At 35.0% G+C, this 922,746-nt stretch carries 834 protein-coding genes, 24 tRNA genes, 2 rRNA genes, 4 other RNA genes and 68 pseudogenes (2 of these 932 cut by a window edge); 455 read left to right on the plus strand and 477 right to left on the minus strand.

Going from position 1 to position 922,746, the window contains the following annotated elements; genetic code table 11:
* Nucleotides 1–473 carry the beginning of an ATP-dependent DNA helicase RecG gene (gene recG, locus OPR48_RS00710; RefSeq protein WP_406830971.1) on the minus strand. Its footprint begins 1,549 nt before the window's first position, so only the first 473 of its 2,022 coding nucleotides appear in the window; its start codon is at nt 471–473; its stop codon lies beyond the left edge, outside the window.
* 303 nt (nt 474–776) lie between these two features.
* On the opposite strand from recG, the gene OPR48_RS00715 reads away from it, so the two are divergent.
* Entirely contained in the window at nt 777–1,604 is an 828-nt protein-coding gene (locus OPR48_RS00715; protein ID WP_265026151.1) for a hypothetical protein, read from the plus strand.
* Here the strand turns inward: OPR48_RS00715 and miaA are convergent.
* Nucleotides 1,601–2,485: a tRNA (adenosine(37)-N6)-dimethylallyltransferase MiaA gene (miaA, locus tag OPR48_RS00720; RefSeq protein ID WP_265026152.1), complete on the minus strand. Its 885-nt coding sequence runs from the start codon at nt 2,483–2,485 to the stop codon at nt 1,601–1,603. The genes OPR48_RS00715 and miaA overlap by 4 nt on opposite strands.
* Nucleotides 2,486–2,560: 75 nt before the next feature.
* Here miaA and OPR48_RS00725 point away from each other — a divergent pair, with 75 nt between their 5' ends.
* Complete coding sequence (locus OPR48_RS00725; protein ID WP_265026153.1) at nt 2,561–3,031, plus strand: hypothetical protein; 471 nt, start codon at nt 2,561–2,563, stop codon at nt 3,029–3,031.
* A gap of 327 nt (nt 3,032–3,358) precedes the next feature.
* Here OPR48_RS00725 and OPR48_RS00730 read toward each other — a convergent pair whose 3' ends face one another.
* The 4 genes from OPR48_RS00730 to OPR48_RS00745 form a co-directional block, all read right to left on the minus strand.
* Entirely contained in the window at nt 3,359–4,315 is a 957-nt protein-coding gene (locus OPR48_RS00730; protein WP_265026154.1) for an IS5 family transposase, read from the minus strand.
* Nucleotides 4,300–4,485 carry a hypothetical protein gene (locus OPR48_RS00735; protein WP_265026155.1) on the minus strand — a complete coding sequence of 62 codons (186 nt, stop codon included), beginning with the start codon at nt 4,483–4,485 and terminating at the stop codon, nt 4,300–4,302. Before OPR48_RS00735 ends, OPR48_RS00730 begins: the two co-directional genes overlap by 16 nt.
* A 101-nt stretch (nt 4,486–4,586) precedes the next feature.
* Nucleotides 4,587–5,351 (minus strand): SDR family oxidoreductase, encoded by a 765-nt coding sequence (locus tag OPR48_RS00740; RefSeq protein ID WP_265026156.1) that lies wholly within the window; start codon nt 5,349–5,351, stop codon nt 4,587–4,589.
* Nucleotides 5,338–6,153, minus strand: coding sequence for a YihY/virulence factor BrkB family protein (locus OPR48_RS00745; RefSeq protein WP_265026157.1), 816 nt, complete (start codon nt 6,151–6,153; stop codon nt 5,338–5,340). Before OPR48_RS00745 ends, OPR48_RS00740 begins: the two co-directional genes overlap by 14 nt.
* A 134-nt stretch (nt 6,154–6,287) precedes the next feature.
* On the opposite strand from OPR48_RS00745, the gene OPR48_RS00750 reads away from it, so the two are divergent.
* Complete coding sequence (locus OPR48_RS00750; RefSeq protein WP_265026158.1) at nt 6,288–6,629, plus strand: TrbC/VirB2 family protein; 342 nt, start codon at nt 6,288–6,290, stop codon at nt 6,627–6,629.
* Nucleotides 6,630–6,803: 174 nt separating this feature from the next.
* Here OPR48_RS00750 and OPR48_RS00755 read toward each other — a convergent pair whose 3' ends face one another.
* The 4 genes from OPR48_RS00755 to OPR48_RS00770 form a co-directional block, all read right to left on the minus strand.
* Nucleotides 6,804–7,760, minus strand: a complete 957-nt coding sequence (locus OPR48_RS00755; RefSeq protein WP_265025790.1) for an IS5 family transposase — start codon at nt 7,758–7,760, stop codon at nt 6,804–6,806.
* A gap of 765 nt (nt 7,761–8,525) precedes the next feature.
* On the minus strand, nt 8,526–9,623 hold the full coding sequence (gene recF, locus OPR48_RS00760) for a DNA replication/repair protein RecF (protein WP_265026159.1): 1,098 nt from the start codon (nt 9,621–9,623) through the stop codon (nt 8,526–8,528).
* Nucleotides 9,624–9,639: 16 nt separating this feature from the next.
* The gene (gene bcp, locus OPR48_RS00765) at nt 9,640–10,107 is read right to left on the minus strand and encodes a thioredoxin-dependent thiol peroxidase (protein ID WP_265026160.1); all 468 of its coding nucleotides are present in this window, start codon (nt 10,105–10,107) and stop codon (nt 9,640–9,642) included.
* Between the two features lie 174 nt (nt 10,108–10,281).
* The gene (locus tag OPR48_RS00770; RefSeq protein WP_265026161.1) at nt 10,282–11,709 is read right to left on the minus strand and encodes a sensor histidine kinase; all 1,428 of its coding nucleotides are present in this window, start codon (nt 11,707–11,709) and stop codon (nt 10,282–10,284) included.
* Nucleotides 11,710–11,774: 65 nt separating this feature from the next.
* On the opposite strand from OPR48_RS00770, the gene OPR48_RS00775 reads away from it, so the two are divergent.
* From OPR48_RS00775 to OPR48_RS00790, 4 genes are all read left to right on the plus strand, one after another.
* Entirely contained in the window at nt 11,775–12,950 is a 1,176-nt protein-coding gene (locus tag OPR48_RS00775) for an aspartate aminotransferase family protein (RefSeq protein WP_265026162.1), read from the plus strand.
* 15 nt (nt 12,951–12,965) lie between these two features.
* A complete protein-coding gene (rimM, locus tag OPR48_RS00780; protein ID WP_265026163.1) occupies nt 12,966–13,472 on the plus strand; it encodes a ribosome maturation factor RimM in 507 nt (168 codons plus the stop codon).
* 62 nt (nt 13,473–13,534) lie between these two features.
* Nucleotides 13,535–14,101, plus strand: a complete 567-nt coding sequence (efp, locus tag OPR48_RS00785) for an elongation factor P (protein ID WP_265026164.1) — start codon at nt 13,535–13,537, stop codon at nt 14,099–14,101.
* Nucleotides 14,102–14,800, plus strand: coding sequence for an inositol monophosphatase family protein (locus OPR48_RS00790; protein WP_265026165.1), 699 nt, complete (start codon nt 14,102–14,104; stop codon nt 14,798–14,800).
* On the opposite strand, the gene hemA is transcribed toward OPR48_RS00790, so the two are convergent.
* The 6 genes from hemA to OPR48_RS00820 form a co-directional block, all read right to left on the minus strand.
* On the minus strand, nt 14,792–15,994 hold the full coding sequence (gene hemA, locus OPR48_RS00795) for a 5-aminolevulinate synthase (protein WP_265026166.1): 1,203 nt from the start codon (nt 15,992–15,994) through the stop codon (nt 14,792–14,794). The genes OPR48_RS00790 and hemA overlap by 9 nt on opposite strands.
* Before the next feature lie 68 nt (nt 15,995–16,062).
* On the minus strand, nt 16,063–18,810 hold the full coding sequence (locus tag OPR48_RS00800) for a host RNA manipulator TomO (RefSeq protein ID WP_265026167.1): 2,748 nt from the start codon (nt 18,808–18,810) through the stop codon (nt 16,063–16,065).
* Nucleotides 18,811–18,858: 48 nt separating this feature from the next.
* A complete protein-coding gene (gene htpG / locus OPR48_RS00805) occupies nt 18,859–20,763 on the minus strand; it encodes a molecular chaperone HtpG (RefSeq protein ID WP_265026673.1) in 1,905 nt (634 codons plus the stop codon).
* Nucleotides 20,764–20,994: 231 nt separating this feature from the next.
* Nucleotides 20,995–21,846 (minus strand): ParB/RepB/Spo0J family partition protein, encoded by an 852-nt coding sequence (locus tag OPR48_RS00810; protein WP_265026168.1) that lies wholly within the window; start codon nt 21,844–21,846, stop codon nt 20,995–20,997.
* Entirely contained in the window at nt 21,843–22,685 is an 843-nt protein-coding gene (locus OPR48_RS00815) for a ParA family protein (RefSeq protein WP_006280226.1), read from the minus strand. Before OPR48_RS00815 ends, OPR48_RS00810 begins: the two co-directional genes overlap by 4 nt.
* A gap of 90 nt (nt 22,686–22,775) precedes the next feature.
* Nucleotides 22,776–25,256, minus strand: a complete 2,481-nt coding sequence (locus tag OPR48_RS00820) for an ATP-binding protein (RefSeq protein ID WP_265026169.1) — start codon at nt 25,254–25,256, stop codon at nt 22,776–22,778.
* A 160-nt stretch (nt 25,257–25,416) separates the two neighbouring features.
* Between OPR48_RS00820 and hemF the strand changes: the two genes are divergently transcribed.
* From hemF to OPR48_RS00870, 8 genes and pseudogenes are all read left to right on the plus strand, one after another.
* On the plus strand, nt 25,417–26,241 hold the full coding sequence (gene hemF / locus OPR48_RS00825) for an oxygen-dependent coproporphyrinogen oxidase (protein ID WP_265026170.1): 825 nt from the start codon (nt 25,417–25,419) through the stop codon (nt 26,239–26,241).
* 103 nt (nt 26,242–26,344) lie between these two features.
* Nucleotides 26,345–26,416, plus strand: a tRNA-Glu gene (locus OPR48_RS00830).
* Nucleotides 26,417–26,444: 28 nt separating this feature from the next.
* Complete coding sequence (locus OPR48_RS00835) at nt 26,445–27,131, plus strand: 16S rRNA (uracil(1498)-N(3))-methyltransferase (protein WP_265026171.1); 687 nt, start codon at nt 26,445–26,447, stop codon at nt 27,129–27,131.
* A 236-nt stretch (nt 27,132–27,367) separates the two neighbouring features.
* Nucleotides 27,368–27,487, plus strand: a complete 120-nt coding sequence (locus OPR48_RS00840; RefSeq protein WP_264688089.1) for a WPE palindromic element domain-containing protein — start codon at nt 27,368–27,370, stop codon at nt 27,485–27,487.
* A gap of 155 nt (nt 27,488–27,642) precedes the next feature.
* A pseudogene (locus OPR48_RS07455) lies at nt 27,643–28,544 on the plus strand (transposase).
* A gap of 27 nt (nt 28,545–28,571) precedes the next feature.
* Nucleotides 28,572–28,724 (plus strand): hypothetical protein, encoded by a 153-nt coding sequence (locus OPR48_RS00860; protein WP_265026175.1) that lies wholly within the window; start codon nt 28,572–28,574, stop codon nt 28,722–28,724.
* A gap of 25 nt (nt 28,725–28,749) precedes the next feature.
* Nucleotides 28,750–29,985 carry a tRNA (N(6)-L-threonylcarbamoyladenosine(37)-C(2))-methylthiotransferase MtaB gene (gene mtaB, locus OPR48_RS00865; RefSeq protein ID WP_265026176.1) on the plus strand — a complete coding sequence of 412 codons (1,236 nt, stop codon included), beginning with the start codon at nt 28,750–28,752 and terminating at the stop codon, nt 29,983–29,985.
* 67 nt (nt 29,986–30,052) lie between these two features.
* Nucleotides 30,053–31,021: a P44/Msp2 family outer membrane protein gene (locus tag OPR48_RS00870; RefSeq protein WP_265026177.1), complete on the plus strand. Its 969-nt coding sequence runs from the start codon at nt 30,053–30,055 to the stop codon at nt 31,019–31,021.
* A gap of 7 nt (nt 31,022–31,028) precedes the next feature.
* Here the strand turns inward: OPR48_RS00870 and OPR48_RS00875 are convergent, their stop codons facing one another.
* The 7 genes from OPR48_RS00875 to OPR48_RS00905 all read right to left on the minus strand — a co-directional run bounded on the left by OPR48_RS00875 (nt 31,029) and on the right by OPR48_RS00905 (nt 40,706).
* Nucleotides 31,029–32,534, minus strand: coding sequence for a secretion system protein (locus OPR48_RS00875; RefSeq protein ID WP_265026178.1), 1,506 nt, complete (start codon nt 32,532–32,534; stop codon nt 31,029–31,031).
* Nucleotides 32,535–32,677: 143 nt separating this feature from the next.
* Nucleotides 32,678–34,042, minus strand: a complete 1,365-nt coding sequence (locus OPR48_RS00880; protein WP_265026179.1) for an ankyrin repeat domain-containing protein — start codon at nt 34,040–34,042, stop codon at nt 32,678–32,680.
* A 1,174-nt stretch (nt 34,043–35,216) separates the two neighbouring features.
* On the minus strand, nt 35,217–37,028 hold the full coding sequence (locus tag OPR48_RS00885; RefSeq protein ID WP_265026180.1) for a collagen-like protein: 1,812 nt from the start codon (nt 37,026–37,028) through the stop codon (nt 35,217–35,219).
* Nucleotides 36,994–37,152, minus strand: coding sequence for a hypothetical protein (locus OPR48_RS00890; protein ID WP_265026181.1), 159 nt, complete (start codon nt 37,150–37,152; stop codon nt 36,994–36,996). The genes OPR48_RS00885 and OPR48_RS00890 overlap by 35 nt, the downstream gene beginning before the upstream one ends.
* 238 nt (nt 37,153–37,390) lie before the next feature.
* Nucleotides 37,391–38,365, minus strand: a complete 975-nt coding sequence (locus tag OPR48_RS00895; protein ID WP_265026182.1) for a hypothetical protein — start codon at nt 38,363–38,365, stop codon at nt 37,391–37,393.
* A 6-nt stretch (nt 38,366–38,371) separates the two neighbouring features.
* Nucleotides 38,372–40,465, minus strand: coding sequence for a hypothetical protein (locus OPR48_RS00900; protein ID WP_265026183.1), 2,094 nt, complete (start codon nt 40,463–40,465; stop codon nt 38,372–38,374).
* Nucleotides 40,407–40,706, minus strand: a complete 300-nt coding sequence (locus OPR48_RS00905) for a hypothetical protein (RefSeq protein ID WP_265026184.1) — start codon at nt 40,704–40,706, stop codon at nt 40,407–40,409. Before OPR48_RS00905 ends, OPR48_RS00900 begins: the two co-directional genes overlap by 59 nt.
* 646 nt (nt 40,707–41,352) lie before the next feature.
* Here OPR48_RS00905 and OPR48_RS00910 point away from each other — a divergent pair.
* From OPR48_RS00910 to OPR48_RS00920, 3 genes are all read left to right on the plus strand, one after another.
* Nucleotides 41,353–41,425, plus strand: a tRNA-Val gene (locus tag OPR48_RS00910).
* An 11-nt stretch (nt 41,426–41,436) separates the two neighbouring features.
* Nucleotides 41,437–42,348: a cation diffusion facilitator family transporter gene (locus OPR48_RS00915; protein ID WP_265026185.1), complete on the plus strand. Its 912-nt coding sequence runs from the start codon at nt 41,437–41,439 to the stop codon at nt 42,346–42,348.
* Nucleotides 42,349–42,400: 52 nt separating this feature from the next.
* Nucleotides 42,401–43,645: a hypothetical protein gene (locus OPR48_RS00920; protein ID WP_265026186.1), complete on the plus strand. Its 1,245-nt coding sequence runs from the start codon at nt 42,401–42,403 to the stop codon at nt 43,643–43,645.
* On the opposite strand, the gene plsY is transcribed toward OPR48_RS00920, so the two are convergent.
* From plsY to recA, 6 genes are all read right to left on the minus strand, one after another.
* Complete coding sequence (gene plsY, locus OPR48_RS00925) at nt 43,640–44,203, minus strand: glycerol-3-phosphate 1-O-acyltransferase PlsY (RefSeq protein WP_265026187.1); 564 nt, start codon at nt 44,201–44,203, stop codon at nt 43,640–43,642. The genes OPR48_RS00920 and plsY overlap by 6 nt on opposite strands.
* Before the next feature lie 124 nt (nt 44,204–44,327).
* Nucleotides 44,328–45,794, minus strand: coding sequence for an alanine/glycine:cation symporter family protein (locus OPR48_RS00930; RefSeq protein WP_320109924.1), 1,467 nt, complete (start codon nt 45,792–45,794; stop codon nt 44,328–44,330).
* Nucleotides 45,795–45,796: 2 nt separating this feature from the next.
* Nucleotides 45,797–47,140 (minus strand): alanine/glycine:cation symporter family protein, encoded by a 1,344-nt coding sequence (locus OPR48_RS00935; RefSeq protein ID WP_265026189.1) that lies wholly within the window; start codon nt 47,138–47,140, stop codon nt 45,797–45,799.
* A gap of 31 nt (nt 47,141–47,171) precedes the next feature.
* Nucleotides 47,172–47,942, minus strand: coding sequence for a CDP-alcohol phosphatidyltransferase family protein (locus tag OPR48_RS00940; protein WP_265026190.1), 771 nt, complete (start codon nt 47,940–47,942; stop codon nt 47,172–47,174).
* Nucleotides 47,939–48,631, minus strand: a complete 693-nt coding sequence (locus OPR48_RS00945; RefSeq protein WP_265026674.1) for a phosphatidylserine decarboxylase — start codon at nt 48,629–48,631, stop codon at nt 47,939–47,941. The genes OPR48_RS00940 and OPR48_RS00945 overlap by 4 nt, the downstream gene beginning before the upstream one ends.
* A 181-nt stretch (nt 48,632–48,812) precedes the next feature.
* Nucleotides 48,813–49,880, minus strand: coding sequence for a recombinase RecA (gene recA, locus OPR48_RS00950; protein WP_265026191.1), 1,068 nt, complete (start codon nt 49,878–49,880; stop codon nt 48,813–48,815).
* Between the two features lie 142 nt (nt 49,881–50,022).
* On the opposite strand from recA, the gene truA reads away from it, so the two are divergent.
* Complete coding sequence (gene truA / locus OPR48_RS00955; protein WP_265026193.1) at nt 50,023–50,760, plus strand: tRNA pseudouridine(38-40) synthase TruA; 738 nt, start codon at nt 50,023–50,025, stop codon at nt 50,758–50,760.
* An 86-nt stretch (nt 50,761–50,846) separates the two neighbouring features.
* Here the strand turns inward: truA and dnaN are convergent, their stop codons facing one another.
* The 5 genes from dnaN to OPR48_RS00980 all read right to left on the minus strand — a co-directional run bounded on the left by dnaN (nt 50,847) and on the right by OPR48_RS00980 (nt 54,537).
* Complete coding sequence (gene dnaN / locus OPR48_RS00960) at nt 50,847–52,004, minus strand: DNA polymerase III subunit beta (RefSeq protein ID WP_265026194.1); 1,158 nt, start codon at nt 52,002–52,004, stop codon at nt 50,847–50,849.
* Nucleotides 52,005–52,133: 129 nt separating this feature from the next.
* Nucleotides 52,134–52,631 (minus strand): invasion associated locus B family protein, encoded by a 498-nt coding sequence (locus OPR48_RS00965; protein WP_265026195.1) that lies wholly within the window; start codon nt 52,629–52,631, stop codon nt 52,134–52,136.
* Nucleotides 52,624–53,517, minus strand: coding sequence for an RNA polymerase factor sigma-32 (locus OPR48_RS00970; RefSeq protein WP_265026196.1), 894 nt, complete (start codon nt 53,515–53,517; stop codon nt 52,624–52,626). The genes OPR48_RS00965 and OPR48_RS00970 overlap by 8 nt, the downstream gene beginning before the upstream one ends.
* 138 nt (nt 53,518–53,655) lie before the next feature.
* Nucleotides 53,656–53,784, minus strand: coding sequence for a hypothetical protein (locus tag OPR48_RS00975; RefSeq protein ID WP_265026197.1), 129 nt, complete (start codon nt 53,782–53,784; stop codon nt 53,656–53,658).
* 51 nt (nt 53,785–53,835) lie between these two features.
* Nucleotides 53,836–54,537, minus strand: a complete 702-nt coding sequence (locus OPR48_RS00980) for a P44/Msp2 family outer membrane protein (protein ID WP_265026198.1) — start codon at nt 54,535–54,537, stop codon at nt 53,836–53,838.
* 384 nt (nt 54,538–54,921) lie between these two features.
* Between OPR48_RS00980 and OPR48_RS00985 the strand changes: the two genes are divergently transcribed.
* The 3 genes from OPR48_RS00985 to OPR48_RS00995 are packed head-to-tail and all read left to right on the plus strand — an operon-like array spanning nt 54,922 to nt 56,184.
* Entirely contained in the window at nt 54,922–55,050 is a 129-nt protein-coding gene (locus OPR48_RS00985; RefSeq protein ID WP_264735964.1) for a hypothetical protein, read from the plus strand.
* Nucleotides 55,035–55,991, plus strand: a complete 957-nt coding sequence (locus OPR48_RS00990; protein ID WP_265025454.1) for an IS5 family transposase — start codon at nt 55,035–55,037, stop codon at nt 55,989–55,991. Before OPR48_RS00985 ends, OPR48_RS00990 begins: the two co-directional genes overlap by 16 nt.
* 34 nt (nt 55,992–56,025) lie before the next feature.
* Nucleotides 56,026–56,184: a hypothetical protein gene (locus OPR48_RS00995; RefSeq protein WP_265026199.1), complete on the plus strand. Its 159-nt coding sequence runs from the start codon at nt 56,026–56,028 to the stop codon at nt 56,182–56,184.
* Between the two features lie 257 nt (nt 56,185–56,441).
* Here the strand turns inward: OPR48_RS00995 and OPR48_RS01000 are convergent, their stop codons facing one another.
* The 3 genes from OPR48_RS01000 to ffs form a co-directional block, all read right to left on the minus strand.
* On the minus strand, nt 56,442–56,756 hold the full coding sequence (locus OPR48_RS01000; RefSeq protein ID WP_320109942.1) for a YbaB/EbfC family nucleoid-associated protein: 315 nt from the start codon (nt 56,754–56,756) through the stop codon (nt 56,442–56,444).
* A gap of 21 nt (nt 56,757–56,777) precedes the next feature.
* The gene (gene dnaX, locus OPR48_RS01005; protein WP_265026201.1) at nt 56,778–58,379 is read right to left on the minus strand and encodes a DNA polymerase III subunit gamma/tau; all 1,602 of its coding nucleotides are present in this window, start codon (nt 58,377–58,379) and stop codon (nt 56,778–56,780) included.
* 15 nt (nt 58,380–58,394) lie between these two features.
* An RNA gene (gene ffs / locus OPR48_RS01010) (signal recognition particle sRNA small type) lies at nt 58,395–58,494 on the minus strand.
* Between the two features lie 58 nt (nt 58,495–58,552).
* Here ffs and OPR48_RS01015 point away from each other — a divergent pair.
* The 4 genes from OPR48_RS01015 (at nt 58,553) to OPR48_RS01030 (ending at nt 60,681) form a co-directional block, all read left to right on the plus strand.
* Nucleotides 58,553–58,819, plus strand: coding sequence for a WPE palindromic element domain-containing protein (locus tag OPR48_RS01015; RefSeq protein ID WP_265026202.1), 267 nt, complete (start codon nt 58,553–58,555; stop codon nt 58,817–58,819).
* Between the two features lie 70 nt (nt 58,820–58,889).
* Complete coding sequence (locus OPR48_RS01020) at nt 58,890–59,846, plus strand: IS5 family transposase (RefSeq protein WP_265025454.1); 957 nt, start codon at nt 58,890–58,892, stop codon at nt 59,844–59,846.
* On the plus strand, nt 59,843–60,031 hold the full coding sequence (locus OPR48_RS01025; RefSeq protein WP_265026203.1) for a hypothetical protein: 189 nt from the start codon (nt 59,843–59,845) through the stop codon (nt 60,029–60,031). Before OPR48_RS01020 ends, OPR48_RS01025 begins: the two co-directional genes overlap by 4 nt.
* Nucleotides 60,028–60,681, plus strand: coding sequence for a glutathione S-transferase family protein (locus OPR48_RS01030; protein ID WP_265026204.1), 654 nt, complete (start codon nt 60,028–60,030; stop codon nt 60,679–60,681). The genes OPR48_RS01025 and OPR48_RS01030 overlap by 4 nt, the downstream gene beginning before the upstream one ends.
* A 1-nt stretch (nt 60,682) precedes the next feature.
* Here the strand turns inward: OPR48_RS01030 and OPR48_RS01035 are convergent.
* Nucleotides 60,683–61,329, minus strand: a pseudogene (locus OPR48_RS01035) (O-methyltransferase).
* Nucleotides 61,330–61,587: 258 nt separating this feature from the next.
* Here OPR48_RS01035 and OPR48_RS01040 point away from each other — a divergent pair.
* The gene (locus tag OPR48_RS01040) at nt 61,588–61,866 is read left to right on the plus strand and encodes a DUF2671 domain-containing protein (protein ID WP_250295262.1); all 279 of its coding nucleotides are present in this window, start codon (nt 61,588–61,590) and stop codon (nt 61,864–61,866) included.
* 29 nt (nt 61,867–61,895) lie between these two features.
* Here OPR48_RS01040 and OPR48_RS01045 read toward each other — a convergent pair whose 3' ends face one another.
* The 3 genes from OPR48_RS01045 to ssrS all read right to left on the minus strand — a co-directional run bounded on the left by OPR48_RS01045 (nt 61,896) and on the right by ssrS (nt 63,278).
* A complete protein-coding gene (locus OPR48_RS01045) occupies nt 61,896–62,582 on the minus strand; it encodes a DsbA family protein (protein ID WP_265026205.1) in 687 nt (228 codons plus the stop codon).
* Between the two features lie 53 nt (nt 62,583–62,635).
* Complete coding sequence (locus tag OPR48_RS01050; RefSeq protein ID WP_265026206.1) at nt 62,636–63,097, minus strand: type II toxin-antitoxin system RatA family toxin; 462 nt, start codon at nt 63,095–63,097, stop codon at nt 62,636–62,638.
* Between the two features lie 19 nt (nt 63,098–63,116).
* Nucleotides 63,117–63,278, minus strand: a non-coding RNA gene (ssrS, locus tag OPR48_RS01055) — 6S RNA.
* A gap of 109 nt (nt 63,279–63,387) precedes the next feature.
* Between ssrS and OPR48_RS01060 the strand changes: the two genes are divergently transcribed.
* From OPR48_RS01060 to OPR48_RS01070, 3 genes and pseudogenes are all read left to right on the plus strand, one after another.
* The gene (locus OPR48_RS01060; protein ID WP_265026207.1) at nt 63,388–63,978 is read left to right on the plus strand and encodes an MlaC/ttg2D family ABC transporter substrate-binding protein; all 591 of its coding nucleotides are present in this window, start codon (nt 63,388–63,390) and stop codon (nt 63,976–63,978) included.
* Nucleotides 63,975–64,448 (plus strand): annotated as a pseudogene (locus tag OPR48_RS01065) (bifunctional folylpolyglutamate synthase/dihydrofolate synthase); the annotation flags it as partial. The gene OPR48_RS01060 and the pseudogene OPR48_RS01065, both read left to right, overlap by 4 nt.
* Before the next feature lie 272 nt (nt 64,449–64,720).
* Nucleotides 64,721–65,599 (plus strand): annotated as a pseudogene (locus OPR48_RS01070) (bifunctional folylpolyglutamate synthase/dihydrofolate synthase); the annotation flags it as partial.
* Nucleotides 65,600–66,411: 812 nt separating this feature from the next.
* Here the strand turns inward: OPR48_RS01070 and OPR48_RS07320 are convergent.
* The 4 genes and pseudogenes from OPR48_RS07320 to OPR48_RS01090 all read right to left on the minus strand — a co-directional run.
* Nucleotides 66,412–66,561: pseudogene (locus OPR48_RS07320) on the minus strand (DnaJ domain-containing protein); the annotation flags it as partial.
* Between the two features lie 593 nt (nt 66,562–67,154).
* Nucleotides 67,155–67,277, minus strand: a complete 123-nt coding sequence (locus OPR48_RS01080; RefSeq protein ID WP_265026209.1) for a hypothetical protein — start codon at nt 67,275–67,277, stop codon at nt 67,155–67,157.
* Entirely contained in the window at nt 67,274–68,230 is a 957-nt protein-coding gene (locus OPR48_RS01085) for an IS5 family transposase (protein ID WP_265025723.1), read from the minus strand. Before OPR48_RS01085 ends, OPR48_RS01080 begins: the two co-directional genes overlap by 4 nt.
* Nucleotides 68,231–68,254: 24 nt before the next feature.
* Nucleotides 68,255–68,416 carry a hypothetical protein gene (locus OPR48_RS01090; RefSeq protein WP_265026210.1) on the minus strand — a complete coding sequence of 54 codons (162 nt, stop codon included), beginning with the start codon at nt 68,414–68,416 and terminating at the stop codon, nt 68,255–68,257.
* A gap of 51 nt (nt 68,417–68,467) precedes the next feature.
* Between OPR48_RS01090 and OPR48_RS01095 the strand changes: the two genes are divergently transcribed.
* Nucleotides 68,468–69,487: an IS4 family transposase gene (locus OPR48_RS01095; protein ID WP_265026211.1), complete on the plus strand. Its 1,020-nt coding sequence runs from the start codon at nt 68,468–68,470 to the stop codon at nt 69,485–69,487.
* A gap of 805 nt (nt 69,488–70,292) precedes the next feature.
* Here OPR48_RS01095 and OPR48_RS01100 read toward each other — a convergent pair.
* Both OPR48_RS01100 and grxC read right to left on the minus strand, forming a co-directional pair.
* Nucleotides 70,293–71,165 carry a hypothetical protein gene (locus OPR48_RS01100; protein ID WP_265026212.1) on the minus strand — a complete coding sequence of 291 codons (873 nt, stop codon included), beginning with the start codon at nt 71,163–71,165 and terminating at the stop codon, nt 70,293–70,295.
* 119 nt (nt 71,166–71,284) lie between these two features.
* The gene (grxC, locus tag OPR48_RS01105) at nt 71,285–71,635 is read right to left on the minus strand and encodes a glutaredoxin 3 (protein ID WP_265026213.1); all 351 of its coding nucleotides are present in this window, start codon (nt 71,633–71,635) and stop codon (nt 71,285–71,287) included.
* Nucleotides 71,636–71,703: 68 nt separating this feature from the next.
* Here grxC and ribF point away from each other — a divergent pair, with 68 nt between their 5' ends.
* The 4 genes from ribF (at nt 71,704) to OPR48_RS01125 (ending at nt 75,870) form a co-directional block, all read left to right on the plus strand.
* The gene (ribF, locus tag OPR48_RS01110; protein ID WP_265026214.1) at nt 71,704–72,636 is read left to right on the plus strand and encodes a riboflavin biosynthesis protein RibF; all 933 of its coding nucleotides are present in this window, start codon (nt 71,704–71,706) and stop codon (nt 72,634–72,636) included.
* Entirely contained in the window at nt 72,633–73,109 is a 477-nt protein-coding gene (lspA, locus tag OPR48_RS01115; RefSeq protein ID WP_265026215.1) for a signal peptidase II, read from the plus strand. The genes ribF and lspA overlap by 4 nt, the downstream gene beginning before the upstream one ends.
* 114 nt (nt 73,110–73,223) lie before the next feature.
* Complete coding sequence (locus OPR48_RS01120; protein ID WP_265026216.1) at nt 73,224–74,564, plus strand: M16 family metallopeptidase; 1,341 nt, start codon at nt 73,224–73,226, stop codon at nt 74,562–74,564.
* Nucleotides 74,551–75,870 carry a M16 family metallopeptidase gene (locus tag OPR48_RS01125; RefSeq protein ID WP_265026217.1) on the plus strand — a complete coding sequence of 440 codons (1,320 nt, stop codon included), beginning with the start codon at nt 74,551–74,553 and terminating at the stop codon, nt 75,868–75,870. The genes OPR48_RS01120 and OPR48_RS01125 overlap by 14 nt, the downstream gene beginning before the upstream one ends.
* Here the strand turns inward: OPR48_RS01125 and purN are convergent.
* Nucleotides 75,864–76,430 carry a phosphoribosylglycinamide formyltransferase gene (gene purN / locus OPR48_RS01130; RefSeq protein ID WP_265026218.1) on the minus strand — a complete coding sequence of 189 codons (567 nt, stop codon included), beginning with the start codon at nt 76,428–76,430 and terminating at the stop codon, nt 75,864–75,866. The two genes, OPR48_RS01125 and purN, sit on opposite strands and share 7 nt — an antisense overlap.
* A gap of 305 nt (nt 76,431–76,735) precedes the next feature.
* Between purN and OPR48_RS01135 the strand changes: the two genes are divergently transcribed.
* Nucleotides 76,736–77,152 carry a hypothetical protein gene (locus OPR48_RS01135; protein WP_006279382.1) on the plus strand — a complete coding sequence of 139 codons (417 nt, stop codon included), beginning with the start codon at nt 76,736–76,738 and terminating at the stop codon, nt 77,150–77,152.
* On the opposite strand, the gene OPR48_RS01140 is transcribed toward OPR48_RS01135, so the two are convergent.
* Nucleotides 77,145–77,675 carry a Na+/H+ antiporter subunit E gene (locus OPR48_RS01140; RefSeq protein ID WP_265026219.1) on the minus strand — a complete coding sequence of 177 codons (531 nt, stop codon included), beginning with the start codon at nt 77,673–77,675 and terminating at the stop codon, nt 77,145–77,147. The genes OPR48_RS01135 and OPR48_RS01140 overlap by 8 nt on opposite strands.
* 59 nt (nt 77,676–77,734) lie before the next feature.
* Between OPR48_RS01140 and OPR48_RS01145 the strand changes: the two genes are divergently transcribed.
* The 4 genes from OPR48_RS01145 (at nt 77,735) to lgt (ending at nt 81,450) form a co-directional block, all read left to right on the plus strand.
* Nucleotides 77,735–77,959 carry a hypothetical protein gene (locus OPR48_RS01145; RefSeq protein ID WP_265026220.1) on the plus strand — a complete coding sequence of 75 codons (225 nt, stop codon included), beginning with the start codon at nt 77,735–77,737 and terminating at the stop codon, nt 77,957–77,959.
* Nucleotides 77,960–78,006: 47 nt separating this feature from the next.
* Nucleotides 78,007–80,082, plus strand: coding sequence for an ankyrin repeat domain-containing protein (locus OPR48_RS01150; RefSeq protein WP_265026221.1), 2,076 nt, complete (start codon nt 78,007–78,009; stop codon nt 80,080–80,082).
* Nucleotides 80,083–80,202: 120 nt separating this feature from the next.
* Nucleotides 80,203–80,652 (plus strand): SsrA-binding protein SmpB, encoded by a 450-nt coding sequence (smpB, locus tag OPR48_RS01155; RefSeq protein WP_265026222.1) that lies wholly within the window; start codon nt 80,203–80,205, stop codon nt 80,650–80,652.
* 6 nt (nt 80,653–80,658) lie between these two features.
* Nucleotides 80,659–81,450, plus strand: coding sequence for a prolipoprotein diacylglyceryl transferase (lgt, locus tag OPR48_RS01160; RefSeq protein ID WP_265026223.1), 792 nt, complete (start codon nt 80,659–80,661; stop codon nt 81,448–81,450).
* 148 nt (nt 81,451–81,598) lie between these two features.
* On the opposite strand, the gene OPR48_RS01165 is transcribed toward lgt, so the two are convergent.
* Nucleotides 81,599–82,555 (minus strand): IS5 family transposase, encoded by a 957-nt coding sequence (locus OPR48_RS01165; protein WP_265025723.1) that lies wholly within the window; start codon nt 82,553–82,555, stop codon nt 81,599–81,601.
* Nucleotides 82,540–82,692 carry a hypothetical protein gene (locus tag OPR48_RS01170; RefSeq protein ID WP_265026224.1) on the minus strand — a complete coding sequence of 51 codons (153 nt, stop codon included), beginning with the start codon at nt 82,690–82,692 and terminating at the stop codon, nt 82,540–82,542. The genes OPR48_RS01165 and OPR48_RS01170 overlap by 16 nt, the downstream gene beginning before the upstream one ends.
* A 429-nt stretch (nt 82,693–83,121) precedes the next feature.
* On the opposite strand from OPR48_RS01170, the gene OPR48_RS01175 reads away from it, so the two are divergent.
* From OPR48_RS01175 to OPR48_RS01205, 7 genes are all read left to right on the plus strand, one after another.
* Nucleotides 83,122–83,289, plus strand: a complete 168-nt coding sequence (locus OPR48_RS01175) for a hypothetical protein (protein ID WP_265026225.1) — start codon at nt 83,122–83,124, stop codon at nt 83,287–83,289.
* Nucleotides 83,274–84,230, plus strand: a complete 957-nt coding sequence (locus OPR48_RS01180; RefSeq protein WP_265025539.1) for an IS5 family transposase — start codon at nt 83,274–83,276, stop codon at nt 84,228–84,230. Before OPR48_RS01175 ends, OPR48_RS01180 begins: the two co-directional genes overlap by 16 nt.
* Complete coding sequence (locus tag OPR48_RS01185; protein ID WP_265026226.1) at nt 84,227–84,493, plus strand: hypothetical protein; 267 nt, start codon at nt 84,227–84,229, stop codon at nt 84,491–84,493. The genes OPR48_RS01180 and OPR48_RS01185 overlap by 4 nt, the downstream gene beginning before the upstream one ends.
* Before the next feature lie 83 nt (nt 84,494–84,576).
* A complete protein-coding gene (ruvA, locus tag OPR48_RS01190; protein WP_265026227.1) occupies nt 84,577–85,158 on the plus strand; it encodes a Holliday junction branch migration protein RuvA in 582 nt (193 codons plus the stop codon).
* A complete protein-coding gene (gene ruvB, locus OPR48_RS01195; RefSeq protein ID WP_265026228.1) occupies nt 85,155–86,135 on the plus strand; it encodes a Holliday junction branch migration DNA helicase RuvB in 981 nt (326 codons plus the stop codon). The genes ruvA and ruvB overlap by 4 nt, the downstream gene beginning before the upstream one ends.
* Nucleotides 86,136–86,200: 65 nt before the next feature.
* Nucleotides 86,201–87,112 carry a hypothetical protein gene (locus OPR48_RS01200; protein WP_265026229.1) on the plus strand — a complete coding sequence of 304 codons (912 nt, stop codon included), beginning with the start codon at nt 86,201–86,203 and terminating at the stop codon, nt 87,110–87,112.
* 100 nt (nt 87,113–87,212) lie between these two features.
* Nucleotides 87,213–87,722: a DNA-3-methyladenine glycosylase gene (locus OPR48_RS01205; RefSeq protein WP_265026230.1), complete on the plus strand. Its 510-nt coding sequence runs from the start codon at nt 87,213–87,215 to the stop codon at nt 87,720–87,722.
* Nucleotides 87,723–88,078: 356 nt separating this feature from the next.
* Here OPR48_RS01205 and ndk read toward each other — a convergent pair whose 3' ends face one another.
* A complete protein-coding gene (gene ndk / locus OPR48_RS01210; protein WP_265026231.1) occupies nt 88,079–88,498 on the minus strand; it encodes a nucleoside-diphosphate kinase in 420 nt (139 codons plus the stop codon).
* Nucleotides 88,499–88,611: 113 nt separating this feature from the next.
* Between ndk and OPR48_RS01215 the strand changes: the two genes are divergently transcribed.
* Nucleotides 88,612–89,469: a hypothetical protein gene (locus tag OPR48_RS01215; protein WP_265026232.1), complete on the plus strand. Its 858-nt coding sequence runs from the start codon at nt 88,612–88,614 to the stop codon at nt 89,467–89,469.
* 65 nt (nt 89,470–89,534) lie between these two features.
* On the opposite strand, the gene OPR48_RS01220 is transcribed toward OPR48_RS01215, so the two are convergent.
* Nucleotides 89,535–89,732 carry a hypothetical protein gene (locus OPR48_RS01220; protein WP_265026233.1) on the minus strand — a complete coding sequence of 66 codons (198 nt, stop codon included), beginning with the start codon at nt 89,730–89,732 and terminating at the stop codon, nt 89,535–89,537.
* Between the two features lie 8 nt (nt 89,733–89,740).
* On the opposite strand from OPR48_RS01220, the gene hemH reads away from it, so the two are divergent.
* Nucleotides 89,741–90,688, plus strand: a complete 948-nt coding sequence (gene hemH / locus OPR48_RS01225; RefSeq protein WP_265026234.1) for a ferrochelatase — start codon at nt 89,741–89,743, stop codon at nt 90,686–90,688.
* Nucleotides 90,689–90,766: 78 nt separating this feature from the next.
* Nucleotides 90,767–91,588 carry a hypothetical protein gene (locus OPR48_RS01230; RefSeq protein WP_265026235.1) on the plus strand — a complete coding sequence of 274 codons (822 nt, stop codon included), beginning with the start codon at nt 90,767–90,769 and terminating at the stop codon, nt 91,586–91,588.
* A gap of 3 nt (nt 91,589–91,591) precedes the next feature.
* Here the strand turns inward: OPR48_RS01230 and gshA are convergent.
* Nucleotides 91,592–92,752 (minus strand): annotated as a pseudogene (gshA, locus tag OPR48_RS01235) (glutamate--cysteine ligase).
* Nucleotides 92,753–92,867: 115 nt separating this feature from the next.
* Between gshA and hslV the strand changes: the two are divergent.
* Nucleotides 92,868–93,422: an ATP-dependent protease subunit HslV gene (gene hslV / locus OPR48_RS01240; protein ID WP_265026236.1), complete on the plus strand. Its 555-nt coding sequence runs from the start codon at nt 92,868–92,870 to the stop codon at nt 93,420–93,422.
* A gap of 1 nt (nt 93,423) precedes the next feature.
* On the plus strand, nt 93,424–94,914 hold the full coding sequence (gene hslU, locus OPR48_RS01245; protein ID WP_265026237.1) for an ATP-dependent protease ATPase subunit HslU: 1,491 nt from the start codon (nt 93,424–93,426) through the stop codon (nt 94,912–94,914).
* A gap of 65 nt (nt 94,915–94,979) precedes the next feature.
* On the opposite strand, the gene OPR48_RS01250 is transcribed toward hslU, so the two are convergent.
* A complete protein-coding gene (locus tag OPR48_RS01250; protein WP_265026238.1) occupies nt 94,980–95,921 on the minus strand; it encodes an FKBP-type peptidyl-prolyl cis-trans isomerase in 942 nt (313 codons plus the stop codon).
* Nucleotides 95,914–96,921, minus strand: a complete 1,008-nt coding sequence (locus tag OPR48_RS07405) for a polyprenyl synthetase family protein (RefSeq protein ID WP_265026239.1) — start codon at nt 96,919–96,921, stop codon at nt 95,914–95,916. Before OPR48_RS07405 ends, OPR48_RS01250 begins: the two co-directional genes overlap by 8 nt.
* Nucleotides 96,922–97,066: 145 nt before the next feature.
* Between OPR48_RS07405 and acpP the strand changes: the two genes are divergently transcribed.
* The 4 genes from acpP (at nt 97,067) to thyX (ending at nt 100,934) form a co-directional block, all read left to right on the plus strand.
* Entirely contained in the window at nt 97,067–97,327 is a 261-nt protein-coding gene (gene acpP, locus OPR48_RS01260; RefSeq protein WP_341811841.1) for an acyl carrier protein, read from the plus strand.
* 13 nt (nt 97,328–97,340) lie between these two features.
* Nucleotides 97,341–98,615 (plus strand): beta-ketoacyl-ACP synthase II, encoded by a 1,275-nt coding sequence (gene fabF / locus OPR48_RS01265; protein ID WP_265026240.1) that lies wholly within the window; start codon nt 97,341–97,343, stop codon nt 98,613–98,615.
* Between the two features lie 177 nt (nt 98,616–98,792).
* Entirely contained in the window at nt 98,793–100,070 is a 1,278-nt protein-coding gene (gene murA, locus OPR48_RS01270; RefSeq protein WP_265026241.1) for a UDP-N-acetylglucosamine 1-carboxyvinyltransferase, read from the plus strand.
* Between the two features lie 9 nt (nt 100,071–100,079).
* Nucleotides 100,080–100,934 carry an FAD-dependent thymidylate synthase gene (gene thyX / locus OPR48_RS01275; RefSeq protein WP_265026242.1) on the plus strand — a complete coding sequence of 285 codons (855 nt, stop codon included), beginning with the start codon at nt 100,080–100,082 and terminating at the stop codon, nt 100,932–100,934.
* A gap of 43 nt (nt 100,935–100,977) precedes the next feature.
* Here thyX and OPR48_RS01280 read toward each other — a convergent pair whose 3' ends face one another.
* The 3 genes from OPR48_RS01280 to OPR48_RS01290 form a co-directional block, all read right to left on the minus strand.
* The gene (locus OPR48_RS01280; protein WP_265026243.1) at nt 100,978–102,162 is read right to left on the minus strand and encodes a hypothetical protein; all 1,185 of its coding nucleotides are present in this window, start codon (nt 102,160–102,162) and stop codon (nt 100,978–100,980) included.
* 115 nt (nt 102,163–102,277) lie between these two features.
* Entirely contained in the window at nt 102,278–105,073 is a 2,796-nt protein-coding gene (locus tag OPR48_RS01285) for an ankyrin repeat domain-containing protein (protein WP_265026244.1), read from the minus strand.
* A 442-nt stretch (nt 105,074–105,515) separates the two neighbouring features.
* On the minus strand, nt 105,516–107,081 hold the full coding sequence (locus OPR48_RS01290; RefSeq protein WP_265026245.1) for a hypothetical protein: 1,566 nt from the start codon (nt 107,079–107,081) through the stop codon (nt 105,516–105,518).
* A 134-nt stretch (nt 107,082–107,215) separates the two neighbouring features.
* On the opposite strand from OPR48_RS01290, the gene priA reads away from it, so the two are divergent.
* On the plus strand, nt 107,216–109,558 hold the full coding sequence (gene priA, locus OPR48_RS01295; protein WP_265026246.1) for a replication restart helicase PriA: 2,343 nt from the start codon (nt 107,216–107,218) through the stop codon (nt 109,556–109,558).
* A 9-nt stretch (nt 109,559–109,567) separates the two neighbouring features.
* Here the strand turns inward: priA and petA are convergent, their stop codons facing one another.
* From petA to OPR48_RS01310, 3 genes are all read right to left on the minus strand, one after another.
* The gene (gene petA / locus OPR48_RS01300; RefSeq protein ID WP_265026247.1) at nt 109,568–110,167 is read right to left on the minus strand and encodes a ubiquinol-cytochrome c reductase iron-sulfur subunit; all 600 of its coding nucleotides are present in this window, start codon (nt 110,165–110,167) and stop codon (nt 109,568–109,570) included.
* An 86-nt stretch (nt 110,168–110,253) separates the two neighbouring features.
* Nucleotides 110,254–112,962: a DNA topoisomerase (ATP-hydrolyzing) subunit A gene (gene gyrA, locus OPR48_RS01305; RefSeq protein ID WP_265026248.1), complete on the minus strand. Its 2,709-nt coding sequence runs from the start codon at nt 112,960–112,962 to the stop codon at nt 110,254–110,256.
* Nucleotides 112,963–113,014: 52 nt separating this feature from the next.
* Nucleotides 113,015–113,087: transfer RNA gene (locus OPR48_RS01310), tRNA-Val, on the minus strand.
* A 193-nt stretch (nt 113,088–113,280) separates the two neighbouring features.
* Here OPR48_RS01310 and OPR48_RS01315 point away from each other — a divergent pair.
* Both OPR48_RS01315 and OPR48_RS01320 read left to right on the plus strand, forming a co-directional pair.
* Nucleotides 113,281–113,604 (plus strand): GIY-YIG nuclease family protein, encoded by a 324-nt coding sequence (locus OPR48_RS01315; protein WP_265026250.1) that lies wholly within the window; start codon nt 113,281–113,283, stop codon nt 113,602–113,604.
* Between the two features lie 38 nt (nt 113,605–113,642).
* Nucleotides 113,643–113,807, plus strand: coding sequence for a hypothetical protein (locus OPR48_RS01320; protein WP_265026251.1), 165 nt, complete (start codon nt 113,643–113,645; stop codon nt 113,805–113,807).
* A gap of 176 nt (nt 113,808–113,983) precedes the next feature.
* Here OPR48_RS01320 and OPR48_RS01325 read toward each other — a convergent pair whose 3' ends face one another.
* The 4 genes from OPR48_RS01325 to OPR48_RS01340 form a co-directional block, all read right to left on the minus strand.
* Complete coding sequence (locus tag OPR48_RS01325; RefSeq protein WP_265026252.1) at nt 113,984–114,859, minus strand: tetratricopeptide repeat protein; 876 nt, start codon at nt 114,857–114,859, stop codon at nt 113,984–113,986.
* Between the two features lie 597 nt (nt 114,860–115,456).
* Nucleotides 115,457–115,657, minus strand: coding sequence for a hypothetical protein (locus OPR48_RS01330; RefSeq protein ID WP_265025499.1), 201 nt, complete (start codon nt 115,655–115,657; stop codon nt 115,457–115,459).
* A gap of 529 nt (nt 115,658–116,186) precedes the next feature.
* Nucleotides 116,187–116,597, minus strand: a complete 411-nt coding sequence (locus tag OPR48_RS01335; RefSeq protein WP_265026253.1) for a DUF1284 domain-containing protein — start codon at nt 116,595–116,597, stop codon at nt 116,187–116,189.
* On the minus strand, nt 116,594–117,121 hold the full coding sequence (locus OPR48_RS01340; protein WP_265026254.1) for a biotin transporter BioY: 528 nt from the start codon (nt 117,119–117,121) through the stop codon (nt 116,594–116,596). Before OPR48_RS01340 ends, OPR48_RS01335 begins: the two co-directional genes overlap by 4 nt.
* Nucleotides 117,122–117,202: 81 nt before the next feature.
* Between OPR48_RS01340 and OPR48_RS01345 the strand changes: the two genes are divergently transcribed.
* The 3 genes from OPR48_RS01345 to OPR48_RS01355 all read left to right on the plus strand — a co-directional run bounded on the left by OPR48_RS01345 (nt 117,203) and on the right by OPR48_RS01355 (nt 119,190).
* The gene (locus OPR48_RS01345) at nt 117,203–117,790 is read left to right on the plus strand and encodes a nitroreductase family protein (protein ID WP_265026255.1); all 588 of its coding nucleotides are present in this window, start codon (nt 117,203–117,205) and stop codon (nt 117,788–117,790) included.
* A complete protein-coding gene (gene dapF / locus OPR48_RS01350; RefSeq protein ID WP_265026256.1) occupies nt 117,771–118,559 on the plus strand; it encodes a diaminopimelate epimerase in 789 nt (262 codons plus the stop codon). The genes OPR48_RS01345 and dapF overlap by 20 nt, the downstream gene beginning before the upstream one ends.
* Nucleotides 118,560–119,040: 481 nt before the next feature.
* Nucleotides 119,041–119,190, plus strand: coding sequence for a hypothetical protein (locus OPR48_RS01355; protein WP_265026257.1), 150 nt, complete (start codon nt 119,041–119,043; stop codon nt 119,188–119,190).
* A gap of 465 nt (nt 119,191–119,655) precedes the next feature.
* Here OPR48_RS01355 and sucD read toward each other — a convergent pair whose 3' ends face one another.
* From sucD to OPR48_RS01375, 4 genes are all read right to left on the minus strand, one after another.
* Nucleotides 119,656–120,540, minus strand: a complete 885-nt coding sequence (sucD, locus tag OPR48_RS01360; RefSeq protein WP_265026258.1) for a succinate--CoA ligase subunit alpha — start codon at nt 120,538–120,540, stop codon at nt 119,656–119,658.
* A 3-nt stretch (nt 120,541–120,543) separates the two neighbouring features.
* On the minus strand, nt 120,544–121,695 hold the full coding sequence (gene sucC / locus OPR48_RS01365) for an ADP-forming succinate--CoA ligase subunit beta (RefSeq protein WP_265026259.1): 1,152 nt from the start codon (nt 121,693–121,695) through the stop codon (nt 120,544–120,546).
* A 37-nt stretch (nt 121,696–121,732) separates the two neighbouring features.
* Nucleotides 121,733–121,933 (minus strand): 30S ribosomal protein S21, encoded by a 201-nt coding sequence (gene rpsU, locus OPR48_RS01370; protein WP_006279819.1) that lies wholly within the window; start codon nt 121,931–121,933, stop codon nt 121,733–121,735.
* Nucleotides 121,934–122,132: 199 nt separating this feature from the next.
* A tRNA-Pro gene (locus OPR48_RS01375) sits at nt 122,133–122,206 on the minus strand.
* A gap of 243 nt (nt 122,207–122,449) precedes the next feature.
* On the opposite strand from OPR48_RS01375, the gene OPR48_RS01380 reads away from it, so the two are divergent.
* The 3 genes and pseudogenes from OPR48_RS01380 (at nt 122,450) to ubiG (ending at nt 125,595) form a co-directional block, all read left to right on the plus strand.
* Complete coding sequence (locus tag OPR48_RS01380; protein ID WP_265026260.1) at nt 122,450–123,637, plus strand: phosphoglycerate kinase; 1,188 nt, start codon at nt 122,450–122,452, stop codon at nt 123,635–123,637.
* A 58-nt stretch (nt 123,638–123,695) separates the two neighbouring features.
* A pseudogene (locus OPR48_RS07460) lies at nt 123,696–124,273 on the plus strand (EndoU domain-containing protein); the annotation flags it as partial.
* 152 nt (nt 124,274–124,425) lie between these two features.
* Nucleotides 124,426–125,595 (plus strand): bifunctional 2-polyprenyl-6-hydroxyphenol methylase/3-demethylubiquinol 3-O-methyltransferase UbiG, encoded by a 1,170-nt coding sequence (ubiG, locus tag OPR48_RS01390; protein WP_265026262.1) that lies wholly within the window; start codon nt 124,426–124,428, stop codon nt 125,593–125,595.
* A 339-nt stretch (nt 125,596–125,934) separates the two neighbouring features.
* Here ubiG and OPR48_RS01395 read toward each other — a convergent pair whose 3' ends face one another.
* Genes OPR48_RS01395 through OPR48_RS01405 form a run of 3 tightly spaced genes read right to left on the minus strand, consistent with a single transcriptional unit; the run spans nt 125,935 to nt 127,698 of the window.
* Nucleotides 125,935–126,312, minus strand: a complete 378-nt coding sequence (locus tag OPR48_RS01395; RefSeq protein WP_265026263.1) for a cytochrome c-type biogenesis protein — start codon at nt 126,310–126,312, stop codon at nt 125,935–125,937.
* Nucleotides 126,296–127,336 (minus strand): hypothetical protein, encoded by a 1,041-nt coding sequence (locus OPR48_RS01400; protein ID WP_265026264.1) that lies wholly within the window; start codon nt 127,334–127,336, stop codon nt 126,296–126,298. Before OPR48_RS01400 ends, OPR48_RS01395 begins: the two co-directional genes overlap by 17 nt.
* 2 nt (nt 127,337–127,338) lie before the next feature.
* Nucleotides 127,339–127,698 carry a ferredoxin family 2Fe-2S iron-sulfur cluster binding protein gene (locus OPR48_RS01405; protein ID WP_265026265.1) on the minus strand — a complete coding sequence of 120 codons (360 nt, stop codon included), beginning with the start codon at nt 127,696–127,698 and terminating at the stop codon, nt 127,339–127,341.
* Between the two features lie 141 nt (nt 127,699–127,839).
* On the opposite strand from OPR48_RS01405, the gene OPR48_RS01410 reads away from it, so the two are divergent.
* Nucleotides 127,840–127,986 (plus strand): hypothetical protein, encoded by a 147-nt coding sequence (locus OPR48_RS01410; RefSeq protein ID WP_265026266.1) that lies wholly within the window; start codon nt 127,840–127,842, stop codon nt 127,984–127,986.
* 3 nt (nt 127,987–127,989) lie between these two features.
* Here the strand turns inward: OPR48_RS01410 and OPR48_RS01415 are convergent, their stop codons facing one another.
* Entirely contained in the window at nt 127,990–128,946 is a 957-nt protein-coding gene (locus OPR48_RS01415; RefSeq protein ID WP_265026000.1) for an IS5 family transposase, read from the minus strand.
* Nucleotides 128,947–129,031: 85 nt separating this feature from the next.
* Between OPR48_RS01415 and OPR48_RS07465 the strand changes: the two are divergent.
* The 4 genes and pseudogenes from OPR48_RS07465 to OPR48_RS01440 form a co-directional block, all read left to right on the plus strand.
* Nucleotides 129,032–129,112: pseudogene (locus OPR48_RS07465) on the plus strand (WPE palindromic element domain-containing protein); the annotation flags it as partial.
* Between the two features lie 802 nt (nt 129,113–129,914).
* Complete coding sequence (gene murD, locus OPR48_RS01430) at nt 129,915–131,318, plus strand: UDP-N-acetylmuramoyl-L-alanine--D-glutamate ligase (protein WP_265026268.1); 1,404 nt, start codon at nt 129,915–129,917, stop codon at nt 131,316–131,318.
* 7 nt (nt 131,319–131,325) lie between these two features.
* Nucleotides 131,326–131,916, plus strand: coding sequence for a COQ9 family protein (locus tag OPR48_RS01435; protein ID WP_265026269.1), 591 nt, complete (start codon nt 131,326–131,328; stop codon nt 131,914–131,916).
* 89 nt (nt 131,917–132,005) lie between these two features.
* Nucleotides 132,006–132,611 (plus strand): annotated as a pseudogene (locus OPR48_RS01440) (fungal specific transcription factor domain-containing protein); the annotation flags it as partial.
* Nucleotides 132,612–132,793: 182 nt separating this feature from the next.
* Here OPR48_RS01440 and OPR48_RS01445 read toward each other — a convergent pair.
* Nucleotides 132,794–133,765, minus strand: coding sequence for an IS110 family RNA-guided transposase (locus OPR48_RS01445; protein WP_265026271.1), 972 nt, complete (start codon nt 133,763–133,765; stop codon nt 132,794–132,796).
* Between the two features lie 215 nt (nt 133,766–133,980).
* Between OPR48_RS01445 and OPR48_RS01450 the strand changes: the two are divergent.
* Nucleotides 133,981–134,739, plus strand: a pseudogene (locus OPR48_RS01450) (alpha/beta hydrolase family protein); the annotation flags it as partial.
* On the opposite strand, the gene rsmD reads toward OPR48_RS01450, so the two are convergent.
* The 8 genes from rsmD to OPR48_RS01490 all read right to left on the minus strand — a co-directional run bounded on the left by rsmD (nt 134,736) and on the right by OPR48_RS01490 (nt 150,105).
* Nucleotides 134,736–135,284 carry a 16S rRNA (guanine(966)-N(2))-methyltransferase RsmD gene (gene rsmD, locus OPR48_RS01455; protein WP_265026273.1) on the minus strand — a complete coding sequence of 183 codons (549 nt, stop codon included), beginning with the start codon at nt 135,282–135,284 and terminating at the stop codon, nt 134,736–134,738. The pseudogene OPR48_RS01450 and the gene rsmD overlap by 4 nt on opposite strands.
* A gap of 113 nt (nt 135,285–135,397) precedes the next feature.
* Nucleotides 135,398–136,030, minus strand: coding sequence for a WD_0853 family protein (locus tag OPR48_RS01460; RefSeq protein WP_265026274.1), 633 nt, complete (start codon nt 136,028–136,030; stop codon nt 135,398–135,400).
* A gap of 2 nt (nt 136,031–136,032) precedes the next feature.
* A complete protein-coding gene (locus tag OPR48_RS01465) occupies nt 136,033–139,269 on the minus strand; it encodes a TrbL/VirB6 family protein (RefSeq protein WP_265026275.1) in 3,237 nt (1,078 codons plus the stop codon).
* A gap of 90 nt (nt 139,270–139,359) precedes the next feature.
* The gene (locus OPR48_RS01470) at nt 139,360–142,404 is read right to left on the minus strand and encodes a TrbL/VirB6 family protein (RefSeq protein ID WP_265026276.1); all 3,045 of its coding nucleotides are present in this window, start codon (nt 142,402–142,404) and stop codon (nt 139,360–139,362) included.
* Nucleotides 142,401–144,812 (minus strand): TrbL/VirB6 family protein, encoded by a 2,412-nt coding sequence (locus OPR48_RS01475; RefSeq protein ID WP_265026277.1) that lies wholly within the window; start codon nt 144,810–144,812, stop codon nt 142,401–142,403. Before OPR48_RS01475 ends, OPR48_RS01470 begins: the two co-directional genes overlap by 4 nt.
* A 33-nt stretch (nt 144,813–144,845) precedes the next feature.
* Nucleotides 144,846–147,401, minus strand: a complete 2,556-nt coding sequence (locus OPR48_RS01480; protein ID WP_265026278.1) for a TrbL/VirB6 family protein — start codon at nt 147,399–147,401, stop codon at nt 144,846–144,848.
* Nucleotides 147,394–149,799 (minus strand): VirB4 family type IV secretion/conjugal transfer ATPase, encoded by a 2,406-nt coding sequence (locus OPR48_RS01485; protein WP_265026279.1) that lies wholly within the window; start codon nt 149,797–149,799, stop codon nt 147,394–147,396. The genes OPR48_RS01480 and OPR48_RS01485 overlap by 8 nt, the downstream gene beginning before the upstream one ends.
* 9 nt (nt 149,800–149,808) lie before the next feature.
* Complete coding sequence (locus OPR48_RS01490; RefSeq protein ID WP_253307377.1) at nt 149,809–150,105, minus strand: type IV secretion system protein VirB3; 297 nt, start codon at nt 150,103–150,105, stop codon at nt 149,809–149,811.
* 108 nt (nt 150,106–150,213) lie between these two features.
* Here OPR48_RS01490 and lysS point away from each other — a divergent pair, with 108 nt between their 5' ends.
* From lysS to OPR48_RS01505, 3 genes are all read left to right on the plus strand, one after another.
* The gene (gene lysS, locus OPR48_RS01495; RefSeq protein WP_265026280.1) at nt 150,214–151,944 is read left to right on the plus strand and encodes a lysine--tRNA ligase; all 1,731 of its coding nucleotides are present in this window, start codon (nt 150,214–150,216) and stop codon (nt 151,942–151,944) included.
* Nucleotides 151,945–152,152: 208 nt separating this feature from the next.
* Nucleotides 152,153–152,458, plus strand: a complete 306-nt coding sequence (locus tag OPR48_RS01500) for a hypothetical protein (RefSeq protein ID WP_265026281.1) — start codon at nt 152,153–152,155, stop codon at nt 152,456–152,458.
* A 130-nt stretch (nt 152,459–152,588) separates the two neighbouring features.
* Nucleotides 152,589–153,347, plus strand: a complete 759-nt coding sequence (locus OPR48_RS01505; RefSeq protein ID WP_265026282.1) for a recombinase family protein — start codon at nt 152,589–152,591, stop codon at nt 153,345–153,347.
* Here the strand turns inward: OPR48_RS01505 and OPR48_RS01510 are convergent.
* Nucleotides 153,330–153,791 (minus strand): annotated as a pseudogene (locus OPR48_RS01510) (transposase); the annotation flags it as partial. The gene OPR48_RS01505 and the pseudogene OPR48_RS01510 overlap by 18 nt on opposite strands.
* A 289-nt stretch (nt 153,792–154,080) precedes the next feature.
* On the opposite strand from OPR48_RS01510, the gene OPR48_RS01515 reads away from it, so the two are divergent.
* On the plus strand, nt 154,081–155,052 hold the full coding sequence (locus OPR48_RS01515; protein ID WP_265026283.1) for an IS110 family RNA-guided transposase: 972 nt from the start codon (nt 154,081–154,083) through the stop codon (nt 155,050–155,052).
* A gap of 183 nt (nt 155,053–155,235) precedes the next feature.
* Here OPR48_RS01515 and OPR48_RS01520 read toward each other — a convergent pair.
* Nucleotides 155,236–155,457, minus strand: a pseudogene (locus OPR48_RS01520) (transposase); the annotation flags it as partial.
* A gap of 522 nt (nt 155,458–155,979) precedes the next feature.
* Here OPR48_RS01520 and OPR48_RS01525 point away from each other — a divergent pair.
* The 6 genes and pseudogenes from OPR48_RS01525 (at nt 155,980) to OPR48_RS01550 (ending at nt 160,628) form a co-directional block, all read left to right on the plus strand.
* Entirely contained in the window at nt 155,980–156,423 is a 444-nt protein-coding gene (locus OPR48_RS01525; RefSeq protein ID WP_320109932.1) for a PAS domain-containing protein, read from the plus strand.
* Nucleotides 156,424–156,521: 98 nt separating this feature from the next.
* Complete coding sequence (gene rpmI, locus OPR48_RS01530) at nt 156,522–156,728, plus strand: 50S ribosomal protein L35 (protein WP_015589253.1); 207 nt, start codon at nt 156,522–156,524, stop codon at nt 156,726–156,728.
* 20 nt (nt 156,729–156,748) lie between these two features.
* On the plus strand, nt 156,749–157,114 hold the full coding sequence (gene rplT, locus OPR48_RS01535; RefSeq protein ID WP_265026285.1) for a 50S ribosomal protein L20: 366 nt from the start codon (nt 156,749–156,751) through the stop codon (nt 157,112–157,114).
* Between the two features lie 19 nt (nt 157,115–157,133).
* Complete coding sequence (gene fmt / locus OPR48_RS01540; RefSeq protein WP_265026286.1) at nt 157,134–158,033, plus strand: methionyl-tRNA formyltransferase; 900 nt, start codon at nt 157,134–157,136, stop codon at nt 158,031–158,033.
* 87 nt (nt 158,034–158,120) lie between these two features.
* Nucleotides 158,121–159,641, plus strand: a complete 1,521-nt coding sequence (purH, locus tag OPR48_RS01545; protein WP_265026287.1) for a bifunctional phosphoribosylaminoimidazolecarboxamide formyltransferase/IMP cyclohydrolase — start codon at nt 158,121–158,123, stop codon at nt 159,639–159,641.
* Between the two features lie 145 nt (nt 159,642–159,786).
* Nucleotides 159,787–160,628 (plus strand): annotated as a pseudogene (locus OPR48_RS01550) (IS982 family transposase).
* 333 nt (nt 160,629–160,961) lie between these two features.
* On the opposite strand, the gene OPR48_RS01555 reads toward OPR48_RS01550, so the two are convergent.
* The 3 genes and pseudogenes from OPR48_RS01555 to OPR48_RS01565 form a co-directional block, all read right to left on the minus strand.
* Nucleotides 160,962–161,129: a hypothetical protein gene (locus OPR48_RS01555; protein ID WP_265026288.1), complete on the minus strand. Its 168-nt coding sequence runs from the start codon at nt 161,127–161,129 to the stop codon at nt 160,962–160,964.
* A 49-nt stretch (nt 161,130–161,178) separates the two neighbouring features.
* A pseudogene (locus OPR48_RS01560) lies at nt 161,179–162,081 on the minus strand (transposase).
* Between the two features lie 482 nt (nt 162,082–162,563).
* Complete coding sequence (locus OPR48_RS01565) at nt 162,564–163,058, minus strand: RDD family protein (protein ID WP_265026289.1); 495 nt, start codon at nt 163,056–163,058, stop codon at nt 162,564–162,566.
* 143 nt (nt 163,059–163,201) lie between these two features.
* Here OPR48_RS01565 and icd point away from each other — a divergent pair, with 143 nt between their 5' ends.
* From icd to metG, 3 genes are all read left to right on the plus strand, one after another.
* Nucleotides 163,202–164,629, plus strand: coding sequence for an isocitrate dehydrogenase (gene icd / locus OPR48_RS01570; protein ID WP_265026290.1), 1,428 nt, complete (start codon nt 163,202–163,204; stop codon nt 164,627–164,629).
* 27 nt (nt 164,630–164,656) lie between these two features.
* Nucleotides 164,657–165,295, plus strand: a complete 639-nt coding sequence (gene nth / locus OPR48_RS01575) for an endonuclease III (protein WP_265026603.1) — start codon at nt 164,657–164,659, stop codon at nt 165,293–165,295.
* Nucleotides 165,296–165,503: 208 nt separating this feature from the next.
* A complete protein-coding gene (gene metG, locus OPR48_RS01580; protein WP_265026291.1) occupies nt 165,504–167,039 on the plus strand; it encodes a methionine--tRNA ligase in 1,536 nt (511 codons plus the stop codon).
* A gap of 36 nt (nt 167,040–167,075) precedes the next feature.
* On the opposite strand, the gene OPR48_RS01585 is transcribed toward metG, so the two are convergent.
* Entirely contained in the window at nt 167,076–167,765 is a 690-nt protein-coding gene (locus tag OPR48_RS01585) for a hypothetical protein (protein WP_265026292.1), read from the minus strand.
* Between the two features lie 204 nt (nt 167,766–167,969).
* Nucleotides 167,970–169,421 (minus strand): replicative DNA helicase, encoded by a 1,452-nt coding sequence (locus OPR48_RS01590; RefSeq protein ID WP_265026293.1) that lies wholly within the window; start codon nt 169,419–169,421, stop codon nt 167,970–167,972.
* A 107-nt stretch (nt 169,422–169,528) separates the two neighbouring features.
* Between OPR48_RS01590 and OPR48_RS01595 the strand changes: the two genes are divergently transcribed.
* From OPR48_RS01595 to OPR48_RS01605, 3 genes are all read left to right on the plus strand, one after another.
* Nucleotides 169,529–169,611: transfer RNA gene (locus OPR48_RS01595), tRNA-Leu, on the plus strand.
* 24 nt (nt 169,612–169,635) lie between these two features.
* Nucleotides 169,636–170,232: an RDD family protein gene (locus OPR48_RS01600; RefSeq protein WP_265026294.1), complete on the plus strand. Its 597-nt coding sequence runs from the start codon at nt 169,636–169,638 to the stop codon at nt 170,230–170,232.
* Nucleotides 170,233–170,629: 397 nt separating this feature from the next.
* Entirely contained in the window at nt 170,630–170,755 is a 126-nt protein-coding gene (locus OPR48_RS01605) for a hypothetical protein (RefSeq protein WP_265026295.1), read from the plus strand.
* 449 nt (nt 170,756–171,204) lie between these two features.
* Here OPR48_RS01605 and OPR48_RS01610 read toward each other — a convergent pair whose 3' ends face one another.
* Nucleotides 171,205–172,161, minus strand: coding sequence for an IS5 family transposase (locus OPR48_RS01610; protein WP_265025723.1), 957 nt, complete (start codon nt 172,159–172,161; stop codon nt 171,205–171,207).
* A gap of 91 nt (nt 172,162–172,252) precedes the next feature.
* Here OPR48_RS01610 and OPR48_RS01615 point away from each other — a divergent pair, with 91 nt between their 5' ends.
* Nucleotides 172,253–172,393: a hypothetical protein gene (locus OPR48_RS01615; RefSeq protein ID WP_265026296.1), complete on the plus strand. Its 141-nt coding sequence runs from the start codon at nt 172,253–172,255 to the stop codon at nt 172,391–172,393.
* 67 nt (nt 172,394–172,460) lie between these two features.
* Here OPR48_RS01615 and OPR48_RS01620 read toward each other — a convergent pair whose 3' ends face one another.
* The 3 genes from OPR48_RS01620 to rpmE all read right to left on the minus strand — a co-directional run bounded on the left by OPR48_RS01620 (nt 172,461) and on the right by rpmE (nt 174,945).
* The gene (locus OPR48_RS01620; RefSeq protein WP_265026297.1) at nt 172,461–173,825 is read right to left on the minus strand and encodes a hypothetical protein; all 1,365 of its coding nucleotides are present in this window, start codon (nt 173,823–173,825) and stop codon (nt 172,461–172,463) included.
* Nucleotides 173,826–173,908: 83 nt separating this feature from the next.
* Nucleotides 173,909–174,703, minus strand: a complete 795-nt coding sequence (locus OPR48_RS01625; protein ID WP_265026298.1) for an NAD kinase — start codon at nt 174,701–174,703, stop codon at nt 173,909–173,911.
* A 38-nt stretch (nt 174,704–174,741) separates the two neighbouring features.
* On the minus strand, nt 174,742–174,945 hold the full coding sequence (gene rpmE, locus OPR48_RS01630) for a 50S ribosomal protein L31 (RefSeq protein ID WP_250294634.1): 204 nt from the start codon (nt 174,943–174,945) through the stop codon (nt 174,742–174,744).
* Nucleotides 174,946–175,073: 128 nt separating this feature from the next.
* Between rpmE and fabD the strand changes: the two genes are divergently transcribed.
* Complete coding sequence (gene fabD / locus OPR48_RS01635) at nt 175,074–176,048, plus strand: ACP S-malonyltransferase (protein WP_265026299.1); 975 nt, start codon at nt 175,074–175,076, stop codon at nt 176,046–176,048.
* Here fabD and OPR48_RS01640 read toward each other — a convergent pair.
* The 5 genes from OPR48_RS01640 to hemJ all read right to left on the minus strand — a co-directional run bounded on the left by OPR48_RS01640 (nt 176,045) and on the right by hemJ (nt 178,382).
* Nucleotides 176,045–176,176, minus strand: coding sequence for a hypothetical protein (locus tag OPR48_RS01640; protein WP_265026300.1), 132 nt, complete (start codon nt 176,174–176,176; stop codon nt 176,045–176,047). The genes fabD and OPR48_RS01640 overlap by 4 nt on opposite strands.
* A 130-nt stretch (nt 176,177–176,306) precedes the next feature.
* Nucleotides 176,307–177,263, minus strand: coding sequence for an IS5 family transposase (locus OPR48_RS01645; protein ID WP_265025790.1), 957 nt, complete (start codon nt 177,261–177,263; stop codon nt 176,307–176,309).
* Nucleotides 177,248–177,379: a hypothetical protein gene (locus OPR48_RS01650; protein ID WP_265025910.1), complete on the minus strand. Its 132-nt coding sequence runs from the start codon at nt 177,377–177,379 to the stop codon at nt 177,248–177,250. The genes OPR48_RS01645 and OPR48_RS01650 overlap by 16 nt, the downstream gene beginning before the upstream one ends.
* Before the next feature lie 323 nt (nt 177,380–177,702).
* The gene (locus tag OPR48_RS01655; RefSeq protein WP_265026301.1) at nt 177,703–177,900 is read right to left on the minus strand and encodes a hypothetical protein; all 198 of its coding nucleotides are present in this window, start codon (nt 177,898–177,900) and stop codon (nt 177,703–177,705) included.
* Between the two features lie 53 nt (nt 177,901–177,953).
* Nucleotides 177,954–178,382, minus strand: a complete 429-nt coding sequence (hemJ, locus tag OPR48_RS01660) for a protoporphyrinogen oxidase HemJ (protein WP_265026302.1) — start codon at nt 178,380–178,382, stop codon at nt 177,954–177,956.
* A gap of 65 nt (nt 178,383–178,447) precedes the next feature.
* Between hemJ and pdhA the strand changes: the two genes are divergently transcribed.
* Nucleotides 178,448–179,428: a pyruvate dehydrogenase (acetyl-transferring) E1 component subunit alpha gene (gene pdhA / locus OPR48_RS01665; RefSeq protein ID WP_265026303.1), complete on the plus strand. Its 981-nt coding sequence runs from the start codon at nt 178,448–178,450 to the stop codon at nt 179,426–179,428.
* Here the strand turns inward: pdhA and OPR48_RS01670 are convergent.
* Together OPR48_RS01670 and dapE are read right to left on the minus strand one after the other, a co-directional pair.
* Entirely contained in the window at nt 179,421–179,609 is a 189-nt protein-coding gene (locus OPR48_RS01670; RefSeq protein WP_265026304.1) for a hypothetical protein, read from the minus strand. The genes pdhA and OPR48_RS01670 overlap by 8 nt on opposite strands.
* Nucleotides 179,610–180,981: 1,372 nt before the next feature.
* Nucleotides 180,982–182,178 carry a succinyl-diaminopimelate desuccinylase gene (gene dapE / locus OPR48_RS01675; protein ID WP_265026305.1) on the minus strand — a complete coding sequence of 399 codons (1,197 nt, stop codon included), beginning with the start codon at nt 182,176–182,178 and terminating at the stop codon, nt 180,982–180,984.
* A 42-nt stretch (nt 182,179–182,220) separates the two neighbouring features.
* Between dapE and OPR48_RS01680 the strand changes: the two genes are divergently transcribed.
* Entirely contained in the window at nt 182,221–183,468 is a 1,248-nt protein-coding gene (locus tag OPR48_RS01680; RefSeq protein ID WP_265026306.1) for an iron-containing alcohol dehydrogenase, read from the plus strand.
* A 195-nt stretch (nt 183,469–183,663) separates the two neighbouring features.
* Here the strand turns inward: OPR48_RS01680 and OPR48_RS01685 are convergent.
* The 9 genes and pseudogenes from OPR48_RS01685 to OPR48_RS01725 all read right to left on the minus strand — a co-directional run.
* A tRNA-Met gene (locus OPR48_RS01685) sits at nt 183,664–183,736 on the minus strand.
* Entirely contained in the window at nt 183,736–185,028 is a 1,293-nt protein-coding gene (purB, locus tag OPR48_RS01690) for an adenylosuccinate lyase (RefSeq protein WP_265026307.1), read from the minus strand. The genes OPR48_RS01685 and purB overlap by 1 nt, the downstream gene beginning before the upstream one ends.
* 241 nt (nt 185,029–185,269) lie before the next feature.
* The gene (gene rplI, locus OPR48_RS01695; protein WP_265026308.1) at nt 185,270–185,815 is read right to left on the minus strand and encodes a 50S ribosomal protein L9; all 546 of its coding nucleotides are present in this window, start codon (nt 185,813–185,815) and stop codon (nt 185,270–185,272) included.
* 7 nt (nt 185,816–185,822) lie between these two features.
* Nucleotides 185,823–186,098, minus strand: coding sequence for a 30S ribosomal protein S18 (gene rpsR / locus OPR48_RS01700; RefSeq protein WP_250294995.1), 276 nt, complete (start codon nt 186,096–186,098; stop codon nt 185,823–185,825).
* The gene (gene rpsF, locus OPR48_RS01705; RefSeq protein WP_265026309.1) at nt 186,098–186,880 is read right to left on the minus strand and encodes a 30S ribosomal protein S6; all 783 of its coding nucleotides are present in this window, start codon (nt 186,878–186,880) and stop codon (nt 186,098–186,100) included. Before rpsF ends, rpsR begins: the two co-directional genes overlap by 1 nt.
* A 48-nt stretch (nt 186,881–186,928) precedes the next feature.
* Complete coding sequence (dnaE, locus tag OPR48_RS01710) at nt 186,929–190,369, minus strand: DNA polymerase III subunit alpha (RefSeq protein WP_265026310.1); 3,441 nt, start codon at nt 190,367–190,369, stop codon at nt 186,929–186,931.
* A gap of 664 nt (nt 190,370–191,033) precedes the next feature.
* A complete protein-coding gene (locus OPR48_RS01715) occupies nt 191,034–191,990 on the minus strand; it encodes an IS5 family transposase (protein WP_265025723.1) in 957 nt (318 codons plus the stop codon).
* On the minus strand, nt 191,975–192,097 hold the full coding sequence (locus OPR48_RS01720; RefSeq protein ID WP_265026311.1) for a hypothetical protein: 123 nt from the start codon (nt 192,095–192,097) through the stop codon (nt 191,975–191,977). Before OPR48_RS01720 ends, OPR48_RS01715 begins: the two co-directional genes overlap by 16 nt.
* Nucleotides 192,076–192,663 (minus strand): annotated as a pseudogene (locus OPR48_RS01725) (WD_0702 family putative metalloprotease); the annotation flags it as partial. The gene OPR48_RS01720 and the pseudogene OPR48_RS01725, both read right to left, overlap by 22 nt.
* A 228-nt stretch (nt 192,664–192,891) precedes the next feature.
* Between OPR48_RS01725 and OPR48_RS01730 the strand changes: the two are divergent.
* Nucleotides 192,892–193,023, plus strand: a complete 132-nt coding sequence (locus OPR48_RS01730) for a hypothetical protein (protein WP_265026313.1) — start codon at nt 192,892–192,894, stop codon at nt 193,021–193,023.
* The gene (locus OPR48_RS01735) at nt 193,008–193,964 is read left to right on the plus strand and encodes an IS5 family transposase (RefSeq protein WP_265025723.1); all 957 of its coding nucleotides are present in this window, start codon (nt 193,008–193,010) and stop codon (nt 193,962–193,964) included. Before OPR48_RS01730 ends, OPR48_RS01735 begins: the two co-directional genes overlap by 16 nt.
* Before the next feature lie 115 nt (nt 193,965–194,079).
* Here the strand turns inward: OPR48_RS01735 and OPR48_RS01740 are convergent, their stop codons facing one another.
* The gene (locus OPR48_RS01740) at nt 194,080–194,673 is read right to left on the minus strand and encodes a hypothetical protein (protein ID WP_265026314.1); all 594 of its coding nucleotides are present in this window, start codon (nt 194,671–194,673) and stop codon (nt 194,080–194,082) included.
* 175 nt (nt 194,674–194,848) lie between these two features.
* Between OPR48_RS01740 and OPR48_RS01745 the strand changes: the two genes are divergently transcribed.
* Both OPR48_RS01745 and OPR48_RS01750 read left to right on the plus strand, forming a co-directional pair.
* Entirely contained in the window at nt 194,849–195,457 is a 609-nt protein-coding gene (locus OPR48_RS01745) for a superoxide dismutase (protein ID WP_265026315.1), read from the plus strand.
* Nucleotide 195,458: 1 nt separating this feature from the next.
* The gene (locus OPR48_RS01750) at nt 195,459–196,733 is read left to right on the plus strand and encodes a M16 family metallopeptidase (protein WP_265026316.1); all 1,275 of its coding nucleotides are present in this window, start codon (nt 195,459–195,461) and stop codon (nt 196,731–196,733) included.
* Nucleotides 196,734–197,032: 299 nt separating this feature from the next.
* On the opposite strand, the gene OPR48_RS01755 is transcribed toward OPR48_RS01750, so the two are convergent.
* From OPR48_RS01755 to nuoE, 4 genes are all read right to left on the minus strand, one after another.
* A complete protein-coding gene (locus OPR48_RS01755; RefSeq protein WP_265026317.1) occupies nt 197,033–198,310 on the minus strand; it encodes a hypothetical protein in 1,278 nt (425 codons plus the stop codon).
* A gap of 8 nt (nt 198,311–198,318) precedes the next feature.
* A complete protein-coding gene (locus tag OPR48_RS01760; protein ID WP_265026318.1) occupies nt 198,319–198,609 on the minus strand; it encodes a hypothetical protein in 291 nt (96 codons plus the stop codon).
* A gap of 143 nt (nt 198,610–198,752) precedes the next feature.
* Nucleotides 198,753–199,970: a tRNA guanosine(34) transglycosylase Tgt gene (tgt, locus tag OPR48_RS01765; protein WP_265026319.1), complete on the minus strand. Its 1,218-nt coding sequence runs from the start codon at nt 199,968–199,970 to the stop codon at nt 198,753–198,755.
* Nucleotides 199,971–200,471 (minus strand): NADH-quinone oxidoreductase subunit NuoE, encoded by a 501-nt coding sequence (nuoE, locus tag OPR48_RS01770; protein ID WP_265026320.1) that lies wholly within the window; start codon nt 200,469–200,471, stop codon nt 199,971–199,973. It lies immediately after the preceding gene.
* 275 nt (nt 200,472–200,746) lie between these two features.
* Here nuoE and OPR48_RS01775 point away from each other — a divergent pair, with 275 nt between their 5' ends.
* Both OPR48_RS01775 and rnpB read left to right on the plus strand, forming a co-directional pair.
* Complete coding sequence (locus tag OPR48_RS01775; RefSeq protein ID WP_265026321.1) at nt 200,747–202,963, plus strand: hypothetical protein; 2,217 nt, start codon at nt 200,747–200,749, stop codon at nt 202,961–202,963.
* 158 nt (nt 202,964–203,121) lie between these two features.
* Nucleotides 203,122–203,469, plus strand: an RNA gene (gene rnpB / locus OPR48_RS01780) — RNase P RNA component class A.
* A gap of 51 nt (nt 203,470–203,520) precedes the next feature.
* On the opposite strand, the gene OPR48_RS01785 is transcribed toward rnpB, so the two are convergent.
* Entirely contained in the window at nt 203,521–204,291 is a 771-nt protein-coding gene (locus OPR48_RS01785; protein WP_096616586.1) for a response regulator transcription factor, read from the minus strand.
* A 325-nt stretch (nt 204,292–204,616) separates the two neighbouring features.
* On the opposite strand from OPR48_RS01785, the gene OPR48_RS01790 reads away from it, so the two are divergent.
* From OPR48_RS01790 to OPR48_RS01805, 4 genes are read left to right on the plus strand one after another with little or no spacing between them, the layout of a single operon-like run.
* On the plus strand, nt 204,617–205,600 hold the full coding sequence (locus tag OPR48_RS01790) for an NAD(P)H-dependent glycerol-3-phosphate dehydrogenase (RefSeq protein ID WP_265026322.1): 984 nt from the start codon (nt 204,617–204,619) through the stop codon (nt 205,598–205,600).
* Nucleotides 205,601–205,619: 19 nt separating this feature from the next.
* Entirely contained in the window at nt 205,620–206,102 is a 483-nt protein-coding gene (locus OPR48_RS01795; protein WP_265026323.1) for a phosphatidylglycerophosphatase A family protein, read from the plus strand.
* Nucleotides 206,092–206,871, plus strand: a complete 780-nt coding sequence (locus OPR48_RS01800) for a GNAT family N-acetyltransferase (RefSeq protein WP_265026324.1) — start codon at nt 206,092–206,094, stop codon at nt 206,869–206,871. Before OPR48_RS01795 ends, OPR48_RS01800 begins: the two co-directional genes overlap by 11 nt.
* A gap of 42 nt (nt 206,872–206,913) precedes the next feature.
* Nucleotides 206,914–208,050 (plus strand): hypothetical protein, encoded by a 1,137-nt coding sequence (locus OPR48_RS01805; RefSeq protein WP_265026325.1) that lies wholly within the window; start codon nt 206,914–206,916, stop codon nt 208,048–208,050.
* Nucleotides 208,051–208,053: 3 nt separating this feature from the next.
* On the opposite strand, the gene OPR48_RS01810 is transcribed toward OPR48_RS01805, so the two are convergent.
* The 6 genes from OPR48_RS01810 to OPR48_RS01835 all read right to left on the minus strand — a co-directional run bounded on the left by OPR48_RS01810 (nt 208,054) and on the right by OPR48_RS01835 (nt 213,254).
* Complete coding sequence (locus OPR48_RS01810; RefSeq protein WP_265026326.1) at nt 208,054–208,842, minus strand: succinate dehydrogenase iron-sulfur subunit; 789 nt, start codon at nt 208,840–208,842, stop codon at nt 208,054–208,056.
* 86 nt (nt 208,843–208,928) lie between these two features.
* Nucleotides 208,929–209,381, minus strand: a complete 453-nt coding sequence (ybeY, locus tag OPR48_RS01815) for an rRNA maturation RNase YbeY (RefSeq protein ID WP_265026327.1) — start codon at nt 209,379–209,381, stop codon at nt 208,929–208,931.
* Nucleotides 209,375–209,773, minus strand: coding sequence for an EVE domain-containing protein (locus OPR48_RS01820; RefSeq protein ID WP_265026328.1), 399 nt, complete (start codon nt 209,771–209,773; stop codon nt 209,375–209,377). The genes ybeY and OPR48_RS01820 overlap by 7 nt, the downstream gene beginning before the upstream one ends.
* A complete protein-coding gene (gene ftsZ, locus OPR48_RS01825; RefSeq protein WP_265026329.1) occupies nt 209,773–210,969 on the minus strand; it encodes a cell division protein FtsZ in 1,197 nt (398 codons plus the stop codon). The genes OPR48_RS01820 and ftsZ overlap by 1 nt, the downstream gene beginning before the upstream one ends.
* Before the next feature lie 239 nt (nt 210,970–211,208).
* Nucleotides 211,209–211,661: a hypothetical protein gene (locus OPR48_RS01830; protein WP_265026330.1), complete on the minus strand. Its 453-nt coding sequence runs from the start codon at nt 211,659–211,661 to the stop codon at nt 211,209–211,211.
* 84 nt (nt 211,662–211,745) lie between these two features.
* The gene (locus OPR48_RS01835) at nt 211,746–213,254 is read right to left on the minus strand and encodes a YifB family Mg chelatase-like AAA ATPase (RefSeq protein WP_265026331.1); all 1,509 of its coding nucleotides are present in this window, start codon (nt 213,252–213,254) and stop codon (nt 211,746–211,748) included.
* Nucleotides 213,255–213,379: 125 nt separating this feature from the next.
* Between OPR48_RS01835 and OPR48_RS01840 the strand changes: the two genes are divergently transcribed.
* From OPR48_RS01840 to OPR48_RS01850, 3 genes are all read left to right on the plus strand, one after another.
* Nucleotides 213,380–214,219 carry a polysaccharide deacetylase family protein gene (locus tag OPR48_RS01840; RefSeq protein WP_320109925.1) on the plus strand — a complete coding sequence of 280 codons (840 nt, stop codon included), beginning with the start codon at nt 213,380–213,382 and terminating at the stop codon, nt 214,217–214,219.
* The gene (locus tag OPR48_RS01845) at nt 214,174–215,751 is read left to right on the plus strand and encodes a penicillin-binding transpeptidase domain-containing protein (protein ID WP_320109926.1); all 1,578 of its coding nucleotides are present in this window, start codon (nt 214,174–214,176) and stop codon (nt 215,749–215,751) included. The genes OPR48_RS01840 and OPR48_RS01845 overlap by 46 nt, the downstream gene beginning before the upstream one ends.
* Nucleotides 215,752–216,531: 780 nt before the next feature.
* Entirely contained in the window at nt 216,532–216,663 is a 132-nt protein-coding gene (locus tag OPR48_RS01850) for a hypothetical protein (protein ID WP_265026334.1), read from the plus strand.
* 41 nt (nt 216,664–216,704) lie between these two features.
* Here OPR48_RS01850 and OPR48_RS07470 read toward each other — a convergent pair.
* Nucleotides 216,705–217,801 (minus strand): annotated as a pseudogene (locus OPR48_RS07470) (IS3 family transposase).
* A gap of 66 nt (nt 217,802–217,867) precedes the next feature.
* Between OPR48_RS07470 and OPR48_RS01870 the strand changes: the two are divergent.
* The gene (locus OPR48_RS01870; RefSeq protein ID WP_265026604.1) at nt 217,868–218,650 is read left to right on the plus strand and encodes an Rpn family recombination-promoting nuclease/putative transposase; all 783 of its coding nucleotides are present in this window, start codon (nt 217,868–217,870) and stop codon (nt 218,648–218,650) included.
* On the opposite strand, the gene OPR48_RS01875 is transcribed toward OPR48_RS01870, so the two are convergent.
* The 9 genes from OPR48_RS01875 to tldD form a co-directional block, all read right to left on the minus strand.
* Nucleotides 218,642–219,871 (minus strand): hypothetical protein, encoded by a 1,230-nt coding sequence (locus OPR48_RS01875; protein WP_265026337.1) that lies wholly within the window; start codon nt 219,869–219,871, stop codon nt 218,642–218,644. The two genes, OPR48_RS01870 and OPR48_RS01875, sit on opposite strands and share 9 nt — an antisense overlap.
* Nucleotides 219,872–219,874: 3 nt before the next feature.
* Nucleotides 219,875–220,387, minus strand: a complete 513-nt coding sequence (locus OPR48_RS01880; protein WP_320109933.1) for an ankyrin repeat domain-containing protein — start codon at nt 220,385–220,387, stop codon at nt 219,875–219,877.
* Nucleotides 220,388–220,665: 278 nt separating this feature from the next.
* Complete coding sequence (locus OPR48_RS01885) at nt 220,666–221,136, minus strand: hypothetical protein (protein WP_265026338.1); 471 nt, start codon at nt 221,134–221,136, stop codon at nt 220,666–220,668.
* A 755-nt stretch (nt 221,137–221,891) separates the two neighbouring features.
* Nucleotides 221,892–223,022: a hypothetical protein gene (locus OPR48_RS01890; RefSeq protein ID WP_265026339.1), complete on the minus strand. Its 1,131-nt coding sequence runs from the start codon at nt 223,020–223,022 to the stop codon at nt 221,892–221,894.
* A gap of 52 nt (nt 223,023–223,074) precedes the next feature.
* Nucleotides 223,075–224,280: a hypothetical protein gene (locus OPR48_RS01895; protein ID WP_265026340.1), complete on the minus strand. Its 1,206-nt coding sequence runs from the start codon at nt 224,278–224,280 to the stop codon at nt 223,075–223,077.
* Nucleotides 224,268–225,623 (minus strand): hypothetical protein, encoded by a 1,356-nt coding sequence (locus OPR48_RS01900; RefSeq protein ID WP_265026341.1) that lies wholly within the window; start codon nt 225,621–225,623, stop codon nt 224,268–224,270. The genes OPR48_RS01895 and OPR48_RS01900 overlap by 13 nt, the downstream gene beginning before the upstream one ends.
* A gap of 107 nt (nt 225,624–225,730) precedes the next feature.
* A complete protein-coding gene (locus OPR48_RS01905) occupies nt 225,731–226,552 on the minus strand; it encodes a hypothetical protein (RefSeq protein ID WP_265026342.1) in 822 nt (273 codons plus the stop codon).
* Nucleotides 226,553–226,712: 160 nt separating this feature from the next.
* The gene (locus OPR48_RS01910) at nt 226,713–227,300 is read right to left on the minus strand and encodes a hypothetical protein (protein WP_265026343.1); all 588 of its coding nucleotides are present in this window, start codon (nt 227,298–227,300) and stop codon (nt 226,713–226,715) included.
* Between the two features lie 500 nt (nt 227,301–227,800).
* On the minus strand, nt 227,801–229,219 hold the full coding sequence (gene tldD, locus OPR48_RS01915; RefSeq protein ID WP_265026344.1) for a metalloprotease TldD: 1,419 nt from the start codon (nt 229,217–229,219) through the stop codon (nt 227,801–227,803).
* A 62-nt stretch (nt 229,220–229,281) separates the two neighbouring features.
* Here tldD and OPR48_RS01920 point away from each other — a divergent pair.
* The 5 genes from OPR48_RS01920 to OPR48_RS01940 all read left to right on the plus strand — a co-directional run bounded on the left by OPR48_RS01920 (nt 229,282) and on the right by OPR48_RS01940 (nt 232,031).
* Nucleotides 229,282–229,366: transfer RNA gene (locus OPR48_RS01920), tRNA-Leu, on the plus strand.
* A gap of 69 nt (nt 229,367–229,435) precedes the next feature.
* On the plus strand, nt 229,436–229,927 hold the full coding sequence (locus OPR48_RS01925) for a hypothetical protein (protein ID WP_265026606.1): 492 nt from the start codon (nt 229,436–229,438) through the stop codon (nt 229,925–229,927).
* Between the two features lie 81 nt (nt 229,928–230,008).
* Nucleotides 230,009–230,392, plus strand: coding sequence for a hypothetical protein (locus OPR48_RS01930; protein ID WP_265026345.1), 384 nt, complete (start codon nt 230,009–230,011; stop codon nt 230,390–230,392).
* A 152-nt stretch (nt 230,393–230,544) separates the two neighbouring features.
* Nucleotides 230,545–231,252: a uroporphyrinogen-III synthase gene (locus OPR48_RS01935; protein ID WP_265026346.1), complete on the plus strand. Its 708-nt coding sequence runs from the start codon at nt 230,545–230,547 to the stop codon at nt 231,250–231,252.
* Nucleotides 231,252–232,031, plus strand: coding sequence for an exodeoxyribonuclease III (locus OPR48_RS01940; protein ID WP_265026347.1), 780 nt, complete (start codon nt 231,252–231,254; stop codon nt 232,029–232,031). Before OPR48_RS01935 ends, OPR48_RS01940 begins: the two co-directional genes overlap by 1 nt.
* Nucleotides 232,032–232,067: 36 nt before the next feature.
* Here the strand turns inward: OPR48_RS01940 and OPR48_RS01945 are convergent, their stop codons facing one another.
* The 6 genes from OPR48_RS01945 to rsfS form a co-directional block, all read right to left on the minus strand.
* A complete protein-coding gene (locus tag OPR48_RS01945; protein WP_265026348.1) occupies nt 232,068–233,192 on the minus strand; it encodes a hypothetical protein in 1,125 nt (374 codons plus the stop codon).
* A 51-nt stretch (nt 233,193–233,243) separates the two neighbouring features.
* Nucleotides 233,244–235,817 (minus strand): DNA polymerase I, encoded by a 2,574-nt coding sequence (polA, locus tag OPR48_RS01950; protein ID WP_265026349.1) that lies wholly within the window; start codon nt 235,815–235,817, stop codon nt 233,244–233,246.
* An 813-nt stretch (nt 235,818–236,630) separates the two neighbouring features.
* A complete protein-coding gene (locus OPR48_RS01955; protein WP_265026350.1) occupies nt 236,631–237,107 on the minus strand; it encodes an SWIM zinc finger family protein in 477 nt (158 codons plus the stop codon).
* Nucleotides 237,108–237,175: 68 nt separating this feature from the next.
* The gene (gene tyrS / locus OPR48_RS01960) at nt 237,176–238,426 is read right to left on the minus strand and encodes a tyrosine--tRNA ligase (protein ID WP_265026351.1); all 1,251 of its coding nucleotides are present in this window, start codon (nt 238,424–238,426) and stop codon (nt 237,176–237,178) included.
* 20 nt (nt 238,427–238,446) lie between these two features.
* Nucleotides 238,447–238,680: a hypothetical protein gene (locus OPR48_RS01965; protein ID WP_265026352.1), complete on the minus strand. Its 234-nt coding sequence runs from the start codon at nt 238,678–238,680 to the stop codon at nt 238,447–238,449.
* Nucleotides 238,671–238,997 (minus strand): ribosome silencing factor, encoded by a 327-nt coding sequence (rsfS, locus tag OPR48_RS01970; RefSeq protein WP_265026353.1) that lies wholly within the window; start codon nt 238,995–238,997, stop codon nt 238,671–238,673. Before rsfS ends, OPR48_RS01965 begins: the two co-directional genes overlap by 10 nt.
* A gap of 257 nt (nt 238,998–239,254) precedes the next feature.
* Between rsfS and OPR48_RS01975 the strand changes: the two are divergent.
* From OPR48_RS01975 to radA, 3 genes and pseudogenes are all read left to right on the plus strand, one after another.
* Nucleotides 239,255–239,577 (plus strand): annotated as a pseudogene (locus tag OPR48_RS01975) (IS110 family transposase); the annotation flags it as partial.
* A 113-nt stretch (nt 239,578–239,690) separates the two neighbouring features.
* Nucleotides 239,691–239,825 (plus strand): hypothetical protein, encoded by a 135-nt coding sequence (locus tag OPR48_RS01985; RefSeq protein ID WP_265026355.1) that lies wholly within the window; start codon nt 239,691–239,693, stop codon nt 239,823–239,825.
* 125 nt (nt 239,826–239,950) lie between these two features.
* On the plus strand, nt 239,951–241,294 hold the full coding sequence (gene radA, locus OPR48_RS01990) for a DNA repair protein RadA (protein WP_265026356.1): 1,344 nt from the start codon (nt 239,951–239,953) through the stop codon (nt 241,292–241,294).
* Here radA and ftsY read toward each other — a convergent pair.
* Nucleotides 241,281–242,192 (minus strand): signal recognition particle-docking protein FtsY, encoded by a 912-nt coding sequence (gene ftsY / locus OPR48_RS01995; protein WP_265026357.1) that lies wholly within the window; start codon nt 242,190–242,192, stop codon nt 241,281–241,283. The two genes, radA and ftsY, sit on opposite strands and share 14 nt — an antisense overlap.
* 190 nt (nt 242,193–242,382) lie before the next feature.
* On the opposite strand from ftsY, the gene iscU reads away from it, so the two are divergent.
* Genes iscU through hscA form a run of 4 tightly spaced genes read left to right on the plus strand, consistent with a single transcriptional unit; the run spans nt 242,383 to nt 245,378 of the window.
* On the plus strand, nt 242,383–242,766 hold the full coding sequence (iscU, locus tag OPR48_RS02000) for a Fe-S cluster assembly scaffold IscU (RefSeq protein ID WP_151808025.1): 384 nt from the start codon (nt 242,383–242,385) through the stop codon (nt 242,764–242,766).
* Between the two features lie 12 nt (nt 242,767–242,778).
* Entirely contained in the window at nt 242,779–243,192 is a 414-nt protein-coding gene (locus OPR48_RS02005; RefSeq protein ID WP_265026358.1) for a HesB/IscA family protein, read from the plus strand.
* A complete protein-coding gene (locus tag OPR48_RS02010; RefSeq protein WP_320109934.1) occupies nt 243,185–243,643 on the plus strand; it encodes an iron-sulfur cluster co-chaperone HscB C-terminal domain-containing protein in 459 nt (152 codons plus the stop codon). The genes OPR48_RS02005 and OPR48_RS02010 overlap by 8 nt, the downstream gene beginning before the upstream one ends.
* A complete protein-coding gene (hscA, locus tag OPR48_RS02015; RefSeq protein ID WP_265026360.1) occupies nt 243,621–245,378 on the plus strand; it encodes a Fe-S protein assembly chaperone HscA in 1,758 nt (585 codons plus the stop codon). The genes OPR48_RS02010 and hscA overlap by 23 nt, the downstream gene beginning before the upstream one ends.
* Nucleotides 245,379–245,385: 7 nt before the next feature.
* Here the strand turns inward: hscA and lepB are convergent, their stop codons facing one another.
* Nucleotides 245,386–246,132 carry a signal peptidase I gene (gene lepB / locus OPR48_RS02020; protein ID WP_320109927.1) on the minus strand — a complete coding sequence of 249 codons (747 nt, stop codon included), beginning with the start codon at nt 246,130–246,132 and terminating at the stop codon, nt 245,386–245,388.
* A 547-nt stretch (nt 246,133–246,679) separates the two neighbouring features.
* Between lepB and OPR48_RS02025 the strand changes: the two are divergent.
* Nucleotides 246,680–247,166, plus strand: a pseudogene (locus OPR48_RS02025) (transposase); the annotation flags it as partial.
* Between the two features lie 414 nt (nt 247,167–247,580).
* Here the strand turns inward: OPR48_RS02025 and OPR48_RS02030 are convergent.
* From OPR48_RS02030 to tsaD, 11 genes and pseudogenes are all read right to left on the minus strand, one after another.
* The gene (locus tag OPR48_RS02030; RefSeq protein ID WP_265026362.1) at nt 247,581–248,138 is read right to left on the minus strand and encodes a CvpA family protein; all 558 of its coding nucleotides are present in this window, start codon (nt 248,136–248,138) and stop codon (nt 247,581–247,583) included.
* 57 nt (nt 248,139–248,195) lie between these two features.
* A complete protein-coding gene (locus OPR48_RS02035; protein ID WP_265026363.1) occupies nt 248,196–248,792 on the minus strand; it encodes a riboflavin synthase in 597 nt (198 codons plus the stop codon).
* Nucleotides 248,793–249,122: 330 nt separating this feature from the next.
* Nucleotides 249,123–250,219: pseudogene (locus OPR48_RS07475) on the minus strand (IS3 family transposase).
* Nucleotides 250,220–250,276: 57 nt separating this feature from the next.
* The gene (dapA, locus tag OPR48_RS02055) at nt 250,277–251,221 is read right to left on the minus strand and encodes a 4-hydroxy-tetrahydrodipicolinate synthase (RefSeq protein WP_265026364.1); all 945 of its coding nucleotides are present in this window, start codon (nt 251,219–251,221) and stop codon (nt 250,277–250,279) included.
* A 9-nt stretch (nt 251,222–251,230) separates the two neighbouring features.
* Entirely contained in the window at nt 251,231–251,704 is a 474-nt protein-coding gene (gene ssb / locus OPR48_RS02060; protein WP_265026365.1) for a single-stranded DNA-binding protein, read from the minus strand.
* A 67-nt stretch (nt 251,705–251,771) separates the two neighbouring features.
* Nucleotides 251,772–251,845: transfer RNA gene (locus OPR48_RS02065), tRNA-Arg, on the minus strand.
* A 96-nt stretch (nt 251,846–251,941) separates the two neighbouring features.
* A complete protein-coding gene (locus OPR48_RS02070; protein WP_265026366.1) occupies nt 251,942–252,757 on the minus strand; it encodes a hypothetical protein in 816 nt (271 codons plus the stop codon).
* A 4-nt stretch (nt 252,758–252,761) separates the two neighbouring features.
* Nucleotides 252,762–253,370, minus strand: a complete 609-nt coding sequence (locus OPR48_RS02075; RefSeq protein WP_320109928.1) for a hypothetical protein — start codon at nt 253,368–253,370, stop codon at nt 252,762–252,764.
* A 4-nt stretch (nt 253,371–253,374) separates the two neighbouring features.
* On the minus strand, nt 253,375–254,814 hold the full coding sequence (locus OPR48_RS02080; RefSeq protein ID WP_265026368.1) for a hypothetical protein: 1,440 nt from the start codon (nt 254,812–254,814) through the stop codon (nt 253,375–253,377).
* Nucleotides 254,815–255,485: 671 nt separating this feature from the next.
* Nucleotides 255,486–257,231, minus strand: coding sequence for a type I secretion system permease/ATPase (locus tag OPR48_RS02085; protein WP_265026369.1), 1,746 nt, complete (start codon nt 257,229–257,231; stop codon nt 255,486–255,488).
* Nucleotides 257,232–257,405: 174 nt separating this feature from the next.
* Nucleotides 257,406–258,413, minus strand: coding sequence for a tRNA (adenosine(37)-N6)-threonylcarbamoyltransferase complex transferase subunit TsaD (tsaD, locus tag OPR48_RS02090; protein ID WP_265026370.1), 1,008 nt, complete (start codon nt 258,411–258,413; stop codon nt 257,406–257,408).
* 159 nt (nt 258,414–258,572) lie between these two features.
* Between tsaD and OPR48_RS07480 the strand changes: the two are divergent.
* Nucleotides 258,573–259,664: pseudogene (locus OPR48_RS07480) on the plus strand (IS3 family transposase).
* A gap of 94 nt (nt 259,665–259,758) precedes the next feature.
* On the opposite strand, the gene OPR48_RS02110 reads toward OPR48_RS07480, so the two are convergent.
* The 3 genes from OPR48_RS02110 to OPR48_RS02120 form a co-directional block, all read right to left on the minus strand.
* Entirely contained in the window at nt 259,759–260,511 is a 753-nt protein-coding gene (locus OPR48_RS02110) for an alpha/beta hydrolase (RefSeq protein ID WP_265026373.1), read from the minus strand.
* Nucleotide 260,512: 1 nt separating this feature from the next.
* Complete coding sequence (locus tag OPR48_RS02115; protein ID WP_265026374.1) at nt 260,513–261,040, minus strand: c-type cytochrome; 528 nt, start codon at nt 261,038–261,040, stop codon at nt 260,513–260,515.
* A 665-nt stretch (nt 261,041–261,705) separates the two neighbouring features.
* Nucleotides 261,706–262,206, minus strand: a complete 501-nt coding sequence (locus OPR48_RS02120; RefSeq protein WP_265026375.1) for a Smr/MutS family protein — start codon at nt 262,204–262,206, stop codon at nt 261,706–261,708.
* Between the two features lie 92 nt (nt 262,207–262,298).
* Between OPR48_RS02120 and rlmB the strand changes: the two genes are divergently transcribed.
* The 3 genes from rlmB to OPR48_RS02135 all read left to right on the plus strand — a co-directional run bounded on the left by rlmB (nt 262,299) and on the right by OPR48_RS02135 (nt 264,402).
* Nucleotides 262,299–263,063: a 23S rRNA (guanosine(2251)-2'-O)-methyltransferase RlmB gene (rlmB, locus tag OPR48_RS02125; RefSeq protein WP_265026376.1), complete on the plus strand. Its 765-nt coding sequence runs from the start codon at nt 262,299–262,301 to the stop codon at nt 263,061–263,063.
* Nucleotides 263,064–263,142: 79 nt separating this feature from the next.
* Complete coding sequence (locus tag OPR48_RS02130; protein WP_265026377.1) at nt 263,143–263,865, plus strand: Bax inhibitor-1/YccA family protein; 723 nt, start codon at nt 263,143–263,145, stop codon at nt 263,863–263,865.
* Nucleotides 263,866–264,402 (plus strand): cytochrome c oxidase assembly protein, encoded by a 537-nt coding sequence (locus tag OPR48_RS02135; protein ID WP_265026378.1) that lies wholly within the window; start codon nt 263,866–263,868, stop codon nt 264,400–264,402.
* 45 nt (nt 264,403–264,447) lie between these two features.
* Here OPR48_RS02135 and OPR48_RS02140 read toward each other — a convergent pair whose 3' ends face one another.
* Both OPR48_RS02140 and OPR48_RS02145 read right to left on the minus strand, forming a co-directional pair.
* On the minus strand, nt 264,448–264,582 hold the full coding sequence (locus OPR48_RS02140) for a hypothetical protein (RefSeq protein WP_265026379.1): 135 nt from the start codon (nt 264,580–264,582) through the stop codon (nt 264,448–264,450).
* Complete coding sequence (locus OPR48_RS02145; RefSeq protein WP_265025515.1) at nt 264,579–265,535, minus strand: IS5 family transposase; 957 nt, start codon at nt 265,533–265,535, stop codon at nt 264,579–264,581. The genes OPR48_RS02140 and OPR48_RS02145 overlap by 4 nt, the downstream gene beginning before the upstream one ends.
* 108 nt (nt 265,536–265,643) lie before the next feature.
* Here OPR48_RS02145 and OPR48_RS02150 point away from each other — a divergent pair, with 108 nt between their 5' ends.
* Together OPR48_RS02150 and OPR48_RS02155 are read left to right on the plus strand one after the other, a co-directional pair.
* Entirely contained in the window at nt 265,644–265,958 is a 315-nt protein-coding gene (locus OPR48_RS02150; RefSeq protein WP_265026607.1) for a GIY-YIG nuclease family protein, read from the plus strand.
* Between the two features lie 99 nt (nt 265,959–266,057).
* Nucleotides 266,058–267,035, plus strand: a complete 978-nt coding sequence (locus OPR48_RS02155) for a quinone oxidoreductase family protein (RefSeq protein WP_265026380.1) — start codon at nt 266,058–266,060, stop codon at nt 267,033–267,035.
* A 130-nt stretch (nt 267,036–267,165) separates the two neighbouring features.
* Here OPR48_RS02155 and OPR48_RS02160 read toward each other — a convergent pair whose 3' ends face one another.
* Genes OPR48_RS02160 through OPR48_RS02170 form a run of 3 tightly spaced genes read right to left on the minus strand, consistent with a single transcriptional unit; the run spans nt 267,166 to nt 268,465 of the window.
* The gene (locus OPR48_RS02160; RefSeq protein WP_265026381.1) at nt 267,166–267,372 is read right to left on the minus strand and encodes a hypothetical protein; all 207 of its coding nucleotides are present in this window, start codon (nt 267,370–267,372) and stop codon (nt 267,166–267,168) included.
* Complete coding sequence (locus OPR48_RS02165; RefSeq protein WP_265025723.1) at nt 267,369–268,325, minus strand: IS5 family transposase; 957 nt, start codon at nt 268,323–268,325, stop codon at nt 267,369–267,371. Before OPR48_RS02165 ends, OPR48_RS02160 begins: the two co-directional genes overlap by 4 nt.
* Nucleotides 268,310–268,465, minus strand: a complete 156-nt coding sequence (locus OPR48_RS02170) for a hypothetical protein (RefSeq protein ID WP_265026382.1) — start codon at nt 268,463–268,465, stop codon at nt 268,310–268,312. Before OPR48_RS02170 ends, OPR48_RS02165 begins: the two co-directional genes overlap by 16 nt.
* A gap of 427 nt (nt 268,466–268,892) precedes the next feature.
* On the opposite strand from OPR48_RS02170, the gene OPR48_RS02175 reads away from it, so the two are divergent.
* The 3 genes from OPR48_RS02175 (at nt 268,893) to secD (ending at nt 272,284) form a co-directional block, all read left to right on the plus strand.
* Entirely contained in the window at nt 268,893–269,057 is a 165-nt protein-coding gene (locus tag OPR48_RS02175) for a hypothetical protein (protein WP_265026383.1), read from the plus strand.
* Nucleotides 269,042–269,998 carry an IS5 family transposase gene (locus OPR48_RS02180; protein WP_265026384.1) on the plus strand — a complete coding sequence of 319 codons (957 nt, stop codon included), beginning with the start codon at nt 269,042–269,044 and terminating at the stop codon, nt 269,996–269,998. The genes OPR48_RS02175 and OPR48_RS02180 overlap by 16 nt, the downstream gene beginning before the upstream one ends.
* Before the next feature lie 777 nt (nt 269,999–270,775).
* Nucleotides 270,776–272,284 carry a protein translocase subunit SecD gene (gene secD / locus OPR48_RS02185; protein ID WP_265026608.1) on the plus strand — a complete coding sequence of 503 codons (1,509 nt, stop codon included), beginning with the start codon at nt 270,776–270,778 and terminating at the stop codon, nt 272,282–272,284.
* On the opposite strand, the gene OPR48_RS02190 is transcribed toward secD, so the two are convergent.
* On the minus strand, nt 272,281–273,066 hold the full coding sequence (locus OPR48_RS02190) for an enoyl-ACP reductase FabI (RefSeq protein ID WP_265026385.1): 786 nt from the start codon (nt 273,064–273,066) through the stop codon (nt 272,281–272,283). The genes secD and OPR48_RS02190 overlap by 4 nt on opposite strands.
* A 273-nt stretch (nt 273,067–273,339) precedes the next feature.
* Here OPR48_RS02190 and OPR48_RS02195 point away from each other — a divergent pair, with 273 nt between their 5' ends.
* From OPR48_RS02195 to OPR48_RS02225, 7 genes are all read left to right on the plus strand, one after another.
* Entirely contained in the window at nt 273,340–274,596 is a 1,257-nt protein-coding gene (locus tag OPR48_RS02195) for a hypothetical protein (RefSeq protein ID WP_265026386.1), read from the plus strand.
* 238 nt (nt 274,597–274,834) lie between these two features.
* The gene (locus OPR48_RS02200; RefSeq protein ID WP_265026387.1) at nt 274,835–275,638 is read left to right on the plus strand and encodes a hypothetical protein; all 804 of its coding nucleotides are present in this window, start codon (nt 274,835–274,837) and stop codon (nt 275,636–275,638) included.
* A gap of 427 nt (nt 275,639–276,065) precedes the next feature.
* Nucleotides 276,066–277,238, plus strand: coding sequence for a porin (locus OPR48_RS02205; RefSeq protein WP_265026388.1), 1,173 nt, complete (start codon nt 276,066–276,068; stop codon nt 277,236–277,238).
* Nucleotides 277,239–277,294: 56 nt separating this feature from the next.
* Nucleotides 277,295–277,435, plus strand: a complete 141-nt coding sequence (locus OPR48_RS02210) for a hypothetical protein (protein ID WP_265026389.1) — start codon at nt 277,295–277,297, stop codon at nt 277,433–277,435.
* Between the two features lie 103 nt (nt 277,436–277,538).
* The gene (locus OPR48_RS02215) at nt 277,539–278,648 is read left to right on the plus strand and encodes an outer membrane protein assembly factor BamB family protein (RefSeq protein WP_265026390.1); all 1,110 of its coding nucleotides are present in this window, start codon (nt 277,539–277,541) and stop codon (nt 278,646–278,648) included.
* Nucleotides 278,641–280,029: a dihydrolipoyl dehydrogenase gene (gene lpdA, locus OPR48_RS02220; RefSeq protein WP_265026391.1), complete on the plus strand. Its 1,389-nt coding sequence runs from the start codon at nt 278,641–278,643 to the stop codon at nt 280,027–280,029. Before OPR48_RS02215 ends, lpdA (OPR48_RS02220) begins: the two co-directional genes overlap by 8 nt.
* A gap of 2 nt (nt 280,030–280,031) precedes the next feature.
* Complete coding sequence (locus OPR48_RS02225; protein ID WP_265026392.1) at nt 280,032–281,093, plus strand: tyrosine-type recombinase/integrase; 1,062 nt, start codon at nt 280,032–280,034, stop codon at nt 281,091–281,093.
* On the opposite strand, the gene OPR48_RS02230 is transcribed toward OPR48_RS02225, so the two are convergent.
* The 4 genes from OPR48_RS02230 to OPR48_RS02245 form a co-directional block, all read right to left on the minus strand.
* Complete coding sequence (locus tag OPR48_RS02230; RefSeq protein WP_265026393.1) at nt 281,038–282,600, minus strand: ankyrin repeat domain-containing protein; 1,563 nt, start codon at nt 282,598–282,600, stop codon at nt 281,038–281,040. The genes OPR48_RS02225 and OPR48_RS02230 overlap by 56 nt on opposite strands.
* Before the next feature lie 216 nt (nt 282,601–282,816).
* Complete coding sequence (trxB, locus tag OPR48_RS02235; protein ID WP_265026394.1) at nt 282,817–283,755, minus strand: thioredoxin-disulfide reductase; 939 nt, start codon at nt 283,753–283,755, stop codon at nt 282,817–282,819.
* On the minus strand, nt 283,742–284,341 hold the full coding sequence (locus OPR48_RS02240) for a peroxiredoxin (protein ID WP_265026395.1): 600 nt from the start codon (nt 284,339–284,341) through the stop codon (nt 283,742–283,744). The genes trxB and OPR48_RS02240 overlap by 14 nt, the downstream gene beginning before the upstream one ends.
* A 245-nt stretch (nt 284,342–284,586) precedes the next feature.
* Nucleotides 284,587–284,817: a hypothetical protein gene (locus tag OPR48_RS02245; protein ID WP_265026396.1), complete on the minus strand. Its 231-nt coding sequence runs from the start codon at nt 284,815–284,817 to the stop codon at nt 284,587–284,589.
* Nucleotides 284,818–284,857: 40 nt separating this feature from the next.
* Between OPR48_RS02245 and OPR48_RS02250 the strand changes: the two genes are divergently transcribed.
* Nucleotides 284,858–285,814, plus strand: coding sequence for an IS5 family transposase (locus OPR48_RS02250; RefSeq protein WP_265026397.1), 957 nt, complete (start codon nt 284,858–284,860; stop codon nt 285,812–285,814).
* Nucleotides 285,815–285,817: 3 nt separating this feature from the next.
* On the opposite strand, the gene OPR48_RS02255 is transcribed toward OPR48_RS02250, so the two are convergent.
* Nucleotides 285,818–286,045, minus strand: coding sequence for a hypothetical protein (locus OPR48_RS02255; protein WP_265026398.1), 228 nt, complete (start codon nt 286,043–286,045; stop codon nt 285,818–285,820).
* 566 nt (nt 286,046–286,611) lie between these two features.
* Between OPR48_RS02255 and OPR48_RS02260 the strand changes: the two genes are divergently transcribed.
* A tRNA-Arg gene (locus tag OPR48_RS02260) sits at nt 286,612–286,685 on the plus strand.
* 8 nt (nt 286,686–286,693) lie between these two features.
* Here OPR48_RS02260 and OPR48_RS02265 read toward each other — a convergent pair.
* Together OPR48_RS02265 and OPR48_RS02270 are read right to left on the minus strand one after the other, a co-directional pair.
* Nucleotides 286,694–287,122 (minus strand): annotated as a pseudogene (locus OPR48_RS02265) (complex I NDUFA9 subunit family protein); the annotation flags it as partial.
* A 181-nt stretch (nt 287,123–287,303) separates the two neighbouring features.
* Entirely contained in the window at nt 287,304–288,275 is a 972-nt protein-coding gene (locus tag OPR48_RS02270; RefSeq protein ID WP_265026400.1) for an IS110 family RNA-guided transposase, read from the minus strand.
* Between the two features lie 257 nt (nt 288,276–288,532).
* On the opposite strand from OPR48_RS02270, the gene OPR48_RS02275 reads away from it, so the two are divergent.
* The gene (locus OPR48_RS02275; RefSeq protein ID WP_265026401.1) at nt 288,533–288,673 is read left to right on the plus strand and encodes a BRCT domain-containing protein; all 141 of its coding nucleotides are present in this window, start codon (nt 288,533–288,535) and stop codon (nt 288,671–288,673) included.
* Between the two features lie 50 nt (nt 288,674–288,723).
* Here the strand turns inward: OPR48_RS02275 and wmk (OPR48_RS02280) are convergent, their stop codons facing one another.
* The 6 genes from wmk (OPR48_RS02280) to OPR48_RS02305 form a co-directional block, all read right to left on the minus strand.
* Nucleotides 288,724–289,698: a WO male-killing family protein Wmk gene (gene wmk, locus OPR48_RS02280; protein WP_265026402.1), complete on the minus strand. Its 975-nt coding sequence runs from the start codon at nt 289,696–289,698 to the stop codon at nt 288,724–288,726.
* 86 nt (nt 289,699–289,784) lie between these two features.
* On the minus strand, nt 289,785–290,687 hold the full coding sequence (gene wmk, locus OPR48_RS02285; protein WP_265026403.1) for a WO male-killing family protein Wmk: 903 nt from the start codon (nt 290,685–290,687) through the stop codon (nt 289,785–289,787).
* A 169-nt stretch (nt 290,688–290,856) separates the two neighbouring features.
* A complete protein-coding gene (locus OPR48_RS02290) occupies nt 290,857–292,035 on the minus strand; it encodes a hypothetical protein (RefSeq protein WP_265026404.1) in 1,179 nt (392 codons plus the stop codon).
* Nucleotides 292,036–292,217: 182 nt separating this feature from the next.
* Entirely contained in the window at nt 292,218–292,892 is a 675-nt protein-coding gene (locus tag OPR48_RS02295; RefSeq protein ID WP_265026405.1) for a JAB domain-containing protein, read from the minus strand.
* 163 nt (nt 292,893–293,055) lie between these two features.
* Nucleotides 293,056–293,973: a WO male-killing family protein Wmk gene (gene wmk / locus OPR48_RS02300; protein ID WP_265026406.1), complete on the minus strand. Its 918-nt coding sequence runs from the start codon at nt 293,971–293,973 to the stop codon at nt 293,056–293,058.
* Nucleotides 293,974–294,012: 39 nt separating this feature from the next.
* Nucleotides 294,013–294,924, minus strand: a complete 912-nt coding sequence (locus tag OPR48_RS02305) for a hypothetical protein (protein ID WP_265026407.1) — start codon at nt 294,922–294,924, stop codon at nt 294,013–294,015.
* Between the two features lie 318 nt (nt 294,925–295,242).
* Here OPR48_RS02305 and OPR48_RS02310 point away from each other — a divergent pair, with 318 nt between their 5' ends.
* The 9 genes and pseudogenes from OPR48_RS02310 to OPR48_RS02345 form a co-directional block, all read left to right on the plus strand.
* Nucleotides 295,243–296,139, plus strand: a complete 897-nt coding sequence (locus OPR48_RS02310) for an Rpn family recombination-promoting nuclease/putative transposase (protein WP_265026408.1) — start codon at nt 295,243–295,245, stop codon at nt 296,137–296,139.
* A gap of 17 nt (nt 296,140–296,156) precedes the next feature.
* A complete protein-coding gene (locus tag OPR48_RS02315) occupies nt 296,157–296,690 on the plus strand; it encodes a pyrimidine dimer DNA glycosylase/endonuclease V (RefSeq protein WP_265026409.1) in 534 nt (177 codons plus the stop codon).
* Nucleotides 296,691–296,699: 9 nt separating this feature from the next.
* A pseudogene (locus OPR48_RS07485) lies at nt 296,700–296,870 on the plus strand (pyrimidine dimer DNA glycosylase/endonuclease V); the annotation flags it as partial.
* A gap of 109 nt (nt 296,871–296,979) precedes the next feature.
* Nucleotides 296,980–298,455: a cytoplasmic incompatibility factor CifA gene (locus OPR48_RS02320; RefSeq protein ID WP_265026410.1), complete on the plus strand. Its 1,476-nt coding sequence runs from the start codon at nt 296,980–296,982 to the stop codon at nt 298,453–298,455.
* A 53-nt stretch (nt 298,456–298,508) separates the two neighbouring features.
* The gene (locus OPR48_RS02325) at nt 298,509–301,946 is read left to right on the plus strand and encodes a cytoplasmic incompatibility factor CifB (RefSeq protein ID WP_320109929.1); all 3,438 of its coding nucleotides are present in this window, start codon (nt 298,509–298,511) and stop codon (nt 301,944–301,946) included.
* A gap of 712 nt (nt 301,947–302,658) precedes the next feature.
* Nucleotides 302,659–303,270 (plus strand): annotated as a pseudogene (locus OPR48_RS02330) (hypothetical protein); the annotation flags it as partial.
* Between the two features lie 613 nt (nt 303,271–303,883).
* Nucleotides 303,884–304,939, plus strand: coding sequence for an ankyrin repeat domain-containing protein (locus tag OPR48_RS02335; RefSeq protein WP_265026411.1), 1,056 nt, complete (start codon nt 303,884–303,886; stop codon nt 304,937–304,939).
* A gap of 39 nt (nt 304,940–304,978) precedes the next feature.
* Nucleotides 304,979–306,148: a hypothetical protein gene (locus tag OPR48_RS02340; RefSeq protein ID WP_265026412.1), complete on the plus strand. Its 1,170-nt coding sequence runs from the start codon at nt 304,979–304,981 to the stop codon at nt 306,146–306,148.
* Nucleotides 306,149–306,232: 84 nt separating this feature from the next.
* Nucleotides 306,233–306,545: pseudogene (locus tag OPR48_RS02345) on the plus strand (hypothetical protein); the annotation flags it as partial.
* Between the two features lie 11 nt (nt 306,546–306,556).
* Here OPR48_RS02345 and OPR48_RS02350 read toward each other — a convergent pair.
* The 6 genes from OPR48_RS02350 to ispH form a co-directional block, all read right to left on the minus strand.
* A complete protein-coding gene (locus OPR48_RS02350) occupies nt 306,557–309,568 on the minus strand; it encodes a hypothetical protein (RefSeq protein ID WP_265026414.1) in 3,012 nt (1,003 codons plus the stop codon).
* A 34-nt stretch (nt 309,569–309,602) separates the two neighbouring features.
* Nucleotides 309,603–309,785 carry a hypothetical protein gene (locus OPR48_RS02355; protein WP_265026415.1) on the minus strand — a complete coding sequence of 61 codons (183 nt, stop codon included), beginning with the start codon at nt 309,783–309,785 and terminating at the stop codon, nt 309,603–309,605.
* A 296-nt stretch (nt 309,786–310,081) separates the two neighbouring features.
* Nucleotides 310,082–311,038, minus strand: coding sequence for an IS5 family transposase (locus OPR48_RS02360; RefSeq protein ID WP_265025723.1), 957 nt, complete (start codon nt 311,036–311,038; stop codon nt 310,082–310,084).
* On the minus strand, nt 311,023–311,151 hold the full coding sequence (locus OPR48_RS02365) for a hypothetical protein (protein WP_264735793.1): 129 nt from the start codon (nt 311,149–311,151) through the stop codon (nt 311,023–311,025). The genes OPR48_RS02360 and OPR48_RS02365 overlap by 16 nt, the downstream gene beginning before the upstream one ends.
* A gap of 313 nt (nt 311,152–311,464) precedes the next feature.
* Entirely contained in the window at nt 311,465–311,593 is a 129-nt protein-coding gene (locus OPR48_RS02370; RefSeq protein WP_265026416.1) for a hypothetical protein, read from the minus strand.
* Between the two features lie 712 nt (nt 311,594–312,305).
* The gene (ispH, locus tag OPR48_RS02375) at nt 312,306–313,235 is read right to left on the minus strand and encodes a 4-hydroxy-3-methylbut-2-enyl diphosphate reductase (protein WP_265026610.1); all 930 of its coding nucleotides are present in this window, start codon (nt 313,233–313,235) and stop codon (nt 312,306–312,308) included.
* Between the two features lie 20 nt (nt 313,236–313,255).
* Here ispH and OPR48_RS02380 point away from each other — a divergent pair, with 20 nt between their 5' ends.
* Complete coding sequence (locus tag OPR48_RS02380) at nt 313,256–315,118, plus strand: peptidoglycan D,D-transpeptidase FtsI family protein (protein WP_265026417.1); 1,863 nt, start codon at nt 313,256–313,258, stop codon at nt 315,116–315,118.
* A gap of 2 nt (nt 315,119–315,120) precedes the next feature.
* Here the strand turns inward: OPR48_RS02380 and OPR48_RS07265 are convergent, their stop codons facing one another.
* Both OPR48_RS07265 and elbB read right to left on the minus strand, forming a co-directional pair.
* On the minus strand, nt 315,121–315,429 hold the full coding sequence (locus OPR48_RS07265; RefSeq protein WP_320109930.1) for a hypothetical protein: 309 nt from the start codon (nt 315,427–315,429) through the stop codon (nt 315,121–315,123).
* Between the two features lie 179 nt (nt 315,430–315,608).
* Nucleotides 315,609–316,316 carry an isoprenoid biosynthesis glyoxalase ElbB gene (elbB, locus tag OPR48_RS02390; protein WP_265026419.1) on the minus strand — a complete coding sequence of 236 codons (708 nt, stop codon included), beginning with the start codon at nt 316,314–316,316 and terminating at the stop codon, nt 315,609–315,611.
* A gap of 136 nt (nt 316,317–316,452) precedes the next feature.
* On the opposite strand from elbB, the gene OPR48_RS02395 reads away from it, so the two are divergent.
* On the plus strand, nt 316,453–317,466 hold the full coding sequence (locus OPR48_RS02395; protein WP_265026420.1) for a hypothetical protein: 1,014 nt from the start codon (nt 316,453–316,455) through the stop codon (nt 317,464–317,466).
* Between the two features lie 544 nt (nt 317,467–318,010).
* Here OPR48_RS02395 and murB read toward each other — a convergent pair.
* From murB to OPR48_RS02410, 3 genes are read right to left on the minus strand one after another with little or no spacing between them, the layout of a single operon-like run.
* The gene (gene murB, locus OPR48_RS02400) at nt 318,011–318,898 is read right to left on the minus strand and encodes a UDP-N-acetylmuramate dehydrogenase (protein WP_265026421.1); all 888 of its coding nucleotides are present in this window, start codon (nt 318,896–318,898) and stop codon (nt 318,011–318,013) included.
* Nucleotides 318,889–319,767 carry a hydroxymethylbilane synthase gene (gene hemC, locus OPR48_RS02405; RefSeq protein ID WP_265026422.1) on the minus strand — a complete coding sequence of 293 codons (879 nt, stop codon included), beginning with the start codon at nt 319,765–319,767 and terminating at the stop codon, nt 318,889–318,891. Before hemC ends, murB begins: the two co-directional genes overlap by 10 nt.
* Complete coding sequence (locus OPR48_RS02410; RefSeq protein WP_265026423.1) at nt 319,761–319,958, minus strand: hypothetical protein; 198 nt, start codon at nt 319,956–319,958, stop codon at nt 319,761–319,763. The genes hemC and OPR48_RS02410 overlap by 7 nt, the downstream gene beginning before the upstream one ends.
* Before the next feature lie 72 nt (nt 319,959–320,030).
* On the opposite strand from OPR48_RS02410, the gene OPR48_RS02415 reads away from it, so the two are divergent.
* On the plus strand, nt 320,031–320,987 hold the full coding sequence (locus OPR48_RS02415) for an IS5 family transposase (RefSeq protein WP_265025723.1): 957 nt from the start codon (nt 320,031–320,033) through the stop codon (nt 320,985–320,987).
* Between the two features lie 211 nt (nt 320,988–321,198).
* Here the strand turns inward: OPR48_RS02415 and OPR48_RS02420 are convergent, their stop codons facing one another.
* Complete coding sequence (locus OPR48_RS02420) at nt 321,199–321,846, minus strand: heme exporter protein CcmB (RefSeq protein ID WP_265026424.1); 648 nt, start codon at nt 321,844–321,846, stop codon at nt 321,199–321,201.
* Nucleotides 321,847–321,952: 106 nt separating this feature from the next.
* On the opposite strand from OPR48_RS02420, the gene OPR48_RS02425 reads away from it, so the two are divergent.
* Entirely contained in the window at nt 321,953–322,345 is a 393-nt protein-coding gene (locus OPR48_RS02425) for a TraR/DksA family transcriptional regulator (RefSeq protein ID WP_064124828.1), read from the plus strand.
* A 157-nt stretch (nt 322,346–322,502) separates the two neighbouring features.
* Here the strand turns inward: OPR48_RS02425 and ubiB are convergent, their stop codons facing one another.
* Both ubiB and OPR48_RS02435 read right to left on the minus strand, forming a co-directional pair.
* A complete protein-coding gene (gene ubiB / locus OPR48_RS02430; protein WP_265026425.1) occupies nt 322,503–323,933 on the minus strand; it encodes a 2-polyprenylphenol 6-hydroxylase in 1,431 nt (476 codons plus the stop codon).
* Nucleotides 323,930–324,670: a metal ABC transporter ATP-binding protein gene (locus OPR48_RS02435; protein ID WP_265026426.1), complete on the minus strand. Its 741-nt coding sequence runs from the start codon at nt 324,668–324,670 to the stop codon at nt 323,930–323,932. The genes ubiB and OPR48_RS02435 overlap by 4 nt, the downstream gene beginning before the upstream one ends.
* Between OPR48_RS02435 and OPR48_RS02440 the strand changes: the two genes are divergently transcribed.
* The gene (locus tag OPR48_RS02440) at nt 324,662–325,543 is read left to right on the plus strand and encodes a zinc ABC transporter substrate-binding protein (RefSeq protein ID WP_265026427.1); all 882 of its coding nucleotides are present in this window, start codon (nt 324,662–324,664) and stop codon (nt 325,541–325,543) included. The genes OPR48_RS02435 and OPR48_RS02440 overlap by 9 nt on opposite strands.
* 65 nt (nt 325,544–325,608) lie before the next feature.
* Here OPR48_RS02440 and OPR48_RS02445 read toward each other — a convergent pair whose 3' ends face one another.
* Nucleotides 325,609–325,884 (minus strand): helix-turn-helix domain-containing protein, encoded by a 276-nt coding sequence (locus OPR48_RS02445; RefSeq protein ID WP_265026428.1) that lies wholly within the window; start codon nt 325,882–325,884, stop codon nt 325,609–325,611.
* Nucleotides 325,885–325,909: 25 nt separating this feature from the next.
* Entirely contained in the window at nt 325,910–326,110 is a 201-nt protein-coding gene (rpmG, locus tag OPR48_RS02450) for a 50S ribosomal protein L33 (protein ID WP_265026429.1), read from the minus strand.
* Nucleotides 326,111–326,259: 149 nt separating this feature from the next.
* Here rpmG and OPR48_RS02455 point away from each other — a divergent pair, with 149 nt between their 5' ends.
* From OPR48_RS02455 to OPR48_RS02475, 5 genes are all read left to right on the plus strand, one after another.
* Nucleotides 326,260–328,023: an Rne/Rng family ribonuclease gene (locus tag OPR48_RS02455; protein WP_265026430.1), complete on the plus strand. Its 1,764-nt coding sequence runs from the start codon at nt 326,260–326,262 to the stop codon at nt 328,021–328,023.
* Nucleotides 328,024–328,110: 87 nt separating this feature from the next.
* Nucleotides 328,111–330,033 (plus strand): molecular chaperone DnaK, encoded by a 1,923-nt coding sequence (dnaK, locus tag OPR48_RS02460; protein WP_265026431.1) that lies wholly within the window; start codon nt 328,111–328,113, stop codon nt 330,031–330,033.
* Between the two features lie 78 nt (nt 330,034–330,111).
* Nucleotides 330,112–330,399: a BolA family protein gene (locus OPR48_RS02465; protein ID WP_265026432.1), complete on the plus strand. Its 288-nt coding sequence runs from the start codon at nt 330,112–330,114 to the stop codon at nt 330,397–330,399.
* A 4-nt stretch (nt 330,400–330,403) separates the two neighbouring features.
* A complete protein-coding gene (gene metC / locus OPR48_RS02470; RefSeq protein WP_265026433.1) occupies nt 330,404–331,645 on the plus strand; it encodes a cystathionine beta-lyase in 1,242 nt (413 codons plus the stop codon).
* Nucleotides 331,620–333,056 carry a Mur ligase family protein gene (locus OPR48_RS02475; RefSeq protein ID WP_265026434.1) on the plus strand — a complete coding sequence of 479 codons (1,437 nt, stop codon included), beginning with the start codon at nt 331,620–331,622 and terminating at the stop codon, nt 333,054–333,056. The genes metC and OPR48_RS02475 overlap by 26 nt, the downstream gene beginning before the upstream one ends.
* Here OPR48_RS02475 and OPR48_RS02480 read toward each other — a convergent pair.
* The 3 genes from OPR48_RS02480 to uvrA all read right to left on the minus strand — a co-directional run bounded on the left by OPR48_RS02480 (nt 333,038) and on the right by uvrA (nt 337,387).
* A complete protein-coding gene (locus OPR48_RS02480; protein ID WP_265026435.1) occupies nt 333,038–333,772 on the minus strand; it encodes a ComF family protein in 735 nt (244 codons plus the stop codon). The genes OPR48_RS02475 and OPR48_RS02480 overlap by 19 nt on opposite strands.
* A 120-nt stretch (nt 333,773–333,892) precedes the next feature.
* Nucleotides 333,893–334,537: a hypothetical protein gene (locus OPR48_RS02485; protein WP_265026436.1), complete on the minus strand. Its 645-nt coding sequence runs from the start codon at nt 334,535–334,537 to the stop codon at nt 333,893–333,895.
* A gap of 54 nt (nt 334,538–334,591) precedes the next feature.
* A complete protein-coding gene (uvrA, locus tag OPR48_RS02490) occupies nt 334,592–337,387 on the minus strand; it encodes an excinuclease ABC subunit UvrA (protein ID WP_265026437.1) in 2,796 nt (931 codons plus the stop codon).
* Between the two features lie 537 nt (nt 337,388–337,924).
* Here uvrA and OPR48_RS02495 point away from each other — a divergent pair.
* The 6 genes and pseudogenes from OPR48_RS02495 (at nt 337,925) to OPR48_RS02535 (ending at nt 344,524) form a co-directional block, all read left to right on the plus strand.
* Nucleotides 337,925–338,701, plus strand: a pseudogene (locus OPR48_RS02495) (IS5 family transposase).
* A gap of 163 nt (nt 338,702–338,864) precedes the next feature.
* Nucleotides 338,865–339,923, plus strand: a pseudogene (locus OPR48_RS07490) (IS3 family transposase).
* Nucleotides 339,924–340,162: 239 nt separating this feature from the next.
* Nucleotides 340,163–340,240, plus strand: a tRNA-Arg gene (locus tag OPR48_RS02520).
* Between the two features lie 82 nt (nt 340,241–340,322).
* A complete protein-coding gene (gene dnaJ / locus OPR48_RS02525) occupies nt 340,323–341,441 on the plus strand; it encodes a molecular chaperone DnaJ (RefSeq protein ID WP_265026442.1) in 1,119 nt (372 codons plus the stop codon).
* A 208-nt stretch (nt 341,442–341,649) separates the two neighbouring features.
* Nucleotides 341,650–343,284 (plus strand): ribonuclease J, encoded by a 1,635-nt coding sequence (locus OPR48_RS02530; protein ID WP_265026443.1) that lies wholly within the window; start codon nt 341,650–341,652, stop codon nt 343,282–343,284.
* Nucleotides 343,285–343,504: 220 nt separating this feature from the next.
* Nucleotides 343,505–344,524, plus strand: coding sequence for an IS4 family transposase (locus OPR48_RS02535; protein ID WP_265026211.1), 1,020 nt, complete (start codon nt 343,505–343,507; stop codon nt 344,522–344,524).
* A gap of 147 nt (nt 344,525–344,671) precedes the next feature.
* Here OPR48_RS02535 and OPR48_RS02540 read toward each other — a convergent pair whose 3' ends face one another.
* Together OPR48_RS02540 and OPR48_RS07495 are read right to left on the minus strand one after the other, a co-directional pair.
* Nucleotides 344,672–344,812, minus strand: a complete 141-nt coding sequence (locus OPR48_RS02540; protein ID WP_265026444.1) for a hypothetical protein — start codon at nt 344,810–344,812, stop codon at nt 344,672–344,674.
* A gap of 32 nt (nt 344,813–344,844) precedes the next feature.
* Nucleotides 344,845–345,800: pseudogene (locus OPR48_RS07495) on the minus strand (IS5 family transposase).
* 72 nt (nt 345,801–345,872) lie between these two features.
* Here OPR48_RS07495 and OPR48_RS02555 point away from each other — a divergent pair.
* Together OPR48_RS02555 and OPR48_RS02560 are read left to right on the plus strand one after the other, a co-directional pair.
* A complete protein-coding gene (locus OPR48_RS02555) occupies nt 345,873–346,103 on the plus strand; it encodes a hypothetical protein (protein WP_265026447.1) in 231 nt (76 codons plus the stop codon).
* Nucleotides 346,104–346,126: 23 nt separating this feature from the next.
* Nucleotides 346,127–347,389 carry a Tol-Pal system protein TolB gene (locus tag OPR48_RS02560; protein WP_265026448.1) on the plus strand — a complete coding sequence of 421 codons (1,263 nt, stop codon included), beginning with the start codon at nt 346,127–346,129 and terminating at the stop codon, nt 347,387–347,389.
* 1 nt (nt 347,390) lies between these two features.
* Here the strand turns inward: OPR48_RS02560 and OPR48_RS02565 are convergent, their stop codons facing one another.
* From OPR48_RS02565 to OPR48_RS02595, 7 genes are all read right to left on the minus strand, one after another.
* The gene (locus tag OPR48_RS02565) at nt 347,391–348,617 is read right to left on the minus strand and encodes an ankyrin repeat domain-containing protein (protein WP_265026449.1); all 1,227 of its coding nucleotides are present in this window, start codon (nt 348,615–348,617) and stop codon (nt 347,391–347,393) included.
* A 201-nt stretch (nt 348,618–348,818) separates the two neighbouring features.
* Complete coding sequence (locus tag OPR48_RS02570; protein WP_265026450.1) at nt 348,819–348,923, minus strand: J domain-containing protein; 105 nt, start codon at nt 348,921–348,923, stop codon at nt 348,819–348,821.
* A gap of 300 nt (nt 348,924–349,223) precedes the next feature.
* Nucleotides 349,224–350,228 carry a tryptophan--tRNA ligase gene (gene trpS / locus OPR48_RS02575; RefSeq protein ID WP_265026451.1) on the minus strand — a complete coding sequence of 335 codons (1,005 nt, stop codon included), beginning with the start codon at nt 350,226–350,228 and terminating at the stop codon, nt 349,224–349,226.
* 40 nt (nt 350,229–350,268) lie between these two features.
* Nucleotides 350,269–350,814: a nucleotide exchange factor GrpE gene (locus tag OPR48_RS02580; RefSeq protein ID WP_320109931.1), complete on the minus strand. Its 546-nt coding sequence runs from the start codon at nt 350,812–350,814 to the stop codon at nt 350,269–350,271.
* 61 nt (nt 350,815–350,875) lie between these two features.
* Nucleotides 350,876–351,862, minus strand: coding sequence for a polyprenyl synthetase family protein (locus OPR48_RS02585; protein WP_265026452.1), 987 nt, complete (start codon nt 351,860–351,862; stop codon nt 350,876–350,878).
* A gap of 11 nt (nt 351,863–351,873) precedes the next feature.
* Nucleotides 351,874–352,179, minus strand: coding sequence for a 30S ribosomal protein S16 (rpsP, locus tag OPR48_RS02590; protein ID WP_265026453.1), 306 nt, complete (start codon nt 352,177–352,179; stop codon nt 351,874–351,876).
* Between the two features lie 241 nt (nt 352,180–352,420).
* Nucleotides 352,421–354,229: a peptidylprolyl isomerase gene (locus OPR48_RS02595; RefSeq protein ID WP_265026454.1), complete on the minus strand. Its 1,809-nt coding sequence runs from the start codon at nt 354,227–354,229 to the stop codon at nt 352,421–352,423.
* A gap of 331 nt (nt 354,230–354,560) precedes the next feature.
* Between OPR48_RS02595 and OPR48_RS02600 the strand changes: the two genes are divergently transcribed.
* Together OPR48_RS02600 and rho are read left to right on the plus strand one after the other, a co-directional pair.
* Nucleotides 354,561–355,169, plus strand: coding sequence for a cell cycle transcriptional regulator TrcR (locus OPR48_RS02600; RefSeq protein WP_265026455.1), 609 nt, complete (start codon nt 354,561–354,563; stop codon nt 355,167–355,169).
* A 192-nt stretch (nt 355,170–355,361) separates the two neighbouring features.
* Nucleotides 355,362–356,765 (plus strand): transcription termination factor Rho, encoded by a 1,404-nt coding sequence (gene rho, locus OPR48_RS02605; protein ID WP_265026456.1) that lies wholly within the window; start codon nt 355,362–355,364, stop codon nt 356,763–356,765.
* A gap of 113 nt (nt 356,766–356,878) precedes the next feature.
* On the opposite strand, the pseudogene OPR48_RS02610 reads toward rho, so the two are convergent.
* Nucleotides 356,879–357,031, minus strand: a pseudogene (locus tag OPR48_RS02610) (IS4 family transposase); the annotation flags it as partial.
* A 165-nt stretch (nt 357,032–357,196) separates the two neighbouring features.
* Between OPR48_RS02610 and tnpC the strand changes: the two are divergent.
* Nucleotides 357,197–358,495, plus strand: a pseudogene (gene tnpC, locus OPR48_RS02615) (IS66 family transposase).
* Between the two features lie 74 nt (nt 358,496–358,569).
* Here tnpC and OPR48_RS02620 read toward each other — a convergent pair.
* The 3 genes from OPR48_RS02620 to OPR48_RS02630 form a co-directional block, all read right to left on the minus strand.
* Entirely contained in the window at nt 358,570–360,048 is a 1,479-nt protein-coding gene (locus OPR48_RS02620; RefSeq protein WP_265026457.1) for a UbiD family decarboxylase, read from the minus strand.
* 95 nt (nt 360,049–360,143) lie between these two features.
* On the minus strand, nt 360,144–360,776 hold the full coding sequence (locus OPR48_RS02625; protein ID WP_265026458.1) for a Fic family protein: 633 nt from the start codon (nt 360,774–360,776) through the stop codon (nt 360,144–360,146).
* 5 nt (nt 360,777–360,781) lie between these two features.
* The gene (locus OPR48_RS02630; RefSeq protein WP_265026459.1) at nt 360,782–361,156 is read right to left on the minus strand and encodes a Fic family protein; all 375 of its coding nucleotides are present in this window, start codon (nt 361,154–361,156) and stop codon (nt 360,782–360,784) included.
* Between the two features lie 481 nt (nt 361,157–361,637).
* Here OPR48_RS02630 and OPR48_RS02635 point away from each other — a divergent pair, with 481 nt between their 5' ends.
* A complete protein-coding gene (locus OPR48_RS02635; protein ID WP_265026460.1) occupies nt 361,638–362,396 on the plus strand; it encodes a DsbA family protein in 759 nt (252 codons plus the stop codon).
* A 190-nt stretch (nt 362,397–362,586) separates the two neighbouring features.
* Nucleotides 362,587–363,183 (plus strand): TIGR02217 family protein, encoded by a 597-nt coding sequence (locus OPR48_RS02640; protein WP_265026461.1) that lies wholly within the window; start codon nt 362,587–362,589, stop codon nt 363,181–363,183.
* Between the two features lie 23 nt (nt 363,184–363,206).
* Here the strand turns inward: OPR48_RS02640 and OPR48_RS02645 are convergent, their stop codons facing one another.
* The 5 genes from OPR48_RS02645 to OPR48_RS02665 all read right to left on the minus strand — a co-directional run bounded on the left by OPR48_RS02645 (nt 363,207) and on the right by OPR48_RS02665 (nt 365,770).
* Nucleotides 363,207–363,344, minus strand: a complete 138-nt coding sequence (locus tag OPR48_RS02645) for a hypothetical protein (RefSeq protein ID WP_265026462.1) — start codon at nt 363,342–363,344, stop codon at nt 363,207–363,209.
* Nucleotides 363,341–364,297, minus strand: a complete 957-nt coding sequence (locus tag OPR48_RS02650; RefSeq protein ID WP_265025515.1) for an IS5 family transposase — start codon at nt 364,295–364,297, stop codon at nt 363,341–363,343. Before OPR48_RS02650 ends, OPR48_RS02645 begins: the two co-directional genes overlap by 4 nt.
* On the minus strand, nt 364,282–364,509 hold the full coding sequence (locus OPR48_RS02655; protein ID WP_265026463.1) for a hypothetical protein: 228 nt from the start codon (nt 364,507–364,509) through the stop codon (nt 364,282–364,284). The genes OPR48_RS02650 and OPR48_RS02655 overlap by 16 nt, the downstream gene beginning before the upstream one ends.
* 294 nt (nt 364,510–364,803) lie before the next feature.
* Nucleotides 364,804–365,541: a hypothetical protein gene (locus OPR48_RS02660; RefSeq protein ID WP_265026464.1), complete on the minus strand. Its 738-nt coding sequence runs from the start codon at nt 365,539–365,541 to the stop codon at nt 364,804–364,806.
* Nucleotides 365,542–365,569: 28 nt separating this feature from the next.
* On the minus strand, nt 365,570–365,770 hold the full coding sequence (locus OPR48_RS02665) for a hypothetical protein (protein ID WP_265026465.1): 201 nt from the start codon (nt 365,768–365,770) through the stop codon (nt 365,570–365,572).
* 127 nt (nt 365,771–365,897) lie between these two features.
* Between OPR48_RS02665 and OPR48_RS02670 the strand changes: the two genes are divergently transcribed.
* Nucleotides 365,898–366,869: an IS110 family RNA-guided transposase gene (locus OPR48_RS02670; protein WP_265026400.1), complete on the plus strand. Its 972-nt coding sequence runs from the start codon at nt 365,898–365,900 to the stop codon at nt 366,867–366,869.
* A gap of 185 nt (nt 366,870–367,054) precedes the next feature.
* Here the strand turns inward: OPR48_RS02670 and ligA (OPR48_RS02675) are convergent.
* From ligA (OPR48_RS02675) to OPR48_RS02700, 6 genes and pseudogenes are all read right to left on the minus strand, one after another.
* Nucleotides 367,055–368,791, minus strand: a pseudogene (gene ligA, locus OPR48_RS02675) (NAD-dependent DNA ligase LigA); the annotation flags it as partial.
* 316 nt (nt 368,792–369,107) lie between these two features.
* A complete protein-coding gene (locus OPR48_RS02680; RefSeq protein ID WP_265026466.1) occupies nt 369,108–369,887 on the minus strand; it encodes a DNA adenine methylase in 780 nt (259 codons plus the stop codon).
* A gap of 71 nt (nt 369,888–369,958) precedes the next feature.
* Nucleotides 369,959–370,510, minus strand: a complete 552-nt coding sequence (locus OPR48_RS02685; RefSeq protein WP_265026467.1) for a hypothetical protein — start codon at nt 370,508–370,510, stop codon at nt 369,959–369,961.
* Between the two features lie 76 nt (nt 370,511–370,586).
* A pseudogene (locus tag OPR48_RS02690) lies at nt 370,587–371,173 on the minus strand (patatin-like phospholipase family protein); the annotation flags it as partial.
* A gap of 90 nt (nt 371,174–371,263) precedes the next feature.
* Nucleotides 371,264–371,875, minus strand: a complete 612-nt coding sequence (locus tag OPR48_RS02695; protein ID WP_265026468.1) for a TomO hydrophobic C-terminal domain-containing protein — start codon at nt 371,873–371,875, stop codon at nt 371,264–371,266.
* A 195-nt stretch (nt 371,876–372,070) separates the two neighbouring features.
* Nucleotides 372,071–375,589, minus strand: a complete 3,519-nt coding sequence (locus OPR48_RS02700) for a host RNA manipulator TomO (RefSeq protein WP_265026469.1) — start codon at nt 375,587–375,589, stop codon at nt 372,071–372,073.
* A gap of 415 nt (nt 375,590–376,004) precedes the next feature.
* Here OPR48_RS02700 and OPR48_RS02705 point away from each other — a divergent pair, with 415 nt between their 5' ends.
* From OPR48_RS02705 to OPR48_RS02715, 3 genes and pseudogenes are all read left to right on the plus strand, one after another.
* On the plus strand, nt 376,005–376,718 hold the full coding sequence (locus OPR48_RS02705; RefSeq protein ID WP_265026470.1) for an SWIM zinc finger family protein: 714 nt from the start codon (nt 376,005–376,007) through the stop codon (nt 376,716–376,718).
* Between the two features lie 45 nt (nt 376,719–376,763).
* Entirely contained in the window at nt 376,764–379,520 is a 2,757-nt protein-coding gene (locus OPR48_RS02710; RefSeq protein WP_265026471.1) for a DEAD/DEAH box helicase, read from the plus strand.
* A 768-nt stretch (nt 379,521–380,288) separates the two neighbouring features.
* Nucleotides 380,289–382,484: pseudogene (locus OPR48_RS02715) on the plus strand (AAA family ATPase).
* An 823-nt stretch (nt 382,485–383,307) separates the two neighbouring features.
* On the opposite strand, the gene OPR48_RS02720 reads toward OPR48_RS02715, so the two are convergent.
* Entirely contained in the window at nt 383,308–384,339 is a 1,032-nt protein-coding gene (locus OPR48_RS02720; RefSeq protein WP_265026472.1) for a virulence RhuM family protein, read from the minus strand.
* Between the two features lie 1,301 nt (nt 384,340–385,640).
* Here OPR48_RS02720 and OPR48_RS02725 point away from each other — a divergent pair.
* Nucleotides 385,641–385,934 (plus strand): BRO-N domain-containing protein, encoded by a 294-nt coding sequence (locus OPR48_RS02725; protein ID WP_265026473.1) that lies wholly within the window; start codon nt 385,641–385,643, stop codon nt 385,932–385,934.
* Here the strand turns inward: OPR48_RS02725 and OPR48_RS02740 are convergent.
* Nucleotides 385,912–386,922: pseudogene (locus OPR48_RS02740) on the minus strand (virulence RhuM family protein). The gene OPR48_RS02725 and the pseudogene OPR48_RS02740 overlap by 23 nt on opposite strands.
* Nucleotides 386,923–387,790: 868 nt before the next feature.
* On the opposite strand from OPR48_RS02740, the gene OPR48_RS02745 reads away from it, so the two are divergent.
* The 29 genes and pseudogenes from OPR48_RS02745 (at nt 387,791) to OPR48_RS02885 (ending at nt 410,145) form a co-directional block, all read left to right on the plus strand.
* Nucleotides 387,791–388,426 carry a hypothetical protein gene (locus OPR48_RS02745; protein WP_265026477.1) on the plus strand — a complete coding sequence of 212 codons (636 nt, stop codon included), beginning with the start codon at nt 387,791–387,793 and terminating at the stop codon, nt 388,424–388,426.
* A 604-nt stretch (nt 388,427–389,030) separates the two neighbouring features.
* The gene (locus OPR48_RS02750; RefSeq protein WP_265026478.1) at nt 389,031–389,288 is read left to right on the plus strand and encodes an AAA family ATPase; all 258 of its coding nucleotides are present in this window, start codon (nt 389,031–389,033) and stop codon (nt 389,286–389,288) included.
* Nucleotides 389,254–389,724 carry an AAA family ATPase gene (locus tag OPR48_RS02755; protein WP_265026479.1) on the plus strand — a complete coding sequence of 157 codons (471 nt, stop codon included), beginning with the start codon at nt 389,254–389,256 and terminating at the stop codon, nt 389,722–389,724. The genes OPR48_RS02750 and OPR48_RS02755 overlap by 35 nt, the downstream gene beginning before the upstream one ends.
* A gap of 1 nt (nt 389,725) precedes the next feature.
* Nucleotides 389,726–390,202 carry a crossover junction endodeoxyribonuclease RuvC gene (locus OPR48_RS02760; RefSeq protein WP_265026480.1) on the plus strand — a complete coding sequence of 159 codons (477 nt, stop codon included), beginning with the start codon at nt 389,726–389,728 and terminating at the stop codon, nt 390,200–390,202.
* A gap of 142 nt (nt 390,203–390,344) precedes the next feature.
* Nucleotides 390,345–391,587: pseudogene (locus tag OPR48_RS02765) on the plus strand (DNA modification methylase).
* A 23-nt stretch (nt 391,588–391,610) separates the two neighbouring features.
* Nucleotides 391,611–392,096 (plus strand): hypothetical protein, encoded by a 486-nt coding sequence (locus OPR48_RS02770; protein WP_265026481.1) that lies wholly within the window; start codon nt 391,611–391,613, stop codon nt 392,094–392,096.
* Nucleotides 392,096–392,329 carry a hypothetical protein gene (locus tag OPR48_RS02775; RefSeq protein WP_265026482.1) on the plus strand — a complete coding sequence of 78 codons (234 nt, stop codon included), beginning with the start codon at nt 392,096–392,098 and terminating at the stop codon, nt 392,327–392,329. Before OPR48_RS02770 ends, OPR48_RS02775 begins: the two co-directional genes overlap by 1 nt.
* Nucleotides 392,326–394,149, plus strand: a complete 1,824-nt coding sequence (locus OPR48_RS02780) for a phage terminase large subunit family protein (RefSeq protein WP_265026483.1) — start codon at nt 392,326–392,328, stop codon at nt 394,147–394,149. The genes OPR48_RS02775 and OPR48_RS02780 overlap by 4 nt, the downstream gene beginning before the upstream one ends.
* Nucleotides 394,142–394,366: a gpW family protein gene (locus OPR48_RS02785; protein WP_265026484.1), complete on the plus strand. Its 225-nt coding sequence runs from the start codon at nt 394,142–394,144 to the stop codon at nt 394,364–394,366. Before OPR48_RS02780 ends, OPR48_RS02785 begins: the two co-directional genes overlap by 8 nt.
* Nucleotides 394,363–395,055 carry a glycoside hydrolase family 25 protein gene (locus OPR48_RS02790; RefSeq protein WP_265026485.1) on the plus strand — a complete coding sequence of 231 codons (693 nt, stop codon included), beginning with the start codon at nt 394,363–394,365 and terminating at the stop codon, nt 395,053–395,055. The genes OPR48_RS02785 and OPR48_RS02790 overlap by 4 nt, the downstream gene beginning before the upstream one ends.
* Nucleotides 395,055–396,473: a phage portal protein gene (locus OPR48_RS02795; RefSeq protein WP_265026611.1), complete on the plus strand. Its 1,419-nt coding sequence runs from the start codon at nt 395,055–395,057 to the stop codon at nt 396,471–396,473. Before OPR48_RS02790 ends, OPR48_RS02795 begins: the two co-directional genes overlap by 1 nt.
* Nucleotides 396,470–397,558 (plus strand): S49 family peptidase, encoded by a 1,089-nt coding sequence (locus OPR48_RS02800; protein WP_265026486.1) that lies wholly within the window; start codon nt 396,470–396,472, stop codon nt 397,556–397,558. Before OPR48_RS02795 ends, OPR48_RS02800 begins: the two co-directional genes overlap by 4 nt.
* A 153-nt stretch (nt 397,559–397,711) precedes the next feature.
* Nucleotides 397,712–398,080 carry a head decoration protein gene (locus OPR48_RS02805; protein ID WP_265026487.1) on the plus strand — a complete coding sequence of 123 codons (369 nt, stop codon included), beginning with the start codon at nt 397,712–397,714 and terminating at the stop codon, nt 398,078–398,080.
* Nucleotides 398,081–398,245: 165 nt separating this feature from the next.
* The gene (locus tag OPR48_RS02810) at nt 398,246–399,250 is read left to right on the plus strand and encodes a major capsid protein (protein ID WP_265026488.1); all 1,005 of its coding nucleotides are present in this window, start codon (nt 398,246–398,248) and stop codon (nt 399,248–399,250) included.
* A gap of 96 nt (nt 399,251–399,346) precedes the next feature.
* Entirely contained in the window at nt 399,347–399,652 is a 306-nt protein-coding gene (locus OPR48_RS02815; protein ID WP_265026489.1) for a head-tail joining protein, read from the plus strand.
* Nucleotides 399,653–400,171 (plus strand): phage tail protein, encoded by a 519-nt coding sequence (locus OPR48_RS02820; RefSeq protein ID WP_265026490.1) that lies wholly within the window; start codon nt 399,653–399,655, stop codon nt 400,169–400,171.
* A 3-nt stretch (nt 400,172–400,174) separates the two neighbouring features.
* Nucleotides 400,175–400,651: pseudogene (locus tag OPR48_RS02825) on the plus strand (hypothetical protein).
* Entirely contained in the window at nt 400,638–401,102 is a 465-nt protein-coding gene (locus OPR48_RS02830; RefSeq protein ID WP_265026491.1) for a phage baseplate assembly protein V, read from the plus strand. Before OPR48_RS02825 ends, OPR48_RS02830 begins: the two are co-directional and overlap by 14 nt.
* Before the next feature lie 3 nt (nt 401,103–401,105).
* Nucleotides 401,106–401,360 (plus strand): PAAR domain-containing protein, encoded by a 255-nt coding sequence (locus tag OPR48_RS02835; RefSeq protein ID WP_265026492.1) that lies wholly within the window; start codon nt 401,106–401,108, stop codon nt 401,358–401,360.
* A 2-nt stretch (nt 401,361–401,362) separates the two neighbouring features.
* Nucleotides 401,363–401,698: a GPW/gp25 family protein gene (locus OPR48_RS02840; protein WP_265026493.1), complete on the plus strand. Its 336-nt coding sequence runs from the start codon at nt 401,363–401,365 to the stop codon at nt 401,696–401,698.
* A gap of 2 nt (nt 401,699–401,700) precedes the next feature.
* Nucleotides 401,701–402,492 carry a baseplate assembly protein gene (locus tag OPR48_RS02845; RefSeq protein WP_265026494.1) on the plus strand — a complete coding sequence of 264 codons (792 nt, stop codon included), beginning with the start codon at nt 401,701–401,703 and terminating at the stop codon, nt 402,490–402,492.
* Complete coding sequence (locus tag OPR48_RS02850) at nt 402,492–403,652, plus strand: phage tail protein (protein WP_265026612.1); 1,161 nt, start codon at nt 402,492–402,494, stop codon at nt 403,650–403,652. The genes OPR48_RS02845 and OPR48_RS02850 overlap by 1 nt, the downstream gene beginning before the upstream one ends.
* Before the next feature lie 174 nt (nt 403,653–403,826).
* Entirely contained in the window at nt 403,827–404,429 is a 603-nt protein-coding gene (locus OPR48_RS02855) for an ankyrin repeat domain-containing protein (RefSeq protein WP_265026495.1), read from the plus strand.
* A 259-nt stretch (nt 404,430–404,688) separates the two neighbouring features.
* Nucleotides 404,689–405,258, plus strand: coding sequence for an ankyrin repeat domain-containing protein (locus OPR48_RS02860; RefSeq protein ID WP_265026496.1), 570 nt, complete (start codon nt 404,689–404,691; stop codon nt 405,256–405,258).
* A gap of 7 nt (nt 405,259–405,265) precedes the next feature.
* Entirely contained in the window at nt 405,266–405,397 is a 132-nt protein-coding gene (locus tag OPR48_RS02865) for a hypothetical protein (protein WP_265026497.1), read from the plus strand.
* A 203-nt stretch (nt 405,398–405,600) separates the two neighbouring features.
* Complete coding sequence (locus tag OPR48_RS02870; RefSeq protein ID WP_265026498.1) at nt 405,601–405,828, plus strand: hypothetical protein; 228 nt, start codon at nt 405,601–405,603, stop codon at nt 405,826–405,828.
* A complete protein-coding gene (locus tag OPR48_RS02875) occupies nt 405,737–407,392 on the plus strand; it encodes a recombinase family protein (RefSeq protein ID WP_265026500.1) in 1,656 nt (551 codons plus the stop codon). Before OPR48_RS02870 ends, OPR48_RS02875 begins: the two co-directional genes overlap by 92 nt.
* A gap of 175 nt (nt 407,393–407,567) precedes the next feature.
* A complete protein-coding gene (locus OPR48_RS02880) occupies nt 407,568–409,247 on the plus strand; it encodes a recombinase family protein (RefSeq protein WP_265026501.1) in 1,680 nt (559 codons plus the stop codon).
* On the plus strand, nt 409,222–410,145 hold the full coding sequence (locus OPR48_RS02885; RefSeq protein WP_265026502.1) for a hypothetical protein: 924 nt from the start codon (nt 409,222–409,224) through the stop codon (nt 410,143–410,145). Before OPR48_RS02880 ends, OPR48_RS02885 begins: the two co-directional genes overlap by 26 nt.
* 151 nt (nt 410,146–410,296) lie before the next feature.
* Here the strand turns inward: OPR48_RS02885 and OPR48_RS02890 are convergent, their stop codons facing one another.
* The 5 genes from OPR48_RS02890 to ligA (OPR48_RS02910) all read right to left on the minus strand — a co-directional run bounded on the left by OPR48_RS02890 (nt 410,297) and on the right by ligA (OPR48_RS02910) (nt 418,837).
* Nucleotides 410,297–411,253 (minus strand): IS5 family transposase, encoded by a 957-nt coding sequence (locus OPR48_RS02890; protein ID WP_265025454.1) that lies wholly within the window; start codon nt 411,251–411,253, stop codon nt 410,297–410,299.
* On the minus strand, nt 411,238–411,522 hold the full coding sequence (locus tag OPR48_RS02895) for a hypothetical protein (RefSeq protein ID WP_265026017.1): 285 nt from the start codon (nt 411,520–411,522) through the stop codon (nt 411,238–411,240). Before OPR48_RS02895 ends, OPR48_RS02890 begins: the two co-directional genes overlap by 16 nt.
* A gap of 445 nt (nt 411,523–411,967) precedes the next feature.
* Nucleotides 411,968–413,464, minus strand: coding sequence for an Asp-tRNA(Asn)/Glu-tRNA(Gln) amidotransferase subunit GatA (gene gatA / locus OPR48_RS02900; protein WP_265026503.1), 1,497 nt, complete (start codon nt 413,462–413,464; stop codon nt 411,968–411,970).
* Nucleotides 413,465–413,870: 406 nt separating this feature from the next.
* A complete protein-coding gene (gene alaS / locus OPR48_RS02905) occupies nt 413,871–416,453 on the minus strand; it encodes an alanine--tRNA ligase (protein ID WP_265026504.1) in 2,583 nt (860 codons plus the stop codon).
* A 386-nt stretch (nt 416,454–416,839) separates the two neighbouring features.
* Nucleotides 416,840–418,837, minus strand: a complete 1,998-nt coding sequence (gene ligA / locus OPR48_RS02910) for an NAD-dependent DNA ligase LigA (RefSeq protein WP_265026505.1) — start codon at nt 418,835–418,837, stop codon at nt 416,840–416,842.
* Nucleotides 418,838–419,126: 289 nt separating this feature from the next.
* On the opposite strand from ligA (OPR48_RS02910), the gene gltX (OPR48_RS02915) reads away from it, so the two are divergent.
* Together gltX (OPR48_RS02915) and OPR48_RS02920 are read left to right on the plus strand one after the other, a co-directional pair.
* Nucleotides 419,127–420,449, plus strand: coding sequence for a glutamate--tRNA ligase (gene gltX / locus OPR48_RS02915; protein WP_265026506.1), 1,323 nt, complete (start codon nt 419,127–419,129; stop codon nt 420,447–420,449).
* Between the two features lie 736 nt (nt 420,450–421,185).
* Nucleotides 421,186–421,407, plus strand: a pseudogene (locus OPR48_RS02920) (transposase); the annotation flags it as partial.
* A 183-nt stretch (nt 421,408–421,590) separates the two neighbouring features.
* On the opposite strand, the gene OPR48_RS02925 reads toward OPR48_RS02920, so the two are convergent.
* A complete protein-coding gene (locus OPR48_RS02925; RefSeq protein ID WP_265026507.1) occupies nt 421,591–422,562 on the minus strand; it encodes an IS110 family RNA-guided transposase in 972 nt (323 codons plus the stop codon).
* 718 nt (nt 422,563–423,280) lie between these two features.
* Complete coding sequence (locus tag OPR48_RS02935; RefSeq protein WP_265026508.1) at nt 423,281–425,197, minus strand: ATP-dependent helicase; 1,917 nt, start codon at nt 425,195–425,197, stop codon at nt 423,281–423,283.
* Between the two features lie 392 nt (nt 425,198–425,589).
* On the opposite strand from OPR48_RS02935, the gene OPR48_RS02940 reads away from it, so the two are divergent.
* Genes OPR48_RS02940 through ccmE form a run of 8 tightly spaced genes read left to right on the plus strand, consistent with a single transcriptional unit; the run spans nt 425,590 to nt 432,455 of the window.
* Nucleotides 425,590–426,177, plus strand: a complete 588-nt coding sequence (locus tag OPR48_RS02940; protein ID WP_265026509.1) for an NADH-quinone oxidoreductase subunit J — start codon at nt 425,590–425,592, stop codon at nt 426,175–426,177.
* Nucleotides 426,168–426,476: an NADH-quinone oxidoreductase subunit NuoK gene (gene nuoK / locus OPR48_RS02945; protein WP_265026510.1), complete on the plus strand. Its 309-nt coding sequence runs from the start codon at nt 426,168–426,170 to the stop codon at nt 426,474–426,476. The genes OPR48_RS02940 and nuoK overlap by 10 nt, the downstream gene beginning before the upstream one ends.
* 4 nt (nt 426,477–426,480) lie before the next feature.
* Nucleotides 426,481–428,325 (plus strand): NADH-quinone oxidoreductase subunit L, encoded by a 1,845-nt coding sequence (nuoL, locus tag OPR48_RS02950; protein WP_265026511.1) that lies wholly within the window; start codon nt 426,481–426,483, stop codon nt 428,323–428,325.
* Between the two features lie 7 nt (nt 428,326–428,332).
* Nucleotides 428,333–429,775: a complex I subunit 4 family protein gene (locus OPR48_RS02955; protein WP_265026512.1), complete on the plus strand. Its 1,443-nt coding sequence runs from the start codon at nt 428,333–428,335 to the stop codon at nt 429,773–429,775.
* Complete coding sequence (locus OPR48_RS02960) at nt 429,772–431,136, plus strand: NADH-quinone oxidoreductase subunit N (protein WP_265026513.1); 1,365 nt, start codon at nt 429,772–429,774, stop codon at nt 431,134–431,136. Before OPR48_RS02955 ends, OPR48_RS02960 begins: the two co-directional genes overlap by 4 nt.
* 17 nt (nt 431,137–431,153) lie before the next feature.
* Nucleotides 431,154–431,936 (plus strand): biotin--[acetyl-CoA-carboxylase] ligase, encoded by a 783-nt coding sequence (locus OPR48_RS02965; protein ID WP_265026514.1) that lies wholly within the window; start codon nt 431,154–431,156, stop codon nt 431,934–431,936.
* Nucleotides 431,933–432,070 carry a CcmD-like small membrane protein gene (locus OPR48_RS02970; protein WP_182158513.1) on the plus strand — a complete coding sequence of 46 codons (138 nt, stop codon included), beginning with the start codon at nt 431,933–431,935 and terminating at the stop codon, nt 432,068–432,070. Before OPR48_RS02965 ends, OPR48_RS02970 begins: the two co-directional genes overlap by 4 nt.
* A complete protein-coding gene (ccmE, locus tag OPR48_RS02975) occupies nt 432,054–432,455 on the plus strand; it encodes a cytochrome c maturation protein CcmE (protein WP_265026515.1) in 402 nt (133 codons plus the stop codon). The genes OPR48_RS02970 and ccmE overlap by 17 nt, the downstream gene beginning before the upstream one ends.
* 69 nt (nt 432,456–432,524) lie before the next feature.
* On the opposite strand, the gene OPR48_RS02980 is transcribed toward ccmE, so the two are convergent.
* From OPR48_RS02980 to OPR48_RS03000, 4 genes and pseudogenes are all read right to left on the minus strand, one after another.
* Nucleotides 432,525–432,953 carry a hypothetical protein gene (locus tag OPR48_RS02980; protein WP_265026516.1) on the minus strand — a complete coding sequence of 143 codons (429 nt, stop codon included), beginning with the start codon at nt 432,951–432,953 and terminating at the stop codon, nt 432,525–432,527.
* 101 nt (nt 432,954–433,054) lie between these two features.
* Nucleotides 433,055–433,498: a hypothetical protein gene (locus OPR48_RS02985; protein WP_265026517.1), complete on the minus strand. Its 444-nt coding sequence runs from the start codon at nt 433,496–433,498 to the stop codon at nt 433,055–433,057.
* Nucleotides 433,499–433,544: 46 nt separating this feature from the next.
* Nucleotides 433,545–435,077: pseudogene (locus OPR48_RS07350) on the minus strand (magnesium transporter MgtE N-terminal domain-containing protein).
* Nucleotides 435,078–435,279: 202 nt separating this feature from the next.
* Nucleotides 435,280–435,355 (minus strand) — tRNA-Ala (locus OPR48_RS03000).
* Nucleotides 435,356–435,703: 348 nt separating this feature from the next.
* Here OPR48_RS03000 and OPR48_RS03005 point away from each other — a divergent pair.
* A tRNA-Lys gene (locus OPR48_RS03005) sits at nt 435,704–435,776 on the plus strand.
* Nucleotides 435,777–435,794: 18 nt separating this feature from the next.
* Nucleotides 435,795–437,048, plus strand: a complete 1,254-nt coding sequence (nuoF, locus tag OPR48_RS03010) for an NADH-quinone oxidoreductase subunit NuoF (RefSeq protein ID WP_265026520.1) — start codon at nt 435,795–435,797, stop codon at nt 437,046–437,048.
* Nucleotides 437,049–437,076: 28 nt separating this feature from the next.
* Here nuoF and infC read toward each other — a convergent pair whose 3' ends face one another.
* Both infC and thrS read right to left on the minus strand, forming a co-directional pair.
* Nucleotides 437,077–437,595: a translation initiation factor IF-3 gene (gene infC, locus OPR48_RS03015; RefSeq protein WP_265026521.1), complete on the minus strand. Its 519-nt coding sequence runs from the start codon at nt 437,593–437,595 to the stop codon at nt 437,077–437,079.
* Between the two features lie 12 nt (nt 437,596–437,607).
* On the minus strand, nt 437,608–439,509 hold the full coding sequence (thrS, locus tag OPR48_RS03020; RefSeq protein WP_265026522.1) for a threonine--tRNA ligase: 1,902 nt from the start codon (nt 439,507–439,509) through the stop codon (nt 437,608–437,610).
* A gap of 290 nt (nt 439,510–439,799) precedes the next feature.
* Between thrS and OPR48_RS07500 the strand changes: the two are divergent.
* Together OPR48_RS07500 and coaE are read left to right on the plus strand one after the other, a co-directional pair.
* Nucleotides 439,800–440,041: pseudogene (locus OPR48_RS07500) on the plus strand (IS5 family transposase); the annotation flags it as partial.
* Nucleotides 440,042–440,273: 232 nt separating this feature from the next.
* Complete coding sequence (coaE, locus tag OPR48_RS03035; RefSeq protein WP_265026525.1) at nt 440,274–440,861, plus strand: dephospho-CoA kinase; 588 nt, start codon at nt 440,274–440,276, stop codon at nt 440,859–440,861.
* Here coaE and OPR48_RS03040 read toward each other — a convergent pair.
* The 3 genes and pseudogenes from OPR48_RS03040 to OPR48_RS03050 all read right to left on the minus strand — a co-directional run.
* Complete coding sequence (locus OPR48_RS03040; protein WP_265026613.1) at nt 440,844–442,043, minus strand: ribonuclease D; 1,200 nt, start codon at nt 442,041–442,043, stop codon at nt 440,844–440,846. The genes coaE and OPR48_RS03040 overlap by 18 nt on opposite strands.
* Nucleotides 442,044–442,418: 375 nt before the next feature.
* Nucleotides 442,419–443,075 (minus strand): annotated as a pseudogene (locus OPR48_RS03045) (Rpn family recombination-promoting nuclease/putative transposase); the annotation flags it as partial.
* A gap of 48 nt (nt 443,076–443,123) precedes the next feature.
* Nucleotides 443,124–443,615, minus strand: a pseudogene (locus OPR48_RS03050) (IS5 family transposase); the annotation flags it as partial.
* 259 nt (nt 443,616–443,874) lie between these two features.
* Between OPR48_RS03050 and OPR48_RS03055 the strand changes: the two are divergent.
* Nucleotides 443,875–444,846: an IS110 family RNA-guided transposase gene (locus tag OPR48_RS03055; protein ID WP_265025994.1), complete on the plus strand. Its 972-nt coding sequence runs from the start codon at nt 443,875–443,877 to the stop codon at nt 444,844–444,846.
* A 158-nt stretch (nt 444,847–445,004) separates the two neighbouring features.
* On the opposite strand, the gene OPR48_RS03060 is transcribed toward OPR48_RS03055, so the two are convergent.
* The 4 genes from OPR48_RS03060 to OPR48_RS03075 form a co-directional block, all read right to left on the minus strand.
* The gene (locus tag OPR48_RS03060) at nt 445,005–445,568 is read right to left on the minus strand and encodes a 5-formyltetrahydrofolate cyclo-ligase (RefSeq protein ID WP_265026526.1); all 564 of its coding nucleotides are present in this window, start codon (nt 445,566–445,568) and stop codon (nt 445,005–445,007) included.
* Entirely contained in the window at nt 445,552–446,172 is a 621-nt protein-coding gene (locus tag OPR48_RS03065) for a ferredoxin reductase domain-containing protein (protein ID WP_265026527.1), read from the minus strand. The genes OPR48_RS03060 and OPR48_RS03065 overlap by 17 nt, the downstream gene beginning before the upstream one ends.
* A 95-nt stretch (nt 446,173–446,267) precedes the next feature.
* Nucleotides 446,268–447,422, minus strand: coding sequence for a SurA N-terminal domain-containing protein (locus tag OPR48_RS03070; protein ID WP_265026614.1), 1,155 nt, complete (start codon nt 447,420–447,422; stop codon nt 446,268–446,270).
* Nucleotides 447,423–447,598: 176 nt separating this feature from the next.
* Nucleotides 447,599–447,689: transfer RNA gene (locus OPR48_RS03075), tRNA-Ser, on the minus strand.
* 184 nt (nt 447,690–447,873) lie between these two features.
* On the opposite strand from OPR48_RS03075, the gene OPR48_RS03080 reads away from it, so the two are divergent.
* The 3 genes from OPR48_RS03080 (at nt 447,874) to OPR48_RS03090 (ending at nt 449,223) form a co-directional block, all read left to right on the plus strand.
* On the plus strand, nt 447,874–448,020 hold the full coding sequence (locus OPR48_RS03080) for a hypothetical protein (RefSeq protein WP_265026528.1): 147 nt from the start codon (nt 447,874–447,876) through the stop codon (nt 448,018–448,020).
* On the plus strand, nt 448,005–448,961 hold the full coding sequence (locus OPR48_RS03085; RefSeq protein WP_265025454.1) for an IS5 family transposase: 957 nt from the start codon (nt 448,005–448,007) through the stop codon (nt 448,959–448,961). The genes OPR48_RS03080 and OPR48_RS03085 overlap by 16 nt, the downstream gene beginning before the upstream one ends.
* Before the next feature lie 130 nt (nt 448,962–449,091).
* Nucleotides 449,092–449,223, plus strand: coding sequence for a hypothetical protein (locus OPR48_RS03090; RefSeq protein ID WP_264688037.1), 132 nt, complete (start codon nt 449,092–449,094; stop codon nt 449,221–449,223).
* A 71-nt stretch (nt 449,224–449,294) separates the two neighbouring features.
* On the opposite strand, the gene ppa is transcribed toward OPR48_RS03090, so the two are convergent.
* From ppa to OPR48_RS03105, 3 genes are all read right to left on the minus strand, one after another.
* Nucleotides 449,295–449,801, minus strand: a complete 507-nt coding sequence (ppa, locus tag OPR48_RS03095; RefSeq protein ID WP_265026529.1) for an inorganic diphosphatase — start codon at nt 449,799–449,801, stop codon at nt 449,295–449,297.
* Nucleotides 449,802–449,846: 45 nt separating this feature from the next.
* Entirely contained in the window at nt 449,847–451,085 is a 1,239-nt protein-coding gene (locus OPR48_RS03100) for a WD1261 family protein (RefSeq protein ID WP_265026530.1), read from the minus strand.
* Nucleotides 451,086–451,291: 206 nt separating this feature from the next.
* Nucleotides 451,292–451,444 carry a hypothetical protein gene (locus OPR48_RS03105; protein ID WP_265026531.1) on the minus strand — a complete coding sequence of 51 codons (153 nt, stop codon included), beginning with the start codon at nt 451,442–451,444 and terminating at the stop codon, nt 451,292–451,294.
* Between the two features lie 24 nt (nt 451,445–451,468).
* Here OPR48_RS03105 and OPR48_RS03110 point away from each other — a divergent pair, with 24 nt between their 5' ends.
* Together OPR48_RS03110 and OPR48_RS03115 are read left to right on the plus strand one after the other, a co-directional pair.
* Nucleotides 451,469–451,597 (plus strand): hypothetical protein, encoded by a 129-nt coding sequence (locus tag OPR48_RS03110; protein WP_265026532.1) that lies wholly within the window; start codon nt 451,469–451,471, stop codon nt 451,595–451,597.
* On the plus strand, nt 451,582–452,538 hold the full coding sequence (locus OPR48_RS03115) for an IS5 family transposase (protein WP_265025723.1): 957 nt from the start codon (nt 451,582–451,584) through the stop codon (nt 452,536–452,538). The genes OPR48_RS03110 and OPR48_RS03115 overlap by 16 nt, the downstream gene beginning before the upstream one ends.
* A 504-nt stretch (nt 452,539–453,042) precedes the next feature.
* Here OPR48_RS03115 and OPR48_RS03120 read toward each other — a convergent pair.
* From OPR48_RS03120 to OPR48_RS03140, 3 genes and pseudogenes are all read right to left on the minus strand, one after another.
* Nucleotides 453,043–453,594, minus strand: coding sequence for a hypothetical protein (locus tag OPR48_RS03120; protein ID WP_265026533.1), 552 nt, complete (start codon nt 453,592–453,594; stop codon nt 453,043–453,045).
* Between the two features lie 69 nt (nt 453,595–453,663).
* Nucleotides 453,664–454,760, minus strand: a pseudogene (locus OPR48_RS07505) (IS3 family transposase).
* 326 nt (nt 454,761–455,086) lie between these two features.
* Nucleotides 455,087–456,358: a hypothetical protein gene (locus OPR48_RS03140; protein ID WP_265026534.1), complete on the minus strand. Its 1,272-nt coding sequence runs from the start codon at nt 456,356–456,358 to the stop codon at nt 455,087–455,089.
* A 166-nt stretch (nt 456,359–456,524) separates the two neighbouring features.
* On the opposite strand from OPR48_RS03140, the gene OPR48_RS03145 reads away from it, so the two are divergent.
* Genes OPR48_RS03145 through OPR48_RS03160 form a run of 4 tightly spaced genes read left to right on the plus strand, consistent with a single transcriptional unit; the run spans nt 456,525 to nt 458,803 of the window.
* Nucleotides 456,525–457,163 (plus strand): HAD family hydrolase, encoded by a 639-nt coding sequence (locus tag OPR48_RS03145; RefSeq protein ID WP_265026535.1) that lies wholly within the window; start codon nt 456,525–456,527, stop codon nt 457,161–457,163.
* Nucleotides 457,163–457,648: an RDD family protein gene (locus tag OPR48_RS03150; RefSeq protein ID WP_265026536.1), complete on the plus strand. Its 486-nt coding sequence runs from the start codon at nt 457,163–457,165 to the stop codon at nt 457,646–457,648. The genes OPR48_RS03145 and OPR48_RS03150 overlap by 1 nt, the downstream gene beginning before the upstream one ends.
* A 59-nt stretch (nt 457,649–457,707) precedes the next feature.
* Nucleotides 457,708–458,184: a bacterioferritin gene (gene bfr, locus OPR48_RS03155; protein ID WP_155969303.1), complete on the plus strand. Its 477-nt coding sequence runs from the start codon at nt 457,708–457,710 to the stop codon at nt 458,182–458,184.
* Nucleotide 458,185: 1 nt separating this feature from the next.
* The gene (locus tag OPR48_RS03160) at nt 458,186–458,803 is read left to right on the plus strand and encodes an SURF1 family protein (protein WP_265026537.1); all 618 of its coding nucleotides are present in this window, start codon (nt 458,186–458,188) and stop codon (nt 458,801–458,803) included.
* A gap of 30 nt (nt 458,804–458,833) precedes the next feature.
* Here OPR48_RS03160 and OPR48_RS03165 read toward each other — a convergent pair whose 3' ends face one another.
* Together OPR48_RS03165 and OPR48_RS03170 are read right to left on the minus strand one after the other, a co-directional pair.
* Complete coding sequence (locus tag OPR48_RS03165; RefSeq protein ID WP_265026538.1) at nt 458,834–460,552, minus strand: monovalent cation:proton antiporter-2 (CPA2) family protein; 1,719 nt, start codon at nt 460,550–460,552, stop codon at nt 458,834–458,836.
* Between the two features lie 5 nt (nt 460,553–460,557).
* Entirely contained in the window at nt 460,558–461,130 is a 573-nt protein-coding gene (locus OPR48_RS03170; RefSeq protein WP_265026539.1) for a thioredoxin family protein, read from the minus strand.
* A 108-nt stretch (nt 461,131–461,238) separates the two neighbouring features.
* On the opposite strand from OPR48_RS03170, the gene tmk reads away from it, so the two are divergent.
* Nucleotides 461,239–461,829 carry a dTMP kinase gene (gene tmk / locus OPR48_RS03175; RefSeq protein WP_265026540.1) on the plus strand — a complete coding sequence of 197 codons (591 nt, stop codon included), beginning with the start codon at nt 461,239–461,241 and terminating at the stop codon, nt 461,827–461,829.
* A gap of 310 nt (nt 461,830–462,139) precedes the next feature.
* The gene (locus tag OPR48_RS03180) at nt 462,140–462,292 is read left to right on the plus strand and encodes a hypothetical protein (RefSeq protein ID WP_265026541.1); all 153 of its coding nucleotides are present in this window, start codon (nt 462,140–462,142) and stop codon (nt 462,290–462,292) included.
* A gap of 640 nt (nt 462,293–462,932) precedes the next feature.
* Here OPR48_RS03180 and ftsH read toward each other — a convergent pair.
* From ftsH to OPR48_RS03195, 3 genes are all read right to left on the minus strand, one after another.
* Nucleotides 462,933–464,765, minus strand: a complete 1,833-nt coding sequence (gene ftsH / locus OPR48_RS03185) for an ATP-dependent zinc metalloprotease FtsH (RefSeq protein ID WP_265026542.1) — start codon at nt 464,763–464,765, stop codon at nt 462,933–462,935.
* 12 nt (nt 464,766–464,777) lie between these two features.
* On the minus strand, nt 464,778–466,070 hold the full coding sequence (tilS, locus tag OPR48_RS03190) for a tRNA lysidine(34) synthetase TilS (RefSeq protein WP_265026543.1): 1,293 nt from the start codon (nt 466,068–466,070) through the stop codon (nt 464,778–464,780).
* A gap of 169 nt (nt 466,071–466,239) precedes the next feature.
* Complete coding sequence (locus OPR48_RS03195; RefSeq protein WP_265026544.1) at nt 466,240–466,719, minus strand: OmpA family protein; 480 nt, start codon at nt 466,717–466,719, stop codon at nt 466,240–466,242.
* Between the two features lie 277 nt (nt 466,720–466,996).
* Between OPR48_RS03195 and OPR48_RS03200 the strand changes: the two genes are divergently transcribed.
* The 13 genes and pseudogenes from OPR48_RS03200 (at nt 466,997) to wmk (OPR48_RS03260) (ending at nt 495,087) form a co-directional block, all read left to right on the plus strand.
* Nucleotides 466,997–468,415, plus strand: a complete 1,419-nt coding sequence (locus OPR48_RS03200; protein ID WP_265026545.1) for a gluzincin family metallopeptidase — start codon at nt 466,997–466,999, stop codon at nt 468,413–468,415.
* 21 nt (nt 468,416–468,436) lie between these two features.
* The gene (locus tag OPR48_RS03205; protein ID WP_265026546.1) at nt 468,437–469,513 is read left to right on the plus strand and encodes a rod shape-determining protein; all 1,077 of its coding nucleotides are present in this window, start codon (nt 468,437–468,439) and stop codon (nt 469,511–469,513) included.
* A 245-nt stretch (nt 469,514–469,758) separates the two neighbouring features.
* Complete coding sequence (gene mnmA / locus OPR48_RS03210; RefSeq protein WP_265026547.1) at nt 469,759–470,862, plus strand: tRNA 2-thiouridine(34) synthase MnmA; 1,104 nt, start codon at nt 469,759–469,761, stop codon at nt 470,860–470,862.
* A 456-nt stretch (nt 470,863–471,318) separates the two neighbouring features.
* On the plus strand, nt 471,319–475,161 hold the full coding sequence (locus OPR48_RS03215) for a hypothetical protein (RefSeq protein ID WP_265026548.1): 3,843 nt from the start codon (nt 471,319–471,321) through the stop codon (nt 475,159–475,161).
* Nucleotides 475,158–475,847 (plus strand): helicase-related protein, encoded by a 690-nt coding sequence (locus tag OPR48_RS03220; RefSeq protein WP_265026549.1) that lies wholly within the window; start codon nt 475,158–475,160, stop codon nt 475,845–475,847. Before OPR48_RS03215 ends, OPR48_RS03220 begins: the two co-directional genes overlap by 4 nt.
* 9 nt (nt 475,848–475,856) lie before the next feature.
* Nucleotides 475,857–482,594: a DEAD/DEAH box helicase gene (locus OPR48_RS03225; protein WP_265026550.1), complete on the plus strand. Its 6,738-nt coding sequence runs from the start codon at nt 475,857–475,859 to the stop codon at nt 482,592–482,594.
* A 332-nt stretch (nt 482,595–482,926) separates the two neighbouring features.
* Nucleotides 482,927–487,915: a hypothetical protein gene (locus tag OPR48_RS03230; RefSeq protein WP_265026551.1), complete on the plus strand. Its 4,989-nt coding sequence runs from the start codon at nt 482,927–482,929 to the stop codon at nt 487,913–487,915.
* A 118-nt stretch (nt 487,916–488,033) separates the two neighbouring features.
* Nucleotides 488,034–489,851, plus strand: coding sequence for a DNA mismatch repair endonuclease MutL (gene mutL, locus OPR48_RS03235; RefSeq protein WP_265026552.1), 1,818 nt, complete (start codon nt 488,034–488,036; stop codon nt 489,849–489,851).
* Nucleotides 489,852–489,918: 67 nt separating this feature from the next.
* On the plus strand, nt 489,919–490,857 hold the full coding sequence (wmk, locus tag OPR48_RS03240; RefSeq protein WP_265026553.1) for a WO male-killing family protein Wmk: 939 nt from the start codon (nt 489,919–489,921) through the stop codon (nt 490,855–490,857).
* Between the two features lie 170 nt (nt 490,858–491,027).
* The gene (locus OPR48_RS03245) at nt 491,028–491,693 is read left to right on the plus strand and encodes a JAB domain-containing protein (protein WP_265017289.1); all 666 of its coding nucleotides are present in this window, start codon (nt 491,028–491,030) and stop codon (nt 491,691–491,693) included.
* A gap of 170 nt (nt 491,694–491,863) precedes the next feature.
* A pseudogene (locus OPR48_RS03250) lies at nt 491,864–493,059 on the plus strand (hypothetical protein).
* Nucleotides 493,060–493,145: 86 nt separating this feature from the next.
* Nucleotides 493,146–494,054, plus strand: coding sequence for a WO male-killing family protein Wmk (gene wmk, locus OPR48_RS03255; RefSeq protein WP_265026554.1), 909 nt, complete (start codon nt 493,146–493,148; stop codon nt 494,052–494,054).
* Nucleotides 494,055–494,100: 46 nt separating this feature from the next.
* A complete protein-coding gene (gene wmk, locus OPR48_RS03260; RefSeq protein ID WP_265026615.1) occupies nt 494,101–495,087 on the plus strand; it encodes a WO male-killing family protein Wmk in 987 nt (328 codons plus the stop codon).
* A gap of 95 nt (nt 495,088–495,182) precedes the next feature.
* Here the strand turns inward: wmk (OPR48_RS03260) and OPR48_RS03265 are convergent.
* From OPR48_RS03265 to OPR48_RS03385, 24 genes and pseudogenes are all read right to left on the minus strand, one after another.
* Nucleotides 495,183–496,024: pseudogene (locus tag OPR48_RS03265) on the minus strand (patatin-like phospholipase family protein).
* Nucleotides 496,025–496,104: 80 nt separating this feature from the next.
* Nucleotides 496,105–496,326: a hypothetical protein gene (locus OPR48_RS03270; RefSeq protein WP_265026555.1), complete on the minus strand. Its 222-nt coding sequence runs from the start codon at nt 496,324–496,326 to the stop codon at nt 496,105–496,107.
* A 67-nt stretch (nt 496,327–496,393) separates the two neighbouring features.
* Entirely contained in the window at nt 496,394–496,927 is a 534-nt protein-coding gene (locus OPR48_RS03275; protein WP_264686996.1) for an ankyrin repeat domain-containing protein, read from the minus strand.
* Nucleotides 496,928–496,979: 52 nt separating this feature from the next.
* On the minus strand, nt 496,980–497,924 hold the full coding sequence (locus OPR48_RS03280; protein WP_265026556.1) for a contractile injection system protein, VgrG/Pvc8 family: 945 nt from the start codon (nt 497,922–497,924) through the stop codon (nt 496,980–496,982).
* The gene (locus OPR48_RS03285) at nt 497,925–498,134 is read right to left on the minus strand and encodes a tail protein X (RefSeq protein ID WP_010081876.1); all 210 of its coding nucleotides are present in this window, start codon (nt 498,132–498,134) and stop codon (nt 497,925–497,927) included.
* Nucleotides 498,131–498,478: a phage tail protein gene (locus OPR48_RS03290; protein WP_265026557.1), complete on the minus strand. Its 348-nt coding sequence runs from the start codon at nt 498,476–498,478 to the stop codon at nt 498,131–498,133. The genes OPR48_RS03285 and OPR48_RS03290 overlap by 4 nt, the downstream gene beginning before the upstream one ends.
* A pseudogene (locus tag OPR48_RS03295) lies at nt 498,478–500,760 on the minus strand (phage tail tape measure protein). The gene OPR48_RS03290 and the pseudogene OPR48_RS03295 overlap by 1 nt, the downstream one beginning before the upstream one ends.
* Before the next feature lie 109 nt (nt 500,761–500,869).
* Nucleotides 500,870–501,127: a phage tail assembly protein gene (locus tag OPR48_RS03300; RefSeq protein ID WP_010405430.1), complete on the minus strand. Its 258-nt coding sequence runs from the start codon at nt 501,125–501,127 to the stop codon at nt 500,870–500,872.
* 83 nt (nt 501,128–501,210) lie between these two features.
* Nucleotides 501,211–501,492 (minus strand): type II toxin-antitoxin system RelE family toxin, encoded by a 282-nt coding sequence (locus OPR48_RS03305; protein ID WP_010082215.1) that lies wholly within the window; start codon nt 501,490–501,492, stop codon nt 501,211–501,213.
* Nucleotides 501,476–501,676 carry a hypothetical protein gene (locus OPR48_RS03310; protein ID WP_007303020.1) on the minus strand — a complete coding sequence of 67 codons (201 nt, stop codon included), beginning with the start codon at nt 501,674–501,676 and terminating at the stop codon, nt 501,476–501,478. Before OPR48_RS03310 ends, OPR48_RS03305 begins: the two co-directional genes overlap by 17 nt.
* A gap of 61 nt (nt 501,677–501,737) precedes the next feature.
* Complete coding sequence (locus tag OPR48_RS03315) at nt 501,738–502,244, minus strand: phage major tail tube protein (protein ID WP_253309024.1); 507 nt, start codon at nt 502,242–502,244, stop codon at nt 501,738–501,740.
* Between the two features lie 11 nt (nt 502,245–502,255).
* Entirely contained in the window at nt 502,256–503,431 is a 1,176-nt protein-coding gene (locus tag OPR48_RS03320) for a phage tail sheath subtilisin-like domain-containing protein (RefSeq protein WP_265017285.1), read from the minus strand.
* A 320-nt stretch (nt 503,432–503,751) separates the two neighbouring features.
* Nucleotides 503,752–505,242, minus strand: coding sequence for a hypothetical protein (locus tag OPR48_RS03325; RefSeq protein WP_265017284.1), 1,491 nt, complete (start codon nt 505,240–505,242; stop codon nt 503,752–503,754).
* The gene (locus tag OPR48_RS03330; protein ID WP_265026558.1) at nt 505,239–505,433 is read right to left on the minus strand and encodes a hypothetical protein; all 195 of its coding nucleotides are present in this window, start codon (nt 505,431–505,433) and stop codon (nt 505,239–505,241) included. The genes OPR48_RS03325 and OPR48_RS03330 overlap by 4 nt, the downstream gene beginning before the upstream one ends.
* 4 nt (nt 505,434–505,437) lie before the next feature.
* The gene (locus tag OPR48_RS03335) at nt 505,438–506,625 is read right to left on the minus strand and encodes a hypothetical protein (protein ID WP_265026559.1); all 1,188 of its coding nucleotides are present in this window, start codon (nt 506,623–506,625) and stop codon (nt 505,438–505,440) included.
* Between the two features lie 16 nt (nt 506,626–506,641).
* Nucleotides 506,642–508,561, minus strand: a complete 1,920-nt coding sequence (locus OPR48_RS03340; RefSeq protein WP_265026560.1) for a DUF4815 domain-containing protein — start codon at nt 508,559–508,561, stop codon at nt 506,642–506,644.
* Nucleotides 508,562–508,567: 6 nt separating this feature from the next.
* Nucleotides 508,568–509,250 (minus strand): annotated as a pseudogene (locus OPR48_RS07270) (hypothetical protein).
* Between the two features lie 86 nt (nt 509,251–509,336).
* Nucleotides 509,337–511,385 carry an AAA family ATPase gene (locus OPR48_RS03355; protein WP_265026563.1) on the minus strand — a complete coding sequence of 683 codons (2,049 nt, stop codon included), beginning with the start codon at nt 511,383–511,385 and terminating at the stop codon, nt 509,337–509,339.
* Nucleotides 511,386–511,407: 22 nt separating this feature from the next.
* The gene (locus tag OPR48_RS03360; protein ID WP_265026564.1) at nt 511,408–512,646 is read right to left on the minus strand and encodes a helicase RepA family protein; all 1,239 of its coding nucleotides are present in this window, start codon (nt 512,644–512,646) and stop codon (nt 511,408–511,410) included.
* On the minus strand, nt 512,643–513,143 hold the full coding sequence (locus tag OPR48_RS03365; RefSeq protein WP_265026565.1) for a hypothetical protein: 501 nt from the start codon (nt 513,141–513,143) through the stop codon (nt 512,643–512,645). Before OPR48_RS03365 ends, OPR48_RS03360 begins: the two co-directional genes overlap by 4 nt.
* A gap of 38 nt (nt 513,144–513,181) precedes the next feature.
* The gene (locus OPR48_RS03370) at nt 513,182–513,970 is read right to left on the minus strand and encodes an AAA family ATPase (RefSeq protein ID WP_265026566.1); all 789 of its coding nucleotides are present in this window, start codon (nt 513,968–513,970) and stop codon (nt 513,182–513,184) included.
* 11 nt (nt 513,971–513,981) lie between these two features.
* A complete protein-coding gene (locus tag OPR48_RS03375; protein ID WP_265026567.1) occupies nt 513,982–514,803 on the minus strand; it encodes an ATP-binding protein in 822 nt (273 codons plus the stop codon).
* A gap of 210 nt (nt 514,804–515,013) precedes the next feature.
* Entirely contained in the window at nt 515,014–515,172 is a 159-nt protein-coding gene (locus OPR48_RS03380) for a hypothetical protein (protein ID WP_265026676.1), read from the minus strand.
* Nucleotides 515,173–515,217: 45 nt separating this feature from the next.
* Nucleotides 515,218–515,391 (minus strand): annotated as a pseudogene (locus tag OPR48_RS03385) (sigma-70 family RNA polymerase sigma factor); the annotation flags it as partial.
* A 582-nt stretch (nt 515,392–515,973) separates the two neighbouring features.
* Here OPR48_RS03385 and OPR48_RS03390 point away from each other — a divergent pair.
* The 30 genes and pseudogenes from OPR48_RS03390 to OPR48_RS03535 all read left to right on the plus strand — a co-directional run bounded on the left by OPR48_RS03390 (nt 515,974) and on the right by OPR48_RS03535 (nt 544,830).
* A complete protein-coding gene (locus OPR48_RS03390) occupies nt 515,974–516,435 on the plus strand; it encodes a crossover junction endodeoxyribonuclease RuvC (protein WP_265026616.1) in 462 nt (153 codons plus the stop codon).
* Between the two features lie 103 nt (nt 516,436–516,538).
* Nucleotides 516,539–517,759: a DNA modification methylase gene (locus tag OPR48_RS03395; protein WP_265026568.1), complete on the plus strand. Its 1,221-nt coding sequence runs from the start codon at nt 516,539–516,541 to the stop codon at nt 517,757–517,759.
* Between the two features lie 16 nt (nt 517,760–517,775).
* Complete coding sequence (locus OPR48_RS03400) at nt 517,776–518,261, plus strand: hypothetical protein (protein ID WP_077188119.1); 486 nt, start codon at nt 517,776–517,778, stop codon at nt 518,259–518,261.
* A gap of 19 nt (nt 518,262–518,280) precedes the next feature.
* Nucleotides 518,281–519,765 (plus strand): ankyrin repeat domain-containing protein, encoded by a 1,485-nt coding sequence (locus tag OPR48_RS03405; protein WP_265026569.1) that lies wholly within the window; start codon nt 518,281–518,283, stop codon nt 519,763–519,765.
* A complete protein-coding gene (locus OPR48_RS03410) occupies nt 519,762–521,585 on the plus strand; it encodes a phage terminase large subunit family protein (protein WP_265026570.1) in 1,824 nt (607 codons plus the stop codon). The genes OPR48_RS03405 and OPR48_RS03410 overlap by 4 nt, the downstream gene beginning before the upstream one ends.
* Before the next feature lie 3 nt (nt 521,586–521,588).
* Entirely contained in the window at nt 521,589–521,813 is a 225-nt protein-coding gene (locus OPR48_RS03415) for a gpW family head-tail joining protein (protein ID WP_114517459.1), read from the plus strand.
* On the plus strand, nt 521,810–522,514 hold the full coding sequence (locus OPR48_RS03420; RefSeq protein ID WP_265026571.1) for a glycoside hydrolase family 25 protein: 705 nt from the start codon (nt 521,810–521,812) through the stop codon (nt 522,512–522,514). The genes OPR48_RS03415 and OPR48_RS03420 overlap by 4 nt, the downstream gene beginning before the upstream one ends.
* Nucleotides 522,511–523,929 (plus strand): annotated as a pseudogene (locus OPR48_RS03425) (phage portal protein). The gene OPR48_RS03420 and the pseudogene OPR48_RS03425 overlap by 4 nt, the downstream one beginning before the upstream one ends.
* Nucleotides 523,926–524,972, plus strand: coding sequence for a S49 family peptidase (locus tag OPR48_RS03430; protein WP_265026572.1), 1,047 nt, complete (start codon nt 523,926–523,928; stop codon nt 524,970–524,972). The pseudogene OPR48_RS03425 and the gene OPR48_RS03430 overlap by 4 nt, the downstream one beginning before the upstream one ends.
* Nucleotides 524,973–525,049: 77 nt before the next feature.
* On the plus strand, nt 525,050–525,418 hold the full coding sequence (locus OPR48_RS03435; protein WP_077188124.1) for a head decoration protein: 369 nt from the start codon (nt 525,050–525,052) through the stop codon (nt 525,416–525,418).
* Between the two features lie 25 nt (nt 525,419–525,443).
* A complete protein-coding gene (locus OPR48_RS03440) occupies nt 525,444–526,448 on the plus strand; it encodes a major capsid protein (RefSeq protein WP_265026573.1) in 1,005 nt (334 codons plus the stop codon).
* Nucleotides 526,449–526,465: 17 nt separating this feature from the next.
* Entirely contained in the window at nt 526,466–526,759 is a 294-nt protein-coding gene (locus tag OPR48_RS03445) for a head-tail joining protein (RefSeq protein WP_265026574.1), read from the plus strand.
* Between the two features lie 19 nt (nt 526,760–526,778).
* On the plus strand, nt 526,779–527,264 hold the full coding sequence (locus OPR48_RS03450; RefSeq protein ID WP_370274078.1) for a phage tail protein: 486 nt from the start codon (nt 526,779–526,781) through the stop codon (nt 527,262–527,264).
* Nucleotides 527,261–527,734 carry a hypothetical protein gene (locus tag OPR48_RS03455; RefSeq protein WP_265026575.1) on the plus strand — a complete coding sequence of 158 codons (474 nt, stop codon included), beginning with the start codon at nt 527,261–527,263 and terminating at the stop codon, nt 527,732–527,734. Before OPR48_RS03450 ends, OPR48_RS03455 begins: the two co-directional genes overlap by 4 nt.
* The gene (locus OPR48_RS03460) at nt 527,721–528,185 is read left to right on the plus strand and encodes a phage baseplate assembly protein V (protein WP_208571542.1); all 465 of its coding nucleotides are present in this window, start codon (nt 527,721–527,723) and stop codon (nt 528,183–528,185) included. The genes OPR48_RS03455 and OPR48_RS03460 overlap by 14 nt, the downstream gene beginning before the upstream one ends.
* Nucleotides 528,186–528,440, plus strand: a complete 255-nt coding sequence (locus OPR48_RS03465; protein WP_213863528.1) for a PAAR domain-containing protein — start codon at nt 528,186–528,188, stop codon at nt 528,438–528,440.
* Nucleotides 528,441–528,442: 2 nt separating this feature from the next.
* Nucleotides 528,443–528,778, plus strand: coding sequence for a GPW/gp25 family protein (locus tag OPR48_RS03470; RefSeq protein WP_065095147.1), 336 nt, complete (start codon nt 528,443–528,445; stop codon nt 528,776–528,778).
* Nucleotides 528,779–528,780: 2 nt separating this feature from the next.
* Nucleotides 528,781–529,581: a baseplate assembly protein gene (locus OPR48_RS03475; RefSeq protein ID WP_265017595.1), complete on the plus strand. Its 801-nt coding sequence runs from the start codon at nt 528,781–528,783 to the stop codon at nt 529,579–529,581.
* Nucleotides 529,581–530,741 carry a phage tail protein gene (locus tag OPR48_RS03480; RefSeq protein WP_265026576.1) on the plus strand — a complete coding sequence of 387 codons (1,161 nt, stop codon included), beginning with the start codon at nt 529,581–529,583 and terminating at the stop codon, nt 530,739–530,741. Before OPR48_RS03475 ends, OPR48_RS03480 begins: the two co-directional genes overlap by 1 nt.
* Nucleotides 530,742–530,909: 168 nt before the next feature.
* Nucleotides 530,910–531,620: an ankyrin repeat domain-containing protein gene (locus OPR48_RS03485; RefSeq protein ID WP_065095389.1), complete on the plus strand. Its 711-nt coding sequence runs from the start codon at nt 530,910–530,912 to the stop codon at nt 531,618–531,620.
* Between the two features lie 25 nt (nt 531,621–531,645).
* Entirely contained in the window at nt 531,646–532,107 is a 462-nt protein-coding gene (locus OPR48_RS03490) for an ankyrin repeat domain-containing protein (RefSeq protein ID WP_236514967.1), read from the plus strand.
* Nucleotides 532,108–532,397: 290 nt separating this feature from the next.
* Nucleotides 532,398–534,026, plus strand: coding sequence for a recombinase family protein (locus tag OPR48_RS03495; RefSeq protein ID WP_265026577.1), 1,629 nt, complete (start codon nt 532,398–532,400; stop codon nt 534,024–534,026).
* Between the two features lie 93 nt (nt 534,027–534,119).
* Nucleotides 534,120–534,191 (plus strand) — tRNA-Asn (locus OPR48_RS03500).
* A gap of 33 nt (nt 534,192–534,224) precedes the next feature.
* Nucleotides 534,225–535,721, plus strand: a complete 1,497-nt coding sequence (gene gpmI, locus OPR48_RS03505; protein ID WP_265026578.1) for a 2,3-bisphosphoglycerate-independent phosphoglycerate mutase — start codon at nt 534,225–534,227, stop codon at nt 535,719–535,721.
* A gap of 131 nt (nt 535,722–535,852) precedes the next feature.
* Nucleotides 535,853–535,999 (plus strand): hypothetical protein, encoded by a 147-nt coding sequence (locus OPR48_RS03510; RefSeq protein ID WP_265026579.1) that lies wholly within the window; start codon nt 535,853–535,855, stop codon nt 535,997–535,999.
* Nucleotides 535,984–536,940, plus strand: coding sequence for an IS5 family transposase (locus tag OPR48_RS03515; RefSeq protein WP_265025515.1), 957 nt, complete (start codon nt 535,984–535,986; stop codon nt 536,938–536,940). Before OPR48_RS03510 ends, OPR48_RS03515 begins: the two co-directional genes overlap by 16 nt.
* Entirely contained in the window at nt 536,937–537,092 is a 156-nt protein-coding gene (locus tag OPR48_RS03520) for a hypothetical protein (RefSeq protein ID WP_265026581.1), read from the plus strand. The genes OPR48_RS03515 and OPR48_RS03520 overlap by 4 nt, the downstream gene beginning before the upstream one ends.
* Nucleotides 537,093–537,131: 39 nt before the next feature.
* Nucleotides 537,132–538,451, plus strand: coding sequence for a tRNA (N6-isopentenyl adenosine(37)-C2)-methylthiotransferase MiaB (gene miaB / locus OPR48_RS03525; protein WP_265026582.1), 1,320 nt, complete (start codon nt 537,132–537,134; stop codon nt 538,449–538,451).
* A 328-nt stretch (nt 538,452–538,779) separates the two neighbouring features.
* Nucleotides 538,780–542,052 carry an isoleucine--tRNA ligase gene (gene ileS / locus OPR48_RS03530; protein ID WP_265026583.1) on the plus strand — a complete coding sequence of 1,091 codons (3,273 nt, stop codon included), beginning with the start codon at nt 538,780–538,782 and terminating at the stop codon, nt 542,050–542,052.
* 54 nt (nt 542,053–542,106) lie between these two features.
* Nucleotides 542,107–544,830 carry a hypothetical protein gene (locus OPR48_RS03535; RefSeq protein ID WP_265026584.1) on the plus strand — a complete coding sequence of 908 codons (2,724 nt, stop codon included), beginning with the start codon at nt 542,107–542,109 and terminating at the stop codon, nt 544,828–544,830.
* Here the strand turns inward: OPR48_RS03535 and pheT are convergent.
* Nucleotides 544,824–547,163 (minus strand): phenylalanine--tRNA ligase subunit beta, encoded by a 2,340-nt coding sequence (gene pheT / locus OPR48_RS03540; protein WP_265026585.1) that lies wholly within the window; start codon nt 547,161–547,163, stop codon nt 544,824–544,826. The two genes, OPR48_RS03535 and pheT, sit on opposite strands and share 7 nt — an antisense overlap.
* A 114-nt stretch (nt 547,164–547,277) precedes the next feature.
* The gene (locus OPR48_RS03545; protein WP_265026586.1) at nt 547,278–547,565 is read right to left on the minus strand and encodes a hypothetical protein; all 288 of its coding nucleotides are present in this window, start codon (nt 547,563–547,565) and stop codon (nt 547,278–547,280) included.
* A gap of 235 nt (nt 547,566–547,800) precedes the next feature.
* Between OPR48_RS03545 and OPR48_RS03550 the strand changes: the two genes are divergently transcribed.
* The 6 genes from OPR48_RS03550 to OPR48_RS03575 are packed head-to-tail and all read left to right on the plus strand — an operon-like array spanning nt 547,801 to nt 552,450.
* Nucleotides 547,801–548,526: a F0F1 ATP synthase subunit A gene (locus OPR48_RS03550; protein WP_265026587.1), complete on the plus strand. Its 726-nt coding sequence runs from the start codon at nt 547,801–547,803 to the stop codon at nt 548,524–548,526.
* A gap of 60 nt (nt 548,527–548,586) precedes the next feature.
* Nucleotides 548,587–548,814 carry a F0F1 ATP synthase subunit C gene (locus OPR48_RS03555; protein ID WP_265026588.1) on the plus strand — a complete coding sequence of 76 codons (228 nt, stop codon included), beginning with the start codon at nt 548,587–548,589 and terminating at the stop codon, nt 548,812–548,814.
* Between the two features lie 3 nt (nt 548,815–548,817).
* Nucleotides 548,818–549,297: a F0F1 ATP synthase subunit B family protein gene (locus OPR48_RS03560; RefSeq protein WP_265026589.1), complete on the plus strand. Its 480-nt coding sequence runs from the start codon at nt 548,818–548,820 to the stop codon at nt 549,295–549,297.
* An 8-nt stretch (nt 549,298–549,305) separates the two neighbouring features.
* Complete coding sequence (locus OPR48_RS03565; protein WP_265026590.1) at nt 549,306–549,782, plus strand: F0F1 ATP synthase subunit B family protein; 477 nt, start codon at nt 549,306–549,308, stop codon at nt 549,780–549,782.
* A 14-nt stretch (nt 549,783–549,796) separates the two neighbouring features.
* The gene (locus OPR48_RS03570) at nt 549,797–551,395 is read left to right on the plus strand and encodes a glycosyltransferase family 2 protein (protein ID WP_320109935.1); all 1,599 of its coding nucleotides are present in this window, start codon (nt 549,797–549,799) and stop codon (nt 551,393–551,395) included.
* Nucleotides 551,377–552,450 (plus strand): COX15/CtaA family protein, encoded by a 1,074-nt coding sequence (locus OPR48_RS03575; protein ID WP_265026617.1) that lies wholly within the window; start codon nt 551,377–551,379, stop codon nt 552,448–552,450. Before OPR48_RS03570 ends, OPR48_RS03575 begins: the two co-directional genes overlap by 19 nt.
* Here the strand turns inward: OPR48_RS03575 and OPR48_RS03580 are convergent.
* Entirely contained in the window at nt 552,433–554,412 is a 1,980-nt protein-coding gene (locus tag OPR48_RS03580; RefSeq protein WP_265026592.1) for an acetyl-CoA carboxylase biotin carboxylase subunit, read from the minus strand. The two genes, OPR48_RS03575 and OPR48_RS03580, sit on opposite strands and share 18 nt — an antisense overlap.
* Before the next feature lie 121 nt (nt 554,413–554,533).
* The gene (locus OPR48_RS03585) at nt 554,534–555,241 is read right to left on the minus strand and encodes a hypothetical protein (RefSeq protein ID WP_265026593.1); all 708 of its coding nucleotides are present in this window, start codon (nt 555,239–555,241) and stop codon (nt 554,534–554,536) included.
* Nucleotides 555,242–555,400: 159 nt separating this feature from the next.
* Here OPR48_RS03585 and gltX (OPR48_RS03590) point away from each other — a divergent pair, with 159 nt between their 5' ends.
* Both gltX (OPR48_RS03590) and OPR48_RS03595 read left to right on the plus strand, forming a co-directional pair.
* Nucleotides 555,401–556,762 (plus strand): glutamate--tRNA ligase, encoded by a 1,362-nt coding sequence (gene gltX, locus OPR48_RS03590; protein WP_265026594.1) that lies wholly within the window; start codon nt 555,401–555,403, stop codon nt 556,760–556,762.
* A gap of 517 nt (nt 556,763–557,279) precedes the next feature.
* The gene (locus OPR48_RS03595; protein WP_265026595.1) at nt 557,280–557,417 is read left to right on the plus strand and encodes a hypothetical protein; all 138 of its coding nucleotides are present in this window, start codon (nt 557,280–557,282) and stop codon (nt 557,415–557,417) included.
* 142 nt (nt 557,418–557,559) lie between these two features.
* On the opposite strand, the gene OPR48_RS03600 is transcribed toward OPR48_RS03595, so the two are convergent.
* The gene (locus OPR48_RS03600) at nt 557,560–557,697 is read right to left on the minus strand and encodes a hypothetical protein (protein WP_265026596.1); all 138 of its coding nucleotides are present in this window, start codon (nt 557,695–557,697) and stop codon (nt 557,560–557,562) included.
* On the opposite strand from OPR48_RS03600, the gene OPR48_RS03605 reads away from it, so the two are divergent.
* A complete protein-coding gene (locus tag OPR48_RS03605; RefSeq protein WP_265026597.1) occupies nt 557,686–557,841 on the plus strand; it encodes a hypothetical protein in 156 nt (51 codons plus the stop codon). The two genes, OPR48_RS03600 and OPR48_RS03605, sit on opposite strands and share 12 nt — an antisense overlap.
* Nucleotides 557,842–557,983: 142 nt before the next feature.
* Here the strand turns inward: OPR48_RS03605 and OPR48_RS03610 are convergent, their stop codons facing one another.
* From OPR48_RS03610 to OPR48_RS03620, 3 genes are all read right to left on the minus strand, one after another.
* Nucleotides 557,984–558,115, minus strand: a complete 132-nt coding sequence (locus OPR48_RS03610; RefSeq protein ID WP_265026598.1) for a hypothetical protein — start codon at nt 558,113–558,115, stop codon at nt 557,984–557,986.
* 103 nt (nt 558,116–558,218) lie between these two features.
* Complete coding sequence (locus tag OPR48_RS03615; protein ID WP_265026599.1) at nt 558,219–558,344, minus strand: hypothetical protein; 126 nt, start codon at nt 558,342–558,344, stop codon at nt 558,219–558,221.
* Nucleotides 558,345–558,376: 32 nt separating this feature from the next.
* The gene (locus OPR48_RS03620) at nt 558,377–559,333 is read right to left on the minus strand and encodes an IS5 family transposase (protein WP_264735368.1); all 957 of its coding nucleotides are present in this window, start codon (nt 559,331–559,333) and stop codon (nt 558,377–558,379) included.
* A gap of 85 nt (nt 559,334–559,418) precedes the next feature.
* Here OPR48_RS03620 and OPR48_RS07510 point away from each other — a divergent pair.
* Nucleotides 559,419–559,514, plus strand: a pseudogene (locus OPR48_RS07510) (WPE palindromic element domain-containing protein); the annotation flags it as partial.
* 262 nt (nt 559,515–559,776) lie between these two features.
* Complete coding sequence (sdhA, locus tag OPR48_RS03630) at nt 559,777–561,576, plus strand: succinate dehydrogenase flavoprotein subunit (RefSeq protein ID WP_265026600.1); 1,800 nt, start codon at nt 559,777–559,779, stop codon at nt 561,574–561,576.
* Here the strand turns inward: sdhA and OPR48_RS03635 are convergent.
* The 4 genes from OPR48_RS03635 to OPR48_RS03650 all read right to left on the minus strand — a co-directional run bounded on the left by OPR48_RS03635 (nt 561,548) and on the right by OPR48_RS03650 (nt 568,027).
* Nucleotides 561,548–564,142: an ankyrin repeat domain-containing protein gene (locus tag OPR48_RS03635; RefSeq protein ID WP_265026601.1), complete on the minus strand. Its 2,595-nt coding sequence runs from the start codon at nt 564,140–564,142 to the stop codon at nt 561,548–561,550. The genes sdhA and OPR48_RS03635 overlap by 29 nt on opposite strands.
* 295 nt (nt 564,143–564,437) lie before the next feature.
* A complete protein-coding gene (gene gmk / locus OPR48_RS03640; RefSeq protein WP_265026619.1) occupies nt 564,438–565,043 on the minus strand; it encodes a guanylate kinase in 606 nt (201 codons plus the stop codon).
* On the minus strand, nt 565,027–566,832 hold the full coding sequence (locus OPR48_RS03645; protein ID WP_265025445.1) for a pentapeptide repeat-containing protein: 1,806 nt from the start codon (nt 566,830–566,832) through the stop codon (nt 565,027–565,029). The genes gmk and OPR48_RS03645 overlap by 17 nt, the downstream gene beginning before the upstream one ends.
* Entirely contained in the window at nt 566,825–568,027 is a 1,203-nt protein-coding gene (locus OPR48_RS03650) for an ankyrin repeat domain-containing protein (RefSeq protein ID WP_265025446.1), read from the minus strand. The genes OPR48_RS03645 and OPR48_RS03650 overlap by 8 nt, the downstream gene beginning before the upstream one ends.
* Nucleotides 568,028–568,247: 220 nt before the next feature.
* On the opposite strand from OPR48_RS03650, the gene gatB reads away from it, so the two are divergent.
* Both gatB and OPR48_RS03660 read left to right on the plus strand, forming a co-directional pair.
* Nucleotides 568,248–569,672 (plus strand): Asp-tRNA(Asn)/Glu-tRNA(Gln) amidotransferase subunit GatB, encoded by a 1,425-nt coding sequence (gene gatB, locus OPR48_RS03655; RefSeq protein WP_265025447.1) that lies wholly within the window; start codon nt 568,248–568,250, stop codon nt 569,670–569,672.
* A gap of 131 nt (nt 569,673–569,803) precedes the next feature.
* The gene (locus OPR48_RS03660; RefSeq protein WP_265025448.1) at nt 569,804–570,649 is read left to right on the plus strand and encodes a DUF4297 domain-containing protein; all 846 of its coding nucleotides are present in this window, start codon (nt 569,804–569,806) and stop codon (nt 570,647–570,649) included.
* A gap of 158 nt (nt 570,650–570,807) precedes the next feature.
* On the opposite strand, the gene OPR48_RS03665 is transcribed toward OPR48_RS03660, so the two are convergent.
* On the minus strand, nt 570,808–571,779 hold the full coding sequence (locus OPR48_RS03665) for an IS110 family RNA-guided transposase (RefSeq protein ID WP_265025449.1): 972 nt from the start codon (nt 571,777–571,779) through the stop codon (nt 570,808–570,810).
* A gap of 300 nt (nt 571,780–572,079) precedes the next feature.
* Here OPR48_RS03665 and OPR48_RS03670 point away from each other — a divergent pair, with 300 nt between their 5' ends.
* Both OPR48_RS03670 and OPR48_RS03675 read left to right on the plus strand, forming a co-directional pair.
* Nucleotides 572,080–573,471 carry an ankyrin repeat domain-containing protein gene (locus OPR48_RS03670; RefSeq protein ID WP_265025450.1) on the plus strand — a complete coding sequence of 464 codons (1,392 nt, stop codon included), beginning with the start codon at nt 572,080–572,082 and terminating at the stop codon, nt 573,469–573,471.
* Entirely contained in the window at nt 573,468–573,767 is a 300-nt protein-coding gene (locus tag OPR48_RS03675; protein ID WP_265026620.1) for an ankyrin repeat domain-containing protein, read from the plus strand. The genes OPR48_RS03670 and OPR48_RS03675 overlap by 4 nt, the downstream gene beginning before the upstream one ends.
* A gap of 85 nt (nt 573,768–573,852) precedes the next feature.
* Here the strand turns inward: OPR48_RS03675 and OPR48_RS07275 are convergent, their stop codons facing one another.
* The 7 genes from OPR48_RS07275 to OPR48_RS03705 form a co-directional block, all read right to left on the minus strand.
* Nucleotides 573,853–574,272: a DedA family protein gene (locus tag OPR48_RS07275; protein ID WP_320109918.1), complete on the minus strand. Its 420-nt coding sequence runs from the start codon at nt 574,270–574,272 to the stop codon at nt 573,853–573,855.
* Nucleotides 574,273–574,278: 6 nt separating this feature from the next.
* The gene (gene cysS / locus OPR48_RS03680; protein ID WP_265025451.1) at nt 574,279–575,652 is read right to left on the minus strand and encodes a cysteine--tRNA ligase; all 1,374 of its coding nucleotides are present in this window, start codon (nt 575,650–575,652) and stop codon (nt 574,279–574,281) included.
* Nucleotides 575,645–576,301, minus strand: a complete 657-nt coding sequence (locus tag OPR48_RS03685) for an exopolysaccharide biosynthesis protein (RefSeq protein WP_265025452.1) — start codon at nt 576,299–576,301, stop codon at nt 575,645–575,647. The genes cysS and OPR48_RS03685 overlap by 8 nt, the downstream gene beginning before the upstream one ends.
* A gap of 166 nt (nt 576,302–576,467) precedes the next feature.
* Nucleotides 576,468–576,635, minus strand: coding sequence for a twin-arginine translocase TatA (tatA, locus tag OPR48_RS03690; protein ID WP_265025453.1), 168 nt, complete (start codon nt 576,633–576,635; stop codon nt 576,468–576,470).
* A gap of 245 nt (nt 576,636–576,880) precedes the next feature.
* Nucleotides 576,881–577,837, minus strand: a complete 957-nt coding sequence (locus OPR48_RS03695) for an IS5 family transposase (RefSeq protein WP_265025454.1) — start codon at nt 577,835–577,837, stop codon at nt 576,881–576,883.
* The gene (locus OPR48_RS03700) at nt 577,822–577,953 is read right to left on the minus strand and encodes a hypothetical protein (RefSeq protein WP_265025455.1); all 132 of its coding nucleotides are present in this window, start codon (nt 577,951–577,953) and stop codon (nt 577,822–577,824) included. Before OPR48_RS03700 ends, OPR48_RS03695 begins: the two co-directional genes overlap by 16 nt.
* Nucleotides 577,954–578,015: 62 nt before the next feature.
* Nucleotides 578,016–578,789, minus strand: a complete 774-nt coding sequence (locus OPR48_RS03705; RefSeq protein WP_265025456.1) for an ABC transporter ATP-binding protein — start codon at nt 578,787–578,789, stop codon at nt 578,016–578,018.
* A 147-nt stretch (nt 578,790–578,936) separates the two neighbouring features.
* Here OPR48_RS03705 and OPR48_RS03710 point away from each other — a divergent pair.
* Nucleotides 578,937–579,013, plus strand: a tRNA-Arg gene (locus OPR48_RS03710).
* Nucleotides 579,014–579,266: 253 nt separating this feature from the next.
* Here the strand turns inward: OPR48_RS03710 and radC are convergent.
* Nucleotides 579,267–579,941, minus strand: a complete 675-nt coding sequence (radC, locus tag OPR48_RS03715; RefSeq protein WP_265025457.1) for a RadC family protein — start codon at nt 579,939–579,941, stop codon at nt 579,267–579,269.
* Nucleotides 579,916–580,062, minus strand: coding sequence for a hypothetical protein (locus OPR48_RS03720; protein WP_265025458.1), 147 nt, complete (start codon nt 580,060–580,062; stop codon nt 579,916–579,918). Before OPR48_RS03720 ends, radC begins: the two co-directional genes overlap by 26 nt.
* 945 nt (nt 580,063–581,007) lie before the next feature.
* On the opposite strand from OPR48_RS03720, the gene rpsL reads away from it, so the two are divergent.
* The 14 genes from rpsL (at nt 581,008) to OPR48_RS03790 (ending at nt 598,238) form a co-directional block, all read left to right on the plus strand.
* Nucleotides 581,008–581,382 carry a 30S ribosomal protein S12 gene (rpsL, locus tag OPR48_RS03725; RefSeq protein ID WP_006279787.1) on the plus strand — a complete coding sequence of 125 codons (375 nt, stop codon included), beginning with the start codon at nt 581,008–581,010 and terminating at the stop codon, nt 581,380–581,382.
* Between the two features lie 5 nt (nt 581,383–581,387).
* Complete coding sequence (gene rpsG / locus OPR48_RS03730; protein ID WP_007549313.1) at nt 581,388–581,867, plus strand: 30S ribosomal protein S7; 480 nt, start codon at nt 581,388–581,390, stop codon at nt 581,865–581,867.
* A gap of 21 nt (nt 581,868–581,888) precedes the next feature.
* The gene (fusA, locus tag OPR48_RS03735; protein WP_265025459.1) at nt 581,889–583,961 is read left to right on the plus strand and encodes an elongation factor G; all 2,073 of its coding nucleotides are present in this window, start codon (nt 581,889–581,891) and stop codon (nt 583,959–583,961) included.
* 11 nt (nt 583,962–583,972) lie between these two features.
* Nucleotides 583,973–585,145 carry an elongation factor Tu gene (tuf, locus tag OPR48_RS03740; protein ID WP_265025460.1) on the plus strand — a complete coding sequence of 391 codons (1,173 nt, stop codon included), beginning with the start codon at nt 583,973–583,975 and terminating at the stop codon, nt 585,143–585,145.
* Nucleotides 585,146–585,158: 13 nt separating this feature from the next.
* Nucleotides 585,159–585,231, plus strand: a tRNA-Trp gene (locus OPR48_RS03745).
* Between the two features lie 19 nt (nt 585,232–585,250).
* Nucleotides 585,251–585,451: a preprotein translocase subunit SecE gene (gene secE / locus OPR48_RS03750; protein ID WP_265026621.1), complete on the plus strand. Its 201-nt coding sequence runs from the start codon at nt 585,251–585,253 to the stop codon at nt 585,449–585,451.
* Nucleotides 585,441–586,277 (plus strand): transcription termination/antitermination protein NusG, encoded by an 837-nt coding sequence (gene nusG, locus OPR48_RS03755; protein WP_320109936.1) that lies wholly within the window; start codon nt 585,441–585,443, stop codon nt 586,275–586,277. The genes secE and nusG overlap by 11 nt, the downstream gene beginning before the upstream one ends.
* Before the next feature lie 2 nt (nt 586,278–586,279).
* Nucleotides 586,280–586,720 (plus strand): 50S ribosomal protein L11, encoded by a 441-nt coding sequence (locus OPR48_RS03760; RefSeq protein ID WP_265025462.1) that lies wholly within the window; start codon nt 586,280–586,282, stop codon nt 586,718–586,720.
* A 4-nt stretch (nt 586,721–586,724) separates the two neighbouring features.
* Complete coding sequence (rplA, locus tag OPR48_RS03765; RefSeq protein ID WP_265025463.1) at nt 586,725–587,378, plus strand: 50S ribosomal protein L1; 654 nt, start codon at nt 586,725–586,727, stop codon at nt 587,376–587,378.
* Between the two features lie 12 nt (nt 587,379–587,390).
* A complete protein-coding gene (gene rplJ / locus OPR48_RS03770) occupies nt 587,391–587,909 on the plus strand; it encodes a 50S ribosomal protein L10 (RefSeq protein WP_265025464.1) in 519 nt (172 codons plus the stop codon).
* A gap of 26 nt (nt 587,910–587,935) precedes the next feature.
* Nucleotides 587,936–588,337: a 50S ribosomal protein L7/L12 gene (gene rplL / locus OPR48_RS03775; protein ID WP_253307301.1), complete on the plus strand. Its 402-nt coding sequence runs from the start codon at nt 587,936–587,938 to the stop codon at nt 588,335–588,337.
* A gap of 58 nt (nt 588,338–588,395) precedes the next feature.
* Entirely contained in the window at nt 588,396–596,909 is an 8,514-nt protein-coding gene (locus OPR48_RS03780; protein ID WP_265025465.1) for a DNA-directed RNA polymerase subunit beta/beta', read from the plus strand.
* A 232-nt stretch (nt 596,910–597,141) separates the two neighbouring features.
* Nucleotides 597,142–597,297, plus strand: a complete 156-nt coding sequence (locus OPR48_RS03785) for a hypothetical protein (protein WP_265025466.1) — start codon at nt 597,142–597,144, stop codon at nt 597,295–597,297.
* Nucleotides 597,282–598,238, plus strand: coding sequence for an IS5 family transposase (locus tag OPR48_RS03790; RefSeq protein ID WP_265025467.1), 957 nt, complete (start codon nt 597,282–597,284; stop codon nt 598,236–598,238). Before OPR48_RS03785 ends, OPR48_RS03790 begins: the two co-directional genes overlap by 16 nt.
* Nucleotides 598,239–598,890: 652 nt before the next feature.
* Here the strand turns inward: OPR48_RS03790 and dusB are convergent.
* Together dusB and OPR48_RS03800 are read right to left on the minus strand one after the other, a co-directional pair.
* Nucleotides 598,891–599,862 carry a tRNA dihydrouridine synthase DusB gene (dusB, locus tag OPR48_RS03795; RefSeq protein WP_265025468.1) on the minus strand — a complete coding sequence of 324 codons (972 nt, stop codon included), beginning with the start codon at nt 599,860–599,862 and terminating at the stop codon, nt 598,891–598,893.
* Between the two features lie 28 nt (nt 599,863–599,890).
* Entirely contained in the window at nt 599,891–601,213 is a 1,323-nt protein-coding gene (locus OPR48_RS03800) for a Ulp1 family isopeptidase (protein ID WP_265025469.1), read from the minus strand.
* A 143-nt stretch (nt 601,214–601,356) separates the two neighbouring features.
* On the opposite strand from OPR48_RS03800, the gene serS reads away from it, so the two are divergent.
* Both serS and purD read left to right on the plus strand, forming a co-directional pair.
* The gene (gene serS, locus OPR48_RS03805) at nt 601,357–602,634 is read left to right on the plus strand and encodes a serine--tRNA ligase (protein WP_265026622.1); all 1,278 of its coding nucleotides are present in this window, start codon (nt 601,357–601,359) and stop codon (nt 602,632–602,634) included.
* Nucleotides 602,635–602,668: 34 nt separating this feature from the next.
* Entirely contained in the window at nt 602,669–603,940 is a 1,272-nt protein-coding gene (gene purD / locus OPR48_RS03810) for a phosphoribosylamine--glycine ligase (protein WP_265025470.1), read from the plus strand.
* A 710-nt stretch (nt 603,941–604,650) separates the two neighbouring features.
* On the opposite strand, the gene OPR48_RS03815 is transcribed toward purD, so the two are convergent.
* The 4 genes from OPR48_RS03815 to gap all read right to left on the minus strand — a co-directional run bounded on the left by OPR48_RS03815 (nt 604,651) and on the right by gap (nt 608,474).
* Entirely contained in the window at nt 604,651–605,970 is a 1,320-nt protein-coding gene (locus OPR48_RS03815; RefSeq protein ID WP_265025471.1) for a hypothetical protein, read from the minus strand.
* Nucleotides 605,971–606,417: 447 nt separating this feature from the next.
* On the minus strand, nt 606,418–606,564 hold the full coding sequence (locus OPR48_RS03820) for a hypothetical protein (protein WP_265025472.1): 147 nt from the start codon (nt 606,562–606,564) through the stop codon (nt 606,418–606,420).
* Nucleotides 606,565–606,732: 168 nt separating this feature from the next.
* Nucleotides 606,733–607,491 carry a twin-arginine translocase subunit TatC gene (gene tatC, locus OPR48_RS03825; protein ID WP_265025473.1) on the minus strand — a complete coding sequence of 253 codons (759 nt, stop codon included), beginning with the start codon at nt 607,489–607,491 and terminating at the stop codon, nt 606,733–606,735.
* Nucleotides 607,488–608,474, minus strand: coding sequence for a type I glyceraldehyde-3-phosphate dehydrogenase (gene gap / locus OPR48_RS03830; RefSeq protein WP_265025474.1), 987 nt, complete (start codon nt 608,472–608,474; stop codon nt 607,488–607,490). Before gap ends, tatC begins: the two co-directional genes overlap by 4 nt.
* A 157-nt stretch (nt 608,475–608,631) precedes the next feature.
* Here gap and OPR48_RS03835 point away from each other — a divergent pair, with 157 nt between their 5' ends.
* From OPR48_RS03835 to OPR48_RS03860, 6 genes are all read left to right on the plus strand, one after another.
* Nucleotides 608,632–609,003, plus strand: a complete 372-nt coding sequence (locus OPR48_RS03835; protein WP_265025475.1) for a hypothetical protein — start codon at nt 608,632–608,634, stop codon at nt 609,001–609,003.
* A 12-nt stretch (nt 609,004–609,015) separates the two neighbouring features.
* A complete protein-coding gene (locus tag OPR48_RS03840) occupies nt 609,016–609,504 on the plus strand; it encodes a hypothetical protein (protein WP_265025476.1) in 489 nt (162 codons plus the stop codon).
* A gap of 191 nt (nt 609,505–609,695) precedes the next feature.
* Nucleotides 609,696–609,818, plus strand: coding sequence for a hypothetical protein (locus OPR48_RS03845; protein ID WP_265025477.1), 123 nt, complete (start codon nt 609,696–609,698; stop codon nt 609,816–609,818).
* A gap of 62 nt (nt 609,819–609,880) precedes the next feature.
* Nucleotides 609,881–610,603 carry a hypothetical protein gene (locus OPR48_RS03850; RefSeq protein WP_265025478.1) on the plus strand — a complete coding sequence of 241 codons (723 nt, stop codon included), beginning with the start codon at nt 609,881–609,883 and terminating at the stop codon, nt 610,601–610,603.
* 164 nt (nt 610,604–610,767) lie between these two features.
* On the plus strand, nt 610,768–611,301 hold the full coding sequence (locus OPR48_RS03855) for an HK97 family phage prohead protease (protein ID WP_265025479.1): 534 nt from the start codon (nt 610,768–610,770) through the stop codon (nt 611,299–611,301).
* Between the two features lie 135 nt (nt 611,302–611,436).
* Nucleotides 611,437–613,896, plus strand: a complete 2,460-nt coding sequence (locus tag OPR48_RS03860; RefSeq protein ID WP_265025480.1) for a coiled-coil domain-containing protein — start codon at nt 611,437–611,439, stop codon at nt 613,894–613,896.
* Here the strand turns inward: OPR48_RS03860 and OPR48_RS03865 are convergent.
* Nucleotides 613,880–615,055, minus strand: coding sequence for a CCA tRNA nucleotidyltransferase (locus tag OPR48_RS03865; protein WP_265025481.1), 1,176 nt, complete (start codon nt 615,053–615,055; stop codon nt 613,880–613,882). The genes OPR48_RS03860 and OPR48_RS03865 overlap by 17 nt on opposite strands.
* Nucleotides 615,056–615,139: 84 nt before the next feature.
* Entirely contained in the window at nt 615,140–616,054 is a 915-nt protein-coding gene (locus OPR48_RS03870) for an OTU domain-containing protein (protein ID WP_265025482.1), read from the minus strand.
* Nucleotides 616,055–616,161: 107 nt separating this feature from the next.
* Between OPR48_RS03870 and ychF the strand changes: the two genes are divergently transcribed.
* From ychF to ruvX, 4 genes and pseudogenes are all read left to right on the plus strand, one after another.
* A complete protein-coding gene (ychF, locus tag OPR48_RS03875; RefSeq protein WP_265025483.1) occupies nt 616,162–617,256 on the plus strand; it encodes a redox-regulated ATPase YchF in 1,095 nt (364 codons plus the stop codon).
* 298 nt (nt 617,257–617,554) lie between these two features.
* Nucleotides 617,555–618,496 (plus strand): annotated as a pseudogene (locus OPR48_RS03880) (transposase).
* Nucleotides 618,438–618,617 (plus strand): hypothetical protein, encoded by a 180-nt coding sequence (locus OPR48_RS03885; RefSeq protein ID WP_265026675.1) that lies wholly within the window; start codon nt 618,438–618,440, stop codon nt 618,615–618,617. The pseudogene OPR48_RS03880 and the gene OPR48_RS03885 overlap by 59 nt, the downstream one beginning before the upstream one ends.
* Nucleotides 618,618–618,747: 130 nt before the next feature.
* Entirely contained in the window at nt 618,748–619,215 is a 468-nt protein-coding gene (gene ruvX / locus OPR48_RS03890) for a Holliday junction resolvase RuvX (protein WP_265025484.1), read from the plus strand.
* Nucleotides 619,216–619,259: 44 nt separating this feature from the next.
* Here ruvX and ruvC read toward each other — a convergent pair whose 3' ends face one another.
* The 12 genes from ruvC to pheS form a co-directional block, all read right to left on the minus strand.
* Nucleotides 619,260–619,748 carry a crossover junction endodeoxyribonuclease RuvC gene (gene ruvC / locus OPR48_RS03895; RefSeq protein WP_253309367.1) on the minus strand — a complete coding sequence of 163 codons (489 nt, stop codon included), beginning with the start codon at nt 619,746–619,748 and terminating at the stop codon, nt 619,260–619,262.
* Nucleotides 619,749–620,576, minus strand: coding sequence for a cytochrome c oxidase subunit 3 (locus tag OPR48_RS03900; protein WP_265025485.1), 828 nt, complete (start codon nt 620,574–620,576; stop codon nt 619,749–619,751).
* A 47-nt stretch (nt 620,577–620,623) separates the two neighbouring features.
* Nucleotides 620,624–621,205 carry a TenA family protein gene (locus OPR48_RS03905; RefSeq protein ID WP_265025486.1) on the minus strand — a complete coding sequence of 194 codons (582 nt, stop codon included), beginning with the start codon at nt 621,203–621,205 and terminating at the stop codon, nt 620,624–620,626.
* 121 nt (nt 621,206–621,326) lie between these two features.
* Nucleotides 621,327–621,782: a thiaminase II/PqqC family protein gene (locus OPR48_RS03910; RefSeq protein WP_265025487.1), complete on the minus strand. Its 456-nt coding sequence runs from the start codon at nt 621,780–621,782 to the stop codon at nt 621,327–621,329.
* Nucleotides 621,770–622,000 carry a thiaminase II/PqqC family protein gene (locus tag OPR48_RS03915; protein WP_265025488.1) on the minus strand — a complete coding sequence of 77 codons (231 nt, stop codon included), beginning with the start codon at nt 621,998–622,000 and terminating at the stop codon, nt 621,770–621,772. The genes OPR48_RS03910 and OPR48_RS03915 overlap by 13 nt, the downstream gene beginning before the upstream one ends.
* A gap of 125 nt (nt 622,001–622,125) precedes the next feature.
* Nucleotides 622,126–623,298, minus strand: coding sequence for a methionine adenosyltransferase (metK, locus tag OPR48_RS03920; RefSeq protein WP_265025489.1), 1,173 nt, complete (start codon nt 623,296–623,298; stop codon nt 622,126–622,128).
* A gap of 64 nt (nt 623,299–623,362) precedes the next feature.
* Nucleotides 623,363–623,439: transfer RNA gene (locus OPR48_RS03925), tRNA-Ile, on the minus strand.
* A 9-nt stretch (nt 623,440–623,448) separates the two neighbouring features.
* Nucleotides 623,449–623,718 (minus strand): 50S ribosomal protein L27, encoded by a 270-nt coding sequence (gene rpmA, locus OPR48_RS03930; RefSeq protein ID WP_010082252.1) that lies wholly within the window; start codon nt 623,716–623,718, stop codon nt 623,449–623,451.
* Nucleotides 623,719–623,728: 10 nt separating this feature from the next.
* Nucleotides 623,729–624,031, minus strand: a complete 303-nt coding sequence (gene rplU, locus OPR48_RS03935; protein ID WP_182366585.1) for a 50S ribosomal protein L21 — start codon at nt 624,029–624,031, stop codon at nt 623,729–623,731.
* Between the two features lie 330 nt (nt 624,032–624,361).
* Entirely contained in the window at nt 624,362–624,829 is a 468-nt protein-coding gene (locus OPR48_RS03940; protein ID WP_265025490.1) for a P44/Msp2 family outer membrane protein, read from the minus strand.
* Between the two features lie 70 nt (nt 624,830–624,899).
* Entirely contained in the window at nt 624,900–626,192 is a 1,293-nt protein-coding gene (glmU, locus tag OPR48_RS03945) for a bifunctional UDP-N-acetylglucosamine diphosphorylase/glucosamine-1-phosphate N-acetyltransferase GlmU (protein WP_265025491.1), read from the minus strand.
* Nucleotides 626,193–627,236, minus strand: coding sequence for a phenylalanine--tRNA ligase subunit alpha (gene pheS, locus OPR48_RS03950; protein WP_265025492.1), 1,044 nt, complete (start codon nt 627,234–627,236; stop codon nt 626,193–626,195).
* Between the two features lie 145 nt (nt 627,237–627,381).
* Here pheS and OPR48_RS03955 point away from each other — a divergent pair, with 145 nt between their 5' ends.
* Nucleotides 627,382–629,109, plus strand: coding sequence for a hypothetical protein (locus OPR48_RS03955; protein ID WP_265025493.1), 1,728 nt, complete (start codon nt 627,382–627,384; stop codon nt 629,107–629,109).
* Between the two features lie 570 nt (nt 629,110–629,679).
* On the opposite strand, the gene ccmA is transcribed toward OPR48_RS03955, so the two are convergent.
* Together ccmA and OPR48_RS03965 are read right to left on the minus strand one after the other, a co-directional pair.
* Complete coding sequence (gene ccmA, locus OPR48_RS03960; protein WP_265025494.1) at nt 629,680–630,303, minus strand: heme ABC exporter ATP-binding protein CcmA; 624 nt, start codon at nt 630,301–630,303, stop codon at nt 629,680–629,682.
* Between the two features lie 3 nt (nt 630,304–630,306).
* On the minus strand, nt 630,307–630,738 hold the full coding sequence (locus tag OPR48_RS03965) for a hypothetical protein (RefSeq protein WP_265025495.1): 432 nt from the start codon (nt 630,736–630,738) through the stop codon (nt 630,307–630,309).
* A 308-nt stretch (nt 630,739–631,046) separates the two neighbouring features.
* On the opposite strand from OPR48_RS03965, the gene aspS reads away from it, so the two are divergent.
* Both aspS and OPR48_RS03975 read left to right on the plus strand, forming a co-directional pair.
* Nucleotides 631,047–632,849, plus strand: coding sequence for an aspartate--tRNA ligase (aspS, locus tag OPR48_RS03970; RefSeq protein ID WP_265025496.1), 1,803 nt, complete (start codon nt 631,047–631,049; stop codon nt 632,847–632,849).
* A 52-nt stretch (nt 632,850–632,901) separates the two neighbouring features.
* Nucleotides 632,902–634,164 carry an MFS transporter gene (locus OPR48_RS03975; RefSeq protein ID WP_265026623.1) on the plus strand — a complete coding sequence of 421 codons (1,263 nt, stop codon included), beginning with the start codon at nt 632,902–632,904 and terminating at the stop codon, nt 634,162–634,164.
* Nucleotides 634,165–634,171: 7 nt separating this feature from the next.
* Here OPR48_RS03975 and OPR48_RS03980 read toward each other — a convergent pair whose 3' ends face one another.
* Nucleotides 634,172–635,131, minus strand: coding sequence for an RluA family pseudouridine synthase (locus OPR48_RS03980; RefSeq protein WP_265025497.1), 960 nt, complete (start codon nt 635,129–635,131; stop codon nt 634,172–634,174).
* Nucleotides 635,132–635,306: 175 nt separating this feature from the next.
* Here OPR48_RS03980 and OPR48_RS03985 point away from each other — a divergent pair, with 175 nt between their 5' ends.
* The 3 genes from OPR48_RS03985 to OPR48_RS03995 all read left to right on the plus strand — a co-directional run bounded on the left by OPR48_RS03985 (nt 635,307) and on the right by OPR48_RS03995 (nt 639,155).
* Nucleotides 635,307–636,602 (plus strand): Na+/H+ antiporter NhaC family protein, encoded by a 1,296-nt coding sequence (locus tag OPR48_RS03985; RefSeq protein ID WP_265025498.1) that lies wholly within the window; start codon nt 635,307–635,309, stop codon nt 636,600–636,602.
* A gap of 442 nt (nt 636,603–637,044) precedes the next feature.
* Complete coding sequence (locus tag OPR48_RS03990; RefSeq protein WP_265025499.1) at nt 637,045–637,245, plus strand: hypothetical protein; 201 nt, start codon at nt 637,045–637,047, stop codon at nt 637,243–637,245.
* A gap of 203 nt (nt 637,246–637,448) precedes the next feature.
* Nucleotides 637,449–639,155 (plus strand): ABC transporter ATP-binding protein, encoded by a 1,707-nt coding sequence (locus tag OPR48_RS03995; RefSeq protein ID WP_265025500.1) that lies wholly within the window; start codon nt 637,449–637,451, stop codon nt 639,153–639,155.
* Between the two features lie 392 nt (nt 639,156–639,547).
* Here the strand turns inward: OPR48_RS03995 and OPR48_RS04000 are convergent, their stop codons facing one another.
* Nucleotides 639,548–639,691, minus strand: a complete 144-nt coding sequence (locus OPR48_RS04000; protein ID WP_265025501.1) for a hypothetical protein — start codon at nt 639,689–639,691, stop codon at nt 639,548–639,550.
* Nucleotides 639,692–639,863: 172 nt separating this feature from the next.
* On the opposite strand from OPR48_RS04000, the gene OPR48_RS04005 reads away from it, so the two are divergent.
* From OPR48_RS04005 to OPR48_RS04035, 7 genes are all read left to right on the plus strand, one after another.
* Nucleotides 639,864–640,376, plus strand: a complete 513-nt coding sequence (locus tag OPR48_RS04005; RefSeq protein WP_265025502.1) for a hypothetical protein — start codon at nt 639,864–639,866, stop codon at nt 640,374–640,376.
* A gap of 83 nt (nt 640,377–640,459) precedes the next feature.
* On the plus strand, nt 640,460–640,774 hold the full coding sequence (locus OPR48_RS04010; RefSeq protein WP_265025503.1) for a hypothetical protein: 315 nt from the start codon (nt 640,460–640,462) through the stop codon (nt 640,772–640,774).
* 207 nt (nt 640,775–640,981) lie between these two features.
* Nucleotides 640,982–642,040 carry a hypothetical protein gene (locus OPR48_RS04015; RefSeq protein ID WP_265025504.1) on the plus strand — a complete coding sequence of 353 codons (1,059 nt, stop codon included), beginning with the start codon at nt 640,982–640,984 and terminating at the stop codon, nt 642,038–642,040.
* A 133-nt stretch (nt 642,041–642,173) separates the two neighbouring features.
* Nucleotides 642,174–643,880 carry an arginine--tRNA ligase gene (argS, locus tag OPR48_RS04020; protein WP_265025505.1) on the plus strand — a complete coding sequence of 569 codons (1,707 nt, stop codon included), beginning with the start codon at nt 642,174–642,176 and terminating at the stop codon, nt 643,878–643,880.
* 95 nt (nt 643,881–643,975) lie between these two features.
* A complete protein-coding gene (locus tag OPR48_RS04025; protein ID WP_265025506.1) occupies nt 643,976–644,200 on the plus strand; it encodes a hypothetical protein in 225 nt (74 codons plus the stop codon).
* Nucleotides 644,181–644,480, plus strand: a complete 300-nt coding sequence (locus tag OPR48_RS04030; protein WP_265025507.1) for a type II toxin-antitoxin system RelE family toxin — start codon at nt 644,181–644,183, stop codon at nt 644,478–644,480. Before OPR48_RS04025 ends, OPR48_RS04030 begins: the two co-directional genes overlap by 20 nt.
* 160 nt (nt 644,481–644,640) lie before the next feature.
* Complete coding sequence (locus tag OPR48_RS04035; RefSeq protein WP_265025508.1) at nt 644,641–646,407, plus strand: ankyrin repeat domain-containing protein; 1,767 nt, start codon at nt 644,641–644,643, stop codon at nt 646,405–646,407.
* A 64-nt stretch (nt 646,408–646,471) separates the two neighbouring features.
* On the opposite strand, the pseudogene OPR48_RS04040 reads toward OPR48_RS04035, so the two are convergent.
* The 11 genes and pseudogenes from OPR48_RS04040 to rpsD all read right to left on the minus strand — a co-directional run bounded on the left by OPR48_RS04040 (nt 646,472) and on the right by rpsD (nt 653,539).
* A pseudogene (locus OPR48_RS04040) lies at nt 646,472–647,428 on the minus strand (IS5 family transposase).
* A 186-nt stretch (nt 647,429–647,614) separates the two neighbouring features.
* Nucleotides 647,615–648,730, minus strand: a complete 1,116-nt coding sequence (locus OPR48_RS04045) for an FtsW/RodA/SpoVE family cell cycle protein (RefSeq protein ID WP_265025510.1) — start codon at nt 648,728–648,730, stop codon at nt 647,615–647,617.
* A complete protein-coding gene (gene ubiE / locus OPR48_RS04050) occupies nt 648,727–649,443 on the minus strand; it encodes a bifunctional demethylmenaquinone methyltransferase/2-methoxy-6-polyprenyl-1,4-benzoquinol methylase UbiE (protein WP_265025511.1) in 717 nt (238 codons plus the stop codon). The genes OPR48_RS04045 and ubiE overlap by 4 nt, the downstream gene beginning before the upstream one ends.
* A 60-nt stretch (nt 649,444–649,503) precedes the next feature.
* Nucleotides 649,504–650,367 (minus strand): lipoyl synthase, encoded by an 864-nt coding sequence (lipA, locus tag OPR48_RS04055; RefSeq protein ID WP_265025512.1) that lies wholly within the window; start codon nt 650,365–650,367, stop codon nt 649,504–649,506.
* Nucleotides 650,360–650,674, minus strand: a complete 315-nt coding sequence (gene rpmB / locus OPR48_RS04060) for a 50S ribosomal protein L28 (RefSeq protein ID WP_265025513.1) — start codon at nt 650,672–650,674, stop codon at nt 650,360–650,362. The genes lipA and rpmB overlap by 8 nt, the downstream gene beginning before the upstream one ends.
* Nucleotides 650,675–650,711: 37 nt before the next feature.
* The gene (locus OPR48_RS04065; protein WP_010082513.1) at nt 650,712–651,053 is read right to left on the minus strand and encodes a DUF721 domain-containing protein; all 342 of its coding nucleotides are present in this window, start codon (nt 651,051–651,053) and stop codon (nt 650,712–650,714) included.
* A gap of 294 nt (nt 651,054–651,347) precedes the next feature.
* Nucleotides 651,348–651,515 (minus strand): hypothetical protein, encoded by a 168-nt coding sequence (locus OPR48_RS04070; protein WP_265025514.1) that lies wholly within the window; start codon nt 651,513–651,515, stop codon nt 651,348–651,350.
* Nucleotides 651,512–652,468, minus strand: a complete 957-nt coding sequence (locus OPR48_RS04075) for an IS5 family transposase (RefSeq protein ID WP_265025515.1) — start codon at nt 652,466–652,468, stop codon at nt 651,512–651,514. Before OPR48_RS04075 ends, OPR48_RS04070 begins: the two co-directional genes overlap by 4 nt.
* A 135-nt stretch (nt 652,469–652,603) precedes the next feature.
* Nucleotides 652,604–652,798, minus strand: a complete 195-nt coding sequence (gene iscX, locus OPR48_RS04080) for a Fe-S cluster assembly protein IscX (protein ID WP_265025516.1) — start codon at nt 652,796–652,798, stop codon at nt 652,604–652,606.
* Between the two features lie 30 nt (nt 652,799–652,828).
* A tRNA-Leu gene (locus OPR48_RS04085) sits at nt 652,829–652,915 on the minus strand.
* A 9-nt stretch (nt 652,916–652,924) separates the two neighbouring features.
* Entirely contained in the window at nt 652,925–653,539 is a 615-nt protein-coding gene (rpsD, locus tag OPR48_RS04090) for a 30S ribosomal protein S4 (protein ID WP_265025517.1), read from the minus strand.
* A 105-nt stretch (nt 653,540–653,644) separates the two neighbouring features.
* On the opposite strand from rpsD, the gene tkt reads away from it, so the two are divergent.
* The 4 genes from tkt (at nt 653,645) to OPR48_RS04110 (ending at nt 657,093) form a co-directional block, all read left to right on the plus strand.
* Nucleotides 653,645–655,687: a transketolase gene (gene tkt / locus OPR48_RS04095; RefSeq protein ID WP_265025518.1), complete on the plus strand. Its 2,043-nt coding sequence runs from the start codon at nt 653,645–653,647 to the stop codon at nt 655,685–655,687.
* Nucleotides 655,688–655,852: 165 nt separating this feature from the next.
* The gene (locus OPR48_RS04100) at nt 655,853–655,990 is read left to right on the plus strand and encodes a hypothetical protein (RefSeq protein WP_265025519.1); all 138 of its coding nucleotides are present in this window, start codon (nt 655,853–655,855) and stop codon (nt 655,988–655,990) included.
* Entirely contained in the window at nt 655,975–656,931 is a 957-nt protein-coding gene (locus OPR48_RS04105) for an IS5 family transposase (protein WP_265025520.1), read from the plus strand. The genes OPR48_RS04100 and OPR48_RS04105 overlap by 16 nt, the downstream gene beginning before the upstream one ends.
* A 27-nt stretch (nt 656,932–656,958) precedes the next feature.
* On the plus strand, nt 656,959–657,093 hold the full coding sequence (locus OPR48_RS04110; protein WP_265025521.1) for a hypothetical protein: 135 nt from the start codon (nt 656,959–656,961) through the stop codon (nt 657,091–657,093).
* An 11-nt stretch (nt 657,094–657,104) separates the two neighbouring features.
* Here OPR48_RS04110 and OPR48_RS04115 read toward each other — a convergent pair whose 3' ends face one another.
* The 5 genes from OPR48_RS04115 to OPR48_RS04135 all read right to left on the minus strand — a co-directional run bounded on the left by OPR48_RS04115 (nt 657,105) and on the right by OPR48_RS04135 (nt 666,878).
* The gene (locus OPR48_RS04115; protein WP_320109937.1) at nt 657,105–659,375 is read right to left on the minus strand and encodes an ankyrin repeat domain-containing protein; all 2,271 of its coding nucleotides are present in this window, start codon (nt 659,373–659,375) and stop codon (nt 657,105–657,107) included.
* 41 nt (nt 659,376–659,416) lie between these two features.
* A complete protein-coding gene (locus OPR48_RS04120; RefSeq protein WP_265025522.1) occupies nt 659,417–660,658 on the minus strand; it encodes an ankyrin repeat domain-containing protein in 1,242 nt (413 codons plus the stop codon).
* 132 nt (nt 660,659–660,790) lie between these two features.
* On the minus strand, nt 660,791–661,954 hold the full coding sequence (locus OPR48_RS04125; protein WP_265025523.1) for a multidrug effflux MFS transporter: 1,164 nt from the start codon (nt 661,952–661,954) through the stop codon (nt 660,791–660,793).
* Nucleotides 661,955–662,095: 141 nt separating this feature from the next.
* Nucleotides 662,096–663,433: an ankyrin repeat domain-containing protein gene (locus OPR48_RS04130; protein WP_265025524.1), complete on the minus strand. Its 1,338-nt coding sequence runs from the start codon at nt 663,431–663,433 to the stop codon at nt 662,096–662,098.
* A 238-nt stretch (nt 663,434–663,671) separates the two neighbouring features.
* Nucleotides 663,672–666,878, minus strand: coding sequence for a glycoside hydrolase/phage tail family protein (locus OPR48_RS04135; protein ID WP_265025525.1), 3,207 nt, complete (start codon nt 666,876–666,878; stop codon nt 663,672–663,674).
* 405 nt (nt 666,879–667,283) lie between these two features.
* On the opposite strand from OPR48_RS04135, the gene OPR48_RS04140 reads away from it, so the two are divergent.
* A complete protein-coding gene (locus OPR48_RS04140; RefSeq protein WP_265025526.1) occupies nt 667,284–668,186 on the plus strand; it encodes a hypothetical protein in 903 nt (300 codons plus the stop codon).
* Here OPR48_RS04140 and dcd read toward each other — a convergent pair whose 3' ends face one another.
* Nucleotides 668,187–668,744 carry a dCTP deaminase gene (dcd, locus tag OPR48_RS04145; protein WP_265025527.1) on the minus strand — a complete coding sequence of 186 codons (558 nt, stop codon included), beginning with the start codon at nt 668,742–668,744 and terminating at the stop codon, nt 668,187–668,189.
* A gap of 141 nt (nt 668,745–668,885) precedes the next feature.
* Here dcd and OPR48_RS04150 point away from each other — a divergent pair, with 141 nt between their 5' ends.
* Nucleotides 668,886–669,902 carry a substrate-binding domain-containing protein gene (locus tag OPR48_RS04150; protein WP_265025528.1) on the plus strand — a complete coding sequence of 339 codons (1,017 nt, stop codon included), beginning with the start codon at nt 668,886–668,888 and terminating at the stop codon, nt 669,900–669,902.
* Between the two features lie 128 nt (nt 669,903–670,030).
* On the opposite strand, the gene OPR48_RS04155 is transcribed toward OPR48_RS04150, so the two are convergent.
* The 4 genes and pseudogenes from OPR48_RS04155 to OPR48_RS04170 all read right to left on the minus strand — a co-directional run bounded on the left by OPR48_RS04155 (nt 670,031) and on the right by OPR48_RS04170 (nt 671,929).
* Entirely contained in the window at nt 670,031–670,153 is a 123-nt protein-coding gene (locus tag OPR48_RS04155) for a hypothetical protein (protein ID WP_265025529.1), read from the minus strand.
* A pseudogene (locus OPR48_RS04160) lies at nt 670,150–671,106 on the minus strand (IS5 family transposase). Before OPR48_RS04160 ends, OPR48_RS04155 begins: the two are co-directional and overlap by 4 nt.
* Nucleotides 671,091–671,234, minus strand: coding sequence for a hypothetical protein (locus tag OPR48_RS04165; RefSeq protein ID WP_265025530.1), 144 nt, complete (start codon nt 671,232–671,234; stop codon nt 671,091–671,093). The pseudogene OPR48_RS04160 and the gene OPR48_RS04165 overlap by 16 nt, the downstream one beginning before the upstream one ends.
* Before the next feature lie 56 nt (nt 671,235–671,290).
* Nucleotides 671,291–671,929, minus strand: a complete 639-nt coding sequence (locus OPR48_RS04170; protein ID WP_265025531.1) for a DUF2157 domain-containing protein — start codon at nt 671,927–671,929, stop codon at nt 671,291–671,293.
* Between the two features lie 126 nt (nt 671,930–672,055).
* Between OPR48_RS04170 and OPR48_RS04175 the strand changes: the two genes are divergently transcribed.
* A complete protein-coding gene (locus OPR48_RS04175; protein WP_265025532.1) occupies nt 672,056–673,516 on the plus strand; it encodes a TrkH family potassium uptake protein in 1,461 nt (486 codons plus the stop codon).
* A 369-nt stretch (nt 673,517–673,885) separates the two neighbouring features.
* On the opposite strand, the gene mgtE is transcribed toward OPR48_RS04175, so the two are convergent.
* Nucleotides 673,886–675,256, minus strand: a complete 1,371-nt coding sequence (mgtE, locus tag OPR48_RS04180; protein WP_265025533.1) for a magnesium transporter — start codon at nt 675,254–675,256, stop codon at nt 673,886–673,888.
* A 145-nt stretch (nt 675,257–675,401) separates the two neighbouring features.
* On the opposite strand from mgtE, the gene prfB reads away from it, so the two are divergent.
* Nucleotides 675,402–676,506 (plus strand): peptide chain release factor 2 gene (prfB, locus tag OPR48_RS04185; protein WP_265025534.1). Its coding sequence is split into 2 segments (ribosomal slippage): nt 675,402–675,476 and nt 675,478–676,506, totalling 1,104 coding nucleotides; the frame shifts between segments, so codons are not numbered across the junction.
* Nucleotides 676,507–677,095: 589 nt separating this feature from the next.
* On the opposite strand, the gene OPR48_RS04190 is transcribed toward prfB, so the two are convergent.
* From OPR48_RS04190 to OPR48_RS04205, 4 genes are all read right to left on the minus strand, one after another.
* Nucleotides 677,096–677,242: a hypothetical protein gene (locus OPR48_RS04190; RefSeq protein ID WP_265025535.1), complete on the minus strand. Its 147-nt coding sequence runs from the start codon at nt 677,240–677,242 to the stop codon at nt 677,096–677,098.
* Nucleotides 677,243–677,814: 572 nt separating this feature from the next.
* Nucleotides 677,815–678,159: a DMT family transporter gene (locus tag OPR48_RS04195; protein ID WP_265025536.1), complete on the minus strand. Its 345-nt coding sequence runs from the start codon at nt 678,157–678,159 to the stop codon at nt 677,815–677,817.
* A gap of 16 nt (nt 678,160–678,175) precedes the next feature.
* Nucleotides 678,176–678,475: a DMT family transporter gene (locus tag OPR48_RS04200; RefSeq protein WP_244262397.1), complete on the minus strand. Its 300-nt coding sequence runs from the start codon at nt 678,473–678,475 to the stop codon at nt 678,176–678,178.
* A gap of 114 nt (nt 678,476–678,589) precedes the next feature.
* Complete coding sequence (locus OPR48_RS04205) at nt 678,590–679,696, minus strand: D-alanyl-D-alanine carboxypeptidase family protein (RefSeq protein ID WP_265025537.1); 1,107 nt, start codon at nt 679,694–679,696, stop codon at nt 678,590–678,592.
* A 501-nt stretch (nt 679,697–680,197) separates the two neighbouring features.
* On the opposite strand from OPR48_RS04205, the gene OPR48_RS04210 reads away from it, so the two are divergent.
* Genes OPR48_RS04210 through OPR48_RS04220 form a run of 3 tightly spaced genes read left to right on the plus strand, consistent with a single transcriptional unit; the run spans nt 680,198 to nt 681,575 of the window.
* Nucleotides 680,198–680,482 carry a hypothetical protein gene (locus OPR48_RS04210; protein ID WP_265025538.1) on the plus strand — a complete coding sequence of 95 codons (285 nt, stop codon included), beginning with the start codon at nt 680,198–680,200 and terminating at the stop codon, nt 680,480–680,482.
* On the plus strand, nt 680,467–681,423 hold the full coding sequence (locus OPR48_RS04215; RefSeq protein WP_265025539.1) for an IS5 family transposase: 957 nt from the start codon (nt 680,467–680,469) through the stop codon (nt 681,421–681,423). Before OPR48_RS04210 ends, OPR48_RS04215 begins: the two co-directional genes overlap by 16 nt.
* A complete protein-coding gene (locus tag OPR48_RS04220) occupies nt 681,420–681,575 on the plus strand; it encodes a hypothetical protein (RefSeq protein WP_265025540.1) in 156 nt (51 codons plus the stop codon). The genes OPR48_RS04215 and OPR48_RS04220 overlap by 4 nt, the downstream gene beginning before the upstream one ends.
* 309 nt (nt 681,576–681,884) lie before the next feature.
* On the opposite strand, the gene OPR48_RS04225 is transcribed toward OPR48_RS04220, so the two are convergent.
* Complete coding sequence (locus OPR48_RS04225) at nt 681,885–685,466, minus strand: UvrD-helicase domain-containing protein (protein ID WP_265025541.1); 3,582 nt, start codon at nt 685,464–685,466, stop codon at nt 681,885–681,887.
* An 81-nt stretch (nt 685,467–685,547) separates the two neighbouring features.
* Between OPR48_RS04225 and OPR48_RS04230 the strand changes: the two genes are divergently transcribed.
* The 8 genes from OPR48_RS04230 to pstB all read left to right on the plus strand — a co-directional run bounded on the left by OPR48_RS04230 (nt 685,548) and on the right by pstB (nt 692,163).
* A complete protein-coding gene (locus tag OPR48_RS04230; RefSeq protein ID WP_265025542.1) occupies nt 685,548–686,414 on the plus strand; it encodes a 4-(cytidine 5'-diphospho)-2-C-methyl-D-erythritol kinase in 867 nt (288 codons plus the stop codon).
* A 4-nt stretch (nt 686,415–686,418) separates the two neighbouring features.
* Nucleotides 686,419–686,784, plus strand: a complete 366-nt coding sequence (locus OPR48_RS04235; RefSeq protein ID WP_265025543.1) for an Mth938-like domain-containing protein — start codon at nt 686,419–686,421, stop codon at nt 686,782–686,784.
* Between the two features lies 1 nt (nt 686,785).
* Nucleotides 686,786–687,595 carry a metal ABC transporter permease gene (locus OPR48_RS04240; RefSeq protein ID WP_265025544.1) on the plus strand — a complete coding sequence of 270 codons (810 nt, stop codon included), beginning with the start codon at nt 686,786–686,788 and terminating at the stop codon, nt 687,593–687,595.
* Nucleotides 687,596–687,726: 131 nt separating this feature from the next.
* The gene (locus tag OPR48_RS04245) at nt 687,727–687,915 is read left to right on the plus strand and encodes a hypothetical protein (protein ID WP_265025545.1); all 189 of its coding nucleotides are present in this window, start codon (nt 687,727–687,729) and stop codon (nt 687,913–687,915) included.
* Nucleotides 687,916–687,920: 5 nt separating this feature from the next.
* Nucleotides 687,921–688,937 (plus strand): DNA polymerase III subunit delta, encoded by a 1,017-nt coding sequence (gene holA, locus OPR48_RS04250; protein ID WP_265025546.1) that lies wholly within the window; start codon nt 687,921–687,923, stop codon nt 688,935–688,937.
* A 320-nt stretch (nt 688,938–689,257) separates the two neighbouring features.
* Nucleotides 689,258–690,151 carry an Rpn family recombination-promoting nuclease/putative transposase gene (locus OPR48_RS04255; protein WP_265025547.1) on the plus strand — a complete coding sequence of 298 codons (894 nt, stop codon included), beginning with the start codon at nt 689,258–689,260 and terminating at the stop codon, nt 690,149–690,151.
* Nucleotides 690,152–690,613: 462 nt separating this feature from the next.
* Nucleotides 690,614–691,408 (plus strand): 4-hydroxy-tetrahydrodipicolinate reductase, encoded by a 795-nt coding sequence (gene dapB / locus OPR48_RS04260; RefSeq protein WP_265025548.1) that lies wholly within the window; start codon nt 690,614–690,616, stop codon nt 691,406–691,408.
* Nucleotides 691,405–692,163, plus strand: coding sequence for a phosphate ABC transporter ATP-binding protein PstB (gene pstB / locus OPR48_RS04265; protein ID WP_265025549.1), 759 nt, complete (start codon nt 691,405–691,407; stop codon nt 692,161–692,163). Before dapB ends, pstB begins: the two co-directional genes overlap by 4 nt.
* Nucleotides 692,164–692,508: 345 nt before the next feature.
* On the opposite strand, the gene OPR48_RS04270 is transcribed toward pstB, so the two are convergent.
* The 8 genes from OPR48_RS04270 to OPR48_RS04305 form a co-directional block, all read right to left on the minus strand.
* Nucleotides 692,509–693,840: a DNA recombination protein RmuC gene (locus OPR48_RS04270; RefSeq protein ID WP_265025550.1), complete on the minus strand. Its 1,332-nt coding sequence runs from the start codon at nt 693,838–693,840 to the stop codon at nt 692,509–692,511.
* Nucleotides 693,841–693,953: 113 nt separating this feature from the next.
* Nucleotides 693,954–694,289 (minus strand): hypothetical protein, encoded by a 336-nt coding sequence (locus tag OPR48_RS04275; RefSeq protein WP_265025551.1) that lies wholly within the window; start codon nt 694,287–694,289, stop codon nt 693,954–693,956.
* Between the two features lie 369 nt (nt 694,290–694,658).
* Nucleotides 694,659–695,858 (minus strand): phage major capsid protein, encoded by a 1,200-nt coding sequence (locus tag OPR48_RS04280; protein ID WP_265025552.1) that lies wholly within the window; start codon nt 695,856–695,858, stop codon nt 694,659–694,661.
* Nucleotides 695,859–696,347: 489 nt separating this feature from the next.
* On the minus strand, nt 696,348–697,016 hold the full coding sequence (pyrF, locus tag OPR48_RS04285) for an orotidine-5'-phosphate decarboxylase (protein WP_265025553.1): 669 nt from the start codon (nt 697,014–697,016) through the stop codon (nt 696,348–696,350).
* Between the two features lie 36 nt (nt 697,017–697,052).
* A complete protein-coding gene (locus tag OPR48_RS04290) occupies nt 697,053–698,450 on the minus strand; it encodes a coiled-coil domain-containing protein (protein WP_265025554.1) in 1,398 nt (465 codons plus the stop codon).
* Between the two features lie 73 nt (nt 698,451–698,523).
* Nucleotides 698,524–699,600, minus strand: coding sequence for a hypothetical protein (locus OPR48_RS04295; RefSeq protein WP_265025555.1), 1,077 nt, complete (start codon nt 699,598–699,600; stop codon nt 698,524–698,526).
* A gap of 147 nt (nt 699,601–699,747) precedes the next feature.
* On the minus strand, nt 699,748–700,014 hold the full coding sequence (locus OPR48_RS04300; protein ID WP_265025556.1) for a hypothetical protein: 267 nt from the start codon (nt 700,012–700,014) through the stop codon (nt 699,748–699,750).
* A gap of 68 nt (nt 700,015–700,082) precedes the next feature.
* Complete coding sequence (locus OPR48_RS04305; RefSeq protein ID WP_265025557.1) at nt 700,083–702,731, minus strand: valine--tRNA ligase; 2,649 nt, start codon at nt 702,729–702,731, stop codon at nt 700,083–700,085.
* Between the two features lie 329 nt (nt 702,732–703,060).
* Between OPR48_RS04305 and OPR48_RS04310 the strand changes: the two genes are divergently transcribed.
* Nucleotides 703,061–705,418, plus strand: a complete 2,358-nt coding sequence (locus OPR48_RS04310; protein ID WP_265025558.1) for a hypothetical protein — start codon at nt 703,061–703,063, stop codon at nt 705,416–705,418.
* Nucleotides 705,419–705,463: 45 nt separating this feature from the next.
* On the opposite strand, the gene OPR48_RS04315 is transcribed toward OPR48_RS04310, so the two are convergent.
* Complete coding sequence (locus OPR48_RS04315) at nt 705,464–705,979, minus strand: gamma carbonic anhydrase family protein (RefSeq protein ID WP_265025559.1); 516 nt, start codon at nt 705,977–705,979, stop codon at nt 705,464–705,466.
* Nucleotides 705,980–706,123: 144 nt separating this feature from the next.
* Here OPR48_RS04315 and secG point away from each other — a divergent pair, with 144 nt between their 5' ends.
* The 5 genes and pseudogenes from secG to OPR48_RS07515 form a co-directional block, all read left to right on the plus strand.
* Nucleotides 706,124–706,444, plus strand: coding sequence for a preprotein translocase subunit SecG (secG, locus tag OPR48_RS04320; protein WP_265025560.1), 321 nt, complete (start codon nt 706,124–706,126; stop codon nt 706,442–706,444).
* The gene (locus tag OPR48_RS04325; protein ID WP_265025561.1) at nt 706,444–708,048 is read left to right on the plus strand and encodes a CTP synthase; all 1,605 of its coding nucleotides are present in this window, start codon (nt 706,444–706,446) and stop codon (nt 708,046–708,048) included. The genes secG and OPR48_RS04325 overlap by 1 nt, the downstream gene beginning before the upstream one ends.
* 41 nt (nt 708,049–708,089) lie before the next feature.
* Nucleotides 708,090–708,509, plus strand: a complete 420-nt coding sequence (locus OPR48_RS04330) for a nucleoside deaminase (RefSeq protein WP_265025562.1) — start codon at nt 708,090–708,092, stop codon at nt 708,507–708,509.
* A 163-nt stretch (nt 708,510–708,672) separates the two neighbouring features.
* Nucleotides 708,673–708,810 carry a hypothetical protein gene (locus tag OPR48_RS04335; protein WP_265025563.1) on the plus strand — a complete coding sequence of 46 codons (138 nt, stop codon included), beginning with the start codon at nt 708,673–708,675 and terminating at the stop codon, nt 708,808–708,810.
* A 578-nt stretch (nt 708,811–709,388) separates the two neighbouring features.
* Nucleotides 709,389–709,469, plus strand: a pseudogene (locus tag OPR48_RS07515) (WPE palindromic element domain-containing protein); the annotation flags it as partial.
* 194 nt (nt 709,470–709,663) lie between these two features.
* Here OPR48_RS07515 and OPR48_RS04350 read toward each other — a convergent pair.
* Nucleotides 709,664–710,869 carry an MFS transporter gene (locus OPR48_RS04350; protein WP_265026626.1) on the minus strand — a complete coding sequence of 402 codons (1,206 nt, stop codon included), beginning with the start codon at nt 710,867–710,869 and terminating at the stop codon, nt 709,664–709,666.
* Between the two features lie 378 nt (nt 710,870–711,247).
* Here OPR48_RS04350 and OPR48_RS07360 point away from each other — a divergent pair, with 378 nt between their 5' ends.
* The 6 genes from OPR48_RS07360 (at nt 711,248) to OPR48_RS04375 (ending at nt 713,010) form a co-directional block, all read left to right on the plus strand.
* Nucleotides 711,248–711,529: an ankyrin repeat domain-containing protein gene (locus tag OPR48_RS07360; protein WP_406831117.1), complete on the plus strand. Its 282-nt coding sequence runs from the start codon at nt 711,248–711,250 to the stop codon at nt 711,527–711,529.
* Nucleotides 711,526–711,795 carry a hypothetical protein gene (locus tag OPR48_RS04355; protein ID WP_265025565.1) on the plus strand — a complete coding sequence of 90 codons (270 nt, stop codon included), beginning with the start codon at nt 711,526–711,528 and terminating at the stop codon, nt 711,793–711,795. Before OPR48_RS07360 ends, OPR48_RS04355 begins: the two co-directional genes overlap by 4 nt.
* Before the next feature lie 71 nt (nt 711,796–711,866).
* Nucleotides 711,867–712,085 carry a hypothetical protein gene (locus tag OPR48_RS04360; protein WP_265025566.1) on the plus strand — a complete coding sequence of 73 codons (219 nt, stop codon included), beginning with the start codon at nt 711,867–711,869 and terminating at the stop codon, nt 712,083–712,085.
* On the plus strand, nt 712,076–712,354 hold the full coding sequence (locus OPR48_RS04365; RefSeq protein ID WP_265025567.1) for a type II toxin-antitoxin system RelE family toxin: 279 nt from the start codon (nt 712,076–712,078) through the stop codon (nt 712,352–712,354). The genes OPR48_RS04360 and OPR48_RS04365 overlap by 10 nt, the downstream gene beginning before the upstream one ends.
* Nucleotides 712,355–712,461: 107 nt before the next feature.
* Nucleotides 712,462–712,698, plus strand: coding sequence for a hypothetical protein (locus tag OPR48_RS04370; protein ID WP_265025568.1), 237 nt, complete (start codon nt 712,462–712,464; stop codon nt 712,696–712,698).
* Between the two features lie 69 nt (nt 712,699–712,767).
* Nucleotides 712,768–713,010, plus strand: coding sequence for a type II toxin-antitoxin system RelE family toxin (locus tag OPR48_RS04375; RefSeq protein WP_265025569.1), 243 nt, complete (start codon nt 712,768–712,770; stop codon nt 713,008–713,010).
* A 592-nt stretch (nt 713,011–713,602) separates the two neighbouring features.
* Here OPR48_RS04375 and ygfZ read toward each other — a convergent pair.
* On the minus strand, nt 713,603–714,409 hold the full coding sequence (ygfZ, locus tag OPR48_RS04380) for a CAF17-like 4Fe-4S cluster assembly/insertion protein YgfZ (RefSeq protein WP_265025570.1): 807 nt from the start codon (nt 714,407–714,409) through the stop codon (nt 713,603–713,605).
* Nucleotides 714,410–714,583: 174 nt separating this feature from the next.
* Here ygfZ and OPR48_RS04385 point away from each other — a divergent pair, with 174 nt between their 5' ends.
* From OPR48_RS04385 to OPR48_RS04400, 4 genes are all read left to right on the plus strand, one after another.
* A complete protein-coding gene (locus tag OPR48_RS04385) occupies nt 714,584–714,874 on the plus strand; it encodes a co-chaperone GroES (protein WP_406830801.1) in 291 nt (96 codons plus the stop codon).
* A gap of 100 nt (nt 714,875–714,974) precedes the next feature.
* Nucleotides 714,975–716,624 (plus strand): chaperonin GroEL, encoded by a 1,650-nt coding sequence (groL, locus tag OPR48_RS04390; protein ID WP_265025571.1) that lies wholly within the window; start codon nt 714,975–714,977, stop codon nt 716,622–716,624.
* A 415-nt stretch (nt 716,625–717,039) separates the two neighbouring features.
* Nucleotides 717,040–717,267 (plus strand): hypothetical protein, encoded by a 228-nt coding sequence (locus tag OPR48_RS04395; protein WP_265025572.1) that lies wholly within the window; start codon nt 717,040–717,042, stop codon nt 717,265–717,267.
* Nucleotides 717,268–717,350: 83 nt separating this feature from the next.
* A complete protein-coding gene (locus OPR48_RS04400; RefSeq protein ID WP_265025573.1) occupies nt 717,351–717,542 on the plus strand; it encodes a hypothetical protein in 192 nt (63 codons plus the stop codon).
* A 24-nt stretch (nt 717,543–717,566) separates the two neighbouring features.
* On the opposite strand, the gene OPR48_RS04405 is transcribed toward OPR48_RS04400, so the two are convergent.
* Nucleotides 717,567–717,857 (minus strand): type II toxin-antitoxin system RelE family toxin, encoded by a 291-nt coding sequence (locus OPR48_RS04405; protein WP_265025574.1) that lies wholly within the window; start codon nt 717,855–717,857, stop codon nt 717,567–717,569.
* A 410-nt stretch (nt 717,858–718,267) separates the two neighbouring features.
* Here OPR48_RS04405 and OPR48_RS04410 point away from each other — a divergent pair, with 410 nt between their 5' ends.
* The 3 genes from OPR48_RS04410 (at nt 718,268) to OPR48_RS04420 (ending at nt 723,774) form a co-directional block, all read left to right on the plus strand.
* Nucleotides 718,268–718,525, plus strand: coding sequence for a hypothetical protein (locus tag OPR48_RS04410; RefSeq protein WP_265025575.1), 258 nt, complete (start codon nt 718,268–718,270; stop codon nt 718,523–718,525).
* A gap of 924 nt (nt 718,526–719,449) precedes the next feature.
* The gene (locus OPR48_RS04415) at nt 719,450–720,784 is read left to right on the plus strand and encodes an alanine:cation symporter family protein (RefSeq protein WP_265025576.1); all 1,335 of its coding nucleotides are present in this window, start codon (nt 719,450–719,452) and stop codon (nt 720,782–720,784) included.
* A 119-nt stretch (nt 720,785–720,903) separates the two neighbouring features.
* Nucleotides 720,904–723,774, plus strand: a complete 2,871-nt coding sequence (locus tag OPR48_RS04420; protein ID WP_265025577.1) for a hypothetical protein — start codon at nt 720,904–720,906, stop codon at nt 723,772–723,774.
* Here the strand turns inward: OPR48_RS04420 and OPR48_RS04425 are convergent.
* The 5 genes from OPR48_RS04425 to OPR48_RS04445 form a co-directional block, all read right to left on the minus strand.
* A complete protein-coding gene (locus OPR48_RS04425; RefSeq protein WP_265025578.1) occupies nt 723,766–724,362 on the minus strand; it encodes a Maf family nucleotide pyrophosphatase in 597 nt (198 codons plus the stop codon). The two genes, OPR48_RS04420 and OPR48_RS04425, sit on opposite strands and share 9 nt — an antisense overlap.
* Complete coding sequence (gene infA, locus OPR48_RS04430) at nt 724,340–724,603, minus strand: translation initiation factor IF-1 (protein WP_265025579.1); 264 nt, start codon at nt 724,601–724,603, stop codon at nt 724,340–724,342. The genes OPR48_RS04425 and infA overlap by 23 nt, the downstream gene beginning before the upstream one ends.
* A gap of 28 nt (nt 724,604–724,631) precedes the next feature.
* The gene (locus OPR48_RS04435; protein ID WP_264732335.1) at nt 724,632–724,763 is read right to left on the minus strand and encodes a hypothetical protein; all 132 of its coding nucleotides are present in this window, start codon (nt 724,761–724,763) and stop codon (nt 724,632–724,634) included.
* A gap of 10 nt (nt 724,764–724,773) precedes the next feature.
* Nucleotides 724,774–727,677, minus strand: coding sequence for a coiled-coil domain-containing protein (locus tag OPR48_RS04440; RefSeq protein WP_265025580.1), 2,904 nt, complete (start codon nt 727,675–727,677; stop codon nt 724,774–724,776).
* A 244-nt stretch (nt 727,678–727,921) separates the two neighbouring features.
* Nucleotides 727,922–729,199 (minus strand): adenylosuccinate synthase, encoded by a 1,278-nt coding sequence (locus OPR48_RS04445; RefSeq protein ID WP_265025581.1) that lies wholly within the window; start codon nt 729,197–729,199, stop codon nt 727,922–727,924.
* A 180-nt stretch (nt 729,200–729,379) separates the two neighbouring features.
* Here OPR48_RS04445 and OPR48_RS04450 point away from each other — a divergent pair, with 180 nt between their 5' ends.
* On the plus strand, nt 729,380–731,044 hold the full coding sequence (locus tag OPR48_RS04450) for a hypothetical protein (RefSeq protein ID WP_265025582.1): 1,665 nt from the start codon (nt 729,380–729,382) through the stop codon (nt 731,042–731,044).
* Between the two features lie 306 nt (nt 731,045–731,350).
* Here the strand turns inward: OPR48_RS04450 and ccmC are convergent, their stop codons facing one another.
* Nucleotides 731,351–732,061, minus strand: a complete 711-nt coding sequence (gene ccmC, locus OPR48_RS04455) for a heme ABC transporter permease CcmC (RefSeq protein ID WP_265025583.1) — start codon at nt 732,059–732,061, stop codon at nt 731,351–731,353.
* A gap of 135 nt (nt 732,062–732,196) precedes the next feature.
* Between ccmC and OPR48_RS04460 the strand changes: the two genes are divergently transcribed.
* The 3 genes from OPR48_RS04460 to OPR48_RS04470 all read left to right on the plus strand — a co-directional run bounded on the left by OPR48_RS04460 (nt 732,197) and on the right by OPR48_RS04470 (nt 733,577).
* On the plus strand, nt 732,197–733,015 hold the full coding sequence (locus OPR48_RS04460; protein WP_265025584.1) for a pyruvate, water dikinase regulatory protein: 819 nt from the start codon (nt 732,197–732,199) through the stop codon (nt 733,013–733,015).
* Nucleotides 733,016–733,084: 69 nt separating this feature from the next.
* A complete protein-coding gene (gene ykgO / locus OPR48_RS04465) occupies nt 733,085–733,213 on the plus strand; it encodes a type B 50S ribosomal protein L36 (RefSeq protein WP_250296744.1) in 129 nt (42 codons plus the stop codon).
* A 49-nt stretch (nt 733,214–733,262) separates the two neighbouring features.
* A complete protein-coding gene (locus OPR48_RS04470) occupies nt 733,263–733,577 on the plus strand; it encodes an FtsB family cell division protein (protein ID WP_265025585.1) in 315 nt (104 codons plus the stop codon).
* A gap of 117 nt (nt 733,578–733,694) precedes the next feature.
* Here OPR48_RS04470 and OPR48_RS04475 read toward each other — a convergent pair whose 3' ends face one another.
* Both OPR48_RS04475 and OPR48_RS04480 read right to left on the minus strand, forming a co-directional pair.
* A complete protein-coding gene (locus OPR48_RS04475; protein ID WP_265025586.1) occupies nt 733,695–734,624 on the minus strand; it encodes an Rpn family recombination-promoting nuclease/putative transposase in 930 nt (309 codons plus the stop codon).
* A 217-nt stretch (nt 734,625–734,841) separates the two neighbouring features.
* On the minus strand, nt 734,842–735,771 hold the full coding sequence (locus tag OPR48_RS04480) for an AEC family transporter (RefSeq protein ID WP_265025587.1): 930 nt from the start codon (nt 735,769–735,771) through the stop codon (nt 734,842–734,844).
* A 332-nt stretch (nt 735,772–736,103) separates the two neighbouring features.
* On the opposite strand from OPR48_RS04480, the gene OPR48_RS04485 reads away from it, so the two are divergent.
* Nucleotides 736,104–737,303 (plus strand): multidrug effflux MFS transporter, encoded by a 1,200-nt coding sequence (locus OPR48_RS04485; protein WP_265025588.1) that lies wholly within the window; start codon nt 736,104–736,106, stop codon nt 737,301–737,303.
* Here OPR48_RS04485 and OPR48_RS04490 read toward each other — a convergent pair.
* Nucleotides 737,300–737,853 (minus strand): annotated as a pseudogene (locus OPR48_RS04490) (integrase core domain-containing protein); the annotation flags it as partial. The gene OPR48_RS04485 and the pseudogene OPR48_RS04490 sit on opposite strands and share 4 nt — an antisense overlap.
* Before the next feature lie 22 nt (nt 737,854–737,875).
* Nucleotides 737,876–738,663, minus strand: a pseudogene (locus tag OPR48_RS04495) (IS5 family transposase).
* A 417-nt stretch (nt 738,664–739,080) separates the two neighbouring features.
* On the opposite strand from OPR48_RS04495, the gene OPR48_RS04500 reads away from it, so the two are divergent.
* From OPR48_RS04500 to guaA, 7 genes are all read left to right on the plus strand, one after another.
* Nucleotides 739,081–739,947: an ankyrin repeat domain-containing protein gene (locus OPR48_RS04500; RefSeq protein ID WP_265025589.1), complete on the plus strand. Its 867-nt coding sequence runs from the start codon at nt 739,081–739,083 to the stop codon at nt 739,945–739,947.
* A gap of 116 nt (nt 739,948–740,063) precedes the next feature.
* The gene (locus OPR48_RS04505; protein WP_265025590.1) at nt 740,064–740,477 is read left to right on the plus strand and encodes a hypothetical protein; all 414 of its coding nucleotides are present in this window, start codon (nt 740,064–740,066) and stop codon (nt 740,475–740,477) included.
* Between the two features lie 158 nt (nt 740,478–740,635).
* A complete protein-coding gene (locus OPR48_RS04510) occupies nt 740,636–741,229 on the plus strand; it encodes a hypothetical protein (RefSeq protein ID WP_265025591.1) in 594 nt (197 codons plus the stop codon).
* A gap of 211 nt (nt 741,230–741,440) precedes the next feature.
* Complete coding sequence (locus OPR48_RS04515; protein WP_265025592.1) at nt 741,441–742,367, plus strand: ribose-phosphate diphosphokinase; 927 nt, start codon at nt 741,441–741,443, stop codon at nt 742,365–742,367.
* A complete protein-coding gene (gene gatC, locus OPR48_RS04520) occupies nt 742,357–742,710 on the plus strand; it encodes an Asp-tRNA(Asn)/Glu-tRNA(Gln) amidotransferase subunit GatC (RefSeq protein WP_265025593.1) in 354 nt (117 codons plus the stop codon). The genes OPR48_RS04515 and gatC overlap by 11 nt, the downstream gene beginning before the upstream one ends.
* Nucleotides 742,711–743,329: 619 nt before the next feature.
* Nucleotides 743,330–743,875, plus strand: coding sequence for a hypothetical protein (locus OPR48_RS04525; protein WP_265025594.1), 546 nt, complete (start codon nt 743,330–743,332; stop codon nt 743,873–743,875).
* Nucleotides 743,876–743,977: 102 nt separating this feature from the next.
* Nucleotides 743,978–745,540, plus strand: coding sequence for a glutamine-hydrolyzing GMP synthase (gene guaA / locus OPR48_RS04530; RefSeq protein ID WP_265025595.1), 1,563 nt, complete (start codon nt 743,978–743,980; stop codon nt 745,538–745,540).
* A gap of 363 nt (nt 745,541–745,903) precedes the next feature.
* On the opposite strand, the gene OPR48_RS04535 is transcribed toward guaA, so the two are convergent.
* The 3 genes from OPR48_RS04535 to OPR48_RS04545 form a co-directional block, all read right to left on the minus strand.
* Nucleotides 745,904–746,860, minus strand: a complete 957-nt coding sequence (locus OPR48_RS04535; protein ID WP_265025454.1) for an IS5 family transposase — start codon at nt 746,858–746,860, stop codon at nt 745,904–745,906.
* Nucleotides 746,845–746,988 (minus strand): hypothetical protein, encoded by a 144-nt coding sequence (locus OPR48_RS04540; protein WP_265025596.1) that lies wholly within the window; start codon nt 746,986–746,988, stop codon nt 746,845–746,847. The genes OPR48_RS04535 and OPR48_RS04540 overlap by 16 nt, the downstream gene beginning before the upstream one ends.
* 162 nt (nt 746,989–747,150) lie before the next feature.
* The gene (locus OPR48_RS04545) at nt 747,151–747,876 is read right to left on the minus strand and encodes a TerC family protein (RefSeq protein WP_265025597.1); all 726 of its coding nucleotides are present in this window, start codon (nt 747,874–747,876) and stop codon (nt 747,151–747,153) included.
* Between the two features lie 245 nt (nt 747,877–748,121).
* Here OPR48_RS04545 and OPR48_RS04550 point away from each other — a divergent pair, with 245 nt between their 5' ends.
* The 4 genes and pseudogenes from OPR48_RS04550 to OPR48_RS07280 all read left to right on the plus strand — a co-directional run.
* A complete protein-coding gene (locus OPR48_RS04550; RefSeq protein WP_265025598.1) occupies nt 748,122–749,279 on the plus strand; it encodes a Fic family protein in 1,158 nt (385 codons plus the stop codon).
* Nucleotides 749,280–749,464: 185 nt separating this feature from the next.
* Entirely contained in the window at nt 749,465–750,298 is an 834-nt protein-coding gene (locus tag OPR48_RS04555) for an ankyrin repeat domain-containing protein (RefSeq protein WP_265025599.1), read from the plus strand.
* Nucleotides 750,299–750,680: 382 nt separating this feature from the next.
* Nucleotides 750,681–753,191, plus strand: a complete 2,511-nt coding sequence (gene mutS / locus OPR48_RS04560) for a DNA mismatch repair protein MutS (RefSeq protein ID WP_265025600.1) — start codon at nt 750,681–750,683, stop codon at nt 753,189–753,191.
* A 146-nt stretch (nt 753,192–753,337) separates the two neighbouring features.
* Nucleotides 753,338–753,583: pseudogene (locus OPR48_RS07280) on the plus strand (PD-(D/E)XK nuclease family transposase); the annotation flags it as partial.
* Between the two features lie 588 nt (nt 753,584–754,171).
* On the opposite strand, the pseudogene OPR48_RS04570 reads toward OPR48_RS07280, so the two are convergent.
* Nucleotides 754,172–755,012: pseudogene (locus OPR48_RS04570) on the minus strand (IS982 family transposase).
* A gap of 212 nt (nt 755,013–755,224) precedes the next feature.
* Here OPR48_RS04570 and OPR48_RS04575 point away from each other — a divergent pair.
* The gene (locus OPR48_RS04575) at nt 755,225–757,489 is read left to right on the plus strand and encodes a WD_0033/WD_0034 family tandem repeat-containing protein (RefSeq protein WP_265025602.1); all 2,265 of its coding nucleotides are present in this window, start codon (nt 755,225–755,227) and stop codon (nt 757,487–757,489) included.
* 991 nt (nt 757,490–758,480) lie between these two features.
* Here the strand turns inward: OPR48_RS04575 and OPR48_RS04580 are convergent.
* Nucleotides 758,481–759,293 carry a hypothetical protein gene (locus tag OPR48_RS04580; RefSeq protein ID WP_265025603.1) on the minus strand — a complete coding sequence of 271 codons (813 nt, stop codon included), beginning with the start codon at nt 759,291–759,293 and terminating at the stop codon, nt 758,481–758,483.
* 201 nt (nt 759,294–759,494) lie between these two features.
* Nucleotides 759,495–760,574: a peptide chain release factor 1 gene (gene prfA / locus OPR48_RS04585; protein ID WP_265025604.1), complete on the minus strand. Its 1,080-nt coding sequence runs from the start codon at nt 760,572–760,574 to the stop codon at nt 759,495–759,497.
* 98 nt (nt 760,575–760,672) lie between these two features.
* Between prfA and yihA the strand changes: the two genes are divergently transcribed.
* The 4 genes from yihA (at nt 760,673) to OPR48_RS04605 (ending at nt 764,182) form a co-directional block, all read left to right on the plus strand.
* Nucleotides 760,673–761,266 (plus strand): ribosome biogenesis GTP-binding protein YihA/YsxC, encoded by a 594-nt coding sequence (yihA, locus tag OPR48_RS04590; RefSeq protein WP_406830813.1) that lies wholly within the window; start codon nt 760,673–760,675, stop codon nt 761,264–761,266.
* 4 nt (nt 761,267–761,270) lie between these two features.
* On the plus strand, nt 761,271–762,182 hold the full coding sequence (gene argB / locus OPR48_RS04595; RefSeq protein ID WP_320109938.1) for an acetylglutamate kinase: 912 nt from the start codon (nt 761,271–761,273) through the stop codon (nt 762,180–762,182).
* 812 nt (nt 762,183–762,994) lie between these two features.
* Complete coding sequence (dut, locus tag OPR48_RS04600) at nt 762,995–763,456, plus strand: dUTP diphosphatase (protein WP_265025606.1); 462 nt, start codon at nt 762,995–762,997, stop codon at nt 763,454–763,456.
* Between the two features lie 78 nt (nt 763,457–763,534).
* A complete protein-coding gene (locus OPR48_RS04605) occupies nt 763,535–764,182 on the plus strand; it encodes a hypothetical protein (RefSeq protein ID WP_265025607.1) in 648 nt (215 codons plus the stop codon).
* A 181-nt stretch (nt 764,183–764,363) separates the two neighbouring features.
* Here OPR48_RS04605 and nusB read toward each other — a convergent pair whose 3' ends face one another.
* The 3 genes from nusB to yidC are packed head-to-tail and all read right to left on the minus strand — an operon-like array spanning nt 764,364 to nt 766,961.
* A complete protein-coding gene (gene nusB, locus OPR48_RS04610; RefSeq protein ID WP_265025608.1) occupies nt 764,364–764,846 on the minus strand; it encodes a transcription antitermination factor NusB in 483 nt (160 codons plus the stop codon).
* A complete protein-coding gene (locus tag OPR48_RS04615; RefSeq protein WP_265025609.1) occupies nt 764,846–765,274 on the minus strand; it encodes a 6,7-dimethyl-8-ribityllumazine synthase in 429 nt (142 codons plus the stop codon). The genes nusB and OPR48_RS04615 overlap by 1 nt, the downstream gene beginning before the upstream one ends.
* Entirely contained in the window at nt 765,252–766,961 is a 1,710-nt protein-coding gene (yidC, locus tag OPR48_RS04620) for a membrane protein insertase YidC (protein ID WP_265025610.1), read from the minus strand. The genes OPR48_RS04615 and yidC overlap by 23 nt, the downstream gene beginning before the upstream one ends.
* 134 nt (nt 766,962–767,095) lie before the next feature.
* Between yidC and OPR48_RS04625 the strand changes: the two genes are divergently transcribed.
* Complete coding sequence (locus tag OPR48_RS04625) at nt 767,096–767,611, plus strand: TIGR02281 family clan AA aspartic protease (RefSeq protein ID WP_265025611.1); 516 nt, start codon at nt 767,096–767,098, stop codon at nt 767,609–767,611.
* 6 nt (nt 767,612–767,617) lie between these two features.
* Here the strand turns inward: OPR48_RS04625 and secF are convergent, their stop codons facing one another.
* Complete coding sequence (gene secF / locus OPR48_RS04630; protein WP_265025612.1) at nt 767,618–768,493, minus strand: protein translocase subunit SecF; 876 nt, start codon at nt 768,491–768,493, stop codon at nt 767,618–767,620.
* 57 nt (nt 768,494–768,550) lie between these two features.
* Complete coding sequence (locus tag OPR48_RS04635) at nt 768,551–770,497, minus strand: heme lyase CcmF/NrfE family subunit (protein ID WP_458694380.1); 1,947 nt, start codon at nt 770,495–770,497, stop codon at nt 768,551–768,553.
* On the opposite strand from OPR48_RS04635, the gene OPR48_RS04640 reads away from it, so the two are divergent.
* The 3 genes from OPR48_RS04640 (at nt 770,418) to OPR48_RS04650 (ending at nt 773,403) form a co-directional block, all read left to right on the plus strand.
* Nucleotides 770,418–770,606 (plus strand): hypothetical protein, encoded by a 189-nt coding sequence (locus tag OPR48_RS04640; RefSeq protein WP_265025614.1) that lies wholly within the window; start codon nt 770,418–770,420, stop codon nt 770,604–770,606. The two genes, OPR48_RS04635 and OPR48_RS04640, sit on opposite strands and share 80 nt — an antisense overlap.
* A gap of 89 nt (nt 770,607–770,695) precedes the next feature.
* A complete protein-coding gene (locus OPR48_RS04645; protein WP_265025615.1) occupies nt 770,696–771,955 on the plus strand; it encodes a hypothetical protein in 1,260 nt (419 codons plus the stop codon).
* A gap of 122 nt (nt 771,956–772,077) precedes the next feature.
* Nucleotides 772,078–773,403, plus strand: coding sequence for a dihydroorotase (locus tag OPR48_RS04650; RefSeq protein WP_265025616.1), 1,326 nt, complete (start codon nt 772,078–772,080; stop codon nt 773,401–773,403).
* Nucleotides 773,404–773,522: 119 nt separating this feature from the next.
* Here the strand turns inward: OPR48_RS04650 and OPR48_RS04655 are convergent, their stop codons facing one another.
* Nucleotides 773,523–773,780 carry a hypothetical protein gene (locus OPR48_RS04655; RefSeq protein WP_265025617.1) on the minus strand — a complete coding sequence of 86 codons (258 nt, stop codon included), beginning with the start codon at nt 773,778–773,780 and terminating at the stop codon, nt 773,523–773,525.
* A gap of 124 nt (nt 773,781–773,904) precedes the next feature.
* Between OPR48_RS04655 and OPR48_RS04660 the strand changes: the two genes are divergently transcribed.
* The 7 genes from OPR48_RS04660 to ubiH all read left to right on the plus strand — a co-directional run bounded on the left by OPR48_RS04660 (nt 773,905) and on the right by ubiH (nt 781,092).
* A complete protein-coding gene (locus OPR48_RS04660) occupies nt 773,905–775,089 on the plus strand; it encodes a dicarboxylate/amino acid:cation symporter (RefSeq protein ID WP_265025618.1) in 1,185 nt (394 codons plus the stop codon).
* Between the two features lie 3 nt (nt 775,090–775,092).
* Nucleotides 775,093–775,689 (plus strand): orotate phosphoribosyltransferase, encoded by a 597-nt coding sequence (pyrE, locus tag OPR48_RS04665; RefSeq protein WP_265025619.1) that lies wholly within the window; start codon nt 775,093–775,095, stop codon nt 775,687–775,689.
* 105 nt (nt 775,690–775,794) lie between these two features.
* Complete coding sequence (typA, locus tag OPR48_RS04670; RefSeq protein WP_265025620.1) at nt 775,795–777,624, plus strand: translational GTPase TypA; 1,830 nt, start codon at nt 775,795–775,797, stop codon at nt 777,622–777,624.
* 62 nt (nt 777,625–777,686) lie between these two features.
* Complete coding sequence (locus OPR48_RS04675) at nt 777,687–778,547, plus strand: Rpn family recombination-promoting nuclease/putative transposase (RefSeq protein ID WP_265025621.1); 861 nt, start codon at nt 777,687–777,689, stop codon at nt 778,545–778,547.
* A 7-nt stretch (nt 778,548–778,554) separates the two neighbouring features.
* Nucleotides 778,555–779,559, plus strand: a complete 1,005-nt coding sequence (locus OPR48_RS04680) for an Mrp/NBP35 family ATP-binding protein (RefSeq protein WP_265025622.1) — start codon at nt 778,555–778,557, stop codon at nt 779,557–779,559.
* 59 nt (nt 779,560–779,618) lie between these two features.
* Nucleotides 779,619–779,819, plus strand: a complete 201-nt coding sequence (locus tag OPR48_RS04685; protein WP_265025623.1) for a hypothetical protein — start codon at nt 779,619–779,621, stop codon at nt 779,817–779,819.
* 124 nt (nt 779,820–779,943) lie between these two features.
* On the plus strand, nt 779,944–781,092 hold the full coding sequence (gene ubiH / locus OPR48_RS04690; protein WP_265025624.1) for a 2-octaprenyl-6-methoxyphenyl hydroxylase: 1,149 nt from the start codon (nt 779,944–779,946) through the stop codon (nt 781,090–781,092).
* A 239-nt stretch (nt 781,093–781,331) separates the two neighbouring features.
* Here the strand turns inward: ubiH and OPR48_RS04695 are convergent, their stop codons facing one another.
* Together OPR48_RS04695 and OPR48_RS04700 are read right to left on the minus strand one after the other, a co-directional pair.
* Complete coding sequence (locus OPR48_RS04695; protein ID WP_406831119.1) at nt 781,332–782,186, minus strand: glutamine amidotransferase-related protein; 855 nt, start codon at nt 782,184–782,186, stop codon at nt 781,332–781,334.
* 228 nt (nt 782,187–782,414) lie between these two features.
* Nucleotides 782,415–782,487: transfer RNA gene (locus OPR48_RS04700), tRNA-Phe, on the minus strand.
* Nucleotides 782,488–782,568: 81 nt separating this feature from the next.
* On the opposite strand from OPR48_RS04700, the gene coaD reads away from it, so the two are divergent.
* On the plus strand, nt 782,569–783,075 hold the full coding sequence (gene coaD, locus OPR48_RS04705; RefSeq protein WP_265025626.1) for a pantetheine-phosphate adenylyltransferase: 507 nt from the start codon (nt 782,569–782,571) through the stop codon (nt 783,073–783,075).
* 68 nt (nt 783,076–783,143) lie between these two features.
* On the plus strand, nt 783,144–783,335 hold the full coding sequence (locus tag OPR48_RS04710; protein ID WP_265025627.1) for a zinc-finger domain-containing protein: 192 nt from the start codon (nt 783,144–783,146) through the stop codon (nt 783,333–783,335).
* 24 nt (nt 783,336–783,359) lie between these two features.
* Here OPR48_RS04710 and OPR48_RS04715 read toward each other — a convergent pair whose 3' ends face one another.
* Nucleotides 783,360–783,986 (minus strand): phosphatidate cytidylyltransferase, encoded by a 627-nt coding sequence (locus OPR48_RS04715; RefSeq protein ID WP_265025628.1) that lies wholly within the window; start codon nt 783,984–783,986, stop codon nt 783,360–783,362.
* Nucleotides 783,976–784,671 carry a polyprenyl diphosphate synthase gene (uppS, locus tag OPR48_RS04720; protein WP_174515980.1) on the minus strand — a complete coding sequence of 232 codons (696 nt, stop codon included), beginning with the start codon at nt 784,669–784,671 and terminating at the stop codon, nt 783,976–783,978. Before uppS ends, OPR48_RS04715 begins: the two co-directional genes overlap by 11 nt.
* Before the next feature lie 154 nt (nt 784,672–784,825).
* Here uppS and OPR48_RS04725 point away from each other — a divergent pair, with 154 nt between their 5' ends.
* Together OPR48_RS04725 and OPR48_RS04730 are read left to right on the plus strand one after the other, a co-directional pair.
* The gene (locus tag OPR48_RS04725) at nt 784,826–784,978 is read left to right on the plus strand and encodes a hypothetical protein (protein WP_265025629.1); all 153 of its coding nucleotides are present in this window, start codon (nt 784,826–784,828) and stop codon (nt 784,976–784,978) included.
* Nucleotides 784,963–785,919, plus strand: a complete 957-nt coding sequence (locus tag OPR48_RS04730; RefSeq protein WP_265025520.1) for an IS5 family transposase — start codon at nt 784,963–784,965, stop codon at nt 785,917–785,919. Before OPR48_RS04725 ends, OPR48_RS04730 begins: the two co-directional genes overlap by 16 nt.
* Nucleotides 785,920–785,941: 22 nt before the next feature.
* Here OPR48_RS04730 and OPR48_RS04735 read toward each other — a convergent pair whose 3' ends face one another.
* The 5 genes from OPR48_RS04735 to rpsB are packed head-to-tail and all read right to left on the minus strand — an operon-like array spanning nt 785,942 to nt 789,169.
* Entirely contained in the window at nt 785,942–786,154 is a 213-nt protein-coding gene (locus tag OPR48_RS04735) for a hypothetical protein (protein WP_265025630.1), read from the minus strand.
* 6 nt (nt 786,155–786,160) lie between these two features.
* On the minus strand, nt 786,161–786,718 hold the full coding sequence (gene frr / locus OPR48_RS04740; protein ID WP_265025631.1) for a ribosome recycling factor: 558 nt from the start codon (nt 786,716–786,718) through the stop codon (nt 786,161–786,163).
* A gap of 7 nt (nt 786,719–786,725) precedes the next feature.
* Nucleotides 786,726–787,469 (minus strand): UMP kinase, encoded by a 744-nt coding sequence (pyrH, locus tag OPR48_RS04745; RefSeq protein ID WP_265025632.1) that lies wholly within the window; start codon nt 787,467–787,469, stop codon nt 786,726–786,728.
* Between the two features lie 10 nt (nt 787,470–787,479).
* A complete protein-coding gene (gene tsf / locus OPR48_RS04750; RefSeq protein WP_265025633.1) occupies nt 787,480–788,340 on the minus strand; it encodes a translation elongation factor Ts in 861 nt (286 codons plus the stop codon).
* Nucleotides 788,321–789,169 carry a 30S ribosomal protein S2 gene (gene rpsB / locus OPR48_RS04755; RefSeq protein ID WP_265025634.1) on the minus strand — a complete coding sequence of 283 codons (849 nt, stop codon included), beginning with the start codon at nt 789,167–789,169 and terminating at the stop codon, nt 788,321–788,323. Before rpsB ends, tsf begins: the two co-directional genes overlap by 20 nt.
* Before the next feature lie 191 nt (nt 789,170–789,360).
* Between rpsB and OPR48_RS04760 the strand changes: the two genes are divergently transcribed.
* The 5 genes from OPR48_RS04760 (at nt 789,361) to OPR48_RS04780 (ending at nt 794,092) form a co-directional block, all read left to right on the plus strand.
* Nucleotides 789,361–789,437: transfer RNA gene (locus tag OPR48_RS04760), tRNA-Asp, on the plus strand.
* A gap of 129 nt (nt 789,438–789,566) precedes the next feature.
* Nucleotides 789,567–790,013 (plus strand): preprotein translocase subunit YajC, encoded by a 447-nt coding sequence (gene yajC / locus OPR48_RS04765; protein ID WP_265025635.1) that lies wholly within the window; start codon nt 789,567–789,569, stop codon nt 790,011–790,013.
* A 32-nt stretch (nt 790,014–790,045) separates the two neighbouring features.
* Nucleotides 790,046–791,857 carry a glutamine--fructose-6-phosphate transaminase (isomerizing) gene (gene glmS / locus OPR48_RS04770; protein ID WP_265025636.1) on the plus strand — a complete coding sequence of 604 codons (1,812 nt, stop codon included), beginning with the start codon at nt 790,046–790,048 and terminating at the stop codon, nt 791,855–791,857.
* 594 nt (nt 791,858–792,451) lie between these two features.
* Nucleotides 792,452–793,405: a hypothetical protein gene (locus OPR48_RS04775; protein ID WP_265025637.1), complete on the plus strand. Its 954-nt coding sequence runs from the start codon at nt 792,452–792,454 to the stop codon at nt 793,403–793,405.
* 183 nt (nt 793,406–793,588) lie between these two features.
* Complete coding sequence (locus OPR48_RS04780; RefSeq protein WP_265025638.1) at nt 793,589–794,092, plus strand: hypothetical protein; 504 nt, start codon at nt 793,589–793,591, stop codon at nt 794,090–794,092.
* 10 nt (nt 794,093–794,102) lie between these two features.
* On the opposite strand, the gene OPR48_RS04785 is transcribed toward OPR48_RS04780, so the two are convergent.
* The 6 genes from OPR48_RS04785 to coxB all read right to left on the minus strand — a co-directional run bounded on the left by OPR48_RS04785 (nt 794,103) and on the right by coxB (nt 801,288).
* Nucleotides 794,103–794,225 (minus strand): hypothetical protein, encoded by a 123-nt coding sequence (locus tag OPR48_RS04785; protein ID WP_265025639.1) that lies wholly within the window; start codon nt 794,223–794,225, stop codon nt 794,103–794,105.
* A 171-nt stretch (nt 794,226–794,396) separates the two neighbouring features.
* Nucleotides 794,397–797,462, minus strand: coding sequence for a YhdP family protein (locus tag OPR48_RS04790; protein WP_406830824.1), 3,066 nt, complete (start codon nt 797,460–797,462; stop codon nt 794,397–794,399).
* Entirely contained in the window at nt 797,455–797,892 is a 438-nt protein-coding gene (gene rnhA / locus OPR48_RS04795; protein ID WP_265025640.1) for a ribonuclease HI, read from the minus strand. Before rnhA ends, OPR48_RS04790 begins: the two co-directional genes overlap by 8 nt.
* Before the next feature lie 176 nt (nt 797,893–798,068).
* Nucleotides 798,069–798,956, minus strand: a complete 888-nt coding sequence (locus OPR48_RS04800; protein WP_265025641.1) for a heme o synthase — start codon at nt 798,954–798,956, stop codon at nt 798,069–798,071.
* 1 nt (nt 798,957) lies between these two features.
* Complete coding sequence (gene ctaD, locus OPR48_RS04805; protein ID WP_265025642.1) at nt 798,958–800,508, minus strand: cytochrome c oxidase subunit I; 1,551 nt, start codon at nt 800,506–800,508, stop codon at nt 798,958–798,960.
* Nucleotides 800,509–800,523: 15 nt separating this feature from the next.
* Nucleotides 800,524–801,288 carry a cytochrome c oxidase subunit II gene (coxB, locus tag OPR48_RS04810; protein ID WP_265025643.1) on the minus strand — a complete coding sequence of 255 codons (765 nt, stop codon included), beginning with the start codon at nt 801,286–801,288 and terminating at the stop codon, nt 800,524–800,526.
* Nucleotides 801,289–802,174: 886 nt separating this feature from the next.
* On the opposite strand from coxB, the pseudogene OPR48_RS07365 reads away from it, so the two are divergent.
* The 3 genes and pseudogenes from OPR48_RS07365 to OPR48_RS04820 all read left to right on the plus strand — a co-directional run.
* A pseudogene (locus OPR48_RS07365) lies at nt 802,175–802,318 on the plus strand (transposase); the annotation flags it as partial.
* 62 nt (nt 802,319–802,380) lie between these two features.
* Nucleotides 802,381–803,253 (plus strand): DNA adenine methylase, encoded by an 873-nt coding sequence (locus OPR48_RS04815; RefSeq protein ID WP_265025645.1) that lies wholly within the window; start codon nt 802,381–802,383, stop codon nt 803,251–803,253.
* Nucleotides 803,250–804,146, plus strand: a pseudogene (locus OPR48_RS04820) (HaeIII family restriction endonuclease). The gene OPR48_RS04815 and the pseudogene OPR48_RS04820 overlap by 4 nt, the downstream one beginning before the upstream one ends.
* Nucleotides 804,147–804,198: 52 nt before the next feature.
* Here the strand turns inward: OPR48_RS04820 and OPR48_RS04825 are convergent.
* Nucleotides 804,199–805,719: an HlyD family type I secretion periplasmic adaptor subunit gene (locus OPR48_RS04825; RefSeq protein ID WP_265025646.1), complete on the minus strand. Its 1,521-nt coding sequence runs from the start codon at nt 805,717–805,719 to the stop codon at nt 804,199–804,201.
* 263 nt (nt 805,720–805,982) lie between these two features.
* On the opposite strand from OPR48_RS04825, the gene fabG reads away from it, so the two are divergent.
* The gene (fabG, locus tag OPR48_RS04830; protein ID WP_265025648.1) at nt 805,983–806,717 is read left to right on the plus strand and encodes a 3-oxoacyl-[acyl-carrier-protein] reductase; all 735 of its coding nucleotides are present in this window, start codon (nt 805,983–805,985) and stop codon (nt 806,715–806,717) included.
* 95 nt (nt 806,718–806,812) lie between these two features.
* A complete protein-coding gene (locus OPR48_RS04835; protein ID WP_265025649.1) occupies nt 806,813–807,148 on the plus strand; it encodes a TrbC/VirB2 family protein in 336 nt (111 codons plus the stop codon).
* A gap of 28 nt (nt 807,149–807,176) precedes the next feature.
* On the opposite strand, the gene OPR48_RS04840 is transcribed toward OPR48_RS04835, so the two are convergent.
* The 36 genes from OPR48_RS04840 to carA form a co-directional block, all read right to left on the minus strand.
* A complete protein-coding gene (locus OPR48_RS04840; RefSeq protein ID WP_265025650.1) occupies nt 807,177–808,457 on the minus strand; it encodes a M48 family metalloprotease in 1,281 nt (426 codons plus the stop codon).
* Nucleotides 808,458–808,528: 71 nt separating this feature from the next.
* Nucleotides 808,529–809,182 carry a 3,4-dihydroxy-2-butanone-4-phosphate synthase gene (ribB, locus tag OPR48_RS04845; RefSeq protein WP_265025651.1) on the minus strand — a complete coding sequence of 218 codons (654 nt, stop codon included), beginning with the start codon at nt 809,180–809,182 and terminating at the stop codon, nt 808,529–808,531.
* A gap of 6 nt (nt 809,183–809,188) precedes the next feature.
* Complete coding sequence (gene greA, locus OPR48_RS04850; RefSeq protein ID WP_265025652.1) at nt 809,189–809,683, minus strand: transcription elongation factor GreA; 495 nt, start codon at nt 809,681–809,683, stop codon at nt 809,189–809,191.
* A 9-nt stretch (nt 809,684–809,692) separates the two neighbouring features.
* Nucleotides 809,693–811,234 carry a F0F1 ATP synthase subunit alpha gene (atpA, locus tag OPR48_RS04855; protein WP_265025654.1) on the minus strand — a complete coding sequence of 514 codons (1,542 nt, stop codon included), beginning with the start codon at nt 811,232–811,234 and terminating at the stop codon, nt 809,693–809,695.
* On the minus strand, nt 811,231–811,791 hold the full coding sequence (gene atpH / locus OPR48_RS04860) for an ATP synthase F1 subunit delta (RefSeq protein WP_265025655.1): 561 nt from the start codon (nt 811,789–811,791) through the stop codon (nt 811,231–811,233). The genes atpA and atpH overlap by 4 nt, the downstream gene beginning before the upstream one ends.
* Nucleotides 811,792–811,832: 41 nt before the next feature.
* On the minus strand, nt 811,833–812,183 hold the full coding sequence (locus OPR48_RS04865) for a YraN family protein (RefSeq protein WP_265025656.1): 351 nt from the start codon (nt 812,181–812,183) through the stop codon (nt 811,833–811,835).
* 23 nt (nt 812,184–812,206) lie between these two features.
* Entirely contained in the window at nt 812,207–812,635 is a 429-nt protein-coding gene (gene rplQ, locus OPR48_RS04870) for a 50S ribosomal protein L17 (RefSeq protein ID WP_007550873.1), read from the minus strand.
* Nucleotides 812,636–812,642: 7 nt separating this feature from the next.
* Nucleotides 812,643–813,710, minus strand: a complete 1,068-nt coding sequence (locus OPR48_RS04875) for a DNA-directed RNA polymerase subunit alpha (RefSeq protein ID WP_265025657.1) — start codon at nt 813,708–813,710, stop codon at nt 812,643–812,645.
* 21 nt (nt 813,711–813,731) lie between these two features.
* Nucleotides 813,732–814,118 carry a 30S ribosomal protein S11 gene (gene rpsK / locus OPR48_RS04880; RefSeq protein ID WP_265025658.1) on the minus strand — a complete coding sequence of 129 codons (387 nt, stop codon included), beginning with the start codon at nt 814,116–814,118 and terminating at the stop codon, nt 813,732–813,734.
* Nucleotides 814,119–814,142: 24 nt separating this feature from the next.
* Nucleotides 814,143–814,511 (minus strand): 30S ribosomal protein S13, encoded by a 369-nt coding sequence (gene rpsM / locus OPR48_RS04885; RefSeq protein ID WP_007550179.1) that lies wholly within the window; start codon nt 814,509–814,511, stop codon nt 814,143–814,145.
* Between the two features lie 59 nt (nt 814,512–814,570).
* Nucleotides 814,571–815,212 (minus strand): adenylate kinase family protein, encoded by a 642-nt coding sequence (locus OPR48_RS04890; protein WP_265025659.1) that lies wholly within the window; start codon nt 815,210–815,212, stop codon nt 814,571–814,573.
* Nucleotides 815,209–816,537 (minus strand): preprotein translocase subunit SecY, encoded by a 1,329-nt coding sequence (gene secY / locus OPR48_RS04895; RefSeq protein ID WP_265025660.1) that lies wholly within the window; start codon nt 816,535–816,537, stop codon nt 815,209–815,211. The genes OPR48_RS04890 and secY overlap by 4 nt, the downstream gene beginning before the upstream one ends.
* A 3-nt stretch (nt 816,538–816,540) precedes the next feature.
* Nucleotides 816,541–817,011, minus strand: a complete 471-nt coding sequence (gene rplO / locus OPR48_RS04900) for a 50S ribosomal protein L15 (RefSeq protein WP_265025661.1) — start codon at nt 817,009–817,011, stop codon at nt 816,541–816,543.
* Between the two features lie 3 nt (nt 817,012–817,014).
* Complete coding sequence (gene rpsE / locus OPR48_RS04905; protein WP_265025662.1) at nt 817,015–817,527, minus strand: 30S ribosomal protein S5; 513 nt, start codon at nt 817,525–817,527, stop codon at nt 817,015–817,017.
* 12 nt (nt 817,528–817,539) lie between these two features.
* A complete protein-coding gene (rplR, locus tag OPR48_RS04910) occupies nt 817,540–817,911 on the minus strand; it encodes a 50S ribosomal protein L18 (protein WP_265025663.1) in 372 nt (123 codons plus the stop codon).
* A gap of 5 nt (nt 817,912–817,916) precedes the next feature.
* Complete coding sequence (rplF, locus tag OPR48_RS04915) at nt 817,917–818,462, minus strand: 50S ribosomal protein L6 (RefSeq protein ID WP_265025664.1); 546 nt, start codon at nt 818,460–818,462, stop codon at nt 817,917–817,919.
* 16 nt (nt 818,463–818,478) lie between these two features.
* Nucleotides 818,479–818,874, minus strand: a complete 396-nt coding sequence (gene rpsH, locus OPR48_RS04920; RefSeq protein ID WP_265025665.1) for a 30S ribosomal protein S8 — start codon at nt 818,872–818,874, stop codon at nt 818,479–818,481.
* Nucleotides 818,875–818,895: 21 nt separating this feature from the next.
* Nucleotides 818,896–819,204, minus strand: a complete 309-nt coding sequence (rpsN, locus tag OPR48_RS04925) for a 30S ribosomal protein S14 (protein WP_265025667.1) — start codon at nt 819,202–819,204, stop codon at nt 818,896–818,898.
* Between the two features lie 16 nt (nt 819,205–819,220).
* Entirely contained in the window at nt 819,221–819,754 is a 534-nt protein-coding gene (gene rplE / locus OPR48_RS04930) for a 50S ribosomal protein L5 (protein WP_265025668.1), read from the minus strand.
* A gap of 6 nt (nt 819,755–819,760) precedes the next feature.
* Nucleotides 819,761–820,078 (minus strand): 50S ribosomal protein L24, encoded by a 318-nt coding sequence (gene rplX / locus OPR48_RS04935; protein WP_406830834.1) that lies wholly within the window; start codon nt 820,076–820,078, stop codon nt 819,761–819,763.
* Complete coding sequence (gene rplN, locus OPR48_RS04940; RefSeq protein WP_265025669.1) at nt 820,078–820,437, minus strand: 50S ribosomal protein L14; 360 nt, start codon at nt 820,435–820,437, stop codon at nt 820,078–820,080. The genes rplX and rplN overlap by 1 nt, the downstream gene beginning before the upstream one ends.
* A gap of 13 nt (nt 820,438–820,450) precedes the next feature.
* On the minus strand, nt 820,451–820,687 hold the full coding sequence (gene rpsQ, locus OPR48_RS04945; protein ID WP_265025670.1) for a 30S ribosomal protein S17: 237 nt from the start codon (nt 820,685–820,687) through the stop codon (nt 820,451–820,453).
* The gene (rpmC, locus tag OPR48_RS04950) at nt 820,680–820,883 is read right to left on the minus strand and encodes a 50S ribosomal protein L29 (protein WP_264329102.1); all 204 of its coding nucleotides are present in this window, start codon (nt 820,881–820,883) and stop codon (nt 820,680–820,682) included. The genes rpsQ and rpmC overlap by 8 nt, the downstream gene beginning before the upstream one ends.
* 11 nt (nt 820,884–820,894) lie before the next feature.
* On the minus strand, nt 820,895–821,308 hold the full coding sequence (gene rplP, locus OPR48_RS04955; RefSeq protein ID WP_265025671.1) for a 50S ribosomal protein L16: 414 nt from the start codon (nt 821,306–821,308) through the stop codon (nt 820,895–820,897).
* Nucleotides 821,309–821,322: 14 nt separating this feature from the next.
* The gene (rpsC, locus tag OPR48_RS04960) at nt 821,323–821,937 is read right to left on the minus strand and encodes a 30S ribosomal protein S3 (RefSeq protein ID WP_265025672.1); all 615 of its coding nucleotides are present in this window, start codon (nt 821,935–821,937) and stop codon (nt 821,323–821,325) included.
* A 39-nt stretch (nt 821,938–821,976) separates the two neighbouring features.
* Complete coding sequence (rplV, locus tag OPR48_RS04965) at nt 821,977–822,327, minus strand: 50S ribosomal protein L22 (RefSeq protein WP_265025673.1); 351 nt, start codon at nt 822,325–822,327, stop codon at nt 821,977–821,979.
* Between the two features lie 5 nt (nt 822,328–822,332).
* Nucleotides 822,333–822,617 (minus strand): 30S ribosomal protein S19, encoded by a 285-nt coding sequence (rpsS, locus tag OPR48_RS04970; RefSeq protein WP_006279181.1) that lies wholly within the window; start codon nt 822,615–822,617, stop codon nt 822,333–822,335.
* Nucleotides 822,618–822,620: 3 nt separating this feature from the next.
* Nucleotides 822,621–823,445, minus strand: a complete 825-nt coding sequence (rplB, locus tag OPR48_RS04975) for a 50S ribosomal protein L2 (RefSeq protein ID WP_265025674.1) — start codon at nt 823,443–823,445, stop codon at nt 822,621–822,623.
* A gap of 1 nt (nt 823,446) precedes the next feature.
* The gene (locus OPR48_RS04980; protein WP_265025675.1) at nt 823,447–823,734 is read right to left on the minus strand and encodes a 50S ribosomal protein L23; all 288 of its coding nucleotides are present in this window, start codon (nt 823,732–823,734) and stop codon (nt 823,447–823,449) included.
* Entirely contained in the window at nt 823,731–824,345 is a 615-nt protein-coding gene (gene rplD / locus OPR48_RS04985; protein WP_265025676.1) for a 50S ribosomal protein L4, read from the minus strand. Before rplD ends, OPR48_RS04980 begins: the two co-directional genes overlap by 4 nt.
* A 2-nt stretch (nt 824,346–824,347) precedes the next feature.
* Nucleotides 824,348–825,070, minus strand: a complete 723-nt coding sequence (gene rplC / locus OPR48_RS04990) for a 50S ribosomal protein L3 (RefSeq protein WP_265025678.1) — start codon at nt 825,068–825,070, stop codon at nt 824,348–824,350.
* A gap of 9 nt (nt 825,071–825,079) precedes the next feature.
* Nucleotides 825,080–825,400 (minus strand): 30S ribosomal protein S10, encoded by a 321-nt coding sequence (gene rpsJ, locus OPR48_RS04995; protein ID WP_065094535.1) that lies wholly within the window; start codon nt 825,398–825,400, stop codon nt 825,080–825,082.
* Between the two features lie 14 nt (nt 825,401–825,414).
* Nucleotides 825,415–826,587 carry an elongation factor Tu gene (gene tuf, locus OPR48_RS05000; RefSeq protein ID WP_265025679.1) on the minus strand — a complete coding sequence of 391 codons (1,173 nt, stop codon included), beginning with the start codon at nt 826,585–826,587 and terminating at the stop codon, nt 825,415–825,417.
* 78 nt (nt 826,588–826,665) lie between these two features.
* Nucleotides 826,666–826,736 (minus strand) — tRNA-Gly (locus OPR48_RS05005).
* A gap of 4 nt (nt 826,737–826,740) precedes the next feature.
* Nucleotides 826,741–826,822, minus strand: a tRNA-Tyr gene (locus OPR48_RS05010).
* A gap of 114 nt (nt 826,823–826,936) precedes the next feature.
* Entirely contained in the window at nt 826,937–828,028 is a 1,092-nt protein-coding gene (gene carA / locus OPR48_RS05015; protein WP_265025680.1) for a glutamine-hydrolyzing carbamoyl-phosphate synthase small subunit, read from the minus strand.
* A gap of 201 nt (nt 828,029–828,229) precedes the next feature.
* Between carA and OPR48_RS05020 the strand changes: the two genes are divergently transcribed.
* A complete protein-coding gene (locus tag OPR48_RS05020) occupies nt 828,230–828,712 on the plus strand; it encodes a hypothetical protein (RefSeq protein ID WP_265025681.1) in 483 nt (160 codons plus the stop codon).
* A 176-nt stretch (nt 828,713–828,888) separates the two neighbouring features.
* Here OPR48_RS05020 and glpX read toward each other — a convergent pair whose 3' ends face one another.
* Nucleotides 828,889–829,806 (minus strand): class II fructose-bisphosphatase, encoded by a 918-nt coding sequence (gene glpX / locus OPR48_RS05025; RefSeq protein WP_265026633.1) that lies wholly within the window; start codon nt 829,804–829,806, stop codon nt 828,889–828,891.
* A 124-nt stretch (nt 829,807–829,930) separates the two neighbouring features.
* Here glpX and OPR48_RS05030 point away from each other — a divergent pair, with 124 nt between their 5' ends.
* Entirely contained in the window at nt 829,931–831,193 is a 1,263-nt protein-coding gene (locus OPR48_RS05030; protein WP_265025682.1) for an ankyrin repeat domain-containing protein, read from the plus strand.
* A gap of 172 nt (nt 831,194–831,365) precedes the next feature.
* On the opposite strand, the gene ppdK is transcribed toward OPR48_RS05030, so the two are convergent.
* Nucleotides 831,366–834,047: a pyruvate, phosphate dikinase gene (gene ppdK / locus OPR48_RS05035; protein ID WP_265026634.1), complete on the minus strand. Its 2,682-nt coding sequence runs from the start codon at nt 834,045–834,047 to the stop codon at nt 831,366–831,368.
* Between the two features lie 236 nt (nt 834,048–834,283).
* Nucleotides 834,284–835,633, minus strand: a complete 1,350-nt coding sequence (locus OPR48_RS05040; protein ID WP_265025683.1) for a phosphomannomutase/phosphoglucomutase — start codon at nt 835,631–835,633, stop codon at nt 834,284–834,286.
* 138 nt (nt 835,634–835,771) lie between these two features.
* Here OPR48_RS05040 and OPR48_RS05045 point away from each other — a divergent pair, with 138 nt between their 5' ends.
* The 3 genes and pseudogenes from OPR48_RS05045 (at nt 835,772) to OPR48_RS05055 (ending at nt 838,511) form a co-directional block, all read left to right on the plus strand.
* Nucleotides 835,772–835,966, plus strand: coding sequence for a hypothetical protein (locus tag OPR48_RS05045; protein ID WP_265025684.1), 195 nt, complete (start codon nt 835,772–835,774; stop codon nt 835,964–835,966).
* A gap of 99 nt (nt 835,967–836,065) precedes the next feature.
* Nucleotides 836,066–837,430 (plus strand): coiled-coil domain-containing protein, encoded by a 1,365-nt coding sequence (locus OPR48_RS05050; RefSeq protein ID WP_265025685.1) that lies wholly within the window; start codon nt 836,066–836,068, stop codon nt 837,428–837,430.
* Between the two features lie 237 nt (nt 837,431–837,667).
* Nucleotides 837,668–838,511 (plus strand): annotated as a pseudogene (locus OPR48_RS05055) (IS630 family transposase).
* A 28-nt stretch (nt 838,512–838,539) separates the two neighbouring features.
* On the opposite strand, the pseudogene OPR48_RS05060 reads toward OPR48_RS05055, so the two are convergent.
* The 14 genes and pseudogenes from OPR48_RS05060 to secB all read right to left on the minus strand — a co-directional run.
* Nucleotides 838,540–838,678, minus strand: a pseudogene (locus OPR48_RS05060) (IS4-like element ISWosp8 family transposase); the annotation flags it as partial.
* 240 nt (nt 838,679–838,918) lie between these two features.
* Entirely contained in the window at nt 838,919–840,736 is a 1,818-nt protein-coding gene (gene uvrC, locus OPR48_RS05065) for an excinuclease ABC subunit UvrC (protein WP_265025686.1), read from the minus strand.
* Nucleotides 840,720–842,837: a glycine--tRNA ligase subunit beta gene (gene glyS / locus OPR48_RS05070; RefSeq protein WP_265025687.1), complete on the minus strand. Its 2,118-nt coding sequence runs from the start codon at nt 842,835–842,837 to the stop codon at nt 840,720–840,722. The genes uvrC and glyS overlap by 17 nt, the downstream gene beginning before the upstream one ends.
* Nucleotides 842,838–842,840: 3 nt before the next feature.
* The gene (locus OPR48_RS05075) at nt 842,841–843,680 is read right to left on the minus strand and encodes a glycine--tRNA ligase subunit alpha (protein ID WP_265025688.1); all 840 of its coding nucleotides are present in this window, start codon (nt 843,678–843,680) and stop codon (nt 842,841–842,843) included.
* Between the two features lie 44 nt (nt 843,681–843,724).
* Complete coding sequence (locus OPR48_RS05080; protein ID WP_265025689.1) at nt 843,725–844,483, minus strand: phosphatidylglycerophosphatase; 759 nt, start codon at nt 844,481–844,483, stop codon at nt 843,725–843,727.
* A gap of 137 nt (nt 844,484–844,620) precedes the next feature.
* Nucleotides 844,621–845,625: a porphobilinogen synthase gene (hemB, locus tag OPR48_RS05085; RefSeq protein WP_265025690.1), complete on the minus strand. Its 1,005-nt coding sequence runs from the start codon at nt 845,623–845,625 to the stop codon at nt 844,621–844,623.
* Nucleotides 845,618–846,643 (minus strand): NADH-quinone oxidoreductase subunit NuoH, encoded by a 1,026-nt coding sequence (gene nuoH, locus OPR48_RS05090; RefSeq protein ID WP_265025691.1) that lies wholly within the window; start codon nt 846,641–846,643, stop codon nt 845,618–845,620. Before nuoH ends, hemB begins: the two co-directional genes overlap by 8 nt.
* On the minus strand, nt 846,627–848,675 hold the full coding sequence (gene nuoG / locus OPR48_RS05095; RefSeq protein ID WP_265025692.1) for an NADH-quinone oxidoreductase subunit NuoG: 2,049 nt from the start codon (nt 848,673–848,675) through the stop codon (nt 846,627–846,629). The genes nuoH and nuoG overlap by 17 nt, the downstream gene beginning before the upstream one ends.
* Nucleotides 848,676–848,677: 2 nt before the next feature.
* The gene (locus tag OPR48_RS05100) at nt 848,678–848,893 is read right to left on the minus strand and encodes a hypothetical protein (protein WP_265025693.1); all 216 of its coding nucleotides are present in this window, start codon (nt 848,891–848,893) and stop codon (nt 848,678–848,680) included.
* A gap of 245 nt (nt 848,894–849,138) precedes the next feature.
* On the minus strand, nt 849,139–850,641 hold the full coding sequence (locus OPR48_RS05105) for a leucyl aminopeptidase (RefSeq protein ID WP_265026635.1): 1,503 nt from the start codon (nt 850,639–850,641) through the stop codon (nt 849,139–849,141).
* A 96-nt stretch (nt 850,642–850,737) separates the two neighbouring features.
* Nucleotides 850,738–851,388 (minus strand): protocatechuate 3,4-dioxygenase, encoded by a 651-nt coding sequence (locus OPR48_RS05110; RefSeq protein WP_265026636.1) that lies wholly within the window; start codon nt 851,386–851,388, stop codon nt 850,738–850,740.
* 882 nt (nt 851,389–852,270) lie between these two features.
* Entirely contained in the window at nt 852,271–855,411 is a 3,141-nt protein-coding gene (putA, locus tag OPR48_RS05115; protein WP_265025694.1) for a bifunctional proline dehydrogenase/L-glutamate gamma-semialdehyde dehydrogenase PutA, read from the minus strand.
* A 118-nt stretch (nt 855,412–855,529) separates the two neighbouring features.
* Complete coding sequence (acnA, locus tag OPR48_RS05120) at nt 855,530–858,115, minus strand: aconitate hydratase AcnA (protein WP_265025695.1); 2,586 nt, start codon at nt 858,113–858,115, stop codon at nt 855,530–855,532.
* A 14-nt stretch (nt 858,116–858,129) separates the two neighbouring features.
* Complete coding sequence (gene secB / locus OPR48_RS05125) at nt 858,130–858,633, minus strand: protein-export chaperone SecB (protein ID WP_265025696.1); 504 nt, start codon at nt 858,631–858,633, stop codon at nt 858,130–858,132.
* A gap of 164 nt (nt 858,634–858,797) precedes the next feature.
* On the opposite strand from secB, the gene OPR48_RS05130 reads away from it, so the two are divergent.
* From OPR48_RS05130 to OPR48_RS05140, 3 genes are read left to right on the plus strand one after another with little or no spacing between them, the layout of a single operon-like run.
* Complete coding sequence (locus OPR48_RS05130; RefSeq protein ID WP_265025697.1) at nt 858,798–859,427, plus strand: Tim44/TimA family putative adaptor protein; 630 nt, start codon at nt 858,798–858,800, stop codon at nt 859,425–859,427.
* A gap of 46 nt (nt 859,428–859,473) precedes the next feature.
* A complete protein-coding gene (gene dnaQ / locus OPR48_RS05135) occupies nt 859,474–860,169 on the plus strand; it encodes a DNA polymerase III subunit epsilon (RefSeq protein ID WP_265025699.1) in 696 nt (231 codons plus the stop codon).
* 44 nt (nt 860,170–860,213) lie between these two features.
* Complete coding sequence (locus OPR48_RS05140) at nt 860,214–860,822, plus strand: SCO family protein (protein WP_265025700.1); 609 nt, start codon at nt 860,214–860,216, stop codon at nt 860,820–860,822.
* Nucleotides 860,823–860,838: 16 nt separating this feature from the next.
* Here the strand turns inward: OPR48_RS05140 and OPR48_RS05145 are convergent, their stop codons facing one another.
* Nucleotides 860,839–861,006, minus strand: coding sequence for a hypothetical protein (locus OPR48_RS05145; RefSeq protein WP_265025701.1), 168 nt, complete (start codon nt 861,004–861,006; stop codon nt 860,839–860,841).
* 494 nt (nt 861,007–861,500) lie between these two features.
* Between OPR48_RS05145 and gyrB the strand changes: the two genes are divergently transcribed.
* Complete coding sequence (gyrB, locus tag OPR48_RS05150; protein WP_265025702.1) at nt 861,501–863,888, plus strand: DNA topoisomerase (ATP-hydrolyzing) subunit B; 2,388 nt, start codon at nt 861,501–861,503, stop codon at nt 863,886–863,888.
* A gap of 90 nt (nt 863,889–863,978) precedes the next feature.
* Here gyrB and OPR48_RS05155 read toward each other — a convergent pair whose 3' ends face one another.
* Nucleotides 863,979–864,134, minus strand: coding sequence for a WPE palindromic element domain-containing protein (locus OPR48_RS05155; protein WP_265025703.1), 156 nt, complete (start codon nt 864,132–864,134; stop codon nt 863,979–863,981).
* 40 nt (nt 864,135–864,174) lie between these two features.
* On the opposite strand from OPR48_RS05155, the gene OPR48_RS05160 reads away from it, so the two are divergent.
* A complete protein-coding gene (locus OPR48_RS05160) occupies nt 864,175–865,131 on the plus strand; it encodes an IS5 family transposase (RefSeq protein WP_265025704.1) in 957 nt (318 codons plus the stop codon).
* A gap of 110 nt (nt 865,132–865,241) precedes the next feature.
* Here the strand turns inward: OPR48_RS05160 and OPR48_RS05165 are convergent, their stop codons facing one another.
* Nucleotides 865,242–865,376: a hypothetical protein gene (locus OPR48_RS05165; protein ID WP_265025705.1), complete on the minus strand. Its 135-nt coding sequence runs from the start codon at nt 865,374–865,376 to the stop codon at nt 865,242–865,244.
* Nucleotides 865,377–865,887: 511 nt separating this feature from the next.
* On the opposite strand from OPR48_RS05165, the gene lpdA (OPR48_RS05170) reads away from it, so the two are divergent.
* A complete protein-coding gene (lpdA, locus tag OPR48_RS05170; RefSeq protein WP_265025706.1) occupies nt 865,888–867,273 on the plus strand; it encodes a dihydrolipoyl dehydrogenase in 1,386 nt (461 codons plus the stop codon).
* A gap of 1 nt (nt 867,274) precedes the next feature.
* Here the strand turns inward: lpdA (OPR48_RS05170) and OPR48_RS05175 are convergent, their stop codons facing one another.
* Nucleotides 867,275–867,670, minus strand: a complete 396-nt coding sequence (locus OPR48_RS05175; protein WP_265025707.1) for a hypothetical protein — start codon at nt 867,668–867,670, stop codon at nt 867,275–867,277.
* Between the two features lie 69 nt (nt 867,671–867,739).
* Here OPR48_RS05175 and murG point away from each other — a divergent pair, with 69 nt between their 5' ends.
* A complete protein-coding gene (murG, locus tag OPR48_RS05180) occupies nt 867,740–868,771 on the plus strand; it encodes an undecaprenyldiphospho-muramoylpentapeptide beta-N-acetylglucosaminyltransferase (RefSeq protein WP_265025708.1) in 1,032 nt (343 codons plus the stop codon).
* On the opposite strand, the gene gshB is transcribed toward murG, so the two are convergent.
* Nucleotides 868,756–869,685, minus strand: coding sequence for a glutathione synthase (gshB, locus tag OPR48_RS05185; RefSeq protein ID WP_265025709.1), 930 nt, complete (start codon nt 869,683–869,685; stop codon nt 868,756–868,758). The genes murG and gshB overlap by 16 nt on opposite strands.
* A gap of 60 nt (nt 869,686–869,745) precedes the next feature.
* Nucleotides 869,746–870,342, minus strand: a complete 597-nt coding sequence (locus OPR48_RS05190) for a BON domain-containing protein (RefSeq protein WP_006279461.1) — start codon at nt 870,340–870,342, stop codon at nt 869,746–869,748.
* 140 nt (nt 870,343–870,482) lie between these two features.
* On the opposite strand from OPR48_RS05190, the gene OPR48_RS05195 reads away from it, so the two are divergent.
* The 5 genes from OPR48_RS05195 (at nt 870,483) to lon (ending at nt 876,441) form a co-directional block, all read left to right on the plus strand.
* Nucleotides 870,483–870,564, plus strand: a tRNA-Leu gene (locus OPR48_RS05195).
* A gap of 158 nt (nt 870,565–870,722) precedes the next feature.
* Nucleotides 870,723–872,057: a trigger factor gene (tig, locus tag OPR48_RS05200; protein ID WP_265026637.1), complete on the plus strand. Its 1,335-nt coding sequence runs from the start codon at nt 870,723–870,725 to the stop codon at nt 872,055–872,057.
* Nucleotides 872,058–872,068: 11 nt separating this feature from the next.
* The gene (gene clpP / locus OPR48_RS05205) at nt 872,069–872,695 is read left to right on the plus strand and encodes an ATP-dependent Clp endopeptidase proteolytic subunit ClpP (protein ID WP_265025710.1); all 627 of its coding nucleotides are present in this window, start codon (nt 872,069–872,071) and stop codon (nt 872,693–872,695) included.
* Nucleotides 872,695–873,972: an ATP-dependent Clp protease ATP-binding subunit ClpX gene (clpX, locus tag OPR48_RS05210; RefSeq protein WP_265025712.1), complete on the plus strand. Its 1,278-nt coding sequence runs from the start codon at nt 872,695–872,697 to the stop codon at nt 873,970–873,972. Before clpP ends, clpX begins: the two co-directional genes overlap by 1 nt.
* A gap of 15 nt (nt 873,973–873,987) precedes the next feature.
* Nucleotides 873,988–876,441: an endopeptidase La gene (lon, locus tag OPR48_RS05215; protein WP_265025713.1), complete on the plus strand. Its 2,454-nt coding sequence runs from the start codon at nt 873,988–873,990 to the stop codon at nt 876,439–876,441.
* Nucleotides 876,442–876,453: 12 nt separating this feature from the next.
* On the opposite strand, the gene OPR48_RS05220 is transcribed toward lon, so the two are convergent.
* Nucleotides 876,454–877,959 carry an ABC transporter ATP-binding protein gene (locus tag OPR48_RS05220; protein WP_265025714.1) on the minus strand — a complete coding sequence of 502 codons (1,506 nt, stop codon included), beginning with the start codon at nt 877,957–877,959 and terminating at the stop codon, nt 876,454–876,456.
* A gap of 421 nt (nt 877,960–878,380) precedes the next feature.
* Here OPR48_RS05220 and OPR48_RS05225 point away from each other — a divergent pair, with 421 nt between their 5' ends.
* The 3 genes from OPR48_RS05225 (at nt 878,381) to OPR48_RS05235 (ending at nt 881,011) form a co-directional block, all read left to right on the plus strand.
* A complete protein-coding gene (locus OPR48_RS05225; protein ID WP_265025715.1) occupies nt 878,381–878,959 on the plus strand; it encodes a Na+/H+ antiporter NhaC family protein in 579 nt (192 codons plus the stop codon).
* A complete protein-coding gene (locus OPR48_RS05230) occupies nt 878,959–879,558 on the plus strand; it encodes a hypothetical protein (protein ID WP_265025716.1) in 600 nt (199 codons plus the stop codon). The genes OPR48_RS05225 and OPR48_RS05230 overlap by 1 nt, the downstream gene beginning before the upstream one ends.
* A gap of 151 nt (nt 879,559–879,709) precedes the next feature.
* Nucleotides 879,710–881,011: a cbb3-type cytochrome c oxidase subunit I gene (locus tag OPR48_RS05235; RefSeq protein WP_265025717.1), complete on the plus strand. Its 1,302-nt coding sequence runs from the start codon at nt 879,710–879,712 to the stop codon at nt 881,009–881,011.
* Between the two features lie 763 nt (nt 881,012–881,774).
* On the opposite strand, the pseudogene OPR48_RS05240 reads toward OPR48_RS05235, so the two are convergent.
* Together OPR48_RS05240 and rsmA are read right to left on the minus strand one after the other, a co-directional pair.
* Nucleotides 881,775–883,024, minus strand: a pseudogene (locus OPR48_RS05240) (IS4 family transposase).
* A gap of 223 nt (nt 883,025–883,247) precedes the next feature.
* Nucleotides 883,248–884,060, minus strand: a complete 813-nt coding sequence (gene rsmA, locus OPR48_RS05245; RefSeq protein WP_265025718.1) for a 16S rRNA (adenine(1518)-N(6)/adenine(1519)-N(6))-dimethyltransferase RsmA — start codon at nt 884,058–884,060, stop codon at nt 883,248–883,250.
* A 78-nt stretch (nt 884,061–884,138) separates the two neighbouring features.
* Between rsmA and OPR48_RS05250 the strand changes: the two genes are divergently transcribed.
* Nucleotides 884,139–884,211 (plus strand) — tRNA-Thr (locus tag OPR48_RS05250).
* A gap of 24 nt (nt 884,212–884,235) precedes the next feature.
* The gene (locus OPR48_RS05255; protein ID WP_265025719.1) at nt 884,236–884,961 is read left to right on the plus strand and encodes a triosephosphate isomerase; all 726 of its coding nucleotides are present in this window, start codon (nt 884,236–884,238) and stop codon (nt 884,959–884,961) included.
* Nucleotides 884,962–885,312: 351 nt separating this feature from the next.
* Here the strand turns inward: OPR48_RS05255 and dprA are convergent, their stop codons facing one another.
* Nucleotides 885,313–886,401, minus strand: a complete 1,089-nt coding sequence (gene dprA, locus OPR48_RS05265) for a DNA-processing protein DprA (RefSeq protein WP_265025720.1) — start codon at nt 886,399–886,401, stop codon at nt 885,313–885,315.
* 61 nt (nt 886,402–886,462) lie between these two features.
* On the opposite strand from dprA, the gene OPR48_RS05270 reads away from it, so the two are divergent.
* Entirely contained in the window at nt 886,463–886,837 is a 375-nt protein-coding gene (locus OPR48_RS05270) for a ferredoxin family protein (RefSeq protein ID WP_265025721.1), read from the plus strand.
* A gap of 176 nt (nt 886,838–887,013) precedes the next feature.
* Nucleotides 887,014–887,403, plus strand: a complete 390-nt coding sequence (locus tag OPR48_RS05275) for a hypothetical protein (RefSeq protein WP_265025722.1) — start codon at nt 887,014–887,016, stop codon at nt 887,401–887,403.
* Here OPR48_RS05275 and OPR48_RS05280 read toward each other — a convergent pair.
* Together OPR48_RS05280 and OPR48_RS05285 are read right to left on the minus strand one after the other, a co-directional pair.
* Entirely contained in the window at nt 887,358–888,314 is a 957-nt protein-coding gene (locus OPR48_RS05280) for an IS5 family transposase (RefSeq protein ID WP_265025723.1), read from the minus strand. The genes OPR48_RS05275 and OPR48_RS05280 overlap by 46 nt on opposite strands.
* On the minus strand, nt 888,299–888,448 hold the full coding sequence (locus OPR48_RS05285; protein WP_265025724.1) for a hypothetical protein: 150 nt from the start codon (nt 888,446–888,448) through the stop codon (nt 888,299–888,301). Before OPR48_RS05285 ends, OPR48_RS05280 begins: the two co-directional genes overlap by 16 nt.
* On the opposite strand from OPR48_RS05285, the gene OPR48_RS05290 reads away from it, so the two are divergent.
* The 4 genes and pseudogenes from OPR48_RS05290 (at nt 888,418) to guaB (ending at nt 892,730) form a co-directional block, all read left to right on the plus strand.
* On the plus strand, nt 888,418–889,167 hold the full coding sequence (locus OPR48_RS05290) for an RDD family protein (RefSeq protein WP_265025725.1): 750 nt from the start codon (nt 888,418–888,420) through the stop codon (nt 889,165–889,167). The two genes, OPR48_RS05285 and OPR48_RS05290, sit on opposite strands and share 31 nt — an antisense overlap.
* Nucleotides 889,168–889,227: 60 nt before the next feature.
* Nucleotides 889,228–890,203, plus strand: a pseudogene (locus OPR48_RS05295) (D-alanine--D-alanine ligase).
* Nucleotides 890,204–890,207: 4 nt separating this feature from the next.
* On the plus strand, nt 890,208–890,966 hold the full coding sequence (locus tag OPR48_RS05300; protein ID WP_265025726.1) for a cell division protein FtsQ/DivIB: 759 nt from the start codon (nt 890,208–890,210) through the stop codon (nt 890,964–890,966).
* Nucleotides 890,967–891,236: 270 nt separating this feature from the next.
* On the plus strand, nt 891,237–892,730 hold the full coding sequence (gene guaB / locus OPR48_RS05305) for an IMP dehydrogenase (RefSeq protein ID WP_265025727.1): 1,494 nt from the start codon (nt 891,237–891,239) through the stop codon (nt 892,728–892,730).
* 10 nt (nt 892,731–892,740) lie between these two features.
* On the opposite strand, the gene fsa is transcribed toward guaB, so the two are convergent.
* The 5 genes from fsa to pstC all read right to left on the minus strand — a co-directional run bounded on the left by fsa (nt 892,741) and on the right by pstC (nt 896,742).
* Complete coding sequence (gene fsa, locus OPR48_RS05310) at nt 892,741–893,382, minus strand: fructose-6-phosphate aldolase (protein ID WP_265025728.1); 642 nt, start codon at nt 893,380–893,382, stop codon at nt 892,741–892,743.
* A gap of 39 nt (nt 893,383–893,421) precedes the next feature.
* On the minus strand, nt 893,422–893,787 hold the full coding sequence (locus OPR48_RS05315; protein ID WP_265025729.1) for a hypothetical protein: 366 nt from the start codon (nt 893,785–893,787) through the stop codon (nt 893,422–893,424).
* Nucleotides 893,768–894,112, minus strand: coding sequence for a F0F1 ATP synthase subunit epsilon (locus OPR48_RS05320; protein WP_265025730.1), 345 nt, complete (start codon nt 894,110–894,112; stop codon nt 893,768–893,770). Before OPR48_RS05320 ends, OPR48_RS05315 begins: the two co-directional genes overlap by 20 nt.
* 12 nt (nt 894,113–894,124) lie before the next feature.
* Nucleotides 894,125–895,552: a F0F1 ATP synthase subunit beta gene (gene atpD / locus OPR48_RS05325; RefSeq protein ID WP_265026639.1), complete on the minus strand. Its 1,428-nt coding sequence runs from the start codon at nt 895,550–895,552 to the stop codon at nt 894,125–894,127.
* 101 nt (nt 895,553–895,653) lie between these two features.
* The gene (gene pstC / locus OPR48_RS05330) at nt 895,654–896,742 is read right to left on the minus strand and encodes a phosphate ABC transporter permease subunit PstC (protein ID WP_265026640.1); all 1,089 of its coding nucleotides are present in this window, start codon (nt 896,740–896,742) and stop codon (nt 895,654–895,656) included.
* 107 nt (nt 896,743–896,849) lie between these two features.
* On the opposite strand from pstC, the gene rpmH reads away from it, so the two are divergent.
* The 3 genes and pseudogenes from rpmH (at nt 896,850) to OPR48_RS05345 (ending at nt 897,642) form a co-directional block, all read left to right on the plus strand.
* On the plus strand, nt 896,850–896,984 hold the full coding sequence (gene rpmH, locus OPR48_RS05335) for a 50S ribosomal protein L34 (protein WP_006279898.1): 135 nt from the start codon (nt 896,850–896,852) through the stop codon (nt 896,982–896,984).
* 67 nt (nt 896,985–897,051) lie between these two features.
* Nucleotides 897,052–897,327 (plus strand): annotated as a pseudogene (gene rnpA, locus OPR48_RS05340) (ribonuclease P protein component); the annotation flags it as partial.
* Nucleotides 897,328–897,417: 90 nt separating this feature from the next.
* Nucleotides 897,418–897,642: a hypothetical protein gene (locus OPR48_RS05345; protein WP_064125319.1), complete on the plus strand. Its 225-nt coding sequence runs from the start codon at nt 897,418–897,420 to the stop codon at nt 897,640–897,642.
* 16 nt (nt 897,643–897,658) lie between these two features.
* Here OPR48_RS05345 and rrf read toward each other — a convergent pair.
* Together rrf and OPR48_RS05355 are read right to left on the minus strand one after the other, a co-directional pair.
* Nucleotides 897,659–897,765 (minus strand): 5S ribosomal RNA (gene rrf / locus OPR48_RS05350).
* 66 nt (nt 897,766–897,831) lie between these two features.
* A 23S ribosomal RNA gene (locus OPR48_RS05355) occupies nt 897,832–900,597 on the minus strand.
* A 335-nt stretch (nt 900,598–900,932) separates the two neighbouring features.
* On the opposite strand from OPR48_RS05355, the gene OPR48_RS05360 reads away from it, so the two are divergent.
* From OPR48_RS05360 to OPR48_RS07415, 3 genes are all read left to right on the plus strand, one after another.
* A complete protein-coding gene (locus OPR48_RS05360) occupies nt 900,933–902,009 on the plus strand; it encodes a methyltransferase domain-containing protein (protein WP_265025731.1) in 1,077 nt (358 codons plus the stop codon).
* Between the two features lie 58 nt (nt 902,010–902,067).
* On the plus strand, nt 902,068–903,852 hold the full coding sequence (locus OPR48_RS05365) for a ribonucleoside-diphosphate reductase subunit alpha (protein WP_265025732.1): 1,785 nt from the start codon (nt 902,068–902,070) through the stop codon (nt 903,850–903,852).
* A 511-nt stretch (nt 903,853–904,363) separates the two neighbouring features.
* Nucleotides 904,364–904,591: a hypothetical protein gene (locus tag OPR48_RS07415; RefSeq protein WP_265025733.1), complete on the plus strand. Its 228-nt coding sequence runs from the start codon at nt 904,364–904,366 to the stop codon at nt 904,589–904,591.
* Nucleotides 904,592–904,594: 3 nt separating this feature from the next.
* Here the strand turns inward: OPR48_RS07415 and OPR48_RS05375 are convergent, their stop codons facing one another.
* The 3 genes from OPR48_RS05375 to OPR48_RS05385 are packed head-to-tail and all read right to left on the minus strand — an operon-like array spanning nt 904,595 to nt 908,550.
* Entirely contained in the window at nt 904,595–905,551 is a 957-nt protein-coding gene (locus OPR48_RS05375; protein ID WP_265025454.1) for an IS5 family transposase, read from the minus strand.
* Complete coding sequence (locus OPR48_RS05380) at nt 905,536–905,712, minus strand: hypothetical protein (RefSeq protein WP_265025734.1); 177 nt, start codon at nt 905,710–905,712, stop codon at nt 905,536–905,538. Before OPR48_RS05380 ends, OPR48_RS05375 begins: the two co-directional genes overlap by 16 nt.
* 39 nt (nt 905,713–905,751) lie before the next feature.
* The gene (locus OPR48_RS05385; RefSeq protein WP_265025735.1) at nt 905,752–908,550 is read right to left on the minus strand and encodes a WPE palindromic element domain-containing protein; all 2,799 of its coding nucleotides are present in this window, start codon (nt 908,548–908,550) and stop codon (nt 905,752–905,754) included.
* 99 nt (nt 908,551–908,649) lie between these two features.
* On the opposite strand from OPR48_RS05385, the gene OPR48_RS05390 reads away from it, so the two are divergent.
* Together OPR48_RS05390 and OPR48_RS05395 are read left to right on the plus strand one after the other, a co-directional pair.
* Nucleotides 908,650–911,685 (plus strand): AIR synthase-related protein, encoded by a 3,036-nt coding sequence (locus tag OPR48_RS05390; protein ID WP_265025737.1) that lies wholly within the window; start codon nt 908,650–908,652, stop codon nt 911,683–911,685.
* 215 nt (nt 911,686–911,900) lie between these two features.
* On the plus strand, nt 911,901–912,413 hold the full coding sequence (locus OPR48_RS05395; RefSeq protein ID WP_265025738.1) for a hypothetical protein: 513 nt from the start codon (nt 911,901–911,903) through the stop codon (nt 912,411–912,413).
* Nucleotides 912,414–912,687: 274 nt separating this feature from the next.
* Here OPR48_RS05395 and OPR48_RS05400 read toward each other — a convergent pair.
* Together OPR48_RS05400 and OPR48_RS05405 are read right to left on the minus strand one after the other, a co-directional pair.
* A pseudogene (locus OPR48_RS05400) lies at nt 912,688–913,221 on the minus strand (transposase); the annotation flags it as partial.
* A gap of 489 nt (nt 913,222–913,710) precedes the next feature.
* Nucleotides 913,711–914,667, minus strand: coding sequence for an IS5 family transposase (locus tag OPR48_RS05405; protein WP_265025515.1), 957 nt, complete (start codon nt 914,665–914,667; stop codon nt 913,711–913,713).
* A gap of 40 nt (nt 914,668–914,707) precedes the next feature.
* Here OPR48_RS05405 and OPR48_RS05410 point away from each other — a divergent pair, with 40 nt between their 5' ends.
* Complete coding sequence (locus tag OPR48_RS05410) at nt 914,708–914,842, plus strand: hypothetical protein (protein WP_265025741.1); 135 nt, start codon at nt 914,708–914,710, stop codon at nt 914,840–914,842.
* On the opposite strand, the pseudogene OPR48_RS07285 reads toward OPR48_RS05410, so the two are convergent.
* A pseudogene (locus OPR48_RS07285) lies at nt 914,839–915,628 on the minus strand (IS982 family transposase). The gene OPR48_RS05410 and the pseudogene OPR48_RS07285 overlap by 4 nt on opposite strands.
* 139 nt (nt 915,629–915,767) lie before the next feature.
* Between OPR48_RS07285 and OPR48_RS07520 the strand changes: the two are divergent.
* A pseudogene (locus OPR48_RS07520) lies at nt 915,768–916,354 on the plus strand (transposase family protein); the annotation flags it as partial.
* A 33-nt stretch (nt 916,355–916,387) separates the two neighbouring features.
* Here OPR48_RS07520 and OPR48_RS07375 read toward each other — a convergent pair.
* Nucleotides 916,388–916,531: pseudogene (locus OPR48_RS07375) on the minus strand (IS110 family transposase); the annotation flags it as partial.
* Nucleotides 916,532–916,600: 69 nt separating this feature from the next.
* Nucleotides 916,601–917,329: pseudogene (locus OPR48_RS05440) on the minus strand (transposase); the annotation flags it as partial.
* Nucleotides 917,330–917,621: 292 nt separating this feature from the next.
* On the opposite strand from OPR48_RS05440, the gene ssrA reads away from it, so the two are divergent.
* The 4 genes from ssrA (at nt 917,622) to OPR48_RS07380 (ending at nt 919,685) form a co-directional block, all read left to right on the plus strand.
* Nucleotides 917,622–917,958: a transfer-messenger RNA gene (gene ssrA, locus OPR48_RS05445) on the plus strand.
* Nucleotides 917,959–917,980: 22 nt separating this feature from the next.
* Nucleotides 917,981–918,418 (plus strand): ClpXP protease specificity-enhancing factor SspB, encoded by a 438-nt coding sequence (locus OPR48_RS05450; protein ID WP_265025749.1) that lies wholly within the window; start codon nt 917,981–917,983, stop codon nt 918,416–918,418.
* Nucleotides 918,419–918,874: 456 nt separating this feature from the next.
* Complete coding sequence (locus OPR48_RS05455; protein WP_265025750.1) at nt 918,875–919,147, plus strand: transposase; 273 nt, start codon at nt 918,875–918,877, stop codon at nt 919,145–919,147.
* A gap of 319 nt (nt 919,148–919,466) precedes the next feature.
* On the plus strand, nt 919,467–919,685 hold the full coding sequence (locus OPR48_RS07380) for a transposase (RefSeq protein WP_406831124.1): 219 nt from the start codon (nt 919,467–919,469) through the stop codon (nt 919,683–919,685).
* A 163-nt stretch (nt 919,686–919,848) separates the two neighbouring features.
* Here the strand turns inward: OPR48_RS07380 and OPR48_RS05460 are convergent, their stop codons facing one another.
* Entirely contained in the window at nt 919,849–921,573 is a 1,725-nt protein-coding gene (locus tag OPR48_RS05460; protein WP_320109919.1) for an actin-bundling T4SS effector WalE1 family protein, read from the minus strand.
* A gap of 217 nt (nt 921,574–921,790) precedes the next feature.
* On the opposite strand from OPR48_RS05460, the gene OPR48_RS05465 reads away from it, so the two are divergent.
* On the plus strand, nt 921,791–921,952 hold the full coding sequence (locus OPR48_RS05465) for a hypothetical protein (protein WP_265025751.1): 162 nt from the start codon (nt 921,791–921,793) through the stop codon (nt 921,950–921,952).
* A 74-nt stretch (nt 921,953–922,026) separates the two neighbouring features.
* Nucleotides 922,027–922,746, plus strand: the 5' portion of a protein-coding gene (gene hflK, locus OPR48_RS05470) for an FtsH protease activity modulator HflK (RefSeq protein ID WP_265026642.1). It continues 318 nt past the right edge of the window; 720 of the gene's 1,038 nt are visible here — the first part of the coding sequence; the start codon lies at nt 922,027–922,029; its stop codon lies off the right edge, out of view.

A 922,746-nucleotide genomic window follows, 5' to 3' on the forward strand; every position in this document is an offset into this window, starting at 1 on the left:
CTCTTATTAGTAATGCCACGGCATAATTGGTAGACTGGCTCTATGCGAGCTATTTCTTTAAATTGGTTGATGTCAAGCGACACGTAATCTGGGTGAGTAATCTGCCAATGCTCAGCAAATTTTTCGAGTTTGCCACTGATGATTACAGAAGCTCCAATTGGAAATAGTTTATATAAATACTTAACTGAGTAATTAAAAAAGACTATGAACATATACTGACTCTCACTTTCAACAACTATTTTATATGGTCTACCTCTCAAAGTGGGAGGCTGATGTTCATAAACTTTTGCCATGAAAGTTGTAAATTCTCCAACTTGAGCATCGGGCAGTGACTTACTTCTATCCACATAACTAAGTGGCCTATAAAATAGCAGGTCCACCACTTTGTCCCCACTACAAAGTTTAGGCAATATTGTGGAATGAAATTTAGGTATATTCTCCAGCCTGCTATTTAGAAAAATCTGATTGCTCATTGAGATTCATACATGTGTAAAACTGTTTATCAATAATAGAGTCTTTTTAAAATCCTGTCACCTTATGGTCAGGTATGCACTATAGCTAGCACAGCTCTCTAACGTCATACCGCCACGGTATCTTAGAATAGATTCCGCTAACACGTAGCGGAATGACGATTTGTCGTTTTTAAAATCATCGGTAAGCCTAAGTTACCCCTAACTATATTTGCTATCATAGGGCTTATAGCAGGTATTTTATTGACTTATTAATCATTTTTATGTATTATTATACTATCAGCAGTCTATATCAAGGCACTAATAATGAGTAGCTCTACACCAGAAGAAAAGGAAAATCCAATAGTTACACTAAGAGCTCAAGCAGAAAAGTTTGATTATAGTAAGTTAAGAGCTGGTAAAGATAATGCTGAAGCGAACTCTGGTAATACAGCGTTCTGCGATCTTCGCAGAATGGATTTTGTTATTAATAAGAAAAGCACAAGTAGGGATTTTATTGCCAAGCTATACAAAGAACATGACAGTTTACTGCCAAAAAGTGAAGGTAAAAATGAAGACTACCGCCCATTTGCAAGAAAAGTTTTTAAGGAGATGTTCGAACATGCTGGAGCTAAAGTTCCAAGTGATCCTATTTTGGAAGAACTGGTTATCAATTGTAATCAAGCAGGGTACGTAGGTGCATTATACGATGAAGATAAACCTCTTTTCCATGTAATGAAGACACATGAGTTAGTTTTCAGTTCTAGTCATACAACACATATTAATTGTAGTGATCCAAGTCATGCAACAATCAGAATTGAAGAAAAAATTGCAGTTTGCACTTTAGCAAAACCAGAAGAAGAATTATGTAAATTGGATAGCTCACTAGAACTCACGCTTAAGTCTCAAGATGATAAAAATGTAACATACGAAAATGGTAGATTGTCTCTTACTATTCCTGACAGATTAAAGAATTATAGTGTAGACGATAAAAGCTTATTTGGCATTATAAAAGAGTGTTTTCAGAAATTTTGTGAGAGGCTTGGATTTTTTAAAATAAAAATAGAGCATGATTTAGGTAATCCACTAGAAGTAAGCGACCATCTGGAAAATATGGAACCCCCTATTCATAGTAATGAGCACGGCCTGAATTAAAATATCTTGAGCTCATTTGCACAATCAATCACTTCAGCATTTGGAAATTGGTTTTTAAACCAGGTATACTGACGTTTCGCGTAGTGTCTTGTGTTTGTTTGAGCAATTTGTATTGCTTCGTCTAAAGTAATCTCACCTTTCAAGTACTTTATAATTTCTGGCACTCCATGTGCTTTCATAGCTGGCAAATGTGGGGCTAGGTTCATGCTAAGTAGCTTTTTTACTTCATCAATTGCTCCATTTTCAATCATTGTAATGAAACGAAAATTTATTTTTCGGTATACATCTTCACGTTTAGGCAGAATTGTATATATCTTAAAATTATTGAATAAAGGAGGCTGTCTATTTTCTTGCCATACAAAGATTGTCTTACCAGTTTCAGTGATAACTTCAAGTGCCCTTGAAAGGCGGTGCGAGTCATTCATGAACACTTTACCTTGAATCCTTGGATCTTTGCTTAGCGCTAATTTGTAAAACTCCTCTTTACTTAAATTTTTTCTTAATTCACTTACATTTCTCCTCACTTCCTGACTTATTTGTGGCATTGATGATAAGCCTTTGATTAAACTGCTGATGTAAAGCCCGCTTCCTCCAGTGATGATAGGTATTTGAGCATTTTCTAATGCGTGATTAACTTCTTTTTCTAAATCCTCTAACCATAGACCCACGGAATAATTTTCTTTTGCTGAGACATAACCATATAGTTTATAAAATACTTCTTGCTTTGGTGGTTGAGCAGTAATTATGGGAATTTCTTTGTATACCTGCTTTGAATCACAATTTATTATGCTGATATTATTATATTTTTTTATCAGGTTATCACACAATTCTGATTTACCTGAGGCCGTAATTCCTGTAATAATTACTATATTATTTTTCATTTATATTAATTTAATTAACATATGATAGAGTGTAGTAAAAATTTGGGTCCTACAATCTAAAGTTAGGAGATTTTTATGGCAGAAAACAACGACAATAATTCATTTATTAAGCGTTTCACAAACAGGACTCCTGGCGGTACAGGGGAAGGTTTTTCCAGCAAGTATTCGTCTCAAAACACCAAAGAACGTGCATTAGGGGAAAAAGGGAAAATTTCTGAATTAGCAGGCAAAAAAACCGAATCCAAGGAAGCTTTTTCTGAAAGTGGCGGCATAAAAAGTAAAAGCAGAACTGTCAATGAAAGATCTTTTGCTGATGCAACAAAAAGAAGTAGATCAGATCTCGTATATTTAGTGCGTGGTAAAGATCGTGGAAAATCAGCGTGGCATTATGTATTAGTTGATAAAGAGAGAAGAGAAATGTTTCTAGCAAAAAGCAGAACTGGCTCTATAGATGTTGCAGACTATGGAGAGATTTTATATTCAGGATGGGGAGAAGATCCACCACAGAAAATAGTTGACAAAGTCAATGAAGAGTTTGGGCTGTAGCAAATCTGTATAACAAATGGTAAGCTGCGTTGTATTATATTCACAAAAACTAGCGTATCTGTTTAGAGGAGTGGCTAATGTGCAAATATTGAAGCAAAGTGCGTGACACACAGCTGTACGAACATTGCAATATGGTACATAGTAAACGATGTCATTCCAGTGCTTGACACTGGAATCCAGCTTCTATGCAACCTCATCAAAAACATTCATTTAGTGTAAGATCAGCTACTTTCCATGCTAGTTTGCTTGTTCACAAGCAAACTATTTCTGGATCCCAGTGGGCTTTGTTGCATCGCACCTTATACTGGTAGTAATTTACGATAAATATCATGTAGCCATTTCAAATTTAGCCATACCAATTTCAGTAAATTGATTAAGCAAATAGCACTTAATCAGCAATTCTTTTTCGCGATTTACTTCGGATTTATTCCTAAAGCTGAATCCAAATATTTGCTTTAATCTTGAGAAAAACCCTTCAATATAAGATCTTTTCCCATAATTTACTTCTTTTTTCCATTCTTTCACGCCATCTTTACCGTATAATTTTATTAACCTAATAGCAGCATTTCTGTCAGACATATAATCTATTTCTGGATGTTCTGCCGCATTGTTTATTGGTGGAATTTTTGCCTTTATATCATATTCGTGACACAATTTGTAAAACTTGTGCCTATCATATGCCCTATCTGCATATAGTGCTTTTATGATATGCTGAAAATTAACTTCTTTAAGCAAATCGCAAGCTCCATAGTGATCAGAGTAGACACCGTTACTGTATTTTACAGCTATGGCTTTTTTGCTGTTTATATTCAACATTACATGCAATTTTCTTGTCTGTTCATAGCCACGATATTTTCTGTTAGCGCTATTTTCCTTGCTGTGACCAGGGGTATTGTTGTAAATGCTGATACCTGTACTATCTATAGCAATTTCGATGTCTTCCATATTATTTTTATCAATTCTGCAATCATTGATCTTAATATTAAGTTTCTTAAACCTTCTTGATGCTTGTGAATAGCTGATAACTGCTAAATCTCTTCCTATTTGTTGCATATATCCTTTTATAAACCCCACCGTTTGTCTTAAACCAATTCTAAAAAGATTGACAATTATATGCACCAAAATCACAACTTTATCACTGTAAATATAGTTGCCGCCTTGCATTTTTGGACTATTTTCATACCAATTTTTTATGGCTTCATTGATATAATGAAAAATATTTCCTCTTTCCTGGAGAAATTTGTTATATTCATTTTGGTTACTGACTTTCATTTTCTGTGGCATATTTTTTCTTCAACAGTTAAATGGTTATTTATAATGAATTTTGTCAGTAGCCACCAGATTTTTTCGGTTGCTATGCAACAAAGCCCACTGGGATCCAGAAAACTTAACTTTAAATAAGTGGCTGCATAATAAAGACTAGATTCCAGTGTCAAGCACTGGAATGACACCATAAAGGCACTGGGATGACATCCTACCTTGTGGAAATTGCTCTCAAATCACAATGTTCATACAGTTGTGGGCTTAACGGTATCTTTGCAGATACTATGGTAATTTATTCAAAAGATTTACTGAGTGGTAAGATTTTTCCTGATACGCTGCAGTCTTCAGAAGCTAATTCCACAAATTTATCTGTTAGTTTATCAGGTGACACCAATTCAGATGTATCTTTTCCAAGAAATGCCTGCTCACTACCCACAGGTCCTTCCGTGTATACAGCATTTACACATAATTTTGTATGTTTTGTCTCAGATGCATATATCTGCACCATTATTTCTAGTGCAACTTTACTTGCAGCATACGGCATCCAATATGGATAAGAGGAAGGAGAAAGTGTCACCTCTGAGGTCATGAATATCGCTCTTCCAGCATTAGACTTTTTTAGCATTGGATCTAAGTTTTTTAGTAAGTACCAATTAGCAGTAAAATTTGTATTCATTACGTTCTGTAGCTCTTCAAGCTCGCAATCATGAACAGGGTTCAATTTGCCTAAAATTCCAGTACACGCAACTAACATATCAAGCGCTCCAGATTCTGATAATTTCAGGCTTTCTATCATGTTTGTCAGTATCTTTACATTCTCAAAGTCTAAAAGATCAAGCTGAATTAGTTTCACAGAGCCTTCTTTAAATTCTTCAAGCTCTTCAATTTCATTATATAGTGGCTTGAGATTATCAAGAGATCTTGAAATCAGAATCACACATGCACCTTCTCTTACAAACCTTTTTGCAACAGCAGAGCCTATTTCACCTGAAGCCCCGGTAATTAAAGCTACTTTACCTTCTAACTTACCCATTTCTTTTTCCTTAGCGAGATTCATTGAAGTATTTTAGCTGAAAATTAAATTTTGCTCCATATATAAAAATCAAACTTAGCATATAAAAAAATAGTAATGACACTACCATACCACCTAAACTTCCATATATCAAATTCAGTTGATCAAAGGAAGCTTTTAAGTATTGCTTGAAAGCTGAAGCGGAAATCGTCCAAAGAATAACAGCCACACAAGATCCGGGAAATACGTCTGATAAGTTTTGTTTTATGTTTGGCAACATAAAATATAGCCAAGAGACTACTGTGAAAAGTACAAATTCAATGAGCAGGTATTTAGTATAACTTAGCCCCTGATAGGAAAAATCAATTAGCATTGGCACTAATGTAGAGAACGCTATAGTTAGAGTTATAATAAGCGTGATCACTAAAAATTGTAATATACTGAGTACCCTTCTCCATATATAAGGCGGCGAAACCGGAATTTTATAAGCTTTGTTCAATACTGTTCTTAGCCCTTCAATTGTTGACGAGGCGGTCCAAACAGCACCTACAATTGCCAAAGTTAGTAAGCTTTGCGGCGGGCCTGATATTATCTCTCTGATACGCGGCATCAAAGATGCCAAAATATCCTGTGGCATGTTATCAATGATAAATACCCAGCCAATGTTATACTGGTCTAAGAAACTTGCGAATGTTGACGCCACAGCCATTAAAACGATGAGAAAAGGAAATATTGATAACAGAATTAAAAATGATAAATACCCTGCGTGCTCCACCCCATCGTTATGAATTGTGTCAATCAAAGCACGATAAAGGCAATAAACGATGCTGTAAAATTTCTGTAGCATGTAATATAAACGAACCAAGAAAAGTATTCTAAATGAAATAAAGGATACTTTTAAGCAAAAAATCCTCACCGTTTACTTAAATTTAATCAAAGTGATAGATAATCAAATATGAAACAGAAATTATCGGAGGCGTAATGAAAAATTTTCTTCTACTTGTAGCTTTAATTCTCTCCTTTGCGTTTGATGCAAATGCTGCGAATCCGCCGGCTACGGGTAATAAATTTGTTGATACAAGTGATACAACATCATCAGTGATATGCAAGATAATAGGCTATACTCATGGCATAGGTGGACCAATGATCACAATAGTGATAATTGGTGCAGCGTTGCTTGCAATATTCGGCAGGATGCCGTGGCCAGCGCTTTTTGCACTCGGTGCATTTACTGCTGTGTTTTTTGGCGCTCCTGTAGTCGTTTCAAAAATAACACCAGGAGGTGTGATTTGTAAAGACGGTGCAGTAGAGAATAATCCATAGAAATTATAGGAGGCGTAAACGTAGTTTTCTTTACTTGAAAGTGGTAAGTTTCACCACTTTCAGTGTCTATAACTACCTAATAAATTCTCTTTCTGTAATCATATCAGTTAAAGTCTGGATTCCAGCGGGCTTTGTTGCATCGCACCTTATACTGGTAGTAATTTACGATAAATATCATGTAGCCATTTCAAATTTAGCCATACCAATTTCAGTAAATTGATTAAGCAAATAGCACTTAATCAGCAATTCTTTTTCGCGATTTACTTCGGATTTATTCCTAAAGCTGAATCCAAATATTTGCTTTAATCTTGAGAAAAACCCTTCAATATAAGATCTTTTCCCATAATTTACTTCTTTTTTCCATTCTTTCACGCCATCTTCACCGTATAATTTTATTAACCTAATAGCAGCATTTCTGTCAGACATATAATCTATTTCTGGATGTTCTGCCGCATTGTTTATTGGTGGAATTTTTGCCTTTATATCATATTCGTGACACAATTTGTAAAACTTGTGCCTATCATATGCCCTATCTGCATATAGTGCTTTTATGATATGCTGAAAATTAACTTCTTTAAGCAAATCGCAAGCTCCATAGTGATCAGAGTAGACACCGTTACTGTATTTTACAGCTATAGCTTTTTTGCTGTTTATATTCAACATTACATGCAATTTTCTTGTCTGTTCATAGCCATGATATTTTCTGTTAGCGCTATTTTCCTTGCTGTGACCAGGGGTATTGTTGTAAATGCTGATACCTGTACTATCTATAGCAATTTCGATGTCTTCCATATTATTTTTATCAATTCTGCAATCATTGATCTTAATATTAAGTTTCTTAAACCTTCTTGATGCTTGTGAATAGCTGATAACTGCTAAATCTCTTCCTATTTGTTGCATATATCCTTTTATAAACCCCACCGTTTGTCTTAAACCAATTCTAAAAAGATTGACAATTATATGCACCAAAATCACAACTTTATCACTGTAAATATAGTTGCCGCCTTGCATTTTTGGACTATTTTCATACCAATTTTCTATGGCTTCATTGATATAATGAAAAATATTTCCTCTTTCCTGGAGAAATTTGTTATATTCATTTTGGTTACTGACTTTCATTTTCTGTGGCATATTTTTTCTTCAACAGTTAAATGGTTATTTATAATGAATTTTGTCAGTAGCCACCAGATTTTTTCGGTTGCTATGCAACAAAGCCATTCCAGCGTCACGCGCCGGAATGACAGCAGTCCTACGTCATACCGCGATTCATTCGCGGTATCTCATCCGCTAACATAGTAGCAACTGTTCTCCCTTGTCATACCGTCACGGTATCTCTAGATCCCGCTAACAAGCAGCGGGATGACGAGCTTATCGTCATGCCACCACGAACCGTCATACCACGATTCATTCGCGGTATCCCTTAGCATAGATCCCGCTAACAAGCAGCGGGATGACGGTTGTCGTTTAGCCATAAATGTTTAAGAAATTTACCAAACGAAAAAAAAGGCAAAAGAAACCCTAGTCACTGTCTATTTTCAGTATTGGCGTTTTTTAAGTCTTAAACACTGCAATTTAGCTGCTTTTAAATGCAACTCACCTTAGTTTAAATGTTTAAGAAATTTACTAAGCAGAAAAAAAGGCAAAAGAAATCCCGTGTTAGCTAGTTATCACTCTCTAATCCTGCAAATTGGCGTACTATACTGTCTTAAACGACTTATAAGCGCGTTTCAGCTTATATAGGTAAAAACCCAGAAATGTTGTGAAGACATAAGGTGCACATAGTGCGAAAAATTAAAAATAAGACGCCAAGTACGTTGTTTTTTTTGCTGTTTAATCTGCACAGATGAAGATAACTGAATACCTTCAGTACCATGATAAGGGCGCTGGCGGAGTTTGTCAAGTAGGTTTTGCATTTAATTCATTTGATAATTCAAAAAACTTGAAAGAATAAAGATAGCTATTGAAATTGTCTTGATTTACATCAGTTATCCAAGTTTGACATTGAATACTTAACACTTCCTCTATTAACGCCTTTCTGTAATGTTTATCCAGATGAGACATTATATCATCAAGTAGAAGAAGTGGTGCCTTATTGTAATGAATACACCTTGCTTTTACACTGGATAAAATAATAGAAAGCAGTAATAACTTTTGTTCTCCAGTGGAGCACAGATTTATTGGTACGTTTCTTTTTTGACAAAAAACCCGAAAATTATCGTTATGCACACCAAAGGTTACTCTACCAGTCAATGAATCTTTTTCTCTGTTTTCCTTTAGACGATTCTGAAAATATTCTGCAGTATCGTTCAAAGTTAGTTGGCTGCTGAATTTCAAACTTGCCTTCGGAAAAAGCTCACTGGAATGGTTATCAATTGTGTCTTGTAATATTTTTAAAACAGACGATCGCATACGTAAAATACTAACTGCATTAACAGCCATTATGTTTTCAAGACTAGAGAGCCAATTTTCGTCCAAGGTGTTCTCTCTCAACAGTTTACTTCGCTCATGTTTAGCTTTCCTATATTTCATGTAGCAGCAAGTGTAATTTTCCTCAAACAGTGAGACTATACGGTCTAAAAATTTTAATCTGTCACTTGGAGAATTAAGAAGAACATAGTCCATTTGTGGAATCAGCCATATTACATTGGATATCTTATACAGAGATGAATAACTCGATTGCGTTTTTCCATCAATTTGTATTAGTTTCTTATCAAAACTCTTTGCGATACCAATTGAGTTAAAATCTGTTCCATTAAAAAAATCATAGTGCACTACCCAATCTTCATTACTGAATCTATTTTGTATCTCACTGGCTTTTGCTTTTTTCATTCCGTTGCTTTTAGCAAGCAACGAGATTGCTTCAAGTATATTAGTTTTACCAATACCGTTTTTGCCAGTTATTACAACTGAGCTATCATCTGAATCCAGTTCAAAGTTTGAGTGGCTACGAAAATTATGTAATTTCAGCTTTTTTATGTAGCAATGGGTAGCCATTAACCTATTCTTTAGTTTATATTCTCTTTACTTCTTCCAGAACCTCATCAACATGTCCACTAACTTTTACATTTTTCCAGATCTTCACTACTTTACCTTTTTTATCTATTAAAAAAGTAGTGCGTTCTATTCCCATATACTTTTTGCCAAACATACTTTTCTCTACCCAAACACCATATTTTCCCAACATTTCAGCATTCTCATCAGAAACTAAAGAAAATGGCAGAGAATATTTTGCTTTGAAGATAGCGTGGCACTTAACGCTATCTTTTGATACACCAATTATCACTGTATCAAGGGAAGAGAAGTCATCTATTTTATCTCTAAAGCCTTTTGCCTCCATTGTACAACCCGGAGTATCATCTTTAGGATAAAAATAAAGAACTACATTTTTTTTATCAAAGAATTCACTCAATGATAAATTTTCACCAGAATCTGTTGGTAAGCTAAAATCAGGTGCATTATTTCCTACTGCTAATTCCATACCTTGCTCCATTAATAACACTTTTATCTATAGTAGTATATTGTAGTCAGAGTATCAAATTTTATATATAGCTAACACAGATAAGATTCTTGATAGGGGGCTTATTGATAACTGCCTTCTCGGCTTGCCGCTTTTGATAAAGTGTGATTCTCAAGACCATATCAATAGATCCTATTAAAAATCAATCGAATCTTCACATGTTTGCTCTTCATAAAAGAAGTTCAATGTTATCGTAGTACCAAGTTTTGCTTCACTTTTAATGTCGAAAGTTCCACCCATTAACTCTACTAATTTCTTGCTTAGCGGCAATCCGATGCCCGTACCTTCATTTCTATATCCCGAATTTGCTTGGCCAAAAACAGACATAACTTTATATATATCCTGCTGCATTATTCCTATTCCATTGTCATGAAACTCAATAGTTAATAAGTTTTTTTCTATATTTTCTTTTACCACCATTCTTATTAAACCACCCTTTGGGGTAAATTTGATTGAGTTTGATAATAAATTTATTATAACTTGTTTCATTCTCTTAGGATCTGCAATAACTAATAATTGCTTATTAGGTATCTCTTTTTTTAAATTAATCTCAGTTTCTCTTAATTTAGGTAATAGCATATTTATGCATGAATCCACTATTTTGTTCAAGTTAAACTTCACTTTTTCTACTGTTAAACTACTTGATTCAGCTTTTGAAAAATCTAACACATCATTAATTAAGGTAAGTAAGTGTGTTCCTGCATTATATATATCGTCTGCATACTCCTTGTATTGAGAATTATCCATTGAACCTAAAGTTTTATTTTTGATCAACTCCGCAAATCCAATAATAGCATTAAGAGGTGTGCGTAATTCATGTGTAACGCTTGCAAAAAACTTTAGCTTGTTTGCATTTTCTTGCTCTAATGTCTCTTTTATCTGCTGTAATTCAATGTTAGTTTTATGTTGCTTGGCTAGCATTTGGGTATTAGAAAAGTGCAAATAGAACATTATTAATATTAAAATTATTAATAATAAGCCTAAAAATGTTAAAAATAGGCCATATGCTATAATATAAGAATTATTGTAGTTTCGAAGAATCTTCAAAAAAAACGACGGTTTAACGCTATTTTCATGGAATATAGGGAAAATAGAAGTTAATGTATTTCCTGTAGTATAAAATATTTCTTGGTTACTTAATAGTTTATCAATTTCATCGTTTGTAAGTAACTGTTCATAATCATAATCTTGAGTGTTAAAATTACTGAATATTATTCTGCCGTTTTGATCATACAGTGTTAAGCTGAAATCCTTTACTTTGCTCACTGATTGTAATAATTCAGCACGCAGCTTTACCAGTTGGTTTATGTAATCAAAACTTTTGTATTTAATGTGATGCTTTTCTATTAGTAAATAATGGTATTTTTTTATTATGCCATTTTCCAGTACACTTTTTAAGTTTACACTTGAATCACGGTAAGAAGAAAGGAAATTACTCCTTAGTAAATAATTACAATATATCACACTGAATAAAATCATAAAGATCGATGAGAGTAATACAATAACTTTTGTGTATTTGTTTTTCTCCAGTGCAGAAAACATTAATTTACCTAGCTTATACATATCCTTCTTATTGTGAAACAACGGTTTTTATGTTATTAATAATAAAATTTAGCATATAATATTTTATGACAATTTCTCCTATCTTGCCAGTTTATTCTCCTGTTAATATAAATTTTTCTCATGGCAAAGGTATCTACCTATATGATGTTGATGGTGAGCGCTACGTAGATTTTCACTCCGGAATAGCCGTTAGTAGCTTAGGTCACACTAATTCGCGATTAATTAGTGCTCTTAAATTGCAAGGAGAAAAATTATGGCATATATCAAATACCTATAATATACCTGCCGCCAATAATTTTGCAGAAAAATTAATAAACAACAGTTTCGCTGACACTGTATTTTTCTCAAATTCTGGATCAGAGGCAGTAGAATGTGGGCTTAAGATTGCTAGGGTCTATCAAAACGGAAAAGGCAATAAAAACCGTCACAGAATTTTAACATTCCATGGTGCATTTCATGGAAGAACCTTCCTAACTTGTGCTGCAAACGATAAACAGAAATTTTCTGAATTACTGAGTCCCTGTATTGATTGGTGTGATAATATCGAGCCCAATATTGAGAGTGTAAAGAAAGCAATTTCAAGTGATATAGGCGTTATATTAATAGAACCAATACAAGGGCAAGGTGGTATCAAAGTAATGAATGAAGTCTTTATGAAAGAACTAAGAAAGCTGTGTGATGAAAATGACATATTGTTATTTTTTGATTGCGTGCAATGCGGTGCCGGTAGGACAGGAAAATTATTCGCATACGAACATATAGGAGTGGAACCTGATATATGTGCTCTTGCAAAGGGAATAGGCGGGGGGTTTCCGCTAGGGGCTTGTCTTGCAACTGAAAATGCTGCTAAATACATGGCAGTTGGTATGCACGGTTCCACTTTTGGTGGCAATCCGCTTGCAACCTCAGTAGGTAATGCTGTGCTCGAAGAATTGCTCAGCCCCGGCTTTTTGAAAAATGTTGAAATTAGAGGTAAATACCTAAAAAATAAACTAGAAGACTTAGCAAGTAAATTTCCAATAATAGAAGAAGTGAGAGGGGAGGGGCTAATGCTTGGAATAAAAGTAAAAGCAGACAATCAAAAATTTGCAGAAGAGTTAAGTCATCGTGGTTTACTCACTGTTGGGGTAACATCAGATAACGTTGTGAGAATTTTGCCTCCATTAATCATCGCTGAAAAAGGGATTGATGAAGGAATTGAGATTCTTAGACAATATTTATCTGAGAAATCTTCTGGTTAGATAATCCATATTAATATGAACGACAATCTGGTATGCTTAGGAATTATTACCTCTCCTCGCGGAATTAAAGGAGCTGTTAAAGTAAAAACCTTTACTGAAAAGCCCGAAAATATCTCCTTATATGGTGAGCTAATAAGTGGTGATGAGAATTATGAAATAGACTCAGTATCCGTCATAGGTGATAATTTAGTAATAGCTACAATAAGCGGAGTAAATTCCCGTAATGAAGCAGAGCTTTTAAGGAATAAGAAGCTATATATAGAAAGAAGCAAGTTACCAGAGCTAAATGATGAGGATGAATTTTACCAAAGTGACCTTGTAGATATGGAAGTAAGGCTGAAAAGTAATGAATTATATGGCCATGTAAAATCTGTGTATAATTTTGGCTCAGGGGATATATTAGAAATTTTAGTTATCAGCACAAAAAAACGCATTATGCTATCTTTCACTAAAGAGATATTTCCACATATAAATATAAAGGGGAGGTATATAGTATTAAATATGCCAGAATTTATTGACTAATAAAGACTTTGATATTTATATAAAGCTACTTATAATTGTAAGATCAAACTGAAAATGTAATTATGGCAGAAAGAGCTAACGATATCAGACCAGGCCAGGTGTTGGAACATAACGGCGGATTATTTTTGGTTGTAGGTATTATGCATACTCAACCTGGTAAAGGTGGTGCATACATACAAGCCGAAATGAAAAACATCAAAACCGGAGCAAAACACTATGAAAGATTTCGCTCTGATGCAACAATCAGAAGGGCAATTTTAGATGAAGAGGAGTATGTTTACCTTTTCACTGAAGGAAACATTGTAAATCTTATGCATCCAAGTAATTACGAACAAATCACTATAAATTTAGAATTATTGGGAGAAAAAAAGATTTATTTGCAAGATAATATGAAAATTAAAGTAGTAACTTATCAAGACAAAATAATTTCTGCGCATGTGCCTGATTATGTTACACTTGCTGTGAAAGAAACAGAGTCTGTTATTAAAGGACAAACTGCTACTGCTTCTTATAAGCCTGCAATTTTAGAAAACGGAATGCGTGTTAACGTGCCTCAGTTTATAAAAGAAGAGGATAAAATTATAGTACACACTACTGATGACAGCTATTACGAAAGAGTAAAAGAGTAAATGTCCATTTCCTCACCACGAATCAATGTGATGCTTGATTCTGTACGCAGTGCTTCCAAGCAGCTTATGCGCGATTTTAATGAATTGCAAATCTCCAGTGTTAAGTCAGCGGACTTTATCAATAAAACTTATTCAAAATCCAAGCAAACCATATACGATTGCTTGCACGACTACAAACGAGACTATGGGTTTATTTCCGAAGATGATACTGATCAAGAAGTAAAAGATGACACTTATACCTGGTTTATTATGCCTATAGAAGGCAGGGAGAATTTTTCTAGTTGTATGGTTTATTTTGCAGTATCAGTCTGCCTCATTCATAAAAACAAAGTTGTAGCAGCTGTAATTGATGCTCCGGCTCTTAGAGAAATTTTTTGGGCAGAAGAAAAGAAAGGTGCTTTTCTTGAGGATTTTAGATCTCGTCATATAAAAATGCGGGTGAAAAGCCGTGAAGGGGGTCTAATAGATGTAAGTGGTAATTTGTTAAATAAATTGCTGCCTGGCAATAGTAATGTACGCTCCATCGGTTCAACAGTTCTGGGTTTTGCATATCTTGCTGCAGGAAGATACAGTGGAATAGTTTACTCTGGAATTAACAAATACAAAACTTCGCTCGGTAGGCTTTTTCTGCAAGAAAGCGGTGGAAGGCTAACGGAAGACAACGGATTAATTATTGCTGGCGATATTAAATTAGGATAAACAGGCTACAGAGATAGACAACTTTTCGAAAACTTTTACAAGAGATTCTGTTAAATGTTCTATCATTTCATCAGTATGATAAGGTGTAGGGGTAATGCGGAAACGCTCAGTTCCTCTTGGAACTGTCGGGTAATTTATATGTTGAACGTATATTCCATACTCATCAAATAATAATTTTGATGCTCCTTTGGATAACTCTGGGTCGCCAATTATTATTGGAATTATATGAGTTTCTGTTGGAATGAAGTTAATTCCTGCATTTCTCAGTGAGTTTTTTACTTTTTCAACGACTTGCTTTTGCTTTTCCCTTTCAATGTTGCTCGATTTTAGGTGCTCAACGCTTGCCTTTGCTGCCGCTGCTAAAACAGGCGACATAGCAGTGGTGAAAATAAATCCTGGAGCGGAACTTCTTATTACATCTACCAAGCTCTTTGAAGACGCTATATACCCACCCATCACTCCAAAAGCCTTCGATAGTGTACCTTGAATAACGGTTATTCTATCCATCAAGCCTTCTCTTTCTGCAATTCCGCCACCATGTGAACCATACATGCCAACTGCGTGCACCTCATCCAAATAGGTGATTGCATTATGTTGATCTGCAAGATCACATATCGCTTCAAGCGGCGCTATATCGCCATCCATTGAATATACGGATTCAAGTGCTATTATCTTTGGTGTTTTTGTGTCTACGGACTTTAACAACTGCTCTAAGTGATCAACATCATTATGTCTAAATATATGTTTTGGTCTTTTTCCTGATTTTATGCCTTCTATCATCGAAGAATGGTTTTTCTCATCTGAGAAAATTACTACGTCAGGAATAACAGACGATAAAGTGCTAAGTGTTGTCTGGTTAGCGAGGTAGCCACAAGCAAAAGTTAAAGCAGCCTCTTTTTTATGCAAACAAGCTAAGGATTTTTCAAGTTCGACAACCTCTTTTGTTGTGCCAGATATATTTCTTGTTCCTCCAGCGCCAACAGATGAATTTTGAATAGCGGCAATAACTTTCTCATTTTGTGACATTCCTAAATAGTTATTACTGCACCAGACTATTACTTCCCTATTTCTTTCATAGTCCATAATGTGGGGGAGCCTACCTGGCAATGACGCAAAGTTCGTAAATTCACGGTAGCGCCCCTCATCTTTTATATCTTTGATTTTGTTCAAGAATATTTCTTCGTAGTTTACCAAGTTTTCATTCGCTAATAATTAATATAATTATAATAAATTATTAAATGGTAAACTACAATATTTATTCCTTATTGTGCTGTTAGTTCAGCTGTTTTAACAGTTTCAACATTGCTGTTTTCAACTGAGCTTTTAGGTGTGCAGCAGTATATAACTGCTGCAGCAACCAGACAACAAGCTCCAACTGCTATCCCTGCAGCTAGCATTTCCAAGTAAACTGCAATAGCTACCCCTGAAACAACTCCAGCTACTGCTAATGCAGAAGCAGCTATAACAGGCAGCTTACTACTTTTTATATTTTGTGAACCATTGTTTGGATTAGTAGACTGTTTGCTGTTGGTTGGAATACCATTTTGTTCAAGTTTTTTGTTACCTACTAAAGGTACTTCTGCTGAACTTGATTTCGATTGTGTATCTTGTCTATCATTACCTTCATGTGCAGAACTATCCTCACCATTTGCTGCACCTAACACAGGTCCTTTTTCTACAATTACTGATGTATCACTGTTATCAGGTTGAACTGAAGTATTACCAAGACCATATTGTGGTACATGTTCAGCAGGTTGAACAGGAGTTTGCTCTTTCTTACCAATATCAACTAATGGTGCGGTAGCATCGTTCTTATCATCCTCTTCAGTAGTTACCTGTGAACTATTATTGTTACCAATATATGTTTCCCTAAATTGCTCTTCTTTTTCTTGTTCATTTTTCTTTTTTTCTTCTTTAAATTGTTTTATGCTCTCTTTACGTTTTTTAGCACTATTTTTACCCATTTCACCCTCCTCAAAACTATTGCTAATGAGCTCCTCTGTCGAGCCCTCTCTATTATTCATAATATTTTCTCGTCTGTCCACATTTTCTTGTGGCTGTTGACTGTCAGTACTTTTGGATTTTTGACTACTTAATTGACTATTATTTTTTCCATCCACTGCTTGGCTTGAGGTTGCAGTTTCGCCTATCATAGCTGAGGTATCCTCTACATTCACAATAGGTGATACTGCATTATCACTGCTTCTTTTATTAACTTGTGTATTCGCTTGTGTCTGTATATTTGCTTTACTGGAAGTATTGATTAATTTACTACTTTTTAACAAATTTCTAATTAGATATAGATTATTCAAAGTATCCCTATTTTTTTGATACTCATTACGAGTCATACTTGGAGAAAGCTCCATACTTATTTTTTCAAGCTGTTCTGCAACTACTGGTAAAGCTTTCTCAAATTCTTCCTTGCATATTGCCTGAAGAGCTGCGAATTTTAGGTCAACATGCTGACATAAGGGTACAACAACTCCATAACTAGCTTCTTTTATCGCATTGCTCAGTATATTTTGTATGGTTTGCCTGACTACTTGCTGTTTATTATTGAGTATGCTTTGATAAATTTGAACATGAGCTAGAGTACTGATTATAATGTCTTGACTTCCAGTATTAGACAATGCAACTAGAATTGATTCATATATTTCATCAAATTCGTTATTTTTAGATTTATGATCAAGATAATTAATCACATCGTTGCTGCACTCAGCACATTCTTTGCATAGGTGGTCAATAAATGCAATATTGCCAGCATCCAATGCAGTTTTCAGAATTAAATCATAAATTTCTTTTCTGCCACGAGCTCCTATATTTTTCAGGATTTGTTGCCTTAGTATTGTAATAACTTTATCATCTGCAAATGCTTGTTTATATACATCGTAAATGGCATGATCTGCACTATTAGTGTATCGTTTGCACAAGTATTCAATGATAGATATGCGTTCTTGACTTATCGCAGTTTCTAACAAGGTAGCAAAGCTCTTTTTTAATAACTCTTCTGTTGAGGCTTTTTTAGTTGGCTCATTAACATATCTTTCAAATGCACTTAGCACTACCGTGATGAATTCTTCATTTTTGATCAGAGACGCTGTTTCAAGCACACCATACAAAGGATCAGGTTTACTTGTTTTTAACACTTGTTCAAGATCCCTTAAGACGTATTCGACAAAAACTGCATTTAATAATTCTTGCTCTTTTCTTAGTGCTATAACTGAGAAAAAGTCAATCTTATTAGGTTCGACAAGTTGTATAGCTTGATCTTTTAATCTTCCATAAACTCCATCGGTACCATGGAATTTTTCTATAAAAGCTTCAATATATTTTTGACCACCAACAAGTAAAGGTAAAAGACTTAAATTTCCTTCAGCAAAAAGTATGTCCTGATATCGTTCTGTCAACTTGACATTAGCCGCAATTGCTAGCAATACCAACTCTTTTACTGAATAATCATACTTGAAACCCTCTTGATCAAATTTATACTGTGATAGTACATTTGAATATATATGTTGATGGTTGCTTCTGTTTTGTAACTCCAAATTAAGTTGATTTGAGCAGAAATCTTTGAGATTTTCATTATCCAGCATAATAGACCTGCCTTCATAATCTTCAATATTTTGTACAACCTCGTCTAATTCTTCACAATCATCTTCCCTTACAGCTTGATTTAAGATATTTATTATCTCAGCAAAAGTTAAGTTTTTAGGAATGATACCATATGAATCTTCATCTTTTAACTCTACAGTAAACGACCTATCACAACCATCAGGAAAGTTTGCAAGTATTGCATTCTCTAAACTTAGATCTTCAGGGGGTGTGCTACATGGAGTAGCTGGTATCTCTTGACTTTCGCTATCTAAAACTTCAAACTCTTCTTCAATACCTGAATCTTCAGAATCTGGTTTTTCAAAACCATGCCAACTTTTGATTAATCTTTCCGAACTTGATTGATCTTGCAAAGCTGCATCCTGTGATACAAAGTCTCTAAAATTGGAACCAAACATGTTTTACCTCCTAACTAGCAGCTAAGCTAAGCTAAGCTAAGTGTAGCATTAAACAGAAATCTTGCCAAGCAAATTATTCAGTCTCTTAGCAAAGCTGCTCGCGTCATCCATCTCTTCGCCTTCCACGATGCAAGCTTGGTAAAACAATAAGTGAACCATGTCCTCCAATGTTGGGTTTTCACCACTTTCAGCATAAGATTTCATTATACTCTTTATTACAGGATGCTTAGTGTTAATTTCCAGCACCTTTGGCGTGCGGTAATTTAGCTGCTTTTGTTCGCGTAAAAAACGCTCCATGCGAAGATCCATAGCACCTTCATCAACCGCTAGGCATACAGGGCTGTCAGTCAATTTTTTGGAAATTTTTACGCTTTTCACTGAATTGCCAAGAACTTTGGTGAAATATTGCAGTATAGAATCTGCATTTTCCTCAGTTTTTTCTTCATTCGATTTATTTTCTTGATCTTTCTTATCTTCTTCTGAAGAGAATTTTTCCAGATCAACATCAGCGCGAGTCACAGACTTGAATTTTTGATCTTTATATTCATGAATTACACTGGTCCAGAAATCATCAACTGGATCAACAAATAGGAGCACTTCTAGTCCTTTACTGACGAATCCCTCAAGTTGCGGACTGTTTTTCACTGAATCGAGGCTATTTCCGGTGAGATAATAGATATGCTCCTGCTCAGGCTTCATTCTGCTTATATAGTCATCAATGCTGACTAATTTCTCATCACCAGTGCTATGAAATCTGCAAATCGAGAGCAGTGCCTCTCTCTCATCAGTTGGCATAGCTTCGCAAAGACCTTCCTTTAAAATTGCACCAAAATTGGTCCAGAATTTTGTGTATTCTTCTAAATTCTCTTTTGCCTTTTTACCAAGCTCTGATATCGCGCGTTTAGTGAGGGATTTCCTGATTTGCTCAACAACACGATTGTTCTGCAGTGTTTCTCTGCTGATATTAAGAGGCAAGTCCGGTGAATCAACAATACCTTTCAAGAAACGTAAATACTGCGGTATGATCTGTACATTATCTTCAGTGATAAATACTTTATTTACATATAACTTAACAGAGCAACGTCTATCTGGATGAAATAAATCAAAAGGTTTAATAGAGGGAACATAAAGCAAATTCGTATATTCTATTGCACCTTCATTTTTATTATGCAATATCATCCAAGGTTCACCACCAACATGCGCAACACTGCGGAAAAAATCATTGTGCTCCTCTTGAGTAACGTCATTTTTTGGCTTAGTCCAAATTGCAGCCTTACTGTTTAACTTTTCACTTTTTCCTTCTTCGTCTATAAATTCAACAGGAAAGTTTATGTGATCTGAATAAGTAGTGACAATGTTTTCAACACGAAACTTGTCTAAAAACTCATTCTCTTCAGGGCGCATAATGAGCGTAATTTTGGTTCCGCGAGGGACTTGATTATCTGATTTACTTATTGAATATTCCCCATTTCCTTTGGATTGCCAGACCCAAGATTCTTCTTCTTCAGCTTTTCTTGATTCTACTATTACCTCCGATGCAACCATAAAGCTTGAGTAAAAACCAACACCAAACTTCCCAATCAGCTCCACAGCTTGGCTTGAATCTTTGCTATTTTTAATCGCATCTAAGAACTTTTGCGTACCAGAGCTTGCAATTGTACCAAGGTTGTCTATTAAATCTTGTCTGTTCATTCCGATACCATTATCAGTGATATATAGCTCGTTCTTATCTTTATTGGAGCTGATAGTGATTTTTAATTCGTCACTCAAATCTAGCAAATTAGGATTTAGTTGAGATTCATAACGCAACTTATCACATGCATCCGATGCATTTGATATTAACTCACGCAGAAAAATGTCCTTGTTAGTATAAAGTGAATGAATCACTATATTCAGTACTTTTCCTACTTCAGCGTCAAATTTTAAATTTTCAGTTTCTTGTACGTTATGCATTTTGAGCTCCATGATTAGCCTACTATCCTAATAATTTAAGTATTGAATTACGATCTTTCAAGGTCACGTACATCAAAATTAATGTGGGTGTAGTTATTATGACACCCAATTTATGGGATCTCTTGCATAACAAACTTTTGGCAGCGTGTCAAGCAGCTTTTTCGCTTCTGTGAGCTACTTGGGTGACACCAACAGTTGATATTGGTTTGTTGCTTTGCTGGCAGCTACTAGCTATGCCTCAAGTTTCCTATTCAAAACTTTCAATATTAAATCTAATTCATTTGGATTATTATACCGTATCATAACTTTACCCTTAGAATTGTTGTCATTAATTTTGATCTTTAAACCAAGTTGAGAGGATATAGCGCCTTCTATTACCGTCATATCTTGATTTCTAGTATATCTCTGCTCTTTTTGGTTGTTGCCTTGATGCAAATCTTTTATCAATTTTTCAGTTTGTCTGACGCTTAAGCCTTGAGAAACTATTCTTTCTGCAATATCTTCTGCATTTTTAACATTAATCAGTGTTCTTGCATGACCCATAGACAATTTTTTTTCATTGATCATCATTTTCACACTATAGGGAAGTGATAACATCCGAGTCATATTGGTTATGTGGCTGCGGCTTTTGCCTATAGCTGAAGCTAATTCTTCATGTGTATAGAAAAACTCATCTATCAGTTTTCTGTAAGCTTCACCTTCTTCTATTGGATTAATATCTTGTCTTTGTATGTTTTCAATTATGGATACTTCCAAGCATTCCTTGTCGTTCAAATCTTTTATGATAACCGGTGCACTATTAAGATTTGCAATCTTGCTTGCTCGCCAACGACGTTCCCCAGCTATTATTTCGTAACCATCATCATTTGAATCTTTGCGTACCACGATAGGCTGTATAATGCCGTTTTTCTCTATTGAACTTGCAAGTTCTCTTAATGATTCCTCGTCAAAATGTTTCCTCGGTTGAAATTTGCTTGGGTGCAGTAATGAAATAGGCAAATACTCTTGTCGATCTTCTTTATTATCATAATTATCGCCTATGAGTCCGGCAAGACCTCTGCCGAGGCGTCTATCATCCTTCATACCACGCCCTCACTCACTAGCTTCTTTTCCTTACAACTGCTCGCGTGCTTTTTTAAAATTTCCCTTGCCAAACTTATATATGCTTGTGCACCAGGACACTTAAGATCATACACAATAGCGGGTTTTCCATGAGAAGGCGCTTCTGATAACCGTACGTTACGTGGAATAACAGTCTCATATAATGGGATGATAGTTTTGTATACTTTATCATTTAAATACTGGCAAATATCGTTTTTAATCTGTTCACTGAGTTTGTTACGCCTGTCATACATTGTTAACACTATCCCTTCTATTGCCAAAAAAGGGTTTAGGTTATTCCTTTTTATCAGTTCTACAGTTTTAACTAAATGGCTTAATCCTTCCAGAGCAAAAAATTCACACTGAAGAGGAACAATAATAGAATTAGCAGCAGTCAAAGCATTTATGGTTAGAAGCCCAAGTGATGGAGGGCAATCGATGATTATATACTCATAATTATCGCGTATCTTCTCTAATGCGCTTTTTAGCACAAATTTTCCTCGCTCAAGTTGCGATAATTCAATTTCTGCAGCTGATAAATCAACTACTGACGAAATTAGTGATAAATTTGGAATTTCCTTTATATTGAAAATTGCCGATTCTATCAATTTATTTTCGCTGCTCAGTAGTATTTTGTATATATTTTTTTCTTCCCTACTACGATAAGAAATCCCGAGCCCTGTACTAGCATTTCCTTGAGGATCAAGATCTACCAATAAAGTGCTTTTTCCCACAGCAGCAAAGGCTGTCGATAAATTTATACTAGTTGTGGTTTTGCCAACTCCACCCTTTTGATTTACTATTGCAATAATCTTGCTCACGCCTTTTATCTTATGTATAAAATAATTCTATTGTATATATGCAAGAAACTTTTGCATTAGAAAATTTTTTTGTTGCTAATCGTACTAAAATTAGACTATTTTTTTTGCTTCGTGTAATACACTTTGAACTTTGTCTCCTAATTCATTCAGAGTGAATGGTTTTGGCAAAAAGTGAAAATCTTCTATATTGATGTCATCACTCTTTAAAAAAGCATCTTCTGCATACCCAGAAATAAAAATAACGTTGATATTTGGCCTATGGATCAATGCTTCTTTAACTATTTCTGGGCCGCTCACCTCTGGCATGATTACATCAGTGATTATAAGATCTATGTGTTGACTTTTTTTACTGATTATTTCTAGCGCCTCGCTGCCTATGCTCGCTTCTATTACATCAAATCCTTTTCTTTTGAGTGCTTTAGAGATGAATTCCCTTACTGAACCTTCATCTTCGATCAATAAAATTATACCATTACCTTTAATTTCACTTACTACCGGTCTTTCTATTTCTTCACTATCTTCCTCTCTCAAATTTTCATCTGATATGTAAACCATGGGCAAAAATATGCTAAATTTAGTTCCATGATTTACTTTGCTAGCAACATAGATGTATCCTTCAGTTTGTTTAATAATGCCATATACAGTAGAGAGGCCAAGACCTGTACCGGAAGCAATATCTTTAGTAGAAAAAAATGGATCAAAGATCTTTTCAGTTGTATCACTCGTCATTCCACATCCTGTATCAATTACTTCAATCACAACATAATTTCCATGTTCAATCGCTTCCTTGTCTGGAGAAAACATATCCTGAGGTGTAGAATTTAATGAGTCAATCTTTTGATTAAAGGTTCGTATAGTTAATTCTCCACCCTTTTCCATAGCAGCACTAGCATTGACTGCTAAGTTAAGTATAACTTGCTCTAATTGCCCTTGATCAGCCCTAACAGCACCCAAGTCTCTACCATAATAAATATTAAATTTTATATTTTCACCTATTAATCTTTTTATCATTTCATAAAGATTAGCTATAGTACTATTTACATCAATAATTTTTGGCTGCAAGGTCTGTCTTCTTGAAAAAGCAAGCAATTGTCTTACTAAATTTGATCCACGCTTTGCATTTTGCTGTATCTGTATTATATCTCCAAAAGATGGATCACCAGCTGAATGTTGGAGTAAAAGCAAATCGCAAAATCCTATTATCCCAGTCAATATATTGTTGAAATCGTGCGCAATACCACCTGCTAACTGCCCTATAGCTTGCATCTTTTGATAATGCTCAAGCTTTATCTCTAGGTTTTTGTGTTCAGTATTGTCAATAAAATAACAAAGTATGAAGATCATTTTGTTATGAAGAAACTTATTGAAATATATTTTTATGTTATTACCGCCGTTGAGCTGTACATCAAAGGATGCATTATTTATTCTATTACTCGAAAAATATTCACGTATTTTCACATGATAACTATCCAATATCAATGTAAAGATTGAATTATTATCTGACCCTGCAAGCTTTATTAGTGCCGTATTTTTCTTTACAAAGTTGCCATTTATGTCACATTGTGCAATAGCAATTGATGAATTTGCAAAACAAGGGTGTAATTGATAATCAACAATATTTGATTCGGTTGGTGTTATAAAGCCATATATATAGCTATGGTTGTATTTATCACAAAATATAGCAGTGCTCATATAAGCCTTGAATGGAATACCACTTATAGTAAAAAACAAAATTTCATTATCGGTTGTTGTATTGTTATATTTAGATTGAGATATAAAATCACTGATTGAGCTACCTTTTTCCAGTTTTTTCAGTTCAAATATGTCTAAAAATCTTTTATTTACAGATAAAATCACCCCTTTGGCATTTGCAATGTAAGTTCCTATACTGTGTTTTTCTATTAACTCTTCATATATCTGCTCCTTGTTTGTCTGTGTTGCTTTTAACACAAAATACCCATCTGGCCTTGCTATTGGCACTAATGATAAATTTAAAATCTTATTACTATTTATAGTAATTTGGGGATTATCTGGTATCGGCTCAAAGAGCAAAAGAAAGTTAGATACTCTATTCTTCTTGTTTAAGGAAATGCATACCTGTACAGAAGAGTTATTTTTTAGTGCATGATAGAGTACTTTTTTGTCTTCTTCTGAAACATCTCCTATTTCAAGAATCTTGCCCAACGTAATGTCATCATCTATATGATCTTGAAACCTTTCGTAGAACCTTGCATCAGCATAAATAATACCCTCATCTTTGTGTAAAATAAGGCAAAATTCTGTATTATGATTTAGTGCATTTGCAAATATTGCATTTTGAAATTCTATAGTATTAAGTAGGTATCTGTAGCGTTTTACATTATATATCATAAAGAGAGTTGTTAGAATGCTAATTAATAAATTAATCTCTATATTAATATGCTGACTATATATATCAAAAAAGTAGAGTATCGATATTGCTACTGGAGGTAAGAGCATAATAACTGCCATCACAACAATTGACATTCCATAATTTCTTAGTATGAAGTCAACCCTGTTCTCTTTTTTGTTATCTATGTATCTTTTACTCATTATTGTTACTTGGCATCGTTGTACATACGAAAATGTTTTATTATATTGATTTAATTATTATAGATTTATTAACGTCTTTGATAGATAATTATCATCCAAATCTAATTAAGTTCCTTAAATATCAGATATAACAATGTTAATAAGCTAGCGAGAGGATATTATGGAAAAACAAAGAACACAAGCATTTAAGTGGTTCTGTGCACTAAGAGATAAGATTATAGAATCTTTCTTATTAATTGAAAAACAATCATCCGCAGAGCCAAAGATCGAAAAGAGAAAGTGGGATCGCCCAGGTGGTGGAGGTGGTGAATCTACAATTATTTTTGGTAATGTTTTTGAAAAAGTTGGAGTAAACGTTTCAAAAGTACACGGAAAATTTGCAGATTCAGCCATTAATGAGATTCCTGGTGCAAGTGAAAGTAACGGAGAGTTTTGGGCAAGCGGTATATCTTTAGTGTCTCATATGCAATCGCCCCTTATCCCTGCAGCGCATATGAACACAAGGCTGATATATACTTCAAAACAATGGTTTGGTGGAGGAATGGATTTTACGCCGATATATAAAAATGAAGAAGATTGCAAGTATATTCATGAATTAATCAAAATGACATGTGATAGATTTGACACCGGATATTATCCAAAATTTAAAGAGCAATGTGACAACTATTTTTTCTTACAACACAGAAAAGAGCCGCGTGGCATTGGTGGTATTTTCTATGATAATCTGAGTTCTGGCAATTGGGAGAATGATTTTGAGTTCACAAAAGCAGTAGGTGAAGCCTTTTTGGAAATTTATTTGCACATCATACGTAAACATATACAAAAGTCTTGGACAAAAGAACAACGAGAAAATCAATTAATAAAACGTGGTAGATATGTAGAATTCAATCTGTTATACGATCGTGGCACAAGGTTTGGTTTAATGACTGACGGCAATCCAGATGCAATTATGATGTCAATGCCACCACTTGTTAAGTGGGTGTAAATCACTCTTATTACAAATTGGGATTTCACAAAAACTGCTTGTGTCGTAAAACAATTGAATTGACTTTATGTGCATAATCAATATAACTTGAGTTATTAACATTGACTCTTTCGTCTAGTGGTTAGGACACCACCCTTTCACGGTGGTAACACGGGTTCAAATCCCGTAAGAGTCACTCAAATAGAATATAATTAAAGTTTTAAATGGGAAAAATTAGGCTTTATGTTGAAGAAGCTTTATCACAAGGCGTGAGTTTAGCACTTAATCCACAACAAAGTCACTATATTTGCAATGTAATGCGGCTTAAGAAGTATGATAATCTCTCTCTTTTTAATGGAAAAGATGGAAAATGGTTAGGAGAAGTAGTTAATATATCGCGTAAATTGACAAAAGTTACACTCAAAGAATGTACTAAACAACAGCAATATGAGGAAAATTTATACCTGTATTGTGCCATGGTAAAAAGTGCTGCTTTGAACAACATAGTAAGACAGGCAACTGAAATGGGAGTAACCTGCATTCAATTTATTTCAACGGAACGTACAGTAGTAAAAAACATTAACCTAAGTAGAGCAAAATTACAGGCAATCGAAGCTGCGGAACAATCCGGTAGGATGAGTATACCAGAGATTTTGCCTCCTATTAACTTTTGTGAGTTACCTGATTCCCAGAGTAAAAATTTTGTTTTATGTGATGAAACAGGTAAAGCTGATAAAGTGCTGAAAGGCAAAAAAAATGTTGCTATTATTGTTGGCCCTGAAGGTGGTTTTTCATCTTATGAACTTGATCTTGCCGATAAGTTTTGTCAAAAATTGAGTCTAGGAAAAAGAATTTTAAGGGTCGATACTGCTGTAGTTGCTGCATTAACTTTCACCAATTGGTGTAGCTAGATTTTTAAATATGGCTAAGATAAAGAAATCTGGTTCAGTGTTGCGCGCACAAAAACTCTGTAGACTCTCTACGAAGCAGTCCTGTCATCCGAGTAGCTGACTACTTGGATCCAGATTGGATACTGAGTTGGTGAGTATAAAAGTATGGCTAACGCTGACTAAGTTTCCCTACGTCATACCGCGATTCATTCGCGGTATCTTAGCATAGATCCCGCTAACACGTAGCGGGATGACGGTTGTCAGGGTGTCATCCAAGTAGCCTCTTTCTTGTCATCCCAGTGCCCAGACACTGGGATCCAGGAAACTTAATTGCAAGTAATGCATTGGGTTTGGTGAGTATGGGTTTTGCGTTATAGAATAAAGCACTTTTGGTGAATTTGTAAAGAAAGCTGGATTCCAGACTGGAATAACACCGTCATAAGGTGAAACTGGATCGGCTTTGTTGCATAGCAGCAGAAAAACTAGTGATTACTGACTAAATTCATTATAAAATAGCGATTTAAGGATAAATATGCCACAAAAAATGAGAGTCAGTAACCATAGCGAATATAACAAATTTCTAGAAAAAAGAGGAAATATTTTTCGTTACATCGATAAAGCTATCGAAAATTGGTATGAAATTGGGCCAAAATGCAGGGTGGCAACAATATTTACAGCAATAAAGTGGTGATTTTGATACATATAATAACCCATCTATTCAGAATAGGTTTGAGTGGGATTTTTAGAGGGATACATTGAACAAATAGGAAAAAATTTGCAGGTCTATCAGCTATTCACAAGCATCAAAAGAAACTTGATATTAAGATCAATGATTGCAGAAAATAACATGGAAGATATCGAAATTGCTATAGACAGTACAGGAATTAGTATATACAACAACACACAGCAAAGAAAATAGCAAAGATAGAGAGTACCACGGCTATAAACAAGTAAGAACAATTGCACATAATGTTGAGCAAACAAGTCATAGCTACAAAATACAGTAATGGTCTGATCACTATGGAGCATTGGGGAAATTTGATGTTAAATATGCTATAAAAGCACTATATGCAGATAGGGCCTATGATAGAAAAAAAGCTCTATAAGCTGTGTAATCAATATGGCATAAAAACGAAAATTCCTCCGAAAAACAACGCAGCAGAGCATCCAAAATTGGATTATATGCTTGATAGAAATGCCGCTATTCAGTTAATGAAATTACATGGTGAGAATGGTATAAAAAGATGGAAAGAAGAAGTAAATTACGGAAAAAGATCGTATATTGAAGGATTTTTCTCAAGGTTGAAGCGAATATTTGGGTTTAGTTTTAAGAATAAATCTGAGACAAATAGAGAGAAGGAACTACTTATTAAATGCTACTTAATGAACAAATTTACTGCAATTGGTATGCCTAAATTTGAAATAGTCGCATAAAATTATTTACTCTGGAAAAAACTTACGTTGCTATGCAACAAAGCCATCCCAGTGTCGGCTACTTGGATGACACCCTCTTGGATGAAAACCAGTGTCCGCTGCTTGCATAGCATTTATCTACCAAAACAATGGTCATGCAAGAGGCTTAATGACTTTGCTTGGATGTTTGATATAATTTAAATTGTAAGGTCTAAAGAATACTAGCATGAATGAAGTGATAACATTTGGTTGTCGTCTAAATTTTTACGAGAGTGAGTTAATCAAAGAAGCATTAAAAAAAGCAAAGAGAGAAAATGTTGTTGTGGTGCACAGCTGTGCAGTGACAAACGAAGCAGAACGTCAAGTAAAGCAAAAAATACGTAAGATCTATAAAAATGACCCAAGTAAAGAAATTATCGTAGTTGGCTGTGCTGTTCAGTTGGATCCTGAATCGTATAGTGATATTCCTGGTGTAAGTAAAGTGCTCGGTAATCAAGATAAGCTAAAAGCTGAAAATTACTTACTAAATGATGATAAAATCTTAGTCAGTGATAACCAAGCAAACAAGTCAGAACCTGTTCTAATTAATGGATTTGAAGATAAATCAAGGGCATTTATTGAAATTCAAAATGGTTGTAATCATAGCTGCACATTTTGCTCAATTACTGAGGCAAGAGGGAATAATCGATCTGTGCCAATAAACAGTATTATAGAGCAAATCAGGATCTTTATAGAAAATGGATATCAAGAAGTAGTGTTTACAGGTGTTGATATTACTGACTTTGGTACAGATTTGTTGGGTAAGCCATCACTTGGTTCAATGATTAGGAGAGTTTTAAAAGATATACCAGAGTTGAAGAGACTAAGACTTTCCTCTATCGATGTTGCTGAAGTTGACGACGAATTAATGGATTTAATAGCTAATGAGTCAAGACTTATGCCTCATTTACATTTGAGTCTACAATCTGGTAATAATTTAATACTAAAGAGAATGAAGCGTCGTCACAACAGAGAACAAGTGATAGAATTTTGTCATAAAATGAAGAGCTTGAGGCCTAATATAGCATTTGGCGCTGATATTATTGCTGGATTTCCAACAGAAACTGATGAAATGTTTCAGGATACAGTTGATTTACTGAGAAAAACAAATATAGTTTACCTACATGCTTTTCCATATTCAGAGCGGAAGAATACACCTGCTGCACGAATGCCACAAGTACCAGAGAATGTGCGTAAAGAACGAGTAAAAAATTTAAGAGAAATGAATAGAGAAATGATGAGTAGCTTTTATCAATCTTTGATAGGCACTGAACAAAGTGTTCTGGTTGAGCAAAATCATATCGGTAGAACAGAAAATTTTGCATTAGTAAAGCTTGAATCAAAAGCTCAAGCCAAGAGTATTGTGAAAGTTAATGTTAAAAGAGTGGAAAATAATTATCTAATCGGAAGTATCTTACCTTAATTTTTTGTACATTAAAGAAATATATGATATAGTAGTTATACTATAAATGATAATTATGGGTTCATTTGTGATAACTAAAATATCTATTGCTTTATTTTTAATTTTCATTCCATGTGTCTATTTTTTTATTACTTATATTAGTAATAGTACACACATTGAGCAAGTACAACCCTTAAAATTAGAAACAGACAATAATGAAAGTGTAATACGTTCTGAAGAGATTACTGAAAAAGAAATACTAATAAATGATTTAAAATATCAAGAACTTGAAAGTAGTCCTATTGAACAACCTTCTATTCTCCAAGTAGCTAATCAGAAAAATATGTGGTCACTTATTGCAGATCAAGCTGATAATGAGCAGATTACAAAAGAAAAATCAAAAAAACTTGATTTTTATGTTAGCGCTAACGGTGGTAAGGTATACCATGATAATTCAGAAACATTTGTAAAGGGTATAAAAGCAATAGGAGAAAGATTTATTAGTTTAATCAATGCAGATGATCCTAATAGTTCTTGGATAGAAAATGCAATATCAGGGTTAATAAAAAAGGGATTAGTAGATGAAATTGAGAGTATACGGCAGTTTAACGGTAAAATTAATTTCCAATGGCTTAACAGCATATCTTTAGGTTACTATGCTGGAGAAAATGGCCGAGTTGATTTTGAAACCATGTATTCTAGAGCCAATATTGAAGATAGTAATTCTCCTCCGGTATTTGATAAATCAGCAAGTGTATTTGCGTTTTTGTTAAACTTCTATTATAATCCCAGCATTCAGGGTACACAATTTGCTCCGTACATCGGTCTTGGTATAGGGCCAACAGTTTTTAGATTAAAAAGGATTAGTGGGTCACCCCAAAATTCAATGCCACTTAATCTTCCTTGCTTTGCTTATCAAATAAAACTTGGTGTTAATTATTCAATAATCCCAGAAGTCAAAACCTTTCTCGGCTATCGTTATTTTAGCATTCCGACACCTATTGCAGATGAAATATCTACTCACAATATTGAAATTGGTTTGATATTTAATTTTTAGTAATGATTTAATATATATATAAATTCTTATCTTTTCTATCTAACAAACCAAATGTTGGTACGATTGTTGCTTTTAAAAAAATGACAGTTTCTACTGTTCTAATATTATTCGCTAGCCTTTTTGACTTCTGATGTAATAAGCTTTGCTTATCTTCTCTATGTTCTATAAGCCCGCCGATTACCATAATTTCACCGCTCTTAATTTTTAACATAGAGTTCATTTCTCTGATTTCAACAATTGGAATGTCGCTATTTAATTTCATTTTACTCTGCTGTGCGACGTACTCTATATCTGGATCTTTAACGTAGCCGTTAATTCTTGATAAAGTTGGATGTATATCCATGAATATTTCACTAGTATCAATGTTAATGCTTGGGTGGATTATTAGCACAACACCTATTGGGACGCTATTCATCTTGGTAATTAAGGTCTGATTAGAATCTCTAGTATCTTTTTGTATGTCGGAAGTAAAATAAATATGGTTTTTAGTAAATGAAATCATCGCTTGCTGATTATTTATAGCATGTACTCTGGGGCTTGAAATTACACTTGAAGTGCCAAATTTGTCTAAATTTCTTACTAAATCTCCTAGATCACTCGCACCAAAGTTCATTACTAGGTTAATAATGGAGTTATCTTGACTTATTATAGACTGAGTTCCATCGCGTAAGTCATTTAAGTTTATACCAGAAAGATATTTGTCATCTAACACAACTTCAACTATTTTTGCCTCTATCATTACTTGAGAAGACGCTAACTTCTTAACCTTATTAATATACTCTTCAACAGCTTTGTGAATATCCTTTCTAGCATTCAAAATAATAACACCAGCTTCTCTGTTGGATGAAAGGAATTCGCCATCATCCACCCCGTTAACATCCATTATTGCATTCAAACCTTTTTCTAATGAATTCCATAAGTCACTACTATATTGAGACTTCATAACATTATTATAGTCCCTATCAGCGTTATTTCCATCACTGTTGGTAATATTGTTACTAATGACAAAACTGCTTTGAGCAGAGTGTTGAATATTGATGAAGTCTACGTAATAATTTTGTGCGTATGGCAAGTCCTGCTCAATTCTAATTACATCATTATTTGTTGAGTAACACAATTTGGCGCTGTTGGCTATACTCTGCATTACTTCGTTTATATTCTTATCTTTTAGCTTTAAAATAATATTACCTGATATTTTGGGATCTATGTCCAAGTTAACGTCAGAAAGTTTTCCTATCTCAATCAGCAAATCCTTTACTGATACTTCTTCACTAACATTAATAGAAATAAGCTGATTACTGGTTGTAAGATCGGGAAACTCTACTGGTAAAGGTATAATTTCCGGTATTGCCGGTTCATTACTTTCCAAAGAGGTGTTATATTGTTGCAACGAATAATCGTGCTCACCTATATTATGATGATCTTCGTTGTCTATATTAGTAAGATGTTGCTTAGTAGGCAGGTGTGTGCAAGAAATAATGAAGAGGAGTATTAAGCATTTAAAAATAGCCATTAGAACAGCATACAAAATCTATACTAATAGATTTCTATAAAAATATTAAAAATGTATTTAATTTCGTTCTCATCGAGCAGATAATTGTCATATATTAGCTTGACCTGCACTGGCTATGTGTTTTTTGTACACTCCTCTTGTACTTAAATGTAGACCAGCATAGCCTTAGTTTTTTTATATATTTTACTTCTTTCTCTGTATTTAATAATAGGCTTGAAAATAAATGGTAAGCCTATAATTGTTAAGCTTAGAGCTAGGGTTGAAAGTATACAACAGGCTTTGTGTTTACTATGTAGCTCTTTCAGATAAAGCATCAAAAATCTACAAAATTTTTTGTAATTTTCTTCGATGTTTTTTTTGCTATGAGCCTTGCTAATGAACATATCTATTGCGGTATGACCGTTATTACACTTAATGTTAAGGTCTGCACCTTTTTCTGTTAACAGCTGAGCTATATCAAAATAATCCTTTTGAACAGCAAGATGTAGAGGTGCAAAACCTTGTTGCTCACAAATGTTCATATTGGCTCTAACTTCCAATAACATTTTCACAACTTTTGTATGGCCTTTTTTAACTGCTAGTAGCAAGGGAGTTCTGTTACATTTAGTAACAGCATTAATGTTTACCTTAAGCTTCAATAAGAGCTTAACTGTTTTAGTGTTACCATTATAGCTAGCTTTATGCAGCCTGGCGTTGCCATTAAAATCTTGATCATTTGCATCTATTCCTTTTGATACAAGAAATGTTACCATTTTTCTATTATTATGTTCAATAGCGCAATCTAATGCATCAAAACCATGGTTATTTTTTGTGCAAATAAACTCTTTAGGTTTAATTTTATCGTTACTTGCTTGCTGTTTTTTTGCAATAAGCTTTACTATTTGCATTTTGTTGTTATACGCTGCTAGGAAAAGCGTAGTGTTATTTTCTGCATCTTTTGCTTCTATATTTGCACCTTTCTTTATCAGATATTCTATAATTTCTGCTCTGCTGTCATAATGTGCGGTGCATTGATAAATGGTTAAAAACAAAGGAGTACGAAAATTGTTATCTTCACATTCGAGATTTGCTCCGCTATCAATTAAAATTTGGACGCTTTTTTTAGAACCGTATAGTGAAGCTATATGAAGAGGAGTATAGCCCTCTTTGGCATCTTTTTCATTAACTTTTGCGCCTTTTGTTATCAAAAAATCTATTAATTCCGTGTCATCTTGTAGTGCAGCAAGGTGCAGTGGAGTGAATCCATTTTTATCCTTGGAATTAATTGTCAGTTGATTAATAAAAAGTTTAGCAACTTTCTTGTGTCCATGCATAATGGCGTAATGCAGAGGGTTTCTATTTTCATTGTCTACGACATTGAAATCAGCTTCGTGCTCTAGTAATGACTTTACTCCAACTAAATCACCTTCTTTTGTGAACTTGTGCAAGAGAGTGATTCCACTTGCATCTTTTGAGTTAATATCAAATCCATTTTCTACTAATTGGTTTATATCTTCCTCACGCGCCATATTACTTCAATCTCTAATCAAACCTTTTACGTTTCAATAATACTTCTACTTAATTAAGTTTAAATGAATCTGTGAGAAATGGCTAGGATACTATGCATTCTTGCATAACAAACTTTTGGCAGCGCGTTGAGAAACGAAAAACTTACTTGACACCCTTCGCCAGCCCCCTTATTATGAAACTGAAGGTATTCAGTTATCTTCATCTGTGCAGATTAAACAGCAAAAAAACAACGTACTTGGCGTCTTATTTTTAATTTTTCGCACTATGTGCACCTTATGTCTTCACAATATTTCTGGGTTTTTACCCATATAAGCTGAAACGCGCTTATAAGTCGTTTAAGACAGTATAGTACGCCAATTTGAAGGATTAGAGAGTGAACACTAATTACCACGGGATTTCTTTGCCTTTTTTTCTGCTTAGTAAATTTCTTAAACATTTAAGCTAAGGTGAGTTGCATTTAAAAGCAGCTAAATTGCAGTGTTTAAGACTTAAAAAACGCCAATACTGAAAATAGATAGTAATCGGGGCTTCTTTTGCCTTTTTTTCGTTTGGTAAATTTCTTAATGTTTATGGCTAAACGACAACCGTCATTCCCCTACGTGTTAGCGGCTGAGATACCGCGAATGAATCGCGGTATGACGGTTCGCGGCGGGATGACGATAAAGCCTCGTCACCCCGCTATGTGTTAGCGGGATCTAGAGATACCGCGGCGGTATGACGGTTCGCGGTGGCATGACGATAAAGCCTCGTCACCCCGCTACGTGTTAGCGCCGTGGCGGTATGACGGTTCGTGGTGGCATGACGATAACTTCGTCATCCCGCTGCTTGTTAGCGGGATCTATGCTAAGAGATACCGTGAATAAATCACGGTATGACGGTTTGTGGTGGAATGGCGATAAGCTCGTCATCCCGCTACGTGTTAGCGGCTAAGAGATACCGCGGCGGTATGACGTAGAAGCTATACTTTTATACTCACCAACTCAGCTGGATCCAAGTAGTCAAAGCACTGGAATGACAATGTGGAGTGTCTGCTTCTGTCATCCTATGATAGCTAAAAAGACCTAGATTCCAGCGTCACGCGCTGGAATGACATTGTAGGGTGTTATCCGAGTCCTTTTTTCCGTCATCCGAGGACCGTATGACGTCATCCAAGTAGCGTGACTACTTGCTGGATTACCAATCCGCAGAAATTGGGGCATTTGGATCACTTGGAATATCAAAGATTTGTGTTTGTGATATTTCCTTTTGCACAAAATTTTTAACCTGTTCCTCTGTTACACCAATTGCAAAATTTGGGTGAGCAATTACTTCAGCAGCTGATGGACTTGTTCCATTTGCTCCTTGCTCCCCTTTCTCTCCTTGTGGGCCTTGAGCTCCATCTTTACCATCTTTACCATTTGCTCCTTGCTCCCCTTTCTCTCCTTTTAGCCCTTTACCTTCTAAGAATACCTTTGCTGTTTGGTTATTTTTACCATCATACTTTGCTTCGTCTGAGCTACCAAGAAATTCTCCTAATTTTTCCACTAGAACTGATTTTTTATTGTTATCTTGTGCAGCAAGTATTGCATCTGCTAAAGCTTTTCCTTTATCTGCTTGAGTTGCAATATTGGAACCATCAGTTTTAACAAATGCAGTATCTGCAGCTGTTTTAGTATAGACTTCATCACCTTTAGCAGCTTTAATATATACCTTGTTTGTAAAATCAGGAGAAGCAGTTAAAGCATCCACAACAGGCTGTTTTACTACTTCTGTTTTTAGCGTATCTGTAAGTCCTAAAATTTTAACAAATGCATCATCCATACCTTTTTTGGTATAGATACCTTTATCATCATCACCTTTTGCTAATTCTGGTATTAAAGCATCCACAACAGGCTGTTTTACTACTTCTGTTTTTAGCGTATCTGTAAGTCCTAAAGTTTTAACAAATGCATCATCCACACCTTTTTTGGTATAGATACCTTTATCATCATCACCTTTTGCTAATTCTGGTATTAAAGCATCCACAACAGCTTTTTCTGCAACTTTTGCTGAAAGTTCTGAAGTTTTAACAACTTTGTCTGTAAGCTTGTCTAAAATAACAGTAACTTTAGCATCATCTAAATTGGTACCATCAATATTAGCTTTATTATCTAGGTCAGTTTTCTTAGCAAAAGTAGCACCTATTTTGGTTTCAGAGATTTTGTCATTGCCATCTTTTGCATCGAATATAGCTTCTACAACATCTTTCGCTGCAGCTTTTGTTTTAAGCTCTGTAGCTTTAACAAATGCAGTATCTGCAGCAGTTTTAGTATAAACTTCATCGGCTGGAGCAGCTTTAATATATACCTTATTTGTAAAATCAGAAGAAGCAGTTACAGCATCCACAACAGCTTTTTTTGCAACTTTTGTTGCAAGATCTGCAGTTTTAACAAATGCAGTATCTGCAGCAGTTTTAGTGTATACTTTACCGGTAAAATCAGAAGAAGCAGTTATAGCATCCACAACAGCTTTTTTTGCAACTTTTGTTCCAAGATCTGCAGTTTTAACAAATGTAGTATCTGCATCATTTTTAGTGTATACTTTATCGGTAAAATCAGAGGAAGCAGTTATAGCATCCACGACATCTTTCGCTGCAGCTTTTGCTGTAAGCTCTGTAGCTTTAACAAATGCAGTATCTGCAGCAGTTTTACTGTATACTTTACCGGTAAAATCAGAAGAAGCAGTTATAGCATCCACAACAGCTTTTTTTGCAACTTTTGTTGCAAGATCTGCAGTTTTAACAAACGCAGTATCTGCAGCAGTTTTAGTGTATACTTTATCGGTAAAATCATGAGAAGCAGTTATAGCATCCACAACAGGCTTTTGTGCTACTTCTTCTGCAAGAACTGATTTACCAACATTACTACCATCTATAGTAAGTAATTTTCCTAAAGCTGTTGCTAAACCATTTACTGTATGACTTACTTTAGCACTACCGTGTTGGTTTGTATTCCAATTTAAGATCATTTGTGGTTATATCCAAAGTATATTTATTACCCGCCTTATCTTCCAAAGCTATAAGTTTAACTTCACTCAAAGCTGTTGCATCAGTTGTTTTATCTTGTTTTTTAAAACTTAAACCAGCCACCATATCACACTCTCCGTTAATTATAAAAACCATAGCATGCATGAAAAAAGTATAATTTTCGTTAATGCTAGATTTTACATAAGATTTCCTTGAAGCTTGTTGTTTCAGAATTCTTCTCTTGTCATTCCAGTGTCAGCTACTTGGATGACAGCTAGCCTGACAACCGTCATCCCGCTACTTGTTAGCGGCTAAGAGATACCGCGAATGAATCGCGGTATGACGTAAGAAAACCTTTCTTGGGTTAGCTATAGATGTAGGCCGAGTTGTGGTCGTGATAAATGTGGTCGCTTGTGTAATCAAACATTTTCACAAAGCCATTCTCTAGATAAAGATTATATTCGTGATGTTGATCTGATAATACAATATTATCTTGCTCCCCTAAATTGAAATGACTTGAATCTGACAGCAATTCGTAATTTGGATTATCTATTTTACTAATGCTGCTTATTACTTTGCCATTACCACTTGATATAGCTAAACTATAACTATCACCATCCTTCATTATCTTGATGGACACCTTATCTTCAGGTAACACTATAAGCTTTTTCGTATCACTATCGTGGATTACGAATTTGCCTTTTTCAAAATAGTATTTGTCTTCCGGCAAAGCACCAACCTTGTATTCTGATGTGTGCAGTTTGTTCCAAAAATCTAACACAGATTGCTTTTCTGTTCCTTCCGCTCTATCATACAAGGCTTTCACATCATTATAATCTATGGTTACATTTGCCTTGTGCTTCCCTTCTGAGTCCTGCTCGCGACTCTTTTTTATTTTGAGAATTGTGTCTTTTAATACTACCTGTTCTTGCTCTTTCTCCTCCACTGAAGCTGTTCTTTTCGTTCTTGTTAAACTTTGTGATGGAATTGGCTGATCAGACTGCATTTCACTATTGTCGTTTGATACAGTTTTCTCTTCAGCAACTTGTGCAACAACATTAGTAGTACTATGAACTTCTGTCTTAGTTTCACTTACCTGCCCTTTTGGACTTTCAGTTTGTTTCTCTTTTGTGAATATTCTCTGATAGTCCGTGTAGCCTCTATTAGTATCACCGATATCGCCATCACCTTGATCGAAAGTTATTTTTTTACTTCCATTTTCCATGCTCTCAATTTCAACTTGAGGAGAAACAGATGCTAGGAAATCGTTATAACTGTAGTTGTAGTCAGCAGAAAAGAATATTTTCCCTTTGAAATTATGGAAGTTATTAGATAACATTCCAATTTATTCGTCGCCATCAAACAATTTTACCTTAGTGAAATATGTTTGATCTTTTATTCTAACTATTTCACCGCTAGAGTTTTTTTGTATGTGGTAATCATTTGGGTCGTACTTTATAGCAAAAAGTTTGCCAGAGCCATATTTCTCTAAGTTTATAAGGCCCACATTTACATATTTATGGGAATAATCTCTCTTTTCATATTCATGTGCAAATATTGGATCTATATATCTATATTCATCTGGTATATCATCACCTCGAACATCATACCTGTATTCAGTACCATATTTATCAGATGGTGCTAGTTTATATGCTCCGTCTTTTTCCACTAATTTTAGATGAGTGATACTAGTTGGTAATTGAAACCTTACATTTGCTCCGTGATCATGAATAAATAGATCACCTTTCTCGGTAATATAAAAGCCCATATTTTTGAACTCATGTAAGCGCTCGTCTCCTTGCTTTACGACAGCTTCATATACATCATCGTCTGTCCTATCTGTTCCCTTATTATCCAGTAATTTTCCTTTTTCCACGATTACTCCATTTGCCTTTTGCTCATCAGAATATTGTGCATGCTCTGAATCCTGATGATTCAAAATTTTGGTACCTCTAAGGAGCAGAGAATCTAAATCTTTTTGAATATGTCCAGTGCTAGGATGCAACAACTCATTCTCATGTAAATGTGCTTCATCAAAGTATTCATCGCGTTCAACTGTTCTGCCGTCTATTAAAGAAGCTTTATACTGACCATTTTCTTTTGTGACCGCCATATAAGCACCACCATCATATTGAGTATTTAAGTTGTGCAATATATCCTCAAAAACAAAAGTTTCTTTAGTTTGACCTTCAACTTGCTTAAAAAATCCTGATTCACTCGATAATTCTCCAAGCTTTGTATTTCCGTCATATATAGACAGTGCACCCATATCTCCTTGACCATGAGCTTGCATAGAAAAAATCTTACCTTCTTGTAGATCAATATGATTTGTACCTCTTATCAAGTTTGAATCGATATTGATCATCTCTTCTAACATCTTTTCTACATCGATGTTCTTAGTCGCTTTTACTTGTTCTAAGCCAGTGTTTATGGTTTTATCAAGTAAGGTACTTTTTAAATTTTCATACTTACCTAGTATTGCATCTTTCAGTTGTGTATATTTGTCTTGTGTAGCACTATATAATCTCTTATCTTCATTACAATAATTAGTGCTGGCTGAATTGCATTTTTCTACAAATTTCTCATAAGAGACCTCTCCTCTTTTGTATTGCTCGTATGCATCATGACGCTGTGTTTCTTCCTGTTCACGCAGGCCTTTCAACACATCATCATATTCTATATCCTTCTGCTTATCTAAGTCTTCTAGCTCGCTCGCACGTATTTTTTCTAAGTCTTCTTTCCCATTATAGTAAGATTTTCTTAGATCTTCACCATATTTTGATAGCATCCTTAAAGCCTGATCTTTATACTCTTGACTATTTTGATATTCATTACCTTGTTGGTCAGAGTAAGTTAGTTTATCCTGTCCATCGGAAGTTTTTACTACCTTAAGGAAATGATATTCCTTTGATATATCAAGTGTATCATTTGTTGCCCTATTTATAGCACGAGCAACATCATAAAATGCAACGTGTTCTACAGGAGAAAAACTTCCAACGTTTTCTCCATCCATTTTTTCTATATTTGCTTTATAATAGGATACATTTTTAATTTCTCCGCCCACTATTTCTTGACCAGTTGCTATAAAATCTCCTTTTGTAACTTGCAAAGCGTTAAGATGTTCCATTGCAGTTTCTGTATCATTCTCAGCAAGCCAACTTTTGAAGTCAGTATCGTGTCCTTTTATGTCTTTCAAGAAACTTTTTGACTCATCTGAGTTACCTTGACGTAAAGCATCTAGGTAGTCTCTTAATAAACTAGGATCTTTTTCCTGTAAGTACATTATCAACGCATGACCTGTTTTATAAACCAGGCTATTTGCTTCGCTGTCCTTTGAATATTCTAAACTTAAAATTTTATCTAAATCCAAATTTGCAGCTTCAGTTTTGTCGATACTTGATTCCTTGAGAATTGAATTTATGATCTGAATGATGCTCAAAGTAATCTGCAATTTCTTCCATTAATACTGTAGGTAGGTGCTTACCTCCTGTAGCCAAGTAAGTTAAACCATGTGCAAATTCATGCTGAAGGTTATGAACGCCACCTTGCTGATAGACATACATTTCAGCAAAAACATCAGCTTCCCCTTTGTAGTAACATTTACCACCCTCATCTCCAAGGTAAGAACCGAAATGCTCGCTTCTGCCAAGGTGAGTGTAATCATCCTTGTCATCAAACATATAAATTTTAAATGTTTGTTCTGAGTTGCTGTGTTCTAACTTGAATGTATCTTTAAAACTAGTAGCTGTTTCTCTTATCTCACTTTCAATTGTTGCAATTTTACTTGCTCTTAAATTATGAGAATAAACTTCTACTTTAATATTTAAATCTTTAACTTCTACAACATGTGGCGAATTAAACCCTTTGCCGTTATTGTTAAAGTATTATTCTTTAGTTATATTTTTATTTATTTGTTGATTGATTGTCATAATTCTAACCTCTAATTTATTAACTCTTCAAATATAAGGTGATCTCTACTAAAAAAGTGTGAATTTTCATATTGGTATACTCTATATCTTAGTGAAAAAATATAAGTAATTAATTTAATATGAACAATATAAGATATAGCTATAACTAAAGCAATTTAGATTTACCGATAATTTGGTAAGCTATGAACTCGTCATTCCGCTACGTGTTAGCGGAATCTATGCTGAGATACCGCGAATGAATCGCGGTATGACGTAGGAAAACCTGACCTGCACTAGCTATAGGCTCTATAGCTTGACCACAAAAAAAATCTAGGTTCTAACGTTACATTAGGATAGGGTAAGAATTTAAAAGCAAATTGACTTTCATTCCACCAAAGCACTATACTAAAACCACGATGGGTAATTAGCTCAGTTGGTAGAGCACTTGCTTGACGTGCAAGCGGTCGCTGGTTCGAATCCAGTGTTACCCACGTTTTTGTTTATGAAAAAATTTTATATGACAGCAGTGCATAACGGTAAACACTCAGCAGCGCAGTCCAAGCGCTTAATCTATTCCATAATAATAGTTGCGATAACAATGTTTATGGAAATAGTAGGTGGAATAATTTCACATTCGCTTGCTCTATTATCAGATGCAGGGCATATGCTCACTGACCTCTTTGCCTTAGTTTTAAGCTGGTTAGCACACAAATTTTCAGCTAAGAAATCTGATTTGCAGAGATCATACGGGTATCATCGGTTGCAAATAATTGCAGCATTTGTTAATGGTTTAACTTTATTCTTCATTGCAGTAATTATTATAATTGAATCAATAAAGAGGTTTATTTTTCCAGTCAATGTTGAGTGGAAAGTAATGTTAATAATTGCTACACTCGGTCTTATCTCTAACATAATAGTCTTTTTTATATTACATAGTAAATGCGAGAGCAATATAAACATAAAAAGTGCTGTATTGCATGTTATTGGAGATATTTTAGGTTCTGTAGCTGCTATACTTGCATCCATAATTATCATGCTTACTGGATGGCAAGTAGTAGATCCTATTCTGTCAGTATTTGTCAGTGTAATCATCCTAAACAGTGGCTATAAAATTCTAAAGAATTCTTGCCACATACTCCTTGAAGGTACGCCTGAGGGTATATCAACTGAAGAAATAAAAAGTAAAATTGTATCTAAGCTACCTGAAGTGATAGATGTGCACCACATACATGCATGGTCGCTGTCTGATAATTACTTTATCATAACGATGCATGCCAAAGTAAAGCAAGATGCACAACACACTGATATTTTGTATGAGATAAAAAAAATACTACTAAATAGGTTCGAGATAGCACACTCTACAGTTGAAATTGAATACGATGAGTGTGCGGATAATAAGATACTTAAACATTGACGTTTAAAATTATTATGGTATTACTAGAGTGTAATGATGTTGAAGGTAAGCTATGATAGGTATTTCTCAAGTACAATTTCCTCGTGGTGGTTCCAGTAAAGTTAGAACTGCTCTCTATTTATCTTTTTATTATGCGTTAACTGTAGTAACCATGCCTACTTCGATAATAGTTAGCTTGGTATTTACTCTATATGATGCAGAAATTAAAACGTTTCTTGGATATAAAAAAATAAAAGGTGATGAGAAAATAAGTCAAAAAGAATATTGGAAAATATTTGGTCAAGGTAACATAATCAAGTCGATCTTAATTTCATGTATTGCAGGACTAACAATTCATTATTTTTTTTCTAAGCTTTTAATATTAACTTGGCTGTTAGCACCGATACCATTGGCAGTTGGAATAATCCTGCTACAATCTGAAACAAGGCCAGCAACACTTAACCCTATAGCCTTACTTAAAGCTTCATTAAAGCTCCTTTCCAATGGTTTGTATGAGAATTTAGTTGGTATGAAAAATGTAATAAATGCTATGATGGAACATATGATGCCTCATATGGCAAATGATAGCATTATTGATAGTATTAATACACTAAAAGGTAAATATGGTGAGAAGATACCAGAACCTAATGGTGTTATACATAATGATGGATTTGTTAAGTTTATTAAGTATATAGAAGGAGAAAAAGAGTTTAGAAGTAATAATAAAAAAGAGTTGATCAATTTTTTTAATGAATGGTGTAATGATGATAAACAAATTCATGTTTCTGGACTCACGGGAGGGCAAATTTTATATTTGGTTCTAAAGGCCTGTAATAGTGGAGATAGTGAATCAGTTACAACAAAAAGACGGGAATTGGTAGGGTCTTTAATGTATGCCGTAAACTATGCTAAAGGAACAGTTGTTCCCGAAACCTGCTTTACTGGTATTATTGGTGCAATGTTAAAGTCATTAGAAGGAATATACCCTGGTATTAGAGTAGAATACCTTATGGAAAACAGAATTGGAACGTATGCAGAAGGTGAGGCGTGTGAATTTATTAAGAAAGAGCTGAAAAAAAAGAAGAATCATAAAGAAATCCTCAATGCTTGGGATAAGTCAGATGATAGCAGTAACCAAATAACTTCTAATTTTATTCAAGAGATCAGGATACCTTTAATGAGAAATTTGTTTAGCTTGGATTGTAGTGAACAGAATGTAATTTCTACAATAGAAAATCTTGAATATATTAATCCAGGAAGATTAACCGACCCAAACATCGATAATATAAGAAGAACAGGGTCAGCACATGAATTATAAAAACTTATGTTCCTTGCCTTGCAGAAGATTTGTGATATTTTTATAGTGCTTTAAGAAAATTAATATTGCTACAGTGAGTAGTGCAAGAAATAAGTCTTTTTGAAAAAAGAGAGATGCTAATACAGCTGCTGTAGTAGAAGTCAAAGAAGCAAGAGAAGAGTATCTAAAGATAAAAAATACCACTATCCAGGCAAATATAAATATCAAAGCAATTGGCATATTAAGTGCTATCAGAACTCCCAAAGTTGTTGAAACTCCTTTGCCTCCTTTAAATTTTAGCCAAATAGGAAACATGTGCCCTAAAATTGCAGATACATATATATAAAAATCGTTATTATCACAAAATTGTTGTGCTATATAAACGGCGATGAATCCTTTCAAGGAATCCAGAAGTAATGCCAGAGCAGCAAGAAATTTATTCCCTGTTCTTGCAACGTTTGTAGCACCGATATTACCTGAACCTATTTCTCTTAAGTTTATCCCTTTTATTCTTGTAATAATTAAGCTAAACGGTATTGAACCGAGTATATAGGATAGTATAAGGACTATAACTAACACAGGTAAAATTTACTATCGAAAGACCTCGTCATCCCGCTGCTTGTTAGCGGCTGAGATACCGCGGCGGTATGACGTAGGGAAGTCTTACTTATTATAGCTATACCTCTCCGCATATATCGAAGATTCAATTAATTTTATTATTTTTCAGCCTTTTTAGGTAGCACTGAACTTCATCGTTAATCTGATTACTAAACAGTATAAGCGCTGTCATATTGATGAGAGCTAAACAAGAGAATAAAGTTCCACCAATATTGGCAATAGCCATTATATCTTTAGAAAGACCAGAAAAAAACGCCACAATTATTACCGCTATGCGATATATCACTATACTTTTTGCACCGAATAAATATAGCCACCCCATTTCACAACAATATACAAACGAAATTACTGAAGAAAATGCAAACAAAGGTGCAGCTATTGTTAGAAGTATAGGAAACCACGGAGAAAGTGTCTCAAATGCTTTTTGAGTGACTAATATCCCTTCACCAACACTAGTCTGGTATGCACCTGTTATTACTATCGTTATTCCAGTTAAACAGCAAATGAGCATTGTATCAAAACACGGTTCTATCATAGCAACAAGCCCAGTTCTTACTGGTTCTTCATCTTTAGTTGTTGCATGAGTAATTGCAGCAGAACCAACACCCGCTTCGCTGGCAAAAATTGCTCTTTGAATTCCAGCAACAAATGCTCCTACCATCCCTCCGCCAACAGCATTAAAATCTATCATGCTGGAAAATAATATCTTAAATGTGTGACCAAGATTGTGGATATTAAATCCAATAATAACAAGGCAGCTACATATATATATGAGTGACATAATAGGCACTAGTGCAGAAGATACTCTAGCTATCCTTTTAATTCCGCCAATAATCACTAGAGCAAGCAGCGCAGAGATTATGGAAGAAAGAAACCAAGAGTGACCATCTACCCAACTTGAATAGCCAGATAATATTGAAACCATTTGGTTAGTTTGAAACGCTACACTTCCACCAAGGCCTGATAATACAAAGAATACTGCATACATGGCAGCCAGCACAATACCAAGTTTTTTAAATCCAAATTCCTCCAGACCATTCCTTATATACTGAAAGGGGCCACTAAACAATTGGTCCTGATCTTCTGTTCTATGTCTAAATGCTAAAGTCACTTCGGCAAATTTTGCTGACATACCAAAAAAACCTGTAATCATCATCCAAGGCACCGCTCCTGGCCCTCCCATTGAAACTGCAATTGCGACTCCAGCAACAGTTCCAAGGCCTACTGTGCTTGAAAGTGCAGTCATAAATGCCTGAAAATGTGTAATATGACCATTATGGTGATTCGTGTCATATTTTCCACATAAAATAGCAAACGCATGCTTAAACATTCTTATGTTGAGAAATCCAAAACGTAATGTTAGAAACACATAACCAAAAACTAGTAGAAGAAGTATGAACGGTATATAAAAGATTTTGAAAAACAGCGCTTCATTCATGAAGTTATTTATTCCATTCAACACAGCGTCATAACTTTCGTAAAAACCTGAAGCAGCATACGCATCATTAAACAATAGACAAAATAACACCATACAAAGCAATCTATAAGTCATGTTTAATACCTTTTAGAATTGTAATAAGAATCTATTGTATTCAAAACTTCCCTTCTCAGTAGATATATTGCAACAGCATTTGGAACCATAAGGCACATGAACAAACTGTCACCTAGATAAGATATAAATTCTATATCCTTTGACATACAACTGATATACACTGAAACCACTATAAGAATTTGGAACGGTATCAGTATTTTTTTATTACCAAATAAATACAGCAAAGCAACTTCACAGTAGTAACAATAAGCTATTATTGTAGAAAATGCAAAGGAAAACATCATTAGCGGAAAAACTAACTTGCTGAACAAGGGCAAAGCTGTTGAGAATACCGAACTAATTAGTGTAATATCACCCACGTTATCAGTGCTATGCATACCAGTGATAATTATCACAATACCAGTCAAAAATGAGATTAATATTGTGTCTATAAGTGGTGCAATCATTGCAACACACCCAACTTTAATTGGATCTTCTTCTTTTACAGCTGAATGTGCTATAGCTGCTGTTCCGGTACCTGCTTCGTTGGCAAACACTGATCTTCTCACTCCGGCTATTAATCCGCTCAATACTCCGCCTCCTATAGCCGATTTATTGAAAATATCTTGAAATATTATAGATAAAGCATTCAGCAAATTACTTCTGTTTACATAAATTAAATATATACACATACCCACATATAGCACTATCATAATTGGTGCTAAGCTCGTTGAAACGAAAGCAATGCGCTTTATTCCTCCCAATATTACAATAAAGACAAGCAGAGATATAATAATGGACGCGTTGTATTCAAAGAGGTTATTTGACAATGCTGCTATCTGATTCGCTTGAAATGGTATACCGCCCAAAATCATTGCAATAAGTAGCATAATTGCATAAGTAAAGGCAAGAAATCTACCAGTTTTTGCAAATCCAATCTTTGCAAGCCCGTATTTCATGTAATAAAAAGCACCACCAGTTGTATTTTCAGAGCGATAAGTGAATGCAAGCACCACCTCGGCAAACTTTATCGACATACCAAGTATTCCGGTAATTACCATCCAAAAAACTGCACTTGGGCCCCCTATTGTGATAGCTATTGCAACTCCTGATATTGTTCCAAGGCCAACTGTTCCTGAAATTACTGTTGCAAACGCTTGAATATGAGTGATTATGCCATTGTTATTGTTATTACACTTTAGATTGAATAGCGTCTGTATTCCATGCTTGAACAATCTAAAGTTAGTGAATTTGAATTGGATGGTACAAAAAACCCCAGTTGCAATTACCCAAATAATTATAAATGGAATGTTGAATATCTTTATGTACAGAAATGAATTTAACAGTTCATTTATTTTTACAATCATGCTGCTCACTACTTTTTATTACAACTTATAGCTAACGAGCTTTATACGAGTAATATATATAAAGCCCAGTGCTTACTGGAATAGTAAGTACATACACTACACCTAAAATTGGTAGCGTTATCCAGGGCTTACTGATGAAAAATATAATAAGTACTCCAAAAAATGACACAAATATATAAGATAGGCTTTTGGGAATATAAATATATTTTGCAGAGAAAGTTGGAATGTGACTTATCGAAAAAAATGAAATGGCCAGAAAGTAACAAGCTACGTTTCTTGTGTTAAAAAATCGCTCTATGAGAAGTAAGTATTCACTCTCATGAGATTGAAAGGTAATAATTATTGGCAACAAAGAAAGTAAAGCACACACTGGAGCTGGAACACCAGAAAAGAAAAATTTTTCCCAGTATGATTGTTCTGAGTGTAGCGAAACATTAAATCTTGCAAGTCTTATTGATATGCAGATTACGTATATCATTACTAAAATCCAACCTATGACTTTGATTTCATTTAGCTTCCAAAAATACAAAAGAAATGCAGGCGCTGCACCAAAATTTAGAAAATCTGCAAAAGAATCAAGCTGGGCTCCAAAATCGCTAGTTGATTTTAGAATTCTAGCTATTCTGCCATCCATTCCATCTATTATTGCTGCAATGATGATAAAAATTACTGAGAATTCCCATTGTTCATTAAATGTAAATTTAAGTGAAGTGAGACCAGAACATAAACCCAATAAAGTTATAAAGTTTGGGAATAATTTAGTAATAGGTAAGAATCTACTGTTACTTCCATCGTTATTCATATAACGTCAAAAGTAAGCTTCTCTTGAACGTTTTCCTTATTTAAGTTTACTATAATTGTTTCACCACCAATAACAGTTTGCCCTTCTGAAACTCTTACTTCTATATCAGCAGGAACATAAATATTTACTCTACTGCCAAATCTTATAATTCCAAACCTTTCACCTGCTTTTACGTTCTGGGATACTCCTAAATTACAAACGATACGACGTGCAATTAATCCAGCTATTTGCTCCACAATAATTTCTTTTCCCTTTTCGTATTCAATCACAATAACCTGCTTTTCATTTTCATTACTAGACCTATTGCTCATTGCGGATACAAACTTGCCTTTTTTATAACTCATTTCCTTTATCGCACCAGATATTGGTATACGATTCACATGGACGTTCAAAACACTTAAAAATATGCTAACAAGCGTGAACTTCTTCTCTTCTCCATTTTCTGCCAATAAAGGATAATTAACTTCTTCAATTTTTGAAATCACACCATCAGCAGGACTTAATATAAGATCCTTATTGTTTGGCACAACTCTTGCTGGATCACGAAAGAAATAAGTACACAATAATGTCGGAAACAAGCACGTAACACCAAACCCCCAAGATATAGAGAATGCTATACACGTTACTATAAAGGAAACTACTATAAATGAATAACCTTCCCTATTTATATTAGGTAAACCAAAACACATAATCTTATTCACAATAACCTATTGTTAACAATTTATCATTTATAATTTCTCATGAAAAGCTTTTTTTAACTGCTTCAGCAAAGTCTTTTTGATACAAGGTAACATTACAGATTGTTATATTAGCACACACCGTCATACTGTAACAACCCGTCCAACACAAAATCTAATGTCTAAGTTTAGATCAGAACACTGATTCTTCTAAAAGTTGCTCACTGTCCTCGTCTATTATGATAGAATTATCATGATTTCTGAGTAAATCTCTGATTTTCGTTTCTATTTCATTTGCGACTTCTTTGTTTGTTTTTAAGTAAGTTTTTACATTCTCTCTTCCTTGTCCAAGACGTGTGTTGTTATATGAATAGTAAGCACCTGCTTTTTCAAGCACACCAAGCTTTGCTCCCATATCTATTATTTCTCCGAGTTTTGATATACCTTCATTGTACATTATATCAAATTTCGCTTCTCTAAATGGAGGAGCAACTTTATTTTTTACAACTTTAACTCTTGTTTCATTACCTGTAATATTTTCTTTGTCTTTTATTACACCAACTTTTCTTATATCAAGCCTTACAGAAGTATAGAATTTTAATGCATTTCCACCCGTGGTAGTTTCAGGATTTCCATACACTACTCCTATTTTCATACGAATTTGATTAATAAATATCAATATACAGTTCGCTTTTGAAACGGCAGAGGTTAGTTTCCGTAGCCCATGACTTAAAAGCCTTGCTTGCAGCCCCATGTGCTGATCACCCATATCACCCTCAATTTCAGCTCTTGGAGTTAACGCTGCAACAGAGTCAATAACTATCACGTCAACCGCGCCAGAACACACTAAATACTCAACAATATGCAACGCCTGCTCTCCAGTGTCTGGTTGCGAAATTACTAAATCATCAGTGCTCACCCCAAGTTTGCGAGCATATAAGACATCCAATGCATGTTCTGCATCGATAAATGCGCATGATCCTCCTTTTTTTTGTGCTTCAGCAATCACGTGCAAGGCAAGAGTGGTTTTACCAGAACTCTCGGGACCAAATATTTCAATTATACGCCCTTTTGGCAGACCTCCAACACCTAGAGCCGAATCAAGCGCAATTGATCCTGTGGATATTGTGTCTATTTTCTCTAAAGGATTTTGCTTCAGCTTCATTATTGCACCTTTACCGAATGCTTTTTCAATCTGGCTTATTGCGTTATCTAGCGCTTTTTGTTTATCACTATTTCTTTCTTCTGGGTTACTTGCCATAGATCATTTATTAATTTATATAATTCTCTATGATAATCGAACGCAAGTAACCTGCCAAGGGTTTTTTAATGATGAAGAACGTTATCGTAGAAAAATTAGCTACCTAAATTATATTAAGATAGAAAGTTAGATAGACTCTGCAGTGCGATACAAAATAACAATAGAATATAATGGCAGTAGTTTCTCTGGCTGGCAAAAGCAGCAACACTCTGCTAACTCAATCCAGGAGAAGATAGAAAATGCTATATTTAATTTTAGTGGTGAGAAAGTTACCTTGTACTGTGGTGGCAGGACTGATGCAGGGGTTCATGCTTTAGGACAAGTTGCTCATTTTGATATGGAAAAGGAATTTGAGCTTTATAGAATAAGAAACGCAATAAATTATCATTTAAAATCAATTCCTATAGTCGTGCTCAATGTAGAAGTTGTAGATGATGCGTTTCACGCACGGTTTTCAGCAAAAAAAAGATATTACGAATACAGAATAGTTAATCGCTATGCTCCTGCCGCTCTGGAGACGGGTTATGTATGGCAAGTGTTTAGCCCACTTGATGTAAATATTATGCGTGAAGCTGCTAAACATCTACTTGGAAAACATGACCTTTCAAGTTTCTATTCAAAAGATTGTCAAGCTGCGAATCCGATAAGAACAATTGATGATATCGATATAATACAAAACGGGAGCCATATACACATCAAAATATCTGCTATTTCCTTTTTACATAACCAAGTGAGGATTATTGTGGGTACTTTAGTTGAATTTGGAAAAAATAGAACCAATCCGCAAGAAATGCTACATATATTAAGCCAATGCAAAAGAAGTGCCGCTGGGGTTACTGCACCACCTTTTGGCTTATATTTGGTAAAGATAGATTACTAATTAATAAAAAATAACATTCTTAGTGAAATAAGTGTCATACCGCCACGGTATCTCCAGATCCCGCTAACAAGCAGCGGATGACGTGTTTAAGTTCTCATTGGCATCACTACATATAATACACTTGAATCGTCTTCATCAGTGATAATTGTAGCACTATTACCATCGGCTAAGCTAAACTTACATTTATTTTTTATACAGGATAGAACATCAAGCAAATAACGCGAGTTGAACCCTATTTCTATAGGGGCTTTATTGTAGTCCGCTTCTATGGATTCAGTTGCATCACTGCACTCTTGAGAGTTTGAATGCAAAGTTAGCAGCTTTTCTTGTAGTGAGAATTTAATGGATTTTACTTTATCAGATACAACAACGGAAACTCGATCTATAACATCTAAAAGTTTTTTACTTTCAATAATCATATGCTTATCTTGAGATGCTGGAATAACTGCTTTATAATTTGGAAAAGTCCCATCTATTAATTTTGATATTAGAATATATTCACCGCATGTAAACTTGATTTTTCTGTCTGAAAGTTTTATATTAACTTCATTACAATCGTCCAATATTTTTAACAGCTCCATAACAGTTTTACGTGGAATGATCACACCAAATTCATCATTGATGTTCCCAGGCTTTGGCCTCTTTATACATGATAAACGATGGCCATCAGTTGCAACGCAGTACAAAAACTGCTTATCCGTATGCAGATATATTCCATTTAAATTATACCTTGTATCATCTAGTGATACAGCAAATTTTGTTTTAGTTAATAAGTCTATCAGGTCCGTATTTAGTAGAATAAAATCATGTTTATAATTGTCTTCTTCAAGAGCAGGAAAGCTGCTTGAAACTACATTCGGTAAAGAAAAGTTTGCATTTCCACAAGACATCAATAATTTTCCTTGGTTGTTTACTTCAAAATTGACATCCAAATCAGCGGGTAACTTCTTCACTATGTCATGTAAAGTATGCGCTGAAATTTTTACTTCTCCTTCTGTTAATACGGTTGCAGCAAGTGAGGCAAACATTGAAATGTCAAGATCAGTTGCCATTAGTTTTATGCTGCCGTGTTGTGCTTTGATATTTATACATGCCAAAACATCTATTGCATTACGCCTTTCAACTACTCCACTTACTCTGGATAATGTATTTAAAAGACTTGTGCGGCTCACGCTAAAACGCATCTGCTCACACACAGAATTTTGCTTTTTGATTTCTGTATCTACACCTGCAACCTCTGACATTGCTAATTCTCAAAAATATATTTTAAATGATATCCACATCCCATATAAAGTAAAGTGCTATTTATCGAAAGGACAGTCTGTTTTATACTACAACTGGAAAATTACCTATTCTGTTTCTGTTACAATAATTTACTTTGTATGGCATAAATCATGCATTTTTTGATACGCTTTTTGAAACCCAAGTAGGGAATAAGTATCATCAATGGTCACTGTTTTTGTTTTCCCATTCACTACCATTGATAATCCCTGCTTCATTTTTAGAATGAGATCTTGATCTATTTTTGTATGCTCTGCCCACGCAAGACTTCCCTGTATTATAGGCAATGTGTATTTAATTTTTTTGTCGATATTGAGAGCTACAGGCTCTTTATCATATTGAAAACCAGAGGTAACGCTTACCTCATCTGCTTTTTTATCAACATAACTAACCATTACATATGGCTTGCGGTTGGTTGTATAATGTTCGCTTTTTTTTTTAGGATAGGATACAACATAACATACTTTTTCTCCATCTTCCAATGCAGTATACACGAGCCAATCTTTATATTTTTCCTTCAATTGTACATCACTAACTGATGCAAAAGTGCCTATTGAAAAAAATATTAGAAATATAAAAAAACTATGCATGCAAACCAAATTTCAAACTTTCAGATTGTATATATTGTTTTACCTTAGCCATCGCCTGCTCAGCCAACTGCCTTATTCTTTCTCTTGAAACACAATACTTTTTACTAAGTTCATCTAGAGTTTGAGTGTTTTCAGACAAATATCTACTGATAAAAATGTCTCTTGCCCTTTCGTTGAGGCTCGCTAGTGCATTGTTTAAAATTGTTTCTTTTAATTCTTTTTCTTCATGATTCTGATAGGTTACTTCTTGACTAACCAAGTTACATGGGATCATATCTTGCAACTCCCTTTTAGAGTCATCACCTATTTTTATGCAATCGTTTAGCGACTGATCCTTACAAGCCAAACGGTAATTCATCTGCAGAACGTCTCCTTCGGATACAGAAAGCTCATTAGATATTGCTTTTATTTCTTCATTATTTAAAATTTCCCTGTTTGTATACTGTAAAATTCTTTTTTTTATTTTACGTAAACTAAAAAATAATCTTCTTTGTGCTTGCGTTGTGCCTATCTTCACAAATGACCAAGATTTCAATATAAAGTCTTTTATTGAAGCTTCAATCCACCACACTGCATAAGTTGAAAAACGAAACCCTAAATCAGGATTAAACTTTTTCACTGCATGCATTAAACCAAGATTCCCTTCCATGACCAGGTCCATCAACAATAGTCCATAATTTTTGAATTTCATTGCAATTTTCACTACCAAATTCAAATGGCTGGTAATCAATTTATGAGCAGAAGAAATATCCTTATATTGGTTCCAATTTTTTGCTAGTTGTACTTCTTCCTCTTGAGACAGCATGGGAAATTTTCGCACCCTAGCAATATATTGCATGAGATTGGTTCTGCTATCAACACATAAGCTTGCCATTGGGGTCAACATAACAACTTAAATTAAAACTTCATGCATATAATATATTGATTTTCTAGCAAAAATTCAAGCTTTGATTTGAAAAAAGCACAAATTTTCCATCTAATTTCTTGGAGACAGTAGGCCGCAGTGTTAGCTAATTGGACAACATTATGTAACTTTAGATAATATTCTACCAGTACAATGGTGAACATTATAGCTTAAACACATAGCAAGTAGTGTTATTCCAGTGCCTTGGCACTGGAATCCACATTTCTTTTTTCTAGATCCCAGTGTCATGCTACTTGGATGACAAGAAAAAACCCACTGGGATAACAAGACTGAGATAGACTAGAAATTAAACGCTACTCCAGCTTCTGCACCAACAGTGCTGTAAAGAACTTTGATTCCGGCATCGTCTTTAGCTGTCTTACCAAAGTTAGCACCATAAGAACCGAAATAACGAGCTCCAGCATAAAGTTTGACTTCTGGAGTTACATCATAACTAACACCAGCTTTTGCTTGATAAGCAACACCAAATCCAGAGGCTTTACCATCAGTAACTTTTGTTGCTAAAGGATTGCTTACATATGCTGCACCAACACCAACACCAACATATGGAGTGATAGGCATATCTTCAATTGCTATATCGTAATAAACATTAACTAGCCCTGAAATTGCTGTTAAGTTCTTTGCAATTCCTCCTGCTGGGACAGAAGTTCCAGTTACCGTAGTATCTTGATTTAGCTGTGAATAAATCCCTTCAACATCAACTCTGATATCGTCCATTTTGTAACCAAATGCACCACCACCAGCCATAAAAGAAGCTGTGTACAGATCAGTAGTGTCGGTTTTATCGTTAGCGCTCTTTTTAAGACCTGTAACACCATCAATTTTTGTGAAAAGAGGTAAAATTTCACCGTTGTATTGCAAACGAACGTAGTAGCTAGTTTCTTCATCACTTATTGGACCAACAGGATCTGAGAAAGCAGAGTTTGATAAACTTAGCAACGTTGCTAAAGCGGCTGCTGAAAAAAACTTTTTATAATGCATAATTGTCCTCGTAAAAAAAAATTAAAATTCCACTTTAGCAGTCTAAGTAACAACTAAAGTTAAGTCAAGTGCTAACTTAATAACACAAAATATTCTACATTTTAACTAATTTTTAGGAGAAGATAAAGATTTTATTAATGAATAAATAGAGTTACACGACTTTTGATTTTTTGGTATAGCTAACACAGGTAAGATTTACTATCGAAAGACCTCGTCATCCCGCTGCTTGTTAGCGGGATCTAGAGATACCGTGACGGTATGACGTAGGACTTGCTGTCATTCCGCTACGTGTTAGCGGATGAGATACCGCGAATGAATCGCGGTATGACGGTTAATTATTCCGCGCGGGATGACAAGAAAGGAGCAGCAGGATGACGCCTCACCATGTCATTTCAGTGCTTGACACTGGAATGGCTTTGTTGCATAGCAACCGAAAAAATCTGGTGGCTACTGACAAAATTCATTATAAATAACCATTTAACTGTTGAAGAAAAAATATGCCACAGAAAATGAAAGTCAGTAACCAAAATGAATATAACAAATTTCTCCAGGAAAGAGGAAATATTTTTCATTATATCAATGAAGCCATAGAAAATTGGTATGAAAATAGTCCAAAAATGCAAGGCGGCAACTATATTTACAGTGATAAAGTTGTGATTTTGGTGCATATAATTGTCAATCTTTTTAGAATTGGTTTAAGACAAACGGTGGGGTTTATAAAAGGATATATGCAACAAATAGGAAGAGATTTAGCAGTTATCAGCTATTCACAAGCATCAAGAAGGTTTAAGAAACTTAATATTAAGATCAATGATTGCAGAATTGATAAAAATAATATGGAAGACATCGAAATTGCTATAGATAGTACAGGTATCAGCATTTACAACAATACCCCTGGTCACAGCAAGGAAAATAGCGCTGACAGAAAATATCGTGGCTATGAACAGACAAGAAAATTGCATGTAATGTTGAATATAAACAGCAAAAAAGCCATAGCTGTAAAATACAGTAACGGTGTCTACTCTGATCACTATGGAGCTTGCGATTTGCTTAAAGAAGTTAATTTTCAGCATGTCATAAAAGCACTATATGCAGATAGGGCATATGATAGGCACAAGTTTTACAAATTGTGTCACGAATATGATATAAAGGCAAAAATTCCACCAATAAACAATGCGGCAGAACATCCAGAAATAGATTATATGTCTGACAGAAATGCTGCTATTAGGTTAATAAAATTATACGGTGAAGATGGCGTGAAAGAATGGAAAAAAGAAGTAAATTATGGGAAAAGATCTTATATTGAAGGGTTTTTCTCAAGATTAAAGCAAATATTTGGATTCAGCTTTAGGAATAAATCCGAAGTAAATCGCGAAAAAGAATTGCTGATTAAGTGCTATTTGCTTAATCAATTTACTGAAATTGGTATGGCTAAATTTGAAATGGCTACATGATATTTATCGTAAATTACTACCAGTATAAGGTGCGATGCAACAAAGCCCACTGGAATCTAGTCCTTATTATGCAGCCTACTTGACACGTTCATTAAAGTTAAGTTTCCTGGATCCAAGTAGTCAGGGCACTGGGATGACAGGGGAAGGTACTAGCCTGACAACCGTCATCCCGCTACGTGTTAGCGGGATCTAGAGATACCGTGACGGTATGACGTAGGACTGCTGTCATTCCGCCACGTGTTAGCGGATGAGATACCGCGAATGAATCGCGGTATGACGGTTCGTGGCAGCAGACGATAACCTCGTCATTCCGCTACTTGTTAGCGGCTGAGATACCGCGGCGGTATGACATAGGGCTGTGCTAGCTATAGGTGCATTATATGAAGAAGTACTGGCGTTAGAAATATTAAAAAAGAAATACTTACACTAAAAGAAACTTCAGTAGTAAATTCAAAAAGGAAGTTTAAATCCAGGTGGTAAACCCATCATACCTGCAAGATCAGAAGTTGCATTTGCCATATCTTCTTCTGCTTTTTTAACGGCATCATTAAACGCTGCTGTCACTAAATCCTCTACTATATCTTTTTCCTCATTTCTCATAAGTTCTAAGTCTATGTTCACCTTCTTAGCTTTATAGCTACCTATTTTTATGACTTCCACTAATACAGAAACTTTGCCGCCACCAGAAATACCTTGAAACTCTTTTCCAATATATTTTTCTTGAGCTTCTGCAAACTTTTTTTGCATCTCTTGCGCTTGTTTCATTATTTGACTAAGATCCACAACTTACTCCTTATTTTCTATATTAACTACTTTTGCACCTTTAAACGTGTCAAGTACATCCTTAACTGCAGGTGCATAATTTAAATTACTCACTTCCCTGTTTATATAACCCGTATCAACTGTAATAACCCACTCCTGCTGAGTCACCTGGTTTAAGTAATTTTTTAAATCATTGCAAAAATTACTATCCAACTTAGATACAGCTTTTAATTTTAAATACCCAGGTTTACAATCTATTAATTGTAGATTATTACACAGTTGTTTGTAAAGATAAATTTGGTTACTCCGCCGTAATAGTTGCAAAACTTTGTCAAAATCGTAATTTTGTTGTTTATTTTCTACATGGATCCCAGTGTCACGCACTGGGATGACAGAGTGGGGTTGTTGTTTACTTTCCACATATTTTTTTGGATCCGAGTAGTCAGCTACTTGGATGACAGAGGGGGAAGGTGCAACAGGTCTGCCCTGTCTATTTCCTTGCTCTGCATTCTGCGAAAGAATTTTTTTGACCACCTGTTCCGGAGAAGGCAGATCAGAAAGATAACAGAGGCTAATTAACATCATTTCAGCAGCAACATCGTTGCATGTTGAAGTTTTTATATCTTGAATACCTTTAAGCAACACCTTCCACAATCTCGAAAAAAATATTAAAGATCTCTTTATACTTAAATCTTTTATCCTATTCTTTTCATGCTCTGTAACTGCACTATCAATCTCTTTCGTAATTAAAAAACGGCATACTAACTGAATTGTTTGCAATAGACCTTCAAAAATACTAAGTGGGTTTGCTGTTTTTATCGCCTTGTCAAACACTGATAGAGCTTTCTGTAAATCACCTTCTAATATTGCTCCTAATAGATCGAATATAATATCTTTATCCACTAGGCCAAGTATGTCTGTCACGTTTTTAGTGGATATTGCACCATCTTTGCTATATAGCACTGCTTGATTCATCAAAAACAAGGCGTTACGCATTGAATTTCCAGAGTGTCGTGCAATTAATTCTAATGCTCCCTTTTCAATGGAATAACTCTCTTTTTGTGCAACATCATTTAAACGTTCCACTATTTTAGCTACAGGAATGTTGTGTAAATCAAATCTTTGACAACGTGCAATAATAGTTATCGGTATCTTTTTTATTTCCGTAGTTGCTAAAATGAATTTTACACTAGATGGTGGCTCTTCTAGGGTTTTAAGTAATGCGTTAAATGCGCTGCTGGATAACATATGTACTTCATCTATAATGTAGACTTTGAATTTAGAGCTTATAGGTGAATAGCAAATATCTCCCAGGATTACTTTAATATCGTCAATGCTAGTGTGACTTGCTGCATCGATTTCAATTACATCTGGATGGCTTGAATTTTTTATTGCTAGACAGTTTTCACATGATCCGCAAGGTTCAAAAATTGGCCCCAGAGAACAATTCAAACATAAAGCTATTATCCTTGCAGTGGTAGTTTTACCAACTCCACTACTACCAGAGAGCAGTATAGATTGTGGGATTTTGTTTAAAGTAAAAGCATTTTCTAATACACGCACTAATATATCTTGACCTACTAGATCTTTAAAGCTACTAGGACGATGTTTTAATGCTATATTCATAGCCTCGGATAAAACAAATAATGAAATAGGTATGCAACCCAAAAAGGTTCTGATATGGCTGCTTCATTTCTGATCTGACCAAATTACAGAGTTTTTGCCTGCATACCTTATAAAATATTATACTTTTTTTTTTATTTAGCAAGGTATATCCTATATTAGCTCTATAATTTGATATGTTAAATTTTTTACAGTGCTATTTTGAAGTAAACAAAAAGTTAGTTGCCATGCAAGTCACTACAAGATTGTCACTCCAATGTTTATTTATGTCATCCCAGTGCCTAGGCATACAGCTGTATGAATGTTGTGATATAAGAGCAATTTTTACCGAAAAGGATGTCATCCCAGTGCTTGACTACTTGGATCCAGAAAACTTAACTGTAAATGAGCGCACTAGGCAATTGTATAACAAGAACTGGATTCCAGTGGGCTTTGTTGCATAGCAACCGAAAAAATCTGGTGGCTACTGACAAAATTCATTATAAATAACCATTTAACTGTTGAAGAAAAAATATGCCACAGAAAATGAAAGTCAGTAACCAAAATGAATATAACAAATTTCTCCAGGAAAGAGGAAATATTTTTCATTATATCAATGAAGCCATAGAAAATTGGTATGAAAATAGTCCAAAAATGCAAGGCGGCAACTATATTTACAGTGATAAAGTTGTGATTTTGGTGCATATAATTGTCAATCTTTTTAGAATTGGTTTAAGACAAACGGTGGGGTTTATAAAAGGATATATGCAACAAATAGGAAGAGATTTAGCAGTTATCAGCTATTCACAAGCATCAAGAAGGTTTAAGAAACTTAATATTAAGATCAATGATTGCAGAATTGATAAAAATAATATGGAAGACATCGAAATTGCTATAGATAGTACAGGTATCAGCATTTACAACAATACCCCTGGTCACAGCAAGGAAAATAGCGCTGACAGAAAATATCGTGGCTATGAACAGACAAGAAAATTGCATGTAATGTTGAATATAAACAGCAAAAAAGCCATAGCTGTAAAATACAGTAACGGTGTCTACTCTGATCACTATGGAGCTTGCGATTTGCTTAAAGAAGTTAATTTTCAGCATGTCATAAAAGCACTATATGCAGATAGGGCATATGATAGGCACAAGTTTTACAAATTGTGTCACGAATATGATATAAAGGCAAAAATTCCACCAATAAACAATGCGGCAGAACATCCAGAAATAGATTATATGTCTGACAGAAATGCTGCTATTAGGTTAATAAAATTATACGGTGAAGATGGCGTGAAAGAATGGAAAAAAGAAGTAAATTATGGGAAAAGATCTTATATTGAAGGGTTTTTCTCAAGATTAAAGCAAATATTTGGATTCAGCTTTAGGAATAAATCCGAAGTAAATCGCGAAAAAGAATTGCTGATTAAGTGCTATTTGCTTAATCAATTTACTGAAATTGGTATGGCTAAATTTGAAATGGCTACATGATATTTATCGTAAATTACTACCAGTATAAGGTGCGATGCAACAAAGCCATTCCAGTGTCAGCTACTTGCATCACACCACCTGCTACGCAAACTTCTGTGGACTACAAAGAAAGTTCGTACAGTTGTAGGTCAAGCCATAGAGTAACAAAAAAAGGATATTGGGATAACAAAAGAGGAATATTATGATTTTATATCATTTTCCTCTTTGTCCGTTTTCACGAAAAGTTAGAGTGCTTTTGAAAGAAAAAAAATTGAACTGTGATTTAGTACATGAAAATCCATGGGAAAAGCGGAATGAATTTATGGAGATCAATCCAACCGGGCAAGTACCAGTATTAATAGATAATAACTTTGTAATAGTGGATAGTAATGCCATTTGTGAATATATAGAAGAGACTTACAATAGCGACGTCAAATTACTTGGTTCATCCACTATTATTAAGTCTAAAATACGCGCTCTAATCAATTGGTTCGATAACAAATTTTACAATGAAGTTACTAAGTATATTATGAATGAAAAAGTAATTACTAACCGCAGCCCTGACTCTAGATTTCTTCATGCAGCTCAGCATAACCTGCCTTGCCATATGGAATACATCGAACACTTAATTAACAAGAACGTTTGGCTTGCAACTGATAAGTTCACTTTAGCTGATATTGCTTTAGCATCGCATATTTCCGTAATGGATTATGTAAGTAGTTTTCCATGGGAAAAAAGTAAAATTTTAAAAGAATGGTACTCCATTGTTAAATCAAGGCCTTGTTTTCGCGAAATATTATTAGAGAGAGTTTCCGGGTTAACCCCTCCTAAACATTATGCTGACCTTGATTTTTAACTTATGTTAGCTTTAAAGCTACAGTCATTCCTTCATCAGTTGGAATCAATATAGAGAAATATTTCTTTTCATCTGATAATCTATTATTAAACTCCCTCATAGCATGCCATGATTTTTCTGATACTTCTTTTGGAGGCGATTCTAAAAATACTGTGTTAAACAGTAGAGTGTTATCTGCAACGATTAGCCCATCTCGTTTAATGTATGACTCTGCCCAATCTAAATACTTAGGATAACTGCTTTTGTCAGCATCGATAAATATCATGTCAAATGGTGCCTTTGCTGATAATTCATTAATTTTTTCCAGTGCATCGCCTTCTATTAGAGTAATTTTATCACTTAGATTAAAAGCACTAAAATTTTTTTTGCTATTCTTGAGTGTTGAGGATTATTTTCTATTGTATATATATGACCGTCTTTCAGTAGAGCTTTTGCCATACAAATTGACGAATAACCGTATAACGTGCCAATCTCAACAATACTTTTGATTTTATGGATTTTTATAAATAAACTTAATAGCTTTCCTTCTTCAGGGCCAATCTGAATATGTTGCTTTTTTTCAAGAATACAATACTCTTCTATTGTTTTATATTCTTTTGCAAATAGATTTCTTATGTATGACAATTTTGTACTAAGATTATTACGCATTACGTTTTATATTATAAATTAGGGAGGCTTAATTCATACACAATTTATAAATATAATAATATAGTTTAAAATAATAAAAACATTTATTTTAAGTTATTATTTCATAGTATAAAATTTTAAGTGACAAGAATTATTATATATTGTACTATAGTTAATTAGTATAATAAACAATCGATTATTATGCTAGAATTAAAGGGATTGTTTATGTGCATTTCTCTTTTTAAAATATAATTTTTATAATCAATTAGAGGGGGTTATATGTCTTATACTATTGCTGGTGAAGTTGAAACGTTAAACAAAAAATCTAACAAGAATGAAGGGGTTATGTTACTACATAATCCAGCTTATCGTGAAAAGTATAAAGAACGTTTTAATGAAGCTCAGAAAAAAGTTATGGATATGGTTCAGTTTTATGATGGGACAATAATATTAATAGAGAATAAAATCGCTATGTATTACTACACTTGGCACAGTAAAAAAAGAGAGTTTGAGCGTAAAAAACAACAAACAGTAGTGAAAAACAATGACTCAGCATAGAGTCTTTTATATGGTAAGCTACAGTGGTATTACTTCACTATAGCTTTTCCATATAATTCATCTATTACGTTAGTGAAGTATTTCAGCTCTTTATACCCTTCATGTTTAACTTTATTATGCTCTATATATGACTTACCATCGTTGAGCTTGATGAAAAATATTGGAGTGGCTGTGATACCAAGTTTATTAATTGCCAGTGGTTTATCATTTATGATTTTATCCATCATTTTCTTATCATTAATGCATTGGTTAAATGCATCTTGCTTTAAGTTGCTTAGTGCAGCAATTCTTTGTAGTAAAGTCAAATCACTCAAATTGGAGTAATTCCACGAATCTATTGAGTTAAAAACAGCTTTGTTAAAATTAAAGTAGTCTTCTTGTTTTTCGTAGCAATGACTTAGCATTGCAGCCTTTAGCCCTCTGTAATCCAAAGGAAAATGACGAAATATATATAACATCTTACCTGTATCTATATATTTCTCTTTAATTTTAGGAAAAACATTCTTATGAAAAAGAGAGCAGTGATAGCAAGTTAATGAAGCATATTCTATCATTAGAATTGGTGCTTTTGGATCTCCTAATAATTTATCATCAGGTAATAGTGATAGTAACTCTTTTGATGTTATTTCATTAGTTTCTTTTTGAATATGTTGGTTAACAACTGCATAAGAATCAACACTCATAAGAATTAGTAAAAACAATAGTCTAAAAATCATTACAATACAAACACTTAACTTACTAAAAAAATTACATATTTATATTAATAATGTCAAGATAACTTTTGTTTAGCAAGGCTTTCAGCCCTATCTTTAAATGCAGCAATTATTTTACTTTGTGTATATTTATATACTGAGTTTAATAAAGTGGAAAATGAGTTGGACTTAAACTTAAACTCTATATAAAACTTTACCATAGTTTTATTTTCATCTATGGGAATGAATTGCCATTCATTGTATAGATGTTTAAATATTCCATTTGATGATACAGCTTTTATCCAACCTTCATTTGTTCCACTTGGAGAAAGAAAGGTTACTTCTGATGTGTACCTTCCTTTAATTCCATGAAAAGCTGCGAGGAGATCCACAACCATTTGGTTGTTAATTTTTTCTTTTATATAAACGGCTTTGCACCAAGGAACAAAATCAGGATACCTTTCAACATCAATTACAATTTTGAATACTTCATTAGGCGAACATAGGAAGGTACCTTGTTCTCTGTATTGATAAAGCATAAATTTAGTACCAACCAAAAAAGGATCCGTATCTACCGTCAGCCTTAGTAGATTCCTGAGACCTGAAGTTAAGGTGGGCATCGCATATTAGTTTCAACGAAACCAGCAGAGGCAATTCCCTTCTCTAGAAATTATCGCTCGGGAAATTTAACTTAACTCATAACGCATAGCACAGACCCCTACTTGAATTATAGATGATTTACACAGGGCATGTCTATAGGTATATTAAAGTCAGCGATTATTATTTAATCTTTATTAAATTTTGCATTTTAAGTATTATAGTTTATCTTATGAATATTACTAAAGTTTTAATCATTATTGTTTTTATTGTAATTTCTTCAAGTGCTTATACTAATTGTACAGATCACAAAATTTTTGTGCATACTATGAAGCAACAAGTGGATGGTATATCTACAAAAGGAAATAGAAAAAACCTAGAGCATGTACACGAAAAGCTTCAGGAGGTCATTCAGAATAATGTTAACCTCAAAGGAATATCGCAATTCGTTATAGGGAAACATTGGGCTTTAGTTAAACAAAAAGAAAAAGAAGATTTTTTAAGAGAGTATGAAGTGTATCTTACGCGTTTGTGCGTTAAAATTTTATATAAATACATGCATGATAGTGAAATGATCATAATGAGTGCAAAAGCAGTTGACGATGAAACTTGCTTAATTGGTACAAGGTTCTCTTATGGTGATGAAGAATTTACAAATATTGATTTTAAAGTTACTAAAAATAACAGTTCTTTCTTGATAAGTGATGTTGTAATGAGTGGAATAAGTATTGCTATTAATCAACGTTCTCAATTTAGTGAAAAAATCGACACACATGGCATAGCAAGTGTGATAGATGAATTAAAATGTAATAACAATCTATGATATATATGCCTCATTGGCCTAAGCCACTTGGTAGCAGGCCGAATGATTTTTCTCTTGATCGCATAAAAGGCTTTCTTAGCAAACTAGATAACCCCGAGAAAAAAATGCCTCCCGTAATTCATATAGCTGGAACTAATGGGAAAGGCTCAACACTAGCATTTATAAGATATATAATGCAAGCAGCAGGGTATAAGGTACACGCATACACTTCTCCACATTTGGTGAATTTTAATGAAAGAATAGTTATTGCAGGCAGTTATATCGACGATAATGAATTATATAGCTTGTTAGAAGAATGCCGTGCCGTAATTGCAGAACAACCTATCACTCTGTTTGAAGCTGCAACTATTGCAGCTTTTTTAGCTTTTTCTCGCCATAAAGCCGATATAACTTTAGTTGAAGTGGGTATGGGTGGGCTTTGTTGCATCGCTACTTATGAAAGGCTAACTATAGCTAAGATTATAAGCAACCTATTGAAAATCTTGTTTTTTTGCAATCAATCTGATCAAATTTAAGAATAGTAATTTATTATTTATATTAATAAACTTAATTCTATTGAAAATAGCTAAAGCATTGAAATTCTTGAATTTTAGCCGGATTAGTGAGTGGTAGTGAAATTTCTTTTACTCAAATTTAGGTATTCACTGACCGTTCTTGTTATAAATACCAGAATAATAAGCTACTGATATTCTCCATCTTTTTTATCTTTAATCCATCATAGCTAGCGATGCAACAAAGCCGTATGGGTGGAAGGCTTGATGCAACAAATGTTATAGATAATCCGATTTTAACAATCATTACTTCCATTGCACTTGATCATACAGAATATCTTGGCCCTACTGTAGAAACCATAGCAGGTGAAAAAGCTGGAATAATGAAACCTAATATTCCTTGTGTAATAGCACCACAAAAAAAGTCTATAATGAATACACTAGAATTCCATGCAATAAATAAGAAATCTCCTTTATATAGAGGAGGCTTTGAATGGAATTGCAAAAAAAAGAACAACAAAATGGTTTTTCAATCAGCTATTCAATCAATAGAATTTCCTTTGCCGTCTTTAAAGGGTGATCACCAAATAATCAATGCAGGAAACGCCATTGCAGCATGTAGCATTTTGAGTGGAAAATATGGATTTGACATTGGAGAAGAGGATATCACTTCAGGTTTACAGCATACCTATTGGCCTGCACGACTGGAGCGTATAAAAGAGGGCAATTTAATTTCTTTATTACCAAAAGATTGGCAATTATTTTTAGATGGTGCGCACAATAATGATGGTGCTAGAGTGCTATCTCAGTGGGTAAGAGATAACTTTGCTGAAGGTATCTATATAATTTTTGGTGTTACTCGTAACAGAAATGTAGAAGAGTTCTTAGAACACTTAAAACCATATATCAAACTACTATGTGCGGTTTGTGTTAAGTCTGAACCTAAAGCAACAAATACAAATTTGATTAGGGAAAAAGCCAATAACATAGAAATAAAGGCAGTTGAATGTAAATCAATTGGCGATGCAATATTAAGTCACATATTAAAAGCCTCTATCCAAAACGTCAAAACCATACTAATCTGTGGCTCATTGTTCCTAGCTAGAGACTTCGCTATGGAGAATAGCTAACTTTGATGATATGTGAGCATTAACTGACCGATGGGGAAATAACTTTGATTGCTCATAGTACTGCTTGGTTGTTCGTCATCAACTTCTACAAGTGGACCATCACCTTTAAATTGCTCCTCAATTGAATTTATAGTCGTCTTTTTGAGAATATAATTACTTGCAGCATTTAAAACAGGTAAAGTAACAATTAAAAGCGTGAATGGTAATGAAAGTAATAAGCCGGATAACATCATAGAGTTAGTTATACCAAAACCATTGGCAACTAAATCTAATCCCACACCGAAAAACATTAAAGGTGTACAGATTATGTTGCTCAAAATCAATGAATTTTTTAGCCACTTTAATTTAGTCCTATCACTCTTTGAAAAATTTTCGCATTCTTGGTCAAAGTTAAACAACGATAAAATATCAGTCTGACTATTAAACTCTTTTCCATTTCTAGTATAAATGCTCTTGATAGCTGAACTCAAAATAAATCCTGCTAACAAGGGAGCAAGAAAACCTACTGCTATTGGTACATTACAAGAAATATCATTAATGATTAAAAATGCAATTGATGTGAAGAATACTAAAAGCCTTCCTAAGAGATATGAATAAAAAGAATATTTTGAATAAGCAGTTACATTATTGTCAATTGACTGCTGCTTATTATAGAGTTTATTTCTGTGCTTATCATCTAAGTATTTTTGCAATTCTTCATAACTGCGACTCCACAACTTACCGAGTAATTCTTTTATTAAATTATTTCTTTTATTGAGACCTTTCTCCAACGGCTCTATTATAAATTCTTCAAAAAATGGCTTATTTAATGCAATAACCTTAAATTTCTCCTCCGCTTCTTTATTGTTTGGGTTTTTATCTGGGTGATATTTTAACGATAATTTACGATATTGTTCACTAAACTTTTTATTAATATTCTCAATGCCAGAATTTACCACATCCTTCTTCTGAATACCAAACATTAAAAACAACCGCTTAAAAGCGTGATACTCATTTTCATTCAAAATCTTTCTAGCCATATTACACCTACAAATTAACTAACTATTAATGTTCTATAATATACATATTTCCAAACTATGTCAATAATTTCATAAATATCTCTGGTAAAAATTATTTCTGTTATGACTAGCATGATAAGTGTATGAAGCGACTAAAATTGTCATTACAGCGCTTAGTGTACGACAGTGCTCCAACATTTAGGGTTGCAGTTTACTTGTAAGCAAGCAAACTGAGTTGGTGAGTATAAAAGTATAGCTTCTACGTCATAACGCCGCGGCGCTAACACGTAGCGGGATACTTAACCCATCATCTACACCGTCATACCGCCGCGGTATCTCTTAGCCGCTAACAAGCAGCAGGATGACGAGTTACTATACCGCCGCAAACCGTCATACCGTCACGGTATCTCTAGATACCGGCTAACAAGCAGCGGGATGAAGGTTGTCAGGGTAGCTGTCATCCCAGTGCCCCTTTTTTTGTCATCCGAGTAGCTGACACTGGTTCACTCTATAATGGCAGTGCTCCTTTCTTGTCATCCCAGCGCCTCCTTCTCCTGTCATTCCAGTGCTCCTTTTTTTGTCATCCGAGTAGCCCCTTTTTTGTCATCCCAGTGCCCAGACACTGGGATGGCTTTGTTGCATCGCACCTTATACTGGTAGTAATTTACGATAAATATCATGTAGCCATTTCAAATTTAGCCATACCAATTTCAGTAAATTGATTAAGCAAATAGCACTTAATCAGCAATTCTTTTTCGCGATTTACTTCGGATTTATTCCTAAAGCTGAATCCAAATATTTGCTTTAATCTTGAGAAAAACCCTTCAATATAAGATCTTTTCCCATAATTTACTTCTTTTTTCCATTCTTTCACGCCATCTTCACCGTATAATTTTATTAACCTAATAGCAGCATTTCTGTCAGACATATAATCTATTTCTGGATGTTCTGCCGCATTGTTTATTGGTGGAATTTTTGCCTTTATATCATATTCGTGACACAATTTGTAAAACTTGTGCCTATCATATGCCCTATCTGCATATAGTGCTTTTATGACATGCTGAAAATTAACTTCTTTAAGCAAATCGCAAGCTCCATAGTGATCAGAGTAGACACCGTTACTGTATTTTACAGCTATGGCTTTTTTGCTGTTTATATTCAACATTACATGCAATTTTCTTGTCTGTTCATAGCCACGATATTTTCTGTTAGCGCTATTTTCCTTGCTGTGACCAGGGGTATTGTTGTAAATGCTGATACCTGTACTATCTATAGCAATTTCGATGTCTTCCATATTATTTTTATCAATTCTGCAATCATTGATCTTAATATTAAGTTTCTTAAACCTTCTTGATGCTTGTGAATAGCTGATAACTGCTAAATCTCTTCCTATTTGTTGCATATATCCTTTTATAAACCCCACCGTTTGTCTTAAACCAATTCTAAAAAGATTGACAATTATATGCACCAAAATCACAACTTTATCACTGTAAATATAGTTGCCGCCTTGCATTTTTGGACTATTTTCATACCAATTTTCTATGGCTTCATTGATATAATGAAAAATATTTCCTCTTTCCTGGAGAAATTTGTTATATTCATTTTGGTTACTGACTTTCATTTTCTGTGGCATATTTTTTCTTCAACAGTTAAATGGTTATTTATAATGAATTTTGTCAGTAGCCACCAGATTTTTTCGGTTGCTATGCAACAAAGCCCACTGGGATCCAGGAAACTTAACTCTACACCAAGTAAATGTACAATAAGAACTAGATTCCAGCGTCACGCGCTGGAATGACATCATAGGGGCACTGGGCATAAGTGTTGAAAGTAACACAAAAAAGACATAAAGAACTATTATTGCAAGAAAATGGAGGCAATAATGGATCAAATAGAAAGAGTACTAAATTTAATAAAAGATGAGGATTTAGAAAGGCTAGGAAAATTAAGTGAAGTAGATAAATGTAATACTAAATTGTTGGGCAAGATTATATTTAAAGGTCTAATGAAATTAATATTAATGGGGCAAAAAACAAGCCTAAGAGCGCTAGAAATGGTAATAAACAGGTGTATAATGGATAAGAATAGCGATAAAAGTACAGTAACATACAGTGGTTTGTCAAAAAGGTTAAAAGTTATAAATCCAGAATATTTTAAGGGAGTATATATTGATTTGATGAGCAAGATTAAAAAGCTATTACCCCAAAAAACATCAAATAACTTACATAAATTTGATTCGACGATCATAAATTTATCGGGATATCTCATAAAAGATGGGCTAAAAATAGGCGGTAAAAGTAACGACAGTCAAGTTAAAGTGAGTGTAGGATTAAAGGATCAATTGCCGACAAGTATAAGATTTTGTAAAGGACAAGAAGAAAGTAGTGAAGATATAGCATTAGTGAGAGCAATTAATGAAGCTAAAGTTGAAAAAGAGGATATTTTATTATTTGATAGAGGAATCAGAAAAGTTGGAACTTTTGCCGAATTTGATGAAAAGGAGTACAAATTTATCACAAGAGTTAAAGTAGGAAGAAAACATGATGTTATAAGCAGGAACAAAGTTATAAGAGAACAAAAATCGGATGGATCAGAGATTTTAGAAGATATAATAGTTAATCTTTATCGTGCACGAGGTAAAGTGGCAGAAAAGCATGATCTACGGCTAATAAAAATCAGAAATAAAATTGGAGATGAAATATGGTTTTTGACAAACTTGTTTGAAATGCCAGCTTATGAAGTAACAGAGCTATATAGGCGCAGATGGGATATAGAAGTGTTCTTTAAATTTATAAAGCAAAATCTTGGATATAAGCACTTTTTAAGCCATACTATGAATGGCATGAAGGTGTATATTTACATGATCGGCTTTGTTATTTCTTGTTTATAAAATCAAAAATAATCTACATGGGTTCAAAATAGCATTACTGCAATTCACATTGGATCTAAATGACTCTTTTATACGTTCGATTGTTTTACTGTCGGGAGGTAATTTACATGCCGTTGATCATCTCATATCACGTTATTTTTGATACTTTCAACACTTATGGGGCACTGGGATGACACCTTCCTGCCCAGTTCATGTTAGCTATAAATACTAAGAAATTTACCAAATGAAAAAAAAGGCAAAAGAAGCCCCGTGGTTATTATCCGCTTTAAAATATTGGCGTTTTTTATGTTTTAAACGCTTGACAAGCGAGATTAAGCTGCTTTTAATTGCAACTAACCTACGCTGCAAATGTTTAAGAAATTTACCAAGCAGAAAAAAAGGCAAAGAAACCCCGAGTTAGCTAGTCCTTTACTATCTTTGTCGAGTATTGGCATTTTTTGATGTCTTGTAACGCTTTATAAGCGCGTTCAGCTTATTTAGATAAAAATCTAGATGTAGATGAAGTTTTGTAAAGACATACAGTATCTATATACTGCAAAAAATTGAACATAAGACGCCGATACATTAAGTAATCCTTACCTTTTAATCTGCAGATTGGCGAAAGCAAATACAATAGCTTCACTGTTATGATAAGGGGGCTAGCGGAGTTTGTCAAGTAAGTTTTTCGTTTCTGCGGGCTACTGAATAACGGCTACAATGTTTGTACAGCTATGTACATAGTGCTGGAACCCAAAAAAAGAACCAAGTAGCTTGGCTACTTGGATGACAAAAGGTAATGCAAGAAATCTATTGGCTCTCGTATACCTTAGTGAAACTTAATAAGTTTATCTATAGTTTTAGTGATGATTCTTGGAGTATCCGGAGAAACTGCTGAGCTCAGCCTATTTAACCGCTCTATAGCAAATTCGCTGTTCTCATTTGTTATGAAATCACATAAAATATTTTCTATATCCTTAGTAACACTTTCATGCTTCCTCAGAGGATGATTATGTGGATACCTATTGATGGTTCTGACGCTAGAATACTCAACAAAAGCTTGATCCTTAAAAGCAAGTTGTCTCAATTTCTCTTTGAATTTTCCTTCTTCCTCTTTTGCTAAAAGGCGGGACTTTATCAGTGATTTTATAATCAAATTTATAGCTTGATGTATTTCAGAATGCACTATAACTTTAATAGTATTTTCCTCTACTATACAATCATAAATACTTTTTTCGCTCTTTAATGACTCTATAAGCGTTCTGCTATTTTGTGAATTCAATTCCAAATTCTCTTCACTCATAGGAGTTATTATAAAGGTATTCTTATTTACTCTGATGTTAAATTGTGAAAATCCTTCAGAAAAGGAAAATGCTACATCCTTAGATTCAAGTGCGTGATTGCATGCAGAAAAAAGGGTATGTGCTATAACATTGCTGGGCACCTTCATTCCATGTTTACTCAGGTGGTTCAATACATTTTCAACCTCATGATATGTAAAGTCTGTATCTTTTAGCAATTCAACAACTTCTATGCCGTTGTGCTGCTTATACTCTATTCTCACTTCTTCTGTAAAAAGTGTTTTAGCTGCTATATGTTTATCAAGCACTGTGAAAATCTTGATGAAATTCTCTAAATCTTGTTTGTTAACTAATTCGATACTAATTAAGTTTCTGCTAATAATTGAAATATTTTTTGTCATTTTTTCCCACTAAAAAAACTCACTAAATGAATTGTATTTTTAATTCATTAAGAATTGTTTAAAGTGAGCATACTAGCTTTTCACTCGTGCATTACATGACAATGAAAGCGAGATAAAAATTATATAAAATCATCGCGTAGTACAACGCCTTCTTCATATTCGTCATTGCTACTTGTGTAGGTTGTGACATCAATGTGATTGTCATTATTATTTAGCATATCATCCAACTTTCCTTCTTTTTCAAGATCCATCAATTTGTCACACCCCCCAATGTGCTTATCGTTGATAAAAATCTGTGGAACTGTTCTAACGTTATACTTTGATTTTATGTCGTTAAATAGATCTGAGTTTTTGAGCACATCGATTTCTTCATATTTCACACCTTTTTTATCCAGCAACTCTTTTGCTTTTTTGCAGAATGGGCAGTGCTGCTTTACATATATTATAACTTTTCCTTTAGTATTTTTCACAATTTATCTCCGTAGCTTACTAAAATATAGTTATTATATATAAGAAACATGTAAAAACATCAAATTGTATGAAAATTATTTATAATTGTGAGCAAGGGATAGAAAATAATATAGCACTGACCTTCGGAAATTTCGATGGCATTCATTTAGGACATAAATTTGCAATTTCCACTCTAAAGAAGGTAGCACAAGAAAGAGGATTACCCTCCGCAGTTTTAACTTTTGAGCCTCACCCATCAACTGTTTTATTTGGTAGAAACAATTTTAGGTTAATAGACCAAGAACAAAAAAAGGAACTGATCAGCAGCTATGGTATAGATTACTTGTATATTATTAATTTTAATAGAGGTTTTTCTGAGGTTAGCTGCGATGACTTTATCAGTAAGATTTTAATAGATAAATATGGCGCTAAACACATAATTGTCGGAGAAAATTGCACTTTTGGTCATAAACGATTGGGTGATATATTAACTCTAGAGAAATATTCTGAAACATATGGATACTCTTTGACTAAATTAGAGCCATTAATAATTGACGGCAAAATTTGCTCTTCTTCTTCAATAAGGGAGTATGTACAGAGGGGCGAAACAGAAATTGCTAATAAATTGCTCGGCAGACCTTATCAAGTTTCTGGTGTTGTGACAAAAGGTGCATGTAGAGGTAGAGAAATAGGATTTCCAACCATAAATATTCCTATAGAAGATTGCATGATAAAACCAAAATTTGGTACATATTACGCTAAAGTGATGTTTTCTGATAATAACCCAAATTGGTTATATGGAGTAGTCAATATTGGTATGAGACCTACATTTAAGGATCTGAAAAAGCCCATAATAGAAATGCACATATTCGATTTTGATGAAGACGTATATAATCATAAAGTCAACATACAACTTTTAAAATTCATAAGGTCAGAAAAAAAATTCCATAGTATTGAGGAGTTAACAAAACAGATAAATTATGATATACTTAAAGTTTGTAGGTTAAAGGCAAATTTATGAAAAAGTTATGCTTAATTGTTATATTAATTATAGTATTGATTGACCAAACGAGCAAATCGTACATAAACTCATTGATTGATGAAGGAGAATCAATTGAGATCACTAGCTTTATAAAGCTAGTTGAAGTTTGGAATTCAGGTATTAGTTTTGGAATGTGTAGCGCTTTACCACATGGCGGTTTCTTTTTTTCAGCAGTTTCAATACTAATAATTGGTATACTTGCATACTTGATATACAAGTCTGATGATCAGTCAACTTACCTTGGTTTTTCTCTGATGATTGGTGGAGCAATCGGAAACGTAGTTGACAGGATCTACTGGGGAGCTGTATATGATTTCATATATTTTCATATTGATGATTGGTATTGGCCAGCCTTTAATTTAGCAGATTTATCTATAGTTTGTGGAATGTTTACATTGCTATATAAGTGTTATATATACGATATGCTTATTTCTAAACAAAATGAGGAATAAAATAATTATGTTTACATAATGTTGACATCGCTATATAAGTGGTATACATATGATATGTTTATTTTCAAACAACAATGAGGAATAAAATAATTGTTTTTATATTAGGTCGAAATAATGCTTCATAAGCTTTTTAGTTTTCTTATACTACCTGCACTTTTTTTTACTTATCCAATTTCTTTGAAGGCTTTAAGCATAGAGCACGACATAAAACATGCTAAACTCAGTAACGGACTAGATGTCTATGTTGTTCCTAATCATCGGATTCCAGCCGTTTTACATGCAGTGATATATAAAGTTGGGGGAATGGATGATCCAATCGGCAAAGCAGGATTGGCTCACTACTTTGAACATTTAATGTTTGAAACTACAGGGAAGTTCACAGATATAGAAGCCACTATGAGTAGCATTGGGGCTCAATTTAACGCATTTACCACTAAAGAATATACTTGTTATTTTGAGTTGGTCCCAAAAAAAGATTTACCACTTGCAATGGAAGTTGAAGCAGATAGAATGGGCAGCTTTAATGTTACTCAAGACAAAATAGATAGAGAAAAAAACATTGTACTGGAAGAAAGAAAAATGATATTTGATAATCATCCTAACAACTTGTTATGGGAAGAAATGAATAGTGCATTTTACCGTACTGGCTATGGTAGATCTGTTATCGGCTGGGAGAGCGATATCAAAACTTACAATCAAGATGACATAACGAGGTTTCATGATAACTATTATCACCCCGGCAATGCAATATTACTGATTGTTGGTGATGTGGAATTTGATGAAGTAGTGAAGCTAGCAGAAGAAAAATATGGTGACATTAAGTCTAAGGCAGTAATTAGGCATTACCCAAATCAAGATCCAGTGCATAATGCAGGTTTATTGGTGATTTTAGAGAGCACTGAAGTAAAAGAACCAGTTTTATATTTTCGTTATCGTGTTCCCTTATTTGAGCACATAAATGAAGCCTCTGCTGCTCATTTAGCGATTGACATTTTAGGTGGCGGCAAATCCAGCAAACTGTATAAAGATTTGGTTTTAGATAAAGATGTGGCAGTATCAGTATCTGCTTATTACAATAGTTTAACTTTTAGTGATGGCTACATTGATATTGAAATAATTCCAAAAAGCGGAGTTAATTTAGATATTGTTGAAAGAGAGTTAGATAATGCTATTAATAACTTCATGTCTAAAGGAATAACGGATGAGGAGTTGCAAAGCTCGAAATATAGATACAAAGTAGCACAATTTGATAATCTATCTGACTTAACTCATATAGCAATGTTTTATGTGCCACGCCTCGCACTTGGTATTCCACTTGATGAAATAGATATTTCATATAGCAAAATCAATGATGTTAATTTAGAGGATGTAAATAACAAAATTCGTACTATCTTTTCTGCTAATAAGTTAATTGGCCGTTTATTACCAAAAGGAGATGATAATGAGAATAAGTAAATTTGTACTTCTATTTTTTTTCTGCCTAAGCTTTAATTTACAAGCAAGTGGTAACTTAAATATAGAAGAGGTTACTACCCGTAAAGGGTTTAAGTTTCTATTCGTTGAAAGCCACGATTTACCAAAAGTTTCACTTAATATATCGTTTAAAGATGCAGGTTATGCACATGAAAATGCAGAAAAACAGGGACTTACTTGGTTTACTTCTCTTGTAATTCAAGAAGGGGCAGGAAAAAATGATGCCAAAGGTTTTGTGAAAAAGCTTGAAGATAAAGGGATTAGTCTACGTTTTAGTGCTGGTTTAGAAACGTTTGGAGTTTCGTTGAACACTCTGTCTGAGAATTTAGAAGAAGGTGTTTCACTACTTAGCGACGCTATAACGCGTCCTAAAGTTGACTCTGAAGGGTTGAATAGAGTTTTCGAGAAAGCCAAAGTTGATTTTAATAATCTTGAAAAAAATCCTTTTTTTGTTGCTAAAAAAGAATTGGGAACGTTGTTATTTAAAAAGCACCCTTACTCAAAAAGTGAATATGGAACTCTTGATACTATAACAAATATTACTAGAGACGATGTTTTAACATACATAAAGCGCAATTTTGCTAAAGATAACATAGTTATCAGTGTTGTTGGTTGCATAAAAAAAGAAGAAACTATTACATTATTAGATAAATATTTATCTAAATTACCATCAAAAAGATCGAAAGTTAGAAAAATACCTGTAAAAAATAATTTTGGTTCTGCAGAAAGTAAAAATATTTTTATGGATATACCACAGAGTGTGATACTTTTTGCTCAAAAAGGTATAGCTTATGAAGATCCTAATTATTATAACGCTAGTGTCTTGATTAATGCACTTGGTAGCATGGGATTGAATTCAATATTAATGAAAGAACTGAGGCAGAACTTAGGTATTACTTATGGTGTTAATGCACGTATTCTTACCAATAAACATGGGAACGTTATAGCTGGAAGTATTAATACTGATAGTTCTACTGCCAGTCAATCAGTATCAGCAATAAAAGATACGCTGAGCAAGGTTCAAAAAGAAGGAATTGACGAACAATTGTTCAAGGATGCAAAAATTGGCTTGGTAAATAATCTTGTCCTTCTCCTGTCCAATAACACAAATACAGCAATGCTGCTCGATAATATGCAGATAAATGATCGTGATGTTAACCTTATAAATAATTATGCGAATATCATTAATGATGTTAAATTAGAGGAAGTAAACGAACTGGCAAGTTCTTTACTGGAACCCGAAAATTTATTTTTTGTTGAAGTTGGAAAAAACACTCAAAGTCAATAATGAATACTTTCTGCTATTGATCTTACTGCTTCTACATAACACTTATGCTCCTCAGCTAGAATGCGTTCTGAAAGGCTTTGAATATCATCAGCTGGTAACACTGGCACAGCAGCTTGAGCAATTATGGCTCCAGCATCAACTTCAGGAGTGACATAATGTACAGTACAACCTGTAATTTTTACACCTGCTTTTAGAGCTTGCTCTTGAGCGTTTAGACCTTTAAAAGACGGAAGTAAAGAGGGATGAATATTTATAACCTTGTTATGCCATTTACTCAGAAAATCAGCTTTGAGAATTCTCATAAACCCTGCAAGGCAAATTAAATCAACCTTATGTTGAACAAGTATTTTGTGAATTTTATCAGCATCAAGTGGTTTATTATTAACAACAAACGCTGGGATTCCTGCTTGCTCTGCTGTTTTCAGACCAGCAGCTTCGCTATTATTTGTGATAACACATGCAACTTCTGCGGGAAAATTCTGATCTTGACATGCTTCTATCAAGGCCTGCATATTTGATCCCCTGCCTGAAATTAGTATTCCGAGTTTTATCTTTTTCATTGTAGCACAGTTAATTTAAAATTTAGTTAATACTAACAAAACAGCTCAAAAGGAAAACTTATTTTATAGCAAAGAAGGCAGACTAAACTCTTTATATAAGTGGACCTCTAATTTTGGACCTCACTGGACAACACAAAAATAACGAATAGCCCCATGTACCCAGCTAAAACTAGCTTTAATGCTTAGATATTGTGCTATTTTTGTATAATATACCACTATAAGTATATATTTTTGTAATCGCGTTATTATTTATTTAACAAAGTATTAGTATAATTTATTACACTGGATTAAATGGAGAAAGTTCAATGAGTAAATTACCGAACAATGCAAAAATAGGTAAATCTCAGGTTACTCAGTGGGAGGTAATAAAAAATTGTGAATATGCTGATAATTGCTTGTCAAAAATAGTAACTTTGTACGTTATTAGAATAACTCAGCTATCAGATTTTTATACGAGTGACGAACCTGAAATTAACACTGTTTTAGCAAGAATAAGCGTGACAAGTGAAAATGTATTTTTAAACAAGGCTACTACTATTGAAGTTATGGAAGGTATTTTTCCGTATAAATTTAACAGCAAGAAGAGAAATAACATATTAAGGTTAGAAGATTTATATAATTATTTATGTTCTATTGTTAATAATAGCCTCCCAAAAGAAATGCTTGAAAGTCTTGTAAGGGAATATAAGGATGCTGTTAACTTATTTAAAGCAATTACTTAACTGAACGTAGTATTTTTAAGATTCTACTTTCTATTTCAGAAATGCCACTTTCAAGATCTTTATCTATCAAATACATGGTAGACAAATACGTTTTTTGCTTGCTTTCAACATTGATAGTTAAAGTTCCGGGAGTGATTGTAACTGAACTAGCAAATAATGCAATGCTTTCATCATTATGCCCTTTGCATCTTCTTAGGATAATGATCGGTTCAAGCTTAGATTTGAGTTGTAGCACCTTTTTTGTTACATAAACACTTGATAAAATGATTTGGTAAATTAACCATGGTATATAACTCACGAGCTTATAAAACGACAGTCTACTCGTACCATTTAAAATCTGACTCAGAGCGCTTTCAGCGTTTATCAACCGTCTAAAGATAAACAATGTGAATATAGAGGAAAACACTCCACAAAAAATAAAGAACGGCTCAAAATAACCAGACAGTATAATCCATAGAACAAATAAAGTTATAAACGACAGAGAAAAAAATTTGATTTCCTTCCTAAAGTTGAGGTTTTTCATAGTCTGTAATATAACTTAAATGACTCTTTAAGGAAAGATAATAACGAATATTTAGGTTCTTGACTTCTATGTTAAAAGATATAACAACTAAGTTATGCATTTTAAGTGAGGAAGTTATGAAATATGACGAATTTATGGAAATATTAAAAGAAATAGATAGCCTTTTAGATTTGAGCAAGGACAATATAGTTAAAAAAATAAAAGCTGAGTTACAAAAAAAGATTCAGGTTTATGTCAAGAGTGGGAAAAGAGTAACCCTGACAACGATAGTAGACCTAACATAGATCACAAATTCACTATATCTCGTGATCAAAATTATGGGGAAGTCACATTGTTGCATCTTGCTTCTTATGGGAACTGTGCAAAGGTAGCAAAAGCTCTGATTGAAAACGGGGCAGATGTTAATACAGAATATGATAATAAAATTACTTCTTTACATATTGCTGTTCACTATGGCCACAAAGATACAGTAGACATTCTAATCGCAGAAGGAGCAAAGGTTAATGCAGAAGATGATAAAGGATGTACTCCTTTACATATTGCTGCTACACATGGCTACGAAAAGATAGTACAAGCTCTATCAAAAGCAAAAGGAATCAACGTTGATGCAAAAAATAGTAATGGATGGGCTCCTTTACATATTGCTGCTACAAATGGCTACGAAGGTGTAGTAAAAATTCTAATCGAAGAAGAAGCAAAGGTTGATGTACAAGGTAGTAGTGAGTATACTCCTTTGCATTATGCTGCTAAAAATGGCCACGAAGATGTAGTAAAAACTCTAATTGCAAACAAAGCAAATGTTAATGCAGAAGATGATAAAGGATGGGCCCCTTTACATATTGCTGCTGAAAAGGGCCACGAAAAGATAGTACAAGCTCTATTAAAAGCAGAAAGAATCAACGTTGATGCAAAAAATAGTGATGGATGGACTCCTTTACATATTGCTGCAAATAACCACGAAAAGATAGTACAAGCTCTATTAAAAGCAGAAGGAATCAACGTTGATGCAAAAAATAGTGATGGATGGACTCCTTTACATATTGCTGCTACATATGGCCACGAAAAGATAGTACAAGCTCTATCAAAAGCAGAAGGAATCAACGTTGATGCAAAAAATAGTAATGGATGGGCTCCTTTACATATTGCTGCTACAAATGGCTACGAAGGTGTAGTAAAAATTCTAATCGCAGAAGAAGCAAAGGTTGATGTACAAGGTAGTGGTGTGTGTACTCCTTTGCATTTTGCTGCTGAAAAGGGCCACGAAGATGTAGTAAAAATTCTAATTGAAAACAAAGCAAATGTTAATGCAAAAGATAATTATGAACGTACTCCTTTGCATATTGCTGCTTACTATGGCTATGCGAATGTAGTAAGCATTCTAATCGCAAAAGGAGCAGAGGTTAAGGCAAAAAGTAATAATGGATGTACTTCTTTGCATTATGCTGCTGAAGAGAACCACATAAAGGTAGTAAAAATTCTAGTTGAGAAAGCAGATGTTAATGCAGAAGGTATTGAGGACAAGACTCCTTTACATATTGCTGCTGCAAAGGGCTGCAAAGATGTAGTAGAAACTCTAATTGCAAAAGGAGCAAAGGTTAATGCAGAAGATAATTATGAACGTACTCCTTTGCATATTGCTGCTTACTATGGCCATACAAATATAGTAAGCATTCTAATCGCAGAAGGAGCAGAGGTTAATGCAAAAAGTAATGATGGATATACTTCTTTGCATGTTGCTGCTGAAAAGGGCCACGAAGATGTAGTAGAAACTCTAATTGCAAAAGGAGCAAAGGTTAATGCAGAAGATAATGATAGATGTACTCCTTTACATCATGCTGCTGAAAAGGGCCACGAAGATGTAGTAAACATTCTAATCGCAAAAAGAGCAGAGGTTAATGCAAACAATGGTGATGGACGTACTCCTTTACATCTTGCTGCTAAAAATGGCAAGATAAAAGTGGTGGAAGCTCTGCTAGAAGCTGGAGCAGACCCTTCATTAAAAGATGTTGATGAAAAAACGCCAAGAGACCTTACTAAAGATCAAGGTATAATTCAGCTTGTAGAGGAAGCGGAAAAAAAACAAACGTTAAAAAATGAGAATAAAAAAACGCCAAAGGATCTTACTGAAAATAAAGATGCAATACAGCTTCCAGAGAAAAAGGAAGAAAAACAGGTTGGAAAAAATGCAATTGTAAAAGGTGTTATTGTGTGTTTTGTAACTGCGGTGATAGTTGGTGCTACACTTGCACTTACTACCGCCCTATCTGTGCTAGCAATAATTGGGCTAGTTGCAGGATCTGCGCTCATAGTTGGTGCTGGTCAATATATAATGTCAAAGCCTAAAACTGAAATGAAAGGAGTAAAGCAGGAACTTGTACCTGGAAAGGCAAAAAAAGCACTTACTTGATTTTTGTTATCCTGTTGCTATCAGACTAGCCTGGCACCTTATATTTATTGGAATAATTGTTTTGTTATGAATTAAGTCAAAAATTCTGTAATATATTGAAGCTTAAAGATATCTTTAGATATGGAAGTTATTGCAGAAAATAGGAAAGCAAGGTTTGAATATTTCATCTTAGAAGAATTTGAAGCAGGTATGGTCTTATTAAGCAGTGAAGTTAAATCGCTAAGAGAGAGAAAAGTAAATATTTCCGACGCTTACGTTATCGAAAGAAATAGTGAAATATGGCTGCATAATATGCACATTGCAGAATATAAAGCTGCAAACCGAAAAAATCATAAGCCAAAAAGGGAACGTAAATTACTCTTGCATAAAAAGGAGATAAACAAACTAATTGGTCAAATCAAGACTGCTGGGATAACTGTTGTGCCGCTTTCGATCTATTTTAATGATAAAGGATTTGCAAAAACTAAAATTGCCATTGTAAAAGGAAAAAAACTCTACGATAAGAGAGCAACCATAAAACAGAGAGAGTGGGATCGTGAAAAAAGTAGATTGTCTAAGAATAATTTGTAGCAAAATATGTCTTTAAATCCAGTAATTTTCAGCATCGGTCCTGTTTCTATATATTGGTATTCCTTAGCCTACGTTTTGGGTATAGTGTTTGCATATTGGTATTTACATAAGCTAGACGACCAAAAAATATTTACTAAGAATTTTTACGATTCGTTATTAATAGCCACTATTGTAGGTATTATCCTTGGAGGCAGACTTGGCTACGTATTGATATATGATCCAGTTCTTTATATAAGCAACCCTATCGAGATATTGAAAACCTGGGAAGGAGGGATGTCATTTCATGGTGGTGCTATAGGAGTTTTGCTTGCAGTAATAATTTCGTGTAAAAGACATAATATCCCTACATTTTATGCACTGGACCTAATTTCTTGCGGAGTTCCCATAGGTTTATTTTTAGGTCGCATAGGCAATTTTATAAACGGAGAGTTATTTGGCAGAGTTACAACTATGCCATGGGGTATGGTATTTCCAGAGAGTGGTGATAATTTGCTGCGTCATCCAAGCCAGCTTTATGAGGCATTTTTTGAAGGACCGCTACTTTTCGCAGTTGTAAATTCACTGTTTTTCTTGACTAGAATAAGACTGTATCACGGTGCGTTAACTGGTATTGCAGTTATGTGGTATGGAATAGCACGTTTTTTCGTTGAGTTTTTTCGCGAACCAGACTATCAAATTGGCTATTTGTGGCTTGATTTAACTATGGGGCAGTTGCTTTCTATACCTATGGTTTTGCTGGGAATGCTTGTATATCTAGGCGCATTAAATTTAAAATTTAATACGAAATCTGTTACATAGAGGAAAGGTGAGTTTAATAGAAAAATGTAGCCAGAAACCCTACATCATGCACAATTGTACGAATTTTCTGCGTTGTAGTAGAATAAATGTGAGATCCGGTGGGCTTTGTTGCATCGCACCTTATACTGGTAGTAATTTACGATAAATATCATGTAGCCATTTCAAATTTAGCCATACCAATTTCAGTAAATTGATTAAGCAAATAGCACTTAATCAGCAATTCTTTTTCGCGATTTACTTCGGATTTATTCCTAAAGCTGAATCCAAATATTTGCTTTAATCTTGAGAAAAACCCTTCAATATAAGATCTTTTCCCATAATTTACTTCTTTTTTCCATTCTTTCACGCCATCTTCACCGTATAATTTTATTAACCTAATAGCAGCATTTCTGTCAGACATATAATCTATTTCTGGATGTTCTGCCGCATTGTTTATTGGTGGAATTTTTGCCTTTATATCATATTCGTGACACAATTTGTAAAACTTGTGCCTATCATATGCCCTATCTGCATATAGTGCTTTTATGACATGCTGAAAATTAACTTCTTTAAGCAAATCGCAAGCTCCATAGTGATCAGAGTAGACACCGTTACTGTATTTTACAGCTATGGCTTTTTTGCTGTTTATATTCAACATTACATGCAATTTTCTTGTCTGTTCATAGCCACGATATTTTCTGTTAGCGCTATTTTCCTTGCTGTGACCAGGGGTATTGTTGTAAATGCTGATACCTGTACTATCTATAGCAATTTCGATGTCTTCCATATTATTTTTATCAATTCTGCAATCATTGATCTTAATATTAAGTTTCTTAAACCTTCTTGATGCTTGTGAATAGCTGATAACTGCTAAATCTCTTCCTATTTGTTGCATATATCCTTTTATAAACCCCACCGTTTGTCTTAAACCAATTCTAAAAAGATTGACAATTATATGCACCAAAATCACAACTTTATCACTGTAAATATAGTTGCCGCCTTGCATTTTTGGACTATTTTCATACCAATTTTCTATGGCTTCATTGATATAATGAAAAATATTTCCTCTTTCCTGGAGAAATTTGTTATATTCATTTTGGTTACTGACTTTCATTTTCTGTGGCATATTTTTTCTTCAACAGTTAAATGGTTATTTATAATGAATTTTGTCAGTAGCCACCAGATTTTTTCGGTTGCTATGCAACAAAGCCGATCCGGTGTCATTCCAGCGCGTAACGCTAGGCCATAAAAATTCCTTGACAAACTTCGCCAGCCCTCTTATCATGGGACTGAAGGTATTCAGTTATCTTCATCTGTGCAGATTAAACAGCAAAAAAACAACGTAGTTGGCGTCTTATTTTTAATTTTTTGCACTATGTGCACCTTATGTCTTCACAACATTTCTAGGTTTTTACCTATATAAGCTGAAACGCGCTTATAAGTCGTTTAAGACAGTATAGTACGCCGATTTGCAGGATTAGAGAGTGAACACTAATTACCACGGGGTTTCTTTTGCCTTTTTTTCTGCTTAGTAAATTTCTTAAACATTTAAACTAAGGTGAGTTGCATTTAAAAGCAGCTAAATTGCAGTGTTTAAGACTTAAAAAACGCCAATACTGAAAATAGACAATGACTAGGGCTTCTTTTGCCTTTTTTTTCGTTTGGTAAATTTCTTAAATATTTATAGCTAACATGAAGCTAAGTACGAACTTTGTTAAACACAACAAATGGTGTCATTCCAGTTCTCCGACACTGGGATGGCTTTGTTGCATAGCAACCGAAAAAATCTGGTGGCTACTGACAAAATTCATTATAAATAACCATTTAACTGTTGAAGAAAAAATATGCCACAGAAAATGAAAGTCAGTAACCAAAATGAATATAACAAATTTCTCCAGGAAAGAGGAAATATTTTTCATTATATCAATGAAGCCATAGAAAATTGGTATGAAAATAGTCCAAAAATGCAAGGCGGCAACTATATTTACAGTGATAAAGTTGTGATTTTGGTGCATATAATTGTCAATCTTTTTAGAATTGGTTTAAGACAAACGGTGGGGTTTATAAAAGGATATATGCAACAAATAGGAAGAGATTTAGCAGTTATCAGCTATTCACAAGCATCAAGAAGGTTTAAGAAACTTAATATTAAGATCAATGATTGCAGAATTGATAAAAATAATATGGAAGACATCGAAATTGCTATAGATAGTACAGGTATCAGCATTTACAACAATACCCCTGGTCACAGCAAGGAAAATAGCGCTAACAGAAAATATCATGGCTATGAACAGACAAGAAAATTGCATGTAATGTTGAATGTAAACAGCAAAAAAGCTATAGCTGTAAAATACAGTAACGGTGTCTACTCTGATCACTATGGAGCTTGCGATTTGCTTAAAGAAGTTAATTTTCAGCATATCATAAAAGCACTATATGCAGATAGGGCATATGATAGGCACAAGTTTTACAAATTGTGTCACGAATATGATATAAAGGCAAAAATTCCACCAATAAACAATGCGGCAGAACATCCAGAAATAGATTATATGTCTGACAGAAATGCTGCTATTAGGTTAATAAAATTATACGGTGAAGATGGCGTAAAAGAATGGAAAAAAGAAGTAAATTATGGGAAAAGATCTTATATTGAAGGGTTTTTCTCAAGATTAAAGCAAATATTTGGATTCAGCTTTAGGAATAAATCCGAAGTAAATCGCGAAAAAGAATTGCTGATTAAGTGCTATTTGCTTAATCAATTTACTGAAATTGGTATGGCTAAATTTGAAATGGCTACATGATATTTATCGTAAATTACTACCAGTATAAGGTGCGATGCAACAAAGCCATCCCAGTGCCAAGCACTGGGATGACAAGAAGAGGGCACTGGGATGACATCTTTCAACATTATATCATGAACTTTCTAAAATTCATTGAACTGTGCTTTCAAACGGTAGTGCCGGGGTGTGAGTATAATGATTATCAGTATATAAAAGTCATAGCAGACAGACTTGAAGCGGCAAATGTTGGCAAAATGTGTCAAGGAAGTTTTTCGTTTCTATGAGCTACTTGGCTCTCTGTTATAATGTTCGTTTGCTTGACCTAAGATCCAGGAGTATTTAAACTGAACTCTATATAGTGTTAAAAATGATAGGAAATCTAAGCGGAATAGTTGATGAAGTGCGCAGCGATCACATAATCCTGAATGTGAATGATGTTGGCTATATGGTGTATCTTTCAGCCAAAACTTTAAGTGCTTGTGCAATTGGAAGTAGAATCAAATTACTTATCGAAACCTATGCAAATAGCAGAGAAAGTGTCGCTCAGCTATATGGTTTTATAAGCAAAGAAGAACAGCAGTGCTTGAGGTTGCTTGTTAAAGTAAGCGGCGTTAGCTATAAAACTGCAATGTCAATTTTGAGTAAATTAACTCCAGAACAGCTATTTTTGGCAATTATGAATGAGGATAAAGTAGCACTCAAGATGAGTGGACTTGGCCTGAAACTCATAAATCGAATCATCACTGAATTAAGTGGCAAAGTGAGTAAATTAGAAATAAATAACAATAACTTTAATCCAATTAATGAAGATGCCCTTTCAGCATTGATCAATCTTGGGTATGAAAAAATGAAAGCTTATGATACGATAAAAAAAATACAAGACGAATCGCCAAATCTGGATACTAAGGATATTATTCGCATAGCGCTTAAGGAGCTCTCAACATTATGAAATCAATATCGTGCGATAAAGAATATACTGAAGATGCACGCAATATCAACATCAGACCTGAACAACTTGATGATTTTGTCGGGCAAAAAGACTTAATACAAAATTTAAAAGTGTTTATAAACGCTGCAAAGACGAGAACTGAAGCTTTAGATCACGTCTTATTGTACGGTCCTCCAGGGCTTGGCAAAACAACTTTAGCACAAATTGTCTCTAAAGAGTTAAGGGTCAGCTTTCGCGCAACTTCTGGTCCTTTACTTAGTAAAGCTGGGGACTTGGCTGCAGTGCTTACCACTTTAAATGCAAAAGATGTTCTATTTATCGACGAAATCCATAGATTAAATCGCAGCATCGAAGAAGTTTTATATACTGCTATGGAAGATTTTTGCTTGGACATATTAGTAGGTGAAGGTCCATCTACTCGCACTTTAAGGATAGATCTACCACCATTTACGCTAATCGGAGCAACCACACGGCTTGGATTACTTTCTGCGCCACTCAGAGATCGCTTTGGCATTCCTTTGCATCTTGAGTTTTATTCTTTTGAGGAGCTAGTCGATATTATAAAAAGAGGCGCAAGAGTTCTTTCTGCTGAAATTGAAGAGGGTGCCGCGCGGGAAATTGCCTGCCGTGCGCGCGGCACTCCAAGAATTGCTTTGAGGTTACTCAGAAGAATAAGGGATTTTGTTGAAGTGAAAGATGATAAAAAAATCACTTATGAAGTCGCTGATTCTGTATTGCTAAAATTGGGTGTAGATAAAATGGGACTTAATAAACTTGATATGCATTATCTAAGATTTTTATTCAACACCTCAGGACCTGTTGGAATTGACACTATATCTATTGCACTATCTGAGGATGTTGGCAATATTGAAGAAACAGTAGAACCTTATTTAATCAAAATTAGTTTTGTAAAGCGCACACCAAGAGGACGCGTTCTAACCGACCAAGCAAAGGAGTATTTGAGCTTTCAACATTAAACATCATAATTTATATTGATTAATCGGCATGATATCTATATTCTAACATTTATATATTAAGAATAATGGAAACATATATGTTAACTAATAGCACTGAAACTGTATCTTTGATTGGAACTTCTTCTAATTTAAATATCAGTCCTTCTGATAATAATCCAATTTCGGATACTAAAAATGTACCTAAATCAACAATTGAAACTTCTCCTGATCAAAGTGTAAGTGATGATTCTTATGCAGTGGAAAAAGGACTTCCTGATAATGCGCCCAAACTTGCACCAGGCGAGAGGCCGTTTACAGGTACCAAAGATACACGTGACTGTAGTAAAGTTATAGATCTTGATGATGAAGAAACAAGACGTAAATTCTTTTTTGCTGCTGAAACTGACAAAGAAGGACAAAATGAGCATAGGGGTAAGTATGTTGTAGGCAAAGTTCTTGACGAAGTTATTAGTGAAGTAAAGAAACATTTTCCTCACTATAAAGCAGTAAATCTTAGAACAGGTAGAAAGCCAGGTAAGCCTGAACTTACTGCAAGAGTTATGCTAGACAATATACAAGAAGGGATAAATATAGCTAAATTTTTAAATAGTGATGTGTGCAAACAATATAACATAAAAGCATTTACATTGTTACTACCTCCAAGCGAAAAAAGAGGGATACGTCTCCGAATTGACGAACATGGAACAAAAATTTACGAAGTGGCAAATGGGTCATATGAGATGACTCTGAAGTGGCATGTTGAAGGAAAGGAATGTAATATTAAAATTAACATTTATGATAATGGCTCCGTAGAACTTATTGAGAGTAACGGTGTTACTAAAGAGCAATTGGCTGCAAATAATCTAAAAATAAGAAGGCAATATGAAGCAAAGCCTTTACATGAAGCGTTAGTATCACAATTGCCACAAACACAATTACAACAAGGCTCTGAAGTAGTAAAAGTTTTGCCACAATCTTCACAAGTGCAACAGATGTGAGCATAACGCGAAAACATCAAGCTTCTGCTGCTCACAATAGGTAAAGTAGTGAAAATTCAGTATAAGTTGCTTGCATCTGCAAGTAACTTATACTCTTATAATGAGCAATGTAATACTGCCAAGAAATTTCTACGAGCGGCCGACCTTAACTGTAGCTGGAGAGTTATTGGGAAAAGTCCTCAAATTTTCTAACTTTAGTGGAATAATAACCGAAGTTGAAGCCTATATAGGAATGAGTGACCCAGCTTGTCATGCAGCAAGAGGCTATACTAATCGAACCTCAGTAATGTTTGGTATGCCGGGGTTTTCGTACGTATATTTTATATATGGGATGTACTATTGTCTAAATATTGTAACAGAAGCAGAAGGGTTCCCAGCAGCAGTGTTAATACGGGGATTAAAGCTCATTGAACCGCTTGAGGCAAATTTAGGTGGGCCAGGAATATTGTGTAAAAGATTAAATATTACAAAAGAACACAACAAACTAGACCTTACTATAAGCCACAAATTTTGTGTTTACGAATCTCACCTCAACCCGGATTATGTGTGCACTCCGAGAATCGGAATTAGTAAAGGCCAAGAGAAATTTTGGCGGTTTAAGATTTTCTAAATTGAGCATAACCGTTCAGCCAATGGCGTCAACTTAAGAGCCTTCATTAGCAAACCCTCCTATGGATTTTCTGAAAAGTTTTTGAGTATATTGTATTTTTAATTTGTAAAATAAGATTTTTTCCTTTCTGCACGTCTCGTCTAAAAAGGACACATTTTAAACTTTTTTGTTGAAATAAAATAGAAACAAAAGTGCTGTTTCTTGCACTCTTTGGATAATTTAATGATAAAAAATTTAGAGAGAAATTTTACACACAATCACTGATATTTTCCCTTAAGTTGACGCCATTGTCTGAACGGTCACGACATAGGATCCAGAAAATTTAGTTATATATAGAAAAATCTGAGTTGAATTAACTACACCAACTCACATTCAGCAAAAAAGAAAGCTATTTCCTTACGAGCATTTTCTAGACTATCCGAACCGTGTACTCTATTTTCACTAATATCATCAGCAAAATCACCTCTGATTGTACCTTTATCTGCCTGCTTTGGATCGGTAGCTCCCATGATTTGTCTGTATTTACTTACTGCATTTTCACCAACTAAAACTTGAATTATCACAGGACCAGAAGTCATAAACTCTACCAATTCCCCAAAAAAAGGCCTATCTTTATGAATTTCATAAAATAGCTCTGCTTGTTTTTTTGTCAGCAACATCATTTTTTGTGCTATAATTTCTAGTCCAGATTTTTCGATGTAAGAATTTATCTTGCCTGTAATATTATTTTTTACTGCATCAGGTTTTAATATCGAAAGTGTCTTCTCAATTGTCATATTATTTCCTTATATAAGATTGTATATTTATAGATTCATTTTATTGCAAATTTTTGTTTCATCAAAGAGGTTTTTTATTTATAGTCAAGAATAAATCATCAAGGGAGTATTGTATGCATACTTGTTGTAAAAAAACTAATGAAAAACCTGAATCTACTACCAAACAACTGGTTGAAACTGAATCTACTGCTAAAAAATTGGTCAATAACTTGAAATCGTCAATTTTTTGTGGAGCAAAAGGATTTTTAACTTTTAATTTGGCTTTTTTAAGTTATTTAGAATATGGTATGTGTGACCATATTCTACAAAAGCAAGGAAAAAGTAATAATCAATACACGGAGCTAAAAAAAGGCGCTGCCTTTGCAATGAAAAGAAACACTATTCCATTTCTTGAAATGGCTATCATAGTGCCATTTGTTTGTTTTGCGCTGCCAGCTATGGTAGGTAGTATAAGTCTTATGCAGTGTGCGCTTATATGTGCTGCATTGATGGTTACAACATGCTTTTTTGTAAGAACTTTTCACGTGCGTGAGTGGTCACTAGAAAAATGGACCAAACATAGTACACAAGAAATAGATGGGCAATTTAAGAAAGATACTATAAAATTTCCTATCTTTGATCAAAATAGAAAGCATATTGAGTATAATTCGCCTAACTCAGGGCGACTACTGGATGAAACAAGTAGCACCTCTCTTTTAGTTAAAGTTTCACTTTTTCCCCTAAAGGTTCTTTTGAAGGTTCTTCAAAGTTGTATAATGCTATCTTTAGCTGCTGTTGAACTTCTTGAAGCAGTGCCAAGTTTTTGTGTTGACGCGGTTTTTGATAAAAGCTTTGCATCTACCAAGAGTAATGTGCGAAGATCTGGTCATTTATTGTATGCAAGTGTGAGAAATTTAGTGCCTATAACTAAATTTGATGAGCCTATAGCTGAGTTTATAGGCACCCCAAAAGCAACTTGTTGCGGAGCCTGAATGTGCCTCTTTTCTGTTATTTAAGTGTATTCTATTTTGTCATTCCAGTCTGGAATACAGCACTTTCACACAATTTCATCGAGGACGTTGTTTTCACATAACACTTTTATACTTACCAATTTAGTAAAATCCTGGATCCCAGTGTCGGAGCACTGGGATGACACCATCTTAGTAGAAATAGCCCTCAAATCACAATGTTGTTGTGCATCATGCGCTGGAACGACGGCAAAAAGTAATCTTGCAGTTTTAACAATTATTTGCAAAAGACCAAATGAAAAAGGCAGTTATCTTATTTAATCTTGGTGGACCTGATTCACTGAATGCGGTCCGTCCTTTTTTATTCAATCTTTTTTATGACAGGAGAATAATCAGTCTACCAAACCCTTTTCGGTTTCTTTTAGCAAAGTTTATATCTGCGAAACGAGAAAATACTGCACGAAAAATATACGAGGAAATTGGAGGTAAATCGCCGATTTTGGATAATACGAAAGCGCAAGCTGATGCTTTAGAACTAAAATTAAATGAAGATAGAAACCATGTACACAAGGTATTCATTTGCATGCGCTATTGGCATCCATTTGCTGACGAAGTTGTTAAAAGTGTAAAACAGTTTGATCCTGATGAAGTAATTTTGCTGCCACTATACCCTCAATATTCAACTACCACAACTTTGTCATCCATCGAAAATTGGCAAAAAAATGCTAAAAACCATGGTCTAAAGTGCAATATAAAAATAATTCACCATTATTATAATAACGAAGACTTTATTGAAGCTCACGCTAATTTAATAGCTAAGCATTACAAATTAGCCAGCAGAATCGATAAGCCAAGAGTCCTATTTTCAGCCCATAGCTTACCTCTTAGTATTATTAAAAAAGGCGACCCTTACGCTTCACAGGTAGAAAGAAGCGTAGAGTTAATAGTAGAAAAGTTAGCTATCAATAACTTAGATTGGTCAATATGTTATCAGAGTAAGATTGGTCCTGTAAAATGGCTAGAGCCAAGCACTGAAAGTGAGCTATCACGTGCAAAAGCTGATGGTGTACCTGTAGTTTTATCACCTATATCTTTTGTTTCTGAGCATTCAGAAACACTTGTGGAACTTGATGTAGAATATAAAGCAATTATCAAGGATGGATATTACTTTCGCGTGCCAACTCTCAGTATCGATCCCTTGTTTATTAAATGCTTGGCTGATTTGTGCATAAATCACCCTTAAAGTCCTGATTTATAGGACTTTTCTTTAAGGCTTTTATGTGATAGAATAAAAGAAAGTTATTGTTTTATTAACTATTTTATGCCAAGCAAGCTAAAAAAGAAATCGAGCACGTTCACACAAAGGGTACATGATGCTTATAATCATGATTTCAGGAAGGTAATCTGCATCACAACAGGTTTAACAGCCCTATTGTGTAAGATTTCACTGCAATTTTGCTGCGAGTTCATTGACAATAATAGATCCAATATCTTTCTTATACGGGATGTTGCTCGACTAATGAAGTTTCCGACATCTATTCTATATATTGCCCATTCTGCATTTACTCTACAGGATCTAATTAAGGATTACAGAAACCCTGAGAGTAAAAAAGAGCTGGCAAAAGTTGTGGGTAAATCGGCTAGTCTTGCAAGCAGCATCATAGAAGCATTGATGATGTTGAAAGTCATCCATTTTTTTACTAGGGGTAATGCAGACGTAATAAGTCACATTCACTTAACATCAACGATCCTATTTCTGTTTATTTCGGAACCTATAAGTTACTATTATTCATGGAGAAAATACCTAGATAATAAGGATCCTGAAAAATCTGCTGAGTGTAAGAAGGGCCTTATTATCAGCACATTAACTTTGTCATTAGGTTTGTTAAACTTCATATTAAAAAGAATGGAGACTGCAACCATACCAATAAACTTAGGTAATGGTATAATCTATAATTTCAACTTAAGCGTAACAGTTAGCATAATATATAGCGCAGTATTCCTAGTACTTCAGCTTGACAAACTATTTAGCCAACCTATCAACGATGACCCTTCTACTGAACTTAATAATGCTGGCCATAACCATATTCAGCCCGGTAATGATGGTAATGATCTGCCCGATGGCAACGCTGTGGGAATGTAAGGGTTAGAGGTGAAAAGATTTTATTTCTACTGCCAATGCTAGCACTGCTAATTTACTAACTATGTTCCAAAGTGCTAGAGGTTTTTCTTCCACTATTTTGCTAACGTCATGAAATTCGCAATCAATGGAGTTTAAGCTGGAATATACATCTTTCCTGCTATTACATCAGTATAAGTAACATGTTGGAGTATCTCCTATATAGTATATTAGCGGTTCTGCAGAACTGCTTTTAAATACGTCAATGGTTGGTACACCTTCTTGTATAATAACGCTATTGATTGCTATTCCTTCTTTTATCTTTTTCATTTTATGACGCTTTTTTTTATTGAGGTTTAATATTTCTTCACCACTTGTTGCTGTTATAATACCCATCCCATATGTGCCATTGCTTGCTTTGATAAAAACGTAAGGTTGTGTTTTTATTTCATATTCCTCATATTTCTTTTGCACTAGAGACAATATTTGGTCAACTTTAGCCGCTACTGTTTTTAGTGATGAATCATCATCAAAATCAACTCCATCACAGCTCTCTGTAAGCACAGAAATTAGCCATGGGTCCATTTTAAATTCGCTACAAAACTCGGACGCTAATTCTTGATAGATTTCAAAATACTTAAATTTCTGCCTTCTATGCCAACCGTATAGTGGGCTTGGTACTATATCTTGCTTTACGTCTTTTAGCGTGTCTGGAATGTGGCTCGTCATATCACGGTTCAGTATAATAACATCAGGCACAAATCCTGAAGTTGTCTTCAGCAGAGAGTTTTCTTTCACAACAGTTTCATACTGTTCTATTAAATTGTATACTTCACTATGTAAAAGGCCAATTCTAGTCTCAAAACCTGCGAGTTGCAGTACTTTCTCTATAACAAATACGTTTTCTATATACATTTTATTGCGTGTATAATTTTCCGGTATTATAAGAACCTTTTTGTATTGATGCCTTTTAAAGTAGCTTTCTATCAATCTTGCTGCCATCGTTCTTGATTCTTCACTTAAGTTATTGAACCCCGCAGGAAATAAATTAGCGTCCACTGGGGCAATTTTGTAACCAGAGTTTCTAAGATCTATAGAGCTATAAAATGGTAATGTAAGGCCGTTAAGTTTTGCTTCGAACCAATTATTTATACTTTTTTCCAAATCTGGGTGAATTATGTTTTGCATCTGCACTTTAAATGTTATAAGGAAGGTATTATATTATAAGCTATAATTAAACATATTTAGCAAATTTGACTAAAGATTAAAGTATAATGAGATTCTTATTTAAAGTGATAGAAAAATGATTCAACACGATAACAATAAAATGTATGGAACTACTATACTGTCAATTAGAAAAGATAAAAGCGTAGTAGTAATAGGTGATGGACAGGTTTCAATGTGCCACACTGTTATAAAATCCGGAGCAAAAAAAGTTAGGCGTCTCTCTGGTGATTCTGTAATTGCTGGGTTTGCTGGAGCAACAGCTGATGCATTTACTCTCTTTGAAAGACTAGAATCTAAACTTGACAAGCACCCAGGGCAATTAATGAGAGCATGTGTTGAACTTGCAAAAGACTGGAGAATGGATAAATATCTGAGAAAATTAGAAGCTATGATGATCGTTGCAGATAAATCTATTTCATTAGTAATTACGGGAACAGGTGATGTTCTTGAACCTGAAGATGGAATCGCAGCTATTGGCTCTGGGGGAAATTTTGCTCTATCTGCAGCAAGAGCTTTAATTGACATTAAAGGAATATCAATAGAGGAAATTGCGAAAAAGGCTATGAAGATAGCTGCTGATATATGTGTTTATACAAATCATAATGTAATTATTGAAAAAATAGAGGAGTGATATGTCTTCTGAACAAGAAACTTTGTGCACTAATTTTTCCAATCAGCCTATAACCCTTTCAGAAGGGCGGTCTTGTAGTAGTGACACCTACGATGAAAAAGATGGCCTCTATAAAGATACTAAGAGTGGTTTTGATTCAAATGACAGCGATGTTCAAGTTAATGACAGTACTCAAGTTTTGTTAGATGACCTGCCACCACAGAAGATAGTTAAAGAATTGGACAGATTCATAATCGGACAGGATGATGCAAAGCGTGCTGTTGCTATTGCGCTCAGAAATCGTTGGCGTCGCAATCAGGTTCCATTTCCATTGCGTGATGAAATCATACCTAAGAATATATTGATGATCGGTCATACAGGGGTTGGTAAAACTGAAATAGCTCGTCGCTTAGCAAAACTTGCCGGTGCACCATTCATAAAAATTGAGGCAACGAAGTTTACTGAAATAGGGTACGTTGGACGTGACGTTGATTCGATAATACGCGATTTAGTTGATGCAGCAATAGTTTTAGTTAAAGAGAAAGCCTGTAAAGCCTTAGCTGAAAAGGCTTTAGATTTAGCTGAGAAAATAATAGTAAACTCTATGGTAGGCGAAGATGCAACCGGAGAGAGTAAAAGAATCTTTAGAGAAAGATTAAGAAATAAAGAGTTTGAGAACGGAGAAGTTTCCATTAACGTCAGAGAGAGCAAGAGTATGTTGCCTACTTTCGATATACCAGGCATGCCAGGTGGGCAAGTTGGTGTGATGAATGTAACAGAAATAATGGGCAAGATGTTTAACGGGAGCAAAAAAACAAAAACTATTACGGTGAAGGTAAAAGAAGCGCGTGAAATATTAATTAATGAAGAAAGTGAAAAGCTAATGGATGAAGATAAGATAATCAAAGAAGCCATTGATCTTGTTAGTAACGATGGTATAGTATTTTTGGATGAAATAGACAAAATTGCAGCGCGTACAGAAATAAAAGGTGAAGTAAACAGAGAAGGAGTGCAACGCGATCTGTTACCACTACTTGAAGGAACAACTGTTACAACTAAGTATGGCCATGTAAAAACAGACTATATATTATTTATTGCATCTGGTGCTTTTCATCAGTCTAAACCATCTGACCTCTTACCGGAATTGCAGGGCAGATTACCGATCAGGGTAGAACTTAAGGCACTTACTCAAGAGGATTTAATAAGAATATTAAAGGAACCAGAATCTAGTTTGTTAAAGCAGTACATAGCTTTAATGAAAACAGAAAATGTGACGCTTGAGTTCACTGATGATGGTATAAAAACCATAGCTGAAATAGCGTTTACAGTTAATAGGCAAGTGGAAAATATAGGCGCAAGAAGGCTTCACACTGTCATGGAGAAGCTTTTAGACGAAATAAGTTTCATTGCTTCTGAGAAAAATAGCGAAAAATTCATTATAGACAGCAAGTATGCAAAAGATAAACTTGAGTCGATTTCGAAGCAGCTTGATTTATCTAAGTTCATACTTTAGGAAAAACGAGAAGCCTATTTTAAGCAGTTAGAGAGTGTTCAGAAGATCAGCCAGTAGACCTAAAATCAGCTATATTCTTTAGGCTGTTTTTCAACAGTAGAATGGTGTGTTGCGACCTCTTGCTTAACATCTAATCTTAAGTCAATTATTGAGATATTTTCTTCATCATAATCTATGTCTTTTATTAACATATCGTCAGTAATAGTCAAAAGGTCAGGCGGAGAAAGAATAGTTCTTTTATTACCAGCTCTCATTCCCACAACACCAAACTCTATAGCAAGTGGTATTTCTTTGTTACCAACTTTGAATTGCACTGTTTGATCTTTGACTATATATTCTCCATTATGCTCCTTTACGCTATATTTAACCGATATCTCATCACCGCACCTTACTTGTTTTCCAGTCTTGTTAATTAAGTCATTAAAAACCATCAGATTATTTACTGAGTCGGGATATTTATCCTTTACTTCGATCAGTTTGACGTAATAAGAATTAAAATTCATTTTGTTATCATTAGCAATAGTAACTACACGCTCTCCGCCTTCTTTCATACCTATCACCCCTAAACCCACTTCTTTTAGGTCATCTTGACCTATTTTCAAAGTAACATCAGAAACTTTGCTAGGGAGTGTTGCTAAGTTATTATTAGAAATTTTATATATTTGCAGTAGGACTTCCAGGCCACAGAAAGCCTTACTGCCATTACCTTCAGTAATTTCATAAAAATTTATTGAATCTTCTTCCTTTTGCTGCGTTATTTCTTCTAAATATTCTGTTAGCCCATGCTTTTCAATATAGCGGTCAAGTGCTGATTCAAGTATTGGCTTCACTAGGTAATGTGCTATCGTCTGTATCAAACCACCATGCGTGGCATTTATCTCATAAAGCTTGTCCTTTTTTTCCGGTTTACCTTTGTTTATATAGACAATAGTAAACACAAAAGCAGAAGTTAAAGTGAGAATCATTACTACGGAAATAAGCATTTGTAATATAATTTTTCTAACCATCTTTCTTTACTTGATTCAATAAATCATATAAATAATTAGTATCCCCTGAAAGCGCACTCAAATTATCCAAGCCTTGTTTAAAGAGGCCGTCTATATAGTCCTCTACTTCACTTTTACCAAGCACAGACATTAGATTATTTGTTTTATCTTGTTCGTAGTCTTCAATATCATCCTTAGCTTGAAAGATAAGCCCTAGGTTTATCCCGTAGTTATATAACGCTTTACGTTGCTTGTCTGTAGCATTCCCTATTATAGCGCCTATTTCGCATGAAGCTGCAAATAATTTTGCGGTTTTCATCAAATGAATTTCTTTTATTTTATCAGCTTGGCCCGACGTCATTCCAGCGTTATGCATACAGCTGTACGAATGTTGTGGTTTTAAGGTAGAAAGGGTGTCATGCAAGTAGCTGACACTGGAATCCATTTCATGTTCAGCTCCACCATCGCATGGCTTTTTGCACGAAATGCTTGTAGGCAAAGCCTTCTGGATCCCAGTGTCCGCTACTTGAATGACAGAGGGTTGGGGTCTAAAATCTATATGCTCACTGTTAATATCTAAAGCCTGTCCTCCCACCATTCCCCTAATTCCTATTGCTTGAGAGAGCACTTTTATGATCTCACAGCGTTTCTCATTTAACGAAGATAATACCTCAAAAGCCAGAGTAAGTAGTGCATCTCCGGCAAGCACTGCTGTTGCTTCATCAAATTTTTTATGGCAGCTTAGCTGGCTTCTGCGAGTATCACTGTTGTCCATGCACGGTAAATCATCGTGAATTAGAGAATAAGCATGAACAAATTCAATTGCTGCAGCAACTGATATTACTTTTTTAGCTTCCGCGTTAAACACTCGCGATGAAGCTACGACTAAAAAGGAGCGTATATGTTTTGCAGGAGCAAGGAGTATATAACGCATAGCTGATATAAGCTTATTCTCGCTATTTTCTGGTAAAAGTTTATTTACTTCTACAATAAGCAAATTTTTTGTTGTTTCGTCTAGCATTTTTGAATTGTTAATTGTTTAGCACGTAACGCTAGCCAGCTAGGGCAGTAGAAAACTTTACTGTAGTTTATCAGTTATAAAAGATATTGCAAACATAAAAATTTTTTATAACATCAAAGAATAGGTTATTTTTTTGGTAAGAAATGTGAATAGCGAACTAGCAAAGAGCACTAGAGAAGACATAGAAGAGAAAGTGAAAAAGATTATACTAGAGCACATTAGTAAGGATGTAGAGAAATTCAACAGCTCTTCAAAGCTTTCGGAGCATGGTGCAGACAGTTTAGATGCAGTTGAAATCATCATGGCGGCAGAAGAAGAGTTCGGGATAGAAATCCCAGATGAAGACGCACAAAAAATGGAAACTATGGAGCAAATAGTTGAGTACATTAATAGTAAAAAAGGCTAATAGTTAGTGTTAAATGAGCAGAAGAGTAGTAGTCACTGGTGTTGGTTTAATCACTCCACTAGCGGCAGATGTTGACAACACTTGGTCAAGGCTGATAAAAGGCGAGTCTGGCATAAAAGCAATCAATACAGATAGATTTGACTCTTCTGATCTTGCTTGCAAGGTTGCAGGGCAGGTGCCTGTGCAATCCGATAACATTGAGAATTACTTTAATCCTGTAGGTTATATTTTTGAAAAAGATCTAAAAAGAACGGATCGTTTTATTCATTACGGCATTGCAGCAGCGATTCAAGCTGTGGAAGATTCATCTTTAGAAGATTCAAAAGTAGATAGGGAACGTGTTGGCGTAACTATTGGCTCTGGTATAGGTGGTCTTCCGTCAATTCAGGAAAATGTTATTACCATGCAGGAAAAAGGGCCCAGACGTGTCAGTCCATTTTTTGTCCCTGCAAGTCTAATAAATTTGATATCTGGCCATATTTCTATTAAATACGAATTTACAGGTCCAAACGATTCAGCAGTAACCGCATGTGCAACAGGTGCGCATGCAATCATAAACTCAGCAAGAACTATAAAACTTGGTGAAGCGGATGTTATGATTGCAGGTGGAGCAGAAAGTGCACTGTGTAGAGTTGGAATTGCAGGTTTTGCATCTATGAAAGCGTTATCAACTAAATTCAATGATAAACCCAAAGAAGCTTCAAGACCATGGGATGCAGAACGCGATGGTTTTGTTATGGGTGAAGGAGCAGGTATATTGGTGCTGGAGGAATACGAACATGCAAAAAAAAGGGGGGCAAAAATACATGCTGAACTGGTTGGGTACGGACTGACAGGGGATGCACACCACATTACAGCACCACATCCAGAAGGAAGAGGCGCATTTAAGGCAATGCAGCTTGCTTTAAAGAGCGCACAAATTAATCCCAATCAAGTAGGGTATATTAATGCACATGGAACTTCAACACCACTTGGAGATAAAATTGAAGTAATAGCAATGAAACAGTTATTCGGTGACTACGTTTATAAAATACCTGTTTCTTCAACTAAATCTTCTATAGGACATTTACTTGGTGCTGCAGGGAGCGTTGAAGCAATATTTAGTATTCTTGCGTTAAATAATGGAATTATTCCGCCAACCTTAAATTTACATAAACCTTCAGAAGGATGTGATTTAAATTTTGTACCACTTAAAGCTCAAGAGCATAAAATTCAATATGCACTTTCTAATTCGTTTGGTTTTGGTGGCACTAATGCATCGCTCATCTTTGGAAAAAATTATAATTAAACCTCTTAAGGATAAAATAAACGTAAGGTATCAATAATTGGCTAAGAAAGAAAACAATGGTGTCACGCTACTTGGATGACGGAGGGAGAAAAAGCAAATTTTTGCCTTTTACGGTCAATCTATTATACTTAGTAAGACTTCAATAAATTAATGAATATATACTTTATATCTAATTAAATGCACAAGATATTAATAAGAAATAACTACAAATCCCTGGTCGGAAAAATCAAGATTAATGGTTCAAAGAATGCTATTTTACCGATAATGGCAGCAAGTCTATTGAGTACCTTCTCGGTGATTTTGCATAATGTACCTGATTTAATTGATGTGCATCTAATGTCTAAGCTGCTTGAGAGTCTTGGAGCGAAAGTGAACTTTACATGTAATAAAGATTATAAAGCAAATCATACTTTGGAAATTGACTGCGGTAATATCAACCATCACGTAATGTCACATGAAACTGCAAGTAAGCTGCGAGCATCTTTTTTAATGCTAGGTCCAATTCTCAGTAGATTTGGTAAAATCACAACAGTCTTTCCTGGTGGATGCAATATCGGAAAGCGTCCCGTTGATATGCATATCAAAGCATTAGAAGAAATGGGAGCTAAAATTAAAGTTGAAGGCTGTAATATAATTGCAACAGTGAAAGGAAAGCTACAAGGAAAAGAAATCACATTTGAGAAAATAAGTGTTGGCGCAACAGAAAACATAATAATGGCAGCAACACTTGCAGAAGGAGTGACAATAATAAACAATGCTGCAACGGAGCCGGAAGTTCTTGATTTAATAGAGTTCCTAAAGAAAATGGGTGCTAATATTGAGATTAGTGATACAAGGATCACAATAACAGGAGTTGAAGCATTAAATGGATGTATTCATAAAATAATACCAGATCGCATAGAAGCAGGCACCTATGCACTAGCTGCTATAATAACCGGTGGTAAATTGGAGTTAGAAGGAATAAGTCTATCTGATATAAGATGTATTGTGAATGAATTGAAAGCTATAGGGGCTAATGTTGAACTATGTAATGAGGGGGTTATGATTTCCAGAAAAAATTGCTCTATTAGGTCTGCTAACATTGCAACAGATCCATACCCCAACTTTCCCAGTGATATGCAACCACAACTGATGTCTGCAATGTGCATCGCTGATGGGATATCAGTAATTGAAGAGAACGTTTTTGAAAACAGATTTGCACATGCAGATGAATTGAGAAAGTTAGGTGCTAATATCAGCATCGAGAAAAGCAAAGCTACTATAAGTGGAATAAAAAGCTTATCTGGAGCTAATCTATATGCTACTGACTTAAGATCAACAGCAGCTTTGGTGCTTGCTTCTTTGGTAGCCGGTGGAGAAACTATAATAAACAATTCACATCATTTATGGAGAGGATATGAAGCAATGCATGAAAAACTCAATTCATGTGGAGCTGATATCTCCATTTCATCTTGAGGATATTTTATGAATGAAGCAACCAAACGAACTACAGTAAAAGAAATAGATGGAATCTTATATGAAGAACATAAGGTATTAGACCATGGATTTATTCGAGTAGTGGATTATATGGGCTCTGACAGTAGCATAGTTCAAGCTGCTCGTGTTTCTTATGGCAAGGGAACAAAACAGATAAGTCAGGATGAAGCACTTATAAAGTATTTAATGAGACATCATCATACAACTCCATTTGAAATGTGTGAAATTAAGTTTCACGTGAAACTTCCAATTTTTGTTGCAAGGCAATGGATAAGGCATAGAACTGCAAATGTGAATGAATATTCAGCAAGGTATTCAATACTTGATAATGAATTTTATACACCTAAACCAGAACAAGTTGCAAAACAATCTGACAATAATAAACAAGGTAGTGGGGAAGCTTTTGATCCAGATACCTCAAAGGAAATAATAGATTCTCTAACAAATGACTCTAATTTAGTATATTTTCATTATGAAAAATTTATTGAGCAGGGGCTTGCAAGAGAAATTGCCCGAACTAACCTAACGCTTAATTACTACACGCAATTTTATTGGAAAATAGATCTACATAACCTTTTTCATTTTTTGAAGCTTAGAGCTGATAAGCACGCCCAATATGAAATCAGAGTTTATGCAGAAGTTATGTTGGATATAATAAAAAAATGGGTCCCATTGGCCTACAATGCCTTTGTTGAATATTGCCTAGAATCAGCCTGTATTTCAAGAACTGGTTTAGACATAATTCGTAAATTAATTAAAGGGGAAACCGTTACTAGAGAAGAAAGTAATATTGGTAAAAGAGAATGGGACGAGCTGATGTCTATACTTGATAAACGATCTTAAAGATAAAGGCATATACATAAATCTTTATGGCAATTGTATATCTCTATAGATTTATAGGTGTAAGCAACAATTTACCAGTATTGTTATCAGCTGATATATCAACTATTTTTGAATTTGTTCTCTCTCTTGTTTCATAAAGTTCCTCAGCTTTCCTTAACATTAATGTTGCGTTTCTAAGCGTAACGTAAATTTCACAATAATCTGGAGAATTTTCAATATACATATTATATGAATAAAAATTTACAGCCAGTTCCACTGCCCTACAAACCTCCTCTGATGTAAAATTAGCAACTCCTGTATTAGGACAAAAGCCAACTGCTCCTCTATTAGGGTCAAAAAATATGTATTTACCATTCTCTGCTTTATATACCAACATAGAATGTGCAATATTCTCGTCATCATCATCACTATCTCCTTCATTACAAGTATAACAGGAGAAATTAAATTCTAAGCAGCATTCTATCTCTACATTATCCAAAGCACACTTAACTTTTTCTTGATTAATATGGATCCATACTTCTGTTGACGATAAATCATTACACTCTTGTTCATATATTGTCTTGTCATAAAATTGATCTCCCTCACGTCTCTCAATGCTCTGAATATGAAGAATAGGTAAGAATTGTAGCAAGATCTGCGTTGCTAATAATCCGGTCGTTTGTTCTTTTCTTCCATCAACATAAGCTATAAAATCTTGTTCAGACACAACATCACCAGACTTGAGAAGTTTAGCAAAGTCTTCCCTACTCTTTAATCCTAAAAGAGTAATAAAATAAATTAATGGCTGACATAGGCCTTCTTCGGGATCAAAACCCAAAATTCCTTCAAATCTACTTCTTAAGTGTACAATTTTTGATATGCTATCTGACATAAAGTCATTCAAATTAAATTTTATAGCTTGCCTGCTATCAAATAGCTCTCTGTACTGTTCTTCAGCTAATAAATCCGATTTATATACATATCTACCATTCTCTCTATGTATACCTTCTACATCTCTAATGATGCCTTGTTCCACATTTTTACTAATGGCAGATTTGTTTTCATGATCTCTTATATTGGTAGTTTGATTTAAAAATTTCACTACTTCTTGCCCTGAAAAAATTCTATCAATTTCTTCATTTGCAATTTTGAAAAATACTTTAATTTGAGAGTTATCTTCGGAAGTATAAACTTTTAATATATTAGACTCAGTAATACTATTAATATATTTCTTAACGTATCTTGGCATATTAATTTTTTTAAAATATTAACTATATTAGCTAATATTACAATAATTTACACCATTGGACAATTAATATTTTAATAAAAATCTCACTAAAATTAATTTATTGCGCTAATATTGATCAAATCAATTCATCACTTTTATAGAACATCTCATTGAAATCATGTAGAGTTCCAAAATCCTGACCCTTGATAAATAGGTGATCATTAGCAACAACCATTACTTGCTCACGGTTATATCCACTGCCGTCATGGTACTTGCCACGTACGGTATCATAAAAATTCTTTATATCATCATATATCACTTGCAGCTCCACCTTATACTTTCCCACTTCAAGAGGACTTCCTGTCCTTATTTTTAAGGGATATTGTGAATTTGCAACACTGTTAGAAATTTCTGCTTCAATATCAGAATTTTTATCCATATTTTCTATCACACTTGCCATAACAGTTTCTTGTTCGTCTTCTATTGGTTTTGCTTGTTTTTCAATTTTATTATTGCTACTTTCAGTTTCCACAGTGACTTTTCTTGTTTCCATATCTTTTTGAGCTTTCTCATTACTTTGCTTGCGTATTTCATCTCCATGCAATTTCTCCTGCAGGGCTTTTTCCATGTCAGCATAACCGTCACGATTGCTTTGCGAAGCTGGTTGATCTTCAACATAACTGCTGCTATCATCCGCTTGCATTTGATCTATATAGTTAGATTCTTCTTCCTGTATAGTATTTTTTGTGACTCCCTTAAGGTAATCAAGCATATCTTTTCCAGTCTTTTCCCAACTTGCAGCATCTGCATATTTTCTATCACTATTGATTACATCCTTTAATATTCTTCTATCATCTATCCATTGTTCAGCATGCTCAAATAGCGTCCATCCTTCATTACCATGAATATCAACATCAGCTCCATTCTTTATCAGGTACTTTACTTTGTCCAATTGCCCATGCCTTACTGCATGAATAAGTGGTGTCCAGCCTTCACTATCTCGAACATCAATATTTGCATTATTCTTTATTAAATATTCTAATATCTCTTGATTTCCTAAATTAACAGCAAAGTGTAAAGGTGCTAAACCGTAACTATCTTTAACATTAACATCTGCACCATGCTCTATTAGGTAATTTGCTACCTCTGTATTTTTTATGCTCATGGCAAAATGTAGTGGAGGTTTGCCAGAGCTAATATCACGAGTATTAATGTCTACATTGTGATCTATTAAGTATTTAGCTATCTCTGTATGTTTTAGTTCAATAGCATAATGTAGTAGTGTTTGAGCAGAGGTGTTTTTGACATTAAGATCTGCACCATGTTCAACTAAATTCTTAACTATTTCTGTATGTCCTAGCTTAACAGCAGTAAACAATAGAGGAGTATAACCTTTACTATTAGGATCTGCATTATGATCTAACAGATATTCCACTATTTCTGTATTATCTGAATAAATAGCACTTTGTAGTGGCGTTCTGGAATAAGCATCCTGAATATTAGGATTTGCACCATGATCTACTAAGTATTTAGCTATCTCTGTATCTCCAGATTCAACAGCATAGTGTAAAGGTGTTTTGTAATAAACATATTGAGTATTAGTTTTCTGATAATAATTGTCCTGAATATTAAGGTTCGCACCATTATCAATAAGGTATTTTGCTACTTCCGTATTTCCTGACTGAATAGCATAATGTAGTGGCGTTTGTCCGTTATGGTCTCTTGCATCAATATACGCATTGTGTTCTATAAGCGTTACTATCTTACTTAAATCTCCCAATGAAGCAGCAGAGTGCAAAAGTGTTGCACCGTTTTCATCTGCCTTATTTACATCTTCTATAACGTTTTTCTTACTATCCTCATCAACTACCCTTTTCTTCCTAGATTTAATTTCATTTCCTACCACAACTTCTTCGTCTATTTGTTCATCATCAATTGTAAATTCAGTACCTATCTGATTACTATCTTCCTCCAACTCATTAGATAATTTTTCAGATAGCTGATCACCACTCAAATATGGTTCTTTTGAATATTTAGCGTAATTATAGGGATCAGTGCTGTCTGCTGAATAAAACCCACTTTCAAAGTCTGAGTAGAAGCTTTTATTGAGCACAAAGAATAAATTTTCATAATCAAGTAGCATGTCATAATCAGAACTAACACAATGCAAGAATTCACTATCTTCATAATCTGCTATATAGAATTTTTCGGAATCAAGGGTAATTTCATTTGTCCCCTTACCTTCTGCAGTAAACTGTAAAACTACTGCTGAACGCCCGTTACCTACGTCATTACCTTTTACCACTTTAAACAAGGTAATTTCACCTTTTTCTATGAACTCCTTTAATTCCTCATTCTTTTGATCTAATTCTTCCTCTGCTTGTCTTTTCTCTCTTATCAATTTCTCCTCTTTTTCAGTAGCTTTATTTTGCAACTGTAAAAACATCTCTTGTGTGGTTAAGCTATTTGTGTTGCTTAAAAAATTATCTAACACATTTGATGCAATTGGTGACAATTCACCGTGATCATCAAATACTTTTTCCTTTGCTTTATCATAGTGATTTGGGTTATAGATTGCATACAGAGGATAAAAACCATGATCTGCTATTGACGCCCCATCAGATGATAGTTCCATTGAGAATCCATAGTGATTAAGTGGAAGATTGGAAGTTAAATATCTACCGTTATCATCCCTAACGTATAGCTCGCTTCTACCATTGTGCTCACTATATTTATTGTAGTAGATATAAAAATTCTCATGGTTAAGATTGAAGTGATCATCTAGATTATCGAATTGAATTGTACTGCCAAGTTTCTCACGCAAAAGATTTTTGCTTTCATCTGTAAGCTTTATACGTGCAGAAAAGTAGTATCGATCTATAGGTTCGCCTTTTTCTATCTCAAAGTTCAAAGTAATCTTATCGTTGACCATTGGTAGCTCCAAATATTGTATTAATTATTTTAATATTTATCAATCATACGGTCTGTACTATGAAAAATGTGTTAAATGTTAAGATTTTTTTGTGCACCTAGGTAAGGTAATTGCAATCTGTCATTTCAGTGCATAATGTACAACTGTATGAACATTTGCTTTTGTTAAGGTAATTCACACAGCAAATGGTGTCATTCCAGCGCGTGACGCTGGAATCCAGCTTTCTATGCAACCTCATCAAAGACATTTATTTAGTACAGATTAGCTACTTTTTACGCTCACCAAATCAGTTTGCTTGCTCACAACCTGGATGCCAGTGCCTATGACACCCTTCCTAGTGAAAGTTGCTCTCAAATCGCAATGTTCATGCAGTTGTGCACACAATACTAGAACCCAGAAAAAACATGTTTAGATTGGCTATTCGAACGACATTAGTTGTTAGTTACGCAGCTTTCATAACAGCTTCACTATTACAACATTTGTTTACTGCTATGTCCGTAAGGTATCCTACTGCACCACCCACTGCAGCACCTACAATTCCTGATAATACAGCAGTTGCAATTACTCCAATAGCAATAATCTCAGGTATAATTCCTATTGCAACTAATGTAGCTCCTACAGCACTAAATAATAATGCTAAACCTATTGTCCATCCTCTTGCAGAAATTCCTAAAGGCTGTTTTTGTGGAGAATTACGTTTTGGGTTGCCTACTATAGGTGGCTGATTAATTTGCTTTTTCTGCTGAAAATTATTGTTAGTTCCATTACTGACAGGTGTTTGTTGCAATGGAGCTGCACTGCCTGTAACCGTTTGTAGGCCACCATTTACTGGTTGCTTCTGTTGTGCAGAAGTTGGGGTAAATGGTTGTGTAGTGACATTGCTTGCAGTCGGTTGTTCTAAAATTTGCTCATTATCACAGTTAATAGCCACATTGCTACCCACTTTTGATTGAAATGATTCGGTAAACACTACACTGTAATCTACATCATCAATTATTGTTTCTGAAGTTAGATCTGGATTTTGATAGTAAGTTATAGTGGCATTAGATATTTCGGGTCTACCTTTTATCGTTCTTTTTACTAGCTTTTTCTTTTCTATTTTGCACACATTAAACTGATCAGAAAAACTAAAAGTTAATTTATCTTTGAATGTTTCTGCAAAATCGTCCACAAAACTATCTTTAAAAGCAATTGGAAGAAAAATATGCTTTCCACCTAGAAAGATCTCTCGGCCAAAGCGCTTATTAGGTGCTTTATTAATACGCTTATCCTCAAGCTCTCCAACCTCTTCGGTATCTAGATACATTATACCTTCAGCTATTTTTGGATTGATTTTATTAATCAAATTTCTGATATACTCTTTGTCTTCTTCATCCACTATAATAACTCTAATGTTAAATCTTTCACATCCGTATTCATTATCTATACTAGAATCTATCACCGATCCTCCAATTCTATTGCCTAAAACAACCACTCGAATAGTAGATAATCTTTCATATGCTTCTTGCATGTTCTTGTCATTTAAAAGTGCTGTTGCTTTTTCTACAATGCTTTTATCTACACTACTTTTCTGATATTTTTTTAGGTATCTCTCCCTAAAGTTATCATAACCATCCCTATGGTGTTGTATTGCCTTATCTGCATAATTAAGTGCGGCAAGCAAATGCGAACTTTCATTATTAAGCCCAACTGTTGACACACTATTTTGACTCACCGTATTTGGGTAGAGGTAATGTCCGTTAGCCTTGTTTCTCACTTTCTCAAATATTAACTCACCTGCAACAACAGGTATTCCCCTTACTTTCATTTCATTTTTTGGTAGTAATTGGCCATTTGTAAAAGTAAATGCTGAAAAAAGTGCCCAAGCATTGGTACCGTGTGAAGCAAAAGTTCTCTTATCAATCACATTACTGCGTACATTCAATCTAATTTCAGGGTGTTCCCTTTTAAATTCCTCACTTATCTCAAATAATTGTTTTCCCGACTCGCTTGGTCTTCTGTTCTGCATAAAGTTCTTATGAAGTTCAGAAAATTCTATTAGTTTCTGTATATGAGCCTCTTGCATATTCACCATCCTAGCCAAATAAACTTACATAATACCAGTTTAACCCACAAAAATCAAGCAAACAAATCCTTAAAACAATGCTAAACTCAATCACTATGGCAAGAACAGTTGACGTATTACTACCACTTCCAATTGATCAGTTATTTTCATATGCAATTGAGGAAAATACTGAGATTTTACTTGGAGATTACGTAGTGGTGCCATTCGGCAAAAAACGCTTAATCGGAATAGTTTGGAAATACAGTGATAAAAGTAACCGAGAATTAAAATTTATTGAGCAAAAAATCGATTTACCAAATATTAGACCAAAATTGATCGCATTTGCAGAGTGGGTTGCGCAGTATAACTTAATACCTATTGGTATGCTTGCCAAAGTGATAATGGGAGGAGTGTTAAAAGTAAATCACATAGATAAATTAGTTTGTGCTAAGCAGAAGCAGGAAATAAGTGAAATAAGTTGCCAATTGAGCCCTGAACAGCAAGAAGCAAGTAGTAGAATAATAAGTAATCTAAATAAGTATTCAGTGACTTTGCTTGACGGCGAGACAGGATCTGGAAAAACGGAAGTTTATCTCTCTGTGATTGCACAATTGATTAAGAATTACACTGCCGTTCCAAATGCTGCTCAAACTTTACCATCCCAGTGCCCAGAGACACAACTGTACGAACATTGTGATTTAGGTCCACCAAGAGGGTGTCATCCGAGTAGCCTGACACTGGGATCCAGTTTTTCATATAACCTCATTACAAATGTTTATTTTAACTTAAGACCAATACCTAATTTACAATCAAAATTCCTGGATTCCAGTGTCAAGCACTGGAATGACACCTTTGTACTCAAGGCAAAACCCACTGTAACATTTAGCATACCGTCTTTGCCACGTACTAGTATGACACCAGAACGTGTTGAAATGACATCAGGAGAAGGTAATGCACAAGTTTTAATCCTCCTACCTGAAATTGTTTTAACTTCACAATTGGTAAATCGTGTTCGCGGTCAGATATCAAAAAACTTAGTTGAATGGCACTCAGGACTCACTCCAAAAACTCGCCGGAATAATTGGCTTAATATAGCAAATGGAAATGCGCAGATAATTATTGGTGCACGATCAGCACTTTTTTTGCCTTATAAAAACCTAAAATTGATTATCGTTGATGAAGAGCACGACTCATCTTTTAAACAAGAACAGGGAATTATATATAATGCTCGAGATATGGCGATAATCTTAGCCAAATTTGAAAATATTCCGATTATTTTATCATCAGCTACTCCACTGCTTGAAACAATTCATCATGTTAAAAGCGGGAATTACAATCATGTAAAGCTAACTAAGCGATTCGGTGGTGCAGAATTGCCACTCATTAAAGTAGTGGATATGAGAAGCAACAAGCAATGGATCTCCGATGAGCTTTTTGAAAGCATAAAACAAACCATAGAGAAAAAACAGCAGGTTATGCTTTTTCTAAACCGCAGAGGGTATGCACAACTGGCAGTTTGTAAAAAGTGTGGATATAAAATTTCCTGCTTAAATTGTGCTGTTTGGCTTACATATCACAAGAAAAAAAATGCTCTTTTGTGCCATCATTGCTCTTATCAATTGAAACTTCCAGAAAAATGCTCTAATTGCCAAAGTGAACAGCCATTGTCCCTCTACGGCATAGGAATTGAAAGGTTACTTGAAGAAATGGTGAAATTAATACCAAACGCAAAAACTGCGATGATAAGCAGCGATCAGAAATCGGTTAGTAACGTAATTGACTTGGTACTGAAAGAAGAGGTGAACATTATAATCGGCACACAAATAATTGCTAAGGGGCACAATTTTCCCAAATTAACTTTGGTTGGAGTAATAAATGCAGATTTGAGTCTCGAAAATTCTGATTTAAGAGCAGCGGAAAAGACGTATCAATTATTACACCAAGTTGCAGGCAGATCAGGAAGGTTTAATGAAAAAGGAATGGTAATAGTGCAAACCAATAACCCTGAAAGTTCAATAATAAAAGCATTGCTGCATCAAAAAAGGGACTCATTTTATGAAATTGAACTTAAGTCAAGACGTGAAGCCAAAATGCCACCATTTAGCAGATTAATAGCGCTTATAATTTGTGGTAAGAATCAGATTGCGACACAAAAAGCAGCGAATGAAATAGTAAAATCTCTTCTCCGTCATCCAAGTAGCTCAACTACTTGTATCCAGGAAGAAAATGTAGGTGCAGACAAAAAGGAATTTGAAATTCTTGGCCCATCACCAGCAGCGATAAATTTTTTAAATAATAAGTATCGGTATAGGGTATTATTAAAAATACACAATAAGCACAGTCTATCCATACAAAAAAAGCTGAAATGTTGGATTAAAAATTGTAACTTGAATTCGAGTATTGCAGTGATAATAGATGTTGATCCTGTGAGTTTTTTTTAACGAGTTCCGTTAAGCCTTCTTGCCAATTACCACAACATTCTCACTGGGAAAAAAATAATCAGGTACAGTCATATTTTTTGGTGCGGGCCCCCCAATTACTCGGCCTGATGTATCATAATATGAACCGTGGCAAGGACAGAACCAACCATTACCATCTCTTGTAGCATGGTCAACCGGTACACACCCAAGATGTGTACATATTCCGATCATGATTAACCATTCATCTTTTCCTTCGCATACTCTTTGCTCGTCTGACTGAGGATCCCTCAGGTTCTTCACATTCACAGCTCTTGCAACCTCAATTTCTTGCTTTGTGCGTCTACGAATGAATACTGGTTTACCTTGCCACTTTATTTTTACTCCGTGTCCTTCCTGAATTCCAGACAAATTCACCTCCTCTGTGGAAGTTGCTAGAACTTCAGCAGAAGGATTCATAGACTTAACCAGTGGCCAAAGTCCACTTGCAGCTCCTATACCCGCCATAGCGCATGTAGTTAATGTTATAAAATCTCTCCTACCCTTATTTTTAGTAAGATCTTTAACAGGAGGTGTTTTTTTATCCTCTTTGTCTACCAGTGGTTTTTTATTTTTAGTTAATTTTTTGTCCATTGATCTTTACTTAGCCATAAGTATATATTTTAATTTAAATACTGCGTATTAATCAACAAAAACTTGCGCTTTTTGTTTAACCTGTACTACGGTTGAGAAGAGATAGAGTTTTCAACTTCAAAAATACTATCTTCAGTGGAATCAGGATCTTCAATTTTCGCTACTGACACCACTTTTTCTCTACTCTCTGTTTTAAACAGAGTGACTCCTTGAGTGCTGCGTCCTGCAATTCTAATCTCATTGACCGAAATGCGAATTAACTTTCCTTTATCTGTAATAAGCATTATATTATCACCCTGCTCAACCGGAAAACTAGCAACAACATTACCGTTTCTGTTGGTAGTAAGAATATTGGTGATACCAACACCACCCCTGTTAGTTATTCTGTACTCATATGCAGAAGTTCTTTTACCAAAGCCATTTTCGGTAATAGTTAATATAAACTCCTCATTCACTGCAAGTTTTAAGAATAATTCGTTATCTATTCCTAAATCATTCAAAGTCTTTTCCAATTTAGAATCAATGGAGTTATTAATTGCAGTCCCCAGTCTTTTTGCAAGTGGAACTTTTAAGTAAAGTTCTTTTGTTTCTGTTGCTACACCTATCCCATTTAATATGGTCATGGATATCACGCTGTCATTCTTTACAAGTTTGATACCTCTTACGCCATCTGAATTGCGACTCTTAAATTGACGCACATCACTTACAACAAATCTGATACTTTTTCCAAGCGTTGTTGAAAGTAAAACATGATCAATTTCATTGCATACTTTAACCGATATTAATTTGTCTCCTTCATCGAGCTTTATTGCTATTTTTCCATTGCTTGGAATATAGTGAAAGTCCGCTAAAGAGTTACGCCTTATGTTTCCATAGGCAGTAGCAAAAACTATGTTTTGATTTTCGTCATTTTCACTTGGCAACGGCATTATATTAGTTATAGTTTCACCATCGCTAAGCGGAAATATGTTAACAAGCGCTCTTCCACGTGCAGTTGGTTCTGCAAGAGGCAACTTATAAACCTTTAATCTATAAACTCGGCCAATATTAGAAAAGAATAAAAGGCTAGTGTGGGTATTTTCAACAAATAATTTTGTGATCACATCCTCTTCTTTTAACCCCTGTCCTAGCTTTCCTTTTCCACCACGATGCTGAGTTTTGTAGTGAGAAAGCTTCACACGCTTGACATAACCATTCATAGTTACGGTTATCACCATATCCTCTTGTGGAATTAGATCTTCAGCTTCAATGTCCGTATCTGATTCCTCTATTGAAGTTTTTCGCGGCACAGCAAATCTGTTCTTTATTTCTTGTAAATTGTTTTTTATTTCCTTCATCAACTTCTCTTCTGAGCCAAGAAAAGCGATATATTCTTTTATCAGGTTGATCATTGAACTTAGCTCAGCTTCTAATTTGTCTTTTTCAAGGCCTGTTAAACGCTGCAGTTTCATATCAAGGATAGCCTTAATTTGTAGCTCAGTTAATCTATACACTCCATCTTTCAAAAAGCTTGCGCTATCTGAAATCAACTCAATAATAGTGTTGATTTCATTCGAAGTTTTCCATTCTTTATTTAAAAGTTCTCTACTTGCTTCCGCAGGATCTTTTGCACCGCGGATGATTTTTATCACTTCATCTATGCTGAGGACCGCAATGTAGAGCCCTATATATATATGAGCTTTTTCTCTCGTTTTTCTTAGACGAAATTCTGTTCTCCTGATTAATACTTCTTTTCTAAAATCAACAAAAGCAGCTATGATTTCTTTTAATGACATCAAAGCAGGCTTGTTGTTGTTGAGGACTAAAGTGTTAACACTAAAACTACTTTTTAGTGGAGTTAGTCCCAATATTTGATTAAGTATAAAACTTGCTTCAGCATTTCTTCTGAGGTCAATTACTACTCTAATACCAGACTTATCGGACTCATCCCTAATTTCTGTTATGCCATCAATTCTTTTTTCTTTTACAAGTTCACCTATCTTCTCAATTAATTTTACTTTATTTACCTGGTAAGGTATTTCATCAATCACTATTGCTTGCCTATCTTGTGGCAGGTCTTCCATGTGAGTCTTGCCTTGCACAACAATTGATCCACGACCCGTTGCAAATGCTGATCTTATTCCAGACCTTCCAAGAATCGTTCCCCCAGTTGGGAAATCCGGCCCTGGCATCACTTCAAGTAACTCATCCAAAGTAACTTCAGGATTATCTACATATAATATACAAGCATCTATTATTTCTCCAAGATTATGAGAAGGAATATTGGTTGCCATACCAACTGCAACACCACTTGCACCGTTTACCAGTAGATTCGGAAACTCTGCAGGCAGCACAACAGGCTCTGTTTCATTTCCATCGTAGTTTGGCCTAAAATTAACAGTATCTTCGTCAATATCATTTAGTAAAAAGTGTGACACCTTCTGAAGCCTTGCTTCTGTGTATCGCATTGAAGCTGGTGGATCTCCGTCTATTGAACCAAAGTTACCTTGCCCATCAATAAGTGGTAAAAGAAGAGAGAAATCTTGAGCCATTCTAACCAAGGAATCGTAAATAGCTGCATCACCATGTGGGTGATATTTCCCCATTACATCCCCTACTATACGAGCTGCTTTTTTATATGGCTTACCGGCATCGAATCCAGCTCTCGACATTGCATATAATATGCGCCTATGAACAGGTTTAAATCCATCTCGCACGTCAGGTATAGCCCGGCTTATGATAACGCTCATTGCGTAGGAGAGATAAGAATCTTCCAGCTCTTTTACTATTGAGATTGGTACTATATTATCCTGCATTTTCTATACTTTGATCGAAGTAATTAATAATACTAACATTTAGTTAAGCAAATGGGCAATGACAGACTTGAACTGCCGACCTCCTCGGTGTAAACGAGATGCTCTACCAGCTGAGCTAATTGCCCCTTTAGATGTAATTCTATAGTTCAATATTATTATTGTAAACAAAAATAGCGATAAATTGTATCCGTTCAGCAGAGTGGCAAAATAGGTAGACAAGGTGATCTAAAAAGGTAATCATAGGGTAAATGTGAGGTAAGTCCTTACAATAAATGGTGTCATCCCAGTGCCCAGACACTGGGATCCAGGTTACTATATATGAAAAGTTATTATGTCTATATACTTGCAAGTGAACGAAATGGAACCCTGTATATAGGTATAACATCAAATTTAATTAAACGAATTTGGGAGCATAAAAGCAAAGCCATTTCCGGTTTCACGTCAAAGTACAATGTTAGTAAATTAGTCTACTCTGAGGAGTTTCAAGACATAAATTTAGCAATTAGTAAAGAAAAGCTTCTAAAAAGCTGGCAGAGAAAATGGAAAATAAACTTAATTGAAAAAACAAATCAAGAATGGAAAGATTTATATGATGAAATCGTATCTGGATTCCAGACTGGAATGACACCATTTGTTGCATAACTGTACGAACATTGTGATTTGGGCCTACCAGAAGGGCAATGCCTCTTATTCAAGTACCCTCTTCTTGTCATTCCAGTCTGGAATCCAGTTTTCCATATAATCTCATCAAAAATGTTTATTTTCTAGCTACTTTTATACTTATCAACTCAGTATGCTTACTTACAATTAAAATTCCTGGATCCCAGTGTCAAGCACTGGGATGACACCCTCCTGATGGGCCAAAATCACAATGTTCGTACAGTTATGCATTTGTTGTGCAAATTACCTTTGCAAACAAATGTTCGTACAGCTGTGCGTCACGCACTTTGCTTCAATATTTGCACATTAGCCACTCCCCTGAACAGATACGATAAATTAGATTTAGGTAAGCTATAAGCTTTTATGAAATCTTTGGGTGCATACTGTGGAGTTTTATAAATTTTAGTCTTGCTGTCACTTTGTATAAAGGTATTTTTTCACTCACATCTTTCGAAGTTGTAGCCATGTTCAACAACTTTAAGTAGAATATTGTAGCATTTTTAAAATCTGAAAGTTTATCTAGAATAACAGCTAAATTATAGGTATAAAAAATATTGTTTTCATCAAGGGAAATAGCAGTTATCATATACTCCTTACCTTTTACATAATCCTCCTTTTTCATATAAATCAGACCTAAATTTGCTAATAAAGGAGCATAATTTTTATGTATATCATACAATTTTAACATTTCACTCAACGCCAGATCAGGATCATGTTGTGAGATTATCGTCAGAAAATTTTTTAATATGTAAGGGTTACTAGGGTGTTCTTTTAACAGTCTTGTGTAAATCTCTACAGCTTTTTTGTATTCTTTATTAACGTAATAAATGTTCCCCAATCCAATTAAAGCATTTTTATGATAAGGAAACTTTGCGATAGTCTGATTAAGGAGAGAAATAGCTATCTCATTATCTCCTAACTCAAAAGAATCTTTTGCTTTTTTTAAAGTAGAGTATATGTCAAAACTCTTGCCAGAATTCTGCGCAATTTTGATATTAAATTTATCACTTTTTCTCTCAATAACATCAAGATCTTTATATTTTTTATCAGCTTTTATATGCTTGACAACACTATCAAAGGCCTTCTGTATCTCCAAATTTTCACTAGCATAGGTAACAGAAGACCTACATAAAATCACAATGCAAATTAACATGCAGACAAACATAGATCCTAGTGTTGTGGCATTGGCTGCAGCGTGTAACCAGTAAACCTTATTTTTTTGAGCTATGCGCAACACATTACAAATTTATAAATGCTAAATTACCTATCTCATACAATAATAAAGATATTATTAATTAGCGGGACGAACATGCTGTGTTGCCTTTTAGAACGCACTTATCTTTTGTCTTCTATATTTTGCTTTATTAGACTTCTTGCATAACCCAAACTTAAGTAGAAAAAAGGCAAATAGTTAATATAGCTCTAAGTTTACCGATGATAAGAACCGTCATTCAAGTAGCCCCTCCCTGCCATCTAAGTAGCCTTCTTCTCCTGTCATCCCAGCACCTTCTTCCTGTTATCTAAGTAGCTGACTACTTGGATCCAGAAAACTTAACTTTAAATAAGTGGCTGCATCTAGATTCCAGACTGGAATGACAAGGCTATAAGCGTCAACACTGGGTTAGCCCAAGCGAGACGTCATACCGCCACGAACCGTCATACCGCCGCGGTATCTCTAGATCCCGCTAACAAGCAGCGGGATGACGAGCTTATCGTCATTCCACCACAAACCGTCATACCGCCGCGGTATCTCTAGATCCCGCTAACACGTAGCGGAATGACGATTGTCAGGCTAGCTGTCATCCCAGTTTGGAATCCAGGAAAAAGAATGGTGTCATCCCAGTGCCCAGACACTGGGATCCAGGAAAGTTTGCTTGTTTACAAGCAAACTAGCATAGAAAGTGGTTACAACGTTTTCGATGAGATTATATGGAAAACTGGATTCCAGTGTCAAGCACTGGAATGACATCACAGGGGCACTGGAATGACACCTCTCTTGGGCTCTTTTAGCTATAAACATTAAGAAATTTACCAAATAAAAAAAAGGCAAAAGAAGCCCTGGGGTTATTATCCGCTTTAAAATATTGGCGTTTTTTATGTTTTAAACGCTTGACAAGCGAGATTCAGCCGCTTTTAATTGCAACTAACCTACGCTGCAAATGTTTAAGAAATTTACTAAGCAGAAAAAAAGACAAAGAATCCCCGAGTTAGCTAGTCCTTTACTATCTCTGTCGAGTATTGGCATTTTTTGATGTCTTGTAACGCTTTATAAGCGCGTTCAGCTTATTTAGATAAAAATCTAGATGTAGATGAAGTTTTGTAAAGACATACAGTATCTATATACTGCAAAAAATTGAACATAAGACGCCGATACATTAAGTAATCCTTACCTTTTAATCTGCAGATTGGCGAAAGCAAATACAATAGCTTCAGTTTCATGATAAGAGGGCTGGCAAGGCTTGTCAAGGAAGTTTTTTCGTTTCTACTGAATGACAATTGTGGTTTGGGAGGTGATGCAAGAAGTCTATTTCCACAAAAATGCTTCAATTTATCTTAACATTTTGTCAACTACCTTTGTAGGAATGACAATTTAAAAGGGCATCTTTACATATTCCATATGGCTGCCAGTTGCACCCTTCACATGCGTAATCAAATTTCTTTAAAGACATTTTCTCTCTAATCTTTTTTACTGCCTCATTCCAAGTTAAAGCCTCGCCAATTTTTATTCCTAAAATTTCCATATGCCTTCTATCTAGCTGTAAAACTTTAGCTTGTGTGGTGCATTCACCTTGTTTAGTCTGATTTGGACAAGCACTACAGATACTATCAAGGTTACCAACTACTTCGATTTGAGTGTTAGGATCACTAATTACTTTGCTTGCTATCTTTTTATAATTTTCTACAAAACCCTGAGAATACCCATATCCCCGAAACGCGAGGGTGCACATAAAATGATGAGGGCGAAATTTTATCATTTTTTCAAATATTGCAAAGCTGCTACAAGTAGAAAAATTTTTACCAAACCAGGAAGGATAAATGGTAAAACACCCACCATTATTGCTTGTTCCAGACCCAAGTAAACAGCAAGCCAACTGGTACCACATATAAAAATCATAGCTGTGCCAACTATACAACTAAAAGAATTGCGCGCGAGTAATTCACATTTAAGGCTTAAGAGTTCATTTACTTCGCCCATCACTATGACAGCAGCTAAACAGCCAATTAAATATCCACCTGTTGGTCTGAGAAAAATGTGATAACCACCAGAAAAATTCGCAAGAACAGGCAATCCTGCTGCACCAAGTGATAGATATGTAAGCACAGAATAGAATGCTGTTCTGCGGTTAAATTTAAGCCCAATAAGCATTACTCCTAAAGTTTGCAATGTGATAGGCACAGGCTGCAATGGTATGCTTATTTGAGCCATCAAGAATAAAAGTAAAACGCAAGACAATATTTCAGCCAGTGTTGATCTACTGCTAGATTGTGTTATAAACATACCTTCCCAATAAAAATAACTTATAAAATGTAATATATATAAGAGGTTTTGCAATTTAAATTTTGCTTATATTGTGCTACAATGAATTATTTATGCACTATTAAATTAAAAATGATAAGTAAACAAGATCTATTATCGTTGATGAAAGCAAGACACAGCGGACGTTCATACGATCCTACAAGAGCAATATCTCAGGAAGACATGGATATTTTAATGGAAGCTGTAAGGCTGACTCCCTCATGTTTTGGTGATGAACCTTGGAGATATGTGATATGCAACAAACAGAACAATCAAAGCGCATGGGAAAAGCTGCTAAATTGTCTTGATGAATCTAATCAAAAATGGGCAAAAGATGCACAAGTGTTAATCATATCTTTCAGTGCTAAAAATTTCCGCAAATCTGGTAAAGGAGAAAATCTTTGGGCTAATCACGACACTGGTGCAGCGAATTATGGACTTATGTTACAAGCTGCAGCTATGAACTTAATGGCCCATCAAATGGGTGGATTTGATAGAGATAAAATAGTGAAAGAGTTCAATATACCCAATGACTTTAACGTAATGTCAGTGATAGCGGTTGGTTACGAAGAAGAGGGTGCTGAAATCAAAGAGAAAAAAAGAAGGTCAGTAGAAGAAATATTTTTCTACGATGAGTGGCCAAAATTCTGAAAATTTTATCAAAATGCACGGTACTGGCAATAATTTTGTTATCATAGACTCACGTTCAGCAAATGATTTAAATTGGAACTATAAAAAAATTGCTAACCAAAACGGTTGCGATCAAGTCATAGTGATAACAAACTCCAGTTTAGCCGATTGCTTTATGCATATCTATAATGCTGATGGTAGCAAAGCTGAAATGTGCGGAAATGCAGCACGTTGCGTTGGATATTTGCTAATGTCAGAAAAAGGTGCTGAATACTCCATTATTGAGCTAACAAGCAAACGCATTTTAGAGTGTTTTAAAGTGGGTGATAAATCCATAAAGGTTAACATGGGTAAACCTTTGCTAAAATGGCATGAAATTCCCTTGTCTACTGAGTGTGACACTCTTCACTTACCTATAGAGCTTGAAATGCTAAAAGATCCTGTTGCAGTAAATATTGGCAATCCTCACATAGTTTTTTTTGTTGATAACATAAGTGAAATACCATTGCGAAATTTAGGACCAAAGCTAGAAAATCACGCATTATTTCCTCAGAAAATTAATGTTAGTATTGCACAAGTTGAAAAGTCTGGAGAAATAGCTTTAAGAGTTTGGGAAAGAGGTACAGGCATTACTGCATCGTGCGGTAGTGCAGCCTGTGCAGCACTTGTTGCATCCACACTACGTGGATATCTGGCTGCCCAACAGACTTCAGTAGATTTACCAGGAGGTAAGTTATTAATCGAATGGGCAAATAACGTATTCATGACCGGTGATATAGGATTTTTGTGATAATTGTTTTCACAATGCAAAAACCACTTAACAAACTTCGCCAGCCCCCTTATCATGATGCTGAAGGTATTCAGTTATCTTCATCTGTGCAGATTAAACAGCAAAAAAACAACGTAGTTGGCGTCTTATTTTTAATTTTTTGCACTATGTGCACCTTATGTCTTCACAATATTTCTGGGTTTTTACTTATATAAGCTGAAACGCGCTTATAAGTCGTTTAAGACAGTATAGTACGCCAATTTGAAGGATTAGAGAGTGAACACTAATTACCACGGGATTTCTTTTGCCTTTTTTTCTGCTTAGTAAATTTCTTAAACATTTTAGCTAAGGTTAGTTGCACTTAAAAGCAGCTAAATTGCAGTGTTTAAGACTTAAAAAACGCCAATACTGAAAATAGACAGTGACCAGGGTTTCTTTTGCCTTTTTTTTCGTTTGGTAAATTTCTTAACGTTTATAGCTAACATGAAGCTAAGTACGAACTTTGTTAAACACAACAAATGGTGTCATGCCAGTGCTTGACACTGGCATCCAGCCTTCCTGCAATCTCATCGAAAACGTTGTATTTCAACGTAAAACATCTATTTTTATGCTTATCAACTTAGCTGGATCCCAGTGTCAAGCACTGGGATGACATTATAGGGGCGCTGGCCTGACAATCGTCATCCCGCTACGTGTTAGCGGAATCTATGCTAAGAGATACCGCGAATGAATCGCGGTATGACGGTTCGCGGCGGTATAGTAATTCGTCATCCCGCTATGTGTTAGCGGGATCTAGAGATACCGCGGCGGTATGACGGTTCGCGGTGGCATGACGATAACCTCGTCATCCCGCTGCTTGTTAGAGGATGAGATACCGCGAATGAATCGCGGTGTGACGGTTCGCGGCGGTATAGTGATTCGTCATCCCGCTACGTGTTAGAGGATGAGATACCGCGGCGGTATGACGTAGAGTCAGCGTTAGCTATAACACAACACTTTTATACTCACCAAATCAGTTTGCTTGCTTACAAGCAAACTTTCCTGGATCCAAGTAGTCAAGGCACTGGGATGACATCATTCTTGGTCCCTTATATCACAACGTTCGTACAGTTGCGTTTTAGGTTAGGCACTGATGCATTACTTCCAAAACTTTTTTACCAATCACCGCAGGAGTCTCTGCAATTGCAATTCCAGCGCTCCGCATAACTTCTAGTTTTGCACCAGCACTTCCACCACTGGAAGAGATGATTGCTCCAGCGTGTCCCATACGTCTTCCTGGAGGTGCTGTTTGACCTGCTACAAAACCAACGATTGGCTTTTTAGTTTTTTCTGTTTTCACAAAATGTGATACATCTTCTTCTTCGTTTCCACCTATTTCACCAATAACTACAATACCATGAGTATCGTCATCTTTTAAAAAGAGCTCCATACAGTCGACAAATGTCATACCATGAATTGGATCTCCCCCAATTCCGATACACGTGGATTGACCAAGACCAACAGCGGTTGTTTGTGCTACTGCCTCGTAAGTCAAAGTTCCAGAGCGAGACATAATTCCTATGTGTCCACGCTTATGGATATGGCCAGGCATAATTCCTATTTTGCACTCTTCAGGCGTAATAATTCCCGGACAGTTGGGACCAACCAATCGACTTTTTGAATCAACAAGCGCGCGCTTAACTTTCACCATATCAAGTATAGGAATGCCCTCTGTAATACAAACTATCAATTCTATTTTTGCATCTATTGCTTCAAGTATTGCAGCAGCAGCAAATTTAGCAGGTACATATATTACCGTGGCATTCGCATCAGTTTTTTCTCTAGCTTCTGCTACAGTATTAAAAACCGGTAAATTAAGGTGAGTGCTACCACCCTTTCCAGGAGTTACACCGCCAACCATTTTCGTCCCGTAGTCAATAGCTTGCTCTGAATGAAACGTACCTTGTGCACCAGTAAAACCCTGGCATATTAATCTTGTATCTTTATTTACTAAAACGGACATGCTTTATTTTACCTCTTTTACTATCTTTTGCGCAGCTTCATCTAGCTCATCTGCAGCAATAATATTTAATCCTGACTCTTCTAAAATTTTTTTTCCTTCTTCAAAATTAGTACCTGATAATCTAACCACTAGAGGAACTTTAATGCTCATTTCTTTTGCAGCCGCAACAATTCCACTTGCGATAATATCGCAACGCATTATACCACCAAATATGTTAACCAAAATTCCTCTTACGTTGCTATCAGACAATATGATTTTAAATGCTTCAGTTACAGTTTCTTTACTCGCTCCACCACCAACATCCAAAAAGTTAGCAGGCTCTGCTCCGTAGTATTTTATTATATCCATTGTTGCCATAGCAAGACCTGCACCGTTTACCATGCAACCAATACTGCCATCCATTTTGATGTAACTGAGCCCATACTTTGAAGCCTCTATCTCTTCTTTCACTTCTTCATCATAATCACGAAGTTCCATAATTTCTGGGTGACGATATAAAGCATTATCATCGAAATTAATTTTCGCATCGAGCGCAATAAAATCTCCAGAACTTGTTTCAACCAGTGGATTAATTTCAATTTGGCTCGCATCAGTTGCAATAAACGCATCATATATATTTTTTGCAACATTTGTTATTTTTTCTATTTGTTCTGAACTCAAATTAAAGCTGCTGCTTAACTTGCTGCTATCAAAACTTGTAGCAAGATCAATATCAAATTTCACAATTTTTGCGGGAGAATTTTTCGCCACTTCTTCGATGTCCATTCCACCTTCTGAGGAAAATATGAATATTGGCCTACTGAGCTTCGGGTCAATTACCAGGCTTAGGTAATACTCTTTCTTAATGCTTGAGCCTTCTTCAATGTATACTCTTCTTACTTGCTGCCCGCTTGGCCCTGTTTGATGAGTAACTAAAGTCATACCAATCATGTCCTTTACAAACTGTTGAGCTTCTTCAGCTGACTTTGCTAGCTTTACGCCACCGGCTTTACCCCTACCACCTGCATGAATTTGAGCTTTAACTACAAACACGTCAGATTTTAATTGACTTACTTGAGTCTTTACTTCTTCCGCAGATGTAGCAACAAAACCTTTTGGCACTGGGACATTAAATTTATGCAAAACTTCTTTCGCTTGATATTCGTGAATATTCATAAAATAACCAATGATAAACTATTAACTTGAGTACAAACTACCAACCATAACGCTGCCTTCTGCACTCTTGTTGGTACCTCTTTTTTTTAGCTTCAGCTTTCTTTTTGGCTCTTTTTTCTGATTTTTTTTCATGATATTGTTTTTTCATTTTCAACCCTCTTCCTTCCTTTTGAATTGTTTTTTTCAATACTGGAAGAGCTCTGTCTACATCACCATAATGGACTGATACTTCTATCAAACTCTATACCTCCTTCGGTAATCATTTCAAAATCTATTTATAAATTAGAAAATTAACATTGTCAATTATTTTATAAACTTGAGCATTAAAATATAATATGCCATAATTTACATGATAAATGATGTCATTCCAGTGTCAGCTACTTGCTTACTGATGGAGATTGCTCTTATGTTACAGCGTTTTTACAATTATACTAACATCGGGGCGGAGAGATTTGAACTCCCGACCCTTTGGTCCCAAACCAAATGCGCTACCAGGCTGCGCTACGCCCCGACTTCTTTACTCAGAGTATCAATAACTCAGGCAAAATGCAAGATTCATTTGTTTACTTTAGAAAAAATATAATACGAGATTTAATATTATCTTAGAATATGTTTTTTATTAGCTCCTCTTTAACAACAGAGAAGGTACTAGGATGACACCATCTGGATGCAAATTTCCTTAAACGTTCGTATAACTCAAAACTTTACTTTAGATCAAACTGCTGTATAGTGACTTTATAGCTTCAATTTTGTAATGAACATACCTAGTATAGGAAATTGTGATCTTCACAATAAAACCGTCTTACTCAGAGTTGATTTCAATGTTCCTATAAAAGATGGAGAAATTCGTGACGTCACTCGTATTTTGAGAGCATTGCCTACTATTCAGTATTTAGTAAATGCGAGTGCAAAGATTATTATTATATCGCATTTCGGACGCCCAAAGGCCAGAGACAATAATCTGTCGCTAAAAAATGTAATTGACACTTTATCGCAGTTACTAAATAAAAAAGTGAAATTCATTGATGATTGCGTTGGTGAAAAAGTGCAAAAAGCAGTGAGTGCTATGGATGCAAGAGATATAATATTACTAGAGAATCTAAGATTTTATAAAGAGGAAGAGCAAAGTGACTCAAATTTTGCCAAACAACTAGCATCTCTAGCGGATATATATGTAAATGATGCATTTTCTTGCTCTCACAGAGCTCACGCTTCTATTTCACGCATTACAGAATTTTTACCCTCCTATGCAGGATTTTGCTTACAAGATGAGCTAAAGTATCTTGAAAAAGCTGTATCGTTTAAAGCTAAACCTATTACTGCGATAGTTGGGGGAGCTAAAATATCAACTAAGATAAAAATGCTTATAAAGCTAACAGAAAAGGTTGATTACCTAGTTCTAGGTGGTGCAATTGCTAATAATTTTTTGTCATTTAGCAAAGTAAATATAGGGAAATCTTTCTTTCAAAATGGTGTTGACAACCTTCTACATAATATTGTTGAAACAGCAAATAAAAACAATTGCAAAATAGTTGTGCCAGAAGACGTTCTGGTTGCAGTAAACTCTGATTACAGCACTAGTATTTCAAGAAAAACTGAGTCCATTTTGGACGGTGATATAATTTTGGATATCGGACCACAAACTTTGAGTACAATAAGCAGTATAATAGCAAGCAGTAAGACTCTGCTGTGGAATGGACCTATTGGTGTTTTTGAACATTCAGCTTTTGCAAGTGGTACAATAGGGGTAATGAAAGTCGTAAGTGACTTAACGCACAAAGGAAAGTTAACCAGCATAATAGGGGGAGGCGATAGTCTATCTGCAATAAGCGCTGCAGGCCTTACCGATAAGGATTTTACATGTGTTTCCACTGGTGGAGGAGCGTTTTTAAGTTGGCTGGGTGGCGATGAAATGCCGGGAGTTGCTGCTCTGCAAAAATGATTAGATTAAAACTTTTTTTAATTGTTTCTTATAAGATAGCTTTTTTGTGAACGTGATTATGTCGAAGACAGTTAAACTAATTTTGTGTTTAATAATACCAATAATAGGATTTATTTTTTATATTAAGGATCATTATTTTCACACCGGCTATGTAGAAGAAAATGTTAAGGTCAATTTTGAACCATTTTTTAGTTCACAACCAGCCACCGTTTCCAGAATTAACTGACTTCGATAGAGGAGTGTTGAAAGTTTGTGGAGATTGAGGAGCACATCCAGATAAAGAAGATTTCAAAATTTTACTTAGTTGTCCGCAGCATCAAGAAGTAGTGAAAGGAATATATGATGAGCTTGATCATCAAGTGATTACGCCAGATGCGGATTTGGAGTTATTTAAAGATGAACTGGCTAACATTTGGTTTACAAATAGTGGAAGTGAAAAAGAAACTATAGGGTTTGGACATATTTTTTGTGGTGAGCCAAACGATAAATTAGGTGGTATGCATTTTGTAGGTAAATATGTTGAAGCTCAAGAAGATAAATGGGCAGGTGCAATTTGGAATCCTATGCAATAAATCAGATATTAAGCCACCAGTTTATACATTTGGAATGAAATATTTAGGTAAGAATGGGGAAGTCATTCCGCTACGTGTTAGCGCCGCGGCGGTATGATGTAGGAAAACCTTAGCTATAGCTTTAGAACTCCCAAAAGGTCAGGAACATTGAATGACTTGACAGAAAGTTCAAAATAAATTACCCATATAAAATGTCCTTGAGTCATAATTTTTTATATGTTAGATGTGGTATCAATTGCTTCAGATCATGCTGGTTATGAATTAAAATCAGAAATAAAATCCTATCTGGAAACCCTAGGTTATAGAATGGTAGATCAAGGCTGTACTGCTAAGCAAAAGTGTGTAGATTACCCAGACTATGCTGTTAAAGTTGTAGAAGATATAACAAACAAAAAAGCAAATTATGGGATATTAATTTGTGGTACAGGTTTGGGCATGAGTACTGTGGCAAATCGTTTTGAAGGAATCTACGCTGCTTTATGTAACAGTGTTGAGATCGCAAAATTAGCTCGCGAGCATGGCAACGCAAATGTACTGTGTCTTGGTGCAGGATTTACTGCGAGTGGATTAGAAAAAGACATAGTCAAACAATTCCTCGAAACAGAATTTTCAAAAGAAAGCAGACATAAAAAACGCCTTGATAAACTCAGCAATATAACCTCTAAGAAAAAAAAAACAAAAACTTATAACGAAGATGAAATATCAAAATTCGCTAAAATAGCAGGCCAGTGGTGGGATGAGAACGGCAAATTCAAACCATTGCACATGATGAATCCTGTTAGAGTATCTTACATTATTGAGAAAATAAAAGAGTTAAAAAAATGCGATTTAAAAGAATTATCATTGCTTGATGTTGGATGCGGTGGTGGCATTTTGTCAGAGTCAATGGCACGCGTTGGCATTAACGTTGTGGGAATAGATGTATGTGAAGAAAACATCAAAGTAGCGCATTCACATGCGAAAAAAGTAGGGTTAAATATAGAATACACGCACACCAGCATTGAAGAGTTAAGCAATGACAAGAAGTACGACGTGGTTCTGCTGATGGAAGTAGTTGAGCATGTAGATAATTTAGAATTCTTTATGAGAAGAGCAATAGAACTGCTAAAACCGGAGGGGTTAATCTTTATATCCTCAATAAATAGAACTATCAAATCCTTCTGCCTTGCAATAATTGGTGCAGAGTACATATTAAATTGGCTGCCAAAAGGTACACATAACTGGAATAAATTTCTCAAGCCGTCAGAAATTGCAAATCACTTAAGAGAAAATAATGTAACGCTGCAAAACATGGCTGGCATGGAGTACAACGTGATAAAGCGTGAGTGGAATCTAACTAAAGGCGTGGATGTTAATTATATACTTTATGGAAACATTGTAGTTTGAGAAGGTTCTAATGTCATCCGAGTAGCTTGACTACTTGGATCCAGAAAAAAGAATGGTGTCATGAAAGTAGCTAACACTGGTTCCTTTATGACGATGTTATCCCATTTGGTGTCATTCCAGTCTGGAATCCAGCCTTTCCATAATCATCAAAACGTTGTATTTTAACGTAAAACAGCTATTTTTATGCTCACCAACTTAATAAAATTCCTGGATTCCAGCGTTACGCGCTGGAATGACAGCAGTCCTACGTCATACCGCCGCGGTATCTCTTAGCCGCTAACACGTAGCGGGATGACGATTGTTGGTGAACCTAAGTTACTTTAGCTATATATAAAAGGTTTAAGTGGTTGTATTGATGTATCTTTGTATTAGAAAACACCCAACAAGCAGAGTTGTAAGTGGGATAAACCACAAAATGTAAGTGCTAGGTGGTACGATTATAATTGAATTGCCGTAAGAATTTTTTAACTCTGAGATTATCTCTTCATCAGTGTATCCATCATTGATTTTTTTACGAATTGCTTCTCGCATATCATACGCAATCTGAGATCCAGATTCAGACAATGATTCGCCAGAACATATTGGACACCTTATTATTTCAAATAAACTGGTTGCTCGTTTTTCCATGCTTTTATCTCTGAGTTTATTATCCAGAGTAAAAGCGTTTACGCCTGAGTGGAATATCAATATGAAAAGTAAACTAACTACTGCTCTCATCCTTGGTTAATTGGGTTATTTTACCAAGTTGGTTCATAAAATCAGTAGTGGATAACTTTCCAATAAAGCTTGACCCTACATCATCATCGTACTTTATTGAAAATTGAATGCCATCATCAGTTGTTTTTTCTGATAAGGAAGACATTAATTTTTCAAACACATCTGAAGTTTTTGAGTCACCAATCATAAACGAGATTAATTCTTTATAATTTGATATGGCCACGTTGATTTTGTCTTTAAATGAAGACGTAACCAAATTATAATTTTGCACTCCACCATCTGCAGCAAGAGAAAAATTATTACTTTGAATTAAAAGTTTCTCTATGTTGAAATTAATTCTGGAAGCTGAGATGTGGTTTACAAATTCGTAATCAAATTTAGTGTCGATACTAAGGTAACTTTCAGGACTTGCAGTATTTTTATACCGATAAGTATAAGAATCAAATCCTAGTTTAGTATTTCCACTTGGTTCTTTATCGAGGTGAAATTGAATGTAATTGCTTTTATCATTCACTTCAGTTATAACACTTTGCTGATTTTCTAAAACATCACATTTTAATCCATAATCTTCGTAACGAAGTGTATCTATATAGTCTATCACGGTACTATTTTTGTTGAATTGCAGTGAAGATGGTAAATCGTTTAGTCTAACAACAAAGTGGCTGCTATCGTTTGTGTGGCATTTTATATTCTTTTTCTCATCACTATGAACAGTAATATCAACTTCATTACTTGGTGTATAAATATATACTGATTTATCAAATAATCTGTTTTTCACCAGTAGAGCTTTAGATGAAATACTCAATTGCTCATTGGAAAATTTTGGGTTTGTCACGTGGAAGATTAGATTAAAAGGAAATCCGCTAAAATCATATGAGATGTCAAATTTTTCGTCATTGATGTAGGATATTGTTTCAGCTAAAAGATTTTTTGTCTTCCATGCAGAAAGATACCAGAAACCGCTATATGCTGTTGGAACAAACAAGCATAAAGAGACGATAATATAGATAAAAACCTTACGCATAGCTAATCACTCCCTTGTTTATCCAGCGATATATTTCTTGTACCTCTTGGTATATTAACACACAAACCATCAATATCTTTTGTTATTTTAATTTGGCACCCTAGTCTTGATGTCTCTGTTAAGCCAAAAGCCAGATCTAACATATCGTTTTCCTCATCAGATATGGGGTTATGTGTTTCTACAGCATCATAGAATTTTGGGTCAACAATTACATGGCATGTAGAACAAGCAAGAGAGCCTTCACATGCACCTTCAAGCAGATCTGGATCACTTCTGTGGGCTAAATTAAGCAAAGTTTCTCCCTCTGCAGCTTCATAGCTTTTCTTACTCCCATCAGGTAAAATAAAAGTAACAGATGGCATATTATTCCTATTAAAATCCTTACTAATTTCTCTATATCCTACAGGTAATAACTAATATTTGCAAACTCTTTACAATTCCAGTACCTATTTCTTGTTATCCAAGTATCTCCTTTAGCATAGATCCCGCTAACAAGCAGCGGGATGACGATTGTCAGGGTGTCATCCCAGCGCCCCTATGATGTCATTCAAGTAGCTGACACTGGTTCCTTTATGATGATGTCATGCCAGTGCTTGACACTGGGATGGCTTTGTTGCATCGCACCTTATACTGGTAGTAATTTACGATAAATATCATGTAGCCATTTCAAATTTAGCCATACCAATTTCAGTAAATTGATTAAGCAAATAGCACTTAATCAGCAATTCTTTTTCGCGATTTACTTCGGATTTATTCCTAAAGCTGAATCCAAATATTTGCTTTAATCTTGAGAAAAACCCTTCAATATAAGATCTTTTCCCATAATTTACTTCTTTTTTCCATTCTTTCACGCCATCTTCACCGTATAATTTTATTAACCTAATAGCAGCATTTCTGTCAGACATATAATCTATTTCTGGATGTTCTGCCGCATTGTTTATTGGTGGAATTTTTGCCTTTATATCATATTCGTGACACAATTTGTAAAACTTGTGCCTATCATATGCCCTATCTGCATATAGTGCTTTTATGATATGCTGAAAATTAACTTCTTTAAGCAAATCGCAAGCTCCATAGTGATTAGAGTAGACACCGTTACTGTATTTTACAGCTATGGCTTTTTTGCTGTTTATATTCAACATTACATGCAATTTTCTTGTCTGTTCATAGCCACGATATTTTCTGTTAGCGCTATTTTCCTTGCTGTGACCAGGGGTATTGTTGTAAATGCTGATACCTGTACTATCTATAGCAATTTCGATGTCTTCCATATTATTTTTATCAATTCTGCAATCATTGATCTTAATATTAAGTTTCTTAAACCTTCTTGATGCTTGTGAATAGCTGATAACTGCTAAATCTCTTCCTATTTGTTGCATATATCCTTTTATAAACCCCACCGTTTGTCTTAAACCAATTCTAAAAAGATTGACAATTATATGCACCAAAATCACAACTTTATCACTGTAAATATAGTTGCCGCCTTGCATTTTTGGACTATTTTCATACCAATTTTCTATGGCTTCATTGATATAATGAAAAATATTTCCTCTTTCCTGGAGAAATTTGTTATATTCATTTTGGTTACTGACTTTCATTTTCTGTGGCATATTTTTTCTTCAACAGTTAAATGGTTATTTATAATGAATTTTGTCAGTAGCCACCAGATTTTTTCGGTTGCTATGCAACAAAGCCCACTGGGATCCAGAAGACTTAATTTCAACCAAGTGGCTGCATAATAAAGGCTGGATTCCAGTGTCAAGCACTGGCATGACAGCAGTCCTACGTCATACCGCCGCGGTATCTCTTAGCCGCTAACACGTAGCGGGATACTTAACCATCATCTACACCGTCATACCGCGATTCATTCGCGGTATCTCAAAGCATAGATCCCGCTAACAAGCAGCGGGATGACGATTGTCAGGGTGTCATCCCAGTGCTCCGACACTGATTTCCATCCAAGACGGTGTCATCCCAGTGCCCAGACACTGGGATGACATCATTTGTTGTGTTTAACAAAGTTTGCACTTAGCTTCATGTTAGTTATAAATATTAAGAAATTTACCAAATAGAAAAAAAGGCAAAAGAAGCCTCGTGGTTATTATCCGCTTTAAAATATTGGCGTTTTTTATGTTTTAAACGCTTGACAAGCGAGATTCAGCCGCTTTTAATTGCAACTAACCTATGCTGCAAATGTTTAAGAAATTTACTAAGCAGAAAAAAAGACAAAGAATCCCCGAGTTAGCTAGTCTTTTACTATCTCTGTCGAGTATTGGCATTTTTTGATGTCTTGTAACGCTTTATAAGCGCGTTCAGCTTATTTAGATAAAAATCTAGATGTAGATGAAGTTTTGTAAAGACATACAGTATCTATATACTGCAAAAAATTGAACATAAGACGCCGATACATTAAGTAATCCTTACCTTTTAATCTGCAGATTGGCGAAAGCAAATACAATAGCTTCAGTTTTATGATAAGGGGGCTGGCGGAGGGTGTTAAGCAAGTTTTTGTTTCTATTGAATGACAGTTGTAACCTATGCAAGAAGTCTGTTGTAGTTTGTACAATATCTTTATAAAATGGTTCGCATAAGTTATCTAGCAGTGCAACTAAACAAATATAAAAATCAAAACGTCGCGGTTTTTGGTCTTGGTAAAACTGGTTTATCCGCCATTAATGCTCTAATAAAGAGTGGTGCAAGAATATATGCATGGGATGATCATGAAGAGCAAATAGCAAATGCAAAAATGATGTATAAAAAATGTAATTTTATTCATCCCAAAGAATATAATTGGCAGGAGATCAGTGCATTGGTTTTAAGCCCTGGAGTGCCAATAGAGCCACATTGGATAGTAAAACTTGCAAGAAGTTTTGATTGCAAAATAAAATCAGACATTGAGCTATTTCTTGAAGCTAAAACTACAAACCAGAAGGTAATAGGCGTCACAGGAACAAATGGTAAATCAACCACTACATCACTAATAGGGCACATATTAAAATCTGCAGGGAAAAAAGTAGCTATTGGTGGAAATTTAGGCGTTCCTGTTTTGGATCTAGAAAGAGATGCAGAAATTTATGTAATTGAATTTTCCTCTTTTCAATTGGAGTTGATGAATGAAATTAACGTGGACATTTCAGTACTGCTTAATATTACACCAGACCACATAGATAGGCATGGAAGTATGGAGAATTACATAGCAGCTAAATTAAAACTGATAAACGGTAGTGAGATTGCTGTGATAGGATGTGACAATGAGATTACCGCTGATATATTCAACAAATTCACTGGAAACAAAATTCCAATCTCAGTAACATATTCCCCGATATCATTCCAGCCACCCTCTTTGTCATCCCAGTGCTTGACTACTCGGATCCAGAAGATCTCGTTAAAACTAGAGAGTCATAGCTTATCAGTAAGCGACGTGAAAATAAACCTAATATCCAACGCAGAAAACATAGCAGCCGCATATGCCGTATGTAAGCTACTTGGAGTAGATAGCAACACTATTATCAATGGAATCAAGTCCTTTTCAGGACTGAGGCATAGGAATGAACTGCTTGGCAAAATAAGAAATGTGTTTTTCGTGAACGATAGCAAAGCAACTAATGCAAAGTCGAGCGAAAAGGCGATCTTATCTTATGAAAACATAAATTGGATCGCTGGTGGAAGAAGCAAAAAAGGTGGAATAGAATCATTAAGCAAGCATTTCACAAGGATTGGAAAAGCTTTTCTTATTGGGGAATCAACCGAAGCCTTTGCAAATGTTATGGAGAATAAAGTAGATTTTGTAAAATGTTGCAATTTGAAAAACGCACTTAAACTAGCTTTTGAAGAGGCCTTAAATAGTGCAGAAGAAGTAACAATATTACTTTCTCCCGCGTGTGCTTCTTTTGATCAATGGAAAAATTTCGAGGAACGCGGCGAAGCATTTTGTAGAATGTTTGAAAATCTCAGGTACAATCACACATGCTGTTTAGTATAATGCTACTGTGGAACAAAAGTTAATAATAGATAAGCTAATTAGGGTTATTCCATTTGAAGGGATAAGCGATGAAACCCTATTAAAGGTGTGCACTGACCTTAATCTAGCTAATAGCTTTTGCAAATTTCAGAATGGAATATATAGCGCTTTGGAGCGCATAGCAGAGGACTTAAATAGCTCAATGGAAGCTGAACTAAGAAATTCTAATTTAGAAGATATGAAAGTGCGAGAGCGAGTAAAGTTAGCTATTCAAATACGCCTTTCAAACTACGCTAAGCTACCGAATTATAGAGAACTTTTAAAAAATGTTTTATCATTCTCCGTATCACCAAAAAATACATATTTTTCTAGTAAACTTTTATACAGAACTATTAGCGCGATTTGGTATGGCATTCATGACCAATCAACAGATTTTAACTACTATACAAAAAGAGCAATATTAGCTGGAGTGTACTTAAGTACGATACTTTTTTTTATCAATGATTATTCAGAAGATTTTGCGGATACTTTATCGTTTCTTGATAAACGTATCAACAATGTCATGACATTTCAAAAATTCAAAACTCGCTTAAAAGGAATCATAGGAAATTTTTTATAAGCTTTTCATCATACTGGTTATTCATATTTATATTCTCTTGTTTTTTTTGATCTTTATGTTAAAATAGCTTAATATTTATTAACGATAAAATGAAAGTTATTTATCATACCAATGGTAATATCAAGCCAGAAGAAAATACAAAACACGTGATAAACTTTTTTGGAGTACTTGGATGTATTAAGGTTAATGCTCGTAGTAAAAATCCACCTAAGGAGCAAGAAAGTAAGTTAGTTAAGCATTATTTTGACTATCCTTATTTTTCTAGAATTGTTAATCCAGAATTCTTTAAAAAAGAATTGAATAATGAAGAAAGAAAATTCAATAGGAGAATAGTATCACTATGGTTATGTTCTGCTATATTTTCTACTGCTTCTATTGTATCGTTATACTTGGCATACCAGAATCAAAAATCAAAAAAGGTACTTACAGGGTTAGCTTTTGCATCAGTAGTGCTATCAATTTTGGCTACCATATGTTTTATCGTATTTTGCCTATGGATGCTTTTTGACTTTGTTAAGAAAAGGTTCGTTGTACATAGAATCAAAAGCTTTTTGGAAAATGAAGTTAGCCCTGAGTGGATAAAGCGTTACAAAAAAGAACTTGTAGGTGACGATAAGGAAGTGGATGCAGAAGCTCACGATCAAGAGTTAGGAGAAAATAAAGATATAGAAGATATCGTGGAGTTTCTCTTGGAAAGCAGTTGTGTTAAAAATCAATAAAAAAAATGAAAAATATCGAAAAATTTTCAATTTAGTAGATTTATAAAAAATCAATATATTATGACTCTTAATTTAAATATTCTTAATCTAGTGTAGCTGTGGATAAGTACTTACAGTTTGTATAGCGTACTTATCCACAAGCTCTGCCATAAATTAGCTTAGATAGAAACAGACTGAGGACTATATTCCTCAGTAAAGACTCTATCGTCTCTGACCAAAGAGTTAGCAAGAATAAGCAGTTTTCTCATGGCAGCAGTGGAAGCAATTTTATATGGCTTTTTATATTGATTATATAATCTAGTAAAGAAAGGGTTGATATAAGAATTAACTTTTTGTGCACTGAGAATACACATGTGTAAAACCGTTCTAACTTGTGATCTACCGCCCTGAATACATCTCTTTCCTTTACTGAAACCACTGTCTCGATTAAAAGGTGCAAGTCCTGCAAGGCTAGATATTTGCTTTTCTTGAAGGGTTCCAAGTTCGGGCAAATAGCAAATCAAAGTAATGGCTGTGATTTTACTTACACCTGGTATGCTAGTTATTGATATATATTTTCTTTTAAGCTCTTGGTTTTGATCGATAAATGTAATCATTTCATCTTCTAAAGTTTTAATTTGATTACGTAAAATCGCGAGAAGCTCCTCTATTTGTTTGATTATAGATGTATCAGTTACCTGTTGGATTTGGGTTTTTTGTATTTTTGCTATTTCTACAAGTTGGTTTCTACGAGATAATTTTTGTTTCAAGCAATCAATATTACCATTATCAACTGTTAAAGGAGTAACACGCATATCTGTATTATTGATATAACGTGAAATGATACTGCAGTCTATTTTATCAGTTTTTGTAGTAATACTAAGGCTTTTAGCATAGTCTCTAACCCATCTAGGTTGAATGACGTACACCTCAAAACCATTGCTTAGTAAAGTATAGGCACATAATTTTTCGTATCCACCAGTTGCCTCAAGACCAACTTTGGTTACATTATGCAAACGTAAAAAGTCCAGCATTTCATCAATGGATTGTACATTGTTTTCAAATATTTTATAATGCTCAAGTGGGTGAATGTGGATATCTAATTTACTTTTGCTAACATCAATGCCAGCAATAATATTTGATGAATTCATAATTCCTCCATAATAATAACATATACTGCATTTTCCAGTCTTATATACGAGCCTAAAAGCTCAATCAGTTGTTCGGAACTTTCAGTATAAATTTAAGAGAAGAGAACCTTGCTTTCCAACGGTCCCTATGACCAAGAAAGGAAACGGTTCCTCTTCTCTATACATCTTTATATTACTGCTTTGTCACACTTACAAAGACTTAATTTCAACATATAAGAAAGAAAATTGTAGCGCTATATGAATTTCTAACAAACGGTGAAAAGTTAGTTCAAGCTGGAATGGCAATGGTAAACATGTTGCTTGTAAAAGGTGTGCATCCGAACGATATAATTTTGGATACTAACTCTCTTGGAGGAGGAATTGCAGCAGAAGTTTTAAAAAAGTTTGAAAAGCAAGGGATTTATTTAACGCTAATTCATAGTAATTCTTATAGCTCACTTAAGGATGCAACTAATAACTTTCCTCATGGGATAGGGAATTTTTTCATGAGACGGCTTCCTGCAAAATTCTTGAATTTTTGGTTTAATCGTTGCGGATTGGAATTTAATTCACGAGAGATTATAGAGAATACAAAATGCCCTGTATTAATTGCTGGCAGGAAAGGCGATACTGTAATTCCACAGGAAGCACAACTCGTTGGTAAACTTCCAGATTCATCCACATCTGACACATCTGAATGGTTTAGATGGAATATAGTACTTGAACACGATCCTCAAAACACGGAGTGTAAGAGCAAAAATATTCATGCTGATCATAAAGAACATTTAGTTTATCGTGAGGATAATGATGATATAACAAAATACACCAGTTACGAAGAAAAAGAAAATAAATTTATTGAAAAAGCACATAAATATTTGTTGAAAGGTGAATTTAATAGAAATTTTAAGCTAAAAGACTACTGTAAAAGTAGTATCTTTGGAAGCTTGACGAAAATAGAACTGAAACCCATCAATGAAAAGCATATACAAGTTTAAGTTGATAGAGAAAGAAAAATTATTCTTGCTATACCGTAGGTACGTTCCAAGATTATACTAAAGTTTTTATTGCACTCAAAACCTTCGTTTTTCCTAATCTCTAGAATTATCAATGCATCATCACTTAACCAGCCTGAGTGAGCTAGTCCATTCAACGTTGATTCAACTAGATTGCTATTGTAAGGTGGGTCTATAAAAACTACATCGCACTTTGAAATAGGTTGTGGCAATTTGTTAGCACTGCAACAAATTAGCGTGACATTGTCCGTAATTCCAAAATCTTCTGCTGTTTTTTTAGGCAGTTGCAAATTGTAATAGTCTGAATCTACCATGAATGCATGTTTAGCACCGCGAGAAAGTGCTTCAAATGAAAAAGAGCCACTTCCGCAAAATAAATCAAGTACATTCAAGTTATAAATAGGTTTTCTCGAAGAAAGTATACTAAATATTGCTTCTCGGACAATGCTCATAGTTGGCCGTGCAGCCAAATGCTTACCTGTAGTTATTTTTCTTCCGCGATATTTGCCTGCAATGATGCGTAGCATATTAAATAAGCTCCAAAATAATTAATTATTTATACTATATGATTAATGTCAATATGGCTTTAGCAGTTTAATAGAGAGAAGCTATCGAGCCGCTTGTAAGAAAAACACAAGACTCATCCGTTATCTTTTTCTGATTTGTCTGCTGCATTAATTGCTTGACCAATCTCATCTTGTAAATCACCATAACTATTTCCTTCATCGTGATTGATCCCTTCAATTCTGCTTTCTAATTCTAACTTAATTATGGTGTTGATTTTATCTATATCATCTAGGAAGCCTTGACATTCTTCATTACTATATTCCTCACCAGATGCCTTTTTTTCGATAAATAGACTTTTAAACTCTGCAAGATCAGAATTCTGATCGGTATTTAGTACAACATTTCTCTCTATGAAGCTAAGATCCGACAGCAGTAAGCTAACCTCCAACAGATCTTCACTTTTCACGCTTTTAAGGTCTTCAAGGCTTTCTAAAATACTAAACACCTTAAACCTTTCTTGTGCAATCTCTTTGTCTTCCTTATCAAATTCAGACAATAAACTATGATTATCTACAAATTTCTCACTCAAAGCTTTATTTAACCTAGTGAGGTCGATATTGTTGTCCGGTGTGTTATCTAATAGTAGATCTACTCTCGCCCTACGCGCATTTAAAATGTCGTCGTAGTCATTTAACTTTATGTTGCCATCATCGTCTTGCTGCAATTTATAATAATCAAGGCCTTTGAAATTTTTATTAGTCTTCATCTTCAATCCTCTTCTCCTTTTGCATCTGGTTTCCTCATTGGTTCCGGTAATTTCCTTTTGACCGGTTGATCAAGCTTGTCTTTTTCTGGTTCTCTCTTGCGTCCTATGGTGTAATCATGAAGCTTATTCAAGAAATCTTGCCTATGCGATTTTGCTCTACAGAGCAGATTACCTTGGTAACCATCTTTTTCTCCTGTACGGTGGCTAACTCCTATAGAATCAAGGCCATGCTCCCAAGTAAATTTCATAGCATCTTCTATTGTATAGCCCAAATGTGATCCTACATACCCTTTGTAATATTCTAAATATCTATCAATTCTTCTATGCGCAATATCTTCTTTATCAACTCCAAATGCCCTGTAGATCTTTTCCTCAAGCTTATCGACGTCATTTTTAGGTGATGTTGCAAACTTTGTTGCTTCAATAGTAGCACCTACAAATTTACGTGGCACATCAATAACGTGTTTCAGCACACCTCCGACTCTTGGTATCCTGCCTAGTAGATTAGCTGTACCTCCAGCTAGTTGATTAGGGAGCCCAGTAGCAAATTTACCTAGAGACTCAAGTCCTCCACCAATAGCACCTTGCAACATATGCTTAGGTAGAGAAATTAACCCCATTAAATTAGTTACTCCAGCCTTTTCAAAAAATTTAAGTAACGGTATCTGAGATAATATACCACCTCCCTGATACATACTAGATATATTGTAAACGCTGAATCCACCACCAGCTATACTTGAGCCCATTTGTTGTACGAACTCGCGTAAAGAGAACATTAAAAATGAAAGCAGGAATAATACAAAGATTTCCCCTGCATTGATTAAATAACCTCTCTGTATGTCTTGCACCCTTTGGTAATCGCTATTTTCTTGATAATTTTTGCAATCCTCACAATCTTTACATTTCTGACAGTATTCACTGTTGGGATCCCTATATAATTTGTGCAAATCCTGTAATTGGCAATGTGGCTCTCGTCTAATAACATCCTGCACCAAAGACTTTATCTCTCTTTTGAGATCTGGTCTTATGGTACCTTTTCTGTAGTCATCCACTATTTCCCTATAATTTTTACATTTTTCTTCATCTTGCTGAGATTGACAGTAAAGCTCTGTTATTTTACTATTCATACCACCTATCTTTTTGTCTATATTATTGATCAGTAATATAATGTCAGCCCTCTCTGATGCATGAGATAAACTATTTGTTAAGCGCACTAGATCTTTCTCACTACAGCCATTACTAACTACCATATCACTTTCCGCAATATAGTGGTCTGCTGGATTCTTTTTAGTACCAGGAATTGGGTTAAAGAAAGGATAATCTATATAACGAAACCCTTTTTCAATGTAATTCGGTGGAAGAGGGATATACCCAGCACCGCCAGTAAATTTTATTGTACCACCTTCTCTGCTTATCTTTTCTATACCTTCTATGTTCTTATCTACGTTCAGCGGAGAAGCTTCTCCAAGAGTGTAAGGTACGAAAATTTGCCCTGGGGTCCAACCAAAGTACTGCTTATCAACGATACAAAAACCACCAAACACCCATTTTGGAGCACATAACCTTACCTCAAACCATTTATTGTAGCATACAGTAAAACCTAACTGCCTATAAAAGGTATTCATTATAATGGAAGCCAGTAATGACAAGAGAGTAAATATCATAATCGACTGTAAACAAAAACTGATGCAGAATTTTATCCAACCTTCAAATAGACTTTTCAACGGTGAAAATAAAATAGAAATTAGAAACAGTGGCATGATGGCTATAAGAAAAGCTATACCCATAAAACCAGAGAGGAATATTATGTAAGCATATAAGCACAGCAAGAAATATAAAACTATCCCTATGAAAATTGCCGGTATCATAAGAAGGCTTGCCCACATTTGGTAATGTAAAAACGCTGCAAACTTTTTCCAAACAGAGTAAGCAAAAAACTTGTTGAACATGTTCTCCATAAAACCAAACAACTCATCAGTATTTGAATTAGGAGCAAAGTTAGTAATTATACTTATCAATTGTTCAAGACCTTTGATGAATAAAACGAGAAAATGATCATAGAAAAACCTAAAACTTCCAGGAGATATAAGCACTATTACTAGAGTGATTTTCATCATTCTGATGAGCATATCATGCTTAGTTTCTCGTATCATGCCAAAAAGATAAAGAAGCGATGAAATCATTACAAATAGAACAAGCAAGGAAAGAACAAAATTGTGAAAGCTCGTATTTTTTTCAGCTATATTTTCGAACATAGCTTGTGCAACTGCAGGATCATTGCTATTAAAATGTTTTTTGCAATTTTCGTTAATCAATAATACACATTTTAGATAGTTATAAATGTAATCAAAAAACCCAAAACTACTTGGCTGCTGCACTCCACTTAAGAACTCAAAAGAGTAGCCACCTACATTATCTAAGTAATATCTATCTAATATTTTTACATATATTTTCCATCCCTTTTCTAACTTCATCGTCTTACAATTCCTATCTTTTAATTTAGTGCTATCTCTGTCTAAAGTAAAAAGTCCATTGTCGCCCTCAGCTGTGGAATTATAACCTAGATGTACAGTAGGATATTGAGGATCGCGCATTAATTTTAGATTTTCGTTAGGATCATCTTTCCCCGTTTGAAACAAAAGATAAGCACCATGACCATTGGTAAACCAACATGGAGCACCACGTGATACTGTATTTGCGCTATCATCTTCATTAATGCACTTGCAATTTACAGTGCAACTTGCATTAGGATTACTTGAAAATTTTTCTATGCTAGGTTTATAATCATTACAAACTAAGTGAAAGTCAGGTAGACTATTATCGCCTGACTTGCCTTCAAATTTAGTTGCATATTTTAACTGCTCCAAGCTCTGCAAGTTATAACTGCCTTTAGATTCCTTCTTGTTATTATTACTCCAAGATGTCCATGCACCATTAACTCGCACTTTTAAACTATCTCCATTAGTTTCAAGTCCGGTATCTTCCCACTTCACCACTTGGTTATGGTGAAAACCATAATTAATTTCGCCAGTTTCAGGATCAACAACTTCTCCATTTCCTGGAATAAACGCATCTTGGTCGCTTGAAAAATGAGCGCTTACTGCAATAGGTTTAGGACCAAAATAGTCAGCAGATATGCACCTTGGAAAAGGCATATCATTCTTACTACAACCTGTGATCAGCATATAAGCTGCAAGAAGTAATACCCTAAACCAACATTTGCCTAAGCGTGATTGCATATCTAAACTTTTTCCAAATACAGAAATAAATTTCTAAAACTTTACTTAAAATATCTTTTTAATTAGTTACTCCATAACATCATTCATATCTTACTCCTCTCCATTCTTGTTTTTAGCTTCATGATCACTAGAATTACTTCTTATTATTTCATCAGGAATTTCTTGCTTGCCTGATTGTTTTTTAGGTCTATCAGAATCATCACCCGTTGTTCTATCAGAACTTCCTTTAGAATCTTCTTTTTTGTTTGATTGATTTGGTGTATCAGGCAATCTAGCCTCAATTTTTCCCCGATCTTTACTCATTTTCTGCTTGATACTCTGTATCATACTTTGGGTCTTATCATCAAGGCCAACGGTTGACAGTATAGCTTGTGATGCGCTACCGGCAACTTTGCTAACACTTTGAGCAACCCCAAAACCAGAGCCGAATAGTGCTTGTGCCATAGTTTCTGATATAGAAACAAAAGCTTCCATTGCATTAGCAATAATTAAGTACATAAATGCTTGGATCAGATCTATGGGCAACGCTGCAAAGTGCCCACCAGCCCTTTCTCCGGTACTTAATGCAACATCAACATTAGTGCCAGGACTGTATCCAAGAGGCAGTATTGATTTCATCAAGCACAGATCATACGATAAGAAATTTACGCTAATTAAACATTGATAGCATGCAGAAAAATTTGTGAGATTGTATAGAACTGAATACATCAACTGATTTAAAAGAGATAAAGATGAAAATAAAATAACTGGTTGTACTGCAACGTGAGCCAGCGTTTTTATCCAGTTATCAAACAAGGGTTTAGTCTGTTGAAATAAAATAAACACGATAAACAAAGGTGTTAATGACAGTAAAAACGCTACTAGAACAGTAGATATTACATATTTAAACGTAGCGCTAATAATGCATTTTAAAAACGCAAAAGTAGCGTAGAGTATTGCCAAAAATGCAATAAAGCCAAAAGGACCAGAGAGCATCAACGATAAAAACTTGAACCAAGTTTCTGCTGTGAATAATACTCCTGCTGTTAAGTCTAAGAATGCAAATTTCTCCTCCCCTTCCCCTATATAGCCAGAAAAGCTATTAACTAAATAAGTGCTACCATCTACAAAAAGTCTGGATAAAGTTGTACCAAAAAGTTCCCAGCTTCTATCGCTAAAGGCAAAAGCTATAAATGCTATCTTGAACATTCTTACAATGAAATCAAATTTACTTAGCTGTATTGTTCCAAGCATATAGCCAACGACAGTAAATATAACGTATAGAGTAAGCAAAGCTCTTACTCCTTGAAGAAGACCTCTTGCATATCCTTTGTATGAATCTTTAACGCTGTCACCAATTACTTCTTTTTTCATAAAACCAAATATCTCGTTTATATTTGATGAAATAAAATCATTAATTTTTCTTTTGACAAATAAAGTTACACTATACTTATTGTTTTCGTAATATTTGCCATTTTTGTCTGTAATGTCATCTTTCTCTACGTTGCTTACATCAATACCAAAATATATCTTCTTAGATTCTCCGTTCTGAAAGTGTTCTCCGCTTATTACATCTAATATGGTGTACTTACCTTTTCCGTCTACTCTTTCTCCTACCACTTTGAAATCATCAGTTCCCACACCATGCAAATCTTTAGGTGGGTTATCACCCAAATACACATACAGTTTTTCGCCATTAATATATTCACATGATCTAGTCACTTTAACATGGTACCCACCCCTATTAGCTCCATAATTACCATAATCTGCAATGGCAAGTATCACACTATTACCAGGTGTTATACCTTCTCCATCTATTAGATAATCATAATTTAATTTCAGAGAAAAATCCTCGAAATTATCACTAATTTGCGAACACACATTATCCTTTTTCTCTGGAAGACATTGAATACCTTTAGCGGTATTTTGATTGCCAAGATCACCAATTTTTGCAACAAGAGCCTCAGCCCATGAGATATCTTTTTCAGTGTTTGATGTAAAATCAACGTTAATCTGCATGGGACCCCCTTTATTTTCTTCTATCCTCTTAAGCTTATCTTCAACTTCTTTAAGGTGAGAATACATGTCACATTTATTTCCTTTATCATATTTGCTATACCTTATAGAAGAGACGCAATTCTTCTCTTCAGGAAAAGTAGCATTCCATATACCTTCTTTGTTGTAACATATATTCTGATAGTAACAGTTAAGCTCATAAGAGCTGTACTTTTTTATCTCGTTAAAATCGCAATTTTTTCCGTTGCATAGTCGTTCCAACCCTATTTTAGTAGAGTCGTACTTTCTTACCTTGTTAAAATCACAGTCTTTTCCATCACATAACTCATTCAATCCTATTTTAGCGCGGCGTAAATCGAGCAGTGAACCATATACCCATGGTTCGTTGTCTTTAATATGATATTGATTAAAATGCACCTTATTATCATATGGGGTATACCCATTGCCAACTAGCACTTTGCTTTCCTTTGCTTTTGTTTTATCAAGAGGTAAAAATTTTATTTTATTTCTCTTTCCATCCTTGCCCTCACAAAAAAATTCTTTTTTCTCGCTAACATTCAATATTTCCCTTGCTGGCACTTTTTCACCTCCTTCTTCAGCTCTATAACAATTGTCATCAAAACTGATGCCTTTCCCTCCTGGATTGTCATAATCAATTGTTATTTTTCTGGGAACTAAGCTAAAGCTTAACTTATCACCAGGACTTACTTTTATTCCAGTGTCTACATAACGTCTATTGCTGCCAAATCCTTTACCGCCGCACAATTCGTTTTCATTTACGCCTTTTTCATCAACGCCATAATTATTAGGCACATCGTTAATATTTGCAGCTTTACTATAATTTGGTTCTGAGCCATCAGCACAAAAGCTAGCTGGCACAAGTACTTTCCTTGGATTTTTACCTTCTTTAAGAGGGCAAAAATTTACTGATCCATCGAGGGTGAATTTGATTTCCTCACCCTTACTAATTACTTGACCAGAATCAACCCAATGAATTTTAACTTCTTCACCAGCTTTATGAACTGGAACATCCACGTTAACACTAGTGTTTCTGCTCTGCAACCCAGGTTCGACACAATCCATGTTACAACCAGTGATTGCAAGACACAGTATCAACAATAGTGATCTTTTACTTATCATTGCTGTCTTCCTTGTGGTATCTGAGGCGTTGACCTTTGAGTCCCTTGTGGTATTTGAGGTCTTGACGCACCTGACTGTTGAGAAGTACCTCCTCCTCTTCTTTGAACGCTTTGTTCGTCTAACCCTACTGTTCCCATTAAGCTTTGTTGATACTGTCTTCCAGGTTCGCTTATTACATAAACACTAAACAACGAGTCAGATATTGTCGAAGAAGCTTCAACTAAAGCTTTCATAGCGTGTCCCAAAATAACAAAAGCCATCATAGCGGTAATATTAGGTGTATATTTGGAAGCATAACCATAGAAGATACAAGGGTTGAAAATCTTTAGGTTAATACTAAGTATACACGTAGAGCAGACTTCAAAATCGAATACTGAATATATGATATAATCCATAACCTGACTTATCAGTGATATAAAAATTAAAAGGACCACTGGATGAATCGCAAATCTTGCTAAATTGCTAACCCAGCTGTGAAACATCTTCCTAGTATACGCAAATAAAAGACAAATAATAAAAATAGGTGCTAAAGAAAGCAATAACGCAACTATTGCTATAGATGTAATAAAAGAAAACAAGGCATTAAAAATAGATAAGCTCACTGTGATTAAACCCCAAATCACCAAGCAAAAAGATACAATGCCCAAAGGGCCAGAAAATATAAGAGACACTATTAACAATACTGAATGCGATGACAAGAACCTATTGAGCGGCAAATCAAGAAACTCAAAAACATTTGAAGTAGTGCCTCTAAAATTTGCTATTTCTATTAGTTGTTTTGGAGTGTTAATAAGCATAGAGAATGCATTGTTATAAAAAAAGTCCCAGCTATTATCCTGCAACAGCTGGACGATGATTCCTATCTTTACGCATACAATTAAAAATTCATATATAGAAATATGAGTTAATCCAAAAAAGTAGTAAAGGGTATATAAGGTTATGTATAATACTAACAGCGATATTATCGTGGATCTAATGGTGTTTGTTCTGCTTGATTTTATAAAACTTTCGTAAAGAGACTTTACAGGACTAGTATCAGGATGAATTGCGTTAGAGTCTTTATAACTAGAACCAAAAAATGCAGTTTTCACTTTTTCATCAAAGAAATTATATATTGCACTAAAAGTTCTTGTAGGTGGCTCTTTAGTTGTGAGGTTAATGCTAAACTGACCTTCATTTTTGTGATCGCAGCCATGGTCTCTTATTCCGTAATATATGGTACCTGTTTTGTCTCTTAACTTTTCTTTTAAGCTTTCCATGTATTGAACGTCATGAACTTTGCTAATATCCACAGATATATCCCCCTGATTTTCATCACCAGGCTGATGCTCAGGGAATTTATCAGAAACGCGTATGTATAAGTTGTTTTCCAGATTAGGAATCCTTGTTACTCTTATATTGAAACCACCTTTGTCATTTTTATCGTAGCAGTACTTGTCATTTCTACTACATAAACTGAAAGTTAATCTTGGTATTCGATAGTTATCTCTTATCTTGTGATCACAATTAGTGCATAAACCACCTCCTGGAATGTGTTCAAAATCTTCACCATCCATGTGAATTTTCAAAAGTGTAATGCCAGTTTTTATCTGTTTTTCTTTTAGTATTTTACTAATAGCTTCAACATCAGACCGGGATATCTCACCTTCTACACTATTGTATTCAATATATGCGCAACCTTTGTTTCCGCTGCCGGAAGGAAATTTACATATACGTCCACAGAGTAAATTTAAAATGTGCGTATCTATATTACTTGCACTGCTCTCTGAAAGCTTGCTGCAATCTATATTTTCTCCTTGTTTTATAGATTTGGCAATCTTTTCAATCTTTTCTCTACTATTCTCTTTAACTAATTTTGATGGGTCTGAACTCCAATACTCTTTTCCATTCAACCATTCTGGGGTACCCACAATATACTTATTAGGGCATATACCATCTTGAATACTACCTTGACATTCTTCACGATTTAAAACGTGTGCAAAATACTCCTCTTCTTGTTCGCTGCACTTTTCATCAATTTTCACATACCTGATTTTTGTCTCACTCTCTTTATCTTTACACACTTTACTTCCAATAACACTAAAGCTTATCGTATCGTCAGCTTTAAGTGCAAATGGTAATGTTACGTCATTTCTCCCAGGTCGAATTGCAAAATCTGCATACTGCTTAGGACAAAAATTAATCTTGCTAGGCACTATATTAATCTCTGTTACTCTTATTCTATCTGAGATATTAACACCGGAATCAACCCACTTCTGCTCTGTTGACACTATATCTAGTTTTTCACGCAAACCTGATAAATTTTCTGGCTTAATACAGTGATCCTCCCCGCATCCAGATAATAAAAAAAGCACCACAAAACTTATGCATAGCTTACCCAAGTTTTGGTTACTTAAACGTTTAAGCATCTGTTACTTACCTTAACTAGCATCACCGCCACCTTAGTTAATCTTTTCGCTGGAACCTTTACCACTATCTCCACCTCCTCCACCAGTACCTCTTGCCTTCTTGACAGCCGCAGCAGCAGCTTGACCAACACCTCCAGCAGCAGCTCTGGCAGCAGATAAAGCTTTGCCCACCATTTGTCCAGGTGTATGACCTGAGCCAAGTGCTGCTCTATGGTTACCAGCAAGTTCAGCAGCCATGCCAGGAAGAATGTTTAAAAAGTGGTAAAAGAGGAATAATACTAAACACAATTTTAATAATTCTCCGATGAGAGAGCTGCCAAACTCCATGTATGTAAAGTCGAATAGACCAAGTATGCTGCTCTTTTTAAAGCTATAATTTTGCATCATACATGCAAGAGTAGTTTCATTTTTATCACATTCCCCATCTTTCAATTTAAACCACTGTTTTTTCTTACTATATGAGATTTCTGCTTGTTTCTTTTCATATGACTTGTCCGGTTGTTCATTTTTATATGACTCGTCCAGTTCAAAATTTAAATTTTTAAAATAGATTTTATCACATGCTATGAACATAAAGGACAAAAACGCAAAAAGGATAACCGGGTATAAGCTATAGGTAATCAACTCTTTCACCCAGCCGTCAAAATATCCTTTGGTGTGTTGGAATAAAACCATAGGAATAAACAAAGGTGATAGAATAACAATTACACTTAAAGCAACTAGAGATAAAATAAATACATAGCACAGCCACAAAATAACCATCATCATCAGAACGGCCATAAATATACAGACAAGAGCTACTAAAATTTGTCCACCAGCGAAAATAATACCAATCACCGAACCTGCAACTAACAAGACAGGAGCAGCGCCAAGCAAGACCGCTAACGTTGCAACACCTCCAGTACCAATTTTGCCACCAATTCCATCTAAAGGGGCACCTAAATAAAATAAAATTCTGCAATCAAGCCTATCCCAAGGTGCAAGGTAGCTGTAAGATATTTTCTTCCCATGACGCATGTATTCATAATCCCTACCTGCTTCATAATTACATATACCTTTACTTTCAGATGATGCCTTCAATACTATTTCTGACAACCCATTAGAAAGTTTTGTCAAATACTCATAGCCCTGTTGCATGCCACTACCTGTTGCAAAGTAAATCACTAAAGCGAATTTAATGATCAACATGTACATTTCTTGTGGACTACGCACTCCGCCAGACATGGCTTTTATAGAAAACAGTATTAAAGCTAGAACCAAAACAGCAGTTACAGTGTTTTTCAACCTCTTTTGTGCTACAGATGAGAAACTGCCCTTGTTATGTCCATCTTTATCCTTAAGTGGGCTGCCACTTAAATCAATACCTGCAACTAAATTATCTAACGATTCCTTAATGCATTGCACTATCATAGAAGTCACGGGAATAGGAGCTAATGATTTACTCCCTGCCTGGTTATAACAAGCTTCAGAGACATACGAGCTAAAACAGCCAGCATTATCATAACCTACAAAAACTTTTCCTTCTTTTTCCTTATTTCTTATAGTAGTTTTATAGTCATCATTATTACCAATAGGAGCTTCTTCCTTTCCTATACCATCTTTATTTTTGAATATCATCACAGATTTTTCACACATAGGAGCAAGTGGGTCAGGTGGCAATTTCGTGCACCCCATATCAACCCCTTGCGGCCAAGGAGTCATTTCGATACCAAGCATTCTCACACTTGCTAACTCCACACACAATCTGCCCATTTTTCTCACTGCTTTGAATGTAGCTCCATGTATGGGTTTGCTCTGTCCTGCTTTGAGAACTCTACATTCCAGACCACCATCAACCTTCGAGGACCATGACCCATCTACGTATCCAGTGTCTTTCTCCCTGACATCAAAGTCTATGTATCCAGGTTTTCCTCTGGAATTAAAGTCTACCTTATTAAAAAGATTACCAAAAGTTAAAGGGTTTCGATGACATACTTCTATATATTCACTGTATTGCACACCATTTTTTGGCCAAAAATAATTCTTATATTCGTTATTCATAGTATCCGAGTTGTTAAAGTCTAAAATCTCTTTTTCTGTTTGTTTTCCATCTTTTCCTGATTTTCCTTGTAATGCAGAAAAATATTCGTCTTCTTTTTGATAATTTTTATCTGTGTAGACACTATAACCTGTATCTTTTAATTTAAAGTTTTTATATTTTCCATCATGGTCACGTGCAACTGGGTGTCTAACAAAACTATGTTCACAAACAACAAGTCCTCCTATAGCTTTCCAGACTCCAACAATTGCAGCTATCATTCCAACAATAACAAGAGCGGTAAACAAACCAGCAGAAGAAACGATCAAAACAATGCTAGTAAATATTGCACCAACAGCAATCGCTATTCCAGCAAGTGCTGCAGCTGTTTTAAAAGCTCCACAATCAGGATTAGAGGCACGACTAAAGCTGCCAGTAGAGTTAAATCTACTAACAAATTTCGTCTTGTCAGTACCACTTACTCCATCTGCAAGTACTGGATATGAGAGTAAGAAATCTATATTTAGTAAAAATATCGCAATTAATAGCAATGACAGCTTAGTCTTAAACATTTTTTACCTTCTGATAAAATATAGGCAACCATACTTTTGGGTTGTCCCCAACTTCATTTAATATATCGTGTAACAATAGAACACTTTCTGCACGTCCGGATAATACGTTGATTATATCATCCAGGTCTTTTAAGTCTATTCTAGCTACTACAGCATTAACTCCTTGTTTCACCAAAAAGAATCTAGTGCTTGGATCTGTATGCTTAATTAATATATATTCACGTTCAGTTAACATAAAAACATCCCGATAGACACTAGTAGCTTTCAGATTTGGTAAAAAAATCTGTGTCGCTGTTTGTTGTACAAGCGTATCGCTAATAGCACTTTTACTTGCATCCTCAACACTCTGAGTAGCAAAAATCACAAAAGCATTTAGTTTTCTCAGTACCTTCAACCAGTCTTTTATCTTGGGTGCAAAAACTGGATTATCTATTAATGCCCATGCCTCATCAAGAACGATAATAGATGGAGTGCCATCAAGAGATATACTAATCCTATGAAATAAATAAATCAATACTGGTCCAAGGGCAACAGGATCTTTGAGCAAGCTAGCCATCTCAAAACCAAATACTCTTGCTCGTGAAAAATCTAGCAAATCTTCTTTATTGTCAAATATTGCAGCATGAGAACCATTATCATGCCACATAGATATTGCCCCAGCTAGAGTATCAGGACCTGCAAGCCCTAAAAACGGTACGAGGTTTCTCAAGAACCTGTCTTCTTTTCTTAATTTAAAATTCCCTTCAATTGCATCATTAATTCGTGCAATATCTTCTGAAGTAAATTTATCATTATATACCGAAATTAAAGACTTTATCCACTCCATTAAAAATGTTCTATTATCAGAGGTGTCATCAAGTTGCAAAGGATTAAAATTTGTTTTAGTTCTTGGTTCTATTACAGTATAGATACCACTAAGTGCTCTCAAAAAAATCTCTGCACCGCGATCTTTATCAAAAAAGAATATCCTTGGAGAAAACTTCATCGCTTGGGCACACAAGAAATTCATTAAAACAGTTTTACCAGCACCAGTTGGGCCAATTATCATAGTGTGTCCAACATCCCTTATATGAAAGTTGAAAAAAAATGGAGTACCAGATGTTGTGTCAAAAATTGTAACGGCATCTCCCCAGTGGTTATTGAATTTATTACCAGTAGGATAATTATGTTGAGATGCAAATCCAGCCAAATTAAGGCTACTTATTGTAGCTTTTCTCACTATATAATCGAAATTACCAGGAATTTGCGCCCAAAATGCTGGTTCAAGGTTAACTCTCTCACGGATAGGGTAAACACCGCAATTAGAAAGCTCTGATTCTACCAACGACAGAGCGTTATCCAATGATTTAGGACTTTTTTCTATACATAAAATAGTCAGGTGATGTTGACCAAAGGCAATCTTACCACTCATTGCGTCATCAAGCGCTTGAGAAATTTCTGCTATTTGAGAAATAGCTTTATCTGCAGACTGTATCATTCGATTTTGCTGTATCTGCATTTTTCCAATTGCTATTTGCCTGTTTGTAAATTGAAAAGATTGCGTAATTATAAATTCGTAAGGAAGTTGTAAAAAAGAATCAAGCATTCCTGCAGAAGTATTATTTCCATACTCTTTTATACTAACTATTCCAGCATATTTACTCTCATTATGAGTCACAACCTGTATCATCTTACGGCCAAAGAATAATCTATGTACTGGTAAGTATCTTGATATTTCAGTTCTTAGCGGAAAAAGCGTATTTGTAACGAAGCCACAATTTACAATTCTAGATAGAAACTCCATTATTTCACAGAACAAACCACCTGGAGTTTCTTTTACTCCAAGGATTTTAGGCGAATAATTCCTAAGGCTTGTCACTACACGATTTGTCGTTTCCTCTAAATCTTCATATGTGGCACGCATATCACTTTCCCAAGCATGTTTTGAAGTTACATGCCCGAATTTTTTTAGTAGATGTGACAAAAATTCTACTCCTTTCGTGTCCGCTCTACGGATAATCGTAATGTATAGGTCATTAATAAATGATTGCCTTGTTGCGTGTTTTTCTCTCCATTTTAGATTTACGTGATTAGCGAAAAAATTCGGCAAACCTTGACTTGCAAATTCATCAGAAAAAATATTTTTCTTACGTCTGATAGTATGAAAATACAAACTAAATGCCGGAGATGAAATGCTTCTTAGCATCTGATTCCTGATGTTGTTCTGTATGACTAAATCCTCGTCATCAGCGGTTTCAAATGCAAAACCACTTAATTTTATAACCTTAACCAACCAATTTTCTTTTGTCATCAAGGTTGTGCTATTCCAATAGCAAGAATAAGGAATAAATTCAGCAGCGTGAACTTCCCTGTTCAGAGTAGATTTATTCTTCGATTGAATAGCCCTAAACCTCAGCATCACACAACGTTAAGCAATATCATAAGAATTGGCTCCATGATAAAAACGATTTAAACATTTCGAGCACTTTCCTAATTTTACCATAAATAATTCAATAAACAACGGTTCTTTTGCAGAAGCTATATAGCCAAGTCCATGTATACCTGGTAACATTAAGAGAATCACTCTCAAATCATTTGAATTAATGAAAATTAGCAGGCAAATCAGAACGTTTAATATTGCAAACATATAACTCACACCAAAGAGCATTGCAGGTCTTGTAAGACCTTTAAATAATTGATCTGTTTGTATACTACCTGTGGACATATCTTTAACCTTCTAATAATAGCTCTAACACTAATACTATATCATTATATTAAAAATCCATTGAAACTAGTAGCACTTTAAGTTAAGGTACATTATTTAACCCAGATAATGACAAGTTGGCCATTTCAAGAAGCAAAAAAAATATTGCAAGAGTTTCCTAATAAAAAAGAAATAATATTTGAAACTGGTTATGGACCCTCTGGTTTACCCCACATAGGAACCTTTGGAGAGGTTTTTCGCACTACAGTTGTTGTAAATGCATTAAAAAAAATAGCTCCTGGTATAAAAACCAAAATCATTGCAGTTTCAGATGATATGGATGGTTTACGAAAAATACCAGATAATGTGCCAAATCAAGAGATGCTAAGAGAGCACTTAAATAAACCATTGACTATGATACCTGATCCATTTGGCACTCATCAGAGTTATGGTCATCATATGAATTCATTGTTGTGTAAATTTCTTGATTTGTTTGAATTTGAATACGAATTTAGGAGTGCAACAGAGTGTTATAAATCTGGCGTTTACGATGAAAAACTTTTACTCTTGCTGAAAAATTATGATAAAGTGATGGACGTAATGCTTCCATCATTTCGGGAAGAAAGACAGCAGACTTATAGTCCATTCTTGCCAATATGCCCAAAAACTTCTCAAGTTTTACAAGTTCCAGTAATTGAAACAAATACAGATAAAGGAACAATCACGTATGAAGACCCAAACGGGGAAAAAATAGAAGTTCCGGTGACAAAAGGAAAATGTAAACTGCAATGGAAACCTGATTGGGGAATGAGGTGGGCCGCATTTGGAGTAAATTATGAAGCTCACGGAAAAGATTTAACTCCATCTGCTGTGCTTTCAAGTCAAATATGTGAAATACTTGGAAAAAAGCCACCACTTCTGTTTTGCTACGAGCTTTTCCTTGATAAAGAAGGAAAGAAAATATCAAAATCAAAAGGAAATGGCATTTCAATTGAAGAGTGGTTAACTTACGCACCAACAGAGAGCTTAGCATTGTACATTTTTCAGAGTCCTAAAAAAGCTAAACGTTTATATTTTGATGTGATACCAAAATCAACTGATGAGTATCTAGAGTTTGTTAAGCGTTATAATGAGAATAAAGAAAAGGATACAGACAGTAGACTTACTGCAGAATCGCCTATAATTTCAGAACCATTTGTTACCTCAGAGGCTTCTGTTATCCCAGACCCCTCTACTGTCATCCGAGTAGCGGACACTGGGATCCAGGAAGAAAAAATATGGATTCCAGTGTCAAGCACTGGAATGACACCTGACCGAGGTGCTAATTTTTCACTAGAACAACGATTAGACAATCCTGCATGGCATATCCACCAGGGCAAAGTTCCAAATATAGATACTTCAGGCATAAATTTCTCGCTACTTTTAAACCTAGCAGCAGCTTGTAACGCCGAAAACAAAGAGATCCTATGGGGTTTTATATCCTCTTATGCACCAAACGTTACACCAGAAAATAATAAAATGCTTGATAGACTTTCAGACTTTGCAGTAAAGTATTACCACGATTTTATCAAACCAACAAAATCATATAAAACTCCAAATGCAAAAGAGAAAGAAGCGTTACTAGATTTGAAGGACACTTTAGATTCTCTATCTATAACTGCTACTGCTGAAGAAATTCAATCTCAGGTATTTTCTATTGGAAAAAAATATGATTACACCAACTTACGTGATTGGTTTCAGCTATTATATGAAACGTTACTTGGCCAAAAAACCGGCCCAAGAATGGGATCCTTCATAAAGCTTTATGGAATAGATAATACGATTTCTCTCATAGGAAGCGCTACTAAATGTATACTTTAGAGTTTACCTTCTTTCATTTGAGCTCTTTAGTTTTAATAAGAATTCCTTGACACATTTTGCCAGCCCCCTTATCACTACTCCGCCAACAATGTTGCAAAAAACATAAAACTAGAGAAAACTATTTCTCGAAAACTTCTGTGTCCAAAAACAAAAGTGCCATTTATTTATAGCGCTAATAATCGATTAACCATCAGCTTCAATGAATGATATGAACATATTATTTCAAGGAAAGATAATGGGAAATAAGAGATTAGCTATACGGATTAGTTGTAGCTATGAGCCTAACCGGTTGGCAGAAAAGTATTTATCAGATGCTTATGAAAAGTCAGCATCAAAGGGAGAAAGTCAAAAAAACTTAAAGGATAAAAATGGGATTCAAGGAGGATCAAATGGTAACAGTGAGTTTATATGCAAGGGTTTCTTCAGGGAAACAAGCACAAGAAAATACAATAGCAAGTCAAGTTGCAGCTTTAGAGAAGCAAATTGGTATGGATGGGTACAAATTATTGAGTGAGTATAAATTTATTGATAACGGCTACAGTGTTAGTCCGTCCTAATCTAGAAAAATTACGTGATAAAGTAACAGAAGGTAAAATTAATAGATTCACTCTCCTGATCGTTTATCTAGAAAATATGCATATCAAATGGTATTACTTGAAGAATTTGAGAAAGCAGGAGCAGAAGCGGTTTTTTTAAATTATGAGATTAACGATAACCCAGAATCTCAATTGCTGTTACAAATGCAAGGTATGATAGCAGAATATGAACGAGCGAAAATTATGGAACGAAGTCGTCGTGGAAAGATTTATGCAGCTAATAAAGATTGTGTAAGCGTAATGGGAGGAGCTCCTTATGGCTATCGTTATATAGATAAACATATGGGAGGAGGACAAGCTTTATTTGAGATTAACGAAGAAGAAGCTGATATTGTTCGCAAAGTATTTTTGTGGGCAAGCAGGGAAAGAGCAAGTATTGGGGAAGTATGCCGTCGGCTAAATACTATGTCTATTATAACACGAACAGGAAAAAAGTGCTGGGATAGAAGTGTAATTTGGGGTATGTTAAAAAACCCTGCTTACAAAGGACAAGCAGCTTTTGGTAAAACAAAAGTAGGTGTAAAGTTACAACATATAAGACCACAAAAACATTCTTGTGAACAACCGAAAGATAATTACTCTACTTATTCTGTTGAAAAAGCAAATTGGATTTATGTTGAAGTGCCAAATATAGTGGACGAAGATGTGTTTGATATAGTTCAAGAACAATTAGCTGAGAATAGAAAAATAGCAAGGACAAGAGAAAGAGGAGCAAAGTATTTACTACAAGGTTTAATCGTATGTAAGCATTGTCGTTATGCATATTACGGAAGTTCTGTAAGAACCTGTTTAAAATCTCCTCAATAGAAGAGAAATGAAGGAAAGAACAACCATTTGTAAACTTGTGTTGAGTTTACGCTCGCAATTTTTCCATAACCGTCTACATTTTTCCAACCAAGCAAAAGACCGCTTGACAACCCATCTTTTTGGCAATACAGCAAAGGTATGTAATTCGCTTCGTTTTACTACCTCAACAGTTGCACCAATAGTTGCTTTTATTTGTGTTGCAAAATTTTCTCCTGTACAGCTAGCATCAACGAGTATATTTTTGACTTCAGAGAGGTTTTCTTTAGCATTTTCCACCATTTTCACAGCACTGCTACGATCAGTTGCTTCTGCCGTTGTTATATGAATTGCATGTGTTGTGTATCAACTGCGATATGACCCTGAAATCTTTTTACCTGCATCATAGCCCTTTCTTTCAGCAGTATCTGCGTTTTTGACGCTTTGAGCATCAATTATGCAGAAACTGGCTTTCTCTTTCCGACCACTGTTTTGTCGCAACCAATTTTTTTTAACCAACAAGCTTGGCTCCTTTCCTTTCTTATATGTTGAAATTAAGTCTTTATAAGTGTGACAAAGCAGTAATATAAAGATGTATAGAGAAGAGGAACCGTTTCCTTTCTTGGTCATAGGGACCGTTGGAAAGCAAGGTTCTCTTCTCTTAAATTTATACTGAAAGTTCCGAACAACTGATTGAGCTTTTAGGCTCGTATATAAGACTGGAAAATGCAGTATATGTTATTATTATGGAGGAATTATGAATTCATCAAATATTATTGCTGGCATTGATGTTAGCAAAAGTAAATTAGATATCCACATTCACCCACTTGAGCATTATAAAATATTTGAAAACAATGTACAATCCATTGATGAAATGCTGGACTTTTTACGTTTGCATAATGTAACCAAAGTTGGTCTTGAGGCAACTGGTGGATACGAAAAATTATGTGCCTATACTTTACTAAGCAATGGTTTTGAGGTGTACGTCATTCAACCTAGATGGGTTAGAGACTATGCTAAAAGCCTTAGTATTACTACAAAAACTGATAAAATAGACTGCAGTATCATTTCACGTTATATCAATAATACAGATATGCGTGTTACTCCTTTAACAGTTGATAATGGTAATATTGATTGCTTGAAACAAAAATTATCTCGTAGAAACCAACTTGTAGAAATAGCAAAAATACAAAAAACCCAAATCCAACAGGTAACTGATACATCTATAATCAAACAAATAGAGGAGCTTCTCGCGATTTTACGTAATCAAATTAAAACTTTAGAAGATGAAATGATTACATTTATCGATCAAAACCAAGAGCTTAAAAGAAAATATATATCAATAACTAGCATACCAGGTGTAAGTAAAATCACAGCCATTACTTTGATTTGCTATTTGCCCGAACTTGGAACCCTTCAAGAAAAGCAAATATCTAGCCTTGCAGGACTTGCACCTTTTAATCGAGACAGTGGTTTCAGTAAAGGAAAGAGATGTATTCAGGGCGGTAGATCACAAGTTAGAACGGTTTTACACATGTGTATTCTCAGTGCACAAAAAGTTAATTCTTATATCAACCCTTTCTTTACTAGATTATATAATCAATATAAAAAGCCATATAAAATTGCTTCCACTGCTGCCATGAGAAAACTGCTTATTTTTGCTAACTCTTTGGTCAGAGACGATAGAGTCTTTACTGAGGAATATAGTCCTCAGTCTGTTTCTATCTAAGCTAATTTATGGCAGAACTTGTGGATAAGTACGCTATACAAACTATAAGTACTTATCCACAGCTACACTAGATTAAGAATATTTAAATTAAGAGTCATAATATATTGATTTTTTATAAATCTACTAAATTGAAAATTTTTCGATATTTTTCATTTTTTTTATTGACTTTTAACACAACTGCTTTTTACTCCACATTTGAAAATAGTAATATATGTTTTCCCACCTTGGAAACTCTTTTGGCAACATTCTCCACTGACAACCACTTTTTAGCACGTATAACACTCCACAAAATACTTTGTATATATCAATTAATCTTGGTCTCGTTTTCTTTTTCCTACTTTCTAAAATTGGTTTGATTTTTTCAAATTGCTCACGACTTATGTCGCTTGGATACCTTTGACTCATTTATATACCTCATTATTTACCTGTTCCTACTTTAGCTCATCTCTTTGAGATTTTAAACAGGTTCTGAGAACAGTGATCAAACTCAACTTGAGCATTCCAGAGCTACACCGAAAACAGAGGAAAGAGGATCTTTGTCCAGCAGAGTAAGCAATGCCACATCAGTAGCGCATCTATCTTCTCAAATTAGCACCGAATATTAGCACTTGTCCAAACTAGGGGATGTTTTTTAAACATCCCCTAAATTCACATACAGGATTCTTTAATAAATCAATAGAATTGTATATCCTGTTTTAATATTTCCTTTACTAAATCCACAACTTTTTCATTTAATAATTTTGGTGTTAATGCTACCCTAAACCAACTAGCTATATTTACCTTGTATAATCTTGTTTCCCATATTGTTTATTCTATAAACAGGAATCGGTACAAAAACTTCTAGTGATATGCACCTTGTGGTAAGAAAAAATCAATACATTCACGATAAATTTACCTCATATCTGTGTTTTATATGTGGAAATTGGAATGGAAATTTATGTAGGCAAAGAAAAAAGAATAGCAAATGTGGTGACTCAACACTGGAGTGACATAAAAGGATCAGACAGAGATTGGCCAGAAAGGCACGAAATAGACACTGCAGAAATAATGGAGTCATGGCAGCATTGTTTTATCATTGAAGTCAAGGATCAAGGTTATATTTGTGAAAATGCAGGAGAAAAGGCTGTTGAATTCTATGGTTTTGAGAAAAAGATGCGCATTGATAATAAGTATGCAATTGATGCACCATTTCTGCGACTATATAAAATAGATGCAGTTATTGATAAACTTGATACTGTAATAGAGAGTAAATGCCCAATCAATGAAGAGGAAGAAAGTGAAAGTGTTAAAATGAGGCAAGTATTGTTGCCACTTGGGAATAAAGAAGGTATAACACATATATTGGGCGTAATTACATTTAAGCTCCTTTAATATACAATTTTAATTTGATTCTTTAATAAAATTATTTATACTACTACTTAATTACTATTAAAGAACTCAATAGTAGTATTTGTAAATTTATTTGGAATATGAAGAAAATAAAATTAAAAACCAAATCTTCTGTTAAAAAGCGCTTTCACCTTACAGCTAAGGGTAAAGTCATTTCTACTCAGTCAGGCAAAAGGCATGGCATGGTAAAGAGAAGTAAATCTAATATTCGTAATCAGCGCGGTACAACGATTCTTGGTAAATCTGATTCGCGTATAGTTAAGCTTTATATGCCTTATGGTATTTAACAAAATGGAGGTAAAATAAAATGGCTCGGGTAAAACGTGGAGTCACTACTCACGCTCGTCATAAAAAAATATTGAAACTGGCAAAGGGTTATAGAGGACGCGCAAAAAGTTGTTATAGAATTGCATTACAAAGAGTTGAAAAAGCACTGCAATATGCTTACAGAGACAGAAGAACCCGTAAACGTGATTTCCGTAGCTTATGGATAATACGTATTAATGCAGCAGCAAGAGAGCATGGGCTTACTTATGGTAGGTTTATGCATGGTCTTACACTTGCTGAAATTGATTTAAATAGAAAAATTCTTGCTGAGATGGCCGTTAATTATAAGGATGATTTTGCCAAATTAGTAGAAGCTGTAAGTGGTAAATTAGCGGAGAATTCTTAAAGCAAAAACACTTGAAAGCGTGAGAATTATTTTCATGGGGTCACCGGAATTCGCTGTTAGTACGCTAAACTTACTATTGAAATCACAGAATGAAATAGTAGCAGTATACACCAAGGCTCCAAAACCTTCAGGGCGTGGACAGAAGCCAACGAAATCTCCAGTACATGTTATCGCTGAAGAAAGTAACATAGAGGTATGTACTCCTATCTCTCTAAAGTTTTCGGCAGAGCAGGAAAAATTTAGAAATTTCAAACCAGACGTTGCAGTTGTAGCTGCGTATGGATTGATACTCCCAAGAGAAATTTTGAATATTCCAAAATATGGTTGTATTAATATTCATCCTTCATTATTACCAAGGTGGCGTGGTGCAGCTCCGATACAGCACACAATTTTAGCAGGAGATCAAGAAACCGGGGTTAGCATTATGCAATTGGGTGAAGGATTAGATTCCGGCCCTATTTTAAAACAGGAAAAATTTCTTATCGAAAAGAACGATAATTACAAGACATTGCACGATAAATTGTCTGAATTAGGCAGTGATTTACTGCTGGAAGTGCTAAACGAAATTGAAAAACAGGTTCCCTTAAAACAGAATAATAATGATGCATGTTACGCTGACAAAGTGGAAGACTATAAAATTTATGCAAGTGATGCTTGTGAAGTTGCTTATAGAAAGGTTAAAGCATTTTACCCAAAAGCGTTCATCAAGATAGAGAATAAACGTATCAGGATACTTGATGCTGACTTTGAAGCTCTCGCTTCAGAACAAGGTAAGATCGTTAATGATAATATGCACATAAGTTTAAAAGGTGGCACTTTAATTCCTAAAGTTGTACAAATGGAAGGGAGAAATCCTTGCAGTATTGAAGATTTTATTCGTGGCTTGAAATCAAGCATGGTAAAAAAATTTATAGAATAGACTACTTCAAAGAAGAGCTTAGTGTAGAAATGTAATAGCTAAATTTCCTTTTCTTAGATATAATCCTATAAAACTTTCTGTACAAAAATGAAAATACAAAGAGCTTTAATATCAGTATACGATAAAACGAATATAATTGATCTTGCATCGTTTTTAACGCAGCAACAAATAGAAATTCTTTCAACGGGAAATACTTATAAAGTGCTATCTAGTGCAGGAATAAAAACACAAGAGGTCTCAGATTACACACAATTTCCAGAGATACTGGGTGGTAGAGTGAAAACTTTACACCCTAAAATTCATGGAGGAATACTTTGTGATCGAGAAAAGCACAAAATGGAAATGCAAAATCTAGGTGTTGAGCCAATAGACCTGCTTATAACTAACCTATACCCATTTTGGGAGACAGTAAGTAGCGGCTCAAATGAAGAGCAAATCATAGAACAAATTGATATTGGTGGAGTGGCGTTAATCAGAGCTGCAGCAAAAAATTTTCATTTTACTTCAGTCATTTCCAGCATTCAAGACTATGAAGCACTGAAAGCTGAGATGATAGAAAATAACAATAAAACAACATTGGAATATAGAAAACATTTAGCAACCAAAGCATTTGCTCTCACTGCACACTACGATTCTAATATTCACAGTTGGTTTTTATCCCAGAGTAAAAATAATGAATTACCAGAGTTTTGTGCTCTATACGGGCATAAAGCACAAGTATTAAGGTATGGTGAAAATCCCCATCAAAAAGCTGCATTTTATAGTAATCAATTTACAAAATATCCGTTGGAAAAAATACATGGAAAAGAGCTGAGTTATAATAACATAGTAGATATAGAATCCGCACTTAACATAATTTCTGAGTTTAAAGAGCCTGCAGCAGTGATAATCAAGCACAATAACCCATGTGGCGTTGCTGTTGGTGATAATGCTTTGGAGGCATATGAAAAAGCTCTATCGTGTGATGAAGTAAGCAGTTTTGGCGGAATAGTCGCCTTAAATCGGGAGATAGATTTAAAGCTAGCAGAAAAATTAAACGAGATATTTTTGGAAGTAGTGATAACACCGTCAGTCAGCAATGAGGCACTAAAAATTTTACAAAGAAAGAAAAATTTAAGAGTGATTATTCATAAATCTTTCCAACAAAATGTGAAATACCAAATTAAAAATGTTGTTGGTGGGTTTTTGGTGCAAGAAAATAATAACCACACAATAAAAGCAGAAGAAATGAGCCAAGTAACAGAGCACACTGCAACAGACAAAGAAAAAAAAGATCTTATTTTTGCCTGGAAAATATGTAAACATGTAAAATCCAACGCAATAGTTATAGCAAAAGACGGTTGTGCTATTGGCATCGGTGCAGGACAAACAAGCAGAATAGATAGTGTTAACATTGCAGTGAAAAAAGCAGGTGAAAAATGTAAAGGTGCGGTGCTTGCTTCAGATGCATTTTTCCCATTCCCAGATAGCATAGTAGAAAGTACAAAACATGGGATTACAGCTATAATTCAGCCAGGTGGCTCGCTAAAAGATCAAGATGTGATAAAAGCTGCAAATGAAAATAAAATTGCTATGTTTTTCACTGGCGTTCGCAGTTTTTTCCATTAGGCTTTGTGTCTTATCCAAACTACACTGCTACAACTATACGAACATCGTCTACCATGCACGCTAACTATGGATTAGAAAAATAGTAAGAGAGGAGGGAAAAAGAGGGTAAACTCCAGTATTTTAGCAAGAAATAGGAGGTTACCCAATGAATAAGAATATAACAGAATTGTTCTGTTTTGTAGATGATTATTGTAAAATAATAGATGAAAATTTTGCCAACAGACTGTTGTCTAATGGTAAAAAACCTACCAGAGTGCCAGAAATAACGTATTCTGAAATTATCACAATAATTCTACTATACCAGCAATCTAGATACGAAAATTTTAAATCATTTTATCTATATTACTTAAAGTTGTTACATAAGTCGGACTTTCCAACACTACCTTCATATGATAGGTTTATTGCGTTAAAACCACGAGTTTTGTGGTATTTAGCAATGTTGCTACAGTGGTTAAGCAAAAACCACAGGCATTTCCTATATTGATTCAACTTCAATTGCAGTATGTCATAAAAAAAGAATCTAAAAACACAAAGTCTTTGCTAGAATTGCAAAAATAGGGAAAAACACTACTGGCTGGTTTTATGGCTTTAAATTACATATGGTAATCAATGAAATAGGTAAGGGGTTATTTTGACAAAGGGTAACGTTGACGATAGGAAACCAGTTCCAGACCTGACTAAAAAGTTAGCAGGTTTATTATTTGGAGATAAAGGTTATATTAAAAAAGATCTATTTTTTTGATAGAAATCTAAAGCTTGTTACCAAGGTGAAAAAAGGTATGAAAAATGCATTAATTCCTCTGAAAGAGAAGATTTTGTTACGGAAGAGATCGATTATCGAAACGGTCTTTGGTTACCTAAAAAATAGATTGGAAATTGAACATACTCGCCATAGATCTCCTGTTAGTTCACATTTTTTCCACGCTTATTTCATATTCCCTAAAACGGAAAAAACCTTCTATTTCCAGCACTTTCTTTACCGGCTAATCCATAGTTAGCGTTAGAGATACCGTGAATAAATCACGGTATGACGTAGAGCTCGCGTTAGCTATACTTTTATACTCACCAACTCAGTGTCTAATCTGGATCACAGTAGGCTTTGTTGCATCGCTAGCTATGATGGATTAAAGATAAAAAAGATGGAGAATATCAGTAGCTTATTATTCTGGTATTTATAACAAGAACGGTCAGTGAATACCTAAATTTGAGTAAAAGAAATTTCACTACCACTCACTAATCCGGCTAAAATTCAAGAATTTCAATGCTTTAGCTATTTTCAATAGAATTAAGTTTATTAATATAAATAATAAATTACTATTCTTAAATTTGATCAGATTGATTGCAAAAAAACAAGATTTTCAATAGGTTGCTTATAATCCTAGCTATAGTTAGCCTTTCATAAGTAGCGATGCAACAAAGCCATCCCAGTATCAAGCACTGGGATGACAGGAGAAGGAGGCTACTTGGATGACACCACTTTTGCTTCAATATTTGCGATGCCCCTGAACAGACAATGGCGTCAACTTAAGAACTTTCATTAGCAAACTCTCCTAAAGACATGATGGCGTTTGGGCTTATCTACCTTATTGCGGCTGTCCTGGTCGGATTTTAACTTTAGCGCGTATACTTGCTCTATCAAAAAGGGCTTGAAAGTTTTTTGGCGCAATAAGTACCTGATAGAGTTTCTGCCTCATTACACCAAATAAAACTGAAAAATTTATCAGCAATTTTATCTGGATTCCAAGGCCCTTGTGATATGAAGCGACAATATATTACACATGACTAAGTTTGCCCAAAATTCTTGTAATACAGCCTCTAAATTTACGCCAGAAAAATTCTCTAACTCTGCACCTATTTTGAGTCGTTTATAGCACTCTTCTATATGCCACCTTAACACATAAGCTTTGCTCCAAAGTCTCGGTCAAAAACTCTGTTTCCCCATTGGCTAATGTAAGCACTATTACTCTTACTTTTTGGCTTTTCGTTTTATTTTCTAGCACAAAATCTAATTCACCAGATGAACCATAGCTTGCTATAATTTCTTTTTTGCAAGCGAAAAATAAAGTCTACTTTCAATTCATAATGCTGCTGAATAAATTTTAATGAAGACGGTCGTAGATAAATAATTTGATTTAATGAACGCATTTGAGTAACGACTTCAGGTTTCTGCTAACGTTTGCTCAATAGGCTGTTTGGATGCTTAAATTCTTTAAAACCTGTATTTATATCTTGCTTTAGAAAAAGCTTGCTTTGAGGGTGGAACTTAATGAGCTCACATTCTATTCCTAAACTTTTCTTAATTAACTTTAAAATCATAGAAAATACTGTTGTAAAAGGAAGTTTTCTTGTTCGTGTAAAACTCAACACAATGGATTCTCTGAAAAGCTTTCGAGTATATTATATTTTTAATTTGTAGAATAAGATTTTTTCCTTTTTGCATGTTTCACCTAAAAAGGACATATTTTAGACTTCTTTGTTGAAATAAAACAGAAACAAAAGTGCTGTTTATTGCAGCTTTTGGGTAATTTAATGGTAAAAAATTTAGAGAGAAGTTTTATACACAATCACTGATATTTTCCCTTAAGTTGACGCCATTGGCTGAACGGATACCTTTAAATTGGCGCTGTAATAATTTGCTGACGCTTAGTTTAAGCGCGATTTGGCTGAATGTAGAAAAAATAAAAAAGACATGCAGCCGCTATAATTTTATGTAATCCGCCAATAAATACCCTGAGTTTTTTACTGAATTTTGTCATTGAGCCTGCAGGTCAAAAACAATGAGTCATAAATACCCTTAATACTACAATAAGGGGGCTGGCGGAGTTTGTCAAGTAAGTTTTTGTAGCTCTCATGGTTTTTGGATTCTAACTAACGTCATGCGCTGGAATAACACCATTGGTGGCAGACAGCTAAAGAAAAATATCAACTAGGTTTATAGTCTATTACTACTGTTTTTGCAATTTTGTCGTGAAGAAATTGTTTACGCTGGTCAAGGATTGCAAATAATATGATTAAGATTGATACAACTATGAATAGACTAGAAATATTGAATAGTGTGTAGCAGATTATAAAATATAATACTCCAAAAACTGCTGTTCTGCTTATTGCTTGTATTAGAGTGATTTTTTCAAGTGTATTTTCGTCTTTTACACGCATGCGAAGTAACAATTGTCCTGGAGTACCACCAAATTCTATTATCGTAAATACATAAAATATTAATTCCAATATCAACCCTATTACTTGTATAGTTACTGCTTTATCTAAAATCATTTCAGTTACATTGAGTGATAGAGAATATGCTAAAGTAAATCCAATGATAAATCCGATAACAAACCCCATTCCCTGTGCTAAAACATAATCGATTGCAAATGCAAAAATACGTCTTGTAATCCCTGCATAACTTACTTTAGTATCCATACTCTGCCCATGTTCTACTGTGACGTAACTAGTATAAAAATACGTTATTAAATAACCGTAAATATACTAATATGGGTAATATTAGCTGCTTGTGTCACTCTATCATTTGAATTAACATTAAATCATTTGTAGTTAGGAAAGTTATGTCAACACCAATCACAGTTGCGTATGGCGACGGTATCGGACCAGAGATTATGGAAGCGGTGCTGTCGATATTGCGCGAAGCAGAAGCAAAAATCTCAATAGATGTCATTGAAATAGGAGAGCGTGTTTATAGTAAGGAATGGTTTCATGGAATTTCTCCAAGTGGTTGGGAATCAATTGAAAGGACAAAAATATTATTAAAATCTCCAACAACAACTCCTCAAGGTAAAGGCCACAAGAGCTTAAATGTTGCACTCAGAAAAAATCTAGGGTTGTATACAAATATCAGACCATGCGTTTCATATCATCCTGTTATAGAAAATAAATTCGATAAGTTTGATATCGTAGTAATACGTGAAAATGAAGAGGACGTTTACACTGGAATAGAGCATAGGCTCACTGGTGACTTTTACCAATGCACTAAAATTATTACTAGATCTGGCTCAGAGAAGATATGCAGGTACGCTTTTGAATACGCGAAAAAACACAATAGAAAAAAAGTAACTTGCCTGACTAAAGATAACATCATGAAAATGACTGACGGAACTTTCCATGCAGCGTTTGATCGCATTGCAAAGGAATACCAGGACATAAAGGCAGAACATTATATAGTTGATATTGGAATGGCACGTGTTGCCACAGAACCGGAGAATTTCGATGTTATAGTAACTGAAAATCTATATGGTGATATATTATCGGACATTGTGGCACAAACTTCAGGGTCTGTAGGGCTTGCCGGAAGTAGTAACATTGGCAACGAATATGCGATGTTCGAAGCAGTGCACGGTTCTGCTCCTGATATTGCAGGAAAAAACATAGCCAATCCTTCTGGTCTTTTAAATGCTGCAGTGTATATGCTAATTTACATAGGTCAAGTGAGTACTGCAAAACTGGTTTACGATGCATGGCTCAAGACTTTGGAGGATGGAATACACACTGCCGATTTATATAAGGAGAGAAGGAGTAAACAGAAAGTTGGTACAAAAGAATTTGCAGAAGCTGTTATAGATAATCTAGGAAAGAAACCTGGAATATTACCTGAGCTTATAATCAGCAGTGGTTCGGATAGTAAAGTGAATAAAGTACAAGACAATTACGAGCAAGATTATAAAGTTAAAAAGCTAGTGGGTAGTGATATAACTCTCGCTTGGGACAAATCCAGTAATGTTGATCAAATAGTAGGATTATTTGAATCGAGTAATCCGCAAATTATAGCAATATACTCAAAAGGACTTGCGATCTGGCCAGGAAGTTCAAAATCTTCAAGTGACCAAATAACCTGTAGGTTTATCGCAAATAATGAAAAGCAAGCTATTACAAATAGTGATGTAAATAACTTGCTAATCAAACTCGAAGAAAATAGCTTTGATGTGGTGAGAATGGACAAATTGTATTTGTATGATGGGAAAGAGGGGTTCTTCGTTTAAATATTTAAAAGAGGTGTGGTAAATGAAATGGACTCAAAAAAAGTAGAATTGATATTTGAAAAATTTCAGCAATCAAATCCTACGCCAAAAATAGAGCTAAATTATACCAATCATTTTACGTTACTGATTGCGATAGTTTTATCAGCACGGACAACCGATGTAAGCGTTAATAAAATTACAAGAGAACTATTTAATATCGCTAATACGCCAGAAAAAATGCTGAGCTTGGGACAAAATGAGCTGAAAAAATGCATAAGCAGTATTGGTTTATATAATTCCAAAGCAAAAAACATAATCGGGCTCAGCAAAATATTGATTGAGCGGTACAATAGCAAAGTGCCTACTGATTTCGATGATTTGGTGTCTTTACCAGGGGTTGGGAGAAAGAGCGCTAATGTGTTCTTAAATTCGGGGCTTGGTATTCCAACATTGGCGGTTGATACTCATGTTTTTAGGGTGAGCAATAGAGTTGGACTTGTGAAAGAAAAAGATGTGTTTAAAACAGAGCAATCTCTTTTAAATGTAGTTCCAAAAGAATACCTGCTTTATGCTCATCACTGGCTAGTTTTGCATGGTAGATATGTTTGCAAAGCACAGAAACCTTCGTGTGAAACGTGTATAATTCATGATTTATGTGAATTTGAGTGCAAAAGGTATAAGGTCTAGTATTTCTTCTTTTGTCATCTAAGTAGCTCATAGAAATGCAAAAATTCCTTGACACCCTTTTGGATGGAAATCAGTGTCAGCTACTTTCATGACACCATCTGCTGTGCGGATTGCTTTCTAAAACAAACGTTTGTATAGTTATACATAGTGTACTACATATTGATTTTTATTATTAGCACAGATACGATAAAGCTTTAAGCACTGGATAATGAAGCAATTCGAGAACTTTTACATCACCACGCCAATATATTACGTAAACGATAAGCCGCATATCGGTCATGCATACACTTCTCTTTTGTGTGATGTTGTGGCAAGGTTCATGAAACTAGCTGGAAAAAATGTCAAATTTACCACCGGTACAGATGAACATGGACAAAAAATAGAAAAAGCAGCTAAAGCAAAGGAAATGCAGCCAAAAGAATTTACAGATGAAGTGAGCGTTTCATTTAAAGAATTGGCTATGTTTATGAATTTTGAGTATGACGATTTTATTCGCACTACGGAGGAGCGTCACAAAAAAGCAGTTATAGCTTTATGGAATAGACTTGAAGAGAGAGGACAAATATATTTGGATTCCTATTCGGGTTGGTATTCAGTTCGTGATGAAGCATTTTATCAGGAATCAGAACTGATAGATGGCAAAGCACCAACAGGTGCTGAGGTTGAGTGGGTAAAAGAAGAGAGCTACTTTTTTCGCTTGTCAAACTGGCAAAACAAATTACTGGAACTCTATAAAAATCAGCCAAATTTTATCTTTCCTGAGAGCAGAAAAAATGAAGTGGTATCGTTTGTAAGATCAGGACTCACTGATCTTTCAATCTCTCGTACTAGTTTTAACTGGGGAATAAAAGTACCAGGTAATGACAAGCACGTAATCTATGTCTGGATAGATGCATTAACCAATTATCTTACATCAATAGGTTTCCCTAGCACAGAAGATGAAGGATATAAGAAGTTTTGGGCAAGTGACAGCTCTTCCAACGTTCATGTAATCGGCAAAGACATATTACGCTTTCACGCTGTATATTGGCCAGCGATTCTCCTTGCAGCAGATTTGCCACTGCCAAAACAAATTGCAGTTCATGGTTGGTGGTTGAACGAGGGAGAAAAAATATCCAAGTCCCTTGGTAATGTCATAGATCCAATCGGCCTCGCTCAAGAGTTTGGTGTTGATCAACTACGCTATTTTCTCCTCAGGGAAGCAAGTTTTGGCCAGGATGGCAACTTTAGTAAGAAAAACATGATCAGCCGAATAAACTCAGAACTGGCAAACAACATAGGCAATTTAGTACAAAGAACAATTTCATTTTTACACAAGCAATGTTCTGGAATTGTACCGACAATCGATCAAAGCCTACTTAAAGGTGAAGAAAGTCTTCCAGGTTGCAAAGCTATACTCGATCAAGTGATGAGTCACCTATCAAAGTATGAATTTAACCAGATTATACTTCTAATTATCAATATCTCTTCTGAAGCCAACGCTTATATAGACAAAAGTGCACCCTGGATATTAAGCAAAACCGATAGAGTGCGTATGAACTTAGTAATCTACAAACTACTGGAATATATCAGGATAATTGGCACTTTATTGCAGCCAATTGTTCCCAAATCAGCAGAAACGATACTCGATCAACTGCAAATTCCAAAAGAGCAACGTGATTTAAAATCTCTGTGCGACGCGTGCGTAAGTTCAGGCATAACATTGCCTAAACCTACGCCGGTTTTTTTGAGGGTTGACATTTGAGTAGAGAGCATATAATATGCCCTCTACTATTTTGTTTTAAAGTGCCGGGCTGGTTGCAACAAACGATTGAGTTACGTTAACATCATCAAACGATGCTGACACAGGAGTGGTAGCATAATTATAAAAAACATAAGGCAAATAACTCGCAGCTACAACAGGTGTAATTTTTTTTGCTTGACCAACAAGCCAATTAACTGCACCTACCGCCTGATTTACATAACCATTAACTTTAGTTTCCTCTTTATATTGACCATCTTCAGTTTTAGTATTAGGATTCCCGATAGCTACACTATCTAAAACCTTTCCCTGCTTTTCCTCTTTAAATAGACTCCTGAGATCTGCATAATCTAAAACTTTTTGTTCTTTCTCTCTACGCTTCAGTTCATGATCTTTATTAGGATTAACAATAATTTTATTCTTAGCCTCTATTGCTTTCTCTTTCTTAGCCAACTGGTTTTCCAGGCTAGAAATCTTAATATCTTTCTCAGCCAGTTGAGTATCTTTCTCAGAAATGGTCTTGTTTTTGTTAATTGCTACAGCTGAAAGTGCAATAGTCGCAGCAGAAAATATGGCAAGGCCTACAAGGCCTGCAATAAGTGGAAGACTTGCATTAAAAACTGCAACTGCAATTAAGACACCAACTACTCCAGATGATACCAGAGCTAAAGTAGCCAAAGTACCAGCTACAAGATAAGGTGCGTTAGTTTTATTAAATATATTTTTCATTGTATACCTCACTAAAATAATTAATTTATTACTAAAGATTGTAGCACAAATAAAAAGATATGTCAATTTTATTAACAAATTAATGAATCGCAATGAGGTAAACCTTACCGTCATACCGCGATTCATTCGCGTTATCCCAGCCATAGATCCCGCTAACAAGTAGCGGGATGACAAGGGTAGATATTGACAAAAGATTACTGAAGGCTACAAACTATGCCTCTCCGTGTAATCTTTAAATGAACCTCTGTTAGAGTCAAAATATAGCTTCACACTGCCAATTGGTCCATTTCTCTGCTTTGCAATAATGAGCTCTGCAATGTTTCTAATTTTTTCCATTTTCTCTTGCCATTCCCGATGTTTATTATTCCCTTCATTCGGCTGTTTTCTTAGTTCATAATACTCTTCTCTATAGAGAAACATTACTATATCTGCGTCTTGCTCTATGCTTCCTGAATCACGTAAATCAGAAAGTTGTGGTTTTTTATCATCCCTCTGCTCAACAGAACGAGAGAGCTGAGATAGTGCAACAATGGGAATATTTAGCTCCTTTGCAATTGCTTTCAAACCCTGCGTCACTTCCGAGATTTCTTGCACTCTATTTTCATGACTCCTTTTTGTTGTTCCTCTGATTAGCTGCAAATAATCAATGAATACCACTTCTACATTATATAATTGATACAGCAAGCGTATTCTGGTGCGAAGGGCACTAATTGATAGCGCAGGGGTGTCATCTATGATAAAAGGCAGTTCAGATAATTCTGTACTAGCATTGATAAATTCATGCAATTCAAAATCACTAATTCTCCCGGTTAATGCCTTATAATAACTAATCCCTGAATCTATAGTGATCAGCCTTGCAGTTAATTGCTCTGCTGACATTTCAAGCGAGAAAAACGCTACATAGTGTTGTTTATCTGCTCTTTTTTGCAACATCTTACAAGCATTAAGTGCGATGTTTAGCGCCAATGCTGTTTTACCCATAGAAGGCCTTGCAGCTAGAATTAATAGGTCAGATTTCTGCAAACCACCAAGAAGCTGATTTAGATCTTGAAGTCCGGTTGTAACGCCCAGCGCTTCAGGATTATTTTTCAGCGTGCTGATCTTCTCAACTACGTCTTTAATTGAACTTGCAAGTTTTATATATGTTTTCTCACCTTGTTTTTTTATTGCTAAGTTGAACAATTTTGTCATTGCTTGTTCAATTTGCGCTTGTGCAGGATTTTCAATATCGTAGTTGTAGCTATCACCAACTATTTCTTGCCCGAGCTTAATTAAACATCTCCTTAAGTAAGTGTCACGGATTATTCTAGTCAAACTATAGATATCAAGTGCAATACTTGCTTTAGCTGCAAGCTTTGCTAAGTACTCTACCCCACCACATTCGGTAAATGCTTGGTCGTTCTCAAAAAACATTTTTAGGCTGAGTTCATTGGCAATTATGCCGTGTTTTCTGGTTTTGGATATTTGCGTAAAAATACTTTGATGTAATGGATCATAGAAATTTTCTGCTGTTATTGTGTCTTCAACTGCATCACAGATTCTATTATCACGGATCATTGCACCAATAAGCATTTGCTCGGCTTCTAAATTATGCGGTAATTTGCATATTTCCTTGTCTACACCTCTTGAACTGAGGAGACTAGCTAATTCATTCATTTTAAGTTTTGAGAGTAACTGTTGATTATTGTAGAATATTTAGTTTTGATTTGAAAGACATATAAAATTTGACTAATTTTGTGCTACCTATAGCATTAAAACTTAATGCCCCTGTGGTGGAATGGTAGACACGGCAGACTCAAAATCTGTTGCTTGCAAAAGCATGCTGGTTCAAGTCCGGCCAGGGGCACGTTAAATATTGGAAAGTGTATATATGTTACATAAATTTTTTGATCGTTTATTTTCTATTTTTTCTTCTATAAATGTTATTCAAAAGGTAAAGAAAGATGAAAATGGAATATGTTATGTAACGGGCCTCAGGCGCTATATATCAGTATTGCTTGATTTGATTATTATTGTCTTGTTCTTGCAGTTTTGCAGCCAAGCCTTAAATCAGCTCTTTATGAACTCAGAGGATAGCAAAATATTAAGTCAAATTGCTGCAAAATCCCAAATGCAAGCACCACTGTCTGCGGAAGAAAAGGCAATGCAGAGTAGACTTGGTAAACTGTGGATCCTAAATCAAATAGTCCAATGCATTATGCTCTTTTGCTATGTAACATATATGTGGGTAAGGTTTGCTGCCACACCTGGAAAACTATTACTTGGGCTTAGAGTTGTGGATGCACAAACTTTCGAAAAGATGACTCTAAGACAAGCAACAAAGAGATTTTTTTCCTTTATATTGTCAGTTGCACCATTATTCTTGGGCTTTTTATGGTCAAATTTCAACAAACGCTGTCAAACTTGGCACGACAAGATCGCAGGCACAGTAGTTGTCACGAGTAAAAGCCTTAGAAGGCAGAGCTAAAAACTACTTGACACCCTCCGCCAGCCCCCTTATCATAAAACTGAAGGTATTCAGTTATCTTCATCTGTGCAGATTAAACAGCAAAAAAACAACGTAGTTGGCGTCTTATTTTTAATTTTTTGCACTATGTGCACCTTATGTCTTCACAACATTTCTAGGTTTTTACCTATATAAGCTGAAACGCGCTTATAAGTCGTTTAAGACAGTATAGTACGCCAATTTGAAGGATTAGAGAGTGAACACTAATTACCACGGGGTTTCTTTTGCCTTTTTTTCTGCTTAGTAAATTTCTTAAACATTTTAGCTAAAGTTAGTTGCACTTAAAAGCAGCTAAATTGCAGCGTTTAAGGCTTAAAAAACGCCAAATACTGAAAATAGACAATGACCAGGGCTTCTTTTGCCTTTTTTTTGTTTAGTAAATTTCTTAACGTTTGTAGCTGAACGACAACCGTCATCCCAGTACCTTCTCTTGTCATCCCAGTGCCCAGACACTGGGATGGCTTTGTTGCATCGCTACTTATGAAAGGCTAACTATAGCTAGGATTATAAGCAACCTATTGAAAATCTTGTTTTTTTGCAATCAATCTGATCAAATTTAAGAATAGTAATTTATTATTTATATTAATAAACTTAATTCTATTGAAAATAGCTAAAGCATTGAAATTCTTGAATTTTAGCCAGATTAGTGAGTGGTAGTGAAATTTCTTTTACTCAAATTTAGGTATTCACTGACCGTTCTTGTTATAAATACCAGAATAATAAGCTACTGATATTCTCCATCTTTTTTATCTTTAATCCATCATAGCTAGCGATGCAACAAAGCCCACTGGGATCCAGGAATTTTATTAAGTTGGTAAGCATAAAAGTAGCCGTTTTATGCTAAAGTACAACGTTTTGATGATTATGAAAAAGCTGGATTCCAGTGGGCTTTGTTGCATCGCACCTTATACTGGTAGTAATTTACGATAAATATCATGTAGCCATTTCAAATTTAGCCATACCAATTTCAGTAAATTGATTAAGCAAATAGCACTTAATCAGCAATTCTTTTTCGCGATTTACTTCGGATTTATTCCTAAAGCTGAATCCAAATATTTGCTTTAATCTTGAGAAAAACCCTTCAATATAAGATCTTTTCCCATAATTTACTTCTTTTTTCCATTCTTTCACGCCATCTTCACCGTATAATTTTATTAACCTAATAGCAGCATTTCTGTCAGACATATAATCTATTTCTGGATGTTCTGCCGCATTGTTTATTGGTGGAATTTTTGCCTTTATATCATATTCGTGACACAATTTGTAAAACTTGTGCCTATCATATGCCCTATCTGCATATAGTGCTTTTATGACATGCTGAAAATTAACTTCTTTAAGCAAATCGCAAGCTCCATAGTGATCAGAGTAGACACCGTTACTGTATTTTACAGCTATGGCTTTTTTGCTGTTTATATTCAACATTACATGCAATTTTCTTGTCTGTTCATAGCCACGATATTTTCTGTTAGCGCTATTTTCCTTGCTGTGACCAGGGGTATTGTTGTAAATGCTGATACCTGTACTATCTATAGCAATTTCGATGTCTTCCATATTATTTTTATCAATTCTGCAATCATTGATCTTAATATTAAGTTTCTTAAACCTTCTTGATGCTTGTGAATAGCTGATAACTGCTAAATCTCTTCCTATTTGTTGCATATATCCTTTTATAAACCCCACCGTTTGTCTTAAACCAATTCTAAAAAGATTGACAATTATATGCACCAAAATCACAACTTTATCACTGTAAATATAGTTGCCGCCTTGCATTTTTGGACTATTTTCATACCAATTTTCTATGGCTTCATTGATATAATGAAAAATATTTCCTCTTTCCTGGAGAAATTTGTTATATTCATTTTGGTTACTGACTTTCATTTTCTGTGGCATATTTTTTCTTCAACAGTTAAATGGTTATTTATAATGAATTTTGTCAGTAGCCACCAGATTTTTTCGGTTGCTATGCAACAAAGCCATTCCAGTGTCAAGCACTGGAATGACACCCTCTTGGATGGAAATCAGCGTCAGCTACTGGGATGACACCTTTGGGCACTGCCGTCATAAAGGAACCAGTGCCTGCTACTCGGATGACAGATGGAATGGCACTGTCATTATAAAGTGAACCAGCGTCGCGCGCCGGGATGACGAAGAAAGAGCATAAGGCATTGTGTTTTACGTTGTGCATTTTATTAACCGACACTATAAACAACATCCTTACAATTATGAGATTGGACTACAACTTGCTCAAGCGTTAAGCTGCTGCGTTTAGCGTCTTTACTGTGGTTTTCTCCAAGAACCTCTGTTCTTTCTTGTTTTATTTCTTCAATGAATTTCTTGTTAACGCTTTCAGGATCAATCTTTTCCTGAGAATATATAAGGTTAGTGCAATTTGTTTTTCTATAATAATGCACGCCAGAACATATAATTAATAATGCAAATACACCTGAACCTATAAGTAATGATAATCCTATGTTATTAGTCAAAGGGTTTTGGTAAAATTTTTGTACGTTATTAACACCGCCTTCCGCATATAGCCATAAAGGAAACGCTATATTTGCAGCAACTACACCGGTCAGTAATGCAGTAAATAGTGGCCTATTGTTAATTACTGATTCTATTTTACTAGTTTTACTAATTACTTTTTTGTCAATGTTCATGAAGTCGTTTTCAGATTCCAAAGCATTAAATACAAAATTTGAATGAGTGTTATTGCTATATTCCAGTCTTACAGATTTTATAGCTTTATTTTTTGGCTGATGCTCCAACACATCAGCTAAAATTTCATTCGCATCTTCTTTTTGAATGTGATGTTCTTCAGTATTTCTAAACTGTTTTATTGCAAAAAATATTGGACTAATTGCAAGCAATGAAGCAAGTGCAATGACCGGTATAGTAATATAGTTTGGGCCGTTTGTAAAAAATGCAATAAATTTTTCTTTATCTTGTAAATATAATAAAGCTGCAGATGTGCTGAGTATAATAGCAGTTGCACCAAAAATTATAACGCTCTTCTGCTGCATGACATACTTTGCTCTTGGCAAGATTCTGTTTGTTTTTTTATTTGTTGTGCTACCTGTATCAGATTCATTATCTAGTGGCAAAGACTTTTCAGAGCCATCTGCGCTTGTGTATGATGGTGGTGAGCCAGTTGGAGGTATACTTGAGCTGTTAGTTCTTTGTAAATCTTCTAATGTTTCACTATTCCAAGGTAGACTAAATACTGTCTCTTTAGAAGGTGATCTTTGCATTCCTGAGCTTTGATCACCTACTCCACTGTCTAAACTCTTTTTCGAAGATTTTGTATCTGGGTCTATAGTTGCATAAATAGGTTCTTCTGATCCATTACCAACTGATCCTTCCATATTTAAGTTTGCTGTTTCTTTATCATCAGACTCGCCATCAAACGGACTTGTAGAGTGTGAAATTTCATTTTTATCGTTTGTTCGTGGCACTGTGCTTCTAGGTGCTGGTGTCGGCAGTACTTTCTTGCCATCTTCATCCTTTTTTGTATAAGAAGTTGGTGTGACATTATCTCCGTTTTCTAATCCATGCATATCTGCTCCAAAATTAATTACTATGCTGCATTGATTACGCTATAGTTATTAAGATGTAGTAAATACCAATTTACGGATAATTATTAATATAGAAATTGTCTATCAAAGATCCTTTCATTCAGAGGGTAATCTTTGTCAAAGAGCAAAGTTATTGTGTTTTCATGGTCTTTTTGTATTTTTATCTGTGATATATTATGAAACTCCTTGTAATCTGATACTACAAGTGCTGGACGGTTTTTTGTGTCGTTAATGTCAATTTGTACGATTGTATCGTTTGATATTAACGCTCCACTCCAATGCCTTGGGTAATAGCTATTGATAGAAGTGAGTGCAAGTAAGTTTGAATTTAGTGGTAAAATTGGGCCACCGGCAGAGAAGTTATATGCAGTGCTGCCTGTGGGGGTAGATAATATTACTCCGTCCCCTCTAAATTTTTCTACTTTTAACTTATCATTAATAGTAATATTCATCTCTACTATTTGATTCGCTTTTCTAAAAACGTATACTTCGTTTACTGCTATGTAATGATATCTCTTGCCACTTGTGTCTGTTGCTTCCATTTTTAGCAAAGTTAACTGAGTTGAAGTTGCATGCTCTATATGATCAATTAAATCTTCACTGCAACTAAAGCATTTATTCATCAAAAACCCAACATTGCCAGTGTTTACTCCGTATACGTGTGTGTTTTTGTTTTCTATAACGTAATTATGCAAGGTGCGTAGCATAAAGCCATCACCGCCAACAACTATCAGTAGATCAATTTCGGACTTATTTTCTTCTGTTATATTGATAAAATTAAGTTCCTTTAATAGTTTAGATACTTCCTGCGATTTTGGTGATTGAGAAGCAACATAGCCTATATTTTTGTATTTATGCATACTTCAGTAAACTCTCTAAAACTTAAAGAGGAGGAAAATTAGAAAATGCTTCCATATTTATCGTTAAACTTAGCTAATTTGCTAGTTTTACTTGCTGACCCGCTTGTCAAACTTCCAGTCCATGCAGGGTGAGTAAGAGGATCTCTATCAAGCTTTACCCTGTCTCCCTCCTTTCCATAAGTGGAACGAGTTTCAAACTCTTGACCGTCTGTCATAACTATAATAATTTTATGATAATTCATTGTTGCTTATAAACTTTTAGTCAGTTAATATTCTAGTGAACTTAATTCACTAAGTCAATCATTATTCTAAAATATTGACAAAAAATAGATAAAATGTTATACTTAATAGGGAATAAATAATAATTATCATGATTTTCGCTTTCCCTGGTCAGGGCTCTCAGTTTGTAGGAATGGGAAAGAGCTTATATAGTGAGTTTTCCGTTGCAAGACAAGTATTTAATGAAGTAGATAGCATATTGGGTAGAAAGCTGTCTCATTTAATCTTCAACCGTCCTATTGAAGAATTAACCATTACAGAAAACGCTCAGCCAGCTATAATGGCAGTGTCAATTGCAATGCTACGCGTTATCGAGCATGTGTTTGGCAAATCTCTTTTTGCTAATCACAATGTTAAATATGTTTGTGGGCATTCAGTTGGCGAGTATACAGCGCTGTGTGCTGCAGGAGCGTTAACGCTTGAGTCTGCAGTCAAGCTGCTAAAAGTTCGCAGCGAAGCAATGCATGAAGCTTCACTGAAATGTAAAGGCGGAATGGTTGCGTTGCTTGGAGCAGAGATAAATGAAGTGGAAGACATATTAAGATCAGCCAAAATTGACGGAATTTGTGAAATTGCAAACGATAATGGCGGTGGGCAGGTAGTGGTAAGTGGTACTGCAGAAGTCCTTGAGATATTACCTGATTTATTCAAAAACTCGAGTGTGAGGAAATTGATTAAATTACAGGTTAGTGGACCTTTTCATTCATCTCTTATGAAACCTGCTGATGAAAAAGTTTTGGAATTTTTGAAGGGTATTAAAATGACTCGCCCTATAGTTCCTTTGATATCAAATGTTACAGCTAAAGAGGAGAGTGATCCCAAAGTTATAAAAACTTTGCTTGCTAAGCAAATTATAAGCAGAGTGAGATGGAGAGAAATGGTTTTACATATGGCGCGTTGTGGTATTAACAAGTTCGTTGAAATTGGCCCTAATAAAGTTTTATCTAATTTAGTCAAAAGGATTGACCAATCTATCAGTACAAAAAGTATAGATAGTATTGGTGATATTGACAGCTTCTTTAATGAATCATTAGTACTAACAGCGAAAAATTTAAAGTTGGGTTAAGTTAAACACATCTGTTTGCCAGCGCGTGACGCACAACTGTACGAACATTCATTCTTGAAGGTAAACTGCACAGCAAATGGTGTCATTCCAGTGCTTGACACTGGAATCCAGCCTTGCCGTAATCTCATCAAGAACGTTGTGTTTTAACATAAGATCAGCCACTTTTATGCTTACCAACTTAGTGCCCAATCAAAATTCCTGGATCCCAGTGGGCTTTGTTGCATCGCACCTTATACTGGTAGTAATTTACGATAAATATCATGTAGCCATTTCAAATTTAGCCATACCAATTTCAGTAAATTGATTAAGCAAATAGCACTTAATCAGCAATTCTTTTTCGCGATTTACTTCGGATTTATTCCTAAAGCTGAATCCAAATATTTGCTTTAATCTTGAGAAAAACCCTTCAATATAAGATCTTTTCCCATAATTTACTTCTTTTTTCCATTCTTTCACGCCATCTTCACCGTATAATTTTATTAACCTAATAGCAGCATTTCTGTCAGACATATAATCTATTTCTGGATGTTCTGCCGCATTGTTTATTGGTGGAATTTTTGCCTTTATATCATATTCGTGACACAATTTGTAAAACTTGTGCCTATCATATGCCCTATCTGCATATAGTGCTTTTATGATATGCTGAAAATTAACTTCTTTAAGCAAATCGCAAGCTCCATAGTGATCAGAGTAGACACCGTTACTGTATTTTACAGCTATAGCTTTTTTGCTGTTTATATTCAACATTACATGCAATTTTCTTGTCTGTTCATAGCCATGATATTTTCTGTTAGCGCTATTTTCCTTGCTGTGACCAGGGGTATTGTTGTAAATGCTGATACCTGTACTATCTATAGCAATTTCGATGTCTTCCATATTATTTTTATCAATTCTGCAATCATTGATCTTAATATTAAGTTTCTTAAACCTTCTTGATGCTTGTGAATAGCTGATAACTGCTAAATCTCTTCCTATTTGTTGCATATATCCTTTTATAAACCCCACCGTTTGTCTTAAACCAATTCTAAAAAGATTGACAATTATATGCACCAAAATCACAACTTTATCACTGTAAATATAGTTGCCGCCTTGCATTTTTGGACTATTTTCATACCAATTTTCTATGGCTTCATTGATATAATGAAAAATATTTCCTCTTTCCTGGAGAAATTTGTTATATTCATTTTGGTTACTGACTTTCATTTTCTGTGGCATATTTTTTCTTCAACAGTTAAATGGTTATTTATAATGAATTTTGTCAGTAGCCACCAGATTTTTTCGGTTGCTATGCAACAAAGCCCACTGGGATCCAGGAAAAAGAATGGTGTCATCCGAGTAGCTTGACACTGGCATGGCTTTGTTGCATCGCTAGCTATGATGGATTAAAGATAAAAAAGATGGAGAATATCAGTAGCTTATTATTCTGGTATTTATAACAAGAACGGTCAGTGAATACCTAAATTTAAGTAAAAGAAATTTCACTACCACTCACTAATCCGGCTAAAATTCAAGAATTTCAATGCTTTAGCTATTTTCAATAGAATTAAATTTATTAATGTAAATAATAAATTACTATTCTTAAATTTGATCAGATTGATTGCAAAAAAACAAGATTTTCAATAGGTTGCTTATAATCCTAACTATAGTTAGCCTTTCATAAGTAGCGATGCAACAAAGCCCACTGGCATCCAGGAAACTTAATTGCAAGTAATGCATTGAGTTTGGTGAGTATGGGTTTTGCGTTATAGAATGAAGCACTTTTGGTGAATTTGTAAAGAAAGCTGGATCCCAGTGTCAAGCACTGGGATGACAAGAAAGGGAGCACTGGAATTTTTATTTCAGTATTGTACATTAGCCATGCATCTGAACAGATACGAGCTTTCTGCTTTTTTTGGGTAAGGTCAGTCAAAAAGGTTTTACAACAACCATAATAACTATAACTATTATCAATACTGTAACTGCTTCATTTAAAACACGAAAATAAACGTGTTTTTTTTCATTTGAACCCATTGCAAAATCTTTTCTGTATTTTGCAAGCAGTCCATGAATAGCAAACATAAAAAATAATGCTAGTGCTTTCACATGAAACCACCCTTCACGATATGCTTCTCTTATAATCATTAATGTCATTCCCAAACCAAGTGAGAAAAGCATTGCAGGGTTTATGATATATCTAAGTAGCCTCTTTTCCATTGTTTGAAGCAAGCTATCATTTTCCGATCCCGGTTTTACAGTTGCGTGGTAGACATAAAGCCTGGGTAAATAAAGCATACCTGCCATCCACATAATGACGGAGATAATGTGAAAAGCTTCAAGCCAGTGGTAGTAATCCATTGAGATTTATTACAAAATGTTAAAAATTTCTGATATTATTTTAGTTTAATGAAAAAGAAATCGATATGAAAGCAGAAAATTTCACTAAAGAACAGATAATTGGATTCTACAGGAAAATGCTACTCATACGCAGATTTGAGGAAAAAGCAGGACAATTATATGGGATGGGATTAATAGGCGGGTTCTGTCACCTATCAATAGGACAGGAAGCAGTTGCAGTTGGAACTCAAGCTGCATCAAAATTAGGTGACGCTTTTATCACAAGTTATAGAGACCATGGCTTAATGCTCGCATGTGATTCTGATCCAAATGTTGTAATGGCAGAACTCACTGGCAAAGAAACAGGATGCTCGAAAGGTAAAGGTGGTTCGATGCACGTATTTGACGTTGAAAAAAAATTCTTCGGTGGACATGGAATAGTGGGAGCACAAGTTCCAATTGGCACAGGAATAGCATTTGCTAATAAATATAAGAAAAAAGATAACGTGGTATTCACGTATTTTGGTGACGGTGCTGCAAATCAAGGACAAGTATATGAATCATTTAATATGGCAGCTTTGTGGAAGTTGCCTGTGGTTTACATCATAGAAAATAATGAATACGCAATGGGAACCTCCGTGCAAAGATCAACTTTAGTAACAGAGTTATATAAAAGAGGAGAAAGTTTTGGTATTTCTGGAAAACAAGTTGATGGAATGGATTTTTTCTCTGTTTATGCGGCTACAAGCGAAGCAGCGGAACACACATGCAGCGGAAAAGGGCCTATCCTGCTTGAAATGAAGACATATCGATATCGCGGCCATTCGATGTCAGATCCTGCTACTTATCGCTTAAAAGAAGAAGTTGAAGATATGAAGCAAAATCATGACCCTATAGGCACTTTAAAGAAATACATGATAGATAATAAAATTGCTTCAGAAGAAGAATGCAAAGTAATTGATAAGGAAATACGTGACTTAGTGAAAAAATCAGAGGATTTTGCCAAAAATAGTAAAGAACCAAGCGTTGATGAGTTATATACTGATGTTTATAAATTTGTTAGCTAATTTTTTTATCCAGAACTGTACGAACATTGTAATAGTAAACGATGTCATCCAAGTAGCTCCTTCTCCCATCATCCAAGTGCCCTCCTTTTTTTGTCATCCCAGTGCCCAGACTACTTGGATCCAGGAAAAAGAATGGTGTCATCCAAGTAGCCTCCCCCCCTGTCATCCCAGTGCTTGACACTGGGATGGCTTTGTTGCATCGCTAGCTATGATGGATTAAAGATAAAAAAGATGGAGAATATCAGTAGCTTATTATTCTGGTATTTATAACAAGAACGGTCAGTGAATACCTAAATTTGAGTAAAAGAAATTTCACTACCACTCACTAATCCGGCTAAAATTCAAGAATTTCAATGCTTTAGCTATTTTCAATAGAATTAAGTTTATTAATATAAATAATAAATTACTATTCTTAAATTTGATCAGATTGATTGCAAAAAAACAAGATTTTCAATAGGTTGCTTATAATCCTAGCTATAGTTAGCCTTTCATAAGTAGCGATGCAACAAAGCCCACTGGGATCCAGAAGACTTAATTTTAACCAAGTGACTGCATAATAAAGGCTAGATCCCAGTGTCTGGGCACTGGGATGACAAAAAAAGGAGCACTGAAATGACAGCAGTCCTACGTCATACCGCGATTCATTCGCGGTATCTCTTAGCCGCTAACAAGTAGCGGGATGACGGTTGTCAGGCTAGCCTGTCATCCCAGTGCCCTGACTACTTGGATCCAGGAAAAAGAATGATGTCATCCAAGTAGCCTCCCTCCCCTATCATCCCAGTGTCCCTATGATGTCATCCCAGTGCTTGACACTGGGATCTAGCAAGCTTTGCTTGCAAACAAGTCTAATACGCGTCGCGTTTTATGCCAAAACACAATTGGAGTTACATGCAAAATAGATCCCAGACTGGGATGACAAAAAAAGGAGCACTGGAATGACAGCAGTCCTACGTCATACCTCGATTCATTCGCGGTATCTCTTAGCCGCTAACAAGCAGCAGGATGACGGTTGTCGTTTAGCTATAAATGTTTAAGAAATTTACCAAACGAAAAAAAAGGCAAAAGAAGCCCCGTGGTTATTATCCGCTTTAAAATATTGGCGTTTTTTATGTTTTAAACGCTTGACAAGCAAGATTTAGCTGCTTTTAATTGCAACTAACTTACGCTGCAAATGTTTAAGAAATTTACCAAGTAGAAAAAAAGACAAAGAATCCCCGAGTTAGCTAGTCTTTTACTATCTCTGTCGAGTATTGGCATTTTTTGATGTCTTGTAACGCTTTATAAGCGCGTTCAGCTTATTTAGATAAAAATCTAGATGTAGATGAAGTTTTGTAAAGACATACAGTATCTATATACTGCAAAAAATTGAACATAAGACGCCGATACATTAAGTAATCCTTACCTTTTAATCTGCAGATTGGCGAAAGCAAATACAATAGCTTCAGTTTCATGATAAGGGGGCTGGCGAAGGGTGTCAAGCAAGTTTTTATAGCTCTCATGGTTTTTGCTGGAATGATACTAGTTGTTACTCAAACAACAGTTATGCAAGAGATCTAAGCTAACAATGGACCACTAGATATATTACTAACTACGTTGACCTGATTCAATATTTTATTAGTGGGATTGAAATAATTTTCTATAAATTCCTTATATATAGCTGTTAACTTGTGTATATCGTCTACTAATACGCATTCATTTGTCTGATGTGCGGTTTTGTTGATTATACCAAATTCAATCACTGGACAAACATCTTTGATAAACGCAGCATCAGATGTGCCACCACTTGTGCTCAGCACAGCATCAATACTGGTAACTTTATTTATCGCATCAAGCATAATATCAGTATTTCTATCGGGAGTAGAGAGGAAAACATCCCTGCTGCTATGCATAGAAAGTTTATAATCGTTAGTTACACTGGAGCATATTTCATCAATCAGCTTATATAAGCTGTCAGGTGTTTGTGTATTGTTATATCGAATGTTAAAACGTGTAGTTGCTGAACCAGGTATTAGATTGCTAGTATTACTTCCAACATCGATAGTAGTAACTTCGCAATGTGAAGGCTGAAAATATTTATTACCATGATCAAAAGTAGTATTTTTTACCTTACTCAATATCGATATTACCTTATATATTGGATTATCTGCTAGGTCTGGGTAGGCAACGTGCCCTTGTTTTCCATGGCAAATTAATTCAAATGTTACAGAACCTCTTCTGCCTATTTTTATGGTATCACCTAATTTCTCACTACTGGTTGGTTCGCCAACCACACAAAAATCTATCTTTTTCTGCTTACTTTTCATCCATTCCAAAACTGCCTTTGTTCCATATTCTTCCGTGCTTTCTTCAGCACTGGTAATCAATGCACTTATCGAACCATTAAATTGAAACTTCTCTGCAATCAAATTTACCATAGCAGCAATAAATGCAGCTACTCCGCTTTTCATATCAGCAGCCCCTCTTCCATATAACATTCCATCTCTAACTTCTGGATTAAATGGACCAAATGCCCAATCTTTTAATTGACCTGGTGGCACAACATCAACATGCCCAGCAAAGCACAAATTTGGTACTCCATTTATATATTTCGCATAAAGATTTTTAACTTTATCACCAAACTCTAAAATTTCACAGTCAAAGCCACTTTTCTTGAAGATTGTTGCTATATGCTCTATTGCCCCGCCGTCCCTTGGTGTTATACTCTCAAAAGAGATCAATTTCTTAGTTAGCTCTACAGGGTCAATTTTCATGTCAACCTTAAAATAATTATATTGCTATATTGTAAACACTCTATGCACTATTTAAAACAAATATTACATCAAACCGAACAAACTTTTCTAAGAGAAGTAATAACAGATTACCACCTTGCTGATGATATCTATGAAATATGCACACGACACGGAAATGACATCTTTCTAGTTGTAGATGAAAATACAGCAAAACTTTTAAACAAAAACGTATTTAATAAAATTCCTAACTTAATTATTCCGGGTAACTCCACTCCACCTGTCATCCCAATGTCAGCTACTCGGATGACACCAAGCAGAGCTGCCTCTCTTGAAACCGTAAATCTAGTTAGAAACAAAGCAAAAGATAATGACTTAATAGTTGCATTTGGTAGCGGCACCGTTAACGATATCTGCAAATATGCAAGCTACCTCGAGAAAAAAGATTATATATCGTTCCCAACAGCCGCTTCCATGAATGGATATACATCCGCAAATGCTTCAATATTAGTAAATGGATATAAAAAATCGTTCAAAGCACATCTTCCAAGAGCGATATATATAGATATAGACATACTTACCAATGCACCACTGCGCCTCACATTAAGCGGATTTGCAGATTTCATTTGCCGTTCAACAGTTCAGGCTGACTGGCTACTATCTCATTTGTTGCTTGGCACAGAATACAATGAATTACCTTTTACACTTGTTCGCGATTTGGAGCAAATTTTGCTAAGAGAGTATACGGCGCTTACTAAAAGAAGTAGAAAAGTGGTCCTATTACTTATGAAAGTTCTATTAATTTCAGGACTTGGAATGGTAATATCAAAAGGCAGCTATTCTGCAAGCCAAGGAGAGCATATGATAGCTCACGCAATGGAAATGGTAACAAGAGATCATTCCTCACTACATGGCGAAAAAATTGCTGTTACGACGATTACCATGGCTAATTTGCAGGAAAAGATATTATCAATACAAAACCCGATTATCAAACCGACCACTTTAGATGTAAAACATATAACTCAGTGCTTTGATAATATCGAATTTGTAAGAACTTTTGAACAGAAGCAAATTATGCAGCAAAAAATCCAAGAGATTATTTGTAAAGAATGGCATAATATTTCCAGTTTAATTAAGCAAAATTTACTACCTGCAAAACACCTGCAAAAAATATTTGAAGATCTATCAATTCCACACTTACCAGAGCACCTCAGTTGGAATAAAGAACAATATTGTAAAGTGGTCGATCTTGCGTTTGCAACAAGGGATAGATTCACCTTTCTTGACTTAGCTAACTGCATAGAAGAAAGTTAAGTTTTGTAGTGAAATTCTGTCATTTAAAGAGATCATAGGCCAAAAGCTAAACCCTTTTCACAATCTCTTATCCATTGTCCTCTAAACTGTACACCTGAGTGGATACACAACTGAACGTAACCATTCCAAGTAGCTGACACTGGGTCGCACTACTTCACCAATAGCACTATCTTGCTAAACATAGTTTAGTTCGAGTGGCTGAGGAGGGACTTGAACCCCCGACCAAGAGATTATGATCCTCCTGCTCTACCAACTGAGCTACTCAGCCTAATTGAAAACCTTGCTATATATGTGACCTACATGTTTTGTATAATATTTCAAATCAAACAAAGATTCAAGTTTTTCCGAGTGAATAACCTTAAGTAAGGATTTATCTTGTTTCAATTCGGCCAGAAAATCACTGTTGTTTTGTTTCACTTTCATTGCATTGCTCTGAACAATTTTATACGCCTCTTCCCTCGCCAAACCACTATTTACTAACTCAAGCAATACATGCTGTGAGAAAACTAAACCTTTTGAAGAATTTAAGTTCTTCTCAATGTTTTCCTTATTGATCACCAATTTATCTATCAAATCTGTTAATCGCACTAAAGCAAAATCCATTGTTATACAAGCATCAGGAGCAATGCATCTTTCCACAGACGAGTGTGATATATCACGTTCGTGCCACAATGCAACATTTTCTAACGCAGGAAAAACATAACTGCGTATTAAACGTGAGAGTCCAGTCAGATTTTCACTTAAAATAGGATTGCATTTGTGTGGCATAGCAGAGCTTCCCTTCTGCCCAATGGAAAAATGCTCAGAAATTTCGCCGATTTCAGTTCTTTGCAAATGACGAATTTCAATTGCAATATTTTCTATTGAGCTTGCAATCACTCCCAAAACTGAAAAGAACATGGCATGTCTATCACGAGGAATGACTTGAGACGATATGGTTTCAGGTATGAGTCCCATTTCTTTCGCTACATACTCTTCAACAAACGGATCAACATTTGCAAAATTACCTACTGCACCTGATATTTTACAAATTGAGATCTCTTTTTGCGCGCTAATTAATCTCTGATAATTGCGTTTAAATTCAGCATAAAATCTAGCAAATTTTAATCCAAGAGTTGTTGGTTCTGCATGCATTCCATGACTACGCCCAACACAAACAATATCTTTATAGTCCTCAGCTTTTTTTTTCAATACTGCAAGTATATTTTTTAAATTCTCGAGTAAAATATCACATGACTCTTTCAACTGCACCGCAAGGCATGTATCCAAAACATCAGAACTTGTCATTCCATAATGAAGATAACGAACATCAATTCCCGCTTTTTCAGCAACATACGTCAGAAAAGCTATAACATCGTGTTTTACAATGGATTCAATTTCGTTGATACGTTCAATATCAAATTCAATAGCATCAGAGAGCTTCTGAGCAATATCCTTAGGGACAATTCCTAGCTTTGCTTGAGCTTCGCACGCTAATTTTTCTATTTTGAGCCATATATTAAATTTGTTATTTTCTTCCCAAATCGCAGACATCTCTTTATGACTATAACGAGGGATCATTAAATGACCCCCGTCTTATCTTTGAACATGCTAGATCCCAGTGTCACGCACTGGGGTGACACCAGCTTAGCCATGGCAGACATTTCTTTACGGCTATAGTGTAGGATCATTTTTGATTTCTTCCAATCATTGTATAATCACTGTAATTCTGAAAGCAGTTTACATAGCAAATGGTGTCCAGTGTCAGCTACTTGGATGACACGAGGGAAACAGTGGGATAGTTGACATATTTTATTCACTGCTATTCGTTATTTGTATCTTCTTGCTCAACTGCTTCATCTTCTTGTTGCTCAGACTTCTGATTTTGCAATTTTACTTGCCTTAGCTCATTTGCATCTGTTTCGGATTTCACGACGTATATAGTAATTGGTACTACTACTTCACTATGTAATTCTACGTTTACTTGGTATTCACCCAAGTTTTTGATGCTTATTCCACCAAAAGATAAACTACGATGATCTATCGCACGTCCTTCTTGTAGTAAAACTTTCGCAATTTCACGTGTTGTTACAGAACCAAAAATTTTACCATCCTCTGAAGCTTGCTTTGTCAATACCACAAACTTATCATGTAGTGACAATACAAGCTCTTTTGCTACATTTAATCTTTTTATATTCTCTTCTTCCAGTAATAAACGTTGCTCCTCTAGCTTTGTTAAATTTTCCTTGGTAGCTTTCACCGCTTTTCTTTGTGGAAAAAGAAAATTACGTGCATAACCTGGTTTAACTTTTACAACTTCACCAAGCTTACCTAAAGTCCTTATATTTTCCTTTAAAATTATCAACATAAATTACCTAAACTTTTTTAGTACAGTAAGGAACAAGAGCCAAAAAACGTGCCCTTATGACCGCTAAGCGTAACTTCCTTTGTTTTTTTGCACATACGCCTGTTAATCTTCTAGGTAATATCCTACCATAGTCAGAGGTAAACTTGGATAATAAATCTGTATTCTTATAATCTATGTCTTCATCTTTAGACGCAGCAAGAGGGCAAACTTTAGAACGCCTAAAGCCAGTCCTATTATTTACAGATACGTAAGAATTATTAAAACTATTTCGTCTTTTCATCATTATGCGTTTTGCTCCTCAATTTGTTTATTCATCATATAAGATTTACCTTCAAAAAATTTATCAACCTGCACAGACAAGTGGCGAATAACGTTCTCATTAAGTTTCATTCTACGCACAAATTCATCCAGAATGCTTGCAGTAGAACTTATACACATTATACAATAATGACCGCTCTTCATCTTATTTATTGGATATGCAAAATCCAAAAGACCCCAATGTTCATACTTGATTAATCCTGATGCTTCAATGTTTTCCAAAAGCATTTCCAATGCTTTGCTCGATTGAGTTGGACCGTTTATTCTAAAATCTTTCAAAATATCTTGAAAAATCTTTATTAGATGTTCTGAAATATTTCTCTTCAAAGCATTTACTGCATTATGGATAAACGCACTTTTAGTAATTTGCTCACTGCCTCCTAGAAATTTTATAAAATCTTGCGTTATTCCTAAATCTTTTAGGTCATCTTTCAACTCTTTATCGATTTTTGACTTCACTTCTTTCAAATTTGAAAGATCTTTTTCCAATTCAACCCATAAAATTTTTGTAAGATCTTCCAAGAAATCAGAGTAAGCAACTAGACCTTCTTTAATGTTTTCAGCACGCGTTTCTAACTCTTGTTTTGTAAGCGTGCTATTTTGCCTTTCCATAAGACTCTTAATCTTCTGGAAAATAACATCTGCTTTAATATTCTTCAATGAAACAGCTAGCTCTTGGACCATCTCCTCTACTTCTTGCTGTAATAATCCTTGTTGTGCTATAAAAATAAATTCATAAAGATTCACTATATCTTCCTTTAATACCGATTAAATATTTCATTATATAAAGCTTTTTTATATAAGCAAGTTATTTGTATTAATTTCTACGCCTTTAATCCAGCTTAAGTTAGATATTTCATAAACAACTTGAGGAGCAATTGAGTATGCACCTGGTAATAAGATGCTCACTTTATGTTTTTCGAGAAGAAGTTTTAGCATTATTTTGGTTCTGCCTTCATCTTTTAATATTGTGTTTAATTCCATAGCGGCTTTTTGCGAATCCGTGCACTCAGTGGTGAGAACTAATTCTTTTATTGTAGAAGTGATTCTTTTTGTAAACTCAGATATATCCTTGCCTGCTAATCTTGTCGTATTTTCCGAAGCTTCAAGATCAATTATCACAAATGTTCCTGGTGAAAATAAATCTCTTTTTTCTTCTATTATTTCATTATTATAGAATGCTATTTCAGAAACGTTATGGGGATCAGAAAGTGTGAGTATAACAAACCTTCCACGCTCTGAGGTTCTCATACGTGCATTTAATATTACCCCAGCAGTTTTTGCTGTTCTATTTTCTCCGATAAACCCAATATTTAACTTTTCCAGAAGAGTTCTAAATTTTTCAAGTGGATGATTAGTTAAATAAAATCCTAGTGAAAATAACTCATGCTCTAATTTTTCCTCTTCATCAAAATCTTCCACATTCTCAAATTTCGGTTTGAGGACATCAAGACTACCAAACAAAGCAGCTTGACTTGATTCTCTATCCTGTTTGTTTTTATTTGCAAAGTAAATCAGTGTGTCCATTGACTCATATAGCTGCTTTTTGTTCTTATGCACGCTATCGAATGCTCCGGATTTAATCAGGCTTTCTAGTGCTCTCTTATTTATTATATGACCTGAATTTTGAATGAATTCCCATATGTCCTTACAAGCGCTTGAACGTACGTTCACTATTCCCTCCGCTATAGAAAAACCAACATTCCTCAAGGCAGCAATACCATAACGTATGCGTTCGTTCTCTATTGAGAATTCAGCTTTAGATTTGTTTATATCAGGTGGAAGAACGGTAACGCCACTAAACTTTGCTGCATGATAAAATAAATTCAGTTTATCTCTATCATCAATATTCAGATTCATTAGTGCTGTAAAAAATTCTAATGGATAATTAGCTTTAAGGTAAGCCGTTTGATAAGATATCACCGCATATGCTGCAGCATGAGATTTATTGAACCCATAACCAGCAAATTTTGCAACAAGGTCAAAGATATAACTTGCCCTGTCGTAATCAACGCCATTCTTCGTTGCTCCTTGGATGAAAAGTTCACGTTGTTTATCCATCTCTTCCTTGATTTTCTTACCCATAGCACGTCTCAGCAAATCTGCTTCCGCTAAGCTATACCCGGAAAGAATACGGGCTATTTCCATCACTTGTTCTTGGTAAATTATTACCCCAAATGTCTCTTTTAATACTTCCTCAAGTAACGGATGAATATAATCTGGCTTTTCAAGTCCATGTTTTCTTGCAACATAAGTTGGAATGTTATCCATAGGTCCTGGACGATAAAGAGAGATTAAAGCGATGATGTCCTCGATGCAGTCTGGTTTTAACTTGATTAAAGCTTCTCTCATTCCCGAACTTTCAAGCTGGAACACTCCAATTGAATCACCGCTAGAGAGCATCTCATAGGTTTCTTGATCATTCAAAGAAACTGAAGAAATATCGATCTTTTTTTCATCATGATTAATTAAACGACACACATGATCTATTAGCGTTAGCGTACCAAGTCCAAGAAAATCAAATTTTATTAGCCCAGCTTTCTCCACATATTTCATGCTGTATTGAGTGATTGGCAGAGCCGAATTTGGATCATAATACACGGGAACAAAATTTTCTAATTTTTGATCGCATATTACAATTCCAGCAGCATGAGTTGAAACGTGACGATATATTCCTTCAAGCTTAAGAGATATATCAAGAAGCTTTGCAATTACCTCATCACTATCCCGTTCTTTCTGCAGGTTTTGATCAAACTCTATCGCTTGTGATAAAGTTACAGGATTTACTGGATTAAATGGAACCATTTTAGATATTTTATCCACTTGAGAGTAAGGCATTTGTAATACTCTACCAACATCACGTAATACTGCCCTTGCCTGCAATTTACCAAAAGTGATTATTTGAGCAACATAACCGTATTTTTTCTGAACATAATCAATAACCAGGTCTCTTTTCTCTTGGCAGAAATCGATATCAAAGTCAGGCATTGATACACGATCGGGATTTAAAAATCTTTCAAATATTAGGCCAAACTTTATTGGATCAAGGTCTGTAATCTGTAAGCTCCAAGCAACAATTGATCCAGCACCAGAGCCTCTTCCTGGACCAACTGGAATGCCATTTACTTTGCTCCAGCGGATAAAGTCAGAAACTATTAGAAAGTAACCAGCATAGTTCATTGAAGTGATTACACTTAGTTCATAATCTAACCTGTCGTAGTATTGCTTGAAATCGATATCATGTTGTGTGTCATCATCTGGTTTGGTGTCATTCCAGCGCGTGACGCTGGAATCTCTCTGGATCCCAGTATCAAGTACTGGGATGACAGTGGAGGGTGTTCTGGTGACAGAAGAGGATTTTGCAATACGCAGCTTCAATCCTGCAACTGCCTGCTCCCTCAGTTCTTCATTCTCAGTTTTATTTTCTCGACAAGGAAATTTAGGCAAGATAGGCTGCCTGCTTCTTGGCATGTAAGAGCACCGCTTAGCTATCACTAAAGTGTTATGAATTGCTTCGGGAATGTCGCTAAACAGCTCCTCCATTTCTGCCACAGATTTGAAGTAATGCTCGGTAGTTAACTTCTTTCTGTTATTCTCCAGGGCATAACTCCCCTCCGATATGCACGTTAATATGTCATAAGCTTCATAGTCAGACCTATTTGGAAAAAACACATCGTTCGTTGCAACCAGTGGTATATTGCGCTGATAAGCAAAGTCTATCAAAGCTTCTTCAAGCTCTAGCTCTTTATTCAATCCATGACGCTGCAATTCAACATATAAATGACCATTGAATGCTGAAAGCAGTTTTTCAACCGTTTCTTTATCTTGCCCCAACAATAGTTGAGCCAAACATCCACCGGTTAAAGCGATCAGACCCGTACTTAAATTCAATAGCTCATCAAAATCAACGTAAGGAATATCGCTGTTATTCTTGCGCTTTTTAAAAGACTCACTCACCAAAGTGACTAAATTAGTGTACCCTTGCTCATTTTTTGCAAGCAATAATATAGGTAAATTTTGTTCTGAATGTTTAACTATAATATTGCATCCTATTATTAGCTGTATTTCCCTACTTGCTGCATATTCTGAAAACTCAAGCGAGCCAAACAAGTTACCTGAATCAGTAATTGCAACCGCTGGCATTTTATTTCGCAAACAAAGGCCGATCAGCTCCTCAATTTTAACCGAGCTTTCAAGCAGCGAATAAACACTATGAACACGTAAGTGTATGAACATAAAAAACTTTAGATCAACAAAAAAGGATAACATTAATTTACCCATGAGAACATAATTTTCATGAGAACAAAAGCCTATAAGATTTCTCAAATCTAAGGTTAAAATACAAAAAACTTACTTGACAAACTCCGCCAGCTCCCTTATCATGAAACTGAAGGTATTCAGTTATCTTCATCTGTGCAGATTAAACAGTAAAAAAACAACGTAGTTGGCGTCTTATTTTTAATTTTTTGCACTATGTGCACCTTATGTCTTCACAATATTTCTGGGTTTTTACCCATATAAGCTGAAACGCGCTTATAAGTCGTTTAAGACAGTATAGTACGCCAATTTGAAGGATTAGAGAGTGAACACTAATTACCACGGGGTTTCTTTTGCCTTTTTTTCTACTTAGTAAATTTCTTAAACATTTTAGCTAAGGTTAGTTGCACTTAAAAGCAGCTAAATTGCAGTGTTTAAGACTTAAAAAACGCCAATACTGAAAATAGACAATGACCAGGGTTTCTTTTGCCTTTTTTTTCATTTGGTAAATTTCTTAATGTTTATAGCTAAAAGAGCCCAAGAGAGGTGTCATTCCAGTGCCCCTGTGATGTCATTCCAGTGCTTGACACTGGAATGGCTTTGTTGCATCGCACCTTATACTGGTAGTAATTTACGATAAATATCATGTAGCCATTTCAAATTTAGCCATACCAATTTCAGTAAATTGATTAAGCAAATAGCACTTAATCAGCAATTCTTTTTCGCGATTTACTTCGGATTTATTCCTAAAGCTGAATCCAAATATTTGCTTTAATCTTGAGAAAAACCCTTCAATATAAGATCTTTTCCCATAATTTACTTCTTTTTTCCATTCTTTCACGCCATCTTCACCGTATAACTTTATTAACCTAATAGCAGCATTTCTGTCAGACATATAATCTATTTCTGGATGTTCTGCCGCATTGTTTATTGGTGGAATTTTTGCCTTTATATCATATTCGTGACACAATTTGTAAAACTTGTGCCTATCATATGCCCTATCTGCATATAGTGCTTTTATGACATGCTGAAAATTAACTTCTTTAAGCAAATCGCAAGCTCCATAGTGATCAGAGTAGACACCGTTACTGTATTTTACAGCTATGGCTTTTTTGCTGTTTATATTCAACATTACATGCAATTTTCTTGTCTGTTCATAGCCACGATATTTTCTGTTAGCGCTATTTTCCTTGCTGTGACCAGGGGTATTGTTGTAAATGCTGATACCTGTACTATCTATAGCAATTTCGATGTCTTCCATATTATTTTTATCAATTCTGCAATCATTGATCTTAATATTAAGTTTCTTAAACCTTCTTGATGCTTGTGAATAGCTGATAACTGCTAAATCTCTTCCTATTTGTTGCATATATCCTTTTATAAACCCCACCGTTTGTCTTAAACCAATTCTAAAAAGATTGACAATTATATGCACCAAAATCACAACTTTATCACTGTAAATATAGTTGCCGCCTTGCATTTTTGGACTATTTTCATACCAATTTTCTATGGCTTCATTGATATAATGAAAAATATTTCCTCTTTCCTGGAGAAATTTGTTATATTCATTTTGGTTACTGACTTTCATTTTCTGTGGCATATTTTTTCTTCAACAGTTAAATGGTTATTTATAATGAATTTTGTCAGTAGCCACCAGATTTTTTCGATTGCTATGCAACAAAGCCATCCAGGTAGCTCTTTTTCCATTGGTCAGTAGCAAGGAACACTTTGTTTAGGTCTTGAGTGCGGATTAAGTATTCTTTGTCTTTAGGGTAAACCTCCTGCGCCCAAGCAAATAACTCAAAATAGCGTGCAAATAATTCAGATGCACGTGATTTTGCAGTTTGATAAGCCTGTATCTCCTTAAATATAATTTGGCCGATAATTTTCTGCACAAGAATATTTGCTTGCTTTAGGTTCTGCTCGACATCTTGATAAACTTTATGGAGAAATTCCTGTTCCAAGCTTAAGTTCAGTTCATTTTCAACCATATGTGAAAGTTCATGCACTATAATGTATGGGTTTGACTTCCTCAGTACAATAACATATTTATTTACACCGGAAGACCTGATTGTCTTACACACTCCCTCTTCCATATCCACTAATCCCTCTTGGTATATTTCAAATGAGAGCCTATTTTGCTTTATTAGTGATAAAGTGAGGTTTAATGTGTTTCTAAACTTTTCAAATTGATAGAGATATTCGACATACCGTATTGCATTTTCACTGCTTCCTACTTTAGTCGCTTGTTTTATTAAATTCCTGATTAGCATATCTATTATTTAAAGGAATTTTTTTTATACTCAAGAGCTATAAAGTGTTTTTAGGAAGCCTGATTGCAGACATAACTAATGAAGATCACATAACTGCATGAACATTTGTTTTTAACGAAACGAATGGTGTCATTCCAGCGCGTGACGCTGGAATCCAGAAATTCCTACTGTACGCTGGGTTGGTGAGCATAGAAAATAGCTAATCTTATGCTCAAATAAACGTTTTTGATGGGATTGCATGGAAGGCTGGATCCCAGTAGGCTTTGTTGCATAGCAACCGAAAAAATCTGGTGGCTACTGACAAAATTCATTATAAATAACCATTTAACTGTTGAAGAAAAAATATGCCACAGAAAATGAAAGTCAGTAACCAAAATGAATATAACAAATTTCTCCAGGAAAGAGGAAATATTTTTCATTATATCAATGAAGCCATAGAAAATTGGTATGAAAATAGTCCAAAAATGCAAGGCGGCAACTATATTTACAGTGATAAAGTTGTGATTTTGGTGCATATAATTGTCAATCTTTTTAGAATTGGTTTAAGACAAACGGTGGGGTTTATAAAAGGATATATGCAACAAATAGGAAGAGATTTAGCAGTTATCAGCTATTCACAAGCATCAAGAAGGTTTAAGAAACTTAATATTAAGATCAATGATTGCAGAATTGATAAAAATAATATGGAAGACATCGAAATTGCTATAGATAGTACAGGTATCAGCATTTACAACAATACCCCTGGTCACAGCAAGGAAAATAGCGCTAACAGAAAATATCGTGGCTATGAACAGACAAGAAAATTGCATGTAATGTTGAATATAAACAGCAAAAAAGCCATAGCTGTAAAATACAGTAACGGTGTCTACTCTGATCACTATGGAGCTTGCGATTTGCTTAAAGAAGTTAATTTTCAGCATGTCATAAAAGCACTATATGCAGATAGGGCATATGATAGGCACAAGTTTTACAAATTGTGTCACGAATATGATATAAAGGCAAAAATTCCACCAATAAACAATGCGGCAGAACATCCAGAAATAGATTATATGTCTGACAGAAATGCTGCTATTAGGTTAATAAAATTATACGGTGAAGATGGCGTGAAAGAATGGAAAAAAGAAGTAAATTATGGGAAAAGATCTTATATTGAAGGGTTTTTCTCAAGATTAAAGCAAATATTTGGATTCAGCTTTAGGAATAAATCCGAAGTAAATCGCGAAAAAGAATTGCTGATTAAGTGCTATTTGCTTAATCAATTTACTGAAATTGGTATGGCTAAATTTGAAATGGCTACATGATATTTATCGTAAATTACTACCAGTATAAGGTGCGATGCAACAAAGCCATCCCAGTACCGAAGCACTGGGATGACACCCTTTCCGGTGGCTAAGTGTTAAAGCCATGTTGTGCAGATTAGCTTAGTAGAGGAGCTTTCCCATTAGAGTCAGCAGCTTCAGACTTTGCGTCACTAAACTTACTTGCCACTTTATCAACAGCCCAAGTCAGTGGTGTAATAATAAGTGCTGCAGCCCAGATGACGGCTGAAATAATGTAAGACAAGACTAAACTTAAGAACTTAGCGCAGGTTTCACCATGTTGTTCTGCTTTGTTCTGCAAATTATTGGTATACCCTAAAAGAGATTTTGGACCATCTGTTCCCTTTAAATGTGAAATTAATTTTACTGGCAAATACGTTAAATATGCAACCCCTGTATAAAGTACAAGTAATAAATTTGCAAAGCCATGATAAAGTCCATTATGTTTCGTACCGCAGACTTTTTTCTCTCTTTTTCCCAAAGTTGTTGTTGAAGTATCGGCATCTTTATTTACCCCTACGAGCATATCCTTCACTGGTCCCACAACACTATCGATATGATGAACAGACTTATAGAAACAGTTTTGTGGAACTTGACTGTTATTTTTTTCTACAGCAGGAACAGTTCCGTGTTGAGCATATTGCTTAAAATTCTCATATGAATACTTAAGGTTTTCACATAAACTTGACATATTAGCCTCCTAAAAAAACTATATAATAAAAAATGTAATTATTATTAACATTACTGTACTAGTATAACTTATTTTAGAACAATTGCAATAATATGAATATTTTAACCAAATTATATGTTGCACAAAAGCATATATTGCTCTAACATCGCAGTAGGTTAGAAATTGAGGAGGTTGAATGAATTTTACTTTACCTGAATTACCATACGGTAAAACAGCTTTGGAGCCTTACATATCTGCAAAAACCTTAGATTTTCATTATGATAAGCACCATAAAGGATATTTAAATAAACTCAACGAGCTGGTTGAAAATACGGATTATCAACATGTGAAAATTGAGGAATTAATAACAAAAGTGCATGGTAATAGCGACAACTTGCCTATATTTAATAACGCAGCACAAGTTTGGAATCACACTTTTTATTGGAACTCAATGAAAAAAAATGGTGGTGGTAAGCCTAAAGATAGTAGTCTTTTAGCAAAAAAAATTCAGGACGATATCGGTGGCTTTGATAAATTTTATGAAGAATTCTCCAATTATGGAGTAAGCCAGTTTGGTAGTGGATGGGTGTGGTTAGTGCTTGAAAAAGGAAAGCTCAAAATCACCAAAACTCCAAATGCAGATTTGCCATTAACTTATGGTCAAGTGCCATTACTCACTATGGATGTGTGGGAGCACGCATACTATTTAGATTGTCAAAATCGTAGAATTGACTACATAAAAGTTTTCCTTGACCATTTGATTAATTGGGATTTTGCAGAAGAAAATTTAAAAAAGAATACATAAGATGAATACACCTCAGGTAACGAAATTAGATAATGGTCTGCGCATAATAACTGAGCAAGTGCGTGATGTTGACTCTGTAGCTTTAAGTATACGAGTTGGTGTTGGCAGTAGAGCGGAAAGTGCAAATCAAAATGGAATATCCCATTTTCTAGAACACATGGCTTTCAAAGGAACGAAGACAAGAACTGCGTTTGAAATTGCAAAAGCTTTTGACGACATAGGTGGGGTTTTCAACGCCAGCACTGGTAGGGAAAGCACCACCTATTATGCAAAAGTCCTCAAGAAAGACATAAAAACTGGTATTGATATATTAATAGATATATTGATGAATTCTACGTTTCCAGAAGATGAATTGGAACGTGAGAAGGGTGTTGTAATACAAGAGATTTTTCAAACTAATGATTCACCAAGTGACATTGTTTTCGATAAATATTTTGAGGCAGCTTATAAAGATCAACCATTTGGTAAGTCAATCTTAGGTACGCAAGATACGGTAAAGTCATTTACTAGGGAAAATCTAAATAACTACATAAACGAACATTACTTTGGCGAGAATATGCTATTTGCCGTTGCAGGAAATGTTGAACATGAAGAAGTTGTTGGATTAACCAAAGATTTTCTCTCAAAGATTCATTCTAAAAAGCTGAAAAAAAGCCAAAATGCGACGAGCTACACTGGTGGTGAGTATTTAGAACATCGTAAATTAGATCAGGTGCACTTGCTAATTGGTCTACCTAGCGTTTCTCGTTATGACGATAAATATCACACGTTTCAAGTGCTTGATTCTATATTAGGGAGCGGAATGTCATCACGTCTGTTCCAGGAAGTAAGGGAAAAGCAGGGATTAGCTTACTCTGTTTATTCATTTAATTCCAGCTACACTGATACAGGGATGTTTTCCATTTTTGCTGGTACAGACAGTAGTAACTTAGATAAGCTTTTAAAATCTATAATGACAGAGTTGAAGAAGTTGTCTACAGATGATCTGAAGGAAGAAGAAGTAAATAGAGTGAAAGAGCGAGTAAAATCCCAAATTTTAATGTCGCGCGAAGGTGTTAGCTCACGTGCTGAAACATTGGGACACTACTACGGTAACTATAATAGGTACATCAGTAAAAATGAATTAATAGAAAAAATTAGTGCAGTTACCACTGCTAACGTAAAAAAAGCAGCAGAAGAATTGTTATCTCAGCATGAAAAAACCACTCTAGCTGCAATTGGAGAAATTAAGTCACTGCCAAGTTACGATAAAGTGGTTTCTATGCTTAAAGCTTAGTGTATTCTGTTATATTGATTTGGCTGCTTTACAATAGATCTTCATAATTTATAGCTAAAGTGACTTAAGTTTACCGATAATTTGAAAAACAAAAATTCGTCATTCCGCTACTTGTTAGCGCCGCGGCGGTATGACGTAGGAAAACCTTTCTTGGGTTAGCTATAGCACAGTGATTAAAGAAGCGTAAAGTTGAAACAATGTGCTATGAACTACACATATAAGCAATTATATGTATTAAACAAGAGCCTGACATTAGTTTTAATTCTTCTGTCAGTTAACTCTTGTCTTTTATACATGAATCACTTACCTATTTCAGTCCTACCTGCATTTCTGCTTTGTATAACCTTTTCCATATGATTTTTAGGAGGTAATGGTGGTGTTCTGCTTGCAGGATTCAAGTTTGTATTTTTCTTTTGCCGATCAGCGTTCAATGCCTCTTCACGAGTCTGAAATATAGGCTCCCCATCATTATAGTTCGAGTTTATGTCTTTCTTTTGCGGAGGATAGTTCAATGCCTCTTTACGAGTCTGGAATATAGGCTCTCCATCATTATAGTTTGAGTTTATATTTTCCTTTTGCGAACCAGCGTTCAATAATTTCGATATCTCTCGCCCTAGCTGATCACCTTTATAATTATTGTTAAGATCTTTGATTTTCTCCTCACCCAATTCCATTATTCGAATTAGAGAGGTATCAATAAAATCCGTTTTTATTTTGTCAATATCTATCGATTTATTACCATAAATCGTAATTTCACTTTTACCTTTTTCACTATTCACATCATAGCCTTGCTCTTTAACTCCTGTTATTACTTCCTTCTTTAGTAATCTATGAATAGTATTTATTATTTTTTGACCACAATCTTGAAAAAAATCTCTGATTGTATCAAATGCCTTTGATAAGGAGATGGTTTCAGTATGTGCGTATTTTTTACCTAGTGGTGGCTCTTCAGCATTCTGGTGTATAGATTCTATTTGCTGAGGGTCAAGCATCATTGCATGACGTTTTGAGCGTGTTGGGTTTGCTTGTGTTTCAGATGACAACATGCCCTTAATATCTTGTTTTTTATTCTCACCATCAGCAACCATACCATCACTTGATTTCCTTTTTTTAGGAAGTAATTGTGGTGGCTCCTCATTATTCTGGGATACTGCATTTAAATTCTTAAGTTTAGGAGGTAATTGTGGTGACTCTTCTTTCCTAGGACTGATAAACTCTTGTACTCTTTCTAGATAACCAACATTTTTGTCCTCTTTAGGCACTCGCGCACCTTCAAATTTGATTTTTTGTATCTCTTCAATACTCAGCCCATTTTCTTTAAGCCATCCCCTTCTTTTACTCATTGATGCAACAAACTCATTAATCTTCTGAATATTTTTTACATCATCATCAACTAACATTACATTTTTTGGCAACTCACCATGTTTATCCTTGTACTCCACAATTGCCTTACAGATATGCAAATTCTTTCCAACTTTACTTTGTTGTTCTTTATCACCTTTTAACTCATTATCATAATTTTCTGGAAATCTACCAAATACAGAAATACTGTCTGCTTGTTCTTTAGATAAGCCCAAATGATTTTCTACAACCCTTTTACAGCATCCGGATATTTTGTATATGATGCAATATTAACTTCTATTCCACCTGAAAGTGCAGATTGTAATGTAGATTTCAACCTCTCTTCATTTTTCATTCCACCTGTATTTTTTAGAAAATCTTTTATATTGTGATCAGTCACTGCATTTTTCGCAGCAGAATTATAATCACTTTTTTCAATTCCGGAGTGTCTACCAGAGAAAACAGCATGCATGTGTCCATTAGTGATAGTGTTATCAAAATCAAATATTAATAGGGTATTATTTCCTTTAGCCATATCTTCACCTCTAATCCTTACAAATCATATGGGTAGAGACTAACATTAATAGATTAATTATTTATTATAACCTTTCTAATTAATAGTGTGATAAATAAAGTAAATATAACAAGAAGTAAAAATCAACAGCATAAAGAAAAGACTTAAAGAGAGGCCAAATCAAAGTGCAATGGTATTTCACTAATCCAATTATTTTTCTCTTGATCTAGCCTATCATCTAATATTGCCTGTCTTATTGATTCCATTAACTTATTCATGAAGAAAACGTTATGAATGGTAACGAGCGTGTAAGCCAGGAGCTCTTTAGCTTTCAGTAAATGGTGTATATAAGCTCTTGAATGTTTTCTGCAGGTAAAACATAAACAGTCACTTTCAATTGGGTTATTGTCCAGCTCAAATTGTTGATTCCGCAAATTAATATGCTCTTTGCACTTTGAAGAAATAGAATCTCTATTTTTTACTTTAATAAGCGCACCACCATGCCTTGCCAAACGAGTTGGATGCACACAATCAAACGTGTCAATTCCAAGACTTACTCCATGAAAGATGTCCACAATTCCACCAATACCAAGCAAATGAGTAGGCCTGTCTTTTTTTAGGTGGTCCATAGTGAAAGAAACTACATCGTACATCTGCTCTTTACTTTGACCAAGTGATCCACCTATTGCTTGACCAAAAAATGGCAAATCGTTGATAAAATCACAACTTTCTCTACGTAAATCTTGATACACTCCGCCTTGACTAATTCCATACAGTGCCTGCTTGCCATTATTGTTTTTTTCAAATTCATTTAAAGAACGTTCAGCCCATCTGTGACTCATGAGCATTGATTTTGCTGTGTATTCTTTGCTGACGTGGAATGGAGTGCATTCATCTAAAACTAGGATTAAATCTGCACCTAATTTCTGTTGAATTTGTATAGATTTTTCAGGAGTTAAGCAATAAGTTTTACCATTAATGTAAGAACGGAAAATTGCCCCATCCTCATTAATTTTGATCAAAGTTTTTTGTTTTTTTCTTATTCCTTTTATCTCTTCCGAAACTGATCCGTGGCCTAAGCTAAATATCTGATATCCACCTGAGTCAGTTAGCATTGGCCCATTCCATCCCATCATCTTGTGCAAACCACCAAGTTTTGCAACAGTATTCTCTCCTGGTTGAAGCATTAGGTGATAGGTGTTGGAAAGTATTATCTGAGTACCTGCTTCACTAATTCTTTCAATATCTGCAGCTTTAATTGCAGCTTTTGTTGCACAGAATATAAAAGCGGGGGTTTCTACGCTTCCATTTGGAGTTTTAATTGTTCCAACTCTTGCAGAACCTGATTGCTTGATTATCTTAAATGCAAACTCTTCTTTCATCTATTTGCCTGAAAGTTCTGTTATGATGTTTTCTACTTTCTCAGGAGTAAGATTTTCATAGAAGTCATTATTGATCTGCATAACAGGAGCATTAACGCATGCACCAAGACATTCAACCTCTTTTAAAGTGAACAAATTATCTTTAGTAGTCTCACCGATATTGATTCCAAGTTTCTCTTTAAAGGTATTTAAAACTTTTTCGCTACTGCATAACCAGCAAGGGGTTGTTCTACAAATTTGTATTAGATATTTACCTACTGGTTTTAAATTATACATGGTGTAGAAATTTGCCACTTCATATACACGAATATGTGGCATATGGAGCATATCAGCAACATAACGCATAGCAGATTCAGGAACCCATCCACATTGCTCTTGAACCAGATATAGTAAAGGCATAACAGCACTACCTTCTCTACCTTTGGGATACATCTCTATAAACTTTTCCGCTTTCTTAAGGTTTTCTGATGTAAAACTAAACTGCTTTTCTTTTTCTGTCATTCGTGAGACTCATGTGAATTTCAACAGATTATATCTGAAGGGCTAATAATTGCAATTGTTGGTTTTTTAAGAGATAGCGTTCTACAGTATCATGCTATCTATAGAGTGGTATTGCTTATCCACCCAGTTTGCGAATTCTTTACTGCTACTCATTTTTCATATTTCGCTCTGCGGATTATAAAGACGTTAATTTTTTAATTTTAGTTAAAATTTTCATTGACATTAACACACAGGGGTAATCATAATAGCATTTTATTAATATTTTAAATAAAATTATGTCTATATTAAGAAGATTACTCGGGATCAACTCAAATACACCGGAAGTTAAAGAAGCGATAGGTTTTAACCCAGCAAACGTAGGGTTAATTGAAGGAGATGGAATCGCTTATGGACTCAGCTATCAAGATAATGGTAATGGGAGCAGTAAAGTAAAATTACTTATTAGTCCATCATATCAATCAAAAACATACGAATGGGATACTGGTATCAGTGTAGCAAATGAATTCAAAGATCAATTATCTCTCACATTAATAGAAGATTCAGCTGAAATAGATAAAGTTGGAGTTATCTTTCCTGAAGAGGGAATTGGCGAAGAAGGAGAAAAATACGTTAAAGGTTTGTCTTTTAACACTTACGGAATCAAGCAATCAATCAACGTACCTTCAGTTGAACATTTAGATAAAAGGAAATTACAAAAGAATATTAATAATGATAATCCTGCAAATGAAGGCAATAGTTACTTTCAACCAAAAGCAGTGAAAGTTGGTAATGGTGATGTAATTGTAATCGCTCATAACTTAAAGGATCAAACTTTAGTTTCTTGGTATTTAAAATCAGATGGAAGTGGAAAATTTAAAGCATTAGCTGGAAAAAACCGTATCACAGAAAGAAAATTATTGGAATTTGGTAACCCAGGGCAACTGGCATTAGATGGAAACACGATGCTTTATTCGCAAGTGAGGAAAAACATTGTTGGGAATCAAGAAGTAAGAACAAATATTTTTAAGTTCGATATGGCTAAAGTGGTTGAGGATCTGAAGAATAGAAAGGGAATCGACGAATGTTTGCTTGGTAAGAAAAAATGTCAAATAGATACAGTGTCATCTATTACTTCTAATGCAGGTGAAATAAATTTTCTACAGTATGTGAAGCGAATCAAAGGCAATGATCTAGTTGCCTTTCTTGCAGAAGACCGGTTGTCTGATAAACAAACGTTACATTTAATAAGTCTTGTTAAGAATGGATCAAAATCGAACTTTACTGTTTGCGAATTTGCAGATTCTATAGAGCAATTGTACGTTAAAGACAATGGTCAAGACAGTTTTATTGTAACTGCAGTAAGTGGAGAAAACATCGCAATTTTCAATCATCAAAGATTTGAAAAACCTTCTAAGGTAACAATAATACCGGCAAGTAGCATCAAAACTCTCAGCGATTTTGTTAATATCATTAACGGTCGATTAACACCTGATATCATTTCTAGTAGTACCGTGGCTCCTATAACTGTTACAGAGACGGTTGTGACTTCTAAGAAAACGCCGACTGCTGCAATTACTAGCACAACAGAAACCGACACTGTAAAGACTACCAAATTAACAACAGAAGCATCAACTACCGTTGCACCTACTTCTACAATAAGTAAACCTTCAACAGAGTCAACAACTCAAACAAGTACAGTAACAGTGGAGCCAACAACAGAAGCCGTTGCACCTACTTCTACAATGAATAAACCTTCAGCGGAGTCAACGACTCAAACAAGTACAGTAACAGTGAAGCCAACAACAGTAGCAAAAACAACTACTACTTCACAAACGACCATGGTTGCTACAACGTCAACTAGTGCGCCGATAGTAACTTCGGAAACTGGGACAAGTACTGTAAAACCTACAGCAGCGACTGTTGCGTCGACTTCTACAGCAAGCAGTACTACGATGAGTAAGCCTTTAACAGAGTTAACAACTAAAATAAGCACGGCATCTACGTCATCAGAGCCAACAACAGTAGCTGAAACTATTGCCACCTCACAAGTGACTGTGATTACTACAATGCCAACTAATGCGCCAACAACAAACTCAGAGAGAACTACACAAACAGTGTCTACTATGCCGAGTACTAGAACAAGGGAGTTGACAACTCCTATGTTCACTACAACTTTATTTTCTCAAACTACTTCTTCACCACAGCCTACTCAACTTGCTATAGGGTCTAATAGGGCAGGAATGATAGGGGGATCTTTGGTTGGAGCAATAGGTATTGTTGGAATTATAGGATTTATAGCATATAGATATGTTAAGGGTCGTAATGCTGCTCCTGTGTTAGAACTAACTGATTTGGGTTATAGAAGGCGATCATCTTCAAGTAGCGATGAAGAAATTTTTACCACTGGTGACAGAATGCGAACTATGGATCGATCTGAAACAGTGCTAGACAGTATATCAGTAGAAAATAGTAGTCGATCAAGAAGTAGCTCATCGTCTTCAGCAAGCTCTTGACTGACTGAAGCGGAGTCTAAGAGTGAAAGAAGCTTATCTTGGGATAGCGATGATGTGCCGGAATATCACCTTTAGCTATTTGTCTGAATGTTTTTAATATGTAAACTGTTAGGAAATTGTCTTTTGCTTTTGTGATTTTCATGTTAAAGTATAATTCCTGGGTGAAATAAGTAGCTGCTGTTATGTGATAAACATAGCAGAGGAAAGTCCGGGCTCCAAGGAAAAATAGTGACGGGTAATGCCCGCCGGAGGTAACTCCAGTTATAGGGCTACAGAAAATTACCGCCTAAAATATTCTTAGGTAAGGGTGAAAAGGTGTGGTAAGAGCACACCATGGCAATGGTAACATTGGTAGTCGAGTAACCAACACTAGGAGCAAGATTAAATAGAAGTAGATTTTATGTTTTCCTCATATCTACTCGGGTAAATCGCATGAGGTAAATGGTAACATTTACTCCAGATAAATAGCTACATAAACAGAACTTGGCTTATATTTCACCTAGGCGTCACATGATACGTGCGATATAAGCCATGCTATATTTAAATGTGTAGGCATTTCATGCGTTGTCCTTCACTTGTTCTGCTTGATAGCCATCACTACTTTCGCCTACATTAACATTAGAATATTCTTCATCATCAATATACTCTTTCAGAACATACCCTCTGCCCCAAACGGTTTCTATGTGGCTTTTTCCATCATTTGCACTTTCAAGTTTCTTACGTAATTTGCACATAAAAACATCAACTATCTTGTTATCTGAAGGTTCATCCAAGCCATTGTAAAGATGATTTAAGAACATTTCTTTTGTTAGTACTGTTCCTTTACGCAGTGCTAGCAATTCTATCATAGAATACTCTTTATTAGTAAGGTGAACCGTTTTACCTTTCACCTCAACAATCCTGTGATCAAAATTGATATTTATATTACCAATCTTTATCACCGATTCAGGATGGCCTTTAGTACGACGCACTATGGCCTTAATTCGAGCTAATAACTCGCTTTTATGAAATGGCTTGGTTAAGTAATCATCGGCACCATACCCGAGTCCTTTAGCTTTGTGATTGACAGCGGATATACATGAAAGTATTAAGACAGGAACTTTGATTTTTGCACTTCTTAGTCTTAACAATATATCATATCCGTCAATATCACCAGGCAAGTGTATATCTAAAATAACTAGGTCATAGTAATCTCCGTTTGAGGAAACCATGTTATTGTTATAATCTTGTGCAGAAGTAACAACATCACAGAAGTGTCCATCAGAAGTTAAGGCGTTAACCACAGTCTTTGCACTTACTTGATCATCTTCAATTAATAATATACGCATATTTTACACCCCATAAATAATTTATAATTTTAGTAATATATATAACTAAGGAAAGTAATAAATCAAATTTTTATTAACAAATGATTAAAATTACACTTATTAATTAATAGTAAATATATTGTTCCAAAGTTATATAAATAGATCTAAAATATAATAGACATACCATGATAGTAATAGTATTTTTAGTAAATATTGAATTAAAGTTACTATTATTAAAAGAATACTTCGGTTAATAAATATTTAACTATTCTATATGCCTGTGTTATATTTTTAATTTACTTATCCTACTATTTTAAAGTATAAGTAATACTTTCAGGAATATTGTGTGGCAATATCAATTTTAGGTGCTGGTGCATGGGGTACAGCAATCGCAATTTCATTAGGTAGTAAGAAAGATGTGATTTTGTGGACTCGCAATGAAACTACATTTGAATCAATCAACGGGAAAAGAGAAAGTGACAAGCTACCCGGTTGTCGAATTTCTGATAATGTGTCAGTAAAACTGGCTATTGAAGACACAATTAATGCTTCAGTAACAATCCTCGCTGTTCCCACTCAGTCTCTGAGGGAGGTATGTCAGCAATTGCATAATTGTAATCTGAAAAAAGATGTAGCAATAATTTTAGCTTGTAAGGGAATAGAAAAGTCTACATTAAAATTACCTAGTGAAATAGTAAATGAAGTTTTACCTAACAATCCTATTGCTATTTTTTCAGGCCCTAGTTTTGCTATAGAAGTTGCAAAAAAATTGCCCTATTCAATGGTTCTTGCGTGCCGAAATAACATATTGGGTTCAAAGCTAATATCAGAACTACAGCAAGAAAATGTTAAATTACGCCTTAGTAGTGATGTTATAGGGATACAGGTTTGTGCAGCGTTAAAGAACGTTTTTGCTATAGCGTGTGGGATTGTTCTAGGTAGTAAACTTGGGTTTAATGCTCATGCAGCATTGATTACGAAAAATATGAGCGAAATTAAGGCTTTATACTCAGCAAAAGTTGGTAACGGTAATGTGGATATAAATACACTACTTGGGCCGGCATGTCTGGGTGATCTAATTATGACATGCACATCCTTGAATTCAAGAAACCTATCTTTTGGGTTTAAAATAGGTAATAGTGACAATGGCTTTAATGTTCAGCAGATTTTGTCAGAAGACAAGTCAGTGATTGAAGGTTTTAGCACTGCTGAGCCCATATTTAATTTAGCAGGAAAGCTAAAGATAAAAATGCCTATATGTGAAGCGGTCTATAGATTATTGTATGAAAGCGCCTCTATAGAGGATACTATTTCTGTTCTTGTAAATTAGTTTTGTACTTTGGTGTATTGTGAAATTTTTATATAAATTGATATCAACATGGTGGCTGTCTGGCACAGTAAAAAAAATGCCAGGTACCGTAGGCAGCTTAGCTTCTTATCCAATTGTTCCTGTAATACTGAGTGACAGAATTTTAGGTGCAGCAATTATTTTTTTTTTATTTTTGATTGGACTATGGTCTATAGGCAATTATATAAAACACTACGAGACTTCATGTGATCCAAAAGAGGTAGTAATTGACGAAGTAGTTGGTCAATTGCTGACAATACTTTTAGTTTCGATATTGTTAAGCCAAGAGATGAATTGCTCTTCATTGTTGTTGTGCTTTTTTTCTTTTAGGTTTTTTGATATAATAAAAACGTGGCCTATAAATTTGATCGATAAAAATACCAAAGGTCCTTTAGGTGTTATGCTAGATGACATTATAGCTGCAATTTTAGCCTGTGTTCTTATAGGAGCCTTTTATTGTTTATTGTTGATGTATGCAGGATAAAAAAATTTATTATTCAAGCTTAATTGTTCAAAATCTAAAGGATTATATACTGTACACAGCGAATTTATCTGAGTGGGAAGTACACGATGAATTTGATAACGTTACATTTACAATAAATGGTACCAGGGAGTCATTATTTAATTTTGTGTTCTGTGGAGATCAATGTACCGAGCTTTCTATACAAAAAACTCTAGATTATCTCAGAACAAGAGATATAGAAGCAACATGGGTAATAAATTCACATATGAAAGTAAGAGATATTTTAGAAAAGTGTGAAATAAAACACGTTAGCACACCAAAAAAAGCTTTACTTAATATGAAAAATTACTTTTTACCTGCTGATGTTATTCCAAACTTGAGGTTAAATGCTGTAAATGGTAGCGACCTCTTAGAACAGTTAGATTTACACACTTCTAAAATTTTTTATCATGGCGTTGGAATTGTCAGCACATTTTTTCGCGGATTATCAAATTATGATGATAAAAACTCAAGATTAAGATTTTTTCTTGTAACACTAAATAGTGAAATTATTGGGACATGCGGTCTTTATGTTCAAGACAGCGTAGCTGGTTTTTATAGTGATGGAGTTTTACCAATTTACAGGAATCGTGGAATAGGTACCCAAATGGTTTTAGAAAGAATAAAGATAGCTAAGCAGCTTGAATGCAAATATATAGTAGCACATTGTATGAAATCTTCTGTGAACCTTTATAAGAGATTGGGCTTTCAAATGTTAGGCAATCTTTACTTATATACCTCTTCAGCATAATTCTGAGCGGTTACAAATTTTTACATTTGTTTTAAAAGTGCTATGTTTTTTTTGTATGAAGTGGTTTTAATATTGATTCTAATATTATTCTTTCTCTCTTATTCTAAATTAAAAATTAGTAATAAGATTAAGAACTTACAGCATCAAAATGTTATCATAAATAATTTAATTGATACTGTGAATGATGGGTTTTATATTTGGGATGCAAAAAAGCGTATAGAAAAGTTCTCTCCCAACTTACTAATTTTGCTTAATACTGTTTTTTACTCGTTTAATGAGTTTGTGAATTTTTTTGAGCAATCAGAAAGCTTAATTAAAAATTTTGTTGAGGCAAAGGAAATAAATAAATCTTTTACTCTAGATTTAAAGTCAAAGGACAGTGAGGTTTATTGCATATGTTACGGCAGAAGCATAATAGATGATTCTACCAATGTGATAGGTGTGCTGTTATGGATAAGGAATGTCTCAGACTATAAGATAAAAGCTAACGGACTTGAGTTAGAAAATAGTAAGCTTACACAAGAAGTGGAGAGCTATAAAAATGTTTTCAACTCTTTACCATTTCCAATACTAAAATATAACAAGAATAGAAAGGTGGAATTTTATAATTTGTTTTATGATAAGTATGTAGATGGTTCTAAGAAATTTGCTATTACCAGTAGCGCTCATAGCACAAAACCAGGAAGGCATGTCGTAACTTACAAGAACGAACCTAAGGTTTTCGATTTTGTTAAAATTCCAATACAAGGTTCTGGTAGCATAGTAATGTATGGGAAAGATGTTAGTGATGCAGAGAAATTATATACTGAATTAAACAGTTATTTAGCTACACAGAAAAATTTGCTTGAGAGGTTGTCGGTTGCTATAGTAATATATAGTAAGAATCAAAAGCTAAAATTTTATAATAATGCTTTCATAAAAACCTTTCAATTTGACCCAAAATTTTTGGCATCTTACCCAACTTATCATGAAGTTATGCTTTACCTCTTCGAATCTAAAAAGCTTTTAGAAAAAGAGGATTTTCAAACTATTAGTAACCAAAGACATGAGTTATTCAAAAAATTATTTGAATCGTATGATGATACGATGCATTTCACGAATGGAAAAGCGTTCAGGGTATTAACAATACCCTACACTTCGGAAGGTTTGCTGTTCTCTTACGAAGAATGCAAAAGATAATACTTAAACTCCTTCTCTCTCTACCATGAGCTGTTTTACTTTCGCTATTGCTCTTGCTGGATTAAGTCCTTTAGGACAAGTTTTTGTGCAATTCATTATTGTATGACAACGATACAACTTGAATGGGTCGTTTAAAACATCAAGTCTTTCACCTGTCTTATTATCACGGCTGTCAGCAATCCATCTGTAGGCTTGTAATAGTATTGCTGGTCCTAAAAATTTATCACTATTCCACCAGTAGCTTGGGCAACCAGTCGAACAGCAAGCACATAATATACAGTCGGACAAGCCATCTAATTTTTTTCTATCTTCAGAAGATTGAGAGTATTCTTTATTTGGTAGGGCAGGCTTATCTGCTTGTAACCAAGGTTTAATTGATTTGTATTGCTCATAAAATTGGCTCAAGTCTGAGACTAGGTCCTTTATCACATACATGTGAGGTAATGGATATATTTTTACGTCACCTTTTATATCGTGTATAGATCTAGTACATGCAAGAGTATTGGTTCCGTCAATATTCATGGCACAAGATCCACATATGCCTTCTCTACAAGAACGTCTGAAAGTTAAAGTCGAATCTATTTCATCCTTTATTTTTATTAATGCGTCAAGTACCATAGGGCCACAACTATCCATATCAATAAAAAATATGTCTATTCTAGGGTTTTTCTCGTCATCAGCAGACCAACGGTAAATTTGAAATCTTCTGATGTTTTTTGCTCTAGCAGGAATAGGATAAATTTTGCCCTTTTGATTAATTTTAGAATTCTTTGGCAAAGAAAACTGAACCATATCACTTACCTTTTATTGTTTATAGCTAAAACCCTTTGTAGATAACATATTTTATTATCATCTACTATATTTTTATTAAATTCCTTTTAAATCGTGCACATATTGTAGTCAAGCGAAGCTAAAATCTCTCTTTCTAGATTTTTCATTATAATTTCTTCATCTTTTTTTTGGTGATCATAACCAAGTAAATGCAGTAATCCATGCACTAACATGTGTGTAATGTGAGCAAGAGTGGGTATACAATACTCATGCGATTCTCTTTTTATTGTGTCTATTGAAATTGCTATGTCTCCTAAATCGCACTCATTAGACAATTGTTCATACGGAAATGATAGTACGTTAGTTGGTTTATCCATTTCTCTAAATTTTAAATTAAGTTGATGTAGCAAGTCATCATCAGCCAGAGCTATTGATATATTTGGTTTATAGTGGTCTATTTTTAATTCTTTTAGAGAAGTATTGATGACACCTAATACAAAATCTTTAGGATTTTCTATGATGCTGCACCATTTCTTGTCAAGAATATTTACTTCTAACATTCACTCATTCTTATTATTTCATTCCATTCAATTTCCGAAACTGGAGAAACTGATAAACGTGGTTGTTTTAATATAGCCATATTTTTCAAAAGTGGGTTTTGTTTTATATTATTTAACGTTACTTGGTTATTTAAAGGGTTCAAAAACTTTACATTCACTAATCCGAACTTGGGATCATTAACATGATAATACTCTTTAAATACTTCAACGATTCCAAGTATTGCTTTCTCTTTACCTGTATGATAAAAAAACGCAAGATCGCTTACTTTCATAATTTTCATGTAATTTTGAGCTTGATAATTGTGCACACCATCCCACTCAACTACCTGCTCCTTTTCCATTTTTTGCCATGAATATTCACTTGGCTCTGACTTGAGTAGCCAAAGTTGCATTATTTTTTTCTTCTTAAGTAAGCTGGTATATCATAGATATTGCTGCCCCACTTAGCTCCTTCGCTTACCTGTTCAGTTAGTTTTGTTTCCAGTGTTTTGTCTTGCGTACTTTCACTGTGACTATAGGGCCACTTAAATTTCTCTTTCTCTGAGTCTTCGCTCTGACTTATAGGTGAAGTTTCTGATTTATTATTGCGACCATCAATGCCAGTTGCAAGAACAGAAACTCTAACTCTTCCCTCCATCGCTTGATCAAAAGTAGCACCAAATATTATATTTGCATTTTCATCTACTTCTTCACGCACTCTATTGGCTGCAGCATCAACTTCAAACAGAGTCATATCTCCGCCACCAGTAATGTTAATTAATATTCCTTGCGCACCTTTCATTGATACATTATCAAGTAATGGATTGGATATTGCAGCTTCCGCAGCACTAATTGCTCTATCTTCTCCTTCTGCCTCTCCGGTGCCGATCATCGCTTTGCCCATCTCGCTCATTATTGTTTCTATATCAGCGAAGTCAAGATTAATAAGCCCTGGCATGACCATCAAGTCAGTTACTCCTCTGATGCCAATGTGCAGAACATTATCAGCAAGTTTAAATGCATCAGAAAATGTAGTTTTTTCATTTGCAATTCTAAATAAATTCTGATTTGGAATGACAATAAGTGTATCCACGTATTGTTGCAATTCTTCAAGTCCAAACTCTGCAGTGCGCATACGGCGCACACCTTCAAAACCGAACGGTTTAGTTACAACTCCAACAGTCAATATCTTTTTTTCTTTTGGCGCTCTATCCTTAACTGCGGCTCTTGCTTCTCTGGCTGCTTTTGCAATTACCGGTGCTGCACCGGTTCCAGTACCACCGCCCATTCCTGCTGTGATGAAAAGCATATGACTATCTTTTATATGCTCCATAATCTCATCAATTGATTCTTCTGCTGCACCTTTGCCAACATCAGGCAAAGCACCAGCACCAAGACCCTTGGTTAAGTTAATACCCAGTTGAATTTTTTTATCACACAAAGACTTTTCTAGTGCTTGAGCATCGGTATTTGCGACAACAAAATTCACTCCTTGCAAATTGGATTGGATCATGTTATTCACAGCATTTCCACCAGCACCACCCACTCCCACAACGGTAATCCTTGGGTGTAATATAGGTAACTCTGGTAAACTAAGGTCAATTGACATTTAAATTACTCAAATATTAGCGAATTCACTTGATAATAAGTTACCGCTTTTTTAATAATATGCAAATACTTTTCACTTCTATAGGCGTAAACAGTAAACGGGATTTACTTATTCTTAATATTTATACTAATAAGTGCTATTTTATAATTACTAGATTTTTGGATGATATTACTTCAAAAAAATAGAAAGTGTTTATAAAAAGGGACAGAAACCTATCCCTTTTTGTTTTGTTGAAGTTATTATGCAGTTTTTCCTTCTCCTTTCCATGCTTCAACCACAACATCTTTTAATTTTGAGGCAACTTGATATGTTCCATAAAGAACAGCAACTGCAGCAATTGCCATTATGGCACCTGCAACTATCTGATCAGCAACACATGTTCCGATAAATCCAGGTAATGAAGCAGCTATTGCTTGATTTGTCCCAACAAAGTAGCTGGCAGTCTTAGCAAGAAACCCAGAAGCTTCTGCTGCACTAACAAAGCCTGCTTTCATATGCATTGCTGTAAAGACAACACTTGCAACTGCAAGCGAAAATAATGCTGTTCTTAACTTATTATCCTTAATATACTGACCAAGCCCACCAGCAGCACCTGTAACTCCCCAGTGTTCCTTATCAGGTTGTTTATATCCCTCTGAAATAGCGTGAAAAACACTATGTTCTTGTTCGTAATTATATTCTGTTAATGCCATAACTCTACTCCTTAAATAGAATGTTAAAATTTCATTAAGAGCAGTATATAATGAAACAAATTGTCTGTCAAGTAAACTAATTTTTTAATATACCCTTATTCTGTAATTCAACGCTTCAGCAATGTGTGCTCTTTTTACTTTTTCAGTTTTTGCAAGATCTGCAATGGTTCTTGCAACTTTTAATACGCGTGTGTAGCCTCGATTGGAAATGTAATTTTCTTTCAGTACGTATTTTAGCAATTCTAACCCTGCCTGATCTGGTTCAGTAAATTTATTAAATGCTTCACCGCTTACTTCTGCGTTACAACGAACATTCAATTTACTATAACGCTCAGTTTGAATTTTTCTCGCTGCTATCACTCTTTCTCTCATGATCTTAGTACTTTCTCCCTCCACAGAGATTTCAGGAGAGAGTATGCTAACGTTTGGCATTTCAATGCATATGTCTATTCTATCAAGCAATGGTCCTGATATTTTGTTTTTGTAATCTGTGCCACACTTTGGAGCTTTGTTGCACGATCTGCTTGCATCACCTAAATAACCGCACCTGCAAGGGTTCATTGCAGCTATCAGTTGAAAATTGGCTGGATAAGTAATGTGAGCATTTGCCCTTGCAACGGTAACTTTTCTATCTTCAAGTGGTTGGCGCAGAGAATCAAGCACAAGTCTTGGAAATTCTGGCAACTCATCAAGGAATAACACGCCATTATGAGCCATGGTAATTTCTCCGGGTTTTGCATTCTTTCCTCCCCCTATCATTGCTGGCATAGAGCATGAATGATGAGGCTCACGAAAGGGACGCGCTACTTTGAATATTTCATTACCAGTTTTTGTTATGCTGGAAATAATATTAACATCAATCATCTCCTGTTCGGTCAAATCAGGCAGCAATCCTATAAAGCGCTTAGCAAGCATTGACTTTCCAGTACCAGGAGGGCCAACAAGAAGCATATTGTGTCCACCTGCTGCTGCAATTTCAGCTGCTCTTTTTGCAACAACTTGGCCTTTGATATCCTTCATATCGGGAATCAATCTTTTTTCTTTGGGTGCATCACTATAATTAAAAATTACTAGCTGAATTAATTGTTTACCCTTAAAGTGTCTGATAATATCAGTTAATTTCTCTATAGCTAGAATTGAAACATTCTTTACCCATAAAGCCTCTACTCCATTTCCCCTTGGGCAAATTACTCCTTTATTTGTCTGTTTTGCATTGATTACTGTTGGCAGCACACCTGAAACTGGAATAACTCTGCCATCAAGGGCAAGCTCACCCATAATGATATAAGACTGAACTTTTTCAACTGGTATCACATTCATTACAACAAGTAGTCCAATAGCAATAGCCAAGTTATAATGACTGCCTTCTTTCAGCAAATCCGCAGGGGAGAGATTAACTGTAATTCTTTTTGGAGGTAGTAGTAGATTGATTGAATTTAACGCTGCTCTGATGCGCTCTTTGGATTCTGCAACAGTTTTATCCGGTAATCCAACAATATTAAAAGCTGGAATACCATTTGCCATATGAATTTGTGCATTGACATTTACTGTGCTAATTCCCTGAAGCGCAACGGTATTTATATTTGCAATCATAATATATTATATAAAATTGTTAATATAATATATTAAAGAAGTGATGAAGTAAAGGCTACAGCAATTAAAGATGGCTTAACTTAGCAAAAAAGTGCATAGTATCCTATCGCTTTGCTGATTACAAAATGTTTATAAGGATAATAACTTTTCTTTTGCTATACTCAAGCGCGGTTTTCTGTGGTGATTGTAATTTTAATTTACCATACTGTGGGCTTAGTTGTAATCTGGATCTATCATATAGAAATTTAAGTAATATAAAAAAATTGTTGAATAACGACGATAAGTTTGTTGTGCTTACGTTTGATGATGGACCGTCTAACAATAGAGTAAACGATATTATTAATGTTCTGGAAAGCTATGAAGCAAAAGCAACATTTTTTGTGCTTGGTGAACGTATAAATGAAAAAACGTCTGAAATAGTAAAGAAAATTCATGAATCAGGTCATGAGTTAGGCAATCACTCTTGGTCGCATAGGAAGTTGACATCACTTTCAAGTGAGGAACAATTGCAAGAATTGGAAAAGACAAATACAGCAATTAAAAATGTAATAAAACAAGATGTAAAATGGTTTCGTCCGCCATATGGATGTCATGACGATAATCTAATTGAAAATACTGATCAATTAAATATGTATTCAATATTATGGACAGTTGATTCGCTAGATTGGCAAGGTGATAAACCAGAAGCTTTAGTTGAAAGAGTTTTAAGTAATGTACATAATGGAGCAGTTATACTGTTTCATGATCACAATAACAGATCAAACACAATTGAAGCTTTACCTCATATTATTAAAATACTAAAAAAATCAGGTTACAAATTTGTTACCTTAAGTGAGTGGGAAAAAAGGGTTTGTAATACGGTAAAAGCCAGAAGTGTAACAATAAAAGAGGGGGGAAAAGTGCGTTTTGAAGGAATGTTATGTGGACAAAAAACAAAGTCTTTAACCGCAGAGCATTCATATTAGGCGGTATTCAGCTTACCATTTCCGCTGTTTTTAGCTATAGGTTATATAATTTACAAGTACGAAACAGACAAAAATACGAAACGCTGTCTAATAACAATAGGGTACGAATCACCACTATTATGCCTCAGCGAGGCAAAATTTTAGATAGGAATAGCATTGAACTTGCGATAAACAAAATTTCGTATGTTGTTTTGTTTGATGGTTCTGGTAAGGAAGTTGATTTGCAAACATTATCAGAAGTCGAGTCTAAAATAGCAAAATCGTCAGAAACAAAAGTAACTGCTCTTTATAAACGTTATTACCCGTTTGGTTCAATATGTTCTCATGTAATTGGATATACAAAAAGACAGCAAGGTATAAACGAAGTAGGAATCAGCGGTATTGAATATACATATGATCATATATTGAAAGGCAAGCCAGGAAAATCTGAGCAGGAAATAAATTCTAAAAAACGCGTCATAAAAGAATTATCAAGCATACCACAACAAGACGGACAAGATGTACAACTGACAATTGATATTAATCTGCAAGAGAAAATCGCAGAGGTATTTAAAGATCACCAGGGCTCCGCAGTGGTAATTAATGTAAATAATGGAGAAATTTTAGCATTATATAATTCACCTTCTTACGATAATAATCTTTTTGCTAGCAGATTATCAAATGAGACTTGGGAAAGCTTGAATACTCCTTCATTACCACTTGTGAATCGTGCATTGTCGTATAAAATTCCACCTGGTTCAATATTTAAAGTAATAGTTGCGCTTGCGGGTTTAAAAGACGGGATAATCACACCAGAAGAGAAATTCTCGTGTAAGGGCTATATGAAAATAGGTGAGCGGAAATTTCGTTGCCTGAAAAGCAAAGTCCATGGATATGTATCTTTAAATGAGGCAATGGCATTATCATGCAACACTTACTTTTATAACATAGGAAAAAAAATAAGTGTAGACTCTCTAGTAGAAATGGCCAGAAAATTTGGTATTGGAAGTGGGCCAATGATTGGAACGTTTAAAGAAGAAGCTCCAGGATTGTTGCCCGATAGAGATTGGCGCGCACGAAAGCTATATTCGCAGTGGTATTTAGGTGACACTATCAACCTAGTTATAGGACAAGGGTATATACTTACAACACCACTGCAGCTTGCAGTTCTTTCGGCAAGGCTTGCAACAGGAAAAGAGGTAATTCCCCGCATTGAGATGAGTAAACCCATACAAGATTTTTCCGATATTGATGTGAATCGTGAGCATCTTAGCATAGTTCGAAAAGCTATGTTTGACGTGGTGAATTCTAAAACTGGAACCTATAAAAAAGGGCTAAGCGGTATACAAATTGCCGGCAAAACCGGTACACCAGAAATAAACTCTAAGGGCGAAAGTCATAAGTTATTTATCGCTTATGGCCCTTACCATAACCCGCGCTACGCAATCTCTGTATTTATAGAACACGGCAAAGCCCCACGCCAAGATGTTGCTATAGCTAATGAGATATTTCAGTATATGCTTGAAACTATGAGTATTAGACTTCCTGCATAACCATATAACAAACTTTTATTGGGAATAGAAACGAAAAAACTTACTTGACACCCTTTGCCAGCCCCCTTATCATGAAACTGAAGGTATTCAGTTATCTTCATCTGTGCAGATTAAACAGCAAGAAAACAACGTAGTTGGCGTCTTATTTTTAATTTTTTGCACTATGTGCACCTTATGTCTTCACAACATTTCTAGGTTTTTACCTATATAAGCTGAAACGCGCTTATAAGTCGTTTAAGACAGTATAGTACGCCAATTTGAAGGATTAGAGAGTGAACACTAATTACCACGGGGTTTCTTTTGCCTTTTTTTCTGCTTAGTAAATTTCTTAAACATTTTAGCTAAGGTTAGTTGCATTTAAAAGCAGCTAAATTGCAGTATTTAAGACTTAAAAAACGCCAATACTGAAAATAGACAATGACCAGGGTTTCTTTTGCCTTTTTTTTTGTTTGGTAAATTTCTTAAACATTTATGGCTAAACGACAACCGTCATCCCGCTGCTTGTTAGCGGGATCTCTTGTTAGCGGCTGAGATACCGCGAATGAATCGCGGTATGACGGTTAAGTAGGGTGTCATTCCAGTCTGGGCACTGGGATGACAAAAAAGAGGCTACTTGGATGACACCCTGACAATCGTCATCCCGCTACGTGTTAGCGGAATCTATGCTAAGAGATACCGCAAATAAATCGCGGTATGACGATTCGTGGCGGGATGACGGTTCGCGGTGGCATGACGTAGGACTGCTGTCATTCCAGTCTGGAATCCAGCTTTTGATCGAAAATGTTGTATAGTGCACAATCAATTTTTCTGGATTCCAATGTCTGGGCACTGCCGTCTTGGATAGAAACCAGTGTCAGCTACTTGAATGACGAGAAAGGAGCTACTTGGATGACAAGAAAGTGGGCACTGTGACCTTACCCAGAAAAAGTAGAGAGAAAGTTAAGACGATTTTGTCATGAGAATGATGCATCAAATTGTGCAGGAATGTAATAGTTAATAGTAGAATGTCTACGTTGTTTGTTGTAAAAGATTTCTATGTATTCAAATATGGCAGTTCTAGTTTGTTGAGCAGAATGTTGAGAAGTATCAATAAGCAGCTCCCTTTTGAGTGAACTGAAGAAGCTTTCTGCAACAGAATTATCGTAACAACAGCCCTTATGGCTCATGCTGGAAATGATGTTTTTTGTATTCAATAGAAATTGGTAATTTTGAGAGGTATACTGTGACCCTTGATCGCTATGTAACAGTAGGTTTTCAGGGGGTTTGCGTTTGTTAACAGCCATAAGCAAAGAATCCACAATTAATTGTTTTGTCATTGTATGACTCATTAACTACCATGCGTGAGAATTATTGCTGCCAACAACCTTCCTTGGTTTTTATATAAGTAATCCCATACTTTATTTGGTTGCTCAGTGATAAAATTTTGATCTAATATATTAGGAGCAATAACCATATTATTTGGTTGTTTTTTAGTTTTAAATCTTCGTCTAAGTTTGGCTATAATGTCATTTTCCTGCATAACATTTTGCACTGTTTTGATGTTATAATTTTTGCCTAAAGCTTTTATGGATTTTAGGGGCTCCATATCTGCATTTAGATGCTTTTTTTGAATCTCTGCTAGAAGTCCTTCCCTTGCTAATTCTTTATTGCTTTTTTCTTTAGCAATCCATTTATAATAACCACCAGCACAAAACCCTGCATAGTTCCTGTATTTTATAGCAATTTCTATGCTCTTTTATAAAAGAATATTTTACTCTTTTTCTTTGGCAAAATATCCCAGGGCTTTTTTTAAAATGTCTCTTTCTCTTCTTACTCTTGCTAACTCTTTTTTTAGATCAAATCTTTCTTTGTCATAAGGAGCTAGTTTTCCTTTGCCTGGAAATGCGTATGCTCCAGACATTTTTCCATCATATTTTCTTACCCATTTACTTAACATACTGCCATCTATACCTAGATCTTTTGCTATTTTTGTACTTGTTTGACCTGTTTCTTTAACCAGCTTAACAGCTTCCAATTTAAATTCTGCTGTATATTCTCTTCTATTTGTCATATTACACCTCTTTGAAAAAACGTTTTATTTTACTCCAAAAACGTCTTAACTTTCTCTCTACTTTTTCTGGGTAAGGTCACTATTCAAGACCCTGATATTGCTGCTAAAAAGCAAAGTATTGTTGACGTTCTCTGTAGAGATGAAAATGGGGTGCAAGTGATCGTCGAGATGCAAGTTGCTAAAACTAAAGGATTTGAAAAACGTGCTCAATACTATGCTGCTAAAGCTTACTCAAGGCAAGCTGATAAAGGTGACCAGTATCATAACCTTAAGGAAATTATCTTCATTGCTATAGCAGATTGTGTACTGTTTCCTAATAAATCTGAGTACAAATCAAAGCATACTATTCGAGATGAAGACACTAATGAGCATGATCTAAAAGATTTCTATTTTATATTTATTGAGTTGCCAAAATTTCCAAAGAATAAGGAAGATCAGTTGGAAAATATAGTTAAAAAATGGGTTTATTTTTTTCGATATGCAGATGAGACTAGTGAAGAAGAGCTGGAAAAAATAATAGGTAGTGATGTAATAATTAAAAAGGCCTATGAAGAGCTAAATAGATTTAACTGGTCAGAAAAAGAATTTATTGCCTATGAACAGAAAATAAAACGTATTCTTGATGAACAGGCTGTCCTTGCTCAAAAGCTTGATGATGCTACTGAAAAAGGTAGAGAAGAAGGCATCCTAATCGGACGTGAAAAAGGCAGAGAAGAGGGCGAAAAACAGGCTAAAATAGCAGTGGCTAAAAACCTACTTAAAGCTGGCGTATCTATCAACTTGATAGCTGAATCTACTGGTCTTCCTCAAGCTGAAATTGCACAACTCAAGGAAGAAATATCACAGTGATCTTTGTAGCTGCTTGTCTGCTGTTGGATCATTTAAACAGGTTCTAGGTTTATCATCTGCTTTTCCTGGCAACTGACTCTCTGACCGGCTAATATTAACAAGGGAAACAGCAGCAAGTATAGAATTAATTGTTCCTTTAACCAACTGTTCTAATAAAGGCTTGCGTGTTTGCTCTGCTTTTTCAACTTCACGTTTTGAACCTATAAAAGGAATTACTTTGGTTGCTTGTACCACTTCTTCTACATTCTTGCCATTTTTCAAGTTATCGAGATATTCCCTAGCTGTCATACTTATTTCTTTTTTATCTATTAGATCCTGAAACTTTTTGCTACTTAAATTCATATCAGCATTGATAAGTAACGATACACCACCTTTTACATCAATTTTAGTTCCAAAGTCATATAGCTGAATTCTAGATAATTCTTGACCATTAATCTTAATAAGACCAAGCTTCTTATCCTGCTCTGCTAGAAGTTGACGCTCTGTTTTTATTTCTTTTGTCAGAACTTGCTTATCTTCATCAGGTAGTTGATTATTAGCTCTAGCAACATCAAAGTGTTCAACAAGTAAGCCCTTTTCTTCTACTTTATAGCCAGCAAATTCCACTGCTTTTTCTGCAACTTCCATAAGCTGATCAACACTTTTTAACCCAGAAACAAATGCTACATTGCTATCAAAATAAGCATAATTACTACCAGTTCTATAAATAGCAACAACATGATTGCTTGTTACTAAATGAATAGCAAAATTACCTTTAATTTCAGCTATATCACTTGATAAATCACTGAATGTTTTGTAGACCTTATTATGCATTAAGTTTGAAGGTAGACTATTTGCAGCAGAATCTAACTGCCTTTCAAAATTGTTAAGCAATTTACTAAAAGCAAAAACTTCTCTTTCTTCCCTTTTAGATATTTGTTTACCCTGCACTATACGCTCATAAATTTCAGCCGAAGTTTCTAAATTACTTAAAAATGATTTGTTATTCTGTAAGGATAAAGCTTGAGATAAGCTACGTGTAATTGCAGTACACTTACCATTAATTTTAACATTCCTTGCTTCAAAAGAAGGCAAATAAAGACCTTGTTTTATTGATTTAATTAATGCACTTTGGAAATTATGTGATACAAATTGTGATAAATGTAAATATGCTTTTTGTTGTTCTTGACAAAATTGTATTGAACACCCAGGACTATCATCGTAACCGTACTCCCTTCTCACATGTTACGTTCTCTGGTAGTAGTGAAGAGATCCGGGTTGTGCCCCTCCTGCCGCTGCTTCCAATCTTCTCCGTCGCTCTCCGTCATATACTGGCGCTGGAGCATTTGCCGCAGCTACCACTCCTCCTACTACCAACCCTGTTACAGCTAGTGGCACTACTCCTATTGCACACACTCCCGCAATTAGTCCTCCTACTATCACTCCCCCTACCGTCATTTGTGCTGCTACTGCTAAACGAGACTCACCTCCTAAAAGTTCTCCAACTCCCGGATTAATTTCTATTTCAGCCCAACGTAATGCTGTTCTACCATTATTATCTACAGCATTAGTAGCAGCTCCATTATCAATCAAAAGCTTTGCAACTTCTCGTTGACCCTTTTTAGCAGTCCAATGTAATGCTGTCATACCATTATTATCTACAGCATTAATATTAGCTCCCCTATTAAGGCATTTTTTGACCTCACTAAGATTACCTTGACCTGCAGCATCAAGTAATTTCTGATCAATTTCTCTGATAAACCCTCCAAATAATACTAGCCTTTACTTTACACAACAAAGTTGTCACTAAATCATGTAAACTTGTTACCTGTAGCACAAATATTTTTGATTGCAACAAGTTTTTTTTGGAATCGTTATATCAGCTACTAACACGAATTCTGGATTAAAGGGGAATAGAAAAGGCAGGAAAGTAGGGTAAACTCAACAATTACAAAGAAAATAGATGAAGTTATGCCTGGAAGATATAACTTAGAAAGATAACAGAAAAGAAACCTTATTTAGTTATCTTAAACTAGTTATCCTTTCTCTTTTGAAGAAAAGCATTCACTAACTTTTTCAACTATAGGTGATATAATATGCTTATTCACTTTTTCAACTATTGGGTCAATAACATAATTTGTTACAAAAGCTCCTGCAATAAATGCAGAGACCCCTATCACTGCACCTGTTAAAGCTGTGGATCCAGCTCCAATCATTGCACCTGGAAAAATAGCAGCTGCAGCTGCAGCAAGACCAACTCCGATTGTAACGCTTGCAAGTGCTATAGTACCGAGACAAATAGGAGAGATTTTAAGATCTTTCTCCTCAATAGGATCTTTTTTACAACAAATAAGACAAATTGCAAGCAGCGCTGGAGCTATGGAGCCAATAATTCCTCCTATTACTAAAGGTGATAAAGCTGTAAAACTCAATCCCAAACCTACAAGCGCTCCCATTGCTGATGCTACACCACAAAATTTTAAAAGTGCTTCAATGTTTTCATTCATACGACCTCCTGAAATTTAATTGATAACAATAACTTTTTTGAGGATTAAAGGTTCCTCTATTGATATAATATAAATTAATTAGATAATCAAGCTAATTAATTCTCAAATGATTTTGGAAACAAGAGCGGGAAAATGGGTTCGCACTGCTATTAAGTTAAGGAAAAAGTGATAAACTGACCTTGTTAGGAAAAATAGCAAAAAAGTTAAGAATATTTTTTACAAAAAGGACAGTATCAATAAAAAGGATCTCATTCTGTTTGAAGTATAAAATTATCATAAATTTTTCTGTTATTTCCAAATAAATTACTGTTGATTTCTTAAAAGTATTAATAAAAACTTAAATAATCCGACCACTCTCAGCAACCAAAACCAAATTTCGTGAGAAGTGTTTTTTTTGGAATCAGTTGGTCTACCGCTTGTTCTGTGCGAACTTTACTATATAATAATTTTATCATACCACAAAACCAGCCATTTTAGCCTACTTTTGTCTTATTTACATATGAATTAAGTTGCTTAGCTTTGTTGCAACAATTTTATGTTTTTATTTTCATAACCCTATTTTTACGCAACGCGTTCTCACAAATATACGTACTATTTTCACGTTTTTGAAGAAAGTAAATATTTAATTTTTTTGCGACGCTAATAAACTTGTGTTTTTATAAAAAGTAATTTTTTGATATTTTCTATGGTAGAAAGGATATATAAAATAATATTTACAAATTTAAACCTTTCACACTATAGAAACTCCAAAACTCTTATTTCCTCCAAGAAGGTCCTGCAACTGGAGATTCAATCTCTATATCCTTCAACGCACTGAGAGGTAATTCTCCATTTTTTAGCTGCAATAGTAAGCGTTCATAAGCTTCATTTTTTGCTTCTGCATCTTGAGCTTTTGCTTCTGCATCTTGAGCTTTTATTTCTGCTTTCTTTCTTTCCTTTATTACTACCAATAATTCCTTTTTATCTACCTTTTTCTTGTTTTTTTGTAACTCTTCATATTTTTCTTCTTCAGTTTTAAACCTATTCTTTAAATCTTCATATTGTACATTTAAATTCTCAATATCTTCTCGTTGCTTAGCTGACTTACACTCGCTTTTTAAGTGTTTATATTCATGACATATGTTTATATATTCACCTGCTAAACCTTTTTGACTATCAGTATTGTAATCCAAGACAAGACACAATTTAGTTCCTAACTTAACCATTCCTGACACTAATTCATCCTTTCCTTTCATAAAATAGTATCTTGATACTTCCTTATAACTTGCAGGTTTTTCTGTTTCCTTAGATAGGTAAACCAGTAGATTTTCCATTATTTCTTTCTCTTCTTTTAATTCTAACAACTTTTCTTGATATAACCTTAGCCTTCTTTCATCTACAAAAGTATTAAGTTTCTCTTGCTTTATTTTCCTTTTGCACCTATCTATATGATCTTGATTCCACTCATAGCGAACTTTCCATTTTTCTGCAAAATCTACCTTGCCTGCACATACATCCTTTAAATAGCTAATTTCTCTCTCATATCTCTCTATCATTGGATCATACAATGGTACAAAATACTCTACTAATGATTTCATTCTTTCCTTTTTTTCTTTCAGACACTTTTCTCTTTCTTTAATTCCCCTCTCATCATTTTCTATCTCATTATCCAGATCCTCTATTTCCTCTTCTTTTATTCTCCTGTAGTTTTCTTCTATGTCTTCCAGCTGCTTCTTTTTCTCTCCATGCAACAGTTTATTTTGTCTTAACACAATGTATTCTCTTGCTAACTCCCTATATTCAACTAATATTTTATCTTTTTCATTCAAAATACCTGCTTTTTCGCTTCTATAATTTTCCATTTTAAATGAACATGGTGACCTTTGCCAATTAAACCTTTCATCCAAAAGGCTATATCCAAAATCAGCACCCTCTGGCCCAATTTTAGAGAGAAGATGATTATAAACTGCTAGCGCTTTTTTTCCTCTGTCTTCTAAGATGTGGTGTAAATTCCTCTCTTATCTCTTTTATTTTTCCTATTCGCCAAGTTAGGAATTCATCTAACTGACACGAAGTGTAGAAACAATCAGTATATTTTTCAAAATCCTCAAGTATTATAAATATCGGATTGTTAATATTCTCATTAATCAATGTAAAAATCTCTTTGGCTTTTTCGTGCTTATTCCTATCTGGGTGATATTGAAATAGCATTTTCTTTAGCACATACACTAACTCAATATTATAATCACCCACCAACTCTAATAAACCGAGCGATTTTAAAACTTCTCCTAAAGTTGCCTTTTCGTAATCTATTCCGCTTAATATTCTGTACAAATTTTCAACGCTTTCGTCTTCAGATATTGCTCTATTTTCATAATCAGAAGGAACAACTTTCCAAAAAAACTTCTTCGTTTCATTAAATAGAATACTATACCTATACTGTTCTTCTTCATCGATCTTTATGCTAGTATATTCTCTAAGACGAGATACATGTACTTCAAATTCATCATTAGCTATCTCCCCACTACGTAATGCCTCTACATATTCCAAAAATCTTTTTCTTATCTCTTTATGATTCACAAGTGTTGTTGCAAGAAGGTGCTCTTTATACTCTTTAAAGGCTTCGCTACTGATACCATGTAAATATGTTACATGCATCTCAAACTCTGAAACATCTACTAACCCTCTTATTGACTTAACATAACCTGAATACCCTTCATTCCTTGGATGACTCAACATAACTTTCTCACTATACATTTCAACATATTCTTTAATTCTATTTGCAAAACATAAGTCAAGTAAACCTGGCCACCAAGAATACCCAGCATACCAAGAAATGGCAGACAATACTGCCCAACCCGATAGAGCTAATAATTTCTTTTGCCCATTGAGCTGAATACATAAAACCAGCGACCCTAACCAAAAAGAAAAAATTAATGCTCCTGCTTGCCAAGCAATAATCCTCCTTCTGCTTGCATAATAGGATACATCACCATGTAGGAAAGGTGCTATCTTTTGCTTGCCAAACTCATCAAATAACTTACCTACTTCTACGTAACTACTTGGAACATAATCACTTTGCCACTCAAGTTTTTTGTATAGAACATCTTTTAGCTTTTTACGTTCTAAAAACTTTATAAACTCCTTTGTTCTCATACCTGCCAAGAAGGACCTGCAACTGGAGATTCAATCTCTATATCCTTCAACGCACTGAGAGGTAATTCTCCATTTTTTAGCTGCAATAGTAAGCGTTCATAAGCTTCATTTTTTGCTTCTGCATCTTGAGCTTTTGCTTCTGCTTTCTTCCTTTCCCCCTTCTCTTCTTCTGCTGTATTACCTTTATCCTTAGCTACTACAGTTTGACCAGTGCTTTTACATGGTTGATCTGGCTGACTAAGTTCATCCATATATCTCATTCTATTACATATGATATCTCCAGCAAGTTCACTAAATTTAATAGATTTTGTATTGAAACAAGATGCACTCTCACTACTAACCTTCTGTGCATTTTCAAACGCTGACAAAACACTTGATAAATTAACCCACTTTTCCTTATTCTTTTTTATATTTGCTATTTCTGCCTCTATCTCCTTACACCTTTCCTTAAATATGTCACTTCCTGCTACTACAGAGTGTTGTAAACACTCTAAAAAAACTTCAAACATTTTTGTTGCTCTGCCTAAGTCTTCTTGTGCTATCTCTAACTCATTCTGAGCATTTCGTCTTGCATTCCATGGTCTACCTACATCAACTGCAGTATAAGCTAAACAAGCACCAACATACAAAGCAGCATATACTAAACTATACCATGGTATAACAACCATAGGAACTAGTGCAGCCCATTTCCATGAAGGTTTTGTGTATTCTTCTTTCTTAGAGTTGAACTTCTCTTGTAATTCATATAGAACTTTTTGTTTTTGCATGACTTGCTCTTTGATAATCAACTTACCTTTATCACATTCTACTAAAGAATCTGCAGCTTTTTTGGTTACAGTATTGTCAGGTGAGGCGTCACTAATTTCCGCAAGAGTAAATATATCTTCCACTTTAAACTCTTTAAAGTTTTCTACTGACTGTGAAGATCCTTCTACAACAAACTCATTCAATGTTTGAATATCTAGGTTTAAGCGTAAACTTGCTTTAATTGATGGCATATCGCTATATAACTTTCTGATCACTAAAAAACCTGGTTTCTTTAGGATCTTCTCATCTAATCTTTCCCTCACTTTAATTTTTGTTTTATCTTTGTTTTCTTTTTCTAAATTAATATTAGCGCCATTGCATATCAATAACAGTGCACTATCTTGTTTTCCTTGGCTAACTGCTTCTAAAAGCATGTCATTTAGAACATCTTGTTCTGCTTTCATAACTTTATCTGGCTTAATTTTGTTAATTATTAGCTCAAGTATTTCTTTAAACTTGTTGTCACATTTGTTGATTTCTTCCTTTAATCTTGCATTTACTTCTTCTACAAGGGACTGGTAGTCTAACTTACAGCTGTCTACCAATTGATCCATCATTATATCTTGTAGATAATCAAATTGCTCTTTGCTGCATCTATCGCTAATAATCTCTTTTAAAAGACGTGATATAACTTCCAGAGTAAACCGATCTCTTAGTTTTCCATAAAAAAAGATGCTCTTCTTATATCCTTAGGAAAACCTTCATGTAATACGTGACCTTTTTTCTCTTGAGCTTCTTTTCCCACCACACTTATCAGTTCATTATACCACTCTCTCAAAAAAGAACGATCTTTTACTTTTCCTAAAGAGTTCTTATATTTAATAATTTCTCCTTCTTGCTCTATAATTCTTCTTCTAAGAACACTTAATTCTTCACTAATTTCCTTTTTTTGCTCCAAACTTCCAAAAGAATTTCTCTCTATAATCCTTTTCACAAGGTTTTTTGATTTATGAACAAATGTGTCATACATTTCAATTATTTGCCTTGTATCCATAGAGCATAGGCTACTTATTTCAGTATTACGTATATAACTAATAAGGTCCTGATCTGAAATTGATGAGCACATATAATCAGTATTACAAATAGAATCATAACTTTTATCCCCTTTATTAGTTATAGGAAGTAACATATTCATTAATAATTCCTTTCTTACATCTTTACTGATATCTGAAACTAACTTAGAATGTAAATTTGAATTTGTATTATCACTAATGCATAATGCTCTACTTTGCTCTTCTATATCCTCCATTATCATATTATCTTTATACTGCTTTAAACACCTTTCTTGTACTTTGTACTCACCATGAAGTCTTGTATTCATGATATTAATTTTAGTAATTATGAAACTCGAGTAGTATTGTAAAAGCCCAATCGGATTGCGAATACCAATGAATGCTTGTAGTAGTTTTAGATCTTCTGTTCTAATTATACTCTCTACTTGTTCTTCAAATGACTTATCAAAAAAACTTGGCATATTACCTCTCTAGTGATAAATTAAGCATACCTTAACTATCATCAGATTACAAGTCAATAACTTTTTTTTTGCATAAATTTTTAATTAATTTTGAGTTAAAACTTGACCATTTGTTGAAGGCATTCACCATTGTGGTTCCGTATAGAAGAAATTATCTTGTTTATATTGCCTTCAAAGGAGGATGAGCAGTAATCGATTGTTCCTCTACTTTCTCGAGCTTGGTGTTGGGATTTATGATATTGTACAGCGCAAAACCTATACACGCTAATCCAACTATCCACCCAATCACCGCTATAGCATACATTTTCAATATATAAGCTACAACACTACTGACTAGTAATGCTGCACCAACACTACCAGCCAGAATTGCTTGCGTTATTAATGGTTTTTCTCTTTTATCTGTAGCATTATCATCAAAACGAGGTTTGGGAGATAGGTCATTGGAAGCATTTGACTCTTGTTCATCAGTCTTCACTGAAGTTTGCTGAACTTTTTCGCTGTTTTCACATATAGGCTGAAAACCTTCACTACTTTTATTGACATCTTCGCATAATCTGGTGTCAGTATCAATTACAGGTTTATGCTTCACATCAAAACTACATACTTCAGTTACCATTTCACATGCGTTAGCCGGTGTCTCGATATTACCGATTATAGAAGCAGTATCCTGGATCAGACTCACACTTTCAGCTTTGCCTGTTACAACCTGCTGCTCTATGGTTGTTTTCTCATTAAGAACATCTTCCAAAGGTTTCTTGGCTTCTGCTAAATCTGCACTGCTAAAAACGTTTGGCTCTTGTATAGCAGCTTCTTTTGCGGCAGTGCTATTTTGAATTTTTTAGCAATACTTTTCCATATTTTTTTCGGTGTTTTCACGATGTTTCTCCTTACTGTTAAAATTTGTTGACTTAATTGTGGTAGTTAAAATAACAACCCGGCTCAGTTGCCTACCACATAAACTTGGTTCAATCAAAGGTGTCTTGCTATTTTTTCCTCGTAAAAATTTAGCTTATCTTTTACATCTAAACAGCATTAACACGATTTGGCTTTTTGTAGATGAGTAATTCTCTAGGGATTATCCTATTGAATTCTATGATATTATTTTTTGTAACATTGTTATACACGTCATGATAAGGGGGCTGGCAAAGGGTGTCAAGTAAGTTTTTTCGTTTCTGCAGGCTACTTGGATAACGGCTACAATGTTTGTACAATTGTACGTCATGCGCTGGAATCCGTTTTAGCCCTTATCTATATCTCAGTTCCACCAACAGTTATTGCGTCGACTTTGAGTGTCGGCTGACCAACTCCAACGGGTACATTTTGTCCATCTTTTGAGCATGTGCCAACACCAGGATCCAACTTTAGATCATTACCAACCATAGATACTTTTTTCAACACTGTTGGACCGTCACCAATTAGTGTTGCTCCTTTGACTGGCTGTGTAATTTTACCATTTTCTATTAGGTAAGCTTCCGAAGATGAAAAAACAAATTTTCCTGACGTTATATCAACTTGCCCACCACCGAAATTTACTGCATATAGACCTTTCTTTACGCTAGATATTATTTCCTCCGGTGTATGTTTTCCAGGCAGCATATAGGTGTTTGTCATGCGCGGCATAATAACTTCTTTATAACTTTCTCTTCTACCATTACCGGTTGGATTTACACCCATGAGTTTAGCGTTCATATGATCCTGCATGTATCCTTTGAGGATCCCATTCTCTATCAATATATTATAACTGGGTGGAGTGCCTTCATCGTCTACGCTGATAGAGCCACGCAAATTAGGCAGAGTTCCGTCATCAACTACTGTGATGTCACTAGCCGCTACTTGTTTACCCACAGAATTTGAAAATGCTGAAACTTTTTTACGATTGAAGTCGCCCTCAAGTCCATGACCCACGGCTTCGTGTAACAATATTCCTGGCCAGCCTGGACCTAAAACGACTGTCATTTCTCCGGCTGGAGTTGGAATTGCTTCAAGATTTACCAGTGCTTGTTCTAACGCTTGGTTTGCAACTTCTTTCCACTTTTTCTCAGAAATAAACTTACTATAAGAGTCCCTTCCACCATGCCCTGCAGAACCTCTTTCGGTACGACCATCTTTTTCTACAATGACTAGCACATTGAAACGTACCAGAGGCCTGATATCGCTTAATCTGTGATCACCTTTTATTATTTGTACGACTTGCCATTCTCCACTTAAAGTTATTTTTACTTGCTTCACGCAGTTATTTTTGGACCTTACATACTCATTAACCTCATTGAGTAGTTTAATCTTTGAATTCAGATCCATTTCATTTATGGGGTTAATCCTCGAATATAGGCTTGTCGTCTCTTCGTTTAAATTTATTGAGTTTGTCTTGTTTAAAGACACTGAGCTTTTTACCATAGAAGCAGCATTACTAATTTCTTTTTCGCTAATCTCAGAAGAACAAACGAAAGATGTACTATCCTCACAAAAAGACCTTAAACCAAATCCCCTTCTAGTATTCAAGTCCATGTGTTTTAATATGTTATCCTCAAAAAGCAGGGACTCCGACTGGCAAAATTCTAGAAACAGCTCACCACCATCGCTATTGCTCAAAGCGCTATTGACTATTTTATATACGTTATTAATATTAACATTGTTTTGAGCGAAAAATATTTGATCTAGATTTGGCATTACCTTTGAACTAAAAATTATTTAAGTATATTATTTAACTTTAACATAGTAAACTATAAAAAGCCCGGGTGGCGGAATTGGTAGACGCGCTAGCTTCAGGTGCTAGTAACTTTTTAAGTTGTGGAAGTTCAAGTCTTCTCTCGGGCACTCTTAGCTTCCATATTGCTTGTTGAATTAATTAATGCTACAATATACGTATTAGGTAATATTTATGCTATGTATGGTGAAAAAGATAAGTTAGCCTACAGAAAGAAGGTACGAACTTACTCGAAACGCTTAGTTACTGCGCTATCTACTGTCCTTTTTATTGGATATATAGCAATATTAGTCTTTAATATTTCTGGGCTAAGTGTACATTTTGCCGCTCTTAGTATCACACTAAGTGCAATTTCACTTGGCTTAAATTTATGGTCACGTACTGATCACTTTCGAAAATGTGAGCTTAATAAGCAGCTTGGTGTAGAAAACTCTCCTGGACAAGAAAAATTAACGAAGATCTATCTTGATATAGTATCCAGTGTTTCATTTCTAATAGGAGGTATTGCATCTATGTCGCTTTTTGAGTCTTCTGTTATCTATTTTGTTTCTACACCTTTTTTTATTTTAGGTTGTGCTATTATGGCAACTAATATCATTCGGACTTTGATCAGCAAACCACAGGCAGAAAAACCTACTGATAACCTCTCTCCAACCGCAAAAGCAGTTTAAGTGTTAACAAGTTAACTTATTTGACTTGTATAGGAATATTAGCTATAATACTAATAGTTTAATAATAAAAGAGGTTAGTATATGGATTTTTCAAACAGTCACCCAGATTTTTTTGAGGATAATGCTCATTATGTAATATCTGAATATAATAAGGATAATCCAGATCTGATAGATCGTAGTGCATATGTAGTAGAACGTGATGAATATGAGAATTTGGTATTCAAAAACTTATATACATATATATGTTCCGATGGAAACGTACATAAAGATATAATGCTTAATCCAAAATCTTTACAAATAGAAGAGAGGATAGAAGATAGCAGAATCAAAAAGTGTTATACAAATAACTATAAGATAGATAATGGAACTTTATCTTTAGATGAGAGAGAATTAGTATTCAATATAACTCCAGGTGAATGGAATGATTCAACAGAGTTCAGTGTAATTAGCATTAAAAAAGTATAAGTGAATTTAAAGCTTAGTGGTAAATAGGGGACTGAGTATCCTTATTTCAACATCAATTACTTGAATAGTTGCTCAAGCCATCAAAATAAAAATTTTTATTCAGTAATTTGTGTATAAAGGGTACTATTTTACTAGTAGTGAAATAAATCAGAATGAAGTCTATTTTATTAACGAGGCCTTTATTGGATTCGTTCAATACAAGAAATATATTGAGAAAGTATGGATACAAAGTTTTTATAGAACCAGTATTCACAATAAAGTACTTAAATCCTGATATATCTGCGTACGAATTTGACGTTGTGATATCTACAAGTAAAAACAGTGTAAAGGCTTTTAGTCAAATATGCAAAGTGGATGACTTTCCGATTATTACAGTTGGTAATTCAACCATGCAGGCTGCAAAAAATTTGGGATTTTCTGATATAATCTCAGCAGACAGCAACGTTGATGGTCTGATATCATTCATAAAAGCTCACTATTCAAGTGCAATAAAGTTCTTATATATAAGAGGACAAGAAGTATCATGTGACCTAAAAAAGAGATTATCTGAAGAAGATTTTAACGTAAGAGAAGTTGTACTCTATAAAACAATTATTAAAAGGAGTCTAACTAATAGGTGTAAAAATTTACTGTTGGATAGTAAAATTGATAGTGTTGCTTTTTTTTCCTCACAGACAGCAAGGGTATTTTGTTCATTAGTTCTAAAAAGTGGGCTATCTCATGTGATGAATAATACAGTTGCATATACCATGAGTAAAAACATTGCTGATAGTTTAAAGTTAATCAAATGGAAAAAAATTATAACATCGAGGTTGCCTACTGGGGAGAGTTTAATTGATATAATTAATAAGGACTGTTGATGCTAAAGATTGCAACTTGGAATGTAAACTCCATACGTAAAAGAGTTAACCAACTTTGTAGTTTTATAGTTGATAGTCAGATAGATATAGTTTTGCTGCAAGAGATAAAATGTACAGAAGAGCAATTTCCTTATGCAGAGATAGAAAAGTTAGGATATGAATATGCTATCTATGGACAAGTTGCAAGAAACGGCGTTTGTGTTTTATCTAAATATCCGATACTGGAAAAATTAAAAATTGATGTTGTAGAGAGTCATCAAGAAGCACGTTATATAGAGTGTGTGATAAAGCATACCAATAGTAAGATAAGGGTAGGAAGTGTATACGTTCCAAACGGTCAAAGCCCGGACTCTCACGCATTTGAATATAAACTCAAGTTTTTTGATAACCTATATGAAAGGATGAGCACTTTGTTAAAGAATGAAGAGTTAACTATTATAGCTGGCGATTATAATGTTGCACCGGATGAAATTGATGTCTTTGATTCAAATTTATTGAATGGCCAAGTGTGCTTTCATATAAAAGAACGTGAGAAGTTAAGAGCAGTCTTGAATCTTGGGTTTAAAGACGCGTTTAGAATATCTCACCCAAATTTGCAACAATTTACTTGGTGGCATTATCAAGGCAATTCACTCAGAAATAATCAAGGAATGCGAATAGATTATATGCTGTTATCACCACAAGCTGTAGATAAATTGGAAACATGCTACATAGATGATAGATTGCGTAAGCTAGAAAATCCGTCTGACCATACTCCTGTTGTATGTGCTATAGAATAATAGTAGACCTCTTACACAACTCACTTTTTGGCAAACCTAGGTCTTACTTGATTGCTGCTCTATGGTCTCTTCCCTTCGTTTGTTTTCCTTTCCTGCCCAAGATCGATCTTGCTGCTCACTCTTTTCGTTTCCCCTGTTGTTTTCCTGGGAAATTTGCTCAGGAACAGGTTGTTGTTCACTCTTTTCTTTTTCTTGGGAAATTTGTTCAGAAACAGAGGTGCCTTTCTCAACTCCTGTAACTGGGGTTTTTAAAATATCATCAATGCCCTCGAGAATTTTTCCATTCAGTTTTGCTCTCTTTTCTGTATCATCTTTATCTTGTGAGCTAGGGTCATACAAAGTACCTTTTTTGTTATTTGAAAAAAGAACTCCCACTCCTCCTTTTATAGCAAATATTGCACCAATAGCAGCAACAACTACCGCAAGTGTAGTAGGACCAAAAATTGATATTGAAGCAATGGAAAAAAGAATAGGAAGAAAGATCTTACGTAAGAACGTTGTTACCATCTCTTCATCACTGAGTGGTGGTTCATCTTCCTCTTTTTTGTCTTTACCGAAAAATGGCACCTTCTCTAATAATCCGTCTTTAATAGAGCCAAGAGCGTTTTTAGGATCTACCTTTACTCCAAGCGGCCACCCGAGAAGCTTTATTAGTGAATCTTTAGCTTCTGTACCCCGTATATCAGCTACACACTTGGTTATTATTTGTTGTATTTTATCATTATTGAATTTCTCTTCTCTAGCTAAGCCTTGCTCTCTAATTTCTTTAAATACAGAAAGTAAAAACTGACAGAAATTCTCTTCACTTAGTAACTTTATATCTTCTTGATTAATATTATTGAATATACCTTCATGATTTTTTGATATAAAAGTAAAAATTTTCTTTTCATTTCCATTCTGTAATCGCTCTAATCGTTTATTTAATGACTCCAGATCACTCTGTAATTTTTGTTTTTCTTGATCTGAAAGTTCTTCTTTCAATTTTTGTTTCTTCTTTTCTATTTCCTGTTTCGTTTGCTTTTCTAGATTTTCTAAAGTATCTAGGAAAGCACGATAGATTAACTGATGTTCCTCTTTTTCAAAAGTTTTCTCATCTTTGTTAGTTACCTGAGTAAATAGCCTTTGTTTTTTTTCTGGTAAAGTTCGTTTTATATCTGGCATAACTGACCTATTTGCATTTACCTATGTCTTAATTGTAGCATATTTTTCATATTAATTCAAATAATCTATACTCTTAGAATTCACGATGTTTAAGTCATAATTAAGAGAATTTAGACCCCAGTTGTCGCCAATTTTTACCTCCACTTCAAGTGGTATAGAAATTTCTATTGCATTTTCCATTACGTCTTTCATAAGTTTTGCTGTTTCTTGCACCTTTTCGTCTTCTACTTCAACCAGTAGTTCATCGTGAACCTGGAGGATTATTTTACCTACTTTCAATTGGTCAAAAAGCTGAATCATCGCACGTTTTATTATATCAGCAGCGGTGCCTTGCAGTGGTGCATTTATTGCTGCCCTTTCTGCAAATTGTCTTACATAAGGAATTGTATTGTTTATGTCTCTTACAAAGCATCTCCTGCCAAACAAAGTTTCTACATAACCATGCAATCTCGCGATAGACACTGCTTTTTCCATATAGACTTTTATTTCTGGGTAACAGGAAAAATAGTAATTAATGTATTCAGCAGCTTCCGCAATGGTAATTCCAAGCCGTTTTGCAAGGCCAAACGGACTAATGCCATATATAATTCCAAAATTAATGGATTTTGCTTTGCGTCTTAATTGCTCATCTATTTCTTGCACTCCAAAAACTTGCCTTGCGGTGATATCGTGAATATCTTGTCCGTTTGCAAAAGCTTCTTTAAATGCTGCAACGTTTGCAACGTGTGCCAAGAGTCTCAATTCTATTTGTGAATAGTCGGCAGAAATTATCTTATGTCCTTTTGGCGCAATAAATGCTTGTCTAATGAGATTTCCTTCTTCGCTTCTGATAGGAATGTTCTGTAAATTAGGATTGCTGGAGCTCAGCCTTCCAGTTGCAGTTGCAGTCGTTGAAAAGCTTGTGTGTATTCTACCATCAATGGGATCAACTTGCTTTATTAACGCATCAGTGTAGGTGCCTTTTAATTTACTTAAATGTCGCCAATTTAAGATTTTACTTGCGATTTCCGCTCCTTCTGCTTCAAGCGCCTCTAGAACCTCAGAATTGGTGCTATACGACCCATATTTTGACTTTTTCTTTTTATTAAGCCCCATTTTATTAAATAAGACATCACTTAATTGTTTTGGCGAAGCAATATTAAATCTTTCCTCTGCTAAGTTATATATCTCACTTTCAAGTACAGCAATTACCTGCTGAAATTTATCGGACAATTCCTGTAATTTTTGTATGTTCAGTAATATTCCATTTTTCTCCATATTAAATATCACTTTCATAAGTGGCTTATCGAAGCGCTCGTAAATTGTGAACAATTTTTCCTGAAATAACCTTTGCTTTAGCTTTTCATGAATTGCTATTAAAGTTTTTGCCGAGAAAATTTCTGCATTTTCACTCAAATTATGTGCAACTATGTTTGGAATACCGTGATCATGCTTTCCTGTATCCAAGCTATACGACATTATCATCAAATCATCAACTGATTCTAGCACTTTCTCTACTGCAGGGAAGATTTTCCTGATCTCTTTAATGTTATGTATTATTTTAAGCACCCCATTTGAGAGTAAAGTTGAGTTAATTGTAATGAGTGCATCTTGTATGCTGTCTTGCTCTATATAAAAAATATTACTTTCGCTATAAGATAGACTTAATACATTGTTTTCAAGGTGGTAATGAATTACAATTTTGCCTTCATATCTACAATGCTCCAAAAATTTCTCTAACTCTTCACTACTATATTCTGTTTTCTTTTCTGTGCTAGATCCATTGTAAGAAAAAAGCTTTTCCATTTTACCTATTAAGGAATTGAATTCATACTTCTTTAAAAAGGATAATAGTTTCTCCATATTTGGAGAATGGACTTCATATTTTGCAATATCATGTTGAATGTCTACTTTTTCGCATAGTGATAAAAGTTCTCTTGAAATTAGTGCTTTTTCCTTATGTTCGGTAAGAATATTACGAATCCTCGTTTGCTCAATGTTATCAATGTTCTCTATAATATTATTCAATGAATCAAATTCATCTAGTAATTTAGCTGCAGTCTTCGGCCCTATTCCTGGAACGCCTGGAATGTTATCGGATGCATCACCAGTTAGAGAAAATAAATCAAGAAGCTTGTTTGAATTTACACCAAATTTTTCTATTACTTGTTTTTCATCTATGTATATATTGTTAATGGGATCGAATATTAAAATATTGTGATTCAAGAGTTGAAACAAATCTTTATCTGACGAAACGACTACCACCTTAAAGTCTTGATGGTTGGCATACTTTGCAGCCAGTGTTGCAATTATGTCATCTGCTTCATAACCTTCAATTTCTTCATAGCTGAGGTTAAAAGCTTCTACCGCTTCCCTCAGTATGGTGAACTGTGGAATTAGATCCTCAGGAGGCGTTACTCTGTTTGCTTTGTACTCAGGATATAAATCGTGCCTAAAATTCTTTTTTCCTGCATCAAGTGCTATAATTAAGTAGTCTGAATGGGCAATGTACTTAAGAACCATATTCAGAAAGCCATATACACCACCTATTGGCATTCCTGTTGTGGTAATTAAGTGAGGTAGTACATAGTAAGCTCTGAAAAGAAAACCATAGCCATCGATGATTGTGAAAGTTTTTTCTTTCATTGTAGATATTTATGCGTGCTTTTGATGGTCCACTATTTAGCTGCGAAAATCAAGTTTTTGTTTTTCTGCTTTTGAGCGTTGTAAGAAATTTTACCGAAAATAGCATTTATGTATGGTTATACCAATTAGACTTCTTGCATAACCATATAACATTGGGAATAGAAACGAAAAACTTCCTTGACAAACTCCGCCAGCCCTCTTATCATGAGACTGAAGGTATTCAGTTATCTTCATCTGTGCAGATTAAACAGCAAAAAAACAACATAGTTGGCGTCTTATTTTTAATTTTTTGCACTATGTGCACCTTATGTCTTCACAACATTTTTAGGTTTTTACCTATATAAGCTGAAACGCGCTTATAAAGCGTTTAAGACAGTATAGAACGCCGATTTGCAGGATTAGAGAGTGACAACTAGCTAACACGGGATTTCTTTTGCCTTTTTTTCTGCTTAGTAAGTTTCTTAACGTTTATAATTTAGGTTAGTTGCATTTAAAAGCAGCTGAGTCGCGGTTATTAAACGTTTAAAACATAAAAAAACGCCAATACTGAAAATAGACAATGACCAGGGCTTCTTTTGCCTTTTTTTTCGTTTGGTAAATTTCTTAATATTTATAACTAAACGACAACCGTCATCCCGCTGCTTGTTAGCTGATGAGATACCGCGGCGGTATGACGGTTCGCGGCGGCATGACATAGGACTGCTGTCGTCCCGCTACGTGTTAGCGGCTAAGAGATATCGCGGCGGTATGACATAGGGAAACCTTGCTTGGGCCAGCTATAGATTACCTGATCTCACCATCTTTCCAATCACTTTATACATAATTCTCGGATTTTGAAAACTTACTTTGAGTGAATTGCTCATATTCTTCATCCTCTAGTTCTTCAAAAATCTCTGGATGTTGGTCACCTAGACGAACAATTATTGAAATGAGCTCTTTGTTTGTTTTTTTAAGTAAAAACCTTTCAAGGAGAGTTTGTTTATCAACATATCCCAGGCACATAGATGATCGATACTCCTTTCTGTCAAGATCAATCAAAGTAAAACCCGTTGCAGCCATATGCTTACATGGACCAAAGTAACAGAATGCAGGGCAGGAACATGTTCCACTGAAAAGAGGACCATCGTGCTTTAGTGTTACCTGATATTTACTTGACCCAACCACCTTTGATTTAGCGTGAGATTCATCAACAGATATGATCTGCACCTTTCCTTTGTTAAAATAATCTCTTCCGCTAGAGAGGTAGGGTTCTTTGATAAGACCTGTGATATCTTTATAATACAGTCTCATTTTTGCCTCCTTATTTCATATATAAAGCCCTCAATTTTCTAATATATCCTTTCTTCCATAAAAATTTATTAACCCACCACGACTTTTATATGGCGTTTCTTTCCTGCAGACAGTTTTATAAATGACCGACCTTTGAAGCTCTCGGAATTTATTATGTAGTTAACGTCGGTTATAATATTATCATTAACTTTGCACCCATTGCCCTGTATTAAACGCTTTGCAGCACCTTTGGACAATTCAAAACCAGCATCGTGTAACAGGTCTACTAAGGATGTGCCGCTTGCAACTTGTTCTTTTTTTATGATGTAATCAGGAAGTAGTGAGCTATCTTCATTTTCAAAAGCAGAAACTGCAGCAGATCGTGCAAGTTCTGCTTCTTTATTACCATGACATATTTTTGTCACTTCTGTTGCCAAAACTTTTTTTGCTTCATTTATTTCTTGATCCTTTAAAGATTCTAGTTTTCTAATCTCATCAATTGGCACATCAGTGAGCAATCTTAAAAAACGTCCAACATCTTGATCATCAACGTTGCGAAAATATTGCCAGTAGTCGTAAGGTTTTAGCATATCGCCATCGAGCCATATTGCTCCACTTTCAGTTTTGCCCATTTTTTTTCCTTGTGCATTTAATAAAAGAGGCGTAGTAAGGCCAAACAGCTCAGGTAAATTCAACTTTTTTCCAAGCTCAATTCCGTTTACTATATTTCCCCACTGGTCTGACCCTCCAATCTGCAGACGACAATCATATTTTTTGTTTAATTCAGTAAAGTCGTAAGCTTGCAATAGCATGTAATTGAATTCCAGAAAGCTTAAGGTTTGCTCTCTATCTAGCCTGGTTTTCACACTATCAAAACTTAGCATACGATTTACAGAAAAATAAGCTCCTATATCACGCAAAAAATCTATGTATTTTATGTTATCCAACCAATCTGCGTTATTTACTATCATTGCACCAGTCTTGCTGTCATTAAAAGACACCATTTTCTCTAATATTCTCCTTATATTGGATGTATTTTGATTGATGTTCTCTACGGGCAAGATGCTTCTTGCTTTATCTTTGAAGGATGGGTCACCAATTTTTGTTGTGCCGCCTCCAAGTAAGACTATCGGCTTATAACCAAATTTTTGCAGGTGGCGGAACATCATAATATGCATTAGATGACCAATATGAAGACTTGGTGCTGTGCAATCAAACCCAATGTATGCGACTATATGATTATTTTCGGATAATAGCTGATCTAACCCTTCAATATTTGTACATTGGTATAGGTATCCTCTTTCTTGGATAAAATTTAAAAACTCGGACTTGTGTTTCATAATCTTTTTAGTATGTTATTTTATATGTGAACATTGTCATTGAAGATATCGATGATGATGTCATTCCAGCGCGTGACGCTGGAATCCAGTTTTTCATGCAATTTCATCAAAAGCGTTGTATAGTGTGCTCGTTTATAATTAAGTTTTCTGGATCCCAGTGTCAAGCACTGGGATGACACCTTTTCTTGGGGAGCTATCCTAAAGGTGCGATACTTATACAGTTGTACTTGAATGGCCCAGGCAATCAATTCCACAGTTCTTCTATTTTATAATACTCCCTTACTTCTGACCTGAATATGTGAACCATTATGCCTTGAAAATTCAAGACCACCCAATTGCCTTCATCCATACCTTCTACATCTATTTTATCATGTCGCTCGAGACTTTTTATTACGTGTTCAGCTAACGCTTTCACATGGCGACTTGAATCACCAGATGCAATAATCATATATTTTGCAATAATGGTTCTATTCTGCACATCGAAAGTAACTATATCGTGACCTTTATTTTGATCTATTATACTTACAATCATGCTTTTTATTGATTCTGTATCACTGGATACATTAGTCATCATCTTAAATTATTTAATTTGCTTATAATTATACACTCAAAATCTCTAAATATGAACTTGTATCTTTATGATGTAAGGTATTAGAGCTAAAATATCTTGCAGGGAAGGGTGAAGCCGGATGTGAACTAACGCCAATAAGGCCGAAATTAGATTTTGCTCTCCTTCCAATAGAGTTAAAAGACTGAACAGTATCTTTGAAATTATATCCCGTATTTACAAGAACTCTCAATTTTGTTTATAGTCTTGGAGGCGGTTTTATGCAAACAAATGCTATTTTAGTTATAGATATTGCTAAACAAAAATTTGATGCTTGTTTGTTGGTAGGCAGCAAAAAACGACATAAAGTTTTTCATAATAACCAAGATGGTTTTGAAAAGCTTGTGACTTGGTGCAATAATCATGGAGCAGAGCTTATTCATCTGTGTCTTGAAGCAACAGGTTGTTATAGTGAAAAATTTTATGTATGACCTGGGACATAATGTAAGTGCCAGCCCAAATCAAAGCTTTTGGCAAAAGTGAGCTACTTAGAAATAAAACAGATAGATCAGATGCTGCTATGATCGCTAGGTTTTGTATTGCTTTTCCTTGTAAAAATTTGGCTTATCTTTATATCAGCTCATTCAAACAGCATTAACATGACTTATGCCTTTTTTTGGATATAGAAATTTTCTAGGAATTGTCTTCTTGAATTCTATGGTATTTTGTTTAACATTGAAACAAGATTCCAGTGTCAAGCACTGGAATGACAGGAGAAGGGGCTACTTAGATGACAGGAGAAGAGGCTACTTAGATCCTGGAGGGAAGCGTGCGTGCAATTATTGTGCATGAATTTAAATGGCACAACTTATGACAATTATCTTCGCACCACAACGTTTGTGAGACTCAGTGTTTAGATTTACTTCGCCTATTCAGCTAATTTTTATTACAATTATAACAAAATAATTTTGATTTTAATGAAAACTGTATATGTATGTCAATCCTGTGGTCACAGCACTGGTAGGTGGGTAGGGAAGTGTATTGCATGTGACAATTGGGATACAGTTGTTGAGGAAATAGCAGTAAAAACGAGCAAAAGAAGTATATCTGCGCCAATTTTAATAAAGACGTTATCGGGTAGCGAAATTATCATTCCAAGTCGTTTTCTAACAGGAGTAGAAGAATTAGACAGAGTTTTTGGTGGAGGTATCGTTCAAGGTGCTAGCATTTTAATTGGTGGCGAACCTGGTATTGGAAAATCCACCCTTTTGCTTAGAATTGCAGCTAATGTTGTGCAACTTTCCTCTTTTGAATGTCTTTATGTATCTGGCGAGGAATCTTTAGAGCAAGTGAGTCTCAGAGCAAAGCGTCTTAAGATAAATGAACCTAAAATTAAGCTTTTATCTACAGTGTCTTTAACTGATGTAGTAGCAACAATAAAGGAAAATAAAAGTATTAAGTTCCTAGTAATTGACTCTATACAAACAATGTATGATAGCAGAATTACATCAGCACCAGGAACTGTAACTCAGGTTCGCACTTGCGCTCATGAATTAACTATTCTTGCGAAACAATATGGTGTTTCTCTTTTAATAGTTGGTCATATAACTAAGGATGGACAAATAGCTGGACCTAAAACTTTGGAGCATATGGTGGATACGGTATTATATTTTGAAGGTGAAAATAGCAATCAATACCGCATTTTGCGTACTATTAAAAATAGATTTGGCCCTGCAAATGAAATTGGTGTTTTTGAGATGTCTGAAGCTGGACTTGTGCCTGTTGATAACCCATCATCATTGTTTCTGATGGCCCATGACAGAGAAGTAGTTGGCAGCGCCGTATTTGCAGGAATTGAAGGTTCAAGACCAATTTTAATGGAAGTTCAAGCGTTGATAGCAGGGACTAATATGGCAACCCCAAGAAGGGCAGTAGTTGGGTGGGATATTAATAGATTGGCTATGATCATCGCGGTGCTAAATGCTCGTTGCAAAATGTTTTTGCATGATAAAGAAGTGTACCTAAACATCGCGGGAGGATTGAAAATACAGGAACCATCGGCTGATCTTGCTGTTGCTGCTTCCCTTATTTCAAGTGTAGTAAATTTACCGCTGCCAACTTCTTCAATAATCTGCGGTGAAGTTGCACTTTCAGGAGAAATTAGGAATGTCTCGCATGCTGACTTGAGGCTGAAAGAAGCACAAAAGTTAGGATTCAAAAAAGCAATTATGCCTAAAAATGGCAATTATTCTTCTCATGATATTGAGATAATCAAGCTTGGTCACGTAAGGGAATTAAGAGAAGTCTTTAATTACAATTAAATAACGCTTCAGCAAATTCTTTACTAGTAAACTCCTTTAAGTCCTCTATACTTTCACCAATTCCTATAGCATGTAACTTTACCTTATAAGCTTCTGCAAGTCCAATTACTACTCCGCCCTTAGCAGTGCCATCTAGCTTTGTTATGATTAACCCTGTAACACTAACCATCTTACTAAATGCCTCTAATTGGCTATAAGCATTTTGGCCGGTAGTTGCATCAAGAACTAAAATAACGTCATGAGGGGCAGTGTCATCCAATTTCTTTATCGTTCTATATATTTTTGATAACTCCTCCATAAGGTTCACATTATTTTGTAGCCTGCCTGCTGTGTCAATTAGAACAACATCAACGTTATCTTTTATAGCTTGACTCACAGCTCTATATGCCACACTTGCAGAGTCGCTACCGTACTCTCCAGTAACAATAGAACAATCAGAACGTTCTGCCCAAATATTTAATTGCTCACTAGCAGCCGCTCTAAATGTGTCGCATGCAACAAGCATAACGGACTTTCCCATCTCCTTATATTTATATGCGAGCTTACCTATAGTTGTGGTTTTACCATTACCATTTACTCCACATACCATTATTATATGTGGTTTTCTGTTTAAAATTAACGGTTGCACGACAGGGTTTAATATAGCTTCTATTTCGTTCATTAACTGCTGTGTGATAACGTTATGCTCAACTTCTGATTCGAATTTGATACTTGCGAGCTTATCAATAAGCAGTCTAGAAGTTTTATGACCAATATCCATGCTAATTAGCAATTCTTCTAGCTCGTCTAAAAGCGACTGATCTAATTTTTTTTTGCCAGAAAAAATACTTTTCACCCCGTCGCTAAAGCGAGAAGAAGTTTTTAACAGGCCTTTATAAAGGTTACCAAATAAACTCAAGAGAATACTCCTTTTAAATTACAAACTTAATTACAATATAGAGAATGACATGCACTACGTGAATTTGTAAAGTAAATATACTCATTTTCGTAATATTTTGTAAGTAAAATATACACAAAACTAGTGTATTTCACTTTAGTTTTTAACCTAAATATGTTATAATGTAGAATAGCGGTTCACAGGTAATTTTATGAGTTATAATGAGAAAATATTAGATCATTACGAAAATCCAAGGAATGTTGGCTCTCTGGATAAAAATGATCCAAGTGTTGGTACTGGTTTAGTTGGTGCACCATCGTGCGGTGATGTAATGAAATTGCAGATAAAGGTCAATGACAAAGGTGTTATTGAAGATGCAAAATTTAAAACTTTTGGTTGTGGTTCTGCCATTGCTTCAAGTTCCTTGTTAACAGAGATGATAAAGGGAAGAACCATCAGTGACGTTACACAGATAAAGAATACTCAAATAGTGGAAGAGTTGTCTTTACCTCCAGTGAAGATACACTGTTCGGTACTTGCTGAAGATGCTATAAAGGCTGCTATTCATGACTATCAAAGTAAACAAAAGAATTAAGAAGCTACGAACATGGGTGAATATCAAGAAGTAGGCGGAGGTGAAACTGTAAAAAAGAATAAAAAACTTATCACTATAACTGCGGAAGCAGTAGAAAGGATAAGGTATTTATTGGATCAAAAAAAGCATGCTAACCTTGAGAAATCAGAAGAAGCAATAGGAATAAGAGTGCTAATTAAACAAAAAGGATGTTCTGGTTTAAAATATGATATTGAATATGCATATGATACTCGTCCTTTAGAGTCGATAATTGAGGAAACCTGTAGTGATGACCAAAAAGTTAAAGTGTTGATCGATCCAAAATCCGTCATGTTTATTCTTGGTTCTGAAATGGATTATGTAGAGGAAAAATTCTCATCTGGTTTTGTTTTCAAAAATCCCAATGAAAAAGGAAAATGTGGTTGTGGAGGGAGTTTTCATGTCTAGCAGCTATTTTGCATTGTTTAAAATTGAACCAACTTTCAATATCAGCTTTGATGAGTTAGAGAAAAAATATATTGAGCTAAGCAAGACTGATATAAATGAAAAGCAGTCCAAAAATATGGAAAATATCAACAAAGCTTATCAAGTGCTAAAGTCACCACTAGAACGTGCCGAGCATTTATTGAATCTTTTTAATGTAAAAAATCAAAAGGATCATCTGAATTCTGAAATATTAAATGAATCAATGGAGGTAAGAGAGTACTTACTAGACTGCAACGACCTGCAATTTGCAAGTAGGATGGTTGATGAAAAAATAAAAGGTTGCATTAAAAACCTAATTAACACTTTTGCTGTAAAGAATTTTGATGGAGCTGCTACACAAGTCTTAAGATTGAAATATTTATATAAGTCATTTGAGGAGGTGAAAAAGAATGCAACCAATTCAAATTTCTGAACCAAATTCAAGTGAAGTAGTTTTTGGTATAGATCTTGGTACTACCAATTCTTTAATTGCCATGGTAAATAAAGCTGGCAATGCAGAAATATTTAAAGATGAGCAAGGAAGAGAGCTACTGCCTTCTGTTATTTCATATGAAGATAATACATTGAAAACTGGCTGTAACGTCGGTCGAAATGCAATCTACTCAATAAAGCGTTTAATGGGTAAAAGTGTTGAAGAATTAAATAAAGAAGGCCTCAATTTTGAAATAGATAACGAAAGTGAAAAAGTTATTAGAGTAAAATGCGCAGAGGAAAAGTATCTTACTCCTGTTGAGATTTCTGCTGAGATATTAAAAGCTTTATGTGAGAGGGTAAAAAAGTCTAAGGGGCTGGAAGTAAAAAAAGCAGTGATTACTGTGCCAGCTTACTTTGACGATTCAGCACGTAACGCAACTAAATATGCAGCAAAATTAGCTGGAATAGAAGTTCTTCGCCTCGTTAACGAGCCAACCGCTGCAGCGCTTTCTTACTCTATTGAAAAGAACAATAACAGTGGAATATATGCAGTTTATGACCTTGGTGGTGGAACATTTGATATTTCGATATTGAAATTGCATCAAAGAGTGTTTCAAGTTCTTGCGGTTGGTGGTGACACCAAACTCGGCGGTGATGATTTTGATCATCTTCTGAGTTCAATTGTGCTTAATAAGTATAGAGAAAAGACTGGAGAAACCCCTAAGCAACTAAATTCCTTACTTATCGAATCACGCTCTGTGAAAGAGTACCTAAGCAATCACACTATGGGTATCTTCGAATTTAATGTTAACGGCAAGTCATTTAAATGCGAAATTACTAGAGAAGAATTCGAGCCGGCAATAAGTCCTTTAGTTAATAGGACTATCAATATAGTCACTCGTACTATAAGTGATATAGATCTTAAAATTGATGATATAAAAGGAGTAATTTTAGTTGGTGGTGCAACTAGAACACCATTGGTTCAAAATTCACTAGTCAAACTCTTTGGAAATAAAGTACTGAATGACGTGGATCCAGATAAAGCAGTTGCCATTGGGGCAGCCCTGCAGGCTCACGATTTAACTTCGAGCTCAAAAGATAGGAATATTCTCCTGGATGTTCTACCTTTATCACTTGGCATAGAAACTATGGGAGGCATAGTTGAAAAAATCATACCAAGAAATACGCCACTACCAGTTTCAGAAACAAAAGAGTTTACAACTTATGTTGATGGGCAAACAGCAATGAAAATTCACGTTTGTCAGGGAGAACGTGAAATGATAGAGGATAACAAATCTCTAGCGCAGTTTGAACTAAAAGGTATACCGCCACTGCCTGCAGGTTCTGCAAGAATTGAAATAGAATTCACAGTTAACGTTGACGGAATCTTGACTGTTACTGCAAGAGAAAAAGCTACTGGAATTGAGCAGACAGTTGAAGTAAATTCAAGTTTTGGCTTGAGTGAAGCTGATATTCAAAATATGGTTGACCAGTCAATAAACAGCTTTGATGAAGATATGAAGGCTCGTTCCCTTGCAGGCGCTAAAATTAATGGAAATAAACTCATACACTTGGTTGAAAACAATAATAACTTTTCCACTGATCAAAAGTTGAAAAACCTATTACAAAACGCAAAAGACGCTTTACAAGGCAATGACTTGAATGAAATTAACAACGCTATCGCCGAGTTAGAAAATTCCTCTTTAGAGTTGTGTGAATTAACAAATAGGTAGAAAAAGCTTACACAACCTTGTGCAATACCCTATTTAATCTCAGAGCAACAGGTAACCTGAAATTAAATGGTAACCAATCGATCTTTCCCAATTTAAACGATAAACCAACTATGCTTACACGCCCAATGATATTTTCCATTGGTACAAAACCAACTTCAGGAAACCTACTATCTAAAGAATTATTTCTATTGTCTCCCATAACAAAAAATTGATCGTTAGGTACATAATAAACCGGAGTGTTATATGATAGCTTATTAGAAATGTTATCTATCAAAATCTCATGCTCCTTGCCACTTAAAAGCGTTTCTATATATCTTGGTATGTTACGATTTGACTCATAATCAAAAAAACTTTCAATTTGCCTTCGCTCTACTTTCTGATCATTTAGGTATAATTCTCCCTCTATCATTTGCACTTTGTCGCCCGGTGTTCCTATTACCCGCTTAACAAATCGGATACTGTCGTTTTTTGTGGGTTTGAAAACTACTATGTCGCCACGCTTTGGAGGGGTGTAAAAAATCCTGCCGCTAAAAATGTTTGGAGAAAATGGAAAGGAGTGTTTACTGTAACCATATGAGTATTTACTAGTAAAAATGTAATCCCCTTCAAGTAGGGTGCTTTTCATTGAACCAGAAGGTATATGAAATGGCTCGAATAAAAAACTACGTATTGATAGCGCAATTAGTAGTAAAAAAAACAATGAAGATAAAAATCTTCCCGTTCTTATCACCCAGTTTTTGCTTAGTCCTTCCAACTTTGTTTTTCTTATAAATTAAGCTTATTATAATACATAAATTAAAAAATGGTAATATGAAATTTTACTTGTGAATGTTATTCCTCTATTCAAAACAATTTTGAAAAGGCGGTTCATTTCTTTCAACGGTGTCATCCAAGTAGCGTGACACATAACTGTACGAACATTGCAATTTGCAGGTAGGCAGATGAAAGTAGCTGACACTAGAATCCAGCCTTCCTGCAATCTCATCGAAAACGTTGTTTTTTAACAACCACTTTTTATGCTAGTTTGCTTGTAAGCAAGCAAACTGATTTGGCGAGTATAAAAGTATAGCTAACGCGAGCTCTACGTCATACCGCCACGGTATCTCTTAGCATAGATCTCGCTAACAAGTAGCAACTGTTCAGCCAATGGCGTCAACTTAAGGGAAAATATCAGTGATTGTGTATAAAACTTCTCTCTAAATTTTTTACCATTAAATTACCCAAAAGCTGCAATAAACAGCACTTTTGTTTCTGTTTTATTTCAACAAAGAAGTCTAAAATATGTCCTTTTTAGGTGAAACATGCAAAAAGGAAAAAATCTTATTCTACAAATTAAAAATATAATATACTCGAAAGCTTTTCAGAGAATCCATTGTGTTGAGTTTTACACGAACAAGAAAACTTCCTTTTACGACAGTATTTTCTATGATTTTAAAGTTAATTAAGAAAAGTTTAGGAATAGAATGTGAGCTCATTAAGTTCCACCCTCAAAGCAAGCTTTTTCTAAAGCAAGATATAAATACAGGTTTTAAAGAATTTAAGCATCCAAACAGCCTATCAAGATGAGCCTGAGCTGGAGAGGCTATAGGTTTATTGCAGCAGATGGTTCTGGTATTCAACTCTGAAGAAATCGTATCCGAGTTTGAACCAAATGGAACAACAAGCACCGCTAGCAATTTGTTCGTTGATTTGTGTACTTTGCTAATTTGTAGTGCTCGTCTTGCAGCTTGGGAGCAAACGTTGGCAGAGGAGAACGACTCACTCCCCCTTTCGATGTTCACTTCCCTTTTCGACACGTTCATCAGTGGTTCACTCACGTTCGTCTTTCTGATCCACACCTTCCAGCTTATATGCTGATTTTTCCTTAACACTTATGACCCTATCTCTTGAATAGAGCCACTTAAGGTGGCTGCTCCTGAAAACCGATTTCGAAGGACCTTCCTTCATCTTCAATAAAACAAACATTACTTTGTTTGTTACTGCAGCACACCATCATTCTTAGGGTCGAGAAATTTAGAAAGAGCCATTGCTAAAATGCTTAGAAAAGATTAATAATTATACACACAGTTATTCAACCATATTTTTGACTTACAATTTTGAATATTTGCTCTTAACCTGACACATATGGCTTTTTGAATACTCCCAATGAACATATTTATAAATAAATATTTACTCTTCTTTTTTATTGTTTTTAGGTTTTTCTTAATCAACCATTTCTCCACCGATCTCTTTTATTTTTAGTATCAACGACTCTGGTACATACATGTCAATTACTTCTTCTGCTGTCACAAATAAAGTCTGATAAGAGTGTGAATTTATTATCCAATTAGGCAATATGTCTTCTGCTTTTATTTCAGAATGTTCCTCTTTTTTGTCATATACTGTGTAGCAATATAAGTGCACAGCAAAAAATAATATATAAGAGAGCAATATTCCTTTAAGCACTCCGAGAAAGATTCCAGTAACTCTATCGATAAACCCCAACCTTATGGGCGATAATATGTACATTAGCCAGTTATTTATTATCATCAATATAAGATTAAGTATAATAAATACAGAAATTGTAGAGAGTATGTTTAACGTAACTTTAGAATCAAAATATTTACTATAATTTAGAGTGAAAAAATCATAGTGATTAGCTGTCAGAAAAACTGATAAAAATAGAAACATTAGTGCGCATAGCTCTTTTATAAAGCCTCTAGTTATCGAGATTATTACACATAGAACAACAATGAAGATAATTAGACTATCGAAAAGCATATTTTATATCTATATGGTTTTCAAGATATAATAGTTATAAATAACGAGGTTGTAAAATTAATTGTATTTATGCTGCATCAGTTGATCTAAATACCTAGCGATCATGTCAATTTCTAAATTCAGATAATCATTTACTTTGTTGTACTGAAAAGTTGTATTTTCCCATGTATAGGGAGTGATATTTACTGTAAATTCCTGATTAATAACTGAGTTCACTGTGAGAGAAACCCCATCTAGTGTAACAGAGCCTTTTTTTGCAACAAATTTAATTAATTCTTGTGGGCATGATAGCTTGATTTCATGAGAATCTAAATTTCGCTCAATTGTTAAAATTTTTACTATCCCGTCAACATGACCCTGAACTAGGTGGCCATCGATCTTATCACTTAATCTCATTGCTTGTTCGAGATTTATTTTTTTGCCTATCTTCCACGTATTTAAGTTAGAAACCTTCATAGTTTCTTGAGACGTTTGGACTGTAAATGTATCGCTCATTATATCAACAACAGTTAAACACACACCAGAGCAAGCTATTGAGTCTCCTTTATTTATAGAGGGTAAGTTTTGTGTTTTGATATGGAAAATTTGATCAGAGTTGGAGTGAGTGGTAGTATCAGTTATAGTCCCGATATCCGTGATAATTCCTTTAAACATGTGGTGAAAATAAATAATTTTACCATGAAAAATTTTTTACAACAACTTATTTCTATTTTGTTATAGCTAAAGTAATTCTGGTTTACCGACGATTTAAAAAACGACAAATTCGTCATTCCGCTACTTGTTAGCGGCTAAGAGATACCGCGGCGGTTGTAAGTTAAAAATATGTTATAAAAGAAACACCTTGGTTACACTTTGTCAACGTCGTTACGCAAATGAGAGCTCAAGAAAAATGCAGACTAGAAGCACCGGCATGTAAAGGAAAGTTGTCAAAAAACTGGCCTGACCTTACCCAGAAAAAGTAGAGAGAAAGTTAAGACGATTTTGTCATGAGAATGATGCATCAAATTGTGCAGGAATGTAATAGTTAATAGTAGAATGTCTACGTTGTTTGTTATAAAAGATTTCTATGTATTCAAATATGGCAGTTCTAGTTTGTTGAGCAGAATGTTGAGAAGTATCAATAAGCAGCTCCCTTTTGAGTGAACTGAAGAAGCTTTCTGCAACAGAATTATCGTAACAACAGCCCTTATGGCTCATGCTGGAAATGATGTTTTTTGTATTCAATAGAAATTGGTAATTTTGAGAGGTATACTGTGACCCTTGATCGCTATGTAACAGTAGGTTTTCAGGGGGTTTGCGTTTGTTAACAGCCATAAGCAAAGAATCCACAATTAATTGTTTTGTCATTGTATGACTCATTAACTACCATGCGTGAGAATTATTGCTGCCAACAACCTTCCTTGGTTTTTATATAAGTAATCCCATACTTTATTTGGTTGCTCAGTGATAAAATTTTGATCTAATATATTAGGAGCAATAACCATATTATTTGGTTGTTTTTTAGTTTTAAATCTTCGTCTAAGTTTGGCTATAATGTCATTTTCCTGCATAACATTTTGCACTGTTTTGATGTTATAATTTTTGCCTAAAGCTTTTATGGATTTTAGGGGCTCCATATCTGCATTTAGATGCTTTTTTTGAATCTCTGCTAGAAGTCCTTCCCTTGCTAATTCTTTATTGCTTTTTTCTTTAGCAATCCATTTATAATAACCACCAGCACAAAACCCTGCATAGTTCCTGTATTTTATAGCAATTTCTATGCTCTTTTATAAAAGAATATTTTACTCTTTTTCTTTGGCAAAATATCCCAGGGCTTTTTTTAAAATGTCTCTTTCTCTTCTTACTCTTGCTAACTCTTTTTTTAGATCAAATCTTTCTTTGTCATAAGGAGCTAGTTTTCCTTTGCCTGGAAATGCGTATGCTCCAGACATTTTTCCATCATATTTTCTTACCCATTTACTTAACATACTGCCATCTATACCTAGATCTTTTGCTATTTTTGTACTTGTTTGACCTGTTTCTTTAACCAGCTTAACAGCTTCCAATTTAAATTCTGCTGTATATTCTCTTCTATTTGTCATATTACACCTCTTTGAAAAAACGTTTTATTTTACTCCAAAAACGTCTTAACTTTCTCTCTACTTTTTCTGGGTAAGGTCAGTCAGTTCTTTCCATCCAAGAATCATTTTATTGGCTTGCCTTAATATCTCAACAGAAGGCAAGTCTTCTGTGCTGAGTGGTAGGCGGACAGTTTGATGTTCTATAAGACCAATATCATGCAAAAGTGCTTTAGTGGGTATTGGGTTGCTGGCAATAAATAGAGCTTTGCAAGCTTGTTGCCAGATATCTGTTGAACTTTTTATGTCATTTCCTGTCATTTGAGGAGTTGTTTTTTTTCTAGTTACGTGCTGGAATGACAGTAGGCATTGCTTAACATATTCATGTGCTACATGTGGCCAAACATTGGAAGCAACGGAAACCAGACCAGCTGCACCATAAGCGGCCATATCGGATATCATATTATCATCTCCGCAAAAGACCTCAATATTTGGAGCAACTTTCTTATACTGAGCTAAAGTATCAACGGTGCCACTTGAATCTTTGATAGCCCAAAATTTTTCGTGGCTGGATAAGTTGCGTACAGTTTCAGCGTGAAGACTCACTCCTGCTCTCGATGGAATATTGTAAAACATAGCCGGCACATGTGCTTTCTCAAGCAGCTTTTCAAACCATAAAGTCTGCCCCATAATTCCGGGCTTTGCATAAATGGGAGTTGTCATTAGATAGCCGTGAATAGGCATACCCTTGCAAAAATCAAGCCATTCAAGAGTCTGATATAGATTCACTCCTGGTACACCAATTATAATTTTCGTATTTAATTTTAGCTTACATACAAATTCAACTAATGTATGCTTTTCAGAATCAGTGAGCGATAGGCTTTCACCGGTGCTACCCAGCAACACTACACCATTTTCAGCTTTAACTTGCATTGTCAGTAAACGCTGCAAACTGCTATAATCTATGCTATCCCCATTGCAATTAAATGGAGTAACACAAGCAGTCCATAAAAATGTAGATTTCAATTTAAATTGTTAAAATGGTATTTCATCGTCGATTAGTTCATCTTTTATATCGTTGTCAAAACTTTCGTGCTTATTTTTTTGTTCTGTTTCATTTTGCTTGTATTCACTCGGCTTGTAATCGGAATTTGGTCGCGAATCCAAGAGAGTAAGAGCACTATTAAAATTATATAAAACCACCTCTGTTGTGTATCTTTCACTACCGTTTTGGTCAGTCCATTTTCTAGTTCTCAAAGAACCTTCAACATAAACTTTACTGCCTTTACGTGCAAAATCTTTGACGACTTTTACTAATCCTTCACTAAAAATTACGATATTATGCCATTCTGTCTTTTCAGAGCGCATACCGGAAAGTTTGTCAGTCCAACTTTCGGATGTGGCTATTGAAAAATTTGCCATCTCTTTTCCATTTTGTGTAGTCCTAATTTCAGGATCTTTTCCTAAATTACCAACTAGTATGACTTTGTTTATGGTACCACCAGACATAATTATGCTCTAAATAAATCCCTTTATTATCTTATATGAAAGTACTATTGTCAAATTTAATTAAAAGTGCGCTTGGAGGGATTCGAACCCACGGCCTTTGCCTCCGGAGGGCAACGCTCTATCCAACTGAGCTACAAGCGCATGTATAGACCCGCGGTATCTCATCAGCTAACAAGCAGCGGGATGACGGTTCTTCAAATTGTCGGTAAACCTAAGTCACTTTGGCTATATACTAAATTATTTAATAGATAAGCTATCCAAGTCAAATTTTTGTTTTGGATAAAGCGTAAACATAATACTCTCATGTCCAAGATATACATTTTGAGAATCATTCGCATGCTTTTTTATTGCTTTTTGATCTACGGCCCATATAAAAGTCACACAATTTTCAGTGACTGAGTGCACTTTTAAATCCTTAGTATTTATAAACAGCTTTCCATTTACCCATATTTTCCATGTATCGGGAGAAAGATATAAAATTGAGTCTAAACTCACTACCTTACAGTTGAAATTATCTGATACCTCCTCTTTTGCAGCTCTTGAAGACCGTAAATTGAACTTTTCCATTTCATTGACCATTCTATTAACTGGCTCTTCATCAAAAAAAATGCTTTTTACGTTACTATATTGTGACAAAACGTCAAAGTCACTTTCCACTGCTTCTCTTATTATATCGTCCCGATCTGTATAGCTTAGTTTTTGATTGTTAATAAAGAAACACTCTTTTGCACGCAAATTTGCTATATCAATAAAATCATCGATTTCTTGATTGCCAACTTTAAGAACACTTTCAAAATATCTTTTTTCTATCATCATTCCATACTGAGAATGATGACAAACCATTTCATCATTACCTTGTTTTTCTATATATACGCATAAATTTCCACTATTTAATCCTAATATTTTATGCTCAATAAAATCTTCATTGCCAATATATTGTCGGCAAGAATACTCCTTACAAATTTCTATGCTTTCTATGATATCTTCACAACTGCAATATGCATTAACATTGGAAATGAGTAGCGTAAAAATAAAAAACAGCTTTATATTCATTATCTTATCTACTTAATATAGTATACCAATCAAAGACTATATTAGCTCTCACTATCTCTATCATATTACCATTCAAAATCTGATTCATAGTTGCAGCATCAATATTTCTCTGCTTGTTTAAAATAAGAGATTTGATCATAACATAACCAGGCAGATTTGGAATAGACTGTAGAAATAAAAAAATATGCTTATCGCTGATTGAGCTTAAATTTAGGGCCACTTCACTTTTTATTACTTTTGTGCGTTCACTTTTGTTGTGGAGCTCAACTTCTTCGGGTATAGAAATTGATATTTCAGGTTCTAATATATAGTACTTTTTATATAATTTGCTAAGCTCGAAATTTAAATTTGCAATGTATCTGCTACTGTGTAAATTTGAAGAAGAAATTTTTTTCCATAAATCTAGGTTTTTATTTAGAACAACTTCCTTTTTTTGAATTCCAGTAATCTGTAAATTAATAGAACGTATTTTATCAATCGCAATTTGGTTTTTATTATAAACCTTTTCGTTATAGATAACAACATATGTTAATAACCCTATTAATCCAACAGATAATAACAAATACGATATAAACTGAATTGTAGCTTTTCTTTTTAATTGAGAGATAGTCATTAATCTACATTGCCTCTCCTATTTCAACATCAATAGATAGATTTTGCCCTTTAGCAGCAGGTAAGTTAGAAATATTAATGTCATAGGTACGAAAATTATCGTTTAAATTTTTTCGTAGTTTCTCGTATTGATAGGAAATATTTTCACCGGATCGAAAATTAAACCTTAAAGTTGTAGTAATATAACTTTTTGCCTCATTATAATTCCATTCAAATGATCGAAGTTCTATACCTGGTACTTTTAACTTTTCTACATACTTAACTTGTGTAAGAGGAGAGTATTCTATTTTTGATAAAATATTATTGATATTAATAAAATCATAAATTTCATCTATTTTTTTTACATTATAGCTTTGGCTAAGTTTTGTTAATTGGTTATTTAAGGTGCTCTGCTTTGCGGATAAATTATCAGCGACATTGAAATTTGAATACAAATTTAGCAAACAAAGGATGTTAATTACAACTAAAACCAAAGCAAAGTATAGAAAAATTTGAGGAGAGTTTAAATAAAGGTAATTGAATAGATAAAATTCTTTAGTTTCCTTTGTATTAAAAATAGCTGTTGGCTTATTCTTAAAGCTATGAAACAAAATTATAGTATCGCAAAAGTTATCTTTTTCACTTATAGCTAGTTCTGCTCCTAATAATTTGCCTAACTCATATGGAGTTAATATGTTCACACTGTTCTCTGAAAAATTTATGACTGATAAACTAGCTTTAATATCTTCTGACACTATGATGCAAAGGTCGATAGGGTTATTTTTTTCAAACCCAAACTTAGTTAAGGATCGAATAGTATCTTGCACTTCCTGATATATTCCACCAGCAATAATTCCTGGTAAATTATCATTAGTAAATGATGTTAAACGCGTAAATACCATTTTATTCTCTTTAAGAACCACTTGTCTATAGCCTCCCGTTTTAGTTGCAGCAACTATAATTTTCCAATTATTAGGATCTTTATGTAGAATCTTTTTTGTTATATTACTTATTTCTATAGGAAACATTAATATTCCCTTAAAGTTGGAGCCTATCTCAATAAACACATTCAACCAATATTCTACTAAATGCTTTGCTTTTGATGAAACAAGAAGATAGCACCAGTTTTGATTGAATTTGTTTGGCTTCTCAACCAAAAAAACTGAACTTATGTCATTATTACGAGAAAAATGCTCCATCTTTGTTTTTGCTGATAGATAGGCACTAATCTTGTTTGCCCTTGTAATAAACTGTAGCGAGTAATTTTGATCTGCATGATTAAGCACCAGGTATAAAGGTGCTTTTTTGTCTGATGAAAGACATGAAATTAAATCGGAAACTGCTTTATCGTTTTTGCCCTTAACAAAATACCTTTTATTTAAAGTATTATTTTTAAAATATAGTAACATTATGCCTTCTTCTCCAATAGAAAGCATAAACTTACTTTTGGATTTTGAACTAAACATATTAACAAAGCATATACTTATCTAGAATTAAAAAGGCAATTTATTGAAATTCATTAAACGTTAGAGGGAAATATTGTTATAAATTTTCGCAGCAACATTATTTATATTATAATTTTTTTATAAAACCACTACTAATATTAAGTTATTTAAACAATAGATTAAGAAAGTTCATTAATTAGAAATATACACTATAGCTAACCCAAGAAAGGTTTCTCTACGTCATACCGCCGCGGCGCATAAGTGTTAAAAGTGCTATAAGTGGCATTATATAAGGTGGTTAACGGCATAAATTTCAATGGTAATAAAATAAATTAAAAAAGCGCCTTTTTGCCTGTGGTTAGAAGGTTTAAGCGAATTTTCGACGTGGTTTATCTGCTTTCCCAACAACGAAGGTTGATATCAAGAGGAGATTTACATACCATTAATCACCTTGTGTGATTGCACTTTCAACACTTATGCGCCGCGGCGCTAACGAGTAGCGGAATGACGAATTTGTTGTTTTTCAAATTGTAGGTAAACCTAAGCCACTTTAGCTATATCTGCCGATTAACTTTAATTAATAGGAGTTATTAATCTATTTACTATTCTTGTAATATTATTTCTAATGGTAAAGAAATATATATTTCTCTGGAACAGTTGTTATTTCAGATACAGAATTTAGTGTAAGTAAGCTAACCATTTGCTGAAGAGCGCTCATCTTCTGTGGTATTTGATGATGGAGCAACTAATTTGCTCAAAATCTCATCTTTTGGTCCCATAGCGTAAATGACACCATCTGACATGAGGATCACCTTATCAACTACGGACAATAACGGTAGCTTGTGAGTGATGATAACAGTAGTAGTATTTTGTTTTCTTGCAATGCCAATTGCATTAATTAAGCATGCCTCTCCATTGCTATCTAAGTTAGCGTTTGGTTCATCAAGTACTAAAAGTTTTATGTGACCATAAAAAGCTCTGGCAAGTCCAAGAAGCTGTTTTTGGCCGCCAGAGAGCGTTACTCCTCCAGGACCTCCTATTGTTGTATCATATCCATTTGGTAAGCTTAGTATTAGTTCATGTATTCCTGCAATTTTTGCTGCTTTGATTATTTCTTCAGGATTTGGATCTGGCCTCATGCGAGCAATATTAGCTTTGACACTAGTGTTAAATAACTCAATATCCTGAGGTAAGTAGCCAACATAATTACCAAAATTTTCTCGATTCCAAGTATATACATCAGCGCCATCTAGTCTGACTACACCAGATATTGGCTTCCATACACCAACAGTTAATTTTGCGATAGTGGATTTACCAGAAGCACTTGCACCAATAACACCAACTACATCTCCAGGATCTATAATGAATGATATTCCTTTTACTGTCGGCTTATTGCTTCCATAAGGAGTAAAAAATACTCTATCAAATTCCAATTTTCCTTCAGGTTCTGGTAGAGCCATCGTTTGCTCTCTTTTTGGCGATGTTAATATAAGTCTTTGTAGCCTTCCATATGACATTCTAGCCTGATTTAAAAACTTCCAAGTATGAACCGCAGCGTCAAATGGTGCTAATACTCTACCCATTAAAATTGAAGCAGCGATGATGCTACCAGCAGTCTTATGAGCTGTGATTGCAAGTAATGCACCTGTTCCAATTACTGATATTTGCAGAGTTGAGCGCAAAAACTTAGTGATTCCAGTAATTACATTAGAGCGATTTTGTGCTTTAATTTGCATTGCTCGATTCTGATCATTTCGTTTACACCAATCAGAGACTATGAATTCTGACATGCCCATAGCTTCAACCACTTCTGCATTTCTTGTTGCAACATCTATAGCATTGATATTCCGTATAGTTTCTTCGTTGGTTTCTTGTAATATTCGTTTAGTGGCAAGTTCATTCCATATTGCCATAGAGACTAATATAATAATTCCAGTAATAGCTATAAACCCCGTGGAGGTATGTATCATGAAAATCACAACAAGGTAAATTAACGACCATGGAGTATCAAACAGTGAGAATATACCATTTCCTGTAATGAAATTTTTTATCACTCCGAGATCTCGTATTGCTTCACCACTTGAAGTTGAGCTCTGCACTGACGTTAGCCTGATTGACCTTACTATCAGATCTGGTGTTGCAGTTTTATCGATCCAATCACCTATTTTTGCCATGGCTAAATATCGACAAGTTTCAAGCATTGCAGAACATGCAAATGCAGATAAAGTGATAATTGTCAGCATAGTTAGTGTTGATACACTTTCGCTCGATATCACCCGATCAAGCACTTGAGAGGTATAAAGTGGTAGGAATAACATTAATAAATTGATTCCCGCACTAAACCAAAAGATAAACCAAAATGCACTTTTGCATTTTTCTAGGCAAACATATAGAGTACTTTGCTTCAATTCTTTTTTTATTGATGGCGTAATTTCCACAATCTTCCTCTTAATTTGATTACATGCACCATATACAATTTTTATTACAAGAATATTAATAATGGCAGTTAGCTTACTTTAAGTGAGTAAAATATTAATATATGTGAATAGGAAATATAAACAAAGAAGTATAGTTAATATTTCCTTCATTACCTAATTCAAAATTGAGAGTTTTTAATAACTCTCCAACTCCCACTTTGGCCTTGGTGCAAAATTGAGAGAATCGATATAGTTTTTCCTTAACATTTCAATTCCTGCCCATCCAACCATCACTGCATTATCTGTACATAGGTTATTAGGGGGAAAAAATATATTTAAGTTTGTGTGTTTTTTCAATTTTTCTCTCAAGAAATTATTTGCTGCAACTCCGCCGGTAATCACAAAGTCATTGATTTTGATATTTAAAGATTCGGCCATAATAATCGCATTACTAACCCTGTCCAGCAGTATGTCACTAATACACTCTTGAAATGAAGCACATACATCACACACATTTTGCTCGCTTATTTCGAGTTTCTGCACTAAGTTTTTTACTGCTGTCTTGATTCCAGAAAACGAAAAATTACATCCAGAACGTTTTATCATTGCCCTTGGCAGTTTAAATCTTGCACCATTGCCTTTTTTAGCTAACTTTTCAATTAATGGTCCTCCGGGATAGCTTAAACCCAGCATCTTAGCAACTTTATCAAATGCTTCTCCTAACGAGTCATCGAGTGTCTTCCCGAGTTTAATATATTTACCTACATCCTGTGCAATTAAAAATTGACAGTGACCACCTGATATTAGTAGGACTAAAAATGGAAATTTTACCTCATGCAGTAACCTAATAACCAATGCATGCGCTTCTAAGTGATTCACTGCAATAAACGGTTTTTGTGCTACATGCGCAATTGCTTTAGCCATCATTGTACCAACTATTAGTCCACCTATGAGTCCTGGTCCTGATGTTGCTGCAATCGCGTCCAAATCGCGAAAATTGAGGTTAGATTTTTCTACAGCGCTTTTTATTAGACCACTTAAATGCTCCATATGAGCACGTGACGCTATCTCAGGGATTACGCCACCGCGTTTTTTGTGTTCTGCTTGGGAGAGAATTTCGTGAGCAAGGACTTGCTTGTCACTATTTACAATCGCTACTGCAGTTTCGTCGCAGCTTGTTTCAACAGCTAAAATGGTTTTCATGTATATTCGAACACTTTATTATAAAAACTATACCTTGAAACGCTGTAAAAGTTAACTGCAAAGTTAACTGCTATAGCTAAAGTGACCTTACCCAGAAAAAGTGGAGAGAAAGTTGGTACGTTTTTATAATAAAAAAATGTTTTTATAGAGAGGTACAATATTTCAAATGGAAGAGAATATACAGCAGAGTTGAAAGAAGAAGCTGTAAAGCTTTTTAAAGAAAGAGGAGAAACAATTTCGAAAGTAGCAAAAGATCTAGGTATAAGCTCTAACGTATTAGGTAAGTGGATAAAAAAATATAACGAAAAGAAGTCAGTAGCAAATGCTTTTCCAGGTAGGGGTAATGTAGCTCCTTACGACAAAGAAAGATTTGATTTAAAGAAAGAGTTAGCAAGAGTAACAAGAGAGAGAGACATTTTAAAAAAAGCCCTGGGCAGTCAAAAAGAGTAAAATATTTTTTTATAAAAGAACATAGCAACTGCTATAAAGTACGGGAATTATGTAGGATTTTGAATGTATCTGCTAGTGGCTACTATAAGCGGGCTGCGAGGGAAATAAGCAATAGAGAATTAGCAAATAAAAGCAGATATTCAAAAAAAGCTTCTAAATGTAGATATGGAGCTCGTAAAATTCATGCTGAATTAAAGGCTTTGGGTAAAAGTTGCAACTTGAAAACAGTGCAAAGTATTATGCAGAAAAATGGTATTCAGGCTATATTGAGAAGAAAATTTAAAATTAAGAAACAACAAACGGACAGTAGAGTCGTAATATTAGACCAAAACTTTATTGTCGATCAACCAAATAAAGTATGGGATTACTTATATAAAAACCAAAGAAGGATGGCTATATTTGGCAGCAGTAATCGACCTATACTCACGTATGGTGATTGGCTGGTCAATGAGTAGTTCAATGAATAAATAATTGGTCATGGACTCTGTATTAATGGCCGTTAATAAACGTAAACCTGCCAAAAACCTACTGTTACATAGTGATCAAGGTTCACAATATACTTCACAAGGTTATCAATATCTCTTAGCCATAAAGAATATAGATGAGCCATAAAGGTTGTTGTTACGACAATTCTGTTGTAGAAAAGTTCTCTAAAAAGGGAGTTACCAATAGACACTTCTAAGCACTCTAAACAGCATATTAAAACTGCTATATTTGAATATATAGAAATTTTTTATAACAAACAACGTCACTATTAACTATTGCATCCCTGAACATTTTGATTCATCATTCTTTTTATAAAAAAACATTCTCAACTTTCTCTCCACTTTTTCTGGGTAAGGTCAGTTTAGCTATAGGCAGCAATTTTCTGTATTTACTTTAAATTGAAGAAAGCTCAAATAAGTGAACGGTTACAAAATTCCCTAATGGTCTTAAATAAAACTTCCAGTGAATGATTGTCAGACATGTTATGCTCTGCTGATTTTATTAAGTGTACTTCAACATCAGTTGACTTGATTTTTTCAGCTAAATTCAATGAAGTTTGATAAGGAACATCTTTATCATTAATGCTATGCAATAAGCGCACAGGACAGTTTATATCTATTGTCTCTTTGTTTAAAAGAAGGTTCTTTCTGCCATCTTCGATCAAATTTTTAGTTATTTTGTATGTACAATGCTCTGAAGTAAAATCTATTACACCTTTAGAATCTAGTTCTTCTTTTTGCTTGCCTGACAATTGCTTGAATATCAAATCTTCAGTGAAATCGGGAGCAGACGATATGCCGATTAATGCTGCAATTTTTTCTGAAAACTGAAGGGCAGTGAGCAGCATCAGCCATCCTCCCATACTTGAACCTATAACTATTTGTTTACCACTAGTTAATTCACTTATCACTTTAGCACAATTTTTTTGCCAATCACTTATTGTATAATCGGCAAAATTACCACTTGAGTTACCGTGACCAAAGTAATCAAATAGCACAAGTGCTACGTCATTTTCTTGGCAAAATTTGTAAATAGCAGTTGCTTTAGTTCCATTCATATTTGATGCAAATCCACCGAAAAAAACTACAGAAGCTTTCTTTCCTTGTAGCTTTCGATATGCTATGTGACCATTATTTCCATCAAACAATTTACAATAATCCATACTACTTTGGCAAAGCAACCGGACTATCGCTCATCGAACGCAAATAGCTGACTAGATCTGCAATTTCTTGTGGATTGGAAATACCTGCAAATGCCATACGTGTACCTTTTATATAGGCTTTTGGGTTCTTTAAAAAGGCAAATAGCTCCTCATACCCCCATTTTCCACCTTTTTCAAGCACTGCTTTTGAGTAATTGAATGAGTTGCCAAGATGGGCCTTTTTGTTTCCAATTACGTTCCATAAATTTGGTCCTACTTTATTCATTCCACTTTTCTCAAAACTATGGCAAGCTATACATTTTTTCGCTGCTGATTTACCTTTCTCAAAGCTAGCATTCTGCATGAGCGCTCCAATATCAAGCGCCACTTGCTCGATTTTTTGCTGAGATTCATTGCTGCCAGCAGCTACTATCGTTTGGTGTTCAATCTTATATTCCTCTGGACTATACAGCATATCAACTACGTTGCTGACTATCATAATGATTAGCCCAGAAAGTAAAATCGATGCTGCAATCTTATTAAGCTCCATAGTTAATTTTTATCAATTAATGTTGCTTAAATTATGCAAATATTTTCGCAAATAGCAACCAATTACCTTGAAGCTCGCTAAAGATGAGAGTCTCTAGCTACAAATATTAAGAAATTTACCAAACGAAAAAAAAGGCAAAAGAAACCCCAGCTAATATCTATTTAAAAACATTGGCGTTTTTTTATGTTTTAAACGTCTAATAACCGCGACTCAGTTGCTTTTTAATGCAACTAACCTTTAGTCATAAATGTTTAGGAAATTTACTAAGCAGAAAAAAAGGCAAAAGATATTCCGTGTTAGCTAGTTGTCACTCTCTAATCCTGCAAATTGGCGTTCTATACTGTCTTAAACGCTATATAAGCGCGTTTCAGCTTATATAGCTAGAAATGTTGTGAAGACATAAGGTGCGCATAGTGCAAGAAATTAAAAATAAGACGCCAATTACGTAATACTGTTGTCGTTTAATCTGCACAGATTGAAGATAAATGAATACCTTCAGTACCATGATAGGGGGGCTGGCGAAATGTGTCAAGTAAGTTTTTCGTTTCTGCGGGCTACTTGAATAACGGCTACAATGTTTGTACAATTGTGCGTCACGCGCTGCCGAACACTGATTTTTATATGGTTATACAAGAAAAATTAAGGCTTAAAAGGAATTTTAAGTATCAGGACTCAAGGTTTTTATTCCTTCTTAATAAAACATAAAAAGCTCCTTTACCATCATGTTTTTTCGTAGCTTGCTGGTAGTATAGAACCATATGCTGGATTTTAGTATCATTTAACCACTTATTTAAGTTACTCTTTATAGTGTCTGTTTTATTTGTTGCACTGCCGTATCCCGTAATTACCAATAAACATCTATTTCCTGCTCGATAATTTTTGATAATAAAATCTATCAATTTACAGTAAGCATCTTCTATATTATAGCCATGCAAATCGAGCTTATCGCTTATAAAATATTTACCCCTATCAATCTTTGATTTTGTGTTGTAGTCAAGACAAAATGATGAATTACCATTATTGGTATTAAGAAAATTCCCTTGTAAGTCGGAGGTACCTTTATCAACCATAGACTTTATATTTACTTTATGATCAACTTTCAAAGTAACTTTTCTACATTCTATTGGCTTAACATTTTTTTGCCAATCCAACTCATCGTCCGACATAAACGCATTAATCGAATTGTATAATTTTACAACAATATCTAAACATAGTAAAATGTTGCTTATTCTATAAAAACCCGATTTTCAATAATACGATGAAATCGTCAAAAACTAATGAGAATTTTTGGCTGTATGGAAAGCACACCTGCATGTCAGCACTGAAGAATAAAAATAGGCGGTGTATAGAACTGTTAGCAACAGAAAATTTCTATAGAGAACACGAAAAAGAAATTAGGCAATGTGTAGACAGTAAGGGCATTAAAGTTCGATTAGTAGAAAACAAAATACTTAATGACGTTTTACCCAAAGGTGCTAACCATCAAGGAATTGCTTTAAATGTTGCCCCTATTCTTTATAACTTAAGCATTGAAGAAATAGCTGAAAGCTCGAACGATAGCTCTACCATAGTCATTTTAGATCAAGTCACTGACACGCACAATATTGGGTCGATTTTAAGAACTTCAGCTTGTTTTAATGTCAACGCATTGGTTTTACCACATAACCATTCACCGAGTGAAAATGCATCTATTGCAAAAGCAGCAAGTGGGGCATTAGATATTGTCCCGCTAATATACGTTACAAATATAGTAAAAACTATGCAGTATTTAAAAGAGGTCGGCTACTGGTGTTACGGGTTTGATTGCAATGCTAAAGAAAATATAGATGAAATAAAGAGCTTTGAGAAAAAAAGAGTAATTATTTTTGGTTCCGAAGAGAAAGGAATGCGGAGGTTAGTTAAAGAAAATTGTGATTATCTTTTAAAAATCCCACTGTCAAACGTAATTGACAGCTTAAATGTTTCAAATGCAGCAGCAATAGGCCTATATTCTATTTATATTAAAACAAATGCCAGCGCATAGCTGTTTATAATAAAAATACTTGATAAAAATGTGGTTTTATATTATAATGTGTTAAATAATAGACAAAAGGAGTTATATTATGTCTTACATGAGAAATGAACAGGATATTCGCTCTCAAGGCGCTTATTATAGTGCTGGGCTTAGAAGTTACCTAACTAAAGTATATAACTACATGGCTTTAGCTTTAGGCGTTACAGGGCTTGTTGCGTTTCTAACGGTATTTTCTGGTCTTTTTCAGGTAATTCATTCTAACCCTGTTCTGTCGCTTGTGATAATATTCTCTCCAGCTGCATTGGTGATCTATATGCGGTATAGAATTCAACACCTAAGTGCTCAGTCTGCCGTTACTATATTTTTCTCGTTCTCAGTGTTAATGGGGCTTTCCTTATCTTATATTTTTATAGTTTATACTGCAGAAAATATAGCAAGAGCATTTTTCATTACATCAATTATGTTTGGCTCTATGGCTTTATATGGTAATACCACAAAAAGAGATCTTACAAGTATGGGCTCTTTCTTGATTATGGGAGTCTTGGGGATAATTATAGCATCCGTAGTAAATTTATTCCTTGGAAGTAGTCCTCTCTACTTTGCAATATCGTTCATATCAGTAATAGTCTTTACCTTAATGACTGCGTATGATGCTCAAAGAATCAAGGACGTTTATTATAAATATAACGACGGATCAGAAGTCGCTACTACTAAATTGGCAATACTGGGTGCAACTGATCTTTATTTTAACTTTATTAACATATTTCTCAATCTACTCAGGTTACTTAACTTGTTCAATAATAGGGACTAGATGTTTTCCTTTTTAAGGAAAGGTAGTAAGAATTCTATAGTTTTCTTTTTAATATCTTTAGTCGTGTTGATGCTATGTCTTACATATGCATCGGTGCCACTATATAGCATTTTCTGTAAAGCTACCGGGTATGGTGGCACAACAAGAAAAGTAACTAATGCAACAATAAGTGCAACTGACCAAAAAATCAGGGTTCACTTCAATGCTGATATAATGTCCGATCTACCTTGGGAATTTAAATCAGAAACTAACTACGTTGATGTAAACATAGGAGAACAAAGTTTAGCGTTTTATTACGCAAAAAATCTATCTGATCAGTCTTCATTTGGTATGGCAGTATATAACGTTACGCCTTTCAAAGCAGGTAAGTATTTCAATAAAGTTGCATGCTTTTGTTTTGAAGAGCAAATGTTGCTACCAAAACAAAAAGCTGCTATGCCCGTATCTTTCTATATAGATCCTGAGATAATGCTTGATAGTAATACAAAAGATTTGAGCGAAATAACACTATCATACACGTTTTTTAAGCTTAAGTAACAAACTTTTTCCTATTGTCATCCAAAGCTGAAAGAAGGTATCCGTTCAGGATAGCGGCAAGGTAGTATAACCATAGAGTAAAAGTGAGTTTACAACAAATGGTGTCATCCCAGTGCTTGACACTGGGATGGCTTTGTTGCATCGCACCTTATACTGGTAGTAATTTACGATAAATATCATGTAGCCATTTCAAATTTAGCCATACCAATTTCAGTAAATTGATTAAGCAAATAGCACTTAATCAGCAATTCTTTTTCGCGATTTACTTCGGATTTATTCCTAAAGCTGAATCCAAATATTTGCTTTAATCTTGAGAAAAACCCTTCAATATAAGATCTTTTCCCATAATTTACTTCTTTTTTCCATTCTTTCACGCCATCTTCACCGTATAACTTTATTAACCTAATAGCAGCATTTCTGTCAGACATATAATCTATTTCTGGATGTTCTGCCGCATTGTTTATTGGTGGAATTTTTGCCTTTATATCATATTCGTGACACAATTTGTAAAACTTGTGCCTATCATATGCCCTATCTGCATATAGTGCTTTTATGATATGCTGAAAATTAACTTCTTTAAGCAAATCGCAAGCTCCATAGTGATCAGAGTAGACACCGTTACTGTATTTTACAGCTATGGCTTTTTTGCTGTTTATATTCAACATTACATGCAATTTTCTTGTCTGTTCATAGCCACGATATTTTCTGTTAGCGCTATTTTCCTTGCTGTGACCAGGGGTATTGTTGTAAATGCTGATACCTGTACTATCTATAGCAATTTCGATGTCTTCCATATTATTTTTATCAATTCTGCAATCATTGATCTTAATATTAAGTTTCTTAAACCTTCTTGATGCTTGTGAATAGCTGATAACTGCTAAATCTCTTCCTATTTGTTGCATATATCCTTTTATAAACCCCACCGTTTGTCTTAAACCAATTCTAAAAAGATTGACAATTATATGCACCAAAATCACAACTTTATCACTGTAAATATAGTTGCCGCCTTGCATTTTTGGACTATTTTCATACCAATTTTCTATGGCTTCATTGATATAATGAAAAATATTTCCTCTTTCCTGGAGAAATTTGTTATATTCATTTTGGTTACTGACTTTCATTTTCTGTGGCATATTTTTTCTTCAACAGTTAAATGGTTATTTATAATGAATTTTGTCAGTAGCCACCAGATTTTTTCGATTGCTATGCAACAAAGCCCACTGGGATCCAGGTTACTATATATGAAAAGTTATTATGTTTATATACTTGCAAGCGAACGAAATGGAACCCTGTATATAGGTATAACATCAAATTTAATTAAACGAATTTGGGAGCATAAAAGCAAAGCCATTTCCGGTTTCACGTCAAAGTACAATGTTAGTAATTTAGTCTACTTTGAGGAGTTTCAAGACATAAATTTAGCAATTAGTAAAGAAAAGCTTCTAAAAAGCTGGCAGAGAAAATGGAAAATAAACTTAATTGAAAAAACAAATCAAGAATGGAAAGATTTATATGATGAAATCGTATCTGGATTCCAGCGTCACGCGCTGGAATGACAGGAGGTAACGCAAGAAGTCTATTGATTGTGGAAACAATAACTTTGCAAAATATTAATTGTTAGATAACATAATGAAAGTTTTTATCTTACATTCATCATGGTTAGAGCTATACAAATTAAAAAAACTGGGGGACCAGAAGTATTAGAATTTGTAGATAAGAATATAGGTGAGCCAAAAGGCGAGGAAGTTTTAGTACGTCACACAACTATTGGCTTAAATCGTTATGATTTAGAGCACAGAAAAGGTACGCGCAAAATTAAAAATTTACCATCAGTGCTTGGGGTAGAAGCAGTGGGAGTTATTGAAAAGCTTGGTAAAAAAATCAGTGATGGATTGAAGGTTGGAGATAGAGTTGGATATTGCACAGCTCCTCCAGGGGCATATTGTGAAAAGCGCGTTATACACCAGAAATATCTGATAAAAATTCCAGATGACATATCTGATGAAGTTGCTGCTGCAGTGCTGTTTAAAGGTATGACAGCTCACTATTTAGTTAATCAATCTTATAAAATTAGGCCTGGTGCTTTCGTGCTAGTTCATGGGGCTAATGGTGGTTTAGGACAAATAATATGCCAATGGGCAAAGGATAAAAAAGGTGTAGTGATAGGCTCTGTAAGCTCTGATGAAAAAATGAAGACAGCTTTACAAAGTGGCTGCACATACGCAATAAACTACAATGATAAAGACTTCGTTTCTAAAATTATGGAGATTACGCAAAACAGAGGAGTAGGTGCAGTGTATGACCCCATAGGTTACGCTACAAGCAAGCTCTCTTTTGAATCTTTAGGCAGGTTCGGCATATACGTTTCCTATGGGCAGATATCAGGTAACGCTCCTATTAGTTTTTCTTTACTTAGTTCACGTTCGTTATTTGCAACTGGAACCTCAATATACCATTATAAGCATGATAGATTCACATTAGTGCTTACCACAATGGAAATCTTCGAGATGATAAGAAAAAAACTTTTAACTGTACGGATCAATAAAAAATATAAATTTGATGAAATAATTCAAGCCCATCGCGATATGGAAAATAGAAAAGCGAGTGGATTAAATATTATCAAAATTTCTTAAGTAATTAGTAATTTAAACTAACCATTCATTAAATTATATCAACTAGAATCTCATATATTTAATTCTCCTTTTGGGGAAATTAAAAGCATATAGCTAAACTGACTTAGGCTTACCGACAACCGTCATCCCGCTACGTGTTAGCGGAATCTATGCTGAGATACCGCGAATAGACTTCTTGCATAACCCAAATTAAGTAGAAAAAGGTATCATCCGAGTAGCTGACACTGGTTCCTTTATGACGGCAGTAGCCCCTTCTCCTGTCATCCCAGTGCCCAGACACTGGGATGGCTTTGTTGCATCGCACCTTATACTGGTAGTAATTTACGATAAATATCATGTAGCCATTTCAAATTTAGCCATACCAATTTCAGTAAATTGATTAAGCAAATAGCACTTAATCAGCAATTCTTTTTCGCGATTTACTTCGGATTTATTCCTAAAGCTGAATCCAAATATTTGCTTTAATCTTGAGAAAAACCCTTCAATATAAGATCTTTTCCCATAATTTACTTCTTTTTTCCATTCTTTCACGCCATCTTCACCGTATAATTTTATTAACCTAATAGCAGCATTTCTGTCAGACATATAATCTATTTCTGGATGTTCTGCCGCATTGTTTATTGGTGGAATTTTTGCCTTTATATCATATTCGTGACACAATTTGTAAAACTTGTGCCTATCATATGCCCTATCTGCATATAGTGCTTTTATGACATGCTGAAAATTAACTTCTTTAAGCAAATCGCAAGCTCCATAGTGATCAGAGTAGACACCGTTACTGTATTTTACAGCTATGGCTTTTTTGCTGTTTATATTCAACATTACATGCAATTTTCTTGTCTGTTCATAGCCACGATATTTTCTGTTAGCGCTATTTTCCTTGCTGTGACCAGGGGTATTGTTGTAAATGCTGATACCTGTACTATCTATAGCAATTTCGATGTCTTCCATATTATTTTTATCAATTCTGCAATCATTGATCTTAATATTAAGTTTCTTAAACCTTCTTGATGCTTGTGAATAGCTGATAACTGCTAAATCTCTTCCTATTTGTTGCATATATCCTTTTATAAACCCCACCGTTTGTCTTAAACCAATTCTAAAAAGATTGACAATTATATGCACCAAAATCACAACTTTATCACTGTAAATATAGTTGCCGCCTTGCATTTTTGGACTATTTTCATACCAATTTTCTATGGCTTCATTGATATAATGAAAAATATTTCCTCTTTCCTGGAGAAATTTGTTATATTCATTTTGGTTACTGACTTTCATTTTCTGTGGCATATTTTTTCTTCAACAGTTAAATGGTTATTTATAATGAATTTTGTCAGTAGCCACCAGATTTTTTCGGTTGCTATGCAACAAAGCCATTCCAGACTGGAATTACACCGTCTTGGATGGAAACCAGTGTCAGCTACTTGCATGACACCATCATAAGGTGAAACTGGATCCCAGTGGGCTTTGTTGCATCGCTAGCTATGATGGATTAAAGATAAAAAAGATGGAGAATATCAGTAGCTTATTATTCTGGTATTTATAACAAGAACGGTCAGTGAATACCTAAATTTGAGTAAAAGAAATTTCACTACCACTCACTAATCCGGCTAAAATTCAAGAATTTCAATGCTTTAGCTATTTTCAATAGAATTAAGTTTATTAATATAAATAATAAATTACTATTCTTAAATTTGATCAGATTGATTGCAAAAAAACAAGATTTTCAATAGGTTGCTTATAATCCTAACTATAGTTAGCCTTTCATAAGTAGCGATGCAACAAAGCCCACTGGGATCCAGTTTCACCTTATGATGGTGTCATGCAAGTAGCTGACACTTATTTCCATCCAAAAGGGTGTCATTCCAGTCTGGAATCCAGAAAAAAGAATGGTGTCATCCCAGTGCCCAGACACTGGGATGGCTTTGTTGCATAGCAACCGAAAAAATCTGGTGGCTACTGACAAAATTCATTATAAATAACCATTTAACTGTTGAAGAAAAAATATGCCACAGAAAATGAAAGTCAGTAACCAAAACGAATATAACAAATTCCTTGAAAAAAGGGGAAATATTTTTCGTTACATCGATGAAGCTATCGAAAATTGGTATGAAAATAGTCCAAAAATGCAGGGCGGCAACTATATTTACAGTGATAAAGTCGTAATTTTGGTACATATAATTGTCAATCTTTTTAGAATTGGTTTAAGACAAACGGTGGGGTTTATAAAAGGATATCTGCAACAAATAGGAAAAAATTTGGCAGTTATCAGCTATTCACAAGCATCAAGAAGGTTTAAAAAACTTAATATTAAGATAAATGATTGCAGGGTTGATAAAAGCAACATGGAAAATATTGAAATTATCATAGATAGCACAAATATCAGCATTTACAGTAACACTCCTGGCCACAGTAAGGAAAACAGTGCAGATAGAAAGTACCGAAGCTACGAGCAAGTAAGAAAGTTACATGTTATGTTAAGTGTGAATAGTAAAAAAGCTATAGCTGCAAGATACAGTAATGGCGTCTACTCTGACCACTATGGAGCTTGCGATTTGCTTGAAGAAGTTAATTTTCAGCACAAAATAAAAGCATTATATGCAGATAGGGCATACGATAGGCACAAACTTTATAAATTGTGTAAGAAATACGATATAAAGACAAAAGTTCTACCAAAAAAGGATGCAGCAGAACATTCAAAAATAGATTATATGTCTGACAGAAATGCTGCTATTAGGTTAATAAAATTATATGGACAAGATGGTGTAAAAGAGTGGAAAAAGGAAGCAATTTATGGAAAGAGATCTTACATAGAAGGATTTTTCTCAAGGTTGAAGCAAGTATTTGGATTTAGCTTTAGGAATAAATCTGAAGTAAATCGTGAAAAAGAATTACTAATTAAGTGCTATTTGCTCAACAAATTCACTGATATTGGTATGGCTAAATTTGAAATCATTACATAAATTTGTCGTAAACCATCACTGCTTAAGGTGCTATGCAACAAAGCCCACTGGGATCCAGGAATTTTATTAAGTTGGTAAGCATAAAAATAGATGTTTTACGTTAAAATACAACGTTTTCGATGAGATTATATGGAAAATTGGATCCCAGTGTCAAGCACTGGGATGACAAAAAAAGGAGCACTGGAATGACATTCTCCTAGTAGAGATCGCTTTTGTAATTGCAACATTCGTGCAATCTTTAGCCATAAACATTAAGAAATTTACCAAACAAAAAAAAAGGCAAAAGAAGCCCTAGTCATTGTCTACTTTCAGTATTGGCGTTTTTTAAGTCTTAAACACTGCAATTTAGCTGCTTTTAAATGCAACTCACCTTTGTTTAAATGTTTAAGAAATTTACTAAGCAGAAAAAAAGGCAAAAGAAACTCCGTGGTAATTAGTGTTCACTCCCTAATCCTGCAAATTGGCGTACTATACTGTCTTAAACGACTTATAAGCGCGTTTCAGCTTATATAGGTAAAAACCTAGAAATGTTGTGAAGACATAAGGTGCACATAGTGCAAAAAATTAAAAATAAGACGCCAACTACGTTATTTTCTTGCTGTTTAATCTGCACAAATGAAGATAACTGAATACCTTCAGTTTCATGATAAAGGGGCTGGCGAAGGGTGGCAAGCAAGTTTTTTCGTTTCTATAGCTACTTGGATAGGTTATTTGGACAATAGAGAATTTTACAAAAATCTATTTTTAACTTACACTGCAATTTTAAACCTACAACTTATGTACAACAGGCTTATAGTCAAATCTTTTTCAGTATTATGCATCTGTTTATTTGCTTTATACATAACACTGCCAAATTTCTTTGATAATAAGCTTTTTATTTCGAAAAAAAGAATAAACTTAGGCCTTGACCTGAAAGGAGGGGCATCTTTGCTTCTAAACATAGACTTAGACTTCTATTTTAAGGAAAAGCTAGGCATGCTAGCTGATGAGATAAAAGAGACGTTGCTAACAAAAAATATTGAATCTAACGTACAAAATAGCGTTGTAACTTTAAATAATATTGATGACTATAAAAAAGCATCTGTGTTGATTAATGCGATAAATCCAAATTTAGAGCTAAATAGAAAAGATTCTTCAATTCTCATTTCGTATAAACCCCATTATAAAAATTCTTTGATCAGTGAAGTAGCTGCAGAATCAATAAACAATGTCCAGCGGCGTTTGGACAAACTTGGCACAAAGGAAGTCAGCGTTCAAAAACAAGGGCAGAATAAAATATTAGTGCAGGTGCCTGGAGTAGAAGACACCGAACAGATAAAATCTCTGCTTGGCAAAACTGCTAAGCTAGCTTTTCATTTGGCAAACACTAACATAGCCAAGGTGCAGGATATAGATTACGAAACTACTGTCATGCTCAAGGATTCCTTAGGCAATTCTTATCCAATATTCCGCAAAACTGAAATAGGTGGTGATGCACTGATTAATGCATCAGTTAGATTTGGTCACTTAGGTAAACCAACAGTGCATTTTAAATTTGACAGCATAGCGAGTAAAAGATTCGCGAAAATCACTAAAGAAAATGTGGGAAAACCTTTTGCAATTGTTCTGGATAACACAGTTTTAACAGTACCTACAATACGTGAGCCAATTTTAAATGGAGAGGGAGAAATTAGCGGTAATTTTACTGAAAAACAAGCAAGCGAACTTGCAATACTTTTAAAATCTGGAGCACTGCCAGCGCCACTTAAAATAATTGAAGAAAAAAACATTGGCCCAAGCCTTGGAGAAGAATCAATAAAGGCAGGGGAAATGGCAGCAACAATCTCTATTATAGCCGTGGCTTTATTTATAATTATCACTCACGGCAAATTAGGTGTATTGGCCTCTATTGCGCTTTTTTCTAATGTAATTCTTATATTATCAATTCTCACTCTGCTTGAAGCAACTCTAACTTTACCTGGAATTGCCGGTATTGCACTCACTGTCGGTATGGCGGTGGATGCAAATGTTTTAATATTTGAGCGAATTCGTGAGGAAATCAAATCTGGCAAGAGAGTGGAACGTGCTATTGAAGAAGGGTTTAAAAACGCTATAAAGACAATACTGGATTCAAATATCACTACATTAATTGCTGCAGGAATAATGTTCATTATTGGCAGCGGAGCAATTAGAGGCTTTTCTGTCACTTTATCAATAGGAATTTTATGTTCGATGTTTTCTGCAATCACAGTCACAAAACTCCTGATAGAGTTGTGTATGAACCCGAAGGAACTAGCGCTTTGTTAGTCAACCACCTTCATTCCCACAACGTTATATCCTGAATCGACGTGCAAAATTTCTCCAGTAGTGCCACTACTTAAGTCGCTTAATAAGTATAACGCTGCCTTGCCAACATCCTCTATTGTAACATTGCGTCTGAGCGGAGAATTATTTCTATTCCATTCTGATATGAAGTGAAAATCGCTTATTCCAGAAGATGCTAAAGTTCTGATTGGACCAGCGGAAATTGCATTTACTCTGATATTTTGTGGCCCGAGATCACATGCTATATATTTTACACTTGCTTCAAGTGCTGCTTTACATAAACCCATAACGTTATAATTTGGCATAACTTTTTCAGCGCCATAATAAGATAAAGTAAGTAAACTACCACCACCTGACATCATTTTTTCAGCCCTTTGCGCTAAAGCAGTAAAAGAATAGCACGATATATGCATTGCATTGAGGAAGTTATTCAGTGAAGTATTGACATATTTGCCATTTAACTCATTTTTATCGGAAAACGCTATTGCATGCACCAAAAAGTCAAGAGTACCCCATTTTTTCTCTATTATTTCAAAAGCGTTATCTATGATTTTTTCATTTGAAACGTCACAGTGTAATATTAGCTCCACATTTAATTCATCTGCTATTGGTGATAGTTTTTCTTTTATTATTTCATTCTGGTAGGTGATTGCAAGTTCTGCTCCGTGCTCTGAGAGAGTTTTTGCTATACCGCATGCTATCGATCTCTTATTTATTATTCCGGTTATTAATCCCTTTTTGCCTTGTAATAGATTTGTTGTCATAGAACTATCTGTTTTTTTATAATTTGGAATATTAACTAGGCAAAGTCAAGATATCACTATGTTTTAAAACATTTTTTGCAGTAACTTGAAGTCTAATACCACTGTTAACAAAAGGGCAGCGATGAGAGTTTCTAGCAGCCGTCTATCTTAGACTGCTCCTTATTAAAAAAATAAAGTTTTATTAATTAAATAATATAGTTAATACTTTCATTGATTTAACACATTATTAAAATAGTGTTAAGCTATGTGCATTAAATAATTAGTGAGGCTTCAATGCTAAGTGACATTATAAAACAATCTAGTGGCTGGGATACGAAAGCACTAGCTGAGATATTTAGTAACAAAAAATTTCTTAGGTCAGTTGATGGTGATAAAGAAAAGTACCTAGCAGATCTGATTTCAAAGGATTATGAAAAAAGAAATATAACTCTGCCAAGAGAAATAATACCTGATAGTGTTACTCTGGATGCTTTGTATTTTACTCATAAAAAAGATCCTTTAACTCTACCTATTTTATTAAGATATTTCACTCATAAAAATTTACTTCAAGAAGCCAAAGATGACTTGGATAAACTAAATCAAAAGTTGCAAGGTGCAATGGATAAAGATTTAAAAGATCTGCAAGATAAGAAAGCGAAATTACAAGCAAATGAAACTGATTTAAATGATAAAAAAATACAAGGTAAAGAGGCTAAAGCACTTGCTTATGATATACAGAAAATAAATGCAGAAATAACAGAAGCTTCATCTGAGATCGAGAAAATCAAGTCATATAAAAAGGATATTGAAACCCTTTTTAAGGGTGGCAAGGTAGAATTAAGCTCTTATCCACAAAAATACTCTTTCATACTAGAAAGGGAGCTTACAAAAGTGATGGAAGAGAAGTTAGCGCATTATATTAAGGATAACACTAATATTGAGAAAACATATTCAAGCCTTAATAGTAAAAGAAAAAAGATTATAATGTTAAAAAATATACAAGACTTCTCTGCACTTATCTCTTTTGTCCCTCTATTTGTGTCACTTATGGCAGAATTAATGATTGATCCAGCCACCATTTCATTAACCAGTTGTTGTATATACTTCTTGGTAATTCCGCTCTCAATCTCTGCTACATTCCTTGCAATAGCAGGTGCGGCTTACTTAATGCTGAGACACTATGAGCAAAGTTTTGTAAAAGAAATGCAAGACTTCATAGAAGGACCAAAGTATGTAGATAAAGCAACTAATACTGAAGATGTGAAGAAGTTAGAACAAGAAGAAACAGGAGTAGGCGATTATGGTAAAAAACCTTCAGCACCACCATACGATGGACCTAAGCAGCCAGGATTGTACCCAGATCTTTCAGAAGCACAACCACCATCATACGAAGAAGCTTGCGGCACTATTGTGCAATTGGAAGATTCAGGACCAAGCAGTAATCTTGATTCTGCTGAGCAGCTAAAACCTGGTACAGATCTTTTAGGGAGTCTTTCAGAACAACAAAACGCAAAATTGGGTCCTGTTCTACTTCCATCTAATACAATGTAATAAAGGGGTATAACTCAGAGCTAGAGGTTATGATTGTAATAAAGACATAAAAAAAACGGACAAGTCAAGCAAAGTTACAAATGTAATTTTGCTTGACTATCCATTTATTACCACCTAAAGCAGCTAACAAAGCCATCCCATATGACATTTTACTTATATCTAATCAAGCATATTAATAAGTAAGTAAATTTTAATGTAATTTTATTATACTTATAGATGTATCATATAAAATGAAAATATGGATGATTTCATAACTGCAAGAAGGAAAGATGATGCTGTGGTATCTATTTGTCAGGATAATAAGAAAAAAACCGTGTTAATTTCGGGGCTCAATCAAGTTGCAAGGGATTTGCTAAAATATGAAGAGGAGAATTTGCTTAACAAGCCATTAATTAATATCTTAAGCACAAGAGCAGCCGGCAACGTGAAGAATTATTTAGAGTATACCGAAAATGGACACGATTTACTTGATATATTACCTAAAGTGATAGATTTTTCCTTAATTGATGCTAAAGGAGAAGATATCAGGACAAAAGTAAAAGTTTTCCGCACTGCACAATTTGCCAGTAATAAAATAAATTATGAGCTATTAATACGTGATATCAGTTTGTCCCATAAATTAGGAATCTTTAGAGATGAATACCTAATGGGTAAAAAATATAAAAACCATGACTTATTCGATATACCGGGCAATGAGTCCACTATTCTAGAGTTATACGTTATATTGAATTTCGCCTTTCAACATCAAATTAATGCAGCTATAGGAATAATTGGCTTAAATAGTAGCTGTAGCGAGACAAATGATGCACTGAAAGTTGTCATAGAACATTTTTATAAAAATTGCCGTAGTGATGATTTTCTAGGGTATATTGATGAGAATAAAATGCTTTTTGTTTTGATTAACTGCGATGTAAAAAGTACATCTAAAATAATTAATCGTATACATTTTGCCATTAATAAGCAGTTATTAAAGCGAAAATTACCAAGTGTATCAATAATTTATGGGAATATAGCTCAAAAACAGGCAGCAAAATCTACGTAAAAACCAGCGGCGCCTTCTGGTCTTTTTAAAAAATATGTAAGCTAATGATATAGCTAGCACAGCTCTACGTCATACCGCGATTTATTCCACAACTGTACGAACGTTATGATATAAAAGTAATTTTTCTAAGAGAGGTATTATTCCAGTCTGGAATCCAGCTTTCCATCCAAGAGCCAGTGCCTCTTTCTTCTCATCCCAGTGTCAGCTACTTGGATAACACCCTCCTGGTAGCACAACGTTCGTACAGTTATGGATTTATTCGCGGTATCTCAGCATAGATTCTGCTAACACGTAGCGGAATGACGAGGTTGTAGGTGTTATCCAAGTAGCTGACACTGGGTCTAGAAAGCTTAGTTAATATATGTGAAGTTGTTTTTTATTTATATTGAGTTTAAACTTAAATTTTTACAAAAATTTAAGTTTATTTATGAAGTTAAGGTACTACCTGATAGCACTGCTTTCGTTATTATTTTCACAGAATAGTGCTAGCTCTAGAACAATTCTGGATAAGGAAATATTTTATGCAGAACTAGATGGAAAAGTAGATCTGAGATCCGGCTACGCTTTCAACAGAGATTCTTTCAATGCTAAGGCTAAGGATAAAACTTCAAGTTATTCATACTTGCGCTTTCTTTATTTACAGCAAGTTTATCAAAATACTCAAATGGGGTTTAATGTTAAGGCAGGAGTTTCTGGTATTGCAAACCTAAAAGCGTTAGACATAGAAAAGTTAGACATGGAGGAAGGGTATTTCATCATTAAAAATCAGGGACTTGGATCAATTGAATATGGTAAAAGAAGTTTAGTTAGTCAGGGCATGTTAATTAACACTTCAAAAATTTATACAGCTGCTGGAGGAGTAAATGGTCATTGGACAAACTATGCAAATTTGCGTGGTGATCATAAAAAAGATGGTGACCCTGGATATGATAAAGACAAGGTATTTTGGGTAAAACCCAACATTTACAGTAATTATAATGGACTCGAACTAGGGTTAAAACAATCATCAATTAACTACATCTCCCCTGAAATCTATAACTTTCAACTCGGATTCAGCTATGTTCCAGGAAAAAATAACTTACAGTACAGCAATTTAATTGCTGCTGGCCTTTCCTATAAAAACAGCTTGTCAGATGATATAGGTTTTACTACTGCTTTGACTGGTGAATTTGCAAGAGAAAATTTAACTGATTGCTCAGATGGAACTTCTAAAAATTATGAATGCCGTAATCAATTACTAAACTGGAATTTTGGTTTAAAGCTAAAATTGTTCGATCTTGATTGCATTTTTTCGTATGGTAATGGTGGTGAATCTGGTGAGAGGCGTAATCCTGAAATAAATAATACGTATTATATGAATGCAGGTATCGCTTACTATTCTGATTCTTACAAATCGAGCTTAACATATTTCAATAGTGGCAGGGATATTGCAGGCAAAGGCACAAACGAGTTAACATCATATGCTTTAAGCCTTGAAAATTCTCTTTTTTTAGGTACTTCATACTATTTCGATATTGTAAAATTTAGTACCAAAGAACCTACAATAGAAAATAACAACTCTGGTTATGTGCTCTTGGCTGGGTTGAAATTAAGTTTTTAATGAGGTTGCATTGCCTCCTGTCATCCCAGCACTCTTTTCTGTCATCCAAGTAGCGGATGACCTTATCCAGAAGGTATGAATTAGGTATTGCTTGGTTGGAAGCAAGAGAAGATAATCACTTTTCAGAGTGGATAGGTGGCAGGTTGGCACTTTTTCTGGGTAAGATCAAGTATGCATTATCTCACATAATAATATAATATTTCGTTCATAAATCAACGTTTTTAACATGCAGCAAGAACATTTCCGTTGTAATTAAGGTTCTTAAGATGTATATTAATTAAGTCTTGTTTTCAATAAGTAATGAAAGTAATAATTGTCATGATAATGTTATTGTGTAGCAGTTACACAATGGCAAGCGAGCGAATAAGTCTAGTGGATAAAAAACTATCTCAAGGGTATGTAGCTCCAGTGCTTACAGAAGATAGCGTTATTTTATCAGACAAGCACGGCGCTTTATATTCCTTTGATATTGATAACTCAAAGGCTATGAATTGGAAATTACACCTCTCACACAGAAAAAAAATTAGTAACATGAGCCTATTGCGTCACAGAGGAAACGTTTTCTTTATAGTGGATAACGTTCTACACACAATAGATGCAAAAACCGGCGAGATTCAGTGGGAAAAAGAATTGAGAGCTCCAGTAAGAGGAAAAGCAGCAGTAATAAATAATAAATTGGTAGTATTGACTATTGATAATTATCTGTACGTGTTTGATATAAAAGATGGCAGCTCCGTTTGGACTTATCAAAACGGTATCAATGAGGTTCGAGGTTTGTATTCCATATCGCCAACAATTTTTAACGATAAAATAATAGCACCATTTTCAAATGGTGAGTTAATAGCTTTCAATGAAGACGGTAAAAAATTGTGGAGCCAAAAATTGGCTACAAACCTTTTGGATACACAGCTCACAGATGTAACTACTACACCGAGAGTGTTTGGCGATACTTTAATAGCTACAAACAATTCCTATATTTATGGTATTGACGTGAGATCAGGAAATATTTTATGGTCAAAGTCACTGCAAGTAAAAAGTGTATCAGACATTGAGTCATATTACAGTCCTCTTATTCCTCCAAAGAAGCAAAAAGAAGGCGGAAGAATTTTTATAGTTACTAAAGACGATAAAATAATTGGCCTGGATATAAAAAATGGAGAAACGGTCTGGACATCTGATTTAATAGAAAATATGCAATTGTTTGCTCCAATTATGCATGCCCATACACTGTGGGTGACAAGCAATAAAGGTTCAATGTTTGCTTTTCCGGGATCTGAAAGTGCAGGAAAGGTAGTCAAAGTACCTGGTAATGTGTTTCACACTCCAGTGTTTACTCGCAATAAGATATATGTAACAACTGAGAAGAATGGTGTTTATTCTTTAGAAAATAGGTTTGTTCTTTATGATTGATTATGATTTAATTGTTATAGGTGGTGGTCCAGGTGGTTATAAGTGTGCTATCACTGCTGCAAAACTTGGATTGAAAGTTGCCTGCATAGATAAAAATAGCATTTTTGGTGGTACGTGCTTGCGAGTTGGGTGCATACCCTCCAAAGCACTACTTCATTCTTCCTATCAGTATGCTCACACGAAAAATGATCTGTCGAAGCTTGGCATAAAAATTAAGGACGCAAGTTTCGATTTAAAAGAAATGCTAGGCTATAAGGACGCCAGAGTTCAGGAACTTGGAAAAGGTATAGAATATCTGTTTAACCTTCACAAAATCACTAAAATCAATGGGCTTGGGAAAATTACTTCTTTTGACCAAGGTAATCCTGAAGTTTTAGCTGAAGGTAAGGTGCTGAAGACAAAAAATATAGTAATTGCAACCGGTTCTGACGTTATTTCTTTGCCAGGAATTAATATCGATGAGAAAGACATTATTTCGTCTACTGGTGCATTATCTTTAACTGAAGTACCAAAAAAACTTGTCGTAATCGGAGCCGGGGCAATAGGGCTTGAAATGTCTTCTGTATGGAGGAGGCTAGGGTCTGAAGTCACTGTAGTAGAATTTTTTGATAGAATCGCTGCAGCAATGGATGGAGAATTAAGTAAGTCTCTACTTTCTAGTCTACAAAAACAAGGAATAAAATTTTTACTTAGCACTAAAGTCGAGGAGATAAAACAAAGTAGCAACTCTTTGAGTGTGAAAGTTTGCTCTGTAAAAGATAATCAAACAAACACTATAGAGGCGGATAAGGTATTGGTGGCAGCAGGACGCAAACCATGCACTGAGAATCTTGGTATTGATGAAAAAATAGAAAAAGATAATCGCGGTTTCGTTCAAGTTAACAACAGATATGAAACTAATGTGAAAGGAATATTTGCTATTGGTGATGTGATCGGTGGAGCAATGCTTGCTCATAAGGCAGAAGAAGAAGGAGTGGCAGTTGCAGAGATAATAGCAGGACAGTCACCTCACGTTGATTATGAAATTATACCATCTGTCATTTACACTCACCCTGCGGTTTCTTCAATCGGTAAAACTGAAGAGGAGTTGAAAAGTGTTGGCCGTAAGTACAAAATTGGTAAATGTCAATTTGCTGCAAACGGCAGAGCAAAAATCACTGATGATGCTGAAGGATTCGTGAAAGTGCTGACTTGTAGCAGAGCAGATACAATACTAGGTGTGCATATCATAGGAGCATACGCTGACACGCTAATAAACGAAGCAGCGGTTGCAATGGCATATGGCGCAGCAGCAGAGGATATATACAGAATTTGTCACTCTCATCCTGATATAAATGAAGCCTTTCGAGATGCGTGCATCGATGCTTTCTTTAAAAAATAATTGTGGACCTCGGTTCAATCATTGAAAAATGGTATGAGTGGCTGAGGTGCAACAGATCTTATTCACCAAACACTTTGGAGTCATACATGAGGGACTTGAAGGATCTTATAAGTTTCCTAAATACTCACATTGGCGGAGAAGTAAATGTTGGTACTCTGAAAAATTTAAGCATACCTGAGTTAAGAAGTTGGCTTACCTCTCGTTACGCAAGAGGTGTGAATGCAAGATCTAACGCTCGTGCATTGTCAGTAATCAGAAATTTTTTCAAGTACATAAAAAACAACTACAATATAGACAATGAAGCTATATTTTCCTTATCAAGGCCAATTCAGAGAAGAACTCTGCCCAAAGCATTATCAATACCTAATATAAAAGCTTTAATAGATTTCTTCTTGCATAACCATTATTTACATGGGATTCACTCTCCTTTGTCATTCCAGCGCGTGACGCTGGAATCCAGAAAAAAAGAAGAACCAGTGTCACGTACTGGGATGACAGGAGGCAACGCAAAAACTTTGGTGAAAGAAATGAAACTATCTGACTTGGGCGAATCTTGGGTGGTAAAAAGAGAAATTGCGATTATCGTCCTGCTATATGGTACAGGCTTAAGAATCAGTGAAGCGTTGAACCTTAGGGTTAGTGATATTAACAATGAAAGTTTAATAGTAACAGGTAAGGGAGATAAACAAAGGCAGGTATTCATTCTCCCAGTAGTAAAAAAATGTATACAAGAATATGTAAAAGCCTGTCCTTACCTTGATGAAGCACAACATCTTTTTGTGGGAGTAAGAGGAAAAAAATTGGGAAGAACTTATGTGGCTAATCGTTTGCAGAAAATAAGGAGAATGTTAAATTTACCAGAAATTTTATCTCCACATGCATTTCGTCATAGTTTTGCTACTCATTTGCTTCAGGAAGATATTGACATAAGATCAATACAACAACTGCTTGGTCATTCGAGTCTTGAGACCACTCAAGTTTACACTCACCTCAATTATCAAGATGTTTTTAATATGTATAAGAATTTTCAGCAGAGTTTGGAGAAAAAGTCAAAACCCTTGTAACTTGAGGATTGTCTGTGGCACTACCAGGTCCTATATCTCGTTCATCCGCTTTACATAAATAATATCCTACTAAAAAAAGAACCAGTGCAACTGCTGTAAGACAAGCACCTATTACTGGATAATCGTATAAAACTGCTAAACATGTACCAACAGCAAACGCTCCAGACAACATAAAAGAAGCAGAAGCGTAGTTGCTTTGTTTTCTACCAGGAGAAATTGCTTGCGAGGGTTTTTCGTTTTTATTACTACGGAGCAGTCTATTTTCTGATGAAAGCCTATCTCTTTCTTCCCTTACTTGTTTCAAATCTCTTCTTAATTGTAAAATTTCGACAGTGTCGTCTGCTCTTCCATGTACAATTCTTTTAAATTCAATTAATTCACTTTGCTGAGCCGATTTTTCCCGCTTTACTTGTATTAAATTTTCTTCTAATTGTGAAATTTTGCTAGTTTTATTCGCTAGCTCTTGCTCTTTCTCTACAAGTTGAGCTTCTTTTCTTTCAAGTTCATCTCTAAAGTTTTCGAGCTGCTGCAACTCTCGAGCAATGAATTCGTCGTTTATTACTGGTTGAACATTATGTGTACTTGCTACAGGTTGCTCTGCACTTGCAGGAAATTTTTCATTTAGACAATTTTTAACGGACTCAGTTGGCTCACTAGCATCTCTCAATGCAGCAGTAACAATTGCACGATTTATGAAACAATTATCTTCTATTAATTTTTTTACATCATCTAAATCTTTTCTATTAATAGTATCGGTTAATCGCTCTTTAATAGCTTGTTCAATTATTTGCTTCACCCATCGATTTTGCTCTATAGCTTGTATTGGCTTTATTTGACTAAAATCTAGGTCTTTATGTTTTAAAAGTTTAGTCAATACTTCTTCGTTATCTTGTGTTATTCCTTGTAAACATATTAATCTCAGGGGTGTTTCTATTTCTCCATTTTGGTTTCTTTTCCAGCAATTAGGGTTAAGCTCTTGACCCAACAGTGTTTTTGCTCGGCTAATATCTTCCTTAAAAAGAGCATCTAATAATTGTCTTCCTCTTTGTGCTTTTTGTATTTCTATTACCAAATGTTCAGCACGATTTTGCCTAGCATACTCACTAGGACTTTGATATTTCTTATTGGTTATATTAGTGTTTATGTTTGGGTGACTAAGCAAAAGTTGTAACGTTTTCTTTTGTTGAAAGCACATTGCTAGGTGTAAAGCTGTATCGTCATTACTTTTTTCACAAATATTAACATCTATTCTCTGGTGCAGTAGAAGTAACCTAATCATATTCTGATATTCTTTTTTAAAGCCTGCAGACAAATTAGTAACTATGGACACCAAAGGTGTCATGCCTTCTTTATCAAACGCATTAACATCCGCACCCTCTGCCAGAGCTTGTTTAAAACCTTCTAGGTTTTCATCATCAATAGCCTCAAATAACTTTTGTGTTGGTTCATCTAGAGTTCTCTGATATCTGTAACCATTAGTATTTGTCCTATTCTCTCCATAAAGCATATTAAACCTACCTAATAATTTACTAATATAATTATGAAAAAGAAAAGGAAAATTGCAAGCGATTTATCTATAGCTAACCCAAGAAAGGTGTCATACCGCCGCGGTATCTCAGCATAGATTCCGCTAACAAGTAGCGGAATGACGAATTTTTATTTTTAAAATTATCGGTGAACTTAAGTCACTTTAGCTATAAAATCCTAATTCTGAGTTAATTAATTACGACTCTAAAAACTTCTCTGCATCAAGTGCAGCCATGCACCCTGTTCCTGCGGCAACTACTGCCTGGCGATACACCTTATCTTGAACATCACCTGCAGCAAACACCCCTGCCCTACTAGTTAAAGTTGTTCCAGGTTTCGTAATTATATAACCCTGCTCATCCATTTCAACAAAGCCTTTAAAAATACCCGTATTTGGTGCATGCCCAATTGCAATAAACACTCCATCCACTTCTAACTCTTGAGCTTCCGTTGATTTAACTATAATACCAGTAACTTTTTTCGGATTTTCTTCTCCAAGAATCTGCTCTACGGTATGGTTCCACATTACTTTTATTTTATCATTTTTAAAGAGCCTATCTTGCATTACTTTTTCCGCTCTCAATTTATCACGCCTGTGTATTAATATCACTTCTTTGGCAAATCGAGTTAAAAATATTGCTTCTTCAACAGCAGTATTTCCACCACCAATCACGGCTACAACTTTATTCCTAAAAAATGCACCATCACAAGTTGCACAAGCTGAAACTCCGTAACCTTGAAATTCCTTTTCACTCTCCAAACCAAGCCATTTTGCTTGCGCACCGGATGCAATTATAATTGCATCCGAGTAGTAGTCATTGATATTACCAGAAGATCTAAATCTATACTCATTAGAATCCTCAAGTTGTTCAACGCTTTTTATCTCATCATCTATTATTTTTGCTCCAACCTTCTCTGCATGCAACCTCATCTGCTCCATTAGTTCTGGACCCTGTATTGAAACAAAACCAGGATAGTTTTCAACATCTGTAGTAATTGTAAGCTGACCACCAGGCTGCATTCCCGTTACTACAATTGGCTCTAAGTTTGCACGTGCTGCATATATAGCAGCAGCATAACCCGCTGCCCCGGATCCAATAATAAGAACTTTTGTACTAAATCTATAATTCTTCACTGTATGAGTTTAGATAATCAGCTACTCCTTCATCGCTTGCCTGCATTGCTGGCTTACCTTTCTTCCACCCTGCTGGACATACTTCACCATGCTCCTCATTATGTTTAATTGCATCAACGATTCTAACGAATTCATCGATATTACGCCCTAAAGGCAAATCATTTATCGATTGATGACGTACAATAAATTTATCATCAATAACGAAAGTTGCTCTCAGCGCAATTGAGTCATCATATAAGACCCCATAGTCTCTTGATATAGACTTTTTGATATCAGACACTAAAGTGTAGCTAACCTCTCCAATACCACCATCATTAACTGGAGTGTTTCGCCATTTATAATGTGAGAACTTTGAATCTACACTTACCCCTATAACTTCAACACCACGTTTTGAAAAATCCTCTATTTTATTACTAAATGATATCAACTCAGTTGGACAGACAAAGGTAAAATCAAGTGGATAGAAAAAAAGGACAGCATACTTATTTTTTATGCGCTTACTCAGACAGAAATCATCAACAATTTCTCCGCCGGAGAGAACGGCTGGAGCAGTAAAATCGATAGCAGACTTTGTTACAAGATTCATAATTGACCTATTCTTTTAAAACAACTCTAATTTTACACCTTGATGAACCTATATGCAAGTTTTCTTTGGTTTTAGTCCTATAAAAACTTCCTAAAATAGCTCTTCTTTTTTACCGATAAGATACAATCTAGTTTCACTTTATGATGGTGTCATCCTGCTGCTCCTTTCTTGTCATCCCGCTAACAAGCAGCGGGATGACGAGCTTATCGTCATTCCACCACAAACCGTCATACCGCCGCGGTATCTCATCCGCTAACAAAGCGGGATGACGAGCTTATCGCCATTCCACCACAAACCGTCATACCGCCGCAGTATCTTTTAGCATAGATCCCGCTAACAAGCAGCGGGATGACGATTGTCAGGCTAGCTGTCATCCCAGTTTGGAATCCAGGAAAAAGAATGGTGTCATCCCAGTGCCCAGACACTGGGATGGCTTTGTTGCATAGCAACCGAAAAAATCTGGTGGCTACTGACAAAATTCATTATAAATAACCATTTAACTGTTGAAGAAAAAATATGCCACAGAAAATGAAAGTCAGTAACCAAAATGAATATAACAAATTTCTCCAGGAAAGAGGAAATATTTTTCATTATATCAATGAAGTCATAGAAAATTGGTATGAAAATAGTCCAAAAATGCAAGGCGGCAACTATATTTACAGTGATAAAATTGTGATTTTGGTGCATATAATTGTCAATCTTTTTAGAATTGGTTTAAGACAAACGGTGGGGTTTATAAAAGGATATATGCAACAAATAGGAAGAGATTTAGCAGTTATCAGCTATTCACAAGCATCAAGAAGGTTTAAGAAACTTAATATTAAGATCAATGATTGCAGAATTGATAAAAATAATATGGAAGACATCGAAATTGCTATAGATAGTACAGGTATCAGCATTTACAACAATACCCCTGGTCACAGCAAGGAAAATAGCGCTAACAGAAAATATCGTGGCTATGAACAGACAAGAAAATTGCATGTAATGTTGAATATAAACAGCAAAAAAGCCATAGCTGTAAAATACAGTAACGGTGTCTACTCTGATCACTATGGAGCTTGCGATTTGCTTAAAGAAGTTAATTTTCAGCATATCATAAAAGCACTATATGCAGATAGGGCATATGATAGGCACAAGTTTTACAAATTGTGTCACGAATATGATATAAAGGCAAAAATTCCACCAATAAACAATGCGGCAGAACATCCAGAAATAGATTATATGTCTGACAGAAATGCTGCTATTAGGTTAATAAAATTATACGGTGAAGATGGCGTGAAAGAATGGAAAAAAGAAGTAAATTATGGGAAAAGATCTTATATTGAAGGGTTTTTCTCAAGATTAAAGCAAATATTTGGATTCAGCTTTAGGAATAAATCCGAAGTAAATCGCGAAAAAGAATTGCTGATTAAGTGCTATTTGCTTAATCAATTTACTGAAATTGGTATGGCTAAATTTGAAATGGCTACATGATATTTATCGTAAATTACTACCAGTATAAGGTGCGATGCAACAAAGCCCACTGGGATCCAGGAAAGTTTGCTTGTTTACAAGCAAACTAGCATAGAAAGTGGTTACAACGTTTTCGATGAGATTATATGGAAAACTGGATTCCAGTGTCAAGCACTGGAATGACATCACAGGGGCACTGGAATGACACCTCTCTTGGGCTCTTTTAGCTATAAACATTAAGAAATTTACCAAGTAAAAAAAAGGCAAAAGAAACCCTGGTCATTGTCTATTTTCAGTATTGGCGTTTTTTAAGCCTTAAACACTGCAATTTAGCTGCTTTTAAATGCAACTCACCTTAGTTTAAATATTTAAGAAATTTACTAAGCAGAAAAAAAGGCAAAAGAAATCCCGTGTTAGCTAGTTGTCACTCTCTAATCCTGCAAATTGGCGTACTATACTGTCTTAAATGACTTATAAGCGCGTTTCAGCTTATATAGGTAAAAACCCAGAAATGTTGTGAAGACATAAGGTGCACATAGTGCAAAAAATTAAAAATAAGACGCCAACTACGTTGTTTTCTTGCTGTTTAATCTGCACAGATGAAGATAACTGAATACCTTCAGTTTCATGATAAGGGGGGTGGCGAGGTTTGTCAAGGAAGTTTCTATATAACATTTTCTAAAATAAATAGACTTCTCGCATCCAATTTCGGCAGCGCGTGACACACAACTGCAATGACAAGGTGTTGCAAGATAAACATCATATTCACACGAAATACTTGACTTCACTTGTACTAAGAAGCATTTTATATATGTTGTGTGCCCGTAGCTCAGCTGGATAGAGCAACAGCCTTCTAAGCTGTGGGTCGTAGGTTCGAATCCCACCGGGCACACTCTTCTATCAATACTTTCTATAAATCTTCAAGTATTCTGGCACCACATTTTCAATTGCTAATGGTCGAACCTTCATTGTTTCAAGGTCAGCTGACTTTTCGATTGAGCTATTCATCATAACTTTCACCTGATCTTGAGTAAGCACAGGGTTCGTATCTCCGGTTATTGGTTTTAGCAGCATAGAAATAATTTTATTTTCTAAAAAGAAAGCTATTAACTTTGCCATTGGAAAAGATACATTGATCAACAAACACTTTCTGTTAGTAACATTCAGAATAAACTTCAATAAGCTTTTGAAAGAGTAAACCTTTGGTCCACCCATGTTATAAATTTTCTTGTCTTGCTTATTAAAACTGATAATACGATATACCACTTCAGCTAAGTCTGTTACACATATGGGCTGAAATTTAGTCGTTCCATTGCCAATTAGTGGTAAGCAGTTGTGTTAAAAGTCAATAAAAAAAATGAAAAATATCGAAAAATTTTCAATTTAGTAGATTTATAAAAAATCAATATATTATGACTCTTAATTTAAATATTCTTAATCTAGTGTAGCTGTGGATAAGTACTTATAGTTTGTATAGCGTACTTATCCACAAGCTCTGCCATAAATTAGCTTAGATAGAAACAGACTGAGGACTATATTCCTCAGTAAAGACTCTATCGTCTCTGACCAAAGAGTTAGCAAGAATAAGCAGTTTTCTCATGGCAGCAGTGGAAGCAATTTTATATGGCTTTTTATATTGATTATATAATCTAGTAAAGAAAGGGTTGATATAAGAATTAACTTTTTGTGCACTGAGAATACACATGTGTAAAACCGTTCTAACTTGTGATCTACTGCCCTGAATACATCTCTTTCCTTTACTGAAACCACTGTCTCGATTAAAAGGTGCAAGTCCTGCAAGGCTAGATATTTGCTTTTCTTGAAGGGTTCCAAGTTCGGGCAAATAGCAAATCAAAGTAATGGCTGTGATTTTACTTACACCTGGTATGCTAGTTATTGATATATATTTTCTTTTAAGCTCTTGGTTTTGATCGATAAATGTAATCATTTCATCTTCTAAAGTTTTAATTTGATTACGTAAAATCGCGAGAAGCTCCTCTATTTGTTTAATTATAGATGTATCAGTTACCTGTTGGATTTGGGTTTTTTGTATTTTTGCTATTTCTACAAGTTGGTTTCTACGAGATAATTTTTGTTTCAAGCAATCAATATTACCATTATCAACTGTTAAAGGAGTAACACGCATATCTGTATTATTGATATAACGTGAAATGATACTGCAGTCTATTTTATCAGTTTTTGTAGTAATACCAAGGCTTTTAGCATAGTCTCTAACCCATCTAGGTTGAATGACGTATACCTCAAAACCATTGCTTAGTAAAGTATAGGCACATAATTTTTCGTATCCACCAGTTGCCTCAAGGCCAACTTTGGTTACATTATGCAAACGTAAAAAGTCCAGCATTTCATCAATGGATTGTACATTGTTTTCAAATATTTTATAATGCTCAAGTGGGTGAATGTGGATATCTAATTTACTTTTGCTAACATCAATGCCAGCAATAATATTTGATGAATTCATAATTCCTCCATAATAATAACATATACTGCATTTTCCAGTCTTATATACGAGCCTAAAAGCTCAATCAGTTGTTCGGAACTTTCAGTATAAATTTAAGAGAAGAGAACCTTGCTTTCCAACGGTCCCTATGACCAAGAAAGGAAACGGTTCCTCTTCTCTATACATCTTTATATTACTGCTTTGTCACACTTATAAAGACTTAATTTCAACATATAAGAATGGAAGCGCAAGCAGAGGCAGAATCTTTAGGCGGAATTGTGAGTTCAAGTGTATCAAATAAAACGGACTTCTTGGTTGTCGGCGAAAAACCTGGGTCAAAGTATCACAAAGCTGTGGAACTAGGTGTTAAAATTTTAACTGAGAAAGAATGGCTTTTTCATCATAAAAGAAACACTTAGACCAGTCCAGAATGGACTTTATATTTATTTGTGTATAACTTCAACTTTATTTACCTAGGAACTTCATCAGAAGATAAACTAGTTGTTCGCAATATAATATCAATAAGAACACCTGCCTTAACTAGATCCTTTGCAACCCTGATTTTTTCTGTTTTTTTAACTTTTTCTTTGCCAGTCTGCATTCCTTCAGATAAAAATTTTACTAATTCATCTAATATACTCTCTTGATCTTCAGTTTTTCTGTACTCACTTAGGAAACCCAGTAGTTTATTTTCTTCTTTACTATCCTCATCTTTTCTTGTTTTAGGCAGCAGAGCTTTTATGTTAACTGATAATGCCTCTGCTATTTCATACAATTTGTCAAATGAAACAGCAGTGTATCCTCTTTCGTATTCGTGCATTTCCTTAGGTGTTAAACCAACTTTATCCGCTAAATCTTTCTGAGTATATATCCTTATCAACCTCCATTCTTTTATTCTCTGCCCTATTTTGTAGTATATAGAATCAGTACAAATTTCTTTTTCTGCATTATCATATTCGTAAGTAGATAAACCAGATACTTGGTAGATAATCTCAACAGATATTCCTTCTTTAACTAGATTCTTTGCTACTTCTATCCTTGCTTCTTCTTGATTAATTTTTTCACTAAGACAGGCAGATTTAATCAATGGACGTGCTATTCTGCGTAATCCCTGGTCCTGAATTCTTCCATATATTCCTGTTAGATAGAGTATTTCTTCATCCTCATCTTCACAATAACTGTCTTTCCTTACTACTACTGGTTCAGGTAGTAGATCTGTAACACTAACTGATAATTCCTTTGCTATTGCATATGATATATCAATTGGAATAAGAATATATCCTAGTTCATAGTTGTTTATTTCTTGGTGTGTTAACCCGATCTTGCTTGCTAACTCTGCCTGAGTATATTCTTGCATTAACCTGCAATTTTCTACTTTTTGTCCTATCTCGTAGCTTATAGAACTAACTGAGTTAAAGTCGCTTTTTCTTACAGAAACAAACATACATTTACAGAAACAAAACTTATACCATAGAGCTTTATCAAAAGCTAGCATTTTCTATCCCAATCTTTTGCTGCCCATCAAAACTTTCACGCAATTTGATCAGCAGATAAACCTATTGTTTGCAAAATAGTATCAATAGAAATTCCCCCTTTAACTAAATCCTTTGCAACTTTGATCCTCTCTGCTTTTCTAACTTTTTCTTCGCAAATCCGTATGCCTTCAAACAAAGTTTTCATTAGCGCATAACGTAATTCTTGATTCTCAATTTTTTTGTATTCTTCAATTAAACTCGGTAGCTCATTTTCTACCTCGCCTCCTGTTGATTCAGGTAGTAGATCTATAATACTAATTGATAATGCTTCTGCTATGTCATATAATTTGTCAAGTGGAATAGTAGTTCGTCCTTGCTCATATTTGCCTATTTTATGACGTGTTATGCCGATTTTCTTTGCTAAATCTTCCTGAGAGTACTCTCGTACCAGCCTCCATTCTTTTATCTTTTTCCCTATTTTGTAGTGTATAGAACCATTGGTACATTCATTAGCGGATAAGCCGATTGTTTTTGAGACGATATCAACAGAAATTCCTGCTTTGACTAGATTCTTTGCTATTTCCATTCTCTCTGCTTTTCTACTACTTTTTTCACTAAGCTGGGCAGATTTAGTTAATAAATAAAATATCTTGCGTAATTCTTGATCATTAATCGTTTTATAATTTCTTACTAAATTTAATATTTCTTCTCCCTCGTCTTCAAGACAACTTTTTGATACTCTTTGTATAGGAATGAGATCTGTAATACTGACTGATAATGCCTCTGTTATGGCATATAGTTTTTCAATCGAAATTCTACGAGTTCCTTTTTCATATTGTAGTACTACCTGACGTGTTGTACCGATTTTCTTCGCCAAATCCTCCTGAGTATACCCTCGCTCCAACCTCCACCTTTTTACTTTTTGTCCTACTTTATAGTCTAGTATGCTAGCGGTCACTCTCTTTACACAGAAATAACCATATATATAAGATTTTTTACTATAGCTCAATTTTATTAAGATCCATGGCAGGAGAAAAACATGAAAGAAACACTCTGGATCTTAGTAAAATTTTGTTGTAAAGTTGGCTGTAAATGAAGAAGGGAAGAAAACCTCCCTTCCTCGTTGTTTAACGTTGCTTAAAGGTTTCTTGACTACCTCCACGTATCCTATCTGTCCACAAAGACGAAGACAATGCTTCACTAACTGCCTCTCTTTCTTCTATGGCCTTATTTTCACCCAAGATGCCACGCCCCGGGAAATTTCCTCTCTTTACCGCCTCTTCAACTGTCATTCCACCAAAGAGGCAATCTTTCCCTACTACTTCTCCTCTTCTTTGTAGCTCATCCCACATTTCCCTATCTGCTACTCTCACTTGTACTTGACCGTAATTTTTTGCATCGTGGTATACTACAACTCCTAGCCCACCAATGCTTGTAGAAAATGTTATCTCAAAGGTGCCTGACACACCTATATAGTCTCTTTTACCTCCTTTCTCGCTTTCGACTTCTATTGTGCTATCGCCCATTTTTATGATACTACTTCTGTTTAAGCCCTCTAGTACTTTTGCCACCTCTACTGTGCTACCCTCAGAAAATTCCGTAATACATGTTTTGTTGTCTATCTCTACACCTATTACGTTTCCTCCTCGAACAGCATTTTCACCAATTTTTCTCTGTTCCCCAAGTTGCTTATCTATCTGTGGCTGAACCTCTGGTTGCAGTTCTTTATAAATTTCATCTACCAGTTTATTCTGCAACAGATTGTCATGAAACTCTGCTCCTCTCAGTATTAATTTACTCATTATCTTTTTCTGATCACCTTTTTTGAACTTGTGAAAATGCATACCCAGTATTACATACTCAGCAAAGCTCCTTTCTCCTTCATGACATGCATTTATTCTTATGCCAGCAGATAGAGCTTGATCCACAACCTTATGCATCTCTTTTGGGCTGCCTGCTTTTACCACTGCACTTTTAAACCAGCTCAACTTTTTATTTTCGCTTGCACCTGGCTTTATTTTTTGCAATAAGACAAATGGATTTGCTTGATCACCCAAAGGTTTTGTGCCATAAATAAGATCAAGTCCTTTCCCAAAGTTGATTGACTTTTCACGAGCATCTCTACTAGGGGAAGGCATCGCTCCTCCAGGCTTCTTAGCCTTATTAATTTTGCTCACAAAGTTAGACTGTTGTATATCATTACAACTTACACCCTCAAGAGCACTTAATATTTCGTCCGGTAATTTGCTAAGATCAATGTTGAACTTACGAGTATTACCAACCACTGTAATTTTTTTATTAGTCATATTAGCCTCCGCTATTGAAAATACTTTCTAAGTGTACAACGAGCTTTATTACTTTATTATTAACTCAATGTAAACTCTTCTGCTCATTGTAGATGATAATGAGCAGATTTGTCAACGTTTGTATTCAACTAAAAGCTCTCTAGAGGAAAAGTTTAGAGCAGCCTCACTATTCTCTCCTTGGGCTATAACAGTCCTTTTTCCTTAAAACTACAATAGTCCGCACTTGCAACGATAATGTGATCAAACAATCTAATTCCTATAGTACTACACGCTGAAGCTAATTTTTTAATTGCTGCTTCGTCTTCATTAGATGGCTCTGCACTCCCTTCTATGTGGTTGTGCGACATTACTATTAATGTTGCATTTTTTAGCAATGCTTTTTTTGTTATTTCCTTTATGTACACTGGTGCCTTATCCACTGTACCAGTAAACACTTCCTCTCCTTTTAAACAGTACTTTTGATCCAAATATAGTATTTTTACCTTTTCCTTCTCTGAACAGCCAATACTCACCCTTAAATATTTTACGATGGTTTCCAGGTTATCCATTACAGGGCCTTCCTTTAACTCTTCTCTTGGTGCCCTCTTCGACGCTTCCCTAAGGCATAATATTACTGCTACTGTAGAGTCGGTTACTCCTTCTATAACTCTCAAGTCATCTACTTCCTGACCTAAAATTCCTCTTATTCCAAAACTATCTGTTAGTCTTTTAGCAATAATGCGAGCCTCGGCACTGTCATGCACTGAACTTAGAAACGTTTCTACTATTTCATGATTTAGCAAAGCACGTCCTTCGCTTTCCAATGCTCTAAACTCTATTTCTTCTCTACGATCTTTACTTTTATTGTTATTATTCATATAATATACCCTTCACTAATAATAAATTTTTTTTAAATATTTACTGCTGTTTTCTTAGCAGTATTGGCATAAAACCATCCATTTTGGCGGGAGTCAAGTCAATTTTTTCGATTTTTTTATTTATTTTTTATGGAAAGATAGAAAATATTAATAGTTAATTTCTTTATTTTAAACTTGCTCCGGAAGAGATGCCTATTGTTTGCAAAATAACATCAATAGAAATTCCTTCCTTCACCAGATCTTTTGCAACTTTGATCCTTTCTGCTTTTCTAACTTTTTCTTCGCAAATCCGTATGCCTTCAAACAAAGTGTTTATCAGCGCATGGCGTAATTCTCGATTCTCAATTTTTTTGTATTCTTCTATTAAACTCGGTAGCTCATTTTCTACCTCATCTTCTGTTGATCCAGGTAGTAGATCTACAATACTAATTGATAATGCTTCTGCTATGTCATATAATTTGTAAAGTGGAATAGTAGTTCGTCCTTGCTCATATTTGCCTATTTTATGACGTGTTATGCCGATTTTCTTTGCTAAATCTTCCTGAGAGTACTCTCGTACCAGCCTCCATTCTTTTATCTTTTTCCCTATTTTGTAGTGTATAGAACCATTGGTACATTCATTAGCGGATAAGCCGATTGTTTTTGAGACGATATCAACAGAAATTCCTGCTTTGACTAGATTCTTTGCTATTTCCATTCTCTCTGCTTTTCTACTACTTTTTTCACTAAGCTGGGCAGATTTAGTTAATAAATAAAATATCTTGCGTAATTCTTGATCATTAATTGTTTTATAATTTCTTACTAAATTTAATATTTCTTCTCCCTCGTCTTCAAGACAACTTTTTGATACTCTTTGTATAGGAATGAGATCTGTAATACTGACTGATAATGCCTCTGTTATGGCATATAGTTTTTCAATCGAAATTCTACGAGTTCCTTTTTCATATTGTAGTACTACCTGACGTGTTGTACCGATTTTCTTCGCCAAATCCTCCTGAGTATACTCTCGCTCCAACCTCCAACTTTTTACTTTTTGTCCTACTTTGTAGTCTAAAGAATTGGGGTTGCTACTCTTTTTCACAGCCTGCCACTTTGCCCATTCGTATACTAATGTCTTCTACTAGAATTGTTGCTTAAATAATTTCTCCCTTTCGCTTATTATTTGGTCGCTTTTGTCCTCAACCCCTCTCATCTCTCTTTCTCGTTCCTCTATAATAAACTTCATAACCTCATCTGAATATTTGCTCTTTCCACTTGCTAGTTCTGATTTTAACCTTCTTACTTTATATTCCAATTCTACAAACCTTTCTTGTCTCATTAGTAGTTCTATCATCTGATTTACTTGTAAGCGTAATTCCCCTTCTTCTAGAGCTCCTGCTATTTTGATCAGTAATAACTCATCTATTTTATAATTTACTTCAGATTGGGCTATAAATAAGTTAATCATTGCTCGTACATCAACAGGCTCGGCTACTAATATGTTAACATTGCTACACACAAAACGTTTTAAACTTATATTTTTTTCTAGATAATTTTTCATATCCTGCGATAATTTTTCCTTTAATTCTTCATATGTTCCTGACAGCAACATCTCTAATTCTTTAAAAAATTCAATCTCAATATCACCCGACACAAGAATCATTAGCAGATGTTTTACTAACTCTCTATCATCTGATTTGATTGCCTGATAAATTGCTTTTTCTCTATTCTCTTTCAAATCATAAAGTTCTGATGAATCACTAAGGCTAAATAAATAGTTTGTAGCTTCTCCAGAAGCATAGGCAATATTAATTTCTCTTAGTGGATGACCATCATTAAACTTTTCTAGTAACTTACTATCAATAGTTTCTTCTATCGCAACAGCCACTTTACTCAACTTCTTTAGCTGATCTATACCGTCTCTTGAATCTCTAGGTGTATTTTTAACTTCATTTAGCACCTTGCTATAAAGACTTTGCTTTTCCTCACTGCTTAATAATGCACAATGCTCCTTTAGCTGCTTGGAAGCTTTAGATAGAAGTTGTACTAACATATCTGCCTACGTTTTGTTGAAAATGCTCATGCTATATTATAGAATTTTTAATTGAAAGTAAACTTGTAGACTCGTATCTAAAATAGGTATCTTTGAGACTGCTAAACTCATTATATTCATTTGCTGGGCTTTAAAGGCACTTTATAGAAAAGTTGATAAAAAGATGAAAACTACATTTAAAGTATGAAATGCGATTCTAAGCCCACCTCTGAAGGTCATTTTTTCTCGAAGCTTAAAAAAACAAGATTTCAATATAAAAACGTTGAATATTTCTTCAGAATTGTGTATAATTATTAATGCTTTTTAGGTTAATTTCTCATGGCTCTTTCAAAATTTCTCAATGTGCGAAATGATTATGCATTTAAGAGAATATTTGGTACTGAAAAGAACAAAGACATTCTTATTCACTTTCTTAATGATATATTAGATCTTACTGATGACAACCAGATTAAAGATGTCTCCTTTCTCAGTCCCATTCAAGACCCTGTTATTGCCTCTCAAAAGCAAAGTATTGTTGATGTTCTCTGTGTTGATTCTACAGGGGTCAAAACCATCATTGAGATGCAAGTCGCTAAAACAAGGGGCTTTGAAAAACGTGCCCAATACTACGCTGCCAAAGCTTATTCAAGTCAAGCTGATGTAGGTGACCAGTATCATGATCTTAAAGGGGTTATCTTTATTGCTATTGCTGATTTTATCCTATTTCCTAATAAGCTGGCTTATAAGTCTGATCACGTTACTTTTGATAAGATGACCTTTGAACATGATCTCAAAGACTTTAGTTTCACTTTCGTAGAGCTACCAAAGTTTAATAAGACAAAAGAAGATCCATTAGAAAATATTGTTGAAAAATGGATCTATTTTTTTAAGCACGCAGATGAAACGAGCGAAGAGGATCTAAAAAAAATAATAGGTAGTGATGTAATTATTGGTAGGGCTTATGATGAGTTAAATCAATATAATTGGAGTAAAGAAGAACGTTTTGCATATGATCAAGCTAAGAAACGTACCGATGATTATTTATCTACCCTTGAAGAAAAACTTCATGAAGGCATCCTCATAGGCAAAGAAAAAGGCATCCTAATCGGACATGAAAAAGGCAGAAAAGCAGAGAAAATTGAGGTCGCAAAGAATCTACTAAAAGCAGGTGTTTCTATTGATATTATAGCTCAAACTACTGGTCTTACAGTTAACGAAGTCAAAGACTTAAGCTAATTCTATCTTTGGGTGTGATGAACATCTTTGTACTAGATGAAAACCCAGCAATTGCGGCGCAAATGTTATGTGATAAGCATATAGTAAAAATGCCATTAGAAACTGCTCAGTTATTAAGTAATGTTTTTTCAATAGCATTAAAAGTGCCAAATCCTTTTGTCAATATCATAAATCAAAATATAGAAGTTCCATATAAACTTACTCACAACCACCACCCTTGTTCTCTGTGGGCTAGACACTCAAAAGGAAACTTTAATTGGTTGATAAAGCATGGAAAAGAATTGTGCATAGAGTATAGCTTGCGATACAAAAGAACGCATAAATCCGAAGAAATAGTAGATTGGTGTGATAGTAATAAGGATTTGCTAATTTTTCAATCAGCAGATATACAAACTTTTATACAAGCACTGCCTGATCGCTATAAATGTAGTAGTCCCATAAAAGCCTATAGAGAATATTACCTAAAAGAAAAGATGAGGTTTGCTAAGTGGGAAAAAGGTAGAGAAGCACCAGGTTGGATAATCTGCTACACAATACCACAGCTAATATAGCTCATAAATAAAGAAGCCATCCAAATCGGACATGAAAAAAGCAGGGAAGAGGGCGAAAAACAGGCTAAAATAGCTGTGGCTAAAAATTCACTTAAGGCGGATGTTTTTATTGATGTTATTGCTGAAATAACAGGGTTTTCTGTTGATTATATTGAGAAAATTCAAGAAAAGAAGTTTTAGCCATAACGTTTTTTTTATTAAACCCTCTATTCTAGTAATTTTAATATTGCAATCCATTCTAATGTCTGCATAATGCCTTTTTTATATAAATACTTAATAGGAGGGGTTAATGCCAACACAGAAAGAGCTTCGGGCTACGATGTCCAAAAAATTACAGGAAGCTATTAAACATCCAGATCCAACAGTTGCTGCCGGGAGGAAGTCAGCTATCAAGAGATGGGTGGGAGTCCTTCAAGATAACTTTATGGAGCACATAAAATACTTTAAGGGTGATAAGTTGAAGTTTTTGCACAATGTATTCCAAGATGAAGGTTGCTGGTCAGGTGTAAGGTTGGATAATGCTGCTTTAGGTCAAAGGTTTACTGAAGAGAAAATAGGTGGAATAGATAATCCACTTCGCAAATATGAGATGGCTTGTAGTTACTGTGTAGTAGATAAAATTCATCCACTCTTTCAAAAAAGATTTGAATCTTATAGGAACAATTTTCCTCCTGGTGCATTTGATGGTAAAACTGAAACTGAAATTGGCAAATACGTACGAAACTCGTTACTAGATAGCATAAAGAGGAAAGGTCCTGTGTTTGATTTCTGGATCGATAGAGAATCTGGGGGATTAAAGCAACCAAGTAACGCGTCAGAAGGTTTTGACAGTGCTGTAAAACTTAAGTGGAGCGAAGGAGTAGAGTATTTTTATAATCATTTAAAAGAAGAAGATAAGGAAAAGAAACTTACAGAAGCTGTTATTGCTCTGTCTCGCGTTCAATCTGTTGAGAAAGACGCTCCTATTTTAGATTTTTGTGTAAGGAATATAGCTGACAAAGATACTCTTTTACAGAAATTATTGCAGAAGGATAGAGGGGTATATTTCCTTTTTAGTAGATTAATACGTTCATGTTTTTTTGATACGGTTCATGATTTGGTACAGTATTGGTGCTATAAAGGAATTTCAGCACGTGGAGATCATTCAGAGAAAATATTCTCACAGCAAAACTATGAGATTCTTCTTTCTTCACTTTCAGATACAATGTTGAACAATCCTGAATCAAATGTTCAAGCTAGATCTCTCATTATGGAGATTTGGCAGTGTGGTAGTTTTAGTGAATATAAAAAGGCTGCTATTATTGATACTTCAAATGATAGAATTCCTATAAAGGGTGTACTTGCAGAATTGATAATTAACTGGAAACGAGAAGACATTTATAAGTCTGATGAGGAAAAAGAAATAGAGAAAAAAGAAATACTAGATATGATGTTATTTGCTAAAAATAGCTTTCCTGAAAGGTTTGAGTTCTTTAAGGGAAGGATAATAAAAAGTCTTAGATTATGTGGTAGAGAAGGTAAAAGAGTAAATGTAGATTACGGTCTGTTTGCGGAAGAATTATTCTCTGAGTTAGAGAAAACAATTTTACCACCTGTAGGTGATGGTCCTTGGAATAATTTACGGTCACGATCTAAAGCTCATGGTAGTAAGGAAACAACTTTGCCAGTTGATGATGGTCCACAGTCTGAGCTTGGAACTCCTAGTGTAAGTGGTGTTTCTTCTTATAAGAAAAAAAGCGTCTTTACGCTTAGTGGTAATAAGTAATCCACTTATGAACTCTTGGTGTTTCTGGTCGTAGTAAATAAGGGGTATTTTGTATGAGTAATGGTGATGGATTTATTAGGAGTTTGGTGGATGGAGATCTTGAAGGATTCAGACAAGGATTTGAATCTTTTTTAGATCAATGTCCATCTTTTTTGTATCATGTGAGTGCAGGTCGTTTCCTTCCTGTATTCTTTTTTAGTATGTTTGCTACTGCACATGATGCTGGTATCTTAACTGCAAATGAGAGAGTCTATTTTCGTTTTGATAATCATGGTATTGATACAGGTGGTAGGAATAGAAATACAGGAAACTTAAAGGTTGCTGTTTCAACTCGTAGTCGTGACGGACAGCGAGTTGTCAAGTGTTACAGCATTTCTGATCGCCCTAACAGTAATGGGTTAAGGTTTAGTACAAGGGAGAGAAATGCTCTAGTGCAAGAGATTAGACGGCAAAATCCGAATTTACGGGAAGAAGACCTAAATTTTGAGCAGTACAAAGTATGCATGCATGGAAAGGGCAAGAGTCAGGGAGAGGCAATTGCAACAGTATTCGAGGCGATTCGTGAAAAGGATTTTAGAGGTAGAGATAAATTTGCCAAATATTCAGCATCTGAGGTTCATTTCTTGAGGCAATTCTTTAGAAATCGCAGATTAACAATTAAGGAAATAGAAGGAAGACAACTTAATCAAAATCAGCTCAGACAGCTTGATAGATCAGTCAATTTTGCACAGGTAGCACAAGGTCAACAAAGGATTGACAACTTTATGGAAATACTAACAAGTGATGACGAAGAAAATGTAAGAGATCCTCTCCGAGAAGATATTTTAGAATATATAACTGATACCTATAATAATTATAGAGCGCAGATAGAAAATAATATTGAAAATCGCAGTCAAAAATTTGAGAGTCACGGGTTTTTATTAGGTTTCTTAGCAAATTTTAGTCATCGCTACACAATAGGCATCGATCTTGACTTATCTCCTAGAAACTCACATGTTGCTTTTCTTGTACGTCACCAAGCAGAAAGAGAAAATATTCCTATTGTTGTTAATCTTGCTACAAGGGCACCGTCCAATATCGCATTAAACCGCGCCAGAAGTCACGCTGAAAGATTGCATGTTTTTTCATTTATACCTATCCATACTGAATCAAGAAATACTGTCTGTGTTGGATTAAATTTTAATTTAAATCTAGATCCTTTTAGTGTTGATACAGTAGGGCTTCAACAGGATAGATTTCCTTTAGTACAAAGATTGTTTGAGTATATAGAAGATGAAGAGGTTGGAGAGAATATTAGAGATTTCTTGCTTCAACATCTTCCTGGTGAAATACCAAGAAATGCAGATAATTATAACAGAGTATTTAATTGTATAACTGGTTTTACTTTTGGAAGTAGTGCTTTTGATAGGCACCCTTTAGAACTAGAAGAGGAAGACGAAGCACCTATAACAAAATACATATTTAGACATGGTGATGAGGGTTTAAGATGTTTAACTATGGTCTTTCATGCTGAAGGTTCTGATATAGTTATACTTCATATTAGAGCTCACGATGCGCAACAACAAGGAGCAATCAATTTAGAAAATCTTAATATTAATGGAAATAATGTTCATGTATGGGAAGTTTCATGCACACTTAATGACCAATTTGAGCTAGATATTGATCAACCAAATGACCTTGGTTTATATCACGATTACCAAAATAATAATGCAAATAATTTTCTTGATGGTGATCTTATACAAGTGCCTAATGTTGAAAATGTACATGGTATTTCAGAAAGAGTTATGGATGATGGCTGGCAAGATGTAGGTCAGCATGGAGAGCTGTTTCAAGAGATCTCTGGAATATTGATGCCACTTAGGGACGCAATAAATGTTAATAGTGAGGATAAGTTTCGTTCTATACTACATGGTACATTTTATGCTAGTGATAATCCTTATAAAGTGCTTGCTATGTATAAAGTTGGTCAAACATATAGTTTGAAAAGGGGTCAGGAAGAAGAAGGAGAAAGGGCAATACTCACAAGAACTACAGAACAGAGATTAGACCTTTTATTATTAAGACAATCTACGGAGAATGCTCCAGATACTCATCCGATTGTATATGTATTAGGATTTGCTAATAATGCAGAAGAAGTAGCACAAAAGGAGAATAACGCAAAAGATCGAATAAAAGAACTTATGAACAAGCAAAGAGGATATTTGCTTATTACTTCTGGAAATGAGGTGGTTTTATTTCCTCTTATATTTAATGCAGGTGCAGGGAAAGTAGAAGGTCTTATATCTATTCCAGAAGGAATAGGAAGAGAAGAGTATGTACATAGACTTGATCGTGGTGGTCGTGACTCAAGACCAGGAGTATTAGTGGGACCTGAAAGTGTTATTGATGAAAATCCACCAGAGGGTCTATTATCAGATCAGACTCGTGAAAATTTAATAAATTATATTCGAGAAAATCCCGGACGGAACCGGATTTTACCGTTTGATCTAGGTGATAATCGATGTGTTAGTATTATTACCTTCGAAGGTAGTATACAACAACTCCTAGAAATACTAAGGTCAAGAATAAGGGGAGGTGATAATTCCATTCCTACAGCACAAGAGATAAGAAGACAAATAAGAGATATTCTTAGAAATCAAGGGATAGAAGTAAATGATCTACTTACACTAGAATTTGCGACGAGAAATGGACATTATGATTACTGGCTTCAACAAATTGATATAGCTCACGCTGGAAGATTGCGATATCAGCTTCGTACTGAAGGTAATCACACTTTTGAAGTAGCTAATTTGGCAAGGAATGACGGTAACGAGCACATTGTTAGAGTATTAAATCAATTTAGGGAAAATGAAGAACAACAGCGTTTAACTTTAATCATTACTTTAAATAATACTCATTGGGTTACACTAGTGATTGAACGTCAAAATGGGAACTATGTTGGGTACTATGCTGATTCAACTGCTACTGCTGTTCCAGGTGGTATTACTGATATCATTCAAAATAACTTAGGAAATAATATCAGGATTAATAATGTTTCTGTTAGTCAGCAAACAGATGGTTGGAATTGTGGTTTATGGGCATTAGAAAATGCTAGTGATATTAATCGAGTTCTAAACGAAAATCCTGTTGGGCAAGTGCAGAATATCATAAATATAATACGCGATTTTCTTGGAAGAGGCCACCCAAACAGAGATAGAAATTACTTTCAGAACATAAGAGTGGGCATTTCACAATTATTCAGGAATGATCCGGGATTTCAAGATGTGCAATTGCAAGCATACATTCAAAATAGAGAACAAATTGATCCATTACTACGTACTTATCTAGAATTAGGATATCACAGAGTGGGAGGAGGGTGTGGACCAGTAGAAGCACCTATATCGCTTGGTGTTAGTGATTCCAGTAATTTTGGTGACCTGCCACAGTCGAGTTTAGAAGGTCCTGAAGCTAGTCGTGTTTCTGACCTTAGCAAAGGTAAAGGCGGTAAGTAGAGGTAATCGGTAGATGAAAGGAGTGTAACAAAAACCTTATGCATCAAGTAAAGATTGTGAGCAAATTTAAAGAAGTTAAGGTGGGTAACCTGTTTTTTTCTACTTGCAGCAATGTTTCAAAAAGTATATGTTTCGAGTTGGGTAAGGTTGAAGGAGGTTCTTAAATGAGCAACTATTAATTTGGTAGTGTATAACATTAATAAATTTAAATGATGCAGCCATTTCCAGCAACAAAAATCAGCTAGCGTGAGAAGATTTTTTCTTGGAATCGCGTGGTCTAGAGTTAAGATCTTGGATGTTTTGGAGCATCTTTAGTGAATAAGCATTTCCTCCATTTTCAAGTTTTCGGATCGAGGTTTAGAGAGTTTTTTACTATTTGTATTGCTCTGCCTCTGTTGCTCTGATAGTTTCTCCTTCTGAATATAGTATGTTGAAAATATTATGCCAGAGAGTATAATAAAATCTATATCAAATACTTTACAAGAAAAAGTGGTGGTAGAGGCAAAAGTGAACACTAATAAGAACCAATTTAAGGAAAGCGCATGCTAGAGTTTGAAAAAGCAGCAAGAATATTATTGAAAGGTTAAATGGCGTATGATATAATATATATAGTGTAAAGATGTCAATAATTTTATTGACATCTTTACATTAATAGTTCTTAAATGTTTAGTGCTGTAAAATTAAATTATTAAGTTTTGTGAAGGGAGTAAAAATGGTAGAAAGCTTTCTAAGTAAGAACAAAGGCAGTAATTTTATTGAGGGGACAAAAATAATGAAAAATTTTTCAGATAATAACAAAAACGGTAGCTCAATTTTCCAAGGAAAAATCAGGGAGCAAGATTTCTCTGCGGAGCAGAAGTTAAATGAACTAAAAGCAGCCGTAGAGAAGCTTTCCAGACAAGATTTACTTAGAAGGCTCGAGTGTGAGCGTCAGGCCTCTAGTTGTATCGATGAAATATCATCTCAAGCAGAGCTACATATCGGAGAAGATGATGATGAGGGTTACTTCAATTGTGAAAAACCATTGGGAGATTTCTGGAGTTTCTTTGAACCTCTCTTCAACCTTTTTGAAGTAAATGTAGATGATCCGAAAATCTACCAAATGCTCAAGGAGAAGAAAGAAAAAAATTGGCTTCTTTCGATAATTAAATTTATGCGTGACAAGCTTAAGGAGTTAATCAAGAAGATTTTTGCACGCGATTTAAGTTTCGATCAGAGGTTGGACAAAGAGATAAAAGAATTGCAGGAGAAATTAGGCAGTGGTGAGTTATCAGAAGAAGAGTTTGCAAGGGCGTTAGAAAGATTAACTGCATTGCAAGATCTAACGCCTACGACAATGTTACAAAAAATAATATAGAGTTCAAAAGCGTGATTTCTAGGGAGTTTCTGCGCTCAAAGGCAAATTGAAAGCTTGAACCTAGAAGCTATACGAAAAGTCTGGTTGGTAGAAGTCATAGTCCTCGCGATTGAGTGTCATTCTATAACTTCCCCCTTACTATTACCCACAAATATGAACGTTTGTTGCATAGCTCTTAATGGCATAATTTTTGCTTGAAATAACTGTTTATATGGTATAACTTACAGCTTTTAGTTGCTAAAATTATAACTCTTAATTTAATAATTTTAATCTAATAATCTTTCAAGTTAATAAAATTATTTGAGTAAATACAATACCATGTCTTTATTTGTGGGTAATAGTAAGATTTTTAATATTGACATAAAATTAGTTGCCAAGAATACTATAATAGAGTAGATGTGAGTTTTAAAATTTTGCAAAAATTTACAGCAAAAAAGTTGGAAGCAGAACCCTTTTTAACTCATCTTTTTGAGATTTTTGACAATTTCTTAGAACTGAAGAAGGAAAGGTGTATTTTTTTATTGACTTACCCATATATTACGGTAATCACTGAAGAATTAGTGAGTAATGGTTATAAAATATGAGTGGTGGGGTATCAAGCAAGGAATTAAATGAAAGTTCACTTAACATTTTAGGTCAGCCAGAAAACGATAGTAATATTCAAAATATAACGTCTTTTTCAGGAGCAGAAGCTGATCCAAATATACAGAACCAAGATGAAAAATTAGGTGACATTTTAGATCAGTTAGAAAGCAATAGAGGTCTATTAGATAATCCCAATGATATTCAACGTATAATGTCTCTTCTACAAGCAGGAGCTGATCCAAATATACGGAGCCCAGATGGAAAAACTCTGTCATGTTACTTAGATGAAAAATTACGTGATATTTTAGATCAGTTAGAAAGCGATAGAGGTCTATTATATTATTATGCTAAACATATAAGTCTTCTTCTACAAGCAGGAGCTGATCGAAATACACAAAACCAATATGAAAAAACTCTGTCACATTACTCAAATGAACCATTACTTAACATTTTAAATGCGTTAGAAAGCAATGGAGATATATTAAATAATATTCAACATATAATTCTTCTTCTAGAAGCAGGAGCTAATCCAAATGTACAAAACCAAGAAGATGGAAAAACTCTGTTACATTACGTTGCTGAATGTAACGATACTGGCGGTATAAGGTTTCTTTTAGAAGTAATAAAAGCTAATCCAAATGTGCGAGATCAAAGTGGAAAGACTCCGTTAGATTATGCTGCTAAAAATAACTGCCTTCAAGCTAGAGAACTTCTTTTAGGAGCGGGTGCTAATCCAAATGTGCAAGATCAAAGTGGAAAGACTCCATCTGAATATGCTACTGAAGATGAGTGCCGTCAAGCTATTGAGGATTCGAGCCATAGTTCAGATGATTCTCATGAAAATAAAGGTAATCCGGCAACACCTGATAGTTCGGTAGGTGAAAGAAACGATTGTTCAAATAGCTCTGGTGATGATAGTCAGGCAAAGCCTGCTGAATTGAGTAATTGTAACACAGAAGAGGATTCGGACTATTATTCAGATAATTCTCGTGAAAATGAAGGTAATCCGACAACACCTGATGGTTCGGTAGATGAAAGTAATGATTGTTAAAATAACTCTGGTGATGATAGTCAGGTAAAGTCTGTTAAATTGAGTGATTGTGACTCAGAAGACGAGGATTCGAGCTGTAGTTCAAGTGATGATCTTTTTCTAGAAGACTCACTTTTGATGAAGTTAGAAATACCATTAACTACAAGTGAAGAGGGGCTAATTAAAGGTTTTTATAAGGAGATAATAGATATAACAAAAAACAAACAAGAACCTGAAGAAAGTATTCTAAAAAGTATTAAGAAAATAGTAAATGAGTACTTGGAGAAAGGAATAAGGTTAAATTCAAGTTGTAGTAATGATAATAAAAATGGCAGTGAAAAAGGTGATAAAGAAACTGTAACAAATTTAATATTTAAAGAAATAGAAGATGTTCTTATTAGTCGTGTGAAACCATGCGATGAAACCAGAGAGTATAGAGGAAGGGTTAATGATATTCCCGAACAAGAAGATAAAGGTAAAGATAAAGATGAAGCTTCAGACATCATGGAAAGCATCATGGATGATTTATTGTTAAAAGGTGGGAAAGCAAAAGAATCTTTCTCCACCGGTACTGAGCTAGCACAAAATTATAACTATTCTTATATGAATGCTCGCAATAAAAAATATAAAGAAATTGAAAGCAAGCTAATAAGTATAGCATATGAAGGTATCGTAAACAGAGATAGGCAAGCTCAAAAGGAGGAGCTAGAGACAGTGGAGATAGATAATCAATATTTTTATATGAAATATTCACAAGATAGTATTATTGAACCTGTAAAAATCTTAAACAATGAAAAAGCTAAAGAGTTAAAATTAAAAGTCGGCATACTTCAAATTGGGGAAAGTATAGTGAGAGTTAAAGGCACAAAAGATGGAAAAAGAAATTATACAGATATCTTAAAAGGTAGCATTGAAATGTCTTTTACCACTGAGGTAGGAGAGATTAGTATTTATCTAAGTCCTAGTAAGGAAGATAGTGATAAAATAGAGGTAAAGATTTGTGAGGAGAGCAGAACAAGGTTTGACGAGTTAAAAGCTAAGAAGAAAAGTTTAGGAGAAAATTGTCTTTTGGGAGGAGAAAACGTTCTGAAAGCTATAGAAGATAAAGGTTTTAAGAAAAATGGTAGTGTGTCTACAGAGTCAATCGAGACTACTAAGGATGTTCCATCTACTGATCTCACGCAAGCTTGTTTGCAGCAAAAGAAAACAGCAATGGCTCCACCAGGTTAAGTTAATGTATTTTTCAGGATAAGATTTTAAAAAATTAATCATGAATGTTCATACGTGTTAAATTAGAGCAGATGGTATAAAAAGCAACAATTAACACAAGAGCTAAAGGCAAATAGCGATCTACCGATTATTGAAATAGTGCCACACAATGACAAACTCACTCAAAATTGTTCCGGTGATAGAGTCTGGCAGGGTTTTTCTGCCACAGCAAGCAATATGGCTCAATGATTTTGAGTATGAGATTTTAATGCTCCCAGAAGCCCGTTATGATGATCAGGTGGACAGTACGGTACAATATTTACAATGGATGAGAAAAACTAACACCAGTGCTTTCAGGGTCAGGGACTTTGGCCCCAACCCTAATAAAACACTTGGGTGGCTTAGGACGGTGGATTAGGTACAAACCGCTTATACAAAAATTTCTTCTTGCAAGAGTTTCTTGATCTTAGGAAAATCTATCTTAGAACTTAGAAGACAGTTATCACTAATTTTTTGATTACTAAAGAACTTGTGAAGTAAGCGTACTATCTCCTCAGGAGAACCTGATTGTACTTGCTCCTTCTCCTCAGGAGGAAGAACTGAGCACACTTGCTCTTTTGCTTCAGGAGAAGAAAGAAGTGAACACAGCCCCTCACTATCAACATAAAGTAAGTGTAGTAACTTCTCGTACCCAGGAGGAAAAAAGTTGGCGTCTAGCTTCTTCCTCATCTCAGGAGAAAGAACTTTGCGTAGTTCCTGCCTCTGGCTAGAGGTAAGAGATGCTTGCCTCTTTGGTCCACCTGGCACACCTCTATGCGTAGAAGAAGCCGGGTTTTTGAGTAGATTTTGAGCAGAATTTAATAATTCACTAAGCATATTTCCAAGTTTAACACCTATTGACAGGTCCTGCTGAGATGAATCACTAAACTCTTCAGTAAGCGGCGTTGACTGTCCCCGCTCAAGCGACCCTAAACCACTATCTACAGAAATTTTAGAACTACGGTCCCCGGGCATGTTTAGTTTGCCTACGGTACCTTGTGACGGGAGTTCTGTAATACTATCATTTAATTCAGTAGGCTTGTTTTCGGTATGTACTTCAGTAACAGGAGTCACTTTTAAGGATCGACTTTTTACTATTTCAATTGGGAGTGAAGGAGATCGTGTAGACAAAGGTAGTTCTTCAGTTACAGGAGTTACAGGAGCACTTACACTTGAAGATATCGAACACACCGAACTACGTTCTCTGTTATTTCGCCCAAGAGAAGGTAGCACATTGCCTTTTAGTTTTGACCACATACTACCTATAGACGAATTACTACACAAAGGACCACCCCCATGTTTCTTCGGAGATTCACTCTCTTGTGACTGTGCTTCAGAATACTCATCACTACTTTTTCGATCACTTTCATCAGTAACTTGCTGTTTTTCTTTCATGCTACAAATGTTCTCCGTATCTTCTGGAGGATCTGCAAAAATCCCAAGATTTGAGGATATTGAATCATTCCTTGTCGTAAGAGAAGAAGTCGATGGTGGCAAACACCAAGAACTACTCCCTGTTAGCATATTTTTACCAGCGCCTCTCGATGATGAAGCTCCACTCTGTGACAATGACCATAATCCTGCACTTGAAGCCGGTGATGACCAATGGTTCATTGGCTGACTAGTCCATGTTGACATACCTTTATTAGCATCTTTCGATGATGAAGCTCCACTCTGTGACCATGATAAACCACTAGGTCCTGGTTTAGTAAATTGCATTGACGATATCCATTTATTTTCGGACGTGCCTTGTGATAAACAAGGGTTCGTTTGCTGAGCCCAAGGGTTAGTCCCTACTGGATTAGCACCTTTCGATGATGAAGCTCCACTCTGTGACCATAACGAGGATCCTGGGATACTACCACTAGCTGCTGCAGCACCTAGATTTCCCCCTTTAGATGGCCCTGGAACACCCTGACTAACTGTAGGAAAACTCAATTGTGTCGATGACCAAGATCCTTTACTCGTTCCAGCTGAATTTACATGATTGTGCAGCAGCCGTCCTTCTTTTTCCGTTTCTGATCCTTGCTCTGACCCTCGCCTGGGAGAATCCTCTAATGCTCCATCCTGACTCCGCGTGGGAGACTCCCATTCCATATCTGACAGTTCAGTCGATGGCCCTGGACCACCACTTGAAGAACCAGAATCCTTAGGTTTCGGAGGTGAATTACTATCATAACCACTATCTGTGTCTGCTTTCCTTTGTTTGGGCGGTGTTCTTGGTGGTTCTGCATGCGTAGGAGAATTGAATGGAGAAGTCACTGTTGAGGAGAATTGACTCGAGCCACGTCTCTTAAAATTCTCAAGATCAACTGCAAATTCAAAACGTCCGTTTATTTGATTATATGAAATTGGAGACTCCATAATTTCAGGAAATAAAAGAGCAATTCCTTTATTAGAGATAGCGTAAACTGGGTTTTCACAACTGGCAACATCTGGTTTTGCAGTCATACCTCTAATATCACTTACAAAATCTTTATGTATTATATTAACTTTGTATGCATCCTTATGCTTTAAAGATTCAAGCTGACCACTATATCTTTTTGTTAAAGGTATAAGGACAAAATTATTACCTTTCTCTATTGTCTTTTTATCCGTAAAAATATCATACTCATAGGCATTAATTGATTTCCCTGTCCATTTAAAAATAAAATCGCCAAGAACATCTTTAAAATTTTCGACTTTAGAATCTTCTGTGCCTGGAGTTCTAAAATCAAATGCTACTTCCTTTTTAACATATTCTGTTACACTCTTGATTACCTTATCGCTAACGTTTTTGACGTATAACATATCATCTTTATATTTGTAAAAGTCCGAGCTCTTCAGGCCACAGTTTTCTAACCTTGAGTTAAATTCTTTAATATATGCCTGCTTAAAAAATTCAAAAGTCTCTAAATCATATTCCCTCTCAAGGTATTCGTTGCTAAAAGCTATACAGTACAAATCAGGCCTACCTATTGCTCCTGTTCCAACAGTTTCGTTTATCCATTCATATGCTTCTTCCTCAGTTATCCCTACTTCTTTTTGTAGACATGCAACCACTTTTGCTTCCACAGCCCTCTTAAACTCATTAGCAAAATGAACCTTCAAGTTACAAATTACTTCATTATTTGTAGAATCTGTAAGCTTCACTTTCTTTACATTTTCGTCTATATATTTTTCCTTCCAACTATTTACAAACGGAAAATAGTTTAAGTTATAATATTTACGTGCTACCTCACTTCCGCCAAGATATTGCCGCTTTATTATCTCCTCTCCTATTCCTCGTAGATATTCTTTTGTATCAGTATTACTAGCGAATAAACCAACAATCTTTTTACTTTCTACAGTAAAATTAGTATTGATCTTATCAGAAAAATAATTATTTAAATTAAACGCATTAACCAGCTCTTTTATATCCATAACTACCTCTATTAAAAATTGTTAAGAAACAACACTACTTGCTTTTTCCTTTATCTTTACTACTACCGGCACTAGTAGCACTACTACCCAGTTGTGTGTTAGGCTTACTGCTTTCACGTAGCCGCTCGTAGTTTTTATACTTATCAGGACCAATCCACTCAACATTTTTATCTGAAATCCACTTATTACCACCACCATTATCATTACTACCATGCATATTAACCTCCAGTAAAAATATTATGTAACTAATGTACTAAAAATAAATTATAGTGCAAGCACTTTTTTTATATTTTTTAGTATAAATTTTATTCATCATTTTTATACTCCTAGATTCCAGCGTCACGCGCTGGAATAACAAAAAAAGACGCTGAATGACGCCTGTGTTTCTTTTTGCCATCAACTCCTACTCTTTTAATGTCATACCAGCACCTCTTTTTCTTGTCATCCAAGTAGCCAACACTGGGATGGCTTTGTTGCATCGCACCTTATACTGGTAGTAATTTACGATAAATATCATGTAGCCATTTCAAATTTAGCCATACCAATTTCAGTAAATTGATTAAGCAAATAGCACTTAATCAGCAATTCTTTTTCGCGATTTACTTCGGATTTATTCCTAAAGCTGAATCCAAATATTTGCTTTAATCTTGAGAAAAACCCTTCAATATAAGATCTTTTCCCATAATTTACTTCTTTTTTCCATTCTTTCACGCCATCTTCACCGTATAATTTTATTAACCTAATAGCAGCATTTCTGTCAGACATATAATCTATTTCTGGATGTTCTGCCGCATTGTTTATTGGTGGAATTTTTGCCTTTATATCATATTCGTGACACAATTTGTAAAACTTGTGCCTATCATATGCCCTATCTGCATATAGTGCTTTTATGACATGCTGAAAATTAACTTCTTTAAGCAAATCGCAAGCTCCATAGTGATCAGAGTAGACACCGTTACTGTATTTTACAGCTATGGCTTTTTTGCTGTTTATATTCAACATTACATGCAATTTTCTTGTCTGTTCATAGCCACGATATTTTCTGTTAGCGCTATTTTCCTTGCTGTGACCAGGGGTATTGTTGTAAATGCTGATACCTGTACTATCTATAGCAATTTCGATGTCTTCCATATTATTTTTATCAATTCTGCAATCATTGATCTTAATATTAAGTTTCTTAAACCTTCTTGATGCTTGTGAATAGCTGATAACTGCTAAATCTCTTCCTATTTGTTGCATATATCCTTTTATAAACCCCACCGTTTGTCTTAAACCAATTCTAAAAAGATTGACAATTATATGCACCAAAATCACAACTTTATCACTGTAAATATAGTTGCCGCCTTGCATTTTTGGACTATTTTCATACCAATTTTCTATGGCTTCATTGATATAATGAAAAATATTTCCTCTTTCCTGGAGAAATTTGTTATATTCATTTTGGTTACTGACTTTCATTTTCTGTGGCATATTTTTTCTTCAACAGTTAAATGGTTATTTATAATGAATTTTGTCAGTAGCCACCAGATTTTTTCGGTTGCTATGCAACAAAGCCATTCCAGCGTCACGCGCTGGAATGACACCTGTATTTCTCTTTGCCATCAATCCCTACTCTTTAATGTCATACCAGTACCTCTTTTTCTTGTCATCCCAGTGCCCAGACACTGGGATGGCTTTGTTGCATCGCTAGCTATGATGGATTAAAGATAAAAAAGATAGAGAATATCAGTAGCTTATTATTCTGGTATTTATAACAAGAACGGTCAGTGAATACCTAAATTTGAGTAAAAGAAATTTCACTACCACTCACTAATCCGGCTAAAATTCAAGAATTTCAATGCTTTAGCTATTTTCAATAGAATTAAATTTATTAATATAAATAATAAATTACTATTCTTAAATTTGATCAGATTGATTGCAAAAAAACAAGATTTTCAATAAGTTGCTTATAATCCTAACTATAGTTAGCCTTTCATAAGTAGCGATGCAACAAAGCCATCCCAGTGTCAAGCACTGGGATGACAAAAAAAGGAGTACTGGAATGACAGCAGTCCTACGTCATACCGCGATTCATTCGCGGTATCTCAGCCGCTAACTGTTCTCCCTCGTCATACCGTCACGGTATCTCTAGATCCCGCTAACAAGCAGCGGGATGACGATTGTCGTTTAGCTATAAATATTTAAGAAATTTACCAAACGAAAAAAAAGGCAAAAGAAGCCCCGGTTAATATCTATTTTCAGTATTGGCGTTTTTTAAGTCTTAAACACTGCAATTTGGCTGCTTTTAAATGCAACTCACCTTATCTCAAATGTTTAAGAAATTTACTAAGCAGAAAAAAAGGCAAAAGAAATCCCGTGGTAATTAGTGTTCACTCTCTAATCCTTCAAATTGGCGTACTATACTGTCTTAAACGACTTATAAGCGCGTTTCAGCTTATATAGGTAAAAATCCAGAATATTGTGAAGACATAAGGTGCACATAGTGCAAAAAATTAAAAATAAGACGCCAACTACGTTGTTTTTTTGCTGTTTAATCTGCACAAATGAAGATAACTGAATACCTTCAGTTTCATGATAAGGGGGCTGGCGGAGTTTGTCAAGTAAGTTTTTCGTTTCTATTCCCAATAAAAGTTTGTTATAAGGTTATGCAAGAAGTCTAATGAATCGCGGTATGACGTCTTAGCTATAGATGCTGATTTGTGTGATTTCAAGAGAAGCTTAGTAGATAAGTTGTGTTTTAAATCAGATTCGGTATTTTAAACTGAACATTTTCAATAATACCATCTGGCATAACTGAAACTTCTACATTCATACTTACTTTTAGGTAGTCTATTAATTCATCAACTAATATGTCAGGAGCGGAAGCACCTGCAGTGATTCCTATCTTTTCTACGCCCTGAAACCAGCTTTTATTCACACAGCTGTAATTATCAATCAAGTAGGTTCTTTTTCCTCTGGCAGTGCATAGATCTAATAAGCGATTTGAATTTGAGCTATTTTTACTTCCTACAACTAATACCATGTCTACAATTTTAGCTAGCTTTTTAACAGCATTTTGTCTGTTTTGCGTTGCATAGCATATGTCCTTTAAATCTGGACCTGTTATGCCTGGAAACCTTAATTTCAGGGCAGCAATAATGTCACGGGTATCGTCGATGCTTAACGTAGTTTGTGTAACATAAGACAAATTATCTGGATCTTTAACTTTTAAATTGTGTACGTCCTGCACAGTTTGCACTAAAATGATAGGATTATTTACTCTTCCTCTAATTCCCTTAACTTCTGGATGGTTTTCATGCCCAATGAGAATTAATTCTTTACCACTGTTTTCATACCTTTTTGCCTCTTTATGCACTTTGCTGACTAAAGGACATGTTGCATCAATCACTTGAATACCCTTTCTTTTTGCCTCATCTTCTATATTTTTTGACACTCCGTGCGCGCTGAAGATCAGTATTCCTCCATTATCTTCAATTTCCTCGATACTGTTCACAAAAACCACTCCTTGTTTCTTAAAGTCCTCTACTATATATTTATTGTGAACAATTTCGTGTAGCACATAAACTTGGCACTTGTTTTTGTATTTTTCTAAAGTAATAGCTAATATGTCCACAGCTCTTTTTACCCCGGCACAAAAACCTCGCGGCTCAGCTAAGATGATTTCCATTTTTGTCAAATCAAGTAAATATGCAAGCATTACTTAAAAATAAGCTCCGCTCACTGTGTTTTATAGTACCATTATTTATATTTTATATAATAATTATTTTTCGCATATTCTCTTTAACATTTGATCAACCTACTACTTCAGAAAATTTTAGAAAAGATAATATAGTACATAAACAACCTGATATTTTAGATAGAAATGGAGTGGTAATAGCAACAAATGTGCCCACAACATCACTATATACAGATGCAACCAAAGTAAAGAATCCGGAAAGTATAGCAGCACAACTGTGTTCTACTTTGCATGACCTCGAATACGAGAACTTATATAGAATACTTACTTCAGAAAAGAAATTTGCTTGGATAAAGCGGCACTTGACTCCAAAAGAACTGTTAGCAATAAAAAATGCCGGCGTGCCAGGAATAAACTTCTATAACGATGTAAAACGTATATATCCTCACAGTAATTTATTTTCACACGTGCTTGGTTACACTGACATAGATGGCAACGGTATTGCAGGAGTTGAGGCGTACATAAAAAATAGATTCCTTACGCAACTTTCTGTCATCCAAGTAGCTGATATACAGTTGTACGAATATTGCAACTTGAAAGCAATTCCTGCACAACAATCCCCTGCACAGCAGGTGGCATCATCTTCTGCACAGCAATCCCCCACACAACAGATCCAGTGCGTGACACTGGATAAAAATACTGACAAATTACGTGATGAACAACGGATTCCAGAAACATATGTCAAAACCAATGTTAGTGATGAAATTGCGCATAAAACTGGATTCCAGTGTCAGTGCACTGCAGACCAAGTTTCTGCACAATCTTCTGTCATCCAACAGGGATGGTCACGCTCTGCTGATCAATATGTTCAACTATCCTTAGATACACGAGTGCAAAGCATAGTACATGAAGAGCTAACTAAAGCTGTAAGCAGATATCAGGCACTCGGCGGAGTAGGAATTGTTTTAAATGTGAGAAATAGTGAAGTCATCTCGATGATCAGTCTACCTGATTTTAACCCCAACCTACAGAATAAGGCAGAAGACGTACAAAAGTTTAATCGCGCCAGTCTTGGGGTGTATGAGATGGGGTCGGTATTAAAATACTTTACAATAGCCGCAGCACTTGATGCAAACGTTACAAAAACTAGCGATTTATATGACGTATCAACGCCAATCACCATTGGAAAGTATAAAATTCAGGATTTTCACAAATCTAAAATTCCAAAAATTACTGTGCAAGATATATTTGTAAAATCATCCAACATTGGTGCAGCAAAAATTGCAGTCAAATTAGGTATTGAAAAACAAGTAGAATACTTTAAAGCTATGAAGCTATTTTCTCCTTTGAAAATAGAAATACCAGAAAAATCTACACCGATAATCCCGGATAAATGGAGTGAAAACACTTTAATAACAGCATCTTATGGTTATGGCATAGCTGTAACTCCTATACATCTTGTACAAACTGCAGCAGCATTAATCAACAATGGGATATTTCATAACGCAACCTTGATGTTGAATAAAAGAAGTATAGGAGAGCAAATTATCTCAAGAAGAACTTCCAGGGAAATGAGAAAATTATTACGCGCAGCAGTAACAGATGGCACTGGCAGGAAAGCAAAAATAAAGGCATATTCAATAGGGGGAAAGACTGGATCGGCGGAAAAAGTTGTAGATGGTAAATATAGCAAAGATGCAAACATAGCGTCATTTATAGGAGTGCTAACCATGCTTGACCCAAGGTATATAGTGCTAATTGCTATTGATGAACCTCAAGGGATACACCATACCGGGGGAATAATTGCTGCGCCTATAGTAAAGAACATTATAAATAGAATAGCACCTATACTAAATGTTACACCTGAGATGTAAAATTATGATTGCTTTACTGTAATTTCAAATTTATCATTACCAAAATCCTTATTAATATACCAAGAACCATCATCTTTAGTTACAAATTCAAGACCTTTAAGATCTCTTTTTATTGTCTTTCCATTTTGATCATCGATAGCGATATTAATGTCGAATGTAATAACGTCTAGATTTATCATAGCTTCTTTCCCGCTGCACGAATTTAGACTGAACTTGCCTAACATGACATCATTAAAACTCACTTCCCCTGTATAGACATCACACTGACCGTCCACACAACACGTAGTTTCAATATAGAAAAGGTCTGACATATAAAACACCTTACGTTTATAAAAAAAGAGCTAAATATATATAGCTAGTGCAGCCCTACGCCATGCCGCTAACAAGTAATCGTCAGTAAACCTAGATCACTTTAGCTATATAACCATAATACAGCTAGAAATGTAAAATTCAACAGTTAATTGTGTAAGGAAGTCTAAATTACTACATCTTAGAGGAATGGCTGTTTAGTTTTTTTGTTAATCTTTTTTACCATGCTGTCAATCATATGCTTTATCCCTTGATATACAGAGTATGTACTTTCGTCACTACGCATATAAGCAGAACAAGAAAATACATTATACTCTTCGTCTTCTATTGATAACCCTGTATCGCACTTTATGTGTTCGCCGCCAAGCTTTTCTATCAACTGTTCTTTGTCATCTCCTATAGTTACCTTAACCTTACTTTCTTCTTTACCTATCTTACTACTTAAAATTGAAACAATGATAGCTGGAGATATGCATATCGCTCCTATTGGCTTTTTTGTAACAAAGAATTCTGAAACTAATCTTTCAAATTCAGGCATTACTGTCACCATGCCTTTATTTTCAGCTAAGTCAGATAAATTTTTTGCAACTCCGTATCCACCAGGTACAACTAGCATGTCAAAATTTTCAGCTTTGGCTTCTTTTAAGTCATATATTTCGCCTCTTGCGATTCTTGCTGCTTCTACAAGTACATTCCTTTTTTCTTTCACTGCCTCCTTTGTTTTATGATTCATAACTTGTGTGATATTGATATCAGGTGCAAAGCATTTAACATCCACATCCTGCTGATCAAGCACAAGCAGACTTAAAACCGCTTCTCTTACCTCTGCACCGTCAAGGTGACCACACCCTGATAAAACCACAGCAGCTTTTAATTTTTTTTCACCCATAAAGTACCTTGATTTCATATAATCTAGATATTTTAATACAAATTCTATATTTGGAAAGGGGTATGTTATATCAATTATAATATAATTAATAATTAGTATGTATAATTAGGTATATTTACAGTCAATGGAGTAAAATGTGGCTGAGTTCTTTGATAATGAAACTGACTACCAAGAACTAAGAAAAGCTGTTTCAGATATAATAGAAAGCATCGCACAATCCCCATCAGAGGGAAAAGAGGAGTTACTTAAAGCCCTATCAGAACAAGTTGAAAAAATGAATTTTAATAATGTAGGTTTAGCGATTAATGACCAAGGCTTGCAAAAGGAGGTCAACAAAGAATTATTTATAAAATTCATTGAAGAAGCACTTAAAAGTCCAACTTTTGAAAAAACCAACTTAGAAGTAATAGAAGATGCGCTAAAGCATGTCAATGATCAAGCAATAGGTAATGTTATAAATAATAATAAAGGTCCGCTGGATGATCTAGTCAATTATTTTGAATCAGCATCTGCAAACAAAAAAATTGGAATAGCTTCTACTGGAATAGTATTAGGAGTAGCATTTTCTCCGCTTATTGTGCTTGCTACATTAATAGCACTTGTAGCTATTGGAGCACGTTATGTAGGAATAGGTATAGGAAAGGCAGGGGAAAAAATAAAAGAAGGCGCGATTGAAGCAGGAAAAGCAGTGAAAAGTTCATATAAGGATTTAATAGATAAATTACCTACAGTTCAAGCAAGAGAGAATAATTTTGATAGATTATATAGGGACTTGCTTGTAGGTATTGCAGACAATAGTAAGTTAAAAGCAGAGCAAAGCGTGGAAGACGCTCAGAATGAGAAAAAGATAGTAGAAATGCTTCAGAATCAAGAGCAACTAGCAGCCATAGGACAGTTAATAGGGGAAGATAATGCTGATCTTTTGAACAATCTTATGAGCAAGGGTACTAGTACTCATGAGGAAGACATGGAGAAACTTGTAGATTTTATGAGCGAATTTCAACCTGCAATTATGGCCATTGGTAACAATGAAATAAACGAGGTAGAACAAAAAGTTAATGAGAAAGCTCAGGAAATGAAGCCAGATTCTCAAGTAGATAGTCCAAGTCCTGAACGAGTTAGTGGAGAAGGAATCACAGGACCGGGTTGATGCATTTGAGGAGCGTTTTGACGCAAAAATTACTATTAGAAAGGGGAGTGTTAAATAAACCATACGCGTCAAGTTAAGAAACAAGGGTAAGAAAATTCAATGAACTTAAGGTGGATACTCTTGTTTTTCTATATCTGTCTTTCACAGAAAATGGGAGTGTTAAATAAACCATACGCGTCAAGTTAAGGCCCAATATAGCACCATTTAAACTTGTTTGTTACATTTATTTTTTTGGAAATTTTGATCTAAAATAAGATAATTCTTTTAGAAGAGTCTATAAATTACTAGCTTTATTGCTTAATATCTAAAATAATTTTTACCACTTTTCTTTTTCCTTATGCTACTTTCCCTTAACTTGACGCGTATGGTTTTTTAAACATTCCCGTGCAATTAGAGAACCTAAGTCACTTTAGCTATAGATTCTTGCAAAATTCTACAAGATTAACCACATTACCTCACGTTTTCTCTATGATTATTTTTTTAGATTACTTGTCTACCTTATTTGCCGTTTCCTGAACGAATATACAGAAGCTATAAAAACTGTCTAATAGCTACCCAAAACCCTTATTTCCCACTCAAGTTCAACATTAAATTTATCCTTCACTGCATCTTTTACTCTGTTGCCAAGGTTTTCCAAGTCAGATGCAGTTGCATTATCGTAATTGAGCAAGAAGTTACAATGTTTCTTAGAGATTCTAGCTCCACCAATATTTAACCCTAGGCAGCCAGATTTATCAATTAACTCCCATGCTCGATAGTTTTTTGGATTTTTGAATATGCACCCAGCAGTTTTTCCTCTCGTTGGCTGGCTTTTATTTTTTCTCTCAACAATTTCCTTTAACCTTTGCAATATAAGCTCATACTCTGAGTTTACTCCTTTAAACTCAGCTTCAACAAAAATCCAATTTCCTTTTAGGCCATGTCCACGATAAAAATACCCCATTTCTTTGCTGGAGAACTCATATAGGTTTCCATCCTCTAGATTCACTGCTTTTATGGATTGTACAACACTTGCGATATCACTACCATATGCACCTGCATTCATTTCTATTCCGCCACCAACTGTTCCTGGAATTCCAACTAGAAACTCGAGTCCACTAATTTGTTGCTCTCCTGCAAAGTAAGCAAGGTTCCTGAGCAGCGCAGCACCACCTGCAACAATAGAGTTGTTACCCTTACTTTTAATATATGCAAACTCCTTACCTAATTTTACTGTTATTCCTCGAATGCCACTATCTCGCACTATTATGTTGGATGTTGCACCGATAACGTTAATTGGCAACTCAGTGTTTTTAATCAAGCATGTTAAATCTTCAATATCACGTGGTTTAAATAATATATCAGCTCGTCCACCGACATTTAACCACGTTGCTTTAGACATTAAGATGTCATAACGATAGATTCCACGTACTTTAGGTAAGCTTATAAGCATTTTGATTTCAACTCTAACCCTGCATCCATACCCATTTTCTCCGCATCTTCTATAAATGAAGTGCGCTCAGTGAAGTATATATTTTTTCCATCTGCCAACATACAACGAAGGTGTAGCATATTTTCGTTCACATATTCAGCCAAAGCTGCAAGTGGTGTAAAACATGAACCATTCACTGTCTTCATAAAACTGCGCTCTGATTTCACTCTTATAAAAGACATATTATTATTAATTTTCTCTAAAAGATCGATAATTTTTACATCATTCCTCCTACATTGAATACAAATCGCTCCCTGTCCCACTGCACTTAACATAACTTTTGGTAGCAATACCTCTGTAATTAAGTGATGCTTTTCTAATCTTATGAGTCCAGCTTCAGCTAAAATTATTCCATCAAAATTTTGATTTTGCAATCTGGTTGTTACATTTCCACGTAACGGTACTATATTTAAATCTGGTCTAAAATTTAGTAACTGAACTTTTCTTCTTATTGAAGAAGTGGCAATAGTAACCTGTTGTGGCAAAGACTCAAGGCTATTGTATTTATGAGAAATAAACGCATCGCATGGACTTAGCCTTTCTAAAACACAAGGAATTGTTAAACCCCCTGAGAAAAACGCAGGCACATCCTTTAGCGAATGAACTGCCATATCTATATTATTTTCGAGCAATTCAGTCTCAATTTCTTTAATGAATAATCCTTTGCCCCCTATTTCAGCAAGATTTGCGTTTGCATACTTATCTCCAGAAGTTTTTATCTTAACAATTTCAATAGATAAGTTAGGAAAAGAGTCCAGCAACTTTTGTTTTGCTTCCAAAGCCTGGGCAACTGCAAGGCTGCTTCCTCTGGTACCTATTTTGACTAGCATGTGTACGACTGTTTGTCTGATGTCATCCCAGTGCCCAGACACTGGGATCCAGTTTTACTATACAATTCATCATATGAGCCTTTGCATTTATTGTACTTTAACTTAAAACCAAAAGCAACTTTGACTTTACAAAATAATAACCTTTTATATGCATAAATAAGCTTACTGGATTCTAGTGGGCTTTGTTGCATAGCAACCGAAAAAATCTGGTGGCTACTGACAAAATTCATTATAAATAACCATTTAACTGTTGAAGAAAAAATATGCCACAGAAAATGAAAGTCAGTAACCAAAATGAATATAACAAATTTCTCCAGGAAAGAGGAAATATTTTTCATTATATCAATGAAGCCATAGAAAATTGGTATGAAAATAGTCCAAAAATGCAAGGCGGCAACTATATTTACAGTGATAAAGTTGTGATTTTGGTGCATATAATTGTCAATCTTTTTAGAATTGGTTTAAGACAAACGGTGGGGTTTATAAAAGGATATATGCAACAAATAGGAAGAGATTTAGCAGTTATCAGCTATTCACAAGCATCAAGAAGGTTTAAGAAACTTAATATTAAGATCAATGATTGCAGAATTGATAAAAATAATATGGAAGACATCGAAATTGCTATAGATAGTACAGGTATCAGCATTTACAACAATACCCCTGGTCACAGCAAGGAAAATAGCGCTAACAGAAAATATCGTGGCTATGAACAGACAAGAAAATTGCATGTAATGTTGAATATAAACAGCAAAAAAGCCATAGCTGTAAAATACAGTAACGGTGTCTACTCTGATCACTATGGAGCTTGCGATTTGCTTAAAGAAGTTAATTTTCAGCATGTCATAAAAGCACTATATGCAGATAGGGCATATGATAGGCACAAGTTTTACAAATTGTGTCACGAATATGATATAAAGGCAAAAATTCCACCAATAAACAATGCGGCAGAACATCCAGAAATAGATTATATGTCTGACAGAAATGCTGCTATTAGGTTAATAAAATTATACGGTGAAGATGGCGTGAAAGAATGGAAAAAAGAAGTAAATTATGGGAAAAGATCTTATATTGAAGGGTTTTTCTCAAGATTAAAGCAAATATTTGGATTCAGCTTTAGGAATAAATCCGAAGTAAATCGCGAAAAAGAATTGCTGATTAAGTGCTATTTGCTTAATCAATTTACTGAAATTGGTATGGCTAAATTTGAAATGGCTACATGATATTTATCGTAAATTACTACCAGTATAAGGTGCGATGCAACAAAGCCATCCCAGTGTCTGGGCACTGAGATGACAACGAAGGGCTACTTGGATGATAGGGAAGGGTGCTGGAATGAAGGTTTTTCAAATTGTCGGTAAACCTAAATCTATAATAACTATTTGCCTTTTTTCTAAGTTATGCAAGAAGTCTACTGAATAACAGTAAGATTTTTCAATCCTGTTCCACAGCAAATTTTAGTGCCATGTGAGTAGTTACAGTGCTGTTGACAATCAAAATGACAAAAACTAAGATGGTGATTAGTAGTGTATAAATATTCAAGGACAAATTTTCAAATTGAGTTAGCATTTTAAAATACACAAAGGTTGGCATTATCATTGGCAAAACAAGAATTTGCGATACTCCTGATGCTAAGTTGTTTCGACCAATCATCAATGCATTTCCAGTAGCTGAAATATTAATGATTATCAGCGTATTAAATAATAAAGACACTCCAACTGCTATTGAGTGTTCAATACTATTGCCTAGAACTGCAAAGCTGAATATGGAAGAAATTACTGAAATCGGTAACCCAAATAATAACCAGTGAGCGAAAATTTTATAAGCAACTATAAGCCTAGAAGAGAGTGGCTGTACAAAGATTTGCTCTAATATTCCATCATGATAATCAGATGTAAACAAATTATTTGTAGAGATCTGCAAAACAAATGTAGCACATATCCATGTTAATGTTAACATAACTTCTTGTTTATTGTTGTTTTCAAGTGTAAATGAAGATAAACTTAACATTATAATGAAAATACATACTATATAGGTAAGATTCTTATCATTTATTACTAATTTTTTTACTAGGCCGATCATACTAGGCTTTTAAATGTTTATTATAAATTATAGTGTTTACTTTGAGGTAGTATAATTTTTTGTTCATAAGTTATATAGGTTTTATTATTTTTTTGATAATGCAATTATGGAAAAGTTACCAAAAATAAAGTCACCAGAAGATTACACTCCTTCAGAAGATGAAGAATATATGAGCGTAAAACAACTGGAATACTTCAGCTTAAAGTTACAATCAATACTCGCTGAGTTGGAGAAACAAGAACTAGAAGAGAATAGTATTGATACATACTATTCTGATGGAGATAGTGGAAACGAGGAATTAATCAAGCGTCGAAAAGATAGAAAAGAAAAAATTAAGGAGGCGTTAGAAAAAATAAAATTAGGCACTTATGGTTACTGCGATGGAACAGGAGAAGAAATAGGAGTCGAAAGACTTAAAGCTAATCCGCTTGCTATATATTGTATTGAAGAGCAAGAGAGAGTAGAAAAAGAAAAGAACGTGTACAACATTAACGATTAATTTACACATAAGTGGTGAGCCATTGGACTTCAAGAGGAGCAAGAGGCGCTAAAGTATGTTATAGAAAGTGGAAAATTGGACATTCTCAACTCGACTCCTGCAGATTAAAAATTAAGTTGAATTAAAAATTGGGCTTGACGCAGTTTTTTCCCATAGTTTAAGAAATTAAAAATTTAACGATTAGAATTATAATTACAGACCACAGTAAAAAATAGACTTTTCCATTTGATTTATTTTTAACTTGGATGTTTTCTAATTTTTTATCAGCTATTAGGTTTAATTTTTCTATAAGGCTAAATATCCCTTGGATTGTTTTTATGGGATAAGAACTTCTAATTTTTTCCCTATACCCTATTTTATTTTCATGTTGACTGCTTATCCACGCTTCAACTACTTTCCACATATTGATTTCTGGGTAGATCTTTCTACATGTCCCTTCTAGTAAAATCATAGTTTTCTGCAGCAATAACAATTGTGTTTGAACTTTCATATCAAAATCACCCGTTATTTTTAATAGCTGAGCAAGTAAACTAGCAAATGAAATTTTCTGTATAGGCTGCCCAATAATGGGTTCACCTATTGCCCTGCAAGCTGTGACAAAATTTCTATGCTGTGATGAAACGTAACCAGCTTTAAAGTGCATTTTTGCAACGTGATCATAATCCCGATTTAAAAAGCCTTTGAGTATCTCTATAACGTAATAGCATGTCTCACGATCTATTCTACCCATGATTCCACAATCCAGGGCAATAATATTGTTATTACTATCAACCATTAGATTTCCAGGATGCATATCAGCATGAAAAAAACAATCCCTGTATACTTGATTGCAAAATGATTCTATAAAATTGATAGCTATTTGCTTGCGATTATTCAGTTTTTCAACTTCGTATATTGGCGTTGCTTCTATCCATTCTAATGTTAAAACCTTTTTCGAAATTCTATTCCAATCTACTTCAGGTACGTAAAAACCTCTGTCATTTTTTGTGTTTTCCTTTAGTTCCGAAGAGTGAGCAGCTTCAAAACGTAGATCTAACTCTAATCGGCAAATTTCAGCAAAAGTTTTGACTAATTCAATCGGCTTCAGCCTTTTTGATTGTTCGCTAAATTTTTCTGCAATTTCCGCAAGCCAAGAAAGCATCTTTATATCCCTTGAGAATGTTTTCTCAATATTTGGCCTTAAAACCTTCACAGCAACTTCTTTACCCTCAGTTGTAACCGCTCTATGCACCTGAGAAATCGATGCTGCTGCAATTGGCTTTTCAGAAAAGCTTGAAAAAATGTCGCTCAATTTACAATTAAACTCACTTTCTATAGTTTTAACTGCTATTTTATGTGAAAACGATGGCAATCTATCACATATCAATAATAAGTTATTTGTTATATCCTCATTTAAAACATCAGTACGTGATGAGATAGACTGCCCAAACTTAATGAACACCGGACCTAATTTTTCAAGAGCACGCTTTAGTTTATGGCCTTGTATCTTATTTATTGATTTCTTTGATGGTGGAAGTAAATAAGGTAATATATTGTAACGCGTCAGCACTGTAGTTATGTGCAGAAGACGCAAAATATTTTGAATCATTTCGCTGCGTAACTGCTAAAGATTTCATTTAGGGTTTTATTCTTCATAATCTCACCAGGCTTACCTTGGCAGTAGACAGTATTATTTATACAAATTATGTAATCTGAGCATGGTAGAGCAGAGTTAAGATCATGAGAAGTCATAAGAATCGACACTAATCGGTTTTTTGCTATTTTGCTTATAATATCATAGAACTTAGCCCGTGCGTTAATATCCATTGCACTAACTGGTTCATCTAGAATGATCAGGTCAGGCTCTGCAATTAAACAACGTGCAAGCAGTAGTAGTTGTGTTTGCCCTGCAGAAATTTCTAACACTTGATTCTTCAAAATGTTACCGATACCAACCAACTCTATCGCTTCTGTAATAATGGATTGATTTTTCTTTGGTCTTTTCAAGGAACTATTTAAAAGGAAATATTCAACTGTTATTGGCATCAAATTACTAACACTAAAATTTTGCGGCATATAGCCAATTTTTATGTTGTCAGCAAATACGATACTACCAGTACAGCTTTTATTTATGCCAGCAATTGCTTTCACTAAAGAGGTTTTACCTCCACCATTTGGACCAAGTATTGTAATTACGTCTCCTCTTTCCATGAACATATTGATATTGTCAAGGATTCTTTTACCATCATATGTGAGAGCAAGATTTTCTATTTTTAGAACATGATTATTGACATTATTTAACTTATTGACAAAATTTAACTTCTTCTCAACGTTTATATGAGACATTTACTGACTTTTTTTCTATTACTTTCATTTACACTATACTATAATATTGCTTTTTCATCCAATTTAAAAGTTGTAGCTACAATCAAACCTATCCACTCACTTGTGGCTTCTGTTACAGAAGGGATTTTAGAACCGAAATTGCTTGGCTATGCAACATCTGCGCATAATTATATATTAAAGCCATCTGATGCGAGTAATTTGGAATCAAGTGATGTCATATTTTACACTGACGATAACTTAGAGACGTTTGTTCAAACTTTCGCTAAAAATAATAAAGAACTAGTGCAATTGTCAAAGGCAATCAACCTACTTCCTGCTCGGCCACATTCATTTTCTAGAAAAATCACTAATATTCAAGATGAAAAAGACCTACACATTTGGCTGAGTCCCGAAAATGCAAAGAGCATGATACTTTTTATAAGTGCAACATTGTCTAACATAGATAAAGAAAATTCCCATCGATACAACTCTAATGCAACAAAAGCTATAAAAAAAATAGACCAAGAAGTAAAAGAAATCATGAAAGAACTGAATGATTTTAAAAATCAAAAATACATCGTCACTCATGATGCTTATCAATATTTTGAAAAATATTTTGGTTTAAATCACCCAAGCGCCATTCTTTCTATAGAAGAGGATTCTTACATAGGTATGAAGAGTTTAATGAAGCTAAAAAAGATAATGAAGGAAGAAAACGTTAAATGTATATTTGCTCATTCACAGGAAGATAGCATAAAGCCTAATGCCCTTTCTAATAACGCAAAAATGGTAGTTCTTGATCCTATTGGATCAGACATAGAGCCTGGAAAAGATGCATATCTAGCTATAATCAATAGCATTGCACAAAATTTTAAGTCTTGTTTTGTTGAGTAATAAGCTCCCTTTTAGCTTACCGTTTTATTGTTCTGCAATTTAAATTACCATTTGTCCTTTACATATTATGCAGGTTTAGAATTATGCTTTATTCTTACGTTTATGTCTTGGCCCAATGCAATCAATAAGTTAAGCAAGTATTCTAAGGAGAACCCTTCGACTCTTGATCTATTGATTTGAGATACTTTAGGCTGATCAATCTTTAGAGCGTTTGCTGCTTTTTTCTGTGTTGTGTACTGCTTACTTATTAATTGTGCAATGATCTTTATTAATTTCAGTTTTGTATCTTTTACATCCCCCAACTCTACTATTATAGGATAACTTAATTGTAAATTTTGCATAATAATAAAATTCCTTATAAAAAAATTACTTTAGTTTTTCTTCTTTAAATAACACATGCCTTCTGACTACTGGGTCATATTTCCTAAACTCCAGTTTTCTGGTGAGCTTTTTTGGATTACGCTTTTTCACATAAAAATAGCCAGTTGATTTTTCTTCACCAGTTTTTGTTGTCTTGATTGCAGTGCTGACTAACTTAACAAGCAAAGAAGCATTTTTTTTCGTCATACTTATAATGATATAATAAATTCTATGCGAGTTTATTACGCAAAACACTAAAAGTCAACCGAATAATGCAGATCGTAAAATTCTTGACAATCAACAGTGCATTAAGTAGCATAAAGTTAACTTCAGAATAAAAAGCAAACGGTAAATAAGTGGCAAATAGTGGCAAAAGGTTATTGTTGATAGAAAATTCCACCTGTTCTAATGAGGTAAGAGTTGCCTTGTCAGTTAATAATAAGGTTGTAGAATTTGAACAAGAATTCAAGGAAAAAAAACAATTAAGAGGTAATATATATGTTGCTTATATAAAGCGTATAGAGCCTTCTTTGCAAGCCGTATTTATTGAATATGGAAAAAATAAGCAAGGTTTTTTGTCTTTTTCTGAGATATCTCTAGATTACTTCAATATTCCAGAAAAAGAAAAGGAAACTATCTTTGAGAGCTACTCAAATGACGATTGTACAGAAGAAGCCCCAGCAAATATTTCTTCAGATTTTGCAGCTAGTAAGAATGTCAACGAGTCAGGTAGTGGTTTTGTAAGAGAGGTACCTTTATATAAAAAATACAAATTACAAGATGTTATTTCAGTAAATCAAAAAATATTGGTTCAGCTAACTAAAGAGGAACGAGGCAATAAAGGAGCTTCATTTACAACATACATAACTTTAGTGGGTAGATACTGTGTTTTCATGCCAAATTCCATGAGCAAAGGTGGAGTGTCCCGCAGAATTGAAGATGCTAATGTCAGAAAGCAGTTAAAGGATATACTAAATTTAATAAACCTGCCAAAAAGATCAGGTTTAATAGTAAGAACTGTTGGTTCAGGAAAAAGTAAGAAAGAAATTGAGCAGGATTACGATTACTTATCCTCATTATGGCAGAACATTCAGAAAAATGCCTTCTCTGTAAACGCTCCATCATTAATTTACAACGAAGCAGATGTAATTATGAGATCTGTTCGTGATTTTTGTAGCGATGGTATAGAAGTTATAGTGTCTGGAAAGGAAGCTTTTGAAGCAGTTAGGCAATATGCTAACAATGCACTAAAAGGTAGTAAATTGCGCTATAGATTGTATAGAGGTTATGTTCCGATCTTTACTTACTATGGAATTGAAGATCAAATTTCTGAGTTATATAGCAATAGAGTAGAATTGCCATCTGGTGGGTCTTTGATAATAACTTTAACTGAGGCGTTTGTTTCAATAGACGTAAATTCAGGAAAGATGACAGGAGAAGATAGCATAGAAGAAACAGCTTATAGAACCAACATGGAAGCAGTACCTGAAATATCAAGACAGGTGAATCTTAGGGGCCTATCAGGATTAATAGTAGTCGATTTTATTGATATGTTGAAATATCAGTATTGCAGAGCTGTTGAGTCTGCTATAAGGCAAGCGTTTAAAGATGATAAAGCTAAGGTTCAATTTAGCTACATAAATGACTTTGGTTTAATGGTATTTTCAAGACAAAGAATCAAACCAAACATACAAGAAATTAATACTACAGAGTGTTTACACTGCAAAGGTACTGGAAGAGTAAAATCAAACGAAGTAATTGTTGCATCGATACTAAGGGACTTACAACATATTGCTAATAAGAATCGAAATAAGTCTTTTGATTTAGTAGCGCACAGTGCAGTTATAGCGCATATTTTTAATAATAAACGGAATACAGTTTCTACAATCGAAAAAGAGTTTAATATTACATTGAACGTCAGTATTGATAACAGTTTAGATGTAAATACATTTGTTTTAAAACAAGGAGATGATGTTAATTTAAACGATTATAAGCCATTACAGAACTCTGGATACCAAATTGGGGATAGCAGCAATGAAGAAGCTGATAATTCAAATAAACTACGAGGCAATTTTTGGCTGACTAAGTGGCTTTCGCGCCTTTTAAGTTCTAATAACTAATTAGAACTCCTAAATTGGGCTTGTAATTAATAAGTCCTATACTTATATATTCTTATATCAGATAATATTTACAATGGGGTACTCATTATGGGAAGAGCAATAGGTATAGATCTCGGAACAACAAATTCTTGTGTTGCAATAATGCAGGGCAAAGACACAAAGGTAATAGAGAATAAAGAAGGAGCAAGAACTACTCCATCTATAGTTGCATTTACTTCATCAGGAGAAAAATTGATTGGTGCTCCAGCAAAAAGGCAAGCAACCACCAATGCAAGTAATACCTTTTTTGCTACTAAGAGATTAATAGGCCGTCAATACGGTGATTCTGAAATGAAAAATCTAAACGTGCCGTATAAAGTGTTTGCAGCAAAAAATGGTGATGCATGGGTTAAAACCACTGATAATAAAGAATACTCTCCTAGCCAAATTGGTGCATTTATACTACAAAACATGAAAGAAGCAGCAGAAGCTTATCTTGGAGAGGAAGTAAAAGATGCTGTGATAACAGTGCCAGCATACTTCAACGACTCTCAACGTCAAGCAACAAAAGATGCAGGAAAAATCGCCGGATTAAATGTACTCAGAATAGTAAATGAACCGACTGCCGCAGCGCTTGCTTATGGTCTTGATAAGAAACATGGGCACACAATAGTGGTGTATGACCTTGGTGGTGGTACATTTGATGTCTCAATACTTGAAATAGGTGAAGGGGTTTTTGAAGTAAAGGCTACAAATGGTGACACTCATCTTGGAGGTGAAGACTTTGATAACGCAATAGTGAGTTATTTACTAGATGAATTCAAGAAAAGTAATGGCATTGATTTGAAAAATGATCCAATGGCTATGCAAAGAATCAAAGAAGCTGCTGAAAAAGCGAAAATTGAATTATCAAGTGCAATGGAAACGGAAATAAATCTACCGTTTATTACAGCTGATGCAAGTGGTCCAAAACACTTAAATATGAAATTAACGAGAGCAAAACTTGAAAGCTTAGTGAATGATTTAATCGAAAGAACTATGGCTCCTTGTAAAAAAGCTCTTGAGGATGCTGGTTTGTCTGCTAGTCAAATTGGCGAAGTGGTTCTCGTTGGTGGCATGACTCGTATGCCAAAAGTCATAGAGAAAGTTAAAGAATTCTTTGGCAAAGATCCACATAGAGGAGTGAATCCTGATGAAGTTGTAGCAATTGGAGCTGCAATACAGGCGGGAATCATTCAAGGTGATGTAAGAGATGTGTTACTACTTGATGTGACTCCACTTTCTCTTGGTATTGAAACTCTAGGAGGAGTGTTTACTCCACTTATTGAGCGTAATACTACTATTCCCACTAAAAAATCTCAAGTGTTTTCAACTGCAGAAGATAACCAAACAGCTGTTACAATTAAGGTGCATCAGGGTGAAAGAAAACTGGCAGTTGATAACAAGCTACTTGGTCAGTTTAGTTTGGAAGGGATACCTCCTGCTCCTCGTGGAGTTCCTCAGATCGAAGTAACATTTGACATAGATGCAAATGGAATAGCACACGTTTCTGCAAAAGATAAAGCTACTGGAAAAGAGCAAAAAATACGCATTCAATCTTCAGGTGGTCTATCTGATGATGAAATAAATCGCATGGTAAAAGAAGCTGAAGAAAAAGCACAAGAAGATGAAAAGCGTAAGAAATTTATTGAAGTGAAGAATCAGGCGGATAGTTTAGTTCATTCTACAGAAAAGTCTCTGACAGAGTATGGTGATAAAGTGTCATCTGAAGATAAATCTGCTATTGGAAATGCATTGAATGAGCTAAAAGAAGCGAGTAAATCTGATAACATTGATGACGCTGATTCAATCCAGCAGAAAGTTACCAACCTTTCTCAAATCTCTATGAAGCTTGGGGAAGCTATGTATAATGCCTCACAACAAAATAGTGCTGGAAATGGCTTTTCATCAGAAGGGAATCCAAATGATAAAGAAGAAAAAGTAGTAGATTCTGATTATCAAGACATAGATAATAAAGAAGAGAATAAGTAATTGTGATCACTTTTCCTGTCATCCGAGTAGCTGACACTGGGATGACAAGGGAGCGTATTGTTGCTTAAAGAAACCATTATGGACATTATTAAGGCAATAGAAGAAAAGATACGCGATTCGATAGATGTAATTGATATCAACATTATCGATGAATCAGCAAAGCATGCTGATCATTATTTTGCTTCATCTTCAACACTACCTTCACATATCAAGCTAATATTAATATCTGACAGCTTTATCGGAATGAACACTCTCAAAAGGCATAAATTGATTTATGAATTATTAAAGAGTAAGATAGAGCTAATACATGCAATTTCTCTTCACTTGTATACGCAAAATGAGTACAATTTAAAAAATAAAGAATAAAAATGTGAAGGAAGAGTCTTTATTAGTTAAAGCAGGAAGAAAATTTAATGACTATAAAGGTTCTATGAACCCGCCAGTTTATCATTCTTCTACCATATTATTTCCTACTTACAAAGACTACTTAAATGCTGCAAATGGAGAAAGTATATACGATGTAATCAACGATGGTGTTGCAAGAGATTACAGCTATAGTAATGTTGGTACTCCCACTGTTCATTATCTTTCAAATGCGCTTGCTGAAGTTGAGGGTAGGGGACAAGCATTAATCTATCCTTCCGGATTGTTTGCACTTACTTTTGCTATTTTGACTTTCACTAAAGCGGGTTCGCATGTCTTGATACAAGATAATAGTTATTACCGACTTAAGAGATTTGCCGAAAATGAGCTACCAAAAAGAGGAATAGAAGTAACTTTTTATGATCCAACACAGGATATAACTGATTTAATTCAGAGTAATACTTCATTGATAATGATTGAGACTCCTGGTTCTGTAACGTTTGAGATTTCGAATATAGAGCATATAGTAAAAGTTGCTAAAGAACGTGGAATCGTAACCGTTTGCGACAATTCATGGGCCACTCCTTTGTTATTTAAGCCGCTTGATTATGGAATTGATGTTGCACTATATGCAGTGACAAAGTATCTAGCCGGTCACTCAGATTTAGTTATGGGAGCTATTATTGCTGAAGGTGAAATTTTTAAATTGCTTTATGAGAGCTATAAAAATTATGGAGTAACCATTCAATCGCACGACTGCTACCTTGCACATAGGGGACTTAGAACATTGTACACACGTATGAAAAGGCACCAAAATACAGCAATGGAAGTGGCAAAGTGGCTAGAAAAACATTCAAAAATCAAAAAAGTTTTGTATCCAGCACTTCCCTCCCACCCTCAACACGAATTATGGAAAAGTTACTTCAAAGGAGCAAGCGGCACATTCAGTATAGCACTAGATAGAGAATATTCATGTGAAGAACTAAGCTGCATGGTTGATCACATGAAAATTTTTGGTATCGGTGCTTCTTGGGGAGGGTGCGACAGTTTGATATTACCAATAGATCGTAGATCTATGTCAAGATCCGTAATGAGTTCAGACTATGGTGGAAGTTTTATACGGATATTTTGTGGACTGGAAGATCCTGAAGATTTAATCTCTGATTTAAATGCTGCACTAGCAAGGTTGCCATGTTCGAATATCAAAGCTGGCAGAGTAAAGCATGAAACTGAGAGAATTACTGCATAGTATCATTGATGTTGACTTTGATATTGAAGTCAAGGGTGTTACATGTAATCCCAAGAAAATCAAGGAAGGTTATCTTTTTGTTTGTGTGTCAGAAAGGGATAGGATTTACATAGATCAGATATTATCTTGTGGAGCTAAAGCGATAATTGCAAGTGATTGCATAACAGAAGCTGCAAGCCTTGGTATCATTCCAGCGCGTGATGCTGGAATCTGTATCTTCCACCCAAACCCTCAAGAAATATACAGCGAAATAGTCAGCAGGTTTTATCAATTCAAACAGCCCAAATATGTTGCTGCTGTAACTGGTACAAATGGTAAAACTTCAGTAGTAGAATTTTGCCGCCAGATCTGGCAAAACTCTGGCTATAATGCGGCGTCTATTGGAACACTTGGAACATGCATCAATAATGGCAGAAAAGATAATAGCAACAGTCTTACCACTCCAGGTGCAGATGACCTTTACGCAACATTGCGTGGTATAAATGTAGAACACTTAGTGTTGGAATCATCAAGTCATGGAATTGATCAATACAGAATCCATGGATTAAAGTTGAGTGCTGCAGCTTTTACTAATTTCTCGCAAGATCATTTAGATTACCATAAAAATCTTGGTGGATATTTAGAAACTAAAAAAAGGTTATTTTACGAAGTATTACCAGAAGGAAAAACAGCGATTTTAAATGCGGATATAGATGAATACTACGCGTTGCTTAAGATAGCTGAAAAACGCAGCAACAAAATTATCACCTATGGAAAAACAGGCTCTGATATTACTTTATTAGAGCAAACACCAACCCCTAATGGTCAACATCTTACAATTAAAATTGGCGATGAAATTTATGACATGTTTTTTCCAGTTTTAGGAAAATTTCAGGCATATAATCTGCTATGTGTAATGGGTATAGTTACCTCGTCTGGACTGAATTACAGAGAAATATCTATAGGTAAACTCGTTTCTCCACCAGGAAGAATGGAAAAAGTGAAACCTTTTGCATTCGTGGATTACGCTCATACTCCAAGTGCGCTTAAACAAGCCCTGTTGTCTTTAAAATGGCACTTTAATAAAAAAATAGTCCTGATTTTTGGTTGTGGTGGAAATCGTGATCGAACAAAACGTGCAGAAATGGGTAAAATAGCACAAATGTATGCAGACAAAGTGATAATCACAGATGATAATCCGCGTGATGAGAATCCGGCAGAAATTCTTCGTGGTATTTTACTACATTGCCCTGATGCACTGGAGATAGGAAATAGAAGAGAAGCTATAGAGAAAGGCATAGATATTGCCTATAACGAGGGTATGATTCTGCTAGTTGCAGGAAAGGGGCACGAAAGATTTCAAATCATAGGGAATCAAACCTTTGAGTTCAGTGATGTTGAGGTTATTAAAAATCATGCCTTAACATACTGATTTTCACAATCATTCACTGTTCTTGCAAGTGATAGCACTCTCACTTCTCTTGCACCGGAGTTTAAAATTTCTTGAGAGCAAGATCTTACAGTCGCTCCGGTTGTTACCACATCGTCAACTAATATCACGATTTTATTTTTGATAATTTCTTTATTGCTTGTTTTAAAAGCCTTCTTTAAGTTTTTTTCACGCTGTTTAAGTGAAAGACCAGCTTGAGGCGCAGTATGGCGAAGACGTTTTATTGCAAATGGCGTATAGGATAAATTGGACAACTTACTCAACTCTTTTGCAAGCAGTGCTGCTTGATTATATTTACGTTTAAACAAGCGCATTTTATGTAACGGTATAGGAATTATGACCTCTGCGTTCTGAAACGTGTCCTGATTAGCTTGGTGTATCCACTTTGCATAGATTTTTACGTAATTCAAATTATCAAAAAATTTGAAATTTATAATCATGTTTTTACTATGTTGATCATAAGCAAAAACTGATCTTATTACTTTAAACGGTGGAGGATTGATGATGCACTTACCACACGTATAAATATTGTCTGAGATTACTACGCCACAAACATTGCAGTAATGCTTAGTTAGAAAATTGATTTTTTTGTTGCATTCACTACACAGATTAAGATTTTCATCAATGATACACTCGCAACTTACGCATACGTTTGGAAATATGAGATTTGTAGCTTTTTTTAGTAAGAGAAGGTTCACAATTCATTAAATATATTATAAAATTTATATAGTATAGCTAAAGTAACTTAGGTTTACACCCTTTCACTTTTTATTTCATTTCAATATAGTTCAAACTGCTGAGTGTTATAAAAGCAGAACTTATAACTCAGTTTGTGGTATACCATTGACTAAAGTAGTCTTTGAATTATCCTTAGATAAAAATTGATGTTTTTCTGGCTTCTGTACTTCACTCAACTTACTTTGCACTTTGTCACAAGCCCACACAAGTGGCGTTATGATTGACGCGGCAGCCCAAATGATAGCAGCGCAAGCATAACTTACAATCTTGTTAAATACTCTAGCTACTGCATTAGCACAATCTTGCCCCATTTCTAAAAATATGTTTGAATAATTAACGAATGATTTTGTATCCGTTTTAAAACAATAGTCCCCTGTTATTTTTGACAATAACTTGACTGGAAAGTATGACAAACATGCCACTATCAAAAATAAAGGTTGCAATATTATGTTGGCTGCTAAAACAGCACCCAGTGTACACAATGAATACACTCCCTCTGCTCTGTGGCCCACGTATTCACATTTATCATTATCTTGATAATACTTGTTATAATTGTCTTTACTCTCAACGCCACAAATTACATCTTTCACAGGTCCTAGCACATTATCAACGTAACGTACAGATTTATAGAAACTATTCTCTGGAACTGGTGTGTGATTTTTTACTTCCTTAGCAGGCACAATTCCATATTTAGCATATCTTTTAAAATATTGATATACTGACATTCTCATCTCCAAATCATAAATATGCAACGTAGCCTAATATAATTAAGAAATAGTTTATAATAAATACGTTTTAAGATACCTGCCTGTAACACTTTCTGGAATTTTTGCCACTTCTTCTGGAGTTCCAGTAGCAATCACTTCTCCGCCTTTTATTCCGCCCTCTGGTCCGATGTCTATTATATAATCTGCAGTTTTTATAACGTGCAAATTGTGCTCGATAACTATAACAGTGTTTCCCAGATCGACTAATCTATGGAGTATTTTTAGTAAGTTATTTATATCTTCAAAGTGTAATCCAGTTGTTGGCTCATCAAGAATATATAATGTTCTTCCGGTAAATCGTTTTGATAGCTCTTTGGACAGCTTTATTCGTTGTGCTTCACCCCCAGACAACGTTGTTGACGACTGTCCGAGTTTTATATAGCCAAGCCCTACTTCCTGCAAAGAAACCAACTTTTCTTTTACCATTGGAAGGTTTTCAAAAAAATCACAAGCCTGATCTATCGTCATATCAAGCACATCAGAGATTGATTTTTCTTTATAAGTAACTTCCAATGTTTCCCGATTATACCTTCGCCCTTTACACTGCTCACACTTCACATAAACGTCCGGTAGAAAATGCATCTCTATCTTTAAGTGCCCATCACCTTTACAAGCCTCACACCTTCCCCCTCTGGTATTAAATGAAAACCGGCCTATATTATATCCCCTTGCTTTTGACTCTGAAAGACCTGCAAACCAATTTCTTATATGAGTGAACATACCAACATATGTTGCTGGATTTGACGCCGGAGTTCTACCAATTGGCGACTGATCAACTTCTATAATTTTATCTATATATTCAAGACCTTCTATTCTATCACACCGACCATACCGTGCAGACGAATGATATATCTTATGTGCTGAATATTTATATAACGTTTCTATGACTAAACTTGATTTTCCCCCTCCTGATATTCCAGTAACACAAATAAGATTCCCTATAGGAAATTTAACGTTCACATTTTTTAAGTTATTTTCACATGCATTTATTACTTTTATGAACTGAGTTGCTTGCTTTCTTCTCCTTGGAATTAAAATTTTTTTCTCTCCACTCAAATATTGCCCTGTTATGCTCCCTGAATTTCTTTGCACCTGGTCTGGTGTTCCTTCTGCAACAACTTTTCCACCATTTACGCCAGCTCCAGGACCAATATCAATCGCATAATCAGCAGCCATTATTGTATCTTCATCATGCTCAACAACGATTACAGTGTTACCCATGTCTCTCAAGTTTTTCAGTGTAGCAATTAACCGATCATTATCGCATTGATGAAGGCCTATCGAGGGTTCATCAAGCACGTACAGCACTCCTGTTAAACCAGAGCCAATTTGTGAAGCAAGTCTGATCCTCTGACTCTCGCCGCCAGAGAGAGTGCTAGATTCTCGATCAAGCGTTAGGTAATTCAACCCTACATTCTTTAAAAATGCTAGCCTCTTGATTATTTCATTTAATATTTTACTTGAGATTTGCTTCTGTTGTTCTGTGAGCTTGTCTGGCAAATTTTCAAACCACTTAAGGGATTCATCGATGCTGAGCCCTGATATTTCACCTATATGTTTGCTATCAATTTTTACTGTAAGCGCTTCTTTTTTCAATCTATAGCCAGTGCATTCCTTACAGTGAGTGACAGAGCAATATCGCTCAACAAGCGTTTCATCATAATCCATCTGACGTTCTAGGATACTGACCAAACCTTGAAATTTATCAGAGCCAAAGAGTATCATATCTTTTACTTCTTGATCTATGTTCTTCCACAGAACATCAAGGCTAAATTTACAATTTTCAACCAGTGATAGAATTGCACTTTTTAGAAATCCATAACTTGTGTGCATTTGGCGTGCTGCCTGCCCTACTGGCTTTAAAGCACCCTCAGATATTGAAAGAGTTTCATCTGGCACTATCAGTTTTACATCAACAGCCAGCTTTTTACCAAGCCCATTACATGAACCGCATGCACCGTAAGGGCTGTTAAAAGAAAATAATCTTGGTTCTATTTCCTCAAGAGTGAAACCAGACTCGGGGCATGCAAAATTCTCTGAAAAAGTCAGAATTTGGCCATTGTTATACTCAGAATTATGGTTGTCAGGTAGGTTTACTACTTCTACATACATTAGACCATTACCAAGTTTTAGTGCGGATTCTATACTACTTGGCAGTCGATTTCCTATATCGCCCAATATTGATATTCTATCTGCAATCACAAAAATGTCGTGTTTCTTGTTCTTATCGAGTTTAGGCAAGTCATCTACATTGTACACTTCACCATCTATTTTGAACCTTACGTAACCTTGTCTTTTAATTTCCAATATCTCTTTGAGATGTTCTCCCTTTCTACCACGCACAACAGGGGCAAGTATATATATTTTAGTTTCTAAAGGTAACGCAATTATAGTATCTACAATTTGAGACACCGTTTGTTTTGTTATTGGCAATTGAGTTGCAGGTGAATAAGGAACTCCTATTCGTGCATATACTAAGCGCAAGTAATCGTAAATTTCGGTAACAGTTCCAACTGTTGACCTTGGATTTTTTGAGATCGATTTCTGGTTGATAGATATTGCAGGAGAGAGACCTGTAATCGACTCAACATCTGGTTTATCCTGAATGTTGAGAAATTGACGCGCGTAAGCTGATAGGCTTTCAACGTACCGGCGTTGGCCTTCCGCATAAATTGTATCAAAAGCGAGGCTAGACTTGCCAGAACCACTTAGCCCAGTTATAACAACTAGCTTATTTTTCGGTATATTGACATCTACACCTTGCAGATTATGTTCCCTTGCGCCCTTAACTCTGATGAAATTGTCCATACATCACGTATTTTTAACAATCATAACCTCAAGATACATAAACTTACAGTAACTTTCTACTGATTTTTTAACTATTCGGAGAATAAGGTGGCTATAGCTAGTGCAAACCGTTAACTGTACGAACATTTTAATATGATACGATGTTACATAGTAAACGATATCATTTCAGCGCCACTTTTCTTGTCATTCCAGTGTCAAGCACAGTCGTCTAAGTGAGGAAAGTCACCTCTCCCCACTCGACTTCAAAACCGGACTTGTGGTAGAGTGGGCAGCCAGCGAGTTACTTGTTAAGTACTTTTCCAACAGCCCCTCTCCGAACCTTACTATTACCCACAAGTATAGAATTCATGAGCAAGTCTTCATCCTTCTGCTAAATCAAAGAGACGTTTCCATCCCTTCCACAGAGCTATAGCTAAGTCATTTTTGCGGGCTAAAAACCCTCCTAATTTGGCCACCCACCTCACGATTTCTCTTAGAACCTGTACATGATCTCAAGAAAGGAATAAACTAAGAGATAATGTATATAAGTTAGGATATATGAGGAGTTTATACCCAAGTGATATAAGTCGGGAAAGATTTGAGATTATGTTACCAGATCTAGAGTCCTGTAGAAAAAAAACAAAACCAAGAAAACTTGATTTGTATGATGTATTTTGTGAAGTGTTATACGTTCTGAAAAGCGGTTGTCAGTGGAGAATGCTACCAAAAGAGTTTCCAAAATGGCGCAATTGTTACGACTATTTTAAGAAGTGGAGTGAAAAACCAGATGCAGATAAAGAAAGTGTTCTGGAGCTGGTGTTAAAAAAAAATAGTTGCGACAAAACAATGGTCGGAAAGAAAAAACCAGCTTCTGCATAATTGATGCACAGAGTGTAAAAAATGCAGATACTGCTGAAGAAAAAGGCTATGATGCAGGCAAAAAGATTTCAGGAATAAAACGCCATATTGCAGTAGATACGCAAGCATGCAATTTATATAACAACAGCAGAGATAACTGACCGTAGCAGTGCTGTGAGAATGGTCGAAAATGCAAAAGAAAACCTCTCAGGAGTTAAAAATGTACTGGTTGATGCAGGCTATACTGGAGAGAATTTTGCAACTCAAATAAAAACGATTATTGGTGCAACCGTTGAAGTGATAAAAAGAAATGAATTACATTCCTTTGTTGTATTGCCCAAAAGATGGGTTGTGGAGCGATCTTTTGCTTGGTTAGAAAAATGTAGAAGATTGTGGAAAAATTGTGAGCGAAAACTCAATACTAGCCTACAAATGGTCGTTCTGGCTTTCACTGCCTTACTTCTGAAAAGATTATGAACAGGCTCTTACAACTATTTTCTATACTCTTAAAAATGACTGGGTTTTTAAAGATTTCACAAAATTTGAATTTTTTATTGGACAACAATCATAGGAGAAAAAGTAGAGAGAAAGTTAAGACGATTTTGAAGTAAAATAAAACGTTTTTTCAAAGAGGTGTAATATGACAAATAGAAGAGAATATACAACAGAGTTTAAATTGGAAGCTATAAAACTAGTAAAAGAACCATCAGCAAAAATAGCAAGGGATCTGGGTATAAGTGGCGATTTGTTAAGCAAGAAAATATAATGAAAAAATGTCTGGAGTAGCCAGGCAAAGGAAAATTGGCTCCTTATGACAAAGAAAGGTTTGATTTGAAGAAAGAACTAGCAAGAGTAACGAGAGAGAGACATTTTAAAAAAAGCCCTGGCCAACCAAAAAGAGTAAAATATTCTTTTATAAAAGAACATAGAAACTGCTATAAAATACAGGAATTATGCAGGTTTTTAGATGTATCTGCTTGTGGTTATTATAAATGGGTTGCTAAGGAAAAAAACAATAAAGAATTAGCAAGAGAAGAGCTTCTAGGAGATATTCAAAAAAGCATCACAACACAGCCCTAAAATCCATAAAAGCTTTAGGCAAAAATTATAACATCAAAACAGTGCAAAATGTTATGCAGGAAAATGGCATTATAGCCAAACTTAGACGAAGATTTAAAACTAAAAAACAACCAAATAATATGGTTGTTGCTCCTAATATATTAGATCAAAATTTTATCACTGAGCAACCAAATAAAGTATGGGATTGCTTATATAAAAACCAAGGAAGGTTGTTGGCAGCAATAATTCTCACGCATGGTAGTTAATGAGTCATACAATGGCTAAACAACTAGTTGTAGATGCTTTGTTGATGGCTGTTAATAAGCGCAAACCCGCTAAAGATCTACTGTTACATAGCGATCAAGGGTCACAATATACTTCAAAAAATTATCAATATCTATTGGATACAAAAAGTGTCATATCTAGCATGAGTCACAAAGGTTGTTGTTACGATAATGCCGTTGCGGAGGGCTTTTTTAGTTCACTTAAGAGGGAGTTACTTATTGATACTTCGCAACACTCTGCACAACAAACCAGAACTGCCATATTTGAGTATATAGAAATTTTTTATAATAAACAACGACGTCATTCTACTATTAACTATTGCATTCCTGAACTTTTTGATTCATCATTTTCATGACAAAATTCTCTTAACTTTCTCTCTACTTTTTCTGGGTAGGGCCACAGTCACGCGCTGACCATTTGTTGTACTTAACAAAAGCAAATGTTCGTATAGTTGTGGGCTTGACCATAAAATGATTCTTAAGAAAGCAAATGCAATTTTTTGCAGGTTTCACGCGTGATAAAAATTAACAGTTTTATTTTTAGCCAAATCAATTGAATCAAGCTACAAAATCTGCTAAAGTTAACTTTATGAAAGCACCCTTAGCTCAGTTGGATTAGAGCATTTGACTACGGATCAAAAGGTCGGGCGTTCAAGTCGCTCAGGGTGCACCACATTTTATAGGAAACAGAAGTCACACTTGAAATTAATATATGCAATACCTATGTTTAAAGGTTAAACACTAAACTATTATATATGAGCAAAAAAGACTACTATGATCTGTTGGAAGTAGGCAGAAATGCCAGTATTGATGAGATAAAAAAAGCGTATAAAAAATTAGCGTTAAAATATCATCCTGATAGAAATCCTGGCAATCAAGAAGCAGAGGAAAAATTTAAAGAAGTAACAGCTGCATATGAAGTTCTATCTGACTCTGAGAAAAGGGCAGGCTATGATCGTTATGGCCACGAAGGTGCTTCTGGTGGATTTCAAGGCTTCAGCTCTGCAGGAGATTTTAGCGACATATTCAATGACTTCTTTGGTAGAGGATTCGGTGGTGGTGCAAGTAGATCGAGAGCAAAAAGAAGTAGAACAGGAGTATCTGGAGCAGACCTACGTTATGATCTTGAAATTACCTTGGAAGATGCATTTAAAGGAATACAAGCGCCTATACATTATGTGACAAATGTAAAATGTGATACATGCCAAGGCACAGGTGGCGAAGGAGCAATTAAACCAGTTCAGTGCCACACATGCCAGGGAAGCGGTAGGATTAGAACTCAACAAGGCTTTTTTACCATCGAAAGAACATGTACTACATGCTATGGGGAAGGAGAAATAATACGAAATAAATGTAAGAAATGTGGTGGAAGTGGACGTAGAAGAGATGAAGTAAATATATCCGTTTCAATTCCAAAAGGCATAGAAGAAGGAGCTAAGGTAAGGGTAAGTGGTAAAGGAGAAGCTGGAGCAAGAGGTGGAAAAAGTGGAGATTTATACGTATACGTGAAAATAGTTCCCCATAAAATCTTTACTCGAAATAAAGCAGATTTACACTGTAAAGTGCCTATAAGGATGACACTAGCAGTGCTTGGTGGTGAAATCGATGTACAATCAATTGATGGAGCTAAAATAAAAGTAAAAGTTCCAGAGAGCACTCAAACTGGTACCAAGTTACGTTGTAAGGAGAAGGGTATGCAATATATGAACTCACATGTTCGTGGTGATTTGTATGTACAGGTAATAGTTGAGACTTTAAATCCAAAGAATTTAACTAAAAAGCAAATTGAGCTATTAAAAGCGCTTGAAGAAGAGGAAAATGCAAGTGTACAACAGCAATCTGAAGGGTTTTTTAGTAAAGTAAAAAAAAAATAAGAAATCTGCTAAATGACATGAAGGGGTAACTGTTTACGGGTTTTCATTTAATCCTGCAATTCTTTGATCTTATTAATGGAAAACTTAACAATAGTGTTATTATTAGCCAACAGAGACTTCTCAGTTCCTTAAAACTATGTAAAAGCAATAAATTTCTTTATTTAAGGTCGAAGTTTTGCTATTCTCAGGTTTTAATAATTTAAATTTAATGAATATAAACAAAAATGAGTTTTTATTTCTTCCTCTTGGAGGAGTAGGAAGAATCGGGATGAATGTTAGCCTATATCATTACCAAGGCAAGTGGATTATGATCGACCTTGGTATCGGTTTTGCAGATGAAACTATGCCAGGTGTTGAGCTGCTCATTGCTGATGTGGATTTTATTGCTCAAAGAAAAAAAGATTTACTTGGAATAATAATTACACATGCACATGAGGACCACTGCGGTGCAGTGCCCCACTTGTGGGAAGAATTGCAGTGCCCCATATATACAACAAAGTTTACGGTTAATTTTCTCAAGGAGAAACTAAAGGAGTTTCGATTGGAAGGTGTGGTACCTGTGAAAGAGGTAGACATAAATGGCAGCATAAATTTGGGTCCTTTTACCGTTGAGTTTATAAATGTAACTCATTCAATTCCTGAGGCAAATTCAATATTAATTAGCACTGAAATGGGTAGTGCACTTCATACTGGAGACTGGAAATTCGATCCAAAACCTGTTGTTGGATTAACTTCCAATATGGAGCGTTTAAAAGAAATTGGCGATAAAGGTAATCTGCTTGCAGCAATTTGCGATTCAACCAATATATTAAGCAAGCATCACCCTGAGTCAGAAGGTGAAATTTATAATAATATTTATAACATAATAAAGCGGTCTAAAAAATTAGTTGCTGTTTCGCTATTTGCTTCAAATGTGGCACGAATTGAAACGATAAGCCAAGCTGCAAAAGTACTAAATAGAAAAGTAGTTTTACTTGGTAGATCTTTATGGAGAATAGTGAAAGTTGCGCAAGATAGTGGTTATTTAACTGATTCTCCTGAGTTTCTAGAAGCAAAGGAAGCAGTAAATTTTCCAAGGGAAAAACTGGTGCTACTTTGCACAGGTTGTCAAGGTGAGCCACTGGCAGCTACCGCAAGACTTGCTGCTAAGAGTCATCAAGCATTTAAAATGCAGCAAGGTGATACCATGATTTTTTCGTCAAAAATCATTCCTGGAAATGAAACTCGTGCGCACAACATGCTCAATGCCTTTATTGAGATGGGGGTAGAAGTTGTTACTGAAAAAACAGAGCATGTTCATGCTTCTGGGCATCCAACAAGAGAAGAGCTAAAGGAAATGTATTCTTTAATAAAACCGAAGATGTCTATTCCAGTTCACGGCGAATATATTCACACGCATGCACATGTAAAATTTGCTAAAGAGTGCGGTGTGGCAAAAGCAATAATGATTGCACCAGGTGATATTGTTAATTTGGAGAACGGAGAAAAAGTTGATTCAATCGATGTTGACTACTTTGGTATTGATGGTATGTTGCTACGTCATCCGGAGTGCAGTGTTATAAAAATGCGTAAGAAAATGAGAGATGCTGGAGCTATTGTAGTGACAGCAGTTGTAAACAAGAAAAATAAATTGCTTGCTAAACCAAAAGTATTTGCACCTGGTGTTTTCGAAGCGCCAGAAGATGCAGCTATTATGCAAAGGATCATAAAGAAGGTTGAGTCAGCGTTTAGTTTACAGCCGACAAAAAAAATAAGAAATAAGATTGAAAGTTCAATATTTAGTATCTTAAAGGAATATTTACTAAAAAGACCTATAATTGAAGTCCAGATAGAACAGGTATAGAAATATACCTCTTTTATTAACCATTATTTGAGTAAGAAGTTAACAATGTATTCTTTGATGTTATTTCAGCATGCAATGCTGGAATCCATAAAAAAAATCAGTGTCAAGCACACAACTGTATGAACGTTGTGATTTTAGAGCAATCCCTGCCGGTAGGGGTGTCATCCATAAGTGTTGAAAGTAACACAAAAAAGACATAAAGAACTATTATTGCAAGAAAATGGAGGCAATAATGGATCAAATAGAAAGAGTACTAAATTTAATAAAAGATGAGGATTTAGAAAGGCTAGGAAAATTAAGTGAAGTAGATAAATGTAATACTAAATTGTTGGGCAAGATTATATTTAAAGGTCTAATGAAATTAATATTAATGGGGCAAAAAACAAGCCTAAGAGCGCTAGAAATGGTAATAAACAGGTGTATAATGGATAAGAATAGCGATAAAAGTACAGTAACATACAGTGGTTTGTCAAAAAGGTTAAAAGTTATAAATCCAGAATATTTTAAGGGAGTATATATTGATTTGATGAGCAAGATTAAAAAGCTATTACCCCAAAAAACATCAAATAACTTACATAAATTTGATTCGACGATCATAAATTTATCGGGATATCTCATAAAAGATGGGCTAAAAATAGGCGGTAAAAGTAACGACAGTCAAGTTAAAGTGAGTGTAGGATTAAAGGATCAATTGCCGACAAGTATAAGATTTTGTAAAGGACAAGAAGAAAGTAGTGAAGATATAGCATTAGTGAGAGCAATTAATGAAGCTAAAGTTGAAAAAGAGGATATTTTATTATTTGATAGAGGAATCAGAAAAGTTGGAACTTTTGCCGAATTTGATGAAAAGGAGTACAAATTTATCACAAGAGTTAAAGTAGGAAGAAAACATGATGTTATAAGCAGGAACAAAGTTATAAGAGAACAAAAATCGGATGGATCAGAGATTTTAGAAGATATAATAGTTAATCTTTATCGTGCACGAGGTAAAGTGGCAGAAAAGCATGATCTACGGCTAATAAAAATCAGAAATAAAATTGGAGATGAAATATGGTTTTTGACAAACTTGTTTGAAATGCCAGCTTATGAAGTAACAGAGCTATATAGGCGCAGATGGGATATAGAAGTGTTCTTTAAATTTATAAAGCAAAATCTTGGATATAAGCACTTTTTAAGCCATACTATGAATGGCATGAAGGTGTATATTTACATGATCGGCTTTGTTATTTCTTGTTTATAAAATCAAAAATAATCTACATGGGTTCAAAATAGCATTACTGCAATTCACATTGGATCTAAATGACTCTTTTATACGTTCGATTGTTTTACTGTCGGGAGGTAATTTACATGCCGTTGATCATCTCATATCACGTTATTTTTGATACTTTCAACACTTATGGGGTGTCATCCCAGTGCTCCGACACACAGCTGTACGAACATTTGTTCGCAGAGGCAGTGTGTTAGCCGATTTTACCTCAAACACAAAGGTGTCATTCCAGTGCTTGACACTGGGATGGCTTTGTTGCATAGCACCTTAAGCAGTGATGGTTTACGACAAATTTATGTAATGATTTCAAATTTAGCCATACCAATATCAGTGAATTTGTTGAGCAAATAGCACTTAATTAGTAATTCTTTTTCACGATTTACTTCAGATTTATTCCTAAAGCTAAATCCAAATACTTGCTTCAACCTTGAGAAAAATCCTTCTATGTAAGATCTCTTTCCATAAATTGCTTCCTTTTTCCACTCTTTTACACCATCTTGTCCATATAATTTTATTAACCTAATAGCAGCATTTCTGTCAGACATATAATCTATTTTTGAATGTTCTGCTGCATCCTTTTTTGGTAGAACTTTTGTCTTTATATCGTATTTCTTACACAATTTATAAAGTTTGTGCCTATCGTATGCCCTATCTGCATATAATGCTTTTATTTTGTGCTGAAAATTAACTTCTTCAAGCAAATCGCAAGCTCCATAGTGGTCAGAGTAGACGCCATTACTGTATCTTGCAGCTATAGCTTTTTTACTATTCACACTTAACATAACATGTAACTTTCTTACTTGCTCGTAGCTTCGGTACTTTCTATCTGCACTGTTTTCCTTACTGTGGCCAGGAGTGTTACTGTAAATGCTGATATTTGTGCTATCTATGATAATTTCAATATTTTCCATGTTGCTTTTATCAACCCTGCAATCATTTATCTTAATATTAAGTTTTTAAACCTTCTTGATGCTTGTGAATAGCTGATAACTGCCAAATTTTTTCCTATTTGTTGCAGATATCCTTTTATAAACCCCACCGTTTGTCTTAAACCAATTCTAAAAAGATTGACAATTATATGTACCAAAATTACGACTTTATCACTGTAAATATAGTTGCCGCCCTGCATTTTTGGACTATTTTCATACCAATTTTCGATAGCTTCATCGATGTAACGAAAAATATTTCCCCTTTTTTCAAGGAATTTGTTATATTCGTTTTGGTTACTGACTTTCATTTTCTGTGGCATATTTTTTCTTCAACAGTTAAATGGTTATTTATAATGAATTTTGTCAGTAGCCACCAGATTTTTTCGGTTGCTATGCAACAAAGCCCACTGGAATCCAGCAAAATTGATTGTAAACAAGCACACTATACAACATTGTCGATGAAATTGCCAGAAAACTGGATTCCAGTGTCAAGCACTGGGATGACATCAGAGGTTAATGTCACCTACTGTAACACGAGAAGTTCGAACAGTTGTGTATCAGCTACTTTCATGACGTCGTTTGTTGTGCAGTTTACCTTCAAAAGTAAACGTTTGCTGGGATGATAGAGAGCAAAGCAGGAAGTCTAATGAAGTTATTCGTTCAGCTGGTGTTATTTATTTCGTTATTTATTCCTTATTTTACAAAAGCTGCTTTATATGTTGATATAAAAAAAAGCAGTGTTGGTAACATTGGTCTTGTTATATCTAAATGTACATGTAAAACAGCGCTGGAAAGCGAATTAAGCGAAAATATTGCAAAGGTAATAGGAACAAATTTATCTAATTGTGGCTTATTTAATGTAAAACGTGACGTAGAAACTGAATCTAAATCTTGGAAAAGCGATACTGTAGTCACAGTAAGTTTAAGCGAAGTATCTGGTAGTGCATTAGAGCTATCATTTCGTTTGTTTGACACTTTTACAAGAAGAGAATTACTTACTCAGTCAGTTGTTTTTCCAGCAAAAGACTGGAGAAAAATTGGTCACCTTGTTTCGGGTGTGATACATGATAGATTGATTGGTGAGAAAGGGCACTTCAACACAAAAATCACGTATATCGCTGAAGAAAAAGATAGCAATTACAAATCTGTGCGTAAAATTGCTGTGATGAATCAAGATGGAAGTAATATAAAATACTTAACAAATGGCGATAGATTTGTGTCAACACCGAGATTCTCACCAAATGGAGAGGGTATTGTTTATATCTCATATGCAAATGGTAAAAGTTATATAATATTAAAAAATTTAAAAGATAACACTGAATCAATGATCAGCACATTTGAAGGAGTTGTTTCTGCACCAAGATTTTCTCCTGATGGTAAATCTCTTTTAATTTCCCACTCATTGGGTGGTAAAACGAATATATTATCTTTAGATTTAAGTAGTAAACGAACAAAAAAAATTACTAAAGGCTCAGCTATAAGCACTTCTCCCTCTTTTTCTCCAGATCAAAAGTATATGGTTTTTAGTTCTGATATAAGTGGAAGTCAGCAACTGTACGTTATCGATTTTACTAACAAAAGTAAAAAACCTAAAAGAATTAGTTTTGGAAGTGGAAGATATGCTACGCCTGTTTGGTCGCCAAAAGGAGATCTGATAGCTTTTACAAAGATTCAGTCGGAAAAATTTTACATAGGAGTTATGAAGCCAGATGGCAAAGAAGAACGTCTGCTTTCAGAGGGGCATAAAATTGAATCTCCGGCATGGCTACCAAATGGCAGAGAAATCATTTTTACAAGAACAGAATCACCAAGCAACTCTAAACTATATTTAGTAGACTTAGTAAAGAAAAATCAAAAAATCGTTTCCACTCCTACAAATGCTTCTTTACCGGATTGGTCTTATTATTGAACTACTGAGCTGCACACTGCTGATTAACTGTATTACCATGGCATTGATTTATCGCCACATCAACAAGATATCCCGCTACGCCACCTACTATAGCACCAGCGATTCCTGACAACACAACAGTTGCAATTACTCCAATAGCAACAATTTTAGGTATAATTCCCATTGCAGCTAGTGTGGCTCCTATAGCACCAAACAATAATGCTGAGCTTATAATTATCCAGCTCCTCCCTGAAGATTGTTTTTGTGGAGAATTATGTTTTGTATTACCTGCTATATGTGGCTGAGCACTTTGCACTCCTGATCTTAAAGTTGGTTGGAAATGATTATTAGTGTGTTGTGGAGAAATTCCTAAAGATTGTTTTTGTGGAGAATTATGTTTTGTATTACCTATTATAGGTGGCTGAACACCTTGTTTTGGATGTGAATTGTTATTAATTACATTTTCTTTGTGTTCAGTGAATAGTTTTTCAAGCTTACTTTTCCCTTTGGATCGGGCCAACCTTAATGTAACGGAGAATGCTAGAGTGCTCTGTACAGTTTCAGGGTCAGCGCCTGGCTTTAATAGTAATTCTGCAATTTTAATATCATGATCGGTTTCTGCACAATTGCTTTCAACAATGGATTCTAACATCTTATTTTTGAAAAAATTACATGTATATGGTAAGAATGTTTCTATTGTACTCTGACTATATTCTGTAATATGAGCGGTAATTATCAGGCCTGTTGAATTATCAACTTTAGCACCATGTGCAAAAAGCGCTTTAGCAATATCATTTTTGCCTGTTTTTAAAGCATATTCTAAAGCCTCACAAAGTGGTGCGAAATCGCCTTTTTTGTATACGTTAGGGTCTGCCCCATGCCTTAAAAGCACATTTACAACATCAAGGTTGCCTAGTATGCACGCATCACGCAAAGGGGTACCACACTGCCCCTTAATATTAACATCTATTATGCTAATTATCGAGCATGGATCGGCAATGCTGTTATGAACTGGTGTTGAGTTATTAGCCCTGTATTTTAATAAAACTTCTTCAAGAAGCTCTATCCAACCGGATTCAGGATCATTGCAAGCGTTTTTTACAATGTAGTGCAATATTGAATTTTCAGTATATATATCAGCAATTTGGGTTTGTACATTGATGTTCTGAACTTTTTTTAACAAAGTTTTTGTTTGGGCTAGATCTTGTGTTTCAAGAGCATAAAATAAATCTTTTTCCTCTTTACTCAAATGCGAACCGTAGCAATTTTTGCGAAATTCTTTACAACGGTTTTCTGAGAATTTATCAGCCCAGTCATAATTAGGTTGGTTGCTGATGAATTCTTCGCTGATCTCGCTTGTTAATATTCCATGTGCTACTGATATTTCTTGAAACTTTTCTGTTGCTGTCTTTTGCTCTTCTTGGCTTTTATCTGACCATTTATCGGGATGCTATTCCAATGCAAGTTTGCGATATGCCTTGTTAATCTCTTCTATACTTGCGCCTTCTGATAATCCTAGAACTTTAAATGCCTCTTTACATGTTTTTGGAATCATACTCACCCCTTAACCAAATTAATTGAACCTAATGTATTATCAGTTTAGCAAGTCCACTCAAGAAAGTAAAGTAAAACTAGAGACAGATTTCTTACTTTACCAAGAAGGATATCATGCAAGCCCTATGATGTCATAGAAGTAGCTGACACATAACTGTACGAACATTTGTTTGCAAAGGCAGTATGTTAAGTGTTATAGCCGGTTTTGCCTCAAACACAAAGCCATTCCAGTGTCAGCTACTTAGATGACAAAAAAAGTGAACAAAATTTCCTGATTTATTTATACCTACACTTTGGAACCTTACAGATATTGAGCAAATCCAATAATATCCTTGATTTCTTTTATATTATGGGTTGCAATTTCTGCTGCTTTCTTTGTGCCTTTTTTTAATATTTCATGTAAATGGAATTGGTCTTTTAAAAGATCATTCATCCCCTCACGTATGGGTGATATAACACTGATAATTAAATCAGCTAACTCTTTTTTGAAGTGTTTCATGTCATGTTTGTTCACTTCTTCACACACTTTTTCCACATTTAAATTACTAAGCACTGAATAAATGTTTATCAAATTGCTTATTTCTGGTCGGCACTCTAAAGTAGCAAAATCAAAGCCTAGAATTGAATCTGTTTTTGCTTTTTCTATTTTTTTAACAATTAAGTCATCTGTATCATCAAGGTTAATGCACGAATGTTCTGAAGGGTCAGATTTACTCATCTTGCTTGTACCATCTCTTAAGCTCATTATCCTTGATGTGCAATCCAAAGTTAAGATTTCAGGTACGATGAAATAATCCAGTTTATAATGATTGTTAAAAGCTGATGCAATATCACGTGCAAGCTCCAAATGCTGTTTTTGATCATCACCAACAGGAACGTATTTAGTTTGATACAACAATATATCTGCAGCCATAAGTACTGGATAACTATATAATCCAAGAGAGGCTTTTTGTTTATCGCTGCCAGCTTTATCTTTAAATTGAGTCATGCGATTAAGCCAACCAATTGGTGTATAGCACCCAAGCAGCCAGCCCAGTTCTGCATGACTACTAACTGTGGACTGATTAAAAATAATGGACTTTTCTGGATCTATTCCACATGCAATATAAGCTGCTGCTGTTTTGAAAATATTACTTTTTAATTCACTTGCGGGAAGCTTATTTGCTGTGATTGCATGTAGGTCGACAATACAAAAAAGAGATTTGTATTTATCCTGTAAGTCTATCCACTGTTTGATTGCACCAAGATAATTACCTAAATGTAGTACGCCACTTGGCTGGATACCTGAAAAGACAATACTTGTCATTACACATGTACCTTATGCGTTTTGCTAATCGTTTCCACAATCAGCAAGAAATAATAACCATTGCAGGGCGGAGCAACCTATTTTTGATAGTATAACCAGTTTGTAATACTTCTATAATAGTGCCAGGCTCTTTTTCATCGTCCTCTCTTTCCACAACGGCTTGGTGTAAATTACTGTCAAAAAGCTCACCAAGTGGGTCTACTTCTTCTATTTCATGTTTTTTTAGATCATTTATAATTTTTTGATGCGCTACTTTGATTCCTTCATGAACAGGATCACCGTCTTTCAAAATTTCTATTACTTTTTTTAAATTGTCGCACGAGTCGATCATATCACGTGCAAACTTTGTGACTGCGTAGTCACTTGCATCGCTAATTTGCTTTTGCATTATACGTTTGACGTTTTCATTATCTGCAACAGCGCGGCGTAAATGATCTTCAAGCTGAGCTGCACGTTCTTTTAATGTATTGAGATCTTCATTTAAATCATCAGTTTGCTTATGGTTATCACTTTGTTGGTCGTCACCTTTCTGCCCAGTTACCATATCGGTAAATTTCTTCTTTTTCTCTTTACTGCTGTCTGACATATTATTACCCTTAAGAATCTAATAAATATATAGCAATTAATCTGAAAATATCAAGCGCTAGCTACATTCGTCTTTCTATGCTCGCATTTAAAAAGTCAATTAAAGTAGTTTTATAAAAAGAATCAGAAAAAGTACTAATATTATTTTGCGCCATATTAATGTAGTGTCTAGCTTTTTCCATAGAAAGCTGAATGGCATTATGGTGATTAATATAGTGTAATGCTTGGTCAAAATTGTCTCTAGCTGAAGAAAAGCATTTTTCCCAGAATTTTTGCTCTGCTGGACTGCCCTTTTCGTATGCTATAATAGCAGGTAAGGTGACTTTACCTTCGAAAAAGTCTTTTCCGATTTGTTTTCCAGAAGTGCCTTGATTAGCAGTATAATCGAGCATATCATCAACTATTTGAAATGCCATACCAAAATTAAAACCAAAATTCTTTAGCCTCTCTGTTTCGTCATTTGTTGCACCAGATACTGTAGATGCAGCTTCACAGCATGCAGAAAATAAAGATGCTGTCTTTTCTCCAATGATATCAAAATAATTTCCCCTGACTGTGTGGGGGTCAAAACGTGTTGTCATCTGCTTTATTTCACCCTTCACAAGTAAATGCGATGCTTTAGATAAAATAGAGAGAATATTTAAATTTCCACACTCTATAAGCCATCTAAATGCTAGAGTCAACAATAGATCACCAACTAAAATGCTTGATTTATTTCCCCAAATCTTATTCGCTGTTTTAACTCCATGGCGTGCCTCACTTTCATCGAGCACATCATCATGAAGTAAAGTAGCATTGTGTATAAACTCTACCGATGCAGCAACGTTGATCCTATCCTCCCCAGAATAGTTTAGCATTTTACATATAATAAAAACTAGTTTAGGCCTTATTTTTTTTCCACCTGAACTAACAAGATGAGATATAATATCAGTAGCAAGCTTAGCACCTTCATCATTGACATTTTTGAAGATAAAGTCCTTCATAGCTGATAAATCAGAAGATACGACATCTTCTAATTTATCGCTGTTTGTTAAATCAGTATTTAGCATTTTAAAGAGACTTATGCTTCTTGTCCCTGTGCTTTCTCGTTCTCTGCTTTCTTCTTTTCTGTTTCTAAAGTTACTATGCCTTTTTTAATGAACCATAGTACTCTTTCAGTTGCTTGCGCGCCTACGCTTAGCCAATGTTTTAATCTATCAGCCTTCACCACAACACGATTTTTATTGTCTTTTGGTAACATTGGATCATATTGTCCTATTTTCTCAATAAAACGCCCATCTCTTGGTGCTCGTGAATCAGCTACAACTATCCTATAAAAAGGGCGTTTCTTTGCGCCAAACCTTGCCAACCTTATTTTAACTGCCATGTTAACCTTTATTCATATATTAGTCACAATTTTATACAATGAGCCGTTTTAAGTCAAATGAATTATACAACTTTTGCACCTTATAATATAATTACCAATAATGTAGGGTGTCATTCCAGCACCGGGCACTGGAATCTAGTTTGCATCATGCAGCCACTTAGTAAGTTTCTGGGTCCAAGTTCGGAGCACTGGATGCGTTTGAGGTAAAACAGGTTCTTATAAGGATTTAATTCTTATCTGGCTATATATCATCAAGTATAGCGTGATTAACTTCGACTTTATACTTTGATTCCAGATAGCTAATTAATTGCTCTTTTAGCGATATCATCACACGTTTTCCGGTGTCAAGCGTGTTTAATTTACCATTTGATGAATGCATTTCTTTTAGAACACCTATTATAATTTCATTATTGTATTGAATAGGGTCTGTCACTGAACCAGTTGTTTTCATATTGAAAATCTCTTCTACAAAAGAAAAGGGGTAGTTTTGTTGATCCACTTCATTGCGGTGCATCTGCTGACCTTTAACTAATTCCACACCTTGAATTTCTTCCAAATCTGTTTTTTCTCTTAGTTGAACTGCAACCTCTTGCCCAATTTTAAACATTCTTTCTTTTATAAACTCACTACACCAAAGCTCTACCGCTAATGCCCTGCCTTCTTCAAAACTTTGCAATTTGGGTGGAACGATATCAATGATTTTTACACTAACAACAGCGTCCCCAACGCCCTTAAAATAACCTTTCTGCTCCTTTTCTCGCGAAAAAATGAAAGAAATCAAATCACTAAAATCTCCTGCATTATTACCGTTTTGATCTTTTCCATTCGCATCTACTGGACCAATAGTTTGTATAGGTAAATTATATTCACTCAATATTTCTTCAATTATTGAACCATTGTATATCTTATAGTTCACTTGGTTTATGAAATCATTGACTCTTTCAAAAGACTTTTGGTTAGTTAAAACTGACTTTATATCTTTTTTTAAATCAACTAAGTCTTCATCAGAGATTTGATGCGCACCTTCCACTTTTATTATGTGCCAACCAAAACTGCTTGCTAAAACTTCACTTACTTCACCTACTTTGAGAGCAAATACCTTTTCCCTCACATCTTCTGGTAAAAAATCCTTAGTTATATTATTTACTCTAGTTTCCTCAAGTTCTGCTTTGCCAAACTCTTCTACTATCTGTTCAAAGCTTGTTTTACCCTCCTCAAATGCTTTTCTTGCTGTCTCAGCTTCTTCTTTGATAGAAAATATTACATTGAATATATCTCTTTGATCTTTTAGTTCCTGTTGTTCTATTATACCATCAACTTCTTCATCTGAGATCTTGATTTGATCTTCAAAATACTTTTGGCCTAAGGAAATATATTGCGCAGTTCGATACTCAGGATAATAAAAATGGGATTTATTTCTTTCGTACAAATCAAGTAAGGCTTGATCATCTGGTTCAGGAATGTTTGTAACTGCATCTTCAGTTATTTTAACAATATCCACTACTCTAGTTTGGTAGCGACTTTTGTATATCTGCTCATCAACTCTCTCGCCAAAAGTTACCGGATAATTATCTTTAAATAACGAAGTCACGAATATCATTGCAGGCAGAACTTTCTCTAGCTTTGCTATATACTCTTTCTCTGTCATATGCAGGTCATTTAGCGTTTCATGGAATTTATTTTTGTCAAATTCGCCTTTATCATTTTGAAAGTATTTGGTGTTTTTAATATGGTTTTTTATAGACTCTTCTCCAACTGTCAACCCCAGCTCACTAATTAGGTTAAACAATAGTTTTTGCTCTATAAGTGCGTTAAGCAAATCATATTTCAGCTTTTTTACTTGTTCTCTACTCGCATCAGATCCAGAAATTTGCTTTTCATAATTTTGATATAGTGATTTATACTCATCTGACGTTATAACTTCTTTTCCAACCCTAGCTACCTCTTCTTTTTCATCATCACCTGATAAAAGGTTGCCAATTCCCATGAAGATTAACAAGCAAGCTAAAAGGACAACGGTTACTTTAGTGAAAAAATTTTTAACATTCATTTTAAACTCAGTTAATTAATGGTTAATTATAGAATAGTGATAATTTAATGCTTGTAAACCTGTTGCTTTATTAGCTAATATATATAATATTACAATATATTAACTTAAAATTTAACTCTCTAATCTTAAATAGAAACATATATTTAACTGAGTTATACTATACCTTAAGAAGGGGAAATATTTTATTTGAAATATGTTTAAAGGTAAGCGCATTTAATTAACTTCAGAGGTAGGAAGTGACAAACAAAAAGTTATTGAATGACAAAATTAATGCTTTTTTAGTTTTAATAGTTTATATTTTAGCTCTGTATAACAGTAAGGGATACTTTAAATGGGAGATGCTTTTTTGATGTCAATGGAATCTTCTAAGGGCAATAACGATAGAAATAAACAGTTTCTAATGCAAATAGCTGCTTGGTTAGTAGACAACACTGGTTTAACTTTTAATCAAATAGCACAATGCTGCAGGTTGGCCCTTGAAGAAGTACAAGACATAGCTGATGAGGAAATAGAAGTTGAAAAATATAACCCTATTATTTCTGGGATAATTACTGAAAAAGAAATCGATGATTGCAAAAAAAATCCAAATCGTGTACCAAATTTGATTATAAAAAATATAAAAAAAAGGAGTAAGGCGATTGGTAACATTCTTGGCTTTGCTTCTACGGCAAGGCGTAGAGATAAACCTGATGCGATTTATTATCTAGTAAAAAAATTTCCTATCTTGGACAATAACGTTATAGCTAAATTAATTAGTACAACAAATTACACAGTTGAGCAGATAAGAGATGGATCTCATCATAACATGCAAAATATAAAACCCCAAGATCCTGTACTACTTGGCTTATGTAGCCAAGAAAATTTAGAAGCAGAAGTGGAAAAAGCAAAAGTAGAAGAAGAGAAGCAAGAAAGGTTAAAAAATATAAAGAATAGCTATTGAAAATCCTCAAATTTTTGTGCTTTGTTAACATTAAATTAACTTGACTTGCTAGTGTTTATTAGTATAATATAAGTAAAGTACGGGGTTTAATGATAATTAAGCTTAATACGCACTAAAACTAGCTCAGTCTAATTTATTATCTTGTAGTCACATTTTAGGTTAGTAAGCATCAATTAAAATTTTTGGAGGATTATGACAACAATCAATGAAGATGTTTTAGCAAAAGGAAAAGTTACAGCTCAACCTGAAACAAGTGAACGAGTTCACAATAACGATACAGTAAACCAGATAGCTAATGAAGGTACTGAAAAAAACAGAAAAACATTAGATCTGAGCGAATTAAAAGAGAAAACAGCAGAAGAATTGTTGGAGTTAGCTGAAGAAAGAAAAATTTTAACTAACGGTAAAAACAATGGTAGAATGCTAAAGCAGGAAATAATATTCAGCTTAATGAAGAAAATGAGTGAAGAAGGAGGCATAACCACAGGGAGTGGAATAGTGGAAATATTGCCTGATGGTTTTGGTTTTTTACGTTCAGCAAGTGCAAATTATGCCCCAAGTACCGATGATGTTTATATTTCTAACGGGCAAATAAAGAAGTTTAATTTACGTACAGGGGATATGGCATATGGAGAAATAAGGCCACCTGGTGATAAAGAAAGATATTTTACTTTAACTAAGGTTCAAAGTATAAACTCTACTGAAGTAAGTGAATTAAGAAAGTACGTCCATTTTGATAATTTGCTTCCTCTTTATCCTGAGGAAAGCATAGTACTTGAGTGTAATAATGGTGATGATAAAAAAGGCTTAAGCATGCGTGCTATAGATATAGTAGCTCCTCTTGGAAAAGGGCAAAGAGCGTTAGTAGTTGCTCCACCTCGCACAGGAAAAACTGTATTGCTTCAGCAAATGGCTAACTCTATAGCTATAAATCACCCTGAAGTAGAATTAATAGTGTTACTTATAGATGAAAGACCTGAAGAAGTAACAGATATGATACGTTCTGTAAAAGGTGAGGTAGTAAGTTCTACGTTCGATGAGCCTGCTTACCGTCACGTACAGCTTGCTGAAATAGTAATAGAAAAAGCTAAAAGAATGGTTGAGCATAAAAAAGATGTGGTAATTCTACTTGACAATATTACTAGACTTGCACGTGCCTATAATGCTGTTATTCCTTCGTCTGGGAAAGTTCTAACTGGTGGTGTGGATTCAAACGCACTGCAGAGACCAAAGCGTTTTTTTGGAGCGGCTCGTAATATTGAAAATGGTGGTTCTTTGACAATCATCGCTACAGCCCTTATAGAAACTGGTTCAAAAATGGATGAAGTGATTTTTGAAGAGTTTAAAGGTACAGGAAACGCTGAGATCATACTTGATAGAAAATTTTCTGATAAACGTATATTTCCAGCTATTGATATTACAAAATCCGGAACAAGGAAGGAAGAGCTATTAGTTGATAAGGCTATACTAAATAAAATATGGGTGTTGCGTAGAATACTTAATCCTATGGGATCTGTTGAAGCAATGGAATTTTTACGTGATAAACTACTTTTAACAAAGAGCAACGCTGACTTTTTTAACTCCATGAATCACTAAAAGTAAGCCAGTTATGATGGATATGCTGAGTAAAAAGTAAAACGCTCTTATAGTTAAAATAATTGTATCCGTTCAGGCAATGGCGAACTTAGGGAGCGTTCATACGCATCAAGTTAAGAAGCAAAGGTAAGAAAATTCAATGAACTTAAGGTGGATATTTTAGTTTTTCTATATCTGTCTTTCACAGAAAATTATGACCAGTCTGTGGTAAGTTTTTTCAGGAAAATTCTCAAATTATTAATTTTGCTGCTTAACGCTAAAAACAAGTAACCGTTCACGGATTGTGAAAATGAATAAAGAACTAAGCAGTCGTAACTTGTATCCGTTCAGCGGAGTGGCAAAATAAGGTAGACAAAGTAGTCTAAAAAGACAATCATAGAGCGAAAGTGAGGTAACATGTTTTAGAACTTTGCAAAAATTTACAGCAAAAAATAGAAAGGTTAGAAGCAAAAATAGAAAGATTGGAAAAAGAGAATGAAAGTTTAAAAGCAGAAAGTAAGGCATTGAAGATAGAAAACGCTGAGTTAAGAGAAAGACTCGGTTTAAGCTCAAAAAATTCATCAATACCAAGTTCCAAAGAGTTGTATAAAATAAAAAAGAATAAGCCGAAAAGCGAAAGGAATATTGGCGGTCAGGTTGGTCATAAAGGAAATTTTCGCGCCAAAATGGATGCAGATGAGGTGATAAAAGGAGTTGTCATCTACTTGTGAATGCGGAGGAGAGATTGCAATATGCAAGGAACCGTACATTCATCAAAAAGTTGATCTTCCGGAAATCAAGCCTTATGTAGTAGAATATCAATGGCCGTTGCCGGAGATGCGGGAAAAGAAGAAGCAGTAAGTTACCAGAAGGTGTTACGTCAGATACATTTGGACCAAGAGTTAAGTCAATAATTGCAGCGTTCAGCGGGTTTTACAAAAATTCAAAACGCGAAATAGCGAGTGTCGTAAATGATATCTTCAATTTGAACATAAGCGTCGGTAGCATATCAAATAGTGAACATAGAGTTGCTTCAAAATGCAAAAAAATGTATGAGCAGATCGAACAAGAAGTAAGTACAAGCAAAGTTCTTCATATCGACGAAATCAGCCATTACAATAAGGGTAAGCTTGGTTGGTGCTGGGTGTTTGCAAGCAATACGGCAAGTTTTGTAAAGTTCAAGGGGAATGAAAGTTTTAAAAAATAGTGTATGCTGCAATCGCAATAGTTTGGTAGTAACTGACAGGTATGCGGCATACAACTACTTTGCTGATGAAAAAAGGCAAATTTGTTGGGCACACTTATCAAGGGATTTTGAAACATAGTTGGAACATTGAGGTCAAAATTCTCGGCTGTTATTTGAGAGATGTTGCTGCTGAGTTGTTTGCACTAAAAAAAGCTTTACTAAAAAATGAGATAGATGTTTTTAGATTTGCCAGACGTGCCAGAAAATTGCGAAAACGTACACGGTATTACTTGAAGCCACTTACCTGAAGCAATTGGAGCTTCTCGAGTTGCGAAAAATATTATGAAATCTGAAAGAATGATGTGGAAATTTTTAGATGACCCAGAAAACATTCCACTGACAAATAACCACGCTGAACGGCAAATTCGGCATTATGTCGTTTATCGCAAAAATTCATATTTTACCCAATCGAAGCGGGGAAATGCATTCCTTGAACGGATAATTTCGTTATACTTAACATGGAAACAAAGGGCCTTTCCACAATCTCCTATCTACCGTTTCTTAAACCACTCTGCTGAACGGATACAATCGCGGTATTACAAAAAACGCCAAACTTTTTTCTGCTTTTATGCAAGAAGTCTAGTCCATATATTCTTCCCACTTTTCCGTAACTTTTCTTACTACTTCCTCACTCATCTCAATTTTCTTTCCCCACTCTCGTTTGGTTTCAGGCGGGATTTTATTTGTCGCATCAAATCCCATTTTACCTCCAAGGCCACTTTCAGGGGAAGCAAAGTCTAAATAATCAATAGGTGCATTTTCTATCATGATTGTATCACGCACAGGGTCCATTCTCGTTGATATTGCCCACATCACTTCCTTCCAATCACGTACATTTATATCATCATCAACAACGATAATAAACTTCGTGTATAAAAACTGCTTGAGAAAAGAAAGTATGCCCATAACAATTCTTTTTGCGTGTCCTGGATAAGACTTTTTTATCGATACCACCGCTATTCTATATGAACAACCTTCTGGTGGTAGATAAAAATCCACTATCTCTGGAAATTGATTGATAAGAATGGGCACAAAAATTTCATTGAGTGCTTCACCAAGAATTGATGGTTCATCAGGTGGCTTGCCAGTGAAAGTGCTGAGATAAATTGGATTTTTGCGCATAGTAATTGCAGTAATATTAAATTCTGGAAATTGCTCAACAGAATTATAGTAGCCAGTGTGGTCTCCGTATGACCCTTCGTCTTGATATCTATCCAAACTCACATAGCCTTCCAGAACGATTTCCGCGTGAGCTGGCACTTGAAGCGGAATAGTCTTACAATTTACAAGCTCAAGCGGCTTCTTTCGCAGTAGTCCAGCAAATTGGTATTCTGACAATGTTTCTGGCACCGGGGTTACTGCAGCAATAATCGTTGCAGGATCACTACCGATCACAGCAGCAGCAGGAAATTTCATATTTTGTTCCTTCTCTTTCCATCGTTTATGGTGACCTGCACCACCACGATGTGCAAGCCAGCGCATTAGAGTCGTTTTTTTATCTATGACCTGCATACGATATATTCCAAGATTGAAATTATCTTGTTTGTCTTTCGTGGGTCCTTTTGTTACCACAATCGGCCAGGTGATAAGTGGTGCAGGTTCATTTGGCCAGCATGTTTGAATGGGCAGTAGACTTAGGTCCACTTCATCTCCGGTTAGCACTACCTCTTGACATGGAGCCTTGCTCACAACTTTACTTCGCATCGATAACACGACTTTCAACAGAGGAAACATTTTTATAGCATCCTTAAAGTTTTTTGGCGGCTCAGGTGATTGCAAAAATGCGAGAAGTTTACCAAGATCTCTTAGTTCACCAGGGTTTATGTTCAACCCCGATGCAATCCTCTTAATAGTACCGAATAAATTCACCAAAACAGGAATCGCACTTTTGCCATTTTCTGTGACAACATTTTCAAAAATGATCGCTGGCCCTTTGTTTGACAAAACTCTGCGATGAATTTCTGTCATTTCAAGAACTGTTGAAACTTCCTCCTTAATCCTAATCAGATCCTTTTTTTCTTCTAAGGCTTTAATGAAGTCGCGTAAGTTGTTGTACATATTCCAGTTTTTAAAATTTTAAGTTTACATTTAGTTTTCAAGCACTTTATTAAAATTTGATCTATGCACTGCTTTTCTGTCTAACAAGCTTTCAGTTAATTTGAGATCAAATCTTCATATTGCTTACTAAGTTTGTATTTCCTTCCTCTATTGGAAAAATCTACAATCTCGATAAACCCCATTTCCACCCACTTTTTACAAAGTTGCGCACTAGTACGAGGCTTAAAATTAAATAGTTTGCCAACCTGACTAGCTGTAATAGCGGAAAACTCCTGGAAGAGCTCAAGAGCTTTGCGTTGTTTAGGATCAAGCTTACGTATAAGATCAGTCTGATCAGTGTGGTATTCTTCTTCATTTATACGTTGTAAAACGTTCTCAAATGAATTTGCCATACCTTCTACGAAATACTCCACCCACTTAGTGATATCTGCTTCAGCTCGTCCCATGTAATAGTTGTGCGATGTTATTGCTTCATAATAAGCCCCTAGATTTTTAGCATAATATTCTTCCAATGAGTAAAGCCCTTTTAGGTCATATCCACCAAGGTGTAAAATTAATGTAGTCAGCAATCTTGCAGTACGACCATTACCGTCATAGTACGGATGAATTGTTACAAGTTGATAATGAGCAATACCTGCAATAACTGGGCAAGGCACTTGCTCACTGTCACGAATCCAACCAATCATACTGCTCATGAGCTTTGGTACATCCTTTGCTTCAGGTGGCATATAAATTATTGCACGTGTACGGCTATCACGAATAACGTTTTGACCATCACGATAGGGACTTTAGATTTTCCACTCGCCATTACTAAGGCATGAAGCGTTTGGATGGCTTTTTCAGTAATAGGTATTCCCCTTGCTGCCCATTGTTCAACTTGGGTTAAAGCTGCATAATATCCTTTAACCTCATTTTCATCTCTCCTATATTTTGGAAAGTGGCTTTTACCACTTAAAACCTCTTCAATCTGTTTAGGCTCAAGTCGATTTCCTTCGATCATAGTAGAATAGTGTATGGTATAAAGCCGTGCAGTTTCACGAAGGGACGAGAGCATCGATACAGTGAGCGGCAAATGTAACACTTTTTCTTTTGCTGCTTCAATCCTCATAAGGCAATTAGCGGTTTTGGAGGTAATCGTATAATTTGGCATCGGCATAATATCTGCATTACATTACTTCTATATTATGCTGATAAAATGCAGATAATGCAACATTCACACGACGCGACCATAAACAGCAATAAATTCAGCTGATTGAGAAAGAAGTTTGTCTTGTAGAATAGCTATTTCTTTTTCTCTACCAATTATTGGCTCGTTCATATGTTTATTCCGCGGAGTTTGTTGAAATTATACACAGCGGAATAAAACAAACAACTTAAATCTATGCTCCACGCGCTTTTGCTGTTTGCATCTTAAACTTTCTGATTAGTTTTACGCTTAGTTTTTATTGTTAAAGTTTGCATTTGAGACAAAACCGGCTATAAAATACACTTGATACAAATGTTTTTATGTATTAACATTAAATGCTTCTTTTAATATACAGATAAATGTGTACTAAAAGTTTTATATTGTAGGTTTTTAAATAAATTGTATGTCTAGGGTATCGTTTTTATTGATTTTAATAATAGCAATAGCAAGCTTGCCGATAATAAATAATTGGCTTTCAAATCGCAGCCAAATGCTAAACGATGATTATATAGGTGAGAGATTAGATGATTATATCAGTAGAAATTTTGATAAGATCGTAAGAACTCTCAAAGAGGAGTCGATTAAAAGTAGTTACGCTGCTCGAGATAATGTGACCAAAAGTAAAATTTCACAATACAAGAATCAAATATTTGACCTTACTTATCCTTACTCCGGAAATGAAAATAGTAGTGTTGTAGCTGCAGGCTTCTTTGACTATTCTTGTGGATATTGCAAAGCTATGAAGAATGATATAAAGCAGTTAATTAACGACGGTAAAATTAAGTATATCTTTAGGGATGCTCCAATACTTGGTAACGCCTCTTTAAAGTTAGCAAAAAGTGCTTTAGCTGTTTACTTTATTGATAAAGAAAAATATTTCGATTTTCACTATGCTGCTTTAAGTCACAAAGGAGGATTTTCAGACGAAAGCATATTGGATATAGTGAAAAGCATAGGGATTGATGAGGACGATTTTAATAATTCCATGAAAAATAATGCAGACAAAATTGAGCAAATGATAAACGACAGTAAGCTCCTAGTAAGAGATTTGGGAGTAGGTGGTACACCTTTTTTAATAATGGGGGATAGTCTGTTTATAGGAGCAACTGATTTAAATATACTACGCAAAAAAGTAGATGAATTAAGTCACAAGCAAGGCTAATTTCAATTTGCCATAAAATTTATTTTTTTTGCTTGACAACTCAAATGAACCTGAGTATAGTAATTGTGGGTATGACAGCAGTTTAACTCAGTGGTCTCATCCACTTTCCATAGCGTCATTTACTATGTGAAACACTTTCAAATTACAACATTTTCTTCAACCAAACTATTTTACTTTCACAGGAGGACATATGTCATTCACAGAAATTAGATTTCCAGAAAATATATCTTATGGTTCCACTGGAGGACCGGAATTTTCCACTGACGTTGTAACAACTCATAACGGTTGTGAACAGCGCAACATCAATTGGTCTCATGCACGCACTAGATACAACATAGCTTACGGGGTCAGATCAAACGAGCAGCTAACAGAACTCATAACATTTTTTCATGCACGAAAAGGTAAAGCAATAGGGTTTCGTTTTAAGGATTGGTCAGATTTTATAGCCATTAATCAAAAGATTGGTATAGGAGATAACAAAAAAACGACTTTTCAGCTAATCAAAACTTATGTAAGTGGGGAAGATAAGCATATACGCATGATCAAAAAGCCAGTACATGGGACAGTAAAGATTTATTTAAATGGTAAAGAAGAGAGTAAATATTCAGTAAATTATTCAACGGGAGAAATAACATTTATGAAGCCACCAGTAAAAGATGCGATAATCACTGCGAGCTTCGAATTTGATGTGCCCGTGCGCTTTGATACAGATTACTTAAACGCTTCTATTGATGACTATGGAAGCAATAGCTGGAACAACATTCCACTAGTGGAAGTGAAATTTTAGTTATAAGCGAGCATAGATCTACATCATACTACAACAACTGTATTATAATTCGAAAGCAGCTTGCTCAGCCCTATGCCCTCAAATATGAAGATGTCATTCCAGTCTGGAATGGCTTTGTTGCATCGCACCTTATACTGGTAGTAATTTACGATAAATATCATGTAGCCATTTCAAATTTAGCCATACCAATTTCAGTAAATTGATTAAGCAAATAGCACTTAATCAGCAATTCTTTTTCGCGATTTACTTCGGATTTATTCCTAAAGCTGAATCCAAATATTTGCTTTAATCTTGAGAAAAACCCTTCAATATAAGATCTTTTCCCATAATTTACTTCTTTTTTCCATTCTTTCACGCCATCTTCACCGTATAATTTTATTAACCTAATAGCAGCATTTCTGTCAGACATATAATCTATTTCTGGATGTTCTGCCGCATTGTTTATTGGTGGAATTTTTGCCTTTATATCATATTCGTGACACAATTTGTAAAACTTGTGCCTATCATATGCCCTATCTGCATATAGTGCTTTTATGATATGCTGAAAATTAACTTCTTTAAGCAAATCGCAAGCTCCATAGTGATCAGAGTAGACACCGTTACTGTATTTTACAGCTATGGCTTTTTTGCTGTTTATATTCAACATTACATGCAATTTTCTTGTCTGTTCATAGCCACGATATTTTCTGTTAGCGCTATTTTCCTTGCTGTGACCAGGGGTATTGTTGTAAATGCTGATACCTGTACTATCTATAGCAATTTCGATGTCTTCCATATTATTTTTATCAATTCTGCAATCATTGATCTTAATATTAAGTTTCTTAAACCTTCTTGATGCTTGTGAATAGCTGATAACTGCTAAATCTCTTCCTATTTGTTGCATATATCCTTTTATAAACCCCACCGTTTGTCTTAAACCAATTCTAAAAAGATTGACAATTATATGCACCAAAATCACAACTTTATCACTGTAAATATAGTTGCCGCCTTGCATTTTTGGACTATTTTCATACCAATTTTCTATGGCTTCATTGATATAATGAAAAATATTTCCTCTTTCCTGGAGAAATTTGTTATATTCATTTTGGTTACTGACTTTCATTTTCTGTGGCATATTTTTTCTTCAACAGTTAAATGGTTATTTATAATGAATTTTGTCAGTAGCCACCAGATTTTTTCGGTTGCTATGCAACAAAGCCGTCTGGAATCCAGGAATTTTGATTGGACGCTAAGTTGGAGAACATAGAAAGTAGCTTGCTTTATGCTAAAATAAGCATTTTTGATAAAACTGTATGGAAAACTGGATCCCAGTGGGCTTTGTTGCATCGCTACTTATGAAAGGCTAACTATAGTTAGGATTATAAGCAACCTATTGAAAATCTTGTTTTTTTGCAATCAATCTGATCAAATTTAAGAATAGTAATTTATTATTTATATTAATAAATTTAATTCTATTGAAAATAGCTAAAGCATTGAAATTCTTGAATTTTAGCCGGATTAGTGAGTGGTAGTGAAATTTCTTTTACTCAAATTTAGGTATTTACTGACCGTTCTTGTTATAAATACCAGAATAATAAGCTACTGATATTCTCTATCTTTTTTATCTTTAATCCATCATAGCTAGCGATGCAACAAAGCCGAATTGTCCTCAGCATTTAGCTCAACATTATTTATTACTTGTTCAGCATTAACTTCATCAAAATTAGGAGAAGGCCATTTTGTTTGTACATAAAACACATCATGTATAGCTTTTGCAACAAGAAGAACTCCAGCAAGAGCAAATGCTGCCACTCCCGCATAACATAAGAAAGAGGCATCACATGAAGAGTAAATCGCAAAAGCAACATAACTTGTTAGAACTGCAAGAGCTAACTGACAAAATACACTGGATTTATTGATTCTCCCATACTCGACTAATAATTTTTTAACTTTACTATTCCGTAAGAATAATTCATTAATTTCTGTATTAGGATCTGCACCATTTTTTAAGAAAAGCTCTACAATTTCAATCTTTTGAGACAAAATAGCAAAAGTTAATGGACTTACCCCTGCATAAGGTTGGTTTATATAATCACCAAATTGTCCATTTTTGCTACTCTTGAACTTAGAAAAGATCTCCTTAAGAAGCTTTATATCTTTCTGAAAAGTAGCAGAAATGAAAACAGACTGTAGATCACTAAGAGAGTTAATATCGTCATCTAAATCGACATAGTCACAAGGCTTGGAACCTGGACCGATAAATTGTTCTGAAAGAGAGTGGAATGCAGTTGTGAATTCTCTATGCTGGTCCAATATCTTTCCGCTACTTTTATTTTGAGAAAGAGTGAAAAACAATTTCTCCTTATATCTTTCTTCCAATTCCCATTTTTCAGGGTTATCACTCTCACTAAAACCTAATATTTTTAAAGCTTCCTTTCTTATATGTTGAAATTAAGTCTTTATAAGTGTGACAAAGCAGTAATATAAAGATGTATAGAGAAGAGGAACCGTTTCCTTTCTTATATGTTGAAATTAAGTCTTTGTAAGTGTGACAAAGCAGTAATATAAAGATGTATAGAGAAGAGGAACCGTTTCCTTTCTTGGTCATAGGGACCGTTGGAAAGCAAGGTTCTCTTCTCTTAAATTTATACTGAAAGTTCCGAACAACTGATTGAGCTTTTAGGCTCGTATATAAGACTGGAAAATGCAGTATATGTTATTATTATGGAGGAATTATGAATTCATCAAATATTATTGCTGGCATTGATGTTAGCAAAAGTAAATTAGATATCCACATTCACCCACTTGAGCATTATAAAATATTTGAAAACAATGTACAATCCATTGATGAAATGCTGGACTTTTTACGTTTGCATAATGTAACCAAAGTTGGCCTTGAGGCAACTGGTGGATACGAAAAATTATGTGCCTATACTTTACTAAGCAATGGTTTTGAGGTATACGTCATTCAACCTAGATGGGTTAGAGACTATGCTAAAAGCCTTGGTATTACTACAAAAACTGATAAAATAGACTGCAGTATCATTTCACGTTATATCAATAATACAGATATGCGTGTTACTCCTTTAACAGTTGATAATGGTAATATTGATTGCTTGAAACAAAAATTATCTCGTAGAAACCAACTTGTAGAAATAGCAAAAATACAAAAAACCCAAATCCAACAGGTAACTGATACATCTATAATTAAACAAATAGAGGAGCTTCTCGCGATTTTACGTAATCAAATTAAAACTTTAGAAGATGAAATGATTACATTTATCGATCAAAACCAAGAGCTTAAAAGAAAATATATATCAATAACTAGCATACCAGGTGTAAGTAAAATCACAGCCATTACTTTGATTTGCTATTTGCCCGAACTTGGAACCCTTCAAGAAAAGCAAATATCTAGCCTTGCAGGACTTGCACCTTTTAATCGAGACAGTGGTTTCAGTAAAGGAAAGAGATGTATTCAGGGCAGTAGATCACAAGTTAGAACGGTTTTACACATGTGTATTCTCAGTGCACAAAAAGTTAATTCTTATATCAACCCTTTCTTTACTAGATTATATAATCAATATAAAAAGCCATATAAAATTGCTTCCACTGCTGCCATGAGAAAACTGCTTATTCTTGCTAACTCTTTGGTCAGAGACGATAGAGTCTTTACTGAGGAATATAGTCCTCAGTCTGTTTCTATCTAAGCTAATTTATGGCAGAGCTTGTGGATAAGTACGCTATACAAACTGTAAGTACTTATCCACAGCTACACTAGATTAAGAATATTTAAATTAAGAGTCATAATATATTGATTTTTTATAAATCTACTAAATTGAAAATTTTTCGATATTTTTCATTTTTTTTATTGATTTTTAACACAACTGCTTTCCATTGTCAAGAGGGTTCCAGTGAAAACTACCGTTTTACCGCTAAAAGGGGAATTACTAGTATTAGCACTTACAGGCTCAATCTTTAGTTGAGAAGCGAGATTCTTTACCATTTCAACATTATCCTTATCAGAGAAAAACTCCTCCAAGGAAGTTATGGTCTCTTCTCCTATGCCTATTATGCTCATTAATTCTTCTTCATCAGCAGAATACCAATTTTCATATGAGCCATAATGTTTTGCTAGTAATTTTGCTACGTGTGGTCCGACCAATTTAATTCCTAAAGAAGATATAAATGTGTCAAGGGTTATGGTTCTTCTGCTGTTGATGGAATTCAATAAATTAGATATTGATTTTTCATTCCATCCCTTTAGCTCACTTAAGTTGAAATTTTTTAGTTTTTCTTCGAGAGCAAAAATGTCAGATATTTTCCTTATCAAACCAAGGTCATAAAGGAACTCCACTTGGTTACTGCCAAAACCTTTAATGTCAAGAACTTCCACAAAATATTTTAACTTTCCTATTCGCTGTGCTTGGCAACCGTTTTCTTCGGAACATCTAGCTGTAGCTTCATCTTCAAATATATCTACTGCACTTCCGCATTCCGGGCAAGTATCAGGAAATATAAACTTTGGTGTATTCCGAGAACGAGACTTTTTATCCACTTCTACAATGTGGGAAATAACATCTCCAGCTCGTTTTACTACTACGATATCACCTTCCCTTATGTCTTTGCGCTTAATTTCATCTTTATTATACAGATTTGCCCTAGTAATGAGAACCCCTCCTATATTTATCGGAACTAATTCTGCAATTGGTGTCAGCACACCTGTTCTGCCTACTTGTACTGATATCTTCTTTATCTTGGTTTTTCCTTGAGCTGCAGGAAGTTTGTGTGCTGTAGATCCACGTGGTGCCTTGTTAGTATTTCCTAATCTATCATGTAATTTCAAATCATTAACCTTGTAGACTACGCCATCGATATCATAGCCTAAATTATGACGATTACTATAGATTCGATCATAGAACTCCAACATTTCGCCTACATTGTTTGCTAAAAATTTATATTCATTAACACAAAAGCCAAGTTCTTTCAGTCTATTTAATACTTCAAATTGAGTCTTTTCTGTACCGCCAATCAAAGAATAAGCAAAATATTTCAATGGCCTACTGGCAGTAACCTCTGGGTTCAATTGTCTTAATGAACCGGATGCCGTATTGCGTGGATTTGAAAATTCGTTGTCTTTATTTAATTTTAAGAAATCGTCATTTCTTATGTATACTTCCCCTCTCACTTCCAATCTGCCCTTTTCACCAGACAAAGTTTTAGGAAAGTTTTTTATGGTTGCAACATTGTGAGTGACATCTTCTCCTACAAAACCATCACCTCGAGTTGAAGCTTTAACAAGTCTTCCATACTCATAAATCGCAAAAAACGACAACCCATCAATTTTTGGTTCACATATGATTTCCAACTCATGCACATTCAGAAGTTTTTTAACCCTAGCAAGAAACTCTTCAACTTCATCTCGTCCATGAGCCTTGTCCAACGAGAGCATTGGTACAATATGTTTCACCTCTAAAAATCTTCTATCAGGCGTAGTACCAACGGTTTGAATATCTACTTTTTTTACCAATTCATCGTACTCTGCATCGGTGATTTCTTGCGTATTTTCCCGATAGTACAACTCGTTGTGACGCTTTATTTCTTCTTGTAGTTTTAATGTATTTTCAGTCATATAATTTACCTCAACCACTGTTTCAGTATACAGCGTCAATTGTAAATCAATTATTAACTTGCGCACTCACTTTTGTGTTATTTTACGAACAAAATTTCCGCTTTGCTAGTGTTTTTTATTAAATATATAATATTTAAATGAAAATAGAGAGATATTTAAGCAAATATATTAATATAGAGATCTATTCTTTGGAAACTTGCTTAGATTCTTCTTTTATTGATTCGACTGATATATCTTGAATTTCTTCTTCCGGCTTGTTTGGTTCAGCTAGAGTTGACTCTTCTTTAGATTCTGCTGCTAATTTGCGTTAATTTCTTTAGTGTGTTTTGACCGCGATACTGAAATTCCTATAGTCCTTACTTAAGATTAAAATCTCATTCGATTTTTTAGAGTTACCCATTCCATACGTCCATTTGGGTGTAATGATACGATGCTCTGTATACATGTCCCGTATTTCCTCACAATCATTATACGATAAAACCCATCTATCGCGAGTCGACAAAAGTTTGGCAAGTCCTTCATGGTCAAAATCTGTACCTCTTCTTCCGTATAGTTTTTGATCAATTAAATAAGGAGGATCACAATATAAGAAATCATTTGCGTGTTTAGGAATACTTTTTTTAAAGTCAGCTAAATCCACAGTAAGATTTTTAATTGAGAACTTTGCCAATCTTTCTATTGAACTTAGTGTAAAGCGTGGGTGTCCTGGAGACATACCGCCAAACAATGTTGTACCACTGAAAGATGTACGATTTAATGCAAAAAATGCTGCAGCAATTTCAACTCTATCCCTCAAGGTGAAAAATGTTTTTTGTAAGCTATAGAACATGGCAGATGTCATATTTTGGTATTTCCGCACTACCTCTGCAAGGTAAGAAGCATCTTCTAAAAGCACCTGCCAAAATCTTACTAATGGTTCAAAGGCGTCATAGCCATAAACTTTTGTTCCTCTGCTGGCTAACGCTAACTCTATTGATCCTCCACCTATAAAAGGAGAGCAAAGCGTAGATAACTCTTTTGGAATATATTTATTAATAATTTGAGAAACGGCGCGACTCTTACCTCCAGGGTAGCGAAGAGGAGACTTTACAAGCAAAATTTGTTTCCTTTTCTTGGAGCTAGTTGTGGTTTGTCTGCTGTAACAAATGCGGTAATAAATAGCTAAGTCTATTCTCTGGAAATTTGCTTAGATTCTTCTTTTATTGATTCGACCGATACATCTTGAATTTCTTCTTCCGGCTTGTTTGGTTCGGCTAGAGTTGACTCTTCTTTAGATTCTGCTGCTAATTTGCGTTGTTTGATAAACTTCTTTAATGTTTTGACTGCAATAAAATTAATACTGAAAACACATGCAGAAGTTATTGCTAGTGCTGGCAGAGGAGCTAGACTGAATGTTGGTAAAATTGCCACAATCGTCCCAGCGGTCAGTAAAAATGCTAACTTCTTGCTCCCGATTATCTTATTTTTCTTAACCTTTATTGGGTTTAATTTTTTTACTTTTCCTTTTAGCTTTTTGAAGCCTTTTTTGAATATGCTACCCTTTTTTAGCTCTTTTTCTACGGGTTTTGCTTTCTTCGTTTTTAAGATTTTTATTTTTTCTTTTATTCCTTTTTTATCTTTTTTGACATTTTCTACTTTAGAGGTCTTCTGCTCTAGTGCCATCAACTTTAGAGGTTGCTCTATGGAAGGTGTTGGCTTAGCTTCTTGCCCCTTAGTCACAGTTTTATGTTTTTTGGGCGAAACTATGTTTTTTAAACCTTTCTTTGCTTTATTTCTTTAGTTTGCTTGGCATCGTTTATAGTTCAATATTGCAGAATCTATCTATTGCTTCCTGGTTGTCCTCTATCATTGCATTTGCCTCTTGCTGTAGACATTTAATATTTTTTGATGTAATATTATCCATCTCAGCTGATGCTACTTTCAGTTGTGATTGTATTCTTATGACCTATTACTTGATTCAGTTACGCAGTCCAGTCCAGAGGCAAATATTACGTGTAATAGTGGCTTTATCCACCCTATTTTTCCCAATCTCTTTGAATTAGTTATACTTTTGGTTGTTCCTCCAGTACCTATTGATAACAGGATAATGTTGTCATTTAGAAATAATCTCTTGCCACTTGCACATGCCGCTGGATTATTGGCAAACACCCCTCCATCTATCAACATTCTTTCCTCTTGATTGATTTTTAAGTATTTAGGGGAGAAATAAGTTGGTGCTGCTATTGTTGCTCTGAGTGCATCTTTTAACTTGATGAAATTCCTGTTTTCTCTCCAACTTTTAAGGAAAAATGGACAGTTGTTGTGTATATCATAACTGGTAAGCAGTAGATTACTTGAAACATCAGCAATAGTACTTTCGCAGAAGTATTTATCGAGTACGCATTTTAAATCAGGCTTTGGTTCTTATTTTATGATAATTAACATAATGATAATAAATTATTAAATGGTAAACTATAATATTTATTCCTTAATTTACCTTGTGTAATAAGCCCCATCTGTAAATTTATCAACACTACTTCCTTCAAGTGAATTTAAAGGTTTATTACAATAGTATATGATTGCAGCAGCAACTAGACAACAAGCTCCAACTGCTATTCCTACCATTAGCATTTCCAAGTAAACTGCAATAGCTATCCCTGTAGTAACTCCAGTTATTGCTAACATAGAAGCAGCTATCACAGGCAACTTACTTTTTGCATTTTGTGGAGCAGGGTTGTAACTAGGTTGTTTGCTGTTACCTTGAGCATTATTTACTCGTTTAGGGTTTTTACTAGCTACTAAATGTACCCCTGTTGATTTTGATTGTGTATCTTCTTTACCACTATTCTTATCTACACTTTTAGGTGGAGCTGGTTGAACAGATGGTGCAGTAACACCTACATTGTTTGGATTCGTAGACTGCTTGTTGTTGGTTTTGGTATCACTTTTTTGTTCTAGAATTGGCATTTTAACATTTTCATTTGTAACAGCTATATTATTAGGATTGCCATTGAGCACTATAGGTAAAACTTCTGGTTGTGGATCTTGTTGATCACTTTCAAGCTTAGAATTACCCTCACTGAGAGGAGCTTGCTCATTATCCATTTTTGTTATATGTCCGGTAGATTGATTGGATACTTGATCGCTACCAGTTCGTGATTCATCTAACTGAATTTTACTTGAATCACTATGATTATCATCGCTACTAATAGAAGCTACTACATTATCATTCTGAATTGGTTGATCACTTTCGTTTACAAGTTGAACATTATTATCCCTAATATTTACTAAACTTTTCGGCTATACTACTTGTATGGAATCCTCTCGTATTACATGTCCAGCTAATTGAATAGGAGCTTGTTCATTCTTACCACTTTTTTGTTCTAAAATTGGCATTTTAACAGTAGAAAAATCATTAATAGCATTAGCTAGAACTGAATTTTCTTTATTAAATAGCACTTTTAGACTTTCTTCATTAATCAAATGCAAATTAAGTTCATAGGTATTACCATTAGAGAAAGAAAATTCGACCTCTCGATCAGACTTTTTAAAAATTTGAGCAACACTCTGATCATTAAGGAGAAAAATTTTGATTGTTCTGTTGTTAGGCAAATTCTTTAATGCTTCAATAGTACTAACAGTCCCTCCACGAGGAACAACCTGTTGAGCACCCAAAGTTGCAACACGCAAATCTCCTGCATTTCCTGTTTTGGTAATGACATCTCCCATACCGTAACCTGTACTTGCTACAAGCTCTTTTTCATTACTTGGTACAAGTATTTGTTCAGGAATTCCTGGAGTGTTACTGCTACCAGCTTTTTCAGAATTCATTTGCTGATTCTCATCACTCTGCACTGCGATTTGTACATTATTATTGCTATGATCACCTAAAGATGAATTCGTTGAAGAAACTTCAGCTATTGTTAACGTTGAGATAGCTGCGGTAGAAAAAGAACCTCCATTAAGTTTATTACTCTTTTTCTTCATAAGTGCCAAGCTTCCTGGATAGTTATCAACTAAGGGTTTCAACAGCCTCAGACTAATAGTGTCTCCACTGAGATAATAATTATTGTTAACAAAAAAAGTAATATCAGAAAGGTTAACTTTTAACCCTTTACTTCTTCCATGTCTATGTAAAGATGGCATCACAAAGGTTATAAACCCGTCTTCACCAGGTTCAGAATCCTCATAAATTACTACTTTCTGTTCATTACTAGATCCAGAATATTTCATCATTTCAGAAAGTGAAGCATCTTTATGTTTGTTCTTTACTTGTTTAAAATATTGTTCATCACCATTTGAATGGGTATTTGGAATGAGGTAACTTGGTGCAGTGAATACATTATACAATACTGTAGCAAGGTAAGAAGGATAATAGTATATAGATACGTTATTATCAGACTTAAATTTGTCAGGTTCAATATTTATAATAAGATTGCGATATATGTCTAATGAATGGGCATAAGAATCACTAATTACCCTTAATTGTTCACCCACGTGCTTATAACCCATAGAACCAGATGGTAATGAAGGTATGAAATCTGATTGATTAACTACTCTAATAGTATTCTTCCCAAGGCGCTCTTTATAAACCTTAGCAGCAGAAGGGTCAAAAACCCTTGGAGAAGCAAGAGTTGCAACATGCAAATCTTCTGCACCCTCTTCTACACTAAAATGTAGAGCAGCTATGTTGGCAATGGCACCTCCCATACTATGACCTGTAAGGTTAAATTTAAAATCTTTAATTTCTAACTTTTGATCATTAGCATGTCCTTTTAATATCTTATAAACACTGCCCCAAGAATCCTTAAATAAAGAATAAAAACCTGAGTGGATCTTTCCACCTTCAGGCAAAAGCTCAGGTGCACAAATTAAAGGTATTCTAATATCTGTAATATAGTCAAAGAGATTACGACTACCGCGGTAAACTATAGTTATTTCCTTATCTTTTATAAAAACATAACCAGCATGTCGATATGGTTGTTCATTATCACGCATATTATAGAATTGAATTATTTTATAACCTTCTTCCTTAAGTTTAGCTGGAACTCTATAAGATCTTTCCTCTAACTCAGAAAACTTTTTATTATTAAGATTATAATCACCAACATAATAGCCTACCTTAACAAAATTGATGATCTCTAATAACTTCTCTTGGCTAAATCCTGCAATTTCAGTTCTATTTGATCCTAAAACACTTGGCTCTTGCTCTTCTTGAATATCAGTTATTTCAAATTCATCTTGTTCTAGATTTGAATCATCTCCATTAGGTTCCTCATTAAACTTACCGGCGATATTATTATCTACACTTATAGAAGTATGACAAGCGTTTTGATATCTTTGTTGGATGGTTAAAAACTCCACTCTTGAATTTTTAGCGAGTTTCAATATAAAATTTGCGTACACATTTTGAACGATTGAGGAACGTTTTTCACCTATAGCATTATCTAAAATAGTAACTAGACTATTTTGCAAGAAGGTCTGCCTATCTGTATTGCCTAAAAATTTGGGATCATTTTTAATTAAATCTAGTACTTTTATTATAAAATCCGTATTGCCAGTGTATAAAGCAGCTTTTAAAATTAGGTCGTAAATTTTTTGTTTTTTCTCCTTACGTCCCACGCCAGCACTATGAATATTTTTCAAAATTTGTTTATCAATCTGTGCAACAATTTTCTCATCTGCAAATGCTTCTTTATAGATTTTTTGAATTATTGGATCTTTCTTTTCAATACGTTCTCTGCACAAGTACTCAACAATTGAAACATGCTCCTGACTTATTGCAGTTTCCAAAAGAGTGATGAAACTGTTCTTTAATAAAATTTTTCTAGTTAGGTCATTTAAAAAAAACTTAACATCTCCTTCAACTACATCTAATACTTTCTCGATAAATTCTTCATTTTGTACTAATGACGCTGTTTCAAGCACGCCATATAAAGGGTTAAAGCTACTTGTTTGCAACACTTGTTCAAGATCTTTTAAGACGTACTCAATAAGAACTGTATCTAATAAATTTTGTTCTTTTCTTAATGCTATAACTGAAAAAAAGCCAATCTTGTTGAGCTCGTTAAGTTGTACAACTTGATCTTTTAATTCAATATAAAGGTCAGGAAATCTCTCTATAAAAGCTGCAATATATTTTTGACTACCAATAAGTAGAGGTAAAAGACTCAAATTTCCTTCAGCAAAAAGTATGTCCTGGTATTTTTCTGCAAGTTTGTCATTAGCTGCAATTGCCAGAAGTAACAACTCTTTTGCCGAATAATTACAGTTATTTTTTTCTATATCATACCTGCGAGAAAGTATATTGCTAAATATATACGAATGATCGCCTCTAGATTGTCTTTCTTCAAAGCTTTCTACCCTTTGGTCTTCTAATTTTAAACTAAGGTAATCTATACAAAAATTTTTGAAACTTTCAACATCAAGATCAGCAACAAATGAATCTTCATAACTTTTAATATTTTCTACAACCTCATCTAGTTTTTTGAAATTATTTTCGTTCATTGCGTCATTTAGAATATTTATAAGAGCCTGAATACGTGATATACTCGAGAGCGTTTTAGCATCTCTGGTAATAATAAGAGACTCGAGATTTTGATCAGTATTTGCAAGAATATGGTTCTCTGGACTTAGATCATCATGGTACGTGGCCTCACTACTAAGTGAAATAGCTGGTACCACCCGATTTCCACTGTCTGAAATTTTGGACTCTACTTCAATATCTGAACCTCCAGAATGGCGACGATCTTTAGTTCCAATTGTTTCTCCGCTTACATCAACCCAACTTGAATCCAGGGAATCAGCTCGAATAACCATATTTTAATCCTCTATTAATAACTAATTAAGTATAGCACTAAACATTAATTTTGCCAAGCAAACCTTTTAACCCCAATTTATGGTGTATGGTCCCAGAGAGTGATGAATTGTAAATAAATTAGGAGCACTGGTTACATATAAATTCATAAGGTTTTGAGAGTTTTAAGTCTTTTTGTATAGTCTTGGTTGCACTTTTATGCAGCTCAACATAAGTAAATTTGATCTATAGCAACAAACAAATGCTTATTTTAACTTATTTCTGTTGGCGTTTTATAGTAGTAATTGATGTTAAACCGTTCTAAAATTGGTAGCTTGCTCTGAAGAAACACTATAGTTTTTCTAAGGTGGGTTTAAAAAAAATTATCTATAAGGTTAATATTCAATTTATTTATATTGAAATATACGATTTTAAAAAATGACTATCTATGGAAGAACATGGTGGGGAGAGAAATGGCTTCAGTGCTTCAATAGAATTGATTATGATAACCGTCTTCCACGTGGCAGAACTTGTGCTAATACTGGTCGAGCTTTTGGTATTAAAATTAATGGTCACATAGTTACAGCTAAAGTTCATAGCTCAGCATATAAAATTCGTGCTCACCCATATAAAGTCGAAATTATACTTAATGAATTAAGTTCATCAGAACAACATACTATTCGCCAAATAATTGAAACTTCACCAACTATATTAGCTAAATTGATAAATAGACAATTATCAGTCAGCTTGTTTGATAAGCTTAATGACTCTGGTATTAAATTGTTTCCTTCAAATTGGCAGGAAATGAATGCAAGTTGCAACTGTCCTGATTGGGCTATGCCTTGTAAACACATTGCTGCTGTAATGTATCTTATTGCTGCAGAAATTGATAAAAACCCCTTCATGATTTTTAATATTCATAATTGTAATTTGTCAGCACTTATCGATGATTTTGGGAATGGAAAATTAGAAAATGCTCAAAACATTTTAAAGATAGATGATATATTTAAGGCATGTTCTAAAATTAGAATACATAACCAAGCAATTTTAAATGATATTGATTTATCAACTATTCCTAACCTTTTTGATTGTATCAGTAGTATTTTAACAGATAATCCACTTTTTTTTGAAAAAAACTTCCATAATATTTGACAGGTAGCTTATAAGCACTGGCAAAAGTATCCTGCAGGAAAGTTAGTGTACTATCCAGCTTCTAAGAAGGAACTATCAGAAGAGGAGCTATTTATTAAAAGATGGGGAAATATTGAGAATTGGCAAACATTTCAATTATTCATTAATGATCAGCATTACCTTACTCAAGTGAGCAATGGTGCAACTAATTTATTTAGGCTCAGTGAAAATGTATTGAGGGATGTAGCACGATTTTTAAATGATATTCCTAGTTCGTTACTCCACAAACTTAACCCTGAACTTCGCTTCATGCATATGATTTCACAGTTTGCACATATGCTGATGGAAAAGTCAGCGCTAATACCACAAGTATTACAAAACAAAAGAGGAGAAATTATAATTAGGTGGACTCCGGCGTTGTTTAATGAGTCAGTTAAGGAAATTCATAGCAAGATATCATCTATTTGTCCGCTTCTATTGATTAAATATCAAGAAATCGCTGTGGAACCAGAGGAACAAGTAAATGTTGCTATCTCTCTTATCCTTTTAGGGTATATAGAAGATAACTTTCCTGTATCACTGGATAAGTATAGAGATAAATATATCTTTGAATTATTCTTTACAGGAAATCCATACAAGTTTACTAAATTTAGTAACAAAGAAATACCGCAAGCAATTAATCTCTGGCTTTCACGTCTTTATTTAGCAGATAAACCTTACAAACTCTATTTAATGATAAAAGATCACCATGAAAAATTTGAGCTTGATATACAGGCATCCCTAGATGATGAAAAGTCATTCATAAAGCTAGAAAAAGCACTTTCTAATCAAAACATAAAACTTAGTATTTTATCTGACCTTGCACTCTTGTCTGAATACATACCTGAATTGGAAAAATCGATTGACGATAATAGCACATTATCATTTAATTTAGATGATTTTGCACCATTGTTTTTGCATATCTTGCCTGTATTAAGAGCAATTGGTATCGTAGTTATTTTGCCAAAATCTTTACAAAAAATCTTCAAACCACAATTAAGTCTTAATTTGTCTACCAAGGATAAAATAAAAGAAGATCGAGAAAGTTTTTTAACGCTGGAAAATTTATTAAAATTTGATTGGAAAATAGCAATAGGAGATAAAAAACTAAGCGTTACAGAATTTAAAAAATTGCTAAAAGATTCCCGAGGGTTTGTAAGAATCGTGGATCAATACGTCCTTTTGGATGACAAAGAGGTAGAAGCTTTATTAAAAAAACTTGATAAATTGCCTGATTATTTAAGTCAAGCAGAGCTTATGCAAGCTGCTCTAACAGGAGAAGTAAATGAAACTAAAGTAGCATTTGACCAGCAGCTTACAAGCTTGTTTAAAAAATTTAATACTTACACACCTGTAACTACGCCAAATAATCTAATAGCACAACTACGCCCATATCAAGAACGCGGATTTAGTTGGCTTGTACAGAACATAGAAAGTGGGTTTGGTAGTATAATTGCTGATGATATGGGTCTTGGTAAAACATTACAGGTTATAGCAGCTATTCTATATTGCAAAAATACAGGGTTTTTGGATCGGGACAGAGTCTTGGTAGTAGCTCCCACAAGCATCTTAAGTAATTGGCAACGAGAAGTAGAACGTTTTGCGCCAGAATTAAAGCTTTTCATCTATCACGGACAAAATCGAGAATTGGCAAGTGATTATGATGTAGCTCTAACATCCTATGGTCTTGCACGTCGTGATAAAAAAGAGCTTAACAGAGTCGGATGGTTTTTGCTCGTGATTGATGAAGCCCAAAATATAAAGAATCCTAACAGTGAACAGACCAAAGCTATAAAAGCTATTACAGCAAAAAATAAAATAGCTATGAGCGGTACACCTGTTGAAAATAGACTACTAGAGTATTGGAGTATTTTTGATTTTACTAATAAATATTACCTTGGTACCCCTAAGCAATTTAAAACTCGTTTTGCAACACCGATTGAAAAAGCGAGAGACAAAGCTTGTCTAGAGAGGTTCATGAAAGTTACCCACCCCTTTATGCTACGTAGGGTAAAAAGTGATAAAAGCATTATTCAGGATCTACCAGATAAAATTGAAAATAATCGTTATTGTTCTTTGACTCCAGAGCAAACAGCACTTTACCAAGAAGTCGTTAATACAACTATGGAAAAGATAGAAAGAAGTGAAGGAATTGAACGTAAGGGATTAATCTTTAAACTTATCAATGCTTTAAAGCAAATTTGTAACCATCCATCACAGTACGGCAAGAAAAAGCATGCGAGTATTGAACAATCCGGTAAAATGCAGATGCTAGAAGAAGTATTGACTGTGATTAGTGATCTTGCAGAAAAATCATTAATATTTACTCAATATACTGAAATGGGTAAAATTATATCTAAGTTACTTGAAGAAAGATTTAAATCAAAAGTGCCATTTTTACATGGTGGACTTTCTCGAAAAGCACATGATACAATGATTAATGATTTTCAAAACTTATTCCAAGCCAATATTCTTATAGTATCTTTAAAAGCTGGAGGAACAGGGCTTAATTTAACAGCGGCAAACCATGTAATACATTACGATTTATGGTGGAATCCGGCAGTGGAAGCACAAGCAACAGATCGAGCTTATCGTATTGGACAAGAGCGTAATGTTATGGTATACAGACTGCTTTCAACAGGTACATTTGAAGAGCGTATTGATGAGATGATTCAAAGCAAGAAGGAATTAGCAAACCTAACTATAAGTAGTGGCGAGAGTTGGATTACAGAATTTAACAACGATCAATTAAGAGATTTAGTTAATATAAAAAATGCACTATAATATAGCTGAGTTATTTAATGTAAAGAACCAGATAACTACCGCTCAATAGTTCAAAATATAGACAAAGATCAAAATGTACGTCTCCAATTTCATCATGTATAATGGAGACAAAATTTTGTGTTTTATGTCTCATTGGTAGGCAAAAAGCCTGTAATTACGTTTTAAAGCGATTTTACCACTCCACTATACCCCTTTAGCACCTGTAATGCCCTTTAAAATTTGAATAAAAGGCATCTTTAATAATTCTATTCGTGAATCAAAAAGTAATTGCCGTTTTCAGAAACTTTTCATTTTTACAGATGGCTTGAAAAGATTATCATTAAATCATTAATAGGTAGCATATCAGGCCAAACTCCTCCAAAGAAAAAAGTTTTTAATTTTTTCAGAAAAAGTCATAAGAAACCCGGTATATATATAGTAGAGGGTTTTCTATTCGCTTATAATTCCACCTTAAATTAAACTATGCCTGCGTATATGGGAAGGTTTAGCCAAAATTCCTTACATATTAGTAGTATGCAATATATCAACAAAATAAAAACTAAGAGGTTGACATAGTGAGTAAAATATAGTAGAGTTATAGTAGAGCATTTTTTCTTAAAAGAAAGAAGATACTAAAACCTAAACTGACTTCCTTTATTTCTTAATATAGCCTTGCCAAGAGAACCTCCTATTGCAGTTTTTACTTCATAAGAAGAGAGTAAGACCCCAATCAAAACAGCCTTACTCAAAAACCTTTCAAACGCTTAATCTTAAAAGGAGTTTCAATTTATGGTACAAGATTTTTTAACTGATGTCAAACAAAAAAATACTTTAAATGATGAATATTATGATTTTAACAATACTGTCTCACATTTAGAACCATTAGAGCAATTTGATGTAGAAGAAATTAAAAGACACTTATTATTAAACATAAGATCATGCCTTTCTTATTTATTCCCAAGGGGAACTTTTCATGGAGATGAATTCCGAATAGGTGATGTGCATGGTAACAAAGGACAAAGCCTCAGAGTAGCATTAATTGGTGGAAAAGCCGGACTCTGGCAGGATTTTGCAACTGGGCAGAAAGGTGATGTTCTTGATATTTGGGCAAGTGCACAGGGAAAAGATACAAAGAGAGACTTTTGTGAAGTGATGGCTTCTATAAGTGAATGGCTTGGATATGGCAAAAAATGCGCAAAGGCTGACGAAGACTTCGAGAAATTTATTACCCACAGTTGGAATTATTATGATGAAAATGGCCAGATCATTGTAAAAGTTTATCGTTCTGATCCTCCTGGAAAGAAAAAAGTATACAAGCCTTTTGATGTAAAACGATCTAAGTTTGCTGCACCAGAAATAAGGCCACTCTACAACATTCCAGAAATCTTAAAATCTGATAAAGTTATTCTGGTTGAAGGAGAAAAATGTGCAGAAAGCTTGATAGAACAAGGGATTGCAGCTACAACAACAATGTCTGGAGCAAACGCAGATGTTGATAAAACAGACTGGTCACCCCTTAAAGGTAAAAATATTATTATTTAGCAAGATAATGATGAAGCAGGTAATAAATACGCAAAAAAAGCTAAAAAAAAGCTTTTAGAGATCGGAGTTGCATCACTTGCTGTTCTTGAGATTCCGCAAGGTAAACCTGAGAAATGGGATGCTGCTGATTGTGTAGAGGAAGGTATAGATGTCAAAGAGTTTTTAGCTTCAACTCCGTTACTTACTATTGATACTCCAGCTACTGATACTTCAAATATGAAAAGTTTAGAAAGATCCACAAAACAGCCACTTAACATTTTAGATTGGAGTGCAGAGCGCTTTGTAGGTCCGGTACCAGAGCAAAAATTTCTTGTTGAAGGTCTATTTCCTTTAGGTGTTACTTCAATAATAGCAGCAATGGGAGATACAGGCAAAGGTATGCTTCTTCTTGACCTAGCGCTTAAGGTTGCAAGTGATAAGGATCAGATGTGTGGCTTTGGTTCACTTGTTACTGAACATGGATCAGTAGTGATTTTTTCAGCAGAAGATGATGCAAGTGAGATACACCGCCGCTTAGAACGACTCGACCCTAAGTGTGAAAGGTTGAAACATAAAGATAAATTATTTATTGTACCACTGCCAAACGTCAGAGGATCACTTACAATACTCAGAAATGTTCGTGGTAAAATCGTCGAAGTTTCTCCTGAATTTGAATCCGTAATGAAACAGCTCGAGGAAATAAAAGATCTGAAATTGATAGTATTTGATCCACTTGCTTCATTTATCCATGCAGATATAAATGCTGATCCAGCTGTAGGGGATTATCTAATGTGCTTATTATCTGATTTAGCATGTAGTACTGGAGCTTCGATAATTACTGCTCATCACATGAGAAAGCCAAAAGGAGAAAAACCGATATTAACTGCTGAACAAGCACGCGATGCAATTAGAGGTACCTCTGCTCTTGTTAATGGTGTTAGATGCTCATGCGCTTTTTGGCCAATAGAAAATACAGCTAGGCTAGAAATCTTTAAGGCAGTAGGAGAAACACCAAGACAGAATGCTTTGTTTCATGGGGCAGTTGTGAAGGCCAATGGTTTAGCTGATCGCACTGTAAGAACTTACCTAAGAAATCAGGAAACAGGGCTACTAGAAGATATAACAATACAACTAACAGTTAAAAATGCTAGTGAAAAAGACCTTAAAATATGTCTTACTGATGCAATTACACGATCTGCTGTTGCAGGACACCCATTTACTCACACAGGAAGCACAGGAGTATATAAGCAACGGTATAGACTACCTGAAGTTTTTCACAGCATGGGAAGGGATCGACTAGAGCGTATAGTTCAGGAACTTTTACAAGCAAAGCAGTTAGTTAAAGGAATGTCTACAGGTGCAAAAGAAGATAAATGGCTTGACGTTATAACAGGACCATTTGCTTGTGGTGTAGGGCAATTCACTCCTGGGGCTGAAGATCTTAGCTGTAGACAAAACTTATAAGTCTTTCTTTATGGGTGGCTCTTTAAATATTTTAGAGTTGCCCTATTTTCTCTATTCAATCTATCATCTACTCAATCAAAAATACTAACTTCGGAGCCACAACCCTATTATAAGCTATGATTTCAATTAAGAAGGGATAAGAAACAAGACATCAAATGGTTGAATTATATTCCTGATTCCTTGGTTACTAAATAAGTAATGAGAAACTAGGAAGCTAAAGATCGCTTGAATCCTAACCTTTTGCCCTCTATTCCTAAAAGTGTTCCTAGTTATTATGTGTCTGAAGTCAGCCAGTATAGCGGATTTTACGTTCCTAAAACCCTTATATATTATATATATAATAGTAATAAATAATAATAGATAATATAAAATAATAGTAAAATGCAAATAAAGTACAATAACTTAAACAGCAAAAAGAAAGAAGTCCAGAAAGGCTGCCACAAAACATTATTAAGATATTTACATTTAATGAAAGATACAATTAGCGCGGTTTTAAAACGATTCTACAACTTCAGGGTAATTATACCACCAAGACCTAAGTTACTCATGTAAGGTAGCTTAAAACTCGATTATGAGGCATTCTTAATGATTCCATTGGTGCAAATAAACTTATATGTAAGTTTAACGTCATTTTTATTCATTGTAAAGAAAAAATTTGTATGGGTCTTATTTAGAAAACTCACTTGATATTTTTCAGCTCATATACACCTCTTTCAAGCTATCTGGCAAAAGAAACGAAAGATAAATGCTCAGAAGAAACAATATAAAGCGATTCTATAATTTTTACCTCTTCCTGATTTCTTTACTTTTATGAGATTTAGCCCTAAGCTTTTACACTTTTTTGATCAAGACTTTTCTTTTCTTCTATCAATTTATCAAAATCTGACTTGTATGACTTGTCCTGTGTTTTTCTAAATATCTCATATTCTTTTGTAGCTAAGGTAATTGCTACTTCATGAGAGACTTTGCCATAACTCTGCAATATATCTTGCTCATTAAATTTTAAAAATGCATCAAATTTCTCTTTCCAATCCTTCATATACATTATTTTACCTCTGGCAGCTTGAAACTCTGCATAATCTATATACATACTTACTATCCTGTTTAGCTGAGCAATTTCATTTTTATCTAAATAGTTTTTTGCTACTTGCGTGTCAGAAAGAAAGATTTTTCCCTTAGGTGCCTTACGCCAATTTGTTAAGCCCATATTAGGTTTACTTCCATCCACTCTGTTTGCAATAATTTCTGCCGCTGTATTTCCAGTAATAGCAAAATGCAATTTGTTCTGTACTACAGCAAAGAAATTTTTCGTTTCAGATGAACAACTTGCATAGTCTACTGAAGTTGCATAAATGTCTGTGATTTTCTGATAAGCCACACGCTCACTTGCACGAATTTCTCTAATTTCTTCAAGTAACTCATCAAAAAATCGAGTGTCAAATTTAGAGCCATTTTTAAATCTATTGCTATCAATCACAAAACCTTTGAAAATATACTTCTTTAGTTTATCAGTTGCCCATGTACGAAAAGCAGCACCACGCTCTGAATTAACACGATAACCAACTGATATCACAGCCTCTAAATTGTAGAAAATTACATCACGTTTTACCTCTCTTTCTCCCTCTTTTTGAACTATCGAGGATTCCTCGGTAGTTGAATTTTTGTCTAGTTCTTTACATAGATAAATGTTCTTTAAGTGCAATGAAATATTATCAATTGAACAGTCAAATAACTCTGCCATATGTTTCTGAGTAAGCCATAGATTTTCATTTTCAAATCTAACTTCAATACATACCTTTCCGTCGTCTGTTTCGTAGAACAAAATTTCATTATAATCTAGTGATTTGTTGTTCATATACCTCCTTAGCCATGTACTGCATATATAGCACCTTCTGCTTTAAGTGACAAATTTTTAGACGCAGAGCCAGTCAATTGATACATAGAAGAAAGTTGTATACAATATCTCTGTTCGTTTCCCTCTTACTACAACCTATAATAAAAATATAAAGTGATTCGATAAAGATGGTCCATAATTGCGTTTTAAAAGGGGTCATAGAGAGCTACCAAAAAGCATTTAAGAAGTAAACTTTAAGCCGATCTGGGTTTTATAGTTTCCGTGATTTCCGGCAAAATTTCAAAATAAGGCAACAAAAATACAATACACCTAAATTATTGAAATTCTGTATTTTTATCCATTCAATATCTATAAGACGTTATTTTTCCACTTCCAAAAGACTTAATGAATCAGATCGCCCTAAAACCCGCTACAGTAGCTAGCTTTCCATTTTCCGAAAATCTTATATATTATTATAATATGTAAATAATACTATACATATATATATTAATAATATAGGAAATAATAATAAACAATATGAAAATATATAATGAATTAGTAAGGTCAACTAGAATTAAAGTAATGCCAAGGGAGTGAAAAAAAGAAGTTAAAGGACCCGGAAATGCCACAAGAAAAAGTCTTAAAATATTCATAAATACAACAAATAACCTTTAATGCGATTTTAAAACGATTCTACGACTTCAGGGTACAATTATACCACCAAGACCTAAGTTACTCATGTAAGGTAGCTTAAAACTCGATTACGAGGCATTTCTAAATTATTTTTTACTTTAAATTTTTACTTGTTATAAAAAAACCCTTATCTTAGTTTATCATGTTTTTTATTCGTTGTAAAATATTTTTTTCAAAAAAAGTGAACAGTTTTTGTAATTTCGGTACAACAAGAGCTGGTTATAGGTTATTTTGTTATATAGGAGGTCTTATGGAAATACAACGACTTTTATCTAAAACTCCCAAGGGAATATTGTGAGTCTTCAGGTAATCTCTATAAACAAGTTATAGATGAAGCTCAAGGAAAAAAGTTTGAAGTTACTGCCATAGAAGAAGAAACAGAAGCTCGTAAAATTTGATTGCCGTTTAAAATGGAGACAAAGAGCAAAATTTATATCTCCAATTTTATCGTGTATGGCAGAGACAAAGATTTATGTCTCCATAGTAGGCAAAAAACAACTACTGGAACTGACAGACCGCATCTTTCGTAGTAGTCAACAGAATATCATTTTTGCTCGGATTTAAAAAAAAATAGTGCCTTTTTAGTTTCTACAGTTATTCTTAAGTTTATAGAGTTTGCTAACATTAGTATGACTGATACTTTAACTTTACAAGAAGGGGACATTGAAACTACTGCATTTGATAATAGCAATATGACTAGAGTATTACACAATGGAGAGTGGTGGTATGTGATAACAGAGGTAATAGCTTCTCTTACAGGTAGTAAAAACCCATCTGATTACCTAAAAAAGATAAAAAACAGAGATATAGGACTCTCTGAAGGATGGGGACAACTTGTCACCCCCCCCTTGAAATTAAAACAAAAGGTGGTAAACAAGATGTCAAACACAGATAACTCAACTACAAGCTGGTTTTTGTTGTAGTTATTTTCTCACTTTCTTTACTTGCTTTAATCAATTCATCAAAATCAGATTCATGTAATTTGTCCTGTACAACTCTGTACTTTTCGTATTCTCCTTCAGCTAGGGCTTTTGCAACTTCAGCACTAACTTTACCAGCATCTTTAAGTACTTCATAATCATTGAGCAATAAAAATGCATCCAATTTTTCAACCCAATCCTGCATTTTCATTAGCCGATTCTTTCTTGCTTGAAGTTCTGCATAATCTAGGAAACAATGTGATTTAGTTCACTTAACTCTTTTTCAGTCAAGTAGTTTTTCGCAATACTTACATCACTCTTATGAATTTTGTTACCTGGACCATCTTTCCATGTAGTTAGCCCCATATGTGGTTTTTCGTCGAGAGTATATTAATTCTGCCGCAGTTAAGCCGTAAATTGCCCAATATAATTTATTTTGTACTTTTGCGTAAAATTGTCTTGTCATATCTGAATTTGGATCGTAATCTGCAGAACATTCGGCATAAATGTCTGTAATCTTCTGGTAAAATCTACGTTCGGATGCTCGTATTTCCCTGATTTTTTCAAGTAATTCATTGAAGTAATCTTTACCAAACTTCTTTCCGTTTTTTAATCGTTCACTATCTAATGCAAATCCTTTGGTGATAAAATCTCTCAAAATTTTTGTAGCCCATACTCTGAAAGATGTTGCTTTTTTAGAATTAACTCGATAACCAACAGCTATAATTGCATCTAAGTTGTAAAGTTGTGTAGAATACTGTTTACCATCTTCAGCAGTATTCCGGAAAATCCGGACAACTGAATCTTTATCTAACTCTTGACTGGCAAATATGTTCTGTAAATGCTCACTAATTGTTCTGATATTAACATCAAACAACTCTGCCATTTTTTTCTGTGCAAGCCAGATGTTTTCATCTTGATACAAAACATCAATTCTCACGTCTCCGTCTGGAGTTGTATATAATAAAATTTCGTTTCCATTTATTATCATATCTACTCTACCTTACTTCAAGTAGTATATAGGTTATTTGTGAAAGAGATAAGCAACTGTGAAACATTAAAAATAGAGCTTTAGCTGATAAGCAGTTTTGAAATTATTTTAACTTTTTTTTAGAAAATCCCGGAAAAAGTGATGAGAAATCCGGTATATATATTATGGAAGGGTATTGAGGTAGTTTGTAGATGCGCTTCAAACACAAAAGTCGGCAAACAAAAACAGAGTAGAAAAGATTGAAGAAAGCAAAAGAAATAAAGTAATTTAGGCTTTTGGTAAGTTACATAATTGAGAATTTGTATTTTTTTAGATGAGACAAAAACTTTGTTTTAAGACTAGATATAACTTTAGGGTACAAAATTACTACCATTGCCAAAGAACGCACGTAATACCCCTTAGAACTCGAATAAATGGCATTCTTAGCAATTCTATTACTGTATAACAAACTCACAAGTGAGTTTAGCACGTTTTTTACGCTTTGCAAAGAAAAATTAAAAAAATTGAACAGTTTTCGTAATTTCTTGTGTATAAGGGGTTAATGGAGACTTTATGAGAATACAACAACTTTTATTGCAAACCTCTGAGCAGTTAAAAGAATATTGCAAAACTCTCAGTAACGAAACAACCTTTATAAGCAACTTATAGATGAGGCTAAAGGAAAAAAGTTAGTAGAGCTTGGAGAATTAACTAAACTAGCTACTGCCATAGAAGAAGAAACACCGGATGAGAGGCTCATGGAATATTTCGATGATAACAACAACCCTTTTAATGCAAAAGCAATAACAGGTTTCTTTGCTTAGGCGTCTTATGTTCATTATGCACTCTTCAGCTTATGATAAAGATTTAAAGCAACTTAGACAAGCTTTTGCCTAAGATGTATGAAAAACTAAAGCTGAGACTAACAAATGATACGCCCATGAGAAATCATGCAGAGAAAGAACTTAGGTTCAGCAATTTTTTGCGTGATAATATTGATGTCTTTAGACTTTTAGAAGATGCTGAAATCTATGGCTCTGTAGAAAAAAGAAAAGAAGCAACGATCGAGCTCATAAGGCTATTGACAATACAACCTGAGCTGAATTATAGAGGAGATAAATTTATACTAGATCTTATTTTGGATTATATAAAAGTTTTTGGAAAAGAGGTAGAAAGCTTAGAATCTGATATTAATATCTTAATCAACTTGCTGGAAAAAAGTATAGAGAGAAGAGAAATAGAAGAGAACTTAGATTCTGATATCAAAAACCGGATAAAAAAAAGGATAGAAGAAAGTAAAGACAAAAAAGAAGTGGAAAACTTAAAATCTGACATCAGTGCCTTCATTGATATAATGGATAAAAGGTTAAAAGAATTTGAAGGAAACTTAGAGGAGATTGAAAAATGTAGAAATGAAGTGGAAAAGATTGAAAAAGAAACAATGGATAAAAGAAATAAGGTAGTGGAGCAACTATCAAGATTTAGATTATCTCAAACACCTTTACCAAATTGTGCAATAAAATGATAATTAATACTGAACAAAAAGTTACATTTACTGTATATAACTATTAGGGGGAGTAGCAATAATTTAAACGAAAAAAGAAAAAAATAACACTGAACTAAAAGTGGTATATAACTATTAGGGGTAAAATAGCTTATCTAACACTCGATCTCAGCAAATAAACAGAGTAGAGAAGATTGAAGAAAGCAAAAGAAATGAAGTAATTTAGGCTTTTGGTAAGTTACGTAATTGAGAAGAAACAGCTTTGTATTTTTTTAGATGAGGCAAAAACTTTGTTTTAAGGCTAGATAGGGTACAAAATACTACCATTACCAAAGAACGCATATAATGCCCCTTAGAACTCGAATAAATGGCATTCTTAGCAATTCTATTACTGTATAGTAAACTCACAAGTAAGTTTAGCACGTTTTTTACGCTTTGTAAAGAAAAATTTAAAAAAAGTGAACAGTTTTTGTAATTTAGGTGAATATATATAACAACTCACTTAATCTGGTGAGCTGATGGTAGCACAAGATTCTTGTTATTGGCCTACAAAAACCCATTCATAGCGTATTTTGAAGAAACCAGACAGGAATCTATGCTACCAATTTAATGTTTAAATAATTTTATGATCAATGCAATAGATGTTTCAAAATGGGTTGGTTCACCTCCCGAAAAAGAATTCATCATACAAGATTGGCTCTCTATAGGGAATGTTTCATATCTCAGTGGTGATTATGAAGTTGGTAAGTCCCTTCTCGTTCAGCAATTAATGACAGCAGTTGCTACCGGAAAACCTTGGCTCAGTATAGATGTTAAACAAGTTAAGACATATGCTTTATTTTGTGAGGATGAAAAAAAAGCGCAAGCAATGTGCAATAAATGAGTTATACCAACTGAATGCAGATTCTCCTGATCTTGTCAACAATATTCGTTTATTATCTCGAGTAGGTGAAAATAATTCACTTATAGTTTTCAATGACAGCTATACGGGTCGATTAACACCTTATTTTTACGATTTGCTTGAAGACATAAAATCTTTTCAACCAAAACTTGTGATATTGGATGCAGCTTCAGATTTATTTGGAGGAGATGAAGATATCTGTACTCACCGTAGGCAATTTATGCAGCTTTGTTGTGCCAATATAGCAAGGACAGTAAATTGCGCTGTTTTGCTGTGTAAACACGATACAAATATAGATATGTGGCATAATAGGGCATTTTACTTATCTAGATCAGAAGAAGCAAGTGATGAGCGTATTCTACATTGTGGAAGGTCAAGTCACTTATTACGTTATCAAAATGGGGTTTTTGTAATTTAGGATGTCTATTTTAACACTAGACCTCGGCAAACAAACAGGCTGGGCAATTCTGACAGATGGAGTAATTCAAAGTGGCAGTGAAAATTTTCATGGTAGCCGTTTCAGCGGAGGTGGAATGCACTTCTTAAATTTTCGTAGGTGGCTCAATGAGATGAGGGAAAGATTTTCAGATATTGAAGCAGTGTATTTTGAAGAAGTGAGAAGACATCTTGGAACTGATGCAGCTCATTGCTATGGTGGTTTTTATGCCGTTCTGACTGCTTGGTGCGAGGAAAGCAATATACCTTATCAAGGTGTACCTGTCAAGACGATAAAACGTTTTATCACTGGTAAAGGCAATGCAAGTAAGGGTGAAGTTATTGAAGCTGTAAGGGGCAAAGGTTTTTTCCCTCAAGACGATAATGAAGCGGATGCTTTGGCATTGATGTTCTATGTTAATAATTTTAGTAAAGATTTTAATATGCTAAACATCCCATAGAATGTGGATCCTTCCCGCCAGCCAGGCTGCTTTGGTGGTGAAAAGCCCGATCCCTCTCTAGCGTCAGACGTATTTTAATTATTAATTTTTTAACAAATCGTTAAGAATCTCCACTAGTAATTTAATAAGAATTTCCACTAATATGAACTTAGCAATACACTACTATCCTATTGAAAATCTTGTCGAATATGGGCGCAATCCTCGTGATAATGACAAGGTAGTAAACAGAATGTGCGCTTCTATTCGGGAGTTTGGTTTTCGTATTCCGATAGTTGCAAAAAGCGATGGCACTGTGGTAGATGGTCATTTACGCCTTAAAGCAGCAAGAAAACTGGGTATGGAAAGTATTCCAGTGGTGCTCAGTGATAACTTAAGTGAAGCCCAAACCAAATTTTCGGTTACTGGCCAATCAATCAGCTAACTGGGCAAAGTGGGACGATGATCTTTTGAAGGTAGAAATTCAAGAGTTAGAAGATTTGCAGTTTGACCTCAAAATGACCGGATTTGAGCTAGAAAAAGTCCAACGCTTTCTCGACGACATTGATGGAAAAGAAGAGGTAGAAAGAGGAGAAAAAGAAATTTCAGAGCTCGTTGATAAAAAGTCAGTAGTGTCAAAACCAGGAGATCTATGGATTTTAGGTGGTCATCGAATCTACTGTGGCGATAGTTGTCTGGTTGAATCATTTAAAGCGGTATTAGACGATAAAATGGCAGATATTACCGTGTGTGACCCTCCGTATAACGTAGCATATGGTGACAGTCAGGAAAGGGAAGACAAAAAAATACTAAACGATGATCAAGGTGAAAAATACGAATTTTTTCTGTATGACATTTGTACTCATGTTTTAGCAAACACCAAAGGGGCAATTTACATCTGTGCATCATCATCAGAGCTTTCGACCTTGCAGAAGGTATTTGAAGAAGCAGGAGGAAGGTGGTCAACGTTCATAATTTGGGTAAAGAATCATTTTACACTGGGGAGATCTGATTATCAAAGACAATACGAAACAATACTCTACGGTTGGAAAAACGGCAATAAACGTGAGTGGCATGGAGGACGTAATCAAAGTGATCTCTGGTTTTACGATAAGCCAACATACAACTCACTGCACCCAACGATGAAATCAGTGGAGTTAATGGAGAGAGCGATAGTAAACAGCAGTAGACCAGGGGACATAGTTCTTGATCCATTTAGCGGGTCTGGGAGTACGTTGATTGCGTGTGAGAGGACAGGAAGAATCTGTAGAACCATAGAACTTGATCCCGCCTTCGTCGATGTAACGATAAAGCGTTGGCAGGTGTATACGGGAAGAGATTCCACCCTTTTCGGTTCTGGTAAAACTTTTGCGCAAATTCAAGAATCAAGACAGCAAGGGGCGAAATAAGGAAAAAAAGAGGGGAAAGAAAGGTGAAAAGAGGGAAAATCACGCAGACAGAATGGGCAAGAGAACTAGGAGTTTCAAAGCAATACGTCTGTTATTTAGTAAAAAAAGGAATAGTTGAGCTGGAGGATGGTTTGATTGACCGAGAACAAGCAAATGAAGCGGTGGCAGCAATACGAGATCCAAGTCAACCACTGAGGAGAAAAAATCCAGAAGGTGAAGAAAGGGGAGATAATAAACTTTCCACGATGTTGCTAAAAACGCGGATAAAAAATGAGATGGAGCGGGGAAAACTGCTTGAGGCAAAAGCTGAAATTGGTGAACTTATCTCAGTAGAAGAAGTAAAGACTGAAGCATTTAACGTGGCAAGAGTAGTGAGAAATAATCTTTTGAATATCCCAGACAGAGTATCAGCATTACTGGCATCGATGAATGACACAGAGAAGATCCATGAGACGTTAACAGAAGAGATTACCAATGCCCTCGAAGAATTATCGAAAAATACATTTTAATGACTGCTGTTAATTTATATTCAAATAATTTAAAATTATTAAAGAAAATTAGTAGACGCCTTATAATAATAGGCTCAATAGCTATAAGCATCTCTATTTCTACAGCGTATGCAGGAATAATTGCAGTCATTATTCTAAGTTGTTTTGCTAAAGATGCAACTGATGTCTACTGCAAACGTTCTATTCTGACCGATGTGAAAGTAGCAAAATTTCAGCAGCAAATAACACTATGATTTATAGCAATAGCTTTTGTATAGGGCTGAAGCCAGATTCACCACTTAAAGTATCAGAGTGGGCAGATAAGAATCGTCAACTTTCAACGATAGCGTCATCAGAGCCAGGAAAATGGAGAACAGAGAGAACGCCATACCTCAGAGAAATAATGGATTCACTGTCGCCATCTTCATCGGCTGAAAAAGTAATATTCATGAAAGGAGCGCAGATAGGAGGAACAGAGGCAGGAAATAACTGGATCGGCTATATTATCGATCAAACACCAGTCCCTATGCTGGTAGTACAGCCAACAGTAGAAATGGGCAAGCGTTGGTCAAAGGGAAGATTTGCGCCGCTCATTGAAGATACATCATGTTTAAGGAGTAAAATAAAAGATCCAAGGTCGAGAGATTCAGGCAACACTGTACAAAGTAAGGAATTTCCGGGAGGAACGGTAGTAGTAACTGGAGCAAACAGTCCAGTGGGTCTGCGTTCAATGCCGGTAAAATATCTTTTTCTTGATGAAGTAGATGCATATCCAGGAGATCCAGTTTTACTCAGCATAGCCCGAACTAATACTTTTGCCCGTCGAAAGATTTTTTTGGTTTCAACACCAACGGTTCATGGAATAAGCAGAATAGAGAAGGAATTTGAGAGTTCAGACAAACGATACTTTTTTGTACCTTGTCCACATTGTGATCACTATCAGGTGCTGAAATGGCCACAGATAAAGTGGGAAGATAAAGAACCCTCAACAGCCCACTACGTTTGCATAGAGTGTAGGGGAGAAATAAAAAATCATCAGAAAACAGAGATGCTAGCTAGAGGTGAATGGAGAGCTACAGGGAAAGAAGGAAAAAAAGAGGCAAAAGAAGGGGCAAAAATAGGATTCCACCTTTCAAGCTTGTATAGCCCAGTAGGCTGGTATAGTTGGAAACAAGCAGTAGAAGATTATCTGCATAGTAAAGAAAATGAGCAATTATTAAAAGTTTGGATCAACACAACGCTGGGAGAAACCTGGGTAGATAAAGGAGAAGTACCAGACTGGAAGCAACTATTTGAGCGTCGAGAAAATTTTCCGATAGGTACGGTGCCAAAAGGTGGAAAAATAGTGTTAACGGCAGGGGTTGATGTACAAAAAGATCGTTTAGAGGCAGAGATTGTAGCATGGGGAAGAAACCGAGAAAGTTGGTCAATAGACTACCAGGTATTTGAAGGAGATCCGGGAGGGGAAGAAGTATGGGGAAAACTTTCGGAATTATTAAATCATCATTTTATCGGTGAAAATGGGCTTGAATACATGATAAGTATGATGGCGGTAGATGCAGGGTATGCAACGCAAGAGGTTTATAACTGGGTAAGAGGTCACCAAGGCTCTGGGAGAGTAATGGCAGTAAAAGGGGCAAACAAAGCGCTAGTGCCACTTAACAGCCCAAGTAGAGTAGATGTAACAGTTAGCGGACAAAAGCTAAAGAGAGGAATGAAGCTGTGGCCAGTTGGGGTATCGATATTGAAGTCCGAGCTTTTCCAATTACTTAATGTTTTAACAGAAGGGGCTCCGGGGTATTGTCATTTTCCAGAGTATCCACCTGAATATTTTAAGCAGCTAACCGCAGAGCAACTAATTACCAAGGTAGTAAAAGGGTATACCAAACAAGAATGGCAAAAGATAAGAGACCGAAATGAAGTACTAGATTGCAGAGTTTATGCAAGAGCAGCATCGATAGCACTGGGAATAGATAGATGGCCAGAGAGTAAATGGGAAAGTTTAGCAGGTGAAAAAGCTAAAAAGGCAAAAAGAGTGAGAAAAAGTAAGTGGCTGAGTGAGCAAAATGTATAGTGAAGAATACTTAGCACAAGTAGAAGAAGCGATAAAGAAGCTACAGAGCGGGGAAAGGGTTGTCTCAATTGCATATGGTGACCATGTAGTTCGGTATGGGGAAGTTCAAATAAAGGATTTATTGGAGCTCAGGCAACGAATCAAAGCAGAGTTAAAAGTTGCAGGTGTGAAGCCGAAGAGAAAGATTGTTATTGCAACTAGTAAAGGAGTTATATGAGAAGTTATATGATGGAAAATGAATACCCAGACTTTTTGGAGCATTTAAGGTATATTATAGCCACTGGTACACCAGGGATGCTTGTAAATGCAATAATAGACATTTCCCATTGGAATAAAAATGTAGATTTCAAATTAGCTAAAGAAGATGGTATAGCTGGCATCATTCATAAAGCAACGCAAGGGGTGAAGTACATAGATCCTGAGTATGCAAAAAGAAGAAAAGCCGCTGAAGAAGAGGAATTGCTTTGGGGAGCATACCATTTTGGTATCGGGGAAAAAAGCGGCAGAGACCAAGCTGATCATTTTTTAGAGACAATTGGCGATAGTTCAAGTATATTGCTAGCCCTCGACATTGAAGAAAATAAAGATGGAGAAAGTATAACACCAAAACAAGCTGAAGACTTTGTTAATCGGGTTTATGTAGTAACGGGACGTTTGCCGTTAATTTATGGAAATGCGTATTTTCTCAAGGATTTTTCCACTCCAACTTTAACTGAATGCTCACTATGGTTATCAAAATGGGGAGCAGAGCCAACACTACCAATAGGATGGAAAAAATGGACTTTATGGCAGTATACCGATGGTAAAACAGGTCCTAAACCAAATTCAGTAGAAGGCATAGGACCATGCGATAGGAACAAATTCAACGGGACATTGGAAGAGTTACAAGATTTTTGGATATCATGATGTTACTAAAAACCTTCAAACAATTATTCCGCAAACCAAAAATCAAGAGCTCAGCCTGGGATGCATCAGGTTCAGGAAGGAGATTATTGCACTTTCAACCAGAGTCAGGAAGTATAAATAGCTTACTTTCCCAGAGCCTTGAACACCTGCGTAGTCGTTCACGTGACATGGTAAGAAAGAACTCCTATGCAGCAAACATAATCGATACGATAGTGAGTAATTGCGTTGGGACAGGAATAAAACCGCAATCAAAAGCCAAGGATGCAGAGTTTCGGAAAAAAGTGCAAGAGTTATGGCTGAGATGGACAGATGAAGCAGACAGTAGCGGAGCAAGTGATTTTTATGGATTACAAGCTCTTGTATGTAGAAGCATGATAGAAGGAGGAGAATGTTTTGTAAGACTCCGAACAAGAAAACGAGAAGATGGTCTTTGTGTGCCGTTGCAATTACAAGTACTTGAGTCAGAGCATTTAGACAATAAGAGCAATCAAACCCTTGCCAACGGTAATGTAATTAGAAACGGCATTGAATTTAACCGACTTGGGCAAAGAGAAGCGTATTACCTATTTAGAGAACATCCAGGTGAAGGCTCGTTTGGCGAATCAGTGAGAGTGCCAGCAAATGATGTTTTACATATCTATAGACTACAGAGGCCCGGGCAGATTCGAGGAGTACCGTGGCTTTCTACAGTACTTTTAAAGCTCTATGAACTTGATCAATACGATGATGCAGAGCTGGTGAGAAAAAAGACTGCAGCGATGTTTGCAGGGTTTATTACGAGACTTGATCCTGAAGCAAACATCATGGGAGAAGGAGAAAGCAATGAGCAAGGAGTAGCATTATCGGGCTTAGAACCTGGAACTATGCAGCTTTTAGACCCTGGAGAAGATATAAAATTTTCCGAATCATCAGATGTAGGAGGAAGTTATGAAGCATTCATGAAGCAGCAACTGAGGGCAATAGCAGTAGGCATGGGAATAACTTACGAGCAGCTAACAGGAGATCTAAGTGGTGTCAATTATTCATCAATAAGAGCTGGGTTAATAGAGTTTCGTAGGAGGTGCGGAATGTTACAGCATAACATAATGGTATTTCAATTTTGCCGTCCGGTATGGGATAGGTGGTTAGAATTAGCAATACTATCTGGAGAACTGGACATAGGTGAAGAATGGGCAAAAGAAGCGGCGAAAGAGGTAAAATGGATAGCACAAGGATTTGATTGGGTAGATCCACTAAAAGACCAGCAAGCACAGCAAATGGCGGTAAGGAATGGGTTTAAGAGCAGGTCGGAGGTGGTTTCGGAACTTGGTTATGATATAGAGGAAATAGACCAGGAGATTGCTGAAGATCAAAGGCGTGCTAGTTCCTTGGGATTAGGTTTTGATTCTGACGTTACTACCAATCAAGAGATAATATGAAAAACCAAGCGATATGGCTGAATAAGCCGATGATGATAGAGCAAAGAAGTTTTGATTTATTGTCATTAAATGCAGGAAAGCAGCCGATTTTTAAAAACATAAAACATGCAGTAAGAAATAGTGAAAGGGGAATAAAAGTAATACCAATACATGGAATCTTGACGAAGAATTCAGAAGCTTTTGATGATGTGTTGGGGATGACATCGTATGAGAAGATACGTGAAGAGATAGAAGAAGCTTTAATAGATGAAGAAGTAGAAACAATAATTTTGGATATAGACAGCCCTGGAGGAGAAGTAAACGGTTTATTTGACCTTGCTGATTTTATCTACAGTGCAAGAGGAAAAAAGAGGATAATAGCGATAGCAAATGATGATGCATATTCTGCAGCGTATGCGATAGCGTCAAGTGCTGAAGAAGTATTGGTAACGAGAACATCAGGAGTAGGAAGCATAGGAGTAATAGCAAGTCATATAGATCAAAGTGGATTTGATGAAAAGCAAGGGATAAAATATACAACTGTTTTTGCTGGAAGTCGAAAGAACGATTTAAATCCGCATGAGCCAATAACATCAGAAAGTGTGGAAAGCTTACAAGAGGAAGTAGACCGCCTATATGAAATGCTTTCCCGTCTCATAGCAAGAAACAGAAATTTGTCCACGGAAAGAATCAAATCAACAGAAGCAGGGCTATATTTTGGCGAGAAAGCAATAGAGATTGGACTTGCTGATGAAGTAATAACATATTCTGAATTTATTAATAATCATAGAAGTAGGAGTTTTAGTATGACAAAAGAACAAGCAATAGATATTGATGATCTAATTGAGCAAGGAAGATGTTTAGGCTACGAGAACTGTCGTAGAGAAGTATTAGAGGTGATACGATTATGTAATTTATCAAAGATGCCAGAGAAGATAGGAGAATTTATCGAACAGAATGTAAATGCAAAACAAGCCCAAGAAATATTAATGTCGATACTAGCAGAGAGAACGAAGAAGACAGAGATACTGAGTACAATACCACAAAGTTCATCAGAAGATTTAATGATGCAGGTAGCTAAAGCCCGCATACAATCAGGTATTTAAGACATTCTAGTAGTTGCATATCTCATAACCGCGGAATATAGCAATAACAAACGCCGCGGTAAACAAATAGCTAAAACGCGCCACAACTATAACCGCGGCGTATAATCAATATAAACACAGCGGAATAAACAAAGGTAAAAAAGGGAGAAAAACATGACAAGTATAACAGAAGGAAATAATTTAGGCGATCTTCTAAAATATGAAGTGTCTAATCTATACTCAAGAGACCAAATAACAGTAGCAAAGGGGCAGAACCTAAAGCTTGGTACGGTTGTTGGTTGTGATAAAGATGATCTAATTAAAATTATAAATGCAACGGCCACAGACGGCACGCAAACAGCGATAGGTGTAATAACAAGTGATGTAAACGCAAAGGAAAACACCAAAGCGGTAATCATTACACGTATAGCAATGCTAGCTGATCATGCAGTTGTGTGGCCAGCAAATATAACAGAAGAGCAAAAAGCTGCAGCAATAAAACAACTTGACGCACGAGGCGTTATCATCCGCAAGGGAGTTTAACGAGCTACCAGACTCAGCAACTCACGAAGAGCAGAAAGCTGCAGCAATAAAGCAACTTGAAGCACGTGGCATAGTCATCCGCAAGGGAGTTTAACGAGCTACCAGACTCAGCAACTTACATAGAAACAACTTAAAACACACAGCATTAAAGGGAAAGGGGAAAGAATGCAAAATCCATTTACAAATCCAGCATTTAGTATGACGGAATTAACTAAAGCAATAAACATATTGCCGATAAATTATGGTCGAACAGAAAGCTTAAATTTATTTCCAAGTAGATCAGTAAGATTTCGACATATTACGATAGAAGAGCAAAACGGAGTATTGAGTTTATTACCAACGCAAGTTCCGGGAGCGCCTGCAACAGTGGGAAAACGTGGAAAACGAAAAATAAGAACATTTACGATACCACATATTCCCCATGATGACGTAGTGTTACCCGAGGAAGTGCAAGGGATAAGGGCATTTGGGTCAGAAAGCGAACTTACAGCACTGGCGAGTGTAGTAACAGATCACCTGGAATTGATGAGAAACAAACACGCGATAACGTTAGAACATTTGCGGATGGGTGCGTTGAAGGGAATCATTCTTGATGCAGATGGGTCAGAGTTATTAAACCTTTATAACGAATTTGAAATTACACCGAAAGTAGTAAATTTTGCGCTGGGAACAGCAACCACCGATGTAAAGCGTAAGTGTCTGGAAGTATTGAGGCATGTTGAGGACAACTTAAGTGGTGAATATATGACGGGGATTCATGCGCTGGTCAGTCCTGAGTTTTTCGATGCATTAACTTCTCATACCAAGGTAAAAGAAGCATACGAGAGATGGCAAGAAGGAGCAGCATTAAGGAACGACATGAAATCAGGATTTACGTTCTGTGGAATAACATTTGAGGAGTATAGAGGGCAAGCAACCGACCCTGAAGGAATTGTGAGAAGATTTATAGAAAAAGATACGGGACACTGTTTTCCACTTGGTACAGCAAGCACATTTACTACTTACTTTGCCCCAGCGGACTTCAATGAAACAGTAAATACACTAGGGCAACCGTTATATGCAAAACAAGAGCCAAGGAGATTTGATAGAGGGACTGACCTTCATACCCAATCAAACCCTTTGCCGATGTGTCACCGTCCGGGGATATCAGTAAAAATCATTGCAGCATAGAGGAGCCAAAAAGGAGAGAATGACTTCAATCAAACCCTCCTACCAATATAGCCACTTTCTTAGCGTGCTTCTTAAGTTACTATATAAAGGTAAGGTATGCAAGAAAAAATAAAAAGATTATTTAAAGATTGTTTTGCACACCTGGGAGAGCAAGCGTTGTATGAATCAAAGGATAAGTCATACATGGTGCAGATATTAAAGCAACAGCCAGATAAATTATACGGGATTGGTGAAGGACAATTTGTAGGAGAAATTTTGACTTTAGAAGTAAGTGTGTTTGATGTATTAAAGCCAATGGTGGGAGATACTTTTTCCATAGGTAGGTGTAGATACAGAGTACATTCACCGCCGCTCAGGGATAATTCGGGAATGATCTGGAAAATTCAAGCGTCAGGGGTGTAGATGCGTATTAACATCGAGGTGACCGGTAGTATTGAAAAGGTAATACAAAGTATAGATGCTGAAAGGAAAAAAGTGGAAAAAGCGACGATGAGGGCATTAAACAAAACAGCACTATGGGTAAGATCGCAAACTGTCAAACAAGTTAGCGAAGAAAAACAAATACCAAAAAAAGCAATGAGAAAAAAGTTAAGTGTGGATAAAGCAAATAGAAAGCGTTTGTGGTCGGTAGTAAAGCTCAGTTCCCAGTGGATAGGAGTAGCAAAACTTGGGAGTATAAAACAGACAAAAATAGGGGCAAAGGCAGGAAACCGTATGTATGAAGGAGCATTCATAGCGATAATGAAAAATGGTCATATAGGAATATTCAGAAGAAGGTATACCACGTCTTTGCCAATAGATGAAATTAAAATAAACACCCATGCTCGGGAAACAATGAAAGAGTTAGTTGATAATGAAGTAGAAAGAGTATTTGAGAAGTATTTCGACCATGAACTTAATTTTATTTTAAGAGGATCATAACGTATGTTTTGGAGAGATCTACATCAGAAGATTTGTAAAACGCTAAAAGAAGAAATCCCAGCAATACAGACATGTGAAGTGTATCCAACAATAAGAAAAGAATTATTAGCGCCAGCGTTATTTGTAGAGCTTGTGAGTTTAGAACCGGGAAAAGATCCTGGAACAGAGTAATTGGCACTTAGAGCAAGATTTGAGGCGAGAGTGGTAGTTGATAGTACAGTAGAAAACGCCTCGATAATTGTGAGATCATTAGCAGCAGAAGTAGCAAGAGTAGTAAATAAAAATACTTGGAACGTGAAAAATGTTTCACCAGGAGAATTTATATCAGGAGGAGGAGATGATTTTAGGCCAGAGTTGGATGCGTATTTAGTGTGGATGGTGGACTGGGTGCATGAGTTGCATCTTGGTAAATCTATTTGGGAAAAGGGAAAAATTAAGGCACATAGAATAAACGTGGGAAATATAAATGTTGGACCATAATTTTGCGATTGCAGAGCTAAATAGAAGGCTAGCGAATATTATTCGTATAGGTCTAGTTAAAGAAGTGGACTATGAAAAAGCGAGAATGCGGGTAAAAATAGGAGAATTTATAACCGATTGGCTTCCGTGGGTAACGGCAAGAGCAGGAGAAGATAGAAGTTGGTTTGCGCTGAATATTGATGAGCAAGTAATAGTATTATCGCCATTTGGGGAATTATCTTTGGGGGTAGTATTACCAGCAATATATCAGGAGAAATATCCGCCTCCAGAGAATAAAAAGGAAATAAGTAGTGTAGTATTTAAAGATGGGACAAAGTTATCATATAACCAAGAAAAGCACCATCTTAAGATAGATGTAGTAGATAAAATAACGTTGAAAGTAGGAGAATCAAGCATAGAGATGACAAAAAAAGGAATAAAACTCAAAGCAAAAAGAATAGATTTAAACTAAAATATGGGTAAAGCAATCGTTTGTATAGGGGATTATTGCAGTGGAATACCGGCACATGTTTGTATGAGTGGTAGTAACGACGTTTTTGTAAACGGTAGATCTGCTTGTCGTAAGGGTGATATCTTGACTATGGGGGAAACACTAACACAAGGATCAAACAACGTATTTGTAAATGGTATTGGCGTAACAAGAACAGGAGACTTAGTATCGTGTGGTTTTAAAGTGATAAGTGGAAGTAAAAATGTATTTGCGAGCTAAAAATGCGTGGGATGAGCAATAAAACTGGAAAAGAGCTTGAAGGAATAGACCATCTTAAACAATCAATTATTGATATCTTAACCACTCCTATAGGATCAAGGATTATGAAACGGGAGTATGGTTCTAGAGTATTTGAATTAGTTGACAAGCCAATCAATAAGGATTTTACGCTGGAAATTTTCTCGGCCACAGCAGAAGCTCTACAAAAATGGGAAAAAAGATTCAAACTCGAAAAGGTAAAAATCACAGAGGTGAAAGAAGGAAAGGTCAATATTTCATTAGATGGTATTTATCTACCAAATGGGAAAAATATTCATTTTGAAGGAATTGTAGTATAAAGATGCAGCAGCCTAACATTATTGAACCACTGAACTTTGAAGAGATTTTTTCTAGGATGGAAGAAGAGTTAGTGAAGCGTGATGCAAGCTTTACAGCATTAGTAGAAAGTGACCCAGCGATGAAGGTATTAGAAGTCGCAGCATGGCGAGAACTTTTGCTCAGAGAAAGAATAAACGAAGCGGTAAAAAGTAATTTACTTAAGTTTGCGACGGGAAATGATCTTGATAATTTAGCTGAATTTTACGGAGTGGAAAGGGAGAACGGGGAAAAGGATGAACATTTTAGAAAAAGGATCAAGGCAAAAATAGTTGGCTGGAGCACTGGAGGAAATTATCGGTATTATGCATTATCAGCAGATACAAGAGTAAAAGATGCATTAGTAGAATCACCTGTACCAGGAAAAGTACAAGTTTCAATCTTATCAACACAATTATCCACACTGCCAGAAGAATTACTAGAAATTGTCAGAAATCAGCTAAACAGGGAGGATGTGAGGATTTTAACAGATACAATAGAAGTGGTAAGTTGCAATATTATAGAAATAGTTATCCACAGTAAAATTAGCATAAAAAGACCAGATATTATTGAAACAGTGAAGAAGAGATTTATAGAAAAATTTGAAACAACGAAAAGATTGGGATGGAGTGTAACAAGGGCGTGGATTATAGCGAATTTGTTCGTAGAAGGAGTAGAAAACGTGGAATTAATAGAGCCAAGAGAGGATGTTGTGGTACTGGGGAATGAGTGCGTTTGTTTAGGCAAGCTAGAAATCGAATTAATGGGCAAAAGCTAATGTTACTTCCACCTAATAGCACAAAAGAAGAAAGAGCCATAGTAGAGGCTATCGATTACAAAGTTGATCCAAGCAGGATAAGGGGATTTAAGTTTAATCCTAAAGATGAAATACTACCGTGGATAATAGAAGAATATGGATTGGGGGAAATTCTGCGTTGGGTAAAAGACAAAGGAAAGGCGATAAAAGAAGGAATAAAATTTCAAAGACTGCGTGGCACACCAGAAGCACTGAAAATAGCATTAAAATGGGCAAGTATAGATGATATTACAATTATTGAGGAACCTCCAGGAAAACATTTCTTTGAATTACAGATAGGGATAAGAGACGTACCAAACGACTTCTTCGTCGATGCAGTTGTAGAGCTTGCAAAACTATCATTACCTGCAAGATCAAGGCTAATGAGGATTTTTAACGATCACTACAATATTGGCAGGTTCATTTTAGATGAGAGTTTTTTTGGCAGCTTATTATCAGACTACTCTGGTACAAAGATCGAAAAAGATGGACCAGTGTTATCATTTGGGAGAGTAAATTTTTTCAGGTCTCATGGTCCAGTTATTAGGATTGTAGAAAATTATCTACGCGATCATTATGAACGAGCTTTAAGCAATGACATATATCGCTTGGATGTAGCAATACTTGGAGAAACAGAGCCTCACACAAAGAATTATAACGGTATTTATGAAAGAAATCATTTGTGGTATAACTTCAAAGCGCTATATCCGCTACCACAGAGCTTATTACCGGCAATTAAGTTTGCTAAAGCGCAGATAGTATTATCAGATAGCTGGAACTTAGGAGAAATAAACGCGTGTTTTCCAGTTGGTAGTGTGGAAGAAAAAGGAAGTAAATTTTTACTAGGAAGTAGTAAACTGTCTGAAGAACTGTGGAACTTAAAGTACAAGCCAATTTTAGAAAGGTTTAGCGTTACTCACCACTACAAGGTAGAAGATTTTACCAACCAGAAAGTTATAAGATTTGGTTTAGCAGAACACAATGTTCATTTTGAAAGCGATTTAAATTCAGAGCAAAAGGATTCAATACATGAACCGGAAAATTACATTTTAGTGTTTTACCCAGGTGTACTAACTTGGCATGAACATCGACATTTGAACAGAAGTTGGGAAGAAAAACAGGTCATATGTTTAATGAGTTAAATATATATACTTATATCTTCATACACTACATTAACATTCGGTAAAAATGTGTGTTTTTTGAAAAAAAGAAGTTGCTTTTCCATGCCAAAACAGCTATAAATTAGGTAGGTGTAGGTAAACAAATAAAGATTTACCAAACGCTAGAAGTTAGGAAGTTTTATAGTGAGGTACATCATGTGGATTAGTCAAGAAGAAAGGGATGATTTTAATGAATTATTTCAAGAGTTGCTTGCAGGCAAATTGTCTAAAAAGCATATAAATAGAAAAAATGAAAACGGTGAAACAATGTTGCACCGAGCAGCAAAAATGTCGACGAGAAAAAAAGTAAACTGGCTGATATGGGAAGGAGCAGATGTAGATGCAAGAGATAACGAAGGTTATATACCACTGCACTCAGCAGCGCTTGGAATGCGTCTGGAAAACGTAAAAGAATTAATAGAAGCCAGAGCAGATATAAACGCAACCGAAGAAGATGGAAATACGGCACTACATCTAGCGTGTATGGTAGGTGGAAAAAAGATAGTAGAAGAGTTAATAAAAGCAGGGGCAGAAATAAACCGGGTAAGTATATCAGGATTTAGCCCAATGTATTACGCAAGTGATGAAGAGATAAGCAAGGTGTTAAAGAAAAATGGAGGAAAAATAGTGAATAAACAGAGGGAGTTAATGGAAAAAATAAGTAAGGTATCGGAAAAGCAGGTGGTAAATGGTGGAAAGAAGCTAAATGATGTGGAGGAAAGGGCTGTAGATGTTTGCAGACTTTTTGTGAGGAAATAAGAGGCTAAATATATGGAAAAAATAGAAGAGAAAAGCTGACAACAGCAGGAGAGGAATTGCTATTATTTAACAGATTAAATATATAGATTTATATCTTAATATAATATGTGGAAAAAATTTGTATATTTTGTAAAAAAAAACTTGCTTTTTATGCCAAAACAGCCCTAAGTGAAAAAGTAGCTGGTAAACAAACAAAATTTACTAAGCGCTGAAGTGAGCCAAAATGGCAATTTTATAATGGTTTAATATTGGGGTAATTATGAGATTTAGTAAAAGAAGCAAGGAAGAGTTTAATAAGTGGTGGAAAGAATTATTAGAGAGCTCATTTGAAAATATTAATAAAAAAGACAAGAAGGGAAAAACAATATTGCATTATGCAGTGGGAATTTTAGATCCAAAAAAAGTGAGGTTATTAATCAAAAAGGGAGCAGATGTAGATGCAGCAGATGCCGGGAAATATAGACCACTACACCTAGCAGTCATGGGGCAACGTCTAGAAAATACAAAAGAGCTGATAAAGGCAGGAGTCGATGTAAACGCAGTGGAACGAAATAGCAAATTTGCCCCGTTACACCTTGCGTGCATGGTAGCAGAGATAAAAATAGTAGAAGAGCTAGTAAAAGCCGGAGCAAATGTAGAGCAAAAGGATAAATTTGGCAAGACCCCAATGGATTATGCGAGAAATAATAAAGAGATAAAAGAAGTGTTAGAGAACGTAAAAATCGTAAATAAACAGAGGGAGTTTATAGAAAGAATAAGGGTTGTATCGGAAAGTACGGCAGCAGGTGTGATAGTGGCAAAGGAAGAGCTTGTGGATGAAAAAATTTAGAAGGGCTGTGGCTAAGAAAGAGGTAATTATGGGAAAAAGGGAAATTTTATCATTGGAGGGAAAAAAGTTGGTAGAACTGAGGAAAATATGGAAGGAGTTGTTTGAGGGAAAAGGCACAAGAAAGAGCTTATGGATGTAAAAAAGAAGCTTGATAATTTGGGAGAGTGCTTAATTGATGAAAGATAGCGGAGTGCAGCTATGTGTTTCTAAAATTTTGCATAAAAGTAAAACAAAACGAAGGTTAACAGTTGCGTCTTTTTCGCAAGAGTAGCTGATAAATGGATTTATGGAAAAAGGGAGTGGTCAGGCTCCTGAACTACAAAAACATTTACAGGAGAAATTATGAGAAAAAGAACGTTAACTGTGACCTGTCGATATGAGCCTGATGAGTTAGCAGATAAACGCTTATCGGATGTATACGGGCAACTGATAGAGAGATTAATAAAGAGAAAAAAAGAAAATAGAGAGAAAGAAACAAATGAAAGTAGTGAGTTTATATGCGAGAGTATCATCAGAAAAGCAAGCACAGAAGGGAACAATAGAGAGTCAAATAGCGGAGTTGGAGCGTAGAATTAGTGAAGATGAGCACAAGCTACTAAATGAGTATAGATTCATAGACAATGGGTATAGTGGATCAGATTTAGAGCGTCCCGGTTTAGATAGGTTACGCGATAAAATAGGAAAAGGAGAAATTGATAAAATTTATATTCATTCACCAGATAGGTTATCACGTAACTATGTATACCAGATGATACTGCTGGAAGAGTTTGAGAAAACAGAAGTAGAGGTGATCTTTTTAAATCACAGGACAGATAAGAGCCCAGAGTCAAGCCTACTATTACAAATGCAAGGAGCAATAGCGGAATATGAACGAGCGAAGATGATAGAACGGTATAGACGAGGGAGGATCAGTACGGCAAAAAAAGGCAGTGTCAGTGTAATAGGCAAAGCATCTTATGGTTATCGGTACATAAAAAAGGGTGGAATAGGCGAAGAAGGGAAATTTGAAATTAATGAAGAGGAAGCAAAAGTAGTGAGAGAATTGTTCATGTGGGTAGGGGAAGAAAGAATAAGAACTATAGAGGCAATATGTAGACTAAAAGAAAGGTCAATAAGAACACAAACAGGAAAAGAGAGGTGGAACCGAAGCACCATCCAGCAGATATTAAAAAATCCTGTATACAAAGGGCAAGCAGTGTATGGCAGGACTAAGGTAGGCCAAGTAAAACCAAAAGTAAGGCCACAACGGAATGCTGGTAGGCAGAAAAGTTATTCTATGTACTCTCAAGATAAAGAGAATTGGATTTATATTGCAGTACCAAGAATAGTTGATGAAGGATTGTTTAATGCAGTACAAGAACAACTGGCTGAAAATGGAGAAAGAGTGAAAAGACAGAAAAGGAGAGCAGCGTACCTGCTACAAGGTTTAACTGTGTGTCAACGCTGTAGATATGCTTATTGCGGTGCATCTACTATAAATAGGAGGGGAACCTACTATCATTATTATTATCGTTGTATTGCTCCAAGTTATAAGGAAGCATGCGGCAATAGACCGGTGCAAGCAGATGCATTAAAAACAACTATATGGAAAAAAGTAAAAGGTATATTGAAGAAACCAGAAAGGTTGATAAATAAATATCAACGGCACCTGCTAGGAAGTAAAGAGTTGCTATTGGAGGAAGGTCTTGAGAGGGAAGAAAGCAAATTAAAACGAGGTATTTCTGGACTGATTGATAGTTATGCAAGTGGATATATAAATCAAGAGGAATTCGAGTTAAGAATCAAAGGAATGAAACAGCGTTTAAAAGAAAAGGAAGAGGAAAAGAAAAGGATAAAAGATAAGAAAGAGGTACAGGAAGAGTTGACTACTATAATAGGTAACATAAAGGAGTTTTCTTCTGGGATAAAATTAGAGCTTGATCAATTGGATTGGTTAGATAAACGTAGTGTAGTAAGGAAGTTAGTTGAGAGAATAGAGATTAACGTTGATAATGTAACTATAGTATTTCGAATAAAAGAATTTGTTACCCAAAATAAACAAAATCAAGATATACAAGCTATCAGAGAAAGAATTGCACGACCAAAAAGCGAGTACGGCGCAGCAATTTATGATAGAAATAGGCAAGGTCAATAAAAAAGAATTGATATAGTAGATGGGGAAAACAAAAGTTGCATTTGTAGGAAAAATTGTAAGACAGAATTAGAATAGTCAGTTTTTCACAGAAAAGCTCCTAACTGTAAGAACAACAAACCGTCAAAAGCTGTTATGAGTCTAGTGTGAGAAGTTAAAGGAGGAAAGAAAGGGACAAATGAAAGTAGTGAGCTTATATGCAAGAGTTTCATCGAAGAGGCAAGCACAAGAAGGAACAATAGAAAGTCAAGTAGCTGAGTTGGCAAGTAGAATTAATGAGGATAAGCACGAGCTACTAAATGAGCATAAATTCATAGATAATGGGTATAGTGGATCAAAATTAGAGCGCCCTGGTTTAGATGAATTACGTGATAAAGTAGCAGAAGGAAAAATTGATAAAATTTATATTCACTCACCAGATAGGTTATCACGTAATTACGTACATCAGATGATATTGCTGGAAGAATTTCAAAAAGCAGGAGCAGAGGTGATCTTTTTAAACCATCAGGTTGGTAATAGTCCAGAATCTAATTTACTACTACAAATGCAAGGAGCAATAGCAGAGTATGAACGAGCAAAGATTATGGAGAGGAATCGCCGAGGAAGACTGCATGCAGCAAGAAAAGGCTGTGTAAGTGTAATGGCTGTAGCGCCTTATGGTTATCGATACATAAAGAGTGGCACAACAGGTGAAGAAAGGAGATTTGAAATTAATGAAGAAGAGGCGAGAATAGTAAAAAAACTGTTCATGTGGATAGGTGAAGAAAGAGTAAGCATTAATGAAACAATACGTAGGCTAAAAGAAAGGTCAGTAAGGACACAAAAAGGAAGAGAGATGTGGAACCGAAGCACCATCCAGCAGATATTAAAAAATCCTGCGTATAAAGGGCAAGCAGCATTTGGTAAAACTAAGTCAAATCCAGCAAAACCAAGAGTAAGACCACAAAGAAATGCTGGCAGCCAGCAAAGGTGTTCTCTTACTTATCCAAGTAAAGAGAATTGGATTTACATTCCAATACCAAGGATAGTAGATGAGGCATTATTTAATGCAGTGGAAGAACAACTGGCTGAAAATAGAGAAAGAGCGAGAATACAGAAAAGGAAAGCAGCGTACCTGCTACAAGGTTTAATTGTGTGTCAACACTGTAGATATGCTTATTGCGGTGTGCGTGGTGGGAGTAAAAAAAAAGGAGGGATTAACTACTATTATCGTTGTAGCACCATATATGCTTTTAGCAGTAGTGTTAGGGGAATATGTAACAGTAAACCGGTCCATGCAGATGTATTAGAGATGGCTATATGGGAAAAAGTAAAAAGCATATTGAATGAGCCGGAAGGGATGATGAATGAATACCAACAAAGACTGGAGGGAAGCAAAGAGTCACCATTGGAGCAAGATCTTGAGAGGCAAGAAAGCAAATTAAAACGAGGCATTTCAAGGCTGATTGATAGTTATACTAACGAGTACATAAATCGAGAGGAATTTGAGTCAAGAATCACAGAAATGAAAGGACACTTAAAAGAAGTGGAAGAGGAAAAAGAAAGGATGAAAGATCAGAAAGAGACACAGCAAGAGTTTGCAATTATCATAAGCAGCATAAAGAAGTTTTCTTCCGGAATCGAGTCAGAGATTAATCAATATGATTGGTTAGAAAAGCGTGGTGTAATAAGAAAGTTAGTTAAAAGAATAGAGGTAAATGTTGATGATATAACTATAGTATTTCGAATAAAGGAATTTGTTGCTCAGAATGGGCAAAATCAAAATATGCAACATTGTCCTAGGGTTCCTGAAACTCAAGTTACAGCTGGCCGTTGTCGGATGGATTGTTACAATGTTCGCAGAGATTTTTGGAGTTGAGTTGGCGGCTGTGGCAGAGGCATCTAAAGAAAAAGAAGATAAAAAAGCAGAAAAAACATCATTAAAGGAAGAAAATAAAGAAGTTCATAAAGACGTAGAAACAAAGATGGATGAAAGAGAAAAATCTAAAGTGCCAGTTTCCCTTTTTGACGTCTCATCTGGGTTTGTAAGGCCAGTTGTTCTGAGCAAACCAGAACTTGAAATTGTGTCAGATCCTTTGAAACATCTATTGCGTATTACTGAGCTTGAAAGAAAATATCATGAAAATTCACAAAAACCAGAAAAAGTGAAAGAAGAGAAAAAAGCGAAGCCTGAACCGAAGAAAGAGGTGTGTCCACAGAAAGTTCCGGAGAAGCCTGTGGCAAGTGGGGTAAAATTTGATTTTGGTACAGCAAGGCATATTAGTTCCGAAAAAAGGCGTCCAAATACTAGTGTTAATGGAAGAGGAACCACGCCGCCCACTAATGGACAAGGAAACAAGCTTGATAATGGAAAGGAAAACAAGTCTGCTAGACGGCCCGCTGATGAACAAGGAAACAATAATAAAGAGAAGAAAAGTGGGTCTGCTAGTTGCGCAGAAAGCCGTCTAAATGGTAATATTAATAGTGTTAACAAGGAAGGAATCAAATCTACTAATAAGCAGGAAACGTATGACCCTTACGCTAAGCTTGCAAAAAAAGTTGCTGAAAGGAACGCTCAAAGAAAAGAATCTGCCACTATTAAACACGATTATCCAATTGATACTTGGCAAGCTCCATCAGGAACTAATAATAATGGAAAATCTAGTGCTGATCAGCGTAGTTCTGCAAGTGATGCTAAAGGAAATCCTAAGTCAAAAGTTACTGATGTATTGAATGAACGTGCAGCAAGAGGGAATGGTAATACACCATCGAGATAGCTAGTGTTAGCTACTTATGTGATAAAGAACACCGGATCCCAGTACTGGATGACACCTATGGGTTATTTGTGATGACAAAGGAGGGTAGCCCGTGACGCTGGAATGGCTTTGTTGCATCGCACCTTATACTGGTAGTAATTTACGATAAATATCATGTAGCCATTTCAAATTTAGCCATACCAATTTCAGTAAATTGATTAAGCAAATAGCACTTAATCAGCAATTCTTTTTCGCGATTTACTTCGGATTTATTCCTAAAGCTGAATCCAAATATTTGCTTTAATCTTGAGAAAAACCCTTCAATATAAGATCTTTTCCCATAATTTACTTCTTTTTTCCATTCTTTCACGCCATCTTCACCGTATAATTTTATTAACCTAATAGCAGCATTTCTGTCAGACATATAATCTATTTCTGGATGTTCTGCCGCATTGTTTATTGGTGGAATTTTTGCCTTTATATCATATTCGTGACACAATTTGTAAAACTTGTGCCTATCATATGCCCTATCTGCATATAGTGCTTTTATGACATGCTGAAAATTAACTTCTTTAAGCAAATCGCAAGCTCCATAGTGATCAGAGTAGACACCGTTACTGTATTTTACAGCTATGGCTTTTTTGCTGTTTATATTCAACATTACATGCAATTTTCTTGTCTGTTCATAGCCACGATATTTTCTGTCAGCGCTATTTTCCTTGCTGTGACCAGGGGTATTGTTGTAAATGCTGATACCTGTACTATCTATAGCAATTTCGATGTCTTCCATATTATTTTTATCAATTCTGCAATCATTGATCTTAATATTAAGTTTCTTAAACCTTCTTGATGCTTGTGAATAGCTGATAACTGCTAAATCTCTTCCTATTTGTTGCATATATCCTTTTATAAACCCCACCGTTTGTCTTAAACCAATTCTAAAAAGATTGACAATTATATGCACCAAAATCACAACTTTATCACTGTAAATATAGTTGCCGCCTTGCATTTTTGGACTATTTTCATACCAATTTTCTATGGCTTCATTGATATAATGAAAAATATTTCCTCTTTCCTGGAGAAATTTGTTATATTCATTTTGGTTACTGACTTTCATTTTCTGTGGCATATTTTTTCTTCAACAGTTAAATGGTTATTTATAATGAATTTTGTCAGTAGCCACCAGATTTTTTCGGTTGCTATGCAACAAAGCCCACTGGGATCCAGGAAAGTTTGCTTATTTACAAGCAAACTAGCATAGAAAGTGGTTACAACGTTTTCGATGAGATTATATGGAAAACTGGATTCCAGTGTCAAGCACTGGAATGACATCACAGGGGCACTGGAATGACACCTCTCTTGGGCTCTTTTAGCTATAAACATTAAGAAATTTACCAAACGAAAAAAAGGCAAAAGAAGCCCCGATTACTATCTATTTTCAGTATTGGCGTTTTTTAAGTCTTAAACACTGCAATTTAGCTGCTTTTAAATGCAACTCACCTTTGTTTAAATGTTTAAGAAATTTACTAAGCAGAAAAAAAGGCAAAAGAAACCCCGTGGTAATTAGTGTTCACTCTCTAATCCTTCAAATTGGCGTACTATACTGTCTTAAACGACTTATAAGCGCGTTTCAGCTTATATGGGTAAAAACCCAGAAATATTGTGAAGACATAAGGTGCACATAGTGCGAAAAATTAAAAATAAGACGCCAAGTACGTTGTTTTTTTGCTGTTTAATCTACACAGATGAAGATAACTGAATACCTTCAGTTTCATGATAAGGGGGCTGGCGAAGCTTGTAAAGCAATTTTTGCATTTAATTCTAGTTCCGTTTTATGCCAGCTTCACGCGCTGGAATGACACTCTTTTGGATGGAAATCAGTGCTAATTGTTCTGCCGCAATTTTGCTCTATCACACTTGCCACATTTAATATTCCAGCTTCGTCATAATAATTTCCAATTACTTGCAAGGCAAGTGGTAAACCCTCATTGGAGAGTCCTACAGGAACAGAAATAGCAGGCAATCCTGCCAGACTTGCCGGCACAGTAAACACATCATTGATGCACATAATTAGCGGATCTGGCTTTTCATTTAAGCCAAAAGCTTCTGTTGGAGCAGATGGCACAAGTATGTAATCTATTTTTTCAAACGCTTTTATAAAATCATTTCTGATTAATGCCCTAATGCACTGCGCTTTTTCGTAATATTCATTGTAATGACCTGAGGAAAGCGCATAAGCGCCAATTAAAATTCTTCTTTTCACCTCTTTACCAAAACCTTCTGCTCTTGTTAGTGAATACATTTCTTCAAGGGTATCAGCATCAACCCTTAATCCATAACGCACACCATCGTAACGAGCAAGATTGGATGAAGTTTCAGCAGAACAGATTAAATAATAGACTGGTATTGCATATTTAGTATGTGGCAGAGTAACGTCAACAACTTCAGCGCCATTTTCTTTTAAATAGGAAGCAACTTTCTCCCAATTATGGACTATTTCCTCTGAAATTCCATCCATCCTATATTCTTTTGGTATACCAATACGCTTACCCTTGACATCACCATTTATGAAGCTAGAAAATTTAGGCACTGGCTTTTCGCTTGATATTGAATCTTTTGTATCATAGCCACAAATTGCTTCCAGCATTAATGCTGAATCAGAGACAGAACGAGTAATGACTCCTGCTTGATCCAGAGAACTCGCAAATGCAATCATACCAAAACGCGAGCATCTTCCATAAGTTGGCTTTATTCCAACTACTCCACAATAAGCTGCTGGTTGGCGTACAGATCCACCGGTATCGCTCCCTAACGCTCCAGCGCATAAAAATCCAGCAACCGATGCTGCAGATCCACCAGATGATCCACCAGGAACAACTTTTTCCCCATCACTTTTTCTAATCCACACATTTTCAACAGGGCCAAAATAGCTGTTTGTGTTCGCAGAACCCATAGCAAATTCATCCATATTAAGCTTACCGAGCATGGCTGCTCCACTTTTTAAAAGCAAGTCAGACACCGTAGATTCGTAAGTCGGAACGAAATTTTCCAGCATTTTTGAGCATGCTGTTGTTTTTATTCCTTTTGTACAGAGTAGATCTTTGATGCCAACTGGTATACCCATGAGCGGCGAGATTAAATCATCCTTTTGCCTAGAGAAATATTCATCTGCAGCTTTAGCAGCTTTCATTGCTATCTCTGGGGTTTTTGTTATAAATGCATTTAATTTCTCATTTTCAACCGCACTAATGTGCGCCTCTACGAGTTCAACGGCAGAAAAACTCTTTTTTTTGAGCCCGTCATGCATTTGTGTAATACTTAACTTTCTTAGTTCGTTCATTAATATTTAATTTTTAGCAAGACATTAATTGTAACATAGTACGATAAAAAATCCATACATTTATAGTTACAGCTAGAAATGTAGCTAAGGTAATTTAGATTCACCAAAATGGGTTTATGATTAAGTTGGCAATACGCCTTAAATTATGCCGCCTACTCTTCTATTCAAAACATTAAACAACATTATACACGACTTACCTTTGAACGTGGGAATTTTCTAGGGATTATCTTCTTAAATTCTATAATATTTTTTGTAACATTGTCTAAAGTGCCCAGACTACTTGGATCCAAATTGGATACTGAGTTGGTGAGTATAAAAGTATAGCTTCTACGTCATACCGCCACGAACCGTCATACCGCGATTCATTCGCGGTATGACGGTTCGTGGCGGTATGACGTAGAGTGTATTAGTCCTTAGAAGCTGTTATTTTGCTATAAATGGCTGTAATGGCATCATCTATTTTATTGCTATCACAGCCTGTTTGTGCAAGTTCAGCATTCCCACTACAATTCTTTTCAACTGCTATTGATATTAGTTCTTTTGCGCTAATCTTATTGATTAAGTCTTTACTTACTTTAATAATCAAAACTGTTTTATCTTTTTCTGTTGCCGTGAAAGCTATTACCGTTCTTGGTTTTTGTTGCTGTAAAATAAATTCTCTTATTATATTCGCTGGAATATTGGTAAAAGCATGGCTTACACAATTTATTCCATTTATTTCAGTGCTTTTTATATTCTCTGCACTCACAAGCTTTTTATATAGGTTTTTTATTTTAGCTTCGGATTTCTTGCGCTCTTGATTTAAAATATTTAATCGGTTTATTATTTCACTTGCTGGCGCTTTTACGAATTCTGCAACTTTTTTTAAGTGAATTTCATTATCACGTACATAATTGGTTGCTTCTTGACCAGTTAAAGCTTCAATTCTCCTCACTCCAAAAGCAACAGAACTCTCTGTTACTATCTTAAATAAACCGATTTCTCCAGTATGTTCAACGTGCGTGCCACTACATAGCTCTTTCGAATCTCCAATATTTACAACTCTAACCTGATCACCATATTTCTCACCAAACAACGCCATAGCTCCTTCGTCTATTGCCTGATTCATGCTTTGAATTTTTGTAGATGCGGAAAGATTTTCTCTGATTAGAGAGTTTACCATATCCTCTACCCAAAACAACTGATCCTGAGCGACTTGAGTGTTATGACTAAAGTCGAATCTCAGTCTATCTGGTGCAGCTAGGGAACCTTTTTGAGTGACATGATCACCTAGAATTTTTCTGAGTGTAAAGTGCAGAAGATGTGTAGCTGAATGATTTCTTCTTAAGGTTTGCCTTCTTTCCTTGTCAATGCTTGCTGCAACTGTATCACCTTTACACATTGAGCCAGATTTAACTATGCATCTGTGCAAATATAGGTCATTAACCTTATTGGTATTCTCGACTATAATAATACTTCTACCAGGTTTGATCAGACTGCCAGTATCTCCCACTTGTCCACCTGACTCGCCATAAAAAGGTGTTTTATCAAATATAATGGTTATCTTCTCTCCCTCCTTTGCAGAATCAATTATTTCATTTTTAGAGGAAACTATAGCTAGTATTTTCGCATCACTTACTTCATTGAACTCATAACCAACAAATTTTGTTTTGCCAAATTTATCGATCAAATCAAACCATACTTGCTCAACAGATTTTTCACCAGATCCATCCCATTTAGCACGTGCTTTCTCTTTTTGCTCTTCCATTGCATCATCAAAACCTTTCTGGTCAAAATTTATTTTTCTCTCTTTTAAAATATCAAGTGTAATATCCAAAGGAAATCCATAAGTATCATATAGCTTAAACGCTAATTCTCCAGGCAGAGTGTCACCTGGTTTTAAATCTGCAGTGAATTTTTCCAATAGATTAATGCCTTTCATCAAAGTGTCTTTAAAGTTTTCTTCCTCTGATTTTAACGTCGTTTCTATTAAGCTTTTGGCCCTGACTAATTCAGGATAAACATCTCCCATATAAGCCGAATTCGTGCTATCTATCAGCGCCGGAAAAATGCGATGGAGTAGGGAATCATTATATCCAAGCAGGTGGATATAACGCGCGGCTCTCCTAATTAATCTGCGTAATACGTAATTCCTGCCTTCATTTCCAGGGAGCACCCCCTCTGCGATGAGAAATGTAGCTGCACGAAGATGATCTGCTACGATCTTATGCACTATTTTATTTTCCGTTCTTCCACAGCACTCTTGTGATTTATTTATCAGAGCAGAAAATAGATCAATATCGTAGTTATCATGGACATTTTGCATTACAGTAGCTATTCTCTCAAGGCCCATTCCAGTATCGATGCATTTTTTTGGCAATTTGTGTAAATTACCTTCTTCATCTTTGTTAAACTCCATGAATACCAGATTCCAGATTTCAACAATCCTGTCGTCATCTTGTAGGTTAGGATTTACGTGATCATAAAAAATTTCAGAACATGGACCGCACGGGCCAGTGCTTCCCATACTCCAAAAGTTGTCATCCGTTGCAATTCTTATGATTTTATCACTTGAAAAGCCACTTACCTTACGCCAAATCTCGTATGCCTCATCATCAGTATGATAGACGGTTATGGATAGTCTGTTTTTATCAAGAGACAACTCCTTAGTGATAAATTTCCACGCGAATTCTATCGCAGTTTCCTTAAAGTAATCACCGAAGCTAAAATTTCCGAGCATTTCAAAAAATGTGTGATGCCGAGTTGTATAGCCAACATTTTCAAGATCGTTGTGTTTACCGCCTGCTCTTAGGCACTTTTGACTTGAGACAGCACGTTTCATTTCAGTTTTTTGAGCACCAGTAAAAATATTTTTAAACTGCACCATACCAGCATTTGTGAACATGAGCGTTGGGTCATGTTCTGGAATCAAAGGAGAAGAAGGAACCTGCTTGTGATTGTTACTTACAAAAAATTTTATAAATCTTTCTCTGATTTCACTTAACTTCATTATTTTTATTGAGAGTATTTATGAATAATAAGCTGCAATGGAAATAAAATCAATTTATCAATCTAAATATTGATATATATTATTTAGTATAATATATATAACTCTTATATAAAAATTTTAATAAAAATTATAGACTAAAATAATTTATTCATCATATATGTAGTAATATTTTATTAATTAATTTAAGGAGTATGAAATGCCAAAAGAATTCCAGAACACCAAGAATAGCATGCGAAAGAAACAACAAATAAGCAGGAAATGGATAGTGACCTTACCCAGAAAAAATGGAGAGAAAGAAAGGAGTTTTTTTGTGGTAATCCAATCAATCCAATTAACAGCTTGCTCATTATAGTCTTGCAACTTTGATTTAATATACAATCCAAGTGTCATTTGAACACTCCCAAACTTATTACTTTATGCCACTGGTCTTCATCTAAAATTTCTACACCTAATTCCACTGCCTTTTTATATTTGGATCCTGGTTTTTCTCCTGCAATTAGGTAGTCAGTTTTAGCAGAAAGATTTGAGCTGACCTTTGCTCTCAGAGTTTTAGCTCTTACTTTCGCCTCTCCTCTACTCATAGCAAGTAGCTTACCAGTAAACACTATAATTTTGTTATTTAAAACAGAGTCACTAGAGTTGGAGCTCACAGGAAGAATTTGAAGACAAGCAGTAAGATCATTTAACATTTTGATGTTATGTTCCTTAGAAAAAAATGATTCCAAAGATTCAGCCACTTTTTTTCCTATGCTGTCTATACCTACTAGCTCAGTATTATCTGATGACAGTTCAATCATCGAATTATACCAGTTATTATAAGAAACATAATAATCTGCAAGCAATTCTGCTGCAACTTGACCAATAAATCTAATACCTAAAGAAAATATAAACCTATCTAGAGTTATTACCCCTCTGCTTTGTATAGCATTTAATAAATGAGCTATTGATTTCTTGCCCCAACCAGGCTGTTCTTCCAGATTAAATTCATCCAATCTTTCTTCTAAAGTAAAAATATCATGGATTTGTTTTATCAGACCAAGGTCGTAAAAAAACTCTATCTGCTTATCACCAAGGCCAACAATGTCAAATGCATCTTTCGATACAAAATGCTTTAGTTTTTCTATTATTTGAGCTTTACAGGCAAATTCCTCAGGACATCTTACTGCCGCCTCTCCCTCAACCTGACGTACTTTACTACCACATTCAGGACATACCTCAGGAAATAAAAATTCAGGCATACTTGCGTGACGAAAACCCTCATCTACTTTGACAATTTGAGGAATCACATCCCCTGCCCTTTTAATTGTTACAATATCTCCCTCTCTTATGTCTTTACGTTTTATCTCATCTTGGTTATGCAGACTTGCTCTACTAACTAGCACCCCACCAATATTGACTGGCACTAAATCTGCAACTGGAGTTAAAACCCCTGTTCTGCCCACCTGTATAAATATCTTATTTAACTTTGTCTTTGCGTAAACCGCAGAAAACTTATATGCAAGTGCCGAGCGCGGTGCTTTGTGAGTATTCCCTAGACGATTTTGTAGTATCAAATCATTTACTTTGTAGACTATTCCATCAATATCATAATCCAAGTTATAGCGACAATTATAGACCTCGTTATAGAACTTCAGCATTCCATCCAAACTACTCGTTAAGGACTGATGCTCATTTACGCAAAAACCAAGTGCCTCAAGCTTATTTAGTATTTCACTTTGACTTTTCTCTGCTCCACCAATCAAAGAATAAGCAAAATATCTAAGAGGTCTACTTGCTGTAATATTTGCATCCAATTGCTTTAGAGAACCGGCAGCTGCATTTCGAGGATTGGCAAATTCATCGTTTTCATTTAACTTTAAAAAGTCGCTGTTACTGATGTATATTTCACCTCTTACTTCCAATCTACCTTGCACACCTTGCAAAAACTTAGGAAAGCCTTTTATTGTTGCAACATTGTGAGTGACATCTTCCCCTACAAAACCGTCACCTCGAGTTGCAGCTTTAACAAATCTTCCATCCTCATAAATTGCAGAAAACGACAACCCATCAATTTTGGGCTCACATAATATCTCTATTTTGTCTTCAATTAAAAACCTCTTTATTTTAGACAAAAATTTCTCTACACCTTGTTCATCATAAGCATTCTCAAGAGAAAGCATAGGTTCTTGATGTTCCACCTTAGAAAACCTCTCATCAGGTGGAGCACCAACACTATCTTGTGTTGCATAAATTTCTGGAAATTGTGCCTCTATTTCAGCTAACTTTTTCTTCAGTTCATCATATTCAGCATCACTTATTTCTGGCTTATTTTTTTGGTGATACAAAACATTATGATAATTTATTTGATCTTGTAGTTTTTCTCTCATCTTTTCTAAGTTAGTCATGTGTAAATTGAAATTTACATATTAATATAATAGGGTCACACTAGCTTTATCGTCAAGTTGTGAAATTTCTTAATTCAACACATGGTCTTAATTCACCAAACATCAAAGGTGCTACAAACCATACCTATTCCTTCTTCTACGCCAATAAGCCGTAGCAACGAGCTTCTTTAACGCTAATTATGGATTAGCCAAGAAAGAAGAGTAGAAACACTTGCTTTAGCCATATATTTATATAAAATTAAAATAAATTAGAGTAAATAAGTTATTATTTTACAATATTGCTATTTAAATGCTAACAAGATTCGCTCCAAGCCCAACTGGCTACCTCCACGTAGGAAACATACGAACTGCTTTGATTTGTTGGATGTACACACGTAATCAAAATGGAAAATTTTTACTCCGTTTTGATGATACTGACCTTCAGCGTTCAGATGTCAAATATATAAATGATATCATACAAGACTTGAAATGGACTGGTATCAATTGGGATGCAAGTTTTAAGCAATCAGAGCGCTTTGAGCGTTACAATGAGGTGTTTTTGCAGTTAATAAAAGAAGGGCATATTTATGCATGCTATGAAACAAGAGAAGAGTTAGAAGTTAAACGAAAGTTGCAGTTAAAACAAGGACTTCCCCCGGTATATGACAGAAGCGCGTTACTTCTAACTGAGCAAGAGAAAATTCGTTATGAGCAAGAAGGAAGAAGACCACATTTTAGATTTAAGTTGGATAGAAATGAAGTTGTTAAATGGAATGATGAAGTTAAAGGTGAAATAAATATTGCAACCAGTAGCATAAGTGACCCCGTGGTAAAGAGAGAAGATGGAATTTACACATACATGTTACCTTCTGTTATTGATGATGTTGACTTTAATGTAACCCATATTGTACGCGGGGAAGATCATGTAACTAATACTGCAGTACAGATCCAAATGATTAAAGCATTAAAAGCGAAAATCCCTACATTTGCTCACCTTTCTCTGCTACATTTTGATGATAGCAAGATATCCAAGCGAGTCGGTGGGCTGGATATCAAATCTATAAAAGAAGATGAAATTGAACCGATGGCGCTAGTTAGTTATTTAGTGAAGCTCGGAACATCCAATCCAATTGAAGCTTGCGCCTGTATGCAATCTTTGATTGACTCATTTAATATTAAAAAATTTGGCTCAGCATCTGCACAATTCAGCTTGAGTGAAGTATACAAGCTAAATAGCAAAGTTCTGCAACAAATGTCATTTGAAATTGTACAAGAACGTTTAAATCAAATTGGAGTGGACTCCTCAGAGTTTTGGTATTTTATAAGGAACAATATAGAAAGGTTTTCTGAGGTGGCCAAGTGGTGGAAAATATGCAAATCTGATATAGAGCCTGTGATTCTTGATAAGGAGCTTATAAAAATTGCGTTCAATGCATTGCCTCAAGGCGATTGTAACGAAAACACATTATCAGAGTGGGTCAAAACTATTCGACAGACAGTGGATATAAAGGCAAAAGATCTATTTACGCAGTTGCGTTTAGCTTTAACAGGAACAGAAACAGGCCCAGAACTTGCTAAATTATTGATTTTTATCGGCAAAGAAAACATCATTGCAAGGTTAAAAGAAAAGTGAAAACCAAAGAATTATAGCTAATACAATCCCTACGTCATACCGCCGCGGTATCTCTAGATCCCGCTAACAAGCAGCGGGATGACGAATTTGTCGTTTATCAAATCGTCGGTAAATCTAAGTCAGTTTAGCTATAGGCAGCAATTTTCTGTATTTATTTTAAATTGAAGAAAGCTCAAATGAAAGATCGTGTTTTGCTAAAAATCACAGAATGCAGTCTGGTTACATTAGTGCGATCCGATAGCCATGAAATCGTGATGGTTAAATTCCATCCGCTCTAACATCGGGTTGAAATCGCGATCCACATTTTAGGAAAGTGGCGACTTACTAAGGTGCAAGCATGGATCAAAAAGGGTAATATTAAACTTTGTAATAAATCCCCCTGAGAATAGTTAAATATGGTTACGAAAGGAACTTATGGTTGAATTGTCGTTAATCAAAATATGCGAAATAAAGTTGATACGCATAGACCAAAGGTATGGGGAAATGAATAGTCAGAATGGTGCAGTCTAACTAAGATGTTTTCAATCCCCCGGCAAATAGTAAGGACCTAAGTTTAACGAGAAACGATTTCATGGAACGGAGTAACCACATGGAAGCTCTTGTTATTCTTTATTTTAAAGAATGATTAAGAAGTTGGCCAACTGAATGCTTCTATGTGAAGGGATTGTCTAAGAACCTGTTTAAAATCTCAAAGAGATGAGCTAAAGTAGGAACAGGTAAATAATGAGGTATATAAATGAGTCAAAGGTATCCAAGCGACATAAGTCGTGAGCAATTTGAAAAAATCAAACCAATTTTAGAAGGTAGGAAAAAGAAAACGAGACCAAGATTAATTGATATATACAAAGTATTTTGTGGAGTGTTATACGTGCTAAAAAGTGGTTGTCAGTGGAGAATGTTGCCAAAAGAGTTTCCAAGGTGGGAAAACATATATTACTATTTTCAAATGTGGAGTAAAAAGCAGTTGTGTTAAAAGTCAATAAAAAAAATGAAAAATATCGAAAAATTTTCAATTTAGTAGATTTATAAAAAATCAATATATTATGACTCTTAATTTAAATATTCTTAATCTAGTGTAGCTGTGGATAAGTACTTATAGTTTGTATAGCGTACTTATCCACAAGCTCTGCCATAAATTAGCTTAGATAGAAACAGACTGAGGACTATATTCCTCAGTAAAGACTCTATCGTCTCTGACCAAAGAGTTAGCAAGAATAAGCAGTTTTCTCATGGCAGCAGTGGAAGCAATTTTATATGGCTTTTTATATTGATTATATAATCTAGTAAAGAAAGGGTTGATATAAGAATTAACTTTTTGTGCACTGAGAATACACATGTGTAAAACCGTTCTAACTTGTGATCTACCGCCCTGAATACATCTCTTTCCTTTACTGAAACCACTGTCTCGATTAAAAGGTGCAAGTCCTGCAAGGCTAGATATTTGCTTTTCTTGAAGGGTTCCAAATTCGGGCAAATAGCAAATCAAAGTAATGGCTGTGATTTTACTTACACCTGGTATGCTAGTTATTGATATATATTTTCTTTTAAGCTCTTGGTTTTGATCGATAAATGTAATCATTTCATCTTCTAAAGTTTTAATTTGATTACGTAAAATCGCGAGAAGCTCCTCTATTTGTTTGATTATAGATGTATCAGTTACCTGTTGGATTTGGGTTTTTTGTATTTTTGCTATTTCTACAAGTTGGTTTCTACGAGATAATTTTTGTTTCAAGCAATCAATATTACCATTATCAACTGTTAAAGGAGTAACACGCATATCTGTATTATTGATATAACGTGAAATGATACTGCAGTCTATTTTATCAGTTTTTGTAGTAATACCAAGGCTTTTAGCATAGTCTCTAACCCATCTAGGTTGAATGACGTACACCTCAAAACCATTGCTTAGTAAAGTATAGGCACATAATTTTTCGTATCCACCAGTTGCCTCAAGACCAACTTTGGTTACATTATGCAAACGTAAAAAGTCCAGCATTTCATCAATGGATTGTACATTGTTTTCAAATATTTTATAATGCTCAAGTGGGTGAATGTGGATATCTAATTTACTTTTGCTAACATCAATGCCAGCAATAATATTTGATGAATTCATAATTCCTCCATAATAATAACATATACTGCATTTTCCAGTCTTATATACGAGCCTAAAAGCTCAATCAGTTGTTCGGAACTTTCAGTATAAATTTAAGAGAAGAGAACCTTGCTTTCCAACGGTCCCTATGACCAAGAAAGGAAACGGTTCCTCTTCTCTATACATCTTTATATTACTGCTTTGTCACACTTATAAAGACTTAATTTCAACATATAAGAAAGGAATAGCGTAATCCCACTTTCTAAGAGCCTGTCTTCAAACTCAAAAATGAGCTAATTTGTGAAGCATAATAGTGATCATATTAAAGAAGATATTGTTTTTTGAAGTAAGAGGAGAATGCTCATAATCTTTGCTCATGCGCCTAAAATTGGAGAGCCAAGCAAACGTTCTTTCAACGTTTGGGAGTGTTAAATAAACCATACGCGTCAAGTTAAGGGAAAGTAGCATAAGGAAAAAGAAAAGTGGTAAAAATTATTTTAGATATTAAGCAATAAAGATAGTAATTTATAGACTCTTCTAAAAGAATTATCTTATTTTAGATCAAAATTTCCAAAAAAATAAATGTAACAAACAAGTTTAAATGGTGCTATATTGGGCGATATTTCCTTAACTTGACGCATATGGTTTATTTAACACTCCCTTTTTGCCAGGAGAAACATATAATTGAAGTAATTCAGGTTTGCAAGATGTGTTTGTAGTAAGGGCTGCAATTATAGCTTCAACAGTAAGCAATGTTGCTTTTAATTACCTCAACATTTTCTCTTGGCAATTCTTTAATGAATCGAGAAGTGCGCATTGGTTGCCACTGATTATTAATTTCTCTCCTATCTGCACATGAAATGATTAACTTTTCCTTTGCCCTGGTTATGCCAACATATGCAAGTCTCCTTTCTTCTTCTAAAGCTTTACCACTTTTATCATCAAAAGATCTTTGATGAGGAAATAATCCCTCTTCCCAACCAGGTAGAAACACGCACGGGAATTCAAGTCCTTTGGCTGCATGAAGAGTCATAACATATACAGTGTCATCGTTATTCATATTATCCACTTCCATCACCAAACTTATGTGCTCCAAGAAAGTTGTGGCATTATCGAAATTCTTTAAAGATGAGATGAGCTCCTTGACATTTTCTATTCGTGCTAAGCCTGTTACCTCCTCATTTTCAAGCATTTCAATATACCCTGATTGGTTTGCTACGATTTTAATGAATTCATGCAGTGGTTTTACGCTTACTATTTCTTCCCAAGCTTTAATTTTATTTAAAAAATCGTTGAGTGAGAGTTTAATTCTTTCGGTTACTTGATTACTATTAACTAATATTTTTGCTGCCTCAAAAAAAGAAATTTTGTTATCCTGAGCAGTCGTGTATATTTTCTTTAGAGTTGTAGCTCCTATGCTTCTTTTTGGCCGATTTACGATCCTTTCGAAAGCTAAGTCATCGTTATTGTTTGTAACAAGCCTTAAATATGCAATTATATCCCTGACTTCCTGACGTTCGTAGAATTTTACGCCACTTATAATCTTGTAGGGAATTGAATATTTTATAAAATACTCTTCGAGAACTCTAGTTTGAAAAGTGGCCCTTACCAGCACTGCAATGTCACTAAATCTGTATTTATTGAGCTTTAATATCTGTTCGCTTATGAACCTTGCTTCAGCTTTTCCGTCCCATAATTTTATTAGATTTACCTTTTCCCCTTCAATGTTTGTTGTCCACAATTTTTTTTCTAAGCGAGTCTTATTGTGATTGATAACATATGACGCAGTTGCAAGTATGTGGGGTGTTGATCTATAATTACACTCTAACTTGAAGGTTTTTGCATTTTTAAAATCATCTGAGAACTTCAAAATATTTTCAACTTCTGCACCACGCCAACTATATATCGACTGGTCATCATCTCCTACACAGCAAATATTTGAGTGCTCTTTTGCAAGGTATTTTAGCCAAAGATATTGTATCGCATTTGTATCTTGATATTCATCTACCATGACATATTTAAACTTGTTTTGGTAGTAGGACAGAACTTCGGTCTTTTGATTAAAGAGTTGTATGTTATATAGCAATAAGTCACCAAAATCGACAGAGTTAAGGAATCTCAACCTTTCCTGATATTGGTGATAGACTTTGAGTGCAATCACGTACACTGGCCTAAATGATTGAATATCTTCCACTTCAGATGGCAACAAACACTTCTCTTTCCATTGCTGAATAATATTCATAATGGTCTTACATTTTTCTGATAGGTAATCAGGGTTTATTTCATTAATAATATTTTTTATTACCTGTAATTGATCATCCACACCAATGATTGTAAAATTGGGGTTTAAGCCCACAATTTCTGCGTGCAGGCGCAAAATTTTTGCTGCAATTGCATGGAAAGTGCCAAGCCATGGTATGTTTGTGCCTGTTAGCTCAAGTACCCTTGATACCATCTCATTTGCTGCTTTATTTGTAAATGTAACTGCTAATATTTCATCAGAATAAGCGTGACCGTTTCTAATTATGTGTGCTATTCTTGAAGTAATCGTTCTTGTTTTTCCGGTTCCGGCTCCTGCCAATATCAAAACTGGTCCATCTATGTTAGTTACAGCTGATTGTTGTTCTGGATTTAGCAGTGAGAGATAATCGTTCATCGTAGCCCTATAGATTATAACTTCGTAAAGTTAAACCTATGATCGAAATATTGTAAAGGTTTTATTGAATAGAACAGTTAAAGAATGCTTCACTCAAGTACTACATATTTAAACGTAGGTTTTACATCTATTTTGTTTTAGTAGTTTCAGGTGTATGTCGAGTAACAACAACTTGATTTGAGGTATTGGCACCAGAACTTCTGCTTGTTGGGTGAATAGGTGGAGTTTGGAATGGCTTATATGTACGCCTTCATTTCTATTTCTTCAGCTTTATAATAATTTAAAATGGAGCTGGAGCTTTGTAGTACAATGTTTTCAAACGTTTAATATAATATTGACTTTACAGCAATAATTACTTTAAATTAGTAACTATTGTTGCAGTTAAAGTATCGATGCCTTTTTTCTTTTATTTTTTTGCAATTCTTAGCATTTTATCTGCTGTTTGTGTAATTAGTGTAAGAAATCCTGTGCATGCAGTATTATTTTTAATTTTCACCTTCGTTAATTCTGCAGTTCTTTTTATTCTCCTTGGAGCTGAATTCATCGCTATGATGGTATTGATAGTATACATCGGTGCGGTTGCAGTGTTATTCCTCTTTGTAGTTATGATGCTCGATATTGACTACATAAGACTGCGTCAGGGTTTTGCAAAGCATTTCACTCTTGGTGCTATATTATGTGTTGTGTTTTTTCTGATTATCAGCTTTGTAATCCGCAGCTCAGCACCGAATATAAGCAATGTTATAAACTATAATACCAATAACGTGAAAGCTATTGGTAATTTGCTGTATACCGACTACATGTACGCTTTTCATCTTTCTGGTATTCTGCTGCTTGTGGCAATTGTCGGTGCAATTGCTCTTACTTTACAAGACAAGAAAAAAGGAGTTAAAAAACAGAATGTATTAAAGCAATTGACACAATCTTCATCTGTAAAATTGGTTAAGGCTAAATTTGGAAAAGGAGTGGAATGGAAATAGGATTAAATCATTTTCTGATAGTTGCTGCTATTTTGTTCACTATTGGAGTATGCGGTATTGTCATCAACCGTAAGAGCATAATCAACATACTGTTGTCAATAGAAATATTATTGCTGGCGATTAACATCAATCTAGTTGCTTTTTCTGCCTTTATGAATGATATAGTTGGGCAAATTTTTGTGATGTTTGTGTTGACTGTTGCGGCAGCAGAGTCAGGAGTTGGGCTTGCAATATTGGTTGTATATTATAGAAGCCGTGGCAATATAGATGTTGAACAAGCGAACTTAATGAAAGAATGAAAGTATGACGTATATACTGAAATTAATAGTATTTTTGCCACTCTTTGGTTCGCTGTTTGCAGCACTTTTTAGAAAAAGTCAGTTAGTTACAACGGCAGGGATTGGAATATCTGCAGTTTTATCTTGGTATGTTTTTCTTACCTTCTCTGAAAATTGTCATTTAGTTTTATTTCCTTTGTTTTCATTAAGTGTATTAAAAGTAAATTGGGCAATTAGTGTAGATGCTCTCTCATCCTTAATGCTTATTGTTATTACCACCGTTTCACTAGTAGTCCACCTCTATTCTATCGGTTATATGGAGCATGGTAAAGGGAAGTCGAGGTTTTTTTCTTACCTATCGCTGTTCACATTTTGCATGATTGTGCTGGTTGTAAGCGATAATTTCGTGCAGCTTTTCTTTGGCTGGGAAGGAGTTGGCCTGTGTTCTTATTTACTCATAGGATTTTGGTTCCAAAAATATTCTGCAAATAATGCAGCAATTAAAGCATTTGTTGTAAATAGGGTAGGAGACTTTGCACTATTAATTGGAATCTTTCTTATTTATTATACATTTCACTCTTTGAAATTTACTGAAGTTTTTGACACAGCTGATCTTCTTGGCGCGCAGAACATTAGGGCATTCTGCTGTGAATTCAAAGTAATTCATATAATATGCATATTACTTTTTATTGGCTGTATGGGTAAATCTGCACAGCTTGGTTTACATGTTTGGTTGCCAGATGCAATGGAAGGGCCAACCCCTGTTTCTGCACTCATTCACGCAGCAACGATGGTAACAGCCGGTATATTTTTAATAGCAAAATGTTCTCCATTGTTTGAGTTGTCAAATGTGGCACGAGAATTAATAGTTATTGTTGGTGCACTTACTGCTTTTTTTGCAGCCACCGTTGCGATTACTCAGAACGATATAAAGAAAATAATTGCTTATTCAACCTGCAGTCAACTTGGTTATATGTTCATGGCATGTGGGCTTTCTGCTTACAATGTTGCTATTTTTCATTTAATGACACACGCTTTTTTTAAAGCTTTACTATTTCTTGGTGCTGGCAATGTGATTCATGCAATGCATCATGAGCAAAATATTCAGAAAATGGGAAATTGCTGGAAGAAAATCCCTTGCACTTACACTCTCATGTGGATTGGGTCTCTTGCACTTTCTGGAATATTTCCATTTGCAGGTTTTTACTCAAAAGACTTGATAATTGAACATGCTTATAGCACGGATAGCTTTGCTTTTGTAATAAGCTTAGTTGTTGCATTCTTCACAGCGTTTTACTCTTGGAGGTTATTGCTTCTTGTGTTCCATAGCCAAAAACAAAGTAAAATTAATATACATGAGGCACCAAAGATTATGCTTATACCATTACTGATACTTGCTTTTGGTTCGGTATTTTCTGGAGTGTGGGGAGCAAATATTTTGAACATAACTAGTAATGCGTTTTGGAAATCAAGTTTAGTAGTTATTGATGAGCATGGAGTTCATAATTTCTTTATAAAATTACTACCGACCTTAGCGAGCCTAAGTGGAATAGCACTTGCATATCTGATTTACCACTATCAAAAATTTAAGCAAATTAAGAGTAAATTTTTACTTAAATTTTTGCAGGATAAATGGTACTTTGATGAGGTATATGATTTTGTTGTAATTGTACCGATAAGGCTTATATCTAGGCTTCTATGGAAGTTTGATGTTAGGGCTATTGATTCATTTGGACCAGGTGGTGTTGTAAGGTTGGTTAATGAATGTTCAAAAAGTTCTATAAAGTTACAAACTGGTTATATATTTGATTATGCGCTTATTATGTTTGTTACTCTAATAATCGGTGCTTTGTATATTATTTGGAATTAAATAAAAAGTGTTGTTACTTAGTATATTCTTGCTTCCACTGATAGGAGCGTTAATTTTATCTTTAATCAAGATTAATCATAAATCTATATATCTAAAATTTATCTCTCTATTTTTTGCCGTACTTCCATTTTTGCTTAGTGTTGTAACTCTTGTAGAGTTTGATTATAACAATACAGACTTTCAGTTTGTCAGCTATCCAATTAGAAATGTTGGAATAGGGGTAGATGGCATATCGTTGCTTTTCCTTCTGCTGACAACTTTCTTGTTTGTTATTTGTATGCTCTACAATTGCAAAATGAGTTATACGACCCTCAAGCCATATATGGCATTGTTTCTGCTGCTTGAGAGTTTTGTAGTCGGTTTCTTTATTTCACTGAATGCTATAAGCTTTTATGTATTTTTTGAAGCTGTTTTAATACCAATGTTCTTTATTATTGGCGTTTGGGGAGGGAAACAAAGAGTGTATGCAACATTTAAATTGTTTCTTTATACACTAACTGGCTCGTTATTATTTCTACTTGGGTTGGTGTACATCTATAGTATTTTTGGGACGTTTAGTATACAAAAATTAGCCACATTAACGCCGGGTCTTGATCTTAAAGTGCAGTTGTTACTATGGATTGCATTTTTTATTTCTTTTGCAATAAAAGTTCCAATGTTTCCGTTTCACACTTGGCTTCCTGATGCGCATGTGCAATCACCAACTTCTGGATCTGTGATTTTAGCTGGCTTGCTTATTAAAATGGGGGGATATGGATTTTTAAGGTTTTCTATTCCAATGCTTCCTCAGGCAAGTTTGTATTTTTCAAATTTCGTTGTTGTGCTGAGCATTATTGCAGTAATATACGCTTCGCTAGTTGCGTTTGCTCAAGATGATATAAAGAAGTTAATAGCTTATTCTTCAATAGCACATATGGGGATCGTTACTGCTGGCCTCTTTTCATTTTGTGAGGAAGGAGTACTCGGCGCTATATTTCAAATGATTAGTCATGGCCTTATTTCTGCTGCTTTATTTTTATGTGTTGGAATGCTATATACTCGAACTGGAATTTTGGAGATTGCAAAATATTTTGGCATAGTAAACACAATGCCAAAATTTGGTTTTATGTTCATTTTATTTTCAATGGCTTCAATAGGGCTACCTGGAACATCTGGATTCATAGGTGAGTTTTTGGCTATGGTTGGAATGTTTAAGAGCATAGGGTTTTTTACAGGATTTATCGCACTTGGCACTATTTTAAGCGCAGTTTATATGCTGAATTTATGTAAGCAAATAATATGGGGGGTTAGCTATTCTAAATTATTAAATAACCGCTTGGATAGCATAGAATTTTCTGTCTTAATTCTGCTTGCAGTGTTTGTTATTTTGCTTGGATTCTACCCAACCCTTGCACTGAATTATTTGAAGCCATGTATGGCAAATTTGTTAGTCAAATATAATGCGCTATGAATTATATACAGATATTGCCGGAAACGTTCTCTATTATCTCCTCGTTAGTGTTGCTACTGCTTGGAATTATATTTAACCGCCGAACTATCAACTTATTAGCACTTGGCTGCACAGTGATAACTTTGATTATTTTAATTATTTCAGCAGAAAACAATGAAATTTTTCTCTTTAATTCGTTGTTAAAACTCAATTTATACATCAGGTCAGCCCAAGGGTTAATTCTCAGCACAGGAATTTTAATACTTTTGATGCTGAATTTATCAAAATATGACTATAAATATGAATTTTCAATACTGATTCTTTTTGCGCTATTTGGCATGATAACTTTAGTTTCAGCAAATAGTCTGATTTCTTTTTACTTAGCTTTTGAGTTGATGAGTATATCTTTATATGTTCTTGCGAGCTTTAATAAAGATTCAGCTTATTCATGTGAAGCAGGAGTGAAATATTTTACACTTAGTGCATTATCTTCCTGCATTATGCTGTATGGTATGTCATTGCTTTATGGATATACAGGACAAGTCAATTTTTCTGAGTTAAGTTCATTCTTGCAAAACCATCAGATAACTTATGGAATAGTTTTTGGGTTAGTCTTTGTCCTAATTGGTTTGTGTTTCAAGCTTGCTATTGCTCCTTTTCATATGTGGGCTCCAGATGTCTATCAAGGTGCACCTACCATAGTAACTGCGTTTTTTTCTACAGCTCCAAAAGCTGCACTTGTAACATTTTTAATTCGATTGATGAATGAAGAGTTAGTAAATGTAAAAAGTTATGTTCAGCCTATTTTCTTATACGTTTCAGCATTGTCTGTGCTTATCTCAGCTTTTGGGGCCTTGCGTCAGCAAAACTTAAAAAGGCTGCTTGCTTACAGTTCAATTGGTCACATTGGTTTTATATTTGCTTCACTTTCTATTTTTACACAAGCAGGAACAGATAGTGCCTTAATGTATCTGGTGATATATATCATCACAAGCATAGGGCTATTCTCATATCTCATACAAATTGACGATGACGATTGTGATATTGCAAATTTATCTGGTATAGGGAAGAAACGCCCAATTGTAGCATTTCATCTTTCTGTGCTGTTACTCTCGATGTCGGGAATACCTCCACTTGCAGGTTTTATCGCTAAATTTTTTATATTCAAAAGTTTAATAAATTCTGGCTTTATCAGCCTGTCCTTGATCCTTGTAATGGCAAGTGTTGTATCGTGTTACTATTATCTAAATATCATAAAAGCTATGTATTTTGATAAAGCTAGTGGTAATAAGGTTGCTTATTCTAAGGGTCTATTCATTATCACTTCAGTGGCTTCACTGATCAACCTCGTTCTTTTCTTGTACGTTTTACTCACTCATTGAACTAAAGGGCTGACAAAGTGATCCCTGAGGGTTTTCATATTCATCATTACAAAGAAGTTTCAAGCACTAATAAAGAAGCGCTGGATTTAATTGGGAGAGGAATATCAAATGAAACTATTATTATTGCCGATAAACAAACAGAGGGTAGAGGGCGCACTGGAAAAAGCTGGATTTCTCCCGAGGGTAATTTTTATGTAAGTTTAACCATAGACCTCTTGCATAATCATTCTGGCGTCATTCCAATGCTGGATTCCAGCGTCACGCGCTGGAATGACAAAGAAAATTTAAGCAAATTAACAGAACTGACTTTTGTGACTGCTCTTGCTGTCAGGAATACGTTATTGTCATTTATAAGTGACAGTAACGTTCAATATAAATGGCCAAATGACATTCTAATCGATGGCAAGAAAATAAGCGGAATATTGCTTGAAAAAAGATCCAATTCGAATTGGCTCATTATAGGAATCGGAATTAATGTCAATCATGCACCACTTCCAGGAACAATGTGCATTAGCAATTACGGTGAATCTGTGTCTAATACAGACCTGTTAAAAGAATTAATAATAAACTTTAATAAGCTAAGAAAGCAATGGCTATTTGATGGGTTTTATGCTATAAGAAAAATGTGGCTTACAAGAGCATTCAAGATGAACGAGCAAATCAGTGTAAAGTTAGCTGACAAATTGTATGAAGGAATTTTTGCTGATATAGATAAAAGTGGTAAATTGGTGTTGCAGCAAAAGGATGGAAGCTTAATTTATTTTGATGCAGGTGAGTTATTTATTGATAATGCATTATGAATACATATGTAATTTTTGCTTACCTTATTAGTTTTACGTTGATTACCGGAGAACTGATTTTTACCATTTCTTGCTATACTAAAAGTAAAAAAATTCTAGAAAGCCTGAAAGATAATAATGAAGAAGAAACATAAGCGATTACTTATAACTTCAGGAATTTTCTGCTTTTTAAGCTGCATAGTCTTTTTTATTTTAACGACACTCAAAGAAAATATCTCATTTTTCTATACAGTAAGTGAGGCAATAGTTTTACCAAATAATCAAAAGCCAATCCGTGTTGGTGGAATGGTTGTTGAAAATAGCGTGATACGCAACGAAAGTGAAGTGATTTTTCAAATGACAGATTTTAACAAAAGCGTTGTGGTAAAATACCAGGGAATACTTCCACCGATGTTTTCAGAAAAAAGTGGTGTTGTTGTGCAAGGTAAAATGTTTGATAATAGTACCTTTCTTGCAGATACGGTGTTTGCAAAACATGATGAGAACTATATGCCGAAAGTTTTCAAACAGATTCCTTAACCCAGCTGTATTGAAATAGTATGTAGAGAGAGTAACAGCCTGCTAGCAAGCTGTTACTTTCCTAACTACTTACAATATATCAGAGTGAGTTGGTGCTTCCCATTCATTTATGTTATCACCACCAGTTGTTCCTGTTTTTAATTTTTCAACCTCTTCTTTTAGGTTGTTAAGGTTTCCTTCCAAAATTTTATAATCCTTCTCAGCCTCTATAGCTATCATATCAAGCCTATCTAAATCTTTATACAATAGATCCACTTCATCTTGACGATCCTTCAGCTCATTATTCAATTTAGGAACAAATGTTTCATTTAAATCTGCGATTAGTTTATCTAGAATTGTGTGGACATACTTGACCTGTGCATTCTTTTCTTTATCGCTCTCAAAAGATTTAGGCTTAATTTTGACCTCTATGTTGTCTATTACTCTAGAGTTGTCTCCGCCTATTTCGCTTATTAATTCAAAGTTGCTTTCGCTTTCTTTCATACTGTAATTACTCATATTAACTCCTATAAAAAATTATAATTTTAAAACTAACTAGTTACCTTGAAATGGTATGTGAAAGAAAGCAACAGCCTGATATCAGGCTATTACCTTTTTTATTAAAGCAATCCGTTCTCTTCACCAGTAATATGGAGTAATGGAGGAGCTTCTCCAATATCTGGAATCGAATTCCTAAGATCTGCAAATTCACTGTCTATACTACTTGTCTTGCTGCCTATACTATCTATGGTTGATGATAATTGTGTTATTATACCACTTTGAATTGCACTATCCATATTTTCGTCATACTTATTAATGCTGTTTATCAAGCCATCATAAAAATTTTTAAGGTGCTTTATGGTCAATGTAATTTGTGGCATCTTATCAATCTCTTCTTGTGTCATATCTTTAGTTATATCAAATTCTTCCTTTGTTTTACCACTGACAATCTTCTTTATTACTGGCTTTTCAAAGCTTGGTTTATCAAACTTCGGCTTCGAAAGTTGTAATGTATTATTTGATTCAACTTCTTCACTAGAATATAATTTTATATTTTTATTCATAATAGTTACCTCCTATAAAAAAACTACTTATCTTTATAAATCACTACTATACAAATAACAGTGAGTCATTATTAATGTCTACTATTGTAAAGTCTGGAGCCTGTCCAATGTCTGGCATATCGTCCTTGATTTGTTTGAGCATCTCAATCATTTCCTTGTTCTGTTTACTCTGCTCTTCAAGTTCCCCTTTTAATGCATCAATAATAGCTTTAGACTGATCTTGATTGCCAAGATCACCAATCACAGCTGTTACTTTCTCATAAGGCAGCTTGTGAATGATGTCTTTAAGCTCTTCTGCACCTACGTTATCCAAAAGTTCTTTAAACTGCTCATTAGACATATTGCGAGCAAAAGCTTGAAGTTTGTCTGGGTTGTCAGCTAAAGACTTAATGATAATCTGAATCTTATTAGAATCAGTTAAATCCTGAGCAATTGCTTCGAGTTTCTCAGGATCAAGCTTATTAACTAAGTCTTTCAGTTGTTCTTCTTGCAGACTATTTACTAAAGCTTTCAACTGATCACCTTCTAATGCTTTGGAGAGTATTGTCAAGTGGTGCTCAGCCAAGCCTTCTGCAAGCGCTGTAAGTTGCTCGTTACTTAAAGTTGGAATAAGTACTGCGAACTGATCCATTTTTAAGTGAGGTAAAATTTCTTTTACTTGCTCTGGATTTAACTGTCTCACTAGAGCTTCAAGCTGAGCATCATTTAAAATAGGAACAATTATTTGTAACTTTTCTGGATTTAGTTCCTGAGCGAGAGTGTGTAATTGGTGGTCGGTTAGATGATCCACTAAAGCTCAGAATTGGTTGTCTGTTAAGTTCTCTGCCAAGGCCTGTAGTTGCTCATTATTAAGAGTATTGGCAAGAGTCTCTAACTGATTTTCTGTTAGGTTCTCAACAAAAATTTTGGCAAACGCCTTTGATAGTATTATATCCTCTGGTATTTTAGATGATACTATATCTTGTATTACTTCTTCCTTGACGTGCCGTTCAATATATTGGAGTGCCTCATTGTCAGGTGAGTCAATAATATTTCCTTGATCATCCGAGAAATAATATTTGTAGGTATCACCTGACTCTTCCCATGTTAAATATTTATATTCCGCTGGTTGCGCCTTAAGAAGGTGCGTATATCTTGTTATATTATCATAATTAGCATAAGGATGGGATACTTCGTAGTCAATTGATATCTTCATTAATTTTTCATTAAGATATACAAAAGAATGCGAGTTATGTTCATAACCGAGTTTAGCGTTTCTAAATGGCACGACTGGAAATTTACAATTTGTGATTAGACCTTCTTCTTTATCACAACGGTAAGATGTTTTTTTCAAATCTTTCCCATTCTCCTTTATGCATACAACAGGTATAAAAGGACCATCACTTGCAGCGTTGCAAAATTTTATAGGTAAGTCTAGTACTCTATCGTCTTCATCATCCAGTGGAATAAACCAAATTTTATTAAAATTATTCCAAGTTAACTCTTCACCATCTACGGAACCTTGAAATATCCGCATTCTAGTCTCGTTAAATACCCCTTGTCCAGGCACCATCTTAAAAACATGCTTTTTTCCACTCATGGGCATTACTAATAAATTAATTGTTAGTATTCTAACATTTATTGATTAATTTATTGTTAAGTTAGTATATATCAGAATTATAACAACAAACATTACTTGTGTAGAGAAAAGTTACGAAAAGAAATAGGGATTTTTTAGGGAACTAGTATAAAATACTCATGAGCTAAAATAAGCTGACTTTATGATATGCTAGAACCTATATTGGTGGAGGCAAGCGGGATCGAACCGCTGACCTTCTGCGTGCAAAACAGATGCTCTACCAGCTGAGCTATACCCCCAGGTAATTCTTGCTTAAAGCATAAATCACTCAGGCTGAAATGCAAGAAATATTTATCTGTTAGGCTATTGCTAAATAGTGCACAAATTCTGCAGTTATGTACAATTCTCTATCTTTTTGTCTTTTCAGATTTGTACATCACACTATAAGCTTTGCCAAATGAATCTGTGAACCGAAAATTAACAAGAAGTTTTCCTTTGGAAATTTTTTTAAATTATCCATAGATTTTTGAACTAAATTATCACTAACGCAGTATATTATATAATTTATTTAACCACACATGAAAATTTTAGTTTGATTAAAACGGATAAAAACTATATTACTGTTTAGTATAGCTAAAAAATGAAATGATCCCGTAGCTCAGCCGGTAGAGCAACTGACTTTTAATCAGTGGGTCACGCGTTCGAATCGCGTCGGGATCACTTAGAATCTTAAAAAGCATGCTGAAGGAACAGGACAAAATATTTACAAACTTAAATGGTAAAGAAACTCCACTACTTGAGGGTGCAAAAAAACGTGGTAGCTGGCAAAAAACAAAGGAGTTACTAGATTTAGGATCAGAAAAGATCATTGATGAAGTAAAGAAATCTGGTTTGAGAGGTCGAGGGGGTGCAGGATTTTCCACCGGCCTTAAGTGGAGCTTTATGCCCAAAAATCTCCCAAAAGCATATTTAGTAGTCAATGCAGATGAGTCAGAACCTGGTACATGTAAAGATAGAGATATATTGCGATATGAGCCACATAAGTTACTTGAGGGAATTCTCCTAGCCGGCAAAGCGATCAGCGCATCAGTTGCGTATATTTATATCAGGGGTGAATTTTATAATGAATATTTAGTTCTAAAAAAAGCACTTGAGGAAGCCTATAAAGAAAACTTAATTGGAAAAAATGCCTGCAAATCAGGTTATGATCTTGATGTGTTTATCCATAGGGGTGCAGGAGCTTACATATGTGGGGAAGAAACAGCTCAACTCGAATCAATTGAAGGAAAAAAGGGCTTTCCTCGCATGAAACCTCCATTTCCCGCAGGTGTTGGACTTTTTGGCTGCCCAACCACAATAAACAACGTTGAAACTATAGCCATGGTTCCAGATATTCTGAATCGCGGAGGAGAATGGTTTGCATCTCTTGGTAAACCAAATAATACTGGTACCAAGGTCTTTTGTATTTCAGGACACGTAAACAACCCGTGTAATGTTGAAGAAGAGCTCGGAATTCCACTACGTGAATTGATTGAAAAATACGCAGGTGGAGTGCGAGGGGGTTGGGATAATTTACTTGCTGTAATACCTGGTGGGTCTTCAGTGCCATTAATTCCAAAATCTATATGCGATACTATTGAAATGGATTTTGATTCATTAAGAACTGTACAATCAGGGCTCGGTACTGCTGCTGTAATAGTGATGGATAAATCAACTGATATAATAGCTGCAATAGAGAGGTTATCACACTTTTATATGCACGAGTCCTGTGGGCAATGCACACCATGCCGTGAAGGTACTGGATGGATGTGGAGGATTATGAAGAGGATGGTGACAGGAGATATTAAGCCTGATGAAATAGATAAGCTGCTTGACCTCACAACTCAAATAGAAGGACATACAATTTGCGCACTTGGCGATGCTGCAGCTTGGCCTATTCAAGGATTAATAAGACATTTTCGCCATGTTATCAAAGAGAGAGCGATAGTTTAACTCTACTTATACTTCTTAAGCCGTTTTGCTACTTAGCAACCAGAGCTAAAAAATATTGATTCCCTTCCCTTTTAGGTGCCAATTCTACCTTTGCAATATCTTCAGTGTCTCTAATTAGCCGTTCTAATTTTTCCAGTCCGACTTCAGTGTTTATAAGCTCTCTGCCCTTAAATCTCATTGTAACTTTGATTTTATGTCCGTGGGCAAGTAAGTCTCTTGCTTGACGCAATTTTGTTTCGTAATCGTGATCACCAATATTGGGGCCCAGTTTAATTTCTTTTATAGTTAATGTTTTTTGTTTCTTTTTTGCTTCACTTGCCTTCTTTTTTATATCATACTTTTGTTTGCTATAATCCAGAACTTTACATACTGGAGGAGTTGAATCAGGTGCAATTTCTACCAAGTCTAAACCAACACCCTGTGCAAATTCCAAAGCTCGTTCTATTGGCACGATTCCGACCATTTCACCACTATGATCAACTAAGCGTACCTCCTTAGCTGTGATGAATCCATTAATTCTGTTTTTATTGTTCTTTTTAACTTGCAAACTTTAACTCCCTTAATTCAAATTAATACTTTTTAACAGCGATTCAGTAGCCTTTTCCAAAGAAAAAGACTCCTGTCTTTCTGATCCTAAATTTCTCACTGACACAGTTTTACTTGTAACTTCATTTTTGCCTATAATCCATAATATAGGAACCTTGTTTGAACTATGCAAACGTATCTTATAACTAATTTTTTCATTGGTCAAATCAGTCTTGACTCTCACACCTTGTTTTTTTAAGACATTGCTGATTTCTGTGGCGTAACTGTCAGCCTCATTTGTAATGATCAGAATAGCAAGTTGCGTTGGAGCAAGCCAAACTGGAAATTTTCCTGCATAATTTTCTATCAAAATTCCAATAAAACGCTCAAAAGTCCCAAGAATTGCCCTATGTAACATGACAGGGTGATGCTTGTGTCCATCTGCCCCTATATAAAAAACTCCCAGACGTTCTGGTAAAATGAAATCAACTTGTAATGTTCCACATTGCCAATTTCTGCCTATTGCGTCTTTCAAAACGAACTCTAACTTTGGACCATAAAACGCACCTTCACCAAGGTTAAGTTTATAACTCAAGTCCGCTTCTTGAACGGCTTCAAGCAGCGCTTTTTCAGCTCTATCCCACACTTCATCATTACCTGCTCTAATATCTGGACGGTCTGAAAATTTCACAGAAATTTCATTAAATCCAAGCTCTGAATATACTTCTTTTAAAAGGTCACAAAACTTTATAGTCTCAGAATTCACTTGTTCTTCCATACAAAAAATGTGTGCATCGTCTTGCGTAAAACCACGCACTCGCATCAGTCCATGCAATGAGCCTGAGCTTTCATTTCTATGGCATATGCCAAACTCTGCCATACGTATCGGTAAATCACGATAGCTTCTGGTGTGAGAATTAAAAATCTGCACATGACAGGGGCAATTCATGGGTTTTATTGCTAGCTTTTTACTTTCAGACTCGTCAACAGTAAACATATTTTCACGAAACTTATCCCAATGTCCAGATTTTTCCCACAGCTCTTTGCCTACTAAAATAGGGGTTTTTACCTCAAAATAGCCATTATTTATTAACTTCTTTCTGATGTAAGACTCAAGAACATTATATAAAATATATCCTTGTTCATGCCAAAAAACCTGCCCGACAGCTTCCTCTTGGATGTGAAATAAATCCATATCCTTGGCAATTTTGCGGTGATCACGTTTCTCTGCTTCTTTGAGACACTCAAGATAAGCGTTTAATTCATCCTTATTTCTCCATGCTGTGCCATATATTCGCTGCAACATTGGGCCCTTTGCATCACCTCGCCAGTATGCACCCGCTACTTTCATAAGTTTAAACGCTTTAACTCTGCCGGTTGATGGTGAGTGCGGACCACGGCATAGGTCTACAAAATCGCCTTGTCTATAAACAGTTAGGTTTTCACTCTCTAATATAGAGGATATAATTTCAACCTTATATTTTTCGCCTATACCACTAAAGAAATCAACTGCCTGCTTGCGAGTCCAAACCTCTCGAACAAATCTGTGATTACTTTTCACAATCTCTTTCATTTTCTTTTCTATTGCAGCAAGATCATCCGTAGTGAAGGTACGATCTGTAGCAAAATCATAGTAAAAACCGTCCTGAATTGTTGGGCCAATAGTAATCTGAGTATTAGGAAATAGCTCTTTCACTGCCTGCGCCATTATATGAGCAGCATCATGCCTTATTATATCTAAACCCGCTTCGTCACTCAGTTGTATCACCTCTATCTCTGTATCAGATTCAATTTCACGTGAGAGATCATATAACTCACCATTTACTTTCAATGCAACTACTTCTTTCAAAGCATCCGGTTGTAATATATCAAAGCCAGTGACTTTACCACTGTATTCTTTTACTTTTTGTTCGGTTGAAAAAGTAACTTTAATCATTCATCAGACCTTTTGTCATCCAAATCCAAGCGTGATTATTCAAATGTTCCATAAGGCAATAGAATAAATGTAAGACGTTAACGATTGATGTCATTCCAGTGCGTGACACTGGAATCCAGCTTACGAACATTGTTTTGACATATACCCCTAGAGTCAGCTGTCCATTGCATAATTTGCAAATACTTTTACACCTGGATCCCAGTGGGCTTTGTTGCATAGCAACTGAAAAAATCTGGTGGCTACTGACAAAATTCATTATAAAATAGCCATTTAACCTTTGAAGAAAAAATATGCCACAGAAAATGAAAGTCAGTAACCAAAACGAATATAACAAATTCCTTGAAAAAAGGGGAAATATTTTTCGTTACATTGATGAAGCTATCGAAAATTGGTATGAAATTGGGCCAAAAATGCAGCGGCAACTATATTTATAGTGATAAAGTGGTGATTTTGATACATATAACAACCCATCTATTCAGAATAGGTTTGAGTGGGATTTTTAGAGGGATACATTGAACAAATAGGAAAAAATTTTCCCTTTTTTCAAGGAATTTGTTATATTCGTTTTGGTTACTGACTTTCATTTTCTGTGGCATATTTTTTCTTCAAAGGTTAAATGGCTATTTTATAATGAATTTTGTCAGTAGCCACCAGATTTTTTCAGTTGCTATGCAACAAAGCCCACTGGGATCTAGAAAATCTAGTTAATATATATAGAGAAACCTTAGCTATAGTTTCGAAAAGAGTCTGATGTATTTTGCTATATGATCATAGGTCTAACAGGCGGAATTGGTGTAGGAAAGAGCTTTGTAGCTAATTGCTTTCAAGAGTTTGGTGCTGCTGTATTTGATGCTGATTCTGTTGTACACCAACTTTATAAAGTGGATAAAAGCATAATAAGCTATGCAGAAAAAAATTTTCCTGGAGTGGTAGTAAATGGTGAAATAGATAGAACAGTACTGTCTAAATATTTCTTAGCCTACGATGAAAATTGGAAACAATTTCAATCTTTGGTTCATGCCGTTGTGCGAAATGAACTAGAACTTTTTATTGCTAAGGAAATAAAGATCGATAGAAAACTTTTAGTTTTAGATGTGCCACTTCTATTAGAAACAAAATTTTATTTATATTGCAACCTTATTGTTTTCGTCCATGCAGATAGCGTTGTGCAAGCTCAAAGACTTAACGAACGCAACATAGATAAAGAAAAGCTAAATTTAATCTCCAATGTTCAGTTATCTATTGAGGAGAAAAGGAAGATGAGTGACTTTATTATCGATACCAGTGTAAGCAAAGAGTATGTTTTTTCTCAAGTAAAAGATATAGTGGACTCGTTAAATCTCAGCAGTTGATTTCAATTCACAATTTGCTTCCACCAAATTACTCCGAATTTTAGTTGTATTATTTGCGGATTTCACTGCTAAAATCTCAAATTTTGAGCTTGTGTTCAAAAATGATTCAACTGACCTGCCAAAAAAATCATATCTCCACCCCTTGAATAGTTTATCTGTCTGCCTAGATATTGACCCAGTTAACTCATCTTTTGAAGAAACTAATTTCCTTGATATGTTACTTTCTTTACATTTACTATCTAAAATAATTGAGAGTATATCGAATACAGATTTGTCATAATTATTCGGGAAGGTGTTGTTTTGCTGCATCCAATTTCTCTCATTTTCATTAAAAATATTCACAAACTCTAGTAAATCTGCATCTCTTATATTTTTTGCATTCCTCTTGAGATCATCTAAAATCTCATCAACATGCTCTACATTTTTTTCAATAAAACCAGCTATTACAGCATTATTAATTACTTTATTACGATTCATATTATAGCGCTGTGCTAAGGTCTCTTGCCACTCACTAACTGCTTTAACAGTTAGTATCAATCTTGGATTTACTTCATAATTAAATTTAATCCTCTTCCATGCATCTTTTGGATTATGTAAATACTTATTTATATCAACTATTGATTCCATCTCTTCTTGAAACCAACCCATCCTATTATTTTCTTCAAGTTTATCGCACAATATTTGGTATAGGCCATATAGGTGTATCACGTCGTTTACTGCATAATCTAACTGATCCTCGGATAACGGCCTTCTTAACCAGTCTGAATTTTTAGCTTTAATTTTATCCAGTGCTATTCCTTGATATTGCTCCACTACTTTTGAGTAACCAATAAAGTCATGATAATAATGACAAAACATAGCGGCAACTTGGGTATCAAAAATGGGAGTGGGAATACATTTAAACACAGTGAGTAAGGATTCTATATCCTGCCGGCAGCTATGAAACACTTTGGTTATCCCCTGATTTAGCATTATTTTCTTAATGAATGATAAATCAATTTCTGGCACTAATGCGTCTACAATAAAACTCTTCTCTCCGCAAGAAATTTGAATTAACGATAATTTTGGGTAGTAGATTAAATTATTTCTAATGAACTCCGTGTCAACTGCTATAAATTTCGGCTTTTTTGCTATCAACCCCTCACATATGTCCTCCAGCTCCGACGTTGTATTAATTAACATATGTTTTTTATTCAGTGGTTCTACTTTACCACTTACATTAAATTTTTGCAATTAGTGACTTCTTGCAAAACTTTCTATCACTCATTGGTGTCATCCAAGTAGCGTGACTACTTGGATCCAGAAAACTCAATTAGAAACGAGTACACTAGGTAGTTGTATAATAAGAACTAGATACAAGTGTCACGCACTGGAGTGATACCGTGGACTGTGCATAAGCGTCAAGTTAAGGGAATATTGGCAAATAAGCAATGCTTAAAATAGACATCTTATTTGTTACATTTATTTTTTAGGAAAGTAGAGCAAAACAATTTTTTTAGAAAACCCACTAACTTTATTGTTTAATTTTAAAATAGTCCTTTCTAATGCTACTTCTTCTTAACTTGACCTTAATTCTGCAATTTCTTTAATGGAAAGTCCAGTAAACTTAACAATAGTGTTGACATCAACATTATTAGCCAGCATTGCTTTTGCGACTTCAATTTTGCCTTCCTCTCTCCCTTCTTTCCTACCTTTCTCTTTACCAATTTTGATGCCTTTTTCAGTAGCATCATCAAGCTTTTGAGCAAGGACAGCCTGTTCATCAAGAATACGTTTTATTTTCTGTTCATAGGCAATAAATTCTTTTTCTGACCAGTTAAATCTATTTAGCTCTTCATAGGCCTTTTTAATTATTACATCACTACCTATTATTTTTTCCAGCTCTTCTTCACTAGTCTCATCTGCATATCGAAAAAAATAAACCCATTTTTTAACTATATTTTCCAACTGATCTTCCTTATTCTTTGGAAATTTTGGCAACTCAATAAATATAAAATAGAAATCTTTTAGATCATGCTCATTAGTGTCTTCATCTCGAATAGTATGCTTTGATTTGTACTCAGATTTATTAGGAAACAGTACACAATCTGCTATAGCAATGAAGATAATTTCCTTAAGGTTATGATACTGGTCACCTTTATCAGCTTGCCTTGAGTAAGCTTTAGCAGCATAGTATTGAGCACGTTTTTCAAATCCTTTAGTTTTAGCAACTTGATTAGGTAAGGAGACAGTATTACTACTATCCCCTCCCTTAGAACCTGTTTAAAATCTCCTCAATAGAAGAGAAATGAAAGAAAGAACAACCATTTGTAAACTTGTGTTGAGTTTACGCTTGCAATTTTTCCATAACCGTCTACATTTTTCCAACCAAGCAAAAGACCGCTCGACAACCCATCTTTTTGGCAATACAGCAAAGGTATGTAATTCGCTTCGTTTTACTACCTCAACAGTTGCACCAATAGTTGCTTTTATTTGTATTGCAAAATTTTCTCCTGTATAGCCAGCATCAACGAGTATATTTTTGACTTCAGAGAGGTTTTCTTTAGCATTTTCCACCATTTTCACAGCACTGCTACGATCAGTTGCTTCTGCCGTTGTTATATGAATTGCATGTGTTGTGTATCAACTACGATATGACCCTGAAATCTTTTTACCTGCATCATAGCCCTTTCTTTCAGCAGTATCTGCGTTTTTGACGCTTTGAGCATCAATTATGCAGAAACTGGTTTTCTCTTTCCGACCACTGTTTTGTCGCAACCAATTTTTTTTAACCAACAAGCTTGGCTCCTTTCCTTTCTTATATGTTGAAATTAAGTCTTTGTAAGTGTGACAAAGCAGTAATATAAAGATGTATAGAGAAGAGGAACCGTTTCCTTTCTTGGTCATAGGGACCGTTGGAAAGCAAGGTTCTCTTCTCTTAAATTTATACTGAAAGTTCCGAACAACTGATTGAGCTTTTAGGCTCGTATATAAGACTGGAAAATGCAGTATATGTTATTATTATGGAGGAATTATGAATTCATCAAATATTATTGCTGGCATTGATGTTAGCAAAAGTAAATTAGATATCCACATTCACCCACTTGAGCATTATAAAATATTTGAAAACAATGTACAATCCATTGATGAAATGCTGGACTTTTTACGTTTGCATAATGTAACCAAAGTTGGTCTTGAGGCAACTGGTGGATACGAAAAATTATGTGCCTATACTTTACTAAGCAATGGTTTTGAGGTGTACGTCATTCAACCTAGATGGGTTAGAGACTATGCTAAAAGCCTTGGTATTACTACAAAAACTGATAAAATAGACTGCAGTATCATTTCACGTTATATCAATAATACAGATATGCGTGTTACTCCTTTAACAGTTGATAATGGTAATATTGATTGCTTGAAACAAAAATTATCTCGTAGAAACCAACTTGTAGAAATAGCAAAAATACAAAAAACCCAAATCCAACAGGTAACTGATACATCTATAATCAAACAAATAGAGGAGCTTCTCGCGATTTTACGTAATCAAATTAAAACTTTAGAAGATGAAATGATTACATTTATCGATCAAAACCAAGAGCTTAAAAGAAAATATATATCAATAACTAGCATACCAGGTGTAAGTAAAATCACAGCCATTACTTTGATTTGCTATTTGCCCGAACTTGGAACCCTTCAAGAAAAGCAAATATCTAGCCTTGCAGGACTTGCACCTTTTAATCGAGACAGTGGTTTCAGTAAAGGAAAGAGATGTATTCAGGGCGGTAGATCACAAGTTAGAACGGTTTTACACATGTGTATTCTCAGTGCACAAAAAGTTAATTCTTATATCAACCCTTTCTTTACTAGATTATATAATCAATATAAAAAGCCATATAAAATTGCTTCCACTGCTGCCATGAGAAAACTGCTTATTCTTGCTAACTCTTTGGTCAGAGACGATAGAGTCTTTACTGAGGAATATAGTCCTCAGTCTGTTTCTATCTAAGCTAATTTATGGCAGAGCTTGTGGATAAGTACGCTATACAAACTGTAAGTACTTATCCACAGCTACACTAGATTAAGAATATTTAAATTAAGAGTCATAATATATTGATTTTTTATAAATCTACTAAATTGAAAATTTTTCGATATTTTTCATTTTTTTTATTGATTTTTAACACAACTGCTATCCGCTTTCTTGGGCAATCCACCTCCACATCTAACACACATCTCAGTGATTATAATATCCAATTTTTGATCATGTTTTTCTACAGGTAAATTTTTACAATATTGTTTCTCATAGGCTACACCTATAAATATTTTTCCAAGCGGCCGCAGTTTTTCTATCATTGTATCATACCAACCACCGCCAAAACCTAATCTATTGAAATGATCATCAAAAGCAACAACAGGAGTAATGATTGTATCGGGAATTACATCTTCATTTGTTTCGTTCCATCCCTCAAATCTTAGTAACTGATTTTTATCAGGAATTGCTACTTTATAACCTAAATAGAGCAAACGACACATCAAAGGGACAACATTTATTTCCCCATCCATTGGAATGTAAGCCGCAATTGTTTTGCCTTTAACGTAACTTAAGTTCTGATTAAAGAGATTAATAAGGGAATTTGCCGCATAACTGGAATAACTTTCATCAATATCTTTTCTTATAGTTCTATATTGCTCTCTTATTTCCTTTTTGTGCTGTTTAATATCTTTGAACATGATCTATCCATTTTGCAGTGAGTTTTTCTTGTAAACTATTTTGCTTCAAGCGCTCACTTAAAAAGTCAAAGTCAATAAATTCCATATCCTGGTCTTGATTACTGCAGCTATAAACAAAACTCCTTTCTCCTGTTTCCGTATTTATATGTTGCTGCACACACTGAGCACAGATTTCTTTCATCATACACTGCATAGGAGAATTAACTGATGATATTGCTATGTGGCCTGATTTCAGATATGGCTTTAAAATTGTTTTTCTAGCTTCATTCACAGCTTTCATCATTTTATCAGAACCAATAGTGATAATTTTATCTATAGCGTTCAAATTAATACCTAATCTTCCTTGTTGATAAGAGACTATTGCATCAACTATATTACCATGAAAGGATTTATCTTGATCTCTGCTTGTTTCTATCAATCCTTCTTCACATGCCCAAACTACTGCATTTGATGCACGTTCTATCAGTGCTCGTTTAAATACATCACTTAACTTCTTATAGCCAGCAAAGTACAAAACCTTGTTATTATTTTCAAGACATGCCTTCCCTATCGAAAATAACACTGCATTTCCAACTCCACCACCAATTAGCATTATATTCTTCATGTGCTATTTTAACTATATTTGTTCAAATTTTTTGAAATTTTATAGAACAAAGTAATTTTCGCACACAAAGACAGAGACAAGGACACTCTCTGACTTCAACTATACCGATAACTGACAGCTGCATTTTTACGCATATCATCTAATAACAAGTTGCTTTGTATCATAATCTTTTGTTGGTACATCTGCTGTTTAATTGCTTCTATACCCGCTACATTACTCTTGATATCACACAACATCATTAACTTTGCAGTGCCATTTTCTCTCAATTCTACTATTTCATTCACACTTGTTTTACTAAATAAAATCTGTAAATCAGGATTTAAATCTCGCATTTTTATTTCAAATTCTTTTGCGTTTGGCAGCTTAAAATTATCTGCCAATTTATCAAAATTTAAACAATTAACTTTTTGCTCCTTTAAACTATCTAATAAACTTTCTGAACCTTCAACCACAATCTGTTTTAATTTTAAAGTGCTTTCCAGCAGTGCATGATTAAGTTGTACTTTATCTATTACTTTTATAACAGAGTAACCTTCACTAAAACTAACTGGACCTGCTATATCGCTGATTTCTAATCCTTCTAAAACGCCCTTGAGTTTGCCTTTCAGCTGACTTAAATTAACTGTTGCTTTACGTATCTTTATTGGAGATTCTGGAATAAAGTCATCATTACTATTACGTAATTTTTTTACTAAATCTTCAGCTATACCATAAACGTCCTTGTCTTTTTGATCAGGAATTATAAACTCTTGGAACGTGATAAGATAATCCGGCTTTTCTGTTTGCCTTTTTACATCATCTACTTCTTTATCGCTTATATTAATAAATGGCACAATTCTTACTTCAATAATTTTGCTCCATAGTAACTGACATTTTATTTGTTTTCTTAAAATACTAAGATCCATATTATGCTTCTCTATGTATTGATCAACTTCATTAGCCTTAAGTTTAAAACTTTGGGTTAAAAATAACATGACAGCATTATCTAACTCCTCGTTGCTCAATTTTATATTCAGCCTCTGCGCTTCATTGATAATGATAATTTCGTCTATTAGTTCCCTAAGAATTTGAGGCTTTGCTTCTTTTTGATTAACACTTTGAGTGCCAAATAATGAATTTATAAAGTTGATGCGTTTTTCGATATCTAAATTTGAAATTGGCTCGCCATTTACATCTGCAATAATTTCAATCTCGGTTGCAAGCAACCTAAGTGGCAACACTATCAACAGTAAAATTAGTATTTTATGCATATAAGTAAGGTTAATAACCAATTCTATAATAAATACTGAGTCAATGCTAGCCAACTTTTTAATAGTGATCTCAGTGACAATGGAAATAAAAACCATTGCAACAAAATCAGGTACGCTGGTAAATAGGCTAAAAACATGCTAATATAGCGAATTTAGACCGTGCTCAAAACAGTATACGGAAGGAGAGGGATTCGAACCCTCGATACGACTTTTCAATCGTATAACGGTTTAGCAAACCGCCGCCTTCAGCCGCTCGGCCACCCTTCCAAATTTAGAACCTAAAGATTATATAATACCAAGACCTCTACCACCTGTCTAATGCTTTTAACAGCAACATTTTTCCGAACAACTGTAATTTTTAGATCTGTGGTACAAAAATCTATAGCTAACCCAAGAAAGGTTTCCCTACGTCATACCGCAATTCATTCCACAACTGTACAAACATTACAATTTGAGCCTACCAGAAGAATATCATCCCAGTGCCCAGACACTAGGATGGCTTTGTTGCATAGCAACCGAAAAAATCTGGTGGCTACTGACAAAATTCATTATAAATAACCATTTAACTGTTGAAGAAAAAATATGCCACAGAAAATGAAAGTCAGTAACCAAAATGAATATAACAAATTTCTCCAGGAAAGAGGAAATATTTTTCATTATATCAATGAAGCCATAGAAAATTGGTATGAAAATAGTCCAAAAATGCAAGGCGGCAACTATATTTACAGTGATAAAGTTGTGATTTTGGTGCATATAATTGTCAATCTTTTTAGAATTGGTTTAAGACAAACGGTGGGGTTTATAAAAGGATATATGCAACAAATAGGAAGAGATTTAGCAGTTATCAGCTATTCACAAGCATCAAGAAGGTTTAAGAAACTTAATATTAAGATCAATGATTGCAGAATTGATAAAAATAATATGGAAGACATCGAAATTGCTATAGATAGTACAGGTATCAGCATTTACAACAATACCCCTGGTCACAGCAAGGAAAATAGCGCTGACAGAAAATATCGTGGCTATGAACAGACAAGAAAATTGCATGTAATGTTGAATATAAACAGCAAAAAAGCCATAGCTGTAAAATACAGTAACGGTGTCTACTCTGATCACTATGGAGCTTGCGATTTGCTTAAAGAAGTTAATTTTCAGCATGTCATAAAAGCACTATATGCAGATAGGGCATATGATAGGCACAAGTTTTACAAATTGTGTCACGAATATGATATAAAGGCAAAAATTCCACCAATAAACAATGCGGCAGAACATCCAGAAATAGATTATATGTCTGACAGAAATGCTGCTATTAGGTTAATAAAGTTATACGGTGAAGATGGCGTGAAAGAATGGAAAAAAGAAGTAAATTATGGGAAAAGATCTTATATTGAAGGGTTTTTCTCAAGATTAAAGCAAATATTTGGATTCAGCTTTAGGAATAAATCCGAAGTAAATCGCGAAAAAGAATTGCTGATTAAGTGCTATTTGCTTAATCAATTTACTGAAATTGGTATGGCTAAATTTGAAATGGCTACATGATATTTATCGTAAATTACTACCAGTATAAGGTGCGATGCAACAAAGCCCACTGGGATCCAGGAATTTTGATTGGGCACTAAGTTGGTAAGCATAAAAGTGGCTGATCTTGTGTTAAAACACAACGTTCTTGATGAGATTACGGCAAGGCTGGATTCCAGTGTCAAGCACTGGAATGACACCATTTGCTGTGCAGTTTACCTTCAAGAATGAATGTTCGTACAGTTGTGCGCGGTATCTCAGCATAGATTCCGCTAACAAGTAGCGGAATGACGAATTTGTTGTTTTTCAAATTGTAGGCAAACCTAAGCCACTTTAGCTATAAATCAATAAAAACTAATTTCTGCTTTTTTCAATAATTTTCTTTACTTCTTCTACACCAACCCATTCTCCAACTGCTACTGTTTTTCCCTTTTCTAGATCTTTATAATGAGAAAAGAAATGAGCAATTTTATCTAGTAGGTTTTTAGATAAGTCAGAATAGTCCTTTATATTGTCATAATAGCTATCAACACTGGAAACAGGCACTGCTAATATTTTCTCATCTTCTCCTTTTTCATCTTTAGTGAGTAATGCGCCTATTGGACGCACCGATATTAAAACACTAGATGCTAAGGGAAATTGAGTTAGCACCAAAACATCCACAGGATCACCATCACCTGCGCAGGTATTTGGTATAAACCCATAATTGCAAGGATAAGTCATTGAGGTAGATAAAAATCTGTCAACTTGTAACAACCCAAGCTCTTTATTAAATTCATACTTTACAGGCTCAGCATTTGCACTTATTTCAATTACCACATTCACCGCATTTGGTCCCGCTGTTATTTTACTTAAATCCATAAATCACCTCTTAACTTAAGAATAAGCATTATACAATATGTGCTTTTAAGTTGCTACATTTATAGCTTGTTTTGCATGGAGCGGTTCTAATTTTTTATTCTGCACATCATCGACTGTTGAAAGCGGTGGTTCCTGTGATAATTGAAATAAAGCATATACTATTACAACAGTAAGCACTGCAGCAATTACTAGATTAACAAAATTATCCTGTGGTAGAACACTTTTTATTGGATTAAATAATTTTTGCTCCATAAGGAAATAATCAGCAACATATAACCCAACAGATAATACAAACACACCTAAAATAAGTTTACAGACTGTGTTTTTATGGTCTTTTTCTTTTTTCTTGCTGACAATGAAATTTGGCCTACATTTATTCTCTTCTTGTGGCACTGAGTAGTATATATTTTTAGGGCTCGTTACTAATTGTTCAAATTCATCACTATTTTGGTTTTTTAACAGTTGCTCTAGGGTGTTTTTTGTATTTACAGGATATATTAATCCATCCATTTTTAATTCTTTCTCTTGTCGATCCACATTCTCATGGTTGATTGTATATTTGATGGTTCCATCTCTACTTGATAATCCGATCATGTGTAGTTTGCCAGCCAAGAACATTATATAGCTCTCTATTAACTGATTCTCACATATCTCTAATACTTCTCTTTTTACTGTTTTGTTAGATGACGAAAGTTCTTTATAGTGACCACCCAAAGAAAAGAACAATGCTATATCTTTATCTGCTTTTATGTCATGAATGGAATAATAGCTGCTGATAACGCACTTATTTAATGCAAATTCTCTGTCATATTTGTTTAATGTATTTCCTTCACTTAGTAACTTTCTAAGACCAATGAGTACTTTATTTTCAAAATCTTCTTCTGTTTTAAATATTGGTTCTCTCTTTGGACTTGCTAAGATGTTAAGTAAATCTAATTTACTTCCATCTACTACTTCATTTATATCTCTATTTAACTCAGACCCTTTAATAACTTCATATATTTTATCTATGACATCTTTAGTATTCAGGTTATTGTTTTCACTAAGTATCTTATAAGCTTGAGCATAAATTAAAAACAGCCCTTGTAGACTAAACTTTAAGTTAAAATATTCATCTAATGGCTCCCCCTCTTTTTTAATGAATGCAGACAAACCAAAATGATTTCTGTGGTCCATACTACGATCTAAGTCAGCATGTTGAAAGCCACCTAAAAAAATAAACAAAGTCTCTAATAAATTACCCTTGCCAACAATTTTTATTAATTCTTCAACTTCTTTAACCATTGCTAAAACCTATAATATTCTACTTTATAGTATAAGGGATATATGGCAAAATAGCAATAAATGTTATTAAACTTCTTGCATAACCCAAACTAAGTAGAAAAAGGTATAGCTATACCGCCGCGGTATCTCTAGATCCCGCTAACACGTAGCGGGATGACGGTTATCAGGCTAGCTGTCATCCCAGTGCGTGAAGGTGGAATCTAGTTTCACTTTATGATGGTGTCATTCCAGTCTGGAATCCAGGAAAAAGAATAGCGATGCAACAAAGCCCACTGGGATCCAGCCTTTTCATCCAAGACGGCAGCGCCTCCTTCTTCTGTCATCCCAGTGTCCAGAGGTGTCATCCCAGTGCGTGACACTGGGATCTAGCCTTTATTATTTGGTTGAAATTAAGTCTTCTGGATCCCAGTGGGCTTTGTTGCATAGCAACCGAAAAAATCTGGTGGCTACTGACAAAATTCATTATAAATAACCATTTAACTGTTGAAGAAAAAATATGCCACAGAAAATGAAAGTCAGTAACCAAAATGAATATAACAAATTTCTCCAGGAAAGAGGAAATATTTTTCATTATATCAATGAAGCCATAGAAAATTGGTATGAAAATAGTCCAAAAATGCAAGGCGGCAACTATATTTACAGTGATAAAGTTGTGATTTTGGTGCATATAATTGTCAATCTTTTTAGAATTGGTTTAAGACAAACGGTGGGGTTTATAAAAGGATATATGCAACAAATAGGAAGAGATTTAGCAGTTATCAGCTATTCACAAGCATCAAGAAGGTTTAAGAAACTTAATATTAAGATCAATGATTGCAGAATTGATAAAAATAATATGGAAGACATCGAAATTGCTATAGATAGTACAGGTATCAGCATTTACAACAATACCCCTGGTCACAGCAAGGAAAATAGCGCTAACAGAAAATATCGTGGCTATGAACAGACAAGAAAATTGCATGTAATGTTGAATATAAACAGCAAAAAAGCCATAGCTGTAAAATACAGTAACGGTGTCTACTCTGATCACTATGGAGCTTGCGATTTGCTTAAAGAAGTTAATTTTCAGCATGTCATAAAAGCACTATATGCAGATAGGGCATATGATAGGCACAAGTTTTACAAATTGTGTCACGAATATGATATAAAGGCAAAAATTCCACCAATAAACAATGCGGCAGAACATCCAGAAATAGATTATATGTCTGACAGAAATGCTGCTATTAGGTTAATAAAATTATACGGTGAAGATGGCGTGAAAGAATGGAAAAAAGAAGTAAATTATGGGAAAAGATCTTATATTGAAGGGTTTTTCTCAAGATTAAAGCAAATATTTGGATTCAGCTTTAGGAATAAATCCGAAGTAAATCGCGAAAAAGAATTGCTGATTAAGTGCTATTTGCTTAATCAATTTACTGAAATTGGTATGGCTAAATTTGAAATGGCTACATGATATTTATCGTAAATTACTACCAGTATAAGGTGCGATGCAACAAAGCCATCCCAGTGTCAGCTACTTTCATGACATCATCATAAAGTAAAATGAGATCCCAGTGTCAGCTACTCGGATGACACCTTCCGTATAAATATTAAAAAATTTACCAAATGAAAAAAAAGGCAAAAGAAGCCCTGGGGTTATTATCCGCTTTAAAATATTGGCGTTTTTTATGTTTTAAACGCTTGACAAGCAAGATTTAGCTGCTTTTAATTGCAACTAACTTACGCTGCAAATGTTTAAGAAATTTACCAAGCAGAAAAAAAGACAAAGAATCCCCGAGTTAGCTAGTCTTTTACTATCTCTGTCGAGTATTGGCATTTTTTGATGTCTTGTAACGCTTTATAAGCGCGTTCAGCTTATTTAGATAAAAATCTAAATGTAGATGAAGTTTTGTAAAGACATACAGTATCTATATACTGCAAAAAATTGAACATAAGACGCCAATACATTAAGTAATCCTTACCTTTTAATCTGCAGATTGGCGAAAGCAAATACAATAGCTTCAGTTTCATGATATGTAGTACAATGATACAAATTAAGAATTCCCCCATCCTGCTCTGGTTCTTCGATCTGAAATCCTACTTCTACCTGATCACGACCAATGTTAATTTGTCCTATTAATGCTTTAATAATGCCGCGCTTAGTTTGCCAATCTAGCTGTTCCAGGTTCGATTTTACACTAGAATAAAAATTCTTTATACTATTTATAATAAGACTTATTCCTTTTTCTACTGCCTTCTGATCAACTACCTTTTTTTTCTCTTCTTCTATCCCTTGTAAGCCTTCCTTCATTTTTTTCATTGTCTGTTTAAATTCTTCCTCGCTTATATATCCTTTCTCTCCTGCATTTTCTTGACTATAATAATCTTCCATTAATTTTTCGATACCTTCTTTTATTTGATTTTCTCTTCTTGCAAACTTTTTCTCTGATGATTCATCATTTTTATTTTCTAATACTCTACGTTGGTATTCCTTTTTTATCATCTCTGGGTTTTTTAGTACATCTTTCACCTTTTCCCATACAGCTATTTCTAACTGACCTTACCCAGAAAAAGTAGAGAGAAAGTTAAGACGATTTTGTCATGAGAATGATGCATCAAATTGTGCAGGAATGTAATAGTTAATAGTAGAATGTCTACGTTGTTTGTTATAAAAGATTTCTATGTATTCAAATATGGCAGTTCTAGTTTGTTGAGCAGAATGTTGAGAAGTATCAATAAGCAGCTCCCTTTTGAGTGAACTGAAGAAGCTTTCTGCAACAGAATTATCGTAACAACAGCCCTTATGGCTCATGCTGGAAATGATGTTTTTTGTATTCAATAGAAATTGGTAATTTTGAGAGGTATACTGTGACCCTTGATCGCTATGTAACAGTAGGTTTTCAGGGGGTTTGCGTTTGTTAACAGCCATAAGCAAAGAATCCACAATTAATTGTTTTGTCATTGTATGACTCATTAACTACCATGCGTGAGAATTATTGCTGCCAACAACCTTCCTTGGTTTTTATATAAGTAATCCCATACTTTATTTGGTTGCTCAGTGATAAAATTTTGATCTAATATATTAGGAGCAATAACCATATTATTTGGTTGTTTTTTAGTTTTAAATCTTCGTCTAAGTTTGGCTATAATGTCATTTTCCTGCATAACATTTTGCACTGTTTTGATGTTATAATTTTTGCCTAAAGCTTTTATGGATTTTAGGGGCTCCATATCTGCATTTAGATGCTTTTTTTGAATCTCTGCTAGAAGTCCTTCCCTTGCTAATTCTTTATTGCTTTTTTCTTTAGCAATCCATTTATAATAACCACCAGCACAAAACCCTGCATAGTTCCTGTATTTTATAGCAATTTCTATGCTCTTTTATAAAAGAATATTTTACTCTTTTTCTTTGGCAAAATATCCCAGGGCTTTTTTTAAAATGTCTCTTTCTCTTCTTACTCTTGCTAACTCTTTTTTTAGATCAAATCTTTCTTTGTCATAAGGAGCTAGTTTTCCTTTGCCTGGAAATGCGTATGCTCCAGACATTTTTCCATCATATTTTCTTACCCATTTACTTAACATACTGCCATCTATACCTAGATCTTTTGCTATTTTTGTACTTGTTTGACCTGTTTCTTTAACCAGCTTAACAGCTTCCAATTTAAATTCTGCTGTATATTCTCTTCTATTTGTCATATTACACCTCTTTGAAAAAACGTTTTATTTTACTCCAAAAACGTCTTAACTTTCTCTCTACTTTTTCTGGGTAAGGTCAGATCTATTTATAGTAGAAAGTTGAATTAGTAAAATAGCAGCTTTTTCACCATTTATAGATTTATGGGTAATAGTAAGGTTCGGAGAGGGGCTGTTGGAAAAGTACTTAACAAGTAACTCGCTGGCTGCCCACTCTACCACAAGTCCGGTTTTGAAGTCTAGTGGGGAGAGGTGACTTTCCTCACTTAGACGACTGGGATTATTGTATAATTAAATACTTTTTTAAACTAATGAAGCTTGAAAGCGGATCACCTTTCACGACCTGTGTTTACTTCATTCACTTTAGGAGTATGAATAGGCGTTATCATTGGGTTTTCAAGTTGTGTTGCTTGCTTTAAACCTTCACTTATGCTCCGATCTTGATCTAAAATCTTGTCAAAGTTTTTACTTTGTTGATGACCATTCACCACGCTAATTTCTAAGCCGGGACTTTTATGATTGAAAGACTCACCAGGTTGGACACTATATTCCTTACCATTAATATTTAAGTTAACCGCATTAGCAATATTGGGAGAAGTTGTATCTTGCTGCAGATTTTGCTTTGTCTCAGGACTATTGTATGTAATATTAATGTTGAGAGCTTTATCCTGATAATTAAAAGCCTTTTCCGGTTCTAAATTGAACTCTTTTCCATTTATATTTATGAAAGAGCTCTGATCCATACTTTTTTGTTGCATTTCATTATTTGATGTATTTTTTTGAGCCGCTTCTCTCATGTCATGAGTATTCTCCACACTCTTTTCATCCTCACCCAAAAGTTTTTCTAACATTTTCTTAACAAAGCGCTTCAGAAGACTCAAAAACCCTTCTTCTTTTTGATTTTCTTGTGGTTGAGGCATGTTATCTTTTTTGTTCTGTTCAGGCTTTTTATTGTTGAGCTTCTCTTTTACAGAACTCTTGCTCACTGAAGGACTAACGGTTTGTGAATCGTGCTTTGATGGCTGTGTATCTGTTTGCACAGAAGCTTCAGTAGTCTTTTTTTGTCCACTCTGTTCAATGCTTTTATCTTTTGCTGTAGTTTCTCTAAGAGTGTTAGCTGCTTCTTGAAATTCTGGATTACGTAACCCTTCAACTCTTGATGGCTGTGTATCTGTTTGTACAGAAGCCTCAGAAGTCTTTTTTTGTCCACTCTGTTCAACACTTTTACCTTCTGTTGTAGTTTCTCTAAGAGTGTTAGCTGCTTCTTGAAATTTTTTGTCATTTTTTAATTCTGCAACTTTTTCACTTGTGAAGATGCCCTTCCCTTTATATTGTTGGTCAAGCTCAGCAATTCTTTCAAAATCTTGACGTACTTTTTCATCTGCACGTCCTTTTTGACTTTCAAATTTCTGATTCAATTCTGCAACGTTTTTCATTTTGTTCTCAAGCTCCTTACTGTTCACAGCTTTTAGAGCCTCTGTTCCTTTTGCGATATAATTAACCTTCTCTTCTAATGAGGTACCTTCTGGAAAAGCACCTGGAGAACGTTCAAAAACATCTTTAAACTTTTTTTCAACACTTTCTTTAGATGTCTGAGCCATACCTATTACCTATTAAAATATATCATATAACCAGTATATTAACTAATTATATAAAAAACAGTTAACATAATTTGTGGTAAAGAATGTTTATCAAGAGCGTCCTCTTTATATTTTTTTTATTAAAATGCTATTTACTTATTAACTTAAAATATATAACAATATAGAAATGAAAAACAGCCCGTTAGCAGTAGTATTCGATTGGGATAATACCTTAGTTGACACTCAAGATAACATTTTTAATGCTATTAAACATACCATAAACTCAATGGGGTATAGTAATAAAGCTGCTGATAGAAATTCCCATGAGTCGAGAAAGAGCTATATGGTCAATTTATTTGGCGATCAGTGGAAAAAAGCAAATCAGATATATCAACAATATTTAGATGATGCACTATTGCAAAACATTGCTCTGAATCAAGGAGTAGAGGAAATGTTGCAGACACTGAAAAGCTACAATATTTATCTAGCAATAGTAAGTAATAAGAAAAATACTAATTTACGTGAAGAAGTTACCTATTTTAAACTAGATTCTTACTTTGAAAGAGTAGTTGGGTCATGCGATACTGCAGAAGATAAACCATCTGCAATCCCACTGCTATTCGCACTAGAAGAGAGTACGTTGCCTATAAATAGAGAAAATGTGTTTTTCGTTGGTGATAGCATCACAGATGTTCTGTGTGCACAAAATGCCAATTGTTTACCTATTATATACGGTCAATCAATAAGCGGTTATGAAGATTTGTTATGTTTTCAACATTTTGATAAGCTTACAGATTTCATAATAAAATATTTGGAAGATAGGTAATGACAGAGATTGCCAGCATAAAAAGGCGCTTTTGCGCATATTTAATAGATGTAGCAATTTTATTAATTCCAACTTTATTAATTATACTGCTATTAGAGGATTCTTCGTTGATCTTACATCTATCATACATGTGTGTAAATTGTAGTTACTTCACATATTTTATATCTTCAAAGGCCCAAGCAACTCCAGGTCAACGGTTAATGAATATATGTACTATCAATTTAGATAATTCTAAAATAGACTTGAATTTAGCGTTTGACAGAAGCACTTCCCAGTTTTTTCTTCCTTTGTTAAACAGTGTAGTAGTTGTCCTTACTGAATTTTTGCAAGATCAGGAGGTATTAGTGAATGTCTTGAGTGCATTGAAAGTAATGATAGTGCTGCTCACTCTCTGCTGGTATCTAGTTGCTTGTTTTTCTAAAAAGAAACAGACATACCACGACATGCTATTTAATACGGTTGTTATCAAAGGAACTATTAAATGAGTTGCTATAATCATCGTTATCATATAAATTATGCTGATAAATTGAACTAAGGGAAGATTATGAATGAAGAGATAGTAAAACATTTGAACAAATTATTGACCAATGAGCTGACTTCTGTACGTCAGTATCTTTTGCATTTTGCGGTTCTCAAAAACAATGGAATTAATAGACTTGCAGAAAAGGTAAAAAATGAGCTTAACGAAGAACTTGAACATGCAAACAAGTTGGCAGAAAGAATTTTGTTATTCAAAGGAGTTCCAAATTTTCAGGATACAAACGAAATATCAAAGCATGATGGAAAGTTTACAAAAGACACAATACGGAAAATCTTAGAAGCTAATTTGAAATTAGAGGGAAAAGGTATTAAGGATATCAAAGAAACGATTTCTATCGCTGAGAAAGAAAAAGATTTTGTTAGTGTAATGTTATTAGAAGAGATGTTAAAAAATGAAGAAGAGCACTTCCATTGGATTGAGAAACAGATTGACCTTATTGAACTAATGGGTGTTGAAAACTATTTAAGAACACAAATATAGAGTGTTAAAAAAAACAGTATTTATTTTAATTATACCTTGCTTGCTTCTTTTTTTATTAGGATTATGGCAAGTATTCAGATTGAACTGGAAGAATAATATTATTAAAAGTATGAGTCTTCCAGTTGTTCATCTATTGCCCAATAACGACCTTGAAAAATTTAACTATAGGCATGTCAAGATCGATGGGATTCTAAGTGACATAGAACTATATGTTTTTGCAGGGCAACACGGCTATCACGTGCTGTCTCCTATGTTGCTCACCACTGGACGTTACATGTTGGTGAATAAAGGAATAGTCAGAGAAAAAAAGGAGAAAAAAGTAAAAATTGAAAAAGTAGTTGCAGATGGAACTTTATATTGCGATAGCAATAAAAGCAAAAATTGGTTCATCAAAAACGATACTGCTTCGAATACATGGTTTACCCTGAGCACAGAGGAAATTTCCAATGAGTTAGGTATTAAGCTAGAGAAGTGTGTATTGTGGCTGAACAATTTTGGCAGCAAAGTAGCTATACAGCCAATGAAGCATTTGGAATATGCAATCACTTGGTTTGCACTTTCCTTAACTTGGTTGATTATGTGCGTAATTTACTATAGGCAAAACCTCAATAAAGCTTGAAGCTTTCTGTACATAAAATTAGAAAAGTAGTTATTCATCTTTATCACTACCAAGGTCTTTTAACATACTGTAATTGCCTTTTCTGAATCTACTTTTTAAAGACGTAACTCCACTTTCGCTAATACCACTGAGGCTCAGTGCAGCTCCACCTAGCTGCAATCCTATCTCAGATGTTTCAGGAATAATTTTACTAGCTCCTAGATCTCTATAAACCTCCACATTACTCAGATCTGGTAAGCGTATTACAATATTTACATGCGGAAAATTTGCAGCAACTAAAGAAACAACTTTTTTTATAGTAACTTCATTCTTTATTGAAACCACGAGAGCTTGAGCTCTTTCTATTCCTACCGATTTTAAAATTTCACATCTTGTAACATCTCCAAGATATATAGGAAAATTATCACTTTTTCCTTCTTTGACTATTTTCGATTGAATATCTACAACAACGTAACTTAAATGCTCTGCCGTAAGCATTTTTGTTACCATATATCCCACTCTACCAAATCCAGCAACTATCACATGGTTATAAAGATCTTGTGTATCTGTTTCAACAGCTTCATCATCTAATATTGTTTTCTCAGTGCTAAATGAGTTTGCTATCCAATCTCCAAGCCCCGATAAAAGAGGAGTGAAAGCCATGGTTACTGTAGTTACCATCATAAGTACTTGAGCGATTTCACTTGGTAGCACATTTAGTTCATTTGCTAAGCGAAATAAAATAAACGCAAATTCACCGCCTTGTGAAAGTAGTAACCCAGCTTGTATAGCAGGTGCACTCTTAAACCCAAAAAATCTACACAATATATATATGATAGATGTTTTTAAAACGATAAGGATAATCGATAATAAAGTAATTAGTGGTAACTTATTGAGTAAAAGTTCGGTATTGATGGACATACCAACAGTCATGAAAAATAAGCCAAGAAACAAATCTTTAAATGGTAATACTGCGTGCTCCACTGAGTGTCTATATTCTGTTTCTGCAACTAACAATCCAGCGACAAATGCACCTAATGCCAACGATAAATGAAATTGCTCAGTAATAAATGCTGCTCCTAATACTATTAAAAGCGTTGTTGATATAAAGATCTCATTACTTTCCATTTTAGCAATAACCGAAAATAAAGGTCTAAGCAATAATCTACCAGTTATAAATATCAGCACTAATGCAATAGCTGCTTGCACTAATGAGCCTGCCAATGAGCTTATCAGGCTGTGCTCAGAATTGCCAGCAAGTAAAGGTACCAATACTATTAATGGTACCACTGCAAAATCTTGCATTAATAGCACTGCTATCGACAACCTACCAACCTGACTTGCTTGAGAACCTTTTTCTTGCAGAACCTGCAACACTATTGCTGTTGAGGATAGCGCAAGCCCACCACCAATAACTGTCGCTATATTCGTATTCACTCCGAAAGCAAGAGCGATGCACCATATTGCTACCATGGTAACTATAACTTGAAGAGAACCGAACCCAAATACATGAATACGCATAGCGATCAGGCGTTCAAATGTCAATTCAAGGCCTATAATGAATAATAGAAAAACTACACCAAATTCTGCAAGATTATCCATTGCTTCAGCTGAGTGTATCAGATTAAATCCATGAGAACCAATAACTGCACCTGCAACGAAGTAACCAAGCACTGGACTAATATTCATTTTCCAAAACGCTATGACTATAAACACAGCAGCAGAAAGTAAAATTATAATATCAAACAAATGCTGAGAGCCACTGTGCATGATATTTAACCTGTAGAATTAGACCATTTAATTGAGCAGCCAATACTTGATTTTTGGTCAATTGGAGAATTACCAGTTTCTGCAATAAATTTCATAGCTTGAGATAAGTCACTACTTCCTACTTCATAGCTTTGAACCTTTTCTTTTTTTGTGTCGTTAAAACGTCCACGATAGCAAAGGTTTAAATTGGAATTAAAGCCAAAAAAGTCAGGAGTGCAAACAGCCCCGTATTCTTTAGCTATTTTCTGTGTACTATCAATTAAATATGGAAATGTAAACTTATTTTCCTTGGCAAAATTAATCATATTTTCAAAGGAATCTTCTGGATATTCATTTACATCATTTGGCATTATTGCAATGGTGTTTACCTGATAATCTTTTTTCAATTGATCAACATCGCTTACCAAATTGCTAATAATTGACTGAACGTAAGGACAGTGATTGCATATAAACATTACAATAAGACCATTTTTTCCACAACAGTCACTTAATGTATAGTATTTATTGTCTACTCCCAAAAGATTAAAATCTTTTGCAGTAAAACTAAAATCGACTTTAGGAGTATTCAGAGCAACCATAGACTATTATTATACCATATGTAATTTACGGTCTTATTATTTAAATGTCAAACGGTTTCTATGTATACTGTTTGCATATTCTTTTTTAGTATTATAATTATAAAACTTATGTTCATAACTTTCGAAGGAATAGACGGCTCTGGTAAAACAACACAATCTAAGCTACTTGCAAATCATTTTAAGCAAATTCAAGGCGAAAATAACGTAGTATTGACTCGAGAACCAGGTGGCACTGATTTTGCAGAAAAGATAAGAGGAGTGTTGTTAACAAATAATATTGATCCTATTTCTGAACTCTTGCTACTTATCTCGATGAGGCGCGAACATATGAAAAAATTAATATTACCAGCTCTTGCAGAAGGAAAAATAGTGATTTGTGATCGGTTTATTGATTCAACTATTGCATACCAAGGATATGGGTTTGGAGTTGACTTAGGGCTAATAAGGGACTTACATAAGCTAGTGAAAATTAAATATCCAGATATTACATTCATTCTAGATATTGATGTTAAAGTTGGGTTAAATAGAGCAAAAGACAAGAATAAATATGAAGAAATGGATGTTAATTTTTACAATAAGGTCAGAAAAGGGTTTCAGGAAATAGCCATAGAAGAGCCCGTTAGGTGCAGTGTTATCACTGAAATTGAAGCTAAAGACAACAATCAAGTATATAGTGAAATTATTAAACTTCTTGCATAACCTAAATTAAAAGGCAATTATTTTTGGCGTTTTTTGTAACAGCTGATAATTGTGATTTAAGTCCGTCAGGAAAGGGTCTCCGTTCCTGTCGTCCCATTCTTCTGTCATCTAAGTAGCCCCTTCTCCTATCATCCCAGCATCCTCTCCTGTCATCCCAGTAGCCTCTTTCTCTTGTCATTTCAGTGTCAGCTACTTGCATGACAGCAGTCCTACGTCATACCGCCGCGGTATCTCGGCCGCTAACACGTAGCAACTGTTCTCCCTTGTCATACCGTCACGGTATCTCTAGATCCCGCTAACACGTAGCGGGATGACGGTTGTCAGCTTCCCCTGTCATCCCAGTAGCTCCTTCGGTGTAATTCCAGTGCTTGACACTGGAATCCAGACTTTAATTGTTATACTTGTAAATAAGTCTGGTGAGAATAAACGTTCATCTCAAAATGCAGTATTTTTGTTGAAATAGCTCAACTGGATCCCAGTGTCAAGCACTGGGATGACACCATTTGTTGTGTTTAACAAAGTTCGTACTTAGCTTCATGTTAGCTACAAACGTTAAGAAATTTACCAAATGGAAAAAAAGGCAAAAGAAGCCCCGTGGTTATTATCCGCTTTAAAATATTGGCGTTTTTTATGTTTTAAACGCTTGACAAGCGAAATTCAGCTGCTTTTAATTGCAACTAACTTACGCTGCAAATGTTTAAGAAATTTACCAAGCAGAAAAAAAACAAAGAATCCCCGAGTTAGCTAGTCTTTTACTATCTCTGTCGAGTATTGGCATTTTTTGATGTCTTGTAACGCTTTATAAGCGCGTTCAGCTTATTTAGATAAAAATCTAGATGTAGATGAAGTTTTGTAAAGACATACAGTATCTATATACTGCAAAAAATTGAACATAAGACGCCGATACATTAAGTAATCCTTACCTTTTAATCTGCAGATTGGCGAAAGCAAATACAATAGCTTCAGTTTCATGATAAGGGGGCTGGCGAAGGGTGTCAAGTAATTTTAGCTCCGTTTCTGTGGGTCAGATAGCTACCTGATGACACCATTGGTCAATTACTGTAACTAAAAACTTTCATTTTAACAGTTAAACAAGGCCAAATTTAATAGAGAGAGGATTTTTTTATTTTCTCATTCTTCTCATTTTCCTCTCTAATAATTTTTTTTCCATTTAATATGTCCTTTATTTCATCTCCTGTTAAAGTTTCAAACTCCAGTAGATTTTCAGCAATGAGATCTAAGCCTTTCTTATGCTTGGTCAAAATCTCTTTTGCTTTTTCATAGCAAGAAGACACAACTTCCTTCACTTCTTCATCTATAAGTTTTAACGTATCTTCAGAAATTATGTCAGAACCATGCATGGTTTGTTCGCGATTGTGATAGATCGGGCCTATTTTGTCGCTCATTCCCCATTTTGTTACCATAGAACGTGATAAATCTGATGCTAGTTTTATATCCGAAGATGCACCGCTTGTGACTTTATCGTAGCCAAAAATTAGCTCTTCTGCCACTCTTCCACCCATAGCAACAGTAATATCTGCTAGCATCTTTTCTCTTGTGAGGGACACCCTATCTGTTTCTGGTAGTCTCATAACTAAACCGAGTGCCCTACCGCGTGGAATAATTGTTGCCTTGTGTATAGGATCAGAAGCAGACATATTAACAGCAATCATCGCATGACCAGCTTCATGGTATGCAGTCAGTCTCTTTTCCTCTTCTGTCATAATGAGAGATCGCCTTTCTACGCCCATCATCACTTTATCACGTGCATATTCAAAATCATCCATGGTAACAATCTTCTTGTTTCTTCTTGCAGCGATAAGTGCAGATTCGTTCACTAAATTTGCTAAATCAGCTCCAGAAAAGCCTGGTGTTCCTCTTGCAACTGTTCTCACATTTACATCGGGAGCCATTGATATTTTCTTTATATGCGTATTTAATATCTTTTCACGCCCATTTATATCGGGTAAAGAAATAGTAACCTGTCGGTCAAAACGACCAGGTCTAAGCAGTGCTGGATCTAAAACGTCTGGGCGGTTAGTTGCAGCGATTATTATCACACCTTCATTAGACTCAAAGCCATCCATCTCAACTAATAACTGATTTAATGTTTGCTCTCTTTCGTCGTTGCCGCCACCAAGACCAATGCCACGATGTCTACCCACCGCATCTATTTCATCTATGAAAATTATGCAAGGAGCATTTTTCTTGCCTTGATCAAACATATCACGAACACGACTTGCACCAACACCCACAAACATTTCAACAAAATCAGATCCGGAAATGCTAAAGAATGGCACATTAGCTTCACCTGCAATTGCACGAGCAAGTAAAGTTTTACCAGTTCCAGGAGAGCCAATTAAAAGGCACCCTTTTGGTATTTTTCCACCTAATATTTGAAATTTTTGCCTTTGTTTAAGGAAATCAACGATCTCTACCAGCTCTTCTTTTGCTTCATCAATTCCGGCAACATCATCAAATGTTACTTTTTTTCCACTAGTCATGAGTCTAGCCCTTGACTTGCCAAAGCTTATAGTTCTGTTGCCTCCCGCTTGTGTTTGTTTAAGAAAGAATAGCAAAAAGCCAATAAAGATAAATGTTGGGACCCATGAGATAAGTAATCCACCAATTACGTTCATGGCAGAATCTCCAGTTGAAAAGGAGAATCTCACTTTTCTATCATGTAAATTTTTTATTAGGTCGCTATATATAACACCGCTTGAGTTGAAACTTGAACCATCCCTGAACTTGCCTTCAATGCTCTGATTTTTTATGACAATATTTTCTACATCATTGTCTTCTAGTTTAGTTAAAAATTCCGAAAAAGGTATAATTGTTTTACTTTTACCTACATTTCCGCTGAATTGAATATAAGCAACTGAAATAAGAACAATAATTACTAACCAGATCAATAAGCCTTCTAAAAATTTTTTCATTTCTATTTTTAACTAAATACCCATCAAGCTTACCAAATTTTGTTTTATCGTGCTATCAATAATGCATTGAACCTTATCGTCATTGGTATTTTTTCCGTTATAATTTACATTAGGATAAGCAAGCACCTTTCCATCTTTTAGCACTACAGGCAAAGAATAGAAAACTTCAGGGCAGCAGTTGTAATCCTTCAGAAATTCAGGAACTTTTTGTGTTTTTTTTAATGGAGCGATAATAACTGAACACTCTTGATTTCCGAGTATTGTGCAGCTAAATCTGCTATCCCATTCAATAGGTTCATTTAAAGGTAGGTTTACGGTAATTTCTTGTATCCTTGACGATTCTCTAATTATTAAGATATTTTCTCCATATTTTCTTATTTTGCACCCAGAAAGTGTACAGTTAACATTACTATCCTTTTGCAATATTTTATTAAATATTACGATAAGACTGTTGTACCTTGGTTTATAATGTTTACTGGCAATTGCCATTATAGAGTAAAGAAGAAGCCTCAAGGCTATTTCCTCTGGTAATTGATAAAATTCACTTAGTTTAATTTCAATATAACCAAGATCATGAACATTAACACAGTCATTAAATGCAAGACATGTGTAGTGCATCAACGCTTTTGCAGCTCTTTTCATATGAAGGGCTGTGAGGCATATTCGCTCTGTTAAAATCTCTTGATTGTTACTTGCTTTAAGTAAGTTACGGTATAAAATTCGCCTGTATTTTAGGTTATAGTTGCTTCTATCTTCGATCCATTTTAACTGATGAAGCTTAGCGTACTTTTCTATTTCACTACGACTAAAATTTAACAATGGCCTAAATATATAAATACCATTTAGGAAAGACTTGTAGTCCATTGATGATAATCCATCTACGCCGCTACCTCGCTCTAATCTTAATAAGAACGTTTCTGCTTGATCATCTTTGTGATGAGCGACGAGCAAACATTTAACATTATTGTTTTTACACCACTCTACTAGTAATTTATACCGTGCTTTTCGTGCCTGTAACTGAATATTGCCTTTAATATTTTGCTTCTCCCAATTTAATATGAACGACTCCTTTGCTCCAAGTTCTTTTGCATAACTTACAACAAAATCAGCTTCTTTTTGAGACTCTGAACGTAACCCATGATTTACTGTTAATGCTATAGGAAGTGAAAGCTTGTTTTTTTTTGCCCAGTTATTCATTAAGTGCAGTAAGACTATACTATCTACACCACCTGATACTGCAATTGCAATTTGATTATGGAAAGCAAAGCTATTAGCTATATTTTGAAATAATAACTCTAATTCCATTATGTCTCTTGATGGCCAGATAGTCTCTACGTCATACAGCGACTTATTTGTGGTATATATAGATCCCGCTAACAAGCAACAAAATATGACAAGTTTGTCCTTTTTTGTCCACCCCAGTGCCCTTTCTTTATGTCACCCCAGTGCTTGACACTGGGATCCAGGTTTTAATCTATTTCTTTATTCCAGAAAATGAAAATTCCACTCTACGATTTTTAGCATGCTCTTTTTCATATTTAGAATTTCTAGAATCATCTTTTACATTAACCAAAGGCTCAGTTTCACCCTTAGAAGCAGTTTTTATTCTGTTTTCTATGTATGGTGTACAACTAACCATAAATTTTTTAGCTGCATCTGCCCTTTTAGCGCCTAGCGCAAGATTATATTCATGAGAACCACGGTTGTCAGTATGACCAGTTAAAATAACCTTCGCGTCAGGGTTATCTTGTAACACCTCCATTACGTCAAGTAATGCATCTGCACTTACTTCAGTAACACTAGATTCATCATAACCAAAGAAAACTCTTTTATCACCTATCTGCTTAACAACAGAATTCATTTTATTTGTTGTATTTGCTCCTTTTTTTGGGCAAGAACTTACACCAGTAAGTAGTAAACAAAAACAGCACATTATAACCAGTCTACTCCACATTACTAAACCTCCATAAATTTTAAATAGTGCGTAACTTTAATTTCAGTAGCTAATAATCTCTCCATATTGTAATATAGTCAAGAGAAATAAAGTACTAAATACTTTTTCTACAACCTTACAATTAATTTTCTTATAATATGCTGGACTCTGAGTAGAAAAATCCAATAAAGGAATAAGAAGTACAATTTTTTATTGTACTTTAAGCAAATATACTTTTAACTTTATTATTAATCTATTACGATATTAAATAGATGTTTTCTAAAATAATGAACAAATTATGAAATCTTATAAGTTTTTAGAGGAAGTATTATATAGGGTAAAGAATATCGAAAATACGCTAAAAGTACTAAACCAAAGCCAATTAAATATAGAGGACAAAGTTGAACAAATGAGTCTTCTAGAAGAAATTAGACATGAAATTATCTCTCATGACGCAATAAAGGAATCATTAGCAGATGCTCTTGGTAACAAAAAAAGTGCAAATACTCAGCAGCTAAAGTTAATAGAGAGAATACATAAAAGCAACAGTGCTGTTCCTATTGATTTAGCAAAGTCTTTATCCAAAGCTAAGGTTGAATGCCAAAATTTATGGAAGCTATCTCATTCTGAAACCAGTAACTTAGAAAAACTAAAAGAACGTTTTACTGATTTAATCACACTCATTCGCGAAGTAGCTTCTATAAAATCGCAGCAATTAAAATGCTCAAAATACGACTCACTGCTTGCTGACTATGACTCTGATATCACAGAAAAGAATATAAGGGAAGTATTCCCCAAGGTAGGCAAATTTTTTAGCGAAAATGTGGATAAAATAATTGAAAAGCAGAAAAAGGATAAGGTTACTAATATACAAAAAGTTGCTACTCAGAAGCAGATTGAACTTGGCTCGTTATGTTTACAGCAAATGGGTATTGCACTAAATGAGATTCGTACTTCTTATTACTACCCTATAGATTATGATGAATCTGATTTTTGTTATGGTTTATTTTCACTTTTACGGCATAGTGGTTATGCAATTTATCAAAAATGTTTAGCGCAAAATTCTATAAGTAGCCCAATTACGAGACATGTTATGTATGAAACTCAAGGGTTATTTATGGAAAGGATGATTGGAACATCCAGAGAATTTATTGAGTTCATTCAACCACACATAAAAGAGAAATTTGCTATAAAAGGCAAAACTAATAGCAGTGTTGAAAATTTGCACTTGGTTTTCAATGAAATAAACCTTTCCTCTTCTTTAAAGAACGCAGATGAATTTAGTTTATTGGCTCACATTATGCTAAGAACCAAGTTAGAACAAGATCTAATAAATGGTACGTTAGAAATCAAAGATCTGCATGATGCATGGCTTGAAGGTATGAAGCATTATAAAATTCCAGTAAAAGCTAAAAATGAGCTGGACACTTATTTTCAAGATGAATATTGGGCAAGCGGTGTTATGGGCTACTTTCCTATAAAAATTATTGCTTTAATTGCTGCTGTGCAGATTTTCTCTTGCGTTAAAAAGAATCATTACGAATCATTAAGTGCTATAATAAAAGGAGATTTTAGTTTACTTATCAGTTGGTTATCTCAAAATGTATACAGTGCAAAGTATAGCCTTTTGGAACTGCTAAAAAAAGTAACAGGTGAGGATTTAGACGTTGAGTGTGTTACTTACTACTTATCTGAAAAGTATAATTTATCTCAATAAAATGGTTTTCTTGAGTTATGTATGAATTTTGTTCGAAAATTGACCGGAAAGTTTTATAGCCTTTTTACTTTCAAAGGTTTGTTTGCTAGCGATATTGCCATAGACCTTGGTACTGCAAACACTTTAGTTTATCAGAAAAATCAGGGAATAGTGCTTGATGAGCCTTCAGTTGTAGCAAGAATAAAAGAAAAAGGAAGCTACGTTCCTTATGCTTTTGGTAAAAAAGCTAAAATGATGCTTGGAAAAACGCCTGAAGAGATAGAGGCGATAAGGCCCTTAAAAGATGGAGTCATTGCTGATTTTAAAAATGCGGAAGAAATGCTAAAATATTTCATACGCAGTGCAAACACAAAATTCACTGTTAATAAACCTAATATTATCATATGCGTTCCATCTGGATCCACGCCAGTTGAAAGGCGTGCTATACAAGATGCAGCAGAAAGTGCTGGTGCAAATGAAGTGTTTTTAATTGAAGAACCAATGGCTGCAGCGATCGGAGCTGGGCTCCCGGTTACTGAACCTGAAGGTTCTATGATTGTTGATATAGGAGGCGGTACAACTGAAGTTGCAATTATTTCTTTAGGCGGAATTGTTTATTCACGTTCTGCCAGAGTAGGTGGCGATATTATGGATGAAGCAATAAAATCGTATATTCGTGAAAATCATAAATTATTAATCGGTGAAACAACTGCTGAAAAAATTAAGAAAAGCATAGGTTCAGCCAGTCTGCCAGGTGAAAATAACAAAGAGGGAATGATAATTAAAGGCAGGGATTTAGTGAGTGGCATGCCAAAAGAAATGCTTTTATCAGAATATCAAGTTGCAGAAAGTTTAATAGAGCCTGTGCATCAGATAATTTCTGCTATTAAAACAGCATTGGAGAGCACTCCCCCCGAACTTTCTTCTGATATAGTCGATAGAGGAATAGTTTTATCCGGTGGTGGTGGATTATTACGTAATCTAGGTAAAGTTATCAGTGAAACAACAAAATTACCGGTTCGTGTTGCAGATGACCCACTTTGTTGTGTTGCCTTGGGTAGTGGAAAAGTGCTTGAAAACATGGACTACTTCAGTCATGTTTTATTTAAGCAAGATTAATCACGATTTTGGTTGTTGAAATTTTTCAATTTTAAGGTTCTCAAGAAATATTTCTTATTGTGGAATTGTGCATAAATTGCACTAACTCTTTCAATTTTCATATTGTCCTGTACAATATCTATAGCTAGAGTAATTAGATTTACCTGCAATTTGATAAGCGTAAAACTCGTCATTCCGCTACTTGTTAGCGCCGCGGCGGTATGACGTAGGGCTGTGCTAGCTATATTTAATAAACTCGGATAACCATGCTAAAAGAATTTGAAATTGAACCTTTGTTAAAAGATAAAGCTCCACACCAAACCAAGGCTATTGTTGCAATGTCCGGGGGAGTTGATAGCTCCGTTGCTGCAGCACTGCTATATAACTTTGGGTACCAGGTGATAGGTGTGACTCTTCAACTCTATGGCACCGATGGTGCAAGAAAAGGTGCATGTTGTGCTGGACAGGATATTTATGACGCTAAGCGCGTGGCTGAAAGTGTTGGCTTTCCTCACTATATTTTAAACTATGAGGAAATATTCAAAAAGGAAGTAATAGAGGATTTTGCAAGTACCTATATGCGTGGGGAAACTCCCATACCATGCGTGAGATGTAACCAAACGGTAAAATTTCGTGATCTATTGCAAGTTACAAAAAATCTTGGTGCGGATGTACTCGTAACAGGACATTACGTGAGAAGGTTAGAAAAAAATGGTGAGGTAAAGTTGTGCAGAAGCATTGATAAAAGTAAAGATCAAAGTTATTTTTTGTTTGCAACTACTGAGGAGCAGTTAAAGCTTTTGCGATTTCCACTAGGTGGGTTCTATAAAAGTGATATAAGAAAATTAGCAAAATATTTCAGTTTACAAATTTCTGAAAAGCCGGACAGTCAAGATATATGCTTTGTTTCCGAAAGCTATAGTAAAACAATAGCTAAATTAGCTCCACAATCTGTACAGAAAGGAAAAATTGTGGATGTGAATGGAAAAGTGCTAGGTGAGCATAGTGGCATAGTAAATTTTACAGTAGGGCAAAGAAAAGGCTTAGGTGTTGGGTACAGTGAACCTCTTTACGTGATAAAAATTAATACAGAAAATAATGAGGTTATAGTAGGTCCGATCAACGCATTAATGCAAAAAAAAATATTGATCAAAGAGTTAAATTGGTTAGAACAACCAAAGGAAGGTATGGAAGTAACTGTGAAGCTGAGATCATCACATGCTGGAAGTTTAGCAACAATACATTCAACTGACGAAAAAAATAAAGCCTGTGTCATTTTAAACGACGATTACTTTGGCGTCAGTCCAGGTCAAGCCTGTGTAGCGTATAAAGATGAGCAAGTAATTGGCGGCGGATGGATATGCTCTTAACTAAAAGCTTTAATGCAGAGTGTAAACATACAATAGACTTCTTGCATAACCGTATAACATTGGGAATAGAAACGAAAAAACTTCCTTGACAAGCTTTGCCAGCCCCCTTATCATGATATGTATAACAATGTTACAAAAAATAATATCATAGAATTCAAGAAGATAATTCCTAAAGGGTTACTCATCTATAAAAGGCCGAATTTTGTTAGCTATTTAGATGTAAAAGGTAAGCTAAATTTTTATAAGGAAAAAACAATAATTAACTAAAAGAGAGCGCTGGACGAAGCAACTTAATTGGTTTGCTATTTCAACCACCATAACTCAATCAACAAATTTTGGAAAAAAACACCGTGTTTTGAGAACCTTATTTATCGACATATAAAATTTTTCTTGCCTCTTTTCAAAAAATAAAATATCTTAAATTAAGAATATTGATAATTCTTTATAGGGGGTATTATGCACGTAGGAAATTCTAATAGTCAGCAGGTAAGTCAGAATTTGCTGTCTTTTTCAGCTAATTCCTCTGATGAGGAGTGCTGTGATGCTAGTGATAAGGTTGAGAGATCTTCTATATCTTGTGAAAGTGATTCTGACCTGGAGTCTATTCCTACTGTATCACATTTTAAGCAGCATACTTGGAAAGACGGCAAATCTAAAAAAGTTGGCCAAAGTAGCTTTAATGAAAATAAGGGAACAAGGAAGTCATTTGGTGAAAATGGATATATAGAGGGACAATGGAAGAACAATCATTTGATAGAACTAGATTCGTGTCAATTTACTCATCCACATAATAATAAAACAGTTTATATTAGGAAGCAAAGTCCAGGTTATTTATTTACTTTTGATCAGGAAAACTTTATTGCAAGAGTAAGCTTCAACAAGATTGAAGAGTTAGATTTTGCTGGGCATCCTATAGATATAAAACGAAATTTTCTTGAAAAGCTTAAAATTACTAAAATTATAGAAGATGAATTATTAAATAACAGGGATAAAGCTTATGAACAATTTAAACAGTTTTTGCAGGATAGAAGTGGTAAAACTGCAGATAATCTTGAGTATGCAGAGGATCTTTTTCAGTTTTCTAAAAGATTAGAAGATTGGAGAAAGTTCTCTAGTAATATATCGATATTAGATGATGTAGTTAATAATCAGAACATTTCACGCGAGACAAATAGTAGTAGTCAACAATTGCTTAATAGAGAAAGAGCTCTGGATATAAGAAAGAAAGAGTTTTCTCGAGTTGATCAATTTTATACAAGGGATTTGCTGACAGGATTACAACAAATCTGTAAAGATGGAATAAATAATCACGGAAGTATCTTATATGACAAATATCTTTGGTCTATTTCTGTAATGGCTCCATCTGTTATGGTAGATCATTTATCTGACTTGCATGATAAATCGGTATTTTATATCAGTAATAAAGATATGGAGTTGTTTGCAGATCTTGTTGATATGATGAGTGAGCAACCTTTCCTGGATCTTGTAGGTGATTCATGGAATGCTTTATTTAAAAGGATAAAGGAAATGAGGGGAGAAGCACTAGGGAAACTTGCTTCTTCACAAAGTTTTACACCTTTAACTCATCCTATGTATTTTTATCTTTGTAAGAGCTTTCAGGAGCTAATTTTAGAGATTAGTAGTAAAACAGATATTTCTGTTAATGATCTACTGAAAAAAGACGATCAAGGAAAATGGGGCTTAATACAAACTATAAATTGGCCATTAACTTCCTCTCTAAACCGCTCTCTCGAACAGCAATATCACTTTATCTTTACACTAATGAAACATTTTGAGCCCGGTTATTATTCTGACAAAAAAGAATTTGAATACAAACTTAAATCGTTACAGGACCCTGGTGATGAAACGTGGTTGCAACGTATAAAAAACTCTGTTTCCAATTTATTTGGCAATAATGAGTTATCATCCATATCTCAAGAGCGCTTAGCATGGATATATATTATTGACAGTGCAATTACTAATCTGCTTTCCGAAAAAGAATTAAAGTTATTTGAACCTCTCATACAAGGCTATATGGATTTTATTAAAAACACAGAAGGTGATCATTATGAGTCATTTCGAATAGCAACACATAATGTTATAAGATTTATAGCACAAACAAGTCCTTATCTTTCAAAAGAGATTTCAGTAATTGATCAAACTATTCTAACAAAACAAATAGAATCTATTAAGAAGGCGTTTTTAGATAAACAATCTGGTGATTTTAGAGATTTGGTAGATGTATATAATGAGTATTGGAAGAATAGGGAATCTATTTTAGAAAAAATTCCTGATAAATTTCCTTATGGGAAGTTCAAGCAAGACATGGAAGAAATACGTCAAACATTACTTAATATTGCAAGTACTGTACTTGATCAAAAAGCAAAATCACAAGAGTTAATTAAGTACTTTAGATCATTTAATGAGTTTTTAGAGGATTTAAATAGTATAGAATTCAGTTGGTTTATTAAAGGAACTAATAATGACTTAACTGAAGTAGAAGTAGCCAATAAAGATAAAAATTCATATAAGGTTTTAGATCCTGAAAATTTCATCAAAAAATATAAGGATAATATCCCTAATCACTACTTAATTGAAATCACTCAAGATCTATTAAATAGTGTAAGTAATTTACTTGAGCAAAAAAAATGGTCTGATGACGATAATTTGAGTGCAGCAAGTGAGTTACTGTCAGCAATTAAGAAATCTTTTCTTTATCTAAAGGAGCAACCTAACTACGTGTCTTTCGATATATTCAAAGAAGAAAGTACAAAGCCGTTTATTTCTGTAGTAGAGAATAGCATATCTTATGAGGATTTTAAAAAACGAATTGGTATCATAGGGGAATCTTTTTGGTATTTAAGAAAACAAGATGAGATTGATATAGACAAAGCTTTAGAGCTATATAGAAAAGAAAACAATAATAGCACAGTAGAAACACTAAGAGATTGCTATAACAGATACTTAAAAGAATTTAACTCCTATATACAAGAGACTTCTGACAAAAATTACCAAGATAAAATTAAATTTATTACTGAAAAGGTACGGGAGCAATCAAAACAAATTAAAATTGATGAATGGAACACAAAATTCAAGAGAGAAACTTTACCTGATCTTCTTGCTGGATTAGCTGCTGTGTGGTCTATACAAGAATCAAAGGATATTGCAAGTACAGGAAAAAGCTTAAAGCCACATTGTATTCAAATATTATGCATTTTGCGATTGTTAAGTGTTGATAAAGACTCTAAAGGTGTTGATAAGCATCTTGCGCAAGTCTTAACAGGGCAAGGGAAATCGCTTGTACTAGGTTTACTCTCTTCACTATTAGTATTGACAGGTCATAAGGTCAGAACTGTTTGTTATAGTGAATACTTAGCAACTCGAGATCAACAAGATTTTAACGGCTTTTTTAAGGAGTTTGGTATTGGTGACAAGATAACTTATGGTACATTTGAGAAGATGGCAAATGAAGTGATAAAGCCTGAGGTAAATGGCAAGAAGCAAGGTTTAAGAGAATTAGTTGAAGGTCTTATTTTAAATCACAGTGCGGAGCAATCTGGACAGATAAAGCAAGAGGATATTAGTAATACTACTCTTTTAATAGATGAAGTGGATGTTTTCTTTTCTGATCAATTCTATGGGAATACTTATGGTGCATGTAACACTATAGGTATTCCAGGACTAGCTAGTATTCAAGAAGAAATATGGGGAATGGCCAGCAAAAATTATGAAAAAAGTACTATTTTGAAAGCGGTAGAAGAATTCATTAAGAAAAAGATAGGAGAAAGAAATCAAAATTTTAAAGAATTTAGTAAATTTTTATTTAAACCTGGAAAATACTATCTTTTGAAAGAAGAAGATAATGTGGTTATTAAAAAAGAATATACTAATCATTCTCTCTATCAAGAACATCTAGAGAAAATGATTGATGCTGCAATAAAGGTTGCAAAAGGAAGTGATAAAGACTGGTACATTAACAACTATAAAATTAACGATAAAGGAATCATAAGTTATAGAAGAGACGATGGATTTTATTCCACTTTCACTTATTGCAGCTATTACAACGTATTTAATTACTTTAGGTTAAAGAAAAAAGACTTTGATTGTAAAAATTATGGGTATTTGAATATAGACTGTGGCAAAGTGTCTTATGCAGAATTGCCTAAGGAATATCCTCTTATCTTAGGAGTAAGTGGTACCTTGACTACGCTAGATGAGCATGAAAAAAAAGCGGTAAGAAAATCTTATAACATCAGAGAAAATTCCATCATGCCATTTTTTTTGGTGATTCTCATTTGAAATTTAATTCAAGTGAAAATTTTACATCTCAGAATTCAGAAGAAGAATGGCTCAGTAAAATTTTTAATCGTGCAAACTCTAAGGTTGGTTCAGGACAATCAGTGTTAATATTTTTTGATACAGATGTAGAAATAAGAAAGTTTAAAGAAAAATTCTTCGGTAAATTTGATCGCTTACACATATTAACAGAAAATACGGAAGAGCATACCAAAGAAAAGTACATCGATGAGGCAGGTATTGCAAAAACAGTAACGCTAGCAACAAGAGGTATGGGTCGTGGTGTTGATTTTAAGTCTAGTGTTGCTGTAGAAAATAGCGGCGGGGTGCATGTTATACAGACATTCTTTTCACTTGATATAAAAGAAGAAACACAGATTAAGGGTAGAACTGCACGTAAAGATAATAAGGGTAGTTATGAGTTGATACTCTGTAAAGAACATTTGGTAAATGCTGGGTTTCTAAAAGAAGAAGAAAAAGAAATTACTATAAATTATGAAAGCTTGAATAAATCCAGAGAACAAAAAGTAAAAGAAAAAGGCTCAAACAATGAAAAAAGAATTAGAGAGTCAGAAAGTAATCATAAGACAACGATGGATTTTCTTGAATCTTTTTTTCAAAAAGAATGTAGCACTAATATAGATCAGCCATCTGTGGAACCAGCAGTAAGTAGACAACAAAATAGGTAGGAGTTATGTATGTTTAATGTTCAAAATCAACAGATTAGTGACAGTGGAAGAAATGTAAGCTCTGTTTTGAATATTGAGCAAGCTATTCAGTATTTAAATTCTTTGGGGAGTTGGGTAGGAAATGAGCCTTGGCTAGCAAACGTGTCAGAAGAATTAAATAAACGGTATAGAGAGCTAAGGAAGGACATAAGAGAAAATACTAATTCTTGGTCTTATTCACAGTATTATGAGCGTTTAGCTTACCACTATTATAACCTTGCGTGCTACTATAATGATGAGCTGTTTAATAAATATAAGGTTAACTTAGAAAGCGTAAAACAATGTTTAGAAAAATGTTTAGAGAAGCTTGCTGAAGTTTCTGGAGAAGTCTATTCAGACAGGACAAAAGAATTAAAGAATGATGCTGAAAAGTTTTTGACAAAAGTAAAGAAAATACATGAGCAGCAAGAAGATCTGCTGACAAAATATAGCACTTTTAATAAATTCAAAAAGTACACAAAATTATGTATTGTTTTAGGTAGTATAAATCAGGTTCCTTTGCAACAATGCTCTGCTGAGAATAGACAGCGGATTCAAAATATTCAGCTGTTAAAAGTCATTAATATGCTAGAAGATGCAATTACTGTACCTGAGTACAAAAATACTTTCATTACTGCAGAGCAGTCTGACTATTTAGGTCAAGTGTATCAATTGGCTGGCCAACCTGCGCTGAGTATACGATATAAGAGAACTAGTGACAATCTCAAAAAAACTGTAAATGCAACGAAGGAACATAGTGATAAGAAACAGGAGATAAAAGATATTATTAGCAAAGAAGTTAAAGAGTATAGAAGTAATTTAGTACAAGTTAAAGATTATATAGAAGAAAGGCTTCATAGATCGCTTAGCACTATTGACAATGCTTATATTGAGAGAAAATATATAAAATATTGCGCAAGGCTTTGGCTACAAGAAACAACAAATTTACTAAAAGAACTGACTGAAAGTAAAAGCCGTACTGTTATTCAAGAAATTTTTAATTCACTAGATGACATACAGGGTTTTAGCCAGATTCCTAATCCTTTAAACCAACTTGAGTATTACACCCTTTTAATGGAGCACTATAAATTGGTTAGGAAAGAAGATGAAAAAGTTTTCATAAGTCGGTTTAAAAAAGAGTGCTTGGAACAAATAGTTGCCTATATTGATTCTGCTGAAAAAGAATTAGTTTTTCTAGAAACTTTTGTTGACTTTTTAAGTTCCTCTAAAAATCTTCAATCAATTATTGTTGAACTAGAATTAGAAGACTTTTGTCGTGGTGATTTATCGTTTGATAAGTTGATCAATAATATTATGAAGCTTGAAGTAGATACTTATGGTGAAAATCTTATAGTTTTGAAAAAAGTGACAGAAGGCTTAAAGGAGAAAGAAGATCTTTTTTTAATAGACAAGTTTAAGGAGGTTATAGGTGCTTATATAAAACCAGTAGAAGTACAAGAAAGAAGAATAGATGGTCGATTAGTTGTTGAAGTAACAGGTAAGAACATTGTTGTCAGTGAAATTTTATGGCAATTAGAAAATACACTTTCAGAGAATTCAAATATAGAGGAAGTACGCTTTGTTGGCGCTGATGTTATACATATTGATGCAGATTTTAAAAATAAAGTTTGGTACGGAAAGAATGTAGTTGTTTTAACCAAAACAATAAAAGTACATGATAAAGTAACCTGGAATGTATCTGGGAAAGATAACAATCATACCTATTCTGATAATGCAGGTACTGGAAAAGATGGTCATGGTAAACAAGGGGCAGATGGTTATCCTGGGGAAAGTGGTGGCAATGTCTTGATTCTAGTAGAGAAAATAGAAAATCCGGAAAATTTTACCATTATTTCAAATGGTGGTAAGGGTAGTAAAGGACAAGATGGTGGAAATGGAAGAGATGGTAAGGATGGAGTAGGTATTACAAAAGCAGACTTTGATAATGAATTTCCTTCAGTTGTTAAGCTTGCTGCTCCACCAGGAGTTAGAAAGGAATTAGTCTCAAAAACTATTAAGAACATAAAGAAAAATTCCTTGATGATAAAAAACGAATTGTATAAAAACAGTGAAGACAGTTCAGCAGGTAATATTTTTATAGAAGTAACAAAAAATCAAGGAAATGAGGTAATTTTTTCTTATTATCATGGTAGCCTTTCATCGCGCTATCAAGCTTTTCTTCTCTATAAAGGATCATTAGGGCAACATGGAGGACATGGTGGAGAATATGGTTTAGGTGGTCAAGGAGGATATGCCGGAGAGATAATAGTAAGAAATCTAGAAAATAGCAGCAAGGAATTTGGCATTGTAAAAAATGCTACGCAAGTAGAAGAAGGAGAAAAAGGACAGGGAGGTCTACATGGTATCCATGGGAAAAATGGTTGGGATATGGGTTACTTGGACTATCAATCGTGGAAAGAATTTAAGTTTCGTGGTGGAGATCAAAACAGTAAATGTACACTAGAATATTATGATAAAGATAATGATCCAAGTGATCGAGTATGGTGTCCATATAAGGACAAATATGCTGGCATCAAGGCTACCAGTATTGAAAATAAAAAGCAAAAAAGGTGTGAAGAAAGAAAAAATACCAGACAAAACAATGACCGACAACATCACGCACAAGCTGTAAGGAAAAAAAACATTTCACAAAGTAGCATTTTAGCTAACTATTCTCATCATTTGAGCTCTATAGAAAGAAGTACGTTGCAGAATTTACAATCCGATTTAGAGAGTACTAAACAACATGCTTTGCAAGCAATTGTTGAAAATCAAGAGCAGCAGGAAAAGCAAACTACAGAATTAGGAATTAAGCGTCATTCTCCTTACCAGAACAAAAGTAAGCATCATAATGATATCTTTATTACAACATCTAGTACCACTTACAGAGAGACTATTGATGTTGAAAGTTTTATTGATAAGCTAAAAAAAGAACCATTGCTGCTAGACAATTGGTTTCAGTTAAAAAAGGCAGAACTTAATTTATCTCAGCTTAGTCAGTTATTTTTAGTTTTTGAAACCTTAAAAGGTAGCCCTCCTGAAACGAGTAGCTTACAAAATAATACAGAGCTACAAGACATAGAGAAGCTTTTGATTGATAAGTATAGACTTGCTACATTGCAAGAAATTGTAAAGCAATTACCACCTTATCAGGAGGTTACAAATAATGTAGAATTAACACCTGAAAATGCAGCAAGATATCTCATTGAAGCAAAAGGAAATGATAACAATATTTCTCACCATATTTTAGGAACTCTGAATCAATATCTTTATAAAAATAGTACAGAACAACATGAGAAAATTTCTAAATTCGGTAAAGAAGAATTACAGAATACAGAGAATAAAGCTTTAAAATACTCAATTAGAGCGTTTGTTTTAGAAGTAGGAAAATTAGAAGAGGAACATACAGATGTTAAAAAATATTATAACAAACATAAAAAATTTCTAAAAGATCAAGAACATAGTTTGAATATATTCTTTGAGGCGTTTAAAAGAGAGCTATCCCAGCCAAGACATGCAGAAGTATTTGGTTTATGGATTGAAAGTATTAAAGATAAATCTCTAAGAAGTAAGCTAGAAGAAAAAATACAAAAAGACGATTTTTTGAAGGCTCTTTATAATCGTTTTAATAATCAACTTAGACAAGAATATGATTGGAAAGAGTGTTGCAAAGATCAAGCTGTTCTTCAGAAATACGATGATTATATTCAAGAAAAAGGCTTATTATCAGAAAGCTATAGGGAATTATTAGCCTACATTTTCGATGTTAATATTAGATTATACGCTGAAAATCAAGATAATAAATTGTTTCTGCAAGGTGATCACAATCCTTCATCTAAGCAAATTATTCACATATTATGTAGAGATAATGAATTTATACAATTAAATATAGATGGAAACTACTTAAAGTTAGAGCAAGAGCGTAAGAAAAAAGATAATTTTTACGCAAGGATTCTTATAGAAATTGAACCATTTAAACAAAAACAAGAATTTGATAATTACTTAAAGAATAAAGCTTTTTTATCTAATAACAGTCCTTCAGAAGATGAACAATATTTTAATGAAGAGGAAGATATAGAAAAAATTATAGAATACTTTCCTGAAGGGGAAAAACAACAGTTAAAAGAGCGATTGAACAAAATTACATCTCAATATATTGGGCAGCAAGGAATTTTGCATAACATGTTGAAAAGCTTTTCTAGCGAAGGAAGACATGTATCCTCTCAAGAATTATATTGTTTAGTGAACTCAATTCTAACTTCTGTTATTGAAGATAAAAAAGAATTGAATATCTTTTGTTGGATAGTTGCAACTTATCCTCAAAAGAGTTGGATAGATGAATTGATGTTATTACAACTCGAAGATTATTTCAAAAAAACATTAATAGAGAAACCTGAATGGAGAAAGTACTTATCGAAAATAGAAAGTAAGGACGTTTTACTGTTATTTAAAGTAAAGTTGGATCAACATAAATCAAGCAATCCTATTTCTACTCAATGCATTGAAGATATTCTGCATTTATTAAGTAATATTCCAAATGAAACAGTTAGTTTAGAAGGACTAGAGTTATCTGAGTGGCCTTATGCACTGAAAGAAAAATACTGGACATGCAAGCTATCAAAATTAGTAGATTGGCAAAAGGATGACTTACCAACAGCTTCTTACTATCTTTTATCTATAGAGAATATTTTTGGCGCTCTTTTATCGGAGAAATTTATAGAGGCTCTAGAAAAGAAAAAACAAGAATTGTCATCTGATAAGCTTACTAACATTTTATCTAATTTTCATAATGAAAAATGGAACTTAAGTACAGAAGAGTTAAATACCCTTAACAGTTGTAGAATTGATGATTGGGCACAGAAAATGCAGGAGAAGTTTACTGCTAATAAAGAAGAACGGAAGATAACTCAGTTAGTTGAACTAATTAAAAGTAATGCTAATACTTCGAAAGAAATTTTAAACAAATTGCCAAAAATTAAGAATTATATTGAAAGTATTGATAAGTATATAACTGCTGAAAAACCTATAGGTAGTTTTACGGAAGATGATATTAAAAATTGGGTAAAAGAATTTCAGAGCAATATGGGTAAAGGAAAGCAAGATGTAAAAGAGGAAATGCTTGCTGTAATATATAGAGCAATAGAGTTAAAAAAAGAATTAGAACTAAAAAGAGTATTTAAGCTTCGTGATACTCAAAAATTAACTGTATTGGCGTTATTGACAAATGATCGCAGCACCCTAGCACAAGTGTCTACTGGAGAGGGAAAATCATTAATTGTAGTAGCAGCATCAATTATGAAAGCACTTTGTGGAGAGAAAGTAGATGTTATAACTAGTTCTTCTGTATTGGCAAAACGTGATGCTGAGGATAATAGAGATATCTATAGTTTATTTGGTATTAATGTATCACATAACTGTAGTGAAGATATTGAAAAAAGAAAGGAAGCATATTCAGGTAATCAAGTGGTATATGGTGATTTATCTAATTTCCAGCGCGATTATTTATTAGATAAATTTTATGGGAAAAATATTTTAGGAGATCGTAATTTTAACAATGTAATTGTTGATGAAGTAGATAGTATGTTGCTCGATAAAGGTAACAATATGTTGTACTTATCTTATGATCTGGCAGGACTAGATAAGCTGGAATCTGTTTACATTTACATTTGGCAGTGGATTAATAGACCAGCTAGAGATAATAAAGAACTTTGCTATGCTTTTGATGCTAAAGCAATTAAAGAAGCAGTGATAAGTGACTTATATGGATTGGTGAAAAAAGAAGATATTGGAAAGCTTGGGTCTGAATTAAGCGAGCAGCAAAAAAATATTATGTGGGAACGTTTAATCAAAACTGAGATATTAGATGATCAGGGCAAATTGTTAAAAGGAAACATTAATGACAATGAACTTAATAAAGTACTTTCACCTGAATTTAATTGTTACAAAGATCGTTTTCTTTACCTTTTAAAAGAGTGCATTGAAAGAGAAAAATTTATACATGTTCCCAATAATCTCAGACCGTTTATTGAACAGCACTTAGAATCTTGGATTAATAATGCTATAACCGCGTTCTTCATGAAAGCAGGAGAGGATTATGTAGTGGATGTAGATAAAACCAGAAGTAGTCCAGATCGCAATCCTAATATTACAATTCTTGATAGAGATACAGGAACAGATCAAGCTAATTCTCAATGGGATGAAGCATTACACCAATTTTTACAACTCAAACATGGATGTAAATTATCTTTACAAAGCTTAAAAGCTGTTTTTATCTCTAATGTTTCTTTCTTTAAATTGTGCAGTAACTTATATGGATTAACAGGCACCTTAGGGTCACAGAGAGAAAGAGATTTATTGCAGGAGATACATGAGGTAGACTTTGTAACTATCCCTACAGCCAAGTCTAAGCAATTTCGTGAGGAAAAACCTATTCTTTGTACTGGCAAAGATGAATGGATAAAGCGCATATGTAATGAAACAAAAAGGCTAACTGAGGAAAAAAAACGATCTGTTTTAATCATCTGTGAAACAGTAAATGATGTAGAGACTTTATACAAAGCTTTTGGAGGAAAGGATGCAAAACATGTTCATACATATACAAGAGATTACGAAGAGTTTGATAAAGGGTTTGAAATTGTTCAAGGTAACAAAGAGCTGGGGCAAGGACAGATTATTATTGCAACGAACTTAGCTGGCCGTGGAACGGCTTTGTTGCATCGCTACTTATGAAAGGCTAACTATAGTTAGGATTATAAGCAACCTATTGAAAATCTTGTTTTTTTGCAATCAATCTGATCAAATTTAAGAATAGTAATTTATTATTTACATTAATAAATTTAATTCTATTGAAAATAGCTAAAGCATTGAAATTCTTGAATTTTAGCCGGATTAGTGAGTGGTAGTGAAATTTCTTTTACTTAAATTTAGGTATTCACTGACCGTTCTTGTTATAAATACCAGAATAATAAGCTACTGATATTCTCCATCTTTTTTATCTTTAATCCATCATAGCTAGCGATGCAACAAAGCCCCGTGGAACTGACATAAAAATTACAGAAGAATTGAGGAAAGCAGAAGGATTATATGTTTGTTTAACTTACCTACCTAGCAATATTCGAGTTGAACAGCAAGCATTTGGGCGAGCAGCAAGAAGTGGAGACCAGGGTTCTGGTCAGTTAATCATCATGGATTCAAAAGGACAAGAATATAGTAACTCAAAAATACTTGATTTAAAGAAAGAGCGTGATGTGGAAGAATTACATCGTATATCTGACATTAAAGCTTACTATGATACTCAGATTACTATGGAAGAAAGCTGTTTTAAAGCATTCAAAGAGCAGTACGAACAATTGAAGAAAGACCTTGATGATAAAAAAGTACCTACTGAAGTTAAAGAAATTTTATTGCAGAGTTGCTTGGACAAATGGGCTTTCTGGTTAGATGAACACACTAAATATGTAAGAAATTTGACAGGTGAACAGGATAAAAGAAATCTTTACAACCTACTGGACAAATTTATCTCACGATTAAAGAATTTAGACACTGGGTATAGCGAAAAGTGGTTACCTTCGTATGAAGGACCTCCAACTCTAATTATTGAATATGATAGCACAAACTGGTTAGCCTGGGTTAAAGAAAATCCAATTCAAATGATTAAACTTGGAAAGTATCTCTCTCAAAATGAGGAACATAAAAATGCTCATAAAAATGCCCTTGAGCTGTTTGATGAGGTGATTAAAAAAGAGCCATATTTTTCTGAAGCAGCACGTTATTACAAGGCATTTGCATTAGTAAAGAAGGTTGATTTAGAACAAAAGCCTTTAAAAGAAGAAGATGAGAAAGTTTTGAAAGAATTTAAGCAAGAATTGCGAGAAGCTGCAAGGCTTTTAGATGAGCATAGTAAATTTGCTATCAATGCAGCAGGTATTATTGGTAAGATTAAGAAGAATAATAACGAAAGTATCATTCAAATCGACGCTTATGAAGAACAGCAAAAGAGCTTGGCTAACCTTTATTATATGTTTTCACGGTCTATAGATGATATTTTTGGACACACTATTACTCCACAATTTTTTGCTAATAATGATATTAAGGAAGAGCTGGCTGAAAGTCTATATAAGGATCTTCTTGAAAAGGGCATGCTAAAAAAGCCGAGAGTAAAAAAGAGCATTTCTGAAGAAGAGCTAAAAGTGATCAGTGCTGGCTATGGAGTATCAGTTGAAACATTAAAAATTTTTCTTTCCAAATATGAAGGGAAGGAAATTAATGAGAAAGAATTTCAAAAAGAATTAAAAAAAGAAGTACAATTGCCTAGCAGAGAAGCATTTTGGAAGTCATTGATTAAACAAAAAATCTTAAATGAAGAAGTTAAGTGTGTTGTAGTTAATAATGAAAAATTGAAAGAAACAGATCCTTCATTATTGGATCATCTGACTGGAAAAATAAACCAAAAAGAGTTAGAAAAGCAAACTCTAGAGCTCAATAATGAACAGATTCTTTTAAATGTAGAATGGGTTACACAACAGAAAAATAAAGGTAATATTTTTAAAAAAGATGATTTTATAAAGATTGTAGGCAAAGACAAATATAAAATATTGAAAGAGAGAGGAGTACTTTCATTTAACAGAAAAGCGCATATAGACCAAAGTAAAATTGAATCTATGACTTTTCCTTGTTACGATTCCATTACTCTGGAAGACTTTACTAAAGTAAATATCACTAAAAGTGAAGCTGAAAAAATTTTAGCAGAACTAGCTAAACAAAAGGTCATTGAAAAAAAGGATGGCTCAGAAAATAGTGCTTATGGACTAAAGATCAAATTTGATGAAATCAAACAAGTTCAGCTTTCTTTCTGTCCAGTTTATGAGAATGTCCTAAAAGGACTATTATCTACATGTTTTACCTATAGAATAGCCCTTCAAAAAATTGCAGTGCAGCTAGAAGAAAAAAACTTTCCTGTTCGTCTGCAATTAATAACAAAACCACATCAAAGTTTAGTCTTGGAATTATTAGAACAGAAAATTATCAGACCTACTATGGTAGCAACTAAAGATGAAGACTTAGAGGAAAAGTTGAAGAGTATATATAGTCAAAAAATGACTAAAGATAATTTTAAATGTATACTTTCTAAAAGTACACTCATTCAAGAAGAGTGTATAGAAAAGCTTTTTGGCTTCTTGGTTGAGAAAGGATGGATTACCCAGTACGATCCAATGCAGTCTATACAAGATGAGGGTATTAGCAAGGAAAACATTAAAAATGCTGGCAAATCTTTAGTACAAGATCTTTATTATATTAATAGCCCTGACAAAAGACAAAAACCTTTAAACTTTTTTCCCGAAGGAAGCCATGAAAACGTACTGACCAAGTTGCAAAGTATTGATAAAATAGTGGAAAAAGTTTTAGACAATCAATTACAACTAGCGAAAAAAGATACAATTAAAAATATTGTTAGCACCTTGAAAAGATCAAGAAGTTCATTGAAAGCTTTAAAGGTTCCTGATAGTAAACTAAAATCTCTAACTGAGTTTTGTGGTCAAGGTGAATTTGCAAATATAGAGGAAGTGCATGTCTTTTTTCTCAATGGATTAGATCAACTTTTACAATTAGAAGAGAAGAAATGGACACAAGAAATGCTTATCAACACTGTAGCAGTAACTGCTATGGGAGTAAGCCAAATAGCTGTAGGTACTGCTATAGAGTTATATTCAGTGGGTATTATGACCCATGTTGGTGCTGCATTTGTTAGCGAGGGTGTAAATGATCTCTTCTTTGCAGCAGGTGCTTTAAAATCAGGCCATTTTAGTTGGGAAGATTATAGACAACATAAGCTTGAAAGTTTAATGATGACAGCTGTTACTGTTGGTATAGGAGCTTATCTTTCAAGAGGTGCTAAGGTATCACGTTTTGGTCATAAACTAGCTGGACCTAATTTTGAATTTGGTAAGAAAGTAGCAGAAATGTCCGGAACTCAGCTGATTCAAACTGCAGGTTGGAAAGTAGTAGGAAAAGAAGTTGCAAAGCGTATTACATTAAAAACTATAGAAGGGTTAGCGCTTGGCTTAGCTAATGCAGGAGTTGATACACTCGTTGAAAATTACCTTCAAGCACTATGTGAAGGCATAGCCTCTGATATTTTATCAGATATTGAACGCGAAGTAGAAGAACATAATATCTCTATAAGTTTAGAAAAAGCCTATAAAGTATTAGGAAGAGAAAGAGCAGAAAAAGTTATAGGTGACTTAACTAAGAGTGTCTTTACTAGGCAAAGTTATGTGGAAGAGTTTTTACCTATTGCCAACAAGATAGCTAGTAGTGTAACTCAAGGAATTGCAGAAGCTGTTAAAAAAAGAAGCAAAACAAGTAATAAGCTGGTATTACCTATTCATGCTATTAGTAAGATAATGGTTTGGTCAGAACGTTCTGCTCAGATTGCCAATATAATAGTGATTACTAATAATCTTTTAGGTAACTTAGATCAGGAAATAAAAGGTAGACTAAATAAGCTGGAAAAAGACTTAGAACGCAATCAAAAACAAGAAGTGGAGAAAGATTATGAGAGTTTTAAAAAAGGAGTAATTGATCAGTGGAAATCATTGCTTCGCGAAAAGGCTGGGCAAATTATAGCACGGCATATTGTGAGCCCTGTCCTTAAAGAAGGCGCTAATCATCTGGTTAGATGTATTGGAAAAAAAGTGCAAGAAGCATATCAGTCTTACAAAGAAAGTGGGTATTTTGAGCGCTTTGAAGGATTGAAACAGGAGCACAAGGAAAAGCTACAGAGTGAACAACAATGTGACAATACATCTAAAACAGAAAACCATATTACGGAAAAATATCATAAAGATTTGCGAAAGTTGATGATTAAAACTAGAAATCCTGACTTGCTCGCAGATATAGTCCGAGAAAACATTCCAATGGATATGATATGTGTTAGTGCGTGTACTCAAGTAGTATATAAGATACTAAAAGAGCAGAGAGTTGTAATTTCAGGACTAACCATTATTGTCGAAGGAGATGGTGGTATAAGACAAGAATTTTCCTCTATGTCTGAAGGATCAGAAAGGATAATTATTCCACTTGAGCTCAAAGATAATCATTTTGAGTTTTGTGGAAGCATCACATCAGAAAACAATAGAAGTAGTGAATCAAAAAATAATTGCTTATATGAGGCTTTATCAGAAGCTATACCTGAATTAAAAAATATAATATCACCAGAAGGATTCAGAGATAAGGTAGCTGATTGTATTAAACATGATAAAGGAATACGGTATCACATTCAGCAAGGCTGGCACCGGCTTCCTATATCTCTTGGTGCGTTTGGTGGTAAGCGTTACATTTCTGTACCTACTAGCACACTAAATGAACAAGCAGAAAATCAATCGCCATATCAACATTCTAATTCCAGAGGGGAATGGAAATTTGATAAAAATAAAGACGTAGACTTACGGGAAGATAGGGTGCTAACAAATAAGGAATCTCATCTACAACGTGCTAAAGCTTACAATGAAGCTCTTGATAAAATTAACCAAGCACTTTCTAATATTGGTGAAAAACGTATATCTGTTGATCCCACAAATTTTAAGGCAACAAGATATGATACAATACTATGTACTGGAAAATTCGGTAAAATAGACATAGCACTATATCCAGTAGAGATGGAAGCTACAGTTGAAATACGGGTTCGAGATATTAAAGGAAACGTGAAATATACATTAAGAATTGACGTTGATAACCCTATAATTGAATCAGATTTACAGGGACCACATGGTCCTCATATTGGATATGATGTTATCCGCCATAATAAACAAGACCCTAAAGGAGTTACTGGACATATACTTATAAATGCGGAAAATAAAAGACTTCCTGATCGAAGCCGCAGTCAATATAGTATTGATGATAATAGTATACCTACGATACCTATAACAAGAGTATTTTCTCTACCCAATAAGCCTAACACCTATCTAGAAAGAGTTGAAACAGGAAACATATCTCAAATTAACAACAGAGATGAAATTAGAGGTCGTTCATACCCAAGCCCAGATTTTTGAGATACAAATTTAAAAAATATTTTCCTTTTTAAGTTTTTTGATCTTGCTAATAGGTAATTCAGTAGCTTAGAACTTGATTTTCATTGACATTAAACTAATCAGAATGAGAATTGGAAGTATGGCAATAATTCTTTTAGATACAAAAACTATAAACCGTATAGCAGCAGGAGAGGTAATAGAGAGGCCAGCAAGTGTAGTAAAGGAATTAGTGGAAAATGCAATAGATGCTGGAAGTTTAGAGATAGAAGTCAAAATAGAAAGTGGTGGGCGTAACCTTATAACTGTGACAGATGATGGAAATGGAATAGAAAAGGACGACTTAGAACTAGCATTTATGAGGCATGCCACTTCAAAATTAAGCGATAGTGAGTTAATAGAAATCAAGCACCTTGGGTTTAGGGGAGAAGCTTTACCTTCAATTGCAGCAGTAAGCAGAATGAAATTATCGTCTAAGGCAAGTGGAGCAAAGGAATCATGGTCTATAAGGTATGAGGGAGGAGAAAAAATAAGAGAGATTACCCCTTGTTCTTTGTTGCAAGGTACATATATTGAAGTTCGTGACTTATTTTTTGCTACACCAAATAGACTAAAGTTTCTAAAAACCGAAAGGGCAGAAACACAAAGTATTGTTGATATTGTGAATAACTTAGCGATGATTAATTATAGTATTGGGTTTACTCTCACTTCTGGTAATAAAAAGCTCTTAAAATATGTTAAGCAAACTTCGCTGTTCAACAGATTATGTGAAATAGAAGAAGAATTTCAAAGCAATTCACTGGAAGTTAAAGAGGAAGAAGAAGGCATCAAACTTAAGGGACACATCTGTAAACCTAATGTCAATCGTGGCAACTCAACTCAGATTTATACGTTTGTTAATGGAAGGCCAATAAAAGACAATCTACTTGTTGGTGCAATTAGATATGCGTATCACGATTTTATTCCAAACAATAGGTATCCTTTTGCAGTGTTGCATTTAGAAGTACCATATGACCAAGTAGATGTAAATGTGCATCCAAATAAATCGGAAGTAAGATTTCAGAATAAAAGGCTAATATATGAAATAGTGAGAAGAGGGATAATAAAAACACTATCAACGAGATTTGCAGCGGGTGATCAAGGTATTGAAGAGGAGCTAATTTTTAATGATAGTAAAAGCCAAGAGCAGGTTGATAGTCAAGAGAAAAAAGATCAAAAAGAGTTTTATGAAAAGAGACCAAGTCTTTTAGAAAATCGTCTAATGAAAGAATTCAATGCACCAGATGAAAGAAGGCAAAGCTTACCAGAAACGTTTAAATATGGAGAATCTCCACCCCAAAAGGGAACGATGGTTTTAGAAAGGAAGCAAATTGATTTAATAGAGGATTATCCTCTGGGATATGCACGCTGTCAGGTCTACAATACTTACATTATTGCTGAGGCTAAAGGCAAATTAATTATAGTAGACCAGCACGCAGCTCATGAGAGGTTGATCTATGAGTGCTTAAAACAAAAATCAAGCATAAAAAGGCAAAAGCTTCTTCTTCCTGAAATAGTCGAGATTAAAAACCAAGCAGGAATGGAGATGGTTGAAATGTATAAAGATAAGCTTTTCGAAATGGGTTTTGGTATTGAAATAGAATCAGAAGATAAAGTAAGGGTGAAAGAAATACCTGCAATTTTAGGAACAATAAATGTGAAAGAGATGGTGATGAATATAGTTGATAGATTAATGGAGATAGGAGATACGCTACCTATAGAAGAAAAAGTGAACAAGATACTAGCTACCATTGCGTGCCATGGGTCAATTAGAGCTGGAAGGGAAATGAAGTTGGAGGAGATGAATGAGTTGATGAGACAAATGGAGGAAACACCTTATGCTGGGCAATGCAATCACGGAAGACCAACGTATATAGAAATGAAACTAAGTGATATAGAAAAATTGTTTGAAAGGAGATGAGTTCAGTTTGTCAAAAAGGTTCCCAATTAAGTATACGTAACGGCTCTTCTGATTATGAGTATAAAATGTGAAAAAAGAGAATAAATGCTCTAATTTTTTAGATTACAAAGTAATAGGACAGGAAGTAAGAAATCGTAGGTTAGCAAAGGGATATACTCAAAAAGATTTAGCAAAAAAAATCGATACAACATATCAGGTAATACTGCAATATGAAAAAGGAACACGCAGAATTTCAATTAAGAAGTTATATGAATTAGCAGAAGCATTATCAACAACTGCTAGAGATCTAGCTTGCGTACAAGAAGTATCAAATGAGGGAAGGTATGAGGGAGAAGAGGTATTAAATCTAGTAAGAAGACATAGAGAGATTAAGGATCAAGAATTACGTGAAACGTTTTATTTATTAACTAAATTCATCCGTATTAGTGAGGAAGAAAGTGGAAAGGCGGTAAAAATAGAAGTAGCAAAGGGTTTGGTTAAGGAAGGAGTTTCTGCTCATGTTATCTCTCAAACAACCAGTTTATCTATTGATGAATATGATAATGATGAGAAAAAAATTTCCATTCCGTATAAAGTAGGCCAAAGAATAAAAGAATGGAGGTTGAGAAGAGGATACACTCAAGAAGATTTAGCAAGTAAAGTGGGTATAATAAATCAAAGAATATATGAATATGAACAAGGACGAGCTGGTGTTTCACTTGAAATGTTAGATGAAATAGCAAAGGTACTATTAATTAGTATTACAGACCTACTTCCAGAAACAACAAAAAATGAGAATAGTGAAGTGGAACTATCAAGGTTAATAGAAGAATACAAAAAGATTAAAAGCCAAGAACTACGTAATGTACTAATAAAATCTCTGTTTGAAAGCATACAAGTTTGCAAAGAGAAAGTGAAGAGAGTAGAAAAGATGAAAATTACAAAGAATTTAGTTAAGGAAGGAATTTCTATCAATATTATTTTAAAAACAGTAGACATCTCTTTGGACGAAATTCAACAAATTTAAAATAAAAAATCATTATCTATTAACATCTTTACTTTTTGATGAAAAAATAAGTAAAAAAGATTGAAAAATTGATTTGATTTCACTCAAAAGCTATGGCCTTATGCCAATGCTGACAAAAAAACAGCAGTAAATATATAAAAACATTTTGTTATTAGTGAAGGGTAATTTTTATGAATAATAAGAAAGATCGTAGAGAAGAAATAGAATTCAGAGCATTAGAAAGCAACGGTAAAGCACTACTTGATCGTGAAGTAATAGAAACGTTTCTAAGTGCAGTGCATGACAGGGAAGAAGCTCGAATTATTGCTAGAAAGCTAATAGATAGTTTTGGAATAGGAGGAATTTTAGGCCAGGAAATAGATGACTTGAAAACTATAGAAGGGATAACTGACTCTACAGTAGCAGTAATTTTATGCCTAAAGGAAGCTTCAAAGAGGGTACCAAGAGAAGAGTTAAAGAAAGGACCTATAATGGATAACTTGGAAACCATCGTAAAATATTTAAGGGTGAGTATTGGTTATTCAGAGGAGGAAAAGATGAAAATAATATATTTTGATCAAAAGTGCCGTTTAAAGGGGGAAGAAGTGTTTACTGGTACAGTGGATAAGGTACCTTTTTACATAAGAGAAGTAACAAGAAAGGCATTAATAAGAAAAGCGACGTCAATAATAATATCGCATAACCACCCAGAAGGAAGGTTAAAGCCATCTGATGAGGATCAAGCTGTAACTAAAGACTTGGCTGAAGCTTGTCAGACTATAGGGATTAGGTTACTGGATCACATTATCATTACAAGTGTTGGATATTTTAGTTTTAAAGAGCAAGGACTGTTATAAAGCAGATATTTGAAGATTTTCATGAGTTGTTTAACTACTTGAATGAAGAAAGTATTTGCAAGTACATTAACCATTGCTTATAATTAATGAGAAAGTATATATTGAATTAATAATAAAGTAATAAAGTCGGTTGTAGACTTAGTAAAGTATATTTAATAGCGGAGGCTAATATGAGTAATAAAATAATTGTACCTTTTGATGATCAAGAAGGAGGTACTTACGAGTTAAACATTGATCTTGATAGATTATCAAAAGGTGAGGTGTTAAATGCTATTGTAGGAATAGGTCGTACTAAGGAGCAATCCACCTTTGTAAGCAAAATTAATAAGGCTAAAAAGCCTGAAGAAATAGCACCTTTCCCTGGTAGAGAAGTTCGCGAAAACAAAATCAACTATGGGAAAGGATTTGACTATGTTTATGGCACAAAACCTGTAAGTGATCAAGAAGATAAAAATCCATTTGCTTCAGCTTTGAAAAAAATAAAGCCAAGTGCAGAAAAGTTGAGCTGGTTTAAGAGTGCTGTGGTAAGAGCAAAAAGTCCAAATGACTGCACAAGGTTGTAGACGAAGCACTAGCTGCTGGAGCAAGGCTAAATGCATGTAATGATGGAGAGTGGAGCTTCGCGGAATATGTGATACTGGGCACACATTTTCATAAATTTGATAAGGCTGATCGTAAAAAGCTAATACGTAAATTAATGCTAAACGGTGCAGAGTTTCATGATACTTTATTGGAGAATAAATTGATAGGTGAAATCTATAATGAGCTACAACCAGAAGTTCAGCCACATATAGATGAGAGACTAGAAGAACTAGAGAAAGCTGGCGAAAGTGCTGTGCAAGAAGGAGAATTAATAGATGTTGAAATAGATAATACAACATCGTATATAGAATTTTCTGGGGATAGCAAGGTAGAGGTAGCCAAAATACTGGAAGCAAAAAGAGAGCTAGGAAGTAATATTTTAAAAATTGGCAATGATGCAGTTGAGGTTAAAAGTGAGAAGGGAGGTATAAGAAACTATATCGATATGTCAGATGGAAGCTCTATTATATTAGAATTTCCTACAAGCATTGGTAAGCTAGATATTATATTGTACCACGATGTAAAAAAATATGATCAAGTACAAGTCAGAGTAGAAAATAAGGAAATGTGGTCTAAATTACAAGAAAGAGGCGAAGAAATAGGAAAAAATTGTCTTTTTGCTGGAGTAAAACTTAAAGAAGCAGTAGAAAAGGGAAGTTTTATGAGATGTGGCATATGGAATAGCAAGCAGCTTATGAAGGAGGTTGATAGCCCAAGTGAAAAATTGTCTTCATGGGTAGATAAAGTACGTGAAAATAGTAAAGAAACTTTTAGGGGGCTTTAATTCATTTATTTTAAGGTTCCAGAGTCTACCATTATATCTCGAGCCTTTGAGCTATAGTAGAAAATATTATATGTATGGTTCTTTGTATGGAAAAAAGTCTAGACTGTGAGGTAGGGCAAAAAGTGAAAAGTTGGAGGTTAGAGAGAGGGTATACTCAGAAGGGTTTAGCGGAGAAGGTTGGTGTAAAGCACTGGGCAATACTGCAATATGAAAAAGGGAGTCGTAAAATTCCAATTAAGAAATTATATGCTATAGCAGAAGCATTATCAGTAAATGTTAAAGGTCTAGTTTGTGGAGAGACGCTACCAAATGAAAAAAGATATTTTGAAGATGAAGAAATATTAAATTTAGTAAAGGGTTATAAAGATAAAGAATTAAGCAAAGTATTTTATTTATTAACCAAATTTATTCGTTTGAGCGAGGAAAGAAGCAGAAAAGCGGTAAAAATAGAAGTAGCAAGGGGTTTGATGAAAGTAGGAGTTTCTGCTCATGTTATCTCTCGAACAACTAACTTATCTATTGGTGAGTATGAGGAGAACAAAATTCCCATTCCATACAAAGTAGGGCAAAGGATAAAAGAGTGGAGATTGATACGAGGATATACACAAAAAGATTTAGCGAATAAAGTTGGCATAACAAATCAAGGAATATACGAGTATGAACAAGGGAGAGCTGCTGTCTCACTTGAAATGTTAGATGAAATAGCAAAGGTATTATCAATCAGTATCATAGATCTACTTCCCGAATCAGATGAGGATAGTGAAGCGGAAGAAAAGCTATCAAAGTTGATAGAAGAATACAAAAAGATTGAGAGTCGGGAATTACGCGATATGCTAATCAAGTCTTTATTTGAAGGTATACATGTTTGTAGAGAAAAGGTCAGAGAGGAAAAGAAGATTGAAGTTGCAAGGAATTTAGTGAAAGAAGGAATTTCTGTTGATATTATCTTGCAAACGACAGGCTTAACAAATTATATGATTGAGAAATTTTTGTGATTTCATAAAAACTTAGCCAATAGTGGATTTTTTTGTGATAGAATATATGTTTGCTTCTGTAGGAAAAACAGCTTTTAGAGGATTTATCTATGATAATTCAGAGCATATTGGCTCAGTAAGCTACGAGCTAGGGAAAAAAATAGAAGGTTGTAGGATAGTACAAGGGTATACTCAGGCAAAATTAGCAAGAAAAATTGGTTTAACACATAAGGAAATACATAACTTTGAACTAGGGTGCAAGGCTATTACAATCAAAGAATCGTATATAATAGCAGGAGCATTGTCAGTCAATGTTATAGATCTACTTCCAGGACCAACAGTACTAAGAGAAAACAGTTGGTATGAAGATGAGGATAAAGCAATAGTCTATCTAACAAAAATACATAGAGAAATTAAGGATCAGGAATTACGCAAGAAGCTGTATCCATTAGTAAGGTTTGTATATATTAGCGAGAAAATTAGCCAAGAAGAAGCGAAAATAGAAGTAGCAAAGAATCTAGTGAAAGAAGGAGTTTCAGTTGATATTATTTCCCAAGTGACTCGCTTATCTACTTATGAATATGATGATATAGAGAAAGAAATTTGTACTGATTCTATACTCTACAAAGTGGGGAAAAGGATAAAAGAGCAGAGATTAATACGGGAATACACTCAGGAGGACTTGGCAAATAAAATCGGTTCAACACCTAAAGAAATACACGACTATGAACGAGGATATACAGACATTCCAATTGAAATATTATATAAGATAGCAAAGATATTATCAGTTAACATTAAAGCTCTTGGACTAACAGAATATGAAAATGAGCCAGTTTTTGGGTTTATAGGTAAATGCGAAAAAATTGAGGATCAAGAATTACTGGATACGGTAGCCAGATCTTTATCTGAAGGAATGCAAACTGGTAAAGAAAAGGTTAAAAAAGCAGAGAAAATCAAGATTGCAAAAGATCTAGTTAAGGAAGGTGTTGCTATTGATATTATTGTGCGAGTAAGTGGCCTAACTGCTGATGAGTTGGGTGAGTGTGAAAATTGAATGTGTTTAAGATATAAGTAAAGTTAGTTAATGATTTAACCAGCAAAATTTGCTAACCAACTTTTTTGGCTCAGTTGAATTTTGCTTGGTATAAATTAAGATATGGAATCGCAAAGTTTATCTATTAATTTCTGGTTGTCCTCTATCATTGCATTTGCCTCTTGCTGAAGAGATTTGATATTTTTGAGTGTAATATTGTCCATCTCAGTCGATGCTACTTTCAATTGCGATTGTATTCTTATATATTTATCGTCTATTACTTGTTCTAGTTGATAATCAACGCAATCCAATCCAGAGGCAAACATCACATTCAGTAGTGGCTTGATCCACCCTATTTTGCCAAATTTCCTTGAGTTAGCATACTTTATACTTCTATCTGTTCCACCAGTGCCTATTGATAGCAGTATAATCTCATCATTTAGAAATAACCTCTTGCCACTTGCATATGCACAAGCCGCTGGATTATTGGCAAACACTCCACCATCTATCAATACTCTCTCTGTTTGGCTAATTTTCAGACGTTTTGGTGTGAAGTACGTTGGAGCAGCTGTTGTAGCTCTGAGTGCATCTTTCAACTTAATGTTTTTTTCTTTCCAACTTTTGAAGAAAAATTCACAACTATTGTGAATGTCATAACTGGTGAGTAGTAGATTACTCGCAACATCGGCCATAGTACTTTCACCAAAGTATTTGTTGAGAATAAATTCCATATTTCTATATAGTACTGAGAACCACTCAGCCAAGAAGCAATTGATTTTCTCCAAAATGATGATTGAAAGATATATGCTCCATACTCTTGGTAAAGTTCAACCAAATCATTGGCAGAGTATTGAAGTTTATTGCTTTTACAAAGTCCAGCAACAATAATCCCACCGGTTGAGGTTCCTGCCATTAAATCAAAAATCTGGGAAATTGGCTTTTTTGTCCTAGATTCAATTTCTGCTAGAATAATGGCAGGTATTATCCCTCTAATGCCACCTCCATCTACAGATAAAATGTACTTTGTCACTGTAAAATTTATTTGTGTTTGTGAATAGCTTCAAGTTCGTTGATTTCTTCAGTGAGGTTTTTCACTCTCTCTTCAAGTCGATAGACTATTTCGATTAGTCCTTGGCTTTTTTCTATAAATTTATCATGGATGTGTACACGTAAGTCAAGTTTTGCCAACCACCATATGAATCCTACAGTCTGTAGAACTATTGTTATTATTACCGCTATTGGGATTTTTTGCTTTTTCATGTGAAAATATTAACTTGTTATGGATAGTTTTGGAAATTTATATGCAGATTATAGAAAACTTACAGCTTTAGTGATTACTTTTTGTTGATTCGTATTGATCTTCTGCTTTAGCAAGTAGCTTTATGATTTCCTTGTAAGGTTTATCTTTATTGTGCCTTGACCTTAATACAGCTACATCTCTTGGATTTTTTCCATCTGTGTCTCTAATGGTAGGGTCTGAACCTTTGTCTAATAAAAATCTAATTATCTCCAATTTGCCTTCATATGTAGCTGCATGTAAAGGTGTCCATCTTTCATATTTCGTAGCATTTATATCAACTCCTTTTTCTACTAGGAATTTTACAACCTCTGCACATCCCTCTTCTGCAGCATAATGTAGTGCTGTTAATTTAGGGATCTGCACATTAATATCTAATAGATTTTCTACTAAGAATTTTACAGTCTCTAAGTTACAATTTTGAGAAGCAATGCGTAACATCGTTTTATAATTATCTGCAGCTCTTGCCTTCATGTAGGAATAGGTAGCAATAATACATACTATTACTGTTATAAGCCACCAAAAATGTAGCTTGTTTTTTGTATCTTGACCCAATTTATCCATATTCAACATCTTTTTAATATTAAATAGATCATTTACTCATTTTTTATTAACATTACTTACTCAAAGATGCTGACAACATAGTAAGGTAACCTGAGCTATTTAAAGTATGCTCCGCTCTGTTAACTATCCATTCACCATCTACCGCTTGATTAAAAGCTATAAGATTAAGTTTAGCTTCTGCAAATAACTCTGGATTACCAGGTATAGTGATATCCAATACTGCATTATTTCGCTTTAGTTGTTTTAACTTAGCATTTGCTGCACTTAGTGCTGATTCTGCATTTGAGTACATTTCTAACATAATATAACTTGGCTCGCCGCTACCAACTGTTTCTTTAATAGCTTCACCCTTTTCATAGCTATGCCATTTTGCCACTACTGAATTATACTTATCACGTACGGTAAAATGCACTTTCCAGTTAATTGTATCTTGAGGTCTAATAGTCGTTGTTCCTAAAGCTTTTCCTGTGGCTGATTTTGCCATATTCTTTGAAATAAACAATATATACCCACCAGCTAATTTTGCCATTGCTTCACGCTCTGTTGCGATCTTTGTTAACAGATTTATATCACTTTCATCTGCCTGATTAATATGGGGTATCAATACATTCTTAAATTCCTCAGCGACTTTGTATCCATATCCATGTTTTTGGGCTATTTCTTTTACTAAGTTTTCTATGGTAATTTGGCGCCATTCTTTTGATACTTTTGCCTTCAAAGATATTCTTAAATTTGTTGCATGAGCTTTGATTAGTAGAGTCTTAGGTGGACCCTGTATAGTCACTTCGTTGACTGTATATATACCCATTAGAAAGATTCCAATTTCCTTATAACCTAGTGCTATGTTCAATTCATTCGGAATATCTATGTCTTCATCCCTGTAATCAACACACACTTCAACTACATCATCTATTATTCCTGATTCATCTGTAAGGTGCAATGATATAACTCTATCTTTAATTGATTCACATTTATCTATTATAAAATCTGGCTGCATTTATTCCCAGACCTTTAATTTTGACTTTTGTACTATTTTCTTAATAGTAGGAAGCTTTATCTTTAATCCTGCGGGCAAAAAGCTTCCGTATTCTGCCAAACCCAAGTTCTCTGCTAGTACTAATTCCACTACTCCATCAGTAAATCCGTAATGTTTCCAGCAAATCAGATCTAACATCTCATTTTCTTTACTCACATAGTATATAGTCATCTATAGCTTTTTAAACTCAAACTAAATTCAATTTTTCTCGGTAGTCCATTAGGTAAAAAATACATCTGCTTTTCTTCTAACCTAGTAATTACGAATTGTCCTAAAATATTACCTAAACTATCTACTAAAATATGTGGTTTTTCAGTTTCTTTCACACTCTTTAATTGATTTAGCACGTTGAGATTATGCAGATAAATCATTCCTTCTAAATCTATATTTTCTACACCTTGATCGATATTTTGTAATAGTGGCATATTTTCAATACACTCAATCGTGCTCCAACGATTTTCTCTGCTATACTTTAAACTTGTGGGAGCAAACTTATACGGACCAAGAGATAGCATCAATAAAATGTCTCTACCGTATCAAATAAAACATCACGTGACTTTTCTCTTATCCTTTTTATTACTTCATCTGCAAGACTACGAACATCTTGGTTAGGTTCTGCTTTAATGCTGATAGTGTAATTATTAGTGATGTTCTGAGTTTTATTTTGTTCTTTATTTTCAAACTTACTCCTTGCAAATATCTTATCGCTCTCTGTAAACTTTTTCTCCTCAATAAGGCTTTTGACTCTGAAGCTATTTTTATTTCTCTTTGAAAATTCTTTAATTATACTGTTACCTAGCACAGGATTTCCACTGTTGAGAATATTACTTTTTAGGGGAGTGTGCACTGCTTTTACTTCAGTTTTTCTTTTTTCAAACTCTTTCAGTGGGCTATTTCCCAATACTTTTCCAAATATACTTTCACCTATCCATGAAAAAGCTTCTTCTATGGGTTTTATTATCGATTTCCAAAAGCTAGAGAAAAAGTCTTTTACCTTTTGCCAGTTAGTTATAACAAGCGCTGCGCCAGTGACAAGTCCAGTAATTAAAAGTCCTATAGGGTTACTCATTATAGCGAGTGTTACTGCTCTTAGTCCTGTTACTACTGCAGGAAAAACTGTAGCTGATAAAAATGAAAATACTCCAAGTAGGTTTGCTTTCAGACTAAAAATCGTACTTCCTAGCAATGTAAATCCGCATCCTAGTCCCACTGCTACAACTTTTAAACTTATCAAGGCTGCTACAGTACCCATGATTGCTTTGGTTAAAGTTGGATATTTTTCTGCAAATAACGCTATGCTTCTAGTTTTTTCTTGTAAAAATTCAGCTATAGATTTTAAAGTAGGCAGCATCACTGAACCCAGGTTCATACCAACTTCAGCTATTGCGTTGCGAAGAAGTCGTAATTTACTGGCTGTGGTGTCTACACGGTTTTGAAATTCTTTCTGCAACGAGCTCTTGTACTCTTCTGTGTCAGATAGTAACCTTATAGCATCTTCGTATTTGTTAAAACTTCCAGCTAATAATGCAATATCATCTTGATATTCCTGACCGAAAAGTTTCATAAGGATTGTAGAACGTTCCTGGTTATCCATTTTCTTTAGAGCTTGAAAAAAGTAGAGTAATGCTTCTTCGCCGTTTTCGCTTATTCTTTGTACTATTTCTTCTGCAGTTATGCCCATTTGCTCTAATGCTGCTTTAAAATCCCCTCCTTGTTCTTCAGCAGTCTGAAGTTTACTAAGTAGAGCATTTATAGCAGTTGCAGCTTTTGCTGGTTGTTTACCTAAACTAACGAAGGCATTTACTAAACTACTTGTTTCCTTGATGTCAAGACCAAATTATTTTGCAGTACCACCAACTATTGCTAGAGCTTCAACCATATCTTTTGCTTTGGCAGCAGTGTTATCTGATAAGTGATTGATTACATTACCAACGTATTCCATTTTACTAACATCAATTCCATAAACGTTAGAGAGTTTAGCTATAGAATCACCTGCTTGCTCTGCAGACATATCAAATGCTGTAGACATTTTTGCCACTGTTTCTGTAAACATAAAAAGATCTTCTTTCTTGATACCAAGTTGACCACCACTTGCAGCTATTTGTGCCAGTTCTGCGGCTGATAATGGTATAGTACGTGACATCTCTTTTAACTTCTTTGCAAATTTAGTTACTTCATCCGTTCCTTTTTTAAAATCTACCACTTTTGTAACATCAGCCATAGCACTTTCAAAGTCAATTGCAACTTTAACTGGAGCTGCAAGCGTTAGCCCTAGCCCAATAGTCTCTATAATTTGTGACTTAAAATGTGCTTTGCTTGCTAAAAAACTTTGGTGACTACGTATTGCAGATCCAAGCTTACCATACTTACCTTTTAATACTTCAATAGAAGAGCCAAGTTTATGTTGGTCACTTACTAAGTACTTAATATTTCTTCCACTTTTTCTTACTTCTTCATTAAATGAATGCAAAGCATCTCTCTTTTTCAAATATGCTTCTTTTGCTTTTATTGCAGAGGTTTTGGCCTTGTCAAATTCTGCTTTTAAAATTTTGCTCGGTTTCTCTATTGCCTTCATTTGTTTAGCTAAAGATTTTACTTGATCTTCAAAGCCTTTCCATGACCTCTTGCTAGTCAAAACATCATGACCTAACTGCTTAAACTTTGATACTGATTTTAAAGATGAGTCAAGCTTTCTTATATTCTCACCAAGATGAGTAAGTTGACTGCTACTTCCTTTTATTACAGTACTGAAACTGCCATCTAAAACTGCTCCGATTTTTATAGATAATGTTGACATTGTACCTTCCTCGCTGCTTTATGCCATAAGATAAATTCATTAATCTCCATATCAAGTATTTGTTCAACCCCGCCTCCTACAACAGAGCTGAACATTAATACTTCTAATCTCAAGTTTTTTGGATAATCGGTGAAAAAAAATCCTTTAATACCTCTTGAATTTTCACATAATCAGCAATATCTAACTCTTCAATTGCTTCTTTTGCAACTGATGTTAAATTGGCAGTCAAAGTTACTTCTTTACTAAGGTCACTACCATTTAAGCGTTCAATTGCAAGATAGTCTCTAACTTTTGGACGTCTAACAGTAAGTTCTGAGACAGAAATTCCATCAACTGTTATTGGGTTATTAAGTGTTATAGCTTGCATGTTCCTCCTTAAAAAGTTAATGAAATAAAAGTCTATATCGGCTTTTACATAACTAATTTCTTTGTATGGTGCTATAAATAGGATTAGCTTTGATAAGAATCTTTTCTGTGTTCAATTGAAGTAATAACTACTGTATGTTCTGGTACATCTATATAATAAAGTATACGATAGGTACTCACCCGTAGACTACGTTGTCCACTTAAGTTATGCTTTAATGGCTTTCCAAGTCCAATTGGATCAACTGTTAGACGCTCCATTATTGCCTTCTTAATCATTAACTTTACTTTTGCTGGAAGAGCCGGAATGTCTTTCTTTATAACAGATTCTGAATAGTCTATATTGTAAGGCTTAATCCCAGAAGGCATCTTGATGTTTAACCCTCTTTTCTTTATAGCGTTCGTCAGCAATCTTAGATAATTCCATATCTTCAATTTCTTCTTCCATTAATTCAGTTAATAACTTTAAAACGGACTTGTCTTGAGATTGTGCTACACTAACAAGTAAACCAGTTAGCTGCTCTATGGAATTTGTATGAGCTTTAGAATCCATATTAACTATATACCTACAACTTCTTATATTTTAACATTTTTATGTAATTTTGTCAACCATATTAGATCCCTAGAATCGTTTGTAGCAAGGCCATTTGATCAACGCCATTTATCTTTCTAATCATATTCTCAGCATCGATTTCTATCAGCTCATTGCCACCTATCGTAAGTTTATAATAATGGGCAGCTACAGTACACTTCAGCGTTGCTTTTTCAGCAGGTTTCCAGCTACCAAAATCAAATTCTTTAAAAATGCCTCTTAAATTGATTATTACAGCTTCAATATCATTGCTACCACTACCTTGCATTCCTCCACGGAGCGTCAAAGCTACTGAATTTCCATCTATCAAACCAAAAAGTCTAAAAAGTTCTGAATCATATTCTGCAAAAGTAAAATCAGCTTCAAGCTTTTCCATGCCCATATCAATATTTATTGGAATATCCATACCACCAGCTCTATATTCATCTGTTTTTATGGTAAGTTTTGGCAAGGTTATTTCATCTATTTTTCCTGCATAACCACGACCATCAACGAATACGTTAAAATTTCTCAGTATTTTCGGTAACACTTTGCTTTCTCCTAACTTATATTTACGAGATGAGATTTGAATGTTATTTGTTCTGCCGGATATGGTGGTGTAAACTCAAAGTCAAAATACACTTTCCCGCTTGCAATATTTGTTGGTGTATTAAGCTCTGGTGTTGCATAACATTTTCCGCTGATAATCGCTCCTTGCGCTTTTAAATTTGCCAAATAAGAATTCACCCCTTCAATCACATCATCTATATAAGTTTTGGTAATATTGCGATCAACTGCCCATAAATGAGCTCGAAGTAAACTATCGTTAATTAAATCTGCAGTCCTTCTCACTGACAAAAAAGCCCATTTTGAGTCATTTGAACATGTTCTATTTCCCCAAAGCCTATAGCCATTTTGATGAATTATCGTTGTTACTTCATTTTCATTTAAGTGGTTTGCTCGAGAGATTCTATCGCCAAGTGTAAAATCAATAGGCCTGCTTGTGCCAACAATACCATTTATCTCTTTGTTTGAAGGTGAATGCCAAAATCCTTGTTCGCTATCTACTTTCGCTATTAAACCAGCTACAAATGGACTCGATGGCAAGATTTCTTCTTTTCCTTCAATAAATACCTTAACCCATGGATCAACTACGTAAATTCTTGAGCTGCCTACGCTTTTTCTCCACTTTATTGCTTCTTCATCATTGGTATTTGGTCCATCTGCTACTATTATGCTTCTCAGCTTTTCTGCTATAGAAATTAATGCTGCAACTACTGGATTTTTGCCATCTTCTGGTAGTTGGTGAGTAAACTGAGGTGCAATTAATATTCTTGGAGCAACATGAACTATACTTTCACTGCTGAGGAATGCCTCTATTCCCTGGTATTCTCCGGTTTCTTTATCAACTCCTCCAATTACATTTTTCAGCGTTTCTTCTTTTTTTAATTTTGGATCGCTGTTTTCACTTTCTTCAACTCGAATAACTACTATTGTTGCTCCCATTTGGGAAAATATTCCATTTACTGCAGAAGGTAAACTTCCACTCTTTCCAAGCCTTGCTGCTTCTTTTAAACTTCCTGCTATCAGTACTGGTTTATTCAGTGGAAATTTTTGCTCATCAGCTTCAGGTGCAGTACCAATTACACCTATCACTGATGATTTAGCTGTACGTACTGATCTTGCCCCTGAGGTTACCTCAATAACATTTACACCATGTAAAAATTGTTCTGTCATATAGTTGCGTTATAAGTTTGCTAAAACTTGCTCTTTAAAATTGTTAAAAAACTCTGTAACTCTTTGATTTCCCTAATTTTCTTCTTGTTCCAAATCTTCTGATTACTACTTTTTAAGATTTAGTATATTTATTAAAATAAAGACAAAAACTAGAAAGTATAGAAAATTTCTCATTTTGCAATAACTCCAACTCAATATCTTCTTTACTCCTCTTGGCAATTTCTCCCCCTTCTGTTAAACGATTATCAATAAAAATCCTCTCTAGCTTGTTTTCAAGTATTGTTATTTCAACTTATTTGTAAGCGTATTTTCTTCCTCTTTTACTGCCAAAGCTTATATGTTGCATCTAACCCAGGACATTGCCACGCTCTTAATGTCCTTTCTACATCTATCTCAAGCCCTTTGGTTAAAAAATTGCTGCGAAAATTATATATTCCCCACTGAATAAATTGACCATAGATTGTGCTATACGTGTGCTCACTTGCAAAGAACTCAGGTGTCTCACCAACTCTTTCACCTTCTGAGTGAAGATTGGATGACGTATAAAGTAACACTGTAACAGTTTTTCCTGCTGGAATGATTATGTTACCTGATGCAATAAATTCAGGACTGCTAATTTCATGCTGGTAAATACGTGTCCAAGTAATTCTCGAAATATCTGACTTCCTTGTGTTAGTTTTATCAGGTGTACCTATAAATAATCCTGCTCCTCCATAATTAACTTCATCTTTGTACCACATTGCAGATCCAACAAAGTTTAGAGTTTTACTTATATCTACATTGCTTGTGTTTTTTACGAATATTACTCCCAATGCAGCATAAGGGTATTTCAGCATATTGAATTGCTCAGAAAATCCATCATACATAAATCTTGGGTATGATTCTCCATAGATAAATGTACCTTTGCTTCCCTCTAAAAAACTGAGTTGTCTTGGCCGATAAAAACTAACATAGCTTGTATCATATGTGTGAGTACCTGCTAGTAGTTGTAGCATATAGTCTGTTTTTGTTACATCACTACTCCACTGACCAAGCTCAGTTGTAAAAGTTCCGTGGCCAAAGTAATTATTTTTTCTACTTAGTACACCAAATAAAAAAGGTAATGCTCCAGGTTCAATCATATGACGATTTCTTACTTCTTTCATGATTGATGAGCCACTTGGTACATCATTTATGGAGTTAAGCTTGGTTGGTTCTCTGCTCCTTATCTCCCTCATAATCGATGAACCACTTGGCACATCATTAACAGTACGGAAGTTATTCACTAAACCTTTTAGACCATCTTTATGATCATTGCCAACACTATTTATTGCTGCAATGTTGGCATTCTTTCTCGTATCAAGTAGCGATATATGTGAATCTGATGATGCTTTTAAAGTATCCAAGGTATTAGTTTTTAGCGTATTGATCTCATTTACAGACTTTGTCTTTGCTACAGTTATTGCCGATATTGAATTTTCCTTATTGGTATTTATGTCATTCAAATGTGATCTTGCAGCGTTTAGAAGTTCTTTTAACTTACCATCTGTCATCTGTACAATTTCAGAAACTGCACTTTTGCCAATTATTGATTCCAGTGCTTTAGCAAGATATGCTAGTTGATCTGGTGTACTATTTGCTGCTAAATCTTTAAGCCTTCTCTGTAGTGCATCAATTATCTCTTTCACTTCAGTCATTTGCACAATGTCAGAAATAGCTTTTTTATCTGCTATCAATTCCAGAGATTTTGCAAGATATGCCAGTTGATCAGGTGTGCTGTTTGCTGCTAAATCCTTTATCCTTTGATGTAATGCTTCTATTGCTTCTTTCATTCCCAAAAATTCAAAAAAGTTTCAAATCTAAATCGTTTAAAATTATTTTTTAGTTGATTATGCTCATCTTCTCTTTCGGTAATATCTTCATCTATTTTTTCTATAGCTTTTCGAATACGTACTACATCTTCCACTGCAATGTTTTCTGGATGTGGTAGTGTATATCCTCGTTTGCTTTGGTCATTTGGCATTGATTTAAGTAATAATCACTCGCAAATTTTTCACTTTTGGCCGATAGACAACCGTTCCACTCAAAACTAATTTTACCCTAGTCTCATTAGCATTAAAATTTGATAGCAGATGAGTTCTCTCTACCCAATTTTCTCCAATTGGTTTTCCTGATGTTAAGTTTACTAATTGCCATTCTCCCACGTTTTTCTCTACATAAGTTTTAATGTCTGCAGTGCCAGGTATCAACGCATCATATGTTATGGTGATCTTAGTGTTAGCTCCTGCTGTAATACTTCTTGTAACATAATCTCCTTTTTCCCCTATATTACCCATAACTAGCTGTAACCCAGGATATAGCACTGGACTTTTTTCTCGCCCTCCTTTTAGGCTTGCCTTTACTGTTAGCTCTCCAGATAATCTTTCACGCAGTGCAAGTGGCAAATTATCAGACAAAAAGTTCTCTTTTCCCTCTTCATCTGTTAAGATAAACTCCACATTGGTATCAAATGCTACTTTTTCAACATTTGTTAAAACTATTAAATCTGATACGTTGTTTGCAGTAACTTTTCCCAGATCAATAACGTGAGAACTTTCGCTAAATTTTGCTGCTAGTAATCGAAACGTTAAATCTAAATTTTGATGTGGAGTCCAGGTACTTGCATTGCTAGATGAGAGTAATACTCCTACTTGATATGGTTGACTCGTTACCCAACGGCTATTTACTGTATCATACTTACCAAGTTCTGCTATTTTTACTGCAGTACCCGAATCATCAGTAAGCAGTACTATTGCATACTCCTCTCCTGCATGGCAAAACACTGGTGACCAAGTAATACGTGTTGCCGTACCATCTATCTTTATATCTTTTGGCTCAATATAGCTTTCAGCAATGACAGTCTGCGAGGGCATTCCCACTGCTGTTTCTCTAATCTGCACAACAACACGTTTTTTGCCTTTATTTATAAACCATAGCTCCACACCTCCTATGTGCCTACTCTCATTTAAAGTAAATGTTTGTGCTAAAGGATCAACTCGTCTTGCTGCGATCACTCTTCTTCTTTCTTCTATAGTAATAGTTTTTTTACCAGTATAAGTTGCCTCTCCATAGCTTCCTTTATTCCCATAAAACTGTACTAATTTAGTACCTGCTGGAATGTTTGCTGGGATTTTTATTTTTCCCTTTATTTTCCCCTGATTATTGGCTGTTAACATCTTTTTTTACTCTTTCTTATTCCATAGGTTGAATACTTATTCCGTCAAATCTTACTTCTTTAAGCTTTTCACCTGGCTCAAAACCTTCAATTTCAAAATCTTGTACTGCTTCTCTCATAAATTCAGCTTCGTATGAAGTACTTGACAGCAGCTCTGTTATTTCCGTAATATTAAATACTTTAGTTACTGGACTTTTCCAATTCGTGGTAACCTCTGTCCAGTGATCAATATCTTTATTTAGAGTAATTTGTGCTGGTACTGGATCAAAAGCTTGATACGGATTAATTTTTTCTCCTTTAGTCTGTAAAAGCTGCTCCAGTACTGGCTCAAGTTCATATGGCAATAAATAAGGTTTTTTCCCCTTTTCAACATCAATAATTTCCACGTCTATTGGCAATATCAGTTCTTTATTTACTATCGCTGCAGACTGCGAAATTCCCTGATCACGCACATCATCATCAAAGAATGAATCAACAAACACTCCTTTTTTGGTGGTAGGTTCTCTTGAATTTGCATCACTGCGTAGACGTTCCTGTGCAACCAGCGCATAAAGATCATTTATTCCTTTTTTCATTGCTTCAAGTTCATTCATCGGTACAGCATGAATAGCATTATTCACTATTTTTACCCCTTCGCCTTTTTTCCACGTCTGATGAATGTAGCAGAGCAAAAGTTGTCCAGAGGGTGCTTTAGGCATCGATGGTCGCCAAGGGTGAGAAATTCCTTTTATTCTTCTTACCACTCCTTTGCTATCGATAGTAATTAAATCAAAGCGGGGCATTTTCCAGGTGTAATCAATCAGAACCAAGCTGTTATCAACTGCTCCTTTTACTTTACACCCCTGCTCACTTATATCTTCAGGGCTTACATGAGTGCGAGAGCGGTAGGTTATCAGGTAACTACTTCCAGGAGCTGGCTCTTTACCAGGTAATGACCAATCGACGTTTCCTGCATTTAACTTATAGTCTATACTGTTTTCATAAATAACATTGCCTTGCTTAGTTTGAATAATCTCAAGTACTGCAGAGTCAGGTATCGGATCAATGGCTCCTGAATATGAACCGTGAGTAACAGTGATGGTTTTTTGAATGGTGATATCTACTTTCTTGATTTCATTAATTGGAAAATCATTAACTTTAAGTTCCATTACTCTTTGGCTATTTGGCTGAAAAGTATGTGGTTCTGATTCAACTGATTTTATATTCGGATCTTCATCAAAAGAAACACGAATACTATGAGGTAACTCAATCTCATAACCATCAACATGAGCTTTACCCTCATTAATCACGAATACTTCTTTTCCACCTTCTTTATGTAGAAACATTACCTCTAGGCCATTTACAACGTAGGAACCATTGGCTTCTTTATCATAACGAGCAAGAGCTGTAGTTACTATATTTGCTTGTGGTGGCGGTGAATGTTCTATCAATACTCCATTTTCAATATTGTAAATTGGGTAAAATTCGCCATTTGTAGAGTTAACAGTAACACTTTCTACTTGATATCCCCAAATGGTGGAAACTTTAAGCCTTGCAGCTCCTACTTCTTGATAATTACGTGTACCAACAGCAGGATCACGAAGATTTTCATCCTCAAGTTCTGTAATGGTAGATTCTACGTAATAAACACCGATACGAACTATAGTATTAAGAGGAACAACAAACTCTTCTTTTTCGACTTTTCTAACTGCACCACGCAGATAGATTTTTCCTCCTTCAAGTGTAACTTTACCAGTTTCTCTATCTATAATACAATTGCTTCCTGTTATAACATCACCATCACGGAATATTGCATCACCTATGCCTTTAAGCTTAGAGAGAGCATACTCCTGAGTCTCGTTTAATTCTGCTGACTGTAGACCTCTTCCTGCCAGGAACAAGCTTTTTTCGTATTCTTTGTCAGGATTAAAGCGGTTATAATAACTATTTAAGGTCATTTTGTTTCAAAAAGTTACAACAAATGAAAAAGTTTCCCGAGTTGCAGATGTTCTGATAAGTGGTACGGTATGTTCTAAAACTAACAAAATTCCAGGATTTTCCACGTCTTTTGGCTCGAAATATCTCTGTCCTTCAGGTAATCCTTCTTTTATTTTAGTACCAACCATAACCCCTAATTCCCGTATAACTTGATTTGCTGCGTCCGTGAAATCGAAAGTAAATTTAAGGTACAAGTTATTAGTTGGTACATTTAAGGGCCTAAACCTTCCAGAAGGAGTTATAAGTTCGCCATTTTCATCACCTGTGCAGAATAGCACTTCATCTGCAGTACGTCTGCCAAGTTCATTCAAGAGCTTTATAGAATTTATAGTTCAGGTGGTGTGCTTTCAGTATGCTGTACAGTAACTTTATCACTTACTGGAATAGAGCTATTTTCCGTACGTTTTATTAGACCAGTACTACTATCAACTGTATAGTCAACACTTGGCTGATAAGTTGTTTGTCCGATAAAAACTTTTACGTCTTTAATGGGATGGTGATCTAGGGCTATTTCACCCTCAACAAAAACTTTTTCGACCTGATGGCTACTTTCCCAATTTGCATCACCACTGCCCCAGGCAAGATGTAGAGGTTGCTCTTTTATGCTGGCTGCTATTGCTGCTCTTCCTGATTGTGTGAGTATTGACATTTTTCTCCCTATATTATATATATGTACGATGACTTCAAAATTCGTCCGCAAAAATCAAAATATTTTTTTTATATCAGAAAAAATTTTTAGGAGAATAGCTCAGCTCCACAGCTAAATTTTCCAACACCACGAGCAAATGGTCCGCTAGGAATGTCAAGCCATTTATCTTCTTTTGAACCAGTAGCCATTCCCTTAACCAGCTTCCGTGCTTGTAACAGCTCTTGAACTATACGCTCCATTCTATCTCTCCCTATACTGTGAAACTCCTCAGGTAGTCTATGCCGCTGTTTATACACTCCTGTACTTCCTGTATGGGTAAATGGATGTCCAGAAATTGCTGCTCGTGTAATTGCAGTTATAAGATGCTGCTTTGAATCTTTTTCGTTCATATTTTTTATTTTTAATCTTTCAGTTATGTCTTCTAACAATCCTGTTTCTTCATTTCTTAAATAAGTGCGTAAAGTGCGATCAGCCAAACCGTTTGCTTTAACAATTGCTCCATAAAATAATGCGTTCTGTCTTACAGATTCTCCTATTGATTTAAAAATTGTCGGTTTAGCTGCATCTTCCACAGACCAAAAAGCGTATGAACACCTAACACCATTAACAAGAGCAGATGTACCTCTAATGGCATCTCGTGCTTGCTCAACAGTCGATATAGGTTTTTCACTTTTTGGCTTTCTCATATGGTGGGCAGTAATTATTGATGCTCCAGTGCTACCTGCTAAATCAGATAATAAAGACATCAAATAATCGCCTACGGCTGGGTCAGTATTTAAATCAGCATGCACAAATGATGCAAGTGGATCAAATACGATTAATTTTAAGTCTTTTATTTTATTAAGTTGTTTTGTTATCGATTCAAATTCAGGAGAAGTCTCTATAACTTTACCTGAAACACTCTTTATGATTGTAAGTGATCCACTAACATTTGGTAATGGTACAATAAAGAGCCTATCCTTATATTTTAATCTTTCGCATTGCGAATCAAGACGCTCTAAACGACGATGTATTTCACTCATATCATCTTCTGCTGAGAAAATTACCACAGATCCATGTTCAGTAACTAAAGGACCAAAACCACATGGCTGATCTTTTCTACTCGCAACTTTCAGTGCTAAATCAAGCAGAAGCATACCTTTACCAGTATCTCCCATCGCAGCTAGAATAGATGTTACTCCTAAAGGAAATAACCCTTCAACAAGAAACTTTTGCTCTGGTACTGGACCTATAAAACGTTCTACGCTCCATTCTTGAATATTAAGCAATTGCTTAACGATGATTTTTTTCGAGTTATTTTCAATGAATTCAGGAATATTCATCTTTTCTTCTATACCATCAGCTGAATCCCATCCTTTTGGTTTATTGTCAGGTATTTCAAGAAGAGTAAGTAATAAAACACCAAGAAAAGTAAGCTTTTTCACAACTTTCTCAGCATATTGTTTACCTGGTTCATCATTGTCTGGCCAAATAATAACATGCTTACCCTTAAGTGGTGACCAGTCTGTTTTTTCTATTGGTGCATTTGCTCCTAACATTGCAGTTGTGGCAGTCATACCTTGCTCTATCAGAGCATCTGCACACTTTTCACCTTCAACTAAAATCACCTTATCAGATTTCATGATACCTGGAATATTATATAAAGGCCTGGTCTCTGGTGGAGTAAAATTAGACCTTTTTACATCAAAAGGAAGATATCTTTTTCCTGAATCAGTGTTATAACGATAAACTGTAGCAATCACTTGATCACTTTCATCGTAATAGTTCCATGATGCCGTTGGTTGCCCCAGAGTGTTATTTTTTTCCGAATAACCAATCCACTTAGCAATATCTTCTATCGTGTCAGTAAATTGATTTTTTCCAGTAACAGCAGCCCAAAGATCAAAAATATCTCCTCCTTCTCCGGTAGAAAAATCGTGCCATAATCCGGCTTTACTGCCAGTTAACTCAACTATCATACTTTTCCCTTTACTGCCTTGCAGATCACCTACATAGAACTTATCACCACGAAAAGTTCCTCTTGGCAGTAAATAAGAAAGACATGACCTTATATTTGATAGGAGTTGAGTTCTTAACTGTTCTTTCTTCCCTAATAATTTATAATGTCCATTTCTTTGTGAACAATAAATATCCATAACTACCTGAAAATCTGTGTTTTTATGTTCTAGCTATAACGTTAGCAGATTTCCAACATCCATTAATCTTGTTGATGAATTTTGTTAGTATAGATCTACCGTTTCTAAGTTCATATACTACTTGCAAGATATTTGTACGTTTATTGGGTTGAAATATTACTATTCCAGATGTATAAAAACTTCTTAAAGCGTTAGCACCAACGAGAGCTTGAAATAGATTCTTTTCCAATATAGAGGTAGATACTTTTTTGGTGTGATTTGTGATGATTATTCCAGCCATAGGATTAATCTTGGAACGTAGTTTTTCTATTGCATGCTGCAGACCATAGTTAACGGAATTATAAGGAGAATCAATCACAACTAAATCAAACTTTTCCTCTACCATATTTTTTATTTTTTCTATACCTTCTTCATTTAAGGTCAAATTCATCTTGTTCGTCACAACTAAGTTTTCTGTTGCTAAATGAGGAAGTTTGTTGAGTTGTTGTATACGTTCTCTAATATAATCATATTCCATTTCATTTTGTAGATAGAATATTTTTAGCGATCTTGTAGGTTTCATGCCAAGAAATGATCTTCCTGCTGCCAGATGTACTAATAGAGAAAGAAGAAAATGACTTTTGCCAATCTTTGGAGTACCACCTATGACCAAAAGACCACCTGGTGTCAAAATTCTTGGGCCTATTATATCTTTTGGCATTGGTGATTTGTCATTTAAGTAATGGTTTACAGAAAATGCTTTTTCTTCGTTTTGTTTTTCTTGTAATGTGGAACTTCTTTCATCTTTACCGTTCAACCATGTCTCAGCAGAATCTATATTACCTTTAACTAAAGTCCAAAGGTCTACTATATTTCCTTTCTTTTCTTCGATCAGGTTGTACCAATTTCCTGCATTTTCTCCTTCCATTTCAACTATTATCTTATTTCCATTTCTACTGCCAATATAGAATTTATCTTGGTAAGATTTGCCATCAGGCAACAAATAAGATAAACAATCTTTGATATTATTAATTAATAATGATTTTATTTTTAAAGCATTTTTAGATGAAAAATCCATAAAATTCTCCTTGTTTATTCCAAATTTGTTCAACATATTTTTTAGACGTTTAAAGTCAAGATTAGCCAGCTCACAAACAGTTTCAAAAGATCGTGAGCGAATCCATTGACAAGCCTCTTTTTTAAGTTTAGGGTTTTTTCCTGCTGCATCCTGAATAGCTCTAGTAATAACAGCAGCCCACAACTTTCCTTCGTCATACTTCAAAATGGTAACCAATCATCTTGAAAACTCTTTTGTAATTCTGGAGTAATAACTGTAGTAATCCTATTCCTATCTCCGTACGTATTATTAGTTTCAACGCCTACTTTTGCTGTAAACTCTAAATCGTTAAAATCAGCTATAGAGTTGATTCTTCTAGCAGTAACTGCTTTCTCTGAAGTGTCATTTGCATGAATATTTCTGGATGATTCCAAAATACTACGCAGCATAGAACGTCCAGATTCTCCCCAGATGTCTTCTTCACCTTCTGCTTTGCCATTTTTGATACCTATAATCTGAAAAATCTTGCGTTTTGCATATGGGCCTTCAGTGATGGTAAATTCTGCATTTAAATAGATACTGCCAGTAGTGTAGTTTTTAGTGAACCAATTTTCATAACCTCCAGGTTTTATTGCCATTTTTACCTTGACTATTGTACCTTTCGGTATTAAACTGCTCTGCAGTTTCGCGTTATTAAAATCAGTTAAAAAATCTTGTAGCATACGTTCTCCTATAAGTTGATTTTAAAGTGAAAAATTAGCTATTCCATTAGCTGCCAATGACCATTTATCTTATCGACAAGTTTGTTTGGCACGCGTTCACCATTACGAAGCTCAAATACTATCTGGCGTACACTGCTTTCTTCATCATGAGCAAACATCACCATACCAGTACTGTAAAATCCACGTAAAGATCCAGCACCACTTAGGCCTTGAAATGGATCTTCTTCGAGCATCTTTTTTGATAATTTTTTTGTATGATGAGTAAGTACAATACAAGCATCTGGATTGACAGCACTGCGTAACTTCTCAAGAGTCTTTTGCAGAAAGAATAACATAGCACTATTATCATTTTCATTTCCATATTCACTGCTAAAGATGTTACGTAATGGATCTATGGCCAAAACATCAGGTTTAAAGCGTTCATTCACAATTTCCTTAATTTCACTTATTTCATCATGATTAAATGATAAGTGCACTTTTGGCGTAATGATTAAGTTGTTAGCAGCTACATTCAAAAGTTCATTATCAAGTTGTTGCAACCGTTCTTTCATATATTCATATTCAATTTCAGTTTGCATGTAGAAGATTTTCAAAGGTCTACTTGGTGTCATACCGAGAAATGATCTACCAGCAGCCATGTGGACAAGCCAAGAGATCAAAAAGTCGCTTTTACCGATTTTAGGTGGGCCACCCAGTACCAATAAGCCTCTTTTTGTTAAAATTCTTGGTGAGATTATATCTTCTGGTATTGGCGATTGATCATTCAAGTATTCTTTCACACTGAAAAAAGGAATTTTTTGACCAATAGTTAAAAAGTTTTGTAGCATATAATAACCTCCTATATGTTGGGCGTGACAGGTTGAATTGCAAAAGCTTTAGTTTTAATTTTTGTAAGAAGTTTTCCTAGATGCGGTTCTTCAACCATATTAAGGCAACCACTTCGATCTTTAGCAGGATATCCCCAAGAATTAATTGTCTGACAGACAAATGAACGAACCTCTGTACCATCATCTTTCTTGATTCCAACCATACTGATTACTTCGTCAACTATCCCAGGAATTTCACTTGCGGTTTTAGTACCTTCACATTGAGGTAGCCAAGTTGAGCGATTGAAATCATCAAGGTATTGTCCAAGAGTTCCAACTGTAATGATGTCTTTATTTGGAATATGTTGAAACTGATTGAGCCAAGCCATCATCTCTTGAGCAAGTAATCCGTAAGCAGCTCTCATATCTTGCTTTCCTGATCTTTCAGAAAAAGCTTCAGGTTGCATTTTTGCCCATAATAGACATAAACGCGAGGCTACTGTAATACTATCGATAAAAATACAGCGATACTTGAGAAACTCCGAAGCAAGCTCTCTGTATTTACTGGATACATGCTCATAGTGTCTTTGGCTATATGCTGAGTCAGATTTTAACGCAGGATTAGGACCACCTATGAGACATGCAATATCTCTTGCCTCATTCCAAGTACGAATACTTACAGAATCCCCTTGCCAATCTTGAACAGCAAGTAAACCTGCCTCAAAATCAAGACAAAGTGTTGGTTCATTTATGGTCTTTAAGAGACTAGTTTTACCTATACCATAAGGACCAAAGATGACCATTTTTATACCTGTTTGAACTTTTAGCCGTTCATTGCTGTTCATTATTTTCATTTTTCTCCCAGTACCTAAATATATATGTACGATGACCTAGGCAATTCGTCCGCAATTTGCAAAAAAAAATTTTGAGCAAATATAATCGAGAGCTTATAACTTCTCTAAAACTGAGAATTTATTGCGTATTCGTTCTAGTGTGCGATAGATAGTTGTCTTTGGTATTTTGGTTATTACAGAAACTTCAGTAATAGTAAATACCTTAAGTAATTAACATAAATTACTATCTTTTTCAGACAAAGTTGAAATTATATTATTTATGTCAGTGCGAATTATCGCTTCGATTTCCGAGTTCCTATGATCTGGAATATCGTCGTTTATATCATCAAAAGTTATATTACGTTTTAGACATAACTGATTGCGTAACATATTGCGAGCACAATAATTAGCTAATCTAGCAACGAAAGTACTAAAACTACTTCTTTTCTCATCGTGCTGGTTAAGATATTGCCAAACCTGACAAAAAAGCTCTTGTTCTATATCTTCGAGACTTTCGTTAATAAAACAGCTTTTGGATTTAAGGCGCGAAGCTTGAAATCTCACATGTTTAACAATTGTAGAATCGATTCCTTGATAAGAATTCTTCATAAAAACTCCAAAAGTTTCATGAATAGAGATTTTTACCAAGACTTTGTATGACTAATTTATTATAAAAAAGTAGTAATAATTTTTTTATCTAAAAGAATAAAATCTTTAAAAATTAAAATAAGATTTAAACGTTTTGATACACTACTGAAGCTACTTTTTCATAGGTAAAAAACTACCAATTTCGTACCTAATTTCTGAATTACTAATTAGTATTTCAGAAAGCAGTAATCGTTAAGTTATTGATAATATTGTCTTTTTTATGTTCTATTCCTAAAAGCCGTTTCTAAAGTTAAGTGGCTAAAATCGGCCAGTGAAGAGGATTTACGGATTACTGAAGTCTTATATATATTATATATATATTTAAATACAGGTAAAATATAATATATGATAATATAATAATATAAATATTGGCGTAATATAAGTTATGTAAAATAGTTATTAAGATAAGTAAAAACTCAAATGGCAGGATATGAAATTTTTTTTAATTTTTTTTCAAAATTGCGGACGAATTTGCGAGTCATCGTACATATATATTATACAGGGCATTGAACTTTAATTACACAAAGGAGTTTTTGTACGTCAATCTTAACACTAGATCTCGGCAAACAAACGGGCTGGGCAATTCTAACAGATGGAGTAATTGAAAGTGGAAGCAAAAGCTTTCATGGTAGCCGTTTCAGTGGAGGTGGAATGTGTTTTTTAAGTTTTAACAATTGGCTTAATTCTTTGAAACATGAGTTCACTGCAGTGTATTTTGAGGAAGTAAGAAGACATCTAGGAACTGATGCAGCTCATTGCTATGGTGGTTTTCTTGCAGTGCTGTCTGCTTGGTGTGAAGAGAACAATATTCCCTACCAAGGTGTTAATGTTAAAGCTATAAAACGCTTTATAACAGGCAAAGGTAATGCAAGTAAGAGTGAAGTTATTGAAGCTGTAAAGGAAAAAGGGGGTTTGCCTAAAGATGATAATGAATCTGATGCTTTAGCATTAATGTTCTATGTTATGGATTTCAGTAAAGATATTAATAAGATGAAAAATCCATAAAAAGTGGGTCCTTTCGGCCATAATGGCGGGTTTGGTGGGTCAGACCCCAGGCCTTCTCTAGCGTCAGATATATTTTGAATATTAATTTTTTAATTATTAAGATATGAATTTAGCAATCCACTACTATCCTACTCGAAACCTAGTTGAATATGAGCGTAACCCACGTAAAAATGACGATGTGGTCAACAGAATGTGTGCTTCTATTCGGGAATTTGGCTTTCGTATACCAATAGTTGCAAAAAGCGATGGAACTGTGGTTGATGGTCATTTAAGACTTAAAGCAGCAAGAAAGCTTGGTATGGAGAGTATTCCAGTGGTTTTAAGTGATAATTTAAATGAACCACAAACCAAAGCTTTTCGATTACTGGCCAATCAATCAGCTAATTGGGCAAAGTGGGACGATGAGCTTTTAAAAGTGGAAATTCAGGAGCTAGAAGATTTACAGTTTGATCTTAAAATGACTGGATTTGAATTAGAAAAAGTTCAACGGTTTCTTGATGATTTAGATGGTGAAGAAGAAGATCTTTCTGACTTAGTTGTTGATGACAAAAAAGTAGAAATAACAAAACCAGCTGATTTATGGATTTTAGGTGATCATCGAATCTATTGTGGTGATAGCTCTTTAGTTGAATCATATAAAGCGGTATTAGATAATAAAATGGCAGATATTACCGTATGTGATCCTCCATATAACGTTGATTACGGTAGCAGTCAGGAAAGAGAAGAGAAAAAAATATTAAACGATAATCAAGGTGAAAAGTACGAACTTTTTCTCTACGACATCTGTTCCCATATTTTAGCATATACGAAAGGTGCAATTTACATCTGCATATCATCATCAGAGTTTTCAACGTTACAAAAAGTATTTGAGGAAGCGGGAGGGAAATGGTCAACATTTATCATTTGGGCAAAGAATCACTTTACGCTAGGAAGATCAGATTATCAAAGACAATACGAAGCAATGCTCTATGGATGGAAAAGCGGCAATAAACGTGAGTGGCATGGGGGTAGAAATCAAAGTGATCTGTGGTTTTATGATAAGCCAACGCACAATACACTACATCCAACAATGAAGCCAGTAGAGCTAATGGAAAGAGCAATAGTTAATAGCAGTAGATCAGGAGATATCGTACTTGATCCATTTAGCGGCTCTGGAAGTACACTGATTGCATGCGAGAGAACAGGAAGAATTTGTAGGACAATAGAGCTAGATTCAAAATTTGTAGATGTAACTATAAAACGTTGGCAAATATATACCGGAAGAGATGCCATTTTAGCCGGTACTGGCAAAACCTTTTCAGAGATTCAAGAAGAAAATTTGTAAAAAAGAAGCAAAAAAAGTGGAAAAGATCACACAAACGGAATGGGCAAGAGAGATAGGAGTATCAAAGCAATATGTCTGTTATTTAGTAAAGAAAGGAATAGTTGAGTTGGAGGATGGTTTGATCAGTAGAGAACAAGCAAATGAAGCGGTGGCAGCAATAAGAGATCCAAGTCAGCCACTTAGGAGGAAAAATCCAGAAAACGAAAATACAAATAACCTTTCTACAATGTTGCTAAAAACGCGAATAAAAAATGAGATGGAACGTGGTAAACTGCTTGAGGCGAAAGCTAAGGCTGGGATTGGTGAACTTGTAGCAGTAGAGGAAGTAAAGCGCGATGCATTTAATGTAGCAAGAGTTGTCCGTAATAATTTGCTTAATATTCCAAATAGAGTTTCAGCACTGCTTGCATCACTGAGCGACACTGAAAAGATTCATAAGACGCTAACCGAAGAGATTACAAACTCATTACAAGAATTATCTAATACTAAATTTCAAATATAAAAAAGATTTTGAATATAAAATGGCTGATAACTTAAGTTTGGAGTTAATAAAATGTCTCATCAATCAACCTGGATTAGATGTTAATGTCAGAGGATTAAATGGAAAGACACCACTACATTGCGCTATAGAGTTTGACGAGTCAAGCATGGTGGATTTATTACTCACGAAGAAGAACATTAATCCTTTTGTTGAGGACAATGAAGGCAAAACCTCCTTAGATTATGCCAAAGAAGGTAAAAAAGCAGAAATATTACAAGCATTAATCAATCACAAATACGGATCAGAACAAGATAGCTTACTTCATTTAGCTGCAATGATAGGTGAAGTTAATGCAGTTAGATATTTGATCAGAAAAGGTATTGACGTTAATGTACGAAATGCTCTGCATCATACACCATTACATCTAGCATCAGGAATAGGACATGAGAATATTGTCAAAATTTTAGTGGAAGAAGGAAATGCTGAAATAGATGTCTTTGATGCACGAAATCAGACACCAATGCACTATGCAGTTAATAACAAAAAGTTGGAAATAGTAAAGTTACTGCTAAAGCTTGGAGCAGATGTAAATAGCGCACGCATGGGACAAAACTCAATGAAATTGTCGCCTGTTCATATAGCTGTAAGTAATACTAATTACGATGAAAGAGATTTGTGTCTTGATATTCTCAAATGCTTAATAAAGGAGCCTAATGCTCAAGTAAATTTGCAAGACTACGAAAATAAAACGCCACTACATTACGCTGAAAGACTTAAAACAATAGAGGTTTTACTAACTCGAGAGGATATAGATCCTTTAATCAGGGATGATAATGGTAAGACACCATTTGATTACGCTAAACCTGAGATAAAGAAGGCTTTGATGAGTAATAAATACGGTTCTGAAAAGAATAGTCTACTACATTTAGCTGCACAAAGAGGAGAAATTGAGCTTGTAGAGTCTATCTTAAAAGAAGAAATCGATATTGATATTGTAAATAATAAAGGTTTATCACCGGTTTACCTTGCTGCGGAAAAAGGGCATTTACATGTAGTAAAGTTATTGCTGAAAAAAGGAGCAAATTATACACCTGTTTTACATTTAGCAATTAAATCAAACAATTTAGAGTTACTTAAAGTTTTATTTACTGAAAAAAATGGTGCATTGCTCTGCAGAGATACCGTTATTAATTTTCCAACCCTTCATAATAAATATATAGCACAGAGAGAAATAGCAGATAAAAGGATGAAAAAACATAATAATATTATCTGCATCTGTATTACAGTTAGCGCAGTAGCAATGGCAGCATATATAGGTTTAACAGCAACAACAATAAGCAGTGCAATCATTTTTGCAACAACAACAGGGATATTTGCGCTTATTATAGCACTAATGATAAGTGAGATGAGCAAAAGATATATAGAAAAGGAATTTCAGAAAAAGATGTTTATGGAATTGGAAGAGTGTAGTTCTACTGTTAATGATGTTGAGATAGAACCAATTATGAGTAGATGCAGACAATGATATACGCCACATCTTTTTCTGAAGGTTTAAAACCAGATCCAGAGCTTAAAGTATCAGAGTGGGCAAATGAGTATCGAGTTTTAGCGCCAACTGCAGCATCAGAGCCAGGTAAATGGAGAACAGAAAGAACTCCTTATTTAAAAGAAATCATGGATTCACTTTCTCCGTCCTCACCAGCAGAAAAAGTAGTATTCATGAAAGGAGCGCAGATTGGAGGAACAGAAGCTGGTAACAATTGGATAGGCTATATTATAGATCAGACTCCTGGTCCAATGTTAGTTGTGCAGCCAACAGTTGAAATGGGAAAGCGTTGGTCAAAAGGAAGATTTGCGCCGTTAATAGAGAGTACGCCATGTTTAAAGAGTAAAGTAAAAGACCCAAGGTCAAGAGACTCAGGCAATACTGTACAAAGTAAGGAATTCCCAGGTGGAATAGTAGTAATAACTGGAGCAAACAGCAGTGTAGGACTGAGGTCTATGCCAGTAAAATATCTCTTTCTTGATGAAATAGACGCCTATCCAGGAGATTCAGGTGGTGAAGGAGATCCAGTGCTGCTCAGTATTGCTCGAACTAATACATTTGCACGGCGAAAGATTTTTTTAGTATCAACACCAACGATTCATGGAATAAGCAGAATTGAGAAAGAATTTGAAGCAACAGATAAGCAGTACTTTTTTGTACCATGTCCGTATTGTAATTACTATCAAGTTCTAAAATGGTCACAAATTAAATGGGAAAACAACGACTCAAGAACAGCACATTATGTCTGCACTGAATGTAGCGGCAAAATAGAAAATCATCAAAAGACAGAGATGCTTGAGCGTGGAGAATGGAGACCTACTAATAGAGTAAAAGGTGAGAAAAAAGGATTTCATCTTTCAAGTCTTTATAGTCCAGTAGGCTGGTATAGCTGGACTCAAGCAGTAGAAGATTTTCTTCATGCAAAAGAAAGTGAACAATTACTAAAAGTATGGATAAATACTACGCTTGGAGAAACCTGGGTAGACAAAGGAGAAGTACCAGATTGGAAGCAATTATTTAACAGGAGAGAATTTTTTCCCGTAGGCACAGTACCTAGGAGAGAAGTGGTGCTTACTGCAGGAGTAGATGTCCAAAAAGATCGTTTAGAAGTAGAAGTTGTAGCATGGGGAAAAAGCCGCGAAAGTTGGTCAATAGAATACCGAGTATTTGAAGGTGATACTGGAAGAGGAGAAGTATGGGGAAAACTCTCTGAGCTCTTAAATCATCATTTTATCGGTGAAAATGGTCTTGAATACATGATAAGTATGATGGCGGTTGATGCTGGGTATGCGACACAAGAAGTATACAATTGGGTAAGAGATCATCAAGGCTCTGGAAGAGTAATGGCAGTGAAAGGTGTAAATAAAGCTCTAGTACCACTTAGCAGCCCAAGTAGAGTAGATATAACAGTTGGTGGTCAAAAGCTAAAAAGAGGAATAAAGCTCTGGCCAGTGGGAGTATCGATTTTAAAGTCAGAACTTTTTCAATTACTTAATGTTTTAAAGGACGGTGAAGAAGCTCCAGCAGGATACTGTCATTTTCCCGAGTATGCACCTGAATATTTTAAGCAGCTAACGGCAGAGCAATTAGTCAGCAAAGTAGTAAAAGGTTATACCAAACAAGAGTGGCAAAAGGTAAGAGAAAGAAATGAAGTATTAGACTGTAGGATTTATGCAAGAGCAGCATCGATAGCACTGGGAATAGATAGATGGCCAGAGAGTAAATGGAATAGTTTAAGTGAAAAACCAGAAAGTAAAAAATCAAAGAAAATAGTGAAAAGCAAATGGATCAGCGAGTAGTAAATGTATAACGAAGATTATCTAATTCAAGTTGAACAAGCAATAAAGAAGCTTCAGAGTGGCGAAAGAGTGGTATCAATTGCATATGGTGACCATGTGGTGAGATATGCTGAAGTTCAGATAAATGATTTGCTCAGCCTCAGACAACGCATCAAAGGTGAACTAAAGATTGCTGGAATGAAGCCTAAACGAAAGATTATTTTTGCAACAAATAAAGGAGTTATATGAGGGAAAATTTTCTGAGAAAAGTTGTAAAAGAGGAATATTCTGAATTTTTAGAGCAATTAAAAACTTTTATAAAACTATGGGAGAATAGAGAGAGTCCAGTAAATGGAATAATAGATTTGTCACATTGGCAAGAAAATGTGAATTTTAAGCTAGACAAAGAGAATGGTATAGTTGGAGTAATTCACAAGGCAACACAAGGGCTAAAATATGTGGATTCAAAGTATGCGAAGAGAAGAAAGAAAGCTGAAGAAGAAGGATTACTCTGGGGAGCATATCATTTTGGCACAGAAGGAAACGGCAAGAATCAAGCTGATCATTTTCTAAAAACGGTAGGCGAAAGCAAAAATACCATACTTGCGCTGGATATTGAAGAAAACAAAAGTGGCAAAAATATTGCAGTTAAGCAAGCTGAGGAATTTGTAAAGAGAGTTGAAGAAGTAACAGGAAGATTACCCCTAATTTATGGCAGTAGCTATTTTCTTAAGGATTTTGCCACGCCAACTTTGACAAAATGTCCATTATGGATAGCAATCTGGAGAAAAGAGCTCACATTACCAAAAGGCTGGAATGATTGGATTTTATGGCAATATACTGACGGTAAAACAAATCCAGAGCCACATGAAGTAGAAGGAATCGGAAAATGTGACAGAAATAAATTTAACGGAACTTTGAAAAAATTAAGAGAATTTTGGTTAGTATGATGCTGAAAAATTTCAAACAACTATTTAGTAAGCCAAAAATCAAAAGTTCTGCTTGGGATGCGTCAGGCTCAGGAAGAAGAGTGATGTATTGGCAAGGAGAAACAGGAAGCATAAATAATTTACTTTCTCAGAGCCTTGGGCACTTACGTAGCCGCTCTCGGGATGTGGTAAGAAAAAATCCATATGCAGCAAATATCATTGATACAATAGTAAGTAACTCTATTGGAACAGGAATAAAACCACAATCAAAAGCAAGAGATGGAGAATTTCGAAAGAAAGTGCAAGAATTATGGCTAAAATGGACAGATGAAGCAGATAGCTGTGGAATAAGTGATTTTTATGGATTACAAGCTCTAGTATGCAGAAGTATGATAGAGGGAGGAGAATGTTTTGTACGTTTAAGAACGAGAAAGCTGGAAGATAGATTTTCTGTGCCATTACAACTGCAAGTACTTGAGTCTGAACATTTAGATAATAAAACAAATCAAACTTTAGGAAATGGTAATGTAATAAGAAACGGGATTGAGTTTAACAAGCTTGGGCAAAGAGAAGCATATTACCTATTTAAAGAACACCCTGGTGAAGGCTCGTTTGGTGAATCAGTGAGAGTGCCAGCAAATGATGTTTTACATATTTATAGACCATTAAGACCTGGGCAAATCAGAGGGGAGCCTTGGCTTTCTAATATACTGCTGAAGCTTTATGAGCTTGATCAATATGATGATGCAGAGCTGGTGAGAAAGAAAACTGCAGCAATGTTTGCTGGATTTATTACGAGACTCGATCCAGAAGCAAATATCATGGGAGAAGGTGAAGCAAGTGAGCAAGGAGTAGCACTATCTGGCCTGGAACCTGGAACAATGCAGCTTTTAGACCCAGGAGAGGACATAAAATTTTCAGAGCCATCAGATGTTGGAGGAAGTTATGAAGCATTCATGAGACAGCAACTGAGGGCAATAGCAATAGGTACAGGAATAACATATGAGCAGCTAACAGGAGATTTAACAGGTGTTAATTATTCATCCATTCGAGCAGGGCTGATAGAGTTTCGCAGAAGGTGTGCAATGTTACAGCATAACGTGATAGTGTTCCAGTTTTGTAGACCTATTTAGAATAGATGGCTAGAATTAGCAGTGCTTTGTGGAGAACTGAGTATAGATGAAAAAGTAGTAAAAGCAGCGAAAGAAGAAGTAAAATGGATACCACAGGGATTTGATTGGGTGGATCCACTGAAAGATCAGCAAGCACAACAAATGGCAGTAAGAAATGGATTTAAGAGTCGATCGGAAGTAGTATCAGAAATGGGTTACGATGTTGAAGAAATTGACCAAGAAATAGCAGAAGATCAAAGACGTGCAAGCGAACTGGGCTTAAGTTTTGATTCTGAGGTTACTGCAAATCAAGAGGTGATATGAAACAACAATGGCTAAACAGATGTGTAATGGTAGAACCAAGGAGTTTTGAGTTACTGTCACTACAAACAGGAAAGCAGCCTATCTTTAAAAATATAAAACATGCAGTAAGAAATAGTGAAAGAGGAATAATACCGATACATGGCATTTTAACTAAAAAACCTGGTGCATTTGATGAAATGCTCGGAATGACATCATATGAGCAAATAGAAGAACAAATTACACAAGCATTAGCAGATAGTAGCATAGAGACAATTATACTGGAAATAGATAGCCCCGGAGGAGAGGTAAACGGTATATTTGACCTAGCTGACTTTATTTATGAATCAAGAGCAAAAAAGAGGATAATAGCGATAGCAAATGATGATGCGTATTCTGCTGCGTACGCTATAGCCTCTAGCGCTGAAAAGGTATTTGTGAGCAGAACCTCAGGAGTAGGAAGCATAGGGGTAATTGCAAGTCATATAGATCAAAGTGGATTTAATGAAAAATGTGGAATAAAATATACCACAGTATTTGCAGGAAGTAGAAAAAATGATTTAAATCCACATGAGCCAATGACGTCTGAAAGTATGGAAAGCTTACAAAAAGAAGTAGACCGACTATATGAAATGTTTGTGCAGCTAATAGCGAGGAACAGAGGTCTTTCAATTGAAAAGATTCGATCAACGGAGGCAGGGCTATATTTTGGCGAGAGAGCAATAGAAATAGGTCTTGCAGATGGAATTACAATTCTTTCATCTATTAATAAAAACAGGAGTATTACTATGAATGAACAAACTACAACTGACCTAGAAACTGATAATTTAACTAAGTATCGTACTGAAGTTCTTGAATTAATACGTTTATGTAACTTATCACGAATGCCAGAGAAAATAGAAGAATTTATAGAGCAAGGCGTAAGTATTGAGCAAGCCAGGGAAGTTTTAATGGAATTACTTGCAGAGAGAACGAAAAAGACAGAGATACTGAGTGCAATACCGCAGAATTCAGGAGAAGAGTTGATGATGGAGGTAGCAAGGACTAGAGCGCAATCAAGTATTTAAGTTTTTTTATAACCGCCGCGTACAACAATTACAAACATGGCGGTAAAACTAAAGGGGAAAATAAATGAGGAAATTTTATGAGTTGTATAATCGAACAAAATAATCTAGGTGACTTATTAAAGTATGAGGCATCAAGTCTATATTCAAGAGACCAAATAACGGTAGCCAAGGGACAAAATCTTAAACTTGGTACAGTTGTTGGTAGTGATAAGGATAACATGATTAAGATAATAAATCCAACTGCAACAGATGGTACACAAACAGCAATAGGTGCGATAGTAAGTGATGTAAATGCGACAGAAAATGCCAAAGCAGTAATCATTACACGTATAGCAATGCTAGCAGATCATGCAATTGTGTGGCCAACAGGTATCACTGAAGAGCAAAAAGCTGCAGCAATAAAGCAACTTGAAGGACGAGGGATCATTGTCCGCAAGGGAGTGTAACTTAAATTAATAAGGGGGAAAAAGAATGCAAAATCCATTTACGAATACAGCATTTAGCATGACGGCACTAACAAATGCGATGAATATATTGCCGATAAATTATGGACGTGTTGAAAATTTAAATTTGTTTCCAAGTAGGTCAGTAAGATTTAGACATATTACGATAGAAGAACACAACGGAGTGTTAAGTTTACTACCAACGCAAGTACCCGGAGCACCAGCAACAGTAGGAAAAAGAGGAAAAAGAAAGATAAGAACATTTACGATTCCGCACATTCTGCATGATGATGTAGTGCTGCCAGAAGAAGTACAAGGAATAAGGGCATTTGGATCAGAGAGTGAACTTAAAGCGCTTGCAGATGTAATAACTGATCATTTGCAGCTAATGAGAAACAAACATGCAATAACATTAGAGCATTTGCGAATGGGAACGCTCAAAGGAATAATTTTAGATGCTGATGGGTCAGAATTATTAAATCTGTACAACGAATTTGAAATAACACCAAAAGTAGTAAATTTTGCCCTTGGAACAGCAACAACTGACGTAAAACGTAAGTGTCTGGAAGTACTCCGGCACATAGAAGATAATCTAAGTGGTGAATATATGACTGGAATTCATGCCTTGGTAAGCCCTGAGTTTTTTGATGCATTAACTTCTCATGCTAAAGTAAAAGAAGCATATGAAAGATGGCAAGAAGGAGCAGCACTTCGAAATGATATGAGGTCAGGATTTACGTTCTGTGGCATAACATTTGAGGAATATAGAGGGCAAGCAACTGACCCTGAAGGAACCGTAAGAAGATTTATTGAGAAAGATACAGGGCACTGTTTTCCAGTAGGAACAGCAAGCACATTTACAACATATTTTGCACCAGCAGATTTTAATGAAACAGTGAATACTCTTGGACAGCCACTCTATGCAAAACAAGAGCCAAGAAGATTTGATAGAGGAACTGATTTACATACGCAGTCGAATCCATTGCCAATGTGCCATCGTCCGGGAGTTTTGGTAAAAATTAGTTCTAGTTGATGAATATAGGAAAATTATTGGAAGATTGTTTTGAGCATTTAGGAGTGGAAGCCACATATTGTAATAAAAATAAGGAGGGCATTCGTAGAATAAAAGTGCTAATTAAACGTCCTGAGACTACGTACTCTCTAGGTGCAGATGGAGCATTAACTCAGCAAATTGCTTCTATAGAAATACGTGATCAGGACGTTACTTCCTTTAGCATAGGTGATTATATCAAGATTGAAAAAAGGTTCTACAAGATTTTTGAACCACCGTTAAAAGATTCTTCGAGTGAAATATGGAAAATTGAGGCAATAGAAAGTGTTTGATATTAAAATTAGTAACAATATTAATGAAATAGTCTACAATATTGACGAAAAAGAGCAGAAAGTAAAACTGGCAGCTATAAAAGCACTAAATAGAACAGCACTATGGTTAAAAGCGCAAGCAGCTAAGGAAATCAGTGAGGAAAAGAAGATAAAATTAAGTTTGATAAGAAAGAGATTAAGAATTTTTAAAGCAAAAACAAGCAGATTAGAAGTGTTAATTAGAGCAAATCTCTACGACATTAGAGCATCGACAATTGGCAAAATACAAAAAACAAGAAGAGGATCGAAAGTAGGAAAGCATGAGTTTATAGGAGGATTTGCAGCAGTTATGCCAAAAGGAAATAGCGGTATGTTTAAACGTGAAGGAAGAGCAGCATTGCCAATAAAGGAAGTTAAATTGTCACTCGAACCTGAGGCTTCAAGGATAATAGGGAATCTTGTTAATTATGAGGTTGAGGAAGTGTTTGAAAAGTTCTTTGAACGTGATATTACAAGAAATATATGAATTTTAAAGATTTGCATAACGCAATCTGCACTACGCTGAAGAAAGAAATACCAGCAATTCAAACTTGTGAAATTTATCCATCGATAAGGAAAGAATTATTAGCGCCAGCGTTATTTGTAGAGCTTGTGAGTTTAGAATCGGGAAAAGATCCAAGAACAGAAGAATTAGCACTGAAAGCAAGATTTGAAGCACGAATTGTGATTGATAGCACAATAGAAAATGCAGCTATTATTGTCAGAACATTAGCTGCTGAGGTGGCAAAAGTTGTAAACAAAAATACATGGAATATAAAAAATGTTTCACCAGGAGAATTTATCTCTGCAGAAATTGACGGATTTAGACCCGAATTAGATGCATATTTGGTGTGGATGGTTGATTGGAGTCATCAGCTTCATTTAGGTAAATCGATATGGACAGAAAATAAGATTAAGCCACATACGATTATAATAGAAGAAAATGTTAGAGAGTAATTTTGCTATTTCAGAGCTGCAAAGAAAGTTAGCAAACATTGTACGAATAGGAGTTGTAAAAGAAGTAGATTATGAGAAAGCAAAAGTAAGAGTGAAGATAGGAGAACTTTTAACAGATTTTCTTCCATGGATAACTTCTAGAGCAGGAGAGGAAAGAAGCTGGCTACCACCAAGCATAAATGAACAGGTAGTAATATTGTCACCATTGGGAGAGTTATCATTAGGAGTAGTACTAGCTGGAATATATCAACAGAAGTATGCTGCACCAGAGAATAAAAAAGAAATAAATAGTGTGAAGTTTCAGGATGGAACAAGATTGTTATATGATAAAGAGAAGCATCATTTAGAGATTGAAGTAGTAGACAAAATAACACTGAAAGCTGGGGAATCGAGCATAGAGATGACGAAGAGCGAAATAAAACTGAAAGCAGATAGAATAAACCTTAATTAAATGAATAAATCGGTTGTACGAGTAGGAGATTATTGTGTAGAAGTAACACCGCATTTTTGCATTAGTGGGAGTAACAATGTTTTTGTAAATGGTAAGCCAATGTGCAGACAAGGAGAAAGTTTTAGTGAAGGAGAAGTAATGGTTCAAGGATCAAAAACAGTGTTTGCAAATGGGTTTGGAGCGGGAAGAGTAGGAGATATAGTTTCATGTGGGTTTAAAGTAATAAAAGGCAGTGAAAACGTGTTTGCAGGCTAAAAATGAAAGGGATGGACTCCAAAACAGGAAAAGAATTAGAAGGAATAGAACATCTGAAACAATCAATAATTGATATACTGACCACTCCTATTAACAGTAGAATAATGAGGAGAGATTATGGGTCAAGACTATTTGAATTAGTAGATAAGCCAATAAATAGAGATTTAACTTTGGAAATCTATTCAGCAGTAGCAGAAGCTCTACAAAGGTGGGAGGAAAGATTTAAGCTAGAAAAAGTAAAAATGACAGAGGTGAAAGAAGGAAAAGTAACGCTTGATCTAGAAGGATTATACTTACCAAGCGGGAAAAACATTCATTTTGATGAAATTGTAGTTTAAAGATGAAGCAGCTAAATATTGTAGAAAAGCTGAGTTATGAAGAAATCTTTTCGAGAATGAAAGAAGAGTTAGTCCGTAGAGATGAAACCTTTTCAGGATTAGTAGAATCGGATCCAGCAATGAAGGTATTAGAAGTAGCAGCATGGAGAGAGTTGTTACTCAGACAAAGGATAAACGAAGCTGTAAAGGGTAATTTACTAAAATTTGCAACGGGAGAAGATCTTGATAATTTAGCTGAGTTTTATGGAGTGGAGAGGCAAAAAGAAGAAGATGATGAACGATTTAGAAAAAGAATTAAAGCAAAGATAGTAGGCTCAAGCACGTGTGGAAGCAAGGAGTATTATAGGTATCATGCACTGTCGGCAGATAGTAGAGTAAAAGATGCATTAGTAGAATCACCTATACCAGGAAAAGTACAAATTTCAATCTTATCAACACAATTATCCACAACTGGCATATTGTCAGAAGAGCTACTAGAAATTGTAAAAAAGCAGGTTACTAGAGATGATATAAGGGTTTTAACAGATACAGTAACAGTAGTTGGTTGCAATATTACGGAAATAGATATTCACAGCAGAATGAGCATAAGTCCTGTGATATCGAAGGAGGAAATCAAGAAGCAGTTCATTAAGAAGTTTGAAGCAAATAGAAGGCTGGGATGGAGTGTGACAAGATCATGGATAATAGCGAATCTATTTGTAGAGGGTGTAGAAAATGTGGAATTAATCGAGCCAAAAGAAGATGTTGTAGTGCTAGGAAATGAATGTGCAAATTTGCGAAATTTAAAGATTGAGTTGAATTAATGTTACTGCCACCAAATGCAACAAAACAGGAAAAAGCGCTAGTAGATGCGATAGATTATAAAGTAGATCCAAGCTGTATCAGGGGATTTAAGTTTAGATTGGAAGAAGAAACATTGCCGTGGATAATAGAAGAATATGGTTTAGAAGAAATACTACGCTGGGTAAAAGATAAAAGAAGAGCCATAGTAGAAGGAGTAAAATTTCAAAGACTGCGAGGAACACCTAAATCACTTAAAATAGCACTCAAGTGGGCAAATATAGAAGACATTACAATCATCGAAGAACCACCCGGTAAACACTTTTTTGAGTTGCAAGTAGGGATAAAAGAGGTACCAAATGACTTCTTCGTAGATGCAGTAGTAGAGCTGGCAAAACTATCACTGCCTGTAAGATCCAGATTGATGAGGATTTTTAACGATTATTATAATGCGCAGAGATTTATATTGGATGAGAGTTTATTTGGAGATCTTCTTTCTGATTATTCAGGGGTAAAAATAGAAAAAGATGGACCAGTGTTATCATTTGGAAGAGTAAATTTTTTCAGGTCTAGTGGTCCAGTTATTAGGATTATAGAAAACTATCTACGCGATCATTATGAACGAGCTTTAAGCAATGATATATATCGCCTAGATGTAGCAATCCTTGGAGAAACCGAGCCTCACACAAAGAATTATAACGGTATTTATGAAAGAAATCATTTGTGGTACAACTTAAAAGCACTATATCCATTACCACAGAGTTTATTACCATCGATTAAATTTGCAAAAGTGCAGATAGTATTATCAGACAGTTGGGATTTAGGAGACATAAATACGTGCTTTCCAGTTAGTAGCGTAGAAGAAAGAGGAAATAAATTTGTATTGGGAAGCGATAAACTTTCAGGGCAATATTGGAACTTAAAACACAAGCCAATTTTAGAAAGATTTAGCGTTACTCACAACTATAAAGTAGAAAATTATACAGATCAGAAGGTCAGAAAATATGTTTTAGCAGAACACAACGTTTACTATAAAAATGATTTGGATTCAGAGCAAAAAGACTCAATACACGAATTAGAAAAGCACATTTTAGTATTTTACCCGGGAGTACTGAAGTGGCATGAACATCGACATTTGCACAGAAGTTGGAAAGATAGTCGAATAATATCTCTAATAAGTTAAGTACTTATATTTAGATACTCATATATTATATTAACAATAGGTAAAAGTGTATGAAATAAAAAGAAAAAGACTTGCTTTCTCATGCTAAAAAGGACATGACTTGAATAGCAGCAGGTAAATATAAGAAATTTGTCTGGTGCTAGAAAAGCTAATTTTGTGAGGTATGAAATGAGTTTTAGCAAGAGTAAGTTTTTTAAAGAAGTATCAAGTAACGGATTTAAAGACATTAATAAAAGAAATGAAGAAGGAGAGACGATCTTGCATCAAGCAGTAGAAATCTCTGATTACAAAACAGTGAGATTATTAATAAAAAAAGGAGCAGAGGTAAATGCAAGAGATAAAAATGGTTATACACCTCTACACTGTGCAGTATTCGCAAAGAGTTTAGAAAATGTAAAAGTGCTGCTAAGGTCGGGAGCAGAAGTAAATGCCACTCAATATGTCACTGGATGTACGCCACTCCACTCTGCGTGCAAGATGGGAGGAGCAGGAGTTGAAATAATAAAAGAGCTGGTAAAGGCTGGAGCTGAAGTTAATCAACTGAATAAGTACGGCGCAACGCCAATGTATTACATCTGGGAAAGTGAAAAGTATCGTCTATGTGATAGCAAAGAGAGTGAAAAGGCGAGTAAATTTTTGAGAGAAAAAGGAGGAATAACAAAAAGTAGAGAACTGACGTGCTATGGAATAGAGGGGCTAGTGGGAGAAATAGCAGACATGTTGAATGGAAGCTACATGCCGGAGCTAAAAATAATAGAGATAGGAGAAATAAGGAAGAGAGACAAATCGCTAATAAAGAAAGAATGTCAAAATTTAGCAAGCAAGATAATCAGCCAAGTGAATGCAATGATAGATGAGGTGGTAAAAAGAAAGGCTTAGGTTTAAAGAAAAGGTGGGGTAAGTTATGGTAAAGCTGGGTAAAAAAGATAAGTCACTATTAGAGAACTCGTTTAAAAATATTTATGAAAGAGACGAAAAAGGAAGAACAGCTCTACATTATGCAGTAGAGGTAAAAACAGTGAGGTTATTAATCGAAAAAGGAGTAGATGTGAATGCAGCAGATGTAAGAGGACATACAGCACTGCATCTAGCGATAACGGAGAAACGTCTAGAAACAGTTAGAGAATTGATAAAATCAGGAGGGAATGTAAATGCTGAAGAGTATGGCAATAAATGCACTCCGCTGCATCTTGCATGTATGGTAGGAGAAAAAGAAATAGTGGAGGAGCTAGTAAAAGCAGGGGCTGAAATAGAGCAAGCAGATAAATTTGGAATAACAGCGATGGATTATGCGAAAAATAGCAAAGAAATAGCCGAGGTATTAAAGAAAGAAACAGAGAAAATGGAAAGTTTGTTAAAAAAATAAGAGTCGTATCAGAAAGCGCAACAGTAGTTGGCAAAGGAAGGGCTAGACCAAATTTGAAGGCTGTAGCTGATAAAAGTTGGTCTTTTTCATAAGAGTAAATGGATTGATGGAAAAAAGGAGTGGTAAGGCTCCTTGCACTACAAAAACATTTGCAGGAGAAACTATGAGAAAAAGAACATTAACTTGCCGATACGAGCCAGATGAATTAGCGGAACAACATCTAGCAGACGCTTATGAGCTGTTACTAAGGTATGCGGTAAAAAGAAACAATGAAAAGGAGATAAAGAAAAATGATAACAGTGGACTTATATGCAAGAGTTTCATCGAAGAGTCAAGCGCAGAACAATACAATAGAGAGTCAAATTGCCGAGCTCAAGCATAGAATTGCTGCAGATAAGCATGAGTTATTGAATGAGTATGAATTTAAGGATGATGGGCTTAGTGGGTGGAGTTTAGAACGTGAAGGTTTAGATGCATTACGTGATAAAGTAGGAGAAGATCAAATTGATAAAATTTATATTCATTCACCTGACCGACTATCAAGAAAATCTGCACATCAAATGATACTACTTGATGAATTTGAAAAAGCAGGAGTAGAAGTAATATTCTTAAATCATAAGACTGAAAATAATCCAGAGTCTAAATTGTTATTGGGAATGCAAGGATTAGTGGCAGAATATGAGTGTACAAAGATTATGGAACGTAGTCGTAGGGGAAAACTCCATAGAGCAAAAAAAGGCTGTGTAAGTGTAATTGGCATTGCACCTTTTGGTTATAATCGTATAAAGCATGTAGATAGAGAAAAGACAAAGTTTGAAATAAATGAAGAGGAAGCAAAAATAGTAAAGCAGATATTCATGTGGGTAGGGCAAGAGAGAATAAGTATAAGGGAAGTGATACGTAGACTAAGAGATAAGTCAATTAGAACAAGAACTGGAAAGAAGGTGTGGTGTCCAATAATAATTTGGAAGGTATTAAGAAATCCAGCATATAAAGGACAAGCAGCGTTTGGTAAATTAAAGAGGGTTGAAAGAAGAGAAAGAAATAAACAAAAGGTTTCTATCTGTCGCACAGATGAGGACAGCTGGATTTATATACCAGTACCAAAAATAGTTGATGAAGGGTTATTTAATAAAGTACAAAAGCAACTGGATGAAAATAGAAAAAGAGCAAGGATGCAGAGAGAGGGAGGAAAAAAGAAATATCTATTACAAGGTCTAGTTGTGTGTCAAAACTGTGGATATGCGTATAGTGGTGCACAATGTGGAGTTGAAGGAAAAAAGTTTAGCTATTATCGCTGTAGTAGTACTATACGTATTACTGATGGTAGGGAGAAGTGTACTAATAAATTGGTCCGTACAGATATGTTAGAAACAGCTATATGGGAAAAGGTGAAAAATTTACTAAAAAACCCAGAGATAATAAAAAATGAGTATCACCGTAGAATTGCAGAAAATAAAAATGATGAATCATCAGATAAGAAGTTTGCAAGAAGGGAAAATCAAATAAAACAAGGCATCGAAAAGTTAATGGAAGACTATTATAGTCAAGAAAATGTAGGAGATAAAGGATATATAAGTGAGGAAGAATTTAAACAGACGATGAAAGGAATGAGGGAACGCTTAAGAGGGATAGAAGAAGAGAAGAAAAAGGTAGTTGATCAAAAAGCAATAGAGAAGGGAATGAACCTTATCATCAACAGTATAAAGAGTCTTTATTCCAGTGTAAAATCTAATTTGGAACAGCTAGATTGGCAAACTAAGCGTGGCATCATTAAAGCATTAGTAGAACGAATTCAGATTGGTTATGACCAGGTAGAAGTGGCGTTTAGAATCGAAGAACCAGCACAGGATGGAGAGATTTTTAATTTGCAACATTGTACTGGACGTCATGATAAGGGGGCTGGCGAAGGGTGTTAAGTAAGTTTTTGTTTCTATGACCAGTTGGACTCAAAGTCTACACAAAAAACGTTTACAACCAATGTTCAACGTGATAAATTAAAGACGGTTTATTCCTCGGTAGCTCAGTGGTAGAGCAGTTGGCTGTTAACCAATTGGTCGCTGGTTCGAATCCGGCCCGGGGAGCTCTTCTCTGTTAAATTCTAGTGTTAATCTTATATGGGCATTAAATCAGTCGTTTTATGTATACTAGATGGCTGGGGAAATGGAGTAGAAAGCAGTAAATACAATGCTATCAGCAACGCAAATCCACCCTGCTGGCAATATATTAGCTCTAATTATCCAAAATGCAGTTTATCCGCCTGTGGAGCTGATGTTGGGTTACCTGGTGGTCAAATAGGTAATTCAGAAGTTGGCCATATGAATATTGGCAGTGGTAGAGTAGTAATGCAAAGCCTTCAGCGCATTAATCAAGAGATTGGAACAATAGAAAATAATACAAATCTACAAAATTTTATTAGTAATCTAAAAAGTAAGAATGGCATATGCCATATAATGGGGTTGATATCAGATGGTGGTGTTCATTCGCATCAAAAGCATATTGGAGCTTTAGCAAATAAAATATCACAGCATGGAATCAAAGTGGTGATACATGCATTTTTAGATGGCAGAGACACATTGCCGAATTCAGGAAAAAAATGCATTCAAGAATTTACAAAGAGTATAAAGGGAAATGACACAAGAATTGCTACTGTTTCTGGGCGTTACTATGCTATGGACCGTGATAACAGGTGGGAGAGAACAATTGAAGCTTATGAGGCTATCGCATTTGCAAAGGCACCTCGTCATGATAATGCAGTATCGTTGATTGATGAAAATTATCAAAATAACATAACTGATGAGTTTATAAAACCCGCAGTAATAGGTGATTATCAAGGTATAAAACCAGAAGATGGAGTGTTACTGGCTAACTTTCGTGCTGATCGAATGATACAATTAGCAAGTATTTTGCTAGGCAAAACAGACTATATTGAGGTAGCAAAATTCTCTTCAATTCTAAGTATGATGAAGTATAAAGAAGATCTCAAAATTCCTTATATTTTTCCTCCTACTTCTTTCGTTGATACTCTAGGACAAACAATAGAAGACAACAAATTACGACAATTACGCATTGCCGAAACCGAGAAATACGCTCATGTGACTTTCTTTTTCAATTGTGGAAAAGAAGAACCTTTCCTTGGTGAAGAAAGAATACTCATTCCCTCACCAAAAGTTCAAACTTATGATTTGCAGCCCGAAATGTCAGCCTCCGAGCTCACAGAAAAGCTTGTAGAAAAAATTCACTCCCAAGAATTCGCACTGATAGTTGTAAATTACGCTAATCCTGATATGGTAGGGCATACAGGTAATATAAAAGCAGCCGAGAAAGCTGTGCTAGCTGTAGATGATTGTCTTGCAAAAGTGCTGAGTGCTGTTAAAAAGTCAAGCAACACCGCATTAATTGTTACTGCAGACCATGGTAATGTGGAATGTATGTTCGATGAAGAAAATAATACACCTCATACAGCACACACTCTAAATAAAGTGCCATTTATTGTGTCTTGCAATAATCTAAAACTAAGAGACGGAAGGTTATCTGATATTGCCCCTACTATTTTACAGCTACTTGGAATTAAAAAACCTGATGAAATGACAGGCAGTTCGTTGATTGTGTAATGTATCCGTTCAGCAGAGTGGCAAAATAGGTAGACAAGATAAACCAAAAAATCAAGAAAAAGTGAGTTTACAAGTTTACAACAAATGGTGTCATGCAAGTAGCTGACACATAACTGTACGAACATTACAATTTGAGCCTACCAGAAGAATGTCATCCCAGTGCCCAGACACTGGGATGGCTTTGTTGCATAGCAACCGAAAAAATCTGGTGGCTACTGACAAAATTCATTATAAATAACCATTTAACTGTTGAAGAAAAAATATGCCACAGAAAATGAAAGTCAGTAACCAAAATGAATATAACAAATTTCTCCAGGAAAGAGGAAATATTTTTCATTATATCAATGAAGCCATAGAAAATTGGTATGAAAATAGTCCAAAAATGCAAGGCGGCAACTATATTTACAGTGATAAAGTTGTGATTTTGGTGCATATAATTGTCAATCTTTTTAGAATTGGTTTAAGACAAACGGTGGGGTTTATAAAAGGATATATGCAACAAATAGGAAGAGATTTAGCAGTTATCAGCTATTCACAAGCATCAAGAAGGTTTAAGAAACTTAATATTAAGATCAATGATTGCAGAATTGATAAAAATAATATGGAAGACATCGAAATTGCTATAGATAGTACAGGTATCAGCATTTACAACAATACCCCTGGTCACAGCAAGGAAAATAGCGCTAACAGAAAATATCGTGGCTATGAACAGACAAGAAAATTGCATGTAATGTTGAATATAAACAGCAAAAAAGCCATAGCTGTAAAATACAGTAACGGTGTCTACTCTGATCACTATGGAGCTTGCGATTTGCTTAAAGAAGTTAATTTTCAGCATATCATAAAAGCACTATATGCAGATAGGGCATATGATAGGCACAAGTTTTACAAATTGTGTCACGAATATGATATAAAGGCAAAAATTCCACCAATAAACAATGCGGCAGAACATCCAGAAATAGATTATATGTCTGACAGAAATGCTGCTATTAGGTTAATAAAGTTATACGGTGAAGATGGCGTGAAAGAATGGAAAAAAGAAGTAAATTATGGGAAAAGATCTTATATTGAAGGGTTTTTCTCAAGATTAAAGCAAATATTTGGATTCAGCTTTAGGAATAAATCCGAAGTAAATCGCGAAAAAGAATTGCTGATTAAGTGCTATTTGCTTAATCAATTTACTGAAATTGGTATGGCTAAATTTGAAATGGCTACATGATATTTATCGTAAATTACTACCAGTATAAGGTGCGATGCAACAAAGCCCACTGGGATCCAGTTTTTCGTATAATTTTGTCAAAATCTATTGTGCTAGCAAGTTTACTAGCGTCACGCGCTGGGGTGTGCGTGTTTATTCTGTTAGACATTTAATGTGATTGTATGTAGGGTTTTGAAAAAGATATACCAAATATGAAAGGCCTATACATCAAAACTTACGGCTGTCAGATGAACGTTTATGACTCCGTTTTAATGGAGAATATAGTTAAGCCTCTAGGGTTCAACGTTGTTAGTGATGCAGAACAAGCTGATTTGGTGATATTGAATACTTGCCATATTAGAGAGAAGGCAGCAGAAAAGCTTTACTCAGAGCTTGGAAGGATTCATTCATCAAGAAAAGAAATGACTATAGTGGTGGCTGGATGTGTAGCGCAAGCAGAGGGAGAAGAAGTGTTCAGAAGAGCCCCATTTGTGGATATTGTTGTTGGTCCGCAAAGCATTGCCGCTTTACCAGAACTGATAGTCAAAGCAAGCAGAAGTAAAGGTCATGTAATAAATACTGATTTTCCGGAAGTTGCAAAGTTTGATAAATTGCCAGATGAATGTTACGGCAATAGCCAAGGATCTTCTGCGTTTCTTTCCATACAAGAAGGTTGTGATAAGTTTTGTACATTTTGTGTAGTGCCCTACACTCGTGGAGCTGAGTACTCACGACCAGTAAATGAAATATTTCGCGAAGTATTGAAATTAGTTGCAAATGGGGCAAATGAGATCAATTTGCTTGGTCAGAACGTCAATGCTTACCATGGGGAATGCGAAGGGGAAGTGTGGGATTTAGGAAAATTAATTAGTCATATTGCTAAAATTGAAAAGCTAGAGAGGATTCGTTATACAACTTCTCATCCAAGAGATATGCATGAATCTCTCTACTTGGCACATGCGGAAGAGTCAAAACTCATGCCGTTTGTTCACCTGCCTGTGCAGTCAGGTTCGAATAAAATATTGCGCGTGATGAACAGGAAACACACTGCAGAGGAGTATTTGGAAATAATAGACAGATTTCGCAAATTGAAACCTGAAATCGAATTTTCTTCTGATTTTATCGTTGGTTTTCCTGGAGAAACCGAAAAAGATTTTGAAGAAACTATGAAATTAGTAGAAAAAGTTAGATATGCTCAGGCTTATAGTTTTAAATACAGCCCAAGACCAGGCACACCAGGAGCAGAAAGAAAAGATCAAGTGCCAGAAGAGGTTAAAACAGAGCGCCTTCTTCGTTTACAGAAATTAATTAGTGAACAGCAACTTGAGTTTAACCAGAGTATGGTAGGCAAAACTATACCTGTTCTATTTAGCGATAAAAAAGGCAAACACCAAAACCAAATTATTGGTAAAAGCCCATATATGCAATCAGTATGCATTGATGATCCTGAAGGGAAGTATAGAGATAAAATAGTAAATGTGAAGGTATTGGAAGCTCGGCAGAATAGTTTGTTGGGGTGTGGTGCAGGATAGCTCTGTTGGACATCCGTCAGAGAATTATTTTGATTGAGAGAAAGTACCCCTATAGAATAAGATAGAAGTACTTCACGTAGTTTATTTCAAGTTTATCAACTATAGCTAAAGTAATTTAGGCTTACCGACAACCGTCATCCCGCTACTTGTTAGCGGGATCTAGAGATACCGTGACGATATGACGGTTAAGCTGAGATACCGCGAATGAATCGCGGTATGACGTGGGATTGTGTTAGCTATAGGGTGTGGGGTGCAGGAATAAGTTTGTTTCTTTTTGCATTTGTAATTTTCTAGAAAGCCCTATATTCTTTGGCTTTATCCGGTCAAAATGAACATGAAGCATTATCCTGATACAGTAAGTAGTCCTGATTTTTCGTCGTTAGAAAAAGAAATCATAAAATTTTGGCAGGAAAACAAAGTTTTTGAGCGGTCAGTTGAGAAACGTTCTAAGGATAATTGTTTTGTCTTTTATGATGGCCCTCCATTTGCAAATGGCCTTCCGCATTATGGGCATTTACTCACTGGTTTCATCAAAGACGCATTTGCAAGATATCAAACTATGCTGCAAAAAAGGGTCGAACGTAGATTTGGCTGGGATTGCCATGGATTGCCGGCTGAGATGGGTGCGGAAAAGGAACTTGGAATATCTGGTAGAACTGAAATAGAAAAATTCGGCATTGAAAAATTCAATAACCATTGCCGTACTTCTGTAATGAAATTTTCATCAGAATGGGAAAAGTATGTAAATAGGCAAGCAAGGTGGGTAGACTTTCACAATGACTATAAGACTATGGATAAATCATTTATGGAGTCGGTCATGTGGGCATTTAAACAGCTTTATGATAAGGGTCTGGTGTATGAATCAGTGCGCGTTGTTCCATATAGCTGGGCGTGCGAAACTCCATTATCCAATTTTGAAACAAGGCTTGATAACGCATATAGAGAAAAGACTAGCAAAGCTGTAACTGTTGCATTTGAGCTTTTAGAAAACCCACAGCAGTTTAAAAATGTATGTAAATTACTTGCTTGGACTACAACTCCTTGGACGTTGCCGAGCAACTTGGCTTTGGCGATAGGGAAAGATATTGAGTATTGTGCAGTATTAGTCAATGGTGAAATCCACATCTTCGCTGAAAGCTACCTAGAGAAATTTATCAGCCACTCTGAACAAAACAATATTCCATATGAAAACTGCAATATAAAACTTGAAGCAAATGATCTTGTAGGTCTTTCTTATAAACCACTATTTGATTACTTTAAAGATACGAAAAATGCATTCCGCGTTTTCATCGCTGATTATGTTACAGGAGAAGATGGTACTGGCGTTGTGCATACTGCTCCTGGATTTGGTGAGGAAGATTTTTACCTTTGCCAAAGCCATGATATTCCAGTTATTTGTCCAATTGATAACAGTGGAAAATTTACTGCTGAAGTTTCAGATTTGGCAGGGGTTCATGTTTTTGATACCAATGATACAGTAATAAAAAAATTAAAAGGGCAGGGAAGTTGGTTTAAGACTGAGCAATATATTCACAATTATCCACACTGCTGGAGAACTGACACTCCTTTGATCTATCGCACTATGCCTTCTTGGTACGTTGCCGTTACAAAATTCAAAAGCAGAATGGTAGAGCTAAATAAGAGAGTTAATTGGATACCAAACCACATTAGAGATGGTCAATTTGGAAAATGGCTTGAAGGGGCACACGATTGGTCAATTTCACGCAATCGATTCTGGGGTACGCCAATCCCTGTATGGAAATCAGATGATACAAAATATCCAAGGGTAGATGTATATGGTTCAATAGAAGAACTGGAGAGAGATTTTAATGTTAAAATAGACGACTTGCACAGACCATTTATCGATACTTTAACAAGACCAAATCCTGATGACCCAACAGGAAAATCGATTATGCGTCGTGTGCCTGACGTATTTGACTGTTGGTTTGAATCTGGCTCGATGCCATTTGCGCAAGTCCACTATCCGTTTGAAAATAAGGAATGGTTTGAGAATAACTTTCCTGCGGATTTTATTACCGAGTACATAGCACAAACCAGAGGTTGGTTCTATACACTTTTTGTATTGTCTACTGCTTTGTTTGACAGTGAACCGTTTAAGAATTGCATATGCCATGGTGTTGTTTTGGATGTAAAAGGGCAAAAATTGTCCAAACGTTTGAATAACTATGCAGATCCAATGGAGGTTTTTGATAGATACGGTTCTGATGCACTGCGTTTTCTTATGCTTTCTGGATCTGTTGTTTGTGGTGGTAATTTGCTACTCGATAAAGAAGGAAACTCAATACGAGATGTTCTGAAAAACGTAATAAAACCTATTTGGAACAGTTATCACTTTTTTACTATGTATGCAAATGCAGATGGAATTAAAGCTGAAGTTTGTAAGGATTATCACAGTACTATTGATTGCTACATGATTTCCAAATGTTTTGAAGCTGTAGAAAGTATCCAAGCTTCTATGAACAGCTATAACTCCCAAGAGGCTTGCAAAATTTTGATGAACTTTTTTGAAGTGCTGAATAATTGGTATATTCGTCGCAGTCGCGAGCGTTTTTGGAAAAGTGATTTGGATCAGGATAAAACTGATGCTTATAATGTTCTATATACGGTTTTTTATTACATACTAAGAGCTGCAGCTCCTTTATTGCCACTTATAACAGAGACTATATGGCAAGGGCTTAAGTATAAAGAAACATCTGTTCATTTGGCTGATTTTCCACAATTAGAGAAGTTTGATAATGAGCTCATTGCTAAAATGGATTTGGTAAGAGAAATATGCAACTCTGCGCTCTCTATTAGAAACACTTTTAACATACGTATCAGACAACCACTTAGTAGTATGACGATTTATCATCAGTCTTCCTGCGGTTTTCTTGACGATACACAACCCTCTGTCATTCCAGAGCTCTCTCCAGTCATCCAAGTAGCTGACACTGGGATCCAGAAAGAAAAGAAATGGTTAAGTGCTGGAATGACACCAAGCATGAATGAATATCAAGAGATGATAAAAGACGAGGTAAATGTAAAAGAATTAGAAATAGTAGGTGAGTTGAAAGAAGTTGCATCACTAGAACTGAAACTAAATTTTCCTATGCTTGGAAAGAGAGTTCCAGGCAAAATTAAGAAACTAGTTCAATATGTCAAAGAGGGAAAATGGAAGCAAGTTGAAAATGAGCAAGTTTTTTTAGGTAATGAGTCAGAAAATTACATCATAGAAAAAGGCGAATATGAACTATTGTTAAAAGCAAATAGTGGATATTCTGCTGTGTTTGATAACAACAAAGGAGTTGTCATTCTAAATACTGAACTAAATGATGAATTAATTCTAGAAGGGTTAGCGAGAGATGTCGTGAGGCTCATTCAAGAAACCAGAAAACAAGCTGATTTTCATATATCAGATAGAATCAGAGTAATAATCAAAACAGAGGATGAGGAAATTAAGAAAGCAATAAATACATGGGGTGAATACATAAAAGAGCAGACTCTTTCCTTATCTTTAGAAATTAATACAGAAATTGGAACTAACTTTTATTCTAAGGAATATCAGGATTTAAGTGTTGATATTAAGTTAGATTGTCAGTAGTTGAAAATCGTCAGTGTTTGTGCTATACTTAAAGTACTTGGATAAGGTTATGGTATGAATGCTGTTGCAGATGATTATGAAGAAGTTGTTAACAATAGTGGTGATTTAGGTAAAGTAGAATCTACTTCCAATGTTACTTTGGAAGAGGAAGAAGAGTTTTTTGATGCTTTAGAGGAACAAGATTGGTCAACTAATATTAATATTCTGCGAGAATCTGCTCGCATTCCGAAAGAACAAGAAGAATTTTTTGATAGTGTAGCTGCTGGTTTTGACGTTCCACTCAGTATATTTCATTATAAAGATTATAACTCTGATTTTTTTACTTCTTGGTATAATATATCAAGTAGGATATTTAAAGAGATAAACCAAGCTTGTCCGGAAAAACAAGCGTTGAATTTAGCACTATCGGTTTTAATGTTTCCTTATATAGTTTTTACTGCGTTAGGATTAGCCGTATATAATAAATTAAAAACAAATGATAAGACACAAATCAGTTCAGGAGAGAATAAAACAAAAAAAAGTGAAGTAAGTGAAAGTACAGCAAAAAGATTGGCATATGGTGTTCTTGCTTCAATCGCGGTTCTTGTTAGTATACCTATACTTCTACTCTTGCTTATTCCTGCAACACCTGCCTTAGCTACTTTTTATCTTTTAAATAGAAAGTTATCTCATTCTTTGATTGCTGTTCTGAAAGTGAGTAGTGGGTTATGTCAAAATGAACACCAAAATATTGAGGTATCTTTTCGTGAAATAGATGCTGGTAAATCAGACATTCAGTGGGATATGGAAGTTAAGTTTCCACCGCAATTTGAACAATTACTTAGAGATTTATACGAAGATAAAGATGGTAGTTGGTTTAATGTTGCACGTGATTCAGAACATAATACCATACTGAAATTGTCAGCTAATATCCACTTAAAAAATGGTCTTAAGCCTTTGCGTAATGAAATCAAGAATGTGCTTGCAACTTCGATTCAAGAGTTTGCGAAGACTATGGAAGAGCTGATGAAGCTAGAAAAGAAAGATATTACATATGATAAGCTGAAGGAATTGTTGAACGAATTCAGAGTGGAAGTAGTAAATAGTATAGGTCCTAAATTGACAAGTCACTTAATATACAACGCCTATCAAGTTGCCTTTATACAAGCAATTAAATTTGCACAAAAAAGAAAAGAAGGTTTTTCATTAGAAAACGTGCTAAGAGATATATTAGTGAAACAAGAGTTGGAGAGCCAAGGTAAGGAATTGCCAAGTGAAAAAGAAATGATAATAAAAGATCTAAAAAAAGCAGGAGCAAAAGTACCAGATGTTTTAGAAGATAAGGCGCTTCTTATGTTTAGAGCGAAATGGAGGCAGCTTATACAAGAAAAGAAGATAGCTAAGAGAACAATAATTGATGTTTATAGGGATATGTACCATCAAACAACAGAGGAAGCTCTGGGTAGTGCGGAAGAAAAAATTAAACATTTAAAAGAAAAAGGTCAAGAGAGATACAACAGGATATGTGAAGAACTAAAAGAGGTGCATAAAAATAGGAAAAACGGTAGCTTAACAGATGGTGCATTAAAAAGAAAATTAGAAGATCTTTTTAAATTCGAATATGATGATCAAGAGGTTGAGAAAAGGCTAATAGAATCGAGAATAAGGACTATTCAAACTCTACTGAATAAATCAGATAACAAAATAAAGCAATCTTTAGCAGAAGATCTTAGTGAATTAAATGAAACAAAGACTTCGGATAAAGTGAATGACTTTATAGAAAAGATGTATTTAGAAATAACGAAATGTGAAACGCAAAGTTTGTTTAAAGGCCAAGCAAAGGGTATAGAGGATTCATGTGAGTTATTAAAGGAAGAGGCACCAGATCTAGTGAAAGAGATTAATTCACATCGAATGAGAATTGAAAAATACTTGGAAAGACCTGAACAACCTATACTGTTAAGAAAAATAATAGAAGGAAATAAGGATTTAAATAAATACTTAAAAGATGAGCAAAATAGCAAGGGAAAAGAACATCCAAATACAAAGTTAATAGAGATGCACTTGGAAAATAACCAAGAAATTCTGGAAGCATTAGAACAATTAGAGTTAAAAAAAGAAAGATTATTGATAAATGAAAAAGCAACAAATGATTACAGAGAAGAACTAGAATCTCGTGAAAAAATAAAATTTGCAGTAATAGAAGATAAGTTGTTGGAGGTGCTTAAGCAAGAAACTTTTAATGAAAAAGAAATCAAGAAATTATTCGAGAAAGCAGAACTTGAGTACTGTTTAGCAGAAAGATGCATCAAATATCCTGTAATTAAAACAAAAGATAATATCAAACATTTTAGTCAAAATTTATTGTCTCCTTTGATAGATAGGTTGGTGGAAAATATAATAAATAATGTGCCAAAAAATGATAAGAGTTCACTTTTGCAACCTGTGAAATCTTTTTGGACATGTTGGGGGTATATTAAAACAGGCCTTGTCGTTGCAATACATGGGGATGAGAGTACAGAAGGAAAAGCGTTAGATGTAGCACACACCTCTTATAAGGAAGTGGAGACATTTCTTCAACATTTCGAGTCAAGTTATGAGAAAGCTGGGGCTTTTTTAGGTGATTTATTTTCTGATGAAGGAGAAACATTTAAAAATGATGTATGGCCTAAGATAAAAGATCATTTGTATGGAATGTGGGATAGATTTTTTAAGGATATTGAATTCAAGGTTGGAAGTAGATTAGATGAGGTAAGCTTGGCACAGCCAAAGCAGGAAACTATGATTGTGGCTCAATGATGAGTTCTCAAAGTTCCTCTGGTATTTTCATATACTAAATTAACTATAGCACTTGATTCTTTTTGGATCTCTTTTTCAGTTAAAGTGTGGATTGGAGAGCAGAAAGTAACTGACAATGCTATAGACATCTTATTCGGTTCTATATTATTTCCATGGTATACGTCAAATACTAAAACTTCTGTGATGAGCTCTGAGCTTTTTTTTACCACATTGATTATGTTACCTACTTTCACATCCTTATTTACAATAAATGCAAAATCACGTTTTACACTTTGGTATTTATAGTCGATAAATTTCTTTCTACTTACAGGTAAATTTTCAATATTTTCTAGTATTACCTCAAAACCTACAACTTTTTGCTTGATATCAAAAAAATCCAGTATACTCGGATGCAGTTCTCCAAAATAATCTGCTACTTTATTCTTAAAAGAGAGAGTGCCTGACTTTCTTGGGTGGTAATATTCTTTTTCTGCTCTTTCTATCGTTAAATTATCACAATTGACGTTAAAAAACTCCAAAGCTGCTATGCAATCAGCCTTTGCGTCAAAAACATCTACTTTCCTATCAGTATTATAATGGTTTCTCGGCAAATTATTTCCTGTTCTTATTCCACTTAAAACATGTTTAGACTGAGCTCCACCATCGTAAATCGGCCCAATTTCGAAGATTGCAAGATCAGATATTCCATGGGCAATATTATCAGCAGTGACTTGCAATAAATTTGGTATGATACTTGGTCTCATTATATTGAAGTTGTTATTAAATGGGTTATCGATGATAAATAACTTATTCGAGTAACCAAATTTTTCAGCTGTTGATTCACTCATAAACGACCAGGTTAGCACTTCATGAAACCCTCTGTTTGTCATCAAAATACGCAAATTGTCGTATGTACTATCTACTTCTTCAACATTATTTGGTAGTGGTTCTTCTTTTATTTTGTCATAGCCGTATATCCTTGTTACTTCTTCAATTAGGTCAGCAGGTATTGTCACGTCCGATCTCCAGCTTGGTACTTGTACATTCCAACTGCCTTCGGTTTTTTTATCAATACTAAACCCTAGTTTCGTTAAGATATCGAACACTTCATCAGGCGATACAGACACACTTCCAAACTTGTTCACATCCTGATAGTCAAAGCTCACCTTGGTGTCAGTCCTATCTAAGCTGCCAGCAGACACTACGCTTGAGGTTTCTCCACCACATAAGTCCAAAATCATTTTAGCTGCAAGATTGAGTCCCTCAAGGGTAAATCCAGGATCAACTGAACGTGCAAATCTGTAACTAGCGTCTGTGGAGATATTCATCTGCCTTGCAGATTTAGCGATAGATATAGGGTCAAACCAAGCAGACTCTAAAAAGATATCAGTAGTTTCAAGAGTACATTCACTGCACTTACCACCCATAATTCCAGCAATTGCATGAATATTTTTATCACCTGCAATAACGCTTGTGTCCGTGTTTAATAAGTATTCTTTACCGTTCAAACCAGCAAATTTTTCTCCGTCGTTTGCTTTGCGTACTGTGAGCTCTCCTTCTATTTTTTTTGCATCATACGCGTGCATTGGGCGGCTGAAAGATATCATAATATAGTTCGTGATATCAACTATTGCAGAAATGGAGCGCATTCCTATCGATTCCAGCCTATCTTTTAACCATTTTGGGCTTTCTTGATTTTTTACATTGGCGATGTATATTCCACTAATAAAACTTTCCCCGTCAGTAACTTCAACATCGATTGGTGAATTTATGGAGCTGGTAAGTTGTGGAATGCTTAAAGTCTTTAATGTCCCAATTCCAGTTGCAGCAAGGTCGCGAGCTATTCCATAAATGCCTAAGCAATCTCCACGGTTTGGAGTAACATTTATATCAATTACAGGGTCACAATTGAAAAATTTATCCCCTACTTTATAATCATCGGAAAGCTCGATTATTCCTTCACTTTCCTCTTGAACCAGCGCAAGTTCAGAAGCAGAGCAGAGCATCCCTTCACTTAGCACTCCTCGTATTTTTGTGGGCTTGATTGTGAAATCACTTTCTGGCAATGTGCTACCAAGAGATGCAAGCACAGTTTTCATACCTTCTCTAACATTGTTTGCTCCGCAAACTATTTGTAGAATTTTACTCCCATCATTTACTTTACATAATTTTAATTTATCAGCATTTGGATGCTGTATCACCTCTAATACTTCTGCAACAACAAACCCAGCTAATTTGGCATTATCAATAATATCTTCTACTTCTAACCCTATATGAGTTAATTTATCGATAATTTCTTCTAAACTAGCATTGGTTTCTAAATACTCCAGTAACCAAGATAACGTGAATTTCATCGATCTAACAAGAAACAAAAAAGTTATTGTAATATAAAATGCGGTGCTTTTAAAGTTTGTTGTAGTAAATGGCTCCCATATTGCAAGAAACAATAAAAAAGCCTACTTACGTAATTATATACCTTTCTTAAGAGAAAGTATCTTTTCCATATCACCTTCTAAGTTTACTTCCATGAGATACTGAAGATTAACCTTATGGTCATCATGGTGAAAATGACAAACATAGCCGCCAACGGTTAGTGGTCCTAACGTGTTATGATTTTCATCTAATACTTGACCTATCATTCCATAACCACCGGTATTCTCATCAAAATAACCGTCAGTGAATCTAATATATCCACTACCAAATTCTTGCTCTAAGTTTAAAGGATGATTAGTGTTAATAAAATCTATTTCGTTCATAATAATACCTCACTAAAAATTAAATTATAATTAAAATAAGATGTTAAGTCAAAATATTGAATAATTTAATAAGATTGGTAAATTTTAAAACACAGCGCTGGCTATAATTGGCATTCTAATTACATATTTTGTTAACATGCTAATGCTATAATGATACAGAGCCCCACATAATCTTAACCCTTGACTTTGTCCTATAAAATTCATACTTTATTTACTGTTGATAATTCAGATTAAAATGGCATTAAATCCGCTGGAGCAGTTTAAAGTATATACGGTAATAGAGTTACCTAGGTTATTTGGGTATGACGTAAGCTTTACCAATTCATCTTTTTTCACGATGATTTCGGTGATATTGGTGATACTCTTTTTGCTTTTTGGAATAAAGAAGGGGTCAGTAATACCAGGATATTTGCAAGCTGCAGTTGAATATGTATATGATTTTGTTGTTTCAATAATAGAAAATAACACTGGAAGCAAAGGCTTGCAGCACATTCCATTGATATTCACAGTATTTATTTTCATTTTATCATGTAATTTGGTTGGTATTCTTCCTTATAGTTTCACGGTCACAAGTCATGTGATAGTCACCTTCGCTTTATCGATGGTAGTTTTTACTTATATAACGATTGTTGGATTTAAAGAAAGGGGAGTAGAATTTTTACGCATATTGCTACCAAAAGGAACTCCTTTGTGGCTTGCACCCATGATGATTTTTATTGAGTTATTTGCTTACCTGGCAAGGCCTATAAGCTTATCAATAAGGCTTGCTGCAAACATGATTGCAGGTCATACAATTATCAAAGTAATAGCAGGGTTTATCGTAAACATGAACGTGGTTCTAACCCCTATACCATTTTTATTTATAATCGCATTAATAGGGTTTGAAGTGTTCGTTGCAATTCTACAAGCTTATATATTCACCTCTTTAACATGTGTATATTTATCAGATGCAGTAAAATAATTGACTTCCCTACAGGATATTTTATAATTAATGCTGTAAAGAAATAGTTAAAGGTAATATATGGATTTAGAAGCTTTAAAATTTGTAGCGATTGGTTTTTCTATATTTGGAATGCTCGGAGCAGCTTTGGGTGTGGCAAATATATTTTCTACTATGTTAAATGGGCTTGCAAGAAACCCTGAATCAGAAGATAAAATGAAAAAATATGTCTATACAGGAGCAGCTTTAGTTGAAGCAATGGGATTATTTGCGTTTCTACTTGCGCTATTGTTAATATTTGTTGCTTGACATATGCCACAACTTGATGTTTCAACTTTCTTTTCTCAAGTTTTTTGGTTTTTAATTTTTTTCTCTTCACTTTTTTTCGTAGTAAGTTGTTTATTTTTGCCAAAGTTAGATGAAATAATAAGCACTAGAAGTAAAGAAGTATTGGATTCTTTTAGTAGTTCTGTTCATCTTTTAAGACTTACGGAAGATCAGATTGCCAAGTATAATGCCGCTTTAAACCAAGCTAGAATACAGGCAAAAAGGATCATAGATGATGCACTTGCTCAGGTAGAAGAAATGAGAGCTAATGTTAAGAGTATATTAGAAGAGGAAGACAAAAAAAAGAGCAAGCTTATTGAAGAAAAAGTAGCAGAATTTAAATCTGAATATACTGATCAGTTAAAACAAATGGCTACTAGTATTGCTTTAATTTATTATACTAAATTGACTAATTCTGAAATTAAAGAGAAATTTATTGCTGACTTGGTGTCCAAAGAGTTTTAGGAGTTTTTATGTCTGCATCACTGATTATCGGTCTTGCCTTCTTGGTAGGCCTTGTTCTTTCGTATAAATTGCTGAAGAAAGTGATAAAAAATGCGCTTAACAATAAGCGTAACAAAAGCAGATTTTCAAGTGAAGAAACTGAAAAATTCAGAAAAGATATGTTAGAGTATTACAAAAAATCTTCTGAAAAATACAAAAAATTAGATGCAGAAGTTAATAAAATGATGAATGAAGCACTTGATAAAGCTAATAGTATCATTAAGCACAATAGACAGCAGCTGGATCAGACGTTAGATGACAATGCCCATTCTAATTTGAAGAAAGTCACTGACCAAGTTGAAAAAGCTCTTGGAGATTTACAGGCTAACACAACAAATATAGCTGCTGATGCTGTAAAAAAAATAATGCATGAACGTAAAGATAATAAGCGTAGTAGCGAGGTCATATCTTCATTTTCACGTAACTTAAATAAAAAATTGCATTAGGTTTAATGCAACAATTGCCTATACTTCAAGCTGATAATGTAGAAAAAATTAAGTTTGATTCTAGTTTGTGCAAAGAGCCAGAGAAACTTTTTTACTATAAATTTAATATAATTCCTTGGCAAAAATTAAATGATACTACTTTTTTTATGGTTGAAGACACAAGCCGAGATGTCAACCGTTGGGTCGAAGCTCATTACGGTATTGACTATGTATTAATAAAAGTGGATAGCGAACAGATTTTAAATCTTCTTAACTCGCACTTTGGTATTTCAGAATTTGCAAGCAACTACTTATATTACAAGAATCCTAATTTTTCAGCTAAAAGCATTAAACTAAGCTCAATATTTTTTGCTTCTTTCTTTATTGTAACTTCAATTTTAACACTAACAGAGAAATATACATATTTTGCTTTGATGTTGATATTTATAATCGGCTGTTCTAGTTATTTATTCAAGTTTATAGCTACAATTTTTAACTTATGTGAAACCTCCAACCAAAAAGTGGATTATAGTAAGCTGAATGAAGAAGATTTTCCTATATATACTATTTTATTGCCTGCTTTTAAAGAAAGTGCAGTGATAGAGCAATTGATCGAAAGCATTGAAAGTTTGGATTATCCAAAATCAAAATTAGATGTGAAGCTTCAGGTAGAAAGTGATGACCAGGAAACGCTAGCAGCTATAGAAAAGTATACTTTACCGCAGTATTTTGAAGTAATAAAAGTGCCTCATTCTTTGCCTAGAACAAAAGCCAAGTCATGCAATTATGCTATGAGCTTTGCCAGAGGAAAGTATGTGGTAATATATGATGCGGACGATAAACCAGACCCATTGCAGTTAAAAAAAGCACTGATTGAATTTAATAAGGACGACAATAAGCTTGCCTGTGTACAAGCAAAATTAAATTACTATAATTGTGATTATAATTTTCTCACAAAATCCTTTTCTCTGGAGTATATGAACTGGTTTCAATACTTATTGCCTGGATTCCAAAAAATGAACATGCCAATGCCTTTGGGTGGTAGCAGTAATCATTTTTCAGTAAAAATTCTAAAAAAAGTGTTTTTCTGGGATGCTTATAGTGTTACCGAAGATGCTGACCTCGGTTTGAGACTTGCGCAAATGGGCTATAAAACCAGGATGATTGACTCAGAAACATTGGAAGAGTCACCAATTGCTGTATTTGCTTGGATTAAGCAAAGAGCGCGCTGGATCAAAGGCTATATGCAAACTTATATTGTTCATTTAAAAAATATAAAGTCACTTTATAAACACACTGGATTTAAGGGAATTTTGCTATTGAATCTTTTTGTTGGCTCTGCAGCTTTTATATTTTTTACTACTCCATTTTTACTGCTTTCATTGATATTAACTAAAGTTTTAAATGAATTATTTTTGTACTACTTTTTAGTGGTATACGTTACTAACCTGATTCTTTTGGTAATAGCTGTCAAACAGCAAAAGATGCCTTTTTATTTTTATATAGTATCGATATTTTTTCCGGTCTATAGTCTGCTACATAGTGTTGCAGCTTTTCTTGCCTTGTGGGAATTTATTCTTTACCCTGAGCGATGGAACAAAACTCAGCATGGTTTATGGAATCAAAACCTGTAGCTATTTGGCTTTTTCTCTGCTATATCATGGTAATTCTCATGGTGGGGATTGGTGGATTTACCAGACTTTCAAAAGCAGGATTGTCAATCACGGAGTGGAAACCCATTACTGGAACATTACCACCACTGAGTGAACAAGACTGGCTACAAGAAAAATTAAAATACGAAGCTACACCTGAATATAAAGCACTTAACTATGGTATGAGTATAGAGGAGTTTCGCGCTATATACTTAATAGAATATGTACACAGATTGGTTGCAAGACTAACAGGTTTAGTTTTTGTCCTGCCATTTATATATTTTACATTAAGAAGAAAAATATCTAAAAAGGTAGTAATAAGGCTATTGATAGTCTTATTATTTGGAGCGCTGCAAGCTTTTGCTGGTTGGTATATGGTAAAAAGCGGCTTGGTAGCCAAGCCTCATGTTAGCCACTATAGGCTCGCACTTCACTTATTATTAGCATTAGTTATTTTTGCACTATTATCGTATCAATTTTTTGATTATCAGCCAGCGTCACGTACGCAACTGCACGAACATTGCGATATAAGAGTAACTTTCACCAAGAAAGATGTCATCCCAGTGCGTGACGCTGAGATGACAGGATTTCAATCTACTAACAGTAGTATATATTACACAATACTTATTCTGATTCTAATTGTAATACAAATAATTTTCGGTGCGTTTGTTGCGGGATTAAATGCTGGTTTAATTTACAATACCTTTCCACTAATGGACGGACAAATCGTTCCAGAAGATTTATTTTTCTTACACCCTATATGGCTGAATATCTTTGAGAACAGAGTGACAGTGCAATTTATACATCGAGCACTGGCATTGCTAATACTAGCTTTGGTAGTAATACTCACAGTAAAAAATGCTAGCGTAAAACCGGTATATATTATGCTGCTCTCCGTTATCATTCAGATCATTTTGGGTGTAATTACTCTATTATTGCACATACCAATAGCCATTGCCATAGCTCATCAAGTGTTTTCATTTATCTTGTTTGGGTCAAGTTTATACTTCTTGTGTTATTTAAGAAAGCAGAGCTAATACTACATCACCAATCTGCACATTTTTTCCTTCTTGAACGGGAATATTTTTTATCACCATTGCTGCTTCAGCACATATAATATTTTCCATTTTCATTGCCTCCACCACAAATAAAGGTTGTCCTATTTCCACCTGATCTCCTGTATTTACGTGCAACTTAACTAATAAGCCAGATATTGGGGATTTTACAGCATCTACTGAAATCCCTTCTGTTTCATTATTTAGCATTAACTTACTTAATTCAGCTACATGAGGTTTAAATATACAACACTCAGCTTTCATGCCTGCATGTCTTATGAAGTATTTGCTGCCTTGTTTTTCTACTTTAAGTGTTATATCGGTATCATCGTTAATCGTGATGTTTAGCAACCTATAACTTGATTTCCACTTGCCTACTACAGAGTATGTATTGTGGTTATATACTATTGTTAATATATTATCTTGGTACTTTGCATTTACAGAGTACTTATTGTCATTTATTACAACTACAAGCGTTTCATTCACTGCTTTATGATGGTACTTTTCTTCGTTTTCTAAATAAACATATAACGAAACAAAAATAAATACTTTTATATATTCTTCTGTAACAAAATCGCCGTGAAACCCACTAGGGTAATGGTCTGGAATGAATCTCGTGTGGAGCTTTGCTGCAATAAAATTTGGGTGATGGGAGATGGATTCTAGAAATTCTATATTATTTGTTACTCCTTCTATATAGCATTCAGACAATGCTTTTTGCATTCTACTGATCGCTTCTACTCTATCTTTTCCATATGTTATAACTTTTGCAATCATTGAGTCATAGAACGTGCTAATTTCTGAACCTGCAGCAACTCCATCATCTATTCTTACATAATCATTTTCATCCGGGTTATCGTAATATTTTATTCTTCCGCTGGAAGGGAAAAATTTCTTTGATGGGTCTTCAGCGCAAATTCTACTTTCTATTGCAGAACCAGTAAGTTTAATATCATCCTGATTGAATCTCAATTTTTCTCCACAGGAAGTTCTAATCATTTCTTCTACTATGTCTATTCCAGTTATAAATTCTGTTACTGGATGCTCAACTTGTAATCTCGTATTTACCTCAAGAAAATAGAAGTTTTGGTCTTTATCTACAACAAACTCAACAGTACCTGCTGAAAAATAGCCAACTTGCTTTGCTAAAGAAACACATTGGGCATACATTTTTTGTCTTACTTCTTCACTAATGAATGGACTTGGAGTTTCTTCTATTATTTTCTGATTATTCCTTTGTATCGAGCATTCTCTTTCTCCAAGACACACTATATTGCCATATTTATCTGCTATGATTTGTATTTCAATATGTCTTGGTAACTCTATATATTTCTCTATAAAGATACTGCCATCCTTAAAACTTTTCTCTGCTTCATTTGTTGCTGATGTGAACGCTAGTTCAATTTCTTTTTTGGAATTTACAATTCGCATTCCTTTGCCACCACCGCCTGATGCAGCTTTGAGCATAACGGGAAAACCGACCTCTTCAGCAACTTGAGCTGCGTGGGCAGCATCGCTGATCTTACCCATATATCCTGGCACTACATTCACTCCAGCTTTTCTTGCCGCTTCTTTTGCTGTTATTTTGTTGGCTGTAACTTCTATTGTTTCTGCACTGGGACCGATGAAGTCTATATTATGTTTTTGAAGAGCACGTGGAAAATCTGGATTTTCTGCTAAAAAACCGTAGCCAGGATGAACTGCCTCAGCACCTGTTTCAACTGCTACTTCACATATTTTTTCAATGTTTAAATAACTGAGACAAGATGGCGAAGGGCCGATATATCTTGACTCATCTGCTTGTCTTATATGCACAGAATTTATATCCGCATCCGAATATACGCATACACAAGATATACCCATCCTACGAGCAGTTCTGATAATCCTGCAGGCAATTTCCCCTCTGTTTGCTATTAAAATCTTACTGTACTTCTTTTCCGTCATCTTATGAGTATACTTTCTTAAGTTAAGAAAGTAAATTTCTATATCATTGCCTGCAGGTAATCTTCTCTTTATTATAGGACAATGTGAATTAATCTTGCAAGACTTTCATTACTCATATTATCTATTGGAAAATTATATTGTCCATTGGAGTGCTCACGTCATGCAAGTCATATATCTCGCTAAATACTTTGCCTGACAGATACGCAGCCCCACCAGAAATTATTCCAGCCATCGAAGCCAATGCAAGAGACTGAGAAACTAAAAATAAAAAGTATAAAGACAAACATAAAGCAGCAATACATGCTATCGCTCCTACTATATATAAGCATAGGCGAAACTTCTGATTACATATAAGACTGTCCTTTATGCCTGCAATTTCTTTTATCTCTTTCCTAACTGTTTTACTAACCCAATCAAGAGGAGTCTTTTTAGATTTATCTAACGCAGATCTATTGCCTAATGCATTTTGAACATAACTTTTAACCTCTTCTAGTTTTTTCGAATCGCTGTTTAGGTTAGTTTTTTCAGACTCCAAATGCTTGAATATTCCTTTTATTACACTTGGTAATATCCCCATCTTTGCTGCTATATGAAATGGATTTTCATGATCTTCATTGTATTCTAACAAATGAACATCTTCTTTAACACTTTTCTTGAAAATAGGTAAAAACTCGTTAGTGTTTCCTATTTTTGCAGCTAAATGCAGGAGATTATCCGCCCGCACTATTTGTTTTGTTTTGTCAGATGAACCTGCATGCCAACTGACATTACCTTTATTGTTTTCGAGAAATTTTGTTATTTCATTTTTCTCATCTGTAGATCCAACCATAACATACCTAACTACACTCAACCGACACTAAGTATACAACACAATTTATGCAAAATCAATAAAATTTTATCTTTAAAGAATAAGTAAATTACAGTAATTACGCGTTGTTACAAACGTGGATTTTGGGTATCATAGCCTATACTTTACTGTAACAATAACATGCCAGACGTAGTCACTAGATTCGCTCCATCACCAACAGGGTTTTTGCACATTGGAGGGGCTCGTACTGCGTTATTTAATTGGCTCTACGCGAGGCACCATGGTGGCAGGTTTTTGCTAAGGATTGAGGACACCGACAGGAAACGCTTAACACAGGAAGCAATTGATGCAATTATAGAAGGGCTAAAATGGCTCGGTGTGAGCTGTGATGGGGAAATAGTATATCAGTCAAAAAGAATAGAGCGGCATAAAGAAGTAGCAAACCTTTTAGTTGGGAAGGGTAGGGCGTATCACTGTTATTGCTCTGAGGATGAAGTTACAGAAAAGAAGACAAAAGCAAGAGAAGAAGGAAAAATATACAAGCATAAATGTACTAGTGTGACATCAAACGTAAAGCCTGTTGTCCGCTTTAAAGTGCCAGACTCGCAAGAGATCGTCATTGATGATAAAATATACGGCCAAATCAAAGTAAATAGCGAGCAGTTTGATGATATAGTGATCTTACGCTCTGACAACACTCCAACATATATTTTTGCCGTGGTAGTTGACGATCATGATGCTGGAATAACCGATATTATACGTGGTTCTGACCATCTCACTAATACCTTTAAACAGTTGCTAATATACCAGGCTCTTGATTTTGACATTCCACGTTTTGCACATGTGCCGCTTATTCATGGGGAAGATGGAAATAAGCTATCCAAAAGGCACGGTGCAACAAGTGTTTGCGACTACGAGAAAATGGGAATATTGCCAAAAGCGATGCGTAATTACCTACTGAGGCTTGGTTGGAGCCATGGTAATGATGAGATTATTAGCGATGAGCAAGCAATAGAGTGGTTTAACTTAGAAAGCATTGGTCGTTCACCTGCACGGCTCGATTTCAAAAAGCTGGAGCATTTGAATAACCACTATATTAGTAATATGAGCAATGAAGATATTCTAACTCTAATGCTTAGAGAAAATACTCTAACTGACAAGAAAAAGAACTATTTATTACAGGGGCTAACGGAACTAAAAAAAAGAGCAAATTACCTGACTGAACTGCTGGATTTAGCGCAGTTTTATATAAAAGACCCGCCTCTTGATTTAAGTGAAGAAGCCAAGCAAATTGTCAAATCTAACCTCGATATAATCAAGTTACTCGCGTCATTTCTGTCAAAGATCGGTGATGAAGGCTGGAACAAGGGTTTTTTATCTTCTCAGATCAAGGAATTTTCAAAATTGCACGATATGAAAATAAGCGATGTGTACCACTCATTACGTGCTCCCATAACCGGAGTAATGGATGCGCCTGGAATCATCGATATCATGGTGATTCTTGGTAAAGACGAGTGTATAAAAAGGTTACAAGCAATTTAAATGAAATAAGAAAATTCCTTGACAAGCTTTGCCAGCCCCTTTATCATGACAGTGAAGCTATTGTATTTGCTTTCGCCAATCTGCAGATTAAAAGGTAAGGATTACTTAATGTATCGGCGTCTTATGTTTAATTTTTTGCAGTATATAGATACTGTATGTCTTTACAAAACTTCATCTACATCTAGATTTTTATCTAAATAAGCTGAACGCGCTTACAAAGCGTTACAAGACATCAAAAAATGCCAATACTCGACAAAGATAGTAAAAGACTAGCTAACTCGGGGATTCTTTGTCTTTTTTTCTGCTTGGTAAATTTCTTAAATATTTGCAGCGTAGGTTAGTTGTAATTAAAAGCAGCTGAATTTCGCTTGTCAAGCGTTTAAAACATAAAAAACGCCAATATTTTAAAGCGGATAATAACCACGGGGCTTCTTTTGCCTTTTTTTTCCATTTGGTAAATTTCTTAAATATTTATAGCTAACATGAAGCTAAGTACGAACTTTGTTAAACACAACAAATGGTGTCATCCCAGTGCTCCTTTTTTTGTCATCCCAGTGCCCAGACACTGGGATGGCTTTGTTGCATCGCTAGCTATGATGGATTAAAGATAAAAAAGATGGAGAATATCAGTAGCTTATTATTCTGGTATTTATAACAAGAACGGTCAGTGAATACCTAAATTTGAGTAAAAGAAATTTCACTACCACTCACTAATCCGGCTAAAATTCAAGAATTTCAATGCTTTAGCTATTTTCAATAGAATTAAGTTTATTAATATAAATAATAAATTACTATTCTTAAATTTGATCAGATTGATTGCAAAAAAACAAGATTTTCAATAGGTTGCTTATAATCCTAGCTATAGTTAGCCTTTCATAAGTAGCGATGCAACAAAGCCCACTGGGATCCAGGAAAGTTTGCTTGTGAGCAAGCAAACTAGCATAGAAAGTGGTTACAACGTTTTCGATGAGATTGCAGAAAGGCTGGATCCCAGTGGGCTTTGTTGCATCGCTAGCTATGATGGATTAAAGATAAAAAAGATAGAGAATATCAGTAGCTTATTATTCTGGTATTTATAACAAGAACGGTCAGTGAATACCTAAATTTGAGTAAAAGAAATTTCACTACCACTCACTAATCCGGCTAAAATTCAAGAATTTCAATGCTTTAGCTATTTTCAATAGAATTAAATTTATTAATATAAATAATAAATTACTATTCTTAAATTTGATCAGATTGATTGCAAAAAAACAAGATTTTCAATAGGTTGCTTATAATCCTAACTATAGTTAGCCTTTCATAAGTAGCGATGCAACAAAGCCATCCCAGTGTCAAGCACTGGGATGACACCATCACAGAGTGAACCAGTGTCAGCTACTTGAATTTGCCACCTGCTAATTACAATGTTCGTACAGCTTTGTGTCAAGCACTGGGATGACAGCTAGCCTGATAACCGTCATCCCGCAGCGGGATCTATGCTTTGAGATACCGCGAATGAATTCATAACTGTACGAACATTGTGATTTTGGCCCATCAGGAGGGTGTCATCCCAGTGCTTGACACTGGGATGGCTTTGTTGCATAGCACCTTAAGCAGTGATGGTTTACGACAAATTTATGTAATGATTTCAAATTTAGCCATACCAATATCAGTGAATTTGTTGAGCAAATAGCACTTAATTAGTAATTCTTTTTCACGATTTACTTCAGATTTATTCCTAAAGCTAAATCCAAATACTTGCTTCAACCTTGAGAAAAATCCTTCTATGTAAGATCTCTTTCCATAAATTGCTTCCTTTTTCCACTCTTTTACACCATCTTGTCCATATAATTTTATTAACCTAATAGCAGCATTTCTGTCAGACATATAATCTATTTTTGAATGTTCTGCTGCATCCTTTTTTGGTAGAACTTTTGTCTTTATATCGTATTTCTTACACAATTTATAAAGTTTGTGCCTATCGTATGCCCTATCTGCATATAATGCTTTTATTTTGTGCTGAAAATTAACTTCTTCAAGCAAATCGCAAGCTCCATAGTGGTCAGAGTAGACGCCATTACTGTATCTTGCAGCTATAGCTTTTTTACTATTCACACTTAACATAACATGTAACTTTCTTACTTGCTCGTAGCTTCGGTACTTTCTATCTGCACTGTTTTCCTTACTGTGGCCAGGAGTGTTACTGTAAATGCTGATACTTGTGCTATCTATGATAATTTCAATATTTTCCATGTTGCTTTTATCAACCCTGCAATCATTTATCTTAATATTAAGTTTTTTAAACCTTCTTGATGCTTGTGAATAGCTGATAACTGCCAAATTTTTTCCTATTTGTTGCAGATATCCTTTTATAAACCCCACCGTTTGTCTTAAACCAATTCTAAAAAGATTGACAATTATATGCACCAAAATTACGACTTTATCACTGTAAATATAGTTGCCGCCCTGCATTTTTGGACTATTTTCATACCAATTTTCGATAGCTTCATCGATGTAACGAAAAATATTTCCCCTTTTTTCAAGGAATTTGTTATATTCGTTTTGGTTGCTGACTTTCATTTTCTGTGGCATATTTTTTCTTCAACAGTTAAATGGTTATTTATAATGAATTTTGTCAGTAGCCACCAGATTTTTTCGGTTGCTATGCAACAAAGCCCACTGGGATCCAGAAAACCTAACTTTAAATAAGTGGCTGCATAATAAAGACTGGGTTCCAGTGTCAAGCACTGGAATGACACCATCACAGAGTGAACCAGTGTCAGCTACTTGAATTTGCCACCTGCTAATTACAATGTTCGTACAGCTTTGTGTCAAGCACTGGGATGACAGCTAGCCTGACAACCGTCATCCCGCTACGTGTTAGCGGATGAGATACTGCGGCGGTATGACGTAGATTGCTGTCATTCCGCTACTAGTTAGCGCCGTGGCGGCATGACGTCTTAGCTATAGAAAACTTGTATAGATTTTTTCTACTTCTGTGATATCATAAGCCTGTAATGATAAAATAAGTAAATATGGATAAGTCAGCGTATGAGATCATAGAACATGAGTATGATGTGGTAGTAGTAGGTGCAGGTGGAGCAGGGCTCAGAGCAACGCTTGGGATGGCTGCAACTAATTTTTCAGTTGCCTGCATTTCTAAAATTTTCCCTACACGAAGTCATACAGTTGCAGCACAAGGCGGAATTAGTGCAGCTTTAGGTAATATCGGTGAAGACGATTGGCGCTGGCATGCATATGACACAATAAAAGGTTCAGACTGGCTTGGTGATCAAGATGCAATAGAATATATGTGTAAAAACGCTGCTAAAGCTGTTATTGAACTTGAAAATTTTGGCGTACCTTTTTCTCGTACAGAAGATGGCAAAATATACCAGCGCTCTTTTGGTGGAATGACAACTCACTTTGGTAAAGGAAAATCAGCTCAACGCACTTGTGCGGCGGCAGATAAAACTGGGCACGCAATCCTTCACACTCTATATCAGCAGTGTCTTAAATTCAACGCTGAATTTTTTGTTGAATACTTTGTGATTGATTTAATTATGGATAGCGAAACATGCTGCGGAGTTCTTGCTTGGTCGCTATGCGACGGTACATTACATAAATTTCGCGCGCATAGGGTGGTGCTAGCAACAGGTGGATATGGACGTGTTTATTTCTCTGCAACAAGTGCGCATACCTGCACAGGTGATGGTAATGGCATGGTAGTAAGGGCTGGATTACCACTTGAAGATATGGAATTTGTACAATTTCATCCAACAGGAATATATGGCTCAGGGTGCTTGATGACAGAAGGGTGCCGTGGCGAAGGGGGATATCTCGTTAATTCTCAGGGCGAAAAGTTTATGGAACGTTACGCACCAAAAGCAAAAGATTTAGCTTCTCGTGATGTGGTAAGTCGCGCAATAACAATTGAAATTAGAGAGGGAAGGGGAGTTGGACCGAAAAAAGATTACATGTATTTAACTATAGCACATCTTGATCCGGAAGTAATAAAACTCAGATTGCCGGGCATTAGCGAAACCGCAAGAACTTTTGCTGGAGTTGATGTCACTAAAGATCCAATACCGGTCATTCCGACTGTTCACTATAACATGGGTGGCATTCCAACCAATTATTATGGAGAAGTGATCACGCTGAAGCAAGGTAAGGAAGAAGTGGTAGATGGACTATTTGCAATTGGAGAAGCTGCGTGTGTCTCTGTGCACGGTGCAAATCGACTTGGTTCTAACTCGCTTCTTGATCTTGTGGTTTTTGGCAGAGCTGCAGCGCTCAGAGCAAAAGAGAAACTAAAATCCTGTACACCACATAAAAAATTGAGCTCAGATTGTACAGATTGGATAATAGATAGGTTTAATAAAATGCGATTTGCTTCTGGGAAGCTCAAAGTAGCAAAAATACGCAGCGAAATGCAGCACACTATGCAAAAGTACGCATCAGTGTTCCGTGTTGCTGAAGTTTTAGAAGAAGGTAAAAAAGCTATAAAAAAGGTAGCAAAAATGATGCCTGATATTTCACTTGAGGATCGCAGTATGATGTGGAACAGTGATTTAGTTGAAGCGCTGGAGCTTGCTAACATGATCCCACAAGCGGTTATTACCATGGAATGCGCAGCCAATCGAAAGGAAAGCAGAGGTGCCCATGCTCGTGAAGACTTTCCTGAACGTGATGACAAAAACTGGATGAAGCACACTATAGCGTGGCTTGAAGAAAAGAAAGGGCAAATTAACGTAAAAATTGACTACAAAAAAGTTGCTGAAAAAACTCTGAGCGGTGAGATTGATTTCATAGCGCCAGAGAAGAGGGTTTATTAGTCAGCCCATCTAGCTTATTCATGAATTGACGTAGTATTGATATATCGCTCATTTTGGTAGCTGGATTTTCTGCACATTCTGATTGATTTGATGATTTTTGCACCTCTTGCTCTTCTAAATCGTTGGACTTATTTTCTATATCTTTAACAGAGTTATTGCATTGTGTATCATTTTTTGGTGCGTTATCTTGAAGTGTAAGTTGCTTTTCTTCAGTAAACTTTCCTTTAATTTTTCCAAATCCTTCATAAATATTTTCTAAATTCAAGTAAATAAGATAACAAACTCCAATAACTGCTATAATAGATGAGGCAGTTGCAATTGTAATAATTCCTTGAGAAGCACTGAATATTGCTGCACAGGCTAAAGCAGCAAATACAAGCGTTGTCACTGCTTTACAAGCAACATTATTGATGTACTTCACAATATCGCGTGCTTTTAACTTCCTGCCAAAATTGCACTTCAGTTCAGTTCTCATATCATCTGGAATAAGCGCTCTACCCGTTGGTTTCTCTATTCCTTTTATAGTTTTATAATACTCTTTGCTCCATAATCTTTCGGGTAGTATTAACTGCTTTGGATCAACACCATTTTGCAATAATTTTACACAGAACTTGATCGTGTTATCACGGCTCTTAGGATTGACCAAATTATGTTTATCTTTTGTCGTCTTAGTAATTAACGCTACTTGTAGTGGTGTTCGTTCTTTTTCGTTAGTGGCGTTTGCAGCTTTACTAAATTTCTCTTTTTCCACCGAATTTAAAATCAACTCTAAACATGTAACTTTTTGTTCTCCTTTGAATGAAGCAATATAGTGCAGAGCATTTCTTTCATCTTTATCTTGCACAGTAATATCTGCACCATTTTGTAGAAATAACTCTAAGGCTTTATACCTCTTTGTTTTTTCAAATTTTCTATCTGTACATGATCGATCCTCATTCTTTTCTTTTATATGCTGAAGCAGCTGATGAAGAGGTGTTTGTTCTTCCTTGTTAGTAGTATTTACAGCATTACTAAATCCATCTTTATCTGAAATCAACTTCAAACATGCAACTTTTTGTTCTCCTTTGAATGAAGCAATATAGTGCAGAGCATTTTTTTCATCTTTATCTTGCACAGTAATATCTGCACCGTTTTTTAGCAATAGTTCTAGGGTTTCATACCTTTTAGTTTTTTCAAATTCCTTAAGTGATCGGTTCTCACTCTTCTCTTGTATGCGCTGGAGTACCAGATGGAGCGGTGTTTGCCCTTCTTTTTTATCATTTACAGCTTTTATAAATTGTTCTTTTTGGCCTGCTTCTAGCAATATATTGAGAAGTTCAAGTTTTTGTTTTGTTTCAGGTTTAACAATCAAGTGTAAAGCATTGTTACCATCTGTGTCTTTAAGGCTAATATCCGCCCCTTTTTCCAATAGTTCTTTAAAAAGTTTTTTATCACTATTTTTAATTACTGGATGTAATAGATAATTATCATTACTATCTGGAGTATTTATGGTATATGGTATAATTTCTTTAATTTTTGCTTCTGTATTGATTTTTATTTCTGGCTTTAATTTAGAGTTCTTTCCTTGCTCTGCTAATTTTTCTAAGAAATTACGATAGTATGTCTTTTGCTCTTCTTTTAAGTCTTGTAATTTTTTTGTAGATAATCCTAAATTATCAGAGCTGGCTCCATGCTCTAACAATTTTGTAAGAAACTTAAGTGTGTTATCGTTACTTCGAATTGTATTAGACTCATGTTTTTCTTTTGTTATCTTGTCAATTAGTGCCACCTGAAGAGGAGTTTTTTCGTCCTGATTTTCACTATCAACAAGTTGTGCTAAATCTTCCTCGGTGACCGTTTTTATTAAGGTACCTAGAAACTTGCATTTCTGTTTCTTTTCCAACGACGCGATAAGGTGTAAAATATTTTTCCCTTCTTCAGCTTTTATGCTGCTAATATCTGCGCAACCTTTTAGATATTTTTTAAATTTCCTGTTATTTCCGTTTTTGATCGCTTTTAATAACAGAGCATTGCTATTTGTTATTTCGTTGCTTTTCTCTACTTCTTGATCTTCATTTGCTGTATTAGGGTTACTGATTGAATGTTTCTCATAATCATCACCAGCATCGCTACTGTAGTCACTTTCAATTCCACTGTCTTCACTATTCCTACGATCATTTTGGTTACAATATTTGCTATTATAAGTAATTTCTGAAATTGCTTGCTTTACTCGCTCTTTTGTTTCATTTGATATTTTTTTCGATCGTTCTATTGCTTTATCTAGCACTGGAAGGAAGCATTGAACATAATACCTATAATATTTTTCTTGTTCTCTAAGTGATTCTTCTAATTTAGTTAATACTTCAGGACTAGCATCTTTTTCAAATAACCTTTTACACTTCTTGAGGGTTCCATCTTGACCTCTTGGTTTTTCACGCTTGTGTTCTTCTTTTTTTACCTTTCTCTCTATAGTGCAGTGCAATTGCTCGTCTTTTCTATCCTGCTCTCGCTCTTGCTTTTTATTTTTATCTATGCATTCACCTAATTTATCTGCATTAGTAGTTAGTGCAGTTATATCTATACCCATACTAAAACCTCAATATTAAAAGCTATTTAAGTTGTCAGCACTAAACTAACAACCAAGAAGTTTGACTTTTAAATTGAGCTAAACGTTGTATATGTGATCAAAATATAGGTGGAAAGGCAGAAAACTAGTTTCTATTAGAAAATCTGTTATCATAGTCAAATCCTCACTTGAACAGTTGCTACTATTTTAACCATTTAATCTTAAAAAATAATAAATATAGCTAAACTGCGAAACGTGCTATTGGCTAAAATAGGATAAGAAACTATAGCTGCAAATATCCAAATTGATGTTTTTATCAGTCTTCCAGACTTGGTTTTTCTTTTAGTTTTTTAAGTCTTTCTTTATTTAGTATGGAGCTTATCTCTTCTACACTTTTATCAATATCATCATTGATTATTACATAATCATATTTATCACGTTTGCTTATCTCTTTTTGAGCTTCGGCTAATCTGCGCTCTATTTCGCTTGCATCATCACTATTACGCTTTTGCAAACGCAACCTAAGCTCTTCCATTGAAGGGGGAAGTATAAAAACACTCACAACTTTTTTTCTCATGAGCTTGAATAAGTGAAATGCTCCTTGCCAATCTATGCTTAGTAAAACGCTTATTCCACTGCTCAGGTTTTGCTCTATAAAATCTCTTGGTATACCATAAAAATTCTCAAAAACTTTGGCGTATTCAAGCATTTGGCCAGCTTTGCATAACTCGTGAAATTTTTCTTCGGTAACGAAAAAATAGTCTTTTCCATTTATTTCGCCGGGGCGAGGCTTGCGCGTAGTCGTAGAAACAGACCTAACTAAATTAGTTGATCGCTCAAGTAATTTTGCTGATATGGTAGTTTTTCCAGCTCCAGAAGGGGAGGATAGAACCAATAATACGCCCTCACTTTTTACGGTCATTTTTCTTTGCACTTTTTAACATGGCACTTTTTGGATCAGAGTTTAAAAAGCTAGAACCTTCTAAATTAGAATTTGATAAGTTGGTGCCAATAAGAGAAGAATTATCAAAGACAGTATAGCGCAAATCGGCTTTTTCAAAATTTGCCTTATTCAAATTAACGTTTACAAACTTTGCTCTACTCAATGTTGAATTAGAAAAATCGGCATTTTCTAAATTCATATTCTTAAATTCAAAGTAAGAATAATTTACATTAAATTTTTCACCCTGTGATATTTTCTCTTGCAAATCTTTAATCGAAGTTATAGCATTTTCTGAACCTGCAAGTTTTTTCTGTCCTTTATTGTCAATCAAAATTGAATTATCAAATTTGCAACCTGTTAAGTGAGCATCAACAACTGAACTTTTATATATGCTTGAAGAGAGAAAAGACATATCACTAATTGTTGAATTGCTCAAATTGCTAAGAAAAAAGCTAGTTTTCCTAAAGGCATTAGCGTGAAGCAAAGAAGATCTGAAATCGCTTTCAATAAAATTTGAATTAGTTACTTTTAAATTAGACCAGCTTGAATTATCAGCTAATAAATTAAAGAATGTTGAATTTTCTATTTCACTGGAATCAATATTATGGCGAGAAAGTGTACTGTTATAAACTTGAGAGTCTTGGATTTTTATCTTATACATTGAAGTTGTAGAAAGGTCTGAATCTTCTATCTTCACATAGGTGAATAGTGAATGGTCAAAAAATGAGCCATTCATGTTAGAATTTGCAACTTTAGTATTATGAAACTTTCCGTGACGAATGTCAGCATTAGAGACATTAACTTGATGCAGTTCACTAAAACTAAAATCAATATTGGATAAATCAGCATCATGAAGATTTGCTTCAGAAACATATGCATGTTTTATCTTGGAACCATTTAGTATAGATTGAACAAAACTTGAATTATCGTCATTCACATAGGAAATTTGTGTGTTGCTTAAATCAGTTTCGTCGAAGTTACTGTTAATTATGATAGAAGAATTAAGGCAAGCATCGGAAAGATTGCTACCTGTAAAGTCTGATTCTTTTAACTCTGCACCATATATGTTAGCATTTTTTAATGAAGAAAATTGTATCTTTAATTTATATGCATCCACTCCAAAGAAACTTGCATTATCAAGGTTGTTTTTCTGCATAACAGTATCGTTTATTTCACTATCACTAAAATTTACGTGGCTAACATTCGAGTTTGATAAGTTGGAGAAATTCATTTTCACATTCGAGAAATTAGTATGCAAACCAATTACGTTGTGCATACTCACTTTTTTGAGATCGGAACTGATAAAATCAGCATAACTAACATTAGACTGATCAAATACGATATCTGTTAAGTTTGCAGAAACAAATTTTGTAAAACTCAAATTTGTACCTTTTATTTTAATGCCATGTAAATTAGCATTGGAAAAATTAGCACCACGTAAATCAACATCAATGAAAGACACGTCGGATAAATCGGTGTTAGAAAAATCGGCACCAATCAGACTGACTCCATCAAAAACAGATTTACTTAGGTACAGTTGGCTAAAATTAGCTCCATTTAAGTTAGAACCAAAACCTTTCTTAAAATCTTCTGGCACGCCCTCTTTGTGGCACTGCACCAAAAATTCAGCAAAGTCTTTTTTACTGTAAGGTACGTATTTTGCATCATGCAGAGCGTTTAAAAAATCACTAATCTGATTTTTTTCATCATTTGTTTCGTTTCCATAACATAAATGACCAACTAAAATTAATATCAAGAATCTAATCATCTTGCTTATCGCACTGTATTTCTTTCGTTTTTACAGCCCAATCGTACATTGCTGAGCTTTCTTTATTGTCTATTTTTCTATCCTCCAAAAGGTGTGGCATCATTTCGGCAATCACGTTTATTATATTGACCTGCTTTCTTTCGATTGCTATATCAATTGGGGATTGAAAATTATTATTAACTACTCTAAGATCAGCACCTTGTAATAAGAGAAAACGAACTGTGTCTATTTCACCTTGCTTCACTGCATAAATTAGAGAAGTGTCACCCAATTTATTTCTAAACCTTAGTATCTCTTGAGTTGTTAATCCAATTTTTTCTAGCTTACTTATTATTCCTCTTAAGCAAGTTAAGTTGTTCTTCTTAATGCAGTAAAAAAATTGTTTACTGTAATCGTCAATCAATATAGTTGTAGGAAGATGCTCATTAAGGCTATCATATTGTCGTTTATATATTGACTTGCTTTGTATATCTTTATGACCCCATTCTTTTATTGGTTCTCTGTTTAGCTTTGTCCATTTTTGTAAATTTTTCTTTTCACTTTGCTCTTCTTCATCTTTTTTAGTTATAGGTTTTACTCTATTGCGGTCCTTAGAATTATTGTTTATTTCTTTCACTTTTTTTTCTTCAGACTGACTTCCTACTTCTTCTTTTTTTTCTTCTGATAATTGACTCGCATCACTTTTTGAAAGTTCATTATCTTTTATATCGATCTTCTGATCAGCTTGTAGATTTTTTTGCGGGTCAGTTGTATTCTCATTTAAATCAGCACTTAAAGGCAAAGGCTCTGGTTTCAAATCTTTATTCACTTCTTTATTGGCCATATTTGGTAAATTTTGAGCAAATTTGTCTGTGCTTCCTTCTAGCTGGTCATTTGGCAAATCTTTATCAATCTTTTCACCCTCACTTATAGTTTTTTCAACCACGGAAGCTTTGTTCTCGTTGTGTTGCAGCTTCTCTTTATCGGTAGTGCCGTCTAATCTTTTGCTCTCAGCTTCTTGTGTTTGTTTAGCATCGACGTTGCTTTTCAACTCATCTTTTTGATTTGTGCTGCTCAGTAAATCTTGCTTCCTTGCACCTACATTTTCGTTTTTATGAACTGATTCAATTTTCTTTTCTTCAAATTGCTCTACAGCAAACAGAATGGGTGATCCGAATACGACAGCTAATAATATAAAATATAAAATATTCTTCATAAATATCCCAAGCATAAGCTTAATTAAAATGATACTATAATCAAATGATTAATCTACAGTAAAAAATGCCTTAGGATTTAATTTATAAAAAAACAATAGATTTTTTGCACTTTAATTACTATAGGTTAAAAAGTTAAGACAAAAAATAAAAATGTGGGTTTTGTTTTGACTTTTTGTGTTAATTTTGCAGAATATTAAGATTATCATTTAAATAAAATACATGACGAAAGAGGATTGGGAAGCGGTAATTGGGCTTGAGGTGCACGCTCAAATTTCTTCTAATACGAAGCTATTTTCTAGCTCATCAACGGAGTTTGGTGCTGAGCATAACACTCAAGTTTCTCTAGTTGATGCGGCAATGCCAGGTACACTGCCAATACTAAATTATTACTGCATAGAGCAAGCAATACGCACCGGTCTTGCACTTTCTGCAGAAATTAATAAGTGTTCTTACTTTGATCGGAAAAATTATTTTTATCCCGATTTACCGCAAGGTTACCAGATAACCCAGTTTTTTGAGCCAATAGTTAAAAATGGTAGAGTATTTATCAACGACAATGAAAAGGAAATAAGAATCGCGAGAATTCATTTAGAGCAAGATGCAGGAAAGAGCGTTCATGAGGAAAGCAAAACTTATGTGGATTTAAATCGTGCAGGAGTTGCTTTAATGGAAATTGTTTCAGAACCAGATCTCCGTTCATCTGCGGAAGCTGCAGAATGCATGAAAAAATTGAGGCAGATTTTGCGTTACATTGGTTCATGTGATGGTGATATGGAAAAGGGATCACTTCGTTGTGATGCAAATGTTTCTGTCCGCCTAAAAGGCAGTAGCACATTTGGCACTCGTTGTGAGATAAAAAATCTGAACTCGATACGTTATATTGTGCAAGCTATAGACTATGAAATACAAAGACAAATTGAAATTTTAGAAAGTGGGGAAGAAATAAGTCAAGATACCTTATTGTTTGACGTTGCTTCGGGAAAAACAAAAGTGATGCGAAACAAAGAGGATGCAAGTGACTATAGATACTTCCCTGAGCCTGATTTATTACTTGTTGAGGTAAGCCAGGAGAAGATTGATTTAATTCAATCATCTTTGCCTGAGTTACCAGATCAAAAAAAGCTGCGATACATTGAGGAATTGGGTATCAACGAATACGATGCAAACGTCATTACTTCCGATAAGGCAACCGCTGATTACTTTGAGGAATTGATAAAAAAACATGATTCAAAGCTCGCGGTTACTTGGTTAACTGTAGAGCTTTTCGGTCGTTTAAATAAAGCAGGTATTGATATTGTGAGCTCTCCAATCAAAGCCAATGCCTTGTCCGAACTCTTAGATTTTATCGTTGATGGAACAATCTCTGCTAAACTTGGCAAACAAGTATTCGATAGTATGTTTGAAACTGGCAAACCTGCATCTCTCATCATAGAAGAGCAGGACCTAAAGCAAATAACCGATAAAGGTCAAGTATCAGAAGTTATCGACACAATCATCAATAGCAACCAAGATAAAGTTCAAGAATACAAAAGCGGCAAAACAAGATTATACGGATTCTTTGTCGGCGAAGTCATGAAACTTACCAAGGGAAAAGCCAGCCCCGATGTCGTGAATTCAATTTTGAGTGAGAGATTAAGTAATTAGTCACATTTTTTATTTACATAACAGCACATCTCGTAGATATTCCAAGGTCTTTGTTACGATATCTGTATATCATGACATATAACTTTTTTACCATTTGTTGGTACTATTTTTAAAATTATGTGAGGTTGAGGATGCCTGTAAGATTATCCTGCTCGGCGGTTAAGCGCACCTTTCATGGTATTATGTATCAGGCGAGATGGCTAATGCTGTTTCCTAAACATGCAGTAGATAGAGAGTATTCTTTCCGCCTATTCACAGAGAAAAAATCAGCTAAGGATTTTGATGATATTGTTCTTCGGTATGAACAAGATGGGAAAATAGTACATAGATTCATACAAGTCAAGCATAAGAAAGGTAGGCACAAAAAAATCAGCATAGGTAAATTATTAACACGGGAAAAGGGTGGTGCGTTTAGCTTAATAAAATATCTAATTGCTTATTTAAAGATCAAAAGTAGTGGAGAGTTTGAGGGTGAAATAGAGGATTTTGTCATTATTACAAATGATGATTTTGATTCCGCGGATTTGACACTGCATCCAGTAAGAAAGCTGAGAATGATGTCGAGTGGGAAGAATAAAGGAAAGGAAATTTCAGTCATAAGAATAGATACACAAGATGAGTTTCTGGATGTAGGTGATGGTGTAAGATATAAATTTGATAATAGTATTATCTCATACTTGCAGGAAAATAAGGATTTTGTAAAGCGTGAGGTAGGTAGAGAAGTCAGCGATAAAGAAATAGAAGACTTTTTAAATAAATTAGTATTTGCAGTCAATTTGCCAAGCGGAACTGAACTTAGTGAAATTATTAAGAGTGAATTGGGCAAGGAATTCAGCAATACTGATGCAAGTCACTTCTACAGCCGTTACCAGGAAGAAGTGCTGATTTTGCTGAAAAAAGAAGAAGAGGAGTTTCTATCATATGAGAAAGCAAAAGCTCTTCTTGAAGAAATAAGCAGTTGTGTTAAAAGTCAATAAAAAAAATGAAAAATATCGAAAAATTTTCAATTTAGTAGATTTATAAAAAATCAATATATTATGACTCTTAATTTAAATATTCTTAATCTAGTGTAGCTGTGGATAAGTACTTATAGTTTGTATAGCGTACTTATCCACAAGCTCTGCCATAAATTAGCTTAGATAAAAACAGACTGAGGACTATATTCCTCAGTAAAGACTCTATCGTCTCTGACCAAAGAGTTAGCAAGAATAAGCAGTTTTCTCATGGCAGCAGTGGAAGCAATTTTATATGGCTTTTTATATTGATTATATAATCTAGTAAAGAAAGGGTTGATATAAGAATTAACTTTTTGTGCACTGAGAATACACATGTGTAAAACCGTTCTAACTTGTGATCTACCGCCCTGAATACATCTCTTTCCTTTACTGAAACCACTGTCTCGATTAAAAGGTGCAAGTCCTGCAAGGCTAGATATTTGCTTTTCTTGAAGGGTTCCAAGTTCGGGCAAATAGCAAATCAAAGTAATGGCTGTGATTTTACTTACACCTGGTATGCTAGTTATTGATATATATTTTCTTTTAAGCTCTTGGTTTTGATCGATAAATGTAATCATTTCATCTTCTAAAGTTTTAATTTGGTTACGTAAAATCGCGAGAAGCTCCTCTATTTGTTTGATTATAGATGTATCAGTTACCTGTTGGATTTGGGTTTTTTGTATTTTTGCTATTTCTACAAGTTGGTTTCTACGAGATAATTTTTGTTTCAAGCAATCAATATTACCATTATCAACTGTTAAAGGAGTAACACGCATATCTGTATTATTGATATAACGTGAAATGATACTGCAGTCTATTTTATCAGTTTTTGTAGTAATACCAAGGCTTTTAGCATAGTCTCTAACCCATCTAGGTTGAATGACGTACACCTCAAAACCATTGCTTAGTAAAGTATAGGCACATAATTTTTCGTATCCACCAGTTGCCTCAAGACCAACTTTGGTTACATTATGCAAACGTAAAAAGTCCAGCATTTCATCAATGGATTGTACATTGTTTTCAAATATTTTATAATGCTCAAGTGGGTGAATGTGGATATCTAATTTACTTTTGCTAACATCAATGCCAGCAATAATATTTGATGAATTCATAATTCTTCCATAATAATAACATATACTGCATTTTCCAGTCTTATATACGAGCCTAAAAGCTCAATCAGTTGTTCGGAACTTTCAGTATAAATTTAAGAGAAGAGAACCTTGCTTTCCAACGGTCCCTATGACCAAGAAAGGAAACGGTTCCTCTTCTCTATACATCTTTATATTACTGCTTTGTCACACTTATAAAGACTTAATTTCAACATATAAGTAAGTAAAGCAGCAGGAAAGATAGAAGAAATATGGTTAGATAAATTCAAGGAAATAGAGGCTTTACAATTTGTTGAGAGAGCTTTGAATGTAGAAAGTGATTTCTGTGGTGGGAAAGAAAAAAGGTTAATAGAAGAGTCTTTTCCATTGGCTTTGGGACTAGCGGTTGCATATATTCAAAATGAAGACGAGGATTCTGAATCAAAGAAATTAAATAATTACTTAGAAGAATATCAGCAGCAAAGGAGAAAATCTTTTGAAGAAGCAAGAGAGTTATTCGCAAGGGAAAGAAGTTATAAAAGTGACACTAATCATATTCGAGAAGCTTTAGCAACATGGAATATGACACGTAACAAGATAGAGAGCAACAGGAGATATGGAAAACAATCTACAGACGTTTGGGATATCATGGCTTATTTTGCTCCTGACAAGATTCGTATAGAAGAAATTTTTTCCAAATTAGTAGCAGATGATAAAGAAAAGTTATGGGGTGCTGTTGAGCTACTCGATAAATATAAAATGGTTAATTTGGAAGCAGGGGTAGCAAATATTCACGAACTAGTACAGATAATAGCTAGATTAAAGCTACAAAAGGCAGGCAAAGAAGAAGAAATTTTAAGAAGAGCTCTAGAATTGATAAATAGTGGTGATTTAGCGAAAGATAGTAAAATTCATGTTGCATCTATTTGGGGATATGCAAGTAAACACGGTAGGTTGATTGATGACTTTTACAAAGATACTAATTTACATTTGCTTGTTGAAAATGATGATTATAAAGCGATTAAAAACTTATTAGCATATATAAAGAAAAAACATCAAGATAAGCTTAGTGAGATTGTTAATGCTAAAGATGGGTGTGATATTGCTCCATTGCATTTAGCTGCTGGAAATGGGGAATTGGACATAGTAAAATACCTGATCAATAAAGGTGCTAGTATTGATGCTAGGGACTGTTTTTACCAAACGCCATTATACTGGGCTGCTAAGAGTGGAGAGTTAGACATGGTAAAATATCTTGTAAATAAAGGCGCTAGTGTTGATATTGAAGATAGCTATGGCTGGACTGCGTTATACTGGGCTGTTGAGAATGAAAATTTTTATATAGCAGAATACCTTATAAAAGAAAAAGGTATTGATGTTAGTGCTAGGTACAGCAATGGCAAAACTATGTTACATGAGGCTATTAGGTTTGCGAAACTGGATGCGGTGAGGTACCTAATTGGTAAAGGAATTGATATTGATATCAAAGACGGATATGGCGGTACTCCATTGCATTGGGCTGCTATCAGAGAAAAGATTGATATGGTAAGATATTTTATAGAGCAAGGTGCTGACGTTAATGCTAAAGATAATGATGATCTAACGTCGTTACACTGGGCAGTTTTATACGCGAACTTGAAGGTAGTAAGATGTCTTGTTGAGATGGTAGTGATGTTGATGCTAAAGACAAACGTGGCTGGACACCGTTGCACTTGATTGCCAAGAATAACCGTCTATTATGGGGGGATGATTTGAATGAAATGTTGGGAACAACAGAATACTTCATTCAAAAAGGTGCTGATGTTAACGCTAAGGATAAAGACGGCAACACACCACTACACCTCGCTGCTATGAAGGGAAAGATTGATGTAGTTAAGGTATTATTAAAACACAACGCAGACGTTAACACTAAAAATAATGAAGGAAGAACAGCATTACATTATGCCACTGATTTTGATCATAGAGACCTTGTGGAATTGCTTTTAGCTCATGGTGCATCCCGTGACTATTGAAATTTTGCATTTAATTTATAGCTCAGCCTCTGTCAGGCCATAGGATGACAGAAGTGGGCTTTTAATAGCTGTAGTACTATAGCTGTTATACTCCAAAAGTAAGTATTAGATATAACAAATAGAAGAAATTAGATAGAATGATTAAAGGGGCAAGGATATAAAGGTTTAACTTAAAATAACCTGATAAAATTTGAATCACACTTCCAAGTGCTGGCACCCACGAAAGTAATAAAGTCGCAAAAATTAGCAAATTTTTTGTAACTTTTGGCATTGTATATCCGTTTTCTAATTTGTGGTATGATTTTCGTATAGAGATTGTTATTCTACCTAAATACCAATTAACTATTCCACCAAGGCTTGATCCTAGTACTCCAAAAAATAACATAAGTAGTGGAGTGTAATACGACCTGAAATAAAGCATGGTATTGAACACAAAACCTTGATGTATGGGTAAGACTAATGATGATACTAGACTATCTGTGAATAACAGGAAGTAGTTTTCCATATGAGTTTACCAGGTTGTTGTACCATCTTCATTATCAGAAATTGTAACCCCTATTTGTTTCAGCTGATCCCTTATTTTGTCTGCAGTATCGTAATTTTTATTTTTTTTTGCAATTTTTCTTAAGTCTATCAACCTTTCTATTTCTTGATGATTTACATCCACAGCAAACCACTCTTGATAACTTGACTCAAGAAGACCAATAAATCTGGCACTCTTAACAAAACTCTCAGTTAATTTAAGCTTTTCACTTTCATTACTCATTTTGTTGATTTTTGCAGCCATTTCATGTAATATAGCTAGAGCTTCAGGAATGTTTAAGTCGTTTTTTAAAGCGTCTATAAAATCTTTAGAAATCTCTGCATTACTTTCATCAATATTTATTGTATCTAAACCACGTGATAACCGATTAAATTTATTTAAGGTTTCCTGTGCATCAGAAATAACGTTTTCTGTCCAATCAAGTGGTTTTCTGTAGTGAGTTTTGAGCAGTGCATAGCGTATTACTTCACCCTTTATTCCACTATCTAGCAAATCCCTTACTTTGACTATATTAAATAAGGACTTGCTCATTTTTTCTTCATTTACTGTAAGAAAACCGTTATGCATCCAGTATTTTGCAAACATTGATCCAGCAAATGCAGACTTACTCTGTGCAATTTCATTTTCATGGTGAGGAAATTGTAAATCTATGCCGCCACCATGAATGTCAAAATCCTTGCCAAGGTAAGCATATGACATCGCTGAACACTCTATATGCCATCCTGGTCTTCCTTCTCCCCATGGGCTATTCCAATAACTTGAAAGTTTGTAGTCAATATCACTTGCAGGTTTCCACAGTACAAAATCTCCCGGGTGCTTTTTATTTTCATTAACTTCAACTCTGCTACCTGGAACCAATTCATCAGTTTTTTTTCCTGATAAAGCACCATATTCATGGTAAGATTCTACACTAAAATATACATGTTTATTGGATTCATAAGCATGACCAGATCGCAGCAAATGTTCAATTAATTCTATAATATAATCTACGTTTTCCGTTGCTTTTGGCTCGTGTGTTGGCTCTTTACAATTTATGCTTTCCATATCATCATGAAAAGCTTTAATGTAATATGTGGTTATACTTTCTATGTTGCTATTTTTCTCACTTGCTGCATTAATTATCTTATCATCAATGTCGGTTATGTTACGCACATAGGTAACTTTGCCATAACAAAACTTAAGTAGCTGAAATAACACATCATACACAACAACAGACCGTGCATTGCCTATATGTGCTGTGTCATATACTGTTGGTCCGCAAACATACATTTTCACATGATCTTTATCGATTGGTGTAAAAAGTTCCTTTTTTTTTGTTAAGGTATTGTAAAGCCTAACCATATACGAAGCTTTTGAGAAAAGAAAATGCCCCAATGATAAGTTGTGGCCCTTTGACTACTACAACAAGAGTAAGCAATAACCCACACAATGATATTAAAACTCCTAATATGGATAGAAACCCATCTTTACTCATAATTCCAAGTGAAATAAGAGTCGTACCAATTGCAGGAATAAAATTGGTAAGAGGTAATGGAAGAGCTATTGATAATGCACAAAGCAACATTATAAAAGCTAAAATCTTTTCACCGGGCCCATAGAAAATAAAAGACATTCTTGGTTTCATGAACTTTTCTATTTTTCTTAATGCTGGAGAAGTTTTTTCCACCACAAGAGCTAGTGTTGAACGCTGAAAAGACCTTCTTTCCAACCAATGCGGCATCCAAGGAGAATCAAATCCAAATAGAAGCTGCAGTGAGAATAAGATTAAAGGTATAGAAAGAATAGTTGTATAACCAGGTGGAACCGGTATAGGCACCGATAGCGGCAAGGAGAAGATGATTATTAAAATACCAAAACCGCGCTCATGCAAAGCTGTTTTAATGTCAAACAAAGTTACTTTATCGCTATCATTGTTATTGGTATCTGCAACCTCTTTTAGAATATCAGAAGCTAGTTTTTTATCTTTAGTTAGTTTCTCACTTTTTTGCACAATTATCCTTTAATAAAATATTCCTCCTAAGCTAACATAGTTGTTGCTGTATTTCAATATTTGTTATTTATTTCATACCAACACTTCATCTCTTTCATTCTTTAACCTGACTAAGTTTTTAAACAGATGACATGCACTAAGGTGCATGTCACGAAGTATGAGGACGCTAACGATCTGGTTCGTTAGGCGATAATTTTTCTGAGTCCTTGAGCTCCTGTTTAAGGTTTTTGATGCCTTTTCCTAAATCACCCATAACTTGCGGTAATTTGCCTGCACCAAACAGAACTAAAATTATTATTAAGACTAGAAACAATTGCCATGGTCCTAAACTCATTTTCACCTCCATTTAAAATATTGACCTTTAAATATTAAAGCTTGACTGGAGTCAAGTAACACATAGATTATATCACCTTTATTTAATTATAAATCAAGGTTTTTTAATATTCAATTCTATAGCTAACCCAAATTAGGTTTACCGAAACAAATTTTATGGTTGTATTGAACAATTTAAGTTAGCGCGTGACGCTGGAATGGCTTTGTTGCATCGCACCTTATACTGGTAGTAATTTACGATAAATATCATGTAGCCATTTCAAATTTAGCCATACCAATTTCAGTAAATTGATTAAGCAAATAGCACTTAATCAGCAATTCTTTTTCGCGATTTACTTCGGATTTATTCCTAAAGCTGAATCCAAATATTTGCTTTAATCTTGAGAAAAACCCTTCAATATAAGATCTTTTCCCATAATTTACTTCTTTTTTCCATTCTTTCACGCCATCTTCACCGTATAATTTTATTAACCTAATAGCAGCATTTCTGTCAGACATATAATCTATTTCTGGATGTTCTGCCGCATTGTTTATTGGTGGAATTTTTGCCTTTATATCATATTCGTGACACAATTTGTAAAACTTGTGCCTATCATATGCCCTATCTGCATATAGTGCTTTTATGACATGCTGAAAATTAACTTCTTTAAGCAAATCGCAAGCTCCATAGTGATCAGAGTAGACACCGTTACTGTATTTTACAGCTATGGCTTTTTTGCTGTTTATATTCAACATTACATGCAATTTTCTTGTCTGTTCATAGCCACGATATTTTCTGTCAGCGCTATTTTCCTTGCTGTGACCAGGGGTATTGTTGTAAATGCTGATACCTGTACTATCTATAGCAATTTCGATGTCTTCCATATTATTTTTATCAATTCTGCAATCATTGATCTTAATATTAAGTTTCTTAAACCTTCTTGATGCTTGTGAATAGCTGATAACTGCTAAATCTCTTCCTATTTGTTGCATATATCCTTTTATAAACCCCACCGTTTGTCTTAAACCAATTCTAAAAAGATTGACAATTATATGCACCAAAATCACAACTTTATCACTGTAAATATAGTTGCCGCCTTGCATTTTTGGACTATTTTCATACCAATTTTCTATGGCTTCATTGATATAATGAAAAATATTTCCTCTTTCCTGGAGAAATTTGTTATATTCATTTTGGTTACTGACTTTCATTTTCTGTGGCATATTTTTTCTTCAACAGTTAAATGGTTATTTATAATGAATTTTGTCAGTAGCCACCAGATTTTTTCGGTTGCTATGCAACAAAGCCCGCTGGAATCTAGATTTTTTTCTATGGTCAAGCCATAGGATGACAAAAGAGTAAACTTTATCTGTGTGAGCTATATCTTATAATAATTCCAGACTAGATTATTTTCTTGCAGCGAATAAGTGGAAACTTTTCGCTTAACTGTAGAGTAGAAGAGAGCTCACTAAAAAACTTTGCTAGCGTATCATCTTTAGGCCTATGGTATATATCGCTAGAAACTCCTGATTGAATAATTTTACCATTTTTCATTACGTAGATAAAATCTGCAACTTTCAATGCTTCTTGCGGGTCATGAGTTACCATTAGCACAGGGATATTTTTACTTCTAAAAAGGGACAATATATGTTGTCTTATTCGGCACTTGAGCAGTATATCTAAATTAGAAAATGGTTCATCTAACAACACAACATCAGGGTTTTGTGCCATCACTCTTGCTATTGCAACTAATTGTTGCTGTCCTCCAGATAAGGCATTAGGGTACATATTTTCGTATTTTTCTATATTGAGTAACTTCAAAATTTCCAATGCAATTAGGTGCTTTTCTCTCTTGGAAGAGCTGCGGATAGCAAAGGTTATATTTTCTACTACTGTTTTATGAGGAAATAATGCAGAATGCTGAAAAATCAATCCGATATTTCTATCCTCTATAGTGACTGATGCCTTATTGCTTGCAACTAACCTATCATTTATAAAAATAGTTCCAGATTTTGGATTTTCTATCCCCGCAATTAATTTCAAAATTGTTGACTTGCCACAGCCAGAATGCCCCAATAAACATGCAACATTTCCTTTCTTTACTTTAATGTTTATATTGTTTAAAGCAAAGTCGTTTTGATTGTTATAGAAATAACCAATGTTGTTAACTAGCATTAATCTTACTTAAACCATGTTATTAAATATAATAGCATTATACTCAAGAAGTACAGAAATGTTTTTTGTCGTCATAAATTGGTTATGCAAGAAATCTAGAAAAGAAAGGATTTTTTGCTATAACTTTACATGAATGGTAGGAAACACGGGACTATAGCTCAGCAGGATAGAGCGTTGGACTCCTAATCCGAAGGTCGTGCGTTCGAATCGCACTAGTCCCACCACATTGCTTCACAAATTTCATGGAGATTTTTTTTCACAAATACACACACCTTTTTTTGCGGTTTTGAGATATAAATTCCCTTTAAGTTAATATGTATAGCTGGCCCAAGCAACACGTCATACCGCCGCGGTATCTCAGCCGCTAACACGTAGCGGAATGACGAGTTACTATACCGCCGCGGTATCTCTTAGCCGCTAACAAGTAGCGGGATGACGATTGTCGGTAAACCTAAGTTACTGTAGCTATAAAAGCTTTCACAATAACCTATTTTCCTTGAAACTAAAATAGCTACTGAATGTAATAATAATGTGATCTATTAATTCTATTCCTATACTTTGGCAAGCTTCTGCTAATTGTCTAGTGAGAGATATATCGCTATTTGAAGGTTGTGTATCTCCGCTTGGATGATTGTGAGATATTACAATGGACGTTGAACCAATCAAAAGTGCGCGCTTGATGATCTCTCTGACATAAAGAGGAGTTTGATCTACTGTACCAATGTTTTGCAGGTCTTCCGCTATTAGACGATACTTTTTATTCATATAGATGACGCGAAAATTTTCCTTGTTGAGGCTTCCTATACTTATTCTTAAATAATCAAGCAATTTTTCCCAGTTATCGATTATAGGCAGGTCTTTTATTTCTTCTCTTGCAGAACGAACAAAGGCTTGTTTTACACAAAAGATGGCAGATATCGCTGCATTGCTGACACCATCGACGTTTTGCAGTGCTTCCAGGTCAGCATTAAAAACTTTATTCAAACTGCCAAAATTTTCTATCAAACTCTTTGCTATCGGTTTTACATCAATTCTACTGTATGCTGAATATAAAATGTGCTCTAAAACTTCATAATCAAGTAATGATTGTCCATTATCTAAAATAATTTTCTCTCTTAAGCGCTTTCTATGCCCCTTTTTGTAATTTTTCATCATTAATGAATTGCCTATCTCTTGTATAATAAGAAATTAGATTTTTAAGTAAAATATTTAATAAAGCGCGTGACGCACAATTGTAAGAACATTCATTTTTGAAGACAGCAAATGGTGTCATGAAAGTAGCTAACGCGAGCTCTACGTCATACCGCCGCGGTATCTCGGCATAGATCCCGCTGACAAGCAGCGGGATGACGGTTGTCAGGCTACCCTGTCATCCCAGTAGCTGACGCTGATTTCCATCCAAGAGGGTGTCATTCCAGTGCTTGACACTGGAATCCAGCTTTTTCATAATCATCAAAACGTTGTACTTTAGCATAAAACGGCTACTTTTATGCTTACCAACTTAATAAAATTCCTGGATCCCAGTGTCTGGGCACTGGGATGACAAGAGAAGGTACTGGGATGACGGTTGTCGTTTAGCTATAAATATTAAGAAATTTACCAAATGAAAAAAAAGGCAAAAGAAGCCCCGTGGTTGGCTAATTACTTACATTATACTTTCAAGTATGGCGTTTTTTTATTCTAAACGCTTAATAACCGCGATTCAGCTGCTTTTAAACCGCAACTAATCTAAATTATAAACGTTAAGAAATTTACTAAACAGAAAAAAAGGCAAAAGAAACCCTAGGGTAGCTAGTTATTCACTATCCATTTTTTAAGTTGGCGTTTTTTGATGTTTTAAATGCTTTATAAGCGTATTTCAGCTTGTGTAGGTAAAAACCTAGAAATTTGATAAAGACATAAGGTGCACATAGTGCAAAAAATTAAACATGAGACGCCAAATACGTTGAGTTTTTTTGTCATTTAATCTGTACAGAGAAGATAAATAAATAGCTTCAGTTTCATGATAAGGGGGCTGGCGGAGGGTGTCAAGCAAGTTTTGCGTTTCTACTGAATGACAATTGCGGCTTGGGAGGTGATGCAAGAAGTCTACTGATGGCTTTCAAAGCAGTTGAGCTTAATTATTAGAGTAGTAATTTTTATTTTTATATTGACTATTGAGGTTTATTATTTTATAACTAAAAACTTAGTTATTTTAATGAGCTTGAGTTTATAACATATGCCTACGATAAATCAATTAATACGTAAGGGTAGATTAGGATTGACCCATAAGAAAAAGGTACCAGCTTTGGGAGAAAGCAACCCTCAAAGGAGGGGTGTTTGCACTAAGGTGTATACTACAACTCCTAGGAAGCCTAACTCAGCACTCCGTAAAGTAGCCAGAGTAAAAATTAGTGGGTATGGTGAAGTGACAGCTTATATACCTGGTGAAGGTCATAATTTACAAGAGCACTCTGTTGTTTTGATACGTGGTGGGCGGGTTAAAGATTTGCCAGGTGTGCGTTATCACATAATAAGAGGTGCCCTTGATCTGCGTGGTGTGCAAAATCGAAAGAAAGCTCGTTCAAAATATGGTGTAAAGAAATCTGGTTAAAGTTTATGGCTCGTCGGAATAAAGCAAAAAAAAGAGAAATAAGTCCTGATTCGCGTTACGGCAGTGTTTTGCTGATGCGTTTCATTAATACAATCATGAAATGTGGTAAAAAATCTACTGCAGAAAAGATTATCTATGACGCTTTGTCTTTAGCTGAAAAGAAAATAGGCGAAGGTGGGTTATCAATTTTTGAAACAGCGGTAGGAAATGTTACTCCTTCTATAGAAGTGCGTTCTCGACGCATTGGTGGTGCAACTTATCAAGTGCCTGTTGAAGTTCGACAAGATAGAGCGGTTTCTTTAGCGTTAAGGTGGATTGCTAAAGCAACTTCTGCTGCTCGAAAAAAGAGTGGAAAAACTACTGTTGATTGTTTGCAATCTGAAATACTGGATGCTTATAATAAACGCGGTGGTGCGTTTAAGATGTGCGAAGAAAAATATAAAATGGCTGAGGCTAATAAGGCATTTTCTCATCTTCGTTTTTAATGTTAGCTAATTAATTGTGATATGGAAATTGGGATATCTAAATACAGAAATATAGGGATAATGGCTCACATAGATGCTGGTAAGACTACCACAACAGAGCGTATTTTATTTTATACTGGTAAGCAAAATAGAATTGGTGAAGTGCACGATGGTGCAGCTTCTATGGATTGGATGGAGCAGGAAAAAGAGCGTGGTATTACAATCACATCTGCTGCAACAACATGTTTTTGGAATGATCATAGGGTTAATATAATAGACACTCCTGGTCATGTTGATTTCACTATTGAAGTTGAGAGATCTTTAAGGGTTTTGGATGGTGCAGTTGCTGTATTTGATGGAGTTGCTGGAGTTGAACCTCAATCTGAGACAGTTTGGCGTCAAGCTGATAAATATAGCGTTCCTCGTATCTGCTTTGTTAATAAGATGGATAGAATAGGGGCAAATTTTTATCGATGTGTTGATATGATAAAGACGAAGCTTGGTACAGCACCTTTAGTCATTCAGTTGCCAATAGGAAGTGAGAAAGATTTCAAAGGTATAATTGACCTTATTTCTATGAAAGCCATTATATGGCAAGAAGAAACGTTGGGCGCTAAATTTTCTTATGAAGATATTCCTTCTGATTTGCTTGACAAGGCTCAAGAATATCGAAATCTTTTATTAGATGCTGCAGCTGAGATGGATGATGAAGCGATGAACACTTACTTTGAGTCTAATGATCTGCCAGTGGATTTACTGAAAAAATGCGTAAAAAATGGGACCATTAAAGGAAAATTTGTTCCTGTATTATGTGGATCAGCTTTTAAAAATAAAGGCGTACAACCACTTTTAGATGGTGTGGTTGACTTTTTACCTTCTCCTATTGATGTTGATGTAATTGTTGGAACTGATCCTAAAGATTTAGAAAAGAAAATTGAGATCAAACCTTCAGAAAAAGAGAAATTCGTTGCTCTTGCGTTTAAAGTGATGACGGATAAGTTTGTAGGCAGCTTGACGTTTATTCGTATTTATTCCGGTAAGTTAAAATCTAAATCTGCTGTGTTAAATGCGGGAAAAAATGAGACTGAAGGAATTGGCAGAATGCTGCTTATGCATGCAAATAACAGAGAAGATATAAACGAAGCTAAAGTTGGCGATATAGTTGCCCTAGTTGGATTAAAGAGAACAATTACTGGCGACACTTTATGTTCACCTGATTTTCCTATATTATTAGAGCGTATGGAATTTCCTGAGCCTGTTATTGAAATTGCTGTGGAACCTAAAACTACTTCAGATCAGGAAAAATTAGGTGTTGCTTTAAATAGATTGGTTGCAGAAGATCCTTCTTTAAGAATGTCAGTAAATGCGGAAAGCGGTCAGACTATATTGAAAGGCATGGGTGAGCTCCATCTTGAGATTATTGTTGATAGAATGAAGCGCGAGTTTAACGTTGAGGCTAACGTCGGTGCTCCTCAGGTTGCATATCGTGAAACTATCACTAAATCTGTTGAAATTGATTACACTCATAAAAAACAATCTGGTGGGGCTGGTCAGTTTGCTAAGGTTAAAATAAAATTTGAACCTCTTGAGCCTGGTTCTGGGTTTCAATTTGAAAGTAAAATTGTAGGTGGTGCTATTCCAAAAGAGTATATTCCTGGGGTAGAAAATGGCTTAGAGTTGATAAAAGAAGGTGGTATAATTTCGGGATTTCCGTTGATTGATTTTAAGGCTACCCTTCTTGATGGTGCTTTTCATGAGGTTGATTCTAGTCCTTTAGCTTTTGAACTTGCTGCTAAAGGTGCTTTTAAAGAGATGGCAAATAAAGCTGGTCCAAAAATGTTAGAACCTATAATGAAAGTTGAAATCATTACGCCTGAAGAGTATATGGGTGATATCATGGGCGATGTAAATAGCAGAAGGGGGCAAGTTTCAAGTATGGAAACGCATAATAGTAGCACTATAATTCTTGCTTTCGTACCTCTTGCGAATATGTTTGGTTATATAAATGTTTTGCGTTCTATATCTCAGGGAAGAGCTCAGTATAGTATGCATTTTTCTTATTATGAACAAGTACCACAATATGTGGTTGATGAGTTAAAGTTAAAGTATAATTAAGGGTAATAATTATGACAGCAGTAGTGGAAGCATTTGGAAAGCCGCATGTAAATGTGGGAACAATAGGACATGTGGATCATGGGAAGACAACGTTAACAGCGGCGATAACAAAGCATTATGGAAATTTTGTAGCGTACGATCAGATAGATAAAGCGCCAGAAGAAAGGAAGAGGGGGATAACGATAGCAACAGCGCATGTTGAGTATCAGACGGAAAAAAGGCATTATGCACACGTTGATTGTCCTGGACATGCTGACTATGTAAAGAATATGATAGTAGGTGCAGCACAGATGGATGCAGCGATATTGGTAGTGTCGGGAGTTGATGGGCCAATGCCACAAACGAGAGAGCATATATTGCTGGCGAAGCAGGTGGGTGTTGGATATATCGTGGTGTATATAAATAAAGCTGATGTTGCTGATGCTGATATGATAGATTTAGTAGAAATGGAAGTGAGGGAATTGCTGAGTAAATACGGATTTCCAGGGGATGAAGTGCCTGTGGTAGTTGGGTCAGCACTCAAGGCGCTGGAGGATGACAGCGGCGAATATGGAAAGAAATCAATAGACAAATTGATGGAAAAGTTAGATGAATATGTGGCGGTTCCACCAAGGCCTGTGGATTTACCATTTTTATTGCCAATCGAAGATGTATTTTCGATATCGGGGCGAGGGACGGTGGTAACAGGAAGAATAGAGAAGGGAGAGATAAAGACGGGAGAAGAGATAGAGATAATAGGTCTGAAGGAGACGCAAAAGACGATATGCACAGGTGTAGAAATGTTTAAGAAGTTGCTGGATAAGGGAAGTGCAGGACTCAATGTAGGAATATTGTTAAGAGGAACAAAAAGAGAAGAAGTGGAGAGAGGGCAAGTATTAGCAAAACCGGGGACGATAACGCCGCATAGAAAGTTTAAGGCGGAGGTTTATATATTAAAGAAAGAGGAAGGAGGAAGGCATACACCATTTTTTGCGAATTACCAGCCACAGTTTTATTTAAGGACAACGGATGTAACTGGGAGCATAAAATTGCTAAATGGGAAGGAGATGGTAATGCCAGGAGATAATGTGAGTGTAGAAGTAGAATTGCAAGTACCGATAGCAATGGATAAGGGATTGCGTTTTGCGATAAGAGAAGGCGGTAGAACTGTTGGTTCTGGTGTTGTTTCTGAAATTTTGGAGTGAGAGTTTGAGTTATAGGAGTGTAGCTCAATTGGTAGAGCGCTGGTCTCCAAAACCAGAGGTTGTAGGTTCAATTCCTATCGCTCCTGCATTAATGTTGTGGTGAAAATGTTAAAAAATTTGTGTGTTTTTTTTTGTGATATAAAGCAAGAAATACGAAGAATTGCTTGGGTAAAGAAACAGGAGGTGTTGTCATCTCTATTTGTTGTAATGATTGTTATATTATGCTTTTCGACTTTCTTCTGTTTTGTGGATTTTATGTCTCTTTACGTAATTAAGGCTTTATTTGGAATTATTTATGGAATGTGAATATAAATGGTATATCATTAAAGTTGATTATGGATATGAGCAAAATATACGCGAATTGGTAAGTGATGCTGTTTATTTTAAGGAAGTGTTTATTCCTTATCAAACGGTATGTAATTCAAAGTCTGATATAAAAGAGTTATGTGAAGTGTATGTATATATGCATCTATGTGATGAAAGCAAAAATATTTTGAATCAAACGCCTGGATTCTGCAGTGGCGAATCTGGTGATTTTGAGATGATTTCAGATGATGAAATAAGTTTAAAGTGTAAAGAATTTAATAGATATAAATGGTATATCTTGAGAGTTGCTTCCAATTGTGAAGAGAAAGTGCGCCAACATATATTGGAAAATTCTATGAAATTGGGTGTTAATGATTACTTTAAGGAAGTTTTTATTCCATATGAAGAGCTAAGTGAAGTAGAGTTGAAATCTAAGAAAATTGCTACACGAAGGAAATGCTTTCCTGGTTATGTCTTTTTATACGTGAATTTATGCGATGAAGTATTGAATTTTATCAATAATATACCAAAATCTCTTAAGGTTTATGGATTTTTGAAAAATGGTAATATTCCAAAGGTGATTTTGGATGATGAGATTCACTCAATGTGTAATGCACTTTATGATGCTCAAGAGACAAAGAAGTTAGGTTATGGTTATGAAAAAGATGAAAAAGTGAAAATTAATGATGGTCTTTTTCAAAATTTTACTGGTAAGGTAAATATGGTAAACGATGAGAAAAAAATTATTAATGTGGAAGTATCGATTTTAGGTAAGCCGACAATAATAGAGCTTGATCTGGCTCAAATAGAGAAAATAGAGGATTAATTATGAGTGTTGTAGTTGCTAAGATTAACTTACTTATGGAAGCTGGGAAAGCAGTTCCAGGACCGAAAATTGCTTCAGTACTTGGTCCACGTGGTATACCTGTTCCTAAGTTTTGTGAAGCTTTTAATAAAGTTACTAGCACTGCTAACGCTAATTATAAAGTAGGCGATTTAGTAACAGTGCGAATTTCCATAAAGGATGATCGCTCTCATGATTTTACTGTCAGCGGTCCGCCTGTGGCTTATTTACTTAAGCAGGAGGCTAAATTAAGTAAAAGTTCTGGTAATCCTGGTAAAGAATTAGTGGCTAAATTACCTATGTCTGCTATAATTAAAGTGGCAAAGTGCAAGATGGTTGATATGAAGGTGGATAATGAAGATTCAGCAGTGAAAATGGTTGTAGGCACTGCAAAATCTATGGGTATAGAAGTTGTGGAAGGTTAGGTAAATGAATACATATAATGATAATCCTAAGCAGTGTTTGAAGAAGATTGTTGAGTCTGCTTCAGCAAAATTTAATGAATCAGTTGATATTGCAGTCAATTTAGGCGTAGATTCACGTAAATCTGAAGAGCAGGTGCGTGGTACAGTAGTTTTGCCTAAAGGTATCGGGAAAAATATTAAAGTAGCTGTTTTCGCTCAAGATAAACATTTATTAGAAGCTGAAAAAGCTGGTGCTGATATTGCAGGAGGAGAGGATTTAGTTGAAGAAATAAAAAAAGGTAGAAAATTAGATGTTGATTGGTGCATTACTACTCCTGATTTTATGGCAAAAATCACTCCTATTGCAAAAGTATTGGGTGCTAAAGGGCTGATGCCTAACCCTAAATTTGGTACTGTGACTTCTAACATTGCAGAAGCTATTAAAACCATTAAATCTGGTCAGGTGAAATTTAGAACAGATAAAAATGGTGTTATTCATGGTAAATTAGGAAATATTAAATTTGATATTGATGACTTGCTAGAAAATTTAAAAGCCTTTCTTAAAGTAATTAAAGATAATAAACCTATTTCTGTGAAAGGAATTTACTTTAAGGGTGTTTTTTTAAATTCAACTATGGGTAAAGCTTATAAGATAAGCAAAGTGGAAGATGTAATTTAAGGGAGTGATACCGTGAAGCGTAAAAATAAGGATGAATTTATACAGAGCACAATAAACGTATTTGTAAATAATGATTTCTTAATATTAGTAAATTTTAAATCTATAAATGCTAATGATTCGTTAACTCTTAGAAATAGCCTGAAGTCTATAGCAGGTGGGGTATTAGTAGTTAAAAACACTCTAGCTCGCTTGGCTTTAGAAAGGACTGGTAAATTTTCTTATTTATCAGGCAAATTTTCTGGTCCTGTTGCTATTATATACTCTAGTGGCATAGCAGAAGCTGCAAAATTAATAGTTGATTTTACTAATGCTAACAAAGAAAAAATGTCTGTGATTTGCGCAGCTCATTTAAATGAATTGTTAACAGTGGAAGATGTTAATAAACTGGCTAAGTTGCCTTCTCTGGATGAATTGCGTGTTAAAATTATGCGTTTAATATCTTATGATATTCCTGCTCGGTTGGCGTTGTCTATTAATTCATCTTCTATGAGGCTTATGAGAGTTTTGGATTATTATAGTTCTAAAAAATAAATTTGTTGTTAAGTAAGGTGATAATTATGAGTAATGTAACAAGTGATTTGGTTGATAAAATATTATCTTTAAACCTATTAGAGGCTTCTGAACTTGTAAAAGTTCTAGAAGAGAAAATAGGGTTGCCTGCTGGTTCTTTTCTTGGTGGAGCTGTTGGTGCTGGGGCGCCTATTAGTGATAATGCTGCTGCTCCTGCTGCTCAAGAAAAAGCTGAGTATAAAGTTGTGATTAAAGAAATTGATGCGAGTAAAAAAATAGGAGTTATTAAAGCTGTGAGAGAAGTTAATTCTACATTGGGTTTAAAAGAAGCAAAAGAGTTGGTTGAATCTTTACCTAAAGATTTGACTGCTAATGTTCCTAAAGACGAAGCAGAAAAAATCAAGCAAAAACTTATTGAAGCAGGAGCAACTAAAGTGGAGCTTGAATAATATTTAATGTATTAATTTTATATTGATATAGCTCTTTTAATTAATTTGGGGTATTTTAATGGTTGATTCTTCTTATATGTACGCTTCTGGTGCTTTTGTTCCTAGAGTTTCTTATTCTAGGTCGATTGATTTAAAAGATTCTTTATTGGATTTGGTTAAGGTTCAAAAAGAATCGTATAATTCATTTGCTCCTAAGAATAAGGGTAATGAAAGACTTGAAGTTATCTTTCATACAATCTTTCCAATAAATGATCCTTTGCGTAGGGCTACTATTGAGTTTATAAGTTGTATGGTAGATGATCCTAAGTATGACGAATCTGAGTGTATAAAGCGTGGTGTAACTTTTTCTGCTCAGGTTATTGCTTCTATACGTTTTGTTGTTATGCAGGATGGTATTTCTCTTGATGAATATAAATCGATTAAAGAGAGTGGAGATCATTCTAAACTTGCAACCGTTGTAAAATCTATAGAAGAGCAGAAAGTCCACTTTTGTGGGTTGCCTATGATGACTGATAAGGGCACTTTCATCATTAATGGTGTGGAAAAAGTTATCGTCTCACAAATGCATAGGTCTCCTGGTGTATTTTTTGATAGCGATAAGGGAAAAACTTACAATTCTGGTAAATTGATCTATTCTGCTAGAATTATTCCTTATAGGGGTTCTTGGCTTGATATTGAATTTGATGTTAAAGACCATTTGTATTTTCGTGTTGATAGAAAAAGAAAATTGCCAATCTCAGTTTTATTAAAGGCGTTGGGTCTATCAAATAATGATATACTCGATAGATTTTATCAGAAAATAAAGTATGTAAAACATAAAGATGGTTGGAAAGTGCCTTTTGTTCCTGATAAATTTAAAGGAGTGAGGCTGCCTTTCGACTTAATGGATATTGAAGGTAATGTGCTGCTTAAAGCTAACGTTCGTATTACCTCAAGACTAGCTAAAAAGCTATATGATAATGAATTAAAAGAGTATCTGGTTCCTTTTAATTCTATATGTGGTTTATTCCTCGCAGAAGATTTAATGGATAGTGCTAGCTCTACGAAAATTTTATCTGCTGGTGAATCTATAAAGCTGGAAGACATAAAGAAGCTTGAGTTATTGTCTGTGGATGAAATATCAGTATTGAACATAGATAATGTATCTGTTGGACCTTATATATTAAATACGCTTTTCTTAGACGAAAACATGTCTTATCAGGATGCGCTATATGAAATATATAGAGTTTTGCGTCCTGGTGAAGTTCCTGTTTTAGAGATAGTAGAGGAGTTTTTCCGTAATCTTTTCTTCAGTCCGGAATATTATGATTTGTCTAACATTGGTAGGTTGAAGCTTAACTCTTACCTTGGATTAAATTATGATGAGGATTTAACTGTTTTAACATATGAAGATATTATTGAAATTGTAAAAAAAATAGTATTGTTACGTGACGGTCAAGGATCTGTAGATGATATTGATCATTTAGGAAACAGAAGAGTAAGATCAGTTGGAGAGTTTATAGAAAATCAATTTAGAACTGGGTTGTTGAAATTGGAACGCGCAATAGTTGATTCTATGTCCACTTCTAGTTTAGATAAAGTTTCTCCATCTGATTTTATTAATCCAAAAGTGTTAACTAATGTCTTAAGAGATTTCTTCAATTCTTCTCAATTATCTCAATTTATGGATCAGACTAATCCGTTATCTGAAATAACACATAAAAGAAGGTTGTCCGCGTTAGGTCCTGGCGGTTTAACAAGAGAACGGGCAGGATTTGAAGTGCGTGATGTTCATCCAACTCATTATGGAAGAATTTGCCCTATTGAGACTCCTGAAGGGCAAAATATAGGGTTAATCAACAGCTTAGCTATATACGCGCGTATTAATAAATATGGTTTCATTGAAAGTCCTTATAGAAAAGTAGTTAATAGGGTTGTTACTGATCAAATTGAGTATCTGTCTGCTATAGATGAAGGTTTATATTATATAGCTGATACCAGCGTAAAGCTCGATGAAAATAATTGCTTTGTTGATGACATGCTATACTGTAGATATGCTGGTAGTTTCATTATGGTAAGTAGTGATCAGGTGAGTTACATTGACGTATCTCCTAAGCAGGTAATATCAGTTGCAGCTTCCTTGATTCCATTTTTAGAAAATGATGATGCTAATAGAGCATTAATGGGCTCAAATATGCAACGTCAGGCCGTACCTTTATTGAAGCCTACCGCTCCTCTGGTTGCTACTGGTATGGAGTCTTTTGTAGCTTCTGGCTCTGGTGCTGTAGTTTTAGCAAAACGCGATGGCATAGTTGATAGTTCTGATAGTAACTCTATAGTTATACGTGCTTTTGATAAAGAAAGGGTTAACTACTTGGATGTAGATATTTATCATCTAAGGAAATTTCAGCGTTCTAACCATAATACTTGTATTAATCAAAGACCGCTAGTGTGCGTAGGTGATTATGTTAAAAAGGGTGATGTAATAGCTGATGGTCCTGCAATTAACAGTGGTGAGTTGGCGCTTGGTAAAAATTTGCTAGTCGCTTTTATGTCTTGGCAAGGTTATAACTTTGAAGACTCTATTATTATTTCTAGTGAAGTTGTTAAAAAAGATCTCTTTACTTCTATTCATATAGAAGAATTTGACTGTGTTGTACATGATACCCCTTTAGGATCAGAAAAAATAACTCGTGCTATACCTGGTGTTAATGAAGAAAATCTATATCACTTGGATGATAGTGGTATAGTGAAAATTGGTACAAGAGTTGGTCCAGGCTATATTCTGGTAGGTAAAGTTACACCTAAACCTTCTCTTTCATTGCCTCCTGAAACGAAGTTATTAATGACAATTTTTGGTGAAAAGTCATTCGATTGTGCGGATTCCTCTTTATATACATCTCCAGATGTTGAAGGGACAGTAATTGATGTACAAGTCTTTACACGCAGGGGGGTTGAAGAAAATGAAAGGGCATTACTCATCAAACAAAAAGAGGTAAATGACTTTGAGGAAGAGCGAGATTATATAATCAATGTTACTAGTGAATATTTCTATGATGAACTGAAGAAACTTCTTATTAATTCTGGTTCTCAAGATCGAGAAAAATTTGACTCTATTGAACGTGAGCAATGGTGGGGTATAGGATTAAAAAACCAATCCATTCATGAGCAAGTTAAGAGCTTAAAAAAAGATTTTGATGAAAAAGTATCACATGCAATAGCACAGTTTAAGCGAAAAGTAGAAAAATTACATGAAGGTTATGACCTGCCTCAAGGTGTGTCGATGTCAGTAAAAGTTTTCATTGCTGTGAAACATAGTCTGCAACCAGGGGATAAAATGGCTGGTAGACATGGGAATAAAGGTGTGATTTCTCGAGTTGTGCCAGTGGAAGATATGCCTTATTTGGAAGATGGTACTCCTGTTGATATTATTCTTAACCCTCTTGGTGTTCCTTCACGAATGAATGTAGGGCAAATACTGGAAACGCATGTAGGTTGGGCTTGTAGAAAATTAGGGGAAAGGGTAAGTAATATTCTCGATGAGATCAATAAAATCAAAAGTGCTTTTTGCAAGGGAATTAGGTCCCTTAACGATGATAATTTTACACAATTTGCAGTAGCATACCTTGACAATAAAAAAATTGAAAATATTGATGATGATGAAATAATGGCTTCTGTTTTAAATACACCTAATAAGAATGCACTAAATGACGAGTTGAATGCGTTAGTAGAGAACTATTTGAACTCTTGTAAAAGTTCATACAGCAATTTACGTAATTTCCTGATTGAGGTTTATAGCTATGGTAGTAACGTATCTATCTGTAATGATATTCGTAATATTAGTGATAATAATCTCATTGAATTTGCACGTAAATTACGTGATGGCGTTCCTGTTGCTGCACCTGTATTTGAGGGTCCAAAAGATGAACAAATAGCAAAATTATTTGAACTTGCTGGTTTGGATAACTCTGGACAAGCTGTATTATATGACGGTTGCAGTGGTGAAAAATTCGACCGCAAGGTTACAGTTGGTTACATGTACATGCTTAAGTTGCACCACTTAGTTGATGGTAAAATTCATGCGCGTTCAGTAGGGCCTTATAGTTTGGTTACTCAACAACCTCTAGGAGGAAAATCTCATTTTGGTGGTCAGCGTTTTGGTGAAATGGAATGTTGGGCATTACAAGCCTATGGTGCTGCTTATACTTTGCAGGAAATGTTAACTGTGAAGTCTGATGATATTAATGGTAGAGTTAAGATTTACGAGTCGATAATAAAAGGTGACAGTAATTTTGAATGTGGAATTCCTGAATCCTTTAATGTGATGATAAAAGAACTACGTTCTTTATGTTTAAATGTAGATTTAAAGCAAAATGATGTAGTGATTGAAGATATATCTCACACTAACATTGCACAACCTTTTAATGAGGTTAGCATATCGATTGCTAGCCCTGAAAGTATTAAGCGTATATCTTGTGGTGAGATAGAAGATGTTTCAACTGCAAATTATCGTACGTTCAAAGTTGAGAAAGGTGGATTATTTTGCCCTAAGGTTTTTGGCCCTGTCAATGACGATGAGTGTTTATGTGGAAAATACAAAAAAAGAAGACACAGGGGTCGCATATGCGAAAAATGCGGAGTAGAAGTTACATCTTCTAAAGTAAGAAGAGAAAGGATGGGTCATATAGAGCTTGCATCTCCTGTTGCTCATATATGGTTTTTGAAATCGCTTCCTTCAAGAATTGGAGCATTATTGGATATGTCTCTCAGAGATATTGAGAATATTTTACATAGCGATAATTATATCGTGATAGATCCTCTTGTTTCGCCTTTTGAAAAAGGTGAGATTATTAGTGAAAAAGCTTATAATGAAGCTAAAGATAGCTATGGGATCGATAGTTTTGTAGCTATGCAAGGTGTTGAAGCTATAAGAGAGTTGCTAACGCGCCTTGATTTACATGAAATTAGGAAGGATTTAAGACTAGAATTAGAGTCTGTTGCTTCTGAGATAAGAAGAAAGAAAATTATAAAGAGATTGCGTATTGTTGAAAACTTCATTAAATCTGGAAATAGGCCTGAGTGGATGATACTTACAACTATACCTATTTTACCACCTGATTTGCGTCCTTTGGTATCGCTTGAAAGTGGTCGTCCTGCAGTTTCTGATCTGAATCATCATTATAGGACTATTATTAATAGAAATAACAGGTTGAGGAAATTGTTGAGCTTAAATCCTCCTGAGATTATGATTCGTAATGAAAAAAGAATGTTACAAGAAGCAGTTGATTCTCTTTTTGATAATAGTCGTCGTAGTACTTTGGTAAATAAAGCTGGTGCTGTTGGATATAAAAAGTCCATTAGTGATATGTTAAAAGGAAAACAGGGTCGTTTTCGCCAGAACCTCTTAGGAAAAAGGGTAGACTACTCTGGACGTTCTGTAATAGTTGTTGGTCCAACTTTGAAACTAAATCAGTGTGGATTACCAAAAAGAATGGCTCTTGAACTATTCAAACCTTTTGTTTACTCAAAGCTTAAGATGTATGGTATGGCTCCAACTATTAAGTTTGCTAGTAAGTTGATAAGAGCAGAAAAACCAGAAGTTTGGGATATGCTTGAAGAGGTAATAAAAGAGCATCCTGTTTTGTTGAATAGAGCGCCTACGCTACATAGACTTGGTATTCAGGCTTTTGAGCCAATCCTTATTGAAGGCAAAGCAATACAGCTTCATCCGCTTGTCTGTACGGCGTTTAATGCTGATTTTGATGGTGATCAAATGGCAGTGCATGTGCCAATTTCATTGGAAGCTCAGCTTGAAGCTAGGGTGTTGATGATGTCTACTAATAACGTTTTAAGTCCTTCTAATGGCAGACCGATTATAGTTCCTAGTAAAGATATAGTACTTGGTATATATTATCTGACTTTACAAGAACCTAAGAAAGATAATATACCATCTTTTGGTGCTTTTTGTGAAGTTGAGCATTCTTTGAGTGATGGTACTTTGCATATTCATTCTAGTATAAAGTATAGGATGGAGTATATTAATAGCAGCGGTGAAACTCACTATAAAACTGTTTGTACAACTCCTGGCCGTTTAATATTATGGCAAATTTTTCCTAAGCATGAGAATCTAGGCTTCGATCTAATAAATCAGATATTAACAGTCAAGGAAATAACTAGTATAATTGATTTAGTATATCGTAACTGTGGTCAAAGTGCTACAGTGGCATTTTCTGATAAATTAATGGTACTTGGCTTTGAGTATGCCACATTTTCTGGTGTTTCTTTTGGTCGTTGTGATATGGTTATACCTGAAACTAAAGCTACACATGTTGATCACGCGAGGGGTGAAATTAAGAAATTCTCTATGCAATATCAAGATGGGCTAATAACTAGAAGTGAGAGGTATAACAAGGTTATAGATGAATGGTCTAAGTGTACGGATATGATAGCTAATGATATGTTAAAAGCAATATCTATATATGATGAAAATAGTAAGTACAACTCAGTGTATATGATGGTTAACTCTGGTGCAAGGGGTTCTACTTCACAGATGAAACAGCTAGCAGGAATGCGAGGGCTCATGACCAAACCTTCTGGTGAGATTATAGAAACACCTATAATTTCTAATTTCCGTGAAGGATTGAACGTATTTGAATACTTTAATTCTACTCACGGTGCACGTAAAGGTTTAGCTGACACTGCGCTTAAAACTGCAAACTCTGGATACTTAACTCGTCGTTTAGTTGATGTGTCTCAAAATTGCATAGTTACAAAGTATGACTGTAAAACAAAAAATGGTCTTGTTGTGAGAGCTACAGTTGAAGGAAGTACTATAGTTGCATCTCTAGAGAGTGTTGTGCTGGGTAGAACAGCTGCAAATGATATATATAACCCAGTGACAAAAGAATTATTAGTAAAAGCAGGGGAATTAATTAATGAGGATAAAGTAAAGCAAATCAGCATTGCAGGTCTTGATGCTATAAAAATTAGATCGCCTTTAACTTGTGAAATAAGTCCTGGTGTGTGTTCTTTATGTTATGGAAGAGACCTTGCAACTGGTAAAATTGTTTCAATAGGTGAAGCAGTTGGTGTTATAGCTGCTCAATCTGTTGGAGAGCCAGGTACTCAGTTAACGATGCGTACTTTCCATATAGGTGGAGTAATGACTAGAGGCGTTGAATCCTCGAATATTATAGCTTCTATTAATGCTAAAATAAAGTTAAACAATAGTAATATAATTATAGATAGAAACGGAAATAAAATTGTGATAAGCCGTTCCTGTGAAGTCGTGTTGATTGATAGCCTTGGTAGTGAAAAATTGAAGCATAGTGTACCTTACGGTGCTAAACTTTATGTGGATGAGAGTGGGTCAGTAAAAATTGGCGATAAAGTTACGGAATGGGATCCTTATACATTGCCTATTATCACGGAGAAGACTGGTACAGTGTCTTATCAGGACTTAAAAGATGGAGTTTCGATCACTGAAGTGATGGATGAATCTACAGGAATATCAAGCAAAGTAGTAAAAGATTGGAAATTGCATTCTGGTGGAGCTAATTTACGTCCTCGTATTGTGCTGCTTGACGATAATGGTAAAGTAATGACACTCGCAAGTGGCGTTGAAGCATGTTATTTTATACCAATCGGGGCAGTGCTCAATGTACAAGATGGCCAGAAGGTTCATGCAGGTGATGTTATTACAAGAACACCAAGAGAGTCAGTTAAAACTCGTGATATTACTGGTGGTTTACCGAGGGTTATAGAGTTATTTGAAGCACGTCGTCCTAAGGAGCATGCTATTGTTAGTGAGATAGATGGCTATGTAGCGTTTTCTGAAAAAGACCGTAGAGGAAAACGCAGTATATTAATTAAACCTGTAGATGAACAAATTTCTCCAGTTGAATATTTGGTATCAAGAAGTAAGCATGTAATAGTCAATGAAGGTGATTTTGTACGTAAAGGTGATCTATTGATGGATGGTGACCCTGATCTCCATGATATTTTACGTGTGCTTGGGTTAGAAGCTTTAGCACACTATATGATTTCTGAAATACAGCAAGTTTATAGATTGCAGGGTGTTCGTATAGACAACAAGCATTTAGAGGTGATCTTAAAACAAATGCTACAAAAAGTGGAAATTACTGATCCTGGTGATACTATGTACTTGATTGGCGAAAGCATTGACAAGCTGGAAGTTGATAGGGAAAATGATGCTATGAGTAACTCTGGCAAACGGCCTACTCATTATCTTCCTATTCTGCAGGGGATTACTAGGGCAAGTCTTGAAACTAGCTCCTTTATTTCTGCTGCCTCTTTCCAAGAGACAACAAAGGTACTTACAGAAGCAGCATTCTGCGGAAAGAGCGATCCTTTAAGTGGATTAAAAGAAAATGTTATAGTAGGAAGATTAATTCCTGCTGGTACAGGTTTGATTATGAATAAGATCAGAGCACTTTCACTTTGTGATAATATAGATGAATATGAAAAATATTTTGATATTGAAACTTATGACGAGAAATGGTTGATGGATAATGGTTGTTATTTACACTCTGGTGAGGAAGAGAGCGTAGTGGCATATGATCAGTCGAATTGAGTACAGCTAGTGTGTTTCGTATCAGTTCAGGAGAGTGACAAAATAAGGTAGACAAGGTAGCATAACAAGATAACCAATAAAGTAAAAGTGAGTTTACAACAGATGGTGTCATTCCAGTCTGGAATAACATCATTCTCTTGTCATCCAAGTAGCTGACACTGGTTTCCATCCAAAAGGGCAGTGTCCAGACACTGGGATCCAGAAAAATTTGCTTATTCACAAGCAAACTAGCATGGAAAGTGGTTACAACGTTCTTGATGAGATTACGGCAAGGCTGGATTCCAGTGGGCTTTGTTACATAGCAACCGAAAAAATCTGGTGGCTACTGACAAAATTCATTATAAATAACCATTTAACTGTTGAAGAAAAAATATGCCACAGAAAATGAAAGTCAGTAACCAAAACGAATATAACAAATTCCTTGAAAAAAGGGGAAATATTTTTCGTTACATCGATGAAGCTATCGAAAATTGGTATGAAAATAGTCCAAAAATGCAGGGCGGCAACTATATTTACAGTGATAAAGTCGTAATTTTGGTGCATATAATTGTCAATCTTTTTAGAATTGGTTTAAGACAAACGGTGGGGTTTATAAAAGGATATCTGCAACAAATAGGAAAAAATTTGGCAGTTATCAGCTATTCACAAGCATCAAGAAGGTTTAAAAAACTTAATATTAAGATAAATGATTGCAGGGTTGATAAAAGCAACATGGAAAATATTGAAATTATCATAGATAGCACAAGTATCAGCATTTACAGTAACACTCCTGGCCACAGTAAGGAAAACAGTGCAGATAGAAAGTACCGAAGCTACGAGCAAGTAAGAAAGTTACATGTTATGTTAAGTGTGAATAGTAAAAAAGCTATAGCTGCAAGATACAGTAATGGCGTCTACTCTGACCACTATGGAGCTTGCGATTTGCTTGAAGAAGTTAATTTTCAGCACAAAATAAAAGCATTATATGCAGATAGGGCATACGATAGGCACAAACTTTATAAATTGTGTAAGAAATACGATATAAAGACAAAAGTTCTACCAAAAAAGGATGCAGCAGAACATTCAAAAATAGATTATATGTCTGGCAGAAATGCTGCTATTAGGTTAATAAAATTATACGGTGAAGATGGCGTGAAAGAATGGAAAAAAGAAGTAAATTATGGGAAAAGATCTTATATTGAAGGGTTTTTCTCAAGATTAAAGCAAATATTTGGATTCAGCTTTAGGAATAAATCCGAAGTAAATCGCGAAAAAGAATTGCTGATTAAGTGCTATTTGCTTAATCAATTTACTGAAATTGGTATGGCTAAATTTGAAATGGCTACATGATATTTATCGTAAATTACTACCAGTATAAGGTGCGATGCAACAAAGCCATCCCAGTGTCAAGCGCTGGGATGACACCATTTGTTGTGTTTAACAAAGTTCGTACTTAGCTTCATGTTAGCTACAAACGTTAAGAAATTTACCAAATGAAAAAAAAGGCAAAAGAAGCCCCGTGGTTATTATCCGCTTTAAAATATTGGCGTTTTTTATGTTTTAAACGCTTGACAAGCGAGATTCAGCTGCTTTTAATTGCAACTAACCTACGCTGCAAATGTTTAAGAAATTTACTAAGCAGAAAAAAAGACAAAGAATCCCCGAGTTAGCTAGTCTTTTACTATCTCTGTCGAGTATTGGCATTTTTTGATGTCTTGTAACGCTTTATAAGCGCGTTCAGCTTATTTAGATAAAAATCTAGATGTAGATGAAGTTTTGTAAAGACATACAGTATCTATATACTGCAAAAAATTGAACATAAGACGCCGATACATTAAGTAATCCTTACCTTTTAATCTGCAGATTGGCGAAAGCAAATACAATAGCTTCACTGTTATGATAAGGGGGCTGGCGAGGCTTGTCAAGTAAGTTTTTATGACTTAAAAAGCCAGTGTCAAGCACTGACCACTTTTGCTTCAATATTTGCACATTAGCCACGCCCCTAAACAGATACGTGTGTCTCTTGACCAAAAAAGCCAATAATATTTTCTTTCACTTCTGTGCTATCTGTCATGTTATTTACTCTCACACGAAATTCAGATGAGCATTGAAGCCCGCTACTGTACCAACCTATGTGTTTGCGGGCCACCTTTATCCCCGTGTCATTTCCATAGTACTCAAGAATATTATCGTAATGCTCAAGTATGATGCTTAATCTCTCTGAAGCTGTTAGCTCAGAAGTTTTACTTCCACTGAGAAAGTGCATTGCTTGATTAATCAGCCAAGGTTTACCGTAGGCACCACGACCTATCATCACTCCGTCTGCTCCGGATTCTTTAAGAGCACTTTGAATATCACTCAAGTTTTTAATATCGCCATTTACTATAACTGGAATTCTCACTTGCTCTTTAACATTTCTAACGAATTTCCAATCTGCTTGACCGTTATAGAGCTGCGCTCTTGTCCTTCCATGTACAGTAATCATTTTTGCTCCTAAATCCTCGGCAATTTTCGCAAGTCTCGGTGCATTGCGATTTTCATCGTTCCATCCAGTGCGCATTTTCACCGTAACTGGCACATTCACTGCTTTGACTACGGACTCAATTATCTCAGCGGCTTTTTTCTCATCGCGCATTAGTGCTGATCCTGCATAACCGTTTACAACTTTTTTAACAGGGCAACCAAAGTTTATGTCTATAATTTTTGCACCCATATCCTCATTTAGTTTTGCAGCTTCTGCCATAACATCGGGCTCGCATCCAGCAAGCTGCACAGCAGTTAATTCATCGACTTTTGCTTTTTGCAGACTCTGGCGAGTTTGCATAATCATGGCTCTGCTTGCAATCATTTCTGAGACTAACAAACTTGCACCAAGTTTCTTTACAATACTTCTGAACGGATAATCAGTCACCCCAGACATTGGAGCTAAGATTACCGGGGAATCAATCGTCAAACTTCCTATTTGCAGGGGCATAAGGTTAATGGTAATTCTTCATTGTAAACTATATAGCAACCTGAGCTGTATTCTGCACCCTTGAGGTAAGAGAGGTGTCCGTTCCTGGTGGAAGATCGCACAAAAGCCCGTTTTTTAAATGCTCTTTCCACCCTTCATCCTCCATAAGCGCTTTTGTAAACTCTCTTCTTTTCCCATTCAAATCAAATTTATATTCTGATAACTCTTTGTCAATTTCGTCAAATGATTTGCCTTCGTTGAGCATTTGTGTAATTTTATGAGCATTTTCTAGTGCGAATATGCCACAATTGCAGCCATCGTTTTGCTGCTTAGTTTTAGAGCTTCTTATGTTATCCTTTCCTATTTTCAAAATTTCTTCCAGTGCACTCACTATATTATCGGTATTTATTGGGACGTTAACTAATTCATCTTTCTTGTTCCGACACGTTTGTGCTGTCTCTTTGACATCTTTACTCATTTCTTTTTTTCCTTGCGCATTCAACTCACTAGCTTGATCAGTAAGAGGTGTAACCAATTCTTTAATTTCATTTGCAAGTTCTATTCTCTTACGTTGACTACCAGGACTTGGTAAATCAGCACTAAAAGAATCACAATAATAAGCTCTAAATTGTTTGTTATCTAAGCTGTATGTAACAACTAGCGTTACCCAATGATTACCACCCAAATTAATAACTGAAGTAAATATCCTTTTCGAACTCTCTCGTTCTGCTTTATTTTTATATTCTCTCAACCTTTCACTCAAGGATTCAAGATTACCAGGAATACAGAAGAATACACCATCCGTAAAACCTTCTGAATACTTATATTTAATTCTTGCAATATGAGCAATATCATGTTGCTGCAACCAGTAAGCGTAATTCTTTCTATTTGTCTGATGCACAAGAGTGTCCAAATTTTCATGAAACTCTTTACCACCCAAACCACTATCCAAAGAGCTTCTACGACTACTGTTCCTTGAATCGGGTTCACTGCCTGGTACAATACCACTATCTCTATCAGGAGTTTTCGGTCTTGCTTGCTTTTCTGGAGTCTTGCCTTGCAAATCTTGTAGTTCTGTATCTTTTTCTTCACTCTTTTCCCCCTTTGAAGCTCCTTTTCCATTTCCATTAATATAGTTCTTCGCTAATTTGTATGCTGTTGTAAGAACTACTCCCGTTATAATCCAAATCACAGGATGAGAAATTAGCATAGCAAGTGGAAAGGTCAATAGAGGGGATCCTATTACCGCTCCTAAACAGCCAGCAGCGAATGTGGCTGCTAGGCATACACAAGTAGCGCAGATAACAAATTTCCCACCAGCAAAGTAAGTGCTCTCTTTAAATTGATTATATTTTTCTGTGATGCCCAACATACTATATCCTATGAACGCTAAGTTAATTAAATTTTAACAAATTCTAACAAAAAAATCAACCATAATAATTTTAGTAGTATGAGAAAATATTGAATATTAAGAGCTTTTGAAGTACAGTAATAATGTTAGTAATAGCACAATATATGCACGATATAGAATATATACGCAAAAACCCTAAAGGATTTGAAAAGGCAATGAAAAGCAGGGGGATAAGAGAGTTTACTGCAAAAGAGGTATTAGAAATTGATCACGAGAAAAGGTCATTAACCACTAAATTGCAAGATTTAAATAGGCAGCGCAATGAAATCACAGAGGAAATAAAGAAGCTTAAAATGAGCAAGAGCCCTTGTGAAGAGCAAATAGAGTTGTCAAAAGACATCACGAATGAGATAGAGGCAATTAGCTTAAAAGAGCAAGCAGAAAAGGATAAGTTAGTGAATGTTTTATCTAACTTGCCAAATATTTCTGCGCAAGATGTGCCAATAGGCGCAGATGAGAACTCTAATTTAGAGGTGAGAAGATATGGAGGAAAAAGACAGTTTGATTTTACAGCAAAATCTCATTATGAACTCGGAGAAAAATTAAATTTGATGGACTTCGAACAAGCGGCAAGAATTTCCGGATCAAGATTTGCGATATTAAAAGGACAGTTAGCTAAGCTTGGACGAGCGCTAATAAATTTTATGCTTGAAATGCATGTTAATGAATTTGGCTATACTGAGGTGTACCACCCGACTTTGGTGAAAAACGAGGCGATGTATAACGTTGGTCAGCTACCAAAATTTTCTGATGACTCATATTTAACTACCGATGAATTAAGATTAATTCCCACAAGTGAAGTGGTTTTAACAAATTTAGTTGCTGACAAAATAATGGAAGAAAAAGAACTGCCTATTCGCTTTACTGCATATTCGGAGTGCTTTCGTAAAGAAGCAGGTAGTGCAGGTCGCGATACCAGGGGCATGATAAGGCAACACCAATTTGGTAAAGTGGAGTTGGTAAGCATCACAACTGAAGACCAATCAAATGATGAGCTTGAGCGTATGACGAGTGTTGCTGAAGAGATATTAAAAAAATTAGAATTGCCATACAGAGTAATGCTGCTTTGCAGTGGCGATATGGGTTTTGCTGCACAAAGGACTTATGACATAGAGGTATGGTTACCTGGGCAAAATAAATATAGAGAAATATCAAGCTGCTCAAATTGTGGTGCATTTCAAGCAAGAAGGATGAACGCTAAATACTCTTCAGAAACTGATAAAAAGATAAAAAAATATGTTCACACTTTAAACGGCTCAGCTTTAGCTATAGGAAGAACGATTATTGCCATAATGGAGAATTATCAAAATTCCGACGGATCGATTACAATACCAAACGTGTTGCAAAAATACATGAGTAATGATACTGTTATAAGCAAATAATAATTTTGACATATAGAAAAGCGAGGAAATAAAGATGAAGGTTCTGGTTATAGGTTCTGGTGGACGTGAGCACGCTCTACTTTGGGCTCTAAAAAAATCTCCTATCTTGACTGAGTTATATGTAACTCCTGGTTGCCCGGCCATGGAAGATTTGGGAGTTCTTGTGGATGTAAATATTCAAAATTCAGTAGATGTTACACAATTTTGCAAGAGAGAAAATATAGAGTTGGTTGTTATTGGTCCAGAACAACCAATAATTGATGGGCTTGCTGATGATTTAGTTGCAGAGGGAATAAATGTTTTTGCTCCGAGTCAAGCAACTGCAAAGCTTGAGGGATCAAAGTCTTTCACCAAGGGACTATGCAAGCGATATGGCATACCAACTGCCAAGTATGAGTGTTTTGTTGATGAAGGATTAGCTAAAGATTTTGTACGTAGCAATAAAATAAAGTTTCCACTTGTAGTGAAAGCAAATGGAATTGCGGCAGGGAAAGGCGTGATGATATGTTGCGCAGAAAACGAAGCTTTTTCAGCAATAGATTCAATGCTAGTGGAGAAAAAATTTGGTGAATCAGGTGAAGAAATAATCATAGAAGAGTTTTTAATTGGAGAAGAAGTAAGTTTTTTTGCTCTTGTTGATGGGTTGAAAGTAGTAACTCTTGGGTGTGCAAAAGATTATAAGAGAGTTGATGAAAGTAATGAAAGCCAAAATACTGGAGGTATGGGATCGTACTCATCACCTTCAATTATAAGTAAGGACATGGAGCAAAAAATTATCCAAAAAATAATATACCCTACAGCTCAAGCATTGGTTAACATGGGTACGCCTTATAAGGGAGTACTCTTTGCTGGTTTAATGATTTGTAGAGATGGCCCAAAACTTCTCGAGTATAACGTTAGATTCGGTGATCCAGAAACGCAATCTATATTACCTAGATTTGATTCAAATTGCGATTTGTTAAAATTGATGTTGTCAGCTGCAGAAGGAAAGTTAAATGTCAAAATGGTGGAGCTTAATAACAAATCTACAATTTGTGTAGTTGTTGCAAGTAAAGGCTATCCGGGTGATTATCAAAAGGGAGAAGTAATTAAGGGATTAGATAAAATTGAAAGCATTCCTGGTATATTGGTGTTTCATGCTGGTACTAAATTAGATGAGAGTGGTAATTGGGTTTCAGATGGCGGAAGAGTGCTAAATATAGTAGCAGAAGGGAGCACTATAGAGGAAGCCAAAAGTAAGGTGTACTCAGCATTAAATTTTTTAGAATGGCCAGGGGGTTTCTTCAGACATGATATTGGTAGTTAATGTTAGCTGTCGGTTAGCAGGTGGCTCACAGAAACGAAAAATTTGCTTGACACCCTCCGCCAGCCCCCTTATCATGAGACTGAAGCTATTTATTTATCTTCTCTGTACAGATTAAATGACAAAAAAACTCAACGTATTTGGCGTCTCATGTTTAATTTTTTGCACTATGTGCACCTTATGTCTTTATCAAATTTCTAGGTTTTTACCTACACAAGCTGAAATACGCTTATAAAGCATTTAAAACATCAAAAAACGCCAACTTAAAAAATGGATAGTGAATAACTAGCTACCCTAGGGTTTCTTTTGCCTTTTTTCTGTTTAGTAAATTTCTTAACGTTTATAATTTAGATTAGTTGCGGTTTAAAAGCAGCTGAATCGCGGTTATTAAACGTTTAGAATAAAAAAACGCCATACTTGAAAGTATAATGTAAGTAACTAGCCAACCACGGGGCTTCTTTTGCCTTTTTTTTTATTTGGTAAATTTCTTAATATTTATAGCTAAACGACAACCGTCATCCCGCTACGTGTTAGCGGCTGAGATACCGCGAATGAATCGCGGGAAACCTTTCTTGGGTTAGTTATAGACAGAAAATGCAAGAATTTCAGAATGATCTGCCTGGTTTTTTATCTAAGTAATACCACTCCCTTTAGCCTCTCTATATTTGTTGAACAACTAAAAAGGGGAGGGGAGTGGCTATAAAATAGTTACACTACATGAACTCATCAGGTGAGTGATAATGATCTGATAAGTGATCTCTAACATCGTGACCTAACTTATCCACATCAGGTTTAAGCAAAGAAAGATTGTCATCGGATTGTTCTTCTGATAAGTTAAGCAAAGAAAGATTGTCATCAGATTGTTCTTCCTCTTTAGACCCAAATAACCATGAAAAGAATGACGAGATAGAATCAATAATGGATTTAATTGCTGAAAAAATATTGGATAAGAAGTTACTGGGTTGCTGAGTATCCTCTTCGGGTTCTTTTCCTTCTGTATGATCTACTTCATCCACATCTTGTTCAGGTTTACTTCTGCTTATAAGTATCTTATCTAACCAGTCGGACATATTCTTGTCTGGATTATGAAAATACATTTGACTTATCTCCTTATTTTCATCAATAGAAATTACTACAGTTGTATTCTGACTTAATTGCCCTTCATTAATGAGCGATTCATGAGAGTTCTTAATGTCTTTGATAAATTGAAGTTTTTCTTCTTCTGCTGAAAGATAACCATTGTGTTGTATATCATAATTGGTTCCTTTATATTTAAATTGAAACATCCATCCACGGTCGTTATATTCATCTACACTCATCTGCTTGCAAATAGCTTTATAATTTTTTTCTTCTACCTCAAGTCCAATTGCATTTGCCATCAGCTGACTATTTACCTGGTCCAATTCCCTTACTTTTGTTGGGGAAAACTTGAATTGAAATACGTGACCCAATTCATGGGCTAAAACATTATCCATATAAGCACTTTTATAGCACATCAGGCTTTCTTCAGATGCCATTCCCCCAGAATTATCAATCATACTCTGATGTCCAGCAAATCTCGGAATTAGAGCACCATATTTCCTATAATCATCTTTATTATTAAAAATATAGATCTGTACAGCTCCTGGTCTATCAATACAAAACTTTGCTTTATATGCATCATAAGCACTTTGGATATCCATTTTTACTTGATCTTGCTCGCGTTGTGATAGGCTATCAAAATTTATGGTGAAATCTAGATCTTTACACCTATAGTTGAATTGATTAGGCAGCACATCTTGTAATCCTGCGTATTTTGTATTCTCATCAAAGTTTCTTGATTGTGCAGTTTTATATAAATTATTATAGTATGTAATAGAGCTTCCGTTAGGCAACTTAGGTATTTGTGTGATCGTTCTTCCATAGTTATCGTAGAAAGAAATGTCAGAATTACCAATCCTAAAATCCGTTATAGATTGCCCACAAGTACCATCGTTTGCACAATCGTGATGGTCAGTCTTCTTATAAGACCATGCGTTGATGTATTTTCCCATTTTGATACCTCACTACCAAACCTTGCTATATTATTATCTTGGTAAAAATCATAATAATTCGTTAACTTGTATTTTAAATCTGTATATCAAATGTACTTTTCTCATAAAGTGCCAATTGTGAAGCTAATGAATTTTATTTGTTTAAAATTTTGCTGAAATAGCTCTTTTTATACTATGTTTTATATAGCTAAACTGACTTAGATTTACCGACAATTTGAAAAACGACAAATTCGTCATTCCGCTACTAGTTAGCGGAATCTATACTGCGAATGAATCGCGGTATGACGTAGGAAAACCTTGCTTCTTATATTATGTGATTTTATATTCCATAATATATATTATGTAATTTTCGATACTAATAAAACTATTTCCCAACCTTTCAAACAGCAACTTGTTGAACCTCCAGATTAGCACTTAAGAGAAAGTGTTAAAGTATCTCTTTAAGTATTATATATTAATATCTTGCCGAGTAAGAACTTGCAGTAACTCATCTCCTGATACTTCTGTTAAAATGTCAGGTATACGTATATAAGCTCTGTCATTGATTGCTTCCCTTAACTGGAAATGTACTATCTGTAATCTTTGATTTACCATATACTTACCTAACATAAAAACTTAAGCTTAATTATTCCATATTTTAACAAAAAAATCAACCGGAGTGGCATCACATATCACATACACTCAAACAAGAAAAGGCGCTCAGGTATTCATCTTTTTTTTCAACAACTAATATTCTTGTTTTTTTAAGCACTCTATCTATATTCAATCCTTTGCCTTCTTCTCAATATACCTACATATCAGAATGGACAATTCATATAGAATCAGCATAGGTATTGCAAGCCCTACTTGGCTTAATACATCAGGTGGAGTTAAGATTGCAGCAATAATAAAAATTACCACTATTGCAATTCTGCGTTTATTTGACAAACTTTGTGTAGTGAGTAACCCTACTCTCACCATCAATGTGAGTATTACTGGAATTTGAAATGCAGTGCCAAATGCAAACATAAATTGGAGAACGAGGTCTAAATATTCGCTAACTGATGGCATAAACTCTATTGGTATACCGAAAGATTTCCCACTATGTTCAAAAGTGATGAAAAACTTCCAGGCTAAAGGAAATATATAGTAATAGACTACAGTAGCTCCCGTTACAAATAAAACCGGTGTTGCAATTAAGTATGGCAACAACACTGCCCTTTCACTTTTATATAACCCAGGTGCTAAGAACATATAAAATTGCCATGCAAACACAGGAAAAGAAAACAAAAGTGCGCTCATTATTGCAACTTGGAGATACACAAAAAATGCCTCTGTTAAGTCTGTGTAAATTAAAGAAAAACCTTCGCTACCTTTTGTTGCTTCTATTAAAGGTGCAAGTAAAAAACGGTATATATTTTCCTTAAAGTAGTAACAAAAACCAAAAGCAACGCAAAAAAATAGAAAGCAAAAGATAACTCTTTTTCTGAGTTCCGCAAAGTGCTCATAAAAAGAGGCATATTTGTTCGAGTTTTCATTCATACTTTACTATGGCTCAATAATGCTATGTCTAACATTCTCAGCGAAAAAGCCCACTCATTGTCATACCACGCTGCAACTCTACAGATGTTGCCTGTAACATATGTACCAGTTGAATCCACAATTGCACTATAAGGGTTATGCACAAAATCTATTGAAACTAAAGGTTCCGCACATACAGAAAGCACATTGCTTGCTGCATCCTTAAACATTTCATTTATTTCTTTAACGGTCGCTTTCTTATCAGTCGTAAATTTAAAATCAACCATAGAAACATTGCTAACCGGAACTCTGACGGCAGTGCCATCTAGCTTTCCCTTTAATTCAGGAATTATAGAACCAATTGTTTTTGCTGCCCCGGTTGTAGTTGGCACCATAGATAGTCCGCAAGCCCTTGCCCTGCGCAAATCTTTATGATTACCATCAAGAACATTTTGATCATTCGTGTAGGCATGTATAGTAGTCATAAAACCGCTTTTTATACCTAGATTGGAGTGTAGAACCTGCACAATTAGAGCCAGGCAATTTGTAGTGCAAGAACCTGCTGATATCACTTTATGCTCTTTTTCGAGCATATCGTTATTTACACCGTAAACTATAGTGACATCAGCATCCGGAACTGGAGCAGAGACAATTACTTTCTCTGCATTGTGCCTTATTGCTTCTTCACGCTTGTTAAATGCACCAGTACATTCAAGTATTACATCAACATTCCAAGGAATATTTTCAGGGCTCCGTTCTCTATATAAAGAAAATTTTCTGCCATTTATAGATAGCCAATTTTGAGACTCATTAAAATCAATATCACCACTGAATTTGCCATGAACAGAATCATATTTAATCAAATGTGCATGCTGCTCAGCACCGAGCGATCCGTTCACTGCTACAACTTCTATCTGCTTGCTATATTTTTCCACTTCATGGATAGCGCGCAGAACACTTCTTCCTATTCTACCCAGACCATTAATTCCTACACGAATCGTCATCTCTTCATTCAAAAAATTTAATTATAGAGGATATCGCTTGATATTTCATTCTATTCTTTTGACTGCTAATTGGCATTTTATTCCTTAATATATTAATTATTTATCTTGATTGGATAACTATAGTACTATATTATTTCACTAAAATATTTAAATATTAATGATAATTATTATGGATTTAAAAAAATTAAAAAACTTACAACAAGATTTGCTTGGAATAATTTTTCTCATAGTTGCACAAGCTAGTGAAGAAGAAGTAAGAGATATGCAAGATCGAGCATTAAAGATTATCGATGAATTAAGAGATCATATTAATGATGATATAGAAGTGAATAATAATCTGAGAATGATAATTTTAGACTGCATTATCTTTTGTGATAGTCACGATGGTGTAAGGTTAAATAACAGATCTTTGTTAGACTTAGAAGATGCTGTAAAAAGTATCGGAGGGAAAACTTCACAAGAGTTAGGGCAAGTACGTGAGATTCCACGGCAAATGAATAATCTTGGATTAGCGGAAATTGTAGCATAATATCAGGCGCACATGAGAGAAAGAGAAGAGAGAAATTTAAGGATTATCAACTCAATTGGAATATTCGGTGTAACATTCTTAGGAGCTAATCTTGGAGAATCAGAAGTAGGTGAAATTATTGGGGCAACACTTGGAGGATTGTTATCCATGCCAATAACGGTTATGTTACCAGCGGCACTGGCATCAATATTTGTACGCGGAGGGCATATTACATCAAGAAAAGTAACACAAGAGATAATACGCCCAATGAGTGAACCGATGGCTGGATTATCAGCAGCTTTAGGAGCAGGCACGACAATGTTACTTAGTAGCATAGCTGAAACAAATATGGGATTTGGAGAATCATTAAGATCTAGTCTTATAGCTGCGACTGGAGCTGGAATTGGTGCTGCATTGTCATTGGCTTTTATTAGAAGAGCGTTTGCTAATCGTTCTGTTGTTCCTGCAAATTTGGAAAATGTTGCCACTGAACAACCAAATATGCAAGGACAGAATATATAGCTCTTTCCTACTTTCTCCTTTATCGTTATCCCAGTGTTGTGACACTGGGTGTTCCGCTATTTTTGTATTTTGTGGCTAAGCAAAGGATATTATTTTGATGCTAATTGGCATTTTATTCCTTAATATATTAATTATTTATCTTGATTAGATAACTATAGTACCATATTATTTAACTAAATATTTAAATATTAATGGTAATTATTATGGACTTAGAAAAATTAAAAAACTTACAACAAGATTTGCTTGGAATAATTTATCTCATAGTTGCAGAAGCTAGTGAAGAAGAAGTAAGAAATATGCAAGATCGAGCATAAAGATTATCGATGAATTAAGAGATCATATTAATGATGATATAGAAATTAATGATAATCTGAGAATGACAATTTTAGACTGCATTGTCTCTTGTGATAGTCAAAATGGTGTAAGGTTAAATAACAGATCGTTGTTAGACTTAGAAGATGCTGTAAAAAGTATCGGAGGGAAAACTTCACAAGAGTTAGGGCGAGTACGTGAGGTTTCACAACAGGAACAAGCTACGATGTTGTTTAGAGAAATTATGGAGTCTAGGGCAGAACTTATAGCATCTATGCAAGAAGAAAGACGAAATAGAATTTTAGGACAATGGTCAGGAATAGATATATGTCGTGGAGTACTTGCAATATCCGCTGTAATGACATACCCAGAAACTCGTCTGGGAGAATCAGAAGTAGGTAACATTGTTACGGCAATACTTGGAGGATTGCTGTCCATACCATACCTTGTATTATCACGGCAACTGAGATACTCAGACTCCATGGATATTACAACATCAAGAGAAATAGCACAAAGGTTAGTACACTCAATAAGTGAACCAATGGCTGGATTATCAGCAGCTTTAGCAGGAGGCATGGTAATTTTAGGTTTCAGCATAACTAGAAGAGCAATTGGAATAAATGTGGGATTTCAAGAATCATTAAGATCTGGTCTGATAGCTGCAGCCGGAGCAGGAATTGGTGCTGCATTGTCAACGGCTTTGGTGAGAAGGGCGCTTGCTCCTGTCTCTACAAATTTGGAAGATGTTGCAACTGAACAACCAAATATGCAAGAACAGAACAGATAGCTCTCCCCTACCCTTCTGTATACAAAATAGCAAGTCATAAAACCTTGCTACTTTGTTACTTAAAAAAAATACTTCCCCTTTTTAGAGAACTGCATATAATAGATTTGACATTGCAGTGCATTATACAAACAAAATTCCCAATACTATAACCTACAGGAGGCTTTATGAATAAGAAATTTCTCTATTCACCATTGTCAATAAAAAGTATAGGAGAAAACGGTGTATTTTCTGGTTATGCTAGCGTTTTTAATATAGTTGATAAACAAAATGACCTGATCTTACCTGGGGCATTTAAGGAAAATTTAAACAGAAATAAAATAAAACTCCTTTGGCAGCACAATCCAGGTGAACCTATAGGTAGTATCATAGATATTTATGAGAATGATGTTGGTCTATATATAATTGCACATTTACTTTTGGGTATTCAGAAAGCAGAAGAAGTGTATTTGATGCTCAAAACTGGAGCAATTAACGGACTTTCCATCGGCTATATACCTATAGAGTATGATGTTGATCATAAAAGCGGAGCTAGAGTGTTAAAACAAGTGGAATTATGGGAAGTCAGTCTGGTCACTTTTCCTGCAAACTTGGCTGCTCAGGTAATCAATGTGAAAAATCAGAACAATGAACAGGAAATGTTAGCAAGAGCGATAGGAAAAGCAAATGCTGTACTTACAGACATGTGTATTTCTGCTTAAAGTGTATTAGGCGGGCAAAGACTTTACCATAATTTGACGCCTGCGTTAGTATTTATTTAACATTTATACTAATATATATAACTTTATTACTATTAAAATTTTCTGTAAATTAAAGTTAAAAAATAAGGTAATTTTATGCTAAATATTAATAATACAGTTAATTATAAAATTAATGTTAAACGAAAGGAAAAAAAATACAGCTGGTCTACTGTATTTGCTTGGTTGTACTTAAAAACAATTGGACGAATACTACCAAAGAAATGGAACAAATGGGCAGAAAATATTCTATATTACGATAAAGCTACTGGAAGTAATGAAATTCGGACTGATGATCCTGAAATAACAGATGAAAGTGCTCAAATTGAACCTGAGATTGCAGAAAAAGGGAGTCAAAGTGAAGTAATAAGTAAGGATGAAACTACATTTCAAGATACGACAATGCAGACCGAATACATTGAAACAACGGATAAAAATATTGAAGCTGATTTAGAATCTGAAGTTGCAGAAAAAGGGAGCCAGAGTGAAGTAATAAGCGAGAATGGAGAGGTTCAAGAAGATGAAGAATATTTAGAGAATTTTACAGTGTTGTCAGAAAGTGATAGTACTGTAGAAAAAATAGCATTTTATAATAGCATTTTATTGGAGGTAGGTAAAATTGGAAAAGAACATGAGCACCTTGGCGCTGATCTAAAGAAGCTTATGGATAAGTTCGGAGCACAGGGCATAAATAGTACACATGATCAGTTAATAAGTACCATTAAAGATGGATATAAGGGAATTCTTAATGAACAAAATTTGGTTGCTCAGGAAAGTGAAGTTCTTAAAGAGAAGGTACAAGAATTTATTGATATTTTAACAAATTCAGAATCTGTACTGGGTAGTACTTTTAGTGTATTATTTCAGGAAAAGGAAGAAGAAATTAGCAAGCTAGCAGGTGAATTAAAGCAAGCTCAAGAAAAAAATGCAGAATTAGAAGGCAAAGTTGGGAATTTAGATCATGAAATAGGAAGGCAGAAATCAGATATAGACAGATTGAATGATCAATTAGCTGGAATGGAGGAATTGAGAATACAATTGAAAAGCACTCAGGAATCTAAGCAACAATTAGAGAAAGAAAAGATTGATTTAGAAGATAAATTGAAAGATTTAAATAGTCAATTAAGAACTGCAGTAAAAGAGAGAGAAGACTCAAAAAATGAGGTTTCTAAATTACAAAAACAGGTGCAGATCTTAGAAGGAAGTAAAGAATGGGAGTTAGCTGGAATAGATGATAGCTTAAAGAAAGTTTTTTTGGATGTGATAGGAATATTAGAAAAAGAGCTATTAATAAATAATCAAGAGCAACGACTACAGGGAAAAAAAGTTGACTTAGAAGATAAATTAAAAATTTTAATCAGTCAGCTAAATGCTACTGAAGAAGAAAAGCAGATCTTAGAAGGGAATAAAGCTGAAGAAATAGAAAGACTAAAGGCAGAATTAAAGAAAGAATCAGATGAAGCGTTACAAGAAAAGCTTGCAGAACAAGAGAAGTTGATTGAGCAGCTAAAAAAGGAACAGAAGCAAGTAGAAAGCCAATTGGAAGCTGATATTAAGAGACTACAGGAAGAAAAAAGGGATCAGTTAACTGAAATAGATAGCTTAAAGGGAAATTTGTCAATTGTGGAAGAACAGTTAAAGCAACAACTACTGTTAAATAATCAAGAACAACAAAAGTTGGAAGAAAAGTTAAAGGATGTTGATAAAAGATTAGAAGATACTGATGAAAAAACTAAAAAATCACAAGAACAAACAAAAGCTCACAAGCCAGATGCAGTGAGTACAGTATCTACTGCAAAATCAACTACTGAATCAACCCTTTCAAAATTGCGGAACTTGCCCAATAAGCTTTTTGGGGATAAGAATCTCAATAACTTTTTATCTAGGAGAAACGAGGAGTTAAAAAAAGGGTTTCCTGAATTTAAAGAAAAACACTTTTGCCATAACATGCTTAATGAAACTATAAAGTCTCTATCAAATCAAGATGATGGCAAATTTGAAAGCAGTAAGCTGCTTGAATTATTAGAAAGTAATTTGAAACAATCCGCAAGGGAGATCATAGAAGCCAAGGTTAAAGAAGTTGTCAACAAACATTGTAACATTGGAGAAAATGTAGGTAAAGAACTACGAGATGGCACGTTAAAAGCCAAGTTGTCACCTTCTGTTAGAAAATGCGTAAAAAAATTAGAATTTAACAAACAAGAAGAAGGGGTAAATAAGATTGTAGACTCTATCTTGCACAGCTTTAATAGCAAAAATAATAATAATAACGACTCAGGAGAATTACTTAAAGAAATTGTTGTGAAAGAGCTAGTAGAAGCTAGAATGAGATTTTTTTCAGATAAGATTCAAGAGTTACAACTGACACCAAGCATAAGAGATAAATTTTTATCTCCAGATCAGAAAATGTGTAGCCGAATTCCAGGAAAAGAAAATATGTACAAACTCAGTACTGAAGTTATCAACAAGATAAGAGGACCTAATTCCTCGATGAGTTCCCCTAATATTGCAAGCATACATTCATTGAGCAGCCGGAAAGCAGTTAGAGTAGGCTCTTAGCATAAAGCACCAGCTCCTCTTTTGTTAAAGTGTAGGAGCTGTCTTCCCAATGTTGCCTGAGCAACTCTAAGTTTTTACCTAAACTTTTTCCTGGCTGGTGACCTATATTTATCAAGTCATCACCAGATAAGGGAAATTTTGGAATATTGAATGTATTAGCAAATGAAATGTATTCATCAACATTTTCTCCAGACTCAACACCACAAATTTTTACTAAATCACAATATAGTTCCCTACCAAATAAAGATATGTACTTCTTCTGCTCTTTTTCTGAAAGTTCTGTTTTGATATCGTTGGATAGTAAAAATAGCAGCTTTTTCTTTTGCTTGTTTGAAAGACGTAAAAATTTGCTTACATATTCTCCAAGACTTAGCCTGTCATTTTTTTTAGTGGTCCTAAGGAGTAACGCTAATTTTACTAGTGCATCAGTGCCCAAAAGAAGTGACGAAGACAGAATTTCGCATTTGACTTCTTTTGGAATAATTTTTTGTAACACATCAGATTCTTGCATGCTCTTAAGTGTTGGAAAAGGATCATTGCATTCCAGCAATTTAAGTATTTCATCTCTTATTCTCTCTCCAGAGAGGTTTTGGATCATATGCGAATGCTTTTTGCATACGCTTAGTATTTCATCACTCAAATCTCCGACACATATTTTTGCATGAAAACGAAATGCTCTTAAAATACGTAGATAGTCTTCTTTAATTCTATCTTCAGCGTTGCCTATAAAGTTTAACCTTCGCGCCTTTAAATCCTCAATACCACCAAAGTAATCATATATATGGCCATGCTTATCTGCATATAGAGCGTTAAATGTAAAGTCGCGCCTTGAAGCATCCGCTTGCCAATTATTAGTAAATTCTACTTTTGCATGCCTGCCATCACATTTCACATCATGCCTTAGTGTTGTGATCTCAAAAGATCTTTGATTTAGAACCGCAGTTATAGTCCCATGTTTTAAGCCAGTTGGAATAGTTTTTATATTACGGAGTTTTAGCGCTTTAATCGTTTGATTGGGAGGCAAATTAGTAGCTAAATCGATGTCGTGGACATCACGTTGCAAAATTGAGTCTCTCACACACCCGCCGACAAGCCTAGCCTCACCACCAAATTCCTCTATGGCATCAATAATTAAACTAGTTTCATGGTCAACTTGCATTTAGGTTAGTACGTACTGCAAGTTCATATTATATGAAATGCTTGCAAAAAGCCCCATATAAAAATATATAGGGCTATAAAGATTTTACAGGTGTGGTTGTTGATGAAATGCTTTTTCTATTCTTGGTTCCTCCATACCACATCTTGGTAAATTTGAAGGGTTTTGCTTCTCAGAGCGCTCTATGCGCTGCTTTATATCACTAACGCACTGCTCTACAACATCATAAATTTTTCCATTAGCATTTTCTGCCAATAACTCATCAAATCTCTTCTCAACCTCTGCTCTCTCAGAGATATCCTTTGAAAGGTTACAATACTCTAAGATCTCGTCTACCTGAAGTTTTTTTGCTAATAGGAAATCTTCTTGTTCTTGCTCTTGTTTAAGTTTAGCTTCCTCTTGTAATTGTTTTGCTAAACTTTTATTTCTATCAAGCAACGGTTCGAAATGCAATCCGCCTTTGTTTATTACATGCACAATACTACTATCATCATAATCAACTTTATTGTATTTACCTGCATTTTTTGAACCTGAATTGTCTATTAATTGATGCAAAAACCGATCTTGTTGGATGTCAATAGCACGCAATGGGTTACTCTCTACAACATGCAATTTCACACCATACTTTTCACAAAGTATTCTGCCTTCAATGTCAGAATCACCCCATCTACTGTTGTTCATGATATTTGCTGTATAATCACTTACAGTCTCATTACGGCGCTGGCCATTGTTATCATAACTATTGGCAATTGCATCTATAAACCATTCTGGCGGATTCTTTTGCGCAAATTCCCTACAATCATTTCTTAATTTTTCGACAGTAACTTGCTCTCCTGTCTGTTGTTCTAGACTTTGTCTGAACGAGTCAAAAAAGCAGCTTCCATTACCAATTGCTTGCCCTACATAAAAATTGTCAAGGTAAGAATTACTATTTAAAGAAGTTACTTCACTTTCAACATTGTAAAAATCACTTAGTAGCTTCTGCTTCTGAGCTGTAGTCATGGTTTTACCTCAATTTAATATATATTACTATACCAACAAAATTGTAACTAATTAAGTATAGCAAAAATTCTTAAATTATGCAATAATTATGGCTTTAAATAGCAAATATGAGCTTTAACTGTGGTATAATTGGGTTACCAAACATAGGAAAATCAACCTTATTTAATGCGCTTACAGAGTCAAGTGCAGCCGAAGCTGCAAATTATCCTTTCTGCACAATCGAGCCAAATATAGGCAAGATTTCGATAAAAGATCAGCGCTTGAAACAAATCGCAGCAATTGCCGGTTCAGAGAAGGTAATCTACAACCAATTAGAAGTTGTAGATATTGCAGGTCTGGTAAAAGGTGCGAGCAAAGGTGAAGGGCTCGGCAATAAATTTTTAAGCCATATCAGAGAAGTTGATGCCATCGTTCATCTGCTCAGGTGCTTTACGGATGACGATATTAGCCACGTACACAGTAAAATAGATCCAATATCAGATGCTGAAGTGGTAAAAATGGAATTAATCCTAGCTGATATTGATAGCATAGAAAAAAGGCTTCCTCAATTGGAAAAGAAAGCAAAGCAAGGTGATAAAGAGCTAAAGAGACAACTTGAATTAATGCAAGAGGTATTAGCTACTTTAAAATTAGGTAAACCTGCAAGAAGCTTGGAGAATATCGATGGAGATGAGATGAAGTCGCTTCAATTGCTCACAACAAAGCCCGTTATGTACGTTTGCAATGTTGAAGATACAAATGTTATAACTGGCAATGAATTATCTAAAAAGGTAGAGAGAATGGCGGAGGAAAATAAAAGCAAATTTTATTGCATTTCAGCAAAACTTGAAGCAGATATTGCAAATCTTGATAGTGAAGAGGAAAAACAGAGTTTTTTATCAGAATTTGGCTTACAAGAATCAGGCCTTGATGGAGTAGCGCGTATTATGTATGAAGTGCTGAGTATGATAACTTTCTTTACTGTGGGCCCCAAAGAAGCACGGGCATGGCCAGTAAAAATAGGATCAACAGCTGACAAAGCTGCAGGTGCAATCCACACTGATTTTGAGAAAGGCTTCATAAAAGCAGAAACTATAAGCTTTGCAGACTACATAAAGTATGAAAGTGAACCGGCTTGTAAAGACGCAGGAAAAATTCGCTTTGAAGGCAGAGATTATATCGTACAAGATGGTGATATAATGCACTTTAGGTTTAATGTGTAGCTTTCTGGGGAGAAGAAACTCTCCTTCTACAGTGTATCCGTTTAGGGGAGAGGTTTAAGAAACAATTGACCTTACCCAGAAGGTATGAATTAGGTATTGCTTGGTTGGAAGCAAGAGAAGATAATCACTTTTCAGAGTGGATAGGTGGCAGGTTGGCACTTTTTCTGAGTGTTCTTGTATAAAGTATATGAAAGAAGACCTCGTTACTCAGATTCTGCCACCGGTGAGGCTCACAAAATGTGATGACCTCGTATAGGAGTTTGGACCAACCAGTACTCTGATATATTGAAATGTGCAATTGGAGGAAAAATATGCGTCACATAGGCATTATACCAATAGTTTTACTGTTTGTTACTTGCAAGAAGGAAAATCGGAGTATATTCAAACGTTTCGCTTAAAAGACTTAAATAATTTTATCAGAAATCTTCAAGAAACAGATGAAATAGCTAATAGGCAATAGCTGTTTTTTTTATGACGCAGTGTCACCTTATGTTAAGAGCGTGGTCTCCTGGACAGTTTGAAGTTGTTCGTTGCTCTGTGAACAAAACGGACAAGCACGATGCGCGAGCTATTGCTTTTTTTCTAAGCAAAGGTATGTTGCCTGAAGCAAAGCAAACAATGCAAGCAGTTAGCTTCTCTTCTTCAAACAAGAGACCAGTTACGGGTATCTTTAATCAATAAAATGCATGGTCTTTTTAATTACCATGGGATAAAAATTAAAAAGGAAGCACTTACAACTAAGGTGGGTGCTATTGGAAAGTATACTTGGGATCCTTTAGAAAAGGTTGAAATTGAAGTAATTAGCTATCATTTGGAAGCTATTCGGGAAATCTTAAAAAACTTGAGAGGGAAATTATAGCTTTTGCCAAACAGCTTCCTGAACCTTATCAGCATAAAAGGAATTGGCCCAATTTCTGCAGCTATTTTTATTGCAACAATTGGAGACATTAATGATTTTCATAGGCCTGAGAAACTTACTGCATATTTTGGAATTGTGCCACGAGTTTCTCAATCTAATCAACAGTGCACGATCGGAACAAACGTGATATTCTTTAGTGCAGTGTACTTGGGTTGCTATACGCTTATCTGAACAGCTTATGTAAAAAAAAAGCGTGATTCTACTAAGGCTATTATTGCTACTGCCAGGAAATTTCTTACAACTATTTTCTATACTCTTAAAAATGACTGGGTTTTTAAAGATTTCACAAAATTTGAATTTTTTATTGGACAACAATCATAGGAGAAAAAGTGAAGAGAAAGAAAAGGCGTTTTTTTATAATAAAAATGTTTTTTCAAAAGGAGTAGTAATAACAAAAAGAAGAGAATATACAGTTGAGTTTAAATTAGAAGCTGTGTATTAAACAGCATAAGCATTCTGCTATTAATTATTGCATTCCTGAGCAATTTGATTCATTATTCTTTTTGTAAAAAATTTTCTTAACTTTCTCTCTACTTTTTCTGTGTAGGGCCACTTTAAAGGAAGTCTAATAGATGCTACATAGAAATCCAGATGAGTTCCTAAAGTCTATTCCAAAAGATAAGCGCATAATGTGCCTTGACATGGGAGAAAAGCAACTAGGCATAGCATTTAGCGATAAAACACAGCTTATAGCCACAGCTCATAGTGTATATTATAGGGAAAATATGAACAAAGATTTAGGTTATCTGCATAGAATATTCAAAGAAAATGAAGCTGGATCAATGGTAATAGGACTACCATTCAAAATGGACGAGCAAGAAACTAAATGGTGTAAAACCATAATCCAATTCGCAAATAAAATAATAAAAAAATATAAAGTAAATATATACTTACAAGACGAAAGCTTCTCAACATCTATCGCAACTCATACACTAAAAATTACTGGAATATCAATCACAAAATCGAAAAAAATAGATGATAAAATCTCCGCATGTATTATTTTGCAACGAACGTTAGACAAGATAAATACAATCAAATAGTTTTTTCAGATCTGGAAATCTTCAAACTGAATCTCATATAAAAGTTACTCAACAAAACAAGAACCTTTCGTATAAGCATGACAAATTGCTACAGCAAGAGCGTCAGCAGCATGGTGGCATTTTATACTCAAATTTTTAACTATTTGCTTCACCATAAATATAATCTGATCCTTATCAGCATGGCCATTTCCGGTAATGCTTTTTTTTACATAGTTTGCATCATATTCATTCATAGTTAGCTTTGTTATTTTTAACGCTAAAATTACAACCCCTCTTGCATATCCTAAAGTTAGTGAAGATTTAGGATTTTTATTAACAAAAATTTTTTCTACTGCAGCTTCATTCGGAGAATATTGAAATATTACTTTCTTTAATTGTTCAAAAATTATATGTAAGCGTTCACCTGTACCCAATTTACCATCAGTTGATATGGTACCGCCGCCCAAAAATTCAATATTATTTTTCTCGTTCAGGCTGATAATGGCCCAACCAGTCTTGCTTATCCCTGGATCTAGACCTATTATTTTAACCACTTAATAAACGCTTAACCAATAAATAAATAAAAATAAAAATATCCAGACTACATCTACAAAGTGCCAATACCAGGAGGCAAACTCAAAGCACAAATGGTCCTGAAGTGTAAATTGGCCTTTCCGTGCTCTAAATAAACACACTGATAAAAATATTATTCCTATTATAACGTGTGCGCAGTGAAAACCGGTAATCATATAAAAATTGGATGTATAAATAAGCTTTTCTCCTGTTTCTTGTAGAGAAAAACTCGCTTCATGATACTCTATTGCTTGCACTATTATAAAAAAAACCCCAAGCAATATAGTTATGGACAGCATTTTAATCATGCTCTTTTTATCATTTTCAAGTAAAGAGTGATTTGCCCAAGTAATTGTTGTACCAGAAAGCAATAATATTAATGTATTCATGAATGGTAGTGACCACGGATCAGGTGGCAAAATTCCCTCAGGGGGCCATTCAACTTTTTTTGCAGGAGAAAACGCCTCAAATAAAAAAACTGGATCAAGCCAGGCTTTAAAGAATGAACAAAAGAACACTATAAAAAATACGACCTCCGAGAGAATAAATAAGTACATTGCAAATTTGAGTCCATGTTTTACAATGGTAGTATGACATTTATCATAAATGGCCTCCCTTATTACATCTCTCCACCAGTAGAACAGCACCCCTGATACCGCGAAGATGCCTAAAGCTAAACCAAACATTCCGAAAATTTGTTTATGAAGCGCGCCAACTAATCCAAGTGCAAGAATAAGAATTGCTGCTGATATAGCAATTGGCCAAGGACTTGGGTCCACTAAATGAAAATCATGTTCTTTACTTTTCATAGCATTTTAAAAAATACTTACTAAGGATACAAATTAGCTTAAAATTGTCAATGTTCCTTAGGAAATTGATTGAATCTTGAAAAATTATATGCACCGTTCAAAAAATCTAACACAAATTGTGCAGTTATTCTAAACAACTCAAGCATTTTGCTCTTTTCATTTTCTCTTGCTCTGCTGCAATATCCATCAATAATATTTTCCAAAATAATGCATCCAGACTTTACTGAATCACTGTAACAAAAATTAAACCAATCCCTATATCTATTATTTTTTTTGAATCTATTTTTCATGCTATCAACGACAGTCTTGTATATAAACATGCAAGAATACAAAACCGTCATAGCCTCATAGGTATTACTATACGAGATGGATAAAAGAAAATTAGTGAAATTAAAACACTCAAGAGATTTCTTTCCACGACTTATACCGTACATAGTAAAGTAGTAGTCATATAGCACTCTATTAACAGTCACTGCTCTTTGGGCTACTTCAGTAAGCGAGATAATACTACTATAATCTTCCATTCTGGATGCAGTAATTAAGGTGGTACGAATATAATCACCTAAGAACAACGCCTCTTGTTGAGTATAGAATTTGAAGTTTTCTATATTTAGGGTGTTATTCGCCAACTTAACATTAAAAGGATGCTCAATTATATCCTTTAAAAGATTTGACCCGTAACAGCTCCTAATTATGCCACTGAACACTATAGTTACCGATAAAGATCAAGTCAACGTAAATAATCCGCTGCTAATATTCTTTGCTAGATATATTAGAGTAATACACCTCATCCCAGAATATTACCTCAAGTTCTAATCCGTTACGAAAAAACTCGAGCATCTTTTTCTTTTCCTTATTACTAGATTCTCTATACAGCTTATTCACAATCTCAGTTATAGCATCAGCTGTGTTATCCACTATATTAGTATTATAGAGATTAATCCATTTTTTATACTTATTGCTTGAAGGAATGCTATCTTTTACCGTATGTTGAAAGGTGATCTGACACATACCAAAACATGGATAAGAAGCTGCTAAGCCTTCAGCTACTGAATTATGGTATGCAGCACGCATGAAGAAATTAATGAAGGCAGAACTAGATTTCGATCTTTTGTGGCTATCGGATGAGTTACATTCTGTAAACTGCTCCTCACATAGACTTCGCATACTGAATATTTTACGAGCTATAAAGGTTAATTTATCCATTGTTTCAATATCATTAGCTCTAGATGAATAATTAAAAAAGCACGAGTGCAATCCACTAAGCATAAAAAAGTCTGTTGAACGTAGAACTTGAACTTCTTATAACTTAATTTGCCATTCATTAATTCAACATAAAAAGGATGTTCTTCTATTCTATCAATAAGATCAGATGATTCTTTTATAGCTATGCTACAAAATTCTTCTTTTATGTCATTATACATTGCATGAGCCTCACAATAAAAACTGAATATAATAATTATCACTAATATAGTATAATTATTATGAAAAAGCAATTATACTTTAACAATAAGCTAATATATAAATGTGGGGCTGTAAATCAAAAATTTCAGCAACCTAAAGAAATTTTACTATTACCTTCTATATTGAATTCTCTACAAAGATCAGCAGACAAGTTCATGCTTTCCCAAGAAAATCCACCGTCACTTTCTGACTCTTTACCAAAATGTCCATAACAGGCTGTACGTTTATATATAGGACGATCAAGCGATAAATGCTTAATTATGCCTTTTGTTGATAAATCCACACTATTCTCAATAAACTTTTTAATCTTTTTTTCATCTATCGTATTTGTACTAAATGTGTCAATATAGAATGAAGTAGGTTGTGATATACCAATTGCATAAGAAAGCTGCACAAGACAACGTTTAGCCAAACCTGCAAAGACAATATTTTTAGCAAGGTATCTTGCCATATAAGCTGCAGATCTATCAACTTTGGTTGCATCTTTTCCGGAAAACGCTCCTCCACCGTGTGGAATATAACCTCCATAAGTATCAACCATAATTTTCCGTCCGGTTAATCCACAATCACCAACCGGCCCACCAATAACAAATCTACCTGTTGGATTGACTAAGAGATTTTCCTCATGACACATCCATCCTTCAGGTAAAGATGAAACTATGTAAGGGTAAATTATTTCTTTTACTTTTGATTGATCCAAATCCTCAGGGTGCTGTATTGAGACAATAATACTTTCAGCACGTACCGGGAGGTTATTCTCATATGCCAAAGTGATTTGTGACTTTGCATCCGGACCAAGTTTTGCTTCTTTAACTGCGCTCATGATATTTTTCAGAATCGAGTGCGCATAAAAAATGGGAGCCGGCATAAGGTTTTCTGTCTCTGTTGTTGCATAGCCATACATTATGCCCTGATCTCCAGCACCTTGATCCAACCCTATTGCAATGTCATTTGATTGCTCATGTAATAATATATTTACCTTCACTTTTCTCCAGTGGAAACCATCATGCTCATAACCAATATCTTTTATTGTATTCCGTACAATACTTTCAATCCTGCTATTTTTGATGTTAGGTCCGAATACTTCCCCAGCTATAATAACGTTATCTTTGGTGACTAAAGTCTCTATTGCAGCTCGCGCAAAAGGATCAGTGAAAAGGTATTCATCAAGTATTGCATCTGAAATTTGATCTGCTACTTTATCTGGATGACCAGCCGCCACTGATTCACTGGTTACTAAATTTTTATATGAACTCATGCTTTAGGTTTCTGCTTATATAATACCAAAACTGCTATAAAAAACACAGTTAGTAATTATTAAATGGTGGGTCTGGGAAGAGTTGAACCTCCGACCTCACGCTTATCAGGCGTGCGCTCTAACCACCTGAGCTACAGACCCATGATTTATTCAAGCTGAAGCTTTCATATTATCTGTAGGCAAGATATCAATAAAAGTCTTTTTATTTGCTGACCTTCTAAAGCTGACCCAGCCTTCTATTTTAGCAAAAATCGTATGATCTTTACCTATACCAACATTCTTTCCAGGATGGAATTTTGTGCCTCTTTGGCGCACAATTATGTTACCAGGAATAACCTTCCCATTCTTCTTTATTCCTAACCTACGACCTGCTGAATCTCTACCATTACAGGAACTACCACCTGATTTTTTAGTTGCCATATTTTACCTCTTACTTTTGAAGATTAATTTCATTGATACGAAGAACAGTTATATACTGCCTATGACCAGTTTTCCTACGGTAATTTTTTCTTCTTTTCTTCTTAAAGATTATAATTTTTTCTCCTCTGCACTGCTCCAATACTTCAGCTTTAACAGTAGCATTAGATGAATAAGATAAGCCATTATTTGAAATACAAATCACCTTATTGATTTCCACCTCTTTTTTTTCTTCAGCTTCTAACTTCTCTACCTTTATTATACTGCCTTCTTTTACTAAATATTGCTTTCCACCAGTCTCAATTACTGCAAACATGATAAATATAAATTATTGTTATTAATTTTAATCGTAAACGATGTCATATATACTGTCAATATAAATAAAAAACACGACTTAACGTTCTTTTTGAGCTACTTAAATACTTCTATCTTTTTTCACCTTGTTATCTGCTTTTTCTCAGACAGTAATTAATTCTCAAAAAATCTTATTGTCTACAAAAGCAAAACTTGGTCATTTTAAATCCCCCTCACTTTGCTTTTATAGCAGGTCTCTAATTAAAACTCCATAATATGGCTTATTAATTATCTAGCAAAAATTCAGCTTCAATTTGAAAAAAGTACAACCTGTTGCTATTCAGTTGGGGTTTTATAAGTTATAATTTATTCCAAGCTCAAATCCATGATTATAATCTTCAAATGCTTTCAATAGACGGTAACCAGCAAAAACACTTGTCCTTGAAGAAAGCGGAAAATCAAGACCAGAGCTTATTTTATATGAGAAACCAAACTTTGACTGTCCAACAAAATCGATAGCAGCACCTATACCAACATTAACATATAGAGCGATATCTGTGTTTGTAAACTCGTAGTGATAACGTAAATTTGCCAAAATTCCTCCTTGCAGTTTTCCTTTAAAAATACTTGCAACTGAAATAATAGGCTCAACTAAAATTTTTACGCTGTTTGTGTAGTGATAACCGACACTATAACTAAAATCGCCAGAACTGTATGACGAAGAAGTATAGATTCTATCTCTAATAAAATCAACTCCAAAACATGGTGCTGACAAAGAAACAGCAGGCAATATAGCTACTAAAGTAAATAATTTTTTCATTTTTACCTCTAAATATCGGTACACGCATGTATACACATATAAACGTTAAAAATAGATAATTATAGTCAAATTACTTTATTCTCTTAATCACTTGTTTTTCTCTTGCTATTGCAAGGCTTTTCTCTGGCACGTTCTTAACTATAACACTGCCCGCTGCAATTATAGAGTCATCATAAACATTGAGCGGTGCAATGAGTGAGCTATTGGCGCCAACAAAGCAATTGCTCCCTATATTCGTTTCATATTTATTTTTCCCATTATAATTACAAACAATAGTGCCTGCTCCTATATTACTCCCCTGCCCTACTTTAGTATTTCCTATATAACTTAAGTGTTTTATTCTAGTGTTTTGACCAACTTCACTTGTTTTCACTTCCACAAAATTTCCTATTTTTGCCTTATTACCAATTGTTGTGTTTCCGCGTATTCTGGTAAATGGACCGACCTCAGCATTACTTTTAATTAAGCAGTTTTCTAAATGCAAAAATTGCAGTATTTTCGCACCAGACTCTATTTTCACTCCAGGACCAAAAAAAACGTATGGGTAAATCACTGAATCTCTGGCAATTTGCGTATCAAGAGAAAAGAAAACAGTCTCTGGAGCAACAAGCGTTACTCCGGAGTTGGTAAAGAATTTTCTTTTGTTTTCTTGAAAGTAAAATTCAGCTTTTATAAGGTCATTTCTGTTATTTATTCCCGTTGCCTCTTCTCCACCGGTAATCACGTAATCGACATTTAAATTACTCTTCACTGCAATAGAAACTATATCGGTCAAATAATATTCATGAGTTGAGCTATTGCACTCTATTTTCTCCACCAATTCACGTAAATTCTTTGCATATGCAACCATTATTCCAGCATTGGCAAGAAACTCTTCATGATTATTTTTATCACTCTTTGCTTCTACGATTTCTCTTAAGGAACCATTCTCAATGATTAACCTACCATATTCTTTATTGCTTGCCCTAAAACCTAGGCAAACTAGAGCCTTGCCTTCTAAATAACTAATCATTTTAGTTATTGTGCTGCTTTTTATGAGCGGAGTATCTCCATACTGCACAACAACTATGTTCGAATCTGGCAATTCTTTCAGGTTTCTCATCGCAGTTTTGACTGCATCTCCCGTGCCGAGTGTTGATTCTTGTATAATTAACTGTATATCCTCAAAGCACTTTAGTCTTTCAATTAAAGGCTGATCAACTACAACAGCAATATTTTCAGGATTTAACTGTTTTGCATTGTAAATGACATGCTGAAGCATGGAAAAATTGCCTATTTCGTGCAGAACCTTAGGCAAATCTGAATTCATCCGCCTGCCATGCCCGGCAGCAAGTATGATGAAAGTATGAGCTTTATTTATCACTTATCTTAAAGATGAAAAATGAAAACCATAATGATCAAGCCAACTGATTTTGTTATCGTAAAAGCTTCTTAGGTCGCTGATTTGATATTTTAGCATTGCAAGCCTTTCTATACCAATGCCAAACGCAAAACCATTGTATTTAGTGCAGTTTATTCCAACATTTTGAAAGACATTTGGATGCGCCATACCACATCCAAGCACTTCTATCCATTTACTACCTTTATAACTTATATCCACCTCTGCAGAAGGTTCGGTAAAAGGGAAAAAACTATTACGAAAACGTATCTTCAGCCCTTTATCTCCAAAAAACTTATTAAGGAAGTGATGAATAGTAAATTTTAACTGGCCCATATTGACGTTTTCATCGACATATAACCCTTCTATCTGGTGAAACATAGGAGTGTGAGTTGCATCAAAGTCATTTCTGTATACCCTACCAGGGGCTACTATTTTAATTGGGAAATTTTTTGTTTTTTCCATGGTTCTAATCTGCACAGATGAGGTGTGAGTGCGCAGTACCATTCTTTTATCGTTTATTTTATTCTTTAAGTAGAAGGTATCTTGCTCCTCTCGTGCAGGATGATGACTTGGAGTATTCAGTGCATCAAATACATGAAATTCATCTTCAATGTCAGGGCCATCAACTGCTTTAAAACCCATATGTGCAAAAATAAGCTTTACTTCATTTATAACTTTACTGAGTGGATGGATCTTGCCAATTTTTTCTGGTCTAACGGGCAACGTAATATCAACTGCCTCGTTCTGCAATTTAAAGTTAACTTCTTCTGTTTTTAGTACATTTTCCCTATTCATGATAAGATGATCTATCTTATCACGTAAAGCGTTAATAACTGCGCCTAAATCACGCTTTTTCTCTGCATTTTCTATCTTTTTTAAGTTATCAAAATAAGCTCTAACTACACCCTTTTTTCCCAAATATAATAGCCTAACTTTTTCTAAATCTTGCAAAGAAGAAGCATTCTCAATTTCGGAAACTGCTTTATCTTCAAGTGAAAGTATGTCATCTAATAACTCTTTATTCATCTTAAAATGCTGGCTTAAACTTTCATTATAGTGAAATTTTAAATATCATCAACAATCCGAAAAATTGCCCTATTCTGATTATTAATTTATTGACCGATTAATCTTTTTTATTTACCTTTGTGTTGATAAATTTGCTGTATCAACTATGCACAACAGTAACACTGAAACTAAGAATAAGTATAAAATAGAGGATTTACCTAAGCTCTTTAAGGAAAAATCCAAAAACATAAGTAAAGCATTTTCTAGCGAAACAATTAAGATCAGTACTATTCGCTCGAGAAGTATTGAAAGCAATATACAAAAATTTTCATTTGAGCTAACAGCAACAGATAAAGACACCTTTAATATAAGATTATTTAGAATAAACCCTTTAATTGATTTTTTCAAAATCTGCCTTCCTCAGGAAAAAAATTTTACAGTCAACATGAAAGTGCCGAAAGAAAGCAGTGAATTATATAATCACTACCGTAAAACTAACAGTTATAAAACTGTAGAAGAATTCATAAATAATGCTCCATCTAAAATTCTCTTACAAGGAGTAACAATAACACTACAAACAGATGCTAAAGACATTAACCTGGATAATTTGCACCAAATTGGGTCATTTTTAAACGAAAAGTCAAAACATGCAGAAAAAACTGAAAATGAAGACAAAAAAGAACAGAGTGAAATTAACAAAAAAAATGCACAAAATAGACAAATCGTACCAGTTACAGGCTCATTTGGCTTCGATGTAACAAATAATGGAAAACAAGTTACACGCGCTTCGATAGCAGTTGCTGCAATGCATGAAAACGTTTTCTGGTTTAGATCTTTTTTCTGTCTACCCAATCTTTTTAATACGTCACAATTCTTTTCTCAACAATTGCCAAAATTTTCTATACAGAGCAACAATATACTATTTGGTGTCATTCCAGCGCTTGACGCTGGAATCCAGGAAAAAAGAAACATGGATCCAAGTAGTCAAGCTACTCGGATGACAGGGGGTAGTATAGAAAATCCAATACCTCAAGAAGCAGAACAGAATGTAGGTAAAACTACTTCGCACACAGAGTATTTTAAAGCTAATAGAAAAAAATCGAAAAAGCAATCTCAAGAACTACCAGAAGAAGAAAAACAATCTACCATAAAACAAGCACGAAATGATGCTAGAGTAGCTATGATAGATAACCAAATTGAGCACAGGGGGAAAAAACTCGATGAAATATTTATTGAAGTGATGAGTGGATACAAAAATCAAGATCCAGAAACATTTTGCAATATTTTCAGCTCAGTATTCAATATTGTTTACTTTCAAGATAAACAATTACATGAAATATTAGAGTCAGGTGAGATATCAGAAGTATTAGAAATACCACAACCAGCTGGCAAGTCTTTTTTTCCAAAAGAATATTTACAAAAGCAAGTATATAGAAAAAAAGAGCAATTGCTCAAATTAGTTTCAGGTGTTTATATACAACAACCTTCTCCACAACATGAAAATACTCCTCATAAATCTACAAACCCTTTACCAATTAAAGATCTTTCACCAGCAACAAATGAAGCTAAAACTCTACCACCTACTAACATTACACTCAAATCATCATTAAAAACTGTATTTTCCTCAAAAAAGGCTTATTTTTGTCTATTTATAATAGTAGCATCTGCATCAACACTTTGCTTATGGCATTTTCCGTTAGGAAAAGTGTCAATGTTAAAAGGATTAGTGCCACCAGAAAAAAGAGAAAGTATTGGGTTAGCATTGAACATAGGACTACCAATATTAATCGCGCTGTGTATTTTGAATTTAGCTCGCTTTATATATTCTGAATATTCTATAGAATCTGTTAAGCAAGTAAGTGAAAACGATCCCCTTTCTCACGCCTATAGCTAGTGCAGGCTCAGTTTTTCTACGTCATACCGCCGCGGTATCTCTAGATCCCGCTAACAAGCAGCGGGATGACGATTGTCGTTTAGCTATAAACGTTAAGAAATTTACCAAATGGAAAAAAAGGCAAAAGAAGCCCCGTGGTTGGCTAGTTACTTACATTATACTTTCAAGTATGGCGTTTTTTTATTCTAAACACTTAATAACCGCGATTCAGCTGCTTTTAAATGCAACTAATCTAAATTATAAACATTAAGAAATTTACTAAACAGAAAAAAAGGCAAAAGAAACCCTAGGGTAGCTAGTTATTCACTATCCATTTTTTAAGTTGGCGTTTTTTGATGTTTTAAATGCTTTATAAGCGTATTTCAGCTTGTGTAGGTAAAAACCTAGAAATTTGATAAAGACATAAGGTGCACATAGTGCAAAAAATTAAACATGAGACGCCAAATACGTTGAGTTTTTTTGTCATTTAATCTGTACAGAGAAGATAAATAAATAGCTTCAGTTTCATGATAAGGGGGCTGGCGAAGGGTGTCAAGTAAGTTTTTTCGTTTCTCAACGCGCTGCCAAAAACTATGCAAGAAGTCTATTGAAATCGCGTATATCGATCGTTGTAAAATCACACAATTGCTCTGTAGAGCTATGTCCTGTAATAATTACTATACCATTTTGCTCAGAGCGTATTGAGATTAGGTTCAGCACTAATTCACACGTCGCACTATCAAGATTACAAAATGGTTCATCTATCAGCCAAACGTTTGCATTAGAAATCAAGAGGCGGGCAAGCGCAACTCTTCTTCTCCAGCCTGCAGAAAGTTCGCCATATCTAATATTAAGTACAGGCTGTAACTGCAAGCAACAAACAGCTGCCACAATCAATTCCCTAGTATTTCGTATTCCTGCCCAGAATTCTATGTTTTGAGTAACAGTTAAGCTATCCTTGCAGGCATTTTTATGCCCTACGTAGACCATAGAAGGTATATAGGATTTTGGATCATCATATATGTCTTTTCCGCAGTGCCTTATATTGCCTGATACCGGCGGCAAAAGTCCAGATAAACTTCTAATTAAGCTGGTTTTACCACTACCATTTGGACCAGTGATTAGAATCTTTGATTTTGGCTCAGCTTTAAAGCTAAGATGTTTAAATAATACTTTGTTATTACGAGCGCAGGATAAATTTTCACATTCAAGCATGGATTATCTGCCCTTCCCCTTATGTTTACCTTGAGTTGAAGCCTGAGCTTTTACAAACAGCTCCCAAAATCCTTTCTGGCCGCCTTCTCTATGTATCAATTGTGCAAAACGCTGCATTAAACCATTACCCATCATAACCATCTTTGTCCATTTACCTACCGGTTTTGCTATGTCAACTATTTCTGGATCTTCTTTATAAACTTGCACATCTTTTTGTTTCTCGCGTAGCGTTTCTTGTTGTTTCAGCAACTCTTTTTGCTTATTTTTTTGATATAATTCATTGAATTTTCTGTCTTCTTCCCACTCCTCTTTAAAAACTTTTCTAGGAAATATGATTTTTCTAATGCGATTTTTGTATATTTTTCTCAAAAAGAGAAATACTGTAGCTACAGCAAGTAACGTTATGCTATATATTATGATCTGTGCAAGTGGCATTTCCTGTATCTAATTCATTAAAAATACCCTTATTATTATACCATAATTATAGAAATTGTGCAATTTTTTTGCGGGTAAAGACAGTATAAAAGTAATACTGCTCTATTTCGTAAATTGGACAAATACAGCTACAGATCAGGTCTTCCTACGTCATACCGCCGCGGCGCTAACACGTAGCGGAATGACGAGTTTTACGCTTATCAAATTATAGGTAAACCTGAATTACTTTAGCTATACCCGAATGAATGGGCTTGTATGTAGTAAGGTTTATTTCTATACTTTTTAAAGAATTTTGAAGTGAAACAAATATGAACTGCTACAAGACTCACACGTGTGAAGAATTAAGGAAGAACGACGTAGAAAAGGAAGTTACCCTCTCTGGATGGTTATACCGTAAGCGCGACCATGGTAACCTAATCTTTGTTGATTTAAGAGACTTCTATGGAATTACTCAACTAGTATTTAATAATGACAAAGACTTTTTTGATGAGATCTCAAATTTAAAATCAGAAAGTGTAATCACTGTTACAGGGATAGTCAAAGCTAGAACTGAAGATACGATAAACACCTCTATCGCAACCGGGGAAATTGAGGTTGTAGTTAGCAATTTGCACGTTGAATCGGAAGTCGAGTTCCACCGTGATGAAGAAATAGCGAAAGAAGAGAGAAGTATATTAGCGAGCATTGCTGGCGAACAAGAATACCCAGAAAATATGAGATTTAAATATCGGTTTCTTGATTTAAGGCGTGAAAAAGCCCGCAACAATATTATTCTGCGCTCACAAATTATTGCAGAACTCCGCAAGCTCATGATAGAGCAAGGGTTTTTGGAAATTCAGACTCCAATACTTACTGCTTCATCTCCTGAAGGTGCACGTGATTATTTGGTGCCAAGCAGACTAAATCTTGGTAAATTTTATGCATTGCCACAAGCTCCACAGATTTTTAAGCAATTGCTTATGGTTTCAGGGTTTGATAAATATTTTCAAATTGCACCGTGTTTCCGTGACGAAGACGCAAGGGCTGACCGTTCTCCGGGAGAGTTTTATCAGCTAGATCTTGAAATGTCTTTTGTGACTCAAGAAGACATCTTTCAGATTATTGAGTCTACCTTATATAAAGTGTTCGCTAAATTTTCTCGTAAGTCTGTTGATAAAGATTTTCCACGTATTACATATAAAGAGGCAATGCTCAAATATGGTTCTGATAAGCCAGATCTGCGCAATCCACTATTAATCAGCGATGTTACAGAAATTTTCCGTGATTCAGGGTTCAATATTTTCAAAAGCAATATTGAGCGTGGTATGGTAGTGAGAGCCATCCCTGCACCTAAAACAGCAGAGGAACCACGCAGCTTCTTTGATAAAAAAATAGAACATGCGCAAAAAGAATTCGGTGCTAAGGGTCTTGGATATATAACGTTTTATAAAGATGGTACTGCGAAAGGCCCAATTGCTAAATTTCTTGATGACAATAGGCTAAACCACATAAGAGAAATAACGAATGTAAAGCCTGGAGATAGTGTGTTTTTTGCTTCTGACAAAGAGAATGAGGCAGCAACAATTGCAGGAAAAGTGCGCACTCTTTTAGGGTCAGAATTAGGTCTTATAGATGATAATATCTTCAAGTTTTGTTGGATCATTGATTTTCCATATTTTGTGTATGACGATAAAAGCAAAAAAATTGATTTCTTTCATAATCCGTTTTCTATGCCACACGGCGGCTTGAAGGATTTAGAGGAAAAGAATCCACTCGATATCCTTGCTTACCAATATGATCTTGTTTGCAATGGAATAGAGTTGTCAAGTGGAGCAATTCGCAATAACAAACTGGACATCATGTATAAGGCCTTTGCCATTGCAGGTTATAGCCGGAGAGAAGTTGATACAAAATTCGGTGCACTTGTGCGTGCATTCAGATTTGGAGTACCACCTCACGGCGGAATAGCACCAGGGGTTGACAGAATGGTTATGCTGCTTGCTGATGAGCTAAATATTCGTGAAGTAATCTGTTTTCCTATGAACCAGCAAGGTGAAGATGTTCTAATGGGCGCCCCTTCCAAAGTGGACAATAAACATTTACGTGAACTGTTTTTGCAGGTCATTGAATGAAAAATTTTATAGCGAAGCAAATAGCATATTACATTATGGCAAATTGAAAATCATGAATAATATCCAAAAGGCAATACTATCAAGCATAATCTGCAATATGATTATATGGTATGAAGTAACTCTGTTTGGAGTTTTAACGCATATAATAAGCAACGTTTTTTTTCCTTCAGAAAGTAATTATTTAAGCACAATCAAATTTCTCGGTACCTTTGCAGTTGGCTTTGGATTTAGGCCACTTGGTGCATTTATTTTTGGCTACATTGGAGATAAATCTGGTAGAAGGAAAGTTTTACTTACTTCAGTGATATTAGTTTCAATACCATCTACTGTAATTGGAGTTATACCTGGGTATAAAGAAATAGGAATATTTTCTTCTATACTACTTCTATTGTGTAGAATCATGCAAGGAATGGCAGCGGGTGGAGAAACAAGTATCAACTCAGCCTTTTTAATAGAGCATTCAAGCGATAAAAAAAATCTAGGATTTTTAGGAAGCATGAAACCTTTTAGCGGCGCTCTTGGTTCTCTTACATGCTTTGTAATGATAGCTGTTTGCAAAAAGTTTACAGGTGAAAATTATGAAATTTGGGGCTGGAGATTGCCTTTCTATTTCTGTTTCATTATGGGCATAATAGGTTTTTTAGCAAGATATATAATGGAAGAGAGCTTAGCATATAAAGTGCACGATCAAAATAAAAGCTTATCTAATTCTCCATTTTTAGAGTTAATCAGGGACTATAAAAAAGCATTTGTGATAGCAATTGGACTTGGTATTGCTCAAAATGCAATCGTTTATTCAGCAATCATGTTTTACAACATATCTGTAAAAGAACTTATTCTCTCAGGCATCAATATTAAAAATGTAGTAAGGATTATAGTTGAAATTACATTTGGAGCGTCTGCAGTGCTGTTTGCAATACTGTCTGATAAAGTTGGAAGAAAAAATGTAATGATTCCTACATTAGTAGCTCTAGCTTGCGCCGGTTTGCCGGCACTTTCGCTATTATCATATGATAACCACTATATTGTAACGCTCACTTTTCTATTGATAAGCGTACCGATAGGTGCATCTTTTGGAATATATAATTCTCTTGTCTGCGAGTTATTTCCAACGAAAGTTAGGTGCACGGGCTTTAGCCTCGCAAATAACATATCTGCAGGAATTTTTGGCGGCCTTTCTCCATCTGTATGCATATGGCTTATAGAAAAAACCGAAACAAAACTTGCAGCAGGCATTTATCTTACTGCCTGCGCATTAATTAGCCTAATATCTGTGCTTCAAATCAAAGCCAAAGACAGAAAAGTTGATTGGTGAAATCGTTTCAGTCGAAAAATAGCGCTTCAATAGACTTTTCAATGTGCTTAGGAATAGGAGCGGTAATAGTGATTTCTTTATTATTTGGTAATTTTAAAGATAAAGAATGTGAATGAAGGTGAATTTTACTTGCTACTCCATCAATAAAAGCTTTTTTACCACCGTATTTACCGTCACCAAGAATAGGGCAATTTATATGAGCTAAATGTGCACGTAACTGATGGGTTCTGCCGGTAATTGGTTGTAATTTTAAATAAGCAACATTGTGTTTGGATTTTGCTATAATTGAAAAATGCGTAATGGCATTTTGAGGTGAATTTTCATCAACAACTACCTTTTCTTGACCAGAAATATATTTTTTCGCCAATGGATAGTCTATTATTCCACTATCCTTGCTCGGTATGCCAGAAGTCAATGCTAAATAAGTTTTTTTTACTCTTCGTCCTTTAAATTCCTCCATAAGGTATCTTGCAACATTAGCATTGCGTGCGAATATTATCACTCCACTCGTATCTCTATCTAGCCTATGGACAATTTTAAATGTTTCTCCCTCTCTTATTTGGTCAAGCAAATCACTAATACTAATCTTTACTTTTACGCCACCTTGAACGATGACCACTGCGGGTTTGTTTATAGCTAATATATATTCGTCTTCATATAATATGTTCTCTCTTAGCAGATTCACTAACTTTTCATTATATTTGCGATCAGAATTAGCGTTTTCAATATAATTCAAGTGCTTCAGCGTTATAGTTTGCCCAGAGTTTACTCTGTCACTAGACTTTGCTTTGCAATCATCAACTTTGATTAATCCTTTCCTTAAAGATTTTTCAATTACAGATTGCTTTAGATCAGGAAAGATTCTTCTGATGTACCTATCCAGCCTAACGTTATCGTCTTCTACTGATATGGTTTTTATATTCTCCATTACTTTATTTGGATGTATGCTAATATCAGCTGTTTGCATGACATAAAATAAAGTATAGCACAAGATATAAACTCTTCGGCTACATGTGCTATTTATTTAGTAGATTAAATATGAAGTTTAAAACTCTGCTATTAACTTCCTGTAGAACTAGTGAAAACCAAACTTGCTTAAGACCACTTAATTAGTTATAGTTGTAAGTTTGAGGTACAGTGAAATGACAGCTTTTGTCCCTTTGATCATTTTTTTAATCTTATACCTTGGAAGTGGTGCTTATTTTTCTTTTATCGGAACTGATAATCCACTTCATCAGGTTTCACCAGTAATATGCTTGTTACCAGCACTATTTTTTGCTGTCTCACGTGGTACAAATAAAATTCAACATAACATAGATACTGCTATCAAGGGCATGGGTGACAAAAATACCCTTACTATGTGCTTGATTTTTCTATTTTCCGGAGCATTTTCTGCGGTTACTCAATCAATTGGTAGCGCAGACACTGTTGCTAATTTAATTCTTAATTTCCTTCCAGCACGATTACTACTTCCTGGAGTATTTTTGGCTTCTGCTTTTATTTCAACTGCGATTGGTACATCTATGGGAGTTGTTGCGCTGATGGTACCTATAGCTGTTAATCTGGCAAAAAGTGGAGCTTTTGGTCTTGAAATAGGAACTGCAACTGTAGTAGGTGGTGCTGTATTTGGCGATAACCTTTCGATGATATCTGATACCACCATTGCATCTGTTTCTTCACAGGGAGCTTCAGCAAAAGATAAACTTAAAATGAACTCTAAAGTTGCAATTATTGCCAGCATTATAACACTCACCTATCTGGCAGTAATTTCAAGTAGTACAAAAATTATTTCTATATCAAATTTAGATTATTATTCTATAATAAAAATTATTCCTTACATTTCTTTAATAATCATGGGGCTGCTTGAAGTCACCACTTTAGTAACAATAACTGTAAACATAATTATTGCTGGTGTGCTAGGAATAACTTTTTTTGACTATGCTATCATTCAATTTCCTCATGACGTGTATGACGGTTTCAAAAAAGTAAACGAGATAATGATATTTGCTCTATTTATCGGTGGGTTGAGCCATATAATGTACAAACAAGGTCAAAAAGCGTTGCATAAACTCATCGATGAAAGCAATATCACAAAAACTAAAGCTGAATTTGTGATAGCAGGAATTGCGTCTATGTTTACTACCTTGGTTGCCAATAATACCATTGCTATTTTACTAAGTGGTGGCATTGCAAAAAGACTCGCACAGAAACACGATATTGCACCATACCGCAGTGCATACTTATTAGATGTTTTTGCTTGTGCTACAAAAGGTATCTTACCTTATGGTTCTCAACTATTGCTGGCAGGTAGCATCGCCTTTGTATCACCTGTTTCTTTATTAACACAGGTATATTACTGCTTTATTTTAGCAGCAGTTACAATAGGCGAAATAATCATCAACAGCAGAAAAGAGAAACATCGTGCGGCTACAACTTAGAGTTTCTCTTTTTTTACCCATAAGGAACGGAATTACTTGACAAACTCCGCCAGCCCCCTTATCATGAAACTGAAGGTATTCAGTTATCTTCATCTGTGCAGATTAAACAGCAAGAAAACAACGTAGTTGGCGTCTTATTTTTAATTTTTTGCACTATGTGCACCTTATGTCTTCACAATATTTCTAGGTTTTTACCTATATAAGCTGAAACGCGCTTATAAGTCGTTTAAGACAGTATAGTACGCCAATTTGCAGGATTAGAGAGTGACAACTAGCTAACACGGGGTTTCTTTTGCCTTTTTTTCTGCTTAGTAAATTTCTTAAACATTTAAACAAAGGTGAGTTGCATTTAAAAGCAGCTAAATTGCAGTGTTTAAGACTTAAAAAAACGCCAATACTGAAAATAGACAATTACTAGGGCTTCTTTTGCCTTTTTTTTCGTTTGGTAAATTTCTTAATGTTTATAGCTAAAAGAGCCCAAGAGAGGTGTCATTCCAGTGCCCCTGTGATGTCATTCCAGTGCTTGACACTGGAATCCAGTTTTCCATATAATCTCATCGAAAACGTTGTAACCACTTTCTATGCTAGTTTGCTTGTAAACAAGCAAACTTTCCTGGATCCCAGTGTCTGGGCACTGGGATGACAGCTAGCCTGACAATCGTCATCCCGCTGCTTGTTAGCTGATGAGATACCGCGGCGGTATGACGTAGGACTGCTGTCGTCCCACTGCTTGTTAGCGGGATCTAGAGATACCGCGGCGGTATGACGTTAGCTATTGTGCTACACCTTTCCCCTTTCCCCTGAAACTAAAATCTATATACTTAACTTTAGGAACTTCAAAATACGATGCGATCTAATATTAGGCAGTTATTTTACTATATAAAGCCTAATCTATCTTATTTCATCATAGCTTTTATTGCAGTTTTATTTTCAGCCTTAACGATCCTCCTCTTTGGCAGAGGCTTAAGCAATATAATTGATTCTGGTACAGAGCACGATTTTACTACCAAACTATTAGTTGCAATACTTATAGTTTTAGCCATTTCTCTCACTGCATTTACTCGGTTATATTTCATTGGCATTAGCAGCGAGAAAGTTATCGCAAGAATCAGATATGACTTATATAGCAGTATCACTGACTTGCAACCAAGTTTCTTTGAGAACACAGGCGTACAAGATGTTATCTTAGCGTTAATTACTGATACCTCTGTGCTGCAATCAATAATAAACAGCAGCTTACTAACCATATTACGAAATTTTGTGATTCTGATTGGTAGTGTTGCCATGTTATTATATACAAATATACAACTAACTGCGTATGCAGCCGCAATAATACCTATACTACTCATTATCATGACCTCACTTGGAAAAAAAGTGCGTAGCTATGCACGCTTTGCCCAGGATAAATTAAGTGAGCTTGCGTCATTTAGTGAGGAAAATTTTCGATCTATAGTGACTATTAAATCGTTTGTACTCGAAGAAAATGAAAAAACCCGTTTTAAGGAGTATTTAAACTCAGTATCAAAATCATACGTAAAATTAGTACTCTTGCGTGCTATTCTAGTAACTCTAGTTATCACGTGTGTGATAGGCTCACTAGTTGTTTTGCTCTTTTTTGGTATTAAAGAAGTCTTAAGCAATAATATAACTATTGGAGAACTCTCCTCATTTGTGTTTTATTCAGCGCTCGCAGCAGGAGCTATAAATAATTTGAGCAATAATATCAGTGATTTACAACGAGGTCTTGGAATAGTAGAGCGTTTATTTGAATTTAAAAATATGAAAAGCTCTATAGCAGATCCCGACGATCCTATAAAAATTTGTAGTGTTCAAAAAGGAATTTCGTTTAATGGCGTAACATTTTTTTATGCTGATAAGCCAGCATTAGATAACGTATCATTTTCTATAGAGGCAGGTCAAGCAGTATCAATTATTGGACCATCTGGCAGTGGTAAAAGCACCATTTTAAAGCTTCTGCTCCGTTTTCATGATCCAAACAAAGGTAGCATTACTATCGATGGGCACAATATTAAGTCAATTGCGCTAAATGACCTCAGATCGTTGTTTGGCTTAGTGCCACAAGATCACATGATATTTTCTTGCTCAATAATGGAAAATATACTATATGGCAAACCGGGTGCTGAATATGAGGAAGTAAGGCAAGCAGCTATCGGTGCTTATGCGATGGAATTTATTGATAAGCTGCCTGATAAATTTGATACATTTGTAGGAAAAAGAGGGTTAAAACTTTCTGAAGGACAAAAACAACGTATTGTAATAGCAAGAGCCATACTCAAAAACCCTCAGGTTTTAATACTGGATGAAGCAACCTCCGCACTTGATTATGAAAGTGAAAACCTCGTGCAAAAAGCATTGAGCAAGTTAATGCAAAACAGAACAACAATCGTAATTACACACAGATTATCAACCGCACTTAAAACTGACAAGATTATAGTAATTAATCATGGAAAAGTAGAAGAAGTAGGAACTCATGACTCTCTAATGAGTAAAGACGGGCTATATGCAAAACTGGCGAAGATACAGTGGAATTGAAAGAAAATTTAAATCATACCGTTAGTTGATATGCTAGATTTATAATCACAATTATTAAATCTTTAATTATTGTGATTTATAATAACATCATAGTATTTTTTTAAGGATTATTATGTTTTCTCATTGCAGTAATTTACCAAAACTACCATTTACGAGTTATAATTTGCCAGCTTTACCAGCACCAGTATCGAACTGTGCACAAGCTTGTGCACCTGCATACGCGCCTTGTGCTACTAATTCGTGCCACAATCATTTTAACTCATATCATAACTATTATGACACATGTCATAATCCTTGTGATGAATTTGGGTTTCTTTATTAGAAGATTGTTTTTAAACAACTCATAAATGCATGTCTAGCTATACGTGCTTCCAAGAGCACATGGGTGTTATTCAACCCATGTGTTTCATATTTTGCTTGAGAAGATAAGCAAGAACTTGCTTGTTATTCGCAGTGGCTATAGCAGTTCTATCACAATTTATTTCAGCAACACAACTAATTTGACTACTGACAGCTTCTTCTTGGAATCTTATCATTATTCTACCATAGTAAAACTTTTAACTCTAATATCTGCTACATTAAAGTCGTATTTTGAAATGTACTGTAAGTTAAGGATTGTGTGTATGCTAATTTTAGTCTTTAAATTATTATTATTTTAACTATTATATACTATAATTATAGTAATTTTTAATTACTAAGGAAACTATTATGAACTACAATCTTTTTTCACAATCATACGCTTCTCCATACACGGCTTACACCTCTGAACCACGAAATTGTGCACACGTGCATCCGTGTATTCCTACACATACAACTTGCACTCCCAAACTATGGAACCACCATCCTTGCTTTGAACCATGCAACCCTACCACCATTAACATACGTATACCACCTTGTCCACAGCCTGAACCTAAACCTAAAGAACCAATTGACTTTTCAAAGCTTGCAATACTAATCAACCCAGTTACAGGCGAGATTCTTGATGCCACTACTAAGGAATCTACTGGTAAAAATTTTAAAGAATGTCAAAAAATTATAGAAGAAACTAAAAACGATCTTGAAATTGGCCCAAACAATAAACTCATAGGAGGATGTGATAGCGATGCTTCATGTAAAGCTTGTGTGGATGCAATAAATTCTTCCATATCAGATTCACGTAAAGTAACAGCATTTTTTTCTGAAGAGATGTCAGTACCAGAAGATACTTTTGAAGTTATTTAGGAGCACTACAGAGGTGGGTATTCACTGCACCTCTACTTATTAATTAATTTTTAATAATCATGACTTACCAATGGAGGTATACTATGTTAAAAAATAACCTTTTTTATCCATGTCAACAGGGTAAAAGCTATATACATCACCGACCACTTAGAATATGTGATACTAATAATATGCCGCTGGTAATCAACAAGGATAAGACCGGTGGATGTGATAAGAATGCAATACAGAAGGAGATAGAAGGTAAAATAAAGGAAAATGTTAAGAATGAACTGAAGAAAGATCTTAAGTGTGAAATTGATGATAAGACTAAGGGTGAAATAAAGGAAAACGTTAAGAATGAACTGAAGAAAGACCTTAAGTGTGAAATTGATGATAAGACTAAGGGTGAAATAAAGTAAAATATTAAGAATGAACTGAAGAAAGACCTTAAGTGTGAAATTGATGATAAGACTAAGGGTGAAATAAAGTAAAATATTAAGAATGAACTGAAGAAAGACCTTAAGTGTGAAATTGATGATAAGACTAAGGGTGAAATAAAGGAAAATATTAAGAATGAACTGAAGAAAGACCTTAAATGTGAAATTGATGATAAGACTAAGGGTGAAATGAAGGAAAATATTAAGAATGAACTGAAGAAAGACCTTAAATGTGAAATTGATGATAAGACTAAGGAGGAAATGAAAAATAAAATAAAAGACGAAATAAAGGATGAGATAGATTGTAAATGTGATAGGGATGCAATACAGAAGGAGATAGAGGATAAAATAAAGGACAAGTTAAAAGAATTTATTAAAGATACTGTAATTGAGGAAGTCAAAGGTAATATTGATAAAGAATGTCCTCCTGAAGATGGTATTATTATTATGCCTAAAGTAATCACTCCAGAACACGCTATAATTAACAAATGCGGAGCTTACTCTGGCTATTATAAATACTCTCCTGAGAATCAGGTAGGTCATTATGCTTTTAATACATTAGATATACTAAAGAAACTGTATCCTGAGATGTTTGATAACCCTAAAATTATGGAACACATAAAATCAGGTGCAAATGCTCCATATTCAGCACATAATTTTAAGCTTGCTTTTTCAGATGATATTAACTATGCGTGGGGTAGCCCTAGCAACATGTGGTGTAAAAAGTATACAGAACTTCCCAATGACTCCGTTTGCAAGAGTGACACAGAGACTAAAAGTCTTTGTTATTCTGCAAAGAGCAGTTACGACACTAAAGAATATAGCAAAAACTTCTTTAATGAAGAATGTCCTAACCTTGTTAGTAAACCTATTCAAATGGGATCGGAAGAACAAAATATAATTACGAAGCAGGGTATGCCGCTGTTGCTTGTTAATTACAAAACAGGAAAGATAATAAATAAAGATGGTGAAGAAACTGATCAGCATTATGCTGTATGTCAGCGTTACCTTAAAGATGATGGTAGACCTAAATCGATAGAGGATTGTGGTAATGGTGAAGCCTGCAAGAAGTGCATTAAAACACTGAACGAATCCATTTGGGATGCTGGAGATAAAACGATTATATTAAAAATTCCTGCGTTTAATGACCAGATGCTCAAGTCCGATATGGCAACAAGTGCAACAAGTATATATGAAAATGAGAACAATAACGCTTCTTATTATACTAGCAATAACGACTTAATATAAACCATAACTTTTCTGGGTCTTTCGACCCAGAAAAGGTCGCCTTACACCAAACAAAGAATAGAGATAAGATAAACCTTCAACTAGCCCCACTTATTCGCTATATTGTTGGAGGTTTTCATAATTTTTCTAGTTGATGAACATTTTTAAACAGGTTTCCTCTCTAATTTCCAGCAAATTAAATGAGTTGAAGCAAAGGGGTGTTATAAGCACGAATGCAACAAACTTTATCGTAGAGCCTCCAAGCAATAGAGCACATGGAGATATTTACACAAACGTTGCTATGGTGCTTGCAAAGCATGAAAAGAAGAATCCCATTGAAATTGCAGAGATCTTAGCAAGAGAATTTAAACCTTTTGATGAAATTGCAGAAGTGGAAATAGCAGGCCCTGGTTTCATCAACATGCACTTAAAAATAGAAGTGTGGCATGGAATTTTAAAACAAATAAATGAGCTAAAAACAGAGTTTGGTACCCTAGATATAGGGAACAATCAGGCCATCAATGTTGAGTTTGTATCTGCAAATCCAACTGGTCCACTGCATATTGGTCATGCAAGAGGGGCAGTATTTGGTGACGTTCTGGCAAATTTATTGAAAAAAGTTGGTTATAAAGTTACTAAGGAATACTATATTAACGATGCTGGAGCGCAGATAGATACACTAATAAAGTCAGTATATTTGCGGTATAAGGAAGCTCTGGGAGAAGAAATTAGCATTGAAAAAGGTTTATACCCAGGTGAATATTTAAAACCGATAGGGGAGGAGCTGGCTAAAAAATATGGCAAAGAGCTTCTAAAAAAGCAAGATAATCAGATAATTAGAGACTATACTTTAAGTTCTATCTTAGAACTCATAAAGGAAGACATGAACTTACTTGGAGTAAGTCATGATGTTTTTACTTCAGAGTATGAGCTACAAAAAAGTGGCAAAATTGAAGAGAGTATAAAGATATTGTCTGACAAGGGTCTAGTATATGAAGGGTACCTGGAGAAACCAAAAGGCAAAGAAAGCGAAAATTGGACTTCCAGAAAAGAAATGTTATTTCGCTCTACAAAATTTGGTGATGACGTTGACCGTGCATTGAAGAAAGAGGACGGCAGTTGGACTTATTTTGCCTCGGATATCGCTTACCATTTTGATAAGATATCACGTGGTTTTAACAATATGATCGTAGAGCTTGGTAGTGACCACGGCGGTTATGTCAAAAGGCTCAAAGCAGTCGTCTCTGCGCTGAGTGATAATCAAGCAAAAATAGAGGTAAAACTGCATAATATTGTGAATTTTTTTGAGAATGGCAAACCTGTTAAGATGTCCAAAAGATCAGGAAACTTCCTCACAGCAAGAGATGTAGTGGAAGAAGTTGGCAGGGACATAACTCATTTTATAATGCTAACACGCAAGAATGATATGGTCTTGGACTTTGATTTTGCTAAAGTTAAAGAACAGTCAAAAGACAATCCTATTTTTTACGTGCAATATGCGCATGCTCGTGCTCATTCGTTAATGCGTAATGCTCCAAAAGAGCTCCCAACAGCAGATCCTTCACTTTTAAAGACCGATGGGGAGCTCTTCCTCATAAAAACCTTAGCAAAGTGGCCAGATGTGGTAAAAATTGCAGCAAGGCTTTATGAGCCACACAGAATTACTTTCTACTTACTTGAAGTTGCAGAAGCGTTTCACGTTTTATGGGGGTATGGCAAGAGTGATTTAAACATGCGGTTCATACTGGAAGACAACTTAAACCTCACCGCTGCAAGAATGTTTCTCGTACAAGCCTTAGCGCACGTCATCGCTTCTGGACTTTCCATCTTTAATATAGAACCTTTGGAAGAGATGAGTTGACTTTTTTTGTGCAAGATTGTTTTTTCAACGAATAGAGGAATTGACAAAATTAAGTAAAAATGTTATAGTTTATAGTAGTATTTTCTGGTTAAGATATGGCTCACAGTCAAAAAAAGCTCAATGTTAATGTAAGTTTTGACAGTAAATTGGCTCAGTATCTTACAGAAATGGCAGAGATTCAAAATAAAACTATTCCTGAAGTTTTAGTAGATTTAGTGGAAGAAGAGTTCGAAGAAGATGTAGAGCTATCCAAAATAGCTGACGACCGCCTCTCTGAAGGTGAAGAAGAAGTAGAGGATGATGAAAACATCTGGAAATAAAGCTTACACTATAAAATTCTTAAAAAATGTTATTGAAAAAGAAATTCCAGCTCTTCCGGCAAAGATTAAATTAATGGTTCAGGAGGCCATAAAGAAACGCCTTACAGTTGATCCTTTTAATCTAGGAAAGCCTTTATGTCATAGCTTTAGAGGGCAATATAGGATAAGGGTTAGCAACTACCGTATAATTTACAGCATAAATCATTCAGAACGTAAAGTACTTATTACTGCAGTGGAGCATAGAAAAAACATTTACAAACACAGAAGATTACACAATTAAAAATATAAGAAAGACCTCACCGCTGCAACTCGTACAAGCCTTAGCGCACGTCATTGCTTCTGGACTTTCCATCTTTAATATAGAGCCTTTGGAAGAGATGAGTTGACTTTTTTACTTTATGTGTAATAGTTAAAGTATTATTGAATTTGTAGGTAGAGCTATGGCAATAAAACATGAAGAGTGGGAAAAAATATTAAGTGCCGTTAATGACGACAAGGATTTAAATAAAGATAATATAGTTGAAAAAATAAAAGGGAAATTAAAGGCAGAAGGTAAAGGTGAATATGAAAATTGGGAAAGGGCCAGTTTTGATGTAGATTACCTATTTGAAATTAAAGATGATACACTAATAGCATATGATCGATTTACGTTATTGCATTTAGCTGCTGAAAATGGTCATGCAGATGTAGTAAATGCTCTAATACAAAACGGAGCAAATGTTAATGCAATAAGCAAATCGGGAATAGTTCTCTTATGTTACGCTATTCAGCATGGTCATATAGATATAGTAAATGCTCTAATACAAAATAGAGCAAATGTTAATGCAAAAGATCATTTTAAATATACTCCCCTACATGATGCTGCTGACAAAGGTTATATAGAGATAGTAAATGCTCTAATAGATAGAGGAGCAGATGTTAATGCAGAAGATGGTTATTTAAAACGATCTCCTCTACATAATGCTGCTAAATATGGTCATATAGATACAGTAAAAGTTCTAATAGCAAAAAGAGCAAAGGTTGATGCAAAAGATAGAGATGGATACACTCCTTTACATTGGGCTACTAGAAATGGTCATACAGAGATAGTTAAAGTTCTATTACAAAGCAATGCAGAAGTCGATACAGTAGATGAAAATAAAAAAACTCCTTTGCATTGGGCTGCTGAAAAAGGTTGTAAAGAAATAGTAAGTGCTCTAATAGAAAAAGAGGCAAATGTTAATGCAAAAGATCAAGATGGATCGACTCCTTTACATTGGGCTACTAGAAATGATCATATAGATACAGTAAAAGTTCTAATAGCAAAAAGAGCAGATGTTAATGCAAAAGATAGAGATGGATCGACTCCTTTACATTTTGCTCATCACATAGAGGTAGTGAATGCTTTAATAAACGCAGGGTCTAAGGTTAATATAGTAAACGAATATGGAAAGACTCCTTTACATAGTGTTGTAGGTTATACAGAGATAGTAAACGCTCTAATAGATAGAGGGGCAAATGTTAATGCAGAAGATAATTTTAAAAGTACTCCTCTACATAATGCTGCTGAATATGGTCATATAGGCACAGTAAATGCTCTAATACAAAACGGAGCAGATGTTAATGTAAAAAATAAATGTAAAGGGATTCCTTTACATTGGGCTGCTAGAAATGATCATATAGACACAGTGAAAGTTCTAATAGCAAAAGGAGCAGATGTTAATGCAAAAGATCAAGATGGATGGACTCCTTTACATTTTGCTGCTTACAAGTGTCATATAGATATAGTAAAAGTTCTAATGAAAAAAGGAGCAGATCTTTTATTAAAGAATAATTCTGGAAAAACTCCAAAAGATTTAGCTAGAATTGGTGATATAAAGAAGCTTCTGGAAGAAGAAGAAAAAAACAATTTAACACAAGATAAGGATGATAATAAGGATACAACACCTCTTCTGGAAGAAACAGAAAAAAAACAACCTACATCAGCAATTACAAAAGGTGTTTTTGCAGGTGGTGCAGTCGCAGTATTAGGCACTGCAGCAGCAGTGACACTTTTTGTAACCGGAACAGTTGCAGTTGAGTTAATACCTATAGTAATAGCAGTTGTTGCAGTTACGGTGGCGGCACTAGCAGTTGGTGGTATCACATATATGATGTTAAAGCCTAGTACTAAAATAGATGAAGTGGAAGAAGAACAAGGCATAACTGGGGATGAGCGGAAAGCTTGATCTGCTGGATTCCAGTGGGCTTTGTTGCATCGCACCTTATACTGGTAGTAATTTACGATAAATATCATGTAGCCATTTCAAATTTAGCCATACCAATTTCAGTAAATTGATTAAGCAAATAGCACTTAATCAGCAATTCTTTTTCGCGATTTACTTCGGATTTATTCCTAAAGCTGAATCCAAATATTTGCTTTAATCTTGAGAAAAACCCTTCAATATAAGATCTTTTCCCATAATTTACTTCTTTTTTCCATTCTTTCACGCCATCTTCACCGTATAATTTTATTAACCTAATAGCAGCATTTCTGTCAGACATATAATCTATTTCTGGATGTTCTGCCGCATTGTTTATTGGTGGAATTTTTGCCTTTATATCATATTCGTGACACAATTTGTAAAACTTGTGCCTATCATATGCCCTATCTGCATATAGTGCTTTTATGATATGCTGAAAATTAACTTCTTTAAGCAAATCGCAAGCTCCATAGTGATCAGAGTAGACACCGTTACTGTATTTTACAGCTATAGCTTTTTTGCTGTTTATATTCAACATTACATGCAATTTTCTTGTCTGTTCATAGCCATGATATTTTCTGTTAGCGCTATTTTCCTTGCTGTGACCAGGGGTATTGTTGTAAATGCTGATACCTGTACTATCTATAGCAATTTCGATGTCTTCCATATTATTTTTATCAATTCTGCAATCATTGATCTTAATATTAAGTTTCTTAAACCTTCTTGATGCTTGTGAATAGCTGATAACTGCTAAATCTCTTCCTATTTGTTGCATATATCCTTTTATAAACCCCACCGTTTGTCTTAAACCAATTCTAAAAAGATTGACAATTATATGCACCAAAATCACAACTTTATCACTGTAAATATAGTTGCCGCCTTGCATTTTTGGACTATTTTCATATCAATTTTCTATGGCTTCATTGATATAATGAAAAATATTTCCTCTTTCCTGGAGAAATTTGTTATATTCATTTTGGTTACTGACTTTCATTTTCTGTGGCATATTTTTTCTTCAACAGTTAAATGGTTATTTATAATGAATTTTGTCAGTAGCCACCAGATTTTTTCGGTTGCTATGCAACAAAGCCATTCCAGTGTCAGCTACTTTCATGACATCATAGAGGCACTGGGATGACATCATTCTTGACCCCTATATCGCAACGTTCGTACAGTTGTGAGCGGTACAAGTTTAGTCCATATACCTTCCAAGCATAACACGCTCACGAAACTTTAATGCAATAGCTTGATTTCTACTGAAAGACAGCATTATGCCAAGTGCAATGCTCGAAGATAAAAGAGAAGAGCCACCATAACTAAGTAGTGGCAGGGTTATGCCGGTGGTGGGAAAAACACTCAATGTTACCCCTATGTTTATTATGAATTGTGTGATGAATTGAATTGAGATACCAAGAATCACCAACAGATTAAGTAGTTCATTTTCCCTATATGCAACGTAAAGCAAGCGGGCGGAAATGATGCCAAATAACATCAATGTGGCTAAGCACGTAATCAAACCAAATTCTTCTGCTAAAACAGAAAACACAAAATCTGTATGACAATCAGGAAGAGAGGTTTTTACGCTACCTTCACCAGGTCCAACTCCAGTTAATTGACCTCTTTTGAATGCTTCTAATGATTTTGTGACTTGAAAGTTATCGCGCTGCGTAAAAAAGACAAAATTGTAAATCCTTTGCTTTATATGTGGGAGGCATAAGTAAGCTATTGTAGTTCCAGTTGTGGCCATTCCTATTATGCATAGAAAGTATAAAAATGGTATACATGCAATAAACATTTGACCAATAAAAGAATATGTTAAAAGCATGGACATACTGAAATCAGGTTGCAAAAGTAACAACACAAAAACTAACAGAAATATTATGATTGATATGTGCATTTTAAACTTCATTCCACTGGCCAAGATACTAGCTATAACAACAGAAAAAAATGGCCTTACGAACTCAGATGGTTGAACTGAAATTTTGACAATATGTAACCATCGTTTCGCACCTTTTACCTCTATACCAAGTATTATCGCAGCTGCCACTAGAATAGTAAATAAAATGAAACCTGCGAATGAGAGGTTAAGTATAGTTCTTGTGTTGAGAAAAGAAAATGTTACTAAGGTAACCAGTGATAGAACTATATAAATTGTATGGCGCCGTATAAAATAATCCTGTGGTAGAGAAAGACGCTGCGCAATTACAGGGCTTGCTGAATAAACAAGAATGAAGCTTATAGTGAGCAAAAAAAACACTGGAAGGATAAGATAATAGTCTAGGGTTCTATACCAGAGTTTAATATTCATTTTGTTCCAATGTGTAATGCCACTATTCCATAGCTCATATTATGAAACTCAACATTCTTAAAGCCTACCTCTTCAATTTCCATTTTAAAATCAGCCTGAGTTGGAAATTCTCTGATGCTCTTCACTAAATATTCATAAGAACTCTCGTCTTGAGCAACTATGCTGCCAATTTTAGGAATTACTTTAAATGAATATAAGTCATAAAGTTTGGTAAATATCTCATTTTGATAGTGCATAGGGGCAAATTCTAAGCAGATAAATTTTCCATGTGGTTTTAATACCCTGTGCGCCTCATTTAAAGCCTTCTTGCGATCAGAAACATTTCGAATGCCAAAAGCTATTGTGCAATAATCAAATTCGGAGTCTTCAAATGGTAAACTTTCTGCGTTCGCACATACCCAATCAAAATTAATTTGGTTTGAATTTATAGCTTTATCACGTCCTCTGCTTAGCATATTCTGATTTATATCGCATACTGTAACCTTAGCACTTGGCTCTTTTCTTACTATTCTTATTGCTATATCTCCAGTTCCTCCAGCAACATCTAAAACCTTAGAGTTTTTTGTAAAATGCACACTATTTACCATTTTATCTTTCCATAATCTGTGCATTCCAAGGCTCATTATATCATTCATGGTGTCGTAGCGACTTGCCACGGAATCGAATACCTCTTTAACTAATTGTGATTTCTTCTCGATTTTTATAGTAGACATTACGTAAAGTCGCTCAACTCCTTTATAATTAGTAAAAATTAATTTGAATTAACATAAATATTAACGACAGGCCTTGAGCCTGTTAAAATCTTCTTCAGCGTGGTATGATGACCGAGTTAGTGGGCTTGATGCAACCACTAAGAAACCTTTGGAGTAAGCAATGTATTTATAATGCTCAAACTCTTCTGGGGTAACATACCTATCAAGTTTTGCATGTTTTGGAGTTGGTTGTAGATATTGACCAATTGTAATAAAATCAACTTCAGCACTGCGCAAATCGTCCATAACCTGAAGTATTTCCTCTTTTTTTTCTCCAAGACCAACCATAAGCCCTGACTTTGTGAAAACTTTAGGATTAATCTGCTTTACCATCTTCAGTAAATATAGTGAATGAAAATAGCGAGCTCGTGGTCTTATTTTTGCATACAATCTCGGCACTGTTTCAATATTGTGGTTATAGACATCAGGTGATGCAACAGCAATTGCTTCAAATGCTCCTTTCTTATTTAAAAAATCAGGAGTTAAAATCTCTATTGTTGTTTCTGAAGTTATCTTTCTAATTTCTTCTATGCACTTTATAAACTGATTTGCGCCACCATCTGGCAAATCATCACGATCAACAGAGGTAATGACAACATGTTTTAAGTTTAACTTTTTTATCGCTTTTGCTAAATTTTCTGGTTCATGAGGGTCTAGTTTATCAGGAATGCCAGTTGCAACGTTGCAAAATGCACAAGCACGAGTGCAAACAGAACCAAGAATCATCACAGTAGCATGACGTTTATTCCAACATTCACCAATATTTGGACATGCAGCTTCTTCACATACCGTATGTAAGTTATGCAGTTTAACGATGTTTAAAGTTTCATTGAATACTTCACCGGTCGGAGCTTTTGCTCTGAGCCATTGAGGTTTGCTATGCATCTGAAACGGCTAACTCTACCTCTTGCTTTACTAAAACTTTTTTCAACCTTCTTTTTATCTTCTGCGCTTTCTCACTTAGTTTAATCGTTCTTGTGTTGAGCAAAAAAGCATCTAAATCACCTTTGTAATCTATAGTTCTCAAAGTTCTTGTTGCCACACGAAATCTAAACTTTTTATTCAATAGATCACTTGTTAACGTAACCTTATGTAAATTTAAAAGAAAGGTACGCTTTGTTTTACGATTCGAATGTGATACCTTATTACCAAAAGATTTTTTTCTATTTGTTAATTCACAAACTCTACTCACTTCAATATACCAAATTATTCTATGTACTTAGATTACCTTATATAGTCAAATAGTCAATACTCTCTTGCTTAATTTTTATACCATATACTGCTTTGTAGCCAAAAAATATCGTAATTTTTTCTATTATAAGAGAAATCATATGCTGAATTTCTAATGCTTTACTGCCATTTGTTACTACCAGATGCAATACACCCGAATTTATATTCTGTGCATATGAGATCTTTTTCGGTTTTGTACACTCTGCTATTTCTTTCCCTACTATATTTCGCCAGTTTAAAATCAGACGTATTTCATTTTTGCTAATCTTATTTTTCATGCATTTTAATGCGTAATTTTCAATTATAGACTTTAATTTTTTTGGACCGCTACGTTTGAGCATTTTTCTGTTTTGTTTCTAGTATAACTAAATAAGTAAGGTTTACTACTACATTGGATTTCCTCAGTGCCAAATCCAAGTAGCTAACACTGGGATGACAACCTTCTAACTACTTTACAAACCTCTAGCCTCACACCATAAAAGCAGTATTTTTATGTAACAATCTACCTTAACGTAGCACTTGTTAAGTAAGTCGTTCCATTCAAAAATTTTTGTTTTGCCTCATAATTAACCTTCTAGCTGTTTTAATTGTAATTAGTTAAATTATTATTAACCTGAGTGAATTTTAAATTAGATTTAAAAAGTACAGTATTGTCTAAAATGAATGATATACGGTGTCCGAATTTTAGACTCCTTCTTTTTTGTTGTCATCCCAGCTGGGATCCATTTTTCTTTTTTTTCTGGATTCCAGCGGGCTTTGTTGCATCGCACCTTATACTGGTAGTAATTTACGATAAATATCATGTAGCCATTTCAAATTTAGCCATACCAATTTCAGTAAATTGATTAAGCAAATAGCACTTAATCAGCAATTCTTTTTCGCGATTTACTTCGGATTTATTCCTAAAGCTGAATCCAAATATTTGCTTTAATCTTGAGAAAAACCCTTCAATATAAGATCTTTTCCCATAATTTACTTCTTTTTTCCATTCTTTTACGCCATCTTCACCGTATAATTTTATTAACCTAATAGCAGCATTTCTGTCAGACATATAATCTATTTCTGGATGTTCTGCCGCATTGTTTATTGGTGGAATTTTTGCCTTTATATCATATTCGTGACACAATTTGTAAAACTTGTGCCTATCATATGCCCTATCTGCATATAGTGCTTTTATGATATGCTGAAAATTAACTTCTTTAAGCAAATCGCAAGCTCCATAGTGATCAGAGTAGACACCGTTACTGTATTTTACAGCTATGGCTTTTTTGCTGTTTATATTCAACATTACATGCAATTTTCTTGTCTGTTCATAGCCACGATATTTTCTGTTAGCGCTATTTTCCTTGCTGTGACCAGGGGTATTGTTGTAAATGCTGATACCTGTACTATCTATAGCAATTTCGATGTCTTCCATATTATTTTTATCAATTCTGCAATCATTGATCTTAATATTAAGTTTCTTAAACCTTCTTGATGCTTGTGAATAGCTGATAACTGCTAAATCTCTTCCTATTTGTTGCATATATCCTTTTATAAACCCCACCGTTTGTCTTAAACCAATTCTAAAAAGATTGACAATTATATGCACCAAAATCACAACTTTATCACTGTAAATATAGTTGCCGCCTTGCATTTTTGGACTATTTTCATACCAATTTTCTATGGCTTCATTGATATAATGAAAAATATTTCCTCTTTCCTGGAGAAATTTGTTATATTCATTTTGGTTACTGACTTTCATTTTCTGTGGCATATTTTTTCTTCAACAGTTAAATGGTTATTTATAATGAATTTTGTCAGTAGCCACCAGATTTTTTCGGTTGCTATGCAACAAAGCCATTCCAGCGTCACGCGCTAACTTTTAATAGCGATAGTTATTTCTTATTTGTTAAGATCTTTCCTCAATCCAAGCTGCTTGAATGGCTTCGAGTATTTTCTCGTTACAGCGTTTTTCATCATCATCAAATTCCTCTAAACTCAAGACCTTTTTTTTAAGCTCAGTGAATCTGATACTAATTATATTCTCATCTGAAAATTTTTCCTCCAGAGCTTCTACAATATCTTCTATATCAAGCCATTTCATACTTTTTTGTATTTATCTGCTAAGTTAAATTGGTGCCCATGGGGAGACTTGAACTCCCAAGGTCGCAAAACCCACGGATTTTAAGTCCGCTGCGTCTACCGATTCCGCCACACGGGCTTTTTTTACCTATCTAGAGTAAAACTCTACTACTAAATTGACTTCCATGTCCGCTGAATAAGGAACCTCAGAATATTGAGGCGACCTCAAATATTTCACTGAATGCTCTTTACTATCTGCTTCTAAATAATCCGGAGCCTTGCGCTCTTGTTTTTGTTCAGCCTCTACTACTACAGGGATTTTTGCTGCCCTTTCTCTTATTTTTATTATATCACCTGGTTTCACTCGATAACTTGATATGTTAACCACCTTATCATTAACTGTAACGTGCTTATGAGATATGAGCTGCTTCGCTGCATAAATTGTTGGCACAAGACTAGAGTGGTATAAAACAGAACTTAATCTCGATTCTAAGATACCGATAAAATTATCAGCCGTATAACCCTTTCTGTTATAAGCATCTAAAAATGTACGTCTGAGCTGCTTACTTGAAATCGCATAGTAAAACTTAAATTTCTTATGCGCAGCAAACTGCTTACCAAAGTCGGATAACTTCTTGAATCCAAGAATACCATGTTGACCAGGAGGGTATTTCCTTTTGTTTACTGGGTCTTTAGCTCTACCCCATAAATTTACACCAAGTCTACGGCTAATCCTATACTTTCTAGTGATAACAGTTGTCATATAAAAACTCTCACGATTCAACTCTAGATTATTAAGGATTTTAGCACTCAGTGTCAACTTGTTTTTGCTGGTATAATCTTTTATACTTCATTTTTAAGTTTTTCTATGAATCATCTACCTTTGGAATCTATGGCAAACGCCATCCGTTTTTTATCAATTGATGCAGTACAAAAAGCAAACTCTGGACACCCAGGTATGCCACTTGGCATGGCAGATGTTGCAACTGTCTTGTTTGCTAAATATCTGAATCATAATCCTGATGATTCTAAATGGTTCAATAGAGATCGCTTTGTTTTATCAAACGGTCATGGGTCAATGTTACTATATTCAATATTATATTTGACAGGTTATATTAGCATAGATGAGCTAAAAAACTTCAGGCAAATGGGATCCAAGACCCCAGGTCATCCAGAGTTCGGCTTGACTTCTGGGGTAGAGGCAACAACAGGCCCGCTCGGTCAGGGGTTTGCCGCTGCTGTTGGCATGGCACTTGCTGAATCAATCCTTAAAAAGCAATTCAGAATCAATCACTACACTTACGTAATGCTAGGGGATGGCTGTCTTATGGAAGGAATAAGCCATGAAGCAGCATCACTTGCTGGACATCTTAAATTGAATAAATTAATAGCCCTTTTTGATGATAATGATATCTCTATAGATGGCGCTACTTGCCTTTCCTGTTCTGATGATGTAGAGAAACGCTTCTTAGCGTATGGATGGAATGTTGACAAAATTGATGGCCATGATTTTGATGCCATATCCTTTGCAATAGAGCAAGCAAAAAAGTCTGATAAACCTACAATGATCTGCTGCAAAACCATTATCGGAAAATTTTCAAGCCGTGCTGGCACATCCTCTGCTCACAGTGGTGCTTTTTCGGAGGAAGACATCAAACAGATGAGAGAAAAATTGGATTGGAACTACGAGCCATTTCATGTGCCAGAAGATGTGAAAAACGCCTGGAAGAAAACTGTTGAGAGAGCAAAACAAAATTACACGATGTCATTCCAGCGCGTGACGCTGGAATCCAGAAAAGAAGAAAAAGAATGGATCCCAGTGTCAAGCACTGGGATGACAGAAGAGAATGCTGGGATGACAGGGTATCATGCAGAACTTCAAAGACGGTTAGATAAACGTCTACCAGATAATATCGATAGTGTTTTGGCTAACTTGAAGAAACAAATACACGAGACAATGCCAAACGAAGCTACTCGATCTTCTTTTGGCATGGTAATGGAACTTTTAACACAACATATGCCGGAATTAATCGGCGGTTCTGCTGATCTTACTGGGTCAAATTGCACTAAATATAAGCACATGCAGGTAATAGATAGTAATAATTATAGTGGTTCTTATATCCACTATGGAGTGAGAGAACACGCTATGGCAGCTTGTATGAATGGTATGGCTCTTCACGGCGCGATTCTTCCTTATGGCGGCACTTTTTTGGTATTTTCCGACTATTGTCGTCCTGCTATACGTCTTTCAGCTCTGATGAAACAGCAGGTTATGTATATCATGACTCACGACTCAATTGGAGTGGGAGAAGATGGCCCAACTCACCAACCAATAGAGCATTTAGCTTCTTTGCGTGCTATACCAAATCTATATGTTTTTAGACCAGCCGATGCAGTTGAAACTCTGGAGTGTGTTAGCATTGCACTCGAAAAGAAAGAATCTCCAGCACTGTTTGCGCTCTCAAGGCAAAACGTAAGTTACATGCATTCTGATATCGATCAATCTGCTAATCTATCGAAGTTTGGTGCATATATTTTGTGTGAATGTTCAAAAGAATTAAAAGTGACAATATTTGCTACCGGATCTGAAGTTGAAATTGCAGTTGAAGCAAGGGAGAAATTGCAGGAAAAAGGTATAGGTACAAGGGTTGTTTCTATGCCATGCTGGAGGCTTTTTGACGAGCAAAGTGATGAATATAAAGCGGCGATATTAAATAATGACAGCATTAAAGTTGCAATTGAAGCTGGAAGTGAAATGGGTTGGCATAAGTATATAGGTTCAAACGGTATATTTATTGGCATGAAAAGCTTCGGAGAATCAGCACCTTATAAAACACTTTATGAGCATTTTAATATCAGCGCTGATTACGTAGTAAAATGTGTGTGTGAGAAGTTAGGTTGCATTCAGTAAACCTCTTGCATAACCATATGAAAGCCCACTCTTCTTTGTCATTCCAGCACGTGATGTTATCCAAGATGATGTCATGCCAGTGCTTGACACTGGCATCTAGTTTTCTTTACAAATTCACCAAAAGTGCTTCATTCTATAACGCAAAACCCATACTCACCAAACCCAATGCATTACTTGCAATTAAGTTTCCTGGATCCCAGTGGGCTTTGTTGCATAGCAACCGAAAAAATCTGGTGGCTACTGACAAAATTCATTATAAATAACCATTTAACTGTTGAAGAAAAAATATGCCACAGAAAATGAAAATCAGCAACCAAAACGAATATAACAAATTCCTTGAAAAAAGGGGAAATATTTTTCGTTACATCGATGAAGCTATCGAAAATTGGTATGAAAATAGTCCAAAAATGCAGGGCGGCAACTATATTTACAGTGATAAAGTCGTAATTTTGGTGCATATAATTGTCAATCTTTTTAGAATTGGTTTAAGACAAACGGTGGGGTTTATAAAAGGATATCTGCAACAAATAGGAAAAAATTTGGCAGTTATCAGCTATTCACAAGCATCAAGAAGGTTTAAAAAACTTAATATTAAGATAAATGATTGCAGGGTTGATAAAAGCAACATGGAAAATATTGAAATTATCATAGATAGCACAAGTATCAGCATTTACAGTAACACTCCTGGCCACAGTAAGGAAAACAGTGCAGATAGAAAGTACCGAAGCTACGAGCAAGTAAGAAAGTTACATGTTATGTTAAGTGTGAATAGTAAAAAAGCTATAGCTGCAAGATACAGTAATGGCGTCTACTCTGACCACTATGGAGCTTGCGATTTGCTTGAAGAAGTTAATTTTCAGCACAAAATAAAAGCATTATATGCAGATAGGGCATACGATAGGCACAAACTTTATAAATTGTGTAAGAAATACGATATAAAGACAAAAGTTCTACCAAAAAAGGATGCAGCAGAACATTCAAAAATAGATTATATGTCTGACAGAAATGCTGCTATTAGGTTAATAAAATTATATGGACAAGATGGTGTAAAAGAGTGGAAAAAGGAAGCAATTTATGGAAAGAGATCTTACATAGAAGGATTTTTCTCAAGGTTGAAGCAAGTATTTGGATTTAGCTTTAGGAATAAATCTGAAGTAAATCGTGAAAAAGAATTACTAATTAAGTGCTATTTGCTCAACAAATTCACTGATATTGGTATGGCTAAATTTGAAATCATTACATAAATTTGTCGTAAACCATCACTGCTTAAGGTGCTATGCAACAAAGCCATCCCAGTGTCTGGGCACTGGGATGACACCTCTGGGCACTGCCGTCATAAAGGAACCAGTGTCAGCTACTTGAATACATACCACCATGTCATTCCAGCGCGTGACGCTGGAATCTAGTAAACCTCTGGCTATATTATGTCATTGTCTTCTAAACTACTTGGTAATTCTAATACAACTGGTTGATCAGATTCAGATGATGATTGTGTTGGCTCATCAGACCCAAACAACCATGAAAAAAAACTACCAAAAAATGATGCAACTAATGAAAAAGGCTTCATAAGTATACTAAATAAACTACCAAAAAAAGAGCTCGGCTGTCCTTCTGTTTGTGTAGAAGCAACAGGATTTACACCGTTGTCTTGTACATCAGTTCCTTGTCCTGCACTGGTGGTGGGTTGTCCCCCCTGTTGTGTTTGTGGTGTTCCACTTCCCGAATTTACAGTTTTATCAGCTTCTTGCCTTGTAATGTCTGATCCTGATTGAGCATCACCTTCTTGTTTTTCTTTCTCTCGTGTACCAGCATCTTCCTCTGAATTTTCTTCATTGTCCGTCGATGGCTTATCCACTGAACCGTCGCCAGGGTTTTCTGCTGCTTTTAATAGAGTTTTTATTTCTTCGTTAGTAGTTAAATCGAAAGGAGTTTTTTCATCTTTATCTTTTACATTAATATTTGCTCCTGCTTTTATTAGAGCGTCTACTATTTCTTTGTTGTTATTTTGAGCAGCCAAGTGTAAAGGAGTCTTTTTTCCATATTTACCTTCTATATTAACATTGATTCCTTCTGCTCCCAGTAGCGCTTTCACTATGTCTATCTTGTTCTTTAAAACAGCCCAATGTAAAGGAGTCCATTCTGCAAGTTTATCTTTTATATTAACATCGATTCCTTCTGCTTTCAGTAGAGCGTTCAACACATTTATATCTATGTTGTCCTTTTCCTTTTTAGCAGCCAAATGCAAAGGAGTGTTGTTAAGTTCATCTTGTGCATTAACATCGATTTCTTTTGCGCCCAGTAGAGCGTTCAATACGTTTATATCTATCTTATTCTTTTTAGCAGCCAAATGCAAAGGAGTACTGTTACCTCCATCTTGTGCATTAACATCGATTCCTTCTGCTCCCAGTAGAGCGTTCAATACATTTATATCTATGTTGTCCTTTTTAAGAACAGAATGTAAAGGAGTATCTTTATTCTTATCTGCTAAATTAACATCGATTCCATCTTTTCCCAATAGGGCTTCTACTGCCTCTTTATGGCCCCTTACAACGGCCCAATGTAAAGGAGTCATGTTATCTCTATCTTGTGCATTAACATTGATCCCATTTACTTGCAGTAGGGCTTCTACTACCTCTTTGTTGTTATTTCGAGCAGCCAAATGTAAAGGAGTATTTCCATTTTGATCTGTTGCATTAACATTTGCCCCTTTCTCCAATAGAGCTTGTACCTCCTCCTCATGACCCTTTTCAGCAGCAGCCTCAAGTAATTCAGCTGTGTTTTGTAATAGAGTTTTTATTTCTTCGTCAGTAGTTAAATCGAAAGGAGTCTCTTCTTTATTATCTGTTGCATTAACATTTGCCCCTTTATCCAATAGAGCTTGCACCACCTGCTTATGGCCCTTTTCAGCAGCGAAGTGTAAAGGAGTCTCTCTTGTGTCATTTTCTGCATTAACGTCTGCTTTTTGCTCTAATAGATCTTTTACTGCTTCCAACTTGCCAAGCCTAGCAGCCAGATGTAGAGAAACCTTGCAATGTTTATCTTCTATGCTTAGGAATCTATCCCACACGTCACGTTCTCGAGAAAGGTCATAAGTAATAAAATCTGCTCCATTATCTAATAGAACTTCTGCTGTAGTAGAGTGATTATTTTTAACAGCCCAATATAAAGGAGTATACAAATCTTCAACTGCGTTAACGTTTGCTCCTTCACTTATTAGATGCTTTACTTCATTAATATCACCACTTTTAGCAGCCTCAAGTAATTTAGCTGTGTTTTCTAATAGAGTTTGTATTTCTTCGTTAGCAGCTAATTTGAAAGGAGTCTTTCCATTTCGATCTGTTATATTAACACTTGCCCCTTTGTCCAATAGATCTTTTACTATCTCTGCATAGCCCATTTCAGCAGCGAAATGTAGAGAAGTGCCGTCATATTTATTTTGTGCATTAACATCGATCCCTTCTACTTGCAGTAGGGCTTCTACTACTTCTTTATGGCCATTTTCAGCAGCCCCATGTAAAGGAGTGCTGTGATGTTCATCTACTGCATTAACGTTTGCCACATTATTTAGTAAAACTTCTACTACCTCTTTATGGCCCTTTTCAGCAGCCCAATGTAGAGGAGTCTTTTCATTTCCATCTACTGCATTAACATTTGCTCCTTTACTTATTAGAGAGTTTACTTCCTCAATATTACCTTCTCTAGCAGCCTCAAGTAATTTAGCTGTGTTTTCTAATAGAGTTCTCTATCTTGTGCATTAACATTGATCCCATTTACTTGCAGTAGGGCTTCTACTACCTCTTTGTTGTTATTTCGAGCAGCCAAATGTAAAGGAGTATTTCCATTTTGATCTGTTGCATTAACATTTGCCCCTTTCTCCAATAGAGCTTGTACCTCCTCCTCATGACCCTTTTCAGCAGCAGCCTCAAGTAATTCAGCTGTGTTTTCTAATAGAGTTTGTATTTCTTTGTTAGCAGCTAATTTGAAAGGAGTCTTTCCATTTCGATCTGTTATATTAACACTTGCCCCTTTGTCCAATAGATCTTTTACTATCTCTGCATGGCCCATTTTAGCAGCAAAATGTAAAGGAGTACCTTCATATTTATCTTGTGCATTAACATCGATCCCATTTACTTTCAGTAGGGCTTCTACTACTTCTTTATGGCCATTTTCAGCAGCCCGATGTAAAGGAGTGCTGTGATGTTCATCTACTGCATTAACATTTGCCCCATTATTTAGTAAAACTTCTACTGCCTCTTTACGGCCATATGCAGCAGCCTGATGTAGAGGAGTTTGTTCATTATTATCCTCTGCATTAACATTTGCTCCTTTACTTATTAGAGAGTTTACTTCCTCAATATTACCTTCTCTAGCAGCCTCAAGTAATTTAGCTGTGTTTTCTAATAGAGTTTGTATTTCTTCGTTAGCAGCTAATTTTAAAGGAGTCTTTCCATCTTTATCTACTGCATTAACATTTGCCCCTTTATCCAATAGATCTTTTACTATCTCTGCGTGGTTTCTTTGAGCAGCAAAATGTAAAGGAGTCTCTTTCTGCTGATTTGTTGCAGCATTAACATCGATTCCTTTTACTTGCAGTAGGACTTTTACTGCTTCTTGATGGCCCTTTTTAGCAGCCCAATGTAAAGGAGTCTTTCCATTTTGATCTGTTATATTAACACTTGCCCCTTTATCCAATAGGGCTTCTACTACCTCTTTATGGCCATTTTCAGCAGCCCGATGTAAAGGAGTATTTTCATTTCCATCTACTGCATTAACATTTGCCCTATTATTTAGTAAAACTTCTACTACCTTTTGATTGCCCCTTCTAGCAGCCCAATGTAGAGGAGTCTCTTTCAACTCACTTGTTGCATTAACATCTGCTCCTTCACTTATTAGACTTTTTACTTTCTCAATATTACCTTCTAGAGCAGCCTTACGTAATCCAGCATTTATATCTCTGTTTGAATTGCTCATCCCATACCTCCTGTAAAACTATATTGTTATGATAAAGTCGTTAATAATCTATGAGCTCTCACCCCCTGTAAAATTATATTATCATGATAAAGTCATTAATAACCCATGAGCTCTGGATCACGCAAATAATGGTTATTCCCTGTGTTTTTCAGTACATTTGAGCCGGCTGTACATAAGAACCGCAATTGTAGAACATGCTATTGTTAATAGTAAATTTGGTAAAATACCATAGCGAAAAAATTTTCCTACTATATATATTCCAATAGCCCCAAACATCATATTGCAGAATGAGAGGACTGCACTACCAAGCCCTATACCTTTGATCGTTTCTAAAGCAGAAGTTACGTTATTGCTTATTATTAATGCAAGTCCGATATTGGCTGGAATCCAGGCAACTTGAAGAATTAATATATTCAACTTGTCCACGAAATAAAAATATACCAATAAACTATCGGATATTATCGGTAACACCAAACCTATTATTAGCATTTTGCTAACCCCTATTTTTGGTACATACCTTCTATTAATTAAAGTTCCAATTATGTAAAATATGACTATAATCGATATGAGGTAGCCAAAATACTGTACTTCAATGCCCATCAATTCAAATATGAACGGGTAGTTAGCAACGTATGCCCAAAGCCACATGAAAGTTAATCCATGGATAATTGAAAACCCAAGGAAACGATAATTTCTAAATATTGATATATATTGCTTGAAGATATTAGTAGTTATGTTAGTTATACTGGTTTCATTTTTATTTACAGTGAGTGTTTCTTGTAATTTAAAGTAAATAAAAATAAGCATAGCAATTGCCGCAAGTGATATAATAAAAAACAAAAATTTCCAACTATACCCATGCGAAATTATATAACTGCCCACCACTGGAGCTATTCCAGGTGAGAGTGCCACTACCATATTTAACTTTGAAATTACTCTCGAGTATTCACTACCCGAATACATATCCCTTATTGCTGCATACCCAACAACACCTGCAACACCAGCCCCTGTTCCTTGTATGAAGCGAATTAGTATCAAGAGCGCAATACTGTCGGCTGTATAACACATGACACTTGCCAAAGTAAAAATTGTCATACCAATCAGCATCATTGGACGCCTACCATAATGGTCCGATAGTGGACCATAAATTAATCCAGATACCGCAAATCCAACTAGATTCAAGCTAATTGTAAGCTGCACTACACTGCCTTCTACTTTAAAATAATTGGCAATGCTTGGTAGTGCAACTGAGTATAGGTCAGTTGCCATATCGACAATTGCTACAGACAATATCATAATAAGAGAGATGATATTTTGCGAAAGAGCTGTTTTCACTTAATGATTTACTGGATTAAATATACTTAATTATAATATATTTTTTTCATTAGTATATTAATTTAACTACTGAAATTAAGGGTAGCATTCGAGAAAAGGAGTTTACTCAGTATTGGGCTTCAAAACCATATATGTAGCTCCACCAATTGCTAACGCAGATGTTGTAATTGCAGCAACTGCTCCCACTATAGGCAGAAATCCAACTGTAAATACTGTTGCAAAGAGCGTTGCCGCTACAGTTGCACCAAGTGCTGCTGTTGATCCACCACTAACAATACCCCACTTGGTCGCATCATATTCTTGTTGTTTTATTTCTGCAACCCTAAAAATCTGTACCAAATTTTCGTCTGTAGCTAACTCTCTTGGAGTTTTACTATCAATATCCTTCGATAAAGGATTTTTCCCTTTTTCCAGTAAAGATTCTACTATTTCTGTACAGTCGTAAATAGCAGCTAGGTGTAAGGAAGTACTACCTTTTAGTAACTTGTGCGTCTTGCTTTCTACTACACATCTCACTAAATGCTCTACGACTTCTTTCATTCTTGGCTCTTCTTCCATTAGGCACTTAACTATTTTTGTGTGATTGTTATAGAAAGCAATATTTAAAGGAGTATCTCCGTTCTTATTTACCGCACTCAGATCTGATCCTTTTTCCATTAGAAGTTTTACTGTGTCTGTATGACCATTGGAAGCAGCTAAGTGCAGGGAAGTATTTCCTTCTTTATTTACTACACTAAGGTCTGATCCTTTTTCCATTAGAAGTTTTACTGTGTCTGTATGACCATTGGAAGCAGCCAAATGTAGGGAAGTATTTTTGTTTTGATCTTTTATATCAATATCTGCTCCTTCTTCTAACAGTAATTTTGTAACATTTATATCTCCAAAATTTACAGCGAAATGTAGTAATGTAAATTCTTTTGGGCTATCTTTAAAAAAATAATTTATATCGAACCCGCATTTCTTCCACTGATCATATTCATGCATCATGTGTTTTATACTATGACGTTCCTGCTCTAATTTTTTGAGCTCATTCTCATATTTCTTGAATTCTATATCAAATTTTGCTTCACTATATTTTAGACTATCACTATATTGCCTATATTCCCAATCGTAATCGGGTGTATTATATTCCAGTTTACCGTTATTAACATTATTACACAGTTCCTGTAATAACTCATTATCGGACTTGTGTTTTAGCAAATTTATCTTTCTGTTATAATCTTTATTCAATGACTGTATCTCTCTATTGTGATCGTAATTCAGCAGCTGCATTTTGTGGCAAATAGATTGACGGCATTCATTGATTTCATTTGACCTTCTTGTGTTATATTCTTGTAATTCATCTGCTATCGTTATAGCTACATCTTTACTATATACACTTGAATTACGCTCTATCTCCTGTAATATCGTTTCAAATTCGTTTTCTATAAAGCTTACCACACTATACCTCAAAATAAAAAAATATATTAAAATTGTACACATATTTAACGAAAATGCAATAATTTTAATATCGAACAATAAAGTCAGTGGATTATGAATCTCTCTAAAAAAATCTTTTTGCTTTATTTTCTTAGAAAATGAGTGAAGATATCAGCTACATGTTTTTAGTAAAGCTATAAAAGCAGGAGTTTCAATATCTTATCTTCAATTATTCAAGTTTAAGTTTAAATACTGAGCATCAGTTGTTCAGGACCTTTGCTTCCGTGTTATCCAATGAATCACCGTAAGTCACTGCTTTTAGGTAAAACTTTTTTCCCCTTTGCACTTCGAAAGATATTATTGAATCATCAAGTAGAACAAATTTTTCACCTGCGGTGTCTTTAGTACCTTCTTGCCCTCTAATTAGGTTGCTAAGCTTATATTTATTTTTATCTATGAGTTCAGCATTCTGGAATTTTATTACCTCTTTTCCAACTAGTGCTAAATTTGAGTTTGCAATTGGGCTCGTGCTTGGCAGCTTACCAAAACGTAATACTACTATAAGCCCCTCGTCGGTAAATTCCATTACATATCCATAAGTAGACTGCTTATTTGTGCTTGCGATAGGTTTATAATCCTTATCGTCGCCCGAAATAAAGAGTGTTGCTCCTTTCCAATTCTTTTCCTCATTAATTAAAGTAAAGCTTGCGCTATTACCTTTAACATACGGTAAATCTATCATTTCTATGATGGTTTTGCTGATGTGAGAAGGAGGGTATTCCTTCAGCATAAGTGACCTTGTTGAAGGAAAAGAGAGCTTATATATAGAGCGATCATAACCAACACCGCTTACTTGAATAGACATGCTTTCAAATTTCGTTTTTATAATTCTCACCGTATGCTTTTTCTCACCGTCTAAAATCGTTATTACATCACTTGGCGCAAGCCATGCATATTTTATCGGTAGCTTGAAATTGTATATATTTCTCTCTTGCCACGAAGAATAAAGTAAAACCTCAGCTATATTTTGTGCCTCCCCCTCCTCCATAATGAGCGGTATTTCAACTGTTATAGCAGTGCCTTGCTTTGGCAACTCAGCATATTTAACATCAATTGGATAGCCAAAATTGCGATTAAAATAAACGACGTTAACTTTATTGTTTAAATCCAGCTGACTAATATTAACAAATTGCATCGACTTTGAACTGTTATTGAAAACCATTTCACCAATTGGTATTCCAGTCGTAACTGCCCTGCCCTTTTGGATAAATTTCAGTTTAGAGTCCTGTTCAACCACATCAAAAAAATAGCAACTTTGCAGCATTTTAATAATAGAACGTACGGGTTGCTGGTCGTTTATCACATATCCAGACAATAACCCTTTGACGCCACCTGTATCAAACTGATCGCTTTTTAAACCTGCTTTTTGTAATAGATCCGATAAAACATCGGATCTATTAAGCTGTGAAAGCTTTCCCTGAATCCAATGTCCTGTCTGCCAGTTATGGCAGTCAGCCCACACATCACACAAATTGGGAAAGTAAGGAAATGGCCTTGCATCCCATGCCCAGAGGAACATTTTTTCCACCATTTCTGAGCTTTGCCACTTCTTTAGTGTTCCTTCAATTGCAATTTTCTGTGAAAGAAAGCTCACCTCTCCGTTTGAATATCGTGGATATTTGCTCTCTATGCTGCCTTTGTCAACAAACACATTTGGCTCATTAGTGCAGCCGTTTATACTGGGAAATCCATACTCAGTAAACCATATTTTTTTCATTTTTGGTTGCCATTTTGTTTTACTACCACCGGGGTTTATGTGAGTTTCACTCCACCATTTCTCTATATTTTTCCACGCATACCTGCTGTCGTTATACTTTACTTTTTCAGGCTCAATCTTTGAGTAATCATAGAAATAATCATACCCCACTCCACTGCTCCAACCACCCATTACATCTTCCGCGGAATAACCAAAAGGAGGCTCTGGACCATCAGTCAGTGGAAAATAAGCATCTATGCCAACAACGTCGATGAACTGTGAAGACCACAGTTCATCCATATTATACCAACCATCATATGAATGGTATTCGCTCCAATCTGCGGCGTAGGTAACTGTTACTTCTTTTCCAAGATCAAGTTTTATTCGCTTTGCAAGCTTAACTAGCTCTATAACGGCAGGGTAATTCCCTTGTTCATCTCTAATTTTGGTAAGCTGCGCAAATTCAGAACCAATGATAAACCCTTCCACTTTAGTTTGTTTGGCAATGCTTGCATAATGCTCTATAAATTTGTTATATTGATTCTCAAAAAAATCACTTATATCCCCATGGGTCCCGCTCAATCTTCCTCGCCACTCTTTGTTCTTTGTATCAAGTAAGGGCATCGGATAGAGTATTACCTTATAACCTCTGCTGTGTAGCTCTTCTATATATCTAGTCAACGCTGCATCACTAACTGTGCCACCATACCTTGGGTTTCCATTATCATCTTTTGAAATTAGCTGAGCATCATCTCTGGTACTACTTCCTACTTGCCAATCATCAGGTAATATTGCGGAATCATCTTGAAATTCAACCGCAGGATATATTTTACAATCTTTAATGTTCAGATCATTCACAAACCAATTGACTACTACCGATACCCACTCAATATTTGGTAAATCTTCTTTTAATTGATCCAAAGAAAGCATTGCATCGCTCTTTTTAGTGTGATTGTTATGATTTACCCTTTGTGCCAGCCCATATGGGATATATTGGTTGCTGCTTATTTTCTCTTGCGCGATTTTCTTCTGTATTTTTGTATCATATACAAACTCTCCTGAGCCTGGTATTATATTGATATTCCGAATATTTTTCGCTACTGAAAATTCATTTGACTTTAATGCAGTCCGCACTTCAAATGTAAATACCGGAACACGATTATTATAGTCTGCTAAAGGAAAATTCTTGATGACTATGTAAGATATTCCCCTATAAGCCGGCATACCTTCGATTGACGACATAAATGGATCAGGATTTTGGTCTTCTCTGCCGCTGTAAAAAGTATAATCTATTTCATCAAAGCTAAGTGATGTTGTATCTGCCCAGATTCTGTTTAATTTTTCTACTTTCCCCTTGCAGATCGCAATTGCAAGCGTTGCATAGTAATTATACTCAACATTCATACCTCTTCCAATTTTGCTTTTGGTGGTTATCGCCTCTTCTTCGATTGGCTGCGCCCAAATAATGTTCCCTGCAACACGAGCAGTACCATAGATAATTGGGATCGTTCTGCCGTAGGTTGAGGTTTGCACTTGCAGATTTTTTAGCCTTGCCCCATGCGTTACTTTTTGCTCGGCATCCAAACCAAACATTGCGCTATCTAGCTGTGCACCAAGAAGAGCACCGAGCTCTGAACCGATAATTTGACCAATTGGACCAAAAATGCTGCCTGCTTGACCAAAAATTGATGATAAAATTATTGTAGACATGATAATCCTCCTTTTTGTTTCTATAGTTAATGTAGGCTAGATTTTTCTACGTCATGCCGCCACGAACCATCATACCGTCACGGTATCTCTAGATCCTGCTAACACGTAGCAGGATACTTAACCGTCATACCGCGATTCATTCGCGGTATCTCTTAGCATAGATCCCGCTAACAAGCAGCGGGATGACGAATTTGTCGTTTTACAGCCACTTGGATGACAATTTGCCGCTAAATAGTAGGAAATTCAATAACTTATAATGAATAGTTGAGGTTTTTAATCAAGAAAAGCACATGAGTAAATCGTGTAGCTATAATTATTGTAAGCAACAATGAAAAAGTGCGGAAGTAAAAAATTTATGTTGATTTTACAATATTAATTATTAGTATAATTAGCATGATTATAAGTATGGTAAAACCAATGAAAGTTAACTTATCTAAAGAAAATAGTGAGAGAGTCTTATCCGGTGCAAAATGGATTGCTAATCTTGGTCAAGGTTATTTTGCATCACTGAATAATAATAGCACTAAACCAACTAGCTCTGGAAAGAGGTTAATTGATGCCTTTTTACTTGTTCCAATTATTGTACCCTCTGCTATAACAGTATCATTAATTGGTCTTACCTACCTATTTTTGAATGCCGTTAATGCTCAAAAAGATGATTCTAAATTATCTAAAGTAATAAAGTTTATAGTTAGATCTCTAATCTATATAGCTGCTGCTGTGATTTTAATTCCGTGCATTATATTAAATATAATGACTTCACTGATACCTGCACTTATTTTTTATTGCATTAATATAGATTTCCTTCATCAAAAAAATACAAGTATAGAAAACCAAGCAATAAATGAGGTTAATGATGAAGAGTACAAGAAACGTATTGAAGAAGAAGTTGGTAAATTGGAACAGCAAAATGGTGCAGATCATGATCAACCAAATATAGAAGTAATATCTCGAGCAATGGGAGATGAACAAGCTATAGATCGGACCATTATAGCAGGGATTGTAAATGATGATATTAAAGACGGTAAAGGAGTGATAAGAACAGTTGAAGATGACCACAATGTAGCTATAAAGGGGATAATTGCTGCTGGTGAAACAGAAGGTTATGCTGTCGGTTTTGGTTTACAATGTAGCCTTATTGAAGAGGGTGGCGTAGACCTTCAATGTGGTCTTAGCACACGCATTGGAAGTAACAAAAAGCAGGCAATTGAGCGTCTTAGACAAAGTGAATCAGTACGCACTTTGCTATCTGGTGATAGTGGAATATTGTCTATAGAGCAGCCTGGTAACTCACAACGAAAGCAGTAATTATTTCACCAGCGGCAGAGTGATACCATGCTGATTCATATATTTTCCTTTCATATCATCATATGATTTCTCACACTCACTTTCGCCGCTTAAAAATACGAATTGGCATGCGCCTTCATTAGCATAAATTTTTGCAGGAAGTGGAGTGGTGTTTGAGAATTCGAGTGTGACATGACCTTCCCATCCAGGTTCTAAGGGAGTAACGTTTACTATAATTCCACATCTTGCGTAAGTTGATTTACCAACACAAATGACCAGTACATTCCTTGGTATACGAAAATATTCCACTGTACTTGCAAGCACAAAGCTATTTGGTGGAATTATGCATACATCTGTTTCCCTATCTATAAAACTATTCTCAGAAAAATTTTTAGGGTCCACAACAGCTGAATTAACGTTAGTAAAAATTTTAAATTTATTATCCACTCTTGCATCGTAACCATAAGATGATAGTCCAAAAGATATGACACCTTTGCTGCTTTTGTGATTCACAAAAGGCTCTATCATTCCAAAGTTTTCAGCTTTTTCTCTTATCCATTTATCTGGCATAACTGCCATAACTGTTCCTTAAAGTTGTGTAATACTTACAATAATATAAAATAAAATTTAAATGTAAACTGTAGCTTTTGTCATGCAATTAAAGCTTTTCAGTTTGATTTTTTATTACAATAATTAGATTTATGTTCTTAACTAAAAATAATGCTTAGAAACTTTCTCCTGATTTTTGTATTCGTATTATTCACGCCGCTGTCAAATGCTGATGCCAGGAAATACATCAGAATTGTTGGGTCTTCAACTGTTTTTCCTTTTATCTCATTTGTAGCCGAGGAGTTCAATCGTGTATTCCCCTTTAAGACTCCAGTTGTAGAATCAATAGGAAGTGGATCAGGGTTCAAAATGTTTTGCTCAGGAATAGGGGAAGACACGCCAGACATCACCACTTCATCTCGCCCTATAAAGGAAGTAGAAAGAGAACTATGTAAAAGGAATAAAATTAATGAAGTGATAGAGATCATCATTGGCTACGATGGAATTGTCATTGCAAATTCAAATCAAAGCCATAGATTTGATTTCACAAAGAAGGACTTATTTGAAACTTTATCTGCATATTCTCAAGAAAATGATAAATTAGTAAAAAATAATAAGAAGTTTTGGTCTGATGTAAATCAAGCCTTACCAAAAACAGAAATTGAAATTTATGGTCCACATCAAAATACAGGTACATACGAAACTTTGGTTAATTCTATTATGCTTGATCAATATTCATGCATGAATTCAAGAATTTTTAAAGAGAATTATAAAGATCAGGAAGAAAGAAAGAAAGCATGTGGTAATATAAGGGATGATGGAAGGTATATAGAAGTTGGAATTAATGAAAACATAATAATACAAAAATTGAAAAGTAACAAGAACGCCTTAGGGATATTTAGTTTCAGCTTTTTAATGAGGAATCAAGATAAAATACAAGGAAGCACAATTGCAGGAATTGAGCCAACTTACGAAAATATATCATCGGGAAAATATATATTATCAAGACCTCTATACCTTTACATAAAGAAAGAACACCTGGATACTGTTGATGGATTCAGAGAATTCATTAAAGAAATTATAGATTCGATCGGCATTGAAGATGGGTATCTATCTAGGCTTGGTCTAATCCCACTTTCAAGTGAAGACATGAAAAAAGCTTCAGCAAAGGTTTATGATATAAAGTGACGGCAACGCTTCTTGTATCCGTTCAGGATAGCGGCAAGGTAGTATAACCATAGAGTAAAAGTGAGTTTACAACAAATGGTGTCATGCAAGTAGCTGACACTGGAATCTAATTTCACTTTATGATGGTGTCATTCCAGTGCTTGACACTGGAATCCAGGAAACTTAACTTTACACCAGGTAATAAAAACTGGATCCCAGTGGGCTTTGTTGCATCGCACCTTATACTGGTAGTAATTTACGATAAATATCATGTAGCCATTTCAAATTTAGCCATACCAATTTCAGTAAATTGATTAAGCAAATAGCACTTAATCAGCAATTCTTTTTCGCGATTTACTTCGGATTTATTCCTAAAGCTGAATCCAAATATTTGCTTTAATCTTGAGAAAAACCCTTCAATATAAGATCTTTTCCCATAATTTACTTCTTTTTTCCATTCTTTCACGCCATCTTCACCGTATAATTTTATTAACCTAATAGCAGCATTTCTGTCAGACATATAATCTATTTCTGGATGTTCTGCCGCATTGTTTATTGGTGGAATTTTTGCCTTTATATCATATTCGTGACACAATTTGTAAAACTTGTGCCTATCATATGCCCTATCTGCATATAGTGCTTTTATGATATGCTGAAAATTAACTTCTTTAAGCAAATCGCAAGCTCCATAGTGATCAGAGTAGACACCGTTACTGTATTTTACAGCTATAGCTTTTTTGCTGTTTATATTCAACATTACATGCAATTTTCTTGTCTGTTCATAGCCATGATATTTTCTGTTAGCGCTATTTTCCTTGCTGTGACCAGGGGTATTGTTGTAAATGCTGATACCTGTACTATCTATAGCAATTTCGATGTCTTCCATATTATTTTTATCAATTCTGCAATCATTGATCTTAATATTAAGTTTCTTAAACCTTCTTGATGCTTGTGAATAGCTGATAACTGCTAAATCTCTTCCTATTTGTTGCATATATCCTTTTATAAACCCCACCGTTTGTCTTAAACCAATTCTAAAAAGATTGACAATTATATGCACCAAAATCACAACTTTATCACTGTAAATATAGTTGCCGCCTTGCATTTTTGGACTATTTTCATATCAATTTTCTATGGCTTCATTGATATAATGAAAAATATTTCCTCTTTCCTGGAGAAATTTGTTATATTCATTTTGGTTACTGACTTTCATTTTCTGTGGCATATTTTTTCTTCAACAGTTAAATGGTTATTTATAATGAATTTTGTCAGTAGCCACCAGATTTTTTCGGTTGCTATGCAACAAAGCCATCCCAGTGTCTGGGCACTGGGATGACACCCTCCTGGTAGCACAACGTTCGTACAGTTGTGTGTCAGCTACTCGGATGACAGTAGATAATGTAAGAAGTCTATTGATTCAATAACTGCTCGTTTTTGTCAAATACCTTGTCTACACTTGGATTTTTCACTTTCTCACAAACCTTAGCAATACCAGCACCTATTAATATAACTGCTGCCAAAACTGTTAAAGCTAATGCAACTGCAGGATACGCTAGCACATAGGCTGCAACAGCACCAGCTACGCATAGTCCAACGCTTAGAGCGATCTTCCCTTTGTGTTCACTCCAGAAGGTTGTATCGTTATTTTCTGGGGTTTTGTTGCCAGTAGTTGGTGCAGTAGTGTTAGTTACTATAGGAGCGTTGGAATCAAGACCCATTACCCTCTTGTGCTCTTCCACTTCTTCAATAACTGTTTTATTTGTTATCTTGTAACCACACAAAAAATCACGAGTGTTTTGATCAGCTCTCTTCCAAATTAGTTCAATGATCCCTACTTTAGTGTTAACGCTAGCTTCAGGACAGTCAATAACACAATCTAAAATGGTACCTTTGTCACTAGTCAAAGTCCCCTTGTGGCTCAAAACTGCTTGTATATCATTATGTTCATTATTGTCGAGTACGTTCTGGACTTCTTGAAAATTGCCATTCCAGACTGCCTGTCTTAATGAACCTAGAATTTCTTCTTGTGCATTAGTTAATCCAATCATATCTTACCTCTATTTTCTATAGCTTAATTATCACACATATTTACAAGTAAGTCAAGTGCGCTGTTACAACAAAGTGCTTGACGTTAGAGTAGCTTTTATGGCTTTGTATAGCGAGGAAGTAACTCTATGAAAAATCATCAACGTTTACAAACTTTACGCTCAATTGTATTTATTGTGGGAATATTCCTATTGTTATTTAGCTTAGCAATGCTTATTCCTGCTATTACTAATAAGTATCTCAGCTACGAATGGAAAAATTTCCTCGCTGGATTCATAATTACCTGCACATCTGGCGTAACTTTTATTTTGCTCGGTAAATTAAGTAGATTGCATGGCATGCCAGCAATTTTTGCGGTTACTAGTTGCACCTGGATTGCCTTGTCTTTGTTTGCAGCTATTCCTTTCTATTTTGATAATCTGAGCTATGTTGATGCATTATTTGAAACGATATCTGGCATCACAACCACAGGGGCAACTATATTTGATGATATTGAAAAGCAATCTTCGGGAATACTGCTGTGGAGAGCAATGCTGCATGGCATAGGTGGTTTTGGTGTAATCACTTTAGGAATTGCAGTTTTTCCTATGCTCAAGATTCTCAGCCTAAATAATTTACTTTATTCTGAATATTCAGATGCTACCAAAAGGAAGTTGCCGAACACGCGAAGCGTAGTGGTTCATGTTACGGCAATATATTATGGCCTAATTTTGTTATGTATATTTTCCTATTATCTAGCTGGTATGCCACTGTTTGATGCAATATGTCACGGAATGTCCGCTGTATCAACTGGTGGATTTGCTAACTATAATGATTCTATAGGGCACTATAATAACCCTATATTAGAAGTCATAACGATCATTTTTATGATTTTGGGTTCTCTGCCTTTTCTTAGCTATTTAAAAATTATAAGACGGTTAGACATTTGCTATGACGAACAGGTCTCTTACTTTGTTAAGATAGTTATTGTTTCATCTTTATTTGCTTGTTTTTGGTTGTATAAAAATGTTGATTTAGGAGTGTCATTATCATTTAGATGCAGCACATTTACCATCACCTCCTTGATTACGTCAACTGGTTATGCAATCTGTAATCATATAGATTGGAGCTTCATTTCAGTCTTAGCTTTTTTTCTAACCTTTGTTGGTGGATGTAGTGGTTCTTCAAGTGGTGGCATCAAAATCTTTCGTTTGATCATTTTTCTAAGGTCTATAGAAAATCACTTTCGCCTTTTATTAAACCCAGGCGCAGGCAATAGGGTAAAATTCAATGGAAAAATTCTGGAGAATGATGAAGTTCACTCTGTCTTTATATTTTTTGCAATTTTCATGTTAACGTTTACCATTTCATCAGTAGTGATGTCTTACTTAAGCAATGCAGACTTTATAACTAGCATCAGCTCAGTCTCTGCAACGCTTACAAACTCTGGCCCGGGATTTAGTAATTTAATAGGCCCTTCAGGTAACTATTCTTCTTTCAATAATGAAGTAAAATTATTTCTATCGTTTTTAATGCTGCTTGGCAGACTTGAAATATTGCCAATCTATTTTTGTATAGGCAATTTATTCTTATTTAATAGAAAGAAATAGTTGGTGAAGTTGTGAAACTTGATATTATAGCTAAACTGACTTACGACAATTTGAAAAACCGTCATTCCGCTACTAGTTAGCGGAATCTATGCCGAGATACCGCGAATAAATCCACAGCTGTACGAACATTGTCTATCAGGAGGGTGTCATCCCAGTGCCCAGACACTGGGATCCAGGAATTTTATTAAGTTGGTAAGCATAAAAGTAGCCGTTTTATGTTACAATACAACGTTTTGATGATTATGAAAAGGCTGGATTCCAGTGTCAAGCACTGGAATGACACCATTCGCTGTACAGTTTACCTTTAAAAATGAATGTTCGTACAGCTATGGAATAAATCGCGGTATGACGTGTTAGCTATAGATAGTGTCAACTGTTTAATAAAAAGATCGTAGCTAAACCAAGAAATATAAGAGCTGAGAGAATATCAGTTGTTGCCGATGTTAGGATTGAAGAAGAAACGGCAGGGTCAGACTTTAAACGATGAAGCATTATAGGAATGAAAGTTCCGATGAACGTTGCAATAATTGACATCATAATCATGGAGACCACAAAAATCATCTCCACTTTGAAGCTGTGAAACCTTATTGCTAACACTACTAATGAAATAGTAGATAAGATCACCCCGTTTATAAGACCTATTAAAAACTCTTTTACAAGTATTCTTTTTGCATTCTGCTCAGTTAGATATTTTGTTGCGATTGCCCGGATGGTTAGTGTTACCGTTTGCGATCCTGCATTTCCACTCATTGATGCAATTATCGGCATGATTATTGGCAGTACTATAAAACTTTTTATTACATCATCGAAAAAGCCAACTACTATGGAACACATTGTTGCAGCTAAGAGGTTAAACAGTAACCAAGGTAGCCTTTTAATTATAGTTTTGTATATAGGGGCATTTATATCGGCTTTAGAAGATACACCGCTTATTTTGAGTACATCCTCTTCTGTTTCTTGTTGAACAACTTTTATCACATCTTCAATTAAGATCACACCTATAATTTTACCATTCTTATTTACTACCGGAGCTGATAATAGAGAGTAATCTTTAAATATTCTTGCTACTTCCTCTTGATCTACTCCAGTTTTAATGATTTTTATGTCATGATCCATTATCTCTTTTATTATTGTGTCTCCTGAGTGAGATATTACCTTATTTAAATTAACACTGCCTATAGGCTCTAATTTTGAGTTGATAATGAATATCTGGTAAAATTTTTCTGGTATTTTTTTATAGTTGCACACAAATTCTGTCAGTTGATTTATTGTCCAATAATATGGAGCTATAACCATATCTTTATGTATTAACCTCCCTGCACTTTCTTCTGGGTATGATAGCAACTCCTCTACTGATTTCTGAGTCTTGCTGGGCAAATAGTAAAGTATATTTTCTACAGACTTTCTATCTAAATCTTTCACTACGGTTACTATATCTTCTACATCAAGGAGCATTAGTAACTTTGCTGTATTTTCTATTCCCAATGTTTCTATGATCTCTATTTGTAAATCTGGCACTACATGCACTAGGGCATCACTTAACAAATGTTGATCGAGGATATTAACTAGTTTCTCCCTGTGATCACTGATTGAAGTAGATAAAAAATAAGCTAACTGAACGCTATCTATCGTTTTTACAATATTACGAACATTTTCTAGCTCATCGTTATCAAGTGACTCTATTAAGTCATCAATAGCCTTTTTGTCTAAACCATAATGAGAACTTATTTTAATATTCATTATTTTACCTTTAAATATATGTGCTTGATTCCGTTGAGCATTAAAGTATAATAAAATTATTTCAAATTAACTACTATATGGTTAAATTTCTATTTTGTTTGCTGTTATTGTTAGTAATAGTAAATATATTAAAATCTAAAGTATAATGAAAACTTATTCAGAAATTCTTGAACACTTTCAAAGCTTAAATAAAAGTATTTCTCTTATCAGGAGGTGTCTTTGACATAGAAAAATTAAAGTTGCGTCTTGAAGAGCTTGACTCCCAAGCTGCAGATGATGATCTGTGGCAAGATAACCAAAAAGCACAAGAAATTTTAAAAGAACGTTCTAAAATTAAGAATGACGTAGAGTCGTTTTTAAAGCTGGAAAGCGACTACAGTAACGCTATCGATTTAATGAAATTCGCTATTGATGAAAATGATGAAGAATTTTTCTCCGAAGTTGAAAATGAACTGGTAAAGTTAGAAAAATTAATCAAGTGTAAAGAAACAGAATCCTTATTTACTGGTGAAGCAGATAACAATGACTGCTTTTTAGAAATCCACTCAGGAGCTGGCGGAACCGAGAGCAATGATTGGGCTGAAATGCTGATGCGCATGTATGTAAGGTGGGCAGAAATTTATCACAACTTTAAAGTTGAAGTTGTAGAAAAATTAGAAGGAGAGTCGGTTGGTATAAAGTCCGCAATGATAAAAATCGTTGGAGAAAAAGCTTATGGGTGGGCAAAAAGTGAAAGTGGAATTCACAGGCTGGTTAGAATATCGCCGTTTGATGCAAATGGTAAACGTCATACCAGTTTTGCAAGTGTAGGAGTAACTCCAGTGATAGAAGATTTAATTGATATTGCTGTGGATGAAAAGGATCTGAAAATCGACACCTACCGTGCTTCCGGAGCAGGCGGTCAGCATGTGAACAAGACTGAAAGTGCGGTACGCATTACGCATATTCCAACTGGTGTTGTAGTTCAATGCAAAAATGGTCGTTCTCAACACAGAAATAAGGATGAGGCGTTAAAATTACTTAAAGGACGTTTATACCAAATTGAACTGGAAAAAAAAGAACAAAAGATGGCTGAAGAGTATGGTAAAAAATGCGATATAGGCTGGGGCAATCAGATCAGATCGTACGTTATGCATCCATATCAAATGGTGAAAGATTTAAGAACTGGACATGAAGTAGGCAATATAAATTCTGTTTTTGATGGTAATATAGACTGTTTTATAATTAGTGTGCTTACTAAGCAAAATTAGACTTTTATAGCTAAAGTAATTTAGGCTTACCGACAACCGTCATCCCGCTGCTTGTTAGCGGCTAAGAGATACCACGGCGGTATGACGTAGGGCTGCTGTCATTCCGCTACTTGTTAGCGCCTCGGCGGTATGACATGGGGCTGTCTAGCTATAAGAATTCATTTGGTGGTATTACATATAGCATATTAAAACCTAGTACTAAAATGGACGAAACGAAAGAAGCGCAAAACGTAAATGAAAAGAAGGAGCTGTGTAGAGAAGGTTGACACAGTTGTTATAAATTTCCACTAGGCAGCCAGTGCCCAGACTACTTGGATCCAGAAAACTTAACTTTATACCAGGTAATAAGAACTGGATCCCAGACGGCTTTGTTGCATCGCTAGCTATGATGGATTAAAGATAAAAAAGATGGAGAATATCAGTAGCTTATTATTCTGGTATTTATAACAAGAACGGTCAGTGAATACCTAAATTTGAGTAAAAGAAATTTCACTACCACTCACTAATCCGGCTAAAATTCAAGAATTTCAATGCTTTAGCTATTTTCAATAGAATTAAGTTTATTAATATAAATAATAAATTACTATTCTTAAATTTGATCAGATTGATTGCAAAAAAACAAGATTTTCAATAGGTTGCTTATAATCTTAGCTATAGTTAGCCTTTCATAAGTAGCGATGCAACAAAGCCATCCCAGACTGGGATGACAAAAAAAGGAGCACTGGAATGACACCATTCGTTGTGTTTAACAAAGTTCGTACTTAGCTTCATGTTAGCCATAAACATTAAGAAATTTACCAAGCGAAAAAAAAGGCAAAAGAAGCCCCGTTGGTGACTAGTTATTTATATGTACTTCAAAATATTGGCGTTTTTTATTCTAAATGCTGCAATTTAGCTGCTTTTAAATGCAACTAACCTAAATTATAAACGTTAAGAAATTTACTAAGTGAAAAAAAAGGCAAAGAAACCCCAGGGTAGCTAGTATTCAAGTTCTCCCTTGTCTATTTGACGTCTTTTACTGTCTTAAACGCTTTATAAGCGCGTTTCAGCTTATATAGGTAGAAACCTAGAAGTTTTATAAAGACATGAGGTGCACATAGTGCAAAAATTAAGCATGATTTACGCCAAATACATTAAGTTTTTTGTCATTAATCCACTGCAGAGATTGCGAAGATAAATAAATAGCTTCAGCTTCATGGTAAGAGGGCTGACGGAGTTTGTCAAGCTATTTTTTGTAGCTCTCATAAGCTGGATTCCAGTTGCATGACAAGATGGAGTGCCTTTAGTGTCATCCCAGTTTGGGATCTCTTATTCCATTTTATCAACAGTTTGTTTTGCAGTATCAAACAATTTTAATCCTATAATCCCGAATGTAACTAAAATAAAGCATATTACTTCGAATAAATTAACTGGTTCATTAAATAGGTAAACTCCAAGTATCGAAGCTCCTATAGCGCCCACTCCAGTCCAAATTGCATAGCATACTCCGATAGGTATAGAACGTGTAGCGAGCGAAAGTAAATACGTACTAAGAGCCATGGAGAATATGCTAATTATTGATGGTACAAGATGAGTAAATCCATAACTATGCTTAAGTGTTATGACCCAGAACACTTCAATTAGTGACGATAAGAGTAAATATATCCAATTCATGCATAAATTTTTAGGTTTAAATAGAGAGCTTTAGCCCTATGGTTCCTATTACAATTAAAACGATACATAAAACTTGAGATAAATTAATATTCTCTGTGAAAGTGGTTGCACCAATTATAGTTATTCCAATTGTGCATATTCCAGAGGAAACTGCATAGCATACTCTAATAGGTAGAAAGCATGCTGCAAGAGATAAAAAGTAAATGCTAATGATCATAATTACCAATGTTGCAATCGAAGGCACAACTTTAGTAAAACTGTTACTAAACTTTAGCGTTACAGCCCACAGTATCTCTAGGATACTGGACAGCAACAAATATAACCAGCACATTTTCGTAACATTTCAATCTTGTATTGTAACAGAAATTGTTAGTTAAAACTACACTAAAGTGCAATAGATCTCTCTTTCGAAATTACTTTAATATCAAACTTAAAACAACATTCTAAAAAACTTTTCTACGAAATTCAATTCCTGTACGTCATTTGCTGCATAAAGTGGTGTAGTTTGTTGTTCAATGCCTGGTATTTCTACAAAAACTTTGCCCACTTCTTGACCTTTTTTAATTGGTGCAGGTATCATATCTTTATATTCAATACGCACCTTAATTTGGTCATGCAATTTGCGGTTGTAAGTTATGGTAACATCGTTTGCAACTGTGACAGGTACTTTTCTATCTTTCCCATAAAGAACATTTACTTCCTCAACTACACTGTCTTTAACGAATATTTTCTTAGTATTAAAATGATTTAAGGAGTATTGTATCAGTCTTTTTGCTTCTTCTATTCGCTCTTTCTCAGTGTTTAAACCATTTACGACAGCAAAAATTCTCCTATCATTTCGTTTTGCAGATGCTACAATGCCGTAACCACCAGCATTTGTATAACCGGTTTTTAAACCGTCAACCCCAATGTCGTGAAAAAGTAGAAGATTTTTATTCTTTTGTGCAATTTCATTATATGTCAAATATTGTTCAGAAAATAAATCATAATATTCAGGAAAATCGGTGAAAATCCTTTTTGCCAGTATTACCAAGTCTTTTGCGCTCATGAAATGATCTTCGTCTGGCCACCCACTTGAGTTGACAAAATGACTGTCATTCAGATTCAAATTTTGTGCAACCTCATTCATTTCAGCCACAAAATTCTCTTCTGATCCTGCAATGCCCTCAGCTAGTGTTATGCAGGCATCATTACCTGAGACTATTGTAATTCCTTCAAGTAATTCCCTCACCGTAACAAATTGACCTTCTTTCAAAAACATAGAAGAGCCTTTTCTTTCCCACGCTTTTCTGCTTACTCGAAATTTATCCTCCATATTTATTATTCCAGCTTTTAGATAATCAAAGGCTATATATAAAGTCATTAGCTTGCTCATTGAAGATGGGGCCATTTTTTCATCGGAATTATGGTCAAAAATGAGCGAGTCTGAAGCTAAATCTAAAACTACTGCTTGCTTTGCTTTGGTTCTAAACTGGTATGAGTATGAAGAAAAAGGAAGTATAAAAACTAATAGCAAAATTACCAATCTGCTTAACATATTTATAATTTTAAATTTACAGCGTACTAATTAATAGTATAATTTTACAGGGGCATTTCAATAGATCTCTTACATAAAAATTCCTTGACACATTTCGCCAGCCCCCTTATCATGGTACTGGAGGTATTCATTTATCTTCAATCTGTGCAGATTAAACGACAACAGTATTACGTGATTGGCGTCTTATTTTTAATTTTTTGCACTATGAGCACCTTATGTCTTCACAACATTTCTAGGTTTTTACCTATATAAGCTGAAACGCGCTTATAAAGCGTTTAAGACAGTATAGAACGCCAATTTGCAGGATTAGAGAGTGACAACTAGCTAACACGGGGTATCTTTTGCCTTTTTTTCTGCTTAGTAAATTTCTTAAATATTTATGACTAAAGGTTAGTTGCATTAAAAAGCAGCTGAGTCGCGGTTATTAGACGTTTAAAATATAAAAAAACGCCAATACTGAAAATAGACAATGACTAGGGCTTCTTTTGCCTTTTTTTTCGTTTGGTAAATTTCTTAATGTTTGTAGCTGAAAGAGCCCAAGAGAGGTGTCATTCCAGTGCCCCTGTGATGTCATTCCAGTGCTTGACACTGGAATCCAGTTTTCCATATAATCTCATCGAAAACGTTGTAACCACTTTCTATGCTAGTTTGCTTGTAAACAAGCAAACTTTCCTGGATCCCAGTGGGCTTTGTTGCATAGCAACCGAAAAAATCTGGTGGCTACTGACAAAATTCATTATAAATAACCATTTAACTGTTGAAGAAAAAATATGCCACAGAAAATGAAAGTCAGTAACCAAAATGAATATAACAAATTTCTCCAGGAAAGAGGAAATATTTTTCATTATATCAATGAAGCCATAGAAAATTGGTATGAAAATAGTCCAAAAATGCAAGGCGGCAACTATATTTACAGTGATAAAGTTGTGATTTTGGTGCATATAATTGTCAATCTTTTTAGAATTGGTTTAAGACAAACGGTGGGGTTTATAAAAGGATATATGCAACAAATAGGAAGAGATTTAGCAGTTATCAGCTATTCACAAGCATCAAGAAGGTTTAAGAAACTTAATATTAAGATCAATGATTGCAGAATTGATAAAAATAATATGGAAGACATCGAAATTGCTATAGATAGTACAGGTATCAGCATTTACAACAATACCCCTGGTCACAGCAAGGAAAATAGCGCTAACAGAAAATATCATGGCTATGAACAGACAAGAAAATTGCATGTAATGTTGAATGTAAACAGCAAAAAAGCTATAGCTGTAAAATACAGTAACGGTGTCTACTCTGATCACTATGGAGCTTGCGATTTGCTTAAAGAAGTTAATTTTCAGCATATCATAAAAGCACTATATGCAGATAGGGCATATGATAGGCACAAGTTTTACAAATTGTGTCACGAATATGATATAAAGGCAAAAATTCCACCAATAAACAATGCGGCAGAACATCCAGAAATAGATTATATGTCTGACAGAAATGCTGCTATTAGGTTAATAAAATTATACGGTGAAGATGGCGTAAAAGAATGGAAAAAAGAAGTAAATTATGGGAAAAGATCTTATATTGAAGGGTTTTTCTCAAGATTAAAGCAAATATTTGGATTCAGCTTTAGGAATAAATCCGAAGTAAATCGCGAAAAAGAATTGCTGATTAAGTGCTATTTGCTTAATCAATTTACTGAAATTGGTATGGCTAAATTTGAAATGGCTACATGATATTTATCGTAAATTACTACCAGTATAAGGTGCGATGCAACAAAGCCATCCCAGTGTCTGAGCACTGGGATGACACCATTCTTTTTCCTGGATTCCAAACTGGGATGACAGCTAGCCTGACAACCGTCATCCCGCTACGTGTTAGCGGCTGAGATACCGCGGCGGTATGACGGTTTGCGGCGGCATGACGATAAGCTCGTCATTCCGCTACTTGTTAGCGGCTGAGATACCGTGACGGTATAGTAATTCGTCATCCCGCTACGTGTTAGCGGATGAGATACCGCGGCGGTATGACGGTTCGCGGCGGGATGACGATAAGCTCGTCCAAAAGAATCATAGCTGGGTTGACTTATATTACTTAGCTTTAAGATAGCTATGCTGAGATCCCGCTAACACGTAGCGGGATGACGAGAAAGGAGTGGCGGTATGACGTAGTAGCTATCTCTTGTAATCAAATTTTATCAAAAGTCAGATTGCAGAGTTAAATCTTCTACCCAAATAACCACACACTCTACTTGCTTGTTTGGATATATCTCTTGTACTAAGGTTTTATAGATCAACATCTGTTTTTTTATTTCATTTAATGAGGAAACAGAAACGTTACGGTGTGATTTATAGTCAATTATGATTGCTTTATCTTGCGTTATGCATAGCCTATCTAGTCGTACTAATACTGACTTGCCATCAATTGTTCCACTCAGTGTAATTTCTGACTTACCTTCCAAATCAAACAAATAGCCATATTTTTCATTAAAGGCTAATATTTTACTGTAAATTTCATCCTTATCTTCACTGGTGTTTATATTGTCAAGATATTTTCTGACCCAATTTTTTCTCCTTTCTTTTTCTATCTTGGGCATATACTGCAATATGCTGTGGATTATTAAGCCCCTTGTATAACTGTCTTTCGTTTCAGCGCTACTTTCTGTCATTCCAGTACCCCTATTTGTCATCCCAGTGCGTGACACTGGGATCCAGTCCTTTTTTTCTCCAGGTTCCAGCGTCACGTGCTGAAATGGCACCGGAGAGTGAGCTGACACTTGTTCTCCTTCTTTTTTACTGGATCCCAGTGTCAAGCACTGGGATGACAGGGGAGGATGCTGGGATGACAGGGGAAGATGCTGGGATGACACCGAAGGGTGGGCTAAAGCTGGCGGAAGCGAAATCACTGGAACGTCAAAATAATCACGTTTTTTATAAATGTAAGGGTAGTTTGCGTTCACACATAGCACTTCAACTTTTTCTTTAAATATTGGCTGTAAGTATGCTTGTTTCTTTTCATATGGTTCTCCATACTGAGTGATTAGATCATACCAAGAGCCCTTTTGCACTGGCTCTTTACTTAAGATGTATAACTCATCTTCAGCACGCGTGAGTGCTACGTATAATAAACGCAAATATTCATTATAATCCTCTAGTTTTTTCTCTCTTTTTACTTGATCGCAATAAGCGTTGTTGTTTTTTCCACACCAAAATGGCACTTCTGTTCCATCAAAGATAATGCTTTCACTGTTTCTTGGCACTGTGTTTGTATCAACCAAAAATACTATGGGAGCTTGCAGACCTTTTGATTTGTGAATTGTCATTATTCGCACAGCATTGCGTTCTGATTGCATATCATTCTTAATCTCCGGGTTATTCTCCTTGATCCACTGAACAAACGCTTGAAGAGATGGGTTTTTAAATTGCAACACAAGGTTCATAAATTCGTCTAGAACCTCGAAGCACTCAAGACCTAGCCTTGCAGCAAATTTCTTCTTACCTGTACGCAATATATGTGTAAATAGTGCAAGAGGAGACTCTATGCGAGATAAGTTAATGAAATAGTTTAATTCACTATAGATAACCACAGAATAATCCTGAATTCTTTCCCATAGTGAATGCTCTTTACGATCATATGCAATGTTAAATAAATCATCCTCGGTAAAATTAAATAGTGGTGATTTTAAAGCATTTGCAAGAGCTAGATCATTTGCCTGGAGGAGTAAAAACTCGGCCAAAGCTATTAAGTCCTGCACGGCTATATAGTCCATAATTCTAAAATAATCTCGGCCTATAACTGGCACGTTTGCTTTTTTAAGTTCGCTTATTATGTAATCAACTAACACGTTTCGTTGTCGTACCAAAATCATAATGTCTCTTGGTTCTATATGGCGATCTTTAGCGACTAAAATCCGCCCTTCATTTAACCAATTGTGAATTCTGTTGGCTATTGTTTGAGCAAGTAATCGATCTGCTATTGTATAACCTTCCCTGCATGTCAGAGGAATTTGTAAAGCTTGCTGTTCTTTCTCTTTGCGCCTTGGTAACGCTGGCCAAATTTCAATATATCCTTGGTCATTTTCTCTATGTGGAACATGTTTTATTTCATTATCATTAAAAGATATTTCTGCGCGGAAGTTGTTAAATAATCTGTCTACAAGTGTTAAAATTTCTGGAGTTGAGCGAAATGACTTTTCAAGTTGGCATGATATCCAACCAGTTTTCGTATGAAAGTATTGTTGCATATAGTTAAATAGATGGGGATTTGCTCCTTGAAATCTGTATATGGACTGTTTTACGTCACCAACAACAAACAAGGTTCGCTTTTCATCATTGCCGGCAAAAAATTCATCGCAGAGATTTGTTATAATTTTCCACTGGCTGATGCTATTGTCTTGCGCCTCATCAACAAGAATGTGATCTATTTTTTGATCCAAGTTAAACAATATCCAATCTTTGTAGTTTGGATTGCTGAGAAGATTTGTTGCTAAGTCAATTATATCATTGTAGTCAAGCAGTGCATTTTTTGATTTTTCGCTACTATATAGATCAACATATACTTTAAATATACCAAGTAAGCTACTGGTTCTTTTGAATATTTGATAAGAGTTCATGTCTCTTATATGAGTAAACACTACATTCTGAACGCTCTCTATTATTTGCTCTGCATCTCTGAATTTCTCCAAAATACTTTTTGTTGCAATGGATGATATGCTCTTTTTTTCGTGCGATTCTGATTTTAGAAATACCTTGGCTAAATCTTCTATTCTGGTGTCTTTCCGCTCCATTCCGGTGTCATCCCAGTGCTTGACACTGGGATCCATATTTCTTTTTTTCTGGATTCCAGCGTCACGCGCTGGAATGACAGAGAGTGGTGGAATGATAGGAGATTTTACAAGGAATCTATTACACCAATCATAAAGTATTTCACTGTAACTCTGATCTCTTTTACTGCCTTCACTTAATATCTCGGCTAATCTTTTTATGTGCTCAGTCGTTCCACTCTGTACGTCATGAATTCCATCTGGAGCATTGAGTTTTTCTTTGATATATTCCAAATCATTTGCTGACGCAAATCTTTTTACACATAAAGTATAAAGCAAATCGCGTAATTTATTTTCATCAATTTCAGTTGCAATGAAGTTTATACTATCTTGCACAGCCTCATTATGAAGCACTTTATTGAATATGATGGAATGTAATTCTTTACATTCACTCAGCGTACAATTTGGGGCGATGCCAGCTTCTATGGGAAAGTTGGAAATTAATTTGTAACAGAAAGCGTGTATGGTTTGTATAGTTAAACCAAGATTTTCCAGTTCAGAGAAAAGCCTTCTTGCTCTTGTTAAATAATCTTTATTTTTTCTGGATCCCAGTGTCACGCACTGGGATGACACCGAAGGGTTTACCGCTGGTTTTTTGCTTAAATCATGGTTATGCGATGCACCACCCCCTGTCATCCCAGTGCTCGACACTGGGATCCATTCTTTTTTTTTACTGGATTCCAGCGTCACGCGCTGGAATGACATTGGAAAGAAATCTAGTTGTTCTAGATCTGCCACCAACACACTCTCTGAGCATACCGCCCACTTGCTGAGTATGCTGTGAATGCGATTCTCCATTTCGTTTGCTGCAGCGTTGGTAAATGTTAAGCAAAGAATATTTCTTTTGTTTTCTAATAAAAGTCTCAATACTCTGTCTATTAAGATTTTTGTTTTGCCTGTACCAGCGGACGCATTTACCCATACAGAGAAATTAGGATTTATGGCATTTGATCTCATCAGAAGTGCGAAAACCTTATAGAAGTTGACTAAAATAGCATTATACATATAATGTAAAAATAGTGTTAGTGAAGATATATAATGAAAAGTTTTTGTGTAAAGGCGCCTGCAAAAATCAATCTTTTTTTGCATGTTGTAAATAAGAAGGAAACAGGATATCACTTGATTGAGGGTTTGTTTGTCTTTGCTAATCTCTCTAATTTTTTGGAAATAAAAGTAGGTGAGAAGGATTCTAGATACGATAACTCTACAGTTGAATTTATAAACTCCGAGTCTAGAATAAATAACCAGTATAACACTGTAATGAAAGCGGTTAATCTGCTGTTTAAACATGCTCCTGTACGCACTAAAGTCACTGTAAGGGTTGTAAAAAACATACCAATTGCTGCAGGACTCGGTAGCGGGTCCTCAGATGCTGGAGCTGTGGTACGTACGCTAGGGAAGCTGTGGGAGATTGATAGGACGATTTTAAATGAAATAGCCTTAAACGTTGGTGCTGATGTTCCAGCAAGTGTAGATAGCAAGCCTGTTTTTGTTAGAGGTATTGGCGAAGAATTGTGCTATGTCCAAAAATTTTCCTTACCCACAAATGTGGTGCTTGTGAAACCGAAAAAAAAGTTTTTGAGTACACCAGAGGTATTTTCCAAACATGAAGGAGAATTCTCTGAGCCAATTAAATGGAGCGATGACGCTGAAAAGGATTTGTTGAAGCTTCTTAAAGAGACGAGAAACGATCTTCAAGAAATAGCAATAAGCCTTGTTCCTGAAATTAAGGATGTGATATCAACACTTAAGTCACAAGAAGGCTCTATACTTTCTCGCATGTCAGGCAGCGGTGTATCATGCTTTGGAATATTCGATAGTGAGGAAAATGCAAAAGCTGCTGCAGCTAATATCAGAAAAAAGCAACCAGAATGGTGGGTATGTGACACTCAATTAATAGTTTGACTTTATGGATATAACTCCCTTAATTTCCGAGAATAAAAATCTTATAAATGGTTACAGGGAAGGAAAATTTTTGGTGAATAATAAAGAGTATTGCGGCTCAATTATAGTTTTTCCTGAAAAGGTGATTAAATTGAAAGAAAGTGATATAAATAGCAAGGAACATTTTAAATCTTTTTTAACAGAGGAAATAGAAATTTTGATAATAGGTACTGGTAAAACACGCAATATACTAAGTTCTTCAGTGAAGTCCTATCTTATGGAACAAAAAGGTTTAAATTTTGAATTTATGACAACCGGTGCAGCATGCAGAACCCATAACATTTTGATATCCGAAGATAAATTTGTTGTCAGTTATCTAATAGCCATATAGCATGCTTGAAATGTTTACCCAGGACTTTTTCATCAACAGTCTAGTTGCAGTAGTCGTAATTAGCCTAGTAACAGGCGCTTTAGGATCGTTTATGATATGGCAAAGGTTATCTTACCTTGGTGATAGTTTGTCCCATTCTTCGTTGCTTGGTGTTGCACTTGCTTTAATCTTTAAGATTAGCCCATCGCTTAGCATAATGCTCATTGCAATTACATTTGCTATACTACTTTCTCTTAATTTTAACAGATTATATTCTGCTGATACGATATTGAACATTGTTACCAATGTAGTTTTATCATCGAGTTTAATACTTATGTCTTTTCTTCCATCGGGCAATAATAGTATTATTAGCTCACTGTTTGGTGATATATTAACGCTCGATCAAAGTGATATAGTATTGATTTTTTTAACCTCTGTAATAGTTACTTTGATATTAATATTTAGATGGCGTTATTGGTTAATGATTTCAATTAATCAAGATTTAGCAGTAGTTGAGAAGATTAATGTTAATTTTGTTAGACTAGAATTTTTAATCACTCTTGCTATATTTATAGCAATTGCTGCCCAATTAATAGGAATATTACTCATTGCTGCATTTTTGCTAATACCAGCAGCATCTGCAAGGCTCATCTCAAAAACTCCGATGCAGATGATTATTGTTGCAACAGTTTTTTCTGTGATTTCTGGGATATCGGGTCTGATGTTATCTGCAAGTTTTGATTTGTTAACTGGACCTGCAATTATACTTGTTGCAGCTGTATATTTAATTATCGCTTATTTTATAAGGCTAGTATTAAGCAGGTTGGCTTAATTTTAATCTCGAATGTTAATAATTTTGTAATATACTCATTATAAAACATCACTATCTTAGCACAAAATAGTCTTTGCTATATTATTGTTTATGTGCTAATGGTAAGGTGTTAATTTTATGGAGTAAGCAATATGAGCGAAGAAGGATTTTTTTCCAAATATATATCTCAACCTGTGAAAAAATTTTATAATTATATTACAGGAAAAACAGAAGAGTCGGATAATGTGCAGAGTACGGCAGATGATGTGCACAATATTGCGCAAGAAAACTCAGAGTCTTTGGATGCTCATGTACAGTCAAATGAGAATGATATCATATAGATGGCATGAGGGTCACACCATCCAAAGTTAAAAAATTCCTAGAGAAACCTGATGCTTTAAGTGGTGTGTTAATTCATGGAAGTGATAACAGTAGGGTTGGTTTTTATGTACAAGAAATAATTGCTAATTTGGATGAGTATTCAGTTCAGGTGATGGATTTTGCAATAGTGAATAAGTCACCCGGTTTACTGTTTTCTGAATTGGCAAACATTTCGATGTTTACCAGCAAAAAATTAATTAAGCTGATAAATGTGAGTGGAGGTATATCCAAAGAGTTAAAAAACGTATTGGATTATAACGCAAGTGGTCACTATGTAATGATGGTAGCAAGTGATCTTTCATATAATTCTGCGACTAAAAGTTATATGGAGAGTTCAAAAATTTTTGGTGTAATTGCTTGCTATAAAGACAGCAACAGCAATCTTTGTGACATTATATCAAGTTACTTAAAACAAAATGATATAAAATGCACAAATGAGATAATCTACCATTTGCAATCTTACTTTAACCATAGAAAGCTGCCTATATGTTCAGAACTTGAGAAGTTAGTTTTGTATCTAGGAGAGAGAAAAGACCTAAAACTTACTGATATAGAATTATGCTTTTCAACTTCTGGTAACGACTATGCTACACTTGATGATCTATGCTCTGCCATAGCAAGTAAAGATATATCGCGCTTCATTAGAATTTCTGATGCATTGATATCGCAAGAAAATTTTTCACCGATAGCGCTAATTCGCATTATATCAAATTATTTCCTACGCCTTGAAAACGTTTTGCTGTCAGTGCAAGGTGGAATGAGTGAGCAGGCTGCGATTGATCAGCTAAGCCCTCCATTGTTTTTTAAACAATTGCAGAGCTTTAAATCTCATTTGAAAAGTTTGCAACTTTCAGAACTTAAGAAGATCTTGGGAAAATTGATAAGCTTAGAAGTTACTTGTAAAAAAACTGATTTAGATCATAAAATGATTTTTCAACATGAGATTTGTCATATTACAAATACAATTACTTGCTATAGCTAACAAAGATAAGGTGTAATCAGACTGCATTCTGTGGTTTTTAGCAAAACACGATCTTTCATTTGAGCTTTCTTCAATTTAAAGTAAATACAGAAAATTGCTGCCTATAGCTAAACTGACTTAGATTTACCGACAATTTGAAAAACCGTTATTCCGCTACGTGTTAGCGGGATCTATGCTAAGAGATACCGTGACGGTATGACGGTTCGCGGCAGTTGTAAGTTAAAAATATATGACGCGTTAGCTATAGCTATCTTCAAAAATATGATTGAATAATTATTAATAATAGTGTATAATTATTAATAATTTTAAGCACTTTTGCTATGGCTCTTTCAAAATTTCTCGATCCTCGCAATGATTTGTGTTTCAAAAAAATCTTTGGAACGGAAAAAAATAAGAATATCCTGATCCACTTTTTGAACGATATTTTAGGGTTTACTGAGATAAATGCAATACAAGAAGTTGAGTTTCTTAGCACTATTATGGATCCCGAAGTTGCCTCTGATAAACAAAGTATTGTTGATGTTCTCTGCAAGGATTCTCACGGAAATAGATATATAGCAGAAATGCAGCTCGCTAGAGACAAGGGCTTTGAGAAACGTGCCCAACTGTATGCTGCTAAGGCTTATTCAAGACAATTAGATAAATCTGGCAACTACATTGATTTAAAGAAAGTCTTCTTTATTGCTATATCAAATTGTAGCTTACTTCCTGAAGAAGTTGGTTATATCTCTACTCATAATATACGTGATATAAAAACCAACGGCCATTACTTAAAAGATTTTCAATTTATCTTTATAGAATTGCCCAAATTTTCAAAAAGTAAAGTAGAGCAGTTAGAAAGTATAGTAGAAAGGTGGTGTTTCTTTTTTAAATACGCAGAAGAAACAACAGAAGAGGACTTAAAAGAGATAGCAGAAAAAGCACCAATAATAAAGCTAGCATATGATGAGTTAGATAAGTTTCGTTGGAACGAAAAAGATTTAGTAGCTTACGAAGAAAGGATAATGGATCTACGGAAAGAAGAAGCCATTCTTGAATACAGACTTGATCTTGCTACTGAAAAAGGCAAAAAAATTGGTAAAGAGGAAGGAAAAACTGAAGGGAAAATTGAAGTCGTAAAAGCAATGCTGGCTAATAATGTTGATGTCAACACTATTGTCAAGTTTACTGGCCTTTCTATTAGTGAGATTGAAGAATTAAGTGGAAATCTGTGAACGGTTACACTTGAAAAACCTTTGTGGCATAATTTAAGTGGGCAGCGTAGTCTACGATTACCGCATAATTTACTATATAGATATTCCAGAACATACAGACTTCAATTGAACACAGAAAAGATTCTTATCAAAGTTAATTACCCTTATTATCAATAACTATTAGCTACAGACCAGTTCTTGTTAAGTTACAGTAAAGAAATGAGTCATATATAGCTAAACTGACTTAGATTTACCGACAATTTGAAAAACCGTCATTCCGCTACTAGTTAGCGCCGCTGCGGTATGACGTGTTGCTTGGGTCAGCTATAGCTAAAGTAACTTAGGTTCACCGACAATCGTCATTCCGCTACTAATTAGCGCCGCGACGGCATGACGTGTTGCTTGGGTCAGCTATAGAATATAGATCAGAAGTGACAGAGCTTAAAAAAAGGCATAACATTCTTAATAAACGTAAAAAGCTTTATGAAAATCAGAGTTGGAGTAATAGGCTGCTTAGGCAGAATGGGCAAGAAAATACTCAATGAATTAATTACAAATGCCGAAGTGGAAATAGCAGGTGCTGTTGCCCGTTCAGGCAGTAAGTACATAGATTCAGATATTGGACCAATTATAGGCTGCGGTTCCAATCTAGGAATTAAAGTTACAAGTTCTATTAGTGGCATATTTGAGTCATCTGACGTTGTAATAGATTTTACAACTAAAGAGTGTATGTTAGACTGCCTTAAAGCAGCTGTAAAATTTAAAACACCGCTGGTTAGTGGCACAACTGGAATAGAAGGTGTCGATTTGAAAGAATATGCTGCTGAAGTTCCAATATTATGGTCAGCAAATATGAGTGTTGGGGTTAATGTATTGCTGAAATTGGTAAAAAAAGCTGCTGAGCTTTTAGGTAATGAATATGACGTTGAAATTTGGGAAATGCATCACAACTTAAAAAAGGACTCACCATCTGGAACAGCTATGGAACTTGGCAAAACAATTGCTAACGCTTCAAAAGTGGATTTTCAGTCCAATCAATATCTACATAGCGGTTCAAACATAAGAAAAAAGGGGGGAATAGGTTTTGCAGTATCTCGTGGAGGTGGAGTAATAGGAGATCACAGTGTGATGTTTGTTAATTCTGATGAACAGATAGAACTAAACCACAAAGCAATTGATCGCACAACGTTTGCTAGAGGAGCTGTTCAAGCAGCAGTATGGCTATACGAAAATAAAAGAGAAATTCCGGGGCTCTATTCAATGCAGGACGTTATATGAGCGATATACACGCTTCCGTTAACAATCTAAATCTTTGGTATGGCTCTAAACAAGTTTTATTCGATATAAATTTGAATATTTATAAAAGAAAAGTTACTACTTTTATCGGACCATCTGGGTGCGGTAAATCAACATTTTTGCGTTGTTTTAATCGTATGAATGACTATGTACCTGGATGCAAAACTGTTGGTGAATTAGATATCGATGGGCTGGGTGATATATATTCACGCGATATGGATGTTGTGCTACTCAGAGCAAAAGTTGGCATGGTATTTCAAAAGCCAAATCCTTTTCCAAAATCAATATATGACAATGTTGCTTATGGGCCAAAACTGCATGGTATGGTGAAGGATAAGCAAAAATTGAATGAGATGGTGGAAAATAGTTTAACTAAAGTTGGCTTATGGGAAGAATTAAAAGACAGATTGCAAGATAGCGCACTCAATTTATCTGGTGGCCAACAACAGAGGCTATGCATCGCTCGCGCAATTGCAGTGAAGCCAACTATTTTATTAATGGATGAACCGTGCTCTGCTCTTGATCCAATGGCAACCAATGCAATTGAAAATCTTATACAAGAGCTGAAATTAAGATTTACCATAATTATGGTAACTCATTCAATGAAACAAGCTAAAAAGTTATCTGATAGTGTAATTTTCTTTCATAATGGCAAGATCGTTGAATCTGGAAGCACTCAAGAAATATTCGAAAATGCTCAATCTCCCTTAACAAAGGAGTATATCCTGGATCATTAAATTTCTGTCATCAAAGTAGCTTGACTACTTTAAAAAATGTACCCGTATGCCGTATCTGTCGTTCAGCATGGTATAGCTAAACTGACTTAGATTTACCGACAATCGTCATCCCGCTGCTTGTTAGCGGGATCTATAGCTAAAGTGGCTTAGGTTTACCTACAATTTGAAAAACAACAAATTCGTCATTCCGCTACTAGTTAGCGGATGAGATACCGCGGCGGTATGACGTAGGGAAACCTGACTTGCACTAGCTATAGATCTAAAGTGAAACTTGAGTGAGAAATATTTAAGTAATAATTTTCCGCCACAAACAATACTTTCTTTGTTTGCTAGTGCAATAGAAGTCTAATCTACTTTCAATTCCCCAGTATGTAAACTGCGCGGTAAGGACTCTAATTCCTTTGCAGCACTTAAACTTTTATTTTTTGCATGTATACCAAGCTTATTGAATTCTCGAGCAGCAGGAAACACTCTTGCTTCAAGCGAACCAGCGGTTTTATTGTAATGATCGACAGCGCTTTTTAAGCTCCTGCGCAAATTATCAAAGTTTTCACCCATTGTGCAAATGCGCTCATATAAAATATGACCTAGTTCACTGATTTTCTTTGCGTTTTCAGCTATCATCTCCTGCTTCCATCCATACGCTATTGCTCTCAGCAACGCAATTAGAGTGATCGGTGTTGCAATGATCACTTTTTTTTCCACTCCAATCTCTATCAAAGCGGGCTCATATTCCAGTGCTGCGCTAAAAACCCCCTCCCCTGTTAAGAAAAGTACCACAAGTTCTGGCGTATTTTCAAATTGATTCCAATACTCTTTTTTACCCAAGTCATTTATGTGTTTTTTTATTGCCAGGGAATGGTTCTTTAATTTCTCCTTTTGTATTTGCAAATCATTTTGTGATATAGCATCCATGTAAGAATCAAGCGGCACTTTAGCATCTATTATTATTTGCTTTCCAGATGGCATTTTGATTATTAAATCAGGACGCAATAAATTATCCTCGTTTTTATCAATCACTGACGGCTGAGTAAAAAAATCGCAATACTCAATCATTCCTGCCATTTCTACCACTCTTTTGAGTTGCATTTCACCCCATTTGCCCCTAATGTGAGGTTTCCTCAGGGCATTAGCAAGGTTGGAAGTTTGGTTCATCAGCGCTCCAATTTGCTCCTTTAAACCTTCATAGGCCCCTACCCTCTCCTTTTCTAGCTCACGTATTTCATTATCGAATTTTTCTAATTTTTCTTTTATTGGAGTTACAACTTCGTTGATCGTTGCTTGTCTTTTTTTGAAATCGCTTTCCGTTTCTTTTAATTTACTATCGATTACTTCCTTTGCTAAGTTCAGAAAATTATTGTTATTTGTTTGCAAAGCATCAAGAGAGAGCGCTTTAAAAGTGTTTGTTAATCTCTCCTCTGCTTTTGTTAGTAATTCTATTTCCTTTTTCTTTTCCTCACGTTCTTTTTGCAAAGTTACTTCAAGTTCTGCTCTTTTGACCCTTAAATCAACTATTTCTTCATTCTTCGTAAGCAAACTTTGCTTTGTTTCTTGAAGTTCTTGCTCTAATTTACATAAATTACCCTCAAGGTTTGCTTTCTTTTCGCTCAGTTTTTTTACGATAATGTAGAAAAATAGTAATAGAGAGACAACCAGAGCTATAGAATTGAAAAGCATCAGAATAAAAAAACTGCGTTTACAATTCTATATGATTTTTGTGTATATAAGAAAGAAAAAAAGGAGCACCTCTTGAGGTGCTCTTTTTGAAGATTTAGCTATTACAGTAACTGTTAGATGCTATTTCTACGACCAATACAAGCAGTTCGTGGTTGCACTTCTGACTCAGTAGTTTCTGAATTTGGTAACCAAGGTTGATTTTCTTCTGCATCAAAAAACTCCTCTTCTAAAGCAGCAGGTGAGTTTGCTCCCTCTGGAATAACAATATCATTAATAGCAGTACCATTAACTTGAGATTTACTTGGTACTTGACTTCTCGGTTGACTAGTTCCACCTGCTTGATTTGTCTTGTTACCAGACTTCCACCCTGATGAAATTTTTCTTGCAATCCATGAAATCCCTGTGTGATCAGCAATCCACTTAAAAAACTTTTTTATGTTTTTCCACATATTTTACTCCTTAAATTAATAATAAATTAACTGAATTATTTCATAAATAGTATAACATGTCAACTATTTTTTACTTTAAAGAGAAAATAGACTTCTCACATTATATAGCTAACCCAAGAAAGGTTTTCCTACGTCATACCGCGATTTATTCGCGGTATCTCAGCATAGATTCCGCTAACAAGTAGCGGAATGACGAATTTTTGTTTTTCAAACTGTCGGTAAATCTAAGTCAGTTTAGCTATATGTGTCAAGCACTGGAATGACATCGTCGTAACATTATACCGTATTACAATGTTCGTACAGTAAGCCATAGGATGGAGCTATACAAAAAGAAGTAAAACGGCTATAAAGATGATGCTGCGGAAGTTTTTAGTACTTGCTCGCAACTTTCAACAATTTAATAGCACTGGTGTTTACAACCTCTCCGCCGACACGCTTAGTGACAAAAAACCTCACATAAGGTTTATTCGTATAAGGGTCTCTTAATATTCTCATTCCTCTGTTATCTACAATCTTATAAGCTTGTTTGAAATCTGCCATCGCAATTACTGGTAGCTGAATGTTTGATGCAGGTGGCATATCGGCAGACTGGTATACTGGCACTCCCATTAAGGTATCTGGAGCTTCAAGCGACAAACTTGGTTGCCAAAGATATTGACCTGTTTGAGCTTTTAGTAGCCTAACATTCTTCAACGTACTCCTGTTCATCAAAAATGATGCGTTTTTGGAATAATATTCGTCCAGAGAGTAATACAACACCATTATTGAATCGCTATCCAATTTTTCAGTTTTAACTTGCTCTATTTTATTATAACTGTTTCCATTTTCATAAGCTAAAATCCCTTTTGGTTGAAAAGTGCCCTCACCCTTAATGAAGGCTTCGCTTTCTTCCTTGCTAAAAGTCTCGGCAATCTTTTCCACCAGCCAACTCTCAACATCGACAAACGCATCATCGAGTAACTTTTGTGATATCTGTGGTTGAGCATATAATTCGTAAGTTGTTATGGAAATTTTTTGGATTTTAGGTGTGTCCGTATCTTTTGCAAAATCATACTTAGATTTATTACCACCGTCCTCATCATCTACTGTTTCACTACTCCAACCTGCACCGGCACGGTCAAAATCTTCTATAATGTAATCCAATGTTTCAGTAGAGATTCTTTGACTGGAGCATATTTGTCGCATTGGGGACGAATCAGTTACGCGCTTGTTTATGCGTTTTACAATATGCGGAGTAACTAGATACCCTCCGATATCATTATCATCTCCACTGAGGGTTTTGTGTGATAAACCGCTTTCCATTCCCTTGCGGATATAATCAGAAAAATATTTATCGCTTGTGCTAAAATCTGTATTTACTTCTGGACGTTGAGCTGCAGTTTCGATCAAGTCTAAACGCTCTTTGCAACTATCAATGGTATTATTTACCTTGCATAGCTGCTCAATTATTGCAGAATCAGCACGCCCTTTGCTTTCAATTTCTTTTAGTTTGCGATCATTTATTAATTTAAATTGCTCCCATGATGAAGCGAGTTCATTGATACGGTGAGCGATATCGGTAAGTGACATAATAGCCTCCTTTGAAAATGAAAATATAGTTAAAAATTTCCTCAGTGTTGCGCTACCTCGGGTGCAGTTTGTGCCTACTCTTTCTTTAGAATTTAAAGGAAAAATCTCATCATTCCGCCACTTGTTAGCGGAATCTATGCCGAGATACCGTGGCGGTATGACGTGTTAGCTATAGCTGAGATACCGTGGCGGTATGACATAACGACAAATTCGTCATTCCGCTACTTGTTAGCGGAATCTATGCCGAGATACCGCGGCGGTATGACGTGTTAGCTATAGCTGAGATACCGTGGCGGTATGACGTACTAGCTATAGAAAATGCTCATTGGAATGGTAAAAACCTCGAAAACAATGTGGCACTACTAAATAGTACCACGCTAGATATTATAAACTTAATTTAATAATTAAATTAAGCAAGGTAAAATGAAAGATAATAACACTATATGACGTTCGTTTTTTTGTGTCAAGCACTTTTTTTATCTGCTTCAATTAGATAAGGGATTTCAATATTAATTCTGCACTACTTGCAGTTTTTGTAATGGGTCTGCCAATGACGATATAATCAGCTCCTGAATTTATTGCTTCTCTTGGTGTTGCTGTTCTTTTTTGGTCGTCATGACCTGGATCTATACGAATTCCTGGAGTAATAATTTTAAAGTCTTCACCGCATTCTCGGCGCACTTCTTGAGCTTCCAATGCAGAACAGACTATTCCATAGAGTCCAATCTTTTTTGCAAGCTTTGCAAGCAAAATTACCTGTGATTTTGCCTCTCTTGCTACTCCAAGCTCGTTTAAATCCTCATTGCTCATACTAGTTAGCACCGTTACTCCAATCAGCTTTATTTTTGTGCCTTGCACTACACTTAGCGCTTCTTCAAGCATTTTTGTTCCACCGCTGATGTGCAGAGTTAACATTTCAACGTTCAGAACTTTTATTACTTCAACTGTTTTAGCTACAGTGTTTGGAATGTCATGCAATTTCAGATCTAAAAAAATTGGTACATTGCATTTTGCAACTTCTTGCACTCCAGAGAGACCATGAGCAGCAAAAAATTCTAATCCCAGCTTTACCATGCCAACTTTACCACATAGAGCATTAGCTAGAGAAATAGCCTCATTTAAGTCTTGTGTATCCAGTGCGCATATTATTGGGTTCATTATATACCTCCTTGTACAATTTTTTTTATAATAAGACTAATCATCGCACTTTACAAGTTCTACATTCCGGAATTGACTGCGTCTACAACGTTCTGCCCATGGTGAAATTGGCAACTTGGTCGGAGTGGATAAACAGCTGTTAGGTAATCCATATCCAGAATCTCCCTCGGATTCATATTCAGGATCTCCTGCATGTAAAGGAACAGATGTTTCGTTTGGCGATGATGCATATACAAGATCTTCCAGCAAAGAAGCAGGCGTTTCGTCTGACAAAAGTCGTGCAATTTCTTTTTGTAACGCAAACTTTAATATTTGAGTCGTGTTTAATATTGCTTTTTCATCATTATCTCCTGTTGGTCCTTCTATTTGGTCTGTTATACAGCTTATCAACAGTTGCATAAAATCTACTTGTTCTTTCTTCTCTTTCAAAAAACCTTCTTCAAGTTGTTCTATTTGAGTAGCTTGCTCCCGAAGTGAATCTTGTAACTCTTTTACCTCATTGTTACAATCTTTTCTTATTCCGTCTAACTCAGAAGATTGATTTTCAATTAAACCATTTGCTTCATCTAACTCTTTAAATCTCTTTTTTAATTCTTGAGATAAGTTTTTATTTTTCTGATTAATTTCTTTAAATCTACATTGTAACTCATCTAATTCTACATAAAGTTCTTCTTGTCTTTTATATAATTCTTCTTTTTTATTATATAATGTATGTTTTTCTTTACATAATTTTTCTGTTTTCTTACATAATTCCTCTTTTTCTTTAGATAATTTTTCTATTTCTTTATGAAATTCTTCATTTTTTAACTCTACATGTTTATTATTGTCTATTTTCCTTTTCAATTCCGTTATGCGTTCTTCTTTTTTAGCTATATCATTTTCTTTTTCTTGTAACTGTTCACATAAACGCGAGATTTTACAAAGTAATTCTTCTTCTTGCTCACCAAGCTCATCTTTTTCCTTCATTATTTTTTCTAATTTGCCTGTTATTTCAAATACACGGTTTATTTTAGCTTCTAATTTTTGCTCTAAAGATTCTTTTTCTTTAAGAAGAGATTCTCTCTCAACTTCTAACTCATTTACTTTCTGATTCAATTTTTTTGCTCTCTTGTCTAAATTTTGCTTTTCTCGAGTTAATTCACGTGATTGATTCTTTAATTTTTCCACTTCTTTGTTTGCAGCTTCTTTTGCCAGAGTTATTTTATTTTCTAACTCTTGCTCTTTTTGAGCGAATTTATTTCTCTCAATCTCTATTTTCTTATTATTACGAATTATTTTATATAAAAGTGCAAGCACCAAAATAGATAATGCAGCTAAAGCAAGAATTAGAGGAAGAGGCACATTAGAAGTTACAATAAGCGCTAAAGATGTAAGTAACGTCAAGGAACTAGCTATAAAATAAAATGTGTTAGCTTTGTTAAACAAATTGCTCATTACCCCTCCTCCATACACAAAGCAGTCTTGTATATATTTGTTAAGATTCTCTTATCTGTGGAGGTTCCTGCACTTACATCTTTAAGGTGTGATAGGAATTATTTGTTGTATCTTTAAAAGGCGATGAATGAGGGCTGTTTATATTTGTATCAAGACTTTCGTGATTTAGTTGCTCTGAATTTTCTTTATTCTCATCCTCATCTTCCTTTTTAGGAGATAGAGATTTTCTAAGATATCTTCTTGGTATGGATGTGTGAGGAGAAAGTGGTTTCGGGAAAGTTAGTCCATTAGCGAGCTTATTTTCACCTGTTCCTTTAAATTCTGATGAATGTTCACTACTTATATCTAGTTGATTATTTATACCTAACTTTTCATATATAGGTTGCATAAATTCATCAACTGCTTCTTGTATACGGTCTGTATCTTGCATGTCTTGTTCTTCTAAATTAAAAAGTCCTTGCTCTACTCTTTCTTTCACTACACTGAGTACAGTAAATACTGTTTTCGTTACATATTCTCTCTTTTTTTCTTCAAATTTATTTACATTTTTCTTGTAATCATCCTTAACGTTTATTGATTGATTAACAAGTTCTTCCTCGTCTGCTTTTAAAGATAATAATGCCTCTTCCAGCTCCTCAATTTTAGATAAGTGCTTTTTCTCCTTTGTACTTAATTTGTCAACTTCATTTTTAAAACGAGTGTGCTCTTGACGCTCATAACTAACTTCACCTTCTAATCTTTTCTTTTCCCTTTCCAACTGGTATAACTTCTTCTCTAATTCTTTTATGTCGTTACTTAATTCTTTTTCTCTTTTCTTTAATTCCTCCTTCAGAGAGGAAGCTTCATCACTTTTTATTCTTAACTGCACTACTAATTCTTCTACTTTTTTTCTTAATTCTGTTTCTAATTGTATCTTTTCTTTTTCTAACATAGTTAATTGATGATTTAGAGAAGAAACCTTCTCTTTTAATTTACAAGGTAAGTCATTGTATTCATGTTCTAAGTTGCTCAGTTTGTTCTTCATCTCACATAATTCACCTTGTAAATTACCTTTTTTTTCATTTAGTTTCGTATTTTCATCACGTAACTCTTTAGTAAAATCAAGAGAATTTTTCTTTTCACATTCTAACTGACTTACTTTCTTATTCAATTTTTTTATTCTCTCATCTAAACCTTACTTTTCTCGAGTTAATCTATTTAGTTGATTATTCAATTCCTCCACTTCTTTGCTTGCAGCTTCTTTAGCTTCTTTTCCTAAAGTTATTTTATTTTCTAACTCTTGTACCTTGCTCTCAAATTATTGTTTTACGTTAGCCAGCTTTTGCTCTTTTTCAGCAAATTTATTTTTCTCAACCTCTATTTTCTTAATCATTTTACATGAAAGTGCAAGCACCAAAACAGAAAGTATAGACAAACTCAAGGCAACAGGAAGAGCTACATTAAAGGCTGCAACTGAAGACAAGAACTCAACATAAGGAGCAACAGCAAGTGTCCCAGATGCAAGCAATGCTAAAGTAGCAAAAGCACCAGCTATAAGATATGGTGCATTGGTTTTACTATACAAATCCCTCATCCTCACAACTAATAATGATTATAATAGCATGGATATCAAAGGAAGTAAAGCTATAAAAATCAGTATAAGTCTATATCCACTATGTATTTCCCGTCTTCAGTTTCAAGCTCAGACTGCATCCACTCTATCGTTTCCGCATTGCACACTGCTTGCAAATCATCCTGTGCAGATTGATCCAACTTATCCTCTTGTACGCTCGCTTTTATCATCAACTTTTTTATCAGATGCTTAACTGATACATTATTATCTGCCTTTATCTTTCTGATAATGTTTAATATCTGAATAACATTATCTCCCATTTCCTCTGAATATTTATCGTAGATAAGCTCTTCTTTGCTCGGCCAATTACTTTGATTGTGTACAGAATTATAACTATACAACTGGTGGTATATCTCTTCTGTAATGTAAGGCAAGAAAGGTGCAAATAACCGCAAAATAATATTCAGTACATACGCCAAGCTTTGTTTTGCACTTAAACTGCTTCCGTACGCACGTTTTTTTACTAATTCCAAGTAGTTATCACAAAAATCTTTCCAAAAAAATTCCTCTACTGCGCCCAAAGCTTCGCAGTATTCAAACTGTAATAGGTTATTCGTTGCTCTTTCTATAACTTTGTATAACTTAGACAATATCCACTTATCCATTGTCTCGTGAGCAGAATTTATGCTCATCACTTGATGCTTTTCCATGAACATGGAAACAAACTTGCTAGCGTTCCAAAGTTTTGTAACTAGGCGCTTGCCAATTTTGAATATATTTTCAGAGTAGACTGTATCAACTCCAAGCCTTGAGTTCGCTGCCCAATAGCGCACTACATCAGCTCCATAAGTTTCAAGTATTACATGAGGAGTGATGATGTTACCTTTTGATTTACTCATCTTTTTCTTATCATCGGCTAAACACCAACCGCTGATCATAATGTTTTTCCAAGGTAAAGAATCTGCATGATAATGTGCCTTTAAAATAGTATAAAAAGCCCAAGTTCTTATTATCTCATGGCTCTGGCTGCGCAGATCTGCAGGAAATATCGTATTATAGCGATGATTTGGTAAACTAAACTCACTGTTTACTGCCAGTGCACTCAGTTGAGGAGTAATTGAACTTGTGGCCCAGGTATCCATTACATCTTGATCTGGGATAACCTCTTCTTTGCTATACCCTTTTGGCAAATCTTTGAGTGGATCTATAGGTAGGGCCTTTATTTCAGCTAGAATAATTTTACCTTCTTCTCCCTTACGTTTGGAATACCACGCTGGAAATGGCACACCAAAATAGCGCTGTCTTGAGATGCACCAGTCCCAATTTAGTCCTTCTATCCACACTTCCATACGTTTACGCATAGTAGCTGGATGCCAATTGCATTCTTTTACTTTATCTAATACTTGAGCTTTTTGCTCTAAAGTCTTGATAAACCATTGATAAGTAGGCAATATCTCAAGTGGTGCACCAGACCTTTCTGCGCATTTGACAGAATGAGAAATGCTAGTGCTTTCTATCAAAAGTCCTTTTCCACTCAAGATTTCAATCATCCTCTTTCTTGCTGCTGTAACTTTCAATCCATTGATTTCATTGTAGATTCCAGCGTCACGCGCTGGAATGACGCCGGGGTGTGGTGGAATGACATCTTCTTTTGTCATCTGAGTAGCCCTTTCTCCTGTCATCCCAGTAGCCCCTATGGTGTCATCCCAGTGCCCAGACACTGGGATCCATTCTTCTTTTTTCTGACCATACGCGGACATGATATCTTCCTCTGTCATCGCTGGCATTGGCTCTTTTTCCTGGATTCCAGTGTCAAGCACTGGAATGACATCATAAAGGCTTATTCTCCCATCCTGATCGATGATAATTTTCATCGGTAGATTATGCTTTTGCTGCCAATATATGTCGAGTTCATCACCAAACGTACAGCACATAACAAGCCCAGTGCCTTTATCTATTTTAACCTTATCATCTGCTATTATTGGAACTTTCTCCTCTGTTATTGGCACTACCGCTGTTTTTCCGATCAGATGAGTGTAGCGCGTATCCTCTGGATGACAAAAAACTGCAACGCATGCTGGAAGTAGTTCAGGTCGCGTAGTTGCAATATTGATCTGCTCATTTTCTTGAGTAGAGAAAACTATCGTGTTTAAGGATGACTCAAAAACTTTATCTTCTATTTCTGCTTGCGCAATCGCGGTTTTATCAACCGGGTCCCAAAGGATAGGCTGCATCTTTCTATATGCATATCCCTTATTATATAGATCAATAAACGACATCTGTGAAAGCGTCACAGTTTCCTTGCTGATCGTGTGGTATTCCAAACCCCAATCGTAACTAATTCCAACAGACTTAAATAGTTCCTTGAATTCTTGCTTTGATTTCTCAATAACCTCATGGCACATCTCTATAAATTTTTCTCTGCCAACTTCTTTTGCACGGGTTTTATAGGTTTGTTCAACCAATCTTTCAGTGGGAAGCCCATTATCATCAAACCCAATTGGATAAAACACATCTTTTCCCAGCATGCGCTGAAACCTTGCAATAAAGTCTGTATGGCAATAGCTGAATATATGGCCAATATGGAGTTTTCCCGATATTGTCGGTGGAGGCGTGTCTATAGTGAAAGTGTTATCCTTTTCACCATTCCATTTATAAACTTTACTGCCTTCCCATAATATGTTGCATTTGTCTTCAATTTCTTTAAAGCCGTATTTTTCTTTTAACATAAATATTTCTCAATTTTAAACCTTAAGCTAGCAACGTCATACCGCGATTCATTCGCGGTATAGATCTCGCTAACAAGTAGCGGGATGACGAGGTTATCGTCATACCACCACGAACCGTCATACCGCCGCGGTATCTCTAGATCCCGCTAACAAGCAGCGGGATGACGATTATCGGTAAACCTAAATTACTTTAGCTATAGCACAATTACGGCAATTTTACGCCAAAATTTTTTGTTTACGAACATAAATTTTCTATGCTATGATAAAATATTACTTGACCTTAGATTCTAAAGGTATTATGTAATGTTAAATTATAATTGAGGTGCGTTATGCTAAGCTTAAATAATGGTACAATACAGATTGTTGATGATAAAATAATGCTTGTTATAAAAAAAGGTGATTATGAAGAATTTAAAAAGTATAAAGACGTAGATAGGAGTGGTGCTATAATTGATGACAAGCTTTATGTGGGCTGTACGCTAGATGATCAACAACTATATATTACTGGTTCTTATCCTCAAGAAGAACTAGGAGATAATACAATCATGAATGTAAAATCCGTTGGGAAAAAGGGTGGCAAATATTCTAGTCGCCTAGAAGAAATGAAAAATCTGTTAGGCCTTAACGATAAGAAAGAGGAGGTTGTGGTAAAAGACCTATCTAAACATCCCATAACACAATTGTTAGAAGAGAAAAATGCTGAAATAACAGAATTGGAAGCTGCAAAGAAGAAAGCTGAGGAGGAATTGAGAACTAAAACACAAGAATTACAAACTCAATTGGACACAGCTAACAAGGGCAAAGAAGAATTACAAGAACAGCTAAACAACCGACCAAGTGCTGCTCAGTTACAAGAGAAAGAGGATAAGATAAAAGAATTAGAAGCTGAAAATACTGATGTTACAACGTTACAGACGGCAAATCAAGAATTAGAAGCTGCAAAGAAAGAAGCTGAGGAGAAACAGAAAGAATTACAAGGTCAATTGGAGAAAGCTAACAAGAGCAAAGAAGAATTAGAAGCTGCAAAGAAAGAAGCTGAGGAGAAATTGAAACAAGAATTAGAAAAGGAAAAGGAAGAATTGAAAGCTAAAACACAAGAATTACAAGCTAAATTAACTGGAGCTGAGAACAAACAGCAAGAATTACAAACTCAATTGGACACAGCTAACAAGGGCAAAGAAGAATTACAAGAACAGCTAAACAACCGACCAAGTGCTGCTCAGTTACAAGAGAAAGAGGATAAGATAAAAGAATTAGAAGCTGAAAATACTGATGTTACAACGTTACAGACGGCAAATCAAGAATTAGAAGCTGCAAAGAAAGAAGCTGAGGAGAAACAGAAAGAATTACAAGGTCAATTGGAGAAAGCTAACAAGAGCAAAGAAGAATTAGAAGCTGCAAAGAAAGAAGCTGAGGAGAAATTGAAACAAGAATTAGAAAAGGAAAAGGAAGAATTGAAAGCTAAAACACAAGAATTACAAGCTAAATTAACTGGAGCTGAGAACAAACAGCAAGAATTACAAACTCAATTGGACACAGCTAACAAGGGCAAAGAAGAATTACAAGAACAGCTAAACAACCGACCAAGTGCTGCTCAGTTACAAGAGAAAGAGGATAAGATAAAAGAATTAGAAGCTGAAAATACTGATGTTACAACGTTACAGACGGCAAATCAAGAATTAGAAGCTGCAAAGAAAGAAGCTGAGGAGAAATTGAAACAAGAATTAGAAAAGGAAAAGGAAGAATTGAAAGCTAAAACACAAGAATTACAAGCTAAATTAACTGGAGCTGAGAACAAACAGCAAGAATTACAAACTCAATTGGACACAGCTAACACGGAAAAAACAGACTTACAACAGCAACTAGCAAGTTCAACAGATGAACAGAAGAAAGTTAATGATGCAATTGATAGTTTATTTACTGAAGAGTTAAACGGAGGAATAAAAATTCTCATCGAATCAGAAGGTCAAGAGTTAGAAGGCAAAGTTAAGAGCTTATATGATGAAAAATTAAAGAACACAATAGAAGATATCATAAGCAATAATTTATCAGAAGTACAAGGTAAGGAGTCATTGCATAAAGAGTTACAGGGCAAAATAATATCTTTAATAGAGGGTAATAAAGATAAAAGTGTAGATGCAATTGTGGAGTCGATTAAGAAAGAGTTAAAGAACAGTATAATAAATGCAAGTAAGTCCAGTAAGGAAGTTGCGGACTTACAGCAACTGTTAAAAGAGAAAGAGAAGGAAATAAGTACACTAAAGGTTGGAGTTGCTCAGTTACAAGCTAAAGATGAGGAAATAACACAATTAAAAGCTCAAGTTCAGCAGTTGCAAGCTAAAAATGCTGAAGTTGTGGAGTTAAATAAACAATTAGAAGAGAGTAAAAGTCTTGTTGATAAATTACAGAAGGAAAAACAAACATTAGAAGATAAAAGCAAAACAACTGAGCAACCAAAACAAGGCAATGGAGCGAAGTACACCGCTACTGTTGGTGTTGGTCTTGCTGCTGGACTGATAGCATTTACTGCACTTGAACGTACAATTAGGTTAGATATGTTAGTAATGATTGGTATAGCAGTAGCATCTGCACTCGTAGCTGGTGGTATTACATATGCAGCATTACCTAGTACTCAAGTAGATGGGGCGAAAGCACAAGAAGTAGATGGGAATAATAAAGGGAAGTAACAAGGGTTGAGCCATACGCGTCAAGTAAAACACTTGACGCAAACTTCAATTTTTATATTCCTTCATTAGCATAATATAGTTTTGTGCCGACTGTGCAATATGTTTAATTTCTTCATTCGACATTTTTTTGAAGAATTTTGCTGGCCTACCAGCCCATATTTCACCACTTTTTATCACTTTTCCATGTGTCACTAGTGAGCCAGCAGCTACCATAGCTTCAGACTCCACAACTGCATGGTCCATCACGGTAGAGCCCATACCAATAAACGCTTTATCATGCACCGTGCATGCGTGCAACATACAAAAATGTCCCACTGTTACCATACTGCCAATAATTGTGTCACCACCTGGGTTTCTATCCACATGAATTACCGTTCCATCTTGAATATTTGTTCCATCACCTATTTTTATTGATCCAACGTCTCCTCTGATTACACAATTAAACCAGATGCTTGCATCTCTTCCTATTTCAACCTTGCCTATGATATGCGAACCACCTGCGATGAAAGCACTTTCGTCTATTTTTGGTTCATAATTTTTGTATTTTAAAATGTGATACATATTAAGCCCAAAGTTTTATGCATATGTTAATCAAAATAAGGTAAGCAGTAAATACATACTTAGATTTCAAGTTATTTGGGTGACAGATGTTCTTGACTTACGTGCTTTGTACTGCTAAGATTTTTATTTTCAGCCCTATCTATAATGTCAGTAGCGGTATTAAGTATATTTCAAATAATATTGGTTGTTGTGTTAGTAATTTTAGTGCTCTTGCAGCCACCTGGGAGTAGTTCATTAAGTGGTTTTAGTAATACACAACAAGGGGTCAATTCGATGATTCCGGTGAAATCTTCTGAAAACCCGCTCAGCAGAATAACGGCTATTGTTGCTGGATTGTTTATTATAAACACATTGCTATTGTCAGGATTATGTTCAAAAGACGTACATAAAAAATCGATCGTAGAAAAAATTATATTAGAAAAAAAGCAAGAAAGTGAATCTACTTCTGTTCCATTTGAAAATTAATGAAGGAAGCTAAATTTATCTTTGTCACAGGTGGAGTTGTATCGTCGCTTGGTAAAGGCTTAGTTTCTTCAAGCGTTGGTGCGCTTCTTCAAGCTCACGGTTTTAAGATCCGTATCAGAAAACTTGACCCGTATCTCAACATTGATCCTGGGACAATGAACCCAACTCAGCACGGAGAGGTGTTTGTTACCGAGGATGGTGCTGAAACTGATTTGGATCTTGGGCATTATGAGCGTTTTACTGGAATTAAAGCAACAAAAGATGACAATATAACAACTGGTAAGATATATCATGAGTTATTGAAGAAAGAGAGGCGTGGTGATTATCTGGGCAAAACTGTGCAAGTCATTCCTCATGTAACAGATTTAATCAAATCGTTCATTTTTAATGGTACGGAAGGTTTAGATTTTGTAATATGTGAAATAGGCGGAACTGTAGGTGACATTGAAAGCCAACCATTTTTGGAGGCTATACGCCAAGTTAACTACACATTAGGAAAACAAAGAGTTATCCTTATTCACTTAACTTTAATACCATATCTTACTGCAGCGCAAGAATTAAAGACAAAACCAACGCAGCATTCAGTTCGAGAGTTAAATTCCGCGGGGTTACAGCCAGATATTATATTATGCCGCAGTGAGAAAGAAATTTTCGATAATCAAAGAGAGAAAATAGCTAAGCTTTGCAATGTTTCTTTATCCAATGTGATACCTGCTCCTGATGTGAGTCATATATATGAGTTACCGGTGTTGTATAGCCAATGTGGGCTTGATACGCAAATTTTGGAGCACTTTCATTTAAGTGAGCCAAAACCAAGCTTGATTGAATGGGATCAAATAGTGCATTCCATAAGGCACCCAACACAGGAAGTTACTGTGTCTATAGTGGGAAAATACACCGAATGCCCTGATGCGTATAAATCACTAGTTGAAGCATTAAATCATGGTGCAATTAGTAATAAAGTCAAAGTAAGGATAAATTGGGTTAACTCAAGAGAAAAGGAAGAAAAACCTATAAATGAGAAGCTTATAGAAGAAAAATTACAGAATTCTCATGCAATCCTTGTCCCAGGGGGGTTTGGTGATGACGGAGTAGAGGGTAAAATATTAGCAATAAATTATGCCCGTACAAATAATATCCCATTTTTCGGAATTTGCCTTGGTATGCAGCTTGCAATTATTGAGTTTGCTCGTAATGTTGTTAAGCTTGAAGATGCACACTCTGAAGAATTTCATAACTGTAAACATCCAATCGTTAAGTTAGCTGGCGATCAAGATGACGATCTTGGTGGAACCATGAGACTTGGGGCATACAAATGTAATATAAATGCAAACTCTAAAATGATGGATGCATATAGTAACACTACTATTTCAGAAAGGCATAGGCATAGATACATAATCAATTCAGATTATAAAGATGATTTGGAAAAAAATGGGCTTCTATGCAGTGGCATATCAGAAGATGGAACGTGCATAGAGGCAGTGGAGTTAGAGAGTCATCCGTGGTTTATTGGTGTGCAGTTTCATCCAGAGTTTCAATCAAAGCCGTTTTCTCCTCATCCTCTTTTTATATCGTTTATTAAGGCAGCAGTTAATAAAATTTAAAAAAAGAAGATTAGCAAAGGAAAGTGTTCAAGTATCAATATATGGAGCTTGCCATAGAGCAAGCCAAACTTGCTCAGAAAAATGATGAGGTTCCCATAGGTGCCGTAATAGTTAGTGGAAGCAATGTCGTTTCTTCTGCACACAATATATCCAGCGATCCAACTGCACATGCAGAGATGTTAGCGATCAAGCAGGCATGTGAGTTGCTCTCAACTTCAACGCTTTATGATTCTGACATATACGTAACATTAGAACCATGTCCGATGTGTGCTCAAGCTATTTCCTTTGCCAGAATTAAACGATTGTACTTTGGAGCTTATAATCCAAAAGGTGGAGGAATTGAAAATGGTGCTAAGATATTTCAATTTTGCAGCCATATACCTGAAGTTTATGGTGGGATATTAGAAATAGAATGCTCTTTTTTGTTAAAGGATTTTTTTGAAAGACTGAGAGACATTTGACAAACCGTCATGCTACTTGTTTTCCGATACAAATTCGTCATCCCGCTACGTGTTAGCGGAATCTATGCTAGGAGATACCGTGACGGTATGACGCGGTTAAGTAATTCGTCATTCCAGCGCGTGACGCACAACTATACAAACATTGTCCCACCAGCAGGGTGTCATGCAAGTAGCTGACACTGCCCTCCTTTGTCATCCCAGTGCCCAGACACTGGGATGGCTTTGTTGCATCGCTAGCTATGATGGATTAAAGATAAAAAAGATGGAGAATATCAGTAGCTTATTATTCTGGTATTTATAACAAGAACGGTCAGTGAATACCTAAATTTGAGTAAAAGAAATTTCACTACCACTCACTAATCCGGCTAAAATTCAAGAATTTCAATGCTTTAGCTATTTTCAATAGAATTAAGTTTATTAATATAAATAATAAATTACTATTCTTAAATTTGATCAGATTGATTGCAAAAAAACAAGATTTTCAATAGGTTGCTTATAATCCTAGCTATAGTTAGCCTTTCATAAGTAGCGATGCAACAAAGCCCACTGGGATGGCTTTGTTGCATCGCTAGCTATGATGGATTAAAGATAAAAAAGATAGAGAATATCAGTAGCTTATTATTCTGGTATTTATAACAAGAACGGTCAGTGAATACCTAAATTTGAGTAAAAGAAATTTCACTACCACTCACTAATCCGGCTAAAATTCAAGAATTTCAATGCTTTAGCTATTTTCAATAGAATTAAATTTATTAATATAAATAATAAATTACTATTCTTAAATTTGATCAGATTGATTGCAAAAAAACAAGATTTTCAATAAGTTGCTTATAATCCTAACTATAGTTAGCCTTTCATAAGTAGCGATGCAACAAAGCCCACTGGGATCCAGAAGACTTAATTTTAACCAAGTGGCTGCATAATAAAGACTGGATTCCAGTGTCAAGCACTGGAATGACATTACAGGGACACTGGGATGACACCCTCCTTAACCGTCATACCGCGATTCATTTGCGGTATCTCAGCCGCTAACATGTAGCGGACCGTCATACCTTAACATAGATCCCGCTAACAAGCAGCGGGATGACGGTTGTCAGGGTGTCAGCTACTTAGATGAAACCCTTTCCCGGTCTATCAAATCACATAAGAGAAAACTAAGACCAATCACATTTTTTATCTTGTGGCTTTATTTGCAATATTGCTACCACACTGACCAACAAGCAGAAGACTATATAAAGCCCAGCAGCAAGGTTTGTTTGAGGAAATGTTACAGTCAACCAAATACAAACCATAGGGGTAAATCCTCCATGTAATGCATAAGAGATGTTACGTGATAAGCTTACGCCACTAAATCTGACATTGGTGGGAAAGAGTTCAGATGCAACTATTCCTATGGGAACTATACCCCTTTCTATTATAGAGAGAACCATTACGCTCAACGCAATCACAAGATAATTTTTGTAGTAATATGCAATAGATAACGCAGGACAACACAGTGCCATTGTAATTGCTATAAATAAGATTGCAGTGCGCTCTTTTCCAACTTTATCAGCCAACATTCCAAACGCTATTGAAGATATCGGCATTAATACACTGGTTATAATCAATACAATTTCGTTGATATATGTCGTTACATAAACATCCACTGATGCTATTTCCTTTGCGAGTGTTCGAAGAAATATGGTAAATCCAACAGCAACATTAACAGGTACAGATATTAAAATAGCAAGTATAAGAGCTCTCTTGTGGCGCTTTATAAGCTCTATTATTGGCAAATCAGGTAAATTTCTTTGTTTTTGATTTTTTTCATATGCTGGAGTTTCTCCCAATGTGTATATGCTATACGCGCTAATTAATCCTAAAATAGCTGAGAAAACAAATGGCAATCTCCAACCCCAGATACAAAAATCAGTAGTTTTTTTGCAGATAATTACTATCACCGCAGAAAGCAGTACACCAATGGAACGACCAAAGCCCATTATTCCAAAATACATCCCTAAGTTCTCTTTCCTACTGGATAAATGCTCTATAAGATAAACAGAACTTCCTTGTTCACCACCAAGTGCAATTCCTTGTGTCACATGGATTGCAAGAAGCAATATAGTAGAAATTATACCTACTTGATTGTGACTTGGAATAAATGCAATGAGACTTGATGGTATCGATATTAGCAAGATAGTAATTATTAATGCTATCCTCCTTCCATACTTGTCACCAACGTGACCAAATATGAATGCACCAAGTGGCCTGACAATTGCGCCTAGCCCTACAATTCCAAATAATTGCAGTATGTTACTGTAGACATCTTTTGCAAAACAAAACTCTCTGCTGATTATGTTAATCAAATCAATAAAGAGCATGTAGTCATACCATATTGCGATTCTGCAGAGTATGGTTGATATCAACACCCTTGTTTGCACTAAATTCAATTCGTAAATGTTTGCTTATTCTATTCTGGCTGCTTTTTGGGATTTTACAACCTAAACATATGGTGTTGACTTTTTTATTATGGTATGTGATAATTAAAATGTTATTAAAATCAGAGGTGAAGTTATGGGGAAATATGTGCAATTGGAAAAATATTAAGTGTAATTGATAAGGAGGAAGGTTTCAGTAAGGACAACGTAATTGAAGAAATAAAAGAGAAATTAAAAGTAGAAGATGAAGATGAGTATGAAAAATGGGAAAAAGCTGATTTTAGTGTAAATCACCTGTTTTGGGGTATTTTTTTAGGAAAAATTGGAAAACATACATTATTACATTTAGCTGCTGAAGAAGGCTGTACAGAGATAGTAAAGGTTCTATTACAAGCAAAAGGGATTGATATTAATGCAGCAAATGAATTTGGACAGACTCCTTTACATTTAGCTGCTGAAGAAGGCCATACAGAGATAGTAAAAATTCTAATAGAAAATGGAGCAGATCCTTTAATAAAGGATGAACATGGTAAAACTCCAAGAGACTTAGCTACAAATGATGATATGAAGGGGCTTCTCAAGGAAGCAGAAGAAACCCAATGAGACATCTAGCAATTAAACGAGCAACTAAAAACGGTATTATTGCCGGTTGTTCAACAGCATTATTAGGCACTGCTGTAGCAGTAGCACTTTTTGCAACCGGAACAATTGCAGTTGAGTTAATACCTATAGTAATAGCAGTGGTTGCAGTTGCAACAGCAGCACTAGCGGTTGGTGGTATTACGTATATGATGTCAAAGCCTAGTACTAAAGTGGATGAAGCAAAAAAAGAAAAAACTGCTGAAAATGGGCCGGGAGTAACTACGTAAACTGCTTTTTTTATTGAAAAATTTAGAAAGATGTTGTAAAATTATTGTGGTAGTAGAACTTGGTAGAACATATGGCAGATTCAAGCACTAATATAGCTTTCAGTAAAGAGATTCTAGAGGATCTTGCTCGCTTGGCTAGAGTGAAGAATCAGTCCGTTCAAGAGCTAGCAAAGGAGTTTATACAAGAAGCGATTGAACATGAGGAAGATATGGCACTACTTAAGCTTGCTATTCAACGCGATGTTCCAGGTGCAAAAAGAGTTAAGTACAAGGACGTAAAGTGGAAATAAAGCCTTACGAAATTGAATTTTTAGATAATGTTATTGAAAGGGATCTTCCAGATCTTCCAAAAACAATAGAGTTAAGAGTCCAAAAGGCCATAGAAGAACGCCTCACAGTTTCTCCTGATAAAGTAGGAGAGCCTTTGTTACGTGAACTTAAAGGATACCGTAGAATACGAGTAGGTAAATATCGTGTGATATATCAGGTAGACAATTTAAAACGCATAGTAACAATTGTTGCAATAAGACATAGAGAATACATTTACGATTGTCATTGAAGCAGCTACTATAAACATTAGATATATTTTTATACACCCACTTTTTTTATTGAAAAATTTAGAAAAATGTTGTATAATTGTTATAGTAGTAGATTTTGGTAAAACATATGGCAAATTCAGGAATTAACATAGCTCTTAGCAAAGAAACTTCACAGCACTTTGCTGAACTAGCTGAACTCACTAAGGAGTCTACTCAAGAACTAGCAGAAAGGCTATTCAGAGAAGCAGTAGAGCGTGAAGAGGAAGATATTTTATTATCTGTGGTTGCTGATGAGTATGATATTGAAGGTGCAAAAAAGACTAAAAGTGAGGATGTAGATTGGAATACACTATTATCTTCCTAGACAATGTTCTCGAGAAAGATCTTCCAGATCTTCCGAAAACAGTAGGGTCAAGGGTTATAAATGCGATAAATGAGCGGCTTACAGTTGATTCCTATTAATCTTGGTGAAGCGTTAAACCACAGCCTTAAAGGGCGCAGAAGACTAAGAGTTGGCGATTACCGTATTATATATCATGTAAACACTGTAGAATATGAAGTAACCATAGTTACAGTAGGGCATAGAGATACCATTTACGAAAAGGCTAGAAAAATACTGAGTAAACATAAATATATTTTTATACAGGCCTCCTTCTTGTGCTGCTTTCTATCTTAAGTGGCTTTGCTGAGCTTAAAAATTGATTTTTTTTGATCCAACGAAAACACTATTTTGAGTCGAAGAGTCTCCGTTTTGATATGAAAACAAGTGGTCACGCTACTTGGATTCACGGGCTCTTAAATTGCTTTAGCTATAAATATTTAAGAAATTTACCAAATGAAAAAAAGGCAAAAGAAGCCCTGGTCATTGTCTATTTTCAGTATTGGCGTTTTTTAAGTCTTAAACACTGCAATTTAGCTGCTTTTAATTGCAACTCACCTTAGTTTAAATGTTTAAGAAATTTACTAAGTAGAAAAAAAGGCAAAAGAAATCCCGTGTTAGCTAGTTGTCACTCTCTAATCCTGCAAATTGGCGTACTATACTGTCTTAAACGACTTATAAGCGCGTTTCAGCTTGTGTAGGTAAAAACCTAGAAATATTGTGAAGACATAAGATGCACATAGTGCAAAAAATTAAAAATAAGACGCCAACTACGTTGTTTTCTTGCTGTTTAATCTGCACAGATGAAGATAACTGAATACCTTCAGTTTTATGATAAAGGGGCTGGCGAAATGTGTCAAGCAGCTTTTTCGTTTCTATATGCGCTACCTTAAGACTTCAACGTCTCAACGCACCTGACCCCACTAGCATATAAATTTGCATGGCTCTTTCCAATATTAAGCAATGCAAGTCCAATGTTGTCTACACTAGAGCGCAGTTCCCCTATTTCCTCATTATTTTCATTTGTCACTTTAGTGCCAATATCTGGAAGTGCGTTATCCCCCTCAACAAGGTAAAGCTTTCTTCTGAATATTTCTTGTCTGCTCATTCGATTTACGACTTCCTGACCTATATAACACCCCTTATTAAAGCTTATACCGTTTACTTTATCGATTAAAAATTGCAGTGGGAACGATGAATTTTGTACCATATCTTTTGCTCCATCTGGAACGAGGTTTTGAATTCTAACTTTTTCATACTGAGTAAAATCCCCAACTGGCTCCTTTATTTCACCTTTATGTATGATCCTCATTCCTAGCAATTTGTGCCTTGGATCTTGAAAAATAACTTGTGACTTACCACTGCACTCCGTTGACTTAGTATTAAACAAAACTCCAACCTTATATAGTGCACTAACGTCTTTAATCTTCACCCTCAAATAAGTTTTAAGTAAATCTAGTTTCTCGATTATTTGCTGCAAGTGCATGTTTTCGCACTCCAAGAGGGTGTATTTACCATATTCAATAAGAAAAAAATCATATAGATATTTTCCTTGAGGGCTAAGCAATAAAGAGTAAATGGCTTTTTGGCTATCCAACTTATTAATATCATTGGTTATAATACTCTGCAGAAAATCTCTAGTGTCAGGCCCATATAGCACTATCACACCACGACTTAAGAATGGTATATAACTCATGAAATCTCTATAAACAAATCTAAATTTTATTATATAACATTAGGCTCTTTTAGAAACTGCTTTTGGCGTGCATATTTTATAATGGTGTGCATATTTTACAAGCTCCAGCCCTTGAAATCTAACTTACGAGTATATATATAAAGTTATAGGTTAATTTATTGAGAGGAAAAGCAAATGTCAAATATAAGTTTAAATGTATTGGATGATAGCGTGCTGATCAAGCCTGTTAGCGAGGAAAAGCAAGGTGGAATTATGCTTCCATCAAGTGCTGAAAAGAAACCTACTAAAGGTGAAATTGTAGCAACTGGTGAAGGTTCACGCAACTCAAATGGCGAACGCGTAGCTTTAACTGTGAAAGCTGGTGATAAAGTGTTCTATCGTCAATGGGCTGGTACAGAAATAGAACATAATGATGAAAAGCTTATCGTGATGAAAGAGTCCGATATACTTGCTGTCATTAAATAGCAGTCTTTATTTTACTAAACTGAAACAAAGCGCAACATGGCGCATTGTAAATGGTTTTATTATAGTTTTCTAAATTTTTTATTAACAAGAGGTGATAAAAATGACTAATGTAGTAGTATCAGGTGAGCAGTTGCAAGAAGCCTTTCGTGAAGTCGCAGCAATAGTAGACTCAACGGTGGCAATAACTGCGGGACCTAGGGGAAAAACAGTAGGGATTAATAAGCCCTATGGAGCACCAGAAATTACAAAAGATGGTTATAAGGTGATGAAGGGCATCAAGCCTGAAAAACCACTAAATGCTGCAATAGCAAGCATCTTTGCCCAAAGTTGTTCTCAATGTAACGACAAAGTTGGTGATGGTACAACAACGTGCTCAATACTAACTAGCAATATGATAATGGAAGCTTCAAAGTCAATTGCTGCTGGAAACGATCGTGTTGGTATTAAAAACGGAATACAGAAGGCGAAAGATGTAATATTAAAGGAAATTACGTCAATGTCTCGTACAATTTCTCTAGAGAAAATAGACGAAGTGGCACAAGTTGCAATAATTTCTGCAAATGGTGATAAGGATATAGGTAACAGTATTGCTGATTCCGTGAAAAAAGTTGGAAAAGAGGGTGTAATAACTGTTGAAGAAAGTAAAGGTTCAAAAGAGTTAGAAGTTGAGCTGACTACTGGCATGCAATTTGATCGCGGTTATCTTTCTCCGTATTTTATTACAAATAATGAAAAAATGATCGTGGAGCTTGATAATCCTTATCTATTAATTACAGAGAAAAAATTAAATATTATTCAACCTTTACTTCCTATTCTTGAAGCTGTTGTTAAATCTGGTAAACCTTTAGTTATTATTGCAGAGGATATCGAAGGTGAAGCATTAAGCACTTTAGTTATCAATAAATTGCGTGGTGGTTTAAAAGTTGCTGCAGTAAAAGCTCCAGGTTTTGGTGACAGAAGAAAGGAGATGCTCGAAGATATAGCAACTTTGACTGGTGCTAAGTACGTCATAAAAGATGAACTTGGAATTAAGATGGAAGATCTGACACTTGATGATCTTGGTACTGCTAAAAATGTTAAAATTACTAAAGATAATACCACAGTTGTCAGCGAAAATAGCGATTCTGACAGCGTGAAAGCTAGAATCGAGCAGATCAAATCTCAAATTGAAACTTCAACTTCTGATTATGATAAAGAAAAGCTAAGAGAACGTTTAGCGAAATTATCAGGTGGTGTTGCTGTGCTAAAAGTTGGTGGAGCAACTGAAGTGGAAGTTAAAGAACGTAGAGATAGAGTTGAAGATGCGCTGCATGCAACAAGAGCTGCAATTGAAGAAGGCATAGTTCCAGGTGGTGGAGTTGCGCTTCTTTATGCTTCATCTGTTCTCGACAAATTAAAAGGTGCAAGTGACGAAGAGCAAATAGGCATAAACATTATCAAGAAAATTCTCAGTGCTCCAATTAGAAGGTTAGTTAAAAATGCTGGTCTTGAATCTGCTGTTATAATTGACTATTTGATTAAGCAGAATGATAAAGAGCTTATATACAACGTTGAGGCTATGAATTACGCTAATGCATTTACAGCTGGTGTGATTGATCCAGCAAAAGTGGTGCGTATTGCTTTTGAAACAGCGATATCTGTTGCGAGTGTGCTGATTACTACTGAATCTATGATAGTTGATGTACCAAGCAAAGAAAATGCTTCATCTCCTATGGGCGCAGGAGAAATGGGTGGCATGGGTGGATTCTAAGTAGAGTGAAACCGTGGAGCAATTGCTCCACGGTAGTTCCAAAAAATCTCACATTTTACTATTCGTTAAAGGTAATACGTTTGGTGCAGAAATGCACTACTGTTTGCATCCGTTTCACTCTTTTATATTATGGTTGTCTATAGCTAACCCAAGAAAGGTTTTCCTACGTCATACCGCCAAGGATAGGTTCCGCTAACAAGTAGCGGAATGACGAATTTTTGTTTTTCAAATTGTCGGTAAATCTAAGTCAGTTTAGCTATATGTGTTTTCCACAATGACTTATTCTTTTCACCCATTTATATTACAGTTGTATATATTAGAATAATGCTATGTTAATAAATAATCTATATAATACTATTAAATATAATAATTAAAATCTAAATCACTTTCTCTATAAAAGGAGAATTTTACCTTAATGAAAATACATATATATTTAATATTGTTTTTATTTTTTTCTTGCACTCAACTATATGCTGATGAGGAAATTGCAAAATTTGATTTACTTATTGGCGAGATAAATGAAGCAAGCCTCACTCTTAAAGGTGCAATAAGGGTTACAGTAGAACCAGGCTGGCACATATATATAAAGATCCTGGAGATTTCGATTTTCCCACTTCTTTTGATTGTAAGGGTAACACATTAAACATAGATATTTACTGACCTACTCCAAAGGAACATAGAGATAAAGTAGGAAGAGAGATATTTATCAGTAACGTATATGAGGATATGGTATTATTTCCCTTTAAGATGAATGTGTTTTCAAATCAAGGGTATATTGACCTTAACTTCCATATAAATTATGCGATATGTAAAGATAGGTGCATCCCTAAAAGTGCTGAGATAAAAATCAAACAGCCACTAAAGAATTTTATAAATTCTGATGTCAATGAACTTATAAATGAGTGGTATGAAAAATAGAGTTCTCAGGGGGCGAGTAAGTTATCAGTCCAGTGATAGGTTCAATAGTTTAAAAATGTTATCCCTATGTCCTATTGAAATAATAGTTACTATGCGTTTTGCGGTATTTACATGGTAATCAGCAACTTTTATTCTTCTATGTCCCTTTAATCTATTGCGTAATAATATACCATTACTAACAGGATCAGTCTCAAGACGCTCTTTTATTGCGTTTTTAATACTTGGCTTTACGTCCTGTGGTAAGGAAGGCAAATTTCTCTTAATAACATGTTTGAAATATTTAATAGTATATCGCTTATTTCCAGATGCCTTCACTATCATCTACTTCTTCTGCATCATCATCACTTAATTCTCTAATCACTTTAGAAAACGCTACATCTTCTACTTTAAGCTCGATCGCTTCTTTGACTAGCTTTCCTGTTAATTTTTAAACAGTTGTTTAGTGGCTTTAGCTAGTTCAATAAGGTGTTGTGAAGTTTCTGGGTCGAAGGTTACATTAACTCTTGAATCTGCCATAAGTTCTACCAAAGTTTATGAGTAATTATACAGCATTTTCCTGAATTTTTCAATAAAGAATTTGCAGATTAAATAATAAGAGGCATAAATCTTTTCAAAAGATATCATAAGCTATATCTCTGAAAAGCAATTATACTGATATTAGTATATCATTAATATTTACATGTTAATATTATATTGATTTTTTAATTAAGGAGTATATTATGGATATGGATAATGTGTTAAAATGCAGAGATAAATGTACGGTACTTGGTTCTGCAGATGGAAAAGGTAATAGAGCTGAGATGGTAGATATTGATTGCTTTGAAAAATGTATTTCTCAGAGTCCTCAAAATTCCCCATCTCATTCATCAAAACCAACACTTAGTGGGAAATTAACAGCTAGTGCAAATAATCTCCTTGACGAGAGCTTGAAATTATTGTCTATGGCAGATGAAATACATGATCTAGATCCAATGTATCTTTAATCACAATAAAAAAAGAAGATATTCAATATCTTCTTTTTTTTAATACGATTACTTCTATAATTAGCTACTTGAAAACAGATAACCTGTTTTTTCTGAAAATTAAGAACGATAAAAGGCATAAATCTTTTCAAAAGGTATCATAAGCTATATATTACTGCTCTGAAAAGTAATTATATTAATATAATATCTGCATTTATATGTTAAAATTATATTAATTTTTAAATTAAGGAGTATATTATGACAAAACATACACAAAAACTTGATCTACGGAATTCCATGAATAGTGAAAATGAGGTACCCATACAACATACATACGGCGATTGCGTCAAAATATGCGACCAAAGACACAATAGTGGTACGTACTGGCATAAAGTGTGCAAGCACTGGTGTAATAATACTAATTTTTCATATTCTCAACCTCATTCACAAGAAGTAACACTTAGTGAGAAATTAGCTAGCTACTGCAGACAATCTCTCTGCTGAGAGCATAAAATTATCACTTATGGCAGATGCAATACACGCTCTAGATACAATGTATCTTTAATCACAGTAAAAAAAGAAGATATCCAATATCTTCTTTTCTTTTATACGATTATTTCTATTTATCGTATATATCACAACTTCAGTATACGTGGCAGCTTACATTTAGTTAGTCAACAACGCGAACAGAGCGCAGAAAGAAGCGGAAAAATACTTTGTAGAGCTTGACACTGACTTTGACTAAAAACTGAGTATGAGAGCAGCTAGTATTATGTTAAAATAAAAATTTTTGATATGGAAAACTGGTCCCAGTATCAGCTACTTGGATGACAGGAAAGGGGTGCTAGGATGACAGAAACGAAGTCATACGAACTCCCATAGAAAATAGGTTAGGTATTTTCAACTTTTGTATGTATACTTAAGTCAAAACACTCACTTTTACAGATGGATACAGTAAAGTTTGTTTTATTACTGCCAACAATATTACTCATGCTAGTTGCTGGTGTTTACCTATCGGTTAAACTAAAATGGCTACAGATATTTAGATTACCATACGCCCTTTCACTCCTTGGAGCTAAAAAAGGAGAAAATAAATTTTCTTCTATAGCCGCCCTGTTTACAATCTTAGGGGGAAATTTAGGAGTAGGAAATATTTCAGGAACTGCTGTTGCTCTAAAAACCGGGGGACCGGGCTCTATTTTATGGATGGCGATAATTATTGTTATCACTTCTGTGATAAAATATGTCACTTGTTATCTAAGTATAAAAACCAGAAAGGAAAAGAACGGACGATTTATAGGTGGCCCCGTAGCCTACATGGCTGATGCATTTAACTCTAGAAAAGCTACAATTGTGTTTCTAGTTGTTATGATGATGGTTTCAATAACAGTTGGTAACCTTGTTCAGGTAAATTCTCTATCAATACCACTTAACATGATAGATGTGCCTGCAGTTGTTGGTGGCATTGTAATGGCCATAATATTTTTTGTTGTTGCAGCTCTCAGCTTAAAAAAAATCAAAATTTTTATATCGGCTATGATACCGATAATGACGGTAAGTTACCTCACACTTTGCGGTATCATATTATTTAAATTTAGTGAAAATATTCTTCCTTCTCTAAAACTAATAACAAGCAGTTTTTTTACAACTAGTAGCTTTAACTCTGGTTTATCTTTAGGTTTGATTTTAGAAATGTTGACTATTATTCAAGTCGGAACTTTGCGAGGTATTTTTGCAACAGATATAGGGCTTGGCCTCGAAGGAATCGTGCACTCTTCAATTGCTCCTAAGAAAAATAACAATAAATTTATTATTGAACAGAGCCTAATCACAATAATATCGCCTTTTATAGTTGCATTCATAGTGTTTATTACAACAATGGTACTGCTTGTCACAGATTCTTGGGTCACTGATTTAGAGAGTACTAACATGTGCATATTTGCTTTTAGAAAAGCTATGAATTGGCCCTATATTGACTATTTAATTATGGCCATAATGTTTTGTTTTGCTTTCACTACTATTTTTACTTGGTTTTTTTGCTCAAAACAGACAATACGTTATGTGTCTATGGATAATAAATACACTAAAATCTGGATTGTAATTTTTACCATGATCATTCCGCTTGGTGCGATAGGTAAAGTCCGGTTGCTATGGGATGTCGCTGATATCTCGATTGCTGCTTTGTTGTTTATCAACATACTTGCTATACTCAAGCTAACTTCTAAAGATCCAGGAGTATTCACTATGAGCAACAGATATTTAAAATTAGGCGCCAACTAAAAGTTGCCATCTGAGTAACAACACAACCTTCCTTAATAAAAATTCAACCAATGCTCGTGATAATTATATTAGCTAGTATTAGCTAGAACTAAAGGCAGAGGGTTATTAGTGAGGGGTATATGAGCACTAACGATACACAACAAGAACACATTTATAATGAGCGCATTCAAGAATTTTTTCCTTTATTTGATAAAAAGGACGACCCAATTTATAATGCTAGAGTTGATTTTAACACAGTAAAGTTTTTAACAGAACGCGCCGATTGGGATTGGAACGAAGATAAAGACAAAAATAAAGCATGTGGAGTTATTCTTCAGGAATGCGACAAGACAGCTAGACAAGAGCTTGAAGATAAAGCTAAAGAAGAGTTGAATAAATATATTACTAGTGCTAATAACATTAATGATGATGTTGAAGATAAAAAAGTTTCAATATACGGTAATCATGCAAGTATTACACTGGAGGATAACAAGAAAGAGTTCAAAATCAGCGAATTTTTAAACAGTGATTTTTGTCAGAAGAATGGAATCTCGGGATTTTCAACGTTGCATAGTGATGGAAAGAGCGGAATGCATGGTTTTGTTGCCGAGGAAGGAGGGAAAAAAATAAGACATTATGTCGTAACCGATGGTTCATATGAGATGACGCTAAATTGGTATGTGAATGGGGAAAAGTGTACTATCAAAATCAATATTGATAAAGATGGTATAGAACTTATTGAAGGTAATGGCGTTACTGAAGATCAGCTAAAAGCAAATAAAGACGTAAAAATAGGTGGTTTATTCTTGCGTGAAATAGAATTCAGGGAAAAGGGACAAGGAAAAGCGAATGAGATGCAAACGTCATTTGAAAGTACTATAAGAAATGACGATATCGTAAAAGACAAAGCTACCCACATGAATCGAGGAGTTGGGTCTCAGACCCCTCCGCTGCCACCACTTAGAACTAGTTCACTACCACCTGAAAAAGATGTTTTCAATAAGCAAAGGAGGAATACCTCTGCCAAGCCTGTAAGCCAAGATGGTGGGCAAAGAGATAAACAGAATAATCCAACACCTAATAATCAGCAAAAAGGTGCAACTTCTGATCCTTCAGATAGTTCTACTTTCACCAAGTCTGTAAGCCACAATCAAGATAATAGGCAAGAAGATGAACGGTATGACAATCCTACATTTGGACATGCTGTACCTGGAAGCCGAAAACCAGATAGAAGTGAGCAAACACCTAATGATCAGCAAAAAGGTGCAACTTCTGATCCTTCAGATAGTTCTACTTTCACCAAGTCTGTAAGCCACAATCAAGATAATAGGCAAGAAGATGGACGTTATGACAATCCTACATTTGGATATGCTGTACCTGGAAGCCAAAAACCAGATAGAAGTGAGCAAACACCTAATGATCAGCAACAACCTGAAATCCCGCAACAAGAAGGAAATAGCAAAAGCGATCTATTACAAGAGATCAGGAATTTCAAGAAAAACAACTTACGGCACACTGATGTTGATGATAGAGAAACATCAATTGCAGGAAGTAGAAAAAATAACCCATCACCGTTAGAGACATTAAAGGACAGAATTCCTTATTCACCTTCTCCAGATCCAGATATATATAACAGTGATAACCAAAGTGCTAGTGGTGCTGAGTGGAAAGAAAGTGAACAGTCATTTTCTGTTCCAAAACCCAATAGCAAAAGTGACTCGGGCTCTTCATCTCAAATTCATGCTCAACCTCAAGTAGATCCTGAGCAGCCAAAGAGGAGCTTAGAGAACATTGGACAAAGTGATCAAACTCCGCCTGAAAATCTTCTTAAAGAAATCAGAGATAGATCACAGCAAGATAATAGAGGATTAAGGCAAGTTGATCCTACTGATAAACTGTCACAAGATAAAGAAGATGGGTTGCAAAAAGACAATTTAGCAGATGTAAAAACAGTGGAAGGTCCAACTGTTAGTGTCTCTGCTTCAACACCAAATAGTATAAGTGATTCAGGTTATATATCTCCAACTAGTAGTGATAGTAAACCTCAAGCAGATTTAAAACAGGTAGGAAGGAAATTAGAAGAACATATTAATCTAACTCTATTTGAAGAACTTAAAAATACATTAGGTCAAGAAAATCTCGGGTTAAAACCGGCTGATCAGAGTCAGATTAGTGAAGAAACTAAAAAACGCTTGAGAGAAGATGGATTGCTAAAAGACAGTTCAACAGATGTAAAAACAAATGATTCGGGCTATTCATCTCCAACTCATGCCAATCATGAACAATCTCAAGTAAATCCTGGACAGTTAAAAGCGAGCCTAATGAATGTTGAACAAAGAGATGATACTCTACTTACGGAATTTACCAGTAAGTTGGATAAAGAAACTCAGAAGTTCCCACTAAAACCAGTGGATCAAAGAGGAATTAGTGAACAAACTAAAAAACGCTTGAGAGAAGATGGATTGCTAAAAGACAGTTCAACAGATGTAAAAACAAATGATTCGGGCTATTCATCTCCAACTCATGCCAATCATGAACAATCTCAAGTAAATCCTGAACAGTTAAAAGCGAGCCTAATGAATGTTGAACAAAAAGATGACACTCTACTTACGGAATTTACCAGTAAGTTGGATAAAGAAACTCAGAAGTTCCCACTAAAACCAGTGGATCAAAGAGGAATTAGTGAACAAACTAAAGAACATTTATTGGCAGCCGGGTTGCTAAAAGATAGTTCAACAGATGTAAAAACAGTGGCAGAACGAGAAAATGCTGACACTAGTCCAACCGTAGATAAAAATAGCGAACTATATAAATTGCTAGAAAAAGATAAGATACAGCTGGAAGTTGGAGTAATAAAAGAAGAAAGAGAAGATACTTTAACAGAACACACTGATAGTTGTGATCGCGATAGAATCGCATTAGGTAACAGAAATAAAAGACCACTGGATTGGACTAAACGTATTGCTGAGTCACAACAAGAAAAAGATACCAATAAAGGTATTTCAATATAAATTGAGGTTAAAATAATTGCTTAGCAAACAATAGGTTTCATGCAACGGTAACCCTATAACAGAAGAGTAGGAGCCGCGTAAGAACAATACGAACATTCCAGCTAGGCCTTGTATATTGCATCCCCCTGCCCTATTTTTCCACTCTTCTGATGCTAAATAATACTTAATTTCTTGTTCACTGAGACGTTTAAATTTCACTATTGTAACCACAGTCCTGATATGTTGTTTAGATTGATCGGGAGTTAATAAACATACACTGGTGTATACTCTATGCCTTCTTCCTGATAACAAGCGGATACATTTTTCTGCTTGTTCAACGTTTTCAGCTTTAAGCAATATCCTTCTACCACAAGCAACAACTGTATCAACACCAAGCACAAAGTAATTTGGATTTGAACTTCGTATTTTCTCAGCTTTACTTTTTGCCATACGGATTGAGTAATCCTTCGGAAGTTCCTTTTTTAAAGGGGCTTCATCTATGTCTGCTGGCAAAATTAAACCTGGCTCAATATTTATTTGTTTTAATAAAGCTATGCGCCTTTTCGATGATGAAGCAAGAATAAGATTATTTAGAGATCGTTCTGTCACTTGTACCTTTAAGCCTTCTAATGATCCGACCTTTTTTCGCATTCCTATCGTAAATGCTCATCTCAACTAACACCCTATCCCCTATAATGATGCGTATTTTACTTCTTCTCACTTTCCCTGATACATGACAGATAATTTCATGTTCATTGTCCAGTTTCACTCTAAATTCTGCTGCAGGTAGTAAAGCAGTTACTGCCCCTTCCACTTCAAAAATTGTTTTCAATTTCTCGTCTTTTATCATATGTTATATTATAATTTAATAATCTTTTTCAGTCTACTATAGATTTTAAATTATTATCAACACAAAAGACTTTTTGCACTCCACTTAAGTATTTCTCTTGCAACTTAATCCCAACCATCTTCACAATAATGCTTTCGAAGTGCAGCCCTGCATTTTTCACTTTCTCCAACCTAACCGAGAAAAGGCGAGCTACCTACGTTTCTACTCTCTGCCACCTTCTCAATAGAACTTGTAGTTATGTTGGAAGATAAATCATTATCACAATTTTCCTCATCGCTACCATATCCGCCATCAATGCTTAAAGATCTGAGTGATCTTCTCTCCCCTTCTAGTGGAACATAAGACTCATTATCAAGGCTTAAAGATCTGGATAACTCTATCTTCTTTCGTGGAGCATTGTCAGGCTCACTAGAAATGTCTCCTGTTAGAGTATAAAATTGATCGTTGAGGCTCCTTTGTCCATCAGCACGAATTTTTTCTTCCAGTCCATTAAGCATTTCTACAACTTTATCATCCCATTCATTCTCACGCTCTAGCTCGCTTCTTAACTCTTCAACTCTCCATGCTAGGTTGCATATCTCTTGTTTAGAAGATTCCAGTTGTGCTTTATACTCATTTTCCAACCCTAGCATTTGATATTTTAAATTGCTTATAGACTGCTCCTTTTCCTTCATTATGTGTGCTGCTTGGTCTATCTCTTTTTCAAATTCTTTTAATTTGTCTTCTAATTCCTTCTTTTCTGTATTAACATCTTTCAGCTTGTCCTCTAGCTTTCCTTTTTCTTCATATACACTTTTAAGTTTTTGTGCCCTCTCCTCCAGGTTTTCTTTGAGCTGCGTTAACTCCTTGCGCATTGTATCTATTTCTGCCTTTGATCCTCGCTCCTTTTTTTCAAGTTTATCTTTTAAATCACTAGTCTGTTTTTTTAATGCTTCAATTCTTTGCTCAGCTTCTGCAAGTTTCTGATTCACTCTTTTCTTTTCTGTTTGAGCACTTTCTAGCTCATTGCTTAATGCTTGGTTTACCTCTTTCAAGCATGATAATTCTTTTTGCAGATCTAATACTTGTTTTGAAAACCGTTCTTTATCTTCCTCTATATCCTTATTAGAGCGTTCTAACTGATCAAACTTGTCCTCTAAATCAGACTTTCCTTCCTGCACATGATATAGTTCTTCTTGCGATTTCTTTGATTTACTTTTTAACTCCTCCTTTTTTGCATTAGCAACTTCCAGCTCTTGCCTTAGCTTTCCTTTTTCTTCACATACACTTTCAAGTTCTTGTGCTTTCCCTTGTAGCTCTGCTAACGCACTTGCTAACTTTTTATCTTTTTGTGCCAGTTCAGTTTGCAATTCTGTGTTTTTTTGCTCTTGCTCAATTTCTACAGGTCTCTGATCCGATACATAATGCTCATCACCAAGTCCACTATCAACGCTTGAAAATCTGCGTAATTTTTTCTTCTCTGGTGTAACATTAACGTTATCTTCAGTGAGTTTAAGTATAAGCATTGTATCTCCTGGAAATTCCTCGTACTCGTTTTCTGGAATGTCGAATTCTGGTCTCTCTTCTCCAAGTTTATCTTGTAAATCGCTATTCTGCCTCTCTTTTACAATTGTTTGATTATCTTCTGCTTGGGTTGTTTCTAGTTTCTCCTGTAGTTGCTGATTTTCTTGTGTTAATTCATGGTGCTTTTTATTTATCACTTGCAACTCTGCTTCTTCTTGCTTCAATTCAACGTTTTCTTCGGACAGCATCTGATTATTTAAAATTAATTCATCCATTTGTTGTGAAGCAACTTCTGGTTGAGTTTCAGTGTGCTGTAAATTGACTTCTGTTTGAATTAATGCATTGCTATTAATAGAAGGAGGAGGAGGAGGAAGGCTATTGTCAGCATCAACTTTAGGATCTAATTTCTCCTCTGGTTCTTTGTCTTGATAGGCCACTATAGATTCATTTTGAAAATTATTATTAGCAGTAGGTACAACATCAGCAGCCTCACCCTTTTTTAGTGATTTTATTACAGCATTATGTAAGGAGAGACCTTGAATATATAATTCATCGTTTTGCTTTATCCATTCTCGGATCTCCTCCGATAGCACAAAATCTTTACCATTAAATTTTAATACTTCAGTTATGCCACCACTACTCACATTCATAATCATGGTACAAATTGAAACATTCCCGAACTCATCCTTTACAGGCCAAGTGCTTGTCATTTCATAACATGCGCCTTCTTCAAATTTATAATGTCTTTCCTTACCTTCTCGATGAGCGCATATTTCACGTTTTTTATTGCAATAGATATTCAGTTCTTTCTCTTGCTGCAAAATGTCACTAATCTTTGTTGGCTCACTTCTATTGTAATTAATAAGATTGATATTCAAAACTCTATGAGCGTTATCAGTTTCTGTGTAATAAGCTCGAAGCTCTACGCCTTTTCCCTCAAAACATTTACTTGCAGCTTTTTTTCCCTGCTCTGCCAACTCTATGCATTTATCTATATCTTCCTTAAAGCTCTTACCGGCAGACTCTGTTACTGCTTTATCTATGTACGTTTGTTTAAAATCTTTATCGTTTATTAGGTCATAAAAACTCCACCCATCTCTATAAGCATTCTGTATAGCAGTGAAGTCTCTTTCTTCTTTCAAAAGCGTTAAAAAGCCTACCTTGTCTTCTAGATTTTTTAGTTTAAAACCTGTTATTATCTTCTCTAATTGAGAATTAAATTCTTTATCGGCAAAATTTTCAGCAGGATTATTTAAATTGTTTAATTCGTTTTGTAATCCTTTATTTTCTGCAATTGAGCGGCAGAACTTTATTATAGCAGAGTCCTTAGTGGAAGGATTTTCTTTTTCCACTTCATCAATACGGTCCTTGAGGGATGTAAGACGTAGTGTAAACCGTGATGAATAACATAATTTTTCTTTTTCTTCTCTATACAACACCAGTAGGCGATGTATTGCATACCAGGTACATGATGCTGCCCTTATAACTGATTCAACATCATAATTCTCTGACTGATCACTTGTTTTTCCTGCCTCTGCTGTTTTTTCTTCCTTAGTCAAATCTCCAATCATAACACACCTCCTTTAACTATATTTATATTATACTAATTAACATATATTTAAAAAAATCAAACCACGCTCTACACTAACTTTTATGATTACTTGATTGTGTAAAAATAACTGCAAGTGTTAACCTTGAGCTTTTATCTTTCATTATACACTGCTCACTATACGTTTACACTACTACCTTGCATAATAGACTATTCGAAGTTACGCAAGTATTTTTTTTTATTGGATAAAAGTTAACAAGACGTTTTCAGAAATCTTTAAGCTCAATAACATCCTCTCTTTTTGGACTAGTTGAAATTAGATGAATTGGTACACCTATTAATTTTTCTAACTTGTCTATATATTTTATTAAATTGATAGGCAATGCTTCAATCGACCTTTTACCTTGAGTATTTTCTTTCCAGCCAGGAAACTCTTCATATATTGGCTCTAATTCCTCCTGTATTGAATGCGATGCGGGTAAATAATCATACATTTTCCCGCTATACTTGTAACCAGTGCATATTTTAATTGTATCAAAAGAATCAAGCACATCTAATTTGGTTAATACAATGCTTGAAACTCCAGAAAGTTGCACAGCCTGGCGCACTAAAACTGCGTCAAACCATCCGCAGCGCCTTCTTCTATTGCTCACTGTTCCAAGCTCCTTGCCTATAGTAAATAAGCTATCTCCAATCTCGTTCTTTTGCTCAGTAGGGAATGGACCATTGCCCACTCTTGTTGTATAAGCTTTTACCACACCAATAATGTAAGCATTGGAGGCTAATCCTGAGCCTGTTATTGCTTGCGACGCTACAGTATTACTTGAAGTAACAAAAGGGTAAGTTCCGTGGTCGATATCTAAAAATGTGCCTTGGGCGCCTTCAAATATTATTTTCTTACCTTCTTTCACAAAGTCATTTAATATCCTCCACACAGGTTTTTTATATGAAAGAATTTTTTTTGAAATCCCTTGAATTTCTTTTAATATTTCTTCTTTTTTAACCACCTGGTAGTTAAGGCCTTTTCTGATAGCATTGTGGTAATTCAGAAGAGTATCCACTCTTTTATTGAGCTCATCTGCGTTTTCTAAGTCACAAAGGCGTATAGCTCTCCTTCCAACTTTATCTTCATAACATGGCCCTATTCCTTTGTTTGTTGTACCAATTTTGCGATTTCCGTTTAAATCTTCAAATAGCTTTTCCTTGTCCTTATGTACGCTAAGTATTAATGGACAGCTTTCAGATACTATCAAATTATTGGGATTGATATCCATCCCTTTAACTTTCAATAACTCTATTTCTGAGATTAGAGCATGTGAATCAAGAGCAACACCGTTTCCTATGATAGATATTTTGCCCGTTCTCAAAACAGCAGAGGGCAGTAAATTTAATTTATAAACCTCATCATCTACTACTATAGTGTGCCCTGCATTATTTCCTCCCTGAAATCTCACAACTACATCTGCATTCTCAGAAAGATAATCTACTATTTTACCCTTGCCTTCGTCACCCCATTGCAGACCAACAATTACAATATTATTCATCATTATTTTCTAGATTAATACATAAATGTTAATATAGTACGCTACAAATGAAAAGAGAAATCTACGCCTTTCCTGCACCTCTTAAATAAAGAAATATACTGTCGATTTTCTTGATATATTACCAAATTATTCATCATTATATGATACAACTTACAGCATATTTACAGTAAGGTGTTATTTATGAAAGAGGCAAAGGGGAAAAATAATAAGAGTCCAGTAGTTAGATTAAAGGCCACAGCTAAAGAGTTCAATTTTAGTAAATTAAGAGCAGATCAAGATAATAAATTAGCGAATTCTGGTGAAACAATGTTCTTAGATTTTCAAAGGATGAATTTTATTATTAACGGAAAAGAAATAGATAAAAATCTTATTATTGCATTTAAGGAAGGAGCTAAGCACCGCAAAAGCGAACTTTTTAATAGTGATGATATATATAATGACGAAATATTTAACAAAAAAGGAACAAGAGAAATAGATACGGATCATGGCAAAGCATTTGTTGCTTCAGTACTTGAAGATATTGAGAAAGAGCTTGCAAGTGATGCATTGGGTGAGCTGTGGAAGGACCACTGCGAGAATCCCAAAACTGCTGATTATCAAAAAACTGATTCATATAAGAAAGAATTTGAAGAATTTTACAATGCTGGCCACGGGTATATCCATCTATTACCTACAGAGAGAGATGAAAACAAGGATTACCGTTCCTTTGCAAAAGAAGTTTTCAAAAAAATGTTTAGATACGCTGGAGCAGAAGTTCCAAGTGATGCTATTTTAGAAGAGCTAGTCACCAATTGTAATCAAGCAGGGTATGAGGCTGCTCCATTTATACAAACCCAACTTGCACTTGGACAGTCGTTCATAGTAGAAAATCCTAAAAAAGTAATAAACATTGATTGTGCTAACCAAAATAATGTGAGAATTAGATCTGATATGAGGCTACCAATACTCTCTGTTGAAAATCAAGTTATGCATGGCGATAAGATATGTAATCTGCCCAGTTCATGGGAATTTACAATTGAATCTCACAATGGTGAAGACTTTGTAACATACAGAGATGGTAAATTGTCACTTACTATTCCTAAAGAGTTAAAAAATTATAAAGATAATGGCAAGAGCTTGTTTGACATTATTAAAGAATATTTTCAGAAATTCTGTGCAAAATTAGGATTTAAACCTGAGACAAAAATACAAATAGAGCATGGCTTCGGTGCTCAAAGTAACTATTTAGATGGTACAATATCAACCACAGGATCAGATGCAAATGAAGAGTTTATCAATCTTTTAAGCGAAAATCTCAGAGAGAGGTTCTTGGGGTTAGGACTTGCTCTAGAAGATGTTAATGATCTTGTTGAAGTCAGAGTATCTACAGTTATGGATCTATTGAGTGATTATGCTAAATTGGAAGATAATAAAGAAAACAGAGAGTTATTAATAAGTGAAGTAGCAGATAATTTAGGGCTTTCCTTTCAAGGTAAAATAGCATCAGAAGTATTGAAAGAGTTTGATGATGAAATGTTAATGCATACAGAAGGTATAGATAATAACATAGGTCAACATATAATGGAATTAGGCTCTTTACCTTCTTTGATAAGAGGCCATATTAATCATAATCAAGTGCAGTCTGTTGTAAATACTTTTATTAAGTTAATTATTGAAGGGAAAAGCGAAGTATACAAAGAAAAAAATGCAATTAATGCAATTGATGCAATTTATCAGAAGGTAGATAAGGCAATTGTTGAGCAAGAAAAAAGAGCAACCAACAAACAAGATATAGAAAATGATAAATGGACAGATAAAATAAAAAAACAGAGATTATCTGTGGAATCACATGAACACTTACATTAAAGATACTAGTAGGCTCTTTAAATATTTTAGAGTTCATGGTTACAACGGTTGCTATTTTACAGTGCACCTCATCGTAAAAACTACGTGCCGTTGCATCATATGTTTCAAGAACGTTGGTAAAATGTTCAAGTTGATCTCGATTCAATACCTGATCTATTCTAGTTAGTTGGTCATTGCTGCTTTTAAAATTAGTTAGATCACATAACATAGCACGTTCTTCAGTTTCAGCAGGCAAGTATTTAAAGTGACCAAAGATATTTTGCCTAATTTTCTCTAGCATATTTACCTGTATACTTACAAAGCTACCTAATACCGCATACTGATTTCTCTCTTTATTTTGTACGAATTAATCAAATGAAGTGAATACAGTATCCACACTACTAAAAAAAATGTGGCACAAAACATAAACATTACAATGAGTGGCAACAGCAAAGAACCTTCTATTGCTACTCCACCTCTTCTCAAAATGCTTGCAGGCTGGTGGAGAGTAGACCATAAATTCACGGAAAATTTTACTATAGGAATATTTATAGCACTAAAAATGGCAAATACTGCTGCTGATTTTTCTGCCCTCGCTTCATTGTCAAAAGCGCTCCACAATGAAAGGTAGCCAACATATAGGAAAAATAAGATCAACATTGAAGTAAGCCTTGCATCCCATACCCACCAGGTGCCCCAGGTTCCTTTTCCCCAGATGCTGCCTGTGATTAAGCATATTGCAGAAAAGATTGTCCCTGCAGGAGCAGCAGCATGTGCCAAGACACTAGCAATGCTATTGTTCCACACTAATGAAATGAAACTGAGTGAAGCAATTAATCCATATATTCCAAGAGCAAGCCATGCAGAAGGCACATGAAGATACATAATTCGTACAATTTCTCCTTGTTTATAATCTTCTGGGGAGAAGAATAACGCCAAAAACATTCCAATCAAAAAACATGCGAAACAAATAACCCCAAGCCAAGGTAGAGCTTTCTTAGAAAAATAAGAGAAATTTGTAGGCTTTAATAAAAACATTCGTTTTGAGAATAATTATGTTAAGAATTTACCAATTAGTTTGAGTTTTATCAACAGGATAGTTTTTCTATATTTACGTAGGTCAACAAATTAGCATAATTTCAGTAGCAGATTGCTAGCTATTATTTTTAGTATATGACCCTTAAAAAGCTTAATCTACATTTAGTATCAGATTCAAGTGGTGAAACTGTTATATCAGTTGCAAAATCAGCCCTGAAACACTTTCGTTCTATAGAAACGATCGAATATGTTTGGTCTTTTGTAAAAGGAGAAGAGCAGATTGACAAAATTCTGGAGGAAATTAATAGGAAAAGTGATGAGCATAATTTTGTTATATGCACTATTACTGATGATGAGCTAAGAAAATATCTAAAAGATAACTGTATAAAGTTGAAAATTCCCTATAGAGCAATATTATCACATATTATTAGAGAAATTTCATCTTATCTTGAAATTGAAAAAGACGAAAAGCTTGACTTGCATACTGAGATAAATAACGAATATTTTCAGCGCATTGAGGCAATAAACTACACTATTAATCATGATGATGGACAAAATATTCAAGATATTGATAAAGCAGATATAATTTTGGTTGGAGTTTCACGCACATCAAAATCTCCCACCAGTACGTATTTAGCTTACCGAGGCTATAAGGTTGCAAATATTCCTTTTGTTAGTGGAGTACCCTTTTATGTCGACTTGGCAAAATTAAAAAATAAACTAACGATAGGGGTAACAATAGACGTAAGTAGGCTAATAGAAATACGCAAAAATAGACTTACTTCAATTAACAACGAAGATAATAATATATATGCTAACCCTGAGAAAGTAGAAAAGGAAATTAAAGAAGCAGAGGAACTATTTAAGCAGAATAACTGGCCAATTATTGATGTCACGCAAAAGTCAATCGAAGAAGTATCAGCAACAATTATACAATATTTTAATAAAATGTGAAAAATTTATCAATTGACTAACTCTCTGTAAGTGATCATAATATAAGGTAATTTAGTTCTTACTATAGATATGAAAGTCAAGAGTTCGCTAAAATCTCATCGTAACAGAGATAAAAATTGTAAAGTTGTGAAAAGGGGTGGTAAGATTTACATTATAAATAAGGTAAAGCCAAGGTGTAAAGCGCGTCAAGGTTCTTAGCTTTTTGTTCACCTTTTCATGTTATATATTTCTTGTATGTGAAAGTACGGTGCTTATATCTAAAAAGAAGCAAAAGTTGCTGTGTTTAAGCGCAGCCTTACTCATTTCTTCTCTTACATTATATTTCAGCATTAGCACAATTACAGGCAAACGTGGCTTATTGACGTTAATCGATTTAAAAAAAGAAATTGAGCACAATGAACTTTTGCTAAAGGATATCTCTTTTGAAAAGGAAAAGTTGGGTAACAAAGTATTCGGCTTATATGAAAAAAGCTTGGATTTAGATCTGCTTGATGAGCAAGCAAAAAATGCTTTAGGTTATGTGAACCCTAATGAACTTATGGTTGTTCTTGACGTGGAATAGCAGTATAGAACAGATCAGATCTCCCTACGTCTACCGCCGCGGTATCTCGTTGTAGATTTCACTAACAAGCAGCGGAATGACGGGTTACCAAATTGTAGGTAAATCTAAGGTAACCGTTCACAGATTTCCACTTAATTCTTCAATCTCACTAATAGAAAGGCCAGTAAACTTGACAATAGTGTTGACATCAACATTATTAGCCAACATTGTTTTTGCAACTTCAATTTTTCCTTCAATTTTTCCTTCAATTTTTCCTTCAATTTTTCCTTCAATTTTTCCTTCCTCTTTACCAATTTTTTTGCCTTTTTCAGTAGCAAGATCAAGTCTGTATTCAAGAATAGCTTCTTCTTTCCGTAGATCCATTATCCTTTCTTCGTAAGCTACTAAATCTTTTTCGTTCCAACGAAACTTATCTAACTCATCATATGCTAGCTTTATTATTGGTGCTTTTTCTGCTATCTCTTTTAAGTCCTCTTCTGTTGTTTCTTCTGCGTATTTAAAAAAGAAACACCACCTTTCTACTATACTTTCTAACTGCTCTACTTTACTTTTTGAAAATTTGGGCAATTCTATAAAGATAAATTGAAAATCTTTTAAGTAATGGCCGTTGGTTTTTATATCACGTATATTATGAGTAGAGATATAACCAACTTCTTCAGGAAGTAAGTTACAATTTGATATAGCAATAAAGAAGACTTTCTTTAAATCAATGTAGTTGCCAGATTTATCTAATTGTCTTGAATAAGCCTTAGCAGCATACAGTTGGGCACGTTTCTCAAAGCCCTTGTCTCTAGCGAGCTGCATTTCTGCTATATATCTATTTCCGTGAGAATCCTTGCAGAGAACATCAACAATACTTTGTTTATCAGAGGCAACTTCGGGATCCATAATAGTGCTAAGAAACTCAACTTCTTGTATTGCATTTATCTCAGTAAACCCTAAAATATCGTTCAAAAAGTGGATCAGGATATTCTTATTTTTTTCCGTTCCAAAGATTTTTTTGAAACACAAATCATTGCGAGGATCGAGAAATTTTGAAAGAGCCATAGCAAAAGTGCTTAAAATTATTAATAATTATACACTATTATTAATAATTATTCAATCATATTTTTGAAGATAGCTATAGCTATACCGCCGCGGCGCTAACTAGTAGCGGAATGACGGGTTACCAAATTGTAGAAGTTGCTTTAGCTATAAATTCAAGTTTTATCAATGTCTTGTGTTGTTACCCAAATAATGGTTGTGCAAGCGCTTGAATTTTTGATCAAAAAAGAACAAGTTTGGTAAAAAATAATGATATTATTAGTGGAACATAAAACAGTCCCACTGCAGTACTGATTAGAAGCAATAGAGTAGCTTTATCTGGTTGATAATTCAAAATATTAGCAAGTATTATACTGGACCCAGAAACTGGAATAATAGCCAGCAACATCAGTGCTTTATATATGCTCTCATCGTATATACCTATAACATGCTTGTCTAAAAGGACAATTCCTAGAACAAACAGTGGCCAGAATACGTACTTTGCTGTAATAGTGATCAAAGCAAGCTTCCAATCTACTTTAAAGCTTGCAATATTTGCAATGCTCACTCCAAGTAGCACCATTCCTAGTGTAACAAATGTACTTCTAATGTTCATCATAACATCTGTTAAAAAAGTAGGTATTTGTATATCGTATATACTTAAAAAGAAGCCCAGAATCATCGCATAAAGCGAAGGAAGTTTGAACAACTTTAATATGCATTCTTTTGCGGTATAAATACCATTTGCGGCTATGTAAAATCCTAAGCTATTTTCAAACAATGCCATCCCTATATAACAAACAACATATACAGATACTGAATCTTCATCAAATAAAGCCATGGCAATCGGCAGGCCAAAATAACCCATACTTGTGCTGCCTGAGCTAAATGCTAATATGTTTCTTGTGTTATCCTTAAATAAAAAAGAAGAAAGATAATACACTGATAAGGACATAGTGCTACCTATAAACCATATCAAAATCGGCAGAGAAATTACTTTTAAATTAACTTCTGTATGAGAGACTCCATATAAAATCACTATTGGATTAGCTATATAAAAGAGTATTTGAGATAGAGTGTTTCTATCAATTTTAAGATATTTTCCTGCTAAATAACCAATAAACATCGTAATATAAATAGGTAATATTTTTAGAAAAAGAGTAAAGAACATACTAGCCTATTGTGATACTTTTGACTGATAAAGTGATATTAGATCTTAAGGTATTGTAAAAGTAAACAAAATTTATTTTCCAATTTATCCAGCTCATAGTTAATTAAAAAAGATTCACTTAGTGCCAAAATTTGTTTTTATATAGGACTTAAGAATGATATTTTTATGATAAAATTATGTTAAATTTCTGTAAAGCTTCTTGCATATTTTTAAATAATGATGAAAAATTAAACTGCTTGTGGTAATTTAGACGGACTGTTGAAAAAGTAAGAAAATGTTCTTCTTTTAACGCTTTAAATGTGATATTTTTATTCATTAATTAAAAATTTCAAATGTTACTACCATTTCTGTTAATCCTGTCTCTAATTGCCAAGTTCATTGAAATTGATATTTCCGTGCCTAGCTTTCCGGATATAGTGCGCTATTTTAACGTATCGGAAGGAACAATTCAATTAACTATTGCTTATAATTTTTTAGGCTTTTGCATAGGAGGGTTGTTTTTCGGTCCATTGTCTGAATGCTATGGCAGAAGGAGAATTATGATCATAGGTAACACTTTGTTATTAATCGGTGCTGTTGGTTGCGTTTTTGCACCTTCGGTTTTTTGGCTTTTTATCTCTCGCTTTGTTCGGGGCATTGGTGTTAGCACATCTGTAGTTGTGTTTGCAATTGTTGCAGACAGTTATCAGGGTGACAAAGCAATAAAATTTATTGGAATCATGAATTCTGTTCTAACAGTTGTCATGGCAATTGCACCTATTTTAGGAAGCTTTATTAACGAAGCTGTAGGGTGGCGTGGTAATTATGCAACTGTTGCAGTAATTTGTTTGATCTCTTGGATTTTACTACTTTTAGCGTTACCAGAAACAAAAAAGGACCGCGATATTTTCAGTTTGAAAAAAACGGTGAAAGATTACGGAAAATTATTATCGAGTTCAAAATTCGTTGCATTGTCTTTAATACCAAGTCTCTTTACTTCTGCATATATGTCATTCATTACTTGTGGGCCATTTCTATACATGGAAACTTTTGGATTACCAAGCAAAGTTTATGCACTACATCAAGGTTTGATTGTAGGTTCCTTTTCTCTAACCAGCTTATTTTCCGGTAAAATCCTACAAAAATTTGGAGCAAGATGGTGTGTAATTTCTGGTACGAGCGTAGGTGCTATTGGGTCTCTATTGCTTGTAATATTCAGTGTAATCATGCCCCATTCTTCCTACTTAGTAACACTGTCTATGATTATTTTTTCTATCGGTTGTGCAATGTGCCAGCCAGTGGTTTTGAACGCATCAATAAATGTTTTCCCTGAAATTAAAGGTACGGCTTCTTCTGCACTCTCGGTCATTAGAGCTTTTATCATGGCTATTTTTATCGGCTTAACAAGCTACGTTTACAATGGTCAAGCGATCAGTGCAGCTATTCTTGTTCTATCTGCAGTAGTGCTAGAACTTGTTTTTACTGCATATTTATTACTAACTACACCCTTAAGATCTGGTATGATTAATAATTTTGTAAAAGACAAGAATTAACTGACAGAAGAATTAAAACTAATATCATGCTCTTGTTTAATGCTACTAATATTTTTCTGAAAAGCAATATGTTTACTATCCAAAAACGTTTGCATAGGCATAGCAATATTTGCCTGAGTGAGGCCTTGTCTCATTGTAAGAACGCAACCAGTGATCAACATCAATCTGTCAAAGAATTGTAGTTTTTTTTCTAAAGATAATATTGTAACACTCATCTTGCATAGTTCTGTGAAACCTTTCACATATGTCACTAGTTTGTAGAGAGTTGGCTTTGGTTCTAGAATGATCAACGTTTTCTATTCCCAAATATAGCTGATAAGCATGATTTTCGGGCTTGCCACAATACTCCGTACCCCTATCAGTTAGAATGCGTAATAATGGAATTTTCTGCTCATCCAAAAATGGAATAACTCTACCGTTGAGAAGATCTGCAAGCTGTAATAGCTGTTCTACCCGTGTAAAGTTTAACCATTGCAACTCTGGAATAAGTATCAACAAAAGTCTGCTGATCTATACCTTTGATATTGCCCACATAATAGGTATCCTGAGAGCTTGTCCGGAAACTGGTAAACTCAAGCATATTCCCTCCTTAACATAACCCTACTCATAGCCAGGTATATGAAATTTTCAGTGGATGTTGTAAATATTCCTTTGATAGCCTTCTATTCCTCAAGCAAAAGTCCTTTCTACAACCCATCTTCTTGACTGTACTTTAAACCCCTGTTCCCTCATTGGTAGTAGTTCAGGTGATGTGTCTTTGTGTACCCAAAACCTACATGGAGGCCTTTTAACAATTTCAATGTCTATTCCGTACTCTTTTTCTATGTACTCCTTTAAATTTCTTCCTTGATACCCCATATCAGCCCACATTTTCTTAACGTTAGTATATTTTTTCCTCATATTATCCAATGCTACCATCTCTGTCATTTTCACTAGCAGCACCCACATAACAGCCTAATATAAAACCCTGAGATTATGTGCCTTTTTCTACCTTTTACTTTTTTACTCCCATCATAACCTTTGATCCCCCTTTTTCTGTCGTTTTTACAGATTACTATGCAAGCACTTGGCTCCTCGTTTCTTCCCATTTTTGACCTACTATATTTAGTGATATCGTAGTTCATTTTTTCGAAAATTCCTTGCTTTTTCCACCTCCTAAATTGTTCATATACTTTCTTCCATGGCGTGCGGTAAATAGCGCCATTGACATCCTGTACGTAGTACATAAAAAATTGCCGATAATACTTCTCTTTTGCTATGTTTTAGCGGCCTTCCTCCTTTCTTGTATAATACTCTAAAGTGTTTCTCTATTAGCCGACCACTCTCTTTCACTAAGATCTGTAGGATACTTTTTTCTCATTTCTAACCCCATTTTTAAAACTCATATACTATACTTTTTTTCGTTTGCGGATAAGCTCTAACCAACTCAGTATCCAATCTGGATCCAAGTAGTCAGCTACTCGGATGACACCTTTTTGGATGGAAACCAGTGTCAGCTACTTGGATGACAGGAGAATGATGTCATTCCAGTGCTTGGCACTTGAATCCAGCTTCTATGCAACCTCATCAAAAACATTCATTTAGTATAAGATCAGCTAGGGTCATACCGCCGCGGCGCTAACAAGCAGCAGAATGACGGGTTTGCTGTTTACAAAATTGTCGATAAACATAAATTTCTCTAACTGCGGTTAAAATTTTAATTATTATTAATATTGTATTAATAAAAACTTAATAATAATCCTTAATAATATATGAACTAACATGTTCGCAATTTCGTATGACAGAGGAAACAAAAGATGGATATGCTTCCTTATATGTTGCAATTCAGGAAGGTAATATTGAAGCTGCAGAACTACTAATAAAGTGTGGCACAAACGTCAATGATCATTATGAACGCAATCGTACGCCACTGCATATTGCCATCGGACGCAAACAATTAGAAATAGCAAAATTGCTAATAAAAAATGGAGCAAACGTTAATGCAAAAACTCAAAATCACGGTAAAGATGATCTAACACCAATGCACTTTGCAGTGTTTGCAGATACGCCAGAATTTATAGAATTACTAGCTAGCCATGATGCGCTGATTAATGAAAGAGAAAGCACCGAAGGGTATACTCCTCTTCACTTTGCTGCTTTGTATGGTAATAAAAATATAATACAAGCCTTAATTGATAAGGGGCAAAATATCGAAGATGTGGACAATAATGGGCGAACAGCTCTGTTTTTAGCTGCTAGGCAGTGCACTGAAGCAGAAGATGATAGCAGAATAGAAATTATCAAGTATTTGATAGACAAGCTCAAAGCAGATGTAACAAAGAAAGACAATAATAACAATGCAGTACTCTTTCCTGCCGCTAATAATTGCCCTGGAAAAGTGGTAGAATTCATCATTGAGCAATATATAAAAATCTTTGAGTTAGAGAATTTTATCAACCACAAAAATAATGATGGAATGGATGCTTTGGATATTGCGCTGAATAGTGGAAACGAGAAAGCTATTGAAGTATTAAGATCATATGGAGCAGATATCGAGAATAAGGTAGATGGTAGCACTCAAAAAATTACTGCAGAAAAACCAAGTAGTACCCTAGACAGAGCAGAAAGTGCAGAGGTAGCATCTCCAATTAAGCAAAGAGTATAAAGCTTTTTATAAAGCGATCAGTAAATCACAGAGAGCTATAGTAGTTCACAAATTTTTTATTGATATAATTTTAATATTCTAATATACTAGATCGAGTGCTTTAGAGGAAATATAATATGTTAGCAGGTGCAGATAATAATCAACAGCAAAATAGAGCAAACACTATAATAGAGAGAGTACGAAACGCTTATAACAATACTGGTAGAATCAAAAAATTCATTAACATACTTTTACTGATAAGCACAATTCCTCCACTTTTTCTTCTTATACAGTTCTTTTTGTATTCATGGTTAGTAGATTATTTTTTAAAACCAAAAGAAAATGAAACAAGATTATTGGCCTGGCCAAAAAATATCATTAGGGGAATATTAAAGGTTGTTTTAACCATATGCATTATTATTTCCTGTATACTTTTAGTGCTGCCTATGTTGTTCTTAAGTTTGCTAAACCAAGCACTCATTAGAGAAATACAGCAGATTTTTAATTTTATACAAGAAGTTCCAGAAGAAGAAAGGCAGTTTCTAGTATAAATTTAAGTGTTGATAGACTCATAGAAAAATATAAGGAGAACCTAAGTAAGGAGGAGTTTTATACACAGCTAAGTAGAGGAAATACAACTGATGTTGAAGAGTACATTAAACAGTCAAATGAATTTACAGAAGACGAAAAATCTCATGCACTTAAATGCTTGGAGTTTATTAATAAAACAACAGAAGATAGTTTTGAAGATAGTTATAGCAAATTAACACTAAAACAAACAGCTGTTTTGTGTTGGAAAGCTTGCAACGATAGAAACACAGGAACGATAGACCAAAAAATTCCTTTAAGTGATGAGGACATAAAAAACAGAAAGGATATGTTTATTAAAGGTCTTATAGATGCAGCAACAACTTATGGTAATCACGGTCAAAGTTGTGCTGGTGGAACATATAATAAAATGGTTGAGTCTTTATCTGGCTTGCATCCATCGGTAGTTATTACACTAAATAAACAGGAAGTTGGTGGAATGATAAAAGAAACGATTACTCAAAAATTTCCTGAAATGGCCAGGGAAAACCTCAGTAATTTTTCTGAAGAAGAACAAGAAAAAGTCCGAAATGAATTACCAAAGGTCTCACCTGAAACAGTAATGTATATCATAGCTACACGCTTAGCTCTTGAGAAAAAGTGTCAGGGGTTTAGCAGTGGACTAGGTAATGATAAAAAGGAGGAAATACTAGAAGAATGTATGAGTAATTTATCCTATGTTGAACTGAAGAATCAAAACGAAGTGGTAAGGTAAATTATATTTCATTAAAGTCATTTATCTTGAAACATAAGCAGGGTTTTGTATAATTATTTCAATTTAGATCTATTTATTGAAATAATGCATGAAAATGACAGGTCATTGTACAAGAGGTACCTAATTCGCCGACAAGAATGCTAGATAAAGAAACTTACATTTCAATTATTTCATAATTTCTGTATAATCTTAAAAACTCAATTAGTGCGTTATGAAGATAATAATAGGTAATGCTAGTAAGGAATTAGGGGAATCAGTAGTTAACCAGCTAGATGTTCAACCATCCTCTGCTTGGATATCAAAGTTTACCGATGGCGAGGTAAATGTAGAAGTAGCAAATGATCTATATAATCAAGAAGTATATATAGTACAATCTCTTTCTCCCCCTGTGAATGATAACCTTATGGAGCTTCTGCTTATAATTGATGCAGTAAATAGATTAGGAGCCAAAAGAATAGTAGTAATTATTCCTTATTATGGATATAGCAGGCAAGATAGAGTTATCAAGAACAATAATATGCAATCTGCTTTAAGTGCCAAATTAGTTGCAAATCTTATTCAAACTGCAGGTGCAAGTAGTGTTGCAGTTATTGATTTGCACTCAAGTCAAATTGAAGGATTCTTTGATGTACCGATAACTAATTTGAACTGCTTTGAAGCATTTGTTGACTGTATATACACGGAAAATTTGGCAATTGTTGCACCTGATGTTGGAGCAATTGGCAGAGCACGTGCTTTTGCAAAGACTTTAGAGGAAAAATGCAAGATAGGGTTAAGTGATAAGATTATTGTAGTAGATAAACATAGGGAGAAAGCAGGCACATCTCAAGTAATGAACATAATAGGAGAAGTTGCGAATAAAAATTGTGTCATTGTTGATGATATAGTTGACTCTGGTGGAACATTGTGTAATGCAGCTCTTGCTTTAAAAGGCCGCGGAGCAAAGTCCGTAATTTCATGCATCACACATGGCGTGCTTTCAGGAAGTGCAGTTGAGAGAATTTCCTCCTCTTCTCTAGATAAATTAGTGATTACGGATACCATACTTCACAAACTTGAAAAAACTGGTAAAATAGAAGTTGTTTCGGTCGTAAATATTTTAACTCACTTCATCCAAGGAGGTAAAGATGCCAACTAGATCAACAGAAGATGTTATTACTTCACTAATAGAATTTGCAAATAAGAGAAAAATAACAATTACCAAAGAAGAAATGCTTAAAATTGCACAGCTTGTAAGGATTAAGTTATCAAATGATGAGATTGATCACTACTCCAAAGAACTGACAATGCTGGATTGGATACATGATACTTTATTGCAAGTTAATACTGAAGGTGTTTCTCCTATGCATTATGGCAGTATAGACAAGGACATTCATGTACGCGATGATGTTATAAATTCTCAAAACATTAAAGAAGAGATATTGTCCAATACAAAACCTGAGCATGGGTATTTCGTAGTGCCAAAGGTTATAAACGATTAAGGTATAGCTAACCCAAGAAAGGTTTCCCTACGTCATACCGCCGCGGCGCATAAGTGTTGAAAGTGCTATAAGTGGCATTATATAAGGTGGTTAACGGCATAAATTTCAATGGTAATAAAATAAATTAAAAAAGCGCCTTTTTGCCTGTGGTTAGAAGGTTTAAGCGAATTTTCGACGTGGTTTATCTGCTTTCCCAACAACGAAGGTTGATATCAAGAGGAGATTTACATACCATTAATCACCTTGTGTGATTGCACTTTCAACACTTATGCGCCGCGGCGCTAACGAGTAGCGGAATGACGAATTTGTTGTTTTTCAAATTGTAGGTAAACCTAAGCCACTTTAGCTATAAAAAGTAGATCATAGCTAACGTTTAAGCCACACATTAAAGCTTTTAAAGAGGTCTTGGTTTACTTGCTCCATTATTTTCTTTATTATCAGATATTGCTTAAAATAATATGGAGGGGTAAGTTGTCAGCAATTGCCATTATTGATTTTGGTTCACGTACGATATCGGTAGCTAACATTAGCTACCTGAGGGTCAGAGTCGCCTTTCTTAAAGGTATTTTAAGTATACTAGATGTATTATTGATACGTGATAATAAAACTGGGGGGTTTTATGGAAACATCTGAATTAACTTTACTCGACTTGCAGAACTTTTTTGAAAAATTAAAAGGGCATGTACGTAGTGAAGTAGAAAAATATGTAGATGAAGAGGCAAAAGAAATTAAGGACAAAGCAGCAACTTATATAACAAACAAAGTATTAAATAATATGGTGGGTAATAAACCGATAGGTGAGCTCCAAATAGATAAACCCAAAACAGATAAGCCTAAAAAAGTTATGGTAGCTGAGAATCAATATAATGGAGCGCAAAATAAAGAGGTCATCAAAGCTCTATTTATAGGGAAAATACTTGTATGGAATCGCCCAGAGAGTGGCCAAAAATACGAAATTAAAATTGAGGGAGTGGAAAAGTTTGTAGACAACAAAACTGGAAAAGTGATTGAGGCTAAGTCTCTATCCAGAGTGTGTATAAAATTGGTTGGTGGTGGAAGTTATAGTGGTTGGGAAGAATTGAAATTATGTCTTGACCATGAAGAAGGGCTGCAACCCCTGAAGTGCCACCGTAAAAAGTTCTTCTTAGATAAAAATAGATCATAGCCAACCCACGCCGTCCGTCAAAGTTTTAAACAGGTCTTAATTTACTTGCTCCATTATTTTCTTTATTATCAGATATTGCTTAAAATAATATGGAGGAGCAAATTGTCAGCAATTGCCATTATTGATTTTGGTTCACAGTTTACACAGCTTATCGCAAGACAAGTAAGAGGAATGGGCGTTTATTGTGAAATATTTCCAAGCAACATCGGTTTTGAAACAATATCAAAATTCAATGGGTTTATTCTCTCTGGAGGACCGCAATCTGTAAATGATGATTGTTCTGAAATAAGTGGAGTAGTACATGAAATTATAAAACTTAATGAGGCAACAAACGTTCCTATACTTGGAATATGCTATGGACAGCAACTCATTTGTCATTATTTTGGAGCAAAAGTAAAAGAGAGTTTCAAACAGGAGTTTGGCAGAACTAAAATCAAGATACTAAAAGAATCCCCTATTATAAAGGATACCTGGGATGTTAATTCTGAAGTGGATGTATTAATGAATCATGCAGACAGTGTTGATACTATACCACAGGGATTTACTGTTATCGCATCAGGTGTGATAAATCAAACAATTGCAATGATTGTCAACGAACAGCGGAAGATTTACTGTACTCAATTCCATCCTGAAGTGAGGCCCACAACAAATGGCAGTAAATTGCTCTCTAACTTCTTGGATATTGCAAATTGCGAAAGAGACTGGACAATGAAGTCGTTTATTGAGGAGCAGAAGGAAAAAATCAAAAATGTAGTAGGAGAGAAAAAAGTAATCGCTGCAGTAAGTGGTGGGGTTGATTCAAGTGTTGCAGCGGCTCTCACACATAAAGCTATAGGAAAACAATTGAACTGTATTTTTATCGATACTGGGTTGTTACGCAAGAACCAGACCATTACTATGTTGAAAGAGATTCCGATAAACTATGTTGATAAATCAAATTTATTTTTGAGTAGGTTGAAGGGAATAACTGATCCAGAAGAAAAGCGAAAAATTATCGGTAACACTTTTATTGAAGTGTTTGAAGAAGAAGCAAAAAAAATAGGTGATGTGGATTTTTTGATGCAAGGTACCATCTACTCTGATGTAGTTGAGTCAGGGCATGCCTCAGACAACACTAGTACAATTAAGTCTCACCATAATGTTGGTGGGTTGCCAGAAAAGATGAACCTGAAGCTAGTGGAGCCTTTACGTTACCTCTTTAAAGATGAGGTAAGGCTACTTGGAAAGGAAATTGGGCTTTCAGATGAGATAATATTTCAACATCCATTTCCTGGACCCGGACTTGCAGTGAGGATTATAAGTGAAGTCGATGAAGAAAAGGTGCGAATATTGCAAGAAGTAGATGAAATATATATTAATACGATGAAAAATTACGATCTATACGATAAGATATGGCAAGCTTTTGCTGTATTATTACCAATAAAAACTGTAGGCGTCATGGGAGATGGTCGTACGTACGGATATGTTTGTGCTTTGAGGGCTGTAACATCATCTGATGGTATGACAGCTGATGCATTTCCATTTGAAGATAAGGATCAGCATTCGCTAGTGTTTTGGGATTTTTTACGCAATGTCGGCAGTATAATTGTTAATAATGTTCCCGGAGTAAATAGAGTTGTGTACGATATAACTTCCAAGCCACCTGCAACTATTGAGTGGGAGTAATCATGAGCCAGCGTCACGCGCATAACTGTACACACATTGCAATTTGCAGGAGGGTGTCATGAAAGTAGTTGACACTGGTTCCTTTATGACGGTGTCATCCCAGTACCCAGACACTGGGATGACACCTTTGTGTTTGCATAGCTGTACGAACATTGTGATTTGAGAGCAATTTCCACAAGGGAGGATGTCATTCCAGTGCTTGACACTGGAATCCAGCTTCTATGCAACCTCATCAAAAACATTCATTTAGTGTAAGATCAGCTACTTTCCATGCTAGTTTGCTTGTTCACAAGCAAACTATTTCTGGATCCCAGTGGGCTTTGTTGCATCGCACCTTATACTGGTAGTAATTTACGATAAATATCATGTAGCCATTTCAAATTTAGCCATACCAATTTCAGTAAATTGATTAAGCAAATAGCACTTAATCAGCAATTCTTTTTCGCGATTTACTTCGGATTTATTCCTAAAGCTGAATCCAAATATTTGCTTTAATCTTGAGAAAAACCCTTCAATATAAGATCTTTTCCCATAATTTACTTCTTTTTTCCATTCTTTCACGCCATCTTCACCGTATAATTTTATTAACCTAATAGCAGCATTTCTGTCAGACATATAATCTATTTCTGGATGTTCTGCCGCATTGTTTATTGGTGGAATTTTTGCCTTTATATCATATTCGTGACACAATTTGTAAAACTTGTGCCTATCATATGCCCTATCTGCATATAGTGCTTTTATGACATGCTGAAAATTAACTTCTTTAAGCAAATCGCAAGCTCCATAGTGATCAGAGTAGACACCGTTACTGTATTTTACAGCTATGGCTTTTTTGCTGTTTATATTCAACATTACATGCAATTTTCTTGTCTGTTCATAGCCACGATATTTTCTGTCAGCGCTATTTTCCTTGCTGTGACCAGGGGTATTGTTGTAAATGCTGATACCTGTACTATCTATAGCAATTTCGATGTCTTCCATATTATTTTTATCAATTCTGCAATCATTGATCTTAATATTAAGTTTCTTAAACCTTCTTGATGCTTGTGAATAGCTGATAACTGCTAAATCTCTTCCTATTTGTTGCATATATCCTTTTATAAACCCCACCGTTTGTCTTAAACCAATTCTAAAAAGATTGACAATTATATGCACCAAAATCACAACTTTATCACTGTAAATATAGTTGCCGCCTTGCATTTTTGGACTATTTTCATACCAATTTTCTATGGCTTCATTGATATAATGAAAAATATTTCCTCTTTCCTGGAGAAATTTGTTATATTCATTTTGGTTACTGACTTTCATTTTCTGTGGCATATTTTTTCTTCAACAGTTAAATGGTTATTTATAATGAATTTTGTCAGTAGCCACCAGATTTTTTCGGTTGCTATGCAACAAAGCCATCCCAGTGTCAAGCACTGGGATGACACTCTGACAACCGTCATTCCGCTACTAGTTAGCGGAATCTATGCCGAGATACCGCGAATGAATCGCGGAATGACGGTGTAGATGACGGTTAAGTAATTCGTCATTCCGCTACGTGTTAGCGGGATCTATGTGAGATACCGCGGCAGTATGACGTAGGACTGCTGTCATCCCGCTGCGTGTTAGCGGCTGAGATACCGCGAATGAATCGCGGTATGACGGTTAATTTTCTTTATTTTGCTTATAACTTCCACAAGCAGTGCAAACATAAATGAAGAATACAAATATTCTTTTGGTAATTCTACATGAAATCCATGAAGTATGAGGTACACACCGACAAGTAAAATAAATAAGATAGCAATTACTTTTAAGCCTGGGTTAGATTTGATTAACTGGGCGGTATAACTTGATAAAAACAGCATTGCTAGCATGGAAAATGTAAATGCTGTAGCAATTATTACCATGTTATAAGTTAATGCTATAGCAGTTAATATCGAATCAACTGAAAAAACTAAATCTATTAATATAATTTGTAGCACAACTAAAAAAAATTTTGATTTAACGTTTGCTTTCTTTTTATTTTTCTTACATACAAAGATGTCATCCCATAACTCCATAGAGCTTTTAACAATAAGGAATAATCCCCCTGCGATCATAAGTAAATCCCTTGCTGAAATATTTAGCGATGCAGTGTGAAATATGGGTTTTTGCATTGACAATATAGATGATGTAAAAAATAGTATTACAAAACGCATTAATAGTGCTAATCCAAGGCCCATAAGGCGCACTCTTTCTCTCAGCGCATTTGGTACCTTATCTATTGCTAGAGAAATAAAAATTAAATTGTCTACACTAAGTATAGTTTCAAGTAGTGTAAGTGTCAGTAAAGTCCAAGCATCAGCTAGCATTTTTGTCCCAAATTCGGCTCCTCTTACTCTACAATAGATGTGTAAAAATTAAGTGACTTCACTCAGAAGTTTTATAGCAGCTCTCCAGAAAAACAGGATGACTGAAGCAAACGTAATATAAAGTTCAGAGGCTTCTTCTATTTTCGTTTTTGAGCAAAATCAATAATAAGAGAGTTTCTTATTTTCATTTTTGACTTTATTTGAAAATAATATATACTATAAAAATAGTGTGCTAGGTTGAATGAATGTATATTAAAGGATCACCATCAGGCAAAGTATTCGCTGGTTATCAGGCATTTATACCTAACCCCTTGCCACCAAAATTTGAATGGGACAATGATTTAGTTAATAGTCTTTCCAGAGCAGATCATATTTTGGGTATGTTATCCAGGGAAGGAGCTAAATTGCCTAACCCTCATCTTCTCATACGACCCTTTATAACACGTGAAGCAGTTCTTTCAAGTAGAATCGAGGGAACTCAAGCAACTCTTGGTGAAATTTTGGCTCAAGAAGCAGGTGCTAACGTAGATCGCAATCCCGATGATTTACAAGAAGTACGCAATTATATATCAGCGCTCGATTATGGACTAAAACGTTTACAATCTTTTCCACTGTCGCTTCAGTTGGTTAAAGAAATTCACGGAAAACTTATGCAAGGTGTAAGAGGTTCTCACGCAATTCCAGGAGAATTTCGCCGAGTGCAAAATTGGATTGGAAGCTCAGGATGTACAATAGACACAGCAAAATATGTGCCACCAATGCCAGGTGAATTGATGGGTTGCTTGGACTCTTTTGAAAAGTTTCTACATGATAGAACATTACCCCCACTTATACATATAGCTCTATGTCATTATCAATTTGAAGCGATTCACCCATTCTTGGACGGCAATGGACGTATTGGACGTTTATTAATAACATTACTTCTGATCGAAAGAAAATTATTACCATTACCTCTGTTATACTTAAGTGCATTTTTTGAAGCTACAAAAAGTGAGTATTATGACCAACTTTACAATATAAGCAACAGAGGCACGTGGCATGATTGGTTCTCTTATTTCTTAAATGGTGTAGTACTGCAATCATTGGATGCATTGTCAAGAGCAGAACGAATTAACATTTTGATTGCAAATTGGCAAACTGAAGTTAGTTCTAAAACTGAGGGAGTTGCGAGTGGTATTGTAAGGTATCTCGCTGTAAACCCTTACTTTACTATAAGGAAAGTGGTTGAAAACTTAGGTGTCGTATTTACAACAGCCCAAAGAGCAATCGTAAAGCTTGAAGATTTAGGCATCGTTTCACAAACTTCTCAAGGAAAGAGAGATCGGGTTTATTGTGCAACTGATATTTTGAATATTCTAGAAGAACCAACTAAGATTACAGAGAACTTCGATAGCACATTATAGCTATTATGATGAATAAATTCAGCAAACAGCAAGCTTAAAGAGTCTGATCCAATGGACATGCTGAACAAAAAGTAAGGAGCTCCTTTTGGAGAATTATATTAACTTATTAATCAATTGCTTGACTTTTAGCAGGATTTATTATATTATTTATTAATGAGTAATGCAATCAAATCAAGGAGGATAGCATGACTGGTGACGATAACAGAAAAGCTTTACAATCGATAATTACTAGCGAAAATAACAGTATAAGTAGAATTGAGAAGTTAAGAGATTTTCTTGGAAAAGAAAAAGAAATAACTATTAATAAAGACACATTTGCATGTGCTTTACGCTGCCCACAAACTACAAAGGAAGCGATAGTACACGAAATTCTGCTTCATTTTATACAAAATCCTGGCGAGCAATCACTAGAACAAGTAATACAATACTTAGATGGAGCAATACAATCTAGGATATATGCAAAAAACAACCCAGCAAGAAATCTAGATGAGGAACTTCGTACTCATATAAACTTTAAAGATGAAAAGGGAAATACATTACTACATCATGCAGTTATAGGTAATAAAACTGAAGAAATAACCACCCTTCTTGTTGCATATAGTGCAAATCCTTTGATACAAAACGCGGATAATAAAATTCCTTTAGATTTAGCTCAAGGAAAAACAAAAGAAGTGCTTATTAAAAGTATGAAAAAACAAGCTAATACGAAAAAAGAAAGCGCTATGATAGGCAGTTTGGTGCCTGGCATAATGATTAGTGGTTTTCTTGGTGTTGTACTTGGAGCTGGTGTATGTGTTGCAGTAAATCTTTCTGGTGGTATGATACTAGGTGTAATGATAGCACCTGTTCTTGTTGCTAGTATAGCTGTTGGGCTGGCCATGTATTTTTTGAGTCAAGACTATGAACAGGCTAAAGCGATAGAAAAAACTATTAGCACTGTTAGCTCTGAAATATCCGTTGGTGATGCAACTGCCGCTAATAAAAATAATAAAGAAGGGCCACAACCTACATATAGCTGACCCAAGCAACACGTCATACCGCGATTCATTCGCGGTATCTTGGCATAGATTCCGCTAACTAGTAGCGGAATGACGAATTTGTCGTTTTTCAAATTGTCGGTAAATCTAAGTCAGCTTAGCTATAGAAAAAGCTATAGTATTTTTCAAACTAAATAATAAACCTTGTAATTAGGATACTCTGGATTCCAGCGTCACGCGCTGGAATGACAACTGATACTCCTACTCTTTATGTCATCCAAGTAGCTAACACCGTGATCCAGGAAATTTAATTGTTTTAAATTTTCCCCTCTATACACCTATTTAAAATTTATGTTATTCACATGTGCAATATAATCTATAATAACATTGAATTTATTACCAATACAATATATTAAAAAATATTATGAGCTTTGTGAAAGAAAGAAACACTCCTGTGATGGAGCAATATTTAAACCTGAAAGCTCAATACAAGGATCATCTGCTATTTTATAGGCTAGGAGATTTTTATGAGTTGTTTTTCGATGATGCTATTAAAGCTGCGAAATTGCTGAATATAGTGCTCACTAAGAGAGGTAATTCGTGTGGGCAAGAAATACCAATGTGTGGAGTGCCAGCACACAGTAGCGAATCTTACCTACACAAGCTAATAGATTTAGGATTCAAAGTAGCAATCTGTGACCAATTAGAAACTGCTGATGAAGCAAAAAAGAGGGGCTATAAATCCATAGTAAAACGTGATGTAGTGCGAGTTGTAACTCCAGGTACAATTATAGAAGATTCACTATTAGAGGATAAAAGCAATAATTATCTCGCGTCCATAGTTGAACAAAATGACGAATATGCTATTAGTTGGCTTGAATTATCAACGGGAAAATTTTTTCACACTTTAACGAGTTTGAAAGCTCTAGATAGTGATTTGTTGCGTATATCACCAAGAGAATTATTAATTTCTGAAAAATTCACTGAGGACGAAAAAATTAGATCGGTTTTAAAAAATTATAAAATATCAATTACGCAACACGCACAGAGCTTTTTTGAGTATAGTAAATCTCACAGAACATTATGCGAGTTTTATAAAATCAGGGAACTTGGGAGTATAGGAAATTTCAGCAAAGTAGAAATCATGGCGTGTGGTGCACTACTTGAATATGTCAGAGTAACACAAAGGGGCTCTATTCCAAGGCTTGAATTCCCAAAAACCTATAAGCAACAAAATTTCATGCTTATTGATGCTTCAGCAAGGAGAAATCTTGAGTTGTTTTCAACTCAATTTGGTGAAAAGAAAGGTTCACTAATTTCAGTTATTGATCACACAGTTACAGCCTCTGGTGGACGCCTGTTAAAACAAATGCTTGCTTCACCACTTGCTTGCTCCAAGGCAATCAATTTGAGGCTCAGCACCGCTCAATTTTTTGTAAATAATCATGAGCCACGCAGAAAAATACGAGAAATATTATCTAACATTCCAGATATTGAGAGGTCTTTATCGCGCTTAATACTAGGGCGTGGTTCACCAAAGGATATGAACCTATTAAAAATAGGCCTCGGAAAAACTTTAGAGTTGTCTGAGTTTCTGTCTACCTTGCATAATTATTGTTTAAGTGAAAAATCAGCAACTAACTCTCAGATGTCATTCCAGTGCTTGACCAGAGGAAAGGAACCAGTGTCTACTACTCAGGTGATAAGTAGTGACGAGAGTGAACTAAACACAATACATAAAAGCCTTGGCAATCATAAAGATCTATTTGAACTGCTAAATAGTGCTATACTTGATAATAACCTCAGTTCCATGAAAGAAGGAGGGTTTATTCACTCAAAATACAACTCAGAATTATCTGAGTTATCCTACATATTAAATAACAGTAACAAGTTGATAACCAAACTCCGTGAATCTTATCGCAACCTAACTGGCATTGCCGCACTCAAAATATTACACAACAACATACTCGGTTATTACGTTGAAGTGTCGGCAAATCACAAAATAACTTTGGATATATTTATTCATAGGCAAAGCTTAGCAAATAGCATGCGCTACACTACTAATGAATTGAAAGAACTAGAAAATAAAATTCTTACGGCACGTGATGCTGCAATCGGCTTAGAAATGAAAATTTTTAGTGAACTGTGTAGTGAAGTCGCTAAAGAATCTGAAAAAATTGCTCTTGCTGCAAATGCTTTGGCAAAACTTGATATTAGAACCGCGTTTGCAGAGCTTGCAGTGCAAAATAATTACGTAAAACCCATTATTGATGACAGCAAAGAGTTCAATATCTGTAGCGGAAGACATCCAGTGGTTGAAATTAACGATAAATTCATTGCAAATAGCATCAATTTAGCTAGTATACATCTAATTACTGGTCCTAATATGGCTGGAAAAAGCACTTTCTTGAGGCAAAACGCTCTCATTGCAGTTTTAGCTCACATGGGGTCATTTGTGCCAGCAGAGAGTGCGCATATTGGAGTGATTGACAAGATATTCAGCAGGGTTGGTGCAACAGATAATATAACAGCTGGTTATTCTACCTTCATGGTAGAGATGATCGAAACAGCAACGATAGTAAATCAGGCAACGGACCGTTCCTTGGTGATACTTGATGAAATTGGTAGGGGCACAGGGGTGTATGATGGATTATCTATTGCACAGGCGGTGATTGAACATATTCACAATGTAAATAAGTGCCGCGCCATTTTTGCAACTCATTATCATGAATTAACTAAAGTAAGCAAATACTTGAAGAACGTGAAATGTTTTTGTGTAAAAATAAGAGAGTGGAACGGAGAGGTTATCTTTCTACATGAAGTAATTGAAGGCATTGCAGATGAGTCATATGGAATACATGTGGCAAAACTTGCTGGTTTTCCTGATTCTGTTTTAAATAGAGCAAGTGAGGTGTTTGAGGAGCTAAAGGCTTGAGAGGAAATTCTTACATAACTATTGTTTAAGTGAAGAGTTGCCCACACAGTCCACCATATGTGTCAAATTAAGCTCAAAATTGTAAGCTTAAAATATGGTTGAATAATTGTGTGTATAATTATTAATCTTTTCTCAGTATTTTTACTATGGCTCTTTCTAAATTTCTTGATCCCAAGAATGATGTTGCGTTCCGGCGTATCTTTGGCACTGAAAAAAATAAAGACATCCTCATTCACTTTCTCAATGATATTTTGGGGTTCACTGGCAAAGATGAAATAAAAGAAATAGAATTCCTCAGCACTATTCAAGATGCTGAAATTGCCTCTAAAAAACAAAGTATCGTTGATGTACTCTGCAGGGATGAAAATGGGGTGCAAGTAATAGTCGAAATGGTGCGACCTGAAAGTCTTCGGTCATATTGTTTAAAAGGAGAGGAATTCATTCAGAAAGAAACTGAAAGGATTTTAAAACTTATTGAACCAGATGTTTTGCCATCTGAGTCTACGCATCAGTGCGAATCGGGCAACCGATTGGTGCCGAGCGATGCGGACAATGAACCTCCTCTTGAAAAAGAAGATGCTAAATCGTGAGAATAGCATAAACTACAAGCATCATGTGGTTGGAGGGCTAGGCTAAGTGGTATGGTGAACGTAAGTAAAGCTTCATAAGTATCGTAAAGATTAAAGAGCTAAAGATGCTGATAAGCTCTGACCAAAAGGTAATGTGGATAAGTTGCATTCTTCATTTCTGGATGTACGCAAATCACCGGTATAGAGAAGCCACCTAACCCACTGTTGTATGACAGAAGGAACAGGGTAAGCCTGTATTTTCGCCTATATGGCAAGCAAACCGCAAGGAATGCTGATGGTAGTGTAGGTAAAGGAAAATGGAGAAAGCGAATGCCGTTTTATAATGAAATGGATAGAATTTGTAACATTAATTCGTGTGAAAACGAGCAGACTTCAAACCCCAGTTGCGGATTAGCCAACGAAGTAAAGCTTAGAAATGCAGCGGCTGCATGGAATATGAAACAAGCGTAGAAAAAATGTGTACCAAAAAATTTATCGGTGATCTGTGGCGAGTATGCTCAATCTCAAATTTGTTTTTCAGAGAGCCAAAAACTGTCTCAATAATCGATCTTTTTCTTAACAAAATCTTCTCATTTAGCACCATTAATGAGTTTTTCATACCTTTTTTTATACTGGTTACAAGCTTTAACCCTCTATCGAATAATTCGTGAAAAAGATCTTTTTTGATATATCCTTTATCTCCAAACAATAATCCAGTCAATTTCTGAGTTAAATTTGGCACAGGTATCAATGTTGCCTTTTGTCACCGTAACCCCTTGAATTTTGCCAGTTTCGTTGATTACTAGATGTACCGAAAAACCACCCATAGGTAGTCTTTCCAATCTTTGCCAACCCTTTGAAAACTTTGTTTCTCGAGGTCCTTTTTGGATGGCAAACAGCGATAGATGTTGCATCTATGTACGAAATCCCTGTCACTTTTGACTGTTCGCAAAACCATTGCATTAAGAGCGCTAAATACCATAAAACCCGCGATTTTAGCCTAATAAACCTACTATAGGATGGCAATTTTGGAAACGCTGTTTCGTATAATAATTTCAAATAATGCACATAGAAAATTTTAAAATTGTCGCACTTGATATAGCAATATTATGGTAAAAATCTCTGAATGCGTAATCTCTGGCGTCCTGGTTGGTTTTTTGCCACTTGGTAGAAGTTTTTCTGCAAAATTTTTGTCAACTGAATTGCAAAAATCGTCGATCAGGCAAAATAATTCTGTTATATTTTTATTCATGGGTAACCTCTCTATTTTGTGAATAATTTACGGAGGTTACCCTATTTTCCTGGCTTTTTCACTGCTTTCTAATTCGCAACTGGGGTTTGTAAGGTGGTCTACTAAAATTTTACTCTATAAAACAATGTCTGAGCTATGCAATTAATACATTGTCAACACAACTGACTTATAAAAGCAAATACTATAACCTTAAAAAGAAGAGAGAAAATATTATGTTTAGTTTAAGAAAGATCTTGGGAAGAAAAATAACTTATCAGGCAAATGATTCGAAATTGAAAGAGAAAGATGAAAAAAGTATTTTAAAATTAGCATCAAAAATAAAAGGCAAAAAAAGTAGCATTGCTGAAGAACTAGAAAAAATATCTGAAAAGGAAAAACAAAGGATTCTTACTACGGAAGTAAGCAAACATCGGGGTAAAGAATCAACTTTTACACTACTTACTCATGCTACATTTTGCGAGAATAGTCAAGCTGTAAAGGATATTTTGCAACAAGCCAAGTTGAGCAACCTTTTAAAGAGTGTTCTTAGTGCAAAAATAATTAGTGATGATTCATTAATTTACACACCGCTTACTTATGCCATATTATGTAAAAATAGCAAAGCTATTAAAGAAATTTTAAAAGTCTCTAAGGAGAACGGTATTCTGAAAGATATTCTTGACGCAACAATAACTATAAAATATCTAGATGGTCGGAGAGCAACTGTTACACCACTTGCTTATGCTATACTATGTGGAGATAGTATAGCTATTGAAGAAATTTTAAAAGTTTCTAAGGAGAACGGTATTCTGAAAGATATTCTTAACACAACAGCAACTATAAGATATCCAGATAACCAGGAAGTAACTTACGCACCACTTGCTCATGCTATGTTCTGGAAGGATAGCAAAGCTATTAAAGAAATTCTAGTAGCAGCTGAAGAGAACAGTATTCTGAAAGATATTCTTAACACAACAACAACCATGAAATATCTAGACCGGGAAGTGACTTACACACTACTTGCTTATGTTATACTACGTAGAGATAGTATAGCTGTTGAGAAAGTGTTAAGAGTAGCTAAAGAAAACGGTATTCTGAGAGATATTCTTGACACAACAATAACTATAAAACATTTAGATAGCCGGGAAGTGACTTACACACCACTTGCTCATGCTATGTTCTGGGAGGATGGCAAAATTATTAAAGAAATTCTAGTAGCAGCTGAAGAAAACGGTATTCTGAAAGATATTCTTGACGCAACAACAACTATAAAATATCTAGATGGTCAGGAAGAAATTTACACACCGCTTACTTACGCCATATCATGTAAAAATAGCAAAACTATTGAAGAAATTTTAAAAGTCTCTAAAGAAAACGGTATTCTGAAAGATATTCTTGACGCAACAACAACTATAAAACATTCAGATAGCCGGGAAGTGACTTACACACTACTTGCTTATGCTATACTGCGTGAAAATAGTATAGCTATTGAAGAAATTTTAAAAGTCTCTAAGGAGAACGGTATTCTGAAAGATATTCTTAACGCAACAATAACTATAAAATGTCCAGATGGTCGGAGAGTAACTGTTACACCACTTGCTTATGCTATACTACGTAAAGATAGTATGGCTGTTGAGAAAATGTTAAGAGTAGCTAAAGAAAACGGTATTCTGAAAGACATTCTTGACGCAACAACAACTATAAAATATCCAGATGGTCAGGAAGAAACTTGCACACCACTTGCTTATGCTATACTACGTAAAGATAGTATAGCTGTTGAGAAAATGTTAAGAGTAGCTAAAGAAAACGGTATTCTGAAAGACATTCTTAACACAACAATAACCATAAAACATAAAAATAATCAAAAAGTAACTGATAAGTTACTTGCCGCATTACATGATCGCAAAGTTATTCAAGAAATTTTAGACATAGCTAGAGAAAATGATATTCTGAAAGACATTCTTAATGCAACAATAACTATAAAATATCCAGATAGTGAAGAAAAAATCTACACACCACTTACTTATACAATATCATGTCAAAGCAACGAAGTTGTCAATACAACAAGAGCTATAAATCAAGATGGTCAGGAAAAAACTCACATCCCATTTCCTACCCTTGATAAAAGAGAAACTGAATTAAAATTAAAAGAAAAAAGACAAAAAAGACAAAGTAAAAGAGATGAGGGATTAAATTTTAACAATGGTAGTAGTGACAAAAATGTTGAAATAAAAATTAATGGGGATATCTTGTTGCAGCATAGTAGTGGAATTGAAAATGAAATAAATCATACTGCTGTACGTAATGATGTAGGGGGGGTAAAGCCTCTAATAGAAAGTAGAGTAGATGTTAAAGCACAGAATATAGATGCAATAATTGTAACTTCTGTGACACTTGAGTTGATAGCTGGTAAAATAGCATGTGTACTGCCAAAACCCACCACTAAATTGGAAGAAGTAGCTATAACATATTTTCAAGGTTTTACACTATATTTGTGAAACTTAATTTATATGTGCTAAACAAGATGCTGATTAGTTTTATAGCTAACCCAAGAAAGGTTTCCCTACGTCATACCGCCGCGGCGCTAACACGTAGCAACTGTTCTTCCTCGTCATACCGTCACGGTATCTCTAGATCCCGCTAACAAGCAGCGGGATGACGAGCTTATCGTCATGCCACCACGAACCGTCATACCGCCACGGTATCTCTTAGCCGCTAACAAGTAGCGGGATGACGGTTGTCGTTTAGCTATAAATATTAAGAAATTTACCAAATAAAAAAAAAGGCAAAAGAAGCCCCGTGGTTGGCTAGTTACTTACATTATACTTTCAAGTATGGCGTTTTTTTATTCTAAACGTTTAATAACCGCGATTCAGCTGCTTTTAAACCGCAACTAATCTAAATTATAAACGTTAAGAAATTTACTAAACAGAAAAAAGGCAAAAGAAACCCTAGGGTAGCTAGTTATTCACTATCCATTTTTTAAGTTGGCGTTTTTTGATGTTTTAAATGCTTTATAAGCGTATTTCAGCTTGTGTAGGTAAAAACCTAGAAATTTGATAAAGACATAAGGTGCACATAGTGCAAAAAATTAAACATGAGACGCCAAATACGTTGAGTTTTTTTGTCATTTAATCTGTACAGAGAAGATAAATAAATAGCTTCAGTCTCATGATAAGGGGGCTGGCGGAGTTTGTCAAGGAAGTTTTTCGTTTCATCCAATGCGCTGCCAAAAGCTATGCAAAAAGTCTAATGAGTTAACTCCCATATATCCTGAGTAGCTCTTGTGCATTAGCCTTTATTAGAGCTTTTATCATGGCTATTTTTATCGGCTTAACAAGCTACGTTTACAATGGTCAAACAATCAGTGTAGCTATTCTTGTTTTATCCGCGATAGTACTAGAACTTATTTTTACTGTCTACTTATTGTTTTCAAGGTCTGGAGAAGATCTATAATCACCATATAGATTTTCTCATTTTCAGTTATTATTATAATATGCGTTGGCGCTTTGCTGCTGGTTCTATACGTATTTCTTCCAACTTATCTAGTCTATCAAACTTTTCTAATATTGGGAGTTGAAGACTATTTGATGGCTGTTCTCCAGTCACCCAGGAGATCAATTCATCGCATGATTGATCCCCTAACTTTGAAAGTATACCATCCAAATCGACGACGCAATTGCCCGCAAGAGTAGATTTTGGAACGACGCCTCTGGGATTCAACCCATATTGATCAGTTATCTCCTCTAACGGAGCAGAATTTGGAAGGAAATTTATTGAATTATTTAACGTTGAAAATTCATCCTGAAAAGATCTCTTTCTTTTTTGCGCTAACGATTCATTATCTAAACTGTCTGTATTGGAGTTTTCGGTTCTTATCTTGCTTGAACCCTCTTTATTGTTTAAGTAAAATTTCCTTGAGGTAGACCGAATTCTGGCCGATGCCTTGTCTAAATATGCACGATAGCCTTCTTTTTGCGGATAATTTAATTTATCAAATAGAGTTTTATATGAAGCACGTTGAGAATGATAGGTAGCTTTCAATATACTGAACGCAGAATCTTGATTCTTTTCGAGTAGATCATCAAATATGTCAACAGCTTGATCTTTTGCCACTACTCTCAGTATAAGAGACATAGCTCTAGCATGACCCTTCAGTGTTGTTATGTTAAGGTAACACTGTTTATGGTAGTTACTGAGGCTATTAAATGTCTCTCTAAATTTGTTTATTCGCCCGCGTCTCGCTGAATCGTTCAATTCTTGAATTACTTCACCGCTTATATCATTAGGACTATTATGCATTTCTTTACTACTATTATTAGTTAGTACATTAATACCATATTAGTATTTATCAAGAAATCAATAGAAATATTTAAAAAAAAATAGATTAGTCTTAGCATTAAGTATTAGGGGGTTTGAAATCTCTGTGAAAAGAACTACAAGCAGAGTACGTGTATAAGCCTGTTTTGATTAAAAAACAATTGCAGAATTGTTTAATCAATTTTAACTCTCTCCGGCCAATCTTTCTGCTTCATTACGTGAAATTAATGCCTCAATAAATTCATCTAGTTCACCTTCTTTTATAATCTGCTCTAGCCGATGTGAAGTTAGATTAATTCTATGATCTGTTATTCTTGATTGTGGAAAGTTATATGTTCTTATGCGCTCGGAGCGATCCCCAGAGCCAATCTGACTTTTTCTCATTGTTGACCTTTCCATTTCTTTTTTTTGTCTTTCAATTTCGTATAGCCTTGCCCTCAATACTTTGAGCGCTTTAGCTTTATTTTTGTGCTGCGATTTTTCATCTTGCTGTATCACAACTATCCCTGTTGGCAAGTGGGTGACCCTTACTGCGCTGTCAGTTGTATTCACTGATTGCCCTCCAGGACCACTGGATCTATAAACATCTATTCGTAAGTCTTTTTCTTCTATTTTAAAGTCAACCTCTTCTACTTCAGGTAATATCGCAACAGTAGCGGCAGAGGTATGCAACCTTCCTGAGGATTCAGTTTCTGGCACTCTCTGTACTCTGTGCACCCCTGATTCAAATTTCAACCTTGCAAAAACTTCTGTTCCATTAATGAGTGCAGAAGCTTCCTTATAGCCACCTATACCTGTATTAGAAATGCTTATTGGCTCGAACTTCCAATTTCTTCTTTCTGCATATTTTTGATACATACGAAATAACATTGCTGCAAATAATGCTGCTTCTCCTCCTCCTGTACCTGCTCTGATTTCCAATATTGCATTTCTTGAGTCATCTTCATCTTTGGGCAATAATGCTAACTTTAGTTTTGCTTTTACTTTTGGCAATAATACCTTGTGCTTTTCGAAAAATTCTTCTTTTGCTAACTCTTTTATATCACCTTCGCTGTTTTCATCTTTCATTATTTCTTCTAAGTCTGAAATTTCCTCTTTCAGCGTGTTATATTCATCAATTATCTTGATTATTGGCCTGAGCTCAGAATATTCCTTTGAAAGGGTAATGAATTCTTTTTGACTTAAATTGGTAGGATTTTCCAAATTCCTCTCTATATCATTAAATTTTTTCTTTAAGTCTTGTAAATTATTTTCCATATCCATATAGCACAGATCTAGCTAAGTAATATATACTGAAATAAAAAATTTCTTATATCAAGCAATAACACTATAATATACCTACTACCTTCTAGTTGAATATAATGGCAAAACAGATAACATCAAACTGCAATTTCATATTTGGAGCTTCGGACATAAAATCATTACCAGATGAATCAGCTCCAGAGATTGCGTTTGCTGGTAGATCAAATGTAGGAAAATCCAGTCTGATTAACTTACTGATAAACAGCAAAAAAGCTGCCAGAGTTTCCTCTAAACCTGGATGCACTAGACAAATAAATTTTTACTCTATGTACAATGATAAGTTCAGGCTTGTTGACCTACCAGGGTATGGTTATTCTCATGCAGGTAAGGAGGAAATTATACAATATTTAAACTTAATTGAGTATTATCTAATTCAAAGAAGAAATCTAAGAAGAGTGTTTGTGTTGATAGATAGCAAGGTAGGATTAAAAGAAATAGACAAAGACTTCATTTATTGGTTAATATATAATAATATTAACTTTAACGTTGTGCTAACAAAAATAGATAAAGTAAGTCAAAAAAGCTTAGGTGCTGTTATAGAAGATATTCAAAAATGGATTAATAATGAGAATGTGTCAATTCATCAAATAAGCATTCGTGTTAAGCATAAAATAACCAAGGTAAAAGATGAGTTTTTCAAGTTTACAAGATAAAAAAATGAAAAGTAGTGAATTTTTAAAGGGTGAGGTATCATTTGAACAAAAAGCAGAAATATTACTTGAAGTGTTATCTAACATACCTAGCTTTGTGGGCGAAACTTTTGTCATTAAATGCGGCGGAATAACGATCTCAGATGAAAGACTATTCTATACTTTTGTGCATAATGTTGTCTTATTAAAGCAGCTTGGTATAAATCCGGTGATAGTTCATGACGGAGAATATGAAATTAACTCAGTGTTAAAAATGCTGGGTATGGACAGTAAGTTTGTGAATGGTATCAGACTTACAGACAAAGACACTATGAAAATCATTGAAATGGCACTGTGTGGTTCAGTTAATAAAAAAATTGTTCAGCATATAAATTCTGCTGGTGGTTCAGCTATTGGATTATGTGGAAAAGACGGCAACTTAATTAAAGCCGAAAAAATAACCGCTACGCTTAGAGAAGATAGATCAAATAATATCGAAAAGATATTAGACATGGGGTTCATCGGTAGACCCACTGAAATCAATCCTGATATATTATTTTTTATTGAAGAATCAGATTTTATACCAGTTATTGCACCAATTGGTCATGGAAAAGATGGGGAAACATATCATATTGATGCCGATAGTACTGCAAGCGCAATCGCAATTGCAGTTTCTGCATCTAAAATGATAATCTTGAGTGACACAGATGAAGAAATAGATAAAATTGGTGGCAGGAAGATATCTGTTAAAAATTTAAATGCATCGATTGATTGTGGCAAAATTCAAGGAGAAAAATTTATTGGAAGGCTCATGGCATATACTAAAGTGGTAGAGGAATGTGCTGGAGTTGTTCACATAGTTGATGGTAGAATACCTAACATTATGCTTGATTTATTTACTGAAAATAATTCGAGTATATCAATTGTGAGTGATTTATAACTACACGAATGTTGTCTACCAGGGATGCCAGTGCCTTGACTACTTGGATCCAGCTAAGTTGGTGAGCATAAAATAACGCCGTCATACCGCCGCGGTATCTCTTAGCCGCTAATGCGTAGCGGGATGACGAGGTTATCGTCATACTGCCGCGAACCGTCATACCGTCACGGTATCTCTTAGCATAGATCCCGCTAACGCGTAGCGGGATACTTGACCTTTACAGGGATGACGGTTGTCGTTTAGCTATAAATATTTAAGAAATTTACCAAATGAAAAAAAAGGCAAAAGAAGCCCCATGGTTAACTAGTTATTTATATGTACTTCAAAATATTGGCGTTTTTTATTCTAAACGCTGCAATTTAGCTGCTTTTAAATACGACTAACCTAAATTATAAACGTTAAGAAATTTACCAAGTGGAAAAAAAGGCAAAGAAAACCTAGGGTAGCTAGTATTCAAATTCTCCCTTGTCTATTTGACGTCTTTTACTGTCTTAAACGCTTTATAAGCGCGTTTCGGCTTGTATAGGTAGAAACCTAAAAGTTTTATAAAGACATGAGGTGCACATAGTGCAAAAAATTAAGCATGATTTACGCTAAATACATTAAGTTTTTTTGTCATTAATCCACTGCAGAGATTGCGAAGATAAATAAATAGCTTCACTGTCATGATAAGGGGGCTGGCGAAATATGTCAAGGAATTTTATGGCCTAGCGTCACACGCTGGAATGACATCATTTACGATGTAACATTTATTACTTTTGCAGATATAATTTACATGCTATAATTGAGTCTTCATAAGCTGGTAAATTGGAGTGCAAAGAAGTAAAATTAAAGTAGAAATAAAAAGATTATCACACGGAGAAGACTTGTCTCTTCCATGTTATGCAACTGTGCAGAGTGCTGGTATGGATCTTTATGCTGCATTGAATGACTCTGCTGTTTTAAATCCACTTGAAAAATTACTTGTTCCAACTGGAATTGTGATTGCAATACCAAACGGTTTTGAGGGGCAAATCCGCCCACGTTCTGGTCTTGCTGCAAAACATGGAATCACTGTCTTAAATTCTCCGGGCACTATAGACTCTGATTATCGAGGTGAGGTTAAAATTTGCCTAATTAATCTAAGTAATCAACCATACGAAATAAAAAGGGGAGATAGAATTGCACAAATCCTTATTTCTCCTGTATCTCAGGTAATTTGGGATGACAGAGAAGAATTCTGCGCAGAAAAAACCGGTCGCAATGCAGGGGGCTTTGGCTCAAGTGGCAGGTAATTTGCGAAAAAGCTTGACTATGGCAGTTTTTTTATACACAATTTAAGCATATTAATATTTTATTAAACGAGGTCGTTTATGCTAACTTTTAAAAATCATCGTGATCAATCCCACAAAGCAAACACTGCACTTGTTGCATTTACTTCTCTGTATGTCATAGGCGCAGCAGTAGCACTTTCATCACCATATTGGGTGTCTTCAACTTCCATGCTAGCTCCACTTGCAGCTTTTGCAGCTACACCACTTGGAATCGGTGTATTAGCATTTGTTGCTATTGCGCTAACTAGTCTAGCAATATCTGCTATCATAAAAAATAACGAAATATCTGAGTTGAAAGCTCCGAAGATTATTGTTAATGATAGTAAACAAGCAGCATTGCTAGTAACAAAAGAGGTGTATGAGGAAATGAAAAAGGATAACCAAGTTAAAGATGAAAAAGGTAAGGTGAAAGAGGGTAAATATTATATAGATTTCAGCTTAGAAGGCAAGAACTACCGTATTATTGTTGATGATCAGCCTACCAATAATATGATGATGGGCAATATTTTACTCTTCAAGATAGATTCACTAGAAGTGAAAAGCAAAGAAGGTAAGTTCGAGACAGTAGATGAAGCAGAGTGGAATAAAACATTAGGTTTGGACAAAAATGGTGCTAAAGAGGTTAACACTTATTTAGGCTCAGTTATTGTTGAACAAGCTGCTTCTGAAGACAAAACAAAAAGCTAGACAGCTAAAATAAAAGAGGCAGATTAAGTCTGCCTCTTTGTTTTTTTTGATTTTTAGTGTCACGTGCATAACTGTACAGATGTTGCGATTCTCAAGGCAACAGATAAGAATGCCACTGCCCTCTTCTCTTGTCATCCGAGTAGCTGACACCCTGTGCTTGAGGTAAAACTGGCTATAATTGCTAAGGATTTTTATTTAATTTAACTGCATCTTTTGCCTTATCCAATAACCCATTAATAAAACCAATTTCGCTTGGTTTATCAAGTAAATCAGATGCAATGTTAGTGTATTCATTAATAACAACTGGAACTGGCGTATCACAATTAGCTAACTCACATATTGCAACACGCAAAATAGATAAGCTTATAAGATTTAACCGTGAGAGGGACCAGCTTGGGTGTAAGTAAGACTCTATTATTTTATCATATTCTTCACTGCTTTTTATAACCTTATATAACAAGTTTTCTAAGAACTGATGGTCAAATTCTTCACATTCAAATATATCTCTCAACTTACTTATGTAGTCCTTAAGCTCACAATTTTCCAATTTAAAAGTGCTTTTGTTGTAACCTACGAAAATATTTGAATAAGCAATTTGTACAGCAAGAAACCTTGCCGTACTTCTTTTTATACGCCACTTTTTATCTACCGGTTTTTCCTCCATTACTTTAATTTGTTGTATAAATCTATCATATGCAAAACAGTTGAGGCTGCATGGCCACCAAAGTTTTTTTTGTTTTTGTCAGCTCTAACTAGTGCTTTATCTTTGCTGTCAGCGGTAATTACGCCCATACCAAGGGGCATTACATAATGCATAATAACTTCATTTAAGCCTTCGATTACTCCTTTACAAACATATTGATAATGATCAGTTTCACCGCGAATCACGCACCCAAGAGCTAAATAACCATCATAATTAGCATTCTTGTTTTTGACCGCAAAAAGAATTGTAGCTGGTATCTCAAATGCACCAGGGACTTCAATTATCTCATAATCAACATTATTTCCTTTGAATTTATCAATTACACCCTCAAGCAAAAGGTTCGCTATTTCAGCATAATAAATTGAATTAACTATTAGTATTTTCGACATTCACTACCATTTTTTTCGTTAAAAACAACTTTATTAATGATTGTTGAATTGAAGTTGTAATATTATTAAATATCCAATATATTACCAAGCCGGCAGGAAAAGAAGAAAAAATAAAGACAGAAATGTAAGGTAAAAACTTCATAGCATTTACTTGAATGTCATCTTTGCTGGTTTCACTTAGCTTCTGCTGAATTATCACAGTAATACCAAAAATTATAGGCAAAATTCCTATAGAAATAGGGAAATTGTAATTAAACAACCCAAATAATGTAAAGATGTTCGTTGGGTCAGGAGCTGAAAGATCCTTAATCCATAGATAAAAAGGGGCGTGTCTCATCTCTATAGTAACAAATAATACTTTATATAAAGCAAGAAATACCGGCATTTGTATTAGCGTAGGAAAAATGCTTGATATTGTATTTACATTATTTTTCTTGTATAACGCCATTCTTTCCTTATTCTGCTTTAAACTATCATTTTTATACAACTCTTTTATACGAGCTACTTCAGGCTGCAGGCTTTTCATCTTAAGTGTCAAAATATGTGATCTAGTAGATAAGGGAAGCATCAAAAGTTTGATTGCTAAAGTCAGCAATAATATTGCTAAGCCAAAATTTTTTAAAACGAAGTTAAAATATTCAAGCAGTAAAAACACTGGCTTGGTTATAAAATAAAGAACACCAAAATCTACAGCTTTATCAAATAAAGGTATATTGAGAGTATCCTTGTAAGAATCCAGTAAATTCAACTTTTTTGCTCCAGCAAAAAAATAATTCACATTAGAAACGCTTGCACCAGGAAGTATGCTCTTGTAAGGTTTGACAAAATCTACTTGGAATTTATCAGTATTATTAACGTTCGTGTGTTTAATGCTTACATTTATTTTATCGGATTTCTCAGGTATGATAGCTGTAAACCAATATTTATCAGCAAAACCAAACCAATTTTTTTCACTCGTGCTTGCTTTTATTAAATGTTTCTTAGAGACATCCTTATATGTCCACTCCTCTAGTTTATTATCAAATGCACCCAGTACTCCTTCATGGGACATCCAATAAGATTCGTTGATATTGTCACGTTTACGGTTAATTTTACCATAAGGAACCAAAACTACATTATCTTTTGTGTTATTTTCAACAATCTGCTCAATTTTAAACATGTAGTTATCGTCAAGGCTAATTTTCATTTTAAACACAATGCCATTCTCATTGTCCCAAAATAAATTAACTACTTTTTGATTAGTCAGTTCAGCCCCATCAGCTTGCCAGACTGTCTTAGAATCTGGAACTTTAATCTTTTTATTCGGATCGAGCCACCCAAATTCTGCGAAATATACATCTTTTGATTCTGCAGGTGACAGTAACACCACTTGTGGAGAAGAAGAATTCGGTTCTAAGTGGTAATTAGTTAAAATTAAGTCATCAAACCTTGCACCTTTCAGAGAAATTGATCCTTTAATCATGTTATTGGTTAAACTAACCCTCTGTTCTCGAGTAAAATTAATAATTTCAGAACGATTTTGGTATATTATAGGAGCAAGGTCGTTAAAAGATTCGATATGTTCAATATTTTCAATCAATGGCTGGTTTTGGTTTGTACTAAAAAAATTATCATAAATAATACGCCAAGATACCATGATCAACATGGAAAGGATAGCTGCTAAAATTAAACTTTTTGCTTCTGACATGAAATTAAATCAAACATATCTTCTTAAAGTGTATATTAAATATTGTACTAAAACAATGAAATTTACTTATTTTTAATAATAACTTTTAACGCTAATCTTTAAAATTTATTTTAATAGCTTCGAATTTTAATAATATGAACGCGGTAAAAAATCTAGTTATTTGGTTACTAATAATAGCCGCTACTGCAATGCTTATTGATTCACAAAGGGACAAATTAAGCGACAGATTTCTCAGTACTTTTTTACCATATAAAGGAAGAATTCAAAATAGTGGTCAGAATAGTGGAAGTATCGAATTTACGAAGTCATATGATGGACACTTTTATATTCAGGCTCAAGTCAATGATCGCAATATAACGTTTTTGCTTGATACCGGAGCAACCGATATTGTTCTATCACAAAAAGACGCATTACATGTTGGTATTAACTTACAAAATGTTCAGGATTTTAAAATATATGAAACTGCGAAAGGTCAAATAAAAGCTGGAGTGGTTCAAATACCTAAAGTTAAAATAGGAAACTTTTTGATTAATGATGTACAGGCAAGCGTTAACACTCATTCTATGTCTCATTCACTACTTGGAATGAGCTTTTTAAGGTATTTTCATTTCACTATAAGAGATAATAAGTTGATATTATACCGCGACTAAACACTTCTACAATCTACTTATCAAAGCTCTGTAGGTTAATATAGGAGCAGAAATAAATATTGCAGAACAAGTGCCAATCAAAATACCAAAAAAAATGATCAAGCTGAAGTCTCTCACTGCATCTGTGCAGATTAATGCCAAAGGAAGAGCAGCAAGAAGGGTTGTACCCGAGGTTAATATAGTGCGAAATAATGTAGCGTTGATACTTGCATCTACTATCTCACTCATCCGCCCACTTTTACCACTCTTGCAATACTCTCGAATCCGATCGTATATAATTACTGAGTTATTGATTGAATAACCAATGATAGTGAGAAGAGCTGCAACTGATGAAATATTAAACTCAATGCCAGTTAGGCTAATAAAACCAACAGTTAAAATCACGTCATGAATCAGTGCTGTTATTCCACTGAATCCACATTGCCAATTAAATCTAAACCAAACGTAAAAAAATATTCCAACAATCGCGATCAACATGGATAACATTCCTTCAAATATTTGTGTTGAGCTTATTTGTGGGCCAACATAGTCTATTTTACGATAGCTTATTGAGCTCCCCAGCTTTTCTTCTAGTATGCTTTTTATCTTTTTGATTTTATCTTCATCTCCTTCATCTTTAAAACGCATGACTAAATTATCACCTGCTTTTGAACTCTGCACTGTAAAACCATTTCCTTTTAATGCATCGAGAATAGAGTGATTCTCATCTGAAGATTTTATCTCTATCAAAATTCCGCCTGCAAAGTCTATGCCTAAGTTCACTCCACGCAGCACAACAATGAGCATTGAAAAGATGATAAGAATAATGCTAATTAATGCAGTCAAATCCCTATATTTACTAAACTTGATATTGAGGTTATCTGGAATGAGTCTAACTGCCATGTTTTTTATCTGAAGTAATCACTTGGATTTTATATACTTTTTAAAAAATTCACTAGTTTATTCTGTGATTAGTCTCGTTCGTCCACTAAAAGAAAAAGCGGCAAGGAGCGAGCCAAAAGCGATGAGGAAGGATCCAAACCAGATTATAGACATTCCAGGTTTATAGTGCACTTTGGCTGCGATTTTGCTCTTACTCTTATCAATCTCTCCAATTACAACATAAATATCAGAAAATAAATTGTGGTAGATACTGCTTTCAACATTTTTCTGACCTTCCACAAGGTAAAATCTACATTCAGGGGTTATCTCACCTAATATCTTGTTATTCAACAAATTCCTGATATCCATTGTTCCTCTCACTGCATGGAAATTTTCCTTTTTTATCAATTCAATATTTCGTAAAGTAACTTTAAATTTATTGACTGTTATGCTATCTCCAATTTTTAGGTAATCTTCTTTTTTCTCCTGCCAACCAACTGAATAAGCTATACCAAGCACTAGAATTGCCACTCCAGCATGAGCAAGCATCATTGCATAGTAGGATTTAGAAACTCTTCTTGCTAATAAAATTGATTCACCAAATGCTACCTTAAATAAACAAATTCTTTTACTATATGCTTCTAAAATAAAGACTAATAATGCTATGGAGATAGTAATTGATAGCACAATTATTAGCTCCATGTGAAAGATAAACGGCAAAATAGCTGCAGCACTACAGAATGAGAATCTGTATTCACGGAATATTGGCAATAGACTATTTCCCTGCCAACTACAGTATTGCCCTATCATGATGAGCACTAGAATAGTGAGTGCAATAGGATTAAATAAGGAATTGTAATATGGTGCTCCAACTGAAATTAATTCACCAGTTAAATACTCAAGCACTGTAGGGTATAAAGTGCCAATGAACACGATGAAAAAGGCAGTGATGAATAATAAATTGTTCATCAGCATCATCGTAAAGCGTGAAAAGAATCTTCTACCCTCTGTCACTTGAGTAGCAAGTTTCTTTCTGGATTCTAGTGTCAAGCATTGGAATGACATCGCAGATGTGTGATTCTTTCTCGTAAACACTACAAATATTACTAAGCTACTGACTGTCATTACACCAAGTAGAGCTAATATATACAGTCCATACCTTGGGTCATCTGCAAACGTGTGCACTGAGGTAAGTATTCCTGAGCGAACTAGAAATGTTCCAGTCACACTCAAGATAAAAGTTGTAAGCGTAAGTAAAATAGCAAAATTCCTTAAAATATTGAAATTTCGCACCACGAGCAACAAATGTGTCAGCGCTACTGCAATCAGCCACGGCATCAAAGAAACGTTTTCCACTGGATCCCAAAACCAAAATCCACCCCACCCAAGTTCGCGATATGCCCACCAGCTACCTAAGCTTATACCCAAAGTAAGTAGCGACCAAGAAATAAGTACCCAGGGCCTAACAATTTTAGCCCAAACATTTCCTTCAGTATTTGCAATTAATCCAGCTATAGAGAGTGAGAAAGGAACACTAAATCCAAGGTACCCCAAATATAATATTGGTGGGTGAATAGCAAGACCTATATCTTGCAACATCGGATTAAAACCCAATCCATCTGTTTCAATGCTTGGCATTTTAGTGAAGGGGCTGGATTCAAGTAAAGTGAACAGTAAAAAACAAAAGCAAATCAAGCCTTGGGTGATCAAGGATACTTTCTTCAATTTACTGCCGTTATCAATAAAAATACCCATCAGAAATAAGTAAAAGGTAAGCACTAATGTCCAAAGCAACATGGACCCTTCTTTATTTCCCCAAACTCCACAAATTTTATAGATCAGAGGTTTTGTTGTGTGTGAGTGGTAATATACGTTTTCGAGTGAGAAATCATTTGTAATGTGGCAGTAAATCAAAATAGCCATTGATGTTGATACACAAAAAAATATGGCAGTGGTAATAAACCGACAAGAACTAAGCGGTAAAAACAAATATGTCAAAGACAATAAGCAGGCTACCAATAGCAATATATTCCCAAATTCAGGCATAAAAAATTATAGTTTTTATATAAACAATATTACTAATGACAAGTTAGAAGTTAAAGTGTTAATTGACGCTAGCATAATGCCCCCGTAGTTAGCTGCGCTAACAATGTCAGCATTAATTAAAAATTAAATATTAAATCTTTATACTTTTATAGATAGCGTTAATATTGAGGTAACATTGTGGGTACAACTAAGATTAGTAAATTTCCATTTAATATAAAAGGTAAAGTGGCAAAACAACATGCCGAACCAATAATCGAAAAAAATCTCTATACTATTTTAGGATTCAAAGATATAGAAGATTTTGAAAATAAGACAAGTAAGCTTGTTAATAAAAAAGTTTGGCAATCATTTATTGACTGCTTTGCAAAAGAAATAGATTATGCAGCAACCGAAAAAGTTGTAAAAAACATCGTTTGTAACATTGCAAAAAGTGATCAAGGTAATGCTTTTACCAAAACTGAACATCTGATATTAAATGAAAAGCAAGATAATAGAAAGAGAGAAAAAGCGATTAGAAAAGCTATTAGTATTTTGAGGAAAATCAATCCAGAAAAAGCCTTTAGTGAACTTTCAGTAATAAAAAAACAAGCTGAAGATTTTTTACAAACCGATTTTTATAAAGCTCAGAGTAAACCACTTCAAGGATTTGCTCCTTCTGGTGGACAGCTCTTTGCGGAAGTTCTGAAATATATAGAAACACTAGAAAAATTATCCGAAGTAAAAAAAGAAGGGCTAGTTAAAGATTTCTTGTTAAATCATGTTAGTTCATTGAATAAAAAGTATCCTAAATCACAAGGTAAAAGGGAAGATGCTATAACAATACTATCAAGTGATGAGTTGAAGAATTTTTACAATAAAGGTGTAGAAGAAGGAATATTACAACCAATGGTATCTTACAAAGAATGCAAAAACCTGTATGACAAAATGAACCAAATGAAAAATGAATCCAAAAGTATAATTAAAAGAGAAGAACGGGAAGAAAATTTGAAGAAAATAGATAAGTCGATAGTCAGCGCGATTAATGACATAAAAAAACACAGAGAAGCAATCCTTAACTGTAAAAATTTCCAAAATTCTTGCATAAAGGAAAAAGAAGAACATCCATTTAGGGGCAAATCATGCCAGAAAATGATTGATATATATCAAGGAAGAATCGCAGAACATCAGGAAAAAAGTTATAAAATCTTAAACTCAGTGAGCAAGTTATTCAAAAGTATGTCGCAAAAAATGAGAGATTTACCTGAGGTAAAAGAGTTCCAGGAAATAATGAATAGTGTACATAAAGAACACAGCACAAAGCAGGCTGGTGATAATTTTGACTCAGCTTTGATTTGTCTGGTGAACGTGTGGAATAAATTAGATATTCATCTGGAAAATCCTCCAACAGAGCTAAGAGCTTCACACATTAACGTTAAAACTGAGCTAACTAGGTTATAAGAGCCAAATTTTTGGGACAATTTTAACTCAAGACAGCTCTCGCAACTTTAGTCTGTGTTCTAATTTGGTTGTGTTTTATTAAAAAAACTTTAGATTTATTTTATAATCAATACTCAAATGTAATGACTCAAACTTGGAATTTGTTGCAAACAGGGCAAAAGGAAGGCTATAAAATTGCGTATACTAATGCTCGTATTATCGATCCGGAAACTAAACTTGATATAAAAGGTTCATTATTGACTGAAGGAGATAAAATTGTCGACTTTGGTGAATCATTATTTTCAACAAGTGGGGTCGACGAAACAATAGACTGTAAAGGGCTTGTTCTAATGCCAGGCCTTATTGACATTCACGTACATTTTCGTGAACCAGGCCAAGAACATAAAGAAACTATATATACAGGCAGCAAATCTGCAGCTGCGGGAGGCGTTACAACTGTAGTTTGTCAGCCAAACACTGTTCCAGCAATTGATAGCGTTGTTTTGGCTAAATATTTGAAATATAGAGCACTTGAAACTTCACATGTAAACGTTGAATTTTACGCTAAAATCACCACTTCGGAAGAAAAATTGACTGAAATGGCACTTTTAAAGGAAGCAGGTGCGGTTGGGTTCACTGATGATGGCATGCCAGTTATGAACCCAATGATTATGAGACAGGCGCTGCTTTATTCAAGTATGCTGGGTGTTCCTATTGCTCAACATGCAGAAGATTTAAATTTATCAGCAGGTGGTGCAATCAACGAAGGTAAAATTTCTGAAGAATTGGGAGTAAAGGGAATCTTGAGTGCATCAGAATCGGTTATGGTAAATCGCGATATACTGCTCATGAAAGATATGGAGAATGTGCACTACCATATTCTACATGTCTCTTCAAAAGATTCACTTGATGCTATTGAACGTGCAAAAGACTTGGGATTAAATGTTACGTGCGAAGTAACCCCTCATCACTTCACTTTGACTGAAGATATAGTAAAACAACATGGAGCAATTGCAAAAATGAACCCGCCACTTCGCACTGAAGAAGATCGTTTAGCTATGATTGAAGGTTTAAAGACAGGTGTGATTGATTGCATTGCAACCGACCACGCTCCGCATGATCGTAATTCTAAAGATCTTCCACTTGAAAATGCTGCATTTGGTATTGTTGGTCTTGAGACAATGCTGCCCCTTTCACTTGAACTCTATCACAGTGGGCAAATGGGTCTACTTGATGTGCTTGCAAAATTGACATATAAGCCTGCAGACATAATACACGTACCACGTGGTCGTATACAGAAAAACCTTGCCGCGGACTTAATTTTAGTTGACCTCAATCATGAATGGGAAATTAAAATTGACAACTTTGCTAGTAAATCAAAGAATTCCCCTTTCGGTGGGCGCAAAGTAAAAGGACACGTAGTACGCACTGTTGTGTCTGGCAAAACTATATACTCACAGAAAAGTTAGTTATCATATCTTATCCATCCCAATTTGTTATCACCAAAATGGGCTAAGTGCACCTAAATTTAAATTAAGAAATCTCAGTCAATTCCACTGTCTTCGAATAAATGCATCCTCTTACTTTTTCAACTATCGGTTCTATGATGCAGTGATTTACTTTCGCAGCTATAGGCATTATTACATAATTCGTTGTAGAGAAGCTTATAACTGGTACTATACCCCCCTAGCATTAAAGCTCCTGACACCATTGCATCAGGCGAAATAGCATTTGTAGATGCACTAAGACCAACTCTGATTCCAGCGCTAGCAGCCCAGAAGCTCAAAAAAAACAAAATTGCTCCACAGTAGCCATCACCAAATTTAGATAACATTTCTTCGTGCACTTACCCCCATATTCAGTTACAAGTTAAGTATTAACATTTTGCCTAAATTGCAAGATTTTTTATATCAACCTGATTCCAAAACAGCAAAATTGTTGTATAATGTTACTTTGAAGTTTTATTTTCAATGCACAAGTTTGCAATACTCTTTTCTATACTGCTTGCAATAGTTGCTTACTATTTAAACAGTGAGATTATATTTGAAATAGCAAAGCTGTTTAGTGACATATTTGTTAGTTTTTTGAAATTAATAAGTTTACCTTTAGTTTTTCTATCAATAGTTTCCACAATTTCAGGACTCAAAGACTCAATTGAAATTAAAACCTTAGTTAAGAAAACACTATTTTATACGCTGCTTACAACTATTATAGCTGCGTTTGTTGCATTATCGTTTTACCTGCTAATAGATCCAGCAAGAAAAAATTTCATAAGTAATACGATAGGGAATATTAACAGCAATAACCACAGTTATTTTTCATATTTAAAATCACTCATTCCTTCGAATTTTGTGCAAGTTTTTCTTGAAAATAATATGATTGGTAGCATATTAATCGCTTTTTTGATGGGTGGAGCTATTGTTTCACTTTCAAAAGAAAAGCAGGACATATTACATCAAATATTCTCTGCACTTTTCGATACGTTACTTAAAATTGCTCAAGGGTTATTGAGATTTATTCCGCTTGCTGTGTGGTCTTTTATTACATGTTTTTTGCACGAATTAAAAGGTGGTAGCGAGTTCTACAGTCTTTTATGGTATTTTGTTTGCATAATGTCTGCAAATTTTGTGCAGGCATTTCTGATTTTACCGCTACTTATGTGGTATAAAGGCATATCACCAATTCAAACGCTAAGGGGGGTTATGCCAGCGTTGACGCTCGCATTTTTCTCTAAGTCATCCAGTGCAACGCTGCCCACAACCATAGATTGTGTGCAAAATAAGCTAAAGGTGCCAAAGAAATTGTCGTCTTTTATTTTACCAATATGCACAACAATTAATATGAATGCATGTGCTGCATTTATACTAATCACTGTAATGTTTGTTGCAGAAATGAACGGATACGTATTTTCCTTGAGCGAAATGTTTATATGGATTTTTTTAGCTACAGGGGCTGCAATTGGCAATGCTGGAGTGCCGATGGGGTGCTATTTTATGGCAACCAGTTATCTCATGTCGATGAATGTTCCTCTGCATATTATGGGACTGATTTTGCCTATTTATACAATCATCGATATGTTTGAAACTGCAATAAACGTGTGGTCTGATATTTGTATCACTCAGATAATTAATAAAGAATGTAATAGTGAAACTTAAAAAATGATATTAGACGAAAATAATCTAATAATAAAAGAATTTAAAAAAGCAGAAGCAATTTTGCATGGGCATTTTGTTTTATCATCCGGACTGCATAGTGACACATACATACAGTGTGCGAAGATTTTTGAAAATCCAAGCAGAGCCATGAAAGTTTGCGCATTATTAGCAGATAAAATAAAAAAAGAATTAAATAGCTCCATAGATTTAATATTATCTCCTGCAATTGGTGGAATAATTGTGGGTTATGAGATTGGCAGGCAGCTTGGAATAAAGACAATGTTTTGCGAGCGCGTTAACGGCAAGTTTGAATTACGCCGTGGATTTAAGATCAAAAAGGGTGAGAAAATATTACTTATCGAGGATGTAATAACCACAGGCAAATCTTCACTTGAAGCAGTGGAATGTGCAGAAGGGAAAGGAGGTAAAGTTGTTGCTGAAGCTTCTTTGATAAAGAGAAATAGTGAAACGAAACTGCCTTTTCCTGTCATATCTTTGATTGAACTGAACATCAAAAACTACAGCGAGGAAGAACTTCCAAGTGAATTAAAACAACTACCCATAACAAAACCTGGGAGTAGAGAATATTTAACAAAGTAATCCTATAATATCTTGGAAACACAGCATTTATACACAGCTTTAGTTATTTACTCTAAGTGTATTTTATGTATACTTATTACTAAATTAATTTTGAAATGATAGAAAATGAACGAATTTAAATCGATCCGAAATATAGCAATAATCGCACACGTTGACCACGGTAAAACCACTTTACTTGATAACATGTTAAAACAAAGTGGCACGTTCCGCGAGAATCAAGAAGTTCAAGAACGAGTGATGGATAGTGGTGACCAAGAGCGTGAACGCGGAATTACAATACTTGCAAAATGTACATCAATAATGTGGGGCGATGAAAAGATCAATATTATTGATACGCCAGGGCACGCGGACTTTGGTGGAGAAGTAGAAAGGGTATTGTGCATGGCAGATGGTGTGTTGCTGCTGGTTGATGCTGCAGAAGGTCCCATGCCACAAACTAAGTTTGTGTTGTCAAAAGCACTAAAAGCAAATTTGAAGCCAATTGTGATAATCAATAAGGTCGACCGACCAGACAGCAGAATTGACGAAGTATTAAATGAAATATATGAGTTATTTTTTAACCTTGATGCAACCAACGAGCAGCTAGATTTTCCAGTGTTGTATGCTTCAGGTAGAAATGGCTGGTGTGCTAAGGAGCTTTCTGATGAAAGAAAAGATTTAAGCCCATTATTTTCAACGGTTATAGATTATATAAAACCTTCTGTTTATGATCAAAATGCACCTTTTGCTATGTTGGTCACTCTACTTGAGTCTGATAAGTTTCTTGGCAGAATATTGACAGGAAAGGTTTATCAGGGTGTTGCAAAAGTCAATTCAGATCTTAAGGTGCTTGACCTCGATGGCAAAGTAATTGAACGAGGAAGATTAACTAAATTGCTCTCATTTTCTGGCTTGAAACGCATTCCAGTAGAGCAGGCTGTAGCGGGAGACATAATTGCAATTGCAGGGCTTGAAAAAGCTTCGGTTTCAGATACCATTTCTGTGCCAGAAATGACAACTGCAGTAAGCTCAACTCCAGTTGATCCGCCAACAATGGCGATTACTCTGAGCGTTAATGATTCGCCTTTTGCTGGACAAGAAGGTACAAAGCTTACTTCAACTGCTATAAAGGATCGCTTATACGCGGAGGCAGAAACAAATGTTGCAATTACTGTGACTTTGGCACCAAGCGGTGAAGCGTTTGAAGTAGGTGGACGCGGTGAGTTGCAGCTTGGAGTGTTAATTGAAAATATGAGAAGGGAGGGTTTTGAGCTTTCGGTATCACGCCCTCGCGTGTTATTTAAAGAAGAAGGCGGTAAAAAACTTGAACCTATAGAAGAAGTAGTAATTGATGTAGATGATGAATATAGTGGAATCATCATGGAAAAACTCAGCTTCCGTAAAGGTGAAGTGACTGACATGAGACCTTCTGGTAATGGCAGGACAAGATTAACGTTTTTAGTGCCATCAAGAGGATTAATTGGTTATCAAGGAGAGTTTTTAACTGATTCTCGGGGCACAGGCATAATTAACCGTTTATTTCACAGTTATGCTCCACATAAAGGTCCAATTTCTGGAAGGCGCAATGGAGTTTTAATTTCTACAGATAAGGGTGAGGCTATGGCGTATGCAATTTTCAATTTGCAAGACAGGGGAATTATGTTTATTAAGCCACAGGATAAGGTATATTGTGGCATGATTGTCGGCCAGCATAGCCGTGACAATGATTTGGAGATAAATGTGCTAAAAGGTAAGCAATTAACAAACGTAAGAGCTTCAGGTAGTGATGAAGCCATAAAACTCACTCCTCCAAAGATGATGACACTGGAGGATATGATAGCGTATATAGACGATGATGAATTGGTGGAAGTAACTCCAAAATCTATACGTTTACGCAAGAAATTCCTTGATCCAAATGAACGTAAGCGCGCAGGAAGGGCAAAGAATAAGGAGTAATCAGAGGTTGAATATTTGCGAAAAATAGTGTATAATTATTCGTCTCCTAATTGTATTTAATTATGGCCTTTTCAAAATTTCTCGATCCAAAAAACAATTTCGCGTTCAAGAGAATATTTGGTACTGAGAAAAATAAAGACATTCTTGTTCATTTTCTCAATGATATTCTAGGTCTCACTGGTGAGGCTGAAATAAAAGATGTAAAATTTCTAAGTCCCATTCAAAACCCTGAAATTGCTGCCAAAAAGGAAAGTATTGTTGATGTATTATGTAGAGATTTTACGGGTGTTCAATTTATTTGCGAGATGCAAGTTGCTAGGACTAGTGGTTTTGAGAAACGTGCTCAATATTATGCTGCTAAAGCTTATTCAAGCCAAGCTGACGTAGGTGCCCGATATCAAGACCTTAAAGGAGTTGTCTTTATTGCTATCACTGATTTTATTCTATTTCCTGATAAAGTAGCCTACAAGTCCGATCACGTTACTTTTGATAAGGTCACTTACGAACATGACCTGAAGGACTTTAGTTTTACTTTCATAGAACTACCGAAATTTCCAAAAACAAAAGAGGATCAATTAGAGAATATAGTTGAAAAATGGTGTTATTTCTTTAAGCATGCAAGTGAGACTAGTGAAGAGGATCTAAAAAAAATAGTAGGAAGTGATGTAATTATTGGTAGAGCTTATAATGAGTTGAATCAATATAATTGGAGTGAAGAAGAGCGGTTTACGTACGGTCAAGATAAGAAACGTGAAGATGATAATTTATCCTGCCTTAACCAAAAATTTGATGAGGGAAAGATTGAAGGAAAGATTGAAGTAGCAAAAAACCTACTTAAGGCTGACATCTCTATTGATATTATCTCTCAGACAACCGGCCTTCCTCAAGCTGAGATTAAACGACTTCAGGAAGAAATCACCTAAAAGGCTAATGATCAACGAAGAAATTGTAAGAGAGAACTTAAAAAAAGTCATAGAGCAAAAAAGCGGTAAAGATGTGATCGCTCTTGGCATAATATCCTCAATCATTATTAAAGGCGGGGACATTGGTTTTGTGCTTGAAGTTGCCGGTAACACGCAAGCAAACGAAGAATTAAGAAGAAATTGTGAGCAAGCTGTTAAAGCTATACCGGGGGTGACAAAAGTGATCGTGGTTGCTACTGGTCAAAAACAAACTGGGCAACAAAAAGCTAAATTACATATCGAAGGAGTGAAAAATATAATCGTTGTGGCCTCTGGTAAAGGCGGTGTGGGCAAGTCCACAGTTGCGCTAAATCTTGCTCTCTCATTAGCAAAGTTGAAACATAAAGTTGCGCTGGTTGATGCAGATATATATGGTCCTTCAATTCCTCAAATGCTTGGCACTGAAAAATTAAAGCCAGAAATACAGGGTGGAAAAGCAATACCTATAGAAAAGTATGGACTGCATACTATTTCAATCGGCTATTTTGTTGACAAGGATCGTGCAGCAATATGGCGCGGACCTATGATCACAAAAGCACTTTATAATCTGCTCATGGGAACAAAATGGTCCGATATAGAGTATTTGATAGTTGATACACCACCTGGAACTGGCGATGTGCATTTAAGTCTGATGGAAAATTTTAACTTAACCGGGGCGATAATAGTTTCAACTCCACAGGAGCTCTCTTTAATCGATGCTCGCAAAATTTATGATATGCTTAAAAAGCTCAGCGTACCGGTTATTGGAATTGTGGAAAATATGAGTTATTTCATTCAAAATGACTCAGAAATATACATATTTGGAAAAGACGGCGCAAAAAAAATGTCTGAGGAGCTGGGCATCAAACTCCTAGGCAGGATTCCTCTGGATCCACAAATATGTCATGCTTCTGATTGTGGAAATCCTTTAATGTTAAGTGAAGATTTAGCAGAGATTTATGAAGACATTGCTCAAAGTATAGTTAAACAATAGAATAAGCGTGAGAAACATGCGAATCAAAGCCCTCTTTTGTTAGTTACAAAATAGACTGCTTGCATAACCATTACTTACATGAAAAATTAGCAGCTTTTGTCATTCCAGCGCGTGACGCTGAAATCCAGAAAAAAAGAAGAATGGATCCCAGTGTCAAGCACTGGGATGACACCTTTGTGTTTGAGGCAAAACCGGCCATAGCATTTAACACACTGCCTTCGCAAAATGTTCGTACAGTTGTTCGTTACGTGCTGGAATGACAAGGTGGAGTGTCTTTAGATGTCATCCAAGTAGCTAACACTGGGATCTAAAAAATTTAATTTATATATAAAGTTTGTTTAAACTATTTTTAAAATAGATAGAATATAATTTTAGATAAATAAAATGAATTACGATGTAATCATTTCAGGTGGTGGGTTACTTGGTCTTATTACTGCCATTGGCCTTAGTTGTGACTCTGTGTCTGTAGCTGTAATTGAAAAAAATAGTCTACCACGTGTAGTAGATGACAACCGAGCATTTGCTATTTCTCAAGGTTCGAAAAAAATATTGGAAAAGTTAGGGATTTGGCAGTTTGTGGAGAGTGAAGCTGAGCCAATACTTGATATATGCATATTAGATGCGGTTACTGTGCATTACAATCATAAAATGGTTAGCGAAGAGCCAATGGGTTATGTTATCAACAATGCTACTATATGGAATGCAATCAACAATAATTTTCTGAATAAACTAAACATATACTCCCCACATTCCTATAAAACAATTGCTTGTGATTCAGGATATGTGGAAGTTATTCTTGATAATAACCAGGAATTAATATCATCGCTACTTATCTGCGCTGAAGGCAAAAACTCTAAATTACCAGAGTTATTTTCTATACCGACAGTGAAATTTGATTATAAACAAAGTAGCATAGTATTTAATGTAAAGCATGAACTGCATCACCAAAACTTAGCTGTAGAGCGTTTTTTTCCTGGCGGTCCATTTGCAATTCTACCGATGAAGGGTGGCTATACTTCTTCGATAGTTTGGACAGAAAAATCTGGAATTTCAAAAATGCTAATGGATCTGTCTGAAGAAGAATTTATTATAGAGCTCAAAAAAAGATTTGGTTCTTATTTAGGAGAGATAAAATTAGAGGGTGAAAGAAAACTTTATCCTTTAAGTTTTGCTTTCGCAAAAAAGTTATATAAGGGTAGAGTTTTGCTTATCGGCGATGCAGCACATTCAATTCATCCTGTTGCAGGTCAAGGGCTTAATCTTGGAATTAGAGATGTAGAAAGTGTTATAAAGCACGTAGTTGCCGCAAAAGCGGCTGGTATTGATGTTGGCAGTAGTTATTTATTAAAGAAAATTTCACGCAACAGATACTTTGATAATTTTACAATGGCGCTTGCAACTGATGGATTAAATAGGATGTTCTCCAACAGAATGTTCTGCGCTAAAGCACTAAGAAATCTTGGCTTGATTGCAGTTGAAAATTCAAATTTTCTCAAAAAAAGCTTCATTCGGCATGCTATGGGATTTATATAAACCACTTTATAGCTAATGCAAGTCAGTACGTCATACCGCCACGAACCGTCATACCGCGATTCATTCGCGGTATCTTTTAGCCGCTAACACGTAGCGGGATGACGAGGCTTATCGTCATCCCGCCGCGAACCGTCATACCACCGCGGTATCTCGGCCGCTAACAAGCAGCGGGATGACGAATTTGTCGTTTATCGAATCGTCGGTAAGCCTAAACTACTTTAGCCATAGGTATATATCCATTAAGTACGATAAAGAAAATCATTTATAATCGCTATAGCAACTAGTGTAGACACTTGACGTTCCTTGTGATTTGATAAATAGAGGTTTTTATCTGACTTCACAACAAGGGCTTCTGGATGACTTTGAAAGTAAATATTACCGTGCTTATCTTCAATAGCCTCTATTATTCCACCACTCGAAAATGCTGCAACTTTATATCCAAGTAACTCCAATTTTCTTCTATTTTCTGGTGTATTACTTACTGCCCCTGAATAAGCATCTGGAAAACATGTTGAAAACCAGCCATTTTCATTAGGTATTAAGAATTTAGCTACTAATTCCGCTAAACGGCTGTTTGGAACGATCTTTATCTGTTGGAGAGCTTTCTGTGCTGATTTTAAATGAGATCTTCGCTTCTCTTCATCACTCACTACTTCAATTCCCTTTGCATTCATGATACCTTGCAAACCGCCGCATATGCCAAGCAAATGAATTGAGGGATTATCATCCACTATTTTTGCAATTGCTTTAGTAACAAGCTGGCAGCAAGAAGTGGGTGAGAATGGTTCTGAGTGCAGATTATCTGGAATAAATATTCTATTTATTTTGTGCTCTTTAATAAACTTTACAACTTCAACTTTTATTCGGTCTAATGTCAGCTTCTTTGCCAATGTTTCATCTTGTTTTGCGAGATTAAGTGACTCTGCCTGAATTTTTTCAAGGCTAATTATCTTATTATAATCAATCAGTACAGTCTTAACCCCAAAGTTATTGAACATCTCGTAAATATTTTGAGATAGCCCAAGCTCATGTGCTTCTTCCGTTTTCAACAAACCAACAACTATGTCATTATTTACTGTATTTTCTGTCGTCAAGACAGTTGACGCTGGTTCTTCTTTTCTGGTTACATGTTGAGATGCCGGTTTTTCACTAACGCCAGCATAAGTAATATTGCTTAATAATAGAACTATAATTAATAAGATATTAAATATTCTGCTATAATATCTATACATATAGTTTACCCTCTCAACACTTATATCAATATCATAACATATTATAGAACATTTTACAACAAAAAGGTAAATTTGGTAAGAAAGAGAAGGTGGCCTGAGCAGGAATCGAACCAGCGACACAAGGATTTTCAGTCCTTTGCTCTACCAACTGAGCTATCAGGCCAACTGTATACTTTTATTTTTAGATAAAAAATGTTATTATGTCTATCAAAAGTTTTTAAAGTAGTTTATATAAAAATAAAGGATGAACATTAATGACAGAATAGGAATCTACCCTGGCACATTTGACCCTATAACTTTTGGGCATATTGACATAATCAAAAGAGCGTGTAAACTAGTCGATAAATTAATAATAGGAGTTGCAGAGAACGTTAATAAGCATATTGCCTTTGACACAAAGCTACGCACAAGCATGGCTGAAAATGAAATTAAAGGACTAGGAATTGATGCAGATGTTATATCTTTTAATGGGTTGCTAGTGAAGTTTGCCAAAGAGCAGAATGCTTCTGTTATTATTAGAGGATTAAGAGCAGTATCGGATTTTGATTACGAGTTTCAAATGAGTTGGGTAAATTATAAACTTCTTCCTGAAATCGAAACCATATTTCTTCCTGCTTCTGAAGATACTCAATTTATCTCATCAAGTTTTGTAAAGGAAATAGCAAGATTAGGAGAAGATGTTAGCAAATTTGTATCAAAAGGCGTTCAAAACGAATTGATTAACCTGAATAGGATAAAAAATGGAGAATAGCGTGTGTTGTTTTTTATTTATAAATGGGTATATTTAATATAGAAAATGTTATAAGCTAAAGGAGTAGCATGTCAAGAGTGAGGGTTAATAAAAGAAAAGTTTGTTGTCATGGTGATGAGAATGATGAGGGTTCTGGCCATCCATTAATATATTTAGATATGGGAGAAGAAGAGGAAATAGCCTGCCCTTATTGTGAAAAGACGTTTGTCCATGACTGTACTGTAGAAGCGGTTGGGGAGCTGACTAGGGATGAACTCTAATGGCACTTTATTTCTTCTGCAGACTTAGCCTATGTAAATAGCAATAAGAGGGGCAGTAAAAATGAAACTATCCATACGATCGAGCACTCCCCCATGGCCAGGTATCATACTTCCACTATCTTTAACACCGTAAGCTCTTTTAACAAGCGACTCAGTGAAATCGCCAAGTTGCGCTAGAATAGCAATTGCAAGGCCAATGATTGGAGAATAAAAAATTGAAAATAGACCAAAAAATATTGATCCAAAAATTGTGCACACTACTCCAGCTAAAATCGCACCAAGAAGTCCTGTCCAAGTTTTTCCAGGGCTAAGAATTGGGCAAATTTTAGCTCCACCAAAATTCTTACCAAATAGGTAGGCAGTAATGTCAATTCCCCAAATGGTTAAGACGAACCATACTAATGCGTATTTTCCCTGTGGTAGATTATATAAATATATTAATGAGGCGCTTGGTAGTGCAATCAATAATAATGCAAAAATGTATAAAATTTTGTTTCCTTGGGTTAGATTATACCATTCAAAAGAAGATAAAACTGCTATTGAAAAAATCAATAGGTAAAACGATAAATCACTGAAATATGTAGCAAAGGAAAATATGAATAATATTACTATTGAGGACAACATTCTAATTATAAAATTATTATCTACCATACTTTTTCTCTCTTTTTGTATAATCTTCTAATGCTTTACTCAAATCTTGACAAGAAAAATCAGGCCATAAAGTATCACAAAAATACAATTCAGCATAAGCTGCTTGCCATAATAAAAAGTTGCTTAACCTTTTTTCGCCGCCAGTGCGAATTAATAAATCCAATTTTGGCAGATCTTTAGTATACAGAAATTTTTCAAATTCCTCTTCTGATACATAAGCAATATTTTCTTTTATAATATTGCTTATAGCTTGTGTAATTTCTTGCTTTGCTCCGTAACTGACTGCCACAGTGAGTAATAAACCATCGTTCTTATGTGTCATTTCTTCTGCTTTTTTAATTTGATCCAATATTTTACTGGATAACAGACTTAAATTGCCAATAAAATTCAACTTAATGTTACAGTTGCAAATGAAATTGACTTTATCTTCATTAGTTAAAACGGAGTAAAATAAATCAAATAGACAGTCAGTTTCGTTTTTGGGTCTAAGCCAATTCTCCATAGAGAATGCATACAAAGTTAAGTAGGGTATGGTTAGGTCCGTACAATACTTGGCAATATCGTATGCAACTTCACTGCCCTTTTTATAACCATCAATTTTTACTCTTCCTTGATTGTTTGCCCATCTACCATTACCATCCATAATAATTGCTAAATGTTTCGGTAAAGATTCTTGATTCAACATTTAAAGTTCACCCGATGTCATAAAAGTAACTGACACACAGCTATACGAACATTGTGCTACCAGGAGGGTGTCATTCCAGTGCCCCGACACTGGAATCCAGAAACTTGATTGCAAGTGAGCACACTGAGCTGATAAGCATAAAAATAGCTGTCTTATGCTAAAACAAACGTTTTTGACGAGATTGTATGAAAAGCTGGATCCCAGTGGGCTTTGTTGCATAGCAACCGAAAAAATCTGGTGGCTACTGACAAAATTCATTATAAATAACCATTTAACTGTTGAAGAAAAAATATGCCACAGAAAATGAAAATCAGCAACCAAAACGAATATAACAAATTCCTTGAAAAAAGGGGAAATATTTTTCGTTACATCGATGAAGCTATCGAAAATTGGTATGAAAATAGTCCAAAAATGCAGGGCGGCAACTATATTTACAGTGATAAAGTCGTAATTTTGGTGCATATAATTGTCAATCTTTTTAGAATTGGTTTAAGACAAACGGTGGGGTTTATAAAAGGATATCTGCAACAAATAGGAAAAAATTTGGCAGTTATCAGCTATTCACAAGCATCAAGAAGGTTTAAAAAACTTAATATTAAGATAAATGATTGCAGGGTTGATAAAAGCAACATGGAAAATATTGAAATTATCATAGATAGCACAAGTATCAGCATTTACAGTAACACTCCTGGCCACAGTAAGGAAAACAGTGCAGATAGAAAGTACCGAAGCTACGAGCAAGTAAGAAAGTTACATGTTATGTTAAGTGTGAATAGTAAAAAAGCTATAGCTGCAAGATACAGTAATGGCGTCTACTCTGACCACTATGGAGCTTGCGATTTGCTTGAAGAAGTTAATTTTCAGCACAAAATAAAAGCATTATATGCAGATAGGGCATACGATAGGCACAAACTTTATAAATTGTGTAAGAAATACGATATAAAGACAAAAGTTCTACCAAAAAAGGATGCAGCAGAACATTCAAAAATAGATTATATGTCTGACAGAAATGCTGCTATTAGGTTAATAAAATTATATGGACAAGATGGTGTAAAAGAGTGGAAAAAGGAAGCAATTTATGGAAAGAGATCTTACATAGAAGGATTTTTCTCAAGGTTGAAGCAAGTATTTGGATTTAGCTTTAGGAATAAATCTGAAGTAAATCGTGAAAAAGAATTACTAATTAAGTGCTATTTGCTCAACAAATTCACTGATATTGGTATGGCTAAATTTGAAATCATTACATAAATTTGTCGTAAACCATCACTGCTTAAGGTGCTATGCAACAAAGCCATCCCAGTGTCACGCACTGGGATGACAGGGAAAAAAGGCACTGGGATGACAAAAAAGAGAGCACTGGAATGACATCATTTACTGTATAATACTGTGCAATATTGCAACGTTCATACAGCTGTGTGTCGACTACCTCCATGGCACCCTTGCATGTAATTTTTTCTTTTTCACTACTGAAGGCTTCTTTCATATTACCTTAGTGATGCAATATATCCTTTTCTTTGATGGACAATTCACCATCAATCTTTTTTATATTATCATTAGTAATTTTTTGTACTTCATCGTGAAGGTTATGGTAATCATCTTCCGAAATTTCTTTATTTTTTTCCATATTTTTTAATTCTTCTATTATATCCCTGCGTATATTCCGAATTGCAATTCGTGCATTTTCAGCAAATTGGTGTAATAGCTTCACTAATTTTTCACGGGTTTCTTGTGTTAAGTCCGGAAGAGCTATACGTATGGTATTGCCCTCAACAACAGGATTTAAATTCAAGTTGGCATTTAATATAGCATTTTTCACTTCACCTACAACATTAATATCCCAAACTTTAATTGATAGGGTTTTGTTATCTATAACCGAAACGCCTGCAACCTGATTTAACTTTTGATGTCCACCATAGATATTTACAACTATACCATCAAGCAACGATGCGCTAGCTCTACCAGTGCGTACGCCTTTAATATCATCATGAAAGGACTGAATAGTTTTTAGCATTCTTTCTTTTGTTTTAGCTTTTATTTCATTTAACATAAATTACCTAATGTTTACAATCTGAAACTATAGTATAAGTACCTTGACCCTTAATAATATTGACTATTTTTTCTCCCTTCAAAGAAAAAACTATAATTGGAATAGAATTCTCACGAGCAAGTGAAATTGCTGATGCATCCATAACTTTTAAATCACGAGTCAATAAATCCGTGTAAGAAAGCCTATCATACATTACAGCATCCTCATTTTTTTTCGGATCAGCGGAGTATACACCATTTACTTGCGTACCCTTTAGAATAACATCACAATTCATTTCAACAGCACGTAAAGCTGCAGCTGTATCTGTAGTAAAAAATGGATTGCCTGTGCCTGCTGCAAAAATTACCACTCTACCTTTTTCTAAATGACGAATAGCTTTCCTTCTGATGTAAGGTTCGCATACAGTGGCCATGGGTATTGCAGATAATACCCTAGAAGCTACTAAATTTTTTTCTAAAAAGTTTTGTAAAATTAAAGCATTGATTATAGTTGCAAGCATTCCAATATAATCACTGCTTGCTCTTTCACAGCCACTTAAAGACGCAGATGTGCCACGAAAGATATTCCCACCACCAACAACAATACAAACCTGAACTCCAAGATTACAAACTTCAACTATGCCTTTAGATAACTCACCTATAGTCTCCATATCGTGACCAAATTGCTTTGATCCCATCAAAGCCTCACCAGAGATTTTAAATAACACCCTGGAATATTTTATTTCGCTTTTTTCATTTGTTGAGGGAAACATTTTTTACCATTTAGTTTGCACCACCCAAAACAAGTAACTTGTAATTAGAGAGTTTAACAGCACTCAACTCGCTTGATTTTATAAAATCAGAAACCTTCATTTTATCATCCTTTATGAACTTTTGTTCTAGCAAAACAACTTCTTCATAGTACTTAGCCATTCGTCCATTTACTATTTTTTTTGCTACTTCTTCAGGTTTATTTAAGCTCCTTACTTGCTCTTCAATTATAGAACGTTCATTTTTCAACTTCATTTGATCTAAATCATCTATAGACAAAGCTTCAGGCTTCATAGCAACTACATGCATAGCTATTTGTTTCCCAATCTCTTGTAGCTTCGCCTTATCACCAGATGATTGCAATGCAATTAAAGCACCAATCTTACCTAAGCCACACACATCACCATGTACGTAGCCAGCAATAACTCCATCCTTAGCTTCTAAGTAACAAAGCTTGCTTAACTCTAGCTTCTCACCAAGAACTGATGTACCATTCATAATAGCTTCCTGCACTGTGCCAATGCTTTCATACTTGGCATTTTTTAACTCATCAACGCTAGTACAGCGTTCTTGATGAGCAATTGATGCTAAATTTGAAACTAACTCTATAAATTTCTCATTTCTTGCAACAAAATCTGTTTCGCAATTGAGTTCAACCAATGCACCATAATTTTCAGTCAAACACATAGCAACGAGCCCATCTGAAGCTACTCTATCAGATTTTTTGTCAGCTTTAGCAAGCCCTATTGTACGTAACTTATTAACGGCTTTCTTAATGTCACCATCACATTCTTCTAATGCTTTTTTACAGTCACTTAAGCCAAGCCCTGTTCTATCACGTAATTCTCTTATATCATCTGGATTCATCTTCATTTGTTACTACCTCCCTTTCTTCTTCTTTGTAAACTTTACTACGTCTCCTTTTAGTTTGCACAATACCATCTTCTTTTTCTTGAATAAACTCATCACCCCTTATATCATCAATCTTAACTCCAGATCTTGCTAGACTAGACTCTATTCCAGCTAATATAGAGTCGGTAGCTAATTTACAATAGAGCTCTATTGATTTTCTTGAGTCATCATTTCCAGGTATTAGATAAGTAATACCATCTGGATCAGAATTAGTATCAAGTATTGCAACTATTGAAATTCCTAACTTCTTAGCTTCCTTAACCGCTATATGCTCTTTATTAGTATCAATGATGAATAATATATCAGGAATTGCTCCCATTTCTCTAATACCGCCTAACACCTTATCAAGCTTTTGCTTTTTCTTTTCAATGTTCCCCAATTCTTTCTTTGTTAAAATGCTATCTTCATCATTTAATATTTTCTCATATTGCATCAAGGTTTTTATCGAAGAAGAAACAGTGCCCCAATTAGTAAGCATACCACCGAGCCATCGATGATTCACATAATATTGACCACAACGAATCGCTTCACTTGCAATAATATCAAAAGCTTGAAACTTTGTACCAACAAATAGAATGCGACCACCTTGAGATGCAACGTCATATAAAGCCTTCATGGCCACCTGTAGCAATGGTAATGTTTTTCGCAAGTCAATTATATGTATACGATTTTCTTGATGCACTCCATATATGTATGGAGCCATTTTTGCGTTCCAGCGACTAATTTTGTGACCAAAATGTACACCAGATTCGGCTAAATCACGTACAGTGACTTCAGGCAAATTTGTCATATATCATTCCTCCAAATAGTTTATCTTCCATGGCATAACCCTAATGGGACTACTTGTACAAGCCATGTGTGAAATTAAATTATTTACATAGTAATAGAAAAGACAGCAAAGTGCAAACAAAAAATATTGACAAAGGGCAACATGTTTATTAGCTTTAAAGTCGAAGCTCGAAAACGCTAAAAAGAAATTAGGGGGGTGTAGCTCAGTTGGTTAGAGCGCATGCCTGTCACGCATGAGGTCGTGAGTTCAAGTCTCATCACTCCCGCCATATTAGTTTTAGCATGACCTAAAATCCGCAACCGGTATTTAGAAACGCTTTCACCAAACTTGACATGGTATGGTATTGTAATTAATACTTAAATAGGTTTATTTTTATCATTAACAATTAGAATTAAATATGTTCATTTCTGAAGTTTTTGCAGCAGATGCAACTAACAATGCATCAAGTATCGGCGCATCTTTTACTAGTTTTATTCCATTGATTTTAATATCTGCAGTAATTTATTTTCTTATAATTCGCCCACAACAAAAAAAACTAAAAGAACATAGAAAAATTATAGATCAAATAAAGCGTGGTGATACAGTCGTTACTTCTGGCGGGATAATAGGTGAAGTTAACAAAGTTGATGGAGCAAATGCACAATTTATAATAGAAATAGCACCAAAAGTTGAGATAAAAGTCCTAAAGTCCGCTATATCTGAAGTTTTAAACAAAGAAGCTCAGAAAGTAGCAGCTAAACCAATTGAAAAAGGCAAAATCGAAAAGAGTGATAAAAAGAATAAAAATCAACCACCAGAGGAAAGTAAAAAGGGAAAAGATGATAAAGGCAAAAATGCTGCATAACTTTAAAAGAAAGTTCATTTGGTGATCCATTTGTGTGCGGAATATTTGGTGTAGTAAGTAGCGGTGATTCAGTAATACCAACTTTACTAACTGGGTTGCAAAAATTGGAATATAGGGGATATGATTCCTCAGGTATAGCAATCATAAATAACGAAGGTAAGATAGAAGTCAAAAAATCAGAAGGTAAAGTCGAAAGGTTATGTGAAGTTGTTGATGACAGCAAGATGTCTCACAGTACAGTTGGTATAGCACATACTCGCTGGGCTACACATGGAGTCCCAGGCCTTAAAAATGCTCATCCCATTCGTACAAATAATGTTGTTGTTGCTCATAATGGCATAATTGAGAATTACAATCTGCTAAAAAAGGGTCTAGAAGAAAGGGGAATATCGTTCCATACTGACACTGACACAGAGATCATACCAAATATGCTAACCTTATATCTTGATGAAGGATTGTCGCCAGTTGATTCTCTATTTAAGTGTTTAAACAACTTACATGGCTCATTTGCCTTGGTCTTATTATTTGCAGAATATCCAGACGCCTTATTTGTTGCGAAGAGAAATTTGCCTTTAGCAATAGGCTATAACTGTAACACAGTGTTTGCTGCATCTGACTCTAATGCTTTAAGTGCATTTGTGGAAAGAATATCGCATTTAGAAGATGATGACATTGCAGTGATAAAATCTAGTGGAGTTAGTATATACAACAATGGTACACAAGTTAAACGCAGTATAGAAAATAGTAGTCCAAGTGATTTTCTAATTAGCAAAAATGGTTACCCTAGCTTCATGTTAAAAGAGATTTTTGAGCAACCGCGTGCATTAAACAAAACAATAAATCAATTTTACAAGCAATATAAAGAGGTCAACAAAAAACTCTTCTCTGAACTGAATCACATTACTATAGTTGGATGCGGATCATCTTATTTTGCTGGGCTAATAGCGAAGTATTGGCTGGAAAGTATTGCTCAAGTTCGAGTATATCTAGAAATCTCATCAGAATTTAGGTATAGCAACGTCAAGCTGGAAGAAGGCAATATTGGGTTATTCATCTCCCAATCTGGTGAAACTGCAGATACCATAGAAGCGCTGCGTTATGCGAAATCACAGAAGCAAACAATCATTAGTATAACTAACACATTTAGCAGCAGCATCGAAAAGATCTCAGATATTGTGTTACATACTCTTGCTGGGCCAGAAATTGGTGTTGCTTCAACAAAAACCTTCTCTGCGCAACTTGCAACTTTAGCATGCTTTGCCGTGGAGCTTGGAAAAATAAAAGGTATACTGGGTGGAGAGAGAATAAAGCAGCTAAGCAGTGCTATCAACTCTATCCCCAAGTATATTGAGCATGTTTTAAATGTGATGAAAATACAACATATATCAGGTAGTATATTAGAGCACAATAACGTTATTTTAATTGGCAGAGGAAGTTCATACGGAGTTGCAATGGAAGGTGCATTGAAGATAAAAGAGCTTTCATACATCAATACAATTGGTATTGCAGCGGGAGAAATGAAGCACGGTTCTATTGCTTTAATAGACTCTACTGTGCTTGTTATAGCAATTATCCCTTATGATAGTTTATTCTTTAAAACGCTATCTAATATACAAGAGATTATTGCAAGAAAAGGCAAAGTAATTGCCTTCAGTGATAAGCAAGGAGCGCCATTCCTAAGGGAAGTTTGCATAGATGTGGTGCAACTTCCAGACGCTGATAATTTTATCTCTCCAATCATCTACAGTGTTGCTATGCAATTCCTTGCTTACTTTACTGCAGCAAAAAAAGGGTTAGACGTGGATTGTCCGAGAAATTTAGCTAAGTCTGTCACGGTTGAGTAGTCCATTTAAAGTTAAATTTCTAATTAAGAACTTTAATTATTAACTATAAGTCACTGAATTTCACTAGTAAATTTACTGCCATCATCCATATTGTACAATTGTATATAAGATATAGTATAACAATAGTGTCCGTTCAGCTAATACCAATTCCCACTGCACAACAAACGGATAGACAAGAATGGAAAAAAAGCCATACCATTGCCTCTCTTTCTCACTCCATAATTAAAAAACTCTGCAATCCCTCTTATTTGATTCACTAATAATGAGAATTGGTATAACTTTGCTATTTTTCTCTCTATAGCTAACCCAAGAAAGGTTTTCCTACGTCATACCGCCGCGGCGCTAACAAGTAGCGGAATGACGAATTTGTCATTTTTCAAATTATCGGTAAATCTAAGTCAGTTTAGCTATATAAAACATAGTATAAAAAGAGCTATTTCAGCAAAATTTTAAACAAACAAAGTTCATTAGCTTCACAATTGGCACCTTACGAGAAAAGTACATTTGATATACAGATTTAAAATACAAGTTAACGAATTATTATGATTTTTACCAAGATAATAGTATAGTAAGGTTTGGTAGTGAGGTATCAAAATGGGAAAATACACTAACGCATGGTTTTATAAGAAAGATAATCACGATTGTGCAAACGATGGCACTTGTGGGCAAGCTATAACGGATTTTAGGATTGGTGATTCTGATATTTTCTTCTATGATAGTAATGGAACAGTGATTGCGCAGATACCTAAGCTGCCTAATGGAAACTCTATTACATATCGTAATAATTTATATAAAACTGCACAATCAAAAAACTTTAGTGAGAATACAAAATACGTAGTATTACAAGATGTGCTGCCTAATCAATTTAATTTTGAATACGGAAAGTTGAATTGCGTAATACATTATGACAATGTATCGCAACAAGAGCAGGAGCAAATGAAGCTTGATATTCAAAATGCCTATGAGGCATATAAAGCAAAGTTTTGTATGGATAGTGATACTCAAGTGACTGTGCATACCTATGTTTTTAATAATAGAGATGATTATAGGGGATATGGCACTTTGGTTCCTAAGTTTTCATGGAGTCAATCTTCGTTCAATATTTCTGGTGGGATGACAAATGGAGAAAGCGTATTACTCTATAAAGATGTTTATACGGACAACGTTTTAGCCCATGAATTTGGTCATGTATTTCAAATGAGGCTTTCTGAAGCAAAAGTAGAGGAGTTAGACCGTATAAATAATCAGCTGATGGCAAATGCAATTGGACTTGAGGTAGAAGAAAAAAATTATAAAGCTATTTGCAAGCAGATGGGTGTAGATGAATATGAAGACCGTGGATGGATGTTTAAATTTAAATACAAAGGTACAACTGGTAGTATATACCGCAAGGACCTTTCAGAAGCAGAGAAATTTCAAATTATACAACGTGTCAAGAATTCTGGACTAGATGAATATGAAGATCGTGGATCGATGTTTAAATTTAAATATAAAGATACAATTAGTAGTATATACCTCAAGGATCTTTCAGAAGCAGAGAAATTTTAAATTATACAACGTGTCAAGAATTCTGGACCAGATGAATATGAAGACCGTGGATGGATATTTAGTTTTAAATACAAAGGCACCACTTATAACGTAAGATGCAAGGACTTTTCAGAAGAAGAAAAATTTCAATTTATCAAAGACATTAAGAACTCTCATGAATCGCTCGTTAGTGAATGTGATGGATTGGGGAACGAGAATGCAGTTTTATCGATTCACGTTGATGAAAATAAGGAGATAAGTCAAATGTATTTTCAAAACTCCGACAAAAATATATTCAAGCAGCTAGATAAGACACTCATAAGCAGAAGTAAGCCTGAACAAGATGTGGATGATACAGATAAAGAGCCTGAACCAGAATCAGGAAAAGAACCCAAAGAGGATATAAGCAGAAGTAAACCTGAACAAGATGTGGAAAAATCAAATGAAGTAGAACAAAGTAATGTAGAAGAAGAAAAAAGTAGCCAGCAAGATACTCAGCAACCCAGTAATTTCTTATCCAATATTTTTTCAACAATTAAATTCGTTATTGGTTCTATCTCATCACTCTTTTCATGGTTATTTGGGTCTAAAGAGGAAGAGCAATCCGATGACAATCTTTCTTTGCTTAAACCTGATGTGGATGAGTTAGGTCACGATGTTAGAGATCACTTATCAGATTATTATCACTCACCTGATGAGTTCATGTAGTGTGACTGTTTTATAGCCACTCCCCTACCCTTTCTAACTGTATAGCCTCAGCAAATATAGAGAGGCTAAAGGGAGTGGCATCACTTAAATAATTAGATGAAAAATTAGGCAGATCATTATGAAATTCTTGCATTTTCTGTCTATAGCTGACCCAAGCAACACATCATACCGTCGCGGCGCTAACTAGTAGCGGAATGACGGTTTTTCAAATTGTCGGTAAATCTAAGTCACTTTAGCTATATAATTTTGTTAAACAACTTCCCTTTTGGTCATATCGAACCAAATTTCTTTTTCACACCACCTTTTAAGCCACTTTCGTCAGTTTTTTTGTCATAATGCGGTCAAACACTCCCAATAACCTCTTTAATAGGTTTGGAGTTAGCGAAGAGATAAGATCAACAGATACGTTATTGTTTTTGTCATCACCACTCGCTTTATAGTCTATTGAAATGATTCCCCTACTTTTCCCGCCAGTAAGAAGTTTCCCAATTATAGGAATTTTTAACAAAGATTTATTAATTGAATATGCTGGTATTACCTGTCCTTCAACTTGGAATTTATAATTTCTAATGTCGAGCTTACCGCTAGTGCTAATGCCTAATTCCGCCCCTTCAAGCCAAGATTCTTCAATTTCGACAGAGCCATCTTTGTATGAGAAAGGTACATTACATTTATAAAAGTATACACCTTCATCCTTTATAGCATTCACAATACCAGGAAGCGAAGACATCGATAATAAAGTAGTGAGTAGTGGAGCATCTTTGATATAAAAATTACTAATAGATAACATGCCATAATGTTCTTCATTTTCTCTCTGAGGAGATAGATAAAGAGAAAACTTACCATTTTTGACTGATTTACTAATGCCTAAGGAACGCGAAAGTATACCTGCATTATCTGCATATATTTCGAGCCCTATTCCACTGTATTCCGCTAGTATGTTGCTGCTATCTTCTAGAAACTGTCCTGTAAATTGACTTCCACCGCAATCTCCTTTAGTGCAGGTTACATTCAGCTTAGCATCTTTTATAACAATGCCTTCTTTCATAATTACATTGTCAACATTCATACTAATTTCTATATCTTTGTTTAATCCATTACTGTTTTTGCCAAGCAAGCCTAAAATATCACTCAAATTAATTTTCTCACCATAAATAGTTATGGCATTTTTTTCCTTACCTGATTCAATTTCTATACTAAAATCATTATCAGGCAATTTAAAGCTACTAGAATTTAAATATAAATTTCCATTTCCTACTCTTCCGCTGAATTTTACATCTAAATCACTTCCTACAATGTCTAATTTATCTACTAACAATTCATCGGCACCTTTTAACTTTACAGAGAACAAAACTTTATTGTGATCTTCAAAACGATTTTTCCACCCAAAATAACTTGAACGTGATTCAAGCTCTGATAAATCCATATTACCATTAACATGCCCCGTCTTATCTTGATTTATCACCGATTCTATATTTGTATTGACATAGCCACCTATATTTTTATCAAAATTAAGTATTTGAGCGGGTAAATCTCCGGTCAAATTCCAGGCAAAACTTTCATTCCTATTGCTACTTTTCAGGTCAAATAATAGCTGTGTGTTATTCACCATACCACTACCATTTAAATCTATAAAGTCACTGCCAAAACTAAGCTTAATGTCATATTTACCAAGACTTGCATTATAGACGGCCAAATTGTCAATTTCAGAATGAAAATTTGCTGAGAAGTCTACTTTTTTGTCATCAGCATTTAGATTAAAAATGCGAAAATTAAATACAGATTTTGCCATTCCACTTACTTTATCCCTTTCAACCTTCACCACATCATCCAGCTTAAATTTTATAGGCTCATATAAACCATAAGCATCACTTACAGCTTGGCCATTAATGGTTAGAACTGAATTTTCCTTATTGAGAGATTTCATTTCAATATCACCGCCATTAATAGTGAAATTCTGAAACTTAGCGCTATTTGCAGTAATTTTGAGATTGTTATTCTTGAAGGTTAAGTCACCGTTTAATTCCCTTGCTTGCTCAAAATCTTCATCAAATTTTACGCTACCGTTTTCTATATCAGCAACAATTACAATGTCTGACAGATCGTCATCAACCAAATTTTTAATTTTGCCATTGAAACTTACAATGGTATTTAAAACATCCCCATCAATATTATCACAATACCAGCTTTTAAATTTACTATTTACTACACTATCTGGTACATAAGTACATAAATCCTTTGCAGCAAACTTACTAATATTAATTCTAAGCAAAGCATGGCTTGTACTAAAGTTCATTTTGCCTATTAAAGAAAGATACATACCATTTAACTTAAAATGGAAGTTTTTTACACTAATAATTCCATCACTATATGTTAAATTTATATTTACATTAGTTAAGGCCAAATTTTTGTCCAAATAATTTTCTGTATTCAATACGTATATATTTCCATCTACGATTTCATCCTTTTTATTAATTTTCACTGAGAAGCTTCCTTTGAATCCTATATTTTTGTCCAAATTGTAGCTTTTAACTAATGTAGAAAACTCGCTCAATAGTCCCAATTTTAGGTCATAAAATGTCCCGTACACATTTAGCAAATTGTTGCGATTTTTTATCGTAATTGATAAATCATCCAAAAATCCCTTTCCATCTTTTGTATTCACATGAATATCTAAAACATTAAAATCTTCCCCCTTCCCTATATATAATTTATCAATAAAAAATTCATCTTCTGTGCTTTTATCAATAGCAATGTTAGTAAATTCAATTTTTGAATCCGCATTTAAGTCAAAAAAAAATTCCCTTATTGTTTTTAATAGATTTTTTGCACTACTTTCTGTCATCTTGAAATTCTTCCCTGTCATCCCAGTTGTCATCCAAGTAGCTTGACCACTTGTTTCTTTTTTTCTAGATTCCAGCGTCACGCGCTGGAATGACACCGAAGGAAGGCGGTTATTACTTAAATAATGATTATCCAAAAGGTCTAATGAGTTTTGCGGATTAACATTAGTTTCTTCTCTCTTGATATATACATGCACATTATCAGCTGAAATCTGAGAGAGATTTGTGCTAGCTTTAAATAAGGAACTTAACTTAAAATGTACAAAAAGCTCAGGAACTTTTATAGTAAAATTAGGGTTTGCTATTGCCAAATCCGTAATGACTAAATACGGATCTTTGCCATCTTTCTGCCAAACAACTGAGGTATTCTCCATATTAACGCTTGAGCCAACAAATATTTTTGATATTTTATGTTTAACATAAAAATCAATATAATTAATATTGATTTCTAAAGGCTTAAAAAAAATAAAGAAGCACAATATGAATAATAAAGCTACGGAAAATAATATAGTAATTTTTTTAAGCATCGATTATTGCTTTTCTTGCTAAACTATCAGCCTCCTCATTATACTTATCGCCACTGTGTGCTTTAACCCACTTCCAATCAATTTCGTGTTGTGAAGCAACGTTGTCTAGCTCTTTCCACAATTCCATATTTTTTACTGATTTTTTATTACTTGTTTTCCAGCCATTCATTTTCCACTTATTTATCCATTCTGTTATGCCATACTTAACATAAAGACTATCCGTATATAAATTAATATTACAAGAAAATTTCAATACTTTCAGCCCATTGATCACCGCTGTTAACTCCATTTTATTGTTTGTGGTATTTTCTTCTCTACCATAAATGTCTTTTCTATAATCTTGAAATAATATGATAGCTGCCCATCCTCCCGCTCCAGGATTACCAGAACACGCCCCATCCGTGTGTATTATCACTTCTTTTTTACTCATCTTTAACTGTAATGAATTAATAAAGTATATAGTTGCTTTTATGAAAGCACAATTTCTAAAGGTAGTTTAAGCTGCACCTTTAAATTTTATTATAGAAACAAAAAAAAGTGTGACAACGAGCATTACCAAAAGGAAAAGTAAAAAATAGTTTTTATGCTTCTGCCGTTCTTTCATAACTAAAATAAATCAATAGAACAAAAAATAATACTGGCGAATAGGGAAAATAGATAAGAAATTGAATAAGAAAACATTTTTTTCTGTGAGCTGTGATTCTTGAACTTCATAACAGATACAGCGTACCAAATAAAAACGCAACCTTCAAAGGTTGCCATGCTTAGATAAAGTAAAGCCTTTTTCAAAAATAGAGCCGGAAGCAAGCTAGTTAGCACCAGCAAAACACTATAAATTAATATATATTTTCTTGTTTTTTCCGGACCATAAACAATATTGAACATTGGAATTGATGCCTTTGCATAGTCTTCAGACTTATTTAAAGATAGGGCCCAAAAGTGTGGTGGAGTCCACATAAAAATTACTAAAAATAAAATGAAACTTTCCCAACTGACAGAATTAGTCACAGCTGCCCAGCCAATCATTGGAGGAAAAGCACCTGCTGCACCACCGATAACGATATTCTGCGGAGTGCGCCTTTTTAGCCAAATTGTATATATGAAAACGTAAAATAATATGCTAACTGCAAGCAAAGCAGCAGAAATATAGTTTACTGCTATTGCCATGATAAATACTGATAATATTCCAAGAGTTATACCAAATTCAAGCGCGCTTTCTGCAGAAATTCTACCTGAGGGTATAGGGCGGTTTTTTGTCCTTTCCATGAGCAGATCTATGTCTCTGTCATACCACATATTTATAGCACCTGCAGATCCTGAGCCAAGAGCAACACATATAAGAGATATTAGTGCTAGAAAAGGGTGCATACTACCTGGTGCAGTAACCATACCAGCAACTGCAGTAAATACCACAAGATACATTATCCTTGGCTTCAGCAAACGCCAAAAATCCAGTATTGTTGATTCAACATTTAGCAAAATACTTGTGTACATTCTATTTTACCACTGGTGGTTTTTCGAAAGTATGAAAAGGCGGTGGTGAAGATACCGTCCATTCCAAGGTGTCACCTTCCCAAGGATTATCTCCAGCTTTCTTGCCCCATTTAAAGAGATGTATAACTATAAACACAAAAAACATAACTGAAACAAAGGACATATATGAGCCAATTGAGGATATATAATTCCAAGGGATAAACGCATCAGGATAATCAGGTATACGCCTTGGCATACCAGCTAATCCTAAGAAATGTTGAGGTAAAAAAGTGATATTGGTGCTAATAAAAGTAAGCCAAAAGTGGATTTGACCTAAGCGCTCATTATATTGCCTACCCGACATTTTACCAATCCAATAATAAAAGCCAGCAAAAGTTCCAAACAATGCAGCAAGTGACATGACATAATGGAAGTGAGCAACAACATAATAGGTGTCGTGCAGGAGCTTATCTATTCCACCATGAGAGAGAATTATTCCCGTTATGCCACCGCCAACAAACATAAAAATAAAACCTAGTGCAAATAGCATAGGGGTTTTAAACTCAATCGCTCCGCCCCACATAGTTGCAATCCAGCTAAAGACTTTTACACCAGTTATAACACCGATAAAAATTGTGGTAGTACTAAAAAATGCAGCAGCGTCAGCACTAAGCCCAACAGTGAACATATGATGAGCCCAAACCATAAAGCCAAATACTGCTATACCTATCATTGCATAAACCATCCCTATGTAACCAAATACAGGTCTGTGAGAAAAAGTTGATACAACCTGACTTATGATGCCAAATGCAGGAAAAATAATTACGTAAACCTCTGGATGACCAAAAAACCAAAATAGATGTTGAAATAACACAGGATCGCCACCACCGGCAGGATCAAAAAAGGAAGTACCAACATTGCGATCAGTAAGAAGCATAGTTATAGCACCGGCAAGCACTGGTAAGGCAACAATCAACATAAATGCTGTTAACAAGACAGACCAAACAAACAGTGGCATCTTAGTTAATGACATTCCTTTTGCGCGCATGTTAAATATAGTAACTATAAAGTTGATCGCCCCAACAATTGACGACATACCAGCAACATGAAGTGCAAGTATAGCAAGGTCAACTCCTGCACTCGGGTGGGACATAATTTGTGATAAAGGCGGATATAAAGTCCAACCCGTACCTGCACCTTCGCCAGCAAATGCTGAGAGAATGAGCAAAACAAAAGATGACACTAATAACCAGAAACTCAAATTATTCATACGAGGAAATGCCATGTCGGGTGCACCGATCATAAGGGGTACAAACCAATTACCAAATCCTCCCATTAAGGCTGGCATTATCATAAAAAATACCATTATTAATGCATGGCCTGTAATCATTACGTTATATAATTGATAGTTATTATTAAGTATATTGACGTGCATTAACTGAGTACGAATGATCACTGATAATAATCCACCAATAATTCCAGCTAATATGGAAAAAATAATGTACAGTGTCCCTATCTCTTTATGATTAGTGGAAAACAACCAACGCTTTATGCCCTTTGGTACATCACTCATATCTATACTCCAAATTTAACTCACTAATTTTCTATTTTCGATCCACTTATTAAAATCTTCTTTGCTTACTGCTTCAACAACAATTGGCATAAATCCATGGCCTGGACCACACAATTCGTAGCACTGCCCATAATAAACACCTGGCTTTTTGACATTAAACCACGCCTCATTCAGCCTACCTGGTATCGCATCAATTTTTACACCGAAAGCTGGTACTCCCCAGCTGTGTATCACATCTCCTGCTGTAACTTGTAAACGAACGTTAGCATTAACGGGTAAAACGATGTTGTTATCAACAGAGAATAGCTTTAAATCTCCTTCGATAAAGTCTTTTTCTCCCTTAATATAACTATCAAACGACACGCCTTGATATTCTGGATATTGGTAGCTCCAATACCATTGATGGCCAATAACTTTTAGTGTTATGTCAGCCTTCGGTATTTCTTCCTGTAGCTTCAGTAATTTAGCGTTTTCAAAGGCTAATATTCCAACAATGATAGTTGGTATAACAAACCAAATAATTTCTAAAGGAACACTATGGGTAGTTTTACTTATGTTTGTTACTTTGCTTTTACGAAAGCGAAACGCTATATAAGCAAGCAGCGCCCACACAAAAAGCATTATTGCAACCATCACAACCATCACAAACGAATGTGACCTAACTACAGCCTCCATTACTTCAGTTGCAGGAGCAGGAAATCCAAATTGCCAGGAAGTAGGAGCAGAGGCAACAGATATATTTGAGTAAAATATTATCAATAGTGCAAGTAACTTCACCATATCTTTTGTTTGTTTGCTATAAAACTAAATGATATACTGTATAATAGTATATATAAACTTACTATGCAAATAGAGATTAGTGATGGTTAATAATTTTTTAGCATTCAACAAGTATAATAGTACAATACTAATTTGAGGAAAAAAGCATTTACATAAATCTATTGTAAGTAAAAATATTATAATATTTTAAATTAAGTATTTACTTTAAGTAAATTCTATAATAAGTTTAATAGTGTCTGTTACTGCTAATAACCCTCTAGCCTCACACCTAAAAGCAGTAACAGACACTATTAAACTTTATGACAAGTTTATAATCTGTAAGATCAAAATCTTACAAGTGTCTTTATCTCATTATACATTGCAGTTTGTTAATTAATTTTTAATGCCTATGGTAGCATTTACTGGACCAAAGGTTTATGCATTATAGAAAATAATTATAAAAAAACACACTATTTGTATACCATACAAACTTTTTTCATTCTGCATAGCTGAGTTACTAGATTTTGTAAACGAAATCTTTAGAGAAGCCAAATGGGCAAAATTTCATGAAGGTCTTTCGCCAAAACAAGGCAAAATACGCTAAAATTCCTGATTTGACAAAAAAATATTCAATTATGGACGTTTTATAAATATGTTCATCTTCTCTCCTATTACATTTTTGCCCACAGAACCTAGAAAATTTTGGAATTCATATGCATAATTAGACAAGTAGTTTTTAACACATAACTCAAAAGACAGCGTGGTGTATGTTGCAAAGAGTTAGGGAATCATGGACAATTGAAAATGTTATGTTTCTAGGAGAAATAGGAATCGACAATGATTATGGAGGTTATTAGGTTTAGGAAATTGTACTTATGAAAGTGTTAGGCATTCTGCCGGTAAATATGTTAAACAACAAGCAAGCACTGATGGAGTTGAAAGTTTTTGGGTTGTTCTAAAGCATGGTACATTTCATCACTTCAGTGTTAAATATTTAAATCGCTATGTAGATGAATTTTCAACCGGCATAATACGTTTACATGGACTTTAATGAATGTTTTAACACATATGGTCCGAAGTTCGGAAAAGGACCACATATTTTGAGCCAACTATATGAATGAAAAGAAAGTTAAAATAAATGCTTCTTTTAACGAATTAATACTTGCTAGTGTAGGGAAAAAACCAAACAAAGAAAAAGAAACAAATAAAGTTGTTTTGCCTGTAAAGTCTCCTCTTCGTTATCCTGGCGGTAAGAGTCGTGCTGTTTCCCAAATCATTAATGAATATATTCCAAAAGGGTTACCTACGCTTTGCTCTCCTTTTATAGGCGGAGGATCAATAGAGTTAGCGTTAGCCAGCAGAGGAACAAAAGTTTATGGTTATGACGCCTTTGAACCATTAGTAAGATTTTGGCAGGTGCTTTTAAAAGATGCTTCTTACCTTGCAGAGGTGGTGCGGAAGTATCAAAATATGACATCTATCATGTTTTATAACTTACAAAAAACATTTTTCACCTTGAAAGATAGAGTTGAAATTGCTGCAGCATTTTTTGCATTAAATCGCTCATCTTTCAGCGGTACAACATTGTCGGGCGGTATGTCTCCAGGACACCCACGTTTTACACCAAGTTCAATAGAAAGATTGGCAAAGTTCTCAATTAAAAATCTTACTGTGAATTCAGCTGACTTTAAAAAAAGTATTCCTAAACACGCAAATGATTTCTTATATTGTGATCCTCCCTATCTAATTGATCAAAAACTATATGGAAAAAGAGGTGATCAACACACAGATTTTGATCATAAAGGACTTGCCAAACTTTTAGCGACTCGTGATGGATGGATTTTGTCGTACAATGATTGCGAAGAAATACGGGATATGTATACAGGGTATCGTATTATTACACCCAAGTGGACTTATGGGATGGGTAACTCTAAAAAATCAAATGAGGTTTTAATCTTGAGTAAAGACTATAGGAAGATAGCATGAAGCAAAACATAAACGGAAAGGCGTTTGAGTATACATTAGCTATAGCATTTTATCAAATAACAAAAGCAAAGATTCAAGAAAATTCTTCTTTTGAGGTAGCTAAAAATTGCTATAGAAGTTTAGAAGATTTACATAAATATATATTAGAAAAAGCATCTAGTGAGGCAGCAATGTTTTTGCAAGCGCATGATGCTAGAGTAACAAATGCACGTTCTATTTTGCTTCAAGATGGCGGTGTTGGAATACAGGGTGATGTTCGAGATATTGTGATTGAAGTCCCTAAAGGTCAAATTGGAATTTCAGCTAAATACAATCATGCTGCAATAAAACATTCTCGACTTTCAGATAAAATTGATTTTGGTAAAGAATGGACAGATCATCCATGTAGCGAAAAATATTTTAAGACTATTCAGCCTGTATTTATGCAATTAAGAGAAATGCGTGCTCAGAATATGCTATTTAGAGATATTTAAGGAAAAGAAACAAGAATTTATTTGCCAGTTTTAACAGCGTTTGAGGATGAGCTTAAACGGCTATGTGAAAGTTTTAGAGGTGTATTTGTTGAAAAATTTTTCAGATATTTACTTGGGCGTCATGATTTTTATAAGATTATGTTAAAAACAGCGTGTAAAAGAAAAACAGTCTCTTTGCAGTCCGTCAATATTGGCGGCACATTAGAATACGGTTCAAAATGGAAAATACCTGAAAGAATACGAGTAATAGAAAGAAAGTCTGGCTCGTTAAGTACAATAGAAGTAATGTTTGAGGGTGGATGGACTATTTCTTTTAGGCTTCATAATGCAAGTAGCAAAACAGAGCCTTCTTTAAAATTCGATATTCAATTTATAGGGATTGCAAGTAGTGTAGGGCTACATGTTATTGATATTGTCTAACTATATACCTAAATTTTATTACGGCACTTTCACTACTACTTTAACGAGTGAGCTACCTTTCTATAAAAGACCTATCGACTGTTGCAATTATAGGCGTAAACAAGAATGATAAAAGAGTACGGGATTGAGTAACTATGTACACTTCTGCTGGCATACCAGGGTATAGGTATACATTTTTAAACTGAGCAAGCTCTGACTTCGGTATCACCACGCGCACTGAATAATAACGCCCTAGTCTTGGATCATCAAGAGCGTCAGGAGAAATATGGCTTACTATACCACTAATCAAACTTAAACGACGTGCACTGTAAGCACTTAACCGGACTTTAACCTTTAGTCCTTCTAGCCCATCAATAGAGACTATGTTGCTATCTTTCTTTTGTGCTGACAGTACCTCTTCTATGTTTCTGGTCTGAATTTTAGCATCTATTATTAAGTCATCATCCGATGGCACTACGCTCATGATCGGAACTCCAGATTGTATAACACCACCTTCAGTATGGTATCTTATATCTGTAACTATCCCATCTTGAGGGGATTTAATTATTGTACGTGCCAGTGAATCTTCAGCAACCATCAGCCTCTCTTTCAAGTCTGCAATAGACGTACTAACTTCCTTAAGTTCAGCGTTTGCTCTTTCTTGAGAATCATTTTTTACGTTTATAATTTCTAATTCATTCTCTCCAATTTTTTGCTGCACTTGAGATATTGCAGAACGGTAATGTCCAACTCTGCCTTCAATTTCAGCAAACTGTTTTTCTAAAGCTAAAATGTGTGGTTTGCTTATATGGCCACTATCAAGTAATTGTCTTTTTGTTTCCAACTCCTCAGTTATCAAGTCATATTGCTTATGAGCTGCATTTAGTTGAAAGTTTAGCCCCGCTAATTCATCATTTAACTGCTTTATACGTTGTTGCAGTATGTCTGTTTTTCCCAATATGCTCTTTCTCTGAGAGTTGAACAACTTTACTTGATTCTTTATCGCTTTATTTACAAGTTCATCGTGAGATAATTTTTTAACCTCATCAGGAAACTCGAGCGTGTCCAAATCTACTCTGATTGCAAGAAGCCTTGCTTCTGTTGCTAAAAATGATAAGAGCTTCTCTTTGATAATACTTAAATTCGCCTTCTCGTTAACATCACTCAACAAAACTAGAGGCTCATCTTTTTTAACTGCTTGGCTCTCTTTTACTAAAATTTTGCTTATTATTCCTCCGCCCAAGTGTTGAACTATTTTCCTATTTGAAGATACAATAACTTCTCCACTTGCATGCACCGCACCGTCAATTGGAGCTATAGCCGACCAAATACCGCCTATTCCAAAAAAGATGAGTATCACTATCAGACCAAAAGATAGTGGCCCCCATGTTACTTTCAGGACTTCATTTACGTTATTACTTTCGCGTTTTAAAATAAAATTTATCACTGCATCAATCAATGCAAACGTCTTATCCAAAAATTTTGGGTACTTCTTCTTTTTATTTTTTGCTCCTTGCATATTTATATTATCACTATGGCCAATCAAGCCTGTCAAAGAAAATCCAGCGCTAAGCTTTTTTAACTTACTTATCATAATACTACTGTGAATTTGTGTTAACTCAAGATAACACACAAAAACAAAGAATCTATAATTTAAGCATTCCATTTAGACTGTAGAGCACCAGAATAAACTATTTAGTAACAATTCCTGCAACTATGTTTTTAAAATTTTTTGACGTTTAACTTTATTATAACTTTTTCTTTATTTTGTGAATATCTGAGTTACTTATATTATGTAAGAAATCTATTGCCAACCAGTCAATATTCTGTTAGGAGTTAAGATAATATAAAGTTATTATGTTTGGATTGAAAGGCAGAAAATTCCTGATTACTGGCGCATCAGGCGGAATAGGGCAAGCAATTGTAAAAATTATGCACAAAGCCGGAGCAACTTTATGTATTTCTGGCACAAAAAAAGAAGTACTCGAAGAAGTTGCTAAACAATATGAAAAAAATATGCACGTACTCCCTTGTGACTTATCAAATGCTGAGGAAGTAAATCAACTAGTAAATAGAGCAAGTGAGTTGATGGAAGGCTTTGACGGGCTTGTATGCAATGCGGGCATTACGCGAGACAGTTTATTATTGAGGATGACAGATGAAGCATGGCAAAAAGTAATTGATATTAACTTGAGCTCTACATTTAAGCTGAGTAGAGAAGTATGCAGGAAACTAATTAAGAATAATTGGGGAAGAATTATAAATATTTCCTCAATAATAGGGCTGACAGGAAACGCCGGGCAAGCAAATTATGCAGCGTCTAAAGCTGGAATAATAGCTATGAGCAAATCTATAGCAAAAGAAGTTGCAAGTCGTAATATAACAGTAAATTGTATTGCTCCTGGGTTTATAGATACTAAAATGACTGAAGTTTTAAATGAAGTACAAAAGGGAAAAATATTAGATAATATTCCAATGAAAAGAATGGGAACAGGGGAAGAAATAGCAGCAGGGGTCTTATTTTTAGCAAGTGATGAAGCAAAATATATAACAGGGCATGTGCTTAACATTAATGGTGGGTTATTTATGTAGCAACACTTATGTATGGACAAATTATAATTTTTACTTTAAAATAAAAATATGTGTAGGTTTAGGTTTGCGTTAATTTATTATTTAGAGGCAAAAAAATGAGCTCTATAATGGAATTTTTTAGTATTTTTTGTATAGTATTACTTTTCTCTTTCTCAGGTTATGCAGCTACCACTGATCCTGATATGGATGACACAACTAAAGTAATATGCAATATTATTGGTTATGTTTGGGGGGTAGGCGGTCCACTTATGACGGTAGTAATAATTGGTGCAGCTTTGCTTGCAATATTTGGCAGGATGCCGTGGCCAGCCCTCTTTGCTCTTGGCATGTTCTGTGGTGTATTTTTTGGCGCTAAAACTATCATAACGAAAATTATGCCCAACGTAAGCGATGAAGCAAAAATTATGTTGGAAAAGTGTGGAAAGAAATAACCCATAAAAGTACAGAAATGCTTTTTTGTTATCCATTAAACCGCTTCATATCTTCAACTTGCAACAAATAAGGGCTATCTTTTGGTAAAGTTTTAACAGCTAGCTCAGCATATTTTGTAAATTGCTTTAAATCACCTTCAATACAAGCCTTTTTTGTCAAAGCAAAATAATACATTGCCGCATCAGCGTCACATTTATATGCAATGCTTAAATATTTCCAGACAAAAGCGTTATTTGGTTCTACATTCAAAATCTGCTCTAGGTAAAAAATTGCCTTTTTTGCATCACTGTGTAATAATAAAATATGAGATAATGCGAGTTTTACTAAATAACTATTCTTCTCAGATAAATACCTAAGCGATTCTTCATACATTTTTATTGCTTCACTTAAATTTCCGGCCTTGTATAGCATTTCTGCTTTTAATTCATATAGGTATGGGTCATTGCATGACTCTTGAATCAATGAATTAACTTTAGTAATAGCCTCTTCTATCTTTCCTTGCCTATAGCAAACTATAGCATTTACATACTCAGAATTATTTTCATATTTATTAGATAACACATGAATAGGAGTAAAGAAAGAGTCTAGCTTTGCAACCACACGCTCAAACTTTAGTAACTTATCCGCAAAAATTGGTTTTACGTTGTTTTTAACCTTATAATTTTGTACAGCAAATACGCGTTTTTCACTAAGTGGGTGAGTGCGAAAATATTCCTCGGTGTTCTCATGCTCAATACTTTTAAAATAATCAAAAATCTCTTTCATACCTGAATTATCATAGCAAGACTCATCAAGGTATCTTAAAGCATAGCTATCTGCTACACTTTCTTGCTCTTGAGAATAGTTAAAAAATAGCCTTGAACTGAGCGCTACACCACTAAGCAAAATTGCACCAGCAACCTGAGGGTTAATGATAATACTAGAAACTAATCCTACCATATAACTAATCATTGCTATCGATTGAAAATAACCCATAGCACTACTCATTTGCAATATATGACCAGCAGATATGTGAGCAATCTCATGTGCTAATATACCAAGCAGGACATAAGGTTTAGCCGAATATCGTAAAAGCCCTAAATGAATGAAGATACTGTTATTGTTAATTACGAAAGCGTTAATCGAATTATCATTAATTATAAAAACCTTCATTCGGTCACTATCAACATCCGCAGCAGAAAATAAAGGTTGCGCTAGCTCTTTCACTATTGCTTCCACTTCACTATCTCTAATAATGTTAATAGAGTAAGCATTATTATAATATGCAAAAAAGAACAATAAAGTCAAAAACTTAGCAATTTTAAACATGAAAATTCTGTATTTGTACAACTTACAGGAATTTTATATTTTAACACTTAAATTATACAAATTTATAAACGCTAGTTTGATTTTTTGACGTAACTGATAAGTTTGTCGATGGTGGTTAACTTAATTTTATGATGTTCAGCAAATTCAAGCAGCTCAGGTAAGCGCATCATAGAGCCATCATCATTCACTAATTCACACCCTACAGCTGCATGATTAAAGCCAACTAACTTTGCTATTTCAACACTTGCTTCAGTATGACCATTGCGTGCTAAAACCCCACCATCATTTGCAATAATAGGAAAAACATGCCCAGGAGTAATAATATCATCTTTAGTACTCTTTTCATCAATAGCGGTAAGTATCGTATGCGTTCTATCATGAGCAGAAACACCTGTTGTAATGCCATAACGCGCATCAATTGACGTAGTAAATGCAGTATGAGGAGTAAGCTTTTCATCCACATTACTTCTTCTCATAAACTCAAGATTTAGTTTATTCATATGAAGCTTTGTCATAGCTAAAAACACAATGCCAGTACCGTACCTAACCATAAAAGCCATATGTTCTGGTTTTACTTTTTCAGCTAAGACAACCAAATCACCTTCATTCTCTCTACTTTCATCATCAACTAAAATAAATAATTTACCGGAACGAGCATCCTCTAATACATCTTCCACAGAAGAAATACCGGATAGACTCATTGAAGCATAAGTGGCCTGTACCATAATAATTTACTTAAATTCAATCTTAACTATTTTATACAATTTCTCTCCATTTGGCACTGTCACTTCCACATACTCGCCGACTTTTTTGCCGATTAAGGCACTCCCGAGTGGTGAACTAGTAGATATTAACTGCTTTGAAACATCAGCTTCATATTCGCCTACAACCTTATAAACATATTCCACTTCACCGTTATTATCACTTAACATGCTTAATGTCACAGTTGCACCAAACATTACTGAATCACCAGACAAATTTTTTACTTCTATTACTTCCGCATGTGAGAGCTTACTTTCTATCTCCATTATACGGCCTTCAATAAAACCTAACCTTTCCCGTGCTGCATGATACTCTGCGTTTTCAGACAAATCACCTTGATCGCGAGCATCAGAAATAGCCTGTATCACAGAAGGTTTTTCTTCCTTTAATTTTTCAAGTTCGGCTTGCATATTCTCAAAACCTTTACTCGTTATAGGAAATTTATTAATAATGGATGAAGCCATAATCACCACCTAAACGCAATTAAATTGAGTAACGAAATTACTCACAATGTTAAAAATATCACCTTTTATATCATCACTCATGTCATTTGACAACTTTTTTAAAACCCCAGGATGCACAGTATGAAAATAATTAATAAGATCATGTTCAAATTTATTAATGTAACTTATTTGTATTTTACTTAACTGATTATACAGGTTAGAAAAAATATACATCAGCACTACTTGCTCTTCTATTGACATAGGTAAATGTTGTTTTTGCTTTAATAACTCGACAAGATATTTACCCTTATTCAAGGATAATTGAACACTAGCATCAAGATCAGAACCAAATTTTGCGAAATCTTCTAATTCTCTATACTGAGCTAAGCTTAGCTTTATAGAACCAGCAACTTTCTTCACAGACTTTAGTTGTGCAGCAGAACCAACCCGTGAAACTGACAAACCTATATTTACTGCAGGTCGAAATCCTTTATAAAATAATTCAGACTCAAGAAAGATCTGCCCATCGGTAATTGAAATAACATTTGTTGGCACATATGCAGATACATCACCAGCTTGAGTTTCGACAATTGGCAAAGCAGTTAAAGACCCCTGCCCTTTTTTATCAGACATTTTAGCAGCTCTTTCAAGCAAGCGAGAATGTACATAGAATATATCTCCAGGGTAAGCTTCACGACCAGGAGGACGTCTGAGCAATAAAGACATCTGCCTATATGCCACAGCATGCTTAGATAAATCATCATATACAATCAAACAATGCATTCCATTGTCACGGAAAAATTCCCCAATAGTGCAACCAGCATAAGGTGCTAAAAATTGCATAGGCGCGCAGTCAGATGCACTAGCCACAACTACAGTTGTATACTCTAATGCTCCGCTTTCTTTCAGCTTATTTACCACTTTTGCTACTGTTGAAATTTTTTGTCCAATAGCAACATAAACACAGTAAATTTTTTGATTTTCGTTTACCTCATCGTTAATCTTTTTCTGATTGATAATAGTATCAAGCGCAATAGTAGTTTTACCAATTTGTCTATCACCAATAATTAATTCACGCTGCCCTCTACCTATTGGAATTAGCAAATCTATAATTTTAATTCCTGTTTGCAGTGGCTCATGCACAGACTTACGATCAATAATGCCTGGCGCTTCAGATTCTATATCCATTCTGTTTTTGGCTCTAATTTCCCCACCGTCGTCTATAGGATGGCCCAACGCATTTACAACTCTCCCTAACAATTCATGCCCTATAGGCACCTGCACAACATCACCACTACATTTTACAACGTCCCCTTCTTTCACATCACGGTCATTACCAAGTACAACTATTCCAGCCGTATCATGATCTAAATCAAGAACTATTCCTTCTACACCGCTTGCAAAAAATACCTTTTCACCGAATTTTGCTTTTTCCAGTCCATAAACCAATGCGATACCATCTGTTACTGAAATTACTTCACCTATATTTTCCCGCTTTATAGGATTATCAAACATCTCAACCTTTTCTCTTATTATACTTGCTATCTCAGAAACATTCATACTGTTCTTCATACAAAATTCCTTACTTTTAATATTTCCATTTTACTTAATTCAACTAACCTATCCAAGCAACTTTTTAGCGAAGCATCGATCAAATTAAAACCATACCTAACTACGAAGCCACCTAGTATAGAAGGGTCAACCACATTGCTTACTTTTATTATTTTACCAAGAAAGCTCAAAGATTCAGTAATTATTTTTATATCAGATTCCTTTAAAGTTTCTGCTGACTTTATAGTAATCTCGAATTCATTTTCATTTTCTCTTGCAAGACTTAAGAATTTTTCTAATATAAGGATCAATAAACTAGAGCGTTTATTTGCAAATATAACCATAATAAATTTTACTAAATTCTCACTCAAGTGCTCATTTATAGAAAGCATCACTTCTTTTTTGTGTGCAAAAGAAATCATAGGATGAGATAGGTACACAAAAACATCACGTTGATCCTTAAAAAAAGCCAACAGAAATTCTACTTCTTTCCTTATAATACCTAACCTGCTTCCTGAGACATGAAACAGCACTCTAGCGTAAGATGAAACTAAATTATTGTATTGGGTCTTTTTCATATTAAATCCAGTAAATCTAAATTAATTCAGCTACAAATCTTTCATTCTTCAATCCAAGCATTTTTTATATAAACAGGTCTTCTCTTTAAGGAAAGAAAATATAAATCATATCTGACTGAATAATCTAAAAAACTAAGGTTTTTACTTAAGAAATACTTAGAAGAATTTATAATAGAATGACATTGAAGATGAGATATCGGTATTTCTTTTCCAAGTAAACTTGTTTTAACTTCTATAAAAATCAGCTCCTTTTTTTTAGATACAATTAAGTCAATTTCACCGAACTTACAACGGTAACGGCGTTTTATAACATTATACCATTTCAGTTTTAAATATACTAAAATTAATAACTCGCCAAAGTAACCTACAAAGTAGCGTAACCTACTTACCATAAGAAGAACAATTATGATAACAATTAACTTTGTGTAACTACTTTGCCTCCTTCTTTATTTTTACTATAAACCTTACCTCTTGCTGCAATATCCCTATCAACCAGTTCTATCACTGCCATTGAAGCGCAATCACCCTTTCGAGTGCTAAATTTTATTATTCTAGAATACCCACCTTTACGATCTTGATAACGGCTGGCTAAGACGTTTAATAACTTATCAACTGCTAACTTACTATTATGAAGGCGTGAAAGCAAAAGTCTTCTACCATGTAAAGTATTCTTATTCTTAGCAATTGTAATAAACTTTTCGACATATGGACGAAGTTCCTTAGCTTTTGGTAAAGTAGTTACAATCTGCTCATGGTTAATTAATGAGATAGATAGATTCTTTAACGTCGATAATCTATGTTCAGTGCAACGAGATAGTTTACGTTTTTTTATTCCATGTTTCATATATCACCTAATCTTCATCAGTATGTTGTTTAGCCAACTCATCTATATCCTTAGGCGGCCAATTTAGCACATTCATACCCAAAGACAAGCCAAAATTAGCCAAAACTGCCTTAATCTCATTCAAAGACTTTCTGCCAAAATTAGCAGTTCTTAACATTTCACCTTCTGTCTTTTGCACAAGATCACCTATATAAGTGATATTTTCGTTTTTCAGACAGTTATGAGATCTGACAGATAATTCCATTTCATCTACCTTACGCAATAAGACAGGGTCATAACCCAAATCTTTAGCACCACTAGACGAAGAAACCTGCAATTTTTTATAACTTACATCAGAACTAATAAAGGGCTGAAGTTGCTCCTGCAATATTCTTGCAGCAGAGTCAACAGCTTGACTCGGAGAGATTGTACCATCAGTTTCAATTGACAATATCAGCTTATCCTTATCAGTCACTTGGCCAACACGACTGTTCTCTACCCTGTACGAAACCCTGTTGACAGGGCTATACAAAGCATTAACTGGAATAAATCCAATTAAATCCTGTTCACTCATAAGCTTCAAAAGTTCATTTTCTTTATACTTAATTACAGGAAGATAACCTTTTCCGCTAGCCACATATATGGTCATGTTAAGCTCTACATTTTGCCCCAGCGTACATATTAATAAATCTTTATTAACAATAGAGCATTGATCATCAGTTTCTATCATCCCAGCTAATACCTGGCAAGGCCCTTTAGCGTTTAAATTTAAGCATTTATTAGAAGCACCATTTAATTTACACCTCAACATGCCCATATTTAATACTATATCAGTTACGTCTTCTCTCACCCCTTGAACTGAAGTAAACTCATGAGTTACACCTTCAATTTTTATTCCATAAACAGCACTACCTTTAAGAGAAGATAACATTACACGTCTTAATGCATTACCTAATGTTAAAGCAAAACCACTTTCCAACGGTTCTAGCACTATATCACTTTTTTCACTGGAATCATCTGATATTACCTTAACTGAACTAGGTTTAATCAATTTATCTAAATTGCTACAGAGAGAAACATCATTATTATAATACATAAAACAACCTTTTCAAATATCCTATACTCTTCTTTTTTTTCTTAACCTGCACCCATTATGAGGAATTGCGGTTTTATCTGCAATTGAAGTCACAGTCAACCCACAGCTCTGAAGTGCTTTAACCGCAGCTTCGGTACCAAAGCCAGGACCACGAATTATTACAGAGACAACCTTCATACCAAATCTCTCCATTGCCTTCTTCGCAGCAGCCTCCGCAGCCTTACCTGCAGCATAAGGTGTGGATTTTCTCGAACCTGAAAAACCACATGCACCCACAGAAGTTTGACATAGCGTATTACCATGAACATCAGTTACATTTACAAAAGTATTATTAAAAGTTGCACGAATATGAACAACACCAGTAATAAACTCTTTTGTACTCTTACCAACCGTTTTGACTTTTTTCATTAAAACTCACAATAATAATAAATTTTATTTTTTCCCAGCAATAGGCAACCGAGATCTACCTTTACGAGTCTTAGCATTAGTATGAGTCCTTTGCCCTCTCACAGGTAAACCTTTTCTATGTCTCACTCCTCTATAGCATCCCATTTCCACTAAAGATTTTATGTTCATAGCCACTTCTTTTCTGAGCTCACCTTCTATAACATAATTTTGCCTAATGAAACTGCTGATCTTTTCTATATCTTCATCTCGTAATTCTGAAACACGTTTGCGCTTATCAACTTCGCAAGCGTGACAAATTACATTCGCAGTAGCAATACCTATACCATATATATAAGTTAATGCAAAAGGAACACATTTCCTCACTGGAATATTTATGCCTGCAATACGTGCCACTGGTACCTCGATACTTTATTAATAACAACTCTTAATTTATACCATAAAACAACTCAGAGTCAAACCAAATTACAAGAAATTTTACTTTCAATCTCTTGCGTTACCTCATCAACACTCAAATTAGCGTCAATTGTTAATAATTTGCCTTTATAATACTCGCGTAAACCTTTCATTTGAAGGTGATATTCACTTATTCTCTTATTAATTGCAGACATATCAGCATCATCAATTCTTTTCTCTAACTTCGTACTTTTACACTTAGCACAAGTAGTACTCTTAAAAGAAGATATACTATATATACTTTTACAGTCCAAACACGCAAGACGATTTTTTAATCTATCGATTGCAATATTATCGTCAAGCTGCAGCTCAATTACAATATCAACATCTGTACTATATTTCTCCTGCAAAATTTGAGTCAAGAAATGAGCTTGGTTTAAATTTCTCGGAAACCCGTCTAACAAGCAATTACCATCCATTGATGCAAGCTGGTCACGCAATAATCCACATATAATTTCATCTTGAATTAAATTACCAGATTCTACGGTACCCTTTATTTTTTCACCTAACTCACTACTGCTAGATATAATATTCCTTAATAAATCCCCTACTGAAATTAATTTTAAATTATATTTTGCTATTAACAAGCTTGACTGAGTACCTTTACCAGAACCTGGAGGACCAAAAATCGTAATGATCATCTTACTTTCCTCGTTTTAGACTCATATTTCTTTATCCAGCTGTCGTACCTATTCGAAAAAATATAAGATTGTATTTGCACAATAGTATCAGTAATAACGTTCACTATAATCAGCAAGCTCGTTCCACCAAAAATAAATGGTATATCATAATAATATCTCATAACTTCAGGTACGGTACATATAACTACCAAATACGCAGAGCCAATGAATGTCAACTTAAAAACTATATCTTGAAGGTAATCAGAAGTATGTTTCCCAGGCCTTCTACCAGGTATAAAACCACCATTTTTTTTAAGAAAATCTGCGTTTTCCTCTGGATTAAATATAAAATTGGTATAGAAAAAATTAAAAAATACTATCAGCACCAAATAGGCTACAATATATACTACTTTATTTGCCATAAAGTAATTCAAAATAAAATCGGAAAAAGCGTGCCCCTTATAGAAATTTGCAATTGAAATAGGTGTCAATAAAATTGCATTAGCAAAAATGGTTGGTACTACACCAGATAAATTAATCTTCAATGGAATATAAGTAAAATCGTCATTATGTAATCTTTTAAATTGCTTTTTAGGATATTGAACAATAACCTTTCTATAAGAAGACTCTACAAAAATGACTAAGAGTAGCAGTAAAAAAAACAATATCAAAACAAAAAGGATAATAAATAACGATACGCTACCGTTTTTATTTAACGTTAACAAAGATGACAAAGCGCTGTGTAACTCTGATATTATGCCCGTGAAAATGATTAATGAGATACCATTGCCTATACCGCTAGCGCTGATTCGTTCACCAAGCCATATTAAAAGCATAGTTCCACCTAAAAGGCTAAAAACACCTATTGTACGAAACATAACACCAGGTTCGATTACAACCAATACCCCTTCCCTATTCATCCCTTCCAATCCAACCAAAATTGGAATTGATTGAAATACACAAATTACTATGGTCAGGTAGCGTATATAAGAATTCATCTTTCTACGGCCTGACTCTCCATCATTCTTAACTTCCTTCATTCCTTTAATCGCAGAAGAAAGCAACTGAATAATGATAGAAGCCATTATATATGGCATAACGTTCAATGCTAGAATTGTCATTCTAGCCAATGCACCACCAGAAAATAAATTAAATACTCCAAAAACGCCTGAGCCCTCTTTGGGAAATATATCATTAATTACATCAAGATTAATTCCAGGGATAGGCACATAAGTACCCAAGCGATAGCAAATTAAAGCTATTAGCGTAAAAAATATACGTTTTAATAAATCGCCTTTATATAACAACGTAAGATCCAAGCTATTAAATGCGGATTTATTGCCCATGATTTACGATAGTATTTCCACACTACCACCAACTGAAGCTACAGATTTTTTTGCAGCTTCTGACGCAAAATCAACATGAAACACAAATTTTTCGCTCAACTTACCTTTATTAAGAAGTTTAATTTTATTCTTAATAGACTTTATAAAACCTAATTTATACAGCCTCTCCTTATCTATAACAGAGTCTTTCACTATTTTTTTAGCTTCCATTAAGCGCTGTATATCGCCAACATTAATTATAGAGTATATGTTCCTACGTATAGGCTTAAAACCTCTTTTAGGCAAACGAGTATATATAGACTGTTGTCCACCCTCAAAACCATTTATGGAAACTCCACTTCTAGCCTTTTGCCCTTTATGCCCTCTACCGGATGTTTTACCTTTACCACAACCGATACCTCTACCCAGCAACTTAGGCTTCTTTTTCTTAGATAATTTAGTAAATATAGAGTTTAATTTTACAGCATTATTCATACTTTACCTGTTTCCAACTATCTCGCTAACCTTTTTGCCTCTTTTGCTTGCCACCTGACGAGGAGACAACATACTATCAAAAGCCTTAAACACCGCACATATAACGTTATGAGGATTATTTGATCTAGTAGATTTAGCTACCACATCCTTTATACCTAACACCTCAAAAACTGACCTAACCGCTCCACCAGCAATAATACCTGTTCCGGCTCTTGCGGTTCTTAAAACTATCTCACCAGAACAAAATTTAGCTTTAATATCATGATGCAAAGTTCTACCTTCACGCAAGTATACTCTAATCATCGATTTCTTTGCAGCATTTACAGCTTTGACTCTTGCTTCAGCAACTTCTGCGTGCTTACCTATTCCACATCCTACCCTACCCTTCTCATCGCCAACAACAACCAAAATTGAAAATGAAAATCTTCTACCACCTTTGGTAACCGTTGTTACTCTTCGTACCGAAACTAAAAGCTCTGATAAATCATTATTATTTTGTAAATTCTTTATAGCCATATTCAAACCCTTCTAAAATTCAAATCCAGAACTTCTTAAAGCCTCAGCAAATTGAGAAACTAATCCTGTATATTTATACGCTCCACGATCAAACGTAAGCTGCTGCTCTAATTTCATGCCAGACAGACGCTCAACCATTAAAGAAGAAACCTGTTTTATAGTTTCAGCGTTGACTTTCCCTTTACATACATCCTTAATTTTAGCATCCAAAGTAGAAGCTGAAGTGAGAGTTACTCCTTTTACATCATTAATTAACTGGACATAAAAATGCCTATTAGATTTAAATATGGATATACGCAAACGTTCAGCGCTCTTGTCAAGCTTCGCTCTATTACGCAACTTCCTTTTTTCAGCATTACTTAAAAAATTATATAACCTTCTCATCTTAATTACTTCTTTTTACTTACAACTTTACGCAACATAAATTTACCCTTTATTACAACACCCTTACCTTTATAAGGATCATATTTTCTAATTTTGCATATATCAGACGCCACCATATAGACCTTCTGCTTATCCATACCACTAACTACTAAGTGAGTTGGCTTTATACACTTAATCTCAACATCTTTAGGCACTTTATATTTAACATTATGGCTATAACCAAGATACAAAGTCAAATACTTACCATCACACTCTGCCTTATATCCAACACCGTTAATCTCAAGATTAACAGAAAAACCATCAATCATGCCGTTAATGATATTATTAATATTACTCCTATAAGTGCCCCACATAGGCTTTATTTCATCATAATCATCTTTATCTTGATCAACAGAAAGCAATAGCTGATTATCAACAATCCGGCACACAACATCACTGATTAAGCTAACTTCTTTTTCAGCCTTAGCGCTCTTTATTAACACACTACCATTATTATATTCAACTGAAACACCAGCAGGAATATTGATAGGAGCAGCACCTATACGAGACATGAATTTCTCCTATTATTTAAAACACACGACACAAAACTTCTCCACCAACCTTTAACTTATGTGCATTATAATCAGTCATCACTCCTTTGGGTGTCGATATAATAAAAATACCAAGACCATTATATGCTTTAGAAATGTCCTTATACTTAGAATAACGACGACAACCAGGCTTTGACACCCTAACTATGTCACTAATTACAGGTGATTTCTCATAATACTTCAATTTTACAATGAAAGAAGGTAAATTATCTACAACTTGCTTTTCATAATCAAGGATATACCCTTCATCTTTTAAAATCTTCAGTATAGAAGAATTCACTTTAGAAAACAACACTCTTGTTGTTCTATGCATTGCTAATTGAGCATTACGTATCCTTGTTAAAAAATCACCAATACTATCAGATAACGCCACAATATACTCCTTATATTATATTCACCAACTAGACTTTGTAACTCCTGGAACTTGCCCAAAAGAACATAAATCACGCAAAACAATTCTACATAAACCAAATTTTCTATATACTCCTCTTGGTCTCCCAGTTAAAGCACACCTATTTCTAATTTTGGTTTTAGAAGAATTTCTAGGCAATTTTTTAATTAATTTATTTTGAGCTGTAAACCTTTCTACAATAGACAAATTCTTATCATTTATTATAGATTTCAATTTTTCTCTTTTTTCTTTATATTGATCGCACAGCTTTATTCTGCGAAGATTTCTTTCTATCATAGATTTTTTTGCCATATATTTCTCCTCTCAATTAATCAAAAAAAGGAAATTTAAGAGCCAGTAATAATTCCTTTGCTTCCTTATCATTAACTGCACTTGTTATAATATTAATATCCATACCTCTAATTTTACTTATTTTATCATAGTCTATTTCTAAAAACGAGATATGTTCCTTTATACCAAAGGAAAAATTACCATTACCGTCAAATTGCTTCACACTGAATCCTCTAAAATCTTTTTCCCTTGGCAAAGCAATATATATCAATCTTTCTAAAAACTCATACATTTTATCTCTACGCAAAGTTACTTTGCAACCTACTGTAGCACCTTTTCTGATCTTGAAGCCAGAAATAGATTTTTTTGCAAAAGTTGATAAAGGCTTCTGCCCAGCAATCAAATATAGGCTATCAAGTGGTTCATTTATTGCTTTACTATCTGTAGCAGCATCTCCAACGCCCATATTGATACACACCTTGACAAATTTAGGCACTTGCATTATATTGCCGTAATTAAACTTATCCTTTAAGGACTTTACTATGCTATCTTTATACAATTCTTTAAACATATCAACCTAATCTATCACTTCTCCAGAAACTTTTGCAAAACGCACTTTTCTACCGTCTATAACCTTAAACCCCACTCTAGTTGGAATTTTATATTTAGGGTCCAATGTTGCAACGTTGGATATATCAATAGCTGACTCTTTATTTAATATACCACCACTACTACCAGCTTTTGGTTTAGTGTGTCTCTTATGTACATTTACCCCAGAAACAATTACCTTTCTTTTAGCATCACATGCCACAACTTTAATCACTTTACCAATTTTTCCCTTATCTCTACCAGTTAAAACTATAACGTCGTCACCACTTTTTACTTTAGCACTCATTATAAAACCTCAACAGCTAATGACATTATCTTCATAAAAGAACCAGATGATAACTTTTTTACCGGACCAAATACCCGAGTGCCAAGTGGTTCACCTTGATCGTTAATCAAAACTACAGCATTGCTAGAAAAACGAATTACAGAACCATCAGATTTTCTAATAGGGCTTTTCACCCTCACCACAACTGCTCTATATACTTTTCCCTTCTCAATCTTCCCTCTTGGAGTAATAGATTTAGTAGATACAATAACTGTGTCACCTATAGATGCAGACTTTCTACTACCCAATAAACCAATACAAAGCACTGCACGCGCACCAGAATTATCAGCTACTTCCAACAATGTATTTTTTTGAATCATATAAATATCCTATTCAATGTGAGCTATTAACAACAACCCATTTTTTAGTAATAGAAATAGGCTTGTGTTCTTGTATTAAAACCTTGTCCCCTTCTTTACAACTATTATTCTCATCATGTGCTGTATACTTTTTGTATTTTTTTATAACCTTTTTATACAGCTCATCCTTATACACTTGTAATACCGAAACCTTTACAATTTTATCACATTTAGTCTTAATTACAGTACCACAAAAAACCTTCTTAGGCATTCTTTTCCTCTCCTTTTCTTTCATTTAATGCAGTTAGAATACGAGCTATGCTCTTTTTTATCAAACCAAAACGCGAAATATTGTTGCACTGGCCTAATTTTTTTTGAAAAACCAAATTAACAAACTCTTTTCTCAAATTTACAAGAATTTCATGCAATTCTTGTGAGGATTTTGACCTAATGTCAGCTATATCCATTGCAACTCCATTTAATTATGATTAGATACAAATTTACACTTCATAGGAAGCTTAGCGGTTGCCTTTTCAAGCGCCAATTTTGCTAAATGCATGGGAACATCACTGCTAATTTCAAACAACATTCTACCGGGCTTAGCTTTAAATACCCAAAATTCAACACTACCTTTCCCTTTACCCATACGCACATCTGCCGGCTTTTTACTAACAGGGGTATCAGGAAAAATTCTTATCCACACTTTACCAGAGCGTTTTAATGTTCTAGATATTACACGCCTTGCAGTTTCAATATGCTTAGACTGAACCCTACCAGCTTCCATAGCCTTTAGACCATAATTTCCAAAAGATAGCGTACTACCACCTTTCGTATTACCCTTAATTCGTCCTTTAAATACTTTTTTATATTTACTTTTTTTGGGAACAAACATTTCAATATACCTAATTAATTACCAATATAAACCCAGACCTTAACTCCTATGATGCCATATATAGTTTTTGCTTCACAAAAAGCATAATCTATATTAGCACGTAAAGTATGCAAAGGCAAACGACCTTCTTTATACCATTCAGTACGAGCTATCTCAGCTCCGCCAAGGCGCCCAGAACAACTTACTTTAATACCTCTAGCACCCATCCTCAAACAACTTTGAATAGCTTTTTTCATCGCTCTTCTAAATGAAACCCTTTTTTCTAACTGTTGTGCAATGCTGCTTGATATTAAAACTGCATCTATTTCAGACCTTTTAACCCCTACTACATTCACTTCTACATTATTTTTTACTTTTTCAGCTATTTTTTGCTTTATCTTCTCAATATCTGAGCCTTTCTTACCTATTATCACTCCAGGTCTAGAAGAATGTATTATTACAGACACCAAATCGATCGTACGCTCTATAATTACTTTAGAAACACCAGCATGCTTAAAAGATTCATTTATATAACTGCGAATAGATAAATCTTGATGCAACCCTTGTTTATAACCCTTCTCAGCATACCAAATAGATGACCAAGTATTAATTATTTTTAACCTAAATCCTTTAGGATTAACGTTTCCCATACTTTTGCACTTTCCTTATTAATTTTCTATTTTTATGAATCATATAATTTCCCCCAATTTTACAGTTATATTACTATAACGTTTACTAACTCTATTAGCTCTACCCATAGCTTTTGGACATACCCTACGCAAAGTAAGAGACTTACCTATTAAAATTTCTTTTATATATAAATTATCGATATCCAATCCATAATTATATTGAGCATTAGCAATCGCAGAATTTAATACCTTCCTTATAAGACCCGCAGCTTTCTTTTCACAAAATCTTAATTGCACAGTGGCAAAAGAAACTTTTTTATTACGTACTAAACCAGCAACCAAATTCAATTTACGAGAAGTTGATTTTAAAACCCTAGAACCAGCTTTAACTATTACATCTCTGTTTTTCATATCAATTACCTTCTTGTCGCCTTTTTATCACCACTATGCCCAGTAAATTTACGAGTGGGAGAAAATTCACCAAATTTATGACCTATCATATTCTGATCATTAACATTAACAGGAATGTAATCCTTACCATTATAAACAGCAAACTTTAAACCTAAACAATTAGGAAGAATTACAGAAGCCCTGGAATGAACTTTTATAGCCATGTTAACAAACCCCTTGTTTAAAGCATTATTCACCGACTTTAATATAGAAGGATGACAAAAAGGAGGCTTCCACGCAGATCTACTCATAAACTAACCTTTCAATTGTTTTATATACTTATCACTAGATTTATTTTTCCTCCGAGTTTTCTTTCCTTTTGTTGCAACACCCCAAGGAGTAACAGGATGACGACCACCAGAGGTTTTTCCTTCCCCACCTCCATGAGGATGGTCAACCGGATTCATCGCAACCCCACGCACAGTAGGTCTAATTCCAAGCCACCTACTTCTTCCAGCTTTACCCAGCTTTCTATTCTTATGGTCAGGGTTAGATACTACACCAATAGTAGCCTTGCAAGAAGATAAAATCAACCTAATTTGACCAGACCTGAGTCGTAATAAAACATATTGGCCATCACGACCAACGATTTGCGCATAACAACCAGCAGCTTTAGCAATCGCAGCACCATTACCTGGTTTCAGCTCAACATTATGAACGAAAGAACCAACAGGTATATACTTGAGTAGCAAACAATTCCCTGGTAAAATATCAGCATCATTTCCAGCTGTAACAACATCACCAGGCTTCATACCTTGAGGAGCTAATATATAAGACTTAATATCATCTTCCTTATATGATATTAACGCTAAAAACCCACTTCTATTTGGATCATACTCTATTTTTTCAACTATACCCTGACCACTTCTATTACGCTTAAAATCTATAACTCTATACTTCTTTTTGTGACCACCACCCCTATGACGAGTTGTAATTCTACCATAATTATTTCTTCCACCACTGGACTTTTTACCGGATGTAAGAGACTTTTCTGGCTCATCTTTTGATAAACCAACTTTACTTACTAACACAGTCCCACGAGAAGACGGAGTAACAGGATTAAAAAATTTCATACCCATATTAAACGCTCATTATATCTAATTTTTGACCATCTATCAAAGAAAAATAAACTTTCTTTTTCTGTTTTTCACAACCAATCACACCCCTGAAACGCCTATATTTAGGCTTAATTCTAACAACATTTATAGAAGAAATTTTAACATCAAATAGAGACTCTATTGCCAACTTTATTTGACGCTTATTTACATTTACAAAAACATACAAAGAATATTTATTAAACTTCTCCCTCAAAAAAGAGGCCTTTTCTGTAATTATAGGAGATTTTATTATATCATTATATTTGATCATAACAATCTACCTTCAAGATGCTTTAAAGTATCCTTTGTCAACATCACGCATTCGTGATTCAATATATCAAAAACATTTAACCCAATAGGTTTGATTAAGTCTACATAATGCAAGTTTCTAACAGCACGCAACAAATCATTTCCATAATCACCAACTATCAAAAAGGAAGAAAATTTAAAATTTTTAATACATTTACACATTTCAGACGTTTTCTTCACATCAATATTTAAATTATCCAGAATAATCACTTGATTATTTAAATACTTTAGAGATAAAGCAATTTTTAAACCAAATTTGCGTACCTTCTTATTAAGAGAATAACTATGACTCCTCACAACAGGGCCGAAAATAATCCCACCACCTCTAAATTGAGGAGATCGCAAGCTCCCTTGTCTTGCCCTACCGGTACGTTTTTGACCATAAGGTTTAGCTGTTGTACCAGAGACATCACTGATACCTTTTGTTTTATGAGTACCAGCTCTTCTCTTCGCTAATTGCCATCTCACTATATCATGCAAAATACTCAATTTTTGCTTAGCAGAAAATATCAAAGGATTGAGCTGAGCAGTACCTACATTATTATTAGATAGATTAACTAAATTACATTCCATAACTAACTTACCAAATTACTAGCATCATCATTTACATCTAACAGTAGACCTATCGGAAAAGAAACATCTTTATGTAAAGATTTTTTAACTGCATCTCTTACAAAAATATAGGAATTTTTAAACCCAGGAACATTATTACCCTTCACAGCAATTATACTATTTTCATGATCAATGGATAATATCTTCATATTTTGTGCAGTTATTCTGCTGTTACCTAAATGACCAGCCATTTTCTTTCCTTTAAATACTCTACCAGGATCCTGACATTGACCAGTAGAACCTTGTGATCTGTGAGCAATAGAAACACCATGAGATGCCCTAAGCCCACTGAAATTATGCCGCTTCATCACACCAGCAAATCCTTTACCTATAGAATAACCCGTAATATCAAGATATTGACCAACCACAAAATGATTGATTCCCACTTTTTTACCACATTCTATTCCCGACAGGTCATTTAATCTACTTTCGTATAACTTACATTTATTATTTATACCCTTTTTCTTTAAATATTCCAACTGAGGTTTTGCTATATTTTTAAAATCTCCTGTGCCTAAAATGACTGAATTATAGCCACATTTATCTTGTCCTTTTATATCAATAATATAAGTTTCGCTGAGATGCAATAAAGTTACAGCCATGCGACTATTGTCAGAATACATAGCAGTATGACCAATATTCATCATTAGTAAACCAATTCTCCTCAGCGAATTTATTCTCTTCATTTCCTTCTCCTAAACCTTAACTTCCTTGACTTTTAAATCCACTTCTACGCCAGCAGAAAAAGATAAACCTGTAAGCATCTGCATCATAGTAGGAGTAAGATCATGTAAAACAATCAAACGCCTAGAAGTTCTTATTTCAAACTGTTCACGAGATTTTTTATCAACATGAGGAGATCTATTAACAATAAATTTAGAATCTTTTCTTGGCAACGCAATCGGACCAGATAATTTTGCACTGGACCGCTTTAATTCATCAACAAATTTTCGAACACACTCCTCCAATAAAGAACAATCGAAAGCCTTAATGTTAATATATATATCTTGCTTCATCTTAGTTACTACACTCACTCCAAAATCTCAGAAACAACACCAGAACCAACAGTTCTACCGCCTTCTCTTATCGCAAAACGCAATCCCTTATCCATTGCTATCGGTACTTGCAATTCTACTTCTACACTCACATTATCTCCTGGCATTACCATCTCCTTCCCATCTAGCAATTTTATGCTCCCAGTTACATCCGTTGTCCTTAAATAAAACTGTGGCTGGTAATTCGCAAAAAATGGTGTATGCCTTCCTCCTTCCTCTTTCTTTAATATATAAACCTCCGCCTTAAACTTTCTATGCGGCGTTATCGTCCCCGGTTTTGCTAATACTTGCCCTCTCTCCACTTCTTCTCTTTTTGTTCCTCTTAACAATATTCCTACATTGAGTCCTGCACTTCCCTTATCCAGCAACTTCTTAAACATTTCTACACCTGTGCATATCGTCTTTTGCGTCTCCTTCAGACCTATTATCTCTATCTCTTCTCCCGTCTTTATCTCTCCCTTCTCTATTCTTCCTGTTACCACCGTCCCTCGCCCCGATATCGAAAATACATCTTCGATTGGCAATAAAAATGGTAAATCCACAGGCCTTGGTGGAACCGCCACATATTCATCTAACTTTTCCATCAATTTGTCTATTGATTTCTTTCCATATTCGCCGCTGTCATCCTCCAGCGCCTTGAGTGCTGACCCAACTACCACAGGCACTTCATCCCCTGGAAATCCGTATTTACTCAGCAATTCCCTCACTTCCATTTCTACTAAATCTATCATATCAGCATCAGCAACATCAGCTTTATTTATATACACCACGATATATCCAACACCCACCTGCTTCGCCAGCAATATATGCTCTCTCGTTTGTGGCATTGGCCCATCAACTCCCGACACTACCAATATCGCTGCATCCATCTGTGCTGCACCTACTATCATATTCTTTACATAGTCAGCATGTCCAGGACAATCAACGTGTGCATAATGCCTTTTTTCCGTCTGATACTCAACATGCGCTGTTGCTATCGTTATCCCCCTCTTCCTTTCTTCTGGCGCTTTATCTATCTGATCGTACGCTACAAAATTTCCATAATGCTTTGTTATCGCCGCTGTTAACGTTGTCTTCCCATGATCCACATGTCCTATTGTTCCCACATTTACATGCGGCTTTCCAAATGCTTCCACTACTGCTGTCATAATTTAAACTTTTCTACCTAAAATACAAATACATCAATAAATAATATGTTGATTTTATAAAAATACAACAAAAAAAAGAGCGGATAGTGGGAATCGAACCCACGTCACTAGCTTGGAAGGCTAGAGCTCTACCATTGAGCTATACCCGCACAATGGAGGAGGTAGGATTCGAACCTACGTACGCAATGCGGACAGATTTACAGTCTGTTACCTTTAACCACTCGGTCACTCCTCCACAAAAATTTGTTAAGAGAACGCTATTTTAGTACCTTAACTCAAGCTTTTATTGTATTTAATACTAAACACCTAAAATTAAAAAATCAAGCAATAAAACCCACCCTGATTAAAATCATGCAGATTTCATTTTATACAACACAATATTGCCAATAAAACGTCTAAACAAATAATGCGAATCATGCGTACCTGGCGCTTCTTCTGGATGGTATTGCACAGAAAAGACTAGGTAATCCTTCATCATTATTCCCTCTACACTATTATCAAATAGAGAAATGTGAGTAATTTCAACATTACTTAGAAGAGAAGCTGAATCAACAACGAAACCATGATTTTGGCTAGTGATCTCAACTTTTCCACTACTTACATCATAAACTGGATGGTTACTCCCTCGGTGACCAATATCCATCTTGATGGTCTTTGCCCCCAAAGTAATCGCAAGTAATTGATGGCCCATGCATATGCCAAAAATTGGTATTTTAGATTTTATAATAATTTCTATTTCTGAAACTACACTCTCTCCTATTTCTTGCGGATCACCAGGACCATTTGAAAGCACTATACCATCTGGATTCATACTCAACACTTTTTGAGCAAAACCTGTGCTTGGTCTGATTAATTCAACTGTACAACCAAGTTCTATTAAGCGTGAAACTATACTGATTTTTACGCCAAAATCAACGATTACAACCCTATATTTTGCATTAAGGTCACTTTTAAAATTACTATGCAAGCTAACTTTATTGGTTATTTCCATCCCATTTACAGGTTTGTATTTCTTCAATTCATCCAACACATACGTCTCGCTTGACGGGCATATCATTCCATTTTGAGATCCATGTTCTCTCAAATGTCTCGTTAAAGCTCTAGTATCAACTCCTGATATCCCAATCACGTTATTTTTCTCTAACCAATCATTTAAACTGATATATGAAGAAGGGTGGGACATAGAAGAAAGTTCACGCATAACCACACCACTTGCAAAAATTTTCTTTCCTTCATTATCTTTATGGTTTATTCCAATGTTACCAATATGAGGAAAAGTGAACGTTATAATTTGATCAGCAAAAGAAGGATCAGTTATAGTATGCTGATAACCGGTCATACCAGTGGTAAAACAGACCTCACCTATGCACTTGCCTTTTTTACCTACTGATTTTCCCCAAAAGCACTTGCCATCTTGTAAAATTAAAACTGCGTCCTGCACTTCATTATCTATTTAACTGATTCAAAACAGTATACAAGAATTTTAAATAATACGTAACTCTTTCTAAAATTCCAAATTTAACCACGAGGCGGCGAAGAACAATATGAAAAAAATTTTTAACGCGCCCTTTCATAAAATATGTTGACTATCTCCGTATTTTATATTAGGTATACTCCGGCAGTTATGAAATGGAGGTTTATTATGTCAAATGAAATCCAACCTAAAAATAAGTTACTAATTGTAGGAGCTGGCTTACTATTCTTTGCAATGGTGTTCTCATCATTTTTTCTCTTAGCAAAAATAGCCATAGGATTAGCTATGATCGCAATTGCAACAATCGTGGTAAAAATTTTCTCAAAAACAATATCAAACGTTCTTGAAAAAGAAAAAGTAGATCAGAATCAGGCAGCACAACAAACAACACAAAGTAAAATTATAAACCTAGCTATTGGATTAACATTTATATTTGCAGGAGGATTATCAATGCTCATTATAGCAAAAACTGGCTTAATTGCAGCATGTGCAGCTATAACTGCTTTAGCTCTACACGAATATGTTAAAAATGAAGAAATAGGAAAAAAGATAAATGATAAATTCGATAAGGTAGCTGACGATACAATCAATTTTATTGTTAGCAGTGTTGAAAAACTTATTCCAACAAAGCCGCCAGGCATAACAGCCTAAACTGTCTCCGTTCAGCAGAGTGGTTTAAGAAACAATAGATAAGAGGTTTTGAAAAGGGTTCAGCCTTCTTTTTATGTCCATCTTGAGGAACTTCTTGTACAATTCGTTTCTCTTGAGAAAATGAATCTAACATTTTAACACTCCCTTTAACTCTTACATAATATATTGAAAAATAATTAACCTAACTTTTGTATAACTTGCAGCTTTATCAGCTTGTTAGGTAGAATTATTAAAGAACTAGTTGAACAGAAGTTATCAACTCCATCCACAAGTTCTCCGTTTGTTACTCCAGTTGCAATGAACACTGATTCACCTCTTGCCATATCTTTTATGGTGTAGATTTTTTCTGGATCGTGAATGTTCAAATTTTTTGCTCTTTCTCTTAACTGATCCGTGTCAAATATTAACCTTCCCTCCATCTGTCCGCCGATTGAGCTTAGCGCTGCAGCCGCAAGCACCCCTTCTGGTGCTCCTCCTATACCGATATACATATCGTGATTGCCATTTACTAGTGAAACTACGGCCGCAACATCACCATCATCTATTAGTTTAACTTTTGCTCCTAATTTCCTGATTTTCGATATTAATTCATCATGCCTTTCACGTTTAAGTACAGTTACCACGAGATCATTTACTTTGCATTTTTTTGCCTTGGCTAAATTGTCTAGATTCTTTTCAATGCTATTTTTTAGTGAGACTACACCCTCTGGAAGATTTTTTCCTACTGCTATCTTTTCCATATAAACATCAGGTGCATGTAAAAAATTACCTTTTTTCGTTGCAGCAAGAACGGACATTGCCCCCTGTTTGTAGTGAGCGCAAATTGTGGTACCCTCAAGTGGGTCAACAGCAATGTCGATTTCAGGACCATTTCCAGTGCCAACCTTCTCGCCAATATATAGCATCGGCGCTTCATCTCTCTCACCTTCACCAATTACGATAGTACCATTTATTTCCATAGAATTTAACACTGTTCGCATTGCATCAACTGCAACCTGATCAGCCTTTTTTTCATCGCCGAAGCCTGCTAGTTTATATGCAGCAAGCGCTGCAGCTTCGGTCACTTTCACTAATTTATAGGCTAAATCTTCCATCATTTGCTTTAAGAACCATAAATAAAGCATTCAATATATATCATGCTGCTTGAAACTGCAATATACCTTGACTCATTGCGAGAGAGTTGCTATAATAAACTAACATATAGTAATAGGTTTAGTTATGGTATATAGTAATGATGATATTAGAGAGTTGTATCGAAAGATAGCTACAATTGTAAAATATGATGATAAGGGAACTGCTAGCCTTAAAGACTTGCAAAAGGAACCAAAGTGGAAAGAAATTGATTTTCAAAGTAAGTGTGAAGGAGACAATTCATTAGGAGACTTACTTCTAAAACATGCAACCGAAAATAACAACCCACGCGTTAAGGATCTTTTTCTTAGAAATGGGTTCAAGCTTTCTCAACAAGAACAAATAGCTGCAGCGATAAATGAGGAAGAAGAGGTACCTAATGTAGAAGAAAATAAAGCAGACAGCAATGAAGTAGATTCTAGTGACTTCATAAACCCTGGTATGACTGCTGAAGTACTTTATGAGCAACTAATACAAGGGAGAGAAACAAATCCGGCAATTTTTGACTTGTTTGCAAATGCTGTAAGAGAGTCCAATATTACCGGCGATCGTAGCGTATTTCTAGATGTTGTAAAATTGTTTACAGATTTAGATGCTGTAATCCATCTTACAGATACTGCTTCCAGGACTATATTGGATATAGCTGCAATAACAAAACAAGCTGACGTTGTTAAGGTACTTTTGGATAGTGGCAAATTTAATGAAGAAGAAAAATTGCATGCCTTGAATTCTGCTATTGTTCAAGGTAATGTCCAAGAAGTTGGGGCATTTTTAGGTTATGTAAATGCTGAAAGCAGACAAGCAGCTTTAGAGTTGGCTATGAATAATACACAAGAAGAAATTACTCAGGTACTTTTAAACTTTATTACACCAGAAACACCCAATGCAGAAGAAAATATAGTACCAGCACCTCCTATAGTAACAGAAGCAAATGCTAACCAACCTGTGTCAAGTAGTGTTAATGGCCAATCAAATCATAATAACAAAAATAAAACGCCTGTAATACCAGAGGAAACAAATACTAAGCAAACTGCCACACCAAATAATGATAATAAAGCTAACGGCTTTGTAGATGCTCAATTTTCTATGCCAAATGAAAAAGAAACTAAATATAAGGAAAATTTTTACACCTCATTGACAAAAGATGTTGTTGGAGTTGTTATTACAGGATTATTCATTACTGCTGCTGTGATGGTTCCATTTGTAGCTGGTGCAGTGGTTTGCGGTATTGTAGCTGCTTTAGTTGCAATAGTTACCGGGTGGCATATAAAAAGTTCTACGTTACCAAGTTATAGAGAAATGGAAGAAAATAAAGTTGAACACGTGAGTTCAGGTATACAAAAGGTGTGATTTAAGAGAAATCTTTGCCAAGCAGGATGTCATCCGAGTAGCTGACACTGGGATCTATAGCTAGCACAGCCCTACGTCATACCGCCGCGGATAGATTCCGCTAACAAGTAGCGGAATGACGAGTTTCACACTTATCAAATTGTAGGTAAACCTAAATTACTTTAGCTATAATTTACCCAACAAACTTAGATTTTATGCTAAATTGTGCTGCCACTAACTTTGCAACCGGTACTCTATAGGGTGAGCATGAAACATAATCCACCCCTGATTCGATGAGAAACTCTATAGATCTTGGATCTGCTCCATGCTCTCCACATATACCCAGTTTTATTTCTTTTCGGGTTTTTTTGCCTCTTTCAATGGCTATCTTGATTAACTCCCCTACCCCTTCGATGTCCAGCACTTCAAACGGGTCGTTTTCGAATATGTTGCTTTCCTTATAAGAATCGAGGAAATTAACTGAATCATCTCTTGAAAGTCCCATGGTTGTTTGCGTTAAATCATTAGTGCCAAAACTAAAAAACTCTGCATGTTTTGCTAACTTATCAGCAATCAGTGCCGCTCGTGGCAGTTCTATCATAGTGCCGATTGAATAAGCCTTGTCTGATGTCATTCCAGCGCGTGACGCTGGAATCTGCATCTGGATCCCAGCTGAGATGACAGAGGATTCTTTCTTTGCTAGCTCGTATATCAGAACAAACTCTTTCTCACTCATGATAAAAGGAATCATGATTTCAGGCTCCACTTCTATCTTCTTTTCTTTCTTTAATTCACTTGCAGCACTAAGTATTGCCCTAATCTGCATGCTATATATTTCAGGATGAGAAATGGCAAGTCTACAACCTCGATGGCCAAGCATTGGGTTCTTTTCTGATAACTGTGCTATTTTATTTTTTACTGACTCAACTGACTTACTAAGTGATTTGGCGATTTTTTCTATAGTAGACTGATTATTGGGTAAAAATTCATGCAAAGGCGGATCAAGCAACCGTATAGTGACCTCCCTGCCCTCCATAATAGAAAATATTTCTTTGAAATCAGACTTTTGCATTCCTTCCAGTTTAATGAGCGCATCTGCCCTTTCATTTTCATCGTCAGCTATTATCAACTTTTGAATGAATTCGATTCTATCACTAGCGAAAAACATATGTTCTGTGCGACATAAGCCTATACCTTCTGCACTGAATTCTTTTGCAATTTTTGCATCTTTTGGAGTATCAGCGTTCGCTCTCACTTTGATCGTTTTGATTTCATCTATCCAGTTAATTATCGTTTTGAATTCTTGCGATAATTCAGGTAAAATTGTAGGGAGAATGCCAAGCATAACCTCCCCTGTTCCTCCGTTGATGGTAATTGGTTCACCTTTATTTACTTTTGTATCCCCTACAGAAAAGAAAGTTCCATCTTTATCGATATAAAGTCCACTCACACTGCAAATGCATGGCTTACCCATTCCACGGGTTACAACAGCAGCATGCGAGGTCATCCCTCCACGTGCTGTTACTATGCCGCTTGCAGCATTCATTCCATTAATATCTTCAGGACTCGTTTCTGACCTTACTAAAATCACTTTTTTGCCCTGCTCTGCAGCTTTTTCAGCATCACTTGCACTAAACACTACATATCCGGAAGCAACCCCTGGAGAAGCCGGCAGTCCCTTCCCTATTACTTTCTGGTCACTCTTAACATCAAGAACTGGATGCAATAAATTGTCAAAAGTTTTTGGATCAATTCTCAATATTCCTTCTTCTTTTGTAATCGTTCCTTCGTTTACCATATCAACTATTATGCGAATAGCAGCTTCAGCCGTGCGCTTGCCAGACCTAGTCTGCAAAATCCATAACTTACCGTCCTGTACAGTAAATTCGATATCCTGCATGTCTTTATAATGCCTTTCAAGTTTTTCACATACTACGCATAATTCTCGGTAGACACTTGGCAGCAACTTCTCCATGGTGTTTTTTTGCTCTCCGTCAATTGGCATAGGAGTATAAACACCAGAAACCACATCCTCACCCTGAGCATTAACCAAAAACTCACCAAAAAGCTTTTTTTCTCCAGTTGAAGGGTTTCGTGTAAATATCACACCAGTTGCAGAATTATCATTTAAATTACCAAAAACCATTGCTTGCACGTTGACTGCTGTTCCAAGGTTTTCAGAAATATTATGTATTCTTCTATAGGAAACAGCCCTATCATTTTTCCAAGAGGCAAATACTGCATTAACTGAGTTTAACAATTGCTCTTCAACGTTCTGCGGAAAATGTTTTCCTGTTCTTTCATGTACTATCCTTTTGAAATTGCTAACAATTCTCTTTAAAACATCAACATCAAGATCAGCTAAGCTTTTTGCTCCACTCTTTTGCTGTTCATTATCAACAACATCTTGAAATAGGTGATGGTCAAGCTGTAGTACAACATTGGAGTACATCATAATGAAACGGCAGTAGCTATCATAAGCAAAACGTTCGCCACTTTTTTTTGCAAGCCCAACAACGGTTTCATCATTTAGACCAACATTTAAAATAGTATCAAGCATGCCCGGCATTGAGTTGACACTACCAGAGCGTATGGAAACTAATAAGGGGTTATTTAAATCCCCTAATTTACAACCGATGTCATTTTCGAGCATCGTCATGTAGTTTTTGATCTCGTTACGTAGGTCGTTAGACAATTCATTATCCTGACAGTAAGTCTGACAAACAGAGGTGGAAATTGTGAAACCAGGTGGAACAGGAATGCCAACATTGCACATTTCTGCTAAATTTGCTCCCTTCCCTCCCAGCAGATTTTTCATTTCTGCATTGCCTTCGCACTTGTTCTGGCTGAAGTAATGTATTAACTTTTCCCCCATCATTTTCTCCGGATTTTCACTGATAAACACATTGTACATATAGTTCCAATAAACCTGTGAGGACTTGAAACCTTAGGATAATAAATTTTACAAAATTTGGCAACAACGTTCCTTCTGGCAACATCAGTAAAGTTAACAAAAAAGATGACAAATTATTATCAATAAGAATATATAATATAAAGATACATTTAAAAATTTTTTTATGGCTCTTTATTTAAGAGATAGGGTCAATTTTTCTATGAGTAGCTACAATTTAAAGACCTTGCTTCATCAATGTAATGGAACAAAACCTTTTTAGTAAGTTCAAAACCTTCTAAAGTCTCTCCTTCGCATCTTGCTGTAATGCAGTTTTGCGTATTTGATACCCTAAGAAGCCACCAACCTTTATTATCGGTTACCTTAACACCATCAAGATCTGAAAATACAATATTTTGCTGCTCCAGTGTTTTCTTTATTGATTCAATTATTTGAAATTTTTTCTCATCTTTCACTATAATCTTTACTTCATGAGTGATATATAACTTCGGTAAATCCTCAATTACTTGAGATAGGCTTTGGTTTTTCTTAAGCAAAATGTCAACTGCTTTAACAGCAGAATATAGCCCATCATCAAAACCTAGCTCAGAAAAGAAGAAGTGCCCGCTTAATTCACCAGCAAACTTTGCCTCTTCCTCTACCATCTTCTTCTTAACTAGTGAGTGTCCAGTAGCGCAGGTAATAACTTGCCCTCCTAACTTACTAATAAAATCATGCACTTTCATACTCATTTTTACGTTGGCAATAACTTTGCTTTCTGGATATTCCTCCAACACTTCACGTGCAAAAATTATAAATAAATGGTCATTGGAAACAACATTGCCTTTATTATCAATTAAGCGCACCCTATCGCTATCGCCATCTAGCGCAATGCCAAGATCACATCCATATTCCTTCACAATGTCAATTAATTGAGCGAGATTTTTTTCCTCTATGGGATCTGGATCATGCAGTGGAAATGCCCCATCTATAGAGTTATTGGTTACGATATGCGTATGACCAGGCAAGATCTTTTCAATATACCTTATAATTCCACTTGCTGGACTATTTCCACAATCCCAGGCTATTTTTAATTTCTGTGTAGCATTATTCTTCACTGCACCTTTTAATATGCGAATGTACTCACCATATATATTTATGTTAATTAAGCTTCCAATTCTTGTACTGTTTTTAATTGGACTGCTTATAATTTCCTTCATTTCTTGATCTGAGAAGACTTTTTTATTACTAAAAAATTTAAAGCCATTATATTCGCTGGGGTTATGAGAGGCAGTTATTATGATACCAAGATCCGCCTGCGTGATTTGTGTTGCAGCGTAGAGCATAGGTGAAGAGCATAGTCCAACGCGTATAACATTTGCACCGGATAAAGTTAAGCCCCTAATTAATTCTCTTTCTATACCTGGTGAATCTATTCTGCTGTCGTAGCCGACACAAACACTAGCTACGGTTTGGCCAAACTTTCTACCTATCTCGTACCCATCATTAATCTGCAAATCTTTGCCTACTATACCTCTAATATCGTATTTTCTTATAATGGTATTGTCCATACTGCACTGCTTAAGGAGTAACTACTATATAACATAATGGACAAGTGTTCAAATTTCTTCTTTATTTACCCACATAATTAGTTGATTTTTTAATTAAAATTGTTAGTATTATAGTATATTTTCTAAAAATGTAAAATTATGCCATGGGAGAACGAAAATGTATTTATAGCTGAGGGTCAAAGTTTAAATGTAGATGAACAGCAGAAAAAGGATATTTTAGATGTGATTGAATCTTGTAGCAGCTTTCAAGAGACTATAAAACAATTGGAGGAAAAAAATTTAATCTGGTATTTTATTGGCCCTTTACGCAAAGATGAGAACATTACAGGATAGATAAATTTAAAGTGGGAAAAGGAGTTCCAAAAATTTGAGCAATCAATAAATGAAACACATAGAGAATTTGAAGCATCTTTACCAAATCAAAATTTCTTAGTGTATTCAACAAAAGATAATGACTTCAAAATTAGATTTGAAAATGAAGAAAAACCAATAGAAATTAGCAATATTTTAAGGGCCAGCAGTGAAGGTAAGGTTTATAACATATCTTTGGGGGAAGGTAGTCAAATAACCGCAAGCAAGAAAAATGGCAATGAGAGGCACTATGATTTTACTGGTTCAAGCTCATGTGAAATGACCATTAATTGGCAGGCTAAGGATTCTGAAGGTAACAGCATAGACTGTAGCATGACCGTAAAATTGGATTCTGGTGGTATACAGAGTGTTATTGGTAAGCCAAAATTTGGTGATTTAAAGTTCACATCAGAGGAAACAAAAGATAAAATATTAAAATTAGTTGAGCAGAATAAAGAAGTTTTTATCAATGGAAAAACTCTGCATCAAGCTTTTACTAAGAGTGTGGACGATCAGCAAATACCTGAGAAAGAAACATTTACAAAAGATCCACATATATCACCACAGTCACCTACACCAAGCAGCAGTGGGTATTCCTCTCCTAGAACACCTTCTTCACGTAGAAGTTCTATATCCACTAGCAGTGAATTTAGTGATGAAGATGAAATATTTGAGGATGATATGTCTGGTGATGAAGAAGAGTATGAGCAAGAAGGATTAAAAGATAAAGTAGATGAAATTATAAACGAAATTGAGGAATTAAAGGAAGGAAAAGAAACATTTGCTCAATATTTTGCAGCGCAGGCAAAGCAGTTTGAGGATCTAAGATTAGAACGTGACTCCTTAAAATCCACACTTGCGGAATTTGAAGAGAGTTATAAAGAAAAGGAAGACATGTTACAAGAAGAGTTGAAGTCTGTTAAAGAGAGTCTAGAGCAACTACAGAACATATTACAGCAGGAAAAAGGTCAGGCAACTCAAACTGAAGTTGAATATGAAAGTAGAGGAACAAGCATGCAGCAGCAAGACCAAGGTATACAAGCTGTAAACAACAACTCAAGCAGAACAGCTAGTGGGTTAAGACAAGAAAACAAAAAATTGACTAGAGACAAACTAACTATATCTGAACAATTAAAACAAAAAATAAGAGAGATTGACGAGTTAAAGAAAAATTTAAAGCAATTACAAGAAGAAAATAAACAACTAAAACAAGAAGTTACTAAAAATGCAGGAGTTGATGCATCATCTTCAACAGACCAAAGAGAGGCTAAAGAAGCAGAAGCTATACCGCAAAACATTATGGATTGGCCTGTTCCAATTCCAGACGATAAACCGGAAGAGCAGAAAACTCCATTAGAGCCAATCAAGGTAAATACAGAATTATCAGATCCAAAATCAATCCCTGCTGAGGTTTCGGAAAAATCTCCTCCTCTTCCAAAAGGATGAGTTTTTGCTTCTATTGTTAACTATAGCTAAGACGTCATACCGCCGCAGCCACTAACGAGTAGCGGAATGACGGTTGTCAGCCAAGTGACCTTACCCAGAAAAAGTGGAGAGAAAGTTGAGAATGTTTTTTTATAAAAAGAATGATGAATCAAAAAGTTCAGGAATGCAATAGTTATAGCTCTTTTCATAGAAGTCCGGATGTGATAAGATAAGGATAGATGATGATAAGGAGGTTGAGTGCCAGCAGCATATAGTTATGACTTAAGGAAAAAAGCAATGGAAGCGCTAGACGAGGGAGAAAGCAGAGAAACAGTGGCAGCAAGATTTAAAATTGGACGAACTACTTTATGGGAGTGGCAGCAAAGAAGAAAAGAAACAGGAGACTTTCAATCAAAAAAACTTGGAAATGGAGGTTACAATCACAAAATTACCGACTGGGATGCCTTTGCTAAATTTGCTAGAGAAAACGGAGGAAAGACTCTGTCGGAAATGGCTAGACTTTGGGGCAACGTTAGTATCCAAACGATCCACCAAGCTCTCAGAAAAATTGGATTTACGCGCAAAAAAAGACATATGGATACAAGGAAAGGAACGAAGAAAAACGTGCTGAATTCTTAAAAATTATAGCAACAAAAGAACCAGAAAACTTAGTTCATATAGATGAGTCTGGCATTGATAACACAGAGGACTATCCATATCCAGAAAGGACAGCGGTTTTATGCCCTAAAATCTGAAAAGAAAACTCAACGAATCAGTATGGTTGCAGCCTTAAGTAGAAGAAAGATAGTGAACCTTTGAAGGCCACTGTAATATGGATGTTTTTAATGGATGGTTTGAGCAATTTTTGACACCGATCTTGGAACCTGGACAGACTGTCACTCTTGACAATGCTACTTTTCATAAGTCTGGTAAGATTATCGAGCTTGCTAGAGGAGTTGGTGCAGAAATTCTGTATCTGCCGCCGTATTCTCCAGATTTCAACAAAATTGAGCATCATTGGTTTGCTATAAAAAACAGAGCTAGGAAAAACATTCCTCTATTCAAATCTTTTCGTCATGCTGTTGATTCTGCTTTCCTATGATACGTTCGGACTATTATGAGATATGCTATAACTTTAAAATCATAGAAAATACTGTCGTAAAAGGAAGTTTTCTTGTTCGTGTGAAACTCAACACAATGGATTCTCTGAAAAGCTTTCGAGTATATTATATTTTTAATTTGTAGAATAAGATTTTTTCCTTTCTGCATGTTTCGTCTAAAAAGGACACATTTTAAACTTTTTTATAGAAACAACAGCGTTTTTTTTCACTCTTTAGATAATTTAATGCGAAAAAATTTAGAGAGAAATTTTACACACTATCGCTTATATTTTTCCTTAAGTTGACGCCATTGCGTGAACGGTTACGTTTTAACAGAGTAGCTTCTCAATGAAGAGGTTCTGAGGAAAAGTGTATGAATATCTGCTTTAACAATAAAACGGGTTTGGTGTCATTTCAGTACTCCTCTCTTATAATTCACGTATTTAAGAATGACTTCTGCTAAACCTTTACTAATTCCATGTACGTTTTGAATTTCAGCCAGAGAAGCTTTGCTTATATTTTTCACTGAACCAAAATAAGACATCAACGCTTTTTTTCTTTTGTTGCCAATGCCGGGTATTTTGCTTAATTGTGAAACTATAAACTGTTTATCGCGTTTTTTTCTATGTGAAGTTATCGCAAAGCGGTGGGCTTCATTACGCAGCGATTGTAAGTAAAGCATGACTTTGCTGTCATTTACCAGACTGAATTCTTCCCTGCCCAGCATATAAAATCTTTCATTTCCTGCGTTACGATCAGGACCTTTTGCCATACAAGCAAAAGGAACGTTTATATTCAATACTTCCAGTACATTCTGTACTATGGAAACATGTCCTGGTCCACCATCAATCAGTAAAAAATCAGGTATTATGCCTTTTATATTGCCGGAGAAACGTCTGGTTAGCACTTCCCTCATCATTTTATAGTCATCGCCTGAAAATTTTTCCTTTATAGTAAATTTTCTGTACTCACTTTTTAAAAAACCCTCCTGCCCTGCAATAACCATTACACCAATTTGTTGGTTTCCAAATATATGGCTATTGTCATAAACCTCAATACGCTTTGGAATGTTTGGTAACAAGAAGATTTTGCTAAGCTCTTCAAGCTTTTCTAGGTTATTTCTATAATCGATAAGCTTCTGCTCTAAGCTATGCTGAGAGTTATCATAAACAAATTTCAATAAATCACGCTCTTTTTTATTCTTTGCATGCAGAACTTTTACTGGCTTTTGAGCAACCTTATATAGTGCTTGTTCTATAATTTCCTTATCCACAATAGAATCTGGAACGTAAATTTGTATTGGAGGTATGTTAGCTGAATTATAAAAATTGACCAAAAAGGTGGATAAAATTTCATCATTTGAGTGATCACCACAGTTCTCGGCAAAGTAAGGAGTGCTGCCGTAGTTGTCTTTATTTCTGAACGATAACACACTAATACACGCTAGATCCTCTTCACGTACAATACTGAAGAAATCTGCATCTTTTTCAAAAGAAAAATCCGTGTGCTGTATTTGAATTTGCTCAAGAAACTTTACCCGATCTCTATATATAGCAGCAAGCTCATAGTTTTCTTCACTGCTGCACTTTCTCATTGTGAAAAGTAACTGTTCTTTCACTTCCTTATTTCTTCCAAGCAATGTATTTCGTGCCTGTTTTACTGATTGGCAGTAGTCGTCTTTTGTGATTTTGTTTATGCATGGTGCTGAGCAGCGCTTAATTTGATACTCAATACATGGTCTTTTTGTTGAGGAAAAGTATTGATCTGAACATACTCTCAAGAGAAAAGCTCTTTGCAATGATAATATAGTTTGCTTAACAGCAGCGGCAGATGTAAAGGGACCATAATAATGAAACTCATTCTTCTTAAATTTGCCTCTATATTTCGCTATTCTTGGATAATCGTGCTTGGAAATTGTTATATAAGGATAATATTTTCCATCCTTAAGCACAATATTATAAGGTGGCTTCAACGATTTTATTAACTGTGCTTCAAGAAGCAGTGCTTCGATTTCATTCTCAGTGATGAATATTTCAACCTTAATAACCTGTGAGAGCATAACTCTAATTCGTTCAGAAAGGTTTTCGAATTGAAGGTAGTCGGATAACCTCGACTTCAAGTTTTTTGCTTTACCAATGTATAAAATCTTATTCTTATCTCCAACCATCTTATACACGCCACAGGACTGTGGAGATGATTTGATTTGTTCTTTATATTGCCTGAGCATTTATCCATTGCTTAACCTGTATGAGGTTAAAATCTGCTACTAAATGAAAGACGGAAACTACATTTTCAAGCAAAGATAATCTGTTTCTTCTCAGCTTATCAGAATCACAGTTAATCTTTACACTGTCCATAAACTGATTGATAAACGGAGCAAAACCAGCAAGTTCATCAAGCGCTGCATTAAAGTGGTTATTTTTTATTGCTTGTTTTATGTTTTTACAAGCAGTTATAGCACAATTTGATAGCGCAATTTCTTCATTTTCAATCAAAAATCTCTTACCGTAAGATGCACTATAAGTAGTGCCATCACTTTTCCTTACTTTGCTCATCATGTTACTGACTCTTTTGTAAGTGCTTAGAATCTGTTCACCTTCTGGCGTACTAAGATAACGATCCAATATAACAGTTTGCTTTTCTGCTGTCAGCAGATCATTAATATCGATTTTATATAGTATTGAATCTACGACATCTTGCCTTATATCTCTATTTTTTAAAATAACCTTGAATCTTTCTAAGCAGAATCTAAATACTAGTTCTGAAATTTGTTTTCTATTTGGCTTATCAACTGACGTTGTATTTTTATTAAATAGAAGCCTTGAATATAAAGATACTGACTTGTCTATCATTAGCCTAATTGGAATATGCAAATTATTTTCAAGTATTGTCCTAATTATACCAATTGTCATTCTCCGCAAACCAAACTGATCATACGAACCAGAGATTTTCTCACCTGCTGCAATTAAACCAACTAAGCTATCCACTTTGTCTGCAATTGACACAGCAAGTGCTGAAGGGGATTTAGGACATTCCTGCTCTGGCCCGATTGGCTTATAGTGTTCAGTTATAGCTTCCACTATTTCTTTATCTTCGTGAAAATAAGAAGCATAATATCCACCCATTACTCCTTGTAATTCTGGAAACTCTCTTACTATCGATGTTGCCAAATCAGCTTTTGCCAAATATGCAGCACGTTCAACTTTTATCAGCGAAGCATGTGGAATAAATATAGCTATATACTTTGACAGAGCCGTAATACGCTTTACCTTTTCCCCCACGCTGCCAAGTGAAGCATGAAATAATATCGAACCTAATTTTTTGACATAATAATCTAGATTTTCCTTTTTATCTTGAGATATTAAAAATTGGGCATCAGCAAGACGTGCTTCTAATATTCTTTCGTGCCCTTTAACAACTTTATCATTGTTGACATTAACAACAGTAACAAAATATGAAATTCTTGGCCCATCACTCAAAGCAAGGTATTTTTGTTGTGTATTAATTATACTAAGTATTACTTCTTTTGGTAATCCGAATGATTTTTCCTGACTCACTTTACCAAATAGTACAATTGGCCATTCTATAAGCCCTGTCAATTCATTTAGTAAATAATCATTTTTCTCAAGTTGTAAATTCTGCTCTTTTGTGAATTTATTAATCTGATCTAGTATAAATTGCTTTCTTTTGTCCATTTGGAGAATTACACTGTTTTTTTCTAGCAATTCAAAATAGTCTTTAGGTGCTTTAACAGTTAACGCTGTACCACTTGAGAGAAATCGATGGCCATATGTTGTGTTAGATGCTGTGATCCCTGCAAAAGACACAGGTATTATTTCATCATTTAAAATGCATAAAATGTTTTTAATTGGCCTAACCCACCTTTCTTTTCCTTCGCCCCATCTCATACTTTTTGGCCAAGAGAAATTTTTTAATATTTCTCCTAGTTGATTTTTAAGAAACTCTTGAATGTTAAATGAGCAGCTTTCTCTTTTAATGGAGTAAAAATCCTCATTATTTACTTTTCGAACGAGCAAATCTTCTTCATTTTTCTGATATTTTCTTAAAAAACCTTCGATAGCACTTTTTGGTGCGTTAATGTTTGGTCCCTTAACTTCGTTATTGGAATCCTTTAGCTCCAAAGCATTTATGTTGTCGACAAATAGGGTAATGCGACGTGCCGTTACAAAAACCTCTATAGATGCAAATCTTAAATTGTTTTTATTAAAAGCACTGGTAATATAACTCTTAACTTGAACTGCAGCTGAATTCTGCATTCTCGGTGGTATTTCTTCTGAAAGGCACTCAAATAATAACTGCAACGACATACGCTATTTACTCATGTACAATTCACAACATTTTTTTGTCAGCTCTCTAACTCTACCAATATGCGCTGTACGTTCATTTACACCAAGCACACCTCTTGCATCAAGCAGATTAAGTAGGTGACTAGTTTTAATACATTGGTCATAAGCTGCCATTGGTAGCTCCTTTTCAATAAGGAACTTACACAATTTTTCCGTATCTTCGAATTGCTGCTGTACCACTTTAGTATCATAATAATCTAACGCTAGATAAGAAAATTCATATTCTCTTTGTTTAAAAATATCTCCGTAAGTTACACCATTATCGTTCCAAATTATATCGTAAACATTATCTACACCTTGTATGCACATTGCTAAACGTTCCAACCCATATGCCACCTCACCAGGAATCATCTTGCAGTCAATCCCTCCAACTTGCTGTATATAAGTAAGCTGTGTTACTTCCATTCCATTGTATGTAACTTCCCATCCAAGTCCTGATGCACCAACACTTGGATTTTCCCAATCATCTTCAACAAACTTAATATCATATTTTTCTGTAGATATGCCAAGAGCTTTTAAGCTATCTAAATAGACGTCTTGTAAATTATTACCAGACGGTTTTATTATAACTTGGTATTGATGATGTTGATACAAGCGATTAGGGTTATCGCCATAGCGACCATCTGCTGGCCTAATTACTGGTTGTAGATATGCAATTTTTGTCAATTTTGTATCAATTGCAGACATAATTGTTGCAGGATGTAATGTGCCAGCACCAACTTCAGATGTGTATGAGTGAAGTATAACACATCCTTCACTAGCCCAAAAATCTTGTAACTCTTTTATTATACTTTGTAAGTTCACACAAATTGCACACTTTTTATACTAAATATATAAATAAATCAGTACTATTCAATATTTATTTTTTTTGCAGCACTATGTAAATAATCACCTAAAACTGCTGAACTTTCCCTCACATACTGAATTATGCTTTTATTTAGGACAATTGCATCATGCATAGTTAAATCGCAGAATATAAATGCTGTTAAATACAGTAAGATCACCGCATAAAATGTGTGAAAAATCCCCTCTAATGTAATTGACATTGCATTATTATAGCTGAGCTGTATTGAACTTATTGGCCATGGTTTTATCACTTCTACGACATTAAAAAATACGTAAGGTATCATAAGAAAAAAGAAAAAGTGCATAAAATCATTAAACCAAAATGGGCATTGAAACATCTGCTTACATATACTCCCATAGAGTTTACTTACAGCATAATAAATTGACATTATTGCTGGCGTTGAAAGTGCTACAGTCAGTACTTGCCCTGACGCTATTTGTATTACTATGTCTTCACCACTGTTTGCTGAAGGGTCCTGAGCATGAAAAATAAATATTCCAATTAATTGCATTACTAACATAACTATTGCCAATTTTGTAAAAATAGCAGCTACAACTATTCCTGAATTTGGCATTTTATATAGTAAATATTCGCCTCCATATGTAAAAATCAATATAACATCGACAATAAATAATATTAAAAAAGAAGACCAATAGTTCTGCCAACCTGGTAAATATCCTATTCCCAAAAAAGAGCTTACTGTTTTGGCAGGAAAAACCTTGCCCAGCACTTTTCCCAAAAATTCAAAAAAAATCCCCATGCCCTAAGTAACACTTGGTTTATATTATTTATAATACTGTATTGTAACGGACTTATCAATAACTTAAAACATGTATTGGAAAATTTTAAGTAATATGCAGCAACAGTAGAAGAACATGCGCCAAAAATTTAGTAATTTTATAGGGCTTGTGCACTTAAATTTTTTGCAATATCAAGTGCAGCGTAAGTGAATGTTGCACTTGCACCCGCACGTTTAAAACCAATCAAAGACTCATAAATCACCTTGTCATAATCTAGCCAGCCATTATTTGCAGCAGCTTTTATCATTGCGTACTCACCGCTTACTTGGTAAGCAAAAATCGGAAAATTAAACTTATCACTTGCTGTTTTGATAATATCTAAATATGGCATACCTGGTTTAATCATAATAAAATCTGCACCTTCATTTATATCCATTTCAATTTCGCACATTGCTTCGCGCGCATTTTTATAATCCATTTGATAACCACTTTTGTCTATAGAATGTGATAGCCCACATGAACCAACGACTTGCCTGAATGGAGCATAGAAGCTAGAGCAGTATTTCACCGCATAAGATAATATTAATACGTCTTGAAAGTTGTTATCATCTAATGATTTTCTGATTCTTCCTATTCTACCATCCATCATGTCAGAAGGAGCAACTATATCACATCCTGCCTTCGCTAAAGCAAGTGCTTGCTTACACAGTACTGATATAGTTTCATCGTTTTCTACATCCACCTGATTATCTTTTAAAATGCCGTCATGGCCATGAATAGTGTATGGATCCAGTGCAACATCTGCAATAACACCAATTTCCGGTACCTTTAATTTTACAGCACAAATTGCTTTGCAGATTAAATTGTCAGAATTATACGCTTCCTCAGCGTTTTCAGATTTTAGTTTACTACCAACTACAGGAAAAATTGCAACAGCATTAATTCCTAAATCTTTAGCTTCCTTAACTATGGACACTAATCCATCTATTGAATAACACTTTACGCCTGGTAAGCCAGAAATTGGTTCAGTTGTTTCTTCTCTGTCATGAACAAACAGAGGAAGAACCAGATCATTTACTGATAAACTATTTTCACTTGTTAAATTGCGAACCCATTTGCTCGAGCGCCTGCGCCTTAACCGTGTGTTTGGAAAATTAAACATTGGATCCAGGCAAATTCCCAGTAAAGAGCAACACCCCTGAAATGAGTATCACCCAAAGCACCGATATTGGTAAAAACACTTTCCAACCAAGGCGCATTAGCTGATCATATCGGTAACGAGGTATTGTTGCTCTAATCCAAATAAATATAAACAAAAGTATAACTATTTTCAAAATGAACCAAATTAAACCTGGAATTTTATAAAGCAAACCAAGTTCTAATGGAGGATACCACCCTCCTAGAAAGAATATCGTCATCATAGCACTTGCTAGAATCATATTTGCATATTCTCCAAGAAAAAAGAGGGCAAAAGGCATGGATGAATATTCAACGTTATATCCAGAGACAAGCTCTGCTTCAGCTTCTGGTAAATCAAATGGGTGACGATTAGTTTCTGCAAGCAAAGAAATAAAAAATATTATTCCTATAGGCATTAGTAGTAAATCAACCCAAAATGGCATATTATGTTTTGCCACTACCATTTCTCCAAGATTTAATGTTCCAGTGGTAATAACGACTGTAGCAACTATTAAGCCTATTGAAACTTCATATGAAATCATCTGAGCAGCCGACCGTATAGCGCCAAGAAATGCATAATTAGAATTGCTTGACCAGCCTGCAATAATTACGCCGTATACTCCCAGCGACGATATAGCTAGCACATAAAGCACTCCAACATTAATATTTGCTATAACCTTAGGAATAACTACTTGCTGGCCATTTTCTACAATTACTTCAGCACCAAACGGTATAACTGCCCAGGCAATTAATGCCAAAATAAAGGTAAGCATTGGAGCCATAATGAACAGTATAGTGCTCGCTCTAAATGGTATTATCGGCTCTTTAATTATCAATTTGATAGCATCTGCGAACGGCTGCAATAACCCAAATGGCCCGACTACACTTGGGCCGTGCCTTAGTTGAATTGCAGCAATAACCTTACGCTCAAAGTATACCAAGTATGCAACTGAAAGTAGTAGCGGTACTAAAACAAATAAAATATTAACTAGCGTGTTCATAGAAAGCCTTAGTACAATCCGCCATTATTTTTGAAGCGCGACTTATTGAATCCGTCATATAAAAATTACACTCCTTTAAAGTAAAAGGTGTATTACTTAAGCTTATTTCACCGCTGCTGATTGGAATCCATTTATTTTTTATCACTTGATCAGCATTTCTAAACTGTGGACCGATAGTATCTAATTTTTTTCTCACGTCAAATAAACTATCATATGGTAAGGAGAGATCCAAATATTGCGAGAGATTTTTAATAATTAACCAATCCTCCTTTGCTTCACCTGGAGGAAATACAGCTAAATTTGTTCTTTGCGCTCGACCTTCAGTGTTTACATAAGTTGCATATTTTTCTGTATATGCAGCACCAGGCAAGATAACATCTGCTACATGTGCACTTTTATCACCATGATGACCTTGATAAATTACAAATGTATTTTCTAATTTTGATGTATCAATTTCATCTGCACCAAGAAGATAAACCACTTCTATTTCACCACTTTCTGCATGTTCCAATATTTGATTAATATCCCTTTCGCCTTTTTTAGAAGCAAACCCAATATCTAGCCCACCAACTCTTGCTGCAGCTTTATGCAGCACATTAAAGCCATTCCAGTCGTCTCTGACCATGTTAAATTTTTCTGCAATTTTGCCAGCTAGAACTAGAACTGATTCAGAATCGTCTCTTATCAACGCATCTTGACCGATAATCAGCATAGGGTTTTGAGCAGCTACCAGCAGCTCACAGAACTTATGATTTCCATTTGCTATTTCACTCAAAATATCAGGATTATCGCCCAATTTCTCAACATGATATAAATATTCAATGTTAGGACCAACACTTGCAACAGGAAAGTTGCCCTGTAAATATCTCTTTCTCAATCTTACGTTAATGATCGGTGCTTCTATCCTTGGATTTGTATTTATAAGCAGACATAAATCTGCATTTTCTATACCTTCAATAGTGGTATTGAACACATATGACCCACGATTACTTGGTATAAGCTTTGCACCATCTTGCCTGCAGTCTATATTTCCCGAGCCGAGCTTCTGCATCACTTCTTTGAGTAGAAGCATAGACTCACAATCTGCTAAATCACCTGCAATTGCAGCTATTTTATTTGATTTTGTATTCTTTAATTTTTTTGCAGCAATAGTCAATGCTTCATTCCAATCAACTGGGGCTAATTTACCATCTTTTTTTACATAAGGTCGATCGAGACGCTGAACTTTTAGTCCATCATAGGCAAAGCGGGTTTTATCTGATATCCATTCTTCATTTACCTCTTCGCTCAGTCTTGGTAATATTCGCATAACTTCCAGGCCACGATAATCAACTCTAATGCTACTTCCCACAGCATCTAGCACATCTATAGTCTCACAATGTGATAGCTCCCATGGACGCGCTGTAAAGGAGTAAGGCTTTGAAGTTAAAGCCCCTACCGGGCAGAGATCTATGATATTTCCAGATAATTCAGAACTAATATGCCTTTTTATGTAAGTGCTAATCTCTACATTTTCTCCCCTTCCGATTCCTCCAAGTTCATTTGTACCTGCAACATCAGACAAAAATCTAACACACCGAGTGCAATGAATGCATCGATTCATCGCAGTCTCAATCAGTGGTCCGAAGTGTTTTTTTGGCACAGCCCTCTTATGCTCATCAAGTCTGCTGTTTCCTTTCCCATAAGCCATCGTGATATCTTGCAAATCGCATTCACCACCTTGATCGCAAATTGGGCAATCAAGCGGGTGGTTAATTAGCAAAAACTCAAGCACACCTTCACGTGCTTTTTTAACCTTAGGGGTATCAGTGTGAATAACCATCCCTTCTGCAACTGGCATTGCACAAGAGGCTACTGGTTTTGGAGGTCCACCCTCCACTTCAACCAAACACATTCTGCAGTTACCAGCAATTGCTAAACGCTCATGATAACAAAAACGTGGAATTTCAACGCCCACAATTTCACAAGCTTGAATTATAGTGAGCCCATGCTCTACTTCACATTCCTTAGAATTAATAGTAACTTTAACCACAACTATTGTACAGCTTCCCACTTTATAGGATTGCCGCTTACCTCATCTTCAACCAGATTGCCGTTGTCATATTGAGCAGACATATAATTCATGCGCGAGTCACGATCTATATATCTAACAGGTTTTACCGGTTTATCTTTATACATTTTTTGCTCGGCTTTCTTACGCTGAGTAGGGTTATTTTTACTAGCTGTCTTTGCTTTCCCACCTACTGCCATATAAACTCCTAAAAACTTTTCATTCTATTTTAACACTTAAGTATATAGCGTCAATATTTAATAACTTTAAAATTTCAATAGATCTCTTATTATAATCATTGTTTAAATAAAAAGTTACTCCTTGATATCATTCCAGTGCTTGACCAGAAAAAAAGAAATATGTATCAGCTACTTTCATTTGCTGCGCCTCGAAAATAAATGTTCATGTAGCTGTGAGTCAAGCCATAAATCCAGTATAAAGACCTTTAATCATTGTCTTCATAGTACTTCTCAACCAACTTATTAAGTAACCTTACACCAAAACCTACTGCTCCTCTTGGACAAATGTCAGTACCTTTTTCGTGCCAAGCAGTGCCTGCGATATCTAAATGTGCCCAGCAAGTTTCATTCACAAAACGCTGTAAAAACTGTGCAGCCATTATGCTATCTCCACCAGAGCCTGCAGGAGCGATATTTTGAACATCAGCAATCGGTGAATCAATAATTTTGTCATAAGTTTCATTCATAGGAAAACGCCATAACTTCTCACTTACTTCATTTCCTGCATCAATCAGACGGTTTGCTAATTCATCATTATTTGCAAAAAGACCAGCATATTCGTTATTTCCAAGTGCAACCACTATAGCACCAGTTAAAGTTGCAAGATCAATCATAAATTTTGGTGAGAATCTGTCTTGCGTATACCATAAAGCATCTGCAAGTATGAGCCTTCCTTCTGCATCGGTGTTCAACACTTCTATTGTCTGTCCAGACATTGAAGTTACTACATCACTCGGTCTTTGAGCATTACCACCCACTGCATTTTCTGCAAGTGCGACCACGCCGATTGCATTTACTTTTGCTTTTCGTCCTGCTAAAGCATGCATCACCCCAACCACAGTAGCAGAGCCTGCCATGTCATATTTCATTGACTCCATACCACGTGAAGGTTTGAGTGATACTCCACCAGTGTCAAACGTTATACCTTTACCAACAAAAGCTATTGGCTTTTGTTCTTTAGCAGCCCCATTCCATTTTATCATTACTAATTTTGGTTCTTTACTACTTCCTTGTGCGACTCCAAGCAAGGCTCCCATTTTTTTCTCTTCCATCTGCTTTTTATCAAGCACTTCGATTTCAAGGCCAAGCTTAGTAAGTTCTTTTTTTATATGATCAGCATAGGATTCTGGATATAGAATGTTAGGAGGCTCTGTTATAAAAGAGCGCGCAAGGAATATACTCTCACCTTCTTGCCTTAAGTGCTCAAATGATCTTTCAGCATTACTTAATTGCTCATCTTTTACTAATACGGTAATTTCCTCTACCTCTGTAATTTTCTCATCCTTTTTAGTTTTATACTTATCAAACTTAAAACTACGCAGAAACGCACCATATGCAACATTTGCTGCACTACCTTCGATTAAAATCGCTGCTTTCTTAATTTTTAATCTGCTTAGCTCACAATATATTTTACCACCAATATTTAATTCTTTATTTTCATTCCATTCATCCTTCTTACCAAGTCCAACAACTATGACATTTTTTTCTTCTGGCAAAGTAGTAGAGAAAAATTCACCAAAACTTCCATTGAAATCGCTAAATTGCTTTATATTATCTATGATCTGTTTTCTTTGCAAAACTCCGCCATCATTTACGGTTTCGTTGTCCTCAAATAAACCCGTTACTATTGTTTTAAAATCGGGCGAAATTTTAGAAATTGTTATTTTCATTGCTGGCATCTCCGTTGCAAATAATTGTAAACTGTACATAAAACATAGCAAAAACATCAGTAAGATATTTTTCATATATACCTAAGTACAATAACACTCAAGTTTACTATGGACTCCCTTACATGCAAGGGTTTTTTATCTTTTATTAGAGAACTTATTATATCCGCCCAAGGTAATGTTAAACGTATAGGTTTTTATGACCTGATCACTGTAAGTAAATGGTGTTATGAGAAGGCTTGCAAGCCCATTACTAACAAAATCTCCAAGAACAGGATCAGCACAATTATCGCAATTATGGTCAGCAAAAAACATTTGCGTTGTGAATTCTGGAAAATCTGGATGTTGAACTAGAAAGTTGATATGTGGAGCTCTATCACCAATTTTGCCAGGTGCTATCGTAATAAAATTATAATAGCCAAGGTTATTCACTACAAACCTTCCTGATCCAGCAAAATTCGGATCGAGTTGATTATCCTCTATATTCTTATCGTAATGGTTCACGCCGCGTGAATTTGCGTGCCATATAGAAACTACAGCATTTTGTATTGGTAAACAGTTTATATCAGTAATTCTACCCACTATGTGTATTAATTCTCCTGTTGCACTATTTGGAGAACCAGGTTTCCTTCTTAAATTGTTTGAAGAGCTAAAATTTTTTGGCCTTGCATCAAGATCATAAATCTCTGGAGTTTCAATGCAGTTAAGCAAAACAGGATCAGCTGCAAATAGCGGCAAACTGAATACCGTTTGTACTAAAAACGCTAATAAGATATTTTTCACATTCATTTCATTCACAATAGACTTCTTGCATAACCATATAACAAACTTTTATTGGGAATAGAAACGAAAAAATTACTTTACAAGCTTCGCCAGCCCCCTTATCATGAAAATGAAGCTATTTATTTATCTTCTCTGTACAGATTAAATGACAAAAAAACTCAACGTATTTGGCGTCTCATGTTTAATTTTTTGCACTATGTGCACCTTATGTCTTTATCAAATTTCTAGGTTTTTACCTACACAAGCTGAAATACGCTTATAAAGCATTTAAAACATCAAAAAACGCCAACTTAAAAAATGGATAGTGAATAACTAGCTACCCTAGGGTTTCTTTTGCCTTTTTTTCTGTTTAGTAAATTTCTTAACGTTTATAATTTAGATTAGTTGCGGTTTAAAAGCAGCTGAATCGCGGTTATTAAGCGTTTAGAATAAAAAAACGCCATACTTGAAAGTATAATGTAAGTAATTAGCCAACCACGGGGCTTCTTTTGCCTTTTTTTTCATTTGGTAAATTTCTTAATGTTTATAGCTAAACGACAATCGTCATTCCCCTACGTATTAGCGGCTGAGATACCGCGGCGGTATGACGATTAAGTATCCCGCTACTTGTTAGCGGCTAAGAGATACCGTGGCGGTATGACGATAAGTTCGTCATACCACTGCTTGTTAGCGGGATCTAGAGATACCGCGGCGGTATGACGGTTCGCGGCGGCATGACGAGAAAGGGGCTACTCGGATGACACCCTGACAACCGTCATCCCGCTACTTGTTAGCGGGATCTATGTTAAGGTATGACGGTCCTCTACGTGTTAGCGGTTGAGATACCGCGCATAACTGCACGAACGTCTAGTTTAGGGGTAAGATAGGAGAAAAATTAGGGCCCGCAAATTAATCCAAACACATAAGTGTAGTGTTACCACCGAATGCTGTAGTGTTAACACTTACAACTTTTTCTGTAGAAAAACGCTGTAAATAATGAGGACCACCAGCTTTTGGCCCAGTGCCAGATAGTCCTCTACCACCAAATGGTTGTATCCCAACTGCTGCACCTATCTGGTTACGGTTGATGTAGACATTTCCAACTGATATTTTTTTACTTATAGTGTCAATTTGACTTTGTATCCGACTCTGCAAAGAAAACGTGAGCCCATATCCTGTATTGTTTATATCATTTATAACTTCATTCAAATTTGACTTATTAAAACGTATGATATGTAAAACAGGACCAAATACTTCTTGCTTTAATTGCGAAATTTTTTGTATCTCATAAATATATGGAGGAAAGAAATAACTATTATGAGAATTTGTATCCATGGGTACTTTAAATAACAGATTTGAATCTTTATCCTCTGACATTTTTTGCGTATGTTGAGTGAGCATATCGATAGATGCTTTATCAATTATTGGACCAATATCAGTACTAAGTTGTATTGGGTCACCAATCTTTAGTTCTTGCGCTGCACCACATATCATTCTTATCTGTTTTTCTGCTATATCTTCTTGAATAAATAGCACTCTAAGCGCAGAACAGCGTTGGCCAGCGCTGCGAAACGCAGAAAGCAAAACATCCGTAGTTACTTGCTCTAAGAGAGCAGAGCTATCAACAATCATAGCATTTAATCCGCCAGTTTCAGCAATAAATGGCACAATAGGACCATCCCTATTTGCAAGCATTTTATTGATTATTTGAGCGGTTTGCGTTGAGCCAGTAAAAGCTACTCCGGCAATTCTATTATCTGGAACTAATATTTTGCCTAAATATCCACCATCCCCAGGAATGAGGTGTAACACATTCTTTGGTATCCCAGTTTCATGTAGTATCTTAACAGCTTCGTAGGCAATAATCGGCGTTTGCTCTGCCGGTTTTGCCAGCACTGCATTACCTGCTGCAAGTGCAGCTGAAACCTGCCCAAGAAAAATAGCAAGTGGAAAATTCCATGGTGATATACACAGGAAAACTCCCCTGCCTTCAAAAAAGATGAAGTTATCTTCACCTGTTGGACCTGGCAATTTTTTCCAGTCGCTCAGTTCATTCTTTGCTATCATTGCATAATAACGCAGAAAGTCGACTGCTTCCCTTACTTCCGCTATTGCATCAGATAAGATTTTTCCTGCTTCTATAATCAGAATGTAAATTAACTCTTTCATCCTTTCCTCAAGCAAATCTGCAGCTTTTTCGAGGTATTTAGCGCGCTCTACTGCTGAAACATTCTGCCATTCAGTAAAAGTACTATGTGCTATTTCAAGAGCGTTTAAAGCTTGATCGCTTGTTGCGTTCGACACTTCTCCTATTACATGCTCCAAATGTGCAGGATTCACCACTTCAGTAAACTTGGCATCATCAAAAAGTGACTGTCCGTCAATTATTGGTCCAACTTGCCATTTCTTTTCACTAAATTTTTTTATATCATTTGCAAGTTGCGAAACTGTAATTGAATCACTAATATCCATTCCTAAGGAATTTTTTCTTTCTTCTTTCAAAATATCTTGTGGCAATGGAATATTTGGATGAGGTTCATACTCCAAGCTTTTAGCTTTTTCTGACGGATCTAAAACTAACTCTTCAATTTTAACGTTAGAATCATTTATTTGATTGATAAACGAACTATTAGCTCCATTTTCAAGAAGACGTCTAACAAGGTATGGTAATAAATCACTACGTTTACCAACTGGTGCATATATACGGCAACTGATGCTTGTTGCAAGTTCTGACATTGCATAATCATATAAGTCTTTTGCCATTCCATGTAAGCGTTGAAATTCAAATCCAGGGTGGTTTTTATCAGCAAGTTCCATGATAGAAGCAAAAGTATAGGCATTATGAGTTCCAAAGCATGGGTAAAAGCTGTTTGGTTTACTCAAAAGTTTCTGTGCGCACGCGAGGTAAGATACGTCAGTATAGCTTTTTCTTGTAAATACTGAGTAATCATTTAATCCCAATTCTTGCGTACGCTTGATCTCTGAGTCCCAATATGCACCTTTTACAAGCCTAACCATAATTTTATGGTTTGACCGAATAGCAACATCCTCCACGAAGTCAAGAACAGACAAAGCACGTTTTTGATATGCTTGTACAGCCAAGCCGAGCCCTTCCCACTCAGAAAGTGAGTCATCAAGACGCAATTGCTCGAATAAAACTAATGACATCTCAAGTCTTTCTGATTCTTCTGCATCTATGCATAATGAAATATTGTACTTTTTTGCTTCATGACAAAGCTCTAGCAGTTTAGCTCTCAACTCTTCAGCTATATTATCGAATTGGCTGAATTCATAACGTGGGTGTAAAGCAGAAAGTTTGATTGAAATTCCATGCGATTTAAAACAATCATTTATTTCAGTGGATTCACCTATAGCTTTTATTGAGTGCATGTATGAATCAAAATACTCTTCTGCATCTTCAGCTGTGTGAGCAGCTTCGCCAAGCATATCAAAAGAGCATAAGAATTTGCTATTATCATTTGGTTTTACATTTTCCAGTGCTTTCTCTATAGTCTCTCCAATAACAAAATGCTTACCAAGCATAGACATTGCTTGTTTTACTGCTTTGCGAATAATCGGCTCTCCTAAATTTTTAAGTAATTTAGAAATTGCGTAATAGAACTTCGAATCGCCTTCATTATCTCTCAATATACTACTTCCTATCATTAAACTCCACGTGGAAGCATTGACGAACAATGAAGAAGAATGTCCTAAATATTTACTCCATTCTTGATTGGCAATTTTATCTTTGATTAGCTCATCTATTGTATAATCATCTGGTATCCTAAGTAGTGACTCAGCAAGACACATAAGCGCTATTCCTTCGTCGTTGGAAAGCGAGTATTGCTGCATGAAAGAATCTATGACATCTAATTTGTTGCCTTTAATCTTTTCAATAACTTGTTTTGCTATATTATAAATTCTATTTTTTGAATCAGCCGAAAGCTCTGTTTTTTCTATAAGGCGGCGTACATAACTTTTCTCATCAGCACGATAAAATCCTTGTAAACGCTTTCTCAATTCGTTAGGTTCTTGTATAGAGGTAATCATAATTATTTATAAAACACCTTTACTATATGTAAGGTAAAATTATATCATAACTTTGCACAGAGCAAATTGTTATTTATAAAGGGATCAGGGCTGGCTAAAAGAAGTCCATGCAATAACTTTAAAAGGATTGTGCAAGTATGTAGCTTAACACTCCGCCATGCATTAAGTATTTAATCTCAGTTGCGGTTTGTACACAGCATTTGAGTTGAATTGATTGCTTTGAATTATCCTTTCTTTTGATGATACATTCTAGATTTCCACCTGGCACTATTTCACCTTTTATGCTTATTACCTCACTACCATCAAATATCTTTCTGGTTATTCCATTTTGGAATATAAGTGGAAGAACACCCATGCCGACCAAGTTGGACCTATGTATACGCTCAAAGCTTTCTGCAATTACAACTTTAATCCCCAACAATAAAGTACCCTTTGCTGCCCAATCCCTACTTGAACCTGTGCCATACTCCTTTCCTGCCACAATGATGAGAGTTTCCTTGTAGCGCATTGCTGCATCAAAAATCGACATAGTTTCTTGAGAAGGAATATATTTTGTATAGCCGCCTTCGATGCTTACCATTTCATTTTTTATTCTAATGTTAGCAAAAGTCCCACGCATCATTACATTGTGGTTACCACGACGAGACCCATACGAATTAAAGTCCTGTGGCTCAATTCCAAGATTTTTTAAATATATACCTGCAGGACTACTTGAGGCAATATTTCCAGCAGGGGAAATGTGATCAGTGGTTATGCTATCGCCAAACATTGCCAATATTTGTGCACCTTTTATATCGATTTTATTATTTTTAGGTGATAAATTATCAAAATAAGGCGGATTTTGTATGTAAGTGCTGTTTGCATCCCAATTATAGATTTCACTTTTTTCACACTTTATCTTTTGCCAATGTTCATCACCAGAAAAAACATCCTTATACTTTTGTATGAACATCTCACGTGTTACCACACTTTTAACACAATCTTCGATTTCATTGTTTGTTGGCCATATATCTTTGAGATAGACATCATTTCCATTCTTATCCTTGCATATTGAATCTTTTGTCAAATCAATTTGCACAGTGCCTGCAAGTGCATATGCAACAACAAGTGGCGGAGATGCCAAGTAATTAGCTTTGACTAACGGATGAATTCTTCCTTCAAAGTTACGATTGCCAGATAAAACTGCAGCAACGGTTAGGTTTTTATTTTTAATATCATCTTCTATATCACTATTTAGTGGACCAGAATTCCCAATGCAAGTTGTGCAACCATATCCAACTAAATTAAAGCCCAAAGCATTCAGATCTACCTGCAACCCTGACTTTTCTAAATATTCTGTTACAACTTGTGACCCTGGAGCAAGAGAAGTTTTAACCCAAGGCTTTGATTTTAATCCAAGTTTAATTGCATTACGAGCTACAAGACCTGCAGCAATCATCACACTTGGATTTGAGGTGTTAGTGCAGCTTGTTATTGCTGCAATTACTACACTGCCATCTTGGAGTTTATCGCTTTCCTTCGACTCATTAACTGAAAATGATTTAGAAAAAGACTCTGCCACTTGTGAAAGAAAAACCTTATCTTGTGGTCTTTTGGGACCAGCCATTACTGGCTTCACGCTTGATAAATCAAGCTCTAGTGTGTCAAAAAACGCTAACTCGTCACTGCTACGCCACAGTCCTTGCTCTTTCGCATAAGCCTCAACTAATTTAATCAGCTCTTTTGGCCTTCCGGTCAAGTTTAAATAATCTAGCGTTTTCTGATCAATTGGAAAAAATCCACAAGTTGCACCATACTCTGGGGCCATGTTTGCTATAGTGGCTCTATCTGCCAAAGATAAATAATCTAAACCATCACCATAAAACTCTACAAATTTACCAACAACACCTTTTGTTCTTAGGATATTGGTAACCGTCAGCACTAAATCAGTCGCAGTTACTCCTTCCGACAATCTGCCAATTAATTTAAATCCAACTACTTCTGGAATCACCATACTAATTGGTTGACCAAGCATCACAGACTCAGCTTCTATGCCTCCAACACCCCAACCAAGGACTGATAACCCGTTAACCATTGTAGTATGGCTGTCAGTACCAACTAAAGTGTCAGGATACAAAACCCCATCCTTATTACATACAACTTGCGCTAAATATTCAAGATTCACTTGGTGGCAAATTCCACTACCTGGCGGTACTACTCTAAAATTTGTGAAGGACGATTCCCCCCACTTTAAGAATTGATATCTCTCCAAATTTCTTTTTACTTCTAGCTCAACATTCTTACTGAATGCGGAAACACTTCCATAACTATCTACTTGAACAGAATGGTCAATCACAAGATCAACCGGTACAGATGGGTTTATGTTGCTCGGGTTTCCTCCATTTTTCTTAACATAGCTCCGCATTGAAGCTAGATCAACAACAGCAGGAACCCCTGTAAAATCTTGCATCAACACCCTTGCTGGTTTGTAGCTAATTTCGTGATTAGTGTGTTTATTAACGCAGTCTGCTAGTACTCTTATGTCATCTAGCTTTACGTTTACTCCATCTTCATTGCGCAATAAATTTTCAAGCAGAACCTTAAGTGAGCAAGGCAATTTAGTCACATCTATTCCTAAAAATTCACTAGCACTACTTAGGCTAAAATAGTTGTATGACTTCCCGTCAATGTTTAAAGTCGTTTTTGCATTTAAAGAATTATTCATCCTATCACACTATATTAGTTAAAATTGGAATTACTACCGTTACTTTTTTGTTGTTGACTTTGCTGCTCGTACATAGTTTCGAAATCTATAGGATCCAGCATCAGTGGAGGAAATCCACCACTACTTGTAACTCTTGCAATTATTTCTCTTGCAAAAGGGAAAAGAAAAGTAGGTCCGCCAATAAACAAAGCTTGTCTTACCTCTTCCTCACTCAACTCTTTTAAATTTTCTATTGAAAAAATGCCACAATATTTCGTCTCACAAATGAAAGCTACGCCATCTTTTATATCTGCATCTTTTATCGTTGCTCTGACTTCTATATGCAAAGTAACTTCATGGAAAGATTTTTCTTCATTTACTCCTTCTTTGTTTTCCATTCCTTCTAATTTTGCTGAATTGATATTAACCATTACATTAATATCGGGAGCTTTATTTGAAGAAAGGAATGGCGAATTTGGATTCTCAAATGATAGATCTTTAACATATTGACCGTGAATTCTCATTTTTTGTTGTGGCATTTCTTACGTCTCCTTTAATTAAGTTGAGATATTTAATACTTTCTTATATAATATATTCATTTACAAACGAATAGCAAACCTGATTATAAGTTGATATGAAAAACATATTTTCATTAATAATTAATAATGTTCGGATACTTTATATGCCAAGGAGTTGAGTTACTATGATAGAGCTTGTAATATATGCTTTATTAGCGGCGTTCATTTTTTCACGTTTGTATAATTCTTTAGGAAGGTCAGCCAATCTCAACCTAAAAAAGCTAACTAATGTGTTGGATGTAAGTCGAAGTAAAGAAGATGTAGTAGAAAACATTGAGGATTACATTGATAGCAATGATAAAAATTCAATAAAAGTTACTTATGAACAAATATTAAAAAAAAACAAAGATTTTTCTATTTCCCACTTTATAGAAGGTTCAAGCATAGCTTTTGAATTAATAATAAAGTATTTCAATCAAGGAAATCTGTCCCAGTTAGAATCTCTCTTGGATAAAGATTTATATAACAACTTCGCAAAAAAGATTAAACATCGTAAAGAGGTGCACGAGTCTATAATTGTTTCTATCGTTTCACAAAAGATTTTAGAAATAAAGCTAGTAAAAAACACAGTGTTTATTGCAGTATATTTCCTTTCAGAGCAAATTAACTTCGTTAAGAACAATGAAGGGGATATCATATCAGGTAGTACATCCACCATTAATAAAGTTGAGGATGTATGGCAATTCAAAAAAAATGTTAATTCATCAGACCCAAGCTGGTTGCTTGTTTCTATTCACTATAATAAAGATAAGTAACGATAAGATAAATGACAAGTAAGATTAGTTTTATTTAGAGTTAACCATGGAAAGCAAGCTACGCGAAATAGTACTTGACACTGAAACGACAGGTCTTGACACTAAATCTGGTCATCGAATTATCGAAATAGGGTGTGTGGAATTAATTAACCGCATTCCAACAGGTAAAGTATTCCATCGGTACCTTAACCCAGAAAGAGATATACCTTATCACTCGTTTAAGATTCACGGTGTTAGTGAAGAATTTTTAGAAGATAAACCATTATTTTTAGATGTTGCACTTGAATTTCTTGACTTTATATCTAATGATATTTTGGTAATTCACAACGCTGAATTCGATGTTAAGTTCCTTAACATGGAGTTAAGCAAGCTGAATGCTGGGTTAATTTCCTCAGATAGAGTGCTAGATACATTACCTCTTGCGAGGAAAAAATTCGCAGGATCACCTGCCTCTTTGAATGCATTATGTAAGCGTTTTGATATATCGCTAGAGAATAGAGAATTGCACGGAGCACTAGTTGATGCTCAATTGCTTGCAAAGGTATATGTTGAACTTACAGGAGGGTTACAAACCTTTCTGTTTGATAATGAATGCAATCAGGACAGTAACTCTACATTCGTCCAGCATAAAGTGCGTAATCTAACTCCCAGAAAACATTCACCAAATAGTGAAGAAATTGATGGACATAAGAAACTGTTAGACAAAATTAACAATACACTTTGGAATAAATATATTGAATAGGTCAACTAATAAAGATACAATTTAATTTTACTGAGAGCACCCTAATGGTAAGGTTTATAAGATTGTTATCTAATATGCTAGTAGCATTAGCAGTTGTTTTTTTAGGTTATTGTTATTTCACCAAAAAAGGCATATTTGCCCCAGTAGCGATTCACAATGCAGAAGTTAAGATAGGCGGAGATTTTTCTTTAATTAATCAGGATGGACAGATCTTACGCAGTAGTGATTTTAAAGATAAATACATGATGATTTTCTTTGGGTTTTCCTCATGCAAAAGAATTTGCCCTATGAACCTTGGGATAATTTCAGAAACACTTGCAAAGTTAGATGAGAAAACTAACAACAAGCTACAAACATTTTTTATCACAGTTGATCCTGAGCGTGATAGCACGGAAAGACTTAAAGAATTTCAGCAGCAATTTGACCATAGAATACAAATGTTAACTGGTCAAAGAGAAAAAATAGACGAAGTAATTGCAAAGTATAAAGTATACGCTAGCAAAGTTGGTGGAGAAGAGGAAATCAACCATTCTTCAATAATGTACCTTATTGGCCCTGGAGGAAAATATGTTACACACTTTGCAGCTGATTTAAATTCAGACGAAAGTCAATCTGATAAGATTTTGGCTGAGATAAAAAAATACGTAAACTGAATTATAGATTTTTCTGTTAATTAGTCAAGCACGCAACTGCATGAGCATTATAATTTAATCTCCACGGGAAGACACACACAACTGTACGAACGTTGTAGTTTGGGAGCAATTCCCACCAGTGGGCCAGTGCCCAGACACTGGGATTCAGCCTTTCCATAATCATTAAAACGTTGTGTTTTAACATAAAACAGCTATTTTTATGCTTGCCAACTTAATAAAATTCCTGGATCCCAGTGTCAAGCACTGGGATGACACCCTCCTGATGGGCCAAAATCACAATGTTCGTACAGTTGTGTGTCAAGCACCGGAATGACATCATCTGTTGTGCAATTTACCTTCAAAAATGAATGTTCGTACAGTTATGGAGACGCATTGGAATGACACTATTTGCTGTCTTCAAAAATAAACGTTCGTAAAGGTATCTGTTCAGCAGAGTGGCAAAATAAGGTAGGCGAGAAAAGACAACTATAGGAACAAATGGGTGTCATGCCAGTGTCAAGCACTGGGATGACAAGAAAGGGAGCACTGGAATTTTTGTTCCAGTATTTGTACATTAGCCATGCGTCTGAACAGATACTCGTAAAGTTGTGCTTTTAATATGGATTATCAGTTTAAAAATGTTGCTAACTAGTATATCTGAATGTAACATCAATTAACGTGTATAAATGAAGCAATCTAATGGAAAATAGTTATAATGCCGATGCAATAAAAATCTTAAGGGGTCTTGATGCTGTAAGGAAACGTCCAGGTATGTACATTGGTGACACTGACGATGGATCTGGCTTGCACCACATGGTATATGAGGTTATTGACAACGCAATAGATGAATCTTTAGCTGGATATTGTGATAAAATTGAAGTTAGCATAAATAAAGATGGTTCAGTATCTGTAACTGATAATGGTCGTGGCATTCCAACTGACATTCATGAAGAAGAAGGAATATCAGCAGCAGAAGTAATAATGACTCAACTCCATGCTGGTGGTAAATTTGACAATAATACCTATAAAGTTTCTGGGGGATTACATGGTGTTGGAATCTCAGTTGTGAATGCATTATCAAGCTGGTTGGAATTAATTATTTGGCGCAATAAGAAAGAACACTTTATGCGTTTTGAAGATGGTGAGTCTATTGAACCTTTAAAGGTAGTCAACGAAAATACAAACAAAAGAGGAACTAAAGTCACGTTCATGCCATCAACAGAGACTTTTAATGGCATTAATTTCAGTTACTCAACGCTTGAAAGTCGTATAAGAGAATTAGCATTTTTAAATTCAAATATCGACATTACTTTACGTGATTTGCGCAATGAACCATATACAGAATCTCATTTCAATCAGAGCAATCAATCTAAAGACAATTTTGGTACAGCAAATTTTGTGCAGTATTTAGATAAGAATAAGACACATGTAACTAAAATTGCCAGCATGAAAGGAGATGCAGAAGATCTTGGCATCAGCTTGGAAATATCGATGGAATGGAATGATTCCTACTATGAACATATGTTATGCTTCACGAATAATATAAGGCAACGAGATGGTGGTACGCATTTGGCAGGGTTTAGGTCCGCCTTAACTAGGTGCATCAATACCTATGCAACTAATGAAGGGTTCTTAAAGAAAGCAAAAGTAAATTTAACTGGAGAGGACGTTAGAGAAGGTTTAACTTGTGTTTTATCTCTTAAGATGCCTGATCCTAAATTTTCTTCACAAACAAAAGACAAGCTAGTTAGTTCTGAAGCACGTGCAGTTGTAGAAAGTATAGTTTCTGATAAATTGAGCACAATCCTTGAAACTGATCCCAAATTGGCGGCAAGCATAGTAGAAAGAGCAATTAGGTCAGCAAAAGGAAGAGAAGCTGCTCGAAAGGCACGTGAACTAGTTAAGAATAAGAACAGTATTGATATTGCAACTCTGCCAGGAAAACTTGCTGATTGCCAGGAAAAAGCTCCCGAATTGTCAGAATTATTTATAGTAGAAGGTAATTCAGCAGGTGGTTCTGCAAAACAAGGTCGTAATCGAAAAACACAAGCTGTACTTGCTTTAAAAGGAAAAATCCTGAATGTGGAACGTGTAAGTTTAGATCGTATTTTTTCATCTGCAGAAATAGGCTCTTTAATTACTGCAATTGGTGCTGGAATAGGAAGTGAGCATTTTAATGTTGAGAAAGTTAGATATCATAAGATTATCATTATGACAGATGCAGACGTTGATGGATCACATATCAGGACTTTGATTCTAACCTTTTTCTTTCGACATATGCGTGAAGTAATTGATAAGGGATATTTATATATAGCACAGCCACCCCTCTATAAAGTTACAAAGAATGCTAAAGACACTTATATTAAAGATGACGAAACTTTTGAAGAGTATATAATAAACTCAGCAGTTAAAAGATTAACACTAAGTGGTACAACTACAGAATTTAACGACTTGCGCCTTATTTTGAATAAATGTGTTAGCATTTCTAATATTAGCAAAAATTATGATAGAGAAATACCACAAAATCTCTTAGAGTCATTGCTAATTTTAAGCAAAAAGAATGCTCTATCATCGGCTGATGAGATATTAAAGTATTTAAAATTAATGTACAGCGAATACACTTGGGAAGTAGAAATAAAAGATGAAGAAAAAGAAATTCACATCTCTAAATTATTTCAAGGATTGGCAGACAAATATATATTTGCACTTAGTATGCTTGAAGGCAAAGATATGCAAAACATATTAAGTTTGCTTGATGGTATAAATAACTTATTTAATGGCGATTCATTTTTAAAATCACAAGAAACTGAAATAAGAATCACTTCTCCAAGTGCACTTGCAAAAATAATAATGGACTATGGTAAAAAGGGTTTAACTCTGCAGAGATTTAAAGGTCTTGGTGAAATGAATGCTGATCAGCTATGGGATACTACGTTAAATCCTGAGGCTAGAACTTTATTGAAGGTTGAAATAAAAGATTGTGAAGAAGCTGATTCCATATTTTCAATACTAATGGGTGATATAGTTGAACCACGCCGTGATTTTATTAATAGCAATGCACTCAACGTGCATGATGTTGATATTTGAACTTTTAGCAAAATGTACGAACGTTACGGGTTTAAGCAAGAACTGTGTCATTCAAGTAGCTGACACTGATTCCTTTATGACGGTGTCATTTCAGTGCCCCTTTTTGTCATCCGAGTAGCTCTTCGTTGTCATCCGAGTAGCCCCTTCTCCTGTCATCCCAGTAGCCCCTTTTTTGTCATCCCAGTGCCCAGACACTGGGATGGCTTTGTTGCATAGCAACCGAAAAAATCTGGTGGCTACTGACAAAATTCATTATAAATAACCATTTAACTGTTGAAGAAAAAATATGCCACAGAAAATGAAAGTCAGTAACCAAAACGAATATAACAAATTCCTTGAAAAAAGGGGAAATATTTTTCGTTACATCGATGAAGCTATCGAAAATTGGTATGAAAATAGTCCAAAAATGCAGGGCGGCAACTATATTTACAGTGATAAAATCGTAATTTTGGTGCATATAATTGTCAATCTTTTTAGAATTGGTTTAAGACAAACGGTGGGGTTTATAAAAGGATATCTGCAACAAATAGGAAAAAATTTGGCAGTTATCAGCTATTCACAAGCATCAAGAAGGTTTAAAAAACTTAATATTAAGATAAATGATTGCAGGGTTGATAAAAGCAACATGGAAAATATTGAAATTATCATAGATAGCACAAATATCAGCATTTACAGTAACACTCCTGGCCACAGTAAGGAAAACAGTGCAGATAGAAAGTACCGAAGCTACGAGCAAGTAAGAAAGTTACATGTTATGTTAAGTGTGAATAGTAAAAAAGCTATAGCTGCAAGATACAGTAATGGCGTCTACTCTGACCACTATGGAGCTTGCGATTTGCTTGAAGAAGTTAATTTTCAGCACAAAATAAAAGCATTATATGCAGATAGGGCATACGATAGGCACAAACTTTATAAATTGTGTAAGAAATACGATATAAAGACAAAAGTTCTACCAAAAAAGGATGCAGCAGAACATTCAAAAATAGATTATATGTCTGACAGAAATGCTGCTATTAGGTTAATAAAATTATATGGACAAGATGGTGTAAAAGAGTGGAAAAAGGAAGCAATTTATGGAAAGAGATCTTACATAGAAGGATTTTTCTCAAGGTTGAAGCAAGTATTTGGATTTAGCTTTAGGAATAAATCTGAAGTAAATCGTGAAAAAGAATTACTAATTAAGTGCTATTTGCTCAACAAATTCACTGATATTGGTATGGCTAAATTTGAAATCATTACATAAATTTGTCGTAAACCATCACTGCTTAAGGTGCTATGCAACAAAGCCCACTGGGATCCAGGAAAAAGAATGGTGTCATGCAAGTAGCTGACACTGGTTCCTTTATGACGGTGTCATCCGAGTAGCCCCTTTTTTGTCATCCCAGTGCCCAGACACTGGGATGACACCCTACTAGCGGAAGTTACTCTCAAATGTTTGTTCATGTTGCTATAAATATTAAGAAATTTACCAAATGAAAAAAAAGGCAAAAGAAGCCCCGTGGTTATTATCCGCTTTAAAATATTGGCGTTTTTTATGTTTTAAACGCTTGACAAGCGAAATTCAGCTGCTTTTAATTGCAACTAACCTACGCTGCAAATGTTTAAGAAATTTACCAAGCAGAAAAAAAGACAAAGAATCCCCGAGTTAGCTAGTCTTTTACTATCTCTGTCGAGTATTGGCATTTTTTGATGTCTTGTAACGCTTTATAAGCGCGTTCAGCTTATTTAGATAAAAATCTAGATGTAGATGAAGTTTTGTAAAGACATACAGTATCTATATACTGCAAAAAATTAAACATAAGACGCCGATACATTAAGTAATCCTTACCTTTTAATCTGCAGATTGGCGAAAGCAAATACAATAGCTTCAGTTTCATGATAAGGGGGCTGGCGGAGTTTGTCAAGTAAGTTTTTTCGTTTCTATGTTGTCAGCTACCTGAATATTGATCATACGGGTTTCATCTGTTATATATAATCTTTTTGAATACGAAAAAAACTGATGAATGAGTATGATATTACGGTTATAGGTAGCGGTCCTGGTGGTTATATAGCAGCAATTAGAGCGGCACAGCTTGGATTTAAAACTGCAATTGTGGAAAAAGAAAAAAATTTAGGCGGTATATGCTTAAATTGGGGATGTATACCAACAAAATCACTGCTTAGAGCATCTGAGGTTTATAGGCTAATAAAAAGATCAAAAGAGTTTGGTATAGAAGTAAAAGGAGCGAGTTTTGATATACAATCAATAGTGAAATATTCAAGAAGCGTTGTTGATAAATTATCAAGTGGCATTGCATATTTGATGAAAAAAAATAACATCAAAGTTCATCAAGGCTTTGGTAAACTTGCAGGCAATAGTACTATAAAAGTTGCTAGCGATAAGGAAGAACAAGAAATTGTTTCTAAGCATATCATTTTAGCAACAGGCGTGAGGGCACGGAATCTGCCTGGAATAGAGGCAGATGGAGATTTAATATGGAATGCGCAGCATGCTATGATGCCGGGCAAATTACCAAAATCACTACTAATTATAGGGTCTGGCGCAATTGGAATAGAATTTGCAAGTTTTTATAGTACTTTGGGGGTTGATGTAACAATCATAGAGATAAAGAGCACTATTTTGCCGCTGGAGGATAAAGACATTTCAGATTTAGCACAAGAAATATTCACAAAACAGGGGATAAAAATATATACAAACAGTAGCGTAAAAGCTCTTACTAAAAGTAAAGACTCTGCTCAAGTGCTACTAAGTAGTGGCAAGAGCAAAGAATTTGATAGGGTGATTGTTGCGGTTGGAATTCAAGCAAATATTGAAAATATAGGTTTAGAAAATACAAAAATTAAATTAAGCCCTTCTGGTTTTATTGAAATGAATGAATGGTATGAAACTAGTGAATCAAATGTGTATGCAATAGGTGATGTAGCTGGCCCACCATGTTTAGCACATAAAGCGAGCCATGAAGCTGTGATCTGCGTTGAAAAGATTGCTGGTAAAAGTGCTCATGCGTTAAAAAAAGAATGCATACCAAATTGCACTTATTCTCATCCACAAATAGCGAGCATCGGCCTTACTGAGGAACAGGCAATAAAAGGTGGGTATGATGTAAAAATAGGAAAATTTCACTCTAACTTTAATGGTAAGTCTATTGCACTCAGTGAAACTGAAGGGTTAGTGAAAACAATTATAGACAAAAAGACAGGCGAACTTCTGGGTAGCCACATGATAGGTGCAGAAGTAACGGAGTTAATTAGCAATTTTGCTCTTGCAAAGCAACTAGAAGGAACAGACTTCGACATAAAATCTACGATTTTTCCTCATCCAACCATTTCAGAGATGATACACGAATCAGTGCTTGCTGCAGATGATGAGTCGTTAAATAGTTGAACTAACGTTCCATCGTTTTAGAGTTGTCAATGTCTTGAGTAGTAGTTTGATTAGGCACTTTAGTTTCAATAGATTGATTACCACCAGCATCAGAATTCTGCAACTCTTCTTTCAATCCCTTAGCTGCTTCTTTAACTTTAAGCTTTGCCTTTGGATGAAGATCTTCTGGGCCTTTTCCTTTAGTATCCAAACCTTGTTGTAGATTAGTGCTTTTCATTTTATTATGCTGCTCGTGCTCAGGTAGGTCAACAACCGAATTGAAAAGAATTTTTATTATATTTTTTAGCAGTTCTAAAAAACCTCCGCTTCTGCCTTCTCTTTGTTCTTGAGGCTTATTTTTCACGTTAGATTCTTTTTTACTGTTACTACTTTTAGGCATTTTTAACTCAACTATCATAAAGCTTAATAAAATTCTACGTGCAAATTATTAAATAATAGTTAACAATCTAGGATTCATTATTTACAGATGGATATTATTTTAGCAACAGGTGGCACAGGCGGACACATTTTTCCAGCTATAACTTTAGCAAGAGCACTAAAGGCACAAGGATACAATTGCATATTATTCACTGATAAAAAAACAAATAAAAATACCGACATAGAAAACTACACCTTACCATTACGTAAACCGAGCAGCAACAAATTTAAGTTTTTCCTTTTATTAATGTATAGTTGTGTGCTAGCAATATATAAAATCAGAAAATTGAAGCCAAGATTAGTAATTGGTTTTGGTAGCTATGCTTCTTTTCCAACTCTTCTTGCAGCAAGAGTTCTTTCTATACCTATAATTTTACATGAACAAAACACAGTTTTAGGGAGAGTAAATAGATTCTTTTTCAAGAGTGCAAAATTAATTGCAACCAGCTTTCCGGAGACTAAATATGCAGAAGGCAATAAATGTATTTTTACAGGAAATTTTGTTGATATAAAAGCACAGAGCCATTCTAGCACTGAGAAAGTCCTAAACATATTGGTCATAGCAGGCAGCCAAGGTGCAAATTTTTTTGATGATGTGATAAGCAGCGTAATTTGTAATTTGCCTATTAAAATGAAAAAGAAAATTAGAGTGACGCAGCAATGTACGAAGAAAAATGTAAACAAGGTCAAGAGTCTATACAAAAGTGAAAAGATCGATTGTGAATTAAGTGAATTTTTTGATGATATGGAAAATAGACTGGCCAATGCTCACTTGGTAATTAGCAGAGCAGGGGCAACTTCAATAGCAGAGATCACTCTTGCTAGGCGTTCTGCTATATATATTCCTTACCCTTACTCAAAAGATAATCACCAATTTTATAACACAAAATATATTGAAGATTCGGGAGCAGCTGTAATAGTTGAGCAAAATAGTGAAGCAAAAAAAAATCTAACAGAGTTACTATTTGATCTACTCAGTAATTCTCAAAAATTGCGTGATATGACCAATAATACAAAAAAAACAGGGATAAAGAATGGGACTACTGAGTTTGTTAAGGTAATTGTTCACAAGTTTAGTTGATGGCTGCTTGCTTTTTCTTCAAACACGTCCCAAAAATCTTTTTCTAGCGATATATTATACAATTTATTGATATGAACTACTCCCGTGGGTGAAGTTGTGTTAATTTCGAGCAGGAAGTCATCTATAATATCAATACCAACAAATATTAGCCCTCTTTTCTTTAATTCAGGACCAATTTTGTTACATATTTCATTGTCCCTATCGTTCATTTGAGCGGGCTCAAAACTTGCTCCGAGCCGCACATTTGTCCTAATCTCTCCACTAATCTTTGGAACTCGTTTCATTACACCAATTGGTTGACCATAAAGTAGCAATATTCTTTTATCTTTATCTATGTTTTTACAAAATGATTGCGCAATTACAGGACATTCATATTTTGCTATCATGAGATCCACTACTACTTGAATACTATTCTCGTCTTGTATTCTTATCACATCGTTTCCTCCATAACTATACAATGGCTTCAGAATAATATCTTTATAGTTGCGGTAAAAATCTCTAATCATTGATATATTTTCAGTAATCAAAGTCGGCGGAATTAACTCTGGAAATAATGAAGTTATCAATTTTTCAGGACAATTTCTTATTTCTGTTGGGTTGTTAATTACCAATGCGCTAGTTTTTTCTAAGATATATGTTGTTGTAATATAACGCATATCAAAGGGTGGATCCTGTCTGATAAATACGATGTTCATTTCATTCAAGTTGATTGCCATATCTTCTTTAGAAATGAATCCACAATTATCAACTGTAACTTTCTGGGCTAAAGCAATTGGATGGTTTAGCTTTAGTGCTAAATTGTTAGGAGCATAGACAAAAACTTCATGCCCCCTCCTTTGTGCTTCTTTTATCAATGTAAATGTAGTGTCAGTTTCAAAATTTATATTTTTATCCATCTGAAAGGCAACTTTCATTTATGTTCTCTACCTATTGTCACAACTGTACAAATGTTATAATTTGAAGGCGATTTTTGCCTAATGGCGTAATTTACTGTACCTATATCGTACATAACTTACAACTTGTTTTACTCCCTTTACTTTTCTTGCAATTGCTATTACAGCTTTTAATTCTGCTTTATTTTGGGCTATACCCATCAAATAAACAACTCTATCAACCGTATTAACGCTATAATTAATTGACTTAATATTTCTTTTTCCCAGAAGTCTTGTTCTTATTTCCGCTGTTATCATGCCATCTACAGTGGTGTCTAGCATGGAAGCCATTTGAATTGGTATTACTCTTATTTCATTTATCACTTCTTTAATTTCTTTTTGCTGCCAAGCTATTTTTTCTGCTGTAAGTTGTTTTTCAGGAGTGTCAACACTTCCAATGAGCAATACTCTTCCTTCACTTACTTTAACCTTTATGGATGAAAATAGTCCATGCTTTAAGAGTCCCTTATTAATTCTGATGACCATAGTCGTATCATCAATGATATTTCCCAAGGATTTATCCTGCATTGTTATTGCTGTTGCTGTCGCTGTAGCCACCACACCACCTATTATAAGGGTTGTGCAACCACTTTGTGTAATCAAAAAAATTGCGAGTAAGAAGCTTGTTATTAATCTCATTATTGATTTTTAGGGTTTAGAGCTTTCATTAAGAAATGTTAATAAGCTTTTTTGATTGTGTAAACACCATAAATTAAGTAAGACTTTAAACCTTGAATATTTTTAATGGAATACCTATAATAGGGTACTGAAAATTTCTTGCGGATATGGCGGAATTGGTAGACGTGCCAGGTTTAGGTCCTGGTGAGCTTGCTCGTGGGGGTTCAAGTCCCTCTATCCGCACTTTAAAGTCATGTAACTTAGGTTTTAAGGGAAAATTTATAATCACTAAATACACTTTTATTTGTATAAAAACCTGTTCTTAAGGATTGTGTTTAACTTAAATTCTGGTAAAATGACTCTATTAAGATATGAATTAAAATATTAATAAATGAATTATGATGTCTAATAATATACCTCAAAATACAGTCGAAGTAAGTAGCGTATATACCTACAAAGAGCTTAGTATAGATAAACTAAAGCATGAGTATGAAATCACAGTTAGTAGTGATTATATAAAACAAAAGGTAGATTCCAGGTTGCAGGAGATAGCAGAAAATGCAAAATTACCTGGATTTAGGGCTGGAAAGATGCCCTATGACCTTGTTGTTGCAAATTATAAAAACGAAGCTTTGGAATATGTGATAAATAATACAATTGATTATTGCTCAAGTGATTTGATGAAAAAAATTGAAGTCAAGTCTCACATTTATCCTAAGGTTGATGTTATATCATTACCAGATCTGGGCAAAGAAAATGAGGAGGGCAATTTTGTATACAAGCTATCTTTTGAGTCGATGCCTGAAGTACCGGCGATAGATCTTGACAAAATAAACTTAAAGAAAATTGAGGCAAAGATTGAAGAGGAAGATATAAAAGAATTTATTGATTCTATCAAAACAAAATTCCCCAATTTTGCCTCTGTTGATGATGCTTCTTATCAAGCGAAAGATGGGGATAAATTGATAATTGATTTTGAAGGGCGGATTAGGAATAAGCTCTTTCAAGGTGGAAGTAGCAAAAATTTTGCCGTTAATTTAGGGTCTGGCACATTTATTAATGGTTTTGAAGATCAATTAACTGGTATGAAAAAGGGAGAAACAAAGGATTTTAAGTTGAAATTTCCTGAAAATTACCAAGCCATTTCCCTTGCAGGACAGGAAGCTGATTTTTCTGTGCGAGTTAATGAGATTCAAATTGCCAAAGATTTTGAAAATGATGATGAAATAGCTAAGAGTATTGGTTTTAAAGATTATTCTTTGCTAATAAATCATGCAAAAAAAATGATTGGTGATCAGTGTACCGAAATGAGAAATCTCTTAATTAAAAAGGAGCTGTTTGATTATTTGGATGCTAATTATAGTTTTGATTTACCCACAGACATAGTAAAACAGGAGCAACAAAGAATGGAAGGAGAACTGGGTGCTCAAAATGATTCTCGTAAAGAAGCTGAAAAACGTGTAAAGCTTGCTATGTTATTTATGAAATTTAGTGCAGAACATAAAATATCATTAACTCAAAATGATGTTTTGAATGTTATTGTAAATCAATATGTCAGTAAGGATGTACCGTTTGACAGAGTACTTAAGCATTTTGAATCAAATAAACAATTTCAAGAATTAGTTAGAGGGCAAGCGCTTGAGTATAAAGTGACAGATTATATAATAGAAAAAGTTAGTAAAGAAGAGCAGATTATTTCTGTGAAAGAATTAAAGGAATTGTTTGGTAATATTTAATAGGAAAAGGTATGACTCTTATACCAATTGTAGTTGAACAAACTAGTCGCGGTGAGCGCGCTTATGACATATATTCAAGACTAGTGAAAGAAAGAATAATTTTCGTAACAGGTCCTATTGAGGACAACATGGCTAGCGTAATAGTAGCACAGCTTTTATTTTTAGAATCGGAAAATCCCGATAAAGACATTTGTATGTACATCAATTCACCAGGTGGTGTTGTAACTGCTGGTTTGTCGATCTACGATACAATGCAGTATATAAACCCAGACGTTTCAACTTTATGTATAGGTCAAGCTGCATCTATGGGTTCTTTATTGCTTGCAGCTGGTACAAAAGGTAAGCGCTACTCTCTACCTCATTCAAGAATTATGATACACCAGCCATCTGGTGGTTATCATGGTCAAGCAACTGATATAGAAATACATGCTAATGAGATTTTGCGAGTTAAGAAAAAACTAAATCAAATTTATGAAAAACATACTGGAAATTCACTGAAGAAAATTGAAGAAATGATGGAAAGAGATAAGTTCATGGATCCTGAAGAAGCAAGGAAAATTGGCTTAATTGACAAGGTGATAGCTGAGCGTACAGATATTGAAATTGAAAATACTAAAGTTAAACAAAAGGTGGGTTAATGGATAACAATAATGATTTACACTACTGTTCTTTTTGCAACAAGGCGCAAGATGAAGTAGATAAATTGATTACTAACTCTTCGGATGGTTTAAAGGTGTTTATTTGTAATGAGTGCATAGAATTATCCCATAAAGCAATAAGTCAAAAGAAAGATAGATCTTTTAATTCAGATCGTATATCTGATATGAAGCTATTACTAAAGAAACCTGAGGATATAAAAAATTTTCTTAGCAAGCATGTTGTAGGTCAAGAACATGCGCAACATGTCTTATCTGTAGCTATGTATAACCATTGTCAATCCATGGCACAATTTCATGCTATAAGTGATATCGAAATCGAGAAGTCAAATATAATGCTTATTGGTCCCACTGGTTCTGGTAAGACTTTGCTGGCCAAAACACTTGCTAAAGTTTCAGATGTGCCATTTGCTATGGCTGATGCGACAACTTTAACTGAGGCAGGTTATGTGGGTGATGATGTAGAAAGCGTGTTGTCGCGTTTATTACAAGCTGCAAATTATGACGTTGCAAAAGCACAGCGTGGTATAGTGTTTATAGATGAAATAGACAAGATCACAAGAAAATCTGAAAGCACTTCAATAATCCGTGACGTTTCAGGTGAGGGGGTCCAGCAAGCTCTGCTTAAGATTATGGAGGGTACAGTTGCTTATGTTCCGCCACAAGGAGGGCGAAAACATCCACAACAAGAGTTTATACAAGTGGATACTAGTAACATACTGTTTATTTGTGGAGGAGCTTTTGAAGGCCTCGATAAAATTATTGAAGCGAGAAAAAAGGGAACATCAGTTGGCTTTGGAGCAGATATAAGTCAGTCTAAAGAGCAAAAGAAAAAAAATGCTTTACATGATGTTCAACCTGAAGATTTAATCAAATTCGGTTTAATACCCGAATTTGTAGGGCGGGTTCCAATAACTGCTGTTTTAGATGAGCTGGATCATGAAGATTTAATACATGTTTTGACAGAACCAAGAAATGCGCTAATAAAACAGTACAAAGCATTGCTTGCGTTTAGCAAAGTAAACCTCGAGTTTTCAGATGAAGCAATATCAGCTATTGCTAAAAAGGCTATAAGTTATAAAACAGGTGCAAGAATGTTACGTGCTATTTTAGAGTCACTTTTGCTTGACATTATGTATACATCTGGAAACGGAGGCTTTGAAGGTAGCACTATAGTAATCACTAAGAAAATGGTAGAGTTAGGAAAAGCAACGGTTAATCATAATAATAATGGCAATGTTATAACGGTTAATGATTAATTTGAGGCATATATTATGAACATTGAACGTGCTGTGAGCTCTGGTTTTGCTGCATTGTCAGTATTACCTTTAAGAGATGTAGTAATTTTTCCAAATATAATGGTGCCTTTATTCATAGGCAGAGAAAAATCTGTTAATGCACTAGAGTATGCAATAAGTAGTAGTAGTCACCAAAATGAGATTTTTCTTGTAGCACAGAAAGATGGCTCTGTTGATAATCCAGAGCCAGAAGATCTTTATGAAGTAGGTGTGTTAGCAAACATTATACAACCATTAATAAAATTGCCTGACAATGCAGTAAAAGTTATAATCCGGGGGATAAGAAGGGGAAGAGTTGTAGAATATATTAGCTCTCATACTTTATTACAAGCCAGGGTAGAGTTAGACAATCATTATAAAGAAGATGAAGACAATATTGACTTAGAAGCTTTAAGGCGATCTGTTATAGACGCGTTCGATAGCTGGTGTAAGCTAAACAAGAAAAATCAGCCTGAAGTTGCCATTAACCCCATTGATCAAATCAAAGAAGTTGATCAACTTGTAGACACGGTAGCTTCACATTTAAATATAAAAGTATCGGATAAACAAAGCATACTTGAGGCTTATGACCCAAAAGAGCGTTTAAAAAAAGCTTTTGCTTTTATTGAGAGAGAAATAAGTATTTTGAACGCACAAAACCGTTTATATAAGACAATTAAATCGCAAGTTGAAAGCACTCAGAAAGTTTACTACCTTAACGAGCAATTGAAAGCTATACAGAAAGAATTAGGCGAATTTGAGAATGGTGATGAAGGGAATATACTCAATGAATTTGAAAAAAAGATAAATGAAACAAAGCTTTCTCAGGAAGCAAGAGAGAAAGCTATAACTGATTTGAAGAGATACAAGAAAATGAATCCCATTTCTCCTGAAGCTACAGTTATATCTAGTTACTTGCATTGGTTACTTGATTTGCCGTGGGGAAAGTACAAAGATGCAAAAATTAACTTAAATGCAGCTAAAAAAATCTTAGATGAAAATCATTATGGCATAGAGAAAGTAAAAGATAGAATAATAGAATTTTTAGCAGTATTAAAAAGAGTAAAAGAGATAAAAGGTCCTATACTTTGCTTAGTTGGACCGCCAGGTGTTGGTAAAACTTCTTTAGCTAAGTCTATGGCAAGAGCAGTAGGAAGAGATTTTGTTCGCATAGCTCTTGGTGGTGTGCGTGATGAGTCCGAGATACGAGGGCATAGGAAAACTTATATTGGCTCAATGCCTGGTAAAATCATTCAACACATGAAAAAAGCTAATTCATGCAACCCGCTTTTTCTGCTTGATGAAATAGATAAGATGGGTTCTGATTCGCGTGGCGATCCTGCATCTGCATTACTTGAGGTTTTAGATACTGAGCACAATAAACACTTTACGGATCATTACTTGGAAGTTGAGTTTGATCTTTCAAGTGTAATGTTTGTAGCTACGGCAAACAGCTTAAATTTGCCACATCCTTTGCGTGATAGGATGGAAATTATACAATTGTCCGGGTATACTGAAGATGAAAAAATCAGTATTGCTACACACCACCTTATTCCGAAGTTAAAGAAGGAGCATGGTTTGTATCAGAAGGAATGGGACATAACTAATGAGGCGTTATACGAGTTGATACGTTTATATACACGTGAAAGTGGTGTGCGGAGTATGGAAAGGGAGCTTGCAAAGCTCATGAGAAAGGCAGTTAAAGAAATATTGACTGATAAAAATAAGAAAATATCCGTAGGAGTTGACAATTTACAAGATTATTTAGGGGTACGTAAATATACCTTTGGTATTGCAGAAAATGAGAGTTTGGTGGGAATAGTAACTGGGCTTGCCTATACTGAAACAGGTGGTGATATTTTGATGATAGAATCAGTCCTAATTCCGGGCAAGGGAGAAATAAAATACACAGGAAAGCTTGGAGAGGTTATGCAAGAATCTATAAAAGCTGCGTATAGTTATATTCGATCAAATTGTTTATTTTTTGGTATAAAGCCCGAAAAATTCCAAAATAATGATATACATTTGCATGTACCTGAGGGTGCTGTACCAAAAGATGGCCCTTCTGCTGGCGGCGCGGTATGTACGTCTATTGTTTCTCTTATGACAAATATACCAGTTAACAAAAATGTTGCTATGACAGGCGAAGTGACATTGCGTGGTAGAGTTTTAGCTATCGGGGGCTTGAGAGAAAAATTGCTTGCAGCGCTCAGAGGATCAATCAAAACTGTGATTATACCAAGTGAAAATGAGAAAGATATGCAAGAGATTCCTGCAAGCATCAAAGAGGGGATCAACGTAGTTTTTGCTAAGAATATTGATGAAGTTATGAAAGTTGCTTTAATGCACCCTACTACTCCAATTGATGGTGATGATAATCAAAATAGTGTGCCTTCCTCTATAGAAAATAAAGATGATACTTTTCCTATGTCGGAAACATTGAAGCATTAGATTAAGAAGATATTATACAATCTCCATTTCTCTTTTATCCGGCAAAAATCCACCAACTTGCGCATTCCATAGGGTCTTATACATTCCGTTTTTATCAAGAAGTTCCTGATGCATGCCATCTTCCACAATCTTGCCTTGATCAAGAACCAAAATACGATCCATATGCAAAAGCGTAGATAGGCGGTGGGCTATTACTATTGTAGTTTTATCTTGCATTAACTCCCATAGAGATTCTTGAATATTACTTTCAGTCACAGAATCAAGTTGTGAAGTTGCTTCATCCAGAATTAATATAGGAGCATTTTTTAAAATAGCTCTTGCGATTGCAATACGCTGCCTCTGTCCTCCTGAAAGTTTTACACCTCTTTCTCCAACAAGTGACTCATAACCTTGGGGTAATTTTGAAATAAACTCATGAGCATGTGCTTTTTTTGCCGCTTCAATTACTTCATCATCGCTAGCATCTGTTTTTCCATAGCGAATATTCTCCATCAAAGTCCTATGAAAAAGCGATGGATCCTGCGGAATCATGCCAATATTTTTGTGTAAAGAATCCTGGGTTACATTGCGAATATCTTGCCCGTCAATTGAAATTTTTCCAGATTGTACGTCATAAAGCCTAAGAATCAGGTTTATAAATGTTGATTTACCAGCACCTGAATAACCAACGAGTCCTACTTTTTGACCAGATTCAATTGTTATGGATTTGTTTTCAAATATTGGTTCTGCATCTTTATAATGAAAATGAACTTTATCAAAACTCATTTTCCCCTTTTTAACGACCAGATCTGCTACGTTTGGCTGATCTTGGATTTCAGGGATTGAAGTAATTGTTCTCAAAGCCTGAGTAATCTTTCCCCATGATTTAGAGAATTGTGAGAAGTCTTTGGCTATCATCCAAAGAAAATTAGCTATTGCTATATTAATAGTCATGACAAAAGCAAAATCTCCAGCAGTAATTAATTCTTGTTCTCTTCCTTTAACTAAGAAATATAAATTAAGCATTTGCATGATTACAAATGAGAAACCATAGAAAGTGAAAATCCATGTATATACCCACTGAAGTTTTTGCTCTGCTTTAACAGCTTCACTATGAGTGGATTGCAAAGATAATTTCTCCTGGTATTGGCTTGCAAATAACCTTACAGACATGATGTTTGAGAATATATCTACCATTTTACCAGTAATGCTTGAACCAAGCTCTGACCATACACCTGCAAGATGTGTTATCTTTTTTGCAAGAAACAAGGAAGACAAAACAAATAATGCCGACCAAGTTAACATCAACAAGGCAAAGTAAATATTCACTTGCCATAAAAAATAAATCCCAATACCAAGCGCTAATGAGCGGCTTATGAACCTATCAACCGTAATTTGTACAATATCCGGAATATAATTTGTCAAATCATTAACCTTGTTGGCAAGGCTGCCGGAGAAGTTATTTTGGTAATAGCTATTATCCTGATTTAATAACATGGCAAGGCTTGATTCGGCAATATTTTTACGAAGATTGGGCAATCATTTTTATTTCAACGAAGTAGTTGTATAACCTGGCAATACACTCAAGTAAAAGTAATATTAGTACATAGGATATGGCAGGATTTGCTATATCTTGAGAAGATTGTTTGTGGCTGATACGATCTATAATGACTTTTATTAAATATGGACTAAAGGAAACATCAATAGCCCAGACTAATGCTGCTAATAACACTATAATAATGGGAAATGGGAATGGACGTAGCGTTTTCAGGATGAAGGATATGACTTGCTTTGTTGTTATGTCATTCATATTTTTTACTTATTCTATCTCCCAGTTTAATTCAAGTAGATGATAACAATCACATTATAATAGTCCTTTTCATGGAAACCTTTTTTGGTAGATTGCTTTCTAGAAAAACATTGGTCAAGGTGCCAACTGTGGTTTATAATAATATAAATCATGTCACAGTTAATTTGTGCTTATCAGAGCTGGAATAGAAGTATGTTTTATTTTATAAATTTTTTGCCTATTTTACTGTTCCTATTTCTTTTTGTAGGGAGTGGTATATATTTTACTGTTCTTGGCGTGTCAAATGCTTTTTATCAGTTATCTTCACTGGTAGCCATTGCTCCTGCCATAGCTCTGGGCTGGGTTTTATACAAGGGCAATACTGAAGAAAAAATGTATGCCTTTCTAGATGGGGTAAGAGATCGTAATATTATCACTATGTGCATCATTTTTTTACTTGCAGGTGCATTTAGTGAAGTAACTAAAGCAATCGGTAGTGCTGATGCCACAGTTAATTTGGCTCTTTCATTTATACCAACACAATTTTTACTCATAGGATTATTTTTTGTAGCAGCTTTCATCTCCACTGCTATTGGTACATCAATGGGCACCATTGCAACAATTGCTCCTATTGCAGTTGAACTGACACAAGCTGGGATTTCTCCTTCCTTAGGAGTTGCAACTGTTGTAGGAGGAGCAATGTTTGGCGACAATTTATCTATATCTCTGATACTACAATTGCATCTGTGATGTCTCAAAAGGCTGATATAAAGAAAAAATTAAAACTGAATGCAAAAGTGGCACTAATTGCTTCTATATTCACAATAATTATATTATTTTATAGCTCAAGCAATAGTGCTGCTATTGCAGTTAAGGAGTATTCTTTATTGCTTGTGGCTCCTTACATCATACTTATATTGCTTGCAAACTTTGGAATCAATGTATTTACGGCATTGGTTTTAAGCATAACTTTTGCTGGAATTATTGGATTTATAAATAACAACAATTATGGTTTATTGTTTTTAAGCCAAAACATCACCAAAGGGTTTATGAGTATGCATGAAATTATGCTACTGTCATTGATGGTTGGCGGACTTTCAGGACTGGTAGGTAAAAATTCTAAGGAGTTTTCAGATAAACTTTCATCTTGGGTTATGATACAACGTGGTGGACAAAAAACTGCGCAGTTATTTATTGCAAAAATAGTCAGTATATCTGACATTTTACTTGCAAATAATACCATCGCTATAATTTTTAGCGGTGAAATTGCTAGAGATATTGCTAAGAAATATGAAATACCGCCTCACTATAGTGCAGCATGGCTAGGCATATTTTCTTGTGTATTTTAAGGATTAATACCGTATGGTGCTCAATTGCTTTTGGCTAGCACTATTGCTGGAGTTTCACCTTTGGCAGTCGTGCCACATGTATACTATTGCTATGTTTTAGGTATTATTGCAGTGTTATACATTGTATTGAACAAAATTGAGAAAAAAGATTGTGCTTAACATACAAGACAACGCTCCGCTCTGTAGAAAATGGATGTTCTTGGCAGTATGTGCCCTTGCTTGCTCTGGGTTACTGTCAATAATTGTTATTTTTTTACGACTGCCTTTTATCTCCTCTCTCATTCCTTCTGCACAATATATTTTTGATAATGCGCTGGTGATACACGTAAACCTGTCAATTTTGGTGTGGATGTGCTCTATAATATCTCTACTTCTTATCATAAACCTACAAAATACCAATAGTTGGTTTAACTTTTCATGGGTTCTATCAACCCTTTCGATGCTGCTGATGTTTATATCCGCATTCGTTCCAAATACTGAAGTTATTAAAAGCAATTATATTCCCGTATTACAAAACAAATTATTCTTATTTGGTCTTGGTTTGTTTACCACCAGTATATTAGTAAATGCAATGCTAGCATACACATCAAAAAAAGAGGTTTCATTTCTCTCTGTTGGGCAAATTGGACTGGTTATTATACTTGTTTCATCATTTCTTTGCTTTGTTTTAGCGTATCAAAATATGCCTCCAGGTCTATATCACTCGGATAAGAATTTGTTTTACGAATATCTCTTTTGGGGAGGCGGACATTTGCTGCAATTTGCTTTTGCTCAAGCAATGTTTTTAGTGTATTTAATGATGCTGAGTTTCAGTGATGTTAGTTTAGCTTCAAACAGTAAAATTACTATTTTACCACTATTTATAAACACAATTTTGGCTATGGGTGCACTGTTTGTATATTTTGTTTATCCAGTTGATAGTGCCAAGTTAATACAGTTTTTTACTTGGCATATGAGGATTGCTGGAGCAGTTTTGCCGTGCTTTTTGATAATATTAGTGTGCTGCAACATCAGAACTTTTATTAATGATAAAAGCAACTATTTATTACATTCATTTTTGTTGTTCACTTATGGAGATGTGCTTGGAGTGCTGACTATTGAAGGAAATGTCACGATTCCCGCTCATTATCATGGTTCTGTAGTTGGGATCACTATAGCTTTTATGAATTTCATTTATTGGCTGTTACCTAAATTAAACTTTAAAGAGGTAAAAAACTCTATCGTAAAATTGCAGATTTATGCGTACAGTGTGGGACATTTTCTCCATATTACTGGACTTGTATGGCTTGGTGGATATGGTGCCTTAAGAAAAGTTGCAGATCTGCCAAGTATTTCATCAATGTTAGCACGCACGTGCTTCATTATAGGTGGCGCTATATCAGTTATTGGTGGAATGTTGTTCGTAATAATTGTGCTTTCACATCTGTTAAAAGGTAAAGCGCGTACCAACTGACCCATAGAAACGAAAAACTTACTTGACACCCTTTGCCAGCCCCCTTATCATGAAACTGAAGGTATTCAGTTATCTTCATCTGTGCAGATTAAACAGCAAGAAAACAACGTAGTTGGCGTCTTATTTTTAATTTTTTGCACTATGTGCACCTTATGTCTTCACAATATTTCTAGGTTTTTACCTATATAAGCTGAAACGCGCTTATAAGTCGTTTAAGACAGTATAGTACGCCAATTTGCAGGATTAGAGAGTGAACACTAATTACCACGGGGTTTCTTTGCCTTTTTTTCTGCTTAGTAAATTTCTTAAACATTTTAGCTAAGGTTAGTTGCACTTAAAAGCAGCTAAATTGCAGCGTTTAAGGCTTAAAAAACGCCAATACTGAAAATAGACAATGACTAGGGCTTCTTTTGCCTTTTTTTTCATTTGGTAAGTTTCTTAAACATTTATGGCTAAACGACAACCGTCATCCCGCTACGTGTTAGCGGGATCTATGCTTTGAGATACCGCGAATGAATCGCGGTATGACGGTGTAGATGATGGTTAAGTATCCCGCTACTTGTTAGCGGGATCTAGAGATACCGTGACGGTATGACGGTTCGTGGCGGTATAGTAATTCGTCATTCCGCTACCCGTTAGCGCCGCGGCGGTATAGCTATAGAATGACAAAAAAAGGGCACTGTGACGGACTTAAATCACAATTATCAGTTAATGCTAATCGCGGGTATCCGTTCAGCCAATGGCGTCAACTTAAGAGCTTTCATTAGCAAACTCTCCTAAAGACATGATGGCGTTTGGGCTTATCTACCTTGTTGCGGCTATATAATCGCCCTGGTCGGATCTTAACTTTAGCACGTATACTTGCTCTATCAAAAAGGGCTTGAAAGTTTTTTGGCGAACAATTTCCAACAAGCACTTGATAAAGTTTCTGTCTCATCACACCAAATAAAACTGAAAAATTTAAACGATACTCAGCAATTTGATCTGGGTTCCAAGGCCCTTGTGCATCACACATATGAAGCGATAATATATTGCACATGACCAAGTTTGCCCAAAATTCTTGTAATACAGCCTCTAAATTCACCCCAGAAAAATTCTCTAACTCTGCTCCTACTTTGAGTCGTTTATAGCACTCCTCTATGTGCCACCTTAATACATAAGCTTTACTGATATCTTCCAAAGTAAATTTTTCTCGATCAAAAAGTGAAGTCCTCTGTTTCTCCGTTGGCTAATGTCAGCACTATAACTCTTACTTTCTGTCCTTTCATTTTATTTTTTAGCTTTTCATTTTCTAATATAAAATCGAAATCTAATTCGCCAGATGCAATTCGTTCCCATAGCTTGCTATAATTTCTTTTTTGCAAGCGAAAAATAAAATCTACTTCCAAATCATAATGCTGCTGAATGAATTTTACTGAAGGATAACCACGATCATAGATAAATAATAATTTCTTTTGATTTAATGAACGCATTTGAGTGATAACTTCGGGTAATTGCTCTTCCGCCAACGTTTGTTCGCCTATATTCCAAGCCGCAAGGCGAGCACTGCAAATCAGTGAAGTACATAAATCAACAAACAAATTGCCAATGGTGGCATTGTGCCTGTTGTTCCATTTGGTTTAAAACGGCCAAACTCGGATACAATTTCCTCAGAGCTGGGTAATCTCATACCAGAACCATCTGCTGCAATAAGTCTATAGCCTCTCCAGCTCAGGTTCATCTTGATAGGCTGTTTGGATGCTTAGCTCCAATAACTCTTTAAAACCTGTATGATAAATCTTATATCTTGCTTTAGAAAAAGCTTGCTTTGAGGGTGGAACTTTACAAGTTAGTGGATCCATAAGTTCACATTCTATTCCCAAACTTTTTTTAACTAACTTTAAAATCATAGAAAATACTGTCGTAAAAGGGAGTTTTCTTGTTCGCGTGAAACTCAACACAATGGATTCTCTGAAAAGCTTTCGAGTATATTATATTTTTAATTTGTAGAATAAAATTTTTTCCTTTTTGCATGTTTCACCTAAAAAGGACACATTTTAAACTTCTTTGTTGAAATAAAATAGAAACAAAAGTGCTGTTTCCTGCGGCTTCTGGATAATTTAATGGTAAAAAATTTAGAGAGAAATTTTACACACTATCGCTTATATTTTTCCTTAAGTTGACGCCATTGCCTGAACGGATACGTTCTGTCGTATAGCTCTAACTGTTTTTAGGGGATAGAAAGGCTATATGGTTGCTAATATATTTTATTGCAAAATAAGCATTCTACATTATTTGCCAGCAAACAAAACTGCTCAATAGTTAAGTTTTCTGGACGTTCGTTTCCACTCAATTTAGCGTTTTCAAGGACAGTTTCAGCGTGGTTCGTTATATTTTGCAAGCTATTTCTCAGCATCTTTCTTCTTTGAGAAAAAACGACACGTGTTAATCTTGTTAAGGTTTCCAAATTTACTGCAAACTTTGGGGTAGGCAAAGGATTTACTGTAATTACTGAAGAATGTATTTTTGGTCTTGGAAAAAACTCTTTAGGTTCAATATCAAATTCCTTTTTTATATCACATAGCAACTGGCTTAGCACTGATAAGGAACCATAATCTTTAGAATTGGGTCTTGCCGTAATGCGATCTGCTACCTCTTTTTGAAACATTAATGTCAAACTCGTAAAAAATTTTATATTATTTAACCACTTTAAAAATAACACTACCGAGATATTGTAAGGCAAGTTAGCAATAACTTTGACTGGGCGCTCTATCAGCTCTTCCTCTATAACATGCAGTGCATCCGCTTCTATAATTCTATACTTTCCTTGATGCTCATTTAGCAGTTGGTCATGGTGTTTTACTAAATCTCTATCTTTTTCTATAGAAAGTAGAGACTTTGGATTATGCACCAATATTTCTCTTGTTAATGCACCATATCCAGGACCAATTTCAATGACATTAAAATTTTCCAGACTATCAGCTAAAGCGACGATTTTTTTTGTTATCTCACTCGATAAAATAAAATTTTGCCCTAGACTCTTTTTTGGCTTCAGTAAAAATTTTCTCATATTATTTTCATTATACAGTATTTTAAAAATCAGTTGACTAAAATCCATTGATAATTGTATATTATTAATGTGTTTAACGCCGGCTTAGCTCAATTGGTAGAGCAACTGACTTGTAATCAGTAGGTTGTCAGTTCAAGTCCGACAGCCGGCACTCTCGCCCATATAAGTAAAGTTGATGTCCTTTTTAATAGTAGCAAATTGGAAAATGAATGGAATGCGTTCTTCATTTGTTGACTTTATAGGCAAACTTAACAACAAGAGCAACGAAATTACCTCTAAATTAGTAATTTGCCCTCCTTTTACATCATTTCCAAGCAGTATAGAGTTGAACAATAATATTAATATAGGAGCACAGAATTGCCATCATAAAAAGTTCGGTTCTTACACAGGTGAAATTAGCGCAGAAATGTTAAAAGAACTAGGGTGTACTTACGTAATACTTGGGCATTCTGAAAGGGCCAATGAAAAAGATAGTGAAATAAAACTTAAGTCAGAAATAGCAATAGAATCAGGCTTACACCCAATTATCTGTGTAGGTGAAAATTCAGAAGATTATAAGAATGAAAAAACAAAAGAAGTAATAGAATATCAATGCAAAAACCGTTTGCCAACACACGGTGAATATACCGTAGCATATGAGCCAATATGGGCAATAGGCACAGGTCATGTGCCAAATAATGATGCAATTGCTGAGGTGATAGAGGTAGTAAAATTGTGTACTGGTAAAAAACACATTATATATGGTGGTTCAGTCAGTTCAGAAAATATAGAAAATTTGCTCAGTATCTCAAATTTATCAGGAGTTTTAATTGGCAGTGCAAGCTTAGATTTCGATCACTTTTATAAAATTATACAACAAGTTGAAAAAAAGTTTTCTCTTATCAATTCTAAAAGTAGATAAGAGGGAATTACTCACTATAGAAATAGGGCTATCACGGGCGTCTCAGTAGATTTCGCTAACGCGTACTCCCTAGTCATACTGTCACGGTATCCGCTAACACGTAGCGAGATGAAGGTTGTCATAGTGACACTGGTTTCCATACAAAAGTGGTGTCATCTAAGTATCTGATACTGATTTCTATCCAAGACGGTGTCATCCCAGTGCCCAGACACTGGGATCCAGAAGACTTAATTTCAACCAATTGGCTGCATAATAAAGTCTGGATTCCAGCGTCACGCGCTGGAATGACATCTTTCTTGGTGAACTCAAATCATAATGTTCGTACGGTTGTGGGCTTATAGCTAAAGTAATCTAGAAAATTAACGATATTTTATTCCCCGGTGAACGCTCTATTCTGTTTTCCAACTCTAGTTCTAAAAGAGCCATTAGAGCTATGTTGGTAGAAAGTCCGCTTGCTAATATAAGTTCATCTATATCAACAGGTACAGAGTTAATATGATCAACTATAACAGATTTTGCCTGTTGTAATTTTTCTTGTTTTTGGTTAACAGAATGGTGCTCAACATCAAATAGGTTTTTTTGCTGCGGAGGTAAACTAAACTTAACACTCTCTATTATGTCATCAGCGGATTCGATAAGCTTAGCACCGTTTTTAATCAAATGATTACTACCACTACAGCGTGAATCTAAAGGGAAACCAGAAACTGCAAACACCTCTCTCCCTTGATTTAAAGCAAAATCTGCTGTTATTAGAGAGCCAGAACGTTTCGATGCTTCAATCACTGCAACACCCAGCGATAGGCCAGATATAATTCGATTCCTTTGAGGAAAATATTGAGGCTTTGGTTTAGTAGCAAATGGAAGCTCAGTAATTACTAATCCGCCATTTTCAGTGATTTTTTTGTATAGATCAAAATTCTCTTTTGGATACACCACATCAATTCCGCTTGCTGTAACAGCAATAGTGGGGTGATTTTTGTATATTACACTGTTTGCTGCGGTATCGATTCCTTTTGCAAGTCCAGAAACGATAACAAAACCAGCTTCGCTTAAATCAAATGCCAACTTATTGGCAAAATTTCTTCCATTCATTGAAGAGTTACGCCCACCGATTATTGCAATTATCTCACGGCTTAATAATGATATATCACCAAGTGCAGTTATTACAGGAGGACAACTAGAGATATTTCTTAAAAGATCAGGGTAATCTGGGTCACATGCGGGTATAATTTTAGCTCCAATTCTTTCTGCATTATTGATTTCTTCTCGTGCATCTTGAATGCCATACACCTTATTATTAGCCACCCTATTGAGATATTTCAACACCTCATCTAGCGATCCATATGTTCTTAGTATACTAAAAAACTTTATTGGTCCTATAGTTCTAGCCAAGCTTAACCATACTTCTAATTCTTTGTTGTTCAATTTATTTATCTTCATAAAAGGCTTGAATTTCTTATCAATTTAGTGTACCCAAGATAATGCAAATATACAGTGTTTTATGACGCATTTTGTTACAGATAAATGCATAAAATGTAAATATACGGACTGTGTGGAAGTATGTCCCGTTGACTGCTTCTATGAAGGTAAAAACATGCTCGTGATTAACCCAGATGAATGTATTGATTGCGGAGTGTGCATACCTGAGTGTCCAGTAGATGCAATTGTAACTGATGATTCCATAAAAGATATTTTAGAACTAGATGAAGAGTTGCTGAGCAGCGAACAAAAAACTTTCAAGTTATTTTACGATATAAATGTAGAATACTCACAAAAGTGGCCAAATATCATGGCTAAAAAGCAACCTCTCTATACTGCAGAAGAGTATAAGGAAAAAAAGGATAAAACAGCTTATTTTGACGAAAATTTAGAATAATACTGCTGAAGGAAAAAGAAAATTTCTCTTGTATCTCACAATTATTGTTTTGCATTGCTGAAAGTGGCTGTATTGTTTATGTCCTTGATAGCATAACTAGTTTACTTGAGAATACAAATAGTAATACAGCAATTTTACTGCTATTTAACTGTTAATAGGTACATTAGACGGATCATATGGGGTATAAAATGGATATTAAAGTAAAATATGCGGGAATAACTAAGCGTGCTGCAGCTTATATAGTTGACCAAATTATATTCCTAGTCTGTTATTCATTATTTTATTTATTAATTTTATTCATATTATCAGGAGAGCCCCTTGCCGATGTTTTTAATTATGTCTTTCCTGATATTGACACTAATAGTGACCTTATATCAGAGCGATATGAAATATTAGAAGACTTAGATATATTATTGAAAGATTTAGTATATATAGCATTGGAAGTATTAATGATAACAAGACTTGGTTGGACTGGCTTTGTTGCATCGCACCTTATACTGGTAGTAATTTACGATAAATATCATGTAGCCATTTCAAATTTAGCCATACCAATTTCAGTAAATTGATTAAGCAAATAGCACTTAATCAGCAATTCTTTTTCGCGATTTACTTCGGATTTATTCCTAAAGCTGAATCCAAATATTTGCTTTAATCTTGAGAAAAACCCTTCAATATAAGATCTTTTCCCATAATTTACTTCTTTTTTCCATTCTTTCACGCCATCTTCACCGTATAATTTTATTAACCTAATAGCAGCATTTCTGTCAGACATATAATCTATTTCTGGATGTTCTGCCGCATTGTTTATTGGTGGAATTTTTGCCTTTATATCATATTCGTGACACAATTTGTAAAACTTGTGCCTATCATATGCCCTATCTGCATATAGTGCTTTTATGACATGCTGAAAATTAACTTCTTTAAGCAAATCGCAAGCTCCATAGTGATCAGAGTAGACACCGTTACTGTATTTTACAGCTATGGCTTTTTTGCTGTTTATATTCAACATTACATGCAATTTTCTTGTCTGTTCATAGCCACGATATTTTCTGTTAGCGCTATTTTCCTTGCTGTGACCAGGGGTATTGTTGTAAATGCTGATACCTGTACTATCTATAGCAATTTCGATGTCTTCCATATTATTTTTATCAATTCTGCAATCATTGATCTTAATATTAAGTTTCTTAAACCTTCTTGATGCTTGTGAATAGCTGATAACTGCTAAATCTCTTCCTATTTGTTGCATATATCCTTTTATAAACCCCACCGTTTGTCTTAAACCAATTCTAAAAAGATTGACAATTATATGCACCAAAATCACAACTTTATCACTGTAAATATAGTTGCCGCCTTGCATTTTTGGACTATTTTCATACCAATTTTCTATGGCTTCATTGATATAATGAAAAATATTTCCTCTTTCCTGGAGAAATTTGTTATATTCATTTTGGTTACTGACTTTCATTTTCTGTGGCATATTTTTTCTTCAACAGTTAAATGGTTATTTATAATGAATTTTGTCAGTAGCCACCAGATTTTTTCGATTGCTATGCAACAAAGCCGGTTGGACTCCAGGAAAGTTGCTACTTGGTATATACATAAAAGATGCAAACACACTTAAAAACGCTGCTTTAATGCAAGTAGTGATGAGAAGCACTCTCAAGGCACTTTTGTGGGTACCCACCTACATTTCTGAGTGGTTTTTTATTTTACCAATATTGGTTCTAATGTTTGCAATATTTGATAAGCGCAAGCAGCTTTTCTACGACAAAATTACAAAAACAGTAGTAATGGATTATAGGTCTGAAGCATGCTACCCAAAATTAAACTATGTATATGTGGGAATAACTAGGCGTGTGTTAGCGCATATTATTGACAGTCTTATTATTAAGGGAATTCCTTTATTCTGTTTGATTCTTGTAAGAGTGGTTTTTCACATTGCTAGACCTAAATTATTAATTATACGTATTTGCTTATCTTTTTTGCTATCGATAGTATTCGGAGTATTCATGATAAGAAGATTTGGTGGTACTCCAGGACAATTGTTATGCGGTATTAATATCAAAGATGCAAATACACTTGAAAATGTTACTCTAGTGCAAGCAATAGTTAGGCATATTTCATTTGAAGTTATTTGCTTCCCCATATTCATCACGAGAAGGAAATTTTTTGATAAGTATACCTCTGAATGGTGGTTTGATCCTTTATTAGGCTTAATCTTTATGACCACAATACTAATTTTCATATGTGCAATATTTGACCAACGCAAGCAGTTTCTTCATGATAAAATTGCAAAGACAGTGGCAGTAGATTATAAACCTCCAAGCTAACTTTCCCTTCTGTTTACAAGGTTCATATATGTAGTTATAATTAATAAGGTTCTTCTAAGAGTGCCCATGGTTCCAACTATAGCAATTTTAAGTGGTGGATTTTCTTGTGAGAGAGAAGTGTCGCTTATGAGCGGAAAAGCAGTAAAGAAGGCGCTTGATAGCCTTTCATATAATGCAATAGAAATAGATGTTGATAGCAACATTGCTGAAAAGCTTAGAAAAATTAATCCGGGCCTTGCTTTTATAGCTCTGCATGGACCTTATGGTGAAGATGGCTGCATTCAAGGTTTATTGGAAATCTTAGGTATAAAATATACACACTCAGGAGTTATGGCTTCTACTGTTGCTATGAATAAAGTGATGTCAAAGCATATATTTCGATCCCTTAGTATTGACACTCCAAAAGGTTATGTAATTAGCCGAGAAGATCTACTAAAAAATAATATTAAAATCGATTATCCGTACGTCTTAAAACCAATTAATGAAGGCTCTAGCATCGGAGTGCACATAATTTTCTCGCATGAGAAACTAAAAAACATGCTTCCAGCGCGTGACCAGGGAAAAGGACCAGTGTCTAGCTACTTGGATAACAAGGAAGGAGCTACTTGGATGACAAGAGATTTGATGATCGTAGAAGAATACATACCGGGCATAGAGTTACATACTGCTGTATTGCTAGATGAAGCAATTGGCACTATGGAAATACGACCAAAAAATAAATTCTATGATTATGAAGCAAAGTATACAGATGGATCTGCAGAACATATATTTCCTGCTGAAGTTCCTGACAATATATATAAAATGACCTTGGAACACGCATTGAAAGTTCATCAATTTTTAGGATGCAAAACTATTTCCCGCTCAGATTTCCGTTATAATCCCAAAAATAACACTTTAAAAATGCTTGAGATTAATACACATCCTGGCTTTACTGAGTTATCATTAGTGCCAGAAATTGCAAAATTGACAAAAGGAATCGATTTTAATGAATTAGTTAAAATTATTGTTGAAGCAGCACAAAAATGTTAGAGATTAAGTAAATGTTGAGCAATGTTACTAGAAGCCAAAGGAGTTTTTTGCGTAAGTGTGCCTTGGTTATTATCACAGCACTTTTTCTTACGCTAATACTCTACAGCTCACTTGATAAAATAATAAATCGATTTAATTACTACTTTACTTGGTATAATGACTGCCTATCCAGTTTATTACTCAGTAGTGGATTTTCAATCGACGAAGTAGTCGTGAGCGGCAATAAATTTACAAACAAAAAGGATATTCTAAGTTTGACAGATAGAATGCAACCTATCCTGTATATATCACTTTCAAAACTTGCCGGTAACATACAATCCGTAAGCAGATGGATAAAATACGTAAGAGTTCACAGAATTTTGCCCAATACTCTACACATTAATATAGATGAGCATAAACCGTTCGCTCTCTGGAAAGATAATAACAAAACTTCGGTAATTGATTTCGAAGGCAAAGTGATCATAGATGACTATCCAATAGATGATCTTGTTGTAATTACAGGACAAAACTCGTTATCAAACCTAGAATTTGTTAAAGATGTGTTAGAGAGTAAAGCTCAATTAAGTGACCACATTTCTTCTTTTGCTTATATAGGGAATAGAAGATGGAATATCATACTTGATAACGATTCCACAGTGAAACTGCCTGAAGATAACCCTTATAGTGCATGGGACTATTTAAACCACTTGCAAAATACAACTGATTTTACTTTCAGCAATTGGAGTATTATTGATATGCGTATTACTGATAAAATTTTTGTGAAGAGGTGATCTGCTGTCATCCAAGTAGCCCCTCTCCCTGTCATTCCAGTAGCCTCTTTCTCCTGTCATCCCAGTGCCCAGACTACTTGGATCCAGAAAAAAGAATGGTGTCATGAAAGTAGCTGACACTGGTTCCTTTATGACGGTGTCATTCCAGTGCTTGACACTGGAATGACAACTTAAGGGATCACCTATAATTACTAATCTAAAGCTGTAGCTAATTTTGCAAAAGCCCTATTGCAATTTAATTAATTGGCGTATAAGCTTTAAATAAAGCCTATGAAAAAAATGGAAGCTTGTTATTCGTTTGACGATATACTTCTTTTGCCAGCCTATTCTGATATATTACCTTACGATGCAGATACAAAAACTTATTTAACAAACAGTATAGAACTAAATATCCCTCTCATATCCTCTGCAATGGATACTGTTACTGAATCGGGCTTTGCAATAGCTATTGCCCAACATGGAGGGATAGGTTGCATACATAAGAATTTATCAATAGATGAACAAGTTTTAGAAGTGAGAAAGGTGAAAAAATATGAAAGTTGGATCGTATATAACCCAATTACGATTTCACCGGATAAAACAGTTGCGGAAGCAATTTCATTAATGAGAGAGCACAATTATTCTGGCATTCCTGTAGTTGATCAACGCAAGTTAGTTGGAATTTTAACTAACCGAGATGTGAGGTTTATTGAAGACCAGAACATGAATGTAAAAGTTTCCGAAGTGATGACAAAAGATAAGTTAGTGACAGTGCGGGAGCAGGGAGTAAATAGTGCCTCAGCAATGAAATTGTTGCATGAAAATAGAATAGAAAAGCTTTTGGTCGTAGATGAAAATTCTTGTTGTATAGGTTTAATTACGGTTAAAGACATTGAAAAATACAATAGATACCCAAATTCATGTAAAGACAGTAAAAGGCGGCTCAGAGTTGCCGCTGCAATTGGCACTGGTAAAAAAGATGGTATAGAAAGATGTGAAGCTTTGATCGGAGAAGAAGTTGATGTAGTAGTTGTGGATACTGCTCACGGTCATTCCGAAAACGTTATCAATACCATTAGGGAAATAAAAAAGATGTATCCTAATACGCAATTAATTGGCGGAAACATTGCAACAAAGGAGGCTGCTGAAGCGTTGATTGATGCGGGTGTTGACGCAGTGAAGGTTGGAATAGGACCAGGATCAATCTGTACAACCAGAATAGTTACAGGTGTTGGTGTGCCACAATTCTCTGCAATCAAGAATGTTGCAGAGGCGTGTAGAGCAAGAAACGTCAGACTAATTGCTGATGGTGGGGTAAAATACTCAGGAGATGTTGCAAAAGCTATTGCAGTTGGTGCTGACTCTGTGATGATTGGTTCGATTTTTGCTGGCACTGACGAAAGCCCAGGTGAGATTATCATGTATAAGGGCAGAGCATATAAAGGCTATCGAGGAATGGGATCTATTAGTGCAATGAAACGAGGTTCAGCTAGCCGTTATTTTCAAGATAAAGATTCAAAACTCAAATTAGTTCCACAAGGAGTGGAAGGAAGAGTTCCATTCAAAGGTCCGGCTTCAGGAGTAATCCATCAGTTGATTGGCGGATTGCAAGCTGCAATGGGATATACCGGTAACAGGAATATAGAAGAAATGAAGAAAAACTGCAAATTTGTGACTATTACTGCATCAGGATTAAGAGAGAGTCATGCTCATGATGTAGTCATTACACAAGAAGCTCCAAATTACGCTTATCAAACGTCCAATTTGTCAACCGATTCAGAGTAGTGACCGTTTATTATTTTGCACCCCAGTCTTTTTCAAATATTGCTAGCCCTTGGTCAGTAAGTGGGTGATTAATTAATTGTCTAAGTACTTTTGCTGGCACAGTAATTGAATCAGCACCAAGCCTTGCAGCTTCTATTACATGTGCTGGGCTTCTCACTGATGCAACAAGAACTTTAGTATCAAAACCGTAATTAGAATATATAGTACATATATCTTCTATTAGCGATAAGCCATCATAGCTTATATCATCAAGGCGACCAACAAAGGGAGAAATAAAACAAGCACCGGCCTTAGCGGCAAGCAGTGCTTGTCCAGGAGAAAAACATAATGTGATGTTAACAGGTATTTTATGCTCTGTCCACAATTTTTTACAAGAAATTAATCCTTCATATGTAAGGGGCAATTTTACCACAACATTATCAGCTATTTTAGCTAAGTTAAGACCTTCTTTGATCATCTCTTCATGCTTGTCAGCGACAACTTCAACACTAACAGGCCCTTTTATAATAGAGCATATTTCACGCACTAAATCCTCGTATTTATCTTTACGCCCGGACTTTGCTATTAAAGAAGGATTAGTTGTTATGCCGTCAATGAACTCCTTTAGTTCTTTAATTTCATTTAAATCAACGCTATCAAGAAAAATTTCCATATTAACCTCCTATTAAAAAACTATCTTTACAAAACATTGTCATCTTTGAAGGCAAAAGTACAAAAATGGTGTTATCCCAGTGTCCGCTACAGAACTGTACGAACGTTCAGTAAGACAAGGTGTCATTCCAGTGCTTGACACTGGAATCCAGCCTATTTCATCATAGAAATTGTTTTTGACATATGTTCCTAGAATCCCCTGCCAATTGCATGATTTGCAAATATTTTTATATCTGGATCCCAGTGTCACGCACTGGGATGACAAAGGTGAGCACTGGAATGACAGGGAAGAGAATACTGGATGACAGAAAAAAAAGCACTTGGATGACAAAAGTTGGGCTACTTGGATGACAAGAAAGTGATAACCGACTTTTTGCCTAAAACAACTAAGAAAGAAACTTCTCATCAAGATAACTTAAATATATACTAATTCTCTTATTTTTAAACGATTTCTCATCATGAATTGCACGATCAAAAACCTGAATTTGACTTGTTATAATGCTACAATTATTATTTGCAACTTCTAATACGCCACTATCAATTACAACCTTCTTTCCTGTTTGGTTACTCATTTTAACAGTAATCATACCAGGCAATAAATAAATTAAGTAAGGAGCATGGTGAGCTAAAATCATAAGCTCCCCTTCGAGCCCAGTTACTGAAAGAGAAACCACTCCACTGAATGAAATTTGATCGTCAGGAGAGAAAAATTGCGCTTTAAAAGTATTCATAATCTTTAACTTTTATTTAGCTTCAGCTTGTATTAATTCAGCCTTTTTTATTGCTTCATCTACATTCCCCACCATATAAAAAGCAGCCTCTGGTAAGTGATCATATTTACCTTCAACAATCTCTTTAAAACTGGAAACAGTATCAGAAAGTGAAACAAATTTACCAGGCATACCAGTAAATATTTCTGCAACGTGAAAAGGTTGAGAAAGAAATTTCTGAATCTTACGAGCCCTATCAACAATAATTTTATCTTCATCAGATAGCTCATCCATACCAAGTATTGCGATAATATCTTGCAGTGATTTATAAGTTTGCAATATACGTTTCACCTCAGAAGCTACCTTATAATGTTCTTCACCAATGATTTCAGCAGATAAAGACTGAGAAGTTGAATCAAGTGGATCAACAGCAGGGTATATTCCCATTTCAGCTATTTGCCTTGACAACACTGTGGTGGCATCAAGATGAGAGAATGTAGTTGCTGGGGCTGGATCAGTTAAATCGTCCGCAGGAACATATATAGCTTGCACAGAAGTAATAGAGCCAGAAGTTGTTGAAGCTATTCTTTCTTGCATTGCACCCATATCAGTTGCAAGGGTTGGCTGATAACCAACAGCTGACGGTATTCTTCCAAGTAAAGCAGAAATTTCAGAACCAGCTTGTGTAAAACGGAAGATATTATCCACAAAAAACAGAACATCTTGGTTTTCACGGTCACGAAAATACTCTGCCATAGTAAGTGCTGTTAAAGCAACTCTAGCCCTTGCTCCAGGAGGCTCATTCATCTGACCATAAACCAAAACAGCTTGAGATTTTTCATGCTCATTTATATTTATTACATTTGAAGTGATCATCTCGTGATAAAGATCGTTACCTTCACGTGTTCTCTCCCCTACCCCGGCAAACACAGAAAATCCTTTATGAGCTTTTGCTATATTATTAATTAATTCCATTATCAGGACTGTTTTACCAACACCGGCTCCACCAAATAAGCCAATTTTTCCTCCTTTAAGATAAGGTGCAAGAAGATCTATAACTTTTATTCCCGTAACTAAAACTTCTTCCTGTATTCTCTGTTCAGTAAAACTTGGAGGTGCTCTGTGTATAGACTCTAAGTTATATTTTCCCTTCAGTGGACCACACTCATCTATAAGCTCTCCAACAACATTAAAAATCCTTCCTAAAGTTGAACGCCCAATTGGCACAGATATTGGTGCACCTGTATCAAAAAATTCATCCCCCCTTGACATGCCATCTGTGCTATCCATAGCAATACAACGAACTATATTGTCACCTATATGCTGCGAAACTTCTAAAACCAGCTCCTTATCCTTATATTTTAGTTTGCTTTTTAAAGCATTAAATATTTTAGGCAATTCACCTTCAAATTTTATATCAACAACTGCTTGAGTTACCTTAATCGCTCTACCTATATTCATCTCTTTACTTTTATCACCTAACACTATAATTCCATAAAAGAACTTCTAAAGAAAATAAATCTTATATTATTAATAGAAATTTTGCAACATTAAAACGCTTACTAGTTACGCTTCATTACAAACAATGCAAATGCATTTAATAGCCAAGTAATAATAAACAATACTAAGCTAAGCGCATAAGCAGCAAGAGTTTGTACACTATTGAAATCCTGATCTCCGGTAAATAATGTAGCGATCTGCACGGTAATGGTAGTAACTGAATTAAGAGGGTTAAAAGTCAAATTTGCGTTGATTCCCACAGCCATTAGCACAATCATTGTTTCACCTATCACTCTTGAAATTGACAATAAAATTGCACTTAAAATTGTAGGCATTGCATAAGGTATTGTTATATGCCATATAGTTTCCGCTGGAGTTGCGCCAAGTGCCATGAAGCCATAACGCAAGCTTTTTGGAACAGATCTTATGGCATCTTCGAGTAAAGAAATAATAAAAGGAAGAATCATTATCCCAATCGATAAACCGGCAACTAAGGCACTTTCTGAGTGTATACTTAAACCAAAAAAATTTGCTACCTGCTTTATAAAGAAAGACAAAAACACAACCGCGAAATATCCATATACAACCGTAGGAATAGCAGACAAAATTTGCAAAGTTGTATTAACAATATAACGCACTTTCTCACTCGCATATTCACTAATATATATTGCAGAAAATAAACCAAGCGGAACGACAACTAACATTGCTATAATAGTTATAAGTAATGTACCTACTAAAAGCGGCGCTATACCAAAACATCCTACCTTCTCTTCATTGATAGTGACTACATTGTGGCCCCATTTTAAGCAAAACAAGAATTCTGAAATAGCTACTTTATTAAAAAAATTAATGGATTGAATAAAAATAGATAGCATTATAAATAAAGTGATAAAAAATGATATGGCCAAAGCCACAAATAACGAAAGTTTTATTATCTTATTTCTTTTATTTTTAAAGATAAAAGCAAGCATGAAAAAAAGTAACGCTATAGAAATAAAAGTTACAAAACAATTATTATAGAGTACTAACAACCAAGTTAGCATCCATACACAACTAAGATATAGATAAGATTTAACCTTATTTACCTCTTGAAACCTACTAAGACAAAATAAAAGGATTAGTAGGACAGGTATGACTATCACCGAATTCATTTTCCCATGCATCAAATTTTATTCTACAAAAATGTCATACAAGTTCACCATCATTTGACAATAAAGTAAAACAATTTAAAATAAATAATTATATTAATATAAAAACAATGAAGAGAACATTTCAACCAAAAAATTTGATAAGAAAGCGCAGACATGGATTTCGTTCACGTATGGCAACAAGAGCTGGAAGAAAAATCCTTAATAGGCGCCGTTCATTAGGGTGTAACAAATTATGCGCATAGTAAGTATAAAAAAAAAGATTTTTCCTTTGCTTTCAAAAATAAATTAGCACTCAGCAGTCTTTTTTATCGTGGGCTTTATATATCACTGTATGCTATAAAAGAAAGAGAACCTGAAAAGTACATTCATACTATTAGAGTAGGTCTGGCTATCAGTAAAAAAGCCGGAAAAGCAGCAAAAAGAAATAAAATAAAAAGGCAACTACGAATACTTGCTAAAATTAGCATTTTAAATATAAGCAATATAGGGCACTACTACATAATACTAACTCATAGAAACATTATGCAAGCAAGTTATAAAAACTTACAAAAAGATCTAACTATTTGCTTAAAAAAGATAAAATAAAAAAAAATTTCAATTAAGGTATTTACAATTATATTTTTTATGATAACATAAGTAAAATTTTTAAAATAAATTAATGGGTGTGGGTGTTTAATGGTAGAAAGTAGAAAAGAACAAGATAAAAATCTCAATATAAATACAAATAATGTTAAAGAAGATTTTTATGAATATAAAGAATCTAGTTATCGTACACAATGGGAATTAGCATTTGAGCAAAGTCAATATTTAGAGCAGAATAAGAATAAGCCTAGACCGCAATTATTAGATTTAAACATAGAAGCGACTTCTCGTAATAAAAGAATTATTAAAAGACGGTAAAAAGAAATTTTTATAAACTTGGCGGCGACCTACTCTCCCTTTTCAAGTACCATCAGCGCTAAAAAGTTTCACTTCCGAGTTCGGGATGAGATCGGGTGGTTCATTTTTGCTATAGCCACCAAGTCAATAAAAATTTCTAACTTAACAATTTTAACTTAATATTTAACACTGCATACACACATATAGAAAGCAAATAAATCAATCAGGCTATTAGTACTAGTTAGCTTCACATGTTACCATGCTTCCACACCTAGCCTATCAACGTGGTAGTCTTCCACGGCCTTAATTGGGAAATCTTTTTGAAGAGGGTTTCTTGCTTATATGCTTTCAGCAATTATCCCATCTATACATAGCCACCCAGCGATGCTATTGGCATAACAGCTGGTACACCAGAGGTATATCCATCTCGGTCCTCTCGTACTAGAGTCAGACCTTCTCAAATTTCCTTCACCCACGGCAGATAGAAACCGAACTGTCTCACGACGTTCTAAACCCAACTCACGTATCACTTTAATCGGCGAACAGCCGAACCCTTGGGACCTTCTTCAGCCCCAGGATGTGATGAGTCGACATCGAGGTGCCAAACGGTGTCGTCGCTATGAACGCTCGAACACCATCAGCCTGTTATCCCCGGCGTACCTTTTATCCGTTGAGCGATGACCCTTCCATACAGAATCACCGGATCACTATGACCGACTTTCGTCTCTGCTTGGCTTGTCAGCCTCGCAGTCAGGCAAGCTTATGCCATTATACTATCAAGCTGATTTCCGACCAACTCTAGCTTACCTTCGCACGCCTCCGTTACTTTTTAGGAGGCGACCGCCCCAGTCAAACTACCCACCATACAATGTCCTAGTTCCAGATAATGAAACATAGTTAGATATCAAAAGTGTAAAGGGTGGTATCTCAAGGTTGACTCCATTATAGCTAGCGCCATAACTTCAAAGTCTCCCACCTATCCTGCACATCACACTTTTAATAGCAATGTAAAGCTATAGTAAAGGTGCACGGGGTCTCTTCGTCTAACCGCGGGTACCCCGCATCTGCACGGGGAATTCAATTTCGCTGAAGTGATGTTGGAGACAGTGGAGAAATCGTTACGCCATTCGTGCGGGTCGGAACTTACCCGACAAGGAATTTCGCTACCTTAGGACCGTCAGTGTTACGGCCGCCGTTTACTGGGGCTTCAATTCGGAGCTTGCACCCTTCCTATTAACCTTCCAGCACCGGGCAGGCGTCAGACCCTATACTTCCACTTACGTGTTTGCAGAGTCCTGTGTTTTTAGTAAACAGTCGCTACTCCCTATTTTGTGCCACCTACTCATAGTTACCTAAAAGCAGGTTACCCTTCTTCCGAAGTTACAGGTATAATTTGCCGAGTTCCTTCAACATCATTCTTTCAACACCTTAGTATACTCTACTCATCCACCAGTGTCGGTTTGCGGTACGGCCTCATAAATATAAGTGCTATTTCCTGGAGCTTCTTTTAAGCATAGATCAATCCAATAAGATCTATACAAATACGAAACCCGTCACACTTAAGAGGTTTAGGAATATTAACCTAATTGCCATCGACTACTCCTTTACGGACTCGCCTTAGGAACCGACTAACCCTACGCAGATTAACTTAACGTAGGAACCCTTAGATTTTTGGTGAGAGTGTTTTTCACACTCTTTTACGCTACTTATGTCAGCATTCTCACTTCCGATATCTCCAGCAGTTTTCACAAACCACCTTCACAGACTTACGGAACGCTCCGCTACCGCGCCTATTGATCGAAATCAATAAGCACTCACATCTTCGGTATACAGCTTTAGCCCCGGTACATTTTCGGCGCAGAAAAACTTATTTAGACAAGTGAGCTGTTACGCTTTCTTTAAAGGATGGCTGCTTCCAAGCCAACCTCCTAGCTGTAATGGTTTTTCTACTTCCTTCCCCACTTAGCTGTAATTTTGGGACCTTAGATAGTGATCTGGGTTGTTTCCCTTTCCACCACGGACTTAGCACCCGTAGTGTGCCTGCTGTATAATTAATTGTTGGTATTCGGAGTTTAGTTAGATTTGGTAAGACGGTGAATCCCCCTAATCTATCCAGTGCTCTACCCCCAACAACATACATACAACGCTCTACCTAAATAGATTTCGCGGAGAACCAGCTATTTCCAAGTTTGATTGGCCTTTCACCCCTAATCACAACTCATCCAATAATGTTGCAACATTAACTGGTTCGATCCTCCAGTGTGTTTTACCACACCTTCAATCTGGTCATGACTAGATCACTTGGTTTCGGGTCTAATCCATAAAACTAAAACGCCCTATTCAGACTTGCTTTCGCTACGCCTACACCTAACGGCTTAAGCTTGCTTCATAGATTAACTCGCTGACCCATTATGCAAAAGGTACGCTGTCACTCTAAATATCAATAAATTGATATAGAGCTCCAACTGTTTGTAAGCACTTGATTTCAGATTCTATTTCACTCCCCTCCCGGGGTTCTTTTCACCTTTCCCTCACGGTACTTGTTCACTATCGGTCGTTAAGGAGTATTTAGGCTTGGAGGATGGTCCCCCCATATTCAAACAGGATTTCACGTGCCCCGCTCTACTCAAGGATTTAAAAACTTTCTACTTATACAGGACTATCACCTTCTATGGTTACTATTTCCAGAGTATTCTAATTCTTATTCTTAAATCACTAGCCTTTTCCGCTTTCGCTCGTCACTACTAACAGAATCTCGGTTGATTTCTTTTCCTTTGGCTACTTAGATATTTCAGTTCACCAAGTTTGCTTTACATACTTAGTATGTAATAACTAGCTTAGCTAGTTGGGTTTCCCCATTCGGAAATCTGCGGATCAAAATTTGTTGACAATTCCCCACAGCTTATCGCAGCCTGCCACGTCCTTCATCGCCTCTTAACGCCAAGGCATCCATCAAGTGCTCTTAATAATTTATTTATCCGACTATATGTAGAATATGCAGAGTTAAATATTATTAAAATTGAATTGAGATTAAATTAATCTCTACCATAAAACTTGTCAAACATCTAAAAACTAAATTAATCTTTTATATATTATAACCTAACAAATAATATGTCAACGCCTTTTTGCACAAAACATTTACTTATATTATCAACAACAATATACTAGCAATCCTAAACAGTACAATCTGAGAAATGTGCGGTAAACTTATATATACAGTAAAAATTAATGAAAAAGATATTTTGTAAGATAAAATGTGTTAAAATCAATTGCCTAAAAATGATAATGAACATTCGGAGTATTTCTAATGTATGAAAAGTAATCTCTCTTTTATAAAAAACGTTGCTTTAAATTGTATGTCTAAGCTCATTGGCGTATTAAATATTAAGAAAGTAAAACACTTCATTGTGAACAAATATAATACTCTTCATAAAGAAATGACAGTGCTTCTTGAAAAATCTAAAAACCTGTTAAATACCAACATTGAAATCGGTTTATATCACTTTTATAAAGGCAGCATATCAGATGCAAAGTTACGATTTTGGTTAATTAGCATATTTTACCCCCATCTACCTATAGTCTGGTATAACATCGGAAGGTGTCATTTTGCGGTAGGAAATACTAACAAAGCTTATAATTATTTAACAAAGGCACTAAAATTAGATAGTGACCACGAGGAGGCGTCTTACTATATAAAAAAAATGACAAACTCAGCGCCTATTACAGAATTGCCAAAAAACCTCATAAGACAATATTTTGATTATACAGGTGAATATTTTGTTGAGCATTGGTTGATTGCTAAACAGTATAAAGGGCATGAACTTGTACACATGATAATTACAAAAATCTTCAACAACTCCACTTCTGAGCTCAATATACTTGACCTTGGTTGTGGAACTGGAATATGTGGTCATTTCTTGAAAATAAATAGTATTGGAAACCACATAACAGGAATTGACATTTCAAGTAGAATGCTAAATATTGCAAGAGGATGCTTTATAAAAGGTAAGCCTGTTTACAATGAATTAATACATATGGAAATGAAAGAGTTTCTTAAACAAGAGAAAAACCAGCAGTATGATGTAATTATCTTTGCTGAAGTGCTACATTATCTACATGACTTTCAAGAAGAGTTGGAATTAGCAAAAAGATCTACGAGCAAAAAAGGAGTTATTGTATGTTTAATAAGAAGAAAGGAAGGTGAAGGTATTGATTTTGTAAACAAAGGAGACTATTTTCGTCATTCAGAAAGTTATGTTCAACATGTTGCAAAAGAAATAAATATGCAAATAAGTTATATGAGTTACTGTAAAATATATGGCAGTCAGGTTGACGGTATCTTGTTTGCATTACAGCATCAACAAGAAAATCCGAAAAACCTAACTTAAAAATCGCTCAAAGTGGCTTTTAAGTATCTATATATAATAAAAGAATAAAAGGAATTTTATGAATAACATTACTATTAATTACGCAAAGGATAGCAAATTAACCGATTTTGGAAAAGCAGTTCTATCAGACAGGTATTTAATAGAAAATGAAAGTTATCAAGACCTCTTCATACGTATTGCCAATTACTACTCTGATAATAAAGAACATGCGCAGCGTCTTTATGACTACATGAGCAACTTGTGGTTCATGCCTTCAACACCAATACTCAGCAATGGTGGCACTAAGAGAGGGTTACCTATCTCTTGCTTTCTTAATGAAACCGAAGACAGCTTGCAGGGAATAGTTGACTTATGGAATGAAAATGTTTGGCTTGCTGCACGTGGAGGAGGCATAGGTAGTTATTGGGGAAATTTACGTTCAATTGGTGAGAGTGTAAAAGGCAGTGGTAAAACATCAGGAATTGTTCCATTTATTGTAGTGCAAAATGCTCTAACGCTTGCAATTAGTCAGGGATCCTTAAGGCGAGGAAGTTCAGCAGTTTATCTTCCTGTATTCCATCCGGAGATAGAAGAGTTTCTGGATTTACGTAAGCCAACAGGCGGTGACCCAAATCGCAAAGCGTTAAATATACATCATGCTGTAATAGTAACAGATAAATTTATGCAGGCTGTTGAGAATGATCAAGAATGGAATTTAATAAGCCCTCACAACAATAAGGTTATTTCAACTGTAAAAGCGCGGGATATATGGATCAAAATACTAACAGCAAGAGTTGAAACTGGAGAACCTTACATTATTTTCCTTGATGCAACAAATAACAATAAGCCAGAATCTTACAAAAAGCTCAACTTAGACATCAAGATGTCAAATCTATGCAGTGAAATAACTTTAACCACAGGTTATGATCACCTGAATAAGTTACGCACTGCTGTGTGTTGTCTATCATCCGTAAATCTTGAGTACTACGAAGAATGGAAAGACAATAAACTCTTCATAGAAGATATAATGCGTTTCCTTGATAATGTATTGGAAGATTTTATAAATAAAGCACCGAATGAAATGCAGCGAGCAAAATATTCTGCAGCCAGAGAACGCAGTATTGGTCTTGGTGTGATGGGTTTTCATTCATTTTTACAAAGCAAAATGGTTCCTTTTGAATCAGTAACAGCACAACAATGGAATAAAAAAATATTTAAGTATTTACGCGAGCAAGCAGATATAGTTTCTAAAAAATTGGCAGAAGAAAAGGGGGCATGTCCTGATGCCAAAGAAGTTGATCTAATGGAAAGGTTTACACACAAGCTCGCTATTGCTCCTACTGCCTCGATCTCCATTATTGCAGGCAATACCTCTCCTGGAATAGAACCATATGCAGCAAACGTATTCATACAAAAGACACTTACAGGCTCATTTGTAGTGCGAAATAAATTCTTGCAAAAACTATTAGCAGAAAAAAATCAAGACAATGATAAAGTATGGTCTTCAATTTCAACAAATGAGGGTTCCGTTCAGCATTTAGATTTTCTTAGTGAGCATGAAAAATTGACATTTAAAACAGCGTACGAGCTTGAACAAAGATGGATTATAGAACATGCAAGTGATAGAACTTCGTATATTTGCCAGTCTCAATCAGTAAATCTGTTCTTACCTGCCAACGTACATAAACGTTACTTGCACAAAATACACATGCTTGCTTGGAAAAAAGGATTGAAGAGCTTATATTACTGCAGATCACAATCAATGCAGAGAGCCGATAAGGTCTCGCATGACATATTCAAAAAAAGTGAAATATTGCAACAAAAAACAGATATTGACTACGATGAATGTTTGTCATGCCAATAGTGACCTTATTCAGAAAAAGTAGAGAGAAAGTTAAGACGTTTTTGGAGTAAAATAAAACGTTTTTTCAAAATATGGCAAATAGAAGAGAATAGAAACAAAAACTTGCTTGACACCCTCCGCCAGCCCCCTTATCATGAAACTGAAGGTATTCAGTTATCTTCATCTGTGCAGATTAAACAGCAAGAAAACAACGTAGTTGGCGTCTTATTTTTAATTTTTTGCACTATGTGCACCTTATGTCTTCACAATATTTCTAGGTTTTTACCTATATAAGCTGAAACGCGCTTATAAGTCGTTTAAGACAGTATAGTACGCCAATTTGCAGGATTAGAGAGTGACAACTAGCTAACACGGGATTTTTTTGCCTTTTTTTCTGCTTAGTAAATTTCTTAAACATTTAAACTAAGGTGAGTTGCATTTAAAAGCAGCTAAATTGCAGTGTTTAAGACTTTAAAAAACGCCAATACTGAAAATAGACAATGACTAGGGCTTCTTTTGCCTTTTTTTTCATTTGGTAAATTTCTTAATATTTATAGCTAAAAGAGCCCAAGAGAGGTGTCATTTCAGTGCCCCTGTGATGTCATTCCAGTGCTTGACACTGGAATCCAGTTTTCCATATAATCTCATCGAAAACGTTGTAACCACTTTCTATGCTAGTTTTCTTGTTTACAAGCAAACTTTCCTGGATCCCAGTGGGCTTTGTTGCATCGCACCTTATACTGGTAGTAATTTACGATAAATATCATGTAGCCATTTCAAATTTAGCCATACCAATTTCAGTAAATTGATTAAGCAAATAGCACTTAATCAGCAATTCTTTTTCGCGATTTACTTCGGATTTATTCCTAAAGCTGAATCCAAATATTTGCTTTAATCTTGAGAAAAACCCTTCAATATAAGATCTTTTCCCGTAATTTACTTCTTTTTTCCATTCTTTCACGCCATCTTCACCGTATAATTTTATTAACCTAATAGCAGCATTTCTGTCAGACATATAATCTATTTCTGGATGTTCTGCCGCATTGTTTATTGGTGGAATTTTTGCCTTTATATCATATTCGTGACACAATTTGTAAAACTTGTGCCTATCATATGCCCTATCTGCATATAGTGCTTTTATGACATGCTGAAAATTAACTTCTTTAAGCAAATCGCAAGCTCCATAGTGATCAGAGTAGACACCGTTACTGTATTTTACAGCTATGGCTTTTTTGCTGTTTATATTCAACATTACATGCAATTTTCTTGTCTGTTCATAGCCACGATATTTTCTGTCAGCGCTATTTTCCTTGCTGTGACCAGGGGTATTGTTGTAAATGCTGATACCTGTACTATCTATAGCAATTTCGATGTCTTCCATATTATTTTTATCAATTCTGCAATCATTGATCTTAATATTAAGTTTCTTAAACCTTCTTGATGCTTGTGAATAGCTGATAACTGCTAAATCTCTTCCTATTTGTTGCATATATCCTTTTATAAACCCCACCGTTTGTCTTAAACCAATTCTAAAAAGATTGACAATTATATGCACCAAAATCACAACTTTATCACTGTAAATATAGTTGCCGCCTTGCATTTTTGGACTATTTTCATACCAATTTTCTATGGCTTCATTGATATAATGAAAAATATTTCCTCTTTCCTGGAGAAATTTGTTATATTCATTTTGGTTACTGACTTTCATTTTCTGTGGCATATTTTTTCTTCAACAGTTAAATGGTTATTTATAATGAATTTTGTCAGTAGCCACCAGATTTTTTCGGTTGCTATGCAACAAAGCCATCCCAGTGTCTGGGCACTGGGATGACAAAAAAAGGAGCACTGAGATGACACCTCTGGGCACTGGGATGACACCATTATAGAGTGAACCAGTGTCAGCTACTTACATGACACCATTTACAACCACTCCCCTACCCTTTCTAGCTGTTTATAGCTGTTAAATCTCAGGAATTTATCAAAATATGGAGAGGCAATAAAGGGAATAGTATCTCTTAAATAATTAGATAAAAAATCTGGCAGATCATTCTGAAATTCTTGCATTTTTTGTCTATAATCTCGTAAAGAAATAACTTTTATTTTATCATAATCAAGTTTCCAATAAGCAAGTTCTGAGACTTCCCTTCCGGTCACATACTCTACCGCTAAAGCTTGCAAAATTAATTGCGGAAAAAACCCCGACATAACTTCTTCATTGGAAGGTGGTGAACCAAGTTTATAGTCTATAATTGCTACTTGCCCACTTGGTAGATACTCAACTCTATCACATCTTGCTGTCAGTGAAACTTCTTGTGGCCTATTTGTCATCCCAGCAGTTTCATACTGATCACAAGAACCAGCGTCACGCGCTGGAATATGAAATATCGGACAGGTAAAACTCTTTTCCAACTCAACATAATTGCTTCGAGTCTCATCAAATTCGACAAAAATCCTTTGCAGTCTTACCCACCACATATTTGAAAAATTAAACTGACTAGTCGAGAATGCTTCTCGTGCAATGCTCATCAGCGATTTTTTGTTGCGTAAATATCTTGCAAGAATGTTGTGTACCATAGTGCCAAATTCCAATATCGATGGCTTAAAATTCAAGTCTCTTAATTGTTTAAGGCCCAGTATATATTCAACGTAAAATGAATAAGGATTACGAATTAGCTTTTCTATTGCACTGCAAGACATCACCTGCATTTTTTCTTTTCTAACTTCGGTTTGAGGTTTTGGCATAGGTTGAGTACATGGAACAGTACATTCAGGCGTATTTAATACCCTCAGCCAATCACGATACGGCTGTTTCCCCTCCTTGAGCAGAATTTCCAAACGCTGCAATAGAATTGGTTTTCTATGGCTTAGCGATCTTGTAATATAAACCTTACTTGCGCAAAACAAATTGTGTAAAGTATAAAAAAAATACCCCTGCTCTTCTTGCGCAGAAGGAAGATTAAATTTTTCTCTCGTAAGTGCATTCAAAAGCGGACTTTGAAAGCTTGGCGCTTCATTAAATCCAGCAAGTATTACAACTTTGTTGTGATATAAGCTGAATTTATTCAAGTCACTTGCTACAGAGAAAAACTCTTTCTCTAAAAATAAAGTCAGAATTTGGCTATATAACTCTAAGGAGCACTTAATTTCTATACCCTCACATGCATTTGAGAAATTACAGGTAAAATTACCTATTTCACTATTTAGCTCTGAAAAATTTATACCAGATAGCATATTAATACACTGCAAATGAGTTGCCACCACATCAGAAATAGGGCAATTTATAGAATTAAATAAAAGATTAAATATAACCTCTAACCTATTGATAATAAGCAATATATTCTCTTTATATTTTAGCTTTTTATGGGCATTGATAGCATTTATAATATCGCTCAGGCCATTTGTACTAAAGTTGCGTAATATCTCTATTTCAAATTCAGATAAAATCCGAGAGTACTCTTCTTGAGTGTAACCAAAAGTCACTAGCCTATGTTTAAGGAGCGAAAGTAATGACACACTGCTCCAATTTGAGGTCAAAACTTCGATACTATAAAGCAGAAGCATTATATAAGGATAATTTTCCGGTATGGCACTGTGTTGCCTTGATAAACATGCTATACGAGCTGCAAGTAATTTATCAAAGACAACCAAAGAAACGTTTTCATAACCTTCATTCTCTATAATTAATGATGTCACTTGTGCTTCTTCCTCTCTGGAATCACAAGTGATGACTTCAATATTGCCAATATGTCCATTACTAACTTTGCTTAGATCGGCAGTTGTATCAAAGACGTAATCTAGATATTCCTCAGGACTTCCTGTTATCCCAGCCCTTTCTTCTGTCATCCCAGTGCTTGACACTGGGATCCAGTTTTCATTATACAGCCACCTGGTGCGCTCATTTAAAGTTAAGTTTTCTGGATCCCAGTGTCGGAGCACTGGGATGACACCAGAACACGCTTCTGGCAGAAAACTCACATCCCTTCTATCTACATTTAAATAATCCAACAAATCTTTCAAACAATATTGATAGTGTTTTTTATCAAGCAATTTCCAGTCTTTCTCTTTAATTTTCAAATTCAGGTTAGGCAAAATTATTTTTCCAAACGGCAGGTCATATATAGCCTTAATTAACGACTTATCCTTTCCAATTCCAACAAAGATTATATGTTGGTCTTTTTGTAAAGAGATTATCATATTGTTTATGTAATCACTCTTATGTTCTAATATATCTACTACTCCTAAATCTTTTAAAATTTTATTCCAACTCTCAATGAGTAAGCTTATGAAATTCTCTATTTTTTTTGAATGTTCATCGAATTGATAACAATCCGTTGTTTGGGTAGATTGAATTTTATCAAGCAATGATGGCAGGCTATAAGCTAAATCAATGGGGAAATTATCATTATTTTTTCTATTCCACTCCAATATGAATTGAATGAGTAGCAGCGTCCTCTTTGTTGGATTGATAACTTTAACTCTATCAAGATTTAATATTAAATCCTCCTCATCGATGTTCTCTAGCGAAACTATCTCTGGCAAAATTATGCATTTTTTAGCGTTGTAATTCTTGAACGCACTCAGCAACGCTATCACATCCCTCTTGCAAGGAAGTATAATTTTTACTTCAGGAATTTTTTCTCTTTCATATTCAGAAAATATGTGCTGAACCAGCACATCAAAAAGAGATTCATCCACATTAACGGTAAAAACTCTTCCCACTAACAGTAACAATTAATACAATATTTTATTGTATAGAAATTATTCAAAATATAAACGTGCTTGTATGCTATTATATATTAAAATTTTTTATAACATTACATGGCAAACATTAGAATAGAAGTTTTAAATAAATGCGAGCAAATTGGCCGCAGATGGTTAGTCAACGTTTACTCGATTTACATACGCAAAGGATTACCATCCAAATTATATGAAGAAATTTGCGGGCTATTTTATAATAAAGTCATACAAGATTGCCGTTATTATTCCTACAACGAAAACCTTGAAGAAGTTCAATATGATTTCATAGAACCACAAGCTGAGTGGGGCTTGGAAATAAGCTTTTTACCTGGCATGACCGATAATGTAGGCAACACAGTGAAACAAATTGTTAGAGAATATTTAATAAACAAGAACTACATTGATGAAAATGTTTATATCAAAGCAAGAAGTTCAAAATTGATTCTAAGTCAAGGGAATTTGCCAACTGAAGATGACATAAAACAAGAATTCAACCCTATCACTGAGTATTGCATTCTTGTTTATAAAGAAAACAGCAATTGCCGTTGGAAGTATTATGGTAAATCGAATGCCTCACCTGGTGTCATCCAGTACTTGGATCCAGGAAACTTCAAGCAATTGTATAATGAAAACTGGATTCCAGTGTCAAGCACTGGAATGACAAAAGAAGGGGCTGGGATGACAAAAGAGAGTACTGGGATGACATCAAGTAGTAATGGGGCTAAGTCTGTTGACCTCAATGTAAGTGACCAAGAGCTTGAAAAAATTAGTAGAGATGGAATCGATGGCAATGGCACTTTAGGTCTCTCCCTTACAGCAATGAAAGCTATAAAGGATTACTTTAAAAAACTTGGTAGAAATCCATATGATATTGAACTTGAGTCCCTAGCACAAACTTGGTCTGAACATTGTAAGCACAACATTTTCTCCTCTCCCATTGATGAAATAAAAGATGGCCTGTACGCACACTATATAAAGCGTGCAACACGTGAGATAAATTCTGACATATGTGTGTCAGTTTTCTCCGACAACGCCGGAGGAATAATCTTCGATGACGATTACTTAATCGTAGATAAAGTTGAAACTCACAATAGCCCTTCAGCTCTCGATCCTTTTGGTGGAGCAATGACCGGAGTGCTTGGAGTTAATCGTGATATAGTGGGTTTCGGGAAAGGCGCGGAACCTATAATGAATACCTATTACTTTTGCTTTGCCAAAGAAGCAAAAGGCAAATTTTATAGGGATAAAGAGCGCACTGATGAGATCTTACCGCCGAAATATATAATGAAAGAAGTGATTCATGGCGTTAATGTTGCTGGTAATTGCTCTGGTATTCCAACACAACTTGGGTCGGTATATTTTGACGATAGATTTTGTGGGAAGCCGCTGGTCTTTGTTGGAAGCGTCGGAATTATTCCGCGCAGTATAAATAATGCACCTTCACACATAAAAGGACCTAAAAACGGCGATAAGATTGTAATTATTGGTGGAAGAGTTGGAAGGGACGGAATTCACGGTGCAACGTTTTCTTCAGAGGCATTGTCGGGAAACAGCCCTTCAACAATTGTGCAAATTGGTGACCCTATAACACAAAAAAAATTATCCAATGCCGCCTTGGAAGCAAGAGATCTTGATCTTTATAATGCAATAACGGATAATGGAGCAGGCGGTCTATCATCGTCTATTGGTGAAATGGGAAAAGACGGATTTGAAGTTGATTTGAGCAAGGTTCTCCTTAAAAACGATGGTATGGCTCCGTGGGAAATATGGATATCAGAATCACAAGAGAGAATGACCTTAGCAGTGCCAGAAGAAAATCTTCCTGTGTTTAAGCAAATCATGAAAAAACATGATGTGGAGGTTTGTGTGATTGGAGAGTTCAGTGATAGCAAGAGGGCTAAGGTTCAACTCTCTTCTGCTCCACCAATAATGGACATCGAAACTGAATTTCTGCATGATGGTAATCCCAAAGTGCATTTACAGACAAAGCCGTGGTCTAAGGGGCTTCTAGCGCCATGCACTGGAATGACAACAAATCCAGCATCTTTAGAAGTCGAGCTAAAAGAAATGCTGAGCAGACCAAACATATGCAGCAAAGAGTTTATAGTGGTGCAATATGACCATGAAATTCAAGGATCGTCAGTGCTAAAACCATTGCAGGGCAAGGGAAGAGTGTGCAGTGAAGCTATTGTTTCAAGGCCAATCTTTTCTTCAAACAAAGGTGTTGTGAAATCACAGGGGTTTGGCTCGAGTTATGGAGAAATTGACACCTACCACATGGCAGCATGTGCAATTGACACCGCGATACGCAACTATGTAGCCGCAGGAGGAAATATAAATCATCTAGCGTTGCTCGACAATTTTTGCTGGTGTGATGCTTATAATCCAGAAAGGCTGTGGCAACTAAAGAGAGCTGCAGAGGCTTGTTACGACTTTGCAACTGCATTTAAAACACCATTCATATCCGGAAAAGATAGTATGTTTAACGACTTTAAGGGATATGACGAAAATGGCGAGAAAGTGATGATATCTGCACCACCTTCATTACTCATCTCAGCAATTGGAGTTATAGAGAATATTGAAAGTGCGGTATCGCTTGATGTGAAAATGCCGGGGGACTTGATATATGTGCTTGGTACAACCCACGATGAGCTTGGTAGATCTGAATATCAGTTATATAGTGGAATAGGTAATAACAACGTACCAAAAGTTGATGCACAAAGTGCTAGAAAGTTGTATGAATGTTACAACCAGGCAATAAAAGATGGCATAATTGCCTCTGCAATTGCACCAAACTTGGGCGGATTAATTATTGCTCTGGCAAAATCGCTAATTGCAGGAGACCTTGGTGCTGAAATCGATCTTTCACTAGTGCCAATAGGAAAAATACAAAATACAGGTATAATAAACAAGATAACAATGTTTTCTGAATCGCAAAGTAGAATTTTGGTTACTATTGCACCACAAAATCGGAAGAGGTTTGAAGCATTGTTTGAAGGTGCGGTTTATTCATGTATTGGCAAAGTAACAGAGAAAAAGGTGCTAAACATAAAGGATGTTTTAAAAGTAAATCTGAAAGATTTGGGAAATAGTTATTATATAGCTAAAGTGACTTAGGTTTACAGACGATTTGATAAACGACAAATTCGTCATCCCGCTGCTTGTTAGCGGGATCTAGAGATACCGCGGCGGTATGACGTAGGAAAACCTTTCTTGGGTTAGCTATAGCATGTCAGTTTAAAATATTTTTTTTGATTATGCTAAATAACTCTTTCACTATGTGCAATATTTACTTAAAATAAATGTATGTTATTAAATTTGGGTAGGTAATTATGTCTATTTTATCGATACTCCTGTTTATCAGTCTTTCTTTACTCAACACTTCAAATAAATTGATGATATGTGCTGCCTTATTTGTGGGAGCTGCTTTAGTTGTAAATTCAATGGTTGAATTTTATGGCAAAAGCAAAGCTACGTACAGCTTAATAGTGTGTACAGCGCTATGTTGTGTTTTTAAATGGCAAAGTTTTAATTTGATGATATTGATTTCATATACTGCAATTTTAGTCTCTCTTCTCTCAAGCATAATTATTTTTGAAAAATTGAAGTCCAAGTTGAATTTTCATATGGCAAATTTCATTACTTTAATTATAGCATCAGTTGTTGATAGTGCCGTTGTATGTGTTGGATTACTATACAAATTTTCTGCAGGTAAATGCTTATCAATATATATTAGAGATTTAATTTTTAAGTTTTCTTATGTGTCAGTATTGAGCATCTGCTTGTTTGTAGGAATGTATTTATTTTGCTTGGCGAACAAGAAGTATTTTAAGATTTCCACATAACCTGTTTTCTGATATAGCTAAACTGACTTTGGGTCCTGGGTTGGTGGTCCTAATACGTAACAACAGTTTAGAATTTATAGGTAGCCTAAACCCACAACTGTACAAAGATTGCAATTTGAGTCCACCAGTAAGATGTCACCCCAGTGCTTGACACACAGCTGTACGAACATTGCAATTTGCAGGTAATTTGCGTAGTAAGTGGTGTCATGAAAGTAGCTGACACTGGAATGGCTTTGTTGCATAGCAACGTAAGTTTTTTCCAGAGTAAATAATTTTATGCGACTATTTCAAATTTAGGCATACCAATTGCAGTAAATTTGTTCATTAAGTAGCATTTAATAAGTAGTTCCTTCTCTCTATTTGTCTCAGATTTATTCTTAAAACTAAACCCAAATATTCGCTTCAACCTTGAGAAAAATCCTTCAATATACGATCTTTTTCCGTAATTTACTTCTTCTTTCCATCTTTTTATACCATTCTCACCATGTAATTTCATTAACTGAATAGCGGCATTTCTATCAAGCATATAATCCAATTTTGGATGCTCTGATGCGTTGTTTTTCAGAGGAATTTTCGTTTTTATGCCATATTGATTACACAGCTTATAGAGCTTTTTTCTATCATATGCCCTATCTGCATATAGTGCTTTTATAGCATATTTAACATCAAATTTCCCCAATGCTCCATAGTGATCAGAGTAAACGCCATTACTGTATTTTGTAGCTATGACTTGTTTGCTCAACATTATGTGCAATTTTCTTACTTGTTTATAGCCGCGATACTCTCTATCTTTGCTATTTTCTTTGCTGGTATCTGTTCAGGCAATGGCGTCAACTTAAGAGCCTTCATTAGCAAACCCTCCTATGGATTTTCTGAAAAGTTTTTGAGTATATTGTATTTTTAATTTGTAAAATAAGATTTTTTCCTTTCTGCACGTCTCGTCTAAAAAGGACACATTTTAAACTTTTTTGTTGAAATAAAATAGAAACAAAAGTGCTGTTTCTTGCACTCTTTGGATAATTTAATGATAAAAAATTTAGAGAGAAATTTTACACACAATCACTGATATTTTCCCTTAAGTTGACGCCATTGTCTGTTCAGGAGCATCGCAAATATTGAAGCAAAAGTGGTGTCATCCGAGTAGCCCCTTCTTTTGTCATCCCAGTGCGTGACACATAACTGTACGAACATTGCAATTTGCGGGCAATTTACGTGGCAGGTGGTGTCATTCCAGTGCTTGACACTGGAATGGCTTTGTTGCATCGCACCTTATACTGGTAGTAATTTACGATAAATATCATGTAGCCATTTCAAATTTAGCCATACCAATTTCAGTAAATTGATTAAGCAAATAGCACTTAATCAGCAATTCTTTTTCGCGATTTACTTCGGATTTATTCCTAAAGCTGAATCCAAATATTTGCTTTAATCTTGAGAAAAACCCTTCAATATAAGATCTTTTCCCATAATTTACTTCTTTTTTCCATTCTTTCACGCCATCTTCACCGTATAACTTTATTAACCTAATAGCAGCATTTCTGTCAGACATATAATCTATTTCTGGATGTTCTGCCGCATTGTTTATTGGTGGAATTTTTGCCTTTATATCATATTCGTGACACAATTTGTAAAACTTGTGCCTATCATATGCCCTATCTGCATATAGTGCTTTTATGATATGCTGAAAATTAACTTCTTTAAGCAAATCGCAAGCTCCATAGTGATCAGAGTAGACACCGTTACTGTATTTTACAGCTATGGCTTTTTTGCTGTTTATATTCAACATTACATGCAATTTTCTTGTCTGTTCATAGCCACGATATTTTCTGTTAGCGCTATTTTCCTTGCTGTGACCAGGGGTATTGTTGTAAATGCTGATACCTGTACTATCTATAGCAATTTCGATGTCTTCCATATTATTTTTATCAATTCTGCAATCATTGATCTTAATATTAAGTTTCTTAAACCTTCTTGATGCTTGTGAATAGCTGATAACTGCTAAATCTCTTCCTATTTGTTGCATATATCCTTTTATAAACCCCACCGTTTGTCTTAAACCAATTCTAAAAAGATTGACAATTATATGCACCAAAATCACAACTTTATCACTGTAAATATAGTTGCCGCCTTGCATTTTTGGACTATTTTCATACCAATTTTCTATGGCTTCATTGATATAATGAAAAATATTTCCTCTTTCCTGGAGAAATTTGTTATATTCATTTTGGTTACTGACTTTCATTTTCTGTGGCATATTTTTTCTTCAACAGTTAAATGGTTATTTATAATGAATTTTGTCAGTAGCCACCAGATTTTTTCGGTTGCTATGCAACAAAGCCCACTGGAATCCAGCTTTTGATCGAAAATGTTGTATAGTGCACAATCAATTTTTCTGGATCCAAGTAGTCAAGATGCTAACTATGGATTAGCTGATGAAGAAAGTGTTGGAAATAGGAGGTTTTTTTCCGTTTTAAAGAATATGAAATAAGGGTGGAAAAAATGTGAACTAAAAAATTAATAGGAGATCTATGGCAGATATCTAATCTGTTTTTTAGGTAACCAAAGACGGTTTCAATGATAGATCTTTTTCTCAGAAAAATCTTCTCATTTAGCGAGATTAATACATTTTTCATACCTTTTTTTATCTTGGTCACAAGCTTGAGATTTCTATCAAAAAAATAGATCTTTTTTAATATAGCCTTTATCTCCAAATAATAAACCCGCTAATTTTTTAGTCAGGTCTGGAACTGGTTTCCTATCGTCAACATTACCTTTTGTCAAAGTAACCCCTTACCTTTTTCATTGATTACCATATGTAATTTGAAACCATAAAACCAACCATAAGTGCTTTTTCCTATCTCAGCAATTCCGGAAAAACTTTGTTTTTTGAGATTCTCTTTCTGTGACATACTGCAATAGGTGTTGAATCAATATAGGAAATGCCTGTATTTTTTGCTTAACCATTGCAGCAGAATTGCTAAATACCATAAAACTCGCGGCTTTAACGCAATGAACCTATCATATGAAGGCAGTGTTGGAAAGTCTGACTTATGTAATAACTTTAGATAGTATTGATAAAATGATTTAAAATTTTCATATCTAGATTGCTGATATAGTAGAATTATTGTTATAATTTCAGAATACGTTATTTCTGGCACTCTGGTAGGTTTTTTGCCACTTGGCAGTAGTCTGCTTGCAAAATTTTCATCTATTATTTTACAATAATCATCTACAAAACAGTGTTATATTCTTATTCATTGGGTAACCTCATATTATCGCTAAAATACTGGAGTTTACCCTCTTTTTCCCTCCTCTCTTACTATTTTTCTAATCCATAATTAGCGTCTAAAATACATAAAAGCTTTAGGCAAAAATTATAACATCAAAACAGTGGAAAGTGTTATGCAGGAAAATGGTATTCAAGCCCAACTTAGACGAAGGTTTAAGGTTAAAAAACGGCAAACAGACAATAGAGTTATAGCTCCGAACATATTGGATCAAAAATTCACTACTGATCAGCCAAATAAAGTGTGGGATTACTTACATAAAAACCAAGGGAGGCTGTTGGCAGCAATAATTCTCACGCATGGTAGTTAATGAGTAATACAATAATTAATTGTGAATTCTTTGCTTATGGCTGTTAACAAACGCAAACCCCCTGAAAATCTACTGTTACATAGCGATCAAGGCTCACAATATACTTCAAAGAATTATCAATATCTACTGGGTATAAAGAATATTGTATCTAGCATGAGTCATAAAGGTTGTTGTTATTGTTGCAGAAAAGCTCACTAAAAAGGGAGCTGCTTATTGATACTTCTCGCTCAACAAACTAGAACTGCCATATTTGAATACATAGAAATTTTTACAATAAATAGCGTAGGCATTCTGCTATTAATTATTGCATTCCTGAACATTTTGATTCATCGTTCTTTTTGTAAAAAATTTTCTTAACTTTCTCTCTACTTTTTCTCCTATGATTGTTGTCCAATAAAAAATTCAAATTTTGTGAAATCTTTAAAAACCCAATCATTTTTAAGAGTATAGAAAATAGTTGTAAGAAATTTCCTGGCAGTAGCAATAATAGCCTTAGCAGAACCACGCTTTTTTTTTACATAAGCTGTTCAGATAAGCGTATAGCAACTCAAGTACACTGCACTAAAGAATATCACGTTTGTTCCGATCGTGCACTGTTGATTAGATTGAGAAACTCGTGGCACAATTCCAAAATATGCAGTAAGTTTCTCAGGCCTATGAAAATCATTAATGTCTCCAATTGTTGCAATAAAAATAGCTGCAGAAATTGGGCCAATTCCTTTTATGCTGATAAGGTTCAGGAAGCTGTTTGGCAAAAGCTATAATTTCCCTCTCAAGTTTTTTAAGATTTCCCGAATAGCTTCCAAATGATAGCTAATTACTTCAATTTCAACCTTTTCTAAAGGATCCCAAGTATACTTTCCAATAGCACCCACCTTAGTTGTAAGTGCTTCCTTTTTAATTTTTATCCCATGGTAATTAAAAAGACCATGCATTTTATTGATTAAAGATACCCGTAACTGGTCTCTTGTTTGAAGAAGAGAAGCTAACTGCTTGCATTGTTTGCTTTGCTTCAGGCAACATACCTTTGCTTAGAAAAAAAGCAATAGCTCGCGCATCGTGCTTGTCCGTTTTGTTCACAGAGCAACGAACAACTTCAAACTGTCCAGGAGACCACGCTCTTAACATAAGGTGACACTGCGTCATAAAAAAAACAGCTATTGCCTGTTAGCTATTTCATCTGTTTCTTGAAGATTTCTGATAAAATTATTTAAGTCTTTTAAGCGAAACGTTTGAATATACTCCGATTTTCCTTCTTGCAAGTAACAAACAGTAAAACTATTGGTATAATGCCTATGTGACGCATATTTTTCCTCCAATTGCACATTTCAATATATCAGAGTACTGGTTGGTCCAAACTCCTATACGAGGTCATCACATTTTGTGAGCCTCACCGGTGGCAGAATCTGAGTAACGAGGTCTTCTTTCATATACTTTATACAAGAACACTCAGAAAAAGTGCCAACCTGCCACCTATCCACTCTGAAAAGTGATTATCTTCTCTTGCTTCCAACCAAGCAATACCTAATTCATACCTTCTGGGTAAGGTCACAGAATTTTTTACTGGAAATCTTAATTTTGTTTTAGCAATAAATCAACTTAAGGTCATAATATCTTGACATTTATTTAATGTTGCTATATAATAGCTATGTATATTTTGTGTACTATAGCAATAAAATTACCTTGTAATAGGTGTATTGGACCCGAGGGCAGTACTCGGCGCCTCCACCATGTTTTTTAATTTATATGGGGGCGAATAAGGATCGACATGCATAGTAAAGATGGTAGCTTTGCTCGGTTAGACACCACCGCTAAGAGTTCATAATTTAAATGCAAACGATAATTTTGCTGCTGAAGACGATGTTGCAATAGCTGCTTAATTTAAGCACTATAACTTCATTGCTATAAGCACGGTTTAGGGAACGCCGGGTAACAGAAGTTCCCCAAAAATTTACGTATGTGGAAGTTATATGGAGCAAACAGATTACAAAAAATTGCTTAATTCTGCCAAGTTTCAAGTTATCAAAAAGACTTTAGATGTTATATCAGGTAATGGTTTTATCCCTCATTTAGAAATATTATTTTTCACATATTTTAATGGTGTGACCATGCCAGATCGTTTGAAAAAGTCATACCCCACTCAAATGCTTATTATATTACAGCATCAATTCTATGATTTAAAAGTTTCTGAGGATAAATTTAGCGTCAGTTTGAGTTTTCAAGGAAAACAAGAGCGAATTACTATACCGTTTTTTGCTATTAGTGAGTTTCGTGATAAAATTTCAGGAGATGTTTTAATATTTGACAAAATCAGTATCGATTCTGATAAAGAATACAAAAGTGAAAAATGTACTGAAAAATTATCAAACGGTAGTATTATATCCATAGATCAACTGCGTGATAAATAGTTACTCATAAGAGGCTTAAAAGTCTTTTCTCTCGCTTTGACAAAACCTCTGAAGTTTTTATGGGCTTTTTAAATTTCGTGTAGGCTCTCATTTGGCTTCTCTCAAATTTTGTCCACAGAGTCTAGCGAATAGTCTATTTTAGTCAACCACTTCAAAGGTTCTTCTTTGAACGTTTCTACTACATCTTTTAAAGAAAAAGAAACTGGCTGAACACTCTGCAAATACCCTTCAGGCTTGCTCGACTCTATTGTTATATATCACCAAAAAAAGAGCTCTCAAACCTATATCAAAATGGCCATAGAGGAATTCATACCATCTTTGTTTCATTCTATAGCTAAACTGACTTAGATTTACCGACAATTTGAAAAACGACAAATTCGTCATTCCGCTACTATAGTATTTCCTAAAACAAATGATAAAGGTATAATATGGAATTAATGAAATATGAGGTAAGTAATGGCATACAGTGTAGACTTAAGGGAGAAAGCTATCTCTTTGGTGGAAAGAGGGAAGTCAAAATCTGAAGTAGCAGATCTTCTAGAAATAGGAATTGCAACCTTGTACAGATGGCTGAAAAAGAAAGGAAACGGTGAAAGCCTGGAGGCAGGAAAGAATGGAAGTTTTATTCGAAAAATAGATCCAGAAGTACTCAAAGAATATGTCAAAAAACACCCAGCTAGCAGAAATGAAACAAAATCTAGGATTTGGAATAAATTCAATTTGGTATAGGTTAAAACAGCTAAAAATAACCTTAAAAAAAAGTCACAGAACGTAGTCAAGAAGATAGGCAGCGCTTTACCGATAAAATCTCAAAAATAGACCACTCTAGCATTTTATATATAGATGAAGCAGGAGTTGATAATAGATTATACCGAGAATATGGACGAGCTCCAAAAGGAGAAAAAATATATGCTCTGGAAAAAAGCGAGAGAGAGTAAGTATAATAGGCGGATGAGAAGTTCATTGCACCAATAACTTTCACGGGAGAAAGAAGTATTTAATGCGTGAGATATTACTGCCACAGTTAAAGCGTGGTACAACTATAGTTATGGATAATGCTATATTTCATAAGACTCCTAAAACAAAGTCATTAATAGAGTCTTTTGGCTGTCATTTGTTGTACCTTCCAGCATATTTACCAGATTTGAATCCTATAGAATACTATTGGCATACCATCAAAAGTCGCCTCAGACCTCTAATGCACCACTATACAGACTTGCAGCTTTTAGTTGGTAATACCATAATGGAAATTTATCATTCATTTTAGAAACTACTATAGTTAGCAGAATCTATGCCGAGATACCGCGGCGGTATGACGTAGAGCTGTACTAGCTATAGAAAATTTCTATGGTCAAACCTTCAGTTAGAAAAAACAAAAAAGGATGTTACTCGTTGAGTAACATCCTTTTAGAGAAAGTAAGTAGTTTTATTTATTTCGTTTTCACACTTGCAGGATGATGAACGCTATTTTCACCTACTTTCGTAGAAGGCTGTCCCACCAGTTTATTCAGATAATCTGTCTTTTTTAAGTCAGCTTGGGTTTTTGCCTTGCCATCTTCGTTAGTAAACATTGTGTGTGTTGGAGAGGAAGTTGGTGAATTGAATCCACTATCAGAACCATTACGATTACTCAAAGAACCCTGTGTAGATTCAGTTTTAGCACTTGAACTAAATTCTTCTAAGTTTTTCTCCATTGCTGCCACCATTCCATCATTTAAAGAGTTCAGAGAGGGAATTCCAGGCACCTTTGGTGGATCAACTGGAGTAAGCTTAGGAGAACTACCACCTAAGCTACTAGATGAACTGCTTCTTCTAAGACGATTAGGATCTACTGTTACAAAGTCCTGAGAATCTGAATCAGAGACAGTAGCAGTACTTTCAGTTCCTATAGAATTTAGTGAATTGCTTCTTGGTAGCTTCGGTTGAGCAACAGATAACGTGTCTGATTCAGAAAGAACTTGATATTTAACGTCAGTAGTTTCTTTCGGTGCTTTTTTACCCCCAAGCCATGATGGCATTTTTTCTCTAAATGAAGAAGGTGCTTTTACTTCTTTATGCTCCGCAGGATTTAACAATTCCGCTTCGCTGCTAGCAGTACTTTCAGTTCTTACAGAGTCTAGTGAACTGCTTTTTGACAAGCTGCTAGTTGATTGTGTAGAGTCTTTTCTTCCCAGTGAAAAGACTGGTGAGAATGAAGAAGACTTACTAGCTTTTCTTTCTTCTGCGTCTTTTGCGTTGTTACGCCCCACAGATTGATAAAATTCGTATTCTCTTTTACATTCTCCAATAATCCTCTTAATTTTATCGTGATGTTCAGAGAAAATTTCATAAAGATTGTTATTATCTTTAGATAATAAATTTTGCAACTTCTTAGCGTCCAATTTATTGACAAAATCTACTTGCTGTTTCAACCGGTTGACCAACTGGTCCTTTTTGACACTTTGTTGACCATCAACAGAATAAGCTTTCTCTAATATTTTTTCTCCCAACTTAGAAAATATTTCCTTAGTTAAAGCAGAGTTATTCACGGCTTTGTCTTCAAGAACTTCCTTAATAAACATCTCCTTTACACTATTGAAATTCCTTGTTTTTTCTTCTGTTTTCAAAACAACAGTTTGACCTTCGTTACCTATTGAATATGGGATGGCATCCAAATTAGACATGCTCGCACCACCATTACTCATCTTTCTCCCAAATTTTTGAATGCCATCCCCCATTGCTCTTAATGCAAAACTAGTTCCCTCTCTTGTTGCCTGTCCCACAGAACTTACAGCTTCTTTTACTGAGTCCCTAGCATGCACAGCACCACCTCTAATTTCTCTTCCAATATCTTTCACCCCTTCAACTGTTTTTCCTGCTGACCATTTGAGCCCTTTGAATGTGTATTCAACTGCTTTATAAGCAAAAAATAGAGTTAGGGCAACTATTGCACCTGGTACAGCAAGTGGTAAGGCAACTGCCACAATTGGAAGTGCTGAAGCAAATATCGCACCTGCTACACTTACTGCTAATATTTTTTCCTTTGAAGACAAATCAGAAGAGAATCTATCAAACATGTTGCTCTCTTTATTCTCAAATAACTTACTAAAAGTTCCAGCAAATATACTTTGTTGCTTCCCCTTAGAAACTAAATTTGTTTGTTTATCAGGTAACATTTTAAACCTCACTATTAATTAAATATATTATATTGTACACCTTCGATTCTTAAGTTAGTGTTAATTTGGCTGCCAGTATTTATTTGTCTTTGAATAATTCTGCTTGACATGTTTTTCGGAAGCGTAGAAAATTAGGTTAAGGGCTCTTCGAGCTAGAGTATTTATGAGGTGCACAAAAAGGATACCCACCCTTTTAATTATTGCAGTTTTAATAATAATGGTTTTGTTATCTCATTATTGTTCTCACCTTCACGAAGACGTAGTGCACTTAAAGAGTGACAATAAAGAATTCAAAAAAAAGCCAGAAAATTCCATAGAATCGACCATATTACATAGAGAAAAGGAAGTGTATGATCATGTTTTCCATCCTGATAATTAATTTATAAATAAAATAGTTTTGCATTTTCTTATAAGATGAGTAATATTAGCGTATTAATTATAGAATCAATCATTATGTTTGATGAGAATAATCCTTGGAATCCGGGAAAGAAATCGATAGGGAACAAAACTCCTAATAATGAAGATATTTTAAGTAAAGCTGTATCTGATATAAGGTTCTTTCTTAATGGATTAACCAGAAACAGGGGCAAAAAACCTTATTTTATCATTTTCATTATTTTGCTGTTCTATGCTTGCACTGGCTTTTATATTGTTCACCCCAGTGAAGAAGGCATAGAACTTACCTTTGGTAAATACTCTAACACAGAGATGTCCGGTTTGCGCTATCACTTCCCCTATCCTATTGGTAAGGTTTTTAAAGTAAACGTTAAGGAAGTAAATCGTGAAGAAATTGGTGTAAGCGGTTCTTATGGACGAGATACAGATCGTGGTGAAGGTGTGATGCTAACTGGAGATGAAAATATAGTCAACGTTAATTTCGAAATTCAGTGGCGCGTTAGAGATGCTAAGGACTATTTATTCAAAGTGCGGGATCATCAACCTGGTTTAAGCGTTAAAAACGCTGCTGAAAGTGCTATGAGGGAGATAATAGGTAAGAATACAATTTCTTTTGCACTGGAAGGTCAAGGGAGAGCCGAAATTTCCAGAGATACTAGAATTCTATTGCAGCAGATTCTTGATGGATACCAAATGGGCATAGAGATTTTATCTGTTCAAATGAAAAAAATCGATCCACCAGAAAAAGTAATTAGCTCATTTAGAGATGTGCAAAGT

Source organism: Wolbachia endosymbiont (group A) of Bibio marci (assembly GCF_947251645.1).
Taxonomy (GTDB): Bacteria; Pseudomonadota; Alphaproteobacteria; order Rickettsiales; family Anaplasmataceae; genus Wolbachia.

Coding starts and splice junctions, on each gene's coding strand:
- OPR48_RS00715 (WP_265026151.1), top strand. CDS start 777: ATGAGTAGCTCTACACCAGAAGAAAAGGAAAATCCAATAGTTACACTA.
- miaA (WP_265026152.1), bottom strand. CDS start 2,485: ATGAAAAATAATATAGTAATTATTACAGGAATTACGGCCTCAGGTAAA.
- OPR48_RS00725 (WP_265026153.1), top strand. CDS start 2,561: ATGGCAGAAAACAACGACAATAATTCATTTATTAAGCGTTTCACAAAC.
- OPR48_RS00730 (WP_265026154.1), bottom strand. CDS start 4,315: ATGCCACAGAAAATGAAAGTCAGTAACCAAAATGAATATAACAAATTT.
- OPR48_RS00735 (WP_265026155.1), bottom strand. CDS start 4,485: ATGGTGTCATTCCAGTGCTTGACACTGGAATCTAGTCTTTATTATGCA.
- OPR48_RS00740 (WP_265026156.1), bottom strand. CDS start 5,351: ATGAATCTCGCTAAGGAAAAAGAAATGGGTAAGTTAGAAGGTAAAGTA.
- OPR48_RS00745 (WP_265026157.1), bottom strand. CDS start 6,153: ATGCTACAGAAATTTTACAGCATCGTTTATTGCCTTTATCGTGCTTTG.
- OPR48_RS00750 (WP_265026158.1), top strand. CDS start 6,288: ATGAAAAATTTTCTTCTACTTGTAGCTTTAATTCTCTCCTTTGCGTTT.
- OPR48_RS00755 (WP_265025790.1), bottom strand. CDS start 7,760: ATGCCACAGAAAATGAAAGTCAGTAACCAAAATGAATATAACAAATTT.
- recF (WP_265026159.1), bottom strand. CDS start 9,623: ATGGCTACCCATTGCTACATAAAAAAGCTGAAATTACATAATTTTCGT.
- bcp (WP_265026160.1), bottom strand. CDS start 10,107: ATGGAATTAGCAGTAGGAAATAATGCACCTGATTTTAGCTTACCAACA.
- OPR48_RS00770 (WP_265026161.1), bottom strand. CDS start 11,709: ATGTATAAGCTAGGTAAATTAATGTTTTCTGCACTGGAGAAAAACAAA.
- OPR48_RS00775 (WP_265026162.1), top strand. CDS start 11,775: ATGACAATTTCTCCTATCTTGCCAGTTTATTCTCCTGTTAATATAAAT.
- rimM (WP_265026163.1), top strand. CDS start 12,966: ATGAACGACAATCTGGTATGCTTAGGAATTATTACCTCTCCTCGCGGA.
- efp (WP_265026164.1), top strand. CDS start 13,535: ATGGCAGAAAGAGCTAACGATATCAGACCAGGCCAGGTGTTGGAACAT.
- OPR48_RS00790 (WP_265026165.1), top strand. CDS start 14,102: ATGTCCATTTCCTCACCACGAATCAATGTGATGCTTGATTCTGTACGC.
- OPR48_RS00800 (WP_265026167.1), bottom strand. CDS start 18,810: ATGTTTGGTTCCAATTTTAGAGACTTTGTATCACAGGATGCAGCTTTG.
- htpG (WP_265026673.1), bottom strand. CDS start 20,763: ATGCATAACGTACAAGAAACTGAAAATTTAAAATTTGACGCTGAAGTA.
- OPR48_RS00810 (WP_265026168.1), bottom strand. CDS start 21,846: ATGAAGGATGATAGACGCCTCGGCAGAGGTCTTGCCGGACTCATAGGC.
- OPR48_RS00820 (WP_265026169.1), bottom strand. CDS start 25,256: ATGAGTAAAAGATACATAGATAACAAAAAAGAGAACAGGGTTGACTTC.
- hemF (WP_265026170.1), top strand. CDS start 25,417: ATGGAAAAACAAAGAACACAAGCATTTAAGTGGTTCTGTGCACTAAGA.
- OPR48_RS00835 (WP_265026171.1), top strand. CDS start 26,445: ATGGGAAAAATTAGGCTTTATGTTGAAGAAGCTTTATCACAAGGCGTG.
- mtaB (WP_265026176.1), top strand. CDS start 28,750: ATGAATGAAGTGATAACATTTGGTTGTCGTCTAAATTTTTACGAGAGT.
- OPR48_RS00875 (WP_265026178.1), bottom strand. CDS start 32,534: ATGGCTATTTTTAAATGCTTAATACTCCTCTTCATTATTTCTTGCACA.
- OPR48_RS00880 (WP_265026179.1), bottom strand. CDS start 34,042: ATGGCGCGTGAGGAAGATATAAACCAATTAGTAGAAAATGGATTTGAT.
- OPR48_RS00885 (WP_265026180.1), bottom strand. CDS start 37,028: ATGATCTTAAATTGGAATACAAACCAACACGGTAGTGCTAAAGTAAGT.
- OPR48_RS00890 (WP_265026181.1), bottom strand. CDS start 37,152: ATGGTGGCTGGTTTAAGTTTTAAAAAACAAGATAAAACAACTGATGCA.
- OPR48_RS00895 (WP_265026182.1), bottom strand. CDS start 38,365: ATGTTATCTAATAACTTCCATAATTTCAAAGGGAAAATATTCTTTTCT.
- OPR48_RS00905 (WP_265026184.1), bottom strand. CDS start 40,706: ATGTTTGATGACAAGGATGATTACACTCACCTTGGCAGAAGCGAGCAT.
- OPR48_RS00915 (WP_265026185.1), top strand. CDS start 41,437: ATGAAAAAATTTTATATGACAGCAGTGCATAACGGTAAACACTCAGCA.
- OPR48_RS00920 (WP_265026186.1), top strand. CDS start 42,401: ATGATAGGTATTTCTCAAGTACAATTTCCTCGTGGTGGTTCCAGTAAA.
- OPR48_RS00930 (WP_320109924.1), bottom strand. CDS start 45,794: ATGACTTATAGATTGCTTTGTATGGTGTTATTTTGTCTATTGTTTAAT.
- OPR48_RS00935 (WP_265026189.1), bottom strand. CDS start 47,140: ATGATTGTAAAAATAAATGAACTGTTAAATTCATTTCTGTACATAAAG.
- OPR48_RS00940 (WP_265026190.1), bottom strand. CDS start 47,942: ATGAATAACGATGGAAGTAACAGTAGATTCTTACCTATTACTAAATTA.
- OPR48_RS00945 (WP_265026674.1), bottom strand. CDS start 48,631: ATGTGTTTTGGTTTACCTAATATAAATAGGGAAGGTTATTCATTTATA.
- recA (WP_265026191.1), bottom strand. CDS start 49,880: ATGGCAAGTAACCCAGAAGAAAGAAATAGTGATAAACAAAAAGCGCTA.
- dnaN (WP_265026194.1), bottom strand. CDS start 52,004: ATGTCAGAGGTTGCAGGTGTAGATACAGAAATCAAAAAGCAAAATTCT.
- OPR48_RS00965 (WP_265026195.1), bottom strand. CDS start 52,631: ATGCATAGTTTTTTTATATTTCTAATATTTTTTTCAATAGGCACTTTT.
- OPR48_RS00970 (WP_265026196.1), bottom strand. CDS start 53,517: ATGTTGACCCCAATGGCAAGCTTATGTGTTGATAGCAGAACCAATCTC.
- OPR48_RS00975 (WP_265026197.1), bottom strand. CDS start 53,784: ATGACACTGGGATCTAGAAAAAAGAAATGTGGATTCCAGTGCCAAGGC.
- OPR48_RS00980 (WP_265026198.1), bottom strand. CDS start 54,537: ATGCATTATAAAAAGTTTTTTTCAGCAGCCGCTTTAGCAACGTTGCTA.
- OPR48_RS00985 (WP_264735964.1), top strand. CDS start 54,922: ATGTCATTTCAGTGCTTGACACTGGAATGGCTTTGTTGCATAGCAACC.
- OPR48_RS00990 (WP_265025454.1), top strand. CDS start 55,035: ATGCCACAGAAAATGAAAGTCAGTAACCAAAATGAATATAACAAATTT.
- OPR48_RS00995 (WP_265026199.1), top strand. CDS start 56,026: ATGCAACAAAGCCCACTGGAATCTAGTCCTTATTATGCAGCCTACTTG.
- OPR48_RS01000 (WP_320109942.1), bottom strand. CDS start 56,756: ATGAAACAAGCGCAAGAGATGCAAAAAAAGTTTGCAGAAGCTCAAGAA.
- dnaX (WP_265026201.1), bottom strand. CDS start 58,379: ATGAATATAGCATTAAAACATCGTCCTAGTAGCTTTAAAGATCTAGTA.
- OPR48_RS01015 (WP_265026202.1), top strand. CDS start 58,553: ATGTTAAATTTTTTACAGTGCTATTTTGAAGTAAACAAAAAGTTAGTT.
- OPR48_RS01020 (WP_265025454.1), top strand. CDS start 58,890: ATGCCACAGAAAATGAAAGTCAGTAACCAAAATGAATATAACAAATTT.
- OPR48_RS01025 (WP_265026203.1), top strand. CDS start 59,843: ATGATATTTATCGTAAATTACTACCAGTATAAGGTGCGATGCAACAAA.
- OPR48_RS01030 (WP_265026204.1), top strand. CDS start 60,028: ATGATTTTATATCATTTTCCTCTTTGTCCGTTTTCACGAAAAGTTAGA.
- OPR48_RS01040 (WP_250295262.1), top strand. CDS start 61,588: ATGTCTTATACTATTGCTGGTGAAGTTGAAACGTTAAACAAAAAATCT.
- OPR48_RS01045 (WP_265026205.1), bottom strand. CDS start 62,582: ATGATTTTTAGACTATTGTTTTTACTAATTCTTATGAGTGTTGATTCT.
- OPR48_RS01050 (WP_265026206.1), bottom strand. CDS start 63,097: ATGCTTTATCAATACAGAGAACAAGGTACCTTCCTATGTTCGCCTAAT.
- OPR48_RS01060 (WP_265026207.1), top strand. CDS start 63,388: ATGAATATTACTAAAGTTTTAATCATTATTGTTTTTATTGTAATTTCT.
- OPR48_RS01080 (WP_265026209.1), bottom strand. CDS start 67,277: ATGATATTTATCGTAAATTACTACCAGTATAAGGTGCGATGCAACAAA.
- OPR48_RS01085 (WP_265025723.1), bottom strand. CDS start 68,230: ATGCCACAGAAAATGAAAGTCAGTAACCAAAATGAATATAACAAATTT.
- OPR48_RS01090 (WP_265026210.1), bottom strand. CDS start 68,416: ATGCCCAGTGCCCCTATGATGTCATTCCAGCGCGTGACGCTGGAATCT.
- OPR48_RS01095 (WP_265026211.1), top strand. CDS start 68,468: ATGGAGGCAATAATGGATCAAATAGAAAGAGTACTAAATTTAATAAAA.
- OPR48_RS01100 (WP_265026212.1), bottom strand. CDS start 71,165: ATGACAAAAAATATTTCAATTATTAGCAGAAACTTAATTAGTATCGAA.
- ribF (WP_265026214.1), top strand. CDS start 71,704: ATGAAAATTATTTATAATTGTGAGCAAGGGATAGAAAATAATATAGCA.
- lspA (WP_265026215.1), top strand. CDS start 72,633: ATGAAAAAGTTATGCTTAATTGTTATATTAATTATAGTATTGATTGAC.
- OPR48_RS01120 (WP_265026216.1), top strand. CDS start 73,224: ATGCTTCATAAGCTTTTTAGTTTTCTTATACTACCTGCACTTTTTTTT.
- OPR48_RS01125 (WP_265026217.1), top strand. CDS start 74,551: ATGAGAATAAGTAAATTTGTACTTCTATTTTTTTTCTGCCTAAGCTTT.
- purN (WP_265026218.1), bottom strand. CDS start 76,430: ATGAAAAAGATAAAACTCGGAATACTAATTTCAGGCAGGGGATCAAAT.
- OPR48_RS01135 (WP_006279382.1), top strand. CDS start 76,736: ATGAGTAAATTACCGAACAATGCAAAAATAGGTAAATCTCAGGTTACT.
- OPR48_RS01140 (WP_265026219.1), bottom strand. CDS start 77,675: ATGAAAAACCTCAACTTTAGGAAGGAAATCAAATTTTTTTCTCTGTCG.
- smpB (WP_265026222.1), top strand. CDS start 80,203: ATGGAAGTTATTGCAGAAAATAGGAAAGCAAGGTTTGAATATTTCATC.
- lgt (WP_265026223.1), top strand. CDS start 80,659: ATGTCTTTAAATCCAGTAATTTTCAGCATCGGTCCTGTTTCTATATAT.
- OPR48_RS01165 (WP_265025723.1), bottom strand. CDS start 82,555: ATGCCACAGAAAATGAAAGTCAGTAACCAAAATGAATATAACAAATTT.
- OPR48_RS01175 (WP_265026225.1), top strand. CDS start 83,122: ATGAAGCTAAGTACGAACTTTGTTAAACACAACAAATGGTGTCATTCC.
- OPR48_RS01180 (WP_265025539.1), top strand. CDS start 83,274: ATGCCACAGAAAATGAAAGTCAGTAACCAAAATGAATATAACAAATTT.
- OPR48_RS01185 (WP_265026226.1), top strand. CDS start 84,227: ATGATATTTATCGTAAATTACTACCAGTATAAGGTGCGATGCAACAAA.
- ruvA (WP_265026227.1), top strand. CDS start 84,577: ATGATAGGAAATCTAAGCGGAATAGTTGATGAAGTGCGCAGCGATCAC.
- ruvB (WP_265026228.1), top strand. CDS start 85,155: ATGAAATCAATATCGTGCGATAAAGAATATACTGAAGATGCACGCAAT.
- OPR48_RS01200 (WP_265026229.1), top strand. CDS start 86,201: ATGGAAACATATATGTTAACTAATAGCACTGAAACTGTATCTTTGATT.
- OPR48_RS01205 (WP_265026230.1), top strand. CDS start 87,213: ATGAGCAATGTAATACTGCCAAGAAATTTCTACGAGCGGCCGACCTTA.
- ndk (WP_265026231.1), bottom strand. CDS start 88,498: ATGACAATTGAGAAGACACTTTCGATATTAAAACCTGATGCAGTAAAA.
- OPR48_RS01215 (WP_265026232.1), top strand. CDS start 88,612: ATGCATACTTGTTGTAAAAAAACTAATGAAAAACCTGAATCTACTACC.
- hemH (WP_265026234.1), top strand. CDS start 89,741: ATGAAAAAGGCAGTTATCTTATTTAATCTTGGTGGACCTGATTCACTG.
- OPR48_RS01230 (WP_265026235.1), top strand. CDS start 90,767: ATGCCAAGCAAGCTAAAAAAGAAATCGAGCACGTTCACACAAAGGGTA.
- hslV (WP_265026236.1), top strand. CDS start 92,868: ATGATTCAACACGATAACAATAAAATGTATGGAACTACTATACTGTCA.
- hslU (WP_265026237.1), top strand. CDS start 93,424: ATGTCTTCTGAACAAGAAACTTTGTGCACTAATTTTTCCAATCAGCCT.
- OPR48_RS01250 (WP_265026238.1), bottom strand. CDS start 95,921: ATGGTTAGAAAAATTATATTACAAATGCTTATTTCCGTAGTAATGATT.
- OPR48_RS07405 (WP_265026239.1), bottom strand. CDS start 96,921: ATGCTAGACGAAACAACAAAAAATTTGCTTATTGTAGAAGTAAATAAA.
- fabF (WP_265026240.1), top strand. CDS start 97,341: ATGAGCAGAAGAGTAGTAGTCACTGGTGTTGGTTTAATCACTCCACTA.
- murA (WP_265026241.1), top strand. CDS start 98,793: ATGCACAAGATATTAATAAGAAATAACTACAAATCCCTGGTCGGAAAA.
- thyX (WP_265026242.1), top strand. CDS start 100,080: ATGAATGAAGCAACCAAACGAACTACAGTAAAAGAAATAGATGGAATC.
- OPR48_RS01280 (WP_265026243.1), bottom strand. CDS start 102,162: ATGCCAAGATACGTTAAGAAATATATTAATAGTATTACTGAGTCTAAT.
- OPR48_RS01285 (WP_265026244.1), bottom strand. CDS start 105,073: ATGGTCAACGATAAGATTACTTTGAACTTTGAGATAGAAAAAGGCGAA.
- OPR48_RS01290 (WP_265026245.1), bottom strand. CDS start 107,081: ATGCAGAACAGAAGACCAAGCGAGTCGGGAAAACAATTATTTGAGATA.
- priA (WP_265026246.1), top strand. CDS start 107,216: ATGCTAAACTCAATCACTATGGCAAGAACAGTTGACGTATTACTACCA.
- petA (WP_265026247.1), bottom strand. CDS start 110,167: ATGGACAAAAAATTAACTAAAAATAAAAAACCACTGGTAGACAAAGAG.
- gyrA (WP_265026248.1), bottom strand. CDS start 112,962: ATGCAGGATAATATAGTACCAATCTCAATAGTAAAAGAGCTGGAAGAT.
- OPR48_RS01315 (WP_265026250.1), top strand. CDS start 113,281: ATGAAAAGTTATTATGTCTATATACTTGCAAGTGAACGAAATGGAACC.
- OPR48_RS01320 (WP_265026251.1), top strand. CDS start 113,643: ATGCCTCTTATTCAAGTACCCTCTTCTTGTCATTCCAGTCTGGAATCC.
- OPR48_RS01335 (WP_265026253.1), bottom strand. CDS start 116,597: ATGATAAAATTTCGCCCTCATCATTTTATGTGCACCCTCGCGTTTCGG.
- OPR48_RS01340 (WP_265026254.1), bottom strand. CDS start 117,121: ATGTTTATAACACAATCTAGCAGTAGATCAACACTGGCTGAAATATTG.
- OPR48_RS01345 (WP_265026255.1), top strand. CDS start 117,203: ATGAATTATTTATGCACTATTAAATTAAAAATGATAAGTAAACAAGAT.
- dapF (WP_265026256.1), top strand. CDS start 117,771: ATGAGTGGCCAAAATTCTGAAAATTTTATCAAAATGCACGGTACTGGC.
- sucD (WP_265026258.1), bottom strand. CDS start 120,540: ATGTCCGTTTTAGTAAATAAAGATACAAGATTAATATGCCAGGGTTTT.
- sucC (WP_265026259.1), bottom strand. CDS start 121,695: ATGAATATTCACGAATATCAAGCGAAAGAAGTTTTGCATAAATTTAAT.
- OPR48_RS01380 (WP_265026260.1), top strand. CDS start 122,450: ATGAACATACCTAGTATAGGAAATTGTGATCTTCACAATAAAACCGTC.
- ubiG (WP_265026262.1), top strand. CDS start 124,426: ATGTTAGATGTGGTATCAATTGCTTCAGATCATGCTGGTTATGAATTA.
- OPR48_RS01395 (WP_265026263.1), bottom strand. CDS start 126,312: ATGAGAGCAGTAGTTAGTTTACTTTTCATATTGATATTCCACTCAGGC.
- OPR48_RS01400 (WP_265026264.1), bottom strand. CDS start 127,336: ATGCGTAAGGTTTTTATCTATATTATCGTCTCTTTATGCTTGTTTGTT.
- OPR48_RS01405 (WP_265026265.1), bottom strand. CDS start 127,698: ATGCCATCTGTTACTTTTATTTTACCTGATGGGAGTAAGAAAAGCTAT.
- OPR48_RS01410 (WP_265026266.1), top strand. CDS start 127,840: ATGACGATTGTCAGGGTGTCATCCCAGCGCCCCTATGATGTCATTCAA.
- OPR48_RS01415 (WP_265026000.1), bottom strand. CDS start 128,946: ATGCCACAGAAAATGAAAGTCAGTAACCAAAATGAATATAACAAATTT.
- murD (WP_265026268.1), top strand. CDS start 129,915: ATGGTTCGCATAAGTTATCTAGCAGTGCAACTAAACAAATATAAAAAT.
- OPR48_RS01445 (WP_265026271.1), bottom strand. CDS start 133,765: ATGAATTCATCAAATATTATTGCTGGCATTGATGTTAGCAAAAGTAAA.
- rsmD (WP_265026273.1), bottom strand. CDS start 135,284: ATGCTACGCATCATTGCAGGCAAATATCGCGGAAGAAAAATAACTACA.
- OPR48_RS01460 (WP_265026274.1), bottom strand. CDS start 136,030: ATGAAGACTAATAAAAATTTCAAAGGCCTTGATTATTATAAATTGCAG.
- OPR48_RS01465 (WP_265026275.1), bottom strand. CDS start 139,269: ATGCAATCACGCTTAGGCAAATGTTGGTTTAGGGTATTACTTCTTGCA.
- OPR48_RS01470 (WP_265026276.1), bottom strand. CDS start 142,404: ATGATAAGTAAAAGATCACTATTGTTGATACTGTGTCTTGCAATCACT.
- OPR48_RS01475 (WP_265026277.1), bottom strand. CDS start 144,812: ATGCTTAAACGTTTAAGTAACCAAAACTTGGGTAAGCTATGCATAAGT.
- OPR48_RS01480 (WP_265026278.1), bottom strand. CDS start 147,401: ATGTTTAAGACTAAGCTGTCATTGCTATTAATTGCGATATTTTTACTA.
- OPR48_RS01485 (WP_265026279.1), bottom strand. CDS start 149,799: ATGCTGAGGTTTAGGGCTATTCAATCGAAGAATAAATCTACTCTGAAC.
- OPR48_RS01490 (WP_253307377.1), bottom strand. CDS start 150,105: ATGTCCACAGGTAGTATACAAACAGATCAATTATTTAAAGGTCTTACA.
- lysS (WP_265026280.1), top strand. CDS start 150,214: ATGACAAGTTGGCCATTTCAAGAAGCAAAAAAAATATTGCAAGAGTTT.
- OPR48_RS01500 (WP_265026281.1), top strand. CDS start 152,153: ATGAACATATTATTTCAAGGAAAGATAATGGGAAATAAGAGATTAGCT.
- OPR48_RS01505 (WP_265026282.1), top strand. CDS start 152,589: ATGGTATTACTTGAAGAATTTGAGAAAGCAGGAGCAGAAGCGGTTTTT.
- OPR48_RS01515 (WP_265026283.1), top strand. CDS start 154,081: ATGAATTCATCAAATATTATTGCTGGCATTGATGTTAGCAAAAGTAAA.
- OPR48_RS01525 (WP_320109932.1), top strand. CDS start 155,980: ATGGAAATTTATGTAGGCAAAGAAAAAAGAATAGCAAATGTGGTGACT.
- rpmI (WP_015589253.1), top strand. CDS start 156,522: ATGAAGAAAATAAAATTAAAAACCAAATCTTCTGTTAAAAAGCGCTTT.
- rplT (WP_265026285.1), top strand. CDS start 156,749: ATGGCTCGGGTAAAACGTGGAGTCACTACTCACGCTCGTCATAAAAAA.
- purH (WP_265026287.1), top strand. CDS start 158,121: ATGAAAATACAAAGAGCTTTAATATCAGTATACGATAAAACGAATATA.
- OPR48_RS01565 (WP_265026289.1), bottom strand. CDS start 163,058: ATGGATACTAAAGTAAGTTATGCAGGGATTACAAGACGTATTTTTGCA.
- icd (WP_265026290.1), top strand. CDS start 163,202: ATGTCAACACCAATCACAGTTGCGTATGGCGACGGTATCGGACCAGAG.
- nth (WP_265026603.1), top strand. CDS start 164,657: ATGGACTCAAAAAAAGTAGAATTGATATTTGAAAAATTTCAGCAATCA.
- metG (WP_265026291.1), top strand. CDS start 165,504: ATGAAGCAATTCGAGAACTTTTACATCACCACGCCAATATATTACGTA.
- OPR48_RS01585 (WP_265026292.1), bottom strand. CDS start 167,765: ATGAAAAATATATTTAATAAAACTAACGCACCTTATCTTGTAGCTGGT.
- OPR48_RS01590 (WP_265026293.1), bottom strand. CDS start 169,421: ATGAATGAATTAGCTAGTCTCCTCAGTTCAAGAGGTGTAGACAAGGAA.
- OPR48_RS01600 (WP_265026294.1), top strand. CDS start 169,636: ATGTTACATAAATTTTTTGATCGTTTATTTTCTATTTTTTCTTCTATA.
- OPR48_RS01610 (WP_265025723.1), bottom strand. CDS start 172,161: ATGCCACAGAAAATGAAAGTCAGTAACCAAAATGAATATAACAAATTT.
- OPR48_RS01620 (WP_265026297.1), bottom strand. CDS start 173,825: ATGCATGGATTAGAAAACGGAGATAATGTCACACCAACTTCTTATACA.
- OPR48_RS01625 (WP_265026298.1), bottom strand. CDS start 174,703: ATGCATAAATACAAAAATATAGGCTATGTTGCTTCTCAATCACCAAAA.
- rpmE (WP_250294634.1), bottom strand. CDS start 174,945: ATGAATTATCATAAAATTATTATAGTTATGACAGACGGTCAAGAGTTT.
- fabD (WP_265026299.1), top strand. CDS start 175,074: ATGATTTTCGCTTTCCCTGGTCAGGGCTCTCAGTTTGTAGGAATGGGA.
- OPR48_RS01640 (WP_265026300.1), bottom strand. CDS start 176,176: ATGAGATTACGGCAAGGCTGGATTCCAGTGTCAAGCACTGGAATGACA.
- OPR48_RS01645 (WP_265025790.1), bottom strand. CDS start 177,263: ATGCCACAGAAAATGAAAGTCAGTAACCAAAATGAATATAACAAATTT.
- OPR48_RS01650 (WP_265025910.1), bottom strand. CDS start 177,379: ATGACACCATTCTTTTTCCTGGATCCCAGTGGGCTTTGTTGCATAGCA.
- OPR48_RS01655 (WP_265026301.1), bottom strand. CDS start 177,900: ATGTACAATACTGAAATAAAAATTCCAGTGCTCCCTTTCTTGTCATCC.
- hemJ (WP_265026302.1), bottom strand. CDS start 178,382: ATGGATTACTACCACTGGCTTGAAGCTTTTCACATTATCTCCGTCATT.
- pdhA (WP_265026303.1), top strand. CDS start 178,448: ATGAAAGCAGAAAATTTCACTAAAGAACAGATAATTGGATTCTACAGG.
- dapE (WP_265026305.1), bottom strand. CDS start 182,178: ATGAAAATTGACCCTGTAGAGCTAACTAAGAAATTGATCTCTTTTGAG.
- OPR48_RS01680 (WP_265026306.1), top strand. CDS start 182,221: ATGCACTATTTAAAACAAATATTACATCAAACCGAACAAACTTTTCTA.
- purB (WP_265026307.1), bottom strand. CDS start 185,028: ATGATCCCTCGTTATAGTCATAAAGAGATGTCTGCGATTTGGGAAGAA.
- rplI (WP_265026308.1), bottom strand. CDS start 185,815: ATGTTGATAATTTTAAAGGAAAATATAAGGACTTTAGGTAAGCTTGGT.
- rpsR (WP_250294995.1), bottom strand. CDS start 186,098: ATGATGAAAAGACGAAATAGTTTTAATAATTCTTACGTATCTGTAAAT.
- dnaE (WP_265026310.1), bottom strand. CDS start 190,369: ATGTTCATACACTTACGTGTTCATAGTGTTTATTCGCTGCTTGAAAGC.
- OPR48_RS01715 (WP_265025723.1), bottom strand. CDS start 191,990: ATGCCACAGAAAATGAAAGTCAGTAACCAAAATGAATATAACAAATTT.
- OPR48_RS01720 (WP_265026311.1), bottom strand. CDS start 192,097: ATGGAAAAAGAGCTACCTGGATGGCTTTGTTGCATAGCAATCGAAAAA.
- OPR48_RS01730 (WP_265026313.1), top strand. CDS start 192,892: ATGGGATTGCATGGAAGGCTGGATCCCAGTAGGCTTTGTTGCATAGCA.
- OPR48_RS01735 (WP_265025723.1), top strand. CDS start 193,008: ATGCCACAGAAAATGAAAGTCAGTAACCAAAATGAATATAACAAATTT.
- OPR48_RS01740 (WP_265026314.1), bottom strand. CDS start 194,673: ATGTCAAGTTTATGTGAAAACCTTAAGTATTCATATGAGAATTTTAAG.
- OPR48_RS01745 (WP_265026315.1), top strand. CDS start 194,849: ATGAATTTTACTTTACCTGAATTACCATACGGTAAAACAGCTTTGGAG.
- OPR48_RS01750 (WP_265026316.1), top strand. CDS start 195,459: ATGAATACACCTCAGGTAACGAAATTAGATAATGGTCTGCGCATAATA.
- OPR48_RS01760 (WP_265026318.1), bottom strand. CDS start 198,609: ATGGCTAAAGGAAATAATACCCTATTAATATTTGATTTTGATAACACT.
- tgt (WP_265026319.1), bottom strand. CDS start 199,970: ATGAAAGAAGAGTTTGCATTTAAGATAATCAAGCAATCAGGTTCTGCA.
- nuoE (WP_265026320.1), bottom strand. CDS start 200,471: ATGACAGAAAAAGAAAAGCAGTTTAGTTTTACATCAGAAAACCTTAAG.
- OPR48_RS01775 (WP_265026321.1), top strand. CDS start 200,747: ATGTCTATATTAAGAAGATTACTCGGGATCAACTCAAATACACCGGAA.
- OPR48_RS01785 (WP_096616586.1), bottom strand. CDS start 204,291: ATGCGTATATTATTAATTGAAGATGATCAAGTAAGTGCAAAGACTGTG.
- OPR48_RS01800 (WP_265026324.1), top strand. CDS start 206,092: ATGCAGGATAAAAAAATTTATTATTCAAGCTTAATTGTTCAAAATCTA.
- OPR48_RS01805 (WP_265026325.1), top strand. CDS start 206,914: ATGTTTTTTTTGTATGAAGTGGTTTTAATATTGATTCTAATATTATTC.
- OPR48_RS01810 (WP_265026326.1), bottom strand. CDS start 208,842: ATGGTTCAGTTTTCTTTGCCAAAGAATTCTAAAATTAATCAAAAGGGC.
- ybeY (WP_265026327.1), bottom strand. CDS start 209,381: ATGTTAGAAGTAAATATTCTTGACAAGAAATGGTGCAGCATCATAGAA.
- OPR48_RS01820 (WP_265026328.1), bottom strand. CDS start 209,773: ATGCAACTTTGGCTACTCAAGTCAGAGCCAAGTGAATATTCATGGCAA.
- ftsZ (WP_265026329.1), bottom strand. CDS start 210,969: ATGTCAATTGACCTTAGTTTACCAGAGTTACCTATATTACACCCAAGG.
- OPR48_RS01830 (WP_265026330.1), bottom strand. CDS start 211,661: ATGGCATTAACAGAATATAATTACGAACAAGAACATAGTGTTTTTCAC.
- OPR48_RS01835 (WP_265026331.1), bottom strand. CDS start 213,254: ATGATTGCAAATATAAATACCGTTGCGCTTCAGGGAATTAGCACAGTA.
- OPR48_RS01840 (WP_320109925.1), top strand. CDS start 213,380: ATGTTTATAAGGATAATAACTTTTCTTTTGCTATACTCAAGCGCGGTT.
- OPR48_RS01845 (WP_320109926.1), top strand. CDS start 214,174: ATGTGGACAAAAAACAAAGTCTTTAACCGCAGAGCATTCATATTAGGC.
- OPR48_RS01850 (WP_265026334.1), top strand. CDS start 216,532: ATGTTGTATAGTGCACAATCAATTTTTCTGGATTCCAATGTCTGGGCA.
- OPR48_RS01885 (WP_265026338.1), bottom strand. CDS start 221,136: ATGAATGAAAACATTGAAGCACTTTTAAAATTTTGTGGTGTAGCATCA.
- OPR48_RS01905 (WP_265026342.1), bottom strand. CDS start 226,552: ATGCCAAGTTTTTTTGATAAGTCATTTGAAGAACAAGTAGAGAGTATA.
- tldD (WP_265026344.1), bottom strand. CDS start 229,219: ATGCCAAATCTAGATCAAATATTTTTCGCTCAAAACAATGTTAATATT.
- OPR48_RS01925 (WP_265026606.1), top strand. CDS start 229,436: ATGTATGGTGAAAAAGATAAGTTAGCCTACAGAAAGAAGGTACGAACT.
- OPR48_RS01930 (WP_265026345.1), top strand. CDS start 230,009: ATGGATTTTTCAAACAGTCACCCAGATTTTTTTGAGGATAATGCTCAT.
- OPR48_RS01935 (WP_265026346.1), top strand. CDS start 230,545: ATGAAGTCTATTTTATTAACGAGGCCTTTATTGGATTCGTTCAATACA.
- OPR48_RS01940 (WP_265026347.1), top strand. CDS start 231,252: ATGCTAAAGATTGCAACTTGGAATGTAAACTCCATACGTAAAAGAGTT.
- OPR48_RS01945 (WP_265026348.1), bottom strand. CDS start 233,192: ATGCCAGATATAAAACGAACTTTACCAGAAAAAAAACAAAGGCTATTT.
- polA (WP_265026349.1), bottom strand. CDS start 235,817: ATGAAAGAAAAAACTTTCACAATCATCGATGGCTATGGTTTTCTTTTC.
- OPR48_RS01955 (WP_265026350.1), bottom strand. CDS start 237,107: ATGAGACTGTATTATAAAGATATCACAGGTCTTATCAAAGAACCCTAC.
- tyrS (WP_265026351.1), bottom strand. CDS start 238,426: ATGAAACACAAGTCCGAGTTTTTAAATTTTATCCAAGAAAGAGGATAC.
- rsfS (WP_265026353.1), bottom strand. CDS start 238,997: ATGACTAATGTATCCAGTGATACAGAATCAATAAAAAGCATGATTGTA.
- OPR48_RS01985 (WP_265026355.1), top strand. CDS start 239,691: ATGGTATTTTGTTTAACATTGAAACAAGATTCCAGTGTCAAGCACTGG.
- radA (WP_265026356.1), top strand. CDS start 239,951: ATGAAAACTGTATATGTATGTCAATCCTGTGGTCACAGCACTGGTAGG.
- iscU (WP_151808025.1), top strand. CDS start 242,383: ATGAGTTATAATGAGAAAATATTAGATCATTACGAAAATCCAAGGAAT.
- OPR48_RS02005 (WP_265026358.1), top strand. CDS start 242,779: ATGGGTGAATATCAAGAAGTAGGCGGAGGTGAAACTGTAAAAAAGAAT.
- OPR48_RS02010 (WP_320109934.1), top strand. CDS start 243,185: ATGTCTAGCAGCTATTTTGCATTGTTTAAAATTGAACCAACTTTCAAT.
- hscA (WP_265026360.1), top strand. CDS start 243,621: ATGCAACCAATTCAAATTTCTGAACCAAATTCAAGTGAAGTAGTTTTT.
- OPR48_RS02030 (WP_265026362.1), bottom strand. CDS start 248,138: ATGCTTTTCGATAGTCTAATTATCTTCATTGTTGTTCTATGTGTAATA.
- OPR48_RS02035 (WP_265026363.1), bottom strand. CDS start 248,792: ATGTTTAAAGGAATTATCACGGATATCGGGACTATAACTGATACTACC.
- ssb (WP_265026365.1), bottom strand. CDS start 251,704: ATGTCTGGTGGTACCATAAACAAAGTCATACTAGTTGGTAATTTAGGA.
- OPR48_RS02070 (WP_265026366.1), bottom strand. CDS start 252,757: ATGAATATAAAGCTGTTTTTTATTTTTACGCTACTCATTTCCAATGTT.
- OPR48_RS02075 (WP_320109928.1), bottom strand. CDS start 253,370: ATGACTATCTCTCAATTAAAAAGAAAAGCTACAATTCAGTTTATATCG.
- OPR48_RS02080 (WP_265026368.1), bottom strand. CDS start 254,814: ATGTTTAGTTCAAAATCCAAAAGTAAGTTTATGCTTTCTATTGGAGAA.
- tsaD (WP_265026370.1), bottom strand. CDS start 258,413: ATGAAAACCATTTTAGCTGTTGAAACAAGCTGCGACGAAACTGCAGTA.
- OPR48_RS02110 (WP_265026373.1), bottom strand. CDS start 260,511: ATGGATTATTGTAAATTGTTTGATGGAAATAATGGTCACATAGCATAT.
- OPR48_RS02115 (WP_265026374.1), bottom strand. CDS start 261,040: ATGGAGCTTAATAAGATTGCAGCATCGATTTTACTTTCTGGGCTAATC.
- OPR48_RS02120 (WP_265026375.1), bottom strand. CDS start 262,206: ATGTCGGACGATGAGTTGGATTGGCAAAAAAATGTTAAGCCAATAGAA.
- rlmB (WP_265026376.1), top strand. CDS start 262,299: ATGAAATCGTCAAAAACTAATGAGAATTTTTGGCTGTATGGAAAGCAC.
- OPR48_RS02130 (WP_265026377.1), top strand. CDS start 263,143: ATGTCTTACATGAGAAATGAACAGGATATTCGCTCTCAAGGCGCTTAT.
- OPR48_RS02135 (WP_265026378.1), top strand. CDS start 263,866: ATGTTTTCCTTTTTAAGGAAAGGTAGTAAGAATTCTATAGTTTTCTTT.
- OPR48_RS02140 (WP_265026379.1), bottom strand. CDS start 264,582: ATGATATTTATCGTAAATTACTACCAGTATAAGGTGCGATGCAACAAA.
- OPR48_RS02145 (WP_265025515.1), bottom strand. CDS start 265,535: ATGCCACAGAAAATGAAAGTCAGTAACCAAAATGAATATAACAAATTT.
- OPR48_RS02150 (WP_265026607.1), top strand. CDS start 265,644: ATGAAAAGTTATTATGTTTATATACTTGCAAGCGAACGAAATGGAACC.
- OPR48_RS02155 (WP_265026380.1), top strand. CDS start 266,058: ATGGTTAGAGCTATACAAATTAAAAAAACTGGGGGACCAGAAGTATTA.
- OPR48_RS02160 (WP_265026381.1), bottom strand. CDS start 267,372: ATGATATTTATCGTAAATTACTACCAGTATAAGGTGCGATGCAACAAA.
- OPR48_RS02165 (WP_265025723.1), bottom strand. CDS start 268,325: ATGCCACAGAAAATGAAAGTCAGTAACCAAAATGAATATAACAAATTT.
- OPR48_RS02170 (WP_265026382.1), bottom strand. CDS start 268,465: ATGCAAGTAGCTGACACTGGTTTCCATCCAAGACGGTGTAATTCCAGT.
- OPR48_RS02180 (WP_265026384.1), top strand. CDS start 269,042: ATGCCACAGAAAATGAAAGTCAGTAACCAAAACGAATATAACAAATTC.
- secD (WP_265026608.1), top strand. CDS start 270,776: ATGTACAACAGGCTTATAGTCAAATCTTTTTCAGTATTATGCATCTGT.
- OPR48_RS02190 (WP_265026385.1), bottom strand. CDS start 273,066: ATGACAACAAATCTATTACAAGGCAAAAAGGGATTAATAACCGGAATA.
- OPR48_RS02195 (WP_265026386.1), top strand. CDS start 273,340: ATGCTAAGTGACATTATAAAACAATCTAGTGGCTGGGATACGAAAGCA.
- OPR48_RS02200 (WP_265026387.1), top strand. CDS start 274,835: ATGGATGATTTCATAACTGCAAGAAGGAAAGATGATGCTGTGGTATCT.
- OPR48_RS02205 (WP_265026388.1), top strand. CDS start 276,066: ATGAAGTTAAGGTACTACCTGATAGCACTGCTTTCGTTATTATTTTCA.
- OPR48_RS02210 (WP_265026389.1), top strand. CDS start 277,295: ATGACCTTATCCAGAAGGTATGAATTAGGTATTGCTTGGTTGGAAGCA.
- OPR48_RS02215 (WP_265026390.1), top strand. CDS start 277,539: ATGAAAGTAATAATTGTCATGATAATGTTATTGTGTAGCAGTTACACA.
- lpdA (WP_265026391.1), top strand. CDS start 278,641: ATGATTGATTATGATTTAATTGTTATAGGTGGTGGTCCAGGTGGTTAT.
- OPR48_RS02230 (WP_265026393.1), bottom strand. CDS start 282,600: ATGCTTTATGGAGAGAATAGGACAAATACTAATGGTTACAGATATCAG.
- OPR48_RS02240 (WP_265026395.1), bottom strand. CDS start 284,341: ATGAATCTTGTAACAAAGTCTGCTATCGATTTTACTGCTCCAGCCGTT.
- OPR48_RS02250 (WP_265026397.1), top strand. CDS start 284,858: ATGCCACAGAAAATGAAAGTCAGTAACCAAAATGAATATAACAAATTT.
- OPR48_RS02270 (WP_265026400.1), bottom strand. CDS start 288,275: ATGAATTCATCAAATATTATTGCTGGCATTGATGTTAGCAAAAGTAAA.
- wmk (WP_265026402.1), bottom strand. CDS start 289,698: ATGTTTGTTTCTGTAAGAAAAAGCGACTTTAACTCAGTTAGTTCTATA.
- OPR48_RS02290 (WP_265026404.1), bottom strand. CDS start 292,035: ATGACTAATAAAAAAATTACAGTGGTTGGTAATACTCGTAAGTTCAAC.
- OPR48_RS02295 (WP_265026405.1), bottom strand. CDS start 292,892: ATGAATAATAACAATAAAAGTAAAGATCGTAGAGAAGAAATAGAGTTT.
- OPR48_RS02305 (WP_265026407.1), bottom strand. CDS start 294,924: ATGTTAGTACAACTTCTATCTAAAGCTTCCAAGCAGCTAAAGGAGCAT.
- OPR48_RS02310 (WP_265026408.1), top strand. CDS start 295,243: ATGGCTCTTTCAAAATTTCTCAATGTGCGAAATGATTATGCATTTAAG.
- OPR48_RS02315 (WP_265026409.1), top strand. CDS start 296,157: ATGAACATCTTTGTACTAGATGAAAACCCAGCAATTGCGGCGCAAATG.
- OPR48_RS02320 (WP_265026410.1), top strand. CDS start 296,980: ATGCCAACACAGAAAGAGCTTCGGGCTACGATGTCCAAAAAATTACAG.
- OPR48_RS02325 (WP_320109929.1), top strand. CDS start 298,509: ATGAGTAATGGTGATGGATTTATTAGGAGTTTGGTGGATGGAGATCTT.
- OPR48_RS02335 (WP_265026411.1), top strand. CDS start 303,884: ATGAGTGGTGGGGTATCAAGCAAGGAATTAAATGAAAGTTCACTTAAC.
- OPR48_RS02350 (WP_265026414.1), bottom strand. CDS start 309,568: ATGGATATAAAAGAGCTGGTTAATGCGTTTAATTTAAATAATTATTTT.
- OPR48_RS02355 (WP_265026415.1), bottom strand. CDS start 309,785: ATGCATGGTAGTAATGATAATGGTGGTGGTAATAAGTGGATTTCAGAT.
- OPR48_RS02360 (WP_265025723.1), bottom strand. CDS start 311,038: ATGCCACAGAAAATGAAAGTCAGTAACCAAAATGAATATAACAAATTT.
- ispH (WP_265026610.1), bottom strand. CDS start 313,235: ATGGAAATCATCTTAGCTGAGCCGCGAGGTTTTTGTGCCGGGGTAAAA.
- OPR48_RS02380 (WP_265026417.1), top strand. CDS start 313,256: ATGCAAGCATTACTTAAAAATAAGCTCCGCTCACTGTGTTTTATAGTA.
- OPR48_RS07265 (WP_320109930.1), bottom strand. CDS start 315,429: ATGTCAGACCTTTTCTATATTGAAACTACGTGTTGTGTGGACGGTCAG.
- elbB (WP_265026419.1), bottom strand. CDS start 316,316: ATGGGTGAAAAAAAATTAAAAGCTGCTGTGGTTTTATCAGGGTGTGGT.
- murB (WP_265026421.1), bottom strand. CDS start 318,898: ATGCTTATAAGCTTACCTAAAGTACGTGGAATCTATCGTTATGACATC.
- hemC (WP_265026422.1), bottom strand. CDS start 319,767: ATGCTAGTCAAAATAGGTACCAGAGGAAGCAGCCTTGCAGTTGCCCAG.
- OPR48_RS02410 (WP_265026423.1), bottom strand. CDS start 319,958: ATGCAACAAAGCCCACTAGAATCCAGTAAGCTTATTTATGCATATAAA.
- OPR48_RS02415 (WP_265025723.1), top strand. CDS start 320,031: ATGCCACAGAAAATGAAAGTCAGTAACCAAAATGAATATAACAAATTT.
- OPR48_RS02420 (WP_265026424.1), bottom strand. CDS start 321,846: ATGATCGGCCTAGTAAAAAAATTAGTAATAAATGATAAGAATCTTACC.
- OPR48_RS02425 (WP_064124828.1), top strand. CDS start 321,953: ATGGAAAAGTTACCAAAAATAAAGTCACCAGAAGATTACACTCCTTCA.
- ubiB (WP_265026425.1), bottom strand. CDS start 323,933: ATGATTCAAAATATTTTGCGTCTTCTGCACATAACTACAGTGCTGACG.
- OPR48_RS02440 (WP_265026427.1), top strand. CDS start 324,662: ATGAGACATTTACTGACTTTTTTTCTATTACTTTCATTTACACTATAC.
- OPR48_RS02435 (WP_265026426.1), bottom strand. CDS start 324,670: ATGTCTCATATAAACGTTGAGAAGAAGTTAAATTTTGTCAATAAGTTA.
- OPR48_RS02445 (WP_265026428.1), bottom strand. CDS start 325,884: ATGCAAAATTTACAATTAAGTTATCCTATAATAGTAGAGTTGGGGGAT.
- rpmG (WP_265026429.1), bottom strand. CDS start 326,110: ATGACGAAAAAAAATGCTTCTTTGCTTGTTAAGTTAGTCAGCACTGCA.
- dnaK (WP_265026431.1), top strand. CDS start 328,111: ATGGGAAGAGCAATAGGTATAGATCTCGGAACAACAAATTCTTGTGTT.
- OPR48_RS02465 (WP_265026432.1), top strand. CDS start 330,112: ATGGACATTATTAAGGCAATAGAAGAAAAGATACGCGATTCGATAGAT.
- OPR48_RS02475 (WP_265026434.1), top strand. CDS start 331,620: ATGAAACTGAGAGAATTACTGCATAGTATCATTGATGTTGACTTTGAT.
- OPR48_RS02485 (WP_265026436.1), bottom strand. CDS start 334,537: ATGTCAGTATATCAATATTTTAAAAGATATGCTAAATATGGAATTGTG.
- uvrA (WP_265026437.1), bottom strand. CDS start 337,387: ATGGACAATTTCATCAGAGTTAAGGGCGCAAGGGAACATAATCTGCAA.
- dnaJ (WP_265026442.1), top strand. CDS start 340,323: ATGAGCAAAAAAGACTACTATGATCTGTTGGAAGTAGGCAGAAATGCC.
- OPR48_RS02530 (WP_265026443.1), top strand. CDS start 341,650: ATGAATATAAACAAAAATGAGTTTTTATTTCTTCCTCTTGGAGGAGTA.
- OPR48_RS02535 (WP_265026211.1), top strand. CDS start 343,505: ATGGAGGCAATAATGGATCAAATAGAAAGAGTACTAAATTTAATAAAA.
- OPR48_RS02540 (WP_265026444.1), bottom strand. CDS start 344,812: ATGCAACAAAGCCATCCCAGTGTCAAGCACTGGAATGACACCTTTGTG.
- OPR48_RS02555 (WP_265026447.1), top strand. CDS start 345,873: ATGCAACAAAGCCCACTGGAATCCAGCAAAATTGATTGTAAACAAGCA.
- OPR48_RS02560 (WP_265026448.1), top strand. CDS start 346,127: ATGAAGTTATTCGTTCAGCTGGTGTTATTTATTTCGTTATTTATTCCT.
- OPR48_RS02570 (WP_265026450.1), bottom strand. CDS start 348,923: ATGATTCCAAAAACATGTAAAGAGGCATTTAAAGTTCTAGGATTATCA.
- trpS (WP_265026451.1), bottom strand. CDS start 350,228: ATGACAAGTATTGTCTTTTCAGGTATCCAGCCAAGTGGCGTACTACAT.
- OPR48_RS02580 (WP_320109931.1), bottom strand. CDS start 350,814: ATGTCAGACAGCAGTAAAGAGAAAAAGAAGAAATTTACCGATATGGTA.
- OPR48_RS02585 (WP_265026452.1), bottom strand. CDS start 351,862: ATGCTAAATACTGATTTAACAAACAGCGATAAATTAGAAGATGTCGTA.
- rpsP (WP_265026453.1), bottom strand. CDS start 352,179: ATGGCAGTTAAAATAAGGTTGGCAAGGTTTGGCGCAAAGAAACGCCCT.
- OPR48_RS02595 (WP_265026454.1), bottom strand. CDS start 354,229: ATGAATGTTAAAAATTTTTTCACTAAAGTAACCGTTGTCCTTTTAGCT.
- OPR48_RS02600 (WP_265026455.1), top strand. CDS start 354,561: ATGGGAGATGCTTTTTTGATGTCAATGGAATCTTCTAAGGGCAATAAC.
- rho (WP_265026456.1), top strand. CDS start 355,362: ATGACAACAATCAATGAAGATGTTTTAGCAAAAGGAAAAGTTACAGCT.
- OPR48_RS02620 (WP_265026457.1), bottom strand. CDS start 360,048: ATGTACAACAACTTACGCGACTTCATTAAAGCCTTAGAAGAAAAAAAG.
- OPR48_RS02625 (WP_265026458.1), bottom strand. CDS start 360,776: ATGCCACCTGAAGCAAAGGATGTACCAAAGCTCATGAGCAGTATGATT.
- OPR48_RS02630 (WP_265026459.1), bottom strand. CDS start 361,156: ATGAGGATTGAAGCAGCAAAAGAAAAAGTGTTACATTTGCCGCTCACT.
- OPR48_RS02635 (WP_265026460.1), top strand. CDS start 361,638: ATGTCTAGGGTATCGTTTTTATTGATTTTAATAATAGCAATAGCAAGC.
- OPR48_RS02640 (WP_265026461.1), top strand. CDS start 362,587: ATGTCATTCACAGAAATTAGATTTCCAGAAAATATATCTTATGGTTCC.
- OPR48_RS02645 (WP_265026462.1), bottom strand. CDS start 363,344: ATGATATTTATCGTAAATTACTACCAGTATAAGGTGCGATGCAACAAA.
- OPR48_RS02650 (WP_265025515.1), bottom strand. CDS start 364,297: ATGCCACAGAAAATGAAAGTCAGTAACCAAAATGAATATAACAAATTT.
- OPR48_RS02655 (WP_265026463.1), bottom strand. CDS start 364,509: ATGCAACAAAGCCCACTGGGATCCAGTTTTCCATACAGTTTTATCAAA.
- OPR48_RS02665 (WP_265026465.1), bottom strand. CDS start 365,770: ATGACCAAGAAAGGAAACGGTTCCTCTTCTCTATACATCTTTATATTA.
- OPR48_RS02670 (WP_265026400.1), top strand. CDS start 365,898: ATGAATTCATCAAATATTATTGCTGGCATTGATGTTAGCAAAAGTAAA.
- OPR48_RS02695 (WP_265026468.1), bottom strand. CDS start 371,875: ATGGATAATGAGCAAGCTCCTCTCAGTGAGGGTAATTCTAAGCTTGAA.
- OPR48_RS02700 (WP_265026469.1), bottom strand. CDS start 375,589: ATGGTTATTCGAGCTGATTCCCTGGATTCAAGTTGGGTTGATGTAAGC.
- OPR48_RS02705 (WP_265026470.1), top strand. CDS start 376,005: ATGACTATCTATGGAAGAACATGGTGGGGAGAGAAATGGCTTCAGTGC.
- OPR48_RS02720 (WP_265026472.1), bottom strand. CDS start 384,339: ATGAACAACAAATCACTAGATTATAATGAAATTTTGTTCTACGAAACA.
- OPR48_RS02725 (WP_265026473.1), top strand. CDS start 385,641: ATGACTGATACTTTAACTTTACAAGAAGGGGACATTGAAACTACTGCA.
- OPR48_RS02750 (WP_265026478.1), top strand. CDS start 389,031: ATGATCAATGCAATAGATGTTTCAAAATGGGTTGGTTCACCTCCCGAA.
- OPR48_RS02755 (WP_265026479.1), top strand. CDS start 389,254: ATGAAAAAAAAGCGCAAGCAATGTGCAATAAATGAGTTATACCAACTG.
- OPR48_RS02760 (WP_265026480.1), top strand. CDS start 389,726: ATGTCTATTTTAACACTAGACCTCGGCAAACAAACAGGCTGGGCAATT.
- OPR48_RS02775 (WP_265026482.1), top strand. CDS start 392,096: ATGACTGCTGTTAATTTATATTCAAATAATTTAAAATTATTAAAGAAA.
- OPR48_RS02780 (WP_265026483.1), top strand. CDS start 392,326: ATGATTTATAGCAATAGCTTTTGTATAGGGCTGAAGCCAGATTCACCA.
- OPR48_RS02785 (WP_265026484.1), top strand. CDS start 394,142: ATGTATAGTGAAGAATACTTAGCACAAGTAGAAGAAGCGATAAAGAAG.
- OPR48_RS02790 (WP_265026485.1), top strand. CDS start 394,363: ATGAGAAGTTATATGATGGAAAATGAATACCCAGACTTTTTGGAGCAT.
- OPR48_RS02795 (WP_265026611.1), top strand. CDS start 395,055: ATGTTACTAAAAACCTTCAAACAATTATTCCGCAAACCAAAAATCAAG.
- OPR48_RS02800 (WP_265026486.1), top strand. CDS start 396,470: ATGAAAAACCAAGCGATATGGCTGAATAAGCCGATGATGATAGAGCAA.
- OPR48_RS02805 (WP_265026487.1), top strand. CDS start 397,712: ATGACAAGTATAACAGAAGGAAATAATTTAGGCGATCTTCTAAAATAT.
- OPR48_RS02810 (WP_265026488.1), top strand. CDS start 398,246: ATGCAAAATCCATTTACAAATCCAGCATTTAGTATGACGGAATTAACT.
- OPR48_RS02815 (WP_265026489.1), top strand. CDS start 399,347: ATGCAAGAAAAAATAAAAAGATTATTTAAAGATTGTTTTGCACACCTG.
- OPR48_RS02820 (WP_265026490.1), top strand. CDS start 399,653: ATGCGTATTAACATCGAGGTGACCGGTAGTATTGAAAAGGTAATACAA.
- OPR48_RS02830 (WP_265026491.1), top strand. CDS start 400,638: ATGTTGGACCATAATTTTGCGATTGCAGAGCTAAATAGAAGGCTAGCG.
- OPR48_RS02835 (WP_265026492.1), top strand. CDS start 401,106: ATGGGTAAAGCAATCGTTTGTATAGGGGATTATTGCAGTGGAATACCG.
- OPR48_RS02840 (WP_265026493.1), top strand. CDS start 401,363: ATGCGTGGGATGAGCAATAAAACTGGAAAAGAGCTTGAAGGAATAGAC.
- OPR48_RS02845 (WP_265026494.1), top strand. CDS start 401,701: ATGCAGCAGCCTAACATTATTGAACCACTGAACTTTGAAGAGATTTTT.
- OPR48_RS02850 (WP_265026612.1), top strand. CDS start 402,492: ATGTTACTTCCACCTAATAGCACAAAAGAAGAAAGAGCCATAGTAGAG.
- OPR48_RS02855 (WP_265026495.1), top strand. CDS start 403,827: ATGTGGATTAGTCAAGAAGAAAGGGATGATTTTAATGAATTATTTCAA.
- OPR48_RS02860 (WP_265026496.1), top strand. CDS start 404,689: ATGAGATTTAGTAAAAGAAGCAAGGAAGAGTTTAATAAGTGGTGGAAA.
- OPR48_RS02870 (WP_265026498.1), top strand. CDS start 405,601: ATGAGAAAAAGAACGTTAACTGTGACCTGTCGATATGAGCCTGATGAG.
- OPR48_RS02875 (WP_265026500.1), top strand. CDS start 405,737: ATGAAAGTAGTGAGTTTATATGCGAGAGTATCATCAGAAAAGCAAGCA.
- OPR48_RS02880 (WP_265026501.1), top strand. CDS start 407,568: ATGAAAGTAGTGAGCTTATATGCAAGAGTTTCATCGAAGAGGCAAGCA.
- OPR48_RS02885 (WP_265026502.1), top strand. CDS start 409,222: ATGTTCGCAGAGATTTTTGGAGTTGAGTTGGCGGCTGTGGCAGAGGCA.
- OPR48_RS02890 (WP_265025454.1), bottom strand. CDS start 411,253: ATGCCACAGAAAATGAAAGTCAGTAACCAAAATGAATATAACAAATTT.
- gatA (WP_265026503.1), bottom strand. CDS start 413,464: ATGAACGAACTAAGAAAGTTAAGTATTACACAAATGCATGACGGGCTC.
- alaS (WP_265026504.1), bottom strand. CDS start 416,453: ATGAAGTTAAGTGAAATCAGAGAAAGATTTATAAAATTTTTTGTAAGT.
- ligA (WP_265026505.1), bottom strand. CDS start 418,837: ATGACTAACTTAGAAAAGATGAGAGAAAAACTACAAGATCAAATAAAT.
- gltX (WP_265026506.1), top strand. CDS start 419,127: ATGCTAACAAGATTCGCTCCAAGCCCAACTGGCTACCTCCACGTAGGA.
- OPR48_RS02925 (WP_265026507.1), bottom strand. CDS start 422,562: ATGAATTCATCAAATATTATTGCTGGCATTGATGTTAGCAAAAGTAAA.
- OPR48_RS02935 (WP_265026508.1), bottom strand. CDS start 425,197: ATGAACGATTATCTCTCACTGCTAAATCCAGAACAACAATCAGCTGTA.
- OPR48_RS02940 (WP_265026509.1), top strand. CDS start 425,590: ATGCCTTTTTTCTTTTATTTTTTTGCAATTCTTAGCATTTTATCTGCT.
- nuoK (WP_265026510.1), top strand. CDS start 426,168: ATGGAAATAGGATTAAATCATTTTCTGATAGTTGCTGCTATTTTGTTC.
- nuoL (WP_265026511.1), top strand. CDS start 426,481: ATGACGTATATACTGAAATTAATAGTATTTTTGCCACTCTTTGGTTCG.
- OPR48_RS02960 (WP_265026513.1), top strand. CDS start 429,772: ATGAATTATATACAGATATTGCCGGAAACGTTCTCTATTATCTCCTCG.
- OPR48_RS02970 (WP_182158513.1), top strand. CDS start 431,933: ATGAATACATATGTAATTTTTGCTTACCTTATTAGTTTTACGTTGATT.
- ccmE (WP_265026515.1), top strand. CDS start 432,054: ATGAAGAAGAAACATAAGCGATTACTTATAACTTCAGGAATTTTCTGC.
- OPR48_RS02980 (WP_265026516.1), bottom strand. CDS start 432,953: ATGAGTAATTACAGTATGAAAGAAAGCGAAAGCAACTTTGAATTAATA.
- OPR48_RS02985 (WP_265026517.1), bottom strand. CDS start 433,498: ATGAATAAAAATATAAAATTATATTCTAGTGAAGAAGTTGAATCAAAT.
- nuoF (WP_265026520.1), top strand. CDS start 435,795: ATGCTGAAGGAACAGGACAAAATATTTACAAACTTAAATGGTAAAGAA.
- thrS (WP_265026522.1), bottom strand. CDS start 439,509: ATGATTAAAGTTACTTTTTCAACCGAACAAAAAGTAAAAGAATACAGT.
- coaE (WP_265026525.1), top strand. CDS start 440,274: ATGATCATAGGTCTAACAGGCGGAATTGGTGTAGGAAAGAGCTTTGTA.
- OPR48_RS03040 (WP_265026613.1), bottom strand. CDS start 442,043: ATGTTAATTAATACAACGTCGGAGCTGGAGGACATATGTGAGGGGTTG.
- OPR48_RS03055 (WP_265025994.1), top strand. CDS start 443,875: ATGAATTCATCAAATATTATTGCTGGCATTGATGTTAGCAAAAGTAAA.
- OPR48_RS03060 (WP_265026526.1), bottom strand. CDS start 445,568: ATGTTCAAAGATATTAAACAGCACAAAAAGGAAATAAGAGAGCAATAT.
- OPR48_RS03065 (WP_265026527.1), bottom strand. CDS start 446,172: ATGAAGAATATAATGCTAATTGGTGGTGGAGTTGGAAATGCAGTGTTA.
- OPR48_RS03070 (WP_265026614.1), bottom strand. CDS start 447,422: ATGCATAAAATACTAATTTTACTGTTGATAGTGTTGCCACTTAGGTTG.
- OPR48_RS03085 (WP_265025454.1), top strand. CDS start 448,005: ATGCCACAGAAAATGAAAGTCAGTAACCAAAATGAATATAACAAATTT.
- OPR48_RS03090 (WP_264688037.1), top strand. CDS start 449,092: ATGAGATTACGGCAAGGCTGGATTCCAGTGTCAAGCACTGGAATGACA.
- ppa (WP_265026529.1), bottom strand. CDS start 449,801: ATGGATTTAAGTAAAATAACAGCGGGACCAAATGCGGTGAATGTGGTA.
- OPR48_RS03100 (WP_265026530.1), bottom strand. CDS start 451,085: ATGGTTAAAGAAGTTGAAGAATTAATAAAAATTGTTGGCAAGGGTAAT.
- OPR48_RS03115 (WP_265025723.1), top strand. CDS start 451,582: ATGCCACAGAAAATGAAAGTCAGTAACCAAAATGAATATAACAAATTT.
- OPR48_RS03140 (WP_265026534.1), bottom strand. CDS start 456,358: ATGGCTCAGACATCTAAAGAAAGTGTTGAAAAAAAGTTTAAAGATGTT.
- OPR48_RS03145 (WP_265026535.1), top strand. CDS start 456,525: ATGAAAAACAGCCCGTTAGCAGTAGTATTCGATTGGGATAATACCTTA.
- OPR48_RS03150 (WP_265026536.1), top strand. CDS start 457,163: ATGACAGAGATTGCCAGCATAAAAAGGCGCTTTTGCGCATATTTAATA.
- bfr (WP_155969303.1), top strand. CDS start 457,708: ATGAATGAAGAGATAGTAAAACATTTGAACAAATTATTGACCAATGAG.
- OPR48_RS03165 (WP_265026538.1), bottom strand. CDS start 460,552: ATGCACAGTGGCTCTCAGCATTTGTTTGATATTATAATTTTACTTTCT.
- OPR48_RS03170 (WP_265026539.1), bottom strand. CDS start 461,130: ATGGTTGCTCTGAATACTCCTAAAGTCGATTTTAGTTTTACTGCAAAA.
- tmk (WP_265026540.1), top strand. CDS start 461,239: ATGTTCATAACTTTCGAAGGAATAGACGGCTCTGGTAAAACAACACAA.
- OPR48_RS03180 (WP_265026541.1), top strand. CDS start 462,140: ATGACGGTTGTCAGCTTCCCCTGTCATCCCAGTAGCTCCTTCGGTGTA.
- ftsH (WP_265026542.1), bottom strand. CDS start 464,765: ATGAAAAAATTTTTAGAAGGCTTATTGATCTGGTTAGTAATTATTGTT.
- tilS (WP_265026543.1), bottom strand. CDS start 466,070: ATGGAATTAGAGTTATTATTTCAAAATATAGCTAATAGCTTTGCTTTC.
- OPR48_RS03195 (WP_265026544.1), bottom strand. CDS start 466,719: ATGTGGAGTAGACTGGTTATAATGTGCTGTTTTTGTTTACTACTTACT.
- OPR48_RS03200 (WP_265026545.1), top strand. CDS start 466,997: ATGAAATCTTATAAGTTTTTAGAGGAAGTATTATATAGGGTAAAGAAT.
- OPR48_RS03205 (WP_265026546.1), top strand. CDS start 468,437: ATGAATTTTGTTCGAAAATTGACCGGAAAGTTTTATAGCCTTTTTACT.
- mnmA (WP_265026547.1), top strand. CDS start 469,759: ATGCTAAAAGAATTTGAAATTGAACCTTTGTTAAAAGATAAAGCTCCA.
- OPR48_RS03215 (WP_265026548.1), top strand. CDS start 471,319: ATGCACGTAGGAAATTCTAATAGTCAGCAGGTAAGTCAGAATTTGCTG.
- OPR48_RS03225 (WP_265026550.1), top strand. CDS start 475,857: ATGTTTAATGTTCAAAATCAACAGATTAGTGACAGTGGAAGAAATGTA.
- mutL (WP_265026552.1), top strand. CDS start 488,034: ATGGCAATAATTCTTTTAGATACAAAAACTATAAACCGTATAGCAGCA.
- OPR48_RS03245 (WP_265017289.1), top strand. CDS start 491,028: ATGAATAATAAGAAAGATCGTAGAGAAGAAATAGAATTCAGAGCATTA.
- wmk (WP_265026554.1), top strand. CDS start 493,146: ATGGAAAAAAGTCTAGACTGTGAGGTAGGGCAAAAAGTGAAAAGTTGG.
- wmk (WP_265026615.1), top strand. CDS start 494,101: ATGTTTGCTTCTGTAGGAAAAACAGCTTTTAGAGGATTTATCTATGAT.
- OPR48_RS03270 (WP_265026555.1), bottom strand. CDS start 496,326: ATGAAAAAGCAAAAAATCCCAATAGCGGTAATAATAACAATAGTTCTA.
- OPR48_RS03275 (WP_264686996.1), bottom strand. CDS start 496,927: ATGGATAAATTGGGTCAAGATACAAAAAACAAGCTACATTTTTGGTGG.
- OPR48_RS03280 (WP_265026556.1), bottom strand. CDS start 497,924: ATGCAGCCAGATTTTATAATAGATAAATGTGAATCAATTAAAGATAGA.
- OPR48_RS03285 (WP_010081876.1), bottom strand. CDS start 498,134: ATGACTATATACTATGTGAGTAAAGAAAATGAGATGTTAGATCTGATT.
- OPR48_RS03290 (WP_265026557.1), bottom strand. CDS start 498,478: ATGCTATCTCTTGGTCCGTATAAGTTTGCTCCCACAAGTTTAAAGTAT.
- OPR48_RS03300 (WP_010405430.1), bottom strand. CDS start 501,127: ATGCAAGCTATAACACTTAATAACCCAATAACAGTTGATGGAATTTCT.
- OPR48_RS03305 (WP_010082215.1), bottom strand. CDS start 501,492: ATGCCTTCTGGGATTAAGCCTTACAATATAGACTATTCAGAATCTGTT.
- OPR48_RS03310 (WP_007303020.1), bottom strand. CDS start 501,676: ATGGATTCTAAAGCTCATACAAATTCCATAGAGCAGCTAACTGGTTTA.
- OPR48_RS03320 (WP_265017285.1), bottom strand. CDS start 503,431: ATGACAGAACAATTTTTACATGGTGTAAATGTTATTGAGGTAACCTCA.
- OPR48_RS03325 (WP_265017284.1), bottom strand. CDS start 505,242: ATGAAAGAAGCAATAGAAGCATTACATCAAAGGATAAAGGATTTAGCA.
- OPR48_RS03330 (WP_265026558.1), bottom strand. CDS start 505,433: ATGCCAAATGACCAAAGCAAACGAGGATATACACTACCACATCCAGAA.
- OPR48_RS03335 (WP_265026559.1), bottom strand. CDS start 506,625: ATGTTAACAGCCAATAATCAGGGGAAAATAAAGGGAAAAATAAAAATC.
- OPR48_RS03340 (WP_265026560.1), bottom strand. CDS start 508,561: ATGACCTTAAATAGTTATTATAACCGCTTTAATCCTGACAAAGAATAC.
- OPR48_RS03355 (WP_265026563.1), bottom strand. CDS start 511,385: ATGGATATTTATTGTTCACAAAGAAATGGACATTATAAATTATTAGGG.
- OPR48_RS03365 (WP_265026565.1), bottom strand. CDS start 513,143: ATGCTACAAGATTTTTTAACTGATTTTAATAACGCGAAACTGCAGAGC.
- OPR48_RS03370 (WP_265026566.1), bottom strand. CDS start 513,970: ATGCTACAAAACTTTTTAACTATTGGTCAAAAAATTCCTTTTTTCAGT.
- OPR48_RS03375 (WP_265026567.1), bottom strand. CDS start 514,803: ATGAAAATAATGAACAGCAATGAACGGCTAAAAGTTCAAACAGGTATA.
- OPR48_RS03380 (WP_265026676.1), bottom strand. CDS start 515,172: ATGTTACGCAATCAGTTATGTCTAAAACGTAATATAACTTTTGATGAT.
- OPR48_RS03395 (WP_265026568.1), top strand. CDS start 516,539: ATGAATTTAGCAATCCACTACTATCCTACTCGAAACCTAGTTGAATAT.
- OPR48_RS03405 (WP_265026569.1), top strand. CDS start 518,281: ATGGCTGATAACTTAAGTTTGGAGTTAATAAAATGTCTCATCAATCAA.
- OPR48_RS03410 (WP_265026570.1), top strand. CDS start 519,762: ATGATATACGCCACATCTTTTTCTGAAGGTTTAAAACCAGATCCAGAG.
- OPR48_RS03415 (WP_114517459.1), top strand. CDS start 521,589: ATGTATAACGAAGATTATCTAATTCAAGTTGAACAAGCAATAAAGAAG.
- OPR48_RS03420 (WP_265026571.1), top strand. CDS start 521,810: ATGAGGGAAAATTTTCTGAGAAAAGTTGTAAAAGAGGAATATTCTGAA.
- OPR48_RS03430 (WP_265026572.1), top strand. CDS start 523,926: ATGAAACAACAATGGCTAAACAGATGTGTAATGGTAGAACCAAGGAGT.
- OPR48_RS03435 (WP_077188124.1), top strand. CDS start 525,050: ATGAGTTGTATAATCGAACAAAATAATCTAGGTGACTTATTAAAGTAT.
- OPR48_RS03440 (WP_265026573.1), top strand. CDS start 525,444: ATGCAAAATCCATTTACGAATACAGCATTTAGCATGACGGCACTAACA.
- OPR48_RS03455 (WP_265026575.1), top strand. CDS start 527,261: ATGAATTTTAAAGATTTGCATAACGCAATCTGCACTACGCTGAAGAAA.
- OPR48_RS03460 (WP_208571542.1), top strand. CDS start 527,721: ATGTTAGAGAGTAATTTTGCTATTTCAGAGCTGCAAAGAAAGTTAGCA.
- OPR48_RS03465 (WP_213863528.1), top strand. CDS start 528,186: ATGAATAAATCGGTTGTACGAGTAGGAGATTATTGTGTAGAAGTAACA.
- OPR48_RS03470 (WP_065095147.1), top strand. CDS start 528,443: ATGAAAGGGATGGACTCCAAAACAGGAAAAGAATTAGAAGGAATAGAA.
- OPR48_RS03475 (WP_265017595.1), top strand. CDS start 528,781: ATGAAGCAGCTAAATATTGTAGAAAAGCTGAGTTATGAAGAAATCTTT.
- OPR48_RS03480 (WP_265026576.1), top strand. CDS start 529,581: ATGTTACTGCCACCAAATGCAACAAAACAGGAAAAAGCGCTAGTAGAT.
- OPR48_RS03485 (WP_065095389.1), top strand. CDS start 530,910: ATGAGTTTTAGCAAGAGTAAGTTTTTTAAAGAAGTATCAAGTAACGGA.
- OPR48_RS03490 (WP_236514967.1), top strand. CDS start 531,646: ATGGTAAAGCTGGGTAAAAAAGATAAGTCACTATTAGAGAACTCGTTT.
- OPR48_RS03495 (WP_265026577.1), top strand. CDS start 532,398: ATGATAACAGTGGACTTATATGCAAGAGTTTCATCGAAGAGTCAAGCG.
- gpmI (WP_265026578.1), top strand. CDS start 534,225: ATGGGCATTAAATCAGTCGTTTTATGTATACTAGATGGCTGGGGAAAT.
- OPR48_RS03515 (WP_265025515.1), top strand. CDS start 535,984: ATGCCACAGAAAATGAAAGTCAGTAACCAAAATGAATATAACAAATTT.
- OPR48_RS03520 (WP_265026581.1), top strand. CDS start 536,937: ATGATATTTATCGTAAATTACTACCAGTATAAGGTGCGATGCAACAAA.
- miaB (WP_265026582.1), top strand. CDS start 537,132: ATGAAAGGCCTATACATCAAAACTTACGGCTGTCAGATGAACGTTTAT.
- ileS (WP_265026583.1), top strand. CDS start 538,780: ATGAACATGAAGCATTATCCTGATACAGTAAGTAGTCCTGATTTTTCG.
- OPR48_RS03535 (WP_265026584.1), top strand. CDS start 542,107: ATGAATGCTGTTGCAGATGATTATGAAGAAGTTGTTAACAATAGTGGT.
- pheT (WP_265026585.1), bottom strand. CDS start 547,163: ATGAAATTCACGTTATCTTGGTTACTGGAGTATTTAGAAACCAATGCT.
- OPR48_RS03545 (WP_265026586.1), bottom strand. CDS start 547,565: ATGAACGAAATAGATTTTATTAACACTAATCATCCTTTAAACTTAGAG.
- OPR48_RS03550 (WP_265026587.1), top strand. CDS start 547,801: ATGGCATTAAATCCGCTGGAGCAGTTTAAAGTATATACGGTAATAGAG.
- OPR48_RS03555 (WP_265026588.1), top strand. CDS start 548,587: ATGGATTTAGAAGCTTTAAAATTTGTAGCGATTGGTTTTTCTATATTT.
- OPR48_RS03560 (WP_265026589.1), top strand. CDS start 548,818: ATGCCACAACTTGATGTTTCAACTTTCTTTTCTCAAGTTTTTTGGTTT.
- OPR48_RS03565 (WP_265026590.1), top strand. CDS start 549,306: ATGTCTGCATCACTGATTATCGGTCTTGCCTTCTTGGTAGGCCTTGTT.
- OPR48_RS03575 (WP_265026617.1), top strand. CDS start 551,377: ATGGAATCAAAACCTGTAGCTATTTGGCTTTTTCTCTGCTATATCATG.
- OPR48_RS03580 (WP_265026592.1), bottom strand. CDS start 554,412: ATGACGGAAAAGAAGTACAGTAAGATTTTAATAGCAAACAGAGGGGAA.
- OPR48_RS03585 (WP_265026593.1), bottom strand. CDS start 555,241: ATGGTTGGATCTACAGATGAGAAAAATGAAATAACAAAATTTCTCGAA.
- gltX (WP_265026594.1), top strand. CDS start 555,401: ATGCCAGACGTAGTCACTAGATTCGCTCCATCACCAACAGGGTTTTTG.
- OPR48_RS03595 (WP_265026595.1), top strand. CDS start 557,280: ATGGTGTCATCCCAGTGCTCCTTTTTTTGTCATCCCAGTGCCCAGACA.
- OPR48_RS03610 (WP_265026598.1), bottom strand. CDS start 558,115: ATGGTGTCATCCCAGTGCTTGACACTGGGATGGCTTTGTTGCATCGCT.
- OPR48_RS03615 (WP_265026599.1), bottom strand. CDS start 558,344: ATGCAACAAAGCCATCCCAGTGTCAAGCACTGGGATGACACCCTCCTG.
- OPR48_RS03620 (WP_264735368.1), bottom strand. CDS start 559,333: ATGCCACAGAAAATGAAAGTCAGCAACCAAAACGAATATAACAAATTC.
- sdhA (WP_265026600.1), top strand. CDS start 559,777: ATGGATAAGTCAGCGTATGAGATCATAGAACATGAGTATGATGTGGTA.
- OPR48_RS03635 (WP_265026601.1), bottom strand. CDS start 564,142: ATGGGTATAGATATAACTGCACTAACTACTAATGCAGATAAATTAGGT.
- gmk (WP_265026619.1), bottom strand. CDS start 565,043: ATGACCGTAAAAAGTGAGGGCGTATTATTGGTTCTATCCTCCCCTTCT.
- OPR48_RS03645 (WP_265025445.1), bottom strand. CDS start 566,832: ATGATTAGATTCTTGATATTAATTTTAGTTGGTCATTTATGTTATGGA.
- OPR48_RS03650 (WP_265025446.1), bottom strand. CDS start 568,027: ATGAAGAATATTTTATATTTTATATTATTAGCTGTCGTATTCGGATCA.
- gatB (WP_265025447.1), top strand. CDS start 568,248: ATGACGAAAGAGGATTGGGAAGCGGTAATTGGGCTTGAGGTGCACGCT.
- OPR48_RS03660 (WP_265025448.1), top strand. CDS start 569,804: ATGCCTGTAAGATTATCCTGCTCGGCGGTTAAGCGCACCTTTCATGGT.
- OPR48_RS03665 (WP_265025449.1), bottom strand. CDS start 571,779: ATGAATTCATCAAATATTATTGCTGGCATTGATGTTAGCAAAAGTAAA.
- OPR48_RS07275 (WP_320109918.1), bottom strand. CDS start 574,272: ATGGAAAACTACTTCCTGTTATTCACAGATAGTCTAGTATCATCATTA.
- cysS (WP_265025451.1), bottom strand. CDS start 575,652: ATGGTTAGGCTTTACAATACCTTAACAAAAAAAAAGGAACTTTTTACA.
- tatA (WP_265025453.1), bottom strand. CDS start 576,635: ATGAGTTTAGGACCATGGCAATTGTTTCTAGTCTTAATAATAATTTTA.
- OPR48_RS03695 (WP_265025454.1), bottom strand. CDS start 577,837: ATGCCACAGAAAATGAAAGTCAGTAACCAAAATGAATATAACAAATTT.
- OPR48_RS03705 (WP_265025456.1), bottom strand. CDS start 578,789: ATGCTAGTTAACAACATTGGTTATTTCTATAACAATCAAAACGACTTT.
- radC (WP_265025457.1), bottom strand. CDS start 579,941: ATGAAAAATTACAAAAAGGGGCATAGAAAGCGCTTAAGAGAGAAAATT.
- OPR48_RS03720 (WP_265025458.1), bottom strand. CDS start 580,062: ATGACACCATTTGCTGTCTTCAAAAATGAATGTTCTTACAATTGTGCG.
- rpsL (WP_006279787.1), top strand. CDS start 581,008: ATGCCTACGATAAATCAATTAATACGTAAGGGTAGATTAGGATTGACC.
- rpsG (WP_007549313.1), top strand. CDS start 581,388: ATGGCTCGTCGGAATAAAGCAAAAAAAAGAGAAATAAGTCCTGATTCG.
- fusA (WP_265025459.1), top strand. CDS start 581,889: ATGGAAATTGGGATATCTAAATACAGAAATATAGGGATAATGGCTCAC.
- tuf (WP_265025460.1), top strand. CDS start 583,973: ATGACAGCAGTAGTGGAAGCATTTGGAAAGCCGCATGTAAATGTGGGA.
- secE (WP_265026621.1), top strand. CDS start 585,251: ATGTTAAAAAATTTGTGTGTTTTTTTTTGTGATATAAAGCAAGAAATA.
- nusG (WP_320109936.1), top strand. CDS start 585,441: ATGGAATGTGAATATAAATGGTATATCATTAAAGTTGATTATGGATAT.
- OPR48_RS03760 (WP_265025462.1), top strand. CDS start 586,280: ATGAGTGTTGTAGTTGCTAAGATTAACTTACTTATGGAAGCTGGGAAA.
- rplA (WP_265025463.1), top strand. CDS start 586,725: ATGAATACATATAATGATAATCCTAAGCAGTGTTTGAAGAAGATTGTT.
- rplL (WP_253307301.1), top strand. CDS start 587,936: ATGAGTAATGTAACAAGTGATTTGGTTGATAAAATATTATCTTTAAAC.
- OPR48_RS03780 (WP_265025465.1), top strand. CDS start 588,396: ATGGTTGATTCTTCTTATATGTACGCTTCTGGTGCTTTTGTTCCTAGA.
- OPR48_RS03785 (WP_265025466.1), top strand. CDS start 597,142: ATGGAAAGTGGTTACAACGTTCTTGATGAGATTACGGCAAGGCTGGAT.
- OPR48_RS03790 (WP_265025467.1), top strand. CDS start 597,282: ATGCCACAGAAAATGAAAGTCAGTAACCAAAACGAATATAACAAATTC.
- dusB (WP_265025468.1), bottom strand. CDS start 599,862: ATGCCCCTGCAAATAGGAAGTTTGACGATTGATTCCCCGGTAATCTTA.
- OPR48_RS03800 (WP_265025469.1), bottom strand. CDS start 601,213: ATGTTGGGCATCACAGAAAAATATAATCAATTTAAAGAGAGCACTTAC.
- serS (WP_265026622.1), top strand. CDS start 601,357: ATGCACGATATAGAATATATACGCAAAAACCCTAAAGGATTTGAAAAG.
- purD (WP_265025470.1), top strand. CDS start 602,669: ATGAAGGTTCTGGTTATAGGTTCTGGTGGACGTGAGCACGCTCTACTT.
- OPR48_RS03815 (WP_265025471.1), bottom strand. CDS start 605,970: ATGGGAAAATACATCAACGCATGGTCTTATAAGAAGACTGACCATCAC.
- OPR48_RS03820 (WP_265025472.1), bottom strand. CDS start 606,564: ATGGTAAATCAAAGATTACAGATAGTACATTTCCAGTTAAGGGAAGCA.
- tatC (WP_265025473.1), bottom strand. CDS start 607,491: ATGAATGAAAACTCGAACAAATATGCCTCTTTTTATGAGCACTTTGCG.
- gap (WP_265025474.1), bottom strand. CDS start 608,474: ATGACGATTCGTGTAGGAATTAATGGTCTGGGTAGAATAGGAAGAAGT.
- OPR48_RS03835 (WP_265025475.1), top strand. CDS start 608,632: ATGATAATTATTATGGATTTAAAAAAATTAAAAAACTTACAACAAGAT.
- OPR48_RS03840 (WP_265025476.1), top strand. CDS start 609,016: ATGAGAGAAAGAGAAGAGAGAAATTTAAGGATTATCAACTCAATTGGA.
- OPR48_RS03845 (WP_265025477.1), top strand. CDS start 609,696: ATGGTAATTATTATGGACTTAGAAAAATTAAAAAACTTACAACAAGAT.
- OPR48_RS03850 (WP_265025478.1), top strand. CDS start 609,881: ATGACAATTTTAGACTGCATTGTCTCTTGTGATAGTCAAAATGGTGTA.
- OPR48_RS03855 (WP_265025479.1), top strand. CDS start 610,768: ATGAATAAGAAATTTCTCTATTCACCATTGTCAATAAAAAGTATAGGA.
- OPR48_RS03860 (WP_265025480.1), top strand. CDS start 611,437: ATGCTAAATATTAATAATACAGTTAATTATAAAATTAATGTTAAACGA.
- OPR48_RS03865 (WP_265025481.1), bottom strand. CDS start 615,055: ATGCAAGTTGACCATGAAACTAGTTTAATTATTGATGCCATAGAGGAA.
- OPR48_RS03870 (WP_265025482.1), bottom strand. CDS start 616,054: ATGACTACAGCTCAGAAGCAGAAGCTACTAAGTGATTTTTACAATGTT.
- ychF (WP_265025483.1), top strand. CDS start 616,162: ATGAGCTTTAACTGTGGTATAATTGGGTTACCAAACATAGGAAAATCA.
- OPR48_RS03885 (WP_265026675.1), top strand. CDS start 618,438: ATGACTGGGTTTTTAAAGATTTCACAAAATTTGAATTTTTTATTGGAC.
- ruvX (WP_265025484.1), top strand. CDS start 618,748: ATGCTACATAGAAATCCAGATGAGTTCCTAAAGTCTATTCCAAAAGAT.
- OPR48_RS03900 (WP_265025485.1), bottom strand. CDS start 620,576: ATGAAAAGTAAAGAACATGATTTTCATTTAGTGGACCCAAGTCCTTGG.
- OPR48_RS03910 (WP_265025487.1), bottom strand. CDS start 621,782: ATGGATAAATTAACCTTTATAGCTCGTAAAATATTCAGTATGCGAAGT.
- OPR48_RS03915 (WP_265025488.1), bottom strand. CDS start 622,000: ATGTATAATGACATAAAAGAAGAATTTTGTAGCATAGCTATAAAAGAA.
- metK (WP_265025489.1), bottom strand. CDS start 623,298: ATGAGTTCATATAAAAATTTAGTAACCAGTGAATCAGTGGCGGCTGGT.
- rpmA (WP_010082252.1), bottom strand. CDS start 623,718: ATGGCAACTAAAAAATCAGGTGGTAGTTCCTGTAATGGTAGAGATTCA.
- rplU (WP_182366585.1), bottom strand. CDS start 624,031: ATGTTTGCAGTAATTGAGACTGGTGGAAAGCAATATTTAGTAAAAGAA.
- OPR48_RS03940 (WP_265025490.1), bottom strand. CDS start 624,829: ATGAAAAAATTATTTACTTTAGTAGCTATATTGCCTGCTGTTTCTTTG.
- pheS (WP_265025492.1), bottom strand. CDS start 627,236: ATGAATAAAGAGTTATTAGATGACATACTTTCACTTGAAGATAAAGCA.
- OPR48_RS03955 (WP_265025493.1), top strand. CDS start 627,382: ATGCACAACAGTAACACTGAAACTAAGAATAAGTATAAAATAGAGGAT.
- ccmA (WP_265025494.1), bottom strand. CDS start 630,303: ATGCTTGAATGTGAAAATTTATCCTGCGCTCGTAATAACAAAGTATTA.
- OPR48_RS03965 (WP_265025495.1), bottom strand. CDS start 630,738: ATGCCACTTGCACAGATCATAATATATAGCATAACGTTACTTGCTGTA.
- aspS (WP_265025496.1), top strand. CDS start 631,047: ATGAACTGCTACAAGACTCACACGTGTGAAGAATTAAGGAAGAACGAC.
- OPR48_RS03975 (WP_265026623.1), top strand. CDS start 632,902: ATGAATAATATCCAAAAGGCAATACTATCAAGCATAATCTGCAATATG.
- OPR48_RS03980 (WP_265025497.1), bottom strand. CDS start 635,131: ATGCAAACAGCTGATATTAGCATACATCCAAATAAAGTAATGGAGAAT.
- OPR48_RS03985 (WP_265025498.1), top strand. CDS start 635,307: ATGACAGCTTTTGTCCCTTTGATCATTTTTTTAATCTTATACCTTGGA.
- OPR48_RS03995 (WP_265025500.1), top strand. CDS start 637,449: ATGCGATCTAATATTAGGCAGTTATTTTACTATATAAAGCCTAATCTA.
- OPR48_RS04000 (WP_265025501.1), bottom strand. CDS start 639,691: ATGATAAGATTCCAAGAAGAAGCTGTCAGTAGTCAAATTAGTTGTGTT.
- OPR48_RS04005 (WP_265025502.1), top strand. CDS start 639,864: ATGAACTACAATCTTTTTTCACAATCATACGCTTCTCCATACACGGCT.
- OPR48_RS04010 (WP_265025503.1), top strand. CDS start 640,460: ATGTTAAAAAATAACCTTTTTTATCCATGTCAACAGGGTAAAAGCTAT.
- OPR48_RS04015 (WP_265025504.1), top strand. CDS start 640,982: ATGAAGGAAAATATTAAGAATGAACTGAAGAAAGACCTTAAATGTGAA.
- argS (WP_265025505.1), top strand. CDS start 642,174: ATGAACATTTTTAAACAGGTTTCCTCTCTAATTTCCAGCAAATTAAAT.
- OPR48_RS04025 (WP_265025506.1), top strand. CDS start 643,976: ATGGCTCACAGTCAAAAAAAGCTCAATGTTAATGTAAGTTTTGACAGT.
- OPR48_RS04030 (WP_265025507.1), top strand. CDS start 644,181: ATGAAAACATCTGGAAATAAAGCTTACACTATAAAATTCTTAAAAAAT.
- OPR48_RS04035 (WP_265025508.1), top strand. CDS start 644,641: ATGGCAATAAAACATGAAGAGTGGGAAAAAATATTAAGTGCCGTTAAT.
- OPR48_RS04045 (WP_265025510.1), bottom strand. CDS start 648,730: ATGAATATTAAACTCTGGTATAGAACCCTAGACTATTATCTTATCCTT.
- ubiE (WP_265025511.1), bottom strand. CDS start 649,443: ATGTCTACTATAAAAATCGAGAAGAAATCACAATTAGTTAAAGAGGTA.
- lipA (WP_265025512.1), bottom strand. CDS start 650,367: ATGCATAGCAAACCTCAATGGCTCAGAGCAAAAGCTCCGACCGGTGAA.
- OPR48_RS04065 (WP_010082513.1), bottom strand. CDS start 651,053: ATGCTCAAACGTAGCGGTCCAAAAAAATTAAAGTCTATAATTGAAAAT.
- OPR48_RS04070 (WP_265025514.1), bottom strand. CDS start 651,515: ATGATATTTATCGTAAATTACTACCAGTATAAGGTGCGATGCAACAAA.
- OPR48_RS04075 (WP_265025515.1), bottom strand. CDS start 652,468: ATGCCACAGAAAATGAAAGTCAGTAACCAAAATGAATATAACAAATTT.
- iscX (WP_265025516.1), bottom strand. CDS start 652,798: ATGAAATGGCTTGATATAGAAGATATTGTAGAAGCTCTGGAGGAAAAA.
- rpsD (WP_265025517.1), bottom strand. CDS start 653,539: ATGACAACTGTTATCACTAGAAAGTATAGGATTAGCCGTAGACTTGGT.
- tkt (WP_265025518.1), top strand. CDS start 653,645: ATGAATCATCTACCTTTGGAATCTATGGCAAACGCCATCCGTTTTTTA.
- OPR48_RS04100 (WP_265025519.1), top strand. CDS start 655,853: ATGCATTACTTGCAATTAAGTTTCCTGGATCCCAGTGGGCTTTGTTGC.
- OPR48_RS04105 (WP_265025520.1), top strand. CDS start 655,975: ATGCCACAGAAAATGAAAATCAGCAACCAAAACGAATATAACAAATTC.
- OPR48_RS04120 (WP_265025522.1), bottom strand. CDS start 660,658: ATGAGCAATTCAAACAGAGATATAAATGCTGGATTACGTAAGGCTGCT.
- OPR48_RS04125 (WP_265025523.1), bottom strand. CDS start 661,954: ATGATATTGTCTGTAGCAATTGTCGATATGGCAACTGACCTATACTCA.
- OPR48_RS04135 (WP_265025525.1), bottom strand. CDS start 666,878: ATGTCTACAATAATTTTATCATCAATTTTTGGTCAAGCAGGCAGCATT.
- OPR48_RS04140 (WP_265025526.1), top strand. CDS start 667,284: ATGGTAAAACCAATGAAAGTTAACTTATCTAAAGAAAATAGTGAGAGA.
- dcd (WP_265025527.1), bottom strand. CDS start 668,744: ATGGCAGTTATGCCAGATAAATGGATAAGAGAAAAAGCTGAAAACTTT.
- OPR48_RS04150 (WP_265025528.1), top strand. CDS start 668,886: ATGCTTAGAAACTTTCTCCTGATTTTTGTATTCGTATTATTCACGCCG.
- OPR48_RS04155 (WP_265025529.1), bottom strand. CDS start 670,153: ATGATATTTATCGTAAATTACTACCAGTATAAGGTGCGATGCAACAAA.
- OPR48_RS04170 (WP_265025531.1), bottom strand. CDS start 671,929: ATGATTGGATTAACTAATGCACAAGAAGAAATTCTAGGTTCATTAAGA.
- OPR48_RS04175 (WP_265025532.1), top strand. CDS start 672,056: ATGAAAAATCATCAACGTTTACAAACTTTACGCTCAATTGTATTTATT.
- mgtE (WP_265025533.1), bottom strand. CDS start 675,256: ATGAATATTAAAATAAGTTCTCATTATGGTTTAGACAAAAAGGCTATT.
- OPR48_RS04190 (WP_265025535.1), bottom strand. CDS start 677,242: ATGGTGTCATTCCAGTGCTCCTTTTTTTGTCATCCCAGTCTGGGATGG.
- OPR48_RS04195 (WP_265025536.1), bottom strand. CDS start 678,159: ATGAATTGGATATATTTACTCTTATCGTCACTAATTGAAGTGTTCTGG.
- OPR48_RS04205 (WP_265025537.1), bottom strand. CDS start 679,696: ATGTTAAGCAGATTGGTAATTTTGCTATTAGTTTTTATACTTCCTTTT.
- OPR48_RS04215 (WP_265025539.1), top strand. CDS start 680,467: ATGCCACAGAAAATGAAAGTCAGTAACCAAAATGAATATAACAAATTT.
- OPR48_RS04220 (WP_265025540.1), top strand. CDS start 681,420: ATGATATTTATCGTAAATTACTACCAGTATAAGGTGCGATGCAACAAA.
- OPR48_RS04225 (WP_265025541.1), bottom strand. CDS start 685,466: ATGAGATCAAATGCCATAAATCCTAATTTCTCTGTATGGGTAAATGCG.
- OPR48_RS04230 (WP_265025542.1), top strand. CDS start 685,548: ATGAAAAGTTTTTGTGTAAAGGCGCCTGCAAAAATCAATCTTTTTTTG.
- OPR48_RS04235 (WP_265025543.1), top strand. CDS start 686,419: ATGGATATAACTCCCTTAATTTCCGAGAATAAAAATCTTATAAATGGT.
- OPR48_RS04240 (WP_265025544.1), top strand. CDS start 686,786: ATGCTTGAAATGTTTACCCAGGACTTTTTCATCAACAGTCTAGTTGCA.
- OPR48_RS04245 (WP_265025545.1), top strand. CDS start 687,727: ATGAGCGAAGAAGGATTTTTTTCCAAATATATATCTCAACCTGTGAAA.
- holA (WP_265025546.1), top strand. CDS start 687,921: ATGAGGGTCACACCATCCAAAGTTAAAAAATTCCTAGAGAAACCTGAT.
- OPR48_RS04255 (WP_265025547.1), top strand. CDS start 689,258: ATGGCTCTTTCAAAATTTCTCGATCCTCGCAATGATTTGTGTTTCAAA.
- dapB (WP_265025548.1), top strand. CDS start 690,614: ATGAAAATCAGAGTTGGAGTAATAGGCTGCTTAGGCAGAATGGGCAAG.
- pstB (WP_265025549.1), top strand. CDS start 691,405: ATGAGCGATATACACGCTTCCGTTAACAATCTAAATCTTTGGTATGGC.
- OPR48_RS04270 (WP_265025550.1), bottom strand. CDS start 693,840: ATGCTTTTCAATTCTATAGCTCTGGTTGTCTCTCTATTACTATTTTTC.
- OPR48_RS04275 (WP_265025551.1), bottom strand. CDS start 694,289: ATGTGGAAAAACATAAAAAAGTTTTTTAAGTGGATTGCTGATCACACA.
- OPR48_RS04280 (WP_265025552.1), bottom strand. CDS start 695,858: ATGTCACTTACCGATATCGCTCACCGTATCAATGAACTCGCTTCATCA.
- pyrF (WP_265025553.1), bottom strand. CDS start 697,016: ATGAACCCAATAATATGCGCACTGGATACACAAGACTTAAATGAGGCT.
- OPR48_RS04290 (WP_265025554.1), bottom strand. CDS start 698,450: ATGAGCAATTTGTTTAACAAAGCTAACACATTTTATTTTATAGCTAGT.
- OPR48_RS04305 (WP_265025557.1), bottom strand. CDS start 702,731: ATGTTAAAAGAAAAATACGGCTTTAAAGAAATTGAAGACAAATGCAAC.
- OPR48_RS04310 (WP_265025558.1), top strand. CDS start 703,061: ATGCTAAGCTTAAATAATGGTACAATACAGATTGTTGATGATAAAATA.
- OPR48_RS04315 (WP_265025559.1), bottom strand. CDS start 705,979: ATGTATCACATTTTAAAATACAAAAATTATGAACCAAAAATAGACGAA.
- secG (WP_265025560.1), top strand. CDS start 706,124: ATGTCAGTAGCGGTATTAAGTATATTTCAAATAATATTGGTTGTTGTG.
- OPR48_RS04325 (WP_265025561.1), top strand. CDS start 706,444: ATGAAGGAAGCTAAATTTATCTTTGTCACAGGTGGAGTTGTATCGTCG.
- OPR48_RS04330 (WP_265025562.1), top strand. CDS start 708,090: ATGGAGCTTGCCATAGAGCAAGCCAAACTTGCTCAGAAAAATGATGAG.
- OPR48_RS04335 (WP_265025563.1), top strand. CDS start 708,673: ATGCAAGTAGCTGACACTGCCCTCCTTTGTCATCCCAGTGCCCAGACA.
- OPR48_RS04350 (WP_265026626.1), bottom strand. CDS start 710,869: ATGCTCTTTATTGATTTGATTAACATAATCAGCAGAGAGTTTTGTTTT.
- OPR48_RS04355 (WP_265025565.1), top strand. CDS start 711,526: ATGAGACATCTAGCAATTAAACGAGCAACTAAAAACGGTATTATTGCC.
- OPR48_RS04360 (WP_265025566.1), top strand. CDS start 711,867: ATGGCAGATTCAAGCACTAATATAGCTTTCAGTAAAGAGATTCTAGAG.
- OPR48_RS04370 (WP_265025568.1), top strand. CDS start 712,462: ATGGCAAATTCAGGAATTAACATAGCTCTTAGCAAAGAAACTTCACAG.
- OPR48_RS04375 (WP_265025569.1), top strand. CDS start 712,768: ATGAGCGGCTTACAGTTGATTCCTATTAATCTTGGTGAAGCGTTAAAC.
- ygfZ (WP_265025570.1), bottom strand. CDS start 714,409: ATGAGTTATATACCATTCTTAAGTCGTGGTGTGATAGTGCTATATGGG.
- OPR48_RS04385 (WP_406830801.1), top strand. CDS start 714,584: ATGTCAAATATAAGTTTAAATGTATTGGATGATAGCGTGCTGATCAAG.
- groL (WP_265025571.1), top strand. CDS start 714,975: ATGACTAATGTAGTAGTATCAGGTGAGCAGTTGCAAGAAGCCTTTCGT.
- OPR48_RS04395 (WP_265025572.1), top strand. CDS start 717,040: ATGAAAATACATATATATTTAATATTGTTTTTATTTTTTTCTTGCACT.
- OPR48_RS04400 (WP_265025573.1), top strand. CDS start 717,351: ATGGTATTATTTCCCTTTAAGATGAATGTGTTTTCAAATCAAGGGTAT.
- OPR48_RS04410 (WP_265025575.1), top strand. CDS start 718,268: ATGGATAATGTGTTAAAATGCAGAGATAAATGTACGGTACTTGGTTCT.
- OPR48_RS04415 (WP_265025576.1), top strand. CDS start 719,450: ATGGATACAGTAAAGTTTGTTTTATTACTGCCAACAATATTACTCATG.
- OPR48_RS04420 (WP_265025577.1), top strand. CDS start 720,904: ATGAGCACTAACGATACACAACAAGAACACATTTATAATGAGCGCATT.
- infA (WP_265025579.1), bottom strand. CDS start 724,603: ATGATAAAAGACGAGAAATTGAAAACAATTTTTGAAGTGGAAGGGGCA.
- OPR48_RS04440 (WP_265025580.1), bottom strand. CDS start 727,677: ATGATTGGAGATTTGACTAAGGAAGAAAAAACAGCAGAGGCAGGAAAA.
- OPR48_RS04445 (WP_265025581.1), bottom strand. CDS start 729,199: ATGAATAATATTGTAATTGTTGGTCTGCAATGGGGTGACGAAGGCAAG.
- OPR48_RS04450 (WP_265025582.1), top strand. CDS start 729,380: ATGAAAGAGGCAAAGGGGAAAAATAATAAGAGTCCAGTAGTTAGATTA.
- ccmC (WP_265025583.1), bottom strand. CDS start 732,061: ATGTTTTTATTAAAGCCTACAAATTTCTCTTATTTTTCTAAGAAAGCT.
- OPR48_RS04460 (WP_265025584.1), top strand. CDS start 732,197: ATGACCCTTAAAAAGCTTAATCTACATTTAGTATCAGATTCAAGTGGT.
- ykgO (WP_250296744.1), top strand. CDS start 733,085: ATGAAAGTCAAGAGTTCGCTAAAATCTCATCGTAACAGAGATAAAAAT.
- OPR48_RS04475 (WP_265025586.1), bottom strand. CDS start 734,624: ATGGCTCTTTCAAAATTTCTCGATCCTCGCAATGATTTGTGTTTCAAA.
- OPR48_RS04480 (WP_265025587.1), bottom strand. CDS start 735,771: ATGTTCTTTACTCTTTTTCTAAAAATATTACCTATTTATATTACGATG.
- OPR48_RS04485 (WP_265025588.1), top strand. CDS start 736,104: ATGTTACTACCATTTCTGTTAATCCTGTCTCTAATTGCCAAGTTCATT.
- OPR48_RS04500 (WP_265025589.1), top strand. CDS start 739,081: ATGACAGAGGAAACAAAAGATGGATATGCTTCCTTATATGTTGCAATT.
- OPR48_RS04505 (WP_265025590.1), top strand. CDS start 740,064: ATGTTAGCAGGTGCAGATAATAATCAACAGCAAAATAGAGCAAACACT.
- OPR48_RS04515 (WP_265025592.1), top strand. CDS start 741,441: ATGAAGATAATAATAGGTAATGCTAGTAAGGAATTAGGGGAATCAGTA.
- gatC (WP_265025593.1), top strand. CDS start 742,357: ATGCCAACTAGATCAACAGAAGATGTTATTACTTCACTAATAGAATTT.
- OPR48_RS04525 (WP_265025594.1), top strand. CDS start 743,330: ATGGAAACATCTGAATTAACTTTACTCGACTTGCAGAACTTTTTTGAA.
- OPR48_RS04535 (WP_265025454.1), bottom strand. CDS start 746,860: ATGCCACAGAAAATGAAAGTCAGTAACCAAAATGAATATAACAAATTT.
- OPR48_RS04540 (WP_265025596.1), bottom strand. CDS start 746,988: ATGACGGTTGTCAGAGTGTCATCCCAGTGCTTGACACTGGGATGGCTT.
- OPR48_RS04545 (WP_265025597.1), bottom strand. CDS start 747,876: ATGCTAGCTGATGCTTGGACTTTACTGACACTTACACTACTTGAAACT.
- OPR48_RS04550 (WP_265025598.1), top strand. CDS start 748,122: ATGTATATTAAAGGATCACCATCAGGCAAAGTATTCGCTGGTTATCAG.
- OPR48_RS04555 (WP_265025599.1), top strand. CDS start 749,465: ATGACTGGTGACGATAACAGAAAAGCTTTACAATCGATAATTACTAGC.
- mutS (WP_265025600.1), top strand. CDS start 750,681: ATGAGCTTTGTGAAAGAAAGAAACACTCCTGTGATGGAGCAATATTTA.
- OPR48_RS04575 (WP_265025602.1), top strand. CDS start 755,225: ATGTTTAGTTTAAGAAAGATCTTGGGAAGAAAAATAACTTATCAGGCA.
- OPR48_RS04580 (WP_265025603.1), bottom strand. CDS start 759,293: ATGCATAATAGTCCTAATGATATAAGCGGTGAAGTAATTCAAGAATTG.
- prfA (WP_265025604.1), bottom strand. CDS start 760,574: ATGGATATGGAAAATAATTTACAAGACTTAAAGAAAAAATTTAATGAT.
- yihA (WP_406830813.1), top strand. CDS start 760,673: ATGGCAAAACAGATAACATCAAACTGCAATTTCATATTTGGAGCTTCG.
- argB (WP_320109938.1), top strand. CDS start 761,271: ATGAAAAGTAGTGAATTTTTAAAGGGTGAGGTATCATTTGAACAAAAA.
- OPR48_RS04605 (WP_265025607.1), top strand. CDS start 763,535: ATGCTAACTTTTAAAAATCATCGTGATCAATCCCACAAAGCAAACACT.
- nusB (WP_265025608.1), bottom strand. CDS start 764,846: ATGGAGGAAAAACCGGTAGATAAAAAGTGGCGTATAAAAAGAAGTACG.
- OPR48_RS04615 (WP_265025609.1), bottom strand. CDS start 765,274: ATGTCGAAAATACTAATAGTTAATTCAATTTATTATGCTGAAATAGCG.
- yidC (WP_265025610.1), bottom strand. CDS start 766,961: ATGTCAGAAGCAAAAAGTTTAATTTTAGCAGCTATCCTTTCCATGTTG.
- OPR48_RS04625 (WP_265025611.1), top strand. CDS start 767,096: ATGAACGCGGTAAAAAATCTAGTTATTTGGTTACTAATAATAGCCGCT.
- secF (WP_265025612.1), bottom strand. CDS start 768,493: ATGGCAGTTAGACTCATTCCAGATAACCTCAATATCAAGTTTAGTAAA.
- OPR48_RS04640 (WP_265025614.1), top strand. CDS start 770,418: ATGGCAGTGGTAATAAACCGACAAGAACTAAGCGGTAAAAACAAATAT.
- OPR48_RS04650 (WP_265025616.1), top strand. CDS start 772,078: ATGACTCAAACTTGGAATTTGTTGCAAACAGGGCAAAAGGAAGGCTAT.
- OPR48_RS04660 (WP_265025618.1), top strand. CDS start 773,905: ATGCACAAGTTTGCAATACTCTTTTCTATACTGCTTGCAATAGTTGCT.
- pyrE (WP_265025619.1), top strand. CDS start 775,093: ATGATATTAGACGAAAATAATCTAATAATAAAAGAATTTAAAAAAGCA.
- typA (WP_265025620.1), top strand. CDS start 775,795: ATGAACGAATTTAAATCGATCCGAAATATAGCAATAATCGCACACGTT.
- OPR48_RS04675 (WP_265025621.1), top strand. CDS start 777,687: ATGGCCTTTTCAAAATTTCTCGATCCAAAAAACAATTTCGCGTTCAAG.
- OPR48_RS04680 (WP_265025622.1), top strand. CDS start 778,555: ATGATCAACGAAGAAATTGTAAGAGAGAACTTAAAAAAAGTCATAGAG.
- ubiH (WP_265025624.1), top strand. CDS start 779,944: ATGAATTACGATGTAATCATTTCAGGTGGTGGGTTACTTGGTCTTATT.
- coaD (WP_265025626.1), top strand. CDS start 782,569: ATGAACATTAATGACAGAATAGGAATCTACCCTGGCACATTTGACCCT.
- OPR48_RS04710 (WP_265025627.1), top strand. CDS start 783,144: ATGTCAAGAGTGAGGGTTAATAAAAGAAAAGTTTGTTGTCATGGTGAT.
- OPR48_RS04715 (WP_265025628.1), bottom strand. CDS start 783,986: ATGGTAGATAATAATTTTATAATTAGAATGTTGTCCTCAATAGTAATA.
- uppS (WP_174515980.1), bottom strand. CDS start 784,671: ATGTTGAATCAAGAATCTTTACCGAAACATTTAGCAATTATTATGGAT.
- OPR48_RS04725 (WP_265025629.1), top strand. CDS start 784,826: ATGCTAAAACAAACGTTTTTGACGAGATTGTATGAAAAGCTGGATCCC.
- OPR48_RS04730 (WP_265025520.1), top strand. CDS start 784,963: ATGCCACAGAAAATGAAAATCAGCAACCAAAACGAATATAACAAATTC.
- OPR48_RS04735 (WP_265025630.1), bottom strand. CDS start 786,154: ATGAAAGAAGCCTTCAGTAGTGAAAAAGAAAAAATTACATGCAAGGGT.
- frr (WP_265025631.1), bottom strand. CDS start 786,718: ATGTTAAATGAAATAAAAGCTAAAACAAAAGAAAGAATGCTAAAAACT.
- pyrH (WP_265025632.1), bottom strand. CDS start 787,469: ATGTTTCCCTCAACAAATGAAAAAAGCGAAATAAAATATTCCAGGGTG.
- tsf (WP_265025633.1), bottom strand. CDS start 788,340: ATGAAGATGAATCCAGATGATATAAGAGAATTACGTGATAGAACAGGG.
- rpsB (WP_265025634.1), bottom strand. CDS start 789,169: ATGACAAATTTGCCTGAAGTCACTGTACGTGATTTAGCCGAATCTGGT.
- yajC (WP_265025635.1), top strand. CDS start 789,567: ATGTTCATTTCTGAAGTTTTTGCAGCAGATGCAACTAACAATGCATCA.
- OPR48_RS04775 (WP_265025637.1), top strand. CDS start 792,452: ATGGGAAAATACACTAACGCATGGTTTTATAAGAAAGATAATCACGAT.
- OPR48_RS04785 (WP_265025639.1), bottom strand. CDS start 794,225: ATGCAAGAATTTCATAATGATCTGCCTAATTTTTCATCTAATTATTTA.
- OPR48_RS04790 (WP_406830824.1), bottom strand. CDS start 797,462: ATGCTTAAAAAAATTACTATATTATTTTCCGTAGCTTTATTATTCATA.
- rnhA (WP_265025640.1), bottom strand. CDS start 797,892: ATGAGTAAAAAAGAAGTGATAATACACACGGATGGGGCGTGTTCTGGT.
- OPR48_RS04800 (WP_265025641.1), bottom strand. CDS start 798,956: ATGTACACAAGTATTTTGCTAAATGTTGAATCAACAATACTGGATTTT.
- ctaD (WP_265025642.1), bottom strand. CDS start 800,508: ATGAGTGATGTACCAAAGGGCATAAAGCGTTGGTTGTTTTCCACTAAT.
- coxB (WP_265025643.1), bottom strand. CDS start 801,288: ATGGTGAAGTTACTTGCACTATTGATAATATTTTACTCAAATATATCT.
- OPR48_RS04815 (WP_265025645.1), top strand. CDS start 802,381: ATGAATGAAAAGAAAGTTAAAATAAATGCTTCTTTTAACGAATTAATA.
- OPR48_RS04825 (WP_265025646.1), bottom strand. CDS start 805,719: ATGATAAGTAAGTTAAAAAAGCTTAGCGCTGGATTTTCTTTGACAGGC.
- fabG (WP_265025648.1), top strand. CDS start 805,983: ATGTTTGGATTGAAAGGCAGAAAATTCCTGATTACTGGCGCATCAGGC.
- OPR48_RS04835 (WP_265025649.1), top strand. CDS start 806,813: ATGAGCTCTATAATGGAATTTTTTAGTATTTTTTGTATAGTATTACTT.
- OPR48_RS04840 (WP_265025650.1), bottom strand. CDS start 808,457: ATGTTTAAAATTGCTAAGTTTTTGACTTTATTGTTCTTTTTTGCATAT.
- ribB (WP_265025651.1), bottom strand. CDS start 809,182: ATGGTACAGGCCACTTATGCTTCAATGAGTCTATCCGGTATTTCTTCT.
- greA (WP_265025652.1), bottom strand. CDS start 809,683: ATGGCTTCATCCATTATTAATAAATTTCCTATAACGAGTAAAGGTTTT.
- atpA (WP_265025654.1), bottom strand. CDS start 811,234: ATGAAGAACAGTATGAATGTTTCTGAGATAGCAAGTATAATAAGAGAA.
- atpH (WP_265025655.1), bottom strand. CDS start 811,791: ATGAAAAAGACCCAATACAATAATTTAGTTTCATCTTACGCTAGAGTG.
- OPR48_RS04865 (WP_265025656.1), bottom strand. CDS start 812,183: ATGGTAAGTAGGTTACGCTACTTTGTAGGTTACTTTGGCGAGTTATTA.
- rplQ (WP_007550873.1), bottom strand. CDS start 812,635: ATGAAACATGGAATAAAAAAACGTAAACTATCTCGTTGCACTGAACAT.
- OPR48_RS04875 (WP_265025657.1), bottom strand. CDS start 813,710: ATGTATTATAATAATGATGTTTCTCTCTGTAGCAATTTAGATAAATTG.
- rpsK (WP_265025658.1), bottom strand. CDS start 814,118: ATGAAAAAAGTCAAAACGGTTGGTAAGAGTACAAAAGAGTTTATTACT.
- OPR48_RS04890 (WP_265025659.1), bottom strand. CDS start 815,212: ATGATCATTACGATTTTTGGTCCTCCAGGTTCTGGTAAAGGTACTCAG.
- secY (WP_265025660.1), bottom strand. CDS start 816,537: ATGGGCAATAAATCCGCATTTAATAGCTTGGATCTTACGTTGTTATAT.
- rplO (WP_265025661.1), bottom strand. CDS start 817,011: ATGAATAATGCTGTAAAATTAAACTCTATATTTACTAAATTATCTAAG.
- rpsE (WP_265025662.1), bottom strand. CDS start 817,527: ATGGCTATAAAGAATTTACAAAATAATAATGATTTATCAGAGCTTTTA.
- rplR (WP_265025663.1), bottom strand. CDS start 817,911: ATGAGAAGGTTATATAATTTTTTAAGTAATGCTGAAAAAAGGAAGTTG.
- rplF (WP_265025664.1), bottom strand. CDS start 818,462: ATGTCTCGTATAGGTGCTGCTCCTATCAATATTCCTGCTGGTGTTTCA.
- rpsN (WP_265025667.1), bottom strand. CDS start 819,204: ATGGCAAAAAAATCTATGATAGAAAGAAATCTTCGCAGAATAAAGCTG.
- rplE (WP_265025668.1), bottom strand. CDS start 819,754: ATGTTTAAAGAATTGTATAAAGATAGCATAGTAAAGTCCTTAAAGGAT.
- rplX (WP_406830834.1), bottom strand. CDS start 820,078: ATGAGTGCTAAAGTAAAAAGTGGTGACGACGTTATAGTTTTAACTGGT.
- rplN (WP_265025669.1), bottom strand. CDS start 820,437: ATGATTCAAAAAAATACATTGTTGGAAGTAGCTGATAATTCTGGTGCG.
- rpsQ (WP_265025670.1), bottom strand. CDS start 820,687: ATGCCTAAGAAGGTTTTTTGTGGTACTGTAATTAAGACTAAATGTGAT.
- rpmC (WP_264329102.1), bottom strand. CDS start 820,883: ATGGATATAGCTGACATTAGGTCAAAATCCTCACAAGAATTGCATGAA.
- rplP (WP_265025671.1), bottom strand. CDS start 821,308: ATGTTTGTTCCCAAAAAAAGTAAATATAAAAAAGTATTTAAAGGACGA.
- rpsC (WP_265025672.1), bottom strand. CDS start 821,937: ATGGGAAACGTTAATCCTAAAGGATTTAGGTTAAAAATAATTAATACT.
- rplV (WP_265025673.1), bottom strand. CDS start 822,327: ATGAAAAACAGAGATGTAATAGTTAAAGCTGGTTCTAGGGTTTTAAAA.
- rpsS (WP_006279181.1), bottom strand. CDS start 822,617: ATGAGTAGATCTGCGTGGAAGCCTCCTTTTTGTCATCCTTCTATATTA.
- rplB (WP_265025674.1), bottom strand. CDS start 823,445: ATGGGTATGAAATTTTTTAATCCTGTTACTCCGTCTTCTCGTGGGACT.
- OPR48_RS04980 (WP_265025675.1), bottom strand. CDS start 823,734: ATGATCAAATATAATGATATAATAAAATCTCCTATAATTACAGAAAAG.
- rplD (WP_265025676.1), bottom strand. CDS start 824,345: ATGGAATGTAATTTAGTTAATCTATCTAATAATAATGTAGGTACTGCT.
- rplC (WP_265025678.1), bottom strand. CDS start 825,070: ATGAAGAGAATAAATTCGCTGAGGAGAATTGGTTTACTAATGATGAAT.
- rpsJ (WP_065094535.1), bottom strand. CDS start 825,400: ATGAAGCAAGATATATATATTAACATTAAGGCTTTCGATTGTTCTTTA.
- tuf (WP_265025679.1), bottom strand. CDS start 826,587: ATGACAGCAGTAGTGGAAGCATTTGGAAAGCCGCATGTAAATGTGGGA.
- OPR48_RS05020 (WP_265025681.1), top strand. CDS start 828,230: ATGTCAAATGAAATCCAACCTAAAAATAAGTTACTAATTGTAGGAGCT.
- glpX (WP_265026633.1), bottom strand. CDS start 829,806: ATGGAAGATTTAGCCTATAAATTAGTGAAAGTGACCGAAGCTGCAGCG.
- OPR48_RS05030 (WP_265025682.1), top strand. CDS start 829,931: ATGGTATATAGTAATGATGATATTAGAGAGTTGTATCGAAAGATAGCT.
- ppdK (WP_265026634.1), bottom strand. CDS start 834,047: ATGGGGGAAAAGTTAATACATTACTTCAGCCAGAACAAGTGCGAAGGC.
- OPR48_RS05040 (WP_265025683.1), bottom strand. CDS start 835,633: ATGGACAATACCATTATAAGAAAATACGATATTAGAGGTATAGTAGGC.
- OPR48_RS05045 (WP_265025684.1), top strand. CDS start 835,772: ATGCCATGGGAGAACGAAAATGTATTTATAGCTGAGGGTCAAAGTTTA.
- uvrC (WP_265025686.1), bottom strand. CDS start 840,736: ATGCTCAGGCAATATAAAGAACAAATCAAATCATCTCCACAGTCCTGT.
- glyS (WP_265025687.1), bottom strand. CDS start 842,837: ATGTCGTTGCAGTTATTATTTGAGTGCCTTTCAGAAGAAATACCACCG.
- OPR48_RS05080 (WP_265025689.1), bottom strand. CDS start 844,483: ATGGGGATTTTTTTTGAATTTTTGGGAAAAGTGCTGGGCAAGGTTTTT.
- hemB (WP_265025690.1), bottom strand. CDS start 845,625: ATGTTTAATTTTCCAAACACACGGTTAAGGCGCAGGCGCTCGAGCAAA.
- nuoH (WP_265025691.1), bottom strand. CDS start 846,643: ATGAACACGCTAGTTAATATTTTATTTGTTTTAGTACCGCTACTACTT.
- OPR48_RS05100 (WP_265025693.1), bottom strand. CDS start 848,893: ATGGCAGTAGGTGGGAAAGCAAAGACAGCTAGTAAAAATAACCCTACT.
- OPR48_RS05105 (WP_265026635.1), bottom strand. CDS start 850,641: ATGTACAGTTTACAATTATTTGCAACGGAGATGCCAGCAATGAAAATA.
- OPR48_RS05110 (WP_265026636.1), bottom strand. CDS start 851,388: ATGAATGTGAAAAATATCTTATTAGCGTTTTTAGTACAAACGGTATTC.
- putA (WP_265025694.1), bottom strand. CDS start 855,411: ATGATTACCTCTATACAAGAACCTAACGAATTGAGAAAGCGTTTACAA.
- acnA (WP_265025695.1), bottom strand. CDS start 858,115: ATGAATAATTCTTTAAATGCAAAAACGACTTTAAACATTGACGGGAAG.
- secB (WP_265025696.1), bottom strand. CDS start 858,633: ATGCCACAACAAAAAATGAGAATTCACGGTCAATATGTTAAAGATCTA.
- OPR48_RS05130 (WP_265025697.1), top strand. CDS start 858,798: ATGATAGAGCTTGTAATATATGCTTTATTAGCGGCGTTCATTTTTTCA.
- dnaQ (WP_265025699.1), top strand. CDS start 859,474: ATGGAAAGCAAGCTACGCGAAATAGTACTTGACACTGAAACGACAGGT.
- OPR48_RS05140 (WP_265025700.1), top strand. CDS start 860,214: ATGGTAAGGTTTATAAGATTGTTATCTAATATGCTAGTAGCATTAGCA.
- OPR48_RS05145 (WP_265025701.1), bottom strand. CDS start 861,006: ATGTTAAAACACAACGTTTTAATGATTATGGAAAGGCTGAATCCCAGT.
- gyrB (WP_265025702.1), top strand. CDS start 861,501: ATGGAAAATAGTTATAATGCCGATGCAATAAAAATCTTAAGGGGTCTT.
- OPR48_RS05160 (WP_265025704.1), top strand. CDS start 864,175: ATGCCACAGAAAATGAAAGTCAGTAACCAAAACGAATATAACAAATTC.
- lpdA (WP_265025706.1), top strand. CDS start 865,888: ATGAATGAGTATGATATTACGGTTATAGGTAGCGGTCCTGGTGGTTAT.
- OPR48_RS05175 (WP_265025707.1), bottom strand. CDS start 867,670: ATGATAGTTGAGTTAAAAATGCCTAAAAGTAGTAACAGTAAAAAAGAA.
- murG (WP_265025708.1), top strand. CDS start 867,740: ATGGATATTATTTTAGCAACAGGTGGCACAGGCGGACACATTTTTCCA.
- gshB (WP_265025709.1), bottom strand. CDS start 869,685: ATGAAAGTTGCCTTTCAGATGGATAAAAATATAAATTTTGAAACTGAC.
- OPR48_RS05190 (WP_006279461.1), bottom strand. CDS start 870,342: ATGAGATTAATAACAAGCTTCTTACTCGCAATTTTTTTGATTACACAA.
- tig (WP_265026637.1), top strand. CDS start 870,723: ATGTCTAATAATATACCTCAAAATACAGTCGAAGTAAGTAGCGTATAT.
- clpP (WP_265025710.1), top strand. CDS start 872,069: ATGACTCTTATACCAATTGTAGTTGAACAAACTAGTCGCGGTGAGCGC.
- clpX (WP_265025712.1), top strand. CDS start 872,695: ATGGATAACAATAATGATTTACACTACTGTTCTTTTTGCAACAAGGCG.
- lon (WP_265025713.1), top strand. CDS start 873,988: ATGAACATTGAACGTGCTGTGAGCTCTGGTTTTGCTGCATTGTCAGTA.
- OPR48_RS05225 (WP_265025715.1), top strand. CDS start 878,381: ATGTCACAGTTAATTTGTGCTTATCAGAGCTGGAATAGAAGTATGTTT.
- OPR48_RS05230 (WP_265025716.1), top strand. CDS start 878,959: ATGTCTCAAAAGGCTGATATAAAGAAAAAATTAAAACTGAATGCAAAA.
- rsmA (WP_265025718.1), bottom strand. CDS start 884,060: ATGAGAAAATTTTTACTGAAGCCAAAAAAGAGTCTAGGGCAAAATTTT.
- OPR48_RS05255 (WP_265025719.1), top strand. CDS start 884,236: ATGTCCTTTTTAATAGTAGCAAATTGGAAAATGAATGGAATGCGTTCT.
- dprA (WP_265025720.1), bottom strand. CDS start 886,401: ATGAAGATAAATAAATTGAACAACAAAGAATTAGAAGTATGGTTAAGC.
- OPR48_RS05270 (WP_265025721.1), top strand. CDS start 886,463: ATGACGCATTTTGTTACAGATAAATGCATAAAATGTAAATATACGGAC.
- OPR48_RS05275 (WP_265025722.1), top strand. CDS start 887,014: ATGGGGTATAAAATGGATATTAAAGTAAAATATGCGGGAATAACTAAG.
- OPR48_RS05280 (WP_265025723.1), bottom strand. CDS start 888,314: ATGCCACAGAAAATGAAAGTCAGTAACCAAAATGAATATAACAAATTT.
- OPR48_RS05300 (WP_265025726.1), top strand. CDS start 890,208: ATGTTGAGCAATGTTACTAGAAGCCAAAGGAGTTTTTTGCGTAAGTGT.
- guaB (WP_265025727.1), top strand. CDS start 891,237: ATGAAAAAAATGGAAGCTTGTTATTCGTTTGACGATATACTTCTTTTG.
- fsa (WP_265025728.1), bottom strand. CDS start 893,382: ATGGAAATTTTTCTTGATAGCGTTGATTTAAATGAAATTAAAGAACTA.
- OPR48_RS05315 (WP_265025729.1), bottom strand. CDS start 893,787: ATGAGAAGTTTCTTTCTTAGTTGTTTTAGGCAAAAAGTCGGTTATCAC.
- OPR48_RS05320 (WP_265025730.1), bottom strand. CDS start 894,112: ATGAATACTTTTAAAGCGCAATTTTTCTCTCCTGACGATCAAATTTCA.
- atpD (WP_265026639.1), bottom strand. CDS start 895,552: ATGAATATAGGTAGAGCGATTAAGGTAACTCAAGCAGTTGTTGATATA.
- pstC (WP_265026640.1), bottom strand. CDS start 896,742: ATGAATTCGGTGATAGTCATACCTGTCCTACTAATCCTTTTATTTTGT.
- rpmH (WP_006279898.1), top strand. CDS start 896,850: ATGAAGAGAACATTTCAACCAAAAAATTTGATAAGAAAGCGCAGACAT.
- OPR48_RS05345 (WP_064125319.1), top strand. CDS start 897,418: ATGGTAGAAAGTAGAAAAGAACAAGATAAAAATCTCAATATAAATACA.
- OPR48_RS05360 (WP_265025731.1), top strand. CDS start 900,933: ATGAAAAGTAATCTCTCTTTTATAAAAAACGTTGCTTTAAATTGTATG.
- OPR48_RS05365 (WP_265025732.1), top strand. CDS start 902,068: ATGAATAACATTACTATTAATTACGCAAAGGATAGCAAATTAACCGAT.
- OPR48_RS05375 (WP_265025454.1), bottom strand. CDS start 905,551: ATGCCACAGAAAATGAAAGTCAGTAACCAAAATGAATATAACAAATTT.
- OPR48_RS05380 (WP_265025734.1), bottom strand. CDS start 905,712: ATGGTGTCATCCCAGTGCCCAGAGGTGTCATCTCAGTGCTCCTTTTTT.
- OPR48_RS05390 (WP_265025737.1), top strand. CDS start 908,650: ATGGCAAACATTAGAATAGAAGTTTTAAATAAATGCGAGCAAATTGGC.
- OPR48_RS05395 (WP_265025738.1), top strand. CDS start 911,901: ATGTCTATTTTATCGATACTCCTGTTTATCAGTCTTTCTTTACTCAAC.
- OPR48_RS05405 (WP_265025515.1), bottom strand. CDS start 914,667: ATGCCACAGAAAATGAAAGTCAGTAACCAAAATGAATATAACAAATTT.
- OPR48_RS05450 (WP_265025749.1), top strand. CDS start 917,981: ATGGAGCAAACAGATTACAAAAAATTGCTTAATTCTGCCAAGTTTCAA.
- OPR48_RS05455 (WP_265025750.1), top strand. CDS start 918,875: ATGGCATACAGTGTAGACTTAAGGGAGAAAGCTATCTCTTTGGTGGAA.
- OPR48_RS07380 (WP_406831124.1), top strand. CDS start 919,467: ATGGATAATGCTATATTTCATAAGACTCCTAAAACAAAGTCATTAATA.
- OPR48_RS05460 (WP_320109919.1), bottom strand. CDS start 921,573: ATGTTACCTGATAAACAAACAAATTTAGTTTCTAAGGGGAAGCAACAA.
- OPR48_RS05465 (WP_265025751.1), top strand. CDS start 921,791: ATGGTTTTGTTATCTCATTATTGTTCTCACCTTCACGAAGACGTAGTG.